The sequence below is a fragment of the Bacillus sp. FSL K6-2861 genome (genome assembly GCF_038630725.1).
GTDB lineage: Bacteria > Bacillota > Bacilli > Bacillales > Bacillaceae > Bacillus > Bacillus velezensis.
Window position 1 is genome coordinate 853,186 of record NZ_CP152037.1, and the last position, 922,746, is coordinate 1,775,931.

882 protein-coding genes, 18 tRNA genes, 3 rRNA genes, 19 pseudogenes, 13 riboswitches and 1 other annotated feature (2 of these 936 cut by a window edge) are annotated in these 922,746 nt (G+C 46.5%); of the genes and pseudogenes, 686 read left to right on the plus strand and 236 right to left on the minus strand.

Annotation, left to right across the window (positions count from 1 at the left end):
• From NYE62_RS04145 to cyoE (NYE62_RS04155), 3 genes are all read left to right on the plus strand, one after another.
• Nucleotides 1–231, plus strand: partial view of a DoxX family protein gene (locus NYE62_RS04145; RefSeq protein ID WP_032870707.1) — the 3' portion only. 174 nt of this gene lie to the left of the window's left edge; 231 of the gene's 405 nt are visible here — the last part of the coding sequence; its start codon lies off the left edge, out of view; its stop codon occupies nt 229–231.
• A 16-nt stretch (nt 232–247) separates the two neighbouring features.
• Complete coding sequence (locus tag NYE62_RS04150) at nt 248–1,105, plus strand: VOC family protein (RefSeq protein ID WP_032870709.1); 858 nt, start codon at nt 248–250, stop codon at nt 1,103–1,105.
• Between the two features lie 365 nt (nt 1,106–1,470).
• The gene (cyoE, locus tag NYE62_RS04155; RefSeq protein WP_342497260.1) at nt 1,471–2,418 is read left to right on the plus strand and encodes a heme o synthase; all 948 of its coding nucleotides are present in this window, start codon (nt 1,471–1,473) and stop codon (nt 2,416–2,418) included.
• 37 nt (nt 2,419–2,455) lie between these two features.
• On the opposite strand, the gene NYE62_RS04160 is transcribed toward cyoE (NYE62_RS04155), so the two are convergent.
• Nucleotides 2,456–3,007: a PadR family transcriptional regulator gene (locus NYE62_RS04160; protein ID WP_012117104.1), complete on the minus strand. Its 552-nt coding sequence runs from the start codon at nt 3,005–3,007 to the stop codon at nt 2,456–2,458.
• A gap of 231 nt (nt 3,008–3,238) precedes the next feature.
• Between NYE62_RS04160 and NYE62_RS04165 the strand changes: the two genes are divergently transcribed.
• The 5 genes from NYE62_RS04165 to bstA all read left to right on the plus strand — a co-directional run bounded on the left by NYE62_RS04165 (nt 3,239) and on the right by bstA (nt 8,515).
• Nucleotides 3,239–3,841 carry an NAD(P)H-dependent oxidoreductase gene (locus tag NYE62_RS04165; protein ID WP_144464547.1) on the plus strand — a complete coding sequence of 201 codons (603 nt, stop codon included), beginning with the start codon at nt 3,239–3,241 and terminating at the stop codon, nt 3,839–3,841.
• Nucleotides 3,832–4,920 carry an acyltransferase family protein gene (locus NYE62_RS04170; protein WP_144464545.1) on the plus strand — a complete coding sequence of 363 codons (1,089 nt, stop codon included), beginning with the start codon at nt 3,832–3,834 and terminating at the stop codon, nt 4,918–4,920. The genes NYE62_RS04165 and NYE62_RS04170 overlap by 10 nt, the downstream gene beginning before the upstream one ends.
• Nucleotides 4,921–5,240: 320 nt before the next feature.
• Complete coding sequence (locus tag NYE62_RS04175) at nt 5,241–7,652, plus strand: PEP/pyruvate-binding domain-containing protein (RefSeq protein WP_265451331.1); 2,412 nt, start codon at nt 5,241–5,243, stop codon at nt 7,650–7,652.
• Between the two features lie 22 nt (nt 7,653–7,674).
• The gene (locus NYE62_RS04180) at nt 7,675–7,947 is read left to right on the plus strand and encodes a ribonuclease inhibitor Barstar (protein ID WP_033575012.1); all 273 of its coding nucleotides are present in this window, start codon (nt 7,675–7,677) and stop codon (nt 7,945–7,947) included.
• A 25-nt stretch (nt 7,948–7,972) separates the two neighbouring features.
• Nucleotides 7,973–8,515, plus strand: coding sequence for a bacillithiol transferase BstA (gene bstA, locus NYE62_RS04185; protein ID WP_144664953.1), 543 nt, complete (start codon nt 7,973–7,975; stop codon nt 8,513–8,515).
• Here bstA and NYE62_RS04190 read toward each other — a convergent pair.
• Both NYE62_RS04190 and NYE62_RS04195 read right to left on the minus strand, forming a co-directional pair.
• A complete protein-coding gene (locus NYE62_RS04190) occupies nt 8,475–10,067 on the minus strand; it encodes an MFS transporter (protein WP_144464539.1) in 1,593 nt (530 codons plus the stop codon). The two genes, bstA and NYE62_RS04190, sit on opposite strands and share 41 nt — an antisense overlap.
• Before the next feature lie 108 nt (nt 10,068–10,175).
• Nucleotides 10,176–10,658: a MarR family transcriptional regulator gene (locus tag NYE62_RS04195; RefSeq protein WP_012117110.1), complete on the minus strand. Its 483-nt coding sequence runs from the start codon at nt 10,656–10,658 to the stop codon at nt 10,176–10,178.
• A 168-nt stretch (nt 10,659–10,826) separates the two neighbouring features.
• Between NYE62_RS04195 and mprF the strand changes: the two genes are divergently transcribed.
• From mprF to NYE62_RS04210, 3 genes are all read left to right on the plus strand, one after another.
• The gene (mprF, locus tag NYE62_RS04200; protein ID WP_144664954.1) at nt 10,827–13,397 is read left to right on the plus strand and encodes a bifunctional lysylphosphatidylglycerol flippase/synthetase MprF; all 2,571 of its coding nucleotides are present in this window, start codon (nt 10,827–10,829) and stop codon (nt 13,395–13,397) included.
• 98 nt (nt 13,398–13,495) lie between these two features.
• Entirely contained in the window at nt 13,496–14,380 is an 885-nt protein-coding gene (locus tag NYE62_RS04205) for a PhzF family phenazine biosynthesis isomerase (protein ID WP_094032653.1), read from the plus strand.
• Between the two features lie 76 nt (nt 14,381–14,456).
• Nucleotides 14,457–15,041, plus strand: coding sequence for a nitroreductase (locus NYE62_RS04210; protein WP_007408549.1), 585 nt, complete (start codon nt 14,457–14,459; stop codon nt 15,039–15,041).
• Nucleotides 15,042–15,079: 38 nt separating this feature from the next.
• On the opposite strand, the gene NYE62_RS04215 is transcribed toward NYE62_RS04210, so the two are convergent.
• The 3 genes from NYE62_RS04215 to NYE62_RS04225 form a co-directional block, all read right to left on the minus strand.
• Nucleotides 15,080–15,271 carry a YfhD family protein gene (locus NYE62_RS04215; protein WP_003155508.1) on the minus strand — a complete coding sequence of 64 codons (192 nt, stop codon included), beginning with the start codon at nt 15,269–15,271 and terminating at the stop codon, nt 15,080–15,082.
• A 70-nt stretch (nt 15,272–15,341) separates the two neighbouring features.
• Nucleotides 15,342–15,452, minus strand: a complete 111-nt coding sequence (locus NYE62_RS04220; protein ID WP_003155504.1) for a YfhE family protein — start codon at nt 15,450–15,452, stop codon at nt 15,342–15,344.
• A gap of 57 nt (nt 15,453–15,509) precedes the next feature.
• On the minus strand, nt 15,510–16,409 hold the full coding sequence (locus NYE62_RS04225; protein WP_144664955.1) for a TIGR01777 family oxidoreductase: 900 nt from the start codon (nt 16,407–16,409) through the stop codon (nt 15,510–15,512).
• 91 nt (nt 16,410–16,500) lie between these two features.
• On the opposite strand from NYE62_RS04225, the gene recX reads away from it, so the two are divergent.
• From recX to NYE62_RS04240, 3 genes are all read left to right on the plus strand, one after another.
• Nucleotides 16,501–17,292, plus strand: coding sequence for a recombination regulator RecX (recX, locus tag NYE62_RS04230; RefSeq protein WP_053573608.1), 792 nt, complete (start codon nt 16,501–16,503; stop codon nt 17,290–17,292).
• 6 nt (nt 17,293–17,298) lie between these two features.
• A complete protein-coding gene (locus tag NYE62_RS04235) occupies nt 17,299–17,613 on the plus strand; it encodes a YfhH family protein (protein ID WP_077391961.1) in 315 nt (104 codons plus the stop codon).
• Between the two features lie 144 nt (nt 17,614–17,757).
• Nucleotides 17,758–18,951 carry an MFS transporter gene (locus NYE62_RS04240; protein ID WP_144664963.1) on the plus strand — a complete coding sequence of 398 codons (1,194 nt, stop codon included), beginning with the start codon at nt 17,758–17,760 and terminating at the stop codon, nt 18,949–18,951.
• 39 nt (nt 18,952–18,990) lie between these two features.
• Here NYE62_RS04240 and NYE62_RS04245 read toward each other — a convergent pair whose 3' ends face one another.
• The 3 genes from NYE62_RS04245 to NYE62_RS04255 all read right to left on the minus strand — a co-directional run bounded on the left by NYE62_RS04245 (nt 18,991) and on the right by NYE62_RS04255 (nt 20,551).
• Nucleotides 18,991–19,380 carry a DUF2606 family protein gene (locus NYE62_RS04245; RefSeq protein WP_144664956.1) on the minus strand — a complete coding sequence of 130 codons (390 nt, stop codon included), beginning with the start codon at nt 19,378–19,380 and terminating at the stop codon, nt 18,991–18,993.
• A complete protein-coding gene (locus NYE62_RS04250) occupies nt 19,343–20,254 on the minus strand; it encodes a serine protease (RefSeq protein ID WP_014417237.1) in 912 nt (303 codons plus the stop codon). Before NYE62_RS04250 ends, NYE62_RS04245 begins: the two co-directional genes overlap by 38 nt.
• Nucleotides 20,255–20,398: 144 nt before the next feature.
• Entirely contained in the window at nt 20,399–20,551 is a 153-nt protein-coding gene (locus NYE62_RS04255) for a small, acid-soluble spore protein K (protein WP_003155495.1), read from the minus strand.
• Between the two features lie 123 nt (nt 20,552–20,674).
• Between NYE62_RS04255 and NYE62_RS04260 the strand changes: the two genes are divergently transcribed.
• The 6 genes from NYE62_RS04260 (at nt 20,675) to NYE62_RS04285 (ending at nt 26,686) form a co-directional block, all read left to right on the plus strand.
• Complete coding sequence (locus tag NYE62_RS04260) at nt 20,675–20,944, plus strand: YfhJ family protein (protein ID WP_003155492.1); 270 nt, start codon at nt 20,675–20,677, stop codon at nt 20,942–20,944.
• A 127-nt stretch (nt 20,945–21,071) separates the two neighbouring features.
• A complete protein-coding gene (locus NYE62_RS04265; RefSeq protein WP_062623300.1) occupies nt 21,072–21,599 on the plus strand; it encodes an SH3 domain-containing protein in 528 nt (175 codons plus the stop codon).
• A gap of 85 nt (nt 21,600–21,684) precedes the next feature.
• Nucleotides 21,685–22,020: an SdpI family protein gene (locus NYE62_RS04270; RefSeq protein WP_062623301.1), complete on the plus strand. Its 336-nt coding sequence runs from the start codon at nt 21,685–21,687 to the stop codon at nt 22,018–22,020.
• Nucleotides 22,013–22,873 carry an alpha/beta hydrolase gene (locus NYE62_RS04275; protein ID WP_015417065.1) on the plus strand — a complete coding sequence of 287 codons (861 nt, stop codon included), beginning with the start codon at nt 22,013–22,015 and terminating at the stop codon, nt 22,871–22,873. Before NYE62_RS04270 ends, NYE62_RS04275 begins: the two co-directional genes overlap by 8 nt.
• A 210-nt stretch (nt 22,874–23,083) precedes the next feature.
• Nucleotides 23,084–24,064 carry a glycosyltransferase family 2 protein gene (locus NYE62_RS04280; RefSeq protein WP_003155484.1) on the plus strand — a complete coding sequence of 327 codons (981 nt, stop codon included), beginning with the start codon at nt 23,084–23,086 and terminating at the stop codon, nt 24,062–24,064.
• A gap of 36 nt (nt 24,065–24,100) precedes the next feature.
• Nucleotides 24,101–26,686 (plus strand): YfhO family protein, encoded by a 2,586-nt coding sequence (locus tag NYE62_RS04285; protein ID WP_342497261.1) that lies wholly within the window; start codon nt 24,101–24,103, stop codon nt 26,684–26,686.
• Here the strand turns inward: NYE62_RS04285 and NYE62_RS04290 are convergent.
• Nucleotides 26,683–27,666: a metal-dependent hydrolase gene (locus NYE62_RS04290; protein WP_003155481.1), complete on the minus strand. Its 984-nt coding sequence runs from the start codon at nt 27,664–27,666 to the stop codon at nt 26,683–26,685. The genes NYE62_RS04285 and NYE62_RS04290 overlap by 4 nt on opposite strands.
• 225 nt (nt 27,667–27,891) lie before the next feature.
• On the opposite strand from NYE62_RS04290, the gene mutY reads away from it, so the two are divergent.
• Nucleotides 27,892–28,989, plus strand: a complete 1,098-nt coding sequence (mutY, locus tag NYE62_RS04295) for an A/G-specific adenine glycosylase (protein ID WP_144664958.1) — start codon at nt 27,892–27,894, stop codon at nt 28,987–28,989.
• A 6-nt stretch (nt 28,990–28,995) separates the two neighbouring features.
• Here the strand turns inward: mutY and NYE62_RS04300 are convergent, their stop codons facing one another.
• Nucleotides 28,996–29,220, minus strand: coding sequence for a hypothetical protein (locus NYE62_RS04300; protein WP_007408563.1), 225 nt, complete (start codon nt 29,218–29,220; stop codon nt 28,996–28,998).
• 81 nt (nt 29,221–29,301) lie between these two features.
• On the opposite strand from NYE62_RS04300, the gene fabL reads away from it, so the two are divergent.
• The 5 genes from fabL (at nt 29,302) to NYE62_RS04325 (ending at nt 33,209) form a co-directional block, all read left to right on the plus strand.
• Nucleotides 29,302–30,054 carry an enoyl-[acyl-carrier-protein] reductase FabL gene (gene fabL, locus NYE62_RS04305; protein WP_032870733.1) on the plus strand — a complete coding sequence of 251 codons (753 nt, stop codon included), beginning with the start codon at nt 29,302–29,304 and terminating at the stop codon, nt 30,052–30,054.
• Between the two features lie 66 nt (nt 30,055–30,120).
• Nucleotides 30,121–30,291, plus strand: coding sequence for a gamma-type small acid-soluble spore protein (locus NYE62_RS04310; RefSeq protein ID WP_032870737.1), 171 nt, complete (start codon nt 30,121–30,123; stop codon nt 30,289–30,291).
• Between the two features lie 160 nt (nt 30,292–30,451).
• On the plus strand, nt 30,452–30,718 hold the full coding sequence (locus NYE62_RS04315; RefSeq protein WP_003155476.1) for a YgaB family protein: 267 nt from the start codon (nt 30,452–30,454) through the stop codon (nt 30,716–30,718).
• A gap of 135 nt (nt 30,719–30,853) precedes the next feature.
• Nucleotides 30,854–31,384 (plus strand): DUF402 domain-containing protein, encoded by a 531-nt coding sequence (locus tag NYE62_RS04320; RefSeq protein WP_003155475.1) that lies wholly within the window; start codon nt 30,854–30,856, stop codon nt 31,382–31,384.
• A gap of 82 nt (nt 31,385–31,466) precedes the next feature.
• Nucleotides 31,467–33,209, plus strand: a complete 1,743-nt coding sequence (locus tag NYE62_RS04325) for an ABC transporter ATP-binding protein (RefSeq protein WP_014417243.1) — start codon at nt 31,467–31,469, stop codon at nt 33,207–33,209.
• A 79-nt stretch (nt 33,210–33,288) separates the two neighbouring features.
• Here NYE62_RS04325 and NYE62_RS04330 read toward each other — a convergent pair whose 3' ends face one another.
• Together NYE62_RS04330 and NYE62_RS04335 are read right to left on the minus strand one after the other, a co-directional pair.
• The gene (locus NYE62_RS04330; protein WP_039252280.1) at nt 33,289–34,356 is read right to left on the minus strand and encodes an aromatic acid exporter family protein; all 1,068 of its coding nucleotides are present in this window, start codon (nt 34,354–34,356) and stop codon (nt 33,289–33,291) included.
• A 209-nt stretch (nt 34,357–34,565) separates the two neighbouring features.
• Nucleotides 34,566–35,855, minus strand: coding sequence for a glutamate-1-semialdehyde 2,1-aminomutase (locus tag NYE62_RS04335; protein ID WP_061861288.1), 1,290 nt, complete (start codon nt 35,853–35,855; stop codon nt 34,566–34,568).
• A 157-nt stretch (nt 35,856–36,012) separates the two neighbouring features.
• Here NYE62_RS04335 and bcp point away from each other — a divergent pair, with 157 nt between their 5' ends.
• A complete protein-coding gene (bcp, locus tag NYE62_RS04340) occupies nt 36,013–36,486 on the plus strand; it encodes a thioredoxin-dependent thiol peroxidase (RefSeq protein ID WP_342497262.1) in 474 nt (157 codons plus the stop codon).
• Nucleotides 36,487–36,610: 124 nt separating this feature from the next.
• Nucleotides 36,611–37,048: a peroxide-responsive transcriptional repressor PerR gene (gene perR, locus NYE62_RS04345; RefSeq protein ID WP_003155465.1), complete on the plus strand. Its 438-nt coding sequence runs from the start codon at nt 36,611–36,613 to the stop codon at nt 37,046–37,048.
• A gap of 34 nt (nt 37,049–37,082) precedes the next feature.
• Here perR and NYE62_RS04350 read toward each other — a convergent pair whose 3' ends face one another.
• A complete protein-coding gene (locus NYE62_RS04350) occupies nt 37,083–37,436 on the minus strand; it encodes a YgzB family protein (protein WP_007408568.1) in 354 nt (117 codons plus the stop codon).
• Between the two features lie 202 nt (nt 37,437–37,638).
• Between NYE62_RS04350 and NYE62_RS04355 the strand changes: the two genes are divergently transcribed.
• The 23 genes and pseudogenes from NYE62_RS04355 to thiC all read left to right on the plus strand — a co-directional run bounded on the left by NYE62_RS04355 (nt 37,639) and on the right by thiC (nt 49,931).
• Nucleotides 37,639–38,523: a nucleotidyltransferase-like protein gene (locus NYE62_RS04355; RefSeq protein ID WP_007408569.1), complete on the plus strand. Its 885-nt coding sequence runs from the start codon at nt 37,639–37,641 to the stop codon at nt 38,521–38,523.
• A gap of 228 nt (nt 38,524–38,751) precedes the next feature.
• Nucleotides 38,752–40,301, plus strand: a 16S ribosomal RNA gene (locus NYE62_RS04360).
• A gap of 233 nt (nt 40,302–40,534) precedes the next feature.
• A 23S ribosomal RNA gene (locus NYE62_RS04365) occupies nt 40,535–43,464 on the plus strand.
• A gap of 102 nt (nt 43,465–43,566) precedes the next feature.
• Nucleotides 43,567–43,682 (plus strand): 5S ribosomal RNA (gene rrf / locus NYE62_RS04370).
• The 16S, 23S and 5S rRNA genes sit together here with 16 tRNA genes alongside, the layout of an rRNA operon.
• Before the next feature lie 9 nt (nt 43,683–43,691).
• Nucleotides 43,692–43,766, plus strand: a tRNA-Asn gene (locus NYE62_RS04375).
• A gap of 5 nt (nt 43,767–43,771) precedes the next feature.
• Nucleotides 43,772–43,862 (plus strand) — tRNA-Ser (locus NYE62_RS04380).
• A gap of 36 nt (nt 43,863–43,898) precedes the next feature.
• Nucleotides 43,899–43,970 (plus strand) — tRNA-Glu (locus tag NYE62_RS04385).
• A gap of 10 nt (nt 43,971–43,980) precedes the next feature.
• Nucleotides 43,981–44,056 (plus strand) — tRNA-Val (locus NYE62_RS04390).
• A 7-nt stretch (nt 44,057–44,063) separates the two neighbouring features.
• Nucleotides 44,064–44,140: transfer RNA gene (locus NYE62_RS04395), tRNA-Met, on the plus strand.
• 7 nt (nt 44,141–44,147) lie between these two features.
• Nucleotides 44,148–44,224: transfer RNA gene (locus NYE62_RS04400), tRNA-Asp, on the plus strand.
• Nucleotides 44,225–44,234: 10 nt separating this feature from the next.
• A tRNA-Phe gene (locus NYE62_RS04405) sits at nt 44,235–44,310 on the plus strand.
• A gap of 3 nt (nt 44,311–44,313) precedes the next feature.
• A tRNA-Thr gene (locus tag NYE62_RS04410) sits at nt 44,314–44,386 on the plus strand.
• Between the two features lie 11 nt (nt 44,387–44,397).
• Nucleotides 44,398–44,482: transfer RNA gene (locus NYE62_RS04415), tRNA-Tyr, on the plus strand.
• 8 nt (nt 44,483–44,490) lie between these two features.
• Nucleotides 44,491–44,564: transfer RNA gene (locus tag NYE62_RS04420), tRNA-Trp, on the plus strand.
• A gap of 29 nt (nt 44,565–44,593) precedes the next feature.
• Nucleotides 44,594–44,669, plus strand: a tRNA-His gene (locus NYE62_RS04425).
• A 9-nt stretch (nt 44,670–44,678) separates the two neighbouring features.
• Nucleotides 44,679–44,750: transfer RNA gene (locus tag NYE62_RS04430), tRNA-Gln, on the plus strand.
• Between the two features lie 53 nt (nt 44,751–44,803).
• Nucleotides 44,804–44,878: transfer RNA gene (locus tag NYE62_RS04435), tRNA-Gly, on the plus strand.
• Nucleotides 44,879–44,884: 6 nt separating this feature from the next.
• Nucleotides 44,885–44,955 (plus strand) — tRNA-Cys (locus NYE62_RS04440).
• Nucleotides 44,956–44,962: 7 nt separating this feature from the next.
• Nucleotides 44,963–45,051, plus strand: a tRNA-Leu gene (locus tag NYE62_RS04445).
• A gap of 245 nt (nt 45,052–45,296) precedes the next feature.
• A tRNA-Leu gene (locus NYE62_RS04450) sits at nt 45,297–45,378 on the plus strand.
• A 147-nt stretch (nt 45,379–45,525) separates the two neighbouring features.
• A pseudogene (locus tag NYE62_RS04455) lies at nt 45,526–47,093 on the plus strand (Na+/H+ antiporter NhaC family protein).
• A gap of 85 nt (nt 47,094–47,178) precedes the next feature.
• Nucleotides 47,179–47,877, plus strand: coding sequence for a peptidase E (locus NYE62_RS04460; protein WP_342497263.1), 699 nt, complete (start codon nt 47,179–47,181; stop codon nt 47,875–47,877).
• A gap of 49 nt (nt 47,878–47,926) precedes the next feature.
• A riboswitch (TPP riboswitch) is annotated at nt 47,927–48,037 on the plus strand.
• A 121-nt stretch (nt 48,038–48,158) separates the two neighbouring features.
• Nucleotides 48,159–49,931: a phosphomethylpyrimidine synthase ThiC gene (gene thiC, locus NYE62_RS04465; protein WP_020953945.1), complete on the plus strand. Its 1,773-nt coding sequence runs from the start codon at nt 48,159–48,161 to the stop codon at nt 49,929–49,931.
• Between the two features lie 40 nt (nt 49,932–49,971).
• Here the strand turns inward: thiC and NYE62_RS04470 are convergent, their stop codons facing one another.
• On the minus strand, nt 49,972–51,327 hold the full coding sequence (locus tag NYE62_RS04470; RefSeq protein WP_144664197.1) for an FAD-binding oxidoreductase: 1,356 nt from the start codon (nt 51,325–51,327) through the stop codon (nt 49,972–49,974).
• 258 nt (nt 51,328–51,585) lie between these two features.
• Here NYE62_RS04470 and NYE62_RS04475 point away from each other — a divergent pair, with 258 nt between their 5' ends.
• The 6 genes from NYE62_RS04475 to NYE62_RS04500 all read left to right on the plus strand — a co-directional run bounded on the left by NYE62_RS04475 (nt 51,586) and on the right by NYE62_RS04500 (nt 57,373).
• Nucleotides 51,586–51,765 (plus strand): FbpB family small basic protein, encoded by a 180-nt coding sequence (locus tag NYE62_RS04475; RefSeq protein WP_015417079.1) that lies wholly within the window; start codon nt 51,586–51,588, stop codon nt 51,763–51,765.
• A gap of 2 nt (nt 51,766–51,767) precedes the next feature.
• Nucleotides 51,768–53,489 carry an ABC transporter substrate-binding protein gene (locus NYE62_RS04480; RefSeq protein ID WP_326254337.1) on the plus strand — a complete coding sequence of 574 codons (1,722 nt, stop codon included), beginning with the start codon at nt 51,768–51,770 and terminating at the stop codon, nt 53,487–53,489.
• 68 nt (nt 53,490–53,557) lie between these two features.
• A complete protein-coding gene (locus NYE62_RS04485) occupies nt 53,558–54,514 on the plus strand; it encodes an ABC transporter permease (RefSeq protein ID WP_241458076.1) in 957 nt (318 codons plus the stop codon).
• A gap of 12 nt (nt 54,515–54,526) precedes the next feature.
• Entirely contained in the window at nt 54,527–55,432 is a 906-nt protein-coding gene (gene opp4C, locus NYE62_RS04490) for an oligopeptide ABC transporter permease (protein ID WP_144464976.1), read from the plus strand.
• A complete protein-coding gene (locus NYE62_RS04495) occupies nt 55,429–56,415 on the plus strand; it encodes an ABC transporter ATP-binding protein (protein ID WP_342497264.1) in 987 nt (328 codons plus the stop codon). Before opp4C (NYE62_RS04490) ends, NYE62_RS04495 begins: the two co-directional genes overlap by 4 nt.
• Nucleotides 56,416–56,467: 52 nt before the next feature.
• Nucleotides 56,468–57,373 (plus strand): ABC transporter ATP-binding protein, encoded by a 906-nt coding sequence (locus tag NYE62_RS04500; protein ID WP_306167745.1) that lies wholly within the window; start codon nt 56,468–56,470, stop codon nt 57,371–57,373.
• A 70-nt stretch (nt 57,374–57,443) separates the two neighbouring features.
• On the opposite strand, the gene katA is transcribed toward NYE62_RS04500, so the two are convergent.
• Complete coding sequence (katA, locus tag NYE62_RS04505; protein WP_003155420.1) at nt 57,444–58,889, minus strand: catalase KatA; 1,446 nt, start codon at nt 58,887–58,889, stop codon at nt 57,444–57,446.
• Between the two features lie 255 nt (nt 58,890–59,144).
• Between katA and NYE62_RS04510 the strand changes: the two genes are divergently transcribed.
• The 6 genes from NYE62_RS04510 to rpsN all read left to right on the plus strand — a co-directional run bounded on the left by NYE62_RS04510 (nt 59,145) and on the right by rpsN (nt 64,512).
• Nucleotides 59,145–60,080, plus strand: a complete 936-nt coding sequence (locus tag NYE62_RS04510) for an amidohydrolase family protein (RefSeq protein WP_039062853.1) — start codon at nt 59,145–59,147, stop codon at nt 60,078–60,080.
• A gap of 222 nt (nt 60,081–60,302) precedes the next feature.
• On the plus strand, nt 60,303–61,070 hold the full coding sequence (locus NYE62_RS04515; RefSeq protein ID WP_199022436.1) for an ABC transporter ATP-binding protein: 768 nt from the start codon (nt 60,303–60,305) through the stop codon (nt 61,068–61,070).
• A gap of 15 nt (nt 61,071–61,085) precedes the next feature.
• Entirely contained in the window at nt 61,086–62,075 is a 990-nt protein-coding gene (locus NYE62_RS04520) for an aliphatic sulfonate ABC transporter substrate-binding protein (protein ID WP_208480219.1), read from the plus strand.
• The gene (locus NYE62_RS04525) at nt 62,075–62,908 is read left to right on the plus strand and encodes an ABC transporter permease (RefSeq protein ID WP_342497265.1); all 834 of its coding nucleotides are present in this window, start codon (nt 62,075–62,077) and stop codon (nt 62,906–62,908) included. The genes NYE62_RS04520 and NYE62_RS04525 overlap by 1 nt, the downstream gene beginning before the upstream one ends.
• A gap of 24 nt (nt 62,909–62,932) precedes the next feature.
• A complete protein-coding gene (ssuD, locus tag NYE62_RS04530; RefSeq protein ID WP_342497266.1) occupies nt 62,933–64,069 on the plus strand; it encodes an FMNH2-dependent alkanesulfonate monooxygenase in 1,137 nt (378 codons plus the stop codon).
• A gap of 173 nt (nt 64,070–64,242) precedes the next feature.
• Nucleotides 64,243–64,512 carry a 30S ribosomal protein S14 gene (rpsN, locus tag NYE62_RS04535; RefSeq protein WP_039062849.1) on the plus strand — a complete coding sequence of 90 codons (270 nt, stop codon included), beginning with the start codon at nt 64,243–64,245 and terminating at the stop codon, nt 64,510–64,512.
• A gap of 20 nt (nt 64,513–64,532) precedes the next feature.
• On the opposite strand, the gene NYE62_RS04540 is transcribed toward rpsN, so the two are convergent.
• Nucleotides 64,533–65,000: a hypothetical protein gene (locus NYE62_RS04540; RefSeq protein WP_251257039.1), complete on the minus strand. Its 468-nt coding sequence runs from the start codon at nt 64,998–65,000 to the stop codon at nt 64,533–64,535.
• The gene (locus NYE62_RS04545; protein WP_003155407.1) at nt 64,997–65,200 is read right to left on the minus strand and encodes a helix-turn-helix transcriptional regulator; all 204 of its coding nucleotides are present in this window, start codon (nt 65,198–65,200) and stop codon (nt 64,997–64,999) included. The genes NYE62_RS04540 and NYE62_RS04545 overlap by 4 nt, the downstream gene beginning before the upstream one ends.
• A gap of 189 nt (nt 65,201–65,389) precedes the next feature.
• Here NYE62_RS04545 and NYE62_RS04550 point away from each other — a divergent pair.
• A tRNA-Gly gene (locus NYE62_RS04550) sits at nt 65,390–65,463 on the plus strand.
• Nucleotides 65,464–65,552: 89 nt separating this feature from the next.
• Here the strand turns inward: NYE62_RS04550 and NYE62_RS04555 are convergent.
• Nucleotides 65,553–66,176: a hypothetical protein gene (locus NYE62_RS04555; protein ID WP_025284465.1), complete on the minus strand. Its 624-nt coding sequence runs from the start codon at nt 66,174–66,176 to the stop codon at nt 65,553–65,555.
• An 84-nt stretch (nt 66,177–66,260) separates the two neighbouring features.
• Here NYE62_RS04555 and queG point away from each other — a divergent pair, with 84 nt between their 5' ends.
• The 18 genes from queG to NYE62_RS04645 all read left to right on the plus strand — a co-directional run bounded on the left by queG (nt 66,261) and on the right by NYE62_RS04645 (nt 82,508).
• Nucleotides 66,261–67,421, plus strand: a complete 1,161-nt coding sequence (gene queG, locus NYE62_RS04560) for a tRNA epoxyqueuosine(34) reductase QueG (protein WP_144664027.1) — start codon at nt 66,261–66,263, stop codon at nt 67,419–67,421.
• 75 nt (nt 67,422–67,496) lie between these two features.
• Entirely contained in the window at nt 67,497–68,408 is a 912-nt protein-coding gene (locus NYE62_RS04565; RefSeq protein WP_032868267.1) for an amidase domain-containing protein, read from the plus strand.
• 36 nt (nt 68,409–68,444) lie between these two features.
• Nucleotides 68,445–68,927: a tRNA (uridine(34)/cytosine(34)/5-carboxymethylaminomethyluridine(34)-2'-O)-methyltransferase TrmL gene (gene trmL, locus NYE62_RS04570; RefSeq protein ID WP_007610253.1), complete on the plus strand. Its 483-nt coding sequence runs from the start codon at nt 68,445–68,447 to the stop codon at nt 68,925–68,927.
• 136 nt (nt 68,928–69,063) lie between these two features.
• On the plus strand, nt 69,064–69,696 hold the full coding sequence (locus NYE62_RS04575) for a YhbD family protein (protein ID WP_015417094.1): 633 nt from the start codon (nt 69,064–69,066) through the stop codon (nt 69,694–69,696).
• The gene (locus tag NYE62_RS04580) at nt 69,687–70,400 is read left to right on the plus strand and encodes a polymer-forming cytoskeletal protein (RefSeq protein ID WP_260854722.1); all 714 of its coding nucleotides are present in this window, start codon (nt 69,687–69,689) and stop codon (nt 70,398–70,400) included. The genes NYE62_RS04575 and NYE62_RS04580 overlap by 10 nt, the downstream gene beginning before the upstream one ends.
• Nucleotides 70,401–70,411: 11 nt before the next feature.
• Complete coding sequence (locus NYE62_RS04585; RefSeq protein WP_144664030.1) at nt 70,412–71,122, plus strand: hypothetical protein; 711 nt, start codon at nt 70,412–70,414, stop codon at nt 71,120–71,122.
• 358 nt (nt 71,123–71,480) lie between these two features.
• Entirely contained in the window at nt 71,481–73,376 is a 1,896-nt protein-coding gene (gene prkA / locus NYE62_RS04590) for a serine/threonine protein kinase PrkA (protein ID WP_003155391.1), read from the plus strand.
• A gap of 190 nt (nt 73,377–73,566) precedes the next feature.
• Nucleotides 73,567–74,751 carry a sporulation protein YhbH gene (gene yhbH / locus NYE62_RS04595; protein ID WP_342497267.1) on the plus strand — a complete coding sequence of 395 codons (1,185 nt, stop codon included), beginning with the start codon at nt 73,567–73,569 and terminating at the stop codon, nt 74,749–74,751.
• A gap of 180 nt (nt 74,752–74,931) precedes the next feature.
• Complete coding sequence (locus NYE62_RS04600) at nt 74,932–75,396, plus strand: MarR family transcriptional regulator (RefSeq protein WP_003155389.1); 465 nt, start codon at nt 74,932–74,934, stop codon at nt 75,394–75,396.
• 36 nt (nt 75,397–75,432) lie between these two features.
• Nucleotides 75,433–76,098 carry an HlyD family secretion protein gene (locus tag NYE62_RS04605; RefSeq protein ID WP_007610259.1) on the plus strand — a complete coding sequence of 222 codons (666 nt, stop codon included), beginning with the start codon at nt 75,433–75,435 and terminating at the stop codon, nt 76,096–76,098.
• A gap of 40 nt (nt 76,099–76,138) precedes the next feature.
• Nucleotides 76,139–77,734, plus strand: a complete 1,596-nt coding sequence (locus NYE62_RS04610) for an MFS transporter (RefSeq protein WP_003155387.1) — start codon at nt 76,139–76,141, stop codon at nt 77,732–77,734.
• Nucleotides 77,735–77,758: 24 nt separating this feature from the next.
• Nucleotides 77,759–78,292, plus strand: coding sequence for an NAD(P)H-dependent oxidoreductase (locus NYE62_RS04615; protein WP_003155386.1), 534 nt, complete (start codon nt 77,759–77,761; stop codon nt 78,290–78,292).
• A gap of 12 nt (nt 78,293–78,304) precedes the next feature.
• Nucleotides 78,305–78,676, plus strand: a complete 372-nt coding sequence (locus tag NYE62_RS04620) for a hypothetical protein (protein WP_003155385.1) — start codon at nt 78,305–78,307, stop codon at nt 78,674–78,676.
• A gap of 120 nt (nt 78,677–78,796) precedes the next feature.
• Entirely contained in the window at nt 78,797–79,564 is a 768-nt protein-coding gene (locus tag NYE62_RS04625; RefSeq protein WP_144664031.1) for a hypothetical protein, read from the plus strand.
• 2 nt (nt 79,565–79,566) lie between these two features.
• Nucleotides 79,567–79,944 (plus strand): GntR family transcriptional regulator, encoded by a 378-nt coding sequence (locus NYE62_RS04630; protein WP_144664199.1) that lies wholly within the window; start codon nt 79,567–79,569, stop codon nt 79,942–79,944.
• Entirely contained in the window at nt 79,934–80,650 is a 717-nt protein-coding gene (locus tag NYE62_RS04635; RefSeq protein WP_025284469.1) for an ABC transporter ATP-binding protein, read from the plus strand. Before NYE62_RS04630 ends, NYE62_RS04635 begins: the two co-directional genes overlap by 11 nt.
• The gene (locus tag NYE62_RS04640) at nt 80,651–81,568 is read left to right on the plus strand and encodes an ABC transporter ATP-binding protein (RefSeq protein WP_015239457.1); all 918 of its coding nucleotides are present in this window, start codon (nt 80,651–80,653) and stop codon (nt 81,566–81,568) included. It begins immediately after the preceding gene.
• Nucleotides 81,561–82,508, plus strand: a complete 948-nt coding sequence (locus NYE62_RS04645; RefSeq protein WP_025284471.1) for an ABC transporter permease — start codon at nt 81,561–81,563, stop codon at nt 82,506–82,508. Before NYE62_RS04640 ends, NYE62_RS04645 begins: the two co-directional genes overlap by 8 nt.
• A gap of 91 nt (nt 82,509–82,599) precedes the next feature.
• Here the strand turns inward: NYE62_RS04645 and cspB are convergent, their stop codons facing one another.
• On the minus strand, nt 82,600–82,800 hold the full coding sequence (cspB, locus tag NYE62_RS04650) for a cold shock-like protein CspB (protein WP_003155376.1): 201 nt from the start codon (nt 82,798–82,800) through the stop codon (nt 82,600–82,602).
• A gap of 382 nt (nt 82,801–83,182) precedes the next feature.
• Between cspB and NYE62_RS04655 the strand changes: the two genes are divergently transcribed.
• Nucleotides 83,183–84,013, plus strand: coding sequence for a MetQ/NlpA family ABC transporter substrate-binding protein (locus NYE62_RS04655; RefSeq protein ID WP_144664032.1), 831 nt, complete (start codon nt 83,183–83,185; stop codon nt 84,011–84,013).
• A 16-nt stretch (nt 84,014–84,029) separates the two neighbouring features.
• On the opposite strand, the gene NYE62_RS04660 is transcribed toward NYE62_RS04655, so the two are convergent.
• Nucleotides 84,030–85,109, minus strand: a complete 1,080-nt coding sequence (locus NYE62_RS04660; RefSeq protein WP_015239460.1) for a diguanylate cyclase — start codon at nt 85,107–85,109, stop codon at nt 84,030–84,032.
• 151 nt (nt 85,110–85,260) lie between these two features.
• Here NYE62_RS04660 and NYE62_RS04665 point away from each other — a divergent pair, with 151 nt between their 5' ends.
• A complete protein-coding gene (locus NYE62_RS04665; protein WP_015239461.1) occupies nt 85,261–86,652 on the plus strand; it encodes an L-cystine transporter in 1,392 nt (463 codons plus the stop codon).
• A 67-nt stretch (nt 86,653–86,719) separates the two neighbouring features.
• Here NYE62_RS04665 and NYE62_RS04670 read toward each other — a convergent pair whose 3' ends face one another.
• The gene (locus tag NYE62_RS04670; protein ID WP_225045698.1) at nt 86,720–87,298 is read right to left on the minus strand and encodes a hypothetical protein; all 579 of its coding nucleotides are present in this window, start codon (nt 87,296–87,298) and stop codon (nt 86,720–86,722) included.
• Nucleotides 87,299–87,442: 144 nt separating this feature from the next.
• Between NYE62_RS04670 and NYE62_RS04675 the strand changes: the two genes are divergently transcribed.
• Together NYE62_RS04675 and NYE62_RS04680 are read left to right on the plus strand one after the other, a co-directional pair.
• Nucleotides 87,443–87,982 carry a YhcN/YlaJ family sporulation lipoprotein gene (locus NYE62_RS04675; RefSeq protein WP_003155362.1) on the plus strand — a complete coding sequence of 180 codons (540 nt, stop codon included), beginning with the start codon at nt 87,443–87,445 and terminating at the stop codon, nt 87,980–87,982.
• Nucleotides 87,983–88,102: 120 nt separating this feature from the next.
• Nucleotides 88,103–89,122 carry a hypothetical protein gene (locus tag NYE62_RS04680; protein ID WP_342497268.1) on the plus strand — a complete coding sequence of 340 codons (1,020 nt, stop codon included), beginning with the start codon at nt 88,103–88,105 and terminating at the stop codon, nt 89,120–89,122.
• Here the strand turns inward: NYE62_RS04680 and NYE62_RS04685 are convergent.
• Nucleotides 89,005–89,670, minus strand: a complete 666-nt coding sequence (locus NYE62_RS04685; RefSeq protein ID WP_007408445.1) for a spore coat protein — start codon at nt 89,668–89,670, stop codon at nt 89,005–89,007. The two genes, NYE62_RS04680 and NYE62_RS04685, sit on opposite strands and share 118 nt — an antisense overlap.
• A gap of 192 nt (nt 89,671–89,862) precedes the next feature.
• Between NYE62_RS04685 and NYE62_RS04690 the strand changes: the two genes are divergently transcribed.
• On the plus strand, nt 89,863–91,917 hold the full coding sequence (locus NYE62_RS04690; protein ID WP_144664036.1) for a 5'-nucleotidase C-terminal domain-containing protein: 2,055 nt from the start codon (nt 89,863–89,865) through the stop codon (nt 91,915–91,917).
• Nucleotides 91,914–92,510 (plus strand): class D sortase, encoded by a 597-nt coding sequence (locus tag NYE62_RS04695; protein ID WP_061581855.1) that lies wholly within the window; start codon nt 91,914–91,916, stop codon nt 92,508–92,510. Before NYE62_RS04690 ends, NYE62_RS04695 begins: the two co-directional genes overlap by 4 nt.
• Here NYE62_RS04695 and NYE62_RS04700 read toward each other — a convergent pair.
• Nucleotides 92,507–93,415, minus strand: a complete 909-nt coding sequence (locus NYE62_RS04700) for an RluA family pseudouridine synthase (RefSeq protein ID WP_042635004.1) — start codon at nt 93,413–93,415, stop codon at nt 92,507–92,509. The two genes, NYE62_RS04695 and NYE62_RS04700, sit on opposite strands and share 4 nt — an antisense overlap.
• 109 nt (nt 93,416–93,524) lie before the next feature.
• Here NYE62_RS04700 and NYE62_RS04705 point away from each other — a divergent pair, with 109 nt between their 5' ends.
• The 13 genes and pseudogenes from NYE62_RS04705 to NYE62_RS04765 all read left to right on the plus strand — a co-directional run bounded on the left by NYE62_RS04705 (nt 93,525) and on the right by NYE62_RS04765 (nt 107,652).
• A complete protein-coding gene (locus NYE62_RS04705) occupies nt 93,525–93,920 on the plus strand; it encodes a DUF5365 family protein (RefSeq protein ID WP_029325982.1) in 396 nt (131 codons plus the stop codon).
• A gap of 130 nt (nt 93,921–94,050) precedes the next feature.
• A complete protein-coding gene (locus NYE62_RS04710) occupies nt 94,051–94,473 on the plus strand; it encodes a CBS domain-containing protein (RefSeq protein WP_007408449.1) in 423 nt (140 codons plus the stop codon).
• A gap of 127 nt (nt 94,474–94,600) precedes the next feature.
• Complete coding sequence (locus NYE62_RS04715; RefSeq protein WP_003155347.1) at nt 94,601–95,290, plus strand: HAD family hydrolase; 690 nt, start codon at nt 94,601–94,603, stop codon at nt 95,288–95,290.
• Complete coding sequence (locus NYE62_RS04720; protein ID WP_003155346.1) at nt 95,283–96,821, plus strand: bifunctional GNAT family N-acetyltransferase/carbon-nitrogen hydrolase family protein; 1,539 nt, start codon at nt 95,283–95,285, stop codon at nt 96,819–96,821. The genes NYE62_RS04715 and NYE62_RS04720 overlap by 8 nt, the downstream gene beginning before the upstream one ends.
• Nucleotides 96,822–97,064: 243 nt before the next feature.
• A complete protein-coding gene (locus NYE62_RS04725; protein WP_099567264.1) occupies nt 97,065–98,417 on the plus strand; it encodes an aspartate aminotransferase family protein in 1,353 nt (450 codons plus the stop codon).
• Nucleotides 98,418–98,433: 16 nt separating this feature from the next.
• Nucleotides 98,434–99,009, plus strand: a complete 576-nt coding sequence (locus NYE62_RS04730) for a glycerol-3-phosphate responsive antiterminator (RefSeq protein WP_007409286.1) — start codon at nt 98,434–98,436, stop codon at nt 99,007–99,009.
• 172 nt (nt 99,010–99,181) lie between these two features.
• Nucleotides 99,182–100,009: an MIP/aquaporin family protein gene (locus NYE62_RS04735; protein WP_032874243.1), complete on the plus strand. Its 828-nt coding sequence runs from the start codon at nt 99,182–99,184 to the stop codon at nt 100,007–100,009.
• Nucleotides 100,010–100,025: 16 nt separating this feature from the next.
• Nucleotides 100,026–101,516, plus strand: a complete 1,491-nt coding sequence (glpK, locus tag NYE62_RS04740; RefSeq protein WP_144664039.1) for a glycerol kinase GlpK — start codon at nt 100,026–100,028, stop codon at nt 101,514–101,516.
• Between the two features lie 137 nt (nt 101,517–101,653).
• Nucleotides 101,654–103,321 (plus strand): glycerol-3-phosphate dehydrogenase, encoded by a 1,668-nt coding sequence (gene glpD, locus NYE62_RS04745; protein WP_003155341.1) that lies wholly within the window; start codon nt 101,654–101,656, stop codon nt 103,319–103,321.
• A 139-nt stretch (nt 103,322–103,460) separates the two neighbouring features.
• On the plus strand, nt 103,461–105,203 hold the full coding sequence (locus NYE62_RS04750) for a phospho-sugar mutase (RefSeq protein WP_007409283.1): 1,743 nt from the start codon (nt 103,461–103,463) through the stop codon (nt 105,201–105,203).
• 145 nt (nt 105,204–105,348) lie between these two features.
• A complete protein-coding gene (locus NYE62_RS04755) occupies nt 105,349–106,485 on the plus strand; it encodes a GAF domain-containing sensor histidine kinase (RefSeq protein ID WP_251257049.1) in 1,137 nt (378 codons plus the stop codon).
• A pseudogene (locus tag NYE62_RS04760) lies at nt 106,485–107,128 on the plus strand (response regulator transcription factor). Before NYE62_RS04755 ends, NYE62_RS04760 begins: the two are co-directional and overlap by 1 nt.
• Nucleotides 107,128–107,652, plus strand: coding sequence for an NADPH-dependent FMN reductase (locus tag NYE62_RS04765; protein WP_144664201.1), 525 nt, complete (start codon nt 107,128–107,130; stop codon nt 107,650–107,652). The pseudogene NYE62_RS04760 and the gene NYE62_RS04765 overlap by 1 nt, the downstream one beginning before the upstream one ends.
• Nucleotides 107,653–107,665: 13 nt before the next feature.
• On the opposite strand, the gene NYE62_RS04770 is transcribed toward NYE62_RS04765, so the two are convergent.
• A complete protein-coding gene (locus NYE62_RS04770; RefSeq protein ID WP_003155335.1) occupies nt 107,666–107,908 on the minus strand; it encodes a YhdB family protein in 243 nt (80 codons plus the stop codon).
• Between the two features lie 190 nt (nt 107,909–108,098).
• Here NYE62_RS04770 and NYE62_RS04775 point away from each other — a divergent pair, with 190 nt between their 5' ends.
• On the plus strand, nt 108,099–108,422 hold the full coding sequence (locus NYE62_RS04775) for a DUF3889 domain-containing protein (protein WP_342497269.1): 324 nt from the start codon (nt 108,099–108,101) through the stop codon (nt 108,420–108,422).
• A 44-nt stretch (nt 108,423–108,466) separates the two neighbouring features.
• Here the strand turns inward: NYE62_RS04775 and NYE62_RS04780 are convergent, their stop codons facing one another.
• The 3 genes and pseudogenes from NYE62_RS04780 to NYE62_RS04790 all read right to left on the minus strand — a co-directional run.
• Nucleotides 108,467–109,921 (minus strand): peptidoglycan endopeptidase, encoded by a 1,455-nt coding sequence (locus NYE62_RS04780; protein WP_256683748.1) that lies wholly within the window; start codon nt 109,919–109,921, stop codon nt 108,467–108,469.
• Between the two features lie 179 nt (nt 109,922–110,100).
• Entirely contained in the window at nt 110,101–110,535 is a 435-nt protein-coding gene (gene nsrR, locus NYE62_RS04785) for a nitric oxide-sensing transcriptional repressor NsrR (RefSeq protein ID WP_007610306.1), read from the minus strand.
• Nucleotides 110,536–110,666: 131 nt separating this feature from the next.
• Nucleotides 110,667–112,246: pseudogene (locus NYE62_RS04790) on the minus strand (mechanosensitive ion channel); the annotation flags it as partial.
• A gap of 104 nt (nt 112,247–112,350) precedes the next feature.
• Here NYE62_RS04790 and NYE62_RS04795 point away from each other — a divergent pair.
• Complete coding sequence (locus tag NYE62_RS04795; RefSeq protein ID WP_033574462.1) at nt 112,351–113,757, plus strand: SpoVR family protein; 1,407 nt, start codon at nt 112,351–112,353, stop codon at nt 113,755–113,757.
• A gap of 38 nt (nt 113,758–113,795) precedes the next feature.
• Here the strand turns inward: NYE62_RS04795 and NYE62_RS04800 are convergent, their stop codons facing one another.
• Complete coding sequence (locus NYE62_RS04800; RefSeq protein ID WP_144664043.1) at nt 113,796–115,175, minus strand: alkaline phosphatase; 1,380 nt, start codon at nt 115,173–115,175, stop codon at nt 113,796–113,798.
• 459 nt (nt 115,176–115,634) lie between these two features.
• Here NYE62_RS04800 and NYE62_RS04805 point away from each other — a divergent pair, with 459 nt between their 5' ends.
• Nucleotides 115,635–116,459 (plus strand): C40 family peptidase, encoded by an 825-nt coding sequence (locus NYE62_RS04805; protein WP_199022444.1) that lies wholly within the window; start codon nt 115,635–115,637, stop codon nt 116,457–116,459.
• A 64-nt stretch (nt 116,460–116,523) separates the two neighbouring features.
• Here the strand turns inward: NYE62_RS04805 and NYE62_RS04810 are convergent, their stop codons facing one another.
• Complete coding sequence (locus NYE62_RS04810) at nt 116,524–117,402, minus strand: LysR family transcriptional regulator (protein ID WP_025649531.1); 879 nt, start codon at nt 117,400–117,402, stop codon at nt 116,524–116,526.
• Between the two features lie 109 nt (nt 117,403–117,511).
• Between NYE62_RS04810 and NYE62_RS04815 the strand changes: the two genes are divergently transcribed.
• The 4 genes from NYE62_RS04815 to NYE62_RS04830 all read left to right on the plus strand — a co-directional run bounded on the left by NYE62_RS04815 (nt 117,512) and on the right by NYE62_RS04830 (nt 122,769).
• The gene (locus NYE62_RS04815) at nt 117,512–118,615 is read left to right on the plus strand and encodes a citrate synthase/methylcitrate synthase (protein WP_032866195.1); all 1,104 of its coding nucleotides are present in this window, start codon (nt 117,512–117,514) and stop codon (nt 118,613–118,615) included.
• A 79-nt stretch (nt 118,616–118,694) separates the two neighbouring features.
• Nucleotides 118,695–119,564, plus strand: a complete 870-nt coding sequence (locus NYE62_RS04820) for an SDR family oxidoreductase (RefSeq protein ID WP_199022445.1) — start codon at nt 118,695–118,697, stop codon at nt 119,562–119,564.
• 331 nt (nt 119,565–119,895) lie between these two features.
• Complete coding sequence (locus tag NYE62_RS04825) at nt 119,896–121,299, plus strand: amino acid permease (RefSeq protein ID WP_040238370.1); 1,404 nt, start codon at nt 119,896–119,898, stop codon at nt 121,297–121,299.
• Between the two features lie 114 nt (nt 121,300–121,413).
• Nucleotides 121,414–122,769 (plus strand): sodium-dependent transporter, encoded by a 1,356-nt coding sequence (locus tag NYE62_RS04830; protein ID WP_040238367.1) that lies wholly within the window; start codon nt 121,414–121,416, stop codon nt 122,767–122,769.
• Nucleotides 122,770–122,805: 36 nt separating this feature from the next.
• On the opposite strand, the gene NYE62_RS04835 is transcribed toward NYE62_RS04830, so the two are convergent.
• The 3 genes from NYE62_RS04835 to sigM are packed head-to-tail and all read right to left on the minus strand — an operon-like array spanning nt 122,806 to nt 124,641.
• Nucleotides 122,806–123,096, minus strand: coding sequence for an anti-sigma-M factor (locus NYE62_RS04835; RefSeq protein WP_003155315.1), 291 nt, complete (start codon nt 123,094–123,096; stop codon nt 122,806–122,808).
• Nucleotides 123,084–124,157, minus strand: a complete 1,074-nt coding sequence (locus NYE62_RS04840) for an anti-sigma factor (protein ID WP_040238365.1) — start codon at nt 124,155–124,157, stop codon at nt 123,084–123,086. The genes NYE62_RS04835 and NYE62_RS04840 overlap by 13 nt, the downstream gene beginning before the upstream one ends.
• Nucleotides 124,150–124,641, minus strand: coding sequence for an RNA polymerase sigma factor SigM (sigM, locus tag NYE62_RS04845; RefSeq protein ID WP_003155312.1), 492 nt, complete (start codon nt 124,639–124,641; stop codon nt 124,150–124,152). The genes NYE62_RS04840 and sigM overlap by 8 nt, the downstream gene beginning before the upstream one ends.
• A gap of 240 nt (nt 124,642–124,881) precedes the next feature.
• Between sigM and NYE62_RS04850 the strand changes: the two genes are divergently transcribed.
• Nucleotides 124,882–125,481 (plus strand): 1-acylglycerol-3-phosphate O-acyltransferase, encoded by a 600-nt coding sequence (locus NYE62_RS04850; protein ID WP_007409265.1) that lies wholly within the window; start codon nt 124,882–124,884, stop codon nt 125,479–125,481.
• 45 nt (nt 125,482–125,526) lie between these two features.
• Here the strand turns inward: NYE62_RS04850 and NYE62_RS04855 are convergent, their stop codons facing one another.
• Together NYE62_RS04855 and NYE62_RS04860 are read right to left on the minus strand one after the other, a co-directional pair.
• Nucleotides 125,527–126,861, minus strand: a complete 1,335-nt coding sequence (locus tag NYE62_RS04855; RefSeq protein ID WP_003155308.1) for a hemolysin family protein — start codon at nt 126,859–126,861, stop codon at nt 125,527–125,529.
• Nucleotides 126,862–126,922: 61 nt separating this feature from the next.
• Nucleotides 126,923–127,348 carry a MerR family transcriptional regulator gene (locus tag NYE62_RS04860; RefSeq protein ID WP_007409263.1) on the minus strand — a complete coding sequence of 142 codons (426 nt, stop codon included), beginning with the start codon at nt 127,346–127,348 and terminating at the stop codon, nt 126,923–126,925.
• A gap of 179 nt (nt 127,349–127,527) precedes the next feature.
• On the opposite strand from NYE62_RS04860, the gene NYE62_RS04865 reads away from it, so the two are divergent.
• From NYE62_RS04865 to NYE62_RS04875, 3 genes are all read left to right on the plus strand, one after another.
• Nucleotides 127,528–128,712, plus strand: coding sequence for a pyridoxal phosphate-dependent aminotransferase (locus NYE62_RS04865; RefSeq protein ID WP_015417125.1), 1,185 nt, complete (start codon nt 127,528–127,530; stop codon nt 128,710–128,712).
• Nucleotides 128,713–128,744: 32 nt separating this feature from the next.
• Nucleotides 128,745–129,989: a beta-ketoacyl synthase N-terminal-like domain-containing protein gene (locus NYE62_RS04870; protein WP_144464102.1), complete on the plus strand. Its 1,245-nt coding sequence runs from the start codon at nt 128,745–128,747 to the stop codon at nt 129,987–129,989.
• Between the two features lie 229 nt (nt 129,990–130,218).
• Complete coding sequence (locus NYE62_RS04875; protein WP_144464100.1) at nt 130,219–131,607, plus strand: hemolysin family protein; 1,389 nt, start codon at nt 130,219–130,221, stop codon at nt 131,605–131,607.
• A 13-nt stretch (nt 131,608–131,620) separates the two neighbouring features.
• On the opposite strand, the gene crcB is transcribed toward NYE62_RS04875, so the two are convergent.
• The 3 genes from crcB to NYE62_RS04890 are packed head-to-tail and all read right to left on the minus strand — an operon-like array spanning nt 131,621 to nt 133,090.
• Nucleotides 131,621–131,980 carry a fluoride efflux transporter CrcB gene (crcB, locus tag NYE62_RS04880; protein ID WP_144464098.1) on the minus strand — a complete coding sequence of 120 codons (360 nt, stop codon included), beginning with the start codon at nt 131,978–131,980 and terminating at the stop codon, nt 131,621–131,623.
• Nucleotides 131,977–132,372 (minus strand): CrcB family protein, encoded by a 396-nt coding sequence (locus NYE62_RS04885; protein WP_029325977.1) that lies wholly within the window; start codon nt 132,370–132,372, stop codon nt 131,977–131,979. The genes crcB and NYE62_RS04885 overlap by 4 nt, the downstream gene beginning before the upstream one ends.
• A gap of 1 nt (nt 132,373) precedes the next feature.
• Entirely contained in the window at nt 132,374–133,090 is a 717-nt protein-coding gene (locus NYE62_RS04890) for a glycerophosphodiester phosphodiesterase family protein (RefSeq protein ID WP_015417128.1), read from the minus strand.
• A 169-nt stretch (nt 133,091–133,259) separates the two neighbouring features.
• On the opposite strand from NYE62_RS04890, the gene NYE62_RS04895 reads away from it, so the two are divergent.
• From NYE62_RS04895 to NYE62_RS04905, 3 genes are all read left to right on the plus strand, one after another.
• Nucleotides 133,260–133,364 carry a YhdX family protein gene (locus NYE62_RS04895; RefSeq protein WP_003155299.1) on the plus strand — a complete coding sequence of 35 codons (105 nt, stop codon included), beginning with the start codon at nt 133,260–133,262 and terminating at the stop codon, nt 133,362–133,364.
• 162 nt (nt 133,365–133,526) lie between these two features.
• Nucleotides 133,527–134,642: a mechanosensitive ion channel family protein gene (locus NYE62_RS04900; protein ID WP_007409256.1), complete on the plus strand. Its 1,116-nt coding sequence runs from the start codon at nt 133,527–133,529 to the stop codon at nt 134,640–134,642.
• A gap of 51 nt (nt 134,643–134,693) precedes the next feature.
• Complete coding sequence (locus NYE62_RS04905) at nt 134,694–135,437, plus strand: NAD-dependent protein deacylase (protein WP_241458098.1); 744 nt, start codon at nt 134,694–134,696, stop codon at nt 135,435–135,437.
• Nucleotides 135,438–135,470: 33 nt separating this feature from the next.
• On the opposite strand, the gene NYE62_RS04910 is transcribed toward NYE62_RS04905, so the two are convergent.
• Complete coding sequence (locus tag NYE62_RS04910) at nt 135,471–136,319, minus strand: polysaccharide deacetylase family protein (protein ID WP_007409254.1); 849 nt, start codon at nt 136,317–136,319, stop codon at nt 135,471–135,473.
• A 256-nt stretch (nt 136,320–136,575) separates the two neighbouring features.
• Between NYE62_RS04910 and dat the strand changes: the two genes are divergently transcribed.
• Nucleotides 136,576–137,427, plus strand: a complete 852-nt coding sequence (gene dat, locus NYE62_RS04915) for a D-amino-acid transaminase (RefSeq protein WP_199022446.1) — start codon at nt 136,576–136,578, stop codon at nt 137,425–137,427.
• A 41-nt stretch (nt 137,428–137,468) separates the two neighbouring features.
• On the opposite strand, the gene NYE62_RS04920 is transcribed toward dat, so the two are convergent.
• Complete coding sequence (locus tag NYE62_RS04920; protein WP_012117186.1) at nt 137,469–138,053, minus strand: TetR/AcrR family transcriptional regulator; 585 nt, start codon at nt 138,051–138,053, stop codon at nt 137,469–137,471.
• A gap of 108 nt (nt 138,054–138,161) precedes the next feature.
• On the opposite strand from NYE62_RS04920, the gene NYE62_RS04925 reads away from it, so the two are divergent.
• Entirely contained in the window at nt 138,162–138,713 is a 552-nt protein-coding gene (locus tag NYE62_RS04925; protein ID WP_032871085.1) for a hypothetical protein, read from the plus strand.
• A 38-nt stretch (nt 138,714–138,751) separates the two neighbouring features.
• Here NYE62_RS04925 and NYE62_RS04930 read toward each other — a convergent pair whose 3' ends face one another.
• Entirely contained in the window at nt 138,752–139,252 is a 501-nt protein-coding gene (locus tag NYE62_RS04930) for a universal stress protein (RefSeq protein WP_003155289.1), read from the minus strand.
• A 421-nt stretch (nt 139,253–139,673) separates the two neighbouring features.
• On the opposite strand from NYE62_RS04930, the gene NYE62_RS04935 reads away from it, so the two are divergent.
• Both NYE62_RS04935 and NYE62_RS04940 read left to right on the plus strand, forming a co-directional pair.
• Complete coding sequence (locus tag NYE62_RS04935; protein ID WP_040238349.1) at nt 139,674–141,431, plus strand: ABC transporter transmembrane domain-containing protein; 1,758 nt, start codon at nt 139,674–139,676, stop codon at nt 141,429–141,431.
• Nucleotides 141,428–143,449 (plus strand): ABC transporter ATP-binding protein, encoded by a 2,022-nt coding sequence (locus NYE62_RS04940; RefSeq protein ID WP_039252158.1) that lies wholly within the window; start codon nt 141,428–141,430, stop codon nt 143,447–143,449. Before NYE62_RS04935 ends, NYE62_RS04940 begins: the two co-directional genes overlap by 4 nt.
• 39 nt (nt 143,450–143,488) lie before the next feature.
• On the opposite strand, the gene NYE62_RS04945 is transcribed toward NYE62_RS04940, so the two are convergent.
• The 6 genes from NYE62_RS04945 to NYE62_RS04970 all read right to left on the minus strand — a co-directional run bounded on the left by NYE62_RS04945 (nt 143,489) and on the right by NYE62_RS04970 (nt 147,533).
• Nucleotides 143,489–144,109 (minus strand): NAD(P)H-binding protein, encoded by a 621-nt coding sequence (locus tag NYE62_RS04945; protein ID WP_039252156.1) that lies wholly within the window; start codon nt 144,107–144,109, stop codon nt 143,489–143,491.
• Between the two features lie 28 nt (nt 144,110–144,137).
• On the minus strand, nt 144,138–144,263 hold the full coding sequence (locus NYE62_RS04950; protein WP_007610363.1) for a hypothetical protein: 126 nt from the start codon (nt 144,261–144,263) through the stop codon (nt 144,138–144,140).
• 101 nt (nt 144,264–144,364) lie between these two features.
• Entirely contained in the window at nt 144,365–144,571 is a 207-nt protein-coding gene (locus NYE62_RS04955) for an alpha/beta-type small acid-soluble spore protein (RefSeq protein ID WP_007409244.1), read from the minus strand.
• Nucleotides 144,572–144,795: 224 nt separating this feature from the next.
• Nucleotides 144,796–145,011, minus strand: coding sequence for a YheE family protein (locus NYE62_RS04960; RefSeq protein ID WP_012117190.1), 216 nt, complete (start codon nt 145,009–145,011; stop codon nt 144,796–144,798).
• 82 nt (nt 145,012–145,093) lie between these two features.
• Nucleotides 145,094–146,452, minus strand: a complete 1,359-nt coding sequence (locus NYE62_RS04965; RefSeq protein ID WP_007409242.1) for a YheC/YheD family protein — start codon at nt 146,450–146,452, stop codon at nt 145,094–145,096.
• On the minus strand, nt 146,442–147,533 hold the full coding sequence (locus tag NYE62_RS04970) for a YheC/YheD family protein (RefSeq protein WP_012117192.1): 1,092 nt from the start codon (nt 147,531–147,533) through the stop codon (nt 146,442–146,444). Before NYE62_RS04970 ends, NYE62_RS04965 begins: the two co-directional genes overlap by 11 nt.
• A gap of 237 nt (nt 147,534–147,770) precedes the next feature.
• Here NYE62_RS04970 and NYE62_RS04975 point away from each other — a divergent pair, with 237 nt between their 5' ends.
• Both NYE62_RS04975 and NYE62_RS04980 read left to right on the plus strand, forming a co-directional pair.
• Nucleotides 147,771–148,904 (plus strand): DUF445 family protein, encoded by a 1,134-nt coding sequence (locus tag NYE62_RS04975; protein ID WP_015417139.1) that lies wholly within the window; start codon nt 147,771–147,773, stop codon nt 148,902–148,904.
• Between the two features lie 85 nt (nt 148,905–148,989).
• A complete protein-coding gene (locus NYE62_RS04980) occupies nt 148,990–149,340 on the plus strand; it encodes a YlbF family regulator (protein ID WP_014720937.1) in 351 nt (116 codons plus the stop codon).
• 38 nt (nt 149,341–149,378) lie between these two features.
• On the opposite strand, the gene NYE62_RS04985 is transcribed toward NYE62_RS04980, so the two are convergent.
• Entirely contained in the window at nt 149,379–150,518 is a 1,140-nt protein-coding gene (locus NYE62_RS04985) for a DNA alkylation repair protein (protein ID WP_199022449.1), read from the minus strand.
• A 383-nt stretch (nt 150,519–150,901) separates the two neighbouring features.
• On the opposite strand from NYE62_RS04985, the gene NYE62_RS04990 reads away from it, so the two are divergent.
• From NYE62_RS04990 to NYE62_RS05000, 3 genes are all read left to right on the plus strand, one after another.
• Complete coding sequence (locus NYE62_RS04990; protein ID WP_012117197.1) at nt 150,902–151,768, plus strand: Cof-type HAD-IIB family hydrolase; 867 nt, start codon at nt 150,902–150,904, stop codon at nt 151,766–151,768.
• 112 nt (nt 151,769–151,880) lie between these two features.
• A complete protein-coding gene (locus NYE62_RS04995) occupies nt 151,881–153,383 on the plus strand; it encodes a coproporphyrinogen III oxidase (RefSeq protein WP_007409236.1) in 1,503 nt (500 codons plus the stop codon).
• A 102-nt stretch (nt 153,384–153,485) separates the two neighbouring features.
• Nucleotides 153,486–154,775, plus strand: coding sequence for a SidA/IucD/PvdA family monooxygenase (locus NYE62_RS05000; RefSeq protein ID WP_256683751.1), 1,290 nt, complete (start codon nt 153,486–153,488; stop codon nt 154,773–154,775).
• 25 nt (nt 154,776–154,800) lie between these two features.
• Here NYE62_RS05000 and NYE62_RS05005 read toward each other — a convergent pair whose 3' ends face one another.
• Genes NYE62_RS05005 through NYE62_RS05015 form a run of 3 tightly spaced genes read right to left on the minus strand, consistent with a single transcriptional unit; the run spans nt 154,801 to nt 156,903 of the window.
• A complete protein-coding gene (locus NYE62_RS05005; RefSeq protein ID WP_003155266.1) occupies nt 154,801–156,015 on the minus strand; it encodes a cation:proton antiporter in 1,215 nt (404 codons plus the stop codon).
• Between the two features lie 7 nt (nt 156,016–156,022).
• The gene (locus tag NYE62_RS05010; protein ID WP_144464090.1) at nt 156,023–156,520 is read right to left on the minus strand and encodes a cation:proton antiporter regulatory subunit; all 498 of its coding nucleotides are present in this window, start codon (nt 156,518–156,520) and stop codon (nt 156,023–156,025) included.
• 53 nt (nt 156,521–156,573) lie between these two features.
• Nucleotides 156,574–156,903 carry a hypothetical protein gene (locus tag NYE62_RS05015; RefSeq protein ID WP_144464088.1) on the minus strand — a complete coding sequence of 110 codons (330 nt, stop codon included), beginning with the start codon at nt 156,901–156,903 and terminating at the stop codon, nt 156,574–156,576.
• Nucleotides 156,904–157,085: 182 nt separating this feature from the next.
• Between NYE62_RS05015 and NYE62_RS05020 the strand changes: the two genes are divergently transcribed.
• A complete protein-coding gene (locus NYE62_RS05020) occupies nt 157,086–157,853 on the plus strand; it encodes an enoyl-CoA hydratase (protein ID WP_007409232.1) in 768 nt (255 codons plus the stop codon).
• Between the two features lie 24 nt (nt 157,854–157,877).
• On the opposite strand, the gene NYE62_RS05025 is transcribed toward NYE62_RS05020, so the two are convergent.
• Nucleotides 157,878–158,063 (minus strand): YhzD family protein, encoded by a 186-nt coding sequence (locus NYE62_RS05025; RefSeq protein ID WP_015239502.1) that lies wholly within the window; start codon nt 158,061–158,063, stop codon nt 157,878–157,880.
• 105 nt (nt 158,064–158,168) lie between these two features.
• On the opposite strand from NYE62_RS05025, the gene NYE62_RS05030 reads away from it, so the two are divergent.
• The 6 genes from NYE62_RS05030 (at nt 158,169) to NYE62_RS05055 (ending at nt 165,890) form a co-directional block, all read left to right on the plus strand.
• The gene (locus NYE62_RS05030; RefSeq protein ID WP_342497270.1) at nt 158,169–159,065 is read left to right on the plus strand and encodes an ABC transporter ATP-binding protein; all 897 of its coding nucleotides are present in this window, start codon (nt 158,169–158,171) and stop codon (nt 159,063–159,065) included.
• Entirely contained in the window at nt 159,058–160,317 is a 1,260-nt protein-coding gene (locus NYE62_RS05035; protein ID WP_042635023.1) for an ABC transporter permease, read from the plus strand. Before NYE62_RS05030 ends, NYE62_RS05035 begins: the two co-directional genes overlap by 8 nt.
• Before the next feature lie 110 nt (nt 160,318–160,427).
• Nucleotides 160,428–161,651 carry a DNA repair exonuclease gene (locus NYE62_RS05040; RefSeq protein WP_342497271.1) on the plus strand — a complete coding sequence of 408 codons (1,224 nt, stop codon included), beginning with the start codon at nt 160,428–160,430 and terminating at the stop codon, nt 161,649–161,651.
• A complete protein-coding gene (locus tag NYE62_RS05045) occupies nt 161,648–164,530 on the plus strand; it encodes an AAA family ATPase (protein ID WP_144664056.1) in 2,883 nt (960 codons plus the stop codon). The genes NYE62_RS05040 and NYE62_RS05045 overlap by 4 nt, the downstream gene beginning before the upstream one ends.
• Before the next feature lie 73 nt (nt 164,531–164,603).
• Nucleotides 164,604–165,548, plus strand: coding sequence for a 3'-5' exoribonuclease YhaM (yhaM, locus tag NYE62_RS05050; protein ID WP_094032915.1), 945 nt, complete (start codon nt 164,604–164,606; stop codon nt 165,546–165,548).
• A gap of 114 nt (nt 165,549–165,662) precedes the next feature.
• Nucleotides 165,663–165,890 carry a sporulation YhaL family protein gene (locus NYE62_RS05055; RefSeq protein WP_015417149.1) on the plus strand — a complete coding sequence of 76 codons (228 nt, stop codon included), beginning with the start codon at nt 165,663–165,665 and terminating at the stop codon, nt 165,888–165,890.
• 38 nt (nt 165,891–165,928) lie between these two features.
• On the opposite strand, the gene NYE62_RS05060 is transcribed toward NYE62_RS05055, so the two are convergent.
• Nucleotides 165,929–166,786, minus strand: a complete 858-nt coding sequence (locus NYE62_RS05060; protein WP_094032916.1) for a peptidylprolyl isomerase — start codon at nt 166,784–166,786, stop codon at nt 165,929–165,931.
• Nucleotides 166,787–166,944: 158 nt separating this feature from the next.
• Here NYE62_RS05060 and yhzE1 point away from each other — a divergent pair, with 158 nt between their 5' ends.
• Nucleotides 166,945–167,031 (plus strand): sporulation protein YhzE1, encoded by an 87-nt coding sequence (yhzE1, locus tag NYE62_RS05065; RefSeq protein WP_017417375.1) that lies wholly within the window; start codon nt 166,945–166,947, stop codon nt 167,029–167,031.
• Nucleotides 167,032–167,155: 124 nt separating this feature from the next.
• On the plus strand, nt 167,156–167,242 hold the full coding sequence (gene yhzE2 / locus NYE62_RS05070; protein WP_003155248.1) for a sporulation protein YhzE2: 87 nt from the start codon (nt 167,156–167,158) through the stop codon (nt 167,240–167,242).
• A 56-nt stretch (nt 167,243–167,298) separates the two neighbouring features.
• Here the strand turns inward: yhzE2 and NYE62_RS05075 are convergent, their stop codons facing one another.
• Together NYE62_RS05075 and NYE62_RS05080 are read right to left on the minus strand one after the other, a co-directional pair.
• Nucleotides 167,299–167,517: a hypothetical protein gene (locus NYE62_RS05075; RefSeq protein ID WP_003155245.1), complete on the minus strand. Its 219-nt coding sequence runs from the start codon at nt 167,515–167,517 to the stop codon at nt 167,299–167,301.
• A gap of 60 nt (nt 167,518–167,577) precedes the next feature.
• Entirely contained in the window at nt 167,578–168,108 is a 531-nt protein-coding gene (locus NYE62_RS05080) for a DUF3267 domain-containing protein (protein ID WP_007409225.1), read from the minus strand.
• A 210-nt stretch (nt 168,109–168,318) separates the two neighbouring features.
• On the opposite strand from NYE62_RS05080, the gene NYE62_RS05085 reads away from it, so the two are divergent.
• Nucleotides 168,319–168,660 (plus strand): YhaI family protein, encoded by a 342-nt coding sequence (locus tag NYE62_RS05085; RefSeq protein WP_003155243.1) that lies wholly within the window; start codon nt 168,319–168,321, stop codon nt 168,658–168,660.
• On the opposite strand, the gene NYE62_RS05090 is transcribed toward NYE62_RS05085, so the two are convergent.
• Together NYE62_RS05090 and NYE62_RS05095 are read right to left on the minus strand one after the other, a co-directional pair.
• Nucleotides 168,657–169,268, minus strand: coding sequence for an HTH-type transcriptional regulator Hpr (locus NYE62_RS05090; protein WP_003155240.1), 612 nt, complete (start codon nt 169,266–169,268; stop codon nt 168,657–168,659). The two genes, NYE62_RS05085 and NYE62_RS05090, sit on opposite strands and share 4 nt — an antisense overlap.
• A 179-nt stretch (nt 169,269–169,447) precedes the next feature.
• On the minus strand, nt 169,448–169,804 hold the full coding sequence (locus NYE62_RS05095; RefSeq protein ID WP_007409224.1) for a YtxH domain-containing protein: 357 nt from the start codon (nt 169,802–169,804) through the stop codon (nt 169,448–169,450).
• A gap of 117 nt (nt 169,805–169,921) precedes the next feature.
• Here NYE62_RS05095 and NYE62_RS05100 point away from each other — a divergent pair, with 117 nt between their 5' ends.
• Nucleotides 169,922–170,113 (plus strand): hypothetical protein, encoded by a 192-nt coding sequence (locus tag NYE62_RS05100; RefSeq protein WP_007409223.1) that lies wholly within the window; start codon nt 169,922–169,924, stop codon nt 170,111–170,113.
• 57 nt (nt 170,114–170,170) lie between these two features.
• Here NYE62_RS05100 and NYE62_RS05105 read toward each other — a convergent pair whose 3' ends face one another.
• The 3 genes from NYE62_RS05105 to NYE62_RS05115 all read right to left on the minus strand — a co-directional run bounded on the left by NYE62_RS05105 (nt 170,171) and on the right by NYE62_RS05115 (nt 172,462).
• The gene (locus NYE62_RS05105; RefSeq protein WP_342497272.1) at nt 170,171–170,689 is read right to left on the minus strand and encodes a tryptophan transporter; all 519 of its coding nucleotides are present in this window, start codon (nt 170,687–170,689) and stop codon (nt 170,171–170,173) included.
• Nucleotides 170,690–170,809: 120 nt separating this feature from the next.
• Nucleotides 170,810–171,889 carry a 3-phosphoserine/phosphohydroxythreonine transaminase gene (gene serC, locus NYE62_RS05110; RefSeq protein WP_342497273.1) on the minus strand — a complete coding sequence of 360 codons (1,080 nt, stop codon included), beginning with the start codon at nt 171,887–171,889 and terminating at the stop codon, nt 170,810–170,812.
• A 135-nt stretch (nt 171,890–172,024) separates the two neighbouring features.
• A complete protein-coding gene (locus NYE62_RS05115; protein ID WP_007409220.1) occupies nt 172,025–172,462 on the minus strand; it encodes an HIT family protein in 438 nt (145 codons plus the stop codon).
• A 490-nt stretch (nt 172,463–172,952) separates the two neighbouring features.
• On the opposite strand from NYE62_RS05115, the gene ecsA reads away from it, so the two are divergent.
• Genes ecsA through NYE62_RS05130 form a run of 3 tightly spaced genes read left to right on the plus strand, consistent with a single transcriptional unit; the run spans nt 172,953 to nt 175,662 of the window.
• Complete coding sequence (ecsA, locus tag NYE62_RS05120; RefSeq protein ID WP_003155231.1) at nt 172,953–173,696, plus strand: ABC transporter ATP-binding protein EcsA; 744 nt, start codon at nt 172,953–172,955, stop codon at nt 173,694–173,696.
• Complete coding sequence (locus NYE62_RS05125) at nt 173,689–174,915, plus strand: ABC transporter permease (protein WP_040238339.1); 1,227 nt, start codon at nt 173,689–173,691, stop codon at nt 174,913–174,915. Before ecsA ends, NYE62_RS05125 begins: the two co-directional genes overlap by 8 nt.
• Nucleotides 174,916–174,957: 42 nt before the next feature.
• Nucleotides 174,958–175,662: an EcsC family protein gene (locus NYE62_RS05130; RefSeq protein ID WP_032871112.1), complete on the plus strand. Its 705-nt coding sequence runs from the start codon at nt 174,958–174,960 to the stop codon at nt 175,660–175,662.
• A 22-nt stretch (nt 175,663–175,684) separates the two neighbouring features.
• Here the strand turns inward: NYE62_RS05130 and NYE62_RS05135 are convergent, their stop codons facing one another.
• From NYE62_RS05135 to hmoB, 3 genes are all read right to left on the minus strand, one after another.
• A complete protein-coding gene (locus NYE62_RS05135; RefSeq protein WP_144464082.1) occupies nt 175,685–176,872 on the minus strand; it encodes a M20 family metallopeptidase in 1,188 nt (395 codons plus the stop codon).
• Nucleotides 176,873–176,941: 69 nt separating this feature from the next.
• Nucleotides 176,942–178,327 (minus strand): hypothetical protein, encoded by a 1,386-nt coding sequence (locus NYE62_RS05140; protein WP_342497274.1) that lies wholly within the window; start codon nt 178,325–178,327, stop codon nt 176,942–176,944.
• A 117-nt stretch (nt 178,328–178,444) separates the two neighbouring features.
• The gene (hmoB, locus tag NYE62_RS05145) at nt 178,445–178,945 is read right to left on the minus strand and encodes a heme-degrading oxygenase HmoB (protein ID WP_032871115.1); all 501 of its coding nucleotides are present in this window, start codon (nt 178,943–178,945) and stop codon (nt 178,445–178,447) included.
• A 122-nt stretch (nt 178,946–179,067) separates the two neighbouring features.
• Here hmoB and NYE62_RS05150 point away from each other — a divergent pair, with 122 nt between their 5' ends.
• The 6 genes from NYE62_RS05150 (at nt 179,068) to NYE62_RS05175 (ending at nt 187,995) form a co-directional block, all read left to right on the plus strand.
• Entirely contained in the window at nt 179,068–181,209 is a 2,142-nt protein-coding gene (locus NYE62_RS05150; RefSeq protein ID WP_039062815.1) for a PBP1A family penicillin-binding protein, read from the plus strand.
• 123 nt (nt 181,210–181,332) lie between these two features.
• Nucleotides 181,333–182,394, plus strand: a complete 1,062-nt coding sequence (gene hemE, locus NYE62_RS05155) for a uroporphyrinogen decarboxylase (protein WP_042635706.1) — start codon at nt 181,333–181,335, stop codon at nt 182,392–182,394.
• Between the two features lie 75 nt (nt 182,395–182,469).
• Complete coding sequence (hemH, locus tag NYE62_RS05160) at nt 182,470–183,405, plus strand: ferrochelatase (RefSeq protein WP_007409212.1); 936 nt, start codon at nt 182,470–182,472, stop codon at nt 183,403–183,405.
• Nucleotides 183,406–183,432: 27 nt separating this feature from the next.
• Complete coding sequence (gene hemY, locus NYE62_RS05165; RefSeq protein ID WP_003155220.1) at nt 183,433–184,866, plus strand: protoporphyrinogen oxidase; 1,434 nt, start codon at nt 183,433–183,435, stop codon at nt 184,864–184,866.
• A gap of 148 nt (nt 184,867–185,014) precedes the next feature.
• Nucleotides 185,015–185,587, plus strand: a complete 573-nt coding sequence (locus tag NYE62_RS05170; RefSeq protein WP_003155219.1) for a TetR/AcrR family transcriptional regulator — start codon at nt 185,015–185,017, stop codon at nt 185,585–185,587.
• A gap of 74 nt (nt 185,588–185,661) precedes the next feature.
• Complete coding sequence (locus NYE62_RS05175; RefSeq protein WP_342497275.1) at nt 185,662–187,995, plus strand: YhgE/Pip domain-containing protein; 2,334 nt, start codon at nt 185,662–185,664, stop codon at nt 187,993–187,995.
• A 62-nt stretch (nt 187,996–188,057) separates the two neighbouring features.
• On the opposite strand, the gene fabHB is transcribed toward NYE62_RS05175, so the two are convergent.
• Together fabHB and NYE62_RS05185 are read right to left on the minus strand one after the other, a co-directional pair.
• On the minus strand, nt 188,058–189,035 hold the full coding sequence (gene fabHB / locus NYE62_RS05180) for a beta-ketoacyl-ACP synthase III FabHB (RefSeq protein WP_007409208.1): 978 nt from the start codon (nt 189,033–189,035) through the stop codon (nt 188,058–188,060).
• A gap of 136 nt (nt 189,036–189,171) precedes the next feature.
• Nucleotides 189,172–189,393 (minus strand): hypothetical protein, encoded by a 222-nt coding sequence (locus NYE62_RS05185; protein WP_007409207.1) that lies wholly within the window; start codon nt 189,391–189,393, stop codon nt 189,172–189,174.
• 122 nt (nt 189,394–189,515) lie between these two features.
• Here NYE62_RS05185 and NYE62_RS05190 point away from each other — a divergent pair, with 122 nt between their 5' ends.
• The gene (locus NYE62_RS05190) at nt 189,516–190,556 is read left to right on the plus strand and encodes a M42 family metallopeptidase (protein WP_342497276.1); all 1,041 of its coding nucleotides are present in this window, start codon (nt 189,516–189,518) and stop codon (nt 190,554–190,556) included.
• A 40-nt stretch (nt 190,557–190,596) separates the two neighbouring features.
• Here the strand turns inward: NYE62_RS05190 and NYE62_RS05195 are convergent, their stop codons facing one another.
• Together NYE62_RS05195 and yhfH are read right to left on the minus strand one after the other, a co-directional pair.
• Nucleotides 190,597–191,886 carry a cation:dicarboxylase symporter family transporter gene (locus NYE62_RS05195; RefSeq protein WP_003155211.1) on the minus strand — a complete coding sequence of 430 codons (1,290 nt, stop codon included), beginning with the start codon at nt 191,884–191,886 and terminating at the stop codon, nt 190,597–190,599.
• Nucleotides 191,887–192,119: 233 nt separating this feature from the next.
• Complete coding sequence (gene yhfH, locus NYE62_RS05200) at nt 192,120–192,254, minus strand: protein YhfH (RefSeq protein WP_003155209.1); 135 nt, start codon at nt 192,252–192,254, stop codon at nt 192,120–192,122.
• 156 nt (nt 192,255–192,410) lie between these two features.
• Here yhfH and NYE62_RS05205 point away from each other — a divergent pair, with 156 nt between their 5' ends.
• From NYE62_RS05205 to NYE62_RS05220, 4 genes are all read left to right on the plus strand, one after another.
• Complete coding sequence (locus NYE62_RS05205; RefSeq protein ID WP_144664061.1) at nt 192,411–193,145, plus strand: MBL fold metallo-hydrolase; 735 nt, start codon at nt 192,411–192,413, stop codon at nt 193,143–193,145.
• 12 nt (nt 193,146–193,157) lie between these two features.
• The gene (gene lplJ, locus NYE62_RS05210; RefSeq protein WP_342497277.1) at nt 193,158–194,153 is read left to right on the plus strand and encodes a lipoate--protein ligase LplJ; all 996 of its coding nucleotides are present in this window, start codon (nt 193,158–193,160) and stop codon (nt 194,151–194,153) included.
• Between the two features lie 80 nt (nt 194,154–194,233).
• The gene (locus tag NYE62_RS05215) at nt 194,234–194,878 is read left to right on the plus strand and encodes an SDR family oxidoreductase (protein ID WP_007409203.1); all 645 of its coding nucleotides are present in this window, start codon (nt 194,234–194,236) and stop codon (nt 194,876–194,878) included.
• Nucleotides 194,879–195,010: 132 nt separating this feature from the next.
• On the plus strand, nt 195,011–196,552 hold the full coding sequence (locus tag NYE62_RS05220; protein ID WP_007409202.1) for a fatty acid--CoA ligase family protein: 1,542 nt from the start codon (nt 195,011–195,013) through the stop codon (nt 196,550–196,552).
• A 47-nt stretch (nt 196,553–196,599) separates the two neighbouring features.
• On the opposite strand, the gene NYE62_RS05225 is transcribed toward NYE62_RS05220, so the two are convergent.
• Nucleotides 196,600–196,995 (minus strand): hypothetical protein, encoded by a 396-nt coding sequence (locus NYE62_RS05225; RefSeq protein ID WP_012117225.1) that lies wholly within the window; start codon nt 196,993–196,995, stop codon nt 196,600–196,602.
• 154 nt (nt 196,996–197,149) lie between these two features.
• Here NYE62_RS05225 and NYE62_RS05230 point away from each other — a divergent pair, with 154 nt between their 5' ends.
• Nucleotides 197,150–198,400: a M48 family metallopeptidase gene (locus tag NYE62_RS05230; protein WP_053104193.1), complete on the plus strand. Its 1,251-nt coding sequence runs from the start codon at nt 197,150–197,152 to the stop codon at nt 198,398–198,400.
• Between the two features lie 46 nt (nt 198,401–198,446).
• On the opposite strand, the gene NYE62_RS05235 is transcribed toward NYE62_RS05230, so the two are convergent.
• Nucleotides 198,447–199,595 (minus strand): S8 family peptidase, encoded by a 1,149-nt coding sequence (locus NYE62_RS05235; protein ID WP_007409199.1) that lies wholly within the window; start codon nt 199,593–199,595, stop codon nt 198,447–198,449.
• A gap of 489 nt (nt 199,596–200,084) precedes the next feature.
• Between NYE62_RS05235 and NYE62_RS05240 the strand changes: the two genes are divergently transcribed.
• On the plus strand, nt 200,085–200,963 hold the full coding sequence (locus tag NYE62_RS05240) for an ABC transporter substrate-binding protein (protein ID WP_039252099.1): 879 nt from the start codon (nt 200,085–200,087) through the stop codon (nt 200,961–200,963).
• 15 nt (nt 200,964–200,978) lie between these two features.
• Here NYE62_RS05240 and NYE62_RS05245 read toward each other — a convergent pair whose 3' ends face one another.
• From NYE62_RS05245 to NYE62_RS05270, 6 genes are all read right to left on the minus strand, one after another.
• Complete coding sequence (locus NYE62_RS05245; protein ID WP_039252097.1) at nt 200,979–201,554, minus strand: histidine phosphatase family protein; 576 nt, start codon at nt 201,552–201,554, stop codon at nt 200,979–200,981.
• Between the two features lie 50 nt (nt 201,555–201,604).
• Complete coding sequence (locus NYE62_RS05250; protein WP_032871120.1) at nt 201,605–202,696, minus strand: acetyl-CoA C-acyltransferase; 1,092 nt, start codon at nt 202,694–202,696, stop codon at nt 201,605–201,607.
• The gene (locus NYE62_RS05255) at nt 202,684–204,120 is read right to left on the minus strand and encodes an acyl-CoA synthetase (RefSeq protein WP_342497278.1); all 1,437 of its coding nucleotides are present in this window, start codon (nt 204,118–204,120) and stop codon (nt 202,684–202,686) included. The genes NYE62_RS05250 and NYE62_RS05255 overlap by 13 nt, the downstream gene beginning before the upstream one ends.
• Nucleotides 204,121–204,131: 11 nt before the next feature.
• Nucleotides 204,132–204,689 carry a biotin transporter BioY gene (locus NYE62_RS05260; protein WP_003155185.1) on the minus strand — a complete coding sequence of 186 codons (558 nt, stop codon included), beginning with the start codon at nt 204,687–204,689 and terminating at the stop codon, nt 204,132–204,134.
• 130 nt (nt 204,690–204,819) lie between these two features.
• Nucleotides 204,820–206,112, minus strand: a complete 1,293-nt coding sequence (locus tag NYE62_RS05265) for a globin-coupled sensor protein (protein WP_007409192.1) — start codon at nt 206,110–206,112, stop codon at nt 204,820–204,822.
• A gap of 120 nt (nt 206,113–206,232) precedes the next feature.
• Nucleotides 206,233–207,756 carry an FAD-dependent oxidoreductase gene (locus tag NYE62_RS05270; RefSeq protein WP_039252087.1) on the minus strand — a complete coding sequence of 508 codons (1,524 nt, stop codon included), beginning with the start codon at nt 207,754–207,756 and terminating at the stop codon, nt 206,233–206,235.
• Between the two features lie 124 nt (nt 207,757–207,880).
• Here NYE62_RS05270 and NYE62_RS05275 point away from each other — a divergent pair, with 124 nt between their 5' ends.
• On the plus strand, nt 207,881–208,738 hold the full coding sequence (locus NYE62_RS05275; RefSeq protein ID WP_007610477.1) for an SDR family oxidoreductase: 858 nt from the start codon (nt 207,881–207,883) through the stop codon (nt 208,736–208,738).
• A gap of 30 nt (nt 208,739–208,768) precedes the next feature.
• On the opposite strand, the gene NYE62_RS05280 is transcribed toward NYE62_RS05275, so the two are convergent.
• Complete coding sequence (locus NYE62_RS05280; RefSeq protein WP_007610478.1) at nt 208,769–209,002, minus strand: IDEAL domain-containing protein; 234 nt, start codon at nt 209,000–209,002, stop codon at nt 208,769–208,771.
• A 315-nt stretch (nt 209,003–209,317) separates the two neighbouring features.
• Here NYE62_RS05280 and NYE62_RS05285 point away from each other — a divergent pair, with 315 nt between their 5' ends.
• The 4 genes and pseudogenes from NYE62_RS05285 to NYE62_RS05300 all read left to right on the plus strand — a co-directional run bounded on the left by NYE62_RS05285 (nt 209,318) and on the right by NYE62_RS05300 (nt 211,440).
• The gene (locus tag NYE62_RS05285) at nt 209,318–209,896 is read left to right on the plus strand and encodes a competence protein ComK (protein ID WP_003155179.1); all 579 of its coding nucleotides are present in this window, start codon (nt 209,318–209,320) and stop codon (nt 209,894–209,896) included.
• Nucleotides 209,897–210,041: 145 nt separating this feature from the next.
• A complete protein-coding gene (locus tag NYE62_RS05290) occupies nt 210,042–210,410 on the plus strand; it encodes an iron chaperone (protein ID WP_012117235.1) in 369 nt (122 codons plus the stop codon).
• A gap of 26 nt (nt 210,411–210,436) precedes the next feature.
• The gene (locus tag NYE62_RS05295) at nt 210,437–210,808 is read left to right on the plus strand and encodes an iron chaperone (RefSeq protein ID WP_015239528.1); all 372 of its coding nucleotides are present in this window, start codon (nt 210,437–210,439) and stop codon (nt 210,806–210,808) included.
• A gap of 122 nt (nt 210,809–210,930) precedes the next feature.
• Nucleotides 210,931–211,440: pseudogene (locus tag NYE62_RS05300) on the plus strand (MepB family protein).
• 228 nt (nt 211,441–211,668) lie between these two features.
• Here NYE62_RS05300 and NYE62_RS05305 read toward each other — a convergent pair.
• A complete protein-coding gene (locus NYE62_RS05305) occupies nt 211,669–212,379 on the minus strand; it encodes a YrpD family protein (protein WP_342497279.1) in 711 nt (236 codons plus the stop codon).
• Between the two features lie 195 nt (nt 212,380–212,574).
• Between NYE62_RS05305 and NYE62_RS05310 the strand changes: the two genes are divergently transcribed.
• Nucleotides 212,575–212,844: an excalibur calcium-binding domain-containing protein gene (locus NYE62_RS05310; protein ID WP_003155168.1), complete on the plus strand. Its 270-nt coding sequence runs from the start codon at nt 212,575–212,577 to the stop codon at nt 212,842–212,844.
• A gap of 31 nt (nt 212,845–212,875) precedes the next feature.
• Here the strand turns inward: NYE62_RS05310 and NYE62_RS05315 are convergent, their stop codons facing one another.
• From NYE62_RS05315 to NYE62_RS05330, 4 genes are all read right to left on the minus strand, one after another.
• Nucleotides 212,876–213,193 (minus strand): YbjQ family protein, encoded by a 318-nt coding sequence (locus NYE62_RS05315; RefSeq protein ID WP_003155166.1) that lies wholly within the window; start codon nt 213,191–213,193, stop codon nt 212,876–212,878.
• Between the two features lie 41 nt (nt 213,194–213,234).
• Nucleotides 213,235–214,704 (minus strand): sodium:solute symporter, encoded by a 1,470-nt coding sequence (locus NYE62_RS05320; protein WP_039252077.1) that lies wholly within the window; start codon nt 214,702–214,704, stop codon nt 213,235–213,237.
• Nucleotides 214,701–214,901: a DUF3311 domain-containing protein gene (locus NYE62_RS05325; protein WP_007409181.1), complete on the minus strand. Its 201-nt coding sequence runs from the start codon at nt 214,899–214,901 to the stop codon at nt 214,701–214,703. Before NYE62_RS05325 ends, NYE62_RS05320 begins: the two co-directional genes overlap by 4 nt.
• Nucleotides 214,902–215,021: 120 nt before the next feature.
• Nucleotides 215,022–215,381, minus strand: coding sequence for a hypothetical protein (locus tag NYE62_RS05330; RefSeq protein WP_012117241.1), 360 nt, complete (start codon nt 215,379–215,381; stop codon nt 215,022–215,024).
• Between the two features lie 153 nt (nt 215,382–215,534).
• Here NYE62_RS05330 and NYE62_RS05335 point away from each other — a divergent pair, with 153 nt between their 5' ends.
• The 4 genes from NYE62_RS05335 to NYE62_RS05350 all read left to right on the plus strand — a co-directional run bounded on the left by NYE62_RS05335 (nt 215,535) and on the right by NYE62_RS05350 (nt 218,909).
• A complete protein-coding gene (locus tag NYE62_RS05335; RefSeq protein WP_031378467.1) occupies nt 215,535–216,161 on the plus strand; it encodes a TVP38/TMEM64 family protein in 627 nt (208 codons plus the stop codon).
• Nucleotides 216,158–216,673 (plus strand): signal peptidase I, encoded by a 516-nt coding sequence (gene lepB, locus NYE62_RS05340; protein ID WP_003155158.1) that lies wholly within the window; start codon nt 216,158–216,160, stop codon nt 216,671–216,673. The genes NYE62_RS05335 and lepB (NYE62_RS05340) overlap by 4 nt, the downstream gene beginning before the upstream one ends.
• Before the next feature lie 147 nt (nt 216,674–216,820).
• The gene (locus tag NYE62_RS05345) at nt 216,821–218,299 is read left to right on the plus strand and encodes a monooxygenase (RefSeq protein WP_039252071.1); all 1,479 of its coding nucleotides are present in this window, start codon (nt 216,821–216,823) and stop codon (nt 218,297–218,299) included.
• 88 nt (nt 218,300–218,387) lie between these two features.
• Complete coding sequence (locus tag NYE62_RS05350) at nt 218,388–218,909, plus strand: MarR family transcriptional regulator (RefSeq protein WP_012117244.1); 522 nt, start codon at nt 218,388–218,390, stop codon at nt 218,907–218,909.
• 36 nt (nt 218,910–218,945) lie between these two features.
• Here NYE62_RS05350 and NYE62_RS05355 read toward each other — a convergent pair whose 3' ends face one another.
• From NYE62_RS05355 to NYE62_RS05375, 5 genes are all read right to left on the minus strand, one after another.
• A complete protein-coding gene (locus NYE62_RS05355) occupies nt 218,946–220,103 on the minus strand; it encodes an AbrB family transcriptional regulator (RefSeq protein ID WP_033574498.1) in 1,158 nt (385 codons plus the stop codon).
• A 167-nt stretch (nt 220,104–220,270) separates the two neighbouring features.
• Nucleotides 220,271–221,467 carry an MFS transporter gene (locus tag NYE62_RS05360; protein ID WP_007409175.1) on the minus strand — a complete coding sequence of 399 codons (1,197 nt, stop codon included), beginning with the start codon at nt 221,465–221,467 and terminating at the stop codon, nt 220,271–220,273.
• 15 nt (nt 221,468–221,482) lie between these two features.
• Nucleotides 221,483–222,103, minus strand: coding sequence for a TetR family transcriptional regulator C-terminal domain-containing protein (locus NYE62_RS05365; RefSeq protein ID WP_342497280.1), 621 nt, complete (start codon nt 222,101–222,103; stop codon nt 221,483–221,485).
• A 249-nt stretch (nt 222,104–222,352) separates the two neighbouring features.
• Nucleotides 222,353–222,862: a ferritin-like domain-containing protein gene (locus NYE62_RS05370; protein ID WP_015417176.1), complete on the minus strand. Its 510-nt coding sequence runs from the start codon at nt 222,860–222,862 to the stop codon at nt 222,353–222,355.
• A gap of 68 nt (nt 222,863–222,930) precedes the next feature.
• Nucleotides 222,931–223,644 carry a DUF421 domain-containing protein gene (locus NYE62_RS05375; RefSeq protein WP_144664071.1) on the minus strand — a complete coding sequence of 238 codons (714 nt, stop codon included), beginning with the start codon at nt 223,642–223,644 and terminating at the stop codon, nt 222,931–222,933.
• Between the two features lie 141 nt (nt 223,645–223,785).
• Between NYE62_RS05375 and addB the strand changes: the two genes are divergently transcribed.
• From addB to NYE62_RS05400, 5 genes are all read left to right on the plus strand, one after another.
• Nucleotides 223,786–227,286, plus strand: a complete 3,501-nt coding sequence (addB, locus tag NYE62_RS05380; protein ID WP_342497281.1) for a helicase-exonuclease AddAB subunit AddB — start codon at nt 223,786–223,788, stop codon at nt 227,284–227,286.
• A complete protein-coding gene (gene addA, locus NYE62_RS05385) occupies nt 227,273–230,977 on the plus strand; it encodes a helicase-exonuclease AddAB subunit AddA (protein WP_251257174.1) in 3,705 nt (1,234 codons plus the stop codon). The genes addB and addA overlap by 14 nt, the downstream gene beginning before the upstream one ends.
• A 64-nt stretch (nt 230,978–231,041) precedes the next feature.
• On the plus strand, nt 231,042–232,214 hold the full coding sequence (sbcD, locus tag NYE62_RS05390) for an exonuclease subunit SbcD (RefSeq protein ID WP_007409169.1): 1,173 nt from the start codon (nt 231,042–231,044) through the stop codon (nt 232,212–232,214).
• A complete protein-coding gene (gene sbcC, locus NYE62_RS05395; protein ID WP_342497282.1) occupies nt 232,211–235,603 on the plus strand; it encodes an exonuclease subunit SbcC in 3,393 nt (1,130 codons plus the stop codon). The genes sbcD and sbcC overlap by 4 nt, the downstream gene beginning before the upstream one ends.
• A 15-nt stretch (nt 235,604–235,618) precedes the next feature.
• Nucleotides 235,619–235,912, plus strand: coding sequence for a hypothetical protein (locus NYE62_RS05400; RefSeq protein WP_003155144.1), 294 nt, complete (start codon nt 235,619–235,621; stop codon nt 235,910–235,912).
• A gap of 42 nt (nt 235,913–235,954) precedes the next feature.
• Here NYE62_RS05400 and NYE62_RS05405 read toward each other — a convergent pair whose 3' ends face one another.
• The 7 genes from NYE62_RS05405 to NYE62_RS05435 all read right to left on the minus strand — a co-directional run bounded on the left by NYE62_RS05405 (nt 235,955) and on the right by NYE62_RS05435 (nt 238,309).
• Complete coding sequence (locus tag NYE62_RS05405) at nt 235,955–236,173, minus strand: spore germination protein (RefSeq protein ID WP_003155143.1); 219 nt, start codon at nt 236,171–236,173, stop codon at nt 235,955–235,957.
• A 39-nt stretch (nt 236,174–236,212) separates the two neighbouring features.
• Nucleotides 236,213–236,608, minus strand: coding sequence for a spore germination protein GerPE (locus tag NYE62_RS05410; protein ID WP_144664074.1), 396 nt, complete (start codon nt 236,606–236,608; stop codon nt 236,213–236,215).
• Nucleotides 236,608–236,784 carry a hypothetical protein gene (locus NYE62_RS05415; protein WP_003155141.1) on the minus strand — a complete coding sequence of 59 codons (177 nt, stop codon included), beginning with the start codon at nt 236,782–236,784 and terminating at the stop codon, nt 236,608–236,610. Before NYE62_RS05415 ends, NYE62_RS05410 begins: the two co-directional genes overlap by 1 nt.
• Nucleotides 236,781–237,398: a spore germination protein GerPC gene (locus NYE62_RS05420; RefSeq protein WP_003155139.1), complete on the minus strand. Its 618-nt coding sequence runs from the start codon at nt 237,396–237,398 to the stop codon at nt 236,781–236,783. Before NYE62_RS05420 ends, NYE62_RS05415 begins: the two co-directional genes overlap by 4 nt.
• Nucleotides 237,399–237,433: 35 nt before the next feature.
• Nucleotides 237,434–237,670, minus strand: a complete 237-nt coding sequence (locus NYE62_RS05425) for a spore germination protein GerPB (RefSeq protein WP_007409164.1) — start codon at nt 237,668–237,670, stop codon at nt 237,434–237,436.
• A 12-nt stretch (nt 237,671–237,682) separates the two neighbouring features.
• Entirely contained in the window at nt 237,683–237,904 is a 222-nt protein-coding gene (locus NYE62_RS05430; protein WP_003155135.1) for a spore germination protein, read from the minus strand.
• A 189-nt stretch (nt 237,905–238,093) separates the two neighbouring features.
• On the minus strand, nt 238,094–238,309 hold the full coding sequence (locus NYE62_RS05435) for an aspartyl-phosphate phosphatase Spo0E family protein (RefSeq protein WP_033574502.1): 216 nt from the start codon (nt 238,307–238,309) through the stop codon (nt 238,094–238,096).
• Between the two features lie 217 nt (nt 238,310–238,526).
• On the opposite strand from NYE62_RS05435, the gene NYE62_RS05440 reads away from it, so the two are divergent.
• Nucleotides 238,527–239,432, plus strand: coding sequence for a fumarylacetoacetate hydrolase family protein (locus NYE62_RS05440; protein ID WP_031378473.1), 906 nt, complete (start codon nt 238,527–238,529; stop codon nt 239,430–239,432).
• A gap of 93 nt (nt 239,433–239,525) precedes the next feature.
• Nucleotides 239,526–239,882, plus strand: a complete 357-nt coding sequence (locus tag NYE62_RS05445; protein ID WP_199022462.1) for a YisL family protein — start codon at nt 239,526–239,528, stop codon at nt 239,880–239,882.
• Between the two features lie 37 nt (nt 239,883–239,919).
• Here NYE62_RS05445 and NYE62_RS05450 read toward each other — a convergent pair whose 3' ends face one another.
• Complete coding sequence (locus NYE62_RS05450; protein WP_233162021.1) at nt 239,920–240,099, minus strand: hypothetical protein; 180 nt, start codon at nt 240,097–240,099, stop codon at nt 239,920–239,922.
• 35 nt (nt 240,100–240,134) lie between these two features.
• Nucleotides 240,135–240,677, minus strand: coding sequence for a DUF2777 family protein (locus NYE62_RS05455; protein WP_038456447.1), 543 nt, complete (start codon nt 240,675–240,677; stop codon nt 240,135–240,137).
• 175 nt (nt 240,678–240,852) lie between these two features.
• Between NYE62_RS05455 and asnB the strand changes: the two genes are divergently transcribed.
• Complete coding sequence (asnB, locus tag NYE62_RS05460) at nt 240,853–242,694, plus strand: asparagine synthase (glutamine-hydrolyzing) (RefSeq protein ID WP_025284535.1); 1,842 nt, start codon at nt 240,853–240,855, stop codon at nt 242,692–242,694.
• Nucleotides 242,695–242,779: 85 nt separating this feature from the next.
• Nucleotides 242,780–243,520 carry a squalene/phytoene synthase family protein gene (locus NYE62_RS05465; protein ID WP_199022463.1) on the plus strand — a complete coding sequence of 247 codons (741 nt, stop codon included), beginning with the start codon at nt 242,780–242,782 and terminating at the stop codon, nt 243,518–243,520.
• 35 nt (nt 243,521–243,555) lie between these two features.
• Here the strand turns inward: NYE62_RS05465 and NYE62_RS05470 are convergent, their stop codons facing one another.
• Nucleotides 243,556–244,923, minus strand: a complete 1,368-nt coding sequence (locus NYE62_RS05470; RefSeq protein ID WP_003155121.1) for an MATE family efflux transporter — start codon at nt 244,921–244,923, stop codon at nt 243,556–243,558.
• Nucleotides 244,924–245,045: 122 nt separating this feature from the next.
• Here NYE62_RS05470 and NYE62_RS05475 point away from each other — a divergent pair, with 122 nt between their 5' ends.
• Nucleotides 245,046–245,909, plus strand: a complete 864-nt coding sequence (locus tag NYE62_RS05475) for an AraC family transcriptional regulator (protein ID WP_007409155.1) — start codon at nt 245,046–245,048, stop codon at nt 245,907–245,909.
• A gap of 143 nt (nt 245,910–246,052) precedes the next feature.
• Here NYE62_RS05475 and NYE62_RS05480 read toward each other — a convergent pair whose 3' ends face one another.
• Together NYE62_RS05480 and NYE62_RS05485 are read right to left on the minus strand one after the other, a co-directional pair.
• Nucleotides 246,053–246,547, minus strand: coding sequence for a DinB family protein (locus tag NYE62_RS05480; protein ID WP_015239546.1), 495 nt, complete (start codon nt 246,545–246,547; stop codon nt 246,053–246,055).
• A gap of 53 nt (nt 246,548–246,600) precedes the next feature.
• A complete protein-coding gene (locus NYE62_RS05485) occupies nt 246,601–247,209 on the minus strand; it encodes a LysE/ArgO family amino acid transporter (protein WP_040238301.1) in 609 nt (202 codons plus the stop codon).
• A gap of 125 nt (nt 247,210–247,334) precedes the next feature.
• Here NYE62_RS05485 and NYE62_RS05490 point away from each other — a divergent pair, with 125 nt between their 5' ends.
• Nucleotides 247,335–248,777, plus strand: a complete 1,443-nt coding sequence (locus tag NYE62_RS05490; protein WP_040238299.1) for a PLP-dependent aminotransferase family protein — start codon at nt 247,335–247,337, stop codon at nt 248,775–248,777.
• A 7-nt stretch (nt 248,778–248,784) separates the two neighbouring features.
• Here the strand turns inward: NYE62_RS05490 and NYE62_RS05495 are convergent, their stop codons facing one another.
• From NYE62_RS05495 to NYE62_RS05510, 4 genes are all read right to left on the minus strand, one after another.
• Nucleotides 248,785–249,411 (minus strand): pentapeptide repeat-containing protein, encoded by a 627-nt coding sequence (locus NYE62_RS05495; protein WP_040238296.1) that lies wholly within the window; start codon nt 249,409–249,411, stop codon nt 248,785–248,787.
• A 195-nt stretch (nt 249,412–249,606) separates the two neighbouring features.
• Nucleotides 249,607–250,047, minus strand: a complete 441-nt coding sequence (locus NYE62_RS05500) for a GNAT family N-acetyltransferase (protein WP_007409151.1) — start codon at nt 250,045–250,047, stop codon at nt 249,607–249,609.
• An 82-nt stretch (nt 250,048–250,129) separates the two neighbouring features.
• Nucleotides 250,130–251,971, minus strand: a complete 1,842-nt coding sequence (locus NYE62_RS05505; RefSeq protein ID WP_033574504.1) for a bifunctional homocysteine S-methyltransferase/methylenetetrahydrofolate reductase — start codon at nt 251,969–251,971, stop codon at nt 250,130–250,132.
• Nucleotides 251,972–252,060: 89 nt separating this feature from the next.
• Nucleotides 252,061–252,182, minus strand: a riboswitch (SAM riboswitch).
• Between the two features lie 100 nt (nt 252,183–252,282).
• Nucleotides 252,283–252,774 (minus strand): YajQ family cyclic di-GMP-binding protein, encoded by a 492-nt coding sequence (locus NYE62_RS05510; RefSeq protein WP_012117263.1) that lies wholly within the window; start codon nt 252,772–252,774, stop codon nt 252,283–252,285.
• A gap of 99 nt (nt 252,775–252,873) precedes the next feature.
• Between NYE62_RS05510 and NYE62_RS05515 the strand changes: the two genes are divergently transcribed.
• The 4 genes from NYE62_RS05515 to NYE62_RS05530 all read left to right on the plus strand — a co-directional run bounded on the left by NYE62_RS05515 (nt 252,874) and on the right by NYE62_RS05530 (nt 257,949).
• A complete protein-coding gene (locus tag NYE62_RS05515) occupies nt 252,874–253,770 on the plus strand; it encodes a S1 RNA-binding domain-containing protein (protein WP_172798710.1) in 897 nt (298 codons plus the stop codon).
• Nucleotides 253,771–253,941: 171 nt separating this feature from the next.
• Nucleotides 253,942–254,919 carry a BMP family ABC transporter substrate-binding protein gene (locus NYE62_RS05520; RefSeq protein ID WP_040238291.1) on the plus strand — a complete coding sequence of 326 codons (978 nt, stop codon included), beginning with the start codon at nt 253,942–253,944 and terminating at the stop codon, nt 254,917–254,919.
• Complete coding sequence (locus tag NYE62_RS05525) at nt 254,916–256,565, plus strand: methyl-accepting chemotaxis protein (protein ID WP_040238288.1); 1,650 nt, start codon at nt 254,916–254,918, stop codon at nt 256,563–256,565. The genes NYE62_RS05520 and NYE62_RS05525 overlap by 4 nt, the downstream gene beginning before the upstream one ends.
• Nucleotides 256,566–256,698: 133 nt before the next feature.
• Complete coding sequence (locus NYE62_RS05530) at nt 256,699–257,949, plus strand: cytochrome P450 (RefSeq protein WP_040238286.1); 1,251 nt, start codon at nt 256,699–256,701, stop codon at nt 257,947–257,949.
• Nucleotides 257,950–257,997: 48 nt separating this feature from the next.
• On the opposite strand, the gene NYE62_RS05535 is transcribed toward NYE62_RS05530, so the two are convergent.
• Nucleotides 257,998–258,120: a hypothetical protein gene (locus NYE62_RS05535; protein WP_003155105.1), complete on the minus strand. Its 123-nt coding sequence runs from the start codon at nt 258,118–258,120 to the stop codon at nt 257,998–258,000.
• A 48-nt stretch (nt 258,121–258,168) separates the two neighbouring features.
• Entirely contained in the window at nt 258,169–259,020 is an 852-nt protein-coding gene (locus NYE62_RS05540; RefSeq protein ID WP_015417195.1) for a DegV family protein, read from the minus strand.
• Between the two features lie 125 nt (nt 259,021–259,145).
• On the opposite strand from NYE62_RS05540, the gene NYE62_RS05545 reads away from it, so the two are divergent.
• The gene (locus NYE62_RS05545; protein WP_007610547.1) at nt 259,146–259,988 is read left to right on the plus strand and encodes a YitT family protein; all 843 of its coding nucleotides are present in this window, start codon (nt 259,146–259,148) and stop codon (nt 259,986–259,988) included.
• A 14-nt stretch (nt 259,989–260,002) separates the two neighbouring features.
• Nucleotides 260,003–260,464 (plus strand): BsuPI-related putative proteinase inhibitor, encoded by a 462-nt coding sequence (locus tag NYE62_RS05550; protein WP_007409142.1) that lies wholly within the window; start codon nt 260,003–260,005, stop codon nt 260,462–260,464.
• A gap of 36 nt (nt 260,465–260,500) precedes the next feature.
• Here NYE62_RS05550 and NYE62_RS05555 read toward each other — a convergent pair whose 3' ends face one another.
• The 3 genes from NYE62_RS05555 to NYE62_RS05565 all read right to left on the minus strand — a co-directional run bounded on the left by NYE62_RS05555 (nt 260,501) and on the right by NYE62_RS05565 (nt 261,745).
• Nucleotides 260,501–260,698 carry a DUF3813 domain-containing protein gene (locus NYE62_RS05555; protein ID WP_003155097.1) on the minus strand — a complete coding sequence of 66 codons (198 nt, stop codon included), beginning with the start codon at nt 260,696–260,698 and terminating at the stop codon, nt 260,501–260,503.
• A complete protein-coding gene (locus NYE62_RS05560) occupies nt 260,698–260,847 on the minus strand; it encodes a hypothetical protein (protein ID WP_003155094.1) in 150 nt (49 codons plus the stop codon). Before NYE62_RS05560 ends, NYE62_RS05555 begins: the two co-directional genes overlap by 1 nt.
• Nucleotides 260,848–260,932: 85 nt before the next feature.
• Entirely contained in the window at nt 260,933–261,745 is an 813-nt protein-coding gene (locus NYE62_RS05565) for a Cof-type HAD-IIB family hydrolase (protein WP_007409141.1), read from the minus strand.
• A gap of 120 nt (nt 261,746–261,865) precedes the next feature.
• On the opposite strand from NYE62_RS05565, the gene NYE62_RS05570 reads away from it, so the two are divergent.
• Nucleotides 261,866–262,633, plus strand: a complete 768-nt coding sequence (locus tag NYE62_RS05570; protein ID WP_007409140.1) for a prolyl oligopeptidase family serine peptidase — start codon at nt 261,866–261,868, stop codon at nt 262,631–262,633.
• A 62-nt stretch (nt 262,634–262,695) separates the two neighbouring features.
• Entirely contained in the window at nt 262,696–263,004 is a 309-nt protein-coding gene (locus NYE62_RS05575; protein WP_003155088.1) for a metal-sulfur cluster assembly factor, read from the plus strand.
• 131 nt (nt 263,005–263,135) lie between these two features.
• On the opposite strand, the gene fosB is transcribed toward NYE62_RS05575, so the two are convergent.
• On the minus strand, nt 263,136–263,579 hold the full coding sequence (gene fosB / locus NYE62_RS05580; protein ID WP_342497283.1) for a metallothiol transferase FosB: 444 nt from the start codon (nt 263,577–263,579) through the stop codon (nt 263,136–263,138).
• 320 nt (nt 263,580–263,899) lie between these two features.
• On the opposite strand from fosB, the gene NYE62_RS05585 reads away from it, so the two are divergent.
• The 10 genes and pseudogenes from NYE62_RS05585 to NYE62_RS05630 all read left to right on the plus strand — a co-directional run bounded on the left by NYE62_RS05585 (nt 263,900) and on the right by NYE62_RS05630 (nt 275,693).
• Nucleotides 263,900–265,336, plus strand: coding sequence for an FAD-binding oxidoreductase (locus NYE62_RS05585; RefSeq protein ID WP_342497284.1), 1,437 nt, complete (start codon nt 263,900–263,902; stop codon nt 265,334–265,336).
• Nucleotides 265,333–265,876: pseudogene (locus NYE62_RS05590) on the plus strand (MFS transporter). Before NYE62_RS05585 ends, NYE62_RS05590 begins: the two are co-directional and overlap by 4 nt.
• Before the next feature lie 164 nt (nt 265,877–266,040).
• Nucleotides 266,041–267,078, plus strand: coding sequence for an N-acetyl-gamma-glutamyl-phosphate reductase (gene argC / locus NYE62_RS05595; RefSeq protein ID WP_061861343.1), 1,038 nt, complete (start codon nt 266,041–266,043; stop codon nt 267,076–267,078).
• A 22-nt stretch (nt 267,079–267,100) separates the two neighbouring features.
• A complete protein-coding gene (argJ, locus tag NYE62_RS05600; protein ID WP_007409135.1) occupies nt 267,101–268,318 on the plus strand; it encodes a bifunctional ornithine acetyltransferase/N-acetylglutamate synthase in 1,218 nt (405 codons plus the stop codon).
• A 14-nt stretch (nt 268,319–268,332) separates the two neighbouring features.
• Nucleotides 268,333–269,109 (plus strand): acetylglutamate kinase, encoded by a 777-nt coding sequence (argB, locus tag NYE62_RS05605; RefSeq protein WP_251257077.1) that lies wholly within the window; start codon nt 268,333–268,335, stop codon nt 269,107–269,109.
• The gene (locus tag NYE62_RS05610; RefSeq protein ID WP_342497285.1) at nt 269,106–270,263 is read left to right on the plus strand and encodes an acetylornithine transaminase; all 1,158 of its coding nucleotides are present in this window, start codon (nt 269,106–269,108) and stop codon (nt 270,261–270,263) included. Before argB ends, NYE62_RS05610 begins: the two co-directional genes overlap by 4 nt.
• Before the next feature lie 69 nt (nt 270,264–270,332).
• Nucleotides 270,333–271,391, plus strand: a complete 1,059-nt coding sequence (locus tag NYE62_RS05615) for a carbamoyl phosphate synthase small subunit (protein WP_342497286.1) — start codon at nt 270,333–270,335, stop codon at nt 271,389–271,391.
• Nucleotides 271,384–274,479 (plus strand): carbamoyl phosphate synthase large subunit, encoded by a 3,096-nt coding sequence (locus NYE62_RS05620; protein WP_256683765.1) that lies wholly within the window; start codon nt 271,384–271,386, stop codon nt 274,477–274,479. Before NYE62_RS05615 ends, NYE62_RS05620 begins: the two co-directional genes overlap by 8 nt.
• Nucleotides 274,467–275,438 (plus strand): ornithine carbamoyltransferase, encoded by a 972-nt coding sequence (argF, locus tag NYE62_RS05625; RefSeq protein WP_342497287.1) that lies wholly within the window; start codon nt 274,467–274,469, stop codon nt 275,436–275,438. The genes NYE62_RS05620 and argF overlap by 13 nt, the downstream gene beginning before the upstream one ends.
• A gap of 75 nt (nt 275,439–275,513) precedes the next feature.
• Nucleotides 275,514–275,693, plus strand: coding sequence for a YjzC family protein (locus tag NYE62_RS05630; RefSeq protein WP_003155070.1), 180 nt, complete (start codon nt 275,514–275,516; stop codon nt 275,691–275,693).
• 36 nt (nt 275,694–275,729) lie between these two features.
• Here NYE62_RS05630 and NYE62_RS05635 read toward each other — a convergent pair whose 3' ends face one another.
• On the minus strand, nt 275,730–275,915 hold the full coding sequence (locus tag NYE62_RS05635; protein WP_003155069.1) for a YjzD family protein: 186 nt from the start codon (nt 275,913–275,915) through the stop codon (nt 275,730–275,732).
• A 260-nt stretch (nt 275,916–276,175) separates the two neighbouring features.
• Here NYE62_RS05635 and NYE62_RS05640 point away from each other — a divergent pair, with 260 nt between their 5' ends.
• The 4 genes from NYE62_RS05640 (at nt 276,176) to NYE62_RS05655 (ending at nt 278,806) form a co-directional block, all read left to right on the plus strand.
• Entirely contained in the window at nt 276,176–276,910 is a 735-nt protein-coding gene (locus tag NYE62_RS05640) for a hypothetical protein (protein ID WP_342497288.1), read from the plus strand.
• An 82-nt stretch (nt 276,911–276,992) separates the two neighbouring features.
• The gene (locus tag NYE62_RS05645; protein ID WP_342497289.1) at nt 276,993–277,559 is read left to right on the plus strand and encodes a hypothetical protein; all 567 of its coding nucleotides are present in this window, start codon (nt 276,993–276,995) and stop codon (nt 277,557–277,559) included.
• Nucleotides 277,560–277,648: 89 nt separating this feature from the next.
• On the plus strand, nt 277,649–278,602 hold the full coding sequence (locus NYE62_RS05650; protein WP_007409125.1) for a BMP family ABC transporter substrate-binding protein: 954 nt from the start codon (nt 277,649–277,651) through the stop codon (nt 278,600–278,602).
• Nucleotides 278,603–278,614: 12 nt separating this feature from the next.
• Nucleotides 278,615–278,806 (plus strand): ComZ family protein, encoded by a 192-nt coding sequence (locus NYE62_RS05655; protein ID WP_003155061.1) that lies wholly within the window; start codon nt 278,615–278,617, stop codon nt 278,804–278,806.
• A 28-nt stretch (nt 278,807–278,834) separates the two neighbouring features.
• Here the strand turns inward: NYE62_RS05655 and NYE62_RS05660 are convergent, their stop codons facing one another.
• Nucleotides 278,835–279,053, minus strand: coding sequence for a hypothetical protein (locus tag NYE62_RS05660; RefSeq protein ID WP_007409123.1), 219 nt, complete (start codon nt 279,051–279,053; stop codon nt 278,835–278,837).
• Between the two features lie 166 nt (nt 279,054–279,219).
• Here NYE62_RS05660 and NYE62_RS05665 point away from each other — a divergent pair, with 166 nt between their 5' ends.
• The 9 genes from NYE62_RS05665 to NYE62_RS05705 all read left to right on the plus strand — a co-directional run bounded on the left by NYE62_RS05665 (nt 279,220) and on the right by NYE62_RS05705 (nt 288,993).
• Entirely contained in the window at nt 279,220–280,158 is a 939-nt protein-coding gene (locus NYE62_RS05665; protein ID WP_007409122.1) for a beta-ketoacyl-ACP synthase III, read from the plus strand.
• A gap of 22 nt (nt 280,159–280,180) precedes the next feature.
• On the plus strand, nt 280,181–281,419 hold the full coding sequence (fabF, locus tag NYE62_RS05670; protein ID WP_015417206.1) for a beta-ketoacyl-ACP synthase II: 1,239 nt from the start codon (nt 280,181–280,183) through the stop codon (nt 281,417–281,419).
• Between the two features lie 83 nt (nt 281,420–281,502).
• Complete coding sequence (locus tag NYE62_RS05675) at nt 281,503–282,288, plus strand: DUF2268 domain-containing protein (RefSeq protein ID WP_042635051.1); 786 nt, start codon at nt 281,503–281,505, stop codon at nt 282,286–282,288.
• Between the two features lie 173 nt (nt 282,289–282,461).
• Nucleotides 282,462–283,448 carry an ABC transporter ATP-binding protein gene (locus NYE62_RS05680; protein ID WP_012117279.1) on the plus strand — a complete coding sequence of 329 codons (987 nt, stop codon included), beginning with the start codon at nt 282,462–282,464 and terminating at the stop codon, nt 283,446–283,448.
• Nucleotides 283,445–284,434, plus strand: a complete 990-nt coding sequence (locus NYE62_RS05685) for a dipeptide ABC transporter ATP-binding protein (RefSeq protein WP_003155053.1) — start codon at nt 283,445–283,447, stop codon at nt 284,432–284,434. Before NYE62_RS05680 ends, NYE62_RS05685 begins: the two co-directional genes overlap by 4 nt.
• A gap of 77 nt (nt 284,435–284,511) precedes the next feature.
• A complete protein-coding gene (locus NYE62_RS05690) occupies nt 284,512–286,140 on the plus strand; it encodes a peptide-binding protein (RefSeq protein WP_007409118.1) in 1,629 nt (542 codons plus the stop codon).
• A gap of 66 nt (nt 286,141–286,206) precedes the next feature.
• Nucleotides 286,207–287,157: an ABC transporter permease gene (locus NYE62_RS05695; protein WP_003155051.1), complete on the plus strand. Its 951-nt coding sequence runs from the start codon at nt 286,207–286,209 to the stop codon at nt 287,155–287,157.
• Between the two features lie 21 nt (nt 287,158–287,178).
• Nucleotides 287,179–288,093, plus strand: a complete 915-nt coding sequence (gene opp4C / locus NYE62_RS05700; RefSeq protein ID WP_007409117.1) for an oligopeptide ABC transporter permease — start codon at nt 287,179–287,181, stop codon at nt 288,091–288,093.
• A gap of 147 nt (nt 288,094–288,240) precedes the next feature.
• Complete coding sequence (locus tag NYE62_RS05705; RefSeq protein WP_007409116.1) at nt 288,241–288,993, plus strand: YjbA family protein; 753 nt, start codon at nt 288,241–288,243, stop codon at nt 288,991–288,993.
• A gap of 32 nt (nt 288,994–289,025) precedes the next feature.
• Here the strand turns inward: NYE62_RS05705 and trpS are convergent, their stop codons facing one another.
• A complete protein-coding gene (gene trpS, locus NYE62_RS05710; protein WP_014304785.1) occupies nt 289,026–290,018 on the minus strand; it encodes a tryptophan--tRNA ligase in 993 nt (330 codons plus the stop codon).
• Nucleotides 290,019–290,073: 55 nt separating this feature from the next.
• Nucleotides 290,074–290,285 (minus strand) — a binding site (T-box leader).
• A gap of 476 nt (nt 290,286–290,761) precedes the next feature.
• Between trpS and NYE62_RS05715 the strand changes: the two genes are divergently transcribed.
• From NYE62_RS05715 to spx, 8 genes are all read left to right on the plus strand, one after another.
• Nucleotides 290,762–292,396, plus strand: coding sequence for a peptide ABC transporter substrate-binding protein (locus NYE62_RS05715; RefSeq protein ID WP_012117282.1), 1,635 nt, complete (start codon nt 290,762–290,764; stop codon nt 292,394–292,396).
• A gap of 106 nt (nt 292,397–292,502) precedes the next feature.
• A complete protein-coding gene (locus NYE62_RS05720; RefSeq protein ID WP_003155043.1) occupies nt 292,503–293,438 on the plus strand; it encodes an ABC transporter permease in 936 nt (311 codons plus the stop codon).
• A 3-nt stretch (nt 293,439–293,441) separates the two neighbouring features.
• Complete coding sequence (gene oppC / locus NYE62_RS05725) at nt 293,442–294,359, plus strand: oligopeptide ABC transporter permease OppC (protein WP_007409113.1); 918 nt, start codon at nt 293,442–293,444, stop codon at nt 294,357–294,359.
• A 12-nt stretch (nt 294,360–294,371) separates the two neighbouring features.
• On the plus strand, nt 294,372–295,448 hold the full coding sequence (locus NYE62_RS05730; RefSeq protein WP_003155039.1) for an ABC transporter ATP-binding protein: 1,077 nt from the start codon (nt 294,372–294,374) through the stop codon (nt 295,446–295,448).
• Nucleotides 295,441–296,358, plus strand: coding sequence for an oligopeptide ABC transporter ATP-binding protein OppF (gene oppF / locus NYE62_RS05735; RefSeq protein WP_012117283.1), 918 nt, complete (start codon nt 295,441–295,443; stop codon nt 296,356–296,358). The genes NYE62_RS05730 and oppF overlap by 8 nt, the downstream gene beginning before the upstream one ends.
• A gap of 106 nt (nt 296,359–296,464) precedes the next feature.
• Complete coding sequence (locus NYE62_RS05740; RefSeq protein WP_015239569.1) at nt 296,465–297,652, plus strand: putative glycoside hydrolase; 1,188 nt, start codon at nt 296,465–296,467, stop codon at nt 297,650–297,652.
• A 117-nt stretch (nt 297,653–297,769) separates the two neighbouring features.
• A complete protein-coding gene (locus NYE62_RS05745) occupies nt 297,770–298,348 on the plus strand; it encodes a GNAT family N-acetyltransferase (protein WP_007409110.1) in 579 nt (192 codons plus the stop codon).
• 177 nt (nt 298,349–298,525) lie between these two features.
• Nucleotides 298,526–298,921, plus strand: coding sequence for a transcriptional regulator Spx (gene spx / locus NYE62_RS05750; RefSeq protein WP_003155034.1), 396 nt, complete (start codon nt 298,526–298,528; stop codon nt 298,919–298,921).
• 57 nt (nt 298,922–298,978) lie between these two features.
• Here spx and NYE62_RS05755 read toward each other — a convergent pair whose 3' ends face one another.
• Nucleotides 298,979–299,635 carry a TerC family protein gene (locus NYE62_RS05755; RefSeq protein WP_144664085.1) on the minus strand — a complete coding sequence of 219 codons (657 nt, stop codon included), beginning with the start codon at nt 299,633–299,635 and terminating at the stop codon, nt 298,979–298,981.
• Nucleotides 299,636–299,910: 275 nt separating this feature from the next.
• Here NYE62_RS05755 and mecA point away from each other — a divergent pair, with 275 nt between their 5' ends.
• The 3 genes from mecA (at nt 299,911) to pepF (ending at nt 303,935) form a co-directional block, all read left to right on the plus strand.
• Nucleotides 299,911–300,567 carry an adaptor protein MecA gene (gene mecA / locus NYE62_RS05760; protein WP_003155032.1) on the plus strand — a complete coding sequence of 219 codons (657 nt, stop codon included), beginning with the start codon at nt 299,911–299,913 and terminating at the stop codon, nt 300,565–300,567.
• A 150-nt stretch (nt 300,568–300,717) separates the two neighbouring features.
• Complete coding sequence (locus NYE62_RS05765; RefSeq protein ID WP_144464041.1) at nt 300,718–301,878, plus strand: competence protein CoiA family protein; 1,161 nt, start codon at nt 300,718–300,720, stop codon at nt 301,876–301,878.
• Between the two features lie 227 nt (nt 301,879–302,105).
• Nucleotides 302,106–303,935 carry an oligoendopeptidase F gene (gene pepF / locus NYE62_RS05770; RefSeq protein ID WP_099686889.1) on the plus strand — a complete coding sequence of 610 codons (1,830 nt, stop codon included), beginning with the start codon at nt 302,106–302,108 and terminating at the stop codon, nt 303,933–303,935.
• A gap of 36 nt (nt 303,936–303,971) precedes the next feature.
• On the opposite strand, the gene NYE62_RS05775 is transcribed toward pepF, so the two are convergent.
• The 5 genes from NYE62_RS05775 to NYE62_RS05795 form a co-directional block, all read right to left on the minus strand.
• Nucleotides 303,972–304,139: a hypothetical protein gene (locus tag NYE62_RS05775; protein WP_003155026.1), complete on the minus strand. Its 168-nt coding sequence runs from the start codon at nt 304,137–304,139 to the stop codon at nt 303,972–303,974.
• A gap of 286 nt (nt 304,140–304,425) precedes the next feature.
• The gene (spxH, locus tag NYE62_RS05780) at nt 304,426–305,328 is read right to left on the minus strand and encodes a protease adaptor protein SpxH (protein WP_251257084.1); all 903 of its coding nucleotides are present in this window, start codon (nt 305,326–305,328) and stop codon (nt 304,426–304,428) included.
• Nucleotides 305,325–305,723 carry a thiol management oxidoreductase gene (locus NYE62_RS05785; protein ID WP_003155023.1) on the minus strand — a complete coding sequence of 133 codons (399 nt, stop codon included), beginning with the start codon at nt 305,721–305,723 and terminating at the stop codon, nt 305,325–305,327. Before NYE62_RS05785 ends, spxH begins: the two co-directional genes overlap by 4 nt.
• A 228-nt stretch (nt 305,724–305,951) precedes the next feature.
• Nucleotides 305,952–306,644, minus strand: coding sequence for a lytic transglycosylase domain-containing protein (locus NYE62_RS05790; protein ID WP_039251987.1), 693 nt, complete (start codon nt 306,642–306,644; stop codon nt 305,952–305,954).
• Between the two features lie 4 nt (nt 306,645–306,648).
• Nucleotides 306,649–307,221, minus strand: coding sequence for a CYTH domain-containing protein (locus NYE62_RS05795; protein WP_014417426.1), 573 nt, complete (start codon nt 307,219–307,221; stop codon nt 306,649–306,651).
• A gap of 124 nt (nt 307,222–307,345) precedes the next feature.
• On the opposite strand from NYE62_RS05795, the gene NYE62_RS05800 reads away from it, so the two are divergent.
• From NYE62_RS05800 to NYE62_RS05815, 4 genes are read left to right on the plus strand one after another with little or no spacing between them, the layout of a single operon-like run.
• Nucleotides 307,346–307,711, plus strand: a complete 366-nt coding sequence (locus NYE62_RS05800; RefSeq protein ID WP_003155020.1) for a hypothetical protein — start codon at nt 307,346–307,348, stop codon at nt 307,709–307,711.
• A gap of 27 nt (nt 307,712–307,738) precedes the next feature.
• Complete coding sequence (locus tag NYE62_RS05805; RefSeq protein WP_326243963.1) at nt 307,739–308,374, plus strand: GTP pyrophosphokinase family protein; 636 nt, start codon at nt 307,739–307,741, stop codon at nt 308,372–308,374.
• A 17-nt stretch (nt 308,375–308,391) separates the two neighbouring features.
• Nucleotides 308,392–309,192 carry an NAD kinase gene (locus tag NYE62_RS05810; protein ID WP_003155018.1) on the plus strand — a complete coding sequence of 267 codons (801 nt, stop codon included), beginning with the start codon at nt 308,392–308,394 and terminating at the stop codon, nt 309,190–309,192.
• A gap of 14 nt (nt 309,193–309,206) precedes the next feature.
• A complete protein-coding gene (locus tag NYE62_RS05815; RefSeq protein ID WP_144664087.1) occupies nt 309,207–310,100 on the plus strand; it encodes an RluA family pseudouridine synthase in 894 nt (297 codons plus the stop codon).
• Between the two features lie 33 nt (nt 310,101–310,133).
• On the opposite strand, the gene prpE is transcribed toward NYE62_RS05815, so the two are convergent.
• Complete coding sequence (prpE, locus tag NYE62_RS05820; RefSeq protein WP_007409101.1) at nt 310,134–310,883, minus strand: bis(5'-nucleosyl)-tetraphosphatase PrpE; 750 nt, start codon at nt 310,881–310,883, stop codon at nt 310,134–310,136.
• Between the two features lie 228 nt (nt 310,884–311,111).
• Between prpE and NYE62_RS05825 the strand changes: the two genes are divergently transcribed.
• The 10 genes from NYE62_RS05825 to NYE62_RS05870 all read left to right on the plus strand — a co-directional run bounded on the left by NYE62_RS05825 (nt 311,112) and on the right by NYE62_RS05870 (nt 320,024).
• Entirely contained in the window at nt 311,112–312,956 is a 1,845-nt protein-coding gene (locus NYE62_RS05825) for a monovalent cation:proton antiporter family protein (RefSeq protein WP_025284561.1), read from the plus strand.
• A gap of 53 nt (nt 312,957–313,009) precedes the next feature.
• Nucleotides 313,010–313,118, plus strand: a riboswitch (TPP riboswitch).
• Nucleotides 313,119–313,206: 88 nt separating this feature from the next.
• Nucleotides 313,207–313,914: a thiaminase II gene (gene tenA, locus NYE62_RS05830; protein ID WP_015417218.1), complete on the plus strand. Its 708-nt coding sequence runs from the start codon at nt 313,207–313,209 to the stop codon at nt 313,912–313,914.
• Nucleotides 313,892–314,509: a thiazole tautomerase TenI gene (tenI, locus tag NYE62_RS05835; protein ID WP_122503865.1), complete on the plus strand. Its 618-nt coding sequence runs from the start codon at nt 313,892–313,894 to the stop codon at nt 314,507–314,509. Before tenA ends, tenI begins: the two co-directional genes overlap by 23 nt.
• The gene (gene thiO, locus NYE62_RS05840; protein ID WP_061862072.1) at nt 314,493–315,602 is read left to right on the plus strand and encodes a glycine oxidase ThiO; all 1,110 of its coding nucleotides are present in this window, start codon (nt 314,493–314,495) and stop codon (nt 315,600–315,602) included. The genes tenI and thiO overlap by 17 nt, the downstream gene beginning before the upstream one ends.
• Nucleotides 315,599–315,802, plus strand: a complete 204-nt coding sequence (thiS, locus tag NYE62_RS05845) for a sulfur carrier protein ThiS (RefSeq protein ID WP_039251972.1) — start codon at nt 315,599–315,601, stop codon at nt 315,800–315,802. Before thiO ends, thiS begins: the two co-directional genes overlap by 4 nt.
• Nucleotides 315,799–316,569 carry a thiazole synthase gene (gene thiG / locus NYE62_RS05850; protein WP_007610655.1) on the plus strand — a complete coding sequence of 257 codons (771 nt, stop codon included), beginning with the start codon at nt 315,799–315,801 and terminating at the stop codon, nt 316,567–316,569. The genes thiS and thiG overlap by 4 nt, the downstream gene beginning before the upstream one ends.
• Nucleotides 316,566–317,576, plus strand: coding sequence for a thiazole biosynthesis adenylyltransferase ThiF (gene thiF / locus NYE62_RS05855; RefSeq protein ID WP_039251967.1), 1,011 nt, complete (start codon nt 316,566–316,568; stop codon nt 317,574–317,576). The genes thiG and thiF overlap by 4 nt, the downstream gene beginning before the upstream one ends.
• 22 nt (nt 317,577–317,598) lie before the next feature.
• A complete protein-coding gene (gene thiD / locus NYE62_RS05860) occupies nt 317,599–318,411 on the plus strand; it encodes a bifunctional hydroxymethylpyrimidine kinase/phosphomethylpyrimidine kinase (protein WP_015417222.1) in 813 nt (270 codons plus the stop codon).
• A 130-nt stretch (nt 318,412–318,541) separates the two neighbouring features.
• Nucleotides 318,542–319,318, plus strand: coding sequence for an enoyl-ACP reductase FabI (gene fabI / locus NYE62_RS05865; RefSeq protein WP_003155001.1), 777 nt, complete (start codon nt 318,542–318,544; stop codon nt 319,316–319,318).
• Between the two features lie 97 nt (nt 319,319–319,415).
• Complete coding sequence (locus NYE62_RS05870; protein WP_061581913.1) at nt 319,416–320,024, plus strand: CotO family spore coat protein; 609 nt, start codon at nt 319,416–319,418, stop codon at nt 320,022–320,024.
• A 58-nt stretch (nt 320,025–320,082) separates the two neighbouring features.
• On the opposite strand, the gene cotZ is transcribed toward NYE62_RS05870, so the two are convergent.
• From cotZ to NYE62_RS05895, 5 genes are all read right to left on the minus strand, one after another.
• On the minus strand, nt 320,083–320,526 hold the full coding sequence (cotZ, locus tag NYE62_RS05875; RefSeq protein WP_015417224.1) for a spore coat protein CotZ: 444 nt from the start codon (nt 320,524–320,526) through the stop codon (nt 320,083–320,085).
• A 148-nt stretch (nt 320,527–320,674) separates the two neighbouring features.
• The gene (cotY, locus tag NYE62_RS05880; protein ID WP_007409090.1) at nt 320,675–321,157 is read right to left on the minus strand and encodes a spore coat protein CotY; all 483 of its coding nucleotides are present in this window, start codon (nt 321,155–321,157) and stop codon (nt 320,675–320,677) included.
• A gap of 150 nt (nt 321,158–321,307) precedes the next feature.
• On the minus strand, nt 321,308–321,808 hold the full coding sequence (locus NYE62_RS05885) for a spore coat protein (protein ID WP_017417463.1): 501 nt from the start codon (nt 321,806–321,808) through the stop codon (nt 321,308–321,310).
• A gap of 92 nt (nt 321,809–321,900) precedes the next feature.
• Nucleotides 321,901–322,215, minus strand: coding sequence for a hypothetical protein (locus NYE62_RS05890; protein WP_015239584.1), 315 nt, complete (start codon nt 322,213–322,215; stop codon nt 321,901–321,903).
• A 37-nt stretch (nt 322,216–322,252) separates the two neighbouring features.
• Nucleotides 322,253–322,639 (minus strand): spore coat protein, encoded by a 387-nt coding sequence (locus NYE62_RS05895; protein ID WP_003154992.1) that lies wholly within the window; start codon nt 322,637–322,639, stop codon nt 322,253–322,255.
• Nucleotides 322,640–322,809: 170 nt separating this feature from the next.
• Here NYE62_RS05895 and NYE62_RS05900 point away from each other — a divergent pair, with 170 nt between their 5' ends.
• The 4 genes from NYE62_RS05900 to NYE62_RS05915 all read left to right on the plus strand — a co-directional run bounded on the left by NYE62_RS05900 (nt 322,810) and on the right by NYE62_RS05915 (nt 324,324).
• Nucleotides 322,810–323,166 (plus strand): DUF1360 domain-containing protein, encoded by a 357-nt coding sequence (locus NYE62_RS05900; RefSeq protein ID WP_047936403.1) that lies wholly within the window; start codon nt 322,810–322,812, stop codon nt 323,164–323,166.
• Nucleotides 323,167–323,452: 286 nt separating this feature from the next.
• On the plus strand, nt 323,453–323,650 hold the full coding sequence (locus NYE62_RS05905) for a hypothetical protein (RefSeq protein ID WP_012117306.1): 198 nt from the start codon (nt 323,453–323,455) through the stop codon (nt 323,648–323,650).
• Nucleotides 323,651–323,741: 91 nt separating this feature from the next.
• A complete protein-coding gene (locus NYE62_RS05910) occupies nt 323,742–323,903 on the plus strand; it encodes a YjcZ family sporulation protein (RefSeq protein WP_007610678.1) in 162 nt (53 codons plus the stop codon).
• A gap of 166 nt (nt 323,904–324,069) precedes the next feature.
• Entirely contained in the window at nt 324,070–324,324 is a 255-nt protein-coding gene (locus NYE62_RS05915; protein ID WP_003154986.1) for a stage VI sporulation protein F, read from the plus strand.
• Nucleotides 324,325–324,392: 68 nt separating this feature from the next.
• Here the strand turns inward: NYE62_RS05915 and NYE62_RS05920 are convergent, their stop codons facing one another.
• The gene (locus tag NYE62_RS05920; RefSeq protein WP_095352241.1) at nt 324,393–326,678 is read right to left on the minus strand and encodes an ATP-dependent helicase; all 2,286 of its coding nucleotides are present in this window, start codon (nt 326,676–326,678) and stop codon (nt 324,393–324,395) included.
• Nucleotides 326,679–326,798: 120 nt separating this feature from the next.
• On the opposite strand from NYE62_RS05920, the gene NYE62_RS05925 reads away from it, so the two are divergent.
• Both NYE62_RS05925 and bla (NYE62_RS05930) read left to right on the plus strand, forming a co-directional pair.
• Nucleotides 326,799–327,053: a hypothetical protein gene (locus NYE62_RS05925; protein WP_020955647.1), complete on the plus strand. Its 255-nt coding sequence runs from the start codon at nt 326,799–326,801 to the stop codon at nt 327,051–327,053.
• A 68-nt stretch (nt 327,054–327,121) separates the two neighbouring features.
• On the plus strand, nt 327,122–327,871 hold the full coding sequence (gene bla, locus NYE62_RS05930; RefSeq protein WP_094032352.1) for a subclass B1 metallo-beta-lactamase: 750 nt from the start codon (nt 327,122–327,124) through the stop codon (nt 327,869–327,871).
• 41 nt (nt 327,872–327,912) lie between these two features.
• On the opposite strand, the gene NYE62_RS05935 is transcribed toward bla (NYE62_RS05930), so the two are convergent.
• The 6 genes from NYE62_RS05935 to NYE62_RS05960 all read right to left on the minus strand — a co-directional run bounded on the left by NYE62_RS05935 (nt 327,913) and on the right by NYE62_RS05960 (nt 331,458).
• On the minus strand, nt 327,913–328,635 hold the full coding sequence (locus NYE62_RS05935) for an ABC transporter permease (protein WP_007409080.1): 723 nt from the start codon (nt 328,633–328,635) through the stop codon (nt 327,913–327,915).
• Nucleotides 328,628–329,365: an ABC transporter ATP-binding protein gene (locus NYE62_RS05940; protein ID WP_007409079.1), complete on the minus strand. Its 738-nt coding sequence runs from the start codon at nt 329,363–329,365 to the stop codon at nt 328,628–328,630. The genes NYE62_RS05935 and NYE62_RS05940 overlap by 8 nt, the downstream gene beginning before the upstream one ends.
• The gene (locus NYE62_RS05945) at nt 329,366–329,599 is read right to left on the minus strand and encodes an AbrB/MazE/SpoVT family DNA-binding domain-containing protein (RefSeq protein WP_007409078.1); all 234 of its coding nucleotides are present in this window, start codon (nt 329,597–329,599) and stop codon (nt 329,366–329,368) included.
• 159 nt (nt 329,600–329,758) lie between these two features.
• A complete protein-coding gene (locus tag NYE62_RS05950) occupies nt 329,759–330,190 on the minus strand; it encodes a GNAT family N-acetyltransferase (RefSeq protein WP_039251936.1) in 432 nt (143 codons plus the stop codon).
• Nucleotides 330,191–330,194: 4 nt separating this feature from the next.
• Entirely contained in the window at nt 330,195–330,710 is a 516-nt protein-coding gene (locus NYE62_RS05955) for a YjcG family protein (RefSeq protein WP_007409076.1), read from the minus strand.
• A gap of 25 nt (nt 330,711–330,735) precedes the next feature.
• Nucleotides 330,736–331,458 carry an esterase family protein gene (locus NYE62_RS05960; RefSeq protein WP_007409075.1) on the minus strand — a complete coding sequence of 241 codons (723 nt, stop codon included), beginning with the start codon at nt 331,456–331,458 and terminating at the stop codon, nt 330,736–330,738.
• 174 nt (nt 331,459–331,632) lie between these two features.
• Nucleotides 331,633–331,758: riboswitch (SAM riboswitch) on the plus strand.
• A 69-nt stretch (nt 331,759–331,827) separates the two neighbouring features.
• Between NYE62_RS05960 and NYE62_RS05965 the strand changes: the two genes are divergently transcribed.
• From NYE62_RS05965 to NYE62_RS05975, 3 genes are all read left to right on the plus strand, one after another.
• Nucleotides 331,828–332,949: a methionine biosynthesis PLP-dependent protein gene (locus NYE62_RS05965; RefSeq protein ID WP_015417234.1), complete on the plus strand. Its 1,122-nt coding sequence runs from the start codon at nt 331,828–331,830 to the stop codon at nt 332,947–332,949.
• A complete protein-coding gene (gene metC, locus NYE62_RS05970; protein ID WP_007409073.1) occupies nt 332,942–334,117 on the plus strand; it encodes a cystathionine beta-lyase in 1,176 nt (391 codons plus the stop codon). Before NYE62_RS05965 ends, metC begins: the two co-directional genes overlap by 8 nt.
• 138 nt (nt 334,118–334,255) lie before the next feature.
• A tRNA-Val gene (locus NYE62_RS05975) sits at nt 334,256–334,328 on the plus strand.
• Nucleotides 334,329–334,396: 68 nt separating this feature from the next.
• Here NYE62_RS05975 and NYE62_RS05980 read toward each other — a convergent pair.
• A complete protein-coding gene (locus tag NYE62_RS05980; RefSeq protein ID WP_163113785.1) occupies nt 334,397–335,527 on the minus strand; it encodes a site-specific integrase in 1,131 nt (376 codons plus the stop codon).
• 166 nt (nt 335,528–335,693) lie between these two features.
• Here NYE62_RS05980 and NYE62_RS05985 point away from each other — a divergent pair, with 166 nt between their 5' ends.
• Nucleotides 335,694–337,397 carry a hypothetical protein gene (locus NYE62_RS05985; RefSeq protein WP_342497290.1) on the plus strand — a complete coding sequence of 568 codons (1,704 nt, stop codon included), beginning with the start codon at nt 335,694–335,696 and terminating at the stop codon, nt 337,395–337,397.
• A gap of 91 nt (nt 337,398–337,488) precedes the next feature.
• Nucleotides 337,489–338,220, plus strand: a complete 732-nt coding sequence (locus NYE62_RS05990; RefSeq protein WP_144464039.1) for a hypothetical protein — start codon at nt 337,489–337,491, stop codon at nt 338,218–338,220.
• Between the two features lie 419 nt (nt 338,221–338,639).
• On the opposite strand, the gene NYE62_RS05995 is transcribed toward NYE62_RS05990, so the two are convergent.
• From NYE62_RS05995 to NYE62_RS06005, 3 genes are all read right to left on the minus strand, one after another.
• Complete coding sequence (locus NYE62_RS05995) at nt 338,640–339,062, minus strand: hypothetical protein (RefSeq protein WP_033574533.1); 423 nt, start codon at nt 339,060–339,062, stop codon at nt 338,640–338,642.
• Nucleotides 339,063–339,268: 206 nt separating this feature from the next.
• Entirely contained in the window at nt 339,269–339,517 is a 249-nt protein-coding gene (locus tag NYE62_RS06000; RefSeq protein WP_015417238.1) for a hypothetical protein, read from the minus strand.
• A 126-nt stretch (nt 339,518–339,643) separates the two neighbouring features.
• Nucleotides 339,644–339,871 carry a helix-turn-helix domain-containing protein gene (locus tag NYE62_RS06005; protein ID WP_015417239.1) on the minus strand — a complete coding sequence of 76 codons (228 nt, stop codon included), beginning with the start codon at nt 339,869–339,871 and terminating at the stop codon, nt 339,644–339,646.
• A 181-nt stretch (nt 339,872–340,052) separates the two neighbouring features.
• Between NYE62_RS06005 and NYE62_RS06010 the strand changes: the two genes are divergently transcribed.
• From NYE62_RS06010 to NYE62_RS06020, 3 genes are read left to right on the plus strand one after another with little or no spacing between them, the layout of a single operon-like run.
• A complete protein-coding gene (locus tag NYE62_RS06010; RefSeq protein WP_256683769.1) occupies nt 340,053–340,181 on the plus strand; it encodes a hypothetical protein in 129 nt (42 codons plus the stop codon).
• A gap of 12 nt (nt 340,182–340,193) precedes the next feature.
• Nucleotides 340,194–340,505, plus strand: coding sequence for a hypothetical protein (locus tag NYE62_RS06015; RefSeq protein WP_031378851.1), 312 nt, complete (start codon nt 340,194–340,196; stop codon nt 340,503–340,505).
• A gap of 14 nt (nt 340,506–340,519) precedes the next feature.
• Nucleotides 340,520–340,834: a hypothetical protein gene (locus NYE62_RS06020; RefSeq protein WP_251257090.1), complete on the plus strand. Its 315-nt coding sequence runs from the start codon at nt 340,520–340,522 to the stop codon at nt 340,832–340,834.
• Nucleotides 340,835–342,591: 1,757 nt separating this feature from the next.
• Here NYE62_RS06020 and NYE62_RS06025 read toward each other — a convergent pair.
• Nucleotides 342,592–342,834 (minus strand): hypothetical protein, encoded by a 243-nt coding sequence (locus tag NYE62_RS06025; RefSeq protein WP_101293889.1) that lies wholly within the window; start codon nt 342,832–342,834, stop codon nt 342,592–342,594.
• A 109-nt stretch (nt 342,835–342,943) separates the two neighbouring features.
• Between NYE62_RS06025 and NYE62_RS06030 the strand changes: the two genes are divergently transcribed.
• A complete protein-coding gene (locus NYE62_RS06030; RefSeq protein WP_014417662.1) occupies nt 342,944–343,606 on the plus strand; it encodes a hypothetical protein in 663 nt (220 codons plus the stop codon).
• Nucleotides 343,607–344,183: 577 nt separating this feature from the next.
• Here NYE62_RS06030 and NYE62_RS06035 read toward each other — a convergent pair.
• Nucleotides 344,184–344,474 carry a contact-dependent growth inhibition system immunity protein gene (locus NYE62_RS06035; RefSeq protein WP_015417243.1) on the minus strand — a complete coding sequence of 97 codons (291 nt, stop codon included), beginning with the start codon at nt 344,472–344,474 and terminating at the stop codon, nt 344,184–344,186.
• Between the two features lie 16 nt (nt 344,475–344,490).
• A pseudogene (locus NYE62_RS06040) lies at nt 344,491–345,231 on the minus strand (RNase A-like domain-containing protein); the annotation flags it as partial.
• A 285-nt stretch (nt 345,232–345,516) separates the two neighbouring features.
• Between NYE62_RS06040 and NYE62_RS06045 the strand changes: the two are divergent.
• The 3 genes and pseudogenes from NYE62_RS06045 to NYE62_RS06055 form a co-directional block, all read left to right on the plus strand.
• Nucleotides 345,517–345,631, plus strand: a pseudogene (locus NYE62_RS06045) (N-acetylmuramoyl-L-alanine amidase); the annotation flags it as partial.
• 81 nt (nt 345,632–345,712) lie between these two features.
• A pseudogene (locus NYE62_RS06050) lies at nt 345,713–345,898 on the plus strand (peptidoglycan-binding domain-containing protein); the annotation flags it as partial.
• Between the two features lie 93 nt (nt 345,899–345,991).
• On the plus strand, nt 345,992–346,048 hold the full coding sequence (locus NYE62_RS06055; protein ID WP_230245843.1) for a YjdF family protein: 57 nt from the start codon (nt 345,992–345,994) through the stop codon (nt 346,046–346,048).
• A gap of 384 nt (nt 346,049–346,432) precedes the next feature.
• On the opposite strand, the gene NYE62_RS06060 is transcribed toward NYE62_RS06055, so the two are convergent.
• Together NYE62_RS06060 and NYE62_RS06065 are read right to left on the minus strand one after the other, a co-directional pair.
• A complete protein-coding gene (locus tag NYE62_RS06060; protein WP_144464036.1) occupies nt 346,433–346,732 on the minus strand; it encodes a contact-dependent growth inhibition system immunity protein in 300 nt (99 codons plus the stop codon).
• Between the two features lie 6 nt (nt 346,733–346,738).
• Nucleotides 346,739–348,607: a T7SS effector LXG polymorphic toxin gene (locus tag NYE62_RS06065; protein WP_342497291.1), complete on the minus strand. Its 1,869-nt coding sequence runs from the start codon at nt 348,605–348,607 to the stop codon at nt 346,739–346,741.
• Between the two features lie 242 nt (nt 348,608–348,849).
• Between NYE62_RS06065 and NYE62_RS06070 the strand changes: the two are divergent.
• The 7 genes and pseudogenes from NYE62_RS06070 to NYE62_RS06100 form a co-directional block, all read left to right on the plus strand.
• A pseudogene (locus NYE62_RS06070) lies at nt 348,850–348,969 on the plus strand (hypothetical protein); the annotation flags it as partial.
• A 159-nt stretch (nt 348,970–349,128) separates the two neighbouring features.
• A complete protein-coding gene (locus NYE62_RS06075; protein ID WP_144664096.1) occupies nt 349,129–349,491 on the plus strand; it encodes a hypothetical protein in 363 nt (120 codons plus the stop codon).
• 296 nt (nt 349,492–349,787) lie between these two features.
• Nucleotides 349,788–349,981: pseudogene (locus tag NYE62_RS06080) on the plus strand (DNA-binding protein).
• Between the two features lie 549 nt (nt 349,982–350,530).
• Nucleotides 350,531–351,199 carry a hypothetical protein gene (locus NYE62_RS06085; RefSeq protein ID WP_064107886.1) on the plus strand — a complete coding sequence of 223 codons (669 nt, stop codon included), beginning with the start codon at nt 350,531–350,533 and terminating at the stop codon, nt 351,197–351,199.
• 204 nt (nt 351,200–351,403) lie between these two features.
• Nucleotides 351,404–351,610 (plus strand): annotated as a pseudogene (locus tag NYE62_RS06090) (hypothetical protein); the annotation flags it as partial.
• 132 nt (nt 351,611–351,742) lie between these two features.
• Nucleotides 351,743–352,663: a class A beta-lactamase gene (gene bla, locus NYE62_RS06095; protein ID WP_251257179.1), complete on the plus strand. Its 921-nt coding sequence runs from the start codon at nt 351,743–351,745 to the stop codon at nt 352,661–352,663.
• Nucleotides 352,664–352,748: 85 nt separating this feature from the next.
• Nucleotides 352,749–353,054, plus strand: coding sequence for a putative quinol monooxygenase (locus NYE62_RS06100; RefSeq protein ID WP_251257093.1), 306 nt, complete (start codon nt 352,749–352,751; stop codon nt 353,052–353,054).
• Nucleotides 353,055–353,153: 99 nt separating this feature from the next.
• Here the strand turns inward: NYE62_RS06100 and NYE62_RS06105 are convergent, their stop codons facing one another.
• The 9 genes and pseudogenes from NYE62_RS06105 to lacG all read right to left on the minus strand — a co-directional run bounded on the left by NYE62_RS06105 (nt 353,154) and on the right by lacG (nt 363,799).
• Nucleotides 353,154–354,566 carry an MDR family MFS transporter gene (locus tag NYE62_RS06105; protein ID WP_256683771.1) on the minus strand — a complete coding sequence of 471 codons (1,413 nt, stop codon included), beginning with the start codon at nt 354,564–354,566 and terminating at the stop codon, nt 353,154–353,156.
• A gap of 142 nt (nt 354,567–354,708) precedes the next feature.
• Nucleotides 354,709–355,182, minus strand: a complete 474-nt coding sequence (locus tag NYE62_RS06110; protein WP_251257095.1) for a MarR family transcriptional regulator — start codon at nt 355,180–355,182, stop codon at nt 354,709–354,711.
• A 284-nt stretch (nt 355,183–355,466) separates the two neighbouring features.
• The gene (locus NYE62_RS06115; protein ID WP_342497292.1) at nt 355,467–356,579 is read right to left on the minus strand and encodes a glycosyl hydrolase 53 family protein; all 1,113 of its coding nucleotides are present in this window, start codon (nt 356,577–356,579) and stop codon (nt 355,467–355,469) included.
• A gap of 51 nt (nt 356,580–356,630) precedes the next feature.
• Nucleotides 356,631–358,130: a UDP-glucose--hexose-1-phosphate uridylyltransferase gene (gene galT / locus NYE62_RS06120; RefSeq protein WP_342497293.1), complete on the minus strand. Its 1,500-nt coding sequence runs from the start codon at nt 358,128–358,130 to the stop codon at nt 356,631–356,633.
• Nucleotide 358,131: 1 nt separating this feature from the next.
• Nucleotides 358,132–359,123 (minus strand): annotated as a pseudogene (galE, locus tag NYE62_RS06125) (UDP-glucose 4-epimerase GalE).
• A 3-nt stretch (nt 359,124–359,126) separates the two neighbouring features.
• Nucleotides 359,127–360,296 carry a galactokinase gene (locus tag NYE62_RS06130; protein ID WP_342497294.1) on the minus strand — a complete coding sequence of 390 codons (1,170 nt, stop codon included), beginning with the start codon at nt 360,294–360,296 and terminating at the stop codon, nt 359,127–359,129.
• A 15-nt stretch (nt 360,297–360,311) separates the two neighbouring features.
• Nucleotides 360,312–362,009, minus strand: coding sequence for a PTS lactose transporter subunit IIBC (locus tag NYE62_RS06135; RefSeq protein WP_015239654.1), 1,698 nt, complete (start codon nt 362,007–362,009; stop codon nt 360,312–360,314).
• Nucleotides 362,010–362,020: 11 nt separating this feature from the next.
• Entirely contained in the window at nt 362,021–362,335 is a 315-nt protein-coding gene (locus NYE62_RS06140) for a PTS lactose/cellobiose transporter subunit IIA (RefSeq protein WP_144464025.1), read from the minus strand.
• A gap of 63 nt (nt 362,336–362,398) precedes the next feature.
• Nucleotides 362,399–363,799, minus strand: a complete 1,401-nt coding sequence (gene lacG, locus NYE62_RS06145) for a 6-phospho-beta-galactosidase (RefSeq protein WP_144664105.1) — start codon at nt 363,797–363,799, stop codon at nt 362,399–362,401.
• A 252-nt stretch (nt 363,800–364,051) separates the two neighbouring features.
• On the opposite strand from lacG, the gene NYE62_RS06150 reads away from it, so the two are divergent.
• Both NYE62_RS06150 and NYE62_RS06155 read left to right on the plus strand, forming a co-directional pair.
• Nucleotides 364,052–364,813 carry a DeoR/GlpR family DNA-binding transcription regulator gene (locus tag NYE62_RS06150; protein WP_033574547.1) on the plus strand — a complete coding sequence of 254 codons (762 nt, stop codon included), beginning with the start codon at nt 364,052–364,054 and terminating at the stop codon, nt 364,811–364,813.
• 17 nt (nt 364,814–364,830) lie between these two features.
• Nucleotides 364,831–365,511 carry an HAD family phosphatase gene (locus NYE62_RS06155; RefSeq protein WP_144664106.1) on the plus strand — a complete coding sequence of 227 codons (681 nt, stop codon included), beginning with the start codon at nt 364,831–364,833 and terminating at the stop codon, nt 365,509–365,511.
• 526 nt (nt 365,512–366,037) lie between these two features.
• Here the strand turns inward: NYE62_RS06155 and NYE62_RS06160 are convergent.
• Nucleotides 366,038–366,370, minus strand: coding sequence for a hypothetical protein (locus tag NYE62_RS06160; protein ID WP_061581951.1), 333 nt, complete (start codon nt 366,368–366,370; stop codon nt 366,038–366,040).
• A 101-nt stretch (nt 366,371–366,471) separates the two neighbouring features.
• Between NYE62_RS06160 and NYE62_RS06165 the strand changes: the two genes are divergently transcribed.
• A complete protein-coding gene (locus NYE62_RS06165) occupies nt 366,472–367,107 on the plus strand; it encodes an MgtC/SapB family protein (protein WP_007407316.1) in 636 nt (211 codons plus the stop codon).
• 86 nt (nt 367,108–367,193) lie between these two features.
• Here the strand turns inward: NYE62_RS06165 and NYE62_RS06170 are convergent.
• The 4 genes and pseudogenes from NYE62_RS06170 to NYE62_RS06185 form a co-directional block, all read right to left on the minus strand.
• A pseudogene (locus tag NYE62_RS06170) lies at nt 367,194–367,334 on the minus strand (hypothetical protein); the annotation flags it as partial.
• Between the two features lie 114 nt (nt 367,335–367,448).
• The gene (locus tag NYE62_RS06175) at nt 367,449–367,622 is read right to left on the minus strand and encodes a YjfB family protein (RefSeq protein WP_007407314.1); all 174 of its coding nucleotides are present in this window, start codon (nt 367,620–367,622) and stop codon (nt 367,449–367,451) included.
• 43 nt (nt 367,623–367,665) lie between these two features.
• Nucleotides 367,666–368,067, minus strand: a complete 402-nt coding sequence (locus NYE62_RS06180; protein ID WP_007407313.1) for a DUF2809 domain-containing protein — start codon at nt 368,065–368,067, stop codon at nt 367,666–367,668.
• Nucleotides 368,068–368,165: 98 nt separating this feature from the next.
• Complete coding sequence (locus tag NYE62_RS06185) at nt 368,166–368,735, minus strand: YjgB family protein (protein ID WP_015417262.1); 570 nt, start codon at nt 368,733–368,735, stop codon at nt 368,166–368,168.
• A gap of 124 nt (nt 368,736–368,859) precedes the next feature.
• Between NYE62_RS06185 and fdhF the strand changes: the two genes are divergently transcribed.
• The 4 genes from fdhF (at nt 368,860) to NYE62_RS06205 (ending at nt 374,961) form a co-directional block, all read left to right on the plus strand.
• Complete coding sequence (gene fdhF, locus NYE62_RS06190) at nt 368,860–371,817, plus strand: formate dehydrogenase subunit alpha (protein ID WP_039251846.1); 2,958 nt, start codon at nt 368,860–368,862, stop codon at nt 371,815–371,817.
• The gene (locus NYE62_RS06195) at nt 371,810–372,352 is read left to right on the plus strand and encodes a DUF1641 domain-containing protein (RefSeq protein WP_251257096.1); all 543 of its coding nucleotides are present in this window, start codon (nt 371,810–371,812) and stop codon (nt 372,350–372,352) included. The genes fdhF and NYE62_RS06195 overlap by 8 nt, the downstream gene beginning before the upstream one ends.
• A 207-nt stretch (nt 372,353–372,559) precedes the next feature.
• On the plus strand, nt 372,560–373,777 hold the full coding sequence (locus tag NYE62_RS06200) for a cytochrome P450 (RefSeq protein ID WP_144464023.1): 1,218 nt from the start codon (nt 372,560–372,562) through the stop codon (nt 373,775–373,777).
• Nucleotides 373,777–374,961 carry a macrolide family glycosyltransferase gene (locus NYE62_RS06205; RefSeq protein WP_031378841.1) on the plus strand — a complete coding sequence of 395 codons (1,185 nt, stop codon included), beginning with the start codon at nt 373,777–373,779 and terminating at the stop codon, nt 374,959–374,961. The genes NYE62_RS06200 and NYE62_RS06205 overlap by 1 nt, the downstream gene beginning before the upstream one ends.
• Nucleotides 374,962–375,003: 42 nt before the next feature.
• Here NYE62_RS06205 and NYE62_RS06210 read toward each other — a convergent pair whose 3' ends face one another.
• The gene (locus NYE62_RS06210) at nt 375,004–375,189 is read right to left on the minus strand and encodes a hypothetical protein (protein ID WP_003154919.1); all 186 of its coding nucleotides are present in this window, start codon (nt 375,187–375,189) and stop codon (nt 375,004–375,006) included.
• 175 nt (nt 375,190–375,364) lie between these two features.
• Here NYE62_RS06210 and NYE62_RS06215 point away from each other — a divergent pair, with 175 nt between their 5' ends.
• On the plus strand, nt 375,365–376,183 hold the full coding sequence (locus tag NYE62_RS06215) for a uroporphyrinogen-III synthase (RefSeq protein WP_061862092.1): 819 nt from the start codon (nt 375,365–375,367) through the stop codon (nt 376,181–376,183).
• A 25-nt stretch (nt 376,184–376,208) separates the two neighbouring features.
• On the opposite strand, the gene fetB is transcribed toward NYE62_RS06215, so the two are convergent.
• From fetB to NYE62_RS06230, 3 genes are read right to left on the minus strand one after another with little or no spacing between them, the layout of a single operon-like run.
• The gene (gene fetB, locus NYE62_RS06220; protein WP_061862093.1) at nt 376,209–376,970 is read right to left on the minus strand and encodes an iron export ABC transporter permease subunit FetB; all 762 of its coding nucleotides are present in this window, start codon (nt 376,968–376,970) and stop codon (nt 376,209–376,211) included.
• Nucleotide 376,971: 1 nt separating this feature from the next.
• Complete coding sequence (locus NYE62_RS06225; RefSeq protein ID WP_061862094.1) at nt 376,972–377,709, minus strand: ATP-binding cassette domain-containing protein; 738 nt, start codon at nt 377,707–377,709, stop codon at nt 376,972–376,974.
• Between the two features lie 26 nt (nt 377,710–377,735).
• The gene (locus NYE62_RS06230) at nt 377,736–378,719 is read right to left on the minus strand and encodes a multidrug resistance efflux transporter family protein (RefSeq protein ID WP_015417269.1); all 984 of its coding nucleotides are present in this window, start codon (nt 378,717–378,719) and stop codon (nt 377,736–377,738) included.
• Nucleotides 378,720–378,848: 129 nt separating this feature from the next.
• Here NYE62_RS06230 and NYE62_RS06235 point away from each other — a divergent pair, with 129 nt between their 5' ends.
• From NYE62_RS06235 to NYE62_RS06270, 8 genes are all read left to right on the plus strand, one after another.
• Nucleotides 378,849–379,346 carry a cupin domain-containing protein gene (locus NYE62_RS06235; RefSeq protein WP_015388368.1) on the plus strand — a complete coding sequence of 166 codons (498 nt, stop codon included), beginning with the start codon at nt 378,849–378,851 and terminating at the stop codon, nt 379,344–379,346.
• A gap of 386 nt (nt 379,347–379,732) precedes the next feature.
• Nucleotides 379,733–380,149, plus strand: coding sequence for a DUF1641 domain-containing protein (locus NYE62_RS06240; RefSeq protein WP_003154908.1), 417 nt, complete (start codon nt 379,733–379,735; stop codon nt 380,147–380,149).
• A 39-nt stretch (nt 380,150–380,188) separates the two neighbouring features.
• Nucleotides 380,189–381,367 (plus strand): NAD(P)/FAD-dependent oxidoreductase, encoded by a 1,179-nt coding sequence (locus tag NYE62_RS06245; RefSeq protein WP_014417508.1) that lies wholly within the window; start codon nt 380,189–380,191, stop codon nt 381,365–381,367.
• A gap of 187 nt (nt 381,368–381,554) precedes the next feature.
• On the plus strand, nt 381,555–382,952 hold the full coding sequence (gene uxaC, locus NYE62_RS06250; protein WP_144664108.1) for a glucuronate isomerase: 1,398 nt from the start codon (nt 381,555–381,557) through the stop codon (nt 382,950–382,952).
• Nucleotides 382,953–382,976: 24 nt separating this feature from the next.
• Nucleotides 382,977–384,362 carry an MFS transporter gene (locus NYE62_RS06255; protein WP_342497295.1) on the plus strand — a complete coding sequence of 462 codons (1,386 nt, stop codon included), beginning with the start codon at nt 382,977–382,979 and terminating at the stop codon, nt 384,360–384,362.
• A 76-nt stretch (nt 384,363–384,438) separates the two neighbouring features.
• Nucleotides 384,439–385,437 (plus strand): LacI family DNA-binding transcriptional regulator, encoded by a 999-nt coding sequence (locus tag NYE62_RS06260; RefSeq protein WP_007407297.1) that lies wholly within the window; start codon nt 384,439–384,441, stop codon nt 385,435–385,437.
• A 75-nt stretch (nt 385,438–385,512) separates the two neighbouring features.
• Nucleotides 385,513–386,958 (plus strand): tagaturonate reductase, encoded by a 1,446-nt coding sequence (locus tag NYE62_RS06265; RefSeq protein ID WP_342497296.1) that lies wholly within the window; start codon nt 385,513–385,515, stop codon nt 386,956–386,958.
• Nucleotides 386,955–388,448: an altronate dehydratase family protein gene (locus tag NYE62_RS06270; protein ID WP_327954258.1), complete on the plus strand. Its 1,494-nt coding sequence runs from the start codon at nt 386,955–386,957 to the stop codon at nt 388,446–388,448. Before NYE62_RS06265 ends, NYE62_RS06270 begins: the two co-directional genes overlap by 4 nt.
• A gap of 31 nt (nt 388,449–388,479) precedes the next feature.
• Here NYE62_RS06270 and NYE62_RS06275 read toward each other — a convergent pair whose 3' ends face one another.
• Both NYE62_RS06275 and NYE62_RS06280 read right to left on the minus strand, forming a co-directional pair.
• Complete coding sequence (locus NYE62_RS06275; protein WP_007610763.1) at nt 388,480–389,244, minus strand: sulfite exporter TauE/SafE family protein; 765 nt, start codon at nt 389,242–389,244, stop codon at nt 388,480–388,482.
• Nucleotides 389,245–389,388: 144 nt separating this feature from the next.
• Nucleotides 389,389–389,856: a DinB family protein gene (locus NYE62_RS06280; protein ID WP_144464017.1), complete on the minus strand. Its 468-nt coding sequence runs from the start codon at nt 389,854–389,856 to the stop codon at nt 389,389–389,391.
• A 205-nt stretch (nt 389,857–390,061) separates the two neighbouring features.
• Between NYE62_RS06280 and NYE62_RS06285 the strand changes: the two genes are divergently transcribed.
• The 3 genes from NYE62_RS06285 (at nt 390,062) to NYE62_RS06295 (ending at nt 392,418) form a co-directional block, all read left to right on the plus strand.
• Nucleotides 390,062–391,198 carry a Rap family tetratricopeptide repeat protein gene (locus NYE62_RS06285; RefSeq protein ID WP_087920760.1) on the plus strand — a complete coding sequence of 379 codons (1,137 nt, stop codon included), beginning with the start codon at nt 390,062–390,064 and terminating at the stop codon, nt 391,196–391,198.
• A complete protein-coding gene (locus tag NYE62_RS06290) occupies nt 391,188–391,322 on the plus strand; it encodes a PhrA family phosphatase inhibitor (protein ID WP_003154881.1) in 135 nt (44 codons plus the stop codon). The genes NYE62_RS06285 and NYE62_RS06290 overlap by 11 nt, the downstream gene beginning before the upstream one ends.
• A 142-nt stretch (nt 391,323–391,464) precedes the next feature.
• Nucleotides 391,465–392,418: an N-acetylmuramoyl-L-alanine amidase gene (locus tag NYE62_RS06295; protein ID WP_015417280.1), complete on the plus strand. Its 954-nt coding sequence runs from the start codon at nt 391,465–391,467 to the stop codon at nt 392,416–392,418.
• Between the two features lie 37 nt (nt 392,419–392,455).
• On the opposite strand, the gene NYE62_RS06300 is transcribed toward NYE62_RS06295, so the two are convergent.
• A complete protein-coding gene (locus NYE62_RS06300) occupies nt 392,456–392,833 on the minus strand; it encodes a PH domain-containing protein (RefSeq protein ID WP_007610770.1) in 378 nt (125 codons plus the stop codon).
• 110 nt (nt 392,834–392,943) lie between these two features.
• On the opposite strand from NYE62_RS06300, the gene NYE62_RS06305 reads away from it, so the two are divergent.
• Both NYE62_RS06305 and NYE62_RS06310 read left to right on the plus strand, forming a co-directional pair.
• A complete protein-coding gene (locus NYE62_RS06305) occupies nt 392,944–393,549 on the plus strand; it encodes a poly-gamma-glutamate hydrolase family protein (protein ID WP_144464016.1) in 606 nt (201 codons plus the stop codon).
• The gene (locus tag NYE62_RS06310; RefSeq protein ID WP_186302951.1) at nt 393,539–393,694 is read left to right on the plus strand and encodes a hypothetical protein; all 156 of its coding nucleotides are present in this window, start codon (nt 393,539–393,541) and stop codon (nt 393,692–393,694) included. The genes NYE62_RS06305 and NYE62_RS06310 overlap by 11 nt, the downstream gene beginning before the upstream one ends.
• Here NYE62_RS06310 and NYE62_RS06315 read toward each other — a convergent pair.
• Together NYE62_RS06315 and xre are read right to left on the minus strand one after the other, a co-directional pair.
• Nucleotides 393,691–394,281, minus strand: a complete 591-nt coding sequence (locus NYE62_RS06315; protein WP_007407286.1) for an ImmA/IrrE family metallo-endopeptidase — start codon at nt 394,279–394,281, stop codon at nt 393,691–393,693. The two genes, NYE62_RS06310 and NYE62_RS06315, sit on opposite strands and share 4 nt — an antisense overlap.
• Nucleotides 394,282–394,429: 148 nt before the next feature.
• The gene (xre, locus tag NYE62_RS06320) at nt 394,430–394,768 is read right to left on the minus strand and encodes an HTH-type transcriptional regulator Xre (RefSeq protein WP_015239672.1); all 339 of its coding nucleotides are present in this window, start codon (nt 394,766–394,768) and stop codon (nt 394,430–394,432) included.
• 190 nt (nt 394,769–394,958) lie between these two features.
• Here xre and NYE62_RS06325 point away from each other — a divergent pair, with 190 nt between their 5' ends.
• From NYE62_RS06325 to NYE62_RS06500, 36 genes are all read left to right on the plus strand, one after another.
• Nucleotides 394,959–395,138 carry a hypothetical protein gene (locus NYE62_RS06325; RefSeq protein ID WP_032866121.1) on the plus strand — a complete coding sequence of 60 codons (180 nt, stop codon included), beginning with the start codon at nt 394,959–394,961 and terminating at the stop codon, nt 395,136–395,138.
• Nucleotides 395,128–395,955, plus strand: coding sequence for a phage portal protein (locus NYE62_RS06330; protein ID WP_144664112.1), 828 nt, complete (start codon nt 395,128–395,130; stop codon nt 395,953–395,955). The genes NYE62_RS06325 and NYE62_RS06330 overlap by 11 nt, the downstream gene beginning before the upstream one ends.
• Nucleotides 395,855–396,655, plus strand: coding sequence for an ATP-binding protein (locus NYE62_RS06335; protein ID WP_032866119.1), 801 nt, complete (start codon nt 395,855–395,857; stop codon nt 396,653–396,655). Before NYE62_RS06330 ends, NYE62_RS06335 begins: the two co-directional genes overlap by 101 nt.
• Nucleotides 396,655–396,822 (plus strand): hypothetical protein, encoded by a 168-nt coding sequence (locus NYE62_RS06340; RefSeq protein ID WP_015239675.1) that lies wholly within the window; start codon nt 396,655–396,657, stop codon nt 396,820–396,822. Before NYE62_RS06335 ends, NYE62_RS06340 begins: the two co-directional genes overlap by 1 nt.
• Nucleotides 396,823–396,919: 97 nt before the next feature.
• Entirely contained in the window at nt 396,920–397,261 is a 342-nt protein-coding gene (locus NYE62_RS06345; RefSeq protein WP_015239676.1) for a hypothetical protein, read from the plus strand.
• Nucleotides 397,251–397,454 (plus strand): XtrA/YqaO family protein, encoded by a 204-nt coding sequence (locus NYE62_RS06350; RefSeq protein ID WP_007407280.1) that lies wholly within the window; start codon nt 397,251–397,253, stop codon nt 397,452–397,454. The genes NYE62_RS06345 and NYE62_RS06350 overlap by 11 nt, the downstream gene beginning before the upstream one ends.
• A gap of 113 nt (nt 397,455–397,567) precedes the next feature.
• Nucleotides 397,568–398,080 carry a sigma-70 family RNA polymerase sigma factor gene (locus NYE62_RS06355; protein ID WP_012117362.1) on the plus strand — a complete coding sequence of 171 codons (513 nt, stop codon included), beginning with the start codon at nt 397,568–397,570 and terminating at the stop codon, nt 398,078–398,080.
• A 112-nt stretch (nt 398,081–398,192) separates the two neighbouring features.
• A complete protein-coding gene (locus tag NYE62_RS06360; protein ID WP_007407278.1) occupies nt 398,193–398,990 on the plus strand; it encodes a terminase small subunit in 798 nt (265 codons plus the stop codon).
• The gene (locus NYE62_RS06365) at nt 398,987–400,285 is read left to right on the plus strand and encodes a PBSX family phage terminase large subunit (RefSeq protein WP_199022481.1); all 1,299 of its coding nucleotides are present in this window, start codon (nt 398,987–398,989) and stop codon (nt 400,283–400,285) included. The genes NYE62_RS06360 and NYE62_RS06365 overlap by 4 nt, the downstream gene beginning before the upstream one ends.
• A 48-nt stretch (nt 400,286–400,333) precedes the next feature.
• A complete protein-coding gene (locus NYE62_RS06370) occupies nt 400,334–401,725 on the plus strand; it encodes a phage portal protein (protein ID WP_144664208.1) in 1,392 nt (463 codons plus the stop codon).
• A gap of 19 nt (nt 401,726–401,744) precedes the next feature.
• Complete coding sequence (locus NYE62_RS06375; protein ID WP_007407275.1) at nt 401,745–402,590, plus strand: XkdF-like putative serine protease domain-containing protein; 846 nt, start codon at nt 401,745–401,747, stop codon at nt 402,588–402,590.
• 26 nt (nt 402,591–402,616) lie between these two features.
• Nucleotides 402,617–403,552: a phage major capsid protein gene (locus NYE62_RS06380; protein WP_144664116.1), complete on the plus strand. Its 936-nt coding sequence runs from the start codon at nt 402,617–402,619 to the stop codon at nt 403,550–403,552.
• 16 nt (nt 403,553–403,568) lie between these two features.
• Nucleotides 403,569–403,952 carry a DUF3199 family protein gene (locus NYE62_RS06385; RefSeq protein ID WP_063095517.1) on the plus strand — a complete coding sequence of 128 codons (384 nt, stop codon included), beginning with the start codon at nt 403,569–403,571 and terminating at the stop codon, nt 403,950–403,952.
• A complete protein-coding gene (locus tag NYE62_RS06390) occupies nt 403,949–404,305 on the plus strand; it encodes a DUF3599 family protein (RefSeq protein WP_342497297.1) in 357 nt (118 codons plus the stop codon). Before NYE62_RS06385 ends, NYE62_RS06390 begins: the two co-directional genes overlap by 4 nt.
• On the plus strand, nt 404,302–404,805 hold the full coding sequence (locus NYE62_RS06395) for an HK97 gp10 family phage protein (protein WP_144664120.1): 504 nt from the start codon (nt 404,302–404,304) through the stop codon (nt 404,803–404,805). The genes NYE62_RS06390 and NYE62_RS06395 overlap by 4 nt, the downstream gene beginning before the upstream one ends.
• The gene (locus NYE62_RS06400; protein WP_199022482.1) at nt 404,802–405,248 is read left to right on the plus strand and encodes a phage portal protein; all 447 of its coding nucleotides are present in this window, start codon (nt 404,802–404,804) and stop codon (nt 405,246–405,248) included. The genes NYE62_RS06395 and NYE62_RS06400 overlap by 4 nt, the downstream gene beginning before the upstream one ends.
• The gene (locus NYE62_RS06405; RefSeq protein ID WP_007610809.1) at nt 405,245–405,454 is read left to right on the plus strand and encodes a hypothetical protein; all 210 of its coding nucleotides are present in this window, start codon (nt 405,245–405,247) and stop codon (nt 405,452–405,454) included. Before NYE62_RS06400 ends, NYE62_RS06405 begins: the two co-directional genes overlap by 4 nt.
• Nucleotides 405,454–406,851 (plus strand): phage tail sheath family protein, encoded by a 1,398-nt coding sequence (locus NYE62_RS06410; RefSeq protein WP_007610810.1) that lies wholly within the window; start codon nt 405,454–405,456, stop codon nt 406,849–406,851. Before NYE62_RS06405 ends, NYE62_RS06410 begins: the two co-directional genes overlap by 1 nt.
• A 1-nt stretch (nt 406,852) precedes the next feature.
• Nucleotides 406,853–407,296 carry a phage tail tube protein gene (locus NYE62_RS06415; protein WP_003154837.1) on the plus strand — a complete coding sequence of 148 codons (444 nt, stop codon included), beginning with the start codon at nt 406,853–406,855 and terminating at the stop codon, nt 407,294–407,296.
• 75 nt (nt 407,297–407,371) lie between these two features.
• On the plus strand, nt 407,372–407,818 hold the full coding sequence (locus tag NYE62_RS06420) for a phage portal protein (RefSeq protein WP_003154836.1): 447 nt from the start codon (nt 407,372–407,374) through the stop codon (nt 407,816–407,818).
• 41 nt (nt 407,819–407,859) lie between these two features.
• On the plus strand, nt 407,860–408,012 hold the full coding sequence (locus tag NYE62_RS06425) for a hypothetical protein (protein WP_015239684.1): 153 nt from the start codon (nt 407,860–407,862) through the stop codon (nt 408,010–408,012).
• Nucleotides 408,000–413,126: a transglycosylase SLT domain-containing protein gene (locus NYE62_RS06430; RefSeq protein ID WP_342497298.1), complete on the plus strand. Its 5,127-nt coding sequence runs from the start codon at nt 408,000–408,002 to the stop codon at nt 413,124–413,126. The genes NYE62_RS06425 and NYE62_RS06430 overlap by 13 nt, the downstream gene beginning before the upstream one ends.
• The gene (locus tag NYE62_RS06435; protein ID WP_342497299.1) at nt 413,119–413,778 is read left to right on the plus strand and encodes a LysM peptidoglycan-binding domain-containing protein; all 660 of its coding nucleotides are present in this window, start codon (nt 413,119–413,121) and stop codon (nt 413,776–413,778) included. Before NYE62_RS06430 ends, NYE62_RS06435 begins: the two co-directional genes overlap by 8 nt.
• Nucleotides 413,779–413,791: 13 nt before the next feature.
• Nucleotides 413,792–414,769, plus strand: a complete 978-nt coding sequence (locus NYE62_RS06440; RefSeq protein ID WP_342497300.1) for a phage portal protein — start codon at nt 413,792–413,794, stop codon at nt 414,767–414,769.
• On the plus strand, nt 414,769–415,035 hold the full coding sequence (locus NYE62_RS06445; protein WP_342497301.1) for a DUF2577 family protein: 267 nt from the start codon (nt 414,769–414,771) through the stop codon (nt 415,033–415,035). The genes NYE62_RS06440 and NYE62_RS06445 overlap by 1 nt, the downstream gene beginning before the upstream one ends.
• Nucleotides 415,036–415,138: 103 nt before the next feature.
• Entirely contained in the window at nt 415,139–415,564 is a 426-nt protein-coding gene (locus tag NYE62_RS06450) for a DUF2634 domain-containing protein (RefSeq protein WP_020955689.1), read from the plus strand.
• The gene (locus NYE62_RS06455) at nt 415,557–416,603 is read left to right on the plus strand and encodes a baseplate J/gp47 family protein (RefSeq protein ID WP_060561805.1); all 1,047 of its coding nucleotides are present in this window, start codon (nt 415,557–415,559) and stop codon (nt 416,601–416,603) included. The genes NYE62_RS06450 and NYE62_RS06455 overlap by 8 nt, the downstream gene beginning before the upstream one ends.
• On the plus strand, nt 416,587–417,165 hold the full coding sequence (locus NYE62_RS06460; RefSeq protein ID WP_015239689.1) for a YmfQ family protein: 579 nt from the start codon (nt 416,587–416,589) through the stop codon (nt 417,163–417,165). The genes NYE62_RS06455 and NYE62_RS06460 overlap by 17 nt, the downstream gene beginning before the upstream one ends.
• Nucleotides 417,162–417,434, plus strand: a complete 273-nt coding sequence (locus NYE62_RS06465) for a hypothetical protein (protein WP_342497302.1) — start codon at nt 417,162–417,164, stop codon at nt 417,432–417,434. The genes NYE62_RS06460 and NYE62_RS06465 overlap by 4 nt, the downstream gene beginning before the upstream one ends.
• A 2-nt stretch (nt 417,435–417,436) precedes the next feature.
• Nucleotides 417,437–419,059, plus strand: a complete 1,623-nt coding sequence (locus NYE62_RS06470) for a pyocin knob domain-containing protein (RefSeq protein ID WP_342497303.1) — start codon at nt 417,437–417,439, stop codon at nt 419,057–419,059.
• Between the two features lie 12 nt (nt 419,060–419,071).
• Nucleotides 419,072–419,443: an XkdW family protein gene (locus NYE62_RS06475; RefSeq protein WP_342497304.1), complete on the plus strand. Its 372-nt coding sequence runs from the start codon at nt 419,072–419,074 to the stop codon at nt 419,441–419,443.
• A 4-nt stretch (nt 419,444–419,447) separates the two neighbouring features.
• Nucleotides 419,448–419,645, plus strand: coding sequence for an XkdX family protein (locus NYE62_RS06480; RefSeq protein ID WP_095352204.1), 198 nt, complete (start codon nt 419,448–419,450; stop codon nt 419,643–419,645).
• A gap of 56 nt (nt 419,646–419,701) precedes the next feature.
• Nucleotides 419,702–420,463, plus strand: coding sequence for a phage portal protein (locus tag NYE62_RS06485; RefSeq protein ID WP_094032370.1), 762 nt, complete (start codon nt 419,702–419,704; stop codon nt 420,461–420,463).
• A 51-nt stretch (nt 420,464–420,514) separates the two neighbouring features.
• A complete protein-coding gene (locus tag NYE62_RS06490; protein ID WP_003154815.1) occupies nt 420,515–420,778 on the plus strand; it encodes a hemolysin XhlA family protein in 264 nt (87 codons plus the stop codon).
• Nucleotides 420,779–420,791: 13 nt separating this feature from the next.
• Nucleotides 420,792–421,055: a phage holin gene (locus NYE62_RS06495; RefSeq protein WP_094032371.1), complete on the plus strand. Its 264-nt coding sequence runs from the start codon at nt 420,792–420,794 to the stop codon at nt 421,053–421,055.
• A 13-nt stretch (nt 421,056–421,068) separates the two neighbouring features.
• Nucleotides 421,069–421,947 carry an N-acetylmuramoyl-L-alanine amidase gene (locus NYE62_RS06500; protein ID WP_095352203.1) on the plus strand — a complete coding sequence of 293 codons (879 nt, stop codon included), beginning with the start codon at nt 421,069–421,071 and terminating at the stop codon, nt 421,945–421,947.
• Between the two features lie 33 nt (nt 421,948–421,980).
• Here NYE62_RS06500 and NYE62_RS06505 read toward each other — a convergent pair whose 3' ends face one another.
• From NYE62_RS06505 to NYE62_RS06530, 6 genes are all read right to left on the minus strand, one after another.
• Nucleotides 421,981–422,106 carry a hypothetical protein gene (locus NYE62_RS06505; RefSeq protein WP_023356844.1) on the minus strand — a complete coding sequence of 42 codons (126 nt, stop codon included), beginning with the start codon at nt 422,104–422,106 and terminating at the stop codon, nt 421,981–421,983.
• Nucleotides 422,107–422,203: 97 nt separating this feature from the next.
• Entirely contained in the window at nt 422,204–422,374 is a 171-nt protein-coding gene (locus tag NYE62_RS06510) for a type II toxin-antitoxin system SpoIISB family antitoxin (protein ID WP_003154807.1), read from the minus strand.
• Nucleotides 422,375–423,121 carry a type II toxin-antitoxin system SpoIISA family toxin gene (locus NYE62_RS06515; protein WP_094032372.1) on the minus strand — a complete coding sequence of 249 codons (747 nt, stop codon included), beginning with the start codon at nt 423,119–423,121 and terminating at the stop codon, nt 422,375–422,377.
• Between the two features lie 104 nt (nt 423,122–423,225).
• Nucleotides 423,226–424,224 carry an inorganic phosphate transporter gene (locus NYE62_RS06520; RefSeq protein ID WP_020955696.1) on the minus strand — a complete coding sequence of 333 codons (999 nt, stop codon included), beginning with the start codon at nt 424,222–424,224 and terminating at the stop codon, nt 423,226–423,228.
• A gap of 12 nt (nt 424,225–424,236) precedes the next feature.
• A complete protein-coding gene (locus tag NYE62_RS06525; RefSeq protein ID WP_003154804.1) occupies nt 424,237–424,854 on the minus strand; it encodes a DUF47 domain-containing protein in 618 nt (205 codons plus the stop codon).
• A 285-nt stretch (nt 424,855–425,139) separates the two neighbouring features.
• Nucleotides 425,140–426,456: an amino acid permease gene (locus NYE62_RS06530; protein ID WP_038457739.1), complete on the minus strand. Its 1,317-nt coding sequence runs from the start codon at nt 426,454–426,456 to the stop codon at nt 425,140–425,142.
• Between the two features lie 322 nt (nt 426,457–426,778).
• On the opposite strand from NYE62_RS06530, the gene NYE62_RS06535 reads away from it, so the two are divergent.
• The 3 genes from NYE62_RS06535 (at nt 426,779) to NYE62_RS06545 (ending at nt 431,042) form a co-directional block, all read left to right on the plus strand.
• Nucleotides 426,779–427,729, plus strand: a complete 951-nt coding sequence (locus NYE62_RS06535) for a ring-cleaving dioxygenase (RefSeq protein WP_342497305.1) — start codon at nt 426,779–426,781, stop codon at nt 427,727–427,729.
• Between the two features lie 182 nt (nt 427,730–427,911).
• Nucleotides 427,912–430,059 carry a glycosyltransferase family 39 protein gene (locus NYE62_RS06540; RefSeq protein WP_342497306.1) on the plus strand — a complete coding sequence of 716 codons (2,148 nt, stop codon included), beginning with the start codon at nt 427,912–427,914 and terminating at the stop codon, nt 430,057–430,059.
• A gap of 11 nt (nt 430,060–430,070) precedes the next feature.
• The gene (locus NYE62_RS06545; protein ID WP_342497307.1) at nt 430,071–431,042 is read left to right on the plus strand and encodes a glycosyltransferase family 2 protein; all 972 of its coding nucleotides are present in this window, start codon (nt 430,071–430,073) and stop codon (nt 431,040–431,042) included.
• A gap of 88 nt (nt 431,043–431,130) precedes the next feature.
• Here NYE62_RS06545 and NYE62_RS06550 read toward each other — a convergent pair whose 3' ends face one another.
• Complete coding sequence (locus tag NYE62_RS06550) at nt 431,131–431,307, minus strand: hypothetical protein (RefSeq protein WP_014417532.1); 177 nt, start codon at nt 431,305–431,307, stop codon at nt 431,131–431,133.
• 99 nt (nt 431,308–431,406) lie between these two features.
• Entirely contained in the window at nt 431,407–432,762 is a 1,356-nt protein-coding gene (locus NYE62_RS06555) for a trypsin-like peptidase domain-containing protein (RefSeq protein WP_342497308.1), read from the minus strand.
• 286 nt (nt 432,763–433,048) lie between these two features.
• Between NYE62_RS06555 and NYE62_RS06560 the strand changes: the two genes are divergently transcribed.
• From NYE62_RS06560 to NYE62_RS06605, 10 genes are all read left to right on the plus strand, one after another.
• On the plus strand, nt 433,049–434,608 hold the full coding sequence (locus NYE62_RS06560) for an MFS transporter (RefSeq protein WP_342497309.1): 1,560 nt from the start codon (nt 433,049–433,051) through the stop codon (nt 434,606–434,608).
• Nucleotides 434,609–434,763: 155 nt separating this feature from the next.
• Complete coding sequence (locus tag NYE62_RS06565; protein WP_007407248.1) at nt 434,764–435,588, plus strand: M55 family metallopeptidase; 825 nt, start codon at nt 434,764–434,766, stop codon at nt 435,586–435,588.
• A 14-nt stretch (nt 435,589–435,602) separates the two neighbouring features.
• The gene (locus NYE62_RS06570) at nt 435,603–436,529 is read left to right on the plus strand and encodes an ABC transporter permease (RefSeq protein WP_007610853.1); all 927 of its coding nucleotides are present in this window, start codon (nt 435,603–435,605) and stop codon (nt 436,527–436,529) included.
• A 5-nt stretch (nt 436,530–436,534) separates the two neighbouring features.
• The gene (locus NYE62_RS06575; RefSeq protein ID WP_003154782.1) at nt 436,535–437,482 is read left to right on the plus strand and encodes an ABC transporter permease; all 948 of its coding nucleotides are present in this window, start codon (nt 436,535–436,537) and stop codon (nt 437,480–437,482) included.
• A 5-nt stretch (nt 437,483–437,487) separates the two neighbouring features.
• Nucleotides 437,488–438,516 (plus strand): ABC transporter ATP-binding protein, encoded by a 1,029-nt coding sequence (locus NYE62_RS06580; protein WP_237436652.1) that lies wholly within the window; start codon nt 437,488–437,490, stop codon nt 438,514–438,516.
• The gene (locus NYE62_RS06585) at nt 438,513–440,132 is read left to right on the plus strand and encodes a peptide ABC transporter substrate-binding protein (protein ID WP_031378803.1); all 1,620 of its coding nucleotides are present in this window, start codon (nt 438,513–438,515) and stop codon (nt 440,130–440,132) included. Before NYE62_RS06580 ends, NYE62_RS06585 begins: the two co-directional genes overlap by 4 nt.
• A 75-nt stretch (nt 440,133–440,207) precedes the next feature.
• Nucleotides 440,208–441,155 carry an LD-carboxypeptidase gene (locus tag NYE62_RS06590; protein ID WP_241458337.1) on the plus strand — a complete coding sequence of 316 codons (948 nt, stop codon included), beginning with the start codon at nt 440,208–440,210 and terminating at the stop codon, nt 441,153–441,155.
• A gap of 6 nt (nt 441,156–441,161) precedes the next feature.
• Nucleotides 441,162–442,259 carry a dipeptide epimerase gene (locus tag NYE62_RS06595; RefSeq protein WP_227578901.1) on the plus strand — a complete coding sequence of 366 codons (1,098 nt, stop codon included), beginning with the start codon at nt 441,162–441,164 and terminating at the stop codon, nt 442,257–442,259.
• A complete protein-coding gene (locus NYE62_RS06600) occupies nt 442,256–443,155 on the plus strand; it encodes a C40 family peptidase (RefSeq protein ID WP_064116102.1) in 900 nt (299 codons plus the stop codon). The genes NYE62_RS06595 and NYE62_RS06600 overlap by 4 nt, the downstream gene beginning before the upstream one ends.
• A gap of 3 nt (nt 443,156–443,158) precedes the next feature.
• Nucleotides 443,159–444,130, plus strand: a complete 972-nt coding sequence (locus NYE62_RS06605; protein ID WP_064116103.1) for an oligopeptide/dipeptide ABC transporter ATP-binding protein — start codon at nt 443,159–443,161, stop codon at nt 444,128–444,130.
• 27 nt (nt 444,131–444,157) lie between these two features.
• Here NYE62_RS06605 and NYE62_RS06610 read toward each other — a convergent pair whose 3' ends face one another.
• Nucleotides 444,158–445,207 carry a lactonase family protein gene (locus NYE62_RS06610; RefSeq protein ID WP_032866102.1) on the minus strand — a complete coding sequence of 350 codons (1,050 nt, stop codon included), beginning with the start codon at nt 445,205–445,207 and terminating at the stop codon, nt 444,158–444,160.
• 70 nt (nt 445,208–445,277) lie between these two features.
• On the minus strand, nt 445,278–446,138 hold the full coding sequence (locus tag NYE62_RS06615) for a dimethylarginine dimethylaminohydrolase family protein (protein ID WP_144664136.1): 861 nt from the start codon (nt 446,136–446,138) through the stop codon (nt 445,278–445,280).
• Nucleotides 446,139–446,327: 189 nt separating this feature from the next.
• Between NYE62_RS06615 and NYE62_RS06620 the strand changes: the two genes are divergently transcribed.
• The 8 genes from NYE62_RS06620 (at nt 446,328) to NYE62_RS06655 (ending at nt 452,573) form a co-directional block, all read left to right on the plus strand.
• On the plus strand, nt 446,328–446,846 hold the full coding sequence (locus tag NYE62_RS06620) for an acyl-CoA thioesterase (RefSeq protein ID WP_007407238.1): 519 nt from the start codon (nt 446,328–446,330) through the stop codon (nt 446,844–446,846).
• 99 nt (nt 446,847–446,945) lie between these two features.
• Nucleotides 446,946–447,491: a GNAT family N-acetyltransferase gene (locus NYE62_RS06625; RefSeq protein WP_144664138.1), complete on the plus strand. Its 546-nt coding sequence runs from the start codon at nt 446,946–446,948 to the stop codon at nt 447,489–447,491.
• A gap of 12 nt (nt 447,492–447,503) precedes the next feature.
• Nucleotides 447,504–447,612, plus strand: a riboswitch (guanidine-I (ykkC/yxkD leader).
• Nucleotides 447,613–447,678: 66 nt separating this feature from the next.
• Nucleotides 447,679–448,017, plus strand: coding sequence for a multidrug efflux SMR transporter (locus tag NYE62_RS06630; RefSeq protein ID WP_015239709.1), 339 nt, complete (start codon nt 447,679–447,681; stop codon nt 448,015–448,017).
• Nucleotides 448,017–448,331 (plus strand): multidrug efflux SMR transporter, encoded by a 315-nt coding sequence (locus NYE62_RS06635; protein WP_007407235.1) that lies wholly within the window; start codon nt 448,017–448,019, stop codon nt 448,329–448,331. The genes NYE62_RS06630 and NYE62_RS06635 overlap by 1 nt, the downstream gene beginning before the upstream one ends.
• A gap of 74 nt (nt 448,332–448,405) precedes the next feature.
• Nucleotides 448,406–449,308 (plus strand): formyltetrahydrofolate deformylase, encoded by a 903-nt coding sequence (purU, locus tag NYE62_RS06640; protein ID WP_007407234.1) that lies wholly within the window; start codon nt 448,406–448,408, stop codon nt 449,306–449,308.
• 369 nt (nt 449,309–449,677) lie between these two features.
• Complete coding sequence (gene proB / locus NYE62_RS06645; protein WP_060675386.1) at nt 449,678–450,790, plus strand: glutamate 5-kinase; 1,113 nt, start codon at nt 449,678–449,680, stop codon at nt 450,788–450,790.
• Entirely contained in the window at nt 450,787–452,034 is a 1,248-nt protein-coding gene (gene proA, locus NYE62_RS06650; protein WP_015417313.1) for a glutamate-5-semialdehyde dehydrogenase, read from the plus strand. The genes proB and proA overlap by 4 nt, the downstream gene beginning before the upstream one ends.
• Nucleotides 452,035–452,147: 113 nt before the next feature.
• Nucleotides 452,148–452,573 carry an organic hydroperoxide resistance protein gene (locus NYE62_RS06655; protein WP_007610880.1) on the plus strand — a complete coding sequence of 142 codons (426 nt, stop codon included), beginning with the start codon at nt 452,148–452,150 and terminating at the stop codon, nt 452,571–452,573.
• 27 nt (nt 452,574–452,600) lie between these two features.
• Here NYE62_RS06655 and NYE62_RS06660 read toward each other — a convergent pair whose 3' ends face one another.
• The gene (locus NYE62_RS06660) at nt 452,601–453,110 is read right to left on the minus strand and encodes a MarR family transcriptional regulator (RefSeq protein WP_020953982.1); all 510 of its coding nucleotides are present in this window, start codon (nt 453,108–453,110) and stop codon (nt 452,601–452,603) included.
• Nucleotides 453,111–453,185: 75 nt separating this feature from the next.
• On the opposite strand from NYE62_RS06660, the gene NYE62_RS06665 reads away from it, so the two are divergent.
• From NYE62_RS06665 to NYE62_RS06680, 4 genes are all read left to right on the plus strand, one after another.
• Nucleotides 453,186–453,596, plus strand: a complete 411-nt coding sequence (locus NYE62_RS06665) for an organic hydroperoxide resistance protein (RefSeq protein WP_003154758.1) — start codon at nt 453,186–453,188, stop codon at nt 453,594–453,596.
• A 140-nt stretch (nt 453,597–453,736) separates the two neighbouring features.
• Nucleotides 453,737–454,321, plus strand: a complete 585-nt coding sequence (locus NYE62_RS06670) for a hypothetical protein (protein ID WP_222122214.1) — start codon at nt 453,737–453,739, stop codon at nt 454,319–454,321.
• Nucleotides 454,322–454,342: 21 nt separating this feature from the next.
• On the plus strand, nt 454,343–454,804 hold the full coding sequence (locus NYE62_RS06675) for a hypothetical protein (protein ID WP_144664144.1): 462 nt from the start codon (nt 454,343–454,345) through the stop codon (nt 454,802–454,804).
• A 4-nt stretch (nt 454,805–454,808) separates the two neighbouring features.
• Nucleotides 454,809–455,936 carry a glycosyltransferase gene (locus NYE62_RS06680; RefSeq protein ID WP_144664145.1) on the plus strand — a complete coding sequence of 376 codons (1,128 nt, stop codon included), beginning with the start codon at nt 454,809–454,811 and terminating at the stop codon, nt 455,934–455,936.
• 20 nt (nt 455,937–455,956) lie between these two features.
• On the opposite strand, the gene NYE62_RS06685 is transcribed toward NYE62_RS06680, so the two are convergent.
• Nucleotides 455,957–456,982 carry a collagen-like protein gene (locus NYE62_RS06685; RefSeq protein ID WP_342497310.1) on the minus strand — a complete coding sequence of 342 codons (1,026 nt, stop codon included), beginning with the start codon at nt 456,980–456,982 and terminating at the stop codon, nt 455,957–455,959.
• Between the two features lie 271 nt (nt 456,983–457,253).
• A complete protein-coding gene (locus NYE62_RS06690) occupies nt 457,254–458,438 on the minus strand; it encodes an MFS transporter (protein ID WP_244805644.1) in 1,185 nt (394 codons plus the stop codon).
• 81 nt (nt 458,439–458,519) lie between these two features.
• Between NYE62_RS06690 and yeiL the strand changes: the two genes are divergently transcribed.
• Complete coding sequence (yeiL, locus tag NYE62_RS06695; RefSeq protein WP_244805645.1) at nt 458,520–459,191, plus strand: transcriptional regulator YeiL; 672 nt, start codon at nt 458,520–458,522, stop codon at nt 459,189–459,191.
• A 47-nt stretch (nt 459,192–459,238) separates the two neighbouring features.
• Here yeiL and metE read toward each other — a convergent pair whose 3' ends face one another.
• Both metE and NYE62_RS06705 read right to left on the minus strand, forming a co-directional pair.
• Nucleotides 459,239–461,527, minus strand: coding sequence for a 5-methyltetrahydropteroyltriglutamate--homocysteine S-methyltransferase (metE, locus tag NYE62_RS06700; RefSeq protein WP_099566682.1), 2,289 nt, complete (start codon nt 461,525–461,527; stop codon nt 459,239–459,241).
• Between the two features lie 83 nt (nt 461,528–461,610).
• A riboswitch (SAM riboswitch) is annotated at nt 461,611–461,765 on the minus strand.
• Between the two features lie 139 nt (nt 461,766–461,904).
• Nucleotides 461,905–462,864 (minus strand): S8 family peptidase, encoded by a 960-nt coding sequence (locus tag NYE62_RS06705; RefSeq protein WP_241458149.1) that lies wholly within the window; start codon nt 462,862–462,864, stop codon nt 461,905–461,907.
• A gap of 219 nt (nt 462,865–463,083) precedes the next feature.
• Here NYE62_RS06705 and NYE62_RS06710 point away from each other — a divergent pair, with 219 nt between their 5' ends.
• A complete protein-coding gene (locus NYE62_RS06710) occupies nt 463,084–463,917 on the plus strand; it encodes an STAS domain-containing protein (RefSeq protein ID WP_241458151.1) in 834 nt (277 codons plus the stop codon).
• 45 nt (nt 463,918–463,962) lie between these two features.
• Here NYE62_RS06710 and NYE62_RS06715 read toward each other — a convergent pair whose 3' ends face one another.
• The 3 genes from NYE62_RS06715 to NYE62_RS06725 are packed head-to-tail and all read right to left on the minus strand — an operon-like array spanning nt 463,963 to nt 466,922.
• Nucleotides 463,963–464,724, minus strand: a complete 762-nt coding sequence (locus tag NYE62_RS06715; protein ID WP_342497311.1) for an energy-coupling factor transporter transmembrane component T — start codon at nt 464,722–464,724, stop codon at nt 463,963–463,965.
• The gene (locus tag NYE62_RS06720) at nt 464,699–466,336 is read right to left on the minus strand and encodes an energy-coupling factor transporter ATPase (protein WP_342497312.1); all 1,638 of its coding nucleotides are present in this window, start codon (nt 466,334–466,336) and stop codon (nt 464,699–464,701) included. Before NYE62_RS06720 ends, NYE62_RS06715 begins: the two co-directional genes overlap by 26 nt.
• A complete protein-coding gene (locus tag NYE62_RS06725; protein ID WP_003154744.1) occupies nt 466,323–466,922 on the minus strand; it encodes an ECF transporter S component in 600 nt (199 codons plus the stop codon). Before NYE62_RS06725 ends, NYE62_RS06720 begins: the two co-directional genes overlap by 14 nt.
• A gap of 179 nt (nt 466,923–467,101) precedes the next feature.
• A riboswitch (TPP riboswitch) is annotated at nt 467,102–467,214 on the minus strand.
• Nucleotides 467,215–467,362: 148 nt separating this feature from the next.
• Between NYE62_RS06725 and NYE62_RS06730 the strand changes: the two genes are divergently transcribed.
• The 3 genes from NYE62_RS06730 to mgtE all read left to right on the plus strand — a co-directional run bounded on the left by NYE62_RS06730 (nt 467,363) and on the right by mgtE (nt 470,713).
• The gene (locus NYE62_RS06730; RefSeq protein ID WP_241458155.1) at nt 467,363–468,625 is read left to right on the plus strand and encodes a glycoside hydrolase family 18 protein; all 1,263 of its coding nucleotides are present in this window, start codon (nt 467,363–467,365) and stop codon (nt 468,623–468,625) included.
• Between the two features lie 88 nt (nt 468,626–468,713).
• The gene (locus NYE62_RS06735) at nt 468,714–468,851 is read left to right on the plus strand and encodes a transcriptional regulator SplA domain-containing protein (RefSeq protein WP_003154740.1); all 138 of its coding nucleotides are present in this window, start codon (nt 468,714–468,716) and stop codon (nt 468,849–468,851) included.
• Nucleotides 468,852–468,957: 106 nt separating this feature from the next.
• Nucleotides 468,958–469,123: riboswitch (M-box (ykoK) riboswitch) on the plus strand.
• Nucleotides 469,124–469,357: 234 nt separating this feature from the next.
• The gene (gene mgtE, locus NYE62_RS06740; RefSeq protein ID WP_012117400.1) at nt 469,358–470,713 is read left to right on the plus strand and encodes a magnesium transporter; all 1,356 of its coding nucleotides are present in this window, start codon (nt 469,358–469,360) and stop codon (nt 470,711–470,713) included.
• Nucleotides 470,714–470,778: 65 nt separating this feature from the next.
• Here mgtE and NYE62_RS06745 read toward each other — a convergent pair.
• Both NYE62_RS06745 and tnrA read right to left on the minus strand, forming a co-directional pair.
• Nucleotides 470,779–471,923: pseudogene (locus NYE62_RS06745) on the minus strand (IS3 family transposase); the annotation flags it as partial.
• 116 nt (nt 471,924–472,039) lie between these two features.
• Nucleotides 472,040–472,372, minus strand: coding sequence for a MerR family transcriptional regulator TnrA (gene tnrA, locus NYE62_RS06750; RefSeq protein WP_003154734.1), 333 nt, complete (start codon nt 472,370–472,372; stop codon nt 472,040–472,042).
• Between the two features lie 194 nt (nt 472,373–472,566).
• Between tnrA and NYE62_RS06755 the strand changes: the two genes are divergently transcribed.
• The 4 genes from NYE62_RS06755 (at nt 472,567) to NYE62_RS06770 (ending at nt 474,335) form a co-directional block, all read left to right on the plus strand.
• Nucleotides 472,567–472,722, plus strand: a complete 156-nt coding sequence (locus NYE62_RS06755) for a hypothetical protein (protein ID WP_003154733.1) — start codon at nt 472,567–472,569, stop codon at nt 472,720–472,722.
• A gap of 89 nt (nt 472,723–472,811) precedes the next feature.
• Complete coding sequence (locus NYE62_RS06760) at nt 472,812–472,994, plus strand: Fur-regulated basic protein FbpA (protein WP_003154731.1); 183 nt, start codon at nt 472,812–472,814, stop codon at nt 472,992–472,994.
• A gap of 142 nt (nt 472,995–473,136) precedes the next feature.
• Nucleotides 473,137–473,601, plus strand: coding sequence for a MarR family transcriptional regulator (locus NYE62_RS06765; protein ID WP_007610911.1), 465 nt, complete (start codon nt 473,137–473,139; stop codon nt 473,599–473,601).
• Nucleotides 473,602–473,780: 179 nt separating this feature from the next.
• Entirely contained in the window at nt 473,781–474,335 is a 555-nt protein-coding gene (locus NYE62_RS06770; RefSeq protein WP_015417328.1) for a hypothetical protein, read from the plus strand.
• Between the two features lie 9 nt (nt 474,336–474,344).
• Here NYE62_RS06770 and NYE62_RS06775 read toward each other — a convergent pair whose 3' ends face one another.
• Together NYE62_RS06775 and NYE62_RS06780 are read right to left on the minus strand one after the other, a co-directional pair.
• Complete coding sequence (locus NYE62_RS06775; protein WP_342497313.1) at nt 474,345–476,180, minus strand: DNA ligase D; 1,836 nt, start codon at nt 476,178–476,180, stop codon at nt 474,345–474,347.
• Between the two features lie 2 nt (nt 476,181–476,182).
• A complete protein-coding gene (locus NYE62_RS06780; protein WP_007610913.1) occupies nt 476,183–477,064 on the minus strand; it encodes a Ku protein in 882 nt (293 codons plus the stop codon).
• Nucleotides 477,065–477,663: 599 nt separating this feature from the next.
• Between NYE62_RS06780 and NYE62_RS06785 the strand changes: the two genes are divergently transcribed.
• The 4 genes and pseudogenes from NYE62_RS06785 (at nt 477,664) to NYE62_RS06800 (ending at nt 481,459) form a co-directional block, all read left to right on the plus strand.
• A complete protein-coding gene (locus NYE62_RS06785; protein WP_007407212.1) occupies nt 477,664–478,233 on the plus strand; it encodes a DedA family protein in 570 nt (189 codons plus the stop codon).
• 130 nt (nt 478,234–478,363) lie between these two features.
• Nucleotides 478,364–479,261 (plus strand): annotated as a pseudogene (locus NYE62_RS06790) (TerC family protein).
• Between the two features lie 276 nt (nt 479,262–479,537).
• Nucleotides 479,538–480,293: an RNA polymerase sigma factor SigI gene (gene sigI, locus NYE62_RS06795; RefSeq protein ID WP_003154719.1), complete on the plus strand. Its 756-nt coding sequence runs from the start codon at nt 479,538–479,540 to the stop codon at nt 480,291–480,293.
• Nucleotides 480,290–481,459, plus strand: coding sequence for an anti-sigma factor domain-containing protein (locus NYE62_RS06800; RefSeq protein WP_014417566.1), 1,170 nt, complete (start codon nt 480,290–480,292; stop codon nt 481,457–481,459). Before sigI ends, NYE62_RS06800 begins: the two co-directional genes overlap by 4 nt.
• 6 nt (nt 481,460–481,465) lie before the next feature.
• Here NYE62_RS06800 and NYE62_RS06805 read toward each other — a convergent pair whose 3' ends face one another.
• Nucleotides 481,466–481,660, minus strand: coding sequence for an alpha/beta-type small acid-soluble spore protein (locus tag NYE62_RS06805; RefSeq protein ID WP_003154717.1), 195 nt, complete (start codon nt 481,658–481,660; stop codon nt 481,466–481,468).
• Between the two features lie 135 nt (nt 481,661–481,795).
• A complete protein-coding gene (locus NYE62_RS06810; protein ID WP_080129853.1) occupies nt 481,796–482,497 on the minus strand; it encodes a DUF1836 domain-containing protein in 702 nt (233 codons plus the stop codon).
• A gap of 147 nt (nt 482,498–482,644) precedes the next feature.
• Between NYE62_RS06810 and htpX the strand changes: the two genes are divergently transcribed.
• The 4 genes from htpX to NYE62_RS06830 all read left to right on the plus strand — a co-directional run bounded on the left by htpX (nt 482,645) and on the right by NYE62_RS06830 (nt 485,990).
• On the plus strand, nt 482,645–483,538 hold the full coding sequence (htpX, locus tag NYE62_RS06815; protein WP_007407207.1) for a protease HtpX: 894 nt from the start codon (nt 482,645–482,647) through the stop codon (nt 483,536–483,538).
• Nucleotides 483,539–483,696: 158 nt separating this feature from the next.
• On the plus strand, nt 483,697–485,049 hold the full coding sequence (locus NYE62_RS06820; RefSeq protein ID WP_033574635.1) for a TrkH family potassium uptake protein: 1,353 nt from the start codon (nt 483,697–483,699) through the stop codon (nt 485,047–485,049).
• A gap of 94 nt (nt 485,050–485,143) precedes the next feature.
• Nucleotides 485,144–485,818: a YetF domain-containing protein gene (locus NYE62_RS06825; RefSeq protein WP_042635144.1), complete on the plus strand. Its 675-nt coding sequence runs from the start codon at nt 485,144–485,146 to the stop codon at nt 485,816–485,818.
• A gap of 1 nt (nt 485,819) precedes the next feature.
• Nucleotides 485,820–485,990, plus strand: a complete 171-nt coding sequence (locus NYE62_RS06830; protein WP_007610936.1) for a hypothetical protein — start codon at nt 485,820–485,822, stop codon at nt 485,988–485,990.
• 41 nt (nt 485,991–486,031) lie between these two features.
• Here NYE62_RS06830 and NYE62_RS06835 read toward each other — a convergent pair whose 3' ends face one another.
• Nucleotides 486,032–487,054, minus strand: a complete 1,023-nt coding sequence (locus NYE62_RS06835; protein ID WP_061861412.1) for an acyltransferase family protein — start codon at nt 487,052–487,054, stop codon at nt 486,032–486,034.
• A gap of 255 nt (nt 487,055–487,309) precedes the next feature.
• On the opposite strand from NYE62_RS06835, the gene NYE62_RS06840 reads away from it, so the two are divergent.
• The 3 genes from NYE62_RS06840 (at nt 487,310) to NYE62_RS06850 (ending at nt 490,233) form a co-directional block, all read left to right on the plus strand.
• Nucleotides 487,310–489,529: a PAS domain S-box protein gene (locus NYE62_RS06840; RefSeq protein WP_342497314.1), complete on the plus strand. Its 2,220-nt coding sequence runs from the start codon at nt 487,310–487,312 to the stop codon at nt 489,527–489,529.
• Nucleotides 489,526–490,023, plus strand: a complete 498-nt coding sequence (locus NYE62_RS06845; protein WP_031378785.1) for a methylated-DNA--[protein]-cysteine S-methyltransferase — start codon at nt 489,526–489,528, stop codon at nt 490,021–490,023. Before NYE62_RS06840 ends, NYE62_RS06845 begins: the two co-directional genes overlap by 4 nt.
• 90 nt (nt 490,024–490,113) lie before the next feature.
• Nucleotides 490,114–490,233 (plus strand): hypothetical protein, encoded by a 120-nt coding sequence (locus NYE62_RS06850; protein WP_223255230.1) that lies wholly within the window; start codon nt 490,114–490,116, stop codon nt 490,231–490,233.
• 31 nt (nt 490,234–490,264) lie between these two features.
• Here the strand turns inward: NYE62_RS06850 and mtnA are convergent, their stop codons facing one another.
• The 3 genes from mtnA to NYE62_RS06865 form a co-directional block, all read right to left on the minus strand.
• Nucleotides 490,265–491,326 (minus strand): S-methyl-5-thioribose-1-phosphate isomerase, encoded by a 1,062-nt coding sequence (mtnA, locus tag NYE62_RS06855; RefSeq protein ID WP_342497315.1) that lies wholly within the window; start codon nt 491,324–491,326, stop codon nt 490,265–490,267.
• Nucleotides 491,327–491,332: 6 nt separating this feature from the next.
• Nucleotides 491,333–492,517 carry an S-methyl-5-thioribose kinase gene (mtnK, locus tag NYE62_RS06860; protein WP_342497316.1) on the minus strand — a complete coding sequence of 395 codons (1,185 nt, stop codon included), beginning with the start codon at nt 492,515–492,517 and terminating at the stop codon, nt 491,333–491,335.
• 109 nt (nt 492,518–492,626) lie between these two features.
• Nucleotides 492,627–492,781, minus strand: a riboswitch (SAM riboswitch).
• A gap of 92 nt (nt 492,782–492,873) precedes the next feature.
• On the minus strand, nt 492,874–493,653 hold the full coding sequence (locus NYE62_RS06865; protein WP_003154702.1) for a carbon-nitrogen family hydrolase: 780 nt from the start codon (nt 493,651–493,653) through the stop codon (nt 492,874–492,876).
• A gap of 91 nt (nt 493,654–493,744) precedes the next feature.
• Between NYE62_RS06865 and NYE62_RS06870 the strand changes: the two genes are divergently transcribed.
• The 6 genes from NYE62_RS06870 to NYE62_RS06895 all read left to right on the plus strand — a co-directional run bounded on the left by NYE62_RS06870 (nt 493,745) and on the right by NYE62_RS06895 (nt 498,754).
• Nucleotides 493,745–494,941, plus strand: coding sequence for a pyridoxal phosphate-dependent aminotransferase (locus NYE62_RS06870; RefSeq protein ID WP_160241922.1), 1,197 nt, complete (start codon nt 493,745–493,747; stop codon nt 494,939–494,941).
• Nucleotides 494,942–494,977: 36 nt separating this feature from the next.
• A riboswitch (SAM riboswitch) is annotated at nt 494,978–495,077 on the plus strand.
• Nucleotides 495,078–495,158: 81 nt separating this feature from the next.
• Entirely contained in the window at nt 495,159–496,373 is a 1,215-nt protein-coding gene (gene mtnW, locus NYE62_RS06875) for a 2,3-diketo-5-methylthiopentyl-1-phosphate enolase (RefSeq protein ID WP_015239734.1), read from the plus strand.
• Nucleotides 496,370–497,074 (plus strand): 2-hydroxy-3-keto-5-methylthiopentenyl-1-phosphate phosphatase, encoded by a 705-nt coding sequence (mtnX, locus tag NYE62_RS06880; RefSeq protein WP_325084015.1) that lies wholly within the window; start codon nt 496,370–496,372, stop codon nt 497,072–497,074. Before mtnW ends, mtnX begins: the two co-directional genes overlap by 4 nt.
• On the plus strand, nt 497,032–497,661 hold the full coding sequence (locus NYE62_RS06885) for a methylthioribulose 1-phosphate dehydratase (protein WP_007408466.1): 630 nt from the start codon (nt 497,032–497,034) through the stop codon (nt 497,659–497,661). The genes mtnX and NYE62_RS06885 overlap by 43 nt, the downstream gene beginning before the upstream one ends.
• 15 nt (nt 497,662–497,676) lie before the next feature.
• Nucleotides 497,677–498,213 carry a cupin domain-containing protein gene (locus NYE62_RS06890; RefSeq protein ID WP_007408465.1) on the plus strand — a complete coding sequence of 179 codons (537 nt, stop codon included), beginning with the start codon at nt 497,677–497,679 and terminating at the stop codon, nt 498,211–498,213.
• A gap of 280 nt (nt 498,214–498,493) precedes the next feature.
• On the plus strand, nt 498,494–498,754 hold the full coding sequence (locus NYE62_RS06895; RefSeq protein ID WP_007408464.1) for an aspartyl-phosphate phosphatase Spo0E family protein: 261 nt from the start codon (nt 498,494–498,496) through the stop codon (nt 498,752–498,754).
• A gap of 209 nt (nt 498,755–498,963) precedes the next feature.
• Here the strand turns inward: NYE62_RS06895 and NYE62_RS06900 are convergent, their stop codons facing one another.
• Nucleotides 498,964–500,481, minus strand: a complete 1,518-nt coding sequence (locus tag NYE62_RS06900) for an ATP-binding protein (protein WP_061046826.1) — start codon at nt 500,479–500,481, stop codon at nt 498,964–498,966.
• Nucleotides 500,482–500,679: 198 nt separating this feature from the next.
• On the opposite strand from NYE62_RS06900, the gene NYE62_RS06905 reads away from it, so the two are divergent.
• Entirely contained in the window at nt 500,680–501,126 is a 447-nt protein-coding gene (locus NYE62_RS06905; RefSeq protein ID WP_007408463.1) for a MarR family transcriptional regulator, read from the plus strand.
• A 35-nt stretch (nt 501,127–501,161) separates the two neighbouring features.
• Here NYE62_RS06905 and motB read toward each other — a convergent pair whose 3' ends face one another.
• The 3 genes from motB to clpE form a co-directional block, all read right to left on the minus strand.
• Nucleotides 501,162–501,947 (minus strand): flagellar motor protein MotB, encoded by a 786-nt coding sequence (gene motB, locus NYE62_RS06910; protein WP_003154685.1) that lies wholly within the window; start codon nt 501,945–501,947, stop codon nt 501,162–501,164.
• Nucleotides 501,919–502,734, minus strand: coding sequence for a flagellar motor stator protein MotA (motA, locus tag NYE62_RS06915; RefSeq protein WP_007408461.1), 816 nt, complete (start codon nt 502,732–502,734; stop codon nt 501,919–501,921). Before motA ends, motB begins: the two co-directional genes overlap by 29 nt.
• 169 nt (nt 502,735–502,903) lie before the next feature.
• On the minus strand, nt 502,904–505,000 hold the full coding sequence (gene clpE, locus NYE62_RS06920) for an ATP-dependent protease ATP-binding subunit ClpE (RefSeq protein WP_007408460.1): 2,097 nt from the start codon (nt 504,998–505,000) through the stop codon (nt 502,904–502,906).
• 401 nt (nt 505,001–505,401) lie between these two features.
• Here clpE and NYE62_RS06925 point away from each other — a divergent pair, with 401 nt between their 5' ends.
• The 6 genes from NYE62_RS06925 (at nt 505,402) to queF (ending at nt 510,244) form a co-directional block, all read left to right on the plus strand.
• On the plus strand, nt 505,402–506,439 hold the full coding sequence (locus NYE62_RS06925; RefSeq protein ID WP_342497317.1) for a hypothetical protein: 1,038 nt from the start codon (nt 505,402–505,404) through the stop codon (nt 506,437–506,439).
• A gap of 97 nt (nt 506,440–506,536) precedes the next feature.
• The gene (locus tag NYE62_RS06930) at nt 506,537–507,658 is read left to right on the plus strand and encodes a hypothetical protein (RefSeq protein WP_342497318.1); all 1,122 of its coding nucleotides are present in this window, start codon (nt 506,537–506,539) and stop codon (nt 507,656–507,658) included.
• 108 nt (nt 507,659–507,766) lie between these two features.
• A riboswitch (PreQ1 riboswitch) is annotated at nt 507,767–507,811 on the plus strand.
• Between the two features lie 96 nt (nt 507,812–507,907).
• Nucleotides 507,908–508,567: a 7-cyano-7-deazaguanine synthase QueC gene (gene queC / locus NYE62_RS06935; protein WP_003154679.1), complete on the plus strand. Its 660-nt coding sequence runs from the start codon at nt 507,908–507,910 to the stop codon at nt 508,565–508,567.
• Entirely contained in the window at nt 508,568–509,008 is a 441-nt protein-coding gene (gene queD, locus NYE62_RS06940) for a 6-carboxytetrahydropterin synthase QueD (RefSeq protein ID WP_007611020.1), read from the plus strand.
• Nucleotides 509,001–509,732 (plus strand): 7-carboxy-7-deazaguanine synthase QueE, encoded by a 732-nt coding sequence (gene queE, locus NYE62_RS06945; RefSeq protein WP_015239741.1) that lies wholly within the window; start codon nt 509,001–509,003, stop codon nt 509,730–509,732. The genes queD and queE overlap by 8 nt, the downstream gene beginning before the upstream one ends.
• Nucleotides 509,733–509,749: 17 nt before the next feature.
• A complete protein-coding gene (gene queF / locus NYE62_RS06950) occupies nt 509,750–510,244 on the plus strand; it encodes a preQ(1) synthase (RefSeq protein WP_003154673.1) in 495 nt (164 codons plus the stop codon).
• Between the two features lie 188 nt (nt 510,245–510,432).
• Here the strand turns inward: queF and NYE62_RS06955 are convergent, their stop codons facing one another.
• Together NYE62_RS06955 and NYE62_RS06960 are read right to left on the minus strand one after the other, a co-directional pair.
• Nucleotides 510,433–510,675: a hypothetical protein gene (locus tag NYE62_RS06955; RefSeq protein WP_122503871.1), complete on the minus strand. Its 243-nt coding sequence runs from the start codon at nt 510,673–510,675 to the stop codon at nt 510,433–510,435.
• Complete coding sequence (locus NYE62_RS06960; protein WP_015417346.1) at nt 510,672–511,028, minus strand: winged helix-turn-helix transcriptional regulator; 357 nt, start codon at nt 511,026–511,028, stop codon at nt 510,672–510,674. Before NYE62_RS06960 ends, NYE62_RS06955 begins: the two co-directional genes overlap by 4 nt.
• 168 nt (nt 511,029–511,196) lie before the next feature.
• Here NYE62_RS06960 and NYE62_RS06965 point away from each other — a divergent pair, with 168 nt between their 5' ends.
• From NYE62_RS06965 to NYE62_RS06990, 6 genes and pseudogenes are all read left to right on the plus strand, one after another.
• The gene (locus tag NYE62_RS06965; RefSeq protein WP_122503872.1) at nt 511,197–511,943 is read left to right on the plus strand and encodes a glucose 1-dehydrogenase; all 747 of its coding nucleotides are present in this window, start codon (nt 511,197–511,199) and stop codon (nt 511,941–511,943) included.
• Nucleotides 511,944–512,056: 113 nt separating this feature from the next.
• Nucleotides 512,057–512,269, plus strand: a pseudogene (locus NYE62_RS06970) (NADPH-dependent 7-cyano-7-deazaguanine reductase QueF); the annotation flags it as partial.
• Between the two features lie 317 nt (nt 512,270–512,586).
• Nucleotides 512,587–513,786 (plus strand): spore protein YkvP, encoded by a 1,200-nt coding sequence (gene ykvP / locus NYE62_RS06975; RefSeq protein WP_199022497.1) that lies wholly within the window; start codon nt 512,587–512,589, stop codon nt 513,784–513,786.
• A gap of 15 nt (nt 513,787–513,801) precedes the next feature.
• A complete protein-coding gene (locus NYE62_RS06980) occupies nt 513,802–514,029 on the plus strand; it encodes a LysM peptidoglycan-binding domain-containing protein (RefSeq protein ID WP_122503874.1) in 228 nt (75 codons plus the stop codon).
• Between the two features lie 96 nt (nt 514,030–514,125).
• Entirely contained in the window at nt 514,126–515,061 is a 936-nt protein-coding gene (locus tag NYE62_RS06985) for a glycosyl hydrolase family 18 protein (protein WP_020955733.1), read from the plus strand.
• Nucleotides 515,062–515,476: 415 nt separating this feature from the next.
• Nucleotides 515,477–515,752: a DUF3219 family protein gene (locus tag NYE62_RS06990; RefSeq protein ID WP_007409590.1), complete on the plus strand. Its 276-nt coding sequence runs from the start codon at nt 515,477–515,479 to the stop codon at nt 515,750–515,752.
• A 72-nt stretch (nt 515,753–515,824) separates the two neighbouring features.
• Here NYE62_RS06990 and NYE62_RS06995 read toward each other — a convergent pair whose 3' ends face one another.
• Entirely contained in the window at nt 515,825–516,010 is a 186-nt protein-coding gene (locus tag NYE62_RS06995) for a YkvS family protein (protein ID WP_003154669.1), read from the minus strand.
• Nucleotides 516,011–516,173: 163 nt separating this feature from the next.
• On the opposite strand from NYE62_RS06995, the gene NYE62_RS07000 reads away from it, so the two are divergent.
• From NYE62_RS07000 to NYE62_RS07025, 6 genes are all read left to right on the plus strand, one after another.
• On the plus strand, nt 516,174–516,368 hold the full coding sequence (locus tag NYE62_RS07000; protein ID WP_007409591.1) for a hypothetical protein: 195 nt from the start codon (nt 516,174–516,176) through the stop codon (nt 516,366–516,368).
• 275 nt (nt 516,369–516,643) lie between these two features.
• On the plus strand, nt 516,644–517,267 hold the full coding sequence (locus tag NYE62_RS07005; protein ID WP_007409592.1) for a cell wall hydrolase: 624 nt from the start codon (nt 516,644–516,646) through the stop codon (nt 517,265–517,267).
• 115 nt (nt 517,268–517,382) lie between these two features.
• Nucleotides 517,383–518,723, plus strand: a complete 1,341-nt coding sequence (locus NYE62_RS07010) for a polysaccharide biosynthesis protein (RefSeq protein WP_342497319.1) — start codon at nt 517,383–517,385, stop codon at nt 518,721–518,723.
• Nucleotides 518,724–518,785: 62 nt separating this feature from the next.
• Entirely contained in the window at nt 518,786–519,280 is a 495-nt protein-coding gene (gene stoA / locus NYE62_RS07015; protein WP_007409594.1) for an endospore biogenesis thiol-disulfide oxidoreductase StoA, read from the plus strand.
• 242 nt (nt 519,281–519,522) lie between these two features.
• A complete protein-coding gene (locus NYE62_RS07020) occupies nt 519,523–521,436 on the plus strand; it encodes a heavy metal translocating P-type ATPase (RefSeq protein ID WP_007409595.1) in 1,914 nt (637 codons plus the stop codon).
• Nucleotides 521,437–521,549: 113 nt separating this feature from the next.
• Entirely contained in the window at nt 521,550–522,644 is a 1,095-nt protein-coding gene (locus tag NYE62_RS07025) for a Xaa-Pro peptidase family protein (protein WP_342497320.1), read from the plus strand.
• A 57-nt stretch (nt 522,645–522,701) separates the two neighbouring features.
• Here NYE62_RS07025 and NYE62_RS07030 read toward each other — a convergent pair whose 3' ends face one another.
• The gene (locus tag NYE62_RS07030) at nt 522,702–522,827 is read right to left on the minus strand and encodes a hypothetical protein (RefSeq protein WP_014721086.1); all 126 of its coding nucleotides are present in this window, start codon (nt 522,825–522,827) and stop codon (nt 522,702–522,704) included.
• A 99-nt stretch (nt 522,828–522,926) separates the two neighbouring features.
• Here NYE62_RS07030 and NYE62_RS07035 point away from each other — a divergent pair, with 99 nt between their 5' ends.
• The 9 genes from NYE62_RS07035 to NYE62_RS07075 all read left to right on the plus strand — a co-directional run bounded on the left by NYE62_RS07035 (nt 522,927) and on the right by NYE62_RS07075 (nt 533,695).
• Nucleotides 522,927–523,892 (plus strand): LacI family DNA-binding transcriptional regulator, encoded by a 966-nt coding sequence (locus NYE62_RS07035; protein ID WP_342497321.1) that lies wholly within the window; start codon nt 522,927–522,929, stop codon nt 523,890–523,892.
• A 50-nt stretch (nt 523,893–523,942) separates the two neighbouring features.
• Entirely contained in the window at nt 523,943–524,809 is an 867-nt protein-coding gene (gene glcT / locus NYE62_RS07040; RefSeq protein WP_012117426.1) for a ptsGHI operon transcription antiterminator GlcT, read from the plus strand.
• A gap of 230 nt (nt 524,810–525,039) precedes the next feature.
• Entirely contained in the window at nt 525,040–527,136 is a 2,097-nt protein-coding gene (ptsG, locus tag NYE62_RS07045; protein WP_007409599.1) for a glucose-specific PTS transporter subunit IIBC, read from the plus strand.
• A 96-nt stretch (nt 527,137–527,232) separates the two neighbouring features.
• Nucleotides 527,233–527,499, plus strand: a complete 267-nt coding sequence (locus NYE62_RS07050; RefSeq protein ID WP_003154654.1) for a phosphocarrier protein HPr — start codon at nt 527,233–527,235, stop codon at nt 527,497–527,499.
• Complete coding sequence (gene ptsP / locus NYE62_RS07055) at nt 527,499–529,214, plus strand: phosphoenolpyruvate--protein phosphotransferase (protein ID WP_342497322.1); 1,716 nt, start codon at nt 527,499–527,501, stop codon at nt 529,212–529,214. Before NYE62_RS07050 ends, ptsP begins: the two co-directional genes overlap by 1 nt.
• 87 nt (nt 529,215–529,301) lie before the next feature.
• The gene (locus NYE62_RS07060; protein WP_003154646.1) at nt 529,302–529,541 is read left to right on the plus strand and encodes a transcriptional regulator SplA domain-containing protein; all 240 of its coding nucleotides are present in this window, start codon (nt 529,302–529,304) and stop codon (nt 529,539–529,541) included.
• An 84-nt stretch (nt 529,542–529,625) separates the two neighbouring features.
• A complete protein-coding gene (splB, locus tag NYE62_RS07065; protein WP_003154644.1) occupies nt 529,626–530,654 on the plus strand; it encodes a spore photoproduct lyase in 1,029 nt (342 codons plus the stop codon).
• A gap of 126 nt (nt 530,655–530,780) precedes the next feature.
• On the plus strand, nt 530,781–532,748 hold the full coding sequence (locus NYE62_RS07070) for a methyl-accepting chemotaxis protein (RefSeq protein WP_144664183.1): 1,968 nt from the start codon (nt 530,781–530,783) through the stop codon (nt 532,746–532,748).
• Nucleotides 532,749–532,828: 80 nt separating this feature from the next.
• The gene (locus tag NYE62_RS07075; RefSeq protein ID WP_025284653.1) at nt 532,829–533,695 is read left to right on the plus strand and encodes an NAD(P)-dependent oxidoreductase; all 867 of its coding nucleotides are present in this window, start codon (nt 532,829–532,831) and stop codon (nt 533,693–533,695) included.
• Between the two features lie 544 nt (nt 533,696–534,239).
• Here NYE62_RS07075 and NYE62_RS07080 read toward each other — a convergent pair.
• The 3 genes and pseudogenes from NYE62_RS07080 to NYE62_RS07090 all read right to left on the minus strand — a co-directional run bounded on the left by NYE62_RS07080 (nt 534,240) and on the right by NYE62_RS07090 (nt 535,791).
• Nucleotides 534,240–534,629 carry a hypothetical protein gene (locus tag NYE62_RS07080; protein ID WP_085341946.1) on the minus strand — a complete coding sequence of 130 codons (390 nt, stop codon included), beginning with the start codon at nt 534,627–534,629 and terminating at the stop codon, nt 534,240–534,242.
• Between the two features lie 216 nt (nt 534,630–534,845).
• Nucleotides 534,846–534,989, minus strand: a pseudogene (locus NYE62_RS07085) (P-II family nitrogen regulator); the annotation flags it as partial.
• A gap of 25 nt (nt 534,990–535,014) precedes the next feature.
• Entirely contained in the window at nt 535,015–535,791 is a 777-nt protein-coding gene (locus NYE62_RS07090; RefSeq protein WP_342497323.1) for a CAP domain-containing protein, read from the minus strand.
• Between the two features lie 336 nt (nt 535,792–536,127).
• Between NYE62_RS07090 and NYE62_RS07095 the strand changes: the two genes are divergently transcribed.
• The gene (locus NYE62_RS07095) at nt 536,128–538,260 is read left to right on the plus strand and encodes a penicillin-binding protein 2 (RefSeq protein WP_342497324.1); all 2,133 of its coding nucleotides are present in this window, start codon (nt 536,128–536,130) and stop codon (nt 538,258–538,260) included.
• A gap of 177 nt (nt 538,261–538,437) precedes the next feature.
• The gene (locus NYE62_RS07100) at nt 538,438–540,258 is read left to right on the plus strand and encodes a PAS domain-containing protein (RefSeq protein WP_015417363.1); all 1,821 of its coding nucleotides are present in this window, start codon (nt 538,438–538,440) and stop codon (nt 540,256–540,258) included.
• A 24-nt stretch (nt 540,259–540,282) separates the two neighbouring features.
• Here the strand turns inward: NYE62_RS07100 and NYE62_RS07105 are convergent, their stop codons facing one another.
• Complete coding sequence (locus tag NYE62_RS07105) at nt 540,283–541,452, minus strand: aminotransferase A (RefSeq protein WP_015417364.1); 1,170 nt, start codon at nt 541,450–541,452, stop codon at nt 540,283–540,285.
• Between the two features lie 200 nt (nt 541,453–541,652).
• Nucleotides 541,653–541,814, minus strand: coding sequence for a hypothetical protein (locus NYE62_RS07110; protein ID WP_007409608.1), 162 nt, complete (start codon nt 541,812–541,814; stop codon nt 541,653–541,655).
• Nucleotides 541,815–542,002: 188 nt separating this feature from the next.
• Here NYE62_RS07110 and cheV point away from each other — a divergent pair, with 188 nt between their 5' ends.
• Entirely contained in the window at nt 542,003–542,914 is a 912-nt protein-coding gene (gene cheV / locus NYE62_RS07115) for a chemotaxis protein CheV (RefSeq protein WP_007409609.1), read from the plus strand.
• Nucleotides 542,915–542,957: 43 nt separating this feature from the next.
• Here the strand turns inward: cheV and NYE62_RS07120 are convergent, their stop codons facing one another.
• The 4 genes from NYE62_RS07120 to NYE62_RS07135 all read right to left on the minus strand — a co-directional run bounded on the left by NYE62_RS07120 (nt 542,958) and on the right by NYE62_RS07135 (nt 546,345).
• Nucleotides 542,958–543,422 carry a YkyB family protein gene (locus tag NYE62_RS07120; RefSeq protein ID WP_003154622.1) on the minus strand — a complete coding sequence of 155 codons (465 nt, stop codon included), beginning with the start codon at nt 543,420–543,422 and terminating at the stop codon, nt 542,958–542,960.
• A 122-nt stretch (nt 543,423–543,544) separates the two neighbouring features.
• A complete protein-coding gene (locus NYE62_RS07125) occupies nt 543,545–544,837 on the minus strand; it encodes an MFS transporter (RefSeq protein WP_032868138.1) in 1,293 nt (430 codons plus the stop codon).
• A 75-nt stretch (nt 544,838–544,912) separates the two neighbouring features.
• Entirely contained in the window at nt 544,913–545,407 is a 495-nt protein-coding gene (locus NYE62_RS07130) for a L,D-transpeptidase family protein (protein ID WP_095284082.1), read from the minus strand.
• Nucleotides 545,408–545,481: 74 nt separating this feature from the next.
• Nucleotides 545,482–546,345, minus strand: coding sequence for a metallophosphoesterase (locus NYE62_RS07135; RefSeq protein ID WP_256683780.1), 864 nt, complete (start codon nt 546,343–546,345; stop codon nt 545,482–545,484).
• Nucleotides 546,346–546,488: 143 nt separating this feature from the next.
• On the opposite strand from NYE62_RS07135, the gene fadH reads away from it, so the two are divergent.
• The 14 genes from fadH (at nt 546,489) to NYE62_RS07205 (ending at nt 556,785) form a co-directional block, all read left to right on the plus strand.
• Complete coding sequence (gene fadH / locus NYE62_RS07140) at nt 546,489–547,253, plus strand: 2,4-dienoyl-CoA reductase (RefSeq protein WP_003154618.1); 765 nt, start codon at nt 546,489–546,491, stop codon at nt 547,251–547,253.
• A 113-nt stretch (nt 547,254–547,366) separates the two neighbouring features.
• Complete coding sequence (locus tag NYE62_RS07145) at nt 547,367–547,915, plus strand: hypothetical protein (RefSeq protein ID WP_007409614.1); 549 nt, start codon at nt 547,367–547,369, stop codon at nt 547,913–547,915.
• Between the two features lie 141 nt (nt 547,916–548,056).
• Nucleotides 548,057–549,277 carry an EAL-associated domain-containing protein gene (locus NYE62_RS07150; protein ID WP_007409615.1) on the plus strand — a complete coding sequence of 407 codons (1,221 nt, stop codon included), beginning with the start codon at nt 548,057–548,059 and terminating at the stop codon, nt 549,275–549,277.
• A 443-nt stretch (nt 549,278–549,720) separates the two neighbouring features.
• The gene (locus NYE62_RS07155) at nt 549,721–549,960 is read left to right on the plus strand and encodes a DUF1797 family protein (RefSeq protein WP_003154613.1); all 240 of its coding nucleotides are present in this window, start codon (nt 549,721–549,723) and stop codon (nt 549,958–549,960) included.
• A 122-nt stretch (nt 549,961–550,082) separates the two neighbouring features.
• Nucleotides 550,083–550,601 carry a ribonuclease H-like YkuK family protein gene (locus NYE62_RS07160; protein ID WP_007409617.1) on the plus strand — a complete coding sequence of 173 codons (519 nt, stop codon included), beginning with the start codon at nt 550,083–550,085 and terminating at the stop codon, nt 550,599–550,601.
• 140 nt (nt 550,602–550,741) lie between these two features.
• Nucleotides 550,742–550,933, plus strand: a complete 192-nt coding sequence (abbA, locus tag NYE62_RS07165) for an antirepressor AbbA (RefSeq protein WP_003154609.1) — start codon at nt 550,742–550,744, stop codon at nt 550,931–550,933.
• A gap of 143 nt (nt 550,934–551,076) precedes the next feature.
• Nucleotides 551,077–551,520, plus strand: coding sequence for a cyclic-di-AMP-binding protein CbpB (cbpB, locus tag NYE62_RS07170; protein WP_003154608.1), 444 nt, complete (start codon nt 551,077–551,079; stop codon nt 551,518–551,520).
• Nucleotides 551,521–551,660: 140 nt separating this feature from the next.
• Nucleotides 551,661–552,542: a transcriptional regulator CcpC gene (gene ccpC / locus NYE62_RS07175; RefSeq protein WP_007611101.1), complete on the plus strand. Its 882-nt coding sequence runs from the start codon at nt 551,661–551,663 to the stop codon at nt 552,540–552,542.
• A 111-nt stretch (nt 552,543–552,653) separates the two neighbouring features.
• Entirely contained in the window at nt 552,654–553,127 is a 474-nt protein-coding gene (locus NYE62_RS07180) for a flavodoxin (RefSeq protein WP_012117440.1), read from the plus strand.
• The gene (locus NYE62_RS07185) at nt 553,117–554,010 is read left to right on the plus strand and encodes a sialidase family protein (protein WP_342497325.1); all 894 of its coding nucleotides are present in this window, start codon (nt 553,117–553,119) and stop codon (nt 554,008–554,010) included. The genes NYE62_RS07180 and NYE62_RS07185 overlap by 11 nt, the downstream gene beginning before the upstream one ends.
• A gap of 26 nt (nt 554,011–554,036) precedes the next feature.
• A complete protein-coding gene (locus tag NYE62_RS07190; RefSeq protein ID WP_251257131.1) occupies nt 554,037–554,492 on the plus strand; it encodes a flavodoxin in 456 nt (151 codons plus the stop codon).
• Between the two features lie 81 nt (nt 554,493–554,573).
• Nucleotides 554,574–555,284, plus strand: a complete 711-nt coding sequence (gene dapD, locus NYE62_RS07195) for a 2,3,4,5-tetrahydropyridine-2,6-dicarboxylate N-acetyltransferase (protein ID WP_007409623.1) — start codon at nt 554,574–554,576, stop codon at nt 555,282–555,284.
• A gap of 70 nt (nt 555,285–555,354) precedes the next feature.
• A complete protein-coding gene (locus NYE62_RS07200) occupies nt 555,355–556,479 on the plus strand; it encodes an N-acetyldiaminopimelate deacetylase (protein WP_012117444.1) in 1,125 nt (374 codons plus the stop codon).
• A 60-nt stretch (nt 556,480–556,539) separates the two neighbouring features.
• A complete protein-coding gene (locus NYE62_RS07205; protein ID WP_003154596.1) occupies nt 556,540–556,785 on the plus strand; it encodes a YkuS family protein in 246 nt (81 codons plus the stop codon).
• A 33-nt stretch (nt 556,786–556,818) separates the two neighbouring features.
• Here the strand turns inward: NYE62_RS07205 and NYE62_RS07210 are convergent, their stop codons facing one another.
• On the minus strand, nt 556,819–557,625 hold the full coding sequence (locus NYE62_RS07210) for a mechanosensitive ion channel family protein (protein WP_342497326.1): 807 nt from the start codon (nt 557,623–557,625) through the stop codon (nt 556,819–556,821).
• 288 nt (nt 557,626–557,913) lie between these two features.
• Here NYE62_RS07210 and NYE62_RS07215 point away from each other — a divergent pair, with 288 nt between their 5' ends.
• Entirely contained in the window at nt 557,914–558,372 is a 459-nt protein-coding gene (locus NYE62_RS07215; protein ID WP_144664192.1) for a TlpA disulfide reductase family protein, read from the plus strand.
• Nucleotides 558,373–558,823: 451 nt separating this feature from the next.
• Nucleotides 558,824–559,420: a transcriptional regulator Rok gene (gene rok / locus NYE62_RS07220; protein ID WP_012117447.1), complete on the plus strand. Its 597-nt coding sequence runs from the start codon at nt 558,824–558,826 to the stop codon at nt 559,418–559,420.
• 20 nt (nt 559,421–559,440) lie between these two features.
• Here the strand turns inward: rok and NYE62_RS07225 are convergent, their stop codons facing one another.
• Nucleotides 559,441–560,433: a hypothetical protein gene (locus NYE62_RS07225; protein ID WP_007409627.1), complete on the minus strand. Its 993-nt coding sequence runs from the start codon at nt 560,431–560,433 to the stop codon at nt 559,441–559,443.
• Between the two features lie 145 nt (nt 560,434–560,578).
• Here NYE62_RS07225 and NYE62_RS07230 point away from each other — a divergent pair, with 145 nt between their 5' ends.
• The 14 genes from NYE62_RS07230 (at nt 560,579) to lepB (NYE62_RS07295) (ending at nt 573,364) form a co-directional block, all read left to right on the plus strand.
• Nucleotides 560,579–561,181, plus strand: coding sequence for a molybdenum cofactor guanylyltransferase (locus NYE62_RS07230; protein ID WP_039251605.1), 603 nt, complete (start codon nt 560,579–560,581; stop codon nt 561,179–561,181).
• Nucleotides 561,182–561,232: 51 nt separating this feature from the next.
• Nucleotides 561,233–562,252 (plus strand): molybdopterin-synthase adenylyltransferase MoeB, encoded by a 1,020-nt coding sequence (locus tag NYE62_RS07235; protein ID WP_039062999.1) that lies wholly within the window; start codon nt 561,233–561,235, stop codon nt 562,250–562,252.
• A 17-nt stretch (nt 562,253–562,269) separates the two neighbouring features.
• On the plus strand, nt 562,270–563,562 hold the full coding sequence (glp, locus tag NYE62_RS07240) for a gephyrin-like molybdotransferase Glp (RefSeq protein ID WP_342497327.1): 1,293 nt from the start codon (nt 562,270–562,272) through the stop codon (nt 563,560–563,562).
• On the plus strand, nt 563,523–564,044 hold the full coding sequence (gene mobB / locus NYE62_RS07245; RefSeq protein ID WP_007409631.1) for a molybdopterin-guanine dinucleotide biosynthesis protein B: 522 nt from the start codon (nt 563,523–563,525) through the stop codon (nt 564,042–564,044). Before glp ends, mobB begins: the two co-directional genes overlap by 40 nt.
• Nucleotides 564,045–564,515: a molybdenum cofactor biosynthesis protein MoaE gene (locus tag NYE62_RS07250; protein WP_025284663.1), complete on the plus strand. Its 471-nt coding sequence runs from the start codon at nt 564,045–564,047 to the stop codon at nt 564,513–564,515. It abuts the gene before it with no gap.
• Entirely contained in the window at nt 564,512–564,745 is a 234-nt protein-coding gene (gene moaD / locus NYE62_RS07255; protein WP_007409633.1) for a molybdopterin converting factor subunit 1, read from the plus strand. The genes NYE62_RS07250 and moaD overlap by 4 nt, the downstream gene beginning before the upstream one ends.
• Before the next feature lie 323 nt (nt 564,746–565,068).
• A complete protein-coding gene (locus tag NYE62_RS07260) occupies nt 565,069–565,767 on the plus strand; it encodes a Yip1 family protein (protein WP_015417378.1) in 699 nt (232 codons plus the stop codon).
• 1 nt (nt 565,768) lies between these two features.
• Complete coding sequence (locus NYE62_RS07265; protein ID WP_012117453.1) at nt 565,769–566,905, plus strand: efflux RND transporter periplasmic adaptor subunit; 1,137 nt, start codon at nt 565,769–565,771, stop codon at nt 566,903–566,905.
• Nucleotides 566,906–567,598, plus strand: a complete 693-nt coding sequence (locus NYE62_RS07270; protein ID WP_007409637.1) for an ABC transporter ATP-binding protein — start codon at nt 566,906–566,908, stop codon at nt 567,596–567,598. It abuts the gene before it with no gap.
• On the plus strand, nt 567,595–568,788 hold the full coding sequence (locus NYE62_RS07275; RefSeq protein WP_106080305.1) for an ABC transporter permease: 1,194 nt from the start codon (nt 567,595–567,597) through the stop codon (nt 568,786–568,788). Before NYE62_RS07270 ends, NYE62_RS07275 begins: the two co-directional genes overlap by 4 nt.
• A 281-nt stretch (nt 568,789–569,069) precedes the next feature.
• Nucleotides 569,070–569,825 carry a DeoR/GlpR family DNA-binding transcription regulator gene (locus tag NYE62_RS07280; protein ID WP_094032404.1) on the plus strand — a complete coding sequence of 252 codons (756 nt, stop codon included), beginning with the start codon at nt 569,070–569,072 and terminating at the stop codon, nt 569,823–569,825.
• On the plus strand, nt 569,822–570,733 hold the full coding sequence (gene pfkB / locus NYE62_RS07285) for a 1-phosphofructokinase (RefSeq protein WP_003154572.1): 912 nt from the start codon (nt 569,822–569,824) through the stop codon (nt 570,731–570,733). Before NYE62_RS07280 ends, pfkB begins: the two co-directional genes overlap by 4 nt.
• A 14-nt stretch (nt 570,734–570,747) precedes the next feature.
• On the plus strand, nt 570,748–572,652 hold the full coding sequence (locus NYE62_RS07290) for a PTS fructose transporter subunit IIABC (protein WP_025284667.1): 1,905 nt from the start codon (nt 570,748–570,750) through the stop codon (nt 572,650–572,652).
• Between the two features lie 130 nt (nt 572,653–572,782).
• Nucleotides 572,783–573,364: a signal peptidase I gene (lepB, locus tag NYE62_RS07295; RefSeq protein ID WP_003154568.1), complete on the plus strand. Its 582-nt coding sequence runs from the start codon at nt 572,783–572,785 to the stop codon at nt 573,362–573,364.
• Between the two features lie 37 nt (nt 573,365–573,401).
• Here lepB (NYE62_RS07295) and NYE62_RS07300 read toward each other — a convergent pair whose 3' ends face one another.
• The gene (locus NYE62_RS07300; protein ID WP_015239771.1) at nt 573,402–573,671 is read right to left on the minus strand and encodes a hypothetical protein; all 270 of its coding nucleotides are present in this window, start codon (nt 573,669–573,671) and stop codon (nt 573,402–573,404) included.
• A 162-nt stretch (nt 573,672–573,833) separates the two neighbouring features.
• On the opposite strand from NYE62_RS07300, the gene NYE62_RS07305 reads away from it, so the two are divergent.
• Nucleotides 573,834–575,453 (plus strand): ATP-binding cassette domain-containing protein, encoded by a 1,620-nt coding sequence (locus NYE62_RS07305; protein ID WP_007409642.1) that lies wholly within the window; start codon nt 573,834–573,836, stop codon nt 575,451–575,453.
• A gap of 112 nt (nt 575,454–575,565) precedes the next feature.
• On the plus strand, nt 575,566–576,474 hold the full coding sequence (locus tag NYE62_RS07310; protein WP_342497328.1) for a ketopantoate reductase family protein: 909 nt from the start codon (nt 575,566–575,568) through the stop codon (nt 576,472–576,474).
• A 31-nt stretch (nt 576,475–576,505) separates the two neighbouring features.
• Here the strand turns inward: NYE62_RS07310 and NYE62_RS07315 are convergent, their stop codons facing one another.
• The 3 genes from NYE62_RS07315 to mreBH all read right to left on the minus strand — a co-directional run bounded on the left by NYE62_RS07315 (nt 576,506) and on the right by mreBH (nt 579,052).
• Nucleotides 576,506–577,738 carry an aminopeptidase gene (locus tag NYE62_RS07315; RefSeq protein ID WP_342497329.1) on the minus strand — a complete coding sequence of 411 codons (1,233 nt, stop codon included), beginning with the start codon at nt 577,736–577,738 and terminating at the stop codon, nt 576,506–576,508.
• 100 nt (nt 577,739–577,838) lie between these two features.
• Nucleotides 577,839–577,973 carry a protein YkpC gene (locus NYE62_RS07320; RefSeq protein WP_003154559.1) on the minus strand — a complete coding sequence of 45 codons (135 nt, stop codon included), beginning with the start codon at nt 577,971–577,973 and terminating at the stop codon, nt 577,839–577,841.
• Nucleotides 577,974–578,044: 71 nt separating this feature from the next.
• Nucleotides 578,045–579,052, minus strand: a complete 1,008-nt coding sequence (gene mreBH / locus NYE62_RS07325; protein ID WP_003154558.1) for a cell shape-determining protein MreBH — start codon at nt 579,050–579,052, stop codon at nt 578,045–578,047.
• Between the two features lie 270 nt (nt 579,053–579,322).
• Between mreBH and NYE62_RS07330 the strand changes: the two genes are divergently transcribed.
• The 5 genes from NYE62_RS07330 (at nt 579,323) to ade (ending at nt 584,501) form a co-directional block, all read left to right on the plus strand.
• On the plus strand, nt 579,323–579,607 hold the full coding sequence (locus NYE62_RS07330) for an AbrB/MazE/SpoVT family DNA-binding domain-containing protein (RefSeq protein ID WP_003154557.1): 285 nt from the start codon (nt 579,323–579,325) through the stop codon (nt 579,605–579,607).
• Between the two features lie 172 nt (nt 579,608–579,779).
• Nucleotides 579,780–581,084, plus strand: coding sequence for an ATP-binding protein (locus NYE62_RS07335; protein ID WP_007409646.1), 1,305 nt, complete (start codon nt 579,780–579,782; stop codon nt 581,082–581,084).
• 1 nt (nt 581,085) lies between these two features.
• Nucleotides 581,086–581,913, plus strand: coding sequence for a gamma-glutamylcyclotransferase family protein (locus NYE62_RS07340; RefSeq protein WP_064115430.1), 828 nt, complete (start codon nt 581,086–581,088; stop codon nt 581,911–581,913).
• 40 nt (nt 581,914–581,953) lie between these two features.
• The gene (gene ktrC, locus NYE62_RS07345) at nt 581,954–582,619 is read left to right on the plus strand and encodes a Ktr system potassium transporter KtrC (RefSeq protein WP_003154554.1); all 666 of its coding nucleotides are present in this window, start codon (nt 581,954–581,956) and stop codon (nt 582,617–582,619) included.
• A gap of 148 nt (nt 582,620–582,767) precedes the next feature.
• Complete coding sequence (gene ade / locus NYE62_RS07350) at nt 582,768–584,501, plus strand: adenine deaminase (protein ID WP_342497330.1); 1,734 nt, start codon at nt 582,768–582,770, stop codon at nt 584,499–584,501.
• A 32-nt stretch (nt 584,502–584,533) separates the two neighbouring features.
• Here the strand turns inward: ade and rnjA are convergent, their stop codons facing one another.
• On the minus strand, nt 584,534–586,201 hold the full coding sequence (gene rnjA, locus NYE62_RS07355) for a ribonuclease J1 (protein ID WP_003154550.1): 1,668 nt from the start codon (nt 586,199–586,201) through the stop codon (nt 584,534–584,536).
• Between the two features lie 5 nt (nt 586,202–586,206).
• Nucleotides 586,207–586,416 carry a DNA-dependent RNA polymerase subunit epsilon gene (locus NYE62_RS07360; protein WP_003154548.1) on the minus strand — a complete coding sequence of 70 codons (210 nt, stop codon included), beginning with the start codon at nt 586,414–586,416 and terminating at the stop codon, nt 586,207–586,209.
• A 354-nt stretch (nt 586,417–586,770) separates the two neighbouring features.
• Between NYE62_RS07360 and NYE62_RS07365 the strand changes: the two genes are divergently transcribed.
• On the plus strand, nt 586,771–587,544 hold the full coding sequence (locus NYE62_RS07365) for a Cof-type HAD-IIB family hydrolase (protein WP_342497331.1): 774 nt from the start codon (nt 586,771–586,773) through the stop codon (nt 587,542–587,544).
• A gap of 34 nt (nt 587,545–587,578) precedes the next feature.
• Here NYE62_RS07365 and def (NYE62_RS07370) read toward each other — a convergent pair whose 3' ends face one another.
• Together def (NYE62_RS07370) and NYE62_RS07375 are read right to left on the minus strand one after the other, a co-directional pair.
• Nucleotides 587,579–588,133 carry a peptide deformylase gene (def, locus tag NYE62_RS07370; protein WP_003154544.1) on the minus strand — a complete coding sequence of 185 codons (555 nt, stop codon included), beginning with the start codon at nt 588,131–588,133 and terminating at the stop codon, nt 587,579–587,581.
• A gap of 111 nt (nt 588,134–588,244) precedes the next feature.
• The gene (locus tag NYE62_RS07375; RefSeq protein ID WP_007409651.1) at nt 588,245–588,424 is read right to left on the minus strand and encodes a YjcZ family sporulation protein; all 180 of its coding nucleotides are present in this window, start codon (nt 588,422–588,424) and stop codon (nt 588,245–588,247) included.
• Between the two features lie 244 nt (nt 588,425–588,668).
• Here NYE62_RS07375 and NYE62_RS07380 point away from each other — a divergent pair, with 244 nt between their 5' ends.
• From NYE62_RS07380 to lpdA, 14 genes are all read left to right on the plus strand, one after another.
• The gene (locus NYE62_RS07380; protein ID WP_032865273.1) at nt 588,669–589,307 is read left to right on the plus strand and encodes a YkyA family protein; all 639 of its coding nucleotides are present in this window, start codon (nt 588,669–588,671) and stop codon (nt 589,305–589,307) included.
• A gap of 456 nt (nt 589,308–589,763) precedes the next feature.
• Entirely contained in the window at nt 589,764–592,070 is a 2,307-nt protein-coding gene (fabD, locus tag NYE62_RS07385) for an ACP S-malonyltransferase (protein ID WP_342497332.1), read from the plus strand.
• A 21-nt stretch (nt 592,071–592,091) separates the two neighbouring features.
• Nucleotides 592,092–604,346, plus strand: coding sequence for an SDR family NAD(P)-dependent oxidoreductase (locus NYE62_RS07390; protein ID WP_342497333.1), 12,255 nt, complete (start codon nt 592,092–592,094; stop codon nt 604,344–604,346).
• Nucleotides 604,346–609,118, plus strand: coding sequence for a type I polyketide synthase (locus tag NYE62_RS07395; protein ID WP_342497334.1), 4,773 nt, complete (start codon nt 604,346–604,348; stop codon nt 609,116–609,118). Before NYE62_RS07390 ends, NYE62_RS07395 begins: the two co-directional genes overlap by 1 nt.
• Before the next feature lie 47 nt (nt 609,119–609,165).
• Nucleotides 609,166–617,868, plus strand: coding sequence for a type I polyketide synthase (locus NYE62_RS07400; RefSeq protein ID WP_342497335.1), 8,703 nt, complete (start codon nt 609,166–609,168; stop codon nt 617,866–617,868).
• A complete protein-coding gene (locus tag NYE62_RS07405) occupies nt 617,861–624,865 on the plus strand; it encodes an SDR family NAD(P)-dependent oxidoreductase (RefSeq protein WP_342497336.1) in 7,005 nt (2,334 codons plus the stop codon). The genes NYE62_RS07400 and NYE62_RS07405 overlap by 8 nt, the downstream gene beginning before the upstream one ends.
• A gap of 23 nt (nt 624,866–624,888) precedes the next feature.
• Nucleotides 624,889–630,600 carry an SDR family NAD(P)-dependent oxidoreductase gene (locus NYE62_RS07410; protein ID WP_342497337.1) on the plus strand — a complete coding sequence of 1,904 codons (5,712 nt, stop codon included), beginning with the start codon at nt 624,889–624,891 and terminating at the stop codon, nt 630,598–630,600.
• Nucleotides 630,600–637,979 carry a type I polyketide synthase gene (locus NYE62_RS07415; RefSeq protein ID WP_342497338.1) on the plus strand — a complete coding sequence of 2,460 codons (7,380 nt, stop codon included), beginning with the start codon at nt 630,600–630,602 and terminating at the stop codon, nt 637,977–637,979. The genes NYE62_RS07410 and NYE62_RS07415 overlap by 1 nt, the downstream gene beginning before the upstream one ends.
• Nucleotides 637,980–638,029: 50 nt before the next feature.
• A complete protein-coding gene (locus NYE62_RS07420; protein ID WP_342497339.1) occupies nt 638,030–641,881 on the plus strand; it encodes an alpha/beta fold hydrolase in 3,852 nt (1,283 codons plus the stop codon).
• Between the two features lie 32 nt (nt 641,882–641,913).
• On the plus strand, nt 641,914–643,005 hold the full coding sequence (locus NYE62_RS07425; RefSeq protein WP_342497340.1) for a serine hydrolase domain-containing protein: 1,092 nt from the start codon (nt 641,914–641,916) through the stop codon (nt 643,003–643,005).
• A 470-nt stretch (nt 643,006–643,475) separates the two neighbouring features.
• On the plus strand, nt 643,476–644,591 hold the full coding sequence (pdhA, locus tag NYE62_RS07430) for a pyruvate dehydrogenase (acetyl-transferring) E1 component subunit alpha (RefSeq protein WP_003154530.1): 1,116 nt from the start codon (nt 643,476–643,478) through the stop codon (nt 644,589–644,591).
• A gap of 3 nt (nt 644,592–644,594) precedes the next feature.
• Nucleotides 644,595–645,572, plus strand: coding sequence for a pyruvate dehydrogenase complex E1 component subunit beta (pdhB, locus tag NYE62_RS07435; protein WP_003154528.1), 978 nt, complete (start codon nt 644,595–644,597; stop codon nt 645,570–645,572).
• Nucleotides 645,573–645,695: 123 nt separating this feature from the next.
• Entirely contained in the window at nt 645,696–647,024 is a 1,329-nt protein-coding gene (pdhC, locus tag NYE62_RS07440; RefSeq protein WP_012117474.1) for a pyruvate dehydrogenase complex dihydrolipoyllysine-residue acetyltransferase, read from the plus strand.
• A gap of 4 nt (nt 647,025–647,028) precedes the next feature.
• The gene (gene lpdA, locus NYE62_RS07445) at nt 647,029–648,441 is read left to right on the plus strand and encodes a dihydrolipoyl dehydrogenase (protein WP_007409663.1); all 1,413 of its coding nucleotides are present in this window, start codon (nt 647,029–647,031) and stop codon (nt 648,439–648,441) included.
• A gap of 47 nt (nt 648,442–648,488) precedes the next feature.
• Here the strand turns inward: lpdA and NYE62_RS07450 are convergent, their stop codons facing one another.
• Complete coding sequence (locus NYE62_RS07450) at nt 648,489–648,863, minus strand: hypothetical protein (RefSeq protein ID WP_007409664.1); 375 nt, start codon at nt 648,861–648,863, stop codon at nt 648,489–648,491.
• A gap of 248 nt (nt 648,864–649,111) precedes the next feature.
• Here NYE62_RS07450 and NYE62_RS07455 point away from each other — a divergent pair, with 248 nt between their 5' ends.
• Together NYE62_RS07455 and NYE62_RS07460 are read left to right on the plus strand one after the other, a co-directional pair.
• Nucleotides 649,112–649,912: a polysaccharide deacetylase family protein gene (locus tag NYE62_RS07455; protein ID WP_007409665.1), complete on the plus strand. Its 801-nt coding sequence runs from the start codon at nt 649,112–649,114 to the stop codon at nt 649,910–649,912.
• 113 nt (nt 649,913–650,025) lie between these two features.
• Nucleotides 650,026–650,145: a GapA-binding peptide SR1P gene (locus NYE62_RS07460; protein ID WP_003154518.1), complete on the plus strand. Its 120-nt coding sequence runs from the start codon at nt 650,026–650,028 to the stop codon at nt 650,143–650,145.
• 47 nt (nt 650,146–650,192) lie between these two features.
• On the opposite strand, the gene NYE62_RS07465 is transcribed toward NYE62_RS07460, so the two are convergent.
• Nucleotides 650,193–651,665: an aminotransferase class I/II-fold pyridoxal phosphate-dependent enzyme gene (locus NYE62_RS07465; RefSeq protein ID WP_076424075.1), complete on the minus strand. Its 1,473-nt coding sequence runs from the start codon at nt 651,663–651,665 to the stop codon at nt 650,193–650,195.
• A gap of 179 nt (nt 651,666–651,844) precedes the next feature.
• Between NYE62_RS07465 and NYE62_RS07470 the strand changes: the two genes are divergently transcribed.
• Nucleotides 651,845–652,111 carry a UPF0223 family protein gene (locus NYE62_RS07470; RefSeq protein WP_007409667.1) on the plus strand — a complete coding sequence of 89 codons (267 nt, stop codon included), beginning with the start codon at nt 651,845–651,847 and terminating at the stop codon, nt 652,109–652,111.
• A gap of 34 nt (nt 652,112–652,145) precedes the next feature.
• On the opposite strand, the gene NYE62_RS07475 is transcribed toward NYE62_RS07470, so the two are convergent.
• Complete coding sequence (locus NYE62_RS07475) at nt 652,146–652,778, minus strand: DUF1054 domain-containing protein (protein ID WP_007409668.1); 633 nt, start codon at nt 652,776–652,778, stop codon at nt 652,146–652,148.
• Between the two features lie 236 nt (nt 652,779–653,014).
• Between NYE62_RS07475 and NYE62_RS07480 the strand changes: the two genes are divergently transcribed.
• The 3 genes from NYE62_RS07480 to NYE62_RS07490 all read left to right on the plus strand — a co-directional run bounded on the left by NYE62_RS07480 (nt 653,015) and on the right by NYE62_RS07490 (nt 654,573).
• Nucleotides 653,015–653,203: a hypothetical protein gene (locus NYE62_RS07480; RefSeq protein ID WP_003154513.1), complete on the plus strand. Its 189-nt coding sequence runs from the start codon at nt 653,015–653,017 to the stop codon at nt 653,201–653,203.
• A gap of 133 nt (nt 653,204–653,336) precedes the next feature.
• A complete protein-coding gene (gene suhB / locus NYE62_RS07485) occupies nt 653,337–654,134 on the plus strand; it encodes an inositol-1-monophosphatase (RefSeq protein ID WP_007409670.1) in 798 nt (265 codons plus the stop codon).
• Entirely contained in the window at nt 654,121–654,573 is a 453-nt protein-coding gene (locus tag NYE62_RS07490; protein ID WP_342497341.1) for a GNAT family N-acetyltransferase, read from the plus strand. The genes suhB and NYE62_RS07490 overlap by 14 nt, the downstream gene beginning before the upstream one ends.
• Nucleotides 654,574–654,624: 51 nt before the next feature.
• Here the strand turns inward: NYE62_RS07490 and NYE62_RS07495 are convergent, their stop codons facing one another.
• Nucleotides 654,625–656,190, minus strand: coding sequence for a M4 family metallopeptidase (locus tag NYE62_RS07495; protein WP_007409672.1), 1,566 nt, complete (start codon nt 656,188–656,190; stop codon nt 654,625–654,627).
• A gap of 322 nt (nt 656,191–656,512) precedes the next feature.
• On the opposite strand from NYE62_RS07495, the gene NYE62_RS07500 reads away from it, so the two are divergent.
• From NYE62_RS07500 to NYE62_RS07515, 4 genes are read left to right on the plus strand one after another with little or no spacing between them, the layout of a single operon-like run.
• Complete coding sequence (locus NYE62_RS07500) at nt 656,513–658,450, plus strand: hypothetical protein (protein ID WP_265450915.1); 1,938 nt, start codon at nt 656,513–656,515, stop codon at nt 658,448–658,450.
• Complete coding sequence (locus tag NYE62_RS07505; RefSeq protein ID WP_062623334.1) at nt 658,440–658,709, plus strand: hypothetical protein; 270 nt, start codon at nt 658,440–658,442, stop codon at nt 658,707–658,709. The genes NYE62_RS07500 and NYE62_RS07505 overlap by 11 nt, the downstream gene beginning before the upstream one ends.
• Entirely contained in the window at nt 658,710–659,231 is a 522-nt protein-coding gene (locus tag NYE62_RS07510; protein WP_017417714.1) for a sigma-70 family RNA polymerase sigma factor, read from the plus strand.
• The gene (locus tag NYE62_RS07515; protein ID WP_063095327.1) at nt 659,228–659,521 is read left to right on the plus strand and encodes a zf-HC2 domain-containing protein; all 294 of its coding nucleotides are present in this window, start codon (nt 659,228–659,230) and stop codon (nt 659,519–659,521) included. The genes NYE62_RS07510 and NYE62_RS07515 overlap by 4 nt, the downstream gene beginning before the upstream one ends.
• A gap of 57 nt (nt 659,522–659,578) precedes the next feature.
• Here the strand turns inward: NYE62_RS07515 and NYE62_RS07520 are convergent.
• The 3 genes from NYE62_RS07520 to NYE62_RS07530 all read right to left on the minus strand — a co-directional run bounded on the left by NYE62_RS07520 (nt 659,579) and on the right by NYE62_RS07530 (nt 661,963).
• Nucleotides 659,579–660,729 (minus strand): IS3 family transposase gene (locus NYE62_RS07520; protein WP_222835235.1). Its coding sequence is split into 2 segments (ribosomal slippage): nt 659,579–660,456 and nt 660,456–660,729, totalling 1,152 coding nucleotides; the frame shifts between segments, so codons are not numbered across the junction.
• A 118-nt stretch (nt 660,730–660,847) separates the two neighbouring features.
• Nucleotides 660,848–661,465, minus strand: a complete 618-nt coding sequence (locus NYE62_RS07525) for a hypothetical protein (protein WP_144664974.1) — start codon at nt 661,463–661,465, stop codon at nt 660,848–660,850.
• 309 nt (nt 661,466–661,774) lie between these two features.
• A complete protein-coding gene (locus NYE62_RS07530) occupies nt 661,775–661,963 on the minus strand; it encodes a YlaF family protein (RefSeq protein WP_003154504.1) in 189 nt (62 codons plus the stop codon).
• Nucleotides 661,964–662,074: 111 nt separating this feature from the next.
• On the opposite strand from NYE62_RS07530, the gene typA reads away from it, so the two are divergent.
• Together typA and NYE62_RS07540 are read left to right on the plus strand one after the other, a co-directional pair.
• Nucleotides 662,075–663,913 (plus strand): translational GTPase TypA, encoded by a 1,839-nt coding sequence (gene typA, locus NYE62_RS07535; RefSeq protein ID WP_007409675.1) that lies wholly within the window; start codon nt 662,075–662,077, stop codon nt 663,911–663,913.
• Between the two features lie 56 nt (nt 663,914–663,969).
• Nucleotides 663,970–664,290, plus strand: a complete 321-nt coding sequence (locus tag NYE62_RS07540; RefSeq protein ID WP_265450917.1) for a YlaH-like family protein — start codon at nt 663,970–663,972, stop codon at nt 664,288–664,290.
• Nucleotides 664,291–664,331: 41 nt separating this feature from the next.
• Here NYE62_RS07540 and NYE62_RS07545 read toward each other — a convergent pair whose 3' ends face one another.
• Nucleotides 664,332–664,541, minus strand: coding sequence for a YlaI family protein (locus NYE62_RS07545; protein ID WP_007409677.1), 210 nt, complete (start codon nt 664,539–664,541; stop codon nt 664,332–664,334).
• 101 nt (nt 664,542–664,642) lie between these two features.
• Nucleotides 664,643–665,266 carry a YhcN/YlaJ family sporulation lipoprotein gene (locus NYE62_RS07550; protein WP_012117484.1) on the minus strand — a complete coding sequence of 208 codons (624 nt, stop codon included), beginning with the start codon at nt 665,264–665,266 and terminating at the stop codon, nt 664,643–664,645.
• Between the two features lie 154 nt (nt 665,267–665,420).
• Here NYE62_RS07550 and NYE62_RS07555 point away from each other — a divergent pair, with 154 nt between their 5' ends.
• Nucleotides 665,421–666,749: a PhoH family protein gene (locus NYE62_RS07555; protein WP_015417407.1), complete on the plus strand. Its 1,329-nt coding sequence runs from the start codon at nt 665,421–665,423 to the stop codon at nt 666,747–666,749.
• Here NYE62_RS07555 and NYE62_RS07560 read toward each other — a convergent pair.
• Nucleotides 666,744–667,220: a peptidyl-prolyl cis-trans isomerase gene (locus tag NYE62_RS07560; RefSeq protein ID WP_144664975.1), complete on the minus strand. Its 477-nt coding sequence runs from the start codon at nt 667,218–667,220 to the stop codon at nt 666,744–666,746. The genes NYE62_RS07555 and NYE62_RS07560 overlap by 6 nt on opposite strands.
• Before the next feature lie 103 nt (nt 667,221–667,323).
• Here NYE62_RS07560 and glsA point away from each other — a divergent pair, with 103 nt between their 5' ends.
• The 4 genes from glsA to pyc all read left to right on the plus strand — a co-directional run bounded on the left by glsA (nt 667,324) and on the right by pyc (nt 673,580).
• Nucleotides 667,324–668,253, plus strand: a complete 930-nt coding sequence (gene glsA, locus NYE62_RS07565) for a glutaminase A (protein ID WP_342497479.1) — start codon at nt 667,324–667,326, stop codon at nt 668,251–668,253.
• 107 nt (nt 668,254–668,360) lie between these two features.
• On the plus strand, nt 668,361–668,642 hold the full coding sequence (locus NYE62_RS07570) for a YlaN family protein (RefSeq protein WP_003154494.1): 282 nt from the start codon (nt 668,361–668,363) through the stop codon (nt 668,640–668,642).
• A gap of 204 nt (nt 668,643–668,846) precedes the next feature.
• Nucleotides 668,847–670,058 carry an FtsW/RodA/SpoVE family cell cycle protein gene (locus NYE62_RS07575; protein WP_031378763.1) on the plus strand — a complete coding sequence of 404 codons (1,212 nt, stop codon included), beginning with the start codon at nt 668,847–668,849 and terminating at the stop codon, nt 670,056–670,058.
• Nucleotides 670,059–670,133: 75 nt separating this feature from the next.
• Nucleotides 670,134–673,580 (plus strand): pyruvate carboxylase, encoded by a 3,447-nt coding sequence (pyc, locus tag NYE62_RS07580; RefSeq protein ID WP_342497342.1) that lies wholly within the window; start codon nt 670,134–670,136, stop codon nt 673,578–673,580.
• A gap of 95 nt (nt 673,581–673,675) precedes the next feature.
• Here the strand turns inward: pyc and ctaA are convergent, their stop codons facing one another.
• Nucleotides 673,676–674,602 carry a heme A synthase CtaA gene (gene ctaA / locus NYE62_RS07585; protein ID WP_007611205.1) on the minus strand — a complete coding sequence of 309 codons (927 nt, stop codon included), beginning with the start codon at nt 674,600–674,602 and terminating at the stop codon, nt 673,676–673,678.
• Nucleotides 674,603–674,946: 344 nt separating this feature from the next.
• On the opposite strand from ctaA, the gene cyoE (NYE62_RS07590) reads away from it, so the two are divergent.
• From cyoE (NYE62_RS07590) to NYE62_RS07620, 7 genes are all read left to right on the plus strand, one after another.
• Nucleotides 674,947–675,864: a heme o synthase gene (cyoE, locus tag NYE62_RS07590; protein ID WP_003154486.1), complete on the plus strand. Its 918-nt coding sequence runs from the start codon at nt 674,947–674,949 to the stop codon at nt 675,862–675,864.
• Nucleotides 675,865–676,081: 217 nt separating this feature from the next.
• Nucleotides 676,082–677,152 (plus strand): cytochrome c oxidase subunit II, encoded by a 1,071-nt coding sequence (gene coxB, locus NYE62_RS07595; RefSeq protein WP_014417699.1) that lies wholly within the window; start codon nt 676,082–676,084, stop codon nt 677,150–677,152.
• 31 nt (nt 677,153–677,183) lie between these two features.
• Complete coding sequence (gene ctaD / locus NYE62_RS07600; protein WP_144664978.1) at nt 677,184–679,052, plus strand: cytochrome c oxidase subunit I; 1,869 nt, start codon at nt 677,184–677,186, stop codon at nt 679,050–679,052.
• Nucleotides 679,052–679,675 carry a cytochrome c oxidase subunit III gene (gene ctaE, locus NYE62_RS07605; protein ID WP_003154482.1) on the plus strand — a complete coding sequence of 208 codons (624 nt, stop codon included), beginning with the start codon at nt 679,052–679,054 and terminating at the stop codon, nt 679,673–679,675. The genes ctaD and ctaE overlap by 1 nt, the downstream gene beginning before the upstream one ends.
• 2 nt (nt 679,676–679,677) lie before the next feature.
• Nucleotides 679,678–680,010, plus strand: a complete 333-nt coding sequence (gene ctaF / locus NYE62_RS07610; RefSeq protein ID WP_007409686.1) for a cytochrome c oxidase subunit IVB — start codon at nt 679,678–679,680, stop codon at nt 680,008–680,010.
• A gap of 24 nt (nt 680,011–680,034) precedes the next feature.
• Nucleotides 680,035–680,919, plus strand: a complete 885-nt coding sequence (gene ctaG, locus NYE62_RS07615; protein WP_251257167.1) for a cytochrome c oxidase assembly factor CtaG — start codon at nt 680,035–680,037, stop codon at nt 680,917–680,919.
• A 114-nt stretch (nt 680,920–681,033) separates the two neighbouring features.
• Nucleotides 681,034–682,184 (plus strand): IS3 family transposase gene (locus tag NYE62_RS07620; RefSeq protein ID WP_241457897.1). Its coding sequence is split into 2 segments (ribosomal slippage): nt 681,034–681,307 and nt 681,307–682,184, totalling 1,152 coding nucleotides; the frame shifts between segments, so codons are not numbered across the junction.
• Between the two features lie 59 nt (nt 682,185–682,243).
• Here the strand turns inward: NYE62_RS07620 and NYE62_RS07625 are convergent.
• Nucleotides 682,244–682,603: a YugN family protein gene (locus NYE62_RS07625; protein WP_007409688.1), complete on the minus strand. Its 360-nt coding sequence runs from the start codon at nt 682,601–682,603 to the stop codon at nt 682,244–682,246.
• Between the two features lie 140 nt (nt 682,604–682,743).
• Here NYE62_RS07625 and NYE62_RS07630 point away from each other — a divergent pair, with 140 nt between their 5' ends.
• The 9 genes from NYE62_RS07630 (at nt 682,744) to coaD (ending at nt 687,335) form a co-directional block, all read left to right on the plus strand.
• Nucleotides 682,744–683,187, plus strand: a complete 444-nt coding sequence (locus NYE62_RS07630; protein WP_017417724.1) for a CBS domain-containing protein — start codon at nt 682,744–682,746, stop codon at nt 683,185–683,187.
• Nucleotides 683,188–683,271: 84 nt separating this feature from the next.
• Nucleotides 683,272–684,312 (plus strand): CAP domain-containing protein, encoded by a 1,041-nt coding sequence (locus NYE62_RS07635; protein WP_007409690.1) that lies wholly within the window; start codon nt 683,272–683,274, stop codon nt 684,310–684,312.
• A 164-nt stretch (nt 684,313–684,476) separates the two neighbouring features.
• Nucleotides 684,477–684,887, plus strand: a complete 411-nt coding sequence (locus NYE62_RS07640) for a YlbD family protein (protein ID WP_007409691.1) — start codon at nt 684,477–684,479, stop codon at nt 684,885–684,887.
• Nucleotides 684,888–684,902: 15 nt separating this feature from the next.
• Nucleotides 684,903–685,142, plus strand: coding sequence for a YlbE-like family protein (locus NYE62_RS07645; protein WP_003154475.1), 240 nt, complete (start codon nt 684,903–684,905; stop codon nt 685,140–685,142).
• 70 nt (nt 685,143–685,212) lie between these two features.
• Nucleotides 685,213–685,662, plus strand: a complete 450-nt coding sequence (locus NYE62_RS07650; protein WP_003154472.1) for a YlbF family regulator — start codon at nt 685,213–685,215, stop codon at nt 685,660–685,662.
• A gap of 58 nt (nt 685,663–685,720) precedes the next feature.
• A complete protein-coding gene (locus tag NYE62_RS07655) occupies nt 685,721–685,993 on the plus strand; it encodes a YlbG family protein (RefSeq protein ID WP_003154470.1) in 273 nt (90 codons plus the stop codon).
• Nucleotides 685,994–686,084: 91 nt separating this feature from the next.
• Nucleotides 686,085–686,294, plus strand: a complete 210-nt coding sequence (locus NYE62_RS07660; RefSeq protein ID WP_007409692.1) for a hypothetical protein — start codon at nt 686,085–686,087, stop codon at nt 686,292–686,294.
• Complete coding sequence (gene rsmD, locus NYE62_RS07665; protein ID WP_144664728.1) at nt 686,294–686,848, plus strand: 16S rRNA (guanine(966)-N(2))-methyltransferase RsmD; 555 nt, start codon at nt 686,294–686,296, stop codon at nt 686,846–686,848. Before NYE62_RS07660 ends, rsmD begins: the two co-directional genes overlap by 1 nt.
• Before the next feature lie 4 nt (nt 686,849–686,852).
• On the plus strand, nt 686,853–687,335 hold the full coding sequence (coaD, locus tag NYE62_RS07670; protein WP_144664727.1) for a pantetheine-phosphate adenylyltransferase: 483 nt from the start codon (nt 686,853–686,855) through the stop codon (nt 687,333–687,335).
• Between the two features lie 17 nt (nt 687,336–687,352).
• Here coaD and ylbJ read toward each other — a convergent pair whose 3' ends face one another.
• On the minus strand, nt 687,353–688,579 hold the full coding sequence (gene ylbJ / locus NYE62_RS07675; protein WP_039063039.1) for a sporulation integral membrane protein YlbJ: 1,227 nt from the start codon (nt 688,577–688,579) through the stop codon (nt 687,353–687,355).
• Nucleotides 688,580–688,758: 179 nt separating this feature from the next.
• On the opposite strand from ylbJ, the gene NYE62_RS07680 reads away from it, so the two are divergent.
• On the plus strand, nt 688,759–689,538 hold the full coding sequence (locus tag NYE62_RS07680) for a patatin family protein (protein ID WP_014304961.1): 780 nt from the start codon (nt 688,759–688,761) through the stop codon (nt 689,536–689,538).
• 5 nt (nt 689,539–689,543) lie between these two features.
• Nucleotides 689,544–690,566 (plus strand): SepM family pheromone-processing serine protease, encoded by a 1,023-nt coding sequence (locus tag NYE62_RS07685; protein ID WP_007409697.1) that lies wholly within the window; start codon nt 689,544–689,546, stop codon nt 690,564–690,566.
• Nucleotides 690,567–690,584: 18 nt separating this feature from the next.
• Here NYE62_RS07685 and NYE62_RS07690 read toward each other — a convergent pair whose 3' ends face one another.
• Complete coding sequence (locus NYE62_RS07690; protein WP_251257606.1) at nt 690,585–691,832, minus strand: nucleotidyltransferase; 1,248 nt, start codon at nt 691,830–691,832, stop codon at nt 690,585–690,587.
• Between the two features lie 208 nt (nt 691,833–692,040).
• Here NYE62_RS07690 and NYE62_RS07695 point away from each other — a divergent pair, with 208 nt between their 5' ends.
• From NYE62_RS07695 to gerR, 3 genes are all read left to right on the plus strand, one after another.
• Complete coding sequence (locus tag NYE62_RS07695) at nt 692,041–692,559, plus strand: DUF177 domain-containing protein (RefSeq protein ID WP_251257605.1); 519 nt, start codon at nt 692,041–692,043, stop codon at nt 692,557–692,559.
• A gap of 21 nt (nt 692,560–692,580) precedes the next feature.
• The gene (rpmF, locus tag NYE62_RS07700; protein WP_003154457.1) at nt 692,581–692,760 is read left to right on the plus strand and encodes a 50S ribosomal protein L32; all 180 of its coding nucleotides are present in this window, start codon (nt 692,581–692,583) and stop codon (nt 692,758–692,760) included.
• A gap of 158 nt (nt 692,761–692,918) precedes the next feature.
• Nucleotides 692,919–693,494 (plus strand): sporulation-specific transcriptional regulator GerR, encoded by a 576-nt coding sequence (gerR, locus tag NYE62_RS07705; protein WP_003154450.1) that lies wholly within the window; start codon nt 692,919–692,921, stop codon nt 693,492–693,494.
• Nucleotides 693,495–693,534: 40 nt separating this feature from the next.
• Here the strand turns inward: gerR and NYE62_RS07710 are convergent, their stop codons facing one another.
• On the minus strand, nt 693,535–694,017 hold the full coding sequence (locus NYE62_RS07710; protein WP_012117497.1) for an N-acetyltransferase: 483 nt from the start codon (nt 694,015–694,017) through the stop codon (nt 693,535–693,537).
• Between the two features lie 162 nt (nt 694,018–694,179).
• Here NYE62_RS07710 and NYE62_RS07715 point away from each other — a divergent pair, with 162 nt between their 5' ends.
• The 51 genes from NYE62_RS07715 to NYE62_RS07965 all read left to right on the plus strand — a co-directional run bounded on the left by NYE62_RS07715 (nt 694,180) and on the right by NYE62_RS07965 (nt 751,586).
• Nucleotides 694,180–695,061, plus strand: a complete 882-nt coding sequence (locus NYE62_RS07715; protein WP_053104352.1) for a 2-dehydropantoate 2-reductase — start codon at nt 694,180–694,182, stop codon at nt 695,059–695,061.
• 86 nt (nt 695,062–695,147) lie between these two features.
• Nucleotides 695,148–696,767 (plus strand): bacillithiol biosynthesis cysteine-adding enzyme BshC, encoded by a 1,620-nt coding sequence (gene bshC / locus NYE62_RS07720; RefSeq protein WP_144664724.1) that lies wholly within the window; start codon nt 695,148–695,150, stop codon nt 696,765–696,767.
• Between the two features lie 125 nt (nt 696,768–696,892).
• A complete protein-coding gene (gene mraZ, locus NYE62_RS07725) occupies nt 696,893–697,324 on the plus strand; it encodes a division/cell wall cluster transcriptional repressor MraZ (protein WP_007409703.1) in 432 nt (143 codons plus the stop codon).
• A 69-nt stretch (nt 697,325–697,393) separates the two neighbouring features.
• Complete coding sequence (gene rsmH / locus NYE62_RS07730) at nt 697,394–698,329, plus strand: 16S rRNA (cytosine(1402)-N(4))-methyltransferase RsmH (RefSeq protein WP_007409704.1); 936 nt, start codon at nt 697,394–697,396, stop codon at nt 698,327–698,329.
• Between the two features lie 39 nt (nt 698,330–698,368).
• Complete coding sequence (gene ftsL / locus NYE62_RS07735; RefSeq protein ID WP_003154442.1) at nt 698,369–698,722, plus strand: cell division protein FtsL; 354 nt, start codon at nt 698,369–698,371, stop codon at nt 698,720–698,722.
• A gap of 6 nt (nt 698,723–698,728) precedes the next feature.
• A complete protein-coding gene (pbpB, locus tag NYE62_RS07740; protein WP_063095315.1) occupies nt 698,729–700,873 on the plus strand; it encodes a penicillin-binding protein 2B in 2,145 nt (714 codons plus the stop codon).
• Nucleotides 700,874–700,986: 113 nt separating this feature from the next.
• The gene (locus NYE62_RS07745; RefSeq protein ID WP_003154438.1) at nt 700,987–702,906 is read left to right on the plus strand and encodes a stage V sporulation protein D; all 1,920 of its coding nucleotides are present in this window, start codon (nt 700,987–700,989) and stop codon (nt 702,904–702,906) included.
• Nucleotides 702,907–703,101: 195 nt separating this feature from the next.
• Complete coding sequence (locus NYE62_RS07750) at nt 703,102–704,574, plus strand: UDP-N-acetylmuramoyl-L-alanyl-D-glutamate--2,6-diaminopimelate ligase (RefSeq protein WP_003154436.1); 1,473 nt, start codon at nt 703,102–703,104, stop codon at nt 704,572–704,574.
• A gap of 107 nt (nt 704,575–704,681) precedes the next feature.
• The gene (mraY, locus tag NYE62_RS07755; protein WP_007409707.1) at nt 704,682–705,656 is read left to right on the plus strand and encodes a phospho-N-acetylmuramoyl-pentapeptide-transferase; all 975 of its coding nucleotides are present in this window, start codon (nt 704,682–704,684) and stop codon (nt 705,654–705,656) included.
• The gene (murD, locus tag NYE62_RS07760) at nt 705,657–707,012 is read left to right on the plus strand and encodes a UDP-N-acetylmuramoyl-L-alanine--D-glutamate ligase (RefSeq protein ID WP_015417422.1); all 1,356 of its coding nucleotides are present in this window, start codon (nt 705,657–705,659) and stop codon (nt 707,010–707,012) included.
• A gap of 58 nt (nt 707,013–707,070) precedes the next feature.
• Complete coding sequence (gene spoVE, locus NYE62_RS07765; protein WP_003154430.1) at nt 707,071–708,171, plus strand: stage V sporulation protein E; 1,101 nt, start codon at nt 707,071–707,073, stop codon at nt 708,169–708,171.
• Between the two features lie 117 nt (nt 708,172–708,288).
• Complete coding sequence (gene murG, locus NYE62_RS07770; protein WP_015417423.1) at nt 708,289–709,380, plus strand: undecaprenyldiphospho-muramoylpentapeptide beta-N-acetylglucosaminyltransferase; 1,092 nt, start codon at nt 708,289–708,291, stop codon at nt 709,378–709,380.
• Nucleotides 709,381–709,405: 25 nt separating this feature from the next.
• Nucleotides 709,406–710,317: a UDP-N-acetylmuramate dehydrogenase gene (gene murB / locus NYE62_RS07775; protein ID WP_007409709.1), complete on the plus strand. Its 912-nt coding sequence runs from the start codon at nt 709,406–709,408 to the stop codon at nt 710,315–710,317.
• A gap of 128 nt (nt 710,318–710,445) precedes the next feature.
• On the plus strand, nt 710,446–711,234 hold the full coding sequence (locus tag NYE62_RS07780; protein WP_327942315.1) for a cell division protein FtsQ/DivIB: 789 nt from the start codon (nt 710,446–710,448) through the stop codon (nt 711,232–711,234).
• Between the two features lie 549 nt (nt 711,235–711,783).
• Nucleotides 711,784–713,097 (plus strand): cell division protein FtsA, encoded by a 1,314-nt coding sequence (ftsA, locus tag NYE62_RS07785; protein WP_003154425.1) that lies wholly within the window; start codon nt 711,784–711,786, stop codon nt 713,095–713,097.
• Between the two features lie 35 nt (nt 713,098–713,132).
• Complete coding sequence (ftsZ, locus tag NYE62_RS07790) at nt 713,133–714,281, plus strand: cell division protein FtsZ (protein WP_003154424.1); 1,149 nt, start codon at nt 713,133–713,135, stop codon at nt 714,279–714,281.
• A gap of 271 nt (nt 714,282–714,552) precedes the next feature.
• Nucleotides 714,553–718,851, plus strand: coding sequence for a S8 family serine peptidase (locus tag NYE62_RS07795; protein WP_342497343.1), 4,299 nt, complete (start codon nt 714,553–714,555; stop codon nt 718,849–718,851).
• Between the two features lie 216 nt (nt 718,852–719,067).
• Complete coding sequence (gene spoIIGA, locus NYE62_RS07800; protein ID WP_144664720.1) at nt 719,068–719,997, plus strand: sigma-E processing peptidase SpoIIGA; 930 nt, start codon at nt 719,068–719,070, stop codon at nt 719,995–719,997.
• A 57-nt stretch (nt 719,998–720,054) separates the two neighbouring features.
• Entirely contained in the window at nt 720,055–720,774 is a 720-nt protein-coding gene (sigE, locus tag NYE62_RS07805; protein ID WP_007409714.1) for an RNA polymerase sporulation sigma factor SigE, read from the plus strand.
• 140 nt (nt 720,775–720,914) lie between these two features.
• Nucleotides 720,915–721,697, plus strand: a complete 783-nt coding sequence (gene sigG / locus NYE62_RS07810; protein WP_003154420.1) for an RNA polymerase sporulation sigma factor SigG — start codon at nt 720,915–720,917, stop codon at nt 721,695–721,697.
• Nucleotides 721,698–721,825: 128 nt separating this feature from the next.
• Nucleotides 721,826–722,623, plus strand: a complete 798-nt coding sequence (locus NYE62_RS07815; RefSeq protein WP_342497344.1) for an ABC transporter ATP-binding protein — start codon at nt 721,826–721,828, stop codon at nt 722,621–722,623.
• A 4-nt stretch (nt 722,624–722,627) separates the two neighbouring features.
• Nucleotides 722,628–722,732: riboswitch (TPP riboswitch) on the plus strand.
• Nucleotides 722,733–722,808: 76 nt separating this feature from the next.
• Nucleotides 722,809–724,089 carry an acetylornithine deacetylase gene (locus NYE62_RS07820; protein ID WP_144463963.1) on the plus strand — a complete coding sequence of 427 codons (1,281 nt, stop codon included), beginning with the start codon at nt 722,809–722,811 and terminating at the stop codon, nt 724,087–724,089.
• A gap of 60 nt (nt 724,090–724,149) precedes the next feature.
• Nucleotides 724,150–724,401 carry a YlmC/YmxH family sporulation protein gene (locus NYE62_RS07825; protein WP_015417429.1) on the plus strand — a complete coding sequence of 84 codons (252 nt, stop codon included), beginning with the start codon at nt 724,150–724,152 and terminating at the stop codon, nt 724,399–724,401.
• A gap of 154 nt (nt 724,402–724,555) precedes the next feature.
• On the plus strand, nt 724,556–725,392 hold the full coding sequence (pgeF, locus tag NYE62_RS07830) for a peptidoglycan editing factor PgeF (protein ID WP_014304972.1): 837 nt from the start codon (nt 724,556–724,558) through the stop codon (nt 725,390–725,392).
• Between the two features lie 4 nt (nt 725,393–725,396).
• The gene (locus NYE62_RS07835) at nt 725,397–726,089 is read left to right on the plus strand and encodes a YggS family pyridoxal phosphate-dependent enzyme (protein WP_342497345.1); all 693 of its coding nucleotides are present in this window, start codon (nt 725,397–725,399) and stop codon (nt 726,087–726,089) included.
• Entirely contained in the window at nt 726,086–726,544 is a 459-nt protein-coding gene (gene sepF, locus NYE62_RS07840; protein ID WP_007409719.1) for a cell division protein SepF, read from the plus strand. Before NYE62_RS07835 ends, sepF begins: the two co-directional genes overlap by 4 nt.
• 6 nt (nt 726,545–726,550) lie before the next feature.
• Nucleotides 726,551–726,829: a YggT family protein gene (locus NYE62_RS07845; RefSeq protein ID WP_003154408.1), complete on the plus strand. Its 279-nt coding sequence runs from the start codon at nt 726,551–726,553 to the stop codon at nt 726,827–726,829.
• A gap of 61 nt (nt 726,830–726,890) precedes the next feature.
• Nucleotides 726,891–727,661: an RNA-binding protein gene (locus tag NYE62_RS07850; protein WP_007409722.1), complete on the plus strand. Its 771-nt coding sequence runs from the start codon at nt 726,891–726,893 to the stop codon at nt 727,659–727,661.
• A gap of 94 nt (nt 727,662–727,755) precedes the next feature.
• Nucleotides 727,756–728,250 carry a septum site-determining protein DivIVA gene (gene divIVA, locus NYE62_RS07855; protein ID WP_003154406.1) on the plus strand — a complete coding sequence of 165 codons (495 nt, stop codon included), beginning with the start codon at nt 727,756–727,758 and terminating at the stop codon, nt 728,248–728,250.
• Nucleotides 728,251–728,590: 340 nt separating this feature from the next.
• Nucleotides 728,591–731,356 (plus strand): isoleucine--tRNA ligase, encoded by a 2,766-nt coding sequence (gene ileS, locus NYE62_RS07860; RefSeq protein ID WP_108724982.1) that lies wholly within the window; start codon nt 728,591–728,593, stop codon nt 731,354–731,356.
• A 149-nt stretch (nt 731,357–731,505) separates the two neighbouring features.
• Nucleotides 731,506–731,877 (plus strand): TraR/DksA family transcriptional regulator, encoded by a 372-nt coding sequence (locus tag NYE62_RS07865; protein WP_342497346.1) that lies wholly within the window; start codon nt 731,506–731,508, stop codon nt 731,875–731,877.
• 101 nt (nt 731,878–731,978) lie between these two features.
• A complete protein-coding gene (gene lspA, locus NYE62_RS07870) occupies nt 731,979–732,440 on the plus strand; it encodes a signal peptidase II (protein WP_101562997.1) in 462 nt (153 codons plus the stop codon).
• Between the two features lies 1 nt (nt 732,441).
• Nucleotides 732,442–733,356, plus strand: coding sequence for an RluA family pseudouridine synthase (locus tag NYE62_RS07875; protein ID WP_020955794.1), 915 nt, complete (start codon nt 732,442–732,444; stop codon nt 733,354–733,356).
• 188 nt (nt 733,357–733,544) lie between these two features.
• Entirely contained in the window at nt 733,545–734,090 is a 546-nt protein-coding gene (gene pyrR / locus NYE62_RS07880) for a bifunctional pyrimidine operon transcriptional regulator/uracil phosphoribosyltransferase (protein WP_003154392.1), read from the plus strand.
• 154 nt (nt 734,091–734,244) lie between these two features.
• Nucleotides 734,245–735,555: a uracil permease PyrP gene (gene pyrP, locus NYE62_RS07885; RefSeq protein WP_007409727.1), complete on the plus strand. Its 1,311-nt coding sequence runs from the start codon at nt 734,245–734,247 to the stop codon at nt 735,553–735,555.
• Nucleotides 735,556–735,697: 142 nt separating this feature from the next.
• Entirely contained in the window at nt 735,698–736,612 is a 915-nt protein-coding gene (locus NYE62_RS07890) for an aspartate carbamoyltransferase catalytic subunit (RefSeq protein WP_144664717.1), read from the plus strand.
• On the plus strand, nt 736,596–737,882 hold the full coding sequence (locus NYE62_RS07895) for a dihydroorotase (RefSeq protein WP_342497347.1): 1,287 nt from the start codon (nt 736,596–736,598) through the stop codon (nt 737,880–737,882). The genes NYE62_RS07890 and NYE62_RS07895 overlap by 17 nt, the downstream gene beginning before the upstream one ends.
• Nucleotides 737,879–738,973: a carbamoyl phosphate synthase small subunit gene (locus NYE62_RS07900; protein ID WP_007409730.1), complete on the plus strand. Its 1,095-nt coding sequence runs from the start codon at nt 737,879–737,881 to the stop codon at nt 738,971–738,973. Before NYE62_RS07895 ends, NYE62_RS07900 begins: the two co-directional genes overlap by 4 nt.
• On the plus strand, nt 738,958–742,173 hold the full coding sequence (gene carB / locus NYE62_RS07905; RefSeq protein ID WP_342497348.1) for a carbamoyl-phosphate synthase (glutamine-hydrolyzing) large subunit: 3,216 nt from the start codon (nt 738,958–738,960) through the stop codon (nt 742,171–742,173). The genes NYE62_RS07900 and carB overlap by 16 nt, the downstream gene beginning before the upstream one ends.
• Nucleotides 742,170–742,940, plus strand: a complete 771-nt coding sequence (locus NYE62_RS07910; protein ID WP_144664715.1) for a dihydroorotate dehydrogenase electron transfer subunit — start codon at nt 742,170–742,172, stop codon at nt 742,938–742,940. The genes carB and NYE62_RS07910 overlap by 4 nt, the downstream gene beginning before the upstream one ends.
• Entirely contained in the window at nt 742,940–743,875 is a 936-nt protein-coding gene (locus tag NYE62_RS07915; RefSeq protein WP_003154377.1) for a dihydroorotate dehydrogenase, read from the plus strand. Before NYE62_RS07910 ends, NYE62_RS07915 begins: the two co-directional genes overlap by 1 nt.
• Nucleotides 743,844–744,563: an orotidine-5'-phosphate decarboxylase gene (pyrF, locus tag NYE62_RS07920; protein ID WP_342497349.1), complete on the plus strand. Its 720-nt coding sequence runs from the start codon at nt 743,844–743,846 to the stop codon at nt 744,561–744,563. The genes NYE62_RS07915 and pyrF overlap by 32 nt, the downstream gene beginning before the upstream one ends.
• On the plus strand, nt 744,560–745,192 hold the full coding sequence (gene pyrE / locus NYE62_RS07925) for an orotate phosphoribosyltransferase (RefSeq protein WP_015239831.1): 633 nt from the start codon (nt 744,560–744,562) through the stop codon (nt 745,190–745,192). Before pyrF ends, pyrE begins: the two co-directional genes overlap by 4 nt.
• A gap of 101 nt (nt 745,193–745,293) precedes the next feature.
• Nucleotides 745,294–745,398: riboswitch (SAM riboswitch) on the plus strand.
• Between the two features lie 127 nt (nt 745,399–745,525).
• Nucleotides 745,526–746,227, plus strand: a complete 702-nt coding sequence (locus tag NYE62_RS07930; RefSeq protein WP_003154369.1) for a phosphoadenylyl-sulfate reductase — start codon at nt 745,526–745,528, stop codon at nt 746,225–746,227.
• Nucleotides 746,228–746,239: 12 nt separating this feature from the next.
• Nucleotides 746,240–747,304, plus strand: a complete 1,065-nt coding sequence (locus NYE62_RS07935) for an inorganic phosphate transporter (RefSeq protein WP_144664713.1) — start codon at nt 746,240–746,242, stop codon at nt 747,302–747,304.
• Between the two features lie 48 nt (nt 747,305–747,352).
• Complete coding sequence (gene sat / locus NYE62_RS07940; protein WP_144664712.1) at nt 747,353–748,501, plus strand: sulfate adenylyltransferase; 1,149 nt, start codon at nt 747,353–747,355, stop codon at nt 748,499–748,501.
• Between the two features lie 13 nt (nt 748,502–748,514).
• Nucleotides 748,515–749,108: an adenylyl-sulfate kinase gene (gene cysC, locus NYE62_RS07945; protein WP_144664711.1), complete on the plus strand. Its 594-nt coding sequence runs from the start codon at nt 748,515–748,517 to the stop codon at nt 749,106–749,108.
• Between the two features lie 124 nt (nt 749,109–749,232).
• Complete coding sequence (cobA, locus tag NYE62_RS07950; RefSeq protein ID WP_144664710.1) at nt 749,233–750,006, plus strand: uroporphyrinogen-III C-methyltransferase; 774 nt, start codon at nt 749,233–749,235, stop codon at nt 750,004–750,006.
• Nucleotides 750,007–750,792, plus strand: a complete 786-nt coding sequence (locus NYE62_RS07955; RefSeq protein WP_144664709.1) for a sirohydrochlorin chelatase — start codon at nt 750,007–750,009, stop codon at nt 750,790–750,792.
• A complete protein-coding gene (locus NYE62_RS07960; protein WP_144664708.1) occupies nt 750,773–751,261 on the plus strand; it encodes a bifunctional precorrin-2 dehydrogenase/sirohydrochlorin ferrochelatase in 489 nt (162 codons plus the stop codon). Before NYE62_RS07955 ends, NYE62_RS07960 begins: the two co-directional genes overlap by 20 nt.
• A 130-nt stretch (nt 751,262–751,391) precedes the next feature.
• Nucleotides 751,392–751,586: a hypothetical protein gene (locus tag NYE62_RS07965; protein ID WP_251257591.1), complete on the plus strand. Its 195-nt coding sequence runs from the start codon at nt 751,392–751,394 to the stop codon at nt 751,584–751,586.
• Between the two features lie 119 nt (nt 751,587–751,705).
• Here the strand turns inward: NYE62_RS07965 and NYE62_RS07970 are convergent, their stop codons facing one another.
• Nucleotides 751,706–753,412, minus strand: a complete 1,707-nt coding sequence (locus NYE62_RS07970) for an NFACT RNA binding domain-containing protein (protein ID WP_342497350.1) — start codon at nt 753,410–753,412, stop codon at nt 751,706–751,708.
• 119 nt (nt 753,413–753,531) lie between these two features.
• On the opposite strand from NYE62_RS07970, the gene NYE62_RS07975 reads away from it, so the two are divergent.
• The 17 genes from NYE62_RS07975 (at nt 753,532) to spoVM (ending at nt 771,086) form a co-directional block, all read left to right on the plus strand.
• Complete coding sequence (locus tag NYE62_RS07975) at nt 753,532–756,204, plus strand: calcium-translocating P-type ATPase, SERCA-type (protein ID WP_342497351.1); 2,673 nt, start codon at nt 753,532–753,534, stop codon at nt 756,202–756,204.
• A gap of 81 nt (nt 756,205–756,285) precedes the next feature.
• Nucleotides 756,286–757,161, plus strand: a complete 876-nt coding sequence (locus NYE62_RS07980) for a YicC/YloC family endoribonuclease (protein ID WP_144664705.1) — start codon at nt 756,286–756,288, stop codon at nt 757,159–757,161.
• Between the two features lie 76 nt (nt 757,162–757,237).
• On the plus strand, nt 757,238–757,507 hold the full coding sequence (gene remA, locus NYE62_RS07985) for an extracellular matrix/biofilm regulator RemA (protein WP_003154355.1): 270 nt from the start codon (nt 757,238–757,240) through the stop codon (nt 757,505–757,507).
• 7 nt (nt 757,508–757,514) lie between these two features.
• A complete protein-coding gene (gene gmk, locus NYE62_RS07990; protein WP_003154347.1) occupies nt 757,515–758,129 on the plus strand; it encodes a guanylate kinase in 615 nt (204 codons plus the stop codon).
• Between the two features lie 3 nt (nt 758,130–758,132).
• Nucleotides 758,133–758,336, plus strand: coding sequence for a DNA-directed RNA polymerase subunit omega (rpoZ, locus tag NYE62_RS07995; RefSeq protein WP_003154346.1), 204 nt, complete (start codon nt 758,133–758,135; stop codon nt 758,334–758,336).
• A 90-nt stretch (nt 758,337–758,426) separates the two neighbouring features.
• The gene (gene coaBC, locus NYE62_RS08000; RefSeq protein WP_095352171.1) at nt 758,427–759,647 is read left to right on the plus strand and encodes a bifunctional phosphopantothenoylcysteine decarboxylase/phosphopantothenate--cysteine ligase CoaBC; all 1,221 of its coding nucleotides are present in this window, start codon (nt 758,427–758,429) and stop codon (nt 759,645–759,647) included.
• Nucleotides 759,644–762,055 (plus strand): primosomal protein N', encoded by a 2,412-nt coding sequence (priA, locus tag NYE62_RS08005; RefSeq protein ID WP_342497352.1) that lies wholly within the window; start codon nt 759,644–759,646, stop codon nt 762,053–762,055. Before coaBC ends, priA begins: the two co-directional genes overlap by 4 nt.
• Nucleotides 762,056–762,079: 24 nt before the next feature.
• Nucleotides 762,080–762,562, plus strand: a complete 483-nt coding sequence (gene def, locus NYE62_RS08010) for a peptide deformylase (protein WP_007409747.1) — start codon at nt 762,080–762,082, stop codon at nt 762,560–762,562.
• Nucleotides 762,563–762,566: 4 nt separating this feature from the next.
• Nucleotides 762,567–763,520, plus strand: coding sequence for a methionyl-tRNA formyltransferase (gene fmt, locus NYE62_RS08015; RefSeq protein ID WP_251257589.1), 954 nt, complete (start codon nt 762,567–762,569; stop codon nt 763,518–763,520).
• Entirely contained in the window at nt 763,507–764,850 is a 1,344-nt protein-coding gene (gene rsmB / locus NYE62_RS08020; RefSeq protein ID WP_095352168.1) for a 16S rRNA (cytosine(967)-C(5))-methyltransferase RsmB, read from the plus strand. The genes fmt and rsmB overlap by 14 nt, the downstream gene beginning before the upstream one ends.
• Nucleotides 764,851–764,853: 3 nt before the next feature.
• A complete protein-coding gene (gene rlmN / locus NYE62_RS08025) occupies nt 764,854–765,945 on the plus strand; it encodes a 23S rRNA (adenine(2503)-C(2))-methyltransferase RlmN (RefSeq protein ID WP_053573429.1) in 1,092 nt (363 codons plus the stop codon).
• 5 nt (nt 765,946–765,950) lie between these two features.
• Nucleotides 765,951–766,712, plus strand: a complete 762-nt coding sequence (locus tag NYE62_RS08030; RefSeq protein ID WP_041482434.1) for a Stp1/IreP family PP2C-type Ser/Thr phosphatase — start codon at nt 765,951–765,953, stop codon at nt 766,710–766,712.
• Complete coding sequence (gene pknB, locus NYE62_RS08035) at nt 766,706–768,649, plus strand: Stk1 family PASTA domain-containing Ser/Thr kinase (RefSeq protein WP_227578890.1); 1,944 nt, start codon at nt 766,706–766,708, stop codon at nt 768,647–768,649. Before NYE62_RS08030 ends, pknB begins: the two co-directional genes overlap by 7 nt.
• A gap of 14 nt (nt 768,650–768,663) precedes the next feature.
• The gene (gene rsgA / locus NYE62_RS08040) at nt 768,664–769,554 is read left to right on the plus strand and encodes a ribosome small subunit-dependent GTPase A (RefSeq protein ID WP_012117535.1); all 891 of its coding nucleotides are present in this window, start codon (nt 768,664–768,666) and stop codon (nt 769,552–769,554) included.
• 1 nt (nt 769,555) lies between these two features.
• On the plus strand, nt 769,556–770,209 hold the full coding sequence (gene rpe / locus NYE62_RS08045; RefSeq protein WP_251257588.1) for a ribulose-phosphate 3-epimerase: 654 nt from the start codon (nt 769,556–769,558) through the stop codon (nt 770,207–770,209).
• A 65-nt stretch (nt 770,210–770,274) separates the two neighbouring features.
• Nucleotides 770,275–770,919, plus strand: coding sequence for a thiamine diphosphokinase (locus NYE62_RS08050; protein ID WP_227578889.1), 645 nt, complete (start codon nt 770,275–770,277; stop codon nt 770,917–770,919).
• Between the two features lie 86 nt (nt 770,920–771,005).
• Nucleotides 771,006–771,086 carry a stage V sporulation protein SpoVM gene (gene spoVM / locus NYE62_RS08055; protein WP_003154329.1) on the plus strand — a complete coding sequence of 27 codons (81 nt, stop codon included), beginning with the start codon at nt 771,006–771,008 and terminating at the stop codon, nt 771,084–771,086.
• A gap of 77 nt (nt 771,087–771,163) precedes the next feature.
• Here the strand turns inward: spoVM and rpmB are convergent, their stop codons facing one another.
• A complete protein-coding gene (gene rpmB / locus NYE62_RS08060; RefSeq protein WP_003154328.1) occupies nt 771,164–771,352 on the minus strand; it encodes a 50S ribosomal protein L28 in 189 nt (62 codons plus the stop codon).
• Between the two features lie 258 nt (nt 771,353–771,610).
• Here rpmB and NYE62_RS08065 point away from each other — a divergent pair, with 258 nt between their 5' ends.
• The 127 genes and pseudogenes from NYE62_RS08065 to NYE62_RS08695 all read left to right on the plus strand — a co-directional run bounded on the left by NYE62_RS08065 (nt 771,611) and on the right by NYE62_RS08695 (nt 901,156).
• Entirely contained in the window at nt 771,611–771,973 is a 363-nt protein-coding gene (locus NYE62_RS08065; protein WP_003154327.1) for an Asp23/Gls24 family envelope stress response protein, read from the plus strand.
• A 15-nt stretch (nt 771,974–771,988) separates the two neighbouring features.
• On the plus strand, nt 771,989–773,656 hold the full coding sequence (locus tag NYE62_RS08070) for a DAK2 domain-containing protein (protein WP_095352164.1): 1,668 nt from the start codon (nt 771,989–771,991) through the stop codon (nt 773,654–773,656).
• A gap of 142 nt (nt 773,657–773,798) precedes the next feature.
• The gene (gene sdaAB / locus NYE62_RS08075; protein ID WP_003154325.1) at nt 773,799–774,461 is read left to right on the plus strand and encodes an L-serine ammonia-lyase, iron-sulfur-dependent subunit beta; all 663 of its coding nucleotides are present in this window, start codon (nt 773,799–773,801) and stop codon (nt 774,459–774,461) included.
• 20 nt (nt 774,462–774,481) lie between these two features.
• Entirely contained in the window at nt 774,482–775,384 is a 903-nt protein-coding gene (gene sdaAA, locus NYE62_RS08080) for an L-serine ammonia-lyase, iron-sulfur-dependent, subunit alpha (protein ID WP_012117539.1), read from the plus strand.
• A complete protein-coding gene (recG, locus tag NYE62_RS08085; RefSeq protein ID WP_040238168.1) occupies nt 775,362–777,410 on the plus strand; it encodes an ATP-dependent DNA helicase RecG in 2,049 nt (682 codons plus the stop codon). The genes sdaAA and recG overlap by 23 nt, the downstream gene beginning before the upstream one ends.
• Nucleotides 777,411–777,516: 106 nt before the next feature.
• A complete protein-coding gene (gene fapR, locus NYE62_RS08090) occupies nt 777,517–778,083 on the plus strand; it encodes a transcription factor FapR (protein ID WP_003154320.1) in 567 nt (188 codons plus the stop codon).
• Between the two features lie 13 nt (nt 778,084–778,096).
• On the plus strand, nt 778,097–779,095 hold the full coding sequence (gene plsX / locus NYE62_RS08095) for a phosphate acyltransferase PlsX (RefSeq protein ID WP_007409758.1): 999 nt from the start codon (nt 778,097–778,099) through the stop codon (nt 779,093–779,095).
• 18 nt (nt 779,096–779,113) lie between these two features.
• Complete coding sequence (fabD, locus tag NYE62_RS08100; RefSeq protein WP_144464373.1) at nt 779,114–780,067, plus strand: ACP S-malonyltransferase; 954 nt, start codon at nt 779,114–779,116, stop codon at nt 780,065–780,067.
• The gene (gene fabG, locus NYE62_RS08105) at nt 780,060–780,800 is read left to right on the plus strand and encodes a 3-oxoacyl-[acyl-carrier-protein] reductase (RefSeq protein ID WP_003154312.1); all 741 of its coding nucleotides are present in this window, start codon (nt 780,060–780,062) and stop codon (nt 780,798–780,800) included. Before fabD (NYE62_RS08100) ends, fabG begins: the two co-directional genes overlap by 8 nt.
• Nucleotides 780,801–780,884: 84 nt before the next feature.
• Nucleotides 780,885–781,118 (plus strand): acyl carrier protein, encoded by a 234-nt coding sequence (acpP, locus tag NYE62_RS08110; protein WP_003154310.1) that lies wholly within the window; start codon nt 780,885–780,887, stop codon nt 781,116–781,118.
• 139 nt (nt 781,119–781,257) lie between these two features.
• Nucleotides 781,258–782,007, plus strand: a complete 750-nt coding sequence (gene rncS, locus NYE62_RS08115) for a ribonuclease III (RefSeq protein WP_007409760.1) — start codon at nt 781,258–781,260, stop codon at nt 782,005–782,007.
• Nucleotides 782,008–782,108: 101 nt separating this feature from the next.
• Nucleotides 782,109–785,669 (plus strand): chromosome segregation protein SMC, encoded by a 3,561-nt coding sequence (gene smc / locus NYE62_RS08120; RefSeq protein ID WP_342497353.1) that lies wholly within the window; start codon nt 782,109–782,111, stop codon nt 785,667–785,669.
• 19 nt (nt 785,670–785,688) lie between these two features.
• Entirely contained in the window at nt 785,689–786,678 is a 990-nt protein-coding gene (gene ftsY, locus NYE62_RS08125; protein ID WP_003154301.1) for a signal recognition particle-docking protein FtsY, read from the plus strand.
• Nucleotides 786,679–786,761: 83 nt separating this feature from the next.
• Nucleotides 786,762–787,568 carry an aminoglycoside phosphotransferase family protein gene (locus tag NYE62_RS08130; protein ID WP_342497354.1) on the plus strand — a complete coding sequence of 269 codons (807 nt, stop codon included), beginning with the start codon at nt 786,762–786,764 and terminating at the stop codon, nt 787,566–787,568.
• 85 nt (nt 787,569–787,653) lie between these two features.
• Complete coding sequence (locus tag NYE62_RS08135) at nt 787,654–787,986, plus strand: putative DNA-binding protein (RefSeq protein ID WP_003154299.1); 333 nt, start codon at nt 787,654–787,656, stop codon at nt 787,984–787,986.
• Nucleotides 787,987–787,999: 13 nt separating this feature from the next.
• Nucleotides 788,000–789,340 carry a signal recognition particle protein gene (ffh, locus tag NYE62_RS08140; protein WP_007409763.1) on the plus strand — a complete coding sequence of 447 codons (1,341 nt, stop codon included), beginning with the start codon at nt 788,000–788,002 and terminating at the stop codon, nt 789,338–789,340.
• Nucleotides 789,341–789,445: 105 nt separating this feature from the next.
• On the plus strand, nt 789,446–789,718 hold the full coding sequence (rpsP, locus tag NYE62_RS08145) for a 30S ribosomal protein S16 (RefSeq protein WP_003154296.1): 273 nt from the start codon (nt 789,446–789,448) through the stop codon (nt 789,716–789,718).
• Entirely contained in the window at nt 789,718–789,963 is a 246-nt protein-coding gene (locus NYE62_RS08150; protein ID WP_007611392.1) for a KH domain-containing protein, read from the plus strand. Before rpsP ends, NYE62_RS08150 begins: the two co-directional genes overlap by 1 nt.
• Nucleotides 789,964–790,053: 90 nt before the next feature.
• Nucleotides 790,054–790,440, plus strand: coding sequence for a YlqD family protein (locus NYE62_RS08155; protein WP_003154291.1), 387 nt, complete (start codon nt 790,054–790,056; stop codon nt 790,438–790,440).
• A 4-nt stretch (nt 790,441–790,444) separates the two neighbouring features.
• Complete coding sequence (rimM, locus tag NYE62_RS08160) at nt 790,445–790,969, plus strand: ribosome maturation factor RimM (protein WP_003154290.1); 525 nt, start codon at nt 790,445–790,447, stop codon at nt 790,967–790,969.
• Nucleotides 790,966–791,697, plus strand: coding sequence for a tRNA (guanosine(37)-N1)-methyltransferase TrmD (gene trmD / locus NYE62_RS08165; RefSeq protein WP_095060046.1), 732 nt, complete (start codon nt 790,966–790,968; stop codon nt 791,695–791,697). Before rimM ends, trmD begins: the two co-directional genes overlap by 4 nt.
• Nucleotides 791,698–791,837: 140 nt before the next feature.
• Nucleotides 791,838–792,185: a 50S ribosomal protein L19 gene (gene rplS, locus NYE62_RS08170; RefSeq protein WP_003154288.1), complete on the plus strand. Its 348-nt coding sequence runs from the start codon at nt 791,838–791,840 to the stop codon at nt 792,183–792,185.
• 142 nt (nt 792,186–792,327) lie between these two features.
• Complete coding sequence (gene ylqF / locus NYE62_RS08175; RefSeq protein WP_007409766.1) at nt 792,328–793,176, plus strand: ribosome biogenesis GTPase YlqF; 849 nt, start codon at nt 792,328–792,330, stop codon at nt 793,174–793,176.
• Nucleotides 793,177–793,248: 72 nt separating this feature from the next.
• The gene (locus tag NYE62_RS08180; protein WP_144664701.1) at nt 793,249–794,016 is read left to right on the plus strand and encodes a ribonuclease HII; all 768 of its coding nucleotides are present in this window, start codon (nt 793,249–793,251) and stop codon (nt 794,014–794,016) included.
• A gap of 16 nt (nt 794,017–794,032) precedes the next feature.
• The gene (locus NYE62_RS08185; protein WP_342497355.1) at nt 794,033–795,739 is read left to right on the plus strand and encodes a glycosyl transferase; all 1,707 of its coding nucleotides are present in this window, start codon (nt 794,033–794,035) and stop codon (nt 795,737–795,739) included.
• Complete coding sequence (locus NYE62_RS08190) at nt 795,736–796,017, plus strand: FlhB-like flagellar biosynthesis protein (RefSeq protein ID WP_014417762.1); 282 nt, start codon at nt 795,736–795,738, stop codon at nt 796,015–796,017. The genes NYE62_RS08185 and NYE62_RS08190 overlap by 4 nt, the downstream gene beginning before the upstream one ends.
• Nucleotides 796,018–796,191: 174 nt before the next feature.
• Nucleotides 796,192–797,349 carry an ADP-forming succinate--CoA ligase subunit beta gene (sucC, locus tag NYE62_RS08195; RefSeq protein ID WP_003154283.1) on the plus strand — a complete coding sequence of 386 codons (1,158 nt, stop codon included), beginning with the start codon at nt 796,192–796,194 and terminating at the stop codon, nt 797,347–797,349.
• A gap of 28 nt (nt 797,350–797,377) precedes the next feature.
• Complete coding sequence (sucD, locus tag NYE62_RS08200) at nt 797,378–798,280, plus strand: succinate--CoA ligase subunit alpha (protein WP_003154281.1); 903 nt, start codon at nt 797,378–797,380, stop codon at nt 798,278–798,280.
• Nucleotides 798,281–798,345: 65 nt separating this feature from the next.
• Nucleotides 798,346–799,245: pseudogene (gene dprA, locus NYE62_RS08205) on the plus strand (DNA-processing protein DprA).
• A 181-nt stretch (nt 799,246–799,426) separates the two neighbouring features.
• The gene (gene topA / locus NYE62_RS08210; RefSeq protein ID WP_095352159.1) at nt 799,427–801,502 is read left to right on the plus strand and encodes a type I DNA topoisomerase; all 2,076 of its coding nucleotides are present in this window, start codon (nt 799,427–799,429) and stop codon (nt 801,500–801,502) included.
• Between the two features lie 64 nt (nt 801,503–801,566).
• Nucleotides 801,567–802,874 (plus strand): FADH(2)-oxidizing methylenetetrahydrofolate--tRNA-(uracil(54)-C(5))-methyltransferase TrmFO, encoded by a 1,308-nt coding sequence (gene trmFO / locus NYE62_RS08215; RefSeq protein ID WP_012117550.1) that lies wholly within the window; start codon nt 801,567–801,569, stop codon nt 802,872–802,874.
• A gap of 69 nt (nt 802,875–802,943) precedes the next feature.
• Complete coding sequence (xerC, locus tag NYE62_RS08220; protein WP_007409774.1) at nt 802,944–803,861, plus strand: tyrosine recombinase XerC; 918 nt, start codon at nt 802,944–802,946, stop codon at nt 803,859–803,861.
• A gap of 15 nt (nt 803,862–803,876) precedes the next feature.
• On the plus strand, nt 803,877–804,422 hold the full coding sequence (hslV, locus tag NYE62_RS08225; RefSeq protein ID WP_003154267.1) for an ATP-dependent protease subunit HslV: 546 nt from the start codon (nt 803,877–803,879) through the stop codon (nt 804,420–804,422).
• 7 nt (nt 804,423–804,429) lie between these two features.
• A complete protein-coding gene (gene hslU, locus NYE62_RS08230; RefSeq protein ID WP_257008574.1) occupies nt 804,430–805,842 on the plus strand; it encodes an HslU--HslV peptidase ATPase subunit in 1,413 nt (470 codons plus the stop codon).
• Between the two features lie 37 nt (nt 805,843–805,879).
• Nucleotides 805,880–806,659, plus strand: coding sequence for a GTP-sensing pleiotropic transcriptional regulator CodY (codY, locus tag NYE62_RS08235; RefSeq protein ID WP_003154263.1), 780 nt, complete (start codon nt 805,880–805,882; stop codon nt 806,657–806,659).
• A gap of 353 nt (nt 806,660–807,012) precedes the next feature.
• Entirely contained in the window at nt 807,013–807,402 is a 390-nt protein-coding gene (flgB, locus tag NYE62_RS08240) for a flagellar basal body rod protein FlgB (RefSeq protein ID WP_003154260.1), read from the plus strand.
• Nucleotides 807,402–807,854, plus strand: coding sequence for a flagellar basal body rod protein FlgC (flgC, locus tag NYE62_RS08245; RefSeq protein ID WP_007409776.1), 453 nt, complete (start codon nt 807,402–807,404; stop codon nt 807,852–807,854). Before flgB ends, flgC begins: the two co-directional genes overlap by 1 nt.
• A gap of 10 nt (nt 807,855–807,864) precedes the next feature.
• Nucleotides 807,865–808,185, plus strand: a complete 321-nt coding sequence (gene fliE / locus NYE62_RS08250) for a flagellar hook-basal body complex protein FliE (RefSeq protein ID WP_007409777.1) — start codon at nt 807,865–807,867, stop codon at nt 808,183–808,185.
• Between the two features lie 42 nt (nt 808,186–808,227).
• Nucleotides 808,228–809,838 carry a flagellar basal-body MS-ring/collar protein FliF gene (gene fliF, locus NYE62_RS08255; protein WP_012117551.1) on the plus strand — a complete coding sequence of 537 codons (1,611 nt, stop codon included), beginning with the start codon at nt 808,228–808,230 and terminating at the stop codon, nt 809,836–809,838.
• Between the two features lie 12 nt (nt 809,839–809,850).
• Complete coding sequence (gene fliG, locus NYE62_RS08260) at nt 809,851–810,867, plus strand: flagellar motor switch protein FliG (RefSeq protein ID WP_003154256.1); 1,017 nt, start codon at nt 809,851–809,853, stop codon at nt 810,865–810,867.
• Nucleotides 810,860–811,615 carry a flagellar assembly protein FliH gene (gene fliH / locus NYE62_RS08265; RefSeq protein WP_060675466.1) on the plus strand — a complete coding sequence of 252 codons (756 nt, stop codon included), beginning with the start codon at nt 810,860–810,862 and terminating at the stop codon, nt 811,613–811,615. Before fliG ends, fliH begins: the two co-directional genes overlap by 8 nt.
• On the plus strand, nt 811,612–812,928 hold the full coding sequence (fliI, locus tag NYE62_RS08270; RefSeq protein WP_015417467.1) for a flagellar protein export ATPase FliI: 1,317 nt from the start codon (nt 811,612–811,614) through the stop codon (nt 812,926–812,928). The genes fliH and fliI overlap by 4 nt, the downstream gene beginning before the upstream one ends.
• 5 nt (nt 812,929–812,933) lie before the next feature.
• A complete protein-coding gene (gene fliJ / locus NYE62_RS08275) occupies nt 812,934–813,377 on the plus strand; it encodes a flagellar export protein FliJ (RefSeq protein ID WP_003154253.1) in 444 nt (147 codons plus the stop codon).
• 11 nt (nt 813,378–813,388) lie between these two features.
• A complete protein-coding gene (locus tag NYE62_RS08280) occupies nt 813,389–814,003 on the plus strand; it encodes a MotE family protein (RefSeq protein ID WP_342497356.1) in 615 nt (204 codons plus the stop codon).
• Nucleotides 814,004–814,009: 6 nt separating this feature from the next.
• Nucleotides 814,010–815,353, plus strand: coding sequence for a flagellar hook-length control protein FliK (locus NYE62_RS08285; protein ID WP_144664697.1), 1,344 nt, complete (start codon nt 814,010–814,012; stop codon nt 815,351–815,353).
• Nucleotides 815,354–815,794 carry a flagellar hook assembly protein FlgD gene (gene flgD, locus NYE62_RS08290; RefSeq protein WP_007409782.1) on the plus strand — a complete coding sequence of 147 codons (441 nt, stop codon included), beginning with the start codon at nt 815,354–815,356 and terminating at the stop codon, nt 815,792–815,794. It begins immediately after the preceding gene.
• A gap of 24 nt (nt 815,795–815,818) precedes the next feature.
• Complete coding sequence (flgG, locus tag NYE62_RS08295) at nt 815,819–816,595, plus strand: flagellar basal body rod protein FlgG (RefSeq protein ID WP_007409783.1); 777 nt, start codon at nt 815,819–815,821, stop codon at nt 816,593–816,595.
• Between the two features lie 39 nt (nt 816,596–816,634).
• Nucleotides 816,635–816,850 carry a flagellar FlbD family protein gene (locus tag NYE62_RS08300; RefSeq protein ID WP_003154243.1) on the plus strand — a complete coding sequence of 72 codons (216 nt, stop codon included), beginning with the start codon at nt 816,635–816,637 and terminating at the stop codon, nt 816,848–816,850.
• Nucleotides 816,847–817,266, plus strand: coding sequence for a flagellar basal body-associated protein FliL (fliL, locus tag NYE62_RS08305; protein WP_014417773.1), 420 nt, complete (start codon nt 816,847–816,849; stop codon nt 817,264–817,266). Before NYE62_RS08300 ends, fliL begins: the two co-directional genes overlap by 4 nt.
• 33 nt (nt 817,267–817,299) lie before the next feature.
• Entirely contained in the window at nt 817,300–818,298 is a 999-nt protein-coding gene (gene fliM, locus NYE62_RS08310; protein WP_003154240.1) for a flagellar motor switch protein FliM, read from the plus strand.
• A complete protein-coding gene (gene fliY / locus NYE62_RS08315; RefSeq protein WP_015417472.1) occupies nt 818,288–819,424 on the plus strand; it encodes a flagellar motor switch phosphatase FliY in 1,137 nt (378 codons plus the stop codon). The genes fliM and fliY overlap by 11 nt, the downstream gene beginning before the upstream one ends.
• A 26-nt stretch (nt 819,425–819,450) precedes the next feature.
• Nucleotides 819,451–819,813 (plus strand): chemotaxis protein CheY, encoded by a 363-nt coding sequence (cheY, locus tag NYE62_RS08320; protein ID WP_003154238.1) that lies wholly within the window; start codon nt 819,451–819,453, stop codon nt 819,811–819,813.
• Between the two features lie 14 nt (nt 819,814–819,827).
• Entirely contained in the window at nt 819,828–820,481 is a 654-nt protein-coding gene (gene fliZ, locus NYE62_RS08325; RefSeq protein WP_020955822.1) for a flagella biosynthesis regulatory protein FliZ, read from the plus strand.
• Nucleotides 820,474–821,139 (plus strand): flagellar type III secretion system pore protein FliP, encoded by a 666-nt coding sequence (gene fliP / locus NYE62_RS08330; protein WP_007409786.1) that lies wholly within the window; start codon nt 820,474–820,476, stop codon nt 821,137–821,139. The genes fliZ and fliP overlap by 8 nt, the downstream gene beginning before the upstream one ends.
• A gap of 14 nt (nt 821,140–821,153) precedes the next feature.
• On the plus strand, nt 821,154–821,423 hold the full coding sequence (fliQ, locus tag NYE62_RS08335) for a flagellar biosynthesis protein FliQ (protein ID WP_003154234.1): 270 nt from the start codon (nt 821,154–821,156) through the stop codon (nt 821,421–821,423).
• 6 nt (nt 821,424–821,429) lie between these two features.
• Nucleotides 821,430–822,209, plus strand: coding sequence for a flagellar biosynthetic protein FliR (gene fliR / locus NYE62_RS08340; protein WP_003154233.1), 780 nt, complete (start codon nt 821,430–821,432; stop codon nt 822,207–822,209).
• Nucleotides 822,209–823,288 (plus strand): flagellar biosynthesis protein FlhB, encoded by a 1,080-nt coding sequence (flhB, locus tag NYE62_RS08345; protein WP_007409787.1) that lies wholly within the window; start codon nt 822,209–822,211, stop codon nt 823,286–823,288. Before fliR ends, flhB begins: the two co-directional genes overlap by 1 nt.
• A gap of 33 nt (nt 823,289–823,321) precedes the next feature.
• Nucleotides 823,322–825,355, plus strand: coding sequence for a flagellar biosynthesis protein FlhA (gene flhA, locus NYE62_RS08350; protein ID WP_007409788.1), 2,034 nt, complete (start codon nt 823,322–823,324; stop codon nt 825,353–825,355).
• Nucleotides 825,355–826,446, plus strand: coding sequence for a flagellar biosynthesis protein FlhF (flhF, locus tag NYE62_RS08355; protein WP_144664696.1), 1,092 nt, complete (start codon nt 825,355–825,357; stop codon nt 826,444–826,446). Before flhA ends, flhF begins: the two co-directional genes overlap by 1 nt.
• Complete coding sequence (locus NYE62_RS08360; protein ID WP_020955825.1) at nt 826,443–827,336, plus strand: MinD/ParA family protein; 894 nt, start codon at nt 826,443–826,445, stop codon at nt 827,334–827,336. The genes flhF and NYE62_RS08360 overlap by 4 nt, the downstream gene beginning before the upstream one ends.
• Nucleotides 827,333–828,400, plus strand: a complete 1,068-nt coding sequence (locus tag NYE62_RS08365) for a chemotaxis response regulator protein-glutamate methylesterase (RefSeq protein WP_047935716.1) — start codon at nt 827,333–827,335, stop codon at nt 828,398–828,400. Before NYE62_RS08360 ends, NYE62_RS08365 begins: the two co-directional genes overlap by 4 nt.
• 5 nt (nt 828,401–828,405) lie before the next feature.
• Complete coding sequence (cheA, locus tag NYE62_RS08370; RefSeq protein WP_144664695.1) at nt 828,406–830,424, plus strand: chemotaxis protein CheA; 2,019 nt, start codon at nt 828,406–828,408, stop codon at nt 830,422–830,424.
• Nucleotides 830,425–830,446: 22 nt separating this feature from the next.
• Complete coding sequence (gene cheW / locus NYE62_RS08375; protein ID WP_003154225.1) at nt 830,447–830,920, plus strand: chemotaxis protein CheW; 474 nt, start codon at nt 830,447–830,449, stop codon at nt 830,918–830,920.
• Between the two features lie 15 nt (nt 830,921–830,935).
• Complete coding sequence (gene cheC / locus NYE62_RS08380; protein ID WP_003154222.1) at nt 830,936–831,565, plus strand: CheY-P phosphatase CheC; 630 nt, start codon at nt 830,936–830,938, stop codon at nt 831,563–831,565.
• Nucleotides 831,562–832,062 carry a chemoreceptor glutamine deamidase CheD gene (gene cheD, locus NYE62_RS08385; RefSeq protein ID WP_003154219.1) on the plus strand — a complete coding sequence of 167 codons (501 nt, stop codon included), beginning with the start codon at nt 831,562–831,564 and terminating at the stop codon, nt 832,060–832,062. Before cheC ends, cheD begins: the two co-directional genes overlap by 4 nt.
• A gap of 26 nt (nt 832,063–832,088) precedes the next feature.
• Complete coding sequence (sigD, locus tag NYE62_RS08390) at nt 832,089–832,853, plus strand: RNA polymerase sigma-28 factor SigD (protein ID WP_003154217.1); 765 nt, start codon at nt 832,089–832,091, stop codon at nt 832,851–832,853.
• 27 nt (nt 832,854–832,880) lie between these two features.
• Nucleotides 832,881–833,348, plus strand: a complete 468-nt coding sequence (locus NYE62_RS08395) for a hypothetical protein (RefSeq protein WP_040238143.1) — start codon at nt 832,881–832,883, stop codon at nt 833,346–833,348.
• A 143-nt stretch (nt 833,349–833,491) separates the two neighbouring features.
• The gene (gene rpsB, locus NYE62_RS08400; RefSeq protein ID WP_003154215.1) at nt 833,492–834,232 is read left to right on the plus strand and encodes a 30S ribosomal protein S2; all 741 of its coding nucleotides are present in this window, start codon (nt 833,492–833,494) and stop codon (nt 834,230–834,232) included.
• A 99-nt stretch (nt 834,233–834,331) separates the two neighbouring features.
• Nucleotides 834,332–835,213: a translation elongation factor Ts gene (gene tsf / locus NYE62_RS08405; protein ID WP_007611455.1), complete on the plus strand. Its 882-nt coding sequence runs from the start codon at nt 834,332–834,334 to the stop codon at nt 835,211–835,213.
• Nucleotides 835,214–835,358: 145 nt separating this feature from the next.
• Nucleotides 835,359–836,081: a UMP kinase gene (pyrH, locus tag NYE62_RS08410; RefSeq protein ID WP_003154213.1), complete on the plus strand. Its 723-nt coding sequence runs from the start codon at nt 835,359–835,361 to the stop codon at nt 836,079–836,081.
• A 2-nt stretch (nt 836,082–836,083) separates the two neighbouring features.
• Complete coding sequence (gene frr, locus NYE62_RS08415; protein WP_003154212.1) at nt 836,084–836,641, plus strand: ribosome recycling factor; 558 nt, start codon at nt 836,084–836,086, stop codon at nt 836,639–836,641.
• A 125-nt stretch (nt 836,642–836,766) separates the two neighbouring features.
• Nucleotides 836,767–837,549, plus strand: coding sequence for an isoprenyl transferase (locus tag NYE62_RS08420; RefSeq protein ID WP_342497357.1), 783 nt, complete (start codon nt 836,767–836,769; stop codon nt 837,547–837,549).
• Between the two features lie 3 nt (nt 837,550–837,552).
• The gene (locus NYE62_RS08425; protein WP_007409796.1) at nt 837,553–838,350 is read left to right on the plus strand and encodes a phosphatidate cytidylyltransferase; all 798 of its coding nucleotides are present in this window, start codon (nt 837,553–837,555) and stop codon (nt 838,348–838,350) included.
• A 55-nt stretch (nt 838,351–838,405) separates the two neighbouring features.
• Nucleotides 838,406–839,557, plus strand: a complete 1,152-nt coding sequence (gene dxr / locus NYE62_RS08430) for a 1-deoxy-D-xylulose-5-phosphate reductoisomerase (protein ID WP_003154208.1) — start codon at nt 838,406–838,408, stop codon at nt 839,555–839,557.
• A 6-nt stretch (nt 839,558–839,563) separates the two neighbouring features.
• Nucleotides 839,564–840,832: an RIP metalloprotease RseP gene (gene rseP, locus NYE62_RS08435; RefSeq protein WP_007611459.1), complete on the plus strand. Its 1,269-nt coding sequence runs from the start codon at nt 839,564–839,566 to the stop codon at nt 840,830–840,832.
• A 31-nt stretch (nt 840,833–840,863) separates the two neighbouring features.
• On the plus strand, nt 840,864–842,558 hold the full coding sequence (gene proS, locus NYE62_RS08440) for a proline--tRNA ligase (RefSeq protein ID WP_342497358.1): 1,695 nt from the start codon (nt 840,864–840,866) through the stop codon (nt 842,556–842,558).
• 111 nt (nt 842,559–842,669) lie between these two features.
• Entirely contained in the window at nt 842,670–846,983 is a 4,314-nt protein-coding gene (locus NYE62_RS08445) for a PolC-type DNA polymerase III (protein ID WP_040238135.1), read from the plus strand.
• A gap of 239 nt (nt 846,984–847,222) precedes the next feature.
• Nucleotides 847,223–847,693 (plus strand): ribosome maturation factor RimP, encoded by a 471-nt coding sequence (gene rimP, locus NYE62_RS08450; protein ID WP_342497359.1) that lies wholly within the window; start codon nt 847,223–847,225, stop codon nt 847,691–847,693.
• Nucleotides 847,694–847,732: 39 nt separating this feature from the next.
• A complete protein-coding gene (gene nusA / locus NYE62_RS08455) occupies nt 847,733–848,854 on the plus strand; it encodes a transcription termination factor NusA (RefSeq protein ID WP_003154195.1) in 1,122 nt (373 codons plus the stop codon).
• Between the two features lie 13 nt (nt 848,855–848,867).
• The gene (gene rulR, locus NYE62_RS08460; protein WP_003154193.1) at nt 848,868–849,143 is read left to right on the plus strand and encodes a glucose-induced regulator RulR; all 276 of its coding nucleotides are present in this window, start codon (nt 848,868–848,870) and stop codon (nt 849,141–849,143) included.
• 1 nt (nt 849,144) lies between these two features.
• Complete coding sequence (locus NYE62_RS08465; RefSeq protein WP_003154192.1) at nt 849,145–849,447, plus strand: YlxQ family RNA-binding protein; 303 nt, start codon at nt 849,145–849,147, stop codon at nt 849,445–849,447.
• A 19-nt stretch (nt 849,448–849,466) separates the two neighbouring features.
• Nucleotides 849,467–851,617: a translation initiation factor IF-2 gene (gene infB / locus NYE62_RS08470; protein WP_015417484.1), complete on the plus strand. Its 2,151-nt coding sequence runs from the start codon at nt 849,467–849,469 to the stop codon at nt 851,615–851,617.
• Entirely contained in the window at nt 851,614–851,892 is a 279-nt protein-coding gene (locus tag NYE62_RS08475; RefSeq protein ID WP_003154188.1) for a DUF503 domain-containing protein, read from the plus strand. The genes infB and NYE62_RS08475 overlap by 4 nt, the downstream gene beginning before the upstream one ends.
• A gap of 16 nt (nt 851,893–851,908) precedes the next feature.
• The gene (gene rbfA / locus NYE62_RS08480) at nt 851,909–852,262 is read left to right on the plus strand and encodes a 30S ribosome-binding factor RbfA (RefSeq protein ID WP_003154185.1); all 354 of its coding nucleotides are present in this window, start codon (nt 851,909–851,911) and stop codon (nt 852,260–852,262) included.
• A gap of 84 nt (nt 852,263–852,346) precedes the next feature.
• On the plus strand, nt 852,347–853,276 hold the full coding sequence (truB, locus tag NYE62_RS08485) for a tRNA pseudouridine(55) synthase TruB (protein WP_095352146.1): 930 nt from the start codon (nt 852,347–852,349) through the stop codon (nt 853,274–853,276).
• Between the two features lie 19 nt (nt 853,277–853,295).
• Entirely contained in the window at nt 853,296–854,237 is a 942-nt protein-coding gene (gene ribF, locus NYE62_RS08490; protein ID WP_007611467.1) for a bifunctional riboflavin kinase/FAD synthetase, read from the plus strand.
• A 165-nt stretch (nt 854,238–854,402) separates the two neighbouring features.
• Nucleotides 854,403–854,672, plus strand: a complete 270-nt coding sequence (rpsO, locus tag NYE62_RS08495; protein ID WP_003154182.1) for a 30S ribosomal protein S15 — start codon at nt 854,403–854,405, stop codon at nt 854,670–854,672.
• A gap of 174 nt (nt 854,673–854,846) precedes the next feature.
• Nucleotides 854,847–856,970: a polyribonucleotide nucleotidyltransferase gene (gene pnp, locus NYE62_RS08500; protein ID WP_007611468.1), complete on the plus strand. Its 2,124-nt coding sequence runs from the start codon at nt 854,847–854,849 to the stop codon at nt 856,968–856,970.
• A gap of 112 nt (nt 856,971–857,082) precedes the next feature.
• Nucleotides 857,083–858,042: a polysaccharide deacetylase family protein gene (locus NYE62_RS08505; protein WP_015417486.1), complete on the plus strand. Its 960-nt coding sequence runs from the start codon at nt 857,083–857,085 to the stop codon at nt 858,040–858,042.
• Between the two features lie 39 nt (nt 858,043–858,081).
• Nucleotides 858,082–859,317: a pitrilysin family protein gene (locus NYE62_RS08510; RefSeq protein WP_095352144.1), complete on the plus strand. Its 1,236-nt coding sequence runs from the start codon at nt 858,082–858,084 to the stop codon at nt 859,315–859,317.
• A gap of 78 nt (nt 859,318–859,395) precedes the next feature.
• Nucleotides 859,396–859,653 carry a YlmC/YmxH family sporulation protein gene (locus tag NYE62_RS08515; protein WP_003154176.1) on the plus strand — a complete coding sequence of 86 codons (258 nt, stop codon included), beginning with the start codon at nt 859,396–859,398 and terminating at the stop codon, nt 859,651–859,653.
• Nucleotides 859,654–859,809: 156 nt separating this feature from the next.
• Complete coding sequence (gene dpaA, locus NYE62_RS08520; RefSeq protein WP_007409808.1) at nt 859,810–860,700, plus strand: dipicolinic acid synthetase subunit A; 891 nt, start codon at nt 859,810–859,812, stop codon at nt 860,698–860,700.
• Between the two features lie 2 nt (nt 860,701–860,702).
• Nucleotides 860,703–861,293, plus strand: a complete 591-nt coding sequence (gene dpaB / locus NYE62_RS08525) for a dipicolinate synthase subunit B (RefSeq protein WP_007409809.1) — start codon at nt 860,703–860,705, stop codon at nt 861,291–861,293.
• A gap of 134 nt (nt 861,294–861,427) precedes the next feature.
• The gene (asd, locus tag NYE62_RS08530) at nt 861,428–862,468 is read left to right on the plus strand and encodes an aspartate-semialdehyde dehydrogenase (protein WP_012117572.1); all 1,041 of its coding nucleotides are present in this window, start codon (nt 861,428–861,430) and stop codon (nt 862,466–862,468) included.
• Between the two features lie 88 nt (nt 862,469–862,556).
• Entirely contained in the window at nt 862,557–863,771 is a 1,215-nt protein-coding gene (gene dapG, locus NYE62_RS08535) for an aspartate kinase (RefSeq protein WP_342497360.1), read from the plus strand.
• Between the two features lie 30 nt (nt 863,772–863,801).
• On the plus strand, nt 863,802–864,671 hold the full coding sequence (gene dapA / locus NYE62_RS08540) for a 4-hydroxy-tetrahydrodipicolinate synthase (protein ID WP_003154166.1): 870 nt from the start codon (nt 863,802–863,804) through the stop codon (nt 864,669–864,671).
• Nucleotides 864,672–864,849: 178 nt separating this feature from the next.
• Nucleotides 864,850–866,517, plus strand: a complete 1,668-nt coding sequence (rnjB, locus tag NYE62_RS08545; protein ID WP_007409811.1) for a ribonuclease J2 — start codon at nt 864,850–864,852, stop codon at nt 866,515–866,517.
• A 115-nt stretch (nt 866,518–866,632) separates the two neighbouring features.
• Nucleotides 866,633–867,370: a ClpP family protease gene (locus NYE62_RS08550; protein ID WP_003154162.1), complete on the plus strand. Its 738-nt coding sequence runs from the start codon at nt 866,633–866,635 to the stop codon at nt 867,368–867,370.
• A complete protein-coding gene (locus tag NYE62_RS08555) occupies nt 867,367–867,576 on the plus strand; it encodes a YlzJ-like family protein (protein WP_003154161.1) in 210 nt (69 codons plus the stop codon). Before NYE62_RS08550 ends, NYE62_RS08555 begins: the two co-directional genes overlap by 4 nt.
• A 134-nt stretch (nt 867,577–867,710) precedes the next feature.
• Complete coding sequence (locus NYE62_RS08560; RefSeq protein ID WP_342497361.1) at nt 867,711–870,071, plus strand: DNA translocase FtsK; 2,361 nt, start codon at nt 867,711–867,713, stop codon at nt 870,069–870,071.
• A gap of 124 nt (nt 870,072–870,195) precedes the next feature.
• Nucleotides 870,196–870,921, plus strand: a complete 726-nt coding sequence (locus NYE62_RS08565; protein ID WP_007409813.1) for a GntR family transcriptional regulator — start codon at nt 870,196–870,198, stop codon at nt 870,919–870,921.
• Nucleotides 870,922–871,032: 111 nt separating this feature from the next.
• Nucleotides 871,033–872,262: an MFS transporter gene (locus NYE62_RS08570; RefSeq protein WP_007409814.1), complete on the plus strand. Its 1,230-nt coding sequence runs from the start codon at nt 871,033–871,035 to the stop codon at nt 872,260–872,262.
• Between the two features lie 105 nt (nt 872,263–872,367).
• Complete coding sequence (locus NYE62_RS08575; protein WP_003154157.1) at nt 872,368–872,823, plus strand: MarR family transcriptional regulator; 456 nt, start codon at nt 872,368–872,370, stop codon at nt 872,821–872,823.
• Nucleotides 872,823–875,942, plus strand: coding sequence for an MMPL family transporter (locus NYE62_RS08580; protein WP_342497362.1), 3,120 nt, complete (start codon nt 872,823–872,825; stop codon nt 875,940–875,942). The genes NYE62_RS08575 and NYE62_RS08580 overlap by 1 nt, the downstream gene beginning before the upstream one ends.
• 151 nt (nt 875,943–876,093) lie before the next feature.
• Complete coding sequence (locus tag NYE62_RS08585) at nt 876,094–877,374, plus strand: pitrilysin family protein (protein WP_342497363.1); 1,281 nt, start codon at nt 876,094–876,096, stop codon at nt 877,372–877,374.
• Nucleotides 877,371–878,657: a pitrilysin family protein gene (locus tag NYE62_RS08590; protein WP_144664691.1), complete on the plus strand. Its 1,287-nt coding sequence runs from the start codon at nt 877,371–877,373 to the stop codon at nt 878,655–878,657. Before NYE62_RS08585 ends, NYE62_RS08590 begins: the two co-directional genes overlap by 4 nt.
• 59 nt (nt 878,658–878,716) lie before the next feature.
• Nucleotides 878,717–879,445: an SDR family oxidoreductase gene (locus NYE62_RS08595; RefSeq protein WP_342497364.1), complete on the plus strand. Its 729-nt coding sequence runs from the start codon at nt 878,717–878,719 to the stop codon at nt 879,443–879,445.
• Between the two features lie 75 nt (nt 879,446–879,520).
• The gene (locus NYE62_RS08600) at nt 879,521–879,778 is read left to right on the plus strand and encodes a DUF3243 domain-containing protein (protein ID WP_144664689.1); all 258 of its coding nucleotides are present in this window, start codon (nt 879,521–879,523) and stop codon (nt 879,776–879,778) included.
• Nucleotides 879,779–879,905: 127 nt separating this feature from the next.
• A complete protein-coding gene (locus NYE62_RS08605) occupies nt 879,906–880,697 on the plus strand; it encodes a YmfK family protein (protein WP_003154149.1) in 792 nt (263 codons plus the stop codon).
• Between the two features lie 18 nt (nt 880,698–880,715).
• Entirely contained in the window at nt 880,716–881,615 is a 900-nt protein-coding gene (locus tag NYE62_RS08610) for a RodZ domain-containing protein (protein WP_144664688.1), read from the plus strand.
• Nucleotides 881,616–881,688: 73 nt separating this feature from the next.
• Entirely contained in the window at nt 881,689–882,270 is a 582-nt protein-coding gene (pgsA, locus tag NYE62_RS08615; RefSeq protein WP_007409821.1) for a CDP-diacylglycerol--glycerol-3-phosphate 3-phosphatidyltransferase, read from the plus strand.
• 17 nt (nt 882,271–882,287) lie between these two features.
• Nucleotides 882,288–883,538: a competence/damage-inducible protein A gene (locus NYE62_RS08620; protein WP_015417497.1), complete on the plus strand. Its 1,251-nt coding sequence runs from the start codon at nt 882,288–882,290 to the stop codon at nt 883,536–883,538.
• 170 nt (nt 883,539–883,708) lie between these two features.
• Nucleotides 883,709–884,752: a recombinase RecA gene (gene recA, locus NYE62_RS08625; RefSeq protein ID WP_060675476.1), complete on the plus strand. Its 1,044-nt coding sequence runs from the start codon at nt 883,709–883,711 to the stop codon at nt 884,750–884,752.
• A gap of 166 nt (nt 884,753–884,918) precedes the next feature.
• Nucleotides 884,919–886,100, plus strand: a complete 1,182-nt coding sequence (locus NYE62_RS08630) for a serine hydrolase domain-containing protein (protein ID WP_342497365.1) — start codon at nt 884,919–884,921, stop codon at nt 886,098–886,100.
• A 292-nt stretch (nt 886,101–886,392) separates the two neighbouring features.
• Nucleotides 886,393–887,952: a ribonuclease Y gene (gene rny, locus NYE62_RS08635; RefSeq protein WP_003154140.1), complete on the plus strand. Its 1,560-nt coding sequence runs from the start codon at nt 886,393–886,395 to the stop codon at nt 887,950–887,952.
• Between the two features lie 60 nt (nt 887,953–888,012).
• Nucleotides 888,013–888,807 (plus strand): TIGR00282 family metallophosphoesterase, encoded by a 795-nt coding sequence (locus tag NYE62_RS08640; RefSeq protein WP_003154137.1) that lies wholly within the window; start codon nt 888,013–888,015, stop codon nt 888,805–888,807.
• Between the two features lie 199 nt (nt 888,808–889,006).
• Nucleotides 889,007–889,267, plus strand: coding sequence for a stage V sporulation protein SpoVS (spoVS, locus tag NYE62_RS08645; RefSeq protein ID WP_003154135.1), 261 nt, complete (start codon nt 889,007–889,009; stop codon nt 889,265–889,267).
• Nucleotides 889,268–889,524: 257 nt separating this feature from the next.
• On the plus strand, nt 889,525–890,571 hold the full coding sequence (gene tdh / locus NYE62_RS08650) for an L-threonine 3-dehydrogenase (protein ID WP_342497366.1): 1,047 nt from the start codon (nt 889,525–889,527) through the stop codon (nt 890,569–890,571).
• Nucleotides 890,572–890,583: 12 nt separating this feature from the next.
• Nucleotides 890,584–891,762 (plus strand): glycine C-acetyltransferase, encoded by a 1,179-nt coding sequence (locus NYE62_RS08655; RefSeq protein ID WP_029325912.1) that lies wholly within the window; start codon nt 890,584–890,586, stop codon nt 891,760–891,762.
• Nucleotides 891,763–891,904: 142 nt separating this feature from the next.
• A complete protein-coding gene (miaB, locus tag NYE62_RS08660; protein WP_012117585.1) occupies nt 891,905–893,434 on the plus strand; it encodes a tRNA (N6-isopentenyl adenosine(37)-C2)-methylthiotransferase MiaB in 1,530 nt (509 codons plus the stop codon).
• Between the two features lie 2 nt (nt 893,435–893,436).
• Nucleotides 893,437–893,868: a RicAFT regulatory complex protein RicA family protein gene (locus NYE62_RS08665; protein WP_003154113.1), complete on the plus strand. Its 432-nt coding sequence runs from the start codon at nt 893,437–893,439 to the stop codon at nt 893,866–893,868.
• A 252-nt stretch (nt 893,869–894,120) separates the two neighbouring features.
• Nucleotides 894,121–894,666 (plus strand): outer spore coat protein CotE, encoded by a 546-nt coding sequence (gene cotE, locus NYE62_RS08670; RefSeq protein ID WP_003154111.1) that lies wholly within the window; start codon nt 894,121–894,123, stop codon nt 894,664–894,666.
• Nucleotides 894,667–894,784: 118 nt separating this feature from the next.
• The gene (gene mutS / locus NYE62_RS08675; RefSeq protein WP_342497480.1) at nt 894,785–897,370 is read left to right on the plus strand and encodes a DNA mismatch repair protein MutS; all 2,586 of its coding nucleotides are present in this window, start codon (nt 894,785–894,787) and stop codon (nt 897,368–897,370) included.
• A 15-nt stretch (nt 897,371–897,385) separates the two neighbouring features.
• The gene (mutL, locus tag NYE62_RS08680) at nt 897,386–899,260 is read left to right on the plus strand and encodes a DNA mismatch repair endonuclease MutL (protein ID WP_342497367.1); all 1,875 of its coding nucleotides are present in this window, start codon (nt 897,386–897,388) and stop codon (nt 899,258–899,260) included.
• 87 nt (nt 899,261–899,347) lie between these two features.
• Nucleotides 899,348–899,617: pseudogene (locus NYE62_RS08685) on the plus strand (tyrosine-type recombinase/integrase); the annotation flags it as partial.
• A gap of 459 nt (nt 899,618–900,076) precedes the next feature.
• Nucleotides 900,077–900,715, plus strand: a complete 639-nt coding sequence (locus NYE62_RS08690; protein WP_199022525.1) for a hypothetical protein — start codon at nt 900,077–900,079, stop codon at nt 900,713–900,715.
• Between the two features lie 75 nt (nt 900,716–900,790).
• Nucleotides 900,791–901,156: an HNH endonuclease gene (locus NYE62_RS08695; RefSeq protein WP_094032445.1), complete on the plus strand. Its 366-nt coding sequence runs from the start codon at nt 900,791–900,793 to the stop codon at nt 901,154–901,156.
• A gap of 217 nt (nt 901,157–901,373) precedes the next feature.
• On the opposite strand, the gene NYE62_RS08700 is transcribed toward NYE62_RS08695, so the two are convergent.
• Nucleotides 901,374–902,189: a hypothetical protein gene (locus NYE62_RS08700; protein WP_094032446.1), complete on the minus strand. Its 816-nt coding sequence runs from the start codon at nt 902,187–902,189 to the stop codon at nt 901,374–901,376.
• A 292-nt stretch (nt 902,190–902,481) separates the two neighbouring features.
• Nucleotides 902,482–902,691: a hypothetical protein gene (locus NYE62_RS08705; RefSeq protein ID WP_342497368.1), complete on the minus strand. Its 210-nt coding sequence runs from the start codon at nt 902,689–902,691 to the stop codon at nt 902,482–902,484.
• Between the two features lie 740 nt (nt 902,692–903,431).
• Here NYE62_RS08705 and NYE62_RS08710 point away from each other — a divergent pair.
• The 9 genes from NYE62_RS08710 to NYE62_RS08750 form a co-directional block, all read left to right on the plus strand.
• The gene (locus NYE62_RS08710) at nt 903,432–904,109 is read left to right on the plus strand and encodes an MBL fold metallo-hydrolase (RefSeq protein ID WP_003154103.1); all 678 of its coding nucleotides are present in this window, start codon (nt 903,432–903,434) and stop codon (nt 904,107–904,109) included.
• Between the two features lie 314 nt (nt 904,110–904,423).
• The gene (fabD, locus tag NYE62_RS08715) at nt 904,424–905,293 is read left to right on the plus strand and encodes an ACP S-malonyltransferase (protein ID WP_015417505.1); all 870 of its coding nucleotides are present in this window, start codon (nt 904,424–904,426) and stop codon (nt 905,291–905,293) included.
• A 136-nt stretch (nt 905,294–905,429) separates the two neighbouring features.
• Nucleotides 905,430–906,404, plus strand: coding sequence for an acyltransferase domain-containing protein (locus tag NYE62_RS08720; protein ID WP_012117590.1), 975 nt, complete (start codon nt 905,430–905,432; stop codon nt 906,402–906,404).
• 1 nt (nt 906,405) lies between these two features.
• Nucleotides 906,406–908,646 carry an ACP S-malonyltransferase gene (gene fabD, locus NYE62_RS08725; protein WP_342497369.1) on the plus strand — a complete coding sequence of 747 codons (2,241 nt, stop codon included), beginning with the start codon at nt 906,406–906,408 and terminating at the stop codon, nt 908,644–908,646.
• A gap of 65 nt (nt 908,647–908,711) precedes the next feature.
• Nucleotides 908,712–908,960 (plus strand): acyl carrier protein, encoded by a 249-nt coding sequence (locus tag NYE62_RS08730; protein WP_163113594.1) that lies wholly within the window; start codon nt 908,712–908,714, stop codon nt 908,958–908,960.
• Between the two features lie 51 nt (nt 908,961–909,011).
• Nucleotides 909,012–910,274: a hydroxymethylglutaryl-CoA synthase family protein gene (locus tag NYE62_RS08735; protein ID WP_342497370.1), complete on the plus strand. Its 1,263-nt coding sequence runs from the start codon at nt 909,012–909,014 to the stop codon at nt 910,272–910,274.
• The gene (locus NYE62_RS08740; RefSeq protein ID WP_095352137.1) at nt 910,271–911,044 is read left to right on the plus strand and encodes an enoyl-CoA hydratase/isomerase; all 774 of its coding nucleotides are present in this window, start codon (nt 910,271–910,273) and stop codon (nt 911,042–911,044) included. Before NYE62_RS08735 ends, NYE62_RS08740 begins: the two co-directional genes overlap by 4 nt.
• A 9-nt stretch (nt 911,045–911,053) precedes the next feature.
• Nucleotides 911,054–911,803 (plus strand): polyketide synthase, encoded by a 750-nt coding sequence (locus NYE62_RS08745; protein ID WP_003154094.1) that lies wholly within the window; start codon nt 911,054–911,056, stop codon nt 911,801–911,803.
• A gap of 39 nt (nt 911,804–911,842) precedes the next feature.
• Nucleotides 911,843–922,746 carry the 5' portion of an amino acid adenylation domain-containing protein gene (locus NYE62_RS08750; RefSeq protein ID WP_342497371.1) on the plus strand. It continues 4,048 nt past the right edge of the window, so only the first 10,904 of its 14,952 coding nucleotides appear in the window; its start codon is at nt 911,843–911,845; its stop codon lies beyond the right edge, outside the window.

Below are 922,746 nucleotides of genomic sequence, written 5' to 3' on the forward strand. Positions count from 1 at the left end.
GGGGTTCTGATCTTTTTCGGTTTGGCAACGCGCATTATCGGCGTTCTGTTTGCCGTCACATTAGTCGGCGCCATCTTCACGGCGAAGCTTTCCTCACCATTTATGGGCGGATCGGAATTTGATTTCATCTTACTGGTTGCGTCAATTCATTTAGCGCTTTCAGGAAGCCGTCTGCTTTCATTGGATCAGCTCCTTTTCAAATCAAAAAAGGGAGAAACTTTTTCAGCATAAGAAAGAAGGCGTTCAAATGACCGGCATTCATCAAGATACGGCAATCGGTTATGTCAAATTGACCATTAAAAATATGGAACGCTCGCTCGGCTTTTACCGGAATGTAATCGGCCTTCAAGTCATCTCGCAGACAGATCGTTCAGCAAGACTGTCAGCAGACGGAAAACGCGTCCTGCTGGTGCTTGAAGAAAATCCAAGCGCCGTCGTTCTGCCGGAGCGGTCTGTCACCGGCCTTTACCATTTCGCGATACTTCTGCCTGACCGGAAAGAACTCGGCATCGCATTGGCCAGGCTGATTGAAAACGGCATCGCGCTCGGTCAGGGGGATCACGCGGTCAGTGAGGCTCTTTACCTGTCTGATCCGGACGGCAACGGTATTGAAATATACGCCGATCGTCCCCGCAGCACGTGGCGCCGGGATGCAGAGGGCAATTATGTCATGCAAACGGCGCCCGTCGATGTGGACGGGCTTTTGGAAGAAGCCGGAGCTGAACGGAAAAGCCGTCTCCCAGAAGGAACTGTTATCGGCCACATCCATCTTCATGTGACGGACTTACAGGAAGCCAAAGCGTTTTACACCGATATTCTCGGTTTTGATATTGTCGGCAATTACGCGGGCATGTCCGCTCTGTTTGTTTCAGCGGGAGGGTATCACCATCACATCGGTCTGAATATATGGGCCGGAAAACATGCGCCGCCGAAACCGGGAAATGCAAGCGGGCTGGATTATTACACCATCGCGCTGCCGCATCAAAAAGAGCTGTCACGTGTGACAAAAGCGCTGACCGATGCCGGCTTTGAGATCGAAGAAAAAGAAGAGGGCGTATTCGTCAAAGACCCTGTATCAGGGGCGGATATCGCATTTACACTGTAAGAAACAAACCTTGCCGTCTAACCGGCAAGGTTTTTTATTTTTCTGAAGTTTTCTTGAAAAGGCTCGGGAAAGAAGAACGTCGATTTGCAATATACACACGGCTTTTGAGTGACTGAAGAGAGCGAACATCTCAGTGATGCGCAAAAATGACGCGTGGAGCCGCCATCGCCGGCCCGAGCTCAGGGCATCCGCCGGATTGAAAAAGCTGTATGGGCAGAATTTGAATAGAAAAAGGCAAAAGCCGCATCCGGTCACAAGATGCGGCTTTTCATATACAATTTACAATTGTGTGAAAAATGTCCAAAATAAATTGCGCTTCCTGATTCTTCCTGATATGATAAGCCGAAAAAGGAGAACCTGAACAAATGAACTCAAATGCAGCACAGACGGAACAGCCGATGAAGCATAACGGAAACCGGATGACGGTCAAGGACTTTATCATTCTTGCCAAACCGGGGATTATCATCTCAAATTCACTCGCCGCATTGGGCGGATTTTGGATCGCATGGATTCAGTCAGAAAGGACGGGCGGAGGGCCCGGTATATTTGCCGCCATGGCGGTTGCCATGATCGGAACGGCGTTGGTCATGGCATCAAGCACTGTTTTTAATAACTTCTTTGACCGCGGCATGGACGCAAAGATGGCACGAACCCGCACCCGCGCAAGCGTCACGGGAAAAATACCGCCGCCGGCCATGATCCTGTACGGCACATGTCTCGGCGCCTGCGGATTCATCATGCTTGCTTCACTTAATGTACTGACCGCCGTTCTTGGCCTGCTTGCCTTTTTGCTGTATGCCGTCGTTTATACGCTTTGGTTTAAAAGACAATCCGTCTGGAGCACATTTGTCGGCAGCTTTCCCGGGGCGGCTCCGCCTTTAATCGGTTATTGCGCGCTCACCGGGTACATTGATATGCCCGCGATTTTGTTATACGCGATTATGTTTTTGTGGCAGCCGCCGCATTTCTGGGCGATCGGAATCAGGCGAAAGGAAGAGTATCGTGCCGCCGGCATTCCGCTTTTGCCGATCATAAAAGGCAACCGCGCCACAAAAATAAAAATGCTGCGCTATATTGCCGTTCTGACTGCGGTTTCGCTGCTCGTTCCTCTTTATATAGACGTCAGCCCGTTTTATACCGCGTCCGCTCTCCTGCTCGGAGCCATCTGGCTGTACCGGAGCGTCAAAGGCTTTCGGGCGGCGGATGACACGCAATGGTCGAAGGGGATGTTTTTTTATTCGATTGTGTATTTCAGTCTGCTTTTTCTTATTTTAATGGCTGATTCATTTATCAATGCGGTTCTCAGAACGTAAACAGGCGGCTTGCAGATACAGAGCCGCCCCGTTTTGTTTATGCTTTTTTGATGAGAGCCAAAATATCTTCAAGCCAGGAAATATAATTCCGTTCCCGCTCAAGCGCTTTTGTCAGTACGAGATAATGGCCGAAATCAGGAGAAGAAAATGAATCCGCCTCCGCGGACGATGTCATCAGTTCTTGATAACTGTTTTCCAGATCGGACAATTTCTCCTTCCGCTTTACGAGCTGGTCGGTGAATAGCTCATCCGCTTCTTCCTGTGTCAACGCTGAGATGAAATAAGCCTTCAGCATAAATTCATCCTTCACCGTTTCCGGAATCGGGTCTTTTTTCGTCAGCCAGGCAGCAAGCTCCAGCTCTCCTTTGTCAGTCAGCGTGTACATTTTTTTCTCAAGCTTTGTTCCTTGAATCGCAGTGCGAAACGTAATAAATCCCTCAGCCGTCAGTTTTTTTAATTCCGGATAAATCTGGCTGTGCTTTGCGCTCCAAAACTGGCCGAGCTCTTCCTTAAAATAGCTCGATATATCATATCCGCTCAATTCGCCTTTTCGCAAAAGCCCTAAAATCGCGTACTTTAAAATTCTCATGTTGTCCTCCAAGCCATTCATTTGACAGCTAGTATACCATACGGCCGCTCAAAAACGCAGAAGTGCCGGATGCTTGTCATTGAATCCGCGGCGGCAAAATCAGCAAAAATATGCAGAAAGAGGTTATCGAAACGGCAGCAGAACGGAAAAAGCCTTTCTCGTGTCTTTGCCTCATTCATATGACATCATGATATAATCATTGTAAAAATTAAGAAATAATAGGAGGGACATATGAAGACGGTGATTGTGTATGCAAACCCGGATGAGAACAGTTTCAATGCGGCTCTCGTAAAATACGTCGTCATGGCTTTAAAGGACAGCGGCCAAAGCTATACGGTCATTGACTTATACGCCGACCAATTTGATCCCGTGCTGAAGTACGGCGGCGAAAAAAAGCGCTCTGACATGAACCGGGACGCTGAAACGAAGAAATACCGGAAACTGATGAGAGAAGCGGATCATCTCATTTTCATCTACCCGCTGTGGTGGGGAGGCGTTCCGGCGATTATGAAAGGCTTTTTTGACAGAGTGCTTGTCTCCGGAGAAGCCTACACATATGAAAACGGCCGCGTAAAAGGACTGCTCCGGGCAGAGACGGCACAGGTCTTTTATACGGCGGATTCCCCGGGCTGGTACTTAAAGTGGTTCCGGAAAAACTCGGACTGGATTACGCTGAAAAAAGGCATTCTGCAATTTTGCGGCATTCAAAAAGCCGAGCGGAACCTTTTTTCTGTCGTCAAAACGAGCACACCCAAGCTGCGGGAAAAATGGCTGCGCCAAGCATACGCTAAAGTCCGGCGCGCTTGTGAAAAAGGAGCGGCCGCATGCAGATAAAAGAAATTTTCGTAATTCGCTGCCTGTCCTGTTTAAGTGTCGTTCTGCTTCACGTTGTTTCAATGGTGCTGATGATTCAGGAAGAGTCCCTAGCAAGTGCCGCCCATACGGTTGATGCTTTTCGGACCCTGTTGATGTTCAGCACGCCGGCGTTTATCTTTATTTCGGAATTTCTGCTTGCCAGGTCATACCCGGGAGGCGTTCCCGCGGGTTTTTTAAAGAAAAGGGGCAAAGTCATTTTCGTGCCGTTTCTGTTTATTGCCGCGGTGGATGCCATTTTAATGAAAAGCGTGGCGGAAGAAGGAGCCGGATTCGTTTCAGTGATCGGTAAATTTTTAGAAAATGTGTTTTTAGGAAACTTCATCGGCTACTTCATTCTTGTGATCTTTCAATTTTACATTCTCCATATGCTGCTGCACCGCTGGCTGAACAACACATCTCCCGTGTGGGTGCTGTCTGTTTCGTTTATCATCAACGCCGTCTATCTGGCTTACTTTTCCATCTTTCATCCGCCGGCATCATCGGGGCTTGATTCTATTTTTCCGTTCTTTTGGGTTCCGTTTCCGGGCTGGGTGTTTTATTTCTGTCTGGCATTTTATTGCGGAAAGGAATATCCGCGTTTTTTATCGCTCATCAATCAGTACCGTTATGCGGTTTACTTCAGTGCGGCCGTATCGGCAATATTGATTGTGGCCGTTTCATATATCAGCGGCGGCTCCATTTCCTCTAAGCGTCCGGATATTATGATGTACGCGGTCAGTATGATCTTTCTGTGTTTTCATCTGTTTTCAAAGCTCAAAAAAGTGCCCGCGATTGTGATGATGATCAGCAACTATTCGTTTTCAATCTATCTGCTGCACTCCTACTTTTTAATCAGCGGATATCTTCTGGAAGGCTATTTGCGATCAATGCCTTTGCCGGCTGCCATCCTTCTTTTATTTTTGATCTGCACGCTCGGTCCCATTTTCTTATCTTGGGTGTGCAACCATTTCAGATACGGATACCTGTTTGTCGGGAAAGTGTATCAGCCGAAGCAGACCAAAAGAAATACGGCGGCGCATCAAGGCCGCACAGTCTGAAAAAAAGGCGGCGTTTCGGCCGCCTTTTTGATACGGAAGTTGACATAACCTGCAAACGAAACCCCCCGCGGCAAGCCGGAAGCGAATGCCAGGCAAGCAGTATCGGGCAGCCTATCTCTAATTTTAATAGCGCTTTCACTGTAAGGCTGAAGACCCCGCTGCGGCCGTTTTGACGGATGCATTTATGACAACATAACGCCATCGATTTTCTCCCTTGTGAAGACCGATATATTGTATACTTATAGGAAATACTTTCAAAAAAAGTGAAAAAGAGAAAAACTGTGAGCTTGGATGAACGACTAAAAAGGAGCGGGGACATTATGAATGACTGTGTCAAAACATTCGGAGAACTTCCGGCCGAACTTTATTCCTTTGCGGGAGGAAAAGGGAGCATTCTCTCTAAAATGTATCAAAGCGGGTATCCTGTGCCTGAAGGGTTTGTGATTTTGCCGCCTGCCTTTCAGGACGGACAGCTGCGCCATCAGGCGAGAGAGGCTATTGATCAATATGTGAATTCCATCCGCAGCCGCCATGCATCTGCGTTGTTTGCCGTACGCTCATCCGCGCTGAGCGAGGATTCAGCTCAGGCTTCCTTTGCCGGAGAATTCGATACGGTGTTGAATGTCAAAACAGATCAAGACATGTCCAGGGCGATTGATGAAGTCCGCCGATCGGCACAGTCAGAAAGGGTAAAAGCGTACAGCGCCGTTCAGGGAATGGAAGATGAGCATGAAATCGCAATCGTCATCCAGCTGATGATACCGTCTGAGATATCCGGAGTGCTGTTTACCGCAGATCCGATTACGGGGAGCAGGCGGGAGATGACAGGCAATTACGTCTACGGTCTCGGGGAGCAGCTCGTTTCCGGGGAAGCCGATGCCTATTCTTTTAAACTGGCACGGCCTAAGAAAAAATATGACGGCCCCGGGGAATTTCGCAAATATGCGTCAAAGCTCTATAAACTGGCGAAAAAGCTGGAAAAAGATCTTGGAGGGCCGCAGGATATTGAATGGGCCGCCGCGGGCGGGACATTGTATATTCTTCAATCCCGCCCGATTACGACCTTACAGGCCGGAAATCTGGAAACCTATGAATGGAATGATTCTTTCAGCGGTGATTTTTTATGGACAAACACAAATATAGGAGAAGCGATTCCCGATGTGATGACGCCGCTGACATGGTCGCTCCTCCGGAATCTGGATGAAGAGTCGGGCATCATTCCGGGTTATTATGTCTGGTCCGGCAATATTTGCGGAAGAGCCTATAACAATATGAGCCAGCCTCTTTCCGTGCTCGCCGCTTTCGGTCTGAATCCGAAAGGCGGAAAAATAGGAAAAATGATGAGCGATACATTGGGAGAAATCCCGGCGGAAATGAAGATACCTTTATATCCGTTCTCAAAGTATGAACTTTTGAAGATCATCCCGAAAAAACTGAAACCGTATCTGTCGAAAATGAAGCAAGCGAAAAAAAACATGGCCTCCTACTTGGACGAATCGCCCGACTGGTGCCGGAATATTGAGGAAAAGCTGAAACGTGCCGAAACGGAGCAGGCATTATTAGCGATATGGAATGATGAGGTCTATCCGTATTTATGCAACGCGTGGTTTGCGTTAATATCCGGCGGGCGTGATTCTGCGCAATCCTCTTCGTCGTTAACCTCTCAATTAACAAAACTCGCAGGGATAGAAGATGCGAATCTCCTGCTGTCCAATCTAAGGGGAAAAGGCGGACTGGCAAGCCTGGAGCCGATTATCGGCATTGATCAAGTCATGAAAGGCCGTATGAGCGAGGAAGAATATCTCAGGAACCAAGGCCACCGAGGCCCGCATGAATACGAACTTTCCATACCTCATCCGGGAGAAAACCGGGATTGGCTGACGAAGCAGATCAAAGAACACAAGGAGTCGGGTATTGATGCCGAACAACTGCTTTTGAAACAGCAGCGGGCGCATGAACAGGCCTTCCGAAGATTTGAAGAAAAGTTTCCTCATAAGGTCAAATGGCTCAAAGCCAAAATGGAAAAAGCGTCAGGATACGCGAATATGAGAGAAACAACCAGATCCGAATTTGTCAGGGTGTACCGGACAGCCAGAGCATTCGCGCTCAGAGCGGCGGAAATGACCGGCATGAAGGACGATATTTTCTTCTTGTATCTGCATGAAATAACCGATCTGCTCGCGGGGAAAGAGCCGGCGGTTGCGTCGATTCAAGCGAGAAAGCAAAACTATGAAACCTATAAAAAACTGCCGCCGTTCCCATCCGTTATTAACGGAAGATTCAATCCGTTTAAATGGGCTGAGGATCCTGACAGAAGAGCGGATTATTACGATGCTTTTATGCCTGCGGAAACTGATGATGCGCACACTTTAAAAGGTTTCGCGGGAGCGGCCGGGAGAGTGGAGGGCATTGTCCGTGTCCTTGATGTCCCGGAAGACGGGGATTCTTTTGCGGCGGGGGAAATTTTAGTGACGTCGACAACCAATGTAGGCTGGACCCCGCTTTTTCCAAGAGCGGCCGCTATCATAACGGACGTCGGCGCCCCTTTGTCCCACGCGGCGATCGTTGCCCGGGAACTGGGGATTCCTGCCGTTGTCGGGTGCGGAAATGCAACGTCAAAACTGAAAACGGGGGACAGGGTGGCCGTTGACGGCGGGCAAGGCATTGTCCAGCTGGAACCGCGGCAGACTCCGGTCACTTCTGAAGAGGAAAATGGTAAACTGATAGAATAAAAACATGGGAAAGGAGCCGCGTATGAATAAAGCAGTTATTAACGGGGAGCAAATCAGAAGTATGAGCGACCTGCACCAGACATTGAAAAAGGAACTTGCCCTTCCTGAATACTACGGTGAAAACCTTGACGCTTTATGGGATTGTCTGACCGGCTGGGTGGAATACCCCCTCGTTTTAGAATGGAGACAGTTTGAGCAAAGTAAGCAGCTTACAAAAAATGGAGCCGAGAGTGTGCTTCAGGTCTTTCGTGAAGCGAAAGCGGAAGGCTGTGACATCACCATTATACTTTCATAATACGAGCAACGGGAGAGAGACAAAAATGGAAAAACAAACTCTCAGCTATCCGATTGGAGAATATCAGCCGGCTGAATCGATTTCGGCCGGACAGAAACAAGAATGGATCAATACGCTGGAACACGCTCCGGCCAAACTGAAACAAGCTGTCAGAGCGATGTCGGACAGTCAGCTTGATACGCCGTACCGCGAAGGGGGATGGACTGTCCGCCAAGTGGTTCACCATCTGGCGGACAGCCACATGAACGGCTATACCCGGTTTAAATTGAGCTTAACGGAGAATGAACCGGAAATCCGTCCTTATGATGAAAAAGGCTGGGCCGATCTTCATGATTCCAAAACCGCCGCTTGCGGGGATGCGCTTGAGCTGTTAGCGATCCTGCACAGAAGATGGGCCGCTCTTTTGCGCTCCATGACGGAAGCCCAATTCAAACGGACATACTTCCATCCTGTATCTAAAGAGACGATTACGCTGGAACAAGCGCTAGGACTATATGTCTGGCACTCTGAACATCACATCGCCCATATTACTGAGCTTTCCCGGCGGATGGGCTGGCATCTGTCTTAGAGGATGCCGGCTTTCGGAAAAACGCCAAAACAGCCGCAGATACAATCGTGCATAATGAAATGACGGCGGCTGCCGTATAAAGATGGTGGTAGCCGCTGGCAATGCCCGCTTCAATCGCATCAGAAACCGCTTTTTTGACAGCGGGAACGGGGATTCGGCTTACCTGCTCCTGCAACGAAGAAAGTCCGCCGCCGATATCCGGCGTTTGCGCCTGACCAGCGGGAATGCCGCTTTTCGCTAAACGGTTTTTGATGTCATCTCCGATCCGGTCAAAGCCCGCTGTAATGAAGCCGGCATATAAAGCCGGAGCGAGGGTCAGCCCGACCTGCCTTACGAGTGACAGCGTGCCGAGCGCTGTTCCTTTGTTTTGGCCCGCCGTTTCTGATACAAGCACATTCAGCGGAGCCCCGAGCAGAAATCCGAAACCGATCCCCGCAATGACACTCGCTGTGACAAATTCCCATTTATCCGTCACCCATAACGGAAACAGGATGAAGCCTGCAAATGCGATGGCGCCTGATACAACCGCGGAAAAGACCGGACCTTTTTTATCCGTGATCGCCCCGCCGAGCCACGCTCCGATTCCTGACGCCAACGCGAGCGGCGTCATCCAATAACCCGCTTTCTCCGCCGATACGTGCAAATATTGCTCCGCATAAGAAGGAATAAAAATGACCGCAGCGAGCAGCCCTCCCGATAAAAATCCGATGACGAGCGTCCATTGAAACACTTTATTTTGCAGCAGCGAGTAGGCGAGAATCGGATCGCCCCCTCGGTTTTCAACCCGCTTTTCGACCTTAAGCAGCACCAGAAAGAGAAGTGCAGCTCCCAAAAGATAACCGTACACCTTTACGTTCATTATGCTTTCTGACAGCTTCGCCCCATCGAGATTCGTGATACCGATCATGCAAGATAAGATCGCAAGAGACAGCAGCATTGTGCCGGCGAGGTCAAGCCGTTTCGCCTCAGGCTCTTTCGTTTCAGCGATAAACAAACCGCCGCACACAACCAAAGCGGCGGCAATCGGCAGATTAATCAAGAACAGCCAATGCCACGATCCGGTTACATCAAGCAAAAAGCTCCCGATATTCGGTCCGAGGACGGCCGCCATACCGTTCATCGCCCCTAAAAGCCCGAGAGCTTTCCCCTGTTTCTCCTTCGGAAGCACGGCCAGCACATGCGAACTCCCGATAATAAAAATTCCGCCGCCGCCAAGCGCCTGAATGAGCCGTGCCGCCAAAAACATCGGGAAGCTCTGACTGAGTGCGACAAGCAAAGAGCCGAGTCCGAACAGCCCGACTTCCATCATAAACAGCTTTTTCCGCCCGTATCGGTCCGACAGCTTGCCGACAATCGGCACACTGACACTGAGTCCCAATGTGTAAAGGGTCACTCCCCACGATCCCCATGAAGGAGAAACATCAAAAGAGCTGTTCATCGTCGTCAGAGCAGCGGAAATAATTCCGTTGTCCAGCGCCGCCATGAACACACCGATCGTAAAGAGAGTGATGGCCCGGCTCTGGTTTTTTTCTGTTTGCAATGGCTCCGGCATACTGATCAATCCTCCTGTTTTTAATTCACTTCGAATATATTATTCACTTCAAGTGAATTAAATGTCAAACAAAAAAAGGCCGCCGATACCGGCAGGCCTTTTTCACCTCTATCCCTGTTTGGAAGAATCAAGCGCTCTTGCCAAAATGGCAAGCCCTTGATTGACCGTTTGTTTTTCTTCAGCGGTCAGCGTTTCCAATGAACGCTTCAATTTTACATGTCCTTTTTGATAAAGGCTGCGGAAAATATCTTTCGCGTTTTCCGTTAATTGAACGACGACTGAACGGCGGTCTTCTTCTGACGGAGCGCGTGTAATGAAACATGATTTTTCTAAACGGTCAAGCAGCCCCGTCGTATTTGAAAGGGAAGCGCCCATTTTCTCCGCTATGTCACTCACCTTAAGCGTCCCGTGGTTGTTCAGAAGCATCAGCACTTTCATTTGCGGCATGCTCATATCAAGCTTCATCCACTCCGATACATCGCCGAGCCCCGCCGATGTCATCACTTTCATGTACAGCACCCAAATATCCCGTTCCTCAGGAGAAAAAATATCGCCGCTTAATACTGTTGTATCATGCAGATTATAATCCATCGTCTCACTTCCTCATTTATACTCCTGCATATCATATTACTGATTTTAATCAGAGAAAGAAAGTTGCAGACGAGTTTTGTTTGAATGTGAGGTGGTAGTGTATAATATGTTGGAGATTATTGGGGGAATTAAAATAAATAAGCTATTTTATGATGATTGGAGAGAACATTGCTGACTAAAAAGAATGCCTTATCGATATTAAAAGTATTATTTCCTATTGCAGTTTTGCTTTTAGTCATTTATCAGTCCAAAAAGGAATTGACAGACCTTTCTTTTAAACGAACGCTGTACATTATTAACGGGATTGAGCGTTACGATTTATTTATTCTCGTTCTGCTCGGCCTTCTTGCCGTCAGCGCGATGTCCTTTTATGACTTTGTGCTGAAACGGACGCTTCGCCTCAACATTCCGAATTGGAAAGTATTCAGGGTCTCTTTTATCGCCAATTCCTTTAACAATGTCCTTGGATTCGGCGGTCTGGCGGGTGTCGGGCTGCGGACGATGCTATACAAAGAACATACGAATGACGTAAAACGCCTCGTCGCAGGCATCGCCTGGCTTACGTCCTCAGCGCTGCTCGGGCTGTCCGTCTTCAGTATCCTGACCATCGCCCGGGTTCTGCCGGTTGGAGAGATTACAGGTGAGAAACCGTGGCTGTGGGCTGTTATCGCCGGAGTGGCGCTTATTGTGCCGGCAGCCTTAATCGCCGCTGGGATCAACAATAAAAAAGCTGGCGCAGAAGACGGTGAAGCAAAACCGAGGCATCCGGTTTTTTCTTATATCGGGGCATCGTTTGCCGAATGGTTTGCGGCGGCTGTCGTCATGTATTATTCCCTGTATGTCATGGGAATTCACGCGGATGTCCGCCATGTATTCGGGGTATTTGCCATTGCCGCTATCGGGGGAATCATCAGTCTTGTGCCGGGAGGATTCGGTTCGTTTGACCTTCTGTTTCTGCTCGGCATGCAGAATATGGGCTTTCCGCAGGAGGCGGTTGTGACATCCATCGTCATCTACCGGATTGTGTATTCATTTATTCCGTTTGTGTTCGGGCTGTTCTTTGCGGCTGGCGATTTAACGGAAAATACGCTTAAACGGCTGGAATCAAATCCGAAGATGGCGCCTGCTGTGGAAACGACGAACGTGCTTCTCGTATTCCAGCGCGCTATCTTAATCAGGGTACTTTACGGTTCGCTGTCGCTTTTGGTTTTCATGGCGGGAGTCGTCGTGCTGGCGTCCGTCGCCCTGCCGATTGACAGGGAGACGGTCATCCCGCATATTCCGCGCCCGGCGCTCCTTGCGTTTAACGCGTTATCGTTAAGCGCGGCTTTGATTCTTTTAATCCTGCCGATTGAATTATACAAACGGACGAAACGTTCTTATTCAATGGCGGTTGCCGCGCTGGTCGGCGGTTTTGTGTTCAGTTTCTTAAAAGGATTGAACATCAGCGCGATCTTTATTCTGCCTGTCGTCATCGTATTGCTTGTGCTGTTAAAGCGGCAGTTTATCAGAGAGCAGGCTTCGTATACGCTCGGCCAGATGATTTTTGCGGCCGCTCTGTTTATTATCGCCTTGTTTAACTACAATCTCATTGCCGGCTTTATTTGGGATAAAATGAATCGGCTCTTGCGCCACGACTATTTCGTCCATAACAATTCGCACATTACATATGCCACGATGACGGCCATTATTGTTGTGCCGCTGTTTTTCCTTTTGTTTACGTTCTTTTATCATAAAAGATCGAAGCCGATCGGAGAAGAGGCCGATCCTGAACGGCTGAAGTCCTTTTTGGCGGAAGAAGGCGGAAATGCGCTCAGCCATCTCGGCTTTCTCGGGGATAAGCGGTTTTATTTCTCAAGCGACGGCAAAGCGCTTTTATTGTTCAGCCAGATTTCCAGAAGGCTTGTCGTGCTCGGGGATCCGTCAGGACAGAGAGACTCTTTTCCGCTTGTGATTGAGGAATTTCTGAATGAAGCGCATAAGCAGGGGCTGAGTGTCATGTTTTATCAGATCGAACGTGAAGATCTGGCGCTGTACCATGACTTCGGCTATAACTTCTTCAAGCTTGGAGAAGAAGCGTTCGTGGATATGGAGGCCTTTACGCTCTCAGGTAAGAAAAAAGCGGGGCTGCGGGCGATTAACAACAAATTTGACCGCGAAGGCTACACATTTCATGTCGGGGAACCGCCGTTTTCCTCCGAGTTTATCGCCAAACTGAAAGACATTTCGGACGAATGGCTCGGACCGAAAAAAGAGAAAGGTTTTTCTCTCGGTTTCTTCGACCGGGATTATTTGGAACAGGCGCCGATTGCTTACGTGAAAGACGAGGAAGGGGAGATCATCGCTTTTGCCAACCTGATGCCGATGTATCAGGAAGGCGAGATATCCGTCGACTTGATGCGTTATCGGAAAAGCGCGCCGAACGGTATTATGGACGCGCTTTTCATCCGTCTGTTTCTCTGGGCGCAGGAAAAAGGCTATACCACCTTCAATATGGGCATGGCGCCTTTGTCAAACGTAGGTACGGCTTTTACATCTTTCTGGTCGGAAAGAATCGCGGCCGTCATCTTCAACAACGTCCGGTATATGTACAGCTTCAGCGGGCTGCGGGCCTTTAAAGAAAAATACAAACCGGAGTGGCGCGGGAAATACTTGGCGTACCGCAAAAACAGATCGCTGTCCGTCACGATGATCCTCGTCACCCGCCTGATCGGAAAAACCAAAAAAAGACGCCGTTAAAAGGCGTCTTTTTTTGGTTTTGAATAATTAACTAAAAATTCTAATTTTACTCTGTTATACTGAATAACATGATCATAAGGTGAAAGGAAGGCTGATGAATGAAACAGGCAACCGTGTTTAAATATGAAGCGTTTTCCGATATTCCGGATTTGGGAAATCCCGCGGGAATCGTCTTTAACGGAGATGATTATTCAGATGAAGAGATGCAGATGATCGCCGAAATGGCAGGGTACAATGAAACCTCATTTCTCTGTAAAAGCGGGGAAGCCGATCTGCGCATCCGCTATTTTACACCCGGCCACGAAATGAATTTATGCGGACATGCTACCGTCGCCTCTCTTTACGCATTAATTGAAAAGGGAAGGCTTCAGGCTGATCAGACATATCAAATTGAAACAAAAGCCGGCATTCTTCCCGCAAAAGCCGCTGAACGAAACGGCCGGGTATACATCACACTCGATCAGGCTCCCCCGCAATTTCTGCCGTTTACGGGCGACAAAGAAAAGCTTGCGGCCTCGCTCGGGATTACGGCTGAGGATTTTCACAGCGGGCTGCCGATTGTCTACGGATCAACGGGGATCTGGACACTGATTGTTCCGCTGAGATCACTTAAAGCATCACGGAATATGGTGCCGGACAACGCACAATTCCCCGCTATTTTGCGCGATCTTCCGAAAGCGAGCGTTCATCCGTTTTCTCTGGAAACCGTTCATCCGGAAAGTGATCTGCACGGACGCCATTTTTCTTCCCCTTTCTCCGGAACGACCGAAGATCCCGTCACGGGAACCGCTTCAGGCGTCATGGCAGCCTATATGCGGCAATACGGAGGCTCCGAAGCCGAATGCCTCACGATTGAACAAGGCCAGGAAATCGGGAAAGACGGAAAAGTGGAAATCAGGATCACGGAGGAAAACGGAGAGATGAACATCAAGATGACGGGAACGGCCGTGTATGCCGAAACAATCAATTTTCAGCTTCCGTAACGGTTTACAAAAGCCGGTCGTATCCGTTATATTATAAATGATAATCATTTTCATTTGGATAGGAAGGTGAATCGGCATGCCGAAAACCGAACAATTACAGCAAAACGAAAGTCTTGCACATACAATCAGAAACAGAAGATCCATCCGGTCGTTTAAACCGGAAACCGTACCTTCTGAAGTCATATTAGATATGCTTGAAACGGCCGTTTACGCACCGAACCACAGACTGACGGAGCCATGGCGTTTTATCTACGCAGCAAGCGAAGCGGGAAAAGCAAAGCTTGCGGACAGCTACGTCTCATTTTTCAAAAAGATAAAAGATGATTTCAACGAGGAAAAAGAGCGGAACATGAGAAAAAACCTCAGCGCCGTTCCGGGATTTTTGCTGGTCGTCTTAAAAGAAGATGAAAATGAATTTACGAGAAACGATGATTTCGCGGCGCTGAGCGGCATGATTCAAAACCTTCAGCTTCTCGCACATGAAAACGGCATCGGCATGGTCTGGAAAAGCGGCCGCATTATGTATGACAAACAGGTGCACCAAGACTTCGGCCTTGCTGACAATGAGCGCTTTGCCGCCATCATTCAAACGGGCTATCCTGATGAACAGCCTAAGGCGAAAGAACGGACGCCGGCAAAAAGCCTGTTTACCGAGTTGTAAAAAAATCCCCGTCTCACTACAGAGGCGGGGATTTCGTATTAGCGGGTTTTGCTTTTAGCTCTGTTGTCAGCGGCTTTCATCCGCGCCTGCGCTTCACGGTCAGCGGAATCAGCAAGCTCGCTTGAATATTCCTCATATGTGCCGTCTGTTTCGCGTTTCAAAGCATCCGGAACTTGAGGAAGTTTTTGTTTGTTTTTATCACGGTTTTTGTGAGTATGATTTCTGCCCATATCAATCGCCCCCTGAAAAAAGTGATATCAAACAAACATAGTATCTGCCCAATCCCGATCTTTATTCAGTTTATTTCCGTTTGGCTGCTCTTTCCGCTTTTTTGAATTCACCGGAATAAAGGACTTCCTGCATTTTTTTCAGATTGGCTCCCTGCTGATGTTTTTCGCGCTTCTTTTCCATAAAAGAAGACCCTCCTTCAAAACAGAATACCAATAGGATTGGCTTTTATTTCCGTTTTTATGCAGATAAGAGATCCTTTAAAGCCAAATCAAGTTCTTCATACGTAAATTGAAAACCGGATGTCAGCGCCTGCTTAGGCAGGGCGCGCTGGCCTTTTACGATCAGCAGGCTCATTTCTCCCAAGGCCTTCTCCAGAAAAAGTTCCGGTACGGGAATCCAATGGGGGCGGTGCAGGACGCCTGCGATCGTTTTTCCGAATTGCTTCATTTCCACGGGGTTCGGCGATGTCACATTCATGGGACCGGACAAGTCATCATGCTCCGCCGCAAAAGCAATAAGTTCCGCGGCGTCATCGACATGAACCCATGACAGCCACTGCCGTCCAGAGCCGATGGTGCCGCCGGCTAACAGCTTATAAGGGAGAACCATGAGCGGCAGGGCGCCTTTTTCACCGAGCATCACCCCGAATCTGGCATATACCGTCCGGATGCCGAGCGTTTCAATTTTCTGGCCTTCACGTTCCCACATATGAGCCGTATGACTGAGAAAATCTTCATTTGACGTATCTGACTGTTCGGTGAACGTTTTTTCTGTGCTTGTGCCGTAAATGCCGACGGCGCTGGCCTGAATCAAAGCCCGGGGTTTTTTCGGCTGCTGCTTTATAATCCGTCTGACTTCTCTCGTCGCTTCTATTCTGCTTGAGATGATTTGTTCCTTCGTTGTGTCCGTCCAGCGGTCAAAGATGGATTTGCCGGCGAGGTTCACCCATACATCAATAGGGGGAAGCTCGCGCTCAGGCGCCGCGTTTTCGGCCAGCCATTGAACATATGTCACATTTTTTTGTTCGGTTTCTCTCTGTTTTCTTGATAAAATATAGACATGATGTCCCCGGCGGGTAAACACACCTGTCAGATGCCGGCCCAGAAAACCAGTGCCGCCTGTCATCGCGATATTCATATCCATCTCTCCTTACACGTTGATACATATACTGTACCTCATTTGCCAAAAAGAAAAACGCCTGAACATTGGGGCGGGAAAGGAGACCGGGATGCCGTTTATTACAAAAATATCGACCCAAAAGAAAAATACCGAGCGCTTCAACATCTTTCTTGATGAGAAATATGCATTCAGCGTCGACGCCGACGTGCTTGTGCGTTTTGACCTGAAAAAAGGGAAAGAACTGGACGAGCTTGACATTCTTGAAATCCAGTACGGCGATGACGTGAAAAAAGCCTTTAACCGCGCCGTAGAATTTTTATCATACCGGATGCGCTCTGAAAAAGAAGTCCGGGATCATCTGAAGAAAAAAGAAACGCCGGACATGGTCATTTCTGAAGTCATCCATAAACTGTACGATTACCGCTACTTAAATGACAAAGAATTTGCGGAAGCCTATGCGAGCACCCACAAAAAAACAAACGGCAAAGGCCCTGACGTCCTGTTCCGCGAGCTGAAAGCGAAAGGAATAGACGACGATACCATCAAGGAGACGCTCAGTGCGTTTACATTTGATGAGCAAATACAAGAAGCGCTGAAACATATCGGCAAAATCCTGAAAAAGGACAAAAAGCTGTCCACAAAAGAGATCAAACAGCGGGCGCAGATGCAGCTTCAGCGAAAAGGTTTCCCTTTCGACGTCATCAATGCCGCTCTGGAGCAGACGGAGTATGAAAATGATGATGAAGCCGAGATGGAGGCTCTGAAGGCTCATGCGGAAAAAGCGATCAGGAAATACCGCTATGACGGCAGTTATGAAAGCGGAATGAAGGTTAAACAGTACTTATTCAGAAAAGGATTCTCGATTGACGATATTGATCAATTCTTGCAGGAAGAGGAGTAAACTGAAATGGACAAACGATACAGTCAAATGACGCCTCATGAACTACAGACAGAAATTGCAGGACTGACGGAAAAAGCGCGAAAAGCGGAACAGATGGGCATTGTAAATGAACTGGCCGTGCTTGAACGGAAAATTACGATGGCCAAAGCTTACATGCTGAACCCGGAAGACTTTCGGCCCGGCGGGGTGTATCAGATAGAAGGTTCTAATGACACTTTCCGCATTGATTACATCAACGGCGTATTCGCCTGGGGACACAGATCTTCCCCGTCTGACGGGGAAGAAGCACTGCCGATTTCCGTTTTAAAAGAAAAAAAATAACAAAAGAGGCCGGTTACGGCCTCTTTTTCTTTTCGGGCACATTCGTTTCAACCTTTCAGTAAAAAATGATTGAATTCATTTTTGATATCTTTTAAGATGGAATTCGTTGTTTTTTTAATAAAAAGGAGGCGATTTGCGTTGAATATCAAAATGAAACAGCCATCAGTGAAATTAATGATTTTTGTTTTAATGATTTGCACATTTTCCATCGGGTATACGGAATATGCTGTCATGGGTATTCTGACGTCGATTGCCGATGACTTTCATATACATGTATCTTCAGCGGGCATGCTTGTTACGGCGTACGCAGCAAGCGTCTGCCTGACGGGCCCGATCGTAACCATTATCGCGGTTAAGCTGCCGAGAAAGCCGGTGCTGCTAGGGTTGATGGGCATCTTCGTCCTTGCCAACCTGATGAGCGTCTTTGCGCCAAACTTCGCCGTGCTGGCGATTTCCAGAATTTTATCCGCATCCATCCACGGAGCTTTTTTTGCGATCGCCATGGTGTTTGCGAGTGAAATGGTGCCGCCTGAAAAACGTTCCGCCGCCGCGGCTTCCATGAACGGCGGATTAACCGTGGCGCTGATGCTCGGTGTCCCGTTCGGCTCTTATTTAGGGGATGCCCTTAACTGGCGGGCCGTCTTTTTCATTATTTCCGTTTTAGGCATGATCGGGCTGATCGGACTGATGCTGGTCGTACCGAACCGGAAACCGAAAGTGATTCCGATGCTGATGAATGAATGGAGTGTCTTTAAGCATAAGCAAGTGATTTTTTCCTTTGCGATCACCATTCTCGGCTACTCAGGCGTATTTATCGCTTACACGTTTATTGAGCCGATTTTAAGAGATTCAGCGGGGTTCGGCACAGTCGGCATTACAGGCGCATTATTTGCCTACGGTCTCGGCGGAGTGGCGGGGAATTTCTTCGCGGGGAAAGTGCCGCTCAAACTGCTGACACGCACGATGATCGGTGTGATGATCGGCTTGATCGGCGTCTTGGCGATTTTCCCTTATATCGCTGTTTTTCCCGCCGCCGCCGTTTCAGCGACATTTTTGTTCGGCGCATGTGCGTTCGGCACGCCGCCGCTTTTGCAGACCAAGGTTATTTCTTCCTCTGAAAACGGCACGACAATCGCCGCTGCGGTGAGCGTTTCCGCCTTTAACCTGGCAAACGCGCTCGGCGCCTGGATCGGCGGATTGATTCTCGGGGGAACGGGATCTTACTCATGGCTGTTTGCCGGCGGTGCGCTGATGACGGCTCTCGGCCTTGTGCTTTCCACGTTCGCTCATCTGTCAGAGAAGAAAGATGTTTATGAATACCAAATGCATAAAGGATAACAAAAAGCTTGCAGGGGATATTCCGCCTGCAAGCTTTTTTCAGCGTTTCAATGTAATGCTGATCACCGTATGTTTATCACTCTCAGCTAAGGAAATATTCCGGGTTTCCGGTACTCCGTCTTTTTCAAAAACGACGGCATAGGTTCCTTTCGCGCCGCTTTTCCATGCAATCTCGCCGTGGTGATCAGTCTTGCCTATTATCTCCCCGCGGTCTATATTCGGCTGATGATCTGACTCCGCCGCTTTCATCACGGTGACCGTCACACCGGCCGCCGGTGAGCCGTCTGCATCCTCAACATGGAGCGTAACAGGCAGTGCTTTTTTGGCGGCGGAATCATCCGCTTTGCCGCATCCGCATAAAACGGCCGCCGCGAGAAAGAAAACAAAAGCTTTATTGATTTGACCAATATTGAATGTTGTCGAATACACTGTTTGTCACCCTTGTTCCCAAATTGTAAGACGACCCGCCGTTTGTATGAATGGCAATGGCGGTCTGGCCGGTGTCGCTGTAATTGCGGTAAACGGGCGATCCGCTCTGGCAGCCGAACGTATCTGTCGTGTAAGTAAGTTTATATGTCTCGGCAGAACGTATCGGCTTGCTGTCCGACCACATGGAACCGGACACTTTGTCGCACGGATATCCTGTCACGGTTGAGGAAAGCCCGGCCGGACTGGAACTGTTGGTCGTCCGGTAGCCGTACCAGCCGACAGTATTCCCGGGCGACCCGTTTACTTTGATTGCGCCGTAGTCATAGTTTGTGTCACCGTTTTCTGTCCACCCTTTGACACTGTAGAATGTCTTTCCTGAATAAGAGCCGTACGGGTACGATGACCCGTTGCGGCCGGGAGCTGCCGTAATTTTCGATGCCCAGCCGTTTTTCTGGTCATACACGCAATGTCCCGCCGTAACGATCGTGTCGGCATTGACAAAAAAACCGGTGCATCCGTAGGTGCTTGTGCTGCCGCTGTATGTGACGGTCAGCTGTGCTGTCGCGCGATATGGAAATGATGTTGTAGGAGAAATTCTGATTCGTTCGTCTGTCCCAATAATACTGGAAGGCTTTAATGACTTGATGTCAGCTTTGCTGTTTTGTGCAAGCTGTCTTTTGGTGAGACCCGTTCCTTCATAAGCGGGGGATGTCTGTGTTGTTTGTACAGGCTGATTCAGATGTGCGTCAAACTCCTCACCGCTGTTTGATACAGATGTCTGCGGGCTGCCCGCTGCTTCAGCTGAAACAGCAAATAATGAAACTGACAGTAAGAATGCGGTAAGGCTCAGCAATCGTTTTGAAACTGTCTTCATTTTATAAAACCCCTCCTTTTTTGTCTACCGGCTTTCGGTTGAACATTTAACATATTATGGAATTTATTTAGCGTTATGACCGCAAAAGAATGTTTTTCTCCGCAAAAAAAAGACCGGGTCATTCCCGGTCTCTTACGGTGTGTGTTATCGTCTGCCTGAAGCTCTCATGCGTTCTTGCGGGTGCGAATTAATTGAACCGTCCGCCCGTTTAGAAGCGTAGTCATCCTTTGCCCGCGGTTCGCCTTCAAACTTATTATTGTTCTGATTAGGAAATCCTTTTGCCTTGTTCCGGACCATTTGTTTTCCCCCTCGGCCAATATCAAAAGGTTGCGCCTTCTGGACTGAAGACGTAAAGTTAGTATATGCCTGTGACAAGCTGCGTAAAAGCAGCAGGTTTTCCCAAGGAAAGGAGACAGAGACATGAATACATATATCGACAAACTGACGAATTTGCTGCTTGAGAAAAATGACATGCTCAGCTATTTGCAAGCGCGAACTTGGGTTGAGCTTTTATGGGGAGATTTCGAAGCGACTTACGCAAAAGCCGGCCGCCCGTATCAAGGAGAGCAAATGACGGAACGCGTCGTCAAGGAATGGATCGAATCATACGGCAGCAAGCTCCATATGTTCCAGAGCGTTCGGGAAGACGTTTCTCATTATTTGGATCAAAGCAGGGGTCTCCTGCATTAACATAGCAGTGCGCCCGCCGGATATCGTCCGGCGGTTTTTTTTATAAAAGAAATAGGAAAATCATGTTTGGCGACCGGCGGAATGTGGAAATGTGTAATAACTTATAAAATAGCGGGGAGGAACCACAATGAACATGAAAAAGGGGTTAACCGCATTTATTCCGGCCGCAGGACTTTGCTTATTTTTAGCCGCAGGCACCGTTTTTTTCGATCCGGCAGCGAATGCCGCAGCAGTTCACCAGACAAAAATAGACACCGCAGCAGATACATATATCGTGAAAGCAGGAGAACTTAACGTCCGCAAAGAACCAAATAAACAGGGGGCGATTATCGGCACGCTTCGTTCAGAGGATTCCGTAAAGGTTAAACGGCTTCAAGGAACAGATTGGGCTGAGATTGACTACAAAGGGCACAAAGCCTATATTTCCACGCATTTTCTGATGAAGCAGCCGGTGAAGGCGGTGACCGCGAAACAAACCGCCTTTTATACGCCGACTTTGGAAACCGGCAAAAAAGGGTCCGTTAAAGCGGGTGAAACCGTCAATGTGCTCGGCTGGGGGTTCAGCCATGACGGAGGATTTGACCGTAAATGGGCGTACGTCACATACGGCGGGAAAGCAGGTTATGTGAAAACGGCCGACTTAACTCAAAAATAAAGATTCAGGCAGGCGAATGAGCCTGCTTTTTTTCTGAAACCTTCCGCCTTTCCTTTCGTAAAAGATGAAAAGGAGAGTGAGGGATATGATAATGGTAATCGGCGGCCTTCTGATGGCTGCGGCCGGCATTTTAGTCACATTTTTTCCGCCGAAGTCGATCAACAGCCTGTACGGATATCGGACGAAGCGCTCTATGGCGGATGAGTCGCAGTGGAAAGAAGGCAATCGATTCAGTGCGCTCCTCATGATTTTGTTCGGCCTTATTTCGGCGGCAGCTGGATTTGCGGGCAGCCTGCTTATCCGGCTGACTCAGCCGTTCGCCCTGATCGTTCAGGCCGTATTGTTGATTGTGATCAGCGTACTGATCATCGTCTTAACAGAAAGAAGATTGAATCAAACGGGGAGGAGAATCGATGAATGACATTACGTTTCACATGATCGAAACAAACGGAGTGACGCTGCACACGGCTTCAGCCGGTCCGAAAGACGGTCCTTTGGCGGTGCTGCTGCACGGGTTTCCGGAATTCTGGTACGGCTGGAAGAGTCAGATCAAACCGCTGGCGGATGCCGGATACCATGTTGTCGTGCCTGATCAGCGCGGCTATAATCTCAGTGACAAACCGGAGGGCATTGAAAACTATACCATTGATACGCTCAGAGACGACATTATCGGGCTGATCACGCATTTTACAGATGACAAAGCCGTCGTCATCGGCCACGATTGGGGAGGAGCCGTGGCCTGGCATTTAGCATCCACGCGGCCGCAATACGTTGAAAAATTGATCACGGTCAATATCCCGCACCCGGCGGTTATGCGGAAGGTCACACCGTTCTACCCGCCGCAGTGGAAGAAAAGCTCTTATATCGCTTTCTTTCAGCTGCCGGAAAAGCCGGAACGGAGATTGTCTGAAGACAATTACCGCGTATTGGATCACGCGATCGGCTTATCCGAACGACCGGCGCTTTTTTCACGGGAAGATGTCGACAGCTACAAAGAAGCTTGGGGCAGAAAAGGAGCGCTCACGGCGATGCTGAACTGGTACCGGGCGATCAGAGCCGGCGGTTTAGGCCCTGCCGTTCCGCTTAAAATGCCCGTTCCGTACCGATTAATATGGGGCGTCAATGACCAAGCGCTGAGCAAAAAGCTCGCCAAGGAAACAAAACGGATGATTCCAAACGGCGACTTAATCTTCATAGATGATGCCTCACATTGGGTCATTCACGAAAAACCGCGCATCGTCAGCCATTTGATTCATGAATACCTTCAGCAATAAAGTCTGTCCCGCGTACAGACTTTTTCTTTTTTTTCTCATATCTGCCGAAAAACATGACAAAATATAAACCATATGCAGAAAAAATTTTCTTTCCCTGTAACAAAAAAATGGTTTAAACGTCATTAAAAAAAGGAAAAGCCTTACTGAAGTTTTGCGGACAATTCCTTTAAGGCCGTCCTAAAAAAAGAATAATACAAAGAAGGTGCCTTCATGAAACAAAGGTTAATCTCAATTATTATTCCGTCTTACAATGAAGGGAACAACGTCAAGCTCATTCATGAATCTTTAAAAAAAGAGTTTCAGACGATTCATTATGACTATGAAATTTTCTACATCAATGACGGAAGCGCGGATGACACCCTTCAGCAGATTAAAGAACTGGCCGCCAGAAACCATCGCGTCAAATACATATCTTTTTCCCGCAACTTCGGGAAAGAAGCGGCCATTTTGGCAGGATTTGAACACGTGCAGGGCGAAGCGGTAATCGTGATGGACGCCGATCTGCAGCATCCGACCCATCTGCTGAAAGACTTCATTCAAGGCTATGAAGAAGGGTATGACCAAGTCATCGCGCAGCGCAACCGAAAAGGGGACAGCCCCGTGCGTTCCGTGCTTTCTTCCCTGTATTATAAATTTATCAACAAAGCCGTCGAAGTGGACCTGCGTGACGGGGTCGGAGATTTCCGCCTGCTGAGCCGGCAGGCCGTTGATGCCCTTTTGAAGCTGAGTGAAGGAAACCGTTTCTCGAAAGGGCTGTTCTGCTGGATCGGGTTTGACCAGAAAATCGTATTTTATGAAAATGTCGAAAGGAAGAACGGCACGTCCAAATGGTCATTCAGCAATCTGTTCAACTACGGAATGGACGGTGTCGTCTCCTTCAACAACAAGCCCCTTAGGGTATGCTTTTTCACCGGTATTCTGATATTGCTTTTGTCGATGGTTTATATTGTAACGACCTTTGTTCATATTCTGACACACGGCGTGTCCGTACCCGGATACTTCACCATTATTTCCGCCGTGCTGTTTTTAGGGGGCATCCAGCTTTTGAGTCTCGGCATCATCGGAGAATACATCGGCCGGATTTACTATGAAACAAAAAAACGCCCGCACTATTTAATTAAAGAAGCGAATATAACGTACGGAGAACAAAATGAAACGAATTATACAAAAAAGCGCAAGTGGAACCATTAAACAGCCGCCGCTGTGCGCAGGGTCTGGGGACGTTGTATGAAAAAAAATAAATGGATCTTGCCGGCAGCCTGTGTGCTGGCTGCGGCAGCCGCTCATATTTTTTTCTTAAAAGAGTGGTCGCAAGGCCGCTATATGACGGGGTCTGGAGACGGGATCGCCCAAATGGCGGTCTTCAAAAAGCTGCTGTTTGATCAATATATGAACGGCAGGCTGTTTTACAGCTATTCGTTCGGACTGGGCGGGGGCGTGTACAGTCAGCTCGGCTATTATTTCTCTACTTCTTTTCTATTCCTGTTTATCTCCGCCGCTGTCCGCTTTTTGCAGCTTATTCAGCTGACGGGTGAGGCTGATGCGCTGTTTTGGGCGCAGGCCTCCGTTTTTATCAGCATCGCCAAGCAGAGTTTGATCATATTCACGGCGGCGTGTGTGTTCCGTTATTTCGTCAAACGGCCGGTGCCCGCTTTTGCCGGCGCCGTGTTGTACGGGGTCTCGATTATCTACTTCCGGCATGAGGTGTATTGGGACTTTTTCACTGACAGTATGGTGTGGCTGCCGCTGCTCGTGCTCGGCGCGGAAAAAATCATCAGGGAAAAAAAGCCGGCGTGGTTTATCTTCGCCTGTGCGCTGACATTGATCAACAACTTTTATTTTGCGTATATTAATCTGATTTTCATCGGCGTTTATATCTTATTCAGGTGGATGATCCCCCTTGAAGGCAATGAGGCGAAAAGGCTCACTCAATGCAGGATATTTATTCTGTCGGGTCTTCTCGGGTTCGGCATAAGCGCAGTTTCCTTTATTCCTGTCGTATACGGGTACCTTCATAATCTGCGGCCGCCGTATTCAGAGCATATTGCATGGCTTGATTTTTCCGACAATATTTTATTTTCTAGCCGGATTATCATCCTGCCGGCGGCTTTTTTGCTTTTTCTATTTACATTTACTTTATACAAAAATCGCTTGTTCCGTCTGTTTGCGGGAATCAGTCTGCTGTATATTCTGTTTCACTTCAGTCCGTTCGCGGCAAGTGCCTTTAACGGTTTTTCAGCTCCGCAGAACAGGTTTGAATACGTCCTGTGCTTCACGATTGCCGGAACGGTTTCAGCCGGGCTTTCTAAGCTTTCAGACATCAGCATGAAGAGTATGCTGATGTCCGCCGTACTCGTCGTTCTGCTCTATTGGAGCCAGGTGAGGCGGTACAGTCTGGATATTTCTGATCACGCCAACCTGCCCGTCATCCTTCTTCTGGTGCTGAGCATAGCCGCTTTCTTTGCAGCAAAGACAAGACTGAAAGGCGCGGTGCCCGCCGTCTATGCCGTCATTTTGCTTACGGCTGTGCTTACGGCTAATACATATGAAAAATATGCTTTATCAGAAGGCGGGAAGATTTATACGGTATCGCATACCTTTATGACGGGTGCTGACTATAAAGGCAAAGAGCAATCAGAGCTCATTCAGCGTCTGAAAGAAAAAGACCCTGATCCGTTTGCCCGTTTAGATTGGATGAACGGTGTTTTCAATAACACCCCGATCATATACGGGTTCAACGGATTCAGCGTATACTCAAGCATACTGAACCGCAATCTGCTGTCCTTTTACTGGAACGACCTCCAGATTGACATGGGCAGAGAAAGCGTCAGCCGCTATGCGACATTAGGAAACAGGGCTAATTTATACAGCCTGCTTTACGGAAAATATTATATGACGGAAAAAACAAACGAGGCCGGCGTGCCGTACGGGTTCAAAAAAATCATGGAATCAACCCATTATGCGGTTTATCAAAATCAATATATGCTTCCGTTCGTACGGACAGCCGATCGCGTATATAACGAGGGCGGCCTGAAAAAAGCGCCCGCCCTTGCCAGGGAACGGGCAATGCTTGACGGGATCGTCATGGAATCAAGCACAACCAACACGAAAAAAGCGCCTGAGGCGAAAAATATGATCGGCCATGCAGAGGTAGCGGCCGAACATGGCGATTATCATAACGGCATCCTGACGGTAAACGAAGACGGCGGCGGCCTGATCATTACGCCGCAAGCCGCTAAGATGGACGGCGGCGATTATTACGTCAGCTTTTATTTGAAGAATAAAGCGAAGGACCAGGGCTTTACATTAAAAGTGAACGATTACACGACAACGAGAAAATCGAATCAATCCATTTACAAAACAGGTGTCAACGATCTTACTGTCAGAGTGCCGAAAACAAAAAACATCCAAATCCGTCTGCCGAAAGGATCGTATCAGCTTGACAGACTGGCGCTTTATGAAGAACGATACGATACGCTGAAAAGCGCATACCGAAAAGCGGAAAAAGAACCGCGGGTCGATCTAAGCTGGCGCGGAAATACGCTTCATATCTCGTATGATAACAAAACCCGCGCGCCGTATATCATGCTTCCGATTCCATATGAAAAAGGCTGGGAGCTGAAGATAAACGGCAGAAAAGAGCAGATTGAAAAAGCGGATTATTCCTTCATCGGATTTAAAGCGCAAAAAGGAAAAAACGATATTCAATTAACGTATTACCCGCCGTTTTTTAAACCCGCGGCCGCTCTATCGGTGATCAGCCTCGTGTTTGCCGCTATATATGTGAGAAGACAAAAAAAGCCCGGCTCTTAAACAGAGCCGAGCTTTAATTTTTTCTGCAATTTTTCCTCGCTGAAAATCCAGCCCGTGTAAGAAGAGAGAAGCTCTAAATCATGACTGAGATGGACGATGGCGACAAAAGGATAGTGGCCTTTGCTCCGGTAGCGCAAATCAATAAAGCGCACCTCATAATGATCTTTAAAGGTATCGACCTCCCACCTGTAAACGGGGGAAAATGAAAGAAAGGCTGCAATATTTTCGTCCTGTTTCGCGGCCTTCATCACATCGGTTTCCGGAACGGGCACGCGGTTGAATGTATCCAATATCACGACATGGCCGTCAAGGCTTCTGCCGACATAAAAGGCATGCGCCGTCGTCACGGCGATACGCCACTGCCTGAATTTCATCGTCGGCGAAATAATGATGGTTTCAATCTCCTCTTCAATCATTTCGCGCAGCCTTCGCTTTATCCGCAGCTGCATCAAAAACCGGACGGCGTAATATCCTGCGAGGATGATATAAAGCATCAGAAATGTCACGCCCGGATGACCTCCGATATACCACACGGCAATCGCGGCCAAATGGCTGACGAAAATAAACGGATCAAAGGTATTGATTAAACCGAGAGCGATCCATTTTCTCGAAAACGGGCGGATGGCCTGCGTGCCGTACGCGTTAAAAATGTCAACAAACACATGCAAAACGACAGCGAGAAGCGTCCACAGCCACAGGTGCAAAAAGTTCGCTTCCGGATAAAACATAAACAAAATACCCGGAATCAGAACGGACCAAAATAAAACGGCGGGAATGGAGTGCGTGAACCCTCTATGATTTCGAATATAAACGGCATTATTTTTCAGCTTTAATATGGTATCAATATCAGGTGCCTGAGAGCCGGCAAGAGCGGCGATCATAACTGCCTGAGACATGGGGGTGTGCATGCCGACGGCAGGATCAAGAGTTGCGATTCCGCCAAGCGCGATACCCATGACAACGTGAGTGCCAGTATCCATTGTTGACCTCCTAGCAGGCGTTAACAATCAGTCGCCCGCATATTTCGCATTATAAGATATTCCCCATTTTCTGTTTGCCCAATCATGGCGTTTATCCGCCGTTCTCATATGTTTCCGCTTTTTCTTTATCACTATTTAATGTAACATATTATCGTAACGTGCCCCAAGTTTACACCAAAATACGGTGTCAAGAAAAGCGGAACCCGAAACATCTGAGGAGAAGATATGAACGCACTTGAAGAAAAAATGAAACAAAAAGATATAGACAAATTTCGCGAGGACTTAATTACATGGTTCGAAAGAGAACAGAGAATTCTGCCGTGGAGAGAAAATCAGGACCCGTATCGGGTGTGGGTGTCAGAGGTGATGCTGCAGCAGACGCGCGTAGAAACCGTTATCCCTTATTTCCGGCGGTTTGTTGAGCAATTTCCGACCGTTTCGGCGCTCGCTGAAGCCGATGAGGAAAAAGTGCTCAAAGCCTGGGAAGGGCTAGGTTATTACTCCCGTGTAAGAAATCTGCAAAGTGCCGTAAAAGAAGTGCATGAGCGGTACGGGGGAGTCGTCCCTGCCGAGGAAAAGGAATTTGGCGGACTGAAAGGCGTCGGCCCTTATACAAAAGGCGCCGTGCTCAGCATCGCATACAACAAACCGATTCCCGCCGTAGACGGCAATGTGATGCGTGTCATGTCGAGAATTCTTTCCATATGGGACGATATCGCAAAACCTAAAACGAGAACCATTTTCGAACAGGCGGTATCCGCTTTCATTTCTCATGAAAAACCATCGGAATTCAATCAGGGTTTAATGGAGCTCGGCGCAATCATCTGCACCCCGAAATCGCCGTCCTGCCTGCTTTGCCCCGTACAAAAGCACTGCTCGGCATTTGCGGAAGGGACAGAGCGGGAGCTGCCCGTTAAAAGCAAAAAGAAAAAGCCCGGAATAAAAACAATGGCAGCCGTTGTGCTGACAGACGATCAAGGCGATGTCTATATTCATAAACGGCCGCCAAAAGGCTTGCTCGCCAACTTGTGGGAGTTTCCGAATACCGAAACCCAGAAAGGAATCAAAACCGAAAGAGAGCAGCTTGAAGCCTATTTAGAAAAAGAGATGGGAACAACCGCTGAAATCGGGGAGCTGGAAGGCATCGTAGAACATGTTTTCACCCATCTCGTCTGGAATATTTCGGTCTTTTTCGGTAAAGTAAAACAAGTGTCGGATACAACGGAATTCATACGGGTCACAAAAGAGGAGCTCAAGGAATACGCATTTCCCGTTTCCTATCAAAAGATATGGAAAATGGCGGAAGAAAGCGGCCGCCTGTAAAAAGCGTCAGTCATAGCTGACGCGAGTGCCGTGGCCGTAATCCGCTTCATTCCGTTTCAGTCCGCCGCGGGCTTCGATTTCCTGAATCAGTTCCCGGTATTTGGACTGGCCTTCTTCGTTTAAATACGGCATAATTTGCTGGAAGGCATGATGGAAATAGGCGAGCTCTGAATCTCTCCAATCTTTTTTGGGCATCATGGCCAATTCGCCCATATCACGTCCGACATACATATAAAAGACCCCTTTCAACACATATTGCTTTTATTGTTTGTTGAATGAAAAGAACTATACACAGCAAGGAGCTGAGGAAAAATGGAACAAAATAAATGCGCACTGATCACGGGAAGCAGCCGCGGCGTCGGGAAAGCAGCCGCCATCAGACTCGCGGAAAAAGGATACAACATCGTCATCAATTACGCCCGCAGTAAAAAAGCGGCATTAGAAACCGCCGAAGAAATTGAAAAACTCGGCGTTAAAACGCTCGTCATTAAAGCCAATGTCGGCCAGCCGGCAAAAATCAAAGACATGTTCCGCCAGATTGACGAAACATTCGGCAGACTGGACGTGTTCGTCAATAATGCGGCTTCAGGCGTGCTGAGACCGGTCATGGAACTCGAAGAAACACACTGGGACTGGACGATGAATATCAATGCGAAAGCATTGCTTTTCTGCGCCCAGGAAGCGGCAAAGATGATGGAGAAAAACGGAGGCGGCCACATCGTCAGCATCAGCTCGCTCGGCAGCATCCGCTATCTTGAAAACTATACGACGGTCGGAGTCTCAAAAGCCGCTTTAGAATCGTTAACCCGTTATCTGGCGGTTGAGCTGTCTTCGAAAAATATCATCGTAAACGCGGTGTCAGGCGGAGCGATTGATACGGACGCGCTGAAGCATTTCCCTAACAGAGATGAACTGCTGGAAGATGCCCGCCAAAATACGCCGGCCGGCAGAATGGTCGAAATTAAAGATATGATCGATACGGTGGAGTTTTTAGTTTCTTCAAAAGCGGACATGATCCGCGGCCAGACCATTATTATTGACGGCGGACGTTCTCTGCTCGTATAAGTTTTAAAAAAAGATGAATAGCCTTATCGTCTCCTGCGCATTCTAAAGTGCGTGGAGGTGATAACAATGGCAAACTCAAAATTCAGCAAAACAGACGTTCAGCAGGTGAAAAAACAAAACCAGCAATCAGCTTCCGGTCAGGGTCAATTCGGCACTGAATTCGGCAGTGAAACTGATGTGCAGCAGGTAAGAAAGCAAAACCAATCTGCTGAACAAAACAAACAACAAAACAGCTAATCACTGAAACGAAAAAGCACTTCATCTTCGGATGGAAGTGCTTTTTTTTGTTGCCAAAACGACAAAACTTGTGATTCCTCTACAGAATGAGTCAAAGGGTTTTCCGGCGGAAAATCGAAATGGTAAGGAGTATCAACCTAAAAGCCTAAGGAGGAACCCGATGTCAGAGTTTGAAAAGCTTGTAAGTGAACAGATGAAAATCATGGATCAGCTTCTCGAGCTGCAGTCAGAACTTGACCGCTGCCGCCAGGTGGAAGCGGAACTCATCAGTCTGGAAAGAGATGCAAAGCTGGACAATGTACAGGACGAAATTGCGACAAAGCGAAAAGATCTGGCCGGCATACAGGAGTTATTCCAAAGGCAGACAGAGCAAGTCATCCAGTCTTATCGCAGCACGGAAAAGCCGTCTTCCTATGTGCAGAAATGAATGTGCCATTCCGGAAGCGGAGTGGTTCTTTTATTTTCATTTTTTAATTCGTAACGTTATAATAGTGAAAAGACTTGTCGGAAAGCAATTGCGGCTGCATTGACTGCAGGGCTTTACAGAAAGTAGGGGAGAAATATGGGATATCCCAAGGAAGGAGAAACCATTCAAATTCACAGCTATAAGCATAACGGGCTGCTTCATCGAATTTGGAATGAAACGACGATTTTAAAAAGTACGGAATTGTGTATCATCGGAGCCAACGACCGGACAATGGTGACGGAATCCGACGGACGGACGTGGGTGACGAGAGAACCGGCGATCTGCTACTTTCATGCCCGTCAGTGGTTTAACGTCATCGGAATGCTGAGAGATGACGGGGTACACTATTATTGCAACATCAGCTCGCCGTTCGCTTATGACGGAGAGGCCATCAAATATATTGATTACGATTTGGATGTCAAGGTGTTTCCGGATATGACGTATAACATTCTTGACGAGGATGAATACGATGACCACCGCAAATCAATGAATTACCCTAAAGAGATCGACAGCATTCTGAAGGAGTATCTGAATACGCTGCTGCACTGGATTCATCAGCGGAAAGGACCGTTTGCTCCGGAATTTGTTGATATGTGGTATGAACGGTATCTGCGCTATACAAAATAAAGAATACAATAAAAAACCTGTTGGGGTGTCAACAGGTTTTTCACATGGGCTCACACGCCTTAAAGAGAGAGGGGGATAAAGTGTGGGCGTAATCAGACGCTATATGCAATTTGTAAAACCTTATAAAAAACAAATTTTTATCACAGTGTTAATCGGCATCATAAAATTCTCCATCCCGCTGGCTCTCCCGCTGCTGTTAAAATACGTGGTCGATGACATTATTCAAGGGAGCGGAACGGCAAGCGCTAAAACATCATCGCTATTCACGATAATGGGCATCATGTTCGTGCTGTTTTTAATTCTGCGTCCCCCGGTAGAGTACTATCGGCAATACTTCGCGCAATGGACGGGCAGCCGGGTGCTCTATGATATCAGGGGGGTATTGTTTGATCATATTCAAAAATTGAGCCTGAGGTTTTATGCCAACACGAGAACGGGCGAAGTCATTTCCCGGGTGATAAATGATGTCGAACAGACAAAAGACTTTGTCATAACGGGACTGATGAATATCTGGCTTGATATGATGACGGTGCTGATCGTCATCTGCATTATGTTTACACTCGATGTTAAGCTGACATTGATATCTGTCATTTTGTTTCCGTTATACGGAATTTCAGTGAAATACTTTTACGGCCGCCTCCGAAAACTGACACGTGAGCGTTCTCAGGCACTCGCCCAAGTTCAGGGACATTTGCACGAAAGAGTTCAGGGGATGCCCGTCATCAGAAGTTTTGCCATTGAAGATTATGAACAAGCCAATTTTGATGAAAAAAACGGACATTTTCTGGACAGAGCGATCCGTCATACGAATTGGAACGCAAAAACGTTTGCAGTCGTGAATACCATTACGGATTTGGCGCCGCTGCTCGTTATCGCGTTTGCGGGTTATTTTGTCATAAACGGTCCGCTGACGGTAGGGACGATGGTTGCGTTCGTCGGCTATATTGACAGAATGTACAATCCGGTCAGAAGATTGATCAACTCATCGACGACGCTGACCCAGTCGATCGCTTCAATGGACCGCATATTTGAATTTATCGACGAGCCGTATGAACTGACTGATAAACCGAATGCAGTAAAAGCTGACGGCATTAAGGGCGAAGTTGAATTCCGAAATGTCTCGTTCCGTTATGAGGAAGGAAAAGAAACGATTTTGCAGGACGTTTCCTTAAAGGTGACAAAAGGGGAAACCGTCGCGCTCGTCGGGATGAGCGGCGGCGGTAAATCGACGCTTGTCAGCCTCATACCGCGTTTTTATGATGTATCCGGCGGCAGCCTGCTGATTGACGGCACAGATATTCGCGATTATGAAGCGAGAAGCCTCCGCAATCAAGTCGGAATGGTGCTTCAGGATACGTTTCTGTTCAGTGAGACGATTCGTGAAAATATCGCCATCGGTAAACCGGGAGCGTCTCTGGATGAGGTGGTTGCGGCTGCGAAAGCGGCAAATGCCCATGAATTTATTATGAACTTCCCCGAAGGCTATGAAACCAAAGTCGGCGAACGGGGCGTCAAATTGTCAGGCGGGCAGAAACAGCGGATTTCCATCGCGCGTGTATTCTTAAAAAATCCGCCGCTGTTAATCTTGGATGAAGCGACATCGGCTCTTGATCTGGAAAGTGAACACTACATTCAGGAAGCGATGGAAAAGCTTGCCAAAAACCGGACGACATTTATCGTCGCCCACAGGCTGTCCACGATTACGCACGCGGATAAAATTGTCGTCATGGAAAACGGCGCCGTCGTCGAAACCGGCACGCACGAGGAATTAATGGCCCAAGGCGGCCAGTACAGACACTTATTTACGATTCAGAATTTGAACTGATACAAAAACGTATGCCGTCCGAATGGGCGGCATACGTTTTTTTGAATGCAAAAAAACCCGGTTTTACGGAAGCACCGGGTTACTCATCATCGTCTGTTTCTAGTTCGCTGTCTTTCGGGTGGTATGTCTGGAAACTCGTAATCAGTGTATCGAGATGTTCCAGCTGCTCACGGTATTCCGCAACCGCAGCCATAATGCTGAGCATATTGTAATCAAGCAGTTCATCCTCGCAGTTCTGCTGATTTTTCAAGAAAGACTTCGTCAAAAGCTGTTTATATCTTATGCTTTCTTCAGCATCGTCATCATGCGGTTTGATCTTGCCGACCGTCCGCATCAGAATCCTTTCGTGCCAATGAAGCAGATAATCAATTTCTTCTGTCAGCGTCTCCTGAAATTCCTCCGGCATATGATAAATCTCGTTTTCATAGCGGTGCAGCTTTTTCAGCGTATCAAGCGCCCGATTCGCCGTAATAATCGCCTGTCTGAACAATACAAGCTTGCGCGACTTTACATACGTCGTTTTCTTAAAGTAGCTTCTCTCCTCTTTATAAAGAAGGTACGTATGATCAAGCTTCATCATCTTTTCCTTCAGCTTCTCAATATCCTCTTTCAATATCGAGTGTTCCGTGGACTGACGCATCGTCAGCCTGATCCATTTCATGATCTCATCGGTATATTCAACCGTATGATGAGTCAGCTTCGTTTCGTATTTCGGCGGAAGAAACACAAGGTTCACAATAAAAGAAGACAGCACGCCTAAAATAACGGTGCTTGTTCGTATCAGAGCGAACGTCAGGAAGCTGTTTCCCGGTGTTTCTAAAATTGCGATAACCGTCACGAGCGCAATCGAAATGGTGTGTTCAATTTTCAGTTTTAACATGATCGTGATGACAATCACTGCGGTCAATCCGATCATAATCGGACTCGGTCCGAAAATCAGTCCGAATGCCGTAGCGATGACAGCGCCGATGATATTTGCCTGAACCTGATCAATAATGATAAGAAAAGACCTGTAAATAGAGGGCTGTATGGCAAATATAGCTGCAATCCCGGCAAAGATCGGCGACGGAAGTCCGATCCATGATGCTAAGTAGAGCGCGAGCGTAATCGCAATCCCTGTTTTTAAAATGCGGGCACCAAGTTTCATTGGTTTGTGCGTGCATTCCTTTCTCTAATAAATTATGTGCCGAACGAACGGCTGACACTTACATTTCCCTGTTGGCTGATTTGCTAAACAATAAAGTAATATACAGGGATCATACCAATTATTCAAGGTCTTTTTTTGAAAAAACCATTATCTCACAAATCGGACAAAAAGAAAAAGCGGAAGCCCTGGGCTCCCGCTTGTTTCAGCAGTTATTTTTTCATATGTCTGAACGCATCTTCAACGGCTTGTAAAGTGGCGTCGATATCCTCTTCAGTATGTGCGGTTGTGATAAACCAAGCTTCATACTTCGATGGAGCGAGATTGATGCCGCGCTCAAGCATCAGCTTGAAGAACTTGGCGAATGCTTCTCCGTCCGTATTTTCCGCCTGCTCGTAATTGACGATCTTTTCACCAGTGAAGTAAACCGTGAGCGCGCCTTTTAAACGGTTGACGGTGATGGTAATGCCATGTGTCTCCGCATGGGCGAGAATGCCTTGCTCAAGTCTGGCGCCGAGCTCATCAAGCCGTTCATAAACGCCTTCTTCCTTCAGCACTTCCAGGCAGGCGATGCCTGATAGGATAGATGCCGGGTTTCCAGCCATTGTGCCGGCTTGATATGCCGGGCCGAGCGGAGCAACCTGCTCCATGATCTCTTTTTTGCCTCCGTAAGCGCCGATCGGCAAGCCGCCCCCGATAATTTTACCGAGCGCCGTTAAATCAGGCTTCACTTGAAGAAGATCCTGCGCGCCTCCGTACATAAAACGGAACGCCGTGATCACTTCATCATAAATGACGAGCGCGCCCGCTTTATGGGTCAATTCATTTACCTGTTCTAAAAATCCTTCTTCAGGTTCAACGATGCCGAAGTTGCCGACGATCGGCTCGACGAGAACCGCTGCAATTTCCGAACCCCATTTATCCAGCGCGGCTTTGTAGCTTTCAATATCATTGAAAGGAACGGTAATCACCTCATTGGCGATGCTTTTCGGCACGCCGGCGGAATCAGGAGTGCCGAGCGTAGACGGACCGGAACCCGCAGCGACAAGTACGAGATCAGAATGGCCGTGATAGCAGCCGGCGAATTTAATGATTTTTGTCCGGCCTGTATAAGCGCGTGCAACCCGGATCGTTGTCATTACCGCTTCAGTGCCTGAGTTTACGAATCGTACTTTATCAAGTGAAGGAATGGCCTCCTTCAGCATTTTGGCGAAAGTGACCTCATGTTTGGTCGGCGTCCCGTACAGCACGCCGTTTTCAGCCGCTGTTTTAATCGCTTCAGTTATATGCGGATGGGCATGTCCGGTAATAATCGGGCCGTAAGCCGCTAAATAATCGATATACTGATTCCCGTCTACATCCCAGAAATAAGCGCCGTTCGCTTTTTCCATCGCAACGGGTGAACCGCCGCCTACCGCTTTATAGGATCTGGACGGGCTGTTCACGCCTCCGACGATATGCTCTAACGCTTCCTTATGAAGTTCAACTGATTTTGTATACAAAAAATGACCCTCCTAATATCTCCTTACATCATGTTCTATTGTAGCATGCTTCATTGCGAGCACAACGGTTCATGCTTCCAGAAAAGAGCGGGAGGATAACGGTTGTAATCTTAACGTGAATTGGATACGCTTAATAAAAAACCCGGAGGTATAAGAAATGACGATTGAAATCGGACAAACAGCACCGGATATGAAATTAGTGAATGACAGCGGGGAAGAAGTAGCATTGACGGATTTTAAAGGGAAGTACGTCGTTCTCTATTTTTATCCGAAAGACATGACACCCGGGTGCACGACGGAAGCATGTGATTTCCGTGATCAGCACGAAAGTTTCGCGGGACTTGATGCGGTTATTATCGGAGTAAGCCCTGACAGCCGTAATAAACACGAAAAATTTAAGCAAAAACACGATCTTCCTTTCCAGCTCCTCGTTGACGATGAACACAAACTGGCGGAAGCTTTTGATGTGTGGAAGCTGAAGAAGAATTTTGGGAAAGAATATATGGGTATCGAGCGATCCACTTTTTTGTTAGATAAAGAAGGCCGTCTTGTGAAGGAGTGGAGAAAGGTAAAAGTGAAAGATCACGTTGCCGAGGCGCTTCGCGAATTGGAACAAATTGCGTCTAATTAATGGACAAATGCTGAACTCACGGGGGTTTCTTCAGATTACATTTGACAGGAGACCGGAAAAAGATGTACACTAATTATAAACATTATAAAGTAAGAATCTTTTTTAGAAGAGAGGTGCATGACGGATGGCTGCACATGAATTAAAAGAAGCCTTAGACACGTTGAAGGATACGGGAGTCCGGATTACTCCTCAACGTCATGCCATTCTGGAATATCTCGTGGATTCTATGGCACATCCGACAGCGGACGATATATATAAAGCCTTGGAAGGGAAATTCCCTAATATGAGTGTTGCGACAGTGTATAACAATTTGCGTGTATTCCGGGAAGCGGGGCTTGTAAAGGAACTGACGTACGGAGATGCGTCCAGCAGATTTGACTTTGTCACCTCTGACCATTATCACGCCATTTGTGAAAGCTGCGGAAAAATCGTAGACTTCCACTATCCCGGGCTTGACGAAGTGGAACAGCTTGCGGCTCACGTCACGGGGTTTAAGGTAAGCCACCACCGTTTGGAGATTTACGGCGTCTGCCAAGAATGTTCCAAAAAAGAAAACCACTAAACGAAGCTGACCGCTTTGATACGGTCAGCTTCGTTTATTTTACACTGTTTTTTCTGTTATAAGACTCATCGAACGCTTTGCCTTCCAATCCTTTATCCAATGTAAGCGGCTCTCTGCAATGCATGCACATATCCACTCTGCCCAGAATCTTCGTTTCTTTCTCGCAAGCGGGGCACATCACCCGGACCGCTTTTGTGGACAGCATGCCGATCCAAAAATAAACGGCGGTGCTGAGCCCGATCGACAGCAGGCCGAGAATCATAAACAAGCTGGCAAGCAAAACAGACTGCTTAAAGAACAGCCCGATGTACATAATGATAAACCCAACGAAAACCAAACTTAACGCAAACGTTCTGATCTTATTAATTTTGCTTGAGTATTTCGCCATGTCCATCCCCCTCCCGTTTAACTATAGCACAAAACAGATGGCATATTCTTCATGTTTTCGTAAGAAAAGGGAAGAATAAATATGGCACCTGAAAGGAAATTTGTTATAATAGTGCAATGTGTTTAGAAAAAAGGACTTTCATGTTTTATCATAGAAATGTAGAAACAATAGCTAGTGAAACAATCGCATTGGAGGAATCGTAATGGACAATCTTCTCCGTCCAATTTACCAAGAAAGAGCAAGTCATCCCGATACGCTGGCCGTCCTTATGATTGAGAGAAGGAGTAAAGCATCATCCATCACGGATAACTTTGATGCGGTCATGCTTGTCATTGTCAAACAGGCTGATGAACCTCTTTTTATAAAGCATTATGAATTCGAACAAAAAACCGCTTCTTTACATATTGTAACGGATGCTCTGCTTCAGGAATGGATTCTGCTTGGGACCAATAGAAGAGTCATAGATTGGATCATCAACGGCAAAGTACTGTTTGACCGCAATGAATATATATCTGAACTCAATGACCGGCTCAGCACTTTTCCTTTCGCCGAGCGGAAATTAAAGATCGGAATGGAATACGGCAAGCTGATCAGAAGATTTGTAGAAGGAAAAGCGTTTTTTGAAGCTGATCATTTTCTGGATGCATATTATGCGGTAGTGCATGCTCTTCACCACTTGGCCCGCATAGAAGTGATTGACCGGGGATTTTATCCCGAAACGACAGTCTGGAACCAGGTCCGTCACATTGAGCCGCAGGTATATAAGCTATATTCCGAACTTGTCGAGAGTCACGAAAGTTTGGAGAAAAGGCTCGAATTATTATTCTTAGCAAATGATTTTCTCATCCATTCAAAAGCTGAAATCGGTTCTGCCCACCTTTTTCAAGTGATGAAAGAAAAAGAAATGTGGCAGTTTGGAGAATTGCTTCAGCACCCTGAACTGGTGCACTTCACCCAAGATCTTGGTGTTATGCTTGATTACCTGACGGAAAAAGGCTTTGTTGAAGTATCTCAAATAGAGACCAAAGGGCAGGAAGTATATCATCGAGGATATTCTTTCAAAAAAAGTGTTGACGCTGAATCATAGGCATGGTATATTATTAAACGTCGCTGATGCGCTTCAACAAAAAGCTCACAGCGGCGGAGAAATAAAAACAAAAAACATTTGACAGCAAATCGCTGAAATGTTATACTGAAAAAGTCGCCTCAAGATGAGGTTGAGATGATCTTTGAAAACTAAACAAGACAAAACGTACCTGTTAATTCAAAGTTTTAAATAAATCGCACAGTGATGTGCGTAGTCAGTCAAACTACTTTATCGGAGAGTTTGATCCTGGCTCAGGACGAACGCTGGCGGCGTGCCTAATACATGCAAGTCGAGCGGACAGATGGGAGCTTGCTCCCTGATGTTAGCGGCGGACGGGTGAGTAACACGTGGGTAACCTGCCTGTAAGACTGGGATAACTCCGGGAAACCGGGGCTAATACCGGATGGTTGTTTGAACCGCATGGTTCAGACATAAAAGGTGGCTTCGGCTACCACTTACAGATGGACCCGCGGCGCATTAGCTAGTTGGTGAGGTAACGGCTCACCAAGGCGACGATGCGTAGCCGACCTGAGAGGGTGATCGGCCACACTGGGACTGAGACACGGCCCAGACTCCTACGGGAGGCAGCAGTAGGGAATCTTCCGCAATGGACGAAAGTCTGACGGAGCAACGCCGCGTGAGTGATGAAGGTTTTCGGATCGTAAAGCTCTGTTGTTAGGGAAGAACAAGTGCCGTTCAAATAGGGCGGCACCTTGACGGTACCTAACCAGAAAGCCACGGCTAACTACGTGCCAGCAGCCGCGGTAATACGTAGGTGGCAAGCGTTGTCCGGAATTATTGGGCGTAAAGGGCTCGCAGGCGGTTTCTTAAGTCTGATGTGAAAGCCCCCGGCTCAACCGGGGAGGGTCATTGGAAACTGGGGAACTTGAGTGCAGAAGAGGAGAGTGGAATTCCACGTGTAGCGGTGAAATGCGTAGAGATGTGGAGGAACACCAGTGGCGAAGGCGACTCTCTGGTCTGTAACTGACGCTGAGGAGCGAAAGCGTGGGGAGCGAACAGGATTAGATACCCTGGTAGTCCACGCCGTAAACGATGAGTGCTAAGTGTTAGGGGGTTTCCGCCCCTTAGTGCTGCAGCTAACGCATTAAGCACTCCGCCTGGGGAGTACGGTCGCAAGACTGAAACTCAAAGGAATTGACGGGGGCCCGCACAAGCGGTGGAGCATGTGGTTTAATTCGAAGCAACGCGAAGAACCTTACCAGGTCTTGACATCCTCTGACAATCCTAGAGATAGGACGTCCCCTTCGGGGGCAGAGTGACAGGTGGTGCATGGTTGTCGTCAGCTCGTGTCGTGAGATGTTGGGTTAAGTCCCGCAACGAGCGCAACCCTTGATCTTAGTTGCCAGCATTCAGTTGGGCACTCTAAGGTGACTGCCGGTGACAAACCGGAGGAAGGTGGGGATGACGTCAAATCATCATGCCCCTTATGACCTGGGCTACACACGTGCTACAATGGACAGAACAAAGGGCAGCGAAACCGCGAGGTTAAGCCAATCCCACAAATCTGTTCTCAGTTCGGATCGCAGTCTGCAACTCGACTGCGTGAAGCTGGAATCGCTAGTAATCGCGGATCAGCATGCCGCGGTGAATACGTTCCCGGGCCTTGTACACACCGCCCGTCACACCACGAGAGTTTGTAACACCCGAAGTCGGTGAGGTAACCTTTATGGAGCCAGCCGCCGAAGGTGGGACAGATGATTGGGGTGAAGTCGTAACAAGGTAGCCGTATCGGAAGGTGCGGCTGGATCACCTCCTTTCTAAGGATTTTAACGGAATATAAGACCTTGGGTCTTATAAACAGAACGTTCCCTGTCTTGTTTAGTTTTGAAGGATCATTCCTTCAAAACATAGGAACACCTGCTAAATGCGCCACTTCCTGTGGCAACGCATGTGTTAGCATGTCCTATGCGTTGTTCTTTGAAAACTAGATAACAGAAGTAATTCACATTCAATTAGTAATGCAAGATATCACGTAGTGATTCTTTTTAACGGTTAAGTTAGAAAGGGCGCACGGTGGATGCCTTGGCACTAGGAGCCGATGAAGGACGGGACGAACACCGATATGCTTCGGGGAGCTGTAAGCAAGCTTTGATCCGGAGATTTCCGAATGGGGAAACCCACCACTCGTAATGGAGTGGTATCCATATCTGAATACATAGGATATGAGAAGGCAGACCCGGGGAACTGAAACATCTAAGTACCCGGAGGAAGAGAAAGCAAATGCGATTCCCTGAGTAGCGGCGAGCGAAACGGGACCAGCCCAAACCAAGAGGCTTGCCTCTTGGGGTTGTAGGACACTCTGTACGGAGTTACAAAGGAACGAGGTAGATGAAGAGGTCTGGAAAGGCCCGCCATAGGAGGTAACAGCCCTGTAGTCAAAACTTCGTTCTCTCCTGAGTGGATCCTGAGTACGGCGGAACACGTGAAATTCCGTCGGAATCCGGGAGGACCATCTCCCAAGGCTAAATACTCCCTAGTGACCGATAGTGAACCAGTACCGTGAGGGAAAGGTGAAAAGCACCCCGGAAGGGGAGTGAAAGAGATCCTGAAACCGTGTGCCTACAAGTAGTCAGAGCCCGTTAACGGGTGATGGCGTGCCTTTTGTAGAATGAACCGGCGAGTTACGATCCCGTGCAAGGTTAAGCAGAAGATGCGGAGCCGCAGCGAAAGCGAGTCTGAATAGGGCGAATTGAGTACGTGGTCGTAGACCCGAAACCAGGTGATCTACCCATGTCCAGGGTGAAGTTCAGGTAACACTGAATGGAGGCCCGAACCCACGCACGTTGAAAAGTGCGGGGATGAGGTGTGGGTAGGGGTGAAATGCCAATCGAACCTGGAGATAGCTGGTTCTCTCCGAAATAGCTTTAGGGCTAGCCTCAAGGTAAGAGTCTCGGAGGTAGAGCACTGATTGGACTAGGGGCCCCTACCGGGTTACCGAATTCAGTCAAACTCCGAATGCCGATGACTTATCCTTGGGAGTCAGACTGCGAGTGATAAGATCCGTAGTCGAAAGGGAAACAGCCCAGACCGCCAGCTAAGGTCCCAAAGTATACGTTAAGTGGAAAAGGATGTGGAGTTGCTTAGACAACCAGGATGTTGGCTTAGAAGCAGCCACCATTTAAAGAGTGCGTAATAGCTCACTGGTCGAGTGACTCTGCGCCGAAAATGTACCGGGGCTAAACGTATCACCGAAGCTGCGGACTGTTCTTCGAACAGTGGTAGGAGAGCGTTCTAAGGGCTGTGAAGCAAGACCGGAAGGACTTGTGGAGCGCTTAGAAGTGAGAATGCCGGTATGAGTAGCGAAAGAGGGGTGAGAATCCCCTCCACCGAATGCCTAAGGTTTCCTGAGGAAGGCTCGTCCGCTCAGGGTTAGTCGGGACCTAAGCCGAGGCCGAAAGGCGTAGGCGATGGATAACAGGTTGATATTCCTGTACCACCTCCTCACCATTTGAGCAATGGGGGGACGCAGGAGGATAGGGTAAGCGCGGTATTGGATATCCGCGTCCAAGCAGTTAGGCTGGGAAATAGGCAAATCCGTTTCCCGTGAAGGCTGAGCTGTGATGGCGAGCGAATTATAGTAGCGAAGTTCCTGATTCCACACTGCCAAGAAAAGCCTCTAGCGAGGTGAGAGGTGCCCGTACCGCAAACCGACACAGGTAGGCGAGGAGAGAATCCTAAGGTGATCGAGAGAACTCTCGTTAAGGAACTCGGCAAAATGACCCCGTAACTTCGGGAGAAGGGGTGCTCTGTTAGGGTGCAAGCCCGAGAGAGCCGCAGTGAATAGGCCCAGGCGACTGTTTAGCAAAAACACAGGTCTCTGCGAAGCCGTAAGGCGAAGTATAGGGGCTGACGCCTGCCCGGTGCTGGAAGGTTAAGAGGAGCGCTTAGCGTAAGCGAAGGTGCGAATTGAAGCCCCAGTAAACGGCGGCCGTAACTATAACGGTCCTAAGGTAGCGAAATTCCTTGTCGGGTAAGTTCCGACCCGCACGAAAGGCGCAACGATCTGGGCACTGTCTCAACGAGAGACTCGGTGAAATTATAGTACCTGTGAAGATGCAGGTTACCCGCGACAGGACGGAAAGACCCCGTGGAGCTTTACTGCAGCCTGATATTGAATGTTGGTACAGCTTGTACAGGATAGGTAGGAGCCTTGGAAACCGGAGCGCCAGCTTCGGTGGAGGCATCGGTGGGATACTACCCTGGCTGTATTGACCTTCTAACCCGCCGCCCTTATCGGGCGGGGAGACAGTGTCAGGTGGGCAGTTTGACTGGGGCGGTCGCCTCCTAAAAGGTAACGGAGGCGCCCAAAGGTTCCCTCAGAATGGTTGGAAATCATTCGCAGAGTGTAAAGGCACAAGGGAGCTTGACTGCGAGACCTACAAGTCGAGCAGGGACGAAAGTCGGGCTTAGTGATCCGGTGGTTCCGCATGGAAGGGCCATCGCTCAACGGATAAAAGCTACCCCGGGGATAACAGGCTTATCTCCCCCAAGAGTCCACATCGACGGGGAGGTTTGGCACCTCGATGTCGGCTCATCGCATCCTGGGGCTGTAGTCGGTCCCAAGGGTTGGGCTGTTCGCCCATTAAAGCGGTACGCGAGCTGGGTTCAGAACGTCGTGAGACAGTTCGGTCCCTATCCGTCGCGGGCGCAGGAAATTTGAGAGGAGCTGTCCTTAGTACGAGAGGACCGGGATGGACGCACCGCTGGTGTACCAGTTGTTCTGCCAAGGGCATCGCTGGGTAGCTATGTGCGGACGGGATAAGTGCTGAAAGCATCTAAGCATGAAGCCCCCCTCAAGATGAGATTTCCCATTCCGCAAGGAAGTAAGATCCCTGAAAGATGATCAGGTTGATAGGTCTGAGGTGGAAGTGTGGCGACACATGGAGCTGACAGATACTAATCGATCGAGGACTTAACCAATTTGAATGTATGCTTACTGTTATCTAGTTTTGAGAGAATTTTTTTAAAAAAACTCTTGCTTTTTCTGAAATACATAGTATAATAATACATGTCACTAAAATGTCTGGTGATGATGGCGAAGAGGTCACACCCGTTCCCATGCCGAACACGGAAGTTAAGCTCTTCAGCGCCGATGGTAGTCGGGGGTTTCCCCCTGTGAGAGTAGGACATCGCCAGGCAGACTTCATTCCGCAGTAGCTCAGTGGTAGAGCTATCGGCTGTTAACCGATCGGTCGTAGGTTCGAATCCTACCTGCGGAGCCATTTATGGAGAGCTGTCCGAGTGGCCGAAGGAGCACGATTGGAAATCGTGTAGGCGGTAACCCCGTCTCAAGGGTTCGAATCCCTTGCTCTCCGCCACTAATTATCAATACATAACAAACGAAAAAATACCAGGGCCCGTTGGTCAAGCGGTTAAGACACCGCCCTTTCACGGCGGTAACACGGGTTCGAATCCCGTACGGGTCACTTATATGATGGAGGATTAGCTCAGCTGGGAGAGCATCTGCCTTACAAGCAGAGGGTCGGCGGTTCGAGCCCGTCATCCTCCACCATTATCATCGCGGGGTGGAGCAGTTCGGTAGCTCGTCGGGCTCATAACCCGAAGGTCGCAGGTTCAAATCCTGCCCCCGCAACCAAAAAAATGGTCCGGTAGTTCAGTTGGTTAGAATGCCTGCCTGTCACGCAGGAGGTCGCGGGTTCGAGTCCCGTCCGGACCGCCATTTATAAAAAGGCTCGGTAGCTCAGTTGGTAGAGCAACGGACTGAAAATCCGTGTGTCGGCGGTTCGATTCCGTCCCGAGCCACCATTTGCCGGTCTAGCTCAATTGGTAGAGCAACTGACTTGTAATCAGTAGGTTGGGGGTTCAAGTCCTCTGGCCGGCACTCTAAATGATGGAGGGGTAGCGAAGTGGCTAAACGCGGCGGACTGTAAATCCGCTCCCTCAGGGTTCGGCAGTTCGAATCTGCCCCCCTCCACCATTTTAAATAGGGGCATAGTTTAACGGTAGAACAGAGGTCTCCAAAACCTCCGGTGTGGGTTCGATTCCTACTGCCCCTGCCACTATTTTATTTATTCATCTTCAGATTATGGCGGTTGTGGCGAAGTGGTTAACGCACCAGATTGTGGCTCTGGCACTCGTGGGTTCGATTCCCATCAATCGCCCCATTTTATCATTGGGCTATAGCCAAGCGGTAAGGCAACGGACTTTGACTCCGTCATGCGTTGGTTCGAATCCAGCTAGCCCAGTTGCATTTTTTAAAAAACAACAGCATAAGATGTATTAAGTTCTTTTACATGTTGCGGAAGTAGTTCAGTGGTAGAACATCACCTTGCCAAGGTGGGGGTCGCGGGTTCGAATCCCGTCTTCCGCTCCAAATTACGGCGGCATAGCCAAGTGGTAAGGCAGAGGTCTGCAAAACCTTTATCCCCGGTTCGAATCCGGGTGTCGCCTTTCTATTGCCGGGGTGGTGGAATTGGCAGACACACAGGACTTAAAATCCTGCGGTAGGTGACTACCGTGCCGGTTCAAGTCCGGCCCTCGGCACCAATTTAACTTTGAACGAACTATGTTAAATTGGTCATCAGTTTTCACATTATAAAACATATATGAGAGTGATTTGCATATTGCAGATCACTTTTTTTATATAATAAAAACGTAATGACCATCAATATAAGTTTCTTGCTTGTATCGTATATACTGCATTACCATTTAAAAAACTTTGCTAAAACCGTTGACGTTTTATGAAATACATGTTATATTTATATACGTCGGTTGAACACGACGCATTACATGCCGGTGTGGCGGAATTGGCAGACGCGCACGACTCAAAATCGTGTTCCTTCTGGAGTGCCGGTTCGACCCCGGCCACCGGTATACAAAGGCTTCTACATATTGTAGAAGCCTTTTTTGTTGTGTGAAAATATCCTCCAAGGCTTGTGAAAACATGATACGCGTGCAGATTGTATAAATACGCTTTTTTCAAAGATACTAACAAGAAGTTCTTTGAAAGAGGTGTTTTTTATGGAAGGGACTTGGGCTTGTCTTATCCCATTTATTCTGGTCATTCCCATTTCAATCATTACAAAGCAAGTGCAGTCCGGTCTGTTTGTCGGTTTGCTGGTCGGAAGCTATCTTTTGCATCCCAGCTTGCTTGGCGGGATTGAACATATGGTTCAATATGTAATCAGCAACATTGTCGTCACCAATAATATTAGAATCATTGTTTTTCTATATTCATTTGCCGGCCTTGTGGGGATTATAAAGCTGACCGGCGGGATAAAAGGATTCGTCCATTTGATCAGTAAAAAAGTTAAAACCAAAAAAGGTGCGATGCTGCTTGCATGGCTGTCGACATTTGGCACGTTCAGTGAACCGGACTTTCGCATCGTCACAATTGCACCGATCATGAAAGCTTTAAGCAAGCGTCTGGACCTGTCGAAACAGAAAATTGCGTATGCCATTGAGTTTACGGCAAACCCTGTCATTGCCTTGATTCCGATAGCAACGGCATTTGTCGGCTACATGGTTTCCATTATCGGACAGGCCCTCAAAACGTCAGGAATAGATCAGCCGGCTTACACGGTGTATGTGAAAAGTATTCCCTTCAATTTTTTCTCCATTGTGATTATAGTAGTCGGAATTTATTACTGCTTTTTTAAGAAACAAAAAGCGGACGAAAGCTTAGAAAAAACAGAAAAGGACAAACTTCTGCTCGCAAACATAACAAAAATACGGAACCGATTCCGCGGAACAGCGGTGTGTTGCTTTCAAAAGGCTCAGGTTCATTCAACATGGAAACAGGGACGATCTCAGATATTCACGGTGAACATACGGGAATGTTCGAAAGTGATGATCATGCTGACCAGCAGGAGGAGCTGGATTCGGCGCACCGTGCTTATATTAAGGAAACACCGATTCGGCCGTGGAATTTAATCATTCCGATCGGGCTGTTTTTGCTATTAACACTCTTTCTCAGTTGGTGGGACGGCCATTCAAAAGCACAAGGGTTTTTGAATGCTTTTATCAAAAGCGATATGCTTGGCGTCATGTTAACCGCATTATTGGCAGCGGTTATTGCAGCATTTGCTCTTTTTATGTTTCAGCGTTTTCATGCAGGCGAGCTTGTTACCCATTTTATTAAGGGCGGAAACGAATTGGTCAACGTTATTATTATGTTATCGCTGATTTGGGCCGTAACAGCAGTATCTGAAGATCTGGGATTCTCGAAATATGTTACTTCTCATTTAACGTCATGGATCCCTCATATGTTTATTGCGCCGTCTCTTTTTATACTGGGGGCTGTTATATCCTATTTTATCGGGTCATCCTGGGGGACTTGGGGGCTATTAATGCCGCTCGGCGTAACGCTGGCGGTTCAGTCACATACCAGCTTATTATTAGCGATCGGGGCCGTGTTTGCGAGCGGAACATTTGGAGCGTTTGCTTCTCCTCTCAGTGATAATACGGTGACAACCTGTACGGTGTTGGGAATCGATGTTGTGAAGTATGCCCGTTCGAAGATTGTTCCGGCGCTTATCGCCGCGGGGATCTCCGTTGTGTTATACGGTGCGTTTTCATTTTTTAGATAACAAATACTTTTTAAAGGCGGTATCCGAAATGGGGATAACGCCTTTTTATGAGCTGTTATACTAGAGGAAAAAAGAGGTGATGACATTGAAGAAGATTATTGCAATGGGCGGCGGGGGCTTTTCCGTGGAGCCGGATCATCTTGTGCTGGATCAGTATATTTTAGAGCATTCGGCGCGGGCAAAGCCGAAAATTTGTTTTTTGCCGACGGCAAGCGGAGATTCGGAGAATTATATCGGCAGGTTTTATCAGGCCTTTCAAAAGCTGCGGGGTGAGCCGGATCACTTGTCGCTGTTTAAACCGCCGGGTTCTGATCTCAGATCCTTTCTCATGAAGAAAGATATTATATATGTCGGCGGCGGAAATACGCGCAATATGCTTGTCTTATGGAAAGAGTGGGGGCTTGACCTTATTCTTCGTGAGGCTTGGGAAAACGGCATCATGTTGGCGGGTCTCAGCGCCGGGGCGATTTGCTGGTATGAAGAAGGATTGACGGATTCGGCTGGAGATTTGAGAGAGTTAAGAGCTTTAGGATTTTTGCCGGGAAGCTTTTGTCCGCACTATGACGGAGAAGCGGAGCGCCGGCCGGTGTATCACCGTCTGATTTCAGAAAAGAAACTCAGGGAGGGCTATGCCGCTGATGACGGCGCTGCGCTTCATTATAAAGACGGTCAGCTGTTCCGGGCTGTCTCTTCCAGGGAAACCGCAAAGGGTTATCGGGTTTTTAATACCGAAAAAGGCGTTCGGGAAACAGAGCTTATGACCGTACCGTTATCTGAATTTTGATAATATGCTTTTTTTTGTACACAACTTATGTTACGATGAGAGCGAAATCAATAGTTACTGGGGGTGCCCGTCTGAGCGGGCTGAGAGAGAAGCGGCGGCTTCTTAACCCTTTGGACCTGATCTGGTTCGTACCAGCGTGGGGAAGTAAAGGTTTTATTATTGTTGATGAAAACAATAATAGTTTCTTTCTGACTGCAAAACCGGGTTCTTCTTTGAACCCGGTTTTTTTGTGCTGGTGCTGAGCTTGGTTCTGTTATTCAAATGATAAAGGAGAGATTTGTATGCAAAATCAATCAGTACAGCAAGCGAACATTTCCATTATGTCGAGTTTTTCCGGCAGTAAAAAGGTTTATGCAGAAGGTTCTTCGCCCGATATACGAGTGCCGATGCGGGAAATCAGCCTGAGTGCGACTACGGGGGCATTCGGGGAAGAGGAGAATGCGCCGGTCCGTGTTTATGATACGAGCGGGCCGTATACAGACCCGGATGTACAGATTGATATTCATGAAGGGCTGGGGGCGCTCCGCACAAAGTGGATTACCGGGCGCGGAGATGTAGAAGAATATAATGGCCGGACCGTGAGACCTGAAGACAACGGTTATAAAAAAGAGGGCCGTGCCGCTGAATACCCCGGCCTACAGCGGAAACCGCTTCGGGCCAAGCCGGGGAAAAATGTAACACAATTGCATTATGCGAGAAAAGGCATAATTACGCCTGAAATGGAGTTTATCGCAATACGTGAGCATGTGTCTCCCGAATTTGTCAGGGAAGAGGTGGCGAGCGGACGGGCGATTATTCCTTCTAACGTCAACCACCCGGAAAGCGAGCCGATGATTATCGGCCGGAATTTTCATGTGAAAATCAATGCAAATATCGGCAACTCGGCTGTTACATCTTCTATCGAAGAAGAAGTCGAAAAAATGACGTGGGCGATTCGCTGGGGCGCCGATACGATGATGGACTTATCCACGGGAAAAGACATTCATACGACGCGTGAATGGATTATCCGCAACTGCCCCGTGCCTGTGGGGACGGTGCCGATTTATCAGGCGCTTGAAAAAGTAAATGGCATTGCCGAGGATTTAACGTGGGACATTTATCGTGACACATTGATTGAGCAGGCGGAGCAGGGCGTGGATTATTTCACCATCCATGCCGGCGTACTGCTTCGTTACGTCCCGTTAACGGCTAAACGCACGACGGGAATCGTATCCCGCGGCGGGGCGATTATGGCGCAATGGTGCCTGGCTCATCACCAGGAAAGCTTTCTGTACACGCATTTTGAAGAAATTTGTGAAATCATGAAGACCTATGATATCGCTTTTTCTCTTGGTGACGGGCTTCGCCCCGGTTCGATTGCGGATGCCAATGATGAAGCGCAGTTTGCGGAATTGGAGACTCTCGGAGAATTGACGGAGATTGCGTGGAAGCACGATGTGCAAGTGATGATCGAAGGACCGGGTCATGTGCCGATGCATAAAATTAAGGAAAACATGGACAAGCAGCTGGAAATTTGTAAAGAGGCGCCTTTTTACACGCTCGGGCCATTAACGACGGATATCGCTCCGGGTTATGACCACATTACTTCAGCAATCGGCGCGGCGATGATCGGCTGGTACGGGACGGCGATGCTTTGCTATGTCACGCCGAAGGAGCATTTGGGGCTGCCGAATCGTGATGATGTAAGAGAAGGCGTCATTACGTACAAAATCGCGGCACATGCCGCAGACCTTGCTAAAGGGCATCCGGGTGCACAGATCCGTGACGATGCTCTGTCTAAGGCGCGGTTTGAATTCCGGTGGCGTGATCAATTTCATTTGTCGCTTGATCCTGAAAGAGCAATGGAATATCATGATGAAACGCTGCCGGCTGAAGGCGCAAAAACGGCTCACTTCTGTTCGATGTGCGGTCCGAAGTTCTGCAGTATGAGAATTTCTCAGGATATTCGTGATTATGCGAAGGAAAACGGACTTACTGAAGACGAGGCCGTCAACGAAGGGCTGAAAGAAAAAGCAAAAGAGTTTGCAGAGAAGGGAAGCCGCTTATATCAATAAAAGAAAAGATGAAGATGGAGTTTGCCCATCTTCATCTTTTTTAGAAAAACGGTGAACGGCGAAGCGGCGGAATGCTCTGCTCGAAGCGGAATATATTTTCCGGATCATATTTCGTTTTGACTTGACGGAGGCGGTGAACATTTTCTCCGTAATACGTTTGCAGCCAGTTTCTGATTTCTCTATCAGGCCAATTCACGTAATCTCCCATCGTTTCTCTTGATAGGGACGTTCTCAGTCCTTCGATCCAGCGGACATTTTGTCTTTCTTCTTCAGCAGATGTCCAAGTTGTAATATATTCTTGGGCAATGATTGCGTTGCGATAGTAGAATGCCGTTTGGTCCGGAGCGATCCGTCCGGCCGCCCCGCCGAGAGATTGCTGCCACACACTGGCGTTTTCGTTCGGAGCGTGCTCTAAATAGCGCTTTAAAGTGGAAATCGCGCGTGTTGATAATGGTTTTTCAATAAAGGATCCTGACCGCTTCATCTTTTGCGGCTGATTGCCTCCCGGGCTGTTAAAAAAGGCTGCCGCTTTAATAAATGGCACTGTCTTGACCATGCCGCTTGCCGGTTTTCCCGCTTTCATTAACGGAGCCAGCAGTTCTTTCAGCTCATCCTTTGTCCCGGTAAATTGACCGAGCGCTTCTATGCGGTTGACTTCCTTAGGCCAAAACTGAATTGATGAGGTAAGCCGGTTGTCTGTAAATGGAGCCCAGCGCTGCCAAGTGTTAAATACTTCCTCAAAATCATCCCAGCCCCAAGTGACAGAAAAAACAGACACGCACGAGATCGGCACGGCTTTAAACATCATGGATGTGACAATGCCGAAGTTGCCTCCCCCTCCTCCCTGAGACGCCCAAAATAGATCAGAGTGCTTTGAACGGTTGACTGTGATCAAGTCAGCACCCGCTTTTTCGTCCGCTATGATCATTTCGAGCTGGAGGAGACGATCGCAAGTAAGTCCGGCTGTCCTTGTTAAATATCCGATTCCTCCCCCGAGCGTCAGCCCCGTGATTCCCACATTCGCAATGGTTCCCGCAGGAAGGGTCAAGCCGTACCGCCAGAGTGTGCGGTAGACTTCCCCCAATTCGGCTCCCGCTTCAATCGAGACCAGCCGCTTATCCTCATTTACTCTTATTTTCTTCATTTCACTGAGATCAATGACTAGTCCGTCATTTAACAGGGAAAAGTTTTCGTAGCTGTGTCTTCCGCCTCTGATACGGAAAGGCACATTGTTCTCACGCGCCCATCTCAGCGCATTGAGGGCGTCATGTTTGTTTTGACAAAACACAATGATGTCTGGATATCTTTGCAGGCTCAAATTGATATTGGTTCTTGCAGCATTATAGTCCGGGTCATCTTTTTTGACGATGCGACCGGTCAATGTTGTCTTTTCCACATTCTCACTCACTTTCACTTGTACTCTGCTATGTTTTCTAGCATATGCGGAAAAATGAGAGAGTGTATGAGGAAAACCCCCGGAAGGAAACGATATTTTAAATTATAGTTGACAGGTAGGGATTGTATGAATTAACATAATCATTACATATTTCCAAACGATGGCTGATCGGATCACCGAAGGCTCTTATCTTTTAAACAGATAAGGGCCTTTTTTGCGTGAAAGTCATGAATGAAATGAAAAGCGGAGGGATGAAAAGTGGCGTTAAAAAAGGTATCACATGTGCGCAAAAAGAGCAAAAAACGAAAAAAGTACAGAAAATACACATTGAATTTCGAACTGCTTGTAGAGAAAAACAAACGGGAGATTATGAGAAATGAGGAACAGATGGAGCAGATTTATATAAAGATAGATGAAAAGCATGCGGGGGTTCGATAAAGATGAAGGAGAGAAAATGGAGGATAAAAACAACGGTACTCGCGCTGTCGGTATCCATCATGTTATCAGGGTGCGCGTTAGGGAGCGCCGGGGAAGAACCGTCATCTGCGGCGGATAAAAAGGAAGAAACACGTATTGCCCATGTCAAGACAAAGGAATTTAAAGCTTCTCATCCGGCGGCCATTCCCGCTAAATCGAAAGCCAGAACTGACACTTTTGTTGCTGGGATTTCCGCGCCGGGCGGTGTGTTTCTGCCGTACTTCTACGAAAACGGCTGGGATGGAAATGCGACAGATCCTATTTTTGAACCGTTAGTCAAACTGGATAAAATGGGGAAGCCTGCCCCGGCTCTTGCGGAAAGCTGGAATATTTCCAAAGATCAGCTTACCTACACGTTCCGTTTAAGAAAAAATCTCGTTTTCAGCGACGGTTCACCGCTGACCGCAAAGGATGCCGCATTCACTCTAACACTGCTGCATGATCCTGCATACGCGGGCTATGAAGATATCACCACGGCCTATATTAAAGGCGGTAAGGCTTACAAAGAAGGAAAGGCAAAGACGATAGAGGGCATTCGCGTCCTTAATGACAGAACCATTCAAATCACGACTGAGAAAGTCAGTGCGAAGTCGCTGCTTCTTTTGGGAGGGCAGGTGCTGTCAGAAGCCTACTACGGGAAGAAATATCAATTCGGCAAACTGGACTATTTAAAAGAGCTTTATGCCAAACCGCTCGGAGCGGGACCTTATCAATTTACAGAATACCTTCCGGGACAGGAAATACGCTATCAGGCTAATGAACACTATTATGCCGGAAAACCGAAAACGGAAAAGCTGATTTATAAAATTATCGATCCGTCAACTTCCCTTCAGCTGTTTGAAACGGGTGACCTTGATTACGCTTCTTTCTCACCTGATGATGATACGGTTCAGCATTTAAAAAGTCTCGGTTTTGCCAATATAAGCATATCTGTCGTGAATGATTACGGGCTTGTGTACGTCAATCACAAGCGTCCGCCTTTTCAAGATAAGAAAGTGTCCCAGGCGCTTATTTACGGACTTGACCGTCAAAAAATCGTCGATGTCCGCTTTAAACGCTACGGAGAGGTCGCGAATGTTCCGGTGTCTCCGGTTTCGTGGGCTTATGATGACAAAGGTGTTAATCGGTATGAGTTTAACCCTGAAAAAGCCAAAAAGCTTCTCGATGAAGCGGGCTGGAAAACGGGCAAAGACGGTGTACGTGAAAAAAACGGCAAAAAGCTTGAAATCAGCTATTACACGTCTAAAGCGGATGATGATTTTATTCCGATCGCGAAAGAAAATTACGCGGACATCGGAATCGCATTAAAACCGGAAGTGATGGATTTTAATACAGAAGTAGCGAAAATAAATGACAAACAATATGACCTTGCCGCCGTTTCCACCTCGCAGATTCTTGATCCGAATGACACGGTGGAAAAGCTGGCTTCCGGCCATCCCAATAATGTAACGGGGTATTCCAATCCGAAAGCGGACCGGCTGATAGAGAAAGGAGCCGGCACGCTTGATATCAGCAAAAGAAAAGAGATTTATCACCAGCTGTACCGGGAGCTCGGGGAAAACCCGCCTTACATTCTGATTCATTACCGTCAGAGCGCAAGGGCGGTCAGCGGAAAAATAAAAGGGCTTGAGCCTGACAATTATTCTGGAATCAGTTCAAGTCTCTCAAATGTCTCAATTCAATAGAACGGTTGGGCAAAATACCCGGTGCATCCTGGGGATTTTGCCCTTTCAGCGGAAAGGAGGGGCTTTTTATGAAACGGTATGCCGCAGAACGATTCATTCAAATGCTTGTGATCTTATTCGGTACGTCCTTTATTATTTTTTTCTTATTCGCCATGCTGCCGGGCGACTATATTGATTCCAATGTAAACCTGACTCCTGAAAGAGCGAAGGAGTTAAAAGCGCTTTACGGGTTGGATCAGCCGATTTGGCAACGCTATGTGACGTGGCTCGGAAATGTGCTCAGCGGAGATTTTGGGTTTTCTTTGAAATATCAGGAGAACGTCCTGTCACTGCTTCGGAAATATGTCTGGAATTCGTTTTTTGTCGCGTTTTTGGCGTTGCTTGTCACATGGTCAGCCGCGATGATAACGGGTGTCATATCCGCTGTCAGGAAATACTCATGGTTTGACGGGATCGTGACGTTTCTTGTATTTGCTTCCATGGCGTTCCCGTCTTTTTTTATCAGCCTTCTGTTTATTAAGTGGTTGGGGGTGGATTTGAAAATATTGCCCGTCGGCGGGATGATTGATACCGGAAGCACGAGTACAGGTTTTTCGTACGTGCTTGAAGCCGTCAGACATATGATTCTTCCGACCGTGATTTTATCTATGCTCGGCATCGGCTCGCTGACAAGGTATTTCCGCTCCGGCATGCTGGACGTGATCAGACAGGATTATATCAGAACGGCGAGAGCGAAGGGATTGAAAGAGCGCACCGTCATCTGGAAACATGCGTTGAAAAACGCGCTCATTCCGGCCATCACCCTGCTTGCTTTTGAACTGCCGGGACTGTTTTCCGGAGCCATCATTATTGAACAGATTTTCGGGTGGCCGGGTGTCGGACGTATTCAGCTGGAATCTGTGCATTATCGTGATTATCCGGTTTTGATGGCGTTTACCTTGTTTTTGTCTTGTTTAACGATTGTGGGGAACTTCTTGGCGGATATCGCTTATGCCGCGGTTGATCCGCGGGTCAGGCTGAAATAGGGGGTGTTCGGAATGAAAAAACAAAAAGGGGTGCCGCCTTCTCTTTGGAAGCAGACGTACCGCCGCCTGCTGCAGCATAAGCTGACGGTCATCAGTCTTCTTTTCTTATGTTTTATGTTTTTATTGTGCTTTATCGGGCCGTCTTTTTCTCCGTACATAACAGATCGGACGGATATTTCAAATGCCAATCAGCAGCCGGGAATCCATCATTGGCTGGGAACTGACCAGTACGGGAGAGATGTGCTGATGAGGCTGATGCTGGCGGGGCAGATTTCTCTGACCGTGGGGCTTGCTTCAATGGTGCTGTCGCTTGTCATCGGTTCTTTACTCGGGGCTGCGGCCGGATTTTATCGGGGAGCCGCTGATATGATCATTATGCGCATCGCTGATATGCTCATGTCCATCCCGGGCCTGCCGCTGCTTTTGATTTTGGCTGCGGTGATGTCGGAGTGGAAAGTGCCTTCTGAATACAGGATGTACCTGATCATGATGATGTTAAGCTTGATTGGATGGCCCGGTCTGGCGCGGCTTGTACGCGGACAGATTTTGTCGCTGAAGGAGCAGCCGTTTATGATGGCCGCGGAAGTTTTGGGGCTTAGTGATAAACGGAAAATCCTCTATCATTTGCTTCCCAATACATTGCCGTTATTACTGGTAGCGGCGACTTTGCATGTGGCGGGAGCGATGCTGAGTGAATCGGCGCTGAGTTTTCTCGGGCTTGGCGTTGCTCCGCCCACACCTTCTTGGGGAAACATGATGGAAGCGGCGAATCATTTTATGGATTTTACACTCCGCCCGTGGCTGTGGATTCCGCCGGGAACGGCCATTTTTCTGACCGTTGTGGCGATTCATCTGCTTGGAGACGGTTTAAGAGACGCTTTTGATCCTAAGGTAAAACGGCAGGTGAAAATGAAATGAAAAAACCGCTTTTAGAAGTGAGGCATTTGGAAACGGCTTTTTATACAGAGGAGGGGGCGGTAAAGGCCGTGGACGATGTCAGCTTTACGATACATGAGGAGGAAACGGTTTGTATTGTAGGGGAGTCCGGCTGCGGGAAAAGCATGGCGTCATTGTCCATTATGCAGCTTATTCCCGAGACGGGGAGAATCGAACGGGGAGCGGTGCATTTTTCCGGACGGAACCTGTTGGAATTGAAACCAAAAGACATGCAGAAAATCCGCGGCAGCGAAATCGGGATGATATTTCAGGAACCGATGACATCTTTGAATCCGGTGTTTACAATCGGTGAGCAGCTGGCCGAACCGATTCGCGAACATTTATTGCTGAGTAAGAAAGAAGCATGGCGGAGGGCCGTTGAACTGATCACGTTAGTGGAGATCCCGCATGCCGAGCAGGTTATGCACCAATATCCTCATGAACTGAGCGGCGGCATGCTGCAGCGCATCATGACGGCTGTCGCGCTTAGCTGCGAACCGAAACTGATCATTGCCGACGAGCCGACGACAGCGCTTGACGTAACCATTCAGGCGCAGATATTGGATTTATTGCGGGATATGAAAAAGCAATTCCGCACGTCTATTTTATTCATTACTCATGACCTTGGCGTGGTTGCTGAAATGGCTGATTATGTGATTGTTATGTATGCGGGGAAAATTGTGGAGGAAGGACCGGTTGCAAAGCTTTTTTCTGATCCGAAGCATCCGTATACGAAAGGACTGCTCGCGGCCAAGCCGGTTATCGGTCAAAGAAGAGAGATGTTGTACACCATTCCGGGGCAGGTCCCCGAGCTTGCGGACCTGTCGGGATCGTCTTGTTATTTTGCGGAGCGATTTGAACACAGCATGGAAATATGCCGGAAATCGAGCCCGCATTTTACTGAATTCGGGAAGGGGCATCAGGCGGCGTGCTGGCTTTACAGAGAGGAGAAAGCAGATGGGTGATGTGTTGCTGGAGGTCAAGGGGCTGAAAAAATATTACGAGGAGCATGGGGGGATGAGAAAGACCCGCAAAAATCCCGTAAAAGCAGTTGACGGTGTCAGTTTTACGATAGAAAAGGGAGAAGTGTTCGGCTTAGCGGGAGAATCGGGCAGCGGAAAGTCATCAATCGGCAAGACCATTTTGAGGCTTCATGAAAAAACAGAGGGAGAGGTGTTTTTTCAGGGGCGTGATGTGTTTCGGATGAGTCGGCGCGAGCTCAAAACTTTCAGATCAGAAGCGCAGCTCATCTTTCAAGATCCGTTCAGTTCTTTAAATCCCCGGCGTCGGATCGGAGAAGCCATCGGTGAAGCGATGATCGAGCATCAATTGGCGGTGAAGCGGAACGCGCGTGATAAAGCGGCGGAAGTTCTTGAAGCCTGCGGACTTTCCGCAAACTTTATCGACCGTTATCCGCATGAATTTTCCGGAGGGCAGCGGCAGCGGATCGTGATTGCAAGAGCGATGGCGCTCAAGCCGCAATTTATCATTATGGATGAACCCGTGGCGGCGTTAGATGTCTCCATCCAGGCGCAGATGATGAATTTGTTCAGCAGCCTTCAAAAACAGCACGGGCTGTCATATTTGTTCATTTCTCATGATTTAAGCGTGGTGGAGCACTTATGTACGAAGGTCGCCATTATGTATTTAGGGACGATTGTGGAATACGCGTCAAAGGAGGAGCTCTTTTCACGGCCGCTTCATCCTTATACGAAAGCGCTGTTATCAGCCGTGCCTGTTCCTGATCCCGGAGCGAAAAGGGAGCGGATAATTTTAAAGGGTGATATACCGAGCCCCTCTGATCCGCCTTCAGGCTGTAAATTCCGAACGAGATGCCCGGCAGCCAAGAAGATATGTGCTGAGAAAAGTCCGGCGCTGTCAGAAAAAGGGCTTCATCATTTTGCGGCATGCCACTTCATATAATTGAGAAAAAACGGTTTTATTGATAATAAACAGGAAAAACCTACCGGGCAGACCGGCAGGTTTTTTGATGTTATTTTGGTGATGGCAGTCCGAGTCCTTCGGCAACGCGTCTGCCGTATTCAGGATCAGCTTTGTAGAAGTGGCCGATCTGGCGCAGCTTAATTTCTTCTTTTTCCACAGGTTTCATCGCACTGACGATATTGGCAACAAGGCGCGCGCGCTCTTCCTCACTCATCAGGCGGTACAGGTCGCCGGCTTGTGTGTAATGATCATGATGATTATAGCTTACACTGTCAGCGAAACCTGATACAGGATATGCCGCCTGTTTATCTTCAGGTGACTCTTTCGGGCCGCCGAAGCTGTTAGGCTCGTAATAGACGGAGCGGCCGCCGTTATCATCAAAACGCATTTGTCCGTCACGCTGATAGTTTTTCACTTCATTGCGGGAACGGTTGATCGGCAGCGCCTGATGGTTCGCGCCGACACGGTAGCGATGCGCGTCATGGTATGCGAACAACCGGCCTTGAAGCATTTTGTCAGGTGAGACGTCGACGCCGGGGACTAATGTGCCGGGAGAGAACGTCGCCTGTTCTACTTCCGCAAAGTAATTTTCCGGATTGCGGTTCAGAACCATGCGGCCGACTTCAATGAGCGGATAGTCTTTTTGAGACCATACTTTTGTGACGTCAAACGGATCAAAGCGATATGTGTTTGCGTCTTCTAACGGCATGATTTGAACATATAATTTCCATGCGGGGAAATCGCCGTTTTCAATCGCATTGAACAAATCTTCCGTATGGTAATCGGGATTTTCGCCCGCGATTTTTGCAGCTGTATTAACATCAAGGTTTTTCACGCCTTGCTCTGTTTTAAAGTGATATTTAATCCAGACGCCTTCGCCTTTATCATTTGTCCATTTAAATGTATGGCTTCCGAATCCGTGCATATGGCGAAGAGTCGCCGGAATGCCCCGGTCTGACATCAGAATGGTTACCTGGTGCAGGGATTCCGGCGACAGAGACCAGAAATCCCAAACGGCCGTTGGATTTTTCAGATGTGTTCTCGGATCTCTTTTTTGTGTATGGATAAAGTCAGGGAACTTGATGGCATCGCGGATGAAGAACACGGGTGTATTGTTTCCGACGATGTCGTAGTTTCCTTCTTCTGTATAAAACTTAACGGCAAATCCGCGCGGGTCGCGCACTGTGTCACTAGAGCCCAGTTCGCCCGCAACGGTTGAGAAACGGATGAAGAGCGGCGTGCGTTTACCGACTTCTGACAGAAATGCGGCTTTCGTATATTTTGTAACGTCATTTGTGACTTCAAAATAACCGTGTGCGCCCGCGCCTTTTGCGTGAACGACACGCTCGGGAACGCGTTCTCTGTTAAAGTGCGCCAATTTCTCAAGCAGATGGACGTCTTGTATTAAAGCAGGACCGCGATCGCCGGCCGTCATTGAGTTTTGGTTATCTCCGACAGGAGCGCCCCAGCTGGTTGTCAATTTATTTGAACTCATGTGATCACCTCTTTAGATTTATAAAAACATAATATCACCTATCATTAAAAAGTCAATATTATTTTATAATGATTATAAAATAATTATTTTTATTATCGAAAAAGGGTTTGGGTTTGAAAGACTACTTGACTGGCGGGAATAATGGGTTTAAGATGAGGAAAAATAGAAACCGCTGACTTGGACACAAGAGGCTCTTATTCTTCACTGGATAAGGGCCTTTTTTTATTGTCAGGCGGTAAGGGAGGCGGCGATTGTATGCTTTTCCGGCAGCATTTTAAACCTGTCGATATTCACGGTCATCTGCCGTACAGCCTTTATTTCGGCAAAAACGATAAGACATTTTCCGATTATAACCGGGAGCGGTCAGATAGAATGAATCTGACTTGGGATTTTCCTGATCCACATGATGTTGAGGGCGATGACGGCGAAATCGCTTTGATGACAAGATGGGAGAATGAATTAGATAAGTACGGCATTGACGTGCTGAATTTTTTAACAGCAGAGAGCAATGACCGGATGGCGGCGTTTATTCAAGCCAATCCTGCGAGATTTACCGGATTTGCATATCATCCTTTGGAGCGGGAGGATGCGTATGAAGAGCTGAAAAGAGCGGTAGAAGAGCTCGGTCTGAAAGGATATAAACTGTTCGGGCCGCTGACAGACATTGATTTTCATGATCCGTCGCTGAAAAAGCTGTGGACGTATCTGGCTGACAAAAGGCTGCCTGTATTAATTCACTTCGGGCTTTTAGGAAGAGCGGGGGGCATTGTCAGCCATCGCAACATCAACCCGCTCTCCATCTACCGCGTCGCGAGAGAGTATGCTGATATTCCGTTCATCATTCCGCATTTCGGCGCCGGATATTATCAGGAACTGCTGCAGCTGTGCTGGAGCTGCCCGAATGTGTATATTGACACGTCCGGCTCAAATCAGTGGATGAGGTGGATGCCGTACCCGCTTGATTTGGAAATTCTGTTTCGAAAGACATCTGAATTAATCGGTGCTGAACGGATCATCTTCGGGACGGATTCGAACGGATTTCCGAGAGGATATGTATACAGATATCTTCAGGAGCAGGTGAGGACCTGCCGGGAAATCAATATGCGGGAAGAAGATATAGAAAACATTTTCGGCAACAACGCGCGGACATTATTGAAAATCGCCCGTCAAGAAAAGGAAGTAAATACGTGATACAGCCGATGCGCTCTCTGGCAGGGTTATGCCGGAGGGCGTATTTTAATCCTTATAAAAAACAGTTGACAAGTCGGAATAATTTGAATTAACATGATATTCAAATTTAAAAACAAACGGGTTGCCGATCGGACCGCCGAAGGCTCCCATCTCTGCAAGCAATCGGAGATGGGGGCCTTTTTGTTTTTCGATCGCGCGCGGCAGGAGGAGAGGGGAAGACAGATGGCTGTAACCATCAGCATACAAGAAAAAGCTTTTGAGTATGAAGGCCGGAAAACGCCGGTGCTGAATGATATTGAGCTTTCAATTGCATCGGGAGAATTTTTGACTGTCATCGGTCCGAGCGGATGCGGCAAAAGCACGCTTTTAAAATTGATTGCCGGTCTTGATACCGATTATAAAGGCTCTGTCACAATAAACGGCCGCAATGTGTCGGGACCGGGCATCCGGCAGGGATTTATCTTTCAGGAGCACCGGCTGTTTCCCTGGCTGACGGTAAAACAAAACATCGCTGCCGATCTCAATATGAACGACCCGGCCGTTCGGAAAAAAGTGGATGATCTGATTGAGGTTGTCAGGCTGCAGGGAGCGGAGAACGCTTATCCGCGCGAATTATCCGGCGGCATGTCGCAGCGGGTCGCCATCGCCAGAGCCCTTTTGCGCGAGCCGGAGGTGCTGCTTTTAGATGAACCGTTCGGGGCGCTTGACGCTTTTACGAGAAAACATTTGCAGGATGTGCTGCTTGATATATGGCGCGAGAAAAAAACGACGATGATTCTGGTCACGCATGATATTGATGAATCCGTCTATTTAGGCGATAAGCTGGCGATCCTCAGGGCAAAGCCCGGCCGGCTGCACAGCCTGATGCCGATTCAGCTTCCGCATCCGCGCAATCGGATGTCAGCGGATTTTCAGGCCGTCCGGCAGAAGGTGCTTTCTGAATTTGAGAAAACGGAAGACCTCCGGTTTGCGGATGGGTCCGGAATATAGAAGGGACGAAGCGAAGTGAAAAAAATCATCATTCTTTTAGCCGCAGCAGTCATGATGTCAGCCGGATGCAGTGCAGACAGGACAGGAGGGAGCGGGAAAACGGTGAAAGAAATCCGGATCGGCATCCAGCAGAGTTTAAGCCCGCTTCTCATTGCCAAGGAAAAAGGCTGGTTTGAAGAGGCCTTCAAAAAAGACGGAATAAAAGTAAAATGGGTCGAATTCCAAAGCGGTCCTCCGCAGTTTGAAGGTCTTGCCGCCGATAAGCTTGATTTTTCCCAGGTCGGCAATTCACCGGTCATTTCCGGTCAGGCGGCAGGGATTGATTTTAAAGAGATCGGGCTGTCTCAGGACGGGTTAAAGGCAAACGGCATTCTCGTAAACAAGGGCAGCGGGATTCAGAGCCTGAAAGAATTGAAAGGTAAAAAAATCGCTGTAGCCAAAGGCAGCAGCGGCTTTGATTTTCTCTATAAAGCTTTAGATAAAGCCGGGCTTTCCGCCGATGACGTCACCATCATCCAGCTTCAGCCTGATGAGGCGGTTTCCGCTTTTGAAAACAAATCAGTTGACGCATGGTCCATTTGGGAGCCGTATTTGTCGATTGAAACGCTGCAGCACGGGGCGGAAATATTGGCGAACGGAGAAAGCACAGATTTATATTCTCCCGGTTTCACGTTAGTCAGAACGGGATTTTCCAAAGAACACCCGGATGAGGTGGTCCGTTTTCTGAAAGTGTTCAATAAGGCAGTTACATGGCAAAAGGAACACAAAGATGAAGCTGTCTCCTTATATGCGAAAATCAAACATCTTGATCCGAAAGTCGTCAGAAACGTGCTTAACAATACTGAGCCTCTCAATGAACCGATCAATGATGATATTGTCAAAGCCCAGCAGGAAACCGCTGATTTTCAATATCAAACAAAAGCGATTCATAAGAAAATTCATGTAAAAGACGTTGTCGACAATTCATTTATTAAAAAAGCGCTTGAAACGGGGGATGGCAAGTAATGAAAGCAGAAGCATCAACGGCTGCCAGCGCAATAAGCCAATCAGAAAAGAAAGCTCTGGCAAGATCCCGGAAGTATTCATACCAATGGATGAAAGGGATTGTACTCCCGGCTGCGGTCATCGCAGTATGGCAGTTTATCGCAAGTCTGGGCATCGTCTCGGCCACGGTGCTCCCCTCACCTATCGTCATCTTGCAGACGTTTCAGGAACTTCTTCTTTCAGGTGAACTTTGGGGTCATTTAGAGATCAGTTTATACAGGGCTGCTGCCGGATTTCTGCTTGGCGCGGGCCTCGGACTTGTTTTCGGGCTGCTGGTCGGTTTCTCAAAGCGGACGGAAGCATATCTAGATCCGTCTCTGCAAATGCTCAGAACGGTTCCGCACTTGGCCGTGACTCCTCTGTTTATTTTGTGGTTCGGGTTTGATGAGACATCAAAAATTCTGCTGATCGCATTAGGGGCATTTTTCCCCGTGTACATTAATACGTTTCTCGGAATCCGCAGTGTGGACGCGAAGCTGTTTGACGTCGCGCGGGTGCTGGAATTTAACTGGTATCAGCAGATGACGAAATTAATTCTTCCGGCATCTCTGCCGAATATCCTGCTCGGCATCAGGCTCTCTCTAGGCATTGCGTGGCTCGGTCTCGTGGTGGCGGAACTGATGGGATCGAGCGAGGGCGTCGGTTATATGATTATGGATGCCAGACAATTTTCACAGACAAATAAGGTGTTTGTCGGCATTATCATTTTTGCGGCTGTCGGCAAGCTGACAGATGCATTGGTCAGAATGCTCGAACGGAAACTATTAAAATGGCGGAACAGTTATGAAGGGTAACCTATTAAAAAAGGAGAGATTCATATGGAGATTCTTTGGTTTATTCCGACGCATGGTGACGGCCGGTATTTAGGGACGCAAACGGGAGGGAGAACGGCGGATCATCTTTATTTTAAGCAAGTGGCACAGGCGGCGGACAGACTCGGGTATACGGGGGTTCTGCTGCCGACGGGGAGATCATGTGAAGACCCGTGGCTGACGGCTGCCGCTTTAGCGGGGGAAACGAGTGACTTGAAATTTTTAGTGGCGGTCCGTCCGGGACTGATGCAGCCGTCTGTCGCTGCGAGAATGGCGTCGACAATGGATCGGCTGTCAGACGGCCGTTTGCTCGTAAATGTCGTAGCGGGCGGAGATCCTTATGAACTGGCGGGAGACGGCCTGTTTATCAGCCACGATGAACGTTATAAGGCGACTGAAGAATTTTTAACCGTCTGGCGCGGACTCATGCGGGGGGAAACGGTGACATATGAAGGGGACCATATCAAAGTGGAAAACAGCAATCTGCTGTTTCCGCCAAAGCAGTCTCCGCATCCGCCATTATATTTCGGCGGTTCATCACAGGCGGGAATTGAAGCTGCGGCGAAACATACAGATGTCTATTTAACATGGGGAGAGCCGCCGGAGCAGGTAAAAGAAAAGATTGAAACCGTTAAAAAACAGGCTGCCAAGGAAGGAAGGACGATGCGTTTTGGTATCAGACTTCACGTGATTGTCCGGGAGACTGAGGAAGAGGCATGGGAAGCGGCTGATCGATTAATCAGCCACTTAGACGAAGAGACGATTGCGAAAGCGCAGGCTGCGCTTCGGCGCGCTGATTCATCGGGACAAAAACGGATGGCCGATCTCCATAACGGTGACCGCTCGAAGCTTGAGATCAGCCCGAATCTCTGGGCCGGCATCGGACTGGTCAGAGGCGGAGCGGGCACGGCGCTTGTCGGTGATCCGCAGACTGTCGCTGCTCGAATTTTAGAGTATCAGGCACTCGGCATTGAGACGTTTATCTTTTCAGGCTACCCGCATCTGGAAGAAGCTTATTATCTGGCTGAACTCGTGTTTCCGCTTCTGCCGTTTCAGAATGAACGGACTAAAAAGCTTGAGCGCAGACTGGGTGAAGCAATGGGAAACGACCATTTTGCAAGAGGAAATAAAGCGACAGTCTGATGACGTCGCAAGGCGGATAATTGACGGCGGGCGCTTTCTGCGGATTCATTTCGGGGAAATGCCGGCAGTGAAGGCGGGTATTCACCCGCCTTTTTAATCGCTTAGCTTGCACGATACTCATATGGATGATATGATACAAAACGTAATTATTACGATTTGTTAGGGGTGCTGAAATGGCAAAAAAATCAAAAGTGATCAAAGAGCTCAAGCGGCAGAAGCTTGTTGAACAATATGCGGACATCCGAAGAGAATTAAAGGCAAAAGGAGACTGGGAAGCGCTGAGCAAACTGCCGCGTGATTCTGCTCCGGCCAGGCTTCATAACCGCTGTACGTTGACGGGGCGGCCCCGCGGATATATGAGAAAATTTAAACTGTCCAGAATCGCATTCAGGGAGCTGGCCCATAAAGGCCGGATTCCCGGGGTGAAAAAAGCGAGCTGGTAACGTAAAAAACTCCGGATCTGTCATGAACCGGAGTTTTTGCCGTGCTTATGAAAAGTGAAAACATAAGCCAAATGCTGAATCATCATCAGAATGAAAATCAAAAGAATCGGAAAAAAGGGAAGATGCGGCTGAATCAGCGGATAAAACAAAAGCAGAACGGCTGCGGCCGGCAATGAGAAGTAAACGGCGATATACGAGGAACGGCAAGCTTTAGCCGTCATCATCTGTTCTCTTTCATCCTGTTCCTCAAATTCATCGGGCACAAGCCTGTGCTTTTTGCCGTTCCGTTTTTTCTTTTCAGTATAGATATATAATGCAGTACAAACGGTAAACAGCAGAAACGGCGTGATATTCAGCTCAAATGAACCGCTCCCCTCCGTTTGGAAAAACTGAGCGATCCGCGGCGCCGCTTCCATAAAGGAAATAAGCGTCCAGCAGGCCAATCCGTAGAGTGCAAGGTGAAAACACGCTTTTCTTTTCAAACTCATTTTTTCTCCTCCTCCAGCCAGAAAACTTCCTCCATCGGCAGGGAGAAAGCCCGGCAGATGTTAAGCGCCAATAAAAGTGAAGGCACATAATCTCCTTTTTCAATCGCTGCAATCGTCTGTCTGGTGGCTCCGGCTTCTTTTCCGAGCGTTTCCTGAGAATAGCCGAATCTGGCTCTCAGCTCTTTTACTTTATTTTTCATCATCAGGCGTACCTCAAGTTTTTTCTTTTTTATATTGTATGAGACTCTTAACAAAATGTAAACCCAACTTAACATGTGGACAAAAAAAGAATTTTTTTCGACAAATTTTTTAACATTCCCTTGACGAAAAAAAAATAAACATGTAATATTAGAAACATCAAATCGGTACTGACAAAAAATAATTTTGATGCGGGTGTAGTTTAGTGGTAAAACCTCAGCCTTCCAAGCTGATGTCGTGAGTTCGATTCTCATCACCCGCTCCATACATACGTTATTAACGCAGTGTTTCGTTTCTCTGATAAACGAAGTATTGCGTTTTTTTATGTGAAAAAAGACACGAAGGCGTGTCTTTTTATGAAAGCCAAGAGACGGTATGCGTGCCTCCGTGAATTTGTTCAAACATTTTTGTTAAGGATGATAGCAGCTCATCCGCCGCGTCGGCATGAAATGAAGGCGGGAAAAAGATCAGCTGCAGCATTTTCTTTGTGCCGGGCGTGACCGGGCGGGTATTGATATGTCCGGTGAAGTCGCCGAAAACGCCGTCCGGGCCGGAGAAAGACAGTACGCTTTCTTTTTCTCCGATCGTAATCGAAATCGGTTCATCTATTTCTGCGGCGTCATACGCCATGATAGGCAATGAATATTTCAAGGAGAAAAAAAGTATGGTATCATGGGCTGAATTCACACTTTCAATGAATCGTTCCCGGGAAATATCGCCGAGCATAAGCTCCATCGGCGTTTTTTGTCCTGAAAAGGCGGGACTGAGCTGTTCCATTATACGCGCCCACTCTTTTACAAAAGGCTGCTCTTCTATACCGCCGTCAGCATAATCAAAGTAAAGAGATTCTTGAAATAAACGGAGGCGGCCTTTCAGCATTTGCGGAGCAGGCCCGACTTCGATCTGTTCATATAAGACGGCTGCCGCTTTGATCCCCGGCACCCGTTCAGCAATAAGTGGATCTAAACTGATGTTCAAGTGTGTTCACTCCATTTCGGGATGATAAAACTCTATTATACCTGTGCGGGAGCCTGATCACAAAGAAAGGAGGCTGTGCAAAAAATGAATATTCATAAACTGAAAGAGGAATTAATCGAATACGCCAAAAGCATCGGAGTCGACAAAATCGGGTTTACGACGGCTGATACGTTCGACAGTCTGCGGGACCGGCTGATTCTTCAGGAATCACTCGGCTATTTATCCGGTTTTGAAGAGCCGGATATTGAAAAACGGGTTACTCCGTCTTTGCTTCTCCCGAAAGCCAAATCAATCGTCGCCATCGCCCTTGCGTATCCTTCCAAAATGAAAGATGCGCCGAGGAGCACGAGGGACGGGCGGCGCGGCATTTTTTGCAGAGCTTCCTGGGGGAAGGATTATCATGACGTGCTGAGGGAAAAGCTTGATCTGCTGGAGAATTTTCTCCAAAGCAAACATGAGGATATCCGCACAAAGTCAATGGTGGATACAGGGGAATTGTCCGACAGGGCCGTGGCTGAACGGGCGGGAATCGGCTTCAGCGCCAAAAACTGCATGATCACCACGCCTGAATACGGCTCTTACGTCTATCTGGCTGAAATGATCACCAATCTGCCCTTTGAACCGGATGTGCCGATTGAAGATATGTGCGGTACGTGCACAAAATGTTTAGACGCGTGTCCGACCGGCGCGCTCGTCAATCCCGGACAGCTTAACGCCCAGCGCTGTATTTCGTTCCTGACCCAGACAAAGGGATTTTTGCCGGATGAGTTCCGCACGAAAATCGGAAACCGTCTGTATGGCTGTGACACGTGCCAGACGGTCTGTCCGATTAATAAGGGGAAAGATTTTCATCTTCATCCGCAGATGGAGCCTGATCCGGAAATCGCAAAGCCGCTGTTAAAGCCGCTTTTGACCATAAGCAACCGCGAATTCAAAGAAAAATTCGGACATGTATCGGGATCATGGCGCGGCAAGAAGCCGATACAGCGGAATGCGATTTTAGCTTTGGCTCATTTTAAAGATGCCTCGTCTCTTCCGGAATTAACGGCCTTGATGCACCAAGATCCACGCCCCGTTATCAGGGGGACGGCCGCCTGGGCCATCGGGAAAATCGGTGATCCTGATTATGCGGGGGAATTAGAAAAAGCGCTTCAAATGGAGCAGGATGAGGAAGCTATACGGGAAATTGAAAAGGGACTGGAGCTGTTATCGGTTTCTGATAAGACTAAAACCGGCCGGTCCTGACATATGTATAGAGAAAAAGCACTTGGCGTGAGTTCAAGTGTTTTTCTTTATAAAACAGTATGGTGGGTGGAGCGCTTGAAGCATATTATTGAAGATTTAGCGGAGGCCCGGCTTCATTATTTAATCAACGGAACCGAGATGAGGCACAATGGGCAGCCCGGCGATCTTGAGGTCCTGACGAGAAAAAAAGAGCTGTTTGAAAAGCGGAAAGTTGACATCGTGAAAGCGAAGGCAAAAGCCGTCATTGTCAAAAGCAGCCTTGAGGACGACGGCACGTTATGCGTCATGTACACGATTCATTTCGAATATTTGTGCAAGGAGCATGACGGACACCTTTACTTAGAAGAGCAGATTGAGGAACGGACTGCATTTCTCTATGATCGGCTTTTGATTAAAGACCGGGAAGTAAAGAAAAAACCGGCGGGATTTTCTGACGGAAACAGTGTAATTGAATATGAGCGGAGTGAACGGGAAGATTTCGGGCGGGCGTTTCAATATGACCGTCTGGCTGCCGTGCAGTATGCGGAGAAGTTTTGGAATAAACGAAATCCCGCTTATAAAAATTTCAGCGACAACTGCACCAATTTTATTTCCCAATGTTTACATGCCGGAAAAGCACCGATGCGGGGGCATCCGAACAGAGGCTCAGGCTGGTGGATGAAGGCAAGCTCGTGGAGCTACAGCTGGACGGTCGCGCATTCGATGAAGATGTATCTGGCCCAATCCAAGGCAGGGCTTCGCGCGGTGCAAGTATCAAGAGCTGAAGAACTGATGCCCGGAGATATTATTTGCTATGATTTTGAAGGGGACGGCCGTTTTAATCATACGGCGATCGTGGTCGCGAAAGATAAAAGCAATATGCCGCTTGTCAATGCCCAAACGTATGACAGCAGAATGAGATATTGGTCATATGAGGATTCAACGGCGTATACTCCTTCCATCAGATATGCGTTTTTTCATATTACGGATGATACGACAAAAGAGTAATTAATGATATAATGGTGGGCGGAATAAAAAACAGAGGTGAACATCGTGGCATTACATGTCGTTTTATATCAACCCGAAATCCCGGCCAATACGGGAAATATCGCACGTACTTGTGCGGCAACAGACACAACGCTTCATTTGATCCGCCCGCTCGGATTCTCGACCGATGATAAAATGCTGAAGCGCGCCGGACTCGATTATTGGGAGTTCGTCAACGTCGTATATCATGATTCATTGGAAGAGTTATTTGAGGCATATGAGAACGGAAAGTTTTTCTTCATTACAAAATTCGGCCAAAAGCCGCACACATCATTTGATTACTCAAATACGGAGGAAGACTTTTTCTTCGTATTCGGCAGAGAAACGAGCGGACTTCCGAAAGAATTGATCGAAAACAATATGGACCGCTGCCTGCGTCTGCCGATGACCGAGCATGTGAGATCATTAAACCTGTCCAACACGGCCGCGATTCTTGTATATGAAGCGCTGCGCCAGCAAAATTACAGAGATTTGACGTGAAAAAAACGCCCGCATCCGGGCGTTTTTTTATTGAATAAAAAAGACGGACAGCAGCGGTTCACGGCGTTTTTATATTTATGGGCTTAAAAACGTAACAGTGTTATGTTACAATACTTTCATCGAAGGAGCTGGATTCATGGAGGAACAACTGATTTCTAAAAAAGAATTGCTGGAAGAAACATCAATTTCATATGGGCAGCTGTACCGCTGGAAACGGAAAAATTTAATTCCTGAAGAATGGTTTATCCGAAAATCGACGTTTACAGGCCAGGAAACATTTTTTCCGAGAGCGGAAATATTAAAACGCATCTCAAAAATACAGAAAATGAAAGAAAATCTGTCTCTGGATGAAATGAGAGAAATGCTGTCTCCGCAAATGACTGATGTCAACATAACGTCTGCGGAACTGCTTCAAAAGGGACTGATTTCAAAAGCCGCGCTGCAAGTTTATGGCGAAGACGGCGTGACATTCACGTCCCGCGCGCTGCTGTCTTTATATGTGCTTGAAGGGCTTTTGCAATCGGGCAATATCAGCCTTGAGGAAGGAAAATTGGCGGCAGGGGTGCTGAAAACGTATGAGGCTTCCGAGCTGAAAGCGAATACGGAGCTTGTCATGCTCCGAAAGCTTGGCGTAACGACGTGCTTCATCGCAGACGCGGAACATATTTTATTTGAACCGACTGTCAAAGTGGTTGAACGGGTGGCGCTTGCTGCGGCATCGGAAGAATTAAAAACGAAATGGATGCAGGAGGACCATCAATGGAAGTAACAGATAAATTAATCATTAACGGTTCAGGAAGTTCAAAAGGAGGCCGTTTTCATACAGTGGAGATCAACGGGAGCGGCACGGTATCGGGTGATGTGGAGTGCACGAGCCTTTTGTTTAACGGCAGCGGAAAAACAGACGGACATGTCAAGACGCAAACGCTGACGATCAGCGGTTCGGGGAAAATTTCCGGCAGTGCCGAAGCTGAATCCATCCGTATCAACGGAACGGGTGTCATTAAAGGTGATGTCAAAACGGAGCGGCTGAACGTCGCGGGATTTTCATCTTTCGGCGGCGGTGTGAAAGCTGATGATATTTTCATATCCGGGAAAGCCGGGATTGAAGGCGATTGCGAGACAGAGACGTTCCGTTCGGAAGGCAAATGCAAGATTGGCGGCCTGCTGAATGCCGATGAAGTCAGTATTAAGCTGACGGCGGGAGAGAGCCATGTGAAAGAGATCGGCTGCCGCCATTTGAAAGTGATGAGCAGAAAGAGCGTGCTTACGCGTTTTAAGCTGATGCCGGCCCCGGTGCTGACAGCGGAGCTGATTGAAGGTGACATCATTGAATTGGCGGACACGAACGCGAAGACAGTCCGCGGAAATCATGTGCGGATCGGCGCAGGCTGCACCATTGGGACTGTGGAATACAGCGGCGATTTTACATGTGATCCTTCCGCTTTGGTTAACAAAGTCGTGAAACGATAGGAGGAACTGCGATGGAAACGACAAAAAAATTGAGTCATTTAAAAATGTACGGAGCCGGACACGCCTCCGGCGGCTCCTACCAAAATGTAAGCATTAAAGGGGAAGGAACTGTCGGCGAAGGACTTCAAAGCGAACGCTGCCGGGTATTCGGTACGGGACTTTTTCTCGGAGATGCCGAGATCAACAGGCTGAAAATTTTCGGAGAGCATGAAGTTGCAGGAGATTTATCAGTACGTTCAGCAAACGTGATGGGCACATTGAAAGTCGGCGGCTCCATGCGTTTCGCCACGATGAGGCTGAAAGGACTTGCTGAAATTGGCGGCGGGGCCGCGGGAGAGCAGTGTCATATAAAAGGCAGTCTCACCGTCGGCGGCGATTGCGAGACGGAGCTGCTTCATGTAACAGGATGTATCAATGTGGCGGGATTGTTAAACGCGGGGGACGTAAACATCCATTTGCGTTATGACCGAAGCCGCGTGAAAGAAATCGGCGGCACATCGATCACCGTCAGACGGAAACCCGGTTTTCTTAAACGGAAAGCCGGCACGCTTTCTGCTGAATTGATCGAAGGAGACGCAATTTACCTCGAATACACGGAAGCGGACATCGTCAGAGGAAAGCATGTGGAAATCGGCCCGGGCTGCAAAATCGGAAAAATCGAGTATCAAACAAGCTGCAAATCTCATGAAAAATCAACTGTCCAAGAACATATTCAAATATGAAACATTGTTATGTTGTACAGGAAAGGGTGCTCTTCATAAAGAGCACCCTTTTGCCGTTATTTGTTTTCAGGTTTGCTGTCGTAACCCGCCGTAAAAATGGATACTAAAAAAGTGAGAATGACCCCAAGTAAAATGATCGTTTTCATCATTTCTCCTCCTCTTTGCTTTTCCATTTGATGTCCGAGTCTGGATGAAACTGTATTTCTTTCATTATGAACGGTGCACCGGACCCTTGTCAATGACGGCCTTATAACGTCTTTATTTTTAAGAAACGAAAAGCATGTATTATCACGTCACCGCATAGATTGTAACAAAGTACCTTATTTCTAGTGCATTAACCATGATAGAGGAGGTTCTTATGGATATATTAAAGAAAATTGAAAAGTACAGAGAGGAAGAGCAGCGTCTCAAATGGGAAGGGACGTTCGCTGATTATTTGGAGATCATAAAAGAAAATCCATTGGTCGCGCAGTCTGCTCATTCTCGTGTTTTTAATATGATAAAAGACAGCGGAATCGAGGAGGATGACGGTAAAAAGACATACAGCTTTTTCTCGCGGGAGCTGTTCGGCCTTGAGGAATCTCTGGAACGGCTCGTGGAGGAATACTTTCACCCGGCTGCCAAGCGGCTCGATGTAAGAAAACGGATTTTACTATTGATGGGACCCGTCAGCGGCGGAAAGTCAACTCTTGTCACCATGCTGAAAAAAGGGCTTGAAGCCTACTCATTGACAGACAACGGAGCTGTTTACGCCATTAAAGGCTGCCCGATGCATGAAGATCCTCTCCATCTCATTCCCCATCATCTGCGCGACGATTTCTACAGAGAATACGGCATCAGAATTGAGGGCAGCCTTTCTCCGCTTAATGTCATGCGGCTTGAAGAAGAATACGGCGGCAGAATTGAGGATGTAAAGGTTGAACGTATATTCTTCTCGGAGGATAAACGTACCGGAATCGGAACCTTCAGCCCGTCTGACCCGAAATCACAGGATATCGCCGACTTGACGGGGAGTATTGATTTTTCAACGATTGCCGAATACGGCTCAGAATCAGATCCGCGCGCTTATCGGTTTGACGGTGAATTAAATAAAGCGAACCGCGGAATGATGGAGTTTCAGGAAATGCTGAAATGCGATGAAAAATTTCTGTGGCACCTTCTGTCACTCACGCAGGAAGGGAATTTCAAAGCCGGACGGTTTGCGCTCATCTCAGCCGACGAATTGGTTGTTGCGCATACGAACGAAACGGAGTACCGCTCGTTTATTGCCAATAAGAAAAATGAAGCCCTTCACTCCAGGATCATCGTGATGCCTGTTCCTTATAATTTAAAGGTGTCAGAGGAAGAACGGATTTATGAAAAAATGATTTCTGAAAGTGATGTTTCTGACGTACACATCGCCCCCCATACATTAAAAGTGGCCGCGATGTTTTCTATTTTGACCAGGCTGAAGGAACCGAACCGCTCTGATATTGATCTCGTCAAAAAAATGAGGCTCTATGACGGAGAAAGCGTTGAAGGTTACAATTCCGTTGATCTTGAGGATATGAAGAAGGAATTCCATGATGAAGGAATGAGCGGAATTGACCCGCGCTATGTCATCAACCGCATTTCCTCAACAATTATCAGAAAAAATATGGAATCGATCAATTCGCTTGACGTGCTGCGTTCCTTGAAAGAAGGACTCGACCAGCATCCGTCCATCTCCGCCGAGGACAAAGAGCGGTATATGAATTTTATTTCCGCCGCCAGGAAAGAGTACGATGACATCGCTAAAAAAGAAGTGCAGAAGGCGTTCGTCTATTCATATGAAGAATCCGCGAAAACTCTCATGGACAATTATTTAGATAATGTGGAAGCGTACTGCAATAAAAATAAGCTCCGCGATCCGCTGACGGGTGAAGAAATGAACCCTGACGAAAAACTGATGAGATCCATTGAAGAGCAGATCGGCATTTCAGAAAACGCGAAAAAAGCGTTCCGCGAAGAAATTTTAATCCGCATATCCGCCTATGCAAGAAAAGGAAAACGCTTTGACTATAATTCGCACGAAAGACTCCGCGAGGCGATTCAGAAAAAGCTGTTCGCAGACTTAAAAGATGTGGTGAAAATTACGACCTCCACCAAAACGCCGGATGAGCAGCAGCTTAAAAAGGTCAATGAGGTAGTGGCAAGGTTAATAGATGAACACGGCTATAATTCGACTAGCGCTAATGAACTGCTGAAGTATGTCGGAAGCTTGTTAAACCGCTGATGTTTGATTTCATTGAGAGGCCCGTCTGTAAAAGGACGGGTTCTTTTGTCTGTTTTTCACAATTGTTTGTCAATTGGAGAGTCCGGCCGGCATAAGATAAAAATAAATCTTTTCGCCGGACTTGTTTCATAAACAGGACCAAGCCGGAATACACATGTAAAACGACCATAACGGTTAAGGAGGGGAATTCATGTCCCGTAATGACAGCGGAAATTTTTTGATTTCAGAGGAAGACTGGTCCCTCCATCGCAAAGGCTTTGACGACCAGCAGCGCCACCAAAAGAAAGTACAGGAAGCGATAAAAAACAACCTTCCGGACCTTGTTACTGAGGAAAGCATTATTATGTCCAACGGAAAAGATGTCGTGAAAATCCCGATTCGTTCGCTTGATGAATATAAAATCCGTTATAACTATGATAAAAATAAACATGTCGGCCAAGGCGACGGCGACAGCGAAGTCGGCGATGTCGTCGCAAGAGACGGCGCAGATAAAAAGCAGGGGGCCGGAAAAGGCCAGGGAGCAGGCGATCAGGCAGGCGAGGATTATTATGAAGCGGAAGTTTCATTGATGGATCTGGAAGAAGCGCTGTTTCAGGAATTAGAACTGCCGAATCTGCAGCAAAAGGAAAGGGACAATATCGTCCATACCGATATCGAGTTCAATGATATCCGGAAAACCGGGCTGACAGGGAATATCGATAAGAAAAGGACGATGCTGTCGGCCTTTAAACGAAACGCCATGACAGGCAAGCCATCGTTTTACCCTATTTATCCGGAAGATCTGAAATACAAAACATGGAATGATGTGACGAAGCCGGAATCGAAAGCTGTCGTTTTAGCGATGATGGATACAAGCGGTTCGATGGGCGTATGGGAAAAGTATATGGCGAGGAGCTTCTTTTTTTGGATGACACGATTTTTACGGACAAAGTATGAAACGGTTGATATCGAATTTATCGCCCACCATACGGAAGCGAAGGTTGTGTCGGAAGAAGATTTTTTCTCGAAAGGCGAGAGCGGGGGCACCATCTGTTCCTCCGTTTACCGGAAGTCTCTTGAATTAATTGATGAAAAATATGACCCCGCCCGCTACAATATCTATCCCTTTCATTTTTCAGACGGAGATAACCTGACTTCGGATAACGCCCGGTGCGTAAAGCTCGTCAATGACATCATGAAAAAATCGAACCTGTTCTGTTACGGTGAGGTCAATCAATATAACAGGCATTCCACCCTCATGTCCGCCTATAAAAATGTCAAAGATGATAAATTTAAATACTACATCCTGAAACAGAAATCAGACGTATTTCAAGCGCTGAAAAGCTTTTTTAAAAATGAGGAATCCGGTGTAAGCAAAGCATCGTATGAAATATAAAGCCGAGTGAAGAATCGTGCGGCCGCGGTTCTTCACCCGGCTTTTTTAAATTAAAAATAAAGAGAAAAAACGGCATAAAAAAAATCCTTAAAAAATGAAACTTTTCTCTTTACAAACCTTCTTTCATTTATTAATATTTTATCTTGTGAACTATTATTAAGGGAATGAGGTGAAAATACGGTGATTGAATCAGAGCTCGCTTTGCTCAGTTTTGAACAACTGTTTGATACTTCCAGATCGATTTACAAAAAGCAGAAAATGATTCTGGAGACAGTTCTTGAACCTTTTGATATTACAGTGCTGCAGTATCTGCTGATGTTCAAAATACATAAGAGCAAAAGCACGCAGCTTTCAAGGCTGGCTTTGTCGCTTGATCTGAAACCGGCGTCTGTCACGAGAATGACCGATATTCTGTATAAGCGCCGCCTAATGGTTCGGAGCGACTATCACGACGACCGGCGTGTTGTTATGATTCAGTTAACCGAAGAGGGGGAAGAACTTCTAAAGAAAGCTGCTGTTCAATATGCCGAAAAAGCGGCGGTCTTATACCGGCAGCTCAATACCGCTGAACTGCAGTACCTGCGCAAGCTTGCGGAAAGTTTAACGAAGCTTGCAAACGGCTGTGCAGTGAAAAACGGAAAATAAAAAAATCCCCACATATTTTTATCATCATTCCACAAAATGATAGAGGAAGAAACGAAAGGAGAAAACAAAATGAACAGAGGACGTTTAATTCTGACCAACATTATCGGTTTGATTGTTGTTCTTGCAATTATAGGCGGAGGTGCTTACTACTATTATCAAAGCACACACTATGTAAAAACCGATGAAGCAAAAGTTGCCGGCGACATGGCTGCTATCACAGCTCCTGCTGCGGGTAAAGTAACTGACTGGAACCTTGATGAGGGGAAAGAAGTAAGCAAAAACGACGTTGTTGCAAAAATCAAAGGACAGCAAAATGCTGACGTAAAAGCCATCATGGATGGAACAATCGTGAAAAACGAAGTGAAAAACGGCCAAATGGTGCAAGCCGGTACGACAATTGCCCAGGAAATTGACATGAAACACCTTTACATCACTGCAAACATTAAAGAAACAGACATTAGAGACATTGAAGTAGGAAACAAAGTAGACGTAATTGTTGACGGCGACCCTAATACAACATTTGACGGAACAGTAGAAGAAATCGGTTATGCGACAAATTCAACATTTGATATGCTGCCTTCTTCAAACTCAAGCGGCAACTACACAAAAGTAACGCAAAAAGTTCCTGTTAAAATTTCACTCAGCAACCCATCTGACAAGGTGCTTCCTGGTATGAACGCATCTGTAAAAATCTCTGAATAATACAGATCAGTCATCAAACCATGAAGGGAGGTTGTCTTAGGTGGCTAAATCAGATAATCAAGTAAAAAGTCCTAAAACATTGCTTATTGTGCTTATGGCCGGGTTATTCCTGGCGATCTTGAACCAAACGCTTCTTAACGTGGCGATGCCGCACTTAATGACCGAGTTCGGTGTGAGTGCGACGACGATTCAGTGGCTTACGACCGGATACATGCTGGTCAACGGTGTTTTGATTCCGTTATCTGCGTTCTTAATTACCCGGTTCGGACAGAGAAGCCTCTTTCTCGTAGCCATGTTCTGTTTTACAGCGGGAACGTTAGTCTGCGGAATCGCGCCTAACTTCTCAACCATGCTGATCGGCCGGTTAATTCAGGCGGTCGGCGGCGGTATCCTGCAGCCGCTGGTCATGACAACCATTCTGCTTATCTTCCCGCCTGAAAGCAGGGGGAAAGGAATGGGGATTTTCGGTCTTGCGATGATGTTTGCTCCGGCGGTCGGACCGACTCTTTCCGGCTGGATCATCGAGCATTACACATGGCGCATTATGTTCTACGGCCTTGTTCCGATCGGGGCAATCGTTATTATCATAGCGTTCTTCCTCTTTAAGAACTTGGTGGAACCGCAAAAAATCAAACTCGACAGCTTGGGTGCGATTCTATCCATTGTCGGATTTGCCTCATTGCTTTACGGAGTCAGTGAAGCGGGCAGCGACGGCTGGGGAGATCCGATCGTGCTGTCTACCGTCATTGTCGGTGTCATCGCGATTGCCGCGTTTGTCATTCAGCAATTGCGCTCTGAAAAACCGATGCTCGACTTCCGGGTATTTAAATATGATATTTTCTCACTTTCCAGTGTGATTAACATCATTATTACCGTTGCGCTTTACACAGGAATGTTCCTGCTTCCGATTTACCTGCAGAACTTAGTCGGCTTTACGGCGCTGCAATCGGGCCTCTTGCTATTGCCGGGCGCGATTGTCATGCTGATCATGTCGCCGATTTCCGGTATTCTGTTTGACAAAATCGGTCCGAGACCGCTTGCGATTATCGGGCTGGTCATCACGGTCGCAACGACATTCCAGTACACAAAATTGACAATTGACACACCTTACACGCACATTATGCTTGTCTATGCCATCCGCGCATTCGGTATGTCACTGTTAATGATGCCTGTTATGACAGCCGGAATGAACCAGCTTCCGGCACGGTTGAACAGCCACGGCACGGCGATGAGCAACACGCTCCGCCAGATCAGCGGTTCAATCGGAACAAGTTTGATCACAACGATTTATACGAACCGTACGACAATGCACTATTCGCAGATTGCGGATAAAACGAGCACGGCTGATCCAAGCTTCATGCAGTCGTTCCAAAGCGCGGTTTCGAATTTAATGGTCAACATGAACATGTCGCTTGATGCGGCGAAACAAACCGTTTATTCTTATCTCTACAAAACAGCTTCACTTAATTCCAACGTTATGGGGATTAATGACGCGTTTATGTGGGCGACGATCTTTGCGGTTATCGGCGTAGTCCTGAGCCTGTTCTTGCGTGACGTACGGAAAGACAAACAGCGGGCGAAGAAAAAAGAGGAGCTGTCATTGCTTCCGGCCCCTAAAGAAGTGAAGGAATCTTAATCATCTGAATGGGAGGTTTCCTGAATGAAAATTTACGTAGTGTACGATAGTGAAGGCGAACATACAAAACACCTTGCTGAAGCCATTGCCGAAGGAGCGCGAGAAAACGCTGAGGCTGAAGTCCTGATCGATCATGTCGATCAAGCAGACATCCGCAAGCTGAAAGACATGGATGCCATTATCTGGGGATGTCCGGGTCACTTTGGCACCATCAGTTCAGGCTTAAAAGCGTGGATCGACAGACTCGGCTATCTGTGGGCTGAAGGCGAGCTGATTGATAAAGTCGGCGCCGTATTCTGTACGACGGCGACAACACATGGCGGATTAGAAATGACAATGCACAATCTGATCACTCCTATGTTTCACCAAGGCATGATTGTTGTCGGACTTCCCGGCAACGTTCCTGAAAACGCGCTGTACGGCTCTTACTACGGTGCGGGCGTCACATGCCCGGTTGACAGCGATGTGCTGATGACGGAAGAAGGCCTTCAATTAGGCCGTGCGCTTGGCAGACGTGTCAGCCAAGTCACAGGTAATCTAACTGCCGGACGACAGTAAGGAGAGGGTTATATGGCCATTATTATAGCGGTTATTGCTGCTGTCATTGTGATTGCACTTCTTATCACATTCAATGTCCGCAGCACTTCTGCAGGACAGGATGTCAAAGAAGAAAAGAGAGAAGCGATCGGCACTACAGCCGAACAGCCGGAAAAGCATGATCCGGCCGAGGAGCGCTCAGCCGAGCATGCTCCCGTCGTTGTAAAATCTGAATCTCCCCGTGAGAAAAAGAATACAATGGGCGATGATGTGTACCGTCAGGCGCTTCAGAAGTTTAAGACTTCTGAGACGGATCAGGAACCAAACGATCCTGATAGCGGCGGCAAAATGCAGGATAGCAGCTATCGTGATGCGCTGCTCTCCTTAAAAAACAAAAAGAAGTAATTGGAAAGGCAAATCTGCGTAAGAGCGGATTTGTCTTTTTTTTTATTGAAGATATTGTAATACGTGATGATCTAGTGTACTATGTTACTCATACACTTGATCCGAATGGAGAGAGAAAGAATGACATCGTTTTTAGGTTTGCTGAAAAAAGATGCGAAAGTTTCATGGATTTGGCTCGCGGTGTGGCTTTGCGGCATGATTTGCTGGGCGTTTGCAGCCCACGTCATCGCTGCCCGTCAGAAAGAACCGCTCGTCATTTTCGGCTTTTTTACGGCAATGGGGTTTTTTCAATTTCTTGTAGCGCCGCTTTTTATGTACTATCACCTTCATAAAGAAGGAAAAAATCAGCTGTGGCTTTACAATCCGAATGGAGGATTTTATCTGCTGGCTTCCAAGCTGACGGCCTCACTGCTGTATCAGTTGATCGGGCAGCTGGCGCTGACCGGTTACGGCATTTGGATGTACCGGATGCTTTCTGCAAAAGGAGCGCTGGAACACACCATTCCCCTGGCCGGCACATTAACCGGACTGAATGCTTACCTGCTGATCAGTTCAGCGTATTTATCTGTGATCGTGGCCGTATTTTGGACTGTTTTTCACTCATTAAAACATGTTCCCGTCCTCCGGTGGGTGATCTGCATCGTGCTTGCGTTTGTCTGGACCTATATTGACGATAAAATCATTACGCCATTCACTTCATCTCAACATGATTTATGGCCGGTAAAAGTGTATGCGGATTTTGATTTTCACTATACAAAATTGACCGGCTGGACGGTGGAGCTGATGGCCGTCCACATCTCGCTTTTCAGCTTCCTGGCAGTGATCGTGCTTGCGGCGCTCTGTCTCGCGCTGGCCTCTATGCTGCTGAATCGAAAGGTTGAGGTGTAATGATGGAGAATGAATTTCAGTCATCCAAGCCGATTTATCTGCAGATTGCCGATCGTGTATATTACCGGCTGATCCGAAGTGAGCTTTCACCGGGGAACAAACTGCCGTCCGTAAGGGAGATGGCTGTACAGATGAAAGTGAATCCGAATACGATACAAAGAACGTACAGTGAAATGGAAAGGCTGGGGATCGTGGAGACGAGAAGAGGACAGGGAACCTTTATAGCGGAAAGGTCCGATCTGAAAGCGGAGCTGAAAGACAGGCTGACTAAAGACGTTTTCAAACGCTTTATTCAGGAAATGGCGGAGCTGGGGTTATCTCCTGAGGAAATGATCGACGGGATCAAACAATATGCGGAGGAAGCAAACGATGAATCTTGATTTTGAACGCGTAACAAAAAAATACGGCCGCAGGCTCGCGGTCAGCGATGTATCATTTTCATTGTCTCCGGGTAAAATCTACGGAATTTTAGGGCCGAACGGAAGCGGTAAATCAACAACGCTTAAAATGCTTGCCGGGCTTGCGTTCCCGACCTCGGGCGCCGTCCGGATCGGAGACTGCGCAGTAAGCAGGAATATGCTGTTTCGTACGGCTTATTTAACCGAACATGATATGTTTTTCGCCCGGACGACCGTCGGTGATATGCTCACATTTTATCATTCGCAATTCCCGGATTTTCAGCTGGAAAAAGCACATAACCTATTAACGGAAATGAATCTTTCAGCGAAGCAGAAGATAAAAGAGCTGTCCAAAGGCAGCCGGGGCAGGCTGAAAATCGTTTTGGCCCTGTCGAGAAAAGCATCCGTCATTCTGCTGGATGAGCCGTTTTCAGGTCTTGATCCGGCTGTCAGAGAATCGATTGTCAACAGTCTCGTATCTTATATTGATTTTGACAGCCAGATCGTCGTCATCGCCACGCATGAGATCGGCGAGATTGAGACGCTGTTAGACGAAGTGATGGTTTTCATAAAAGGGAAAATCGCTGAACGGCGCGAGGTCGAAGAAATTCGGGAACAGGAAGGAATGTCCGTGCTGCAATGGTACAGAAGCGTCATGCAGGCGCACGAAATAGAAGGGGGATTCTAATTGGAAACGGTATTAGAACTGCAACAGGTAAAGAAAACGATAAAAGGACGAACGATTATTCATGATCTGAGCTTCTCCGTCCGGGCGGGCGAAGTGTTTGGGTTTCTAGGGCCGAACGGAGCGGGGAAAACCACTACGATCAGAATGATGGTCGGATTAATGAAACTGTCTCAGGGAGACATCGTAATCTGCGGGGAATCCATTACGAAAAACTATGCAAAAGCGGTCAGGCACGTCGGAGCCATCGTGGAAAACCCGGAGCTGTACAAATTCCTGAGCGGCTATAAAAATTTACAGCAGTACGCAAGGATGGTAAAAGGCGTTACGAAAGAAAAAATAGATGAGGTCATCGAGCTCGTCGGGTTGCAGGACAGAATACATGACAAAGTAAAAACCTACTCTCTCGGAATGAGACAGCGTCTCGGCCTCGCCCAAAGCCTGCTGCATAATCCTAAGGTGCTGATTCTGGATGAACCGACAAACGGCCTTGATCCCGCGGGCATCAGGGAAATCAGGGACCATCTGAAAAAGCTGACACGTGAAAAAGGAATGGCTGTCATCGTCTCAAGCCATCTGCTGTCAGAAATGGAGTTAATGTGCGACCGAATCGGCATTCTGCAAAAAGGGGAGCTTGTCGATATTCAAAAAGTAAGGGATGAAGGAAAAGAGGATAAAGATACATACTTCTTCCATATTGAACAAAGAGAAGAGGCTCTGGCCGTTCTGAGTCAGTTTGACTGTGCGAAGAAGACAAACGGCATTGAGATCAAGCTGTCAAAACAGGAAGTGCCTGATGTGATATCACTGCTCGTCCGTGAAAACATCCGCTTATATGAAGTGAAAATCATGACAAAATCTTTGGAAGACCGTTTCTTGGAGATTACCGGCGGGACGAAAGAGGAGGTTCAATATGTTTAAGCTGATCTATAATGAATGGATAAAAATTTTCAGCCGCGTCGGCACGTGGGCTATGATTGTAATTTTAGGCGTTTCGATGATCGGTTTTGCGCTTCTGTCAAACCATTTCACCTCGAGCGAAGCCAATCCGAATTGGAAACAGGAGCTCCAGGCCGAAAACAAAGAAATGAAACAGCAGATGAAGGAAACCGGAAACCAGACGCTCATTGATAACCTGAAACAGAATGTCGCGATCAATCAATACCGTATGGATCATAACATCCCTGAGGATACAGGGTACACAGTGTGGTCATACGTAGCTGATTCTTCGATGATGACGGTTTTGACCGGGCTGTTTACGATTATCATTGCCGCAGGCATCGTGGCGAATGAGTTCAACTGGGGCACGATCAAGCTGCTTGCCATCCGTCCGCTCAGCCGTTTTCAGATTTTGCTATCTAAATATATGACGGTGCTGCTGTTCGGACTGCTGATGCTTGTGATTTTATTTGCCGGCTCCGCTCTGCTGGGATTGGTCTTTTTCGGTACAGGGGGAGATACTGCGGCTGATGTTCATCTCGTATACAAAGACGGCCATGTTTTTGAGCAAAATATCATCGCTTTCCTCGCTAAAACATATGTCTATGAATCTGTCTCCGCTTTTATGCTTGCGACGATGGCGTTTATGCTGTCTGCGGTATTCCGGAACAGCTCATTAGCGGTCGGATTTTCTATTTTTCTATTGGTTATGGGGAACACGGCGACTGTATTTCTTGCCACGAAATTTGAATGGACCAAATATATTTTATTCGCCAATACGGATTTGTCGCAATATATGAACGGGACTCCTTTAGTAGAGGGGATGACGATGACATTTTCGGTTGTGATGCTTGTGATTTACTTCGTTATTTTTCTGGCGCTCGCATTCGGCGTCTTCTTAAAACGCGATATTGCCACCTGATATAAAAAAGCTGTTTTGCCTTTGCAAAACAGCTTTTCGTTTTAGATGAAAAAAACCCTGCCGGCGTACACCGGCAGGGTTTTTAAACAATTTATGCTTTTGTTACGTTAGCAGCTTGTGGTCCGCGGTTTCCTTCAACGATTTCGAAAGAAACAGATTGGCCTTCTTCTAAAGTTTTGAAGCCTTCGCCTTGAATAGCAGAGAAGTGAACGAATACATCGTCTTGACCTTCTACTTCGATGAATCCGAATCCTTTTTCAGAGTTGAACCATTTTACTTTACCTTCTAACATGAAATTTCCTCCTAAAGCGACATAACGCTTAAATTCACTATTCTTGCTCTAAAACAAACTTCCAAGACGAAAACTCTTACAAAACTTTCTTCTTAAAGATAGTTCGAACAAAAATAATTACCTTTACTCTACCAGTAATTCGAAGAAAAAACAACTGCTAAATGTAACTTTTTTCGAAATAACATGTTTTAAGAGGAGAACGCTCTGGTACGGAAATCTGATTTGAGACTAGAACAGCCCATTTTCAGCTGATAAAAACCGCTTTGCAGCCTCTTAAGGAAGCAATTGACAACCCTTTTTTAAATCGGTATTGTATGTAATCATGAGCCCGAATACCATGGTGCAGCCTCTGTACATAAAAATAGATAGGGAGTAGGTCAACTTGAACCTGCGGCTTATAAACAGTCTGTTTCTTATCATTTTGATCATATCACTTACTTCATGCCATTATCCTGACAGGAACCGGACAATTACTATCGGAATCAATGAATCTGATCAATCGATCTGGGAGTTTGTCGCGAAAAAAGCCGGTGAGAAAGGATTGCATCTTTCTTTGGTAACGTTTTCGGATTATGCCGAGGCCGTTTTGGCGCTTGCCGGCGGGGATCTCGACGCCAATGCGTTTCAATCCGTTTCTTATTTTGAATCTTTGCCGCCTCATGTGAAAAAGAAGCTGGCTCCTTTAGGAACGACATATGCGGCATCGCTGGGGGTGTATTCCAAGCAACATAAACGGCTGAAGGATATACCGGACGGAGCGGTCATTGCCGTGCCTGGTGAAGCGGCGGCCTTCGGCAGGGCGCTTTTTCTCATGCAGGAGGCCGGACTGATGACATTGAAAAAGGGATTCACCGGTACGGGTTCAACTGATATGATCAAGGACAACCCGAAGCATCTGACATTAAAAACGGAAACAAAAAAGAACGCATATCAGGCGGCGGAACATGCTGACGCAGCAGTTCTCAGTCAAAGCGAGGCGAAAAGAGCAGGATTTCATGCGGAGAAGGACGCGCTGATCCGATCGGCGCAAATGAAGGAAGCGTATATTCATCTGATCGCCGTCAGAGCTGAGGATAAAGATGATGAACGGATGCAAAAACTCCTGTCTTTGTATCAATCAGATGATACCGCGGCGTTTATTGAAAAAGAATATAAGGGCAGCCTGATTCCTGTTTTCCTGAGGGGCGGCTTTCTCACTGAAAAGAAAGAATGATTTCCTCTTCAGGCGATCATTCTTTTTTTTCAGTGCTGCACACTTGATTGCGCCCTGATGTTTTCGCTTTGTACAGCATCCGGTCCGCGATCAGGGGCAATGTCTGAGGGTCCGATGTATTTGTCGGATAATGCGCGATGCCGAGGGAAACGGTCACGGGAATTGTATCTCCGCTCGTCAGCAGAATCGGGTTCGCGTCAATCGTGTGCCTGATTTCTTCTGCGAGGTGAAGCCCTTTTGTATACGTGCAATTGGGCATAAGCACGGCAAATTCTTCCCCGCCGATGCGGGCTGACGGATCAGAACTGCTGAGTAAGAACCTCAGGCGCGCCCCCAGTTCCTTCAGCACTTGGTCCCCTTCATAATGGCCGTATTGGTCATTGATCTGCTTAAAGTGATCAATATCCAAATAAATAAGCGCGAGCTGAGACGAGGGGGATTGAGACGCCCGATCGTACAGAACGCGTGAGACTTCCTCGAATTTTCTCTTATTAAAAATCCCCGTCAGAAAATCATAATTCGCTTGAAACTTGTATTGCTTGAACAAAAGGCGGGCATCGGCTTCGTGTTTAATGATATACAGCGACAGCATTCCGCCCAAGGTAGAAATGAGCCAAAAATAAACGAGGGCCCCGGCAGGCTGTTCAGGCATAAGTAACAGCAGCGTCAGGGTGATAATAACATTTGAAAAGAGCAGCATAACGAACGCATTTTTGTGATTCGGCTTTTTTCCTCTGAATACGGCCACAGAAAGTATCGCAATCATGCCGACTGCGGCGATAGAATAAATGGCGCTGGCATTGAAATTGATCAGGATACGGCCTGCCACGATAATGATAAAGGCAGCTGCTGTAGACACCCAGCCTCCGTAAAGAGCGGCGATGATAATGGGGATATTTCTGAGATCAATGATGGAATCGGAGTAAGAAAAGCCGAAAGCAATCAGAAAAACCCCTAAAAGCCCGCAGACCGTCCCCTTCAGTAATTGAAACATCGGACGGTCTTCTTTATGTGAAAGCGACTCTTTAAAAAGAACGGTGAAGAGATAATTAAATGTGATTAAAATCGTCAAATTAAGAAACAGTTCCTTCAGCATAACAATCACCCTTATATAAGTTACTAAAGAAAGGATGGAAAGAAAAGAGAAAAATCAATAAAAATACATATATTGTCAATTCTTACTTGACCGATCGGAATTGATGTAATATAGTGTTTAAGGATAATGAGCAAGGGAGTGTTTACCTGTTTTGGAGAATTTATTTGTAATCTTACATGTTTTTATTTTGTTTTTGTTTATAGCAGGTCTGTTTGTGATGCAAAAAAAACACGTTTCCTTTTCTAAACGTGTCTTTACCGCACTCGGATTAGGCATTGTATTCGGTTTTGCGCTGCAATTGATTTACGGGCCGGCCTCACACGTCGTGACACAAACGGCCGATTGGTTTAATATCGCCGGCGGCGGTTATGTCAAATTGCTTCAGATGATCGTCATGCCGCTAGTCTTTATTTCTATTCTCGGCGCATTTACGAAGCTGAAACTGACCCATAACATCGGGAAAATCAGCGGACTGATCATCGGAATTTTGATTGCTACGACAGCAATTGCCGCGGCAGTCGGAATTGTTTCGGCGCTTTCCTTTGATCTGAAAGCCGTTCATATCGACCAGGGGAGCACTGAGTTATCAAGGGGTCAGGAGCTGCAGCAAAAATCTGAGGATATGACGGCCAAAACGCTGCCTCAGCAAATCGTTGAGCTTCTGCCGGGGAATCCGTTTCTTGATTTCACGGGAGCCAGACCGACTTCCACTATCGGAGTCGTTATTTTCGCCGCTTTCCTCGGCATCGCTTTTCTGGGCGTGAAACGGAAGCAGCCGGAGCACGCAGCGACATTCAGCGGAATTGTCGATGCGGTTTACGCGATTATTATGCGCGTCGTGACATTAATTTTAAGACTGACGCCTTACGGGGTATTGGCGATTATGACCAAAACGATCGCGACAAGCGACATCGACAGCATTGCGAAACTGGGGATGTTTGTGATCGCTTCATACGCCGCGCTTATCGCCATGTTTATCATTCACTTGCTGCTGATCACGTTCAGCGGTTTAAATCCGATCACATACGTGAAAAAAGCATTTCCGGTTATGGTGTTTGCGTTTACGTCCCGTTCAAGCGCAGGGGCTTTGCCGCTTAATATTAAAACACAAAAAAGCATGGGCGTCCCGGAAGGAATTGCGAACTTCGCCGGTTCATTCGGCTTATCGATCGGTCAAAACGGCTGTGCCGGCATTTACCCGGCGATGCTCGCGATGATGATTGCGCCGACAGTAGGACAAAACCCGTTTGAACCGGGATTTATCATCTCCGTCATCGCCATCGTGGCAATCAGTTCATTCGGTGTAGCAGGCGTGGGAGGCGGCGCGACATTTGCGGCTCTGCTCGTCCTATCCGCTTTGAACATGCCTGTCGCGCTTGCCGGGCTGCTCATTTCAATTGAGCCGTTAATTGACATGGGGCGCACCGCCTTAAATGTCAGCGGCAGTATGACCGCAGGGCTGTTAACAAGTAAAATGACGAAGGAAACCGATACCGCGGTGTACAATGATTCCACAATCGTCATTGAAACTGAAGAAGCTTAATAAAAAAGCAGATAGCACTAAAACGAAAAATCCTTCATCGTTGAACGAATGAAGGATTTTTTCGTTTCTAATGATTTCCGGGTTCAATTTCTTCCAGCATATTCATCACGGTGCTGTCATTTAAAACATTCACCGCGCTTTCTTCGAAGTGAATCGGCTCGGTATAGTGAGGCTTCGGCGAAGTTTCTTTACTGCGGCTGCGGTCTGCCTGTCCGTCCGTATGGGATGAGCCGGAGTGATTGCGGGAAGTCTGCTCATGCTGCTGTCCGCCGGATTCCCCGCCGAACGCCTGTTTGATCAGCTCGGCAGGCTGCAATGAGCCGGTTTGTGAATGCCGGGCTTTGTCCGTGTGCTGCTGTCCGCCGGATTCCCCGCCGAAAGCTTGTTTGATCAGCTCGGCAGGCTGCAATGAGCCGGTTTGTGAATGCCGGGCTTTGTCTGCGTGCTGCTGTCCGCCGGATTCCCCGCCGAACGCCTGTTGAATCAGGTCAGCAGGCTGCATGGAGTGTGTGCCATCTTTATGCTGCATTCTGCCTGAAACCATTCCGGAGATTTTCCGGCGGATTTCGGGTGATAAAGCTGCAATCAGAATCGATGATCCGATCAGCAGCGCTGTCGGGCTGATACCGCTTTTTTTTCTGAACAAGTTAAATCCCTCCTCATTCAATTGATTACGCTTACCTTTCCCTTTCCTTCTGATATTTATCCAAACCGCTCAGGATGCAAACGGCGTGCATAAATCCCGCCGAATAGAAAAACCTATACGTAAAGTGAGAAAGGAGGAATTCACATGATAAAAAAGCAAGCAGTTATCTCTGCCCTTCTTCTGCCGATGCTGATTACCGCAGGGTGCAGTATGGGGAACCAAGGAGAAGGAAAACGAAATGACAACCGCACCCAGAATGTAAATTACCGCAACACGCCTAACGACGGTGCGACAAATATGAATACAGTGAACCGTCATAACCAAAACACCGATCACAATGACAATCGTAACCTGAGAGTGGCTGATAAGGCCGCCGACAAGGTGACTGATTTAAAAGAGGTTAAAAATGCGACTGTGATCGTTGCCGGAAACAGCGCATATGTTGCCGTTGTTTTGACAAACGGGCAAAAAGGCGCCATCGCCAACCATTTGAAAAATAAGATTACCGATAAGGTAAAATCAGCCGATAAACATGTCCGGACTGTATATGTATCAGCGAACCCGGACTTCGTTGAACGCATGCAAGGCTACGGAAAACGAATCCAAAACGGACATCCTGTATCCGGTCTGTTTGATGAATTCGGTCAAATGGTGCAGCGTGTATTCCCAAACCCCAATAAATAAATGAATGGAAAAGCCGCATTTGCTGCGGCTTTTTTATTTTATCTGCCGTCACGACCCAGCGCTCCTGAGCATAAAGTAAAGAATGAGATGAAAATGAAAGGATCGGGGAGGGGAGCTTGTTTGCGTGACGGCATGGGGAAACGGGCGGCATTCACTCTGATCCTGTGCGGAGTCCTTGTCATATTGGCTGTCAGTTCAGCCGTTTCAGTAAGTATGATGTACGTCCTGTCAGGCCAAAACAGCCGCTCTGTTCCGACGAAGGAACAAGTGACTGAACACATGAATAAAGAAATTTACAAACATACAGCGATTTACTATACGGCGGATGAAAAGCCGCTCTTGGATCTGACCAAGCTTACGCTGGACCACGCAAAGCGTATCAATCAAATCATTGTCGGCTATAAAGGTGCAGCGCCGCTAGAACTCATTTTCTTTTCGGATGAAGCTGAAATGGAGCAATATTCAGGATTGAAAAATGTAGTCGGTTTTTATTCAGAACAGGAGCAGATGATGGGGCTTTTGCCTGAAGAGAAAAAACAGCTTTTGAAAAAAGATGAGCTGGCCGTTTTCATGTATAAGCAATTGATTATACATGAATATACACACTACGCGTTTCATCAAAAAACGCGGCAATTGGGGACGGATACGTCTGTATTTCCGCTTTGGTTTCATGAGGGGCTGAGCGAGTGGGTCGCGCATTATGATGTAGTCATTGATCCGATTGCATTTTCCGTCGTGCCGTTTGATCAATTAACGACCGACCGAAAATGGCAGAAATCGCGTATGGAATATGAAACGGATGTCTATTTGCAAAGCTTCTATATGATAAAGGACTTAACCGACACATTCGGAGAAGGCATTATCTTAACCATTATCAACAAAACCGCCGAAACACAGGATTTTGAAAAAGGCTTTGAAGCGGCTACGAAAGAAAGCCTGAAACGATTTGAACATGATTTCATAAAAGCATATGAAAAAAAGAAAACGGCGTTGGAGAGTCAGGTTTCCAACGCCGTTTTTATTCAATGGAGGTTTTGCTGCTGCTGTCCCATTTGTCCTTTAATCGGAGGCATTTGCGGCTGTCCCTGGGCCGGTGCAAATGAATTCAGCATGGTCTGCATATCTTGTGCATTGAGCTGAGGAACCTGATAATAACCGTGTTTGTTTTGGTATAAGAAGATTTCATACGCCATTTCGACATATTGCTGAATTTGGGCGGAGAGCACTCTTCTAGTGACGGGATTGGTCATTTCAAGCGAGCTCATCGTCAAGAGAGAAGCTTGAGCTTTAATCAGGCCGAGCATATGGCCGCTGATCCCGAGATCTTTGACATCATTTAATGATTGATTCGGTTTTTTCGGCTGAGTCGGTTTTATACCGTAGACGGCCTGGTTCTGTTCCTTCATCATATATGTCGACGTTTCCTGAGAAGGCTTTTGGCCGGTCTTAAAGCATTCTGCCGTCAGATTATAGAGTCCGAGAATGAATTGATACTGGCGGTCAAGGATGTCGGCCAGCTGCTGATCCTGTATAAACTGTCTGAGCATCATAAATTGATCCAAAACGCCGACTGTTCCGGCCAGCACTTCATGCATATCGAAAAGCTCATGTCCTCCGTGATTCACTTGCGGTGAACCCGGGATCCCTTGATTTACTGGCGGCTGCTGCTGATTCTGCTGCTGTTCCACTGGTTGTTTTCCTCCTTCATGTCAAATCATCATTAAGATGTGAAAAAAGCCGATCCGTTATACATCAAGTCCTGTTTCGTTACGTGGGGATTATTTACTATTTTGCGCCAGCGAAGACAATCTTTACAAAAAAGTGATGTGATTTTTAAGAAAATAAGCTAACGTATTTCTTAGAAGACAGGGGGGAAATGAATGAAGAAAAAAAGGGGTATGCGTCTTTCGTGCTGTTTGCTGACGGTTTGTTTTTTGATGTTCAGTGTGAAAGATGCGGAAGCAATCGGACAAGCCGGCTCACTGAATGAAGCTAAAACAGATAAGGCCTATAAAGAACAGCAGACTGAAGACTCCGGCCGTGTCCCGCTCAGAATCATCAGTATGAATGATCTGCACGGAAAAATTGATCAGCAATATGAGCTTGACCTTAACGGAGACGGTAAACCGGATGGCACGTTCGGGCGGATGGACTACGCCGCAGCGTACATTAAAAAGGCGAAAGCCGAGAAAGAACACGCCTTTGTCGTGCATGCGGGCGATATGATCGGGGGCAGCTCTCCCGTGTCAGCCCTTTTTCAGGATGAACCGACAGTAGAATTGATGGAAGACATCGGTTTTGATGTCGGAACTGTCGGCAATCACGAATTCGATGAAGGAACGAATGAGCTTAAACGGATCATCAATGGAGGAGATCATCCGGACGGTAAGGGGACAAGCGGTTATGACGGACAAAATTTCCCGCTCGTCTGCGCCAACTGTAAACTGAAGTCAGGGGAGTCCTTTCTGCCGCCGTATGAAATTAAATACGTTTCCGGAATTCCGGTCGCATTTATCGGGGTTGTAACCAGATCGGCGGCAGGCATGGTCATCCCGGACGGAATTAAAAATATTACGTTTACAGATGAGGTAAAGGCCGTCAATGACGCCGCCGCTGACCTGAAGAAAAAAGGAATTAAAGCAATAGCCGTGCTCGCCCATATGTCTGCTGAACAAAATGGCTCAGCTATCACGGGAGAATCCGCAAAGCTTGCAAGCGGAACAGACTCAGAGATTGATGTGATTTTCGCCGCGCACAATCATAAAGTCGTAAACGGAGAAATCAACGGCAAGCTGATCGTGCAGGCATTTGAATACGGAAAAGCAATCGGAATCGCCGATCTTGAACTTGATAAAGAGTCGAAGGATATCGTGAAAAAATCAGCGGAAATCCAATATATCGATCAAAGCAAAATCAAGCCTGACCCGGCTGCGGCAGGCATATTAAGCAAATATGAAGAGAAAGTGAAACCGATTATCAGCGAAGCAGTCGGGGAAGCGGCCCATGATATAACGGGCGGGTATTCAAATGACGGCGACACGGCGCTCGGAAATCTGATTGCCGACGGTATGAAAGCGAAGATGAAATCCGATTTTGCGCTTATGAATGGAGGAGGCATCCGGGACGGCATAAAAAAAGGGACGATTACATGGGGAGACCTTTATAATGTACAGCCGTTCGGCAATGTGCTGACGAAGCTTGAAATCAAAGGAAAAGATTTGCGGGAGATCATTAACGCGCAAATTTCTCCGGTGTACGGTCCGGATTACAGCATCAGCGGATTTTCCTATACATGGAACCCGGAAACCGGACAAGCGGTTGATATGAAGATGGCGGACGGGACAGACATACAGCCCGAAAAAGGATATACAGTAACAGTCAATCAATTTATGGCAACGGCAGCGGGGGCAAAATACGGTCCGATCGGGAAACTCGGCAAGAATCCGGTGACGGGGCCTGAGGATTTGGAAGCGACAGTAGACTATGTCAAAAGCTTTTCCGCGCCGATTTCTTATCAAACCGACGGCCGAATCCGCACGGCATCAGCCGCCGAAACACCTGATGACACTGGCAATCAGCCGGGAAGCGGGGAAACACCGGGCGGTACCAGGCCTGATAAAGGAGAAAAACCTCAAGCGGAAAAACCCGCTAAAAAACCGGATGCAGCAGAACAGCCTGATCAAACCAAAAAACCTGAACGTCCTGTCGTAGAAGAAACAGCATCTGATACAGTGCAGTCAATTCCCGAATCCCGTCCGGCGTCTGCCGCAAATTCGGAACAAAGCACAAAACAGACTGAAAGCGGCACACAAAAAGGCCGCCCATTGCCTGATACTTCAGCGGGCAGCCATCAGACGGCATTGGCCGGCCTGGTGATCACGGGTGCCGGCGTATATTGGCTTTTCAGAAAGAAAAGGGGAACCCGCACACGATGAACAAACTGAAACATATTCCGCTTCTCGTCATCATCGCCGGTATCATCATCACATGTTACGGAAGCTGGAAGATCATTGATTCACATATGAAAACGAACCAATCGCTTGAAGAAGCAAAAAAAGCAACAGAACCTGTATTGGAAAAGAACGAAACAAAAAGCGCTGTGCTGACACAGCGCAAAAAAGAATTTCACCCCGAAACGGGTGAGGCAAGCGGCATTTTAGAAATCCCTGAAATCGACGCTGAGCTCCCGATCGTCGAAGGGACTGACGCAGATGATTTAGCAAAAGGCGTCGGACATTATAAGGACAGCTATTATCCGGGCGATCACGGCCAAATTGTGTTATCCGGCCACAGGGACACGGTGTTCCGCCGGACCGGCGAACTGAAAAAAGGAGACAGACTGAACGTGATTTTGTCTTACGGCACGTTTTCTTATAAAATCAGCCGTACAAAAATCGTCAGCCGGGATGATACATCTGTCATCACCCTTCAGCACAAGCGGGAGGAACTGATCCTGACCACTTGCTATCCGTTTTCTTACATTGGAAATGCGCCGAAACGATATATTATATATGCCGACCCGGTTTAAGAAAAATACGTTTCGGTAAAATGAGCCAGATCAGCCGGCATCGGCGCCTCGGCAACGATTTCTTCTCCTGAGATCGGATGGACGACACTGACTTTTTTTGCGTGAAGCGCCTGCCTGTGAAACAGCGTCCTGCTTCCTCCGTACAGGTCATCGCCCGCCAACGGATGGCCGATGCTTGCCATATGAACCCTGATTTGATGTGTTCTCCCGGTTTCCAGTTCAAGCTCTGCCAATGTAAGCTGCGCACCGGGATGATAGCCTTTCACTTTGTAATGGGTGACGGCGGCTTGTCCGCCGGGTGAGACGCGCCGTCTGACGGAATGTGACCTGTCGCGTCCGATCGGCGAGTCAACCGTGCCTTTTTTCGGCGTGACTTTTCCTTCCGCCGCGGCGATATAGGTGCGTTTTAATGTTTTGGTTTCGAGCTGACGGTCAAGGATTGCATGGGCCAGGCGGTGTTTCGCGAAAACGACCGCGCCTGACGTGTCACGGTCAAGACGGTGAACGTGGCGCACTTTCGCCTGCTCGCCGTTGATTTGAAAATGGTAAGCGATCAGGTTGCTGAGGGTGCCGGTCTGACCCTCTTCATTTGGATGAGTCGGCATTCCCGCCGGCTTATTTGCAATCAGCATATGATTGTCCTCAAATAAAATGTCCGGCTCTCCGTATTCCGGAGTCACCGAAGAACCTGTTTTTTCCTGAAGATCAATGAATAAGCGATCTCCGGTTTTCAGTATGATGTTGTTTTTCGGGGATGTTCGATTCACCTGAATGCTTTCTTGGTTCATCCATTCCGTAATTACGGGTTTTGACGCCTGGAATTCAGATTTCAGGACTGAAAACAGCCATTGTCCGGCGTGCTTTTCCGTAATCAGGAATTCCAGACCGCGGTCATTTTGTTTCATATCATAAAGCTCCTTTTCAAGCGGAAAGCGGCTGTTTCAATAGGAAACACTTACCTTAGCTTTCGCGTTTTTTTCTATGCTATTCTTGATAAAGATTAAGGATATTCACATGGCAAGAAAGGTGATTGATGTGAGAATTGTGAACGCAGCGACTGACGGACAAGAAAGCGCGATACAAGAGCTTTCCTCTGAATTGTTTCAAAATGTCTTTCCTCTTTATTTCTCCGAACTGGAAATTCAGCGCTTTAAAAAAAGGGGCGTATTATCATTACAAAACCAACGTTACCAAGGAACTTTAAAAGAAGCGTTTCAAATTATGGCTTGTCTGCAAACGGTACATATCATGCTGTCAAAGCCGCACCCGGTATATGACGTCAAAGAGCGGGCGCTGTTTGATAAAAATTGCGCTTTGCTGAATGAATGCGGAATGAATTTTCCCTTTACCTATGATGATTTCGAGACAGGGGCCGGATCAGAAGCCTGCGGTCGCAGAAGGCTGATCTGACGGGTATAAAGAGCCTTTTGACAGGCTCTTTTTTGCTTCCTTGACATGATACCACAATTTCTTTCCTCTAACTCCCTTTATAATGAGACAAATCCCCGAGCATAATAAATGTCGAAAGGGGTGCTTTACAATGAGTTCAATCAAACAATCAATGACTACCCACGTGGCTACCGTTTCTCCCAATCAAACGATTCAGGAAGCGGCTGCGCTGATGCACCAGCATAATGTCGGAGCAATTCCCGTCGTTGACGGAGGGGAATTAAAAGGAATGCTGACAGACCGTGATATCGCATTGAGAACAACGGCTCAAGGCCGCGACGGCCAAACACCTGTTTCACACGTGATGTCTTCTGCAGTTGTATCCGGAAACCCGGAAATGAGTCTTGAAGAGGCGTCACATCTGATGGCCCAACACCAAATCCGCCGCCTTCCCATTGTCGATCAAAATCATCTGGTCGGGATCGTTGCGCTTGGAGACTTAGCGGTCGATCAGCGTTCAAATGAGTCTGCGGGAGCAGCTCTTTCCAATATTTCCAGTCAAAACACACAGTAACGGATGAAGAGAGCTTGCACTCATGCAGGCTCTTCTTTCCGTGAGAATGTTACATTTTGAACGCGAAAGAAATTCACGGTATAGTGTATACATAGGTCAGTACGTTTAGCTAAAGGAGCTGTAACCATTGATAAAAGCATTAATCTTTGATTTTGACGGGTTAATTTTAGATACAGAAACCCATGAATATGAAGTGCTGCAGGAAATGTTTGAGGAACACGGTTCAACATTGCCTTTATCCGTCTGGGGAAAGGTGATCGGAACGGCCGCGGGGTTTAAGCCGTTCGCATATTTAGAGGAGCAGCTGGGAAGAAAGCTCGATCATGATGAACTGACGGCGATCAGGCGCGGGCGCTTCGAACAGCGGATGAAGACGGAAACGGCGCGCCCCGGGGTGGAAGCTTATTTAGCCGCGGCAAAAGAATTAGGATTGAAGGTGGGGCTCGCGTCCAGCTCAGATTTCAAATGGGTATCGGGCCATCTGAAGGAATTAGGCCTGTTTGATGAATTTGAAGTGATTCAGACGGCTGACGACGTAGAAGAAGTGAAGCCGAATCCGGAGCTCTATCTGAAAGCTGCGGAACATTTAGGCGTTGAACCATCTGAATGTCTGGCCTTTGAGGATTCGGTCAACGGCTCTATCGCAGCCAAACGGGCCGGCATGAAATGTGTCATCGTGCCGAATAAGGTAACAAGCGCCCTGTTGTTTGAAGAATACGATCACAGACTGGAATCGATGGCGGAAATGGAACTTGAATTACTCTTACAGCGATTGAACGATCAAAACGAACCGGCAGGGGGAAGCAGCATTGTCTGAGAAACTTGATCTGACCCGTTTTGAAAAGAAAATGGTCATCCGAAATATGGAAGAGAAAGATATCAACAAAATTATTGAGCTGCAAAAGGATTGTTTTCCGGGGATGGAGCCGTGGGAGCCTGAGCATTTAATCAGCCATCTCGCGCACTTTCCGGAAGGTCAGTTTTGCGCCGAGTATGAAGGGGAAATTATCGGTTCATGCTCAAGCCTGATCATCAATTTCGATGAATATGATGACCGCCACACGTGGCAGGACATTACAGACGACGGTTATATCACGAACCACAACCCGGACGGATTGAATCTGTACGGGATTGAGGTAATGGTTCACCCGGAATACAGACGGATGAAAATCGGACACCGGCTGTATGAGGCGAGAAAAGACTTGGCGAGACGATTGAATCTGAAAAGCATCATTATCGGCGGGCGGATTCCGAATTATCATAAGTATGCGGAAGAAATGACGGCGAGAGCCTATGTCGAACAGGTGACGCGCCATCAGATTTATGATCCGGTGCTTTCTTTCCAGCTGATGAACGGATTTACGCTCATGCGGATCAATCCGAATTATCTCCCGGATGACACCGCGTCCATTAAATATGCGACATTAATGGAATGGAACAATGTCGATTACCTGCCGCAGTCGAAGCGCTATTACAAATCGGCATTTCCGGTGCGCATCTGCGTCATTCAATATGAAATGAAAAAGATTTACTCCTTCGAGGAATTTGCCAATCAGGTTGAATATTATGTCGATGTGGCTTCAGACGCGAGATCTGATTTCGCGGTGTTCCCGGAGATTTTCACGACGCAGCTGATGTCTTTCCTCGAGGAGCGTTCTCCGAGTCTGGCCATTCAGAGGATTACCGAATATACCGAGGACTATATCAGCCTCTTTACAGATCTCGCGGTGAAATATAACGTCAACATCATCGGCGGCTCCCACTTCGTTGAAGAAGAGGGGAAAATTTATAACATCGCCTACTTATTCAGACGTGACGGCACGATTGAAAAACAATATAAGCTTCACATTACGCCGAATGAGCGGAAATGGTGGGGCATCAGCGCCGGAGACAGGGTGCGCGTATTTGATACGGACTGCGGAAAGATCGCCATTCAGATCTGTTACGATATCGAATTTCCGGAGCTTGCGAGAATTGCAGCGGATCAAGGGGCGAAAATTATCTTTACGCCGTTCTGCACTGAAGACCGCCAAGGCTACTTGCGCGTAAGGTACTGCTCTCAGGCGAGAGCGGTTGAAAACCAAATTTACACCGTCATCTCAGGTACGGTCGGAAACCTGCCGCAAACAGAAAATATGGATATTCAATACGCGCAGTCAGCCATTTTTGCTCCGTCTGATTTTGAATTTGCCAGAGACGGAATCGTCGGTGAAACGAATCCGAATATCGAAATGGTCGTGATCGGGGACGTGGACCTTGAAATCTTAAGAAGGCAGCGTGAAAACGGAACCGTGCGCCAGCTGAAAGATCGGCGCAAAGATATTTACCGGATTACGCATCTGAAATAAAAAAACGCCCGCTCCGCTTAAGGGGCGGGTTTTTTTATAAAAACACTTGCACCGGCCCCGGTTTCGGGATATGCTCTTGTAGCCCTTTCGCTTTCTGGGAGAAAGCGTTTTTTTAATTGCCGCCGCTTTATTGACTCGCCCATGCCGCGCCTTTATATTCTTATTAAGAGGAATACTTCACCAAGAGAATCGGCGTCAGAAGCCGGGCAGCTTTCGATACAGTGCAATGATATTGAAAGGGAGATGAGCGGTGTGGAACATGTACAAAAAAATCAGTCACTCAAACAAAAGGATAAAGAGCTGATTTGGCACGCGATGAAAGGGGCGGAGCCGGATGACAGCATAATCGTCCAAAAAGGGGAAGGCGCCTGGGTTACGGATATTGACGGCAGACGGTATTTGGACGGCATGTCAGGCCTGTGGTGCGTCAATATCGGATACGGCAGAAAGGAACTTGCCGATGCGGCTTACAGCCAATTGAAGGAGCTTCCTTATTATCCGCTGACCCAAAGCCATCAACCCGCGATTGAGCTTGCGGAAAAATTGAATGAATGGCTCGGCGGCGATTATGTAATCTTCTTTTCCAACAGCGGATCGGAAGCAAATGAAACCGCGTTCAAAATTGCCCGCCAATACCACATTGAAAACGGCGATCACAGCCGCTTCAAATTCATCTCCCGGTACAGAGGCTATCACGGCAATACGATGGGGGCGCTCGCCGCTACCGGCCAGGCGCAGAGAAAGTATAAATATGAGCCGCTCTCACAAGGTTTTTTGCACGCGGCGCCGCCTGATCTTTATCGGAATCCCGGCGATGCCGTCACATTGGAAAGCGCGCATGACATCGACCGGATCATGACGTGGGAGTTAAGCGAAACGATTGCCGGCGTTATTATGGAACCGATTATTACAGGCGGAGGGATACTGATGCCCCCGGACGGGTATATGGCAAAGGTAGAGGACATTTGCCGCCGCCACGGCGCGCTTCTGATCAGTGATGAAGTTATTTGCGGTTTCGGCCGCACGGGAGAGCCGTTCGGATTTCAGCATTACGGCGTTTCACCGGACATCGTCACAATGGCAAAAGGCATTACGAGCGCTTATCTGCCGCTGTCGGCAACGGCAGTAAAACGGGAGATTTTTGAGGCGTATTCGGGCGGTGAGCCGTACGGCCGCTTCCGGCACGTGAATACATTCGGAGGCAATCCGGCAGCCTGCGCCCTGGCCTTGAAAAACCTGCAATTGATGGAGGACGAAAATCTGATCGCCCGCTCCCGGGAGCTTGGAGAAAGGCTGCTCCGTGAGCTTGAGCCGCTCAGAGAACATCCGGCGGTCGGAGATGTACGGGGCAAGGGCCTTCTTGCCGGCATTGAGCTCGTCAAGGACAAAATCACGAAGGAACCCGCTGATGCCGCCCTTGTGCAGCACGTCATCACCGCGTGCAGAGAAAAAGGCCTGCTTGTCGGGAAAAATGGGGATACTGTAGCGGGATATAATAATGTCATTCAGCTGTCTCCGCCTTTTTGCCTGTCGGACGAGGAGCTCTCTTTCATCATTTCGACCGTCAAGGAAAGCGTGCTGAGCATTGATTTTTAATGTAAAGGAGTAAAACATGAGTTTTCACAACCAGCAGATTCTACCGGCAATCCGGAACATGAAGCAATTCGATGCATTTTTAGAAAGTCCGTTCTTATACGGCGTCATTTTAGATATCCACCTCGGTCAATTAAAAGGTGTCGTGAATGAAGCGAAAAAACACGGTAAACTTCTGATGGTTCACGTCGATTTAATTCACGGCATTAAGCATGACGAATACGGTGCGGAGTTCATTTGTCAGGACATCAGGCCCGCCGGCATCATTTCGACGAGATCATCAGTCATCGTCAAAGCGAAACAAAAGAAAATATACGCGATCCAGCGTCTGTTTCTCTTGGATACGAGCGCCATGGAGAAAAGCATGGAATTCGTCGGAAAGCATAAGCCTGACTTTATCGAGGTTCTCCCGGGCATCGTTCCGACTTTAATCAGAGAAATTAAAGAAATGACAGGGATTCCGATTTTTGCCGGCGGCTTCATCCGCACGGAGCAGGACGTTGAAAACGCCTTGCAGGCAGGAGCCACGGCCGTGACGACTTCAGACACCGACCTATGGGCTAAATATGAACATTCTATGACAAAAAAAGATTGACACCGCTTACACCCATTGTTACAATAGACCTAGGTTAATACTATGTGATGGAGACCCGGAGACCCACAACAGCTCTTTACGGAAGCAATAAAGCGTAAAGCGGTTTGTTGTGGGTTTTTTATTCTCTATAACTCTGTCAAACCTGCTATTATGTCATTTAGGAGGAATGATGATGACAGCATTTTGGGGAGAAGTAATCGGTACAATGCTGCTTGTTATTTTCGGCGGCGGCGTTTGTGCGGGAGTCAATTTAAAGAAATCGCTTTCATACCAATCCGGATGGATTGTTATTGTATTCGGCTGGGGATTGGGAGTAGCCATGGCGGCATATGCCGTCGGCAGCATCAGCGGCGCCCACTTGAATCCGGCTTTAACGATAGGCCTTGCGCTTGAAGGCAGCTTTCCTTGGAAAGAGGTCCCTGTTTATATTGCAGGACAGATGATCGGAGCAATGATCGGTGCGGTTGTTGTGTTCCTTCATTATCTGCCGCATTGGAAGGCGACGGATGATCCGGCCGCTAAACTGGGCGTTTTCTCGACCGGCCCGAGTATTCCTCATACATTTGGGAATATGATAAGTGAAGTCATTGGTACGTTTGTGCTTGTGCTCGGCATTTTGGCAATCGGAGCGAATGAATTTACAAAAGGGCTGAACCCGCTGATTGTCGGATTCCTCATCGTTGCTATCGGGATTTCTCTTGGAGGGACGACCGGATATGCGATCAACCCTGCGCGGGATTTGGGGCCGAGAATCGCTCACGCCTTTCTGCCGATTCCGAAAAAAGGGCCGTCAAATTGGAAATATGCCTGGATTCCCGTAGTCGGTCCGATCATGGGCGGTGCGTTCGGCGGCGTATTTTACAATGCCGCGTTTAAAGGAAATGTGACACCTAGCTTTTGGTTTGTAAGCGTTATAATGGTTGTAGTGCTTTTCATACTCTATATTTATACCAAGAAATCTCAATCACAGAAAACATTATCAAATTCTGAATATATTTAAAAAGGAGAGCGGCATCATGGAGACCTATATTTTATCAATTGACCAAGGCACAACAAGTTCAAGAGCGATTCTTTTTAATAAAGAAGGAAAAATCGTGCATTCCGCTCAAAAGGAATTCACACAGCATTTCCCTCAGCCGGGCTGGGTGGAGCACAATGCGAACGAAATCTGGGGAACGGTGCTCGCCGTTATCGCGACTGTGATCTCCGAGTCCGGAATCAGCGCTGATCAAATTGCCGGCATCGGCATCACGAACCAAAGGGAAACGACGGTCGTATGGGATAAAGATACCGGAAAGCCGGTATACAATGCGATTGTGTGGCAATCGAGACAAACATCCGGCATTTGCGAAGAGCTTCGTGAAAAAGGATATAATGATACATTCAGAGAAAAAACGGGACTTTTGATCGACCCTTATTTCTCAGGAACGAAAGTCAAATGGATTCTTGACAATGTAGAAGGCGCGCGGGAAAAAGCGGAAAACGGAAATCTTCTGTTCGGAACGATTGATTCATGGCTCATCTGGAAAATGTCCGGAGGGGCGGCGCACGTAACGGATTATTCCAACGCTTCAAGAACGCTGATGTTTAATATACATGAATTAAAATGGGATGACGAGCTGCTTGATATTTTAGGCGTGCCGAAATCAATGCTGCCGGAAGTGAAACCGTCTTCTCATGTGTACGCGAAAACGGTTGATTATCATTTCTTCGGTAAAAACATTCCGATTGCGGGAGCGGCCGGAGACCAGCAGTCTGCGCTGTTCGGTCAGGCGTGCTTTGAAGAAGGCATGGGGAAAAACACATACGGCACAGGCTGCTTTATGCTGATGAATACCGGAGAAAAAGCCATCACTTCTGATCACGGCCTTCTGACGACAATCGCCTGGGGATTAGACGGAAAAGTCGAGTATGCACTGGAAGGAAGCATCTTTGTCGCAGGTTCTGCCATCCAATGGCTGAGAGACGGCATGCGGATGTTCCAAGATTCAAAAGAAAGCGAGACATACGCAGAGCGTGTGGATTCCGCTGACGGTGTTTATGTCGTGCCCGCTTTCGTCGGATTAGGCACACCGTACTGGGACAGTGACGTGCGCGGCTCAGTTTTCGGCCTGACACGCGGAACGACGAAGGAGCATTTTATCCGGGCTACGCTTGAATCTCTCGCTTATCAGGCGAAAGATGTGCTTGATGCCATGGAGGCTGATTCAGGCATCTCTTTAAAAACATTGCGTGTAGACGGCGGAGCGGTAAAAAATAACTTCCTCATGCAGTTCCAGAGCGACTTGCTTGATGTGCCGGTCGAACGTCCGGAAATTAATGAAACGACGGCGCTCGGTGCCGCGTATTTGGCCGGAATCGCTGTCGGCTACTGGAAGGACAGCACTGAAATCGCTGATCAATGGAACCTTGATAAGCAATTCAAACCGGAAATGGAAGATGAAAAACGCGATGAATTGTACGGCGGATGGAAAAAAGCAGTAAATGCAGCTATGGCTTTTAAATAAGATAAAAATGTGGTATACTGAAAACAAGTTAATAGGAACGGTCCTGAGATGAGGAGAGACCACAGCACCAAAGTGATAACTGCGCTTTGGCTGTTGTGGTCTCTTTTTCTATACCGTGACAACAAGGAGGAAACGTAATGATGAATCACCAATTTTCAAGTTTGGAACGGGATCATATGCTGGAAGACATGACTAAAAAAACATACGATCTGTTTATTATAGGGGGAGGTATTACGGGTGCCGGTACGGCGCTTGACGCTGCTTCAAGGGGAATGAAAGTCGCTTTGAGCGAAATGCAGGATTTCGCGGCCGGCACATCAAGCAGATCCACAAAGCTTGTCCACGGCGGTTTGCGTTATCTGAAGCAATTTGAAGTCAAAATGGTTGCAGAAGTCGGTAAGGAACGTGCAATCGTGTACGAAAACGGCCCGCACGTCACGACGCCGGAATGGATGCTGCTGCCGTTTCATAAAGGCGGCACGTTCGGTTCATTCTCTACTTCCATCGGCCTGCGTGTGTATGACTATTTAGCGGGAGTAAAAAAATCAGAGCGCAGAAGCATGCTGTCTGCTAAAGAAACGCTGCAAAAAGAGCCGCTCGTCAAAAAAGACGGCTTAAAAGGCGGAGGCTATTATGTAGAGTACCGGACGGACGATGCGAGACTGACGATTGAAGTCATGAAAGAAGCCGTTAAATTCGGTGCGGAGCCTGTCAACTATTCTAAAGTGAAAGAACTGCTTTATGAAAAAGGAAAAGTTGTCGGCGTTTTAATTGAAGATCTGCTGTCAGGCAAGGAATACAAAGTTTACGCCAAAAAAATCGTCAATGCGACAGGTCCGTGGGTCGACGAGCTGAGAGAAAAAGACCACAGCAAAAGCGGAAAACATCTTCAGCACACAAAAGGGGTCCATCTCGTATTCGACCAATCCGTATTCCCGCTTAAACAGGCGGTGTACTTTGATACGCCGGACGGCCGGATGGTGTTCGCCATTCCGCGTGAAGGAAAAACATACGTGGGTACGACCGATACGGTTTACAAACAAAAACTTGAGCACCCGCGCATGACGGTGCAGGACCGCGATTATGTCGTCAGCTCCATCAATTATATGTTCCCGGAACTGAACATTACGGCGGACGATATTGAATCAAGCTGGGCCGGCCTCAGACCGCTTATTCACGAAGAAGGGAAAGACCCGTCTGAGATCTCCCGTAAAGATGAAATCTGGACATCTCAATCAGGCCTGATTACGATCGCCGGAGGAAAACTGACGGGCTACCGTAAAATGGCTGAGCACATTGTCGACCTTGTCCGCGACCGCTTGAAAGAAGAGGGCGGCCAAGACTTCGGCGGCTGCAAGACGAAGACGATGCCGATTTCCGGCGGACATGTCGGCGGCTCTAAAAACTTCGAGTCATTTGTGGAAGCAAAGACAAAAGACGGCTTGAAAATCGGTTTATCACAGGAAACCGCTAAGCAGTTAGCCATCAGATACGGCTCTAACGTTGAAAATGTATTCAGCCGGATTGAAGGTCTGAAAGACGAAGCGGAAAAACGCCAGATTCCGGTTCACATTCTGGCGGAAGCGGCTTACAGCATCGAAGAAGAAATGGCTGCGACACCTGCCGATTTCTTCGTCCGCAGAACGGGAAGACTGTTCTTCGACATCAAATGGGTGCAAACGTATAAAACGGCCGTGATTGATTACATGAGCGACCGATTCCAATGGAATGACGAAACGAAAGAAAAACACACTGAGTGGTTAAATACGCTGCTGCACGACGCGGTTGTTCCGCTCGAACAATAATAACCGGAGGGCTGTGCCGAAAAGGCATGAGCCCTTCTTTTATCTTTTTACATAAAGCATTTGGTTAAGTTATCAAGTGACACGGGCAGCCGCTTCATATTAAAATATGGTCATAAGCTGAAATTATAGGAGGACGAACATGAGTTGGAGTAAGAGTTACGAACGCTGGAATCAGGCCGAACAATTAGATTCAGAATTGAAAAAATTATTGGCGGACGCAGAAGGAAACGAGCAGCTGCTGGAAGATTTTTTCTACAAAAATCTTGAGTTCGGAACAGGAGGCATGAGAGGAGAAATCGGGCCGGGTACGAACAGGATGAACATTTACACGGTCCGCAAAGCATCCGCCGGACTTGCGGCGTATATCGCGAAACAGGGGGAAGACGCGAAAAAAAGAGGGGTTGCGATCGCATACGACTCCCGTCATAAATCTCCTGAGTTTGCGATGGAAGCTGCAAAAACCCTTGCTTCCCAAGGCATTCAAACATACGTATTTGATGAGCTCCGCCCGACGCCTGAGCTGTCTTTTGCGGTGAGAAAGCTGAACGCTTATGCCGGTATCGTCGTGACGGCCAGCCATAACCCGCCTGAATATAACGGATATAAAGTGTATGGCGATGACGGCGCACAGCTGCCGCCGAAAGAAGCGGACATCGTCATTGCGGAAGTGAATGCCATAGAAAATGAACTAACGATTCAAGTTGAAGATGAACAGTCGCTGAAAGAAAAAGGTTTGATTAAAATAATCGGTGAAGAAATTGATAAACCATATACTGAAGAACTGACTTCCATCTCCGTACATCCCGAGCTTTCGGATGAAGTGGATGTCAGCGTCGTGTTCACTCCGCTGCACGGCACGGCAAATAAACCGGTGCGCCGCGGTCTTGAAGCACTCGGTTACAAAAACGTCACCGTCGTGAAGGAGCAAGAGCTGCCGGACCCGGATTTTTCAACCGTCAAATCGCCGAATCCGGAAGAGCACGCGGCATTCGAATATGCCATTAAACTCGGAGAAGAACAAAACGCTGATATTCTCGTCGCTACGGACCCGGATGCCGACCGTCTCGGCATTGCCGTAAAAAACAGCGAAGGCAAGTACACAGTGCTGACGGGAAACCAGACAGGCGCGCTTTTATTGCATTACCTGCTTTCCGAGAAGAAAAAACAGGGCGCCCTTCCTGAAAACGGTGTCGTCATGAAAACGATTGTCACGAGCGAATTGGGCCGCGCCGTCGCTTCATCGTTCGGATTAGATACGGTTGACACACTGACAGGCTTCAAATTTATCGGTGAAAAGATCAAAGAATATGAAAAATCAGGCCAATACACGTTCCAGTTCGGGTATGAAGAAAGCTACGGCTACTTAATCGGCGATTTCGCGCGTGACAAAGACGCGATCCAGGCTGCGCTGTTAGCCGTCGAGGTATGCGCCTTTTATAAAAAGCAGGGCATGTCGCTTTATGACGCGCTGCTGTCCATTTTTAAAGAATACGGTTATTACCGTGAAGGCTTGAAGTCATTGACGTTAAAAGGAAAACAGGGTGCAGAGCAGATTTCCGCTATCCTGACTTCCTTCCGAAACGATCCGCCGAAGCAGATGGCCGGAAAACAAATCACGCAGGCTGAAGACTATTCAACGGGAAAACGGACTGTATTTGCCGATCATCATGAAGAAGATATTGATCTGCCGAAGTCAAATGTCCTGAAATATTTCCTTGAAGACGGCTCTTGGTTCTGCCTTCGTCCATCGGGAACGGAGCCGAAAGTGAAGTTCTATTTCGCCGTGAAGGGAACTTCTTTACAAGACAGCGAACAGCGTCTTGCCGCATTATCTGAAGCCGTCATGAAAACAGTGGATGGCATAGTGGAAAAAACGAAATAAACAACAAACCGCCGGAAGCGACATCCGGCGGTTTTTTTATGCGTCTCATCCGAAAGTATGAGGAAAATTCATGCTGAAAACAAAGGAATATACAGAAAAGAATTGATATAATATGGATAATTCTGATTGGCCGGAGTGAGGGAAATTGACGAAAACGACGGTAGAAACGTTAAAAACGTTAAAAGCGATTGCGGAAACCTTAAACCAAAGCCACGATTTAAAGGAAGCGCTTGATAAAGTGCTCCGCGAACTGCTCAGCCTGACCGGGCTGCAGACAGGGTGGATTTTTCTGATTGAGCCGGACGGGTCTTATACGCTCGCCGCATCCGCTTATTTACCGCCGGCTCTCGGTCAGCGGGAAAATGCACTGATTTGCAGCGGGGAATGCTATTGTCTGACCAAATTCAGCAATGGCGGATTGACAAAGGCCGTAAACATAATGAATTGTAAACGGATTGAATTTGCGGAACAGACGACGAACTGCCGCGATACGGAGGGCATTACCCATCATGCGACCGTACCGCTTGAGGACGGCGGCCGGAAGTTCGGTTTATTAAACGTCGCCGCAAGCGAAAAGACATTTTTCAACGAAGAAGAACTGCATCTGCTTGAAGCGGTTGCATTTCAAATCGGAACGGCGATTCAGCGGATGAAATTGGCCGAATTTGAGCAGCAGAACGCCCTGTTGATGGAACGAAGCAGACTTGCGCAAGAGCTGCATGATTCCGTCAATCAGATGCTGTTTTCTGTCAGCTTAACGGCAAAAGCCGCAAAGAGCTTTACAGATGATGATCGGCTCCGGCAGATGATTACGTTTATTCAAGAGCTGTCTCAGGATGCGCTAACAGAAATGAGGGCGCTTATTTGGCAGCTGAAGCCGGAAAGTTTGACGAAAGGGCTGTATGCGTCGATCAAAAGCTATGCCGCTCTTATCGGCCTGGAAGCCGTTTGTGAAATGGAGGATGAGCTGGAGCTTACGGATGAACAGGAACACGCGCTTTGGCGGATCGCCCAGGAAGCCTTGAATAACTGTAAAAAGCATGCGGGAACGGACCGGGTTATCATTTCCGCCGTTAAAAAGCCGGATTGCGCGGAGCTTCATATTAGCGACCGTGGAGCGGGCTTCAGCGCTGATGCGCATGCTGTGCTGCCGTCGCTCGGCGTGACCGGCATGAAAGCGCGCGCCGAAGCAATCGGAGGCCGCTTTACATTGCAATCCGAGATTGGCGCCGGAACGATTGTCTCCGTTCGGCTTCCATTTCGGGACAGGAGGTCTGATTGATGAAAATTGTGATTGCTGATGATCATCACGTTGTCCGCAAAGGACTGCGCTATTTCTTCGCCACTCAGGAAGACATTGAAGTTGTCGGTGAGGCGTCCACCGGTGCTGAAGCGCTTCAGCAAGCTGAAAAGACGGAGCCGGACATCATTCTGATGGATTTATCAATGCCTGATATGGACGGCATAGAAGCGGCAAAAATTGCGGCTGAACGATTTCCGGACATCAGTATCGTCGTTTTGACGAGCTATTCTGATCAGGAGCATGTCATTCCCGCCCTTAAAGCCGGCGCAAAAGCGTATCAGCTGAAAGACGCCCAGCCCGATGATTTAGTGAAAACGCTCTGGGAAGTGTATTCCGGACGTTACCGGCTGTCGGCGGATATTGTGCCTCACGTGCTGACCCATATGGTTCAGGATGATCAGGATAAGGAAAAATATGATCAGCTGACCCCCCGTGAAAAAGATGTTCTTCAAGAAATAGCCAAAGGGAAAAGCAATAAGGAAATTACGGCGGCACTGTTTATTTCAGAAAAAACAGTGAAGACCCACGTATCCAACCTGCTGTCAAAGCTGAATCTTTCGATCGGACGCAGGCGGCATTGTATGCGGTAAAATATAATGTTTTTGGAAAGGCGGTAAAATGATGAGCATATTAGTGATCAGCGGAACACCGAGAAAAAACGGGCGGACTAGAATTGCCGCTTCTTATATAAGAGATCGGTTTCATACCGATTTTATTGATTTGAGCGAAAGTGATCTGCCGCTTTATAACGGTGAAGAAGAACAGAACGAGCTGCCTGCAGTGCAAGAGTTAAGGCGGCAGGTGAAAAAGTCGGCGGCCGTCGTCTTATTATCTCCCGAGTATCACAGCGGCATGAGCGGCGCTTTAAAAAACGCCATCGATTTTTTAAGCAGCGATCACTGGGCATACAAACCGGTGGCAATCATTGCCGCGGCGGGCGGAGGAAAAGGAGGCATGAACGCGCTGGCGAATATGCGGACGGTCATGCGGGGCGTTTATGCAAATGTCATCCCGAAACAGCTGGTCTTAGATCCGATTCACATTGACATGGAGCGCCGGACCGTATCTGAGGATATGGCGGTCAGCCTGAAAGAGATGATCGAAGAGCTGAATATGTTCACAAATACAAGAAATCCCGGCGTCTGACGCCGGGATTGTTTTATGTCAGCATGGCTAATTGATCTTCATAAGCGAGTTCTGTCGCATGATCAATATACCCGAGAAGGGAATACAGCTCTTTTTCAAGCACCGCATGATCATATTCGAAATGATACGCGTGCAGAAAGTGCTCAATACGCTTTGATAATAAATCATCTTTTGTACGAACCATCAAAATTAACAAATTGTCCCATTGAGACCGGTGTGTGTAATACAAGGCTTTATCATAATCCGCATGATCCATCTTACGCTTCTCCTTTCAATGAGAAGTTCTCCGTTAGTTTATGCCGTCGAAGACCGATGCAACAGGGGAAAAGTTGGTGGCCTTATCACAGCGGCATAGCAATATGAGGGAGACATAAAATAAAACCGCATATCCGTTTCTTCTTTGGACACGCTAAGATTGACAAAAAACGACTCAGGAGAACATAAAGATGAAATCCCTTCCATTTGTGCTTGCCCTCTTGTTTTGCGGCATTCTCATTGCCTCGATCGCTGAAAAAGGGCATACAAAACACCTTGATCCGTCAGTTGAAAAATGGGAACAGCTCGCATGGAACCAGCTTGAACGTGAATACAAGGGGGCCGAGCTTACCGATTATTCGTACATGGGCCGTACAAAAGTGAACCGGGAACAGACGAAAGATGTGTTTCGCGTAACGGTGCAAACAGCAAAAGAAACGTTTTCATCCCGTGCTGAAGTGTATTTCCATCCCGTGACAAAACACGTGATCAGCATTAATATTTTCAGACTGTAAAAAAAGCTGCACAGCCTTATTGAGGCCGTACAGCTTATCAGATATCAGAAGAAACGTTTTGCGCCGAGGTAGCGCTGTTTCCAATAGGAGTTGTTCATGCTGGAAATAACGACACCCGAATCGTTGGCATTAATAAACTGGCCGTTCCCGAGATAAATACCGACGTGGGAAGGTCCGGCTTTATAAGTTGAGAAAAAGACAAAGTCACCGACCGCCGGCTGGCTGACTGATGTCATCGTATTCCAGTAGCCTGCGGCTGAAAGTCTGGATACAGAAGTGACCTTATTGAGAACGTAATAAATGAAACCGCTGCAGTCAAAGCCTCTCGGCGTCGTCCCGCCCCATACATACGGTACGCCCAGCTGAGCTTTTGCGGCATCGATCATTACATTAATCTTCGCGCTTGTTGAACCTGTGCCGCCTGTGTTGCCGGACTGATTTGGTGTCGTGTTTGTCTGCTGCCCGGTAATCGTCAGCTTTTGTCCGATTTGAAGAACATCTGTTTTCAGATTGTTTTTCTCGCGGATCTGCTGGGCGGTCACATTGAACTTTTGGGCGATCACCCATAAAGAATCCCCGCTTTTCACGGTATATGTAGTGGTTTTCCCTGTATTTCCGGACTGGTTCGGAGTTGACGGTGAAGTCGAAGAGCCGGAAGATGACGTTTTGGTCAGCTTAAGCACTTGTCCGACCCGCAGCATGTCTGACGTCAGTTTGTTGATGCTTCTGATTTGCTGAACCGTCATATTGTATGCGTTTGCGATTTTCCAGAGTGAGTCTCCGCTTTTTACTGTATAGGAGGACGTTTGCGTCTGGTTTTTATTTTGGTCTGAATTGTCTTTTGACGGCGTGTTTCCCGAAGAAGACGTTCCTTTTGTTTTCAGGACTTGGTTTACGTAGATCGTATCCGTTTTTAAGTTGTTTAATACTTTGAGTTCCGCAATGGTCATATTGACGCTGTTTGCGATCTTCCATAGTGAATCGCCGAGTTTGACTTTATACGTCCCGGAAGATGATGACTGCTTTTTGCTGCTGTTTGAGCTGCTGCCCGGCGTGGTTTTTTTCTGATCGGTGCTTGAGGAAACTTTCCCCGTCACTTGCAGCTTCTGTCCCGCGCGGATTAAGTCGCTTGTCAGACCGTTCAATTTTTTCAGTTCCTGTACGGACATTTTAAAATCAGATGCGATCAGCCACAGCGAGTCGCCGCTTTTCACTGTATAAACGCTTTTAGTCGTGCCGCTGTTCTTTGAAGATGGATTTTTGCTGCCGGAATCTGATTTGCCGTTAGGAATGTTGAGCGTCTGCCCGATAGAAATAACGGTGGATTTTAGATGATTGGCTGATGTAATGGCATCCACGCTCGTATTGTAGTTTTGGGCAAGCTTCCATAATGAATCTCCGCTTTTAACCTTAATCGTTTGTGCTTCTGCCGGTGTTACAGCTAACGCAGACCCGACGATCGCAGATGCAGTCAAACCGACCGCTACCTTTTTTCTCATAATGAATCTCCCTTTTCCTGCGATGATTTTACTATCCCCATTCGTTGCAGCCGCAAGGTGAGGATATCAGTAATGATAATCTTTATATCGGCACTTGTCTGCAATCGTTTATCATATTAATAGAAATAGTCCTTTTTTCTTATGCCGGCATAAAAAAAAGAAGGAATGCGGACATTCCTTCAGCTTCTGAGCAGTCTCATAATCTCCTCTTTGTTTTTGACCAGATCCCTTAACGTATATTTGTCTAAAACGGCCAGGTAAGCTTGCAGGGCTTCATTCAGAAGGTTCTTTAAGTTGCAGGCGGGAGATATGATACAGAGATTTTTTTTGGAGTCAAAGCATTCTACGATGTTAAAGTCGTCTTCTGTATTTCGAACGACTTCTCCAATGTTTATGTCTTCCGGTGTCATTCCTAAACGGATTCCGCCTCCCCGGCCCCGGATCGTTTCGACATATCCGAGCTGGCCGAGGCGGTAAATGACTTTCATGAGGTGGTTTTTAGAGATGGAATAAGTATCTGCGATTTCTTTTATGTTGGAAAGTTCATCGGAATGTCTGGAAGCCAAAAAAATCAAAACGCGTAAAGAATAATCGGTATAGTTCGTTAATTTCATAGAATGACCTCGAAAAAAGAGATTTTGCTTCTGTTACAGTCTATCATATATGAATCTAAAATGAAAAAAAAGGAATTTGCCCCCTTAACTCAAAAAAAACGTGCGCTCCTTCTGAGCACACGTTTTTTTCGTTAAGACATCGGCGGCTTCCGATCGTCAGCCGATTGATGTTTTTCAATTTTGCGATCCAATTTTGCGAGATAACGGGAGGCGAAATCTTTTCCGCCAAGACCGAATGAAAGTCCGAAGGCAAGCACGAAACCGCCCAGAATCAGAATAAACGCGGCATTTACGATCGTGTCGGCGACACCGAGCTGATCCAGCGCCATAAAGATTGAAAGAGTGATAATGGTATATTTCGCAAGCGGCGCCAGGAATCTGAATTCCTTTCCGCTCAGCATGCCGGCAAGCAGTCTGCTGACGAGCTGTCCGGCCAAAAGTCCGATTCCGAGAATAAATACAGCGGCCAGAACATTAGGCAGGTAAGCGATAATACCTGTTGCGATAACGACGAGAAATTCGAGATGAACAAGCTGCAGCGCCTCTGCCGTAAACAGCAGGACGATGATAATCTGAACAATCATGCCGACCGTCTGAGAAAGCGTCAGCTTCGGGGTACCCGTCTGTTCAAAACCCATTTTACCGAGAAGAGAGTCGAAACCGGCCCGGTGCAAGAGCCCGGATACAATGCTGTTGACCCATTTTCCGATCCAGATGCCGGCGATGATCAGCACGATACCGATGATGATATTAGGGAGCATTGTGAAGACCGTGTGCAGCATGGCTGACGCCGGTTCAGAAATACCCGCCACATCAAGCCGGTCAAGCGCAGAAATGATCACCGGAATGAAAATCAGCACGTAGACAATCGTTCCGATGATTGCCGACAGGCTTGTATCCTTCAGGTATATAGAAAGCCCCATACGTGCGGCGAGCCTTTCCGTGCCGATACTCGCCAGAAAGTTTGTGACGATATCACGGACGAGACGGGCAACAAGCCAGCCGATTAAAACAATCAGCGCCGCGGCGAATAATTTCGGTATAAAGGACAAAACGCTTTGGATCATATTTGTAAACGGCCCTGATACTCCGCTGATTTGGAGAGCGGCCAAGACGCCGGGCAGGAACAAGAGCAAGACGAAGTAAAAAACGATTCGTGAAGCGGCCGTAACGGATCTGCTCATCTCCGCTTCTTCAGACACCATTGTCCATTTTCTGAGCCGGCCGTTTTCAGCGAGTTTCATGCCCGCTTTTTTGACGAGATAGCTGAAAAGCGAAGCGGCCGCCCAGCCCAACAGCAGAATCAGGCCGGCTTTTAAAATGCTCGGCACAGCCGCCGTTATCGCTGACAGCATGCTGACAAAAGGCGAAGCCACGGTTGTCAGATGCAGAATGTTAAAGAATAGAATAAAAACGATGATTAATGCGATAAAATAAATGACTTTACTGATGACTTTTTCTGAGGAATAGCGCGCCGGCTTTGTTTCGGCGAACAGTCTGTCGTCGATTTTTGTTTTTTGCAGGCCTTTGTATACAGCTTTTTCAATGATTTTGGCAATGCCCCAGCCGATAAGCAGGACGAGCAGTGCAATGACCAGATTCGGGAGTTTGCTGAGATACGTCGTAAGCATGTCTGCTGTATTCAAGTAGAATCGCTCCTTTTCTTTTTGGGGTATGGTGTGTGTTTTACCCACTTACATATAAAGCAAACGGGGCGGGTGTGCCGAAAGTTTTCAGACGGAAACCGGTCTGTTATTTCATCTTTTGAGAGGAGGGGTCATACATTATAAATAAGTCCAAGTAGGGGGGATTCGGTTGAACGCGGAGGAGACAAAAGGTTTACAGCGGGCAATTGAGGAAATAACCGACATTGCGAAGGGTTTCGGCCTTGATTTCTACCCGATGAGATATGAAATTTGTCCGGCTGAGATTATTTATACATTCGGCGCGTACGGCATGCCGACGAGATTCAGCCATTGGAGTTTCGGCAAACAATTTCACAAGATGAAACTCCATTATGATCTCGGTTTGAGCAAAATTTATGAACTTGTCATTAATTCCAACCCTTGCTACGCTTTTTTGCTGGACAGCAATTCGCTGATCCAAAATAAATTAATTGTAGCCCATGTTCTTGCCCATTGTGATTTTTTCAAACATAACTGCCGCTTTCAAAATACGAACCGGGACATGGTTGAGAGTATGGCGGCTGCGGCGGAGCGGATTAAGCATTATGAAAGAATTCACGGGATAAAAGAGGTGGAGTCCTTTTTAGATGCCATTCTGGCGGTTCAGGAGCATATCGATCCGTCGCTCGTCAGGCCGAAGCTGCTGTGGAGCGTCGATGACGAAGAGGAGGACGAAGAAGAAACCGCGCCATCGCCTTACGATGATTTATGGGGAATGGATAAGCCGAAGCAGCTGAAAAAGAAAAAAGGGAAAAAACCGTTTCCGCCCCGGCCGGAAAAAGATATTCTGCTGTTTATCGAGGAACATTCGCGGGAGCTTGAACCGTGGCAGCGTGACATTTTAACCATGATGAGAGAAGAAATGCTGTATTTCTGGCCTCAGCTGGAAACGAAAATCATGAACGAAGGCTGGGCATCCTATTGGCATCAGCGGATTATCCGCGAGCTTGACCTGACTTCAGATGAAGCTATCGAATTTGCGAAGCTGAACGCAGGCGTCGTTCAGCCGTCAAAAACGGGAATCAACCCGTATTATTTAGGGCTGAAAATTTTTGAAGACATCGAAGAGCGTTATGACAACCCGACAGATGAAATGAAAAAAACAGGGGTAAAGCCCGGTTCCGGACGCGAAAAAATGTTTGAGGTCAGGGAAATTGAATCGGATATATCATTTATCCGCAATTATTTGACGAAAGATCTCGTAATGCGTGAGGATTTGTATTTATTCCAAAAGCAGGGCAGGGACTATAAAGTGATCGACAAAGAATGGAAGGCCGTGCGCGACCAGCTCGTGAACATGCGGGTCAACGGGGGATTTCCTTATCTGACCGTCAATGACGGGGATTACCTGAAGAATAATGAGCTTTATATTAAACATTGGTATGAGGGAATTGAGCTTGATCTGAAATATTTGGAGAAAGTGCTGCCGTATCTGTACCAGCTGTGGGGCAGGAGCGTGCACATCGAATCTGTTCTTGAAGACAGAGAAGTGATGTTTTCGTATGACGGCAAAGGAGTGCACCGGAGATATCTGTAAAAGAAGAAAGGATGCGGGGAAACCCCCGCATCCTTTTTTTATTTTCCGTGTTTCAGGATGTGAAAGATCTTTTTGGCCTGGTCCGTGTTGTTTAAAAGCCCCGTAAATGACTCTCTTCCCGGACCGTATGCGTAAACGGGAACTTCTTCGCCCGTATGATCGCCGGTTGTCCAGCCGCTGTTGGTTTTCGCATTAAAGAGCTTAATGATCGCTTTGTAGACGCTCTTGTCAGCATCCTGTTTTGCGGCCGTTTCGATCTGTTTGATTTCAGCTTTTGACCATTTCAGGTCTGTATAACGCGCAAGCACGGAAGATACGGATTTGCCCGCTTTGATTTGGTCAGCCATAAATGCCGGGGTTTTTTTGGCGGCAAGAATCGGTTCAACATGCCAGTTTTTATCGTCATTCGCGCCGATCGTCAATCCGCCGGTGGTATGGTCAGCCGTGGCAACGACAAGCGTATGTTTGTCCTTTTTGGCAAATGCGATCGCTGCTTTATACGCTTTTTCAAAATCCTTCATTTCACTCATTGCACCGACTATATCATTGTCATGTCCCGCCCAGTCAATTTGGCTGCCTTCGACCATTAAGAAAAACCCTTTTTTATTCTTGTTCAGCCTGTCGATCGCCGCCGTTGTCATGTCTTCTAATGAAGGGACGGCGTTTGAGCGGTCGATTGCTTTGTCGAGTCCGCCATCGGCAAACAGGCCGAGAATCTTCTTGTTACGATCCTTTTTGAGCTCCTGTTTTGATGTCACGTAGCTGTATCCCGCTTTTTTGAAATCCTTTGTTACATTGCGGTCTTTACGGATAAAGTTTGACTTGCCGCCTCCAAGGAGCACATCGACTTTTTGTTTTCCGTTGATGCGGTCATCAAAGTAGCTGCTTGCGATATCATCCATGTTCTTTCGGGATTTGTTATGGGCTCCGAATGCCGCAGGGGTGGCGTGGGCAATCTCCGAAGTTGCGACAAGTCCGGTGGATTTCCCTCTTTGTTTCGCTTCTTCGAGGACGGATTTTACCCGCTTTCCTTTTTTATCGACTCCGATCGCCGCGTTATACGTTTTCACGCCCGTGGCCATTGCCGTGCCAGCCGCCGCGGAATCGGTAATATTGGAATCAGGATCGTCAGGATAAGTCATCATCATACCGGCGAGATTGGGGTCGAATGCCGTCAGTTTCATACCATCCGAAGGCTTTCCTTTGTTAATGACCGAACGATAGGCGTTTATATAGGGAGCGCCCATTCCGTCGCCGACCATGAAGATGACGTTTCTGATTTCGTTTTTGTCAGGCTGTTTTTTTGCCGCAGCCTGTTCGGAGTGCTGAAGCCCCGCGCCCGCAATCAGACCGGCTGTCAGCACGGATACGGCTGCCGCCGGCAGAAGTTTTGATCGAACCTGTTTAAATAGACTCATTCTCACTCGTCCTCCTTTAATCGTGTCTGCATGTCTAATGGTAGGGGATGTTTGTAAAGAGTGCCTGTTCCTCCTGTAAATTTCAGGTGAAACATTGTTAGAAATGTAAATTCCGGTGTGAAGTTATGTTTTCAAGAAAGAGTGAAAACCATTCACTTTTTTGAAAAAGCCGAGGATTTTTTTAACAAGGGGTTATTTGGAAAATAAACTGCTTTGTTTTTCCAAAATACGAGGATCACAGGAAAAAAACATGACAAATTGACTTGTTTTTCGTCACGTTTGAAATCAAATTGAAATATTTAATACCCTTAAAAACTTTTTTCTAAAACGAATTAGTAAGAAATTTGTCACGGGAAGTCAAGTCTATTTCTAGTGGAAATTGAACCTTATAATAGGAAACAGATAAAAACTTTAAAAAAGAGACACATAAAATAGATAGAATCAGTCAGGGAGGAAAATATGAAAAAGCAACTTGTTACAGCAACAACGGCAGTGGTTTTGGGGACGACTTTGTTTGCGGGCGCGGCATCTGCGCAAACGATTAAGGTAAAAAAAGGCGATACATTATGGGGACTTTCAAATCGGTACGGAACGTCAATTAATTCCATTAAATCTGAGAATAAATTAAAATCGGATATCATTTACATCGGCCAGACGCTTTCGATCAACGGTAAATCATCCTCAGGTTCAAATTCCGGCAGCAAGTCATCATCGTCTACATATAAAGTCGTAAAAGGCGACAGCCTTTGGAAAATTGCGAATAAATATAAAATGACGGTAAACCAATTAAAAAGTTTAAACGGTTTAAAAACGGACCTGATCCGCATCGGACAAGTTCTTAAAGTAAAGGGATCAACTTCCGGTTCAACGTCTTCAGGATCTTCGTCATCAAAGCAGCCTTCATCCAGCCATAATGCTGCACAGACGAGCCTGAATGTAAACAAGCTGATTTCTGATGCGCAATCTTTAATCGGCACGCCGTATGTATGGGGCGGAACAACGACTTCCGGCTTTGACTGCAGCGGATTTATCTGGTACCTATTAAACAAACAGACGAGTGTCGGCAGAACAAGCACTGCGGGATACTGGAGCTCAATGAAGAGCGTGTCCAGTCCGTCAAGAGGAGACTTCGTCTTCTTTACAACATATCAGGCCGGCCCTTCACACATGGGTGTGTACATCGGAAACAACAAGTTCATCCATGCCGGTTCTGACGGCGTCGCAACAAGTGATCTGAATAACAGCTACTGGAAACCTCGCTACCTTGGCGCGAAAAGATTCTAGCAGCGATAGAAACCCGTTCATCAGAACGGGTTTTTTATTTAGACGGGACAGAGCTCCATTTGTTTCACCTAAAATGAAAATGTGATAAAAAATCTAAAAAGGTTTTCTTTTTTTCATTTTCATAGAGGGCGATGGCGTACGCGCCCGCGCTCGGCATCTGGGCGAATTCGCACGGAATTTCAATCATGCTGCCTGCGGCGAGTTCGGCCCGTACCGCTGACAGCGGCAGAAATGAGACACCCAGCCCCTCTTTAATAAATCTTTTCGTAATATGCGTCTGTGTCACCTTCATCGTCCTGACGAAAGGAAACTGTATTCTGACCTGGCGGAGCAAATCATCCCAATAGTCAGGATGGTTATGGGTCAAAAGCAGATATTGTCCGAACAGGTCTTTTACTTCATCCGCCTTCCCTGTTCCGGGTTTTCGGCCGGGCGGCGCGACGAGGACAACGGGGTCATTGTACAGGGGGCGGCAAGTGAGGGAAGATGATTGCACCTTTAAGCAGCTCAGTCCGATATCGGCTGAGCCGTTTCTGATTTGAGAGGCGATTTCTTCCGATTCGAAAATGGTGACCGTCATTTCGGTTTCTTTATTGTCCTCTGTATAACGCTTCATGACAGACGGGAGAACGGTGTCGGCGATAAGCGGCGAAACAGCGAGTGTCAGCGTGTGCGAGTAGCCCTGGCGCACTCTGTGCAGCTCCGCCATGCTGTTTTCATAGTCTTCCAAAAGCCTCATGGCAAACGGCACGTATGCTTTTCCTTCTTCCGTCAATTGTATTTTCCGGCCGCTTCGCTGAAACAGCTTGCAGCTGATTTCTTTCTCTAATAATTTTATATGAACGGTGACGGTCGGCTGAGATAAAAAAAGCGTTTCCGCCGTTTTTCTGAAATTCTCATATTTTGCCGCGGTGACGAAGGTGTGAAGCCATTTAAAATCCATAGATGCACTCCTCTGATTAAAAGTTTTAATTAATTCCCTTAAAAATATTCATTATTTTTTAAATATTATATTTACTATAATAACAGAAAGAGGATAAGGGGGAATGAAATTGATTTATCGTGGATTGAAAGGGATTACTTGTGCAGAAACGGCGATCAGCCACATTGACGGAGAAAAGGGGCATTTAATATATCGCGGCTATGACGCGAAGGATATCGCGCTGCAATCCAGTTTTGAAGAAGCAGCGTATCTCATTTTGAACGGGGCGCTTCCTGATGAGCGGCAATTGCTTGCGTTTCAGGAAGAACTTGCAGCCGAGCGCGGGCTTCCGAAACATTTGATCGACTTACTGGAAACGCTTCCGGATGAAATGGACGACATGGCGGTGCTGAGAACGGCTGTTTCAGGTTTGGGCACAGATTCATTTACATATCCGCCCAAGCCGGAAGAAGCGATTAAACTGATTGCCGTCACACCGACGATTATTGCGTACAGATACCGCCGTAAACAAGGGCAGGAAGCGTTGTCACCTGAGGCGCGATACGGACACGTTGAAAACTATTTGTATATGCTGACAGGCAGGCAGCCGTCCGCAGCCCAAAAGAAAGCGCTTGAAACGTATATGATTCTGGCGATGGAGCACGGGATGAATGCATCGACTTTTTCAGCGAGAGTCACCGTTTCGACTGAATCGGACTTAGTGTCTGCCGTCACTGCCGCACTGGGTACGATGAAAGGGCCGCTGCACGGAGGCGCGCCTTCAGGCGTCACGAAAATGCTTGAAGACATCGGGACAAAAGAAAATGCAGAAGCGTATTTGGCAGCGAAGCTTATGAGGGGAGAACGCCTGATGGGCTTCGGGCACAGGGTGTACAAAACAAAAGACCCGCGGGCGGAAGCGCTGCGCATAAAAGCTGAAGAAGTGGCGGGAAATGATCCGTCGCTTGACTTGGCGCTTTATGTAGAGAAGGAAGCCATCCGCTTGTTAGAGCAATATAAGCCCGGACGGAAGCTGTATACGAATGTGGAGTTTTACGCAGCGGCTGTGATGCAGGCCATTGATGTCGACAATGATTTATTTACGCCGACCTTTTCAGCAAGCAGAATGGCAGGCTGGTGCGCACACGTGCTTGAACAGTCCGCTGACAACATGATTTACAGACCGTCTGCGAAATACACCGGCGCTTTTCCCGAAACGGCTCAGCAGCTTTAATTACCGGCATATTTGTCCGTTTAACTCCCCGCACTGCGTGGTATCGTCTCAGTAATACCAATTGCAGGAGTGTGAGAATATGAATCCGATGGACAGACAGACGGAAGGACAAAAGCCGCAGGTGCAAAACCGCCAGCCCGGCATTGAGTCAGACATGGAGCCGAAACCGCTCTTGGAGGACCCGGATGTAAAAGGGTCGGGCAGATTAAAAGGAAAAGTCGCCGTCATCACGGGCGGAGACAGCGGCATCGGCGCAGCGGCTGCGATCGCTTACGCGAAGGAAGGAGCGGATCTTGCCATCCTGTACCTAGACGAACATGCCGATGCTGAGAGAACGAAAAAGCGTGCGGAAGAATACCAGGCCGAATGCCTGTTAATCCCGGGCGACGTCGGTGATGAGGCGCATTGTCAGAAGGCGGTCCGGCAAGTCTTAGATCGCTACGGAAAAATAGATATTCTCGTTAATAATGCGGCTGAGCAGCATCCGCAAAACGGGATTCTTGATATTACATCTGAACAGCTGGAGAAGACATTCCGTACAAACATGTTTTCCATGTTTCATATGACAAAAGCCGTGCTGCCCCACCTGCAAAGAGGGAGCGCCATCATTAATACAACGTCTATTACCGCTTATCAGGGAGACACATCATTGATCGACTATTCGTGCACGAAAGGCGGCATCGTTTCCTTTACGCGTTCAATGGCGATGTCATTGGCCGATCAGGGGATCAGAGTAAATGCGGTGGCCCCTGGCCCGATCTGGACCGCCCTGATTCCGGCAACGTTTACTGAAGAAAAGGTGGAAAAGCATGGTCTGGACACTCCGATGGGAAGACCGGGACAGCCTGCGGAACACGCCGGAGCTTACGTGCTTCTGGCTTCAGATGAATCTTCCTATATGACGGGGCAAACCATTCACGTAAATGGCGGCAGATTTATTTCAACATAATACGCAAGTCTTATCCCGCGCTTTTAAAAAGGGCGGGATTTTTATTTGAACGTACATATGAATACGATTTTGAAAAATGGAAGTCGCCAGCTGAATCACTAATGTTAATATTTCACAGTGGAGAATCCGCTGAGTTCTGTTTTATGAAAACTAAAAATAATATATAGAATTTTCAAAAAGTTATTTTCATTTTTATATTTTTCGCTATAATATGATGTAGGAGAAAGGAATGATGTGCTGAAACATTTCATGCGAAAAATAAGAATTTAGTCATTATTGCTATTGTTATCTGAATATTCTAACATATATTGGTTTACAAGGAGTGAAGCAGATGAAGGGGAGCGTATTCAGAAAGAAAAGCATTCAGGACCTGCTTGCCGCAACGAGCGGGGAAAAGTCGCTGAAAAGAGAGTTAGGGGCCTTTGATTTGACCCTTCTGGGGATAGGGGCCATCATCGGAACGGGGATTTTTGTATTAACCGGAACAGGCGCTGTCACGGCGGGGCCGGGGCTGACCGTTTCATTTGTCATCGCCGCTCTTGCGTGTTTATTTGCGGCTCTGTCATATGCTGAATTTGCTTCAAGCGTCCCGGTTTCAGGTTCCGTCTACACGTTTACTTATGCGACACTGGGTGAACTTCTAGCGTTTATCATCGGTTGGGATTTAATCTTGGAATATATGCTCGCCGTCAGCGCGGTTTCGGTCGGCTGGTCCGGCTATTTTCAATCATTCTTGGCGGGCTTCGGCATTCATCTTCCGACCGCATTAACGGCCGCGCCAGGATCCATTAAAGGCACGGTCACATTCTTTAATCTCCCCGCATTTGTTATCGTGCTTGCGATTACATTCCTCCTCTACTTAGGCATTAGGGAATCGAAGCGGGTCAATAATATTATGGTCATTTTGAAGGTTCTGGTTGTTCTATTGTTTATCGCCGTTGCGGCCGTATATGTCAAACCTCACAACTGGCAGCCGTTTATACCGATGGGTTTCGGCGGTGTTTTCAGTGCCGCGGCGCTCGTTTTCTTCTCTTTTATCGGTTTTGACGCCGTCTCTTCCGCCGCTGAAGAAACGAAAAATCCGGCGAAGGATCTGCCGAAAGGAATTATCTTTTCATTAATCGTCTGCACCGTGCTGTATGTGACCGTATCGGCGATTATGACGGGCGTCGTTCCGTTTGCCCGCTTTGAAGGCGTTGACCATCCCGTGTCTCTCGTTCTGCAGATGGCCGGACAGAATTGGGTGGCCGGGATTATTGATATCGGCGCAGTGTTGGGGATGACAACGGTGATGCTCGTCATGCTGTACGGGCAGACGAGGGTGATGTTTGCCATGTCCCGTGACGGTTTGGTGCCGGGGGCGCTTTCAAAAGTTCATCCGAAGCATAAAACGCCGCACGTGGTGACATGGGTGTTCGGCATCCTGTCAGCATTACTCGGCTCGCTCGTCCCGCTTGATGAACTGGCGAAGCTGGTGAACATAGGCACGCTTGCCGCGTTTGTCCTGATTTCCGTGGCGGTTATCGTATTGAGAAAGAAACAGCCTGATCTGCCGAGGGCTTTTAAATGTCCGGGGGTTCCCTTTATTCCGATATTGTCCATTCTGTTCTGCGTGTTTTTGATTATTAACCTCGGCGCCACGACCATATTCCGTTTCTTTATCTGGCTGATCATCGGTCTGGTGATTTATTTCTTATATTCGAGAAAGCATTCGAAATTAAACGGGGATTTGTAAGGAGCGGCACCCGCCGCTCCCTTTTATTTTTCGGAATAATGAAACATATTGAAATGGGCTTAAGTTATCGCAGTGAATAAGGGATAATATAGGGCGGAAGGGAAGTGGAAAGTCGTGTCTGACCAAAAAAGGGTTCAATGGGCCTCAAAAATAGGATTTATTATGGCCGCTGCCGGTTCGGCGATCGGCCTGGGAGCCATTTGGAAGTTCCCTTACGTAGCGGGTACGAACGGAGGAGGCGCTTTTTTTCTTGTATTCGTCCTCTTTACCGTGCTTTTAGGCTATCCGCTTTTGCTCGGTGAATTTATTTTCGGAAGACGGAGCCAGACAAATGCGATTGATGCCTACAAACAAGCCGCGCCGAAGTCGGTATGGCACCTCACGGGTTATGTGGGTGTGGCGGCCTGTTTTTTAGTTTTGTCTTTTTACAGTGTTGTCGGCGGGTGGATTTTGCTTTATGTGTTAAAAGCCGTTACGGGTTCTTTATCCGGGCTCACTCAGGAGCAGTACGGAACGGTGTTCGGGACGGTCATTGAAAATCCGATCCAGACTCTCGTTGCGCAGCTTGTATTTATGATCATGACGGTGGCGGTCGTCGCAAAAGGCGTGCAGAAAGGGATTGAACGTGTCAGTGCAGTGCTGATGCCGATTTTATTCGTGCTGTTTCTATTGCTTGTGCTGCGATCAGTCACGCTCGATCATGCCGTTGAGGGGATTAGATTTTTATTGGTTCCGCACTTTGAAGATTTGACGCCGGAATCCATCCTATATGCTTTAGGACAGGCGTTTTTCACATTAACGCTCGGCGTTTCGGTCATGGTGACATACAGTTCGTATCTGCCGAAAACCCAAAACCTTCCGGGATCGGCGGGTTCCATTGTTATGATGAATGTGCTCGTCACGCTGTTTGCGGGACTGGCCATTTTTCCGGCGGTTTTTTCGTTCGGCTTTAAACCGGATGAAGGGCCTACACTGCTGTTTACCGTACTGCCGGCTGTGTTTGACCGGCTGCCGTTCGGCTCGCTGTTTTTTATCAGCTTTTTGGCGGTCTTTTTCTTCGCCGCGCTGACTTCGGCCTTTTCGATGGTGGAAATTATCGTGGCGACTGTCGGGAAAGGTGATGAAACGAAAAGAAAGAAGCTGTCGTGGACAAGCGGTCTGCTCATTTTCTTAGTCGGAATTCCGTCCTGTTTATCATACGGTGTTCTCGGTGATGTTCATTTGTTCGGAAAAACGTTTTTTGATCTTGCGGATTTCACCGTCAGCAATGTGCTGATTCCGCTCGGCGCTTTATTAATATCAATCTTCGTCCCGCTGAAAATACCGAAGCAGGAGCTGTTTGCCGAGATGAAAAGCGGTTCCGCCATCGGCTATCGTTTCTTTCAGGTGTGGTATTTCCTTCTGAAATATCTCGTGCCGCTGGCTATCATCGTCGTATTGCTGCATTTAATCGGCGTTCTTTCATTTTAAAAAAACAGGCCCCCGTAAAAGGGCCTGTTTTTATGTTTAAAAACCGAATTGCAGATTCGTATCAACCGCAACGATCGTATATACACAGACAATGACGAACAGATTGAGAATGACACCGAGCAGTCCCGGGCCCGTCCGTCCTTTTTTAATAAACAGCTCAATGATGCCGAACGGCACGGCGGCCATCGCAAACGGCAGCATCTGATAAGAATAGAAAGTCACATTGCTGATGATTGCCACGTTCAAAAGCAGCAGCGACAAAATCGCGGTACCGACTGATATCCAGCCGAAAACATTATGCTCTTTAAAAATTCTTACCAATTCCATAATTCCACCTCACCGATGTTTGCTGCTTTTACTGTTTTGTTTTTCAGCAGACGTTCGATTTCTTTTGTCGGCCCCGTCACGACAGAGCCGTATACGTTCATTCCGTGATGTTCAACATAGTCGATTCGGCTGCCAAGATTCATGTCTTTTCGTTTCGATATTGCATGCGCCCATTTTTTATGGCTGGACATAAATTCAAGGGCATTGATAAATTGTTCACGGTCTGTCTGTCCTTGCGTTTCGAAAGAGGACACCATCTTGGAATCTTTCCCGGGAAATCCTAACGGCTCGGCATAAGGACTGTCTTTCAGATTTTTCTCCGTTTCGACCGCGTTCCATAAAAACTTCACATCGTATTTTTTAAAAGTCGAATATACTTGAGAAGAAGGGTAGGCCCTGTCATAAGAAAGATAGACCTCCGCCACGCTTCCTTCAGGCAATTTTTTTAATGTCTGTCCGGCTTTTTCAATCGTGCGTCCCTTTAAGCCGGAAGGATGGGCGAAATAATGCTTTGCCTGTGCCGCGTCTAGATCATAGTAGTTAACGGCAGGCGATTTGACCGTATCTAAAAACATTTCAATCCGTTCTCCGCCGACGGATTTCGTTTTTGTGCCGATCTGCTTTTGCAGCGGAAATTCCGTATTCATTCCAAACAGCTTCACCTGGCTTTTCAGTCCGGAGGTATCGACGAGGACGTTCGGCATTGTGGTCGCCACCGTCACTGCCGCGGTCTCCATTAATTGATTGCCGGTGCTTTCTTTTCCTCCCAGACCGTAATAGAGGTAGCTTCCTAATGTGCAAAGCGGCAAAATCATCAAAGTGGAGATGACGGCGAGAACTGAAATCCGCAAATACGATTTGCGTTTTCCGTATGATAAAATGGCCTTCTGTTTTTCCGGGCTGATGCCGACGTCCCATTCCCGGTCGTCCTGCATTTCGCTTTCAATCAACTCCTGATAGACTTCCAGCTTTTCCAGCTCTTCTTCAAAGGCGGCCATTTCCCGGTCGCTCATTTCTCCATTTTTGTATTGGTAAAAACGCTTTTTAAATTCTTCATTCATCATTAACACCTCTATTATAAAGTGCTTTCAGCCGCTGTCTGGCACGAAATAAAACACTTTTAAAATTAGCCTCTGAAATATTCATAATATGGGATGCTTCTTTGTAATTCAGTTCTTTTAAATAATACAGTGTTAAGGCCTCCCGATAATTGTCGGGAAGTTCGGACATATACCCTGTCAGCACTTCCTTGATTTCAATCTGATGAGCCGGGCTTTGAACAGCCGTCTGAAAAAGGCTCCCAATTAAGTCATCGGAAATGGTCACTTCCTTTTTATGTTTTCTGACATAATCTATAAACGCATTTCTCGCCACTTGAAAAAGCCATGGCTTTACTTTGCTGTGGTCGTAGGAGTGAATGTGTATGTATGCCCTCATAAAGGTTTCCTGCAGCAAATCTTCAGCGAGATGCTTGTCTTTTGTCATGGAGAGCAGGAACCGGTAAACATCATTCATATACATTTGGTAAATTTCATCGATCGTCACTGCCTTTTCTCCCCTCTATGTTATACACGCATAAGAAAGGTTTAAAGTTGCACGTTCCATGCAAACGGCTTAAATTCATTTTCACCTCATCAAACACCATTTCTCTATAGTACCCAAAATCCGTCATAAAAGATAGAGATCGGCGGAGGAAAAATATAATTGTTAGTACCAGGTAATAAAAAATATTGTTATAATAGAGAGAGAGAACACTTTTGATCATTACAACAAAGGAAGTGCGTTATGTATAAGTTTTGTGCAAATGCCATCAAATGCATTCTATCCCTGCGCGGAGGAGTGAAAGTGTACAATAAAGAGAATCTTCCGTCTGATAAAGGATTCGTTATCGCGTGCACGCATGCGGGCTGGGTGGACGTCCTCACGCTCGGTGTCGGGATATTGCCACATCAGATTCATTATATGGCGAAAAAAGAGCTGTTTCAGAAAAAGTGGATCGGACGTTTTTTGAAGAAAATTCACGCGTTCCCGGTTGACCGTGAAAATCCGGGCCCGAGCAGCATTAAAACGCCGATTAAGCTTCTGAAGGAAGGAAAGATTGTCGGGATTTTTCCGAGCGGCACGAGAACATCTGAAGACGTCCCGCTGAAAAGAGGGGCCGTGACCATCGCCCAAATGGGAAAAGCGCCGCTCGTTCCGGCCGCATATAAAGGGCCGTCTACGGGAAAAGCGCTGTTTAAAAAGGGAAAAATGCGGCTTATCATCGGCGAGCCGATTTTTTTGGAGGACTTTTCCGATCTTGCGCCGAAGGAGAGGCTTGCGGCCATGACAGAAGAGCTGAATGCCAGAATTAAAGAGCTTGAGAAAAAACTTGAACAACTGTAAATGAAAAAAAGCTTGCCGTCTGTATCAGACGCGCAAGCTTTTTTGTTATGCTTCTTTTTGTTCGGCGGTTTCCAGCAGTTCATCAAACGCCAGTTTTTTCACTTCGATATATGCGACGTGGTGGCCGTCAATTTCATTAATGATAAATTCACAGCCTTCTTCGATAATCGAGTCGTATTGTTCGACGTCGTATTTCTGGGTAAGGAACCAGCCGCCGATAGTGTCGACCTCGTCATTTTCCAAATGGATGCCGAGGAGTTCGTTCACTTGATCAATCAGGACCTTGCCGTCAAGCATGTAATGGCCGTCGCCGAGTTTACGGATTTCGTTGATTTCATCGATATCAAATTCATCACGGATTTCCCCGACGATTTCTTCAATAATGTCTTCAACGGTGACAAGCCCCGCGGTTCCGCCGTATTCATCCGACAGAATCGCCATATGAACCCGTTCCTTCTGCATTTTTACAAGCAGATCGTGAATCGGTGCCGACTCAATCACATGGATGATCGGATTGACAAAATCGGTAATCGGCGAGTCGACTGATACTTCGCCGCTGATGCAGGCGGTCAGCACTTCTTTAATGTTAATAACGCCGATAATATTATCTTTGTCACCCTCTTCGACAGGGTACCGGGTATATTTTTCAATCTGAATGATGTCCATCATTTCAGAAATTTTGATATCATGCGGCAGACTGACGATTTCCGTACGCGGAATCATGATTTCTTTTGCAAGTCTGTCGTCAAATTCAAAGATTTTGTTCACGTATTTAAATTCAGACTGGTTGATTTCACCGCTTTTATAGCTTTCCGATAAAATGATGCGCAGCTCTTCTTCAGAGTGGGCAAGCTCATTTTCAGACACCGTCTCCAGACCGAACGTCTTCGTTAAAAGACGGGCGGAGTTGTTCAGAAGCCAGATAAACGGGAACATGATGCGGTAAAACCAAATGAGCGGTTTTGAAAACAGCATTGAAACGGCTTCCGCTTTCTGGATGGCGACTGTTTTCGGCGCCAACTCTCCCACGACCACGTGTAAGAATGTAATGATCGCATAGGCGAGAATAAATGAAATAATATGCGATAATGAGCTTGGTACGTTTATCTTTGTGAAAAGCGGATGAAGCAAGCGTTCAATCGTTGATTCGCCTAAGACACCAAGACCGATGGAAGTCAATGTTATGCCGAGCTGGCACGCCGATAAATACTCATCTAAATGCGTGGTCACTTTTTTGACACCGATTGCGGCTTTATTTCCTTCTGCTATAAGCTGGTCAACCCGTGAGCCTCTGATTCTGATTATCGCAAACTCAGATGCTACGAAAAATGCCGTCAGCGCGATTAAAACCGCGACTAAAATCAAATTCACAATGTCCAATTAGAACCTTCACTTCTTTTGGGAAGATGAAGGTAACACCTCCTGTTAGTAAGATAATGGTTTAACTTAACAGCAGCATAAATGATTGAAGCACTGCAAGCTTTTCAGGAGCCAGCCTTTTTTTCAGCTGGGCACGCTCCTCTGGTTCAAGCTTTTCAAACCGATTCAAGATCACGGAGATGTTTTGATTCATGTGATCAATTTCCGATGCCAGATTTCCAATATCGTCAGGCAGGGCTGAAGAGGGAAACTGGTTCTCCAGTCGATCTTTTATATCAGACAGGGCCAATCGCTGCTTTTTACAAGCGACTATAAACTTTAACCGATTAAGTGCAAGTGTATCGTAGTAACGATAGTTCGAACAAGACCTGTCAGGCTTTAAAAGCCCGAGGTTTGTGTAGTAATCCACCGTGCGTTTCGTTACACCGGCAAGCTCTGCTAATTCACTGATGCGATAAGTCTCAGCCCCATCTAAATCCCTCCCCAACCATCACGTTATAGTTATGAGAATAGTTTAATATATGAAGGGGAGTTTGCACAAGTTTATTGTTTTCCGTCTTTCTCCTGAAACGACGCGGCGGGCTGTCTGAAAAAGCGTTGACTGCGCCATGTAAATCTTTCATAATCATTGTAAATAGAAACGGAAGAAAAAGACAGAAGGGACAGATGACAGTGGCCGGTTTATCACGGGAAGTGACACAGAATCTGGAGAAAGGGTCATGGATACGCAAACTATTTGATGAAGGCGCTCGGCTGAAAAAAGAGTTCGGCGCCGATAAGGTGTTTGACTTTTCAATAGGAAATCCGGTTGCGGAGCCGCCTGAAACATTTAAAAAGGCGCTTTGCGAAGCAGCTGAAACAGGGCGGCACGGATACATACAAAACCAGGGGCTTCCGGAGGCGAGAGAAAAGGTTGCGCGCTTTTTGTCAGAGCGGTTTCAGACAGAAATTTCCGCCAGGCATACAGTCATGACGGTCGGAGCCGGCGGGGCGCTGAATGTCGCGCTGAAAAGCATTTTAAACCCCGAGGAAGAAGTCATCCTTCTTTCGCCTTATTTTGCGGAATATAAAGCGTATGTTGAAAATTACCGCGGCAGACCCGTCATCTGCCCGCTGACTGACTCATTTGAGATTGATATTGAAGCGGTTAAAGGTGCGATCACCCCCCGTACGAAAGGACTGATCGTTAATACGCCGCATAATCCGACGGGGACTGTGCTCAGCCAGAAAAACCTTAACGAATTGGGCGCCTTATTAAAAGAAGCCGAAGAGCGGAACGGCCAAAGCATATTTATTTTATTTGATGAACCGTACAGCCAGCTGATCTACGGAGAAGAGCAGGCGAATCCGTTTCAGGCGTATCACCGCGTGATTTTAGTCAGTTCGTTCAGTAAAGATCTCGGCATTGCGGGGGAAAGGCTCGGGTATATCGCGGCAGACGCCCAAATGCCTGAGGGCGATCTTCTGACGGATGCGTTCGTTTTCTGTAACCGGACGCTCGGCTTTGTGAACGCTCCGGTCATGATGCAGCGTGCCGTGGCGAAAATGGATGATCTTTCGATTGACGCTGAACCTTACAGAAAGCGGAGAGACCTTATGGTGGACATCCTCACAGAAGCCGGTTTCGAATTTGAAATGCCGAAAGGAGGCTTTTTCGTCTTTCCGAAATCACCGATTGAAGACGAGGTGGCATTCTGCATGCATGCCGCACAGAAATACAAACTATTGATCGTACCCGGCAGCGGATTTGGAAAAAGCGGCTATTTCCGATTATCTTTCAGCGTGCCTTCAGAACAGATCAGACAGTCACGCGATATTTTCAAAGCACTGTATCAAGATTTTTCTTCATAGCTTCCAATACATAAAGATGGGAGAACGGACAAATGTCGAGGACTAATAATGGCACGTCAGACATCAGCATTACAGGAATCGGAGTCTTAGCCGCGGTCGGACAAGGCAAGGAGGCGTTTCTCGATGCGCTTATGGAGGGGCGGCACGCCTTTGATGTGATGAAACGGCCCGGCCGGCAGAAAGGCAGTTCGTTTATCGGCGCGGAGCTTAGCGAATTAACGCCGCCGGACGCGCTGTCGAAGCGCTTGTACCGAAGGGCCGCATTATCGGGAAAGACGGCGCTTATCGCTTTATATGAAGCGTGGCATGACGCTCAATTAGACGGCGCTGACCACAGCCGCACCGGTCTGATTATCGGCGGCTCGAATATGACGCAGCGCGAATTGCTGCAGGCCTTTGAGAAAAACGGTGAAACGCCGCAATTTGTAAATCCGACATACGGGCTTTCTTTTATGGATAGTGATTTGTCGGGGCTTTGTACGGAGCAATTCGGGATAAAAGGGCCGGCCTTTACGGTCGGCGGCGCGTCGGCCAGCGGCCAGGCGGCGGTTATTCAGGCTGCTCAAGGAATCAAAGGCGGCCTGTTTGACCGGTGCATCGTGATCGGGGCGCTGGCCGATCTGTCGTACATGGAGTGTCATGCTCTCCGTTCTTTGGGAGCGATGGGCACTGATACATACGCTGAACGGCCTGAAGCCGCCTGCCGCCCGTTTGACCGGCATACGGACGGGTTTATATTCGGAGAGGCGTGCGGGGCGATTGTGCTGGAACGCGCTGAATCTGCCGAACAGAGGGGCGCACGATCGTGGGCCGGCTTAAAGGGCTGGGGGATGGCTTCTGATGCGAACCGCAACCCGAATCCTTCAGCAGAGGGCGAAATGACGGTGATCCGCCAGGCGCTGGAGCGGGCCGGTCTTTCAGCAAAAGAGATCGATTACATCAACCCGCACGGCACCGGTTCGCCGATCGGTGATAAGACTGAATGCCGGGCGCTTTCTGAAAGCGGCCTGTCGCACGCGCGGATTAATGCGACAAAATCGATTACCGGACACGGTCTGAGTGCGGCCGGAACGGTGGAAATCATTGCTGCTCTCTTGCAAATGCGGGAAAACAAGCTTCATCCGATCCGAAACTTAACGGAGCCGATTGACGATTCATTTCAGTGGGTGACCGACGGGCCGAGCGCCCATACCGTACACCATGCGTTAAGCTTAAGCATGGGATTCGGGGGGATTAATACGGCGCTTTGTTTAGAAAATCATTTCCGAAGCAGATAACGGCAGCCTTCTTTTTGAAGGCTGTTTTTTATATCATAAAAATCTGAAAATGATGAAAGAATGGAGTTGTGATACAATAAACTATACAAATGACAATCATGCTTTGACTTAGGAGGTGGCAGGATGGGGCCCTCTGTGTAGTCAATCAACCATTTCGTTCCTCTCGCTTAAGAAAAAACGATGAAATCAGGAGGTGACGTCCTTATCCTTCAATTCGGGATAAGGTGAAATGGACGATATTGACAGTTTGATTTTAATCGGTGTGCTCATTACGTTAACGGCATTTTTCGTGGCGAGTGAATTTGCGATCGTCAGAGTGAGAAGATCCAGAATCGATCAGCTCATTTCAGAAGGGAACAGACGGGCGGTGCTCGCAAAGCGTATCATTACGGATCTTGATGAGTATTTATCCGCCTCGCAGCTTGGCATTACACTCACATCCATCGGGCTCGGCGTACTGGGAGAGCCTGCATTTGAGCGGATGCTTCATCCTGTGTTTCAGGGCATGGGGCTGCCGGATTCTGCTGAGCATGTGATTGCTTTTGCTGCGGCGTACGGGCTGATTACGTTTCTACATGTCGTCGTCGGTGAGCTTGCGCCTAAAACGGTTGCGATTCAAAAAGCGGAAAAGCTGACGTTATGGATTGCCGGACCGCTTCGGTTATTTTACGTATTCATGTTCCCGTTTATTTGGGTGCTGAACGGCTCCGCGAGAATTCTGACCGGTTTGGCCGGATTAAAGCCGGCATCTGAGCATGAAGGCTCCCACTCTGAAGAAGAGCTGCGGATCCTGCTGTCAGAAAGTTTAAAAAACGGAGAAATCAATCCGTCTGAATATACATTTGTGAATAAAATTTTTGATTTTGATAATCGGATCGCCAAGGAAATCATGATCCCGCGAAAAGAAATTGCGGCTGTTTCCACTGATATGGACGTTCCGGAAATGCTTGATATGATGCTGAAAGACAAATATACGCGCTGGCCCGTAACGGACGGGGACAAAGACAGTGTCATCGGCATGATCAATACGAAGCATCTCTTTTCAGATCTGCTGTTTATGACAGAAGATGAAAAAGCGGAAGTATCCATCACGTCTTACATCCGCCCGGTGATTGAAGTCATCGAGACGATCCCGATACACGACCTGCTGATAAAAATGCAGAGAGAACGGATTCATTTGGCGATATTGTCTGATGAATACGGCGGAACGTCCGGTCTTGTGACGACCGAAGACATACTTGAAGAAATCGTCGGCGATATCAGAGACGAATTTGATGAGGACGAACAGCCGCAGATTCAAAAGCTGTCCGAACGCCATTATGTGCTGGACGGAAAGGTTCGGATCGATCAGGTGAATCATCTTCTCGGCGCAGGGATTGAAGAGGAAGTCGACACGATCGGCGGTCTTGTGCTGAAACGGAATATTGACATCTGTGCGGGTGAGTCGATACAAATCGGGGGATACACTGCCCTCATAGTAGAAATGGACGGCCGGTTTATTAAACAGCTTGAACTCAAAGAAGAACAGGGCCGCCCGGGCGGTCAGGGAACAATAAACCGCCAGCTGCCCGTGCCTGAAACGGTCATGCTTCATAACGCAACCTTGAGCGAAAAATAAGCTCAAGGTTTTTTTAAATGGATATCATAACAAAGCCGCACCAGAACGCCAAAAGGCTTCCGGCTGCTGAAACAGCGATGTAGAGCAGGCTTTCCTTTATGCGGTAGTTCATCATCAGCTGCACGGCTTCAATACTGAACGTGGAAAAGGTCGTAAACGCACCGAAAAAGCCGGTCGCGATGATGATGCCGGCAGAAGGATTATCCAGGCCCAGGCCGGTGAACATGCCGAGGCCGAAGGAGCCGAGCAGGTTGACCGCAGCCATTCCAAGCGGCATCGGAAAACCTTTTGTTCTTTCTGAAATTGTTTTACCCAAAAGAGAACGTAATACCGCTCCGATACCCGCTGCGATAAGCATCAGGACAATCGTCATGGTGTATCATGCCCCCTTCCCGCTGCGTGAAGGGCAATCCGCCGTCCCAAAAAAATGCCGGCGTATGCAAGGGCAAGACCAGCGAATAAAGTCGCGGCAGCATAACAAAAAGCCGCTGCGGGAGACGATTGCAGCAGAAAAATGGTTTCTTTTGCGAAGGTTGACATCGTCGTGAAACCTCCGCAAAAACCGGTTCCTAAAAAGGCGGTCAAAAGAGGGCGTTTAGCCCGAATGATGAAATAACCCGTAATAAGACCGAGTAAAAGGCTTCCCGCCGCGTTTTCGAGGAAAGTGGCCGCCGGGAAAGAACCGCTGTGAATGTGCGCGCTCATTTCAAAGCGGAGCAATGCGCCAAGCGCGCCTCCGATAAAAATTGCGATGTATTGTTTCATATCAGCCATCCTTAGAAATAAAATCCGGAAAATCAGTTACAATGCCGTCTACTGCCATCATTTGCAGTTTTTCGGCCGTCTTTTGATTTCTGACCGTCCAGGCAAATACTTTCAGGCCGTGTCTGTGAGCGGTGGAAATCAAGAACCGATTCAGACGGGTATATTTAATATTGACATAATTTACGGCTGATTTGTAGGCGGCCAGCTGGCTTTTGGAAAACATCCCGAAGCTGGGTCTTGCAATTATTGCAGTCGGAACGGACGGATACATGTCGTGAAAGGTCTGAATTGACTTGAGGCTGAATGATTGAACGATAGGGCGGATGGAAAAGGAAAACCTGCTTAACAGCTGGCCGACTGCTTTTTCAAGACCGACTTGAGAAACGTGCCCTTTCAGTTCAATTAAAAAACCGATTTCAGAATGATAACGCTTCAAGACCTCTTCGAGCAGGGGAATCCGCTCCCCTTTAAACTCAGCCCCATACCAGCTGCCGGCGTCCAGAGACTGCAGCTTCTTCAGCGTAAAATCTTTTACAAAACCGGAGCCGTCCGTCGTCCGGTCGACTTTGTCATCATGGATGACGACAATCTGGCCGTCTTTTGTGAGCTGGACGTCAAGCTCAATGAAATCAGCGTTCATTTCGGCAGCGATATCAAATGCCGCAAATGTATTTTCGGGCGCGTAACCGGATGCGCCGCGATGAGCGATGGTATACAAGCTTGTCAGCTCCCCTCATGGGCATTTCTGTTATTATATCAGATTCGTATATGCTCAGCGATTCAAACTGGTGAATGTGCGAAACAGTATTTTATTGGAATAAAGATAGTGCTTTTTTCGGTTTACAATCCGCAGTGATGATTTATAATGGCAAAAAGGAGGCGAGATCATGGGAAAAGGGAGATTGAAAGTGGAAGAAAGAATTAAGGCCGAAACCGATGCTGAAATCCAAAAAGCGACTCTCCTGAAACAGACACAATCAAAGAAGAAATAGTGCCTGACCCTGTTGTATCTGGCTGAAAGATGAACGAATGTGTGAAAACCCCGGCTGTACTCTGATGCCGGGGTTTTTTAGGCTGCCTAAAGACATTAAAAAAAGCTGATGTCCGAATGTTTTAGTATAATAGATTTTCGACAAAACAAAGGAGCATATGCCATGATGACACAATTTCAGAGCTTTTTTACGCTTGACCATATTTTGCAGATCAGTATCAGCATCGGAATTTTAGCGGCTTTTCTCGTTTTGAGAAAACTGTTTGTCAAATACTTTTTTCAGCTCATTTACAAATTGGCAAACAAGCCGAAAACCGACATATTCAAACAGATTGCCGTAGCGTTTGACAAGCCGGCCAGGTGGTTTTTCGTGGCGCTGGGTCTGTTTTTGGCGATTGAGTATTCGCCGTTTTTAGACGGGCAGATGGACATTGTCAAAAAATTGTACCGCTCTCTGATCGTTGCGCTGATCGCTTGGGGGCTTTGCAATCTGACATCGGCGTCTTCGTTTTTATTTCATAAAGTCAATCAGCGCTTTGAGCTTGATATGGATGACATTTTGGCGCCGTTTTTATCCAAGGTGCTGCGCTTTGTCATTCTCGCGCTCAGCGTCAGTGTGATCGCGCAGGAATTCAATTATGATGTAAACGGGTTCGTGGCCGGACTCGGACTTGGCGGATTGGCCTTCGCGCTCGCGGCTAAAGATACGATCAGCAATTTTTTCGGCGGCATTATCATCATTACGGAAAAGCCGTTTACGATCGGCGACTGGGTCGAGACGTCATCTGTGACGGGAGGCGTTGAAGATATCACTTTCCGAAGCACAAGGTTCCGCACGGCGCAGGGGGCGCTTGTTACTGTGCCCAATTCAACGCTGTCCATGGAAGCCATCACAAACTGGACGAGGATGACGAAGCGCCAGGTCACGTTTTCCGTTCGTGTTTCTTATGCGACGCCGATTGATCGTTTAGAGCGGTGCATCACAAGGCTCAGAGAAATGCTTCGTGAACATGAAGGCGTGCATGATGATACGATTATGGTTAACTTTGACGTGTTTGCGGACAGCTATTACAATCTGTTTTTCAACTTTTACACAAAGACCATCGTTTGGGCGGAAAGCCTGGACGTGCGGCAGGATATCAACCGCCGGATTATTGATATTTTTGCTGAGGAAGGCGTGGAGTTCGCCTATCCGGGCCAGAATGTATTCGTAAAACAGAAAAGCCACGATGATCCGGTTCATGTGAAGGATCATTCCGGAGAAAAAGAACGGGCATAGCAGGCGCCGTTCTTTTTTCATGATATGATAAAAAGAAAAGGCGGTGGAAGAGTGGAAGCGTTTATAACATTGATCAATCAGGCGGAACGTATCGTGGTGCTGACGGGAGCGGGAATGAGCACGGAATCCGGCATCCCTGATTTTCGTTCGGCGGGCGGTATATGGACCGAAGACACCTCCAGAATGGAAGCGATGAGCAGGGAATACTTTGAACGCCGTCCGCGTGACTTCTGGCCTAAATTCAAACAGCTCTTTCAGATGAAAATGAGCGGAAGCTATGAGCCGAATGCCGGCCATACGTATTTGGCGGATCTTGAAAAGCGGGGAAAGCAGGTAGACATTTTCACGCAGAATATTGACGGGCTGCATAAGAAAGCGGGAAGCAGCAGTGTCTATGAGCTTCACGGTTCAATTCAGACCGCCGCATGCCCCCGCTGCGGAGCGCGCTACGGGCTTTCTCATCTGCTGAAGGACGAAGTGCCGGAATGTACGGCGGAAATCGGTGATCATGCGGTATGCGGCACCGTATTAAAAACGGATGTCGTGCTGTTCGGCGATCTCGTTCAGCATTTTGAAACCCTTTATGAAAAGCTAGATAAAGCTGATCTTCTTCTTGTGATCGGCACTTCGCTTGAAGTGGCGCCGGCAAGGTTTGTCCCTGAGGATGCGGGACGGATTCCCGGTTTGAAGCAGGTGATCATTAACCTTGAGCCGACATATTGCGACCATTTATTTGATCTTGTCATCCATGAGAAGATCGGTGAATTTGCAAAACGGATCAGCGCCGCGACATAAAAAAAGCCGGATCATATACAGATCCGGCTTTTCTTATTCATGGACGGGAATCATTTGATCCGTCAGAACATCAAAGGAGTAGCCCTGGGCTTTCAGTTTTTGGATCAGGCTCGGCAAAGCGTGCACCGTCGCAGGCAGATCGTGCATTAAAATGACATGCGGCCTGCTCGTATGAACGCTTTCCAAATATGCGAGCTGATTCAATACTTCCGGCACGTACCGTGCGTTTTTGTACTTCCAGTCTTCACTGTCTATCGTCCAGTCCCAGTACACGAATCCGCCTTTTTCGAGATTCTTAATCTGGGCATCCGTCAATGACGGTTTACTGCCGTAAGGCGTGCGGACAAGATCCGTTTTTACTCCGGTGATTGCCTCGAGTGTATCGCGTCCCTGCTGCATTTCGTTCAGCGGTGATGTCGGTGTTTGATAAAACAGGTGATTATCGTGCGTCACGCCGTGCAGGCCGAGCGCGATTCCTTCCTGCTTCGCTCTTTGCACGGAATGCTTATAGGCTTTCATCCGCGGTTCAAGCATAAAAAAAGTGGCCTTTGCGCCATTTGCCTTCAATACATTCAACAGCTGTTCAGTATATGGAGACGGCCCGTCGTCGAAGGTTAAATATACCGTTTTTTTCCCTGGGTCACGCTCTCTCTGCAAATGTTTCATTAAGACGTCGGGAGAATCATTTTTCAGCCGCAGGCTTTCTGCTTCATCCCGAAGCTGCCCGTTTGCGGTCACGGTGACCTGTTTGTTTTTTGCGGCGGAAGCGGAATATCCCATTATGACGATTACCAGAAGCAGTCCGCACAAAACTGCTAAACTCGTAAGTTTAAAAGCCAATGAAAACAGAGAAGGGGAAGCACCTTCTTTTGTGTTGCGCATAACAATCTCTCCAGTAGCATAAGTTTCTGCATAATGCCGATAACAGCGGAGGCTTGCGAAGTGCCATAAGTTAACAGCATATGTATGTCGAATCAAGTATACAGGAACAAAACTGGAAAAGACATAGAAAAGATGTCGAATAATAAGATTTTAAGAAAAAAATAAACTCCGCAGCCGGCTCGTTCAGTATGATAGAATAGTTGACAATAACAGCTGAGAATGCACATCACGGCAGATAACGATGAGGAGGGTTTACATGAAGACATTAGTAAACGGCCAGTTGATTGATCGTGAAGAAGCGGCAGTTGATATTGAGGACCGCGGATATCAATTCGGTGACGGTGTGTATGAGGTCATCAGAGTGTATAACGGTGCCTTATTCGGTCTGCGTGAGCATATCGTCCGTCTTTTCAGAAGCGCCGCAGAAATCGGCATCACCCTGCCGTTCTCCGCAGAGGACATAGAATGGGATCTGCAAAAGCTCGTACAGGAAAACAAACTCATTGACGGCGGGGTCTATATACAGACGACGAGAGGGAAGGCGCCGCGGAAGCACCAGTATGACGAAGGATTGGAACCGCAGACGACGGCATACACCTTTTCAGTGAAAAAACCGGAAAATGAACAAAAAGCCGGAGCGCAGGCCATAACGGCGGAAGACAAACGCTGGCTGAGGTGTGACATTAAGAGTCTGAATTTACTGTATAATGTGATGATTAAACAAAAAGCCTATGAAGCAGGCGCTTATGAAGCGGTGCTGATAAGGGACGGAGCGGTCACGGAAGGAACCTCTTCCAATGTATACGCCGTCATAAACGGCACTGTCCGGACGCATCCTGCAAATGAGCTGATTTTAAACGGCATTACGCGGATGAAACTGTTAGAGCTGATGAAAGAAAACGGGATTGAGGTGCGGGAGAAGGCTCTTACCGAAGACGAACTCAGGGATGCGGATGAAATTTTCATCTCGTCAACGACGGCTGAATTAATCCCGATCGTAACCCTTGACGGAAAACCGGTCGGAAGCGGAACGCCGGGACCTGTAGCCAAAACGATTCAGGAGGCTTTTCAGTCGCACATTCAGCAGGAGCTCGGGGTTCAGTCATAAGCTGAAAAAAGGCCGGAACACATCCGGCCTTTTTACTTCAGTCAGATAAAAAGAGATTCGATATGCTGAACGAGCACACGGGAGATCTTCTCTTTTGAAAGACGCTCAGGTTCAAGCATGGCATGCAGCGCCAATCCGTCGGCGATGGCGTACATTTTCTCCGCTTCGATCTCTTTATCAAGATTCGGTTTCAGAAGCTTATTTTCATCCAGCCAGTCAATCAGACCGCGGATATATGCTAAGATCCCGTCCTGCTGGGGTTGAAACTCTTCTCCCTTATGTCTGGCATAAGCTGTGAAAGCGAACCATACCTCCATTTCAGCCATCGTTTCTTCATCTGTCGGGATGATTTCAAGCATCAGACGCACCGCTTTTTCTTTCGGCGGCAGATCTTTCATGGCAACTTCGTTAATTCTGGCGGCCGCTTTTTCTTTTACGAGTGTCATCGCATACCCTAAAAGCTCATCCTGGGTGGTGAAATAGTGCCTCAGCGCGCCTAAAGAAAGACCCGCTTCCTGGGCGATGTTTCTCACTGTCGCTCCTTCCATTCCCCGCTCCAAAATCGTCCGCCAAGTGGCTTCGGCTATTTGTTTTCTTCTTTTTTCATGATCGATTATTTTAGGCATGGTTCCAGTGTAACAGGAAATATTTTTTCTTGCAATTTTGTAATACAGTTGTATTAAATAAAAAGCAGTGATACAATGCATTTTAGAAAACGATAAGGGGGAACCGGATTGAACGCGATTGCTTGGTTGATTGTCATTTGTGAGGCTGCTTTTTGGGCGGCTGTCATCTTCGGATTGGCGGCGCGCTATATATTCAGGCGGCAAAAGCTCGGAATGTTTTTTTTCGCTCTCATTCCTTTATTGGATGCCGTACTGTTTCTGGCGGCCGCAGCTGATTTATACAGAGGGGCGGCGGCGACTATGGCGCATGCGGTGGCGGCCATTTATATCGGAGTGTCTGTCGCCTTCGGGAAAAGCATGATTCAATGGGCGGATGAGCGGTTCCGCTATTATGTGGTCAAGGAAGGGGCAAGACCGGTCAAGCGGTACGGGCTGGATTATGCCAAACATTATGCAAAAGGGTGGGGGAGACATGTATTAGCGTTTGCCATCGGCGGCGTTCTTTTAGCCGGAACGGTATTTCTCATTCAGGACGCTTCCCGCACCGAAGCGCTCAGCAAGCTGTTAAAGGGCTGGTCTGTCGTATTGTGCATCGATTTTTTGATCATGGCGAGTTTTTTTGTGATGCCGAAAAAAAGAAGAAACAGCCGGGAGCTGTAAAAAAAGCAGCTTTTGATTAAGCTGCTTTACAGAAAGAATTATTTTACGATCAGCACGGGAATATCGGATTTCGATGACAGTTTTTCACTGACGCTTCCGAATAAAAGTTTTTTCAGCCTGTTCTGGTCCCGGCTCCCCATGACGATCAAATCCGCCGATATACGGTCGGCATGCTCGATAATGGCATCAGCGGGATCACCTTCTAAAATGTCGATATCCCCGTCAATCTGGCTGTCGTTCATCAGCATTCTCGCTTCCGCAACGATTTCTTCCGTACGGTCTTCATAAATCATCGGATCAGGGGAGATTCTTTCCGCCTGGAGCGGATCAGGAACGCTTGCAATCCCGCCGCCGATATACGTTGCCCCGGCTCCCGGCCTCGGGGGATCAACAATCGTCTGGGTATCTTTTGCATTGTGGGAATGTACGACCGTTAAATCCGCGTGAAACGTTTTTGAAAGGTCTATGGCTTTTTGGAGCGCTTTTTTACTATCATCACTTCCGTCAAAAGCTGCTATCAACCGGTCCGCGTGAAACATCGGCCTCATCCTTTCAGTAAAAAAGGTTTGTTTTACAATACCCGAATGGCAGAAATGTAAAACCTGCATTGACAAAAAAAGGATTTGTTTATATGATGAAGGAACAATATAGGGAAAAAGGAGGTATGGATCATGTCAAAACTAAAGCTTGTCAACTCATGTTCAGCTGAATACCGGCGTGACTCCCATACAGCTTCCGTTTTCTGAACATTTGCTTAAAAACGAGGCAGTCGCGCATAAACGGCGGGTCTGTACCTTATTTATAATAATAAGAGGCATGGAGCTGAGGCTTCATGTCTTTTTTTATACAAAAAAATGAAAGAAAGACAGGTGTGATGCATGTGGCGGTATTAGCGAAAACAATGAAAAACAATCCGGAAAAGCTTGAGGGCGGCTGATTGATGAAAGGGGATGACGGTATTTGTTTACTGTATTAAAAAAGCTCGCGTGGTTTTTTAAAGCCTATTGGCTGCGCTATACGACAGCGATTGTTCTGTTATTGATTGTGAATGTCATTGAAATGTTTCCGCCTAAACTTCTCGGTAACGCGATAGACGATATGAAGGCGGGCGTGTTTACAAAAAGCGGGATGCTGTTTTACATATGTGTTTTTCTCGCATTAACGGCAGCCGTCTATTTACTGTCTTATTTTTGGATGTATCAGCTTTTCGGCGGGGCGAATGTCATGGAGAAGATTCTCCGTTCAAAGCTGATGGGAAGGCTTCTTCAAATGTCACCGCCGTTTTACGAGAAATACAGAACGGGCGATTTAATGGCGCGGGGGACAAATGACTTGCAGGCCGTCAGTATGACGACGGGCTTCGGGGTCTTAACGCTCGTTGATTCAACGATGTATATGCTGACGATATTTTTGACAATGGGGCTTCTCATCAGCTGGAAGCTGACATTTGCCGCGATTATTCCGCTGCCGATAATGGCGGCTGCGGTCAGCCTGTACGGAAAAAAGATCCATGAGCGGTTTACGGAAGCGCAGGATGCTTTCGGATCATTAAATGACAAGGTGCTGGAGTCGGTATCCGGCGTCCGGGTCATCCGGGCATTCGTGCAGGAAAAAAATGATGTCAGCCGGTTCGGTGATATGACGGCGGATGTATATGAGAAAAATATGAAAGTGGCGTTTATCGATTCACTTTTTGAACCGACTGTGAAACTTCTCGTCGGCCTCAGCTATCTTATCGGTCTCGGCTACGGCGCTTATCTCGTTTTTCAAAACCGGCTGACGCTGGGAGAGCTGGTATCGTTTAACGTGTACCTCGGAATGATGATCTGGCCGATGTTTGCGATCGGAGAATTAATCAATATCATGCAGCGCGGAAATGCCTCCTTGGATCGTGTCAATGAGACGCTTTCCTATGAGCCTGACGTGATAGGACCCAAGCACTCCGCCGGCATCAAGGAGCCCGGGCGTCTTGTTTTTGAACAAGTGACTTTCACGTATCCGAGCGGAGCGGGACCGGCGGTTTCTGATGTATCTTTTTCCGTAGAAAAAGGGCAGACACTCGGCATCGTCGGGAAGACGGGTAGCGGAAAGACGACGATCATTAAGCAGCTGTTGCGTGAATATCCGCCCGGTGCGGGAGCAATCACGTTTACAGGCGTTCCGATTCAGGAGATTCCGCTCGAGGAGCTCCGCGGGTGGATCGGCTATGTGCCGCAGGATCATATTTTATTTTCAAAGACTGTAAAAGAGAATCTGCTTTACGGCCGGCAGGATGCAAACGAAGAGGAAATCGGCAGTGCGCTGAAAGATGCGCATTTTGAAAACGATATCGGCATGCTTTCCGACGGACTGGAGACGCTTGTCGGCGAGAAGGGCGTAGCGCTCTCTGGCGGACAAAAGCAGCGCATCTCAATTGCGAGAGCGCTTTTGACCGATCCTGACATTCTCATATTAGATGATTCGCTTTCTGCCGTAGACGCGAAAACGGAAGCCGCCATCATTGACAGCATCCGTAAAAAACGGCGGCATAAAACAACGATTATCACCACCCACCGGCTCTCGGCAGTTGAACACGCAGATCTCATTCTCGTCATGGATGAAGGCCGGGTGTCTGAAAAAGGCACGCACCGGGAGCTATTGGCGCAGGACGGCTGGTATCGAAAACAATATGAGAGGCAGCAGCTGTCCTCTCTTGAAGAAGGGGGGACGGGCGCATGAAGACCGGGAGAAGATTATGGAATTACGCGCTTCAATATAAGAAGCTGCTGATATGGGCGGTCGTCCTGCTCATTATTGCGGTCGGCACTGAGCTGACCGGCCCGTTTATCGGAAAAAAAATGATTGACGACCACATTCTCGGCATTGAAAAAACATGGGTTAAAGCCTCTAGGGACGATCCGGGCGCCGTCAGGTTCCGGGGGCATGATTATGTCAGGGAGGACCGGCTCAAACCGGGGGCGGACAAAACCGGAGAGGCGCACATTTATCAAGTCGGTGCGGGCTACTATTTTGTTGACCGTCCCGTCAGTTTTGACGGAAACCGTTCGGTGTCTGACGGCCGGCTGACAATATCAAACGGTAAAGAAAGCAGGTCATATCCCGCCATTACGTTATCAAGACAGGAGATTTTTCAATTTTACCGTCCCGAAATAAAAGGATTGCTGACGCTGACCGCCATTTACGCGGGACTGCTCATGTTTTCCGTATGTTTTCATTACGGTCAGCATTATCTGCTGCAGATGGGAGCGAACCGGATCATACAGCGCATGAGGCAGGATGTATTTTCACACATTCAGAAAATGCCGATCCGCTACTTTGATAATCTGCCTGCCGGAAAAGTCGTGGCCCGCATTACGAATGACACAGAAGCGGTCAGGGATTTATATGTAACGGTGCTGTCGACATTTATCACAAGCGGCGTTTATATGCTCGGCATTTTTACGGCGCTGTTTATGCTTGACGTCAGGCTGGCCGCCGTTTGCCTGCTGATTATTCCGATTTTAATGATCTGGTCGGTTGTGTACCGCAAATACGCATCCGTCTTCAACCAAAAAATCCGTTCCATTAACAGTAACATCAATGCGAAAATGAACGAGTCCATTCAAGGAATGCCGATTATTCAGGCGTTCCGCCGCGAAAAGGAAACGATGAAGGAATTTGAAGAATTGAATGAAGCTCATTTTCGCTATAAGAACAAAATGCTGTCCTTAAATTCCCTCATGTCCCACAGTCTTGTCAATGTGTTGCGCAATCTGGCGTTTGTCGGGCTGATCTGGTATTTCGGAGGCGCGAGTCTGAGTGCGGCCGGAATTGTTTCGATCGGTGTTTTATATGCATTTGTTGATTATTTAAACCGTTTGTTCCAGCCGGTTACGGGGATTGTCAACCAATTTTCGAAGCTTGAATTGGCCCGTGTCTCTGCCGCCAGGGTATTCGAGCTTTTACAGGAGGAGGAAACGGAAGAAGAAGGCGCTCTCGCAGACAGAAAGGCGGAAGGGACAGTGGAATTCCGCGATGTTTCTTTTGGGTATCGAAAGGGAGAAGAGGTGCTGAAACAGATCAGCTTTACAGCTGAAAAAGGGGAGACGGTCGCCCTCGTCGGCCATACGGGGTCCGGCAAAAGCTCTATCCTGAATCTTCTGTTCCGTTTTTATGATGCCCAAAAAGGAGATATCCTGCTGGACGATAAAAGCATATACGGCATGTCGAGGCAGGAGCTGAGGTCGCATATGGGCATTGTGCTGCAAGACCCGTATCTTTTCTCGGGCACGATCGGCTCCAATGTGACACTCGATGATCAGCGTATTTCTTTGGAGCAGGCGGAAGAAGCGCTTCGCCAAGTCGGCGCCGCAAGTCTTCTGCAATCTTTGCCGAAGGGCATCAGAGAGCCCGTCACCGAAAAAGGCGGCACACTGTCCTCAGGCCAGCGTCAGCTGATTTCTTTTGCAAGAGCGCTTGTGTTCGATCCGGCCATTTTAATTTTGGATGAGGCGACGGCGCACATTGACACCGAAACAGAAGCAGTCATTCAAAAAGCGCTGCAAGTCGTTCAAGAAGGGCGCACGACATTTATTATCGCCCATCGGCTTTCCACGATCAGACACGCAGACCAGATTCTCGTGCTGGAAAAGGGCCGCATTATTGAAAAGGGAAGCCATGACGAATTAATGGCGCAAAAGGGGCAGTACCACCAAATGTATGAATTGCAGAAAGGAACGGCGAAGTCCGCGGTGTAATCGGAAAGGGTGAATCTAAAGATTCGCCCTTTTTTTCATTCAGTAAGCCAGTCCCACCCGTTTTCTGACAAACTGCGGGCTGATCAGCTCACGGTACAGAAAGTGCGCCGTGTCTCCAACGGTGATTTCAGCGCCGTCTTCAGGAAGGCGATCCTGTTCGAACCGGTAAACTCCGGCAGCGTCTCCGTCAGGAAGGTAGGTGGGACAGATGATCGTCCAGTCAAGATCCTCTGCCAGCAGCATTTCGTATACGCGGGCGTGTTCCTTTGCGGCTCTTGTTGATTTTCGTTTTGATTCTGCCGATTCAAAACGGTATTGATCAGGCATAAGCCGTGATTGAAGGATACCCGCGGTGCCGATCGTAATCAGACGATGAACATGATGCCGTTTCATGCTGTCTATTATATGGGTCATAGCGGCTGAAAGGGTATCGTCACCGTCCGTGCCGAGACAGCTCACGACTGTGTCCGCTGTGGAAATCAATCGGCTTACATCTTCCCGCCGCTTCGCATTCCCTGTTATGATTTGTTTTTCAGGAATGGGAAGGACTGTTCCGGCTGATCTGACAAGAGCGAATATCTCCATGTGTCCATGTTTCTGCGCTTCTTTTATAAAAGCCTGTCCGACTCTTCCCGTTGCTCCGAGTAAAGCGATGTTCATGTAAAAAACCTCCTCGCCGCTCATTATATCATTCAAAGCAGCGGGGAAAAGAATACCTGTGAATAAACGGGAAATGGTGGGCAACATATTCATTGACCAAAGAGACACTTACGAACTGAAACAGCTCCCAATTGACTGAGGCAATGAATGACATGTTTTCCCTCCTTTTTTCCTAGGGTATGTGGAATAGGAAAAAAGGGTGACGGCATAAAAGAAGACGCGGTATCCCGCGCCTTCTGTAAGCCATTTATTGAGTTATTGTACGCCTTGGCCGCCCATGTTCTGCTGTGCGAAAGATACTAAACGTTTCGTGATTTCTCCTCCGACAGAACCGTTTGCGCGAGAAGTTGTTTCTCCGCCAAGGTTTACGCCGAACTCAGAAGCAATTTCATATTTCATTTGGTCGATTGCTTGAGCAGCGCCGGGTACTACTAGGTTGTTTGAAGAGTTGTTGTTTGCCATTTGTATGATCTCCTTTATAAAGTAGTATGGTTGGGTTTGCTGGAATTGCACCAGCCGATGATTTTCGGAACGAAAACCATTGCCAGCTCGGCTTCACCCAATGCTGTTTGCCGCTTTGTACTACGTATTATGGTGAATCAAACGGCATCTCATTCGGAAAACGGTGTGGTAAATAGCGGAAGGAAAAAGAAAAGCCCAGCCTGGTGCGGCTGAGCTTTTAGCTTTCAGTCATATATGTGATAAAGCATTAATTCATGCAGCTCTTTTACGAGAGCCGGCTCTTCTTTTCCCGGATGTGTGTGTCCCCATTCAATGTCTCCGGACTTATGGTAAATCCCTTCGTAATGCGTACCCTGCCAGTAAAATGAAATCCGCCATCCGGGCAGTTTCTCTTTTTTGAATAACGGTTTCCAGCTGAAGTGCGAAATCATGACGTTCACGCTCCTTATGGGAAATGTTGATCTTGTTCATTGTAGCTCATCGTTCAATGCCTGTCCCGGGTAAACCTAAAAAAAGACAGCCTCACCGCCAAAGTTTTTCCGGGGCGGTGATGGACCGTTCTGATAAATACGACGCGTATTCAAAATTTCTCCGTTTTGTCAGGTAATCGACCGATCTCAGCTTCGGATGGGAAAAAATGCTGCGCCCGGGGCGGGAATTGGCTTCAAACATCCAAACTTTCCCTGAATGATCGACGCCGAGGTCAAAACCGATTTCGCCGATAAAACCTTCAATGTGCTCATTTAACACGCGGCTGACCGCCAAGGCGGCTTTTGAAAGTTTCCGCATCATGCCGACTCTCTCTCGCGGATCGCCGTATAATTCAGCTAACGTCCTGACTTCTCCGCCGGTTGCCAGATGCGTCGTGATGCTGTTTTCACCGGAAATTTTTGCCGCAATGGCCGTCACTGTCCATTTCCCCTCGGCGTTTTTATTCGTGTGCACCCTGAAATCGACGGGGCGCCCATCCAGCCGGATCAGATCAATGCCTTGCTGAATTAAAAATGCGGACGGGTCATTGTTTTCTTTAAATGATGTCATGAAGGATGCCGCATCTGAATACTCTGCCGTCACCACCGTTTTTTCCTCATTCGTGTGTTTGACAGATAAGCCGGCATCTGTTTTTTCCACCTTATAAATCCCCGTGCCGAGTGCGCCGTCTGCAGGTTTGATATAGACGGTGCCAAACGTGCTGCATAACGTTTCTAACGCTTCCGCATTCGGGTGCAGGACAGATTTTGGCAGAAGTGAAGCGGTGAGACTGTTTTTTTCCAGAAGCTTATGAATGTCCCATTTATTAAAGAATTGCGGATTAAACCACGGAATCTGATAGTCATTCATCAGCCTTTGTTTTGTCTGCTGTAAAAGCGGAACTTCTTCCGTTTTTCGGCTCGGGAGCCTGTCATATACGACATTCGGAAGCGGGACGGCCGTCCGTTTCCAGCTGTTTTCTTTATAAATCAGCGCTTGGACGGTGCCTTCTTCCCAGTTGATCTGATGAGCCCCGAAAACGAAACAATATCCGTTCGCCTGTTCATGAAGAGAGAGCATCTTGGAAAAGAAGGCTGTACGGTCTCTTAACGGGCGGGACGGCGATGATGTGAACCCGGCTGTGAAAACGCCGATCAGCGGTCCGATGTGCACCGTCTGGCCGTGTATGAGAAAGTCAGCCCGGCTTTTATGCGGTATCAACAGCTCCTCAAACAAATCTTCAGAAAGGAGCGCGCTTTTTTCAAGTGATTGAGAAAAGGCTACACGGCATTTGACAACCTTGGTCCCGAAGGCAGCGGATAAAAGCCCTTCCCGTTTCATGGAGGAGGGGAGAAACAGCGTATTTTTGCTTTTTTTATCGATGCCGACAATCATCCCTTTATGATTCACGCGGTAATACTCCTTTCCGGCTTTCCTGTGACTGAAGTTCGCGGAAGCGTCTCAGCGGACTCGTATACAAATCCTCTTTCGCCTCCGGAGCCACGCTTAAAATAGCTTTCCGTCCCGGCTTTGAGTTGACATCCAAAAGCCAGATGCGTCCGTCTTTGGCATAACAAATATCGAGCCCCAGCTCAAACAGCGGCCCGAACCGTTCATCAAGGAAATAAGGGACGGATTGGGTGATCGAAAAGACATCATCCAATAAAACGGCCTGCTGCTTTCTCGGAATTTCCTCAAACCATGTGTCAAACTTAATCGGTTCAGATCCTCCTGGCAAATGAGATAAAAGACCGTTCTGATAACCCCTTCTGACCGCTTTTCCGACCGTTTCCCAAACGCCTGACTCAGTTTTGCGCATGAAAATGCGGATGTCGCACGGGTGCCGCTCTTTATCCTGGATATTTAAGTAGGATTGAAGCAAATAGCGGTGCTGCAGCACTTTTTTGCACCAAGACTTAAAAGACACGTGATTGGAAAATGATTTTGTTTGTTTGTTTTTTCCGATATAGTAAGTGGCCGTAATTGATTTTTTGCCTGTTTCAAGCAGGATGATGCCTCTGCCTCCCGCGCCGAAAGCGGGCTTAAGTATACATGCTTTTTCCTTGGCTAAGTATGATTGCACCTGTTCATAGCGGCTGACTTCGGCCGTTTCAGGAATATAGGGACTGATCAGATGATGCTTTTGGAGCGCATCCGTGACCGTCCATTTATCAGGAAGCCCCCGGCCGATAAATTCCGTTTTCCGATATTTTTTCAGCCATTCGACGATCGGTTTGGCTTTTTGCGCTTCAGCGGATTTTCCGTAAAAACAGCGGTCGTAAATATATTCGGGAATATCGATTTCCGTTTCGTTCCACTTTCCGCTTTGCGGGTGATAGACGAGCGCTTTCACGCGCAAAGAATCCGGAAATATATCAAACGGTGTAAAGCGGGCTAAGCGCACATTATATTGAGGCGCTCTTTCAGCCAATTCCCCGGCGTAATCTTCTTCGTGCCGGCGGGATACAGACATAAAACCGAGTGTTGTCATATTATTACTCCCCCTTTATTCAAAAAGCCGCTGATGGAACGGCCCTTCCATCCAATAAATATGCTAAGCGCATCATAAAAGATGATCTACTGTAAAGAGTACGAAACAGCATCTTGCCTTATTCCTCACAAACAACAATTCAGGTTCTTCATTTGCCCGCATGCCCGCCAGCCTCTATAATACGAATAGATATATCATCAAGAAAATAGAACATAAGATGGAGGCAGAAGAAAAGGAATGGGCATAGCAGGAACGTTTCTATTTATGATTGTAATCGGAGCCGCGATCGGCGCGGTGACGAATCATCTTGCCATTCAGATGTTATTTCGTCCATACCGGCCGTATTACCTGTTCGGAAAACGGGTTCCGTTTACGCCGGGGCTGATCCCGAAAAGGCGGGATGAATTGGCAAAACAAATGGGGCTCATGGTGACGAACCACCTTTTAACCCCGGAAGGAATAAAAAAGCGGCTTTTATCAGATACCGTTAAAAACCAGGCGCTTCTTTTCGCCGAACAATTCACGCAAAAAATGGCCGCTTCCGAGATGACGGTGCACGAAGCTTTGGCCGCCGCGGGCATCCGGAATCCGCAGGAAAAGACGGATGCCTGGATTGACCGTTTTACCGATGAAAAGCTTTCGGACCTGTACCGGAAATATGAGCACCGCGCCATAAAAGACTGGCTTCCTGATGAGCTTCAGGAAAAGCTGGATGAAAAAGTCCCGATGGCCGCAGATTATATTCTAAAGCGGAGCATTGATTATTTTGAGAGCGAAGAAGGGAAAGACAGGCTCGGAAATATGATTGACGACTTTTTGAATTCCCGGGGGATGCTCGGCAGCATGGTGCAGATGTTCCTCGGCAATTCAAGCTTGGCAGACCGTGTGCTGCCTGAGCTGTTAAAGTTTTTGCGCAATGAGGAAACGAAAAAGCTTCTGGCTGATCTGCTTTCTCAAGAATGGGGCAAGCTCAAATCTTATACACTTTATGAGGCCGATGAAAAGTGGAATGCGAAAGATCTGCTGTTCAGCATGAAAAAGCGGGCTTTGGCCGCACTTCAAACCGCGCCCTTTTTCGAATGCCGGCTCGGTGACATCATCTCCCGTTATGAAGGGGAGATTACGGGAACGTACGCGCCGAAGCTGCTTGATGCGGCGCTCGGCAGTATTGCCGCTCATTTGGAGGATGTGCTGAAACGGCTGCGTCTTGAGGAAGTGGTCAAAGAGCAGGTTGATCAGTTTCCCGTTGAACGGCTGGAGGAAATGGTGCTGTCGATTTCCAAGAGAGAATTTAAGATGATAACGTATTTAGGCGGTCTGCTCGGCGGGATAATCGGAGCAATTCAGGCTTTGTTTGTCATTCTTTTCTAAGGAAAACATACGCCGATGATGAAAGTCGCTCCGCAGTCTGTTATAGTGGAGTGGTATGTCCGAAAGGAAGAAAGGAGCGGTTACTATGGCAGTTCATTTTTATGATGCAGCATATGATCTTGAAAAAGCTTTGCGAAACAGTGATGAATACAGCCGTCTGAGAGGGCTTTATGATCAAGTAAACGCAGATGAATCCGCAAAACGCATGTTTGATAACTTCCGCAATGTACAGCTGCAGCTGCAGCAGAAACAGATGTCAGGTGAAGAAATCACTCAGGAAGAGGTAGAGCAGGCACAAAAAACGGTTGCTCTCGTACAGCAGCATGAATTGATTTCTCAGCTGATGGAAGCGGAACAGCGCATGAGCATGCTGATCGGCGAGTTAAACAAAATCATTATGAAACCTCTTGAAGAGCTTTACGGCAGCCCGGAATAAGCTCCACACCCCTCCATCTATGAAATGGAGGGGTTTTTTTATTCAACAGAAAAATCAAGCGAACCTTTTACCGTTCCGTTAATGATGACAGACAGAGTGTGAATTCCCCGATAATGCTTGCGGGTGGTTAAATCTTTAAGGGAATGATGTTTGCTGAAGGTTTTTACGTCTCCGTTATCCATGGCGGACTCCGACATCTTAAACACCTTGCGGCTGCGGTGCCCCCTTTTCTTTACAAAATCAATCGCGTATTCAACCCTGACTTTTTGCCGGGCGGATGAGCGGATCTGAAAAGAAAAATGTATGCTTGTTCCGATGGCGGCCGTTTCCGAATTCAATGTAAAACGTTCCAATGAAATCCGGGAGGCGTCTTCAAACCCGAAAACCGCGAGCGCCTGTTTGTCTCCTCTTTTTAACAGTGTCCTGCAGGCGTGCTTCAAAATCCAGTCCGTGTGCGGACAGCTGCCGAACCGCTCGGCTGCGATCTGTGCCAGAAGATCCGGATGTGTTTTGGAGATGTCATTCAGGTTATTCGCCACGCTTTTTCTGACATATAACGAGTCATCCTGCATCAAGCGGTCCAGAACAGGGAGAATCGGAGAAGGATCTTCAAGAAGAGCCGGAATGGAGATTCCCCATGGCAGGCGCGGTCTTGAGCCTTCGCTGGCAAGCCTTCTGACATGTTCGTCCGGATGCTCCGTCCAGGAAAGGAACTCTTTGAACATCCGCTCCCGGTCAAGCCTGATATACGGGCGGACCGCAAATTCGGAAGTGGAAAAACGAGTGAAATACTGAAGCGCCTTCATTGATTCGTCCCAGTGATCCGTTCCGTACTGTTGGACATAATCGGGAAAAATAATCCCGGCGAGCCCTGAGAAGCGGGGAGCTGTCTCATATAAGACGTCAAGCGCCCGTATGTAATCCTTCGGCAGTGTTTCATATAAAGAGTCTGTGATCCGGCGCATCCGCTGTTTTAACGTCAGTCCGGGCCAATCTTCCTGAAACATCAGCGCCCGGCACTTGCCCCGCTCAAAAGCCGGATACGCCGATTTGATTCTGTTCAGAAGTGCTTCTGCAAATTCTTCGTTATAAATATCTTTTAATAGAGACATGACAGTCACCGCTTTTTTTCTTTTATTATATGAGAATGTATGTTCCCTTGCAACTTTATCATACATTCAGCATAGATATTTCCTCTGATTTTTTTAGTTAAAAAAACCCTTGTTTTTTAACAATATAATTGAGATAATAACTCTGAAAGCGCCTACACTTACAGATGATCTAAGGATACGGTCGCCTATACTGCCTGGTATGTTAAGGGGTAGCAACAGAGAGTAAGTGAAACGAGCGCATCAACGGTCAAATAAGGGGTTCCTGATATATTTCGTAAATAGAAATACACATTGGGGAGAAGGCAGCAAATCGATCGTATCCCAACAAAACGACAGTTCAAAGTCTGCTTGAGGCAGGCTTTTTTGCTGCGGAGAAAAGGTTGTTCTAAACAAAGAGACAGGGTCATATCCTAATGACAAGTACAGTCATCAAGGAGGGGGACTTCTCTGTGTCAAAACAAATGCTGGCGTTAAATATAGACGGAGCGCTTCTTCGCTCCAACGGCAAACTTCATCAGACGACAAAGGATGCCATCGAATACGTCAAGAAAAAAGGAATTTACGTCACACTGGTCACAAACCGCCATTTTCGCTCCGCTCAAAAAGTGGCGAAAATATTAAAGCTGAATGCAAAATTGATTACCCACAGCGGCGCATACATTTCTGAAAAAATAGATGAGCCGTTTTTTGAAAAGAAAATATCAGAAGATCACACGTTTAATATCGTTCAGGTGCTGGAAAGCTATCCATGTAATATCCGGCTTCTTCACGAAAAATATTCGATCGGAAACAAGAAGAAAGTGAACTCCAATCTGGTCGGGAAAACGATGATTCATCCGTCTGACCCGATTTTTTATCCGGTGCAGTTTGTCGAATCATTAAGTGACCTGCTCCTGGATGAGCCGGTTTCAGCGCCCGTCATTGAAGTGCATGCCGAAGATGGCCTGCAGGCTGATATAACGGATACGATAATGAAAGCATTCCCGGCCGTCGATGTGATCCGCGTCAACGGAGAAAAACTGAACATCGTGCCTAAAGGGGTTTCAAAAGAAAGCGGACTTTCGATGGTCGCCGCTGAACTCGGGCTTTCAATGGAAGAGGTTGTAGCTATCGGCCATCAGGAAGATGATCTGCCGATGATCGAGCTGGCCGGTCTCGGCGTCGCGATGGGAAATGCCTCAAATGAATTAAAAAGAAAAGCGGACTGGGTGACAAGGTCAAATGATGAACAGGGAGTCGCCTATATGATTAAGGAATATTTCCGCATGCAGCACCGCAAAGGCTTTCTCGATAAGTTCCATATGAAACGGCCGTAATCAAGAGCCGCAGACGCGAAACGCCGGTCTGCGGCTTTTTCGCGGATTGATTTTAGCCTGTTCTTTCTGTACACTAAAGAAAGTTTTGAATCTGAAAAATAAGGTGATCACATTGCAAATAAAAATAGACGGCATCACGGATGACAGGCTGCATCGTCCGCTGCAAAACATCGCGAATTTATTTTTTGAAGAGTGTGTTCTTGCATACGGCGAAACGGAGGAACCCTCTGATCTCGTCATCTCACTTGCCATTTCTCAAGATGCAGACAGCGTGTCGGTATCCGGAGAAATCAAAGGAACCGGCGAAAAGGAACATCATACGAAACCGCTTCTTGCCGGATGGAGCGAAAAAGAAGTATTTAAACAGGTGAAAAATACGCTGTCATATGTCTACTTAAATCTTCTTCAATCGCATACGGGCATGACACAAAAATGGGGAATCTTAACCGGCATCAGGCCTACTAAACTTCTTCATAAAAAGCTGCAAAGCGGCCTCACAAAAGAAGAGGCGCATGCCGATCTGAAAAAAGATTATCTGATCCATGATGAAAAAATCAATCTGATGCAGGAGATTGTCGACCGCCAGCTCGCTGCGGTTCCCGATCTGTACCGGGTCAAAGATGAAGTCAGCATTTATATCGGCATTCCGTTCTGCCCGACGAAGTGCGCCTACTGCACGTTTCCGGCTTATGCCATTCAAGGACAGGCGGGAAGAGTCGGCTCCTTTTTATGGGGGCTTCACTATGAAATGCAGAAAATCGGAGAATGGCTGAAGCGGCATGATATCAAAGTGACGACCATTTATTTCGGCGGCGGCACGCCGACAAGCATTACCGCTGAGGAAATGGATCTTTTATATGAAGAAATGGTCCGCTCTTTTCCGGATGTCGCGAATATCAGGGAGATTACCGTTGAAGCGGGCCGTCCCGACACGATTACGGAGGAGAAGCTTGCCGTTTTAAATAAGTATAAGATTGACAGAATCAGCATCAACCCGCAATCTTATGAAAACGAAACGCTTAAGGCCATCGGCAGACACCATACAGTTGAAGAAACCATCGAAAAATACCATCTTTCCCGCAAACACGGCATGAATAATATCAACATGGACCTGATCATCGGCCTGCCGGGAGAAGGGACGGCTGAGTTCAGGCACAGTCTTGAGGAAACGGAAAAGCTGATGCCTGAATCTTTGACCGTTCATACGCTTTCTTTTAAACGGGCGTCAGAAATGACGAGAAACAAGCATAAGTATAAAGTTGCCGACAGACAGGAAGTGTCCCGCATGATGGATGACGCCGTCCGCTGGACAAAAGAGCACGGCTATACGCCGTACTACTTGTACCGGCAGAAAAACATTCTCGGAAACCTTGAAAATGTCGGCTACTCCTTCCCTGGTCAGGAAAGCATCTACAACATTATGATTATGGAAGAAGTGCAGACGATTATCGGTATCGGCTGCGGCGCGGCAAGCAAATTCATTCATCCGGAAACCGGAAAAATCACGCACTTCGCCAATCCGAAAGATCCGAAATCATATAATGACCGATTCGAGCATTATACAGAAGAGAAAATCAAATACTTAGATGAGATGTTCGTCAAATCCGCATTATAATATCAAAAACGGCACGGAATCAGCGTGCCGTTTTTTTTATGTTTAACCGTCTGTAAAAACGGGAAAAGACCATCAGACTGTTATTCGTAAGAGGTGCATAATATGTATGATGTCATTGGAGCGGGAATCGGGCCGTTTAATTTAGGGCTTGCCGCATTGTTAGAGGATATACCCGGAACAGATGCTCTTTTTTTCGATAAAAAGAAAGAATTTGCGTGGCATCCCGGTCTATTAATTAAAGGGACGGATTTACAGGTGGCGTTTCTGGCGGACCTGGTCACGCTCGCCGATCCGAAAAGCCGCTACACGTTTTTAAACTTTCTCCATGAACATGACCGGCTGTACCGGTTTTATACGTTTAATGAATTTGATATTCCGAGACGGGAATTTAACGACTATTTGAGCTGGGCGGCTTCAGAAATCAAATCATGCCGTTTCGGCTCAGAGGTAATCGATGTGAAAAATGCCGGCGGACATTATGACGTCAGCGTCAAGAACATTGAGGACGGAAGCATCAGTGTCTATCAAACGAAGCATTTCGTCATGGGGACGGGGTCTGAACCGCTTATTCCCGCAGAGATTGCTGACGAAGCGCGTCAGGACACGATGGTCAGCACGGAATATTTGTTTCGGAAAGACGAGCTCGCCGGCGCCGAATCAATTACAGTGGTCGGCTCCGGACAGAGCGCCGCGGAGATCTTTTCTGACTTATTGCACGATGAACAATACCGCCGCAGCCGGCTGCAATGGGTGACACGCTCCGCCGGATTCCGAGAATTGGAAACCGCCAAGCTCGGGCAGGAAATGTTTACACCTGATTATGTGGAATATTTTAACCGCCTGCCTTTTAAAGAACGGCTGAGCACGCTCCCTGAGCTGGACGGACTGCGCCACGGCATTGATTCTGACACACTTGCCGCCATTTACGATGCCCTGTATCACAGATCGATCAGCGGAGGTTCGCCTGACGTGTATATTCAGCCGATGGCGGAGCTTGAAAAAATTGAAAAGCAAAACGGGCGCTGTGTACTGAGCTTTCATCAATGGCAGATGGATGAAACCTTTACGGCCGATTCAGAAAAAGTGATATTGGCGACCGGTTTTAAACCTCATATTCCGGAATGGTTTACGGCAATTGCCCCCGATATCGAATGGGAGGATGAGAAACGGTTTAAAGTGACGGCAGATTCCCGTCTTGTCTTTAAGGACGACAGGCGGCATCATTTTTTCACATTAACGAATCTTGATCATGCTCACGGAACGGGCGCTACGAATTTGAAGCTGTCTGTTTACAGAAACCAAAAAATCATCAATACCATTCTGGGAAAAGAGCATTTCTCCATTAATAAAAAAACGGCTTTTCAGCAATTTCTTCCCGCTCAAAAAAACTGACCCCTTATGAAGAGGTCAGTTTTTTTTATGATTTCTGCGGCTTCTTTTCAGGCGTCTTCCATTTGAACACGCTGTTCAACAGGAGATATATCCGCTTCGATTCTTTCGTGAGCAAAGGGCCGAAGATGGCCAGTATCAAAACATATAAGGCGGCGAAAGGTTTAAGTGAAGCGGACAGGCCGCCGGCGATGCCGAGATTTGCGACGATAATGGAGAATTCGCCGCGTGACACAATGGTCAGCCCGATATTAGACGATGCTTTATGAGAAAGCCCCGCCCGGCGCCCGGCGATCATGCCGGCGATAAAGTTTCCGGCAATCGTCAGCAGAACGGCGCCAAGGGCAAGCCATACCGCATCTCCGAGTGAAAACGGATCAATGCTGAGACCAAAGCTGAAGAAAAACATGGCCCCGAAAAAGTCACGGAACGGCACGACAAGATGCTCAATCCTGTCAGAATGGGCCGTCTCCGAAAATACGAGTCCGAGCAAGAGCGCGCCGATCGCTTCAGCGACATGAATCGTTTCGGAAAAGCCGGCAATGAAAAAGAGCGCGGCGAAAATGACGATGACAAATACCTCGTTTGAACGGATATCAAGCAGCTTGTTCAGCAGAGGCGGCAATTTCCGAGCGGCAATGAAAAACAGCAGCATATATCCGAAAGCGATCACGATTGACATCAGCGCGCCTCCGACAGACGTCGCGTCTCCCAGAACAAGCCCGGAAACGACGGATAAGTAAACCGCCAGAAAGATATCCTCAAACATAATGATGCCGAGAATCAGCTCCGTTTCCGGATTGGCCGTGCGCTTTAAGTCGACAAGCACCTTTGCGACAATGGCGCTTGATGATATCGTGATGACGCCCGCCAATACAAGCACTTCCAAAAAGGAAAAGCCCGTGATAAAGCCGTAGATCAGCCCTAAACTGAAATTAATCAGAATATAAATCGTTCCGCCGGCGGCGATTGAACGTCCGGATTTGACTAATTTTCCGACCGAGAATTCAAGCCCGAGGTAAAAGAGGAGGAACAGGACGCCCATCCGTCCGAAAAATTCAATCACTTCCCGGCTTTCGATAAACGTCAGGTCAATGATGCCCGCTTGGGGCGCGTGCGGCCCGACGAGCATTCCTAAAATGATCAGGAAGGGGATGATCGAGAATTTAATTTTATTGGCGATGACACTCGCAATGGCCACAAGAACTAACGCTGTACCGACTTCAAATACGAGATGGTCCATAAACAGATCACACTCCGTCTCTGGAGAGGAAGTCTTGGGTCAGTTTCTTCAGATGCTTTCTTTCACCTGAGAGGACGAGTGTATCGTTTGCTTCAAGGAGCGAATCAGCGCCCGGGTTTAAAAGCTTTTTCTGGTTATGCTTAATGATGGCGATGACCGTCACGTCATAGTTCTGACGCACATCCAGTTCGCCGAGCGTCCGCCCTGCCGCCTTTGCCCCTTTTTCAACTTTAAACCATTCGATAATCAGATCGTTGAACGCCATTTCAATCGATTCAAGCGCCTGCGGTTTGTACACCATCCCGCCGATAATCGCGGCAATCTGTCTTGCTTCCGCATCATCAAGTGAAATGCTTGCCAGAAGCTCATCAGGGTCGCGGTCATCAAATCTGTAAATTTCCCGCCTGCCGTCATCATGAATGATGATCGTCATTTTTTCATGATTTCTCGTTTCGATTTCGAATTTTTTCCCGATACCGGGCAGATCGTTTTCTTTAATATTCATAAAAAATCCCTCCGGAATATACTGTTTTTACACCGTAAATACAGACTTGGCTTTTAGAAATGATCTTGATGCCGGAGGTAATTTGACTGGTATTGTATCGGAATGGCGCATGTCCTTTCCATTGTGGAATCAATGAATTGATCAAGAGGTTTGACAGATAACAGGGAGATCATCCGGGATAACGCACCGTATCCTTTTGACAGGCCTTGCGGAGCGGTTTTGGTGTGAACCGGCGTCTTTGCCGAATCCGTTTCCTGCGGGTAAACCGAAATTTGTACATGGCTGTCTGTTTCTGTCACCAATTGGGAAGGAAGAGCGACATCCGAAGGGGGGAACAGCACCATAAAAAAGCTCAGTAACAAGCTGAGTATCACATATTTCATTATCGGCGTTTTCCCCCTTTTGTTTTGTATATCAATTTCACTATATAAAAATGTATGTTCAGTTTCAAATGATATGCATTTTTCGGTATCTGTTGACCTTGAAAAATAAAGGAATTTCGCTTCGGCGGAAGGAATATATCATTTGAACAAAATATGTAAGCGGATTCAAGGAGGATGTAAACATGCAGTATATTCGCTATGAAGAAAAGGGAAAGATTGCGGAGATTGTGCTGAACCGGCCTGACAGTTACAACGCGCTGAATGAACAAATGCTCCGGGAATTGGAAAACGCATGCGTGATGGCAGCCGACAGTGAGGCGCTTATCGTGCTTTTACGGGGGGAAGGCCGGGGATTTTCCGCGGGCGGTGATATTCAGATGATGACGTCGGATCATGATTCAGGAGAATATGAACGGCTCATGAAAATGATCGAATCCATTACACTGACGCTCTATGATATGAAAAAAATTGTGATAGCCGCCATCCACGGAGCTGCGGCGGGGCTCGGGCTGAGTTTCGCGCTGTGCGCCGATGTGGTGCTCGCTGAAGAAAACGCCCGCCTCGCGATGAATTTCATCGGCATCGGATTGGTTCCCGATGGAGGAGGCCATTATTTATTAATGAGACGCGTCGGTGAGATCGAAGCGAAAAAACTGATTTGGAGCGGTGAAAAATTGCCGGCTGAAAAAGCGGTGCGGCTCAAGCTTGCCGACGGGCTGTTCAGCGGCGGCCCTGCGGAGGGGGCACAACCGTATATCGACCGATTGCTGCATGCGCCGCTGTCAGCGATGATTGAAACGAAGGCTATTTATCAGAGCCTCCATATCAGCCGGTTAAAAGATGTTTTGTCTCTTGAACGAAAGGCCCAGGAAAATATGAGAAAAACGGATGATCATAAAGAGGGCATCCGCGCCTTTTTAGAAAAACGGACGCCGCAATTTAACCGGTAACATACAGAAGCCGGAAAGCTTCTGTTATCTGTGGAATAAAATCAGCTTTCCGGCTTCATTTACCAAGCGATGAGTACTGTTCTCAAGCTTTTTTTCCTTTAACAAAGCCTCTCCGGCGGCCTTCGCCTCCGCCTCATTATCCGCTTCGATCCGTTCATTCAGCAGCGTTTCTCCCGACGCATGGAATGCGGTCAATACATATTGTCCCATCATGTCACCCCCTTTATAGAATGATATTCTGATAAAGAATTTAAAATCCTCCATTAATTTTTACCCATTATTAGTATATAATGGGTCAAGGAAGGAGTTGGATTCGTGCTTACAATTGAAAACGTAACGAAAACATTCGGCAGCTTTACCGCTGTTGACAATTTGAACCTGCAAATACCTGAAAGGGAAATGTTCGGGCTGCTCGGCGCAAACGGCGCGGGAAAAACGACGACCTTTCGGATGATTTTAGGTCTTTTAAGCCTGACTGACGGGCATATCACCTGGAAAGGGCAGCCGGTCAATTATTCCATCAGTGAAAAAATCGGCTATCTCCCGGAAGAGCGGGGGCTGTATCCGAAAGTGAAGGTGAGTGACCAGCTTGTCTATTTGGCGAGATTAAAAGGAATGGGCAAAAAAGAGGCGGAAAAAGAGCTCATGACATGGCTCGAGCGGTTCGGCATTACAGATTACAAGAATAAGAAAGTCGAAGAGCTGTCGAAAGGAAACCAGCAGAAGATCCAGTTCATTTCGGCCGTCCTGCATAAGCCTGAACTGTTGATTCTCGATGAACCTTTCAGCGGTCTTGATCCGGTGAATGTCGAGCTGCTGAAAGAAGCGGTCATTTCTTTGAAAAACAGCGGCGTTTCCATCGTTTTTTCAAGCCACCGAATGGAGCATGTGGAAGAACTTTGCGAGAATTTGTGCATTCTCCAGAAGGGAAAACCCGTCGTTCAAGGCAATCTGAAAGACATTAAGCGGTCTTTCGGCAAAAAAAATGTCACCGTTCATTCAGATGATGACCTCAGCTTTTTAAAAACGCATGAAGGCGTCGTGAAATGGAAGGAAACAAATGACGGGATCAGACTGCAGGTCGCGAATGAACCGGTTTCTCAGGATATTTTCCGGGCGCTGCAAGGGAAAGGTTTTATACGGAAGTTCGAATTGGAAGAGCCGTCACTGCATGATATTTTTGTAGAAAAGGTGGGGGCCGTTTATGAATAAATTTTGGATTATGCTGTTCCATACATATAAAAACAAAATCACGACAAAGTCATTCATTATTTCGACCGCCATTACCGTTTTATTAGTATTAGCGGTGACCAACCTGCAATCGATTATATCCGTGTTTCAATCGGATGACGGCAAGCAGCAAATTGCGGTGATTGATGAAACGGGCGGGCTGTACCCGGCGTTTGCAAAACAGCTTAAAGCGGCGGATACAGACAATGATCTGCAGGCAATGGAGACGAAGGAGTCCGAAAAAGATGCCGTAAAGCGTGTCAAAGACGGTGAATGGGACGGACTGTTTATCATCAGACAAGATCAAAAAGGAACGATAACAGGAGCATACAAGGCGCTGACCATTTCCGATGAATCAGCATATAAACTGCTCAAGCAGGCTTTAACCCAGACAAAAACCGCTGTTGAAACCGCCAAGCTCGGCATTTCGGCAGAAAAAGTCAGCAGCCTCTACACTCCGCCGGAAGTCAGCAAAGACGCGCTGGAAAAAGGGGCGAAATCTGAGGAAGAGCTCGGTCAGGTAATGGGGCTTGTATACATCATGCTGTTTGTCATCTACTTCTCAGTTATCATGTACGCAAGCATGATTGCGATGGAAGTGGCGACGGAAAAATCGTCCCGCGTCATGGAAATTTTAATTTCAAGCATGCCGCCGATTCAGCAGATGTTTGCCAAACTGTTCGGTATCGCGCTCGTGGGGATCACACAGTTTGCGGTGCTGATTGCGGCTGGTTATCTCTCACTGAAGCTGAACCCTCAAAATGATGCGTCGTCGCCGATCAGTGCATTTCTCAATTTTACGGATGTTCCCGTCTCGACGATAGTCTATGCTGTCATTTTCTATTTGCTCGGCTATTTTCTTTACGCGACGCTTGCCGCGTTTCTCGGCAGTGTTGTCAGCCGGATAGAGGACGTACAGCAGACGATTCAGCCGATGGTTTTTTTAGTCGTGGCAGGTTTTATGATCGCCATGTTCGGCATCGGCAATCCTGACGCCGGTTTTATTACCGTTACATCTTACATTCCGTTTTTCACGCCGATGATTATGTTTTTACGCGTCGGGATGCTCGATATCCCGTTTTGGCAGGCTGCGGCCGGAATCGCCCTGACACTGGTCACTATCGTGATCTTTGCAGCGGTCGGCGCGAAAATTTACAAAGGCGGCGTTTTGATTTACGGAAACGCCAGCGGATTCAAAGCGATCAAACAAGCGCTGCGCATCTCCAAAAAATAAGTGAAACAGCCCGGAACAGCCGGGCTGTTTTTTTATTTTACAGAACGTGCATTCGTATAAAAACGGTGCTAAAATAAGGGTAATTCAATTTGCAGAAAGGGGAGGGCGAGATGGCTGATCTGACGTTTATTCATGCCGCTGACCTGCATCTGGACAGCCCGTTTTACGGCATTTCGAATCTGCCTGAACCGGTATATGCGCGTATTAAAGAAAGCACATTTCACAGCGTCCGCCGACTGACGGACGGGGCACTCCGGGAGCAGGCAGATTTCGTGCTGCTTTCGGGGGATCTGTTTGACGAAGCCAACAGAAGTTTAAAAGCCCAGCTGTTTTTGAGAAAACAGTTTACGAGATTACAGGAAGCGGATATCCAAGTGTTCGTCATATTCGGCAACCATGATCATTTGGGCGGTAAGTGGACGCCGATTGAATGGCCGGAAAATGTACATACATTCTCCTCAGATACACCGGAGGAAAAATCTTTCTTTAAAAACGGAGAGCTTGCGGCAAGCATATACGGATGCAGCTATCAGGAAAGAAGCGTAACGGTCAATCAGGCGGCCCGTTACCGGGAAATGACCGGCGCGCCTTATCATATCGGCATGCTCCACGGCATGTTATCAGGAGCGGAAGGGCATGACCCGTACAGCCCGTTTACGAAAGAAGACCTTGAAAAAAGCGGCATGGATTACTGGGCGCTCGGACACATTCATAAACGGCAGGTTCTGTCCGCCCAGCATCCCGCCGCCATTTACCCGGGGAATATTCAAGCCCGGCATTTAAAAGAAACCGGGCCTAAGGGATATTATCTCGTCCGGGCGGCAAACGGTGAGATGTCTTGGGAATTCAAAGAAGCGCATGATGTGTTATGGGAGGAAATTGATCTTGATATCTCCGGAGCTGAACATATGACTTCACTTCTGAAAGCCGCATCGGATACATTCTCCGGCTTGCGCGCGGCGGGCCGCCCGGCATGTGTCAGGCTGGTGCTTCGCGGCGCGGCGCCCCGCTTTTGGACGGAGGCGCCCGCAGGCATCGCGGAGGAGCTTCTTTCCGCTTTACAGGAGGAAGAGGCCGAAGAGGAATGTTTCGTCTGGCCGCTTGCGCTTGAGGATCGGACGGATGAAACAGACACCGTGCCGCCCGATCCGTTTTTTAAAGGGCTCCTTCAGGACATAGAACAATGCGCGGACATGAGCGGTGTGTTTGAAGCCCTTGAGCGTCATCCCGTATACCGGCGTCAGATGGCTTCATTTACAGATGAAGAGATACTGGATATTAAGCGGCAGGCTCAAGCCGTTTTAAGACGCCAGATGAAGGAGCTTCAGCGATGAAAATAACGGCGATGCATATTTACCAATACGGAAAATTTTCAGACCGAAGTTTTCAGCTGTCAGATTCTCCCGTGCAAGTGATCTACGGGTTAAATGAAGCGGGCAAAACGACATTGATGTCCTTTATCAAAAGCGTACTGTTCGGTTTTCCGAAATCAAAAAAATACGAACCGAAAAACGGCGGGGTTTACGGCGGCACTGTGGAATTGAAGCATGGCGATCACGGCGCTGTCAAAATCGAACGGACAAAAGGCGCTGCCGAAAAAGTCAGAGTGTATACGGCTTCAGGCGAAATCAAGGACGGAGAATGGCTCAAACAGCTTCTTTCCGATACAGATCGGGCGCTGTACGAAGCGATCTATTCGTTCGATGTATTCGGACTGCAGGAGATTCAAGCTTTTAACCGGGACAAAATCGGCGAGTTTCTCCTGTATTCGAGCTTATTCGGGTCGGAAGCGGCGGCAAAGCTTGACGGGCGGCTGGCAAAAGAACTTGACAGGATGTATAAGCCGAACGGGCGGAACCCCCGCTTAAATCAGGAGTTGGATACATTAAAGCGGCTCAGCGCCCAGCTGAAACAGGCGGAAGCTGCGGAAGCGGGCTATCACAGCCTTCTGGAAGAGAAAAAAAGCGCCGGCGGCCGTTTGCAGGATGCCGAAGCACGATTGAAAGACATAACTGAAGAAATCAAAACAGTAAAATCGGCGATAGAAGCAAAGCCGCTCGCAGACAAAAAAACAGCCTTGGAAAGCGAACTTTCTTCTTATCCGGAAGCATTGAAGCAATTCCCGAAGGATGGAATGCATCAGCTTGAAAAATACGAATCGCATCTCCATCCGAAAGCGGCCCGTCTTGAGGGGCTTCGGGCAAAAGCGGCTGAACTCAGGCGGCAGGCTGATCTGCTCGCTCCAAATGAGGACTTGCTGCAAAAAGAGCGGCAGCTGCAGGAGCTTTCCGGCGAGCAGCATATGTATGAATCGCGCGGCGAACAGCTTGCAGCCATCCAATCACAGATCCGGCAGACATCTGCCCGCGTTTTGTCAGGATTGCAGCAGCTCGGAAGACATGAGGAAGACGGCATTCTTTCACTGAACACCGATTATGAATATGAATGGCGGCTGCAGGAAGCCGTGCAGAGCGCCGGACAGGCAAGAGAAAGAAAGACACAGCTTGATGCGATTTTCGAACAAGCGCGGCTGGAGCTGGAAGAAGCCGAACGAAAACATGCCTTGACGGCGGAAAACATTTTGGACCCCGCTGTCAGGAAAGAAAAAGAAGCCGCTTTACAATCATATAAGCAAACGGCTGATACAGAAGGAAACGAATGGCAGGCACATGTTCAGCAGCTGGAAAAACAGCGCGCCAAACAAAAAAAGCTCTTTCTCGGTGCGGGCATTCTGTTCATTGCGATTTTCGCTATGTTAAAGGAATGGCTGCCCGCCGCCCTTTTTACCGGTGCTCTGCTGCTGTATATGCTGTCCGGCATGCAAAAACCGCTGCCGTCAGAAAGAGGAGGGCCCGGACACAAGAAAAAGAAGCCGGCGATCTCTAAAGAAGCGGCTGATCTTCTGCAGGAAGAGCTTTGGCGTGACGGCCGGCACCGGCAGCAGCTGATTGCGGATCAAGCCGTGCTTGAACAGAAAGAAGCGGCATATGAAAGAGTCATCCGCCAATATGAAGAATGGGAGGCGGAAATGGCGCCGTCTGAAAAACAGGCGGAACTTTTTATGAAGGAACTGGGGTTTTCAGGAAGTCCTTCCCATCTTCTTGACGCATATCATGTAATGAAAGATGTCAAAAAAGAAATCCTTAACAAGCATGAGCTGACCATTGAAGCGGGCCGGCTGCAAAAGCTGCAAAGAGCATTTGAGGACCGGGTCAAAAAGCTGAGTCCTTCAGACGGAAGGGAGCTGTCCGTAAGAGAAAGACTGCACGTTTTGCTGGCGCAGGCGGAACGGGCCCGTGAGGAAGCAAAACGAAAGCAGGCGCTCGAAACGGATCTGCTGCATGCACAAGAGCAAATGCGTGAATTAAACGAAGAAGTTCATTACTACGAACAGCAGGTCAAACAGCTTTTCATGGCGGCAGGCGCAAAAAACCGCGAACACTTTTGTGAACTCGCCAGGCTGAATGAAAGCCGCCGGGAAACAGAGCGGCAGCTGCGCGAAATCAAAACGCACTTGTCCGGCATAGGCGGAAAACAGCTGGAGCCGTACATGAGCCGCACAGTGTCCGAACTTGAACATACAGTCGTTCAGAAGGAAACAGAGAAAAAAACGCTTGAGGAAAAAAGCGCCCAGCTCCGTGAGCAAACCGCTTTATTAACGGTGAAGCAAGAGCAGCTGGAGTCCTCGGGGCTTGTATCCGATTTAAAACAGCAGACAGAAATGCAGAAGGAGCGCGTGAAAAAAACCGCTAAAGAGTGGGCCGCATTACAGACGGTCAGACACATTATCAGGGAAAAAATGGAGCGGCATAAAAAAGTGACGCTTCCCCGTCTGTTAGAAACCGCCGGTGCATTATACGGACCGCTTACGGACGGACGCTATCACAAATTGTATTTTTCCGAGGCTGATGATTCCATTATGGTCATGCGGAAAGACGGAACGGTGTTTTCTGCAGGCGAACTCTCACAGGCGGCATGCGAGCAGCTTTATGCGGCGATTCGTTTTGCCCTTGCGTCAGAGAGGGAATCTGCGGTATCACTGCCGTTTTTACTTGATGACAGTTTTGTCCATTTTGACAGGCAGCGGCTGCAGCGGCTGTTTGATGTGCTGAATCAGCTTTCAGAAGGCGGGCGGCAGATACTTTATTTTACCTGCCATGAGCATGTCAGCCGGTCTTTTCACAGCGGACAAGTCATGCGGCTCCTGTCATAAAAGAGTTTATTTTCAAAAAAGAGGTATGTGCTATACTGGTATTATGTAAGATATGGAGGGAGCTTTTAATAGAATGGCAAAAGGTATTATGCTGCACGAGGTCGGCGAGCAGGTCGATCAATACTTTCTGATTAAATCTTCGACTAAGGGAATCGCAAGCAACGGAAAACCATTCCTGACGTTAATGCTGCAGGACCAATCGGGAGATATCGAAGCGAAGCTGTGGGATGCCAAGCCGACTGATGAAGTAACGTACGCGGCGCAGACGATCGTGAAGGTGATTGGAGATGTCCATCACTATCGCGGACGAAACCAGCTTAAGCTGAGAAACATCCGGCCGGCCGCCGAGAACGAAAATGTCAGCATTGATGATTTTCTGGAAACGGCGCCGATTCCGAAAAACGAAATGATGGAAACCGTCACTCAATACATTTTTGAAATGAAAAATCCAAACATCCAGCGGATCACGAGACATCTGGTCAAAAAATATGCGGCTGAGTTTATGGATTATCCGGCGGCGGCTAAAAACCACCATGAGTTCGTTTCAGGGCTTGCGTATCATGTAGTGTCCATGCTGAACCTGGCAAAAGCGATAGCCGATCTGTATCCGTCTCTTGACCGGGATTTACTGTATGCCGGAGTCATTCTGCATGATCTCGGCAAAGTAAAAGAGCTTTCAGGCCCCGTCTCCACAACGTACACCGTGGAAGGGAATCTGCTCGGACACATTTCGATCATGGTGACAGAGCTTTCAAAAGCAGCCGAAGAGCTTCAGATTGACGCTGAAGAAGTGCTGATTCTGAAGCATTTGATTTTAAGCCATCACGGAAAAGCGGAATGGGGAAGCCCGAAACCGCCGATGGTGAAGGAAGCGGAAATTCTTCACTACATTGACAATCTGGATGCAAAAATGATCATGATGGACAGAGCGCTGGAACGGGTGAAGCCGGGCGAATACACAGAGCGTGTATTTGCGCTTGAAAACCGTTCTTTCTACAAACCGACTTTCCATCAATAAGATAAAAAGGCCGATTCTCTATGATCGGTCTTTTTTACGTTCAGCTCTCATAACTTGTCTTTATCAAGCATAGCTTAGAATAAAGACTCTGGGTGAAAAAGGGAGGAAACCGACGTGCTATTTTTTCCTTGGTGGGTATACCTTTGCATTATCGGAATTATTTTCAGCGCCTATAAGCTTTTCACAACAGCTAAAGAAGAGGAAAAGCTTGACCAGTCGTTTATTGAAAAAGAAGGAAGGGTGTATATTGAACGGATGGAACAGGAACGCGAGCGCCGTATGGCGGCGCCCCCAAGTGAAAACGCGGATGCGGAAGAAAACTCCAATCATTCCATCGCATAAAAAAACTGTGCGGCTCACCGAGAGCCCGCACAGTTTTTTTATTTAGATTGAGAAGATGATGATGTTGAAGTGTTAAACGTGTCTTTTAAGTCTTTGTCTTCCACTTTTACGTCAGCTTTTTTCATGACTTTTTGAATTGCCGCCTGTACAGCTGAGTTGTCGTTTAATTTCTGTTTAAGAACTTCTTCTTTCAGTTCTTTTTTCATGTCATCATATTTGCCGCGTTCTTCTGTCTTTTTGATGATATGATAACCGAATTTGGTTTTGACCGGATCGCTGACTTGTCCGACTTTCAGGCCAAATGCAGCTTTGCTGAATGTTTCATCCATTGACTTTTTATCGAACCAGCCAAGGTCGCCGCCGCTGTCTTTTGATGTGTCAGTTGAGTATTCTTTCGCAAGCGTTTCAAACTTCTCGCCTTTTTTCAGCTTTTTCTCCACTTCGTCAGCTGTCTTTTTGTCAGCGACAAGGATGTGGCTCGCGCGGATTTTACCTTTTAAGCCGTCGTAATATTCTTTCGTATCGGAGTCAGATACTTTAATGTTGTCTTTCGCCGCTTTTTGTGCAAGCAGTTCGTACTTTACCTGATCTTTCAGGTAATCTTCGCCGTACTGCTGTTTAAGGGCGCTGTACTGATCACCGAGCTGCGTTTTGTACTCTTTCAGCTTGGTATCGATTTCTTTATCCGATACTTTGTATTTTTTTGCTAATACTTTTTCTTGTACGAGCTGTGTCAGCACACTTGCGCCCGCGGTTTTTTTCATGTTCGTGTAGAGCTCGCCTTTTGTTACATTTCCGGCATCCGTCTTGGCAATCACGTCGTTGTCGCCGCTGCTGCAAGCGCTGAGAGCCAGGACGCTCGTTGCCGTAATAGCTGCTATCGCGATTTTCTTCATTCCATTAAACACTCCTAATCATCCAAATTAAATTGCATATGCGTATCATAACATATTGTGGCTTTCTGTAAAAAGATTTTAAATAAAGGGCATTCGTCTAGTCAAACTTTTTCCTGATACATACAAATATATTGATCATGAAAAGGAGGTAATGAACCATGGGCGGAGGATATTCAAACGGTTTCGCACTGCTCGTAGTACTGTTCATATTGCTTATCATCGTAGGTGCAGCTTACATTTGTTAAGCGAAACGGATCGCTTTTTCCAAAAGCGGTCCGTTTTCTTACCCGGGCGCCTAATCGTTTCAGAAGTAAATTGCATATGATGTAATTGGAAAAATAAAACGTTTTGTAGGAGGTGCTTTTGGAGATGGGTGAAGTATTTGCAGGCGGTTTTGCATTATTGGTTGTTCTGTTCATCTTATTGATCATCATCGGCGCTTCTTGGCTTTATTAAGAAAAAAATATGGCTGTCGGGGGTCAGACCTCCGTCAGCCATATTTTTTTGCCTGTTTACACAGTAAAGGAGATCTCGACGAATGAAGAGATCAGTAAAATTAAAATAGATACATTAATAAAACGGAATACCTTATCCTGCCGGTCTTCAGGAATCTCTCTGACAAGGCATAATGTATTTGTGAGCCTGTTTATGAAATAAAGAATAAACAGGGCAGCCACGATAAAATAGAATAAAATGATGGGAGATTCCCCCTCTCTCTGAACTGCTCCCATATTACATTACCAAATATTTATTAAAAAAGATAGAATGTAACCTGAAAAATCAGCGGGACATCAAGACTCCGGCACTTTTTTTACTAAAATATCAAAACCGTCGGATTCCTGGTCAATCAGACATGATTTGGGCGCTTTGACCAGATGGAGCGCAAACAGAAGATCAGGCAGGCAGTACCCCGCATGGATGCTCGAAATCATATAAAAGTAATGAGCGTGTCTCGGAAATGCCAGTCCGGCATAAAACAATAACGGCGTAATGAATAAAAACGGGCTGATCGTTGAAATCAGCATCGTCGTTTTCGGTATGCCTTTCCATGTCGGCATCCGCAAGAAGTACATTTTCATTTCCTTTTTTCTTTTTTTACAGATCATCGGCAGGACATGTATGACTTTATGTACAAATAAAGTAACAACGAGCAGCACACAAAAAGCAAACACGTGCCCGTCACTTAAACTGATATTCGGACGCAGCAGCCCGAATGCCAAGAAGTTGCATATAAAAAACAGGATCATAAAACCTACAGCAGTCAATAATAAACGAACCGCACCATAATCTTTGATCAGATTAATGGTTTTCCAGCAATTCATCAGAGTCATCCTTCCGTACAAAGATGGAATACAATCTCAAAATAATTTACTCTCTTCAGGAGAAAAAATCAATCCTTTTTTAAAGAAAAAAATAAACCTGGAAAGAGAAGAACAGAAGAGCTCGGTGAAACATGGAAATGTACGGTTTAACCTTTCTTCTCCATTCATTATCAGCTAAAATAAGATTAAAGATAGAAAGAAGTGAAACGGATGGATTCAATGGATCAGCGTATCGGGCGTTTAGAATATTACATACAATTGCTGGTGAAAACGGTGGATATGGATAAGTACCCTTTTTATGCGATGATGATTGAAAAAGGGCTGACCGAAGAAGAAGGAGAAGAGGTCGGGCGGATCTGCCGCGAATTGGAGGACGAGCTGGAGTCGCAAAAAGCGCAAGGCTTTGTGACGTTTGACAAGCTCCTTGCGCTTTTTGCGGGACAGCTGAACGAAAAATTAGATGTTCATGAAACGATTTTTGCTCTGTATGAGCAGGGGCTTTATACAGCGCTGATGGAAGAATTTATTGAGATTATGAAGCACTTTGATTAACTGTTGATCGGTTCCAGCTCTTCAGCCGTTTCATGGACAGCCGATTCGTCCGTTTTTTTCTTCAGCCTTCCGTCTTCACTATCAAAATCATTGTTTATGTTTGTCAATGATTTCTCGAATATCTCCATAAAATCTTCGCCGTAAATGTGGCGGATGACACAGGTTAATTCTTCAACCTCAGGAAACTTCCCGAATAAGTGGTAGATCGGCTGTGAGCCTTTAAACACAGCGTTTCTCGACGGATCAAACTCCTCAAGCAGGCTTTCGAATACATTTTCCCCTTCTTCTGTTAACTGAATGTACGTGTTCCGTTTATCATTCAGCCGCTTGGAAAATTTCAGATATCCCCGTTCTTCAAGCTTTTTTGAAAAGTTAAATGCAGTTGATACGTGCATAACGCCGAATTTGGCGATTTCTGAAATAGAAGCTCCTTTAAGCTGATAGGCAATCCATAATATATGATGCTCATTAATATTAAGGTCGTACGGCTTCAGCCAATTCTGCCAGTCTTTCTCGATAGATTTCCAGAGCGCTTTGGACAGCTGCGCCATTTTTTGGGTATAGATTAAAGCTTCTTTTAGATCGTAAGGCGGTTCAACACGATTCAATACAGATCACCTGCTTCACATTTTCTTTTCCTCTATTATGCCAATAAAATAAAGATTAATAAAGATGAAAATTTAAGAATTTTATAATAAATTCTTCATCCGTTGCTGGGAAAGGCTTTAAACCGCAAAAAAAAGTGCGGAACGCAATATGTCCGCACTTTTTTTGGTTGTATAGGATATTAGTTTTGTAAGGTTTTCTCCAGCTGTCTGATTTTCTCTTCGATATCAGCGATTTCCTTTTGGAGATCCTGCTGGTGCGGCTTGATTTCCTCCTGCCACCTTTTAATGCTGGTCTGAAGCTCTCCGCCTACGTCTTTAATGACTTCTGCGCTTTCTTTCGCCGTTTGGACAAGCTGGTCCTTAAGCGCCATTCCGTCTTTTTTTAACCGTTTGATTGTGTCCTCAATTGAATTGCAATTCGCTTTGATTTTGCCCCGCAGCTCTTTTCCGGATGAAGGAGCCGAGAGTAACACCGCTGCGCCTCCGATCAATCCGCCTACGAAAAGGCCTGTTAAAAGGGAACGTCCGTCAGCCATTTGAAATCACCCCGTTTTTTTTCTCATAACTTTTATCATTTTTGTTCAGAAGAATAAACTTCTATACATAGCTTGCTTTATTTTAGCATATTTTTTAAGGGAAAAGGAGGGAGAAGGTTGTCTGTCTTTATGATTGTTTTATCTTGTATGGCTCTTGTCTTTGCGGCGGGCGCCGTTTATTACCTGAAACTGCTCGGCCAGGCCGCTTCTTATCCGCCGAAGCGGGTCGTCCGCCAAAAGGCCATCGTCTGCTCAGCAGGAACCGCCCTCGCATTGTTCCTTATTTTTTTCACAAAACTTCTCGTATAAAACATGCTGAAACACATTAAAAAACCTCTTCCGGCCGGAAGAGGTTTCGGTATGCGGTTATTTCACCGTTTCAATCATATTGGACCGTTTTAAGATCGTCTGCACAATCGGATGCATAATGATAATGGCGATCGTATTCAGCGCAGCCGCCGGAAGGACGACCGCGAGCACCAATGCGGTGAATCCGCCCGGCAGGCCGACAATCAGAAGGGCCAGCGCCAAAAAGAGCAAACCGGAGATGAAGGTGCCGGCTATCGAAATGACGGCGGCGGGCGCTGTTTTCACGCTCTTTTTCACCAAAAGCGCCAGCGCGAGAAACAGAAACGCCGTTACCGGTTTTTCAATGATATTCGGAAGCTGTCCGCCCGGAAAAGATGTCGTAAGTGCGGAAATGATTCCTGTTACAATCCCGATCATCAGCACGTTCTGCACACGGGGGAATAACAGAATACCCATAAACATCATCACAAGCATCATATCGGGTTTCATTCCGAATAATACCGGCGGCATAATGGAATGAAGCACCGCTCCGATTGCCGCAAACAGGGCCATAATGACTAATTCTTTTGTTTTCATACTAAGCTCTCCTCTGCTAAGCTTTTTCGCCATCCAATAATATGCTCGTCATTTATTGCGATGGCCGGAAAAATTGATATGCAAACAGTATATCAAAGGAACCGTTATGTTAGAAGAAATTTATTCGTTTTCCTGCTGGAACTTTCTCATAAACTGAGCCAGTTTTTCACAATCAGCCAGGCTGACGGCGTTGTAGATAGACGCCCTGCAGCCTCCGACTGAGCGGTGGCCTCCGAGTCCGGTCATTTTAGCCGCTTTCGCTTCTTCAACGAATTTTTTCGTGAGACTGCTGTCGCGGAGGGTGAACGTGACGTTCATGTGAGAACGGCTGTCTTTTGCGGCATGCCCCGCGTAAAACCCGCCGCTTGTGTCGATTGTGCCGTACAGGACGTCGGCCTTTTCCTGATTGCGCCGTTCAGCCGCTTCGACACCGCCGTTTTCAGCCAGCCATTCAAGGACGAGGCTCAGCATATAAATCGCAAATGTAGGCGGCGTATTATACAGTGAATCGGCTTTTGTGTGAGTGGAGTATTTCAACATTTTAGGGACGTTGGCGTTTTCGTTTTCAAGCCATGATTTTTTCATGATGACGACCGTGACGCCGGACGGCCCGAGGTTTTTCTGGGCTCCGCCATAGATGACATCAAACGTTTTGACATCAATTTTTCTGCTCAGGATGTCGCTTGACATGTCGGCTACGAGCGGGATCGGTGAATTCGGGAACTCTTTCCACTGCGTTCCGAAAATCGTGTTGTTTGACGTAATATGCAGGTAGGCGCCGTCTTTGATTCCTGAGAGGTTAGCTTCCGGTATGTGGTTGTGGTTTGAATCTGCGCTTGTTGCCGTGACGGATGTGTTTCCGAACAGTTTCGCCTCGGCGAGTGCTTTTTCAGACCATGCGCCCGTTACGATGAAGTGCGCCGTTTTTTCCGGTGTTAAAAAGTTCATCGGCAGCATGGAGAATTGAAGGCTTGCGCCGCCTTGAAGAAATAAAATATCATAATCGTCGGGAATATCCATCAGTTCTTTCAGAAGGCTTTTTGCTTTTTGGTGCACCGCATCATATTCCGTGCTCCGGTGGGACAGCTCCATGACGGACATGCCGGTATCATTGAAGTTGACAAATTCTTTTTGTGCTTTTTGCAGCACATCCGGTGGAAGGGCTGCGGGTCCTGCATTGAAATTCGTTGTACGTTCCATGTTTACGATCTCTCCCTGTTTTCCGCTTTAGTGTAAGAAATAATACAATTATCCTATCACAATTTTTTGATTTTTTTGATATAAAAAAATATAATTTATGTTTTTTGTGTTTCCGGACGCAAAAAAACCTCATCTTTAAGATGAGGCAAGCCGTTTTCTGACGGTTGAAGCGATCTCCTGAAGATCGTCAGGCGTATAGTCTTCGGCGTGGGTCTTCCAGACAGCCCCGAAACCGTCGCCTTTTCCGTAACGCGGAATGATATGCATGTGAAAATGGAACACCGATTGGCCCGCTTTTTCACCGTTGTTATTGAGAATATTCAGCCCGATCGGCTCGAATTCATCGCGGATGGCGCGTGCGATTTTCGGCACCGCTTCAAAATATTCTTTAGAAAGCTCAGGCGTAAACTCGTACACGTTTTCGATATGTGTTTTCGGAATCACGAGCGTATGGCCTTTTGTGACCTGGCTGATATCAAGAAACGCCACGACGTGTTCATTTTCGTATACTTTTGAAGACGGAATGTCACCGGCAATGATTTTGCAGAAAATACAATCGTCCGCTTTGTGCATAGATGGGTTTCCTCCCTGAAAAGAAATATATGTATATTCTCATCGTACCACAAAAACGGCCAAAACAAAAAACAGGATGAACGGCTTCGCGTTCACCCTGATGCAGAAGTACGAGCTTTATCACAGAAAATTGAATATGCCTTTTGTAAGCACCTCATTTGTTTTTAAAATGAAGACTTATGGGTCTGCTTAATCATTCCTGGGACAAACACCTCATTTGATTATTTCATCATGAATGAAGAACATCATCAAAGCAGTGTGTGAAGAAATTGTAAGCACAGGACATGTTGATTTTCATCCAACTGTTCTAAGACGTCTTTTATAAACACCTCATTTTCAGTTGATTAAAGCTGTTTCCTTCTACATACATTATGATGTCCGCCAAAACGATAACTATGCACACTTTTCACGTGAGAAAAAAAGGGAATCGTTTCAAATCAGACTTTATTTTTGGTACTATGAAGAAAAACGAATCAGAAGGGGAGAAATTATGTCTCTGCTATCGGTAAAAGACTTAACCGGCGGTTATACGAGAAACCCGGTCTTAAAAAATGTTTCATTCACCCTTGAGCCGAACCAGATTGTCGGACTCATCGGATTAAACGGCGCGGGCAAAAGCACGACGATCCGGCATATTATCGGATTAATGGACCCGCATAAAGGCTCGATCGAGCTGAACGGCAAGACGTTTTCGGAGGATAAGGAAAGCTACCGCTCGCAATTTACGTACATCCCCGAAACGCCGGTGCTGTATGAAGAACTGACGCTCAAAGAGCATCTGGAGCTGACGGCCATGGCGTACGGCCTTTCCAAAGAAACGCTTGAAAAAAGGCTTCCTCCGCTTCTGAAAGAATTCAGAATGGAAAAAAGGCTGAAATGGTTTCCCGCTCACTTTTCCAAAGGGATGAAGCAGAAAGTCATGATCATGTGCGCGTTTCTCGCGGAGCCTTCGCTTTATATCATTGACGAGCCGTTTCTCGGCCTTGACCCGCTTGCGATCAATGCATTGCTGGAGCGGATGGACGCCGCGAAAAAAGCCGGATCAAGCGTGCTGATGTCAACGCATATCCTGGCTACGGCAGAGCGCTACTGTGACGCTTTCATTATTTTACATAACGGCGAAGTGCGGGCAAGCGGCACACTGGAAGAACTGAGAGAGCAGTTCGGCATGAAAGACGCAGCTCTTGATGACTTGTATATTGAACTGACGAAGGAAGACGCCGGCCATGAATAATATGTCTACGATTTGGCAGTCCCGGCTTGAAGAGCATATAAAGGAAACCAGAATGTATATGAAATATATGCTCAATGATCATCTCGTCATTGTGCTGATCTTTTTTATTGCCGGCGCGGCAAGCTGGTACAGCAAGTGGGTCAAAGACATTCCTGTTCATTTTCCGTCATTTTGGGTGATGGCGGTGCTCTTTTCATTTGTGCTGACCGGTTCATACGTCCGGACGCTGTTAAAGGAAGCGGACCTCGTGTTTCTGCTGCCGCTTGAACCGAAAATGGGGACATACTTTAAGCATGCATTTAAGTACAGCTATCTGTCACAGCTGTTTCCGCTTATTGCTCTGTCGCTTGTATGCATGCCTCTGTTTTTCGCTGTAAGTCCGGGGGCGTCGCTTGCGTCGTATGCCGCCGTATTTATTCAGATGCTGGCGGTAAAAGCGTGGAATCAGGCCATGGAGTGGCGGATGACGTTTATGAATGACAGAAGCATGAAAATGATGGATGCGGTCATACGCTTTATCTGCAATATGCTGCTTTTATACTTCGTCTTACAGTCGTTTTATGTGTACGCTGCCGCCGTCTACATTGTGATGGCCGGCCTTTATGTGTATTTCACATCGGCCGCAAAACATAAATCATTAAAATGGGAAGCCCATATTGAATATGAATTAAGAAGGAAGCAGCGGTTTTACAGAATCGCCAATCTGTTTACCGATGTGCCTCACCTGAAAAAACAGGCAAAACGGCGGGCGTATCTCGACTTTTTGCTCAGAATGATTCCGTTCGAACAGCGGAAAACGTTCTCCTATATGTATGCGCGGGCCTTTCTGCGTTCAAATGATTATCTCGGCATTCAGGTCAGGCTCACGATTATTTTTATCCTGATTATTATGCTCGTTTCCGCCAATCCGTGGATAACGGCGGCTTTAACCGTATTTACCGTCTTTATTACGGGAATACAGCTTCTCCCGCTGTTCGGGCATTTTCATCATCTTTCTCTGCAGGAGCTTTACCCGGTCAATCAGAAAGCGAAGCTGCAAAGTTTCTTTTCGCTGATGAAATCGGCATTAACCGTGCAGGCGCTGCTGTTCTGTGCAGCGTCAGCCTATGCCGCGGGAGTCAGCGGGGCGCTGTATGCGGCTGTTGCTTCAGCCGTTCTGATTTTTGTGATCATGCCTTCGTATATGGGCGGAAGATTGAAAAAGTACGGCAAGCTGTAATCAATCGGGTTTTTGAAACCTCAATGAAAGAAGGAGACACAGATGACCGACGATCAGCAGCTGATACAGGAAGCACTGCAATGGAAAGCGCGTTTTTTACGCAAAGATTCTATGCTTGAACGTTTTTCTAAAGGAATGCAGGCGAAAATAAATGAGCGGATTCCTGATAAAATTCATGCCGTCATCACAGAAAGCATTAAAAAAATGACCGAAGCAACAATGGCGGGTTCAAATCTGGTGAAAGGCAAGCGGGATACAAACGGTATGACGCTTGCTGAAAAAGATGCCCTCGCCAGACAAACCATCGCATCGTACCAAAAGGTCGCGGCAGCCGAAGGTATCGGTACGGGGGCCGGCGGAATTTTTTTAGGGATGGCTGATTTTCCTTTGCTGTTATCCATTAAAATGAAATGTCTGTTCGATCTTGCCTCTATTTACGGCTATGATGTGAAAGACAGGGATGAACGATTGTTTTTGCTGTTTATTTTTCAGCTGGCTTTCTCAAGCGGTGAACAGCGGAAACGCATATACTCAATGATTGAACAGTGGGATTCGAAAAAGCATGATGTCGATTGGAGAGTTTTTCAGCAGGAATACCGCGATTATCTGGACGTGGTGAAATTGTTTCAGCTTTTGCCGGTCGTCGGAGCCGCCGTGGGCGGAGCGGCCAATTATAAACTGCTGTCACAGCTCGGTGAGACGGCAAGGCACGTTTTTCATTTAAGAATCACAGCAGCCGGTACGTAATGTGCCGGCTGTTTTTTATGCCCTATCGGGGGTAGCTTACCGCGGCGCCGATAAGCACCTTGGCGGCCGTCAGCATCGCTTTCTCATTAAAATCAAATTTCGGGTGGTGATGAGGATAAATGGTTTCCGCATTTTCTAAAGCGGCCCCCGTAAAGAAAAAAGCGCCTTTTGTATGCTGCAAATAATAAGAAAAATCTTCTCCGGCCATCTGCGGCTCTCCTTCAACGACCTTCGTGACGCCCTCTGTTTCCGCTGCGGCTGCCGCCGCGTGCGCTGCTTCCTCGGGATGATTAACGACGGCGGGATAACCGCGCTTGAAACGATATTCATAGGAAGCGGAGTGCATGGAACAGATTCCTTTTACGACGGCTTCTATTTCTGCTTCGAGCAGGCTGCGCACACTTTCGTCAAACGAGCGGACGGTGCCTGATATGACTGCCTGATCGGCAATCGCATTAAACGGATTTTCAGCGGTGAACGAGCCGGCTGAGATGACGGCCGGCTGCACCGGATTTACCCGCCGGCTGACGATATGCTGAAGAGCCGTGACGATTTGTGAGCCGATTAAAACGGCGTCCTTCGTATCGTGAGGAATCGCGCCGTGGCCGCCTTTCCCGATGACTTTAATCGTAAAGCCGTCAGCGGCGGCCATCACTGCGCCCGGGCGGCATAAGACCGTCCCGACGGGTTCAGTCGCCCAAAGGTGAGTGCCGAAAATGGCATCGACATGCTCGAGGCAGCCATCCTCAATCATTGCTTTTGCTCCGCCGGGAGATAATTCCTCGGCGTGCTGGTGAATCATCACAAATGACCCTTTCAGTTTTTCTCGGTTGCGGTACAGCACTTTTCCGACCGCGAGCAGAGCCGCCGTATGGCCGTCATGCCCGCAGGCGTGCATGACGCCGGGAATTTGTGAAGCATAGGGCACATCTTTTTCATCCTGTATCGGCAAAGCGTCAAAATCAGCTCTGAGTGCCACGACCGGTCCCGGTTCACCGCCTTCAATATAGGCTGTGACACCGTTTCCCCCGACATTCGTCCGGATGGGAACGCCGAGCTTTTCATAAAATGAGGCGATGAACGCCGGTGTTTTTTTCTCCTTAAAGGATGGCTCGGGATTCATGTGAAGGTGACGCCTGATTTCAACCATTTCCTCATACAGCCCGTCAAGCTGAGCGTTTAAGCTTTTTTGAAGTGTCGTTAACGTCAAAAGCGATGCCCCCCTCGTCTGCTTTTCCCATGATTGTATAGAAAATGTCAGAAGATTTCAATCCTTTTGCTACGGGAGAATGATGATGGCGGCGATCGTTGTGACGACTAGCCCGGCCGCAACCGGGATAAAGTTTTTCCTGGCAAGCTCAAACGGATCAACTTTACAAATAGCCGCAGCGGGGATCAGTGCCCAAGGGACCAATGTTCCGCCCCCGACCCAGATCGCTGAAATCTGGCCCAGCGCCGTTAAAACGGCCGGGTCCGTATGAAGCGCGGCGGAAAACAGCTTTGCCATCGAGCCTGCAAGAGATATACCGGAAAACCCTGACCCGTCGAGCCCGGTAATCGCACCGACTGCGGCCAGGGCGATGCCGGCGAATTCTCCGGACATCGGAAAAGAATGGGACAGGGCCAATCCGAGGTCATTGACGATCCCCGCAGATCCTTTCGGAAGCGGGGTGTTCAAAATACTTTTAAACCCCGCGTCACCGAGATAAAAGAAGGCCGCGATCGGAATGACGGGGCCGAATACTTTAAAGCCGAATTGAAAACCGCCGATAAAATACTCGGTGATCTTTTCTAAATGCCGCTCTTTATATACAATGAAATGAATGATCAGGAGAATGCCGATCGCGGTTCCTCCGACGAGTGCCGTCGCATCGTTTCCTTGCAGGCGGTATACGATCATGCAGATAATATCGGCGAGAAAAACAAGCGGAATGAAAACCGCCAGGATCACCCTGAGGTTTTTCGGCAGATACATACTTGTGTCCAAAGAACCGGAGCTGTCCAAGGAGAGGGGGGCCTTCGTTTTTTTTCGATCCCGCATGATGAGGAAGAAAGCGGTGATTGTCGTCGTAAACCCCATAATCAAAACGAGCGGAATACTTGCCTGCATGACATCGCTCACGGGAATGCCCGCGGCATCGGCCGTTAATTTCGGGGCCGCCTGAATGACATAATCCCCCGATAAAGCGAATCCGTGGCCGAACAGGTTCATCGCCATAGCCGCGGCGATCGGAGAAAGGCCCGCTCGGATCGCTGCGGGAAGCAGCACAGCGCCGATCAGCGCCACCCCTGGTGACGGCCAGAAAAAAAGAGAGATGGCAAACATCAGGCAGCCGATAACCCAATACGCGACAGCCGGCCCTTTCATCACCTTTGCAAACGGAGAAATCATCGCTTCATTAATACCGGTTTCGGTCAAGAGGCCGCTCATCGCCACGATAAAACAAATGATAAAAATCGTCGGCAGCAATTCTCCGGCTGCATACGTGAAGCTGTGAAACAGACTGCTGACCGAAGCGGAGAATGAATGCGTCGTCCATAGCGCAATCACAAAAATGCCGGCGAGTGAAATAAAGGTTGTATCTTTCCTGAGGAGCATAAAAACGATAATGGCAGCGATAAAAGCAACATAAAGCAGATGTACCGAGTAGACGCCGATCCCCAATTGAACCACTCCGTTTATAAATAGGATTGCTACAGATTATTCATAGGCGGGCGGAAGGTGCAAAGAAGGATGCGTAAAATCGGGACATCAAAAAAGCCGGAGAATCTCCGGCGGTTTTCAGTCTATTGCGTAATAAGCGGTTACATAAGACGGGCGGGAGAAAATAGACGTTGTGTCGATGCCGGCAGATGTTCCGCGTTTTTTATGAGCTTCCTGATAAGAGTTTGACTGCTGCCAGCCCTGAAAGGCTTTTTCCTCTTCCCACAGGGTCAAAATGACATACGTATCGCCTTCAAGCGGTCTTAATACGCGGATGGCTTCAAAACCGGGTTCATTTTCCACTTTGCCGGCGCGGTTTTTAAACCGGTTTTCAAACAGCGGACGGCCTTCCTGGGTAACGGCGATGTTGTTGAGGACGGCGTAGCCCGGATTTTTGATTTCCCCGACGCTGTCGATGCTTTCATAGGAATGGGGCGCCTGAAAAACGGTTTCTCCATTTGTTTCATGAATTAAAACCGCATTATCCTCCCCTTGCATCAGCACCATATTCTCACTCGGGTGTTTCTTTGCAATCGTCTTTAAAAAATCGGCTGTCCCGTATGTAATATAAACCTTCATATCAGCCACCTCCTGCTTGCTAGTATATCAAAAGAGTGGTATAAGTTTCTATTGGCGACTCATTCTGACATAATTCGAAACAATATTTCCCATACTACAAGTTAAGAAAGGCGAGGTGACTTATGCTGAAAAAGAAAAAAAGATTCTTTATTCCGGCTGTAATTGCGGCGGCAACCGCTTTTCTCGCGTTAATCGGATACATTATCATTATATTTCTCGGCCATTATGTCATCGATGAAAAGAAATTAATACTGCACGCATCTTCAAAAATCGTCGATCAAAACGGTGATGAAATCGCGAGCCTCTATACGGAAAATCGCGAGCCGGTATCCATTCAGCAGGTTCCGGAAGATGTGAGAGATGCCTTTATCGCCGTTGAAGATAAACGGTTTTACGAACATCACGGCATTGATGTGAAGTCTGTCGGCCGGGCGGTGTTCCGGGATGTTTTAGCAGGCGGCAAGGTGGAGGGCGGAAGCACGATCACCCAGCAGCTGGCGAAAAACATTTTTCTGACTCATGATAAAACATTTTTGCGCAAGACGAAGGAAGTCATTATCGCCATCAATCTTGAGCGTGATTACAGCAAGGACAAGCTGCTTGAAATGTACCTGAACCAGCTTTATTTCGGCCATGGCGTTTACGGCATTCAAGCCGCGTCCCACTACTACTTTAATAAAGAAGTAAAAGATTTAACCGTTGCGGAAGGAGCCGTTCTGGCAGCGATTCCGAAGGCGCCATCTCTTTATTCGCCGATTCAGCATCCGGATAAAAATAAAGAACGCCGCGATACGATTCTTGCAATGATGAACGACCAAGGCTATATCAGCGCCAAGGAAGCCGTCAGAGCCCAGGGCCGGACATTGGGGCTTAATGTCAAGAAAACATCAGAAACGCCTTGGTTTGACAGTTATATTGATCTTGTCATCAAGGAGGCGGAAGACCGTTATTCGATGTCAGGTGAACAGCTGCTTCAAGGCGGTTATACGATCCGGACGTCACTTGATTCCAAGCTGCAGAAAACGGCATACACCCTCATGAAGGAAAGCGGCTATTTTCCGGGGACGGATCAGGCGGCAGAGGGAAGCGCCGTCTTTATTGATAATAAAACCGGAGGCGTGCGCGCGGCAGTCGGCGGACGCGACTACGTGACAAAAGGATACAACAGGGTTACGGCGAAGCGGCAGCCGGGCTCAACGTTTAAGCCGATTGCCGTATACGGGCCCGCCATGCAGGAAGACAAGTTCAAACCGTATTCGCTTCTCCAAGACAAACTGACGTCCTACGACGGGTATGAACCGAAAAATTATGACGGACAGTACAAGGGGGAAGTGACGATGCAGGATGCGATCACTTACAGCATAAATGCGCCCGCTGTCTGGACATTGAAGCAGATCGGCGTAGATACGGGAAAATCGTATCTTGAGAAAAACGGCATGAACATTTCTGACAACGGACTCGCGATTGCGCTTGGCGGTCTGTCAGAAGGCGTCACCCCGCTTCAGCTTGCCGGAGCTTATCATACCTTTGCGGCAAACGGAATGTATACGAAGCCATTTTTTATAGAGAACATCACGGACGAAGACGGAGAAACGTTATCCGGGCCTAAAAACGGCAAAACGCGCGTCTTCAGCGGACAGACGGCATGGAATATGACGAGAATGCTTCAGCAGGTCGTGAAAGAAGGAACCGCTTCACAAGGCAGCTATCAAGGTGACCTGGCGGGGAAAACCGGCACGACCACATTTCCCGGCGTCCCCGGCGCGACAAAGGACGCCTGGTTTGCGGGATACACTCCCGGACTGACGGGAGCCGTCTGGATGGGCTATGACAAAACGGATAAAACCCATTACCTGAAAGGCGGAAGCCAATACCCGGTCAGACTCTTTAAAGATATCGTCACAAAAGCGGGGGAAAACGGCCGGACATTCAAAAAGCCTGAAAATGTGAAGGAACTGGGCAGCCCGATTGAGCTGGAGGCGGTAAAGTCCCTGTCGGCCCGTTATACATTTAAGGCGATGGGACTGATTACGGTTCAATTAAAATGGGATATTCAAAAGGATGATCGGGTTGTTTACCGAATATATGAGAAGAAAGACGGAAAAGACAAACTTCTGGATTCGGTGAAAGGAAAAGGCAGCTTTGACATACCGTACGCCAATCTGTTTTCAGGGGCTTCATACAAAGTCGTTCCATATAATTCACAGACGGATCAAGAAGGAGAGGGAACGGAATACGTTCAGCCGAAGCTTTTTTCTTCTTAATCATGAATTCGGCGATTTTTTGAACATTGAGCCTCAATTCTATACGCTTTTGAAAAAACAAGGTATAGTGTAATGGGCGAAGAACACGAACGTATGGTTGCAGGAGGAAAGGTGGAAATTCAGATGAGTAAACGAGAAGCGTTTAATGATACGTTTTTAAAAGCGGCACGGGGAGAAAAAACAAATCACGTCCCTGTCTGGTACATGAGACAGGCGGGGAGGTCTCAGCCGGAATACCGCAAGCTGAAGGAAAAGTACGGCTTAGTCGAAATTACGCATCAGCCCGAGCTGTGCGCGTATGTGACGAGGCTTCCGGTCGAGCAGTACGGAGTGGACGCTGCCATTTTATATAAAGACATTATGACGCCGCTTCCTTATATCGGAGTGGATGTTGAAATAAAAAACGGAATCGGCCCGGTGATCGATCAGCCGGTGCGCTCTGCTGCGGATATTGAAAAGCTCGGCGAACTGAATCCCGAACAGGATGTTCCTTACGTGCTGGAAACGATCCGATTACTCGTAAACGAACAGCTGAATGTTCCGCTCATCGGTTTTTCGGGAGCGCCTTTTACGCTGGCCAGTTATATGATTGAAGGCGGGCCTTCTAAAAATTACAACAAAACAAAAGCGTTTATGCACAGTATGCCGCAAGCGTGGCAAATGCTGATGGACAAGCTCGCGGACATGATTATCGTTTATGCGAAAGCGCAGATTAACGCCGGCGCAAAAGCCATTCAGATTTTTGATTCATGGGTCGGCGCGCTGAACCGCGAAGATTACCGGCAGTTTATAAAACCGGTGATGGACAGAATATTCCGGGAGCTTTCAGCAGAACAAGTTCCGCTGATCATGTTCGGCGTAGGCGCAAGCCATCTGGCCGGGGATTGGCATGACCTTCCTCTTGATGTCGTCGGTCTTGATTGGAGACTCGGCATAGATGACGCCAGAAAACAAGGCATTACAAAAACGGTTCAGGGCAATCTTGATCCGTCGCTTCTTCTTGCGCCTTGGGAAGTCATCGAGAAAAAAGCGAAAGCGATACTTGATCAAGGCATGAAAACGGACGGGTTTATTTTCAATTTAGGGCACGGTGTATTCCCTGATGTCAATCCGGCAACGCTGAAAAAGCTGACGGCGTTTGTACATGAATACTCCGCGGCCAAAAAAACGGAACGATCTTCCTGAGCAGATCGTTGGTTATAAGAAGATTTTCCTGTCAAAATCAAGGTGGACAGACCATCAAAAGAGGTGTTTAACAAAATGAGCAGCAAAAAGAAAATGGGACTTCTTGTCATGGCTTACGGAACGCCTTACAAAGAAGAGGACATAGAACGTTATTATACGCATATCAGACGCGGAAGAAAGCCGGAGCCTCATATGCTTCAAGATTTAAAAGACAGATATGAAGCGATCGGAGGCATTTCGCCGCTTGCAAAAATTACGCAGGAGCAGGCGGAGAAGCTCGCACAGCGTTTAAATGAAATCCAGGATGACGTAACATTCAAAGTGTACATCGGATTAAAACATATTGAACCGTTTATTGAAGACGCGGTGGCGGACATGCATAAAGACGGCATTACAGAAGCTGTCAGCCTTGTGCTCGCCCCTCATTTTTCAACATTCAGCGTCCAGTCATACAACAAACGCGCGAAAGAAGAAGCGGAGAAGCTCGGCGGCTTGACCATCAAGTCTGTTGAAAGCTGGTATGATGAACCGAAATTCGTTGATTATTGGGTCAGCCAGGTGAAGAAAACGTATGAATCAATGCCGAAAGAAGAACGGGATGACGCGATGCTGATCGTCTCAGCGCACAGCCTTCCTGAAAAAATAAAAGAATACGGCGATCCGTATCCTGACCAGCTGGAGGAATCCGCAAAACTGATTGCCGAAGGCGCCGGAATTACCGATTACGCAGTCGGCTGGCAAAGCGAAGGGAATACCCCTGATCCGTGGCTCGGGCCGGATGTGCAGGATCTCACGCGCGATCTGTACCAAAAGCATCCTTATAAAGCATTTGTATACGTGCCCGCAGGCTTCGTTGCCGATCATTTAGAGGTGCTTTACGATAATGATTATGAATGCAAAGCTGTGACCGAAGAAGTCGGCGCAAGCTACTATCGTCCGGCCATGCCGAACGCACAGCCTGAATTTATCGACGCGCTTGCAGCGGTCGTGCTGAAAGAGCTGGACAAGTAGAATTAAACGGTAAAGAAGGCGATAAAAATGAGTGGCGATAAAAAACATCTGGTCATCATCGGCGGCGGCATAACGGGATTAGCCGCCGCCTTCTACATGGAAAAAGAAATCAAAGAAAAACAGCTGCCGCTTGAGGTCACTCTGATTGAAGCGGGCCCGAGAGCGGGCGGCAAAATTCAGACGGCGCATAAAGACGGCTACATCATTGAGCGGGGGCCGGATTCTTTTTTGGAAAGGAAAAAAAGCGCGCCGCAGCTCGTCAAAGATTTGGGGCTTGAGCATCTGCTCGTAAACAATGCGACCGGCCAGTCTTACGTGCTCGTCAACGAGACGCTCCATCCGATGCCGAAGGGCGCGGTGATGGGCATTCCGACCAAAATCGCTCCGTTCATCTCCACCGGTTTATTTTCTGTTCCCGGAAAGGCGCGGGCGGCGCTTGACTTTGTCCTGCCTGCGAGCAAACCGAAGGAAGATCAGTCTCTGGGTGAATTTTTCCGCAGACGCGTCGGTGACGAAGTCGTTGAGAATTTAATAGAACCGCTATTATCAGGGATTTATGCCGGAGATATTGATAAGCTGAGCCTCATGTCCACGTTTCCGCAATTCTATCAGACTGAGCAGAAGCACAGAAGCCTGATTCTCGGTATGAAAAAATCACGTCCGCAGCCTTCGGGACAGCAGCTGACGGCCAAAAAGCAGGGCCAGTTTTTAACGCTGACGACAGGGCTTCAAACGTTGGTGGAGGAGCTGGAAAAGCAGCTTACGCTGACAAAGGTGATGAAAGGAACGAAAGTCACCCATATCGGCCGCGAGGAGAAAGGATATTCCGTGACGCTTGATAACGGCAAAGTGCTCTATGCGGAAGGATGCATAGTAACAGCCCCGCATAAAGCCGCGGCGAAAATGCTTTCTGATCTGCCGGCGGTTTCATGTCTTAAAGACATGCATTCTACGTCCGTTGCCAACGTCGCCTTAGGTTTTCCTGAGGGAGCCGTCAAGATGGAGCATGAAGGTACGGGATTCGTTATCTCAAGAAACAGCGACTTCTCCATCACGGCCTGCACATGGACGAATAAAAAATGGCCGCACGCGGCGCCGGAGGGCAAAACGCTTCTCAGGGCGTACGTCGGAAAGGCCGGAGATGAATCCATCGTAGATCTTTCAGATAACGAGATCATTAAAATCGTAATGGAAGATTTGAAAAAAGTAATGAAAATAAATGGCGAACCGGAAATGACCTGTGTGACCCGCTGGAACGAAAGCATGCCGCAATACCATGTCGGCCATAAGGAGCGCATCAAAGAGTTCAGAGATGCGCTGAAAGCTTCCTATCCGGGCGTATACGCGACGGGCGCGTCTTTCGAAGGGGTGGGCATCCCCGACTGTATCGACCAGGGAAAAGCCGCCGTATACGATTCACTGGCTTATTTATTTGAAACGTACCAGCCTCCGTTATCGTAAAACGGAGGTTTTTTTGCATGTTCCCGTTCTGTAAAGGGAACACCAATAAAGAGAGAAAACATTTGAATCTTCTTTGTGACTGTGATAAGTTATCTTATGTACAAAATGACTAAAACGTTCAAACGGTCAATTTAACGAGGTGGGAAACATGTCCGTCGATCGGAAAAAGCTCATTCTGGAAGCGGCAACGAAGTCTTTTACACAATTCGGCTACAAAGCAACGACAATGGATCTGGTGGCAAAGCTTGCAAATGTGGGGAAGGGAACCATCTACACGTTTTTCAAAAACAAAGAAGAACTGTTTGATGATATTTTCACCACTATTTTAAGAGAAATGAAGGAACACGCAGACGAAGCGATGAAACCGGAGCTTTCATTTCACGAAAATGTCCACCGGGCGCTTGTCGCGATTTTGGAATTCAGAAAAACACACCAGCTGACTATTAAAATTTTTCAGGAGAACGCCGAGATTGGTACAATAGCCGTTCAGGATGTCATTGCGAAAATGGAGCGGGCCATTCTGTCATACATTAAAGAAAAGATAGAAACAGCCATTGAAAACGGAAGCATTAAACCGTGTGATCCGGAACTGACCGCTTTTGTGATGCTCAAGCTCTACATCGCGCTGATATTTGACTGGGAAAAAAACCATCCGCCTCTTGAAAAAGAGACGATCGCCGAATTGCTGGAAATGTATGTTGGTCAAGGATTATCTAAATAATAGATGATCCTTCACTTTTTAGGTGCCGTGACCGTTTTGTCAAATGAGTCAGTTTGCGGAAGGAGGCAACAGGGTTGAATACAATAAAAAGCCAGTGGAAAGACATTGTAACGAACAAGAAACTGTTAATCCCCATCATTGCCATATTATTCGTTCCGCTGATTTACAGCGGAGTGTTTTTGAAGGCGTACTGGGACCCGTACGGCACGGTGGATCAGCTGCCGGTTGTCGTTGTCAACCAGGATAAAGGGGCGGACTACGAAGGGAAACATCTTCAGATCGGTGACGACCTTGTGAAAGAGTTAAAGAAAAATGATAATTTTGATTGGCATTTTTCAAGCGATCTTGATCAATCGTTAAAGGACTTATTAAATGCTAAATATTATTTATTGGTCGAGATTCCTGAAGATTTTTCTAAAAACGCCAGCACGGTAATGGATAAAAATCCGAAGAAGCTGGATCTGAAATATCATACGAATGCCGGATCAAACTATGTCGGCGCGACAATCGGGGAAAAGGCGATCGACAAACTGAAAGCCTCCGTGTCGAAAGAAGTGACAGAGCAATACGCAAAAGTCATTTTTGATAACTTTAAAGATATTGCCAAAGGGCTCGGCAAAGCCAGCAGCGGAGCCAAGAAAATAGACGACGGCACGAAAAACGCGAAAGACGGCAGCGCCAAGCTGAAGGAAAATTTAGCGAAGCTTACTGAAAGCACCGCCACCATCGGCGATAAAACACAGCAGCTTGCAGACGGCGCGGCGAAAGTGACAAGCGGAATTCAAACGCTTGACAGCTCTATCGCAAAACTTCAAAGCGCAAGCGCCGAAATTCAAGATAAATCAGGACAGATTGCTTCAGGAGGAGACCAAGTGGCCAGCGGGCTGAAAACAAGCCTTGACGCACAAAAGCAGCTCCAGCAAAAGCTTCCGGATTTAACGAATGGATTAAGCGCGTTAAACAGCAAGGCGCAGGAAGTGTCGCAAAAAGCGGCGGCATTTGAAGATGCGATCAATTCAGTCAACCTGTCAGACATTGAAAACGCGGTTGGGCAGCTCGAACAGACTGAAAAGGACCTGCAGCAGTTTAAGAAGAAGCTTTCTGATCTGAAAAACAGCCTGGATGCCCGGGATGATGCGGTCAAAAAGGTGATTAAGGACAGTGATTTCTTAACGGATGAGCAAAAAGCGAAACTTGTTCAGCTTCTGAATGAGAAGCTTCCGAAGGCTGACCTTCCGAATTTAGACAATATCGTCAGCCAGCTTCCGTCCGGCGGAGATATTCAGCTTCCGGATATGTCAGTCATAAAAAGCGCGCTCAAAGATGTAAAAGCGAAGGCTGATCAGCTGAAAGCACTGCCTCAGTCCACATCGAAACTGTATAACGGCGCAGCGGCGGTACAAGACGCGATTAACCAGCTGACAGCGGGAACTGATAAATTATACAGCGGAGCGCAGACTGTTTTTGAAAGCCAAAACAAACTGACGGCCGGCATCGGCGAATACAACAGCAAGTTCGGACAGCTCAAATCAGGATCAGAAGCGTTAGTGTCAGGGAGCGGCCAAGTGTCAGGCGGCTTAACGAAACTGCTGGACGCGCAAAACAAAATCCATGACGGCTCGTCCAAAATTGAGCAGGGTCAAGCGTCTCTCGGCACCGGTTTAAGCAAGCTTTTAGACGGCACCGGACAATTGTCCAGCCAGCTGAAAGATGCGGCTGATCAAACCGGGGACATTAAGACAGATGACAAAACGTACAGCATGTTTGCCGATCCGGTAAAAACGGACGATAACGCGATTCATTCCGTGCCTAACTACGGTACCGGACTGACGCCTTATATTCTCTCTATGGGCTTGTATGTCGGCGGATTGATGCTGACGGTCGTATTCCCTCTGAGTGAAGCTTCAGGGCGTCCGAGAAACGGTTTTGAATGGTTCCTCAGCAAATTCAGTGTTATTCTTCTTGTCGGACTGATTCAATCCGTTATTGTTGCCACGGTTCTGTTAAAAGGAATCGGGCTTGATGTGGAAAGCACGTGGAGATTCTATCTCTTTACGATGATTACCAGCATCGCGTTCCTGTCCATGATTCAATTATTGGCGACAACGATGGGGAATCCGGGACGCTTTATCGCTGTCATCATTCTGGTGCTCCAGCTCGGGGCAAGCGGAGGAACCTTCCCGCTTGAACTCCTGCCGGGATTCTATCAAGTGATTCACGGGGCACTGCCGATGACTTACAGCATCAACGGGTTCCGCGCCGTCATTTCAAATGGCGATTACGGCTATATGTGGCAGCAGGCATCCATTCTGTTGGGCATCGCCGTTGTCATGATCGCGCTGACCATCGTGTATTTTACGGTGCAAAGCAAAAAAGAACACAAAACGGAAGAAGAAATAACAGCATAAGAAAAAGAGGCTCTGAGCAGATGCTCAGGGCCTCTTTTTTTTAGATTTCGATCGTCGTACTATTAAAATCCCCATCTCACCAACAGTCCGGTATACGTCAATCCGCCGCCGAACCCGAATAATACCAGCGTCTGGCCTTCCGACAGTTTTTTTGCTTTCACAGCTTCATCCAATGCGAGAATAATAGAAACCGATGAAGTGTTGCCGTAATATTCAACGCTTGTCAACGTCCGTTCAAGCGGGAAGGGCAGTTTTTCGCAGATGGATTCGATCATCCGCATGTTGGCGCTGTGAGGAACGAACCAATCCAGATCGTCTTTTGAAAAGCCGGCTTTTTCTAAAAGGGCATTGCATTCCTCAGGCACGGTTCTGGCCGCCCATTTATATACTTCGCGCCCGTTTTGCACCATGTTTCCTCCGCCTTTAAGCGGCTCGCCGTTTAATTCTGTGCTCAGTCCCGTGCGATACAGCACGTCCGCGCTTCCTCCCGCTGTTCCTTGCACGGCTGCCAAAAAGCCCGGCGCTGATTCATCGCGTTCCACCAATAGGGCGCCAGCAGCGTCTCCGAAAAGAACGCAGGTCGTCCGGTCAGTATAATCCGTTACCTTTGATAATGTTTCACCGGCAATGACAATCACTTTTTGATGGGAACCGGCGGTAATTAATGCGTCTGCGAGCTGAAGGCCGTAAGTGAGTCCGGCGCATGTGGCGTTAATATCAAGCGCCCCCGTGTGCGGCCAGCCGAAGTAAGCCTGCACGCGTGCCGCGGTGCTTGGAAACGCATAGTCCGCCGTCGTTGTGGCGACAAGGATCATATCGACATCATCAAGAGTTCCGCTGTATCGTTCTGCAAGGTTTTTCACCGCTTCCACACACAAATCCGATGTGAATTCATGTTCGCCGGCAATGCGTCTTTCCTTCATACCGGTGCGCTGGACGATCCATTCATCAGATGTATCGACGATGCGCTCCAAATCCGCGTTTGTTAATCGGCGTGCCGGAGCATATGTACCGATTGCTGTAATTTTAGATTTTGACATGAAAAATCACTCCTTTATATCAGATTATAACACCTGATATTATTACTTGGTACTAATTTTAATAAAAAAACCCAAGCAGCATCCGCTGTTTGGGGAGCATGAGATATCTATTTGTAAAACGGGCTTGTGTGAACGATTACCAATGACGGCAGCAGCGGCGGCATGAATGATGATGCTTCTTTTTATCTTTCTTCTTTTTTTCTTTCTTCTTTTTACAAGGGTCTTCTTTTTTCTTTTTACAGTGATCTTTTTCTTTTTTACAGCCCCAGAAGGCTGCACCAGACCAATCATCCTCAAACCAATCCTCAAACCAATCATTATGAAACCTTTTCCGCTTGTGCGGTTTACGGCTGATCATACATTTCCCTCCTATGCTCATGCTCCCTTCATTCTATGAAAAAAGAGAAGGAAAAGATTGGACGGGTTATGGATCAAAAGAGTATATTTTAAGAAGAATAAAATGGATAGGAGGAATGACCTGTGGCAAATATGAAACATACGATGGAACTGATTAAAGAATTGGTGTCGATTCCGAGTCCGACGGGCAATACATACGAGGTTATCGCCTATACAGAAAGTCTTTTAAAAGAATGGGGCGTCTCCTCTTACAGAAACCGCAAAGGCGGTCTTTTTGTCACAATTCCCGGCCGTGATGACAAGAAACACAGATTGCTGACGGCGCATGTCGATACGCTCGGCGCGATGGTAAAGGAGATAAAGGCGGACGGCCGGCTGAAGATTGACTTGATCGGCGGCTTCCGATATCACTCGATTGAAGGGGAATATTGCGAGATCCAAACTTCTTCCGGCAAAACCTATACAGGCACCATCTTAATGCATCAGACTTCAGTGCACGTCTACAAGGACGCCGGCAAGGCAGAGCGGAATCAGGAGAATATGGAAGTCCGCCTTGATGAGCCTGTCCGGACGAAGGAAGAGACGTCCGATCTCGGCATCAGGGTCGGCGATTTCATCTCATTTGACCCGCGCGTGCAGATTACGCCGAGCGGCTTTATTAAGTCCCGGCATCTTGATGACAAAGCGAGCGTGGCTCTGCTCTTGGATTTAATCCGCCGCATCACGGAAGAGAAAATCGAACTTCCGTATACGACGCATTTTCTGATTTCTAATAATGAAGAAATCGGCTACGGAGGCAATTCCAACATTCCTCCTGAGACCGTCGAATACTTGGCTGTTGATATGGGAGCGATCGGCGACGGCCAGTCTACGGATGAATATACCGTCTCCATTTGCGTGAAGGATGCGAGCGGCCCGTACCATTATCAGCTCAGAAAACATCTGGCCGGGCTTGCGGAGCGCTATGGCATTGATTATCAGCTTGATATTTATCCGTATTACGGTTCTGATGCCTCAGCAGCCATCCGTTCGGGCCATGACATCGTCCATGGGCTGATCGGCCCGGGAATTGACGCTTCACACGCTTTTGAACGCACGCATGAATTATCGCTTCTTAATACGGCGAAGCTTTTGCACCGGTACGTTTTATCGCCGATGGCATAAAAAACCCTGCGCGGAAATCATTCCGTGCAGGGTTTTCATTTTAACCTGAGATGGTTGTGTTTTGTTCTGTTTTGGCGAGGCTCATGACCTTCGCGCCTTTAACGGGATCATACTGGCCTTCCCATTTTGACATCACAACGGATGCCAGCGCGTTTCCGGTCAGATTGACGACCGTACGGGCCATGTCCATAATCCGGTCAACACCGGCGATGAATGCAAGGCCTTCTGCAGGAATGTTGAATGCGCCTAATGTCGCAAGCAGGACGACGAAAGAAGTCCCGGGCACGGCAGCCATTCCTTTGGAAGTGACCATCAAGACAAGCACAAGGGTAATCTGCTGCCAAATGGACAAGTCAATGTGGTATACCTGAGCGAGGAATAAAGCGGCGATAGATTGGTACAGCACAGATCCGTCTAAGTTAAAGGTATATCCGATCGGCACAACAAAGGAAACAATACCTTTCGGACAGCCGATTTTCTCCATTTTTTCCATAACGCGGGGGAGTACGGTTTCGGAGCTTGACGTACTGAACGCTAATAAAATTTCATCCTTCATATAGGCGAGGAATTTGAAAATGTTTACTCCGGCAAGCTTTCCGACGATTCCGAATACAACAATGAGAAAGAAAGCCAAAGCTACATATACTAAACCGACCAGTTTACCGAGTGAAAGCAGGGAACTGAGCCCAAATTTGGAAACGGTAACACCAATCAACGCAAAAACACCAAACGGCGCAACTTTCATGACGAGGTTCACAACATGGAACATCGCATGAGAAACACCTTCAAAGAAGGCCAAGACAGGCTTTCCTTTTTCACCGATTGCCGAGATGCCGAGTGCAAACAGCACGGTAAAGCAGATGATGGCAAGCAGATCTCCTTCGGCTAATGATTGGAAGAAGTTTGTCGGTACGATATGCAGGAATGTGTCTGCGATAGATTTGTTATTTTGTTCTTTTTCTGTTTCAACATATTGACTGATATCTGTTTTTTGAGCTTCATGTATATTAACGCCTGTTCCCGGATGAAACAGATTCGCCAAAGCCAGCCCGAGAATAATGGCAAAAGTGGTAATGATCTCAAAATACAAAATCGTTTTGAAGCCTAATTTTCCGACTTGTTTTCCGCTTCCCGCGCCGGCAACGCCGATGATTAAGCTGGAGACGACAATTGGAATCACTATCATTTTGATTAAGCGTAAAAACAAATCGCCGATAGGCTGTAAATATGTTGGAATGGCGGGATTGCCGTACCAGATGACACCGACTACAACCCCTAGTATGAGTCCGACGAAAATTTGCGTCGCTAGTCCAAAGCGTAATTTTTTCATAGATTACCTCCCGAAGAAAAAAGTGCAATAAGTATCTAAAAAGATAGCTATTAGAACAAATTATAATAGAAAAGAAAACAATCCGTCTATAGAAAAATATAGATTGAATATACTGAATCTTTTAAAACGTACAGATAATTGCTAATAATGGTGAATAACGCCCTATTCAGAAAGTATGATGACGGCCGAAAAAACGGGCGCCGCACAACTTAGAATTGTGCGGCGCCCTATTGTCACATATCCTTAATTTTCAAGCAGTCATTGCACAGATTAATGTGACACTCATACTGCTCAACAATCTCATTTCCGCATTCTTCGCATTTCTTACCGGGTAAATTTCTGAAAAAATCCGACATCTTTTCCAACATACCCATCCCTCTTTCATTGTTTTGTCTCTACATTGTATTATAACAGTTTGAGAAAATCAACGGCTGTTTTGACACAATGTTTAAAACATGCAATTTGTACGAAAAATAGGTATATTGGAGGAAAGGATCTTTTTATCATAAACATTGGAGGATCATATGAAAGTTACAGTTATTGGGTGCTGCGGCGGGTTTCCGGCCGCAAACGAAGCAACTTCAGGCTATCTGTTTCAGTCCGGCGGCTATTCTCTGCTCGTCGATTGCGGAAGCGCCGTATTATCAAAGCTGTTTGCCTATGTTCCGGCAGAAGAGCTTGATGCCGTCATTTTGTCCCATTATCACCATGATCATATCGCTGATATCGGGCCGCTTCAATTTGCCAAACAGGTCGGCTCCTTTCTCGGAAAAGGGACGCATGCACTGCCAATTTACGGGCATGATGCTGATATAGAACAGTTTGAGCGTCTTACATATAAAACGCATACAAAAGGAGTGGCCTATCAGCCGGACCGCCCGCTTTCTCTAGGTCCGTTCACCATTACCTTCCTGAAAACGGTGCATCCGGTCACTTGTTATGCGATGCGGATTACTGACGGTTTCGCTTCTGTTGTGTATACGGCTGATTCAAGCTACCAGGACGCGTTTATCCCTTTTGCGGAAAATGCCGATCTGCTGATCTGCGAGTGCAATTTTTACGCGGACCAGGACGGCACGTCAGCCGGCCATATGAACAGTTTGGAAGCCGGACGTATCGCGGAGGAGGCCGGAGCGGGGGAGCTGATTCTCACGCATCTGCCTCATTTCGGCGAGCACCGGAAGCTGAAAGAAGAAGCGGAATCCGTGTTCGGGGGCGAAGTGACAATCGCCGCTTCCGGATTGAAGTGGGAGAAATAAAGGAGGAGCACCATGTTATTTATCGACAACCAAAACATAACCGACCCGAGGATCAACCTCGCGATCGAGGAATATTGCGTGAAGCATCTCGACCCTGAACAGACATACCTGCTGTTTTATGTCAATCAGCCGTCGATTATCATTGGTAAGAACCAAAACACAATAGAAGAAATCAATACGAAATACGTAGAACATAACGGAATCATCGTCGTCCGCAGGCTGTCAGGAGGCGGTGCGGTTTACCATGACCTCGGGAATCTGAATTTCAGTTTTATCACTAAGGATGACGGCGACAGCTTTCACAATTTTAAAAAATTCACCGAACCCGTTATTCAGGCGCTGCGCCAGCTCGGTGTGGAAGCTGAATTAAGCGGCCGAAACGACATCGTCGCGGACGGCAGAAAAATTTCCGGCAACGCTCAATTTTCGACGAAAGGGCGTATTTTCAGCCACGGAACATTAATGCTGGATTCCGCCATTGATCATGTTGTGTCAGCCTTGAAAGTGAAAAAAGACAAAATCGAATCAAAAGGCATTAAGTCGATCAGAAGCCGTGTCGCCAACATCAGCGAGTTTCTTGATGACAAAATGACGGCGGATGAATTCAAAAAGCACCTGCTTCACCATATTTTTAATACAAATGATCTTTCCGAAGTGCCGGAATATAAACTGACCGATGAAGACTGGAAAGCGATCCGGAAGATTTCCGAAGAGCGCTATCAAAACTGGGACTGGAATTTCGGAAGGTCGCCCGCATTTAATCTTCAGCATTCGAAACGTTATCCGGTCGGATCGATTGATCTGCGTCTTGAAGTGAAAAAAGGAATCATTCAGGACTGCACAATTTTCGGTGATTTCTTCGGTGCGAAAGATGTGAGTGAAGTCGAACAGGCGCTGACCGGAAAACAGTATGACCGAACCGCTATCAAGGAGGCGCTGGCCGGAATCGATCTGAAACAGTATTTCGGCAAAATAGAGCTGGAAGATTTCCTCGAGCTGATTTATTAGAACATTTGCCGAACGCATGATTTGAATCAGCGCCCGTTTTTGTGAAATGATAGAACCATAATGAATGGGGAGGGATCATGATGAAAGTATTTCTCATCGGAGCAAACGGACAGATCGGACAGCGGCTGACCGGGCTGTTTCAAAAAGACGGCACGCATACGCTGCGGGCGATGGTCCGGAAACAAGAGCAGAAAGAAGCGCTTCAAGCCGCGGGAACAGAAGCCGTTCTTGCAGATTTGGAAGGAAGCCCGGAAGACATCGCGAAAGCCGCCGAAGGCTGTGACGCGATTGTGTTTACCGCCGGATCAGGAGGAAGCACCGGATACGATAAGACGCTTTTGATTGATCTTGACGGAGCCGCGAAAGCGATAGAAGCGGCAAAGATAGCAGGCATCAAGCGGTTCATTATGGTAAGCGCCCTTCAGGCTCATAACCGCGGCAATTGGAATGAAGCGCTGAAGCCGTATTACGCCGCAAAGCATTATGCGGATAAAATTCTTGAAGCGAGCGGTCTGACGTATACGATTATCCGGCCGGGCGGGTTATTAAATGATCCCGGCACAGGAAATATCAAAGCCGCGGCCGATTTGGAAAGAGGTTCCATTTCAAGAGACGATGTCGCCAAGACCGTTATCGCATCCCTTGATGAACCGAATACGTATGAAAAAGCATTCGATCTGACGGCGGGCGGCACGCCGGTCAGTGAAGCGCTGAAACAATTATAGTTTCCGGTTTTACGGCACTCGGGGCTTTTTGCCCTTGAGTGTTTTTCTATATTTTTCTATAATAAAAGTGAACGTTTATTCCGGATAAATGAATGACTATTCATTCATTACAATTTTTAAAGGGGTGGGAAAATGAATCTGGTTTCCAAATTGGAAGAAACGGCATCGCAGAAACCGGAAAAACCAGCTTGTCTGTTTCAAGATCAGTACATGACGTATGAGGAGCTGGCAGGTAAAATCAAAGCATTTGCAAACGGCTTGGAGGACAGGGGACTGAAAAAAGGGGATCATCTCGCGCTGCTGCTCGGAAATACGCCTGATTTTGTTATTGCGTTTTTCGGCGCGTTAAAAGCGGGAATTGTCGTCATACCTGTTAATCCGGCATATACACCTTCAGAAATCGCATACATGCTGAAAAACGGCGATGTCAAAGCGATCGCCGGCATCGACCTTTTAATTCCCGTATTTGAAAGCCTGCACGGCTCGCTGCCGCTGCTGGAGCATATCATTATCAGCCAGACAGCAGAGAACGCTCCATCGACAGAAGACCCTCAATTGCGCTTAAAAATGACAACGTTTACAAAAATGCTTCGCCCGGCGGAGCGCAGCAGAACTTATCCGACATTGTCCAAAGATGATACTGCCGTCATTTTATACACCTCAGGGACGACCGGAAAACCGAAAGGCGCCATGCTCACCCATCAGAATCTTTTCTCCAATGCAAATGATGTCGCCGGATACTTAGGAATGAATGAGAAAGACAAAATTGTGGCGGCATTGCCGATGTTTCACGTTTTTTGTTTAACCGTTTGTATGAATGCGCCTCTGATGAGCGGAGCGTGTGTCTTAATCGAGCCGCAATTCAGCCCGGCTTCTGTGTTTAAACTGATTAAAAGCCGTCAGGCAACCATTTTTGCCGGCGTTCCGACGATGTATAACTATCTGTATCAATACGAGCACGGCAAGGCGGAGGATTTTGCGTCCGTCAGACTGTGCATTTCAGGCGGGGCCTCCATGCCGGTCGCTCTGTTGCAGACGTTTGAACAAACCTTTGACGTCACCATTCTGGAGGGGTACGGACTTTCTGAAGCGTCTCCGGTTACTTGTTTTAATCCGTTTGACCGGGGGAGAAAGCCCGGCTCGATCGGGACGAATATTTTACATGTCGAAAATAAAGTCGTCGATACGCTCGGACGCGAATTGCCCGACCATCAAGTGGGAGAATTGATCGTGAAAGGGCCGAATGTGATGAAAGGCTATTACAAGATGCCCGAGGAGACGGAGCACGCGCTGAAAGACGGCTGGCTGTACACGGGTGATTTGGCGAAGCGCGATGAAGACGGTTATTTTTATATCGTCGACAGAAAAAAAGATATGATTCTCGTCGGCGGATACAACGTCTATCCGCGCGAAGTAGAAGAAGTGCTCTACAGCCATGAGGGCATTAAAGAAGCCGTGGTCATCGGCGTTCCTGACGCCAAAACGGGGGAAGCGGTGCATGCTTATATAGTGCCGGGGGACGGTGAGCTGACAGAGCAGGCGGTTTTTGATTACTGTGAAACACATTTGGCAAAATATAAACGGCCGGCGGAAGTGGTTTTTCTTGATGAGATTCCGAAGAACGCGACCGGGAAGCTGCTGAGGCGGGCGGTCCGGGACATGCTTCCGAAATGACGGACGAAAAGCGAAGCCGGGGGCTTCGCTTTTACATGCTGATCCGGTCAGCTCTGCGATTCTTCCTTAATGATGCTTTGCACAAGCTTCGTATCATGCCGGGTCAGTTTGTAATACGTGTTTTTATACTTGTACAGCATATAATTGCCGCCTTCGAGCCACATGCTGAATGAATCAAAACGGTCTTCATGGTATTTGACCGTTCCGTCGTAATCGGGAGATACGCTTTTGGTCAGTTTGACTTGTTTTCCTTGGTTCAAGATATCGAGCATATCTTTTACATTCTGCCTGTCTTTAATTTTGATTTCTTTTTTTCCGTGCTCAGACAGAATAATCAGATCTGCGTTGCTTGATGGAAACACATCGCCGGTCCGGCTGTATACATAGAAGAAAGCAATAACCAAAAGGGCGATTACTACAATAAACGCGATTATTTTTTTCATATTCATCACTCCGTTTTTTAGTCTTTCCCGCTTCCTGTTGTTCCATTCTTTTCTGTTGTGAAAAGATTAACATCCGTTTCGGAGGCTTGGTTCTATTTATTTGCATTTATGCTTACAATAGGAGTAAGTCATAAGGCTAAGGAGGGAGACTTCCATGCGCAAATGGATAGCGGCAGCGGGACTTGCCTATGTGCTGTACGGCCTTTTTTTCTATTGGTATTTCTTTATGACAGGCGACTCCGCCGTCCCGGAGGCCGTAAAGGGAACGAAAGCCGATCCGTCCTCGTTTATGGACCCGGGCCGCCTGGAAGCCGCTGAAAACTTTTCAAATGTAAAGGATTTTTTATTTTTCATCGGTGCGCCGTTAGATTGGTTTTTATTTTTTCTGCTGCTCATTACGGGGCTTGCCAAGAAAATAAAGCATTGGCTGGAAGCAGCGGTGCGCTTTCGGGTGCTGCAAATCGTAAGCTTCGTATTTGTGATTTCACTCATCGTTACGGCGGCTTCGCTTCCGCTTGAATGGATCGGATATCGGGTTTCGCTTGCGTATCATATTTCGACGCAGACAGCAGCAAGCTGGATAAGAGACCATGTCATTGATTTCTGGATCAGTTTTCCGCTGTTTGCCGTGTGTGTTCTTGTGTTTTACTGGCTGATCACAAAGCATACAAAAAAATGGTGGTTTTACGCTTGGTGTCTTACTGTGCCGTTTACCCTGTTTTTGTTTTTCCTGCAGCCGGTCGTGATTGATCCTTTATACAATGATTTCTATCCGCTGAAAGACAAGGAGCTGGAAAGCAAAATCTTGTCGCTTGCCGACAAGGCCGATATTCCGGCCAGCCATGTTTATGAAGTAAATATGTCGGAGAAAACGAATGCGCTGAATGCGTATGTGACGGGAATCGGTTCGAATAAGCGAATCGTTTTGTGGGATACGACGCTTAACAAACTGAAGGATCGGGAAATTTTGTTCATTATGGGGCATGAGATGGGGCACTATGTGATGAAGCACGTGTACATCGGACTGGCCGGGTATCTCCTGCTGTCATTAGCCGGGTTCTATATCATTGACAAGCTTTATAAGCGGCTGTCCAAATTCTTCGGCCGAATGCTTCATATAAAGGGGCCTGAAGATCTGGCCGCCCTCCCGCTGTTATTGCTGCTCATATCCGTTCTCAGTTTTGCTTCTGATCCGATTACGAATGCCGTCTCCCGGTATCAGGAAAACGCCGCCGACCGCTACGGCATTGAGCTGACCGGAAACCGGGAAGCGGCGATTGAGACGTTTCAGGACTTGGCCGATACGGGACTGAGCCGGGTCAACCCGCCGTTTCTCGTCAAAATTTTCAGAGGGAGCCACCCGTCGATCATGGAGCGGATTGAACATGCGGAGGAAGAAAAATAATAAAAAAAACCGGCGGGGCCATGGCCGACGCCGGTTTTTTTATGTTTTACTGAGCTGCCGCCTGTACGTTGATCAGCCCTTTTCCGTAGTAGAAAGCATCACCAAGTTTTGTAGTGGTGTTTTCTAAACTGCTGCGGACTTGAGTGTTTGTCCAGTTCGGGTGCTTAGAAAGAATCAAAGCAGCCGCTCCGGCAACGTGCGGAGATGCCATTGACGTACCATTGTACGCGCCGTATTTGTTTCCAGGAAGCGTGCTTTGGATAGAGACGCCTGGTGCCATGACATCAAGCTCAGAACCTACGCTTGAGAAAGATGCTCTTTGGTTGCTGCTGTTAACAGCGCCTACCGCAATGACAGAAGGGTATTTACCAGGGTAGCCCACTGTGCTTGAGCCGCCGGAAGTGCCTTCGTTACCGGCTGCCGCTACGACTACGACGCCGGAAGCAACGGCTTTGTCAACTGCCGCTTTTAACGCTGCAGAACCAGAAGGTCCGCCGAGGCTCATGTTAATAACGTCCATATTGTTTGCGATCGCCCACTCAATTCCGTTAATGATCCAGCTGTACTGGCCGGAACCGTCAGCGCCGAGAACTTTTACAGCGTAAAGAGATGCGCTTGGCGCAACGCCTAATACACCGACTGAGTTATTAAGAGCCGCAACTGTACCGGCAACGTGAGTTCCGTGAGAGTTGTAGTCTTGGAAAGGATTTGTTTCAGAAGGAACCATGCTGGCTCCGCCTGCTACTTTTAAATCAGGATGAGAAGAATCGATACCGCTGTCGATAACCGCTACTTTCACATTTGATCCGGTGAAGCCTTGAGAGTGCAGAGCAGGGGCTTTAATTTGTGATACGCCGTAAGGCACGGACTGCGCGTACGCTTTTGCAACGTGATCTTCTTCAACGTAAGCAACGCTTGGGTCTTTTTTCAGCTCTTTTACAGCTTTTTCATTTAATGTAGCTGAAGCTGCGTCTACATATTTGAATTGCTTTTGCACTTTCCCGCCTTTTTCAGAAATGACATCTTTTTTCTTAGCGGCGCTCATCGTGCTCATTGTCTGTTTAAATCCGACAATGTATTTCTTTTCCCCGTTTGATTTCCCTGCCGCCTGGGCAGGAGACGTGCTGCCGAACGCCATCGTAAAGATTAACGCTAAAGCAAACAGCAAACTGATCCATACCTTTTTGCCTCTCACTCTTTATCCTCTCCTTTTTTTCATTTGCAGAACAACCAATAGACAGATTATTCTGTGGATTAATTGTATAGCATGGAATAATATTTTAGTAGACCCAATTTTTTTCAATTTGTTTTATTTCTATTTAGGTATATCATCTCTCTTTCGTTTAATAGGAACCCGAAATATTTAAATTTTAATGGAAAAAACCGATGGAAGGACATGAGTATTTGTACACAGCCGCAATCGCTCTCTTGTTTGCTGGGTCGAACGGTTTGATTCCATTTTTGGAAGCTGCGGCAAAAACAGGATAAATGTCACCTTTTGTTGAATGCAGAAGTCTGATGGAAACGAAAGAGGAATGAAATAAAGCGGGCGGCATGAATCAGTCTTCGGCTTTCTTGACGGAGAAAAGCTGTGAAACCATTTTATAAAAATAATGATAATGAATATCATTGATACTTATATTGTCAATGATATAATTGCGGAAAAACGAAAGAGGGGGAACAGATGAAACCAATTTTCAGTATGCTGATGATCTTATCCGTTCTCTTCATAACGGCATGCTCAGAACAGGAACATGAAACCGCCGTCAGGCACGATCTGGGGACGGCGCATGTGGCTGCGCACCCGCAGCGCGTTGCCGTGTTGAATCCGGGCTTTAATGATATTCTCCATGATCTCGGCATAAAGCCTGTGGCTGCGGCGGATAATCGGACAGAGCGAAACGACGGCAGTCCGTCCGTCGGGCCCCCGTCACATCCCGATTTGAAAAAGATCACTTCGTTAAAGCCCGATCTCATCATTGCAGACTCAAGCCTTCACAGGGGGATATACCGAAAACTGACAAAGATCGCTCCGACAATCGCTTTAAAAAATGAAGCTGCGGATTATCAGGATGCGGTTGACGCTGCCCTTACTATTGAAAAGGCGGTCGGTAAAGATGGCATCATAGAGAAACAATTGTCGGCTCAGGAAGAAAAGCTGAATGACATCAAAAGAAAGCTGGATGCAGAAGGCGGCACGATTTTATTAATTGACGCTGCAAATGACAGCATTTCCGTAAAGGATGATCAGTTTTTTACGTCCCGGCTTTTGACGCTCGCAGGGTTTACCTATGCGGTCCAGACGGATTCCGGCGGGAAATCAGACTCTATCAAGATGACGCCCGGGCAGCTTTTGCATATCGATCCTGATTACATCGTACTGTTGGACGGTGAGAAAGAACTCGAAAAAAATCACCTCTGGAAACAGCTGACAGCCGTAAAAAACGGACACGTTTACCGCGCGGACAGGGCGGTATGGACGGAGCGCCGGAGCATTGACGGGGCGGACGCCATATTACATGATCTTCAGAAAAAAATGCTCGCCAAAAAGGCCCAAAACTGAATTCGGGCCTTTTTGTTATGATTCTGATAGGTGGCTGCTTACATTGTAATCTTTGACGCGCCATTTATTTTCAATTCGTTCGATATTGCTTAGGCACGCATTGACAAGCTTTGCGTTTTGGATGTCGGTATCACCGTCAGAAATGGCCGACAAGAGGGCGTGAATGGCTGCGCCGTGAGCGACGATCAGTACTTTTTGATCAGGAAACCGCTCCTGAACTTTCACTAAACCGGCAAGCATTCTGTCTGTCAGCTCTTCTGCTGTCTCCATGTTCGGGTAGTTTTTATCCGGGTAGCGCTTCGACCGTTCCGGTAAAGACATTCCTTCCGCATCACCGTAGCTCCGTTCTCTGAAATCTTCCATGACCACAATGGGAAGATTCAAAAACCCGTTAATAATGTCAGCTGTTTTTCTGGCCCGTTTCATCGGGCTTGAGACGATGACATCCCATTCGGACCCCTTTAAGTACTCTCCTGTTTCTTTCGCCTGACGCTCTCCCGTCGCATTTAACGGAATATCCGATTTGCCTTGAAGCTTCTTTTGGGCATTCCAATCAGTCTCTCCATGTCTTACTAAACAAACGGCAGTCATAAAGTCTCCACTCCGATCATTTTTTATCGATATCATCTATTATACTGCCGTTACGTTAACACTTCAAAGAGAAGCGCCAGTCCGACTCCGCCTCCGCTGCCGATCGCTGCTGCTGCGTAGCGGGCATCCGGGCGTCTTTTTGCTTCATAAAAAAGCCGGGTGACAAGCGCCGCTCCGGAAGCCCCGTACGGATGCCCGACGGCCAGAGCGCCGCCCCTGACATTTATTTTAGAATACGGCACTCGAAGCTGCTGTGAAAAAACGCATATTTTGACGGCAAACGCCTCGTTGATTTCGTATATATCAATATCATCCGGTGACAGGTCCCGTTCCTTCAAAAGTTTTTTGACGGCATAAACCGGAGCTGCTGACGGATAATGCGGATGGACGCCGCTTACCGCGCTTCCGATAAAACGCAATCCCGGCTTTAAACCGAGAGACCGCGCTTTTTGTTCTTCCATCACACAAACTGCCGCCGCCCCGTCAGAAATTCCGCAGCTGTTGGCGGCGGTGACAGAGCCTCCGGACTGAAAGACGGGCTTGGCACGGGAGATGAGAGGCTCCATGTTCCGCTTTTTCAGCATGTTTTCGTCAGCGGCGAATCCGTGACAGGGAAGAATTTCCGGGCGGTACAAGCCGTCTTCGTGCGCTTTGACGCTCCGTTCATAGCTGAGAAGGGCATATTCGTCCTGCATCTTTCTCGTTACGCCGTAAGCCTGTGCCGTATACTCTGCTGCTATGCCCATATCAGGATCGCCGATGTGTTCAGGAGAAAAGCGCGCCCGGGATGAGAAAGGGGAACGGCTGCTGCTCTCCGCTCCTCCCGCGATGTATGTGCTCCCCGCACCGGCTTTAACAAAGTGGCACGCGACCCTCACGGCGTCCAGTCCGGAGCCGCACTGCCTGTCGATGGTCGTACCGGACACGCTCAAAGGAAGTCCGGCGGCCAAGGCTGACAGCCGGGCGAGATTCCCGCCGCGGCCCGTCGCGTTTCCGATCAGGACTTCATCAATGTCTTCGGGCATGTTCCGGCTCAAATGGCGGATCAGCGGAGCTGCCAAATCTTCTGGGAGACAGTCTTTTAACAGGCCGTTTTCCCGGGCGAAAATTGTCCGTTTCGCATCCGTAATTACAGCTTCCATTCCATCATGTCCTTTGCCTGCTTTTGTACGGCGGCACGGGCGATCTTTCCGCCGGCTGTTTCCGGTATTTCTGAAAACAGCCATTTCTTCGGGATTTTATATGCCGCCAGCTGCTCGCGGCACTGTTTCTTCAGTTCCTTTACATTTGCATCTCCGTCGATCACCGCAACGGCGATGCTGCCCCAATAATCATCAGGAATGCCGATGACGGCCGCTTTTCTGACGCCCGGACAGCGGTTGAGCACACGTTCTATCTCTTCAGGGAATACATTCAGGCCGCCTGATACGATCATCCCGTTTTCACGTCCTTTGATATAAAGATAGCCTTCACGATCAATATATCCCATGTCATCAACCGTCATCCAGCCGGAATCATCAGGTTTTGCGCCGTTGATGTATCCGGAAAATTTCATCGGGCTGTTCACAAAAATCTTCCCCGTTTCGCCCGGCATGCAGCGTTCTCCGCCGGGCCGGCGGATTTCGATTGTAACATTTTCAAACGGGCGGCCCGCCGCGTCAGGCTTTCGGGCGCTGTCTTCAGGCGATAAGAACGCCACGAAACTCAGCTCGGACGTTCCGTAAAAATCGTACAACCGCAAATGGGGATAGCGCTCTGACAGCGCTTGTTTTGACGAAGCGGGCCAGTCTGCACCGGAAGAAATCACCTTGAGCGGTGTATCCGGAAACGCCTCTAGTGAGAGCAGGGCGTCCGTCATTGTCGGAACGGTATATAGAACGTCAGCTTGTCTGAGCCGGTCTTTCATTCCGGCCGGGTTGAATTTTCTTTGAAGGATGACGGTTCCGCCGATAAACAAAGTGCTGACGGCGCCGTATAAAAAGTGTGACGAGCGAAGCGTGCCCGGTACCAGCACTTTGTCATCAGGGGAAATGCCGAATTCACGTTTCGTACAAGAAAAGCTCTCCAGCCACGAACGGTGAGAGCGGGTGAAGGCTTTCGGCTTACCGGTCGATCCCGAGGTGAATCCGGTATAAAAGGGCAGGCCGGCGTTTTTGATCAAAGCGCCTTCCGTTTTTTCCGCCTCGATCAAAGGCCTGCATTCATCCCACAGGATGACAGGCGTTTTGACGCCGTCCAGTCTGCCGCTCAGCCGGCGGTCACAGATGACGAGGCCGGCTTTGCTGATGTTCAGCTGGTCCGCGAGTTCCGCCGCTGCCGAGCGGGGATCTAACGGAACCGCCGTGCAGCCGGCATGCGCCGCCCCTGCGAAAAGTTGTAAAAAAGGGATGCCGTTCGGCAGTAATATTGCAATGTTTTCCGGCTTACCTAAAAGGCTGCCAAGCCAGTTTGCGGTTTGGTTAACCAGCCTGTTCCAAGTTTGATAGGTGATCTGTTCTGTTTCTGTCTGAATTGCGATCTGTTCCGGCGCTTGTCCGGCTGTATCTGAATATGATGATGTAATCATGATGACTAAAATCAGCTTCCTTTCGTCGGCAAAAGTCGGCTTGCTTGAAGAGTTTTTCTGATTCTTACGGCTGCGAATGAGGCTGCGGCCGCTTTAAGCAGATCTCCGGGCACATAGATGAGGCTGAGCTTTACGGCAGTTAAGATATCAATGTGCATCATAAAAGCCTGAACGGGAATGCCGATGACATACAAAAACAGCACGCCGAACAAGAACTGTCTGATAAACAAATGGGGGACAGCAGCTGAGCGAAGGCCTTGGATGCTGAGGCTCAGCAGTAATGCCGCCAGCGGATATGCGATGAGATATCCGGCGCTCGGCCCGAAAAAAACCCCGAACCCGCCTCTGCCGCCTGAAAGGAGAGGCGCTCCGCATGCCACAATCAGCAAAAAAAGCAATTGGCTTAAAAACGCCGCTTTCGGTTTTAGGATGCTTCCCGATAAGAGCACTCCGATCGTCTGGAGCGTAATCGGAACCGGCGTAAAGGATAAGAAAAGCGGCGGGAGCAGCCCCAAAAGTCCCATAATGGCGGTAAACACGGCAATATGCATCATTTCTGTCAATTTCATTATGTATTCCTCCAGCTTATCAAAATATGTTTATACAATAAAGCGAGTCTTTATATATGTCAACTCTATTATATTTTAAGTTAACATTAAAAAGACCGGCCCTTTATGAAAAAGGCCGATCGGTTTGTCTTTATTCTTCTGTAAGGATAACAAGTGAATCAACGGATGATGCAACGTGGGAAACGGCGCGGCTGACTTCTTGAAGGCCGCCGAGAAAGGCCTGCAAATCAACGTCGATTTTGCCTGTCTGGTCTTTGCTCGTTTTCATGCTTTGGACGATGTCATCAAACAGACGGTTGATCTGCGCCATTTTTTCTTTCGTTTCACTTACAAGTCCGTTTACATCTTTAATATGTTTGGACACGATGTTGATTTGTGTATTAGTATTGTTCACAAGCTCTGATACGGTAGAAACGGTTTTTTTCGTATCCTCTGAAAGCTTTCTTACCTCCGTCGCGACAACGGCGAACCCTTTGCCGTGCTCCCCGGCTCTCGCGGATTCTATTGAAGCGTTGAGTGACAGGAGATTCGTTTGCTCGGCGATCCCCGTCACGATGCCGAAGATTTTTTCGATCTGCTGGGCGATGTCATTCAGCTTGTCCATTTCTTCTTCAATCTGCAGAAGGCTGGCGTCGATTTTATTCATCTGCTGCTGCTGGCTTTCAAGCTCTTTTTTCCCGCCGATTGATTTTTCTTCGACATGTACGGAAGTGACGGTGCCGGCTTTTGACGCCTCGGAAATGCCCTCGGATTTATCGACCAGCTCCTGCACGGCTCTGCTCGTTTCTGAAAACAAATCAGCGAGTGATCCGGATGTTTCCTGGATTTTTTGATGAAGACGGGCTTTCTTTTCCTCTTGTTCGTCACGCTGGCAGTTATATTCGCTCTGGAATGCTTCAAGGACGAGCTGCTGTTCAAGATTCAATATTTTCGTCGTCGCTTTGATCGCTTTTAAAAGCTCATGCAAATCCGGAATGGTTGCTTCATATATGTTCATCATCGACAGAAGCAGATCCTGAAACGCTCCCATATACCATTTCGGTTCAAGGCCGATCCGCAAATGGATGGAAGCGATGCGCTGTCTTTTTTCAATGAATTCATCATCAATCGTGCCGGCAAACATCTCATGGATATGACGCCGTAATGTTTTTTTCAGGCGCTCGACCGTGCTGTGGTCGTTAATGATCGTCATTAATGATTTTTCGTGATCCAGGTTTCGGTAAAAGGAATCGACGATTGTTGAGATATGTTCTTTAATTAACGGCTGCAGCTCTTCAAGCACATGAAGTTCTTCGTTTCCCAGCCTGACCATTTTCAGCTGTTTTTGGACATCTGCATATTGATTTGAAAGCGCGATGCGTTTTTTTCCATCGGCTTCCGAAAAATAAGCTGTTTCTTTTTTGCGGTCTTTTTTAAATAACAATATAAGTTCCCCCAGATATTCTCTTTTTCTTTTTATCGGTATGGAAGGAACTTGAATGAAGGAATCTGATAAAAATATTTTAATGCAAAAAAATAAAACCATTCGTACAGAATGGTTTAGTTAATCTTGGCTGAGGCGCTTCAGCGGCTTGATGGCGGGACCTTCGACAACCCCGCCGTCGGGTGTGAACCGGGACCCGTGACAAGGACAGTCCCACGTCCGTTCGCCGTCATTCCATTCGACCTCACAGCCCAAATGGGTGCATGTCGTATCGACAAGGTGCAGACAGCCTTTTTCATCTTTATAGGCGCCGGCCCGTTTGCCGTTTACCGTTACGATTTTTCCCTCCCCGGGCCGAAGAGTCTCAGGTGAAGCGTCCGGCCTCTCAAGTTTGCCCGAGATAAGGTGTTTGGCCACGTCGGCATTATAGGAAATCAGTTTTTTCAGTCCCGGATCTGCGTGGAAGCGTGACGGAATAAACAGGCCGGAAAACGGGTTCTTTTTGTTTTGAATATGATCAGCCAAAAGCTTCGCCGCGAGCGCTGAGCTTGTCATGCCCCATTTTTTAAAGCCTGTCGCCGCCAAAATATGTTCTTCATCGCCCGAGATGGGACCGATGAACGGAATTTTGTCAATGGTGACAAGGTCTTGTGCAGACCAATGATATGGGATGCTTTCAACTCCGATTGTGTCTTCCGCAAATTGTTTCAGCGCTTCGTAATGCTCGGACATTTCTTTTCCCTGGCCTGTTTTGTGGCTTTCGCCGCCGACAAGAACCAGTTTTTCACCGTTCAAATCGGTGTATCGCAGTGATCTGGACGGCTTGTCTATGCTGAGATACATCCCGTCCGGATACGCTTGTTTCGGTTTTACCGCCAGTACGTAGGATCTGCTGGCATACATTCTGGCGGCGTAAAGCCCGCCTCCGTCATAAAAAGGAAAGTGGGAAGAGCAGACAATATAGCTGCACTTGATGCCGTGTCTGTTTTTCGTGACCACTTCCGGCTGCGGTTCTTTTTTTATGTCGATCGCAGCCGTCTGTTCAAAAATCCGCGCCCCGTTTTTAACGATCTCTTTAACGAGCGCCGCACCATATAAAAGCGGATGGAATTGCGCCTGATTCTTCATGGCGAGACCGAGCCTGCAATCAACGGGGACGGGAAGTTCTTTCACAAGCTCGTGTTCAATACCGAGCTTGGTATAAGCTTCCTGCTCACTGCGGATTTTTTTGACGCCTGATTCTGTATTGGTGTAAAGATATGCGTCTTGTTCAATCAGTCTGCAGTCAATCGAAAGGTCCTTGATGATCTGCTTCATGTCTTCCATGGCGCGGAGATGGGCTTCGAAATACAGCCTTGCGCTGGTCAGGCCGATCTGCTGAATAAGATCGGCATAGATGAAATCATGCTGGGCGGTGATTTTTGCGGTCGTGCCCGCGGTCGTCCCGTTTAAAATCCGGTCTGCTTCAATGACAGCGACACGGAAACCTCTTTTCGTCAGTTCGTATGCCGTTGTCAGGCCCGTAATTCCTCCGCCGATAACCGCAACGTCACATTCCGTATCTTCAGTGAGGGCGGGAAAGGAAGGAATGTCAGCTGTTGCTTTCCAATAGGAAGCCGGTTCCTCGTTTGAAAAAGTAGTCAATTCAGATTTACCTCCTCTGTTGTATATTCTTAATTTTTCCAATAAGACTCTGTTCATACATGAAATTCGTATAAGATGCTCAAATTACTCATAATATAGTAATTAATGTAAAGGAGTGATCAAAATGGCTAACCAGAAGAAGAAAACCTTGCCGCCGCAGCATCAAAATCGGCAGCCGGGCTTTGAATATGTAATGGACCCGCGCCCCGTTTTTGACAAACCGAAAGCGGCGAAAAAACTTGAAGGGAAAACGGCGATCATCACGGGCGGAGACAGCGGAATCGGCCGCGCCGTATCCGTTTTATTCGCGAAGGAAGGCGCTAATGTGGTCATCGTTTACTTTGATGAGCATCAGGATGCCGAAGAGACGAAGCAATATGTAGAAAAAGAGGGGGCGAAGTGTCTGCTGATCGCAGGGGATGTCGGCGACGAAGCCTTTTGCAACGATGTCATCCGCCAGGCGGGCCAAGCCTTTCCTTCCATTGACATCCTGGTCAACAACGCAGGTGAGCAGCACGTGCAGCCGGGGATTGAGAAAATCACGAGCCACCAGCTCATCAGAACGTTTCAGACGAATATTTTTTCAATGTTTTACTTAACGAAAGCCGCGCTCCCTCACCTGAAAAAAGGAAGTTCAATCATTAATACGGCCTCCATTACCGCCTATAAAGGCCACAAAACATTGATTGACTATTCAGCGACAAAAGGGGCGATCGTCACGTTTACAAGATCTCTTTCCCAATCTCTTGTCACTCAGGGCATCAGGGTAAACGCAGTGGCTCCGGGGCCGATCTGGACGCCGCTGATCCCGGCGAGCTTCTCGGCGAAGGAAGTGGAAGTCTTCGGCTCAGACGTGCCGATGCAGCGCCCGGGAGAGCCTGTTGAAGTGGCGCCGAGCTATTTGTACTTAGCAAGCGATGATTCTTCCTATGTCACGGGACAGACGATTCATGTGAACGGCGGCACCATCGTAAACGGATAATGTAAAAAAAGCCAATCCATATGGATTGGCTTATTCACTCTGTTTGAGTGCGGCATATTCTTTTGAAAGCGTGAGGAACGCTTCTTTATTTTTATCATCAAGCGCCTTATTAATCTGCATGGTCAGCATGGCGATCCGGCGTTTATACAAGGATTCATCAAGCACCATTTGAATGTAAATATCGGCCATTGTCACATCGAATTCGTTTGCTTTTTGCGTGTTGCGGGACTTCATGAGCTCAGTGTACGACTTTTTCTCTTTCATAAAGAATCCCCCCAATGCCTTTTTTATAGTATATGGATAACGGCCGGAAAAATCAATTAATTTTTATAATCTTTAGACAACTAATACTTGGAATTATATCGACATATCCTGCAAATTGACGAAAAAACGAAAATTAGCATCGTATAAATGAGGTGAAATGAAAAAGAAAAATAATATTTAAATAGTAATTTAAGACTAAATTACATCTTTAAAAGGTGATTTTTAGCTATATTCAAAAAAAACCTGTCGTTTTCCAATGACAGATGATAGATTATTAGTATAAATTTTCAAGAAAAGGATTGGAGGCTGCACATTATGTGCCAGAAAACACACGCACCCTTAGAAAGCTATGAAGTAAATCGTTCAACCATCGCTGTTTTGCCTGAGGAAATAGACGGTAAAATGGGGTCTAAGGTCATTGAAAAAGACTGCATTCTGTATGTCAGTATGAAGCCGATTCACATCATCGACAGAAGCTGCCGCTACTTTGGCTCCAGCTATGCCGGGAGAAAAGCGGGAACATATGAAGCGATTAAAATTTCTCACAAGCCGCCGATTATGGTGGACCCTTCAAATCACATCTTTTTATTCCCTACACTTTCTTCTGCAAGGCCTCAATGCGGCTGGATATCTCATGTGCATGTTAAAGATTTTCAACCGACGGCATTTGATGACACAGCGGTCACGTTCTCAAACGGCAAAACGATGGAGCTGGAAGTATCCTATCATTCTTTTGAAAATCAGGTTTACAGAACCGCCTATCTCAGAACCACTTTTCAGGACAGGATGGGCAGTCATATCCCGAAGCGGCAGGAATTCATGCTGTATCCAAAAGAAGAGCGGACAAGAATGATCTACGACTTTATTTTGCGGGAGCTGGGGGAGAGATATTAGAGAAAGCTGTGATGTGAAGGGACGGGTCCTCTCCTTTTGGGGAGGGCTTTTTTCGATTTACATGCCCGGGCAGAGTTGTATCGTGTCCGTCTGTTGGCTATGATGATGTAAAGAGTAATGATATTTCATTTTAGGAGAGATGGGCATGGATGTGTTTGCAAAATATGTATCAGGAATCGATAACCCGGATCACCGTCTCAAAGCAGAGGAAATTTTGTCGTGGACGGCTGGCCAATTTCCGAATTTAGAAGCGCAGATCAAGTGGAACAAACCGACATTTACCGATCACGGTACCTATATCATTATGTTTGCCGCGGCAAAAAATCATTTGAGCATTTTACCTGAAAAAGAGACGATGGAGCATTTTGCCGATGACATCGCTCAAGCCGGGTACAGCGCTTCTTCGCGCCTGTTCAGAATTCGATGGACTGATCCGGTGCACTATGATCTGCTTAAGAAGATCATCGAATTTAACATCAAGGAAAAAGCTGAAAATCCGGGGTTTTGGCGCTAGCGGACGTGATGTTGAAGGAGGAAGACATGGACGTTTTCAAAGACTATTTATCAAGTATCGACAGCCCTGATCATCGTCTGCGAATGGAGGAAATCCTGTCGTGGACGGCTGACCAATTTCCGAACTTAGAAGCGCAGATCAAGTGGAACACGCCGATGTTTACCGATCACGGCACCTTTATTATCGGCTTTGCGGCAGCGAAGCATCATGTAAGTGTTTCCCCCGAAGAAGCTGGAATTGCGCATTTTGCCGAGGACATTGCCTGTGCCGGCTACAGCGCTACTTCCCGTTTGTTCAGAATTCAATGGACTGAACCGGTGCATTATGAGCTGCTTGAACGCATGATTCAATTCAATATTCAGGATAAGGCGGACTGCTCAGCATTTTGGCGGAAATAATGAAAGGAATGTTAAAAAAACAACCCTGAGGAGGGCTGTTTTTTTATTGGAAACACATGATCAGCCCATTTTAATCAAGAAGCAATGGATGACGTACTATAAAAAATAAGGAGTACGAAGCAGTGAATGAATTTTATAAGGCGTTAACACATGTAAATAAAATTTTTTATGAACCAAATCACTTAACGATACATGATATTCAAGAAGAAGCTCAAAACTCAGAGTATGGGGCCGGTATGTTTCAGCTGCATTCAAAATCAGTTCGATTCAGAGTCGCAAAAATAACGCCTGACAAGATAGGACAGTTTGTTGCTTTTTGGGAAAAAGATGGAGATGGTAAAAATCAAGCCTTTTCATATAAAAAAGCTGCTGATTTATTGGTTATCAATACTTTTGCCAGTAATAATCATTTTGGATAATTCATTTTTCCAAAAGAAGTTCTTGTAAAGCAAAATATCCTTAAAACAGCCGCTACAAAAGGAAAAATGGCAATTAGAGTTTACCCTAAATGGGAAAATCCCACTAGCAAACAAGCTATTGAAACACAAAAATGGCAGTTGGCATATTTTGTTGAGGCGAACGATGCAGATCGTTTTCCAGCACAAGACCTGTTAAAGCTATATTCTAACTAAAATTGGACAGCCCTGAGCCGGCTGACAGTATGTGAAGTTAACCGGTGCGTGAGTTGGAGAATAACGGGGAACCTCAACAAATGAGGTTCCTCTAATTGTTATATAGAAATCGACATTTTGAATGTAACAGAGTTTGTTTATTAAACGTCATCCGAAAAATAAGGGATTTGGGTATCCGGCAGACCCTCACGAAACGCACGATGTCAGAAATCTTGCGTTCAAAATTCTTTATTTGACCACAGACATGCTGACGCTGCTGCCTGACACTGTCAATTTGGCAAAATCCTGTGTATCAATCACAGGTGTGACTGCTTTATTGTCAATCGTGATGTTCGTAAAGGCTGTTGAGAAGTTTGATTTGATGTAAGGGCGCTGATCCTCTGATGTGACCGCGACGGTGGCGAGCGCTTTCCATTTTGAGACAGAGCCTACATTTGTTTGGGAGAGTTCTGAGATGATGCGGCCGGTGTATCCGTCATTATTTGTGCCCCAATATGTGGCGCGGGTATTGCCGTTCAGATTTTTGTAAATGGTCAGCTGTACGGTGCTGCCGGGCCGGAAGCCTTTCGTATAGGTGAATTGGCTTTCTCCTTCCAGATACCGGACCTGGCCTTGTCCCTTTGAACCGACTTTCATGATCGGTTTCCATACATGATAGGTGTCACTGTACTGAAGTCCGATATCAGCCTCTGTGCCTCCGGTAAACCCTGAGTAAATATAGGCTGTCCCATTTGACACCTGAATCGAGCTTGGAAGCTGAATTTTCGTGACGAGAACTGAGCCCGTGCTGTGCAGGTAGGCCCTTCCGCCGATTCCTTTGCTGAGCTGGGACGCCGCTTCCGCCGTATTGGGGCTGATCACCCCCGGAATTTCCGCCGTACATGTGCCGAATAGAACGGCTGTAGTGAGCACACCCGCAAAAAGCCCTTTTTTCATCATCATTTCTCCTCCTATCATCATAGTCAGATAGAGCTATCAATTCATATTATAAAAGGTTTTGGGAAAAATTCCATAAAAGATATACGGGCGGACGTAAATTAAAACTATTTTCCTATTTATCTTGTAAATGGATATTATTTGAACTATGATATGTTCAGCAATACCGCATAACTTAGGAGAGGGGATAGGATAGAAATGAAAAAGACGGCAGCTGTGCTTTTGTCTTTCGGTCTTGTGTTCGGATGTTCATACGGAGCGGGGCAGACGGCAGAAGCGAAAACAAAGGTAAAAACGTATCAAAACTGCAAGGCGCTGAACAAGGTGTATAAGGGCGGCGTGGCCAAATCGTCGAAAGTGAAAAACAAGGGCGGCAGAACAAAGTACAAGCCGTATGTATCAAAAGCGCTTTACAATGCAAATAAAAGACTTGACCGAGATAAAGACTATATCGCATGTGAGAAATAAAAAAACAAGCCTCTTTAAAGAGGCTTGTTTTTTAAATGGATTCGGCGGTGACGGCGGTTCCGTATCCGATTAATTCGGATGTGTTCTGTCCTGCGGTCAGTTCGAACCGCAGGCCGACGATGGCGTTCGCTCCGAGCTGCTCCGCCTCTCTGATCAGCCGCTCTTTCACCGCTTTTTTGGAGTCTTCCAGCATTTCGGTATAGCTTTTTAATTCGCCGCCGACGACAGATTTTAAGCCTGCAAGCAAGTCTTTTCCGATGTGACGGGACTGGACGATACTGCTTGTCACCAAGCCTTTCACTTCTGTAATCTGTTTTCCGGCGACGGTTTCGGTCGTTGTCATGATCATGCGTTTTTCCCCTTTCGTGTATCTTACCGCTATCTTACCATTTAAGCCGCCTTTTCGGCTGCGCTGATTTGTTTTTTTCTGACTGCGGCGCTGACTGCAAACATGACGACAATGTTCAGAACCAGTGCGATGATGCCTGTATTCATATCTTTAACGATCTGCGGAAGAAACGGAAAGAGGGTTCCGATGGTTGATTCGGTCAGCGTAATGAAGGCCACCGTTCCGACCCCGGCCGTTATGCCGGCAAAAGCGCCGTGGCTTGTGATGAAACGCCGCTTCGGCAGGCTGAATAAGAGGGCGGGGAAAAGCTGGGTGACAAGGCTGTAGCCCATTAAAAGCAAGGTGACGATGGTATTTCCGCCTTTCAGCGTAAAATATACGGATATCAGCGCGATGACGGGTACGGCGTATTTTGCGAGCCGTGAGACTTTGTCGTCAGTCGTGCCGGGCAGAATGGCTTTGTACACATTTTTGGCGAACAGCGTGCTTGAGGCCATTAATATCATTGAACCGGGTACAAGCGCCGTCAGAATGCCCGCCGATCCGATCAGTCCGACAAACCAGGGATCAAAGGTTTTCACAGACAGCTTTAATAAGGCGAGATCCGTGTCCGCCCCTTTTAAACCGGGCACCTGCAGAATCGCCGCAAATCCGGTAAAGATGACAAACAGCAGGACGAGCTGATAAAGAGGCATGATGATCGCGTTTTTCCGAAACACCCGCGGATGCTCCGCCGAATAGGAAGCGGCAAAAGTATGGGGCCACATATAAAAGCCGAGGGCGGTCAGCAAAACCGTTGAGCTGAACCAGGAAACGCTCTGTCCGGTTTCCGGCAGCGTGAGAAAACCGGGTTTTGCGGCGTCAATTTGTTTGAACATCTCCGTAAACCCGCCATAGTAATGAATGGGCAGATAAATGCCTAAATACAGGACGATGCCTAAAATCATGATATCTTTAACGACTGATATCCACGCTGAACCGTGGATTCCTGATATCATCACATAAATCGTGATGGAGACAGCGCCGATCCAGACAGCGGCGGAGGGCGGAATCTGTCCGTATGACGTTGCTGAAACAATTAATCCGAGCCCTTTCAGCTGCAGGACGAGATAGGGGATGAGGGATGCGATGCCGACGAGCGATACGAGAATGCCGAGGAGCGGGCTGTTGTATTTTGAAATAAAAAAATCTGATTGCGACATCAGTTTGTGTTGTTTGGCGTAAGTCCACACGGCTGGCAGAAGCCAATATGACAAAATGTAGGCAAGGCAGCCGTACGCGATAATATAAAAGGCGGGGCCTCCTTTTCCGTAAGCCCATCCGCTTCCGCCGAGGAATGTAAAGGTCGTGTATATTTCTCCCGCCATTAATAAAAAGACAAACATCGTGCCGAAGCCGCGTCCGCCCACTGTCCATTGTTCAAGGTCCATATGTTTTCCTTTTCGGGCCCGGATTCCGAGATACACACAAAACAGGAGCACGGCGGCCATTACGGGAAATGCTGCGTTCATTCCGCCTCACCCGCCTTGTTTTCTTTGTCCAATTTGTAAACGGCGGCCATCAGAACGGAAGTCAGCACCGCCCAGATGACGACATACGCGAGAATGAAAGGCATTCCGAAAACATAAGGCGTCACCCGGTTGGCAAATGGAATGCCGGCGAGAATTCCGAAAAAGGGCAGGGCGGCGAGAACATGAATCAGTTTCATAACATTCCTCCTTTTCATTGAAAACAGCGTGTCCCGATTATAAAGAAAATCATGTCGAATGTATAGTGTGAATAGTCTGAAATTTATCAACTGAAAAGGAAAAGCAGTCCCGGCTGCTTTTTAAATGGTCGCAAGAGACAGGTAATATTCTAATAAGGCGGTTACCTGTTCCCGTATTCTCGGGTTGAAATAACGGTGTTTTTCTTCATAGCCGTTAATGGTGCATATATAAAGCGTAAATGCTTCGTCTCTTTCCGCTTCGTATATTTTAATTTTACGCTTTCTTAACTCTTTTCGAACATCACTCAAATCCTTTTGTGCTAATTTTAAAGAGCAGCTGATAAGCTGTTTATAGGGTTGTTTTAATTTGAACGGGCACGAATCAAGCGCTTCGAGGTCCCGGTTCAGGATGGCAGCCGCCATGGGCAGAAACAGCCCTTTTTCGATGAGATCGCGGGTGCCGCTCCGGATGTCAGGCATAAATACTCCTTCTTTCTTAAAAAAAGAGAACGTTTGTTCTTATTTTATACTCGCTTACACGATATTTCAAGTCGGAAAATCTCGTAAACATTTTCGTTTTTTGGAGATAATGTGTAGAATAAGGATAGACAAACTCGTTAAGGAGTATAAACGTTGGAGCAATTTTTATCATATTTGACTGAGGAACAGCTGACGGAATGGTTCCAAAGCTATAGAGCTTTCGGCCCGGCGGCTGCGGTTGCACTGCCTTTTATTGAAGCGTTTCTTCCGTTTTTGCCGCTTGTTGTATTTGTGGTGGCGAATACGAATGCATTTGGGTTATGGGAAGGTTTTTTTCTGTCGTGGCTCGGATCTGCGGCAGGATCGATGCTGATGTTTTATGCCGTCCGCCGTTTCGGACAGAAAAGAGCTTTCGGTTTCATCCGCAGGCATCAGACCATAAGGCGGATGATGCTCTGGGTTGAGCGGCACGGTTTCGGTCCGCTGTTTATTTTACTTTGCTTCCCCTTTACGCCGTCCGCTGCGGTTCATATCGTTGCCGGCCTGTCACGGGTCGGGGCGCTGCAGTTTATATCAGCAGCCGCTATGGGGAAAATGGTCATGATTTTTATGATCAGCTTTATCGGATATGATCTTCACGCACTCATGACACAGCCTTTCAGGATGGCGGGCGCCATAATGGTGATCGCGGTGCTGTGGTATGCCGGGAAGCATATCGAACGGCGTTTACAGATGAGAATCAGTCAGCATGAGAAAGACGGAGGGAGACAGGAATCTTGAAAAAACGATTTTGGTTTATAGCCGGCGTGCTTATCGTTGTTTTGGCCATACAATTAAAGAATGCCATTTTTATTGATTATAAAGTCGAAGGAATCAGCATGAATCCGACCTTTAAACAAGGAAATGAGCTGATGGTCAACAAGTTTTCCCATCGTTACAAAACGATCCGCCGTTTCGATATTGTCCTCTTCAAAGGCCCGCACCGCAAAGTGCTGATCAAACGTGTCATCGGGCTCCCCGGCGAGTCAATCGCATACAGGGAGGATCAGCTGTATGTGAATGGAAAACGGGTGGCGGAACCGTTTTTAAAACCGTTAAAGTCATCATTGTCCGCCGGGAGCCATGTGACCGGTGATTATACGCTGAAGGAAACGACCGGGCGCAAAAGCATACCGAAGGGACAATACTTTGTTATTGGCGACAACCGCATATACAGCCTCGACAGCCGTCATTTCGGTCCGATTAAGGATAAAGACATTGTCGGAGTCATCAGTGAATCAGACGCCAAGTAAACGGCGTCTTTTTTTCGGAAATGATTGTAAAAAAAGCAGAGGGAAGACTATAATGAAAATTGTTACGCGAGAAACAAAAAGGAGGCGTTTTATTTTTTGGTGATTTTGTTACCCGTGTAACAAAAAATATGAAAGAGGGCTGATGAGATGAAAACACAGGCTGCCATTATCGGGGGAGGTCCGGTCGGACTTATGCTTGCATCAGAACTGGCGCTGGCCGGAGTGAAAACGACTGTTATTGAACGATTGAAGAAGACGGTGCCATATTCCAAAGCGCTTATCATGCATCCGCGCACACTTGAGCTTTTTGCCATGAGAGGCATATTGGAACGCTTTTTGGAAAAAGGGACGAAGGTGTCTTCCGGCCATTTTTCCATGCTGGATACACGGCTGGATTTTTCTCGGCTGGATACGAAGCAGAATTATTCGTTAATGCTGCCTCAGGCAGAAACGGAGCGGATTTTGGAGGAGTATGCATCAAGTCTCGGCGCAGACATCATCCGCGGGGCGGAAGCGGTGGCTGTCACCCAGACGGATGACGGAGTGGAGACGGTGTTCCGGGACGAAAGCGGGATCCGCACTCTTCACAGCTTATATGCCGCGGGTACAGACGGAGCGGGGAGCATTGTCAGGAAACAGGCGGGCATCGCTTTTTCGGGCACTGATGCCGACTTAACAGGAACCCTCTGTGATGCCGCTTTGAAACATCCGCCCGAATCTTCCTTTTTGTCAACGTGCCGCCTGGAGGGATCGGTTGTGATTGTCCCTCTTACGGACGGACTTTTCCGCGTCCTCATCGTTTCTCCGCACGCTCCGCAAAAGCGGAAGGAAGAGCCGGTCACCGAAAATGAGCTGAAAGAAGACCTGCGGCGGATATGCGGCACTGATTTCGGATTGGGTGATCCGGTATGGACGTCGCGGTTCGGCAATGCCGAGCGTCAGGCTGAGCAGTACCGATCAGGCCGGGTTTTTGTGGCCGGTGATGCGGCGCACATTCATTTTCCCGCAGGCGGCCAAGGGCTGAACACGGGGCTTCAGGATGCCTTCAACCTCGGCTGGAAGCTGGCGGCGCAAATGAAGGGGAAAGCGGCGCCTTATCTTCTGGACAGCTATCATCAGGAAAGGCACAGCACAGGAAAAGAAGTATTGCACAATATAAAAACCCAGATAAAGCTCATGGATTTTACCGAGTCGGGGATGGCATTAAGAGAAACGATGGCCGCTTTGCTGGATTTTCAGGAGTCCAACCGTTTATTGGCGGGAAAAGTATCCGCGCTTGATCTGCATTATGAACCGGATGCGGAGCTGCCGCCGCATATCCTGAACGGAAAACGCCTGCCGGATATCGAATTGACCCTTCATGACGGGCGGCCGGCCCGGCTGTATGATTTTCTTCATAAGGGCGCCTTTGTGCTTTTGTCATTAAGAGGGAGCATTCCCGCCGGTATTGATACGGACAGCGTGGCAGCTGTCAGGGCGGAGCTTGCTGAAACACGTGCCGATTGGGATGACGTCCACGCCGTTTTCATCCGGCCGGACGGCCACGCGGCATGGGCAGCCGGCGGCTCGGGACGTGAAGCGGAAGAAGCTGTTCTGGCCGGTTTGGAGAGATGGGGATTCATCTGATACCCTTTTATGCGCCTGTGTGATTGTTTCTTGTGTAACAAAACGTTATAGTAAAAGAAACAATCAATACGGAAGGGTGATTCAGCAGTTGGACAGAAGACAGCCAGACCATGCAAAACACATGATTCTTGAAGGGCTGACAGATATTTTTCACGAGCAGGAGAGGTGTCAGGAGGACATCAGGGCGTCGTTGGCCGGACGGATGGACGAACTCCGTGAAGAAAATGGAAAAAAATTACAGTTGACTTTGACGGAAATTCACATTTTGTCGTGTATCGGAGATCATGAACCGATCAATGTCACGTCAATAGCGGAAAAAATGAAGACGACAAAGCCGACCGTGTCGAGAAGCTGCGCGAAGTTTTTGGAAGCCGGCTTTCTGCGCAGGACCCGGCTGAGCGACAATAAAAAAGAAGTCTATTTCCGGCTGACTCCTGCCGGGAAAGAGCTGCATTCTCTTCATCATGAATATCATGAATTGATAAAAAAGCGGCTCTTGGCGTTTTTAGACCGCTATACAGATGAAGAACTGTTATTTGCTGAACGGCTGTTCCGTGATCTTTCAGCAAACTGGCGGTCTGTAAATGGCGGCGGAGAGCTGTTCAAATAAAAAACACGCATATGGATGCGTGTTTTTTTATTCGGATCATGTTCCTCTTTCTGCCCGGCCTCTTTCACCGTGTGCCCGTTTCAGCTGAGAAAGGTGGTGCAGCAGCCGATAGAAGGGCGGAAGCATGGCGATGACGAGAACGATCCGGATGACCTGAACCGCGACGACGAAAGTCGAGTCTTCGTGCAGGGTGATCGAAGTCGCCGCCATCTCGGCGATCCCGCCGGGAGAAAAGGCGAGAACAGATGTAATCATGGAGATGCCCGTTAATTTAGAAACCGCAATCGCGCTCAGAATCATGGCGGCGATTAATCCGACGGAAGAAATAAATCCGACGGTCAGCACTCTCGTCACACCGGTGAACATACTTTTGTACATTTTTGATCCGATTGTGGCGCCGAGAAAAATTTGTGACAGCTGGTTCGCTTCCGGCGGCCACCAGGCCAGCATGTCTTTGCCCGCCAAGGCGGACACGCCGATTTCCGCAGCAGCAACGCCAATCATGCTGCCGAGCAGCCAAGGGGCGGGAAATTTCAGCCGTTTTGCGCCTTTGCTTGCAAGCCAGGCAGCCAAAATAAATCCGGCCGTTAACAAGACGGGAGTAAGGCCCGGATGTGAAGCTCCTGCCGAAACGGCTCCGGCTGATGTCTGAGCTGCACCGTTTTGTTTGGTAAATAAGAAAATGACAAGAAACGGTATTGTCATGACGACCAAAAGGACGCGCGTCAGCTGAATAAGGCTTACAATCGCGGTGTTTGCGCCGACTTCCTGGGCGATACCCGGCATGGCGGATAAACCGCCCGGCGCCGTGCCTACAAAGCTTGTCATCATGTCTGTCCGGCTGAACCGAAAGAGCACATATCCGGAAACAAGCGCCATCACGATAGAAAAAATCAGCATGAAGCCTACCGGAAGCCAATGCTCCCGTAAAACCGACAGAACGGACAGGTTCAGTTTCTGGCCGAGTTCGATGCCGAGGATCATTTGTCCCGCGGCAAGCCATCTGCGGTGAATCCCTCTTCTGTCAGGCGCCATGAACAGCCAGCGGGGCCTCGTCATGGAGAGGATGCAGCCGGCGGCCAGCGTTCCGAGCATCCAGGCGATCGACATCCCTGTAAGCGAAAGAAGAAACCCCCCTGCCGCACTGATGAGAATAAACCAGATATCCGTAAGGAGATGTTTGTCTTTCTTCAATGAAAACCCTTCTTCCTGAAACATTCATATTAAATTGTTAAGCTCGTTAACCTTACTATTACTATAGTATAGATTTTGAGATAAATAAATAATGAATTATTTCTCATAATCCATTCATTTTTCTTATCGCAAACGCAAAAAAAGCTCCGGAGATGGGTGAGTGCACCCTACTCCGAAACCTCGCCCGCTTTTCCTTTCCACACAAAGGTCAATCCCAGACCGAGAAATAAAACCACACCTGCGAACAGAAACGGGAAGTGAATATTCATATCAAATAAAATACCGCCCAGAGCCGGGCCGAAAATGGTGCCCAAACTCGTGTATGTTGAGTTCATACCGGCAACAAACCCCTGCTGATTTCCTGCGATTTTCGATAAATAAGTAGTCAGTGCCGGGCGCAGTAAATCAAACGCAAGGAAAATGATGCAGGTGACAGCGAGCACGGGCAAAAATCCTGACATCACCGTAGAAACGAAAGCCAGCACAGCGCCGATGATCAGACAAAGCTGAATGACTTTTTTCTCCCCGAGGAAGTTGACAAGTCTTCCGAACGCGAGTACTTGAATGAGGACCGCCACAATGGAGCTGAACGTAATAATAATGGCGATATCCTTTGGCGTGAAGCCGAATTTATGGTTTGTAAATAAGCTGAATACCGTTTCGTAAGCCGACAGTCCGAATGCCAAAACAAAAACGATGATAAAGGCGATCAAGTAGTTTGGATGAATCGACTTTTTCAAATCTTTTAAGAAAGTTGATTCTTTGACGCTTTCCAGCTGCTTTGCGCGTTCTTCTTTAGTTAACGGCTCTTTCAGCATAAAGACAGAGGAAATCACTGCGATAAATGCAATTCCCGCCGCAAAGAAAAACGGCATTCGAACGCCGTGATCGGCAATAAATCCTCCTATGCCGGGCCCGATGATAAACCCTGTGCTGATGGCGGCAGATACATAGCCCATCGCCTTCGATCTTTCCTGCACCGTCGTAATATCTGCGACATACGCTGTAACAGCGGGCATGATAAAAGCGGCACTGATGCCCCCCAGCACCCTTGCGAAATATAAAATGGAGACATGTGTGCCCAATCCGAAGGTCAGTTCGGATAATGCGAACAAAAACAGTCCGGCGAGAATCATGATTTTTCTGCCGAAGCGGTCAACCCATCTCCCCGCAATGGGGGATGCAATTAATTGCGCAACGGCGAAGGCAGCGACAAGGTATCCCATTGTGCTGCCCGTCAAGTGCATCACATTCATAAACAGCGGCATAACGGGAATGATCAATCCGATGCCTAAAAACGCAATAAATATATTGCTTAATAAGATGATGAGTACAGCCTTTTGTTCTCTGATCGGTTTTTGCATGTTGTTTCTCCTTTGTCAGCTGTCATTCTGTTTATCAGCGCTGATCGACCCGTGAATAAACACGGAGATGGCTTCTTTTTGCAATTCGATTCTTTGCTGAATGGTATCGTTTTTATATAACACATCTAAACCGTAGAAGACGGATAGCAGGATTTTTACTTTTGATTCGACATGATGAATGGACCAGCTGCCGTCTTGATTCCCCTCTTCTAAGATCTCTCTCATCACATCGTCATATTCAATATCAATTTTGTTGAGCCGCTTTACGACCTCCTCTGACGTAAACGCACTCGCATAAAACTCTTCACTTGCTCTCATAAGCGGGTAATTGATGCTCATCCGGCTGAGCAGCTCCGCAAAGCCCGCCAGCTTTTGGGCAGCATCTTTCAGATCAGCTTCCATTTCCCTCCACGTCTCGATCATCACGCGGTGATCCTCTTCCATGATATGAAGAAACAGAAACTCTTTTCCTTTAAAATGGTGATATAGATTGCCTTTACTGATTTCGGCAGCCTCTAAAATATCCCGAATCGATGTTTCTGAATATCCTTTTTTTGCAAATAAGTCACGCGAAGCGGATACGAGCCTGTTCTTCGTCTTTTGGCTCTTTCCGGCACCGCCTTTTGTATTTGTCACTTCACACAGATCCTTTCCGCCTCATTCATATCGTTGTCCCGCAAAGCGGGGCTCGGTTCGTTTGAAACCGACCAGTTGGTTTATTTTATTATAAAGGGTTTTTGCTGATTATACAATGAAGAAGGTATCCATTGTTTAGAGGGAGTATAAAACGGCTCGAAAAGTAAACCCCATTCTCTCATGTTGAAAGAACGGGGTTTGTCAGCGGTCTGAAGACTCCCGGCGGGGGAGCGTGATCTGCCTGAACCGTTATTTGCCGTTATTTACCTCGGTGTAGCTTGTGTTCGGCGCGTTTGATACCGTTCCCCCTGTATGGTGGAAAGGAGAGTGGGCCATATCGTATAAAAACCAGACGGCATGACGCTGCTCGTCAAATGCCGTGCGGGCAAATAACCGCTTCGCTTCCGGATGCACCGCTCTATCGGATGCCTGCAAATAAAAATCATTCGTTTTCTGCTCATCATAAAACGCCGCCCTCAGTCCTTCTCTGTATGTGTGCGGACAATGCTCCGTCTGTTTCGGCGTCAACTGTTTTCCGGTAATTGACGTATACAGTGAAGAGAAAGCGTGCAGGTGGCGCACTTCTTCCTCTCTGATATGTTCGATTCGTCTTCTGATTTCTGCGGTCGGCGCTTTTTCGGCTAATATTGAGTAGCAAATCACAGCGCTGTATTCACCGTTTATGGATTTTACCAGATCCTTTATAAGCACAGAATCGTCGCTGCAGATGGCTGTATAATGAAAAAAATTCTCGTGCATTGGACTCACCCCCGAATGTTTATAGGGTATTATACGGCGGCAGCCCGTGACATGTGCGGATGTCATTTTTATTCTTGATCTAGCGGCGATGTAATATGGTCGTCGTATGTGTCGACAAAAAGCCGGCCGTTGCTTCCGCGCACAGCGTATACGACGTCTTCCGGTTTGAGGTTTCTCTTGTCCAATTCTTCTCTCAGCCATTTTTCCGATACGTGGTTTTCTTCCAGATTATTCATCACCAGCCGGCCGTCCATAATCAGCTCAACGGCAAAGTTCTTTTCATGTCCGGCAAAGATGCCGAGATCCTTTCTTATAACGGGCGCAAATTCCGGTTTGACCTCCACTGACATGCTGCCGTTTGTTTCAATGATGGCAGTCTGAACCTGAGAAATGTCAAATACGTCATTTACACGCAGCTGCTGGTTCAAGTAGTCGATGGTATAGCGCATCGTTTTCATATTATGCTCAAGTATTTTTCCGTTTTGAATGATAATGGTCGGTTTGCCCGCAAAGAAACCCCTGGCGGTTCTGTTTTTCATAGAAAGATATGCGACAAGATAAATGATGACCACGAAAATCGTGTAAGCACTGACAGTAAAATGAATCGGCAGTTTTGTATTAAACGACAGATTTGCCGTGATGGCGCCGAGCGAGATGGCCGCAATGAAATCAAAAAGCGTCATCTGTGAAATGGTTTGTTTTCCGAGTATCCGGGCGCCGATAAACAGAATGCTGAACGACAGAATCGTTCGCACAATCACTTCGGGATATTCTGACATCATATTTAATCCTTTTTTTCTTTAATTTGGTCAAAAACGATATGTTTTAAAACAGTCATCCCGTTTTTACCAGCAGATGAGATTGGTCATTTTCGTCAACTTTCGATAAAATGTAGAAAGATAAAAAGAGAGGGGTCTTCTAATTTGGGTGTTGAGTTTTTAGTAGGCAGATCGGGGAGTGGGAAAACGAGGCTGATTATCGACAGCATTCAAGATGAACTGCGCCGGGAGCCGTTCGGGAAACCGATCATTTTTCTAGTCCCGGATCAAATGACGTTTTTAATGGAATATGAGCTTGCTAAAACGCCGGATATCGGCGGCATGATACGCGCTCAAGTGTTCAGTTTTTCGCGTTTGGCGTGGCGCGTGCTTCAGCATACCGGGGGCATGAACCGCCCGTTTGTGACGACGACGGGTGTGCAGATGCTTTTAAGGAAACTGATTGAAGAACATAAGCACGAGTTTAAAGTGTATCAAAAAGCGAGTGACAAAACCGGGTTCACTGAGCAGGTGGAACGGATGCTGACAGAGTTTAAGCGGTACTGTATTGAGCCTGAAGACGTCCGCCGCATGGCGGAAAGCGGAACGGCGTCAGAATATCGCGGAGAGCGGATGCTGTCTGAAAAACTTCATGATTTAGGCATTTTATATCAGCAGATGGAAAGAAGCCTCGCCGGACACTATTTGCATTCAGAGGACTATTTGACGCTGCTCGCTCAGCAGATTCCTTTGGCGGACGTTGTAAAAGGCGCCCGTGTTTACGTCGACGGATTCTATCAATTTACGCCGCAGGAATTAAGGGTGCTGGAGCAGCTGATCATGCATGCTGAACATGTCACATTCTCGCTGACGGCGGACAGCCCTTCGGCGGAACAGGCACCGGATGAGCTCGATCTGTTCAGAATGACGGGAAGCACATACTATAAGCTTTATCAGACGGCAAAGGAATTGAATGCCGATATTTCCTGCAAGGAACTGCATGGCACGAAGCGGCATCAGCATGCTCCGGAGCTTGCCTGTATAGAGTCGCAGTACGATGTGCGTCCCGCCGCGGCGTATACCGGCGGACAGGAAGCTTTTGCCGTCATGCAGGCGCAAAACAGAAGAGCTGAGCTTGAAGGTATTGCCCGGGAAATTCAATCACTTGTCCGGGACGGAGGATACCGGTACAAAGATATGGCGATTCTCGTCCGTCAGCCGGAAGATTATAAAGATTTGCTGAAGGAAGTGTTTGCCGATTACGGGCTTCCTTATTTTATTGACGGAAAAGCTTCTATGCAGCATCACCCGCTTATTGAATTCATCCGTTCAAGCCTGGATGTCGTGAAGGGGAACTGGAGATATGAAGCGGTGTTCCGCTGTGCGAAAACCGAACTGTTATTCCCGCTTGATCAGCCGGAGCAGAAAATAAGAGAGCAGGTCGATCAGCTTGAAAATTACTGTATCGCCTACGGCATTAAAGGGGAGCGCTGGACGAGCGGCGAGCGGTTTGTATACAGGCGCTTCGTATCGCTCGATGAGGATTTCGCGCAGACGGATCAGGAAATAGAGATGGAACACATGCTGAATGAGACGAAAGAGTGGATGGCCGCGCCCCTTGTCCGGCTTCAAAACCGGATGAAAAAGGCGAAAACGGTTCAAAGCATGGCGGAGGCTCTTTATCTCTTTTTGGAAGATACCGATGTTCCCCTGAAGCTGGACCGGAAAAGGCAGCAGGCCGAAGAGGCCGGAAACATGATCGAAGCGCAGCAGCACGGCCAGGCGTGGGACGCCGTTATCCAGCTTCTTGAGGAGTTTGCCGGCATGATGGGTGAAGATGAAATATCTTTGGCACTGTTCCAGCAAATGCTTGAAACGGGAACGGAATCGCTTCATTTTTCTTTAATTCCTCCTGCGCTTGACCAAGTATTTGTAGGGAATATGGATCTCTCAAGAATGTACGGCACGTCCTGCACATTCGTCATCGGGGCCAATGACGGCGTTCTTCCGGCGCGCCCGGATGAAAACGGCGTGCTGTCTGATGATGACCGGGAGTGGCTGAAAGCAGTCGGAGTGGAGCTGTCTTCCGCGGGGCGTGAGCGGCTGCTTGATGAGCATTTTCTCATCTATATGGCGCTGTCGAGTCCGTCTGACCGTCTTTATGTGTCATACCCGATTGCCGATGCGGAAGGAAAAACGCTCCTGCCGTCAATCGTTGTAAACAGGCTTGGCGAGCTGTTTACCGATCATCAGGAAAAGCTGTCAGCGGCTGATCCCGAGCAGGTAAGCGAAGAAGAGCAGCTTCAGTATCTCGTCAATAAACAGGTGGCTCAGACATATACGGCAAGTCAGCTCAGGCTGTGGACAAGAGAGTACGAGATCAGTGACGTATGGTGGAGCGCATACAATGTGCTGATGAAAGAGCCTGATCACCGGCGTGCGAAAAAGCTGTTTTCAAGCTTGTTTTTCCGCAATGAGGCGAAGCGTCTTGAACGCCCTGTTTCGCGCCGGCTTTACGGCGAGCATATTAAAGGAAGCGTCTCCCGGATGGAGGCGTTTAATGCCTGCCAGTTCTCTCATTTTGCATCTCACGGGCTTCAATTAAAAGAGCGGCAGTTTTTCAAGCTGGACGCGCCAGATATCGGCCAGCTGTTTCACTCCAGCCTGAAGCTGATTTCAGACCGGCTTCGTGAGCAGAAGCTGGAATGGCGCGATCTGACGAAAGATCAGTGCCGGAATTTCTCCTATGAAGCGGTGGAACGGCTTGCGCCAAAGCTGCAAAAAGAGATTCTGCTCAGCTCAAACAGACACTTTTATGTGAAGGAAAAACTGCAGAAGATCGTCACGCGTGTTTCTGGCATATTAAGCGAGCATGCGAAGGCGAGCGGTTTCGTCCCGGTCGGTCTTGAACTCGGTTTCGGCGGAAGCGGGCCGCTGCCTCCGCTCACTTTCACGCTGAAAAACGGCTGTACGATGGAACTCGTCGGACGGATCGACCGCGTGGATAAAGCGGAAAGTTCAAAAGGCCTGCTGCTGAGAATCGTTGATTATAAATCAAGCGACAGGGGGCTTGATCTGGCTGAGGTGTATTACGGGCTCGCTCTGCAAATGCTCACATATCTTGACTTATCGATTACACATTCCGCGGATTGGCTCGGCATGAAAGCGACCCCGGCAGGCGTTTTGTATTTCCATATTCATGATCCGATGATTCAGGCCAGTCTGCCGATGGGGCTTGATGAAATCGAGCAGGAAATTTTTAAGAAATTTAAAATGAAAGGCCTTCTCCTCGGTGACCGGGAGGCGATCAGCCTGATGGACACGACTTTGGAGGAAGGGCGTTCAAATATCGTCAATGCCGGTTTGAAAAAGGACGGTTCTTTAAGATCCGACTCAGCCGCGGTCAGCGAACAGGACTTTCATCTGCTGACAGACCATGTGCGGCGGACATTTGAACAGGCGGGCGAAGCGATAACGGACGGACTTGTGTCCATTACCCCGTATAAGCTGAAAGATAAGACGCCTTGTACGTACTGTGCGTTTCAATCGGTGTGCCAGTTTGATGAGTCGCTTAAGGAAAATGAATACCGCAGCCTGAAAGCGGAAAAAGACGGCACCATACTGGATTGGCTGAAGAAGGAGGCGGATGATGATGCAAATTCCTAAACCGAAAGACAGCATATGGACGGATGACCAATGGAGCGCCATCGTTTCTTCCGGCCGCGATATTTTGGTCGCTGCCGCAGCCGGATCAGGTAAAACGGCCGTGCTCGTGGAACGGATGATCAGAAAGATAACCGCGGAGGAAGATCCGGTTGATGTTGACCGGCTCCTTGTGGTGACCTTTACAAACGCCTCAGCAGCGGAGATGAAGCATCGGATCGCGGAAGCATTAGAAAAAGAGCTCGCCAAAAATCCGGGATCTCTGCATATCAGACGGCAGCTCTCTCTATTAAATCGGGCGAGCATTTCGACGCTTCACTCTTTCTGTCTGCAAGTGCTTAAAAAATATTATTATATGATTGATCTTGACCCCGGTTTTCGGATGGCTGACCAGACGGAAGGCGAATTGCTCGGAGACGAAGTGCTTGATGAGCTGTTTGAAGATGAATACGCAAAAGGGAATCAGGCGTTTTTTGAGCTTGCAGACAGATACACGACAGACAGGCATGATCTGGATCTTCAAGACCTTGTCAAACGGGTGTACGAGTATTCCCGGTCGCATCCTGACCCGGAAGCGTGGCTGCAAAGCTTTGTCCGCCTGTATGACGTGACGGAAGAAAGCAAAATGGAAGAGCTTCCGTTTTACCAATATGTGAGAGAAGATGCTGAAATGGCGCTCTACGGGGCAAAACAAAAGCTTGAGAAGGCGCTTGAACTGACAAAAGCGCCCGGCGGGCCGGCCCCGCGCGCTGATAATTTTCTGGATGACCTTCAGCAGATAGAAGAGCTGATCAGCTGCCGGCATGACTTCGATGCGCTGTATGAACGGGTTCCCGCAGTCTCCTTTAAGCGGGCGAAGGCGGTAAAGGGCGATGAATTTGACAAAGCGCTTTTGAACGAAGCGACCGATTTGCGAAACGGCGCGAAGAAACTGATCGAAAAGGTAAAGACCGATTACTTTACAAGAAGTCCGCAAGATCACTTAAAGAGTTTAACAGATATGAAGCCTGTCATCGAAACGCTCGTTCAGCTCGTGATATCGTACGGAAAACGATTTGAAGCGGCGAAACAAGAAAAATCAATTATTGATTTCTCAGATTTGGAACATTACTGCCTGGCGATTTTAACTGCGGTTGATGAAGAAGGCCGGCGAGTGCCGAGCGAAGCGGCCGTTTATTATCAAGACCAGTTCCATGAAGTTCTGGTTGATGAATATCAAGATACGAATCTTGTGCAAGAGTCTATCCTGCAGCTTGTTAAAAGCGGGAATGAAGAGGCGGGAAATCTGTTTATGGTAGGCGACGTTAAACAATCGATCTACCGTTTCAGACTTGCTGAGCCGCTGCTGTTTCTCGGGAAATATAAAAGGTTTACAGAAAGCGGGGAAGGCGCGGGGCAGAAAATTGACCTGAACCAAAATTTCCGCAGCCGCTCCGATATTTTGGACAGTACGAATTTCTTGTTTAAGCAGCTGATGGGCGGAAAAATCGGCGAAGTGGATTACGATGAACAGGCGGCATTGAAGCTCGGCGCATCGTATCCGCCGAATGACGCGGCAAAAACGGAACTGCTGCTCATTGACAGCGCTGATGGCGCAGACAGCTCCGAGGATGCCGAAGACTTTGAAACTGTGCATTGGGAAGCGAAAGCGATAGCCGGGGAGATCCGAAAGCTTGTCTCATCTCCGTTTAAGGTATATGACGGCAAAACAAAAACACACCGGAATATCCAGTACCGGGATATCGTAATTTTGCTGCGCTCCATGCCGTGGGCGCCGCAATTAATGGAAGAGCTGAAAAACCAGGGCATTCCGGTGTACGCCAATTTGACGTCGGGTTACTTTGAAGCCGTGGAGGTAGCTGCGGCGCTTTCAGTCTTGAAGGTGATTGATAATCCGTATCAGGATATTCCGCTTGCTTCCGTGCTGCGATCGCCCATCGTCGGCTGTGACGAAAATGAACTTGCGCTGATACGCCTTGAAAAGAAAAAAGCGCCGTTTTATGAAGCGCTGAAAGCATATATAGCGAACGCTGACAGGCATGATGACCTGTATCAAAAACTGAGAACCTTTTATGACAGTCTGCAAAAGTGGCGGTCATTTTCGACGAATCATTCGGTGTCTGAGCTGATTTGGGAAGTATACCGCGATACCGGATATTTTGACTATGCAGGCGGCATGCCAGGCGGAAAGCAGCGCCAGGCCAATCTGCGCGTCTTGTATGACCGGGCGCGCTCGTACGAAGCGACGGCGTTCCGCGGGTTATTCCGCTTTTTGCGGTTCATTGAACGGATGCAGGAGCGCGGCGATGATCTGGGGACGGCCCGGGCGCTCAGCGAGCAGGAGGATGTCGTTCGGCTGATGACGATCCACAGCAGCAAAGGACTTGAATTCCCCGTCGTTTTCACCGCCGGACTCGGCAGAAGTTTTAATATGATGGATCTCAACAAATCATACCTGCTTGATAAAGAGCTCGGTTTCGGCACGAAGTATATTCATCCGGAACTCAGAATCAGCTATCCGACTCTTCCGCTTGTGGCGATGAAGAAAAAGATGCGCAGAGAGCTCTTATCCGAAGAATTGCGCGTATTGTATGTGGCGCTGACCAGAGCGAAGGAAAAGCTGTTTCTCGTCGGTTCCTGCAAAAACCGGGAAAAACAGCTGGCCAAATGGCAGGCGCAAGCAGACCGGGCCGATTGGCTTCTTTCTGAATTCGACCGCTATCAGGCGTCATCTTATTTGGACTTTATCGGGCCGGCGCTCATCCGCCACCGTGACATGGAGGCGCACAGGACGCCGGGACTTTCCTCATCTGAGGATATCGCGCGCGACCCGTCGCGTTTTCATATCCGGATGCTGCAGCAAAGTGAATTGCTGGAAGAGAATCCGAAAGAACGTGCTGAAGAAAAGAGCAAACGTCTCAAAGCGATTCAGCAGGGCGAGCCGATTCCTGATTCGTTTTCATTTGATGATCAGGCGCGCCGTCTGCTTGAATGGGAATATCCGTACCGAGAGCTGACGGCTATCAGAACGAAGCAGTCAGTTTCTGAGCTGAAGAGAAAGCAAGAATACGAGGATGAATACAGCGGCCGCTCTCTCATCAAACCGTCAGGAGACACGCTTTTATACAGGCGTCCCGGTTTTATGATGAAAAAAGGGCTGACAGCCGCCGAAAAAGGGACGGCGATGCATACGGTGATGCAGCACATACCGCTGACGCACGTTCCGACTGCCGAAGAAGCGGAGCGGACGGTCCGGATGCTTTACGAAAAAGAGCTGCTGACAGAAGAACAGCAGGAAGCTATTGATATAGAAGAAATTGTCCAGTTTTTCGGAACTGAAATCGGGAAAGACCTTCTCGGGGCGCTGCGGATTGACCGGGAAGTGCCGTTCAGTATGGCGCTTCCGGCCGGCGAGGTGTACAAGGATGCCGAAACGGCCGGTGAACCGCTGCTCGTGCAGGGGATTATTGACTGCCTCTACGAAACTGCGGACGGTCTCTATTTGCTGGACTATAAAACAGATCGGATAGAGGGGAAATTCCGGAACGGATTTGAAGGCGCGGCTCCGATTCTGCAAAAAAGGTATGAAACACAAATCGAATTGTATACAAAAGCGGTTGAACAAATTACAAAAACGAAAGTGAAAGGGCGTGCGCTCTATTTCTTCGATGGAGGTCACGTTCTTACACTGTAACAAGATCCGAAGCTCCTTTTTGGAGCGGATCTTTTTTTCTATCAAAAAGTGAGGTGAATGCGGTATGCGCATTTTACATACAGCTGACTGGCACCTCGGCAAAACGCTGGAAGGCAGAAGCAGGCTGAGCGAGCAGGCCGAGGTATTGGAAGAGCTGAATACCATTGTCAAGGAAGAAAATATTGATGCGGTCATTATGGCGGGGGATGTATTTGATACGGTCAACCCGCCTGCGCTCGCTGAACAATTGTATTACGAAAGTCTTTCCGCGCTTTCTGACGGCGGAAAGCGCCCGGTTGTCGTCATTGCCGGAAACCATGACAATCCCGACAGGCTGGCGGCGGCTTCTCCGTTAACAAATGAGCGCGGCATTCATTTAATCGGCTATCCGCGGACAGAACCTGTGCATATTGAAGTGCCGTCGGCGGACGAGCTGTTAGCCGTAGCTGCGCTGGCATATCCGTCAGAGGCGAGATTAAACGAAGTGCTTTCTGATACGTTTGAGGAAAAGCTTCTTCGCGATCATTACGATGTCAAAATCAGAGAGGCGTTTGCTCACATGTGCGGACTGTGCCGGGACGATGCCGTGAAAATCGCGGCGAGCCACATTTATGTCGCGGGGGGAAATCAGACCGATTCAGAGCGTCCGATTGAAGTCGGGGGCGCTTACACAGTTGCCGCTGACAGCCTGCCGGCTGATGCGGCTTACGTGGCTCTCGGCCATCTCCACCGTCCGCAAACGATCAAGCGCGCCAAGACGGCTGCCCGTTATTCAGGCTCTCCGCTCGCATACAGCTTTTCGGAAGCCGGTTATGCCAAATCGGTGACGGTGGTAGAAGCGAAGCCCGGCGGAGAAGCGAAGTGGGAAGAGATTTTCCTGTCTTCCGGTAAACCGCTCGTCAAATGGAAAGCGCAGGGGCTGAGCGAGGTTCACGGCTGGCTTGATGAAGGGCGTGACCGGAATGCCTGGATCGATCTTGATATCCATTTGACGGATCAGCTTTCTCTCGAGGAAATTCATCGGCTGAGAAAGGCGCATCCCGGCTTTATCCATATCAGGCCGGTTTTTGAAGAAAAAGAGACCGAAAATGACCGGATTGAAGTGAAACACACATCAATTGAGGATCGATTTAAGAAGTTTTATGAAAAACAAACGGGCGGCGGCGTGCCGGATGAGGAGATGGTCAAGCTGTTTTTAGAGCTTGCGTCAGCAGATGATGAGGAGGATGCGACATGAAGCCGATTCTGTTAACGATAAAAGGGCTCCACAGCTTCAGGGAGGAACAGACCATTGATTTTGCCGGACTGTCCGGAGCCGGGGTGTTCGGGATTTTCGGGCCGACCGGAAGCGGAAAATCATCAATCCTTGATGCCATGACACTCGCTTTATACGGAAAAGTGGAGCGCGCCGCAAATAATACGCACGGCATCCTGAATCATGCCGAAGATCAGCTCGCCGTCTCATTTACATTCGCGCTTCAATCCGGCCACCGGGTTTCCTACAAGGTCGAGCGCGTTTTTAAGAGAACGGATGAAACGAAAGTAAAAACCGCCCTCTGCCGCTTGATTGAAATCAAAGACGAACAAACGGTGCTGGCCGATAAAGCGAATGAAGTGAACAAAAAGGTGGAAGAGCTTCTTGGCCTGACCATTGACGACTTTACAAGAGCCGTCGTGCTGCCGCAAGGAAAGTTTGCCGAGTTTCTGTCACTTAAAGGCGCGGAAAGAAGACATATGCTCCAGCGCCTGTTTAATCTGGAACAGTACGGGGACAGGCTTGTCAAAAAATTGCGGCGGCGGGCGCAGGAAGCGGCAGCGAAAAAAAATGAAATGCTGGCCGAACAATCCGGCCTCGGAGACGCAGGAGAAGATGCGCTGAAGCAGGCTGAACAGCAGTTTCACGAAGCGAACGAACGGCTTGAAGAAGCTGAGAAGAAACGGGTCCGGGCAAAAGAGCGCTTTGAGAATCACCAGGAAATTTGGAACCTGCAGACAGAAAGAGATGAATATGAGCGCCGGGAGAAAAAGCTTGAGGAAAGACGCCCGTACATCACGGATTTGACTGAGCGTCTTAAAGAGGCGGAAACAGCTCTCGCCCTTGAGCCGTACGCAGACCGTTACACAGAAGCCGTCCGCCGGAAGCAGCGCGCCGAACAGGAACACGAACTGGCCAAACGGAAATCAGAGGCGGAAACCGTTTCATTTACCCGGCAAAATGAAGCCTATGAAGCATGGCGGGCCCATAAGGCCGAACAGGAGCCGAAGCTTGTCAAGGAAGAAGAGCTGTATCAAAGACTTTCAGCCATTGAACAAAAACTGTTTGAAGCGAAAAAAGAAGCGGAAAAAACAAATGCGGAACACAGCAAAAAAGAGGAAGAATACGAAGCCGCCTCGAAACAGCTGGCCGGAGTGAAAGACCGCCTGACCCGCGGCCAAAACAGGCAGAATGAGCTGAAAGAAGAGCTGAAAGCAGTTCAAGTGACCGCCGATGAACGGAAAAAATGCCAGACCGCCGCACAGCTGGCGGCAGGCTTTCAGCAGATACAGGAACAAATCACGAAAGAACGGGCCAATCTGACAACGCAGCTGAAAAACGTGGAGAAGCTGAACGGAGAAAGCGAGTCGCTCACAGCGAAAGCGAAAACGGAAGAGGAAGATATTACGCACGCTTATCAAACGCTTCAAACCGTTTACCATATGGTCTGTGAAACGGAACGTTCACTGAAAGCCGCAGCCGAACGGGCTGACAAAACGCAAGCCGATCTCCGCAGGCGCTCAGAGGAAGCGAGAACGGCTGCATTAACAAAAGAATTATCGGAAAAACTAATCGAAGGAAAGCCTTGTCCTGTATGCGGCTCGACGCAGCATGACCGCCCGCGTTCCGCTCATGAAACATTCTCGCCTGATACGGCTGTACAGGAACAGCTGCAGCAGGTTGAAGCGCTGCTTTCTGAGGCGGCGGCTCTTTCTCAGGAAGTGCTGACAGCCAAGGTTGCATTAGAAGAACAGTCGGGGCGTTTTACCGAAGAATGTCCGTTTCTGCAAAGCGCCCGGGTTCCGGAGCTGGAAGCCGCTTCTTCCAGCAGCGGACGCCCGCTTGATGAAGCGTTCAGCGCCGTCCGCTTGGAATGGAAACAAATGAAACAGGATATGCTGTCGGTAAAAGAGAAGGTCACAAGACTGATCAGCGCGCATCAGCAGACGGTGAAACAAGCTGAGCAGCTTGCCGAACGAATCCGCTACGAGGAAAAAGAAGCCGGCCGTCTCAGACATTCATTAGAAGAGCTTGAATCGCTGTCAGAAAGCCGATTGAATCAGTACAACGAAGTCTGCGGTGATATTCCGCCAAACCGGATTGACGCCTGGCAGGCTTCGGTAGATGAGAAGGACAGGCAGGCAGAAGAATGTGAGAAGCGCATTGAAACAAGCATCGCATTCCTCAAGGAACATGAAGAGGAGAAAGAACGCCTGCAGGAGATGAAGCATCGGCTTGAACGGGAACGGCTCGAGCTTCACTATGCGTCTGAGCGCCTGCAGCAGGTGATTGACGGGTATGAACAAGAGCTCGGAACAGCAGCTGAAGAAACATCAATTTCCGCAAAGCTTGAAGCGGTGCGGCAGGAATTACAGCTGTTAAAATCGAAAGAACAGTCCCTATTCGACGCGCTGAAGCAGGCGCAGCAATCACTGAATGACGCAAAAGGCCGGGAATCCGGGAGTCTCATGTCACTCAGGGATGCTGAGACCTCCCTTGAGAAAGCGCAAAACGACTGGCGCGTGAGGTCAAAAGACACCGGGTTTGCCGACCCGGACCAAGTCAAAAAAAGTCTGCTTCCGCAAGGGCGTGCAGAGGAAATGAAAAAAGAAATAGATGAGTTCTTGGACACCTCAAAACAGCTATCGGCAAATATCAGCCGTGTTACTGATAAATTAGCCGAGCGCCGGATATCGGAGGAAGAATGGACAGCATCCGTTTCTCTGCTGAAGCAGGCAGAGGCTGAGTCAGGCGCCGCCATGGAGGAAAAAGGAGCGCAGGCAAAAGCCTTCGCGGTTATGCAAAAACAGCATAAGCGCTTTAAAGAGATTGAAGCCGAACTGAAAAGCTGGCAGACACAGATTGACAGGCTTGATAAGCTCCAGTCTGTATGTAAAGGCAATACATTCGTCGAATTTTTAGCGGAAGAACAGCTGGAAAGCGTGGCTCGAGACGCCTCTGCCCGTCTCGGAGCTTTGACAAGGCAGCGGTATGCCATATTAGTCGATTCAGAAGGCGGTTTCGTCATGCGTGATGACGCGAACGGAGGCGTCAAACGGCCCGTATCAAGCCTTTCCGGCGGAGAGACGTTTCTGACATCGCTGTCGCTTGCGCTTGCCTTGTCCGCCCAGATTCAGCTGCGGGGGCAATACCCGCTGCAATTCTTTTTCTTAGATGAAGGATTTGGAACTCTTGACCAAGGGCTCTTAGACACCGTTGTCACAGCGCTCGAAAAGCTGCAATCGGACAACTTATCCGTCGGAGTGATCAGCCATGTGCAGGAGCTGAGAGCGCGTCTGCCGAAAAAATTAATCGTTCATCCGTCCGAACCGGGCGGGAAAGGCACCCGGGTCACATTGGAGATCATGTAGAAAGGAGAAGGAATCATGGCCGATTCTGCCGAGGGCACATGTGAATTATGCGGCCGCCATCATGTGCGGCTGACGGAGCACCACTTAACGCCTAAGGAAGAAGGCGGGACATTCCTTCCGACCGCAATGCTCTGCATCCCTTGTCATAAACAGGTTCACGCGCTCTATACGAATCAGGAGCTTGCGGCAAGGCTCGCGGGAATAGAAGAGCTGCGGCGTGACCCGAAACTCGCGCGGTTTGTGAAATGGATCAGAAAACAGCCGCCGGAAAAGCTTGTAAAAACAAAAAAAGCAAATGAACGAAAATAACGCTGAACCAAAAGCAGCCCTCTTCTGAAAGAGCGCTGCTTTTTAGGCGTTTCCGACCACATTTTGATCGCTGACATCGGGGTCTATATAGTTTGTCGCATTGACAACGTTGTTTAATAACAGGAAATCTCCGGTATTGCCTGCTCCCGAACCGAGCGCAGATTTAGAAGAGCTTTTTGGAGAAAGGTAAAAGGAATCACCAAAGTTTACGACTCCGCCCGATATGGAATTGATAGCTATAGGTCCGGTAATTGCTGGCATAAACGACACCCTTTATAGAAGTCTCACCGTCATTATATGTCAGGGCTGCTGTGATTGTGAGCTTGACGTGAAGATCTGCCTAATATGTTTCAGCCGCGAATCTCCCAGAACGATCGACGTCGATCCGATTTGAACCACGGACGCTGACGATACCCCTTGAACTTTCACATTCCTTACCCGAATTGAAGGGTTTTCATGGCAGAATGCGCTTTGGACTCCCGTTTCCGGTAACGGCATGACGGCCGGCTGCCGAAAAATCTGGTATTCTTTTTTGTTAAATGAGCCTTCATCATCTCTGTATACAGCAAGACTACGCTGATCGGCCAATACTTTGATCCGCATATTGATTTCATTCGTATCGCCTGCTTGAAAAACACTCGCAATCCCGACTGAATTGATTTTGGCGTTCCGGAGGCGTGAAATGCGCTTTAACATTATTCCGGCGCCAGCGGCACATAAGGCCCGATAATAAGAGATTCCGGAGGCGTGTCAAAGATGGAAGACAGATAGACGGAATCGGTGTCGCCGATTAATAATAAGGAAGAACTGGATACACCGGTAGACCGGATGTCGCCGACTTCAATATTCCGGTTAATCACTGTAAAAATCATGACGGATCATCACCTTTCATTTCACCAGGTATGTGCTTAATAAAGTGCTCGACGGCCCTGACAATATCACGCTTCACATGTTCGGCAATCTGTTCGGCATATTGCGCGGGCGCCGTATTTTCTTCTTTCGGGACATGGGACAGATAATACTGAATCCGGCTGTCCATCTGCTTTCTGATATCTTCAATAATATGATATTTGTTCGTTTCGTCCAGCCTGCTCTCATACTGAGTTTCGAGCTGTTCTAAAAGCGCGGGGATTTCTTCATTCAGGTACATATCGACGTTTTGGCGGATTTGCTGCATTTGCTGGCCCGCCTGTTCCTGCTGCATCATTCCGACCTGCGGAGATGTCTGGCCGACTTCGAAGTTTTGCACGGCATTCGGATCAGTCGGATTCAATCCGATATTCAGCGTTCCTTCCAGCCGTTCAATTTTCAGCTGATCAAATTTATACTCGAGCCGATCGATTCTTGTAGAAGGCTGCTGCTTCAGCGTTGAAATTTCATTTTGGAATTCTTTCAGCTGCCGTTCGAGCTCCTGAATCTGCTGCGCCTGCTGCTGGACGAAAGAATTTAAATTCTGCAGGTAGGATGAAACGGATTGATCATACATGACATTCACCTCGCGTCTCGTTTCCTTCATTAAAACTACCGGCTTGGCGGCTGGAGCGGTACAAATGATGAGGTGCCGGGACCTCCCCCTGTTGTTACAGTCTGCTGCCCCGCGGTGACAGGCGGCGCCGGCTCAACATAACTCCCTGTGTTGTACAGATTGGAAAGAGATTTAATTGAACCGGCGCTTCCGATTTGCAGTATGGAGGAATTGCTGACAGATTCTACACGCATGTAATTGATATGGATCGACTGATTGACGTAAAAATTCATACGGCGCCTCCTTTATGCGTTTCCTGCCATCGGCTGATCGATTACATCATTATCGTACACATTCGTTGAATTCCTGTAATTCGTCAGTGTGAGATTGTCTCCGGTATTGAAGCTGCCCGCTCCGGCAAATGTCTTAACCTCTGCTTTTGGAGAAATGGTGATGCAGTCGCCTATATGAACGACTCCGCTCGTACCGACGGCATTAATTTTAAACGCTCCGACAATTGCGGGCATACGAGCACATCCTTTTTCTGAAGATTTTCATGACTGCACTCCAGGAGCTTATCTGGGCTGCCTGCCTAAAATAGCTTATGACAAATGCACATTTTTGTGAGCGGAAAAAACTTTAGACGTAAAAACACCGGCGCTTTACGCATGCCGGGTCTTATACATAAATGATACAGATTTATATACATATCACGTTTATGAGAAAGCCTCTTTTTTTCCTGCGGTGCGGCTGTGCTCAATCTGTGCGGCCGGGTTCAGCCCGCTGTCTTTCGTTTGTTGGATGAGCCCGCCCCGGCACCCGTTTAAAAGGCTGTCCAGCTCCTGGCTGCACCTGATGGTCTCCGTTGCATTGATTCCGAATTTTTGCGCTGTCTCGAATAAAGTTAATCTTTTTTCTTCAATTTTGTTCATCGTGTGATCTCCAATTCTCGATTATTTTGGAAAACATAGGATGATAATAGTATAACCCATTTTGGCCAAGAAGGTTTTATTTCGTCAATATGACTAAAAAAGTGACAATTTTTGATACTCTTTTACACTTATTTTCAGCCTGTTTAAAAGAGGAATTTCCCGCCCGGAGGAAGAATACATAAAGGAATGCCAGATTTAAAAATGATGGGGGATTAACATGAAATTTGCGACAGGGGAACTGAACAGCCGAACATTTGTCGGTCTGATCATTGATGATGACAAAATCTTAGATCTGCAAAAGGCTGAAAAAAAATTGTTTGAACTTGAGACGATTCCGGGTTCGCTGATCGAGTGCATTCAAAAAGGAGATAAGTTTGTCGCGCATGCCGGACAGCTTGCGGAATGGGCGAAAAAACCGAATGATGAGTCGGGTTCATTTATGTATGCGCTGTCTGACGTAAAGCTTTGCGCGCCTATTCCGAGACCTTCAAAGAACGTGATCTGCATCGGGAAAAATTATCGTGATCATGCTGTTGAAATGGGGAGTGAGGCTGATATACCGGAGCATCCCATGGTTTTTACGAAAGCCCCCGCTGCCGTTACAGGACACGGAGAAACAGTGGACAGCCACTTGGACGTAACGGAGCAGCTTGATTATGAAGGGGAGCTTGCGGTCATCATATCAAAAAGCGGATCGCACATCTCCAAAGAACATGCGCTTGATCATATATTCGGCTATACAATTGTAAATGATATAACAGCGCGCGATCTGCAGAAGAAACATAAACAGTTTTTTATCGGCAAAAGCCTCGATACGACATGCCCGATGGGCCCGGTCATTGTACATAAGTCGGCCGTCAGTGATCCGCAAAGCCTGAAAGTTGAAACGCGGGTGAACGGAGAACTGCGCCAATCAGGATCAACGGGTGACATGATTTTTCCGATAGCTGAATTAATCGAAACGCTGTCAAAAGGAATGACGCTTGAAGCCGGTGACATTATAGCGACGGGGACGCCATCCGGTGTCGGAAAAGGGTTTAAGCCGCCGAAATTTTTAAAGCCGGGGGACCGCATTGACATTACAATTGAACCGATCGGCACGCTGTCGAACCAAATCGGATAATTGTGTGTCTTTCGCACGATTGATAATGCTCCGATCGGCTTGTTGTGGTACCATAAGTGAGGCAGATTGATCTGATAGGGGGAATTGAACATAATGACACATTGGCATATTACTTCATGGGTCGTTGCGCTTATCCTGGTATTTGTCAGCTACGGGCTGTACGGTTCCGGAAAAGCGAAGGGCGCAAAAATTACGCATATGATTCTGCGCTTATTCTACATTATTATTATTCTGACCGGAGCTGAGCTTTTTGTCCGTTTTGCGAATTGGAACGGAGAGTACGCCGGAAAAATGCTGCTCGGCATCATTACCATCGGACTGATGGAAATGCTCGTCATCCGCAAGAAAAAAGGCAGATCAACCGGCGGACTGTGGATCGGTTTTATTATCGTGCTCGTCCTGACGGTGCTGCTCGGCCTACACTTGCCGATCGGCTTTCACGTATTTTAATCAATCGCTTGAAAAACCCGGATGCATCCGGGTTTTTTTAGTCGCGCAACTGTGCCGCTGAATGAGAAATGCCGTGGCAGGGGGATGTTGATGAGGCGAAGAAGATGTGCAGGATGCCAAAAGCGTCAATCACTCTCGTTACCGCAAAAGCTGCGGCTGTGAAGGGTAATAGCAAACGCCGGGCGTCAATCAGCGTGAAAAACAAAGCTGAATACATCAGGCGGCACCTATTTAAAAGGTGCCGCCTGTTTGTTACGCGGTGCCGTCTTGTCTTGCCGCTGAATACATAATGGAGCGCCGCCCGTCAGATGCCGTCCATTCAAATCTGTCGTGTTTACCCGAGCTGCCGCGGTGATGCTGCAGGGCGCATTGTGCGTCATCCGCCGAGAAGTGATAAAACGAAACGCCTTCACCGGAAAACAGCGCCTGATTGTAGGAAAATACGCAATCATATACAGACAGGCCGAACCCGTGAAGATGGCTGAGAAACAGCAGAAACGTTTCATCGTCCAGCGAATCGAGCAAGGTTAACAGCGGCCGTTTGACCGCCTTTTCATAACGGATTTCTTCCCCGCCGAGCAGGGGGATGGTGTCTGCGCCGATTTCGGCCGCACCGCCGCAAATCCGTGCCGGCTGCCATCTGCCGCCGCGTTTCATCAATACGTCTGCGTTACCTAGACTGTCTGCCAGCAGGATATCGCCTTCATCGTTTTCGACGAGGCAGATGCCGTCCTCTATCATCAGGGTGCCGCGCCCCCATTTGTTTTTTTCTGAGAAAAGCTGTTTTCGTTTCATAACCGTGCCGGTCTCCTTTGTTTGTTTCTTCTCTTCCGTTCTTTCCAAATCGGGCTTGTCTCATACAACTCTTAGTGGGACAAATCAACTATCTGCGTTTCTTTGCATAAACTGGGTAAAGTGCTGATAGAAACGAATTTGATACCGACAGAAACGGGATTGGAGCTGATATCACATGTGTGGAATTGCGGGTTGGGTCGATTTTCAAAAGCAGCTCGTCCAAGAGAAACATATTATGAACAATATGATAGACACTCTTTCAAAACGAGGGCCTGATGATTCAAACGTCTGGGGAGAGCCCCATGTTTTATTCGGACATAAAAGACTTTCGGTCGTTGACATTGAAGGCGGCCGCCAGCCGATGGCCTGCACGCATCAAGAGGAAACGTACACCATCATTTATAATGGAGAGCTGTATAACACGGAGGAATTGCGGAAGGAGCTTCAGGCGAGGGGCCACCGTTTTGAGAGGACCTCTGATACAGAAGTGCTGCTGCACAGCTATATTGAGTGGCGGGAGGAGTGCGTGGACCGCTTGAACGGTATTTTCGCTTTTGCCATCTGGGATGAGAAGCGCAAGCGGCTGTTCGGGGCAAGAGACCGGCTCGGCGTCAAACCGTTTTTTTATAAAGAACACGGCTCTTCCTTTCTGTTTGGGTCGGAATTGAAAGCCATTCTTGCTCATCCTGATGTGAAAGCCCGCACAGACAGCGGCGGACTTGCGGAAGTATTCGGACTCGGACCATCCAGAACTCCGGGCTGCGGGGTGTTTAAAGGAATTCACGAGGTGCGTCCCGCCCATGCGTTCACTTTCTCAAAGGACGGTTTGTCCATATGGCGTTATTGGAATGTAAAGAGCGAAAAGCATACAGACAGCTTCGATGAAACCGCGGCTCACATTCGGTACTTATTTCAGGATGCAGTGACACGCCAGCTCGTATCTGACGTGCCGGTTTGCACGTTTTTATCAGGGGGGCTTGATTCGAGCGCGATAACCGCGATAGCCGCCGCTCATTTTGAGAAACAAGGCAGAGATCCCCTTCATACTTATTCCATTGATTATGAGGAGAACAGCAAATTTTTTAAAGCGAGCGCCTTTCAGCCGAATGATGACGGCCCGTGGATCGATAAAATGACAAATGCATTCGGCACACAGCATCATAAGTGCGTGATTACGCAGGATCAGCTGGTTGAACATCTGGAGGAATCCGTTCTCGTCAGAGATCTGCCGGGCATGGCTGATGTTGATTCCTCGCTATTATGGTTCTGCCGGGAAATTAAAAAAGATTTTGTCGTGAGCCTTTCCGGAGAATGCGCGGACGAAATTTTCGGCGGATATCCGTGGTTTCACACCGCGGCAGAAGAAGACGGATTTCCTTGGATGAGGTCGACTGAGGAGAGGATCACGCTCTTGGATGAAAAGTGGCAAAAACGGCTGAATCTTAGAGAATACGTGAATGCGAGATATGAAGAAACCATTGCGGAAACGCCGCTGTTGGACGGTGAGACGGGAACAGATAAAGCGAGACGGCAGCTGTTCTACTTAAATATGCTTTGGTTTATGACAAATCTGCTCGACCGCAAAGACCGCATGAGCATGGGCGCAAGTCTTGAAGTACGGGTGCCGTTCGCCGACCACAGACTTGTGGAATACGTTTGGAATATTCCTTGGGAAATGAAAATGCATGGCAGCCGGGAAAAAGGCATCTTGCGGAAAGCGCTTGAAGGACTGCTTCCTGAAGATATTTTGTACCGCAAAAAAAGCCCTTATCCGAAAACACATCACCCGAAATACACGCAGGGGGTCACGGAATGGCTGAAAACGATTTTACAACAGAAAGATTCCGTGCTCCACACCCTGCTTGACAGAAAGAAGCTGGAAATGCTGCTGGAGACAGAAGGTTCATCTTTTCAGGTTCCGTGGTTCGGCCAGCTGATGAAAGGCCCGCAGCTGATCGCCCATCTTGCCCAGATCCATACATGGTTTGAGGCGTACCGTATCGATATAGAAGAATAACAGTGCCGCGACCGGTTTCCGCTGAAGGATATCGGTCTTTTTATTGTGAAACATATGGTACACTAAAAAACAGAGGAGTGATACCATGACCGAATACGAAACATGCGCCCAGCTTGCCGAGGCGCACTTTCCTTTATATAAACGGACTTTCTCATCCCTGCCGCCAAAAAACAGGCGGGCCGCATGGGCGGTGCTTGCTTTGTTTCACGAAGCTGACCGGCTTGATGTGCAGGAACTTGGAGGATTTGAACAGGCGGCACAAGACTTTCTGAACGGGGCACGCGCCGACGGCTTTTTGTGGGAGGCGCTCACCGATGTGCGGCAGCAATTTGCGCTTGAAGAAGAGCCGTTACGTGAGTTTATCGCCGGCCAAATCTCTGACAGAGAAAAAGTAGCGTATCAAGAGTTTGATGACCTGCTGATGTATGCGGGCCAAACAGGCGGAGCCCTCGGCCTGCTGCTGCTGCCGGTTTGTGCGCGCCGGAACCAAGAGAAACTCCGCCATGCAGCCGTTTCATTAGGAGCAGCCATTCAGCTGACCCGGGTGCTTCTGGAGGTCCATACGGACGAGCGGGCGAAAAAGCGTCTCCCGCGCCAGGTGATGAAGCAATTCGGCTATACGGAAGAAGAGCTGGAGAGCCATACCGTCAACAAAGCTTTTATGAATGTATGGGAGTACATCGCATTCGAGGCTGAGGCGTATTTCGAGGAGGCGTCTGAAGAGCTGGAGCTGTTTCCGTTATACTCAAGGCCCGCCGTTACCGGTTTAGCGGCACATTATCGGTCAGAGCTCGGTGACATGAGACAACGGCTTTCGCAAGCATAAAAAAACGCCCGGCTTCATAACGAAGCTTCGGGCGTTTATGCAATCCCTTTTTGAATCCAAATCCGCGACCGCCATCTTCTGTACATAAGAATGCCTCTGACCCATTCATCCGCGATAAATGAAATCCAGATGCCCATAAGCCCTAATCCGAAATGGATGCCGAACAGATAAGCGAGAGGCAGTCCGATACCCCACATGGAAATCATTGCCATGTAGACGGGGAATTTTGCATCTCCGGCAGCCCGCAGCGAGTTGATGATAATGACATTAAATGAACGGCCGGGCTCAAGAATGATCGTCATGGCGATCAGCATGCTCGCCGTCGCAATAATGTCAGGGCTGCTTGTGAAAATTCCGATCAGCTGCTTTGAAAACAAGGTCATGATCACGGATGTCAAAGCGGCAATGCCAAGCGCCCAGTACAGACTTTTCATGCAGCGGTCATAAGCGTCGTCAAACCGTTTGGCGCCGATATATCTGCCGATCAAAATCTGTGTGCCCTGGCTGATCGCCGTTCCGAACAGCAGGATAAACATGGTGATGTTTTGTGTATAAACCTTTGTTGTAAGTGCCTGAGCGCCCATAATGGCGATAAAATAAGTGACAACCATTTGCGAAATGTTGTAAGACAGCTGTTCGCCGGCAGACGGAATCCCGATTTTCAGGAGTTTCCGCAAGTGCTCTTTATGGACGTGAAAAATCTTTTGCCATGTCAGACCGAGTCCGATGCGTTTTTTGACGATCACAATCATCGCGATCAGCCCGATGATCCGCGCAAAGGATGTTGACATCGCAACACCGGCGACGCCTAACACCGGAAGGCCGAGCGGCCCGAAAATGACAAGAAAGTTTCCGGCAATATTTAAAATATTCATCCCGATCGTAACGAACATCGTATCCTTCGTATGACCGTAGCTTTTTAAAATGGCGCTGAACGTCATAATCAAAGCCTGAATGAAGGACAGCCCGCCGACCACCTGCAAAAAGACTTTGGCATCCGGCATCAATTCATTGGAAAGACCCATCACATGAAGCAGCGGAACGGCCGCAAAAAATATGGCGGCGCTGATGGCGAGACTGATGACAAAGTTCGCTCCTATTGATACATAAGCCACTTCCTGCGCCTCTTTTTTCTGTTTAGATCCTAAAAACTGTGAAATCACAATTGTCGTACCCGTTGCGATAAAGCTGAACATCACGATAATTAAATTTAAAATCTGATTGCTGACACCCACGGCCGCCACACTGTTGTCGGAGTATTGGCTAAGCATAAGAGTGTCGGCGTTTCCCATAAACATATATAATGAAACCTCAATAAATATCGGCCAAGTCAGCGCGTATAATGAGAGTTTGTGATCAGAGGATTGTTTGAATGCAGCCCGTTTTAAAATCGCTTGTTTCATTTCTTTTAACCCCTTTCCTGAAAAAATCAACGTTTAAAAGTGTACCTCCATTTTCTTATAATAAAAAGGGAGAGAAACGAAACTTCTTGCAAAAATCCGACTTAAAAAGGAGGGCCGAAAATATGTCCTTTCTCGAGTTCACAGTTCCTCCGTTCCCGGTCTTTATCGCTGCGGGAGAAGGAGTGTTCAAAAAAGGCGAAACCCATGTGAGACGGGTCTTTCCGGTGTTTGATCTGCTGTATGTGAAAGAAGGCGTCCTCTACATTACAGAAGACGAAAACGCCTTTTCCGTTGAAGCGGGAGAATATATTCTGCTTTCTCCCGGCCTTGAACATTACGGAACAAAAGGCAGTGAAGAAACGACATCCTATTCGTGGCTTCATTTTGAAGGAGCGGCTTATGAGGTGACGGAAACAACCGGGAACAACTGGTCGGAGCTGAGGCGAAAAAAAGGGAGCTTTGAAGAGCCGTCCCGCTACCGCCTGTCCCTGCCGCAAAAAGGGAAGGTGAGACGCCCGCAGTTTATGGCCGGGCAATTCAGTGTCCTGACAGATGACAGCGCCGAGAACTCCGATCTGCCGCTCAGAAAGCAGATTCTGTTTGAAGAGCTGCTGCTCCATCTTCAGAAAGAAGCGTTCCAAATCCCGTCCGCAAAGGAAAGAGTCGCATGGGAGGCCGCCCGGTACCTGCAGGAGCACTATCAGGAGAAAACAACCATTAAAGCGCTCTCTTCGGCTCTTCATTACAACCAAGACTACGTGACCCGCTGCATGCAGCAGGTGCTCGGCGTCACGCCCGGCCAGTATACGAACAAAGTCAGAATGACGGAGGCGAAACGTCTTTTGTCTGCAACCAATGACAAAATGGGGGCGATCGCGGACGCCATCGGTATGGAGGACCCAACCTATTTTTCCAAACTGTTTAAACAGATTGAAGGCATTTCGCCGCTTGAATACCGCAAATTCGTAAGCCGGAAAACGGACTGACCCAAAACCAGAGAACAAAAGAGGGATCAGTAAGCATGAAAATGACAATTTACGATGTGGCCGAAAAAGCGGGCGTCTCCAGCTATATCGGATTATGATAGATTCGAAGTAAAAAAGCAAAGGCCCGGGAGGCCTTTGCTTTTTTATGATTCGTATGAGAAAAAAATGTAGTCAGTCGGCACGCCTTTATAGCCCATTTGGTGAAGCATCGCGGTGATATTGCCGCGATGGTATGTGCCGTGATTCACAACATGCCGGATCACATCGGCATATGTCGTCTGAAGCGTCCCCAGGCGCGGATGAGAAATAGAGATCGGACCTTCCGGGTTCTCCATTTCTTTTAAAAATTCGCTGAATTCTTTGTCCAGTTCAGTCATTCTATGTTCAATCGCCTCAAAATCTCCGTCAAGCTTTTCAAATTGATCAAACTGCGAGACGATTTGTTCGAAAGTTTCTCCGTAAAGCACGTGAAGCCAAATGTAATCAGCCCGGTATATATGCACAAGCACGGCGTTCACAGTCGGAAAAACACTTTTCAGTTTCTGCTGTAAGCTGACCGCGGGCAGCGTCTTCAGATGCTGAATAACTTGCTCATTTGCCCATCTGTGGTAGTGATACAGCTTTAAAATGTCTGACATTCCAATTCCCCCTCTTCTTCCGGTACATTCAACATGGCCTGGCCGAATTCCTTTTATCGAAACAAAAGCGCAGCAAAATAAAAAGCAGCACCCCACATCACCAATGCCGAGCATTTATTCAGGATGCCGAGGAGCCGGCCTCCTGTATCCGCCGTTTGGACGAGCCGTCCCGCGAATGCCAGTCCGGCGAACCATACCCAGGAAACCGCGATACAAGCACCGGCAAACAGCCATTTATCAATTCCCGGATAGGCGGCGGAGCTTGTGCCGATGACACTGACGGTATCCAAAATCGCATGCGGGTTCAAAAGGGATACCATGACGGCCGTGACCGCCTGTTTTTTTGCCGTGAAAATCGTTTTTCTCGCCTGTTCGGCCTGCGGTTTGCTTCTCCAAGTCTGCCAGCCTAAAAAACTGAGAAACAAAAAGCCGCCTATAAGCATGACGGTCTGAAAAACGGGAATCTCTGCAATAATCATTGACACGCCTGCGACGGCCGCGCTGATGAGAATCGTATCGCATACCGCGGCGGCAATCACTGCGGGAAACGCCTGCCACACATGTTTTTGCCAGGCTCCCTGCTGAAAAATAAACACGTTTTGCGCGCCCAATGGCAAAATAAGGCCGAAAGCGAGCATCACTCCGTGAAGAATGGCATTCATATCGTAAAACCCTCCAATCGTCAACTAAATCTCATTGTAGCCGCACTGTGTGCTGATGTCTCCGGCCATTTGGCTGGTACTTAAACCAGCCAAATGTATAATAAATAAAGAAGGAGGGATGACGTATGAACAGCTGGCGTCCGGATCGGGAGTCGCACATACCGCTTTATCTCCAGATCGAACAGCATATAAAAGAAAAAATACTTCATGGCGAATGGACCATTGGCACGAAAATTCCCTCACAAAGAAAGCTCGCCGAGGAGCTTCAGGTCAACCGAAGCACAGTGACGGCAGCAGTTGATGAGTTAATCGCCCAAGGTCTTCTGGAAGGAAAAAGAGGGGGAGGCACTAAGGTCGTCAACAATACGTGGAGCATCATGGCAGCGGCTAAGCCCCTTGATTGGAGCACATACGTTACATCGGGGAGTCATCAGCCGAATTCATCCTTGATTCAGGCCATTAATCAAAACGAGCCGCGTCCGGATCTGATCAGGCTGGGGACGGGTGAACTGAGTCAAGAGCTGCTGCCTGAGCAGGAGATGGCCGAACTGTTCCGTGAAGCGGGAACTAACATTTTTGCGCTCGGCTATGAAGAACCGAAGGGCAGCCTGCAGCTTCGGCAAAGCGTCGCGGAACATTTGAAAACAAAGGGGATTCACGCGTCCCCGGCATCCATCGTAATCGTCTCAGGCGCGCTGCAGGCGCTTCAGCTCATTTCAATCGGGCTGCTAAAACCAAACTCCGTCATGCTGACTGAAAACCCGTCGTATCTCCATTCCCTGCGTGTGTTTCAATCAGCGGGCGTCAGGCTTAAGGGAGTGCCGATGGATGGGAGCGGAATCAAAACGGATCATCTTCCCGCTTACCGGCGGCAATACGAAGCAGGGCTGCTGTACACCATTCCGTCATTCCATAATCCGACGGGAACGGTGATGTCACTCAAGCGGAGGAAGGAACTCATCGTCCTCGCAAGAAATCACCGCCTGCCTGTCATTGAAGATGACGCATACGGTGATCTATGGATCGATAAAGAACCGCCGCTTCCGTTAAAATCGATGGACGGTGAGGGGAATGTGCTGTATATCGGCACGCTGTCAAAAACCGTAAGCCCGGGTCTGCGCATCGGATGGGTCGTCGCCCCTGAGCCGGTTGCAGACAGGCTCGCCGATATTAAAATGCAGACGGATTACGGCTCCAGTGCTTTATCTCAATGGGCGGCATGTCAATGGCTGTCAAGCGGCCGCTATGAAGCGCGCCTTTTGCGTCTCAGAAAGGAACTCAAAATCAGAAGAGATGCGGCATTGCGTTCTCTTGAAAGATACGCGGGAGATATTGCGGAGTGGCGTGTGCCGGAGGGGGGCTTTTATATTTGGGTCACTTTTCATCAAGCAATCGCCGTTCAGACGCTTTTCACCCGTGCCTTGGAGGCCGGCGTGCTGATCAATCCGGGAGCTCTCTATCTTCCCGAAGACCGGCAAAGCCTGCGTCTTTCCTATTCGTACGCATCCTTACCGGACTTGGAAAAAGGCATTCAAACGATAGCGGACATCGCCCGCCGTTTCGTCTAATAAAAGATCACGTCACAATGGCTCCGAGCGCTTCTGCGAATGTAACGGCATGCGCCGGAGAGATGCGGCATCCTTTCAGCTTCTCAAGTGAGACGTGCAGATGATCAAATGTGCACGTGCTGATATCCATATTAAAAAGAGACGTGCCGATAAAATTTGAGCCGTTCAAATCACAGGCGTCAAGATCAGTGTATTCAAGAACGGCATCATTCCACTCGCTTTCTGTAAGAGCGCACGTGTCAAACCGGACATGCTTCATATTGGAATAGCTGAAGGAGCTGTAATTTGCGAGGCAGTCTTCAAACCGTACATGACGCATGGCGGAATCCGCCAGATTCAAGCCGAGAAGTTTTGAATGCTGAAACGCCGTTCTATGGATGATGCTTCCGCTGAAATCAGCGTTTGAGACATCACATTTGTCAAACAGGACATCCGTACATTCCATATGTCTGAAAGAGACATCCGTAAAAACGGTGTTTCTGAAAATGACTTTTTCGGCGCGCAGGCCGTCCAGTTTGCTGTTTACGACGGCGTTTTCTATGGCGACTTCTTTTATGAGGTCGTCCTGAAGCGCTTCTGTGAAAGAAAGCACCGGCAATTCTTTCGGGATTTTCGGTTTTTGGATCGTATTCATCTCATACTTCCTTTTCTGAATTAATAGCTGAAAACGGCAATTGACAGATATCGTTCTGCCTGCCATCCTTGCTGTTGTGTAATGTACAAAGGGTATTAAAAAAGCGGGAGGGCGTCAATAGTACCGCATATAAAAGCAGGCGTGACATTCAAGGTAATGCCCTTAGAGACATGTCCCCAAGGGCATTTGTCTGTTTCAGGCGAGTTCTTTATACATGATCACATGCGGGCCGATGCCGGGTATGTCAAAGGGGCTGCCCGTGCTTTTCCAGCCGAGCTTTTCGTAATATCCCTTTACGTGACATCTGGCGTTGCACCAGACAAGCGCCGCCCCCATATCTGCCAGTTTTCGTTCTGCATAGGCGATTAACGTGCTTCCCGCTTTTTGCGTCCGGTATTCCTCAAGCGTCGCCATGCCGCGCAGCTGATAGGCGGGCGCTGCCTGTAAAGCCTGCTGGTTCTGCGGGTAGAAAGAAGCGATGCTGATCAATGTCCCGTCGTAAAAACCTCCGAGATGAAAGGCTCCTTTGACGCTGTCCTGATCATATTTACAATCCTCAATCGTCTGATGGGGGCGCAGCACGCTGTGTCTGATCGCGTATGTGTCTTCTGCGGTGATGGGTTTTACTTCAACCATGAAAAAATCCTCCTTTGCTTGATTCTTTTTCTGTATCGTACCATGAAAAAGCCGCCTGTCATATCAGGCGGCCTCTTCCGCGTTAATGCAAATATACATCAGCCCGCTTTTCATCCTTTTGCTTAATATAAGCTGCAAGCTCTGACGTCAAATCAGAACGGAGAAACGGGGTGATTAAATAAATTCCGTTAAACAGTTCGCACGCCGTGTCGAGAAGCGACTTGGCGATGGCGAGGCCTTCGGCTTTCTGCTTCCGCTTGTCTTCGCCGGCGAGCGCCATTTTTTCGCGGATGCTGTCTGACAGCTTAATGCCCGGGATTTCATGATGGATGAACTCTGCGTTGCGGCTGCTCGTTAACGGCATGATTCCGATATACACCGGTGTTTTGAGATGCTTCGTTTCATGATGAATGTCAATGAGCTGCTGCTCCGAGTAGACAGGCTGGGACACGAAGTAGTCAGCTCCGCACTCTATTTTTTTCTCCAGCCGTTTTACTGCCTTATCAAGATGGCGGACATTCGGATTAAATGCTCCGGCTACGGAAAAGTTCGTTTTCTTGCCGAGCGGTTTCCCTGATAAAGAAATGCCCTCGTTGAATTGTTTAATCAGCCTGATCAAGTCAAAGGACGTTAAATCATAGACGGAGGTAGCCCCCGGAAAGTCGCCGATTTTTGAAGGATCACCCGTGATGGCTAAAATGTCGGTGAGCCCGAGCGTATCCAGCCCCATTAAATGTGACTGAAGGCCGATGATGTTGCGGTCTCTGCATGTAATGTGAACGAGAGAACGGATATCAAGGCGCTCTTTCAGCAATGAACCGCAGGCTGCATTGCTGATCCGCGGTGTCGCCAATGAATTGTCGGCGAGCGTCAGCGCTTCTATGCCGGTTTCTTTTAATTCAGCCGCCGCTTGCAGAAATTTGTCAAAATTCAATTTTTTCGGCGGATCAAGCTCTACGATAATTGACCGTTTTTGAGCGGCGATTTCGTTTAAACCCGGCTCGGTCCGTTCGTTGCGGACTGAGATGACTTCTTCTTCCCGTCTGATTTTCACTTCTTTCTCAGTGACAGGAGAAAGTCCTTGGACCGCTTCGGCCATGGCTCTGATATGGTTGGGCGTCGTGCCGCAGCAGCCGCCGATAATGCGCGCGCCCTGAGTGCGGAACTGTACGGCGCTCTCCCGGAAATAGGCATCGTCCGTATCATAAACAAGCCGGCCTTCTTCTAAAGACGGAAGGCTGCTGTTCGGATAGACCGATAAATAAGCGTCACTGAAAATCGGCACTTCGGTGAGCGCTTCAATCATGTGGTACGGGCCGAGCCGGCAATTGATTCCCGTTATGTCAGCGCCGAGATCGGCAATTGACCTGAGGGCTTCCCGAAGCGGCGTTCCGTCCTGCAGCACGCCCTGTTCGTGCATGGATACGTTCAGCATAATCGGAAGTTCCGTTTCTTTTCTCGCGATCTTCAGCACTTCGCGCGCCTCTTCTAAATCATAGTATGTTTCCAGAAGCAGACCGTCCGGCTCTTCGTGCAGCAATAAATAAAGCTGCTCCCGAAAGCTGCGTTTAATCTCCTCCAGGCTGTAGGCGTTTTTGTTAAAGGTGCGGATGCCGCCCATCGTTCCCAATACATAAGCGCCGTCTGAGGAAGCGCGCGCGATTCTGACCGCCTCCTGATTGATTTTTTTCGTTTCATCCTCAAGTCCGTATCTTGAGAGCTTAATAAAATTCGCGCCGTACGTATTTGTCTGGATGATATCTGCCCCGGCTTCCACGTAAGCCTTATGTATCCGCTTGATTTCTTCGGGCTTTGATACGTTCAGTTCTTCAAAACATCTGTCAATGCCGTAGGAATAGAGGAGAGTGCCCATCGCGCCGTCTCCGATTAAAACCCGTTCTTTTAAGTCTTGTAATAGTCCCATTGTTTGCCTCCTTCGTCACATTCAGCAAGGAAAAAAGAGAAATAAAAAAAGTCTTCTTAAGAAGAAGACTTTGTAATCATTTGTCTCTCTTCTTATCTTCCAAGCTGTTTTTAGCTTGCTGGATTTAGCACCTTGGTCATGGTTTGGGTAAACCACTACACCGGTTGCTGAAGCGTCGTCGGGCCAGTCCCTCGGCTTCTCTTGATAAGAACGTTCATGTAATTGTCATGGGTTTCCAAAACTTAACTGTGAAAATCCCTTTCTCCAAATTTACCGAAAATAGAGACAATAATCAATAGGAATCACATAATTTATCTAAAATTAATAAATTGAACGTCAATCGGCAGGTCTGCTCCGCGGACGGCTGCAATAATCTGCTGCAGATCATCTTTATTTTTTCCGGTGACGCGCACTTGGTCGTCCTGAATCTGCGACTTGACCTTCAAGCCGGAGTTTTTAATCACCGCGTTGATTTTTTTGGCGTTGTCTTTATCAATGCCCTGTACAAGCTTCGCGCGCTGGCGCACCGTGCCTCCCGATGCATTTTCGATTTTGCCGTATTCAATGTTTTTCGTCGGCACGTCTCGTTTGATCAGCTTGCCGCTCAGCACATCTTTGAGCTGATTCAGTTTAAACTCGTCATCAGAAATCAGGACAAGTTCTTCCTTTTCTAAAGTTACATCGCTTTTCGATCCTTTAAAGTCATAGCGCGTGCCGATTTCTTTCAGCGTCATCTGAATCGCATTCTGCACTTCGGGAAATTCAACTTTGGATACAATATCAAAAGAACTTTCTTTTGCCATGAGAAAACCTCCTATAACATTTCACTTATGAGTTGATTATAGTAGAATAAAGAGAAATGTCCAACAGCATAAAGCATGAATTTATGCATATTGGAAAAAATGAGAAAAACATCAGCCTCATACGGGCGAATCAGGAAGGACGATAACATGAGACCAGGGCAGCAGCTCACGCTTAGTATAGATCACCAAACCGATTTCGGTTATTTTTTAACCGACGGCGAGGATACGGTTCTTTTACATAACAGTGAAATCACAGAGGATATCGAAGACAGAGATGAAGTGGACGTATTTATTTACGTCGATCATCAGGAAAGACTCGCGGCGACGATGAAAAAGCCGCTCATCAGCTTTTATGACTACGGATGGGTGGAAGTGACGGACGCTGTGGAAGATATGGGCGTATTCGTCGACGTCGGTCTGTCAAAAGACGCGCTCGTCGCAACGGAGCACCTGCCTCCGTACAAATCCGTCTGGCCGCAAAAAGGAGACAGACTGTATTGCATGCTGAAGGTGACAAGCCGCGGGCGCATGTTTGCCAAGCCGGCGCCCGAGGATATCATCAGTGAATTATTTACGGATGCAGAGGAAGACATCATGAATAAAGACCTGACGGGTACGGTGTACAGACTGATTGCATCAGGCTCTTTTCTGATTACCGATGAAGGCATCCGCGCGTTTATTCACCCTTCAGAAAGAAAAGAAGAGCCGAGACTCGGCAGCCGCGTGACAGGGCGTGTCATCGAGGTGAAGGAAGACGGCTCCGTCAACATGTCCCTGCTGCCGAGAAAGCAGGATGCGCTTTCGGTTGACGCGGAAGAAATTCTGACCTATCTGAGATCAAGAAACGGCGCGATGCCTTACGGAGACAAAAGCCATCCTGACGATATCCGCGAACGGTTTCATTTAAGCAAAGCCGCCTTTAAGCGGGCGCTCGGGCATCTGATGAAAAACGGCAAGGTCTATCAGGAAGACGGCTGGACATACGAAAAACAATAAATTTTCTGCAAAAACATCGGTGAACCAAAACCGATGTTTTTTATTTTCTCAAAAGCTCCTATGACCCTCATTTGTTTAACACCATGCCGAACATACATATTTTATTGAAATAAAATATTCTGACATCCGAACCGATATATAACTATAGAAAAAAATAAAAGGAGAGTTTCAATGAGAAAAATGGCGATATTTGCGGCTGTACTGCTGATTGCGCTCAGCACGGCGGGATGTGCCGGCAAATCTGAGGAAACAGCGGCCGAAAAAACGAAAACAATCGGTATCATGCTGACAGACAACGGCCTCGGCGACCAATCATTTAATGATTCAGGCTTTCAAGGTTTGATGAAAGCAAGAGACGAGCTCGGCATCACATTTGATTATCGGGAAATAAAAGACACCGGTACATACGAAAAAGGACTGACCCAGCTTGTCCGGGAAGGCAATGATCTTGTGGTGGGGCTCGGTTACAGCATGCAGGCGGATTTAGAAAAGGTCGCCAAAAAATATCCGAAGCAGCGGTTTGTGCTGATTGATTCCGTATCAGACCTGGATAATGTCACCTCCGTCACGTTTAAAGAAGATGAAGGAAGCTGCTTAGCCGGAGCGCTGGCGGCTATGACGAGCAAAACCGGCACGATCGGATTTATCGGCGGTTCAGATGCCGACGTCATTAAACGGTTTAAGAAAGGCTATCTGAAAGGCGCGGAATCAGTCAAACCGAAAATCCGCGTGCTGTCGGACATCAGCGGTACGTTTGACGATGATAAGCTCGGGAAGCGCATCGCCCAAAACATGATCCGAAAAAAAGCCGATGTCCTGTTTACGGCGGCCGGCTTCACGGGTGTCGGCGCACTGAAAGAAGCGGAGGCGCAAAAAGTATACGCCATCGGTGTTGACAGCGATCAATATTACACCGCCGAGCACGCCGTTATCTCTTCTTTAGTGAAAAACGTCGACCATGTCATCTATGAATTGGCGAAAGATTTAAAAGACAACAAGGAGATCAAAAGCGGTGAGATCGTTTACGGACTGAAGGAAAACGGCATGGACTTAGCCAAGATCAGAGTTGTCAAAAACGCGGGCGGGCTGACGAAAAAGATCACGGATATGAAAAACAGTCTGATTGAAAAAGGAGGCGATCTGAAGTGACATTACGGACAAGGCTGCTCGTTAACGCAGCCGTTACGATGATTTGCTTCGCCGCCGTCATCGGCTTTACCATCGTAAACATGATGAAGATTCAGGCTTCAAATGAAGATGAAGTGGACGCGCTGTTAAACGTCCAGGAAGCAAAAGCTGACCTTAATACGTTAAAAGAAAGCATCACCGGCTATTCCAATACGCTCGCAGACGCCCAGAAAGAAGATGTGCGAAGCTATATGAAAAGCAGCTCGGACAAACTGGCGGCGCTCAAAAAAACGATGACGGACGGTGCAGACAAAGCCGCTTATGACAAACTCGCCAAAAAATACAAATCATGGCAGGCGGAGGCGGACGCTGCTCTTGATTCGAAAAGCCCGGCTGAAGCGACAAGGACGGCGGCCCGCATCAACGGTCTTCTGAATGATATTTATATGCTGAATCTGAAAAGCCGGGATCACTATGAAGACATGCAGAAGCAGACGGCTGACCAGATTCAGTTTATCGTTTACAGCGCAGCCGTGCTGACCATCGTGATACTTGCCGTCACCGTCATATCTTCCATCAGGCTGACGAAGAGAATTGCAGGGCCGATCCGCCGCATGGCTGAAAATGCCCGTCGTATTGCAGGAGGAAACCTTGCTGTTGAAATGCTTGATTATAAAGGGAAGGACGAACTGAAAGAGCTGAATGACTCATTCGGAATGATGGCTGAACAGCTCCGCACCTTAATTCAGGCGATCGGAGAGGTCGGCCGTGAAGTCGAGACTTTCGCGGAAGGTTTGACGAAGGAAAACCAGACGCTGAAGGACATGACCGAGCAGGTGTCCGTGTCGACGGAAGAAATGGCGCAAGGCTCCCAAACCATTTCAGAAGATCTGCAGCATGCGGTGCAATTCATTGAACAAATGGATGAACATTCAAAGGCGAACGCCGAACGTTCAAAACAAACGACGAGAAGCAGCGAAGAGACGATTGCGGCGGTGGCTGCGGGGCGCGGTGCTTTAGCCGAGACCAAGCAAGCCATTGATAAAAGCAATGAGACATCAAAAGAGATTTCCGAAGCCGCCGATCTCTTCATAGAGCATGCGGCAGGCATCAGTATGATGGCGCAGACCGTTTCTGACATTGCGGGCCAGACCAATCTGCTGTCATTAAACGCCGCAATCGAGGCGGCCAGAGCAGGCGAGGCCGGAAAAGGATTTGCCGTCGTTGCCGAGGAGATACGGAAGCTCGCAGACGGATCAGCCAAAGCGACCGCGCAGATTTTCGATATGGTAAAGCAAATTGAAGACGGCATCACATCTATTACCGGAGCTGTCACGACCGGCGTCGCTTTAGCGGACAGACAGCAGGAGCTGATGGAGAAAACGTCAGAATCATTCGTCCATATTGAACAAAAAGCCGCCCATATTAAAGCGGAGCTTACTCAATTGGACGGACGGATCATCGAATCGAAACAGCTTGGTGAGCAAGTGCTGCATCATGCCGAAAGCATCAGCGCCGTCGTTCAGGAAACGGCTGCGGGAAGCGAAGAGATTTCTGCCTCCGCGCTTGAGCAGCTGTCTTCTTTTCATAAAATGGCGGAAAGCGTCAATAATCTGGTGAGCCTGACAGAGCGGTTAAACGATCAGGTCCGCCGGTTTACTTTGTAACGGGCTTATGCCCCGCCCCCTGATTTTTGCAGCCTGACATGAGTAACTTCTGAATGAAACACAAATACTGAATATACTTGTGTTTATATTTATTTTTTTTCGTGAAAGGTGAAAAAAGAAGGGAGGAATCGGGATGAATGAACAAATTCCGCATGATAAGGGTCTTGATAATAGTCTGGCTTTATTACGCGATGGATATGTATTTGTGAAAAACAGAGCGGAGAATTATCGCTCGGATGTGTTTCGCGCCCGTTTATTAGGAAAGACATTCATTTGTATGAGCGGAGCGGAAGCCGCAAAGCTTTTTTATGACACAGAACGATTTCAGCGGGAGCATGCCCTCCCCAAACGGGTGCAGAAAACGTTATTCGGAACAGGTGCAATCCAGTCAATGGACGGTGAACGGCATAAGCACAGGAAGCTTCTATTTATGTCGCTGTTGACGCCGCCCCGGCAAAAACGGCTTGCGGAAGCGGTGGCAAAACAGTGGAAAGCATCTGCGGAAAAGTGGGAGGGTTCAAACCGAATTGTCCTTTTTGATGAAGCGAAGAAAGTGCTGTGCCGGGCTGCCTGTGAGTGGGCCGGCGTCCCGCTGAAAGACTCAGAAGTGAAAGAGCGGGCGGAGGATTTCACCGATATGGTAGACGCATTCGGCGCTGTCGGACCGCGTCATTGGAAAGGCAGAAGGGCGAGGCTGAAAACGGAGAAATGGATAGAGGAGGTCATTGAGGATGTGCGGTCCGGCAAGCTGCAAACACCGGAGGGCTCAGCCTTGTATGAAATGGCTTTTCATACAGAACTTGACGGGAACAGACTTGATTCTCACATGGCTGCTGTTGAGCTTATTAATGTTCTGCGCCCGATTGCCGCCATTTCTTACTTCATTACGTTTTCAGCTCTTGCATTGCATGATTACCCTGAATATCGGGGCAAACTGAGATCGAGAGATGATCAGGAGGCTGAAAGATTTGCACATGAAGTTCGGCGGTATTACCCGTTTGCCCCGTTTTTAGGAGCCGTTGTGAAAAAAGATTTCGTATGGAAGAACTGTGAATTTAAAAAGGGTGCATCCGTCATGCTTGACCTATATGGGACAAACCATGATTCCCGGCTTTGGGAGAATCCCAATGAATTTCGCCCGGAACGTTTTCAGGGGCGGGAGGAAAATAAATTTGATTTCATTCCCCAGGGCGGAGGTGATCCGGCTAACGGCCACCGCTGTCCGGGTGAGGGAATGACCGTGGAAGTCATGAAAACTTCACTTGCGTTTCTTGCCAATGAAATAGAGTACGATGTTCCGTCCCAAGATTTGAGCTTCAGCCTGTCCAGAATGCCGGCATTGCCTGAAAGCGGATTCGTGATAAGTGATGTTAGACGCATATAGAACAAAAAACAGCCCTCTATCTTCATACACAAGAGGGCTGTTTTGCTTTTACAGATGGTCCGGTTTTTTGGAATTCTGGTTTTTTCCCGCCTGCCGGTTTTTTTCGGCAAGCCGGTTCTTTTTCTGATTTACGGCGTTATTGTCCAACGGTTTTTTGTCATCATCTTTCATGCGGCAAAGCCTCCCTTCTGTCCGTTAGGATGCCCGCCCGCATTGAAATTATGGCTTCAGGAAAAAAATCGCGAGCGTGCCCGGCCCGGAGTGCGCGCCGATCGCAGAGCCGATTGAATGAAGAATGATCTCTTTCGGATGGAACGCTTCTTCAATCATTTCCTTCATCCGAAGCGCCGTCTCCTCGTTATCTGCATAGCTGATCCCCACGGTTTGATCCGCCCAATCGCCGCCTTCTTCCTTCATCATGTCTATAATCCGTTTAAACAGTTTCTTTTGTCCGCGTAATTTTTCGAGCGGCACGAGCCTGCCGTCATCCACATGCAGAATCGGTTTAATGTTCAAAAGCCCCCCGACAAAAGCGGACGTTTTTGAAATTCTGCCGCCCCGCGCGAGATAAGCGACATCATCGACCGTAAATATATGTTTCATCCGTGCGCAAAAGCTCTTTACAGACGTTTCGATTTCTTGTATTGTATTCCCGTTAACACAGAGTGTTTGCGCGTGCATCACTGCGAGTCCGCAGCCCAATGAAGCGCATTTGGAATCTACAATCCGTAAATCAAAATCGGGAAATTCCTCTTTTACTTCATTGGCGATCATTACGGCCGTCTGATAGGTGCCGGAAAGACCTGAGGAAAAGGCGATGTATATCGCCGGTTCTCCCAGTTCCGCGTATTGTAAAAATACTTTTTTTATCGTATCCGGTGATGCCTGTGATGTTTTCGGAACTTTCCCGTCCCGCATCGCTTGAAATATATGATCCGCCTGAATGGTGACCGCGTCCTCATATTCGTTTCCGTCAAGTGTTACGTGCAGCGGAATGAACCCGATCCGATTTTCTTCAATATAAGATTTCGGCAGATCAGAGGCGCTGTCAGCAATAAGGTGAACTGTCATCATACTTCCCTTCTTTCCGAATGGTGAGAGTGATGCCAACTATATCATATAAATGTGGCAAAATAGTGTTCAAAACTTTATTTTAAGGGAAAAGCTAATAATGAAAATGAGCGGAGGAGCAAGCCATGGTACTAGAACAAGCAAAAAAATTAGCAATCGTCGTCATCGGCGCGTTTCTGTATGCGGCGGGACTGAATTTATTCCTGATACCGGCGAATGTATATGCCAGCGGTTTTACCGGTGTCGCCCAGCTGCTGTCAAGCGTCGTTGATCAATACGCCCCCTTTTATATTTCGACAGGAGTTCTCATGTTCCTCTTAAATATTCCCATCGGTGTGTTAGGGTGGCTGAAAGTCGGCAGATCATTCACCGTATACAGCATATTAAGCGTAGCGATGACGTCCGTCTTTATGGGAATTCTCCCTGAAATGAGACTGTCACACGATATTCTTCTGAATACCGTATTCGGAGGAGTCATCTCAGCTATCGGCATCGGTTTAACGCTGAAATTCGGCGCTTCGACAGGCGGCCTTGATATCGTGTCGATGGTGCTGGCCAAATGGAAGGATAAGCCGGTCGGCACATATTTCTTCATTTTGAACGGGATTATCATTTTGACGGCAGGATTATTGCAAGGATGGGAGAAAGCATTATATACCCTTGTCGCTCTGTATGTCACAACAAGGGTGATTGACGCCATTCACACCCGCCACATGAAACTGACCGCCATGATCGTTACAAAAAAAGCCGATGAAATCAAAGAAGCGATTTACGGGAAAATGGTCCGCGGCATTACGACGGTGCCGGCAAAAGGCGCTTACACAAACGAACAGAAAGAAATGATGATCATCGTCATCACGCGGTACGAATTGTATGACCTTGAGAAAATCGTGAAAGAAGTCGACCCGAAAGCCTTCACAAACATCGTGCAAACGACGGGGATCTTTGGTTTCTTCAGAAAAGACTGATAGGAGCGGATAGAATGAAGTGGCTGTTTGGCCTGTTATTACCGGTCATTTTACTGATCGGATGCAGCAGTCAATCCGGGCAGAAGGAGCCCGCTGAGGAGGTATCCGGAGAGATGAATGAACAGCAAGCGGAATTAGCCGTAAACCCTGTGCAGACGGATCAGCAGATCGAATTTCAAATGTCTTTAAAAAATAAGAGCGGCAGCCCGATCGATTTCACATTCAGCTCAGGGCAGAAATTCGAATTGACCGTACATGACCAACATCACAAAGAACTGTACCGCTATTCAAAAGACAAAATGTTTACTCAGGCGTTTCAGACTGTGACCTTAATGCCGAATGAAACGTATGACTTTTCAGATGTGTGGAAGAACGTGCCCGGTCCGGGAACATACACGGTGACGGTGACGTTTTTAGGGAAGTCCGATCAGATCGGAAAAAGACTGAAAACGGTAAAAACATTTGAAGTGAAATAAAAAAGCGGCGCCCTCGTCTAAACGGGGCGCCTTTTTTTATTGCAATTTCTCCAGCTGATCCTGAAATTGGTGCAGCTGCTGACGTTCTGCATCCGTCGAATTGGCGTACGCGGAAGACACGGCGTTTTTGGCGCGTGAGACAGCTTTTTCCTGATCGCCGTCCTCGAAACCGTTAGCAATCATGACGGCCTGCTGGACAAATGACTTGGCTTGAGAAAACAGTTCGTTTCTCATTAAAAGTCAACCTGCCTTTCAGCCGAATCTTTTGCTGCATCATGCTGTGCTTCCTCTAATGTAGACCGATATGGAAATCTTGCGTCATGAAGACTGACAGAGTCCTTGCCTTGCTGAATAAACCGTTTTGATTTGTTTCGTTTACCCATTGCAATGTCCCCCTTCCATATTTAGACGAGATGAGTCGTCTGTTTTAGTATGGGCGGAAGGCTTTGTGTTATGAGCGGCAAAACCTCACAGGGAGAAATAGGATTTTAAAAATTCGGCGATTCCGTCCGCTTCATTTGATCCCGTGACGCGGTCGGCGGCCTGTTTGACTTCATCCGTGCCGTTTCCCATCGCTACGCCGCACCCGGCAAACCGGAGCATTTCAAGATCGTTGTCTTCGTCGCCGAACGCGATGATCCGTTCTCTCGGCACTTGGTAATAGTCGCTGATTTTCTTCAGGCCGACCGCTTTATTCATCCCGTGTTTAATGATTTCAATCACATGCCACGGAGCCGCCCATCTTCTGTGGTCAATGACCTCGGCGTGCACATCGGATAAATGCGCGCGTATATCCGCGACGTCCTCTTCCTTTGCATGAATCAATACGGACGTTACATCCTCCTTGACCGTTTCACGCAGATCGCCGAATGTGACATTCGCCGTATTCATATGAAACGCCTCAATTAAATGCTCATCATGATAATGGAAGTACACATCATCAATGACCTCAGCGAGCACATTATGTATTTGATAGGTCTCTGTAAGTTCGGCAAGCTGTCTGACCACATCGACCGATAAAGACGTGTGGTAGCGTCCCCATGATTCGTCTTTCGGGTGGTGGACAAATGCCCCGTTAAAATTGACAATCGGCGTTGTCAGCCCAAGCTCGTCATAATACATCGAACTGGAACGGAACGGGCGCCCGGTTGAGATGCAGACATGATGGCCCGCTTCTTTCAGCTTCTGAATCGTCCGTGCCGTTTCAGGGGAAATGGTTTTATCGTCTTTTAATAAAGTTCCATCCAGATCTAAGGCGATGAGATAAGGTTTTGTCTCCATAAATAACTCCTTTTGTCATATAATTTGCTGTTTTTCACTTATGTACAGTGTAGCTTTTTACCATCTTTATTGTCTACATGTTACACTTATGATTATGGTTATCCTAAGGAGGGAGTCAACGTGATTCTTATTGATCATCAAACCGTATCAGGCATTCCGTTTTTACATATTGTAAAAGAAGAAAATCGGGACCGTCCCGCTCCCCTTGTTTTCTTTATTCACGGTTTTACAAGCGCGAAGGAGCATAATCTTCATTTCGCTTACCTGCTTGCTGAAAAGGGCTTCAGGGCGGTGCTGCCGGAAGCTCTTTACCACGGTGAACGCGCTGAACAGCTGTCAGCAGAAGAGCTCGCCGTCCATTTTTGGGACATTGTATTAAATGAAATCGAGGAGCTTGACGTGCTGAAAAAGGATTTTGAAGCGCGCGGTCTGATTGAAGACGGGCGGATCGGTCTTGCGGGCACGTCAATGGGCGGAATTACGACATTCGGCGCGATGGCCGCGTATGATTGGGTCAAAGCCGGCGTCAGTCTGATGGGAAGCCCGAACTATACGGCATTTTTTCAGCAGCAGATTGACCACATTCAAAAGCAGGACATCGACATTGACGTCACAAAAGAACAGGTCGATGAACTGTTTGCACGGCTCAAACCGTTCGATCTCAGTCTGGAACCGGAAAAACTCCGCAGCCGCCCGCTGCTGTTCTGGCACGGCGTTCAAGACAAAGTCGTTCCGTATGCACCGACCCGCGGTTTTTATGAAACGATTAAACCTCATTACAGCAGCCGGCCTGACCATCTTCAGTTTCTGAAAGACGAACGGGCTGACCATAAAGTCCCGAGATACGCCGTTTTAGAAACCGTCGCCTGGTTCGATAAGCATTTATAAAGCACAAAGGTGTTAACAAAACCCGCTTTTACGTTATACTGAGGAAAAAGGAGTGATGGAACGTGGAAGAAGCATTAAAAGAAAACATCATGGGCGCCTTGGAGCAGGTTGTTGACCCTGAGCTCGGCGTCGATATCGTCAATCTCGGCCTTGTATACGACGTTGATATGGATGACGACGGCCTGACGCATGTTACGATGACACTGACATCAATGGGGTGCCCGCTCGCTCCGATCATCGTCGACGAGGTGAAAAAAGCGCTCGCCGACATTCCGGATGTAAAAGAGACGGAGGTCCACATCGTCTGGAATCCGCCTTGGACAAGAGACAAAATGTCACGCTACGCAAAAATCGCATTAGGGATTCAGTAATAAGAAAATGCACCTCGGATTTTAGGTACATCCTAAAGTTTGGAGGTGCTTTTCTTTTGTCTGCATTTACAAGGAAAAAATCAACGCGAATAAGCGACAGTGAGGGTTTGTTTTGGATCGCAAACAAACCTTTAAATATAAAATTTCATATGAGGTTTATCTTTTTTGTAATAGGACAGTCTGTCTTGGAGTGTACCTGTGTGGAATTCAAATTTATGTCCATCGGGATCAGTAAAATAAATTGACTTTTGATCTTGCTTATCCCTAGGACGCCCATTTAATATACTTACATTTAGATTTTTTAGCCTTTGATGTATTGCATCAAAATCTTTTGGGTCAATTGTAAAGGCCATATGCGTATAAGATTTATGTATTTCATTTCTTGGTATATCCGCCTCTAAGTTAAGCGCAAGCCAAAGCCCGTTCAGATCAAAATATGCTGTCTTTTGTCCTTTAACCAGGAGCTGTGCATGAAATACTTTTTCATAAAATTCTTTAGATTTTTCCAAATTTGAAACAGAAAAAAGAAGATGATTGATTCCTTTTATGTTTATTTTCCCCACCTCGTTTAACATGTTTGTTTTAAACAATCCCTTTGGTAATACATCTGCATATATATCGATTATATACTGACTAAAAAATCATTTTAAGGATTTCTGTGGATTTTTATGCCCGGTGTTTTCCGGCTCACCGTTTCGAGCTGTACTAAACATGATTCTGTCGGGCGCCGTTCTGTCTGCTTTGTCGCTGCAGACCGGCGTGCGGAAAGAAGGGCAAGTCACTAAAAAACCCGAGTTTCCCACCATTCGGGGTTTTTTGCAGTATCGGGTTAAAAAGGAAAAAAACGGACGTGAGGCATGATATAATAGACCGGCTGCATGCGAGGGAGGAATCCATGAAGAAAAAATTACTTCTCATTATCCTTAGCATTCTTGTTTATACGGCGCTGTTCGCTGTTTCCGCTTTTCACAAAGAGCCGGTGCAGCAGGCAGGGACAATGACGGATGTCAGCCGCCTCATGCCCGTGAAAATTAAGCAGACGGTCAAAGGAAAAGAGAAAGAAACATTGGTCGAAACCATTAAGGAAGCAAAGAGAAAGCATCTTAAGATCTCAATCGCAGGCGCCCAGCACTCAATGGGCGGCCAGACGTATTATGAAGACGGTATCGTTCTCGACATGACGGGCTACAACAAAATACTCGGTCTCGACCGAAAGAAAAAAATCATCAGAGTGCAGGCGGGAGCGACGTGGAATGATATTCAGCGCTATGTCAATCCGTACGGGCTCGCGGTAAAAGTCATGCAATCGCAAAACATTTTTACGATCGGCGGCTCACTGAGCGCCAACGCCCACGGCCGGGATATCCGGTACGGTTCGCTGATTGATACGGTCAAATCGTTTCATCTTTTAAAGGCGGACGGCAAAGTCATCACCGTTACTCCGAAAGATGACCTGTTTTCAGCCGTCATCGGCGGCTACGGCCTGTTCGGCGTCATCCTGGACGCGGATATTGAGCTGACGGATGATGAGCTTTATGAAATGAAAACGAAACGCATGAACGCTGATACATACAGTCAATATTTTACGCAGCATGTTCAGCGTAACCCCGCCGTGCGCATGCATCTCGCGCGGATCGCAACAGGGGATAAAGGCTTTTTGCACGATATGTATGTGACTGATTACACACTCTCAGACAACCAGAAAGAATTAAAGCGGCACAATGAACTGAAAGAAGATGAGCATCCGGCGCTGACGAAATTCGCGCTCGGCCTCTCCCGCCGGTATGACTGGGGAAGAAATTGGTTCTGGTCAACCCAGCAGTCTTATTTTCTCAGCCAAAACGGCGTGAAAGTCTCCAGGAACAATGTCATGCGGTCAGAATCGAAATTTTTGGAATATGAAAACACGGACAACACCGACGTGCTACAAGAATACTTCGTGCCCGTCGGCGAATTTGCGCCGTACATTCATGATTTACGCAAGACGCTGTCACATGAAGATCTCAATCTCGTAAATATTACGATCCGCTACGTGCAAAAAAATGAAAAAGCCGATCTGTCATACGCAAAGGAAGACATGTTTTCACTCGTTCTTTTAATCAATGAAGGGTTTTCAACAGACAGCCAGGCGAGTGCTGCGCGGATTGTCAGAAAAATGACGGATACGGCATTGCGCCACCGCGGCAGTTATTATCTCCCGTTTATGCTGTATCAAACGAAAGAGCAGATGCGCGAGGCATATCCGAAAAGCGATATGTTCTTTCAGAAAAAACACAAATATGATCCGGATGACTTGTTTATGAATTATTTTTATCAGAGGTACAAATCATGAAACACAACCATTTAAAATGGCTGATCCTGTCTCAGAGCAGTGTCTTTTTTGCCGGCAGCCTGATCTTTCCGTTTTATATTTTATTTATTAAAAACATCGGTTCCAGCTACACGCAATTCGGTCTCTCATACGGCTTGTTCGGCCTGAGCGGCGCATTGATTCATCCGCTGCTCGGCCGGCTGTCGGCAAGACTGGATTCCCCGCTGGTTCCTTATGGCAAATTCGTGGGGGATGGCGGTGCTTCTTCTGACGCTCCCGCACATTACCAGCGTGCACCAGGTTTATGTTGTGCAGGTGCTTCTGGGCCTGTTCGGCGCGATGCAAAAACACGGCGAGAAAATCATGATCGCCGATTACACCGACGGCGGGGAGCGGGGGAAAAAAGTCGGCAGCTATCATTTCTGGACGGCTGTATTTTCAGCTGCCGCCATTATTCTCGGCGGGTTTCTCGCTGATTTCTTTACGGTTTATATTATTTTTTACGCCAGCTCCGTGCTGTTTTTTATAAGCGGGCTGATGATGCTGAAAAAAACAGGCTGATCCGATCAGCCTGTTTTTCTTATGCCCCCCTCGATCGAGAGGGGGTTTTTTGTCAGCGAAAACAGATGGAAAATGAATGAAAAAATATTAAATATACAATTGAATTAATTTTTATTCATGTTATAATGTTAAATAATTTCACAAAAACCAAGAAGGTGAACCCGTTGAAAATAGGTATTATAGGCGCGACTGGTTATGGAGGCGCCGAACTTGTCAGGATTCTTAACCATCACCCTTATGCAGAAGATTGTATATTATATTCATCGAGCGACGAAGGGAAAGAATATGCCGCTTCATATCCGCATTTGAGGAATATAGCGTCACAATCACTTCAGCCGCTTCATATAGAAACGATCCGAAACGAAATTGATGTCATGTTCATAGCCGCGCCGCCCGGCGTTTCCGGAGAGTGGTCGCCCAAGCTGGCGGAGGCGGGCATTCCGGTCATTGATCTATCCGGCGATCTGCGGATTCAAAACCCGGCCGTGTATGAAAAGTGGTATAAGCGGAAGGCCGCTCCGAAAGGAACGATTCAAAGCGCGGTTTACGGTTTAGCTGAACTGCAAAAAGAAGAGATTCAGACTGCAAAGCTGATTGCCAATCCGGGATGTTTTCCGACGGCTGTGCTGCTCGGGCTCGCCCCGCTGGCGAAGAATAAGCTTTTACAAGATTCATTTCTGATTGTTGATGCGAAAACGGGCATATCCGGCGCCGGCCGAAAAGCATCCATGGGCACTCATTATTCTGAGCTGAATGATAATTTCAAAATTTATAAGGTTAATGAGCATCAGCATACTCCAGAAATTGAACAGCAATTAGCGGCTTGGCAGCCCGGCACAGGCCCGATCACGTTTTCCGCTCATTTGGCGCCGATGACAAGGGGCATTATGGCGACGATGTATACCGACGCCCCTCCGGGAATGTCTGCTGCACAGGTAAGAGAATTGTATTCCGAATTCTACAAAGATTCATATTTTGTCAGAATCAGGCCGGAAGGTGAATTTCCGGCGACGAAAGAGGTATACGGCAGCAATTTTTGTGATATCAGTGTCACCGTGGATGAAAGAACAAACCGTGCCACCATCGTTTCTGTCATAGATAATCTGATGAAAGGCGCCGCAGGGCAGGCGGTTCAAAATTTAAATATCATGAATGGCTGGCAGGAAGAAACGGGACTTACGATGACGCCAGTCTATCCATAGAACGAAAGAGGGATTCAAAAATATGATTCAGCTGAGTGAGGAAATCACGAAAATAAAAGGCGGCGTATCCTCGCCGAAAGGGTTTGAGGCAAAGGGCGTGCATTGCGGTCTGCGCTATTCAAAAAAAGATCTCGGAGCGATTATCAGCGAAGCGCCTGCAGTCAGTGCAGCGGTATATACGCAGAGCCATTTTCAGGCAGCGCCGCTGAAAGTGACGCAAGCCAGCCTGAAAAAAGAGGGTGTGCTTCAGGCGGTTATCGTCAACAGCGCGATTGCCAACGCCTGTACGGGAGACCAAGGATTAAAGGACGCCTATGAAATGCGGGACGGCTTCGCGAGCCAGCTCGGCATTGAGCCGGAGCTTGTTGCGGTTTCGTCAACCGGGGTGATCGGCGAGCTTTTAGACATGAAAAAAATTCAAGCGGGCATTGAACAGCTCGGTCAAGCGCCGTCCGTATCCGGAGCATTTGAAGAAGCCATTTTGACGACGGATACAGTGACGAAACAGACGTGTTATGAACTGGTGATCGGCGGAGACATCATCACGATCGGCGGAGCGGCGAAAGGCTCCGGCATGATCCACCCCAACATGGCGACAATGCTCGGCTTTGTCACAACGGACGCGGCCGTGGAAGAACAGGCGCTCAAAAACGCGCTCAGAGAGATTACGGATGTTTCATTTAACCAAATCACCGTTGACGGAGAAACATCGACGAATGACATGGTGCTTGTGATGGCAAACGGCTGCGCGGGGAATGATTGCCTGACGGAGCAGCACCCTGACTGGCCGGCTTTTAAAAAGGGATTAAAGCTTGTATGCGAAGACCTTGCCAAAGATATAGCCAGAGACGGTGAAGGAGCGACGAAATTAATTGAAGCCAGAGTCGAAGGCGCGAAAAACAACCTTGAGGCGAATATTATTGCTAAAAAAATCGTCGGTTCAAGCCTTGTGAAGACCGCCGTTTACGGCACAGACGCCAACTGGGGGCGCATCATCGGCGCAATCGGGCACAGTGCGGCAAGCGTAACAGCCGAACAAGTGGAAGTTTTCCTCGGCGGCCAGTGTCTGTTTAAACACAACGAACCTCAGCCGTTTTCGGAAACTGATGCCAAGGAGTACTTATCAGGTGATGAAATTACGATTGCAGTCCGCCTGCAGGAAGGCTCCGGCAGCGGCCGGGCATGGGGCTGTGACTTAACCTATGATTATATTAAAATCAATGCGAGCTATCGCACATAACAAAGGGGAGCGGCATGAAGAAAACGATCGTTTTTAAGTGCGGCGGAAGCGTAATCCGCGAGTTATCCGCCGATTTTTTTCAAAATGTAAAAGAGCTTATGCAATCCGGCTGGAACATTGCCGTCGTCCATGGAGGCGGGCCGGACATTTCAAGAATGCTGAAAACATTGCAGATTGAAACGGAATTTGTCGATGGACAGCGGAAAACGACCAAACCGGTGCTGGAAACAGCGGAAATGGTCTTGTCAGGGACGATCAATAAATTTTTCGTAACCGAACTCGCGAAAAACGGGCTGAAAGCCGCGGGAATATCAGGAAAGGACGGCGGTCTCCTTCAAGCATCCTATCTTAATCAAGACAAATACGGAGAAGTCGGCGAAATACAAAAAACCGATCCGTCAATCATTCACGCATTAATGAAAGAAGGCATCATTCCCGTTATCGCTCCGCTTTCCATGACAAGTGATTTCGAAACGCTGAACGTCAACGCAGACGCCGCGGCATCGGCCGTCGCTTCAGCCTTACACGCCGACAAACTTTTATTTGTCACGGATGTCGAAGGAATTATGGACGGAGAGAGCAGGCTGGATACTTTGACGCCGCAAGAGACTCACGCCCTCATAGATGAAGGCGTGATTTCAGGAGGGATGATTCCGAAGGTAAACTCGGCATTATCGGCACTGAGTGAAGATGTCGAGGAAGTGATGATCGTAAACGGAAAAGGAGCGTTTTTTACCGATCAAGCCTTCCAAGGAACAAAAATTGTCAAAGAAAAGGAGAGCGTGTCATGAGCAGTCTATTTCAAACCTACAGCCGCTGGCCCATCGATATCAAAAAAGCGAAAGGGACAATTGCAGAGGATGAAAACGGAAAAACGTATCTCGATTTTATTCAGGGCATCGCCGTTTCCAATCTCGGCCATTGTCATGATGAGGTCACAGAAGCGGTGAAAGAACAGCTTGACAGCGTATGGCACGTTTCCAATCTGTTTGAAAATGATCTTCAGGAAAAAGCCGCGGCAAAGCTTGCCGAACATAGCGCGGGGGATCTCGTTTTCTTCTGCAACAGCGGGGCCGAAGCGAATGAAGGCGCCATTAAGCTTGCCCGTAAAGCAACGGGAAAGACAAAAATCGTAACGTTCCATCAATCCTTTCACGGACGGACCTATGCGGGGATGGCCGCCACCGGACAAGACAAAATCAAGACCGGTTTCGGACCGATGCTTCAAGGCTTTCACTATCTTCCGTTCAATGATCCGTCGGCATTCAGCACGCTTTCAAAAGAGGATGATATCGCCGCCGTCATGCTTGAGACGGTGCAGGGAGAAGGGGGAGTCAATCCCGCCGATCCGGAATTCATCGAAGCCTTACAGACATTTTGCAAAGACAAACAGGCGCTGCTTATCGCAGACGAGATTCAAACCGGAATCGGCCGGACGGGCAAGGCATTCGGCTATGAGCATTTCGGCATCTCTCCGGACATCATCACTGTTGCGAAAGGGCTTGGAAACGGTTTTCCCGTCGGAGCCGTGATCGGCAAACAGAAGCTTGGAGACGCCTTTACGCCGGGTACGCATGGTACGACTTTCGGCGGCAATAAGCTTGCCATGGCAGCTGTGAAAGCAACCTTGGATATTGTGTTTCAGCCTGACTTTCTCCAGGCGGCGGCAGACAAAGGATCATTTTTAAAAGCGCAGCTGAACCGTGAACTGACAGGGCCTTTTGTAAAAGAAATCCGCGGAAAAGGGTTATTAATCGGCATTGAATGCGCAGGTCCAGTGTCCGGCATCATCGGAGATCTGCAAGAACGCGGGCTTCTCGTGCTTCCGGCCGGACCGAATGTCATCAGGCTGCTCCCGCCGCTTACGGTTTCTGAAGAAGAAATGCTGTCGGCCGTCAGTATGCTTAAGGCAGCGATCGAAGCGCATTCGGCAGTGAAACGGTAATTTTTTTTCGATATAAAAGTATAAAAATTCATATTTTTAATTAATTATTCATCAAGAGGTGGGCTTTAGATGAAAGGCTATTTAGTATTGGAAGACGGAACATCATTTGGCGGTGAACTTGAAAAAGAGGCATGCTGCATTGGCGAAGCTGTTTTTTTCACCGGAATGACGGGCTATCAGGAAGTGCTTACAGACCCGTCATATAAGGGTCAGATCATCGTCTTTACGTATCCGCTGATCGGAAACTACGGAATTAATGAAAAAGACCTTGAAAGTAAGATTCCTCAAGTCAAGGCTGTTGCCGTCTATGAAGCGTGTGAACATTTTTCTCACCATGAAGCAGTCTCAAGCTTGAGAGAGTATTTAAATAAATGGAACATCCCGCTCTTAACCGAAGTGGACACACGGGCCGTCGTCAAAACCATCCGCTCCGGCGGCACGATGAACGCTGCCGTGTCAACAACAGGAGAAATTCCCACAGCATCCGGAACAGAAAACCCGGCGGAGCTGGCGCAGTCTGAAGACATCACGTCAATGGGGAACGGAGACCGGCATATTGCGCTCATTGATTTCGGTTATAAAAAATCAATCGCCTCGTCACTGGTAAAGCGCGGCTGTAAAGTAACGGTCATTCCGTATCAGCAGATGAACGCTGTTTATGACATTCAGCCTGACGGAATCGTGCTCTCAAACGGCCCGGGCGACCCGAAAGCGATTGCGCCGTACATGAACCGGATTACATCTTTACTCAGTGATTTCCCCGCACTCGGCATTTGCCTCGGGCATCAGCTGATTGCCTTGGCTTTCGGAGGAAATACGTATAAGCTGCCGTTCGGCCACAGGGGTGCCAACCATCCCGTCATTGACCGGAAAACGAAACGGGTGTTTATGACAAGCCAGAACCACAGCTATGTCGTCGATGAAGCATCAATTGACGAAAACGAGCTGTCCATCAGATTTCATCATGTCAATGATACATCAGTGGAAGGGCTCATTCATAAGCGCCTTCCCGTATTAAGCGTCCAGTTCCACCCTGAAGCTCATCCCGGACCGGCTGAGAGCGAGTGGATATTTGATGAATTTCTAGAGAAAGTGATACCAGCAAGGAGAGAAATCGCTCATGCCTAAAGATACAACCATTTCCAGCATATTAGTCATCGGCTCCGGCCCGATCATCATCGGCCAGGCGGCAGAATTTGATTATTCAGGAACGCAGGGCTGCATGGCTCTGAAAGAAGAAGGATACCGCGTTATTCTAGTCAATAACAACCCGGCAACGATTATGACGGATGAGGCGTTTGCCGATGAAATATATTTTGAACCGCTCACAACCGACAGCATCGAGGCCATTATTGAAAAAGAGAAACCGGACGGTCTGCTTGCCAATTTGGGCGGTCAGACGGCATTGAATTTAGCCGTTAAGCTTGAAGAAGCAGGCGTGCTGAAGAAGCATCACGTCAAGCTCTTAGGAACATCGGTGGAAACCATTCAAAAAGGCGAAGACCGGGAGCAGTTCCGCGCCCTGATGAAAGAGCTCGACCAGCCCGTTCCGGAAAGCGAAATCGTCGACAACGAAGAAGACGCCCTCCGCTTCGCTGAGTCTATCGGATTTCCGGTTATTCTGAGACCGGCGTACACGTTAGGCGGAAAGGGAGGCGGAATCGCGAAAACGAAAGAAGCGTTTCAGACGCTTATTAAACAGGCGCTGTTAGCAAGCCCGATCAGCCAATGCCTCGTCGAAAAAAGCATCGCCGGATTTAAAGAAATCGAATATGAGGTCATGCGTGACAGCAATCATACATGCATCACCGTCTGCAATATGGAAAACATCGATCCCGTCGGCGTGCATACAGGGGACTCCATTGTCGTCGCACCGTCCCAGACGTTAACGGATGAAGAATATCAGATGCTGCGTTCAGCAAGCCTGGCGATTATTTCGGCGCTGGATGTGGTCGGCGGCTGCAACATTCAATTTGCGCTGGATCCGTTCAGCAAACAGTACTATGTCATTGAAGTGAACCCGCGTGTCAGCCGCTCTTCAGCTCTCGCGTCAAAAGCGACCGGCTATCCGATTGCCAAAATGGCGGCGAAACTTGCCGTCGGCTATACGCTTGATGAACTGAAAAATCCGCTGACGGGCTCTACTTATGCAAGCTTTGAACCGGCGCTTGATTATGTCATCGTCAAATTCCCGCGCTGGCCGTTTGATAAATTTAAACATGCCGACCGCACGCTCGGAACGAAGATGAAAGCGACGGGAGAGGTCATGGCGATCGAAAGAAATATGGAAGCGGCCATTCAAAAAGCGGCGGCCTCCCTTGAGCTGAAAACGATCGGCACCCGCCTGCCTGAACTCGGCGGCTGTACGATCAATCAGCTGTGGGAATTAGCGGTAACGCCGGATGACCGGAGATTTTTCGTCGTCATGGAGCTGTTAAGCCGCGGTGAAACGATAGAAGACATCCATGCCAAAACGAAAATTGACCCGTTTTTTCTCCATGTATTCCGAAATATCATCACATTGGAAAACAAGCTGATGGAAGAAGGGGATCATCTGTCACTGCCGCTTTTAAAGCAGGCGAAGGTAAAAGGCTTCACGGATGTCATGATCGCATCTCTCACGGGAAAAACGGAAGAAGACATCCGTGCTCTCAGAAAGAAATCAGGCATCGTCCCGTCGTTTAAAATCGTAGATACATGCGCCGCTGAATTTGATGCCAAGACGAATTATTTCTACTCCACCTACCTCGGGGAAAGCGACGGAGATATCAGCCGAAAAGAGAAAAAACGCGCCCTCATCATCGGCTCAGGCCCGATCCGCATCGGTCAGGGAGTGGAATTTGATTACAGTGCCGTCCACGGCGTTCTGACCCTGCAAAAGCTGGGGTATGAAACGATTATGATCAATAACAATCCGGAAACAGTAAGCACGGATTATGAAATCGCTGACCGGCTTTATTTTGAACCGCTGACGACAGAACATATTTTGAATGTGGCGGAACATGAAAACATTGATTTTGCCATCGTCCAGTTTGGGGGGCAGACCGCGATCAATGCCGCTGAACCGCTGGAAAAAGCGGGCATTCCGCTGCTCGGAACATCCTTTGAAACCCTTGATGCGCTGGAGGATCGGGATCTGTTTTATCAGCTGCTTGATGACCTTGACCTGAAACATGCCAAAGGCGAAACCGCTTATTCAAAAGAAGAAGCAACGGAAAAAGCAAGCCGAATCGGCTACCCCGTGCTGATCCGTCCGTCTTATGTCATCGGTGGGATGGGCATGATCATCGTTGATTCAGAAGCGCAAATGTCAGAACTGCTGGAAAATGAAGCGGGCATGCCGTATCCGATTTTGATCGATCAGTACATTACAGGAAAAGAATTGGAGATCGATCTGATTTCCGACGGACATGAAGTATTTGTGCCGACTTACACAGAGCACATTGAACGCGCCGGCGTCCATTCGGGCGACAGTTTTGCGATTCTTCCGGGTCCGTCTGTCACACCTGATATGCAGCGGAATATAAGAGAGGCCGCCGAAAAAATCGCGGTAAAACTGGCTTTTAAAGGCATCATGAACATTCAGTTTGTCATTGATGACAAAGGGGATATTCTCGTTCTTGAAGTGAATCCGCGGGCAAGCCGCACGGTTCCTGTCGTGTCTAAGGTGATGGGGGTGCCGATGATCCCGCTTGCCGCCAGATTGCTGGCCGGCGCTTCCCTTAAAGACATCAAGCCCGAGGTTCAAAATCAGCACGGAACGGCAGTGAAATTCCCGGTTTTTTCTTCGCACGCCATTCAGGATGTGGACGTAAAGCCCGGGCCGGAAATGAAGTCGACCGGAGAAGGCATGTGTGTCGCGTTTGACGCAGAAAGCGCCCTGAAAAAAATCTACGCGCACGTCTGGGAGAAAAAAGGCAGCATCTATCTGGAAGGCTGTGATGCGGAATTGGAACGTCAGGCTCAAGAGGCGGGATTTACCGTATGCAAAGATGCGTTCCCGGCATGGGCAGAGCGAAAGGATAAAGCGGTCCATATCAATTTCAATCACTCTGAAGAAGCGCGTAAACAACGGATTGAAGCCATGACGCACGGTGTGACGGTCTTTACTGAACCGGAAACCGTAAAGGCATTTTTAGCAAGCGGCTCCGGCAAACCTCAGCCTGTATCGCTCAAAGATCTTTATCAAAAGGAAGTGGCATCATGCACACAATAAAAGCGGAACACACATTAACCCATTTGTACGGCAAAGATTTTCTTTCCTTAAAAGATGTCAGCCCGTCAGACATCAAAGCGCTTCTGACAGAAGCTTCATTATTAAAACAACATCCGATACAGCCGATTTTCCAAAGGAAAACATTGGCGATGATTTTTGAAAAATCTTCAACCCGCACACGTGTGTCTTTTGAAGCGGGAATGGCCCAGCTCGGGGGAACGGGACTATTTCTTTCAAGCAGCGACCTGCAGCTTGGGCGGGGGGAGACGGTCGCGGATACGGCGAAGGTGCTGTCCGGCTTCGTTGATGCCATTATGATCCGCACCTTTGAGCATGAAAAAGTCGAAGAGCTTGCCGAGCATGCAGACATTCCCGTCATAAACGGGCTGACCGACCGGTATCACCCGTGTCAGGCACTCGCGGATCTGTTAACGATACAAGAAATAAAAGGAAAATTAAAAGGAGTAAAAGCCGCCTATATCGGTGACGGAAATAATGTAGCGCATTCACTTATGATCGGCTGCGCAAAAATGGGCTGTGACATTGCGATTGCTTCGCCGAAAGGCTATGAAGTAGAGGAAGAGGCGGTGAATGCCGCGAAAGAAGCGGCGGCTGTTTCCGGAGCGAAAATCACCCTTACCGAAAATCCGCAGGAAGCGGTGCGGGATGCAGATGTGATTTACTCCGACGTCTTCACGAGCATGGGGCAGGAGGAAGAGACGCAGCAGCGGCTGAATGTGTTTGCCTCGTATCAAGTCAACGCCTCACTCGTCAGTCTCGCAAAACCCGACTATACATTTTTGCATTGCCTGCCCGCGCATCGGGAAGAAGAGGTCACGTCCGAGATTATCGACGGTCCGAACTCTGCGGTATTTCAGCAGGCGGAAAACCGGCTTCACGCGCAAAAAGCGCTCCTGAAAGCTCTTCTTTACAAACAGGATGAACAAAAAAACCGCTGAATCTCATTCAGCGGTTTTTGATATTTCTCCGCATACAAGCGCATACTACATAAAAAAGAAAAAGGAGGAAATGACGTGGGACAGCAGCATCAATTCCGCCCGGGACAAAAAGCGCCGAATAACGGTGTGTACGTTGAAATCGGCGAAACGGGAAGCATGGTCAAAAATCCGCAAAAAATCAAGCTTACGGTGGGGGAAATGTTCCCTGAAACTTCAAACCACAACAGATTGTGGACGTATCAACGAAAACCGTGAACACAAAAAAACCTGCTGAATAGCAGGTTTTTTTATTTAATGCTGGTTTGCATCCTGTTTGACAGGCATGATCTCCGCAAGAACAAAGACTAGCACCGCAATAACCACGGCAATAACGGATGATTGCTTGAAATTGTACGCCGCGCTGTTCATGGAGGCGACCAAATAACAGGCCATATGTGTTAAAAGGAACGTCCAAATAAAACCGATAATAAACCGCACGTTTCCACCTCGTCCTTCATTTTATTCTACGTTGTATCATACCATACATAAAGCGCGGGCGGAAGGTCATTTTCTCATCAAAAAGCGCGCCTGAAACTGACATTTGCCCGCCTGTCCGGCCGTCTGACGGAAAATTCGGTTCCTGTGCTCGGGATAATAGCCAAAACATAGCAGCAAATAGGAGTTTATCCGATCCGTTTTCATTCTTCTTACATATGATAGCCAATAGAGAGATTAGGAGTAAAAGGAGGCGGGCAGGCATGGGGATTACGGAAAGATTTTTCCAATTCGGATCTGAGCTGAACGTCATCCATCTGCCGTATCGGCCGAATGGCTTCTGTATCTTTATTCTGGGGGACAGAACCCACTTTGTCAGCCGGGACTCAAGCTTTTGGCTCGAACATGAAGGGAGAAACCAGCTGTTACATGTGCTGCTTGACAGAGGGTACACCATTTTTAACAGCAATTTATACGGGCGGCATTGGGGTTCGGAAAAAGCCGTCCTTTACGCCAGACAGCTGATGCATTATGTGCTGAAACAAGAAACCCTCAATCCGAAAATACACTTGCTCGCAGAAGGCATGGGCGCCCTTATCACCGATCAATTGCTGCAGTCTTCAGCGGAGCATATCCGTTCAGCCGCAATGTTAGATCCTTGTCTTGACCTTCAAGCCCATTTTGAATCAGAGAAAGAAAATAAGTTCTTTTATAAGCAGTTTCTGAGGGAAACGGCACAGAGCTTCGGTGTTTCTGAAAAAGAGGCAAGCTCACTGAGCTATCAGACCATTACCGGCTGCCGCACCCGGGCGCCGGTACATATATGGCAAAGAACGACCGGAGCGCCGTACCCGTACACCCTGCATGCGAACGCGTATAAAGAAGCCCGGGAAAAGACCGGAAGCAAGACTGATATCACGTATCACCTGCTTGAGAACCCTGCGCGTATTTACAGAGCCATCTGCCGGTTTTTCCGCAGTCATGAAAAAGACCTGTAATGAATAGAATACAACAGCCATCTCTTTTCAGAGGGCTGTTTGGCTTGTGTGTGAATGAAAAACCGGAAAGGCGGCAGATGTGATGAAAACAGCGCTGATCATTGGAGCAGATGAATTTCTCGGCCTTTCATTGTGCGAACGGTTGATGGATGAGGGTGTGCACGTTGAGGTCATTTTGGCAGAACCGGAGGACAAAACGAGGCAGCTGTATTTAGAAGAACGTTTAATGTGGCTCGCGAGAAACGGGCTTTTTCAAATAATAGATGAAATCGGTGAAAAGGAATACGATCGTATCTGCGTTCAATACGGGAGCGGGTGTCTGCCTGAAGAAAGGGCTGAGCCCTTATATTGGATTGTTTACAGTGAGGATCACGGAGACTGGGAGAAAAACGCTCAGCGGGATACAGCCAAAGCGATTATCCTTCCTCCCCTTTACGGTCCGTGGACGGAAGAAAAAGAAGATGGCGAAAGCAGGATCTTTTTAGAAGACGCGGTCTGCGGGCTGATGAATCAGCTTGAGGCTGACGGCACAGAAGACGAAAATCAGATTATTACCCTGGAAATAAAAGAAAAAACGCAAAAAACGGAAGCGGAAGAAAAAATTCAAGAGTGGAAAAGACAATTTTCATCAATATTCGACATTTTTTAAGAAATACCTTCCATGTTATGTGCATTACCGCTACAATAAACGTATATCAATTATACATGTTATGAGTTTGAAAAGGGGTTGAACATGGCTTGATCACCAGGCTTGTCATGATCTTTTCTGTCCTCCTTTTATTGAGCGGATGCGCACAAACTCCGTTTAAAGGAAAAATTGAGAAGGTCGGAATGCTTTTTCCCGATACCATCAGTGACTTGGTATGGGGCACAAAAGGTTACAAAGGTTTATTAGCGATACAATCTGAATTTAACGTTGACGTTTATTATAAAGAAAATATCAGATCCGATGAAGATATTTTAAAAGCGATAGATGATTTTCATAAAAAAGGAGTCAATCTTTTATACGGGCACGGAAATGAATACGAGGAAATCTTCAATATGATCAGCAAGGATTATCCCGACATGGAATTCGTCGTCGCAAACGGAACGGCGAAAAGCGATAATGTCACAAGCGTTCATCTTATGGGAGAAGCAATGGGTTTTTTCGGGGGAATGACAGCCGCCCATATGTCAAAAACCAATGAGGTCGGCGTCATCGCCTCCTTTTTGTGGCAGCCTGAAGTAGACGGCTTTATCAAAGGGGCGAAATATGAAAAACCCGATATCACCGTCAATACTGAATTTACGGACCACTGGGATAACGGCAATGAAGCGCTGCATCTTTACGAGAAGTTAAAAGCGGAAGGCACGGATGTTGTATATCCGGCCGGAGACGGGTATAATGTTCCTGTCATTCAGCAAATCAAAAAAGACGGGCTTTACGCCATCGGCTATGTCGCCGAACAATCGAATCTCGGCAAAAACACGGTGCTGACAAGCACGGTGCAAAACGTAGATAAAGCCTATACATTAATTGCCGAGCAATATAATAAAGGTACGCTCAAGAGCGGAGATCACAACTTTGATTTCAGGGAAGGAGTCGTTGAAATGGGGACGTTCAGCCCTCTGGTGGACAAAGCATTTCAAGACAAAATCTCAGACCTTGTAAAAACGTATAACCGAACAAATGAACTGCCGTCAAATGAATAGAGGTGGATACACATGCAGCATGAAAAGTCTCTTGAATTTATGCAGATCGCGATGAAATACCTGCCGGAAGCAAAGGCGGAGCTTGAGAAATCCGGCATAGATCTGTCTATGGAAATGATTCAGCCGTTTATGGACCTGTTTACATCGGTCATGGCGGAAGCGTATGAGCTTGGCAGATCTGATGCCGGGGAGCTGAATAAATAAAGAGAGCCACTTTTCATGAAGTGGCTTTTCACATGATTTTTTTCTTTATAGCGGACACCATCGGCGCGAAGTCTTTAAATACGGGCTTTAATTGATCCAGAGAGTTCATGATGGACCCCAGCTGATTCATCACGTGGTTGTAATCGATCTCTTCTTCGTTTTCAGCCTGAGGCTGCTCCGGGTTTTCTTCCGGTTCTTTATCCCGGTCTCTGGAATCGCCGAACATCATTTTGGAGAAAATATCCATAGTGAAGCCTCCTTTCGTCTTCCTTTTATTCTATGAGGAGCAGCGTCCGATAGTTTAGACGAATATATTGCCAACAGAAAAAAAATAGGGTAGAATTAGTACCTGATACTAATAATTGATCATAACTAATTAGTTTTAAATTCATTATAAAAAAGGAGTCTTTCCAATGAAAGCTGGAATTCTTGGCGTCGGCCGTTACATCCCGGAAAAAGTGCTGACAAATCATGATCTTGAACAAATGGTAGATACATCGGACGAGTGGATTCGTACGAGAACAGGTATAGAAGAAAGAAGAATCGCCGCGGAAGATATGTATTCATCCGGCATGGCCGCTGAGGCTGCGCAAAAAGCGCTTGATCAGGCCGGCATTTCCGCTGAGGAGCTTGATATGATCCTCGTGGCGACGGTTACTCCTGACCAGTCCTTCCCTACCGTTTCCTGTATGATACAAGAGAAGCTCGGGGCCAAAAAAGCGTGCGCGATGGATATCAGCGCCGCATGTGCGGGTTTTATGTACGGTATCGTAACCGCCAAACAATTCATTGAATCGCAAACATACAAACATGTCCTCGTGGTCGGCGTGGAAAAGCTCTCAAGCATTACCGACTGGGACGACCGCAATACTGCTGTGCTGTTCGGAGACGGAGCCGGAGCGGCGGTCATCGGACCGGTCAGCGACGACAGAGGCATACTGTCATTTGAGCTCGGAGCAGACGGTACAGGCGGTCAGCACTTGTACTTAGATGAAAAAGGGCATACAATCATGCATGGAAGAGAAGTATTCAAATTCGCCGTCCGGCAAATGGGTGAATCGAGTGTAAATGTCATTGAAAAAGCCGGCCTCTCCAAAGAGGACGTAGACTTTTTGATTCCGCATCAGGCAAACATCCGCATCATGGAAGCGGCACGGGAACGTTTGGAGCTTCCGGTTGAAAAGATGTCTAAAACAGTCCATAAATATGGAAACACATCCGCAGCATCCATTCCGATTTCATTAGTAGAGGAACTGGAAGCAGGCAAAATTAAAGACGGCGACGTCATCGTCATGGTCGGTTTCGGCGGAGGATTGACATGGGGCGCCATAGCAATACGCTGGGGACGATAAAAAAAGGTGAGGTGCACACAAGATGAGTAAAAAAAGAGTAGTCGTTACAGGGCTTGGAGCCCTGTCTCCGCTTGGAAACGACGCCGAAACAAGCTGGAAAAATGCAATCGGCGGCGTATCCGGAATCGGACCGATCACACGTGTGGAATCGGACGAGTATCCGGCGAAAGTAGCTGCTGAACTGAAAGATTTCAATATTGAAAATCACATGGATAAAAAAGAAGCGCGAAAAATGGACCGCTTCACGCAATATGCTGTCGTAGCAGCGAAAATGGCCGTTCAAGATGCCGGTCTGAATATCACAGACGAGATCGCGCCGAGAGTCGGCGTTTGGGTCGGGTCCGGAATCGGCGGTCTTGAAACGCTTGAATCCCAATTCGAAATCTTCCTGACTAAAGGGCCGAGAAGGGTCAGCCCTTTCTTTGTTCCGATGATGATTCCGGATATGGCGACAGGCCAAATCTCAATCGCTCTCGGAGCAAAAGGAGTCAACTCCTGTACGGTGACGGCATGTGCGACGGGAACGAACTCTATCGGTGACGCGTTTAAAGTCATTCAGCGCGGCGATGCCGATGCGATGATTACGGGCGGAACGGAAGCGCCGCTGACAAGAATGTCATTTGCGGGCTTCAGCGCAAACAAAGCCCTTTCTACAAATCCTGATCCGAAAACGGCAAGCCGCCCGTTTGATAAAAACCGTGACGGCTTTGTCATGGGAGAAGGCGCGGGGATCATCGTGCTTGAAGAGCTTGAGCATGCCCTTGCCCGCGGTGCGAAAATCTACGGGGAAATTGTCGGCTACGGCTCAACGGGTGACGCCTACCACATTACCGCGCCTGCCCAAGACGGGGAAGGCGGTGCAAGAGCGATGCAGGAAGCAATCAAAGATGCGGGCATCAAGCCTGAAGAAATTGATTACATCAACGCTCACGGCACAAGCACGTACTACAATGATAAATACGAGACAAAAGCCATTAAGACCGTTTTCGGTGATCATGCGTACAAGCTTGCCGTCAGTTCGACAAAATCAATGACGGGTCATTTGTTAGGCGCTGCCGGAGGAATTGAAGCAATCTTCTCCGTCATGGCCATTAAAGACGGCATTATCCCGCCGACGATTAACATCGAAACACCTGATGAAGAGTGTGATTTAGATTATGTACCGGACAAAGCGCGCGAGCAGGATGTCAACATCGTTCTCAGCAACTCGCTCGGCTTCGGCGGACATAATGCCACTTTGATCTTTAAAAAATATCAATAATACAGTTTTTGACCGGCTGCCTGAAAAAGGTGGCCGGTTTTTTTGTGTGTGCATATGATAACAACAAGAGGAGGCGAACCGGTATGAGCGTCAAGCAGACATATCAATGGATGGAAAAGGCGGCATCCGTAAATGATCTGGCCCCGCATCTTTTGCCGCTTTTTGCAGGGGCCGATAAGAAAGAGTGGAAGCCGATACTCGGGATGCTGCAAAACCACGGCATGTTCCGCCATTTGAAGGACGGCGTTAGGACCAGTAAACGGCTGAAAGAAAAAGGATGCTACAGCCATATTCAAAAGGAGGAAGCTTATTTAAAGGAGAAGTGGAACGGGCCGGACGTGCCGATCGTAGTTTTGCCCGTCGACGAACGAAACCGGAAAATCCGTCAGGAATTCGGATCAAAATCCGGTCTGGCCTTTCGGGACAAAATGTTCCTCTTTCTATCGTCGGATAGTTCCAATTCAGCTGTATCCGCCCTTATGACACATGAATATAATCACGTCTGCCGGTTAGAACATGTGACAAAGGACGAAAAAGACGAGACATTTCTTGATACAATCATGATGGAGGGGCTGGCAGAATATGCTGTATATGAGCGGTTCGGCTCAAGTCTTACGGCGGAATGGACGTCCTACTATACGCCTGAGCAGCTTGATTTTCTGTTTGAAAAAAGAATCAAGCCGAACCTCCGCTTAACGAGAGACAGCAGAATGTTTTCCCAGCTGTTATACGGAAAAGGATACTTCCCCTCAATGCTCGGCTATGCCGTCGGATTCAATATAGTAAAAAAATATTTAACCGGTCATCAAAAAACAGTAAAAGAAGCATTGGCCATCCCTTCAAAAACCTTTCTGGAGGCAACGCTTTAATAGATTAAAAGAATGGAAGTTATTTAAGGATATTACATTTATCCTAAAAAATTCTTGCTTTTGTAATAATGATGTAATAATATACAACTATAAAATTTTTCGACTATTCTATATTTTGTGATAGCGAAACGTATGTTTCCCTCTGCTTCAGCGGAATGAGAAAGGGGCGTATCATGAGCACACTATTAGAAGTGAATAATTTAAAGACCTATTTTTTCAGAAAGAAACAGCCGATCCCCGCAGTCGACGGGGTTGATTTTCACATTAACAAAGGCGAAACCGTCGCTCTTGTAGGAGAATCCGGCTCGGGCAAAAGCATCACCTCGCTTTCTATTATGGGACTTGTCCAAAGCTCGGGCGGAAAAATTATGGACGGCTCGATTAAGCTTGAAGGCAGGGACCTGGCCTCCTTCACCGAAAACGAATATTGCAAAATCCGCGGAAATGACGTCTCTATGATCTTTCAGGAGCCCATGACTTCCCTGAATCCGGTGCTGACCATCGGCGAACAAATTACCGAAGTGCTTGAATACCATAAAAAAATGAATAAAAGAGAAGCGTCCAAAAAAGCCGTTGAGCTTCTGGAACTCGTCGGATTCTCCAGAGCGGAACAAGTAATGAAAGAATATCCGCACCGTCTTTCCGGAGGGATGAGACAGAGGGTGATGATCGCCATTGCGCTCAGCTGCAATCCGAAGCTTCTGATCGCTGATGAGCCGACGACGGCGCTTGATGTGACGATACAAGCCCAAGTATTGGAGCTGATGAAAGACCTCTGCAAAAAATTTGATACTTCCATTCTGCTGATCACTCACGATTTAGGTGTGGTTTCCGAAGCCGCCGACAGGGTGATCGTGATGTACTGCGGACAAGTCGTAGAGAGCGCGAGTGTGGAGGACTTATTTTTAAACCCTCTTCATCCGTATACCGAAGGGCTGTTAAACTCCATACCGGTGATAGATGGAGAGATTGATACATTAAAAGCGATCAAAGGCAGTGTCCCGACACCGGATAATCTTCCGGAAGGCTGCCGATTTGCCCCGAGGTGTTCAAAAGCGATGGACAAATGCAAAACAGGGCAGCCGGAGCTGATAACGCATGAAAGCGGCCGTTCTGTAAGATGTTTTTTATATGAGGAAGAGGGTGCCCAATCAAAATGACAGCTGCAGGCCAAGAAACGATTTTAGAGCTGAAAGACGTAAAAAAATATTTCCCGATCCGCTCCGGTTTTTTTCAAAGGAAAGTCGGTGATATAAAGGCTGTTGACGGTGTTTCTTTTTCACTGAAGCGCGGGGAGACGCTCGGCATCGTCGGTGAATCAGGATGCGGCAAATCAACGGCGGGAAGGACGATGATCCGTTTATACAAGCCGACAGACGGCCGGATTCTTTTTAAGGGTCAGGATATCTCCGGCTTATCTGAAGAAAAGCTGAGAAAAAGCGTCCGCAAAAACATCCAGATGGTCTTCCAAGATCCCTTCGCATCCCTTAACCCGAGGAAAACGCTGCGTTCCATTATTAAAGAACCGTTCCAGACTCACCATATGTACAGCATGAGCGAGCGGAACGAGCGAGTGGAGGAGCTGCTGGCGAAAGTCGGCCTTCATCCGAGCTTTGCAAACCGCTATCCGCACGAATTTTCCGGGGGGCAGCGCCAGCGGATCGGGATTGCGCGGGCTCTGACGTTGAATCCCGAGCTGATTATTGCGGATGAACCCGTTTCCGCACTCGATGTCTCCATTCAGGCCCAGGTCATCAATCTGATGGAAGAACTGCAGGATGAATTCAACCTGACCTATTTGTTTATTTCTCATGATTTGAGTGTTGTCCGCCATATCAGCGACAGAGTCGGCGTCATGTATCTGGGAAAAATGATGGAGCTGACCGATAAACACGAGCTGTACGGCAATCCGCTTCACCCTTATACGCAAGCGCTTTTGTCTTCAGTGCCCGTCACGAGAAAAAAAGACGCCGTCAAGCGGGAACGAATCATCCTGAAAGGAGAACTGCCAAGCCCGGCAAACCCGCCGAAAGGCTGCGTGTTCCACACGCGGTGCCCGATGGCCAAACCGATCTGCAAGGAACAAATCCCGGCATTTGAAGAAGCCGCTCCCGGCCATTACGTTGCCTGCCATTTATATGCCTGAAATGACAAGCATCGAGAGGGGGTATGCCGGATTACATAACCAGTTTGCTGCATATATATCACAAAGGGGGAATTGATATGAAATTACGTAAAAGCGCACTGATGATGCTAAGTGTTTTTATGGCGTTTGCCATCTTCCTGTCAGCCTGCTCCGGCTCAAAATCCACAAGCACCGAATCCAAACCGGCAGGAAAACCGCAAAAAGGCGGAGATTTGGTTGTCGGGTCAACCGGGGAACCCACACTTTTTAATCCACTTTATTCTACCGATGTTGCAAGTTCTGATATTGAAGGAATGCTTTACAGCACATTATTGGAAACTGATGAGAAATTAAACGTCAAGCCGTCGCTGGCTGAAAAAGTAACAGAAGCTGACGGGGGATTAACGTATGATGTAAAACTGAAAAAAGGCGTAAAATTCCATGATGGAAAAGAGCTGACGGCCGATGATGTTGTTTTCACCTACAGCATCCCTCTTAACAAAGATTACAACGGTGAGCGTGGCTCGGGTTTTGAGTCCCTTAAATCCGTAACGAAAAAAGGAAAATATGAAATTCAGTTTAAAATGAAGAAAAAAGATGCCTATTTCTATAATGTCGTTCTCGACAGTTACGGCATTTTGCCTAAACATATATTGGGTAAGGTCCCGGTTGCTGATCTGGGAGAGAATGAATTTAACCGTAAAAATCCAATCGGCTCCGGTCCGTTTAAGTTTGTTGAGTGGAAAAAGGGCGAGTATGTCAAACTGGAAGCAAATGATGATTACTTTGGCGGCAGACCTTACCTTGATACAGTGACAGTAAAAACAATACCTGATTCTAACGCTGCCGTGGCTCAGTTAAAAGCGGGAGATATTGATTTCTTCGTTGTGCCGGGCACAGATTTTGATACGGTTAAAACGTTTGGAAATGTGAAGGTCAAATCTGACCTTGGCTTAAACTACAGCTATATCGGCTGGAATGAGAAAAAAGAGATCTTTAAGGACAAAAAAGTGCGTCAGGCATTGACTTACGCTCTTGACAGGCAGGCAATGGTGGATCAAGTGCTGAACGGAGACGGTAAGGTAGCGGATGTTCCTGAGAGTCCGCTGTCATGGAATTATCCGAAGTCTAAAGTGCCGACATTTGATTATAATCCGAAAAAAGCAAAGCAGCTGCTAAAAGAAGCCGGATGGGAAGACCATGACGGTGACGGCTACCTTGATAAAGACGGAAAAAAATTCTCATTTGAAATTAAAACGAATCAAGGCAATAAAATTCGTGAAGATTTAGCTGTTGTCGTTCAGCAGCAATTAAAAGAAGTGGGAATCGAGGCTAAACCGCGAATTGTTGAATTCAGTGCGTTAATTGAACAGACAAGTGCCCCTAATTGGGATTATGACGCTCTTCTTCTCGGATGGAGTCTTGCAACGTTCCCGGATCAATTCTCTATCTTCCATTCAAGCCAATCGAAAAACGGGCTGAATAATATCTGGTATAAAAACCCGAAAGTCGATAAGCTGCTTGAAGAAGCGAAGACAATTACAGACAGAAAAGAATACCAAAAGAAATATGAAGAGATATACAAATTGATTGCTGAAGATCAGCCGTACAGCTTCTTATTCTATTACAATTACCACAGAGCGATGCCGAATAATTTACAAGGTTATGTATTCCACCCTAAAAATGACTTGTACAATATTGAAAAATGGTGGCTGGATCAAAAATAGCAAAAGCCCTGGAGAGGGAAGGAGGTTCCTTTCCTCTCTTATCCTATTTAAAAAGGGGACAAGAACATGGTTACATATATTTTACGGCGAACATTAATGTCCTTGCCGATTCTCTTAGGCATTACAATTTTGTCGTTTGCCATCATGAAAGCAGCGCCGGGAGACCCGATGTCACTTATGATGGACCCTACAATCAGTCAAGCGGACAGGGCGAAATTCATTGAAAAATACGGGTTGAATGATCCGGAACCTGTTCAATATGTGAAATGGCTGGGTAATATGCTGCAAGGGGATTTCGGGACTTCTATCGTCAAGAAAGGCACTCCAGTTTCTGAACTTATCTTATCCCGCTTACCGAATACGATTGTGCTTATGCTTTTCTCAACCCTTGTCGCTCTTCTTATTTCTATTCCATTTGGTGTTCTGTCAGCGAAACGTCCTTATTCAAAATTGGATTACGGGATAACTGTTACTTCATTTTTAGGGCTTGCCATTCCGAATTTTTGGTTCGGTTTGATTTTAATCATGGTTTTATCTGTAAATCTGGGGTGGTTTCCCACTGGCGGAGTAAGCACTTTGAATGCTGACTTTAACATATTTGACCGATTGCATCACTTGATTCTGCCTGCTTTTGTGCTCGCCACGGCAGACATGGCAGGGATAACGAGATACACAAGATCCAGTATGCTTGATGTGTTAAAACAGGATTATATACGAACGGCGCGTGCGAAAGGATTCCGAGATAATAAAGTGATTTTTAAACACGGTTTGAGAAACGGACTTCTTCCTGTCATCACTATTTTTGGTCTGATGATACCGTCATTTATCGGGGGAGCGGTAGTGGTAGAACAGATTTTTACTTGGCCGGGTCTCGGCAAATTGTTTATTGATTCAGCCTTTTCGCGGGATTATCCGGTTATCATGGCCATGACGGTCATTTCAGCTGTTTTGGTTGTGGTGGGGAATTTAATTGCGGACATCTTATATGCGCTGGTTGATCCCCGCATTGAATATTAACAAAGAGAGGTGAGAGGTCAAATGTTACAGCCAAATACCGGCACACCCCCCAGCGAAGTAAAATTAAAGGAAAATATTCAATCCAAACCGGAAACAATGACGAAGATTTTTTTCGAAAAGTTCTTTCAAAATAAACTAGCTGTAATCGGAGCCGTTATATTAACCATCATCATCTTGTCAGCCTTATTCGCTTCGGTAATCGCTCCTTACTCTCCGGAGAGTCAATCTCTTATCAATCGTTTGAAGCCGCCGAGCTTAAAACATCTAATGGGAACTGATAAATTCGGAAGAGACATCTTTACGAGGGTTCTGTACGGGGCGCGCGTCTCCTTGCTTGTCGGATTCGCTTCTGTGATCGGCGCGATTACAATCGGGACAGTTGTCGGAGCCGTTGCCGGATATTTTAAAGGGATTGTCGATGCCGTTCTCATGAGAACCGTTGATATCGTATTATCCATACCTGATATATTTTTGCTTATTACACTTGTTACGATTTTCCAGCCCGGAATGGATAAATTAATTTTAATTTTCTCCCTTACAGGCTGGACAACAACGGCACGCCTTGTCCGAGGGGAGTTTTTATCGCTTCGTTCCAGAGAGTTTGTATTAGCTGCAAAGACGATCGGTACAAAAAATCATCACATCATCTTTTCTCATATATTGCCGAATGCGCTCGGACCGATTATTGTTTCAGCCACATTAAAGGTGGGAACGGTTATTTTGGCGGAATCTACATTAAGTTATCTCGGTTTCGGGATTCAGCCGCCGATCGCAAGCTGGGGCAATATGCTTCAGGATGCACAGAACTTTACGCTTATGATTCAGGCTTGGTGGTACCCGTTATTCCCGGGGTTGTTGATTCTTCTTACCGTATTGTGCTTTAACTTTGTCGGAGACGGGCTGCGTGATGCGCTTGATCCGAAAAATGTGAAATGATCTCCCGGACGGAACGGGAGATTTTTTTGTTGCGATGCAGTCGGAAATCCAGCTCCGTAATGCGGAAATCTCATATTGAAATGGAATAATTTATCTATCCCTTGCCTATACTGTGGACAACAGTTTTTATAAAGTGAGGGGTCGAATATGTTATTTCTTCATGATGTATGGGTCAATTGGTTTGAAGGGGAAGAAAACGGCTACAATGTATGCCATTTTCACGAATGGCGGAAGGAAGACACGGTTGAGCTTTTGGATCAGACGCCGCTGCTCAGAGTGCCGTCGGTATTATTTCATTACATAGAAAACGACTTATCAGAGCTTCCGAAAGAGCTGCTTGACCAAGTCCACCAAAAGTCATACGTGCGAAAAAATCATGAGCGGACAAAGCTGGAGTACTGTTTTGTCGTGACAGACGGGATCGGCATCATTGCCGTGGATACGATTGGATATACCATTCCGGTCAGAAAGAGCCGCCTGATTCCGAGACAGGAGCAGCTTGTTTATGAAATGGTAAAGGATGTAGAACCGGAATCGTTTCAATTTGAGCCGGCGCAATTGGAGTCTTCAAAGGAATATCACATTTTGTCATTGGCGCCGGAGCATGTCAGAGGGCTGACGAGAAAAGAGCGGCAGATCAAGCAGCTGATGTTTATGGCGCTCGACCAGCTGAAAGGGTTGAAAAACCGTGCGGAAATTGTGTATTGGTACACGGAATGGAATCCGCATATGTACGAGCAGATCAAACGGATGAGCTTTGAAGAGATTTGGGACATGCTTTACAATGAAACAATTGAAGGCTGGTCAGATAAACATCTTGCGTTCTGTGAAAATTTGATTAAAGGGCAGCCGTTTTTCGAAAAGCTTTGGGAAATGGAGCAGGAATCAAAAGTGAACTAAAAAAGAGGCGGGGATTCTCCCGCCTCTTTTCTTTATCTTCTTTTTCGTCCGAGACCCATGGCGTTTTCCATTTTCTTCACCATTTTGCCGGCCGTTTTGTTTGCGCGCGCCGCTCCTTCGTCGAGAATGCGGTCAAGTTCGTCGCTCTCAATTAATTCACGGTAGCGCTCTTGGATCGGTGTCAATGCGCCGATAACGACTTCGGCTAAATCGCTTTTGAATTCACCGTACCCTTTGCCTTCATATTTAGCTTCTAATTCTTCAATTGATGTGTTTCCTAAAATAGAATAGATCGTCAAAAGATTAGAAACGCCCGGTTTGTTTTCTTTATCATACTTTACAATGCCTTCAGAATCAGTCACGGCGCTCTTGATTTTCTTCTCGAGCTGCTTCGGTTCATCAAGCAGCGTGATGAATGCCTTTTGGTTCGGATCTGATTTGCTCATTTTTTTGAGCGGATCAGCCAGTGACATGATGCGCGCGCCTGATTCAGGAATTTTCACCTCAGGAATCGTGAAGATGTCATTGTATTTTTTATTAAAGCGTTCCGCCAGGTTGCGGGTCAGTTCAAGATGCTGTTTTTGGTCTTCCCCGACCGGAACAAGGTCCGTTCCGTACAGTAAAATATCGCCGGCCATCAGCGGCGGATAGGTTAACAGTCCGGACACGACGGCTTCTTTGCCCTTTGACTTATCCTTAAATTGCGTCATCCGCTCAAGCTCGCCGATATATGCGACGCATTGGAGCATCCACCCCGCCTGGGCATGAGCGGGAACCTCCGACTGGATAAAGAGGGTCGCTTTCTCGGGATCAAGTCCGACGGCCAGGTAAAGAGCCGCGAGATTGCGGATGTTCTTCCGCAGCTCAAGCCGATCCTGCGGAACCGTAATCGCATGCTGATCGACAATACAGAAGTAGCCGTTGTAGTCATGCTGCAAATCAACAAATTGCTTCATTGCGCCGATGTAGTTGCCGAGGGTAACGGAACCGCTCGGCTGAATGCCAGAAAAAATCGTTTTCTTCATAGTTCTTACCTCATTTCTTAAAACATAATAAAAAAAGCCCATTCTTCCCGTAGAAAAAAGGGACGAATGAACCGTGGTGCCACCCTGATTATTCCATTACAATGGAATCGCTCGAGACGTTGGTAACGGAGGCTGCTCCGGCTGGGCCTACTAACGTTCGGTCAGCTGCTCAGAAGTCCATTCCACATCGCCCGTTACCTGCTCCCAGCACCGCAGACTCTCTTCAAACGGATGAAAATGTGTACTACTCTTCATCATCGCAATCACAACAAATGTATTTGATTGATCTATTATAAATCAATTATAGCCAAATGTCATCAGAGGAATACAAGCTTATTTCCAGTTTGCTTAAGGGCTGGAAATCCTCAAAAAGAACTGAAAATGCTTAAATGATAACGTATATCAACATTTCGTATAACGAATATTATATGTAAAAAGCAATATGAACTGGAAATTGCAATAAAAAAATTTAGTTAGGTCATGCTTTAAACTATAGAAGTGTATCACCTTTTTGACAGAAAAACTGACCAAATTTAAATATTTTAAATTGAGAAAATAGTATTGCAATAAATTATTCATTTCATTATAATGAACTTGTTCACTCTATTGTTACAGCTTCTTTACATAAAATAATCAGAAAAGACGGAACACAATTAAAGTTTAGAAAAATATTAAGTTATTTTGTCTGATATTTCTGAGTATTTAGTAGTAAAGGCTGAAAAATTTGATTAGGGGGTTAGTGCATGAAAAAGCGTTGGTCTATTGTAGGTTTGATGCTTATCTTCTCGCTTGTATTAAGTGCGTGCGGCGGATTCAGCGGCGGATCAGGCGGCGGTAAAAAAGACACCAAAGGACAGACTTCACTTAATATCAATATTAAAACCGAGCCGTTCTCACTGCATCCGGGTTTAGCGAATGATTCCGTTTCAGGAGGCGTAATCCGCCAGACTTTTGAAGGATTGACACGCGTAAACTCCAAAGGTGAGCCTGAAGAAGGAATGGCATCTAAAATTGAAACAAGCAAAGACGGAAAGACCTATACATTTACGATTCGTGACGGTGCGAAATGGTCTAACGGCGACCCTGTGACGGCGCAGGATTTTGAATATGCGTGGAAATGGGCGCTTGACCCGAACAACGAATCACAATATGCTTATCAGCTCTACTACATTAAAGGCGCTGAAGCTGCCAATACAGGAAAAGGCAAGATTGATGATGTAGGCGTAAAAGCCGTAAATGACAAAACATTAAAGGTTGAACTGAATAACCCGACACCTTATTTCACGCAATTAACTTCATTCTATACGTATATGCCGATCAACAAGAAAATCGCGGAAAAACATAAAAACTGGAACACAAACGCGGGCGAAAATTATGTGTCAAACGGCCCGTTCAAAATGACGGCCTGGAAACACAGCGGTTCCATCACGCTCGAAAAGAACGATCAATATTGGGATAAAGACGCTGTGAAATTGAAGAAAATCAACATGGTGATGATTAACAATAACAACACCGAACTGAAAAAATTCCAGGCCGGTGAGCTTGACTGGGCAGGAATGCCGCTCGGCCAGCTTCCGACTGAATCTCTGCCGACATTGAAAAAAGACGGATCTCTTCACGTTGAACCGATCGCAGGCGTGTATTGGTACAAATTCAACACAGAAGCGAAACCGCTGAACAATGTCAACATCCGTAAAGCCCTTGCTTATGCGATCGACCGCTCGTCCATCGTAAAAAATGTAACGCAGGGCGAACAGATCCCGGCCATGGCTGCGGTGCCGCCGTCAATGAAGGGATTCAAGGATAACACAAAAGGTTATTTCAAAGACAATGACGTCAAATCAGCTAAAGAATTCTTAAATAAAGGACTGAAGGAATTAGGCGTCAAGAATGCCTCTGACCTTCCGGCGATCAAACTGTCCTACAATACGGATGATGCGCATGCGAAAATTGCGCAGGCCGTACAGGAAATGTGGAAAAAGAACTTGGGCGTCAAAGTTGAGCTTGATAACTCCGAATGGAATGTTTACATCGACAAGCTGCACAGCCAGAACTACCAAATCGGGCGTATGGGCTGGCTCGGCGATTTCAACGATCCGATCAACTTCCTAGAATTGTTCCGTGATAAAGAAGGCGGAAACAATGATACCGGATGGGAAGATCCTGAGTTTAAAAAGCTGCTGAACCAATCTCAGCTTGAAACGGATCCGGATAAACGTATCGAAGAGCTGAAAAAAGCAGAAAAGATCTTTATTGACGCAATGCCGGTCGCGCCAGTTTATTTCTATACGGATCCTTGGGTGCAGGATAAAAACCTCAAAAATGTGATCTTGACAGGAACAGGCGAAGTTTACTTCAGAAATGCTTCTTTTGAATAAAAGACGGTTCTGAAAACAAAAGACCCAAGGTATATGGGGAGGATGTCCCCATATACCTTTCTTACTGATTAAGTATAAAATTGTAAAAAACATGGAGGTGTTCACCTTGCTGAAATATATCGGTAAACGATTCATTTACATGATCATCACGCTGTTTGTGATTGTGACCGCCACATTCTTCTTAATGCAGGCAGCGCCGGGCGGACCATTTTCCGGCGAAAGAAAGCTGCCGCCTGAAATTGAGGCAAACTTAAACGAACACTATGGCTTGGACAAGCCTCTTTTCGTTCAATATGTCAGCTACTTAAAATCTGTGGCGATGTGGGACTTCGGACCTTCTTTTAAATATAAAGGCCAAAGTGTTAATGATTTAATCAATTCAGGCTTCCCCGTCTCATTCACTCTCGGTGCAGAAGCTATTCTCCTCGCTTTAGCGTTCGGTGTGCTTTTCGGGGTGCTTGCTGCCCTGTACCATAATAAATGGCAGGATTATACCATTGCGATTTTAACGATCTTTGGGATCTCAGTTCCGAGCTTTATATTGGCGACGATTTTGCAATATATTTTCTCAATTAAATTAGAACTGTTCCCGGTCGCAGGGTGGGAATCCTGGGCATACACCTTTCTGCCCTCTATTGCGCTCGCTTCCATGCCGATGGCGTTCATTGCCAGACTCTCCCGTTCAAGCATGATTGAAGTGTTAAACAGCGATTACATACGGACTGCAAAAGCTAAAGGACTTTCCCGTCCGTCAGTCACCGTGCGCCATGCGCTGCGAAACGCGCTTTTGCCGGTCGTGACATATATGGGGCCGATGGCGGCATCCATTTTAACGGGGAGTTTCATCATTGAATCCATTTTCGGAATTCCCGGTTTAGGCGCGCATTTTGTAAACAGCATTACAAACCGTGATTATACGGTCATTATGGGAGTTACCGTGTTCTTCAGCGTGCTCCTGCTTTTATGCGTATTAATTGTAGACGTGCTGTACGGATTAATCGATCCGAGAATCAAGCTTTCCAAAGCAAAGAAAGGAGCCTAGACCATGCAGAACATTCCTAAAAATATGTTTGAACCAGCTTCAGCTAATGCCGGCGATGCCGAAAAAATAAATAAAAAAAGCCTTTCCCTCTGGAAAGACGCCATGCTCCGCTTCCGCAGCAATAAGCTTGCGATGGTCGGGTTCGTACTGATCGTTCTTATTATTCTGATGGCGATTTTTGCGCCTGTCTTTTCAAGGTATGATTATGCCACTACCAATCTATTAAATGCGGATAAAGCGCCGTCGAAAGATCATTGGTTCGGCACGGATGACCTTGGAAGGGATATATTCGTCCGGACATGGGTGGGCGCGCGGATTTCCATCTTTATCGGTGTCGCAGCTGCCGTGCTTGATTTATTAATCGGCGTAATCTGGGGCAGCATTTCCGGATTCCGCGGCGGACGCACAGATGAAGTGATGATGCGCATCGCCGACATTCTGTGGGCTGTTCCTTCATTATTAATGGTTATTTTGCTGATGGTTGTCCTGCCGAAAGGATTGCTGACCATTATCGTCGCCATGACGATCACGGGCTGGATCAATATGGCGAGGATCGTCCGCGGACAGGTGCTGCAATTAAAGAATCAGGAGTATGTGCTTGCTTCACAGACACTCGGCGCCAAAACCGGCCGGCTATTGTTTAAGCATATCGTCCCGAACGCGATGGGCTCTATCCTCGTAACAATGACACTGACGGTTCCGACGGCGATTTTTACAGAAGCGTTTTTAAGTTATTTGGGCCTCGGCGTACCTGCGCCGCTTGCGAGCTGGGGAACGATGGCCTCAGACGGATTGCCTGCATTAACCTATTACCCTTGGCGTCTGTTCTTCCCTGCCGGCTTTATCTGCCTGGCGATGTTCGGCTTTAACGTTGTCGGCGACGGGTTAAGAGACGCGCTGGATCCTAAGTTACGCAAATAAGGAGTGATATGAGTGACACGTTTGCTAGAAGTAAAAGACTTAGCCATTTCATTTAAAACATACGGCGGAGAGGTACAGGCAATCCGCGGCGTGAATTTCCATTTGAATAAAGGAGAGACGCTGGCGATCGTGGGGGAGTCAGGTTCCGGAAAAAGTGTGACCTCCCAAGCGATTATGAAGCTGATCCCGATGCCGCCGGGCTACTTTAAAAGAGGACAGATTCTTTTTGACGGACGCGATATCGTGCCGATGTCCGAAAAAGAAATGCAGGCCATCAGAGGAAAGGACATCGGAATGATTTTCCAAGATCCGATGACCTCTCTGAACCCGACGATGAGAGTCGGCAAACAAATTACGGAAGTGCTTTTCAAACATGAAAAAATCTCAAGTGAAGCCGCGAAAAAGCGCGCCATAGAGCTGCTTGATCTCGTCGGGATTCCGATGCCCGAAAAACGGATCGGCCAATTCCCCCATGAATTTTCAGGCGGGATGAGACAGCGTGTCGTCATCGCGATGGCGCTTGCGGCAAATCCGAAACTGTTAATTGCCGATGAACCGACAACAGCGCTTGATGTGACGATTCAGGCACAGATCCTTGAGCTGATGAAAGATCTGCAAAAGAAAATTGATACATCTATCATTTTTATCACGCATGATCTCGGCGTTGTCGCCAATGTCGCCGACCGGGTCGCTGTCATGTACGCGGGTCAGGTCGTCGAATCGGGCACGGTGGATGAAATCTTTTATGATCCGCGCCATCCGTATACGTGGGGACTGCTTGCCTCAATGCCTAGCCTGGACAGCACCGATCAGGAAAAACTGACGGCCATCCCGGGCACGCCGCCTGATCTGACGAATCCTCCGAAAGGGGATGCATTTGCGCTCCGCAGCTCATATGCGATGAAAATTGACTTTGAACAGGAACCGCCGATGTATAAAGTGTCTGACACGCATTTTGTGAAATCGTGGCTTCTGCATCCTGATGCGCCTAAGGTCGAGCCGCCTGAAGCGGTGAAGGCTAAAATCCGTCAGCTTCCGAATACGTATCAGCATCCTGTTTTAATGAAGGAAGGTGAAAAAAATGACTGAGAAACTTCTCGAAATTAAACACTTAAAACAGCATTTTTTCACGCAGAAAGGAACGGTAAAAGCCGTAGATGATTTGTCATTTGATATTTATAAAGGTGAAACGCTCGGCCTTGTCGGAGAATCGGGCTGCGGTAAATCAACGACGGGCCGCAGCATTATCCGGCTGTATGAGGCAACCGGCGGGGAAGTTCTCTTTAACGGGGAAAATGTGCACGGGAAAAAATCCCGCAAGAAGCTGCTGGAGTTTAACCGGAAAATGCAGATGATTTTCCAGGATCCGTACGCATCTTTAAATCCGAGAATGACAGTCGCCGACATTATTGCCGAGGGAATAGATATTCACCGCCTGGCAAAAACGAAAAAAGAGCGGATGCAGCGGGTTCACGAACTGCTGGAAACGGTCGGTTTAAATAAAGAGCACGCCAACCGCTACCCGCATGAATTTTCGGGCGGACAGCGCCAGCGTATCGGAATCGCCAGAGCGCTGGCGGTTGATCCGGAGTTTATCATCGCGGACGAACCGATTTCGGCGCTTGATGTCTCCATTCAGGCGCAAGTCGTCAATTTAATGAAAGAATTGCAGAAAGAAAAAGGGCTCACTTACCTGTTTATCGCCCATGATTTATCAATGGTCAAATACATCAGTGACCGCATCGGCGTCATGTATTTTGGAAAATTGGTGGAGCTTGCGCCGGCGGATGAGCTTTACGAAAACCCGCTTCACCCATACACGAAATCATTGCTGTCCGCTATCCCGCTCCCTGATCCGGACTATGAAAGAAATCGTACGCGAAAGAAATACGATCCGTCCATTCATCAGCTGCAAGACGGAGAAAAGATGGAATTCAGAGAAGTGAAACCGGGACACTTTGTTATGTGCACTGAAGATGAATTTAAAACCTACCTATAAACGTATCATCCTCCAAGACTCAGTCTTGGAGGATTTTTTTGCGCACATTCAAGTTTATTAAGCTTGCTCCCGTTTTTCTATAATGGAAAAAAAGGGGGAGATCAGTATGAAAACCATTTTGTGCGCCATTTGTGCGGGACTGTTTATCAGTGCAGCCGCTTATCCGGCTCACGCCGCTGCGAAAGAGGAGCAGCCGCTTGTAAAAATAGCGCTGGCCGAAAAAGAACTGCCGAAATCAAATGCACGGTTCGCTTATCCGTCAGGGCTGCATTTTTCACATCCTGATAAGGTGCGGGGCATTTACGTCACAGGGCATTCAGCGGGAGGAAGCAAATTCGGGGAGCTGACAGACTTTGTGGACAAAACGGAGCTCAATACAATGGTGATTGATGTCAAGGATGACAACGGAAACCTCACCTTTAAGCCGGACGGCCATTCTGAGTATGCCAAAATCGCCAAGCCGTACATCAAAGACCCAAAAAAGATGATGAAAAAGCTGGAGGAAAAAAAGATCTATCCGATCGCGCGTATTGTCGTATTTAAAGACAGCGAACTCGCGAACAAAAAGCCGGAGTGGTCCTTTAAAGAAAAAAACGGAAGTGTCTGGAAAAACGGCCGCGGCGAGTCGTTCGTCAATCCGTTTATGAAAGAAGTATGGGATTACAATGTAAAGATTGCAAAACAAGCCGTAAAGATGGGTTTTCAAGAAATTCAATTTGATTATGTCCGTTTTCCTGAAGGATTTGAAAAACGTGATGACGAACTGACATACGGACACGGCGATTACGGAAAAACAGCAGACAGCAATGTGCAAAAACGCGTTCACGCCGTCACCGATTTTGTCGGTTATGCGAAGAAAAAACTCAAGCCGTACGGCGCGGATGTGTCGGTTGATATTTTCGGCTATTCAGCCACGCTGCCGGAAGCGCCTGGGATCGGCCAGAATTTCAGCAAAATTTCAGAACAGGTCGATGTCATTTCATCCATGATTTATCCGAGCCATTGGACAAGCTATTTCGGCATTGATAAACCGGATCTTGAGCCTTACAAAGTCGTCAAAGAATACGCGAAGGTGGAACATAAAAAACTGTCTAAGCTGAAACACCCGCCTGTATCGCGTCCGTGGCTTCAGGACTTCACGGCATCATATCTCGGCAGTGGAAATTATCAAAAGTACGGAAAACGCCAGGTGGAAGACCAGGTTAAAGCGCTGCATGATGAAGGAATTGACGAATTTTTATTGTGGGACGCGGCAAACCGCTATACCAAAAACGTCGATTACACACCATTTTAAAAAAATTGAAACCATGTTAAAGGATCACACGTCTTAATAGATGTAAGATTGTTTAAACAATCGGAAATGGGGTATATCTAAAAGTGTGAAGTCAACGAACCCATAAGGAGCAAATGAATGAACTGGTACGAAAAGCTGAGTGAATATTTTCCGATTGAAGAAATGAAATCAAAAGCGCATATGGAAGCTCTGTTAAAGGAGCAAAGCGATGTTTATCATAAAGAAGAGGGGCAGTACCACGTGCTGATGTATGCGGAATTTGACTCTTTCATCTTTATTGATTACCTGTTTGTGTCAAAGAAATCCAGAGGACAAGGCCTCGGAAGCAAGCTGATCGGCAGGCTGAAAAAGAAAAACAAGCCGATTCTGCTTGAGGTGGAGCCTGTTGACGAGGATGACACGGATACACAGAAACGCTTGCGTTTTTATCAAAGAGAGCATTTCAAGCACGCGCAGTCAATCGGGTATCGGCGCCGGTCATTGGCTACGAATGAAGTGAACAAAATGGAGATTCTGTACTGGTCACCTAAGACGGAATCAGAAGAAGAAATGTTTGAAGCGATGAAACAGACATATGAAAACATTCACACTTATAAAGATGAAAAATGGTACGGAGAATCATACGAAAAAACGGATGAAGTTCTCAAAGTCATTGATGAGAAAAAACGAAAAAACATTTTCGATCAGCTGAGCTAATTGAGAATGGGGAAACATCCGCCAGCCGTAAATTTGCCGGATTGACACATTTTTTTCTCAGGAGACTGTTCACACTTACTTTTTTATAGTATAATACCTATAAAGATTCCTTTTTTAAAGTTATTTCAATTTGAGAATACAACATGTTCATCCTACTAATTAGAGGAGTGAAGATTAATGGTTACATTATACACATCACCTAGCTGTACGTCATGCAGAAAAGCAAGAGCTTGGCTTGAAGAGCACGAGATTCCGTTTGTAGAGAGAAACATTTTCTCCGAGCCGTTATCAATTGATGAGATCAAGCAGATTCTGCGTATGACTGAAGACGGTACGGATGAAATTATCTCTACCCGTTCTAAAGTATTCCAGAAACTGAACGTAAATGTTGAATCTATGCCGCTTCAAGACTTATATACTTTGATCAATGAGCATCCGGGACTGCTCCGCCGTCCGATTATCATTGATGAAAAACGTCTGCAAGTCGGCTATAACGAAGATGAAATCAGACGATTCCTGCCAAGAAAAGTGCGTTCTTTCCAATTAAGAGAAGCACAGCGTCTTGCCAACTGATATAAGCTTACGATAAGCATGGAAAAAGCCCAAAACCATCGCGGTTTGGGCTTTTTGTTATTTTTCAGTCTGCTGGTAAATCATACTGGCGAGGATAACAAATACGACGGTCAAAATCGGCAGCGTCATTTGTATAATGCCGTGTTCTGCCATGAAAAATGACAGCTTGCTGTCTCCGGCAATCATTTCACCGCCGGTAAATGCGAGAAGACCGCTCCCGGCGTACATCAATAAAGGCATTTTGTCCATGGCGGCATGAACGAGCTTGCTGCCCCAAATGATAATCGGCACCGAGATGAAGAGACCGATGATTACAAGTGTCAGCTCACCGTGAGAAGCGCCGGCTACTGCGATGACATTGTCAAGCGACATAAAGATATCAGCCAGAACGATTGTGCGGATGGCTTTCCAAAGAGAAGAACTGCTTTTCACATGCTGCGCATCTTTCTTCTCAATCAGGAGCTGATAGCCGAGATACAATAAAAATACCCCGCCTGCGCATTGCAAAAAAGGAACATTCAATAAATAGACCGCAGCGCTCGTCAGAACGATTCTCAAGACGACTGCGATAAACGTTCCGAAGATGATCGCTTGCTGTCTTTGTTTATGAGCCAGATTCCGGCTGGCCATCGCGATGACGACGGCATTGTCACCGCCGAGAATAAGGTCAATCCCGATAATAAGCAGAAGGGACAGCAGGTAATCGTGCGGCATGGTAACACCTCGCTTATAGATCGATTGCTTGTACAGCTAATATATGAAGCAGTGCGCTATTTATGATGGGAACCGGGAGAAAGCCTGTTTTTCGGTGTGAAAATGCTTTTTTATTTCTTTTATAACTGTTTTATCATAAAATAGAAATATAAAGAATTTGCGCTGTCTTCTATAAGGTTAAGATGTGGACGGAATGGGTAAAGTGTAGTAAAGTACTATTCATCGGGAGCTTAGATGTCCCTTCAACATCTTATAAAGAAGGGAAGGTTGGCAAAATGGAAATAGAAAGAATTAATGAGCATACTGTAAAATTTTATATGTCTTATGGTGATATTGAAGATCGCGGTTTTGACAGAGAAGAAATCTGGTACAATCGCGAGCGCAGTGAAGAACTGTTCTGGGAAGTCATGGATGAAGTGCATGATGAAGAGGAATTCGCTGTCGAGGGTCCTCTTTGGATTCAGGTTCAGGCATTGGACAAAGGACTGGAAATAATCGTAACAAAAGCCCAGCTTTCCAAGGACGGACAAAAACTCGAACTGCCGATCCCGGAAGATAAAAAACAAGAGCCGGCAGATGAAAATCTCGATGCTTTACTTGATGATTTCCAGAAAGAAGAGCAGGCCGAGAGCCGGGAAGATAAGGAGCAAAAGCTTCAGTTCACTTTGCGGTTCGATGATTTTGAGGATCTCATCTCGCTATCAAAATTGAATCTTAACGGAATCAAAACGACCCTGTATTCGTTTGAAGACCGATATTATTTATATGCAGATTTTTATGAGCAAACTGATGAAGAGGTTGAAAATCAGCTAAGCATCCTGTTGGAGTACGCGCACGAATCATCAGTCAGCATTCACCGTCTTGAAGAATACGGCAAATTGGTGATCGCTGATCATGCGTTATATACAATAAAAAAACACTTTGCATCATAACAAACCGATTTCTCTCAGCAGAAATCGGTTTTTTTTATTCTGAATGACATGATGAACGGATGAAAACCGTATAACGGCTCTCATCCGTAAACAGGAGTATGCCTTCTTCCTGCTGAATACAACAAGATTCAGGAAAGGAGAAGATGCAACATGTTCAGTGCTGTGAATGCCGACGGACGGCTCATTCAGCTGGCCGGAAGCTATTCAAAGGAAAAAGCGGCGGAGCTGAGAAAGAAACGCTGGTTCTGCCCCGTTTGCAAAAGTGAGCTTGATATCAAACTGGGGCGGGAGAAACTGCCGCACTTCGCTCATAAAAAAAGCAGGCTGTGTCCCGGGGAATCCGAACCTGAAAGCGAATACCATCTGGAGGGAAAAAGACAGCTTTTTCTCTGGCTGAAGACACAAGGGTGCAGCGTCAGCCTGGAACCGTATCTGACTTCCGCTGGACAGCGGCCTGACTTGACGGCAGAAAGCGGAGAAGAGAGGCTGGCTTTTGAATTTCAATGTGCGAATCTTTCGGCGGACTCTTTAAAGAGCCGGACGGCAGGCCTGAAAAACGCCGGGTACCGGCCGATCTGGATCATCGGGGCAAAACGGTTAAAACGGATGGCCGCGCAATTTTTCCGGCTTTCTGCTTTTCACTGGCAGTTCTTTGAAGTCCATTCATTTTCCTCCTTACTGTTTTACTGCCCCGACGCCCGCTCCTTTTACAGGCTGCATTCCATCACTCCGTTTTACACCGGCTATTCTTATGCCGGCTTAACCACAATCCCTCTTCACAAAGCAAACCTGAAAGACATTTGTCATCCGGAAGGGCGGCACAGCGTCAGACTTCCCTCGTGGGGACGTGCCGTAGCCGGCTTCCGCAGCAAAAGCGGGCGGTTTTTATCTGAAGATGCCGGTCTTATCCGGCGTCTTTTTTACGAAAGACATCAGGTTGCATTTCCATTTCTCCCATCTGAAGTGTTTATTCCCGTTTCAGCGGGCTTTGTGTTTGCCAGTCCCGTTTTTGTGTGGCAGAGCCATTTATACTTGCGGCTTGCGGAACTTTCTAAAAAAGGCGCGCCGATCCGATTATCCGGCATGGTTCATGATTTGCGGCAAAAAATCAGGCGTAAGGAGATTCGGATGCGGTATGGTTCACAAGATAGCCTTATCAGAATGGCGGTAAAACAATATGCTGATTTCTTATGCTTGCAGGATTTTTTAAGGGAAATTGAGAATGAAGTATATATGCCCTCATCTCAACGGAAGCTCCCTCAAACGGCAGAAGAGCTGCGCCGGAGGGATCTCCTCTTTTTTGGGGAATGAGAATGCTTCATTTCGTTCACCCTAACGTCAAGGTGGTGGCGAATGTGAGGGGCATACAAGCATTTTGTTTTCGTTTTTTCACTGTATTATTGGTATGCTCGGTCTTATATGCCGCATATAATTTGACAAAAGGCAGTGAAAAGCCGGAAGATAATCACAACACAAGTTTTTGGAGAAACAATCGTTTTTTCAATTGGCTTGAAGTAAAGAAAACGAGGGGGATCACCATGACTGAGGAAAATAAAGCAGCACAGCTGCCTGACAGAAGTGAAGTAAAGGCAGAGCATACATGGAGACTAGAGGATATTTTTCCTAGTGATGAGGCCTGGAATAAAGAATTTCAAGCAGTTAAAGAATTAATCCCGAATTTATCTTCTTTTAAAGGCACGCTTGCTCATTCGGCTGATAATTTATACGCGGCGCTTACGGCACAGGATGAAGTGACGAACCGCCTTGGGAAACTTTATGCATACGCGCATATGCGCTCAGACCAGGATACGGGAAATTCTTTCTACCAAGGGCTGAACGACAAAGCCGCAAGCCTGTATTCCCAGGCTGCCAGCGCGACTGCTTACATTGAACCGGAAATTCTGGCGATTCAGGAGGACAAGCTGCACCAGTTTATTCTGGAAAAAGAGGAGCTTAAACTTTACTCCCATGCAATTGAAGAAATTACAAAACAGCGTCCGCACGTGCTGAGCGAACAAGAAGAGGCCCTGCTTGCGGAAGCCTCAGAAGCGCTGTCCTCGCCTTCCAATACATTCAGTGTTTTAAATAACGCCGATATTACATTTCCGTCGATTAAAGATGAAAACGGCAAGGAAACTCAAATCACACACGGCAACTTTATTAATTTCCTGGAAAACAGCAATCGTGAAGTCCGCAAAAACGCATTTGAAGCCGTATATAAAACATACGGACAGTATAAAAACACGATGGCGACTACACTCAGCGGCACTGTGAAAAAAGATAATTTTTACGCCCGTGTGAAAAAATATAAATCAGCACGGGAAGCGGCTTTATCCAATAACAGCATCCCTGAAGAAGTTTACGATAACCTTATTAAAACGATCAATAAACATCTTCCGTTATTACACCGTTACATTGACCTGCGGAAAAAGGTTCTCGGCCTTGATGAAGTCCATATTTATGACCTTTACACACCGCTCGTAAAAGATTCGGGAATGAAGGTCACATATGAGGAAGCGAAAGATTATATGCTCAAAGGACTTGCTCCGCTGGGCGAGGAATACGCGTCTATTTTAAAAGAAGGACTTGAAAACCGCTGGGTCGATATATACGAAAATAAAGGAAAACGCAGCGGTGCTTATTCGTCCGGTACATACGGCACGAATCCGTACATCTTGATGAACTGGCATGACAATGTCAATAATCTGTTTACGCTCGTTCACGAGTTCGGCCATTCCGTGCACAGCTACTATACGAGAAAATATCAGCCGTATCCGTACGGTAACTACAGCATTTTTGTCGCTGAAGTTGCTTCAACGACTAATGAAGCGCTGCTCGGTGAATATATGCTGAACAGCTTAAAGGATGAAAAACAGCGTCTGTACCTGCTCAACCACATGCTTGAAGGATTCAGAGGCACAGTGTTCAGACAGACGATGTTCGCTGAATTTGAGCATCTGATTCATACGAAAGCGCAGGAAGGCGAGCCGCTAACGCCTGAACTGCTGAACGAACTTTATTATGATCTGAATAAAAAGTATTTCGGTGACAACATGGTGATTGATAAAGAAATCAGTCTGGAATGGTCAAGAATTCCGCATTTCTATTACAATTATTATGTGTATCAATATGCGACAGGCTACAGTGCGGCCCAAGCGCTGAGCAGCCAGATCTTAAAAGAAGGCAAGCCTGCGGTGGAGCGCTATACCGAATTCTTAAAAGCGGGAAGCTCGGAATATCCGATCGACATACTGAAAAAAGCGGGAGTTGATATGACATCGCCTGAACCGATCGAGGCGGCCTGCAAAATGTTTGAAGAGAAACTGAACGAAATGGAAGAGCTTCTTTCGAAAGTGAACCCTTCGTAACCAAAAAAGCCTGTGCATTAGATGCGCAGGCTTTTTCTAAAATCCCTTAAACGTTTTTCGGTGATTCAGCCGGTACAAGGCAAACAATATGGAAAGAAACAGCAGGGGAGATGTAATGTAAATCGGCAGCATGTGCATCATGGCCAGCAGGTTTAAAAAGAAGAAAAACACAATCATTCCGATGATCAATACGGTGCGGAGCATTGATTTCCCTCCTTGTTTTTCATTGATATATTCTATGAAAACAAGCAGTCAGTTATGTTTTGTGACAAAAATATGAACATTAATCTTATGGCTTGTCAAAACTCGACAAGATTTGATATGATAAGGATGTGAAATTGATCACAAACAAACATTACCCCTTTGTTTGACCGTGAAAAATTTCTCCCATCCCCTTTGTTGTCGTTAAGACATATGAAACCGCGCTTATCCCGGCGCGGTTTCTTTATTTGCACAAAAAAAAGCCGGCTCCGTAAGGAATCAGCTTTTTTTAATGATCACAACAGGTGACATCCTCCTGGTTGCCGGTCAGAGACTTCCAAAACAGACCGTGCTTTGCTTCCACTCTGGCGACCTTTTTGGCGAATGCCAGTTTTTTCATTTCTTTTTCAACTTCTTCTAGACTCAAATCATAAACGAGTGCGATTTCTTTCGATGCGACAAACCGGAAATATTCAATGAAACATTCCAAAGGCGGCGTTTCAGAAGGCTTCGGTTCATCCCCGAGCATTTCGAATAAGATCTCTTCGTATACGTCATAAGAATAGTTGCCGGGAACCTTCAGCCCTTCATCATCATGCAGGCTGTTAAAGAACGTCAATGTCGGGTTGACGGTGACGTCCATTTCCGCCGCGATTTTCATATCGCACTGAAGCGCTTTTACCGCGCTTTGCGAATGGAGGTCGCGCTTGAATTCTTCAACATCCAATTTCGTCTTTTCGGCAATTTCTAAAAGAACGTCTTCATCCGTAATATTCTGCTTGGAAACAAACAGGCTTTCCTGCATGCTGCGGAGAAACAGAATGCCCGCTTTTCTTCCCTGCAGTTCGGCCGCTTTTAAAGCGAGTGCGGCAAGGTAGGGCGATGAAAGAGGCTGATCCTGCTCAAGCCAAAGGCTTCCGTCACAGGGCATCCCGGAACGGTTCGCAATTTTTTCCCAAGCTTCGGCAAGAAGGTGTTTTTTCCGCTTTTGCTTATTCAGCGATGTAATGCTCGCGGAAACAATGATCCGCAGCGTAAAAAAACGACCGTATTTGATTTTTAATTTTTTTATGGCGGGCTCCAGCGACCAGCATTCAGGACATAAAGGGTCGACAAACATGTAAATTTCGAGCGGTTTTTTTGGATGTCCGTGGCAATGGGCGAAGTATTGCTCATGCTGATAATTCGTCAATATGATCGATCCTCCGCTTCTGACTGGTTTACCATATGCCTGGCCGTCAGTTCCAGACGCCCGTACAGAAATTCACGAATATCGCCCTCCAGCCCGACCTGATCCATCGCTTTGCTCATACAGCTTAGCCACGCATCAGCCCTCTCGTCCGTAATCGGAAAGGGGAGATGCCTTGCCCTGAGCATGGGGTGTCCGTGCTCTTCAGTATAAAGAGGAGGTCCGCCCAAATACTGGGTTAAAAATTGCTTTTGTTTTCTGGCCGTTTCAGTCAAATCACTTGGAAATATCGGCTTCAGCAAGGGATGAGACGAGACACGCTCATAAAAAGTATCAACAAGTTGCGATAGAAGTTCCTCTCCAATCGCTTCATATGGTGCGTTAAACGATTGTCCCATGTTGACTACTCCTTTATATGGCTAATAGGAATCATAATTCCCATTGCGAATTTATCTTTCAGTTTTACTATCTTCAGTTACTGTATATTTTAGCAATAACATTTTATTTCTACAAACAAAGTGCCTTTCTGTCAGGCGCTTGTATTTCATATCATATCACATCGCCTTCATTCATGTGTAAGATTTCACTCCGCAAAAAAACCAGAGGGCGAAGGAAGCCTCTCTGGTTTACGCGTAATACTGTTTGGTTATGTTTTTGACATATTGCTGTGTTTCCTTAAACGGCGGAATGCCTCCGTACCGATCTACGTTGCCGGGGCCTGCGTTGTAGGCGGCTAACGCCAGAGATACATTTCCGTCGTATTTCGTGAGCATCTGCTTTAAGTACTTTGTGCCGCCCTCAGCGTTCTGGACGGGATCAAGCGGGTTTGACACCCCGAGTGATTCTGCCGTGGAAGGCATGAGCTGCATCAGTCCCATTGCCCCCGCACCGCTGACCGCTTTCGGATTAAAGCCTGATTCCTGTTTAATAACCGCGCGGATCAGCTTTTCGTCCACTCCGTATTTTTCAGCTGCTTTCTGAATGGCGCTGTCTATTGAAAAGTTTCCGGTGCTGATATCAGAAGCCGCATCCGGAGACTTGATGCCCGGGGAAGCGGAAGCGGTCTGTGAAGCAGCCGCGGAGCCGGATGAAACGGGAATTCTCGGTGAATATGAAGCGTGAGCGGTCCGCACACCGTTTAAAATTCCCGATTCCGGCTGCTGCCGGACGGCTGTGTCCGTATACTGGCTGAGCAGCGCGCTGAAATTTGCAAGCGGGCTTTCTGAAGATTGTCCGCCTGAAGCCGTGCTTGTATGAGAGATTGATTGCAGCGCCATTGATTGCAGCTGGAGAAGGGCCGCCCAATTCGTTATATTCACTGTGTCATTCCACCTTTTTTTGTTTCTGTTCATAAAAACGCTGGATTTTATTTTTCGTGATTCGCTCTGGGATGCCGAATTGCTTGAGCAATTGTTCAAACGCCCGTTTTCCTTCATCCCAGTCAGCAGCCTCGAATTCCAATTCAAAGTCTTCTTTCTCTAAATATCGGCTGTGATCTAAAATGATTAAGCCTTTTTCTGATTCTTTTTCCGCGCGTGCGGTCGACAGCGTCCCGAAATAGCAAATGTGTTCTGAGTTGATTCCGAGACCTTCCAGCTGACGTTTGACGGGGCCATCCGGAATCTTGAAGACGTCAAGATCAGGTGCCGCAAGCTCTTGGTGGGTTTCCAGCAGACCGACCGCGGCAGGCTCTTTTAACGTCAGAACGAACGCGCCGTCTTTTTCTCGGATGCGGAGTGCTGATTTTTTTTGTTTCAGGGAAAAATCTTTCGTGTCGAAATAATGATTGACCTGCTGTTTAAAATCATGTTCTTTCATGCAGAGTGCTTCACTCAGCTTCAGAAATTCTGATTTTGTCAGCAGGTTTTTGAATTCAATTTCTATTTCTTGGGTCATGACAGTCTTCCTTTCAGGACGAAAAATTGTATAATTCCCATTATCTCTTTAGAGGTTACGTTTATCAATATCGACCTTGATATGATAAAATAAATGCTGTACTTTGTTAAAAAAGGAGAACATTATGCAAAAGAGAATTGAAATCCAAAATGCATCATTAACAGAAGACGCGCTCCGCTTGAAGTGCGGAGAGGACTTAAGCGGAGCGGAACGCAAAGCCTCAGGTCAAATGCTTGTTGATTCCGATCACTTTGCTTTTGTATACATACTTGAATCAGCTGACTCTTTTGAATATGTCATTATAAAAGAACATATCTGGCCGGATCTGAAAGAAGCCTTAGACCAAAGAAAACCGGCGGTCCTTGAGGCCGGCGGAAAAACGGTTGAACTTTCAGGGCTGCATGAAGAACTCGATTATCTTCTTGAAAATATTAAAGATAATGCAAACTACGGAGATATGGAAGAAAAAGTGAAAAGCGTATTTCTTTAGAACAGGTTCGGAATTGGGGGATGTACGATGGATGACAAACAATGGGAGCAATTTCTAGCGCCATACCGCCAGGCTGTTGAAGAATTAAAGGTGAAGCTGAAAGGCGTCAGAACCCTTTATGAGTATGAAGATGACCACTCACCGATTGAGTTTGTGACAGGCCGCGTGAAGCCGGTGGCGAGCATACTTGAAAAAGCGAGACGAAAAAGCATACCGCTTCATCAGATTGAAACGATGCAGGATATCGCGGGGCTGCGTATTATGTGCCAATTTGTCGATGATATCCAGATCGTCAAAAATATGCTGTTTGCCAGAAAAGATTTTACCGTTGTCGATAAGCGGGATTACATAGCAGAGCATAAGGAAAGCGGATATCGGTCTTACCACCTTGTCATTTTATATCCTTTACAAACAACGTCCGGAGAAAAGCACGTTCTTGTGGAAATACAGATTCGGACGCTTGCCATGAACTTTTGGGCAACCATTGAGCATTCACTGAATTACAAATACAGCGGGAACATTCCCGAAAAAGTAAAGCTGAGGCTGCAGCGGGCCTCAGAAGCCGCATCCCGGCTCGATGAAGAAATGTCAGAAATCCGCGGAGAAATCCAGGAAGCCCAAGCCGCGTTCTCGCGAAAGAAAAAAGCGGGAGACCGCCAGTAGGAAAGGAGGGGAATGGCATGAAATTTGCCGTTTCTTCAAAAGGAGACGAGGTTTCAGATACACTGAAAAGCAAAATACAGGCGTATTTACTCGATTTTGATATGACCTTGGATGAAAAAGAGCCGGAAATCGTGATTTCCGTCGGCGGTGACGGAACGCTTCTTTACGCATTTCACAGGTACAGCGACCGTCTTGATAAAACGGCTTTTGTCGGAGTTCACACGGGGCATTTGGGTTTTTATGCCGATTGGGTTCCGCAGGAGATAGAAAAGCTCGTTCTGGCCATTGCCAAAACGCCGTATCATACCGTGGAGTATCCCCTTCTTGAGGTGATTGTCACTTATCATGATGAAGAGCGTGAGGAGCGGTATCTGGCTTTGAACGAATGTACGATCAAAAGCATAGAAGGCAGCCTCGTCGCTGACGTGGAAATTAAAGGCCAGCTGTTTGAAACGTTCAGGGGAGACGGTTTATGTCTGTCCACGCCTTCCGGAAGCACGGCTTATAATAAGGCGTTAGGCGGCGCAATCATCCACCCTTCCATCAGGGCGATTCAGCTTGCTGAAATGGCATCCATCAACAACAGAGTGTTCAGGACTGTCGGCTCGCCGCTTTTGCTTCCCGATCATCATAACTGTGTCATCAAACCGAGAAACGACGTCGACTTTCAAGTCACAATTGATCATTTAACCTTGCTGCATAAGGATGTCAAGTCCATTCTATGCCGTGTGGCAAATGAAAAAGTCAGATTTGCAAGATTCCGTCCTTTTCCGTTTTGGAAAAGGGTGCAGGACTCCTTTATCGGAAAAGGCGAATAGAAAGAGGAAACGGATTGGACAACTTTTTTATCCAAAAGAACATGACTGCCCGGGAAGCCGGCATGACGGTAAAAGAATATACGGCGCAGCTCGGCATTTCAAAGCGGCTTCTCGCTGACATTAAATTCGGCGGGGGAGACCTGCTTGTGAATGGAGAGCATGTAACCGTCCGCGCCGTGTTAGCGGAAGGAGACGTGCTTAAGATTGAATTTCCGAAGGAGCATGTGAGTGAAACGCTTTTGCCTGAGCCGGTTCCTCTTGATATTCTTTATGAAGATGACCATGTGCTTGTGATCAATAAACAGCCGTATGTCTCCTCAATTCCATCAAGAGAACACCCGTCGGAGAGCATCGCTAACGGAGTGATCAGCCACTACCGAAAAAGCGGCATACAATCAACGGTTCATCTTGTCACCCGCCTTGACAGGGATACATCGGGGGCGATGCTGATCGCCAAACATCGGCTTTCCCATTCTCTTTTGTCGGCAGCGCAGAAGAAGGGGCTTGTCAGCAGGCGGTATCTCGCTGTCGTACATGGGGTCATGCTGCAGAAGGAAGGAACGGTGGACGCGCCCATCGGAAGAAAACACGACAGTATTATTGAGCGGATGGTAACGCCGGAGGGACAACGAGCGGTGACGCATTTTCAAACGGAAAAAGCGGGACATGCGTTTACGCTTGCAGCCCTGCGGCTGGAAACGGGGCGGACGCATCAAATCCGGGTGCACATGAGCTACCTCGGCCATCCGTTAGTCGGTGATACACTGTACGGCGGAAAAAATGAGGGAATTGCCCGGCAGGCTCTTCACAGTGAGCGGCTTTCATTCGTACACCCCATGACCGGAGAAACGCTCGTTTTTCAGGCCCCGGTGCCTGACGATATGAAAACATTAATTGAACACGTGTAAAGCCCGAACCGTTTACCGGTTTCGGGCTTTTTTTTATGCCTGCCTTCCGTGATCCTCGCGAAATCGTGAGGCATCATAGGGCATTGAGCTTTCCACAGAGACGGTTTCATGCTCTGGAAAGCGAAAGCCTGTCAGTTGATTGCCGAAGACGCATCCTGTATCAATGTTGATTGTACGGTTGACGATCCGGGGGCGTTTTACCGGGGTATGGCCGTAAACAATCCATGCCTTGCCTTCATAAGCGGCGGCCCAGTCTCTTCTGACGGGTCTGCCGTCGGGATACGTTTCACCCGTGATATCGCCGTACAGAACAAATTCTTTTACCTTACGCGAGTATTTACCGATATCGTCAGCTTTTATGCCGGCGTGAGCGACGACGAGATCGCCATTATGTAAAATGTCATAAAGCGGCGCTGACTCATATAAGCGGATGAATTGTCTGGAGACTTCCGTTCTGTCGGCGGGAGACAGCTCTTTCAGTTCGGCTGCCGTCGTTTCCAGTCCGTGCATCACTTTTACGGGGTTTCCTTTTAAGTAACGATACAGTTTGTTGCAATGATTTCCCGGGACATAACGGACGGCTCCTTTTTCATATGCTTTTGCCACAAAACGCATCACTTCTACGGATTTTGGGCCTCTGTCCGTTAAATCCCCCGCAAAGACAAGCGTCCTGCCTTCAGAGTGAACGGGCGTTCCGTCTTTCACTTCATATCCGAGCTTTTGCATTAACGCGATCATTTCGTCATAACATCCGTGTATATCGCTGATGATGTCGTAAGCCATTCGTGTCAGCCTCCTTATTAACGGTTTTTTATTTATTATGGGGCTAATTCCTATACCTAATTACGCTGTTTTTGCACAAATTAAAAAAAGAATTGAAGAAATAAAGCCTTATCACTTTTTTTTCGCGTTCAGCCTTGTTAGAATATGCGTTATGTTTTTAAAAAAAAGTAAGGTTTCGCCCGCTTAAAGCGGGCTTTTATAACCCTTGTTTTAAGGAGGTATTTACGAATGGAACACACATCAGTCGCATCTTTAGTCGTCGTTCTGATCGTCGCTTTTTTGACGCCGCTCCTTTTACATCGGTTTAAGCTCAGCATCCCCGTCGTCGTCGCGGAGATCATCATGGGGCTTATTATCGGAAAAAGCGGCCTGAATCTTGTCGTTCAGGGAGACACGTGGCTGGAGACGCTGTCTGTTCTCGGCTTTATCTTTTTAATGTTTTTAAGCGGCTTGGAAATTGATTTTTCTTCATTTGAGAAAGGGAAGAAAAAACAATTCCTTCCGAACGGCAAGGAAGCGCCCAACACGTTTTCTGCCGCACTGATTATCTTTTTCGGCATCTTTATTTTATCATTGCTGCTGTCCTATGCCTTTGTATTAGCCGGTTTTATTCAAAACGCATTTTTAATGACGCTTATTATTTCGACGATATCACTCGGTGTGGTGGTCCCGACTTTAAAGGAAGAACGGATTATGAACTCCAATATCGGCCAGATCATCCTGCTTGTCGCCGTTATCGCGGACTTGGCTACGATGATTCTGCTCGCTTTCTTCTCTTCTCTTTACGGAGAAGACAGCGGAAATATGTGGCTTCTGTTGATTCTCTTTGCCGCGGGGGTCGTGCTGTATTTCTTCGGCAGGATCTTTAAACACCGTTCATTTGTGCAGTCGATGTCTAAAGGCACCGTGCAGATCGGCACGAGAGCCATTTTCACACTGATTATCGTGCTTGTCGCTTTATCGGAATCTCTCGGGGCGGAAAATATTCTCGGCGCGTTTTTGGCAGGCGTTCTGGTATCGCTTCTGTCTCCGAATAAAGAAATGGTGGAACAGCTTGATTCCTTCGGCTACGGGTTTTTAATTCCGATCTTTTTCGTCATGGTCGGGGTGAAATTGGACATTTGGACGCTTTTCCAAGATCCGAAAACGTTAACGATGATTCCGCTGCTTCTGCTTGCGCTGTTTATCAGCAAAATGTTCCCGGTGTTTTATTTAAAGAAATGGTATGACAAAAGAACCGTGTTTGCTTCGGGCTTTTTGCTGACGTCCACGCTGTCGCTTGTTATCGCGGCGGCTACGATCGGAGAAAGGCTCCACATTATCAGCGCCAATATGTCCGGCGCGCTGACTTTAGTTGCGGTTATTGCCAGCATCATCACGCCGATCGGCTTTAAGAAATTATACAAACGGCAAAGTGCGCCGCAGGAAAAAAAGCGCATTACATTTATCGGCGCCAACCAGATGACGCTTCCGGTTACGCTGGAATTGCCCGATGAGGAATATGAAGTACGGGTCGTCCATGTGTATCAGGAAAATGCCGGGGAAACGCTTGCGGAATCCGTTTTTTCGGTTGACACGATTTCTGATTACGAGCCCGGAACGCTTGAGTCGCACGGTATTTTCAAAACGGATATTCTTGTCGTGGCGACGGGAAATGAAGATGTGAACGCTGAAATCGCCTTAATAGCGAAAGAGAAAGGGACTGAGCGTATCATCGCAAGCGTCGGCTCGGTTGAGCATGAAACAAAACTGAAAGAAGAGGGCATCAGTATTTTTTCTATCCTTCTGTCTACAAAGACGCTCTTGCGCGCATTAATTGAGGCGCCGGGCGTGATGAGCCTCCTGACGAATGAGGAGTCTTCGTTATATCAGATCAATCTGGAAAACCCGGCGTATAACGGCATCATTCTGCGAGAATTTCCGCTGATGGGCGATGTGATTTTCGTCCGGATTTTCAGAGGTGTGGACAGCATCGTTCCGCACGGAGACACGCGGCTGAAAACAGGAGACCGTCTCATCGTCACGGGCTCGCGCAACTACGTGTCGGAACTGAGAAAAATCCTTGAAGCTTGACCAAATTGCAATTCGTGATAATATAGAAGGCATAACAAATAAATCAATAATCGTATGACCACTAGGGGTGTCCTTCATAAGGGCTGAGATAAAAGTGAGACTTTTAGACCCTCATAACTTGAACAGGTTCAGACCTGCGTAGGGAAGTGGAGCGGTATTTTTTGGGGGTTCCTTTTATCCATTTAAATTCCAAACCACTTTTCCGATGCGGGAAGGTGGTTTTTTTTATTTTATCAGGGGGGAAGACATAATGACATTTTCTGAAGAATGCAGACAGGCGGCTGCCGAATGGTGGGACGGAAGTTTTGTTCATCCGTTTGTAACGGGAATCGGTGACGGAAGCCTGCCGATAGACCGTTTCAGCTATTACGTGCTGCAAGATTCCTACTATTTGACGCATTTTGCAAAAGTTCAGGCGTTCGGCGCCGCATATGCCGAAGACTTGTTTACGACGGGCAGGATGGCGGGCCACGCTCAAGGGACATATGAAGCGGAAATGGCGCTGCACCGCGAGTTTACGGAGCTTTTAGGGATTACGGAAGAAGAGCGTGCGGCATTTAAACCGGCACCGACCGCCTATTCTTATACGTCTCATATGTACAGATCGGTGATGAGCGGCAATTTTGGAGAAATATTAGCTGCGCTTCTGCCCTGTTATTGGCTATATTATGAAGTCGGCGAACACTTAAAGGAGTGCAAACCGGAGCATCCGATTTATGAAAAATGGATCGGTACATACGGCGGAGACTGGTTCAGACAGCAAGTCGAAGAACAGATCAGCCGTTTTGACGAGATTGCTGAAAACAGCACAGAGGACATCCGCGCGAAAATGAAAGAGAATTTTGTGATTTCAAGCTATTATGAATATCAATTTTGGGGAATGGCCTATCAAAAAGAAGGCTGGTCCGAGAAGGGCGGAAAAGAGGTGGAATCTTTTGGAGCTGCACGCGGTAACTGATAATCGCAAATCCGTTGCCGAGCTGGCCGAGGATATTCTTTCGATTCAGCGCGAAGTAAGCTTTATCCATATCCGTGAGCGGGATAAAACAGCGGGAGAAATCATGCAGCTTTTGTCCCTTTTGAAAAAGGGCGGTGCGGATAAGGACAAATTGATCATCAATGACAGGGCGGATATCGCGCTATTTGCCAATATACACCGTGTTCAGCTTCCGTCCCGCAGCTTTTCCGTAAAGCAGGTGCGAAGCAGATTTCCCCATCTTCATATCGGACGTTCGGTTCATTCGCTGAAAGAAGCCATCCAAGCTGAAAAGGAAGATGCGGATTATGTGGTGTTCGGCCATGTATTTGAAACCGAATGTAAACAAGGACTTGAAGCAAGAGGCATCAGCCTGCTTTCAGAGATCAAACGCACGCTTTCCATCCCCGTTATCGCAATCGGCGGAATGACACTGCAGACGATCGGACACACAAAGCAGGCGAAGCCGGACGGAATTGCCGTCATGTCAGGCATTTTCTCAGCTGAAAATCCTGAGGAGGCGGCAAAACGGTATGCACGCGCGGTAAGGGAGGCCGATTATGAAGAAGCACTATGATACGGCGGTGATCGGCGGCGGAATTATCGGGTGCGCCATTTCTTATGAGCTGGCGAAGACGCAGCAAAACGTTGTCTTGTTTGAAGCCGGAGAAGTCGGCCGAAAAACGACAAGCGCTGCCGCGGGAATGCTGGGCGCTCATGCGGAATGTGAAAACCGGGATGCGTTTTTTGATTTTGCCATGCACAGTCAAAGGCTGTATGAAGCGGCGGGGCAAGAGCTTGAGGAAGCTTGCGGCATTGACATCAGGCGCCATAACGGCGGAATGCTTAAACTGGCGTATACCGAAGAAGATATCGCCCGTCTGCGGAAGATGGATGATCTACCTTCCGTCACCTGGCTTTCAGCGGAAGATGCCCTTGAAAAAGAGCCTTACGCTTCAAAAGACATTCTAGGCGCAAGTTTTATAAAAGACGATGTCCATGTCGAACCGTACTATGTTTGCAAAGCGTATGCAAAAGGGGCGCGGCGCTATGGCGCTGACATATATGAGCATACACAAGTCACCTCCGTAAAACGAGTGAACGGAGAATATTGCATCACAACGTCCGGCGGGGATGTCTATGCTGACAAAGTCGCAGTTGCAAGCGGTGTATGGAGCGGCCGGTTTTTCAGCCAGCTCGGCTTGGGACAGCCTTTTTTTCCTGTAAAAGGAGAATGCCTTTCCGTGTGGAATGACGATACCCCGCTGACCAAAACCCTTTACCATGATCATTGTTATGTCGTCCCGAGAAAAAGCGGCCGGCTTGTCATCGGCGCCACGATGAAACAGGGCGACTGGAGCGATACGCCTGACATCGGAGGAATTGAGGCCGTCATTGCAAAAGCGAAAACCATGCTTCCCGCCATCGAACATATGAAAATAGACCGGTTTTGGGCGGGACTCAGGCCGGGAACAAGAGATGGAAAGCCGTTTATCGGGCGGCATCCTGAAGACAGCGGGATCATATTCGCCGCCGGCCATTTTCGGAACGGCATCCTGTTGGCGCCGGCAACTGCTGAAATGGTGCGGGATATGATCCTGGAAAGACAGATTAAACAGGAATGGGAAGAAGCGTTTCGAATTGATCGCAAGGAGGCTGTTCATATATGATCCTTCAGCTGAACGGAAAACAAATTGATTGGAATCAAAATGAGGGGACGGTTCAGGATTTGCTTGAATCGTACCAGCTTGATCAAAGAATCGTAGTTGTGGAGAGAAATAAAGAAATCATTGAAAAAAAGAATTATGAAAAGACGAGTTTGTGTGACCGCGATGTCATAGAAATTGTCCATTTTGTAGGAGGCGGATGAGGATGTTAACAATAGGCGGAAAACAGTTTCAGTCAAGATTGCTGTTAGGAACGGGAAAATATCCGAGTTTTGAGATTCAGAAAGAGGCGGTGGCCGTCTCGGAATCAGATATTTTAACCTTTGCGGTGCGGAGGATGAACATCTTTGAAGAGTCTCAGCCTAACTTTCTCGAACAGCTTGATTTGTCTAAATACACGCTTCTGCCGAATACGGCCGGCGCCGCAACGGCTGAAGAGGCGGTCCGAATCGCAAGGCTTGCCAAAGCTTCAGGGCTTTGTGACATGATAAAAGTAGAAGTCATCGGATGCAGCCGGTCACTTTTGCCTGATCCGGTTGAAACGCTGAAAGCATCAGAACAGCTGCTCGAAGAGGGATTTATCGTGCTTCCGTATACGTCAGATGATGTCGTGCTCGCAAGACGTCTTGAGGAGCTCGGAGTGCATGCCATTATGCCGGGCGCTTCCCCGATCGGTTCCGGTCAGGGAATTTTAAATCCGCTGAATCTTTCCTTTATCATTGAACAGGCGAAGGTGCCGGTCATTGTCGATGCCGGCGTCGGATCTTCAAAAGACGCCGCCTACGCGATGGAGCTCGGGGCAGACGGCGTGCTGTTAAATACCGCTGTGTCAGGCGCTGATGATCCGGTCAAGATGGCCCGGGCGATGAAGCTTGCCGTAGAAGCGGGCCGCCTTTCTTATGAAGCCGGGAGAATTCCGGTGAAAGATTACGGAACTGCAAGCAGTCCGCGAGACGGTCTTCCGGTATGACGGAGAGATATTCCAGACAGGAGCTGTTTCAGCCGATCGGTCCCTCCGGCCAAGAGAAGCTCCGGTCGTCTCATGCCGTGATTATCGGCGCGGGTGCGCTTGGGACGGCAAGTGCGGAGATGCTTGTCAGAGCAGGGGTCGGGAAGATAACGATCGCTGACAGAGATTATGTGGAGTGGAGTAATCTCCAGCGCCAGCAGCTTTATACCGAAGACGATGTCAGACAGGAAATGCCGAAAGCCGCGGCGGCTGAAAAACGGCTTCGATCTATAAATAGTGATGTAGAGGTCGAGGGATTTGTCATGGATGTCACTGCGGAAAACGCACCCGGATTGATTCGTGATGCCTCCCTCATCGTGGATGCCGCCGACAACTTTGAAACGAGGCTGATTGTGAATGATGCGGCTGTACAGAAAGGGATTCCCTTTCTGTACGGCGCCTGTGTCGGCAGCTACGGGCTCTCTTTTACCGTCATTCCCGGTGTCACGCCGTGCCTTCACTGTCTGCTTGAAACATTGCCTTTAGGCGGTATGACATGCGATACGGCGGGAATCATCAGCCCGGCTGTATTGCAGACGGCCGTTTTTCAGGCAGCAGATGCGCTGAAGCTGTTAACGGGCGGATCTATCGAGCATGTTCTCCGTTCCTTTGATTTATGGAAAAATGAACGGTCAGAAATAAACGTCGCCCGTCTTAAGTCGGCTGATTGCCCAAGCTGCGGCACAAACGATTTTCCGTTTTTATCCTATGAAAATCAGACAAAAGCGGCGGTTCTGTGCGGGCGGAACACGGTGCAGATCAGAACGGGGATCTCCGAGCAGGTTGATCTGCAAAAACTTGCGGGACAGCTCAGACGGACAGGGCTTGATGTTTCAGCCAACCCGTATTTAATTTCGTTTTGCACAGACAATTTCAAGATGGTACTGTTTCGTGACGGCAGAGCATTAATACACGGCACAAGTGATATCAGCAGAGCGAAATCCTTTTATCATAAATGGATCGGATAATGCGAAAGGAGAGAAAAACATCATGAGCATATGCAAAGCATTGACGATTGCCGGATCAGATTCAGGAGGCGGCGCCGGTATACAGGCGGATCTCAAAACCTTTCAGGAGCTCGGCGTTTTCGGGATGTCAGCCATTACAGCGGTAACCGCCCAGAACACTTTGGGTGTTCACGGCATTTATCCGCTCACCCGGGAAGCGCTGGGCAGCCAGATTGACGCGGTGGCGGAAGATTTGCGGCCTGACGCTGTAAAAACGGGAATGCTGTGGAGCGCGGAAATGATTGCGGAAATTGCGGAAAAAACGGATCAGTACGGGCTTGATCATGTCATCACCGACCCCGTCATGATTGCCAAAGGAGGTGCTTCCCTGCTGCGTGAGGAATCTCAGGCCGCGTTAAAAGAGCTGTTAATTCCGCGCAGCTATGCGGTGACGCCGAATGTTCCGGAAGCTGAGGTATTGACGGGAATGGAAATCCGCACGTTTGAGGACCGGAAAAAAGCGGCCGAACGCCTTTGCAAGCTTGGTGCAAAGCATGTCATCATAAAAGGCGGACACCAGCCTGAACAGGGGAGGATCGTTGATTTATTATTTGACGGTTCGTCTTTTACACAAATCAGTCACGCTTATATTGACACCAAACACACCCACGGAACAGGCTGCACGTTCGCAGCCGCGCTGACGGCGGAAACGGCAAAGGGGAAAAACATTCAGACCGCGTTTGAGACAGCCGTCAATTTTGTGCGGGAAGCCGTGGAACATACGCTTGGCATTGGAGAGGGACACGGCCCGACCAATCATTTTGCCTTTAAAAGGAACAGTCTGCAGACGAGATAAAAAAGAGACCGCTTCAACATCCGCGGTCTTTTTCCCATGCTTTCAATCTGGACAAGGTTATGATATGATAAAAATTAAGATCAGGTACTAAAACTATGTCTTTAAGACGATTACAGGAGGCTTTATACATATGAATTTCTCACTTGAAGGCCGCAACATCGTTGTGATGGGCGTTGCCAATAAACGCAGTATCGCATGGGGAATCGCCCGTTCGCTGCATGAAGCCGGAGCGCGCCTCATTTTCACTTACGCGGGAGAGCGCTTGGAAAAATCAGTTCATGACCTTGCGGCTACATTAGAAAGAAATGATTCCATCATCCTTCCGTGTGATGTGACAAATGACGCTGAGATCGAAACTTGCTTTGCGAGCATTAAAGAGCAGGTCGGCGTGATTCACGGCATCGCGCACTGCATCGCGTTCGCAAACAAAGAAGAGCTTGTCGGCGAATATTTAAATACGAACCGCGAAGGATTCCTGCTTGCGCATAACATCAGTTCTTACTCTCTGACAGCGGTCGCAAAAGCGGCGCGTCCGATTATGACTGAAGGCGGAAGCATCGTTACACTCACTTACCTCGGCGGAGAGCGCGTCGTTTCAAACTATAACGTAATGGGTGTGGCAAAAGCGTCTCTTGATGCGAGCGTCAGATATTTAGCCGCTGACTTAGGAAAAGAAAACATCCGCGTCAACAGCATTTCAGCAGGACCGATCCGTACGCTGTCTGCAAAAGGAATCAGTGATTTCAACTCCATCCTGAAAGAAATTGAAGAGCGCGCGCCTCTGCGCCGCACGACAACACCTGAAGAAGTGGGCGACACGGCTGCATTCTTGTTCAGTGACCTGTCAAGAGGCATCACGGGCGAAAATCTTCACGTTGATTCAGGATTCCATATTACCGCACGTTAAATAACAAGCAGTCCCTTTCAGGGATTGCTTTTTTCTTTCTTCTGATTTTAATCATTCCGTCATATAAATAAAACATGACAGAATCGGAGGGATGAAGATGTCAAAACAAAACAGAAACGCGGAAAAAAAACCGCTCATGTATATTGTTCAGGCGGATTATTCAGACACGCAATCATCAATGCAGGACATATTAATCAAAAAAAGGAAAGCGCCTCAGCTGCCGGAAGAAGAGCCGATGCATGGAAAGCGGGAGGAAGAATGTCAAACTCAGCCTGAAGGAGCAGTGGCTGTCGAACCAGAAAAGCAAGTACCTGAACAGCACAGCCGCGCAGAAGAAGCCGTTCAAGAAGTTCCGGCGCAAGCGGAGCAGGACACTGCCAAGCCCGACGCCGCTAAAAAAGAGCCTGATGCCGCTAAAAAAGAGCCTGAAGCGGTTCACAATGCCGCCCCAGAGGAAAAGGTTCCGCCAAAGCGCGTGAAAAAGCCGATGAGCAGAATGTCCATTCTTGAAAAAATTGATTTCTTAACGAAGCTGCCGCATAATATGCCGCGGACCCTTTGTCTGATAGAAGCCAACGGGAAAACCTACAGAGGCGTAATCGTCGGCAGAAAAAATAATGCGATCTTCCTGCGGACGACAAGCAACGGAGCGCCGGCAGAACTCGCAATAGACGATATTACCTCGCTGCATCCGCTTGGATTTTAACCATACAAAAAGCTGCCTGAATTCTTTCATCCGGCAGCTTATTTTTATGCTTTTTGATTTAAGAATGTGTGCGGTTGATCAGTCTCGGGTTCAGGCAATTGATGGCGCAGAAGCTATGGAGATCGACTTCAACGCAATAGTTCGTTTTTTCTAAACGGAATACATCGCAGAGAGAGTCTTTATCTGTAAAATCAAGAATGTGCTTATGCTCGTCAAAAGCAATAAGCAGGCTTAATGTGGCACAGCCGTCACAGACCCTTTCAACTCTGAAAAAAACGGTATTAAAGCACGGACCGTTATCCAGCTCGCCGACGTTTCCGAATGCGGTGAACGGTTTCGATTTTGAGGTGAAGATGGCGAACGGCACTGTATCGCCTAATGTATAAGCCGGAGATAAAAGTTTAGAATAACAGCCTGTCGGGCAATCTTCTTCAACCGCATTTTGCAGGTCTTCAATATTTTCTACCGCTTCACGCACACAGTATGTTGTATGCTTGCTCATAATATCCCTCCTGACTTCACGTTTTAAATGGTACCGGTTTAAACGATATCGGAGAGTCAGCCGCCCGGAAGTCCGGGCGGGCTGATGATTGCATCTGTAATAGAAGGTTGGAAGGGGATTCTTCTTTAGGAAAGATGCGAATCAATGACTATCCGTGATGCTTTTTCTCTTTGTGCGGCGCAGGCCGGTTAACAAGCTCGGGTGAAAGGCACTGAATGGCGCTGAAGCAGCTCAGATCAACTTCAATGCAAAATTCTGTTTTTTCTAAACCGAAGAAATCAGGATCACAAGGATGGCAGACGCTGAGGGTGTCGCCGTGCACATCTACGGGGCGCAATACTGAAAGCGTCGCGCAGCAATCGCATAGTCTTTCTACACGAAAGAAAATGGACTCAAAGCACTGGCTGTCATCCGCAAATCCTCCGACGTTCCCGAATGTGGAGAACAATCCGCCTTTTTTATCAAATACGAGAAACGGAATGGTGTCTTTACCTGCAATCGTCGGGCTCAAAAGATTCGTATAGCATCCAGTCGGGCATTGTTCTTCAACAGCCTCTTGTTCTGCTAAAATCTTCTCGACTGCATCGCATACACAACTTTCATCTCGGCCATGGTGTTTTCCGCAGCTCATGGATTTCAGCTCCTTCTTTTAGGGTATTTGACTTTTGTCTTTAACAACATATGTACGCGAGCCTCACTTGGTGTGGGTGAACGTCTATATATTCATCATATGCGGAGAAAATAAGAAAAAGCAGAGCATTTTTAGCTCTGCTTTTTCTTTTTAGAGGACAAGGGTGATGACTAAGACAGCAATCAGTAAATTTGTCGCTGTTGAGATCAATACTGCGATATCGGCATCTACTGTTGTCACGTTTACGCCGCGGGAGTTTTCGATGAGCAGTTTTTGACGGTTGATTTGTTTGTTAGCTGTTAGCTGCAATAAGTCTTGTGCGACCAATTCAGCGATGACTCCGTCAGCGATTGAAGTGAGAGTGGCCGTTACGACTGCTGCATTAATCGCTGTCATGACTGAAGCGACTGCTTGAACGTCTGTTGACGTTACGTTGATATCACAAGAGTCTCTGATAATAATCGCTTCTTCAGAAACTTGTTTGTTGATATTCGCTTGAGCAAGGTCTTGGTCAAGGAAGGCATTATCTTCGCCGAATCCGTTTCCGTTACAGCAAACACTGCATCTTCTGCCTTCTTTTTCTTCTTTTTCTTCTCGCGGATGTTCGCATTCAGGATCAAGTGCAACCCAAGAGTATGGTCTGCTTTCCATATCTATTCCTCCTTTTCTTTTACTAATATTAAATGAGCCGGCCCCTTACTTTGACTCAGGCATCTATCCTGATAAAAATCACTATTTTTTAGTTATTGACCGGGATTTTGGCGTCTTTGCCGGAGCTGTTCGATTAATTGTTCTCTGCGGGTTTGCGGATTGGTCTGCTGATCTTGCGCTTTTTCCTGCTCTTTTTTCTGTTTCTGGCTTTCAAGAAAAGCTTCTGTTTTTGCCTGCATGTCTTTGACTAATGCGATCAGCATTTCTTTTTCTTCATCAGGTATTTCCCGCATTTTATCTTTTGTCACGCCGTGTTTTTTGAAGACATTGCTGACAAGCACCTTTAAAAGCGGATCCACTTCAGGTAGATTTTCGAGTTCTTTTTTTAATTTTTCGTTATCTGCCATTTGTTCTCACCTCTATTTAAATATTTGAAAAGAAAGGTTAAAGGATGTCTAGTTCAGCAAAAAGTATATTTAATAATTGAAACAAAATTTGTACAAAGGCCATAATATCGTCTGCAGTCAGTGTGATTTTAATATTGCGGCTGTTCAGGACTTGAATGACGGTCCTCTTTTTTATTTGGCAATCATCCAGGATCAGCAGTTCGGTTGCTATTTGGTCGGCTGTGTCTTCATCTGCGATCGCGAGCTGTGTCGCGAGGATAATCGCCGTAGTAACTGAGGCTTGTATAGAAAGAGCGGCCGTTATATGTGTTGTATCTATTGTGACATTTTCGCAATCAATCACTTCGATCGTCTGCTCGAATTCGTTGGATAATTGTTCGTATATTTGCGGTTGCAGTGTTTCGACTTTTTCTTCAAACGACATAACCTTCACTCCTTTCTCATTCATACTTTATATAATGCAAATGAAACGCCGAGCGGAATAAGAAAAACAACTAAACCGCACCTATTTTTTTACCGGACAAGGTGCGATTCATGAAGATCAGGGTTTTCGCATATGTATAAAGAGGTCAAGTTTTGAAAAGGAGTGAACAGGTGGTTATCAATTGGCTTTCATTTATTCTGTTATCGTTTGCCGTTTTCCGGCTGGCCAGGCTTTTCGTATTTGACACCATTATGGCGCCGCTTCGGAGCCTTTTTCACGAGGAAAAAACAGAAACCGCACCCGACGGCACGACAGAAACCTACATTGTCATAAAAGGGAAAGGCATCAGGGCATTTATCGGTGAACTTCTCAGCTGCTACTGGTGTACGGGCGTGTGGTGTGCCGCCTTTTTAATTGCGGCGCAGATTGTGATACCCGGGGCCGCGCAATGGCTGATTTTGCTGTTAGCCATAGCCGGCGCGGCCGGAATCATTGAAGCTGCGGTTTCTCGTCTTCTGCAGGAATAAGGCGGTTCCACCAGCAACTTACCGTCACTTTCGGCATAAACTGGCATATATGACATAAGGAAAGGAAGGATCACCATGAGTCAATCAAGCAAACCTTCCCAACATTCTCCATACAAATCAACTGTGCATCAGCCTTACGAAAAAAAAATTAAGAAAAAAGGCTGCGGCTGCGGCCAAAAGAAAAAACCGAAATAGCCGTTTTCTAAAAAACCGGAGCTTCCGGTTTTTTTGTTTTTTGCCGAACGCCGGCCTCTGTTCGGCATAGATCATAGGAGGAGGGGATGTTATGAATATATTTGAATCATTCATAAACGGTAAATACCGCCGGCACAATCAAAACCAGCGGGAGCATGACAAATATATCTTATCTATTGAAAAACAGCTGTCTGAGTTTGATGAAGCGGGATCGCGCTTTGAGGAATGGATAGATGTGTTTGCCGCCGAAACAGAAGCAAAACTGAAGAAAAATGAGCATTCTCACTAAAATGAACGAAATCCGCACCGGCCCTATGCATTTATCCAAGCCAAACAAGTCGGCTCACATAGAGTATAGAGAGTAAAGGAGGTGCTTAGATATGGGATTCGGATATGGCGGATTCGGCGGCGGCTACGGCGGTTATGGCGGCTGCGGCGGATACGGAGGCGGCTATGTCGGAGGCGGATACGGCTCAACATTTGTTCTTGTTGTCGTATTGTTCATCCTTCTGATCATTGTCGGTGCATCCTTTTTTGGCTAAACCTTAGCAAGACCTTGGATAAGCGCGGGACCGTTCAGTCCCGTGCTTCCCTGATGTATGAAGGAGTATAGAGACGGGGCACTCGGAATTTTTTCCTTGTCTTACGGGCACATGTTCCGCTCTTTATTCATACAATATCGTATTACTCCACAAAAGGAGGCACACCATGGATAATCAATTTTTCAAAAATATTGAGAAGAAAACAGGCGTCAGCATGAAGGATGTCATGAACCTTGCAGGATCATTGCAAAATGCCAATTTCAAAGATGAAAACACGGTGAGAGGCGTCATTCAGAAGGTGTCCCAGCTGGCTAACAAGCGTGTTCCGAAAGAATTGGAAGACAAAATCGTTCAATCTATTACAAGCGGTAAAGAGAAACTTGATTTTGGCACCATTTCTAAAATGCTGAACAATAAATAGGCGTCAGCCGGCCTTGCTAAAAAGGCCTTTTTATGTGAGAAGAACCCGGCAGTGATCTGCCGGGTTCTTTATATCCTGAGTGCGCTCCGTCTGTCCGTCCGAAGAAGGGGCTCGAGAAATCTTGAGCTGCGCGCTGTTTTTCCCCGCCTGTACGCGGGACAAGATACATATAAATGCTGCATGGCCCTTGTCATTGCGACATACAGAAGCCGTCTTTCTTCTTCGAGCGGAGCGGGATCGCCCTGTCTCGCCGTCTCAAGCGCGAAGTCATGGGGGATCGAGCCGTCAGCCGCGCCTAAAATATAGACCGTATTGAATTCAAGACCTTTAGAGCGGTGAATGGTCAGCAGTTCGACGCCGTTTTCATCGGTTTTCAGATTCTCAGCGGCGCGCATATGATCGACATGCGCAAGAAAATCGGGAATGGTTTTGAATTTTTTGGCGGCCACTTTGACATCCCTGAGATCATCAGAGCCTTTTTCCAGTTTGTTTCCCTCATTGCCCCGTTTTTTTAAATACTCGGAAAAACCCATTTTGCTTTCTGCAAAGGTGATGGCTTCAACCGGCTTCATTGTCCGGATGCTTGCGAAAAACGGAACGATCTGCTTGATCTTCCCTATTTGAAAAGGCTTCAGGTCAGGCAGTTTCGTCAGTGCCTTAATCATCGTGCAATCTTCCGTAATTGACAGCGCCTTTAACGTTTGCAGGGCGGATTGCTTTAAAAATAAGGCGGGCAGCAGGTCTTTCACCGCATCCGGATCATCTTCATTCTGACTCGCATATAAGTAGGCGAGGATCTGGCGTACGATTCTGCGGCTGTAGAACGTCTGCACGCCCCGGTCGGCATGATAAGGAATCGATGATTGGTGCAGTCTTTCATAAATGGCCCGTCCGGCGCTGTTTGTCCGGTAAAGCACGGCAAAATCGTCAGGACTCGCCCCGTTTTGAATCTTCTCTTTCATATCCGAAACGATCATGGTCGCTTCTTCTTCTTCATCGTAAGGATAAAACATCACGGGATTGTGAACGCCGTCTTTGACGGCAGAAAGTGTTTTTTCATACCGTTTTTTATTTTTCTTTACGACGGCATGAGCGCTTGAGACGATCGGATGCGGCGAGCGGTAATTTGCCGTTAAGTAAATGGTCTTTGCTGCCGGATAATCCTTTTGAAAGTCAAGAATGAAAGACGGGCTGCTGCCGCGGAACGCATAAATGGATTGGTCGTCATCACCCACGCAGCACAGGTTATTCTCTGGGCTTGCGATCATTTGCATAATGTTGTACTGGACAGGATTGATATCTTGAAATTCATCAATCAAAATATGAGAAAATCTGTTTTGGTACTGCGCGAGAATATCAGGCCGGCTTTGAAACAGTTCATAACAGCCTTGGGCCATGTCATCAAAATCAAATTGCCGTTTTTCCCGCTTCTGCCGTTCGTAATGTTCGTAGAGCCTGTACACTTTTTTCTCCCAGTCGTCCGCAAGCGGAATGGTCTCATGGGGGAGATACGTGTTTTTCCAGCAGCCGATAAGCTGAAGCGCCTGGTCGATGGGAAACTCTTTTTCATCCAAATTTTCTTCATAGAGCGCCTTTTTCACATATTGCTCTTTTTGCCACTCCATTTTTAAAAGCTGGCTGCCGTTCCATTTTGAAGAATCATAATGATAGAGTATTTTATAGAAAAAGCTGTGGAATGTTCCTGTCACGAGACGGGAGACTTTTCCGGCTGCCAGACCGTACTCATTTGCCATCCGCTCTTTCATTTCGGCGACGGCTTTTGTCGTAAAGGTCACAAGCAGCATATTCTCAGGTGAAATGCCGAGGTGTTCAATCATATGGGCGGCGCGTGCTGTCAGCACCCTTGTTTTTCCGCTTCCCGCTCCGGCAAGCACTAATAAAGGCCCGTCCGTTTCAGTAACTGCCTTCATCTGTTCACGGTTCAGGCCGATGCCGGGGAACAAAGATGTATCAGCCGCCTCGGATGTTGGTGAAAACGGTTCGGCCGCAGGCACTTTTTTCGGGCTTTTCCATTCTGAGACGATCGGTTTCGGATTCTCTGAAATCGCTTTTCCTTTCGGCAGGCGGAACATGCCGGCTTCCTTATACTCTTCTGTTTCTTTCTCCGCTAGTGGTTCCTTGGCCGCGCATGCTTTTTCACAGGCGGTGAAGTCTCCCTTTTGCCGGTGATAAAATGCCGGCTGCTCTAAAATCGAAAGCCGCATCAAGACGGGCTGCTCACAATGTGCGCAAAAAATATTTCCTTTCTGAGCTTCTTCAAAAAGGAATTGGTAATGTTCTCTAGAATATGTATGTAAATGTATCGTTCGGTTATTCAGTCGGGCGCATTTCAAAAAGGGGTCCTCCCATTAAAAGGTGTTCATCCATTTGATAGACAAAGAATATCATAACAAAAGAACAGCGTTTCAAAAAGTAAGATTAAGGGAAATGAAAAGCGAAGGGGAGGGGTACATATGATTTATGCAGGACGGATTCAAAACCAGCAGTATTCTCAATACGCAAACCGGGCAGCGGGTTATAAGCCTGATTACGCCGGCATTACGAAAGCGGCCGCCCTCGCCAATGACAGGGTGTACAGAGAGGTGGAGCGCCGCCAGGAAAACACCGCAGCCGCAGAAAAGAAAGTACATGAGGAAAAACGTAAGCGCTCTCTTTCCCGTCTGCCGCAAATCATGGGAAAAGGCCGGTTAATAAATCAATACGTGTGAAAAAGCCCGGATATATCCGGGTTTTTTTGAGTCGTATATATGAAAGATGCGGAAAGGAATGATTCAATTTGAGAAAGCTTTCATTATTAATTGCGGGGTTATTTCTTTTCGGCCTCTTTACTCCCGGAATGAAACCGGCAGACGCGGCGGAGGGCTCCGCAGCAAAAGGTGTCACTCTCACACAGCTGGCGCCGCATGTCTGGATGCATACAAGCATCGGTACGGCAGACGGAAGTCCCGTCCCTGCGAACGGATTGCTTCTTGAGACTTCCAAAGGAATCGTACTGATTGATACTCCGTGGAATGACAGTCTCACAGAGCAATTAATGACACAAATAAAAAAGCGGTTTCCCGGCAAAAGGATGACCGATGCCATTGTGACACACGCCCATGATGATCGTATCGGCGGTCTGAACACCCTGTACAAATACGGTGTAAAGGTGCACAGCACGAAGCTGACCGCCGACTTCGCCCGACAGCAGGGATATGACCGGCCGCTCGGAGATCTGAAAAACGTGACAAAGCTGCAGTTTGGCGATATGAAAATTGAAACGTTTTATCCGGGAAAAGGGCATACGGAAGACAATATGACCGTCTGGCTGCCTGAGGATAAGCTCTTATTCGGCGGTTGCTTAATCAAGGCTTTAGAAACAAAGGAAATCGTGCCTACTCCGGGCTTTTATCCGGATCAGTGGCCGCGCGCCGTCCGCAAAGTCATGAAAAGATATCAGGACATCAGCATTGTCGTTCCGGGGCATGGCAGTCCGGGGGATGACCGTCTGCTGCCGCATACGATAAGCCTTCTGAAAGAAACGTAATAAAGAAGACCGGCGCTCCCATTACGGAGTGCCGGCTTTTTTTATCTCTTCCTGATTTTCATAAAACTGAGGAAAGCAAGTGCAAGCGCCAAAACGGTATATCCCGCTATCGGCCAAATATGCTGATGAAAGGAAGAATAATCTCCGGATATGACTTCCTGGGCCAGCTCGATCGAGTGAACAAACGGTAAGGCATAAGCGATATGTTTGAATGTGTCACCGAGCAGGCTCACCTCCATCCAAGCCCCGCCCAGAAATTGCACGAGTGTAATATAAATCGTTCCGATACCTGAAATTTGTTTGTCCGTAAACACAGCCCCTAAACATAAACCGAAGAAAACGGACATCATCGCAATCGGCAGCAAGACAGCGATACCTGCGAGAAGATTCATCCACTCGGCGGATAAACCGGCAGCCGCTGCTGCGATAAAACAAATGACGATCTGTAAAATGGCTAACGGCAGCATCGGCATTGCATAACCGATGACATAATCGGCTGTTTTTAAAGGAGAAGCAAACAAACGGGTCAAAAGGGCGGTCTGTTTGTCTTTTGCGATCAGCAATGCAGAGAACATTGTAAGGAAAGCAAAACCGAAAACAATGAGTCCGGGTGCTAAGTGCTGAATTTTAAAGGTATCAAGCGGCGCATTTTTTTCAATCGCCGTAAACAGAAACAATAGAATAACAGGCAGTGCGATTCCAAGAATAATAGATAGGGGGTCACGAAAAATTTCTTTGCGGTTGCGAATGGCGAAATCAAGCATAAAGACCCGCCTCCCCGTCACAAATCGCTAAAAAGGCATCTTCAAATGTGGCTGAATGAGTTTGCTTTTTCAGAGCCTCCGCCGTACCCAGTGCTTTTAAAGTCCCATTTTCTAAAATGCAAATACGATCTGCCAGGGCTTCAGCCTCTTCTAAATAGTGTGTGGTTAAAATAATCGTCATGTCACCCTTTAATGCCTCAAGATTTTTCCACAACTCGCGGCGTGAACGGACGTCAAGCCCTAATGTCGGCTCATCTAAGAAATAAATATCCGGCTTGGTGATCATTCCCATTGCGATGCTGAGGCGGCGCTGCATTCCTCCTGATAATGTTTTGGTTTTTGCTCTTTCTTTCTCTTTTAATTGAAACAATTCGAGCATCTCATCTGTTCTTTTTTTTGCTTCTTTTTTCGGAATTCCGTAGACTCCGGCTATAAACTCTAAGTTTTCCCGTACGGTTAGATGAGGAGCGATGGCTGTTTCCTGCGGGGACATATTCAATTTCGGTTTTATTTTATCCAAATCAGTCAAAATACTGTGTCCAAGCACTGATGCATCACCGTCATCCGGAGAAAGGAGTCCGCAAAGCATACTGATTAATGTCGTTTTTCCGGCTCCGTTCTCACCGAGTAAAGCGAAAAATTCCCCTTTCTCAACTGAGAACTCAAGACGGTCAACGGCGGCGGTTTCTTTATAATGTTTCGTTAATTGCTTCAGCTCAATCGCGTGCATTTACTCATCCTCGCTATCTTCATCGATTTGCTTAGCGTTTAAAATATCTTTTGCAAACTCGAAAAAGAGTTCTTGTTTAACAAGTGCGATACCTTGCTGGTCATCCCCGAGCATAAGCAGTGAATCCCCCGGATTTATATCGAAAACATCTCTTGCTTCTTTAGGAATGACAATCTGTCCTTTTGTGCCCACTTTAACAGTCCCGAATATGTGTTTTCCTTTTGGTGCCGTCATGTTTATCCCTCCGAAATATGAATTGTATTTTTTGTATGAATTGTAATACTTCGTACACTAAACATACATTAACTTTCCATAAAATGCAATAAAATTCATGTAATAGTATTATTTTCATAAAAAAAGCACTCCTGCCATATAACAGGAGTGCTTTTGATTTTATCGTTTGTGTTCCTTTATCATTTCCAGATGGGGGATGCCCGCATCGAGAAATTCTTCGCCGGATGTGACGCGGTATCCTTGTTTTTCGTAAAACGGAACGGCCTGCGTCTGCGCATGTAAGATAAAGCTGTCGGCGCCCTTGGCTGCCGCCGCTTTTTCAAGCGCCTGCATAATGATGGCTCCGACGCCTAAAGAACGATGGCTTTTCATCACGCAGATGCGCTCTAATTTTCCATGCCCGTTTTTCAAGCGCCATCTGCCGGCTCCGACCGGCTGGCCGCCGTCATATATGACTATATGCTCTGACGTGTCTTCGAATTGATCAATCTCTTCTTCTTCCGGAACGTGCTGTTCTTTAACAAAGACCTCTTTTCTGACGAAAAAAGCGTCGTTTAGCTGTTTTTCAGTTTTTGCGATGATGGATTCCAAGCAGTTATTCTCCTCCGCCTAATAAAAATGTTTCGTACACAGTCCATGAGCCGTTATCCAGCTGATAGAGCAAGTGAAAACGGTCGATGACTTCTTCGTGGGAAATGTCCAGCATTTTCAGCTGTCCGAGTACGTCGGAATGTTCATCTGACGACAGCTTCTGGCCGACCGTGACATGCGGAACGAAGCTGTATTCCGGCTCGCCGGATAATGCTCCTGAGTAGCATTTCTCACTCAGAGATTTTAATTCCTCCGTCGGCTCTGCTTTCATATATATCACATTATTCACAGGAGAAAACGAGCTGTATTTTGTGATTTTCAGAACGAGCGGATGCGACTCTTTCGCCGTCTGTCTCAGCTGTGATACGACCTGCTCGATTTCCTGTTCTGTCGCTTCAAACGGATCTCTTAGCGTCAGGTGCGGAGGAATGAGCGCGTAGCTCGGGTCGTAGCGTTTCCGGTACGAATTTGCGAGATCCTGTAATTTTTTTGATGGAAATAAAACAATACCGTATTTCATGAAAGTTCCCTCCTTAAATGAATGGTTACAGCATTTTTTTCAGCGCCGGCGTGATGAGCGGCTGCCAGTAGGTCCATTTATGATCCCCGTCGAAGGTTTCATACGTGTATTCAGACTGTTTGCTTTCCAGCAGCTGTTTGAGCTCTTCGTTCGGCGCGGTGAAATCAAGAACCTGGCCGTCTGTCGTGTGAACGCCGGTTTCTTTTTCTCCGATTTGATGATAAACGGAAATCTGTTTGAGATCCTCCGACTGCCGGACGGCATCCAGCACGTGCCCGTCAACATACGGAGACTGCATGATGACGTTTCCAAACATGTTCGGATAGTCAATCGCCGTCATAAGCGAAACGGTTCCGCCGAGGGAATCCCCGATCATGGTGCGGCCGTATCCGACTTGATAAGTCGGGTATTCTTTGTCGATAAAAGGAACGAGCTCATTTGCGATGAACCGCTTATATGAGGCGAATTTAGAGCCTTCTGGATGGTATGTGTTTCTTCGCTCCCGCACATTTTTATAAGGGACACCGATAATGATGCAGCGGTCAATTTCCCCTTTTGACATAAGCTCTTCCGCCTGCCGCCCGATTCTCCCTAATCTGAAATAATCATGGCCGTCCTGAGCGATGACCGTATGATATTTATACAGAGGGGAGAAGGTGGCGGGCAGGTAGACCAAAACGGTCATTTCCTCTTCAAGCTCATGGGAGAAAAGTTTTTTCTCATGAATGATTCCGTTTTTTGATGCCACTTCGCATTCCTCCAGGCCGCTTCTTGTCTTGATGGTTTTTTCCTATTGTACCATGAATTATTAGAAATTTCTTTCTTCAGATGCACTTCTTGCGAGAGTTCAGATAAATAAAAAGTTATTGAAATTCATTTTATAGTGCGTTAATATAGAACAATCAGAAAATACAAAACAATATTCTTATCACGAGAGGTGGAGGGACTGGCCCTTTGAAACCTCAGCAACCGGTTTGCTTTGCCGCGGGAAGGCAAAGTGCCAAGGTGCTAAATCCAGCAAGCGATTCACATGCTTGGAAGATAAGAGGAAGAGAAAAGCTCCTTCTTCTTATGAAGAGGGGGCTTTTTTATTTTTGAAAAAGGATGGTGCTTACTGATGACGCAGCATGTTGATACAAAATTAGCCCAAATCGGAAATAGAAGCGAAGAAGCAACGGGAACGGTCAGTCCGCCGATTTATCTGTCCACCGCTTACCGACATAGAGGAATTGGAGAATCTACAGGCTTTGATTATGTGCGTACGAAAAACCCGACACGCCAGCTCGTTGAAGACGCTATCGCCGTGTTGGAAAACGGTGCGAGAGGCTTTGCTTTCAGCTCGGGAATGGCAGCCATTCAAACGATTATGGCTTTATTTAAAAGCGGAGATGAATTGATTGTATCCTCCGATTTATACGGAGGCACGTACCGTTTGTTTGAAAACGAATGGAGAAAATACGGCTTAAGCTTTATTTACGATGATTTCAGCGATGAAGACTGTTTACGCTCCAAAATAACGGAAAACACGAAAGCGGTATTTGTTGAAACACCGACAAACCCGTTAATGCAGGAGGCGGACATTGAAAAAATCGCCCGGATTACGAAAGAAGCCGGCCTGCTTTTGATTGTGGATAATACGTTTTATACCCCGGTGCTCCAGCGTCCGCTTGAACTGGGAGCGGACATCGTCATTCACAGCGCCACAAAATATTTAGGCGGGCACAATGATCTCCTTGCCGGTCTTGCTGTCGTAAAGGATGAAGAGCTCGGCGAGATCATGTTTAATCACCAAAATGCGATCGGCGCGGTTCTTTCGCCGTTTGATTCGTGGCTTTTAATGAGAGGGATGAAAACACTCGGACTCAGAATGCGCCGTCATGAAGAAAACGCCCGTGAACTTGCAGAATTTTTAGAACAGGAAGAAGAAATCGCCGACGTGTTATATCCCGGAAAAGGCGGGATGCTGTCTTTCCGGCTGCAAAAAGAGGAATGGGTCAATCCGTTTTTAAAGGCGCTGAAAACGATCTGTTTCGCAGAAAGTCTCGGCGGGGTGGAAAGCTTTATTACGTACCCCGCGACACAGACGCACATGGATATTCCAGAAGACATCCGTATCGCAAACGGTGTCTGCAACCGTCTGCTGAGATTTTCAGTGGGCATTGAACATGCAGAAGATTTGAAGCGGGATGTAAAGCAGGCATTACAGCAAGTAAAAGAGGGGGCCGTGTCATATGAGTAATCACAATTGGACGCTGGAAACCCAGCTCGTGCACAATCCATTTAAAACAGACGGAGCCACCGGAGCCGTCAGCGTCCCGATTCAGCATGCTTCCACATTCCATCAGTCTTCATTTGAAGAATTCGGGACATATGACTACAGCCGCTCAGGCACACCGACAAGAACAGCGCTTGAAGAAACGATCGCAGGTCTTGAAGGCGGAACGAGAGGCTTTGCTTTCAGCTCAGGAATGGCGGCGATTTCGACGGCATTTCTGCTCTTATCCCAAGGCGACCATGTTCTCGTCACGGAGGACGTGTACGGCGGAACATTCCGCATGGTGACTGAGGTTCTGTCCCGTTTCGGGATCGAACATACCTTTGTCGATATGACGGACACAGAAGCGGTCGCCCGCGCCATCCGGCCGAACACGAAAGCCATTTATATGGAAACACCGTCAAACCCGACGCTCGGCATCACGGATATTAAGGGCGTCGTCAAACTGGCAAAGGATCACGGCTGTCTGACATACCTTGACAATACTTTCATGACGCCTGCTCTGCAGCGTCCGCTTGATCTCGGTGTAGATATCGTGCTCCACAGTGCGACGAAATTTTTAAGCGGACACAGTGACGTGCTGTCAGGCCTTGCCGCCGTAAAAGATGAAGAGCTCGGCAATCAGCTGTATAAGCTGCAAAATTCATTTGGAGCGGTGCTCGGCGTTCAGGACTGCTGGCTCGTATTGAGAGGCTTAAAAACATTGCAGGTCAGACTGGAAAAAGCGAGCCGGACAGCTGAGCGGCTGGCTGCCTATTTTGACGGACATCCCGCCATCAAAAACGTTTACTATCCCGGCCTTGCCGGACATCCGGGAGCCGATACCCATAAACGGCAAGCGAGCGGAGCGGGCGCCGTCCTGTCCTTTGAATTGGAAAGCAAAGAAGCCGTCAAAAAGCTGGTCGAAAACGTATCGCTTCCGGTATTTGCCGTCAGCCTCGGCGCCGTCGAATCCATTCTCTCATACCCTGCAGCCATGTCGCATGCCGCCATGCCGAAAGCAGAGAGGGAGAAACGCGGCATCACAGACGGCCTTCTGCGCCTGAGCGTCGGAGTCGAAAACGCCGAAGATTTAGAGCGGGACTTCGAACAGGCATTAAAAAAAATAACCCCTGCCCAAGTGAGATCATAAACGAAAAGGGCGCCGTCAATTTTGCAACGCGCCCTTTTTTTATTTTAGATAAAAAAAGTGTTGACGAATGAGAAATCAGGATATATAATTATAAATGTCAGAGAGACAACAACATACCCAGCAACATATACATATCATGATTCCGTAGCTCAGCTGGGAGAGCGCTACCTTGACAGGGTAGAGGTCGCTGGTTCGAGCCCAGTCGGAATCATCAAGGGTTTCAGCGTGTTGGACACTTACTCGTGTCACACTGGAGTCAAAAAAAAGAGGAGTCACAATTTAATGTGATTCCTCTTTTTGTTTGCCTTGTAAGATACCACTGATAAATGTGGAAGCATCCTTTTGCATGTTTGGCATTAAATGCGAATAGGTGTTAAGCGTAACCTGGATGTCCTTATGCCCTAACCTTTCTTGGACGACTTTAGGATGAAACTTTGTTAACAGTAAGGATGCATGAGAGTGTCTAAGGTTATGGAATGGGATATCAGGTAAATCAAGCTGCTTTAAATAAGCTTTGAACTGTCTTAAAAGGTTTCTTGGATTGATTGCATTCCCTGTATCTGTACATACAACTAAATCTCGGTCTGTATAGAGTCCTCCGCATAAACTCTTCTCTTTCAGTACACGACTTCTTTGTTTCTTCAGTATATGGATATCATGTTCTGATAAGTCGATGGTGCGTGTGCTTGTCGATGATTTTCCACCGTATTTTGTTTGGCCACCAGAGTGTTCTAGTGTTTGAACAATTCTCAAAACGCCATTATTGAAGTCTATATCCTTGAAACGCAAGCCTAAAATTTCACCTTGTCTAAGCCCGAAAGAAATCGCTAACCAAAATGCGATATAGTAACGACTGTTTTTAGTGTGATCCAGGAATAAAGACATCTGTTCCGCTGACCAAACTTCAACTTCTTTACGCTTAACTGATGGCTTCCTAACTTTTTCAACTGGGTTCTTTTTAATAAACTCATCTTGGACAGCTGTTTTCATTACATTGTTGAGTACGTGATATATCTTCTTTATTGTGGCAGCCGATAAGCCAGCATTAACTAACCTTGTTATAAATGCTTGTACCTTTTGAGTTGTTATATCGCTTAGTTTCATGCTTCCAAAGGCGGGGAGTATATGATTTTTCAAATTATAATGATAAACCTTTAGAGTTTGGTTGCTTACATCTGGAGTTTTGATGTTAAGCCAATACTCAACCAATTCCTTGAAGGTTGAATCATTATCTTTAAGAAGATCCCCAGAGTGATATAACTGGAGATCTTCTCTTAATGCTTCTTCTGCATCTTTCTTTAACTTGAACCCACTTCGTTTACGCTGCTTCCGTCTGCCGTTCTCATCTTTCCCTATATCAAACACATAGTACCAATTGCCGTTTCTCTTATCTTTTTTTACTGATGCCATTAATCGTTCTCCTTTTTATTTTTACCAGCTAGGGCGCTCTCCCCATCCGGTATTGCTTTTTTCGTAACCTTCTTTTAATGCACTGATAACATGTTCCTTAGCATCTTTATTGAACTAATTTCACCTGTTACTTGAACAGCAAAAACAAGTCGAAGAAAAGAAAACAATGCTTAAAAATGAACAGTACACACTGGAACTAGAAAAACAAAAGATATTAGACCATATTGAAGTAGCTAAAAAAGCAGGGGATGACACTAAAGAATTAAAAGCCCAATTACAAATGAAAATTCAGGAACTTGATGCCAAGATTAATCAGATCGCTATCTTAGATAAAGATAAGGAAACAATCCAAAATTCCATTTCTGAGCTTAAAGAAACGCTTAAATTTGAAAAATATATTACAGACGATCTTAAAGAAGAACTTTCAGTTTTTATTCTGGAAGGAGAATGGTCGAATGATAGCCTATTTGATGAAACTGAACTTTATGAAAAGAGCATAGAGGAGATGGAAAAGAGAAATGCGCCACCAATTAACATTACCTTAGATGTAGTTAACTTTTTCAATTGTCTTTCTGAATCTCATAACTGGGATAGGTGTTCACTTGGCGATACTGTTAGAATCAGATCAGAAGAACTGAAGACTGATGTGAAAGCTCGACTTGTTACATTTAATTTTGATTTTGCTCAAAAGACAATGGATGTAACAATATCAAATGGAAAGAAGATTAAAAGCGATTTTGAAACCATCAGTAATATGATGTATACATCTATAAAAACAAACACGGATTATAACAAAAGAAAAATTGACTGGGAGAATGCAACTGAAAATTTCAATATTAGGAATGACAGAATAGCTGTAAAACCTAACCCTCCAATTATTAAAAGAGACGGCACAGCTATATCTCATACAAACAATGATGATGGATCAGTAGATATCACAATAGAATGGGATTATCCAACTTCTAATGAAGACAAGTATAATATTGATGGATTTGAATTGTATCTATATTCTAGCAACGATAAGGATGAATATGTTTTCGGTTCAAAGATGGCCAGTGAAGACCTGAAGAATGTAAAGTATGACAAACGAGCTGCAGCGTTCACAGGGTTGCCCTCTAATAAATACTACACCATTGGTATTCAAGCCTATCGAAGAGTTGATGCAGATATAGAGATAACTCAATTCATTGGATCTGACATCGTAAAATCCCTTCACCCAAACGAAAACCCCTACCTCCCTTCTTCTACTGTAGAGGTGAGTGGAAACCTTAATGGAAAAGTAAACAATTTGTATACTATATCATCAGTAGCGAAGCCTGAAACTCCAGAAGCGGCAACGATTTGGATCGATCCAAAGACTAATAAACAAGAGCTTTTCAATGGTGAAGAGTGGATTGTGTCTTCTGCGGGCTCGGCTGATTCATTAAATGGTTACACGGCTTCAACACTGTCCACGCCTAATTCAATACCTGTACGTAATGACCAAGGAATCATTACAGGTTCTATAGATGGGAACGCTGAGTTTCTTGGTGGTAAACCACACTCAGAATACGCGCTATCCTCGGATGTTCCTCAGTTGGCTAGAGGGACATATGTTGGTGATGGAACAATTAGTAAGCAAATATCACTGCCTTTTACTCCAACACATGTGAAAGTGTGGCCAGTGTCTTCTAATGATTCCATGTTATTAATTGATGAGACAGGAGGTTATACGTATCAGGTAAATGAAATGGGAATATACCTGGTTGGAGGAAACTCTACATATGGAATTATAAACGAACTTGGGTTTATAACAGGCTCAGACGGCAATCAAAGAGGGAATAAATTAAATACAAAGTACATCTGGGAAGCATATAGGCATGTACATTAAACAGGCGTATCCTTATTGGATACGTCTGTTTTTTGTTGGAATAGTGAGTGAAATAACCGATAATAAGTAAAGATGGGAAGGGGAGGTTAATTTGTCAAAAAAGAAAATCATACTTCTAATATCAACACTTAGTGTTGTGGCAGTTGGTATTATTCTAGCTATAACAATTCCGATGTACATAAACAGATTAGACACCAGTAATTTAGACTCAATTGCCGAGAAAGTGGGAAATGATAAGGGAGTCAAGAAAAACTTTAATCAAGTGTGGATGTCTAAAACCGATAAATCCAATGATAAAGTATACGACTTATCTTTAGCAGCTAAACCATCTTTTACATCGCTATCAGATAAAGAAAAGTTGCTTACAGTGGGTGAAGCAATGGAAGTAGCTCAAAAAAACTCTAATTTTAATAAAATAAACTGTGGAAAAGATAAGGTTTGCTCAATCAGTCGTATCTATATTTTGCCGGATAAAAATGATAAAGCAGTCAGTTATGAAGTTGCTTATGATCCATTAAATACCCCTGAAGAAAACACTTTACTAATAAAAGATCGTGTAGATGATAATCCTGAATCAACTGGTTTCCAAAGAAGAGAAGTTACATACAGCGAAAATGATGAACAACAGTCTGAAGATGAAGAATATCAAGAAAAGAAAATTGCTATTGGCATGACCAAGCAGGAAGTTATCCAACTTAAAGATTGGGGCAGACCTATGTCTATTAATAAGACAACGACAGCATCAGGAATAAACGAACAATGGGTTTACGGCAGCAGATACCTATATTTCGATAATGGAGTATTAACAACAATACAAGAATAAAACAGCTCTATCCTTAACCGGATAGGGCTTTTTCTTTCGGACATTTGAGTCTAATCTGAAAATAGACCACACAATAAATAGACCCCTCACAAATAACTGTGAGGGGGTCTTTTTTGATTTACAAACTATTTTAAAGGAAGTATATATTAGTGTAATAATTTAAAGGTTAATAAAAAAGAGCAGGATTAATTAATCTGCTCTTTTTGTGTGATTAAATTATTTTTTATAGGGACGTCGATTTAAAATAAAATTCAAAACTGATGCTATAATAAGTACAATTGCACTGACAAAGATCAACATTATCCCCTTATCTTTATCAAGTGCTATTCTCCCTACTAGAATAGCAACTATAAATATCAGAACGAAAAATATATTTAAACCCTTATACAGATTCATACGAATCGCCCCTTTAAAGTTAATTAATTTTCATCTCTAACTCTGACAGTTTGCTTCCCTTTATAGTTCGTTCGTTCATAATAAACTGTTTTAATTCTGAATTTCTTGTTGGATTTCGGGCTTCTTTTGATGTATGTTTTGAACGACAGATTTCCATGATACATCTCCCTATAACTATATGCAGCTCCACCTAAAAAAGATGCTACAGCTCCTGGTGTCCCACCAAAGAAACCTACCCCAGCAATTACAATACCTCCTGCATAAGAACCAGCTCGTCTGTCCGGATTTTTATAATACAGTTTGTAGTTTTTGGGAAGAGTAGATTTCGACATACATTTATAAGCTGGATAACAAGCTTCAGCCTTTTTTGTTTCGGTAAATGTCCCAGAAACCAATAGAGTTAGCACAAAACCTAAAGCAATGATTATCTTGACAACTTTTTTCATTTTTACCATTCCCCCTTTATTTTTACAATTGAATACTAACATTAAAAAAGAGGGGATTAAAGTCCTACAACCTTAAAATAACATTAAATTAAGCACATAATAAATAGGAATATATATTATCAGATGAGAATTATTAACTGTTCCTCTCTTCTTATTCTCATCCATTACAATTTCGATGACTAATCTAAAGTGTGACCTATTTTAAATCAGTTTTTTAATCGACTTTCAACATCAAATAATCGCTTATTCAATAGCTCTGTCTTATTATCTACGTTCTGTATATGTTTAAGGTGAGCCGCAATATCTTTTGGCTGATTCTCTTCCAGGCGGTCTAACTTAACGTTAATCTGATTAAATTCCTTCTTTGTTTCTTCTCTAAAATCATTTAGCTCAGACTTAATGCTTTTCACTTCTCTTGAAAGTTCGTATATTGCTTGTAAAATTTTATCTTCCATCCCGTTCACCTCTCCGTACAGTATAACAGCAATTGCAATACTTTTGATTGTCCGAAATTTGTTACCAACGAATATTTCAATGGTTTTGTTTAACGAATTTTAAAAAAATAAAAGCAATACTTTTGCTTAAGACTCTTTAGGGTCATCCTCTACAAACTCTACAACTTCCTGAATTGGACAATCAAGGTACTCGCAGATCTTGTGAATTACAGAAAGCGCTACATACTCATCTTTGTTTAATTTGGCCATTGTTCCAGGAGCTAGACTCAAGTCCTGTTTTAAATCCAAATTCGTTTTGTCCTTCAATATCAATGTCACCTTTAATGGTTTATAACTTAATTTTAATGGTTTCATATTTCAAGATCACCTGTTTATAATTCAATTTCTTGAAGTAATTATAACACATATTGAACGTGAAGAATAAAAAGTCTTAATAAAATTGCAAGAAAGTGTTGACTTAAAATCGCATAAGTTGTAATCTTAATTCAAGAAGTTGAAGTGATGATAAAACAAATTGGACGTAAGGAGCAACAATTTGAAATCAACAGCTGAAAAAGAAACTAAGCCCTCAGGGCAAGTTGTAATCAAAAAGAGAACCTTTTTAGGTGAATTCAAGCTTGAAGATTACATTGACCAACAATTCAAAATTGCACTGAGACAATGAGGAGGCCTTGAATTGAAGCGAATAACCATTCGTAGAAGTGATTTGGGTGACTTACCAGCAATGTTGTTTTACAAGCAATTCGCCATTTCTGGCGAAGATGGTCAAGTACATCTGTATCAAGTCCTTAAAAGGAAGGATGGAAAATACGACAGTATCCATTCAGTATTCTTGGCGGAAGACATCAAATACAAAAACCTCAGAAGCTTAACCAATGCAGTAATTGATAAGTTGCTCAGTACACGATTATGGGATGCTCTCATTGACAATAGGGAGCTTGTTACACTGGAAGGCTATCAGATTCTTGATAAAAACAAAACTTACTAAAGGGGATAACGACAATGCAAATTAACCGTCACACTGTAGGAACTAACGTAGCAAGCTTAGGGGCAATCACAAACGAACAGCGTATCGAGGAAATGACGAATCATTTCAACTATTTTAGAGGGAAAATGTTCGAAGAGGAAAACAACTTCATTGAAACATACGACGATGGGAAACCTAAAAAGCGTCTCAGAATCTTCACAGATATGACAATACCGGTTTGTGTTGAACTTGATGCGAATGATCGGAAAGACGGAATAGCAGCGTTAGTAGAAGCAGGAGAGATGGGTGTTAATTTCCCTCATATCATGTTGGATATGGGGGGGAGGTAAAACAGTTATTCCAACTGTCACTGACAATGTGTTTTGCATAGATGAAAAAGCAACTGTAGTAGAAGTGGAAGACGATGAATAAGACGGATTTACATAATGAACGGTTCTGTCAGGTTGTATTTGGGGGATTGATCGTAGTTATACCAGCTTTAAGCATACTGTGCATAGCGTGGTTTGGGTGATTAGGAAGAGTGTCACCAGCACTCTCCTAATCTGATGGGTTAGTACACTCCCATTGTATTTAAACATAACAATTTAATCAAGGGGATAACTGAAATGAAAAACACATACACCACTTATGAATTTAAAGCATATGATAGTTGAAATAATTTGTTGAAAGAAAGGTTTACATGCAATTACAATGATCGCCTTTATTCAATCATAAAGTGGATTATCAAGAAATGTCCTACCGTTGATGTGATTGAATGCATGGTATCTGAAGTCAGTGACCTTGCTTTCTTAAAGAGTGAGTATGTCGATATCTTCACGGTGTGGAAAGCAGACGATTAAATAGACAGAGAGGACGGGAGTTAAAGTCCCTGTCCCCTATAATCTCAATTTAACTGAATACAGTCAGTCTATACTCCTGAATTAAGGTGTTGTCTTTAGTGATGCCTTTTTTCGAAGGCTCCAATATGGCGCCATCGCCACTTGTGGCAACGAAAGAGACTGCCGTGGAATGCGCTAACACACGTAAAACTTGACAGGGTAGTGACTCAGCCGACGCAAAAAATGAGGATAGGATGCCTTCTGTGTTTCCCTATTTACACATGCATCTGAAAGGCGAAAGCTGCCATTAAGTGCTGACGAAGGAAGGGTGTATCGTTTCTGACGATGCAGGACAAGCCATAAGTATCAGGGCTCAGATTTGAGCTTTGAGAACCTGTTAGGGACACTTGACACAGTAGGCTTGTTTGGGGAATAACCAACGGCAAATAGGGTGAACACACGGATACCACAAGTTGATATACAATCAAGTTTCAGTCGCCTGCCTGAGTTTGTTTATTTTTTTACAAGCAAATTCAGGCAGACAACTCGTACAGCCGTTGTCCACAGTCTCAACCAATCAAGCAAAAAATCAAAAGAAAAGTCAAGACAAATAACAAAAGTTTTGATGATGAATGGAGGTTAAAGTGATTGAAAGTGACTGTAACCAAGAAGGAGCACGAGGACTTAGAAATGTTTCACAAGATGATGGGAGATAAGAGGTTAACAATATCACAACGAAGACAGGCGAGAATACGGTACGATATGATCTATAACCAAGCGAAAAGAAGAACGCTACTGAATGAGTACAAGGGGCGTTTGTGAGGTTCATAGTGAACCTGGCAAGGTGTAGTTCATGATGAAGCTCTGTCACTCCTCAATTTTGAGGAGTCCCCAACTTTGGGGGCTGAGACTATTACCAATTGTAATAGTTGGGAGGTCGTACCCAAAACGTATACGACCTTATATCACTCATTGACAAATTAGCAACGACTCAATCCACGACCACAATAAGGTCGTAGACAAAATAACCACGACCACAATAAGGTCGTAGACAAAATAACCACGACCACAATAAGGTCGTAGACAAAATAACCACGACCTCGGTAAGCTCGTTGGTAAAATAACAACGACCTGATGGAAACTATCTTGCCATCAGCTGTGACGAACAATATTCAGTGCAGGTCAAAGTGAAAACCGGTTTTAACAATTGAAATACAAAAAAGCCGGATGTTTATAACCCGACTTTTTGAGAAGAATCAAACACTTTTCTAACGTACAATCAATGTAAATAAACCGGCAAGTATTATAATTGCTCCACAAACTGTAATAAATGTTCCATTTTTTCGTTGTTCTGATTTAGCTGTTATTATCCCTCTGATTAGATAATAAAGGCCGACTAATATTAGAGTCCAATAAAAGAAAGCGCCATTTAAGGTAAACCCTAATATGAGAAATAAAAGAACCAATGCTAGCGATGTGTAATGGAAAAGTCTGAATGTAAGATTAGTCATTATAAACCTCCTAGTTTAAATTATCATTAAAATACAAATAATGGGTTGAATTGAGCTGAATAAACCTCCAGAACTGTTAATGAATAACAAAAGGAGGTATTAATTTACCATGAAAAAGATTGTCCTTTCAAGTGTTGCTGTTTTGACTGCTGTTACAATTTTTAGTCCTGTTTCAGATGCAAAAGAACGTCAAGCCCCAAGCGCAGTTGTCCAGAATGTTGAACCGACTTATGAAACTGAATCTGTAGATTACAACGGAACTACGTACACTTTTTCTGAAAGAACTGTTAATGATGTAGTTGAGATTATTGTAAATGATGGGGAAAAAACAGACAAGATTCAATATGACCAGAATATTGGAAAACTTGAAGTTAATGGCGAAGTGGTGAATTATGAAGAGGCTTCATCACCTATTGAACAATTGGCAAATAAAAACGATACATCGGCTGGGATCTTGAGAGATCAATGGTCAGGCTATAATAATAGTAAAGGTACTTATAGTACGATTAGTGCCAGTGTTGCAGTTCTTGCCGCAGTCTTTATGGCTACTAGTATGAAAACAGCTAAAAAGGCGGCGGCCGTTACAGCAGCAGCTGGTGTCATTGCTGCTGTAAGTAGTGTAAAGACTACAGTTCATTGGAGTAGATTAGATTATAAGTTGATGAATGCCAAGAAGGGGCAATATGAGCGTAGATCAGATACATTTTTTACAAACTATAAACATAATCATCTTTTCAAGACTTCTTGGCTCTGGAAAAGAAAATTAAAATAATCCTTTTTTGCTCATGAATTAGTGAAATCAATTTAAGCTATCGAAAGTTCACTTTCAGGAAACTTGGAGAGTGGACTTTTTGTGAACGAATCGTTCAGTTGGTGTTTTCGTGTCACCACGGAGTCACACAAACATTTTAAACTACTTAGAAACAACAAATATCAATCAGGAAACTAAATCCCGTGAAGCTTGATATGGCAAGAGTTTAGGCAACTATTTAGGATTGTTAAAGATTAATCAGAATACGTGTCTCGTCCTTGACAGGGTAGAGGTCGCTGGTTCGAGCCCAGTCGGAATCATACCCAAAACCCTTGCATAGCAAGGGTTTTTTAATTTCCCTTAATAAAACCGGTTTATCAAATTCGCAAGTTGTTGGCGAACTTGATTTTTCGGCTCGGAATTTATGGTCCGTATCTCTTTTTAGGGTCAAAATTGTAGAAAAGTTCAGCTAGTGATGCCGTCAAGTAGATTCAAACCGCACTGTCGGTATTGCATTTCTATCCGGATAAGAAAGCCGAAAAATTCGGTATCAATATAAAAAGGCCCTCCATAAAATGGGGACCTTTCAGTGTTTCTTTTAAATAGCCTCTTTTAGTTGTTCTATTACACTTTTTAACCATTCTATAGGCGGTAAGCCAATTGTCGGGAAATATATTTCTGCATTACACTTTATAATGTCTTCCTTTTCTTCTTTAGTTAGATCGCTATTTAGAAACTCTTCGCAATACTTTACTGTAAATAGCAAACCTTCTTTACTAATTTCCTCAATAAATTCGTCTAAGGCGTGTTCAGGGGATTGGATATCTTGATGAAATGTTGCACCTAAAAAATTTTCTAATTCATCTAAGAAATCATACCTTTCATCCATGATACTTCCTCTCTTTCTATTTGGTTGGATATCCTGTAAGGATAAATTTACCGTTATTATCTTTTTTGAGTATAATTTTTGCGTTTGTAACGTTTTCTACTAGATCTGAATTTCTTGATACACTTCTGCCGATTATTTCTCCATCGCCCTTGTATCTTAACATTAATTTAGGTTTTTTAGGATCATCAATCCAATTTTCGATTTTCTTTATATTTTTTGAATCGTTTAAAACTGAATTAGCAATTCTTTCAGCGGTAGCCCTATCTTTAAAAGTAGATGAAGCTGTAATATGTGGGTTAGGATCAGTTTTCAGTCTTTCTATTAATTCTTTATCTGTTTTCCCAACATGTCTTTCTATAAGATGCCCGCCTTTTGCTTCATGAGCAGCTAAACCTCCGCCAGGTGCGAGAGGGGTACTATCACCTTGTTTGACATTACCTATGGCTTTGTTGTTAGAATTTTCAGATTTCATGAGCGCATTTTCTTTCTGATCTTCAATAATACTTTTCAACAAAGGCGTATTCTTCACATTGTGAGTATTTTCAATATCCTTTGCTATTCCGGCAAGCGCGGGTTGGTACTTATTTTTCGAAACGGAATTGATATAGTCTTTTCCTTTTTCAATCCCTGTTTTTACATGTTTTGCAGCCGCTTTTTCACCGGCTTCCAAGACGTTATCCACTTTGGCGGCACCTGTTTTGGCGAGCTTGCTTGATACTTTTACAGCTGAGCCGGAACCTTTTAGTACGACGATGCTTATTTATTGATTTTGTCATCATTCATCGAGGGGCGAATTGGGGACGGAACTGCTTTTTGGGCTAATTTTGAAGTACATTCGCTGTATACTGCAAGGGAGATAAACATCGCCTTTAAGGCGGCGGTCTTTGCCGAAACCTGTTCATTTCAGAGAAATACAGAAATTTCGTATCACTGAACGGCTAAAGTGATAACGATCAGCAGCTGGTTAATCCAGCTGTTTTTTTGTATTTGAAAAACGGAATATTTAGTTTTTTATGGCAAATACAGCGGCACTCCGAAAATCATTCACAATACAGGAAATGACGCATGCGGCCGCCAATGAAATCAGTTATATGTCGGGTAACAGCGAATCGACAAGCTATCATTTTGCCGTCGATGATAAAGAAGTGATTCAGGGGGCTCTTCATCTGAAGGCAAGAAAGCATCCTTCCTCTTGTCTTCCGGTTTTTTAAAGTTGAAAACCCATTAAAATCCGAGGGGAGAGCATAAAACAGATTCGAACGGCGCTGTCGCCCTTCATTATAGCGAAAGAACTTCGGGATTGATGATGCATATGGAGCGAAGACAGCGAATGCAGTAATTCGATTTCAATTGATGAATGGATTAAAAGCTGATGGAATTTATGCGCTTGAACCAAAGTAAAACTTGAAGTGTTGTTAAAATAAGCGGAGACCCTTTCCTTTTTTACAGACTCTCTCCCACACTGACAAGAAGAGGTTTGTGTTAAAGCAAAATCTAAGAAATTAAACCCAAAAAGATTGCAACGACAAGCTTCTAAAGAGATGAAAAATATCGGGATATCAACTAAGGCATAAAAAGCGATAAAACAGGAGCTTGAAACAAGAAAAAAAAACAACTGAATAGAAAATAAAGAGAAAAAATAAAGGAACAAAAATATTTAATCAGAAAACAAAAAGCAAAAGAAAAGCATAGGGGCAGATTGAAAAGTTGAGCGGCATCAGTTTTTTGCTTCGGACTGATTTAGAGAAAAAGAAGTATAAGTCAGAGCCCTTCTCAAGACGAGGAGGGTTTTTCTGCAATTTATTCAAATACACTTACATCAGTAAATGCGGCTGAACGTTTCAGTACGATTCAGCTCATGTATGGTTTGAAGCCAGACGGCATTTACGGACCAAAAACGAAAGCGAAATTGAATTAATAAAAGAAGCCCTTCTTATAAGAGGGCTCTTTTTCTCTAACTATGTTGTTTTAAGATGTTTTTTAATTTGTTCAGTGACTTGCTTAAGCCATTCTAATGGAGTTAAATCATCTTCAGGAAAGTATATACCATCCGCTGCTTCCTCTATAAATTCATTCTTGTCTTCTTCTGAATGATCACTATTTACAAACTCAGTTAGTGCTATTAAATCTCTTTCTTTTAGTTTTTGAGATGCTTCATTTAAATATTCATCAAGTGCATCTTCCGGAGACTCTATATCTTGGTGGAAATGTCCACCGAGAAATCTAAATACAGGATCAGAAACTTTAATTTCAATCATTATATATCACCTCGTTGGGTAGCCTGTTAGTATAAAGCTACCATCTTCATTTTTCTTTAATACTATTCTAGCATTAGTCATATCTTTAACTTCATTTGAACCTTTACGAACTCCTCTACCTATAACTTCGGTTCCTCTATAAGGTAACGGTAATGGATCATTAACATCACTTTTTAACCACTCTTCAATTTCCTTTTTATGTTTAGTTAATGTTTCATTAGCGACTCTTTCTGCAGTTGGCCTATCAGTGAAACTAGAAGAGGCCCGTATCTTCTTGTTTATCTGTAGCCTCTGTAATAACTCTTCATCAGTCTTACCAACATGTCTTTCTATAAGGTGTCCGCCTTTTGCTTCGTGAGCAGCTAAACCCCCGCCGGGTGCGAGAGGACTGCTGTCTCCTTGTTTAACACTATGTATGCCGCTATTGTCAGAAGACACAGATTTACTGAGAACACTCTCTTTCTGATCTTCAATAATACTTTTCAACAAAGGCGTATTCTTCACATTGTGAGTATTTTCAATATCCTGTGCTATTCCGGCAAGTGCGGGTTCGTACTTATTTTTCGAAATGGAATTGATATAATCTTTTCCTTTTTCAATCCCGGTTTTTACATGTTTTGCAGCCGCTTTTTCACCGGCTTCCAAGACGTTATCCACTTTGGCGGCACCTGTTTTGGCGAGCTTGCTTGATACTTTTACAGCTGAGCCGGAACCTTTGAGCCCGACGATGCTCCCGATGGCGTAAGTGATGTAATGTGATCTTGAATACGCATCCCCGTTAACCATTTTATCATTCCATGAATCCGCCAGGTTTGTCCATATGATTTTTGCGTAGGAGGGTGTGTTCAATACAGCCGATATGGTTTTAGCGACTTTTTGTTCATCAGAGAGATGGTAAAAATCCCATGCACCGACAGCCAGATCTTTGACGCCGGTTATGGTGTCTTTCCCGACATCATAAAGGCCGACGCCTATTCCTTTAACGATATCCCAAGCCGTTTCTCCGACTTCTTCGAGCTGTTTTGCTTGTTCAAGCTGCATCACATATTCCACCTGAGCAGGTTCAAGGTTTTCATAGCCGATCTTCTTCGCTATTTCCAAATACTCATCCGGATCGGTCACACCATCGGCCAGCTTTTTCTTTAGGGCCTTAACTTCCCGCTCTTTCGCCTCTTCCTTTTTAATCGTCAAATAAGCATCCGAATGTCTTGCAATCTCGCCTTTTTTCTTATGGATGTCGCTTTCACGGTACGCCTTGGCGTTGTAGTGAAGCGGCGTGGCGCTTTTTCCTTTGCCTGTGGCGTTTTGGAGCTGCTGAAAGTCGGCTTGGATGAACTGTTCGTTCGCTTCGGTTTCTGCGTATTCTTTCGTTAGATCGTGATCAAGCTTGCCGAGTTTATGTATCGTGTCGCTTCTTTTTTTGTCAGCTGAAGAAAGCTTTTGTTCTGTGCTTTCGGTTGAAAACAATTCGAGCGAGATGATGTCATCGATCTTTCCGAGGATGGAGCACATGTCTTTTTTCTGCTCTTCCATAATCGCCTTTGATTTACTGAGGGCGTGGGTGAGCTCATGCTCCAGAAATGATTCTTCCACATGCGAATTGGAAAGTCCGGAGTCTTCGACCTTGCCGGGAAGGCTTGTGAGAAATGCGATTTTCATATCGATCAGATCAAGCCAGCTGTCTGTGACGCCGGCGTGGTCCTTAAAAAAAGCTTTGATGTTATTTGCGCCCCGGCCTGAGAAATCATTGTCACCAAGATCAGCCATGCCTAGAAACGCTTTTTTTAGGTTGACCATCTGGCCGCGCAGTTTTTTGTATTCACTCGCGCGCTGTTTGGCAGCGGCCAGCAGGGTGGTTGCTTCGAAAACTTTCATGACCATAATCCTTTCATTCGAAATACTTCAACAAGATATTACCATGGAAGAATGAAGAAAAAGACAAATAAGTATTTTGAAAGTGCAAAATGATTAATTTGTTCTGGGTAAATTTACTTATTTTATGATCGGGAATTGGGGAAGAGTTAGCTTTAGGTTGAATCGGTTGTTAGAACATCATGTGACGCACCTCCTTTACAAAGCATACACACATATTAGAGGGCTGAAATTCACCCGTATGAATTGGATACGGCGGCCCAAACGGCTTTTCGCATGGAACCAACATGCGGCAACTGGTCAACAGCTTTAGAAACTTCATCCTAACAGGGAAATGCGGCGAGCATTGGGAATATAAAGAAATATAGGCTTTACAGCTATGCAGGATGTATGAATATCCGTCAGCCGGCGAAGGAAAGACAATCTCCATGTGTCGTGACAGTTCGGATGCGGGTGAATGGAACTTCCCATTCATCCGCTGTTATGTCAGGGGACGAAAAGACTTTTTTTGAGGAGGAAGCGGAATGATTAAATTTACACGGCCATCGCCTATGAAGAAAACATGCACGATGCACCCGGAAAAGGAATCTGTCAGATCGGTTTCGTTTACTGATTTTAACGGCAATTCTGTAACAGTAACCCTTTGTCAAATGTGTCTGGCTGAATTAAAAATGAAAGCCGCGACTGAATACAGGAGCATGACCGAGGAGCGGGCCAAACTGAATCGTTTCAAGATTGGTGATCATGTGTATTTAGAGCATTTGGGAGTCGTCAGCGAGATAAAAAACATGGAAGGCGTTCAAGTGGCAAACAGGACAGACGCAGACGGAGTGCGAAAGGCTACCCCTAAGGAAATCGCAGAATACAAAAAGCAGGAGAAGCAATAACAAGGAAATTCTATCAGCGGTATTACTTACGGGAGCGGCGGCCGTTGCGCTGTCTGCCGAAGAGATAGCGCAGTTATTAGGGGTTAAAAAAGGAATTATGTAGAAGAATATTGAGCGTTCCCGCATGAAAATGAAAATAGAGCAGATCACAGCCTATTCTGTTTAGCGTGAATAGGTTGTTTATTTATTGAAACATAAGAAAGGTTTTCAAAAAAATCTTTAAAGAATACTATTGTTATAGGTATAATGGTGTTGTTTATTGTAACAATTTAGGGGATTTAAAGAGGGTGATGTTAATGTACAATCTTAAAGAACGTGATGCAATTAAACGGTTCTTAAATGAGGAAACCGTTAATACAAGCGAAGCAATTAAAATATTGGGCTTCACTCGTCAATACCTAAACCAGTTAGTTAAAGTGGGGAATTAGAGCCGATGAAAGAAATGCCTCGGGACAGGCTTTTTCTGAAAGAGGATATTTTGGATTTTTAAAAATATAGAAGGAAATGAGCAAATATGAAAAAATTAATCGATGGTTCAACGATCTTATTCTTTATTCTGTTTGTGATATTGTTCACTAATTTTAATTATGGTTTTCTTAGCGCTATCGACATCATTACTATGATTTTGGCTTTGATCTGGTTGATATTGACGATAATTAATATAACCCTAAAATGGAGAAACCTTCGAAAAGGCTAAGTTTATTTTTGAGAGTATAGACGAGCTGAGAGATTTTATGGATAAAGAATCATAACGACATCTGAAGCCATTGAAATAATCGGATGCAGCCGGCAGAACCTCAAGCAGCTGGTGGATTATAAAACATTGGTTCCGATTAAAACTACGAACAGAGATCGCCTATTCTTGAGAAAAGATATTGAAGGCTATAAAAAGAAACGTTGATTGCACCCTGTCAAAAGGGTGTTTTTTCGTCTTATGGTTGCTACTTATTTATGAAGGGTGCTTTCGTTCGACAAATTTTGCGAATGGTTCCTTTCTCCTACTCCTTAACCGATAATAAGATGAGAGGGGGCAGAAGAGTTGAAAAAAATATTTATAATCATTCCTATACTGATTTTTGTTCTATCAGGTTGTGGCGTGGATACAAAAGAGGCTGAAAAGTTTTTAAAAGAGCTGTCTAAAAATAAAACGGTATCACAATATCTTAGTGAAGCGCCAACTTTAGATTACACTAATCCTATAAAGAAGTATTATGATTTTAAAATCAACCTGTCCATGAATAAGAAATTCACGCAACTTTCTAACAAGGAAAAATATAAAATTCTTTACAAAGTTTATGAGTTAATTGAGGATAAAGGTTTTTCTAAGGTAATCAGCTGTGGAGATAAGTATACTTGTTCAGTAGATGAAGTACATGCAAAGTATAAAAACGATGATTATACAATCGATTTTAAACACGGGGATTCTTTGTACCAGTTAGAAAAAAATGATGAAGTAATTTTTGATTTAGAGGATGAAAAAGAGAAAAGAAATGAAAATTCATCAGAAGAAGAGGCACAATCAGCTGATGACCAAACCATATATAATTACATGGAAAACGAATTTAATAGAATTACAAATTACGGGGAAAATTACACCCCAGAGATCCATGATTCAATGGTTACTGAGCTAGCAAGCGAAAAGTTTGGTATAACTGTTGATGAAGCAAATGAAATATACGTGAGCATGTCTATGAATAAATATAAATAAATATAACAGGCGTAAATCCTAGAATAAGATTCATAATTCTAAAGCACCTCATTCCGAAAGGTGCTTTTTTATATTCTCTGTAAACTGATTCTGGTAAATCTCAGGAAAACTATTGGTGGTTAACGGTCTGAGTGCGGCGTCGGTTTAGAGGGAATATCTTTTCAAAAATAAACACGAATCAGAAGGGGGCGGGGGTGAATGAAGATGGCCGAAAAGCATATTCAGGCGTATAAGGATTACGTCAAAGGCATGAAATACAAAGGCCTTGCCGAGAAATACGGGGTGACAGTGAACACCATTAAATCGTAAAAACAGCGGCGGGGCGGCTCCGGCAAGAAATCAAACGCTGTATCACACGGGTTCTTCTCGAAATATCTGCCGGAAGAAACACTATCCATTGAAGAGATTCAGGGGTGTTTTCAATTAAATTTTCAGCTGATTTCCTAACTGTCACGGAAAACATCACACAGGAATTATATTGACTTTCATCCTGTTTGTAATGTTAATTAGAAGATGTATACAAAATCATTATAATGAGGAGGTCTGGATGTGAAAAATAAAGCGAGAATACAATTTGGAATATGCATTGGACTTTTATGTTTAAGCTTTACCGGTTTCAACCCTTTATTCGGCTCAGCGCATGCTGAAGCGAAATCTATAGAGGACGCAAAAATGACAAGCTGTATAACGAATCAGAAATTTGTTCAGCTTGAGAAAAAATTTGATGCCAGGCTTGGGGTTTATGCGATTGATACAGGTTCAAACAAGACAATCGCCTATCGGCCGAATGAACGGTTTGCTTACGCATCAACCTATAAAGTTCTGGCTGCCGCTGCTGTTCTGAAGAAAAGCTCAAATGAAAAACTTAATGCCATCATCCGCTACAGCAAAGACGATTTGGTTACATATTCCCCAATCACAGAAAAACACCTGGATACAGGCATGAGCCTGAAAGAAATCTCAGAAGCCGCTGTCCGTTACAGCGATAATACCGCCGGGAACCTATTGCTGCAGCAGCTTGGCGGTCCCAAAGGTTTTGAAATGTCATTGAAACAGATCGGGGATCATGTAACGAAAGCTGATCGATTCGAGACGGATCTAAACTCTGCGATTCCCGGGGATCGTCGTGACACAAGCACCGCAAAAGCACTGGCAACTGACCTTAAGACTTTCGCTTTGGGTAACACTCTCACGGCTGACAAGCGCACGATTTTAACAGATTGGATGCGGGGCAACGCTACCGGCGACGAACTGATTCGGGCAGGCGCTCCTGCAGGATGGGAAGTCGGCGATAAATCCGGAGCCGGAAGCTACGGCACACGAAACGACATTGCGATCGTTTGGCCGCCTGACAGAGCCCCAATTGTTTTGGCAATCCTGTCAAACCGGTTTACGGAAGATGCCAATTATAATAATGCTCTTATCGCTGAGGCTGCAAAAGTCGCTCTAAATGCTCTTAAATAAACATTGCCGTTCATTTTTATGGACGGTTTTTTATATGTTGAGAATGCGGTATGCCGGTTTCGATGTTATAATGTAAAGCCATAAAATGATGGGAAGAGGGGGAGTTTCGATGCATTACATAACGGCATGCTTAAAAATCATCAGTGATAAAGACCTTGATGAAATAATGAAGGAATTCAAAAAACTTGAGGAAGAAACGAACAAAGAAGAAGGCTGTATTCAGTTCCATGCTCATCCGCTTGAACCATCAGAACGCAAAATCATGCTTTGGGAGATTTGGGAAAACGAAGAAGCTGTTAAAGTCCATTTTACGAAAAAACATACAAAAGACGTTCAAAAACAAGAATTAACGGAAGTAGAATGGTTAATGAAAAGCAATGTGAATGAGTAAAAGGCTTTGTCTGTTGTTGGCTGACTTTGCCGGCAACCATCAACAGTTTTATTCACTAAAACCCTTGCTGTGCAAGGGTTTTTTACTTTAAAAAGTTCTTTATATGGCAGTCTTTTTATGGGTAAGGAACAGACTTGGAATGAAGATGGCCGCAAGGATGATGACGGATACTAAGAATCCGGCATGGTAGCCTTTTAAACTGTTCGAAATCGTCGGCTGCAATCCTTGTATGACAGTTGCGGTAACGGTTGCGATCACAGCTGACCCAAAGCTGGAACCGAGGTTTTCAATCATATGAATACCGACACCTGCTTCCGGAAGCTGTTTGCTGTCAAGACCTGTATAAGCGTCACTCATCAATGGGAGCATAATTCCTCCAAAACTGGTGCCGCGGATAAATAATACGACGGAAATCCAAATCATACTTGGGTTATCGGTGATAAAAATAAGCGGGATAGATCCGATCAGCGAAAGAACAAGACTGACCGTAACCACGTATTTCGCACCGATCTTATCAATCATTTTTCCGATCAGCGGACGAGTCACGAGCATTCCGACTCCTTGAGGGATTAAAGCGAGTGCTGCTCCGGCTGCCGTGAACTGACGAATGTTTTGAAAAAACAGCGGAAGTATTAACATCGGCCCCATGATGGCAACATTCGCTAAGAACAACCCGATCGAAGATGCCAAGAAGCTTTTGTTTGCAAACAAATTCATAGGCAGCACGGTTTGGTTTTTCTTGATCTGATTATATACAAGATAAATAGCTGCTGAAACAAGACCGATGCCCGTCCATAAAATGGTGTCGCTATTGTTAAATGATGCATGATCCGCCGCTTTTGTAATACCGTACATCAATGCCGCGCTCATTAATGACAAATTGATAATCCCGAAAATATCGAGTTTACGATCTTTGTTGAATGGTTCAAAGTCTGGAATGGTTTTCATCATAAGCGGTGCAGCAATCAAAACGATGAACACGTTGATGTAAAAAATCCAATGCCATGAAGCGCCTTGGACGATGAAACCCCCAATGACAGGTCCTAAGATCGGGCCGAAGATCATAGGGGTGCTGACGATTGCCATCACTTTTCCCAGGTTTTCCGGACCTGCCGTTTTAACCAAGAGTGTTGACATAAGCGGAGTGATAATGCCGGCGCTGAATCCTTGAAGCAAACGGAAGAAGATGAAGCTGGAAACGTCACGGCTCATTCCCGCAAAAACAGAAATGACACCAAAGGCGATGACTGAGCCGATGAAGATTTTCTTACCGTTATATTTATTCATAAGCCAGCCGGATACGGGTACTGCAATCGCAAGTGCTAACATATAGCCTGTAACGGACCACTGAATGATATCCAATGTCGTGTTGAAGTCTTTGGTCAGTTTGCCGATGGCGATGTTTACCATCGTAGAGTCAAGCATTGGAGCGATTGCTCCCAGTGCAATAGCCCAGGCGGCTGTGAGAACTTCTTTTGGCACCCGAAGTTCCTTTCTTTTATGTGTTGACATAGTATTCTCCTCTCAAAATTGCTGTCTTTGTTTCCTTGTCAACAAAATAATAGAGTGGTTTTGTTTCTTTGTCAACAATAAGAGGGATATAAAAAGGCAGCCCGTTTTCATGGAGCAGGGCTGCCTATGGTTTTATTCATATTTATTCCGATTTCATGTCTGCACCAAGTTTCTTTATTTCTGAATCTAAATGCCTGCTGTATGTTTCCACGAAGTTCAGCATCGTGTCAAATTGTTCATCAGTTACTTGTTCAAATACGATTTTGTCCCGTTCTTGAAACTCTTTGTGCAATTCCTCGTGAATTTTATAAATGACTTTTCCTTGCTCAGTAAGCCTGAAATAGATTTCTTTCTTGTTAAGCGGCTTCTGATAGCTTTCGATAAGGCCTTTATTAATAAGCTTCTTCGTTAATTTACTTATGGCGCCTTTTGTCATATAAAGGGACTCCGCAAGTTTTGTCACATTGGCGTCTTCAATTTTTTCGATGAATTCGATGCAATGCACTTCAGAAGGTTTATGCCCCTTAAGGCTTTCTTCCATCTTCAGCCTATTCAGCCACACCATCTTGTTAAAAAAGTCCCTGAAATCCGTGAGGAGCTGTTCTTTTTTGTCCATGTCCCGTCCTCCTGCTCGGTGGTGCTTACACAATATTATAAAATGTTTGTTTCTTTTTCAACAATCGTAAAGTTATGATTTAGGAACTGAGAGATAGTGCGCAGAAATAAGAAGGAGGGGGAAGAGAAGAAGTATTCTATTTAAAAAGCGGTTTTTAACCGAAACGTGGGTTTTTGAGTATTTTTCTTTCCGTATTCGTTACTTGCTCTGTTTCATAACAGGCTAACACTAGAGCCTTATAAAAAAGCAGGCTGCACAATGAGCCTGCTTGAGAATCGCATCAATCATTTTCCTGTTGCGGCATCATAAAAAGCGTCGATTGCGGTTGTGTATTTCAAGACGTTTTTAGACACTTTGGCGGTTGCGCCTAATGGGTACGCGTCTGACAGAACGCTGGAGTGAGCTTCGGGTTCCCAGTAAAATACGCCGGTTCCTTTGCCGTTCGGAACGGCTTTCACCAGTTTTATGGTGTCTTTTATGGTCCAGTAGGAATCTTTCGGATTATTTTCATCTCCGCCCAGTTCAACCACCATGACTTCCTTGTTGTAGCGTGAGGCGATGTCATTCAAATTAGTTGATAAATGGCTGGTGAGCTCCCAGTACGGCTTGCCTTCCCAATAGGGATAGAATGAAACACCGATGATGTCGGTTTTTCCTCCGTTTTTAAAGAATTGATCAAACCACCATCTGAATAGGCTGTTGTCCGTGCCGTGTGCCAAATGGCTGATGACCTTGGTGGCCGGGCTGACGGATTTCACGGCGTCATAGCCTTTGTTCAGTAAGCCGGTCAATTTGCTGAAATCGTTCGTGCTGCCGTCGGGCAGTAAAATTCCTGAATTCATTTCATTTCCTACTTGCACCCAATCAGGGGAGATGCCGTGATTTTTAAGTTCTTTCATGACATCGTACGTATGGTTATACACGGCTGCCTGCAGCTGGCTGTTTGAATAGCCGTTCCATTGGTTCGGCTTGATCTGGTGTCCTGGATCAGCGAACACATCACTGTAATGGAAGTCAACCATTACCTTCATTCCTAACGCTTTTGCCCTTTTTGCCGCCGCAAGTACGCCCGCTTTGTCACTATAGCCGAGCATGGTCCATGTTGTGCCGTCTTTCAGCCAATAATAGCTGCTTGGCGGATTCACAAACACTCTCAGTCTCACGGCATTTATTCCGTGATCTTTAAGAATCTGCAAGGCATCTTTCTGTTTTCCGCCGTCATCCAGCCAGCGCACACCTTCGTCCTCCATTTGTTTCAGCCATCCTATATCAGCGCCATAGGCAAACGGGGCATCCGCTTTTGCTTTAGGAGACTTCTCAAAGAATGTAAAAGCAGTGAACATGAGAGAAAGACAGATTGCGTTTACAAATACACGTTTCAATCGGTTTTTGAACATCACAATACCTCCTGATAAAAAAGATTGTTGATTGATTTCACTCTGAATGTTTCAGCTGCCATTCTCCAATAACGTCGTGAAACGCTGAAATGCCTGAATTCCTTCGGGTGTCATTTTAAAAACGCCTGCATCGGTCAGCGCGCGTAAAAATACATTCGCGGTTTCTTTTTGTAAAACAGCGGCTGCATTTTCCGGTGTCACGTCTTTATCCGTTTTGATGTTTTCAGCCCACGGAAGATGAATATCTTTGATGTCATGAGGTTCATTCAGTAAATACTTTTTCACTTCTGCCAGCTCATCTTTCAGGCGGGGAGGTAAAACGGCGAGTCCCATCACTTCAATCAGACCGATATTTTCTTTTTTGATGTGATGAACGTCTTGATGCGGGTGAAAAATGCCATCCGGATAATCTTCGGAGGTGCGGTTGTTTCTGAGAGCGAGATCGATTTCAAAATCCGTTCCCCTGCGTCTGGCAATTGGAGTGACGGTATTATGGGGTTCATTTGTCTTTGCGATGATGCTGACGGTTTCGTCTGAATATTCCCGCCACTTTTCAAAAACATACGCAGCGGCATCGGTCAGCAAATCCGGATCTTTTGCGCGAAGGCGGATCACTGATACCGGCCACTTCACGGCTTCGGCCTGAACGTCTGGAAAATGACGCATATGAAAAGGATAGAGGGAACCCGCTTTTGCCATGGGAAACTCATGGGCGCCGCCTTGATAATGATCGTGTGAAAGAATGGAACCTCCTACGATCGGCAAGTCTGCGTTTGATCCGGCGAAATAATGCGGGAAAATTTCCGTAATGGCCAGAAGCCTTCTGAAGCTGTCACGGCTGATGTTCATCGGCTTGTGCACGCTTGATAGAAAGATGGCATGCTCGCTGTAATACGCATAAGGAGAGTATTGAAAACCCCATTGTTCTCCCGCTAAGTCAAGCCTGATGATGCGGTGGTTTGAACGGGCGGGGTGGTGCGGTGTACCGGCATACCCCTCGTTTTCCATACAGAGCAGACATGTCGGATACCGGTTTTCCGGACTGTTTTTTACCGCGGCGATGTCTTTAGGGTCTTTTTCCGGTTTTGATAAATTAATGGTGATGTCCAATTCTCCAAAAGGTGTTGATGAGCGGTACACGATATTTTTTCGAATGGCCCGCGTCTTAATATAGTCGTTGTTTTGGCTCAGTCGGTAAAAGTAATCTGTTGCTTTTCTCGGGCAATCTGATAACAATTCGCTGAACGCGGCATTGATGAGAGAAGGGGCCGGTGTGATCACGTCCATGATTCTGCTTCCCAGCATGTCTCTTTCAGCCGGTGTATCGTTTATGATTGACCGTTTTACCGCGTCTTTCACCATTTCGTCCAAATAGTGGAGCCTGTTTTGTTTCTTGATATGTTTCGGTTCTGCATAATCCGTCAGTCCGAGCAGATCGAGAAGTCTGTTTCTTGTATAAATCACATCTGTTTCATTTATGTCGCCTAAGACAGTGCTTTCTTTCAGAAACCCTGTCACTGATTCAAAAACTTCAATGACCGCCGCCTCCATTTCATTTGTCCTTGTATCCGTTTGGATGTTGCCGATGCCAATTCCATGCTGACGCAATGATTTCCGATATGTCCGTTTGTTTCGGATTCCAGCCCAGAATGTTCCGCGCTTTATCGCTGGAAGCGATGAGGGTGCTTGGATCACCGGGTCTTCTTGCGGCCGCTCTTACTTTTATGTCTCTTTCGGTCACTTGCCGGGCCGCTTCCGTCATTTCTGATACGGAAAACCCGCTGCTTGATCCTAAATTGAAAATGCCGCTGTCTCCGCCGTTTTGCAAATATTCCAGAGCGAGAATATGGGCATCGATTAAATCGGAAACATGGACATAATCGCGGATGCACGTGCCGTCTTTTGTATCATAGTCAGTGCCGAATATCAAAACCTCCTCGCGCTGACCGAGCGCGGTTTGTAAAAGGATAGGGATTAGGTGGGTTTCCGGATGATGATCTTCTCCGATGGAACCGTCCGTTTTCGCGCCGGCAACGTTAAAATACCGAAGCGAGACATATTTTATGCCGCAGGCGGTTTCACACCACTTCAGCAATTTTTCTGCCATGAGTTTTGATTCGCCATATGCGCTTTCCGGCTTTTCCGGCATGTCTTCCGTGATGGGCACTTTTTCAGGTTCGCCGTATACAGCGGCGGATGAAGAAAACACAATGTGTTTCACCCGAATTCCTGCATGACCTCCAGTGTAATTTGCGTACCGTACACATTATTATTGAAATATGAAAGAGGGTCTTTCATTGATTCGCCGACAAGGGATTGAGCGGCAAAATGGAGAACGCCTGTTACGTTCTCCTTCGCAAACACAGAGTGAAGAAACGGTTTGTCACGGATATCTCCATGGTAAAAAACTGCTTTTTCATGAACAGCTTTCCGGTGGCCTGTCTGCAGATGATCCACAGCTATCGTTTTAAATCCTTTGTTTAATAATTGATCAACCGCATGAGAACCGATATAGCCGGCTCCGCCGAGAACGAGAATCGCCATGATTTATTTTTCCCTCCATTCAGCCGCGCCATCGCTTATATCCGCGATGTAGAAAGAAGCTTCAAGACCTGTCCTGCTGCGGTAGTGAGATGAAACGGCTCGGATAAAGCCGGTGGTTTCTTCATTTTCCACAATGGCTATGGCGCAGCCGCCGAACCCCGCGCCCGTCATCCGCGCTCCGAGTGCTCCTTCTTTCCAGGCTGCTTCAGCGAGCGCGTCTAATTCGTCACCGGTCACTTCATAATCATCGCGTAACGAACGGTGGGACGCATTCATCAGCTCGCCGAACGTTTTCAAATCATTTGATTTGAGAGCTTCCGCGGCTGAGAGGGTCCGCTCGTTTTCGTTGACCGCGTGCCGGGCTCTTTTACGCAAAGTTTCACAGGAGAGAAGGGATTCGAGTTCGTTGAATTCTTCTGCCGTCAATTCCGCAAGTGATGCGATATTCCGATATTGCCGCAGTTCTGAAAGAGCCTCGTCACATTCGCTGCGGCGTTCATTATATTTTGAAGCCGCCAGCTCCCGGCGCTTGTTCGTATTCATAATGACGATTTTATATCCGTTAAAAGCAGCCGGAATCATTTCGTGCTCAAGCTTATCGCAGTTTAACAGAATGGCCATGTTCTTTTTGCCTTTTTGCACTGCGAATTGATCCATAATGCCTGAATTCACGCCGATAAATTCATTTTCGACTCTTTTTCCGATAAGCGCCAGTTCAGTATCGGAAACATCCAGGCTGAATAACTTTCTAAAAATGGAACCGGTTAACATTTCAATGGAAGCGGAGGAGCTTAAACCGGCTCCGTTTGGAATCGTACCGTGAAAAAGAATATCCATTCCGCTGTCTATTTGGCCGCCGGCTTTAAGAAGGTAATGGATCATCCCCTTCGGATAATTGGCCCAGCCGTCTTCTTTTTTGTATGCTGTGGCGGAAAGATCAAGGCAGACAATGCCGCTGTCAGGAAAGTTTTCTGAGTATAACCGGATCTGGTGATCTCCGCGTTTTGCGCATACGGCATAAGTTCCGATCGTGATCGCGCATGGAAGAACGTGGCCGCCTATATAATCCGTATGTTCCCCGATCAGGTTGATCCGGCCGGGTGCGAAAAACAGTTCTCCGTTACTTCTCTTGAAAACGTCTTCGAATCTTGATTTTAAAAGTTTGGCATCCATGATAAACCTCCGATTCTATTTTGAGGTATGCTCCAGTATGAACTGAATGGCTTTTTGTGAATTTCTGGTGAGGCTGATATATTCCGCTCCTTTCGTTGCGATGAGTTTCACTTGCAGGCGGTCCGCATCTTCTTTAATGTCATCATAATAAGAGCCGACTTGCGGAGCTAAAATGATCATATCGAAGTCTTTCATGATGTCGTAATGGGAACCGTAGGCGCCTGCTGAGGCGGTAATCGGCACGTTATATTCTTCGGCACCTTCTGTCAGTGCGTTCGCAAGCATGGCGCTCGTTCCCGCTCCGGCGCACAGCACTAACACATTGGTGCTGTGTTCCAAGGCGGATGAGGATTCCTGAAGATTTGTGCTGATGACGGAGGACGCGTCTTCGGAGGCGCCGGCCATGGCGGGCTGTAATGTTTGCGGCGCGGTTTCAGGCTCGGTGTGTTGGGCTTCTTTCGCCGCTAATACTTTGTCATAAGCTTTGCAGAATGGCAGGTATATCAGGAAATCGACAATGATTAATACAGCCGTCAGCACAAAAGCCGAGAGCCCCATGCCGGTTCCGAGAATCAAGCCGGCGGGCGCCGGGGTGGCCCACGGAAGAACATACATAAAACTGTTCATTCCGATGACATCCACGAAAAATTTAAACAAACAGACATTCACCATCGGCGTTACAACAAACGGAATGAAAAAATAAGGATTTAAAATGATCGGCGCAGCAAAGAGCAGAGGTTCGTTTACTGCGAAAGACACCGGAACCGCGGATGCTTTTCCGACTGCTTTCAATTGCTTGGATTTCGCGAAAAGAAGAAAGATAAACGGAACCACAAGGGTTGCGCCGGTTCCTCCCATTGTGCCGACAAAGTTCCCGAGTCCGACGGTCAGCACGTTGGACGCCTGCTCACCGGCATTATGAAGCTGCAGGTTCGCCTCCACATTTGCGTAAATAATAGCTGCGATGGCCGGTTCCACAATAGAAGGCCCGTGAACGCCGACAAACCAGAACAGCGCCATCATTCCCCAAATGACACAAATCCCCAGATAACCGTCTGCGGCGGTAAAAAACGGCGATAAGAGAGAGGAGAGAGCCTCTGCAAACGATACGTTCAGCGTGTTCCTGATCAATAAATCAACGATCACCATGGCCAAAACGGAAAAAGCGAACGGAAAAACATCTTTAAATGTTTGTGAAATGGTACCCGGTACTTCTTTAGGCATTTTAATCGTAATATTTTTCAGCACGCAGAATCTGTAAACGTTCACTGTTATGAAAGCGGATACAAAAGCAGCTAAAAGACCTTTTGTGCCGAGGTATTCCGTGGAGAATCCGCCATCAATTTGAGTGACGCTTAAAATGAGAAACCCGACGACTGAAGCAAGCATCGCTGAAACGGGGTTGATCCCTTTGTTTTTCGGCATTTTTCGGTTCATTGATTCACTCAGGCATTTCGCACTTGTTGCCGCAACGATCAGACCGAGGGCGCCCATTGAATAGTTATAAACTTTCCAAAGCCATTCAGAAACACTTTTAGGCCAAGTGAAACCCAACACTTCCGGCACAGCGGCGGTGAGGATGAAAATGCTGGCGAATAAAATAACAGGCATGGCCGTTAAGAAGCCGTCGCGGATCGCGCCTAAATAAATGTTTCTTGAGATTTTTTCGAAAAACGGTTTTCCCTTTTCGATTTGCTTGATGATACCATTCATTTTTCCACTCCTTATCGGCGGCTTCGGTAGAGTTCTATAAAATCCTGAATAAGATCACGGAGCAAAAGGGTTGTCATCAAGTGGTCCTGACCGTGAACGAAAATAAATCCTAATTCCATGTCCTTGCCTTCAGCTTCTTCAGCTAACATTTTCGTTTGCGCATTGTGGGCGAGGGTTAAATTTTCATCGGCGCTTTTCAATGCTGCTTCCGTGTTTTCGAAGTTTCCGGCACGGACTTCTTTCAGGACTTTCAATAAAGTGCTTCTGGCGTCGCCGGCATAGGCGACGATTTCAAAACCGAGCATCTGCAATTCTTCCTTTGTCATGAAAAAAACCTCCTAAAGACGGCACACATGATGAAAAGAGACTCTTTTCACCATGTATGATCGTTAAATGATTGTTTTTGTTTCACTTACAAGTTTGTACCAGTAGGCCGATTCTTTCGGATACCGTTTTTGGGTGTCAAAGTCGACGTAAAAAAGACCGTAACGTTTGTTGTAGCCGTTGGTCCATGAAAATAAATCCATTAAGGACCATAAGAAGTACCCCTTTACATTGACTCCGTCGGTAATCGCTTTACTGACGGCTTCTAAATAGACTTTTAAATAGTCGATTCTTGCCTTATCCATAATGATGCCGTCTTCAAACTCATCTTTATAGCCCATGCCGTTTTCGGTAATGTACATTTTGTTATATTGCGGATAGTCCCGTTTGATGCGCATCAGCATGTCATACATGCCTTCAGGATAAATGAGCCAGTCCCAATCAGTCCGCTTCAGGCCTTCTTTGTAAATTCTTTCGCCGATTCCTTTTACTTTATAGACCGAAGTGCCCTTATCGCCCGTTCCGTTATGATGAATAACGGTTTCTCCGTCGTACGCTTTGACGAAATGGCATTGATAATGATTGATGCCGAGATAATCATTGCGCGTTGAAGCTTTTTTCATCACGTCAAAGTCACTGTCTGAAAACTCGTATGAAGCGCCGTTTGCCTCACAGATTTCATCCAGAGCCCGCATGGTTTCCTCAGAATAATAGCCGAGGTAGGTGGCGTCGAGGAGGAGTCTCACTGATAACGCGTCATCCAGAAAACAGGCGTGACGGTCTTCTTCTGAGTCGCTGGCGGGATATTTTGTTTCCAATGAGTGGACGACACCGATTTCTCCCGGATAGCCGCCGTCTTTAAAAAGATTGACGGTCATCGCATGCGCTACCATCATGTGATGGAGGCATTGAATGACTTTTGTGATATCACTTTTAACAGATGGCGGGAAAACCCCGAGTAAATACTGGTTGGTGGCTGTGGGATAAATTTCGTTAAACGTGCTCCAATATCTGATTTCGCTGAATTCTTTAAAGCAAAACTCCGCATAGCTGACGAACGCTTCTATTGCAGCGCGGTTGAGGAAATCTCCCTGATCAAATAATCTTTTCGGTGTATCGAAATGATGCAGCGTGACAAAAGGGGTGACGTTGCGTTTATGGCATTCTGAGAAAATACGATGATAGTAATCAACACCTTCCTGATTGATTTTGCCCGTGCCGTCAGGGAAAATTCTCGTCCAGGCTATAGAAAGGCGGATGCCGTTTATTCCGAATTTTTCACATAGTTTAATATCTTCCGGAAACTGGCGGTAAAAATCACTTGCCGGATCAGGGCTGAATCTTCCCTGTTTTTCAAGAAATTCATCCCAGGCCACAGGCCCTTTGCCGCCTTCTTTTGTGGCGCCTTCCGCTTGATATGCCGCAGTCGCCCCGCCGAAAATAAAGTCATAAGGTAATTTGAGCATTACTGAATCCTCCTTCGCCAATGTGTGAATTGAAGTTTGTTAATGTTTGTAATTGTTATCTTTTGTTTAATAGTAAACGCATACATTTTTGTTGTCAATAGCTTCATAAAGAAATAACATCTGTGTTCATAGGGATTATATAAGTTTTTCGTTGTTTTATATGTTGATTATGTTGTTTGTTAGTGTTTGTTTTTGTTGACCGGAGTGCCGCGGTGTGTTAGATTGTGTGTAAAGTTGAGGGGATGATTGAACATGTTAAAAAAAGAGCGTCTTTTAAAAATCATCGATATCGTAAACTCGCGGGGATTTATTACGGTGAGTGATATTATCGATGAACTGGATGTTTCTGATATGACAGTGAGAAGAGATCTGGACGAGCTGGATAAGGCCGGAAAAATCGTACGTATTCACGGAGGCGCACAGAGCATATCTTATTCCATTGATCACGAATTATCGCATAATGAAAAACTGGGTGTTCAAATGGAGGAGAAGGGGAAGATCGCGGAACTCGCAGCTTCATATGTAAATGACGGCGATACCGTTTTTTTAGGGCCCGGCACGACGATTGAACTTTTAGCCAAACACCTGCTGCATAAGCGAATCAGGATTATCACAAACAACTATCCCGTATTTGATATTTTAAAGCATGGTGACACTGCCGATACCATCCTGATTGGCGGCGATTTCCGAAAAAATACCGGTGCCTTCGTCGGGCCCATCGTGAACGGCAATCTGCAGAAATTCAATTTTACGAAAGCCTTCATCAGCGCCAACGGCATACATAATGATGAGATTTCTTCTTACAGCATTGAAGAAGGGGAAGCTCATCAAATCGCGCTGAATAATTCGCGGACGAAATTTTTGCTGGCGGATAATAAAAAATTCAACCGGGAAGATTTTTACGTATTCTATAACTTGCACGATATGGACTATCTGATTACGGATGATAAAGTGATGAAAGATGTTCAAATTCATTACGAGCAATATGTAGATGTCAAAATCGCAAAAAAATAAAAAAGGCGGGCGGTTCGATGAAAGGGGTTATTTTTGATTTCAACGGCACGATGTTTCAAGATTCGCATCTGCACGAAAAAGCATGGTTTTTCATGGTGAAAAAATACGCGCCGAAAACCATTTCTGATGAAGACATTTTCGTTAACATTCACGGGAGAACAAACAGTGAAATCCTGACGTATTTTATTTCCGGCGATTTAACAAATGAAGAAATCAAGAAGCTGTCTTTTGAAAAAGAAGCCTACTACAGAGAATTATGCCTTGAAAACAAAGATGAGTTAAAGCTGACGAAGGGACTGACCGGCGTATTGAACCATCTGAAAAAATCAGAAACGCCGATGACCATTGCCACGGCTACGGTAAAGGAAAATGTCGAGTTTTACTTTGACGTCTTTCAGTTGGATCGGTGGTTTAATTTTGACAAAGTCACGTTTGATGACGGGAGCTTCCCCGGAAAACCGGCGCCGGATATTTTTCTCATCGCATCGGAAAAGTTAGGCCTCAGACCTGAAGATTGCTTAGTCATTGAAGATGCCTTTTCGGGGCTCACAGCGGCGAAAAAAGCAGGTGCAGGCAAGATTATGGCCATTGATCCGCTCGGAAAAAACCGCGCGTTATTTGAAGAAAAACAGCTGGCGGGTGACGGGATACTGACAGACTTCACCTCGTTTTTTGAGGTTGCCGGACATTCTGTTTGAGAGATGCAGTTGGGAGGAACCACCAAATAAACAGCCCGCCAGTAATCGGGCAATTCTTCTTGTTACAATGACCACAGGTCTTGAGAAAGAATTTGATCTTTCAATGGAAGAGATTAAAGATTTTATCAGATGGTATGATCAAAAAAGTTCTGGAATAGGCTTATCTAGATATGTTATCGAGAAGCACTATAATAATATAGGGCCTTTTCAAAATAGAAGGGACCATATTGTTTTTGGGAACATTCTTACTTTTAATGTGAATGAATACACTTTAGATAAATAAATAATTACCTGTTTCCTTCTGCAGCCCTCTTTTTAAAAAGAGGGCTTTTTTTATGAGGTGCTTATTCTTTTTCAGTTGCGCTTTTGTTTTTGTATAATGATTTTCTCATTGAAGGCGGCATTTTTTGGATCAGAAAGGTGTTCGCCTTAATTGAGATATTGGCTGAATTTATAGATTCGCAGAGATAAAGGAAGTCGTAAAAGATATGCCGTTTGCGGATTTCAGCCTGTCTTTTGAGAAGGATCATTCTTCAATGACGCTTATTTCCCCCGTACCGAAAAAAAGTGAAACACGTTCTCCTCGCTTTTCATAGGTTTTGATAAGTCCTTCCTGCCCTATAAGTTTCCAGCCTTTTTCGGCTATTTCCAATTGGTATAAACCGCTCGGACCTTCTTCTTCTTTTGCGAAACGGTATGTATAGTTTGAAACGTATTTTCCTTTTTCATATTCCTTTGTTTTGCTGTGCACAGCAAATAATGGAACCGGGAAATCCGGGTGAGAAACAGATGCTTTATATCCTCCCAAAATAAATAAGCTAAATAACAATAATATAAAAAACCACAGAATATATTTCATAAAACCTCCTTATGTCAATTAGTCGGTGCATTTTAAAAAAAGATACACCGCATGATTGGGGTGTAAAAGCGGGTAAGAAGATAAGGAAAGGAGAGAGACGGATGGAACTTGATTTTGTGATTCGTCTGGCAGTTGCGGGTCTGCTCGGGGCTCTTATTGGATTGGAGAGAGAATTCAGGGCGAAGGAAGCCGGTTTGAGGACGCATTTTTTAGTGGCCGTCGGCAGCGCCTTGATGATGATCGTTTCCAAATACGGCTTTTTTGATTTGTTATCCAACAGCCATACGTCCTTTGATCCGAGCCGGGTGGCGGCGCAGGTCGTCAGCGGCGTCGGGTTTTTAGGAGCCGGCACGATTATTTTGCAGCGGCATGTCGTGCGGGGGCTTACGACGGCCGCGGGGATTTGGGCTACGTCAGGGATCGGGCTGACAATCGGGGCAGGTATGTATGTCATCGGCATCAGCGGCACGATTTTGGCGTTAATCGGGCTTGAACTGTTAAATTTTCTGTTTAAACCGGCGGCGCATTCTTTGTCTGTCAGTTTCAGGATTGAGGAGAAAGCCGTCATGCATGATATTTTAACTTCTCTTGAGGAAAAAGGAATTCTTATTACGTCCTATGAATTGAATAAGGCGGTGCTTGAAGTGAAGGGAAGGGTGAAAAGCAAAAGCGGGAAAGCGGCGGTAATGGAAAAAGTTCAAGCCCTCCCGTATATCCTGTCGGTCAAAGTTGAATAGCAGACAGGGGAAGCCTCCTGTCTGCAGTCATTTCTTTTCAAACATTAATACCAAGGATAGAACGGGATATACGGCCGCGGATAGTATGGATATGGTCTAGGATAATAATAAGGCGGCCGCGGATAGTAGGGATATGGTCTGGGGAAATAATAAGGCGGCCGCGGATAATGATATGGCACCCGTTCGTGGCTCTCGGCTGTGTATTCATGATAGAAAGGATCGTACAAGAGGAAAACCTCCTTTTCAAATGTTTGGTTCCGTTTACCTTATTCCTGTATGCCCGGTATGGTGTACGTACAACGGGCAAAAAAAAGACGCCGGTTATCATCCGGCATCTTTTTTTACACTTTCACATCAATTGAATGTCCGGCAGTCGGGTGCTGGGACGGCAGCATTTTCACTGTTTCTTCCGCCGCAGCCTGTGCTTGCTGCATGACCGTTTTTGTTAAAGCGATATTTACATTCTGCGCCAGAGATGCCTGATGCATTGCGATTGATAACGCAGGGATATCCATAGCTTCCACCTCCTTATCCCTTCATATCGGCGGCATGCTCTGATTATGAAGGAGACTGGCGGTTTCTTTTTACGGCCCATTCTAAAAATGCGGCAGCGCATACCCCGAGGGTATAGGCGAAAATGTCACTCCAGACAAATTGCCAGCCGAGGATCAGCCCGCCGAGCGTGCTGCTTCTGATTGCGTCAATCCAAGGCGCGTGATACAGCTGGCTGCATTCAATCAGACAGCAAAACGAGAGGCTCAAAAATGCGGCTGTTTCCGTCCGTATGTGCCGAAACAAAAGCCCGAATCCTGTAAAAATCATTGCCGCCCACAAGGCATCTCCTAAATAAGCGTTTATGATGCCGGGCAATAGGGCGGTGATGTATGCGGTTCTGGACAGCAAACCGAGGGCGATGATAAAAACGGTACATATTCCGTATGTCAATGGATGTCTATTCACTTCACACTGTTCCCCTTTTTTTGTACTCCCATGTATTGTAAGGAACGACGGAGAAGCTGTCTATGAAAAAAACGGCCCGGGAGGCCGCTTTTTTTGCGTTATCTGGCTTTTAGGTTGACATGGTCTGCTTTTTGGTCACTGCCGATGACGAAGCGGAGCTCATACTGCCCCGTATGGTAGACGTAATCTGTTTCGCCCGTTTTTGGCACTGTCAGGATTTTGTCAGCGCTGCCGATTTGTTTGCTTAAGACGTCAGGTGTGACGCTCCCGAGGTTTAAGCGCCGCTCGACCCCTGTTCCGAAATAGCGTATTTCCGAGATTTTTCCGTTTTTATGATAGGAAAATCCATAACCGGGGTTTCCCATGTTCCAGCTGTATAAATCAAATGGATTGCGGCTGTCTGCTTTTTGTTCCGGCTCGCCGATTTTATCGTAAACGTCCTGTCTTGTGCTTTGGTTGATTTTCAGGCCTTTCACATTTTGCGGCATTTCCCCTTTAAACGCCGATTGGTAAAGGCTGTTCACCAGTTCTTGTGCACGTTGGTTTTCCGTTTTTGAAGCGGCTGCAGCGTGGACGGGCTGTGTAACCGAAAATGCTTCTGCGCCGAATGCGCATCCCGTGAGCATCACTGCCGATAATCCCGTGGCGAGTGTTTTTTTCTTCAACATATGTGAACGCCTCCTTTTTACCGCTCATACCCGTATGTTTCCTGAGATAAACGAGATGTTTTAGTGAAAGGCCGGCTGGGAATCATAGAGGATGTATAGAGGGGTACAGAAAGGGGAAAAGAAAATGGCTGGGACAAAGAAAGTTACAATCAATGGGGTTGAAATGGAAGCGCCGGACGGCCAAACCGTTTTGCAGCTTTTGAACAATAGTTCAATTGACGTGCCGCACGTGTGTTATCACCCGAGTCTCGGGCCGATTGAAACGTGCGATACCTGTATCGTCAATGTTAACGGGGAACTGGTGCGTTCGTGTTCCGCGCAAATAAAGGACGGAGATGTCATCGATACGCTTTCGTCCGATGTAAAAAAAGCGCAGATTATCGGCATGGACAACATTTTGCACAACCATGAATTGTACTGCACGGTCTGTGATTACAACAATGGGAGCTGCGAAGTACATAATACCGTAAAGGAAATGAAAATCAATCATCAAAGCATTCCGTTCGATCAAAAACCGTATCCTAAAGATGAATCAAATCCGTTTTACCGATATGATCCCGACCAGTGCATTTTGTGCGGACGCTGCGTCGAAGCCTGTCAGGACGTACAGGTAACCGAAACCTTAAGCATTGATTGGGAGCGGAAACGCCCGCGGGTCATTTGGGATCAGGATGTGCCGATCAATGAATCATCATGTGTTTCCTGCGGACATTGTTCGACGGTATGTCCGTGTAATGCCATGATGGAAAAAGGCATGGAAGGCGAAGCGGGGTATTTAACAGGCATTAACCAAGAGACGCTTCGTCCGATGATTGACATCACAAAAGGCGTCGAAACCGGATACGGATCGATTTTGGCCATATCGGACATGGAATCGGCCATGCGGGATGAAAGAATCAAAAAAACGAAAACCGTATGCACATACTGCGGTGTCGGCTGCAGTTTTGATATATGGACGAAAGGAAGAGACATTTTAAAGGTCGAGCCTCAGGCCGAGGCCCCAGCAAATGGCATTTCGACGTGTGTGAAAGGGAAATTCGGCTGGGATTTCGTCAATAGTGAAAAGCGCCTTACCAAACCGCTTATCCGGGAAGGAGACTCGTTTCGGGAGGCGGAATGGGATGAAGCGCTGCAGCTGATCGCTGATAAATTTACCGATATAAAAGAACATTTCGGCCCTGACGCACTTGCCTTTATCACATCTTCCAAATGCACGAATGAAGAATCATACGTGATGCAGAAGCTTGCAAGAGCCGTCATCGGCACAAATAATGTCGACAACTGCTCACGCTACTGCCAGTCTCCCGCCACGGCCGGATTGTTCAGAACGGTCGGATACGGCGGTGATTCAGGGTCGATTACAGATATAGAAAAAGCTGAGCTCGTGCTGATAATCGGTTCAAATACGTCTGAGTCTCACCCCGTTCTGTCCACACGCATTAAACGTTCTCATAAACTGCACGGACAGAAGCTCGTCGTCGCTGACTTGCGAAAACATGAAATGGCCGAGCGCTCCGATGTGTTTTTCCAGCCGCGTGCCGGATCAGATATTGTCTGGCTGAATGCCGTATCGAAATATCTGCTTGATCACGATTTGGCGGATACTGCATTTCTGAAGGAGAGAGTGAACGGATTAGATGAATTCGTGAAAAGCCTTGAACCTTATACAATGGAATATGCGGAAAAACATACCGGTGTGGACAAGGATACCTTAATCAAAGTGGCCCGGATGATTCATGAAGCCGGCAGCGTGTGCGCACTGTGGGCGATGGGTGTCACCCAGCATATCGGAGGAAGTGATACGAGCACGGCCATTTCCAATATGCTTCTTGTGACCGGAAATTACGGAAAGCCCGGCGCAGGCTCATATCCGCTTCGGGGCCATAATAACGTGCAGGGAGCCAGTGATTTCGGCAGTATGCCTGACAGCTTCCCCGGCTATGAAAAAGTAACGGATGAAAAAGCCCGTAAAAAGTATGAACAGGGCTGGGGAACAGACCTGCCGAAAGAAATCGGAATGACAAATCATGAAATGATCGAAGGCATCCACTCAGGAAAACTGAAGTCCATGTACTTAAAAGGAGAAGAAATGGGGCTTGTCGACTCCAATATTAACCATGTTCATGCCGCATTCGAAAAACTTGATTTCTTCGTTGTGCAGGATATCTTTCTTTCGCGTACGGCCGAGTTCGCCGATGTCGTGCTTCCGGCAAGCCCGAGCCTTGAAAAAGAAGGGACGTTTACAAATACGGAACGGAGGGTGCAGCGCCTTTACGAAGTGTTTGAACCGCTGGGCGATTCAAAGCCTGATTGGCAGATCATTACGGACATCGCCAACCGTCTGGGCGCTGATTGGCACTATGAACATCCGGCAGACATTATGGAAGAAGCGACGATGCTTTCGCCGCTCTACGCAGGCGTCACTTACGAACGTCTCGAAGGCTACAATTCACTGCAATGGCCGGTTGCAGCGGACGGAACCGATTCACCGCTTTTATTTACGGACAAGTTCCCGTTTTCAGACGGCAAAGCGATTCTATATCCCGTTCAGTGGACCGAGCCGAAAGAATTTGATGAAGAATATGATATCCATGTGAATAACGGGCGGCTGCTCGAGCATTTTCACGAAGGGAATCTGACTTACCGATCAAAAGGAATATCCGAAAAAACACCGAGTGTGTTCCTTGAGGTCTCGCCCGAACTCGCCGAAGAAAGAGGGCTGGAAGACGGAACGCTTGTCCGTCTGACATCACCGTACGGAAATGTGAAAGTCAAATGCGTCATCACAGACAGGGTAAAAGGCAAACAAGTCTATCTCCCGATGAACGATTCAAAAGACGCTGCCATTAACCTTTTGACAAGCAGCTATGCCGATAAGGATACCGATACACCGGCTTATAAAGAAACATCAGCGAAGATGGAGATTTTGAAAAAAGAAGGCGTTAATCCGCTTCCGAAAATCAATTTCCGTTACGGAAACCCGCAGCCGCAGATCGGTGTCCGGGTTGATCGGAAATGGGCGCGTAAAGATTATGTATTTCCGGGAGACGCCGTAAAAAGGGGGAAACAGCAAAATGGCTAAAGCAATCAGCGGCATCCGAAAACAGACCGTCACAGAAGACGACAAACGAAAAAAGGACTTAGAAGAGATCGAGACGGCTCTTTTACGAAATAAAGACGCGATTTTGGAATCTCTGCACATTCTTCAGCACATGAACGAGCGCGGCGTTTTGGCGCTTCTGCGCGGGCTCTTCGGCCAGGGAGACAAAGTGATGGATATCCTCGTGAAGAAGGCGAATACTCCGGAAACGGCCAATATGCTGAAAAATCTCCTGCTGTTAAGCGGCGTTCTCGGCATGCTCGATGTAAAACAGCTTGAGCCATTTATCGTTAAAATCAATGCGGGGGTCACAAAGGCCGTCGAGGAAAAAGACAGCGGCAGGAAGACCGGGTATTTTGATATCGTCCGCGCTTTAAAAGACCCGGAAATCAACAAGGCCGTCACTCTGCTGTTTTCTTTCCTGAAAGGCATGGGCGCTGATACGGACGATATGGAAAGAAATACGCAGCCTCCTGAAAACCAAAAGCAGCACCAGAAACCGCAGCCGAATGAGTGAACATATCTCCCGAGCCTGGCCGAAGGCTCGGGTTTTTTGTGCGCTTCTCCTGTTTTCTTGGGAGAAATTTCACCTCCGGATTCATGACTTTTGTTGTGTTATGTTAATAGTTAAGGTTATGAATAGAAAAAAATTGAAAATATGTGCTAGGATAAAATTCAAGGTACGTCAACTATTCAAATATGAAACAATCAGGAGTGATGAAACATGAGTAAGCTGAGGAGCACGAGACAAGCCATCCAAAGAACCCTGATGAAAGGAAAAAACGGCCTGGACGTATACAACCCTTTTCCTTGGTACGAAAAAATGAGACGGGAAAGCCCTATACACTTTGATGAAGAAACGAAGGTTTGGAGTGTGTTTTTATACGATGATGTCAAAAAAGTCATCAGTGATAAAGAGACGTTCTCAAGCCTCATGACTGATGTGAAAAGCTCGATTGCAAAGTCCATGCTGAATATGGACCCGCCGAAGCATACCCAAATCAGATCCGCCGTCAATCGCGCTTTCACTCCCCGCGTCTTGAAGGAATGGGAGCCGAGAATTAAAGACATTACCGATCATCTCCTAAAACAGGCAAAGAACAAAGGGCGGATTGATATCGTTAAAGATCTCTCTTACCCTTTGCCGGTCATGGTGATTTCAGAATTATTAGGCGTTCCGTCCGAACGTATGGATCAGTTTAAAAAATGGTCGGACATTCTCGTCAGCATGCCGAAAGATGCGAGTCCTGAAGCGGCGGAGAAAAATCAGCAGGAACGTGACCAATGTGAGGCGGAGCTGGCGGCGTTTTTTGCGGAAATAATAGAAAGCAAACGAAAACAGCCCGGCCAAGACATTATTTCTATTTTGATAAAAGAGGAAGAAGAGGGAGAGAAGCTCACGGCAGAAGATCTGATTCCGTTTTGCAACCTGCTTTTAGTGGCGGGAAATGAAACAACGACTAATCTCATTTCAAATGCGGTTTACAGCATATTAGAGACGCCCGGCCTTTATGACGAACTGAGACAGGACCCTTCTCTCATCGCGCAAACGGTGGAAGAAACGCTGCGTTTTCGCGCTCCCGCTCCGTTTGTCAGAAGGACGGTCCGGCACGACATTGAACTGCGCGGACGCCGCTTGAAAAGCGGGGAGATCGTTCTCTGCTACGTTGCATCTGCCAACCGTGATGAAAACAAATTTGAGAAGGCGGGCGTATTTGATATTCATCGCCAATCGAATCCGCACCTTTCCTTCGGATTCGGCGTACACTTCTGCTTAGGCGCTCCGCTTGCCAGACTTGAAGCGGAAGTCGCGCTGAAAGGAATTGTAAAAGCCTTTTCACACCTTGAGCCCGTTCGGATTGAGCCGATCCGAAACAGTGTCATGTACGGGCTGGAGTCTTTAGAAGCGGAGATAAACGAAAATGAGGGAGAAGAAAAATGATGAGAAAAACACACATCGCCATTATTAATGTGGCCGCTCACGGTCATGTCAATCCCACGCTGCCCGTAGCCGAGGAACTTGTCAATCGCGGGTATAAAGTGACATTCGCTACGACTGAGGAATTCGAAGCTTCCGTTGCCAAAACGGGCGCCATTCCCGTTTTATACCGCACAAGCATAAAGGCGGACCCGGAGACGATAAAAGAACGGGTAAATAAAAATGATGCGTTTGTGATGTTTCTGGAAGAAGCGGTTGAAGTGCTTCCGCAGCTGGAAGAGCTGTACAAAGACGACCTTCCTGACATCGTCCTGTTTGATTTTTTAGCTCTTGCCGGAAAATTGTTTGCGGATAATGGCGGCATCCCGGCCGTAAAGTTCTGCCCGAGCTATGCAATGAATGAGTATTTTCAATTAGGAAGAGACGAAGAAACACTGGAAGCGGCCAAACAGGCGATAGAAGAATACCAGGAGCAGATTGAAAATGAACAATTGAAACGGATGACAATGGAAGAATTTTTTATGCCTGAAAAACTGAATATTGTCTTTATGCCAAGGGCCTTTCAGCCGAAACAGGAAACCTTTGATGAACGTTTCTGTTTTGTGGGTCCGTCTCTTGGAGAACGCACAAATACGGGAAGTCTGGAAATTGATGCAGCCGATGACCGTCCGCTTATGCTCATCTCACTGGGAACGGCGTTTAACGCCTGGCCTGAATTTTACCAGATGTGTATTGACGCGTTTCGGGACTCGGACTGGCGGGTTATTATGTCAGTCGGCACAACAATTGATCCGGAAAGTTTTTCGGATGTCCCCGATCACTTTATCATCCGCCAGCACGTTCCTCAGCTTGATGTGCTGGAGAAAGCAAAGCTGTTCGTATCTCACGGCGGGATGAACAGTACAATGGAAGCGATGAATGCGGGTGTCCCGCTCGTTGTCGTTCCGCAAATGCACGAACAAGAGGTTACCGCAAAGCGTGTGGATGAATTGGGGCTTGGCGTGCATCTGCCGCCGAAAGAAGTCACTGTGGCCCGTTTGCAAAAAGACGTTCAGAACGTATACGGCGATAAAAACATCCTCAGCCGCGTGAAAAGCATGCAGCAGAAAATAGAAGAAACCGGCGGTCCAAAACAGGCTGTTTGCGCCATTGAAGAATTTTTGAAAACGGCGGCCGTCGAAAATTGATTGAGAAACAGGCAGCGCACCGGAAGACGGCTGCCTGTTTTGTTATATGTTTTTCTTCATGCCGCATCTCCGGCATTCCCTCAAAAATTTTCCGCCCTTCACTGAGCTTTTAAACAGCGTGTAGTCGCAATTGTCACATCGACCGCTGTGAACATCAGGATATTCATTGAACTCATAAATGACCGAAGTATCGTATCCTTTTGTCTCGAACTCTTTTTTTGTTTCCATAATTGAAAGTCCCTCCGCGAATCAAATCATTCTGCCCGGTTAATGATACAGCAACTGCACGGGGGATTCAACGGGAGCATAGCTTGATTTTCCCGGCTGATTGCGTAACAATAATAGAAATAAATGACGGCCTGCCATAGGGCGCCCGGCATCTGAAGGGAAGAAGAAAACAGCGATGGGAAAAGGATTGAACGGGAAACGGATTGCCATCGGCGGTTCGCGGAAAACAGAAGAGATCACAAGATTAATAGAAAAGCAGGGCGGAACGGCGGTCGTCCGTTCCCTCCAAGGAACCGTATACCTGGCGGAGGATCAAATTGAACCCGACGTAAGAACATTTGCCGGGCAAAAAGCCGACTGGGTGATATTCACCACAGGCATCGGTACGGAAACGTTATTGTCGGTATCGGAAAAAATCGGTCTGAAAGAAGAATTTTTAGCGGCCGTTCATGAAGCGAAAATCGGCTGCAGAGGCTATAAAACATATGCGGCCTTAAAAAAGCTCGGCATCACGCCGCATGCCTCAGATGAAGACGGTACAACAAGAGGGCTGATCCGCTCCTTGGAACGATTTGACTTTAAAGATAAAAAAGTCATGATACAGCTTCATGGCGAAAAAGCGCCGGTCTTAACGGAGTTCCTTGAGAAAAACGGAGCGGAGGTATTCCCTGTTCTGCCGTATCAGCATATTCCGCCTGAAAGAAAGACGGTCGATAAACTGCTGGGAGAGCTGTTAAACGGAGAGGTCGATGCCGTATGTTTTACGACAGCCATTCAAGTGCGTTCTCTCTTTGATTATGCAAAAGAAAAAGGGTTCACAAAAGAATTGCAGCAGGCATTCGAAAAACAAGTGCTTGCCGCCGCAGTCGGCAAAGTGACGGCTGAAGCGATCCGGGATGAAGGGGTAAAGAGGGTCCTTGCTCCGGACATTGAGCGGATGGGAGCGATGATTATTGAATTATCCCGTTACTATGAATCTCTGACCTTGTCATAAACCATCATTCAGCAGGGAAAAAAGCCTACGCTTCCCTGCTGAATTTTTTTAATTGCCAATGTTCCGTGAAAAGGGAAGGATATGTCAAGGCGCTGAGTATGATACATGTAAGAAGAGCGGAGGCCATCGTTGTAAAAACGATCAGCAGCTGAAAGCGCACCGCCTGTATCGGATCAGCCCCCGCTAAAATCTGCCCCGTCATCATGCCGGGAAGCTGAACGAGACCCAATGTTTTCTGGCTTTCAAGCGTCGGGATCATACTGAGCTTCATGCTGGACGTCAATATCTGCCGGACGGCCTGCTTAGGCGTTCCTCCGAGAGAGAGAATCAGTTGGATCTCTTCTTTCCGCAGATCCGCTTCCGAACTGAGCTTGTTTAAAAACAGGCTTGAGAGCACCATGGAGTTTCCGATGACCATGCCGCTTATCGGAATGACATATCTTGAAGTGAACGGAATGATGTGAAGGGTCAGTAAAAGTCCCTGCGTCACAACTTCCACGATCGCCAGTGTCAGAAAAACGCGCCAAAATGAGCCGATCCGCATTTTTTTCCGTTTGGCGACATTGTGCGAAGCGGCCGTGAGCATGAGAAGCACCATTAATATGATAAATATCGGGTGATCACCGCGAAAAATCAGCGACAGCACATAGCCGATGATGAGAAGCTGAATGACGGCCCTGACGGTTGCGACGATCATATCCTTTTCGACGCCGGCTTTAAAAGATTTAGACAGGAATAAAGCAATAATGACAAATATACTTGTCAATAATAGAGAAAGATCATTCATATCAGCACCCGCTCCCTTGTAAAAGCGCCCGGGCCTTTTCGTGTTTCGGTTCCTTAAAGAACGTTTTCGTTTCCGCGGTCTCTAAAAGCCGACCCTCAGCCATAAACCATACCGTATCGGATAATCGTTCCGCTTGTTCAAGGTTATGGGTGATCCACAGGACCGTCAGCTGTTTTTGCCGATGGAGTTTCGTAATCAGTTTCTCAATGATGAGAACAGATGACGGGTCCAGCGCCGAGGTGATTTCATCCAGCAGCAGGATGGACGGCAGTCCGGCGAGAGTTCGCGCTAATGAGAGCTTCTGCCGCTGCCCTCCGGATAATTCTTTTGCATTTCGATCCAGAAGCCCGCGCGGAAGGTCTGTAAAATCTGCGAGCTCTTCAGGCGTATAGTGCTGTGCTCCGTGGAGTTTTTCTGCGAGCAGAAGGTTGTCCCGCACCGTTCCCTCGAGGGCGGGAGCTGATTGAAATGCAAGGCCCGCGGTTTTTCTGAGCTCCCTGATATCCCAGCGCCTTATTTCTTTTCCGAATACAAGCACTTCCCCTTCATCAGGTGTATTCATCAGATTGCACAGTGACAGCAATGTGCTTTTTCCCGCGCCGGAAGGGCCTATCAACGCCGTGATAGAACCTTTTTGAATATGTCCGGTTACACGGCTTAGGACATCAAAGGACGTATTGTTTTGTTCAAAGCGTTTGCCGGCTGACAGAAAAGATATTGCCGGAATTTCTTCTTTCATACAGGAGGACACCTTTCGTAAAAAAATCAGGAACCGGTGAGATTGGCTGACGTTTGCTCAGCCGTTTTCTGGTCTGTCTGCCGGGAAGCGAATGTATGCATGACCATTCCCGCAATAATAATGAACAGTCCGGCAAATGAAAGAAGTGACGGAAACGCCGCGGATAAAAAGACGATTTCGCCGATCAGTGCAAAAAGAACCTCTCCGGACTGCGTCGCTTCAACAGCAGCGAGCTTCTGCGGCTCATTCCTCACCATATCGGTGGCGCGGAAAAATAATACTGTTGCGATAACGCCAGAGCTGAGTGCGACGATAAAGGATTGGAATGTCTGTCCCATTGACGGAAGCCCGTCTCTATGCCAGCCGAAAGCGGCGATCAAAAGCCAAAACGGAAGGCTTGCGAGAGTCATGCCGAGCACCCGCTGAAACGTATCGAGTTTTCCGCCGTATTGTTCCAGCATTTTGCGGTTGCCTAGCGGATAGGCAAATGCGGCGATGACGACCGGCACCACGCTGAATAGTATCGTGCGGCCGGACAGAGAACCCGCATGCTGAAGCTGAATCAGACCGGCTCCGATCAGGATGATGACGGAAGTAACCAGCGAAATGAGCGGGATCTTTTGTCTGGCGGAAACCGGGCCCGCCGGTGAATTTTTTGTTTCGTAAAAAAACGGCGACAGAAGCACACCCGCGACAATTGTAATCTGCCACGTGCCGGCGATCAGCCAGCCCGGCCCATATGCCGCCGCAAACGTAATCGGGGCATAAAAAAGCACGAACCCGGTAAAACTCCACTTCAGCCAAAAAAACGGTTTTTTTCGGATTTCATGCCAGAGCGGCGCCCATTTTCCTTTCACATAAACGATCAAAAATAAAAACGGAACCATAAAAAGAAAACGCAGGGAAGAGCTCCACATCCAGCTTCCGCCGGAAAGCTCCATCGCCCTGTTTAAAATAAATGTGACTGCAAAAAACAGAGATGCCAATATTCCGATCACGATGGCTTTCATTAAATCCCTCATTTTGACACATATTTTTTTATACTATACTATTCACCGGCAGGCTTCGCAATGGAATATGAGAAAATAGCGTTTTAACAAATGATGAATGGGAAACAGACATATACGGAGGTGAAAACAATGCAGAAAGAGGATATTCAAGTGCTTTATTTTGAAGATGACGGCCGCATTCCGAATAACCCGAATCTTCCGCTTGTTATTTATAAAGCGGTATTTAATGAAGAAACGGTGCAGAAAGCAGAGTCCGTCCTCCGCCGGCACGATTGGTCGAACAGCTGGACGGGCGGAGTATTTCCGTATCACCATTTTCACAGCACCACGCACGAAGTTCTTGTCGCGGTAAAAGGAACTGCGGTTTTGAGGTTCGGCGGGGAACAAGGAGCGGACGCCGTTCTTCAAACGGGAGACGCAGCGGTCATTCCGGCCGGCACCGGACATAAAAAACTGTCGGGCAGTTCTGATTTTACCGTGATCGGGGCTTATCCGGGCGGCCGGCAGTACGATACAAAAACGGAGAAAAATGATAGAACTTCAGAAGAAATCAGCCGTGTCCCGCTCCCGGAATGCGACCCCTTTACGGGAAAAACGGGCCCGCTATTAAAATTGTGGGAAAAATGACAGGGGAAAAGCGGATGGTCTGTAAAAAAATAGCCTAAAAGAAACGTTATTACACCCCCGCCATATAAATAATTTCATAAACGAAACAATTCACGTTCAAATTTTGTTCAAAAAGTGTTATTATATAAGAGTAAATCAAATTGGGGTTTTTTATGTTTGCTATTTTCAGAGAGGAAAAAGAAATTTTGACTTATTCAATTGTTTTTGTTGATATAAAAATAATACTGGATATGGCAAAGTGAAAAACTGGGTAGTAAACATTTATTTTTGTAAATGATTGTGCATGAATTCACAATCTTGCTTTTTCATGCTTTTCTGCATGAAGGGGGAAAGGCTACCCTTTCCAAAAAAATCAGCATACTGCTTATAGTAAAGGAGAATCGGATATGCCAGAAACAATCGATCAAACAAATGCATCTGTCAGCCAAGGCCAACGCGATCTTATTGATCAGCTGCTAAAACCTGAAGTTCAAGAATCACTGACTGTTTTAGTGGATCAGCTTCCAAAACTGACTGAGTTAGTAAATATTTTAACGAAGTCTTATGATTTTGCACAGTCTGTAGCGACAGACGAAGTATTGAAGAGCGATACAGTGGGTGCGCTTACAGAAATTCTTGAGCCGGTGAAAGAAACAGCGAAAGAAGTTGCGGCTACTGCGATCGAAGCAAAAGACCGCGCGGATGCAAGCAATGAAACGATCGGACTTTTCGGCCTGCTGCGCATGCTGAAAGATCCTCAAGCTCAAAAGCTGTTCCGTTTTGCTAACAGCTATCTTGAAATCATGAACGAAAAACAAAAATAATCTCAGATTCAAATTGATATAAAGGACGGAGGATATACGATGTCAAAACATATTGTCATTTTAGGCGCTGGTTACGGCGGAGTTCTTTCTGCTTTAACCGTTCGCAAACATTACAGTAAAGATGAAGCACGCGTAACCGTTGTGAACAAATACCCGACTCACCAAATCATTACGGAACTGCACCGCCTTGCAGCCGGCAACGTGTCTGAACAGGCTGTTGCTATGCCGCTTGAAAAACTTCTGAAAGGAAAAGACGTCGACATTAAAATCGCAGAAGTCAATTCTTTCTCAGTTGATAAGAAAGAAGTTGCCCTTTCTGACGGTTCTAAGCTGACTTATGACGCGCTTGTTGTCGGACTTGGTTCTGTTACGGCTTATTTCGGCATTCCTGGACTCGAAGAAAACAGCATGGTGCTGAAATCTGCGGCTGATGCCAACAAAGTATACAAACACGTGGAAGACCGTGTGCGTGAATACGCTAAAACGAAAAACGAAGCTGATGCAACGATCCTTATCGGCGGCGGCGGCTTAACAGGCGTTGAGCTTGTCGGTGAGCTTGCTGACATCATGCCGAACCTTACGAAAAAATACGGCGTAGATCCGAAAGAAATCAAACTGAAATTAGTAGAAGCAGGTCCGAAAATTCTTCCTGTTCTTCCTGATGACCTTATCGAACGCGCGACAAAAAGTCTTGAAAAACGCGGCGTTGAGTTCTTAACAGGTCTTCCTGTTACAAATGTTGAAGGAAACGTTATTGATCTGAAAGACGGTTCAAAAGTCGTTGCCAACACATTTGTATGGACAGGCGGCGTACAAGGCAACCCGTTAGTCGGCGAATCCGGCCTTGAAGTGAACCGCGGCCGTGCGACGGTTAACGATTTCTTACAATCTACTTCTCATGAAGATGTATTCGTTGTCGGAGACAGCGCAGTATACTTTGCGCCGGACGGCCGTCCGTACCCGCCGACAGCGCAAATCGCTTGGCAGATGGGTGAACTTGTCGGTTACAACCTGTTCGCTTACTTAGAAGGAAAAACGCTTGAAACATTCAAGCCTGTAAACTCTGGTACGCTTGCAAGCCTCGGACGTAAAGACGCGGTTGCCATCATCGGAGCGAACTCTACTCCGCTGAAAGGTCTTCCGGCATCTTTAATGAAAGAAGCAAGTAACGTACGTTATTTAACACATATCAAAGGATTATTCAGCCTCGCTTACTAATCCTTAAGATCACACAGAAGACATTGCCGGACTTTCTCGGCAGTGTCTTTTTTTTTGTATGAAAATGTTAACGGATACAATTTTCTGAAAAATAAAATAAAAATGATTGATATGTGAGAAAGAGGAAGCTAAAATAAAAAAGAATCATTTTGTTAACGTTAACATTTTTAAGAGGGAGGATGAAAATGTGAAAGCTTTTATGGGTGATGATTTTTTACTGGATAGTAAAACGGCCGTAAAGCTGTACAGGGAATACGCCGAAAACATGCCGATCATTGATTATCACTGTCACTTAAGCCCAAAGGAAATCTATGAAAATAAAACCTTCGCAACGATTACGGAGGCATGGCTTTACGGTGACCACTACAAGTGGCGGATCATGAGGGCCAACGGCATTGAAGAGCGCTGCATTACCGGAAACGCTTCAGATGAAGAGAAGTTTTTCGCCTGGGCAAAAACGGTGCCGATGGCGATAGGCAATCCGCTGTACAGCTGGACGCATTTAGAGCTGCAGCGCTGGTTCGGCATTTATGACGTATTGAATGAAAAAACGGCCGCGGCAATTTGGAAAAAAACGAATGAGCTCCTGCAGGGAGACGGGTTTGGCGCAAGGGATCTCATTCTGAAATCAAAAGTCAAAGTCATTTGCACAACCGACGATCCTGCCGATGCGCTGACATACCACGAACTGTTGAAAGAAAGTGATTTTCCGGTTCAAGTGCTGCCCGGATTTCGGCCTGACAAAGGACTGGACATCAGCAGCCCGGGTTTTGCCGATTGGGTCCGTTCGCTGGAGAGCGCTTCCGGAATGGCTGTCACCACCTACCAATCGTATTTAGATGCGTTAGAATCCCGCGTCCGCTTTTTTCACAATGCCGGAGGAAGAGTGTCGGATCATGCGTTAGATCAAATGGTTTATGCCGAGACGACCGAAGAGGAAGCGGCCCGGATTTTTGCAGCCGGATTAAGCGGAGAGCATGTATCTTTTGAAGATGAAAAGAAATTCAAAACACGGACGCTGCAACATCTTTGCGGTCTTTACGCCGAACTGGACTGGGCGATGCAGTTCCATATTAACGCGTTAAGAAATACCAATACAAATAAGTTCAGCAGCCTTGGTCCTGATACGGGATATGACTCAATTAATGATGAACGTATCGCAAAACCGCTTGCCCGGCTGTTAGATTCCGCCGAAAAAAAGCGGCAATTGCCTAAAACGATTTTGTATTCTTTGAATCCGAATGACAACTATATTATCGCCAGCATGATCAACAGCTTTCAGGATGGGAAAACACCGGGGAAAATTCAATTCGGCACAGCCTGGTGGTTCAATGACACGAAAGATGGAATGCTTCAGCAAATGAAAGCGTTATCAAACATGGGCCTGTTCAGCCGTTTTATCGGGATGCTGACGGATTCAAGAAGTTTCCTGTCCTATCCCCGCCATGAATACTTCAGGCGGCTTGTCTGCACGCTGATCGGCGGCTGGGCGGAACAAGGCGAAGCGCCTTACGATATGGAGCTTTTAGGAAAGATTGTCGAGGGGATTTGTTACCGGAATGCTGAGGAATATTTCCGCTTTTAAAAAATGGAATGAAAGAGGTGGCCTATGAGTAATGTGCCTGTCGTGACAGCACCTGCCGCAAAAGTGAAGGAGCATAAGCTGAGTCTGAAAGAAAAAGTATCCTATGGTTTTGGAGATTTTGGGAACGGATTTATGTTTGATCTCGGGCAGATCTATTTGCTGAAGTTTTTCACAGATGTCGCAGGCATTCCGGCAGCGTTCGCCGGCAGTATTTTTTTGGTCAGCAAGCTGTTTGCGGCTTTGACTGATCCGATTGTCGGCTCGGCCATTGACTACAGAAAAAAGATCGGACCCCGGGGGAAATTCAGGCCGTACTTATTATTCGGAAGTATTATTCTTGCGGTCATGACCGTATTGATTTTTGTGTCACCGGACGTGAGCGTCACCTGGAAGCTTGTGTACGCCTATGCTTCTTACATGCTGTGGGGGATCGCTTATTCTTTCGTCAATATTCCGTACGGCTCCCTCGGCGCGGCCATTACACAGGATGCGGAGGACAGAACGGCGCTTTCCGCATTCCGCCAGATAGGCTCCCTCGGCGCGCTGCTCATTACAAGTGTCATCGTCATCCCGATTCTTGTTCATTTTGATAACGTTCACATCGGCTACCCGGCAGTCATGGGAATGATGGCCGTAATCGGAATCGCGGGATTTATGATCTGCTACCGAAACTGCAAAGAAAGAATTATCGTCCGTGAAGCGCCGAAAGAAAAGCTGTCCGTCATGTCGGTTTTCAAATGCTTTATCGGCAACAAACCGCTTCTGACCGTCGTTTTCATGACGATTTTCTCAATATCGGCATATAACATTAAATCCGCTATGCTTGTTTACTTCGCCCAGTACAATCTCAACAATGCGGAGCTGATGTCCTACATGAGTTTTATCATCATCGGTTCTTCATTTTTAGGTGTTTTGTTTATGCCGAAACTCGTCAAACGTTTCGGAAAAAAGCAAACGGTGATGATCGGTTTTGCCGTCAGCGCCGCGGCTGATGCGCTGAATTTCTGTCTGCCGTCAAATGTATATATCTTTACGGCGTTAGCGAGCATTGCTTTTATCGGGATCAGCATACCAAACGGCATTACGTGGGCGCTTGTGTCGGACATTATTGATTACGGGGAATGGAAGACGGGTGAACGGAAGGAGGCGACGACATATTCGCTTTTCAACTTCTCCAGAAAACTCGCCCAATCTTTATCAGGTTTTCTTTCAGGCATCGGGCTGAGCGTTATCGGCTATATCCCGAATGCATCTCAGACAAAAGGCACGTTAATCGGGATTAAAGGGCTTCTGCTGCTGTACCCGGCTTTCGCTTTAGCGTGCGCCATGCTGATTATCGGTTTAATGTATAAACTGACGGACCGGCAGCATGCCGAGCTCGTTCAGGACTTACATCATGCAAAACCTTAACTTTAGTGATTTTATGGACTGTCCGTTAATGGTACAATAGAAATAAATGACAGCATACAGAAAGAAAGGAAAAACGATGGTAACCATAAAAGATATCGCAAAACTCGCCAACGTATCCCACACAACCGTATCCCGGGCACTTAACGGCAGCCCCTACATTAAAGAGCATACAAAACAGAAAATATTAGAGCTCGCTTCACAGCTGAATTACACACCGAATGTAAATGCAAAAAGCCTTGCCATGCAAAAGTCCCATACGATCGGGCTGTTTTTTACAAGCATCACAAACGGAACCTCACACAGCTTTTTTTCCGATACCATCAAAGGTGTAAACCGCACAATCAGTGAGGAATACAATTTGTTCGTCCGCGCGATTGACGACCTGAAAAGCTTTGAAACCATTACGCCCATGAGATATGACGGAATCATTTTAATGAGCCAAAGCGACAGTGATAATTCATTTATTTATCATATCCGCGAGAAAAACATCCCGCTTGTCGTGCTGAACCGGGACATTGATGACCGGAGCATCACGAATATCCTGTCAAACGATAAAGAAGGCTCCAGACAGGCGGTCGACTGCCTGATCGCAAACGGACACAGAGATATCGCGATCATTGAGGGAAAGGAAGGATTCAGGTCAACTTCTCAGCGGAAAGAAGGCTATTTGACATCTTTAATTGATCATTCTATCCCGATTAAGCATGAATACAGTGTAAAAGGCCGCTATGATATGGAAAGCGGCAGTCAGGCGATGGAAAAACTCTTGGCGCTTCAATCACCGCCTACGGCTGTTTTTTGTTCAAACGATGATATGGCGATCGGGGCGATGAATGCCATTTTCGCCAAAGGCCTGAACGTTCCGGAAGATATATCTGTTATCGGGTTTGATGACATCGGCATTTCTCAATACATGACGCCGAGGCTTTCGACAGTAAAACGCCCGGTTGAAAACATCAGCATACTCGGCGCAGAGAAGATTTTGGCGCTAATCGCCGACCCGGATACGGCGGCGGAAAAAATATATGAAAACACCGAGGTGATGATAAGAGATTCCATTAAAAAACTCACATAACGGCCCGTCTGAATATCCGGGTTTTCACACGGAGAAATGTTAACGTGTGCATAAATACAGAAGGAGGCGGACAGCTTGCAGCAGCTGAATAAAAAGATGTGCGGCGAATACATTCAATATCCTGAAAAAGTCCTTCAGTTCGGTGAAGGCAACTTTTTGCGGGCTTTCGCTGACTGGCAGATCGATCAATTGAATCAATTGACGGATTTTAACGGAAGCGTTGTCGCCGTACAGCCGAGAGGCTCTGAGAAAATAAAACGTTTAAACGAGCAGGACGGTTTATTTACGCTTTTTTTGCAGGGGATAAAGGACGGAAAACCGGCTGAAGAACACATGATCGTCAAATCCATCAGCCGCGGCATTGATCTTTTTTCTGACTATGATTCCTTTAAACGGCTGGCAGCACAAGAGGAGCTTCGTTTTATCATTTCCAATACGACAGAAGCGGGAATTACGTTTGAGAAAGGCGACCGGCTTGAGGATAGACCTCAAAAAACATTCCCCGGGAAATTAGCGGCGTTCCTTTATTTCCGCTATAAGGCATTTGCGGGTGACGCCGAGAAAGGGTGTATTGTGCTTCCATGTGAACTGGTCGAAGAAAACGGACGGAAACTGAAGGCGGCCGTGCTTCAATATGCCGGGCTGTGGGAGCTGGAACCTGGTTTTACTCAATGGATTCATGACGCGAACATCTTCTGCAATACCCTCGTGGATCGGATTGTTCCCGGATTTCCTGTTGATACCGCGGAAGAACTTACCGATTTTCTCGGATACGAAGACCGTCTGCTTGTGGTTGGTGAGCATTATTATTTGTGGGTGATAGAAGGGCCGGAACAGCTTCAGAATGAGCTTCCTTTTGCTGAGGCCGGGCTGAACGCACTGATCACGTCTGACCTTACGTCTTACAGGACAAAAAAGGTGAGAATCTTAAACGGCGCTCACACGGCATTGGCGCCAGTGGCTTTACTATACGGACTGCAAACCGTCCGGGAAGCGGCTGAGCACGAGGTGACGGGCAGATTCATTGAAGAGCTGATCAATGAAGAAATCCTCCCTGTGCTGCAAATAGAGGGTGTCACCCAATACGCGGCAGATGTGTTACAGCGGTTTAAAAACCCTTATATCCACCATTATCTGCAAAGCATTACCCTTAACGCCGCCGCGAAATTCAAAACAAGAAACCTGCCGACGCTGAAGGCTTATATCGAACAGGAGGGCCGGCTACCTGAGAAGCTGGTATTTTCGTTCAGCGCCATGATCTATTTATACTGGAACGGACCGAACAAACCGGCTGACTGCGAGGAGGTTCTTAACCGTTTTCAAATGGCGCGGTCCCGTTGCAAAGATGATATGTTTCAAGCGGCATCTGCCATATTAGGAGAAGAGCGATTGTGGGGGAAGAATCTGAATCATCTTCCGGGGCTGACTGAACGAACGGCTTTTTTTCTGTCTGTCATTCATGAGCTGGGTATGAAGCAGGCGATACATGAATGCTGCGGCAAAAAGGGGGAAGTGAAATGAAAGAGGTCATAAAAATCCATAAAAACGATAACGTGCTTCTCGCCATGCGCCATTTTAACAAAGGGGAGCGGCTGCATACAGACGGACTGACGATTGAAGTGAAGGACCCTGTAAAGCGGGGGCATAAAATCGCGCTGCAAACCATTGAAGAAAACGGCAGCATCATTAAATACGGTTTTTCAATCGGGCGTGCGACAAGGCGGATTTCGGCCGGCGAGCATATTCATACCCATAATCTGCAAACGAATTTATCCGATGTGCAAGAATACACGTATTCACCGCGCTTCGAGGACAATCCTTTTACAAATGAGAACCGGACATTTAAAGGCTACAGAAGAGAAAACGGTACATCCGGCGTCCGGAATGAACTGTGGATCGTGCCTACAGTCGGCTGCGTTAACGGCGTCGCTGAGAAAATCCTGCAGCGCTTCGTAAAAGAGGCGAAAGACATTGCGCCCTTTGACAATGTGCTGGTTTTAAAGCACCAATACGGCTGCTCCCAGCTTGGCGATGATCATGAGAATACGAAACAAATGCTGATGAACGCCATCCGTCATCCAAATGCGGGCGGTGTGCTGGTTTTAGGGCTCGGCTGTGAAAATAATGAGCTGGCGGCGATTAGGGAAACGCTTTCTGAAGTGAATGGAGATCGGGTGAAATTTCTCGAATCACAAGCTGTCACAGATGAAATTGAAGCGGGTACTGCGCTTCTTAAAGAGATACACCTTGCGGCAAAGGGAGATAAACGTGAGGAGATTCCGCTGTCAGAATTGAGCATCGGATTGAAATGCGGCGGGTCGGACGGTTTTTCCGGCATCACCGCAAACCCTTTATTAGGGAGATTTTCAGATTACTTGATTGCACAGGGAGGGAGCACGGTCTTAACGGAGGTGCCTGAGATGTTCGGCGCTGAGACGATTCTCATGCAGCGTGCGGCGAGTGAAGAAGTGTTTCATAAAACAGTCCGATTGATCAATGATTTCAAGCAATATTTTATGAAGCACGAGCAGCCGATTTATGAAAACCCGTCACCAGGGAATAAGGAAGGCGGCATTTCAACGCTCGAAGACAAGTCGCTCGGCTGCACCCAAAAAGCCGGTCTTGCACCGGTTTCTGATGTGCTGACATACGGTGAAACACTGAAAACAAAGGGATTGACACTGCTCAGTGCGCCCGGCAATGATTTAATCGCTTCTTCAGCGCTCGCCGCGGCGGGCTGTCACATCGTTTTGTTTACAACCGGAAGAGGCACGCCGTTCGGCACATTTGTCCCGACTGTGAAAGTATCAACAAATACCGATTTATTTCAATCAAAGCCTCATTGGATTGATTACGACGCGGGCAGATTGGCGGAAGAACAAACAACAGAAGATCACATTGTAAGAGATTTTATACAATACATTATTAAAGTTGCAAGCGGAGAATTTGTCAATAACGAAAAAAACGATTTTCGGGAGCTTGCAATCTTTAAGTCCGGTGTGACATTATAAGGGAAAAGGCGATCTGACAACAGCGCCTTTTTTATATTAATTTTATTCCGCTGATTAAAATAATCGCCGCCATCACAAACTGCAGGGGGCGCGGTGAGAATTTCGGCGAAAAGAAGCTGCCGAGAAGCACACCCGGCACAGAGCCGATCAACAGATTCAATACAAGCAGGTAATCGACGCTTCCGAAGCTTGCGTTTAACAGACCGGCAGCCGTTACGAGCAGAAAGGCATGTGCGATATCCGTTCCCACCACTTCTGCCGTTTTCATTCTGAACAGGTATAACATGGCGATCGCAAATAATGAGCCGGATCCAATAGATGTCAGGCCGACGATGAAGCCGAAAATGACGCCGATCAGTATCATGAGTGTCCGCTTTTCTTCAAGCGTTTTTTGCTGCCAGCGGTTCGGCCGCAGTTTTTTATCGAAAAAAAGGCGGGCGATAATGGAAATGGCTACAAGGGTCAGCACGTAGCCGAGCGCCTGTTTGATAATCTGCTCCTGATGCTGGTGAAAAGCGGGAAACAAGTGAAGAACACCGATGGCGGCTGTTGCGCTGGGAATGCTTCCGAGCGCCAAGTAGCCGACAAGTTTAAATTGAACGGTGCGCTGCTTCCAATGAGAAACGACACCGAACAGTTTGGTGATGGAGTTATATAAAAGGTCAGTGCCGACGGCGATTGAGGGGTTGATCCCCAAAACGATCAGTAAAGGAGTCAAAAGCGCTGCTCCTCCCACACCCGTCAATCCGACAAGCGTTCCGACAAAGAAACCCATAAACACAATGCTTACAGTCATCTGTGTGCCTCCTGAATAATCCTACTATTTTTATCAGATTATATATGATTAAGAGGCGGTAATCAATTAAATTTTCGGAAAATTTTATACAGAACAAAAAATCCGCCAGCCTGCTGTTATGTCGCAGACCGGCGGATGGCCGGATTATGATTTTTGCTGATAAAACGGAAGTTCCGTGTGGCCCATTTCTCTGACATACACGAAAAGATTGCCTTTATGATGAATTTCATGCTCCATGGCAAGCTGAAGGAGAGCCGCGCCGGTCACTTTTCTGCCGAAAGAGGCGGTCAGGTCAATTTCGCGGTTCAGCTGATCTTCTGTCAGCTGTGACAGGATGTTTGTCGTTTTTTCAGTACACGTTTCAGCCAGTTTGACGAGGTCTGTTTCTGCTTCTTCTTTCGGTTTGTTCTGGATGGCTGATCCGTTTCCGTCGTTAATGACGTTTGCAAACATAAGAAAAGAATAAACCATGTGTTTTACAAGTTCCTGAGCGGACATTGATGTCTCTGCCGGCTTGTAATCGTAATGTTCGCGGCTGATTTTTTCCGCCAGCTCAATCGTCACGTTTCGATGTGACAGAAAGTGGCTGACCAATTGATTTTGTGCTGTCATGTGAAAACCCCCATTTAATACAGAATAAAAAGCTGCAAGGATATGCTATATCAACGGCACGGAAGAAACAAGCAATAAGCTTGTGACGGAGATAAATCGTTGCGGATATCCGAAATTCGACAATTGCGGTCTTTTTGCGTTCTTCTTTTTCTAGCAAATATGATAAAATATGACATATCTCGGTCATTCCAAAAGGGGGGATTTATTGAGGATGAAGCAGACTATTCCGTCCTCTTTTGTCGGGCTCAAAATTAATGAATGGTATACCCATATCCGGCAGTTTCACGTTCTTGAGGCGGAGCGCGTCAAACGTGAAGTAGAGAGAGAGATCGAGGATATGGAAGAAGATCAGGATCTGCTGCTGTATTATTCATTAATGGAATTCAGACACCGTGTCATGCTGGATTACATCAAGCCCTTAAAAGAGGACCCTTCTCAGCCTGAGTTTTCAGAATTATTGGAAGACATTGAAGGCAACCAGTATAAACTGACAGGACTGCTTGATTACTACTTTAATTTTTTTCGAGGAATGTACGAATTTAAACAGAAAATGTTCCTAAACGCCATGATGTATTACAAACGGGCTGAAAAAAACCTTGCACTCGTTTCTGATGACATCGAGAAAGCTGAGTTTGCTTTTAAAATGGCCGAGATATTTTACAACCTGAAACAAACCTACGTCTCCATGAGTTATGCCGTTCAAGCCCTTGAAACGTACCAATCGTATGAGACGTACAACGTCCGCAGAATCCAATGTGAATTCGTTATTGCAGGGAATTATGATGACATGCAGTATCCAGAAAGAGCATTGCCCCACTTAGAACTTGCTTTAGATCTTGCAAAACAAGAAGGCAATCCCCGTCTTATCAGTTCAGCCTTATATAATCTCGGAAACTGTTACGAAAAAATGGGAGACCTCTCTAAAGCAGCCGAATATTTTGAGACATCCGTTTCCATTTGCAGGTCAGAAAAGTTCGATAATCTTCCGCATTCTATTTACTCATTAACACAGGTTCTTTATAAACAGAACACTACAGCCGAAGCAGAGAAGCAATACCGTCTCGGGCTCAGTATCGCCCGCGAATACAATGATGAATTGTTTGTGAATCTGTTCCAATTTTTACATGCGTTATACGGCAAGGAAATGGATAACGCATCCGTCAGGCACACGTTTGATTTTCTGGAAGAACACATGCTGTATCCGTATGTGGAAGAATTGGCGCATGACGCTGCCAAATTTTACATGAAACACGGACAGCCTGAAAAAGCGCTCACGTTTTATGAAAAAATGGTGCACGCCCAAAAACAAATCCAGAGAGGAGATTGTCTATATGAAATCTAAACTGTTGTCAGGATTGCTGCTTGTTGCTGTCGGGTTCAGCTTTACACAGGTAATCGGCCATGAAAGCCATTTGGAAAACCAAGCGGACGGCACATTCCATATTGCCGCGCGCAACCAAACATAACATAAAGACCCTTCTGTGGAAGGGTCTTATTTTTTGCATGCGTATCCATTCCATTTTTATCCGAATGCAGGGTCTATATGCTCAAGTTATCTGTCCTACGAATGCCACCTATTGATGAAAAAGGCATAAGGAGAGATGAAGAGTGGGGATTGAAGTGAAAAAACGGCTCGTATCGGCTGATAAATATGCGTTAAAATGTCCGAATCCGATGACGCCGGAGTATATTACCATTCATAACACGGCAAACGACGCATCCGCCGCTAATGAAATCAGCTATATGACGGGAAACAGCGAATCAACGAGCTATCATTTTGCGGTTGATGACAAAGAAGTGATCCAGGGAATTCCGTTGGACCGGAATGCCTGGCATTCGGGAGACGGCACGAATGGTACCGGAAACCGAAAGTCGATTGCTATAGAAATCTGTTACAGCAAGTCAGGCGGCGAACGGTACAGAGCCGCAGAAGAACTGGCGATTGCGTTCGCGGCGCAGCTTTTGAAAGAACGGGGCTGGGGGATTGACAGAATCAGAAAGCATCAGGACTGGAACGGAAAGTACTGCCCGCACCGCATTTTGTCTGAAGGCCGCTGGGATGAAGTGAAGGCGAAGATTGAAAAGAAATTAAGCGGGAGTATGCCGGCGAAAAAAGCCTCTATTGCTTCTTCCGCGTCTGAATACCATGTGAAAAAAGGCGACACCTTATCGGAAATCGCAGCATCGCACGGTGTCAGCGTAAAATCGCTGCAAAGCATCAACCATATCACAGATCCGAATCACATTACAGTCGGACAAGTGATCAAGCTCGCTCAGACGGGTTCTTCTTCAAAAAGTCAGGCTGTGTCTTCCTATCCGCTTCCATCAGGTGTGATCAAAGTGACGAAACCGCTGACGAAAGGGACAAACGTAAAACAAGTGCAAAACGCTTTATCCGCTCTTTATTTTTATCCTGATAAAGGAGCAAAAAATCATGGGGCGGACGGCGTTTACGGTCCGAAAACGGCAAATGCCGTAAAACGTTTTCAATCCGTCAGCGGGTTAACGGCAGACGGAATTTACGGCCCGAAAACGAAGGCGAAAATTGAAGAAAAACTGTAATCAATAAAACGGAAGCTCTCCGGGCTTCCGTTTCTTCTTACATACAAACTGCGGCAAGGGCCTTTTGAATATCATAAATGCTTTCATCTTTTTTAAACTGCTTTGAGACAGCGGGAAGTTCCGCGCCTGAAATCCAAATTTTCAGCTCTGAATCAAGGTCAAAGCGGCCGGCGGTTTCTACGCTGAATCTGGAAATGCTCTTGTACGGAATGGATTGAATCTCCGTTTTCTTCCCTGTGAGTCCCTGTTTATCAACAAGAATAAGACGCTTATCCGTAAAGACAATGATATCTCGGACAAGCTTAAATGCGGCGTTGACATTCTCACCTTCCAGCAGAATACGAGCCAGTTCTGCTTTTGCTTCAGCCGTCGATATTGTCGACGCATTGCCCAGCAATCCATTGATGAACCCCATGATATATCCCCCCTGATACGTATTCTATCAAATCATACTATAAAAAGGTTTCCAATTCCCAGATGAGTAGAGTAAACTGGTGCTGACTGGAAAAGGAGAGCATGTTACACATGAAAGATAGATATGATAATTTCGCAGCCCTTTCTGCTGCTGAATCGGAATACAGAATTATTTATGAAGAAAAAGAGGGAAGTAAATGTATCGTCCTCGCTCCCCACGGCGGCAGGATTGAGCCGGGTGTCAGTGAGCTGGTGCGGGCATTTTCTGACCAAAGCTCAATTTATTTATTTGAAGGAACGAAGCGGTGCGATAACCGTTCTCTCCATTTGACAAGCACACGCTTTGACGAACCCCTGGCTTTAGAAAAAGTGACCGCCCATCATTACGGATTGGCTTTTCATGGGTATCATGATCTGAAAAAGGCAAATACACTCGTCGGGGGCGCGGATCTGGAAAAAGCAAGACTGATTTGTGATCTGCTGTGTGAAGCGGGATTTGATGCCGAGCTGACAGAGAAGAATGATCGGCTGGCAGGTGTAAATCCCGGCAACATTGTCAATCGGACAAAAAGGAAAATGGGGCTGCAATTGGAAGTGAGCACGGCGCAGAGACACGCGCTGTTCAGCAATTTTGGCTGCCGGGGAGAAAAATATACGCCAACCGATCTGTTTTTTCGGTATGTAGAAGCCGTGAAGGCCGGTTTTTATGATAAATGAACAGGGGGCCCGTTCTTACATTTACTGGAGCTGCTATGCGGCGCAAGAAGTGCTTGGCGGGCAGCACGGTGAGAACAGCGTCATGATGCAAAAACCTTTCCTCCGATGTGAAAATGATGACATTCTGCCAGCGGAGTATCGCTAATTTTCAATAAAATACGGCGTTTTTTCTTCAGCGGCATGTAAGTGTGTCTGTCCGCTTTCATAATACACATTCGGCCGCTTGTCGGATAACAGACAAGCGAGCCGCTTCTGAAATTGAATACCTGCTTTACGCCGTTCAAACAGCTCCAGCCTTTTTTCCGCAAATGATGCCGTCACCCGGAAAGCGGCTGCGATTAAAATAACGGCGTGGCTCCTTCGCTGGGGAAGCTCCATGTTTAACAGCATAAAGGTCGGCACACAGAAGTGGTACATAAAATGGTTGGCCTGAAATTCCTGCAGTTCTCTGAACAGCTTGTTCATATGAAAATGGTTGCCGGTATGCTTCAGCACATGGCACAGTTCGTGCGCAAAATCCTGCCATTGCTCTTCGGGTGACTTTCTTTGATTCAGGACGATGCTGTACATGCCGTCCCGCTTCAGCATCATACTGTGCGTATCTTCAAAATGAATCCAAATGTCAAGCTCCTTGGCAATCATCTGCATATCAATATGGAGAGGGGCGGTCATTCCCATGCGGCAATATAAGTTTTTGACGTATTCCTCAAGATGTGTTAAAAAATCGCCCAATTGAATACACCCTTTCGAACATATGTTCTTTTTTAAGCGAGAAAGAAAAGCCCTGATCGGACTTTGAATCAATTCCCTTTTCTTTTAAAAATAAACATTCAGCTTTTATATCGGCTGAACGTTAAGCAGTTTAAAGGAAAAGAGCGGATTATTTATGTTTCGGCCTGCGGTTTTTCTCTTTTTCTTTTAAATAATTAATGAATTCAATGGCCTGCTGCTTGCTTTCCGGAGAAAAGTCCTGCATGTCCCGATATGCGATCTGCAGGTCGGGATCGGCAAACATGTCTTCATCTGAAGGTTCTTTTCCGGTTAACAAATAATCAGTCGACACTTTGAAATAATCCGCAAGCTTTTGCAGCGTGTCGTAATCGGGTTCAGATCGGCCGTTTTCATAATGAGAATATCTGGCGCGCGAGACACCGATATGATTTGCGACTTCTTCCTGTGTTTTCTTTCCTCTGAGATTCTTTAATCTTCCGCCTATCATCCGAATGACCTCTCTTTTTTCAACACCCTAAGTTACTTATGATTATAGATACAAAATGTATCAAAATAAAGAGATGATAAAAAAAGTATCAAAAAGGTCTTGATGATACGAAAGGTATCGTATATAATCAACATCATAGGGATACGAAATGTATCAAAATACGATAAGAAATTGATCAGGAGGGTGAGAGATGAAGCCGATAATCATCCGTTTCAGCAGCAATCCGGCTGACCAGAGATGTTTAGGAAAAGCAGGCGGTTCGATATCTTTTACCGCTTGCGGACTACCGGTATTCCGATTTGATAACCGATTGCAGTATGAACGCTATATAGGTCTGAAGACAAACGGAGACGTCCCTTATGAGTCGTAAAAGCTACCCGTTTTTCATCTATTCCGGATTATTGAATTCAGAACATTACGACAAAATAGGGTCTGCTATTTGGCTGTTTTTATGGTTCATCAGCTCAACGACAAAGGAACACGTAAAAGACGGCGTAAAGTGGGGGATCGTCCTCGGTCATAAGCCCTTAAAAGCAAAAGAAATGGCCGACGTATTTGCCGTCAGCGAAAAAACCGTCAGACGGTGGCTTGAGGTTTTGGAACAGCATGAATATATCAAAACCGTCCGCGCCCCTTACGGACTCATCGTCTCCGTAAAGCACTCGAAAAGATTCACGCCGAAAAAGACATTGACCCGCCCGGAAGCAACTGACCGGACAATATCGGCGGATCACCGGGACAAAAATGTCCGGAGAGAAATAGATATAACAAAAAATCATACTGCTGAAGAAACGATTAACGACATTGCCGCCCATTTTATCAGATTAAGGTCTGCACAGGAGGGGCGGAGCGTATACCCGTCGCCCCGGGATTATCAGGCCATCGCCCGTATTGTTTCCCTCGGTGCGTCAGCACAAGAAGCAATCAAATGGCTCGGCGAATGCTTTACCGCTTTTGAACAGCGGCGCACCTCTTCAGCTGAAACGATCAAGGCTTTCAGCTATTGCGCCAAGTATATGGAAGACCGCTTGAATGCACGAATTGCGGGAAGGACAATCACAACAAAAAAAGAGAGGAATACGATACATGACAAAACGAACGATCGAGCAGATACTGGCCGACCTGAAAAACGGAAAACGTCCATTACTGGCGGACAGACCGGAAGAATCAGACGAAAGCCGCTTTGACTGTCCGCTCTGTAAAGATCAGGGCGGTTATCTCAAAAACCAGCTGGGAATGGATGTGTGGGTTAAGTGCCGCTGCGCCGCCGAACGAAAAGCAGAGCGCATCCTCAGCGCAAGTGAGATTACAGGCGCCTTTCGGAAGCTGGATTTCAAAGGATTTATCACGCGGGGCAAGCCTCAGGCAGTCGTCGACGCATATGAGTGCGCCCTTGAATATGTTGAAAACTTCGACAAGATTAAAAACTGCCGGAAAAACAGCATTGCCCTTTTAGGGCGTCCGGGGTCGGGAAAAACCCATCTTTTGACCGCTCTCAGCAATTATGTCATGAGACAGAAGCAGACACCCGTGCTGTATTTTCCTTTTGTGGAGGGATTTACGGATTTAAAAAATGATTTTGATCTGCTTGATGCAAAGCTTGGCCGTATGAAACAGGCGGATGTGCTTTTTATTGACGATCTGTTCAAACCGCTGAACGGAAAACCCCGGGCGACCGATTGGCAGATTGAACAAATGTACGCCGTCGTGAATTACCGCTATTTAAATCATAAGCCGGTTCTTATCTCGAGCGAGCTGGCCTGTGACGGACTGGTGCAGGTTGATGAAGCCTTGGGCACAAGAATTTATGAGATGTGCAGCGATTATTTAGTCATCATTAATGGCAATTCATTTGAAGTAAACCACAGATTAGAGGGGGCGAGATAATGTGTAAGCTGTGCGGGCCGAAGAAGGTCATTGTGACGGAAACGGGTTTCGGCGCTGTCTTTCACCCTTGCCCGAACTGCAAAACAGGCACTGATTTAACGCCGGTCATTAAACGTCTCGAGCGAATGGTTCAAGACGCAAAAGTGAGGCTTGATGCACGTGTATAAATATATTAAATGGCTTTTTTGCCTGCTGTTCAGGGCGAAACGGATAGAAAAGCAAATTGAAGCATGGCATGAGGCTGATGGAAAGTGAGGATAACCATTGCAAGAAAAACACAGCCCCGCTCCATGGCGGGCCGTACACAGCGGAGAAGAAAAACCCATTTACATTTATTCCGCTTACAGCGAAGCGGATAAAGAGAAGTTCCCTTATTCAAACGGAAGGCTCATCGCGGCCGTTTTCAACTTAAGTTCATACTCTCAGCAGATCAACGCGGCATTGATGGCAAAAGCCCCGGAACTTTTTGAGGCGGCCGAAACGGCTCTCCGCCTGCTCCGGGGAGAAAGTTCTGAAGAAAAAGAAGCGTTCATAAATGAGCTCGGAAGCCTCATACATGAAGTAAACATCCTGAAAAAGACGGAGGACGTAAAACATGAATCCTAAAAAACTGACCGACATTGAACATACAACATTACAAAGCCAGCTGGAAGAAGGCAAGGTGCGGGTCATCATTGTAGACGGACTGAAGAAGGAAGCATGGCTCGCCGAAGCGCCGGAGCACGGCAAAACGCTTGTCGAAACGCGAAAAGGGGATCTGGCCCGGGTCGAATATGAAATCGGCTTTAAATTGAATTAATCGAAAAAAACAGAATACGTCCAAGACGGAAAGCCTGCGGACACTGATCAATCGCGTATATGCTGCGCATTGGTTGGTGTCCTTTTTTTGTTCCGAAAAAGAGGAGGATCTGCATGGAAGACTTACTATTTGAATATAAACGCACGCTGAAAGAGACGAAAAAGTGGTACAAGCAGCTGGAGGAAGCCGATGAAACGGTGCTTACTTCAGAAGAACTGAAAGATAAAAAAATCATCAGAACGATCATTACAGATGTGGAATATGTCATCGAATGGCTTGAAAAAGGCCGGCAGCCCGGCATAAGAAGAGCGATAGACCGAAGAGACGCTTATCAGAGAATGCTGATTAAAGATCCGAGAATCATAGAAACCTATTCGCAGGCGCTGATGTTTGAACCGTCCGCAAATGTGACTGAAGAAGACAGAATCAGACTGCGGGACGCATTAGCCGTTTTAACGGATAGAGAAAAAGAAATGCTGCTGCTCCACAAAGCGGAATGCTTTTCATATGAACGGATCGCCGCCTTGCTGAACGTAAAGAAATCAACCGTACAGACGACGGTCAAACGGGCGCTTCTGAAAATTCAAAAACAGCAGGAACAAAGAAATCAATCGCCTGCTTCATAAGTTGTCATACGTTTGCCACCTAGAAGTGAACAGACGATCACAAAAAGCGGCCCGATTAGAAGCCGCTTTTTATTATAGACAATCATGTCGGAGGTGGCGGTGATGCCGTAGCATGAAAAACGCAAAAAGAAAACAGGCATTTACAATCTATCAGTCTCATAAAGGCCGCATCACAAATCGCGCCCTTGCCGGCAAATCAGGCGTATCCGCAAGAACGATCGGCAGATGGAAAAAAGAAGGGCGCTGGGACGAGGCGCTTCATAAGAATGCGGAAAGCGGCGGAAAAAACAACCCGGGCGAAGGTGATGAGTTAAACGAACGCCAGCGGCTGTTTTGTCTTTATTATGTGAAAAGCTTTAACGCCACCCAATCTGCGATAAAAGCCGGGTATTCACCGGAAAGCGCGCATGTGACGGGAAGCAGGCTGTTAAAAAACGAAAAAGTCGCCAAAGAAATCAGCCGCATGAAAAAGGAAATGGTCAATAAAGTGTTTGTCGAAGCGATGGACGTTCTTCAAGTCTATGTGAAAATCGCTTTCGCCGACATTACCGATTATGTAACCTTCGGAAAAAAAGAGGTTCAGGCCTTCGGAAAATCAGGGCCGCTCTTTGACGAAAATGATAAGCCGATTATGCAGGAAATCAGCTACGTTGACGTTAAAGATTCGCACCTTCTGGACGGAACCATCGTCACAGAAGCAAAACTCGGAAAAGAGGGCATTGCAATCAAGCTTGCCGACAAGATGAAAGCTCTTGAAAAGCTGTCCTTGTACTTTGACCTTTTCCCCGATCAATTTAAACAAAAAATCGAAAATGAAAAATTAAAGCTGGCACAGCAGAAGATGGAAAAAACAGAAGACAGCCAAAAGCCGATTGACATTGTCATTACGCGGAAAGAGGAACGGTCATGATTGAAAAAGCGGTCAACCCGCGCTTTGAAGATTATTTGTTCAATTGGAATGAAACGTACCAATTTCTCGTCGGAGGCTACGGCTCGTCAAAAAGCTATCATACCGCGCTGAAAATCATCCTCAAGCTGCTTCGTGAAAAGCGGACGGCACTTGTCGTGCGGGAGGTTTTCGATACGCACAGAGATTCTACTTTCGCCTTGTTTGAAGACATTATCGGGGAGCTTGAGCTGGGACATGCCGTAAAGGCCGTATCTTCGCCGATGCAGCTGAGATTTTCAAACGGAAGCCGGATTATGTTTAAAGGGATGGACAACCCGGCCAAATTGAAATCCATTCATCATATTTCACTGATATGGATTGAAGAATGCTCTGAAGTGAAGTATGAAGGCTTTAAGGAGCTGATCGGGCGTCTGCGCCATCCTGAGCTTTCGCTTCATATGATATGCACCACAAATCCAGTGGGCACCTCCAATTGGACGTATCGGCATTTTTTTCGTGATGACCAAAAAAAACGGCTTGTATTGGATGATCAGACGCTGTATGAAAAAGGCACCGTCGTTAAGGGAGATACGTATTACCACCATTCCACAGCGTGCGATAATCTGTTTTTGCCGAAAAGCTATATTAAGCAGCTGGACAGCTTACGGCATTACGATCCTGATTTGTACCGGATCGCCCGCAAAGGACAGTTCGGCGTCAATGGCATCCGCGTGTTTCCGCAGTTTCAGGTCATGGAGCACAACGAAGTAACGGAGCGGATTGCTTCCATCAGGCGCCCCCTGTTTCGGACCGGCATGGATTTCGGTTTTGAAGAGTCATACAATGCGGTCATCCGGCTTGCCGTCGATCCGGATCAAAAAGAGCTTTATATTTTCTGGGAGTATTACAAAAACAAAATGACCGATGATCAGACAGCTGAGGAGCTTCAGGAATTGGCGGATCAAAAAGAGCTGATCAAAGCGGATTCGGCTGAGCCGAAAAGCATCCAATATTTTCGCAGGCAGGGCTTTTGCATGGTTGCGGCCAAAAAGTTTCCGGGCTCAAGACTTCAGTATACAAAAAAACTGAAACGGTTCAAACACATCTATTGCTCAGACAGCTGTCAACATACGATCCGCGAATTGCAGAACTTAACGTACGCAAAAAACAAAAACGGCGTTCTGTCGGAAGATGAGTTTTCAATTGATCCCCACACACTTTCAGCCATTTGGTATGCGCTGGATGACTATGACGCGGCGGATCTGAAAGATGCATCACAAAAACGGAGACGTCCGAATCGGGAAAGGAGGAGGTAGGTGTTGCCGAACTATCAAAACGTTAGAGCCACCGTCTTTAAATCAAAAATGGCCGCGCCGCAGGCAAGGCAGATGAACGAAGATCAATTTGCCGATCTGTACGGCGAAGACATCATTTCACCGCCCTATAATCTCATTGAACTGAAAACAATCGCCGAATACTCGACGATTCTTCAGCAGTGCATTGACGCGTATCGGGTCAATATTACGGGTTTTGGGTTTGATGTGGAATATACCTTTGATGTAAATAGCCCAGATTGCTCCCCGTCAAAAAAGGCCCGGGCCGAAAAAAACTGGATGAAGCTGGAGAGCTTTTACAAATGTCTTCACTTTGATGAATCGGCCGAGACGATCCTCGGATATGCGATAGAAGACCGTGAAAAAACGGGCAACGGTTTTCTCGAAGTGCTTCGGGACGGGGCGGGAAAACCGGCGGGGATTGAATATCTGGATGTGAAACATATGCGCGTGTGCGGTGTGACTGATCCTGTTGAAGTCACATTTTCATATGAAGAAAACGGCGCATCCAAAACGATTAAAAGGCAAAAACGGTTCCGTAAATATGTTCAGATGCTGAACGGTCGGAAAGTGTTTTTTAAGGAATACGGCGACCCCCGCATGATGGACATGAGAACCGGCGAATACGTAAAGACCCTGTCTGAAGAATACCGGGCAAATGAAGCCATTCACTTAAAAATCGGCAGCGGCACTTACGGAATTCCGCGCTGGGTCGGCAATATCGTCAATCTGTACGGCGCCCGGAAAGCGGAAGAACTGAATTTTATGTATTTCAAGCAGGGCCGTCATGTGCCGGCCGCCATTACGGTTGAAAACGGCATGCTGTCAGAAGCATCGTACAAAGAGCTTCAGGATTATATGAATGACCTGGAAGGGGTGGAAAACGCCCACAAATTTCTGCTGATTGAGGCGGAAGGCATTGCGAGGGAAAAAGACCTTCACGGAGGCGAAGACATTACGCCCGTGTCTGTGGAAATTAAATCACTTGCCGAAATTCTGCAGGATGATGCGCTGTTTCTTGAATATGACGACAAAAGCAGAAATAAACTCCGTTCCGCTTTCCGTCTCCCGCCGCTTTATACGGGCGAGGCGCAGGAATACAACAAAGCCACCGCCGATACGGCACGGAAAATAACGGAGGAGCAGGTGTTTCAGCCGGAGCGGAAAACGCTGATTAATAAGCTCAACACGTTATTTTTGCCTGAACTGGGTCTCCACGATGTACAGCTCACATTAAAAGGGCCTGATTTTCGCGATCCGCTTGAAATTGCGAAGGTGCTTACGCCATTTATTTCCGCTGGTGCGGTCTCTCCTAATGACCTCCGTGATCTGGCCGGAAGAGTGCTCGGCAAGACGCTTGAGGAATGGCCTGAAGAGTACTACAGCCGGCCGGTGCTGAAAGGGAAAAAGGAGCAATCCTGAAAGGGGGTGAAAACATCTCGTGCCGAGAGAATTGAGAAATGCCGTCATCAGTTTTGTGAGCTATGTCGATAAGGCGGCGAACCAAACGGAATTCTTTTTTACAAAATCAGCCGGAGGCCTTCCGTCATTTGAAAAAAAGGTGCAGGTGTTTACAAAAAGCGAATCGGATGAGCAGAAGCTTGTTTACGGCATCGTTTACGAGCCGGATGTCCCGGATGCCCATGGCGATTATATGACGGCTGAAGAGATTGAAAAGGCCGCTCACGGTTTTTTGGCGGACGCCCGCAACATCGATACAAATCATAATTTTGAAGGCGGGACCGGCGAGGTGGTGGAGTCGTACGTCGCCCCGGATGACTTTGAAATCGGGAATGCTGTGATCCGGAAAGGATCTTGGGTGCTTGTCACCAAAGCTTCCGATGAAGTATGGGATCAGATTAAAGCCGGTATCATTACGGGCTACAGCATGGCGGGAACCGCTGACGTTTACGAAGAGCCGGCAGAAAAGCAAGCCGGCTTATTCGGCGCGGTCAAGCAATTTCTCGACCGTGACCGCAAATCAAGAAACCGCAAGGGAGAGGACTTGAACAAGATGAGAAAAGAAGACGTTAGAGAATCGATTGAGCACGCGCTGCACCCGCTTTTAAAGCGGCTTGACAGCTTGGACCAAAACACGGAAGACAAAGACGGGGCGGCTGCGCCGTCTGATGAAGAAAAGCTGAAAACGCTTGTTGAGGACATGCTCGCGCCGATTATTAAACGCATTGAAGCGCTTGAAAAAGTAAGAGGCGCATCAAAGCAGCCGGAAGAAGAGACGGGCGGCCAAGAGCCTGTTAAAAAATCCATTTGGAGCGGACTGCTTTAAGCCCAGTCAGAAGGAGGAACTGTAGAGTGAGAAATCAAGATATCATCAGAAAGGCGGAAATGTCACTTTCCGCTTTAAAAAGCGGCGGTTTAATGAACCCCGCACAAGCTTCAGCATTTATCCGCATGGTGCAGAACACGCCGACCATTTTCAGCGAATCGCGTGTGATTCAAATGGAAAATGACTCGCAGAAATTTGAAAAAATCGGTTTCGGCCAGCGTATTCTGCGTGCCGCTGAGGAAGGAAAAGCCTTAACTGACGATCAGCTGACCGTCCCGGCAACAAGTACGGTGCAGCTGAATACGAAAGAAGTCATTGCGGAAATTAATATCACCTATGACACGCTTGAAAATAATATTGAAAAAGACGGCCTGCAGCAGACGATCATGCAGGTTTTGGCGGAGCGGGCGGCAGTCGATATTGAGGAGCTTGTCGTAAACGGCGATACATCTTCTTCTGATCCGTACTTGGCACAGCTTGACGGAATCCGTAAGCAGACTGTATCTCACGTCATTGACGGAAACGGGGAAGAGCTGTCCAGAGCCACATTTAAAAAAGGCTTAAAAGCCATTCCGGCAAAATATTTGCGCCTGCCTCAGGAATTCAGATTTTACACATCTCAAGGCATGGAGATTGAATGGAAAGACCGTGTGGCTGACCGTCAGACCAATCTGGGGGATCTTGCGGTGCAGGGCGGTTTGTCTTCAGCATTCGGCGTTCCGGTCAAAGGAGTGTCCAATCTGCAGCCGTACTCGGTCGGAGAAGGTGACTCCCAGTACGATGCGTCTGACATCATTTTGACTCACCCGAAAAATATCATTCTCGGTTTTTCACGGAATATCCGAATCGAAGTAGATAAAGATATTCGCAGCCGCAAATTTATTATCGTACTGACGGCTAAACTTGACAGCAAATTTGAAGAAGAAGATGCAAGCGCCAAAATCGTAAACGTTAAAGAATAAGACGGGGGTGGCAGTTATGTTAATTCAGCCGTCTGACGTTGTTTCATATTCAGTTTATGATCAAGTCAAAAACAGGCCGGAGCCGCTTCTTATACAGGACATTCTGGAGGCGGAGGCGGAAGCGGCCAGAATGGCGGGGCATTCGTTCACTGACCCTATTTACTCACCGCTTCCCGAAAAGATTAAGCTTGCGTTATTAAAGCTTTCTCAATATTTTGCGCTGATCAACCAGAATGAAGCAGCCGCTTCCGCCTATCAATCTGAAAAGATAGGTGACTATTCCTATACGGTGGCAGATGAAGGCGGAATCAGAAAACCGGCGGTGCACCATCTGCTCTGTGAATATATCGCGCCGGGTTATTCCCCGGTTTCTGCAAACGCAAAGGTGAGACCTTTATGAGCTACGAACGGCTGCTCACTGACAGATGCGATATTTATCATGAGACGGTGTCAGTTCCGAAGGCCGGACGCTTCGGGATTCCCGCCGAAAAGCTCCAGCCTGCCTTTTCTTATCCGGAAGTGCCCGATGCTGAAGACGTGCCGTGTCTGTTTGTTGAAAAACAGCAGCAGCTTATTCAGCTTGCGCCTGATCATAAGGTATATCAGCGGTTTCTCGTTCATTTTCCGAAAGAGGCCGTTGTGCGTGTCAATGACAAAATCATTTGGGAAGGACAGGCGTATATTCTGGAAATGCCGAAGAAAGCAAGACAGCACCATTGGGAGGTTATCGCTGTGAGAGATGACAGACTATGAACATAAAAAACCTTGAACAATGGAATCGGTCGCTGCAAAAGGCATCATCCGGAGAATTTGCCCGTCAGGCAGGCGAATGGCTGGAACAGTCAGGAGAGGATTTTCTCGACATGGTACGGGAGGAGCTTATTCATTCGGGAGGAATTGATACAGAAAACCTGCTGTCTTCTTTCCGAAAAGGAGCGCAGGATCATGTATGGATCATTGAAAACGGGGGACTGACCCTTGAAATCGGCACCAATATAGAGTATGCCTCATTCATAAATGACGGACATTGGACCGTCTCAGATGAAAATGTCAGATGGGTGCCCGGGTATTTTCAAGGCTCCCGGTTCATCTATGATCCGTCAGCTTCAACGGGAATGGCGCTCAAAAAACAGTGGATCAGCGGGAATGGGTTTTGGGACAAAGCCCTTCTTTTGTATGAAACACTCTTCGCCGAATCGCTGGACAAGCGTTTCAATCAGTGGCTTAACACGTTGGGGGGAGATATCGGATGAATCGCGAAACCGGTTCAATCGCCGCTTTTTTTTATCAGCAGTGCGGCGTGCCCGTATATGAAAATGAACTGCCTGAACAATTTCAGGTGCCGTCACTATACATTCCGCCCCCATTTGTTTTTGACGAAAATGATACAGTCTCCACTTATAAGAAAACGTACAGTCTGAATGTGAAGCTGTTCCATGCCGACTCGGTGCAGGCGCTCTATACAGCCGACCGGATCGCCGATGCGGTGAGAGAATCAAGACAGCTGATTTCGCTGCTTACGGAATCAGGGGAGGATACCGGTGATTTCGTCCGCATCAGCCGTATCGAAACAAGAGTCGGAGACAAAGGCGAGGCAGTGATCACAATCCGCTGGACGAGCCGCTACTACTATCAGAAACAAACATCTCCCGCACTGCGGGATGTGGACATTAACAGCGGGGTGAAAGAAAAGTGAAACAACATAAAAAGAAAAACGCCGCAGCGGCGGAACGAGCGGTTCTTTATGACACGGCGGATTTAACAAAGCACGCGAAGGAGCTTTTCGGCGTAAAACCTGAGATTCTCCAGGGGGCTTTATTCGGCGTGAAGCAAAAACAAATGACAAAAGCGCAAGCCAAGTCTTACATTGAAGCATTTTTAACCAAGGAGGTCATGCAATAATGAACGGCGGAACATTTACGCAAGGAAAAGAAAAAGAACGTGCCGGAATCTATTTTAACTTTAAAACAACCGCCCAGGAGCGGGTATCGATCGGTGAACGCGGGATTGTCGCCCTTCCCGTCGCATCCGGCTGGGGGGAAGCGAAAACATTCGTTTCCATTTCAAGCATTGAAGATTTGAATAAAAAAGTGGGGCTCAGTATTGAAGATCCGTCACTGATTCTGCTTCGTGAGGCGAAAAAGAAAGCAAAAACCGTTTTGATGTACCGTCTGACAGAGGGAATCAGAGCGAGTGCCGATCTTTCGCAAGGTGTTAAAGCAACCGCTTTGTACGGCGGTTCAAAAGGAAATGACATCATCATCCGCATCAGTGAAAACGTCCTTGATCAGACCGCTTTCGATGTGACCACTTACATGGATGAAGCGGAAGTTGACAAACAAACGGTGAAAAAAGCCGAAGAATTAAAAGCAAACGGCTATGTCACATTTACGGGAACGGGCGAACTGTCGGCTTCCATCCCGCTGACAGGCACTGAGGAAGAGTCCGGGGAAACGTTAAACCCGCAGGCAGGCATCCGTCTCGCGGGCGGAACTGATAAAGCACCGGTCAACTCAGACTACACGGATTTTTTAGCTGCTGCTGAAACGGAGAATTTCGATGTCATCGCTCTTCCTGTCGCGGAAAACGATCAGCTGAAAGCGACATTTGCCGCATTCATTAAACGCCTTCGCGATGCGCAGGGACAGAAAGTGCAAGGGGTGACCGCCCATTACAGCGGCGATTATGAAGGCATTATCAATGTTACTGAAGGTGTGCTGCTGGAAGACGGAACCGAGATTAAAGCTGAAGATGCGACCGCCTGGGTGGCAGGCGCAAGTGCCAGCGCCGCATTTAATCAATCCTTAACATTCGTTGAATACGAAGGCGCCGTCGATGTGCTGCACCGCCTGACTCATGATGAAGTGATCGAACGTCTTTCCAAAGGTGAATTCCTTTTCTCTTATGATGCCCGTGATAAGTCAGTCAGCGTTGAAAAAGATATCAACTCATTGGTGACATTTACGGCAGAGAAAAACAAAAAGTTCGCGAAAAACAAAATCGTCCGTGTGCTTGATGCGGTGAATAACGATTTGACACGTGAACTGAAAGCCTTAATTAAATCGAAAAAAGGCACGGGCAGCGATCTTCCTGCGACAAATGACGGCCTTCAATTCGTCAAAACGATGATCATTCAATATTTGACTACGCTTCAGGATGCGGGCGGCATCGCCAACTTTGATTCAGACAAAGACATTACAATCGGGCTGAATGAAGACCGCGACGGCTTTTTAATCGATCTCGCCGTACAGCCTGTGGATGCGGCAGAAAAATTCTACTTTAACGTGGAGGTAAACTAAGATGGCATTAAAAGCGCAAAACACGATTTCAGGAAAAGAAGGCCGTTTATTTCTCGACGGAGAAGAGATGGCGCATATTAAAACGTTTGAAGCAAACGTGGAAAAAAACAAATCAGAAGTAAACATCATGGGCCGCCGCATGACGGGACATAAAACAACAGGCGCCAACGGAACGGGCACGGCAACATTCTATAAGGTCACATCCAAATTCGCCGTTCTTATGATGGATTACGTCAAAAAAGGAAGCGACCCGTATTTTACACTGCAAGCCGTTCTTGATGACAAATCATCGGGCCGCGGAACAGAACGCGTCACTCTGTATGACGTCAACTTTGATTCTGCAAAAATCGCCGGACTGGACGTAGACTCAGAAGCACTCGAAGAAGAAGTGCCGTTTACTTTTGAAGATTTCGATGTGCCGGAAAAGCTTTCTGAAACGTTTTAATTAAGATCGGTATGAGTGAAACAGGCCTTTTACAGGCCTGTTTTTTATAAAAAAAAGAGTAAGGGAGTTTTCATCATGAGCGAAAAAAACGAACAAGTATATGATCTGTCATTCTTTATGCCGGGTAAAACAGTCGAGGCTGAGGAGATTCGGGTTCCGCTTTCAAAGCGTTTTGTCGATAAAAAAGGAAACATCGTGCCTTTTATTTTTAAAGCCATTACGACTGAGCGCATTGATGAACTGGAGAAGGAAAGCACGACATATAAAAATGTGAAGGGCAGAGGCCGAGTAAAAGACTTAGACAGCCAGCGCTTCTATGCGCGGATCGCGGTTGAATCTACGATTTACCCTGATTTCCGGTCTAAGGAGCTCCGCGACGCTTACAAAACGGCAGATCCGGTCGAGGTGGCAAAACGCGTGCTTTCAGTCGGCGGTGAGTATGCAAATTGGCTGAATAAAGCGATTGAGATCAACGGTTTTGAAGATGAATTAGAAGATCTGGAGCAAGAAGCAAAAAACTGATAAAAGATGGGAATAAGGAAGCCGTGTATCTCTATTACGCGATGCATGAGCTTCATTATTCTCCATCAGAACTGAAAGAGTTATATGAAGCACCGAGACATTTTAAGGCGCTGTTGTACGGTTTAATCGGTTACAAGCTGGACATTCTTGAAAAACAAGCGAAGAAAGGGGGAGCGACATCATGGCAAAGCTGACCGCCCGTTTTGAATTGGAAGATCGGGTTTCAAAGAAAATAAGGAAAATCCAAAATGGCTTCAGAGCGCTTGAGAAATACAGGAAAATGACAAAACGCCAAAGTGAAATTGATATACGCAAAGAGAGTAAATCTGTTTTAAGAACAATTGACCGCATCCAGCGCTCTATGAAAAGAAAGCTGGGCGCACAAATGATCTCTATTTCAGCTGAAGACGGAGCCAGTGCCGTCATTCAAAAGGTGCAAGCCCAATTAGCGGGTCTGCCTGCGTCTTTAACCATTAAAATAGGAGCAAAAGACAGCGCGACAGCGGCATTTGAGAGATTGCGGGATCTGGCTGCCGGTTTTAAAGGATTTACCGTTTCACTGTATGCGTCAGACGAAGTGACCCCTGCCATGGAACGTATCAAACGCTATATGCAATCTGCGTTAAAGAACGGGTACTCTGTCACTATACGCGTCATAGATCACGTCATGAAAACAGTCGGCCGAATTTCAGCGGGCATTGATTCGCTGACGGGAAAAAACAATGTTATTCAATTATCGTTAAACGAAAAGGTGACAGCACAGCTGGCTGCAATGCAAAAGAATATGCCGGACGTCGGAAAAGCTTCTGCATCTGCTGCTCCTGCTTCGCCGAAATACGATTTTTCAATGCTTGACTCCATTGCAGACACCTTCATGAAAAAAGTCAATGACATCGCATCCAAATTTTATCCGGAAACAATCATAGCGGAACTGGATAAATTCGCTGCAAGCTTTATGAAGAAAGCGGACGAAATCGCAAGCAAATTCAGCCCGGCAACGATTTTAGCAGAGCTGGACAAGTTCACAACGTCATTCATGGGAAAAGTGGACGAAATCGCGAGCAAATTCAGCCCGGAGACGATTTTAGCCGAACTGGACAAGTTCACAACATCATTCATGGGAAAAGTGGACGAAATCGCGAGCAAATTCAGCCCGGCAACGATATTAGCCGAACTGGACAAGTTCACGACCTCATTCATGGGAAAAGTAGACGAAATCGCGAGCAAATTCAGCCCGGCAACGATTTTGGCAGAACTGGACAAGTTCACGACCTCATTCATGGGAAAAGTAGACGAAATCGCGAGCAAATTCAGCCCGGCAACGATTTTAACCGAACTGGATAAGTTCACAACGTCATTCATGGGAAAAGTGGACGAGATCGCAAGCAAATTCAGCCCGGAGACGATATTAGCCGAACTGGACAAGTTCACGACCTCATTCATGGGAAAAGTAGACGAAATCGCGAGCAAATTCAGTCCGGCAACGATTTTAACCGAACTGGATAAGTTCACAACGTCATTCATGGGAAAAGTGGACGAGATCGCAAGCAAATTCAGCCCGGAGACGATTTTAGCAGAATTGGACAAGTTCACGAGCTCATTCATGGGAAAAGTAGACGAAATCGCGAGCAAATTCAGCCCGGCAACGATTTTGGCAGAACTGGATAAATTCACGACCTCATTCATGGGGAAAGTGAACGAAATCGCAAGCAAATTCAGCCCGGAGACGATTTTAGCAGAGCTGGATAGATTCGCTGATTCATTTATGAAAAAGGTAGACGGGGTTGTGAGTAAATTCAGTCCGGAGACCATATTGAAAGAACTGGATAAATTCACTGATTCATTTATGAAAAAGATAGATGACGTTGTCAGCAAATTCAGTCCGGAGACCATATTGAAAGAGCTGGATCATTTTACTGATTCGTTTATGAAGAAAGTCGACGACGTTGTCGGTAAATTCAGTCCTGATAAGCTAATCGACCGCGCCGAACAATTTGTAAATGACACGATTGACCGAATTTCTGAGAAATTCGATTTTCTCAATCCGGATAAGATTTTGGAAAAAGTGGAGCAGTTTACATCCTCACTGTTCGGAGGCATTGATAAAAAGTTCGGCAAATTCAGTCCTGATGCGATCATCGAAAAAGCTGAGGCATTTGTTGATAAAATTGTCAGCAAGATTGCCAAGAAATTTGAGAAATTCAGCCCGGACAAAATCATCGAAAAAGCCGGGGAATTAATAGAAAAAATATTTTCAGGAATCGCTGAAAAATTAGGCAAACTCAATATCGGCGGATTATTAGGAGGCGGCACGAAAAAAGAAAAGAGTAAGGGCGGCCTTACTGCCGGCGGCTCCAACGGCCCGAAGCGTCCTGATCTGGCAAAGGGTTCACAGCGCACGGTAACAGCGCCAAAATCTTCAGGAAAGTCAGCCAAAAAAACCGGCGGGGCTTTGGGGGGCTGCTGCTGCTGTATCGGAGTGACGAGGGGCAAAAGCAGTAAAGTCGAAGGGCGGAATAAATCTTCAAAACGAGGTTCATCCGCAAAGGGAAGCAAACAGGCATCCGTAAACACGCCGAAAACAAAAGGGGCAGGTAAAGGCATCGGCGCGCTTTTGAAAGGCTTGGGAGATTCAAAGGCGCTAAAAGGCGGTATGAAAGGGTTAAAAGGTGCCGCTAAAGGAATTCCCGGCATAGGTGAATTGTTATCACTTACTGATTTAGCCGGCATCAATAAAGATAATGCAGGAGAGAAGGTCGGCTCAGCAGGCGGCGGTCTTGCCGGAGCCGCGGCCGGAGCGGCAATCGGCAGCGTTGTTCCCGGAGTGGGCACATTAATCGGCGGCGCGGTAGGCGGCATCGCCGGCAGTTTAGGCGGTTCCAGCTTGGGAGAGGCCTTTGATTCAGGAGCTTTGAAAGACACGTGGAATGATATTTCCAAAGCGGCGCAAAGTGCTTGGACAACAATACAAGATACTTGGGGAAGCGTTTCATCCTGGTTCATGGAAAATGTATGGACGCCGGTTTCATCGGCTGTCGTCGGAGTGGCGACAAGCATCTGGTCAAATATCGTGAATGCGTGGACGACGATTCAAGGGATTTTCAGCACGGTGTCATCCTGGTTCATGGAAAATGTATGGACGCCGGTTTCATCGGCTGTCGTCGGAGTGGCAACCAGCATCTGGTCAAATATCGTGAATGCGTGGACGACGATTCAAGGTGTCTTCAGCACAGTATCCGGCTGGTTTATGAGCACGGTGTGGGGGCCCGTAAAATCGGCTGTCGTCGGAGTGGCGACGTCCATTTGGAGTAAAATCACAGGAGCTTGGGATAAAATTAAATCCGTTTTCAGTACGGTTTCCGGCTGGTTCATGGATACTGTCTGGAATCCGGTGAAAGACATGGTGAAAAATGTCGGTAAAGGAATATCAGATGCTTTCCAGACTGCTTTAGATACGGTAAAGAATATATGGAAAGGGTTAAGCGGCTGGTTTGAGAAACATATAAAAGAACCTCTTGTAAAAGTGGGAACGGCCATATCAGATGCTTTTTCTGCAGCATTCGACTGGGTGAAAAAGATTTGGGATAAAACCGGCGGCAAAATGATTTCAGGCATAATGAACTTTGTCACAGGAGGCGGCGGAGATAAAAAGAAAAAAACGGACAAAAACGCCACGGGCGGCTACATTACAAAGCCGACCATTTCCTGGATCGGTGAAGCCGGTAAAGAATTTGTCATTCCCGTTGACAACAATCGCGGACGCGGAAAGATGCTGCTTTCACAAGCTGCGTCTAAGCTCGGCATGCGTGTTGTCGATGATATGGGCGCGGCTTCGGCTCAGTCTTCTGCTGTTCCGGCGGGAGCGGGCGGTGTTTCTTCTTCTGCATCTGTGTCGGCCGCAGCGTCTGTAGAGGCATCCGGACTTGGCGGAACGGCTTCATCACTCGGCAAACAGTTTACTGAAGGCTTTGACAGCGGAATCAGCAAAAAAGCGGTGGATATGGACGGCTGGAAGGAAAAAAACATCGGAACGCCGTTCAATGCCCTCATTTCGTCTTCAACCGGTTACGGAAAGCAAGTCGTTGCGGGCTATGCCAAAGGTCAGAATACGTCACAGACGGGCACCGATTCATTTTTAAAAACAAAGGTGAAAACACCTTATCAATCGGCGGTTAATCAATCGTCATCATGGGGCGCCTCAACGGTGAAAGGATATTCGGCCGGACAGAATGCAAAAGATACGGGAACGTCGCAATACGTAAGCACACATATCAATAAACCGTTTGTGCAATCAAGAGATTCCGCGAACGGCTGGGGGTCAGGCCTGATCGGACACTTCGTATCAGGGATGACTGCAAAAGGAAGCGAAGTCAAACAGGCGGCCAAAGATATGGCCAAAAAAGTCGAGGACGCATTCAGGGAAGAGCTTGATATTCACTCGCCTTCCCGTGTCATGATGAGTCTCGGGCGCTTTGCTTCAGTCGGCGTCGTCAAAGGGCTCGGCTCAGTTGACGTAAAAAAATACGCCGAAAAACAGGCAGGCTCGCTTGCAGCAGCCTTTTCCGGCATGGGTGCAGCGGGAGGAAGCGTCAAAGAGTGGCTTTTGGCCGCAATGAAAGCAACCAATACGCCGATCAGCTGGCTTCCGGGATTAATGACGATCGCACAGCATGAGTCAGGCGGCAACCCTAATTCCATTAATCTATGGGACAGCAACGCCAAAGCCGGACACCCGTCACAGGGGCTTATGCAGACGATTCCGAGCACCTTTGAAGATCACAAAGCGCCGGGCATGAATGATATCAGAAATCCAATTCACAACGCCGCTGCTGCTATCGGCTATATTAAAAGCCGATACGGCTCGATCAGCAATGTCCCCGGGATTAAAAGTATGGCTCATGGAGGCCCTTACGTCGGTTATGCCAATGGGGGTCTGATTACCAAGGAGCAGATCGCCCGTGTCGGCGAAGGGAACAAACGGGAGTGGATCATCCCTGAAGAGCGGGGCATCCGCGGCCGTTATCTGCTGCAAAAAGCGGCTCAAGCGCTCGGCATGGAAGTGTCCGATCCGTCACAGACGGAACCGGCGGCGCTTTCAGCCGGCACGGTTTCCGCAGCCGTTAAAGGCGGCGGACAAACCGTTCAAAAAACGGGAACAAAAGAAATTAAAATCGAATTCAGCGGCGATCAGCATTTCCATAACGGACAGGACGCCGACAGCCTCGCCGCCAAAATCAAACAGGCGCTGATTGATGAACTGCAAAAAGACATTTATACCGGAGCAAAGGGGGCCGTTGCTTTTGACTAAATCTGTTTACGAATTTTGGCTGTCTCAGGGGAAGGACAAGCTCCGGCTTCCCGTTCTTCCTGAAGCGATTGATATCGCAAACAGCGTGCAGAATGATTCCGTGAAAGTCACCGGACTTGGAGAGGTGACGTTTATCGAAGAACCGGGAGCGAAAGAAATTTCGTTCTCTTCTTTTTTTCCGAAACGGTACAGCCCGATTGCCGAATATCAAAGCATCCCTTCGCCGGAAAAAGCCATTTCAGCCATTGAAGCATGGATGAAAGCGAAAAAACCCGTTCAGTTTTTGATTACAGGGACAAAAATCAATGTCACATGCAGCATTGAAAGCTTTAATTACAGCGAAGGTGACAATGAAATCGGCGACCGGAATTTTGATATCGTACTGAAAGAATATAAAACCGCTTCGCCAAGAAAAATCAAACAAAAGAAAAAAACGAAAGCGAAGCGCTCGTCCAAAGCTTCACCCAAAACATATACCGTCAAAAAAGGGGATACGCTTTGGGACATCGCCGGCAAGTTTTACGGAAAACACACGGAGTGGCGGAAAATCTGGAACGCTAATAAAACCGCCATGATTAAGCGCAGCAAACGGAATATCCGGCAGCCGGGGCATTGGATCTTCCCGGGGCAGAAGCTGAAGGTACCGCAATGAAACGGGTGAAAAGATGATTGAACTATTTGTCATAAAAGAAACGGAGTGGCTCGAGCTTGTCACAGAAAGCGTAACGCTGGAAGGACACAGATATCAGGCGCCCCGCTCCATCGAAGCGACGATTGTCGTAAAGCAGGGCAGCCAAATGTATTACGGCGTATCAGAAGGGGATACGGTTTTGTTCAAATGGAACGGAAAAGAACTGTTCCGCGGTATTGTTTTTGCAAGAACGCCCGATGAGCATACCGTCGCCTTCACCGCATACGATATGCTCCAATACCTTGTGAAAAACCAGGACGTTTACGTGTTTTCCAACAAGCGCGCCGATCAAATATTAAAAAGGATCGCCAGCGATTTTCAAATTCCCGTCACATCCATTGCCAACACAGGCCATACCATTAAATCACTCGTTTTTAAAAATGATACAAGCCTTTACGATATGATGCTAAAAGCGTTAAAGCAGACAAAAAGCCAGACGGGGCGCAATTATCAGCTCTATTCAGAAAAAGGCAGGCTCGGCTTGCGTGAATGGCCGGAGCCGTCTGACATATGGGTGCTGGAAACAGGAGTTAATATCACAGGGTATCAATACAGCACCTCAATTGATGACACCGCAACCCGTGTCGTCATGCGGCTGCAAAAAGACAAGAAAACCGTGAAAGCTTCCGCCTCAGACAGCGCGGGCATGAAAACATTCGGCGTTTTGCAGTATACCGAAACGGTTTCTGACGACATTAACGAAGCCCAGCTGAAACAGCGCGCAAAAGTGAAGCAGGCTGAGAAAAAAGGCGTTAAGAAAGAGCTGAAAAATATACAGGCGATCGGTATTCCTGGGTTGGAAAGCGGATTGCCTGTCTATATCTCAATTCCGGAAATCGGGCTGAAGAAAACCTATTATGTAGATACGGACCGCCATGAATTCCAAGGAACAAAACATACCATGACGATTGACGTCACGGAGAAAAATTCACTGCCGGAGGGGACATCCTGATGAGATTAAGTGATGCCATTAAACATTTAGCCGTCGGAGCGGTTGACGCCGAAGCGCCGGTGGAGCTGATGCCGGCCGAAGTGACCTCCGTTTCGCCGCTCGAGCTGAAATTGAAAGATCACGACAAACTTTTGATTCCGTCTGATGCACTCATTGTGCCGAAGCGGCTGAGATCCGGAGAAGATGATCACCTCCAGGCGGGAGATCGGGTGATGACCGCCGCCTTAACAGGAGGACAGTCTTTCTTTGTACTGGACAAAATTTAACCGGCATCCGGACGGAAATGTAAGAGAATATCAGCCTATTAAAGCCGCTTCATCATCCGAAGAGGGCTTTTTTACATGATCAAATCTAAAAGGAGCGGGTGCAATGGCCCTGACACCGGAAATCGAATTTGAAGATTTGGAGGATGCGAGTGAGGCCGTTGAAACTTCACAAACCTACCGAATTGATTTTGAAAACAACCGGATTACCAATGAACTGATAAACGGACTGGACGCAATCAGACAATTCGTCTATATCGCTCTTCACACAGAACGGTATTCATATTCGGTTTTCAGCCATGATATCGGAAACGAACTTCAGGAAGTGCTTTCAGATCAGAACACGACGGATGCTTATAAAAAAATGGAGATTCCAAGACTGATAGAAGAAGCCTTGCTGTATGATGACCGTATTTTGGCCGTTACCAATTTTGAGATTGAGAAAAAAGATGATGCCTTCACCGTCTCTTTTACCGTTGAAACTGATGAGGGCATGCTTGAGATAGAGGAGGTGCTGGGTGAGGATGTTTGAAGCTCAGACGTTTGACGACATTATGGACAGAATGCTGGCGCGCATTACGGCAGATATTGATACGAGAGAAGGCAGCGTCATTTACAATGCGCTCGCGCCTGCGGCCGCTGAGCTCGCAAAGTCTTATATTTGGCTTGATACCGTGCTGGAGCTCGTGTTTTCCGATACGGCTCAGGGAGAATTTCTGGACAGGCGGGCTGCTGAAGCGGGAATTGAACGAACACCTGCCACAAAAGCGGTCAGAGCCGGAGAATTCACAGCGGGCATCACCATTCCGCCAGGCTCTCGTTTCTTCGTTGATAACCTGTATTTTCAATATACGGGGGATGGAACGCTTGAATGTGAAACAGCCGGTGAAGCGGGCAATGCCGGCATTTCAGGGCAGAACCTGCTGCCGCTTGATACGATACCCGGGCTTGAGAAAGCAGTCGTGCGCGATATATTAATTCCCGGCCGTGAGGAAGAAGATGACAACAGCTTAAGGGCGCGCTATTTTACCCGTGTCCGCCGGGAAGCAGTCAGCGCAAATAAACAGCACTATAAACAATGGGCCGAAGAGGTTGACGGCGTCGGCAGGGCGAAAATCTTCCCGCTTTGGAACGGAGCCGGAACGGTGAAGGTTGTCATCACAAATGCGAATTTGGAACCGGCATCAGATATTCTGATCAAGAAAGTAAAGGATTATATTGATCCGGACGAAGGGCAGGGAGAAGGACAGGCGCCGATCGGAGCGGCAGTAACGGTGGAAAGCGCCGTATGGAAGGAAATCGAAATCTCCGCTTCCGTGCTGCCTGAGCTGAACAGCTCGATCGATGACGTGAAAGCGGAGATTGAAAAAGGCGTCCTGAATTTATTTAAGAAAATGGCCTTCGAAGAAAACACCGTCCGTTTATCACAAATTAACAACATCGTTTATAACTCGGCATCCGTCAGTGACTATGCCGATATCAAAATGAACGGTGCGGCGGAAAACCTCGTGCTCAGTGACGTGGAAATTCCTAAACTCAAAGAGGTGACAATCCTTGAGCAGACTCGATGAGATGACGGCGTACCTCCCGCCGTTTTTAACCCGATTAAAGGAGATGGCACAACTGCTTGAGGCGGAAGCTCCCGAATTTGAGCGGCAGAATAACGATATTTTCGATTTGACAGATCAGCTCTTTATCACGACGGCGACGTGGGGGCTTGAACGCTGGGAAAAAATATTAAAAATACCGCGGGAATCAGGTGACACGGAGGATATGAGACGGCTCAGGCTGATTTCAAAGATGTCGAATATTCCGCCCATCACACATCAAGCGATCGAGCAGGCGCTAAACCGTTTTTTAAAACATCCGTCAGCTTACGTTCGGATGTTTCCGGGGCAGTATCGTTTTTATGCCGATATCGGGCTTGATGACCTGCAGCACATGAACGAGCTGATTGAAACGCTTGAAAAAATCAAACCTGCTCATTTGGCGTATACACTGAGAGCCGCATTAAACGAAACACTGGAAATCAAAGACCGGGTCATTCTCAACAATCGGAGATACCGAAAAGTCAGTGAACTGAAGGTCGGTTATTCCGTCACACTCAACAATAACGAGGTGGTCTTACCATGATATCAGCCGCTTACAGACAGCGTGCCGCAGCCGATCTGAAAAACAGGATCACAAAAGTGCTGTTAAACGGAAAAGAAACTCCGATTGCGGACATTTCCGTAAAAGAAGCCGCAGTCACCGTTCTCACACGCAGGGAAGAAGACGTCAAACACATTGAAACCGTGCAGATGCTTGACGAAACAGGAAACGTCATCACAGAACGAAAAACAAATTTAGATCTCAGCAATAACAGAACGCTTGATTTAAGATTTACCTTTGAGGTGGTGTAACGATGGCTTACGAAGAAAAAACAGACTGGCTTCCGGACGATCCGATTAACGAAGATGACGTCAACCGCTGGGAAAAAGGCATAAATGACGCACACACGGATCTGGCGGCCCATAAAAACGACATGAACAACCCGCACAAAACGACAAAGGCGCAAATCGGCCTCGGAAACGTAGACAATGTCCAGCAGGCAGCAAAGAAAGATTTTGATCAGCACCATCAAGATCTGGACCGGCATGTGACGAAGGAAGAGCGCCAGAAGTGGAATAACGGGCAATTGTCTAAAATGACAAAAGATAATGGATCCGCTTTTCTTGATATCTCTGACGGACAGGATTTTCATCAGACCGCTGCCAGCCAGAATAAGACCTTTACTTTCTCAGCGGCTGCAACTGGAGTAAATACCCCGCCTAAACCGTCAGAGGGTATATACCTTTATTCTTCAAAGAATAACGGAGAGGCGGCCGCTTTCTCAGATGACGGGGGATTTTGGAGAAAAACGCTGAAAAACGGCATCTGGACGGAATGGATGCCATTTGAAACCGCTGCCGGAGCACAAGCAAAAGTAAATGAGCATGCCGACAAAACAGATCTTCATGTAACCAAGTCTGACAAAGACAAATGGAATGCAGGGCAGTTATTCAATCTGACTGACAATGACGGGAATGCTAAAACGGTAACGGAAACAAACTTAGACAATATAAAAACGTCCGGTATCTACTATATATCAGTTCAGCATACGGAAAATAAGCCTGCGGAATACGGACAATTAATTGTAATGCAAAGAACCCGCGGAGCATCACCGACTTTTGTCCAAATGTTTATAGACACAGTGACCGCCGGAAATCCCATATACGTCCGAAGTTTCAGCACTAAAGGCGTATGGTCGGAATGGAGCCAAAGAGAAACAGATGCAGGCTCTCAAGCAAAAGTAGACGCTCACGCTAATAAAAAAGACATCCATGTCACACAGGCGGATAAAAATATGTGGAACGGCGCACAGCTTTCGAAAATAACAAACGATAACGGCGGCTATCTTCTTACAATTGGTGATGATGATAACTTTCTTGAAAAAATCGTTAAAAACGGCAGGGCGTTCGGCACCTTTTATTCAACCGGCAAAGCGGCAAACAGTCCGAGCAACGCTTCGACCCGCGGCATGTTTCATTTTACCTCTCTTGACAGTGAGGGAAAGGGAACGTTTGGGTATGTCATTGCCGTCGATTATAAAAATAATATGTTCACGAACTATTTGGATTTGAACTTGGGCTGGCAGGGCTGGCGTCGCCTCATTACTGAACTTGATACTGAGAATGTACCTTGGATAAATGTTCCTTATAAAAATGGCGCTAAATCAGGAGACAGGCCGCTTCAATACCGCAAAGTGGGAAACACCCTTCACCTGAACGGACACGTTCTTACGGACAGAGAAGTGGTATTCGGGAGTGTGCCATCCTCTTGTGCGCCGGCCAAAGGCGTTGTGACGATGGTTGCAGCCAGCGGCACCACCGGTTACAGCAAATTTATTATTTATTCTAATGGAGATATGAAGCTGACGGGAATTATGGCCAATATAGAAAATAACGTGAACGGCTATTATATTGACCTAGTTTTGGCACTCACATAAAGGAGCGAGAATATGAAATTAATATTTCCGTATGACAATGACAACATTTATACAGGCTCTCCGGTTGAGCTTTATCCGGATTCTGAGACAGGAGATTATATGATGCCGCCTAACGCTGCGGACTTTCCGCCGGAAATAAACGGCGAAGGCATGTGGCGCCCATTTTTTGATGCAGAGAAACAAGAATGGGTGGAAACGGCTGACGAAGCATATAAAGACAGCTTAAAAAAAGATACGGCTCCCGATTCAAACCAGCTTGCAGGCCTCGGCGGACAGCTGGCGAATGAGAAATTGGCCAGAAAAGCAGCCGAACAAGCGCAGCAGTCACTCGGCAGGCAATTAGCGTCTTTAAAATTAGAATTATTAAACGTAAAAGGAGAATGAAAAAATGAAGAGACTTAACTTTTGGGTTTACGCTTTGTTTTATAAGTGGGCCACAATAGAAATGGTAAAACAAGCTATGGGCTATGATGACTGCTCTGCCGAAGATCTGGCTGAAGGTGTGGCCGCGAAGTATATCACGCCTGAGGACTTTCAAGAAATAACGGGTGAAACATACGAAAATTATAAAAATGCTGTGTCATAAGCCAAACGGCTTTTTTTATTTGTCATTTTTAATAAATGAGAAAAGGAGGACGGCCGATGAAAAAGCATTCATTTGAATTTCCCGCCGATCAACTTGGCAGACCCGGCGCCGTAAAAGCTTATCGCGGTAACAAAAACGATTATGTCACACCTGTTGCTGATTTGTCCGGAATGGCAGAGCTTCTTACCAATACGCCGCTAGAAGCGATAGAAGTATACAGCCAATTCGGACAAGACCGTTTAGGAGCCGTCTTAATAGACAGAGCACAGGGGTGGGCTTATTCGGACCGCAGCGGAACTCTTTTTATCGAAGAGAGCGAGGATAACAATTCGTGGACGGCTTCACATTCTGTCGCAGTCAAAGGCGGAGTGCTGACCGCTTCGGGGTGGGTCTTCCTGACAAAACGATATTACCGGTTCCGTTTTGAAAACGGAAATCAAAAGCAGTCCGAATTTGTTTTATACCAATCTGTCGGTACGGGCGGTGATATGGCGTTTTCATATACAGACGTGATTTTTCATGAAAATGCAGCAGAGGCGGGCGAGGGAAGCATCTTCTCGGCGGGCGCTTGGAAAAAACTTCTCGTCGAAATCACCGGCACGGCTGAGTCGGGCCATGTCGCGTTTTGGGGGAGATCCATCTCGGGAAAAAATGTGCCGATCAGAGGAATCAGGTCTGATGACGGGACATCAGCCGCCGGTACGTCAGGCACAGAAGAAGTGTGGTCATTTGATATTGCCGGCTTTAAGGAAATCGTCATGGAAATCGAGAGCATTTCCGGCGGGAGCCTTTCTGTCAAAGGCACGGCATTTTCTTAAGAATGAAGCTTCCGAAGGGAGGTGAGAACAATGTAAGAGGGGGGAGCGGAAGTGCTTCTGGATGAACAAGCGGTGCAAAAAGAATTCGCAGGCATCAAAGGTGAACAAAAGGTGCTTGAACAGCGGGTAGCCGCATTAGAGCGGGTATCAGACCGGCAGGATCAGCAAATCATGACGCTGAATGAAAAACTGAACAAAATTGACGAAAACACAACATGGATTAAGCGGACCATTACAGGAGCGATCGTGACAGCAATCTGCACGGGCGTCATTGGCGGAGCCATCGCCATCATGTACAATCTGCTGCAAAAGTAAGGGGGAAACCAATATGAAATTCGCGGACAAAGGCACGGTCGTCAGGACGGTGTTTCTTTTGCTTGCTTTATTGAATCAAACTTTGCTGATGTTCGGCAAATCGCCGCTGAATATTCAGGAGGACCAGGTCAGCCAGCTTGCAGATACGCTGTATGCCGCCGGGTCGGCCGTTTTTACAATCATAACGACTGCCGCCGCCTGGTTTAAAAACAATTACGTTACAGCAAAAGGGAAAAAACAGCAGGCTTTATTAAAAATAAACAATTTATCGAAATAGGAGAGATGAGAATATGGTAAAAATCACACAGGATTTTATCCCGGCAGGAAACAATAACCGCCCAGGCTATGCAATGACACCGATTTACATTACGGTGCACAATACAGCCAATACCGCAGTCGGAGCTAATGCCAAAAGTCACGCAAGCTATGTGAAAAATCCTGATACACCGACAAGCTGGCATTTCACAGTCGATGATACGGAAATTTATCAGCATCTTCCGCTGAACGAAAACGGCTGGCATGCCGGTGACGGAAACGGGGACGGCAACCGTAAATCCATCGGTATTGAAATTTGTGAAAACGCAGACGGCAACTTTTCACAGGCCGTGGCAAACGCCCAATGGCTCATCCGCACATTAATGACCTCGCACGGCATTCCGCTTGCAAACGTCGTTGCGCACAAGCATTGGTCAGGAAAGCTTTGTCCGAGAAGACTGTTGGATACATGGGATGAGTTTAAAGCGGGAATCGGTTCTGGGGAAAGACAGACGTATTCCGTCCAAAAAGGAGATACGCTGTCAGCGATCGCGCGGAAATTCGGCGTCAGCGTGGCCGATCTGCAGAAATGGAATAACATCGCTGACCCGAACCTGATTAAAGTCGGACAAGTACTGATCGTCAGCCCGCCGGTTGAAGCACTGTATTCTCTTCCGGACGAGGTGATTCAGCTGACAGAGCCGTACACGTCCGGCGAAAAGGTATACCAGGTGCAAAACGCGCTCGCCGCGCTTTATTTCTATCCTGAAAAAGGAGCTGTCAATAACGGAATTGACGGTATCTACGGTCCGAAAACCGCAGATGCCGTGGCCCGCTTCCAATCTGTAAACGGACTGACGTCTGACGGCGTCTACGGTCCCGCTGTAAAAGCGAAAATTCTGATGCAGCTTTAACAAAAAAGCTGAGTCCCGTTCACATTGCGGGATTCAGCCTTTTTTCTTTTTTAACCGGTTCAATAGCCTGAGATTCCTCGCCCGCATCCTCAGCGAATAAGCGGAAAGCCCGAAGCGTCCGTAATCCACAAACTTTACGCGCCTGACAATTTTCTTCACATCATCACCTGTCGCATCTCTTTGTTGGTTTTATTATATGAAAGATAAGGAAAAAAAGGAATAAGGACAAGAGCCGTGTCTCCTGTCCTTAGTGTAATCAAGCTTTTTTTTGTTTATACTTGTCAATCAGCCGCTCGTTTTCTTTGAAAATTCTGGCGGTATGAGGGCTGACCTGGTAACTTGCGATACTTGTCATTGAACGTTTTTTAAACATTTTGAACGGTTTCGCTCTTTGTTCCGGCTGCCCGTTTTGAAATGCCTGCTCCATTTAACCGTCACCTTCCTCTTCTATTGGCAGCATTAAATCATAAATGCTCGTTAGCGATGTGAAAAGCAAATAATCGAATTCCGTCAACAGGTTTTCCGACGTGAGTTTGATCACGTAATGGCGGTTCTGGACTGTAAACGGAATAAGCACAAGTCTGCCTTTTTGATCATAGTAGACGTCTTTACGGTTAAGACGGGACTGAACGTCCGCCGCATCAGGCATATGCTCCGTCAAGCGGTCCTTATCCGCTTGTGCGGAATAGTCGCACAAGGAAGCTGTGACATTCATTTTTTCGGCATAAGCGGCCAGCAGTCTGCTGATGCCTTCCGCATAAGCTTCTGTACTTCCATAATATACATGGATCGGTTCATTTTTCAACAGATATTGATAGGTTTTCAGTTTTTCAAGATAGGAGTGAAGCATTTCGTTATTTTCTTCTAAAATTTCCCGCGTATCCGTCTCTAATTCATTGCCGGCGAGCTTTTTGATATACGCGCTCAAAAAGATAAAAGCATCAATAAGGGCGAAGCAGACGGCAACAATCAAATATTGTCTCCATGCGGCAAAGAGCGATTCGGGATCATATGTCCAATAGACCATGGAGCCCAGTACAAATAGTAAATACCACGTTTTACGGATGGCAAACATTTTTTCTTTTACCTTTGCCTCATACCGCCAGGATGCGTACACATATAAAATGAGTGCGGCCGCCATCGTCCACACCATGATCTGAAAAAACAAAAGCATGAGCATCCCTCACAATTTGAAAAATGGTCTGCTATGTTCATTCTATGTCATGACATCATTTTCCTGTCACAAAAAAAACCGCTTCTGTAAAGAAGCGGATGTCATCAGAAAAACAGATCTAAGATGAAAAAGGCGATGGCGCCGAGTGTACCTGCAATCGGCAGGGTGATGACCCATGTAATGAGCATCCGTTTAGCCGTTCCCCAGTTTACGCCTTTTACGCGGTGGGAAGCGCCCACACCGAGAATGGAAGACGAAATGACGTGCGTCGTGCTGACAGGGAGATGAATAAACGTGGCCCCGAAAATAATGGCTGCGCCGGTTAAGTCGGCAGATACGCCGTTTACCGGACGGATTTTCATAATTTTTCCGCCGACGGTTTTAATGATTTTCCAGCCGCCGATGGATGTGCCGAGACCCATTGCCAGGGCACAAGAGAGCTGCACCCAAAAAGGAATGGCATCACTTTTATGTAAATTGGCCGTCATAAGCGCCATCGTAATGATACCCATCGCTTTTTGCGCGTCGTTCGTTCCGTGTGTATAGGACTGAATGGCAGCCGTCAAAATCTGCACTCTGCGGAAACGTTTATTTGTTTTCGCCAAATTGCTGTCTTTAAAAATCAGCTTCACGATCGAATATACGATAAAGCCGAGAACAAAGGCGATGATCGGTGATAAAATAAGTGCTTCGAGAATCTTAATGAACCCTTTATAATTAAGCGTTGCAAAACCTGACGCTGCAATGGCCGCTCCGGCGATCGCTCCGATAATCGCATGTGAAGAGCTGCTCGGAATGCCGAAATACCATGTGATCAAGTTCCAGGCGATTGCGGCGAGTAGAGCCGCCAGAATGACAACTGACCCGTTGTCTAATGTATAAGGATTCACAATGTCCTTTGTAATGGTTTTCGCCACACCGGTAAATGTCATCGCTCCGAGAAAGTTCATGATGGCGGCCATGACGATTGCGTGCCGCGGCTTCAGCGCTTTTGTCGAAACTGAGGTGGCGATTGCGTTTGCGGTATCGTGAAATCCGTTAATGAAGTCAAATACCAAAGCGCATATGACAATTAATATCGTTAAAAGTAATAGAGTATCCATTATAACCCCTCGTTACGCGTTTTTCATAATAATGGTTTCAAGGTTATTGGCAACGCTTTGGCAAGAGTCGGCAATTTCCTCAAGCGTTTCGTAAATTTCGCGGTACTGAATCACTTTAATCGGATCGGTTTCTGTGCCGAACAGATTTTTTAATGATTTACGGTGCAGGTTATCACAGCTGTGCTCGTATTCCTTAATTTTAATGGCGTGAGGGTGAATGTCCTTCAATCGGTTTTCTGCAAGCAGTTCAATCGTGATTAAAATTTCCTTCGCGCACTCTCTGATGTATCCGCTGAACTTATCGATATGCTCATCGGAAGAAGTGATCGAGAAAATCTCCATCATTGCTGAAAAATGTTCGATTCCGTCAAGCACGTCATCGAGGCTGTTTGTCAGCTCAAGGATGTCTTCACGTTCAATGGGAGTGATAAAAGCTTTGTTCAGCTCTTTAATCATGACATGAACATGATTATCTCCTTTTGTTTCAAACTCTTTTAACGTATCGGCAAATTCCTTTAAAGTCGTCTGGTTCGTCACTTTAAAGTTGACAAAATATTCTGCGGTTTCGTCTATGTTTTTTGCGATTTCTGTTAAAAGGAGTGAGAACTTATCTTTTTTTCTTTTTATCATTAAAAACCCTCCATTGTTTGAATGAGACAATGCACACATCAAATTATTATATAGCCTTTTGTCGAAAAAAAACAGATAAAGTCGAAAAAAACGCCTCTTGATTTTTTCGTAAAAACGTGTCTCATCCTGTTTTTCTTATGTTACCCACTTCGCCAAAAAAACGTAACATACTTCGAATTCAGACATCTTGCTTAAAAAGTATAACAAAAGATGTGAATTTGCTGTCAACTTTTGCACGTGATTTTGCCAGAAAAAAAACGGCTCCCGTAAAAGGAACCGTTTTTGTCAGTTTTTTCTGCTGTTTTTCAGCCAAAAATAAAGCGGCAGCCCGGCGAGGCCGATCAAGAGGGACAGCGCGCAGCTCAGTGTATCTGTAATGATCGTGCTGATCAGCACAAACAGTGAACCCGCGATGGCCAAAACAGGAATGATCGGATACAAAGGCACGCTGTAGGCGCGCGGTTTTCCGCCGCTTTTTTTTCTGAGGATAAACACGGCGAAAAAGGCCATGACGTAAAAAATATAAATCATGAAAATAGAGATTTCAGACAGCTTATCGGGATTGCTGGCGATCATAAAAATAATGGCCAGCGCGATCTGAAATGACACGGCAATCCACGGGGTGCGGAACGTCGGATGCACCCGCGAAATCTGCCCGGCAAACGGCAGCTGTTTCCGTTCCGCCATCGCAAACGAGACACGCGGAAAAGCGAGAATCTTTCCGTTTAAACAGCCGAAGATGCTGACGATGATTCCGACGCTGATCAATTTTCCTCCGATGTCGCCAAACAGCATTCCGGCAGCGGTGCCGGTCGCATTTTCACCGAGTTTGACGATGTCGGTCGCAGGAAGAATGTGCAGCAGCGCAAAGTTAATGAAAAGATAAATGGCGGTGACGACCAGCAGTCCGCCCGTCATCGCTCTCGGGAGCAGCTTTTCCGGATTTTTCATTTCGCCGCCGAGTGCCGCAAGCAGAATCCAGCCGTCATAAGCAAACAAGGTGGCCAGTATGGCAGCGCCGAAATTCATGTCCGACATGCTGCTTGTGACGGCTGTGAAAATATGCTGATCGCCTTTCCAAAGGCCGAACACGATCATGCAGATAATCGGAATCAATTTGCCGACCGTCGTAATTCCCTGGACGATGCCGCCATATTTCGTTCCGATAATGTTAATGATGCTTAAAAACAAAACGGCTGAAATCCCGATCAATTTAGACCAGCCGGAATCCCAATTGAACAAGTGCGCCATCAAAGAGCCGAAATACAAGCCGATTGCTCCGATAATGGCGGGGCCGTAAATGATAATTTGAACCCATCCGCACAAAAAGCCCCAAAATTCGCCGTACACTTCTTCGAGATATGTATAAAGTCCGCCCGTTTTCGGAATCTGAGTGCCGATTTCCGCAACGGTCAAGCCGCCGGCAAGCGTCAAAATGCCTCCTAACAGCCATGCGATAAGCGCGGTTTTCGCATCACCGGAGTAGGCAAGCACGGCGCCTGGTTTCATAAATACGCCGGAACCGATGATGGTGCCGATAACAAGTGAGAGGGCGATGGTAAGGCCGATCTCTTTTTTAAGTCCGTTCTCTTCAATCTGCATATCCTATCCCTCCAGATGTAAAATCGTCATGCTGAAAAAACTATTTTCCATATTGTAAACCCTAATTGCTGAAACACGAATAAAATAAATTTTCTGATTTTGTTGTTTTCCCTAAAAGATAAAGGTTTCTGCTTTTGAGAAGGAAAAAATACCGTTTTAAAAGCGAACATTAATGGTTTTTTAATATTGAAGGTTCGTTATTTGGGGAGCGGCAGTCTGCAGACCGTCTGTGAAGCAGATGGGTTGACTTTGCGATCCGGATAACATAAATTGTATATATAAAATATCTCGAAATCGAGATAATTGACTGGAGGATAACATAATGAAAGTTAATGGAATACACCATGTATCAGCATTGACGGCTGATGCGCAGAAAAATTTAGATTTTTATCGGAACATCCTGGGACTGAAGCTTGTGAAAAAGTCCGTAAACCAGGATGAACCGACGATGTATCACTTATTTTACGGTGATGAAGCAGCCAATCCGGGATCGGAATTGACGTTTTTCGAAATTCCGCGGATTGCGCCGTTCCATGCGGGAACAAACAGTATTTCTTCAATCGGCCTGCGTGTCCCGGATGCACAAGCGCTGCAATATTGGAAAAAACGATTCGAAGAGCATCAGGTCGCTCATGGCGACATCATGACAATAGCGGGCAGAGAGACACTCGCTTTTTGGGATCATGAAGGACAGCGGCTTGTGCTGACAGCTGACGAAAAAGGAAAAGACATCGGTGAAGCGGTGAAGCAAAGCGGCATACCGGAAGAATATTCTTTCCGCGGTCTTGGTCCCGTTGAATTGACCGTCCCGTATGCAGAACCGACGCTGCGTGTGTTAACCGATGTGCTGGGCTTCACTGAAATCGGGAAAGAAACGCATGAAGACCGGGGCACGGTTACGGTGCTCGAATCCGGAAACGGAGGCGCGCGTACAGAAGTCCATCTCATTGAAAGAAACGATCTTCCGCGCGAGCGTCCGGGGAAAGGCAGCGCCCACCATGTGGCCTTCCGCGTTCAGAATGAAGAGGAGCTTGCTTTATGGCACCGCATTATTACGAAAGAAGGTTTCAGCAACTCAGGCATTGTAGAGCGTTATTATTTCAAAGCGCTGTACTTCCGGGAGCCGAACGGAATTCTGTTTGAATTGTCAACGGACGGTCCGGGATTTATGGTTGATGAAAAACCTGAAGAGCTAGGCAAAACGGTGGCGCTCCCGCCTTATCTCGAACACCGTCGTTCTGAAATAGAAGCACGGCTGAAACCGATACAGTAAATCAGAAATCATGACAGATGCCTCCCGGCTTGACGGAGGCATCTTTTTTTGCTTTTTTACCCGTTTTGTCATTCTTTTTACCTATTTGTAAACGGCAAAATAATTGTCTTTGTTTATTAATAAATTTTTCACATTTGGTTGTTACACTTGTTCAAAGTTAAACAAAAGGAGTGAAAACACAGGTGAAAATGAAAAAACGCGAGATAGACGCAGTCTTCATTCTCATTTTACTCGCTTCCGCATTCTTGAATATGTACAACATCTGGAATGATGATACGGTGAATCCTTATTACACTGCAGCGGTAACGAGTATGCTTCAAAGCTTTCATAATTTCTTTTACGCTTCATTTGACGCAGCCGGGTTTATCACGGTAGATAAACCGCCTGTTACATACCAGATTCAAACGATCAGCGCGCTGATATTCGGTATGCACGGGTGGAGCGTTATCCTGCCTCAGGCATTGGCGGGTGTAGGTTCAGTTCTATTCATGTACTTATTAATAAAGCCGACGTTCGGAAAAACGGCGGCGCGCATCGCCTCATTTGTCATGGCGTGTACACCGATCGCAGTAGCGGTCGCGCGGACGAACAATGTCGATGCTTTACTGGTCTTTTTCCTCTTGTTCGCCACATGGCTTCTCTTTAAAGCGATCAGAAAAGGCAGACTGATCTGGCTTTTGGCGGCATTTTTTGTCGTCGGAGCAGGCTTTAACACAAAAATGCTTCAGGCTTATATGATTTTGCCGGCCTTCTTGCTGTTCTATATGATTGCGGCAAACACCACGATTAAGAAAAAAATCATTTCATTGGTAAGCGCGTTAGCCGTTTTAGCAGCCGTTTCATTGTCATGGCCGCTCATTGTTGATAATATTCCTGCCGGCAAAAGGCCATATGTCGGAAGCAGCCAGACAAACTCCGTATTGGAATTGGCTTTCGGATATAACGGGATTCAGCGGCTGACAGGGCAAAGTTCCGGCGGCGGCCAGGGCGGACCGGACGGAAACGCATCGAAAGAGATGTCTTCTTCCGGCGGTTCTTCACAAATGCAAAAACCGCCTGGCCAGTCTTCAAGCAGCAGTTCAGCAAGCGGAGACAAATCACAAACCGGCAGTATGACGGCACCTCCATCTAACGGGAAAATGCCAAGCGGCGGTCAAGGAGGCCCTCCAAGCGGCGGAGATGGCGGCGGAGGCGGAGGAAAAAGCGGTACAGGCACCGGCTCGAAAATGCAATCAGGTTCAGGAAGGTTCGGAACGGGGACCCCTGGTCCGCTGCGCCTTTTCCAAACGGAATTATCTGATCAGATCAGCTGGCTCCTGCCGTTTGCGATTTTTGGAATGGCCGGTTTATTGATCGCCGGGGCGAGAGAAAGAAGACGATTATCAGCAGAACAGAAGGAAACGATCTTTTGGACAGCGTGGCTTGTGCCGATTGCCGGATTCTTCAGTGTGGCGGAATTTTTCCACCATTATTATCTCATTATGCTGGCGCCTCCGATCGCGGCACTTGTCGGTGCGGGATGGGTCGCCCTCGTTCATCTGTACCGCAAGCAGGCGGGATGGAAAACTTGGCTATTGCCGGCCGCTATTCTTGTGACAACCGGATTTGAGCTGTTTATCCTCAGAAACTACAATGATCAAATCGGCGCAGGCTGGAGCATCGGAGCAGGCGTTCTCGGCGCAGTGGCAGCAATCGCCCTGTTCGTATTCAAACAGCGCCAAAAACCGCTAAGTTATTATGTTTCACTTGCAGCCCTTCTCGTCTTGATGGTCATGCCGATTTATTGGGCGAGCACACCGCTTCTGTACGGAGGCAACAGCTCATTGCCTGAAACAGGCCCTCAGCTCGCTTCAACAAGCGGAAAAGGCATGGGAATGGATAACGCATCTGTCAATACAAAACTGATCAACTATTTAGAGAAACATAACGCCGGAGCGGACTATCTATTTGCTGCAACCGATTCCAACACGGCGGCGCCTTACATTATTAAAACGAAAAAAGCGGTCATGGCGATCGGCGGATTCAGCGGGTCTGACCCGGCCATTACGCTGACTCAATTTAAAAAGCTCGTAAAAGAAGGGAAAGTAAAATACTTCTTAACATCCGGAATGGGCAAAGGCGGAAATAACGATATTGTGCAGTGGGTTGAGAAAAACGGAAAGAAAGTATCTTCAGATAAATGGCAATCAAGCACAGATCAGAAAACGAAAAATAGTGATCCGGCTGATACAAAAAGCAGCAAGGCCGCGGGTAAAAACAGCCGAATGAGCGGCGGGCCGGGCGGAATGAATCAGTCAGCTTCACTATACGAACTTCAATCTGATGAATAGGAGGAAAAAACATGAGCAGACATATTCAATATTCAATAGTCGTCCCGGTTTATAACGAGGAACTCGTCATTCAGACAACCTATCAGCGCCTGAAAGAAGTCATGGATCAAACAAAAGAGCATTATGAATTGATCTTTGTCAATGATGGAAGCAAAGACCACAGCATTGAGATTTTAAGAGAGCAAAGTCTGATTGATCCGAGAGTGAAAATTATTGACTTTTCCAGAAACTTCGGACATCAGATCGCGATCACAGCGGGTATGGATTATGCAGAGGGGAATGCAATCGCCGTCATTGACGCCGATTTGCAGGACCCTCCTGAATTAATCCTTGATATGATTGAGCAGTGGAAAGAAGGCTACGATGTGGTGTACGCCGTCAGAACGAAACGAAAGGGAGAAACCTTTTTCAAGAAACAGACGGCCTCTATGTTTTACCGGCTGCTGCGGAGCGTGACTGATATTGATATTCCGCTCGACACCGGAGATTTCCGCCTGCTGGACAGAAAAGTCTGTGATGAGATGAAAAGATTAAAAGAAAAAAATCCTTTTGTCAGAGGACTCGTCAGCTGGGTCGGCTTTAAGCAGACTGCTGTAGAATATGAACGTGATGAGCGGCTTGCGGGGGAAACGAAATACCCGCTTAAAAAAATGCTGAAGCTTTCCATGGACGGGATCACAACGTTCTCTCATAAACCGCTCAAGGCGGCAAGCTACGCGGGAATGATCATGTCCGGAGCGGGTTTTCTCTATATGTTTATCGTTTTATACATGAAGCTGTTTACGAACAGCACCATTACGGGCTGGTCCTCTCTGATTGTGATACAGCTGTTATTCAGCGGCATCGTTCTATTAATGCTCGGAATGATCGGCGAATATATCGGAAGGATTTATGACGAAGCAAAAGACCGTCCGCTCTATATCGTGCAAAAAGCGTACGGCATGAAAAACGAAAAGATTTATCGGGACCAGCATATGTCTTAACCGAAACACCCTGTCCGGCCAGCAGACAGGGTGCTTTTATGTGAAATAAAAGCCGCGGGATGACAGAATGTCCCGCGGCTTTTTTTATTCATCTGCGGCCGGTCTGCGTGTGCAGAGAGCGCATGATCAGTCCGGTTCCCGAAAGGTTCAGTAAAATGCTTGCGCCAAGCGTCATTCCCCAAGCAGCGTTTTGCTGAGGAAGCTGAATGCTCAGCTGCAGCAAGATCAGGCCGGTAACGACCAGCAAAAGTCCGGTTTGTTTCATGTGTATGTATCCTCCTTTGTACACTAAGTCATACGGCTGATCCAGGCCTGAAGTTTCATCTGTATATAAAAAATCCAAGGCGGCTGCCTTGGATTTTTGTTAAGAAGATGTTTCTTCTTTTTGAGTCAGTTTCATTTTTTTCGTCATTTCCTTGCCGTTTCTGATAATCTTCACGTCAACGGTGCTGCCGACTTTCGTATTCTTGTAGAGAATATTGCGAAGTTCGCTGCCCGTGCCGGTTTCTTTCCCTTTTAAGCTGATAATGATGTCTTCTGCTTTTAATCCGGCTTTGGCTGCAGGTGAGCCCTGCGCCACTTCGCGAATATAAACGCCTTTATTCAGCTGTTTGCCGAAAAGCCCGAGTGTGCCTTCCTGATAGTTTTGCGGCACTTGTTCCAAGTCGATCATGCTCACGCCGATATAAGGGCGCTCCACCTGTCCTTTCGTGAGAAGCTCTTCGGCGATCGGTTTTACATCGTTGCTCGGGATGGCAAAGCCGATGCCTTCTACATCACTTTCGCTGATTTTCATGCTGTTGATGCCGATGATTTTGCCGTCTGTATTCAAGAGCGGTCCGCCGCTGTTTCCGGGATTGATGGCGGCATCGGTTTGGATGACGTTGATGCTTGACTCACCGGCTGACGTAGAGATCGAGACGGTTCTGTTTAAGCCGCTCACGATGCCCTGTGTGACGGTGCGGGAAAGGTCTTTTCCGAGCGGATCACCGATGGCGATGACGGATTCACCCGTTCTGAGAGCGGATGAGCTGCCGAAGCTTGCCGTTTTTGTCACGTGTTTATCACTGATTTCTAAAACGGCCAAGTCTGTCAGAGAGTCGCTGCCGACGAGTTTAGCTGTTACATCGGTGCCGTCATATAATGACACTTTAAGGGAAGAGGCGCCTTCGACCACGTGGTTATTCGTAATGATATACGCTTTGCCGTTTGCTTTCTTAAAAATAACGCCTGAACCCGATCCCGTTTCCGCATCATCACCCGACGAATTAGAGTTTGAATCTGAGCTTGATCCGAATCCGAATCCGAATAAATCGGAACTGCTTTGCTGCTTTTGCAGATTGGTGATCCCGACGATCGCCGGTGAAATGTCTTCCACCATATTCGAAATGCTGCTTGAATTTGCCGATGAGCTGTTTGCCGATTTGCCGCTGTCTGATTCAGAAGATGTCTGCTTGGCGGTTACCGATGACGTTTCCTGAGCGGGAGCCGGATTGGAAGTATCTTGAGTCTGATGGTCTCCAAGCGGCGTAAATGTATAGATGCCGAGGGCGAGCCCTCCGCCGATCACTCCGCCGAGAAGCGGTCTGAACCAGCCGAAGCTTCGTTTTTTCTTGTCCTCGTCCGGCGCGGAATATCCGGCCGGCTGCGGGTTTTCTTTTACTAAAAGGACTTCCTGTTCTTTTTGGTCTGTCCGATTTTCATCACGATAGTTATCCATCATGTTCACTCCGTTTCTCTATTTCATCATAGCATGATTTGCCTATTATTACTGACTCCATCTTAAACAAAAAGTGTGGGATAATAATGAAAAGATTGTGGGAAATTGTGAAAAAGACGAAATCGGACGGCGGCGCTTTATATTGACAATTTCCATCGGATTTGAAATAATAATGAGATATTATGTTCAATCCTTCACATGAAAAGATATGAAAAATTCTGTCAAGCTAATGGGGGAAATCTGTTAGCTTTTTCACTTTGTCAAATAGTAAGAAAGGAGCTGTCAAATGAAAGAAAAACATCACTGGATTATTTCTCTGCTCGCTGTATTGGCGGTCGGGCCGGGGCTGATGTCGAATACCGCTCTTTCGGCTGTCCAAAGCCTTGTCCGGCAGACGGTCGGCGGAGAAAACTTTGACTCTTTTCATCCGATTATTATCGGTAATATGGCTTTTGCCTTATTCGTGCCGGCGGGGCCGTATTTAAGAAAAAGATTCGGCTCCCGGCCTGTCTATATGATTTCGATGGCCGCGGGTGTCATCGGAGCGCTCCTTGCTGCTGTGACAAATGATATTTATCCGCTCGCCGCGGGCCGTTTTTTACAGGGAGCTGCGGCGGGCACTATGCTGATGATTATGATCCCGATGCTGGTGCTTTCGTTTCCGATTGAGCGCCGGAATTACGCATTATTTGTGTTAATCGGCGGATTTTATGGTTCCGTCATTATGGGAACCGTTTTAGGCACGGCGGCGGCAAGCGCCGGCCATTGGCATTGGCTGTTCGGCATTTTTGGCCTGCTGTCTTTTTTCGGCCTCATTTTCAGTTATATGTGGCTGCGGGATGACGCTCATAAAAATGCTGAAAAATCTCCATTTGACGGCATCGGTTTTCTGTTAGCGGGTGTATCAGCCGTGCTGACCGCCTATACATTTATTCATCTGCCGAAATGGGGCTTTTCATCATGGCAGACATTGGCGGGATTTGGAGGAAGCATCGTCATTCTTCTGATCTTGCTGATCATGCAGTACAGAAACGAACATGCGCTGATTTCGATTAAACTTATGCTCATTCCAAAGCCGATTCTGGGTGTTTTCATGATCGCTGCGGGCAGTATTTCCATAGCGGTCAGTCTTTCTGCATTTCACGGGGAGCTTCAGACCGCATATCATATGTCACAAACTCAACTGATATTCCTTTATGCGAGCCTTTTGGGAGGCGTGGCCATCGCCGCTGTCATCAGTGCATTAGCATATGATAAAGTCGGTCCGGGCATGCTCGGCATAACAGGCTCTGTTATACTGGTGTTCGTGAATTTCCAATGGATGACGGCGGATCATCATATACCGCTTATTCTATTTGCGGGGCTTTTCGTGATGCTGGCGGCCGGGACAGGGCTTATTGTGGCAGCCGGACTGATGGGAGCCGCGTTGGGCGGACCGCTTCCGGAACTGGTGAAACGCATGACGGCAGTTCAGTTTTTGAGGCTTTTCATTTATATGGGCGCACCTGTTTTAATAGGGTATTTTACGAAAAGAGATGCTTCCGGCACGCTTCGGGGCGCGCGCGGCACACAATCACCGCATGAGCTGCTGATGGGGACATACAGCGATTTGTTTCTTATTGCTTTCATCTTAAGCTTGCTTTTAGTGTGTTTATCATTTGTCATGAATGCGACCGGCATGGGACATAAGCTGGCGCATAAACCGCATGCCGTCCGTAAGCAGGCTGCTGAACAGCCTTCGCCGCAGGCTCCTGAACCGATCAGGCATCAGGTCATTCCCGATCATGAATACAGAAGTGCGGTCAGACAGTTTCAGCGTCATCATATAAGCAAAAACAGTATGTAACTATTTCTATCAGCAAACCCTTTTCCCGGTGAAAAGGGTTTGTTTTTTCCCATAATGGCAGAATGGTATATTGCATGTTTCATCCTTTTTTAATATAATTTGTTAGAATATTCATAATTTAATATCGAAATTTTAAGTAAAAAAGGAGGCATTACATGAAACTGTATCTATCTGTGGATATGGAAGGGATTTCCGGACTGCCTGATGAAACATTTGTCAATTCCCGCATGCACAATTATGAGCGCGGCAGGGTTCTGATGACCGAAGAAGCAAACTGGTGCATCGCAGAAGCGTTTAATAACGGATGCACGGAAGTGACCGTGAATGACAGCCACTCAAAGATGAATAATCTGCTCGCTGAAAAACTTCACCCTGAGGCAGAGCTGATTACGGGGGATGTCAAGCCGTTTTCCATGATGCAGGGGCTTGATGAATCGTATTCGGGCGTAATGTTTATCGGCTATCATGCGAGAGCGTCGATGCCGGGCGTTATGTCGCACAGCATGATATTCGGCGTCCGCCACTTTTACATAAATGATAAGCCGGTCGGTGAACTGGGGTTAAATGCCTATCTCGCCGGATTTTACGATGTCCCGGTCATCATGGCTGCCGGAGATGATTGCGCCGCAAAAGAAGCGGAGGAGCTGATCCCGAATGTGACGACTGCCGCCGTCAAACAAACCATTTCAAGAACCGCGGTCAAATGCCTGTCCCCTCAAAAAGCCGGACGGCTCCTGACGGAAAAAACAGCCTATGCGCTCAAAAATAAAGATAAGGTCAAACCGCTGACTCCGCCTGAAAGACCTGTATTAGGCATTGAATTTGCCAACTACGGACAGGCTGAATGGGCCCATTTAATGCCGGGCACAGAAATCATCCCGGGAACGACAATCGTTCAATTTCAGGCAAAAGACATGCCGGAAGCCTATCAGGCCATGCTCGTCATGACAGAACTCGCCATGAGAACAACATTCTGTTAAAGGGGTGAACGGCATTGCTGCGGTATTTTATCAAACGTTTTATCGCCATGATTATGACCGTCCTCGTCATCACCACTCTGACATTTGTCATGATGAAAGTGATACCCGGCTCGCCTTTTAACGAAGAGCGGGGCACAAACGAAGCGGTCCAGCGAAATCTCGAATCCTACTACCATCTGAACGAACCTCTTATCACTCAATACGCCATCTATCTAAAATCCATTCTTACCTTTGATTTCGGTCCTTCAATTAAAAAACCGTCAGACAGTGTAAACGCTATGCTTGAACGCGGGTTTCCGGTCTCATTTGAGCTTGGGATAACGGCGATCATCATCGCTGTTATTTCCGGACTCGCGCTCGGCATAATGGCCGCTCTCAGGCGCGGCGGCTTTCTCGACTATGCGGCCATGAGCCTTGCGGTGCTCGGGATTTCCATTCCGAATTTTATTATGGCTACGCTGCTGATTCAGCAATTTGCGGTTCATCTGAAATGGTTTCCGGCAGCTACCTGGACGAGTCCCGTCCACATGGTCCTGCCGACTGTTGCGCTTGCCGTTGGTCCCATGGCCATTATCGCGAGGCTGACAAGATCAAGCATGGCCGAAGTGCTGACTCAGGATTACATCCGCACGGCAAAAGCAAAGGGGCTTTCTCCCGTCAAAATTGTGATCAAACACGCATTGAAAAATGCTCTTATGCCTGTTGTGACAGTACTCGGGACGCTTGCCGCAAGTATTTTAACGGGCAGTTTCGTCATCGAGAAAATTTTTGCCATACCGGGAATGGGCAAATATTTCGTAGAAAGCATCAATCAGCGAGATTACCCGGTCATCATGGGAACGACCGTATTTTACAGTGTGATTCTGATCGTCCTGCTGTTTCTGGTTGATTTGGCATACGGCCTGTTAGACCCGCGCATAAAACTTCATAAGAAAGGATGATCCTGATGAATCTCCCGCAAGAAACGGTAAAACACACAGAAGTGCCTGATGACTGGTTTCAGCCGGGCGCGGAAAGAAAGGGTGAAACCGAGTCGGTCAAGCGTCCGAGCCTGTCTTACAGTCAGGATGCGTGGCGGCGGCTTAAAAAGAACAAATTGGCGATGGCCGGCCTTGTGATATTATGCTGCCTGTTTCTATCGGCTGTGTTCGGTCCGCTGATATCACCGCACAGCGTGACAAGGCAGACGCTCGCCGAGCAGAATCTTCCGCCGTCTTTTTCACACTGGTTCGGAACCGATGAACTTGGCCGGGACGTGTTTACAAGAACGTGGTACGGAGCGAGGATCTCTTTATTTGTCGGTGTGATGGCGGCGCTGATCGACTTTTTGATCGGCGTCATCTACGGAGGCGTCGCCGGATACAAAGGGGGCCGGACAGACAGCGCCATGATGAGAATCATCGAGGTTCTCTACGGGTTGCCGTATCTGCTCGTTGTCATTTTGTTAATGGTGCTGATGGGGCCGGGGCTCAGTTCCATTATCGTCGCTCTGACCGTGACGGGATGGGTCGGCATGGCGCGGATTGTCAGAGGGCAGGTGCTGAGGATGAAGCATGATGAACACGTATTGGCTTCGAAAACGTTTGGAGCGAAAACATTTCGGATCATTAAGAAAAATCTGCTGCCGAATACGATGGGAGCCATTATTGTCCAAATGACGCTTACGGTGCCGGCGGCGATTTTTGCGGAATCATTTTTAAGTTTTCTCGGACTCGGCATTCAGGCGCCGTTTGCAAGCTGGGGAGTCATGGCAAACGACGGGCTGCCGGCGATTTTATCAGGCCATTGGTGGCGGCTGTTTTTCCCCGCTTTTTTCATTTCCTTGACGATGTACGCGTTTAACGTACTTGGAGACGGCTTGCAGGACGCGTTAGACCCGAAACTGAGGAGGTAGGAAAAATGGCGCAGCAAGTTCTTTCTGTTCAAAATCTGCATGTTACTTTTTCAACATACGGAGGCACTGTAAAAGCCGTCAGAGGCGTCAGCTTCGATTTATATAAAGGTGAAACGTTTGCGATCGTCGGTGAATCGGGCTGCGGAAAAAGCGTGACGTCACAAGCCGTGATGGGTCTTCTTCCGAAACATTCGGCAAAGATTGAATCCGGAAGCATACAATTTAAACAGAAAGACCTTTGCCAAATGTCGGATCGGGAAATGCGGGCAATCCGGGGGCGCGATATTTCTATGATCTTTCAGGACCCGATGACGGCGCTCAATCCGACTTTGACCATAGGGAATCAGCTCTCAGAAGCGCTGTTGGAACACCGCGCCATGACAAGAAAACAAGCTGATTCCGAAGTTCTCGCCATGCTGGATCTGGTCGGTATCCCGGACTCGAAATCCCGCCTGAAGCAGTACCCCCACCAATTAAGCGGGGGCATGCGGCAGCGGATCGTGATTGCGATGGCTCTGATCTGCGAGCCGGAAATTATGATCGCCGATGAACCGACAACGGCTCTTGATGTGACGATTCAAGCACAAATCCTTGAATTATTTAAGAAGATTCAAAGAAAAACAGGCGTGTCTATTATTCTGATCACACACGATCTCGGCGTCGTCGCTCAGACCGCCGACAGAGTCGCCGTCATGTATGCGGGGAAAATCGCCGAAATCGGCACGAGGCATGATCTTTTTTACCGTCCGGCTCATCCATACACAAAGGGGCTGCTTCGTTCAGTGCCGCGGCTGGATATGGAGGATAGTGAGCTGTCGCCGATTGACGGGACGCCGCCTGATTTATTCGATCCGCCGCCGGGCTGCCCGTTTGCCGCCCGCTGCCCGGACAGGATGATCGTCTGTGAAAAGGTATACCCGGCAACAACCGTGAAATCCAAAAGCCATATCGTCAACTGCTGGCTTCAGGATCACCGTGCAGAGCGGCTGAAGCAGCAGCTGACGGCAGCAGAGGAAAAAGGGGGATTGAAATGAAAAAGAGATGGGCGATCGGTGTGATTGCTGTTGTTTCGTTTGCTCTGATGGGCTGTACAGCCAATGAACAGGCGGGGACAGAACCCGGCAAAGCAAAAGAACAGGGGGGTGAAACGGTGCTGCGGCTCAATAACGAAAATGAGCCGACCTCACTTGATCCGCCGATCGGATTTAATAATGTTTCCTGGCAGCCGCTGAATAACATCATGGAAGGATTGACGAGGCTCGGAAAAGATAATAAGCCCGAACCGGCCATGGCGGAAAGCTGGAAGGTGTCCGCTGATAAGCTGACATATACCTTCAATATCCGGGATAACGCCGAGTGGACAAATGGCGATCCCGTTACGGCGGAAGACTTCGTGTACGCCTGGAAACGGATGCTCGATCCGAAAACGGGCGCATCTTCCGCTTTTCTCGGCTACATGATCAAAGGCGGGGAAGAATTTAACAGCGGAAAAGGCAAACAAGAAGACGTGAAAGTCACGGCAAAAGATAAAAAAACGCTTGTCGTCACATTGGCGGCACCGCAGGATTATTTTCTGAGCGTCGTGTCCAATCCGGCGTATTTCCCGATTAATGAGAAGGTCGCCAAGGCTGATCCGAAATGGTTCACTGAAGCAAAAACTTTTGTCGGCAACGGGCCGTTCAAACTGACGGAATGGAAGCATGACGACAGCATGACGATGGTCAAAAACGAGACGTATTGGGATAAAAAGACAGTGAAACTGGATAAAGTCACATGGGCTATGGTCAGTGACCGGAATACCGACTATCAGATGTTCCAGTCGGGGGATTTGGATACCGCCTTTGTGCCGGCAGAGCTGAGCGAGCAGCTGATGGGAGGAAAAAATGTCCGCACGTGGGATCAGGCCGGACTCTATTTCTATCGTTTTAACGTAAAAATGGAGCCGTTTCAAAATGAAAAGATCAGAAAAGCGTTCGCGGCAGCGATTGATCAGAAAGAAATCACGGATTATGTGACCAAAAACAGTGAAAAGCCGGCACATGCCTTTGTATCCCCAGGATTTACTCAGCCTGACGGGAAAGATTTCCGCGAAGCGGGCGGCAGTTTATTAAATCCGGATGATTCAGAAGCCAAAAAACTGCTGGAAAAAGGCATGGCAGAAGAGCATTATGACAAGCTGCCCGCCGTTACATTGACATACAGCACAAAACCGGAGCATAAGAAAATAGCGGAAGCGATTCAGCAGAAGCTCAAAAGTGTGCTCGGTATAGACGTTAAGCTCGCCAATATGGAATGGAACGTCTTTTTAGAAGAGCAGAAAGGACTGAAGTTCCAGTTCTCTCAAAGCTCATTTTTACCGGATTACGCAGATCCGATCAGTTTTCTAGAGGCTTTCCAGACGGATAATTCCATGAACCGCACTGGCTGGGGCAGCGCGGCATACGACGGCTACATCAAGCAGGCAAAACAGGAAGCCGATGCCAAAAAACGTTTTGCGCTCATGCATAAAGCGGAAAAACTGCTCATGAACGAGGCTCCGATCATTCCGATTTACTTTTACAATCAGGTGCATCTGCAGAACAGCGGCGTGAAGGGCATTGTCCGGCACCCCGTCGGTTACATTGATCTGAAGTGGGCGGAAAAGTCCTGATCTTACAGCGGAAACATACGCCGTTCTTTTGCCGTTAAAGGAGCGGCGTGTTTCACTTTTCAATCCGGAAAGGAGATTGAAAAAGTCATGAACCATAAACCGAAAGCACTGCAAAAAGGCGACACGGTCGGTGTGATTGCGCCCGCAAGCCCGCCTGAGAGCGGGACGCTGCAAACCGCGCTGCTATTTTTAGTGAATGAGCTTGGCCTTCAAGTGAAACTCGGCCGGGCGCTGAAGACCCGTCACGGCTATTTGGCGGGAGAGGACCGGGCGCGCCTCGATGATCTCCATGACATGTTTAGTGATCAGAATGTCAAAGCGGTGATATGCGCGTGCGGAGGATTCGGCACGGGCCGCATTGCCTCCGACATCGATTTCGGCTTAATCCGCCGCAATCCGAAAATTTTCTGGGGATACAGTGATATCACGTTTTTACATACCGCCATTCATCAAAATACGGGGCTCGTCACATTTCACGGTCCGATGCTGAGCACAGATGTCGGGCTTGAAAATGCTGATCCCCTGACAAAAGCGTCGTATCATCAGCTTTTTACAGAAACGGAATTTACCTATACGGAGGACATTTCTCCCTTAGAGGTGCTGACAGGCGGAAGGGCCGAGGGAGAGCTTGCGGGCGGCAACTTGTCGCTCATTACGTCCACACTCGGCACGCCGTTTGAAATTGATACAAAAGACAAATTGCTATTTATCGAGGATATTGATGAGGAGCCGTATCAAATCGACAGAATGCTGAATCAATTAAAGATGGCCGGAAAACTGTCAGACGCAGCCGGAATCCTGGTCTGTGATTTTCACCAATGCGAACCGAAGCATAAAGAAAAGTCGCTTACTTTAGAGCAAGTGCTGAACGATTACATTGTCAAATCAGGGAAGCCCGCGCTCAAAGGCTTTAAAATCGGCCATTGTTCACCGAGCTTCGCCGTTCCGATCGGAGCCCGCGCGGTTATGGATACGGCGGCCAAAGCGGTAACGATTGAATCGGGGGTTTCCGGAAGGGAGTGATCAGGCGTGAGGATTACAGATATTCAAACGGGACGGATGTCCGTGCCGCTGAAAAAGCCGTTTAAGACCGCTTTGCGCACGGTTTACAATGCTGAATCGGTCATTGTGAAGCTTACTTTTGACAACGGTCTGACCGGCTGGGGCGAGGCGCCGCCGACGGTTGTCATTACAGGCGACAGCGCGGCCGGTATTGAAAGCGCCGTCCACGATGTGCTGAAGCCGGCTCTCTTGGGACGGAGCCTTTCCGGCACGGAAGCTGTTTTGTATGATACCAGCCGGCTGTTGGAAAGAAATCAAAGCGCAAAAGCCGCGGTGGATATGGCTGTATATGACGGATGGGCGCAAATGCACGGACAGCCGCTTTACCGGCTTCTCGGCGGCTATCGGAATACACTGGAAACAGATTTTACCGTCAGCGTCAATTCTCCTGAGGAGATGGCGGGGGATGCAGACCGTTATGTGAACAAAGGATTTCATATTTTAAAGGTAAAAGTCGGCATAGGTGACATATCGGACGATGTTGCGCGGATTCAGGCGATCAGATCACGTGTCGGCGGAAACGTCAAACTGAGATTGGACGCGAATCAAGGCTGGACGCCGAAAGAAGCCGTGACTGCGATCCGAAAGATGGAAGACGCAGGCCTCGGCATTGAGCTGGTCGAGCAGCCTGTTCACAAAGACGATATCGCCGGGCTGAAGCAGGTCACAGATGCCGTAGACACGCCGATTATGGCGGATGAGAGCGTCTTTACCCCCCGTCAGGCATTTCACGTGCTGCAGACGAGAAGCGCCGATTTAATTAATATTAAGCTGATGAAAGCGGGCGGCATAAAGCAGGCGGAAACAATCAATGCGATGGCGGAAACGTGCGGCGTGGAATGCATGGTCGGCAGCATGATTGAGACCAAGCTCGGCATCACCGCCGCGGCCCATTTTGCCGCGGGCAAACGGAATGTGACGAGGTTTGATTTTGATGCGCCGCTTATGCTGAAAGATGATTTGATTCAAGGCGGCATCACATACAGCGGCAGTCAGATTACGATTCCCGACGAACCGGGTCTCGGCATTACCGGTGTGTCGATACAAGAGGGGGCGAAAAGATGAGAGCAGCCGTTACAGCGGCGGCAGCCAACGTATGGACGCTGCCGTCATCTCCCCGTTCGTATGATGCGCCGATGCTTGAAAACCCGCCGCAGATCAGAAAATGGTTAGCGTCTATGGGATATGAAGAGCGGCTGCAATTATGCACAGACAATCTTGTCCAAACGCAAGCGCTTTTCGGGGAAGAGGTGATCATTCTCAAAGAGGAAGGGGAATGGGCTTTTGTCGCCGTTCCCGGCCAGCCTTCAAACAAGGATGTGCGCGGATATCCGGGGTGGATGAAAAAAAGCCAGCTTTCAAAAGACGGCTTTCATACATCTTCCCCTGCCGTATGGATTACCAAACCGACAGCTATTTTATATCACACAAACGGCGAACCGGACTTGGAAGTAAGTTTCTTAACGCGTCTTCCGGCATCAGGACGTGAGAAAGGCTTTTTCCGGGTGGTGACGCCGCTCGGAGAACGGTTCGTAAATGAAGCTGACGCAGACGAGTGCCGGCATACGGAAGGACGGGCGGCCGATGTCATCGAAACGGGCATGATGTTTCTCGGGCTTCCGTATTTATGGGGAGGACTGAGCGGTTTCGGGTTTGATTGTTCCGGGTTTATGTATTCGATATTTAAAGCAAACGGCTATACCCTTCCCCGTGATGCAAAGGACCAAGCAAAAGCCGGATGCGGCGCGGCGGTAAACGATATCCGGCCGGCTGACCTTTTGTTTTTCGCCTATGAAGAAGGAAAAGGCGCGATCCACCATGTCGGTTTGGCGCTGGGAGACGGCCGGATGCTGCACTCCCCGAAAACGGGAAAAACAATCGAAGTGCTGTCTTTTGAAGGAACCGTCTATGAAAAAGAATTATGCACCGTACGCCGCTGTATAAGCGAAAAGGGGGAATAGAAAATGACGGCATCTCCGCTCCTTGAAGTCAGCGGGCTGAAAATGCATTTTGACGCAGGAAGAAAGAAAGCCGTAAAAGCAGTCGACGGTGTCAGCTTTCACATTAAAAGAGGGGAAACATTCGGACTTGTCGGAGAATCGGGATGCGGTAAATCGACGCTCGGAAGGGTTATTCTCCGTCTGTATGACCCGACGGCCGGTTCGGTATCATATGAAGGGACGGATATACACCGTGCCGCGGCAGAACAGCGGTCGGTCTTCTTCCGCAAGCTGCAGATGATTTTCCAAGACCCTTACGCCTCGTTAAATCCGCGCCTGACCGTAAGTGAAATTATTATGGAGCCGATGGAAATCCACAATCTTTACAATACAAGAAAAGCCCGTCTGATGATGGCGGATGAACTGCTTGAAGCTGTCGGGCTCCATCCGGATTTCGGCAGCCGGTATCCCCACGAATTCAGCGGCGGACAGAGGCAGAGAATCGGGATTGCCAGAGCGCTCTCTCTGCATCCCGAATTTATCGTGGCGGATGAGCCGATTTCCGCGCTGGATGTGTCGGTACAGGCTCAGGTCGTCAACCTTTTAAAAAGGCTTCAGAAAGAGAAAGGGCTGACATTTTTATTTATCGCTCACGATTTATCAATGGTCAAGCATATCAGCGACCGGATCGGCGTGATGTATTTGGGCCGCATGATGGAAATTACAGAAAGCGCTGCGCTTTACCGGGAACCGCTTCACCCTTATACGAAGGCGCTTTTATCCTCAATCCCGATTCCTGATCCGCTTCTTGAGGACAAGCGTGAACGGATTATTCTGAAAGGGGAGCTGCCGAGCCCCCTTAACCCGCCGAGCGGCTGTGTATTCAGGACGCGGTGTCCTGAAGCGATGGAGCTCTGCGGTAAGATAACGCCTGAGCTTGAAGAAGTGAAGGCGGGGCGTTTTGTCGCCTGCCATTTATACAAAAAAGAAAGCTGACAATATAAAGTCAGCTTTCTTTTTTAATTAAACCTGATGCAGAAATGACACGCAGACCGGATACGGAACCGGAATGTCAGATTGAAGCAGAGTCAATTTGCCTGTTTCCGGGTCGCGTTCAAACAAAACCAGATTTCCCGTTTCTTCGTTTGACGCGACAAGGAATGTCTCGGAAGGGTCAAACGCGAAATCACGCGGCCAGTTTCCTTCTGTCGGCACCCATTCAAGAAGAGACAATTCGCCGGAATATTGGTTGATCTTATAGATGGCGATGCTGTCATGTCCGCGGTTGGCGGCATAAAGAAATCTGCCGTCTTTAGATATGCGGATCGCGCTGCCTTGCGATTTGTCCGTAAAGCCTTCAGGCAAAGCGGAAATGACCTGCAGCTCTCTGAATTCACCTAAGGTCGGGTTGTATTCAAGCGCGATGACTTCATTACTGATTTCCGTCATGACATAGGCGTATTTTTCCGCCGGATGGAAAACGATGTGGCGCGGCCCTGAACCCGGTGCGAAAGAGTGAGTTTTCACCTCTGTGAGCGAACCGTTTTTCATTTGGTAAGTATAAAGCGTATCCGTCCCTAAATCGACGGCTGCAATGTAGTTATGCTCAGGTGTATAGCCTGCGAAATGGGTATGCGGTTTCTCTTGTCTTTCATGAGGACCTGTTCCCGTATGAGCGGCTTCGGCAGCCGGCTCCCGCAGACTTCCGTCTTCATTGACGGGAAAGGCGTGCACTTTTCCGCTGTGGTAATTAGCGGTTAACACATATTCATGTTTATCATCAATGCTGACGTGGCATGGAGACGGGCCTTCAATCAGCTGGTGGTTCACAAAAGTTAATTCCCCGCTGTTCTGATGAATCTGATAGGCTGCGACGCCGCCTTTTCCGTCTGCCTTTTCAATGGAATACAGCATGCTGTTATCAGAATTCGGAGTGACGTATGTCGGGTTGCCGAGCTTTGCTGCCAGCTTCGGACGGCTGAGCCGTTTCGCTTCTGTATCAAGTTCAAAACAATAAATGCCTTCGCTTCCGCCTTTTGTATATGTTCCCGCGTATCCTATGTACTTAGCCATTCGGTTTCCCCCTTTAGAGTCTTGTCTTCTCTATATTAACGTATCTTGAAGGAAACTGCCTTGTAAATGTTTAAGATGTTCTGACAAGCGGCAAGGTGCAGCAGCGGAAGGAACCGCCTGATTTAATAATTTCGGAAAACTCGGTTTCAATGACCGTATAACCTCTTTTTCTGAGCTCGCGGTTCGTATGACGGTGCTGCGGCAGGCTGATAATTGTCTGATTGCCGATTGACAGGATATTCGGGCCGAGCGTGAATTGCTCTTCTTCAGGCACTTCTATCATCTCAAAACGTTCGGCGAGAAGATCAATTTCTTTCTGCCGCAAGCCATTTTTGCAGTATAGCGCTTCCGTTTCCGAGATCATATTAAATACACAGTCTAAATGTAAGAAATCCTCCTTGAGAGGGATCGGCACAACTGTCATCTCCGGCAGCGCCTCCTGCAGCTCCCGGACAGCCGCTTTATCCGTGCGCTTGCTCAGCCCGGCGTAAACGGTGCCGTCTGCGATCAAGATGTCGCCGCCTTCAATATTCGCTTTTTTCAGTCGCGTATAAGGGATTTTCTTATTGTCAAGCAGGTTTTGAAACACTTTTTCTTCTCCCTGCCGGACTGAAGCCGCCATGTTTGAAACAAACGCCGTCTCGCCTAAAACAAATCCGATATCCCGGGTGAATACCTGTTCAGGCAATGCGGGATCGGCAGGCAGCAGGACGACTTCAATCTGATGAGATCTTAAAATGTCAATAAACTCACTATGCTGTTTGAGGGCAACGGGTATGTTAACATTTTCTTGTTTGAAATGTTTCTGCGTTCCGTTAATAATATCCTTGATGGCCATGTGTTCCGGCCGGCATAAGATGACTGTCTGCAAAGCATCAAACTCATTGCGGCAAGCCGGTTTCCGCGTGGATTTGGGAATAGATATGTCCATGTGATATCCTCCTATCGGTATTCAATGTGCGTTTATTATTCCCGGATGTGATGAATAATAAAACATTTATGAGAGAATATCTAACCAACTTAATATTTAAAATTTTAGACAAAACGATCAAAGTATTGTTTAATAGGGTACAGATGAATGAGTCAAAACGACCAGACACCAAAGGGGAGTTTAAATAATATGAAGTTGCCAGAATCAAGATTTTGCAAAGAAACAAGGGTTGTTAAAACAAGCAGGGTTTTTCCGCTTGATACGAATAATCACAATACGCTGTTTGGCGGAAAGCTGATGAGCTACATTGATGATATCGCTTCAATTTCCGCGGCACGCCACTGCCGGTGTGAAACAGTCACGGCCTCAATGGATTCTGTAGATTTTTTGCGCCCCATCGGCCAACAGGATTCCGTATGCCTTGAATCTTACGTCACATGGGTCGGTACATCGTCTATGGAGGTGTTTGTCAAAGTCATTAAAGAACATCTGATGACGGGCGAACGCGAGCTTGCGGCAACGTCGTTTCTGACCTTTGTCGCGCTTGATTCAAACGGGAAATCGGTACCCGTTCCGCGGATCGTGCCGGAAACCGAGGAAGAAATCATGCTTCACAATACGGCCGTTCAGCGCGCCGGAGAACGAAAAAACCGCTTAAAACACAGCAAGGCCCTGGCCGAGGCGCTCGGAACAAATAAACCTTGGTAATCGTCAAACCGCTTTTTTAAAAAGCGGTTTTTTTATGCTGAGAAAGGACTTTTCCTGCCGGATCCATAATCTATTACAGGGAAAGGAGACGTGGCGTGCATGATGAAACATAAGTCTTCCGGCACCATCCTGACAACCGGGCGTATCCGTCTGCGGACTATGCGGGATGACGATGAAGAAAATTTGTACGGGCTGTTTACCGACAGAGAGGTCATGAAATATTATCCTTCTCTTAAAAGCAGACGGGAAACGAAGGAATGGATTGCCTGGAACAAACGATTGGCCGCAGGATACGGCGTCAGTCTTTGGATCGCAGAGGATAAAGAGACGGGCGCATTTCTCGGTCAATGCGGAATCGTTCCGCAGACGGTAAACGGAAACACTTTGATGGAAATCGGCTATATGTTTGCCCGCCGCCGCTGGGGCTGCGGCTATGCGACAGAGGCGGCGAACGCCTGTCTGGACTACGGTTTTCATACGCAGCAATACGGACGCATAGCGGCGCTGATTGATCCGGAAAACGCTGCCTCCGTCCGTGTCGCGGAAAAAATCGGTATGGTGCCCGGTGAGACCGTTACCAAATGGGAGAGGCAGCTGACGGTTTTTGACATCAAATCTGACGTTGAACGTTTCGGCGAAATGTAGTATGATACGAACAGACATGTTTTCTAGGGTTCCGCATGTTCATACATGGCCTGGTCCGAGAGAAAACACATATGCGGACATATCCCGCATATGCACACGGAGGGAAAAAAGCCCGGGAGAGTCAATCTCATGTGAGACGACTATCCGGGCTTTTTTGTATTGTCCGGATACAGAAAGGGTGAAGAACATGAAATGGGGTTTAGTGGTCATAGCGGCCGTATTTGAAGTGGTATGGGTCACCGGCCTGAAACATGCTGATTCGGCACTGGCGTGGAGCGGCACGATTGTGGGAATCATCATCAGTTTTTATCTATTAATCAAGGCGACAGACAGCCTGCCCGTAGGAACGGTATATGCGGTCTTTACCGGACTCGGGACAGCGGGCACCGTGCTCAGTGAAATCCTGCTTTTCAAAGAGCAGGCCGATCCGGTGAAAATCGTGCTGATCGGCGTTTTGCTGATCGGTGTCATCGGATTAAAGCTGGTCACACAGGATAAGCCTGAGACGAAGGAGGAGAAGGCGTAATGCATTGGATCAGCCTGATAGCCGCGGGTCTTTGTGAAATGCTTGGGGTCATTTTAATGAATCAATTTCAAAAAGAAAAGAAAGTCAAATGGATTCTTTTCATTATCGCCGGATTTGCGGCTTCTTTTTCCCTGCTTTCTTATGCGATGGAGACGATCGCGATGGGCACGGCCTATGCGATCTGGACCGGTATCGGCACGGCGGGCGGCGCATTAGCCGGCATTCTTTTCTACGGCGAGCAGAAGGATGCGAAGCGCATCTTTTTCATTGCGCTTATTTTATGCGCTGCCGTAGGGCTGAAAATTCTTTCGTAAATTGATTTTTATCAAATCTTCAGTATAATCTATTAGTAAGTTACGAATTATGAAGATACGAGGGATTAAAACAGATGAATTCATATATGACACAGCGGCTGAAAGAATACCGCCGCGGGAATGAGGAAAAAGGGCGCCTGCTTGTCAGCTGCCCCGACCAGCCGGGAATTGTATCGGCCGTGTCGGCGTTTTTGTTTGAACATGGCGCAAACATTATTGAATCAAATCAATACACGACTGACCCTGAAGGCGGACGGTTTTTTCTTAGGATCGAATTCGACTGCAAGGGCATTCGTGAGAAAAAAGAGGACTTACAGCAGGCGTTCGCCTCAATCGCCCAGACATTCGGCATGACATGGAGCCTGTCTCTGGCAAGTGAGCTGAAGCGGGTGGCGATCTTTGTATCGAAGGAGCTGCACTGCCTTCATGAACTGATTTGGGAATGGCAAAGCGGCAATATGATGGCCGAAATTGCGGTCGTTATCAGCAACCACGAAGAGGCCAAAGAAGTGGTCGAACCGCTGAATATTCCGTTCCATTACATGAAAGCTAACAAAGACATCCGCGCCGAAGTGGAGCGGCGCCAGCTTGAGCTGCTGGAGCGGTATAAGATTGATGTGATCGTTCTTGCCCGCTACATGCAGATTTTGACGTCAGATTTTGTATCTGCCCATCCGAATCGGATTATTAACATCCACCATTCATTTCTGCCGGCCTTTATCGGCGCTAATCCGTATAAACGGGCTTATGAGCGCGGAGTGAAATTAATCGGCGCGACCTCTCACTATGTGACGGACGATCTTGACGAAGGGCCTATTATTGAACAGGATATTGAACGCGTCGATCACAGAGATCACGCAGAGGATCTGAAGAATATCGGCAGAACGATTGAGCGGAGCGTGTTGGCAAGAGCCGTTAAATGGCATTTGGAAGACCGCGTCATCGTTCACGGAAACAAAACGATCGTATTTAATTAATGACGGTCCGCCGGGGAGGCGGACTGTTTTTTATGCATGAAAATGTCTTGACAAGAACCTGTTTTCTTTGCATAATATAAAAAAATCATTGAGCGTTGAAGAGGATCAGTACGCAGAACTTTCTGTGACAGAGAGCAAAATGGCCCGCTGAAACATTTTGCCGCATGAAACCTGCCGAACCTGCCTTGGAGTCCTGAGGGGAAAACTCAGGCGCGATAACCTGGCGTTACAGGAAAGCGGGACGCGTGAAAAACGCGTTCAAACAAGGTGGTACCACGGAAAGCCCATTTCGTCCTTATTTTTCAGGACGGAATGGGCTTTTTTTATTGACGAGAGCCGGTTTGGATTGATTGCCACGGAGGAGAAACGATGAAAAAACAAAGAATTGTTGTGAAAATCGGGAGCAGCTCGCTCACCAACAGTAACGGAAGTATTGATGAAGCAAAAATCAAGGAACATACGGAAGCCATTTCTTTATTAAAAGAAAACGGGCATGAAGTGATCCTCATTACCTCAGGCGCGGTGGCAGCGGGTTTTTCCGCTCTCGGCTATCCGTCGCGACCCGTTACGATAAAAGGAAAGCAGGCAGCTGCCGCAGTCGGCCAGACGCTTTTAATGCAGCAATATATGGACCATTTAAAAAGATACGGTCTGACGCCGGCACAAATTTTATTAACAAGAAATGATTTCTCAAAAAGAGAGCGGTACAGAAATGCCTATGCCACTGTAATGGAACTGTTGGAGCGGGGCGTCGTGCCGATTATTAATGAAAATGATTCCACATCAGTCGAAGAGCTGACGTTCGGTGATAATGACATGCTGTCGGCGCTTGTAAGCGGTTTGATTCATGCAGACCAATTAATGATTCTCACAGACATTAACGGGCTGTACGATGCCAATCCGAATGAAAACCCGGACGCAAAGCGGTTCGACTATCTGAATGACATCACACCAGAATTGCTCGGATATGCCGGATCAGCAGGCTCAAAGGTCGGCACTGGAGGTATGAAGTCAAAACTTCTCGCCGCCCAGACCGCATTGTCGCTCGGGGTGAAGGTATTTATCGGAACCGGCTCCGGACGGGAAAAACTGATGGTGATTTTAGACGGAAAAGGCGACGGCACTTATATCGGCGATAAAGACCTGTCCTCAGTGAATAATACACGGCAATGGATCATGTTTCATTCTCCGATATCAGGGGAAATCATCATTGATGGGGGAGCGGAGCAGGCGATGATCCATAACGGGTCAAGTCTCCTCCCGGCCGGCGTCGCCGATGTCTGCGGCAGTTTTCCGAAAGGGGCCGTAGTGGAAGTCAAAGGGCCCGGCGGCATGATCGGCAAAGGGCAGACGCAGTACTCATCCGATGAAATTTTAGAAGTCAAAGGGAAGCGGAGCGACCAGCTTTCAGGAACGAAGCAGGTGGAAGTGATTCACAGAGATGATTGGGTGAATTTATTTGACGAGGGGGAACACAAATGAGTGAAGTATTGCAAAAAGCAGCCTTGGCAAAAGAAGCGGCTGCCGAAATGGTCATGAAAACGACGGCTGAAAAAAACGAAGCGCTCCAATGTATTGCAGACGGACTCAGAAATGAACGCCGGCTGATTTTAACAGAGAATCAGAAAGATATTGAAGCGGGACGGAACAGAGGACTGACACCTGACATTATTGACAGGCTGACTCTTGATGAAAAACGCCTGCTCGATATCGCGGACGCCGTGGAACTGCTGATCGGTCTTGAAGATCCCGTCGGTGAATCGCTGGAGACCATTCAAAAAGAGAATGGATTATCCATTGAAAAAATCCGCGTGCCCCTTGGAGTAGTGGGCATGATCTATGAGGCCAGACCGAACGTTACCGTAGACGCGGCCACACTCTGCCTGAAAACCGGAAACGCGGTTGTGCTCAGAGGAAGTTCTTCCGCCATCCACAGCAACATAGCGCTTGTCAGTGTGATGAAACGCGCTCTGGGGCTGTCAAAGCTTCCGATTGATGCCGTTCAGCTCATAGAAGATACAAGCAAAGAAACCGCCAAACAGCTATTTACATTAAATGACGGGCTGGATGTATTGATCCCGCGCGGCGGTAAAAATTTAATTGATCTTGTGGTCAGGGAATCAACCGTACCCGTTTTAGAAACCGGAGCGGGCAATTGCCACGTGTACATAGATGAGTCAGCAGATCCTCAAATGGCAAGCGAGGTCGTCATCAATGCCAAAACACAGCGTCCTTCGGTCTGCAACGCGATTGAATCTCTTTTGATTCATGAAAAATGGGCCGAAGAACACGGGCGAAAGCTGCTGAATCAGCTGACAGAAAAAGGGGTGGAGCTCCGAGGAGACCAGGTGATTTGCGGACTGGAGCCTCAAGCGAAACAAGCAGAAGAAGCCGATTGGGGAGCGGAGTACCTGGCGCCGATTCTCAGTGTGAAAACGGTGCAGGACGTACAGGAGGCGGTCCGCCACATTCAGCAGTACGGCACAAACCATTCAGAAGCCATTCTGACGGAGAACGCCGAGCATGCGGCTTACTTCCAGACCGCCGTTGACGCCGCCGCCGTGTATCATAATGCTTCAACCCGGTTTACGGACGGTTTTGAATTCGGATACGGAGCCGAAATCGGCATCAGCACGCAAAAGCTTCACGCGAGAGGGCCGATGGGGCTTCCGGCGTTAACATCTACAAAAATCATCATCAAAGGAAACGGGCAAATCCGCGTATAATCTTTTAAGCTTATCCTTCAAAAAGGGTAGGCTTTTTTTATGCGGAAAGATTGACGGTCTCTTTTATATTGTGTAAAATTAAATTGTACACAATATAAAAGAGGTGAATTCACATGACAAAACCATTATTTACTGCAACCGTATCAGCCGCCGGCGGACGTGAAGGGAAAGTCACGTCTTCTGACGGAGTGCTGAATCTTGATGTTGCCATGCCGGGAACGCCAAGAGCAAAAAAGCTCGAACATGCTACAAACCCTGAACAGCTGTTTGCCGCAGGATATTCAGCCTGCTTTGACAGCGCTCTTCAGCTCGTAGCGAGAAAAGAGCGTCTGAGTATTGAAACAGAGGTCACTGCGCATGTCAGTCTGCTGAAAGATGAAGCAGACCAAGGATATAAACTAGGCGTTACGCTTGAGGTCAAAGCATCCGGCATTGATAAACAGGAGCTTGAAGCCCTTATCCAAAAAGCGCACGGTGTCTGTCCGTATTCAAAAGCGACAGCGGGAAATATTGAAGTGAAGCTTCTGGCAGCAGAATAAAAATAAGGATGCCCATTCGGGGCATCCTTATTTTTTGCCGTGCAGCGTATTCAAAACCTCATAAAGCGACTGCTTTAACTGCTTTAATTCCTCTTTTGACCGTCCCGTCTGTTCCAGCATGGCAATGGGAATATCCGCCGCTGTTTTCTGCAAGGCCCGTCCTTCATCTGTGAGTCTGATCGTCACGGATCGCTCGTCTTCAGCCGACCGCTTTCTCATGATAATTCCGTGCTGCTCCATCCGTTTCAGCATCGGTGTCAGCGTTCCGGAATCCAGGTACAAAAGCTCACCCATCCGTTTCACATTCAGTTCTTCGTGCTCCCATAATAAAAGCAGCGCCAAATATTGGGGATAAGTTACGTTGAGCTTATCAAGCAGCGGTTTGTACCGTTTCGTCATTTCCCTTGAGCTTGCGTACAGCAAAAAACAAAGCTGATTCTCCAGTTTCATATGTTCAAAATCTTTTTCTGCCATTACTTCTTTCACCAACTCTTTGTTTGTTAACGTTACCCCTATTGTAGCCGAAAAACGAACCATTTCCTATTCCAATCATGTTTAAAAATATGAGCAGGGGCAATATATACAGTAAGTACAATGAGGAGGCTGATAATAATGGCATTATTTACTTCAAAAGCGACCGCAGTCGGCGGACGAGCAGGACATATTAAATCCGAAGACGGGGTGCTGGATTTTGACATCATCATGCCGAATGCAAAAAAAGACGGAGAAACCGGCACAAACCCTGAACAGCTCTTTGCGGCAGGGTATGCTGCCTGCTTCGGGGGAGCGCTTGAGCTCGCCGCCCAAAAACAAAAAATCGACATGACCTCTGAAATTGAAGGACAGGTCAGCCTTTTAAAAGATGAGAGTGACGGAGGTTACAAAATCGGCGTAACGCTCGTCATTGATACAAAAGATCTTGACAAAGAAACGGCGGAGAAGCTAGTGCACGCCGCTCACGAGTTCTGTCCGTATTCAAAAGCAACAAGAGGAAATGTAGACGTCAAACTTGAATTAAAATAAATAACCGAACGAATATCCCGGATTTTATATCCGGGATATTTTATTAACGAAAACATCAGTAATGATCTCTTCTCTCCCGGAATAAGAATACGATATAGCACTTTTGCATAATGACACCAAGAGAAAAGAGGGAGAAATCGATGTCTCTTCCAAACATACCGAACATCACCCCCGACATTACACTCTCCAGATGTGAGACCCTGAACCTCCTTCTTTCATCCGTGGCTATGGAAGAAATCGGACTATCCCATATTCTGCAGGCGGAAGCGGAAAGGATTCAAATGTTTCTCGGCGCTTCCGGTGATCCCTCCTTGGAGGAATTGTCATCAATCAATAGAAGCACTGAACGGCTCCTGCGCACCGTCATGAAATCACAACTCCTTTTGCAGACGAAGCTTGAGGACATTATCTTCTTACAGGATTCTGAAGTCTGTATGGACCCGGACGACCCAAGCAATCCGAGTAATCCGAGCGATCCTGATGACCCGTGGAATCCGGACGACCCGAGCAATCCGAGTGATCCGGGCGATCCTGATGACCCGTGGAATCCGGACGACCCGAGCAATCCGAGTGATCCGGGCGATCCTGATGACCCGTGGAATCCAGACGATCCCAGTGATCCGGAAGATCCGTGTGACGGCCTGTTTTACGGCCGCATTGGCTGCTGTGAGTGCGGGGATTGTGAGGACTGCGGTTGGAAGAAAAAAGGCGGGGAGCGTTCATAAAAAAAGAGACGGGTGAAGCATATGCCGTATCCAACCATCTCAAAAGCGAAACAGGCATCTTTTGAAGCCATGCATTGTCTCACGATTGCGCTGTTACATATATTATCTGTGACCGTGGATAAAAGAAGGGATTCAGATTACAAAGAAGAAATCAGGCTGTTCTCCGCATTGTGCCGCTGGCAGATGGAAACGGGCGGCCGTCTGTTTTTAATGATCAGCCTGGAAGAAGAGCAGAAGCAGATGTATGAGCGGCACTTTCATGAAATGAAGACAGTTACGGAACGAACGAAAAAATTCATTTTTGAAAGCCCGCGCGAATTCCGGGCGCATCCCATTACGAAGCGGGCTGTCAGGCAGCTTCAGGAATGGGATACGGAAACTGCCGAACCTGCCGTCAGATGGGTGCGGCCTGTCATCATAACGATGAACGGCACTCCTGAACGGCCTTGGTTCAATCAACAACTCCAAAATCGGGAAAGGTGAGAAAATGAGCGGAAATGCTGAGTGTAAACTGACTCTTTGCATGATTGTGAAAAACGAGGAGAGATACATCTCCCGTTGTTTATCAAGTGTACAAGATATCGCTGATGAGATCGTCATCGCAGACACCGGATCACAAGATAATACAAAAGATATATGCAAAAGCTTTCAGGCAAGAGTGTTTGATTTCGAATGGGAGAATGATTTCGCAAAGGCCAGAAATTACGCCCTGCAGCATGCCGAAGGGGATTGGATTTTAGTGCTTGACGCGGATGAAGAGCTCGATCAGGAGACGGGCCGCTTTTTAACTTCGCTGCTTCATGACGGATTACCGAGCCGGGGTCTTTTGAAAATCATCAATTATACAGGGAAGCAGCTCGATGAAAACGAAGCGTTTGAAAGCATGCAGCCGAGACTGTTCCGCAATCATAAAGGCCTTCTGTATCAAGGCAGAATTCACGAGAATATCTCGGCTCCCAATGAGGAAGAAAACAATGCTTTTTTCACGCTTCCATGTGTGATTCATCACTACGGCTACTTGGAGCAGGAAGAAAAGATCAAGCAAAAACATAAACGGAATATCAGCATTTTAAATGAAGAGCTTTCAGAGGAAAATCCTGATCCGTGGCTTGTCTATCATTTGGCAAGTGAATGCTACAGAATCAAAGACTATGAAAAAGCATTACATCTTGTTAACGGCTCAATTTTTCAATTTTTAAGCGAAAAACGAATGCCTCCGTCTCTCCTGTATTATTTGAAATATACAATATTGCTTGAGCTCAAACGGTATGAAGAAGCCGAACAAGGGATTGAAAAAGTGCTCAAGCTATATCCTGATTACAGCAATCTTCATTATTATAAAGGCCTTGTATTATATCATTTGAAAAAGTACAGAGCGGCAATCAAAGCATTTGAAAACGGAACGCAGGTTGAAGGAGAAAACGCTGATCACTTCATTTTAAAAGGTGCCGCCAATTTCAGAGCCTTTTATTATATGGCGAAATGCCATGCTGCATTAAACCATGATATGACGGCCATCGCTTACGCCAAAAAATCGGTGAAGTTCAATCCTCAATTTAAACCCGCGAAAGAACTTCTGTCTCAATTAAAAAAGGATCAGCGGACAAACGCCTGATCCTTTTTTTGCATGTTCCACTAAGATAATCGAATAATGTTTAAAGCTGCACCGACGCTTCCTCCAAGCAATGTGGCCGCACCCAATAATCCGAACAGCTGAAGCTGGATTGTGCTGCCTGCTGGCAAAGTCACAATAAAGGAGTTATTAAAGTTTGCCAAAGACGCGACCGGGGCGATAATCGAACTTGCAGGAGGAGTGCCGTTGATTAAAATACGCGAACTTACAAGCAAGCCGGCCGTTAAATTAATATGGTAGGAAATATAGTACCGTCCCGCCGGAGCAACGGTAAATATGGTATTTGCGGCATTAGCCGTAATATCTGCCGAAAGGTTTTGTTCATTCGGTAAGGAAATGGTCGTGCCGCCGACAATAACTGCGACAACACCGCCGCCCGTATTGCTCGCATAGCCGGAAGTTGCTGTCAGACTTGTTCCGGTGCTTCCGGTTGGTCCCGTGCCGCCAGTAGCGCCGGTGATTCCCGCCGCAGCTAAAAGTGTATAGTCAGCTGAGGCTCCAGGGGTTCCCGCCGGGCTGTTTACGTTTGCGACGTAAGAGCTTCCGTTATACAAGACAACCTGTCCGGTTGTGTAAGTGGGGGCAATCAGCGGATTAAAAGCAACAATCCCTTGAAGGCCCGCACCGGTGACCCCCGTAGGTCCGATCGATCCGGTTGGCCCCGTCGCTCCGGCCGGTCCGATTGCTCCCGTAGATCCCGTCGGCCCCGTAGCACCAGTCGGTCCCGCCAGTGTAGGGATATTTGAGATACTGTCCAATTTTGAACCGAGAAGAAGCTCCTGTTTCATTAAGCTGTCAAGCGTATCCCGGACGCTCTCATTCAGGTTAAGAATATCCGCAAGACTTGACGGGGGCCCTGTTAATCCGGGAATCGCTCCGAGCGCGTATTGGATTTTTTCACCTTCCGCATTCAGAATATGTGCCATTCCCAGCTCTTCCATAGCAATTGACGAAAGAAGAAGGTTAATGGTATCGTCTCTGGAAAGTGTAACGACAGGGGTGATATTGGGCAAATTAGGCTGTGACACAATGTCCCTCCTTATGAGTTGGCTGAAAATCATTTTATTACGAACAAAGTTCCCCGAAATGAGCGTAAGCAGTACTGTATCAGTATATTCACGGATTCTGTCCAAGTTTCTGAATGGATTCCCTTTATAAACCAATTGAGCGGGTTATACCGCTGTTTTTGATTTCATCATATATGAAGGAAATACTTTAAATATAGAGAAAATACATCGCACAGCATTCGCAAATCGGTCAAAATGACAGCGGGACATGTGATCGTCTATAAAGCGATGGCTATATATCTTGTGCGTTTCCTGCAAAAACTCTCTTTTTCATTTCAAGTTTTCTGTATAAAAGGGCGAGAAGCATGGATGGGATCGTACAAACAATCATTCCGATAAAGGCATACCGGGGTTCAATTTCATATAAAAAACCTCCGAAAATAGTAAATACCGCAGTGCTCCAGCTGAGAGCAAGCGCTGAATATATGCCTTGGGCTTTCGGGATTTGCGCGGGTGAAATATTTTTAATTAAGTATTTCATAAATGCATAGTGTCCCATCGCGAATGAACAGGCATGCAGCGTCTGCGCAATACAGAAAATGATGACATGCGGAAATGCAAATACGAGTATCCAGCGTACGGTAGCACCAAGCGCCGCCAAGGCGAGCAAAGAGCCTGCCGTAAATTGATGAAAGTATCGGTCAGCGATTGCAAAGAAGATAATCTCCGCGATAACGGCGATGTTGATAATGATTCCGATGGCATAAGCGGGGGCATCGATTTCCTGCAAAAAGAGATAACCGTAATTGTAATAAGACGCGTGTGCCGCCTGCAGTAAGATAACGATTGCGAGCACCAGACCGAAATATTTGATGCGGAATAAAGCAAACATGCCCTCTTTTCTTGCGCGGTCTGTTTCCGGCCGTTTTGAAAGAACAGCTGGCGCATGCATAAAGCTGAGGCATGCGAATATCAGGGTGCCCAAAAGCAGTGCCCATAAAATCGCTTGATCTCCGAATATACTTGTAAAGACGGACAGGATGACGCCGGCTGAAACAAAACCCGCGGACCCCCACTGCCGGCTTGTCCCATAGGCCTTTAATTCGTTATGCTGTACAAGGACGCCGCAAGCGCTGTCTAAAGCAGGCATTAAAGCAGGATAAAACACATGCAGCACTAATGTGACAAGAAGCAGGCTTTGAAAAGAATCAGCGGGAATATAACATAAAAGTGCGAGAAACGTCCCGATTCTGGCGCCGTTTAATAAGGCTTTGCTGCTGAATTTTCCTGATAAATAAGGGAAGAAAAATAATGTGGAAATCCCTCTTGCCGCCAAGCCCAAGCTCATAATGAAACTGGCTTCGGGTACGGAAACCCCTTTTATATGCACCATCCATCCCGTCCAATAGGGCAGAAAAACACCCCATGTCATAAAAAAACTAAAAAAATGCAGACTCATCCAGCGATATGCTTTCATTCCCGTTCCTCCTTTAATTGGCATGTTATCATGTAAAGACATAAAGACAATATGAGATATCTCATATTTTTGGGGTGGACGATGGAAATTTATAAAGGCGAGAAAAAGCGGCATCAGTTAAAAAAACACTCAATCGCGCATTTATTCTCTTTCCCCGCTGAAGAGTTTATGGAAGTGCGCGAATATGAGCGGGACGAATGGATTATTCAAGAGGGCAGGAGGCCTGACTTCCTGTTTTACGTGATTGAAGGAAAAGCGAAAATATATGTAACCCACCAAAACGGGAAAGTTTCTTTAATTAATTTTATCAACAAAAATGATTACATCGGAGAGATGGAACTATTACATGAAGTGTATTACACAAAAGGAATTCAAGCCTCAGCGAAGACTGTTTGTTTTGCTCTGCCTATTAACCGCTGCCGCGCGCAATTGCTGCAGGATGCGAAATTCCTGCGTGAGTTGGCTAAGTTTTTAAGTGCTAAGGCGACGCTTATGGCTTCGAAATATTCACAAAGTCTGGCGTTCCCGCTTGAAAACCGGCTGGCCGATTTTATTTTGCAGACGGCTTATGAAGGGGTTTATAAAGAGAAGCACGTAACGGTCTGTGATTATTTGGGTGTATCTTACCGTCATCTCTTGCATGTGCTGACGCAATTCTGCCAAAAAGGGTATTTACAAAAAGAAGGGCGGTGCTATCAAATTAAGCAGCATGATTCACTAAGTGAACTTGCGAAGGCGCTGAAGAATAAATAGCACGCCCAGAAAAAACAGCCACCCGCGATTTGCGGATGGCTGTTTTTTTATACAAGCTGAGCTTGTTTTTTTCGTGCCTGTTTCGCGGCGTCGACCATATTTTTTAATGCCGCAACGGTTTCTTCCTGCTGTCTTGTTTTCAGTCCGCAGTCCGGGTTTACCCAGAAGCGGTCAGTCGGACACACTTCAAGCGCGTCATCAATAATTTGATAGATTTCTTCAGTTGCCGGCACACGCGGGCTGTGAATGTCGTATACACCGAGTCCGAGGCCTTTCACGTAAGGATGTTCTTTCAAGTATTCTAAAAATCCTCCGTGGCTTCTGCTGTGTTCGATTGTAATGACATCCGCGTCAAGATCATTGATCGTATCTACGATATCTTCAAAGTTGCTGTAACACATATGCGTATGAATCTGCGTCTCATTTTGCACAGAAGACGTCGTTAACCGGAATGCTTCTGCGGCCCAAGTTAAATATTCATCCCAATCCTGCGTTTTTAACGGCAGTCCTTCGCGGAGCGCGGGTTCATCTACCTGGATAATCTGAATACCGGCATCTTCAAGCGCTTTTACTTCTTTTCTGAGGGCAAGCCCGATCTGGAAGGCGATTTCTTTTCTTGAAATATCCACACGCGGGAATGACCAGTTTAAGATGGTGACAGGTCCCGTCAGCATGCCTTTCATGTGTTTTTCCGTCAGCGATTGGGCGTAGACCGTATCTTTTACCGTCATCGGTTCGATAAATTCGACATCTCCGAAAATGACAGGCGGACGTACGCAGCGTGAACCGTAAGACTGCACCCATGCATATTTCGTAAAGGCGAATCCGGCCAGTTTTTCACCGAAGTATTCTACCATGTCCGTCCGCTCGAATTCTCCGTGAACGAGCACGTCTAAGCCGATTTCTTCCTGAATGTCAACCCAGCGCTTCGTTTCCGCATTAATAAAGGCTTGGTACTGTTCATCCGTCCAATCTTTTTTCCGCCATTTTTGCCGTGCGCTCCGCACCTCGGCAGATTGAGGGAAGCTTCCGATTGTCGTCGTCGGCAGAAGGGGAAGACCGAGTGATTCATTCTGCAGCGCCAATCGTTCTTCAAAGCTGGCCGGACGGGAGAAATCTTTTTCCGTCAGCTGATTCAGCTCTTCTTTTTGAGCTGAGTTCGCTCCTGTTGCGAATGCTTTTAAAGCCTTAAGTGCCGCTTTTGATTCTTCGATCTGCTCACTGACGGCCGCTTTGCCGGACAGAAGCCCTTCTTTTAAGACGCCGAGTTCCGCCAGTTTTTCTTTAGCGTATGACAGGCCGTTCAGCAAATCCTTTTCAAGATGCTCGTCAGGGTGTTTCGCCACCGGCACGTGCAGAAGGCTGCTTGAAGGCTGAATCCATAACTCCTCAACATCAGCGTGGCTGAGGATATCCAGAGCTGCATCAAGGCGTTCTTCAACATCGATTTTCCAAATGTTGCGGCCGTCGACCACACCGGCTGCCAGCACTTTATCTTTCGGGAAGCCGTGCTTTTTCAGCTGATCAAGGTTTCTGCCTTTATCATGCACGAAGTCAAGCCCGATTCCCTGTACGGGATAAGAAACGAGTTCTTCATATGCATCAACCGAATCAAAGTATGTCTGCAGGAGGACATTCAGCCCTGAAAGCTCTTTTGTAATAGATTCATAGAGTTCTTTTGCGGCACGGACGTCTTCAGAAGAAGCTGTCACAAGGGCCGGCTCATCGATCTGAACCCATTTTACGCCTTCAGCTTCAAGTTCTTTCAGCAGCTGAACATAAAGAGGAACAAGGCGTTTTTGAATCGCTTTCGCTTCTGATTCTTCGTATCCTTTCGCAAGCGTGACAAATGTATACGGACCGACGATGACAGGTTTCGTTTCCGCTCCGAATTCTTCTTTGATCCGGCGGTAGTCGTCAAGCTGTTTGTTTCTCGTCAGACGGAATTCAATGCTTTCGTCATATTCAGGAACGATGTAATGGTAGTTGGTATTAAACCATTTCGTCATTTCACTGGAAACGGCGTCTTTTACACCGCGGGCAATCGCAAAGTATGTATCAACGGGATCCGTGATGCTGCGGAATCTTTCCGGAATCCAGTTAAAGCTGACGGCTGTATCAAGCACATGGTCATAATGGGTGAAATCAGAGACCGGCACGATATCGATATGTTGGTCAAGCTGTGTTTTGACAGCTGATAAGAATAAACCGTCAAGTTCTTTAAGAAACGTTTCTTTGTCAGTGTTACCTTTCCAATAAGCCTCAAGCGTTTTTTTCCATTCTCTGTTCAAGCCGATTCTCGGAAAACCGAGGTTCGAAGTTTTGATTGTTGTCATTAAGTTTCCTCCTTTAAGTGAGATGTAACAAAAAAGCCTCTTTCTCATGAGAGAAAGAGGCTTTAACTTCAAAATGCAAGCCTCTCTTATCTCTCAGATCACGTCTGATGGAATTAGCACCGTGCCTTATGAGACAGTCGTCTCGGCGCAAAAATCACGCGCCCCATTTCACAATGGAATTACGGTCGGTTGCTGTTGGGGTCAAAAGGCCAATCCCTCGCCCAACTCTCGATAAGAGAAAATATTTAAATTTTTTTGAAAAGTTACATCATTTGTTGGTTATCTTATCAGCTTATTCAGACCACTGTCAATAGAAAATCTCACATTTTAAAAATTGGTGATATGACAAGCTGATCAATCATTATATGAGAAAAATATCAGAAAGACAGCAGCTGTGCCTGTTCGGCTCTTTCCATCAGTACTTCAGGCGCGTCTAAATACAGAAATCCGTTCCCGGCCAATGTTTTGGCGATGTCCAAAGGAAGGGTCCGCCGCACGAGCTGGGCGTAGACTTCAGCCTCAGAAAGCGTCCGCTGAAACGCGTCCTGTTCAAGCCCTTTTATTAAGGCAAGCGCTCCGCTCACATGCGGGGCGGCCATTGAAGTGCCCGTCAGCTTCCCGTATTTATGGTTGGGAAGGGTGGAGAGAATATTTTCTCCCGGAGCCACCAGGTCAATCTCTTTATTTGCGTTTGAAAATTCAGACGATTTACGGGCGATTGAGACTGATCCGACTGCGATCACTTCGTTGTAAGCGGCCGGATACGACAGTTCCTCTGTACGCTCGTCTCCGTCACCTTCGTTTCCTGCCGCGCAAACGACCAGAACACCGCTTTTTACCGCATTTTCGACGGCTTCTTTCAATTCAGGCACATCGCTTGGCCCGCCGAGTGACATGGAAATGATATCGGCCTTTTGTTCAACGGCGTAGTTGATGCCGTTAATGATCCATTCGTATTTGCCGCTGCCGTTTTGACCGCCGAGAACTTTAACGATTAAAAGGCTTGCTTCCGGCGCGACACCCGAAATTCCGCCGTTTGAATCATTGGCGGCAATCGTTCCGGAAACGTGTGTCCCGTGTCCGTTATAATCGGAAATCGCGTCTTCTTTGCCTCCGTCATCATCGGTGAAGTTTTTCCCGCCGACAATTCGGTCTTTCAAATCAGGATGATTGATGTCGCAGCCTGTGTCAAGCACCGCGATTTTAATATCCTTGCCTTTAAACCCTTTTGCCCACAACTCTGGCGCCTTAATCACTTTAATCCCCTCTGGAAGCTCGTTCACCTCCATGATCTGTTCATCCGTGACATAAGGAATCAAATGCATTTCACCATTCATAAAAAAGCCCTCCTTTTTTATGCTTGCGAGTGGATACAAGGGTGTTGCTACTATTTTATGGCAGAGCATGCCGGCCGGAAAGAGTCATTTGAAGCATTTTCATAAAAAAGGCGTAATCTATCGCACTAAAAAATTTCAAATAAATGGATAGTTTAACAGCTTTTATTTTCATTCATGATCCGCTGACGGTATAATTGGAAATGGGAAAGGAGAAGAGATATGAAGATAAGTGAAGCATTATACAGCTATTTTTCAGAACAAGTGGATCAAATTGCGAAAGAGTGGATCGAAACGATGGAAGATTCGGATCCGAATTCGATTTATTCTTTGACAAATCCCGTCATCACAGAAGAACTGACGGAGCAGGATAAAGAATTTTACCGGCATATTAATAAAATGTATATCATGCCGAAAAAAGAATTTTTAGAAGAGTTCGAGCAGTGGGTGATTGAGCTTGCGAAAGACCAGAAGCATCTGGATACTCCCGTACAGTATGTGGTCCGTGAATTCATGAGAAACCGGAGACTATACATCAGTTATTATGATGCGTTTGCCGATAAACATGAATCTTCGTTTGCACAGGGAGAAAGGAAGAAATGGGAGAATTTAATTGTACAAGTATTTGATTTTACGATTTACACGTTTGTCGATCATGCCGAGCATAACTCAAAAATGCAGCTGAATGCGCAAAGAGAAATGATTTTGGAGTTAAGCTCGCCGGTTATCACGCTGAGCAAACGGACGGCGCTGCTGCCGCTTGTCGGCGATATTGACACGGAGCGCGCCAAATTCATTCTTGAAAATACGCTGAGCACATGTGCAAAACGGCTGATTGAACATCTGTTAATTGACCTGTCGGGTGTAGTGGTTGTCGATACGATGGTGGCGCATCAGATTTTTAAATTAGTTGAGGCGCTGAAATTGATCGGCGTCACGTCCACTTTATCCGGAATCAGGCCGGAAATCGCTCAAACCGCCGTACAGCTCGGCATTAATTTCTCAGATATTACGATCAAGTCCAATCTCGCTCAGGCTCTCAATTATCATCAATAACATACATAACAAAACAGGCTGCCGAATCACTCCGGCGGCCTGTTTTTATACAAACATCAATGAAATGAGCCAGCTTGCGCCGAATAACAGAAGCACGAGCAGGAAAAAGCACCAGTCGGCGCGGCGCACGGTAACAGTTCTGTAAAACGTGCGGTTTCGGCTCCCCGTAAAGCCTTTAGATTCCATCGCGATCGCCGTGCGTTCCGCCTTTCTGATTGCGCCTGCCAATAGCGGAATGGTGAAGCGCCTGAAGGCGGAGAGCTTTCCTTTCAGCCCGGAATCAGACCCCGCGCCCCTGATTCTGTGCGCCTGCCGGATGATCAGGATTTCATCTTTCAGAAGAGGGAGAAACCGGAACCCCGCGATAACGCCGTATGCAAGCTTGGGCGGCAGCTTACACTGCTGAATCAGACTGAGCATGAACAGAATCGGATCGGTTGTGAAAAGAAACATCATCGACAAAGCGGAAAAACATAAAATACGAAACGCGATAGAAATCCCGAGCGCCGCGTTATCACTGTTGACGGCAATCGGCCCGAGCTTAAACAGCAGGTTGCTTCCGGTTGTCGGGACGTTTCCGAATACGGCGGCTGTCCATAAAGAACCGAAGGCCAGAATGACAAACGGAATCGTGAACAGCAGCCATTTTTTCAGCGGCACACGCCCCGCCGAGAGGACGCCTCCCGCAATGATGATATAAAACAAAGCAGGGGTGTACGGATTATAAATAAACGACAGCATAATGACGCATAACAATACAGCCGCCGCCTTTATTGACGGGTTAACAGCCTCCAGCCGCAAGTTCATTTCTCCGCCTCCTGTCGTGTTTCATCCATTCATACCGCAGGGGCAAAGCCAAATGCGCCCGCTCCGCGATTCCGATATGATCAGAAAACAATGAGTCGGGCGTTCCGCGGTATACCAGCTTCGTGCCGCAGAGCACAAGGATCGTGTCGGCATAATCTGAGACGAGTTCCATATCGTGTGTCACCATCAAAACAGCCGTTCCTTCCTTTTGAATCTCACGGAGCATTTGCATACACTCCCGCGCCGTTTTGGCATCCTGTCCGAAAGTCGGTTCATCAAGCATCAAAACGTTCACATTGTGCATAAGCATCGTTGCGACGCTGAGCCGGCGTTTTTGTCCTTGGCTTAAAGAAAACGGATGCTGTGAGGCATGGCGTCTCAGGCCGAATCGGGTTAACAGCTGAAGAGCTTTCTCCTTTGCGGCTCTGCTGCTTTCAAAACCGAACATCAGCTCTTGAATGACGGAATCTGTGACAAACTGGTGTTCAGGATTTTGGAAAACATATCCTATCAGCCGCCGCAGCTCTTTTTCAGAATAGGAATCAATCGGTCTGCCGTCTATTTTGATGTCTCCGCCCAGCGGACGGATGAGCTTGGCCGCGGCAGACAGGAGCGTTGTTTTTCCTGTTCCGTTAGGGCCGGCAATCGCGGTGATTGAACCTTTTTTTACGGAAAAGCTCACATCTTGAAAAATGACGTCTGCCCCTCTTGAGAATGACAGCTCGTGAACGCTCAGCGCGTCTTCTGCCGAAAGCGCGGCGGGCCGGGGTTCGGGCAGAGATGGTACAGGTTCGTGAAACAGCTTTTCTTTACACAATGTAAAAGGAATGCTGACGTGCTCCTGCAATGAGATCACACGCGGAATCGGAATGCCGAGCTGCATCAGCTCTTCAATCTTTGTTTCAAAGATAACGTCCGTCTCTCCGTCCATCACCTTCTGACCCGTTTCGTCAAGGACAATCGTCCTGTCCATCCACGGCGCCCAATGATCAAGCTGATGTTCGATAACGAGAAGGCCGAAGCCTTTTTTTGCTTGAAGATCTTTGATCAGCCGCACTAATTCACGTGCGGAATATGGATCAAGCTGTGCCGTCGGTTCGTCCAAAATAATGAGTTCCGGTTCCATCGCAATGATACAGGCAAGCGCCACTTTTTGTTTTGAACCGCCTGACAGCGAAGCGATCGTTCGCGTTTTCAGATGAGTGATCTCTAATTTTGCCAAAACGTCATCGATGATTGCATCCATATCTTCTTTTGTATATTGCAAATTTTCCAGGCCGAAGGCGATTTCATCTTCAACCGACAGCATGCAAAACTGCTGGTCCGGATCTTGAAACACGACGCCGATGGATCTGGCGGCGGGCTCTGTCAGATGTGAAAGAGGTGTTCCGTATAAAGAAACGGTTCCCGATTGAACCCCATCGCATGCTTCCGGGTACAGACCGTTTAAACAGAGAGCGAGCGAGCTTTTGCCGCATCCGCTCGGCCCGAGCAATAAAGCCCGCTCTCCTTTCCGGAGCTGAAAGGACACGTTTTGAAGAATCGGCTTTTCATCCTGATCATAAGAAAAGGTAAGACGGCCGGCCGATAGAAGGGGATCAGATGCCTGCATCTTGGTTCACCTGTTTCTTTTTCTTCTTGAATTGTTTTCCGAGCGCCATGCCGTTCAGCACTCCTGTGTAAGCCAGCGCATCACTGATTGCTTTGCCGAGAAGGCCGGCAAGAAGCGCACCTGAGACCAGACGGATGAGAAGCATGACGGCTAATAAACCCGGATTCAATACAGAGTATCCGGAAACGAACAAGTCATAAATGAAGCTTGTCACAGAAGACCCCATACCGGATAAAAGAAGCACGGGCAGGGTATACACCCGCCAGCGTGTCGCTAAAAAGACCGCTTCCGCACCGATTCCCTGTGCGATCCCGATCAGAATCACCATCGGTCCTGACGGATTTCCGAGTAAGCACTCCACAAACGCGGCGATGATTTCAGAAACGAGAGCCGCTCCCGGTTTTTGAATAATGTACGCGGCAATCACCGAGACGATAAACCAGATACCGTAAATCGGTTCATAGCTCATCCGGCCAAAAAATCCTGCCGCTATATTGCTTGCATGAGTTGATACTAAATAAATGACAGCAAATACAACACTGATGACGGACATGACGACAATTTCTCTCATTTTCCAATTTTTCATTGTGATCTCCTGCTTTCTTATCGGATAGTCGTATGTATGAAAGAAATGATTTTACAGGCGGTTCATATTCAGTTTCATATTGCGGTGTCCTCCCCCGTTTTTTAATGAAAAATAAAAAACTGCATATCCGAGGGAATATGCAGCAGCAGAACGAAAACGCATGGGGAAAAACCCTGCGCTCCGGTCAATCTGCACTTCCCCACGCTGGTATTATCCAGATCGGGTTATAAGGGATCAAACACGCCTGCCGCATGTTTTATCTCAGCCGATAACAGCACCCCTAGTGCGTTTCCTATACAGTTTTTTATGATGACATCATCATAGTTGATCATGTCTGATTTGTAAACAGCCTTTCTCCGAACAGAGTTTGGAATCGGACCGGATGATCATTCATAAAGATAAGAAGAGCCCTTTTGATCAAAAGGAAACGGAGGACATCTATGTTTGTTCATACAGTGCAGTCTGGCGACTCGTTATTTTCCATCAGCAGAAAGTACGGATACCCTGTTGACAGCATCAGAGGCGTCAACGGGCTTGAGGAAACGAATATCGTTCCGGGGCAGGCGCTTTTAATCCCTCTTAATGAATATACGGTTCAGCCGAATGATACGTATGCCGTTATCGCAGGTAAGGCTTATGTGCCGCAGATGCAGCTGATGCAGGCAAACCCGGATATTCCGCCGAACCGGCTGCGGGCGGGTATGAAAGTGAAGATCCCTGATATCTCTAACTATCTTGCGGGAACCCTGCAATTTTATGTCATTCGGACGCCTGAAGCGGATAGAGAGCTAATTAATGATTTTGCGCCGTATTCTTCGGCGATTTCTTTGTTTGAATATCATTTTGGCCCGAACGGAGACATCATTAACGATTTAAACGACAGAACCGCAATAGAAACCACATGGCAGAACAGAGTGCGCCCGCTTGCCGTCATTACGAATCTGACAGAAGGGGGATTCAGTCCGGAATTAGCCCATCAAGTGCTGCAAAATCCGACGGCAAGAACGAATCTCGTCAACAATATCGTCTCCTTAACCGTAAGAAAGGGATACGGCGGTGTAAATATCGATTTTGAACGGATCAGAGAAGCTGACAGGGACCTCTTCACAGGATTTCTCCGGCAGTTAAAAACCCGGCTTTCAGAGCATCAGCTCGCGTTAACGATATCGGTTCCGGCAAAAACAAGTGATGCAGTGCCGTGGCTGAGGGGATATGATTACGGCGGAATCGGAGCCGTCGTCGATTATATGTTCATTATGGCGTACGACTGGCACCACGCCGGCAGTGAGCCGGGACCCGTGGCGCCTTTGACAGAGGTCAGGCAAACGATCAATTTTGCCATCAGCAGGGTGCCGAGAAGAAAAGTGATTCTCGGTGTTCCGCTGTATGGGTATGATTGGGTGATTCCGTACCGTCCGGGAACGATAGGATCCGCCATCTCCAATCAGCGCGCCATGGAAACGGCCATGAAGCATCAATCAGTGATCCGTTATTCCCAGCAGGAGCGTTCCCCTTACTTCCGGTATACTGATGAAAATGGAAGAACGCATGAAGTGTGGTTTGAGGATGTGCGGAGCATGAGTGAAAAAATGGTTCTCGTTCGGGAGTTCGGACTGCAGGCGATCGGCGCGTGGCAATTAACGCTCGGTTTCAAACCGGGCCCGTGGCTGCTTAGGAACTTTTTCACGATCCGAAAAATATAGCTGCATGTCCCGCTCCGTAAGTAATTTTTTTTCCTATGATAACGGATCTTCTTTTGGACAATCTAAAATTGAACAGGAGGTCTGTCATATGAAGAAAAGGGAAGAGCAGTATATCAACGAGGCTGAGTATGTACCGCATCCGACAAAAGAAGGGGAGTACGCGCTCATGCTGCATGAATCCTATCATTTCCTTTCAGAAGAGGATGAAAGCGATTTGCCGGAATAAGGGCTTTATGCCTTTATTCCGTTTATTTTATAGGCATGTGCTGAAATCACAAATTTAAGGTTGACACATTCCTTTTTTTTCTGTAATCTCAGTGTGTCAATTCAAATAAGAACTTCGTTAGGTGAGGCTCCTGTATGGAGATACGCTGCTGCCCAAAAATGTCCAAAGACGCCAATGGGTCAACAGGAATCATCGACATAAGGTGATTCTTAACGCAGCTGGATGGCTGTCCTATGCCATACAGTGCTAAAGCTCTACGATTGGAGGCCCCGCACGTTTATTTGCCGTGCTTGTTTTCGCCTTCATATCAGAAGGTTTTTTTTATGCCTCAAAACGTACACGACTGAGCATGATAAGGAGGTGCGGAGTATGGATTCTCCCCATTCGAGTATGTCAGAAGAAGTACCCATATACAGCCAGATAACCAGTGACGACATGATGAGGAGACAAACCGCCGCACTTCCCTTGACGGACGGCGCGTCTCCGTAAAGGAGGTACGAGTCCCGATGGTCCAAAACATGACCTATGACGAACTCATATTACGCATTATCATTTTATTGCGGGACGGAAAAATAAAAGAATTCCGAAACATGATAGATGAGCTTCAGCCCTATGACATGGCATTTTTGTTTAAAGAAATGCCGGAAAAGCACCGGGCCCGCTATCTGTCATATATGACGGTTGATGACATCACCGACATGATCGGAGAGCTGGAGCGGGAATTTCAGCTTGCCGTTTTGCATAAAGTCGGTAAAACGAAAGCCACTCTCGCAATGAATAAAATGGATAACGACGATCTCGCCGCATTGCTGGAAGAGATGGATGAAGAACTGAAAGAACAGCTTTTATCCAGCATGGAGGCTGAGGAATCAAAGGCCGTGCAGCTTTTGATGAACTATCCGCAAGAATCGGCGGGCCGGATGATGACGAACCGCTTCGTCTGGATTCCGCAGCATTATACAGTAAAAGATGCGGTTGTGAAGCTGAAAAGCTTTGCAGAAATCGCAGAATCAATAAATTATTTGTACGTGATTAATGACAGCAAGCAGCTTGTCGGAGTGCTCTCTTACAGAGATTTAATTCTCGGCGAGCCTGAGGATAAAGTGCAGGATCTCATGTTTACACGTGTCATCTCGGCCGGGGTGCTCCAAGACCAGGAAGAAGTCGCCCGGCTGATCCAGCGGTATGACTTTTTAGCCATTCCGATCGTGGAAGAAAATCATGTGCTTGTGGGTATTGTCACTGTCGATGATATTATTGACGTCGTGATTAAAGAAGCCGATGAAGATTACGAAAAATTCGCAGCCTCCGGTAAGGCGATTACATTTGATACGAAAGCGTACGTTGCGGCGTACCGCCGTTTGCCGTGGCTCATTCTGCTTTTGTTTATCGGATTGATTTCCGGAAGCATTCTGAATTATTTTGAAGATACATTACAAAAAGTAGTCGCCCTCGCGTTTTTCATGCCGATGATCGCGGGAACGACGGGTAATACAGGCACACAGTCACTCGCCGTCGTCATCAGAGGACTGGCTAAAGAAGAAATGAATAAAAAAACCATCTTTAAACTGATTTTCCGTGAATTAAGAACCGGTATCTACATCGGCATCGTCTGTGCGATCGCGATTACGATTGTCGCAACCGTCTGGCAGAAAGACTTAACGCTCGGTTTTGTCGTCGGTTCATCGCTGCTTGCAACGTTGATTATCGGTACGATGGCCGGAACGATCGTCCCTATTATTCTTCATAAACTGAACATTGACCCGGCGATTGCATCAGGACCGCTGATTACGACGCTGAACGATATTTTGTCCTTATTAATTTATTTCGGCATTGCAACTGCATTTCTTCATGCTTTATAAAAAAAGTCCGTCTCACAGGGGGACTGACCCCCGTTTTTGAGACAGGGATCAAAACACCTGTAAGCAGCCAGCTGTCGGTATGTGACCGGCGGCTGGTTGTTTAGTTTCGTTTGAATACGAATGTTGTTATAATAGTATATATAGGTTTCGACAGTTTGCTCTACGATGGTCGTCGTAGTGCTTTCCAACCTGTCGAGGTAGAACGTTTCAGACTTTAGTGAGGAATGAAACGATTCGATGGAGGCATTATCAGCGGGTGTCCCTTTGCGGGACATGCTCATGGTAATGCCTTTTGTTTTAACAGCTTTCTGATACTCATAAGATGTATAAACAGAACCTTGGTCACTATGTAACACGCAGTTCTCTGGCAGTACGGGCAGCTGATCAAGTGTGTGTAAGACAAAATCTGTGTCCTGTCTATCGCCAATCGTAAAAGCAATCACTTCTCCATTGTATAAATCCAATATACTGGAAAGATACAATTGTTTCTGCCCATAAGGCAAATATGTGATATCCGTTACTAGCTTTTCCAGAGGGCGATCAGACTGAAAGTTCCGATCTAATATATTCTCGGCCACGGCATATGGCTGCCCATTCTTCTTGCGCTTTTTCACCTTAACCCGGCATTGCCACTGATTTTTCTTCATAATGCGCTGAACCGTTTTATGATTAATACGCATTCCCTTTTTTAATATGGCTGTGATTTTCCGATAGCCATATCGATACTTGTGTTCTCGGCACAACGTGCCGATTTGTTTTTCTAAATGGTATTTAGGGTTATCTTTCATCAGATTCTTCTTCCAACGATAATAAGATGCTCGTGAGATACCTAAATGAATACAGATATCCTGTATGGTCATTGTGCCGCGCAATGCTTCTACAAGCTCGACTGGCGTTTCGCTATCAGCTTCCTTTCCAATTCGTTGTACTTTTTTAACACTTCATTCTGTTGTCTCAGATAACGATTTTCTGCCTGCAGTTTCTCTAATTCGGAAGAATACTCTGGACCTTTTCCATAAGAATATTGCTTTCCGACAGGTTGTTCGAATCGATGTGTGTCCCCAGCTTTATACCACCTGACCCATGTCTGCACCTGCGTCTTATTCTTTATATTCAATTCCTGCATGATCTCCTTCACAGGCACGCCCGCCAATCTCATTTCTACAGCCTTCTGTTTGACTTCAACCGGATAACTCACTCTTGCCCTCATAGAAAAACACCTCCAAGTCTAATTTCGGATAACAACGATCCGTTTTCAAACTTGAAGGTGTTTTTTGTTTGTCTCATATTATGGGGTCAGTCCCCACAGGAGGCGGACTTTTTTTATCAGCGGTTTTTATACTTAAAATGAGCATTAAGCTGGCCTTCCAGCATTTTTTTGCGGAGCTGCGGGTCGTTTTTGAGAGCCTGTTCTTTTTTTCGCATGTCTTTTAAAATCTCAGCCGTCTGCACGCCGTCTTCCCGCTTGTTGGCAATATCCATCAGCCGCTCAACGTCCGCGAAGGAATACTTTCTCGTTCCCCGTGATGAACGCTGCGGGTAGATTAATTTCCGTTCTTCATAGTATCTGATCTGTCTGACTGACAATCCGGTTAATTCGCTTACAATGCCGATCGAGATTACTTTTTTATCTTTGTAAGATTGTTCGTCTGTCGTCATTTTTCCACCCCTGGATGTCTTTTACTCATATTATATAAGAAAAAAAGAGAAAAAACCTGACGCTTGTCAGGTTTTCTGACGCGGAATAGAAAATTTTAGAAAAAAAGCGGCAGAAAAATTGACAAGGTTAATGCATGGTCCTGTGCCCCCGTTTTATGCTTACTATACAGACACAATGAGGAGGAAGGATAGGAATGGAGAAAGAAAAAGCGGTTTCGCTGGCAAAAGAAATCATTGAATTAGATATGAAACGCGATGAAATGCTGGAGGCGTTCATGCAGCTTGCCGGGGAACACGCTTTTCCGCTGCTCAGAGCCGTCCAGAACGGACTTTACCGAAAAACATCATAATCTACAGAAGTTTTACAATGGCTTTATACGTCTTTGATATAAAAGCGTTATTCTGATCATAGAATAACGGAAAAACAAAGGAGGCCGCCATGAGTCGTTTGCTTCAAAATGCATTGGACAAAGAGAGAAACCATTATTCCAAAAAGCTTCTGCAGATCGGAGTCTATACGAAAGAAATACTCAATTCCATGACAATTACGGAGCTGAGAAAGGAATACGCGTATTTTTTTCGGAACATTCCCTATAAAGAACGGAACCCTTATACAAATTAAATGATGTATAAGGGTATTTTTTTATATAAAAAAGAAGGAATTCTGAAAAACGGCACGAATAGAATATAAAACAAAGATCGACTCTTATGAATTGTAAGGGTTTACATTATTTTTTTATAAAAATCTTAAATACGGGGTAGATATGATGAGATTATCATTTAACGAAGAAGAAGTGATGCGTTCGATGAATTTGTACAAAGTTTTTGCAAGGGCTTTCAAGAGTGTGTCTGAACACAGCATCCGCGACAGTAAAGAACACGGTTTTAATCCGACTGAATTTGCCGTTTTGGAGCTGCTCTATACGAGAGGACCGCAAAAGCTTCAGCAAATCGGGTCGCGTCTTTTGCTTGTCAGCGGGAATGTCACCTATGTCATCGACAAGCTTGAAAGAAACGGGTTTTTGGTCAGAGAACAAGACCCGAAGGACAAACGGTCTGTTTACGCCCATTTAACTGATAAAGGAAACGAGTATTTGGATAAAATTTATCCGATTCATTCATTGAGAATTGCGAGAGCGTTTTCAGGACTTATGCCTGAGGAACAGGAACAGCTGATAGCCTTACTGAAAAAAGCGGGAATTCACAGCCAGCATTTGCTTTTCCGTTAAAAGAAAGCGGATACAGACACTCTTCTTCACGAAGAGTGTTTTTTTTCTGTTCCGGACAGTAGAGCCTGAAGCGGTTTTTGCATAAGCTGATACAGGTCGGCATCATTATTTACCAATCATAATGTGACACGCCCCATGCCAAAATATGAGGGTGCTTTGATTATAAAGAAGGTGAACATGTGAGAAGCTGTCTGCTGTCTATATGGTACTTACTTGATCCGCTTTATTTCTTCTTTACCCGGCTGACGCTGATTGATAAACGGCAATCGAATGTATTCCGCGTCCGTTTGACTAGATATAAAGGAAAAGATGTCATCCTGAGCGACGGAACCAGAATTAAAAAAAACGACGTGTTAGTTAAGATTCATCTTCATAATGTCAAACTCCTGAAAGAGCTGCAGCCTATTGAAAGCGCGGTCAGAAGGGGGATTATGCTATATCAGAAGGTATATCAATCCATGCCTCATTTAGCGGATTATATTAACCAGCATAAACGGAAAGACGAGATTAAGGGAGTCGTCGGCATTACAATGCTTCATAAAGGAGCTGCGAGACTCGGTTTTGATGTGATAAAACCGTCCAGCGGCTGCTACAGGCTGTTTAAGAAAGCGGCCCATATTCCGATTTTATACTTTACTGCAAAACAGCTCACCCTCAAAAACATTCCTTACTCCTGCTATTTATTTATTTCCAAAGAAAAATTGATGTGCACGTATCAGACTGAAAAGAGCTGACAAAAAGCGTCAGCTCTTTCTCTTGATTTGCTCAAGCACGATTGAAAGCGGGCCGTCCTGCGGGTTCCGGTAAAAATCATAAAACGGATCTCCCTCTGTCCTGACGCGGTTCACTACTGTATCGATCGTATAATCATCAGGTGTTAAAGAGGAGTTGACTTCGCTCCAATAAAGGGGAGCCGCAACCGTTCCCAATTCGTTGCCCCGGGTCGAATAGGGGGCGATAATGGTTTTCCCTTCGGCATGCTGCAAATAATCTAGGTAGAGTCTGCCGTTTCGGTTTTTGATAAACCGCTCTGTCGTAAAAAGATCCGGCCGCGTCCTGACGCAATAATCGGCGATGAGCATTGTGAACGCACGGGTTTCTTCATAGGTGAATGCTTCCGGTGAAAGCGGGATGTAGAGCTGAATGCCTTTATTTCCGGAGAGCTTCGGGAATGACGTAATGCTGAATGAGTCAAACAGCTGTTTCAGCACATGCGCAGCCTCCACTGCCATAGGAAAATCATTCCTTGACGGAGGATCAAGATCAATGACAATCTCTGCGGGCCTTTCAGAATGCACTGTCTGAAACGGAACGTGAAATTCAAGCGCCAGCTGATTAGCCAGCCATAAAAGTGACGGTATGCTGCTGCATACGATGTGCTCGTGGCTCCCGTCAAACACGCTTGAGACAAAGTCCGGCGTGTAGTCCGGTTTGTTTTTTTGAAAAAAAGATTCGCCAAACGCGCCGTGCGGATAACGGATCACCGTGACGGCCCGATCTTTAAGAAAGGGCATAAGAAAATCGCTCATTTTCACCATATAACTAAGGAAATCTGCTTTCGTTTTTTCACGTTTTTTAAAAACAATCTTATCCAGGCTTGTGAACTGCAGCTTCGGCGGCAGCGTTTTAGAGTGAAGGATAAGCTGCTGATACGTGCATTCCGTCCAATCCATTTCAAACTGAAAAGACACAAAAGATACTTCACGCAGCGTGTCCTGCAATATGGTTAAATACTGAACGGTCATGCAGATAGAAGGCTCAAGTGTATACTCGCCGCTGTTTTGTTTTTTTCCGTGGGTCTCCATAATGGTTCTGACGGCGTTTTTTTCTTCCGCCTGCATGCCGTGGGAAACGGAAGCGATCGGGACGGCGGTGCCGTCTTTTAAAACAGAGGCCGTTACATACCCGTTCTTCGGATTAAACCCGGTTAATAGCACATGTGCCGTTTTCATATGTTTATACTTTTGCCAGTCGGGAGAGCGTTTATTTTCCGCCCAGCCGCTGGAAGCCCTTTTTGCTACGATACCTTCTCCGTCATGGCGGACGACCTTGTCCCAAAGCGCATCAAAGTCAGTGTGTTCCGGAATGTATTGAATCGCTTCTTCCGCTAAGTGATGAGGGCAGGCGGGAAGATTTGCTTCTTTAAGCAGTTTGGAAAGGGCGCGTTTCCGTTTCACATACGGTAATGAGACGGTGCCGGCGCCTTCCAGAACGAGGAGATCAAATGCCAGAAAGCGGCACGGCCGTCTATCAGCGGTGCTTTCAATTGCTTCCGTCCGTTTTAAACGTCCGCGGATTTGAAGATGCTCAAAGTCCGCTCTGTACGGATTGATTAAATAGACAAGCTCTCCGTCAAGCGTAATGGGGAACCTGTCTTTCATGTGCTGAAAACACCGGGCCGCAAAAGCCGTGATTTCCGGAAATTGATTCGTCAGCGTCTGTCCGTTTCTGCTGGTTAATGTAACGCCGCTTTCGTCTATGCGGAGAAGACAGCGGAATCCGTCATACTTTACCTCATAGCGCCACTCACTGCCTTCAGGCGGTACAGAGGTCAAAATCGGCTGCATCGTCAGCACCATGATTAAGACGTTCCGGCTTTTTGTCTGGTCGTTTTCTGCTTTTTGCCTCCGCCGCCTGCTGACGCGGCGTCTTTTGTCCGCGCCGGTGCAGCCTGTTCGCGATCCGGCCGCTTCGTCCGGTCAATGCTTGCCTGAAGCGCGCTGACAAGATCAATGACATCTTCGCGCGGGCCGGCAGCAGCCGGTGTCACGCCGGCTTCTTCATGTTCGAGCTTATCGTTAATTTTAGCGAGAAGGGCTTTCCGGTATGTGTCTTCGTATTGTTCCGGGTCAAACTCGGTTGTCAGCTCATTAATTAACGTAATCGCCGTCTGCAGCTCTTTTTCATTAACGGCTGTCTGCTCGGGAACGCCCGGCACATGTCCGGCATTTCTGACTTCATCCGGATAATGAATGGATTCCATCACGATGCAGTTGTCATACACGCGAAGAATCGCAAGCTGCTGTTTAGAGCGGATCGTAATGGAGGCAATCCCGATTTTACCCGTCGTCCTCAGCGCTTCCCGCAGAAGTGTATAGGCTTTTGTGCCGTTATCTCCCGGCCCAACATAATATGACCGGTTAAAATAAATCGGATCAATTTCCTGCAGCTGGACAAAGTCAACAATCTCAACCGCTTTTTCTTCATGTTCCTGTTTTACGTCTTTCAAGTCTTCGTCTGTCATAATGACGTATTTCCCTTTTACATACTCATAGCCTTTCACGATTTCATCAGGTTCCAGACTTTTTTCACATCCGGTGCAGATTTTTTCGTATTTAATCGGCGCATGGTCTTCTTTATGAAGACTGCGGAATTTTATATCTTTATCTTCAGTGGCCGCAAAGAGCTTGACCGGGATATTGACGAGGCCGAAACTGATCGAACCCTTCCACATCGTGTGCATGAATAAAAACTCCTTTTTGTCTTTATTGTGGATAAACGGGTCCGTTCCATGTGTAGCAACTTATGGGTGTTGCGGCGCTTCATTGAGCGGCTGTTCCATTTCCTCAGGCGGAAATGGTCGGCTGAAAAGGAAATGAATTCTTTATTTACAATCAGTGAATCGATAAGTTCTTTAAAGCGCTGAAGTCCCTGAAAATCATCAGTGGTAATTAAAAAGATTATACAAAATCATTCCCCGGGAAATGCCTACGCATTCCCATGAAGTGACTGAGAAAATTTCCCGCTCCCATATGAACTGAATTCGCGGTCAGCCGCCGCTTCCTTTTCCGGAGATCTTAAGTGATGTAAACGCCGCCAGACAAGCAATCAGGAGACAGGCGGGACGGTGTATTGCGCATGTCATTCCCTCCCGCTATACTGATCTGAAACGACTCACATTTATAAAGGGCATGTCTAAAAGATATTTCAGCCTCAAGGTTTCGTGTTAAAATCATTCTTAAGTTTTGGAATATAGACGTAAGCCGGGAGTGATAGATCATCGAAGATTTCATCATATCAATAATAGAGGCGTTTAAAAGCTTATCTTACGCCGGGATTTTTTTGGCGCTCAGTATAGAATTCATCCCGGCGGAAATTGTTCTTCCGCTTGCGGGCTATTGGGTCTCAAAAGGGGATATGACGCTTGCCGGGACCGTGTTTGCCGGTTCGCTCGGCGGTGTTTCAGGTCCGCTTGTCTTATATGGAATCGGCAGGCTGGGCGGTCGGCCGTTTTTGCTGAAATATGGAAAGTATATATGGATAAAACCCGAATCCCTGCAGAAATCAGATGATTTCTTTCAGAAGCACGGAGGTTTGGTCGCGTTCAGCGGCCGTTTTATACCGGGGGTCAGGACGCTGATTTCTTTGCCGTGCGGCATTGCGAAGATGAATGTCTGGGTCTTCTCTCTATATACATATGCAGCGATGCTGCCGATTACATTTGCTTACGTATACCTCGGAATGAAACTCGGGGAAAATTGGAAAAGCGTCGGTTCCATTCTCGATCAATATATGCTGCCGCTCGGTATATTCATTGTGTTGCTTCTCATTCTTTGGATGTTTTTAAAGAGAAGAAAACAGCGGGCTAAAACAGAAAAAATTTCTCAATTTGTTAAAAAAGTTAAGCGTTGACAAATGATGAAACAGGCTTTATCATGAGCGTATAAACAAATATTTCTTGAAATCCCAAAGGGGAGTAGCGTCCGGATATTCCGGAAACAAAGTCGTCAATTCATGGATCATATCCATCGGCTTTGTTGGCATGCCAATCATTCATGTCTAGCAAGACCTTTGCCTTATATCGGCAAAGGTCTTTTTTGCGTAAAAAACCGCCGGTATAAGCTCGGATGATAGAAAAAAGAAACGGAGGGAATGGATTGGACTTTGCATTATTATTGGAGTATGGATGGGTTCTTCTCGTTTTAATCGGGCTGGAAGGGATTTTAGCGGCGGATAACGCGCTGGTGATGGCTGTGATGGTGAAGCATCTTCCTGAAAAACAAAGGAAGAAGGCTTTATTTTACGGATTGGCGGGCGCATTTATTTTGCGTTTCGGGTCGCTGTTCGCCATTTCTTTTCTGGTGAATGTTTGGCAGGTCCAGGCCGTCGGCGCTTTATATCTGTTTTACATTGCGGTCAGCCATTTGCTGAAGCGGTATGTATTTAAAGATAACGCCGGTCAGAAAATGCAGAAAGAAAGCGGGTTTTGGCAGACTGTCTTGAAAGTGGAGCTCGCGGACATCGCTTTTGCCGTTGATTCCATTTTAGCGGCGGTCGCGCTTGCCGTAACGCTCCCGGGAACTCAGCTTCCTGCCATCGGCGGCTTGGACGGCGGTCAGTTTCTCGTTATTTTAGCCGGCGGCGTAATCGGTTTAATCATTATGCGTTTTGCGGCATCAATGTTCGTATCCTTACTGAAAACCAGGCCGGGCCTTGAAACGGCGGCATTTGTGATTGTCGGATGGGTAGGCGTGAAGCTCGCTCTTTATACATTGGCCCATGAGGAACTCGGTATAATTCCGGCAGATATCATCCATTCGGCGGCCTGGAAAATCATTTTCTGGGCGGTTCTGGCTGCCATTGCGGTTTGCGGATGGTTTATGTCAGGAGCAAAACAAATAGAGTCTGGCGCGGAATCGGAAAAAAGAGAACACGCGTAAAATGATCAAAAAGGGAGTCTGGCTTTTTAAAAAGCAGGTTCCCTTTTTTGTTTGAAACGCTTACATTTAAGACATATGATAACAATTTTATAACAGCATTGTTACAAAAAACACAGAGAAAACCCCCTTAATTCTGCATGGGGGCACGAAATCATGTATAGTACGTCTTATTGGCTTGTCATAATTGAGACAAATGAAATCGATTTCTCTTTTTCTTCCTTTGCGAATCCCTACTAAATTAGCTATGATTATGAGTAGTTATAGGGAGGAACTGAGGTGAAACCAGTGCTTAGCCTTTTGTTTAAATTGGGAAAAAAGAAGCAAACGCTTGAAACATCTGTTGAAAAAATACAAAAAGGCGACAAAGATCTGCAGAACGATTTAATACAGCAATATAAGCCTTTTATCGCGAAGACGGTTTCATCCGTTTGTAAACGATATATAGATGAAAAAGACGACGAATTCAGCATCGGGCTGATCGCGTTTAACGAAGCCATTGAAAAATATTCGGCTGAAAAAGGTAATTCGCTGCTTGCATTTGCAGAGCTGATTATAAAAAGAAAAGTGATAGACTATATCAGAAAAGAAGCAAGAACCGCTCAGCATATCAATATGGATGTGCAGGAAGGCGACGACCAGGAATCTTCGCAGAGCCTTATCGAAGCGGAGCTTTCCATTGATGAATACCGCAAACAGATAGAACAGGAACAGCGCCGGGAAGAAATTCTTTTTTTTCAGAAGCAGCTGAAAGAATACGGCCTGTCTTTTAAAGAGCTGCTGGAACAATCGCCGAAGCATACAGATGCGAGGCAGAATGCGATTAAGGTAGCCTACACGCTTGTTGAAAATGAAGAGCTGGCGTCCATTTTGCACCAGAAAAAACAGCTTCCTGTCAAGCAGCTGGAGCAGCTCGTGTCGGTCAGCAGAAAAACGATCGAACGGAACCGAAAATATATCATCGCCATGAGTATTATTATTACCGGTGATTATATTTATTTAAAAGATTATCTTAAAGGGGTGTTGCACTCATGAGAAGAGGGATCATAGTAGAGAAAAATAAAAAATTCGTCACGTTGCTAACCCCTGACGGACAATTTTTAAAAACAAAAAATGATCACCGCACTTGTGAAATCGGAGAGGAAATTACGTTCGAAGGCGAAACGCGTATGGGAAGAAGGGCCAGCTTTTTTGATTTTCTGAAACTGCGCCCTTTTAAATTGGGAGTGTTTACGATGACTGCTATTATTTTGTTTATTTTAATTTTGCTCCCGGTTTTTTCTGATAACAAAGCTTACGCGTATATGACGCTTGACATTAATCCCAGCATTGAAATGGCTTTAAACAGCAAATATGAAGTCATTGAACTGACACCGCTGAACCATGACGCCAAACAGGTCATCAGTGACATCGGAGATTGGAAAAGCAGCGATTTTAAGGAAGTCATCAGTAATATTATTACCGATTGCAGCAAGCATGGATATGTAAAGGAATCAAAAGAGATTTTAATTTCCACGGTTTATGAAAATACAGATGACAATACATATAAAAAAGGCGTTAAAAAACAGCTGGCCGACATGACTGAAAAATATAAGGGCACCTACCAGGTCCAATCGCTTGAATCTGATATGGAAACAAGAGAAAAAGCAAAACAGGAAGGGATGTCAACAGGCAGCTACATAAGAAGAAACGAAAAGAAAACAGAAGAAAAACAGCCTGAAAAGCAAACCGACGGCAATGAAACAGATCAAAAAGATACCGAAACAGACGCTGATCAAAGCGAGCAGCCGGACACAGACAAGCCGGCGGCTGATGAAAAGACAGCTCCTGATGAAGAAAAGGCAGCAGAGAAGCCGGGAAACAATGAAACAACGCCCGGTACGGAAGAAGCGAAGCCGGACAGTCAGGACGGCAATCAGCAAACCGAAAAAAATGCAGCTTCCGGATCAGAGGAAAACACACAGAAGGAACAAGATGGGGAAACAGAGCAGCCCCCAACACAAAATCCTCAGGAAAACGGAAATGACAAAGAGCCTAAGCAAAAGTATTACAATCATTACTGGAATCATGATCGCAATGAACATTGGGAATCCTATCGGCATCATGAAGATTCATCAGACCGAAGGAATCCGAACGGCTACCGGCACGGAAAGGAGAATGCCGATAAATATCAAAATTCGCCGAGAAGTCCCGGCGAATAAGCTGCACTATTGATTTTTCCCGTTTAATTGTGATTGAGCCTGCTGTACAAGACGTTTTGTCATTTCCCCGCCTACAGAGCCGTTTGCGCGTGCTGCTGTATCAGAGCTAAGGTTCACGCCGAATTCTTGAGCCACTTCGTATTTAAATTGGTCAAGTGCCTGCTCAGCCCCTGGAACTAAGAGTTTATTTCTGCTCGCCATCTTTTTCATCTCCTTTTCTCTGGCAAGATGTGTTTTCGCGTTTTAGTTTCAAACGGAACGGTATTGATTATGCTGGCAATTGTTGTACAGCAAAAAAACCCCGGCGCAGACACCGGGGCGAAGAAGCGTTATGAATTATAATAAATGGCTGGTCATTTTATAGGCTGAAGCTTGAATATGGAAAGTCAAAACGGAGAGCACCGTGACGGCGATTATGGATCTGATATTGTTCCATTGTCCGCTTCCGAGTTCTTTAAAGCAGCTTTTGAGCTTGTCCGTCTGCTCTTCGACGAGCTCCTGCAGGCTCGTTTCCTTCATCGGCGGGTTTGCCTTATGATGAAGATAATCAATCACTTGGGCGCAGCTTTCATAGTAGCTGATCGGGCTGATGACGTCGTCTGATCTGTCTGTGATCGTGTTAAAAGCGATTTTTAATATGCCGCGTATATGTTCGAAGTCATAAATTGATTTTAAATCACGTACAATGAGAAGGATGACAGCTTGTTCAATTGTATATTTTTTGCCGAGTAAGGGGTGGCCGATTAAATCTTTAATATCGCGCTTCACCCAGTTTTGGACGGCGGTTGATTTTAAAGACGTCAGCTCGCACAGATTTCCCAGCTCGACAATCTCGTTAGTTGAAAGCCCGTATTCCTTTTTCTCTTTTTTTCGTTCGAATCTCGTCAGAAATTCAGGGATATGCAGACGGCTTTCCGCTTCATCCAAGGTCATATCCGCTGATTGCAATAAGATTTGGAGAGGGGTTGCGTCTCCTTGGCCTTTTAGCGCGTAAAGAAGCCGGACCATATCAGTTCGGGTCAGTTTAAACGTGTTCATGGTTCACCTCTGATTGATTACGTGTTACTTTCTAATATCAATGGGAATTACATTAACATCATACGTCGAAATTGTTGCATTTTCAAACAGATCATTTATAATTTAAGTAAATAAGTTCTTTTGATCTTAAAAAAGACGGAGGTAATTATGGCGAAAAGAATATTTCTGTTTATTTTAACGAACCTTTTGGTCATTACGACAATCGGAATTGTGCTTACGATTATTACAAGCGTTACCGGTGTCGGCTCGTATATACAAAATGGCCGCATTGATCTGATGGCATTGCTCGTGTTCAGTCTTGTCGTCGGTTTTGTCGGTTCTTTTATTTCTCTCGGAATGTCCAGATGGATGGCCAAAACGATGATGGGCGTCCGGGTGTTAAATCCGAAGAAACAGTCGCTCAGCTATGAAGAACAGCAATTGGTTGACCGTGTGCACAGATTGTCCCGTGCCGCAGGGATGACGAAAATGCCTGAAGTCGGCATTTATCATTCCCCGGAGGTCAATGCTTTTGCGACCGGACCTTCTAAGCGCCGTTCGCTTGTCGCGGTTTCTTCAGGTTTATTGCAGCAGATGGATGATGCTGCGGTGGAAGGGGTCCTTGCCCATGAAGTCGCACACATCACAAACGGTGATATGGTCACGATGACGCTGCTGCAGGGAATCGTCAATACGTTCGTCGTATTCCTTTCCCGAATCGCGGCATGGGTTGCAAGCCGCTTTGTCAAAGAAGACCTCGCGCCGGTCGTTCATTTTATCGCGATGATCGTGTTTCAGATTATCTTTTCCATTCTCGGCAGTCTTGTCGTCTTCGCCTACTCGCGTCACAGAGAGTTTCACGCTGACCGCGGCGGTGCAGACCTTGCCGGCAAGGATAAAATGATTCACGCCCTGCGTACGCTGAAGTCTTATACAGGACATGTGAATGAAGAGGACCAGACGGCGGTGCAGACGTTAAAAATTAACGGTAAAAAGCATTCGTCACTGTTCTCCACACACCCTGATCTCGATGAGCGCATCCGCAGGCTGGAAGCAAAATAATCAACAAAACCTCTGACAATCGTTTCAGAGGTTTTTTGTTTAAAGATCGGCAAATTACATAAGGTAATGAAAAATCTTTCTAAAAAGCCCTTTAAAAATACTCCCAATATCATTAGAATAATTACGTACTACATTTGAGAGGCAGAAGGAACTATCTTATGAAATTAACACTGAAGAAATTCATACAGATCTTGTCGCCTGCACAGCTGATTGCATTATATTATTTTCTTGCTGTGACGGTGGCATTTATTTTGCTAAGTCTGCCGGCCGCCCACAAACAAGGGGCCAGCTGGTCGTTTATAGACGCGCTGTTTACGGCTGTCAGCTCAGTCAGTGTCACCGGTTTAACGGTCGTCAACACGGCTGATACATTCAGCACGGCCGGGATTGTCATTTTGGCTTTCGTGCTTCAATTCGGCGGAATCGGCATCATGACGCTCGGAACATTCGTCTGGCTCATTATGGGCAAACGGATCGGTCTGCGGGAACGGAAGCTCATCATGGTGGATCAGAATCAATCGCAGTTTTCCGGTATCGTCAACCTGATGAAGCAAGTGCTGTTTTTGATTTTATTAATCGAGTTTTTAGGCGGCATCATCTTAGGAACATATTTTTTAACGTATTATGATTCGTTTGAACAGGCGTACTTGCACGGATTCTTTGCGAGCGTCAGCGCCACGACAAACGGCGGTTTTGATATTACGGGAAATTCACTCGTCCCGTTCAGACATGACTATTTCGTGCAGTTTATTACGATGCTCCTGATTATTTTCGGTGCGATCGGTTTTCCGGTGCTCGTAGAAGTAAAGGACTTTTTGTTTTCAAAACAGCGCAGATACTCATTCACGCTGTTTACGAAAATTACGACCGTTACGTTCGGAATGCTCGTTTTGTTCGGAGCCGTGGGCATTTACGCGCTTGAAGCAAGCCATGTCATGAAGGGGAAAAGCTGGCATGATGTTTTATTTTTATGTCTCTTTCAATCAACCGCTACGCGAAGCGGCGGGCTTGCGACAATTGATATCAGCCAGCTGTCGGCGCCGACATTATTTTTCATCTGCGCCCTCATGTTCATCGGCGCATCACCGAGCTCGGTCGGCGGCGGAATCCGTACGACGACGTTTGCGCTTAACCTTCTTGCACTGTTTCATTTTGCCCGGGGAAATAAAGCGGTCAAGGTCTTTAAACGCGAGCTTCACCAGGCTGATGTCATGAAGTCGCTGGTCGTTACGATGATGGCGATTCTGCTCGTGTTCGGATCGACGCTGATTCTGGCCGTGACCGAGAAAAATCAGACGCTCCTCGGACTGCTTTTTGAAGTGTGTTCCGCATTCGGAACGACCGGCCTGTCGCTTGGGATTACTCCGCATTTAAGCGACATCGGAAAATGCGTCATCATGATTGTCATGTTTATCGGCCGGATCGGCATTTTGACCTTCCTTTATCTGATCGGCCGAAAAGAAATCGAAGCAAATTATCACTATCCGAAGGAAAGAATGATTATCGGCTGACACCGCTTTTCAGAAAGCGGTGTTTTTTATTGCCGTAAAATGGATGAGTGGAAACAGTTTCTTTGGAGAATCTACTTGTAAAGAGGTGACGTCATTGTTTACCGTATTTTGGAAGTCGGTAGTTATGATAGCGGTCGGTACCTTTTTATTGCGGATTGCCGGACGGAAATCAATCAGCCAGCTGTCGGTGACCCAGACAGTCATCATGATTTCGATCGGCTCGATTATTATTCAGCCGTTTATTGAACATAATTTATGGGAAACTATTTTCGCGGCGGCGATTTTTATTGCGGTATTAATCCTGATGGAATATTTAGAAATCAAATCAAGCTTTTTTGAGTTTTTATTTTCAGGAAAAACCGTCGCCGTTGTCAGAAACGGAAAAATCATCCCGGAAAACTTAAAAAAAATGCGTTTTACCGAAGCTCAGCTGTCAATGAGGATCAGGCAGGAAGGCCTCGGAGACATTCAAGATTTTAAATATGTGCTGCTTGAGCCGAACGGACAGATCGGCTATGAACTCATTGATGAGGCCAAAAACGTGACAGTGCGCGACTTGAAAAAAATGCTTGATGAATTCAAAACAGATTTGCTGACAGAAGGAGGAAATCAAATGAAACGCAAAGCAGCAAAGAATGAAGCTTTGACCAACAACAACACACCGACTGAGAGCATGGACAAAGATGCATACAAAACACAATATGACGGTGATCCCGGACTGAGAGGCGCAAACCGCAAATCAAAACACGGCAAACAAGGAGGCGAGTAACATGACGAAAAAAAACCGCCACAGCAAAGACATGCAAAACCATAAAAAGCCGATGGACCCTAAATTGCTTGAAGAAGAGTTTGCAAGCGAGCTCGGTGATTATAACGCCGGAAAATGGATTGAAACGCTTGAACAGACGAAGCCAAAGAAAAAAGAAGACGGCAAACAATAAAAAATACCTCTTAGGCGATAACGCTTAAGAGGTATTTTGCATTATTTCGAATAAGCACCGTTTCTTGTTCCTTTCACCGCTTCAAGCCAGCCGGTGATCCGCAGCTCAATAAACGGCTGTGCGGCCGTTTTCACCGCATTGCTGGAGAGAATGGACGTAAGAGCGGCCGTTAACATTAAGAGCATGACTAAATTCTGATAATCAGACAAGTGATCTTCAAGCCCGATCTGCCGCAGCGTTTTTATAATGAATCCATGCAGCAGATACACGTAAAATGTTCTCGTACCCCATTTCGTAAAGAAATAACGCTTTTGCGGAACGAGCGCCAAAAAGCTGAAAGTGGCGGCAAAGGCCAAAACATACCAGCCGATGCGCGACAGACCGCTCAACAGCGACACTGTGCCGAATGTAGAATAAGGCTCCGATCCGAACAGCCACGAGTAATCAAAATCAATACACCAGCATAAGAGGAAAACAATCCCCAGTACGCCCGCGGCAATCTGCCTGCCTCTTTTAGCCCGAAGCAAATCAAAGTGCCGTTTCTTTAAATAAAACCCGACGAGAAACATCGGAAGAAAAACAAACGTCCGTGAAAGACTCAGCGTGCTGCTGATAAAATCAAGATACCCGATCATGACGGCAAGCCCGCAGCTCGCCCCAAGCGCCCACATTTTCGGCAGCTTCGTAAAGGGGTAAAGCAGCAGATTCCAAAAGAATAAGCTGACTAAAAACCAGAGAGACCACTGCGGATCAATCGGATTGACGCTTGCCATGCTTTCATCCTGAATCAAATAGTAAAAAACTGAGTAAATGCCCTGAAAAATCAAGTACGGAATAATCAGCTTCACAGCCAGCTTCTTCACATAACCTTTCCGCTTAAAGTTTTTTGCGAAATAGCCGGAAACCAGGATAAAGGCCGGCATATGAAAAGTATAAATGAATTTGTAGAGATGGAGCATAAACTCATTTCCGTTAATAAATGACCGGAGGATATGGCCGAACACCACCAGAAAAATCAAGATAAACTTGGCGTTGTCAAAGTAACTGTCTCGCGATTTTGTCATAGCATCACCTTCTCTTCAAAAATCATCCACTGCATGATTATTTCCTGTTGGTGTTCATTTTAAAATAAAAAACAAAAAATTGAAGGAGGACAAAAGGGATTGTTAGGATGATGTAATGGGGAGGTAAGGATCGTAGAAAAAGACTTTAACTTGTCATATCATTGAAATTTTCTGAAATGTATAGGGCGAATGAAGGAAGATGAGGTATTTTGTAGAAATATTGAAGGATAGGTTTTTGAAGAAGGAGTGTACTGAATGGCTGAAACTCTGGATTTGCAAACAAAAGAGTCGCTGAAAGAGCAGCTGAAGCGGATGAAAGAGGAAAATGACCGCCTGAAGAGTGATTTGAACCGGTATCACGTGATTATGAATAACACGCTTGATGCCATTTTTATATGCCGTAAGGAAATGAAAATCGTCCAGGCGAACGAGGCGGCGGCCCGGATGATGCAGATTGAGGCAGAGAGCCTCATTAACCGCTCCGTCCTGGATTTTTTATATTCCGTGCCTCAGGAAGAACTGAATAAGGCCGTGAAAAAGTTTTTAAAAAAAGGCCATCTGTGGAAAGAGGTGCCGATTAAGCTTGACAGCGGCGCGACGAAATACATTGAATTCCTCGCCAGAGACGGAATTGGGGAGGATTATTTTTTTGTGGTGATGAGGGACATCTCCTCTAAAAAAATATTAGAGCGCGAATTCTCCATGAACGAGCAGCTGTTTAAAGATTTGTTTGACAGGGCTGTCGACGGCATCGTGCTGTTTGATAAGGACGGCGGGTTTATTGATGCGAACCTCTCTTTTTGCAAAAGCTTTGAGATCGGCCAGAATGAATTGTCCCATCTGTCGCTCCGCCATTTTACCGACGGAGAAAACAAAAAGCATCTGAAAGAAATCTGGGAAACCCTCCGCAGAAAAGGAAACGCCAAAGGAGAACTGCCCGTCAAGCTTCGGTCGGGCGAAGAGAAGCTGTTTGAATTTACGATTACGTCCAACTTAATCAGCGGGTTCTACATGTCCATTATGAGGGACATAACAGAGAAACGGTTGATGGAATTGAAACTTTTTAAAAGCGAAGAGCGATTCCGCGAAATTTTTGAAAACGCCATGGACGCGATTGTCATTTGGTCTGATGACGGAAAGATTGCCAAAGCAAACGAATCGGCGTGCCGCATTTTCGAACTGCCGATGGATAAGCTGGTGGAGACGAATTTATGTACGTTTATCGTTGATCCGCAGAAAAAATATAAGCAGATTAAGAAAAAATATGAAAAATACGGGGAAATCCGTGAAGAAATGCTGTTTCAGATGGCAAACGGCCAATTTAAAGAGCTGGAATTCACATCAAAACGAACCATACTTGAAGGTCAGCATTTAACCATTTTAAGAAATGTCAGCGATCGTAAGCGGATGGAAAAGGAATTGCGGGAAAGCGAGCTGAAGTTCAGAAAGGTATTCAACGGCTCAATGGACGGCAAGGTCTTATTTGACAACCAATTCCGCATTATTGACGCGAATCCTCTCGCAAGCCGTATACTCGGTATGCCGGATGAGGAGCTGAGAGCGTACACCGTTCCGGATATTCTTTCTTTATTTGATATTGAAAACGCGGGTGTTCCCGCCAGAAAGATTGATTTAGAAGGAATGGATAATGAAATCCCCTTCCTGTTAAGCAGCAGCGACAGCCGCAAACTGGAATTCTCCTTCAAAAGAAATATCATTCAAAATATGAATCTGGCCATCTTTAAAGATGTCACAGAGGCCAAAGAGCTTGAAGAGAGGCTGCGGAAATCCGATACTCTTCATGTTGTAGGGGAGCTGGCGGCGGGCATCGCCCACGAAATCAGAAACCCGATGACGGCGCTGAAAGGGTTCATTCAGCTTCTTCAAGGAAGCATTGAAGGCGAATATTCTCTGTACTTTAACGTCATTACCTCAGAATTAAAACGCATCGAGTCTATCATCACTGAATTTTTAATTTTAGCGAAACCCCAGGCGATATTATATGAAGAAAAAGACGTGACGCAGATTATGAAAGACACGGCTGATCTTCTGAATGCCCAGGCCAATCTTGTCAATGTGCAGATCCATCTGAACCTGACCGGAAACATCCCGCCGATTTACTGTGAACCGAATCAATTAAAACAGGTGTTTATCAATATTTTAAAAAACGCCATTGAAGTCATGCCGGGCGGCGGCAATATCTACGTGACCATTCAGTCTTCTGATCAAGACCACATTTTGATTTCTATTCAAGATGAAGGAACAGGCATTTCCGAAGACAAATTAAAACGTCTGGGTGAACCATTTTACACGACAAAAGACAGGGGAACGGGTCTCGGTCTCATGGTCAGCTATAAAATCATCGAAGAGCATCAGGGACGCATTCATGTGGAAAGTGAAGAAGGGAAGGGCACCGTTTTTCATTTGACGCTTCCGATCCGGCAGAATACCGAAGAAAGAAGGAGCGGGGAATGATCTGTTTTACAAGTGTGAGAGCGCCGTTTGGAACCGTCATCATAACAGAGGAAGAGAGCTTTATTACCGGCCTGTTTCTCACCGGGGAAGATTTTGAGGAATGGCGGAAAGACGCGCCCGGCGTAAAGCCGTGCGAAACCGCTTTGCTGTCGGAGGCGAAACAGCAGCTGGCATCATATTTTTCAGGAGAAAGAAAGCAATTCTCTCTGCCTCTGAGACAAAAAGGCACACCCTTTCAGGAAAGGGTATGGAACGCGCTGACGATGATTCCTTACGGGGAATCCCGAAGCTACGGCGATATAGCTGAAGCGATCGGGAAACCGAAAGCGGTGCGCGCCATCGGACAAGCCAATAAACGAAACCGGCTGCCGATTTTGATCCCGTGCCATCGGGTAATCGGCAAAAACAGCGCCTTAACGGGATACGCGGGCACGAAGACGGATGTAAAAGCGGTGCTGCTGAACATCGAACAAATATCCTATAATGAAAAATAAAGCGTATGGCACGTTCCGTTTTTTCACGTCCGACATATCATTTTATTAAGTGAAAAAAGTTGGTCTGATGAAAAAGGAGGACGAAGCCTGATGAAAATGAGCCGTCCGCAAAAGATAGCCGGTTATGCAGAGCTGTTTTTTAAAATGCATCTTATTACAGCCGTCCAAAAAGATAAAGTGATTACATTGTGCAGACAAAAAAACCGCTGACATTGCCTGAGGCAATATCATCAGCGGTTTTTCAGCTCAGCTGGCAGTCAGCGAATAATTGTTCAATTTCTTCCGTGTAAGAGTCGGTCACAATTCCTTTCTCGGTTATAATGCCGGAAATCAGGCTGCCCGGTGTGATGTCAAAGGCCGGATTGAAGACCGGCACATCCTCGGGAGCGGTGCGTATGCCGGAGATCTGTCTGACTTCATCCGGATCTCTTTCTTCAATCGGAATCTGATCGCCGTTTTCAATCTGCAAGTCAAATGTCGAAAGCGGTGCGGCAACAAAAAACGGAATTTGAAAGGCGTTTGCCAAAATAGCGAGGCCGTACGTTCCGATTTTGTTGGCCGTATCACCGTTTTTTGCAATTCTGTCAGCGCCGACAATGACTGCAGAAATATGTTTTTCCTTCATTGTATGGGCGGCCATGCTGTCCGTAATGAGCGTGACATCAATTCCGCCCTGCATCAGCTCCCACGCCGTCAGCCGTGATCCTTGGAGAACGGGTCTTGTTTCACATGCGTAGATATGAAGGCCGAGGTCTTTTTGTTTCGCTAAGTAAAAGGGAGCAAGCGCCGTACCGTATCGGCTTGTGGCAATCGAGCCCGCATTGCAGATGGTCATGATCTGGTCGCCTTTTTTAAAAAGGTGCAGCGCATTTTGGCCGATCATTCGGCATGTTTCTTCATCCTCAATCTGAATTTGAATGGCTTCATGAACGAGCGTTGTCTTCGCTTCATTGATTGAGATCGCATCCCTGATGGAATCCGTCAGTCTGTCAAGCGCCCACGCGAGGTTGACGGCAGTGGGCCTCGAACTGTTTAAATACGCTTTGACATCCGCGAACTGACGTCGGAAATCTGAAAGGTCGCGGGCTTCAAACGACTTGGCGGAGAGCGCGAGTCCGAACGCCGCGGTTATACCGATGGCCGGGGCGCCCCTTACTTTCAGCGTGACAATCGCGTCGAATACATCTTCCTTTGTTTCAAGTTCCGCATATTCAGTGACGTCGGGAAGCTTTTGCTGATTTAAAATGCGGATGTAGGTTTCTTTCCATTCTACAGAACGGGGGATGGCAAATTCATTGGTCATGCTGCATCATTCCTTTACACGGAGCTTAAATTGGTCCAGAACCTCGGTGATATGCTTCAGTTCTTTTCTGTTTTCGATATAATAGGCGCCGATGTCAAGCGCCAGCTTCTTCCGTTCGATTCGTTTGTCAAACGGAGTGATTTCATCTAAGTCAGCCACATGGGCGAGTCCGATCGTGCGCCGGATCAGTTCGCATCCCGCAAAACCGACCGCTTCCTCAAACGCGTTTTTCAGTGTGTCTTCCAGCAGGTGTCTGCGGGAAGGCAAGCAGTCTTTCTCCCATGCTTCACTGAATGTTTTCACAAATGTATCCCATACGGCGGCAGTATGATCATATAACGGCTGTCTGTCGTCACCGTCGCGGCTGAGGGCGTTTAACAGCAGATTGGCGATAAATTGGCCGATGTCAAACCCGATCGGTCCGAAAAAAGCAAACTCGGGGTCAATCACCTTTGTTTCATGTTCATCTGCGAAGATGCTTCCCGTGTGCAGATCGCCGTGAACCAATGTTTCCGCGGAATTCAGAAAGATGGCTTTCAATTCGTCAGCGCCTTCTTTCAGCCGGGAATTGTTCCAAACTTTTTCTGCGTATGGGCGCAGCTCCTCTTCAAAATCGTTTGTCTCATGGTCGAGAAACGGTTCTGTAAACACAAGCCTTTCCGTAATATTGCAAAGCTCAGGATTTGTAAACTGCTTTGCGAGCTGCTGCTTTACTTTCGCATCAATCGCATAATCGGATGAGTAAAAAAGCGTTTTCCCTAAAAATTCACCGATATGAACCGATAAGTTCGGATAATGCTGCCCTTCCAGCAGCCCTTTTCTTGAAATCCGCAAATGCGAGAGGTCTTCCATTACCGTGACGGCCATTTCAGTATCGGAATAGTAAACGGCCGGAACGAGGTGCGGCACGTGTTCGCCCTGGCGGATGAGAGCGCTGCTTTCGATTCTCGCCCGATCAATGGTAAGCGGCCAGCTTTCACCGACGACTTTCGCGTAAGGGATTGCCTGTTTAATAATCAGTCCTTTTTTGTTTTCTTTATCGTAAACATGAAAGACATAATTTAAATTGCCGTCGCCGATTTCACGGCATGTCAGAGTGCTTTTGTTTTGGAATAAGCCGAGCTTGACGGCTAACGCGGCGGCGGAGCTTTCTGTTAATTGTTCATAAAGACTTGTTTTAGTTGCTGACATGGATTTACCCTCCAATTATGTAGTGGCAGTAAGAGATCGTGACGGAGAATACGCCCGAAAAAAAGCCTCCTTCTCTGAAAGAGAAGGAGGCTGAAACAGTGCAGTCCGCCTCTTATCTCTCAGATAACATCTGATGGAATTAGCACCGTGCCTTATGAGACAATCGTCTCGGCGCAAAATGTACGCGCCCCATTTCACAATGGAATTACGGTCGGTTGCTGTTGGGGTCAAAAGGCCAATCCCTCGCCCAACTCTCGATAAGAGAAAAATATATTGATTTGTATCACAATTCGGATTAATCAGTTGATGAAAATATTAGCAGGTACCGGATATTCTTGTCAACATTTTTTTGAAAATTAATATAAATCACGCCGCAAGTCTTGGAAAACCGGAATGGTTCCCCGCACGGCCGCGCTTTCTGACACATCGATTTCCGCCCGGACTGCGCCTTCCGTCCGGTCTCCTTCGGCTAAAATCCGGCCCCACGGGTCAATAATCAGGCTGTGGCCGGCAAATTCATTATCGGGATTGGACCCCGTGCAGTTAGAGGCTGCGACAAAACATTGGTTTTCAATTGCTCTGGCGATAAGCAGGCTTCGCCAATGATCAAGGCGGGGCAGAGGCCATTCCGCAGAGATAAACAGGACATTCGCGCCCTGGGACGTATGCTTTCTGATCCATTCGGGGAAACGGATATCATAGCAGATCAGCCCGGCGCACTTGACACCGTCAAGCTCAAAGGAACCGTCGCTGTTTCCTGCTGACAAGTAAAGGTGTTCATCCATCAGCTGAAACAGATGGGCTTTCTGATACCGCTTCACGATCTGTCCGCTGTTATCGGCGATGTACATAGTGTTATAGACATTTTCGCCTTCTTTGACCGCAAAAGATCCGGCAACGAGGTGTACGTTGTATGTTTTTGCCGTTTCTTTAAGCCATTGTTCCGAAACTTTGCCGTTTTCATCCGCCAGCTGGTCTAGCCGTGTGAGATCATAGCCGGTCGTCCACAACTCAGGAAGCACGATTACATCAGCATGGCGGCTTTCTTGCTCAATCAAAGATTCTGCTTTTTTAAAGTTTTCTGAAGGATTTCCGTATGAAATATCAAATTGCAAACAGGAAACGGTCCATTTCATTTTTTAACACCTCAAGTTTCTCTTTACTTTTTTTATTTAACCATATATGATGATGGACTATCATTTCAAGACATTTTTAGAAGGTGAAAATATGAACTTTGAAATCTCAGATGTACTCAAACAGCTGCCGGAACAATTTTTCGCATCATTGGTGCAAAAAGTGAATCAAAAGCTGAAAGAAGGCAGAGACGTCATCAACTTAGGGCAGGGAAACCCTGATCAGCCGACGCCTCAGCATATCGTTGAAGAAATGAAGCGCGCCGTCGAAAGGCCGGAAAATCATAAATACTCATCATTCCGGGGCGCTTACAGCTTCAAAAAAGCAGCCGCTGCATTTTATGAAAGGGAGTACGGGGTCACGCTTGATCCGGAAACGGAAGTCGCCGTGCTGTTCGGAGGCAAGGCGGGACTTGTTGAGCTTCCGCAATGTCTTTTAAACCCGGGAGATACCATTCTGGTGCCTGATCCCGGATATCCTGATTACTGGTCAGGCGTCGCCCTTGCAAAAGCGAGAATGGAAATGATGCCGCTGACGGAAGAAAGAGGGTTTCTCCCTGATTACAGCGTAATTCCTGAAAAGGTGCGGAGCGAGGCGAAGCTGCTGTATCTCAATTATCCGAATAATCCGACCGGCGCTGTGGCGACAGAGGCGTTTTTCGAGGAGACGGTCGGTTTTGCGGAGCAAAACGGCATTTGTGTCGTTCATGATTTCGCGTACGGAGCCGTCGGCTTTGACGGGCATAAACCGCTGAGCTTTTTGCAGACCGAAGGCGCAAAAGAGACGGGAATCGAAATCTATACCTTGTCCAAAACGTATAATATGGCGGGCTGGCGGGTCGGATTTGCCGTCGGAAACGCTTCTGTCATCGAAGCGATCAACCTTTATCAGGATCATATGTTTGTCAGCCTGTTTCCCGCGGCGCAGCAGGCGGCGGCAGCCGCACTTTTAGCGGATCAGGCATGCGTCGCGGCGCAAAATGACAGATATGAATCGAGACGCAATGCATGGATTAAAGCCTGCCGCGATATCGGCTGGGATGTGACGGCTCCGGCGGGCTCCTTTTTTGCATGGCTCCCTGTGCCTGACGGTTATACGTCACAGTCGTTTTCAGACCTGCTGCTCGAGAAAGCGGATGTCGCGGTCGCTGCCGGAAACGGGTTCGGAAAATGGGGGGAAGGCTATATAAGAGTCGGTCTTCTGACAAGTGAAGAAAGACTTAAAGAAGCTGCGGAACGGATCGGGAAACTGAATCTTTTCACCCGAAAAAGCATTGACATATCAGAATAACAATGCGATAATTCAAAATACTTTATAAAATCATTATTCTTATCAAGAGCAGGCAGAGGGACGAGCCCGATGAAGCCCGGCAACCGACTGATAAAGCACGGTGCTAATTCTTGCAGCAGGAGCTGAGAGATAAGATTCGGACATAACACGAAGCCTCTTTCTGCTCATACGGAAGAGGTTTTTTTATGTTTTGCGAAAGAAAGAGAGGCGTTCACGCATGAGTGAAGTATTGGCAACATATCTTCTGACAGACACAACGGACAGTGAAAAGCGGGCGGAACAGATTGCGGCGGGGCTGACGGTAGGCTCCTGGACTGACCTGCCCCTGGTGAAGCAGGAACAGCTCAGAAAACATAAAGGGCGGGTCGTAAAAGTTGAGGAGAAAGAAGGAACCTCAGAAAACGAAACACAATCCGTCATCACCATCGCCTATCCCGAGGCGAACTTTTCAAGAGATATTCCGGCCGTCCTGACGACGGTATTCGGAAAGCTGTCACTGGACGGAAAAATAAAATTGACTGATCTTGAATTTTCCGAAGGGTTTAAACGCTCCCTTCCCGGGCCGAAATTCGGTATATACGGCATCCGCAAACTGCTGGGCGAATTTGAAAGACCGCTTCTGATGAGCATATTTAAAGGCGTGATCGGACGGGATCTCGCCGACATTAAAGAACAGCTCAGACAGCAGGCGCTCGGCGGCGTGGATCTTATTAAAGATGACGAAATTTTCTTTGAAAATGAACTGGCTCCGTTTGAAACCCGCATTATCGAAGGAAAACAAGTCCTGAAGGAAACCCGGGAGGAAACGGGGCATAAAACGCTGTATGCCGTAAACCTTACGGGAAGGACCGCTGAATTGCGGGATAAAGCGAGGCGCGCGGCAGAACTCGGGGCGGACGCGCTTTTATTGAATGTGTTTGCTTACGGTTTAGATGTGATGCAGAGCCTTGCTGAGGACAGGGAAATCCCGCTTCCGATCATGGCGCATCCGGCAGTCAGCGGCGCGTTCACATCATCTCCCGTTTACGGCTTGTCGCATGCGCTTTTGCTCGGCAAGCTGAACCGCTATTGCGGCGCTGATTTCAGTTTATTTCCGTCACCTTACGGATCCGTTGCTCTTCCGAAGGAGTCCGCGCTTGCAATCCATGATGAATGTGTAAAAGACGATGTCTTTCATCCGTCGTTTGCCGTCCCGTCAGCAGGCATTCACCCCGGTATGGTGCCATTGTTGATGCGCGATTTCGGCATCGATCACATCATCAATGCCGGTGGAGGCATTCACGGCCATCCGAAAGGAGCCGAGGGCGGGGGAAAAGCGTTCCGCGCCATCATTGATGCGGTGCTTGAAGCGCAGCCGATTGAAGAAAAAGCCGCGTCGTGCAAAGATCTTCAGCTCGCATTAGACAAATGGGGAAGGGTGGAAGCCGTATGACCCGCACACCGCTGATTATTTGTGATTTCGACGGAACGGTCACCATGAACGACAACATTGTCAGCATGATGAAAGAATTCGCGCCTCCTGAGTGGCTTGAATTAAAAGACGGTGTTCTGTCTAAAAGCATATCAATCCAAGAAGGAGTCGGCCGGATGTTCGGACTGCTGCCGAGCAGCTTAAAAGAAGAACTGACCGGCTTTATCCTGAAGGATGCGAAAATACGGGACGGCTTTTTGGATTTTGTCTCGTTTGTCCGGTCAAACGGCCTCCCGTTTTATATCGTAAGCGGGGGAATGGACTTTTTTGTGCATCCGCTTTTGGAAGGGATCGTAGAAAAGGAGCGGATTTTCTGCAATCATGCATCCTTTGACAATGAATATATTCATATAGACTGGCCGCATGCCTGTGACGGAGATTGCACCAATCAATGCGGCTGCTGCAAACCGTCAGTCATCCGAAAGCTATCCGATCAGCAGAAATTTCTCATTATGATCGGTGATTCGGTCACGGATGTTGAGGCTGCAAAGTTATCCGATATGTGCTTTGCGAGAGATTATCTAATGACTGAATGCAAAGAACTCGGCCTCCGGCATCTGCCTTTTCAAGATTTTCATGAGGTGAAAACAGGCATTGAAAACATCGGGGAGGTGCAGGCATGGCTGCAAAAGAAGAACGCTGGCGCGAACTTGCCGAGGTAAAGCGCGAGCTGGCTGAAAGAGACTGGTTCCCGGCAACGAGCGGGAATCTTTCCATCAAAGTATCCGACGCGCCGCTGACTTTCCTCGTTACGGCGAGCGGAAAAGACAAACGAAAAGAAACAGATGAAGATTTTCTCTTAATCGATGAGAACGGGAAGCCCGCTGAGACCGGCCATTCTTTAAAACCCTCAGCAGAAACGCTTCTCCATACTTACTTATACCAAAAGACAGACGCCGGCTGCTGTCTGCATGTCCATACCGTCAATAATAATGTCATCTCAGAGCTTTACGGGGATGAAAAACAAATCACTTTTCAGGGGCAGGAGATGATTAAGGCGCTCGGATTATGGGAGGAAAACGCGTCCGTGACCGTTCCGATCATTGACAATCCGGCGCACATCCCGGCATTGGCCGAAAACTTCGCGCACCATGCGGCCGCCGGCTCAGGCGCGGTGTTAATCCGCAATCACGGCATTACGGCATGGGGGCGGACCGCATTTGAAGCGAAAAGGGTGCTGGAAGCCTATGAATTTTTATTCAGCTGTCACCTCAAGCTTCTGTCACTTCGGCCGCAGCTGGTAAAATAAAAGGAGGAATAGAAAATGGCGACCATCAGAATTCATGACGAAAAAAATACGCTCATTGAACATCAGGAAGAAGTAGCGCGCTTCTTAGACGAACAAGAGGTGATCTATGAGCAGTGGAACATTGAAAAACTTCCGTCTGAGCTTTCGGAAAAATACGATCTAACCGAAGATGAAAAAGAACGGATTCTCGCGGCGTTTGACACGGAGATTCAGGACATTTCAGCCCGGCGCGGATATCAGTCTCAGGATGTCATTTCTTTATCAGACACCACGCCGAATCTTGATGAATTATTAAAAAATTTCCAAAGAGAACATCACCACACGGATGATGAAGTCCGCTTTATCGTCAGCGGACACGGCATCTTCGTCATTCAAGGCAAAGACGGCACATTTTTCGACGTCCGTTTAAATCCGGGAGATTTGATTTCAGTTCCGGAGAACATCCGCCACTACTTTACGCTTCAGGAAGACCGCCGGGTCGTCGCAATCCGAATCTTCGTGACGACTGAGGGCTGGGTGCCGATTTACGAAAATGAAAGTGTGCAAAACTGATAGACGCCCGAACCTCTCATGCACCCACCGGCATGAGAGGTTTTTTATTGTAATATAAAGTCAGCTTTGGCTGTTTTTTAATTCTTGAATATGCCGCATTCTGTTTATATCATTACCCGAATGGGTATTATTCTCTTATTCATGCTAAAGATTCCAATATGAAATGAAAAAATAAGTTATTTAGTAAAAAAATGTTTACAAATAAAGTATAATCTGTAATAATGCTCAATAACCCAATCAAACTTGTTTCCTATTCTTTTAGCGGTGAGGGGTGAAGTGAATGGGCAGTTATTCTGAACAAGAAAAATTGCTTCTATCTATTGATAAAAAAAGAAAAATGATGATAGATGCGGCTAACAGGCAAGGGTTTACAGGATATGACACGATCAGGCACAGCCAGGAACTGGACTGTCTGATGAACGCGTATCAGCAGCTGGTAAACCGTGATCGTACACATCACCAAGGAATACAGGGCCTTGTGAAGAAAATAGGCTTGTTCTCCCGCGGTGACGTCATGCCTGCATATGAAGCAAACAAATGATGGATGATAAAACAGATAACGAAGACTGAATGCGCTTCCTGATCAAGCGCCGCATCCGAAAGATGACCGCGTACAGTCAGCACATTTTTCCGCTGGCACGGCTCACGAAGCGCCTCGTACTATCTGCCGGCTATGATGCCGTTCCTCTGGTATATCCTCTTACACATACTCTTCTTTAAATAAAAAACACCCCGATCAGGGTGTTTTTTTCATCGAGAAGCGGCAGGGAGGGTAATGGTGACCTCTGTGCCCTTATCGACTTCGCTTTGAATGTCAATCGAACCGCCGTACATCAGCATGATTCGTTTACATACGACAAGGCCGAGGCCGGTGCCTTTTTCCTTTGACGTTACAAACGGAAGAAAAATGTGCTCAAGCATATCTTCAGAAATGCCCATTCCGTTGTCAGCCACCTTAATGACTGCTTTATGATCGCGGGCTTCTAAATAGATGGACAGCCGGCCGCCTTCCTGCATGGATTCCAGCGCGTTTTTCGCGACATTTAAAATCACCTGTTTAATATGGTCTTTCGTGCAGTTGACCTTGAGCGGCCGATTGACGAGAATCTCCACATTCACTTCCACATTGTATAGATTCCCTTCAGAATAAATAATCGGCATAATCTCATCAAGAATATCCTGCAGCGAGTTCACTTCCAACCGTTCAGCAGTGGGTTTTCCAAGCACTAAAAACTCACTGACAATCTGATTGATCCGTTTAATCTCCTGCTCAATAATTGAGAAATACAGCTGATCTTCCTCCGATTTGTATTTTTTCTGCAAAAGCTGAATGAAGCCGCTGATCCCTGTAAGCGGGTTGCGGATTTCATGGGCGGTGCTGGCGGCAAGCGTTCCGATCAGCTCCAATTTCTGCGCTTCATTTTGAGCGCGCTCCAGCTGGGTCTTGCGCTTAAGCAAATAATATTGAACGAGGATGAACAGAATATTCAGCAGCACGGCAATACTGGACATCGGCAGCAGCACGCTTTTGGTCAGCTCATTCAGCTCAACCGGTTTCGGATAAACATTGATATTCCAATTAATATCATCCAGATAGCCGCTGACCGGTTTCACACCTTCTGATTGATCAGCCCGTCCGCTGGCAAATATCACTTTATTCTGATTGGTTGCCTTGACATAAACGTCAGGGCTCAGCATATTGATCATATTTCTCAAATAATCGACTTGTATGGCGGCTACTAAATAATCCGTGACTTCCCGTTCTGCGTCTAACACCGGCACGCAGATCGTGAAGATGCGCTGGCCTGTAATTCTGCTGGAGTAGTCATTTGTGATGACCGTTTTTTTCGTCTTTTTCGCCTTCGTAAAATACGGTCTGTCGGCCAAATTCACCTTTGATTTCAGATCAGTCGTGCTTGCGATGACATCACCTTTGGAATTCAGCATATACAGTCCGCTGAATCTGGGTTCATCCTCAAAAGCCTGATCGAGAATGTCAATGATCTTTTCTTCATTGACAGGCTTATCGACAGCGATCGCAAGTGTTGTCATCCGGGCTTTTGTTTCACCGATTAAATAATTGAGCTTATTGCGGTGAAGGTTGAGCATCATACTGGCTTCCTGTATGTGTTTATCGGCTATTTTCTGCTTTTCTTTTTCATAAATGAAAAAGCTGATAATAAGTGCCGGGATGATCACCAATATGAGATAAAGCTTGATCTTTCCCCGGGCACCTTTAAATGTATTCACTCTGCATCGCTCCAACATTACACTTGAATAGAGGTATTATATCATTTTTATACTTCTTTAATAAGAAAAAATAACCAAAATGATAGAAAAACAAATTATTTTATTAAGGTCTGACAAAAAGAAGAGAAATTTTGGAAACATTTTTGTTGACATTTTTCATTTTGTTTATTAATGTTTCTCTGTAACGGTTTCTTTTGTAAAAGGATGATTGAATGTATGACGGATAAAACAGAAAACTCATTGAAATTATTTATTGTACTGTCACGTGCGTACCGATCTATTAACGACCATATGAATAAACATATTCATAAGCACGGCCTGAACCCGACGGAATTTGCGGTGCTTGAGCTGCTGTACCACAAAGGCAACCAGCCGCTTCAGCAGATCGGCGACAAAATTTTATTAGCGAGCGGAAGTATTACATACGTTGTTGACAAATTAGAGAAAAAAGAACTTCTCATCAGAAAAGCCTCGCCGACTGACAGAAGAGTGACTTTCGCACAGATTTCCGAAAAGGGAATCCGTCTTTTGGACGATATTTTCCCTGATCATGCTGACGAAATTAAAGAAATGATCAGTGTGTTGAGTGATGAAGAGATAGAAATGTGTACGGAAATGCTGAAGAGAGTGGGGTTAAACGCTAAACATTTTCATCAGAAATAAAAAAGGAAGCCATTTGAAAGGCTTCCTTTTTTATATTACTGATTTTGGTCAGTCGCGGCGTTTCTAGGCTGTATCAATACCTCGACGCGCCTGTTTTTGCTGCGCCCTTCGGCGGTTTTGTTCGACACGGCCGGTTTATACTCTCCGAAACCTTTGGCGCTGAATACTTTTGCGTCAAGTTTCGGGTTTTCCGTGAGAATAGCCATGAAGTTGACGGCCCGCATGACGCTTAAATGCCAGTTAGATTGATATTGTGAGTTTTTAATCGGTACATTGTCCGTATGTCCGCTGATAATAATGTTCCTTGGCGGATTCAGCACAAGGAGATTCGAGATTTCCTTGGCAAGCGGAATATCTTCCTGACGGATATCCGCCCGTCCGGAATCAAAAAAGATACTGTCTTTAATGGTAATTAAGAGTCCTTCTTTAGTCAGCTTTGTTTCCAGCTGAGTTTCAAGCTTTTTATTTTTTATAAATTGATTGACTTGCTTTTGCACGCCTTCAAGTTCTTCGCGGTCGGCTGCTTCTCTTTCTTTCTTTTTCTGTTCTTTATCTTTTTCCTTGTCTTTTTTTAACTGATCAACGCCGTCTTTTTCGTTTTCAGGAGGGGTGACGCTTGAATATTCAAGAACACCCGTGCCTCCGGTAAACACGGCGTTAAATGATTTAGACAGCATTTGGAATTTCGCCGCATCGACCGAGCTCATGGCGAACAATACAATGAACAGAGCCAAAAGAAGGGTGAGCAAATCCGCGTACGGGATCAGCCAAGACTCATCCACATGCTCGTCATCATGCTTCTTCTTCTTTTTTCTCGCCATTGTTTGCCTCTCCTTCTTGTTCAGCGACTTTTGCGCGTTCATTCGCAGGAAGATACATGAGAAGTTTTTGTTCGATCACTTTCGGGGCCTGTCCTTCAAGCACTGACAGAACGCCTTCGATCATGATTTCACGCAGTTTGACTTCCTGCTTTGATTTGCGTTTCAGTTTGTTGGCGAAGGGATGCCATAGTACATATCCTGTGAAAATCCCGAGAAGGGTGGCGACAAAAGCCGCACTGATGGCATGTCCGAGCGCCTCGGTATTGTTCATGTTGGAAAGAGCCGCGATAAGGCCGATGACCGCACCCAAAACGCCGAGTGTCGGCGCATATGTGCCGGCTTGTGTAAAGATGGCTGCGCCGGCCTGGTGTCTGTCTTCCATCGCTTCAACTTCCTCAGTCATAATATCTCTGATAAATTCTGCGCTTTGTCCGTCAACCGCCATACTCAGGCCGTTTTTCAAAAATGCGTCATCCACGTCTTCAATGCTTGCTTCCAATGCGAGCAGACCTTCACGTCTGGCGATTTGCGCCCATTGAGAGAACATAGGAATTAATTGCGCAATTGTCAGCTGTTTGTTTTCTTTAAACAGCACTTTAAAAAGGGCAGGCACTTTTTTGATTTCTTTTCCGGGGAATGCGATGATCACCGCAGAAATCGTACCGAACAAAATAATCAGAATAGCTGCCGGGTTAGCGAGTGCGCTTAAGCTGACCCCTTTCAGCACCATGCCCACGCTTAAAGCAATCAAGGCGAGGATGATACCGATAATCGATGTTTTATCCATAGTTTTCACCAAATCCTTTATACTAGCTTTCTATGGTTAATATCGGTGGCAGTGCATGGAACTTTAGGGTGATTGAGAAATTGTTCCCGAATTCTTCACAGTTTCTCCCTTTCGGCATGGAGAAAGAAACAAAAAAGCGGCTCCCCGCGAGGAGGGAACCGCTTTTTTCTTATTGTGCCCGGACTTTGATGCCGTCCTCTTCCATTACGACATGGAAGGCTTTTATTTCGTTGTCATCCAATAAGAGATCTGTCATTTCGTCCTCGATCAATTCTTGGATGGTTCTTCTGAGCGGGCGTGCTCCGAAAGCTGGGTGGTAGCCGATTTCAGCGATTTTTTCTTTCGCTTCGTCCGTTACGCTCAGGCTGATGCCGCGCTCTTTTAATGTGTCTTCAAGCTCTGTGAGAAGCAGGCTGACGATTTTCACGAGATGTTCTTTTTTCAGGGATTGGAATTCAATGATGCTGTCAAACCGGTTTAAAAACTCCGGTTTGAAGAACGCGCTCAGTGAATCAATCAGCGTTTGTTCCTCCAGGACGCTCTCTTCAGATTGGAATCCGACTTTCACCTGTTTTTCGCCGGTTCCAGCGTTGCTTGTCATAATCAAAACGGTATCTTTGAAGCTGACCGTTCTGCCCTGGCTGTCTGTCAGACGGCCGTCCTCCATAATCTGCAGAAACATATGCTGGACATCAGGGTGGGCTTTTTCAATCTCATCGAGCAGCACGATGCTGTACGGATTGCGGCGCACTTTTTCCGTTAATTGACCGGCTTCATCGTGTCCGACATATCCCGGCGGTGAACCGATGATTTTTGATACGGCGTGTTTTTCCATGTATTCACTCATATCGAGACGGATAATGGAATCTTTTGTACCGAACAGTTCATCTGCGAGTGTCTTTGATAACTCGGTTTTTCCGACTCCGGTCGGTCCGACAAAGAGGAAGGAGCCGACAGGTCTGTTTTTGGATTTTAAGCCGGCGCGGCTTCGTCTGACCGCTTTCGCCACTTTTTTCACGGCTTTTTCCTGACCGATGACGCGCTGATGAAGATGCTCTTCAAGTTCCTTCATTTTGACTTGTTCATCAGCCTGGAGTTTTCCGACCGGAATGCCTGTTTTCTGTTCAATGATGGCTTGAATATGCTCCGCCCCGATTTCAGGTGAAGAGGCCGGTGTTTCATGCGCCAGCTGCTTTTCCAACGCCGCTTCTTCATCACGCAGTTTCGCGGCAAGCTCATAATTTTCTTCATGAAGCGCTTTTGTTTTCTCCGCGTCAATTGCTTTGAGTCTCTCAGCCGCATCTTCTTCATTTACGGTATCAAGCTCCAGGTTCGCCTTAGAGCCGGCTTCATCTAATAAGTCGATCGCTTTATCCGGCAGGTGGCGGTCCTGAATGTAACGGGATGAAAGCGTAACACAGGCGTTTATCGCTTCATTGCTGAATGTGACGCCGTGGTATTTCTCGTATTTATCTTTAATGCCTTCCAGAATGCTGATGGCTTGTTCTATTGTAGGCTCGTGAACCATGACAGGCTGGAAGCGTCTTTCAAGCGCCGCATCTTTTTCAATCTGGCGGTACTCTTTCAGCGTTGTCGCCCCGATGACCTGCAGCTCGCCTCTGGCAAGCGCCGGTTTCAGGATGTTCCCGGCATCCATTGATCCCTCGGCAGAGCCGGCGCCTACAAGAAGGTGAATCTCGTCAATGAACAAGATGACGTTTTTCCGTTCTTTTAATTCGTTCATTAATTGTTTCATTCTTTCTTCAAACTGGCCTCTGATCCCTGTATTGGCGACGAGAGAAGCGACGTCAAGCAGGTAAAGCTCTTTGTTTTTCAATTTGTTCGGCACATCGCCTTCAGCGATTTTAAGCGCGAGGCCTTCTGCAATAGCCGTTTTACCGACGCCCGGCTCACCGATCAGCACCGGATTGTTTTTATTCCGGCGGTTCAAAATTTCAATTACGCGCGCCACTTCATGATCGCGGCCGATCACAGGGTCAATCAGACCTGCTTTTGCGCCGTTTGTGACGTTTTGAGCGAGCTCGTCGAGCAGGCCTTTTTCAGAGCCGGCCTGCTGTTTATTTTGATTGGGAGCGAAACCTTGCTCAAACGGGAATCCGAATGATTGTGGCCCCATGCTCATAGACGGTTTTCGGGTTAATTCTGTATAACATGTTTCACATAAAACGAATTGTTTTTGAATGGAATTGACTTGCATGTTCAGGCGAATCGTCGCCTCGTTTTTCTGACAATGTTGACAACGCATTTGCCAAAACCTCCTCGAAAAATGTTTGATCATCTTTGACCAAATGGATTAGAAAATAAGGTCTTAACTTTGACCTTCTTTGATTAATAGTATACTCTGACCTTCTTTGACTTTCAAGTGTTTTGTTTCAAACCCTGAAAAATAAATGTTTACAGCATGATAAGTGATATTTGTGAGGTTTGATTATTTTTGACCAATATAGTCAGAAAGGAAATGAAATGTTTTGACCTTTCTTGATGAAGAGTATACGCCGGCCCTTTTTTTCTTTCAATATTTTTGCTTAGAGGAGAGAGGTGAATCTGTTTTCTCCGGGGAAGGACGATTTGTTCGTCTTTTCGGGCGACTTGTCTCATAAGCATATATAAAGGCCTGGACAAATCTGCGCTTAGCCGGAGGGTGAAATGGGACAAACAAAAGGTTCTGCAAGTCAGCTTGCATTTGTATACGTAGGCACGGTTGTAGGAGCCGGTTTTGCCACGGGACGGGAAATCGTTGAGTTTTTTCTGAAGTTTGGCTGGATCGGTCTGTTCGGTATCGTGGTAAGCGGTCTGATGTTTACATATTTAGGCGCCAAAATCATGATCATTTCCAAACGGATTCATGCAGCATCTTATCAGGAATTGAACACATATTTATTCGGCCAGTCCATCGGCCGCGCCGTGAACGTGTTTATGATGTTTATATTGCTGGGAGTGACCTCTGTCATGCTGTCCGGAGCGGGAGCGCTGTTTCATGAACAGCTTGGCTGGTCCGCACAAGCGGGGATCCTTCTGACGATCGTACTGAGCTTTGCCGTCATGACAAGCGGCGTTAAAGGTGTGTTCGGCGTCAATATATTGGTTGTGCCGCTTTTAATTTCCTTCTCTTTTATCGTGACAGCAGATTCATTTGTATTTACAAGCACGAGAAACGCGGACGAATGGGTATGGCCTGACAAGTGGAATTGGCTTTTGTCCGCCGTCTCTTACGGCGCGTTAAATTTATCGCTCGCCCAAGCCGTGCTTGTGCCGCTTGCGAATGAAATGTCTTCAGAGAAGGTGATCAGAAGGGGGGCTTATTTTGGCGGCGTTCTGTTGACACTGGTGCTTGCCGCGAGCTTTTTATCATTATCGGTGCTGCCGGATGTGCTGGAGTTTGACATTCCGATGGCTCAAGTCGTCTATTCGTATTCGCGTTCGCTTCATATCATTTATTTGTTTATTATTTTCGGAGAAGTGTTTACGTCGGTCATCGGTAATTTATACGGATTGGAAAAACAATTAAACAGTTTTCTTCATATAAAAAGTACATATATTTACGGCGGCATTTTGGCGTTTGCTTTCATTATCAGCCAAATCGGCTACGGACAGCTGATTTCCACCGTTTATCCGGTGTTTGGGTATGTGAGCCTCGCTTTCATCGGCGCATTGATTTGCAAAAAAATCCCGAAAGAAAAATAAGGATATAAGGAAAATGTCTGTATTTTTTGGGAATTCCCCTTCTTTTTTCCTGACATTTCTGTATAATGAATTGGGAAATGATGGGGAGGAGTAAGAGATGAAAGCTCGACGTGTATTATTGGGATTTATTTTTATTTGTATCGGCATTGCGTTTTTTTTACAGAGGGCGGGAGTTATTCATATATCCGCAGGTTCGGCGTGGCCGTTTCTTTTCATTATAATGTCCGCAGGGTTTCACGCCGGATTTATTTTTGCGAAAAAAACGCCTGACCAGGCGGGACTGCTCGTTCCGGGCGGTATGTTTTTTGTGCTGGGCTGCCTGTTTTGTTTTGAAACGGCAACGGGATGGACGTATTCAGGCGTGACGTGGCCTGTTTATATATGGGCGCCTGCTCTCGGTCTGTTTGAGCTGTGGTATTTCGGCGGGAGGAAGTTAGGTGTATTGATTCCTGCTTTCATCCTGACAGCCGTGGGAGCACTATGCTTTGCCGGTATGCTGATGACGGGGCTGTGGCCGTTTTTGATCATCGCAGCCGCGCTTTTGTTTCACGCCGCTGCCTTTATGCAGCCGAAAAAAATATCGGGCCTTCTTATTCCGGGCGGCATTTTGCTTGTGACGGGTTGCTTGTTATGGTTTGAAACGCTGACGGATTGGACTTACGCAAATGTGACATCGCCTGTCTACCTCTTTGCCGTTGCGTTCGGTCTGTTTGAAGCCTGGCTGTTCGGCAGAAAGCAGAGAGGGCTTTTGACTGCTGCGGCGGTTCTGTGCGCCGCGGGCATTTTCGGCATATTCACCAATGCAAATGAAGTCATCAGCGAACGCGGCTGGCCCGCTCTCATTCTTTTGCTGGGCGCCGCTTTTCACATTCCGATTTTCGGCCCGAAACCTGTCAAAAACGCGGGACTTCTCGTACCGGGCGGCATCTTATTGATTACGGGGATCTTGTTTGTCTTTGAAACGGCAACCAATTGGTCCTACTCCGGTGTGACATGGCCTGTTTACCTGCTTGCAACGGCATTCGGTTTATTTGAGCTGTGGCTGTTCGGCGGGAAACAGAAGGCGCTGCTCATCCCGGTTGCGGTGCTGACCTTGACAGCACTTTGCTTTATGATGACGAATCAGCCGATCATTCCGGTTTCTGTTTTCTGGCCTGCTTTATTTGTTCTGATCGGGATTGCGCTGATGGTATTTCCGGGGAAAAAACGCGGGGCTTAAACCCGATTTTGCAGCCTGACACAGGGTTCAGGCTGTTTTTTTATTGTCACGGGAAACAACATTATGGTATGATAGCAAAAGTGAAAAAAGAAGAAAATCCGTATTGATGCGGGAGAGGTTCTAGCTACACCCTCTATAAAAAACTAAGGACGAGCTGTATCCTTGGATACGGTTTTTTTATGTTTTTTAGGGCGCCTTCTCCGAAAAAGGCGCTTTTTTTATGGAATGATAGATAAGGGAGAGAAAGACATGAAAAAAGAAAAAGCAGTTGTGGTGTTCAGCGGAGGCCAAGACAGCACGACTTGTTTATTATGGGCTTTGCAAAACTTTGAAGAAGTGGAAACCGTTACATTCCATTATAATCAGCGTCACCAAGAAGAAATCGATGTGGCAAAATCGATTGCCGAAAAGCTCGGTGTCAAAAATCACTTGCTTGATATGTCTCTTTTAAATCAGCTTGCGCCGAATGCGCTGACAAGAGATGATATCGAAATTGAAGCGAAGGACGGGGAACTGCCGACAACCTTCGTGCCGGGACGCAACCTTGTATTTTTATCCTTTGCATCGATTCTTGCATATCAAATCGGCGCGCGCCACATTATCACCGGTGTTTGCGAGACTGATTTCAGCGGCTACCCGGACTGCCGTGACGAGTTTGTCAAATCCTGCAATGTCACCGTCAACTTGGCGATGGAAAAGCCGTTCGTCATTCATACGCCGCTTATGTGGCTGAACAAAGCGGAAACGTGGAAACTTGCGGATGAGCTCGGCGCGCTTGATTTTGTAAAGAATAACACACTGACTTGCTATAACGGCATCATTGCGGACGGATGCGGCGAATGCCCGGCATGCCTGCTCCGCAATAAAGGATATGATGAATATATGAAAATGAAAGGAGAGCGGAACTAATTGCTTTCTCAAATATACCCGCAGGTTCAGCATCCTTATTCGTTTGAGTTGAATAAGGACATGCACATCTCAGCCGCGCACTTTATTCCCCGCGAAAGCGCCGGAGCGTGCAGCAGAGTCCACGGGCACACGTATACAGTAAATATTACAGTTGCGGGGGATGAACTGGACGATTCAGGCTTTCTCGTGAATTTCAGCGTGCTGAAGAAATTGGTGCACGGCGCTTATGACCATACATTGCTGAATGACCATGACGAATTTTCTGAAGATGACAGATATTCACTGCCGACGACCGAGGTCGTGGCCAAAACGATTTACGATAAGGTGCAGTCCTACCTCGAAACACTGGAGAATCAGCCGGTCTGCGTGCAGATTTTTGTCAGGGAAACCCCGACAAGCTATTGCGTATACCGCCCGAAAAAAGGTGATAGGAATGGCTAAAGGAATTCCGGTATTAGAAATTTTCGGACCGACGATACAAGGGGAGGGCATGGTTATCGGCCAGAAAACCATGTTCGTCCGCACGGCGGGCTGCGACTACTCCTGCAGCTGGTGCGACTCCGCTTTTACATGGGACGGCTCTGCCAAAAAAGATATCCGCTGGATGACGGCGGAAGACATTTACCGCGAGCTGAGAGAAATCGGCGGAGACGCCTTTTCCCATGTCACCATCTCAGGAGGAAACCCGGCGCTGTTAAAGCAGCTTGACGCGCTGATTCTGCTGCTGAAAGAGAACGGGGTGCGCGCCGCTTTAGAAACGCAGGGAACGGTCTATCAGGATTGGTTCACAATGATTAACGACCTGACGATTTCACCGAAGCCGCCAAGTTCGGGGATGACAACCGATTTTGCAAAGCTCGATCACATTGTGTCTTCGCTTGATGCGGCAGAAAGGCTTAACGCGGTCAGCTTAAAGGTCGTCATTTTTAATGATGAAGATCTGCAATTCGCGAAAACCGTGCACAAGCGGTATCCGAATATCCCGTTTTATCTTCAGGTCGGAAACGATAACGTCCATACGACGGACGACCGGGCATTGATCGCACATCTGCTCGGAAAATACGAAACACTCGTTGATAAGGTTTCAGCCGATTCGGATCTGAATCTCGTCAGAGTCCTGCCTCAGCTGCATACATTGCTTTGGGGCAATAAACGGGGAGTTTAATAGAAAGGGAGATTTATATGACAAGAAAAGAATCAGAATTAGAAGGAGTTACGCTCCTGGGGAATCAAGGGACAAACTATTTATTTGAATATGCGCCGGAGGTTTTGGAATCATTTCCGAATAAACACGTGAACCGTGATTATTTCGTTAAATTCAACTGCCCGGAATTTACGTCGCTTTGCCCCAAAACGGGACAGCCGGATTTTGCAACCATCTACATCAGCTATATTCCGGACGAAAAAATGGTGGAAAGCAAATCGCTGAAGCTGTATCTTTTCAGCTTCCGTAACCACGGAGATTTCCACGAGGATTGCATGAACATCATCATGAATGATTTGATCGAATTAATGGACCCCCGCTACATCGAAGTATGGGGCAAATTCACGCCTAGAGGCGGAATCTCGATTGACCCGTATACAAACTACGGCAGACCGGGAACAAAATATGAAAAAATGGCCGAACATCGGATGATGAATCATGATATGTACCCGGAGACGATTGATAATCGGTAATTATTCCGTTGTGTGATACGGAGTGTGACCCGCACTAAGCTCAATAAAAGTGTGACCTGAGGTGCAACCTGAACTGTGACTTTTATGCAGTGGAAAATTGATAGTACAGAAGCAGATTAAGGCGTACAATTTGTACGTCTTTTCTTTTTTATCCGAAAGAAAAAATGCCTATCTAGAGATCATAGGCATTAAATATTATTATCAATATCTTCATTTATTTTTTGGCTAAGTTTCTGAACCTTCTCTTTAACATTTGAAACAGCTCTTTTTTGAATTTCATCAAAGTTTTCCTGAATATAGTCCGTGACACTTCTTATTAGAACTTCACTTTCAAAATTGAATATCTCATTTATTTCTGACTGTTCTTCATCTGTTAGGTGAGGGTATTGAAGTTGTTTAGCATTTACTTCAGCAGCTACATCAATCCTCACTTTAGTTGTTCTGGTTGTACAATTTCATATTCACCTTCTGCATACTCTTGCTCCGCATAATGGCTTCCCCATTGACAGAGCTCCTGCAAGATAGGTTTAAGAGATTCTCCAAGTTCAGTGGATGAATATTCAACCTTCGGCGGTACTTGATTATACATCTTTCTGCTCACAAGTCCACTGGCTTCAAGCTCTCTAAGTGTTTGAATCAGCATTTTCTGAGTTATATTTGGGATCATGCGCTTTAATTCACTCGTTCTCTTTGGTCCATTCATTAAAAAGTATAATACAAGGCCTTTCCATTTTCCGCCAATCACTTCCTTTGTCACTTCAAACCCACAGCTAAATTTTTTCATGTCTAAAGCTCTCCATTCCGCATTTATTACTTTTTAGTTACTATATCACAAAAAAGTGGGTACTTCCGATAATGTGCTTACTGAAGGATACTATATCTTGTAAGTTGTTCTTCAAGTACTTAAAGGTACTAGACATAAAATAAAATCAATTCTAAAGGAGTGTTAAGTATGGGTAAATTTGAAGGTAAAATAGCGCTTGTAACGGGTGGAACAAGTGGGATTGGTCTTGCTGCAGCACAAAAATTTGTAAACGAAGGTGCATATGTTTATATCACGGGACGCAGACAAAACGAACTTGATAAAGCTGTTAACCAAATTGGCAAGAACGTAACCGGTGTTCAAGGTGATATTTCTAAGCTAGAAGACTTAGACAAACTATATGACATGATAAAGCAGGAAAAAGGTAAGTTGGACATTCTTTTTGCTAATGCAGGCACCGGCAACTTCCTTCCATTAGGTGAAATTACTGAAGAGCAGGTTGATAGAACGTTCGACATTAACGTTAAAGGAACCATCTTTACTGTTCAAAAAGCGTTATCACTATTCCCGGACAAAGTAGGTTCTATTATTGTAACGGGCTCTACTGCTGGATCAATTGGCAACCCAGCGTTTAGTGTATATGGAGCATCTAAAGCAGCGTTAAGAGCACTGGTTCGCAACTGGATTCTTGACCTAAAAGGTACTGAAATCCGTGTAAATGTGGTGAGTCCAGGAGCTATTCTTACACCTGCATACGATGAGCTTTTTGGTGATGCACTTGAAGGAGCAATGGAAAATGCCAGAAATACTGTTCCAGCTGGAAAAGTTGGGACACCTGAAGAGGTAGCAAACGCTGTATCTTTCCTTGCTTCAGACGAAAGCAGTTACTTGACGGGTGTTGAATTGTTCGTAGATGGCGGGCTAGCACAGGTATAATTTCACTGCGCAGAGATTACAAATAGTCCCCTTGGTAAGGTGTGAAATTGGTGTGACTTCATGATTAATGCTAGAGCAAGTACTTATGGGACAAGACTTTGACCTGCCTTTTCTTCCACGAGGACTGCATGAACATCATCATGAATGATTTGATCGAATTAATGGACCCCCGCTACATTGAAGTATGGGGCAAATTCACGCCTAGAGGCGGAATCTCCATTGACCCGTATACAAACTACGGCAAACCGGGAACAAAATATGAAAAAATGGCCGAGTACCGCATGATGAATCATGATTTGTATCCGGAGACGATTGATAATCGTTAATCACTATAAAAGCGTGCCTATTATGACTTTTTATGCAAATAAATTGCTATTGCAGAGGTAATGTAAGACGTACAAATGTGTACGTCTTTTTCTTTTAAGCACAAAAACAATTTATTAACGAAAGTATTTTGGCAGAAAGGCTAACAAAATCAAAGGAAAATATGTTGTAGATTGCTTTCTTTTTTTGTGGGGCATCCATATCCAATCACGTTATCTTGCACTTGAACATTTTTTATAGACTGGTACCGCGACAAATTATTTCTCTTCTACATACCAATAAAGTAGACATTAAAAAGTGAAAGAGAGGGCGAAAATGTGTGAAAATTCTTTTCCTCGAGAGTCATCCCATGTGGCTCTATGGTTTACCAAATGGGTTTAGGGAAGCAGGACATACCGTAATGATTTCCGGTCCTGTAAGTCGGGAAAATATCACTGAAATGATAGACGAATTTAAACCAGATCTAATAGTATCTATGGGATGGACACCAGAGCATTCAAGGGAAAAGCAGGCCTGGATTCGCAACGCTACTAAAAAGGTGAATATCCCTCTCGTTTATTGGGCAACTGAAGACCCGCTGCACACTCAAAACTTTACTATCCCGTTAATTAAAAAGGTGAAACCAGATTTTGTTTTCACGGTTACGCCTTCTCTGTGTAAAACTTATGAAAGCATGGGGATTAAAGCAGCTCACTTAGACTTTGCATTTCACGAAAGTATACATCACCAGATTAAACCATTAGCAAAATACAGTTGTGATATAGCAGTGGTGGCTAATGCTTACCCTAATTTTCTTGAAGAACATCCGGAAGTGTTCCGTTCGTCCTCTTTAAAAACGCTTATTCGTCCTCTTATACGGAAGGGTATTCGCATTGATTTTTGGGGGAGAAACTGGGAAAAAATGAGTAAATATATAGGAAGAGAAATTCCCCGCAATTGGATCCATGGATACCTTGATTATACTGAAGCATATAAAGTCTACAGTTCAGCAAAAGTCGTTATCGGTTTGCAAAACTGTGAAAGCCAACTTACGCAACGCACCTATGAGATTCTTGGTTCCGGGGGGGTTTTATTGACATCGGATACACCAGCAGTTCGAGGTAAATTCAAACCTGGCCGCGATCTCATCGTTTCTTCCTCCCCAAAAGAAACATTGGAAAAGGTTAAATACTATTTGAATCATGATAGCGAGAGAAAAAAGATTCAGATAAACGGTAAAAAGGCTGTAAAGAATGATTCCTATCTGCATAGAGCCGAGAGAATGCTTGAGGTGCTAAAAAGCAGAGGAATTATAAGAAACTTAGGGGAAACCATTCATTATGTAGATGTTCTCAAAGAAAAATACGTGATCCATCATGTTACTCCCGGTGAAACATTATCAATAATTGCCAGGAAGTATAATATTTCCCTGCAGCAACTCATGGAGCTTAATCATTTCAAATCAGATCAAATATATGCTGGACAAATCATTAAGATTAGAGAGAAACTGTTTAGAAATATTGATAACAAATTTTTCTAAAGGAGAGTAATATGAATGAAGGGGAAAATACCTAAAATAAGAAATCAAGCGAATAAAGTAAAAAGAACGCCTCGTTATATGGAATTTCCCGTGACATACGAAGTATATCATGTGGAATCCGGCGATACATTATGGACGCTTTCTAAATCCTTCAATATCCCGGTACAACAACTTATGAATCTTAATAAGCTTTCTTCAGATAGAATTTATCCTGGACAAATTATAAAGATAAGAGAAAGATAATCTTTGAGGTTTCGGAAACGAATCAAATTGAAATGACAATCCTCATTTTTTTATTTGTGGGGAACTTGATATTTTGGGGGATGAAGGGGTTATGAGATGTTTCAAATGAGCTATTTCTATTCTGGATTAGGATGGGATTTTATTCAACACGTTGATCAAACGAACGGAGTATTAAATGTTGTGTCTCCTGATTTTTTCTATATCAGAAAAGATGGATCATTACTTCTCCGTTCAGCTAATCCCGATGTGATTAAAGCTCTTCATAGAAGAAAATTAAAAGTAGTTCCTTTTCTAAGCAATCATTGGGATCAGGATTTGGGACGATTTTCATTAATGAACCGAGTTCTTTTAGCTAAACAAATTTCTCATGCAATAGAAGAACTGGATTTGGACGGAGTTAATATCGATATAGAAAACCTTACAGAAAAAGATCGGAATTTATTTACAGATTTTGTTAGATTGGTAAGAGAAAGTATTCCTAGACATAAAGAAGTATCAGTTGCAGTGGCGGCAAATCCTTTTGGCTGGACGAAGGGCTGGCACGGATCATATGATTACGAGTATTTAGCTAAATATGCAGATTACCTTATGATTATGGCCTACGATGAAAGCCACCTTGCTGGACCTACTGCAAGTGTAGGATGGGTGGAAAAGTCCATTCAATATGCTCTGACCCAAAAAATCTCTCCTAAAAAACTAGTTTTAGGATTGCCATTCTATGGCCGCTGTTGGATGAAAGGCCAATCTGCCTCTCAAGCCATTCCCCTTTACCTTGTTGACTCATTAGTAAAAAGGCATAACGGGACAATTATTTTTGACACAAAGAGTCAATCTCCAAAAGCTATTTTTACTGTCAATCACGATAACAAGGGGCTGTTGCCTTCGGGAACATATACATTATGGTTTGAAAATGAACAGTCACTCAGAGCAAAAATAAAACTCGCTCAAAAATATAATCTGAAAGGTCTTGGCAGCTGGAGTCTTGGACAAGAGGATGCGTCAGTCTGGAATACAGTGTTTAAAAATATATAATGATTTATAGTTCAAAGCAAAATTCGAAGATAATTGCAATGAATCTCTATCCTGAATGGATGCTGGTTTATCTAAAAAACATGATGAGAATTGATTGACCACTCTCATTAAAGGATGGGGAAATTCAAGGCGCCAAGGTACGTGGAGAACCATGACTTGTTGATAATCGACCATATAGTTTCTCCTCAGAAATGAGGGGGTTTTACATAAAAAAGACGAGCGAATCCGGGGGGAATTCCACTCGCCGCTTTCTAATGAAAAGACGGGATGCTGGATGGCAGCTCGTCTGTTTCATTATAAAATAGGGAACGTATGTTTGTAAAGGCCTGCGCTGTTTTTTCTCATTCGGAGCGGATCAATTGTAAAGGAATGGTCAGCATGATAGCATGTCCTGTAAAAAGAAGGAGTGTTCGTTATGGAGCCGTTAGAGTTAAACGGTGTAAGACTGAAAATGTATGATTGTAAAGAAAGTGCGGGTGAAAACGGCCGCATGATTTCATTTATATTGAAGGTGACCTCTGAAACGTATCATGATATTGCCGTCCTTTTGTATGAAAAAACATTTGACATCAAGGCGCCCGAGCGCGGGCTTGAATTCCGCGGTAAAATAACCAACTACTATACATCCGTCACTAATCTTTACAATAAAGATGAGACAGGTGATTTTTTTGTAGAAATGACCGAGATCTGAATTCATTTGAAAAAGCTGCCGGGCGGCAGCTTTTGTGCGGGATATGTAAATGGTTCGGATTGTTCGGGGGGTTTAATAGGAGTCTCTGATGATTTTATAATTCTTATGGTTGACGACAGTGAGGGAATCTAATTCAAGGTCACGATAATTATCCATGATGGTTACATCAACGATGACGGAGTTTTCATTTACTTTTTCAACAATACCGGTTAATCCGTTTTTAAATTCAATGACGTTTCCAACCTTAGCAATTTTCACGAGCTTCCTCTCCTTTATCATAAATCCTGTTTGAAAATATTTTGCAGTATTTTCTTTAAGAAGTAAAGCGATATGGGTATCAGCCCGCTCAATCATTGTCCCGGCGGGGGAAAGATGGTATATTGTTTTTCGGGAAAAAGCCGAGAAAAGGAGGCTGTGTTCGTTGCTGCCTGAGGAAATTTCAGAATGTATCAACCAAATGCGCACCGGGGAAATCAAAGAATTCAGGGTGCAGAAAGAACATTTTCTTGCATTTCGAGCAGTTTTATCGAAGCAGGAAGATTTTAAGCATTTCCGCGGTATTGCACAGCAGGGCGGAGATGTTGTATTTCAGTATTTAGAACAGCCAAGAAGCTGACGGCTCCTCGCACTTGAGGAGTCTTTTTTTTGTTTTTTGGTTTCTCATTTCATCTTGCTGTAACAGATGTAAACAAAATGTAAAATCCCTCCGATGGATACTTTTACTGCTATTTGGTTAATGTTGTGAAAATGACGGCTGTTTTCCTGCCAATAACAAGGCTGTTAACGAACTTCTTCCATCATAAAAGCTGATTGGGAGCACTGGAAAATCTTTAACCGTGAATTTGCGCACAGCTCTTGTTAAGGTAGTGAAGTATTTAAGGAGGAAATCGTATGACGACAAAATTTGCTGCCTTGGCTGTCTTTTTTCTATGTTTTATGCCTGCATCAAAAATTGAACATACAGAAGCTCTGTTTACTTTTGCGAAGAAGCCAAAGCAAGAACCCAGCACACTGGTTGCTGATTTAAATAAAAAAAGCTCGGTTCCGAAGCTTTCAAAAACGGATCATAAGCATTCTATCCAACCGATAAAGCTGTCATCTCACCAAGAGAAGAAGGCAAAACCGGAAGAGACGGCTTATCAGCCGCCGAAAAAAACGTATTCCCGCGCTGACAGACAACTTCTGTCACGTCTCGTTCACGCAGAAGCGAAAGGTGAATCTTATAAAGGGAAGGTTGCGGTAGCCAGCGTAGTGCTGAACCGTACTGAAAAAAACGGCTTCCCGGATACCATTCGGGGTGTGATCTATCAAAGGAATGCATTTGAACCGGTAGCAAACGGAAGCATTAATCAAAAGCCGGATAAGGATTCCATCGCCGCCGCAAATGAGGCGCTTGACCATCCGGGCAGAGAAACGAACGCGTTGTTTTTCTACAATCCGAAAACGGCATCTGACCACTGGATCCGTTCCCGAAAAATTATCGAACGGATCGGCAGACACGTATTTGCGATGTAAGCATAGCGGGATCAAAAATATCCCGGCTATGCTTTTTTCAATTTTGAGAAATCGAAAATATTTTCAGAACTTGTCTCATATGATGATGGAAGAACGAGAGACAAGGAGAGACACCATGAATCGATTTGTGAAAGGGATCATTCTTTTATCCATCGCCGCCTTTTTCGCGGAATGTCTGGAATTTGTCGTGAATATGATACTGGCGCGGGAGCTTGGCGAGCATGGGATGGGACTTTACATGAGCATTCTGCCCACCATTTTTTTAATTATCGTCATCGCCAGTCTGGAGCTTCCGATCTCCATTTCAAAATTCATCGCGGAATCCAATCAGAAGCTGCATGAAAGCATGCTCTGGCATGCCTTCAGAATGACCGCCGTTTTTACCGCGTTTTCAACCGCGGCCGCAAGCATCGCGCTGCCGTTCATTCCTGTATTCGATACGTATCACCCGTTTATTAAAGGGATTGTCATCGGGCTGATTCCAGTCGTCGCTTTTACATCCATCGCCAGAGGTTATTTTATGGGTGTGCAGCAAATGGGAAAAATCGCGGTTGCGAATGTCATGAAAAAAATCATTCAAGTGCTTTGTCTGTTTATCTTTTTTCAATGGTACTCTTTTGAAATTGATATGGCCGTGCTCATTTCATTATTTGTGTTGGTCGCAAGCGATGTCGTGGTGTTCGTTTACTTGTATACGCAGTTTATTTTGGCGCGGAGGGCGCTTTCCGGCCATCAGCACATTCATCTTCGCGGCAAGGACGTGCGGAAACGCCTCCTGGCCGTATCCATCCCGACAACGGGACTTCGTATATTTCATGCGGTGACGAACGCCATTGAACCCTTTTTAGTGAAAGGAGCGCTGCTGGCGTCCGGGGCAGCCGGGACAGCCGCGATTGATCAATACGGCATGCTTGCCGGTGTTGCGATGACAATCGGTTCGTTTCCCGCATTTATCGCCCATTCGCTGATGGTCGTCATGATTCCCAGCATTTCAGAAGCGTATGCGCTGTCCCAATATGATATTGTGCTGAAACGGCTGAGACAAGCGATTTTTATTACATTCTGCTACGGCATTCCGGCAGTCTGGGTCATGTTTCAGTTCGCGGGCCCGCTGACCCATTTGTTTTTTCAGTCTCCGGAAGCGCAGTATTATTTGCAGCTTTTGTGGCCGTTTTTTCTTTTTCATCTGTTTGTGATGCCGCTTCAGGCCTGTCTGATCGGTATCGGCCACGTGAAAACGGCGTTTTATCATAACGTATGGAGCAGCATTGTAGGGCTTTCGATGATGTATGTGCTCGGTTCTATGCCGGAATTGCAAATGCTCGGCATTATACTCGGCATGAATACCGGCATGATTCTTCTGACAAGTTTACATTACGCGACGATCTGCAAAGACCTCGGTGTCTCCGTGTTTTTAACGGGCGGCGGAAGAACAGCGCCCCGGATCGAAAGCTGAAAAGGCTGATACATTTCAATAAGGAAGGGCAAGCTATCCGAAACGCGTGAAAGGAAGATCATATGCATAAAAACCGCCTAATTGTATGTGCAGTCCTTTTGATAGCTGCCGCCGTCTGGATGCCTGAAGCAAAAGCCTCATCAGAAAAACAGGCAGTTCCCGCCGTGTTTCTGATGAAGACGATTGAAGGAGACGAGATATCGATTCCGAATAAAGGGCAGAAAACGATTTTGCATTTTTGGACATCGTGGTGTCCGCCGTGCAAAAAAGAACTGCCTCAGTTCCAAACGTATTATGAACAGCATCAGTCCGATGATGTAAGCCTTGTAACGGTAAATTTGATGAATGCCGAGCGAAACAAAAATACCGTTCAAAACTTTGTCAGTCAGCACCATCTCACTTTCCCGATTGTTCTTGACACGAAAGGCGAGCTTATGAAGGAATACGATGTCATGACGATTCCCACGTCATTTCTGCTGAATGAAAAAGGAGAAATCGAAAAAAAGATCGTCGGTCCGATGACCGCCTCACAATTAAAAGAATGGTCAGAGAAATAAAAAGGTGCGGGAGGAATTCCTCCCGCACCTTTTTTGCATATAATGAACAGCTGAAGAAACACTAATGATAATTATTATCAAAAAGAAATTAAAACAATTATAATTGAAATCTTCCGCCGGCATGCTATAATAAAGGAAACACTGCGATAACACTGTGAAAATGCTGCCTGTCAGGCGGCTGTTTTGCTTTTATCGGGGAATTGAAGATGATTTGCGTTCTCAATTAGAGAGGAGAATTCATAATGAATGAACAAGTGATGACACAAACCCATTCACAACAGCACATACAAGAAGAGCGGGCGGGAAAAAAGTGGCTCCAGCATGCAGAACTCATTGCGGCGCTCGTATCCGGCGTCCTTATTCTTGCGGCCTGGTTTTTTACCGAAACAAAAGGCCTGTCCGTCACTTTGTATATCCTTGCCTTCCTGATCGGGGGATTTGCAAAAGCGAAAGAGGGAATTGAGGATACCATTGAGACGAAGGCGTTAAATGTGGAACTGCTGATGATTTTTGCGGCTGTCGGCTCCGCCCTGATCGGTTATTGGGCTGAAGGCGCTGTTCTTATCTTTATTTTTTCGTTAAGCGGCGCGCTCGAAACATATACGATGAATAAAAGCAGCCGTGATTTAACATCTTTAATGAAACTGGAACCGGAGGAAGCGACACTGCTTGCGGACGGACGGGAAAAGCGGGTGCCGGCTGCTGAACTTAAGATCGGTGACATGATCGTCATTAAGCCGGGCGAACGCGTAGCAGCAGACGGGATCATTGAGTCTGGCGTGACGAGCCTCGATGAATCGGCGCTTACGGGTGAAGCGATGCCGGCGGAAAAAACAGCCGGAGATTCTGTGTTTACAGGAACGGTAAACGGAAACGGCTCCTTAACGGTCCGTGTGACGAAAACAAATGAACAGTCTTTATTCAGAAAAATCATCCGGCTGGTGGAATCAGCCCAAAACAGCGTGTCACCGGCTCAGGCATTTATTGAGCGGTTCGAAAGTGTCTATGTCAAAGGCGTGCTGTTAGCCGTGGCTTTGCTTTTATTCATTCCTCATTTCGCTTTAGGCTGGAGCTGGAGTGAAACCTTTTACAGGGCGATGGTGTTTATGGTGGTCGCCTCCCCGTGCGCACTTGTCGCTTCTATTATGCCCGCTGCGCTTTCCCTTATCTCAAATGGGGCCCGCAACGGATTATTGGTTAAAGGAAGTGTGTTTTTAGAGCAGCTGGGAAGCGTACGGATGATCGCATTTGACAAAACCGGCACGGTCACAAAGGGACAGCCGGCAGTCGCGGCATTTCAAGCTGCGGAACATGTGAGTGAAGATGAGATCATGCAGGCGGTGTATGCGATGGAAAAGCAATCAAGCCACCCGCTTGCAAAAGCGATAGCTGAATTTGCCGAAAGCCGGGGCGCCGCGCCCGCAGGACATCTATCGATTGACGAGACGTCCGGATTCGGTGTTCAGGCTGAAATAGAAGGCGTCAAATGGATGGTCGGAAAAGCGGGGTTTGCAGGTGAAGATGCGGCAGATGCTTTTTTGCAAACATCGGGAAAAGAATTAAAGGATAAAGGTTTTACACTGGTCTTTGTTAAAAAAGATGACCGGATTGCGGGCTGCTTTGCCTTAAAGGATCAAATCCGACCTGAAGCCAAAGCCGTGATGGCTGAGCTTGAATCACTGGGTATTAAAACAGCCATGCTCACCGGCGATCAGTCTGAAACTGCGGCTGCCATTGCAAAAGAGGCGGGCATGACGACGGTTGTTGCCGATTGTCTGCCGGACCAAAAGGCAAAAGAAGTGAAGAAGCTGAAAGAAACGTACGGCACAATCGCCATGGTGGGGGACGGCATTAATGACGCGCCCGCTCTGAAAACCGCTGACGTCGGTATTGCGATGGGCGGGGGGACGGACGTGGCCCTTGAAACGGCTGACTTAGTCCTTATGAAAAATGATCTTCACAAGCTTGTGAAAATGTGCAGACTCTCAAGGAAAATGAACCGGATTATTAAGCAGAATATTGTTTTCTCGCTCTCGGTCATCTGCCTTTTGATCTGCGCTAACTTTCTGCAGGTGATGGAACTGCCGTTTGGCGTGATCGGGCATGAGGGGAGCACGATTCTGGTCATTCTGAACGGACTGAGATTATTAAAATAAACATGACAGCCGCACATCGGGCGGCTGTTTTTTAAATGTTCGTTCACAGCATAAACGCCAGAAAACTGATAGAATGAATAAAGAGTCACTTTGGTAAGGAGGAAAAGCAAAAAATGAACAGATTAGAACGTGTTTCATCTTGGCTGAAAAAAGAAGGACATGATGCGGCGTTTATACATACAAAGGAAAACGTATTTTATTTAACTGATTTTTACACGGATCCGCATGAGCGGTTAATGGGATTGTTCCTGTTTCAGGAACAGGAGCCGTTTTTCGTTTGTCCGGGAATGGAAGCCGGACAAGCCCGCAACGCCGGGTGGGAGCATGATATTATCGGCTACGGCGATCACGAAGATCCGTGGGAGCTGATCAAAGCCGAGCTCAAAAAACGAAATGTGCGGCTTGATTCCATCGCGGTTGAAAAGGATTCGATCTCTCTTTCCCGCTCAGAACAGCTCAAACAAGCTTCAGGGGGCGCGGCATTTGTTTCGGCAGAAGAAACGCTCAACCAATTTCGTCTCGTGAAAGATGAGAAGGAAATCAGCATTCTCAGGGAAGCGGCAAAGCTCGCGGATTACGGAGTTGAAGTCGGTGTTGCGGCGCTCAAAGAGGGTGTGAGTGAAACCGAAGTACTCGCGCAGATTGAGTTTGAGCTGAAGAAAAAAGGCGTGCAGGGCATGTCATTTTCAACGATGGTGCTGTTCGGGGAAAAATCAGGCCAGCCCCATGGGAATCCGGGTGCAGACCGGTTGAAAAAAGGCGATTTTGTTCTGTTTGATCTGGGCGTTATTCTTGACGGCTACTGTTCAGACATTACGAGAACATTCGCATACCAATCAATCAGCCCGAAACAGGAAGAGATTTACGAAACGGTGCTTAAAGCTGAACAGGCGGCGCTTCAATTAAGCAAACCAGGCGTCAGAATCGGCGATCTCGATTTAAAAGCCCGCGGCATTATTGAAAAAGCCGGATACGGAGACTATTTCCCGCACCGCCTCGGCCACGGACTCGGGATTTCGGTTCACGAATATCCATCAATGAGCAGCTCGAACGACACACTCCTCAAAGAAGGCATGGTGTACACGATAGAACCGGGGATTTACGTGCCGGATGTCGGCGGCGTGCGCATTGAAGACGATGTGTTCGTCACAAAAGACGGCGCCGAAGCATTAACGCAGTATCCGAAAGAATTAACGATTCTGAAATAAAAAGCTTTGTGATAAAAAAGGACGGTTCTGGAACGCAGCGTCCTTTTTTATCACCTTTTAAATGAAAAAATCATCAAAATGCTGAAATGGTTTGATGTCATGCTTTTCATTCAGGGGCCGCATGGCAAGATAACTGCCGCCGACTATGGCGAGACACAAACCGATTAAGCAAAGAATCCCCATCGCTGTTCTTCTCCTTTCAAACGAATAGGATGTATCTGTTTCTAGCTTACTGTATGAAACGCATTCCAGATCAAGGGAAAAAAAGAAAGGGGGGACGCCATGGCTACGATCAGAGACATTGCCGGCGCTGCTGGGGTTTCCGTTACAACGGTATCAAGAGTATTAAATGATCATCCTTATGTAAGTAAGGACAAAAGAGAAAGAGTGAAAAAAGCGATGCAATCGCTCGGATATACGCGCAACATTCATGCTGTGCATTTATCCAAAGGTTTTTCCGATATGATCGGCGTTGTGCTTCCGTCGGTGAATCTTCCGTATTTTGCGGACCTTGTTGCAGGTATTGCCGAGGCTGCCGAAGCGTCAGGCGTGCATCTTTCTTTATACCAGACAGATTATCAGCAGCAAAAAGAACGTTTTGCCTTATCACAGTTACAGGAGCGCCAAGTGGACGGCCTGATTATCTGCTCCAAAGCAATTCCTGATGAACATCTGCTTACCGTGAAAGAACCGCTCATCCTCTGCCAGTACACTGATGCGGCAGGGCTTTCCTCCATCAGTAATCCGCATCGGGAAGCATTTCGGCACGGTCTGGATTATCTGATAGAAAAGGGACACCGGAAAATAGCGATAAGCCTGGCCAGAAAAAAGGGAAAAAACAGTCAAGTACGCATTGCCGCATACAAAGAGGCGCTCAAGAAGATCGGGCAGCCTTACAGGGAAGAGCTGGTTGTGGAAAAGGCGCTGACGCTGCTTGACGGGAAAGCCCTTTTTCATAGATGGAAGAGCTGGGATGACAAACCGACTGCGCTGTTTGCGGCGAATGATCAAGTATCCGCAGGTCTTTACCTTGAAGCCAAGACAAACGGGACGCGCATCCCGGAAGAGCTTGCGATTTTGAGCATCGACAATCATGATATCAGCAAGATGTTAGGTATTTCCACAATAGATATACAAACAAAAGAAATGGGAAAGCAGGCTTTTCACATGCTTGAGAACCGGATCAGCGGCGGGCCTCCGGCAAGGAAAGTTCTTGATTACCGCCTTATTGAACGATCAACCGTCTAAAAAAAGAATTGACGCGCTTTCCGTTCGTTTTGTACGATATGAGGTATTGAATGACAAAGGAGCTGAGGATCATGAAGGGGTCCTTTACAGTTGAAAAGGTATTAAATAACAATGTGCTCATCGCAACACATGATAGATACAGTGAGGTCGTCTTAATCGGAAAAGGGATCGGCTTTGGAAAAAAACAAGCGGATGTCATTGAAGATAAAGGGTATGACAAGATGTTCATCTTAAAGGATGAAAAAGAACAAAAACAATTTAAAAAGCTCCTCGGTTATGTGGACGAGACACTTGTCGACATCTCCAATGACGTCATTTATCATATCAAGAAGCGGACAAGCCAACCGTTAAATGAGCATATCCATATTGCGCTGACTGACCATATCGCCTTTGCGGTAAAGCGGCTGCAGCAGGGTTTTGACATTAAAAACCCGTTTCTCATGGAAACCGAAACGCTTTATCCGGAAGAATTCCAAATTGCCCGTGAAGTCGTCGGCATGATTAATGAAAAGACGGGAATCTGCCTTCCGGAAGGGGAGATCGGCTTTATCGCTCTGCATATCCACTCCGCCCTGACGAATCGGCCCCTTTCAGAGGTCAATCAGCATTCACAGCTGATGTCCCGGCTCGTTCAGGTGATTGAGGAATCTTTCCAGATGAAAGTGAATAAAGAAAGCGTCCACTATTTGCGGCTGATCCGGCATATCAGATTTACCATAGACAGGATTAATCGGGAAGAGCAGACAAAAGAACCAGAAAAGTTAATGTTATTATTGAAAAATGAATACCCGCTATGCTACAATACTGCTTGGAAACTGATAAAAATCTTGCAGCAAATACTGAAAAAACCAGTTCATGAGGCGGAAGCGGTTTATCTCACGCTTCATTTGTACCGATTAACCAATAAAATTTCATAATTTCAGTTGAAACCTTAAAAACGTGTCACTGATTCGATCAGGCATGAGTGATTGAGGGTAAAAAACGGGAAGAACGGTCCCGTTATTTTGCACACCCTTTTTACTCATGCCTTTTTTGTTGTGTAAAAGGGCAAATGTAAACGGTTAAACTGAAGACTTGCGCCAGTGAATTCGTTGTCATGAATTTTCGCTGTAAGGTCACACTAGCTAACAGAGGAGGTACATCTTTTATGTTTAAAGCATTATTCGGCGTTCTCCAGAAAATCGGCCGTGCTCTTATGCTTCCGGTTGCGATTTTACCGGCTGCAGGGATCTTGCTTGCGTTAGGGAATGCCATGCAGAACAAAGATATGATTCAAGTCATGCACTTCTTAAGCAATGATAACGTTCAGCTTGTGGCGAATGTCATGGAAAGCGCCGGCCAAATCGTATTTGACAACCTGCCGCTTCTTTTTGCAGTAGGGGTTGCGATCGGTCTTGCCAACGGAGACGGTGTTGCCGGAATCGCGGCTATTATCGGATACTTGGTCATGAACGTATCCATGAGCGCCGTGCTTATGGCAAACGGCAGTATTCCGTCTGACAAAATTGAACGGGCAAAGTTTTTTGCGGAAAACCATCCGGCCTATATTAACATGCTGGGGATACCCACTTTGGCGACGGGCGTGTTCGGCGGTATTATCGTCGGGGTTCTGGCCGCGTTATTGTTTAACAAGTTTTATAAAATTGAACTTCCGCAGTACCTCGGATTCTTTGCGGGTAAGCGGTTCGTCCCGATTATCACATCAATTTCCGCATTAATTCTCGGTCTTATTATGTTAGTGATCTGGCCTCCGATCCAGCACGGTCTGAATTCCTTCTCCACGGGTCTTGTGGAAGCGAATCCAACCTTGGCGGCCTTTATTTTCGGGATGATTGAGCGGTCATTGATTCCGTTCGGTCTTCATCACATTTTCTACTCGCCGTTCTGGTATGAATTTTTCAGCTATAAAGATGCGGCTGGAGACATCATCCGCGGAGATCAGCGGATTTTCATGGCTCAGATCAAAGACGGCGTACAGCTGACGGCGGGAACATTTATGACGGGGAAATATCCGTTTATGATGTTCGGTCTTCCGGCGGCAGCGCTTGCAATCTATCATGAAGCGAAGCCTGAAAAGAAAAAACTTGTAGCCGGAATCATGGGTTCTGCCGCTCTGACAAGTTTCTTAACGGGAATTACCGAGCCGCTTGAATTCTCATTCTTGTTTGTGGCTCCAATCCTGTTTGCGATTCACTGCGTATTCGCGGGGCTTTCCTTTATGGTTATGCAGCTGCTGCATGTAAAAATCGGTATGACCTTCTCAGGCGGTCTGATTGACTACTTCCTGTTCGGAATTCTGCCTAACCGGACGGCTTGGTGGCTTGTCATTCCGGTCGGCTTAGGATTAGCCGTCATTTACTACTTCGGTTTCCGGTTTGCGATCAGAAAGTTCAATCTGAAAACGCCGGGCCGTGAAGAAGAGGCTGCGGATGAAGGTGCGGGCGCCTCAGGCGAAGCCGGCGACCTTCCTTATGAAATCCTGCAGGCAATGGGTGATCAGGAAAACATTAAGCACCTTGACGCTTGTATCACGAGACTTCGCGTTACGGTCAACGACCAGAAGAAAGTGGATAAGGCCCGTCTGAAACAGCTTGGCGCCTCAGGCGTTCTTGAAGTCGGAAACAACATTCAGGCCATTTTCGGCCCGCGTTCTGACGGTTTAAAAACACAGATGCAGGATATTATCGCCGGACGCACGCCGCGCCCTGAACCGAAAGTATCCGCGCAAGAAGAAGTCAGCCAGCAGGTTGAAGAGGTTATCGCAGATCCGCTCCGAAACGAGCAGGGTGAAGAAGTGTTCGCTTCTCCGATCACCGGCGAAATCCATCCGATTACCGATGTGCCTGACCAGGTGTTCTCAGGAAAAATGATGGGTGACGGTTTTGCGATTCTTCCTGAAGAAGGAATCGTCGTATCGCCTGTCCGCGGAAAAGTGCTGAATGTTTTCCCGACAAAACATGCGATCGGCCTTCAGTCTGACGGCGGAAGAGAGATCCTGATTCATTTCGGAATCGACACAGTCAGTCTGAAAGGCGAAGGATTCACTTCTTTTGTTTCTGAGGGTGACCGGGTTGAACCGGGGCAAAAGCTGCTTGAAGTTGATCTTGAAGCGGTTAAACCTCATGTTCCTTCATTAATGACACCGATTGTCTTTACAAATCTTGCCGAGGGTGAAGCGATTTCCCTTTCGGCCGAAGGTACCGTAAAACGGGAACAAAAAGATATTGTGAAAATCGGAAAATAAGCATATAAATACGCCGTGCTTGTCAGATGACAAGTACGGCTGTATGATATAATATTGTGTAGTAAAATAGCTTTAATTTAAAGGAGAATGATAATCATGGCACAAAAAACATTTAAAGTAACAGCAGATTCCGGAATCCACGCTCGTCCTGCGACAGTTCTTGTACAGACTGCAAGCAAATACGATGCTGACGTAAACTTAGAATATAACGGCAAAACAGTAAACCTTAAGTCAATCATGGGCGTTATGTCTCTAGGTATCGCTAAAGGCGCTGAAATCACAATTTCCGCTTCAGGCGCTGACGAAAACGATGCTCTTAACGCTTTAGAAGAAACAATGAAAAGCGAAGGACTCGGCGAGTAATGCAAGAATTAAAAGGAATAGGCGCTTCAGCCGGAATTGCGATTGCGAAAGCATACCGGCTTGAAGAGCCGGACTTAACGGTTGAAAAGAAAAACATTGCTGATGCTGCGGCTGAAGTAAGCCGTTTTGATGAAGCGATTGTACGTTCTAAAGAAGAGCTTGAAAAAATTAAAGAGCATGCTTTAAAAGAACTGGGACAAGACAAAGCTGACATTTTCTCCGCGCACCTTTTAGTTCTGAGTGATCCTGAGCTGTTGAACCCGGTAAAGGAGAAAATCAGCATAGATTCAGTCAATGCTGAATTCGCTTTGAAAGAAACAGCTTCCATGTTCGTTACTATGTTTGAATCAATGGATAACGAATACATGAAAGAGCGTGCGGCGGATATCCGTGACGTAACAAAACGTGTGACGGGGCACCTGCTGGGCGTGGAAATTCCGAACCCGAGCATGATCTCAGAAGAGGTTGTTATCGTGGCTGAAGATTTGACACCGTCTGATACGGCGCAATTAAACCGCCAGTTTGTAAAAGGTTTTACAACTGATATCGGCGGACGCACTTCACACTCCGCGATCATGGCCCGTTCGCTTGAAATTCCGGCTGTTGTCGGCACAAAAGCGGCTACAGGGACAATTGAAAACGGTGTTACGGTAATCGTAGACGGCATCGATGGTGATGTGATCATCGATCCTTCCAGTGAAACGTTAAAGAAATATGAAGAAAAGCACAGTGCTTACCTGGCGCAAAAAGCTGAGTGGGCGAAGCTCGTCAATGAACCGACTGTTTCTAAAGACGGCCATCATGTAGAGCTTGCCGCAAATATCGGCACACCTGACGATGTAAAAGGCGTTCTTGAAAACGGAGGAGAAGCTGTAGGGCTTTACCGTACGGAATTCCTTTACATGGGACGCGACCAGCTTCCGACGGAAGACGAGCAGTTTGACGCTTATAAAACGGTTCTTGAGCGTATGGAAGGAAAATCAGTTGTCGTGCGGACATTGGATATCGGCGGCGACAAAGAGCTTCCTTACCTGCAGCTACCTAAAGAAATGAACCCGTTCTTAGGCTACAGAGCCATCCGCCTTTGCCTTGAAGAGCAAGAAATCTTCAGAACTCAGCTTCGTGCGCTGCTTCGTGCAAGTACATACGGAAACTTAAAAATCATGTTCCCGATGATTGCGACAGTAAACGAGTTTAAACAGGCGAAAGCGATTCTTCTCGAAGAAAAAGAAAAACTCGTCGAAGCCGGCGTAGCGGTTTCTGACGATATTGAAGTCGGTATGATGGTAGAGATTCCGTCTACAGCCGTGATCGCAGATCAGTTTGCCGCAGAAGTTGACTTCTTCAGTATCGGAACAAATGACTTGATCCAATACACGATGGCTGCTGACCGCATGAACGAGCGCGTAGCTTATCTGTATCAGCCATACAATCCGGCGATTCTCCGTCTGATCACCCTTGTTATTGAAGCCGCTCACAAAGAGGGCAAATGGGTCGGCATGTGCGGAGAAATGGCGGGAGACGAAATTGCGATTCCGATTCTTCTCGGCTTAGGCTTAGATGAGTTCTCGATGAGCGCTACATCCATCCTTCCGGCAAGAACGCAGATCAGCAAGCTTTCTAAAAAAGAAGCTGAATCATTCAAAGAAACAATCTTGTCTATGAGCACGACAGAAGAGGTTGTCGCATTCGTTAAAGAAACATTCAATAAGTAATACAAAAGCCAGACGGTGTAAGCCGTCTGGTTTTTTTCATATTCGGAAAAAAGGGGGGAACAATAACTTTCAACAGGAGGGATTATTATGACAAAATCATTTGCAGCGGGGGATACGGTCTATGTGATTTACCGCAATCCGCATGCGGCCAATGTTGCCCATATTAAAGAGGCGGAGATCGTCCATCATCCGTATCATGAGGGAGAACTGTCTCTGTTTTTATACGAAACCTATCATCCGCTGGCCGAAGATGACGCGGTCTTTTCGACATATGAGGAAGCGGAAGCGCTTTACAGCGAGCTTTTTGAAGAAGACCGGTATCATTGATCAAAGGAAATGTTTACAACGCATATTCACTCTCTTTTAAACGGAAAGTAACAACATGAGGATATGTAAAGGGAGTGTCTGTCTATGTTGAAGCCGTTTGTGCCCCAGCTTGTTTATATTGAACCGAGAGCGCTCGAATACCCGTTAGGACAAGAGCTGAAGAATAAGTTTGAAAACATGGGGCTTGAGATCAGAGAAACGACATCGCATAATCAAGTCCGGAATATTCCGGGAAAAAATCACTTGCAGCAATACCGGAACGCGAAATCAACATTGGTAATCGGCGTCCGGAAAACACTGAAATTCGATTCTTCAAAGCCGTCCGCCGAATATGCCATTCCATTTGCGACGGGCTGTATGGGGCATTGCCACTATTGCTACCTGCAGACGACGATGGGGTCAAAGCCCTACATTCGGACATATGTCAATGTGGAAGAGATTCTGGATCAGGCTGATGAGTATATGAAAGAACGGGCGCCGGAATTTACAAGATTTGAAGCCTCTTGTACGTCTGATATCGTAGGAATCGATCATCTGACACATACATTAAAAAGAGCCATTGAACATTTCGGACAAAGCGAATTGGGACAGCTCAGATTCGTGACTAAATTTCACCACGTCGATCATTTGCTTGATGCAAAACATAACGGAAAGACTAGGTTCAGATTCAGCATCAATGCGGATTATGTCATTAAAAACTTTGAACCGGGAACTTCTCCGCTCGACAAACGGATAGAAGCCGCCGTCAAAGTCGCTAAAGCGGGCTATCCGCTCGGTTTCATCGTGGCGCCGATTTATATTCACGATGGCTGGGAGGAAGGCTATAAGGAACTGTTTGAGAAACTTGATGCGGCGCTTGATGAAGACGTTCGGCATGACATCACATTTGAACTGATCCAGCACCGTTTTACAAAACCGGCCAAACGGGTGATTGAGAAGAACTATCCGAAAACAAAGCTTGAGCTTGATGAAGAAAAGCGCAGATACAAATGGGGACGCTACGGAATCGGCAAGTATATATACCAAAAAGACGAAGAGCATGCTTTAAGGGAAACACTGGAATCTTATATCGAAACCTATTTCCCGAAAGCGAAAATCGAATATTTTACGTAAGGCGGAGCTGTCGGTACGACAGCTCTTTTTTTGCAGCGCCAAATGGCGGAAATTTTTGATATTTATTTCAAGGTTTATTCATTTTCTTGGCCGAAAGACCGATATAACTCTCAGGAGGGGATGGTTATGTTTAAAAAAATGCACATCAAAATTGCTGTGTTTGTATCGGCAATGCTTATCGTAACGGTTGTTTTTTTAACGGTTTCTTCATATTTGACATTAAAGCCGATGATGACGGAGGAAGCAAAACGTACGACAGAGAATGTCACCAATTCACTCGGTCAGAACATTGAGCTTCAGCTGAAAAATGATGAGACCGTATTATTGAGATTGGCAGGCGGTGAATTGTCCCGGTCTTTTCTATCAGATGGGAAGAAAGAAACCGCGCGGCTTTTTAATGATGAGTTAAAACAGATCGGACAGAATGACAAATATGTCGCGCTTGCGTATGTCGGAACCGCAAACAAACAAATGTTTACATATCCAAAGGCCGACTTTGCCAAAGACTATGATCCGACAAATCGAACGTGGTATAAGATGGCGGCCGAAAAACCCGATAAGGTTGTCTGGACTGACCCTTACAAAGATGCAGTGACGGGAGACATGATCGTGACGGCGTCAAAAGCCATTCAAAACAGCGGAACCGTCGTCGGAGTGGCGAGCTTAGATCTGAAGCTGTCCTCCATTCAGAGCATGGTCAACGAGCAAAAGGTACCGTATAAAGGATTTGCGTTTTTGGCGGATGAAAACGGCTCTCTTCTGGCGCATCCGGAAAAACAGGGAAAAAATATTTCGGAAGATCAGACGTTAAAAGACCTCACTGCGGATAAAGAAGGCATCAAAGAGCTGCAGGGGAACATGGTCGTCTACCAAACGGTAAAAGAAACAGGGTGGAAAGTCGGAACGCAGTTTGAAAAAGATCAGCTGATGGGAGTAGCCGATAAAATGAACACGGTGAGCATTTTTATGTCACTGATTGCTCTTGTGATTACGATCGGCCTCAGTTATTTCCTCGCAAAAACGATAACCGGGCCGATTCAGCAGCTGATTGCCAAAACAAATTCAGTCTCAGCGGGAGATTTAACCGTCCGCGCTCAGACGAAATCAAAAGATGAAGTAGGCGAGTTAACAAAAGACTTTAACCAAATGGTTGAAAATATGAAAGAGATGGTCGAACAGGTCAAGGCCTCCTCAGAAAATGTGTCTGATACATCTGAGCAGCTAACCGTCATTTCACAAGAAACAAATGAAACGAGCGGACAAATCGCAAAAGCGATAGAGGAAGTCGCCGCCGGAGCGACAGAGCAAGCGTCAGAGGTTGAGACGATCAATGAAAAATCAGAAAATCTCTCGGTCAAAATAAAAGGAATCGCAGATCGCGCAGGCAGCATAAAACAACTCTCAAAATCTTCAGAGGATGCCAGCTACAAAGGATTGGACGCGCTCGGGCAGCTGCTGATGAAGTCAAACGAAGCCAATTCAGAAACGAAAAAAGTAGAGGCAATGCTGACTGACCTGGAAGAACAAACGAAAAACATAGAAGAAGTCGTGACGGCAATATCCGCTATTTCAGACCAGACGAATCTCTTGGCGCTGAATGCGAGCATAGAAGCCGCAAGAGCGGGAGAAAGCGGACGGGGCTTTGCCGTCGTCGCGGAAGAAGTCCGCAAGCTTGCTGAACAATCAGCTCTTTCTTCCGGCCATATCAGTGAGACGGTCCGTCTGATTCAATCAGAGACAAAAGAAGCGTCACACGCGATGATTGAGGCAAGCAGAATGAATGATGAACAAAACAGCGCCATTCATGAAACGGGTGAGGTCCTCAATCTGATTACGACGGAAATGCAGTCTCTCGTTCAAGGTATAGATCATATTTACAATGACATTCAAAAAATGAGTGAAGAACAAGCCGCGATTCAAGAAGCGATTCAAAGCATCTCTGCCATTTCTCAGGAATCTGCGGCAGCGGCGGAAGAAGTGAATGCTTCTACTGATGAACAGCTCGTTACGCTTGAAAAAGTAAAGCAATCGACTGATATGTTAAAGAGCGCGAGCGAAGATCTGATCAGCGCCATTTCTAAATTCACCTTGTAACGCGGACTCTATCAGCCTATTATATGGTAATATAGACATGAAAGAGTGATATATGAATCGCATCAGGGGAGGAAAGCGCAGTGAACAAAACGGTCGGATTTATCGGTTTGGGCGTCATGGGAAACAGTATGGCATCGCACATTTTAGAAGCGGGCTATCCTGTTTTAGTCTACACGCGTACGAAACAAAAAGCTGAAGAAATTCTGAATAAGGGAGCGGTCTGGCAGGAGACGGTCAAAGACCTTTCAGAGAAAGCTGACATTATTATTACTATGGTCGGCTATCCGAGTGATGTCGAGGACATCTATCTCGGCGAAAACGGCATTCTCCGGCACGCAAAAGAAGGGGCGTTTGTCATTGATATGACGACATCAAAACCGTCTCTGGCGAAAAAGATTGCGGAGCAGGCCAAAGAAAAATCCATTCACGCTCTGGATGCACCCGTTTCCGGCGGAGACATCGGCGCGCGGAACGGAACGCTTGCCATTATGGCCGGAGGAGAAAAAGAAGCGTTTGAAGCATGCCTGCCGCTTTTCTCCGTTATGGGGGAAAACATTCAGTATCAAGGTCCGGCCGGCAGCGGCCAGCATACGAAAATGTGCAATCAGATCGCGATTGCAGCGGGAATGGTCGGAGTGGCTGAAGCGATGGCTTACGCTGAAAAATCCGGTCTGAACCCGGAACAAGTGCTGAAAAGCATTACAACCGGAGCGGCTGGCAGCTGGTCATTGTCAAATCTTGCTCCCCGTATGCTGAAAGGCGATTTTGCGCCCGGATTCTACGTGAAACACTTTATTAAAGACATGGGAATCGCCCTTGAAGAAGCGGAGCTGATGGGAGAAGAGATGCCCGGATTGGCGCTCGCCAAATCATTATACGACAAGCTTTCCGCGCAAGGTGAAGAAAACAGCGGAACTCAAAGCATTTATAAGCTTTGGGTGAAATAAAAAAGATTGCCCGAACGCGACTATTTTATGGATGCTGAGGATGATGGTGTTTTGTAAACAATGATCTGCAAACCTTGTATTCTTAGAGCCTTTAATGAAGACAGGAACTTGGCAGGATAATGTATTAACGTGCATCCATTTATAATGCTCTACTGTGAATAATTTGGAAAATCCCCCTCGTTTGTTTGATGCAGACTGTCTATTATAAATCTAAAGGGGGATTTCCGAATAATGATTAGGATTAATACAACTTTCCAAAAGTAGGATGTATCATGACTGATTCAACTATGAATTCGAGTAACCCAAATGTACATAGCAATAAATCGAGTTGATTCCCGCAATTAAAACCTAATAATTGGGCATCCGAAATTGAAATTCTATAGATTAGACTTCTAGCAAAACTGAAAAATAAAAGAGGATGTATCGTAAAAAATCCAAGAGATTTACGAAAACATCCTCGATTCAGAGATTTCATCATTACATGTTGTTTTTTGAGAATTCCAGATGAAATCAACGTTAAACCCATTTGTTAATAATATGAATTTTAATGTTGTACAGTAATATAGTGTTTCAGTACTCCTCTATGGGTTTGGTTTCCCCAAGTCGTTGCTACCATTACATCATACTTGCCTGCTGGAATATTTTTTGTTGAAAAGCTTACTCTAAAACTGCGAATATTACGGCCATTAACAATTGTATATTTGACTGAATCTCCTTTTTTATTTAAAAGATCAACTACAACACCCTCGTTTAGTTCATGATTAGACATAGTACCTGTTACGACAATAGAAGTAGCGTGTTTTGAGTAAGTATTAGCATCTGTTTGGAATTTAATTGCTCCTTTTGAAGTCATGGCTAACGCTTCTGAACTGTTTGAGAAAATCCCGAATGTCAATAGAGCAACTGTGAATAGAGTCATTACAATTTTTTTCAATTTAAACTTCCTCTCTCCATTTATTTAGAAACCCATTCAATATATTACTAAATTTTGAAAAAATATTCAACAGAAAATAGGTAAATTCTACTTTTTATTAAATAAAGTATTACTAAAGAAGCAAAGGCTAACAAAACCAATTTAATCATCACGTTTTAAGATTTTACAAAAAAGCTCCCAGCACTTATGTGCCGGGAGCTTCAAAAATTTGTAAATTTATAAAGTGTCAGGCCCTTCTTCGCCCGTACGGATGTTGATTGTGTTGTGAATTTCAAAAATAAAGATTTTGCCGTCTCCGAGATTACGGGGTTTGAGCACTTTTTGCACCGTCTCAGCCACTTTTTCGACAGGCAAAAGATTGCCCCGCCGGGCAATCTTTTTTTATTTATTTTCCGATAAATTGCTGTGTCCAGATGTTTCCTGATTCTACGTAACCGACACCGATTTGAGTGAACTCAGGATTCATGATGTTCTTTCTGTGGCCTTCACTGTTCATCCAAGCTTTGACAACGGCTTCAGGAGTCGGCTGGCCTTTGGCGATATTTTCACCGGCGGTTTTATAAGTGATTCCGAAAGATTTCATCATATCGAAAGGGGAGCCGTAAGTAGGGCTTTGGTGATCGAAATAGTTTTTGTCTTTCATATCTTGTGATTTTGCGTGAGCTGATTTGCTTAGTTTATCATCAATCTGCAGAGGTTTTAAGCCTTGCTTTTGTCTCTCTGCATTTGTCAATTCAACGACTTTCTTTTCGTACGCACTGACAGAAGAAGGAGTTTTCTCGCTGCTGTTGTTTGTGTTATCTGTCTGCTTTGTATTGTCAGCAGCCTGGTTTTGATCGGCTTTCGGTTTTTCAGCAGCTGCCGGAGCCGTTTTTGCCGGTGTTTCTTTTTGTACATCCTTAACTGTCATGTCAGAATGCTTGGCGTGTTTTTGCAGCAGCTGAGTCAGTTCTTTCTCATTTTTAACGTTTAGCTTTTTCACGCTCGTTTTCATATGTAGTTTTTCAACAGCCTCTTGAAGAGTCAGATGCTGTACGGTGTTTCCTTTTTTCACGGTAACGACGTGCTGGCATGACAGCTCTTTGGCAGATGCCTGCTGAATGCCTCCGAATGTAATCAAACTGACTGCCGCGGCGGCAGATAAGAGAAATGCTTTTTTCATAGTTAATAGCCTCCCAGAGAAGTTTTTTTCTACATGAAAAATCTTATCACAGCTTTTTTGTCATAATGCAGGCAGCCATTTCCTTTGACAACAAACGTTTGTCATAATTGTAATTGAGCACAGAAAAATGGCTTTATATCAGGAAAAACGATCTGTATTTATTTTTTAAAATCCGTTACATCTCTTCAAATTATTTGAAGTGTTAGATATATTTTAAGATAATTTGATCTTGACAGTTTTTTTTACCCGTTTTCGCTGTAACAACTTTTACAAAAATGTTACAATTAAAATCTGTTTATGTAAATATATTCAATGATTTGAGAGGTGTAACAGAAAGTGGCTGAAGTCGCGCGCGAACCAAAGAAAAAAACGAAACGTTACAGAGCGCTGAGAATGAATCTCTATTTTTTGATTGTTTTTCTTCTCTTTACGGCACTGATTTTTAAACTCGGCATCGTCCAGATTGTCGAAGGGGATAAACACCGCCAGGATGCGGAGAAGGCAAATGCTAAAACCGCCTATTATCCGACACCGCGGGGAAAGATGTATGACAAGCGGAACAGAGTGGCGGTTGATAACCAGGCTGTGCCTGAAATTGTATATGTTTCTACCTCAAAAACCTCGGCTAAGGACAAATTGAAAACGGCAAAAAATCTCGCCGCACTGATTCATATTGATACTGAATTTATGAAGGATCGAAATATCATTGATTACTGGCTTGCGGCACATCCGAAGAAGGCGGAAAAGCTTATGAAGGATTCAGAAAACAGCCTGAAATCCCAAGAAGTGTACAAACGCCAGATTGAACGCGTCCCGAAGCAGGAGATTGATGCGATCAAACAAAATAAAAAAGAGCTGCAAATCGCGGCGATTTATACGCGTTTTTCAAGCGGCAATGCCTATCAGCCGCAAGTCGTCAAATCAATGGACCCGAATAAGCTGAACGGAAACGGAAACAGCGGTTCACTGCTTGACGAGCATGAAAACAACAAGCAAAAACCAAAAAGCGACCTGACATATGAAGAAGTTTCCGTCGTATCCGAGCACCTGAAAGAGCTCCCCGGCATTGACGTAATCAATGACTGGACGCGGAAATATCCGTACGACAAAACACTGTACTCTCTGTTCGGCGGTGTGACGACACCGGAACAGGGATTGTTGGGCGAACGGAAAGATTACTATGTCACAAGAGGCTATTCACTGAATGACCGAGTGGGAAAAAGCTACATTGAATATCAGTATGAAGACTATTTAAACGCACATAAAGAAAAAGTTGAGTATGTGGAAAACAGCAAAGGTGAAGTCGTCAGCCAAAAGCCCGTCGATGAAGGCAGCAGAGGCTACGATCTGCAGCTCTCGCTCGATATGGAATTACAGTCGAAAGTCGAAAAAGTCATTGAAAAAGAGCTGAGAAGAAGCCGCGCCGCAGGCAACTTTATGGTTGACAGAGGATTTGCCGTCATGATGGATCCGAACAACGGGGATATTCTCTCAATGGCGGGGAAACGCATCGATCTCGAAACAAATAAAACACAGGATTTTGCGATCGGAGCATTTACGACCCAATATGAGATGGGCTCTTCTGTTAAAGGAGCGACTGTTCTCGCGGGTTACCAAAGCGGCCTCCCGCATTATAAAACGTTTGTCGATGCACCGCTTGTATTTAAAGGCAAAACGAGAAAACAATCGTGGACACAAATGGGAGCCATTACTGAGCTGACCGCGCTGCAAAGAAGTTCAAACGTATATATGTTTCATGTGGCCATGCATATCGCCGGCATTACTTACGTCCCGCACGGTACGCTGCCTGCCGGATTAGACGATATTAAGAAAATGCGCAACTACTACGCCCAATTCGGTTTGGGTGTGAAGACAGGGATTGATCTTCCGCAGGAATCAGCGGGCATGCAGTCAAATCCGCAAATGGTCGGGGGATTGCTGCTTGACTTTGCGATCGGACAGTTTGATACGTATACGCCGCTTCAAATGGCTCAATATATTTCAGCCATCGCAAACGGCGGGTATCGCGTCCAGCCGCGGATCGTCACAAGCATTCATGAACCGGACAGCAAAAACAAGATTGGAAAAGCGATTGAACAGCGAGATATTAAAATTTTGAACAAAGTAAATAACAGTCCGAGCGATTTTGATCAGGTTCATAAAGGAATGAAATTGGTCACAAGCTCACCTCAAGGAACGGCTTATTCAACATTCCAAGGTTCCGGCGCTGATGTTTCCGGAAAAACGGGAACCGCGGAGACGCACTATTACGGCACGAACAAAAACTGGTGGGGGAAGTACACGTATAACCTGACCTTTGTCGGCTATTATCCGTCAGAACATCCAAGAGTGGCATTCAGCGTCGTCGTTCCCTCTGTTCGAAATGATAAAGATCATGTAAGCAAAAACATTGCCAAGGGAGCAGTTGACGCTTACAAAGAGCTTGAAAAGAAATACAATAAAAAATAACAAATGAAAGGGCGGCCGAACATCTCGTGCGCCCTTTCTTTCATTCAGGAAAATTGACGTTCACAATAAGAATAGAAGGAGAATGCTCATTTTTTAGCGAATCAATCTAGTGGAATTTCTTTTTATATCAGTCCGTGTCCAGCCTGCAGTGCGAGTATAATGCAAAGGAGGGATTCTGTGGAACAGGATACTCAGCATGTCAAACAGTTTCAATCGAAAACCGATCTTCATGCCGTTTTGACGTCTAACGGGCGTATTATGTATATTTCTGCAAACTGCAAATCGTACTTCAGTTATTCTCAGGAAGAGATGATCGGGTCATTTCTCAAAACGTTCCTGCATGAAGAAGATCAATTTTTGGTTGAAAGTTACTTCTATAATGAGCATCATTTGATGCCTTGCACCTTTCGTCTTATTAAAAAAGATCATACCATCGTATGGCTTGAAGCGGGTGTGGAAATTGTCACACCGCAAATGGAGGGGACGGATCGGGAAATCATCCTCAAAATCAAGGTGCTTGAGGAGAAGACGCCCCGCCGGCCTTATATGTATGAACAAAAGAAGCAAAAGGCAGAACAACAGTCGGAAGATGCGGCTGGAAACGGCGAATTCGAGCGTCTTGTCGAAATGCTGCCGAATCCTTTATATGTCAGCATCAACGGCACAATCGCCTACGCCAACAACGCGATGCTTGCCATGCTGGGAGCCGAAAGCAAAGACGAGGTAATCGGCAGGCGCTCTTATGAGTTTATTGAAGAAGAGTATCACGACATTGTGAAAAACCGAATTGTGCGGATGCAAAAAGGAATGGAAGTCGGAATGATCGAACAGACGTGGAGAAGGCTCGACGGCACGCCCGTTCATTTAGAAGTAAAGGCGGCACCGACGACATATAAAAATCAGCGGGCGGAATTGCTGCTTCTGATTGATATTTCTTCACGGAAAAAATTCCAAACGATTCTGCAAAAAAGCAGAGAGCGTTATCAGCTCCTCATTCAGAATTCAATTGATACGATCGCCGTGATTCACAATGATAAATGGGTATTCATGAATGAGTCGGGCATTTCGCTGTTTGAGGCTGAAACATATGAAGATTTAATTGGGAAAAACGTCTATGATCAGCTTCATCCCTGCGATCATGACGGCGTGAAACAGCGGATCCAAAATATTATCGACCGAAAGACCGAGTCAGAAATCATTAAGCAGTCGTGGTTTACCTTTAAAAACCGGCTGATCTACACGGAAATGGTCTGCATTCCGACGACGTTTTTCGGAGAAACGGCCGTGCAGGTCATTCTGCGTGACATTTCTGAGCGGAAGCAGACGGAGGAATTAATGCTGAAGTCGGAGAAGCTGTCTATCGCAGGACAGCTGGCGGCGGGAATCGCTCACGAAATCCGCAATCCGCTGACGGCGATCAAAGGATTTTTACAGCTCATGAAGCCGACGATGGAGGAAAACGAACATTACTTTGAAATTGTGTTTTCTGAACTGAGCAGAATCGAATTGATTTTAAGTGAGCTTTTAATGCTTGCCAAACCTCAGCAAAACGCCGTGAAAGAGCGTGTAAACTTAAAGAAAATTATAAGTGAAGTGACCGCTCTTTTAGAGACGCAGGCAAATCTTAAAGGGATTTTTATCAAAACGGATTACGAACATGACAGCATGTATATTAACGGTGATCAAAATCAGCTGAAACAGGTGTTTATCAATCTGATTAAAAATGCCGTTGAGTCGATGCCGGATGGGGGAACGGTTCACATCATCATGACAGAAGATGAGTATTCCGTTAATGTGACGGTGAAAGACGAGGGTGACGGGATACCGGAAAACGTGCTGAAACGAATAGGCGAACCGTTTTTGACAACGAAAGAAAAAGGAACCGGCCTGGGGCTGATGGTCACATTCAACCTTATTAAAAACCACCAGGGAGCCATCCAAGTAGACAGCAAACCGGATAGAGGCACGGCCTTTCATATTACATTCCCGAAACAATAAAAAACAACGGCGTTATGCCGTTGTTTAAATAGTCTGCATGGATTCTCTCGTTTTTAAAATAAATGCTTCCAGCCGGTCCAAGCCTTCTCTCAATGTATCCAGTGAATATGCGAATGACAGCCTCACATACCCTTCACCCAACTTTGAAAACGAGCTGCCAGGCACAAGAGCCACACCTGCATCCTCTAAAAGAGCCATACTAAAATCAAACGATGACATTCCGAATGACTTAATGGAAGGGAAGATATAAAATGCGCCTGACGGCTTTACGACGTCAAGCCCCATTGAAACAAGACGGTCATATACATAGTCAAGCCGCTTTTTATACTGTTCTCTCATAATAAGCGCATCATCAACACCGTTTGTTACCGCTTCAAGAGCCGCTTTCTGAGAGATTGAAGACGCGCATGTCACACTGTATTGGTGAACTTTTAAGATGTGCTTGGCAATTTCTTTCGGTGCGAAAATGAAACCGATTCTCCAGCCCGTCATGCTGTGTGATTTTGACAGGCCGTTGATGACGATCGTCTGGTCTCTCAAATAAGACGCGATCGAATAATGCGGTCTGTCATAGGTTAATTCGCTGTAAATCTCATCAGACAGGACAAAAACATTTCTGCCCTTCAGGACGGCTGCGATGTTTTGCAGCTCTTCCTCAGACAATGTCACTCCGGTCGGATTTGACGGATAAGGAAGAATGACGCATTTTGTTTTTGGTGTCAGCGATTCTTCAATGAGCCGCGCCGTCAGCTTAAATCCGTGTGTCGTCGTATCCACATGGACCGGAACGGCGCCCGACATGCGGATGATCGGTTCGTAGCCCGGATATATCGGTCCGGGGAGAATAACTTCATCGCCCGGAGATAAAATCGTCCGCAAAGACGCGTCAATCGCTTGGCTTGCCCCGGTTGTGACGATGATTTCAGTTTCAGCTTCATAATTCAAATCAGCTTTTTTCTTCATATAAAGCTGTACGGCCTGTCTCAGCTCAAGGCCGCCCGCATTCGGAGTATATGCCGTTGCGTTATCGTCGATTGCCTTTTTGGCAGCCGCTTTGACATGGTGCGGCGTGAAGAAATCCGGCTGACCGATCGTAAGCGAAATGACATTGTCGTGCTGAGCTACAAGATTTGAGAATTTGCGAATTCCTGAAATTTCAATTTCTTTTACATTCGGATTAAGCAAATGTTCCATAATTCATCACCTTATACTATATATTGAGTTTCTCCTATTTTACCACTAGCTGAGCATTTGTCATCTTTTTATTGAACTATCCCGAGTATATGTCCGATATGTGAAAACATACCTTCTTTCAGAAAAAAATAAGACAACCAGCTGAAATGATTGTCTTCATTGTATCATGATCTATCTATTGTGATATGTGGCGAATGTCATTAATACCCGTATTCAAAGCTGACGTCTTCCCGCCATAAGATGTATGGAGCGGGCTTGTCGGGACGCTCTTTCGCCTCTTTTTTCATTTGCAGGTAAGCCGTTTTGCTGATATCTTCTAACACCGTCATTTGATCTTGGTCGAATATGACTACTGTACCCATTTATTACACCCTTCTTCCTGAAAAATCCTTGACTATTTTACCACTCGATGTCAAAAAGTCAATGGGATATCAGAAAAAAGCATTTTTTTATAAAGAGTTCATGGCCAGTTGGACCGAATACATTCACTTTTTCCGTTTCCAGCCGATATATACAGTACAATACTGAATGCGGATAGCGAGGGATTGAATTGTCTTTACAACAATACGATATTTTATTGGATTCAGGCACAAACGAATTAGAAATCGTCAAATTTGAAGTAGGCGTCAATACATTTGGCATAAATGTGATGAAAGTCCGGGAAATCATTCAGCCGGTAGATGTCACATCTGTGCCTCAGTCTCATAAAGACGTAGAAGGGATGATTAAGCTGAGAGGCGAAATTCTTCCCGTCATCAGTCTGTATACCTTTTTCGGCGTTGATGCCGAAGGAGCAAAAGACGATAAATATATCGTAACGGAATTCAACAAGCGGAAAATCGTCTTTCACGTCGGTTCCGTTTCACAAATCCACAGGGTGTCCTGGGAGGCGATTGAAAAGCCGACTTCCTTGAACCAGGGGATGGAGCGGCATTTAACGGGAATCATCAAACTGGAAGACACGATGATCTTTCTGCCTGATTATGAAAAGATCATTTACGATATTGAATCGGCATCCGGAGTTGAGACTTATCATGTCCATCAGGAAGGATTTGATGAAAGACGGGCGGGTAAAAAACTGATCATCGTTGAAGATTCGCCGCTTCTGATGCGTCTTTTGACGGATGAGCTGACTGAGGCGGGGTATAGTGAAATCGTTACGTTTGAAAACGGAAAAGAAGCGTATGATTACGTCGTGGAACTGACGGATAACGGAGCAAACCTGTCAGACCATATTGACATGATTATCAGTGACATTGAAATGCCGAAAATGGACGGGCATCGTTTGACGAAGCTCCTTAAGGATAACCCGCAAAGCTCTGATGTGCCGATTATGATTTTCTCGTCCCTGATTACGGACGACCTGCGCCACCGGGGCGAAGTAGTCGGAGCGGATGAACAGATCAGCAAGCCTGAAATCAGCGAGCTCATTAAAAAAGTGGATACGTACGTGATTGAATAGAAAAAAGCCGATGCATGACGCATCGGCTTTTTTTGCGGCGGAATTAAAAATAACTCTCACCAAGTTTTTTAAATACGGGTTTATGATAAGCGGGCTGCTGCCTGTTGGCGGCAAGCGGTTTTTCCTTTAAGCCCACATATTTTTGCAATACGTTTTTCGCTTTTGTCAAAGACATTTGTGCTTTAGGATTGCGGTACGATTGATTTAACGTACCTAAATGCGGAAGATGCTGGAAGTCTTCTTTTGTTGGAGGCATGTGAAAATAGTAGTCTCCGATAGAGATAAGTACGTCTGACTGCTGTTGGCTAAACCTGGGATTATTTGAAAAGTGAAGCCCTATTTTTTTCCCTTTGCCTTCTTTCACAAGCTTTTGTAATGCCCGTTTTTTCAGCAGATAAAGGTATTTAGGGTTGGGGGCGGTTTTTGCATGGCGGTTCACAGTATAAACAGCTTTTGAAAGATTCTCGATGGTTGGCTGCAGCTCTTTCGAATAAGCGTGGTCGTCCATTATTTCTCTCCTTTGCATTGATCAAGTTCATATATAGATTATACTTTTTTAGCGTTGAAATGCAAATATTGATTATAAAAATACGCCTTTTTCTGATGAAAAGGGCGCATCTTTTTCCTTTATTAGACAGGTTTTGCATGTTTTTCAGAATCAGCCTTTAATGATTGTTGCACATCGATCTCTGCTGCCTCGGCGCTGTATTTCGGAAGAGCGATAAAATAGAACACAAATACCGCTAAAATCACGATTCCCATGCCGTAATAAAGGTAATCAATATTGGTAACGAATTTCGGAAATAACAGGGCGACCAGTCCGAGTGTAATCGATTGGGCAAACATCATAAAAGGGTCCTGCCAGCCGCTGACCCGGCCCATTATTTTCGGATGAACGATTTTCGGCATCCAGCCGCCGATGGCGATATTGACAGGGCCGATGCACATGCCGAGGACGAAAGCCGCCATATAATAAATCCACAGCTTATCCGTATAGCCGAGGACAAAAATGAGCAGTCCGGCTGCCAAAATAGGAATCGACATCAAATGATGCGGTTTGACTTTTTTTGCGATCATCGTTCCGATCACACTTCCTGCAAGCAGGCCGAAGCCGAGTGCGACGGTGAAGATGGAAGTATGTGATTCGTAATGATCAGGCGCAAGTCCGTATTTCATCGTAAACATCGGCAGTACGGCAAAGCCGCCGTTGACAAAACCAAAGATAAAAAAGCCGAAAATAAGGGAAGCAAGCAATTTGTTTTTAACAATATATACGATCCCTTCCTTAAAATCAGCGACCGAGTCTTTCAGAAACGAATCTCCCCATTTAAAAGGGCCGTTCGGCTGACGGGCTTCTTTCGGAATGCGGCACGCGCGGATCAGAAAGCCTGATACAATAAAGCTGACAAAATCAAGGATAATGGCTCCGTGAATACCGATCGTTTTATACATAAACGCGCCTATACCGACGCCGAAAACCATGAAGATGCTGAACAGGATCTGGTTAAGTCCCGCCGCTTTCGCGTAATGCTCCTTAGGCAGAATAGCTTGTACAAGGCTGGCTTCCGCCGGGAAAAAGAACTTGGTCACGGCGCTTCTGATGAACAAAATACAGAACACGAGAGGGATGCTCCCGGTGTATAATGCGGCAAACAATACGATCGTCAGTCCGGCTCTGATCCAGTCACAATTCTCTGCGACCTTTTTCCTGTCAAGCCGGTCAGCTGCGACACCGACAATCAGAAATACGAAAACTGTCGGCAGTGAATACATCAGCTCAGCCAAAGTCGTGTATGCCGGCTGGTTTGAAAAATGGTCCAGCAAGTAAAAAGCGAAAGCCATATTACCTACAGTCGTTCCCATTTGAGAAGCGAGTGCTGCGAAAAAGAGACGGACAAAATTGCGATTTTTAAATATATCCATAAACATGCTCCTTACCCTAGAGGTCCCACTGTAATATATTATCATCAGCTCGTTCCATTAACAAATAAGATCTTTCTATCTTATAATAGTCACCCTTGTTCCATTAGGAACGGCAGCGGCAAGTTCAGTGACGTCCTGATTATACATCCGGATGCATCCTTTTGATACCGCTTTGCCGATGGAGGAAGGATTATTTGTTCCGTGAATGCCGTAATGAATTTTAGAGAGGCTGAGCCAATAAGCGCCGAACGGGCCGCCGGGCTTAGGCTGGCGGTTCACGATGTAAAATTCTCCGGTCGGCGTGGTCGTCAATATTTTTCCGACTGCGATGGGGTACGTACGGATGAGCCTGCCAAGGCGGTATAACTCCAGTTTCTTCGCTCCGATATACACGATGATGGAGTAGGGAATGGTGGATGGGTCGGGAAGATTCGGTATGATAATATGCTGTCCCGCGTATATGACCGATTGGATTGAGGGATTTGCCTGAAGGAGAGCAGCAGTGCTTATTCTGAAGTCTTGCGCAATGCTTGAGATGGTTTCTCCTTGTTTCACTTGATATGTCAGCAGTTTCATCACCCTCCTTTTTGCTCTTTTCCATATACATATTACGGAGGGGGTGTCTGTGCATCAGGATAAAAGTCTTATTTTTGCTCGGTTTTCAATGTGAACAGCGTGATTTCCGGTCTGGCTAAAAATCGATACGGCAGTCTTGTCGTACCGAGCCCGCGATTGACGTAAACGGCTGTGTCATGCAGCGTATACATGCCGTCGGTATACGTTTTTCCGTAAGGAGGCGTAATGAGAGGGCCGAAAAACGGGAGCTGGACCTGGCCGCCGTGAGTGTGTCCCGACAGCTGGAGGTTTACGGGATATCCGCCTATCTTGAGAGCGGCATCAGGCTCGTGGACGATTAAAATGGAAAACGCATCTTCGGAAAGGCGTGACAGGGTGCCTTCATAATCGGGTTTTCCGAGCATTACATCATCCAAAAACGCGAATTCAATCCGGCTTCCATCTGTCAGCTGCACCTGACGGTAGCCGTTTCGAAGCACTTGAAAATCAGCCGCTTCCATCAGAGCCTTGTACGTGTTCGTACCGTAGCCTCCGTGGTCATGGTTTCCGTAAACACAAAGTTTGCCGAAGGGAGCTTCAAGATTTTGCAGCACGGCGAGTGCATGCTGGTGATCATTAAATAAATGCGGCTTATCAATTAAATCTCCCGTAAAGATGAGCAGATCGGGTTTCAGCTGATTGATCTTTTCCGCTGCTTTATTCAAGTCACCGGATGTAAACACATCACTGAGATGCGTATCGCTGAATTGAACGATTTTAAAATTGTCAAAGCCGCGGGGGATCAGGCGGTTGGTGATTGTATGCCGGGTGATTTCAATCATGCGCGGTTCGATATACCGGGCATAGCCATAACCTCCGCAAGCTGTTGCAAGAGCCGCACCCAAAATGCCGAATCCTCTTTTTAAAAATGTTCTTCTCGTCATTTTCTCCATATGTAAAACCAACCTTTGTCAGAGTTGTTCTATTATATCATCAGCCTGGCTGAAAAATCCCTTCTCAGTATGTAATGACGCGGAAAGACATCTATGATAAAATTATGAATGATTATTCATTCAATAAAAGGGGTGGGTTTGTTATGGATAAGAAAGCGGTAATCATTACAGGCGGTTCAAGCGGCATGGGAAAAGCAATGGCGAAAAAACAGGCTGAATTAGGATGGCACGTCATGGTGACAGGGAGGAACCATGAAGCACTTGAGGAAACAAAAAAAGAAATTGAGACCTTTGAGGGGCAGGTCGCCTGTTTTCAAATGGATGTCCGTTCTGATTCCGCCGCTTCAGACATGATTACAGAAGCGAAAAAAGTCTTTGGCCGGCTCGATGCGCTGATTAACAATGCGGCCGGCAACTTTATTTGCCCGGCAGAGAAGCTGACGCCCAATGGATGGAAAGCTGTTATTGAGATTGTTTTAAACGGCACATTTTTCTGCAGCCAAGCAGCGGCAAGGCATTGGATCGAGCAGGAGCAGAAGGGCGTCATCTTAAATATGGCCGCTACATACGCATGGGGAGCGGGAGCGGGTGTCGTTCATTCCGCTGCAGCCAAAGCGGGGGTATTGTCACTGACAAGAACGCTGGCCGTTGAATGGGGGAGCAAATACGGCATCCGCACAAACGCGATAGCCCCCGGCCCGATTGAACGGACAGGCGGTGCGGAGAAGCTGTTTGAATCGGAAAAAGCGGTGTCCCGCACTATGAACAGTGTGCCGCTCGGCCGGCTGGGCACACCGGAAGAAATCGCCGCGTTGGCAGCGTTTTTGCTATCTGATGAAGCGTCCTATATAAACGGGGACTGTATCACAATGGACGGGGGGCAATGGCTGAATCCTTATCCGTTTTAATTTTTCATATATTGATTATTTTGCAAAACAAGCGAACGTTAAAGCCGCCGTTCGCTTGTTTTATTTTCTATTCAAAATTATGATATAATTTTGAAAGATTAAGGGGCGATTAATTGAAGAAATTATTAAAATGGTTCGTTGTACTATTTGTAAGCAGTTTCGTTATCATCTTTAATATTTGGTACTTTATTATTTGTGCTTTTACTCCGGAGTATTATCAAAATACCAATCTTACATCTGATGAAATAATCAGATTTGAAAAGCTATATCACATCGATTTTCCTGATGAAACGAAATTTATTAAAGCCAGGGAGTATTTGAGTGGGCTCGGAGGCGATACATCGGCTGTATTATATGTGTCTCTGCCAGCCAAGCTGGCGGAAACAATTTTATCTGATTACACGTATATGCCAATAAATCATACTGATACTGCCGGTTCAATGTATGGAGTTGACGTTTCCGAGAGTGTTGGCGGGTTAACAACTCTTACATTTGGCACTTTAGATAAAAAAGGAACTTTCTTTCAGTTGAAACATGATGATGATTGGATATTTAACAGCACTGATTGGAGCCATTATTTTTGGACAGCTGCCGGTTATAATGCTCTTATATTTATCCTTTTATTTGTGATTGTGAAACAAATGAATAACGTCCTTAATTAACCGGTCTGAAGAGTGATCTTAAAAATGTCCCCCTTTTATTTTAAGCTGCGGCCATACTGCCTCCTTTTCCCCTAATCTAAACATTTGTGGTGCTGATATAATTGTGTATAATCAGACAAAGATAGAGAAGCAGGTGATAACATGTTGGACCCACTTGATATACTGACGAATATTGATGATGTCATTCCGTATTACCAAGCGATTTTTAACGCTGAGGAACAAAGAGTCGTAGGCTACGAAGTGCTTGGGCGGATTTTGGCAGATGCGGAGATTGAGAGCCTCGGGCCGTTTTTCTTAGATTCCGGCATTCCGGAAGAATATAAGCTTGAGGTCGATGACAGAGTCATCAGGCAGGCGCTGGAGCGGTTTAAAGAAGCTGACCGTGATCTGTTGATTTTTATCAATCAGGATGCGAATGTATTGATGCTTGACCACGGCGAAAGCTTTCTTGAGCTTTTGAAAGAATACGAAGAGCAGGGCATTGAATTGAACCGTATTGTGCTTGAGATCACCGAGCACAATTTCGAAGGCGACATTGAACAGCTGTACCATATGCTTGCCTACTATCGTACATACGGCATTAAAATAGCGGTGGACAATATAGGTAAGGAGAGCAGCAACCTGGACAGAATCGCGCTCCTTTCACCGGACCTTCTGAAAATAGATTTGCAGGCGCTGAAGGTATCTCAGCCGTCACCATCATATGAGCATGTGCTGTACAGCATTTCATTGCTGGCGAGAAAAATCGGCGCCGCGCTGCTGTATGAAGATATAGAAGCTGATTTCCAGCTCCAGTACGCATGGAGAAACGGAGGCCGATTTTTTCAAGGCTATTATCTGCAGGCGCCGAGCGGGGATTTTATAGACCGGAGCCTGTTAAAAGCACGTTTGAAAACGGAGTTTCAGCAATTTATTACGAGAGAAAAAAAGAAGCTGGAAACGGTATATGAACACTCTGAGAATTTTTATAAGCGGGTCAATCAGGCAGTTTCCGAGCTGAAGAAAACCCATCAGGCGGACGATGAGTTTATTAAAAAACTGGCGGAAAACCTGACGGACTGCTGCTTCAGAATTTATATGTGTGATGAAGAAGGCTATCAGCTGACGGGAAATGTGTTCAAGCAGTCCGGCGAATGGCTTTATCAGCCTGAATACATGGAGAAAAACTGGAGTTGGCGTCCGTACTTTTTAGAAAACATCATGAAGATGCGGAATTCAAGAAAAGGCTTTTTCAGTGACCTGTACAGTGATATTGAGACGGGTGAGATGATCAGAACCTTTTCATACCCGATGGATGACAATATGTATTTATTTATCGATCTGCCTTACTCTTATTTATATGAACAGGATGGGTTACTTTAAAGCGGCTGCTGTATGCCGCTTTTTTTTGTTCATTTGAAAAAAGTTTTAAAAAACGATTGACAATGATACTGATAATCATTATCATTTAGTTATAGAGAGAAGTTACTCTCTGTTCCCCAACCCCTCTATCAGATCAAGATCCGAAAAAACTTGGCGCTACCCCCGCCAAGTTTTTTTATGCCGTCTCGCATAAAAAGGCTTCTCCTTACATACATCTGATAATGGCGGCTCAAAAAGCGAAAAATTATTTTTGAAAGGTGTATGACATTCCGAAAAAAGCTTCAAACTATTCGAAAACACGGTTTTCCCGTTTATTTCTTTTTGAAAATCCAGCGGGAAAATGCCATCCCGGTCTACTTTATGGTATGATGCTCTGTAGAACTTGTATTATAATAAATACTTGTTGATTTGAAGTTGTTTTTTGAAAGGAGTCTTTTTTTAGAATGTCACAATTAATGGGTATCATCACGCGGCTGCAAAGTCTGCAAGAAACAGCGGAAGCGGCTAACGAGCCGATGCAGCGTTATTTTGAAGTTAACGGCGAAAAAATTTGCAGTGTTAAATATTTCGAAAAAAATCAAACGTTTGAACTGACGGTTTTCCAAAAAGGTGAAAAACCTAACACATATCCGTTTGATAACATTGACATGATTTCTATTGAAATTTTTGAGCTCCTTCAGTAATTTGATTTGATTTTTCAGGCTGACCAAGCTTCCGGTCTTACGCAAGCGGAGCTTTATTAAATTATGCAAAGGAACGTGCTTGTTCGTTTGGTTGTAGACTCTGGAAAGAGGAGTGTCCGTACATGGCTGATTCTTTTCTGTTTTATAATCTTTCTGAGGCACAGATGACCTTTCAAGACGTGACGGAGCGGCTGAAACGCTTTGTCAATAAAGACCCCCGTTCAGCATATGTGCTGTCTGTAGGGACTGATTCACAAGTTTACCGCGACTTCACAAAGTTTATTACGGCTATACACTTGCACCGTACAGGCAAGGGAGCTTGGGGCTGTTTGAAAAATCATGATCTTGCAAGACCGATACATAGCCTTCGCGAAAAAATTTCGCTGGAAACCGCGTTCAGCCAGGAGATGGCTGCGCATATCCTCGACGGCCGTCTTATGGAACTGACAGATTTGCTCTTGCCTTTTACGGATGAAGGGGCGGATCTTTCATTTGAAGTGCATCTGGATATCGGTCAAAAAGGACTGACAAAAGAATTGATACAAGAAATGACCGGCCGCATTACCTCGATGGGCATTGAAGCGAAAATCAAGCCCGATTCCTGCACAGCATTCAGTTATGCCAATCGTTACACAAAATAATATTTCATACAGAATCCGCAAAATGTCGAATTATGCGGTTGACGATTTTTTTCTGTTTACTTATTCTAGCGGTAGAGCTGAAAGCAAATTTCACATTGCTTTCAGAGGTATTCAGTTAAAAATAGGGGGCCTGATTACGTATGAGTCTTATCAGTGAACGATTTACGGAAGAAGAACAGAAACTTCTGCTGAATATCCTGATCAATCAAGAATATGCCATTGAGCTTTTGACCAGCGAAATCAATGATATAGAAGCAGGGTCAAAAAGCGTTGATGGAACCACTTATAAAAAACTCGTAACGCTCTATGACCGTTTTCGGAACGAAAATTAATCAGCGGCCTATAAATTGATACTCGATTGCAAAGAGTATCTTTTTTATTGACGGAAACTTTTCGACAAAAAATGATAATGTTTATATTATTGCAATATAGGGAATACATGCTTTGATGAAAAATGTAAAGGGGTCGAAGTGACATGATTAGCTTACAATCAGATCAGCTTCTTGATGCAACAGTCGGACAATTTATGATCGAGGCGGATAAAGTGGCGCACGTTCAAGTCGGAAATAACCTTGAGCATGCTCTATTAGTGCTGACGAAAACCGGCTATACCGCCATTCCCGTCCTTGACGCTTCGTACCGTCTGCACGGTTTGATCGGGACAAATATGATTATGAACAGCATTTTCGGACTTGAACGGATCGAGTTTGAGAAGCTGGATCAAATTACGGTTGAGGAAGTCATGCTGAAAGACATTCCCCGTCTCCACATCAATGATCCGATTATCAAAGGGTTCAGCATGGTCATTAACAACGGCTTTGTCTGCGTTGAAAATGATGAAGGCGTCTTTGAAGGCATTTTCACGAGAAGAGTCGTATTAAAGCAGTTGAGCAGCCATATCAGATCATTGAATAAGTAGGCTCGCACGATCAGCCTATTTGTTCTTTTGCATGCCAGAAAAAGAAAACGCATACATATGAGTGGCGCTTGCCTCGGCAGCCTTTATTTTATTAGAATGGTAGATAAGAAATACGAAAAGGCATTGAAAAGGAGGACGACATGCAGCTTCAAGAGCTTCATATGCTCGTAGTTTTAGCTGAGGAATTAAACATGAGGAAGGCTGCCGAACGGTTATTCGTGTCACAGCCGGCTCTGTCCCAGCGATTGCAGACCATTGAAAAAGCCTGGGGAACAAAGATCTTTCTTAGGTCTCAAAAAGGACTTACGGTAACGCCGGCAGGAGAAAAAATCATACAATTTGCAAATGACGTCACGGATCGGCAAGAAAGAATCAGAGAAAACATTGATGAACTTGAGGGTGAGATTCACGGCACATTAAAGCTTGCCGTCGCCTCCATTATCGGGCAGCACTGGCTTCCGAAAGTGTTAAAAACATATGTGGAACGATATCCGAATGCAAAGGTCTCTCTCATTACAGGGTGGAGCAGCGAAATGCTGAAAAGTCTGTATGAAGATCAGGTACATATCGGCATTATCCGGGGAAATCCGGAATGGAAAGGCCGGAAAGATTATTTAATGACCGATCATTTATATTTGGTTGATACGGAAATTTCCTGTATTGATGATATTGCCCATACCGATCGGCCGTTCATCCAATTCAAAAGTGACAGTACATATTTTCAGGAAATTCAGCATTGGTGGCATCAAAAATTCAAAACCTCGCCGAAACAGACCATCCTCGTCGATCAGATTGAAACGTGCAAGCAGATGGCGCTGCACGGGATCGGATATGCTATTCTGCCGTCAGTCACCTTAGAAGAGGAAGACAAAGTAAATAAAATGCCCCTGCTTGATACAAAAGATCATCCGATCGGCCGTGACACATGGCTGCTCGGATATGAGCCGGCATTTGAATTAAAACAGGTGCAGGCTTTTGTTTCTGTCATTAAAGATATGCTGAAGCAGGAACGCCCATTTTAGAAAGACAGCAATCATGCTGTCTTTTTTTATTTTTTATTGACAATGAAAATCATTATCATTTAAAGTGTTATATATGTTAATGAAAATCATTATCAATTACGAGGTGATCATATGCAGAAAGCATTAATGATATACGCAAGCATGTCGGGGAATACAGAGGATATTGCCGGCATTATAAAAGAAACACTGAGCGGGCATCAGATAGCAGTTGACTGTCTCGACATGGACGAAGCAGATGCGGATTCTCTCGAAGCATATGATTATGTTTTTGTCGGCACGTACACATGGGGGGACGGTGATCTTCCTTACGAAGCGGAAGATTTTTACGAAGATATTCTGCATAGCCAGCTCAACGGACTGAAAACGGCCTGTTTCGGTTCAGGCGATCACGCCTACCCGAAGTTTTGCGAAGCGGTCACGCTGTTTTGCGATGCGTTTGAACAGGCCGGAGCCAATTTATATCCGGAAACGCTGAAAATTGAGCTGGCGCCCGAGACGGCTGAAGATCAAGAATGCTGCAAAGAATTTGTCCGCGGTTTTCTTGCATGGGCCGCTCACCACGGAGACCGGTGCCATGTTTCATAAAGGCGCGACGGCTGTCATGGCATCAGTGACTTCAGGATATTTTGTCGCAGTGAAAGACGAAGGTATTTTTCATTTTTCCGCGGAAGAAGGCTGGAAAAGACTATTCCGAGTGAAAAGCAGAATTCATGTGCTGACTTACATAGGGCCTTACATATTCGCGGCTGGAGAAAAAGGCGCCGTCCTCAGATCAGCCGATCAGGGAAAGGCTTGGACGGCCTCCCGGTTTCCGACCAGCGCCTCCGTATGGGCCGTTGCCGGGCGGAATGACGGGTTTGTCTGTGCGCACGGCACATACTGCCTCTACTTATCTGATGATTTCGGCGTCACTTGGCATGTGGCTAAGCCCTTTTCACAATTAAAGGAGCCGCCTGTCATCCGTTCGCTTTGTTTACACGGTCAGACGATTTATATCGGCACCCGGATTCATATGAATCATGGCGGCATTTGGGCGTATGATCTGACGGAAGACCGCATCCGGCCTATAAGCTGCGAAAGGCAGCGCATGACGGCTTCAATGATGATGTATCAGAATGACTGGCTCATTGCAGCAAAGGGCGCGGCAAAGGGAGAACGGGGCGAGGTTGCCGTCCGAAACGTGCGGACGCAAGAGGAGTTTGCCATTACAGCCGGACCCGCCGTACGGGAAAAATCATTTCTCGACGTTTCTGAGGATAACGGGATTATTTATGTCACATCGACACAGGACGAAAACGGATTTTCGCGTATTTATCAAGCTGATCTCGCCGCCGGTGAATTAAAGTGGTTTGATACGATCCGCGGTCACGGATGGCGGGTGGCCAACCGGGAAGAAAACTTTTTTTGCGCGGGCCTTTACGAAAGTAAGTTTGTCAGACCGTATGAGGCGGTTCGGCTCGCACATTAGTTTTTATGCATAAAGGAGAGACGAAGATGGGGAATGTATTGCTTGTTTACGCCACAATGTCAGGAAACACCGAGGCGATGGCGGATTTAATTGAAAAAGGGCTGATCGAAGCACAAGCATCCGTAGACAGATATGAAGCGATGGATATTCATGCCGAACTTTTTAATGATTACAAGTATATTTTATTAGGCACATATACGTGGGGAGACGGGGATCTTCCTGATGAAATGCTCGATATTGCTGAAGATATGGAAAACCTGGAGTTTACGGGAAAAACATTTGCTTTGTTCGGTTCCGGAGATACGTCCTATGAGTTTTTTTGCGGGGCGGTTGACGAATTGGAAAAAGTAATCACAGCCCGCGGCGGACGGGTGGTGCTGCCGTCGGTCAAAATTGAAAACAACCCTGAGGGCAGTGAGGAAGAAGAGCTCCGGGAATTCGGAAGACAGTTTGCCGCGCTGTGCAGCCAGCCGGCAGAATAAAGGCTTGTTCCTTTTTTTCTTGTCTTTGTATCCTTCCTTTGTTACAGTAATGAGGTAGAAAATCAGAGGAGGACAATACATATGAAAATGATGGATGCAAATGAAATTATTTCATTTATTCAAAATAGTACAAAATCAACGCCTGTAAAAGTGTATGTAAAAGGCGATCTTGAAGGAATCAGCTTTGGAGATTCCGCTAAAACATTCCTGAACGGCCAATCCGGCGTCGTTTTTGGCGAGTGGGCTGAAATTAAAAGCGCAATCGAAGAAAACAAAGACAAAATTGAGGATTACGTCATTGAAAATGACCGCCGCAACTCTGCGATCCCGATGCTTGATTTAAAAGATGTTAAAGCGAGAATCGAGCCCGGCGCTATTATCCGCGACCAAGTCGAAATCGGCGACAATGCCGTTATCATGATGGGTGCGTCTATTAATATCGGTTCAGTCATCGGCGAAGGTACGATGATTGATATGAACGTTGTTCTCGGTGGACGCGCGACTGTCGGCAAAAACTGCCACATCGGAGCGGGTTCTGTATTAGCGGGCGTTATTGAGCCGCCTAGCGCTAAGCCTGTTGTCGTGGAAGACGACGTTGTGATCGGCGCAAATGCGGTTGTGCTTGAAGGCGTAACAATCGGTAAAGGCGCGGTTGTCGCTGCCGGAGCCATCGTTGTAAATGACGTCGAGCCATATACCGTTGTAGCGGGAACACCTGCGAAAAAAATCAAAGATATCGATGAAAAAACAAAAGGCAAAACAGAAATCAAACAGGAATTACGCCAGCTGTAAGGAATGGTTTGATAGAATGGGCGTGGATGATAAAATCCACGCCTTATTCTTATCTCAAGGAGGAATACATATGGAAAAAGAGCGGCTCATTGCCATCCGAAGAGATCTGCACCGCATTCCGGAGATCGGCTTTCAGGAATATAAAACCCAACAGTACCTGCTGAATCTATTGAACCAATATCCGGAGGAAAGAATTGAAATCGAAACTTGGAGAACCGGCATCTTTGTCAAAGTCAACGGCACGGCTCCGGAAAAAATGCTCGCCTACAGAGCGGATATAGACGCTCTGTCGATTGAAGAGCAGACGGGGCTTCCGTTTGCATCTGAACACCCCGGTTTTATGCACGCATGCGGCCACGATATGCACATGACCATCGCGCTCGGCATTATTGATCATTTTGTCCATCATCCCGTCAAACATGATCTGCTCTTTTTATTCCAGCCGGCTGAAGAAGGACCGGGCGGAGCGGAACCGATGCTTGAAAGCGATGTGCTGAAAAAATGGACGCCGGATTTGATTACCGCTCTCCATATAGCACCTGAGCTTCCTGTAGGCACAATTTCCACCAAAAGCGGATTGCTGTTTGCCAATACGAGCGAACTCGTCATCGATCTTGAGGGGAAAGGCGGGCATGCGGCATATCCGCATACAGCAGACGACATGGTCGTCGCCGCGAGCACGCTTGTCACGCAGCTGCAAACGGTCATATCCAGAAATACGGATCCGCTTGACAGCGCTGTGATAACTGTCGGAACGATTACCGGGGGCACGGCGCAAAATATCATCGCAGAGCATGCTCATCTGGAGGGAACTATCCGGACGCTTTCCGAGGAATCAATGCGTATGGTGAAAAAGCGGATTGAAGAGCTTGTCAAAGGAATTGAAATCGGCTTCCGATGCAAAGGAAAAGTCACGTATCCGTCCGTTTATCATCAAGTTTATAATACAAGCGGCCTGACCGAAGAATTTATGCAATTTGTCAGCGATCATCAGCTTGCTGACGTGAGAACGGCAAAAGAAGCGATGACCGGAGAAGATTTCGGATATATGCTGAAAAAATATCCCGGCTTTATGTTCTGGCTGGGGGCCGATTCATCCCACGGGCTTCATCACGCCAAGCTGAACCCGGATGAAGATGCGATGGAAACCGCGGTAAATGTCATGGTCGGATATTTTTCGAAGTATGCCAATTAAATCCGAAAAGAAGAATAATCTAACAAAAATTGAGCATTCTACATAACGGAGGTGTTCAATATGACGAAAAAAATTGGAATTGAACAATCTTTATCGGATGTAGAACAGGCGTTAAAACAAAAGGGATATGACGTAGTGATGATGAAGACTCCTGAGGATGCGAAGAATTGTGACTGCTGTGTCGTAACCGGACTTGACAGCAATGTCCAAGGAATTGCCGATACGTCAACTCAGGCTCCCGTCATTACGGCTTCCGGAATGACCGCCGACGAAATCTGCAGCGAAGTGGAAAAAAAATTTCATTAAAAAGAAAAAACCGAAGCTTACGCTTCGGTTTTTCTATTCGGCGGAAGCGGCGTTTTTAAAACGGTCGAGCGCGATTTTCATTTCTCTCCGCAGTACGCGTTCAACCCGCCATTGCTCCATATTTTCTGTTTTGGCAATGATTCTGATCACCATTTCTGACGAGCTTAAATCCTGAACCCCGATGACGTCCGGCCCTTCCTTAATCTGCGGGAGCTCAGCGGCTGCTTTGTCACACGCGGTTTGCAGGATTTGAATGGTTTCATCAAGATTTTTTTCAAGCGGCACTTTAATATCGACAAGCGCCTGCATCGTTCCGCGGGAATGGTTGCTCACATTCGTAATGCCCCGGTTGGGAAGATAGTGAAGCGTGCCGTCAAAGCTCCGGATTTGCGTCGTACGGAGACCGACCTGCTCGACAATGCCGCTGTAGCCGGCAACCGTAATATAATCGCCGACGTCGATCTGTTTTTCCAAAAGGATAAAAAATCCGGTGACGATGTCACTGACAAGCCCCTGAGCCCCAAAGCCGACTGCGAGACCGACCACACCGGCGCCGGCAATGAGAGCGCTCGGATTGTAGTGAAATAAATCCAAAATCATCACGATAAAAACGAAAATCAAGATGTATCCATATACATTAAGCGCGAGGCTTCGCAAAGTATAAGCGCGGCCTGTGGAGAGGTTGTTTTGTTGCTCGAATTTCTGAAACAGATGCTTGATCAGCTTTTTTCCTGCCGCCCGGAAAATAAAGTACGCTAAAATAATGAGAGCCAGCTTTATGATGAAAATCCCGGCAGATGTGAGAAGCCCGGCCCAGTCAAAGTGTTTTAAATCAAACATAGTGATGTCTTCCTTTCAAGTCTATTGCGGAAAAAGCTAAAAGTCATATACCCGTTTTTAAAATAAGATAAACCTTTTAATAGAAACCAGTTATTTCATTTATGATTTGTTCATATTGCCCGGTTTCAATATCATCATTTTTGTGAAGATATGAACTAAGGAATCGCCACACTCATTTTAACATGGTGATTCAGCCAAATCATATCCTTTGGAGGGAAACCAGGAGAACGTTGCCCGGCGAAACTGAAAGCCCCGGCAAAAAACCTTTTTCATAAGGAGGGAAATAAGATGAAATTACGTCAGCAAATGCCTGAATTGACAGGCGCTAAAGCATGGATTAACAGAGAAGTCACGAAGGAACAGCTGGTCGGCGGAAAGCCGGCACTGATTCACTTCTGGTCCGCCAGCTGCCGCATGTGTAAAGAAGCGATGCCTGAGATGAACGAATTTCGTGATAAATATAAAGATCAGCTGAATGTGGTGGCCGTTCACATGCCCCGTTCCGAAGACGATCTTGACCTTGAGAAAATCAAGGAAACAGCGGCTGAACACGATATCTCTCAGCCGATTTACGTCGACAGCGGTCTTACGCTGACTGAAGCATTTGAAAATGAATATGTGCCGGCTTATTACCTTTTCGATAAAACCGGACAGCTCCGCCATTTTCAAGCGGGAGGAAGCGGGATGAAAATGCTTGAAAAACGCGTCAGCCGAGTACTTTCAGAAACGGAGCAGGCTTCTGAGTAATCGGGACAATCTCCGTCGGACTATTGTCTCGGTTCTGCAAACCCTTTGCCGTTTAGGTAACAGGGTTTTTTTGTGCCTATTGGATAAAAAATTCCAATATGGCATGTGCGGCTTTAAAATAAGAGAAACAGCCGTAAACACGCTGTACCGCTTGTTTTATCGATATCATTATCTTTTACATATTATAGTCGAAAATTGTAGATATCACGCTAATTTTCATTAAACAAGTAATTTCAAGTTATATTTTGAAATGGTTGAATAAATTGGAACTTTGTCCAGAATCCCCTATATGATAAGGGATTTTTGTATATAAAGTACCATTTTCAGAAAATAAGCAATTTTTCATAGAGTAAATAAAATAGTAAAATGATAAAATAATAGTTGATAAAATTACTTTTGTAATCTAATATCTTAATAAAAGCGTTTAAATTTTTGACAGGGGGTTTTACACATGTTTAATGAAAGAGAAGCGCTGCGCTTACGTTTAGAACAATTGAACGAAGCAGAGGTAAAAGTCATTCGTGAATATCAAATAGAACGTGATAAAATATATGCAAAACTGAGAGAATTAGACAATACAGGCAGCCTGTCCGATACAAAAAAAGAGTTTCGTCCGGAGAAAAAAAGTGACTCTCTCCCGGTGCTTGCAGAGCTTGCAGCACAGGAAATGAGAAGCTATCAAAAGCCGCAGGCACAGCCTCAATCCTCCCAGCCGCAGATGCAGTCTATTACGTCTCTTCCTGCCGGCATTCCAGACGGTTCTACAAGAAGAAGAAGAGGAACGGCGAGACCGGGATCAAAAGCGGCAAAACTGCGCGAAGCAGCGATTAAAACATTGAAACGCCACAATGCAGCGATCAAAAGTTCCGAACTGCAAAAGGAAATTGAAAAGGAAAGCGGCCTTGAAATTCCTAATATGACAACATTTATGCAAAGCTTAATTAAAATGTATCCGGAAGTGAAAAAACCATACCGCGGCCAATATATTCTTGAGGGAGAAATTTCTCAGGAAACAGCAGAAACGGCAAATGATACGGCTGCTGAATAAAACAGTAAAAACTGCTTGCGTTACTCAAGCAGTTTTTTTGCGCTTTCCCGCTTATTCTGCGGAAGTGACGCATCTTTTCCAGGCTTTTTTTCAAGCTTGACGACATATTTTTGGAAAGGCTTTTCGCCGTCAGCACGTTCTTTCAACGCATCCAGTTTTTCATCAAACGACTGATCGCGGGACTCTGATTGTACAAATTGTTTTTGCAGGGAGATGACTTGTTCGGTAACGGCTTTAAGCAAGTCTTCTGCCTGAACAGTCTCTTTGGAAACAGAAGGGATTTCCAGAGCTTGTTCCGCCGGTTCCGCCGTGCGGCTGTCAATATCAGCAAAATGGCCGGCAATCCAAGCATCACTTTCGTCCAGCTGCCGTTTATACGAAAGAATGGTTTCTTGAAATAACTTTTCTTTCGTTTTTTCTATTTCTACAAGCCGTTCTTTTGTTTCTAGTATTCGATCTCTCATATGATTAATTTCTATTTTAATATGTTTAAGCTGGTATTCTTTTTCTATCATTTGTGTTTGGAGCCGGGTATTTTCGTCTGCAGCGGCATGATAACGCTGTTTCATATCTTCGTGAGATGTCCGTTCAGTTTGAATGGCGGTCTCAAGTGAGCGGATGCGGGTATGTAAGTTTTTATTTTCTTCTTCAAATTTTACATTTGTAAGATGCAGACGGTGCTTTTCTTCCATCTCATTTTTCCGCCGAAACGTTTCCTGCTGAAGCAGTTCTTGCAGAATGACGATTTTATCGAGCAGCCCGGCTCTGATTTCATGCAAAGAACGTTCCGTGTCACTTGTCTGTTTGTGTTTTTGAGCCATGGCTTCCAATTCGTCAGAAAGCTTGTGAAGCCGCTCTTTAATATTGGCGTTTTCCTCCTGAAGCTTATTATTTTTCTGATGGAAGTAGCTTGCTTCAAATTCTGAAATTAATTTTCTGCATCTGGAAAGTTCGGATTTCAAGTAAAGGTTCTCTTGAGAAGTGTCGTGGAAAAACGGACCGGATATTTTCATAAGAACCATCTCCCTCATGATGTTAACACTACAATATGGGAAAGGATCAACGGCTATTCCTCTTAATTAAACAGACAAGCACCGTAATATTGTATTACGGCTAAGGCGTTTGCTATGCTTTTATATAGAATGGGAGAGAGATGACATGAAACGGGTGAATGTAATATTAGCAGGGGGAGCTTCCCGAAGATTCGGAGAACCGAAAGCTTTTGCAAAGTGGAAGGGCGGCATGTTTTATGAACAGGCGAAAAAAGCCTTCGGCGGCGGAGAAACGGTAATTATCAGCCGCCCTGAGCATATAAAAAAGTTCTTATCAAACAGAGAGCGGCATGTTTTGGCCGATGAGCCGCGGTTTCGGGGAATGGGCCCGCTTGCCGGCATATATACGGCAATGAAACAAACGGAAGGCGAAACATATACGGTCATATCCTGTGACACGCCGCTCGTGACAAGAAAAACGATGGCTGCGCTTGAAATGAAGCTGACGGGAAATCTGGACGCTGTCATACCGGTTTGTAAAAACAGAGAGCAGCCCCTCTTGGCGGTTTACCATAAACGGGTGCAGGATGTGCTTTTTGATCAGCTGACACAAAACAAACTGAAAATGACAGACACGCTGAAACGGCTGTCTGTCTGTTATGTGCAGGCTGAAGACATCGGCGCCGGGCCGGAGGAGTTCGCTAATATCAACACACAGGACGATTACACCAGACTTTTGGCGCATGTCGAGTCTTCAAATCAAGACTGATCGGGAAGAAACATGGTATGATGGAAATAAAAATGCAAGGGGACAACACAGATGGAAGAGCGCTATTCGCGGCAGACAAGATTTAAGCCGATAGGGGAAAAAGGGCAGCAGGCGCTGGCTGACAGCAGTGTCCTGATTGTCGGAGCCGGAGCCCTCGGAACAGCAGCGGCAGAGGGTTTGGCAAGAGCCGGAGCGGGCCGTATGGCGATTATTGACCGGGATTATGTGGAATGGAGCAATTTACAAAGACAGCAGCTGTATACAGAAGAAGACGCGAGACAGCGCCTGCCGAAAGCAATGGCGGCCAAGGCGCGTCTTTTGGCGGTAAACAGTGATATACATATCGATGCTTACGCGGCGGAAGGTACGGCGGAAACGCTCGAACCGCTGATCGAACAAGCGGATTGCATCGTGGATGCGACAGATAATTTTGAAACGAGAATGGTCATCAATGATCTGGCGCTGAAAACGAAAACACCTTGGATTTACGGGGCCTGTGTCAGCAGTCAGGGAATGTGCCTGACGATTATTCCGGGGGTCACGCCGTGTTTATCCTGCCTGTTTGAGCAAATGCCCGTGGGCGGAGCGACATGTGATACAGCAGGTATCATACCTCCGGCGGTTCATATCGTCTCCGCTTATCAGCAGGCTGAGGCGCTGAAATTGCTGACAGGAAATCATGCGGCGGTAAATCGGCGCTTTTTCACGTTTGACGTGTGGAATAACACCAATATGAGCATAAATGTGGATCAGATCAAACGGGATCATTGCCCTTCCTGCGGCGCGGAGCCCGTATATCCGTATCTGCAGCCTGAAAACAGGCCGAAAGCAAGCGTGCTGTGCGGAAGAGACACCGTTCAAATCAGATCGGAAGCCTTAAAGAGGCTGGATAAAGAAGAGCTTGTCAAACGTCTGAAGCAGATCGGTAAAGTGGAAGCAAATGAATTTCTGCTGCACATGGCGTATGAGCGCTTCAGAATCGTTATTTTTCAGGACGGACGGGCTTTGATTCACGGTACAAACGATATAAAAGAAGCAAATTCAGTTCTGGCCAGGGTGATCGGACTGTAGGAAGGGGAGATATTGCTATGCTTGAAAAAAGAACGCCGATTCAGGTGGACGAAGCAGTCCGCCGGGTGAGCCGGTATAAAAAACAGGGGGATACCGAATGGGTGGCGCTTGAGGACAGTCTCCACCGCTATTTGGCGGAGGATGTTAAGGCGGATCATGATGTGCCGGCCTTTAACCGTTCCCCGTATGACGGGTTTGCCATCAGGGCGAGCGATTCAAAAACGGCTTCCCGTGACAATGCCGTCACCTTTGAAGTCATTGACCATATCGGAGCCGGCGCCGTATCGGAAAAAAAACTCGGCCCTTATGAAGCGGTCCGCATTATGACGGGGGCGCAGATTCCAAAAGGCGCGGATGCCGTAGTGATGCTTGAGCTGACAAAAACGTTTTCTGAAAACGGGACGAATTACATGTCAGTGAAACGCCCTTTCCATGCGGGCGATAATATTTCATATCAAGGAGAAGATGCGAAAAAGGGCAGCTCGCTATTAAAAAAAGGGACGAAAATCACGCCGGGCGTAACCGCTCTTTTAGCAACCTTCGGCTATGCTTCCGTTCCCGTGGTCAGAAAGCCGGTTGTCGGCATTATCGCAACGGGGACCGAGCTTCTTCATGTCAGCGATCTGCTTGAGCCGGGGAAAATCCGCAACAGCAACGCTGCGATGGTGTATGCCCAGGTCATTGAAGCGGGCGCGGTGCCGCTGAACTTAGGGAAAATCTCCGATGATTTTGATGACAGCTATGATGCGGTGAAGGAAGCTATGAAAAAAGTTGATTTTCTGATCACGACCGGCGGCGTGTCAGTCGGCGATTTTGATTTTCTTCCAGACATTTATAATAAGCTCGGAGCGGAAGTTCTTTTTAACAAAGTGGCAATGCGCCCGGGAAGCGTGACAACTGTCGCCCGGGCCGATGACATGCTGCTGTTCGGCCTTTCAGGCAATCCGTCCGCATGTTATGTCGGATTCACCCTGTTTGTCAAACCGATGATTCAGACGTGGCTTCTGAATGAAAAACCTCATTCCGGATGGGCGGAAGCCGTGTTAACAAACGACTTTCCGAAACCGAATCCGTTTATGAGATTTGTGAGGGCATTTGTTTATCATAAGGACGGAAAGATGATGGCGTCACCGGTCGGTCTCGACAAATCAAGCTCAGTCACATCTCTGGCCGAAGCAAACGCGTTTATCCTTCTGCCGGGAGGAACGAGGGGGTATGAAGCGGGCCGGACGGTTCACGCGCTCCTCATCCGTGATGAGAATGGAAGTGAATGGCCGTGGTCAATTCTTTCCCGATCGTCCAGATCGTAGGTTTTCAAAACAGCGGTAAAACAACGTTTATTGAACGTGTGCTGAAAGCGGCGCCGAAAGAGTGCGATATTGGATGTTTAAAACATCACGGACATGGCGGAGAACCGGAACCTTTTTCTGACGGAAAAGACTCGGAGCGTTTTTCAAAAGCCGGAGCCGCGGTTACGGCAGTAGAAGGGGACGGCGTCCTGCAGCTTACGGCGCGAAAAAAATGGGATCTGGCGGGTTTGATCAGTCTGTATGAATGTCTGGGAATTGACGGTCTTCTCATAGAGGGATTTAAACATGCGCCGCATCCGAAAATCATTATGATCAAAGACAGCGAAGATTGGCAAAAGCTGAAGCATTTGGAGCGCGTGATCGCGGTTGTCAGCAGAAATACGGAGCATATGCCGGCAGATGCAGGCATGCCCGTATTCCATGCGGACGATCCGGCTGCCATGATGTTTGTGCTTTCGCAGCTGAAAGGGGAATCTGCATAAATGGAACGTTTTCAAATTACAAGGGAACCTATCATTGCGGAAAATATCGTAAAAAAAGTTGAAAAGCGTGAAGCCGGCGCCATCACAACGTTTATCGGCACGGTCAGAGAGTGGACTGCCGGACGGCGGACGGTGCGTCTCGAATATGAAGCGTATGAACCGATGGCGGTTCAAATGCTTTCTCAAATCGGCAGTGAAATCAGCGCGAAATGGGAAGGAGCCGAAGCTGCAATCACTCACCGTGTCGGCGTCCTTGATATCGGAGAAGCCGCGGTCGTAATCGCCGTGTCTTCTCCGCACAGAAAGGCGGCATATGAGGCGAATGAATATGCAATTGAACGGATAAAACAGATTGTGCCGATATGGAAAAAAGAAATCTGGGAAGACGGAGAAGAATGGATAGGCGATCAGCTGGAAACAACGCCCTATCCGAACGGAAAACCGGATTTGCATAAAGGGGAATCGCGATGATTAAAGTATTATTGTTTGCCGGGCTTGCGGAGCAGGCGGGAACACCGGTCATTGAACTTGACGAAAAAGAGACGGCGGCGTCTGCTGTAAAAACGCTGCTAAAGGAACGGTACGGCCTTCAGACGATTGACAATGCCATGATCGCAATCAATGAAACATATGTAAAAGACAACAGCATCGTAACAGAAGGCGATACCATTGCCTTTATCCCTCCTGTAAGCGGAGGGTGAAAAAAGAGCCGGATGTGCATCATTGCCATCCGGCTTTTTTGTATATAGGCGCTGAATTCCAGAGAATATCTAAATGGGATTTAAAGGGATTTGCGATTGAGCTGGTTTTGACTGCATGAATAGGCTGAAGACAGTGCCTTCACAAGGCATTGAACCTCCCGTCATACCGGTCTGACAATGCTTTTTTTTACATAATTATGGAACGTAAAGCTGAGAATTTGTGTTACAATTTAGCATAAATACGCAAACGGCAAAAAAATTGAAACTTCTCTCAGCCTAAAGCGTACGAATAAACAGAATAATACATAGGAGGCATCAGCAATATGGAACCAAACCTGGAAAAAAGCAATACGGCAGTAACGGAAAAGCCGTCAATTTTCGGCGTCATTACAAGTCCTGTTGTGCAGTTTAAAAGATTAAAAGAAAAGCCGGTCATCGGCATTCCTCTCCTGATTGTCATCATTCTTATCGCGGCCGGCAGTATTTTGCGCGGGCTTGGGATGAATTATGAAGAAGTGCTGAACAGCTCATCTCTTGACGGTTTGACGGATGATCAGATTGAAATGACCAAAACCTTCGCTAAATTCGGCTCGATGTTCGGAGGAATCTTCGGGGGCATTATCGCTCTGTTTATCGTTCCGCTCATTTACTGGCTGTGCGTCAAAATTTCAGGCGGCGTGACAACTTACAAAAAAATGCTCTCACTCAGCCTGTTTACGGCATTTATTACCAATATCGGCTTAGTTATTAACGGTCTTGTCACTTATTTTACCGGTGCGGGCTCATTGTATGCCGTTACATCTTTGGCGAGTGTCATACCGGCCGGAGACGGCGTCGCGGTCTTTTTAAGCGCGTTCGACATTTTCAGCATCTGGAGCTATATTCTGCTCGCTTTGGGACTTCGCTATACAGGCGGCATTTCGAAAAAAGCGGCCTGGACTTCCGCGATTGTCCTGTTTGTTATTATGCTTTTAGTTTCGGCAGTCGGAGGACTGTTAAGTTCAGTGACAGCAGGTGTATAACATGAAAAAAATTTGGATCGGAATCGGCATCGCCGTAATTGTTGCAGTATTCATCGGTATCAATATTTATAAGTCTGCCGCTCCCGCGGGCGGCAGCGCCGGGAAAAAAATCGAAACCGGAACCATGGAAAACAGAGAAATCTCCTCTACGGTTATGGTTCCGGGAACACTTAAATTCTCTAAAGAACAGTATGTTTTTTATGAAGCGGATAAAGGAACTCTTGATAAAGTGAAAGTAAAAGAAGGCGACAAAGTAAAAAAAGGGTCGTCGTTAGTCACATATACAAATGAGCAGCTCAATCTTGATAAAGAACAAAATGAGTTGACAGAACAATCAAAACGGATGCAAATCGAACAAGTTGAAGAAAAACTCAGAGCATTAAACAGCAAGGAACAAGATCTGGCAAAACAAGTGGGAGAAGCGGAAGCCAAAAAACAAATTGAATCCGAACGGACTGATCTGCAGCTTCAGCAAAAAACGGCGGAAATCGAATTAAAGCAATCTGATTTGCAAAAGCAGTCTCTTGAAAATCAGGTGGCGAATCTCAATGTTAAGAGTGAGATGGACGGGACGGTAATCTCGGTAAATCAAGAAGCGGCTTCTAAAAAATCGGATATTCAAGAACCGGTTATACATATAGGAGACCCGGAACACCTGATCGTTGCCGGCAATTTGTCCGAATACGACACGCTGAAAGTGAAAAAGGGCCAAAGCGTTACAATTACCTCAGACGCCATTCCAGGTAAAACGTGGAAAGGGAGAGTGGCGGCTGTCGGCCTCGTTCCTGATCAAAAGTCAAGCGCTGCTTCGGGGGAAAGCACGGAACAAGCCGTCCAGTATCCGTTTCAGGTTAAGCTGATCGGAAACCTTCCGGAAGGCAAACCGGGATTTAAATTAATTATGAACATTGAAACCGACAAACGGAAAGCCGATACGCTGCCGTCCTCCGCAGTCAAAAAAGACGGAGATGAGCACTGGGTCTTTACGGTAAAAGACGGGAAGGCCAAACGCGTGAAAGTTAAAGTCGGCGATACCGCAAATCAGCTTACGGAGATAAAAGAGGGGCTTTCAAAGGATGATAAAGTCATTCTGAATCCGGCTGACGGTTTGACTGACGGAACGGATGTGAAAGCATAGATGATTCAGCTTTCAAAGGTGAAAAAAAGCTATCAGATCGGCAAGGAGACGTTTGATGTTCTCCGTTCAATCGACTTGACGATTGAAGAAGGAGAATATGTGTCAATTATGGGACCGTCGGGATCGGGAAAATCTACGATCATGAATATCATCGGCTGTCTGGACAGACCGACGTCCGGCAGTTACAGGCTTGCGGGCGAAGATGTTTCTTCATGCACCGAAAAAGAGCTTGCGGCGGTCCGGAACAAATCAATCGGATTTGTCTTTCAGCAGTTTCAGCTGCTGCCGCGATTGAATGCAAGAAAAAATGTCGAACTCCCCATGATCTACGCCGGTATCGGCAAAAAAGAGCGTGAGGAACGGGCTGAGCACGCGCTGGAAAAAGTCGGTTTGGCGGATCGGATGCGTCACATGCCGAATGAGCTGTCAGGCGGCCAGAAGCAGCGTGTCGCGATTGCAAGAGCCATCGTGAACGAACCGAAGCTCATTTTAGCTGATGAACCGACCGGCGCACTGGATACGAAAACAAGCATTTCCATTATGGAGCAGTTCACAGAGCTTAATGCAGAGGGCGTGACCGTGGTGCTCGTCACTCATGAGCCTGAAGTGGCGGACTGTACAAACAGAGTGATTTTCGTCCGTGACGGCATGATCGTTTCCCGCGATGCTGAGCAGAGGAGAGTGGGGGAATGAGCCTGTTAGAAAATCTCCGGATGGCCCTCAGTTCCGTAAGAGCTCACAAGCTGAGATCGATTCTGACAATGCTCGGAATCATTATCGGCGTCGGTTCAGTAATTGTTGTTGTGGCTGTCGGCCAGGGCGGAGAGCAAATGCTGAAGCAATCCATCAGCGGGCCGGGCAATACGATTGAATTGTTTTACATGCCCAGTGATGAAGAATTAACAGCCAATCCGAACGCCTTACAGGAAGCGAGTTTTACAGAAGAAGATATTAATGGATTAAAAGGAGTGGACGGCGTAAAGCAGGTTGTCGCTTCCGCGGTAAAATCCATGACGGCGCGTTACCATGAAGAAGACACGGATATTACGCTGAACGGCATTAACAGCGGCTACATGGACGTGAAAAAGCTGGACGTTCAAGATGGACGGACATTTACGGATCATGATTTTCTTTCAGGGAAAAGAGCGGGAATCATCTCGAAAAAAATGGCTGAAAAGCTGTTCGGGAAAACGTCTCCGCTCGGAAAAATCGTCTGGGCCGGCGGACAGCCCGTTGAAGTAATCGGCGTACTGAAAGAAGAGAGCGGCTTTTTATCGTTAGGACTCAGTGAAATGTATGTGCCGTTCAACATGCTGAAAACGTCTTTCGGTACTAACGACTACAGCAACGTTTCCGTTCAGACGGAGTCAGCTGATCAAATCAAATCAACAGGAAAAGAAGCGGCCCGTCTCTTAAATGACAATCACGGTACAAAAGAGGCCTATCAAGTCATGAATATGGAAGAAATAGCGGCGGGAATCGGCCAGGTCACGACCGTTATGACGACGATCATCGGTTCGATCGCCGGTATTTCTCTCGTTGTCGGCGGGATCGGGGTCATGAATATTATGCTCGTATCAGTGACGGAACGGACAAGAGAAATCGGCATCCGCAAATCGCTCGGTGCCACGAGAGGACAGATTCTGACACAATTCTTAATTGAATCTGTTGTGCTTACATTAATCGGCGGCTTAATCGGAATCTGTCTCGGCTACGGGGGAGCATCACTCGTTTCCCTTATCGCAGGCTGGCCGTCGCTCGTTTCCTGGCAGGTGGTTTGTATCGGTGTGCTGTTCAGTATGCTGATCGGTGTCATTTTCGGCATGCTGCCCGCCAACAAAGCATCTCGCTTAGATCCGATTGAAGCGTTACGGTATGAATAATCGGCGCCCCATGCAGTCTGCATGGGGTTTTTTGTGTTTTAATGATTGAATGAATATAATAGACTTTTTTCATTTATGATAAAAAGAAAATGTCATACAATTGTCCCCCTTTTTGTCGAATTTACCGTTTACAAACCCTATGTACATACGTTAATATGAACAAATGTGAAAGATTTTGATAGTTATTGAATGAATTTGAGTGATTTTAGTTGCTAGAAGTAAAAAAAGCGTTTACAATTATCTTGCAGCCGAAATGAATACGTTTCCAAAGGAGGCGGAATATGCTCACTCCTGAAAGGTATCAGCTGATTATTGATCAGATTGAAAAGCGTGATGTGGTGAAGATTCAAGAGCTGATAAGCATGACAAATGCTTCTGAATCAACGATCAGAAGAGATTTATCAACACTCGAAGAGCGCGGATTTTTAAAGCGCGTTCACGGCGGGGCGTCTAAACTTTCCAACAGCAGGCAAGAACCCGATATGCTTGAAAAATCCTCCAAAAACCTTCAGGATAAACTGAAGATCGCAGAAGAAGCGGCATCTTTATTAGAAGAAGGTGACTGTATTTATCTTGATGCGGGAACAACTACATTGCACATGATTGATTTTATAGATCCATCTAAGGACATTGTGGTTGTCACAAACGGAGTTATGCATATCGACGCTTTAATAAGGAAAGGGATTCCCTTTTATCTTCTCGGAGGATATGTGAAGCATAGAACAGGTGCGATGATCGGCGGCGCCTCATTAACGGCGGTCAGCCAGTACCGTTTTGACAAAAGCTTCCTCGGGGTGAACGGCGTGCACATTGAAGCCGGCTTTACAACACCCGATCCGGATGAGGCTCTTCTGAAGACAAAGGCTGTGAGCCAGGCGAAAAATGCGTATGTTTTAGCCGATCCTTCTAAATTCGGAGAGATTTCTTTCGCAGCGTTCGCCGCCTTGGGCGATGCCGCTATCATTACCACTGAAGCTGAAGAACTTGCATTCGATAATTACCAAGAAAAAACTGTCGTAAAGGTAGTGAAACCATGATTTACACTGTAACCCTCAATCCGTCTGTTGACTATATCGTTCACGTTGAAGATTTTGCCGTAGGCGGTTTAAACCGTTCCAGCTATGACACGAAGTATCCCGGCGGAAAAGGCATCAACGTTTCGAGATTACTGAAAAGACACCATGTGCCGTCAAAAGCATTGGGGTTTGTCGGCGGATTTACCGGAAATTATATCACGTCATTTTTGCAGCAGGAAGGTCTGGAAACGGCTTTTTCTGAGGTAGATGAAGACACGCGTATAAATGTAAAACTGAAAACGGGCGATGAAACGGAAATTAACGGACAGGGCCCGACGATTTCAGACGAAGTGTTCAATGCCTTTTTAGAACAGTTCTCCGCTCTGGAAGAGGGAGACATCGTCGTTTTAGCGGGAAGCATTCCTTCTTCCCTGCCGCATAACACGTATGAAAAAATTGCTGAGGCATGCAGAAAGCAGAATGCCCGGGTAGTGGTAGACATCTCCGGTGAAGCGCTGATGAAAGCGACAGAAATGAAACCGTTTTTGATGAAGCCGAATCATCATGAGCTTGGGGAAATGTTCAATACGGTCATTGATTCAGCCGAAGCTGCCGTTCCTTACGGTAAAAAATTGATTGAACAAGGCGCTGAACATGCGATTGTTTCGATGGCTGGCGACGGTGCGCTTTTATTTACGAAAGAGGCGGTTTTCCTCGCCAATGTTCCTAAAGGAAAGCTTGTCAATTCGGTAGGCGCGGGTGATTCCGTCGTCGCGGGATTCCTTGCGGGAATTTCAAAACAGCTGCCTTTGGAAGATGCGTTCCGTTTAGGAGTTGCTTCCGGAAGCGCGACGGCATTTTCTGAAGAACTCGGAACTGAAGAGTTTGTACAGCAGCTTCTTCCTGAAGTTAAAGTCACACGTCTATAGAGGAGGAAAGAAAAGTGAAGATAACTGAGCTGTTAACAAGAGATACAATTCATCTCAATATAGAAAGCAAAGAGAAAGAAAACGTTATCGATGAAATGGTGACAGTGCTTGACAAAGCCGGCAGATTAAATGACAGAGAGGCTTACAAAGCAGCCATTTTAAATCGTGAAAGCCAAAGCTCGACGGGAATCGGCGAAGGCATTGCCATTCCTCATGCGAAGACGGCGAGCGTCATTAACCCGGCCATCGCATTCGGCCGTTCAAAAGATGGTGTGGATTATGAATCATTAGACGGTCAGCCGGCACACCTGGTCTTTATGATTGCGGCAACCGAAGGAGCGAATAATACGCACCTTGAGGCATTATCAAGACTTTCAACGCTTCTCATGCGTGAGGAAATCCGCAAACAGCTTCTTGAAGCTGAATCAGAAGATGCGATCATTGACATCATCAATCAGCATGACAAAGATGACGATGAGGAAGAAGAAGAGCAGGAAGAACAGGCAGCGCCGTCAGGAAAAGGCAAAATCCTTGCCGTTACGGCATGTCCGACAGGTATCGCCCATACGTTCATGGCAGCTGACGCACTGAAGGAAAAAGCGAAAGAGCTCGGCGTTGACATTAAAGTCGAGACAAACGGTTCAAGCGGTATCAAACATAAGCTGACGGCTCAAGAAATTGAAGATGCGCCTGCGATCATCGTGGCGGCTGATAAACAGGTTGAAATGGAACGCTTTAAAGGCAAACATGTTCTTCAAGTGCCTGTAACGGCCGGTATCAGACGTCCTCAGGAACTGATTGAAAAAGCCGTTAACCAAGATGCGCCGATTTACGAGGGCAGCGGCGGAGGATCTTCCGCTTCAAATGAAGACGGCCCGAAACAGAAATCAGGCACAAGTATCGGAAGTACTTTCTATAAACACTTAATGAGCGGTGTCAGCAACATGCTGCCATTTGTCGTCGGCGGCGGAATTCTCGTTGCGATTTCATTCTTCTGGGGAATTCATTCAGCTGATCCGAAAGACCCGACATACAACACGTTTGCCGCAGCGCTGAACTTTATCGGCGGCGATAATGCGTTAAAGCTGATTGTTGCAGTTCTTGCCGGATTCATCGCAATGAGTATTGCGGACCGTCCGGGATTTGCGCCGGGTATGGTCGGCGGATTTATGGCTACGCAGGCGAATGCCGGATTCTTGGGCGGACTGATTGCCGGATTCTTAGCCGGTTATGTCGTAGTCCTTTTGAAAAAGCTGTTTGTCTTTATTCCTCAGACTCTTGACGGATTAAAACCTGTATTGATTTATCCGCTGCTCGGTATTTTTATCACAGGAGTTCTGATGCAATTTGTCATAAACACACCTGTCGCAGCGTTCATGAATTTCTTAACAAATTGGCTTGAAAGCCTTGGAACTGGAAACCTTGTTTTAATGGGTATTATTTTAGGCGGTATGATGGCTATCGACATGGGCGGCCCGCTTAATAAAGCGGCGTTCACTTTCGGAATTGCGATGATCGATGCCGGAAACTATGCACCGCATGCGGCCATCATGGCGGGCGGAATGGCTCCGCCGCTTGGAATCGCACTGGCGACTACATTCTTTAAACACAAATTCTCTAAACGTGACCGTGAAGCCGGTATTACGTGCTACTTCATGGGAGCAGCTTTCGTTACAGAAGGCGCCATCCCGTTTGCAGCGGCTGATCCGCTTCGCGTCATCCCTGCAGCCGTTGTCGGTTCTGCGGTAGCGGGCGGGTTGACAGAGTTTTTCCGGGTAACGCTTCCTGCACCGCACGGAGGAATATTCGTTGCATTCATTACGAACCATCCGCTGCTTTACTTAATGAGCATCGTGATCGGAGCGATTGTAACGGCGGTTATCTTGGGAATCGTCAAAAAACCGGTTGCAGAGAAATAAACAAAAAGCGTCCTTTACGGGCGCTTTTTTCAATCATGTACGCATAGAAGCGTTATGTATTTTATGATGAGTTATGATAAAGTAAAGATGGTACATGAACTGAAACAGTGATCGTCTAGGAGGAACCACGTTGACTGAAGAACAAAAACCTACTTCTGAAAAATCGGTAAAAAGAAAATCCAACACATATTGGGAATGGGGAAAGGCCATCATTATAGCGGTTGCACTTGCGCTGTTAATCCGCCATTTCCTGTTTGAACCGTACTTAGTGGAAGGATCATCAATGTACCCGACATTACATGACGGTGAAAGGCTGTTTGTCAACAAAAGCGTCAATTATATCGGAGAAATCGAGCGGGGAGACATCGTCATTATTAACGGCGACACATCGAAAGTCCATTATGTAAAGCGGCTCATCGGAAAACCTGGAGAAACGGTGGAAATGAAAAATGACACGCTTTATATAAACGGCAAAAAAATCGCAGAACCGTACCTCGCGAGCAATAAAAAAGAAGCGAAAAAACTGGGAGTCAACCTGACGGGAGATTTCGGCCCCGTAAAGGTTCCGAAAGGCAAATACTTCGTCATGGGCGACAATCGGCTGAACTCAATGGACAGCCGGAACGGACTCGGTTTAATTGCCGAAAACCGGATCGTCGGCACCTCGAAGTTTGTGTTCTTCCCGTTTCATGATATGCGTCAGACAAAATAAAAACGCCGCGCTGCCCGATTTGGACAGCAGGCGTTTTTTATTTGGCAAACGAGGCGGCGATGGCGATGAACATTACCGTGGCCAGCACTGATCCGACAATGGCCAGAACGCTGAAAAAAAGATTCACCTGCTGCTTCTCTTTGCCGCGTTTTTCAAGCATCCGTTTTGAAAAGAGATGCGAAAACGTATAAATGAGGGCGATTCCGACGTACAAGCCGATGTCACGTGCGGTAAAGCCTGTGACGGCCAGAAAAACCCCGGTAAAGAAAATCATAAGACAATATTCTGTGAGTGTTAAAAGCTTCAACTTGTTCCTCCGTGATGAATATGTATATATATCTATTGTATCACAGGGCTCCGGGTTTGACGCCTGCATCTTTTCAAACCCGTATATTCGCAGGGAAACATTTCTCTTCCCCTTTATTCATGGTATACTTTTAATGATGATAGACACGATGGAGGATTCTAAATGATTGCTGTAAATAATGTGAGCTTGCGTTTTGCGGATCGCAAGTTATTTGAAGATGTCAATATTAAATTTACGCCGGGCAACTGCTACGGATTAATAGGCGCAAACGGTGCCGGAAAATCAACATTTTTGAAAATTTTATCCGGTGAGCTGGAGCCGCAGACCGGCGATGTCCATATGAGCCCGGGCGAACGTCTTGCCATTCTGAAGCAGAACCACTTTGAATATGAAGACTTCGAAGTGCTGAAAGTCGTCATTATGGGACATAAACGTTTATACGAAGTCATGCAGGAAAAAGACGCGATTTATATGAAGCCTGATTTTTCAGATGAAGACGGCATCCGCGCCGCTGAGCTTGAAGGAGAGTTTGCGGAATTAAACGGATGGGAAGCTGAAAGTGAAGCCGCTATTTTGTTAAAGGGCCTGGGCATCTCTGAAGACCTGCATACGAAGAAAATGGCGGACTTAGGCGGTTCAGAAAAGGTGAAAGTGCTTTTGGCACAGGCGCTGTTCGGCAAGCCGGACGTTCTGCTGCTTGATGAACCGACCAACCACTTGGATCTGAAAGCGATTCAGTGGCTGGAAGAGTTTTTAATCAACTTTGAGAACACAGTCATCGTCGTATCCCATGACCGTCACTTTTTAAATAAAGTGTGCACGCACATCGCCGATCTTGATTTTAATAAAATTCAAGTGTACGTCGGCAACTATGATTTCTGGTATGAATCCAGCCAGCTTGCTTTAAAGCTTTCTCAGGAAGCCAACAAGAAAAAAGAAGAGCAGATTAAACAGCTTCAGGAGTTCGTGGCCAGATTCAGCGCCAACGCCTCTAAATCAAAGCAGGCGACATCAAGAAAGAAACTCCTTGATAAAATCACGCTTGATGATATCAAACCGTCATCACGCCGTTATCCTTATGTCAATTTCACGCCGGAACGTGAGATCGGAAATGACGTGCTGCGGGTTGAAGGCTTAACAAAAACGATTGACGGGGTTAAGGTGCTTGATAACGTCAGCTTTATTATGAACAGAGAAGATAAAATCGCTTTTACGGGCCGCAACGAACTTGCCGTTACGACATTGTTTAAAATCATTTCCGGGGAAATGGAAGCAGACAGCGGCACATTTAAATGGGGCGTGACCACTTCTCAGGCGTACTTCCCTAAAGACAACAGCGAATATTTTGACGGCAGCGACGCGAACCTTGTTGACTGGCTCCGCCAGTACTCGCCGCATGACCAAAGCGAAAGCTTTCTGCGCGGTTTCTTAGGACGCATGCTGTTCTCAGGAGAAGAAGTCAACAAAAAATCAAACGTTCTTTCCGGAGGAGAAAAAGTGCGCTGCATGCTTTCAAAAGCGATGCTTTCCGGCGCGAATATTTTAATTCTGGATGAACCGACAAACCACTTAGATTTGGAATCCATTACGGCGCTTAACAACGGCTTAATCAGCTTTAAAGGCGCTATGCTGTTTTCATCTCATGACCATCAGTTTGTACAGACAATTGCCAACCGCATCATTGAATTAACGCCTAAAGGCATTGTTGACAAACAAATGTCTTATGACGAATTTCTTGAAAACGCAGATGTGCAGAAAAAGCTTGAAGAGCTATACGCGTAATAAAGAAGCAGAGGAGACTCTGCTTTTTTATTTATGAAAAAAGTTTTCAATCTTCTGACTTCCCGTTACAATAAATGAATACATAACTTGAAAAGAGACGGAGGAATGCATCATGAAGTTTTTAGTTGTCGGAGCTGGGGGAGTGGGCGGATATATCGGCGCGCGTCTTGCAGAAAAGGGAAATGACGTGACGTTTCTCGTCCGCAAGAAACGGGCGGAACAATTACAAGAGACGGGATTGACCGTCAAAAGTGAAAAAGGTGATGTTTCAATCAAGCCGAAATTAATCATGGCGGGCGAAGAAGGAGCATTTGACGCGGTTATCATCGCTTCAAAAGCGTATTCTTTGCAGGACGTCATTCGGGATGTCAAACCGTTTGTCAAACCTTCGTCGGTCATTATTCCTTTTTTAAACGGATACAGGCACTATCACCAGCTGTTTGAAGCTTTTTCAAAACGGCAGGTGCTGGGCGGCCTCTGCTTTATTGAGAGCGCCCTTAACGACAAAGGGGAAATTCTTCATACGAGCGCTGCCCACCGCTTTGTTTTCGGTGAATGGAACGGGGAACGCACAGAACGTATGAACGAGCTGGAAAACGCATTTTCAGGTGTGAAAGCGGATGTCATCATCAGCCGGGATATTGAAAAGGACATTTGGAAAAAATATATGTTTATTGCCGCGCAGGCAGGAGTGACCACTCTGTTTCAACAGCCGGTCGGACCGATTTTAGAAACAGAAGGCGGCCGCAACACCGCAAAGCGCCTCTTTGCTGAAATCGGTGCCATTTTCAAGGCTGCCGGCATCCCGAAAGATCCTGGTCTGGAAGAGGAGAGTTATCGCACATTGACAAGCATGTCTTACCATATGAAATCGTCGATGCTGAGAGATATGGAAAAGGGCAGGGTGACGGAAGGTGATCATTTACACGGATTTTTGCTTGAGAAAGCGAAAGGCTTGTCAGTTGATACACCTGTTTTGGAAACCGTCTGCGCCAACTTGCAAATGTATGAAGCGAAATAAAAAAAGGAGGCCTGATCGCCTCCTTTTTTTATTAAAATGCCCAGTTTCCGTTTCTGAAGATCGGTTCTCTTTTGCCGTCCGCAGTAATGCCGTCGATATTCATATCTTTGGAACCGACCATAAAATCTACGTGTGTAATGCTTTCATTTAAGCCCTCTTTGACAAGCTCTTCCCGTGTCATTTGTTTACCGCCCTCAATATTAAAGGCATACGCACTGCCGATCGCCAAGTGGTTAGAGGCGTTTTCATCGTACAGTGTGTTGTAAAATAAAATATTTGATTGTGAAATCGGTGAATCGTACGGCACTAAGGCCACTTCACCGAGATAGTGTGAGCCTTCATCGGTTTCGACGATGCCTTTTAAAATCTCCTCGCCTTTTTCAGCTTTCACATCGACAATGCGGCCGTTTTCAAAGGTAAGAGTGAAGTTATCAATAATGTTGCCGCCGTAGCTCAGCGGTTTCGTGCTGGAAACCGTGCCGTTCACCCCGTCACGCTGCGGGAGGGTGAAAACCTCTTCTGTCGGCATGTTGGCCATGAATTCGTGCCCGCTTTCATTCACGCTTCCCGCGCCTGCCCATACATGTTTTTTCGGCAGTTCAATGGTTAAGTCTGTTCCTTCAGCCTGATAATGCAGGGCGCTGTAATGTTTTTGGTTTAAGTGTTCCACTTTTTCATGAAGATTTTGATCATGTTTTTTCCATGCTTCCACAGGGTTTTCTTCATTTACGCGGGTCGTTTTGAAAATTTCTTCCCATAAAAGCTGAACGGCTGTTTCTTCCGGCTGATCCGGGAACACTTTTTTCGCCCAGCCTGTTGAAGCGGCTCCGATCACCGTCCAGCTGACCTTATCTGATTGAATATATTGTCTGTATGTATGCAATGCTTTTCCGGCGGCTTTTTGGAACGCTGCAATCCGTTTGCCGTCAGTGCCTTTTAACAGGTCGGGGTCGGATGAGACGACAGAAATAAACGCAGCCCCTTTTTTCGCGAGCTCTTCTTTTCCTTTTGCTTCCCATTCAGGATACTCTTCAAACGCTTCAAAAGGTGCCATCTCGTATTTTAATCTGGACAGTTCATCGTCCTGCCAATTTACGGTGACGTTTTTAGCGCCTTTTTCATAAGAATGTTTGGCAAGCAGTCTGACAAGTTCCCGGACATCAGTTGAGGCATTGATTACGACATGCTGTCCTTTTTGGACATTGACGCCGACTTCTACCGCCAGCTGAGCATATGTATGTAACTTTTCAGTAAACGAACTCATCGTTCATTCCTCCTCATCGGTTTTTCTCATCATATCAAATATCGCCTCATAAAGGAAAGAAAGGAGCACAAACGAAAAAGACACAGCTTTTGCTGCGTCTTTACGGGTGATTCAGTTTTACGGCGCCGCCGGCCGGAGAATGGGGCATATTGGCCAGTGATATGCTCATACCCCCCAAAATAATTCCGCTTAAAATGACGGCTACTGCTACGCGTCTTCCCACATCTCTAAGCATATGCTTCCTCCTTAATGTTTCTCCAGTTCTCACAATATGAGCCGGCCGGAGAAAAAAGAAGCACAATCTTATTATTTAATCGCTTTTTGCAGTTTGTCGATGACGTCTAATGAACGCCCCGTGCCGATAGCCACTGATTCAAGCGGATTCGCCGCCAAATGAACGGGAACGACGATTTCATCTGTCAGCCATTCTTTCATTCCGTTTAAAAGGGAGCCTCCGCCGGTTAACACGACGCCGCGGTCAACGATATCACCGCTGAGCTCCGGCGGACAATCTTCAAGTGTCGCTCTGATCGCTTCAAGAATATGCAGGAGCGACTCACGCATCGCGTGCTGAATTTCATTAGACTGCAGTCTGATTGTCTTCGGCAGACCGGTTACAAGGTCACGCCCGCGGATTTCCATCGTTTCCGGCACATGTTCGATCAATGCAAATCCGATTTCCATTTTCACTTGTTCTGCCGTACGTTCCCCGATCAGCAGGTTGTATTTTTTTCTGACGAACGAGGCGATATCTTCATCAAGCTGGTCGCCGCCGATTCTGATCGAATGGCAGGATACGACGCCCCCGAATGAGATGATGGCGACTTCAGTCGTACCGCCGCCGATATCTACGACGACGTTTGCGACCGGCTCGTCAACAGGGAGGTCGGCCCCGATTGCAGCGGCTACGGGTTCTTCAATCAAGTGAACGTTTTTCGCTCCGCAGTTTTTGACAGCGTCACTGATGGCGCGTCGTTCAACGGCTGTTGAGCCTGAAGGCGTGCAGACGACGACATTCGGTTTGCGGAAAGTCATGCCGATTTTTTTTCCGGCTTTTTTCATAATGTGTTTTAATAAGTCAGTTGTCATATCATAATCAGCAATGACACCGTCTTTCATCGGCCGAACGGCGACGATTTTCCCCGGCGTCTTTCCGATCATGCTTTTGGCATCCGTTCCGATGGCAAGCACCGCTTTCGTTGTTGTATCTACAGCGACAACGGAAGGCTCGTTTAAAATAATTCCTTTATTTTTACTGTAAACAAGTATATTAGCGGTTCCTAAGTCGATTCCGATCTCAGTTGATTGAAACATGTTTTCACCCAATCCCTATCCTGATTTAATTGATTCTACATTTAAAGTTTCTGAGAAAAACCACGATTTTTGGGGGTTTCCGCCGGGAATGAAATGTTTTTGTAAAAAAGGAGGGAAAGTCTGTATCCCATATTTCAAAAGGATTTTCTTTTGTAAAAAAACATTCAGTTCCGGATGCTGAGAAACTTTTGCTCCGTTCCTTTCGTCTACGTTTATGAAGGATTTTCCTTGGACATAAAGAAGAGACATTAAAGGAAGTAGGGGATTTCTATGAAATCAATTGGTGTAGTAAGAAAAGTAGACGAACTCGGGCGTATTGTCATGCCGATTGAATTGAGAAGAGCATTGGATATCGCTATTAAAGATAGTATTGAATTTTTCGTTGACGGAGACAAAATTGTCTTGAAAAAATACAAGCCGCACGGCATTTGCTTAATGACGGGAGAAATTACTCCCGAAAATCAGGAGTACGGCAACGGCAAAATTATTTTAAGTCCTGAAGGAGCGAAAATGCTGCTTGAGGAAATCGAGGAAGCGTTAAAAGATAGATCATAATCAGCAAAAAGGGCGGAGCATCATTCCGTCCTTTTATTATGAACTTGTGCAAAAACTCACGGGAAAAGTAAGCGAACCTGCTCAATTAATTGGGAATAGTTATCATTTTTTAGTCAATAATGCAGTCAACAATGTTACAATATATGTAGAAATGCTAGCGGCAGGTGGGACTATGGGAAAATATCAAGCGCGTATCATTTCCTTAATCTTGGCAATGATTTTTATTATGTTTTGGGATTATTTATTTTATATGATTGAACGGAATCCGATTAACTGGCCCGTTGACATCACCTTTACCGCCGTCACATTAATCAGCGTCTGGCTGCTGGCTTATTATGTGGATAATAAAAAGCAGCTGCTGGCGGAGCTGAAGGACAGCGAGCAGAAAGCAAAGGCGCTTTCAGATGAGAAAAACCGGATCATGGACAATCTGCAGGAAATCGTTTTTCAGACGGATGCACAAGGGAATATTACATATTTGAATCAGGCCTGGACGGCGATTACGGGCCACTCCATCAGCGAATGTATGGGCACGATGTATAATGATTATTTTATAAAAGAAAAACATATCATTGATTATATTATCTCCCAAATTAAGCAGCAGTCCCCGTCAGGAATGTTTACGGCCAAATATATTAAAAGAGACGGCTCGATCTTTTGGGGAGAAGTCCATTATAAGCTGTATTATGACCGCAGACAGAAATTTGTCGGAAGCCTGGGGACGATGTCTGATATCAGTGAACGGAAAAAAGCTGTCGATGAGCTTCTGGAAACGAACGAACGCCTCGCCATGCAATCTCAAAAGCTGGCCATTGCCGGGGAGCTTGCGGCAGGAATCGCCCATGAAGTAAGAAATCCTTTAACGTCAGTCAGCGGCTTTCTCCAGCTGATGAAAGCCCAGTACCCGGAAAGAACGGATTATTTTGATATTATTTTTTCGGAGATTAAAAGGATTGATCTCGTGCTGGGGGAGCTGCTTCTGCTCGCCAAGCCGCAGACCGTGACGTTTACCGCTCATCATCTCAACCATATTTTACGGCAGGTGGCGACGCTTCTTGACACGAACGCGGTGCTGTCGAACACTGTGATTGAGAAGGATTTCAGGCAGACTGAGTCCTGTATGGTCAACGGTGACGAAAACCAGCTGAAACAGGTATTTATCAATATTATTAAAAATGCGATTGAAGCGATGCCTGACGGCGGGAATATTCATATTTATACAAAACGGGATGAAGAATACGCGGTGATCAGCATACAGGATGAAGGAAACGGCATGTCGAAAGAAAAGCTTGAAAACATCGGGAAACCGTTTTTCTCAACAAAAGATCAGGGAACGGGTCTCGGGCTTCCGATTTGTTTACGAATTCTGAAGGAGCATAATGGTAAACTTAACATTAAGAGCAAAAATGGAGAAGGCAGTACGTTTCAGGTGATTCTGCCGTTAGAAGCGGCTGCTGTCCAAAAGGAGGAAAAATAACTTGCTTCTTTTTGTATACGGTTTGTTACGGAAGCGTGAAGAAAACCATGAACTGCTGAAAGGCGCTCCGTGTGTGTGCGAGCAGGCTGCGATAAACGGCGTGCTGTACGAAACGGATAAAGGTCAGCCTGCGGCGTCTTTAGCAGAAACAGCTTTTGTGTACGGGGAATTGTATGAAACAGATCATCAGATGATCCGTAAGCTGGATGCGTATTATGCTGATTTTGATCGAAAAGAGGTTGCCGTGACGACGGATGCCGGGAATAAAACCGCCTTCGCATATGTCGTAAAGCCCGACCAGTGTGCCTCATTCAGCCGTATCAAAAGCGGAGACTGGAAAGAATACCGTTTTATGAAACGGGAGGATGACAGTCCGGTTTATTATTTCGCATACGGCTCCTGTATGGACAATGCCCGGTTTAAACAGGCGGGGGTCGACCACTTTTTTGCCGAGCCGGTCGGAGGGGCGGTTGTTGAAGGGTATTCGACGAGATTCACGTTAAGGCGTCCTGACGGTTCCAGAGCCGATCTTGTTGAAGACGGGGGACGAACTGAAGGCGTGCTGTACAAGCTCCCGTTTGAAGCGGCAACCTATCTGTACAAAAGAGAAGGTGTTGATAACCACACATACCGTCCCGCGTTCATAGAAGTGTGTGCCGGCGGCCGTGTATACAGAGGCGTCCTGACGTTTCTCGTTCTTGATAAAGCTGAGGAAATTGCGCCTCCGGGTCACTATCAGGAAGAAATCGAACGCGGATTGGATCTGTATTTATCGCCCGCCTTTTCAGAAAAGCTTAAACGCTATATGAACTCATTGCCGAAAATGTGATACTATTCCTATTAGAGATATTGTTTAAAGGAGTACTGTTATGAGAAAAGAGTTTGCCGTTATCGGTCTCGGACGCTTCGGCGGAAGTATTTGCAAAGCATTAAGTGAAGAAGGCCTTGAGGTCATGGCGATGGATATTGATGAAGATAAAGTAAATGAATACGCCAAAATCGCATCACACGCGGTCATTGGCGATTCAACCGATGAATCGGTGCTGAAAAACTTAGGGCTGCGCAACTTTGACCACGTCATTGTGGCAATCGGCGAAAATATACAGGCGAGCATTTTAACGACGCTGATCTTAAAGGAACTCGGCGTGAACACGATCACGGTTAAAGCGCAGAACGATTATCATGAGAAAGTGCTTGCGAAAATCGGGGCCGATCACATCGTCCACCCTGAACGTGACATGGCAAAACGCATCGCCCACAACATCGTATCAAATAATGTGCTTGATTATTTGGAGCTGTCCGACGAACACAGCATTGTGGAGATCGTGGCCAACAGCAGGCTTGCGGGCAACACACTGCTTGATCTGGACATCCGGGCGAAGTACGGCATTAATATCGTGGCCATCAAGAGAGAAAAAGAAGTGATCGTATCTCCGCTGGCGACTGAAATGATCCAAAAAGAAGATATTCTCATCGTTATCGGCTCTCTTACGGACATTTCCCGATTTGAAAAAAGAGTGCTTCATACAAAGTGAAAAGCCGTCCGTAAAAGGACGGTCTTTTATTATGTCAGAATAGAAAGACATTTATCATGTTAGCGGTATATTCTGCAATTTTTATTGACTATGATCAGGCGATCCGATAGCATATTGTACCATATAAAGAAAAAGAGGAGGCCTCATTTTGAACAAAGAAACACTGGCTGAACGGCTGAACGCATCAGCCGGCAGACAAAAAGCCGATACCGTCATTAAAAACGGAAACATCATGGATGTATTTAACCAGGAATGGATTTCTGCAGATATCGCCATTACGGGCGGAGTGATCGTCGGGCTGGGCGAATATGAAGGGGAAGAAGTCATTGATGCAGAAGGTCAAATGATCGTTCCGGGGTTTATTGACGGACATGTTCATATCGAGTCCTCTATGGTTACTCCGATTGAATTTGCTAAAACCGTCCTCCCACACGGAGTGACTACTGTCATTACTGATCCTCACGAAATTGCGAACGTTTCCGGAGCAAAAGGCATTTCTTTTATGATAGAGCAGGCGAAAAAGGCGCCGCTGAACATCCGTTTCATGCTTCCTTCCTGTGTTCCCGCCGCTAGCTTTGAACGCTCAGGAGCCGTATTAAAAGCCGAGGATTTAAAGCCTTTTTATCAGGAGAAAGAGGTGCTCGGGCTTGCGGAAGTAATGGATTATGTATCTGTTGCGGAAGGTGAAGAGGATATGCTTCAGAAACTGCTTGATGCCAAGCGTCACGGAAAACGGATCGACGGGCATTTAGCCGGACTGTCTTCAGATATCATCAATATATACAGAACCGCAATGGTGTCAAATGATCATGAAGTGACGACAAAAGAAGAAGCGCTGGACAGAATCAGACGGGGAATGTACGTCATGCTGCGCGAAGGATCGGTGGCAAAAAATACGCTCAATGTGCTGCCGGCGGTGAATGAAAAAAACGCGCGGCGCTTTTTCTTTTGTACGGATGATAAGCATGTAGATGATCTGCTTTCAGAAGGAAGTGTGAACCACCAAGTCAAAATGGCGATAAAGGCGGGACTTGATCCATTCCTTGCGTATCAGCTCGCCAGCTTAAATGCGGCTGAGTGCTACGGCCTTGAAACAAAAGGGGCGGTAGCGCCGGGTTTTGACGCAGATCTGCTGTTCATTTCAGATGTACGGGAGGCTGCCGTCACGAAGACCATGGTCGCCGGCCGGACCGTTGCCGAGAACGGACGCACGGTTTATGAACAGTCTGCCGGTTCCTATTCGCCGGACCAGGCGTTGTTGGATACAGTGCGGCTGAGATCGCCGCTGACTGAATCTGATTTTTATATGCCGATTCATGAGGGCAGGAAAATGAAAGTAATCGAAATGATACCGAATCATTTGGAGACGAGAAAAAAAGAAGTGCCTGCACCGTCTGCTGACGCGTTTTGTCCTGATACAGAAAATGATTTATTAAAAATCGCCGTCACAGAGCGGCACAGCGGCGAAAAAATGATAGGACTCGGGATTGTACAAGGGTTCGGGTTAAAAGAAGGCGCCATCGCCACAACCATTTCTCACGATTCCCATAATATCATCGCCGTCGGTACAAACGATGCCGATTTGGCAAAAGCAATCAACAGGCTCCGTGACACCGGAGGAGGATTAACAGCCGTGAAAAACGGAGAATTGCTTCACTCCGTTCCGCTTCCGATCGCCGGGCTTTTGTCTGATAAGTCGGCGGAATGGGTCAATGACAGCTTGGGCGTGCTTCATGAAAAGCTTCCTCTGCTCGGATTCACCGGTGATTTCAATCCGTTTCTCACATTATCGTTTTTAGCGCTTCCGGTGATTCCGGATATTAAAATGACAGCAGCCGGTCTGTTTGATGTCAAAGCCTTTCAGCATATTCCGCTGCAATAAAAAAACTGCACTCATTACGAGTGCAGTTTTTTTTAGACCTCCATAATGATCGGAAGGATCATCGGGCGGCGTTTTGTTTTTTCGTATAGGAACGGAGCAAGTGTATCGGTAATTTCGTTTTTAATTTCGGACCACTGCGTTGTTTTCCGATCCATTACTTTCTCCAGATGGTTCGAAATCAGCTGCTGCGCGTCATTGATCAAATCACCGGATTCTCTCATGTATACAAAACCTCTTGAGATTAAATCAGGCCCCGCCGAAACCTTAAAGTCGTCCATATTGATGCTGACAACAACGATAACAAGGCCTTCTTCTGAAAGAATGCGGCGGTCGCGGAGCACGATATTGCCGATATCACCGATTCCGCTTCCGTCAATGTAAACGGAGCCGGACGGAATTTTGCCTGCCACAGCGGCTTCTTCGCCTTTGAGGGCCAGCACTTCGCCATTATCCATGATAAAGCAGTTTTCTTCGGGTATGCCGCAATCAGTCGCGAGTTTGACGTGCATTTTCTGCATTCTGTACTCACCGTGAATCGGCATAAAGAACTTCGGTTTGATCAGGCGGAGCATTAATTTCTGCTCTTCCTGTCCGCCGTGTCCGGATGTATGAATGTCATTCAATGAACCGTGAATGACTTCTGCGCCCGCACGGTACAGCTGGTTGATGGTGCGGCTTACGCTGATTGTGTTTCCGGGAATCGGAGAGGAAGAAAAGACGACCGTATCTCCGGGATTAATGGAAATCTGCCGGTGCGTCCCGTTAGCGATACGTGATAACGCCGCCATCGGTTCACCTTGGCTTCCCGTACATAAAATCGTTACCTTATTGGCAGGCATACGATTGATTTCGTTATGCTCAATAAACGTATTTTTAGGACAGGTAATGTAACCGAGATTTTGTCCGATTTCAATAGCCGATTCCATACTGCGTCCGAATACGGCAACTTTTCTGCCGTTTAAAACGGCTGCTTCAATCACCTGCTGAAGACGGTGTATATTCGAAGCGAATGTCGCAAATATAATTCTGCCGTCCACTTTTCGGAAAATATCGTGAATGCTTTCGCCTACGCGGCGTTCTGACATGGTGAAATCAGGAACCTCACTGTTTGTACTGTCAGAAAGCAGGCACAAAACGCCTTCTTTCCCGATTTCAGCCATCTTTGTCAAGTTTGCCGGTTCGCCTACCGGTGTGAAATCGAACTTAAAGTCCCCGGTATGTACGATATTGCCCGGCGGTGTTTTGACGACGATTCCGTATGAATCCGGAATGCTGTGTGTCGTTCTGAAGAAGGATACAGACGTCTTGCGGAACTTCACGATGTCGTCTTCACCGATGATGTTTAATTTGGTCTGTCTTAACAGCCCGTGCTCTTCAAGTTTATTCCGAAGTAAGCCGATCGCGAGTTTACCGCCGTAAACGGGAATATTTACTTGTCTGAGCAGGTACGGAATACCGCCGATATGGTCTTCGTGACCGTGGGTGATAAACAGACCTTTAATTTTATCTTCATTTTTTACTAAATACGTGTAATCGGGGATTACGTAATCAATGCCGAGAAGTTCATCTTCCGGGAACTTGATTCCCGCATCAATCAGTACAATTTCATCCTGAAACTGCACCCCGTACGTATTTTTCCCGATCTCGCCCAATCCGCCGAGGGCGAAAACGGCAGTCTGGTCATTTTTTACAAATTTCATTCCGCTCATAACTCCAATACTTTAAAATTTTCGCTCTGCTTCTCATATTCTAAAAAAGCACCGTCCACAGGCTGAACAAATTCAATGTTGTATTTCTGATCTTTCAGTTTCGTTCTGACGTCCCGTTCTGAAACGCCCTCAATGTAAAGTGAATCTGTTTTTTCCCGAACAGGTACTTCGTCAGCCTTCTCTTGATAAAATACCTTATAAATCATCCAAATCTCTCCTTAAATGCCGTATGTTAGACTCGCTTATTCTATTATATTCGAAAACGGATTATAAGGAAAGTCTCGAGCAAAAAAGGGACTTTCAAAAACCGAAAGATCCCTTCTACGCGATGACTTTTTTCCGGAGCATTCCGCCCCACTGTCTTCTGAGTTTCTTCCGTAATCGGCGCAGCATCGTATACCTCCTTTAAAGCCCTTTATAGCAGTAGTATGCGGAAAAAATGAATTTGTTTTCGTGGGTAAAACTGGAATTTCATCAAGGCGGTTTTCCGGAAGAAAAACTTTCTGTATGATGATATTGAAAAAGACACGACTGATAAACGGGAAAAAGGAGAAATTGACATGAAACCAAAATTGATCTTTTTTGATATTGACGGCACGATCTATGACCATGATAAACATATTCCCGATAGCGCAAGAAACGCCGTGACGGCGCTTAAAGAGGCTGGCCATCACGTTTTTATCGCCAGCGGAAGGTCCCCGTTTATGGTAAAACCGATTCTGGAAGAGCTTGAGATTGAATCATTTATTTCATACAACGGCCAGTATGTCGTATTTGAAGGTGAGGTCATTTATAAAAATCCGCTTCCTGAAGATGCGGTTGTGCGTTTATTAAAGCAGGCGGCAGAAGGGGAGCACCCCGTCGTATTTATGGCGGAAGACACGATGAAAACGACCGTCCCCGGACATCCGCACGTCTCGGAAGGAATCGGCAGTCTGAAAGCGCCTTATCCCGAAGTTGATGAAACTATTTATAAAGGAAAAGAAATTTATCAGCTGCTTTTATTCTGCCGCGGACATGAAGAAAAAGCATATGCCGCTTTTCCGGAGTTTGATTATGTCCGCTGGCATGAATTGTCAACGGATGTGCTTCCGAAAGGCGGTTCAAAAGCGGAAGGCATTAAAAGAGTGCTTGAGCGGCTTCCGTACGGCGTAAGTGACACTTATGCATTCGGCGACGGACTAAATGATCTTGAGATGATCCGTTTTGTCGGCACCGGGGTGGCGATGGGAAATGCGGTTCCGGAATTAAAAGCTGCCGCTGATTTCGTCACAAAGCCGGTGGATGAGGAAGGAATCAGCTGGGCCGTCAAAGAACTGGGCCTTTTGAAATAAAGAAAACCGGCACTTTGGGAAGTGCCGGTTATTTTTAACGGTCAATGGCAATGGCGTTTTCAGGTTCTTTGAACGGATTTTCTTTATCAATATGGTCGTAAAACATCACGCCGTTCAGATGATCGATTTCGTGCTGAAACACGATGGCCGGAAAACCTTTGAGGCGGATGTCAATCTGTTCTCCTTCAAGCGTCACCGCCTTTACGCGGATGCGGGCGTAGCGCGGCACATAGCCGGGAATGGGTTCGTCTACCGACAGGCAGCCTTCTCCGCTCGTCAAGTAGCTTTTTTCCACTGAGTGGCTGACGATCTTAGGGTTAAAAAGAGCATAGCTGTATAAAGTGCCTTTCGCATCTTCTGCATGGACGGCGATCATCCGTTTTTTTACGTCTGTTTGGGGAGCGGCAAGACCGACGCCCGGACGAAGCTTGTATTTCTCGGCTAATTCAGGATTTTGGCTGTTTTTCACAAACTCAATCATATCAGCAAGATGCTGTTTTTCTTCGTCAGAAGCGGGAAGCTGAACCTCTTCAGCGATCTCTCTGAGCGCGGGATGTCCGTCTCGTACAATATTTTCCATAGTAATCAAGAAACTTCACTCCTAAAGCTTAATATGTAAATTATAGCGAATTTCTTTATCGCGGCGCAATGAAACAATTGGCCGGCCATAGCAGGCCGGCCGATGTCATGGTGTATAATGTCAGCAGCCGCAGCCTAAATAAGCGGCACCGACGATGATTAATAAGATAAACAATACGACGATTAATGCGAATGTGCGGCCGTATCCGCCGCCGCAGCCGTAACCGTAACCGCCGCCATAACCATATCCGCCGCCGCAACAACCGCCGCCAAATCCGCCGCCAAATCCATATCCGTACATAAAAAAACCTCCTCTTTTAATTACGCTGACCCTCTGTCAGCAGGGCCGGCGTCTACTATAAACTATGTAAAAGCCAAAAAGATGTATGGTCATCCGCCCTGTTTTCTCAATTTTTTACGCAAGTATTCTTTGAAAGCACCGTAAGCGTCTTTACACGGTCATGCCAATTACAGCTCAGCTATTGTCAAAAAGCGTTCGGGCTTCTATAGTGGAAATTGTCAAGATTGGGGGATTTTAAGTGAATATGATTCAAAAAAAGGTATTAGCAGGAATCGGAGCGCTCGGCGCCGCAAGTATGCTTCTTGCCGGCTGCGGGGGAAAAGATCCAGTTGAATCGCTTCATGACTCGATGGAAAAAGCCGTTCAAGCGGAAAAACCGTTTCAAAAAGAGCAGAAAACATTAGAAAAATTGGAGAAAAAAGAGCATAAGCTATACGACAGCGCGGTTAAACTGAATATGGATGATTACCAGAAAATTGTCACACTGTCTGATCAGGCTCTGAGCAATGCAAATCAGCGAAAAAAACATCTGAAAGCAGAAAAAGACAGTATTGATGATTCAAAAAAAGCGTTTGAATCCGCAAAAAAAACTTCTCAAGAAATAAAGGATAAGAAAGTAAAAGAAAAAGCCGGGCATGCTGTCGCTTTAATGGAGAAAAGGTATGCATCTTATGATCTTTTGTACAAAAAGTACGAAAAAGCCATTTCACTTGATAAGGACCTTTATAAACTGATTAAAGATAAAAAGCTCACATTAGCGCAGCTGGAAGAGCAAATCAGCAAAGTAAACTCAGTTTACGAAAAGGTGCATAAACAAGCAGATGAGTTCAATCAATTTACTAAAGACTACAACAAAGAGAAAGAACTATTATTCCGCAAATAGTATAGTGAAGGCATATCGGCATGGGCTGATGAACTGATAACAACCGAGTTCAGCCGCCTGTAAAAAGGCGGCTGAAGAATTGGTATATACTTGTGTTTCCCATTGACAACAAGTAAATCATGGTATAGTATTTATTTAGGGAAATATTCACATAAAACCAATCGTTGTTTCGGCACGTTGGAATGTTTTTATTATATTGATATATATAAAACAGAATGAAAATGCGGTTTTAATTATCAGAAAATTAAATCTATTTATATTTACGGCGATATGATATTTGTACATGCTTTTTGCTTTTAAACCTTTATCCGGCATAAAGGTTTTTTTATTTTGCTTCGTAATGCTTATTAAGTAAGGGTGCTGAGAGTAAACGACAATTTTAAAATTGAAGTGAAAAACGTTAATCAAAATCGGAACGAAAAGAAACGGCAGAAATACGGAACAGGAGGAAAACAAATGCTTGCTTATGTCTTTCCCGGACAGGGAGCGCAGTTTAAAGGAATGGGCAGAGACTTATTCGATGAATTCAGTGAGCTCATTAAAAAGGCAGATCATATTTTAGGATACTCCATAAAGGATTTATGCCTTTCAGATGAAAAAGAAAGGCTGACTGATACGAAGTATACACAGCCTGCAATTTATACAGTGAGCGCACTGCAATATTTAAAGGGTTTAAAAGAAGGTCATACACGCCCTGATGCTGTTGCAGGACATAGTCTGGGTGAATATACTGCGCTTTTTGCGGCCGGCGTTTTTAATTTTGAAACAGGTCTCCGGCTGGTTGCTAAAAGAGGCGAGTTAATGAGTGAGGCTTCCGAGGGCGGAATGGCTGCCGTGATCGGACTGGATGAGCATCACATAAAAAAAATACTTCAAAAGTATGAACTCGGCCAAATAGATATCGCCAATTACAATACATCTTCACAAATTGTGATAGCAGGGGCTGCAGAAGAGATAAAGCGGGCAGCCTCTTTTTTTGAAAAAGAAGGGGCGAAAGCTTATATCGTATTGCAAGTCGGCGGAGCTTTTCATTCTCGTTTCATGGAAAGTGCACAGCGTGAATTTGCGGAATTTATCGAGGAGTTTCATTTTTCTGAATTGAATTTCCCGGTCATTTCCAACTATACGGCAAGACCTTATAAACAAGAAGATATCAAACGGAATTTAATTGAACAAATAACAAACTCGGTAAAATGGACTGAAAGCATCAGGTATCTAATGGGACAAGGCGTCACTCTGTTTGAAGAGATCGGTCCCGGAAACATTTTGACTAAATTAATTCAAACCATACAAAGAGATGAAGAACCGCTTACTATCAGTGCGCCGGAAGACAGTCTCTTTTTTTCTGAAGGGAACACGGACAATTCGGAAAGCGGGAAAGAGCATAGCCTCTTGGCCGAAAATATAGAGAGCGGTGCAGCTTCACCGGTGTCCCGATTGGGTGATCAATCTTTCAAAGAAGATTACGGTTTGACATACGCGTATTTGGCAGGTGCGATGCATAGAGGGATCTCTTCCGCTGAAATGCTGATCCGCCTCGGGAAGAAAGGAATGCTGGGGTTCTTTGGGACAGCGGGTTTACCTATAAGGGAAATTGAACAGGCCCTTATTTCTATTAAGAAGACACTCAAAAATGGCCAGCCCTACGGAATGAATCTGCGATTTGAGCCGGATCATCAAGATAGAGAAAAGGAATTGATAGATTTATATATCAAGCATGACGTACGAGTAATAGAAGCGTCTTCGTATTTTTCCGTCAGCGCACCATTAATTTATTACAAAGCGCATCAGTTGAAGATAGACAAAAGCGGCAGGGTCATACCTCATAATCGGATCATTGCCAAAGTTTCACGGCCGGAAGTTGCGGCCGCATTTCTGAGTCCGCCTCCTCCAAGTATCGTAAAGAGAATGTGTCAGCACGGTATGCTGACGGAAGAGCAGGCGGAGTGGCTCAGCCGTATTCCGGCAGCAGACGATATCATTATTGAAGCAGATTGCGGAAGTAATACTGAACAGGGCTCATTGACAGCGATGCTGCCGTTTTTTGTTAACCTGCGGGATGAAATGATGGAAACACACAAATACGCAAGGAAGATAAGGATCGGGGCTGCGGGAGGAATCGGGACTCCCGAGTCTGCCGCGTCTGCTTTTTTAATGGGCGCTGATTTTATTATGACGGGATCCATTAATCAATGTACAGTTGAAGCCGAAACAAGCGGTTTTGTTAAAGAAATGCTGAGTGAGACAGGAATATGCGATACTGCTTATGCGCCTTCGGAGACTCTGTTTGAGTTCGGAACAAAGGTGCAGGTGCTGAAAAAGGGCACGCTGTTTCCGGTCAGGGCAAATAAATTATTTCAAATCTACCTACAATATGAGTCTTTGAGTGAGATAGATGAAAAGACAAAGATTCAGCTCGAAAACGATTATTTTAACAAGACTGTTGATGAAATCTACGAAAGCTTAATAGAAAAACAGCCGAACCTGGCCCAAAAAGCTGAGCGCAATCAAAAATATAAGATGCTGTTACTATTTAAGTGGTATTTGCAGAGAGGATGTCTGCTTGCTTTGGAAGGGCAGGAAGAACAAAAGGTGAATTTCCAAGTTCATTGCGGCCCGTCTTTAGGCGCTTTTAATCATTGGGTAAAGGGCACGGATTTGGAATCATGGAGAAACAGACATGTCGATGACATTGGTGAAAAATTGATGAATGAGACCGAAAGTCTGCTAAGGCGCAGATTGAATACGTTATTTCTACACTAAAGAAGGAGCGGGTGGAGGCCAATGGTTCATTTGAATAAACAGAGTGCGGATATCGCGATAATCGGGGTTGCTTGCAGATTCCCCGATGCAGATCATTATCATGAATTCTGGGAAAACATAAATAGCGGCAAAGATTCCATCCGGGAAGTGCCGATTGAACGGTGGGATCCCGAACTTTATTATTCAGCTGATATCAGTATACCGAACAAAACAATCAGCAAGTGGGGAGGTTTTATTCATAAAGCTGACCATTTCGACCATAAGTTTTTTAATATCTCTCCCCGGGAAGCGAAAAACATGGATCCTGAGCAAAGAATCCTTTTAGAAGAAACTTGGCGGTGCATCGAAGATTCCGGGGTTTCTTTGCAGGATCTCCAGCGTAAAACCACTTCTGTTTTTGCGGGTATTATGAATTCTGACTACCGGCAGACAGGTCATGCTGAATCGGAAATCGACAGTTATGCCTGTTTAGGAAGTTTCGAAGCTATGCTTTCCAACCGGCTTTCATACACATTCGGTTTGACCGGAAAAAGCATGTCTGTAAATGCCGCTTGTGCATCATCGCTTGTTGCTTTACATGAAGCGGTTAAGTCATTGCGGACAAAAGAAAGCGATTATGCAATCGCATCGGGAGTAAACTTGAATTTCCAACCCGGAAAATATATTTCTTTTTCCAAAGCCAGAATGCTGAGTCCTGACGGCAAATGTAAAACCTTTGACGCAGCAGCGAACGGGTACGTTCCCGGAGAAGGGGCAGGCGTTGTATTGCTGCAGCGCCTTGGTGATGCAGTAAAAGCCGGTCACCATATATACGGGATCATAAAAGGGACAGCTGTTAATCATGGCGGTAAAACCCGTTCCATAACCGCTCCCAGAGCAGAAGCGCAGTGCCGGGTCATCTCAGAAGCTTTACACAACGCTGCTGTCGATGCTGCGACGGTTTCTTACGTAGAAGCACATGGCACAGGAACATCTCTGGGCGATCCGATAGAAATAGAAGCATTGACAAAAGCGTATCGGCAATATACTGAGGATACTCAATATTGCAGGATCGGAAGTGTGAAAACAAATATCGGTCATACAGAAGCAGCAGCGGGAATGGCCGGATTGATAAAAGTTCTAATGATGATGAAACACCGGAGGGTGCCGAAAAGCCTGAATGTACATACGGTAAACCCAATTATACAGTTTGAAAAAACACCGTTTAGGCCGGCGCTTGATTCAAGTGATTGGAAGGCGGCAGACGGGGCTCCGCTCAGGGCGGGAATCAGCTCCTTCGGTTTTGGGGGTGTCAACTCTCACGTCATCATCGAAGAATTTATACATACAAAAGACGAATCTGACAGAAAAGGAAGGATACCCTTCCTTTTTTCCGCTAAAAGTGAAGAAAGCATGAAACAAATGATACATCATTGGAGAACCTTTGCTGACGATTCAGAGGAATTTTGCAAAATATCAAATGAAGTGATCAGCAGCACCCTTTTAACAAGGACATCGTTTGATTACAGGGCTGGTTTATTGGCAGGCAGCAAGGAGGAATTTAAAAATCAGCTTAAAGAGGGATTAAGTTTTCGGAGGAAACAAGGTTCTGAATGGGCGCTTGCCATCGGTGACTTCAAATGGGAAAGTTATAAACAATTTGCCGTTTTGAAACGGGTGTTCCCTGATTTAGAAAAGAAAGTAAGGCCGGTGCTGAAGGGTATACCAACATTGCACAGTTCATTTAAAAGAAAATGGACGCCTGAGAAAATCCGCTTGTATTCTTTAGTTATCAATACGGAAATCATAAAAAGTATCCTGGCATCCGGTTTTAAGCCAAGCCTCATTACAGGCGCCGGAGACGGATATTACGTCGCTCTTGCAGCAGCGGATATCATCAAAATTGAAAAGGCCATTTCTGTCATCACAGGCGCTGAAAAACTTTCGCACATATCCTGTGAGCCGCCGTCCATTCCATTTGTCAATCCGTACACTTCAAAAACGTACCCGCCGGTTCGATTAAATGAAGAATATGTAAGGGTGCTGCTGAACGGTCTGAGCTTCCCGGCTGATTTTGCAGACCGCCTGTACGGGAAAACACGGCTGCTTCTTGAGCACCAATATACGTTTAAAGGGTTTTTAGAAGAGTGGGATAAAGCGGGGAAGACTCAGGAAATCGAGATTTTATCTTATATTGTGAAGCGCACGGCGGATAAAAGAAACGCATTGCCGGCTGATGAGGAAGCGGCGATCATGGCTATCCTTGCCTCTATGAGAAGACTGTATAAGAGATGGGATTTAACAGATTATGATGGATTCTTTAATAATGATTATGTTCTGGAAATATTAAATTTACTGGATGAAGGAATCTTGTCTAAAGAACTTTTTCTGAGCATGTTATTGAAAAAGCAAGACGGAATTAAACAGGCTGTTGCTTGTATTAATGAGCAGCCGGCAGGTTTTTATGATAAAACTCGTTTTCCGTTGATGACAGAATACAATCAAATGGATGCCGTGTCTCAGGAGATAGCTGACCATATGCCGCTTCACACGGAAGAAAAGGGAACGGAGCCGGATGTGAATATTTCTGATTTTTCAGTTTTTCAATTCGGATCGCTCCCTCCATCAGCAAAACTAAACAAAGCGGCTGCTTTTGAAGCGGACAAACCAGCCGATGAGGCTCTATATCATTCATTTATGCAAATGTGGCTTTCAGGAGAAGAGATTGAATGGGCGAAACTAGGTGATGATCATAAAAGAAAAGCCCCGCTTCCGCCTTATCCGTTTGAGCGCTCTCAATTTTCTTTAAACCCTCAGCCGGTAAAATCAGACGCGGCTTTTTCAGAAAAGAAGAATCAGGCACTTTATACGCCGGTATGGAAAGAAACCGCAATTGAGAATGAAGCGGGCAGCCGACAAGCTTGTACTATTTTGTTGTTCTCCGGGAATAAAGACTATTTTGAAGAGCTGAAAAAAAGAGAGAATACGTCCGCATATCTTATTATGCCCGGTGAGCGTTTAGAGCAGATAAGCGACAGTGTTTTCACGATCAACAGGCAGCGTCCCGAAGATTATCAAGGTGTCATTCGTCTGTTAAAGGAAAAAGGCGCAGCGCCTGATGCAATTTTGCATACGTGGTCTGAAAAACAGCCTGAACTGGAAGAAACACTCGAATCAGGAATTTATTCCGTGTTTTATCTGACTAAGGCTTTAATCAGCGAGAACCTTATAAACAAAGTAACGTTCATTTATACATTCAGCGCAGATCAAAAAGAAAAATTGCCGTATTTTGAAGGTGTGAACGGTTTTTTAAAATCGGTAAAACAAGAATACCCGCAGCTTCATTGTAAGACGGTTTGCTTTGAACATGATTCTGCATCCGTTTCATTTTCAGAAAGGGCTGACATTCTTTATAAAGAAATAAACACAGCGCCTGATCGGCATATTCATATCACTTACAGAGGCTGCGTAAGATATGCACGGATGTTAGTGAAGCAGAGAGAAACAAACAGAAAGACCGTTCAATACCCTGAAAAAGATAAAGTGTATTTAATTACAGGGGGATTTGGGGGGATTGGCAGTAAAGTCGCTGAATATTGCGCGAAAACTGAAAGATCCACCATTATCCTATCGGGGCGATCTGTTTTAAACGGAGATATGCAGAAACATTTAGAATACCTGAACAGCTTTAAAGCAAAGGTTTATTATATACAGGCGAATATATCCGATAAAGAAGCGGTAAAAAAAATGATTGACGGTATTACCGATCAGCATGCAGGTCTTCATGGCGTCATTCATTGTGCAGGAGTTATCAGAGACTCGCTGCTTTTTCGAAAAACAAAGCATGAACTTTCAGAGGTGATTGCTCCGAAAGTTCATGGTGCATTGAATCTTGATCATGCAACGAAGTCGCTGGAATTGGATTTTTTCGCCGTTTTTTCTTCAGTCGTCTCTATTGCAGGGAACGAAGGCCAATGTGATTATGCATATGCAAACGGCTTTTTAGATCATTTTGCCGAATATCGGGAACAGAAACGGCAAAATTCTCTGCGCAGCGGCCGCACGCTGACAATCAATTGGCCTTTATGGCAAGACATCGGAATGGGGGCGAACCTGTCAGGTCAAGGGCGGACGTCTCTTTTTCATGGTTCCGGGCTCGAAGAACTTCCTGCTGAAGACGGAACGCAATGGTTTTCGCGGATTGTAACTTCGGGTCAGCTGCATAATATTGCAGTCTGCGGTGATCATGAGCGCTTTGAACAATTTATGCGGCAGAGATTTTTGACGGATGAAACAGAGACAGGCAGTGCCATTCCTTTGGCTCAAGGCGATATTTTGGATCAGACAGTTTTGTTTTTAACCAATATCATCTCCTCTGAGATCGGTGCAGAACGGGAAGAGATCGATCAAGATGTGCATCTGGCTGAATATGGAATGGATTCGGTTATGATTCATCAATGCAACACAAAGCTGGAGCAGTCACTGGGAGCAATTTCGAAAACGCTTTTATTTGAATTTCATACAATCAGAGATTTAGCAGATCATCTTGTAAAGGAATATCCGGATCGGCTGGGGCGTTTATTTTCACGGGAGGAAAAAGGAAAACAGATTCAGAGCATTACCCCCGCCAGGCCGGAACAAAACATCACTGCACCTGCGGCGGAGGAAAAAGAACATCTTGACGGGATAGCGGTAATCGGTATCAGCGGCCGTTATCCCGGGGCTGAAAATATCGAAGAATTGTGGGAGCTTCTATCAAAAGAGAGAACCGCAATCACAGAAATTCCGAAAGAACGATGGAATTATGAGACCTACTATGATCCAGACCCCGCTAAAGCGCATGAGGGGAAAATTTATTGCAAATGGGGCGGATTTTTAAAGAATGCTGAATCATTTGATTCTTTGTTTTTCCAAATATCGCCGAGAGAAGCAGAAGCGATGGATCCTCAGGAACGAATATTTCTCGAAACCGTATGGAAAGCATTTGAAGATTCGGGATATACCATTGAAGGGTTGAGAAAGCAGACCGAAAAACATGTCGGTGTATTTGCGGGAGTGACGACCAATTCTTACAAGCTGCTCGGCGAAAGAATACCGACGGACAAAAACGATGTACTTCCAAATTCGTTCCCATGGTCTCTCGCGAACAGAGTGTCTTACACATTTGACTTTACAGGTCCCAGTGTCCCTGTAGATACGGCTTGTTCTTCATCCTTAACGGCAATTCACATGGCTTGCCAAAGTTTAACAAAGGGTGAGTGCTCGGTTGCGGTTGCGGGAGGAGTAAATTTGTATCTTCATCCTTCTGACTATTTATACCGATGTCAGATGGGGATGCTTTCAAAATCGGGAAAATGCAGAAGTTTTGGAGAAGGCGGCGACGGTTTCGTGCCCGGGGAAGGTGTCGGGGCCGTTATTCTTAAACCGCTTAAAGATGCCATACGTGATAATGATACTGTGTACGCCGTCATTAAAGGAACGGCAATTAATCATGGCGGAAAGACAAATGGCTATACGGTGCCTAATCCTGCCGCACAGGCGGATTTAATTCAAGGAGCTCTTAAAGCGGCCGGTTGGAGCGCCAGAAGTGTCAGCTTTATTGAAGCCCACGGCACGGGAACGCCGCTGGGTGACCCGATTGAAGTCCGAGGCCTGACCAAGGCGTTTAGAGCTTATACCGAAGATGTTTCATATTGCTCTCTCGGATCGATTAAATCTAACATCGGCCACCTGGAAGCGGCCGCGGGTATCGCCGGCCTGACAAAGATTATCTTACAAATGAAGTATAAAAAAATAGCCGCAACACTGCATGCTGAACGGGTGCATCCGGATCTTTATCTGGAAGAGACACCTTTTTGTCTTCAACAGGAAACCGCCGACTGGATAAAACCCGCGAATGAAAAACATTCTGACAGCAAATATCCGCGGCGTGCGGGATTAAGTTCTTTCGGAGCGGGCGGGGCAAATGCTCATATCCTTGTGGAAGAGTATGAGTCTGCTGCTGACTGTCATACGAGGCGTGAGGAAAGTGAGGAACTTATCGTACTCTCAGCCAAGCATTCACTGAGTTTACGGGAATCAGCAAAACAGCTGGAGGAATATCTTCAAAAGGCCCGTCATAAGCAGGGCGAGTTTTTACAGCCGCCGGGAACAAACAAGCCGCTTCACCTTTCTGATATTGCGTATACCCTTCTTGAAGGGCGTGAAGCCATGCCGGAAAGGCTTGCTGTCATTTCAAATAATATCGATGATCTGATGTTGAAATTAAATCACTTTTATAATGGAATTGACGATCACGAAATATTTAGAGGGAAAAAACCGAATCATAAACGCGGACAGCGACAATCGGATCTTCCGCTCAAATCCGGCAGCACCACATTAACCGAAATGGCTGAATTTTGGGTATCAGGAGGCAATTTAAGCTGGGAAGATTTCCGCACCGGCAGAAAACCGAGAAAAATTGCCCTGCCGACTTACCCTTTCTTAAAAAACAGACTGTGGGTGTCAAATAAGGCGCAAACAACAACAGCAGCCGGTACAGCTCCTTTATTTGATTTTTCAGCAGGTGAGTGCCGATTTTATAAAACGCTTTCAGATTCTGAATATTATGTAAAAGACCATGTTGTGCATGGGAATATGGTTCTGCCCGGAGCGGCAATCATCGAAGCGGCCAGAGAAGCGGGAGAGAGGATGTACGGAAAATCAGTCATAAAACTGAGTCAGGTTGTATGGGCGGTTCCGATAACCGTTGAAAAAGAAAAGACGATAATGATAGATCTGCTGCCGAATCAAAAAGACGGAAGATTTGTGGTGAAAACCGATATGCAACCTGAAGCGGCAGTTCACTGCCAAGGAAACATTATCACATGCGGAGATCAAGATGCCTCTCATACAGAGCATTTTCAATTGGACAGCTGGTTAACCGGACAGAAAAGATTAATCAGCGGCGCTGAGTGTTATAGGACCTTCCGGCAGAGCGGTTTGGACTATGGAACCAGTTTTCAGGTAATAAAACAGCTGTTTATTCATGAAAATGCTGTTCTTGCACGAATATCACTTCCTGAGAGCATTCATAAAAAATCCGGCACGCTGCTGGAACCGTGTTTATTGGATGGCATTTTTCAATCCACAACAGGGTTTACGTCCGGTCAGGAAGACGATCACACCGCATATTTGCCTTTTGAATTAGGTGAGCTGGAGATTCTTCACGCACCTTCGGCAAACGGCTATGCTTACATTACAGCTGCCGATGAAAGACAACATGATGATGTCAAAAGGTTTCATATACTATTTATGGATGAAAACGGATCTGTAAGTCTTAAAATAAAAAACTTAGCGTTGAAGGCATTAAGGGTTGCACCGCAGACTCAGGATGAGCGGCATTCAGTTAAGTATTACACAGATATGTGGAAGCGGGCCCCTCTGCTTCATCAGCCTGAAGCCAGCGGTTTAAACAGCTGCCTTGTGATTTCACTCCGTCGGGATATATCAGAACCGCTGATCCGCCAGGCATATAAAGATATCGGCCTGAACATGATCTTTGTCCGCCATGGCGGCAGTTTTCAAGAAAAACAAGCTGATTCCTTTGAATTGAACAGCGTCAAACTTGACGGCTATAAGAAATTGCTGGCGATTCTTAAAGAAAGACAAGTGACAATTGACCGCGTCATTTTAATCGGGATGAGCCCTGAAACGGGAATTGAGCATAACATTGATGAAAAGCTGGAAGAGGCTGTTTTGCCGGTTTTCAATGTAACGAAAGCTCTGTTAGCAACAATCCCAAGACATAAAATTCTGATATCACATGTATTTTTCACAAGGAACAATCAAATCTTACCTTATCAAATGGCAATCAGCGGCTTTTTTAGGTCGCTTCATTTGGAACATCCAATGTTGTCCGGTAAAAATATTGAAATACACAGCGACGATATTCAGTTACAGCTGAACACCGGTCTGCCTGAATTAAAAAACCTTGTGAAAGAAACAGTCATCAGCGATGATACTTCAGAGATCAGATACAGAGATGGAATCAGGCAGGTAAAACACTCTGCAGAAATTGAAAGTGCAGAGCCCCCCAAAAAGATGGAAGTAAAAGAAGGGGGAGTTTACCTCATTACAGGAGGAACAGGCGGTCTGGGACTGATTTTTGCCAGACACCTTGTGCGAAAAGGGAGAATAAAGCTTGTCCTTATCGGCAGATCAGAGCTTTCTGTGGAAGCCGTAAGCAATGTAAAAGAGCTCGAAAAAAACGGATCAGAGGTTTTTTATGTAAGAACCGATATTTCTGATAAGGAAAATGTCAACAACCTGATAAAACTCGTCAAAAACAAATTAGGTCCTGTTAAAGGAATTATTCACAGTGCCGGTGTGATAAAAGATTCATTACTCATCAATAAGCGTGAAGAGGATCTCGATTCAGTCTTGGCGAGCAAGGTTTACGGAACGATATGGCTTGACCGGTATACAGACAGAGAACCTCTGGACTTTTTTGTTATGTTTTCATCTATCAGCGCAATAATCGGGAATGCCGGACAAACTGATTATGCTTATGCAAACCGGTTTATGGATTATTTTGCGGAAATGAGAGCGGCGGAAAATAAACCTGGAAAAACAGTCTCGATTAATTGGCCTTTATGGAAAGAAGGCGGTATGCAAATTGATATTCATTCAGAGAAGTTCCTTTATGACCGTTTCGGAATGCTGCCTCTGGGAAAACGGGAAGGCCTTGCAGCATTTGATCAAGCAATGACAGGGTGTGAACATCAAATAATGGTATTTAGCGGTAATGAATTAAAGCTGGAACGAATGATAACGATTGACAGCGGAAAAAGTGATCCGGCAATCGCCGACGAAAATCACGAACCGAAAGAGCTGTCAATAACTGAATCTTTAAAAAGCACTTTGACGCGCATCATCACCGGCGTATTAAAAATTGAAGAACGGGAATTTGATTTTGAACTGCCGATAAGTGAATACGGATTTGATTCAATTATGTTTACAATGCTGGGCAACGAATTAAACGAAACATTAGGAATATCAATGATGCCGTCAGATTTTTTCGGTCTTACTGATTTTAATGAACTTCTTGAGTTTTTAAAGAGTGAGTATTCCGAGGAGCTTCATCTCTGCGGTTCTTTTTCTTCAGATGAATCTGCGGCGAAAGACCGGAGAGAAAATCTGATTGAGGGCATCGCAAAGATGATGTCAAGTATTTTGAAGATTGACAGAAAGGAAATAGAAGAAGAGACTTCATTCGGCGAGTACGGATTTGATTCTATTACGTTTACCAGACTCGGAAATGAAATCAATCAACAATATGGTACGGAATTATTGCCGTCCATTTTCTTTGAATGCAATTCACTGGCTGAAATGACTGATTATGTAATCGAGCAATACGGAGAAATCCTTTTTGCTGAGACAGAATCTTTTTCTGCAGCTGACGAAAAAACATTGTACAGCACGCCTCCGCCGGAATCTTATGAACATTCCCCTGAGCCTGAAAACAAAGCCAGGCAAGAGGAAAGACATATGAATGAGCCGGTTGCAATAGTGGGAATAAGCGGCCGTTTCCCCCAAACAGATACGCTGGAAGACTTTTGGGAAGGAATTGAAAAAGGGCGGGATATGATTACAGACATTCCTGAAGACCGTTGGAACTGGAAAGAGTTTGACGGCGATCCGATCAGGGACGTCAATAGAACAAAAATAAAAAAAGGCGGATTTATCAAAGGCGCGGACAGTTTTGATCCGTTGTTTTTCGGGATTTCTCCCGCCGAAGCAGAATTAATGGATCCCCAGCAAAGAATTTTTATGGAGACTGTATGGAAAACAATAGAAGATGCGGGCTATAAGCCGTCTGATTTGGCAGGGACGAAAACCGCGGTGTTTGCAGGGGTCGCCACAACGGATTATGCTGAACGTCTGAATGAAAATGGTGTCTCTGTTCAGGCGCAGACCGCAACCGGTTTAAATCATTGTATATTGGCAAATCGTATTTCTTACCAGCTGAACCTGACGGGTCCGAGCGAACCGATTGACACTGCCTGTTCAAGTTCGTTAGTTGCACTCCATCGTGCGGCTGAGGGGATTCAAAGAGGCGATTTTGAAATGGCGATTGCAGGCGGAGTGCATATTATGACAAGCCCTACTCTGTTTATAGCTTTTGATAAAGCAGGTATGCTTTCCAAAGACGGAAAGTGCAAAACGTTCGATAAAAGCGCTGACGGCTATGTAAGGAGTGAAGGGGCGGCTGCAGTATTGCTTAAGCCGCTCAGCAAAGCACAGGCAGACGGTGATCATATATATGGTTTGATTAAAGGGTCAGCTGTAAATCACGGCGGCCGCGCCAATTCTTTGACAGCTCCGAATCCGAACGCACAGGCGGACTTATTAACCGAAGCCTGGCGGAAGGCGGGGGTCAGCCCTGCCACTGCGGGATATATAGAAGCGCATGGCACAGGGACAAGTCTTGGCGATCCGATTGAAGTAAACAGCATCATAAAGGCATTTAAAACGTTATATCAAGAATGGGACATTCCTTTTGCGAAACAGAAATGCTGCGGAATCGGGTCTGTGAAAACAAACATCGGCCATCTCGAAACCGCTGCCGGAATAGCCGGAGTGATGAAAGTGTTACTGGCTTTTAAATATCGCAAACTTCCGGGACTCGCCCATTTTTCAGAACTCAATCCATACATCAAACTGGAAAATACGCCATTTTATATCACAGAAACCGCTCAAAAGTGGAATCCGATAAAAGATAAAGAGAACAACGATCTGCCGAGGAGAGCGGGTGTCAGCTCATTCGGATTCGGCGGTGTGAACGCGCATATTGTTTTAGAGGAATATAGGGAACCTCAAAAAGAAATGCCGGAAAACAACGGTAACACACATATTTTTGTTTTATCTGCGAAAACCAAAGATCAATTACTTGAGTATATCCGGCTTATGCTTCAGTACTTGGATCGCGTGATTGCCGGTGACATGACCGTTAATGCCAGTGACATGGAATTTACATTGCAAAACGGCCGGGAAGCAATGAACGAAAGAATTGCCGTATGTGCAGCGAGTCTGACTGAGCTGAGAGATAAATACGTCAGCTTTCTTGATGACAGTAAGGTGCAAAAAGGCGTATTTATAAGCGAAAACACTGAAGAGCCCACAGCTGTTTCTGAATATATGATTGAGGAGGCTCTTCAAAGCGGAAAAGAGGAGCTGCTCGCACAATGGTGGGCCAATGGAGCCGAGTTTGAATGGAAGACAATCGGCAATAAGAAATTGAATAGAGTGCCGCTGCCAACTTATCCGTTTGCAAAAGAGAGTTATTGGTTCACCCCGAAAAAGAACAAAAGCGAGGTTAATAGTAAAAGTCTTCACCCATTAATCAGCGAGAATGTCTCAACATTAAAGAAACAAGCATTTAAAACTGTTATTTCCGGAACTGAATTTTTCGTCACTGATCATCTTGTTTCAGGAGACTATGTGCTGCCAGGAGCCGCTTCGCTTGAAATGGCTCTTGTTTGTGCGGAAATAAGCGGAGAAAGTAAAGTATATAAAATAAAAGACGTGATGTGGAACAGACCTATATTATATAAAGGAAAAACGCTGCACATTTATACCGACTTGGAAATGAAACAAGATAAGTTGAACGTAACGATATGTAAAGAGGGTCCGGATGGCGTGCAGCAAATCTGCACACAAAGTGAAACAGTATTCGGGGACATAAACAGCAATGCTGAGTATGTCGATATTGATAAGTTCAAACGCAGCAGTAAGGCTGTCATAAGCCGGGAAGAGTGTTATCACCGCTTCAGTCGTATGGGCCTGACATATCATAGCAGTTTTCAAACGTTGAAAGCCGTATACCGCGGTGATATGGAGTTAATGGCAGAATTGGAGCTTCCGGCTCATTTAGCGAACGGGTTTTCACATTTTACACTTCATCCTTCATTAATTGACGGCGGTTTTCAAGCGGCGGCATTTTTGTTAAGAGATAATGAGAAAGACGGCTTATTTGTTCCATATTCACTTAGAGATCTTCACATTAAGAGGGCGCTTACTGCCCGATGCCATGTCTCGGTGAGAGAAACCGGTTTTTATACGTATAACATTGATTTTATTAACGAGAGCGGCGAAATAGCCGTGAGCATGAAAGACTTTTCTGTCAGAAAAGTGACCGGGGGAGAATTAACCGCAGGACGTAAAAATGAAGATCAGGAAATTCTCTTCTTATTAGAACAATTGAAAAACGGTGAACTTTCTGCTGATCAAGTTTATCAGCTGCTGGAGGGAAAATAGTGCAGATCAAACAAATACTTTCCTTAATTGAAGAACAGCAAATGTCTCCTGATGCAGGACTGGAGCTAATTCGCACTTACAGAAAAGAACAAATGGAAAAAAAGGCGGAGCCGGAATCACAAGCTCCGTCCCCAACCATTTTTTTTAAGAACGATTGGGTAAGAACAAATAACATTGATATGCCGAATCAGCAGGCACCGGGGAATATGCTGATTTTTGATCAGGATAACCGTCTTTTTCAGCATGCCGAGATGATGAATGGAGATCATAACCGTGTCATTCTCGTTACGCCAGATTCTGATTATAGAATTGAACGGAATAGATGCACAATCAATCCTTCTGATGAAAATCATGTCGAAATGCTGCTGTCTGATTTGGCTGAAAACGGATTTACACCTGATGTCGTGCTTTATTTATGGAACGGAGAAATCAGAGAATTCACTGAAAAATCCGTTAATGAAACTCTTCGCAGAGGGATCAACTCGCTCTTTTTATTATCAAAAGCTTTAATGCGGAGAAACGAACCTGTTACGTTATTGCATATTTATTGGACAAGCGGTCTGAATCAGCCGTTTCATGAAGCTGTCGGAGGGTTCATGAAAACGGTAAACATGGAAAGCTCTAAGCTTAAAGCGAAAACCATACAGATACGCCATGAGGATTCTGACAAAAATCCTCCGGTTTCCGAGATGTGGGATGCTGCAATCAGTGAAATACAGCGCTTTCAAACGGATGAATGTGAGATTTTAATAGACTCATATACCCGTTATGTGAAAGGGCTGCAGCATATTGATATTCCTGAACACGATAACGGATCTGTAACGTATCAAAAAGGCGGCATATATATCATTACCGGAGGAGCGGGAAAACTCGGGCTGCTGTTTGCGGAACACATCGCTAAAGAAAACCAAGCCGTGATTATACTTACAGGCCGTTCTTTTTTAACCGTTGATCAAAAAGAACGGATCAGTAAGCTTAATGAGAGCGGCTCTATTGTTGAATATCAGCGGACGGACATCACAGATCGAACAGAGGCAGAGCGATTCATTTTCGGCGTTAAACAGCGGTACGGCAGCATAAACGGGATCATTCATGCTGCCGGCATCCTTCGTGACTCATTTCTTGTAAACAAAAGTCTCAGTGATTTTACGGACGTACTGAAACCGAAAGTTTACGGGACAATCTGGCTGGATGAGCTGACAAAAGACGAAGATCTTGATTTTTTTGTTCTCTTTTCTTCTTTTTCCGCTTACGGAAATGCCGGCCAAAGTGACTATGCGTACGCAAATCATTTTATGGACAGTTTTGCAGTGCTTCGATCTCAGCTCTCCCGAAACGGAAAAACCCTTTCAATCAATTGGCCGTTATTGAAAGATGGCGGGATGAGTCTCGACAGCAATGGAATCAACCAAATAAAAGAAAAATACGGAATGACTCCGATGCGAACTTCCTCTGTTTTGGAAGCGTTTCTGAAAATGCTGCGGTCTTCATTTACCAGCTTAATGCCTGCAGAAGGAAAGCGGCATAAAATGATAAAAGCGCTTTCGATTCAAAGAAATACAGCTGCAGCAGATCAAGATACACTCACGGCGGAACACGATGAAGAAGAGGAATATGCTGCGAAAGAAAAAGTCAATGACTATTTAATCAAGATCATCAGCGGTGTCTTGAAAATCCAAGCTCATAAAATAAATGCGAAGGACTCTTTTGAGAAATTCGGAATCAACTCACTTATGATCATGTCACTTATTTCAAAGCTTGAAGATACTTTCGGGGATCTTCCAAAAACAATCTTTTTTGAATATCAGAACATTGAAGAGCTTTCAAACTTCTTCCTAACATCTTTTAAAGAAAAAGTGCTTAAGGCCGCAGGGGCAGCTCCGGTAAAAAGAGTGCCGAAGAAAAGAGAAAATCTGAGTAAAAAACAGCACCGGCAGCAGAGGGTTGCATCTGCACCGAGCATGGTTCAGCCGGGTGAGGATATTGCCATTATCGGTGTGAGCGGAAGATATCCGAATTCCGATACTCTTGAGGAGTTCTGGGAAAACATTGCCGGAGGGAAAAACTGTATTATTGAAATCCCCGAGGAACGTTGGGATTTCAGATCGAATTACAGTCCTGACATAATGGAGAAGGGAAAAATCAACAGTAAGTGGGGCGGTTTTATCAGCGGTGTTGATCAATTCGATCCGCTGTTTTTCCACATTTCTCATAAAGAAGCTGAGCTGATGGACCCTCAGGAGCGAATTTTTCTCGAAACCTCCTGGCATACGTTTGAAGATTCTGGATATACAAAAGAGAAGCTTGACGGTATGAAAGCCGGTGTGTTTGTCGGAGCCATGTACGGACAATATCAATTATTCGGCGCAGAAGAAACTGCGCGGGGCAATCCGATTGCGCTCAGTTCCTTCTTTTCATCTATTGCGAACAGGGTTTCATACTTTTTTAATCTCTCCGGTCCGAGCATTGCACTGGATACGATGTGTTCATCATCGCTGACGGCCATTCACTTGGCATGTGAGAGCATTAAAAGAGGGGAAAGTGAAATTGCGCTTGCGGGCGGCGTTAATGTGTCCATACATCCCAGCAAATACCTTTGGCTGAGTCAAGGTAATTTTGTTTCCACCGAAGGATTGTGCAGAAGTTTCGGAGAGGGCGGAGACGGCTATGTCCCGGGAGAAGGTTCGGGCGCCGTTCTTTTGAAACCTTTGGAAAAAGCAATTGCTGATCAGGACCATATATACGGAGTGATTAAAGGAACATCTGTAAATCATGGCGGAAAAACCAATGGATTTACGGTTCCGAATCCGAATGCACAAGCTGAGCTGATTGCTGAAAATTTCAAGAAATCGGGCATCAGTCCGCGTTCCGTCAGCTACTTGGAAGCACACGGAACGGGTACCTCGCTCGGAGATCCGATTGAGATTGCAGGATTGACAAAAGCGTTTGAGAAATTTACGGACGATAAACAATTTTGTGCCATAGGCTCAGTGAAATCTAACATCGGACATTTGGAGTCTGCCGCAGGTATAGCAGCCCTTACAAAAGTTCTTTTACAATTTAAGCATCAGAAATTGGCGCCATCCATTCACTCGGAACAGCTGAACCAAAATATCCGATTTGAAAAGACGCCTTTTTACGTTCAGCAGAAAGAAGAAGAGTGGCGGAAAGAATCAGGCGCCTCCAACAGGAGAGCAGCAATCAGTTCGTTCGGAGCGGGCGGAGCAAATGCCCATGTCATTGTGGAAGAATATCAAAACCATGCGGACACACAAACAATAAGCGGTCCGTTTGCCGCAGTTCTCTCTGCCAAAAATGAAGACAGACTGAAAGAATACGCCCGGCGCCTTCTGCAATTCACAGAGCGGGAGACAAAGGTCTCGGCAGCTGATATCGCTTTTACATTGCAGACATGCAGGGAACCGATGGAAGACAGACTTGCTGTTGTAGCTTCCGATTTGCCGGAACTTAAGGAGAAGCTGAGAACTTTCTGTACTGAAGGAACAATTGGAGAGGGCGTATACAAAGGGAATGTTACGAAAGATTTTGATAAAGTCTTTATCTTTCATGATCAAAAGAGGAAAGATAAATTCCTCGAGGTGATGATGGAGACAAAGGACTTGAATCTTCTTGCAAAATTATGGTCTTTCGGGGCTGATATTCATTGGAGAGAGTTATATGAAGAATATACCCCGCAAAAGGTCAAGCTTCCTTTATATCCATTTGCTGAGGAGTCTTACTGGGTGCCTCGAAACCAAAGTGCAACATTTCCGGAAATATTGCCGCGGCAGTCTTCACTGCACCCGCTTCTGGATTCGAATGAATCTACTCTGGAACAGCAGTTTTTTAAAACGACATTAAGAGAAAAAGAGATTTGGTTAAAAGACCACATCGTAAAAAACAAGAGCATTCTCCCGGCAGCTGCTTTTCTTGAAATGGCATGCGCAGCGGGAACGCGGTCATATCGAAAGAAAAAGGTCACTCGTTTAAAAAACGTGATATTTGCCAGACCGGCCATGCTTTTGCAAGAGAGCCTGACCATTTACACTCACATTTCCGTAAAAGACGGCAGCATATTATTTAACATGTCACCTGACGAGGATGCTGCTGTAAGGACTGGATTTGTGACGGGGGAATTAGATTATGATCATCATTACAGTGATGATGATATAGAGAACATTGACAGACAAGAGATTATAAACAGAAGTGCTTTTGTCCGTGAACAAGATGAATGTTACGAGTATTTTCGGGAGAACGGGTTCCTGTATGGGCGCGCTTTTCAGCCGATTCAACGTTTATGGGGCGGGAAAACAGAAGCGGTTGCACACTTATTGCTGCCAAAAGAAGCCGCATATGCTCTTGAAAATTATACATTGCATCCGTCTTTAATTGATGGGGCTCTGCAATCTTTGTTCGGAATTACGGACGGAAGAGAAGAGGCATCTGTTTATGTTCCTTTTTCAATAGGAGAGATTACGGTTCGGAAAAAGGTTTCAGCAGAATGCTGGGCTTATGCGCGTAAAACAGGCCAAAAAGGTCAATCCGAGCTTATTTACGATATTCAGCTGCTTAATGAACAAGGAGAAAGACTTGCAGGTTTGAAGGATGTAACCATTCGTAAAAAAGAAACGTTTTCCGCGAAGGCACAGACTCGTGCAACAGCGGATTCCAATGGAAAGAACGAGAGAGTAAAAGAGCTCCTCAGACAATTAAAAGCGGGCGAACTGACTGCGGAGGAAGCAGATTATGCGCTGGAGCGTATGCAGGATTAGTTTATCATTTTGCGGCAGTGCCATTTGTAAAGGGGATGAAGATTTTTATGAAAGAAGCCCGTCATATTAGAAAAAAAGTACTTTCTGACATAGAAAGCGGCATCATTTCTTTGGAAGAAGGAGTAAAGCGGATACAGCAGCTTGGTTCTCATTCCGCAGGGGGTAACGGACAGGCGATATATTATCAGACGGTCTGGCAGCGGACAGATCTCAGCATTCATGTAAAAGGCGGCCGGCGTGAGGGCAGCCTTTTATTATTTGATAAAAATGAAGATGTGAGTAAAGAACTTGCTGCATTGCATGATACAAGGGTTATTTTGGTTAAGCCGGGGAAAGAGTTTCGAAAAACCGGGGACGGTGTATTTGAAATCGACCCCCGCTCTGAAAGAGATTACATAAACCTGTTAGGATGGCTTATAGAAGAAGAGAAGTCAGATATACGGGAAGCGGTGCATTTATGGTCAGACATGCCGTTTGAAAAAACAGAGAGAGCGATTCGTGAACAATGCGACAGCGGAGTCTATTCTTTGTTTTTATTACAACAGGCGCTCTTCAAAAATAACTGCCGCAAACCGATCAAGCTGTTATATGGATATTTTTCGCATCTTTCTGGAGAACAGCCTCTTTACGCGGCGGCAAGCGGATTTTTGCGGACATTGCAGCTGGAAAATCCGTTAATCTCAGCAAAAAGCATTGAAATGGAGCAGTCAATAGCAGCTGTTCACGCAGCTGATATCATACGCAATGAGCTGAGTGATTTCCAGCCTTCAGATGTAGAGATTCGTTATAAAGACATGCAGCGTTATGTCAAACAGCTCAAAACGTATGAACCCGAAAAAAATTCCCGAAGCGGAGATGTGCCGCTGAGAGAAAATGGAGTATATATTATCGCAGGAGGCGCGGGCGGATTAGGATTTACCTTTGCAGAATATTTGGCTTTTCAAACAAAATGCTGCCTTGTTTTAACAGGTAGATCTCCGCTTTCAGATCATATAAGAAAACAGCTGAGACGATTAGAGGATGCCGGTTCGTCAGCTGTTTATGTTCAGGCTGATATTACCAATAAGGAAGAAGCCGAATATGTAGTCAAAACAGCCAAAACTTCTTATGGAAAAGTAAACGGGGTCATTCAGGGCGCGGGAATCATCCGTGACTCTTTCCTTCTTAACAAGTCACGAGAGGAATTCGATCAGGTAATCAGACCGAAAGTATTGGGTACGATGTGGCTGAATGATGCTGTTGAGAAAGAAAATCCTGACTTTTTCATTTGCTTCTCCTCTACTTCCGCAGTGTTGGGAAATGTCGGGCAATCTGATTACGCGTTCGGAAACAGTTATATGGATCATTTCATGAATATGCGTTCTGCCCGGAATTCTGATACGATTTCTCTCTCTCTGAACTGGCCGCTGTGGAAAGAAGTCGGCATGCAAGTGGATGAGCGCACGGTAGAGACAATGAAAAAGGCGGGTTTTTATCCTTTAGAAAAAGAGGAAGGTAAAGAAGCGTTTGCAGTCGCATTGTCCTCCGGTTTTTCGCAATTTACTGTATTTTACGGAGATGAGCAAATTGACAATCATGTTCAGCAATTATATGAACGAAAAGACAATATTCAGGCAGATGAAGGAACAGGGAGAAATATCGAATCATTTGATTCAGAGAAACTGAAAGCTGAAACATCTGATTTCATCATCAAAGTGATTGCTGCAGAATTCAGGATGCCTGCGGACAAAATAGATGCAGAAGAGGCATTGGAAAAATACGGACTTGATTCCGTTATGATTATCAATATGACGAATGAGCTTGAAAAACATTTCGGCGCGCTCTCAAAAACGCTGTTATTCGAATATCAGACTGCAGAAGAATTGTCACAGTATTTCGTTGAGGAGCACAGGGATACTCTTCTTCATAAACTCCGGTTAGGAGAAAACGGGAGCAGCACCCCATCTCAGAAGAAAAAAGATCATGAACAGACAGCCGAAGTTAACGGGAAACAGAAAATCCAGATGGAAAATCAGGTGCAGCAGGAGAAGTATCATGACAATGATATCGCGATTATCGGTATCAGCGGACGTTACCCGATGGCAAATGATCTTGATACTCTGTGGGAAAACTTATTGAACGGTAAAGACTGTATAACTGAGATACCTGAGGATCGGTGGGATTCGGGGCTGCACTATCAGCCCGCAGCGGGCGATGAAGTAAAAAACCAAAGCAAATGGGGGGGATTTATTGACGATGTGTATCATTTTGATCCGTTGTTCTTTAATATTTCTCCTGCCGAAGCTGAATTAATTGATCCGCAGGAGAGACTGTTTTTAGAGACGGTTTGGCACACCATAGAAGATGCGGGGTACGCAAAGAAAACGCTTGAACGAAAAAACGTCGGTGTTTTTGCAGGGGTTATGTACGGCCACTATCAGCTGTACAGCGTTGGTCACGAAGCGGCCGTTTCTTCCTCATATGCATCAATCGCCAACCGGGTATCGTACTTCTTTAATTTCAGCGGACCAAGTATTGCTTTGGACACGATGTGTTCCTCATCATTAACGGCTGTTCATTTTGCCTGTGAAAGTTTAATCAGGAATGAATGTGAAATTGCAATTGCAGGAGGCGTCAATTTATCCATTCATCCTCATAAATATGAACTCCTGACTCAAGGCGGATTTTTATCCAGTGATGGCCGGTGCAGAAGCTTCGGTTCCGGAGGAGACGGCTATGTGCCGGGAGAAGGGACAGGTGCCGTGCTGCTGAAACCTGTAAAAAAGGCTATTGCGGACGGTGATCAGATTTATTCAGTTATTAAGGCAACAGCCATCAACCACGGTGCTAAGACGAATGGATATACCGTGCCGAATCCCAAAGCTCAAAGTGAGGTCATTACGAGAGCCTTAAAAAAAGGATTTATTGATCCAAAAAGCATCAGCTATATAGAAGCTCACGGAACAGGCACCGCCTTAGGAGATCCGATTGAAATCACCGGTCTGACCAGAGCATTTTCAGATGCCGAACGCGATAAGAAAACATGCGCGATCGGGTCGATTAAATCAAATATTGGACATCTTGAGGCTGCTGCAGGCATAGCGGGCATTACGAAAGTTATTCTTCAAATGAAACATAAAACGATTGTTCCGTCACTGACTCATTCTGCTGAATTGAATGAAAATATACCGTTTCAAAAAACACCTTTTTATGTACCGGACAGTGCCGAAAAATGGGAGTCATCCGTTCCCAGGCGTGCCGGAATCAGTTCTTTCGGGGCAGGAGGAGCTAATGCCCATGTTATTTTAGAAGAATTTGCGGATGAAGCTATCTCTCCTCTCGCGGCTGAAGAACCTGAACAGCTTTTATTTGTTTTTTCTGCAAAAAATGCCGACAGGCTGGCAGAATATGCAAAACGCGCAAAAGAACATATAGCAGCCAGAGATTATCCATTAGAAACACTTAGAAATACAGCATTTACTTTACAAACCGGCAGAGAAGAAATGCCGCACAGATTGGCTGTTATCGCCTCCACAAGAGATGAATTGCTTAAAGGACTGACAGACTATACTCTCGGAAACGCGACGGATCATATTTTTACAAGCGGCAAAGACACAACAGAAGCTCAAAGGATGAATAAAGTTGAAATTGAAGAAGCAGCCGCAAACAGAGATCTTTTGAAGATTGCTGAATACTGGGTTGGCGGTAACGGGGTAGATTGGCCGTCACTTTATAAAGATGCCACTCTGAGACGGGTATCAGCACCCGGATATCCATTTGCCAAAGAGCTGTGCAGAATAGATGCGCAAAATATGGGAAGCCGCCGGATGAACGTTAATAACGATCTGCATCCTTACATTTCATGCAATATATCTGATTTTAAAGCACAGAAGTTTCTTATCAATGTAAGCGATACCGGTTTGTATATAAAAACAAAGTATCAAGACAAGGAAATGTTTCCGTTTCTCAGCCAGATTGAAATGGCGAGAGCTGCCGGAGCGATGGCTTCAGGGAATCCGATTATTAAATTAACAGAGCTCTCCTTTAGAGAACCGATGTTACAAAGCGGAAGCAATGAGCAGATCCGGATTGTATTAACCCCGGATAATCAGGGTGCATCGTATTCTATAGAAAAACAGAGCGACTCATCCATTTATTCCTCAGGGCGGCTCGAATTAGAAGGCGGGGCGTACGAGAACAGAAATATTCATCTTGAGCCGTTTCTGTCTCAGCGCGCAGACCGCATACCATACGAAGCGTTTTATCAGCGGCTTGCCGAATTCGGATACAGCTGCAGTGACAGTCTGAAAGCGGCAGAGTACTGCGTCAGCAGGAACGGACAGGTGCTTTTAAAGATAAAAGCAAAGGCCGGGCCGAAAGGGTGCATAATCAAACCGGAAGTTATTGAGAGCGTATATCAAGCCGTCATATACCTTGCGGGGGAAAATGCCGGAGAGCTCCCGGAAAACATTAAAGAATGTACGATTTTTGATCATGAGACTGAACCCGTTTATGTATATGCAGAACAAACTGGAGAAAGCGATTCGGCTTATGATGTGTATGTATTAGACAATGCCGGCGGGATTTTGATGGAACTGAGCGGGCTGGTTTTTGGCGAAAAGCCTAATAAAAATGTGCGTTTTTATGAGCATAAGTGGGATCAAAAAAAACCTCTGATTGAAATCAAAGATAGGGAGCCAAAAACAATTCTGGTCTTTGCAAAAGATGAAGCATTGGCTGGAGCTCTGAAAAATCAATCAGACAGCCGTGTCATTCTCGTCACGCCGGATCAGCGGCAGACCGATCAAAATCTGCTGACATTCTGTGTAAACCCGGAAGTGACATCAGATTACATTCGTTTATTCGAAGAATTGGATAAAAAAGGGTTTTCTCCTGATGTCATCTTGCACACGGGAGAAACATTTTACGCGGGTGACCACCTTCTCAGCGGCCTGGAATCAATTTTTTATTTATTAAAAGCCCTGAGCGCCCGCAGTGACGCCTCTCTTTATCTTCATTCTCTGCTTCTTGTTCACTCTTTTAAAGAAGGCGTGAATGATCCGTATACGGGCGCTCTTGCAGGCTGTTTAAAAACGGCGAATATGTTGGTGCCATCCGCAGAGAATGTGAAGTCAATCGGTTTTTCAGAACGTATATCAATTGAAAAAATGGCTGAATTTTGTCTTAACGAAATGGTTTCAGGCATGGAACGGCAGGCGGAAGAAGTTAAATATATAAATGACAAGAGGTTTGTTAAGACATTAAAGGAGTATGTATTCAATCATACAGAGCACTCTCATCAGCTGAAACAGGAAGGGATTTACCTCATAACGGGCGGTTTGGGCGGTCTGGGCCTGATTTTCGCAAAATATTTGGCCTCTCAATATCAAGCAAAATTAGTATTGACGGGAAGGTCACCGTTAACTGCTGATAAACGCCATAACATTGACCGGCTGCAGGCGCTTGGAGGAGATGCGGTATATTATCAAGCTGATGCCGCAGATCAAAAGACGATGGGACGGGTCATAGAAGAAACGAAACGGACTTGGGGCTCCATTCAAGGCGTTATTCATTCAGCTGGTCATGCCGATGATCGGTTATTTACAGAGATGAATCTGGATGATTTTTCAGATGGCATGACTGCTAAAATTGAAGGCACGGTATGTTTAGATGAATTAACGAAAGATGAGCCGCTTGATTTCTTTATCGTATTTTCTTCTATTTCTTCGGTCTTCGGAGATTTTGGACAGGTTAACTATGCGTTGGGCAATTATTTTCAAGATCAATATATAAATTGGAGATCCGAACAGAGCCGCCGGCAAGAGAGACAAGGCAAGAGCATTTCGATTAACTGGCCGTTGTGGCGTAAAGGCGGAATGCATTTAAACAAAGAAGCTGAAGAAGCATATCTTTCCGCATCCGGGTTTGATTATTTGGAAACGGAAGAAGGGATAGCGGCTTTTGAGACGATTTTGGCAAGTGACTGCACGCAAATTTCGGTTGTTACCGGGGATGCCGAAACGACACCAGCAAGAAAAGATCTGCCGCATCAAAAAGTAAATACGCTTCCGGTTCGTCAAGAGGAAATTTCTTATACAGCACCGGCTTATACAGACAATGTCCTGGAAGAACTGAAGCAAATGGTGTCGGAATTATTGAAAATTAACATTGAACAGCTGGATACGGCAGAGAATTTCGGCAATCTCGGCTTTGATTCTATCAGTTTGAAAACATTAGCTGTCCGACTGAATAAAAAATACAAGCTTAAGCTGACACCTGCCGTTTTCTTTACTTACAGCCATATTAAGTCTCTTTCAGAATTTCTAAACAGTGAACTGCGTACTGTTGCAAAAGGGAATACAGATGCAGAAAAAAACATTTCTGAAAAAAGGAAAGTAGTGCACGCTGGGAAAACCACCGGGAAAACCGTGAAGCCGCCGCGAAGTTTTCCGTTAAAGACAACAAGACAGGCTGACCATCATCCAGAGAAGCAGCCAGTTGCCATTATCGGGATGAGTTGTGTTTTTCCGGGATCAAAAAATGCAGATGAGTTTTGGATCAATTTAATCAATGAAAAAGATTTGATTCAGGAAATTCCCCCGGATCGCTGGGATTGGAAAAAATACGCCGAAGGCAAAGGAAGCAGCGAAGTACATTCAAAATGGGGCGGCTTTATCACAGATGCCGATAAATTCGATGAGGCGTTTTTCAATATTAATCCGCGGGAAGCAGAACTCATGGATCCTCAGCACAGAATTTATTTGCAGGAAACCTGGAAAGCGATAGAAGATGCGGGTTACAAAGCTTCAAAGCTGTCTGGCAAAAATATCGGGGTGTTTACGGGCATTCAATTTAATGATTACCGCCAGCTGCTGATGAGGCATTCGGACGGGGCGCATGCGTTTGCGGGAACCGGAAACAGCCAGGCGCTCATCAGCAATCGTGTATCCCACTATTTTAATTTCAGAGGTCCGAGTGAGTCCATTGATACAGCCTGCTCAAGCAGTCTTGTAGCAATCCACAGAGCTGTGCGCTCGATTCAAAATGGTGAAAGTGAGCTGGCGGTAGCAGGCGGGGTTTCGCTGCTTTTAGATCCAGTCACGCATATGTATACTGATAAACTCGGTATTTTGTCTAGAGGCGGCCGGTGTAAGACATTTGATAAACTTGCCGACGGTTATGTCCGCGGTGAAGGTGCAGCTGTTCTGTTATTGAAACCATTGCAAGCGGCAATGAATGACAGAGACAATATTTACGGAGTTCTGAGAGGAACCGGAGAAAATCACGGAGGAAGATCTGCTTCATTGACCGCTCCGAACCCGGAAGCTCAGGCAGAACTGTTAACGTCTGTTTACAAAAATGCCGATATTCCTGTTGAAACGATATCTTACATTGAAGCACACGGAACCGGGACAGAACTGGGAGATCCGATTGAGATTGAAGGCTTGAAAAAAGCGTTTGGATCTTTTGAGCCGCATTCAGGAAAGAATCATGATCAATATTGCGGCATCGGTTCAGTAAAAACGAATATCGGTCATTTAGAGCCCGCCTCTGGAATGCCGGGGCTGATTAAAGTATTACTATCCATGAAGTATAAAACACTGCCTGCCACACTTCATGTCAAGGAACTGAACCCTTACATTCAATTAAGCGGAACACCGTTTCATATTGTCAATAAAACTATGAAGTGGGCCAGATTAATAGATCGAAAAGGAAATGAAATTCCGCGCCGTGCCGGAGTCAGTTCCTTTGGATTCGGCGGGGCAAATGCTCATGTCATCGTGGAAGAATTTGAATACGGCCAAGATAAAGCAGTAACTGGCGAGCGGGAACAAATCATTGTTCTATCGGCCAAAACAAAGGAAAGACTGATGGTTAAAGCCAAAGAGTTAACAACGTTTTTACATGAAGAACTATCAGTTCAATTCAGTCAGCAAGAGGTGCAGGAACGTGATTTGCAAGAGGCGGTTCGGGAAGCGGCAGCGGGTATCCTGCGTTTAGATACCGCAGATATAGATGCAAAGACACCTCTTTCGGAATTCGGATTTGATCCGTTGGCTTATTCCGAATTAATCTCTTTTATAAACCAAATGTACGGGACAGAAATATCACTTGACATATTTCAGGAATTAGAGACACTGAGCGAGCTGTGCCGCTATATCAGCAGCATCCGGAATCGATCAGCTGATAAACCGCATAACGGCAATTTTAGAGAAAAGTCCGGAATCGGTCTTGAAGAAATAGCATATACGCTGCAAACCGGAAGGGAACCATTTGAATGCCGCCTTGCGATCACTTGCTCGAATACCGGAGATCTTCTTGAAAAATTAAACGGTTACATCCAGGGGAGCAGGCTGCAAGGTGTTTATGAAGGAAATGTAACGGATTTTGATAGTCTGTACGCTCCTTTATTCGGCGGCCCCGAAGGTCATGCATATGTTCAATCACTGATTCAGCAAAACAAGCCGGCCAAACTGGCTCAGTTGTGGACGATCGGTTGTGAAATCAGCTGGGAAGACTTGTATGAGGAGGAACTCAAACCGGTTAAACTGTCTCTTCCTCTTTATCCTTTCAGCAAGAACAGACATTGGATTCATTTAAATAAAGATGAAGCGCAGAAGGCTGAGGCTTTATCGAACACTGAGCTTCACAACTCAAATAAAGATACAGCAGATGGAGAAATCATGTCGCTTCTTGAAAAAGCACAAACAGGTGAGATGAATACGAAAGAGACGTCAGAGCTGATAGAGGAGTTGCTTTTCCATGAATGAAAAAACGATGCAAATTGAGCAAATCGTGAAAAAGGTGAAAGAATGCAGCCTGACGCCTGAAGAAGGGCTGGAATTAATTAAGAGCTTGGGGAAAACCCATCTATATGAAATGGTATGGGATAGATATGAATTTAAAGGCAGTAAAAAATTCCCGCATACGAAAGAGCCAATTTTATTTTTTTGCGAAGACGACAGCATGTATACCGTAATGAAGAGACAGCTTGAAGGTTATGAGGCGCCTTTCATTTACGTGACTTCCGGCGAGCGTTTCGAAGATTGCCGGAACGGTCGTTTTACAATGAACTTTGCAAAAGATGAGGATTATGATGCGTTATGCGGGGTTCTGCGTTCTCAAAATATAAGACCCCGCCATATTATTCATTTTTTAGCTGCCGGGCTCTTCAAAAATACGGAAGATGCAATGAGAAAGCAGCTCAATAAAAGTCTGTATTCCTTGTTTCAAATGTTTCAGGCCTTCATGGCGAACAAACTTTGTCCGAAAGCAGAAATTTTGTATCTGTATGAAAATGCCGAGGGTGAGGTTCAGCCGATTTATAACGCGGTTGAAAGTTTTCTTAAGACCGTACAGGCCGAAAATCCGAATTTCACATGTAAGGCTGCAGAGCTGAAATCAATGTTTGACGAGCCGTTTACAAAGCAGCATATTGCAGATGTCATCTCTTTTGAATGGAACAATCAATGTAAGACGGACCACTTTACCTGCTATGAGCCGAGGCATTATTATAAAAGGCAGCTTCAAAAAGTAAAAAAAGAAGATGGGGAGAAACATAGTTTCAGTGTAAAAAAGAACGGTGTGTATTTAATTACGGGAGGAGCCGGCGGTCTCGGGTATCTGTTTGCTGAATATCTGGCGAAACAGGCAGAAGTCAAGCTGATATTAACCGGGCGTTCCCCGGCCTCCCGTGAAACGGCGCAAAAATTAAGCGCTCTTGAAAATCTCGGCGCTGAAGCCTTATATGTCCCGGCAGATATTTCAAAGGAAAAAGAGACGGACGCTTTGATTAAGCACATTAAGCAGACATTCGGAGAATTAAACGGAATTTTGCACAGTGCCGGACTTGTTAAGGATGCATTTATCATAAAAAAAACGAAAGAAAGCATAGAAGAAGTTATAGCGCCTAAAGTATTCGGAACCGTTTGGCTGGATAAAGCAGCTGAAGAAGAGCCTCTAGATTTCTTCGTTATGTTTTCATCCCTTTCGGCCGTTCTGCCTAATGCGGGTCAAAGCGACTACGCCTTCGCTAACGGATGTATGGACGGATTCACCCAGTATCGAAGCATTAAGGGACGTCCCGGGAAAACACTTTCTATTAATTGGCCGTTATGGGATGCGGGCAATATGACAGTCGGGCCGGGAGAGCTGCAGGCTTTAAGACATGCAGGGCTGGAACTTTTATCCGCCCAAGCAGGGCTTGCCGCTTTTCAGGACAGTATGAGCCGCTCTGCTTCTCAGCTGGCTGTTATCAGCGGAGACAAAGATAGAATAAGTGAATTACTCTCAACTGACCATAAAAAGATAGAGACTGTGCCTGAAAACAACAGTAATCTGCCGCAATTACATGAAAAAGATCTGAAAAAGCAAACGGTCCGTCTTTTGACAGAGATCGTCGGAGCGGAAACGGGAAGACCGGCGGACAGTATTTTACCCGAGGATACGTTTGACCGTTACGGAATTGATTCTCTAACGATTTTAGGTCTTAACTCCCGTCTGGAAAAATATTTTGGAAGAGTGTCTAAGACTCTTTTCTTTGAATACAGCAGTGTTGAAGAGCTGTCAGAGTATTTTCTTGAACACTATCAGCATGAGTTGCAGAAGGCATTTTTACCGGCAGCCGAACAGCGAATTGATCATTCGGCGCCGGCGAAACGGGAGAAGCTTTCCGTTTCCCGCACACCATCCGCACCTTCCGAGGAAGATATTGCGATTATCGGTATAGCCGGCCGCTACCCGATGGCGAAGGATGTGGAAGAGTTTTGGGAAAATATTTCTTCCGGAAAAGATTGTATAACGGAAATACCGAAAGAGCGCTGGGATTTTCGGAAATATTATCACACAGGTGACAATGCCCGTCATGACAGCAAATGGGGAGGTTTTATAAAAGACGCTGATAAATTCGATCCGCTGTTCTTCTCAATTTCGCCCCGTGATGCCGAGTTAATTGATCCTCAGGAACGGTTATTTTTAGAGACAGCATGGCACACGTTTGAAGATGCGGGTTACACAAAGAAAAAGTTGAAACGGCATAAGACAGGTGTATTTGTCGGTGTCACCTACAGCCACTATCAGTTATTTGCAGCCGGTGCTTCAGATGATGAGGAACGTCAGGCGCTCCTGTCTTCTTATTCGTCTATCGCAAACCGGGTATCATATTTCTTTGACCTGCACGGGCCCAGCCTTGCAATTGATACAATGTGTTCTTCTTCACTTTCTGCTGTTCATTTTGCATGTGAAAGTATAAAAAGGGGAGAATCCACCCTCGCCATAGCCGGAGGCGTGAATTTATCTTTACACCCGGATAAATATACTTTACTTTCCCAAAATCATTTTGTTTCAAGCGATGGGCGCTGCAGAAGCTTTGGAGCGGGAGGAGACGGATATGTGCCGGGAGAAGGAGTCGGGGCCGTTCTTTTGAAATCGCTTTCTGCCGCGAAGGCTGACGGGGACAGGATTTACGGTGTGATTAAGGGAACATCTGTAAATCACGGAGGAAAAACAAACGGATACACTGTGCCAAATCCGGGCGAGCAGGCAAACGTCATCAGTGAAACTCTTGATAAGGCGGGGATTGATGCAGACAGCATAAGTTATATTGAAGCGCATGGCACCGGGACATCTTTGGGAGACCCGATTGAAATTTCAGGTTTAACCAAAGCTTTGCACAGCTCGAAAAGCGATTATCGTTGTGCAATTGGTTCGGTTAAGTCAAATATCGGACACCTAGAAGCTGCGGCGGGAATTGCTTCTATTACAAAAGTGCTGATGCAAATGAAGTATAAACAGCTTGCTCCTTCCCTTCATTCCGATAACTTAAATCCTAATATTGATTTTGAGGAAACACCGTTTTACGTGCAGTCTGAATTGACCGATTGGGAGACGCCGCAAAATCAAGCCAGAACGTCAGGCATCAGTTCGTTCGGCGCTGGAGGATCTAATGCCCACATTATCATCGAAGAGTATAAGAATGAAGAAAAGATGGAAACGGTACAGAGCAACAAGACGCAAATTATTCTGCTTTCTGCCAAAAATGAAGAACGGCTCAGACTCTTGATTGATGCATATATAAAAGGACTGGAGCCAAAAACGTCACTAGCCGATGCCGCGTACACCTCGCAGACCGGGAGAAACGCTATGGAAGAGCGGCTCGCTGTTGAGGCTAGCAGCATTGACGACCTTCGCAATAAGCTGACGATGTATTTGCGGTCAGATCATAAGTTAAACGGTTTATATAGGGGAAAGGCCCGCCGAGACGCTGGTCAAAAGGATGCCCTGTCAGCCGCCCGCTTTAAAAGTGCAAGAGAAATGGCCATTCACTGGGTGAACGGAGGAGACGTTCAATGGGAAGAGATGTACACTGCGGAATTACCGAAGCTTATCTCTCTTCCCGCATATCCTTTTGAACGGAACAGATATTGGGTGCCTGCCGCAAAAGCAGCACAGAAACAGAAAAAAACAGGTGTACCGCAAAGTCTGCCACACGCACCGACTGACTTATCATTTGATGTATTAAAAAAAGCGTGGAAAAAACAAAAGGCTGCGCCTTCCGCTTTTACGAAAGGACAGGTGATGATCCTGGCTAATAGTGAAAGTGAGCGGCTTGCATTCGAATTGTTTGATTCAGATCCTCTGATTGAATCCGCTGTCATTTGCGCAGATAACTGGGATCATTCGGATGGAGAAGCCAAAAAAACGGCCCTAGCAGTCATAGAAGAAAATCCGGAAATCATCGGCATGATTGACCTGTCAGATTTGCGGAGTGATCAAAACGGGGCACGCACCGGCACAATCGGGAAGCTGACACTGCTGCAGGAAATCATAAAGACACGTAAACAGCTTTTCGTTTTACATGTGACCAGAGGGCTGCAGACATTTCTGAATGACAAGCCGTCGTTAGCCGGAGCCGAAACAGCCGGACTATATAAAATGCTGAGTGCGGAGTATCAAAAGATAAAATCAAAAACAATAGATGTAGACGGTCATGTCGGGACTGCGGCGGAATTGAGACAGGTAATCACAGATGAAGCTTGCGCTGACGGGCTGTATAGTGAAATCTGCTACCGGAACGGTGAACGTTATATTCCATACGTCGAGAAATTACATGCAGCGGAAATAAACCGGAAACTATCCGGTCTGCCAGTATGCCGTACGGATCAAACCCTGGTTATTACAGGGGGAACAAGAGGGATCGGAGCAGAACTTGCCAGACATTATGCCGGCAAGGGAGTCAAAAAACTTGTGTTGATGGGAGTTACCGACCTTCCGGAATCTGATAAAATAGCCGGCATGTTAAAAGACACCGATGAAAAGTCACCTCTTTATTCGAAATTACAACTGCTGCATGAGTTGGATCAAAAGGGAGTTCAAGTGGAAGTGTATTCCGGACCGCTCACGGAAAAAGAAAAATTACAACGCTTCTTTTCAGAGGTGAGACTGAAGTTCGGCAAAATCGGCGGGGTGATTCATTGCGCTGGTGCAGCCAATCATTCGAATCCGGCTTTTATTCATAAATCTGATAAAGAAATAAGAGAAGTATTTGAGCCAAAGGTGCAGGGGATGCGGGTACTCCATGACATTTTTATTGATGACAAACTTGATTTCTTCATTTTGTTTTCATCTGTTGCGAGCGCCTTTCCTTTATTAGGCGCCGGAACAAGTGACTATGCCGCAGCGAACGCTTTTATGGATTACTTTGCGGCGTATCAGCATGCAGCCGGCAGAACGTATTATCAATCAATTAACTGGCCGAGCTGGAAGGACATTGGGATGGGCGAGGTGACAAGTCCATCATATCAGGCACTTGGTTTACTTTCACATTCAACAGAAACAGGTATTGCCATGCTGGATGAAATGATGACGATAAACGGATACCCATGCCTTATACCGGCAAAGACACATCCGGAGAAATTCATGCTGCAGCAGCTGCTTCAGACAAGAATTCAAGCTGTTATAAATAACCCGGATGCTGAAGAAAAAGAGATCTCTGGTCAGGGAGACAATGAAGCTATGATCAGGAAGTTAATGGAGATTTTTTCCGCGGAGCTGAAAATACCTTATGAGAATTTAGATCAGGATACGTCTTTTGCGGATTACGGAGTTGATTCAATCTTACTGGTTCAGCTTGTCAAAAAAGCGGAAGATGCATTTCAAATAAAAATTGAACCATCAGCTTTTCTGGAGTATCCGAGTTTTTCACAACTGGGCGTCTATTTAAACGAATTATTTGCAAGTGAGGGGATCAGTCCTCAAATTGATTCAGAAAACATTGAGGTTCGGAAAAAAGAGCAACATATAAATCAAAATGCTTCCGAAGTACGGGACAGCGGATCTCAAATACAACAAACCAGTCTGAACCAAATCGCTATTATCGGAATGGGCTGTGAGTTTCCGGATGCTCCGGACACAGAAACGTTCTGGAGAAATTTGAAGAAAGGACAAAATAGTGTCCGCGAAGTCCCGGCGTCGCGATGGGATATTTCTTCATACTACTCTGACACCTATGAAAAGGGAAAAAGTATCAGTAAGTGGGGCGGATTTCTTCAAGATATTGAGTCTTTCGATCCCGCGTTTTTTAATATGAACAAAAGTGAGGCATCAGAGCTTGATCCGTTAATCAAAAAATGCCTTGAGGTCAGCGTCCAGACATTGAGAGACGGCGGCTATACAAAAGAAGAAGTATCAAACAAAGAAGTCGGCGTCTTCATCGGTTCGCGGACCGGGACGTTTATGTCCAAAATAGGTTCCCCTTCAAAAAATACGATCGTGGGTATAGGACAAAATTTCATAGGCGCGCATATCTCACACTTTTTTAATCTGAAAGGACCGAATCTGGTTGTAGACACGGCTTGTTCTTCTTCATTGGTCAGCGTCCATCTCGCTTGTCAAAGCCTGATGTCAAAAGAGTCAGATATGGCGATTGCGGGCGGAGTTGACATTTTGCTGGATCAAAAGCCTTACGTCATGCTGAGTGAGGCTCGGGCGCTTTCACCTGAAGGAAAATGTCATACATTTGATGAGAAGGCAGATGGATTTGTACCGGGAGAGGGATGCGGCGCAGTCCTTTTGAAAAGACTTGATGACGCCCTTGCCGAAGGTGACAGAATTTACGCGGTAATTGACTCATCCGCGGTTAATAATGACGGACAGACAATGGGAATGACAACACCTAATCCGAAAGCGCAAAGCGCAGTGATAAAAAAAGCCCTGAAAAAAGGCGGAATTGATGCAGATACTCTCAGTTATGTCGAGACGCATGGCACCGGCACGATGATAGGAGATCCGATTGAATTAAAAGCGCTGACTGAAGTGTTCCGGGAGGTTACGGAAGAAACGCAATTTTGCGGAGTAGGCAGCGTAAAAACGAATTTCGGACATTTAATGAGCGCAGCGGGGATAGCGAGTATTATAAAGGTTGCCTTATCCATAAAAAATCAGATGCTCCCGCCGACATTACATTGTAAAACGCCAAATCCGCGTTTTAAATTTGATCAATCGCCATTCTTTCCGAACACGTCTTTAAAAGAATGGCGTCCCAGAAAAGGGGTTTTGAGAGCCGGAATCAGTTCTTTTGGATTCGGGGGCACGAACGCACATATGATATTGAGCGACAGCCATCTCACATTAGGATATGGAGAGACAAAAAGACACCCGCTTTCTCCGGTTATATTCAATAAGGAGCAATGCTGGATTGACAATGGAGAAACTCCAGAAAAGGAAGAGTCAGAATTGCTGATTCCTTTACTTGATTTCAAAGAATTATAAAGAAAAGAAAAGGAATGAGACAGGTGGCCAGTAATCAAAACTATCAGTTCACATTAACAATTAAACATACGGACTATATTGTCAGGGATCACCGGGTGCATGGCACCCGGATTATACCCGGTGTCACATTTTTAGATATGATATACCGTATGGCGCTGAGCAAAGGTTTGCCTATTGAAGAACTCGAATGTCAGAATATTTTGTATTTGGAACCTGTAGCAACATCGGATACCTTTGACAGAGAAATCCGCATCCGTTTTCAGGGATTGGAACAGGGATGGGAAATTCAGGCGAAGAGCAGAAAGGTAAAAGATGACCGCATCCTGGATGAAAGCTGGGATGAGAATATGACCTGCAGGCTCATGCAGAAATTCCCGGAAAGCATGAGTTCAATTCATATCGATGAAATCAAACATGCCTCCGTCCGTGAAGCCGATATGGAGATATGTTATGACTATTTAAAAAAGGTTGATATAGAGCATTTTGAATTTATGAAGAGTCTGGGGAAGGTTTATGCGTCTGATCATTCTGTACTTGCAGAGTTGTCGCTCAGCCAAATTGCCAATCAATATACCGGCTATTTTCAATTGCATCCCACTTTTCTTGATGCGTCTACCATCATATCGATCCTTTATCAGGCATGTCCCGAATATTTTACACAAGGATCTCCGGCAAGCCGGATGAAAACGTATATTCCCATTCATATTGAATCTTTCCGTATGACGAAGCGCCTGGAAGACAGGTGTTATGTGTACATAGAGAAGCAAGACCAAAATCATGATTCAGGGGATGTCATCCAAGTAAGCTACGGTTTGTACGATGCATACGGGGAGATGATCGCTTATTTTACGCGGCTGTCTGTGAAACATATTCGCTCAAAAGATTTAATTGAAAACCTGAAGCAGACTCGTTTGGAAACTGAAGCGGCTTCTCAGCCAAAAGACAGCCTGATCAGAAAAGATTCAATCATAAATCAAAGCGAAAGCATCGAGACACACCTTAAAGAATTAATATCCGGGGTTTCAAATATAGATCTGCGTGACATAAGGACAGACATTGGTTTTTATGAACAGGGCCTGGATTCAGCTTCTTTGCTTGCCATTGTCAAAGAACTTGAAAACAAAACAGGGGAACAGCTGTATCCTACACTCCTGTTTGAGCAGAAAACGATCCGGGAACTCGCCGCGTATATTAAAGAAAATCAAAGAATGTCCAGTTATTTCTTAACGCGAAATCAACCGGCTGAAAAGCCTGACATGAAAGAAAGTATGAACGAAAATCTTTCCGCTCTTATAACAGAAGGAGACATTCAGCAGCTGATCGCAGATATCAAAGGGACTGCCCCTGAAACACTCTCTGTTGTAAAAGGTTTTTATGAACAAGGCCTCGATTCCGTAACACTTATGCAAGCCGTAAAGGCATTGGAAGAGAAAACAGGCAGGGAACTGTACCCTACTTTATTGTTTGAGTATCCGACGATTCAAAAACTTGCAAACTATTTTGCAGAGAGCGGCGAAAAAACTTCCGTTGAAAAAGACCTCCCTCTTCATCATGGAGAGAATCATACGGCTCTGACCTATTTAACGCCGCATTGGAGACAAAAGGCTGCCGCTTGGGACCCGAATTGCGGAAATAAAAAGAAAAGAACATGCCTGCTGTTTCAATATGACAGAGAGCTTTTTCATTTTATGCGGGAAAATGCTGAAAATGGATTCGAAAATACACAGATCATTCTCGTTTTATCAGGGAATCGTTTCTCCTATCACGGAGACGGTGTTTATGAGATAGATCACAGGGAGGAAGCTCACTTTGACAGGCTTGCAGCTGATCTGAAAAAAAGGGGGCAAATGCCCGACACCGTGGTTTACGGGTGGCCGGAAGGGTCATTTGCCGGCCCGGAAAAAATAAGTGAACAGCTTTCTAAAGGGGCTTACCCGCTATTCTTTTTCAGCCGGGCATTGATGCGCAGCAAGGCGGAAAAAAAGATTGTATCGCTTTTCCTTTATCCGGCGGACCATAAAAATGATCAGCCGCTTTACGCTTCAGTCCATGGCGCAGGGCAGTCTATTTTGCTTGAGAACCCGAAACTGGCCCTTAAGACAATCGGGATATCAGTTTCAGACAAGTCATCGTTGCCGGATCTCACAGCTGAAATCATCAGATGCGAATCAACTGAAGCGCATCCGGGAGAAACCGATCTTTATTATGAAGGAAATGTGCGCTGGGTCCGTGCCTTACGGGAAGCAGAACCGGCTCAAAACTCAGGTTTCTCCTTTAAAGAAAACGGAGTATACCTGATTACAGGAGGGGCCGGCGGCTTAGGCCTTATATTTGCAGAACATATCGCAGCCCAAACGAAAGCCAATATTATTTTAGCGGGCCGTTCTGAACTTACGGAAGACAAAAAGAACAAAATCAGCCGAATGAAAGCAGGCGGTTCTTCGGTTCAATATATAAGAGGTGATTTTTCAGATAGCCGCGATGCAGAGCGAATCATAAAAACCATTAAAAGGCAATTCGGAGAAATCAACGGTGTGATACACAGTGCCGGTGTGACGCACGACACTTTATTGATTCAAAAATCAAAAGATGAAATTCAGGAAGTGATCGCTCCGAAAATAAATGGGACGGTCTTATTGGACAGCTTGCTGCAAACCGAACCTTTGGACTTCTTTGTGATGTTTTCATCAAGCAGCTCGATGTACGGGAATATCGGACAGACGGATTACGCATTGGCCAACCGGTTCATCGATCTTTTCGCTGAGTGGCGTGAAGGAATGAGGCGGAAAAAAGAACGCTCCGGCGTCTCAGTAGCCATCGGCTGGCCGCTATGGGAAGACGGCGGCATGAAAGTGGATAAACAAACTGAAAAATGGATGAAACAAAAAATCGGTATGGTTCCTCTTAGTAAAACCAATGGGATCAAAGCTTTTCAAGATTCACTCTCTCTGAACGCATCACAGCTGATCGTGTTTGAAGGTGACAAAGAAAAATTGGAATCTGCACTTCAAGATACCTTCATAGAGGATGAAAGCCGTGAGATCCAAATAAATGAAACAGCTGATACAAGGCATGAGGACATTGCCATTATCGGATTAAGCGGAAAGTATCCGATGGCTGAAAACCTACCTGAATTTTGGGAAAATTTAAAGAGCGGAAAAGATTGTATTACAGAAATCCCGCCTGACCGCTGGAATATGGATGATTTCTTCAGCGAAGACAGAGATATGAAAGGGAAGTCTTACAGCAAGTGGGGAGGTTTTATCAGCGGAGCCGATCAATTTGATCCGCTTTTCTTTCATATTTCCCCAAGGGAAGCAGAACTTATGGATCCCCAGGAAAGGCTCTTTTTAGAAACGGCCAAAAATTGTTTTGAAGACTCAGGGTACCCGAGAAACATGCTGGAAAAGATGAAAGTCGGTGTATTTGTCGGTGCAATGTGGGGCCAATATCAACTATTTGAAGGAGAAGAAAATGGAGTGGCTTTCTCGCCGGCATCCGTCTATTCTTCAATTGCCAATCGGGTGTCTTATTATTTTCATTTAAAAGGTCCGAGTTTGGCTCTGGATACAATGTGCTCTTCATCACTGACCTCTATTCATTACGCATGCCAAAGCATACATTGCGGAGAGAGCGATATGGCATTAGCCGGCGGAGTGAATTTGTCAATACATCCGAATAAATATAAGTTCCTCAGCATGGGACAGTTTCTATCAAGTGACGGCAGATGCCGGAGTTTTGGAAAAGACGGAAGCGGTTATGTTCCCGGTGAGGGAGTCGGAGCCGTATTGTTAAAACCATTGAAAAAAGCAATAGAAGATCAAGATCAAATATATGGTGTGATTAAGGGAAGCGCCGTTAATCACGGAGGAAAGACGAGCGGGTATTCCATACCGAATCCGGATGCGCAGGCGGAGGTCATTTCAGAAGCGCTTCGTAAAGCTGACATTGATCCGAATACCGTCAATTATATTGAAGCGCATGGAACGGGTACGTCATTAGGCGATCCGATTGAAATTCAAGGACTGAAAGATTCCTATCAATTGAACCATCCTTGCGCCATCGGTTCGGTGAAATCAAATATCGGACATTTAGAATCTGCGGCAGGAATCGCTGCGGTAACGAAAGTGCTTCTCCAAATGAAGAATAAGCAGCTTGTTCCTTCTCTGCATTCCGATATTGTTAATCCGTTTATAGATTTTGATCAGGTTCCTTTTCAAGTGCAGCGGAAAGCGGCTGAATGGAATATTCCGCAAAACAGCAATGCTGTTCATCCTTTGAGAGCCGGGGTAAGCGCTTTTGGGGCAGGAGGGACAAACGCGCATCTTATATTGGAAGCGTATGAGCCGCCAAAAGCTTTTGATCATCAAAGCGGCCGAGTGATCTTTGTTTTATCGGCTCAAGACAAGCAACGGCTGATAAAATATGCGAAGGTTATGGCTGATTTTCTATCAGAAAATGAATCGAAGGATAACAATCATAAACTGCGTCTTCAGGATATTGCCTATACACTTCAGACGGGACGCGATCATATGGAAGAACGGCTGGCGATAGTGGCAGATTCCGGGCGGGTCATTGCTGAAGAGCTTTCAGCTTATACCAGGGGTGAAAAAAGCAGCTTAAGCTATACCGGTAATACATTCGAATCAGAAGTTCACAATGAAATGTCTCACGTTTGTTCAGATTACGCCGAAGCAGCATCCAAATGGGTAAATGGAAGAAAGATAGATTGGGAGACTTTTGAGGTGAATCGGAATGCTCGCAGGATTTCTATTCCGGGACAACCGCTGATCAAACAGCGGTATTGGATAGCGGAAAAAGGGGAAGCACTTGTTTCAGCGGATATGAGTAAGCCGGGTCACCCTTTCTTGGGGAGTAACACGTCCGATTTTAATCAGTTTAGTTTCACGAAAAAAATCACCCGTAATCATCCGTTCGCACTAAGTCTGTCTGAAGGAAACGTGTCCTTTTTCCCTTATGCATCTTTGGCTGAAATGGCTATCGTCAATGCAGCGGCGGCATTTGGACAACCAGTTCAAACATTGACTGATTTATTGTGGACCGAAAGCATGAACGGAATAACTGATATACGGGAACTGATGATTACGCTGACGCCTGAGCGCGACTTTGCGCGGTTTGACATATATGCAAACACAAAAAATGAGAATAAAGTACGTCTTGCCAGGGGAAATGCGCATATTGTTAAGCCTGAAAGCGGTATGCTTCCTGAAGCGCTTGATATTGCTGAAGTCAAATCAGAAATGACTGAACATCCTGCTGAATCGCCTTTTGTCATTGAATCAGCGAAAAACAGTGACGGAATGCTGTCGTTTCATTCATTGCCGGATGAGCTTTATGCAAAAAGAGAGAATTTTACGATCTCTCCTGAAGCGCTTGAGTCCGCAATTCAAGCCAGTGCGTTTTTTGTCAGCGGAGAAACCTTCCCGGAATTGATCGGAATGGGAGCGGCGGATGTCTATCAGCCTCTCGCTCAAAGTTTTTATGTCTATACTCAAAAAGAGAACCGGCAGAACAGCCGTGATGTAACGTGTCATATGACATTTACAGATGGAAACGGAAGCATTCTGGCGGAGTGCAGAGATGTGAGATTCAGATATGGTCATGAAAAAGACACTGTTCAGACGGACGATGAACTCATTCGTCTCCTGCGTAAATTGGAAACCAATGATATTGATCAGAAGGCTGTATTGAAACAATTAATGGGGGAAGAATGATGAACGGAAAACGTGAACAAATCAGCGATATTCTTGATCTGATTCAAACAGGACAAATGTCGGCTGACGAAGGTTATGCCCGTGTGACATCCATTCAGAATCAAAAATCACGGGCATCGAACCATCCGCTTTTTTATTACAAGCCGGAATGGACAGAATCGTTCATTCCGAATAAGAAGAGCGTACCCTTGACGGGATTGCTCCTGATTTTTGCAGAAAATGAACGGCAAATACAAGAATTGAGCGGTTTGTTTAAGGGCTGTACTCTCTTGTTTGTCATCCGCGGAAAAGAATTTGCTGTTTTACATGATGATACGATTTGTATGAACCACGTGAAAAAACACGATTATCTAAAGCTGTTCCGATACATTCATGATCATTATCAGCTGCCCGAAAAGATTCTTCACTTGTGGTCTGATTCTCAGGCTGACATGAGTAAGGGAGGTATACAGAAACAATTGGAAAACGGATTGTTTTCTCTTCTGTATATTACACAGGCGCTGATTGAACTAAAATGGAAAAAGATAATAAAGCTGACGCATATTTTTCAAACAGAGAATAAAGAACAACTGCCGCTGCATCATGCTCTCGGCGGATTGGTAAAAACCGTTCACCAGGAACACCCCAATTTTCACTATCAGATTATCAATATCACGCAATCAGAGGGTGCGGGAGCCGCTCTTCCAGCAATAGCGGATATATATCAGAGAGAGTGTGACGAAAAACGGGATATCCATTTTGAAGTGCGCTATGAAAACGGCAGACGTTTTACGAAAAGCTATAATAAAGCCGGCTCATTCGATTTAACCCAGCCGCTGAAACATCATGGGAATTATCTGATTACAGGAGGCCTGGGCGGTCTCGGTTATATTCTGGCAAAACATCTGTCGGAAAAATGGAAAGCGAATCTCATATTGACGGGGCGCTCTGATTTAACTGAAGAGCAGGAGAAAAAGATCGAATATTTAAGAAGTTCAGGTTCAACAGTTGAATATATCCGATCTGATGTTTCAAAACAAAGTGATGCTGAACGGATGTTTGCTTTTGCAAAAGAGCAGTTCGGCACCTTACATGGAGTATTTCACAGTGCCGGCGTACTCCGTGACTCTTTTATCTTAAGAAAGACAAAAGAAGAAATTGATCAAGTCACAGGTTCGAAAGTTTATGGTACGCTGTGGCTGGCGGAAGAAATCAAAAAAATGAAAGTTGAATTACTTGTCTTGTTTTCATCCACATCCGCAGTCTTTGGCTCAGCCGGCCAATGTGACTATGCTTTCGCCAATGCCTGTTTGGATCAGTATGCAGCAGTTATGACCGCAAAAGAGTCTGCCGAAAGGATAGTGTCAGTCAATTGGCCGCTATGGACTTCCGGCGGGATGAATATTGACGATGAAGGAATATCCTACATGAAACAGGAACTCGGTCTTGACCCGTTAGATGACGGTGACGGAATACAGGCTCTGGAGAACAGCTTGTGTCAATCATCTGAACAGCTGATTGCCCTGAAAGGCCGTAAAGAAAAGATTGAGGATGTGCTGAAGCGTGCCGGCACAATCAGCTTACATTCAGACCAGCAGGAAGATGCCGATTTGCAAAACGATAAATTAAGGCAAAATATCATCAGTTATCTGAAAAATATAATGTCAGAGGAATTGAAATTACCGGTCTCACTCATAGATGAAAAACAATACCTGGAGAAATACGGCATTGATTCAGTGATGATCATGCGTCTGACCAAAAAGCTGGAGCAAAGTATTGGCAGATTGTCGAAAACATTATTTTTTGAATATCATTCAATATCGCAGTTAGCCGAATATTTCCTGAGTCATCACAGCGAACGAATGATGAAACTGCTGAAACCGGCCGGCACATCTGAACTTGTCTCATATCAAAAAAAGCAAAAAAGAAAACCAGTGGAAACAAAAGCGCCGGTACGCTCTGAAGGAGAAGGTTCAAAAGAGCACATGGCGGCCGATCCCCTTTCTGCTGATATAGCCATTATCGGTGTCAGCGGCAGGTATCCGGGCGCGGAAAACATCAGGGAGTTCCAGAATGTGCTGATGAATGGACGGGATTGCGTAAGCGAAATTCCTGATGACCGGAAGGAAATGCTGGAGGGAAGCTGCTATAAGTGGGGAGGTTTTCTGAAAAATCCAGACCGGTTTGATCCTTTATTTTTCCGGATATCACCGAAAGAAGCGGCTTTTCTTGATCCTCAGGAACGTCTCTTTTTAGAGACAGTGTACAATACCATTGAGGATGCGGGTTATAAACCTTCAGATCTGACCCGCAAAAAGGTCGGAGTATTTGCAGGCGTCACATATGGAAGCTATCAATTTTTCGGCGTTGAAGAATCACTTAAAGGAAATGAACTGGCCGTCGGGTCTCCATTTTCTGCAATAGCAAACAGAATATCATATTTCTTTAACTTTAAGGGGCCGAGTATGGCGGTTGATACAATGTGTTCATCCTCTCTTAACGCCATTCACTTAGCCTGTGAAAGTATACGAAGAGGAGAAAGCACACTTGCTGTTGCCGGCGGGGTCAATCTTACGCTTCATCCGAATAAATATACATTATTAAATCAAAGCCGCTTCTTTGCAAGTGATGGCCGATGCCGTACATTCGGCGAGGGCGGTGACGGTTATGTACCGGGAGAAGGAGTGGGATCCGTACTTTTAAAGCCGGCGGCGGAAGCGGTAAGGGATGGAGATCATATTTATGCGCTGATTAAAGCGACAGCGGTCAATCACGGAGGAAGAACAAACGGTTTTACGGTTCCTAATCCAAATGGTCAGTCTGAACTGATACAGGAAGCGCTTCAGAAAGCTTGTATTGACCCTCGTACAATTAGTTATATTGAAGCTCACGGAACGGGAACTTCTCTTGGAGACCCGATTGAGATCACCGGGTTAACAAAAGCGTTTCGGGAATTTACGGAGCACACTCAATATTGTTCCATCGGTTCTGTCAAATCAAATATCGGCCACCTTGAGGCCGCAGCGGGAATTGCCGGTTTGACAAAGGTTCTTTTGCAAATGAAACTGAAAAAACTGTTTCCTTCCATCCATGCGGAGACGTTGAATCCAAATATCGATTTTAAAGCATCTCCCTTTTATGTACAGCGGTCATTGCAAGATTGGAAGAAACCAAAACTGCAGGAAAACGGAAAAACAGTAACTGTTCCGAGAAGAGCGGGGATCAGCTCTTTCGGAGCGGGAGGAACGAACGTTCATATCATTATAGAAGAATATGAAGAAACAAACGTCTTAACAGAACATGTTGAGAACGAACCGCATATTGTCCTATTATCTGCCAAAGACAATGAACGTCTTCTTGAGTATGCCGAAAACATGAGAGATTTTATCCAACGTTCACTAAGTCCTGAAGTAAAGGATAAGCAGCCTGATACGAGAGAAAAGGTGTATGAAGTACTCAAACCGTTTGTTTCGGAATTGCTTCATATCCATCCGGAAGAAATTAATATTGCTGATCACCTGAGTGAATTTGGCGTAGGGCCTTTGGAATTAAGCCGGATGGCGGATTTTATTAACGAAATGTTTCATATTGAACTCACGATGTATGAATTAACTGATTGCCCTTCCATTCAAGCGGTTACTGAATACTTATTGAAGGAATATACCGGAGCGATAAGAAACCTGTTCCCGAATGAAGTGATGGAAGGCAGCCAATCGGAAAGCGTCGTTTTACGGGATCTGGCATACACTACACAATCGGGCAGAGAAGCGATGGAGGCCAGAGCGGCGATTACCGGTACCTCTCTTAAAGAAATGAAAGATAAATTATTTGAGTTTTGCCGCGGTGACAAGCAAGTTCCAGGCGTATATGTTCATCAGCAATCAGCAGATGCATTTGCTGAAAAAATGAAGGCGTTAACGGAAGGCACAGCAGGTGAATTGTTTGTAAAGACCATTATTGAGAACGGTGAAGCGGAAAAGCTGGCTCAATTATGGGTTTGGGGGGCGGATATCGACTGGAAATCCGTTCATCAACATTTACAGCAGCCGGGTAAACGGATCTCAATTCCGACTTATCCGTTTGCAAAAGAACGTTATTGGGTTCCGTCCAGGACTGAGAAGACAGAGATCCCTCAGCATTCTTTTCAACATCATTTGCAAAAAAAATGGAGGGAGAATCCGTTTGTAAATCCATCCGAAACAAAAGAGTACGGACTGACAGTAGCATTTGTAAATCAAGACACAGAATCAATTGCCCGCACCATTTGTTCGGATATAGATCAGGAGAATCTGATTGTCATCAAACATCACTCTTCATTTATAAAACACTCTGATCAAATGTTTGAGTGTTCTTTATTAGATGAAAACCACGCATACGCCGTTATCCGTGAGATCTTCTCGGGCGGTGAGCGGCAGGTCGAAAATATATTTGATTTCTCAGATATCGGAAACCAGAGTGAAAATCAGAACGGCATCCCATATGGTAAATTCTTATTTATACAAGAAATAATTAAGCGGAGTAAAAAGGAAACACCATTATCCATTTTACAAATCACCAATGGCTTGCAGGTATTTAAAGCGGAAAAACCAAAGCTGACGGGGGCAGAATCAGCGGCTTTTCTGAAAGCCCTTTCTGCGGAATACGGCTTTGTTCATGTGAAAACAATAGATATAGACAGCATGAAAGAAACGCATGAGCTGAAACAAATCTTTAAGAATGAAAGGCAATGTACCGGAGAGAATGAAGTATGCTACCGCAGCGGCGTCAGATATGTTCCGTATTTTGAAGAAGAAAGAATCCATACCGGCGGGCCTGTTTCATTTCCTGCGGATAAAGCCATCGTGATTACCGGCGGGACAGGGGGCATTGGCAGAGCAATAGCTGAAGATTTGGTGAAACGGGGAGTGAAAAAACTCGTGCTGACGGGTACGCGTCCATTACCTTTGCGAAGTGAATGGGATCATTTGCTGAAAGAGGGCAGACAGGACGAAAAGACAGTCAGCAATATAAAACTGTTTCAAAGTTTTGAAGAGAAAGGTGTCAACTATATGTATTACAGCGGTTCTCTCACAAATGAAGAGAAGCTGCGTTCATTCTTTCACCAAGTAAGCCTTGAATTTAAAGATATAAGCGGTGTCATACACTGTGCCGGACTGCACAGCGGCGGAAATCCGGCCTTTATTCATAAAAGAATGAGTGAATTTAAGACGGTGTACGGGCCGAAAGTCACTGGACTTCAGAATTTGGAGCGGATTTTTAATAATAGGCCGCTGGATTTCTTTATTCTATTTTCATCAATTGCAGCACAGTCACCCAAACTGTCGAAAGGAATGACTGATTACGCGTCTGCAAACGCATATATGGACTATTTCGCGGCTTATCATTTTCAAAAGGGGAGAACGTATTTCACGTCCATCAATTGGCCGAGCTGGAAAGAAGTCGGAATGGGTACTGTGACGAGTCCTTTATATGATGAATTGGGACTGGACTCTCTATCCACACGGGAAGGACTGGCGATTTTGTATCATGCACTGGAGAGAAAATCGGCCAATATCATTCCTATCGTGAAAAAAGGAACAGTGTTTCATGCAGACAGTCTCCTGAACATCAATAAAACCGGCGGAGCTTCGGTTCCAGTCCGAAGACAGGAGACTCCCGACACTTTTGATCATTCAGAAGGGCTTGTCAGTGAACTTTCTGCCGTATTTGCCGAGGAATTGAGCATTCCCCTTGAAAAGCTTAACCCAAATACGGATTTTCAGGAATACGGTGTGGATTCTATACTACTTGTCAGCATTATACATCGAATAGAAGCAATGATTCAGAAAAAAATTGACCCTACTGTGCTTCTTGAACACAACACGATTCATGGTCTTGCGGAATATATCGGTAAGACGGCGCCGCCGTTGAAAAAACAAGTCGAACAGACTGATTCTCAAAGCAGCAATCAGCAAGATATGCAGTCTGTGACGAGCCGAAATACAGAACCGCAGACGGCTTCCTCTGCAAAGATAGCTGTTATCGGAATCGGATGTAAGTTCCCTGGAGCGGCTGATAAAGAGGAATTTTGGGACAATCTGAGAAAAGGGAAGAATCATATTAAAGAAGTACCTGATTCCCGGTGGAATATAGAAGAAAATTACTCTCCGGTGCAGCAAAAGGGAAAAAGCATCAGCAAATGGGGAGGATTTATCAATGGAATCGGCAGCTTCGATCCGGAGTATTTCCGCATGGAAGAGGAGAAAGCCATCCAAACGGACCCGCTGATAAGACATTTCTTAGAAACGAGTGTACAGACTGTACGGGATGCCGGTTATGAAGAAACGGAATTATCGGGAAAAAAAGTCGGCGTATTTGTCGGTTCCAGAATGGGCGGTTACGGTCACAAACTGCCGAAAGAAAGCAGCAGCCACATCGTCGGGCTTAGTCAAAACTTTATTGCTTCACATGTGTCGCATTTCTTTAATTTTCACGGTCCAAGCATGGTTTCTGATACCGCTTGTTCTTCTTCATTAGTCAGCATTCATTTAGCCTGCCAAAGCTTAAAAAACGGTGATTCAGAGATGGCGCTGGCAGGAGGGGCGGATCTGCTTTTGGATGAAATTCCTTACCTGATGTTAACAGAAGGAGGAGCTCTTTCGCCGGACGGTCAGTGTTTTACTTTTGATGAAAGGGCAAACGGTTTTGTACCCGGAGAGGGTTTTGGCGCTGTTCTGTTAAAACCGCTGGAGAAAGCGAAAGCTGACGGAGATCGGATATACGGTATCATTGAAGCATCAGCTATTAATAACGACGGTGCGACAATGGGAATTACGACTCCGAATCCTAAGCTTCAAGAGCAGGTTATTCAAGATGCATTTGAAAAAGCTGATATCACTCCCGGATCAGTCAGCTACATCGAAACTCACGGCACAGGCACGATGATTGGAGATCCGATTGAGCTTCAGGCTCTGACAAAAGTATTCCGAAGAGACACAAACAAAACGCAATTTTGCGGAGTAGGAAGTGTAAAAACCAATATCGGACACTTATTAAGCGCTGCCGGAGCGGCAAGTTTCATTAAAGTGATTTTATCAATATGGCATAAGGAAATTCCGCCTACATTGAATTGTGAAACGCCAAATCCCCGCTTTGAATTTGAAAAGTCGCCTTTTTATCCGAATACAGAGCTGAGAAGCTGGAAGGATGGAAAACGGAGGGCGGGCATCAGCGCTTTCGGTTTTGGCGGAACAAACGCCCACCTTTTGGTAAGCGGCCTGGATGATTCATATCATTCCGTCAGAACTCCGCTGCCGCCTGCTGAGTTTGTCAGAAAAGAGTACTGGCCGGATTCAATTCGGAAAAAACAAATCAAACAGAATAAAAAACGGCTTCTTGAAATTATTGATGAAACAGAGTAGCACCTGCTCTGTTTCTTTACTTTGTAAAAGAAGAAAGGTTGTCGAGTTGCATGAGGTTCAGCGTATTAGTCAAACATGACGATTATATTGTTTCAGACCATGTCCTTCATCAAGTGCGTACGATACCCGGCGTAACGTATCTGGATTTAATAACACGATTTTTAGCTGAGAAAGGGATATCCCCCCGAAGTTTTGAAATCAAACATGTTTTATTCCGTGAACCTGTTGCGACGTCAGTCCATTTTGATAAAAAAGTCACCTTCCAGTTTACGGAACAAGAAAACGGCTGGCTTGTTGAAACAACAAGCAGGAAATGGGTCGCTGAAAAGGCGGAAGGTGAAGCGTCAGTCAACTTGCAGGCGGAAATCATAAGAAAAAATGCGATAAACGAAAAGACAATTTCAATCGAAGAATTAAAGAAAGGGGCCGTCCGGATTTCGGATGCTGAAGCCGCCTATCGTAATTTGCGCAGGGGCGGCCTGATTCATAAAGATTTTATGAAATTGGAAGGTACGGTATATGAAGGTGAAAATTATATTCTGGGAGAGGTTAGTTTAAGCGTACTTTCAAAAGAATATACAGATGACTTTTACATGCATCCCGCATTTTTGGATGGGTCTCTCAGCTTGTTGGGAATCCTTACATCAGACTTGCCGGATGAAGGAACAAATGCGTTTATCCCTATATATATTGAGACATTCCGGGCACTGCATAAAACAACTGGGTCTTGTTTTGTGTATATTAATAAAACCAGTATAACGCAGCCGCCTTCTAAAGACATTTTATATGCGGACATAGAAGTATACAGGCCTGATGGGGTGCTTGCTTTTTATTATGAGCGATTCGGTGTGAAAAGAGTCAGAAATGAGAAATCAATACAAAGGCTGGAGCATTCCCAAAAAGCTAAAGAGGTCGGCAGCGCAACGAACAATAAAGAAATGATCAGAAATAATTTGATCCAAGAGATAGCCGGCATGATTGAAAAACCTGCTGAAACAGTGAAGAATGATAGTTCCTTTTACGAGATGGGCTTGGATTCTAAACAATTATTAGACTTATCCAAAAAATTAGAACTGATGTTAGGTTCAAAGCTGTACCCGACTTTATTATTTGATTACTCCACAATCGGTGAATTGACGGAATATCTGCAGGAGAAATACGGAGCCGACATGACAGACTCTATCTCTGATACAGTTCAGCACCAAGACAGTCATAAAACATTAACAGATGAGCTGTCATCCATTATTGGAGAGGTTACAAACACACCGCCAAATAAAGCGGACAAACACCAATCTTTTTACGAACTGGGTCTTGACTCAAAACAGCTGCTGCATATATCGAAAATTCTCGAGGAAAGATTGGATACACAATTGTATCCGACATTGCTTTTTGATTATAACAATATTCATGATTTAGCGGCTTATTTAGAAGAAAAATATGAGGTGCGTAATACGCCGGCCGCAGTTTTTAAAGAAAAAACGCAAACGAAAGAGCCGTCTGAAAAGCCGATGCTTGAATCTTTGTATTTACAAAAAGAATGGATAGAATCGCCATTAAAGTCCGGAGAAGTACCTAAGGAAAATACACTGATTTTCGATTTCGACAGTTCATTGAGTGATGAAATCCGAAAGTACATCGGCAGTGAAAATGTTATTTATGCGGAAGCCGCCGCTGAATATGAAATGGTAAATGAAAAGCATTATAAATTTAATCCGGAGCAGTCTGCTCATTACACCAGACTGTTAGAAGATATGAAAAAGTCCGGAGCGTTTCCGGCGTCAATCATTCATTACCTGTCAAAAAAAGCTTATACTGAGGCAGCGTTAGATCTGACTCACAGCTTTTATTCAATTCTTTATTTGAGTAAAGCTTTGATCCATCAAAAAGTAAAAGAAAACATCAACATTCTGTACGTACATGACAAGGGTCAATATACAAATCCGGTTTACGCCGCGATTGGAGGCTTTTTTAAAACGCTGAATGCGGAGCAGCCGAATATAAAGTGTAAAACGGTTGAGATTTCTTCAAGACAAACCATTGAAAAAGCACCTTTGCTTCTCAATGAATTAAGTGCCGGACATCATCAGGCTGTGAAATATGACGGCGATCAAAAAAGGTGGGTGACAGCATACAAAGACGCTTCGCTGCAAACAGGACAAAAGGCCGCAAAGTTTGCAAAAAACGGGGTGTATCTCATCATCGGAGGATTAAGCGGCATCGGCTGGATTATTTCAGCGTTTCTTTATGCAAATCACGGAGCCAGCGTTATCATTGCCGGGCGATCGAAAATGACAGCAGACATGGAAGAAAAATTAGACAGCATCCGATATGACGGGGCAAGCATTTCTTATATCCAGGCTGACATGTCAGATAAGCAGCAGGTCATCAAGTTAGCGGAAAAAATTCATGCTGATTATTCCGAAATCAACGGGGTCATTTACAGTGCAGGCGTGTTAAAAGACTCTCTCATTATGAATAAAACAGACGCGGAAGCTCAAGCGGTGCTGCAATCAAAGGTCAATGGTGTGATTCATTTGGATGAAGCGCTCAGAGATATGCCTTTAGACTTTTTTGTTTTGTTTTCTTCCATCTCCTCAGAAATCGGAAGTCTGGGTCAAGCCGATTACGCCTACGCCAATCGTTTTCTGGAGCATTTTGCCGAGTGGAGGGAATGTATGAGAAAGGCGGGGGGAAGATCAGGAAAAACCATCGCTGTAAATTGGCCTTTCTGGAAAGACGGAGGCATGTCAGTTGATCCCGGCATTCAAGATATTATGAAAATGGAGTACGGACTTCACCCATTAGAAAATACTGCCGGAATCAAAGCTTTTGAACACTCGCTTCTCGGCCGAGGCCACCAGCTGATCGTGTTATACGGAGAAAAAGAAAAAATACAAAACGCTTTCAAGCCGTTATCCGCCCGTTCAGCATCGCCTCTGGTAAGAGATTCAGCGATTGCAGCCGATTTTGATGCTTCGCCAGTCGTTACGGAAGAAGCTGAGAGTCCTTTCCGAATACTCGGCACGGCTTCCAATCGTCATCTCGACGATTATTTGCATTATTGGAGCAGACTGAAGAAAGGAGCCCTTCAGCACAATCAAAGCGATGCCGCAAAAAAACTCATCGCTTTTTACCAGACAGAAGAAACGGAAACCGTTCATTTTCTGGCAAACACAGAAAATGCCCGGCATATGGAAATATTGATGAGCGGTAAGGGTGAAACAATTTTACTGATTTGCGGTTTTGCTACCACTGCTTACATGTGGAAAGAACAAATGAAGGAGTGGGCAGATCAATTTAATGTAATTGTCATACACACACCGGGTTACGGGCTGAGTGAGGGGAGTGCCGATTTTACACTGAGCGGGCTGGCTCAGACTTTTATCGAAGTGCTGAACGAGATAGGGGTTGCTTGGCCGATCCACATTGCGGCAGCTTCTTGGGGAGGCATGATAGGGCAGAGGATAGCCTATGAATACCCTGAAAAAGTAAAAACACTCATTCTTTCCGGAAGTTACACCGCATACGAAGAAGACCCTGAAAGCAGTGTCGAGGAAAAACTGAAAAATGATTTTATAGCTATAGGAAAGTCGCATGAATATGAAAGTTTATACAGTAATCAATTCTTAAATGCTTCTATTGAACGTTTTATGAAGATACATCAACAAGAAGGCTATTCTACGATCGGCTTTTTAAAAGACATTCATACAAGAACGCTTATCCTTACGGGTGAGAAGGAAAGCGTAGTTGATCAGAAAGAAACAAAAAGGCTGCAGAAACTGCTGAGCAATGCAGAATTAAAGAAAATTAAGGGAGCGGGGCATCTTCCGAACATTACACATCCTGAAGAATTCAATAAAACGGTGTCAGAATTCATCAAGAAATCAGTAAGTAAGGGATGAAAACGATACACACAGTACAGGGGGAGAAAACAATGAAACAAACAATAAGCAATCCGGCATTTGATATGAAACAAATTAACGCTCTTAACGGCCATTATCAGACGATGATAGACAATGGAGATCTGCAATGTGCGAGTTATATGATGTCAAGAGGAGGTGAGGTTTTTGCAGCTGAGTCGTTAGGGGAATTTACCGGCGGACAAAAAGAAAAGCAAACATTTCAGCTTGATACAATCAGAGAAATCGGTTCTTTGACAAAAGTGTTTACCGCTGTAGCCGTCATGCAGCTCGTCGAAAAAGGTTTGCTCGATCTGAAAATGCCGGTCAAGCTCATTTTGCCAGCGTTTGATAAACCGGGTTTCGGAGAAATTAAAATTTTGCACCTTTTGACTCATACGGCGGGATTAAGTTTTGAGCTGGATATTCAAAAGGCTGAAGGCATTGACTTAACGAATGAGGAAGAATGGATAAACTATCTGGTCAGTACGCCTTTGGAGTACGGAGTGGATGAAGCATGGAACTATTCCAGAACCGGCTTTGTTATACTTGGCATCATTATTTCAAAAGTAACAGGCGTATCCTACGAACAGTATGTAACAAAGCATATTATTGAAGCGCTCGGATTAGAAAGAACGTATTTTTATGTGCCTGATACTTTAAAAGAAGAAGTTTGTGTGATCAATGAGCATGAGTGCGTACAGCTGGAAAAAAGTCATCACCCGTATTTTCCGAATAAAGCGACAAGCGGTCTGTACTCTTCGTTGCGAGATATTTGGAAGTTAGCTGAAATGTTTAGAAATAAAGGCAGATTGAAAGATAAGAAGCTGCTTGGAAGAAAAACAGTCGAAGCGATGCTGAGAAATCAAATAAAGCCCGGTTTTCCTTTTTACTTCTTCGGAGCGCCCAGAGAGGAAGGCGGCTTTGGTTTAGGCATTAATTTGTGGCCGGCCGGTGACCATTATTTCATGACAGAAGGCACCTTCTCACATCTTGGAATGGGTTGGTGCGGCATGTTTTCTGATCCAGCCGAAGATTTTACGTATGTATTTTTCACTCCGATTTCCGAGTTTCATCCTCATGCCGTGCTGACGCCGCTGAATATCGTGTGGGCGGGTATTGAATAATTAGACAAAGGCATCGTCCCGTCTGTCCGGCAGGCGGGACGATTGCTAACTGCCCGTTTTTATCCCGCGGCATCTTTTCAAAGCCTGCCCCGAAGTTAAATAACTTAATTTACTCTTTGTAATTTTTTTTAATTATAGTACAGTAGAGCATTTTTATAATACAGTTTAAAGTCTTTTATAGTACAGTTTGGCGCAATATGATCTTATGTTTTATAAGCGGTTTCAAAATGAGGTTATAAATAATTGACGGCTTTGTTTAATTACTGTAAACTATGGTTGTTGATCATATTGTACTAATAAAAAATCTTTTTTTATTAGTACAGTTTAAACGTCATTATCTTTGCTTAAGCGCTATGTGAATTTCTGAATGATTAATTTTAGAATTGCAGAGCATGATAAGACTGTTTTTAATACGGATGGCTAAACGGTATCCTAACCCTGTTAAATCAAAAGAAGAGGTGGTTTAAAAAATGGCTGCAAAGACAAAAACTTCAATTGTTGATAGCAAAAAACAATTTGATGCTATTAATAAGCAGTTTGAAACGTTCCAAATTTTAAATGCTGAAGGAGAAGTCGTAAATAAAGACGCAATGCCTGATCTTTCAGATGATCAGTTAAAGGAATTAATGAGAAGAATGGTGTATATCCGCATTTTAGACCAGCGTTCAATTTCTCTTTCCCGTCAAGGACGTTTAGGTTTCTATGCACCGACAGCGGGCCAGGAAGCTTCTCAAATTGCATCACACTTCGCGCTTGAACAGGACGACTTTATCCTTCCGGGTTATCGTGACGTTCCTCAGCTGATTTGGCACGGTCTACCTTTACACCAGGCATTCCTGTTCTCAAGAGGCCATTTTAAAGGTAATCAGATGCCTGAGGGAGTAAATGCTTTATCACCTCAAATTATTATTGGTGCTCAAATTATCCAAACCGCAGGTGTAGCTTTAGGTCTTAAAAAGCGCGGTAAAAAAGCGGTAGCTATTACTTACACTGGTGACGGCGGAGCTTCTCAAGGTGACTTCTATGAAGGAATGAACTTTGCCGGAGCATTTAAAGCGCCAGCGATCTTCGTTGTTCAGAATAACCGCTATGCGATTTCAACTCCTGTAGAAAAGCAATCATCCGCACAGACAATTGCCCAAAAAGCAGTTGCCGTCGGTATTACAGGTGTTCAAGTAGACGGAATGGATGCACTTGCCGTTTACGCTGCAACCGCAGAAGCACGCCAGCGCGCAATTAACGGTGAAGGTCCGACTCTGATTGAAACTCTTACATTCCGTTACGGACCTCATACAATGTCCGGTGACGATCCGACTAAATATCGTACGAAAGAAATAGAAAATGAATGGGAGCAAAAAGACCCGCTCGTACGTTTCCGCAAGTTCTTGGAAAACAAAGGACTATGGTCTGAAGAAGAAGAGAACAAAGTGATTGAACAGGCCAAAGAAGAAATCAAACAAGCTATCAAAAAGGCTGACGGCGAATCAAAACCGAAAGTAACAGAGCTGATTGAGAATATGTTTGAAGAGCCGACGTTCAACTTGAAAGAACAACTTGAAATTTACAAAGCGAAGGAGTCGAAGTAAGCCATGGCGCAAATGACAATGATTCAAGCGATCACTGATGCGTTACGCACAGAACTGAAAAACAATGAAAACGTTCTGCTTTTCGGGGAAGATGTAGGCGTTGCCGGAGGCGTATTCCGTGCAACTGAAGGCCTTCAAAAAGAATTCGGTGAGGACCGCGTATTTGACACGCCGCTTGCTGAATCCGGTATCGGCGGTCTCGCTCTCGGTTTAGGCCTGCAAGATTACCGTCCTGTTATGGAAATCCAATTCTTCGGATTCGTATATGAAGTAATGGATTCAATCTCAGGACAAATGGCTCGTCTCCGCTACCGTTCCGGCGGACGCTGGACTTCTCCGGTGACAATCCGCTCTCCATTCGGCGGAGGGGTTCATACACCTGAACTTCACGCTGACAGTTTGGAAGGCCTTATCGCTCAGCAGCCGGGTATTAAAGTTGTTATCCCATCCACTCCTTACGATGCAAAAGGACTGTTGATTGCCTCTATCAGAGACAATGATCCGGTTGTTTTCTTAGAGCATATGAAACTTTACCGTTCTTTCCGTCAGGAAGTTCCTGAGGAGGAATACACAATTGAGCTTGGCAAAGCTGATGTGAAACGCGAAGGTACTGACCTTTCTATCATCACATACGGCGCGATGGTTCATGAGTCGCTTAAGGCTGCTGAAGAGCTTGAAAAAGAAGGCGTTTCTGCTGAAGTTATCGACCTTCGCACTGTAAGTCCGCTTGATATTGATACGATTATTGCTTCTGTTGAAAAAACAGGCCGCGCAATTGTCGTGCAAGAAGCTCAAAAACAAGCCGGCATCGCTGCCAACGTTGTAGCTGAAATCAATGACCGCGCGATTCTGAGCCTGGAAGCTCCGGTTCTGCGTGTTGCGGCGCCTGATACAGTATTTCCTTTCTCGCTTGCTGAGAGCGTATGGCTTCCAAACCATAAAGACGTTCTTGAAACTGCGAAAAAAGTTCTTGAATTTTAATCAGGCATCATAAAAGACGGTAAAGAGAGTCCTTTTCTCTTATATGAAGGAGTCTGTTTACTAGGTTCAATGCTTGCGAATGCATAACTAAAATTTGCTTAATCAACTAGGAGGTCGAAAACTGTGGCATTTGAATTTAAACTTCCGGATATCGGGGAAGGTATCCACGAAGGCGAAATCGTAAAATGGTTTGTTAAGCCGAACGACGAGGTAGAAGAAGACGATGTTCTGGCTGAAGTGCAAAATGATAAAGCAGTGGTAGAAATTCCTTCACCTGTTAAAGGAAAAGTATTAGAATTAAAAGTTGAAGAGGGAACAGTTGCAACTGTTGGACAAACGATTATTACGTTTGACGCACCTGGTTACGAAGATCTTCAATTTAAAGGAAGCCATGATTCAGGAGATGCGAAAACTGAAGCTCAAGTTCAGTCGTCTGCTGAAGCAGGGCAGGATATCTCTAAAGAAGAGACTCCTAAAGAGCCTGCAAAAGAAACCGGCGCAGGACAGCAGGACCAAGTGGAAGCTGATCCGAACAAACGCGTGATCGCGATGCCTTCCGTACGCAAATATGCCCGTGAAAAAGGCGTGGATATCCGTAAAGTAACAGGTTCAGGCAATAACGGACGTGTTGTAAAAGAAGATATCGACAGCTTTGCAAATGGAGGAGCGGCTCAAGAAGCGGCACCGCAAGAAACAGCTGCACCTCAGGAAACAGCTAAACCTGCAGCGGCTCAGGCTCCTGAAGGCGAATTCCCTGAAACACGCGAAAAAATGAGCGGTATCCGTAAAGCGATCGCGAAAGCAATGGTGAACTCTAAGCATACTGCACCGCACGTAACTCTTATGGATGAAGTTGACGTAACAAATCTTGTTGCTCACCGCAAACAGTTCAAACAAGTTGCTGCTGATCAAGGCATCAAGCTGACTTATCTGCCTTACGTCGTCAAAGCATTAACATCCGCTTTGAAAAAATTCCCTGTTTTAAACACATCTATTGATGATAAAACAGATGAAGTGATCCAAAAACATTACTTCAACATCGGAATTGCAGCGGATACCGAAAAAGGCCTGCTTGTGCCGGTAGTGAAAAATGCCGACCGTAAAGCCGTTTTCGAAATCTCTGATGAAATCAACAGCCTTGCTACAAAAGCGCGTGAAGGCAAGCTTGCACCTGCGGAAATGAAAGGCGCTTCTTGCACGATCACAAATATCGGTTCTGCCGGAGGCCAATGGTTCACACCGGTTATCAACCATCCAGAGGTTGCGATTCTCGGTATCGGCCGTATTGCTGAAAAAGCAATCGTCCGTGACGGTGAAATTGTAGCTGCTCCTGTCTTAGCTCTTTCTCTCAGCTTTGACCACCGTATGATTGACGGAGCAACTGCACAAAATGCGTTAAACCACATCAAGCGTTTACTGAACGATCCACAACTTATTTTAATGGAGGCGTAATGTTATGGTAGTAGGAGATTTCCCTATTGAAACAGATACTCTTGTGATTGGTGCGGGACCCGGCGGCTATGTAGCTGCCATCCGCGCTGCTCAGCTTGGACAAAAAGTAACAGTCGTTGAAAAAGCAACTCTTGGAGGCGTTTGTCTGAACGTCGGCTGTATTCCTTCAAAAGCGCTCATCAATGCAGGCCATCGTTACGAGAATGCAAAACATTCAGATGACATGGGGATCACTGCTGAGAACGTAACGGTTGACTTTACAAAAGTCCAAGAATGGAAAGCTTCTGTTGTAAATAAGCTTACCGGCGGTGTTGCAGGTCTTTTAAAAGGAAATAAAGTGGATGTTATAAAAGGGGAAGCTTATTTCGTAGACAGCAACTCTGTCCGTGTAATGGATGAGAACTCTGCGCAAACATACACATTTAAAAACGCAATCATTGCTACCGGTTCTCGCCCTATCGAATTGCCAAACTTCAAATATAGCGAACGCGTTCTGAACTCTACAGGCGCACTTGCGCTTAAAGAAATTCCGAAAAAGCTCGTTGTTATCGGCGGCGGATATATCGGTACTGAGCTTGGAACAGCGTATGCGAACTTCGGAACTGAATTGGTTATTTTAGAAGGCGGAGATGAAATTCTTCCTGGCTTCGAAAAACAAATGAGTTCTCTCGTTACCCGCAGACTGAAGAAAAAAGGCAACGTTGAAATCCATACAAGCGCCATGGCTAAAGGCGTTGAGGAAAGACCTGACGGCGTAACAGTTACATTCGAAGTAAAAGGCGAAGAAAAAACGGTTGATGCTGATTACGTATTAATCACTGTCGGACGCCGTCCGAACACTGATGAGCTCGGCCTTGAGCAAGTCGGTATCGAAATGACTGACCGCGGTGTCATTAAAACAGACAAGCAGTGCCGCACAAACGTACCGAACATTTACGCAATCGGTGACATCATTGACGGACCTCCGTTGGCTCACAAAGCGTCTTACGAAGGTAAAATCGCTGCGGAAGCTATTTCAGGAGAGCCGGCTGAAATCGATTACCTCGGTATTCCGGCGGTTGTATTCTCTGAGCCTGAACTGGCTTCTGTCGGTTACACTGAAGCACAGGCGAAAGAAGAAGGCATTGAAGTCGTTGCAGCTAAGTTCCCGTTTGCAGCAAACGGACGTGCGCTGTCTCTTAACGAAACTGACGGCTTCATGAAGCTGATCACTCGTAAAGAAGACGGTCTTGTAATCGGTGCGCAAATTGCCGGCGCAAGCGCTTCTGACATGATTTCTGAATTGAGCCTGGCGATCGAAGGCGGAATGACTGCTGAAGATATCGCAATGACAATTCACGCTCACCCGACATTGGGCGAAATCACTATGGAAGCTGCCGAAGTAGCAATCGGAAGCCCGATCCATATCGTGAAATAATAATGTAACAAAGAAACAGCCCCCGTTTGTAAAAGCGGGGGCTGTTTTTATTGTGCAAGCACATGCTGCATAGGTTTGATGATATCCTCTTTTTTCTTTACGGATCCCTCAATCTTCATGACCACATGCCGATGATTGATCACCATCAGCGCAGGGAACGTGTTGATTTCCTCTTCCCATCCCTTTCTGTTGTCATAAACCTTCATTTGATCGACATGATGGGGATATTTCTTTTCTAAATCAAGAATCGCATCGTAATAAGGCACTTCTTTATCTATATGATTTTCATCGGAAAAAAACAAGATTTGAGTGTGATGAATGCTGTCGATCCGGTTTTTTGTGAATGGACTGACAGTAGAAACCGAACAGCTTGACAGAACGAACAGCATCAAAAAAAAGGGAATCACCGTACGGTAGCGCATCTATCTTACTCCTCTGTTTTATATAATATATTGGTTCATCCATTTATAAGGACTATATCAAGTGTATCACGAGAGGTGAAAAACCTAAGGCTTGTTACTGAATTGTTATATAATTGAAACCGTTTTTAATGAAGAAATAATACGTGTGACAACTTGCGCAGCCGATGTGTAAAAAAGGCACATTGTTTTTCGTGAGAGCGCTGTTTTTTCGTTATACTGGGAGCAAAACCATATCAGGAGGGATTGTCATGTATAAAGCCGCTGCAGCCGTCATATGTATGTGCTTACTCGCCGGCTGCCAATCAAATGAAAAGATGCAAACAAACAAACCCCATTCTCAAGCCGCGGCCAATCATGCCAAACGGGAAAACCACCATACAAAAGAGGAAAAACAGAAAAAACAGAAGGCGGAGCCCCGTTACTATATCAATCCGAAAAGCTTTTCTGTGGAAAAAATGGATGAACAGAAAGAGAAAAAACCGATCGCATTGGTAACGATCGATGACGCGCCTGATCAGCATGCCGCTGAGATTGCGGACAAACTGCACGATCTCAATGCGTCAGCGATCTTTTTTGTAAACGGACATTTTTTGAAAAAAGATGAAAATAAGAAAGCGCTTAAGCATATTCATGAGTTAGGTTTTATGATCGGAAATCATACAATGACTCATCAAAACTTAAAAGATCTTTCCGAACAAAAACAACGGGAAGAAATCATTGGCGTCAATAAAGCGGTTGAAAAGGTAATAGGAGAGAAACCCGCATTTTTCAGGGCGCCTTTCGGAAGCAATACGGACTACAGTGACAGACTTATAAAAAAAGAAGGTATGGTGAAAATGAACTGGACCTTCGGGTATGATTGGGATCAGAAATATCAATCCAAAAAAGCGCTTACCGATATCACACTGAACAGTCCTTATCTGCGGGACGGGGCCAACATATTGATGCATGACCGGAAATGGACGGCGGAAGCCATGCCGGACATTGTAAAAGGATTGCGTCATAAAGGATATACTGTGATTGACCCTCGAGCTATAAAAAGACCGTAAAAAATAAATGTGTTATACAATTTATCAGTTGACATATTAAATGTGACATAATAATATAATAACAACAAGTGAAAATTAAGCGTTTTCAAATTCTGAGAAATGGGGAATGACAGATGGGTACAATTGTTTGCCAAGACTGTAACGAAGCGATTCATTACTTTGAGGATGAGAAGGTCACGACGTTATACGGAACATGCTGCGGACAATGCCAGTGTCATCTTGAAGAAGAGTAAAAAGCGTAAAAAGGCCCGAAACGATTTCGTTTCGGGCTTCTTTATGTTTATTGGATGGCTTTTTGCTCTTTGATGACTCTGATCATTTCAAGCGTTGCATCTTCGGGACCCTGCACAGGAAGGCCGGCGTCCAAGTTTTTAAAAATGTAGCTGATATTTTCTTCAGTAATGATCTCACCCGGAATAAAGATCGGAATTCCCGGCGGGTACACCATGACAAACTCTGCGATGATCCGTCCTGCGGATTCTTTTAACGGAATGACTTCCGTATTTGCGTAAAACGCGTCTCTTGGCGTCATCGCTAGCAGAGGAATTTCAGGAAGCAGAACTTCGGTTTGCTGATGAGCATAGTCATTGTCGGAAGCCTGCTTTGAAATGTCTGTAAGCGCGCTTACAAGACGGTCGGCATCTCCCGCTCTGTCGCCGGGGGTGAAAATACATAAAATATTATACAAATCGGACAGCTCGACTTCGATATTATATGATTCGCGGAGCCATTTTTCAACGTCATGACCCGTCAGTCCGAGGTTTTTGACCGAAATGATTAATTTAGTCGGATCATAACTGAATGCAGCTTTAGACCCTGTGATTTCTTCGCCGACACAGCGGATGCCTTCAATTTGATTGAGGCGTTTCCGTGTCTGATCCGCCAGCAGAATCGTATCTTCAAGAAGGTCGCGGCCTTCTGTAGCGAGGCGTTTTCTTGCGACATCCAGTGAAGCCAGAAGCAGATAGGATGTTGACGTTGTCGTCAGCATGCTTAAAATCGACTGTACTCTTTCTTTGGAAACAAGACCTTCTCTCACATTTAAAATGGAGCTCTGCGTCAGGGAGCCTCCCAATTTGTGCACGCTTGTGGCTGCCATATCAGCGCCCGCCTGCATGGCGGACAGAGGAAGCTTATCATGAAAATGAATATGCACGCCGTGCGCTTCATCGACAAGCACAGGCACATCGAAAGAATGCGCGAGCTTTACAATGCTGCTCAAGTCAGCTGCCACACCGAAGTACGTCGGATTTATGACAAGCAGGCCTTTTGCGTCAGGGTGCTCCGTCAAAGCCCGCTCGGCGGACTCAAGCGTAATGCCGTGAGAAATTCCGAGCTCATCGTCAATTTCCGGGTGAATAAAAATCGGTACCGCTCCGGAAAATACAATGGCCGACATAATGGATTTATGAACGTTTCTAGGGATGATGATTTTATCTCCGGGTCCGCATACGGCCATGACCATCGTCATAATGGCGCCGCTCGTCCCTTGTACGGAAAAGAAGGTATGGTCTGCGCCGAATGCTTCCGCGGCCAGATCCTGGGCTTCTTTAATGATGCCCTTTGGCGCATGTAAATCATCCAGGGGTTCGATATTAATTAAATCTATGCTTAACGCGTTTTCTCCGATAAATTGTCTGAATTCCGGATCCATTCCCGCGCCTTTTTTATGGCCCGGAATGTGGAATTGGACAGGCTGTCTGTCCGCGTGCTTTTTCAGTCCGCTGTACAGGGGTGTTTCATGTTGCGGCAATTGTTTTCCCACCTTTATCATAATACCTACGGATTAGTTTGTATTACATTCAGTTTTATTACCCGTTTTTTAAACGTAAAACAAATGAATTATATTATGAACTTGAAAGAAAGTAAAGAACAATTTATGATCTATGGAAGATGCTTATTTTGAGCATGATTATAAAGGAGTGAAGACATTTGGAATATCAATATCCGATGAATGAGGACTGGACGACAGAGGAGGCCGTGGATGTCATTGCTTTTTTTCAGCAGGTGGAAAACGCCTATGAAAAAGGAGCTGACCGAGACAGACTTCTGAATGCGTACCGCCGCTTTAAAGAAATCGTTCCCGGGAAAGCGGAGGAAAAGAAAATCTGCAGCCAATTTGAAGCTGACAGCACCTATTCCCCGTATCGGACTGTGAAACAGGCGAAACAATCAGATCAAGCGATTATCAAAATGTAGACAAAGCGAGCCGGCAATCGGCCCGCTTTTTATGTTATGAGACTTTCTGAGTCAGTGTGTATAAAAAGGAAAGCTTCCTAAAAGCATCTTCAATGGTTTGCAGGAATTCATTGTTGTTCATGTTGATCACGTCTTCTTTTTGCAGCTGAATGCCGCACAAAAGCTCTGCTTTTTTCACTGTCTGCAGGCGTTCAAATAATGTTTTCAGCTGCTCCTGATCCATGTCGGACTGCTTGTACGCCCCTGGCTTCGTATGATCCGGCGACCATACAAAATGACCGGGAATCTGTTTTGTGATGTCCTCCTGCTTCGCTTCCAGCAATCTGCCGTATTCCTCTTTTATCGGAGATTCATAAATGATGGCAAACCATACAAACATATGAGTGTCCCATAAACCGATCTGAAAGTGAGGGAGTTTCTTATACCCGCGTTTGCTGTTGGCAAAGGCAACCCAGCTGTCAGCCGGCGGGTTGACAGATCTTCTCGCGTGCTTGGCGACATGCGGGAACATTTCATCGCCTGTCAATGCTGACAATGTCGGTGCGAAATGCTCTCCTAACAAGGTCAGCTTCGGACGGACTTGTTCTTTTAACACCTCCATGCGCGGATCTAAACCTTCTATTGTAAATGTATCGAAGTCTTCTTTTGTAAAACGCATCTGAGTCATCTTTTTCCTCCTTATCGTAAGTATTCATATTTTACCACAGCCGCCGCCGGCCGCAAAAACATTGAGAACGTTTGAACCGAGAGGATTGGTGGTAAAAAACGAATAGGTAAACACACAATTTTAAGAATGTTGTTACAGCCGAATATAAGTTTCCATACGATATAAGAAGTATCATTAATAAATTGGAAAAATGGGATGCTTTTTTAACAAATGATCTCTGGAAGGGGCGAAAGACAATGAGGCAAGTGGTGAAGGAAGGATTCAGGGAGGAAAAAAATAACCGTGTAGCTGTCTGGAGACTAGAGGTTGATTATGAATTGGCAACCCTGTATGAGGCCATGCAAAAAGAGAATGAAGATCAAATCGATCTCAGCAAAAGAAAACTGGAACGTCTCAGAAAAGAATGGATTCGGCTTAACGGATAAAGAATAGTAAAAACGAACCGCAGGAAATGGTTCGTTTTTACGTGAGAAGGCATTTTTTTCATTTTCCTTGCTTTTTCATCGCCTTTATCAGTATGCTATAGAATAAGCTATACATAGAAAAGAGGTACACGGTATGACAAATTGGACGGAAATTGATGATATCGCAAAACAATGGGTAAAAGAAGCCGGAACGAGAATCAGACAATCCATGCAGGAAAGCTTGACGATTGAAACAAAATCAAATCCGAATGATTTAGTCACAAATATTGATAAAGAGACGGAGCGCTTTTTCATTGACCGTATACAGGGAACTTTTCCCGGACACCGGATTCTCGGAGAAGAAGGGCAGGGGGATAAACTCCGCTCCCTTGACGGAATCGTCTGGATCATTGATCCGATTGACGGAACGATGAATTTTGTCCATCAAAAGCGGCATTTCGCGATCTCCATCGGCATCTTTGAAGACGGAAAAGGCAAAATCGGCTTAATTTATGATGTGATGCAGGACGAACTGTATCACGCATTCAGCGGAAAAGGGGCTTATCTGAACGACACGCCGCTTGCTCCTTTAAAAGAAGCTTCCATTGAAGAAGCCATTATTGCAATCAATGCCACATGGGTGACGGAAAACAGAAGGATTGACCCGAGTATTTTGGCGCCGCTCGTAAAACGGGTCAGAGGAACGCGTTCCTACGGTTCGGCGGCACTTGAGCTGGCCAGTGTTGCAGCCGGCCGCATTGACGCATACATTACGATGAGGCTCGCGCCGTGGGATTACGCTGCCGGCTGCGTGCTGCTGAACGAAGTCGGGGGCATTTACACGACCACAGACGGCGAACCGTTTACGTTTTTAGACAACCACAGCGTGCTTGCGGGCAATCCGGCAATACATAAAATTATCTTTGACGACTATTTACATGCTGACAGGTAGAGATTTTGAAGAAGAAGATCTCGGGTTTCTGGAGCAGCTGGCGGCTGCACACCCGGTGTGGAAAAACGAAGAGTTCGGAACAAAAAATGCGGCGGAGTTTATGTTTGCATACTCCATGTACAATGGAACGTGGCTCGTATGGGAGATTGACGGCGCTCCTGCCGCCGTCAGTTTTCATTTGGAATGGGCGCCTTCAAACGGAAAACCGTGGCTCGGAACCGTGGCCGTCGCTCCGGAGGCAAAAGAGAAAGGAATCGGACGCGCGGTCATTGAAGAGATTGCGGGCCGGCTGAGAGGGGAGCATAAAGCGATGTTTTCAGCCGTTCCCCTGGACAGGCATGAATGGGTTTTGTTTTTAAGCCAATGCGGCTTTGAACAGCTTAAGCTTGAAAAAGACGATCGGGAAAAGACATATATGATCATGGTGAAGCCATTGTGAAATGTTTCGGATATAAAAAAGAGACCGGATTTCTCCGGTCTCTTTTCTTGTTTACAAGCCTACCGCATTCCAGGCCGCTTCTACGCTTGCAGCGTCTTGAGAGCCGTAAAGGTCCCGCGCTGATTGAATCAAAGCTGCTTTTGCATCTTTAAAGTTTGATGACGGAGTGAGATATACGGTTAGTGCGCGATAGTAAATCTGCTCCGCTTTTTTCACGCCGATTTTTGTAATCGTGTTGTAAGCGGCTTTGTTCGGAATTCCGCTGTTTGTATGCACGCCGCCGTAGTCGCCGGCATCAGTGTTCGGAAGGTTTTGGTAATTTTTGTAATGGTCGGGCTGTCCGTATTTTGTCGGAGTGGATAAACTGCGGAGAGCCGGCTGGCTGACCGTAATATCTTCACCGATATCCCAGTCCTCAGTATCATTGAAGTATCCGAATACATCAGAGAAGGATTCGTTTAAAGCACCCGGCTGATTTTCATAGTTCAGGTTGGCTGTTTCCTGTGTAACACCGTGTGTCATTTCATGGGCCGTTACGTCCATTGAACCGGAAAGAGGCGAGAAGAATGAGCCGTCACCGTCACCGTAAATCATTTGGTCGCCGATCCAGGCCGCGTTATTGTATTTGCTGCCGTAATGAACGGAAGATACGATTTTGCCGCCTTTATTGTCGTAACTGTTGCGTTTAAACGTCTGATAGAAATAATCGTACACTTTGCCGAGATTGTAATGCGCATCAACGGCAGCGCGCTGAGAAGAAGTTGTGAACTGGTTGGTAGTGCTTGATACGAGCGTGCCCGGCAGGTTATACTGTCGGTTTTGCAGATCGTACGTAATAATTTGCGTTCCGGTAGGTTTAGAAAGATCGCGCATTACATATTTGCCGCTTTCAGAAGAAATATTTAATGAGACCGTTTTTCCTTTAAGAGTCGTACCTGTTCCGGTTGCAGCGGCATGCTCCACTTTGTTTTGCTTTTTCAGGACTTTCCCTGTCTCCGCATCAACGGTTACTTCCCAGTTAGCTGGTTCCGGTTCGATGTAGCGGATGGTTACATCATAGGCGAGGCGGTATTTACCGTCTTTTGTGGCCGCTGCTTTCAGCTCGGCTTTGTTTTTGTTTGCAACGTTGCCGTTAGAGACGGCTTCAGGTGATTTGCCGATTGCTTTAAAAGCATGATCCAGCGCCTGATTTGCAGATAATTTTTTGCTGTTTGCCGTTTTGGCAGAAGCATCGTTGTTTAATTCACCGTTAATCGCATAGACATTGTTGGATTTATCGACGTGAATAATGACTTGCGAGTCTTTCACAGGCACACCGTTAACGACAGGCACATAACGGAAGTGCTTGTAGCCGAGATCATCGGTCGTGTGGTCAATCAGCTTCAGTCTCTCAGAAGGGTTGCCTTTGAAGACTTTGCCGTTTTGTTTCAAGTATTGCTTGATTGCTTTGTCACTGACTGAAGGCAACTCAGACTGCACCAAAGAATGCTTCGGCACAAAGTTCGTCAGGTTTTCTTTAAGCTGAGGATTCTCAGCGGCCTGAACACCCGGAAGACTGATAGTTAAACTCATAAAGGAAGCGGCGACAGCAACAGACAATTTCTTACCTAAACCCACAATAAATCCCCCTTTTTGAAAATAATGAAAACTTATATTGTTATAATAAACCAGCATTCTCTCATTCTGCAATATAAAACTAGACTCCGCTGATGAATTGATAGAATCGTCCCGGAAAGGCTTCCGGCGGCCAGCATCGGGGGATAAGCCGAGAGGCACGTGTTGAATCAGACATGAGTCGAATGATGCGATTTATTCTAAAAAAAATGACAAATGAAGTCGGGAAAAATGATAGGGGAAAAATGTTCCAATCTGTAAAACTTTTTTTATAGCCGTTTGTCTAAACAGGTGAGGCCTTAATAAACGAAAAGGATTGTTTCAGATGTCAGAGATTTTCAGTCATTTTATTCAGCATTTCGACAGGTATTTCATTTTAAGCAGACAGAGCGTGTTGATCATTCAGTGGTCAGCCGTCTGCCTTGCTGTTTTATATGCGCTGACTTTTCATCCGAAAATCAGCCGTGAGAGAGTTTGGTTTTATTCAGGAATTCTGCTCAGGGCCGTATTATTAGCGGGCATAACAGTTGAATTGGTTCATCAGGTGCAGAGTACTTACTTTAGCGCGCACTATTTGATATCGGAAGAAAGAGAGCTTCTTCCGATCGTTCATCTCTTAATGTATGGGTATGTGCTGCTCACCGCGTTTCACTATATGCTCATGCCGCGGGAGCAGAGGGGAAAGGGCATGTTTTATACGTTTGATCTCACTGTGGTGGCACTGCCTGTCATTCAGCTGATCTTCAGCTTTTTCACTTTCTGGAATATCAGTCCCGATGCGATGGCGGGGGAGGATATAGTTTCGATGCTATGTTTTATTACGGTTGTTTTACTTCTGCTGATTTCTATGAATGTTTTATTCTTTAAAATGTATTGGAAACCGAGACCTGTTTTTATCGGAGTGTTTTATGTTGGAGTCATCGGGCTGTTGGTGTGGGTGCTCGCTGCGCCCTCGGCAGGTGTAACAAAAGATTACGGCAGACTTCTCCCATTTACGGTGTATTTAACGATGGCCGGTTTTCTGATGACCCATCATTTATTTGATCGGTCAGACAGGATCAGACAGCGGACGAAAAGCTTTCTTGCGGCGGCAACGGCCGCTGGTTTTATTGTCTTTTTGAATCCGGTATACAATGCGGGCGATGCAGCTTTTGCGGTTTCAAAGCCGATAGCTGAAGATTCTGTTGATAATGTGGGTGAACATATCACTTCAGACCAAGCGGAACGGATCCTTACATCATTTTTTCCGGCTGAGAATCCGATTTATTTAACAGAAACCAATCAGGACCTCCATTACTTTTACCGTTTTAAAACGGAAGATTACGAAGCGGAAGTGGACGAGGTTTCCCAATTGATTACAAATTATCAATATTTCAAAAAACCGAAAGGCCGCACTTTTACAGAAGAGGAATACCGGAAAAAGTCGCTGGATTTCTTGTCGGCACACGGCCGGAAAATAAAAACACAAGGCATTCAGACAACAGTGAGAAAAGAAAACGGACAGTTTGTCGTGGAGATTGCGCCGAAAACACAAGGGACGAAACACGAAGATTCGGGCACAGTATTTTACTGGGAAAAAGACACCATTATGGGTTTTTCAGAAGACCCGTCTATTTATCAGCTTGAGTCACTGCCGCAGGTGCATATGACGGAAAAAGACATAGTGAAAGCATCAAAAGCCGCCTTTCGTACGCTTCAAATGCCTGATCAGACATTTGAAATCACAAATACGGATATAAACAGCCTGATCGGCAGCAGTTTGACCGTAACTGCGAATAACGGAACGGAGCTGATATTTGATGCAGTATCCGGACGTCTTATGAAAATCAGAGTCTCACCTGACAGCACCGTTTTAACAAAAACAGAACTTCAGAAGAAGCTTTTTTCATTGCTGGACGCGGATACTTCAAAGCTTAGACAAATTGATAAATCGGAAGGCAATCTCGTTTTTGAAAACTCTGAAGGCACATTCGTTTATATGCTCCGAAATGAAGAAGGCATGAAAGAGGCCTCATTCTACGGACAGGTAAGTGCCAAAACATTCCCGCATACATACAGAGACGGACAAACAGCATTCAAAAAAGTGGCGGCAGCTTATAACGGCATCATTTACAAAAAGCGGGTGAAGCCTGTCATAGCGGTGAAAGACGGCGTAACATATAACGCATGGCTCGTCATTATTCAGCCGTTCGGTTCAAATCGTCATGACGCATATGTAGTGAACGCGGATACTTACGAGGCGGTGAACCTTTATGAACAATAAAGAAAAAAAGGCTGTCTTCTTCGATTTATACGACCTATATAAGGAGGGGGAACTCGAAGGCGGCACGCTCCAGTGGATGAAAGAACATGAGCTTTTATTCGGAGCTGAGGCGGAAAACAGAGAAGGGCAGTATGAACATGGTTTGAATGCGCCGTCCGGCGATATCCGCCAGATTAAATACATGAAATGCCTGACGTATGGATTGTACGGATTCTTCATTGTGCTCTCAATCTGGATGACAGTGTGGTTTTACTTTTAAATGAAAAACAAGATGTCAATTGAACAGCTGTACCGTGAACATTATCAAGATATTATGTATTACCTTTACAGACGCACACAACATGCTGAGACCGCTAAAGACCTCGCTCAGGATACATTTATGAAAGCATTTAACGGGCTTGAGTCGTTTAAGGGCCATTCGTCTATCAGAACGTGGCTCTATGCAATTGCCCATCATACCTTCATCAATTGGTACAGACGTGATAGAAAATATCAATTTTCAGATATCACCCTGAATGAAGGGCTTCAGCAAACAACATATGAACTGCCGGAGCATTACGTCGCCCGGACAGACACTCAGAATGCGCTGACCGGGCAGATTCAGCGTCTGAAAAGCGATCAGCAGACTGTTTTAATTTTAAGGGAATTTCAAGAGCTGTCTTACGAAGAGATTGCTGATGTTTTGGACTGGAGTCTTTCGAAGGTGAAGAGCACCCTGTACAGGGCGAGAATGCAGCTGAAACAGCACTTGGCGGAAAAAAGGAAGGACGGACAGATATGACTTGCTGTTTAGTGAGAGATTTACTCCCTTTATATATTGAAGGCGATTGTGAAACAGAAACGGAGCGGTTTATTTCCCGCCATCTTGAATCATGCGGTAAGTGCGGGAGTTTATATCATATGATGAAGGAGCCGTTTGACCTCGGCAGCCCTGAGATGAAGGCGCCAGCCTGTTATGCAGAAGAAGAAAGGCGGTTTAAGGAACGGTATTACGGAAAGCTGCTGATAAAAGCAGCCTGTTTGTTCGGCGCTGTATTTCTTATCATGCTGGTCCTTAAACTGCTTATTTAAAAAAACGCCCGGCTGAAGGGACTGACCCCCGTTTTTGAGACAGGGATCAAAACACCTTCATACAGCCAATTGCCGATATTGTATCGGCGATTGGCTGTTTAGTTTCGTTTGAATACGAATATTGTTATAATAATGAATGTATTCTATGGCAGTGCGTTCTACGATGGCGGTCGTAGTTCGATCAATGCTGTTAAGATAGAACGTTTCAGACTTTAGTGAGGAATGAAACGATTCGATGGAGGCATTATCAGCGGGCGTCCCTTTGCGGGACATGCTCATGGTAATGCCTTTTGTTTTAACAGCTTTCTGATACTCATAAGATGTATAAACAGAACCTTGGTCACTATGTAACACGCAGTTTTCAGGAAGTGTTGGCAGCTGATCAAGTGTGTCTAAGACAAAGTCTGTGTCCTGCTTATCTCCAATCGTAAAAGCAATCACTTCTCCATTGTATAAATCCAATATACTGGAAAGGTACAATTGTTTCTGTCCATAAGGCAAATATGTGATGTCCGTTACCAGTTTTTCAAGAGGGCGATCAGACTGAAAGTTCCGATCCAATATATTATCGACCACAGAATATGGCTGCCCACTTTTTTTACGCTTTTTCATCTTAACCCGACACTGCCATTGATTTTTCTGCATAATACGTTGAACAGATTTATGATTAATACTTATTCTCTTTTTTAGTATGGCTGTGATTTTTCGATATCCATATCGATACTTGTGTTCTCGGCACAACGTGCCGATTTGTTTCTCCAGTCGTATCTTAGGATTACTCTTAGTCAGATTCTTTCTCCATCTATAATATGAAGTGCGTGAAATATCTAAATGGACACAGATGTCCTGTACCGTCATCGTCTTGCGCAATTCTTCTACCAGTTTGATTGTCGTTTCCCTATCAGCTTCCTTTCCAATTCGTTGTACTTTTTTAACACTTCATTCTGTTGTCTCAGATAACGATTCTCTGCCTGGAGTTTCTCTAATTCAGAAGAATACTCCGGACCCTTTCCATAAGTATATTGCTTTCCAACAGGCTGTTCGAATCGGTGGGTATCCCCAGCCTTATGCCATCTAACCCATGTCTGAACCTGAGTCTTATTTTTGATATTCAATTCCTGCATGATCTCTTTCATAGGCACGCCCGCCAATCTCATTCCTACAGCCTTCTGTTTGACTTCAACCGGATAACTCACTCTTGTCCCCATAGAAAAACACCTCCAAGTTTTATTTCGGATAACAACGGTCCGTTTTCAAACTTGAAGGTGTTTTTTGTTTGTCTCATATTATGGGGTCAGTTCCGAATGACCGGGCGTTTTAATCCGTTTACTCAGCCGGATGAAAGGCTGTATAAATGCCTTCAAGCAATTCCTGGGGCAGTGAATTAAAGAATCCCGCACACAGCTTTGCTTCTTTTTTTCCTGCTCCTGCTTTTTCAGCAAGTTCCTGATCAAATGTATACACACCGTCTTCTTCAATCAGCGCAGATTGAAGGATATGAAGACTTTGGGAAAAAGCGGTGAACAGCTGATCAACGATAAGGGCCTCTTTTTCCGTAAAGCCGAGCTCCACCGCTTTTTCTTTATTAAATGTATATTCGCCGTCCGTTTTCTCAATACATTGGGAAAGTACGGTTAAAAATTCGGTTGAACTGTCCCACAGCTTTTGAATGATCTGGGCTTGTTCTTGATCTAATCCCAATTCAACCGCTTTTTCACCGTCAAAATAATAGACACCGTCTTTTTTGTAAATCGATTGGCTGATGATGTCAATGAGTTTTGCCGCGTCTTCCGGTGTTTTCTCTGCGGAAGCCTGCAGGACATGCGGTTCATTTGCCTGAATCGTTTTTGCGCCGGCAGAATCAAGCGGACTGAATGCAAGCAAGGCGGCTGAGGCGGTTGCGGCGGCAGTTACAGCGGTTTTCTTCAAAAAAGATGTTTTCATTTCGTTCTCTCCTTGTCATGTGTATTTGCTTACAGCCACAAGTATAAAAAGACAATGATGGAATTGAAATAGGAGGTATGGTATTTTCTGCATAACGATGCCGGACTATTTCAGACTGCATATTCTGAGGGAATCTGCTGATGTAACTAGAATGGGAGCTGTCATTTCCGGCTTCCTGACTAGGCGGCGGGGGAGATAAGCCTTACATCTCAGCCTGTTTTGAGGATGTAAAAAAGCCTGAATCTTTGATTCAGGCTTCATTAGATATTTTCTTTCCATGTTTACGGAATTTTGCAAAGGGTCATGCTTTTAATCAAGCAGTCCCTGTTCGCGCATTTTTTTCTTTACGGTGAAACCGCTTCCCATCATGGCGATAACGAGAACAATGCTTCCGATGATGCCCCATGCGCTTTTCTCAGCGATTGATACGCCGATCAGCATCATGCTGAAGACTGCTGCGAATGCAAATAATAATAAGAGCCAATTCAATTTTTTCATATTTCCATCCCCTTTAACGTCATACTTTCAGTTTACAGAAAAACGTAACGCTTTTAAAGAGGATGTGTGGTATAATATGAAAGTTATCTAATTTTTTTAGGAGATGAAAATGTGAAACTTCGAAACGATCTTCGCAACATCGCGATTATTGCCCACGTTGACCATGGGAAAACGACTTTGGTAGACCAATTGCTTCACCAAGCCGGAACATTCCGTGCCAACGAAAATATTGCCGAACGCGCAATGGATTCAAACGATCTTGAACGTGAACGCGGTATTACAATTCTTGCGAAAAATACTGCGATTAACTATAAAGATACACGCATTAATATTTTGGACACTCCGGGACACGCCGACTTCGGCGGAGAGGTAGAACGGATTATGAAAATGGTTGACGGCGTTCTGTTAGTCGTTGACGCATATGAAGGCTGCATGCCGCAAACCCGTTTCGTACTGAAAAAAGCCCTTGAGCAGAACTTAAATCCGGTTGTCGTCGTAAACAAAATCGACCGTGATTTCGCCCGCCCGGAAGAAGTCATTGATGAAGTGCTTGATTTGTTCATCGAGCTTGACGCAAACGAACAACAGCTTGAGTTCCCTGTCGTCTACGCTTCTGCGATTAACGGAACGGCAAGTCTGGATCCGAAAAAGCAGGACGAAAATATGGAATCACTGTATGAAACGATTCTTGAACATGTCCCTGCCCCGGTAGATAACGCCGAAGAGCCTCTTCAATTCCAAGTGGCGCTGCTTGATTACAATGATTATGTCGGCCGTATCGGTATCGGACGCGTTTTCCGCGGCACGATGAAAGTGGGTCAGCAGGTTTCATTGATGAAACTTGACGGAACGGTAAAATCATTCCGCGTAACGAAAATCTTCGGTTTCCAAGGATTGAAACGCGTGGAAATTGAAGAAGCGAGAGCGGGAGACCTCGTTGCCGTTTCGGGCATGGAAGACATCAACGTCGGTGAAACGGTTTGTCCGGCTGACCACCATGAGCCGCTGCCGGTTCTGCGCATTGATGAGCCTACGCTTCAAATGACATTTGTCGTAAACAACAGCCCGTTTGCAGGCCGTGAAGGCAAATATGTCACAGCCCGCAAAATTGAAGAGCGTCTGAACGCGCAGCTTCAAACAGACGTCAGTCTTCGTGTCGAACCGACTGCATCACCTGACGCATGGGTTGTTTCAGGACGCGGTGAGCTTCACCTGTCCATTTTAATTGAAAACATGCGCCGTGAAGGCTATGAGCTTCAAGTGTCTAAACCTGAAGTTATCATTAAGGAAATCGACGGCGTAAGCTGCGAGCCTGTTGAGCGCGTGCAGATTGACGTGCCTGAAGAGCATACCGGTTCTGTTATGGAATCAATGGGTGCGAGAAAAGGCGAAATGCTTGATATGATTAATAACGGAAACGGCCAGGTCCGCCTGATCTTTACCGTACCTTCACGCGGACTTATCGGCTATTCTACTGAGTTTCTGTCACTGACACGCGGTTTCGGTATCCTGAACCACACGTTTGACAGCTATCAGCCGATGCAAAAAGGCCAAGTCGGAGGCCGACGTCAGGGTGTGCTCGTTTCCATGGAAAACGGAAAAGCGACATCTTACGGAATTCAAGGTATTGAAGACCGCGGCGTCATCTTCGTTGAGCCCGGAACAGAAGTATATGAAGGCATGATTGTCGGCGAACATAACCGTGACAATGACCTTGTCGTCAATGTCAGCAAAATGAAACAGCAGACAAACGTCCGTTCCGCTACGAAGGATCAAACGACTACGATTAAGAAAGCGCGCATTATGTCGCTTGAAGAATCACTCGAGTACTTAAACGAAGATGAATACTGTGAAGTAACGCCGGAATCCATCCGTTTAAGAAAGAAAATCCTGAATAAAAACGAACGTGAAAAAGCGGCGAAAAAGAAAAAAACAGCAGGAATGTCTTAATCACTTGCAGAATTTGAAAAGGTAGAACCCGAACGGAAAAGGGGAGGGGGATCTTTTTGAATGAAGTAAGTGAACGGCTGTCGTTCTTTGCGGCCCTTTACCAAGTGGATGAGCATCCGCTGACGGGAATGTGGCTGTTATACGGAACGATCGTCGTGCTTTCGGTAATTGTATTTAAACTCGGCTTTGCCAAACGGCTGCCGGTGTTGAAGGCTGCGGCAGTTTATCTCTTTCTCGCGCTCGGCTGCACCGTGCTGACTTTTTTCGGTGTGTTTCTGCCGGTCGGAGAAGGGCTTGTTGTCGCCGCCTTGATTTTGATCGTTTACAAAATCCGTCTGCACCAGTCCAAAAAAAGCCAGTCAGCTAAACCGCAATAAAAAAATGACCTTGCCTTCCGGCGGGTCATTTTTTATTCGGTTTATTTTTTCAGTTTATCTTTTTTCGCTTTTTGTCCGGGATGAAAGGAAAAGTGTCCGGTATTCAGCCGCGCCTCCGTTTTGACTTTGATTCGGTCATGGCATTCCCGGCACATATATGTATGAATCGGACGATTGCGGAGGCGTTTGGCTGTCAGTGTTTCATCATCAATTTGTTCGATTTTGTCGCAAATGGAACATTTTACTCTCATTGATTTTCACCTCTTTCACTATGACAAGCATTATATCATGGATGCCCCTCCTGCCAAAGGGAAAGAAAGCAGCGCCCTTCCTATGGAGCGGGCGCTGCTTTTTACCGGCGGTTTTTCATATGATGATCCGATTGATCGTTCTGTTCGTTCTGCAGCTTGTTCTGGTCTCTTTGGTTCAGCTGATCATCATTCGATTGAGTCGGTGATTCTTTTTCATTGTCGGTCACATCATTCGGGACTTCCGGCATGACACGGCCGACGATGGCGGCAAGTTCGTCCAAAATGCCTGAAACGGGGCGGCCGGCCTTAATGTCGCTGCCCATGCCTCTCAGGCGGGAAACCGTATCAGGATCAGCCACGACAACGGCATTGGCGCCGTAAGGATCGTTTTTTAACGCCTGGGCAACCGTGTATTTAATGCTCTCCACTTTGCTTCTTTCTAAATTGTCATCCACATCGATTCCGACAACGGAGTATCTTCCGAGTACAACCGCGGTTGCATCTGAAATGCCGGGGATTTTTTCGGTTACCTCGACAAGATGCTTAGCGATGTCTGTCCGGCCGGGATTTTCAGCTGTCTCAGGAGCCGTATTTTTCACATGGATCGGTTTTGCATCGCGCTGATCGGCTGATTCGTTCTGAATATTGCGGCCGCGGCCGTCCTGTACAGCAGTGCAGCCGGTAAGGATAAACAAGGCTTGTATGATAATGAAAAGAATTCGCACGTCAGATTTCCTCCTTGAATGCTTTCATTTATTTTATTGTTGAATTAACCTTCTATCTTTATTCACCAAATCATATATTTTAGCAGGCATCCCCGTTTTTCGCGGAAAGAGAAGCACACGATGGGCTTTGATCCTTATTTCAGGAGGCTGAGACTTGAGTAAAATTTATGTGTTAGATACGAATGTACTTTTGCAGGATCCTAACGCCATTTTTTCCTTTGAAGAAAACGAAGTTGTCATCCCCGCCGTCGTGCTGGAAGAGGTCGATTCAAAAAAGCGGTATATGGACGAGGTCGGGAGAAATGCAAGGCACGTATCTAAGCTGATAGACGGGCTCAGGGAGAAAGGAAGGCTGCACGAGAAAGTTCCGCTTGAAAGCGGAGGAACGCTCAGAATTGAACTGAACCACCGGTCATTTCACCAGCTCCAAGAAATTTTTATCGAAAAAACGAATGATAACCGCATTTTGGCGGTGGCAAAAAATTTAAGCCTTGAGGAGGAAACGAAAGAAAACGGCCGCCTCGTCATCCTGGTCAGCAAAGATGTGCTTGTCAGGGTAAAGGCGGATGCCATCGGGCTTTTGGCGGAGGACTTTTTAAACGACAGAGTCGTTGACCATGATGAAATATATAGCGGGTACAAAGATATATTTATGAATAAAGAGCGGTTTGCCTCGTTTTATAAAGACAAACAAATTTCAGTCAAGGAGCTTCAGCAGCATCAGGTTTATCCGAATCAATTTGTGCTGATGAAAGATGAATTAGGAGGATCTTCGTCTGCGGTCGGCATGACAGATAAGAAAGGCGAGACCGTAAAAAGACTCGTTTTCGATGATGAGCACGTATGGGGTATCAGGCCGAAGAACGTCCAGCAGACAATGGCGCTTGAACTCCTGCTGAGGGAAGATATCCCGCTCGTCACCCTGATCGGAAAAGCGGGAACGGGAAAAACCTTGCTTGCTCTCGCGGCAGGGCTTCTGCAGACGGAGGATCTCGGTATTTATAAAAAACTGATCGTCGCGCGTCCCATCGTCCCGGTGGGAAAGGATATCGGATATTTGCCGGGCGAAAAAGAGGAAAAGCTCAAGCCGTGGATGCAGCCGATCTTTGATAATCTTGAATTTTTATTCAATGCGAAAAAGCCGGGTGAACTTGAAGCGATTTTGGCAGGAATCGGATCGATTCAGGTGGAGGCGCTGACATACATTCGGGGAAGAAGCATTCCGGATCAGTTTATTATTATTGATGAGGCTCAGAATCTGACGAGGCACGAGGTCAAAACGCTTTTGACTCGGGTGGGAGAGGGCAGCAAAATTGTCCTGATGGGCGATCCGGAGCAAATAGATCACCCATACTTAGACAGTTTAAACAACGGACTTGCTTATGTTGTAGAACGGTTTAAAGAACAAACCGTCTCCGGCAGCGTGAAGCTTGTGAAAGGTGAGAGATCCGGCCTTGCACAGCTTGCCGCCGATTTGTTATAAAACTTCGATTTCTGTGACGCCCGTTATCGGTTTTTCAAAGTCGCCGTCCACGTAAAAATGGACCGGGCCGCCGTCTTGAAGGGGTTTCCCCGCATCGCTGAAATGCGCGATTGCGTCCATCGCCTTTTCTAGCGGCACTTCGGTTCTTTCTGATTTTGAAATAAATGCGCACAGGACAGCGCTTTCTTTCGGCTCGGCATTTGCTAAAACAGCGCCGAGCTTCATGGCGAAGCTGCCGTTCATCAGTCTTTCTTTTTCATAACGTTTTTCGCTTTTTAAAGTCGGCGGCGAAATGCGCCCTTCTCTGATCACCCGTTCCGGATCAAGCGTATGCTCCTGGGTTTCTGCAGAGCCGTCCGGATGAACGGGCTGATTTTTTTCAAACGGAAACTTGCGGTCATCGAAAATCCAGACACTCGGATCAATTGTAATCGGATATATAACATTGCCTTTTACCTGAATAACGCTCATGGTGAAGCCCCCCTTTACTTAAAGTATAAAAGTTTTCGCATGAATTGTCACTTTGCGTCGCAAATTAGATGTATACAACGGCAGCGAAGTGAGGATGATCGACATGGTATGCCGGCATTACCAAGAGCTGGACGCATTAGTTCAGGAAGCGAAAAAAAGGACCGAAGAAGGCAAAGTGGCAGACTATATTCCGGCTCTGGCTGAATCTGAACAAGACAGCCTTTCGGTCACGATTTATCATGCGGAAAATACATGTCTGACGGCAGGAGACGCCGATCGGACATTTACGCTGCAGAGCATTTCGAAAGTGCTTTCTCTGGCGCTCGTACTGATGGATTACGGAAAGGAAAAGGTGTTCAGCTGCGTGGGTCAGGAGCCGACCGGCGACCCATTTAATTCCATGATTAAGCTTGAAACAGTAAATCCGGGCAAGCCTTTAAATCCGATGATTAATGCGGGAGCTCTCGTCGTTACGGGTTTCATTAAAGGGCATTCGCCGAAAGACCGCCTGGATTACCTGCTCGGATTCATCAGAAGACTTGCGAATAATCAGGACATTACATATTGCAGACATGTCGCGGAATCGGAATTCAGTTCATCCATGATTAATCGGGCCATGTGTTATTACATGAAGCAGTATGACATTTTTGAAGGCGATGTAGAAGAGGTCATGGATCTGTATACAAAACAGTGCGCGATTAAGATGTGCAGTCTGGACTTAGCCAAAATCGGCTGCGTATTCGCCCTTGACGGCAAGCATCCGGAAACCGGGGAGCAGGTCATTAAAAAAGATGTGGCGAGAATCTGCAAGACGTTTATGGTGACATGCGGCATGTACAATGCGAGCGGGGAATTCGCGATTAAGGTCGGCATTCCCGCTAAAAGCGGCGTTTCGGGAGGGATCATGGGCATTTCGCCGTACAACTTCGGAATCGGTATATTCGGCCCGGCGCTTGATGAAAAAGGCAACAGCATCGCGGGTGTGAAGCTTTTGGAAATCATGTCTGAGAAATACAGGCTGAGTATTTTTTGAAACATTTTTTATCATAACATCTGCTTAAATCCTCTTGCAATTTCATCTGATACCCTTTATGATAAATAGAAGAATTAGGTACTCGCCTGGGGAACGGAGGGATACTTTTGGCTTCAGAGATTATAGTTGACCATCAGCAGAAAGCATTCGAGCTGTTGAAGTTAGATGCTGAGAAGATTTTGAAGCTGATCCGAGTACAAATGGATAACTTAACGATGCCTCAATGTCCTCTTTATGAAGAGGTCTTGGATACTCAGATGTTCGGACTGTCGAGGGAAATCGATTTTGCTGTCCGCCTGGGATTAGTTGACGAAAACGACGGCAAAGAGCTGCTGGACAGACTTGAAAGAGAACTGTCTGCTTTGCATGACGCGTTTACAGGAAAATAAATGATCAAACTCAAACTATTCAACGGTTTGGGTTTTTTTATAACCGTAAACCGTTTTTTTGCATCTTCTTTTCGTAAGACGGTCTCTTAATCTGCATTTCATCCGAAAAACTATAAAGAAACTGCGTAAAATGTTTATGAATTATAGTAAAATATAATACGCAATAGGTATTAAACGTAAGCTTTAAGCAGGAAAGAGGATGTTATGTTTAAAAGAATGTTAAAATCTTACGATTATTCATTGATATGCGCTATCATTCTGCTGTGCAGTTTCGGATTGGTAATGGTATACAGCTCAAGCATGATTACCGCCGTTATGCGTTACGGCGTGAGCAGCGACTATTTCTTTAAACGGCAGCTGTTCGCCGTCATCGCGGGGTTTGTGCTGTTTATCATCGCGGCCGTTTTTCCGTACAAAGTGTTCGCCCATCAAAAGATTCAGAAATTCATACTGCTTGCGTCAGTGGCTGCGCTTTGCGCGCTGTTTGTTTTCGGACATGTTGCCGGAAACGCGCAAAGCTGGTTTAAAATCGGCGGAATGGCCATTCAGCCGGGGGAATTTGTCAAGCTGACCCTGATACTGTACCTTGCCGCGGTATACGCAAAGAAACAAAGCTATATCGATCAGCTTTTGACGGGGGTTGCGCCGCCGGTGATCGTCACCGTAGTCATTTGTGCGCTTATCGCCATTCAGCCTGACTTCGGAACGGCGATGATTATCGGCCTGATCGCGTTTTGCGTCATTATGTGTTCGGGATTCAGCGGAAGGACCCTGCTCAGGCTGGTTCTCATGGCGGGAATCGTATTGCTCCTTGTCAGCCCGATCATCTACCTGAAATGGGACGATATTTTGACACCCGGGCGTATGAGCCGGTTTGAAAGCCTTGAAAATCCATTTAAATACGCCAGCACATCAGGCCTGCAGATTATAAATTCGTATTATGCGATCGGCTCAGGCGGTTTTTTCGGTCTCGGTCTTGGAGAAAGCATTCAAAAATACGGTTATCTGCCTGAATCGCATACAGACTTTATTATGGCGGTTATTTCAGAGGAGCTCGGCATTTTCGGCGTCCTGTTTGTCATTGTGCTGCTGGCTTTTGTCGTGTTAAAAGGTTTTTATATTGCGAGAAAATGTGAAGATCCGTTCGGAAGCCTTTTGGCAATCGGGATATCCAGCATGATTGCGATTCAGACCTTTATCAATCTCGGCGGCGTCAGCGGTTTAATTCCGATCACAGGTGTTCCGCTGCCGTTTATCAGCTACGGGGGATCATCAATGTTTTTGTTATTAACGAGCGCCGGTATATTGGTGAATGTCAGCATGCATGTCAAGTACTCAGAAAAGAAGAAAAAGAGGGAGCCCGTTCCGTCTAAGGGGGTAAAAAGACGGCAGACGGAAAAATCTGTGTATCTCTAAAAAACAAGTGTATACACAGGACGGATATTCCTTTATTATAAACTACATATTTATTAGGCCAAGGGGGAGAAAAGTTTGTCACAACAATCCATCCAAAAAGTGTTAGTAGCAAACAGGGGAGAAATTGCGATCCGGATTTTCCGGGCGTGCACAGAATTGAACATCAGAACGGTAGCCGTTTATTCAAAAGAAGATTCGGGCTCCTATCATCGCTATAAAGCGGATGAAGCTTATCTTGTGGGAGAAGGCAAAAAACCGATTGACGCGTATCTTGATATTGAAGGGATTATTGAGATCGCAAAAAGAAACGGCGTAGATGCCATTCATCCGGGCTACGGATTTCTCTCTGAAAATATCCAATTTGCGAGACGCTGTGAAGAAGAGGGCATCGTATTTATCGGACCGACGTCAGCGCATTTGGATATGTTCGGAGATAAGGTAAAGGCGAGGGAGCAGGCAGAAAAAGCCGGCATCCCCGTTATTCCGGGGAGTGACGGACCGGCTGAAACATTAAAAGATGTCGAACAATTCGCAAAAGTCCACGGATTTCCGTTTATTATTAAAGCATCGCTCGGAGGCGGAGGCCGCGGAATGAGAATCGTCCGAAGCGAAAGCGAATTGAAAGAATCGTTTGAGCGGGCCAAATCAGAAGCGAAAGCCGCATTCGGAAACGATGAAGTGTATGTTGAAAAACTGATCGAAAATCCTAAGCATATTGAAGTTCAGGTGATCGGAGATAAAGAAGGCAATGTCGTCCATCTGTATGAGCGGGACTGTTCCGTTCAGAGACGCCATCAAAAGGTCATTGAGGTGGCGCCGAGTGTATCTTTGCAGCCTGAATTAAGGGACGAAATCTGTGAAGCGGCTGTGGCGCTTGCGAAAAATGTCGGCTATATCAACGCGGGGACCGTGGAGTTTCTCGTAGCGGGCGGTGAATTTTACTTTATTGAAGTGAACCCGCGCGTGCAAGTGGAGCATACGATTACGGAAATGATAACAGGGGTTGATATCGTTCAGACGCAAATCCTCGTCGCGCAGGGCCACGGACTGCACAGCCGTGCCGTCAATATCCCTGAGCAGAAAGACATTTTTACAAACGGGTATGCGATACAATCACGTGTGACCACTGAAGATCCGCTGAATGACTTTATGCCTGACACGGGTAAAATTATGGCTTACCGCTCAGGCGGCGGCTTCGGCGTCCGCCTTGATACGGGAAACAGCTTCCAGGGCGCCGTCATCACGCCTTATTATGATTCACTGCTCGTCAAGCTGTCGACATGGGCGCTGACGTTTGAACAGGCATCAGCGAAAATGGTCCGCAACCTGCAGGAATTCAGGATCAGGGGCATTAAGACCAATATTCCGTTTCTTGAAAACGTGGCAAAGCATGAAAAATTCCTGACGGGCCAATATGACACATCGTTTATCGACACAACGCCTGAGCTGTTTGTTTTCCCAAAACAGAAGGACCGCGGAACAAAAATGCTTTCCTATATCGGCAATGTCACGGTGAACGGTTTTCCGGGAATCGGGAAAAAAGAAAAACCTGCATTTGATAAGCCTCAGACCGTTACGTTAGGTATCGGGGAAAAGCCGGCAAGCGGTACGAAACAGATCCTTGATGAAAGAGGCGCTGAGGGGCTTGCAGACTGGGTGAAAGAGCAAAAATCCGTGCTCCTGACCGATACAACGTTCAGGGATGCCCATCAGTCCCTGCTTGCAACCCGGATCAGATCCAATGATTTGAAAAAAATCGCGAATCCGACGGCTGCCCTGTGGCCTGAACTGTTCAGCCTTGAAATGTGGGGAGGCGCGACATTTGATGTAGCGTACCGTTTCTTAAAAGAAGACCCTTGGAAACGCCTTGAAGATCTCCGTAAGGAAGTGCCGAACACATTGTTCCAGATGCTGCTTCGTTCATCAAATGCCGTCGGTTATACAAACTATCCGGACAATGTCATCCAAAAATTTGTCCGGCAGTCAGCGGAGTCAGGTATTGACGTATTCCGGATCTTTGACAGCCTGAACTGGGTAAAAGGGATGACGCTGGCCATCGATGCCGTCCGTGAAACCGGAAAAGTGGCGGAGGCTGCGATTTGTTACACGGGAGATATTCTTGATAAGACCCGGACGAAATATGATTTGCAATATTATCTTTCTATGGCGAAAGAGCTTGAGGCGTCTGGTGCGCACATTCTCGGCATTAAAGACATGGCCGGTCTTTTGAAACCTCAAGCCGCATACGAACTTGTCTCAGCGCTGAAGGAAACGATTGATATTCCCGTTCATCTTCACACGCATGATACGAGCGGCAATGGCGTCTTTCTCTATGCTAAAGCTGTTGAAGCGGGTGTGGACATCGTGGATGTCGCCGTCAGCTCAATGGCGGGTCTGACTTCACAGCCGAGTGCAAGCGGATTTTATCATGCGCTTGAAGGAAATAGCCGCCGTCCTGAAATGGATGTCCGGCAGGTGGAAAGACTGTCGCAATACTGGGAATCCGTCCGTCAATATTACAGTGAATTTGAAAGCGGGATGAAGTCTCCGCATACTGAGATTTATAATCATGAAATGCCGGGCGGCCAGTACAGCAATCTGCAGCAGCAGGCAAAAGGAGTCGGCCTCGGTGATCGCTGGAATGAGGTGAAAGACATGTACAGCGTCGTCAACCGCATGTTCGGCGACGTCGTGAAAGTAACACCTTCTTCCAAAGTCGTCGGAGATATGGCGCTTTACATGGTGCAAAACAATTTAACAGAACAAGATGTTTATGATAAAGGCGAAACGCTTGATTTTCCGGATTCAGTCGTTGAGCTCTTTAAAGGGCAGATCGGCCAGCCGCACGGCGGATTTCCGGAAAAACTGCAAAAGCTTGTTCTGAAAGGACAGACGCCGATCACGGTAAGACCGGGTGAGCTGCTTGAACCGGTGTCTTTTGAAGGCATTAAAGAAGAATGGAAAGAAACACATCAGATGGAATTGAGTGATCAGGACGCAATCGCGTATGCTCTTTATCCGAAGGTGTTTACTGAATATGTTAAAACGGCTGAACGCTTCGGTGATATTTCCGTATTAGACACACCGACTTTCTTCTATGGCATGACACTCGGTGAAGAAATCGAAGTGGAAATCGAGCGCGGAAAAACGCTGATCGTGAAGCTTGTATCTATCGGTGAACCGCAGCCAGATGCGACACGTGTCGTTTATTTCGAATTGAACGGCCAGCCGCGCGAGGTGGTCATTAAAGATGAAAGCATTAAATCGTCCGTACAGGAAAAATTAAAAGCAGATCGGACAAACCCAAGCCATATTGCGGCATCCATGCCGGGAACCGTCATTAAATTGTTAACGGAAACCGGGGCAAAGGTGAATAAAGGCGATCATCTGATGATTAATGAAGCGATGAAAATGGAGACGACGGTACAGGCGCCGTTCTCCGGGACGATACAGCAGATTCATGTGAAAAACGGTGAACCGATTCAGACAGGTGATTTACTGATCGAAATTGAAAAAGCGTAAAATGAACATAAAAAACCTGATCCGCCCCCGTGTGCGATCAGGTTTTTTATATGTAAAAAGGCCGAAGCTCTAATGCTTCGGCCTTTTCATGTGCCTCAGATGTTCCGCTGTTTTGATTCGTAGCGGAAGCGGGCGATTAATAATAAGAAATAGCATAAGACGCCGAACAGGCCGGCAATAAAGAGCGAATGGGCAAGTGCAAAGCCGGTGGCCATTTCTGAATAAACAACCATGATTCCGGAGAGCGCCTGTAATACAACAAAGGCAAGAGCCGCTATCCAGCCCCCAAGAATCTGTTTTTGATCTTTGTAGGAGCGCACCGCATGCGCAAAAGCGACAAGAATCCATACGAACAGAAGCAGCGCTGCCGTTCTGTGGCCCATCTGCACCCATTCCTGAAAATGGGACGGAAGCCCGTGATTCAGCCTGCTGCAAAGCGGAACGTCAGGGCAGGCAAGGCTTGATTTCGTATGGCGCACATAAGCCCCCGTATAAACGACGATATACGTGTAAATCGAAAGGCCGATCATATGAAACTGCATTTTTCTGCCGATTCTGAGCGGCTTGACGAGCTTTTTGTCTGATTTATCAGCTTCAAATATGAGCAGCGTCAAAATCAGAACAGAAGCGAAAGAAATCAGCGATATGCCGAAATGAAGCGCCATAACGAGCGCATTTGATCCGAAAACAACCGCTAATGCGCCGAGAAGCGCCTGTAAAAATAAAAAGATAATGGACATAATGGCGAGAAAGGTTGTTTCACGGAAAACAGGCGTGACTTTTCTCCATGCCCAAAAAGCGAGACTCAGCACGAGAACGATTGAGACACCGCTTGCGAGTCTGTGGCTCCATTCAATGATAGAAGCGGCGTTAAGCTCCGGGAAAAACCGGCCGTGGCAAAGCGGCCACTGCCTTCCGCATCCGAGACCCGATCCTGTTTTTGTGACAAGAGCGCCGCCGATCAGCACGACGAGCATAACGAATGTCGTCAGCACGCCGAGCGCTTTCAAAGCTTTATTCATTTTACATTCACCTTCTTAACAAACTGGACAAAATGATATACGTACCAAGTGTAAGCGAATATGTGTTTTGTGGCAATTCTCAATTCTGTTTGTTCACAAAAATATAATAGAATCAGGACTTCTTAGATAATGGGGTTGATTATTCCAGATGGGTCTGATAGAAATAAAGTAACCGCTTTATTAAGAAACCGGCGGATTTGGTAAAATTCATAAAAAGTTCACAAATAAATTCCTGTTTCTCGTTTAATATTTAAGAGGATGTTTTTTTACAGGTCATTATCTTGTATGATAGAGTTGCAGGTCTTAAAAAAACCTGCTTTAGGTTTGTAAGGGAGGTTTACGTTATGGCTAATTCCAGAATTTTAAACGATACAGCTATAGACGGACAGATTGAAGAGACGACGGCATGGAAGGATTTCCTTTCGCTTATCAAAATAGGAATCGTCAATTCGAATTTAATTACGACTTTTACCGGCATGTGGCTTGCGTTACATATATCCGGTCTGAGTTTTTTAGGCAATTTAAACACCGTGCTTCTTACATTAATAGGATCTTCTTTGATCATCGCCGGTTCTTGTGCGGTTAACAACTATTACGACCGTGATATTGATCATTTAATGGAACGCACGAAAGTAAGACCGACGGTAACCGGAAAGATTCAGCCGAATCAAGCGCTGTGGTCAGGAATTTTACTCATTGCTTTAGGACTTATCATGCTTTTGATGACCACCGTGATGGCAGCAGTCATCGGTTTTATCGGCGTGTTTACGTACGTTGTTCTTTATACAATGTGGACGAAACGCCGTTATACGATTAATACGGTTGTCGGAAGTGTATCAGGCGCCGTGCCGCCGTTAATCGGCTGGACAGCGGTTGAAGGGCACATCGGTGTTGTCGCGTGGGTTTTATTCATGATTTTATTCATCTGGCAGATTCCGCATTTTTTAGCGCTTGCGATTAAAAAGACGGAAGATTACAGAGCAGCGAATATTCCGATGCTTCCGGTAGTGCACGGCTTTGAAGTGACGAAAAGACAGATTATCGTCTGGGTCGCATGCCTGCTGCCGCTTCCGTTTTTCCTCGGCAGTCTCGGTCTTCCGATCGTCATTCTCGGCACTTTGCTGAATGTCGGATGGCTTGTTCTCGGACTGATGGGATTCCGCATGAAAAACATCATGAAGTGGGCAACTCTTATGTTTGTCTATTCGCTTAATTACATGACCATTTATTTTGTAGCGATGGTGGTCTTCACGCTGTTTTAATTAAATAATGAGCTTGTTTGATCGCCAAAACAAACAATGACAACTAGTAAACGCCGCCTTGACCTTTTGTTTAATCAGGCGGCTTTGCTTTTATACATAGATGGAATTTTAAGTAAAAAATCTCATATTTTAAGAAATGAGGAAATGAAGTATTTCGGCTGGAAGCAGATTTACTGCTTGTGCATCTCGTACTGATTCAAAAAAGGGGTTGGGTGAAATGTTAAAGCGTTGGCGTCTTTTATCATTATTAGCCTTAGTGCCGCTTTTATTGAGCGGCTGTGGAAAACCGTTTCTGTCCACACTCAAGCCTGCCGGCGAAGTGGCTGATAAACAATATGATCTGACGGTGCTCAGCACACTTATCATGGTTGTCGTCGTTGCGGTCGTAGCAGTTATTTTCTTTTACGTCATTGTGAGATTCAGACGGTCGCGTGTAGGGGAAGACACGATACCGAAACAGGTGGAGGGGAACCGTTTTTTAGAAATCACCTGGACCGTTATTCCGATCCTGCTTCTGATTATTCTTGTCATTCCGGTTGTCATCGACACATTGGCACTGGCGGATACGTCGCCGATGGATAAGAAAAACCGTAAAGCAGAGGATGCGCTCGTGATTAATGTAAGGGCGAATTTATACTGGTGGGAATTCGAGTATCCTGATTACGGGTTTGTGACAAGTCAGGAGCTGATCGTTCCCACAGATGAACGCGTCTATTTCAAGCTGAAGTCCTCAGATGTGAAACACTCTTTCTGGATTCCGTCAGCCGGGGGGAAAATCGATACGAATACGGATAATGACAATACTTTCTTTCTGACCTTCGATTCTAAACGCAGCAAAGAAGCGGGAGAATATTTCTTCGGGAAATGCGCAGAGCTGTGCGGACCTTCACATGCGCTGATGGATTTCAAAGTGAAACCGCTGCCGTCAAAAGAATTTAAACAATGGACGAAAGCGATGAAAAATTATAAGCATACAACAGATTCCGGTTTAGCCGCGCAAGGAGAAGAGCTGTTTAAGGAAAAAAACTGCCTGAGCTGTCATGCGGTTGAGCCCAATGATAAACGGGCTGAAGCGGCAAGAACGGCTCCGAACCTCGCTACCTTCGGTGAACGGGTCAAAGTGGCCGGCATTAAGGATGCGAATAAAGAGAATATAAAAGCCTGGCTGAAAAATCCGGACAGCATTAAACCGGGCAATAAAATGACAGGCACTTATCCGAAGCTCTCGGACGCTGAAACGGATGCGCTGTATGAATATTTAAAAGGGCTGAAAGCGGAGAACAAGTGAGGACAGGGAGATATCAGGGGGGAGGTCGCAAATGATGAATACGCTTACAGGGCAGCAAAGAAAAAGCTCTTTGCTTTGGGATTATTTGACGACGGTTGACCATAAGAAAATCGCGATTTTATATATGATCGCCGGGGGATTTTTCTTCGTCGTCGGCGGACTTGAGGCCATGCTTATCAGGATTCAGCTCTTGAGGCCGGGGAACGATTTTGTGGGTGCGCAGCAGTTTAATGAAATTATGACGATGCACGGCACGACAATGATCTTCCTGGCGGCGATGCCGCTGTTATTCGGGCTGATGAACGCGGTTGTGCCGCTTCAGATCGGGGCGCGTGACGTATCGTTCCCATTTTTGAATGCGCTCGGATTTTGGCTGTTTTTCTTCGGAGGCATCTTTTTGAATCTGAGCTGGTTTTTAGGAGGCGCTCCTGATGCAGGCTGGACGTCGTACGCGTCGCTTGCGCTGAATTCGAAAGGGCACGGCATAGACTTTTTCGTGCTCGGCCTGCAAATATCAGGCTTAGGTACGCTGATTGCGGGGATCAATTTTCTCGCCACGATTATTAATATGAGGGCGCCGGGTTTGACGTATATGAGACTGCCGCTGTTTACGTGGACGACATTTGTGGCGTCGGCACTCATTTTATTCGCATTTCCTCCGCTCACCGTCGGTTTGGCGCTGATGATGCTGGATCGTTTGTTCGGAACGAATTTCTTTAATCCTGAATTGGGCGGCAATACGATAATCTGGGAGCATCTGTTTTGGATTTTCGGGCATCCGGAAGTATACATTTTAATTCTTCCCGCCTTTGGGATTTTTTCAGAAATTATTCCCGTATTTGCGAGGAAACGTCTGTTTGGTTATTCGTCTATGGTCTTTGCGATCGTGCTGATCGGCTTTCTCGGGTTCATGGTTTGGGTTCACCACATGTTTACGACGGGACTCGGACCGATCGCTAATGCGATATTTGCGGTTGCGACGATGGCGATCGCGGTGCCTACGGGCATTAAAATTTTCAACTGGCTTTTGACCATCTGGGGAGGGAATGTCAAATTCACGACGCCTATGCTGTATGCCGTCGCCTTTATTCCTTCTTTCGTACTCGGAGGAGTCACGGGTGTCATGCTGGCGGCCGCAGCAGCAGATTATCAGTTCCATGATACGTATTTTGTCGTAGCGCATTTCCACTATGTCATTATCGGCGGTGTCGTGTTCGGCATCCTGGCGGGCGTGCATTTCTGGTGGCCGAAAATGTTCGGGAAGGTGCTTCATGAAACGATGGGGAAAATTTCGTTCGTCTTATTTTTTATCGGGTTTCATCTTACCTTCTTCATTCAGCATTTCCTCGGCTTGATGGGAATGCCGCGGCGCGTTTACACATATCTGCCCGGCCAGGGGCTTGATACCGGCAACCTGATCAGTTCAATCGGCGCGTTTTTTATGGCGGGCGCGGCTGTTTTACTCGTCGTCAATATTATTTATACCTCAATAAAAGGGAAATACGTCGGGAACGACCCGTGGCTGGACGGTCGTACGCTTGAATGGGCGGTCTCTTCGCCGCCGCCGGAATATAATTTTAAACAGCTTCCGTTTGTCCGGGGACTTGACCCGCTGTGGATTGAAAAGCAGGCCGGAAATGAAGGTATGGCGCCTGCAGAGCCTGTAGAGGACATTCATATGCCGAACGGCTCCATCATGCCGTTTATCATATCTTTCGGGCTGTTTGTCGCAGCATTTGGGTTTTTATACCACTCCGATTATTCATGGGGGCTTCCGGTTATCTTCATAGGGCTCGGCATCACATTCTTTACCATGCTGCTTCGCTCTGTGGTCGATGATTACGGCTATCATATTCACAAAGAAGATCTGCCGAATGATGATAAAGGGGTGAAGGCGTAATGCAGCTGCAGGAAAAAATGACGGCTGAAACCTTTCCGGCTTCTCCTGAAAAAGCAACGCTGGAGGGGAAAAATAAGTTTTTGGGATTTTGGCTGTTTCTCGGCGGGGAAACGGTTCTGTTCGCCTCGCTATTTGCAACATTCCTTGCTTTACGGGAATCTAAAGCCGGAGGGCCGTCAACGGCTGAGATGTTTGAGCTGCCGATCGTATTTATCGCGACGATGCTTCTTTTAACGAGCAGCTTAACGAGTGTGTATGCGATGTATCATATGAAAAATTTCTCCTTTAAAAAAATGCAGGTGTGGCTTTTGGTTACCGTTTTATTGGGAGCAGGATTTTTAGGGGTAGAAATCTATGAATTTATGCATTACACTCACGAATTCGGCTTTACCATTACAAGCTCTGCGCTCGGCTCAGCGTTTTACACGCTCGTCGGCACACACGGAGCACATGTGGCGTTTGGGCTGTTGTGGATCAGCGCGCTTATGATCCGGAATGCAAAAAGAGGGCTCAGCCTTTATAATGCGCCGAAATATTATGTGGCCAGCTTATATTGGCATTTTATCGATGTCGTGTGGGTCTTTATCTTTACCGTTGTATATTTGATGGGGATGGTGGGATAACGATGGACGATAACAAAAACAGAGGGACTGTCAGTACGGATCTCGAATATCGGAAAAAGAAAAATGCCGAGGAGATGAAATATCAGGTCATATCCTTCGGTTTAATGATCGGCCTTACGCTTGTCGCGTTTTTGACGGTGGCTGCAGACGGCATTGCCGGATGGTTTACGATGCCGTTTCTGATCCTGCTTGCGGTCATCCAGGTCATCTTTCAGCTGTTTTACTTTATGCATATGAGCCAGAAGGGGCATGAAGCGCCGTCATTATTTCTGTATTCGGGAATATTTGTCGCGTTTATCACCGTGCTTGCATTTGTCACGATTATTTGGTGGTAATCGGGGCGGCGGGGAGTGAGAGATTTGATTAATTTGGAAATGTTCGGGTTTCGCGCAATGTGGAGCCCGTATCTGTTTTGCATAACTGCCGTGATAACAGGAGTTTACTTTTACTGGTGCAGCCGGCATAAAGGACGTGTGGCCGCTAAGGAGAAGGTGCTGTTTGTGCTTTCCGCGCTATTTTTTTACGCGGCTGCGGGAAGTCCGATTGATTTATTGGGCCATGTGATGTTCAGCGCCCATATGGCGCAGATGGCGGTTCTGTTTTTAGTCGTACCGCCGCTGTTGATTTCCGGAATTCCCGGCTGGGCATGGAAGAAACTGATCTTCCGTCCTGTCGTAAAGCCGCTGTTTTTGTTCTTTTCAATGCCGCTTATCGCATTAGTGCTGTTTAACGGTATTTTTTCACTGTATCACATCCCGTTTATATTTGATTTCGTCAAAACGGATTCGCTGTATCACACGCTGATGAACGGACTCATCTTTGTAACGGCGTTTTTTATGTGGTGGCCGCTTGTGCATAAGGTGGACGGTCTGCCCCGTCTCAGCGGTTTAATGAAGCTGGGGTATATTATGGCAGACGGGATTCTGTTAACGCCGGCCTGCGCGCTCATTATGTTCAGCGGGGCGCCCATGTATGCCACGTATACAGATCCGGCGGCTTGGGCCGAAGCAATGAAGCTTTGCGTTCCTTTAGATTTGCTGGAGGAGATCCCTTTATCCGGGCCGGAGATGTTTAACACGCTACCTCCTCTGGAAGATCAGCAGCTTGGGGCAGTACTGATGAAAATCATTCAAGAGGCGGTCTACGGAACATATTTGGCTGTCATCTTTTTTCAGTGGGTCAGAACGGAACGGGAAAAAGATACGCTGTCAGAGCCGCCGTATATCGAGCATACCGTCTCATAAAAAAAAGTACAGCAGAAATAGGAACTGACCCCATAATATGAGACAAACAAAAAACACCTTCAAGTTTGAAAACGGACCGTTGTTATCCGAAATAAAACTTGGAGGTGTTTTTCTATGGGGACAAGAGTGAGTTATCCGGTTGAAGTCAAACAGAAGGCTGTAGGAATGAGATTGGCGGGCGTGCCTATGAAAGAGATCATGCAGGAATTGAATATCAAAAATAAGACTCAGGTTCAGACATGGGTTAGATGGCATAAGGCTGGGGATACCCACCGATTCGAACAGCCTGTTGGAAAGCAATATACTTATGGAAAGGGTCCGGAGTATTCTTCTGAATTAGAGAAACTCCAGGCAGAGAATCGTTATCTGAGACAACAGAATGAAGTGTTAAAAAAGTACAACGAATTGGAAAGGAAGCTGATAGGGAAACGACAATCAAACTGGTAGAAGAATTGCGCAAGACGATGACGGTACAGGACATCTGTGTCCATTTAGATATTTCACGCACTTCATATTATAGATGGAGAAAGAATCTGACTAAGAGTAATCCTAAGATGCGACTGGAGAAACAAATCGGCACGTTGTGCCGAGAACACAAGTATCGATATGGATATCGAAAAATCACAGCCATACTAAAAAAGAGAATAAGTATTAATCATAAATCTGTTCAACGTATTATGCAGAAAAATCAATGGCAGTGTCGGGTTAAGATGAAAAAGCGTAAAAAAAGTGGGCAGCCATATTCTGTGGTCGATAATATATTGGATCGGAACTTTCAGTCTGATCGCCCTCTTGAAAAACTGGTAACGGACATCACATATTTGCCTTATGGACAGAAACAATTGTACCTTTCCAGTATATTGGATTTATACAATGGAGAAGTGATTGCTTTTACGATTGGAGATAAGCAGGACACAGACTTTGTCTTAGACACACTTGATCAGCTGCCAACACTTCCTGAAAACTGCGTGTTACATAGTGACCAAGGTTCTGTTTATACATCTTATGAGTATCAGAAAGCTGTTAAAACAAAAGGCATTACCATGAGCATGTCCCGCAAAGGGACACCCGCTGATAATGCCTCCATCGAATCGTTTCATTCCTCACTAAAGTCTGAAACGTTCTATCTTAACAGCATTGATCGAACTACGACCGCCATCGTAGAACGCACTGCCATAGAATACATTCATTATTATAACAATATTCGTATTCAAACGAAACTAAACAGCCAATCGCCGATACAATATCGGCAATTGGCTGTATGAAGGTGTTTTGATCCCTGTCTCAAAAACGGGGGTCAGTCCCAATATGCTGTACTTTTTTATTACATTTGCACTGTTTTTAATGATTCTTCTAATTCAAGCAGTAAAGCTTTGCTTTCAGCGACGACATGTTCCGGAAATTCTTCAGCGCTGCCGTATTCTACGCCGTGCGGATAATAATGCTTTCCTAAAAGAGGGGCCTTCAGCTGAATCACGGCCCGGCTGCCGCCGACATCGCCCTCTTTTGCCGTTCCTTGAATCCGCAGATAAAATGTCCCCTCAGGTACTGAAAACTTTTTGTCGTAAGTCACTCTTTCATAATCCCATTGTCCAGCCAGAATGAGCCCTTTACCTTCCATCAGATCATTCAAGCGGCTGAGCTCCGCTGTTACCCCTTCAAGACCGCTGTTTTCAAACTTCAAACCTTCCCCCTCCTTTTAAAAATGCCCTTTCCTGACAATCATAGTATGAAAGCGTTACACTTTCAATGATTCATACGGTGAAAGTATGCAAAAAGAAAAATTTGACGACAATAGTAGCAGAAAAAAGGAGGAATTCCGCAATGACAAAGATCAATAAGCTCATGACGTCAGACTTGCAATATTGTACAGTATTAGATAATGTATATGAAGCTGCGGTGAAGATGAAAGACGCGGATGTCGGCGCCATTCCGATAGTGGATGAAGACGGAGCGACCCTTGTCGGGATCGTGACAGACAGAGATCTCGTATTACGGGGAATTGCTTCCAAAAAGCCGAACTCTCAAAAAATAACCGACGCAATGACAGAGCGGGTTATCAGTGCAGAAGAAGACGCCTCTGTGGAGGAGGTGCTCCATTTGATGGCTGAACATCAGCTCAGAAGAATCCCCGTCACAAAGGATAAAAAACTGGTCGGCATTGTTACGCTCGGCGATCTTTCGTTGGCCGAGCAATCAAATGAGCAAGCAGGCCGGGTGCTGTCTGACATTTCTGAAGACGGCGGTCCGGAGGGGTTTATCCATTAAACATAAATCACGGACGATGCAAATAGGCTGTACTGTATAAGAGTAAACAAAAACAGAACGGTTTGAACATATGGGGGTGAGAGGTTGAAAAATATCGCAAGGGCTCTCGTTATCCTTTTGCTTATTTACGGAGCGTATGTTCTGTTTATACAATATGGATCGGCTCCTCAGAAAAAGACGGATCAGGAGGAGCCTCAGGTCTCCAATGAAGAAGAGAGCGGAAAACGGCTGAAAATGCCGTCATCCGGACTGCTTTCTCTCATGGGGAAATCTGCCGCCGATGTGAAAAAGAAACTTGGGGAACCGTCCCGGAAAGATCCTTCTGCCTACGATTACGAGTGGTGGGTGTACAACCAGGGGAAAGACCAATACGTACAAGTCGGTATTTTGAATGATAAAGCCGTGACTTTATACGCTTCGGGAAGCGGCATCAACGCAAAACCGTTTAAGATCGGCGAATCGACGGGCGAAGTTTTTAAAACGACGCAGGTTTCTCCTTTTGTCAATGTGACTGACAAGGGAAACACGTATCGGTTCGAGTTTTCTGAAGAAGATATCAATACCCGTCCCACCGTCAAGATAGGCGGAATGTATGTTCAGCTGTACATGGACAAATTTGACGGGAATCTGTCAAGCATCAGGGCATTTGATGCGGAAACACTTGTGAAACAAAGGCCGTATGAAGTCATGTACAGAGGAAAGCTGACAGAACCCGAGCCTGTTTCTGATAAAAAATGGAACGACATTGAACGAGCGAGTGAGCAGCAGATTCTCGATATTACAAATGTCATCCGCGTGAAACACGGACTTGCAAGGCTGAAATGGGACGAAGGCGCCGCAAAAGTGGCATTCGGTCACAGCAAGGACATGAAGGATAACAAGTATTTCTCTCACGTCTCAAAGAAATACGGGACTCTGAAGGACCGCTTGGAAAAAGGCGATGTGAAATACCGGGAGGCCGGTGAAAATATTGCCTACAACTATGTGGACGGTCCTGCAGCCGTGGAGGGCTGGCTGAACAGCGAAGGCCACAGAAAGGCGCTGTTAAGCCCGGATTATACGCACCTCGGTGTCGGCGTGGACCAGAAGTATTATACGCAAAACTTCATTAAGCCTTGGCAGTAAAAAACCGCAGAGGGGCGCGTCCCCCGCGGTTTTTTTATGTTTTTTCGCGAGTGGCGCTCCTGCTGAAAAAAATATATCTGCTTTTTTTCGCAATTTAGGCGAACATTAAGGCGCATGAACCGATACATTATAGCAGGCAAAACTTTTCGGAGGGGGTGAGAATTGTGGCGAATCAGCAATCACGGCAATCAATCGATGATTTTAAACAATTCGTAAAAAAGCATCCCAAACTGATCCAAAATGTTCGCAAGGAACAAAGAAGCTGGCAGGAAGTCTATGAAAATTGGGTTCTTCTGGGCGAGGATGATCCGATATGGGACCCTTTTAAAGACGAGGCTGTTCAGCCTTCTTCCGACGCGGAAACCAAACAGGAACCAGCTGAAAAAAACGATTTCGTTTCAAAAATGGTCACTGCCGTCAAAAAGATGGATATCAACCAAATGAATGAGCAGATCAATAAAATGAGCCAATCCATTTCATCATTGCAAAGCCTTTTAAGCCAATTTTCGGGGAGCAGCACGAAGCAGCCCCGGCAAGGCTCCGGACAACATCCTTTTTCGTTCAGGAAGGATTAAAGAAGGGGATCGTGTATGCGAAAAGAGGTTCAGGAATTCATATCCGCAGATGAGGAACGGAAACGGTTTATACGGCAGCGTCCCGTCTGGTACCGCAGACTTGCGAGAAAACCGGACGATCTCAATTCCTTTCAGCTTGACATGATGAATTTTTATGAAAAGACGATACCGCATCGGGTAAGCCAATTCTCAAACGGGATTCAAATGGCGCAGATGATGATGCAGATGGTTCACGCCATGCGTTCACAGGATTAAAAAGCGTTTAAACGCCGCATTTTCCAATTGGGTGGTTTCATGGTAAACTAGCAACTGGAGGTGCGTATTTATGTATGCAACAATTGAGTCCGTCAAGCTTCAAAGTGAAGCGGAGCAGCTTGCCGGCATGATTCTGCAGTCTGAGACGGCTGAAAATTACCGCGATTGTTACAAGCGTCTCCGTGAAGATGAAGAGGCAGGGCGGATCATTCGTTCTTTTATGAGCGTTAAAGAGCAGTATGAGGATGTGCAGCGCTTTGGCAAATACCATCCTGATTATAGAGAGATTTCCCGCAAAATGAGAGAAATGAAGCGGGAACTGGATTTAAACGATAAGGTGGCCGAATTTAAAAAAGCGGAGACGGAGCTTCAGTCGCTGCTTGACGAGATCAGCATTGAACTCGGAACGGCCGTCTCGGAGCATGTAAAAGTTCCGACGGGGAATCCTTATTTTGACGGCCTGTCATCCTGCGGCGGCGGGTGCGGTTCCGGCGGCGGCTGCGGATGCAAAGTTTCCTGACGAGACGGCCGTCTCGTCTTTTACATAAAATGAACAGAAAGTCAGGCGGGTGATCATGATGGAAAATAAGCGCCAAGGCATAATCGTATATCTGCATTCCTTAAAACACAGCAAAATGCTGAGAAAATTCGGCAACGTTCATTATGTTTCAAAGCGGCTGAAATACGTTGTGCTGTATTGCGATATGGATCTAATCGAAAAAACAATGGAAAAGATTTCTTCTTATTCTTATGTGAAGAAGGTAGAGCCTTCTTATAAACCTTTTTTAAAGCTGGAATTTGAATCAAAGCTTGATAAAGCGAAAGAGTACGATTATAAAGTCGGTATATAAAAAAAATCCCCGCAGATACCTGCGGGGTCCTTCTATTCCTTAACAAGTTAAGGAGAAGGAAAAGGGAGAGGAGAAACCGGAGGAAGAACTTATGGGGAAACGTAAGTCTTCTCCGCGGTTGGCAACAACATCATTCATTGATGCTGTTACACGTAGTCTTGACAGGAATGTGAATATGTATACACGTTTTTCACGTTCATTGTTTGAAAGAATGCTTTATGATAAGATAGGGATTGTTTTGATACATAACGGCTCAGCCGATGAGAAACATCAAAGTTTTCAGAAAAAGTGGTGTGAATAATGAGAGTAATTTCCGGTTCAAGAAAAGGACGAGCCTTAAAGGCTGTGCCGGGCACATCAACAAGGCCGACGACGGATAAAGTAAAAGAGTCTATTTTTAATATGATCGGCCCGTATTTTGACGGAGGAACGGGGCTGGATTTATTTGCGGGGAGCGGCGGTCTCGGGATTGAAGCGCTGTCGCGCGGATTTGACCGCTGTATCTTTGTGGATCGTGATTTCAAAGCCATCCAAACGGTAAAAGCGAATATCAAAGCGCTTGATCTGCTGTCTTCAGCGGAAGTATACCGCAATGATGCAGAGCGGGCCTTCTATGCCGCGGCGAAACGGGAAAAAGGTTTTGACGGAATTTTCTTAGATCCTCCGTATAAGGAACAAAAGCTGAAAGCGCTTATCGAAATGATTGATGAGCAGAACATGCTGAATGAAGACGGTTTTGTCGTAGCCGAGCATGATAAAGCCGTTGCGCTTCCTGAAGCCGTCGGCGCGCTTTCTGTAACAAGAAGGGAAATTTACGGGCTTACAGGAGTGACGATATACCGAAATAGGGGGTAATGATGTGGCAAGTATAGCTGTATGTCCCGGAAGTTTTGATCCCGTTACCTACGGACATCTGGACATTATCAGACGGGGGGCAAACGTGTTTGAGCAGGTGTGCGTATGCGTGCTCAATAATTCTTCTAAGCAGCCGCTGTTTACAGTTGAGGAACGATGTGAGCTGTTAAGAGAAGTGACAAAAGACATACCGAATGTTACGGTCGAGACGTCACAGGGACTGTTAATCGACTATGCGAAAAAAAAGCGGGCGAAGGCGATTATCAGGGGGCTCAGAGCCGTTTCTGACTTCGAATATGAGATGCAGGGGACTTCCGTCAACCGCGTGCTCGACGAATCAATAGAAACTTTTTTTATGATGACGAACAATCAGTACTCTTTTTTAAGTTCAAGCATCGTAAAAGAAGTAGCAAAATATAACGGGCCTGTTTCAGAGTTTGTTCCTCCGGAAGTTGAACAGGCGCTGAAGCAGAAATATAAAGGATGAGAGCGCTGACTGGCGTCTCATCCTTTTTTTGTCCGTGCTGACAGCCTGTAACAATAAATCAATGCGTATACGGCGAGAGCTGTCAGCGTGATGGCGGGACCGGTTTCAACAAGTGTATTCCATCCGCTGACGGCAGCAGATACCGCGTCCTGATCGCGGAAAGGGAGGAATACAGACTGGTAAGGTTCGTCCAATGCAAGGTAAAGCGGCTTCCACAGTAAGAGAATAAAGAGTGCGGCATAAATGCCCTGAAGGATACGCGCCGCGAAAAACGGTTTAAAGCGGATATCTGTTTCCGATAAAATGCCGGCTACCTGGGCCTGTACGGAAAGGCCGCTGAACCCGAGAATAAAACTCACAATCATGGCTTTCGGCAGCAAGGCGGCATCAGCTTCACTGACCAGCTTGCTCCCAAGTGTAATTTCAAACATTCCGCTGATAAGAGGGATGTCCAGATTTGCCGGAAGATGAAAAAGCGAAAGCAGCGCGTTTGTAAATACAGAAAGCACATCCATGACTTGTACGATTGATAATAACCGGCTGAAAACCGAAAACAATATAATAAAACCGCCCACCATCAGCAAGGTTTGTACAGAAGAGGTGACGGCGTCGCCCAAAATTTTTCCGAGCGGCCGCTTTTCCGAAAGCCGCGCCTTGTGGAGGGCCAGAAATGCTTCCTTCAGAGAAGGGAGAGCGATCGTCTTTTTACCGGTATACGCCGCTTCTTCTTTCCGTCCGTATGAACGCATCGTCAGGCCGACGGCGATGTTTCCGAGATAGTGAGCCGATGCCAGCAGAATGCCGAGAGACGCGTTATGAAAAAAGCCGACTGCCACAGCAGCGAATATAAATAACGGATTGGATGAATTGGTAAAAGAGACGAGGCGTTCAGCCTCTACTCTGGAGATTTGTTTATCCTGGCGCAGCCGTGCAGTCAGCTTCGCGCCGGCCGGATTGCCTGAAGCCATGCCCATAGCCAGTACAAATCCGCCGACCCCCGGCACTCTGAAAATGGGACGCATAAAGGGTTCGAGTAAAAGGCCGACAAACTTGACAATGCCGAATCCGATTAAAAGCTCAGATAGAATAAAAAACGGAAGCAATGAAGGAAAAACTACCTCCCACCACATGGAAAGACCGGTTTTGGAGGCTTCGAATGAGGCCTGAGGGTGTGAAATAACCGTCGCCGTCAAAAAAATGAAAAACAATGAAATCAAAAATGTATGAAACTTAGACAAATTCATTCTTACCTCCCCGATGCTAAAATTGCACACTGACATTTATATCATGATAAAATATAGAACAGACCTTAAAGGCGGCCGGGCAAGTACCTATTTGTCATCCTGTACTAATATACGAGCATAGGGGTTCAATTTAGACCATAGAATTCATGTATAGGATGTCTATTAGGGGGTTCGTCGCGTTGGCCAAACCTACAATCGGGTTAGCGTTAGGTTCGGGAGGGGCAAGAGGCATCGCTCATCTCGGAGTGTTATCCAGTTTACATAAGCATCAGATTCCAATTGATATGATTGCCGGCAGCAGCATGGGAGCATTAGTCGGAAGCTTTTATGCGGCCGGGCATGACGTGGCCACGATGAAAAAAGTCGCTAAAGCATTTAAGCGGCGGCTGTACGCGGATTATACGATGCCGAGGCTCGGATTTTTAAAAGGAGACCGCATCAGGCAGCTCGTTCATGCCTATACGTACGGCAAGCCGATAGAAGAACTGCGGATCCCGCTCGGCATCGTGGCCTGCGATCTTCAGACCGGCGAAAAGCTTGTTTTTACGAAAGGTTCAGTATCCGAAGCCGTCCGCGCGAGCATCAGCATACCGGGCGTTTTCGTCCCGCAAAAAATGAACGGACGTATGTTAGTCGACGGCGCGGTGGTCGACAGAATACCGGTTTCCGCCGTAAAAGATATGGGTGCTGATATCGTCATCGCCTCTGACGTATCCCGGGTGAAAAAAACGGAAAAGGCGGCACATATTTTTGATGTAATCATGCAAAGTATGGATATACTGCAAAATGAATTGGTCCGTCACCAGACCATTGCCGCAGACGTCATGATCCGCCCTTCTCTTGAATCATTCAGCTCAAGTTCTTTTGCCAACATTGATCATATGATCACAGCGGGCGAAGAAGCCGCAGACCGGATGATCGGCCGGATTAAACAAGAAATAGAGAACTGGGAGGGCTAACTCATATGAAAGCAAAACATTTTCGCTGGGTGTTTATCATCCTGATCTTATTAATCGCTGTTACATTTATTAAGCTTCCGTATTACATCACACAGCCGGGAGAAGCATCAGAGCTGAGACCGCTGATTAAGGTGGACGGAGGCTATCCTGAAAAAGGAAGCCTTTCCTTGATGACTGTCAAAGTAGGCCCCGCCAATCCGTATACATATCTTTGGGCGAAAGTGCATCCTTACGAAGAAATCGTCCCTGATGAAAGCATAAAAGAAGAGGGCGAATCGGACTCGGATTATATGAAGCGCCAGCTGCAAATGATGAAAAGCTCCCAAGAAAACGCGGTCATTGCCGCTTATCAAAAAGCCGGGAAACAGGTGAAATACTCATTTAACGGCATTTATGCCAGCTCAGTCGTCTCTGACATGCCGGCAAAAGGAAAAATAGAGGTCGGTGATAAAATTATCAGCGCGGACGGGAAAACATACGAATCCGCTGAAAAGCTGATTGATTATATCAGCAGCAAAAAAGCGGGGGAAAAAGTAACGTTTCACATTGAACGGGACACGAAAGAAAAGACCGTTGACATTGTGCTGAAATCATTCCCGGACGACCCGAAAAGAGCGGGAATCGGTGTCGCATTATATACGGACCGGAACGTGAAAGTGAAGCCGGATCTTCATTTCAGCATTGAAAACATCGGCGGGCCTTCTGCGGGTCTCATGATGTCTTTAGAAATTTACAACCAGCTGACAAAACCTGACGAAACAAAAGGCTATAATATAGCCGGGACGGGGACAATCGACGTGGACGGCAAAGTCGGACCGATCGGCGGAATCGATCAGAAAGTCGTCGCCGCAGACAAAGCGGGAAAAGATATTTTCTTTGCGCCGAATCAAAACGGAGCTGAAAATTCTGATTACAAAAATGCGGTAAAAACGGCGAAAGCAATCAAGTCCGATATGAAGATCGTCCCTGTCGACACCATGCAGGACGCACTTGACTATTTGGATCAGCTGAAAGTAAAAAGCACCTGATACAGACAGGTGCTTTTTTTACGCATTCAAAAAACGCTTTTCGTCTTCATCATAGCGGATCGGCGCTTGTGAAAATTCCTGTTTCTCAAACAATGTGCGTTCAGGTTCGTTTATCGGCAGGCTGTAAACCCGTCCCGCCAGTATGTCCAGATCCAGAGCGGGATGAGAGAAAGAAGAGAGCTTGCTGACGAGAGGTGCGGTAAGCTCTTTTTTCTTTGCCGACAGGTACGCCTGTCCTTTTTTCGTCATTCCGAGAAGACGGATATAAGGAGCGCTTGAAGGCTTTAAGAGCCGATGCATGTCTTCTTTTTTCGTCCGTGTCAGAATGTGCGTGTTCATCCGCTGCAGCCTCGTCCACGTGTATCGTTTTGTTTTCAATCGTTCCATCATTTCGCGATAGGATCGGGCTTGTCTGATGGTGCGAAGAATTCTGTGCTCAAGGCCTTCTTCCACTTCATAGATTCGGCTCAATTCTTCAGCGGAAAGAGTGCTGAGGCTGTATTTCACATATGAAAAATAGTCTTCCGTGCTGTGCCATATGCCGTATGAATTTCTGTATGCCTCCAGCTCACGCGCAGACGCTTCCGGGAGAAAGCTCCTTGCGGCCGCCGTTCCTTTTTCTATCAGCGCTTTCCGGATGCTTGTTGCGCTGGCTATCCGGCTGTTATCTCCGGGAAGCTCGGCGTCATGATACTGGGAAGCGATTCTGGCTGTCGTATAAGGCTTCATGGCGGAACCGGAAGCGTGTATCGCTCTAACGTAGTGAAAACCGAGAATATTGTTCGGCTTGGACAAATCGAGCATGTCCCGTCCTTTGAATATGTGTGAAAAAGCTTTTGAAGCGGCGGCCGGATAGCTGAGACCCTTTTTCAGCTCCTCTTTCAGAATCAGGCTGCAGTCATCTTCCTTTCGGGTGAACGCTTCAGACGCTTCAATAAAGGGTTCGATCCGCCCGTTTTCGCTGCCGAAAAACAAGCTGCTGCATCCTAAATGATGAAGAAGCGAAACGCTGCCGCGCGCGAATAATTCCGCTTTTTGTACGGCATATATATAAGGGAGCTCAATGACGATATCCACGCCGTTTTCCAGCGCCATTTTTGTCCGGGCCCACTTTGAGACGGCGGCCGGTTCCCCGCGCTGCAAAAAAGGGCCGCTCATCACCGCCGCCGCGACGCTGCTGTCCGTTTTGATTTTTGCTTGTTCCGCATGATAGCGGTGTCCGTTATGAAAGGGATTATATTCAACAACCAGGCCGACTGCTTTCATATTTGTCCCGCCTTTCTTGCTATGTTTTGCTTCGTGTGGTACATTTGCAAATGAAGTGCATATTTTAGTCCGTTTCGTTTAGTGTATGCATAGCCTATCCGGCTGTCAACGATTGCATGACGGCGGCATTATGCTGTAAAGAAAAAATATTGACAAAAACATTCTGAAAAGCTATAATCATGTTTGTTGCTTTCCTGAGGTGATACAAATGAAATGGACGATTTATCAGCTTCATCAAATGGCGAAAAAGAGCTTTGAATTTGATGAAACAGTTGAGTTAAATGAGCTGACAAAATTGAATTCTGACATCCGCCGCATTTCTCCCGTCCGGGTGAAGGGCCGCGCGGAGATTGAATCCAAGCAGGTTTCGTTTGACTTTACGATTTCAGGCGAAATGGTTTTGCCGTGCTCAAGAACTTTAGTTGATGTGCCGTATCCATTTACAATCGCGACAAAAGAACTGTTTAGATTTCATAATTCGGATGATATAGAAGATGAGGACGTTCATATTGCTGAAGACGATATCGTCGACTTAACTCCGATCGTAAAAGAAGAGATTCTTTTAGAAATTCCTATGCAAGTCTTTTGTGAAACTGAACAAAAAGAAGGAGCCGCTCCCCAAGTGGGGAAGGATTGGCAAGTGATTTCTGAGGAAGACAAGAAAAATCAAATCGACCCCAGACTTGCGGATCTGAAAAAGCTCTTAACACAAGATGATGAATCTTAACTCTTTAAGGAGGTGGGAATAATGGCTGTACCTTTTAGAAGAACTTCTAAAATGAAAAAAAGATTGCGCCGTACACATTTCAAACTAAATGTACCTGGTATGACAGAATGCCCGTCATGCGGAGAGATGAAATTGTCTCACCGTGTATGTAAAGCATGCGGATCATACAACGGCAAAGACATAAATGTTAAAAGCAATTAATGTATGAAGAAAAGCGCGGGAATCTCGGTTCCTGCGCTTTTCTTTTTTTTTGCCCCTCCGGCCAACTTCCGCCGAAAAAATTGTGAGCCCCAGTAGTCTATCTAATCTATCAGCGGCATATGTATGAGGTAAATGAGCAAATATGGAGGGAGATACGATTGACGATAACGAGACAAGACGCGTGGACGCAAGATGAAGATTTGCTGCTGGCCGAAGTGGTGCTCAGGCATATTCGGGAAGGCGGGACCCAGCTTTCCGCTTTTGAAGAAGTCGGCAGAGCGCTGACGAGAACGGCTGCCGCCTGCGGGTTCAGATGGAATTCTTATGTCAGAAAACAATATCAGTCAGGGATAGAACTGGCGAAAAAACAGCGGAAGGAATTAAGAAAGCAGATCGGGGTGCATTCCGCCAATCTGCCGGGAACCGTCAAACAGCCTCCGATCCGCAGGGCGGAAGGAGAAAAAGAGCTGTCTATTGATGATGTCATTTTGTTTCTGCAGCAATTTAAAGAGTCGCCAGCCGCAGCGGATGTGCGTCATGAAAAAGAAAAACTCACAGAACAGCTGACCGCGCTGCAAAAAGAAGTCGAGGATCTGCGTGAGGAAAATGAAAGCTTGAGAAACAAGCTGGAGATGACGGAAGAAGATTATAAAGCGTTAATTGACATTATGGACAGAGCGAGAAGGATGGTCAATTCAAAAGAAGACGACAGAAAATCGGCGCAGAGCCTGTAAAATGAACCGGCCTGGGGGCGGCGGCCCGGCCGGTTTTTTATTATGCCGTTTCTCCGGATGTCATTTCACCGTCCATATCGGGATGCCAGATATAAGGATTTTCTCCTTTATCACGCGCCATATCATATTTAACGGGCTCAAAATTCATCTTATCCCAGAAATCTGCTGATTTCATGCGTGAATTTGTCCTGATCGGCATTCTGAAGGATTTTGCAAAATCAACAAGCGCTTTTCCGTATCCGTTGTTTTGATAGCCCGGAAGAACCTCAAGCTTCCAAAGTTCCAAAAAGTCCTGACGCTGATCAAAATACGGATTCGTGCCTCCGTTGACCTGATATAAACTCATTCTCGCCACTAGTTTATCCCCGAAGTAAATCCCGTAAAAAGGCGAGGTGCTGTCATTTTCAATGATATTATCCTGAAGATCTTCAAGCATCGACAGCTCCTGCATCCCGTATTCCTTAAACCTTTTAAATTCTTCGAGTGTCTTAAAGTTGATGAGCAGTCGCTCTATTTTCAACACAAACTCCCCCTTTGTTGTGTTCTACCATTATTGTAAACGCTTTAATTGAAAATTCCAACTATAATATGCTTACCCGTCTTTTTGCTCAAAACGAAATTGAAGTAATTTGCGGCGGCTTCTGCTATGATAATATGGAAAAATGCAGATATAGGGTGTGACAGTGTGAAAATCGGAATTATCGGCGGCGGAGCGGTAGGCCTTTTATGTGCTTACTACTTATCGTCCCGCCATCAGGTAACGGTCATTACGCGGCGGACGGAGCAGGCTGATGCGATTAACTCAGGCGGTATACGGCTTTTGAAAGACGGAATAGAATGTACGGCGGCATGCAGAGCGCAAACAGGCCTCACTTCCGGATTCGACCTCTTAATCGCAGCCGTTAAACAGCACCAGCTAAGTGCTGTGTTGCGGGATCTTGAGACGATAAAAGGGACGAATGTGCTGTTTTTGCAAAACGGCATGGGACACATACACGACATTAAAGATTGGCATACGGATCATTCGCTTTATGTCGGCACTGTTGAGCACGGAGCAAAAAAGATATCAGATCATGCCGTTGAACATACGGGAGCGGGAGCCGTAAGATGGAGTGTATTCAGCGCATCCCGGCCGGAAACGCTCAAAAGCATCTTTTCCGGCATGCACCGGGATTTTCCCGTATATGATGAAAACGACTGGTATCGGCTGTTAACGGGAAAACTGATCATAAATGTATGCATCAACCCGTTAACTGCATTGCTGCGCGTGAAAAACGGAGAGCTGTTAAGAAATGACGCTTACAAAAAATATATGAGAAACGTGTTTGAAGAAGCGGAGACAATACTTGGCCTCGCCGATAGAGAAAAAGCGTGGAACAAAGTTTGCGAAGTTTGCAGACTGACGGAAAAAAATCATTCTTCCATGCTCGTCGATATCATGGCAGGCAGGCGGACAGAGGCCGATGCGATTATCGGCTACCTTGTAAAAGAAGCGGAAAGCCGCGGATTGCCGGCCGTTCATCTCCCGTTTTTACACCGCAGCATAAAAGCGTTAGAAAGAAACTGAAACAAAGTCTTTTGAGGTTTTCCGGTAACATGCTATACTCATTTCGGAAACCTAACTATTTATTGGAGAAAGGAAGTTCCAGACAGATGCAGCTAACTGAACTTTCCATCAAAAGTCAAAATAAGTTTGTTCAGCACTATATAGATGGAGAAAACATGTCTTCATTTTTTGATTATGATATTCATTCAGAGGACGTATGGCAAAAGCGGCTTCATGACCTGTCTTCGCGGCCGTTTGCCAGAGAAGAATTAGCGGACTATTTATCCTCCTATCACGAAAAATTTCACTCCGCCGCCATGCAGGCCTCCATCGAAAAACTGAGAGATCCAAAAAGCGCAGCGGTAGTAGGCGGCCAGCAGGCCGGTCTTTTAACGGGGCCTCTTTACACCATACATAAAATTATCTCCATTATCGTACTTGCCAGACAGCAGGAAGAGGCGTTGCAGATTCCTGTCGTTCCGATTTTCTGGGTGGCGGGTGAAGATCACGATCTGGAAGAAATCAATTTTGTGCACACGTCAACAGAGAATAAAGGTCCGGTGAAACAGAAACTGCCGCAGTCGTACTGGAAAAAAACATCGGCGGCTAAAACCGAGCTTGATCAGGAAAAATGCGCGGCTTGGATTGATGAAGTGTTCGCTGCTTTTGAGGAGACGGATCACACAAACGCACTCCTTCAAAACGTGAAGCGATGTTTACGCTCATCAGAGACATTCACGGACTTTTTTGAACTGTTGATCGCCGACTTGTTTCAAGAAGAAGGCCTTATTCTGATGAATTCGGGAGATCCGGGGATTAAAAAGCTGGAAACGGGTATGTTTCAGCAGATTTTAAAACACAATCATGAGCTTGCCAAAGCCGTGTCAGACCAGCAGCGTTTTATGCGGGAAGCCGGTTATCACCCGATTATTGAATCGGACAAAGATCAGGCCAATCTGTTTTACGAACATGAGGGAGAGCGTTTCTTAATTGAAAAAGAAAACGGCGTTTTTGTCATTAAGGAGCTTGACCTGAAGTGGACGAACGACGAGCTTCATACCCATATGGAAGAAAAACCGGAATGTTTCAGCAATAACGTTGTGACAAGGCCGCTTATGCAGGAGTTTCTCATCCCGACTCTGGCGTTTATCGCGGGACCGGGGGAGATCAATTATTGGGGTGAGCTGAAGCGGGCTTTCTCATTAATGGGCTTTCGCATGACGCCGGTAGTGCCGAGACTGAACATTACGCTTCTTGAGCGCCATATTGAAAAGAAGCTTTCAGAACGGAATATCCCGCTTCAGGAAGCGATCGAACACGGCACCGGACACCTGAAAGACACTTATTTTGAAGAGCAGATTCCGGAAGAGTTTTCTTCTGTAATGGAACAGGCGAAGTCGCAGATTGAAGCCGTCCATAAACACGCAAGGGACGAAGCGCTGAAGGTCGATTCAAGCCTTGAGCCGCTCTTACAGAAGAATGCCGCCTTCATTCAAGATCAGCTCTTGTTTTTAGAACGGACGGTAACGAAAAGAATTGAAGAAAAAGAAGGTTTTGTGCTGCGTGACTATGAAAGAATCCAAAACAGCATCAGACCGCTCGGCGCTCCGCAGGAACGGATTTGGAATGTGATGTATTATCTGAACCGCTACGGTCCAAAATTCTTCACAACCTTCAAACATCTGCCATTTTCTTTTCAAAACCAACATCAGATTGTCAAACTTTGAAATAAAGTTTTAAAGAACCCTGAATAGTTCAGGGTTTTTTTTTATGTGTAAACAGTGTAAAATGAGGTTGTGGAGAGAAGTGGCGGATAGTGGTGAGTTTAGGGGAGAAAGTGGGGGTCCTTATCATGTTTATGGGTGAATACCGGCATACTGTTGATGCAAAGGGCCGCATGATCGTACCCGCAAAATTCAGAGAAGGCCTCGGTGAGCAGTTTGTGCTGACCAGAGGACTGGACCAATGCCTTTTCGGCTATCCGATGAATGAATGGAAGCTGATTGAAGAAAAGCTGAAGGCTCTGCCGCTCACCAAAAAAGACGCCCGCGCATTTACCCGATTCTTTTTTTCCGGTGCGACCGAATGCGAACTGGACAAGCAGGGAAGGGTTAATATTGCGTCATCTCTTCTGAATTACGCAAAACTGGAAAAAGAATGTGTTGTCATCGGGGTTTCCAATCGAATTGAATTGTGGAGTAAGGTAATATGGGAACAATACACAGAAGAGCAAGAAGATTCATTCGCTGAAATTGCTGAAAACATGATTGGATTTGATATATAATGGATCTTCGTGCATCACAACAACAACTGACAATTCAATTCATTCCTGATAAAGGTGGGACCGACACAAATGTTTCAGCATAAGACAGTACTTCTTCGTGAAACCGTCGACGGTTTAAATATCAAACCTGACGGAACCTATGTGGACTGCACCCTTGGCGGCGCCGGGCACAGTACATATTTATTGCAGCAATTATCGGAAAAAGGACGCTTGATCGCCTTTGATCAAGATGACACGGCACTTGAAAACGCAAAGAAAACATTGTCCGAATACAAAGGACAGCTCATTCTGGTGAAAAGCAACTTTCGTTATTTAAAAGAGTGTTTACATGAACACGGCATTACGAGTGTCGACGGAATTTTATTTGATTTAGGAGTATCCTCTCCGCAGCTTGATACACCGGAACGGGGATTCAGCTATCATCATGACGCACCGCTGGACATGAGGATGGACCAGTCGGCCGCCCTTACGGCGAAAGAAGTCGTAAATGAATGGCGGTATGAGGACCTTGTGAGGATTTTCTTTAAATACGGAGAAGAAAAATTCAGCAAGCAGATCGCCCGAAAAATTGAAGAGGCAAGAGAAAAATCGCCTATTCAAACAACCGGCCAACTGGTCGATCTAATAAAGGACGCGATACCGGCTCCGGCAAGAAGAAGCGGAGGTCATCCGGCCAAACGTGTATTCCAAGCCATACGAATCGCCGTAAACGACGAGCTTCAAGTATTTGAAGAGGCCCTCTTGCAAGCGATAGAGGTGCTGAAGCCGGGCGGAAGGGTGTCTGTGATCACTTTTCACTCGCTGGAAGACAGAATGTGCAAGACGACATTCAAGGAAAAATCATCACTTCCCGAACTGCCTCCGGGTCTTCCTGTGATACCGGAAGAATTTGAACCGGAATTAAAGCTGATTACAAGAAAGCCCATTACGGCATCAAAAGAGGAGCTTGAAGAAAATAACCGCGCCCGGTCAGCGAAGCTCCGCATTGCGGAGAAACGAAAATAACGGGCAGCAAATGACAACATTAAAGGAGGTCATCAGCCTATGAGCAACTTAGCTTACCAGCAGGAAAAACAACAACGGCCAGTGATAAGTCCCGAAAAAAAGGTGATTGTCAAAAAGAGGGCTTCCATTACACTCGGGGAAAAGGTGCTGCTCGTCCTGTTTGCCATTGCCGTTCTCTCCACATCAATGTTTATCGTATCAAAGGCATACGCGGCGTACCAATCCAATATTGAGGTGCAAAAACTGGAGGAGAAAGTATCTGAGAAGAATAAGCAGATCGGTGATCTCGAAAAGACGGCTGCTGACTTAAGCCAGCCGCAGCGCCTGATGGATATCGCCAAAAAGCACGGTTTGAATCTGAAAGATAAAAAAGTGAAAAACATACAGGAATGATAACCCATGCCGAAAAAAAATAAGTTTATGAACAGAGGAGCAGCGATACTCAGTATTTGTTTCGCTCTCTTTTTCTTTGTCATTCTCGGGAGAATGGCGTACATTCAATTAACCGGTAAAGCAAACGGTGTAGAACTTGCAACAAAAGCGACCGAGCAGCACGAAAAAAAGCGGACGATAGAAGCGAGCCGCGGCTCTATTCTTGACCGGAACGGTAAAGTGCTTGCAGAGGACACGGCGACATATAAGCTCATTGCCGTGCTTGATAAAAAGATGACGACCGACAAGAAGCATCCTCAGCATGTCAAAGACAAAGAGAAAACGGCGGAAAAACTGGCGACCGTTATCAATCTTGATAAAAGCGAGATTCTGGACATCTTAAACAGGGATGGCGCGAAGCAGGTGGAATTCGGTTCAGCCGGCCGCGATATCTCTTATGCGAAAAAACAAAAGATCGAAAAAATGAATCTTCCGGGTATTTCTTTCTTAAGAGATACGAAGCGTTACTATCCGAACGGTGTATTTTTGTCAAATGTTCTCGGCTATGCCGATGTGAATGAAAAAACAAACGAGATACAAGGCTCTTTAGGGCTTGAAAAAATACTGAACAACTATCTGACGGAACGCGACGGATCCGTCACTTACGAAAGTGATAAATCCGGCTGGAAACTTCCGAACAGCAAAGAAAAAATCACCGCACCTAAAAACGGTGACAATGTATATTTAACCATTGATCAGAAAATTCAAACCTTTTTAGAAGACAGCATGACGAAAGTAGCGGAAAAATATAAACCGAAAAAAATTATGGCGGCTGTCGTAGAACCGAAAACAGGCAAAGTGCTTGCGATGGGGCAGCGTCCGAGTTTTGACCCGAATATCAGAAACGTCACCAATTATTACAACGACTTAGTGTCGTACGCGTATGAACCGGGTTCAACGATGAAGATCTTTACGCTTGCCGCGGCGATTCAGGAAAATGTGTTTTCTGCAAACGAGAAATATAAATCAGGAACATATAAAGTGGGAGGCAAACCTGTTAAAGATTGGAACGATGGCGCCGGTTGGGGTATGACAAGCTTCCATGACGGCCTCATGAGGTCATCGAATGTTGCTTTCGCCAAACTGGCCAACGAAAAACTGGGGTTTGACCGGTTTAATGAGTACCTGCACAAATTCGGGCTCTATCAAAAAACAGGGATTGATCTGCCCGGTGAAGTATCAAGTAAAATTAACTACAAATATGATTTTGACAAAGCGTCTACGGCTTACGGCCAAGCATCGGCGATAACGCCGATCCAGCAGCTTCAGGCCGTCACGGCGATTGCCAATAACGGCAAAATGATGAAACCTTACGTCATTGATCATATTGTCGACCCCGATACGAAAAAAGTCGTCAAGCAGACAAAACCAGAGCAAGCAGGCACGCCGATTTCAGCCGATACGGCGAAAAAAGTCCGGAATCTGCTCGGAGAAGTCGTGACGTCAGACATCGGAACGGGAAAACCTTATAAAATTGAAGGATTTGACGTCGCGGGTAAAACGGGAACCGCACAAATTGCCGGGACGGGCGGATATTTAAGAGGAACGAGCAACTATGTGTTTTCATTCATGGGCATGGCGCCGAAAAATGATCCTAAGCTCGTCATCTATGTAGCCGTGCAGCAGCCGCAATTAAAAGCGGGGCAAAGCAGCTCTGATCCTGTCGCGGAAATCTTTAACCCGACGATGAAAAACAGCCTTCACTACATGAATATCGAACCGACGGAAAAAACAGATTCCGGTCAGGAAGAAACGAAAAGCCAAAAGATGCCTGACCTGACAGATAAGACGGTCAAGAGCGCTGAGAAGGAAGCGAAAAATGAACATCTCACACCGATTGTCATCGGCAGCGATGTTGCCGTAAAAGAGCAGTATCCGACAGCCGGAGAAGATCTGATCACCAATCAGAAAATCTTCTTAAAAACAGACGGAAAGATGACGATGCCGGATATGTCCGGATGGTCGAGACGGGAAGTGCTTCAATTCAGCAAAGTATCAGGCATTCACATCGATGTGAGCGGTGAAGGTTACGCTTCAAGCCAAAGTGTGAAAAAAGGCAAAGAACTGAAAGAAAATACCGTAATCAAGGTGAAATTTAAAAATCCTGATTAACGGGACAGAGAAGTCCGCGGATGCCCGCGGGCTTCTTTTTTATGCGCCGCCGTTCTATGTGTCCAAGCTGAGGCATAAATTGAAACAAGCCTAAATAAGGAGTGGACGGTCCCTTGCGCGTTTCAAATGTAACGGTTCGAAAACGTTTATTACTGGTTTTGCTTTTTGGCGTAATCATTTTTTTGATCATTGACAGCAGATTAGGCTATGTCCAATTCGTGATGGGAGAAAAGCTGACTTCACTGGCTAAGGATTCCTGGAGCCGAAATTTGCCGTTTGAGCCTGAGCGGGGAGAGATTCTTGACCGAAACGGCGTGAAGCTGGCTACTAATAAAAGCGCGCCGACCGTCTTTGTCGTACCGCGCCAGATCCAAAATCCCATCAAAACGGGCAAGCTTCTCGCGTCAGTTTTAAATATGTCGGAAGAGAAGGTCTACAAACACATTACTAAGAAAACCTCCATAGAAAAAATCTCACCCGAGGGGCGGAAAATTTCCAATAAAAAAGCGAAAGAAATCAAAGCGCTCGACTTAAAAGGGGTTTATGTGGCTGAAGACAGCATCCGCCATTATCCGTACGGAAGCTTTTTGTCCCATGTTCTCGGTTTTGCCGGTATTGATAACCAGGGCCTTCTCGGATTGGAGGCTTATTATGATGATGACTTAAAAGGTGTAAAGGGATCCGTGAAATTTTATACGGATGCCAAGGGGAAGAAAATGCCTGATGAAGCGGATGATTACACCCCTCCGAAAGACGGACTTGATATGAAACTGACGATTGACGCCAAGGTTCAGACGATTATAGAAAGAGAGCTCGACAATGCAGCGGCGAAATATAACCCGGACGGAATGATTGCGGTCGCAATGAATCCGAAAAACGGGGAAGTGCTCGGCATGTCAAGCCGTCCTGATTTTGATCCGGCTGACTATCAATCGGTGGATCCGTCTGTTTACAACCGGAACCTGCCGGTATGGAGCACATATGAACCGGGTTCGACCTTTAAGATTATTACGCTTGCGGCGGCTCTTCAAGAGCAAAAAGTAAACTTGCAAAGAGACCACTTTTATGACAAAGGATTTGCCGAGGTCGACGGCGCCCGCCTCCGATGCTGGAAAAAGGGCGGCCACGGTTCGCAATCTTATCTTGAAGTCGTTCAAAATTCCTGCAACCCCGGGTTTGTACAGCTGGGGGAACGGCTCGGAAAACAAAAGCTGTTTCAATATATTAAGGACTTCGGCTTTGGAAAGAAAACAGGCATTGATCTGCAAGGGGAAGGAACGGGGATCTTATTCCCGCTTGACAGAGTCGGCCCGGTCGAACAGGCGACAACCGCTTTCGGACAAGGGGTTTCCGTCACGCCGATTCAGCAGGTGGCAGCCGTTTCCGCAGCAATAAACGGCGGAACGCTTTATACTCCATTTATCGCCAAAGAGTGGGTTGATCCCGTTACGAAAAAAACCGTTAAGAAACAATCGCCGATTGCGAAAAGGCAAGTTATTTCCCAGGAAACGTCAAAGCAGATCAGATATGCTTTAGAAAGCGTCGTCGCTCAGGGAACGGGGCGGAATGCCTTTGTGGAAGGATATCGCGTCGGCGGAAAAACAGGTACCGCACAAAAGGTCAAAGACGGCAAATATCTCGAAAACAACCATATCGTCTCCTTTATCGGTTTTGCGCCGGCTGATGACCCGAGCCTTGTCGTGTATGTCGCGGTTGATAATCCGAAAGGCACGATTCAATTCGGGGGAACCGTCGCCGCGCCGATTGTCGGAAATATGATGAGAGACAGTCTGCCTGAGCTCGGCGTGAAACCGCGAAAAAATCAAATCGAGAAAAAATATCAATGGAACGACACAAAAACAATAGAGGTTCCGAATGTTGTAGGGATGTCTGTCTCTGATCTTGAGTCGCTGCTTGTCAATTTGAATATTGACTCCTCAGGAAAAGGAAGCAAAATTGTGAAACAATCACCTGCAGCCGGAACGAAAGTAAAAGAAGGCTCAAAGATCCGTGTTTACTTGAGTGAAGAATGAGTCTTTTTGAGGCAGCCGATTGTTTTCGGCTGCCTCTTATCATAAAGAGAAAAAAAGAAGATAACTTTTAAGATTAACTGGATGTATCCTTTTATTTACGCTAAAATATGAACTGTATGTTTAAAAGCCATTCTGACTTTTATAAACGGTTATCATGATAAAAGAATGAATAGAATTTCTGAGAGGTTTGATACAATGAAACTTACAAAGCTGCTTACATATTTAATGGCCGAACCTGTTCAAAATGACTTTCATGACCCTGACATAACTTCAATTGAGATGGACTCCAGGGAAGTGAGAAAAGGGAGTCTTTTTGTGTGTATAAAAGGGTATACGGTAGACGGACATGATTTTGCCCAAAAAGCCGCAGAAAACGGCGCAGCGGCCATCGTTGCCGAGAAAGAGCTTGACGTCGATGTTCCTGTCATTATTGTCCGCCGATCACAGCGGGCGCTCAGCGTTCTTTCTGACGCGTTTTACGGGCAGCCGACAAAGCAGCTTCAGCTTATCGGCATCACCGGCACAAACGGCAAAACATCAACGACGCACATGGTTGATGAGATTTTCAAAAAAGCGGGAAGACAGACCGGTTTAATCGGAACGATGTACATTAAAATCGGGGATGAGACATTCCCGGTCAAAAATACAACGCCCGAAAGCGTCACACTGCAAAAAACGTTCAAGAAAATGAATGATGAGCATGTTGACACAGCTATTATGGAAGTGTCTTCTCACGCTCTGTCACTCGGCAGGGTTCACGGCTGCGATTATGATATCGCCGTATTCACGAACCTGACGCAGGACCATTTAGATTATCACAAGACGATGGAAGACTACAGACAGGCTAAAAGCCTCCTGTTTTCCCAGCTGGGCGGCTCCTTTAACCACGAAAAGCCGAAGCGGGCCGTTTTAAACGCAGATGACAAAGCCAGTGCTTATTTTGAAAAAGTGACGGCGGCGCACATCCTTACATACGGAATCGAGAATGATGCCGATGTCATGGCGAAACAAATCGAGATCTCTGCGCAAGGCACAAGCTTTGAGCTCGTTACGCCAAAAGGAACAAAGCAGATCACAGTTTCACTCGTCGGCCGCTTCAACGTGTATAACGTACTGGCTGCAGCGGCGACAGCGATCGCAGCGGGACTGCCGTTTGATACGATCACAAGCGCTCTTGAAGAGCTGCAAGGTGTCAGAGGCCGGTTTGAACTGGTGAATCACAATCAGCCGTTTCCTGTGGTCGTCGATTACGCGCACACGCCTGACAGTCTGGAAAACGTTCTGAATACATGTAAAGACATGACAGAGGGAAAGCTTTTCGTCGTCGTCGGCTGCGGCGGAGACCGGGACAAAACGAAACGCCCGAAAATGGCGGAAATTGCGGTGCGGATTGCCGACGAACCGATTTTCACTTCAGATAACCCGAGAAGCGAGGACCCGCTGGCCATATTAAGAGATATGGAAAGAGGGGTAGAAGGCACCTACTATCACAGTATCGCAAACCGCGAGCAGGCTATCTTTTTTGCCATTGCCAACGCGAAAAAGGGAGATGTGGTTCTGATTGCCGGGAAAGGGCATGAAACCTATCAGCAGATCGGCAATGAAACATTCGACTTTGATGACGCCGAAGTAGCGGGAAGAGCTATTGTTGAGCTGAATAAAAAGTAAAACAGGAAAGAGTGTTAGAATGAGGGAAATGAAAAGAATTACGGGGACACAATGTGAATATGATAAATACGTATGTCGTTTGAACGAAACGGGAGGAGAAAAGAGCAATGCTTGAGCAAGTGATTTTATTTACAATAATAATGGGATTTTTAATCAGTGTTCTGATATCTCCGATTCTTATCCCGTTTTTAAGACGTTTAAAATTCGGCCAAAGTATCAGGGAAGAGGGGCCGAAATCACATATGAAAAAATCAGGGACGCCGACGATGGGCGGGGTCATGATTATTGTATCCATCGCCATTACGGCGATTGTCATGACGCAGAAATTTTCGCATCTGAGCGCGGAAATGTTTCTTCTGCTGTTTGTCACCATCGGATACGGCCTGCTCGGCTTTCTGGATGACTATATTAAAGTAGTAATGAAACGGAATCTCGGATTGACGTCGAAGCAGAAATTGATCGGCCAGATCATTATTGCCATTGTATTTTACGGAGTATATCATTATTGCCATTTTTCAACCGGCATCAGGGTGCCGGGCACACATCTGTCAATCGATCTCGGCTGGGGATACTTTATCCTCGTTCTCTTTATGCTTGTCGGAGGTTCAAATGCCGTCAACCTGACAGACGGTCTGGACGGTCTCTTGTCCGGTACCGCGGCTATCGCATTCGGCGCTTTCGCCATCCTTGCGTGGAACCAGTCACAATATGATGTTGCGATTTTCTCGGTTGCCGTTGTCGGCGCCGTTCTCGGTTTTCTTGTATTCAACGCCCATCCCGCCAAGGTATTTATGGGGGATACCGGTTCGCTTGCGCTCGGAGGAGCGATCGTGACCGTTGCCATTCTGACGAAGCTTGAAATTCTGCTCGTCATTATCGGCGGAGTATTTGTTATTGAGACCTTATCTGTTATCTTACAAGTCATCAGCTTTAAAACGACAGGAAAACGAATCTTTAAGATGAGTCCGCTTCACCACCATTACGAATTGGTCGGATGGTCTGAATGGAGAGTTGTCGTCACATTCTGGACTGCGGGACTGCTGCTTGCCGTTTTAGGAATTTACATCGAGGTGTGGTTATAAGTGGAAAACGAACTTTTTTTGCAAAAACAAAACTTTCTAGTCCTCGGACTGGCGAAAAGCGGATATGCGGCTGCGTCGATTCTTCATGAAAAAGGCATTAACGTCGTCGTGAATGATCAAAAAGCCTTTGAAGAGAACGAACCTGCCCAAAGGCTTGCAGAAAGAGGAATTGAAGTCATCTGCGGTGAGCATCCGACGTCACTTTTTGATCAGCATCACATTACCATTCTGATCAAAAATCCCGGAATCCCGTATGAAAATATCATGGTGGAGGAAGCGCAAAGAAGAGGCATCCCGGTCTGGACGGAAATCGAGCTTGCGTATTATATCACCAATGCAAAATTCATCGGCATTACAGGTTCAAACGGGAAAACAACAACGACGACCCTGATTTATGAAATGCTGAAAGCTGACTCGATAAAGGCGCTGATCGCAGGGAATATCGGCACTGTCGCCAGTGAAGTGGCTTATCATGCTGACGGTGATGAATGGATCGTCACAGAGCTTTCTTCGTTCCAGCTTATGGGGACTCATGCGTTCAGACCTGAAATCGGCCTGATTTTAAATGTGTTCGACGCTCATTTGGATTACCATCACAGCCGTGAAAACTATGAAAAAGCCAAGCAGAACGTGTATCTTCATCAGCTTGAGAGTGATACGGCCATCGTCAATCAAAGCGATGAAACAGTCGTGCGGCTTGCCGAAAGCGGAAAAGCCGGCACCGTTCCGTTTTCAGTTCACCAGGAACTGTCAAGCGGCGCATTCATTAAAGACGGAATGCTGATGTTCGGCGATGAAGCGATTCTGCCTGTTGATGACATCGTACTGCCGGGCGCGCACAATTTAGAAAATATATTGGCCGCTGTAGCCGCGGCAAAAACGGCGGGCGCGTCTAATAAAGCGATTCAGAAGGTGCTGACAAGCTTTACCGGTGTCAAACACCGTCTGCAGTATGTAACTGCGATCCAGAATCGTAGATTTTATAATGACAGCAAAGCGACGAATATTTTGGCCACAAGCAAAGCGCTCTCCGCGTTCAAAGCACCGGTTATTCTGCTTGCAGGCGGACTGGACCGCGGCAACGGTTTTGACGACCTGAAACCGTATATGGACAATGTCAAAGCGGTCCTGACGTTCGGACAGACAGCGCCGAAGATAGAAAAACTGGGCAATGAGCTGGGAATACAACATGTCAAACGTGTCGATAATGTTGAACAAGCAGTATCTGCGGCGTTTGCGCTCTCAAATGAAGGAGACGTCATCCTCTTGTCACCCGCGTGTGCAAGCTGGGATCAGTTCAAAACATTTGAAGAACGCGGTGACATGTTTATAGATGCCGTGCATATGCTTAAGTAAGGGCTTGTCTCTGTTCATCGGCAGCCCTAAATGACTTATGCTTGGGGTGTCGATTGCTTTGACTACTAAAAAAACAGCGCCTGATTTGTTATTAGTTATCATTACGTTATTGCTTTTAACAATAGGATTAATTATGGTCTACAGTGCAAGTGCGGTATGGGCGGATTATAAATTTGACGACTCGTTTTTCTTCGCGAAACGGCAGCTGCTGTTTGCGGGGATCGGCGTCATTGCCATGTTTTTCATTATGAATGTGGATTATTGGACATGGCGCACATGGTCGAAGCTGCTTCTGATCATTTGTTTTTTTCTGCTTGTGCTTGTGCTGATTCCGGGAGTCGGAATGGTGCGGAACGGTTCAAGAAGCTGGATCGGAGTGGGAGCGTTCAGCATTCAGCCTTCGGAGTTTATGAAACTCGCGATGATTGCGTTTCTGGCTAAATTTCTTTCTGAAAAACAGAAGAATATTACGTCATTCAGACGCGGATTCGTTCCCGCGCTCGGAATCGTGTTTTCTGCATTTATTATTATTATGTGCCAGCCAGACCTGGGAACGGGGACGGTAATGGTGGGCACGTGCATCGTGATGATTTTTGTTTCCGGTGCGCGAATCGCTCATTTTGCGTTCCTCGGACTCATCGGTTTAAGCGGATTTGCGGCACTTGTTCTGTCCGCTCCTTATCGGATTAAACGGATTACCTCTTACTTAAACCCGTGGGAGGATCCGCTTGGAAGCGGATTTCAGATCATTCAGTCGCTCTATGCCGTAGGTCCGGGCGGACTGTTCGGAATGGGGCTGGGTCAAAGCCGGCAAAAGTTTTTTTACCTGCCGGAGCCGCAAACCGATTTCATTTTTGCTATTTTATCTGAGGAACTCGGCTTTATCGGCGGTTCGCTCATATTGCTGCTGTTCAGTATTTTATTATGGCGGGGCGTCAGGATTGCCCTCGGCGCGCCGGATTTATACGGAAGCTTTGTCGCCATCGGTATTATTTCTATGATAGCTATTCAAGTCATGATTAATATCGGCGTTGTGACGGGGCTGATCCCGGTAACAGGAATTACGCTGCCGTTTTTAAGCTACGGAGGCTCATCACTGACGCTGATGCTCGCAGCGGTCGGCGTGCTTTTAAATGTCAGCCGATACTCGAGGTATTGATCTGTATCTTGCCTCATCACTCATGATTTATTCGTTATCTATAAAAAAACAGACAACATCAATAACCCTGTCCTAAAAAAACAGGGTTATCGCTATGTGATTAAGGGGGACATACGAATGCGTATTGCAGTAAGCGGAGGCGGAACCGGAGGACATATTTATCCGGCCCTGGCCTTTATTAAAGAAGTTCAGCGCCGGCATCCGGATGTGGAATTTTTGTATATCGGAACAGAGAACGGTCTTGAGAAAAAAATTGTTGAACGGGAAAACATCCCGTTCCGCGCCATTGAAATTACAGGTTTCAAACGAAAACTTTCTTTTGAAAATGTAAAAACCGTCATGCGTTTCTTAAAAGGCGTGAAGAAAAGCAAATCATATTTAAAAGAGTTTAAACCGGATGCCGTTATCGGTACAGGCGGCTATGTATGCGGTCCGGTCGTATACGCGGCGGCAAAAATGGGAATTCCGACGATCATTCATGAGCAAAACAGCCTGCCCGGCATCACAAATAAGTTTCTCTCGAAATATGTTAATAAGGTGGCAATTTGCTTTGAAGAGGCAAAATCGCATTTTCCTGCTGAAAAAGTTGTGTTTACGGGAAACCCGAGAGCCTCTGAAGTCGTCTCAATTAAGACAGGCCGCTCATTAACTGAGTTCGGGCTGAAAGACAATCAAAAAACGGTGCTCATTTTCGGCGGAAGCAGAGGCGCGGCTCCCATTAACCGTGCCGTTATAGATATGCAGGAAGAATTGAAAACGAGACCTTACCAAGTGCTTTATATTACCGGGGAAGTGCATTACGAGAAGGTAACGGCTGAGCTGAAAGGCGGAAAAGCCGCTGATAATATGGTGACAAAACCGTTTTTGCACCAAATGCCGGAGTACTTACAATCAATTGATGTCATTGTGGCCAGAGCCGGAGCGACGACGATTGCGGAAATCACCGCTCTCGGCATTCCGAGCGTGCTTATTCCGAGCCCGTATGTGACAGCCAATCACCAGGAAGTCAATGCGAAGGCGCTCAGCCAGCATGACGCTGCAATCGTACTGAAGGAAACCGAGCTCACCGGAGAAAAACTGATCGCTGCGCTGGACAAAATCGTCATGAATGAAGAAACCTTAAAAGACATGAGTGAGCGGACAAAATCACTCGGTGTTCCGGATGCGGCAGCCAGACTGTACAGTATCATGGAAGACATAAAAAAATAGAGCAAATGGAATGCGGAGGTTTATGATGGAGAACGTAATTCAGGAATTAAGAGACCGCGAAGTCGGCAAAGTGCTGGAACAAGAACCGCTCGCGAACCATACAACGATGAAAATCGGCGGTCCGGCGGACATTTTGATCATCCCCAACCGTGTGGAAGCGGTCAAAGATATTATGGATATTGTGAAGAAACATGATCTGCCATGGACGGTTATCGGACGGGGTTCAAATCTGCTCGTGCTTGATGAAGGCATAAGAGGAGTTGTCATCAAGCTGGGAGCGGGTCTGGATCATTTGGAGATTGACGGTGATCAGGTGACAGTCGGAGGCGGCTATTCGGTCGTCCGGCTTGCGACTTCCATGAGTAAAAAAGGAATGTCCGGTCTCGAATTTGCAGCGGGCATTCCCGGATCAATCGGCGGAGCCGTCTATATGAATGCCGGGGCGCACGGATCTGATATGAGTGAGATTCTTGTGAAAGCCCGTATCTTATTTGAAGACGGCACAATCGAATGGCTGACGAACGAAGAGATGGATTTCAGCTACAGAACGTCTGTTTTGCAGAAAAAACGCCCCGGCGTCTGTCTCGAGGCAGTTCTTCAGCTTGAGCAAAAGGAACGGGAAGCCATTACGGCGCAAATGCAGCAGAACAAAGATTACAGAAAAAATACGCAGCCGTATTCGAGCCCATGCGCCGGAAGCATATTCAGAAATCCGCTGCCGGATCATGCCGGAAACCTCGTTGAAAAAGCGGGATTAAAAGGACATCAGATCGGCGGAGCGAAAGTGTCCGAAATGCACGGGAATTTTATCGTCAATGCCGGCGGAGCGACTGCCAAGGACGTTCTTGATCTGATTGAATATGTGAAAAAGACAATCCGTGAGCAGTATGATGTTGACATGCATACAGAAGTTGAAATCATCGGAGGGAATCGTTAAAAGGTTCTCTGATTACATGAGCTCATGTGATATACTTTTAACAAATGTCAAACGGCATCACAGCATGCCGTTTGTTTTTCAATCAGACGAATGTCAAGCTGTTTCATTCTTAGTGAGGTGGACAGGCAGTGAACCCAAATCATGAAAGAGAAAAAATCGTAAATATTGAAGAGCGGATTCCGAAAATCAAAGAGCAGCGGAAGCAAAAAGCAAACCGCCGGCTGATTTCATTCATTGTGCTCTTTTTTATGATGGTGCTGATCATCGTGTACTTGCAGATGCCGATCAGCAAAGTGTCTTCTGTCACCGTTTCCGGAAACGAAAACGTGTCTGTAAAAGAGATCAACGCGCTTTCTGATATACATAACGGACAAACCGAGTTCTGGAGTCTGAACAAGAAAAAAACAGAAGAAAAGATTGAGCAGAATAAGCTGGTGAAAAAGGCGGAACTTTCAAAAGTATTTCCTAACAAAGTCAGCATTCACATTGAAGAATACAAGACGATCGCGTATCTGCAGCGACATGATGTATATTATGAAGTGCTCGAAAACGGCACTGTGCTGCCGAACGAAGTCACGCCGGATGACGCGGGCCCGATTTTGGTTGACTGGACAAACGCGAAAAAGCGGGTCAAAATGGCGGAGCAGCTTGATAAGCTTTCCGGTTCGCTAAAGCAGTCGATTTCTGAAATCTATTATACACCGGTAAAAATGGATCAGGACCGGATCAGGCTGTATATGAACGACGGGTATGTAGTTACCGCTTCTATTAAAACGTTTGCCGGCCGGATGAAGACCTATCCTTCTATCGTTTCCCAGCTGGACGGCGGGAAAAAGGGGATTATCCACTTAGAAGTCGCTACGTATTTTGAAGAATTTAACAAAGGTAAATCCGGCAAGAAAAAAGAAAATGATTAATAGTTCTAAAGAACTAATTTCAAGGTGATTCAAAAGAATCTATTACAATCAGCGGGGCAGCCGATATAACCGATAGCGGAATCATTATGACTATGTTTGTTTTTGCCCGGGATATGGCTGCCGGACAAGCGGAAAATTCTCAATGCAATGGGCGTGTCTTCTGCAATGAGCATTGCATTTGGAATTTTCCTCCTGTTTCTTCTTTTTTCGGATGTTTCTGGCAATATCTATAGCTTTTCTGGAGGTTCATCTTAGTGTAGACTAATGGAAAGCGGGTATATTTGCATCTGGTTTGCACAGTATGGCACCGTGAAAGGAAATCTTACGGTAAGGTGGGCCGTCTCTAAAAAAAATAAAAAAAATACGATATAAAAGAGGATATACATAGAATATAACGAATAGTTTCATTAAACATAAATTGTGAGAAATCAGATAAGAATTTGTTGATGCTGTTGTTTTTGTTACACACTTGTAAAGCCACATTCATTGTATTGTTGTTCCGCAAATAATAGAATAGAATTTGATCGAAATGTGAGGAGGTGCCATAGAATGAACAACAATGAACTTTACGTCAGTCTTGACATCGGTACGTCCAATACAAAAGTGATCGTCGGAGAAATGACAGATGATTCCCTTAACATTATCGGAGTGGGAAATGTACCGTCTGAAGGGTTGAAAAAAGGCTCAATCGTTGATATAGATGAAACCGTTCATTCTATAAGAAAAGCGTTTGACCAAGCTGAAAGAATGGTAGGTTTTCCGCTGAAAAAAGCCATTGTCGGCGTTAATGGAAATTATATTCATATTCAAGATACGAACGGCGTTGTCGCTGTTTCCAGTGAAAACAAAGAAATTCACGTTGAAGACGTCCGCAGGGTAATGGAAGCGGCACAGGTCGTGTCAGTTCCGCATGAGCAGCTGATCGTAGACGTCGTTCCGAAACAGTTTATCGTTGACGGAAGAGACGAAATTACCGATCCGAAAAAAATGCTCGGCGTGCGCCTGGAAGTAGAAGGCACGCTGATTACCGGCTCCAAAACGATCTTACATAATTTACTTCGCTGTGTGGAGAGAGCGGGCGTTGAAATTACTGATATTTGCCTGCAGCCGCTTGCGGCCGGTTCGGCGGCTTTGTCAAAAGACGAAAAAAACCTCGGAGTCGCCATGATTGATATCGGCGGCGGCTCGACGACGGTGGCGGTATTTGAACAGGGGCACCTGAAGGAGACAGCCGTCATTCCGCTCGGAGGCGAAAACATCACGAAAGATGTATCGATCGGATTGCGCACTTCCACCGAAGAGGCTGAAAGAGTAAAAAAACAATTCGGACATGCATTCTACGATGAGGCTTCAGAAGATGAAGTATTTGAAGTCACCGTCATAGGAACGAATCAAAAGCAATCTTTTACACAGCAGGAAATTGCTAATATTATTGAAGCAAGAGTGGAAGAGATTCTTGAGATTGCCGCAGCCGAAATTGAGCATATGGGAATTACAGATCTGCCCGGCGGCTTTGTGCTGACCGGCGGACAGGCCGCAATGCCCGGAGTGCTTTCATTGGCACAGGAAGTGCTGAGGCACAATGTAAGGGTCGCAAGCCCGAATTATATCGGTGTAAGAGACCCTCAGTATATGACGGGTGTCGGCTTGATACAATTTGCCTGCCGAAATGCCAGAATTCAGGGAAGAAAAATAGGCTTTCATATGCCGGAAGAAGCCGTGCAGGAAATCGCGGTCTCTCACGAAGAAGAACATCATCAGCGGCCAGAGGCGCAGCAGCGTCCAAAAGCAAAACAAAAAACACAAGCCGAACACAACAAACCGAGCAAAATGAAAAAACTATTAAGCATGTTTTGGGAATAGATTGATAGTCATTCGGCAGATTAGGAGGATTTAGCATGTTGGATTTCGAAACAAACATAGACGGCTTAGCATCAATTAAAGTAATCGGAGTAGGAGGCGGCGGTAATAACGCGGTCAACCGAATGATTGAAAATGAAGTGCAGGGTGTAGAGTACATTGCGGTAAACACGGACGCGCAAGCTCTTAACCTGTCAAAAGCGGAAGTGAAAATGCAGATCGGGGAAAAGCTGACCCGCGGTCTCGGAGCGGGAGCGAATCCGGAAGTCGGCAAAAAAGCCGCTGAAGAAAGTAAGGAACAAATCGAAGAAGCGCTAAAAGGCGCTGACATGGTGTTCGTTACAGCCGGAATGGGAGGCGGTACCGGAACGGGAGCCGCACCGGTTATCGCGCAAATCGCAAAGGACTTAGGCGCTTTGACTGTCGGTGTCGTAACAAGACCGTTTACATTTGAAGGAAGAAAACGTCAGCTGCAGGCTGCAGGCGGTATCACGGCAATGAAAGAAGCCGTTGACACACTGATCGTTATTCCGAATGACCGCATTCTTGAAATTGTCGATAAAAACACACCGATGCTTGAAGCATTCCGTGAAGCTGATAACGTGCTTCGCCAAGGGGTGCAAGGTATCTCTGACCTCATCGCGACGCCTGGTTTAATCAACTTGGACTTTGCCGATGTCAAAACCATCATGTCCAACAAAGGTTCAGCATTGATGGGGATCGGGATCGCTACGGGCGAAAGCCGTGCTGCTGAAGCCGCCAAAAAGGCGATCTCCAGTCCGTTACTGGAAGCGGCAATCGACGGAGCGCAAGGTGTTTTGATGAACATTACGGGAGGTACAAACCTGAGCCTCTACGAAGTGCAGGAAGCAGCCGACATCGTCGCTTCTGCATCTGACCCTGATGTCAACATGATTTTCGGTTCAGTTATCAATGAAAATCTGAAAGATGAAATCGTCGTCACCGTTATTGCGACCGGTTTTATCGAACAGGAAAAAGATGACTCAAAACCGCAGCGTCCGACTTTAAACCAAGGATTGAAGTCTCAAAGCCAAAACGCTGCGAAACGTGAGCCGAAACGAGAAGAAACACAGCATCAAAACACGGTGAACCGCCATACATCACAGCCGGCGGATGATGCCCTCGACATTCCTACATTTTTAAGAAACCGCAACAAACGCGGCTGATGTAAAAAAGGACAAGACCACATGGTTTTGTCCTTTTTCTTTTGTGCACAGTCTTCCTTCCTATCCCCATGATCTATACAGTGAAAAAAGAAACTTTATACCTATGACGAATTGATTGTTTTTTAATTTCATACGGCTTTCTACAGAATGTGACAATATCTGGATGGGAGATTGTCTACATTTAACGTACAGCATCGAAATAACAAACGATTCCAATTATGAAGGAGGGATACACATTTTATAGGGCGTTACCAAATAAGGGGGGATACGATTGAAGAAAAAAACAAGAAACAGATGGACAGGCTCCGTTTTAAGCGCGATTGTCGTCAGTTCCCTGTTGTTTCCGGGTGCAGCCGGAGCGAACAGCACACCGGGGGCAGTTTCTTTCACCAAAGATCTTTCTTCCTCTAAGAGCATTCAGCATAAGATTTCCGATTCAGTCAAGAAGCGTTTTGAAAAAAATGATAAAGTCACGTTTCTTATCAAATTTAAAGAGAAAGCCAATACGAAAAAAGCGGTCAAAGAAGCAGAAAAAAACGCCAAGTCTCAATCGCTTTCCGCAGCAAAAACCGAATATCAAAAGCGGTCAGCCGTCGTTTCTTCTTTAAAACTGGCGGCTCATGATGCGCAGCAGAATCTGAAAACATATTTGGAAAAACAAAAAAAGAAAGGCAAGGCTGATCACATCCATTCCTATTATATTGTTAACGGAATGGCAGTCACTGCTTCGAAAGAGGTCATGGAAAAAGCCGCCTCATTTCCTGAAGTAGAAAAAGTTCTTCCGAATGAAAAACGTCAGCTTACTCAACGACAATCAAAAGCTCCTTTTCAAATGAAGAAAAAACAAAAAGAGATCAAAGCAAAGGAAGGCATCGAATGGAATATCAGCCAAATTGATGCGCCGCAGGCCTGGGCTTCAGGATACGACGGAACCGGCACGGTTGTCGCCTCCATTGATACGGGAGTTCAGTGGGATCATCCGGCGCTTAAAGAAAAATACCGGGGTTACGATCCTGAAAATCCCGCAGCGCCGAATCATGAAATGAACTGGTATGATGCCGTGTCCCATAAAGACGCTCCCTACGATGATCTTGAACACGGCACTCATGTAACAGGGACCATGACGGGTTCAGAACCTGACGGCTCAAATCAAATCGGTGTGGCTCCGGGGGCGAAATGGATCGCAGTAAAAGCATTTTCAGATGACGGAGGAACCGATGCCGATATTTTGGATGCCGGTGAATGGGTGCTCGCGCCTAAAGATAAAAACGGCACGCCCCATCCCGAGATGGCGCCGGATGTTGTTAATAATTCCTGGGCAGGCGGTTCGGGAATGGACGAGTGGTACCGCGATATGGTGAATGCGTGGAGAGCGGCAGGGATTTTTCCGGAATTCTCTGCGGGAAATGAAGACTTATTTACACCGGGAGGACCGGGGTCAATCGCAAATCCGGCCAATTATCCTGAAGCATTTGCGACAGGTGCGACTGACATCGACAAGAAACTCGCTGATTTCTCACTTCAAGGCCCCTCACCGTATCATGAAACAAAACCGGACATTTCGGCTCCGGGAGTGAATATCCGTTCTTCGATTCCTGGAGGAACATACGAAGGCGGCTGGGACGGAACTTCAATGGCCGGGCCGCATGTGGCGGCGACGGCGGCTTTGTTAAGGCAGGCGAACGCCTCTATTACGGTCGATGAAATGGAAGACGTTTTGACGCGCACCGCGGAAAAGCTGACAGATTCCGTTTTTCCGGAATCACCGAATAACGGTTACGGCCACGGTCTCGTTAACGCTTTTGATGCCGTTTCTGCCGTAACGGACGGAATCGGAAGCGTAGAAGGCAAGGTCTCTTCTGCGGGCGAAGATCACAATCCGCCGAGCTTTCACCATGAACCGGTCTCAGCGGCTTACAAAGGGGCAAACCTTCCGTTAACGGTTACAGCAGAAGACGATGTAAGCGTAACTGAAGTCATCCTTTCCTATCAGTTTGATGAAGGAAAGTGGAAAACGACAGCTGCCGTTCAAAAAAGCGGTGATGAAAAAAAGGGAACATACCAGGCGGAGATTCCGGATGTAACGGGAAGCAAGGTAAGTTATAAATGGACCATAAAAGATTTCGGAGGTCATTCTGTAGAATCTGATACGTACCGGGCTGACGTGAAACCGAGCATTACGGCGGGATACAAAGAGGATTTTGAATCACAGCCGGCTGGCTGGTCCAGTTACGGGACACATGACCAATGGGAATGGGGTATCCCGGGTTCAGGGCCCGGCACCGCATTTTCCGGAGATAAAGTGTATGCGACGAATCTGTCCGGCCCTTATGCCGATTCAGCTAATATGAATTTGGTGATGCCTCCGATTCAAGTTCCGGAAACAGGACGGCTGTTTTTGCAATTTAAAAGCTGGCACAAGCTCGAAGAATTTTTTGATTACGGGTATGTGTTCGTTCTTCCGGAAGGAAAATCAAATTGGGAGCAGGCGGCCGTTTACAATGGTGACTCCGCAGGATGGAATGATGAAGAGGCAGATTTATCTGCGTATAAAGGCCAAAACATAAAGCTCATGTTTAATATGCAGTCTGACGAAGTACTCAATGAAGACGGATGGTATATCGATGATGTCCGGCTTTCAAGCAGCCCTCTCGGCAAGGCGGCTAAAAAAAGTAAACACAATAGACAAACACCTCCCGGCCACCTGAAGAAAAAAGCCGTCAGTCCGAAACAGGCCAAACCGGCAGTGAAATCACCCGGAAAAAGAGTGAAACGTGAAACAAACCTCCTGCTGCCGCTCAGAGCGCAAATCAGTGTCGCCGAGACGGGGAAATCCGTATATTCCGACCCTGCAAGCGGAAGCTACAGCCTGTCACATAAGGCGGGAAGCTATACGCTGAAAGCCGAGGCTTACGGATTTAAGTCCGCTTCGAAACAAGTTTCTATTCAATCAGATAAAACCGCACAGGCAGACTTTACACTGGAGCAAATGCCGTCCGGCACGCTAAAAGGAACCATCACCAATCAGTCAACAGGCGAACCGGTAAAAGGGGCTGCGCTTTATGTGGCTGAGGATGCCGCAATTGAACCGGCGGTGACAAACGATAAAGGGGAATATTCGCTTAAGGCGTACGAAGGCTCCTACACAATCAAAGTAGCGGCAAAAGGCTTTTACAATAGCGAATTTTCCGTTGACATCAAAGGAGATGCTGAAAAAAACGTCAAGCTTAAGCCGTATATCGGTTATGAAGGGGAAATTGCCTATGATAACGGAACGGAAGAAGCCGCGCTGTCATATTTTAAAGCCGGCAGCAAATCTGCCGTTAAGATGACGCTCAAAGACGGAAAAGAACACGGTATGCTGACGGGAGGCCTTTTTAAATTTTGGGGCGCCGACTGGCCTGATCCGGGCGGTACCGAATTTCAAGCAGAAGTATATGATGTATCCGGCCCTGATGGAGCTCCGGGCAGCAAAATTGCCGGCCCGTTCCAAGCTGAAGCGCTTCGAAACGGCGAATGGACCAAAGTGGATCTCAGCTCAAAAGGAATCGCGGTCGGAAAGGATTTTTATCTTGTGTTCCGCCAGACGAAACCCGATCCTTATACACCTGCCCTGTCATCTGATGACGGCAGTCCGTACTCGAACAGAAACTGGCAATACCTCGACGGCCGCTGGTCTAAAACCGATAAATCAGACGGAAACTTTATGATCAGGGCTTTGGTCGACTACGAAGCTTCTGTGCCTGACATAACGTCGCCTGAAGATCGGTCATTTACAAACAAGAAGTCAATCACGGTGAAAGGAACGGCTTCACCAAAAACCGCTGTCCGTCTTAGCAATAACGGTAAAACCGCCGCAGAAACGAAAGCAGATGCAGACGGCAATTTCCAGGCCGGTGTCACACTCACTGAAGATGCCAATCGGCTGACGGTGGCATCTGTGACAGACAGCGGGTCAACCGATGAGTCACGCCCTGTCACGGTCATACTGGATGAGGATAAGCCGGATGTGACGATTGACAGTCCGGCAAACGGTGATAAAACAAATAAAGAAGCAGTGACCGTAAAAGGAAAAGTGCACGACGCCCATTTAAAATGGGTAAAGGTGAACGGAAAAAAAGCTGAAGTAAATAACGGTTCTTATCAAGCGAGAACCCTTCTGGAAAACGGCAGCAATGAGATCAAGGTCACGGCCTCAGATGAAGCGGGTAACAAAACAACGAAAAAGACGGTGATCGATGTCAATTACAATGCTCCCGTCATTTCCGGATTGGTTCCCGGAGCGGATAAGGAATTAAAAGCCGGAGAATCAGTGAAAATCGCTTTTTCAAGCGGAAAGAAATTAGACGCTTCCTTCGTTATCCGTCTGCCTCTGACAAACGCCCGGGCAGGGAGCCAAAACGCAACAGAGCTTCCGCTGAGAGAAATTTCTCCGGGACGATATGAGGGTTACTGGACGGCGACTTCTTCCATCAAAGCAAGCGGAGCAAAAATTGACGTTATCGCTAGAGATGACTACGGAAATGAAACGAGACAGACGGCTAAAGGAAAACTTTATATCAATGAGTAAGACAGAGCGCTGCCAGATCACGGGCAGCGCTTTTTTAGTTGAAGCGGACAATAGGAAAGCAACCCTTTCGGCCCTCGACAAATAAAACGGTTATCCCTTAAAAATTGTACTTTACCCTCAACATTAATTGACAGACTTTCCCACAGAGCTTGCTTTATACTTATGAAACAAGAGAGAGAAACAGATAAGTAAGATAAAAGAGGAAAGGGGTCAGATGTGAAAATCTATCTGGATGTCATTTGGCTGTTGAACTTTTGTTTTGATTCTCTTTTGCTTTTATTGACCGCCTTTATTTTAAAACGCCAGGTGAAAAAAAGAAGAGTGGCCGCCGGCGGTTTCATCGGGTCAGCCATTGTGCTTCTGATGTTTACGCCTGTTTCTCCCTTTGTGGAGCATCCGGCGGGAAAAATGGCGTTTTCAGTAGTCATCGTGCTTACGGCTTTTGGCTTTAAACGGTTCCGATACTTTTTTCAAAATTTGTTCGCCTTTTATTTCGCGACTTTTCTCGTCGGCGGGGGAATGATCGGCGTACATTCCCTGCTGCAGACAGAATCAATTGTGCAGCAAGGTGTAATGGTCACAAGCCAGACCGGATTCGGCGACCCGATCAGCTGGATGTTTGTAGTTATCGGATTTCCGGCCATATGGTTTTTTTCGAAAAAGAGAATTGAAGACATCGAGACGAAGTCAATCCAGTACGATGAACTTGTCATGGTTCAGGCGGAATTCAGCGGACAGACAATCCGCGCGAAAGGATTGGTGGATTCCGGGAATCAGCTGTATGATCCGCTGACGAAAACGCCGGTCATGATCCTTTGCATTGACAGATTCGCTCCGATTCTCAGCGAAAAGGAAACGGACCTCATCAAATCCGCCAGTCCGCTTGAAGTGATAGAGCAGCTTGATGATTCGTTCCGCCATGCGGATAAGCTGAGGCTGATTCCATACAGGGGCGTCGGCCAGGACAATCAATTTTTACTCTGTTTAAAGCCGGATTACGTCACGATTTTAACAAAAGACGAAATGATCGCATGTGAAAAATGCCTGATCGGCATCAGCACGAAACCATTATCCGCGGACGGTGAATTTGACGGAATCGTTCATCCGAAGATGCTGACAGGGAAGGCTGTAAAACATGTTTCCTGACGAAAAGTCTGTTATTCATCATACTCAAAACGCGTTGTATTTAGAAGGGGGAGGAAGATGAAAAAACTTAAGCTGCGTCTGACATATTTGTGGTATAAATGGCTGATGAAACTCGGACTGAAAAGCGATGAAGTATATTACATAGGAGGAAGCGAGGCGCTTCCGCCGCCTTTGTCTAAAGAAGAGGAGCAGGTGCTCTTATTAAAGCTGCCGAGCGGGGATCAGGCGGCGCGGGCCATTCTGATTGAGAGAAACTTACGTCTTGTCGTTTACATTGCCCGCAAATTCGAAAATACCGGCATCAATATCGAGGACTTAATCAGCATCGGCACCATCGGTTTGATCAAAGCGGTAAACACTTTTAATCCGGAAAAGAAAATCAAACTCGCCACCTACGCGTCGCGATGTATCGAAAACGAAATTTTAATGTACTTGCGCCGAAACAATAAAATCCGTTCAGAGGTGTCCTTTGATGAACCGCTGAATATTGATTGGGACGGAAACGAGCTGCTGCTTTCGGATGTGCTCGGCACAGATGATGATATTATTACAAAAGACATTGAAGCCAATGTGGATAAAAAACTTTTGAAAAAAGCGCTTGAGCAATTAAACGAAAGAGAAAAGCAGATTATGGAACTGCGTTTCGGGCTTGTCGGAGAAGAAGAAAAAACACAAAAAGATGTAGCCGACATGATGGGGATTTCACAATCTTATATCTCCCGGCTCGAAAAGCGGATTATCAAAAGACTGAGAAAAGAGTTTAACAAAATGGTGTAAAATTTTTTCCATCTGACAGCCCTTACTGCTGCAAGGATTGCCGCAGCCGGATGTTTATTTCTGTAAAATGGCGGTGCATATTTTTCCCACCCGAGGAGATACTTAACGTTGTACAGCAGCTCCTAGTGGGAGGGAAAAACGTGTCAAGAAATAAAGTCGAAATTTGCGGGGTGGATACCTCCAAATTACCGGTGCTCAAGAATGAAGAGATGAGAAAGCTGTTTAGGCAATTACAGGATGAGGGCGATGATTCAGCGAGGGAAAAGCTTGTAAACGGCAATCTGCGCCTTGTCTTAAGCGTCATTCAGAGGTTTAACAACAGAGGAGAGTATGTTGATGACTTATTTCAGGTCGGCTGCATCGGACTAATGAAATCCATTGATAATTTTGACCTAAGCCATAATGTTAAGTTTTCAACATACGCTGTACCGATGATCATCGGAGAAATCCGCAGATATTTGCGGGATAACAATCCGATCCGCGTCTCGAGGTCGCTTCGCGATATCGCATATAAAGCGCTTCAAGTAAGAGAGCGGTTAATCAGTGAGACAAGCAGGGAGCCGACAGCAGAGGAAATCGCCAAAGTTCTTGAAGTGCCCCATGAAGAAATTGTGTTTGCCCTTGACGCCATCCAGGATCCGGTTTCACTGTTTGAGCCGATTTATAATGACGGCGGCGATCCGATTTACGTGATGGACCAGATCAGCGATGAGCGCAATAAGGATACACAATGGATTGAGGAGCTGGCTCTGAAAGAAGGCATGAGAAGACTGAACGAACGGGAAAAAATGATTTTGCGAAAGCGCTTTTTCCAAGGGAAAACCCAAATGGAAGTCGCTGAAGAAATCGGCATATCCCAAGCTCAGGTCTCAAGGCTTGAAAAGGCAGCCATTAAACAAATGAATAAGAATATCCATCAATAACGGAAAAAGCCTTTAAACCTTGTTTAAAGGCTTTTTTCATGCGATGGTTTACGTTTGCAAAAAAGTGATGTATTCTAATGTGTAAAAGTTTTTAGAAAATTTAAATAAAGTAAACGGGGGAAACTGCAATGATTTTACAGCTGGACAGTGTGTCATTAAAAAGAAACGGGAAATGGATTTTGAAAGATATTAACTGGCGCGTCGAGAAAAACGAAAATTGGGTGCTGTACGGATTAAACGGAGCCGGAAAAACGGCTTTGCTGAATATGTTATGCTCTTATTACTTCCCCACTTCAGGAGAGATGCAGGTGCTCGGCCATCAATTCGGCAAAACTGAGCTCGGTGACAGGCTCAGAAGGAAAATCGGCCTTGTTTCGGCAGGTCTTCAACACAAATTATATGCCGCGGACTCCGCTTTTGAAATCGCCCTCAGCGGCGCGTACGCCTCAATCGGGCTGTACGAAACTCCAAGTGAGCAGGTAAGGGAAAAAGCGATCGGTCTTCTGAAGGATTTGGGCGCCATCAGTTACGCCGACAGACGCTATGAAACATTATCACAAGGGGAAAGACAAAGAGCGCTGATTGCGCGGGCGCTTATGGCTGATCCGGAACTGCTGATTTTGGACGAACCCGTGACGGGTCTTGATTTTATGGCAAGGGAGCAGCTGCTGGACACGATTACGTCGATCGCCGAAAAAGAAAATGCGCCGTCCATCCTTTATGTCACCCATCACGCTGAAGAAATTCTGCCGGTATTTGATCAGGCGCTGCTTTTAAAACAGGGCGAGGTGTTCGCCTCCGGGAAAATCAGGGACATGCTTTCTGACGAGCGGCTTACAGCGTTTTTCGATATGCCTGTCAATGTCTTATGGAACAATGGCCGCCCGTTTTTAATACGTGCAAAAGAGGCATCATCCGTAAAATAACATAAATTCACCCTGGGGGTGCTGCCATGCGGCTGAGAGAGACGTTGTCTCAACCCTTAAAGGACCTGATCCGGATCATGCCGGCGGAGGGAAGCGGTGAAAAAAGCGGAGGAAGATCCGTTTTTCACCCGTTTCATTTCATGAATGAAACGGTTTTTTTGATACAGCCAAAGGGGAGATTTCCAATGCATCAGATTGATATGCTGTTACACCAGGCGGAAAAACGGCGGAATGACTTCATACATATTGCTGAAAGGTTGATAGCCTTTCCGACTCCGGCCCCGCCAGCAAGAAATACGGCAGAAGCCCAAAAGTGGGTGGCCGGCTTTTTAAAAGAAACGGGCTGCTCGGTCGATATGTGGGATGTGTATCCGGAAGATCCGAATGTAGTCGGTGTTTTAAAAGGGACAGATTCAAGCAGGCATCAAAGCCTGATTTTAAACGGACACATTGATGTGGCAGAAGCCGGGGGCGAAGACTGGCACTCTGACCCGTTTCAGCCGATCGTAAAAGACGGCATGCTGATCGGAAGGGGCGCCGCTGATATGAAAGGGGGGTTGGCGTGTGTTCTTTTCTCTCTGAAGCTGATCCATGATGCCGGCATTGAGCTTCCGGGCGACCTCATTGTACAGTCTGTAATCGGAGAAGAAGTCGGTGAGGCGGGGACGCTGGAATGCTGCAAACGCGGCTATCACGCGGATTTTGCCGTTGTCGCGGATACGAGCAGCCTGCATATTCAAGGGCAGGGCGGAGTCATCACCGGCTGGATAGAATTGAAAAGCAAACAAACATTTCATGACGGCATGAGGCGCAATATGATTCATGCGGGCGGAGGCACATTCGGAGCGAGCGCCATCGAAAAAATGGCGAAAATCATCACTGCCTTGGGAGAGCTGGAGCGCCACTGGGCGGTAACGAAAAGCTACCCCGGCTTTGCGCCCGGCACCAATACGATCAACCCTGCCGTCATTGAAGGCGGAAGACACGCAGCGTTTGTCGCCGATGAATGCCGGTTATGGATCACCGTCCACTTTTATCCGAACGAAACGCACGAACAAGCAGCCGCAGAAATCGAAGACTATATTAATCGTGTCGCTGACAGTGATCTGTGGCTCAAAGAAAACAGGCCGGTGTTCAAATGGGGCGGATCTTCGATGATTGAAGACAGAGGAGAGGTGTTCCCGGCGCTGGAAATCGACCCGGATCATCCGGCAGTTTCTGTCTTAGCTGCATCACACTCAGCCGTCAGAAAACAGGAGCCCGTCATTGATGTTTCCCAAACCGTAACTGACGGAGGGTGGCTTTATCATGCCGGGATTCCGAGCGTCATATACGGTCCCGGCGATTTAAAAAACGCCCACTCCGTAAACGAGGAAGTGTCCGTTGATGAGCTTATGGACTATACGAAAATTATGCTGAGATTTATCCTCGGCTGGTGCAGCCGCAAAAAAGATTGCCCGATGTGACAAGGTTCAGCCCGGCCGTTCATATAATAGAAAAAAGAACGGGCAAAGGGCGTGATACGGATGATCAGCATATCTGAATTTCAAATAAAAGATGTGGTAAACGTGTCGAACGGAAAAAAACTCGGAAGCATCGGTGATATTGATATTAACGTGACAACGGGAAAAATTCAGGCGATTATTTTAGGCGGCAGCGGAAAAGTTCTCGGTTTTTTCGGAAAAGAAGAGGAAATGATCATTCCTTGGCGAAATATAGTTAAAATTGGGGAAGATGTCATCTTAGTGCGTGTAAATGAACCAAAGGGGGGAGAGTAATCCTCCCTTTACTTGTAAAAAGCCGGAAATCTCAATGTTTCCGGCACATTTATTTATCTCATTTTTCAATCAGCCGCTAAACGTATGCTTAAAATTGTGTTAAAATGAGTGGGAAATTACGCTTTTTTAATGTTTGTCGAAAGGTTGGATCTTCATGAATACATATCACCCGTTTAGTCTTACCACCCCCTCGGCACTCATGATAGAAGACTGGAACTGTGTGAATCAGCTTAACACAAAGGTCATCGCCGGATTCACAACGAAAAACGGCGGGGTCAGCAATCCTCCGTATGAGTCATTAAATACCGGATTGCACGTCCGGGACGAAGCTCATGATGTTGTGACAAACCGTGAAGTCATAGCGTCCTTATGCGGTACTGATCTGGATTCCTGGGTGTTCGCCGACCAGACACATGAAAACCGCGTCCGGCGCGTGACAGCCGGTGATAAAGGAAAAGGGGCGAGAGACTATTCTTCCGCATTCCGCGGGACGGACGGGCTCTACACGAAAGATGCGAATCTTTTTTTGGCCCTTTGTTTTGCGGACTGTGTGCCCTTGTATTTTTATGACCCGGTGAAATCCATTATCGGCGCTGCCCATGCCGGATGGAAGGGGACGGTCAAACAAATCGGACGCATCATGACGGAACGCTGGGTAAACGAAGAAGGCTCCCGTTTAACAGATATTCAGGCTGTCATCGGTCCGTCCATCAGCGCGGGAAGCTATACAGTCGACGACCGCGTCATCAATGAAGTGCGGGCGCTGCCTTTTACGGCTGAATCCGCCATATGCGAAACGGAAAAAGGCCAGTATCAGCTTGATTTAAAAGAGGTCAACCGTCTTCTTCTGATACATTGCGGCATTCCGGAAGAAAACATTTCAGTCAGCGGTTTATGCACCGAACGAGAGCGTGAACTATTCTTTTCACACCGCCGCGACAAAGGGAAAACGGGACGCATGATGTCCTTTATCGGAATGAAGGAGGCATAAGATCTTGCGTGTTGCTGATCAATTACGACATATAAACGAAAGAATAAACGAAGCATGTAACAGATCGGGCCGAAGCTCCGAAGATGTTACCGTCATCGCGGTTACAAAATACGTATCAGCCGAAAGGGCTCAAGAGGCCGTTGATGCCGGTATTACAAGTCTGGGAGAAAACCGGGATGCCGAGCTTATCCATAAGCAGGAAGTCATCAAAGGCAGCCCGGAGTGGCACTTTATCGGCAGTCTTCAGTCCAGAAAGGTGAAGGCCGTCGTTGACCGTGTATCTTATATACATTCCTTAGACAGACTGTCATTGGCAAAAGAGATTGAAAAACGGGCGCAGCATGCGGTTCGCTGTTTTGTGCAGGTGAATACTTCGCTTGAGCCGTCTAAGCACGGTTTGAAAACAGAGGAGGTCATCCCCTTTATCAGAGAGCTTTCTGAGTTTAGAAACATTTCTGTAGAGGGCCTGATGACGATGGCTCCCCTGACAGACGATACAGAAACGATCAGAGCCTGCTTCCGGCAATTGCGTGATCTGAGGGATCAGGTGCAAAAACTGCATCAGACAAACGCACCGTGCCGGGAACTGTCAATGGGCATGTCAAATGATTATGAAATCGCTGTTGAAGAGGGCGCAACTTTTATCAGAATCGGCTCTTCATTAGTCGGAAATGAACCGGGGGGTGTAAACAAATGAGCATGAAAAATAAACTGAAAAACTTTTTCTCAATGGATGAGGAGGAGTACGAGTACGAATACATTGAAACGGAGCAGGATCATCCGGAAGAGCATGAACAGCAGAAAGATAAACAGCCTGCTTACGCTCAGAAGCCGCAGGGCAAGCAGAACGTAGTAAGCTTGCAAAGTGTTCAGAAATCCTCTAAAGTGGTGTTGAGTGAACCGCGTGTATATGCGGAAGCGCAGGAAATCGCCGATCATTTAAAGAACAGGCGGGCGGTTGTCGTCAATCTGCAGCGCATCCAGCATGATCAGGCGAAAAGAATCGTCGACTTTTTAAGCGGTACCGTCTACGCCATCGGCGGCGACATTCAGAGAATCGGTTCAGATATTTTTCTGTGCACGCCTGATAATGTCGACGTTTCCGGCACGATTTCGGAGCTTATAAATGAAGACGAACATCAGAGGTGGTAAAGCAGGATGATTCTTTATCAAATTTTTTCCGTTCTGAGTTATTTAATTTACATCTACTCGTTTGCCCTGATCATCTATATCTTTATGTCATGGGTGCCGAGTACGAGAGAAACGGCGGTCGGACGGTTTCTCGCAGCGATTTGCGAACCGTATTTAGAGCCGTTCAGAAGGATCATTCCGCCCATTGCCATGCTGGATATATCCCCGATTGTAGCGATTATCGTGCTTCGGTTTGCCACGACGGGACTTTGGGGCCTATACCGCATGATCGCAATGTATACTTGAATGCGACAGTTTGATACGGGCTTGGCACCAGCCAAGCCTCTTTACATAGAAAGGAAAGAACATGAGCGATATTTACCAGCACTTCAGACAAGACGAGCGGCCTTTTATTGATCAGGCGCTTGAATGGAAACAGATTGTCCTGGACCAGTATCGGATGAAGCTGACTGATTTCTTAGATCCCAGAGAACAGGTCATTGTAAAAGCCGTTATCGGCGACGCCTGCGGTCTTGCGTTTTTCGGAGGATATGACAGAGCTGAGCGCAAACGCGCGATTTTATACCCTGAATATATGGAACCTGAACAGGATGATTTTGAGCTTCGGGCTTTTGACGTTCAATACGCTGAAAAATTCGTCAGCATTGACCACCGCTCTCTTCTCGGATCATTAATGGGGATCGGCTTAAAGCGGCAGAAATACGGCGATCTGATTTTCTCAGAGGAAGCCGTGCAGCTGATCGTCTCCGGTGAAATCGCCGATTTTGTCAGCACTCAGCTGACCAAGGCGGGCAAAGCGCCGGTAAAGCTTGAGAAAATCGAGCTTTCCGCTCTTCACATTCCCGCTTCAGATGTCGAAATAAGGGATGACACGGTTTCTTCATTGCGTCTCGACGCCGTCTGCGCTTCAATGAGCAGGCAATCCCGGCAGAAAGCGCAGGCGCTTGTGAAAAACGGGCTCGTTAAGGTGAATTGGAAAGCCATTGAAGATCCGTCTTATCAGGTTGCTGAAGGGGACATGCTCTCGATTCGCGGCTTCGGACGATGCAGTTTGGCAAAAGTTGACGGAAAAACGAAAAAAGACAAATGGAAAGTTACATTTGAACGGCAAAAATGAGTCGTTTTTTCAGTTTTTTTCTCCATCTGTGCCGTATTTGTTTTATAATGTGAACTAGATAACCGTACTGAAATGTAAAAATGGAGGTGGCAATATGCCATTAACGCCGAATGATATCCATAACAAAACGTTTACAAAAGGTTTTCGCGGATATGATGAAGATGAAGTAAATGAATTTTTAATGCAGGTCAGAAAAGATTACGAAATCGCACTCCGTAAAAAAACGGAGCTTGAGGCGAAAGTGAACGAGCTGGACGAAAAAATCGGCCACTTTGCCAATATCGAAGAAACGCTGAATAAATCAATTCTCGTAGCCCAGGAAGCCGCAGAAGACGTAAAGCGCAACTCGCAGAAAGAAGCGAAGCTGATCGTCCGTGAAGCAGAAAAAAATGCTGATCGCATCATCAATGAGTCGCTTTCCAAATCAAGAAAAATCGCAATGGAAATCGAAGAGCTGAAAAAACAGTCTAAAGTCTTCAGAACACGTTTCCAAATGCTGATTGAAGCGCAGCTCGACCTGCTGAAGAACGATGATTGGGATCATCTGCTGGAATACGAAGTCGACGCGGTATTTGAGGAAAAAGAATAATTTTCTGATTTTCTTGACATTCTCCGGCCCGTTCGAATATAATACGTTCATAAATTCAGATGAAAAGACGATTGAAAGGGACCGGCATGACTCAAAACAGGCTATAAAGCGAACCGGGGAAGGTGAAAGCCCGGGATGGCCGGAATCATGCAGATCAGCCCTTTAGTTTCCTTTCTGAACCGAGAGTAGGAAAGGACGTTCCATCACGTTACGATGTTCGAGAGGAAAAGACGGATGATCCGTTTTTTCTAAAAGGGTGGTACCGCGAGATAGCTTTCTCGTCCCTTATGGGATGAGAGGGCTTTTTTTATTTTCTGAAAAATGTTGTGGAGGAATGAAAATGGATTACAAAGATACGCTGTTAATGCCGAAAACAGATTTTCCGATGCGCGGAAATCTGCCGAATCGTGAGCCGGACATGCAAAAAGACTGGGAGGAGCAGGACATTTACCGTCTTGTTCAAGAACGGACGAAAGACCGCCCGAAATTCGTATTGCATGACGGACCTCCTTATGCAAACGGAGACATCCACATGGGCCATGCCCTGAACAAAATCCTGAAAGACTTCATCGTCCGCTATAAGTCAATGAGCGGCTACAACGCGCCTTACGTGCCGGGCTGGGATACGCACGGACTGCCGATTGAAACGGCGCTGACGAAAAACAAAAAAGTAAACCGGAAAGAAATGTCCGTCGCTGATTTCCGCAAGCTTTGCGAAGATTATGCATGGCAGCAGATCGAAAGACAGCGCGAACAATTTAAGCGTCTCGGCGTCAGAGGCGATTGGGAAAACCCGTATGTTACGCTTCAGCCTGAATTTGAAGCGCAGCAGATCCGCGTTTTCGGCGAGATGGCGAAAAGAGGCTATATTTATAAAGGTCTGAAGCCGGTCAACTGGTCGCCTTCAAGTGAATCTGCCTTAGCAGAAGCGGAAATTGAATATCAGGACAAACGTTCCGCGTCTATTTATGTTGCGTTTAAGGTGAAAGATGGTAAAGGCGTTCTGGAAAACGGAGAAAGCTTCATCATCTGGACGACGACGCCGTGGACGATGCCTGCCAACCTCGGAATTTCCGTTCATCCTGATCTTGAGTACAATGTCATCAAGGTTGGAGACAAGCGTTATGTAGTGGCTGCTGAACTGATCGAAAACGTAGCGGAGGCATGCGGCTTTGAAAATCCTGAAGTTGTCGCATCATATAAAGGCAGAGAATTAGAATACATCACTGCAGAACATCCGCTGTACGGCAGAGATTCACTCGTCATGCTCGGTGACCACGTCACAACCGATGCCGGAACAGGCTGTGTTCATACTGCTCCGGGCCACGGGGAAGATGACTTTATCGTCGGCCAAAAGTACGGCTTAGAAGTACTGTGCCCTGTTGATGAAAAAGGAAACATGACCGACGAAGCGCCGGGCTTTGAAGGAATGTTTTACGATAAAGCCAATAAACCGATCACGGAGAAGCTTGAAGAAAACGGCGCGCTCTTGAAACTCGAGTTTATTACACACTCCTATCCGCATGACTGGAGAACGAAAAAACCGACCATCTTCAGAGCGACGGCGCAATGGTTTGCGTCAATTAAAGATTTCAGATCCGATCTGCTTGATGCCATCAAACAAACGAAGTGGGTGCCGGAGTGGGGCGAACAGCGCCTTTACAACATGGTGCGCGACCGCGGTGACTGGTGTATCTCAAGGCAGCGCGTCTGGGGCGTTCCGATCCCGGTATTCTATGCAGAAAACGGTGAGCCGATCATCACTGACGAAACGATTGAACACGTGTCTGAGCTGTTCAAACAGCACGGCTCAAACGTTTGGTTTGAAAGAGAGGCAAAAGACCTTCTGCCGGAAGGATTTACACATCCGGGAAGCCCGAACGGAATCTTCACGAAAGAGCAAGACATTATGGATGTGTGGTTTGATTCAGGTTCTTCCCATCAGGCTGTTCTTGAAGAACGTGATGATCTTGTCCGTCCGGCTGATTTATACCTTGAAGGCTCTGACCAATACCGCGGCTGGTTTAACTCATCTCTTTCCACCGCTGTTGCAGTCACCGGCAAAGCGCCGTATAAAGGCGTATTAAGCCACGGATTTACACTTGATGCAAACGGCCGTAAAATGAGTAAATCACTCGGCAATACGATTGACCCGACAAAAATCGCAAAACAGCTTGGAGCTGAAATTCTGCGTTTATGGGTATCTTCCGTAAACTATCAGGCCGATCACCCGGTTTCTGAAGATATTCTGAAGCAGGTCGCGGAAGTATACCGGAAAGTCCGCAACACGTTCCGCTTCCTTCACGGCAACCTGTTCGATTTCAATCCAAGTGTCAATGCCGTTGATGTAAAAGATCTCCGCGAAGTGGATCAATATATGCTGATCAAGCTGAATAAGCTGATCGATAAGGTGAAAAAAGCGTACGATGAATATGAATTTGCGGTTGTTTATCACAGCATTCACAATTTCTGTACGATCGAGCTCAGCTCTTTCTATCTTGATTTTGCAAAAGATGTTGTGTACATCGAGCATGCGGATCATCCGGACCGCCGCAGCATGCAGACCGTCTTCTATGAAACGCTGCTGGCGTTAGTGAAGCTGACGGCGCCGATTCTCCCGCATACGGCGGATGAAATGTGGTCTCACTTATCATTTGTTGAAGAAGCGAGCGTGCAGCTGACAGATATGCCGGAAACCATTGCTGTTCCGGACAGTCAAGCGACAGAAGAAAAGTTCGACCGCTTCATGGAGCTTCGAAACGACGTGCTGAAAGCTTTGGAAACAGCCCGTAACGAAAAAATTATCGGAAGATCATTGGAAGCGAGCCTGACTTTGTATCCGAACAAAGAAAACCGCGACCTCTTGTCATCCATTAAAGAAAATATCGCGCAGCTGTTTATCGTCTCAGAACTGACAGTAAAAGACGAAAGTGAAGCACCGGAAAACGCGCAAAGCTTCACAACAGGAAAAATGACCGTAGAAAAAGCGGAAGGCCAGATGTGTGAACGTTCCCGCGTAATTTCTAAAGATGTCGGAGCCAATCCGAAATATCCGACATTATCACTGCGCAATGCGGAAATCGTTGAAAAATATTATCAAAAATAATGAATGAGAAAGCGCCCGGTGACAGCCGGGCGCTTTTTTACATGCCACTAATGTCATCGATTAGAACGACAGGAAAAATCTTATGGGCTTCAAATGGCGCTCTGGGGGCAACAATAAAGCCATAACATCAAGAGCAGGAGTTGTGATGAATGAATGATCAACTGACCGCAATCCACACGGAGCTTTTCATGATGAAAGAAGAACTTCAATCAAGATTATTCGAATATTCTTGCTTTCAAATGTCAGCATCTGTTGAACCTTCAATGAACGACCAAGAAGCAACTCTGATCTATCATATAAAAGAAGAACTTCAGGACGTTCTTCTTGCCCTGTCTAAGTTTGAAAACAATACGTACGGTTATTGTGAAAAAACAGGCGCCCCCATTCCGATTGAAAAACTTGCGGTGCTGCCGACGGCCAGAACCGCTGATGATTTTTATTACCCCGCTCAATTTGAAAAGAAAACCCTTCCATATTGGGAACTTGGAGATTATGCATATGATCAGGCGCTGTATGAGTGACAGCGTCTGTTTGCATACGCTTATGATCTGCCTTTACTCTGGCATCTTTTACTGATAAAATTCATAAAGGATAAAAGTAACTGTATACTGGAGGAACGTGTGTGCTTTATTATCTAATCGCTCTTTTTATTATTATTGCCGACCAATTGACCAAATGGCTTGTCGTCAGCCATATGGAATTGGGACAAAGCATACCTGTCATCGATCAGGTGCTTTATATCACATCTCATCGCAACACGGGAGCGGCGTGGGGTATTTTAGCCGGCCAAATGTGGTTTTTCTACGTCATTACCATCGCCGTGATTATCGGAATCGTTTATTACATACAGCGTTATGCAAAAGGGCAGATGTTACTCGGAATTTCTCTCGGCTTAATGCTGGGCGGTGCGGCCGGAAACTTTATTGACCGGGCGGCGCGCCGGGAAGTGGTGGATTTTATTCATGTCATCATCGTGGATTATCACTATCCGATTTTTAATATCGCGGATTCCTCACTGTGCGTCGGTGTAATACTTTTATTTATTCATATGCTGTTTGACAGCGGGAAAAAGAAGGAGCAATAACATGAATCAATTTGAGATAACCGTTCAGCCTGAACAAAAGAGCGAACGGATTGATAAATTTTTGGCTTCAACGGGAGAAAACTGGTCACGCACTCAAGTGCAGCAATGGGTAAAAGAGGGATTGGTATCCGTTAACGGCAAATCCGTAAAAGCGAACTACAAAATGCAGCCTGGCGATCAGGTAAACGTCACCATTCCTGAACCGGAAGAATTGGACGTGCTTGCAGAGCCGATGGATTTGGACATTTACTATGAGGATCAGGACGTCTTGGTTGTGAACAAACCGCGGGGCATGGTTGTACACCCGGCGCCCGGCCATGTGACAGGGACGCTTGTAAACGGACTGATGGCTCACTGCAACGACCTTTCCGGCATTAACGGCGTCATGCGCCCGGGAATCGTCCACCGTATTGATAAAGATACTTCCGGTCTGTTAATGGTCGCTAAAAACGATATGGCGCATGAATCACTCGTTAATCAGCTCGTCAATAAAACCGTGACCAGAAAGTACAAAGCGGTTGTCCACGGGGTGATTTCACATGATGACGGAACAATTGACGCTCCGATCGGTAGAGATAAAAAAGACCGTCAAAGCATGACCGTAACAAGAGAAAGCAGCAAAAACGCCGTCACGCACTTCCACGTGCTTGAGCGTTTTCAAGATTTCACGCTCGTAGAGTGCCGTCTTGAGACCGGAAGAACGCATCAGATCCGTGTTCATATGAAATATATCGGGTTTCCTTTGGCAGGCGACCCGAAGTACGGACCGAGAAAAACCATTGATTTCAATGGTCAGGCGCTTCATGCCGGAATATTAGGTTTTGATCATCCGCGGACGGGCGAATACATGGAGTTTGAAGCGCCCCTTCCTGAAGATATGAAAAAACTCATTGAAGATTTAAGAAATAGCCATTGACAGCGACTTTCTTTTCTGAAATAATAAAAACAAGCTGAATAGATTCTTTAACACAGTCCAGAGAGGCTGAGAAGGATAACGGATAGGACAGAAGAGATACGCATGTGTCTTCGTCCTGGAAAGGAACCCCTCTATGCTCTGGCAGGAGGGGTTTTTTCTTCTTATATACGAATGGAGAGGTGTCACGAGTGAATCAAAAAGCTGTTATTCTCGACGAACAGGCGATCAGGCGGGCGCTGACAAGGATAGCCCATGAAATGATCGAACGGAATAAAGGAATGAATGACTGCATTCTTGTAGGGATTAAAACAAGAGGCATTTATTTAGCAAAGCGGCTGGCCGAGCGGATCGAACAGATTGAAGGAAATCCGGTCACCGTGGGGGAAATCGATATCACCCTTTACCGTGACGATCTGACGAAAAAAACGAGCAATGAAGAGCCGCTTGTAAAAGGCGCGGACATTCCGGCTGATATTACAGACCAAAAGGTCATTGTGGTTGATGATGTGCTTTATACCGGCCGGACGGTGAGAGCTGCGATGGATGCCCTCGTTGATGTCGGGCGGCCGTCATCGATACAGCTTGCCGTGCTTGTCGACAGAGGGCACCGGGAGCTGCCGATCAGAGCGGACTATATCGGGAAAAACATTCCGACCTCAAAAGCTGAAAAAGTGATGGTTCAGCTGAGCGAAGTTGATCAGACTGATATGGTCGCCATTTACGAAAATGAATAATCACCCTTTTTAAATGCATTCCAGAGAGTCTGCAAAGAGGATTTTAAAACACAAAGCCGGGCGGATCGACGCGGCCGGGTTTTGTATGCCTCTTTGCGCAAAAAGCAAAGAGGTTTTTTTATACCATTTGAAAGTCAACCGGGAGGAAAACGCCATGAGTAAGAAAAAAGTAAACTTGGGAGTCAGGGACGTCCCCAATCCATTGTCCTGGCTGTCATTCAGCCTGCAGCATTTATTCGCCATGTTCGGTTCAACCATACTCGTGCCGAAACTGGTCGGAATGAGCCCGGCAGTGGCGCTTGTCACGAGCGGAATCGGGACACTCGCCTATCTCTTGGTGACAAAAGGCCAGATCCCCGCTTATCTCGGCTCATCATTCGCCTTTATATCACCGATTATCTTGGTGAAGGCGACGGGAGGGCCGGGGGCTGCCATGGTCGGCGCTTTCCTGGCGGGAATTGTGTACGGCCTGATCGCACTGCTCATCAGGCAGCTTGGAACGGGGTGGCTGATGAAGCTGCTGCCCCCGGTGGTCGTCGGGCCGGTCATCATTGTCATCGGCCTCGGACTGGCAAGCACAGCCGTCAATATGGCAATGTATGCCGATCCGAATGCAAAGGAACTCGTCTACAGCTTGAAACATTTCAGTGTAGCCGGCGTCACTTTGGCCATCACCATTATCTGCGCCATCTTTTTACGGGGATTTTTAAGCCTGATTCCGGTATTGATCGGCATTATAGGCGGCTATCTGTTTGCGCTGACACAGGGCATCGTCAATTTCCAGCCGGTCATTGATGCAAAATGGTTCGCCGTTCCTGAATTTATCATCCCTTTTAAAGACTATACGCCGTCAGTGACATTGGGCATTGCGGCTGCGATGGTGCCAGTCGCTTTCGTGACGATGTCAGAACATATCGGCCATCAAATGGTGCTGAGTAAAGTTGTCGGACAGGATTTCATTAAAAAGCCGGGACTGCACCGCTCCATAATGGGGGACAGTGTTGCGACGATCATTGCTTCGTTAATCGGAGGCCCGCCGACGACGACATACGGCGAGAACATCGGTGTCCTGGCAATTACGAGAGTTTTCAGCGTCTTTGTCATCGGCGGCGCGGGTGTGATTGCGCTGTGCTTCGGATTTATCGGAAAAGTATCAGCGCTGATCAGCTCTGTTCCGTCCGCGGTTATGGGAGGCGTTTCCTTCCTGCTCTTCGGAATTATCGCCTCCAGCGGCTTAAGAATGCTGATTGACAACAACATTGATTATGAAAACAAGAGAAATTTGATTATCACATCCGTCATCCTCGTGATCGGCGTCGGAGGGGCTTTTATTCAAGTATCAAAAGGCGGGTTCCAAATATCCGGCATGGCGCTTGCGGCAATCGTCGGAGTCATCCTGAACCTTATCCTGCCGCATGCAAATGAAGAAGACGCGATTGCATCAGAAAAACAAAATCATATGTAAAACCTTTTAAAGAAAGTCCAGAGAGGCTTGGAAGGGTTATAACGGGAAGAAGCTGTACGCTGCTTCTCTCTTTAACCGCACCCCGAGTCTATAGACCGGGGTGTTTTTTTACGGCCTTCAAGCGGAAACGGAGGAGAAAAACATGAATCATTTAACGGCGATGTCTGAACTGAGCGCGGCTGAAATTACAGAACTGCTGCGTGAGGCAAAAGCGATAAAAGAGGGAACAGTCCGCCCCGATCTCGCGGGAAAATTTGTTGCGAATCTGTTTTTTGAACCGAGCACGAGAACGCGGTTCAGCTTTGAAGTGGCGGAAAAGAAACTCGGGATGAACGTGCTCAGCTTAGACGGCACGAGCACAAGCGTTCAAAAAGGCGAGTCCTTATATGACACGGTCAAAACCCTGGAATCAATCGGAGCGGACGCCTGCGTCATCAGGCACAGCACGGATGAATATTACAAAGATCTGACCGGCAGAGTCAATATTCCGATCTTAAACGCCGGCGACGGCTGCGGCCAGCATCCGACCCAGTCGTTGCTCGATTTAATGACGATTCAAGAGGAATTTGAGACCTTTCAGGGCCTGACGGTTTCCATTCATGGCGATATCAAACACAGCAGGGTGGCAAGGTCGAATGCCGAGGTGCTGACAAGGCTCGGCGCACGCGTGCTGTTTTCAGGGCCGCCGCAATGGCAGGATGAGAAAAACGCCTTCGGCACCTGTGTACAGACGGATGAAGCCATACAAGCTTCAGATGTCGTCATGCTGCTCCGCATTCAAAATGAAAGGCATCAGACAGAAGCCGACCAAAAAGGCTACCTGGAAGCATACGGGCTGACCGCAAAGCGGGCGGAGAGCATGAAGCGGCATGCCATCATCATGCATCCCGCACCGGTGAACAGAGGAGTCGAAATTGACACAACATTAGTGGAATACGGAAAATCAAGAATCTTTAAACAAATGGAAAATGGCGTGTATATCAGAATGGCAGTCTTAAAAAGAGCACTGCAAACCAATGTGAAAAGGGGAGAAGCGGCTTATGTCTTATCTCATTAAAAACGGCTGGATGTTAAATGAACAGGGAGAAAAAGTGGCACAGGATATCCGGGTAACGGGTGAATTCATTTCGGAAACCGGGCTTCTGACAGCGAAAGACGGAGAAACGGTGATCGACGCTGAGGGACTGTTCGTTTCACCGGGGCTCGTAGACCTTCATGTCCACTTCAGAGAACCGGGCGGCGAGAAAAAAGAAACCATTGAGACGGGCTCTAAAGCCGCGGCGCGAGGCGGCTTTACCACAGTCGCAGCCATGCCGAATACAAGACCGGTGCCGGATACGAAAGAGCAGATGGAATGGCTGCAAAACCGGATCAAAGAAACCTCATCTGTCAGGGTTCTTCCTTACGCGTCCATTACGATCAGGCAAACCGGCGAAGAAATGACAGATTTTAAGGCGCTTCATGAAGCCGGAGCATTCGCCTTCACCGATGACGGCGTCGGCGTTCAGACGGCCGGAATGATGTATGAAGCCATGAAACGGGCGGCTTCAATGAATAAAGCGATTGTCGCTCATTGTGAGGATAACTCACTTATTTACGGAGGGAGCGTGCATGAAGGTTCTTTTTCAAAAGCGAACGGCCTGAACGGCATACCTTCCATTTGTGAAGCGGTACATATCGCCCGTGACGTCCTGCTGGCGGAAGCGGCGGGCTGCCATTACCACGTGTGTCATATCAGCACGAAAGAATCGGTCAGAGCCGTAAGAGACGCAAAAAAAGCGGGAATCCGCGTGACGGCGGAAGTGTCGCCGCACCACCTGCTGCTTTGTGACGAAGATATCCCGGGACTTGATACCAATTTTAAAATGAATCCGCCGCTTCGCAGCAAAGAGGACAGAGAGGCGCTGATTGAAGGGCTTTTAGACGGTACGATTGATTTCATCGCCACTGACCATGCGCCGCATACAGAAGAAGAGAAAAACACGGATATGAAGCTTGCGCCTTTCGGGATCGTCGGTTTAGAAACAGCCTTTCCGCTTCTGTACACACATTTTGTGAAAAACGGGGCGTGGACGCTGAAGCAGCTGGTTGATTTCATGACGGTAAAACCTTGCGAGGCATTTGATCTTCCGTACGGAACGCTTGCACCGGGGGCGCCGGCTGACATCACCCTGATTGATCTGGAAAAAGAAGCAGCCATTGACAAAGATACATTTTTATCTAAAGGAAAAAATACGCCATTCAACAAGATGAAGTGCTTCGGCTGGCCTGTTGCAACGATGGCTGCCGGTAAGCTTGCATACGAAGAAGGGAGACTCGTCAAATGAAAAGAAGACTAGTGCTGGAAAATGGAGCGGTATTTGAGGGTGAAGCATTCGGGAGCCTGGAGCATACCGCGGGTGAAGTCGTATTCAACACGGGAATGACCGGTTATCAGGAAATTTTATCAGACCCTTCTTACTGCGGGCAGATCGTGACGCTGACGTATCCTCTGATCGGCAACTACGGAATTAACAGAGATGACTTTGAATCCATCACTCCTTTTGTAAAAGGGCTGATCGTAAAAGAACTGTGCGAGCTGCCTTCCAACTGGCGTTCGGCTTACACGCTTGACGAGTATTTGAAAATGAAAAATATCCCCGGCTTACAAGGGATTGACACGAGAAAGCTCACAAGAATGATCCGCACGGCCGGCGCATTAAAAGGAACGTTTGCTTCAAGTGAGGAGAATGTCGGAGAGGTTCTTGCAAGGCTGAAAGAAACGGAACTGCCGAGAAATCAAGTCGCTCAAGTATCTGCGAAAACGGCATATCCGAGTCCGGGCCGCGGCAAACGCATCGTACTCGTCGATTTCGGTATGAAGCACGGCATTTTAAGAGAGTTAAACAAAAGAAAATGCGATGTCATCGTTGTGCCGTACAATGTAACGGCGGAAGAAGTGCTTCAGCTCAAGCCGGACGGCATCATGCTTTCTAACGGACCCGGAGATCCGAAAGATGTGCCGGAAGCCATTGAAATGATAAAAGGCATACTCGGGAAGGTGCCGTTATTCGGAATCTGCCTCGGCCACCAATTATTTGCGCTGGCATCCGGAGCGGAAACGGAAAAAATGAAATTCGGACACAGGGGTTCCAATCATCCGGTTAAAGAGCTTGCGACAGGGAAAGTCGCTTTAACCGCCCAAAACCACGGATATACAGTTTCTTCAATAGATGAGACAGAGCTTGAAGTGACGCACATTGCGATCAATGATCAAACGATCGAAGGACTCAAGCATAAAACATTGCCGGCATTTACGGTTCAGTACCACCCTGAAGCTTCACCGGGGCCGGAAGACGCCAATCATTTATTTGACAGATTCATTGACTTGATCGAAACAACTGAGAAAGAAGGGGAAGCGGTATGCCAAAACGCGTAGATATTAAAAAGATTTTAGTGATCGGATCAGGCCCGATTATTATCGGACAGGCGGCGGAATTTGATTATGCGGGCACACAGGCGTGTCTCGCTTTGAAGGAAGAAGGCTATGAAGTCATTCTCGTCAACTCGAATCCGGCAACGATTATGACGGATACGGAAATGGCTGATCGGGTATACATAGAACCGCTGACGCCGGAGTTTCTCACTCGTATTATCAGAAAAGAACGGCCGGACGCCATCCTGCCGACTCTGGGAGGCCAGACCGGACTGAATCTTGCCGTTGAGCTGTCTGAACTCGGGGTTCTTGAGGAATGCGGGGTGGAAGTGCTCGGCACAAAGCTGTCCGCCATCCAGCAGGCGGAAGACCGCGACTTATTCCGTACGCTGATGAATGAGCTGAATGAACCGGTGCCGGAAAGTGAGATCATCCGCACTTTACAGGAAGCCGAGGAATTTGTCGGCCGGATCGGGTTTCCGGTTATTGTGCGCCCCGCTTACACATTAGGCGGAACGGGCGGCGGCATCTGCTCGAATGAAGCAGAACTGAAAGAGATCGTCGAAAACGGATTAAAACTCAGCCCCGTCCATCAGTGCCTTCTGGAAAAAAGCATTGCCGGTTACAAAGAGATCGAATATGAAGTCATGAGAGACAGCAGAGATCACGCGATCGTCGTCTGCAACATGGAAAATATCGATCCGGTCGGCATCCATACGGGCGACAGCATCGTCGTTGCCCCGAGCCAGACTTTGAGCGACCGGGAATACCAGCTTTTGCGCAATGTTTCATTAAAGCTGATCCGTGCGCTCGGCATTGAAGGCGGCTGTAATGTTCAGCTCGCGCTCGATCCCGACAGCTTCCAATATTACATTATCGAAGTGAATCCGCGGGTGAGCCGCTCATCTGCCCTCGCCTCAAAAGCGACGGGTTACCCGATCGCAAAGCTTGCGGCGAAAATCGCAGTCGGGCTTTCTCTTGATGAAATGATGAATCCCGTAACGGGAAAAACATATGCGGCTTTTGAGCCCGCGCTTGACTATGTCGTTTCTAAAATCCCGCGCTGGCCGTTCGACAAATTTGAGTCGGCAAACCGCAGGCTCGGGACGCAAATGAAAGCCACCGGAGAGGTCATGGCCATCGGGCGCACCCTTGAAGAATCGCTGTTAAAGGCGGTCCGCTCACTTGAAGCCGATGTCTATCACCTGGAACTGAAGGATGCGGAAGAGATTTCTGACGGACTTTTGGAAAAACGGATCAGAAAAGCCGGAGATGAACGGCTGTTTTATCTCGCAGAAGCGTTCAGAAGAGGCTACACAGTGGAGCAGCTTCATGAGTTTTCCGCAATTGACGTATTCTTTTTGCACAAGCTCTGTAAGCTGGTCGCTTTTGAAACAGAGCTGAAAGCGGAAAAAGGCAGCCTCGCCGTCCTTCAGAGAGCGAAGGAACTCGGTTTCTCCGACAAATATATCAGCCGGGAATGGAATATGCCGGAACAAGAGCTGTATCAAATGCGAAAAGAAGCAGACATCAAGCCTGTATATAAAATGGTGGATACATGCGCGGCGGAATTCGAATCAGAAACCCCGTACTTCTACAGCACATATGAGGAAGAGAACGAGTCTGAGGTTACTTCAAGAAAAAGCGTCGTCGTCCTCGGTTCTGGGCCGATCCGTATCGGACAGGGCGTCGAATTTGACTATGCGACCGTTCATTCTGTCTGGGCGATCAAGCAGGCAGGCTATGAAGCGATTATTATCAACAACAATCCTGAGACGGTGTCCACTGATTTCAGCATATCAGACAAACTGTATTTTGAACCGCTGACGGTTGAAGATGTCATGCACATCATCGATTTGGAACAGCCGGAAGGCGTTGTCGTCCAATTCGGCGGCCAGACGGCGATCAACCTTGCGGAAGAATTGAGCGCCCACGGCGTCAAAATTCTCGGCACATCACTTGAAGATTTAGACCGTGCGGAAGACCGGGATAAGTTCGAGCAGGCGCTTGAGGCGCTGAATGTGCCGCAGCCGCTCGGGAAAACCGCCGTGTCGGTGAACGAAGCGGTCAAAATCGCTGCATCCATCGGCTATCCGGTACTTGTCCGCCCTTCGTATGTGCTCGGCGGCCGGGCGATGGAAATCGTCTATCACGAAGAAGAGCTGCTTCACTATATGAAAAATGCGGTCAAAATCAACCCGCAGCATCCGGTGTTAATCGACCGTTATCTGACGGGGAAAGAAATCGAAGTCGATGCCGTATCTGACGGTGAAACAGTCGTTATTCCGGGAATTATGGAGCATATCGAGCGGGCCGGCGTCCATTCAGGGGATTCAATCGCCGTCTATCCGCCTCAGTCTTTAAGCGAAGACATTAAGAAAAAAATCGAACAATACACTGTAGCCTTGGCAAAAGGCCTTAACATCATCGGGTTGCTGAACATCCAGTTCGTACTGTCGCAAGGTGAAGTGTATGTGCTTGAGGTAAATCCGCGGTCAAGCAGAACCGTGCCGTTCTTAAGCAAAATCACAAAAATCCCAATGGCGAATCTGGCGACAAAGGTCATTCTCGGTCAAAAGCTTGCTGATTTCGGCTATCAAGAGGGGCTGCAGCCTGAACAGCAGGGGGTATTCGTGAAAGCGCCCGTCTTCTCATTCGCGAAGCTGAGAAGAGTGGATATTACGTTAGGCCCTGAAATGAAGTCGACGGGAGAGGTCATGGGCAAAGATTCAACCCTGGAAAAAGCGCTCTATAAAGCGCTGATTGCTTCTGGCATTCAAATCCCGAACTACGGCTCAGTGCTGTTGACCGTTGCCGATAAAGATAAAGAAGAAGGACTGCTGATCGCCAAGCGGTTCCACGCCATCGGCTATAAAATTTTGGCGACAGAAGGAACGGCGGCTTATTTGAAAGACGCTCAGATTCCGGCTCAGGTCGTCGGAAAAATCGGCGAAGAAGGGAAAAATCTGCTCGATGTCATCAGAAACGGCGAAGCGCAATTTGTCATCAATACGCTGACAAAGGGCAAACAGCCGGCCAGAGACGGCTTCAGAATCCGCCGCGAATCCGTTGAGAACGGAGTCGCCTGCCTGACATCTTTAGATACGGCCGAAGCCATTTTGCGGGTATTGGAAAGCATGACATTCCGGGCGGATCATATGCCTGCATCCGAAACCAATCAAAAGGCGGCAGTCACGATATGAAAAAAGCGCATTTGACTGTTCAATCCAACTTAGAGATTGCCGACCGGGTTTATAAGATGGTGCTGAAAGGAGAGCTTGTCCGGCACCTTACCGAGCCGGGCCAATTTCTTCATCTGAAGGTGAGTGACGCGGTCACGCCGCTATTAAGAAGACCGCTCAGCATTGCGGACGTCAATTTCGCCGCGAATGAAGTATCCGTTATCTACAGAGCTGACGGTGAAGGAACGCGTCTTTTGTCCGGGAAAAAAGAGGGCGGCAGGATAGACGTTCTCGGCCCTCTCGGCAACGGGTTCCCCGTCCGGCGGATTGAACCCGGCAAAACCGCGCTGTTAGTCGGAGGCGGAGTCGGGGTTCCGCCTTTGCAGGAACTGTCAAAGCGCCTGACGGAAAAAGGCGTAAACGTCATTCATGTGCTTGGATTTCAATCAGCAAAGGATGTTTTTTACGAACAGGAATGTCGTGCGTACGGAGACACCTATGTGGCGACGGCTGACGGAACATATGGAGAGAAAGGATTTGTCACCGATGTCATCCGTGAAAAGCAGCTCGAATTCGATGTCCTGCTAAGCTGCGGACCGACACCGATGCTGAAAGCTCTGAAGCAGCAGTACGGCCATAAAGAGGTTTATCTTTCGATGGAAGAGCGGATGGGCTGCGGCATCGGGGCCTGCTTCGCCTGTGTGTGCCGCACGGGTGAAAGCGATACATCCTATGTAAAGGTCTGCCTTGACGGGCCGGTATTTAAAGCTGAGGAGGTGGCGCTGTAATGTTAGAAGTGAATCTGCCGGGTCTCCAATTGAAAAATCCGATCATCCCCGCTTCCGGATGTTTCGGTTTCGGGAAAGAATATGCCGGATTTTACGATTTATCATGCCTCGGAGGCATTATGATTAAAGCCACGACGAACGAAGCCCGCTTCGGAAATCCGACACCGAGAGTGGCGGAGACAAGCGCGGGAATGCTGAATGCCATCGGACTGCAAAATCCCGGCCTTGAGCATGTGCTCAATCATGAGCTGCCTTGGCTCGAACAATTTGACACGCCGATTATCGCAAATGTCGCCGGTTCTCAGGTGGACGACTATAAAGAAGTAGCCGAGCACATCAGCCAAGCGCCGAATGTGCATGCGCTTGAGCTTAACATTTCATGTCCGAATGTCAAAACGGGGGGGATTGCTTTTGGTACTGATCCCGTCATGGCGGCCGAACTGACAAAAGCGGTGAAAGAAGTTTCCGCAGTGCCTGTGTATGTGAAGCTTTCGCCTAATGTCGCAAACATAACCGAAATTGCTAAAGCGATTGAAGCGGCCGGTGCTGACGGTCTGACGATGATTAATACACTCATCGGGATGAGGCTTGATCTAAAGACGGGACGGCCGATCTTAGCAAATAAAACGGGCGGACTGTCAGGCCCGGCGATCAAACCGGTCGCCATCCGGATGGTATACGAAGTCAGCCAGGCCGTTCAAATCCCGATTATCGGGATGGGCGGCGTTCAGACCGCAGAGGATGCATTAGAATTTCTTCTTGCGGGAGCGAGTGCGGTTGCCGTCGGCACGGCAAACTTCGTCAATCCGTTCGTCTGCCCGGAAATCATAGAACAGCTCCCCCGTGTACTGCGCCAGCACGGCTTTCAATCTGTAAGTGAATGCATCGGAAGGAGCTGGAAACATGAAAAACAACCTGCCCATCATCGCGCTTGATTTTGCATCAGGGGAAGAGACTTTAACGTTTTTAGACTTGTTTGAAAAGGAAAGGCTTTTTGTCAAAACGGGGATGGAACTTTTTTATCAGGAAGGCCCCGCCATCATTCACCAATTAAAAGAACGAAATTGTGATATATTTTTAGATTTAAAGCTTCATGATATCCCGACTACGGTCAATAAAGCGATGAAGCGGCTGGCCGGCCTCGGCGTTGATCTTGTCAATGTGCATGCAGCAGGGGGCGCACGCATGATGCGCGCGGCCCTTGAGGGGCTTGAAGAAGGCACGCCGGCAGGCAGAAAACGCCCGTCTTTAATCGCGGTGACTCAGCTGACCAGCACTTCAGAGCAGGTGGCGAAGGAAGAGCTTCTGTTGCAAAAGCCGCTGTTAGAAACGGTCGTGCATTACGGCAAAATGGCGGAAGAGTGCGGGCTGGACGGAGTGGTATGTTCGGTACATGAAACAAAAGCCATTTATGAAGCGGTCCGGCCTTCATTTCTGACAGTCACACCGGGCATCCGCACGGCCAGTGACACAGCTGACGATCAAGTCCGGACGGCGACTCCGTCATTTGCGAAAGAAAACGGTTCGTCAGCCATCGTCGTGGGCCGCTCAATTACAAAAGCGGAAAACCCCGTTGAAGCATATGAAGCAATTAAACTGGAATGGGAGGGCGTTCGCCGATGAAACAGGCTATCGCAAAACATCTATTACACATTGAAGCTGTCTTTTTACGCCCGAATGAGCCGTTTACGTGGGCGAGCGGCATTTTATCACCGATCTATTGTGACAACCGTCTGACATTGTCGTATCCAAAAGTGAGAAATGATGTGGCGGACGGGCTCGGCAAACTGCTGAAAGAACATTTTCCCGAGGCAGAGATGATCGCGGGCACTGCAACGGCGGGCATTCCGCATGCTGCGCTTCTCGCAGACCGTGCAGGCGCACCGATGTGCTACGTCAGAAGCAAACCGAAAGCGCACGGCAAAGGAAATCAAATAGAAGGCGCCATTAAGAAAGGACAAAAAACAGTCGTGATTGAAGACTTGATTTCTACCGGGGGCAGCGTGCTTGAAGCTGCAGCGGCCCTTCAAAGAGAGGGCGCGGAAGTCCTCGGCGTCATTTCCATTTTTACATACGGACTGCCGAAAGCAAAAGAAGCCTTTAAAAAAGCGGGTCTTCCTTATTACTCGTTAACGGATTATGACACGCTGATTGAAGTCGCGCTTGAAAACGGAACGATTCATTCAGATGACATTGAGAAACTGAAATCATGGAAACAGAATCCCGAGTCAGAAGATTGGTTTAAAAAATAATGACAATAAAAACAGGCCTCAGGGCCTGTTTTATTATTCCTATCAAAAAACTCGGGTTGACTTCTGTTAGAATTGTGCTAAAATTTAGTACAAATCTAAAAAGCTTATCAAGAGCGGCTGAGGGACTGGACCGATGACGCCCGGCAACCTGCGTGTCATGCAAGGTGCCGCATCCAGAAAAATGCACAGCATTTTGAAGATAAGGGCTATACCGGGTCACTGTCTTTCATTCCGCTGGATTGAAAGTTTTTTATATGAAAAAAAGATTGAGGGATAAGACAACCGGCAGAAAACAACAGCTGTTTGATTGTCTCCGGGAGGAGGAAAGGAAAAATGCTAACGTATGACACATGGGAAGAGCCGGCGATTACATTTCCGGAAGACGATTCCTATAAAGGCGCGCTGTCTGTTTTAAAATGGGCATACGGCCACTACGGAGACCAGCTTGTTTACGCGTGCAGCTTCGGGATTGAGGGCATCGTCCTGATCGATTTAATTTCTAAAGTAAAGAAAGACGCGGAAATCGTGTTTCTTGATACGGGTCTTCACTTTAAAGAAACATATGAAACGATCGAAAAAGTGAAAGAGCGTTACCCGGGACTGAACATTATCCTGAAAAAGCCCAGCCTTACTCTTGAAGAACAGGCCGAGGCTCACGGAGATAAACTGTGGGAAAGAGAACCGAACCAGTGCTGCTACATCAGAAAAATTCTGCCGTTAAGAGAAGCGCTCGCAGGGCATCCGGCATGGCTGTCCGGCCTTCGCCGGGATCAAGGACCGAGCCGGGCGAATACGAATTTCCTGAATAAAGACGACAAGTTTCAATCGATTAAAGTATGCCCGCTGATCCATTGGACATGGAAAGACATCTGGAGATATACTTCCAAGCATGAGCTGGATTACAATATCCTCCATGATCAAGGGTATCCGAGCATCGGCTGTGAACCGTGCACTTCACCTGCGTTTACCGCGGAAGATTTGCGGAGCGGCAGATGGAACGGCATGGCGAAAACAGAATGCGGACTGCATGAATAAAGGAGCTGCCCGATGGAATTAGCCGCTATTTTATTCTGCCTGTTTTTTGCCATGAATATCGGAGCCAGCGGGGCCGCGGCTTCAATGGGAGTCGCTTACGGGTCCGGCGCCGTTAAAAAGAAAACGTATGCGCTGATCATCTGCGCGGCCGGAGTTCTGTCAGGGGCGGTTATCGGCGGCGGTGAAGTCGTTAAGACGATCAGCGGCGGAATCATTCCCGAACAAACCATTACGCTCACCATTGTCTGCATTATTATCGGATCGGCGGCGCTATCGTTATTCACGGCGAATGTGCTCGGCATTCCGCTGTCGACGAGTGAGGTCACTGTCGGGGCGATTGTCGGTGTCGGCGTCGCGTACAAAGTATTGTTTTTACAGCATCTTTTGGTCATCGTGATTTTTTGGGTGCTCGTACCGTTTGTCGCGTTCTGTTTCACGTTTCTCGTCTCGAAGGTATTCAGTTCTCTGAATATTCGAGTCATTTCGAATCGGAAACAGAAGATTTTGGGGATTGTGCTGCTGATTGCGGGGTTTTGGGAAGCTTTTTCAGCCGGAATGAACAATGTCGCAAATGCGGTGGGCCCTTTGGTTGCTGCGGGCGTGCTCAGCGTGTCCAAAGGAACGCTGTACGGAGGCATCTTTGTCGCTCTCGGCGCTCTGCTTTTAGGACGTAAAGTGCTTGAAACCAACGGGAAAAAGATTACGAGATTTTCAGCCGGAGAAGGCATACTGCTTTCCGGAACCGGCGCGGGGCTTGTCATTATCAGTTCCGTCTTCGGTCTGCCGGTCCCATTGGCGCAAGTCACATCATCATCAATTATCGGCATCGGAATGGCCAAAAACGGGCCGAACGTTTTTCATAAAGAAGTCGTGAAAACGATGCTCAAAGTATGGGTCGTTTCTCCGTTTTTGTCACTGTCGATTTCGTATTTGCTTGTCTCCCTGCTGTTAAAAGGAGATTACTATTCCATCTTTATGATGGCCAGCGTGCTTTTGGCAGCTGGCGGAGCCGCCAGTCTGATGAAAGCCATCCGAAAAGAGAAACGCTCTGTCCATGAACAAGGCGGAGGCATTTAACTATTAATCTGAGTTTATTTATCTGTTAACTGGGAGGAATCATGTATTATGAGTTTAGCACCGCACGGAGGAACATTAATTAATCGGGTGAATGAGCAGTATGATCTTACATCCGTCCAAAAAGAAATTGAGCTTGATTTGATTTCGTTCGCTGATTTAGAGCTGATCGGGATCGGGGGGTACAGCCCGATTGAAGGATTTTTCACAGAAAAAGATTACGTGTCAGTCGTTGAGAATATGCGTCTGGCATCCGGGGTTGTCTGGTCCCTGCCGATCACGCTTCCGGTCGATTCAGAAAAAGCGGCTGAGCTTGCCGTCGGCGACACGGTGAAACTGACTTACGGCGGAGACACATACGGCGTAGTCGACATCGAAGATATTTATACGCCGGATAAACAAAAAGAAGCCGTTCACGTATATAAAACCGATGATGCCGCGCATCCGGGCGTGAAAAAATTATTTTCACGCGGCGATACGTATGTCGGCGGGCCGATCACATTAGTTAAAAAAGCGTCAAAGCAGTTTCCCGAGTTTACATTTGAACCTGCCGATACAAGACGAAGCTTCGAAGAAAAGGGCTGGAAAACCATTGTCGGTTTCCAAACGAGAAATCCGGTCCACCGCGCCCACGAATATATCCAAAAAACCGCGCTTGAGACGGTTGACGGCCTGTTTTTGAACCCGCTCGTCGGTGAAACAAAATCAGATGATATTCCGGCGGATGTCAGAATGGAAAGCTACCAGGTGCTGCTCGATCATTATTATCCGAAAGACCGCGTTTTCCTCGGCGTATTTTTGGCGGCTATGCGGTATGCGGGGCCGAGAGAAGCCATTTTCCACGCGCTTGTCCGCAAAAACTACGGCTGCACGCATTTTATCGTCGGCCGCGATCATGCCGGCGTCGGTGATTACTACGGCACATATGAAGCGCAAGAGCTGTTTGATCAATTTACAGCGGATGAACTCGGGATTACACCGATGAAATTCGAGCACAGCTTCTTCTGCCGGAAATGCGGCAACATGGGAACGGCCAAAACATGCCCGCATGACAGAGAAGACCACGTCATTCTGTCAGGAACAAAGGTCAGAGAAATGCTGCGAAGCGGTGTCATGCCGCCGGCGGAATTCAGCCGTCCTGAAGTTGTCGAGGTGTTGATTAAAGGGCTGAAAACGAAAGAAGAAGCAGGCGTTTCTTAAGGAGGAAAATAGAGTGACAAATCGTGATATCGTGTGGCATGAAGCCTCAATAACGAAAGAAGAATACCAGCAGAAAAACAAGCATAAAAGCTCTATCCTCTGGCTGACGGGCTTAAGCGGTTCAGGGAAATCCACGATTGCAAACGCCGCAGCGCGCGAGCTGTTTGAACAGGGCTATCAAGTCATCGTGCTTGATGGTGATAACATCCGCCACGGCTTAAACAATGACTTAGGTTTTTCCGATGATGACCGCACGGAAAATATACGCCGCATCGGGGAAGTGGCGAAGCTTTTCGTTCAGCAGGGAACCATCGTCATCACGGCTTTTATTTCTCCGTTCCGTGAGGACAGAGATCAGGTGAGAGAGCTTGTGGCAGAGGGCGAATTTAATGAAATCTACGTGAAATGCGACCTCGATATATGTGAAAAGCGCGATCCGAAAGGTTTATATAAAAAAGCAAGAAATGGTGAAATTCCGTTCTTTACGGGGATCGACTCACCGTATGAAGAGCCGAAAGCGCCTGAGCTCGTACTTGATTCAGGCAAATGTGAACGCGAAGAATGCACCGGAAGACTGGTTGACTTTGTGAAAAACAGCTTAGCATAATAGGTCCAAAAAGGCCGCGCAATCAGCCGGATATCCCCCGCAATGGCGGGATATGGTAAAATAGCTGAAGTGCGGCCTCGCGGCTGTTCTGGGAAGATTTCAAAACGGATCGGGGAGACATGCTATGGGGAAAGTATTTATCGTTGGAGCCGGTCCGGGAGATCCGGACTTATTAACGGTGAAGGCAATGAAAGCCATACAGAAAGCGGACGTTATATTATATGACAGATTGGTAAGCAAAGAGATTTTACAGTATGCCGGAGAAGAAGCGGATCTGATTTACTGCGGCAAGCTCCCGGATTTTCACATTATGAAACAGGATACGATCAACCGTTTCCTTGTGAAGTATGCGAAAAAGGGGAAAACCGTTGTAAGGCTCAAGGGAGGCGACCCGTTTGTTTTCGGCCGCGGAGGCGAAGAAGCGGAGGCTCTCGCGCAAAACGCCATTCCGTTTGAGATCGTTCCCGGCATTACATCAGGAATCGCGGCTGCTACTTATGCCGGCATTCCCGTGACACACAGAGAGGCGAGCTCCAATGTCGCATTCGTTACGGGGCATTATAAACAAGAAGACGACTTTGAAGAAAAATGGAAAGCGCTGGCGACGGGCATTGATACGCTGGTGATTTATATGGGAATTAAAAATATCCGGCAGATTGAAAGAATGCTGCTGGAAAACGGCAGAGACGCCGGCACCCCGGCAGCCTTTATTCATTGGGGAACGACGGACAGGCAAAAAACAGTCGTCTGCACCGTCGGCACGCTTTCAGACACAGTGATAAAAGAAGAAATCAAAAACCCGAGCTTAATTGTTATCGGTGATGTCGTCAATTATCACTGCAAACTGGACTGGTATGCATCTGAACAGAAAAATCTGGATTTGAGCGAGGCGTTGTAAATGAAGCAGGCGATTTTATACATCGGGCACGGAAGCAGGCTGAAAAAAGCGCAGACAGAGTCGGCGGCGTTTTTAAAAGGGTGCATGCCGCACGCTGACGCTCCCATTCAGGAAATCTGTTTTTTAGAACTGCAGGAACCGTCTATTGAAGCGGGATTTGAAGCATGTGTCAGACAAGGCGCCACTCATATTGCGGCCGTGCCTTTACTGCTGTTGACCGCTGCCCACGCAAAACATGACATTCCGGCTGAAATCGCTCGTGCGGCGGCCCTGCATCCCGATATAAAAGTGACATATGGTGTTCCGATCGGAGTGGACGATGAAGTCGTAAAAGCGGTGCATCATCGCATTGAAGATACCGGAGTGCCCATTGAGCAGGCGAAAGTGGTGCTGATCGGAAGAGGAAGCACAGATCCGGCAGTTAAAAACGCAGTCAGTGAGATTGCCGGAAAACTTGAGGCGATTACACCTGTTAAAGAAGTCATCCCTTGTTTTTTAACAGCATGTAACCCGCACTATAAAGAAGTGTTTGCCGGTCTTGAAGAGGATGACGGAGCACCCGTTTTTATCGTTCCATATCTTCTGTTTACCGGGCTTTTAATGACTGAGATTGAACGGGAAGTTCAAAAGCTTCAAACGATCAATCAAAATGTTCATATCGCTTCATACTTAGGTTTTCACCCGCATATTAAGCAGGCGTTCTTGAACCGTGTGTCAGAAGCTGTTCGAAACCCCGGCGGTCAGTTTGATTTTAAGGGGAGACAGTATGCTGCCTCTGCACATTAATTTAAGCGGAAAAAGAATTATCATCGCGGGCGGAGGCAATGTTGCCTTAAGAAGGCTCAAAACGGTGCTTCCGGAAGGCGCGGATATTACTGTAATCAGTCCCGATGCCCTGCCTGAAATTAAACAGCTTGCGGATGAAAGACGTATCCGCTGGGTTTCCCGTAAAATTAAAATGAAGGATCTTGCGCCCGCTTTTTTCATCATTGCCGCGACAAATGACCGGAGCGTGAATCAGGAGATAGCCGCGAGCGCTTCTGAAACGCAGCTGGTCAATTGTGCAAGCGATGCTGAACAGGGCAGCGTGTATATGCCGAAGATCATCCGCAAAGGGCGCATTCAAGTATCCGTATCAACAAGCGGCGCAAGCCCGGCACATACGAAAAGACTGGCTGAGGACATAGAGCCTCTCATTACTGTTGATTTGGCTGAAGAAGTGGATCGATTATTTGAGAAAAGAAGAAGACCATAAAAAACACCTTGTCTGTCACCAGGCAAGGTATTTTTTATACTGTCCTGACAGTCCCCGAATGTGAACAATTCAAAACGAAAGCGGGCAGTTTGAATGGTATATGCCAGCAAGCAGTCAGGATTGCGAAGTGATGCGGAATATCTATCTGATCCCAATGCCGCCTGGATTCCGCCCGCATACAAAGGAACGGTCAGAGACCCGGCATGATTATATTGACTGCCCGGATGTGTTCAGGTTTGGCGAGGGGAAGGTGACAGTATCCGCCGCCAAATCAGGTGTGACCGCTTTAATCAGAGACGGCCCCCGGCGGATCAGGCAGACATGACGGGAAACCGACCAGATACTGTAAAGATCGGTTCTGACGGCTGGGGAGAGTTTCGTCTCCGTTTATAAGTAATAAAAAACATCTCCAAGCTGAGTGCGGGTTTCAGCTTGGAGGTGCGTTTATTTTTTCAGCCGTATGACAAGGTCGGCATCAGGTGTGACAAATACGGTATGCTGGCTGTCATAGGTGACAAATCCGGGCTTTGCGCCGTTTGGCTTTTTCACGTGTCTGATTTTTGTATAATCAACCGGAACGGAGCCGGAATCTTTCGCTTTGGAAAAATAAGCGGCGATCGCAGCCGCCTCCAGTATGGATTGTTCATCCGGATCGCTGCTTTTAATCACAACGTGGGAACCCGGAATGTCTTTCGTGTGGAACCATAAATCATCCCTTGCGGCAGCTTTTGTCGTTAAGTACTCATTTTGTTTATTGTTTTTGCCGACAAGAATCGTCAATCCCCGTGAAGATTCATATTGCTCCAAAACAGGAACGTGCTGCTTCTGTTTTTTCTGTCCTCGCTGCTGTTTCGGTCGCAGATATTTGCCTTCCACAAGCTCCTCCCTTATTTCGTGAATATCCTTTGTGGAGGCGGAGGAGAGCTGCTGGATCAGCTGATCGAAATAAGTGATTTCCTCCTCGGCCAGACGGATCTGTTCTTTTACCACCTCGACGGAATTCTTCGCCTTTTGATACTTTGTAAAATACATCTGCGCGTTTTCTGACGGTGTTTTGTTCGGATTTAAAGGGATGGTCACCGTCTTACTTTCTTCATCATAATAATTGATGACTTCCGCTTCTTTGTCACCTTTTTTCAGCATATACAAATTTGCCGTCAGCAGTTCGCCGTATAGCTGGAATTCCTTCGCATTTTCTGAGTAGTCGAGCGTCTTTTCCAGCTTTTTTATCTTATTGGCGTTCTTTTTTCGTTCATTTGCGACAAACCGCTCGAGATCCTGAGCCTGCTGTTTGACGCGGTCGCGTTCCGCCTTGCCGAAATAAAACCGGTCCAACAGCTCACTCAGAGAGTGAAAGGTGCGCTCCTCTCCGTTTACATGTGTGAGAGACAGGAGATAAAAGTATTCCTTTCCGCCGGCTGTCGTAATGTTTGGTGTAAACCTGCAATCTTTCACGGCATGGAACATTTCAATCAGCGTCTTCGGCAGCGTTATTTTGTTAGCGAGACCCGCTCTGTGCACGGCTTCTTTTGCAAACAGCGGAGAAACACCTGAGAAGTGTCTGACGATCTGCTGGGCAAGCCGTCCTTCCTGAAAACTGAGATAACGCAAAACGTCCTCTTCATCCGCGGCAAGCGGCGAAATTTTTTCCTGAGCGGGAGGAAGCTTGTAATCATATCCCGGCAGAACGGTCCGGTAGCTGTTCATCGACGGAGATAAATGCTTCAGTCCGTCGATGATGGCTCCTTCTCCGTCAGTCAGGATAATATTGCTGTGCCGCCCCATAATTTCAACATACAGCGTTCTGACGGTTTCGTCGCCGATTTCATTTCTGCTTTTTATGCGGAATATCATAATCCGGTCTAATCCGGCCTGTTCTATTTTCTCAATAAATCCGCCTTCTATATGCTTTCTGAGCAGCATACAAAACATCGGCGGCTCGCTCGGATTTTCATAGGCCTGGTTTGTCATGTGCACCCGTGAATAGCTCGGATGCGCCGATAATAATAATTTATGGTTTTTTCCGTTAGCGCGGATATGAAATATCACATCGTGTTTAAAAGGCTGATGGACTCTCGTGATCCGGCCTCCGGCGATCCGGCTGTTTAATTCATGTGTCATTCCGTATGTAAACATGCCATCAAAAGACATATAAAACACCCTTTCCTTCTTCCTGCATTCGATAATTATAGCATGAAAAGGGACGAGTCAGAATAAGCTTGTTTACAGAGTGACATCTCTAAAGCGAGGCAGGGGAGTGGACGAGAAGAATGAAGTTTCATGAAATGGGACAAACCGATTTGCTGAAAGCAACAAATACGTCCATTAAACAGGGGTTGACCGAAAAAGAGGTGAAAAAACGCCTTGAAAAGCACGGACCGAACGAGCTTCAGGAGGGCAAGAGGACACCGGCGATCGCCGTGTTTTTCGCCCAATTTAAAGATTTTATGGTGCTCGTGCTGCTGGCGGCAACCTTAATATCCGGGTTTTTAGGCGAATATGTAGATGCCGTAGCGATTATGGCGATTGTATTTGTCAATGGGGTTCTCGGTTTTTTTCAAGAGCGGCGTGCGGAAAAGTCTTTACATGCATTAAAAGAGCTGTCAACGCCGTATGTGTCAGCGTTGCGGGACGGGAGCTGGAAGAAGATTCAGTCCAAGGAGCTCGTTCCCGGCGATATTATGAAATTTTCAAGCGGAGACCGGATTGGCGCGGATGTGCGGATCGTTGAAGCAAAAAGCCTTGAAATTGAGGAATCGGCGCTGACCGGGGAATCAATTCCGGTGGTTAAACAAGCTGATAAACTGAGAAAGCCGGATGTTTCGTTAGGCGACATCAGCAATATGGCGTTTATGGGTACGATTGTAACGCGCGGCAGCGGTGTCGGCGTCGTCGTCGGTACAGGAATGAATACGGCAATGGGGAAAATCGCCGATATGCTGGAATCCGCCGGCAGCCTTTCAACACCGCTGCAGCGAAGACTTGAAGAGCTCGGCAAAATTTTAATTATCGTCGCGCTCCTTTTAACGGTATTGGTCGTTGCAGTCGGCGTCTTACAGGGACATGATCTTTACAGCATGTTTTTGGCCGGGGTGTCATTGGCCGTCGCCGCGATTCCGGAAGGGCTTCCCGCCATTGTTACGGTGGCATTATCAATCGGCGTCCAGCGCATGATCAAACAAAAATCAATTGTCAGAAAGCTCCCGGCGGTTGAAACATTGGGCTGCGCCTCTGTCATTTGTTCTGATAAAACCGGCACGCTGACACAAAACAAAATGACCGTCACCCATATGTGGTCAGGCGGCAAAATTTATAAAGTGTCAGGCATCGGCTATGAGCCGGAGGGCGTTTTCACCCGAGATGAGCGGGAAATCAAGCCGAAAGATGAGAAGATTCTTGAACAGATGCTGGTTTTCGGCGCGTTGTGCAACACATCCGAAATCGCACTGAAAGACGGCCGTTATGTACTCGACGGCGATCCGACAGAAGGAGCGCTGCTGACGGCTGCAAGAAAGGGCGGTTATTCAAACGATTGGCTCAACGGGCACTACCGCGTGGTTGCCGAGTTTCCGTTTGACTCCGTCCGCAAAATGATGACCGTCATTGTAGAGGATCAGGAAAAAAAGCAGTTCGTCATCACTAAAGGAGCGCCCGATGTGCTGATTGACCGCTCGTCACATCTGATGCACGGCGCAAGAAGTACGCCTTTTTCAGAAGAAAAGAAAGCAGAAACGGAAGCGGTTCTGAAAGAGCTGGCGTCGCAAGCTTTGCGTACGATCGCGATTGCTTATAAACCGCTTAAGCCCGGAGAAAAGCCGACAATGGAGCAGGCGGAAAAAAATCTGACGATGCTCGGCTTGTCAGGCATAATTGATCCGCCCCGTCCGGAGGTCAGACAGGCGATTAAAGAATGCCGTGAAGCCGGCATTAAAACGGTTATGATCACAGGGGATCACGTCGAAACGGCAAAGGCCATTGCAAAAGATTTGCGTCTTCTTCCGAAAAAGGGGCATGTGATGGACGGGAAGGCGCTGAATGAGCTTACGGAGAAAGAACTTATCGAAACGGTCGATGATGTCTACGTCTTCGCACGCGTGTCGCCTGAACATAAATTGAAAATCGTCAAAGCGTTCCAGGAAAACGGACACGTCGTCGCCATGACGGGAGACGGGGTTAATGACGCGCCGGCCATAAAGCAGGCAGATATCGGTGTTGCCATGGGCGTGACGGGAACGGATGTGGCAAAGGAAGCCTCTTCTCTCATTCTGGTAGATGATAACTTTGCTACGATTAAATCAGCCATAAAAGAGGGACGGAATATCTATGAAAATATAAGAAAATTCGTCCGGTATTTGCTCGCCTCCAACGTAGGTGAAATTTTAGTGATGCTGTTTGCGATGCTTCTCGCTCTGCCGCTGCCGCTCGTTCCGATTCAGATATTGTGGGTGAACTTAGTCACTGACGGGCTGCCGGCGATGGCCCTCGGTATGGATCAGCCGGAAGGAGACCTGATGAGGCGGAAGCCGCGGCATCCGAAAGAAGGAGTGTTTGCGAGAAAACTGGGCTGGAAAGTCGTATCAAGAGGGTTTTTAATCGGAGCTGCAACCATTTTAGCGTTTATCATCGTCTATCACCGCAATCCTGAAAATCTGCCCTACGCACAGACCGTTGCATTCGCGACTCTTGTCCTGGCTCAGCTTATACACGTGTTTGACTGCCGGAGCGAAACGTCTGTTTTCTCCCGGAATCCGTTTGAAAATATCTATCTGCTCGGGGCCATCATTTCTTCTATCTTCCTGATGGTCATCGTCATCTATTATCCGCCGCTGCAGCCGATTTTCAAAACAGTGCCGATTACGCCGGGCGATTGGATGCTGATTATCGGTATGTCGGGCATACCTACTTTTTTGCTGGCGGGTTCACTTTTGACAAGAAAAAAATAATTCCATATGATATAATCTTAGGGGTAATAGCATGTCTATTGCCCTTTTATTTTGATAACGGGAAAGAATTGGGTGTTTCATATGATACGGAGTATGACAGGCTTCGGCAGCGCAAGCAGCACAAAAGGCGATCTCTCGGCAACCGTTGAATTGAAATCCGTCAATTACCGGTTCAAAGAAGTGAACGCCCGCCTGCCACGGCCTTTGCTATATGTAGAGGATAAGCTGAAACAAACGATATTGCAGCATATACAGCGCGGAAGAGTAGAGCTGTTTCTCACTGTAAACAGTGACGCGCTCATAAAAAGAAGCCTGAACATCGATTGGGAGCTCCTTGATGAATATGTGAGCGCCGCACGCGTCATGAAAGAGCGCTACAGCCTGGCCGCAGAACCCGATGCAATGGAGTTCTTTAAAGTTGAACATATTGCGCAGATACACGAAGAACAGATGCGTGATGACAAGCTTGAAGAAGTCATCAGGGAAGCCGCTGAGCTGGCTGTAAAGGAACTTTGTGACATGAGAGAAAAAGAAGGACGGCTTTTGGCGGAAGACTGCTTTCTGCACATTGAGCGGCTTGAGACGCTGTCCGAACAGGTGAAAGAGCGCGCTTCGGCCGTTGTTATTCAATACCGCGAGCGTCTTTACGCCCGAATGAAGGAATGGACGGAGGATGCGCTCGACGAAAGCAGGCTGATCACGGAATGCGCCATTTTCGCCGATCGTTCTGATATAACGGAAGAAATTACCAGGTTGAAGAGCCATTTTGTTCAATTCCGTGATATATTAAAAGAAGGCGGGGCAGTCGGCCGCAAACTTGATTTCCTTGTTCAGGAGCTTAACCGAGAAGCGAATACGATCGGCTCAAAAGCCAATGATCATCAAATCACAAAGCTTGTCGTTGAAATGAAAAGTTCTATTGAAAAATTGAAGGAACAAGTGCAAAATATAGAATAGCGACTGTGCGTATTGTTTACAGACGGCCTCTTCAGGTTACACTAGAGACGTCTATTTTACAGGGGGAACGTAGAAGATGACGATTAAACTGATTAATATCGGATTTGGCAATATCATCTCCGCCAATCGGATGATTTCGATTGTCAGCCCGGAGTCTGCGCCAATAAAGCGAATGATCCAGGATGCAAGAGACCGCGGAATGCTAATAGACGCTACATACGGACGAAGAACCCGTGCAGTTGTCGTCATGGATAGTGATCACATTATCTTATCTGCCGTCCAGCCTGAGACAGTTGCACACAGACTTTCTGTGAAAGAAGAAATTATGGATGAAGGGCAGGGGTAATTGCCGCATGAAAGAAAGAGGGTTATTAATCGTTCTCTCAGGTCCCTCCGGAGTTGGAAAAGGAACGGTTCGGCAAGCAATATTTTCACAACAGGACACGAAATTTGAATACTCAATTTCAGTCACGACGAGAAACCCGAGAGAGGGCGAAGTCGATGGCGTCGATTATTTCTTTAAATCCAGAGATGAATTCGAACGCATGATTGAAAACAACAAACTGCTTGAGTGGGCGGAATATGTCGGCAACTATTACGGAACGCCCGTTGATTATGTCGAACAGACGCTTCAAGAAGGAAAAGACGTCTTCTTAGAGATTGAAGTGCAGGGCGCGCTCCAAGTGCGGAATGCATTTCCGGAAGGCCTGTTTATCTTCTTAGCGCCGCCGAGTCTTTCTGAGCTGAAAAACAGAATCGTGACAAGAGGGACTGAAACCGACGATTTAATCGAAAACAGAATGAATGCCGCAAAAGCTGAAATCGAAATGATGGACGCGTATGATTATGTCGTTGAAAACGACGATATCCAAACGGCTTGTGATAAGATTAACGCAATCGTTCTCGCCGAGCACTTAAAACGTGAACGCGTCGCTCCGAGATATAAGAAAATGCTGGAGGTAGAATAACTTATGTTAGATCCGTCAATTGACTCTTTAATGAATAAATTAGATTCTAAATATACGCTGGTGACCGTGTCTGCAAGACGCGCGCGTGAAATGCAGATCAAAAAGGACCAGCAGATTGAACATACCATTTCTCACAAATATGTAGGCAAAGCTTTAGAAGAAATAGACGCGGGCCTGCTTTCGTTTGAAAGAGAAGACAGCGAATAACAAGCACACGTAGCAACCTATCTCTACATAGGTTGTTATTTTTTTCCGTTTGGGATTTGTCCAATGCTTTCATAAAGGGGAGAAGACTTCATGAAAAACCGAAACATTTTGCTATGCGTAAGCGGAGGAATTGCCGTTTATAAAGCTTCCGCACTCACGAGCAAGCTGGTTCAGGCCGGCGCAAACGTCAAAGTGATTATGACTGAGTCCGCGCGTGAGTTTGTTTCTCCGCTGACATTTCAGGCGCTGAGCCGGAATGAAGTATATACAGATACATTTAATGAACAAAATCCGAAGGTGATATCTCATATTGATGCCGCTGACTGGGCGGATTTAATTATTGTCGCGCCCGCTACGGCAAATATCATCGGCAAGCTTGCCAACGGAATTGCTGACGATATGCTCACAACGACGGTGCTGGCGGCTGAGGCCCCGGTTTGGGTGGCGCCTGCGATGAATGTCCATATGTATGATCATCCGGCGGTGAAACGGAACATCTCTGTGCTTTATCAGGACGGGGTCCGCTTTATCGAGCCGAGTGAAGGCTATTTGGCATGCGGATATGTCGGCAAAGGAAGGCTGGAGGAGCCGGAGCTTATTGTTGAGCGTGTCAGAGAGCATTTTAAGGAGCCTGAAGACGATGCGCCGCTGAAAGGAAAACATATTGTCATTACGGCCGGTCCGACGCGCGAAGCCGTGGACCCTGTCCGCTTCTTCACAAATAAATCCACCGGCAAAATGGGCTACGCCGCTGCTGAAGCCGCCGTCCGTCTCGGGGCGCGGGTGACGCTGATTTCAGGCCCGGTGTCAATAGAGCCGCCAGTCGGGATGTATCAGTTTCTTCCTGTGCAATCGGCAGCCGATATGAGAGAAGCCGTGCTTTCTGTGTTTGATTCATGCGACATGGTGATTAAGACGGCGGCCGTGGCCGATTTTACGCCGGCGGCTGTTTCTGATCACAAAATGAAGAAGAAAGACGGTTCGCTCGTGATCGAATTCAACCGTACGGCAGACATACTGAAAGAACTCGGCGAACGGAAAACACACCAGCTGCTGGTCGGATTTGCGGCTGAAACGCAAGACGTCGAACGCTATGCGCGCAGAAAACTCGAACAGAAAAACCTTGATATGATCGTTGCGAATGATGTGAAAGCAGAAGGGGCCGGATTTGGCACGGATACGAATGTCGTCACCTTCTATTTCCGGGACGGAAGAAAACGGGAGCTTGCGCTTATGTCTAAACTTGACGTTTCCTTTGAAATGCTGAAGGAAATGACCGCTTTGAAAGCCGAGGACCGAAAACCCGTATGAATGTAGCAGAAGTCATTGTCGATGTCAGCTCCAAAAACATTGACAGACCCTTTGATTACAAAATTCCCGATCATTTAAAAGGGATGATCGAAGTCGGCATGCGGGTGATTGTCCCGTTTGGCCCGCGCAAGCTTCAAGGATTTGTGACCGGTTTGAAAGATTCGTCTGAATTAAACGGCGGCTCAATGAAGGAAGTCGAGAAGCTTCTTGATTTGACGCCCGTTCTGACTGAGGAACTGATGCAGCTGTCTTCATGGCTTTCTGACAAAACGCTGTCGTTTAAAATCACGGCGCTTCAGGCAATGCTGCCCGCCGCACTGAAGGCGAAGTACGAGAAAGAGCTGAAAGTCGTTGACGAAGAAGCGCTGACACCGGACATCAAACAGCTTTTCAGGAATCAAAAAAGTCTTCTGTACTCGGATATTACCGATGAAAGCATTCTTTCGTCACTTCAAAAATTCGTGCGCAAAGGAAGCATTGATGTCACATATAAAGTCGCCCAAAAAACGAATAAAAAAATGATCCGCATGATCGAAGCGGGGGCAGACAAAGAAGAACTCGCCCGGCACGCAGATTCATTGACAAAGCAGGCTTCTAAACAGCTCGCCGTGCTTACTTATTTTATCGGCGGGGGAGCAAAGATTTCCGCGGCTGAGCTTTGCAAAAAGACCGATTCCAGTTCCGCGACGCTGAAAACGCTTCTTAAAAAGGGGCTTCTTACGGAAAGCTTTGAGGAGGTTTACCGCGATCCTTATCAGGACAGAATGTTCAAAAAAACAGAGCCGCTCTCTCTTACAGAAGAGCAGCAGGCCGCTTTTGAGCCGATTAAACAAGCCGTAGCCGATCATGTCCACCACGTCTTTCTGCTTCACGGCGTCACGGGAAGCGGCAAAACGGAAATTTACCTGCAATCCATTGAGAAAGTGCTGGCAAAAGGACAAGAAGCCATCGTGCTCGTTCCGGAAATCTCGTTGACACCGCAAATGGTCAACCGTTTTAAAGGCCGCTTCGGCTCAAAGGTTGCGGTCATGCACAGCGGATTATCCACAGGTGAAAAATACGATGAATGGCGGAAGATTCAGCGCAAGGAAGTCCGGCTTGTCGTCGGAGCCAGATCGGCCATCTTTGCCCCGTTTGAAAATCTCGGCATGATCATTATTGATGAAGAGCACGAATCTTCCTATAAGCAGGAGGAAATGCCGCGGTATCATGCAAAGGACGTAGCCATCCGCCGGGCCGAGCATCACAGCTGTCCGGTCGTCCTCGGGAGCGCCACGCCGACATTAGAGTCATTTGCGCGGGCGAAAAAAGGCATTTATGAGCTGCTTCCGTTAAAACATCGCGTAAATCGCCAGCTCATGCCTGACGTTTCTCTCGTTGATATGAGAGAAGAACTGAGAAACGGCAACAGATCAATGTTTTCAAGAGAACTGATGGAACAGCTGGAAGAGAAGCTTGCAAAAAAAGAGCAGGCCGTCCTTTTTCTGAATAAACGGGGGTATTCCTCGTTTGTGATGTGCCGGGACTGCGGTTATGTGCCGCAATGTCCGCATTGCGACATTTCGATGACTTATCACCGCTACGGACAAAGGCTGAAATGCCATTACTGCGGCCATGAGGAACCTGTCCCGGGAACATGCCCGGAATGCGGCAGCGAACATATCCGCTTTTTCGGCACGGGAACGCAGCGTGTGGAGGAGGAGCTTACGAAAGTGCTGCCTCAGGCGCGCGTGATCAGGATGGATGTGGACACCACTTCAAGAAAAGGCGCCCATGAAAAACTGTTGTCAGCGTTCGGTGAAGGGAAGGCGGATATCCTGCTCGGTACGCAAATGATCGCAAAAGGGCTTGATTTTCCGAACGTGACGCTCGTCGGAGTATTAAGCGCAGATACGACGCTTCACATCCCTGATTTCAGGGCCGCGGAGAAGACATTCCAGCTGCTGACGCAGGTAAGCGGACGGGCCGGGCGGCATGAAAAGCCGGGAACGGTGGTCATTCAAACGTATACACCGTCTCATTACAGCATTCAGCTGACGAAAACGCACGACTATGAAACTTTTTTTCAGCAGGAAATGGCGCACAGAAGGGCCCAGTCATACCCGCCTTATTATTACGTGGCGCTGGTGACCGTTTCTCATGAAGAAGCGGCAAAAGCCGCGGTCACCGCAGAAAAGATTACAAACTATTTAAGAGCGGGATGCGGGCCTGATACGAAAATTCTCGGGCCGGCGGCTTCCCCGATCGCCAGGATCAAAGATAGATATCGCTATCAATGCGTGATAAAATACAGACAGGAAAACGAGTTGCAGATTCAGTTGAAAAAGATACTGGAGCACTATAAACGCGACATTGCGCAAAAGCATGTCATGATTTCAATCGATATGAATCCGTACATGCTGATGTAACATTAGTTTTTGGAGGGCAAAATTTTGGCTGTAAAAAAAATCGTCACACACCCGGCGGAGGTTCTGGAAACACCTGCCGATGAAGTGACAGTGTTTGATAAAAAATTAAAAAAACTGCTTGACGATATGTACGATACGATGCTCGAAATGGATGGCGTCGGTCTCGCCGCGCCGCAAATCGGCATTTTAAAAAGAGCGGCCGTCGTGGACATCGGTGAAGAAAGCGGCCGGATCGACCTTGTAAATCCGGTTATTCTTGAAAAGAGCGGTGAACAGACCGGAGTCGAGGGCTGCTTAAGCTTTCCCGGGGTTTACGGCGATGTCACCCGCCCGGATTACGTAAAGGTAAAAGCCTATAACCGTAAAGGAAAACCGTTTATTTTAGAAGCGGAGGGTTTTTTGGCCAGAGCCGTTCAGCATGAAATGGATCATTTAGACGGCATTTTATTCACATCAAAAATTACGGCTTACTACACTGAAGAAGAACTGGCAGAAATGGAAGGATGATTGGATGACAAGGATCGTTTTTATGGGAACGCCCGATTTTTCAGTTCCCGTCCTGCGCACGCTTATTGAAGACGGGTATGAAGTGGTTGGTGTCGTTACGCAGCCTGACCGCCCGAAAGGCAGAAAAAAAATCATGACGCCCCCTCCTGTAAAGGCTGAAGCTGAACGTCACGGAATTCCCGTGCTTCAGCCCGAAAAAGTAAGGCTCGAAGAAGAAATAGAAAAAGTGCTCAGCCTGAAGCCGGACCTGATTGTTACGGCGGCATTCGGACAGATCCTGCCCAAGCTGCTGCTGGGCGGCCCGAAATACGGCTGTATCAACGTACACGCGTCACTATTGCCTGAATTAAGAGGCGGAGCGCCGATACATTATTCGATTCTCCAAGGCAAGAAGAAAACGGGCGTGACAATCATGTATATGGTTGAAAAGCTTGATGCGGGCGATATGATTTCGAAAATCGAAGTGGAAATTGATGAAACGGATAACGTCGGCACGCTTCACGACAAATTAAGCATAGCGGGGGCAAAGCTTTTGTCAGAGACCGTCCCGAACGTCATTTCCGGAAATATTAAACCGATCAGACAGGACGATTCAAAAGCGACTTACGCGCCTAACATTAAGCGTGAGCAGGAGCGGATTGATTGGGCAAAGCCCGGAGAAGAGATCTACAACCAGATCAGAGGTTTAAACCCTTGGCCTGTCGCCTATACAACTTTGAACGGTCAAAATATGAAAGTATGGGCTTCTGAAAAAGTTGCGGCAAAAACTGAAGCTGCGCCCGGAACAGTCATCCGCACGGAGCAAAACGGCATTGTCGTCGCATCAGGAAACAGCACCGCCCTTTTAATCACTGAACTGCAGCCGGCGGGAAAAAAACGGATGAAGGGCGAAGATTTTGTAAGAGGCAAAAATGTGCAGCCCGGTGACGTGTTAGGAGAAGCAAATGAAGAAAATTAATGTCCGGGAGCTCGCCCTTGAAGCGCTTGAGAAGCTTGAGCAAAATCAGGCATACAGCAACCTGCTTCTTACCTCGGTTATCAAAACGAACACGCTCAGCGATCAGGACAGAGGACTGCTGACAGAGCTTGTCTACGGAACGCTGCAAAATAAAATCGCCTTAGACTACATGCTGAAGCCTTTTATCCGCAAGCCGAATAAAGTGAAGCCATGGGTGATTCAGCTGCTTCGTCTGTCCGCGTATCAAATGGAGTATTTAGAAAAAATACCGGATCGCGCCGCCATTCATGAAGCGGTTGAGATCGCCAAAAAACGCGGGCATAAGGGCATTGCGTCCTTTGTCAACGGCATCCTCCGCTCCCTGCAGCGTGAAGGGGCGCCGTCATTCGCTGAAATTGAAGACCCGGTTCTCCGTCTTTCTACAGAGACAAGCCATCCCGAATGGCTCGTAAAAGAGTGGGTCGTGGCGTACGGCTTTGAGGCAGCTGAAAAGATCTGCCGGATTCATCTCATTCCGCCGAAGCAGACGCTCCGTGTCAATCACATAAAGAGCGACAGGGAAACGGTGCTGAATGAGATGGAGAATGCCGGTCTGGAAGCGGAAGCCGGAGACCTTTCTCCTGATGCGATTAAGCTTTTGAAAGGAAGCATCGCGAACACGGCATTTTTCCAAAACGGCCGGGTATCCATACAGGATGAAAGCTCAATGCTTGTCGCGCGGGCGCTGGACCCGAAGCCGGGCGAAACCGTTTTAGATGCATGCGCCGCACCGGGCGGAAAGTCGGCTCACATTGCGGAACTGATGGAGAACGAGGGGAGCCTCACATCACTTGATCTTCACCGCCATAAAGTAAAGCTGATTAAAGAGGGCGCAGAACGGCTCGGACTTACGATCATCGACGCGCAAACGATGGATGCGCGAAAAGCGGGAGAGGCCTTTGGCGCAGAACGGTTTGACCGTATTCTCGTTGATGCCCCTTGCTCAGGTTTCGGCGTCATCAGAAGAAAACCCGATATGAAATATACGAAGACGCCGGAGGACAGCAGACGGCTGTCAGAAATCCAGCTCGGCATTTTAAGGGAAATCGCCCCATTAGTAAAAAAAGGTGGCACACTCGTATACAGTACGTGTACAATGGACCGGACAGAAAATGAAGAAGTTATGCATGCGTTTATACAAGAACACCCTGAGTTTGAACCCGATTTGTCTCTTGAAAAGCGGCTGCCTGAAAAGGCGAGACCCTTTGTTCAGGATGGAAGCCTTCAAATTCTTCCGCATTATTTCGGAACAGACGGTTTCTTTATTAGCAGCATGAGAAAGAAGGGATAAAAAATGACACAATTAAAAAAGACAAGCGTACGGAAAGAGCTGCGGACTGAGCAGCCGTCCATTTACTCTTTTGAATTAGATGAAATCAAACAATGGCTGACCGACAATGGCGAAAAGCCGTTCCGCGCAGCACAGATTTTTGAATGGCTTTATGAGAAGCGGGTTTCTTCATTTGATGAAATGACAAACCTCTCAAAAAGCCTGCGTGAAAAACTCGAGAGCCATTTTGTGCTGACAACGCTGAAAACGGCTGTAAAACAGACATCTCAAGACGGCACGATGAAATTTTTATTTGAGCTTCATGACGGTTATACGATCGAAACGGTTTTAATGAGACACGAGTATGGTAATTCTGTATGTGTAACGACACAGGTCGGCTGCCGGATCGGCTGCACATTTTGCGCGTCAACGCTCGGCGGACTGAAACGGAATCTTGAAGCGGGAGAAATCGTCGCTCAAGTCGTGAAAGTGCAAAAGGCGCTTGATGAAACGGATGAACGCGTCAGCTCAGTCGTCATCATGGGAATCGGAGAGCCGTTTGATAATTTCAATGAAATGCTCGCTTTCTTAAAAATCATTAACCACGATAAAGGGCTGAACATCGGAGCGCGTCATATCACAGTTTCCACCAGCGGAATCATTCCGAAGATTTACGATTTCGCCGATCAAAAAATGCAGATCAATTTCGCGATTTCTCTGCATGCTCCGAATACGGAAATCAGAAGCCGTCTGATGCCGATTAACAAAGCCTATAAGCTTCCTGACCTTATGGAGGCCGTCAAATATTACATCGAGAAAACAGGCAGACGGATCAGCTTTGAATACGGGCTGTTCGGCGGCGTAAATGATCAGGTCGAACATGCAGAAGAGCTTGCAGAACTGTTAAAAGACGTGAAATGCCATGTCAATTTAATTCCGGTAAACTATGTGCCTGAACGGGATTACGTCCGCACACCGAGAGATCAGATTTTCGCATTCGAAAAAACGTTAAAATCCCGCGGTGTAAATGTCACGATCAGAAGAGAGCAAGGCCATGACATTGACGCGGCCTGCGGTCAGCTTCGCGCGAAGGAGCGTCAAGACGAGACGAGGTGAAGAGGTTGATTACAGCCTTGAAAACAGATACAGGTAAAGTCCGCCGGCATAATGAAGATGCGGCGGGCATTTTCACAAAAGAAGACGCGGTGCTTGCGGTTGTCGCCGACGGCATGGGCGGTCATCTTGCCGGAGATGTAGCGAGCAGGATGGCGGTTGCGGCGATGGAAGAGCAGTGGAACCGGACCGAAACGGTTCCATCTCTGCCGTCTGCTTGCGAGAATTGGCTGAAAGACCGGATTCATGAGGCGAATGTCAAAGTACATGACCACGCTAAAGCGAATGAAGAATGCCGGGGAATGGGCACCACTGTTGTTTGCGCCTTATTCACCGGGAAGTTTGTCACTGTGGCTCATATCGGTGACAGCCGGTGCTACCTGCTTCAAGAGGGGGAATTCACTCAGCTGACTGAAGACCATTCGCTTGTGAATGAGCTGGTCAAGACGGGGGAAATTTCGAAAGAGGACGCCGAGCACCATCCGCGGAAAAATGTATTGACGAGAGCGCTGGGGACAGATGAAACCATCAGTCCCGACGCCCGTTCTTTTGAACTGTCTGACGGCGATCAGCTGCTTTTATGCTCTGACGGACTGTCAAATAAAATAGAAGATCACGAGATCAAACAAATGCTTCAAGCCGAATCTGATCCTCAGGAAAAAGTAGACCTTCTCATCAGCAAAGCGAATCAAAACGGCGGCGAAGATAACATCACGGCTGTGTTGATTGAGTTTTCCGCAGATGCAAAAGAGGGTGAAGACAAGTGCTAACCGGCAAGCGGATCAGCGGGCGTTATCATATCCTCCGGCCTATTGGCGGCGGCGGAATGGCAAACGTTTTTTTAGCTGAGGACATCATTCTCGAACGTGAAGTCGCAATTAAAATTCTGCGGTTTGACTTTGTGAATGACATTGATTTTATCAGGCGTTTCAGAAGAGAAGCACAGTCGGCATCAAGCCTCGATCATCCGAATATCGTCAGTATTTACGATATCGGGGAGGAAGGCGATATTTATTACATTGTCATGGAATATGTGGAAGGCATGACATTAAAGGAATACATAAACGCACACGGACCGCTTCATCCGAAAGAAGCGCTGTCCGTTATGGAGCAGATCGTCTCGGCCATCGCCCATGCCCATCAAAACCATATCGTGCACCGGGATATTAAACCGCACAATATATTGATAGATCATTTAGGGCATATCAAGGTGACGGATTTCGGCATCGCCACAGCGCTTACGTCTACGACAATCACACATACGAATTCTGTGCTGGGCTCGGTTCATTATTTGTCTCCGGAGCAGGCGAGAGGCGGTCTGGCAACGAAAAAATCAGATATTTACGCGCTCGGCATCGTGCTGTTTGAGCTTTTAACAGGTAAAATTCCTTTTGACGGAGAATCAGCCGTCAGCATAGCGCTAAAGCATCTGCAAACAGAAACGCCTTCCGCCAGAAAGTGGAACCCTTCCATTCCGCAGAGCGTCGAAAACATTATTTTAAAGGCAACCGCTAAAGACCCGTTTCACCGCTATGAAAGCGCCGAGGACATGGAAGCGGACATCAGAACGGCTTTTGACGCCGGCAGGCTGAATGAACAAAAATTTTCCGTTCAGGATGATGAGGAAATGACAAAAGCCATTCCCGTTATTACTGACGGCGCAAAAGCCGCGCCTCAGGCGGAAACGCCGGGGGAGACGGATGATAAGGAACAGCAGCCCGCCAAAAAGAAAAAACGGAAATGGCCGTGGGTTTTGCTGGCCGTCTGTTTCATTTTCATTATGGCAGCTGTTCTTGCGGTCACCGTGTTTCCGTCTTTATTTATGCCTAAAGATGTAAGCGTCCCCGATGTACGGGGCATGAAGTACGAAAAAGCGGAAGCCCTGCTTGAAAAGAACGGGCTCCGGGCGGATCCTGATATAACGGATATTGAAGATGAAAAAATAGAAGAGGAATTAATGGTCAAAACGGACCCAAAAGCGGGGTCTACCGTTAAAGAAGGCTCTTCTGTAAAACTGTACAAAAGCATCGGAAAACCGAAAACCCAGCTGATCGACGTGAAAGGAAGGCAGATCGGCGACGCAAAAAAATCGCTGAAGGAAAAAGGCTTCAAACATGTCAATGTCAAAGAAGAGAACGATGACAGCGAGGCCGGCACCGTAATTGATCAGAACCCGTCAGCCGGCACCGACATGGTCGCAAGCGACGATGAAGTCAATCTAACGGTCAGCCTCGGCCCGGCGGACGTTACGCTGAGGGACTTAAAGACTTACAGCAAAGAAGCGGCTTCAGGGTATCTTGAAGATAACGGCCTGCAGCTTGTTGAAAAACAAGCCCATTCAGATGACGTGCCGGAAGGACAAGTCATGAAGCAAGAGCCGGCAGCCGGCACTGCGGTTAAGCCGGGAAGTAATGTTGAAGTGACGTTCTCGCTCGGACCTGAAGAAAAACCGGCGAAAACGGTAAAAGAAAAAATCAGCATTCCTTACGAACCCGAACATGAAGGGGACGAGCTTGAAGTGCAAATCGCCATCGATGATAAGGACCACAGCATCTCTGATACGTATGACTCATTTAAAATAAAAGAGCCGACTGAAAAAACAATTGAACTGAAGATTGATCAGGGACAGAAGGGGTATTATCAAGTGATGGTCGATCATAAAGTCGTCAGCTACAAAACGATTGAATACCCGAAAGATAATGACTGACAAGGAGGGACCCTATGCCTGAGGGCAAAATTATAAAAGCGTTAAGCGGATTCTATTATGTCTTGGATGAATCACAGGACAAGATCATTCAATGCAGGGGCCGGGGCATTTTCAGAAAAAATAAAATAACGCCCCTGGTCGGCGATTATGCCGTTTATCAGGCTGAAAATGATAAAGAAGGCTACCTGCTGGAAATCAAAGAACGAACAAACGAGCTGATCAGGCCGCCGATTTCAAATGTCGATCAGGCTGTTCTCGTCTTTTCTGCCGTTCAGCCGGCGTTCAGCACGTCTTTATTGGACCGTTTTCTCGTCCTTGTGGAAGCCAACGGCATTCACCCGATCATCTGCATAACCAAAATGGACTTAGCTGCAGACGGGGAATCGAAAGAGGCGATACTTTCTTACGTGAAAGACTATCAGGCGATCGGTTATGACGTATATGTGACGTCATCAAAAGAAAACAGCGGCTTAACAGGCATTGTGAAACACTTCGAGAACAAAACAACGGTGTTTGCCGGTCAGTCCGGAGTCGGAAAATCTTCGCTTTTAAATGCGATCAGCCCGGAGCTTGAGCTGAAAACAAACGAGATTTCCACGCATTTGGGACGCGGAAAACATACGACGCGCCATGTGGAGCTCATTCATACATCAGGCGGTCTGGTTGCGGATACTCCGGGGTTCAGTTCGCTTGAATTTACCGGCATTGAGGAAGAAGAGCTGGGCAGCACGTTCCCTGAGATCAGAGAAATAAGCGCCTCTTGCAAATTCAGAGGCTGTCTGCATCTTAAAGAGCCGAAATGCGCGGTAAAGCAAGCGGTGGAAGAAGGAGAGATTCAGCCGTACCGCTATGAGCATTACAAAGAATTTATGCAGGAAATAAAAGAGAGAAAGCCGAGGTATTAATATGATTAAGGTTGCGCCATCAATTCTTTCCGCCGATTTTGCTTCACTGGGCGAGGAAATTAAAGACGTGGAAAAAGGAGGGGCGGACTATATCCATATTGATGTCATGGATGGCCATTTCGTCCCTAACATTACAATCGGGCCGCTTATCGTTGAAGCCGTCCGTCCGGTGACTGATCTGCCGCTGGATGTCCATCTTATGATTGAAAACCCGGACCGCTACATCCCGGCATTCGCAAAAGCCGGCGCGGACATCCTTTCCGTTCATGCTGAAGCGTGTCCGCATCTTCACCGGACCATTCAATTGATAAAAGAGCAAGGGGTAAAAGCGGGAGTTGTGCTCAATCCGCATACGCCCGTCCAAATGATTGAACATGTGATCGGGGAGCTTGACCTTGTGCTGTTAATGACGGTTAACCCCGGTTTTGGCGGACAGCGCTTCATTCATTCGGTTCTGCCGAAAATCCGTCAGGTCAAACAGCTGGCTGAGGAGAAAGGCCTGTCTGAGCTTTTAATCGAGGTGGACGGAGGCGTTAATAAAGAAACAGCCCCTTTATGCGCTGAAGCGGGCGCCAATCTGCTTGTTGCCGGGTCTGCCGTATATAATCAGCCGGATCGGAAAAAAGCCATCGCTGACATCCGAAACGCATCATAAACATGCTGAAAAAGAGCCCGGTGAAAGCCGCCGGCTCTTTTCGCGTCTAAGAGAGAGGATAACATATGAATACAATCAATATCGTTGCGGGAGGCCCGCGGGAGCTTATTCCCGATCTATCCGAATACACAGCCGGAGATACGACGTGGGTCGGAGTCGATAAAGGGACGGTTGCTCTTTTGGAGGCCGGAATCATTCCGCAGGAAGCTTTCGGTGATTTTGACAGCACTACGGAAGAGGAGCTCATGCAGATTCAAAAAGCAGCGCCGGCCCTCCATGTGTATCAGGCGGAAAAAGATTATACCGATCTTGAACTCGCCCTTGACTGGGCTTTACAAAAAGAACCGGAAACCATTCGGATATTCGGTGTGACGGGCGGAAGAGCCGATCACTTTTTAGGGAACATCCAGCTGCTGTATAAAGCCTTACATAAGAATACCGATGTCGTGCTGATCGACCGGCAGAATGACATTCAGATGTTCGGGCCCGGCCGTTATACAATTGAAGAAAAAGCGCGCAGACGCTATATTTCTTTCATTCCGTTTACGGAAGCGGCAGACGGCCTGACACTCGACGGTTTTAAATATCCCCTTGATAATTGTCATATTCCTGTGGGTTCCACACTATGTATTAGTAACGAACTCATTCATTCACGAGGTACTTTTTCGTTTGCAAAAGGCATATTAATAATGGTAAGGAGCGCGGATTAGAAAAGCGGCTTCTGCCATATGCGGAAAAAACCATGAATCCTAAAGTGATGAACGCAGCGGATACGGGACTTATAGGAGGGGACAAAATGAAATTTTATACCATTAAATTGCCGAAGTTTTTAGGAGGAATTGTCCGGGCGATGCTGGGCTCATTTAGAAAAGAGTAAGCCCAAGAAGCTGAAATTGCCCTCTTTGAACGCATAAAAAACGCCTGCCGCATAAAAGGGCAGGCGTTCATTTTTGCTTATACACGCTCAACTTTACCGGATTTTAAAGCCCGGGCAGATACATATACTTTTTTAGGTTTGCCGTCAACGAGGATGCGGACCTTTTGAAGGTTGGCGCCCCAAGTACGCTTAGAAGCGTTCATTGCGTGAGAACGGTTGTTTCCGGCTTTTGTTTTTTTACCTGTAATAAAACATTTACGTGCCATTTGTTTCCCTCCTAACTGCGCGAAACATCTTTTCAAACATAGTGTCTCAGATGCTTTCGTTATACAATACTTTAAATAATTTACCACAGCTAAAAACCGTTTGCAACTATTGTTTCCCTTACTTTCAAGAAAAATCACTTGACATGTAAAACCAATCACATTTCCGCGCTGAAGGCCGCTGTCTGTATCTTTTCTTTTCATAATGGGATACATATAGTAGAATAATGATAACTCTATGCATCTGAAGGAGGAACCTGTGTGTCCATTGAAATGAAGACAAAATACGGACAGATTGATATATCCAACGAAGTCATCGCAATGGTTGCCGGAGGCGCTGCCATTGACTGTTACGGAATAGTGGGGATGGCCTCAAAAAACCAGATTAAAGACGGTTTGTCTGAAATCCTCCGGAGAGAGAACTTCGCAAAAGGCGTACATGTCCGTCAGGAAGCCGAACAAATACATATCGACATGTACATTATTGTCAGCTACGGCACTAAAATATCCGAAGTAGCCCACAATGTTCAGACGAAGGTAAAATACACAGTAAATCAAACAATCGGACTTGCAGTTGATTCTGTAAATATTTATGTCCAAGGCGTACGAGTAACGAACCCGTAGTGAGGAGGATGAGTATTGTCTAGACGAAACTTAGATGGGAGAGCTTTTGCGGCAATGATTCTGGCGGGGGCTGAGACATTGTCTCAAAACGCATCCGCGGTGGATGCGCTGAACGTGTTTCCCGTGCCTGACGGCGACACCGGAACAAATATGAATTTATCGATGTCATCCGGTGCAAGAGAGGTAGAGCACATTGACTCACCCGACATCGGCAAAGTCGGCATCGCCTTGTCAAAAGGCCTGCTTATGGGAGCGAGAGGAAACTCAGGGGTGATCTTGTCCCAATTGTTCAGAGGTTTCACAAAGAGCATTGAAAACAAAAACCAAATAGACGCCCAAGAATTTGCCGCAGCACTCCAAGCGGGAGTGGATATGGCATATAAGGCGGTCATGAAACCGGTTGAAGGAACGATTTTAACCGTGGCCAAGGATGCGGCTAAAAAAGCGGTCGCCTCGGCCAAAGAAGAAACCGATATCATTGCTCTCATGGAGGCCGTTATTGAAGAAGCGGAAGCGTCGCTGAACCGCACGCCGGATCTGCTTCCTGTTTTAAAGGACGTCGGTGTCGTTGACAGCGGCGGAAAAGGTCTGCTTTGTGTATATGAAGGCTTTTTGGCTGCTTTAAAAGGAGAGGCCGTACCGAAAAAAGCGGTTCTTCCGGCACTCGATGATATGGTGAATGCCGAGCATCATAAAAGCGCGCAGAGCATGCTGAGTACAGAAGACATTGAATTCGGATTTTGTACGGAAGTGATGGTGAGGCTGGATCAAGATAAACGGACGTTCAAGGAAGAGACGTTCAGAAACGAACTGAGCCGTTTCGGCGATTCATTGCTGGTCGTGGCTGATGATACGCTGGCGAAAGTTCATATTCATGCCGAAGAACCAGGGAACGTACTCAATCTCGCACAGCGTTACGGCGATTTGATTAAAATTAAAATTGAAAACATGAGGGAACAGCATACTTCAATCATCAGCCAAGAACATGATGAAAAAAAGCCGGCCGGCGTTATGAAAGAAGCCCGCAAGCCTTTTGGCATCGTGACTGTGGCAATGGGAGAGGGCATTTCTGAATTGTTTACGAGCATCGGCGCTTCACACGTAATCGAAGGCGGCCAGACAATGAATCCGAGCACGGAAGATATTGTTGAAGCCGTTCAGTCTGTCAATGCGGAGACGGTTTTCATTCTTCCGAACAATTCCAATATTGTGATGGCTGCCAATCAGGCGGCGAGCGTGGCTGAAGAAAATGTCATTGTCATTCCGGCAAAAACGGTCCCTCAAGGCATGACCGCCCTGCTTGCGTTTAACCCTGACCAGCCGGCTGACGTAAATGAAGCCAATATGCTTGAGGCCATCCGGAATGTGAAAAGCGGACAGGTGACATATTCAGTCAGAGACACCCATATCGACGGCAAGGATATTAAAAAAGGTGATTTTATCGGCATTTTAAACAGTTCAATTATCGGCAGCGCCGAAGATCGGATAAGCGCGGCGAAATTGCTGCTGGATGAAATGATCGGGAAAGAAGATGAAATCGTCACCATCTTGTACGGAGAGGACGCGCCGGAAGAAGAAGCTGAGAAACTCGCTGAGTATATTGCTAGCGTCTGTGAAGATATCGAGGTTGAAATCCATAACGGCAGACAGCCTCTGTATCCATATATATTTGCGGCAGAATAGAAGGGCTTATCAGGCCCTTCTATTCTTATGCCTTTATTTACCTGCGGCAGTGCGGCAGTGTGCCTGCTTGCCAATTGAGAAATGTTCAATTAGTCTAAAGAAAAGCGCTGAATGAAGTGATGTTAAGGAGGAACAAACCAGCATGAAGTATAGAAGCGTTTTTGATATTATCGGCCCGGTAATGATCGGTCCGTCCAGTTCACATACCGCAGGAGCCGCCCGGATCGGCAGAGTGGCCAGAAGCTTATTCAGGCGGGAGCCCCGCCGGATCGTTGTGTCTTTTTACGGATCATTTGCGGAGACGTATAAGGGTCACGGCACTGATGTCGCGATTATCGGCGGCCTGCTTGATTTTGATACATTTGATGAACGGATTAAAACAGCGATTCAAATTGCGGAAGAGAAGGGCATATATGTAGAGTTCCGTACAGAGGATGCCGTGCCCGTTCATCCGAATACAGCGCGCATCGTCATTTCTGATGATGAGGGAGAGCTTGCCCTTACCGGTATTTCCATCGGCGGCGGAAAAATAGAAATCACGGAGCTCAACGGCTTTGAGCTGCGTCTTTCCGGAAACCATCCGGCTATTTTAGTCGTTCACAATGATAAATTCGGCACGATTGCAGGCGTTGCCAATGTGCTTGCGAAATTCTCCATCAACGTCGGACATATGGAAGTGGCGCGTAAGGACGTCGGCCAGCTTGCGCTGATGACGATTGAGGTCGATCAGAATATTGAAGAAGAAGTGCTTGACGAGCTTTCAACACTTCCTAATATTATACAGGTTACTAAGATAGCTGACTAAAAAGTCAGGAGGAAAATGACATGTTTCGTAATGTAAAAGAATTAATAGAAATCACTCAAGAAAAACAAATTCCGATTTCGGAAGTGATGATCACCCAAGAGATGGAAGTGACGCAAAAAACGCGGGAAGAAATCTTTCAAGGAATGGAGCGCAATCTCTCCGTCATGGAAGCAGCTGTTGAAAAAGGGCTGAAGGGCGTCACGAGTCAGACCGGTTTAACAGGCGGAGATGCCGTGAAACTTCAGGCATATATCCAATCGGGAAGAAGCCTGTCGGGCAATCTGATTTTAGACGCCGTTTCTAAAGCTGTGGCGACAAATGAAGTCAATGCGGCGATGGGAACGATCTGCGCTACACCGACCGCCGGCTCTGCCGGGGTCGTGCCGGGAACGTTATTCGCCGTAAAGCATAAGCTGCACCCTACGACAGAACAAATGATCCGTTTTCTGTTTACAGCCGGCGCGTTCGGTTTTGTCGTAGCAAATAATGCGAGTATTTCAGGAGCGGCAGGAGGCTGTCAGGCGGAAGTCGGGTCAGCATCAGGCATGGCAGCGGCTGCGATTGTGGAAATGGCGGGCGGAACGCCTCAGCAATCAGCGGAAGCAATGGCGATTACACTGAAAAATATGCTCGGTCTCGTATGTGACCCGGTCGCCGGATTGGTAGAAGTGCCGTGTGTCAAACGAAACGCAATGGGAGCATCCAACGCAATGATCGCGGCGGATATGGCGCTGGCCGGGATTACAAGCCGCATTCCTTGCGATGAGGTGATTGACGCGATGTACAAAATCGGCCAGACAATGCCGACAGCACTGCGAGAAACGGGACAAGGCGGTTTAGCCGCGACACCGACGGGAAGAGAATTAGAGAAAAAAATTTTCGGAGGAGCGCTGAAATCAAGTGACACACCATCAGCAAACTAGTATAGCGGAAATTAAGGGCATTGGGCCGGAAACAGAAAAAACATTGCACGAACTTGGTATCTATGACATTTCTGATCTTCTGAATTATTTCCCTTACCGTTATGACGACTATGAGCTGAGGGATTTAGAGGAAGTAAAACATGAAGAAAGAGTGACGGTAGAAGGGAAGGTTCATTCAGAACCTTCTCTTACCTATTACGGCAAAAAACGAAACAGGCTGACATTCAGGGTGCTTGTCGGCAATTATTTAATTACCGCGGTCTGCTTTAACCGTCCCTATTTAAAAAAGAAACTGACGTTAGGTTCTGTCGTCACGATATCCGGGAAATGGGATAAACACAGACAGACCGTTTCCGTGCAGGAATTAAAAAACGGTCCTCATCAAGAAGATAAAAGCATTGAGCCTGTTTATTCCGTTAAAGAAAACGTCACCGTAAAAATGATGAGACGGTTTATTAAGGAAGCGCTGCAGCATCATTTGGACAGTGCGGCTGATCCGCTTCCTGAAAAATTGAGAATCCGCTACAAGCTGCCTGATTACAAACATGCCCTGCAGACGATGCATCAGCCTGAAACGAGGGAATCGTTACAGCAGGCAAGACGCCGGTTTGTTTACGAAGAATTCTTATTATTTCAGCTGAAAATGCAGGCGTTCCGTAAAGCGGAAAGGGAACAGTCAAAAGGCATCAGCCATGTGTTTCCTGCTGAAAAGCTCGCCGCTTTCACAGACAGCCTGCCGTTTTCGCTCACGACCGCACAGACGCGTGTGCTTCGGGAAATTACCGCTGATATGACATCCCCTTACCGAATGAACCGTCTGCTGCAAGGTGATGTCGGATCAGGGAAAACGGCCGTCGCCGCCATCGCTTTGTACGCTGCGATTCTGTCGGGGTATCAGGGGGCATTAATGGTGCCGACTGAAATTTTGGCCGAACAGCATGCAGATTCTCTCGTATCGTTGTTTGCAAATGAAGATGTAAATATCGCGCTTTTGACAAGTTCTGTCAAAGGAAAGCGGCGCAGGGAGCTTTTGGAGCGGCTTGCTCTCGGAGAGATTGATATTTTAGTAGGGACCCATGCTTTAATCCAGGATGAAGTGGAATTTAAAGCGCTGAGCTTTGTTATTACGGACGAGCAGCACCGGTTCGGGGTCGAACAGCGCAAAAAACTCAAGAATAAAGGTCAGGATCCGGATGTGCTGTTTATGACAGCCACCCCGATTCCGAGAACGCTGGCCATTACCGTCTTCGGAGAAATGGATGTTTCCGTAATAGATGAAATGCCCGCGGGGCGAAAACAAATCGAAACGTATTGGGTGAAACACGACATGCTGGAGCGGATTTTGGCTTTTATAGAAAAAGAGCTGAAGCAGGGAAGGCAAGCCTATATTATCTGCCCGCTCATTGAAGAGTCGGATAAACTGGATGTACAGAATGCGATTGACGTATATAACATGCTGTCTGACGTTTACCGCGGTAAATGGAATGTCGGCCTGATGCACGGGAAGCTCCATTCTGATGAAAAAGATCAGGTGATGAGAGAATTCAGCGCCAATCAATGTCAGGTACTTGTGTCAACAACTGTCGTAGAAGTCGGGGTGAACGTGCCGAATGCGACGATTATGGTCATCTATGACGCCGACCGTTTCGGGTTATCTCAGCTCCATCAGCTCCGCGGCCGGGTCGGGCGGGGAGACCACCAATCTTTCTGCATCTTGATGGCAGATCCGAAATCCGAAACCGGGAAGGAACGGATGAGAATCATGTCGGAGACAAACGACGGCTTCGAGCTGTCTGAAAAGGACCTTGAACTGCGCGGCCCCGGTGATTTCTTCGGAAAAAAACAGAGCGGTATGCCCGAGTTCAAGGTGGCGGATATGGTTCATGACTACAGAGCTTTGGAGACGGCCCGCCAGGATGCGGCCAATCTGGTGTCTTCAGAGGCTTTTTGGAAAGATGACGAATACCGCATGCTGCGCGGTCAATTACTTTCAAGCGGCGTCCTGGAAGGGGAGAAATTAAGCTGATTCTGCAAATTTCGGCGGCTTTCAAAAAACAATCATTGCATTCCAATCTATGAGATTATATACTACTATTAGTACCTAGTCTTAATTGTCCGGATGGTGTTTACAGATGAGAAGAAGCAAGAAAGAACGCCAAAAATTATTGCAGCAGACGATCAAATCGACACCCTTCATCACAGATGAAGAATTAGCGGGGAAATTCGGCGTCAGCATTCAGACGATCCGTTTAGACCGCTTAGAGCTCTCAATACCGGAGCTGAGGGAAAGAATTAAAAACGTGGCAGAACAAACGCTTGATGATGAAGTGAAATCACTGTCTTTAGACGAAGTGATCGGTGAAATTATTGATCTGGAGCTTGACGGCCAGGCCATTTCCATATTAGAAGTAAGACGCGAGCATGTCTTCAGCCGCAATCAAATTGCGCGGGGGCATCATTTGTTTGCGCAGGCGAACTCACTCGCCGTAGCCGTCATTGATGATGAGCTGGCGCTGACCGCAAGCGCAAATATCCGCTTTACAAGACAGGTGAAAGAAGGCGAGCGCGTCGTTGCGAAAGCCAAAGTGACGGCAGTCGAAAAAGAAAAAGGCAGAACGGTAGTTGAAGTCAACAGCTATGTGGGAGAAGAAGTCGTGTTCTCCGGCAGCTTTGACATGTACCGTTCAAAACAATCATAAAGGTGGAGCATGCATGAGAATAGCTGTAGATGCAATGGGGGGCGACAACGCACCCAAAGCTGTTATTGACGGAGTAATGAAGAGTATTGAGGCATTTGACGATCTTCATATTACGCTGGTCGGTGACAAGACAACGATAGAATCACACTTGCCAACAACATCAGACCGCATCACTGTGTTGCACGCCGATGAAGTGATTGAACCGACGGATGAACCGGTCCGCGCCGTACGCAGAAAGAAAAACTCTTCTATGGTGCTGATGGCGCAGGAAGTGGCTGAAAACAGAGCGGACGCCTGCATCTCAGCGGGGAATACGGGCGCACTCATGACAGCGGGACTGTTTATCGTCGGCAGAATTAAAGGAATCGACCGGCCTGCGCTTGCGCCGACGCTTCCGACCGTTTCAGGCGACGGTTTCCTTCTTTTGGACGTGGGAGCCAATGTCGATGCCAAACCGGAGCATCTCGTCCAGTACGGAATTATGGGATCTGTATATGCCCGGCAGGTTCTCGGAATCAGCTCGCCCCGCGTCGGATTGTTAAATGTCGGCACGGAAGAAAAGAAAGGAAACGACCTGACAAAAAAGACGTTTGAACTATTAAAAGAAACAAACGTGAATTTTGTCGGAAACGTTGAGGCGAGAGACTTGCTCGAAGGCGCTGCTGATGTCATCGTCACAGACGGCTTTACGGGCAACGTCACGTTGAAAACATTGGAAGGTTCAGCGTTATCGATTTTCAAAATGCTGAAAGATACACTGACTTCAAGTTTTGTTTCTAAGCTCGCAGCGGGAGTGCTGAAGCCGAAGCTGATGGAAATGAAACTGAAAATGGACTATTCTGAGTACGGCGGAGCGAGTCTTTTCGGTTTGAAAGCGCCCGTCGTTAAAGCGCACGGCTCTTCTGACGCACGCGCTGTTTACCATGCGCTGCGCCAGGCGAGAGAAATGGTCAGCCAAAACGTGGCCGCATTTATAGAAGAAGAAGTAAAAGAAGAAAAAACAGATGAGTAGTCTGGAGGTTACCGCATCATGAGTAAGATTGCATTTTTATTTCCCGGACAGGGATCACAATATATCGGTATGGGAAAAGACCTGTACGAACGCGAAGAAGCGTCAAAACGTATTTTTGATGAAGCGGATGAAACGCTTGAAACAAAGCTGAGCTCGCTCATTTTTGAAGGCGACGCCGAAGAATTAACCCTTACATACAATGCGCAGCCCGCGCTGTTGACAACAAGCATCGCCGTATTGGAAAAGTTTAAAGAATCCGGCATTACGCCTGATTTCACCGTCGGCCACAGCCTCGGAGAATATTCGGCGCTTGTTGCGGCGGGAGCGATGACATTTAAAGATGCCGTTTACACGGTAAGAAAACGGGGAGAATTCATGAATGAAGCCGTGCCGGCCGGAGAAGGCGCCATGGCCGCTATTCTCGGAATGGATGCGGAGTCCTTGAAAAAGGTAACGGATCAAGTGACGGAAAACGGACATCTCGTACAGCTTGCAAACCTGAACTGCCCCGGCCAGATCGTCATTTCCGGAACGGCAAAAGGCGTGGAGCTGGCTTCAGAAGAAGCGAAAAACAACGGAGCAAAACGGGCAATCCCATTAGAAGTAAGCGGACCGTTCCATTCTGAATTAATGAAGCCGGCAGCGCAAAAACTCGAGGAGGTGCTCAGCGCCTGTGAGTTAAAAAATGCGGCTGTTCCCGTGATTTCAAACGTTTCGGCTGACGTTATGACAGAAAAAGACGATATCAAGAAAAAACTGATCGAACAGCTGTATTCACCTGTTCGCTTTGAAGAAACCATTAACAAACTGATTGACGAAGGCGTCACGACGTTTGTTGAAATCGGGCCCGGAAAAGTGCTTTCAGGCCTTGTGAAAAAAGTGAACCGCCGCCTTAAAACAATCGCGGTTTCTGACCATGAAACCATCGAACTGGCGATTCAAGCGCTGAAGGAGGAGAATCAGGATGCTTAATGAAAAAACAGCAGTAGTAACGGGAGCGTCCCGCGGAATCGGGCGGGCGATCGCGCTTGATCTTGCGAAAAACGGCTGTAACGTAGTAGTCAACTACTCCGGGAATGAAGCGAAAGCGAACGAAGTCGTAGATGAAATCAAATCTTTGGGCCGAAACGCGATCGCGGTAAAAGCCGATGTATCAAATTCCGAAGAAGTACAAAACATGATGAAAGAGGCTGTCGCTGCATTTTCTTCAATCGACATTCTCGTGAACAATGCGGGGATCACAAAAGACAATCTTCTGATGAGAATGAAAGAAAATGAATGGGATGACGTCATTAACATTAACTTAAAAGGTGTATTCAACTGCACGAAAGCCGTGACAAGACAGATGATGAAACAGCGCTCCGGCCGGATTATCAACGTATCATCAATCGTCGGCGTCAGCGGAAACCCCGGCCAGGCGAACTATGTGGCGGCAAAAGCCGGTGTAATCGGCTTAACGAAGTCATCAGCCAAAGAGCTTGCGAGCCGAAATATTACGGTCAATGCCATTGCTCCGGGCTTTATTTCCACAGATATGACGGACAAGCTTTCTAAAGAAGTCCAAGATGAAATGCTGAAGCAGATTCCGCTCGCGCGTTTCGGTGATCCTTCCGATATCAGCAGCGTTGTTACGTTCCTTGCTTCTGAAGGATCGCGTTATATGACGGGCCAAACCCTTCATATTGACGGCGGAATGGTGATGTGAAGATTTGTTTTTAAAATTTCATCCTAGTTTCTCTAGTTTTTTAAAAACGAATCCTCTATAATACTTGAGGGGAGGTGAATTGCTATGGCAGATACATTAGAGCGTGTAACGAAAATCATCGTAGACCGCCTTGGCGTTGATGAAGCTGACGTCAAACTTGAAGCTTCTTTCAAGGAAGACTTAGGTGCTGATTCCCTAGATGTAGTTGAGCTTGTTATGGAACTTGAAGACGAGTTTGATATGGAGATTTCTGACGAAGATGCTGAAAAGATTGCAACAGTCGGCGACGCTGTGAACTACATACAAAACCAGCAATAAGCTGATGCTAAAAGTCCCGCCTGACAGCGGGGCTTTAGCCCTTTAATCGTTCGGTTACCGGCGTCTGACGCTGTACGCGCTGCCGATTCCGTTTACGGGCGGGGAGCGCGGTGAACCTGATGTGCCTATGGAGGTTACTATGTCAAAACACTCACATTTTAAAGATAAAAAAAAGTTCTATAAAAAAATAGAGCAATTTAAAGAGTTCCAAGAACGGATTTCGGTTCATTTTCAAAACGAGAAACTTTTGTATCAAGCATTTACACATTCATCTTATGTGAATGAGCATCGGAAAAAGCCGTATGAAGACAATGAAAGGCTTGAATTTTTAGGTGACGCTGTTTTGGAACTGACGATCTCCCAATTCTTATTTGCCAAATACCCGGCCATGAGTGAAGGAGATTTGACGAAGCTGAGAGCCGCTATCGTATGCGAGCCGTCACTCGTCTCACTTGCCCATGAATTGTCATTCGGCGATCTTGTTCTCTTGGGAAAAGGAGAAGAAATGACGGGCGGCAGAAAGCGTCCTGCGCTTTTAGCGGATGTGTTTGAAGCGTTTATCGGCGCACTGTATCTGGATCAGGGCCTTGACCCGGTTCAGCAATTCCTGAAAGTGTACGTGTTCCCTAAAATAAACGATGGTGCTTTTTCTCATGTGATGGATTTCAAAAGCCAGCTTCAAGAATTTGTACAGCGGGACGGAAAAGGATCGCTTGAGTACAAAATTCTCAATGAAAAAGGGCCTGCCCACAACCGGGAATTCGAGGCGCTAGTCTCTCTTAAAGGTGAGGCGCTCGGTATCGGGAACGGACGTTCTAAAAAAGAAGCCGAGCAGCATGCGGCACAGGAAGCTCTTGCAAAATTGCAAAAACATCATACGAAACAATAAAATCCCCCTGTATCCCTAGGGGGATTTCAGTATGTCTGCGCCTGATATAAGCGGGTGATTATGATAATATTGAGATACTTATACGATAAGGAGGATCTGGGATGTTCCTCAAACGTTTAGACGTTATAGGATTTAAATCATTTGCAGAACGGATATCCGTTGACTTTGTAAAAGGCGTCACGGCCGTTGTCGGTCCGAACGGCAGCGGAAAGAGCAACATTACCGAAGCCATCCGCTGGGTGCTCGGCGAACAATCAGCCCGCTCGCTTCGGGGCGGAAAAATGGAAGATATCATTTTTGCGGGAAGTGATTCGCGCAAGCGGCTGAACCTTGCCGAAGTCACGTTAACGCTTGATAATGAAGATCATTTTCTCCCGATCGATTACCACGAAGTCAGCGTGACGAGACGGGTGTACCGTTCCGGAGAAAGTGAATTTCTCATCAACAATCAGCAGTGCCGCCTGAAAGACATCATTGACTTATTTATGGACTCCGGGCTCGGAAAAGAAGCATTCTCTATTATCAGCCAGGGGAAAGTCGAAGAGATTCTCAGCAGCAAAGCGGAAGACCGCCGCAGTATTTTTGAAGAAGCGGCCGGTGTGCTGAAATATAAAACACGAAAGAAAAAAGCGGAAAACAAACTGTTTGAGACGCAGGATAACTTAAACAGGGTGGAAGATATTCTCCACGAGCTTGAAGATCAGGTCGAACCGCTGAAAATCCAGGCATCAATCGCCAAAGACTACTTAGAAAAAAAGAAAGAGCTTGAGCATGTCGAAATCGCCCTTACCGCCTTTGACATCGAAGAACTGCATGGCAGATGGTCGGGTTTAAAAGACAAGGTGCAGGCTGCTAAAGAAGAAGAATTGGCGGAATCATCGGCTCTGTCCGCAAAAGAAGCGATGATAGAAGAGACGAGAGATAAAATCCATGCGCTTGATGAATCCGTCAACGAACTGCAGCAGGTTCTGCTCGTGACAAGTGAAGAGCTGGAAAAGCTGGAAGGCCGGAAAGAAGTGCTGAAAGAGCGCAAAAAAAACGCCGCGCAAAACCGGGAACAGCTTGAGGAATCCGTTACACATTACACGAACAAAGAAGCCGAACTGAAAGCGGACATTGAAAAACAGTCTGCCGTCTATGATAAACTTCGTGCGGAAGTGAAGCGGTTAAACGCCCAGGTGAAAGAAAAGCAGCAGGCTCTCAGTCTGCATAATGAAAATGTAGAAGACAAAATCGAACAATTAAAAAGCGATTACTTTGAATTGTTAAACAGCCAGGCGTCGATTCGCAACGAGCTGCAGCTTTTAGATGACCAGATGTCCCAATCTGCGGTCCAGCAGGCGAGACTGACAGCAAACAATGAAAAATATCTTGAAGAACGTAACGATATTGCAGTCCGCAAAGCGGCGTGCGAAGAAGAATTGGCCGCCGTTGAAGAGGATATTCACAATCAGGTCGTCCGCTTTCGCGAAGTCCAGACAGCATATGAACAGAAAAAACGCCAATATGAAAAGAAAGAATCTGCGCTGTATCAGGCATATCAATTCGTCCAGCAGGCCAGATCCAAAAAAGATATGCTTGAAACGATGCAAGGCGATTTTTCAGGATTTTACCAAGGCGTAAAAGAAGTGCTGAAGCAGAAAGAGCAGCTCGGCGGCATCCGCGGCGCCGTTCTCGAACTGATTGCCACCGAACAAAAATATGAAACGGCGATCGAGATTGCACTCGGCGCAGCGGCGCAGCACGTTGTCACAGACGATGAGCAGGCGGCGCGGAAAGCGATTCAATATTTAAAACAGAATTCCTTCGGCCGCGCGACGTTCCTGCCGCTTACGGTTATGAAACCGCGCCAGCTTCAAACCCGTGATGAACAGACGGCTCAGAAGCATCCGTCTTTCCTTGGCACAGCAAGCGGGCTTGTCACATATGATGCGGCGTATCGGAATGTCATTCAAAACCTTCTCGGCACCGTGCTGATCACTGAAGATTTAAAAGGCGCGAATGAACTGGCCAAGCTTCTCGGGCACCGCTACCGCATCGTGACGCTTGAGGGCGATGTCGTCAATCCAGGCGGATCAATGACAGGCGGCGCGGTCAAAAAGAAAAACAATTCTCTGCTCGGCAGAAGCCGTGAGCTTGAGACGGTGACTGCGCGGCTTGCCGAAATGGAAGAAAAAACAGCACTGCTCGAAAAAGAGGTCAAAACGCTGAAGCAGGCCATTCAAGAGCTTGAACATACGCTGAGCGGTCTCCGTGAAGACGGTGAAACTTTCAGAACAAAGCAGCAGGATGTAAAAGGCAGGCTGTATGAACTCGAAGTCGCTGAAAAGAACATCAATACCCATCTGGAGCTTTACGATCAGGAGAAAGCATCACTGACGGAAAGCAGCCGGGAAAAAGAGACGCGCAAATCAGCTCTGGAAGAACAGCTGAGTGAGGCATCCGGCCAGCTGAAAGAGCTTGAGGAAGAGATGGAAATGCTGACAAAACAAAAGCAGACCCTATCCTCAACAAAAGAAACGCTCTCTCATGAACTGACGGAATGTAAAGTGGCCGCTGCGAAAAAAGAACAGGCGTGCTCGAGTGAAGAAGACAATCTCAAAAGGCTGAAAAAAGAGCTTGAGGAAACGCAGCTCGCTCTGAAAGAAACACGGGAAGATTTAAGCCTCCTGACCTCAGAGATGACGTCCAGCACAAGTGGTGAGGAGCAGCTTGAAGAAGCAGCCCATCACAAGCTTCACGATAAAACGAGAACGATCGAATTGATCGCCAGCCGGCGCGACCAGCGTGTGAAGCTCCAGCGGGCTCTTGATACGAACGAGCTTGAGCTGAAAGAGATGAAGCGTCTGTACAAGCAAAAAACGGAAATTCTGAAAGATGAAGAGGTAAAACTCGGCCGGATGGAAGTCGAGCTTGATAATCTCTTGCAGTATTTACGCGAGGAATACAGCTTATCCTTTGAAGGGGCAAAAGAACAATATCAGCTTGAACTCGAGCCTGAAGAGGCGAGAAAACGGGTCAAACTGATCAAGCTTTCAATTGAAGAGCTCGGAACGGTCAATCTCGGCAGCATCGATGAATTTGAAAGAGTAAACGAACGGTATCAGTTTTTAACAGAGCAGAAAAATGACCTGACGGAAGCGAAAAACACACTGTTTCAAGTCATTGAAGAAATGGATTCTGAAATGACGAAGCGATTCCATGAAACGTTTATCCAGATCCGTTCTCAATTCAACGACGTGTTCCGTTCTTTATTCGGAGGAGGGCGGGCTGAACTGAAGCTGACTGATCCGAATGATCTTCTTAACTCCGGGGTGGACATTATCGCGCAGCCTCCGGGCAAAAAACTGCAAAACTTAAATCTTTTGTCAGGGGGAGAACGGGCGCTGACTGCCATTGCCCTTTTATTCTCCATTCTGAAAGTAAGGCCCGTGCCGTTCTGCGTCCTTGATGAAGTGGAAGCTGCGCTTGATGAAGCCAATGTATTCAGGTTTGCGCAATATTTAAAAAAATACAGCAGCGACAGCCAGTTTATCGTCATCACCCACAGAAAAGGCACCATGGAAGAAGCGGATGTCCTCTACGGTGTTACGATGCAGGAATCCGGCGTTTCCCGAATGGTTTCGGTCAAACTGGAAGAAACAAAAGAATTCGTTCAGTAACGAGGAAAGAGGTTGAAAGATGAGCTTTTTTAAAAAATTAAAAGAGAAAATCACGAAACAGACAGACTCCGTCTCTGAAAAATTTAAAGATGGTCTTGAAAAAACAAGAAATTCCTTCTCGAATAAAGTGAACGAACTCGTCTCCCGCTACCGGAAAGTCGACGAGGATTTCTTCGAGGAGCTTGAGGAAGTGCTGATTGGCGCTGACGTAGGTTTTACAACCGTTATGGAGCTGATTGATGAACTCAAAAAAGAAGTGAAGCTGAAAAACATCCAGGATCCTCAGGAAGTGCAGTCCGTCATTTCTGAAAAGCTTGTCGACATTTATAACAGCGGCGACGAACAGATTTCTGAATTAAATATTCAGGACGGGCGCCTGAACGTTATTCTGCTTGTCGGGGTAAACGGCGTCGGAAAAACGACAACAATCGGAAAACTTGCCCATAAGCTGAAGAATGAAGGCAAATCCGTTGTGCTCGCTGCCGGAGACACCTTCAGAGCCGGGGCGATTGAACAGCTTGAAGTGTGGGGGGAGCGTACAGGCGTGCCTGTCATTAAACAGGCTGCCGGAAGCGACCCTGCTGCGGTTATTTATGATGCCGTACACGCGGCTAAAGCAAGAGGAGCGGATGTGCTGATTTGTGATACGGCCGGCCGCCTTCAGAATAAAGTAAACTTAATGAAAGAGCTTGAAAAAGTCAAACGCGTCATCGAACGCGAAGTGCCTGAGGCTCCGCATGAGGTTCTCCTTGCGCTTGATGCGACGACAGGCCAGAATGCGATGGCGCAGGCGAAAGAATTCTCCAAAGCGACGAATGTGACGGGTATCGCGTTAACGAAGCTTGACGGCACCGCAAAAGGCGGTATCGTCTTGGCGATCCGCAACGAGCTTCACATCCCCGTGAAACTGGTCGGCCTCGGAGAAAAGGTTGACGATCTCCAGCGGTTTGATGCAGAATCTTACGTATACGGTCTCTTTTCTGATTTAGTTGAAAAAGCCGAGGATTAATGAATAAAAAACGAGTATAAAATGGACGGTTTTATACTCGTTTTTTTATACGCATTGATAGATCGGAATGGAGGGGGCAATTGTTGGACAAATGGCTGCAAGCTGAATTGGAAAGTAAGATCGGCGCGATAAACCATATGTCGCTGTTGGATGAACAGGGAGGCACTTCAACCGTTCGAAAAATAGTGACCGGCCAAGACGCATTTCTGCTGAAAAGTTCTTTTCAACAGAAGTATCGGGAATGGTTAATGAGAGAAGCCTTCGTTTTACAAAAACTGACGGAAACTCGTCGTCTGCCTGTTCCTATTTATTATGGGATGATACAGGAACAGCATGCCAGCCATATCATCATGTCATTTGAGGATGGAATCACCCTGACTTCGGCTTTAAGAAAAGCAAAAGGGGATACCGAAGAGAAAAAGCTGATCAAAAGTTTCGGCCGGTTTCTGCAACGGCTGCATGAAACCGAAATGGTCCCTGGTTTACAGCCGGAATCAGACTGGCTCGATCTGCAAATCAAACGAGCCGGGGAATATGTCAAAAAAGGACAGGCTGAAGGAAGTGCAGAGCTTTTGAAGGAATTGGACAGGGACAGGCCTGTGCCTGTTCAGCAGACAATGATACACGGTGACTGCACGACTGATAATGTGCTGGTGAAAGACGGAGAGGTCTATCTGTTTATCGATGCTGCGGGAATATCGGCGGGAGATCCGCGATATGATGAATCATTAGCGATCAGTCATTTTGTCACAAATGAAGCATGCCTCAATGCTTTTTACGAAGGCTATTGCCGCTATCGTGTATCAAAACAAGAATTCGAGTATTTTAACGACGGTCTATATGAATTTTTTTTAAAAAACTTATTATGTAAAAAGAGCATCCTGCTTTGACAAGATAAAAACTTGACACACGCTCTGAAACCATGTAAACTAAGTTTTTGTAAAGGGATTTGACTTAACAAAGGGGAGAGCTCAAATGTCGCTCGAAAAAACGACGAGAATGAACTATTTATTTGACTTCTATCAGTCGTTGCTGACGTCAAAACAAAAGAGCTATATGTCGCTTTATTATCTGGACGATTTCTCCCTTGGTGAAATAGCCGAAGAATATGACGTTTCAAGGCAAGCCGTTTACGATAACATCAAACGGACTGAAGCGATGCTTGAACAATATGAAGAAAAACTGCTCCTTTTTAAAAAGTTTCAGGAGCGTAAAGAAATGTTTACAAAGCTGAAAGAGCTTGCTTCCGGGTTGCAGGAAGAGGAAAAAATGACGGCTCTGATTGAAGCGCTTGAGAAATTAGATTAGGAGGCGGCAAACAATGGCATTTGAAGGATTAGCCGACCGACTGCAAAAGACGATTTCAAAAATCCGCGGAAAAGGAAAAGTCAGCGAACAAGACGTAAAAGAGATGATGCGTGAAGTTCGTCTTGCGCTTCTTGAGGCTGACGTTAACTTTAAAGTCGTAAAGGATTTTGTGAAAAAAGTAAGTGAACGGGCTGTCGGACAGGACGTTATGCAGAGTCTGACACCCGGTCAGCAGGTTATTAAAGTCGTAAAAGAAGAGCTTACCGAGCTGATGGGCGGCGAAGAAAGCAAAATTGCCGTCGCCAAACGCCCCCCGACCGTTATTATGATGGTCGGGCTCCAAGGTGCCGGTAAAACGACAACCACGGGGAAGCTTGCCAACCTGCTGCGCAAAAAACATAACCGCAAACCGCTGCTCGTGGCTGCGGATATTTACCGCCCCGCCGCGATTAAACAGCTGGAAACCCTGGGGAAACAGCTTGATATGCCGGTCTTTTCGCTTGGCGATCAGGTCAGCCCGGTGGAAATTGCCAGACAGGCGATTGAAAAAGCGAAGGAAGAGCATCATGATTATGTGATTTTAGATACCGCCGGACGGCTGCACATCGATCATGAACTGATGGATGAGCTCTCCGGCGTAAAGGAAGTCGCAAATCCTGAGGAAATTTTCCTTGTCGTCGACTCAATGACCGGTCAGGATGCGGTAAACGTCGCCAAAAGCTTTAATGACCAGCTCGGTTTAACGGGTGTCATTTTAACAAAGCTTGACGGGGATACCCGCGGAGGTGCGGCGCTTTCTATCCGCGCGGTCACCGAAACGCCGATTAAATTCGCCGGAATGGGAGAAAAGCTCGATGCTCTTGAAGCGTTCCATCCTGAACGGATGGCATCCCGGATTCTCGGAATGGGTGACGTGCTGACGCTGATTGAAAAAGCTCAGGCGACCGTTGATGAAGACAAAGCCAAAGAGCTTGAGCAGAAAATGAGAACGATGAGCTTCACATTGGATGATTTTCTGGAGCAGCTCGGCCAGGTCCGAAACATGGGGCCTCTTGACGAACTGCTGCAAATGATGCCCGGCGCAGGCAAAATGAAAGGCTTAAAAAACATCCAAGTCGATGAAAAACAGCTGAATCATGTGGAAGCGATCATTAAATCAATGACTGTTCTTGAAAAAGAACAGCCGGATATCATTAACGCCAGCCGGCGGAAGCGGATTGCCAAAGGAAGCGGAACATCCGTTCAGGAAGTCAACCGTCTTTTAAAGCAGTTTGAGGAAATGAAAAAAATGATGAAGCAGATGACCAACATGACAAAAGGGAAGAAAAAAGGCTTTAAATTACCTTTTATGTAATCGGTTATACATGATAAAATCGTTGTTAAGAAAAAACACTTTACAAACACTTTTATCATTGTTAATATACTATCTTGTTGAAATATTTTCGGAGGTGCTAGTAAAATGGCAGTAAAAATTCGTTTAAAACGTATGGGAGCAAAAAAATCTCCTTTCTATCGTATTGTTGTAGCAGATTCTCGTTCACCGCGTGACGGCCGTTTCATCGAAACAGTCGGCACATACAATCCGGTTGCAAAGCCGGCTGAAGTGAAAATCAACGAAGAGCTTGCTCTTAAATGGCTTCAAACAGGAGCTAAACCTTCTGATACAGTCCGCAACTTGTTCTCAAGCCAAGGAATTATGGAAAAATTCCACAACGCTAAACAAGGCAAGTAATGACTGATCAGAACTTGGAAGATTTGATTGTCAGCATTGTGGCTCCGCTTGTCGACCATCCGGAAGACATAACGGTCACAAAGGAAGAGACTGATCAAAAGATTGCGCTGCGCTTATCTGTCAATAAGTCAGATACCGGTAAGATTATCGGAAAGCAAGGCCGGACTGCAAGAGCGATTCGAACCGTCGTTTTTGCAGCTGGCGCACAGTCTTCTAAGAAAGTTCAATTTGAAATATTTGACTGAAAAAGGGAGAGGGCCGGCACCTCCCCTTTTTTTACACGTAAAAAAGGCAAATGAACAGAAATATGTTGGAAGAGTGGGGAGTCTGGTCCTATGCAGATTATTCACAGGGTAACCGTTATGCAGGTTCTGACCGAGCAAAGCAAGGAAAAGCTTTTGGCCTCTTTTGCAGAAAAAAAGCAAACGCTTGAACGAGAATGCAGCCAGCTCTATTTTCAGCTTAGAAAACATGAAAAAGATCAGCAGAATCCCGATGTAGCGGAATCTTTTAAAAAAGCCATTGAGAAAAGACAAGACAAAATCAAAATGATCGATTTCCAAATAAGCCAGACAGAGTCGCTCCCGCTTGGAAGCGAAGTGAAGGAAAAGGAGATCGATGCGCTGCTTTCAATCAACGTCGGTGATAACTGGCATGAAAAAACAGCGGCAAATACCATCGTCATAAAAGACGGGGTAGTAATTGAAATCCGCCCGAGGTGATAATATGACAAACAGATGGTTTAATGTAGGCAAAATTGTAAATACCCACGGCATTAAAGGCGAAGTGCGGGTCATTTCTAAAACGGACTTTGCCGAAGAACGGTACAAGCCCGGCAATACGCTCTATTTGTTTGCGGAAGGGGCTGCGGAGCCAATCAAAGTAACGGTCAGCGCCCACAGGCTTCACAAGCAGTTTCACCTGCTGCAATTCAAAGAAATGCCGAGTCTCAATGAAGTCGAGCACCTGAGAAACATGGTGATCAAAGTCCCTGAAGAAGACTTGGGAGAGCTTGAAGAAGATGAATTTTATTTTCATGAAATCATCGGCTGCGAGGTTGTGTCAGAAGACGGGGAACTGATCGGCACAGTGAAGGAAATCTTGACGCCCGGGGCTAATGACGTATGGGTGGTTGCAAGAAAAGGCAAAAAAGATGCGCTCATTCCGTATATTGCTTCTGTGGTAAAGGATATTAATATAAATGAGAAGAAAATTAAGATTCATGTAATGGAAGGGTTAATAGACGAATGAAAATCGACTTTTTAACACTGTTTCCCGAAATGTTTCAAGGGGTGCTCGGCTCATCCATTCTGCAAAAAGCACAGGAAAAAGAGGCTGTCCGTTTTGACGTTATCAATTTCCGGGCTTTTTCGGATAATAAACACCAAACGGTTGATGATTACCCGTACGGCGGGGGAGCCGGGATGGTGTTAAAGCCGCAGCCCGTATTTGATGCGGTTGAAAAGCTGACAGCCGGTACGGACGCCAAGCCGCGCATTATTCTCGTCTGCCCGCAAGGTGAGCGTTATACGCAGAAGAAAGCCGAAGAGCTGGCGGAAGAGGAACATCTCATGTTTATTTGCGGACATTATGAAGGGTATGATGAACGGATCCGGGAACATCTTGTCACTGATGAAATCTCCATCGGGGACTTTGTGCTGACCGGGGGAGAGCTCCCTGCCATGATGATCGCCGACAGCATTGTCAGGCTTTTGCCGGGCGTCCTCGGAAAAGAAGCATCCCACGTGGAGGATTCCTTCAGCACGGGGCTTTTAGAGCATCCGCACTATACGAGGCCTGCAGATTATAGAGGCTTAAAAGTGCCTGAGACCCTTTTGTCGGGCAACCATGCCAAAATACAAGAATGGCGCAATAAAGAATCAATCAGAAGAACCTTTTTAAGACGTCCGGATCTTCTTGAAAACTATCCTCTCACTGATGAACAAAGAAAATGGATTTCCGAGTGGGAAAACGAATAGATTCTATTGCGCAGGCGATGAAGATATGATAAGATACTACTTGTGGCTTAAGGAGGCTTATCCTTCAGAAGCTTGAAAACGATGTTCCGCTGTGCCTTGCAGTTGTGGCCAAGAGCATCTGTTGGAAGGAGTTGAAAACGATGCAAAAACTAATTCAAGATATCACAAAAGAACAGCTTCGCACTGATCTTCCTGCGTTCCGTCCTGGTGACACTTTACGTGTACACGTAAAAGTTGTTGAGGGTAACCGTGAGCGTATCCAGATCTTCGAAGGTGTTGTGATCAAGCGTCGTGGTGGTGGAATCAGCGAAACGTTCACAGTTCGTAAGATTTCTTACGGTGTTGGCGTTGAACGTACATTCCCTGTACACACACCAAAAATCGCGAAAATCGAAGTTGTACGTTACGGTAAAGTACGTCGCGCTAAGCTTTACTACCTGCGTGAACTTCGCGGAAAAGCGGCTCGTATTAAAGAAATCAGACGATAATGATAACGAACGAAAAGAGCTTGTTACCCGTAACAGGCTCTTTTTTTATATGAAATTTGTAAAAGCAGAACAAGCAACGTAAAATACATAAGAGATCATCGGAACATCCGGTTCCGGTAAATAAGGCAGGTGTCGAAGTCACATGACCATTCAATGGTTCCCGGGCCATATGGCTAAAGCGAGACGGGAAGTAACAGAAAAACTGAAATTAATTGATATCGTATACGAATTGGTGGATGCGAGAATCCCGATGTCATCGAGAAATCCGATGATTGAGGAGATTTTAAAAAATAAGCCGCGCATTATGCTTTTAAATAAAGCCGATAAGGCGGATGCGGCTGTGACTGCCCAGTGGAAGGACCACTTTCAGGAACAGGGCATTCCCTCTCTTTCAATAAACTCCGTTAACGGGCAGGGACTGCATCAAATCGTGCCGTCCTCAAAAGAGCTGCTGAAAGATAAGTTCGATAAAATGAAAGCAAAAGGCGTTAGGCCAAGAGCAATCCGCGCATTAATCATCGGCATTCCGAATGTCGGCAAATCTACGCTCATTAACCGGCTGGCCAAGAAAAACATTGCCAAGACGGGAGACAGGCCCGGCATTACCACTTCACAACAGTGGGTAAAGGTAGGCAAGGAATTAGAGCTGCTCGATACACCGGGAATTTTATGGCCTAAATTTGAAGATGAGCTTGTCGGCTTGCGCCTGGCGATCACCGGGGCGATTAAAGATACGATTATCAACCTGCAGGATGTGGCCGTCTTCGGGCTGCGCTTTCTGGAAGAGCATTATCCCGACCGTTTGAAGGAGCGCTACGGACTTCAGGAAATCCCTGAGGATATCGCCGCTCTTTTCGACGCGATCGGTGAAAAACGCGGCTGTTTGATGGGCGGCGGAATGGTTGACTATGATAAAACAACGGAAGTCATCATTCGGGACATCCGGACGGAAAAATTCGGCAGGCTTTCATTTGAAACACCATCAGAATAAAGACGCGCAGCGATGCGGGTCTTTATTTTTTCCGCAGAATACCGATATACATAATGTAAGGGAGAAGAGAACGTGAATACATTAACCGTAAAAAGCGTAAAAGAACGCCTGCAAGAGGTCAGGGACGAAAGCGACCCCTTCCTTGCCCAATGTGAGAAAGACCCGAGAAAAAGCGTACAGACGCTTTTAGAGCAATGGCTGAAAAAGCACGCGAAGGAAAAAGCTCTTAAAGAGCAATGGCTGAACATGACGGCATACGAAAGACTGTCATCCAAAAAGGGCTTCCGCTTGATTGCGGGTGTTGACGAAGCCGGAAGAGGGCCGCTTGCCGGACCGGTTGTCGCCGGCGCCGTCATTTTGCCGGCAGAATGCGAGATTCTCGGTCTCACGGACTCGAAGAAATTGTCGGAAAAGAAGCTCGAGGAGTATTACAGCCGGATCACGGAAGAAGCGGCGGCTGTAGGAGTCGGCATTGTCCATGCGGACGTCATTGACCGGATCAACATTTATGAGGCCGCGAGACTGGCGATGGTAAAAGCCGTCAATGCTTTAACGGAAACACCTGATTATCTGCTTGTTGATGCCATGACCCTTCCGCTTGACATTCCGCAGTCATCAGTTATAAAAGGGGATGCCAAAAGCGTGTCAATTGCCGCCGGAGCCTGCATAGCAAAAGTAACGCGGGACCGTCTCATGGCTGAGTACGCCAAAGCCTACCCCATGTACGGCTTTGAAAAAAATAAAGGCTACGGAACGAAAGAACATCTTGAAGCTCTTCAGGCATACGGACCGACAACTATTCACCGAAAAACGTTCGCTCCCGTTCAATCTTATTGTTAGAAAAGAGGCTTAAGACATGAACATAAGCGGCGAAATCCAAGCGGCTTTCAGACAGCTGACGGCGGAAATCCCTCCGGACCGGCAAGACGGCGGTAAAGACAGCGGCGCTCAAAGGCTGCTGTTAGGGAAGGTTCTCCGTTTGCTGGACGATCAAAGCGCTCTTATCCAAATCGGCGGCCGGACGATGCAGGGAAAACTTGAAACCGCCCTTCGTCCGCAGGCGTATTACTGGTTTTCTTATGACAAACAGCCGGCGGAAAAAACGGGCCGGCTTCATGTCATTGACCAATTCGAAGGAAGCCCGAAAACTGTTCAGGAAGCGGCGGGAAGACTGTTAAACGCTCTTTCCGTCAAACCAGGCCCTGTGTCTCTGCAGATTGCCGAAACGTTTATGCAGCAGAAGCTGCCGATGACGGAAAACAGCCTCAAAGCCTGCATCCGCTGGGCTGAATCGCTTCCGGCCGCCGAATTGAAAAAAGCGGCGGAAACAATCGTATTTGCGCTGAAACGGGAAATGCCCGCACATCCGGAAGTCTTGTCAGCCATTCATGCCGTTAAATATCCGGTTCCGACCCGGCGCCTCCTCTCAGGACTGCTTCAGGCAATCAATCAGGATCCGCAATCGGCAAAAGAGCTGTCTGTGCTCAAAGAAGCGGTTTCTGACGTGTTAAACGCGGAAACGGATCTTCATGCAGAACGTCTCTTGAAGAAGCTTGCCGAGGCTGCACGCATGCCGCTCTCAGAAACCGGGCTGATGCATGAAGGAGAACGGACGGAATTAAAACAATCACCATTTGTCCGAGAGACTCGTGAAAACGGAAAGGCAGTCTCAAGCCAATCTTCTCCTCCGAGTGCACGGACAGATACGGAACTGCCTGAAAAAACAGCAAAACAGATTATAGAGAAATTAATGACATCGGCAGAAAAAACTGAAAACCGTCCCGTAAAAGTAACGGCGGAGATCATTAAGGCTTTCATTTCTCAAGAAGAAAAAACATTTAAAGCAGCACCTGTTCTTCAAAACGTACATCTGACAGAACAGGAGACGGCTGTTTTCGAAAAAGCCGCTCAGCTCACCGAATTGAAATATGCGGAAAAACATGATGTATTAAGCCTTTTGCAGAAAATCAAAAAAGGACTGGGCACGCGTGATGAATTATCATTCATTACAGCGCTTGAAAAAGGCGTGTCTCCGCAGCCGGAGAAACAAGCGCTGAAAACGGCCCTCCAAGCCGTCCGGACGCTTCAAGAAGCGCCCCAATCCGTTAAACAAGAGGCGGAACCGCTTATTCATAAATTAAACGGCCAGCTGTTTATTGAGCAGCATAACCCTTCTTTTACGCAGATGGTGCTGTCATTTCCGCTGGGAGCGTCCGCGTATGAGAATGACATCACAGTTCTCTTTAAAGGACGGAAGAAGCCGGACGGAAAACTCGATCCGTCACATTGCAGGCTCCTGTTTTTGCTGCATCTTGAAACACTGCAAGAAACCGTTGTGGACTGCATGATTCAGCAAAATGTAATGACCATTACGGTTGAGACTGATTTTGAGCTTCAGGCGGCCATCGACCCTCTCGTACCGGCTTTAAAAGAAGCCATAAAAGAAACGGGCTTCAGCCTGTCAGGCGTCACGGCTAAAAAACGGCGCCCGAAAGACCAGAGCGCTCTTGTGGAAGAGTTTATAGAAAAAGACGGCGGAAGAAAAGTGGATGTGAAAATATGAAAGAGCAAACGCCGTTAAGAAGAGCTGTCGCCCTGCATTACGACCGGCAGAAAGACCAAGTCCCGAAGGTTGTCGCAACAGGCAGGGGGCACGTGGCGGAAAATATTATAAAAGAAGCTGAGAAGGCTGGGGTCCCCATTCAGGAAGACAGAACCCTTGTCGAATTAATGCGCCATTTGACGGTTGATGATCAGATACCGGAGGCGCTCTATGAAACCGTTGCCGAAATTTTTTCATTTGTTTACAGACTGGACGAAACCCTGAAAAACGAAAAATAAGGGCCATTCATTTCCCGGACTCCGTTTAAATTTATATTTTCAATAAAATAAAAGTTAGAATGTTTGGAAGGATATAAAGATTTTGTTTTGAACCCTAGACAATTCTTCCAGTATTATATAGAATGAAAGCGCAGTCTATTTTTAGTTTTGCTACATAAGTTAGGAGGATGGGAAATGAATATCCATGAGTACCAGGGAAAAGAAGTCCTCAGAAAATACGGGGTGTCTGTTCCTGAAGGTAAAGTGGCTTTTACAGCAGAGGAAGCAGTTGAAAAAGCAGAGAGCCTGTCAAGCTCGGTTTATGTCGTAAAGGCGCAAATCCATGCTGGCGGCCGCGGCAAAGCTGGTGGGGTAAAGATTGCAAAAACAAAAGATGAAGTGAAAGAGTATGCCGAAGAACTGTTAGGCAAGACGCTCGTCACACATCAAACGGGTCCGGACGGACAAGTAATAAAACGCTTACTTATTGAAGAAGGCTGCGATATTAAAAAGGAATACTATGTCGGGCTTGTACTTGACCGTGCTACTTCAAGAATCGTTTTAATGGCGTCTGAAGAAGGCGGAACGGAGATTGAAGAAGTAGCGGAAAAAACACCTGAAAAAATTAAAAAAGCGGTAATTGATCCGGCTGTCGGCCTTCAGGGCTATCAGGCAAGGGAAATTGCATTCGCAATTAACATCCCGAAAGAGCTTGTCGGCAAAGCCGCTAAATTTATGCTCGGTTTATATAAAGCATTTGTTGAGAAGGACTGCTCCATCGCCGAGATCAACCCTCTCGTCGTTACGGGGGACGGAAACGTCATGGCGCTGGATGCTAAGCTGAACTTCGACAGCAATGCGTTATACAGACAAAAAGACATTATGGAATACAGAGATTTAGATGAAGAAGATCCGAAAGAAATCGAAGCGTCAAAATACGATTTAAGCTACATTTCCCTTGATGGAAATATCGGCTGTATGGTAAACGGCGCGGGTCTTGCAATGTCTACTATGGATATCATTAAACACTACGGCGGAGAACCTGCAAACTTCCTTGATGTCGGGGGCGGCGCAACCGCAGAAAAAGTGACGGAAGCTTTTAAAATCATTCTTTCCGATCAAAACGTAAAAGGAATTTTCGTCAATATTTTCGGAGGCATCATGAAGTGTGATGTCATCGCCGAGGGCGTTGTTGAAGCGACGAGACAAGTCGGATTGACATTGCCGCTGGTCGTGCGCCTTGAAGGGACAAACGTAGATTTAGGAAAGAAAATCCTGAATGAATCAGGCTTAAACATCACATCTGCGGAATCAATGGCAGACGGCGCACAGAAAATCGTATCCTTAGTTTAGGAAAGAATGAAAGGCAGGGGACCAGATAATGAGTGTTTTTATTAATAAAGATACAAGAGTTATTGTACAGGGGATTACAGGTTCTACCGCTTTATTTCATACAAAGCAGATGCTGGAATACGGCACGAATATCGTTGGCGGTGTAACACCTGGAAAAGGCGGAACGGAAGCGGAAGGCGTACCGGTATTCAATACGGTCGCAGAAGCGGTTCATACAACGGGCGCAGATGCGTCAGTTATTTACGTGCCGGCTCCGTTTGCGGCGGACGCAATTATGGAAGCGGTTGACGCGGAAATTGATCTTGTCATTTGTATCACTGAGCACATTCCGGTTTTGGACATGGTGAAAGTGAAGCGTTTTATGGAAGGCAAGAAAACGAGATTAATAGGGCCGAACTGCCCTGGTGTTATTACACCTGAAGAATGCAAGATCGGCATTATGCCGGGATACATTCATAAAAAGGGTCATGTAGGCGTTGTGTCCCGTTCAGGAACATTGACATACGAGGCCGTCCATCAGCTTTCAGAAGCCGGCGTAGGCCAATCTACCGCTGTAGGGATCGGCGGCGATCCGGTCAACGGCACGAACTTTATTGACGTGTTAAAAGCGTTCAATGAAGATCCTGAAACACATGCTGTCATCATGATCGGAGAAATCGGCGGCACAGCTGAAGAAGAAGCGGCTGAGTGGGTGAAAGCGAACATGACGAAGCCTGTTGTCGGCTTTATCGGCGGTAAAACCGCGCCTCCGGGAAAACGCATGGGCCATGCGGGCGCCATCATCTCCGGAGGAAAAGGCACGGCAGAAGAAAAAGTCAAGACGATGAACGCCTGCGGAATTGAAGTCGCGGAAACCCCTTCTGTAATGGGTGAAACGCTGATTAAGGTGTTAAAAGAAAAAGGCTTATTTGAAACGTGCAAAACTCACTGATCGAAGCAGGGGCAGCCGTAACGGCTGTTCCTGTTTTTGCTGAAAAAAAGAGGAGGTTTCCAGATTTGGATCAAGCATCGCGCTGTTTAATGGTCTGCAGTATTAATCAAATCATTTCCCCGTCTCTTCTATTAAAATGGTGGAAAGCTGATCATTCTCTGTCTTTTTTACCGGATCCGCATCCATTAACTGTTTTATCAGAAGGGAAAACAGCCCCGGAAGCAATTTTTCGGGAAATAGAGCGCAAGGATCCGGAACTTGATGAAGTTCTGTCCGATTACCGCCGAGAAGGCATTACTGTCATTCCGATTTCATCAAGCCGCTATCCAACATGGCTTAAAGCGATTTATGATCCGCCGGCTGTCTTGTATGCAAAAGGGAACACGCTGCTTCTTGAAAAAGGCAGAAAAATCGGGATTGTAGGAACGCGGAAACCGACGGAAGACGGAATAAAAGCGGTTGGGCATCTTTCCGCCGAACTCTCAAAAAAAGGCTGGGTCATTGTAAGCGGGCTTGCATCCGGTATAGACGGATTGTCTCATAAGGCGAGCATCAGGGCAAAAGGGCTTACGATCGGCGTGATAGCCGGCGGATTCCATCACATCTATCCCCGGGAAAATCTCCTGTTAGCAGAATACATGGCTGAACACCATCTCCTACTCTCAGAACATCCTCCTGAAACATAGCCGAAAAAATGGCACTTTCCGATGAGAAACCGCATAATCAGCGGACTAAGTGAAGGAATTGTGGTCGTGCAGGGAAAAGAAAAAAGCGGTTCATTAATCACAGCTTACCAGGCTCTCGACCAAGGCAGAGAGGTATTTGCCGTTCCGGGTTCCATATTTAATCCATATTCCGGAGGACCTATAAAACTCATTCAAGAAGGGGCGAAAGCTGTATTATGCGCAGAGGATATTGACGGAGAGCTGACCGCCCGATGCGTTCAGTATACGGAACCCTTTTGAAATATCGTTTGACAAACGGTATTGTAATATTTAATAATAGTGAGGATTTAAAGTTGCACATTATTTTCATGTATAAAATGACGTTCATCATAAAGAATGAAATGTTGAAAGCCATAAAAAGGCAGCTCTAAAATGAATTGATACTTGAAAAGAGAGAGAACACCTCTTGAGGGGGATGAAAATGTCTGATTATCTAGTCATCGTGGAATCGCCGGCCAAGGCGAAAACGATTGAACGTTATTTAGGGAAGAAATATAAAGTCAAAGCTTCAATGGGACATGTCCGGGATCTTCCGAAAAGTCAAATGGGAGTTGACATCGAACAGAACTTTGAACCGAAATATATTACGATCCGCGGAAAAGGACCTGTTTTAAAAGAATTAAAAACAGCGGCAAAGAAAGCAAAAAAAGTCTATCTCGCGGCCGACCCCGACAGAGAAGGGGAAGCGATTGCATGGCATCTCGCACACAGTCTTGATCTGGATCTCACCTCGGACTGCCGGGTCGTCTTTAATGAAATAACGAAAGACGCCATTAAAGAATCATTTAAACATCCGCGCATGATTAATATGGATCTTGTCGATGCGCAGCAGGCGCGCCGCATACTAGACAGACTCGTCGGATACAAAATCAGCCCGATTCTTTGGAAAAAAGTAAAAAAAGGTCTCAGTGCGGGCCGTGTGCAATCCGTTGCGCTCCGGCTGATCATCGACCGGGAAAAGGAAATCAATGACTTTAAACCTGAAGAGTACTGGACGATTACCGGCTCATTTTTAAAGGGAAAAGAGACATTTGAAGCCGGATTTTTCGGAAAAAACGGCAAAAAGCTTCCTTTAAAAAGCGAAGAAGACGTAAAAGCCATCCTTGCTCAGCTGAAAGGCAATAAGTATACAGTTGACAAGGTTACGAAAAAAGAGCGCAAACGAAATCCCGCTCTGCCGTTTACAACGTCCACTCTGCAGCAGGAGGCTGCAAGAAAGCTGAATTTCAGAGCGAAGAAAACGATGATGATCGCGCAGCAATTATATGAAGGAATTGATCTCGGCAAAGAAGGGACAGTCGGGCTCATCACGTATATGAGAACGGACTCAACGCGGATTTCCAATACAGCCGTTGAAGAAGCGTCAGCTTTTATTGATCAGGCGTACGGCAAAGAGTACTTAGCGGGAAAACGGAAACCGGCAAAGAAAAATGAAAACGCACAAGATGCTCACGAAGCGATCCGCCCGACTTCGGTGCTCAGAAAACCTGCCGACTTAAAAGCGGTGCTTGGAAGAGACCAGCTCAGATTATACAAGCTGATTTGGGAGCGCTTTGTTGCAAGCCAGATGGCCCCTGCCGTCCTTGATACGATGAGCGTCGATCTCAGCAATAACGGATTGACATTCCGGGCAAACGGAAGTAAAGTCAAATTCGCCGGCTTCATGAAAGTCTATGTAGAGGGTAAAGACGATCAGCTGGAAGAAAAAGACCGCATGCTTCCGGACCTTAAAGAGGGAGACACGGTTTTATCGAAAGATATTGAGCCTGAGCAGCACTTTACTCAGCCGCCTCCGCGTTATACAGAGGCGCGCCTGGTTAAAACGCTTGAAGAACTGGGGATCGGCCGTCCTTCGACATATGCGCCGACTCTTGACACCATCCAGCGCCGCGGTTACGTGGGATTAGACAATAAACGGTTTGTGCCGACTGAGCTTGGGCAGATCGTGCTGGATCTTATCATGGAGTTTTTCCCGGAAATCATTAACGTTGAATTCACGGCTAAAATGGAAAGAGACCTTGATCATGTTGAAGATGGCCAGACAGAATGGGTTCAAATCATTGACAGCTTCTATACTGATTTCGAAAAACGCGTGAAAAAAGCGGAAGCCGAAATGAAAGAAGTGGAAATTGAACCTGAATACGCCGATGAAGATTGTGAGTTATGCGGCTCCCGGATGGTTTATAAAATGGGCCGATACGGCAAATTTATGGCGTGCTCCAATTTCCCTGACTGCCGGAATACAAAACCGATTGTCAAACAAATCGGCGTAAAATGCCCTAAGTGCCATGAAGGAAACATTGTCGAACGAAAATCAAAAAAGAAACGCATCTTTTACGGCTGTGACCGTTATCCTGAATGCGACTTCGTATCTTGGGACAAACCGATTGAACGAAAATGCCCGAAATGTGAAAATATGCTCGTAGAGAAAAAGCTTAAAAAAGGCATACAAGTCCAATGCGTCGAATGCGATTATAAGGAAGAACCACAGAAGTAGCGGTGAGCAGAGCCTTGCTCACCTTCTTTGTGTGGAAGGGACAAACAACAGGAGATGAAAAGAAATGAACCAGCAAACAGTTAATGTAATCGGAGCAGGCCTTGCCGGAAGTGAAGCGGCATGGCAGCTTGCAAAACGAGGAATTCAAGTGAAACTATATGAAATGCGGCCCGTCAGGCAGACGGCAGCCCATCATACTGATAAATTCGCCGAACTGGTATGCAGCAACTCCCTCCGTTCAAATACACTCGCCAATGCGGTAGGCGTATTAAAAGAAGAAATGCGGGCCCTTGACTCGGCAATCATTCAATCTGCTGATAAATGCTCGGTTCCGGCCGGGGGAGCGCTTGCCGTTGACCGTCATGAATTTGCGCAAAGCGTGACGGATCTCGTGAAAAACCATCCGAACGTAACGGTTCTTACTGAGGAAGTAACAGAGATTCCGGAAGGCCCGACTGTTATCGCCACCGGACCGCTTACGTCAGAATCGCTTTCACAGCAGCTGAAAGAGCTCACGGGAGAAGAGTATCTGTATTTTTATGACGCGGCGGCGCCGATTGTCGAAAAAGACAGCCTCGATATGGAGAAAGTGTACTTAAAATCCCGTTATGACAAGGGAGAAGCGGCGTACTTAAACTGCCCGATGACAGAGGAAGAGTTCGACCGTTTCTATGAAGCATTGACGACGGCTGAGACGGTACCTTTAAAAGAATTCGAGAAAGAAATCTTCTTTGAAGGCTGCATGCCGATTGAAGTCATGGCGAAAAGAGGCAAGAAAACAATGCTGTTCGGACCGATGAAACCGGTCGGACTGGAAGATCCGAAAACAGGCAAGCGCCCTTATGCAGTCGTTCAGCTCAGACAGGATGATGCGGCGGGAACGCTTTATAATATTGTAGGTTTTCAGACACATTTAAAATGGGGAGACCAAAAAGAAGTGCTTAAACTGATCCCCGGTCTTGAAAATGTTGATATCGTCAGATACGGCGTCATGCACAGAAACACATTTATCAACTCGCCGAGCCTTTTGAATCCGACATATCAATTTAAACAGCGGAATGATCTGTTTTTCGCGGGCCAAATGACCGGCGTAGAGGGTTATGTTGAATCTGCCGCTTCAGGTCTTGTAGCGGGAATCAATGCCGCCAAACTTGTGCTCGGTCAGGATCTTGTGACATTCCCGCAGGAGACGGCGATCGGAAGCATGGCTCACTACATTACGACGACAAATCAGAAGAACTTCCAGCCGATGAATGCAAACTTCGGCCTCTTAAAAGAATTGCCTGTAAAAATTAAAAACAAAAAAGAACGAAATGAAGAATACGCTAAACGCGCAATTGAGACTATTCAAACTATTTCGAAAACGATATAGCTTTTCATTGCAACTTCGATGCATTATATGATACCATTTAAAAGCCCTTCGGAGAGGGAGGTCTTCATAATGACTGAGAATGTTAACTTTTTTTTAAAGTTATTCGTTGAATATTTACAAATTGAAAAAAATTATTCACAATATACTATTGTGAATTATGTTAATTCGATTGAAGAATTTGGGATGTTTCTGCATGCTCAAAATATAAATGGAATGAAAGAAGCTGCATATCATGATGTGAGAATATTTTTGACGGAGGCTTATGAAAAAGGCCTGTCAAGAAAAACAATCAGCAAGAAAATTTCAGCTTTGAGAAGCTTCTATAAATTTTTAATGAGGGAAAAGCTTGTTGAAGAGAATCCGTTTCAGCTTGTTCATCTGCCGAAACAAGAGAAACGGATTCCGAAGTTTCTTTATGAAAAAGAACTTGAGGAACTATTCGCTGTTTCAGACAGAAGTCAGCCGTCAGGGATGCGCGATCAGGCCCTGCTTGAGCTTCTTTATGCGACCGGAATGAGGGTCAGTGAGTGCTGTACGCTCACTGTCGGAGATCTTGACCTGTTCATGGATACGGTGCTCGTTCACGGGAAAGGCAAGAAGCAGCGCTATATCCCGTTCGGCTCATATGCCCGTGATGCGCTGGAGCTGTATATCAACAGCGGAAGGCAGTGCCTGCTTGAAAAAGCAAAAGAGCCTCATGATGTGCTGTTTGTCAATCAAAGAGGCGGCCCGCTGACCGCCAGAGGAATCCGGTATATTTTAAGCGGGCTTGTAAAAAAAGCATCCGGCACTTTACATATACACCCGCATATGCTTCGGCACACGTTTGCGACTCATCTGCTGAATGAAGGGGCTGATTTAAGAAGCGTCCAGGAGCTTTTGGGCCATTCCAATCTGTCTTCTACGCAGATATACACACATGTATCGAAGGAAATGCTGAGAAACACATATATGTCCCACCACCCGAGAGCTTTTAAAGAAAATTAAAAGGAGGCCCTTCTCATGTCATCTTTTCATGCGACAACGATTTTTGCCGTCCAGCATAACGGGAAAAGCGCTATGTCAGGAGACGGCCAGGTCACATTCGGTCAGGCTGTAGTCATGAAACATACCGCGAGAAAAGTGAGAAAGCTGTTTAACGGAAAGGTTCTGGCCGGATTTGCGGGATCTGTTGCAGACGCTTTCACACTTTTTGAAATGTTTGAGGCGAAGCTTGAAGAATACAACGGCAATTTAAAACGTGCGTCGGTTGAGCTTGCGAAAGAATGGCGCAGCGATAAAGTGCTGCGCAAGCTGGAAGCCATGCTGATTGTCATGAACCAGGATACCTTGCTTCTCGTATCGGGAACAGGTGAAGTGATTGAGCCGGATGACGGCATTTTGGCAATCGGCTCCGGCGGAAACTACGCCCTGTCAGCAGGAAGAGCGCTGAAAACCTATGCCGGAGAGAATCTGTCCGCCAAAGATATTGCAAAAGCCGCTTTGAAAATCGCGGGCGAGATTTGTGTGTACACAAACGATCAGATCATTTTGGAAGAACTTGAATAGAAAGGACTTGAGGCGCATGGAAAACAAACCGTTAACACCGAGACAAATCGTAGATCGGTTGGATCAATACATTGTAGGACAGCAGGATGCGAAAAAAGCTGTCGCCGTGGCATTAAGAAACCGCTATCGCAGAAGTCTTCTTGATGAAAAACTGAGAGACGAGATCGTTCCCAAAAACATCCTGATGATGGGCCCGACCGGGGTGGGGAAAACAGAGATCGCCAGACGGATCGCCAAGCTTACCGGTGCGCCATTTATAAAAATTGAAGCGACAAAATTTACAGAAGTCGGCTATGTAGGCAGAGATGTCGAATCAATGGTCAGAGACCTCGTTGAGACATCCGTGCGGCTCATTAAAGAAGAAAAAATCAGCGAAGTGAAAGAACAGGCTGAAGAAAATGCAAACAAACGTATAGTGCGGCTTCTCGTTCCGGGAAAGAAAAAACAAGCAGGTGTGAAAAATCCGTTTGAAATGCTTTTCGGAGGAAGCCAGCCGGCAAATGATGATGAAGCCGACCAGCAGGAAGAAGCAAGCCTTGAAGAAAAAAGAAAACGCATGGCGCATCAGCTCGCATTGGGAGAGCTCGAAGACCATTACGTCTCCGTAGAGGTGGAAGAGCAGCAGCCGTCGATGTTTGACATGCTGCAAGGCTCCGGGATGGAGCAAATGGGCATGAATATGCAGGATGCGCTGAGCAATCTGGTGCCAAAAAAGAAAAAACGCCGCAAAATGACGGTCAGAGAAGCAAGGAAGGTTCTGACCAATGAAGAGGCAGGCAAATTAATCGATATGGATGAAGTCGGCCAGGAGGCCGTGTTAAGAGCTGAAGAGGGCGGCATTATCTTTATTGACGAAATAGATAAAATCGCAAAAAACGGAGGGGCTTCTTCCTCAGCAGATGTATCGAGAGAAGGCGTTCAAAGAGATATCCTTCCGATTGTCGAAGGATCTACCGTCGTCACGAAATACGGCTCCGTCAAAACAGATCACGTGCTGTTTATCGCAGCCGGGGCATTCCATATGGCCAAACCGTCTGATTTGATTCCGGAGCTGCAGGGCCGCTTTCCGATTCGTGTAGAATTGAGCAAGCTGACGGTAGATGATTTTGTGAAGATTCTCGTCGAACCCGATAACGCGCTGTTAAAACAATATCAGGCTTTATTGCAGACAGAAGGTATATCTCTTGAATTTTCTGACGAAGCTATTCGTAAGATCGCCGAAGTAGCTTATCATGTGAATCAGGATACGGACAACATCGGAGCGAGAAGGCTTCACACGATATTGGAACGTCTCTTGGAAGACCTGTCGTTTGAAGCGCCGGACGTGACGATGGAAAAAGTCGCTATCACGCCGCAATACGTTGAAGAAAAGCTCGGAACGATTGCAAACAACAAAGATCTAAGTCAATTTATATTGTGAAAATTTAATAAGAGGAATTCTAGGAGGATTATTTATCATGGCTTTACTACAAAAAACACGAATTATTAACAGCATGCTGCAGGCTGCGGCAGGCAAACCCGTAAACTTTAAAGAAATGGCTGAAACGCTTCGTGACGTCATTGATTCTAATATTTTCGTCGTCAGCCGCAGAGGAAAGCTTTTGGGCTACTCTATTAATCAGCAGATTGAAAATGACCGAATGAAAAAAATGCTTGAAGACCGCCAGTTCCCGGAAGAGTACACGAGAAATCTGTTCAATGTTCCGGAGACGTCTTCAAACCTTGATATCAACAGCGAATACACGGCGTTTCCTGTGGAAAACAGAGACCTGTTCCAAGCGGGCTTAACAACGATCGTGCCGATCATCGGCGGAGGAGAGAGACTGGGCACGCTGATTCTGTCCCGTCTGCAGGATCAATTTGAAGATGATGATCTCATTCTTGCTGAATACGGAGCAACCGTTGTAGGAATGGAGATTTTAAGAGAAAAAGCGGAAGAAATCGAAGAAGAGGCGCGAAGCAAAGCAGTTGTTCAAATGGCGATCAGTTCTCTGTCTTACAGTGAACTTGAAGCGATTGAGCATATCTTTGAAGAGCTTGACGGAAACGAAGGCTTGCTTGTGGCAAGTAAGATTGCGGACCGTGTCGGCATTACGCGTTCAGTAATCGTTAACGCGCTGAGAAAGCTGGAAAGCGCAGGCGTCATTGAATCCAGATCACTGGGAATGAAGGGGACGTACATTAAAGTTCTGAACAACAAATTCCTTATTGAATTGGAAAACCTTAAATCTCATTAAGACAAAAGCAGGATCCCTGAAAATGGGAGTCCTGCTTTTTTTATGGACAATAGGTGAAAAGTTGCAGTTTAAAGTTGCTTATTGGAATCTGATCTGAGATAATCCATCTTGCTGTGTGAAAAAAGGAGGAAGAAACAGAAATTCTGCTATTTTCAGTCTTATATTAAACAAATCCTTGTAGTACAAATATTCTAGGACTTAATACCTACATGCAAAATAGATATAATTGAGCACTTTTTTTTAGTCTAACTTCATAGACTTTAAGCCTGTTATTTCTTACAATAAGCATATGGTTTTACAATTCTCGACAAGGATTTTTAGGAGAAAAATATCTGAAATGGAGGTAAGTGGATTTGGACTTATTTTCTGGAACTATACAAAATCTTGAGAATGCCTTGGGGAGAGCGGACATTAAGCAAAAAGTCTTAACTAATAATATCGCCAATATAGATACACCGAACTATAAGGCAAAAAAAGTCTCTTTCCGAAATTTGTTAGATCAGGAAACATCCAATCTTGAGGCTGTAAAAACCGACTATCGGCACGTTGACTTTACGGGTTCGGGGGACGATTATTCTATCGTGTCCAGCAGTGATACATCGTACCAGCAAAACGGAAACAATGTCGATATCGACAAAGAAATGACAGATTTAGCCGAAAACCAAATTAATTATCAGGCTTTGGTTGAAAGAATGAGCGGCAAATTCAATTCTCTGAAAACCGTCTTGACAGGAGGAAAATAATGAGTGGCTTTCAAAGCTTAAATATTTCGGGTTCCGCTTTAACTGCACAGCGTGTCCGGATGGACGTCGTATCGTCCAACCTGGCCAATATGGATACAACGAGAGCGAAGCAGGTAAATGGCGAATGGGTGCCTTACAGAAGAAAGCTGGTATCTCTCCAATCCGGAGGCGAATCATTTTCGTCCCTTTTACATTCCAAGATGAACGGAACAGGAAGCGCGGGAAGTGGCGTAAAGGTATCTGGTGTTACGGAAGACCCGTCCGCTTTTAATCTCGTTTATGATCCGGAGAATCCTGATGCGAATAAAGACGGATATGTACAAAAACCAAATGTAGATCCATTAAAGGAAATGGTGGATCTTGTCAGCAGCTCGAGATCATATGAAGCAAACGTAACTGCATTAAACGCCTCCAAAGGCATGCTTTTGAAGGCGTTAGAAATCGGAAAGTAAGGTGATGTAAGTGGTTAACGCTATTACTCCTTTTCAGCTTCAACAAACCCAAAATACTCAAAACGTAACGAATCAATTAAACCAAACTCAAAAAACTGATTCTTCAAACCAAACAAGCTTTTCGGAGCTTTTAAAAAACTCTATTGATTCGTTAAATGAGTCACAAGTGAAATCTGACCAAATAACGAACGAACTGGCTGCAGGAAAGGATGTAAACCTTGACGAGGTCATGATCGCTGCCCAAAAAGCAAATATTTCTCTGACGGCCGCTACCGAATTCCGCAATAAAGCCGTGGAAGCCTATCAGGAAATCATGAGAATGCAGATGTAGTGGTCAGATTGAAGAGAATGACTGGAATGACCGGGGGTTAACATGAATCGTACTCTAATGCAAATGAAAACCAAAACGGCAGCGTTTTGGAACAACAGATCAAAAACACAGAAGATACTCATGGTAAGCGGCTTGGCCGCATTCATTATTTTACTCATCGTCGTTATTATTTTTACTTCGTCTGAAAAGATGGTGCCTCTTTATAAAGATTTGTCCGCGGAAGAAGCGGGGAAGATTAAAGAAGAGCTCGATACGAAAAAGGTGTCTTCTGAACTTGCTGACGGCGGCACGGTCATTAAGGTTCCTGAGAGCCAAGTGGATTCGCTTAAAGTCCAGCTTGCCGCGGAAGGCCTGCCGAAAACGGGATCAATTGATTATTCGTTTTTCGGACAAAATGCGGGCTTCGGCCTGACGGATAATGAGTTTGACGTTTTAAAGGTTGAGGCGACTCAGACGGAATTGTCAAACCTGATAAATGAAATGGACGGTATTAAAAGCTCGAAGGTCATGATCAACATGCCGAAAGAAGCCGTGTTCGTCGGTGAAGATCAGCCGGCAGCGTCCGCTTCAATCGTTTTGCAGATGAAACCGGGCTACTCGCTTGATCAAAACCAGATCAACGGGCTGTACCACCTCGTTTCTAAAAGTGTTCCGAACTTAAAAGAAGATAATATCGTCATAATGGATCAAAATTCTACATATTATGACAAAAGTGACAGCGGTGCAGGGTCCGTTTCTGACAGTTATGCTTCTCAGCAAGGTATTAAGTCGCAGGTCGAAAAGGACATTCAAAAACATGTTCAGTCACTGCTCGGCACAATGATGGGGCAGGATAAGGTCGTTGTTTCCGTGACGGCGGATGTTGACTTCACGAAGGAAAAACGCACTGAAGACACTGTCGAACCTGTCGATAAAGATAACATGGAAGGCATAGCGGTAAGCGCCGAAAAAGTTGCGGAAACGTATAAAGGCGACGGCGCGGCCAACGGCGGCACGGCCGGAACGGGAAGCAATGACACCGCGAACTATGCCGAGACAAACGGCGGTTCCAACAGCGGGGACTACGAAAAAAGCAGCAATAAAATCAACTATGAAGTCAACCGCATTCATAAAGAAATCGCTGAAAGCCCGTATAAAGTGCGTGATTTAGGCATTCAGGTCATGGTGGAGCCGCCTAATCCGAAAAATGCCGCTTCCTTATCAGCACAGAGACAGGCTGATATACAGAAGATTTTAGGAACGGTCGTCAGAACGTCTCTTGATAAAAACGAAACGCAAAATCAAAACCTGACAGACAATGATATCAACAATAAAATCGTTGTATCCGTTCAGCCGTTTGACGGAAAAACAAGCCTGAACACAGATTCGGCACAATCTTCAGGTCTTCCGATCTGGGTATACATTACAGGCGGCGTACTGCTTGCGGCCATTATTCTGCTTATTATTCTCCTCATCAGAAAGAAACGCTCACAAGAGGATGAATACGAAGAATATGAATATGAAACACCGCCCGAGCCGGTTCGATTGCCTGATATCAACGAAGAGAAAATTGAAACGGAAGAAACAGTCAGACGAAAACAGCTTGAAAAAATGGCTAAAGAAAAACCGGAAGACTTTGCTAAATTGCTTCGAAGCTGGCTGGACGAGGATTAGGGGGAATGGAAAATGGCGAAACGTGATCAGAACAAGCTTACAGGAAAACAAAAAGCAGCCATCCTCATGATTTCCTTAGGCCTTGATGTATCAGCTTCTGTGTACAAGCATTTGTCTGAAGAAGAAATTGAAAGATTGACACTCGAGATTTCGGGAGTCAGAAGCGTCGATCATCAAAGAAAAGATGAAATCATTGAAGAATTTCATAATATCGCAATCGCTCAGGACTATATTTCACAAGGCGGTTTAAATTACGCCCGCCAAGTGCTTGAAAAAGCGCTCGGAGAAGACAAAGCGGTAAGCATTTTAAACAGGCTCACCTCTTCTTTGCAGGTAAAGCCGTTTGATTTCGCGAGAAAAGCGGAGCCCGAACAGATTTTAAATTTCATTCAGCAGGAACATCCGCAAACGATGGCGCTGATTTTATCCTACCTTGACCCGGTGCAGGCCGGACAGATTTTGTCTGAGCTGAACCCGGACGTTCAGGCTGAGGTGGCAAGAAGGATTGCGGTTATGGACAGAACGTCTCCTGAAATCATAAATGAAGTGGAGCGGGTCCTTGAACAAAAGCTGTCCTCCTCCTTTACGCAGGATTATACGCAGACCGGCGGCATAGAAGCCGTTGTTGAAGTGTTAAACGGCGTAGACAGAGGAACGGAAAAAACGATCCTTGATTCATTAGAAATCCAAGATCCTGAGTTGGCGGATGAAATCAAAAAACGGATGTTTGTCTTTGAAGATATTGTCACCCTTGATAACCGTGCGATTCAGCGCGTGATCAGAGACGTTGAAAACGACGACCTCCTGCTTTCATTGAAGGTTGCGAGCGAGGAAGTCAAAGAAATCGTCTTCAGCAATATGTCACAGCGTATGGTTGAAACGTTTAAAGAGGAAATGGAAATTATGGGGCCTGTGCGTTTGCGTGATGTGGAAGAGGCGCAATCAAGAATCGTGGGCGTCGTCCGCAAGCTGGAAGAAGCCGGAGAAATTGTAATCGCGCGAGGCGGAGGAGACGATATTATTGTCTAATATCATTAAACAGCAATCATCATTTTCTCCTGAACAAAAACGGCGCAAGCTTTCCTTGCAGGAAGTCAGGAAAACACATTCCCATCCAGACCGGGAGGAACCCGAAAATCCGGAGGCTCTCATGGCTTTTGCCAAAGCAGAAGCCGACAGGGTGTCTGAAGAAGCGAAAAATCAATTAGAGCACACTCTTCTGCAGATTGAAGAAGCGAAAAACCGCTGGGCGGAAGAAAAACAAAGATTGATAGAAGAAGCAAAGGCAGAAGGATATGAAGAAGGCATGGCATTGGGAAAAGCCGAGGCTCAAGCTGAATACGCCAATCTCATCAGCCGGGCCAATGCCGTTATGGAAATGGCGAGACAGTCAGTCGAGGAAAAACTGGAAAGCGCTGAGGAAGAAATCATTGAGCTTTCCGTTGCGCTCGCTAAAAAAGTATGGCGGCAAAAAAGTGATGATAAAGAGGCTTTCCTTCTGCTGGTCAAACAGGTAGTAGCCGAAGTGAAAGATTATGATGACATCTCCATCTATGTGGACCCTGAATATTATGAGACGGTTCATCAGCATATGGACGAAATTCAGCAGCTGTTATACAAAGAATGCAGATTAAGCTTATATGCCGATGAAAAAGCCGCGAAGGGAACGTGCTCGATAGAAACTCCGTTCGGACGTGTTGATGCAGGCATAGACACCCAGCTGATGCAATTAAAGCAAAAGCTTTTAACGGCGCTTGAGGCGGGAGCGGAGCAATGAAGACACAGTATTTAATAGACTCAATTGAAACAGCGGATCCGTACAAGCGCTACGGCAAGGTTAAACGGGTCATCGGGCTGATGATTGAATCAAAAGGGCCCGAAAGCTCAATCGGAGATGTTTGTCTCATTTATCCGAAAGGCCATGCGAAAAAAGCGATTAAAGCTGAGGTTGTAGGCTTCCAAGATGAAAACATTCTGTTAATGCCTTATCTGGAAGCGGCCAGCATCGCGCCGGGCAGCATTGTGGAGGCCACTGGGGAGTCGCTCCGCATCAAAGTAGGCGCGGGTTTAATCGGACAAGTTGTCGACGCGTTCGGCGAACCTCTTGACGGCCGGGCGCTCCCGAAAGGTTTGTCCCCCGTTTCGACGGAACAGCCGCCGCCAAACCCGATGAAACGCCCGCCGATACGGGAAAAGATGGGTGTCGGCGTAAGATCGATTGACAGTCTGCTGACGGTAGGAAAAGGGCAGAGAATCGGGATTTTTGCCGGAAGCGGAGTCGGAAAAAGCACCCTGATGGGAATGATCGCGAAGCAGACTGAAGCTGATTTAAACATTATCGCACTCGTCGGGGAACGGGGGCGCGAGGTGCGTGAATTCATCGAGAAGGATTTAGGCGAAGAAGGCCTGAAACGCTCGATAGTCGTAGTCGCGACCTCTGATCAGCCTGCCTTAATGCGTTTGAAAGCGGCGTATACGGCCACCGCCATTGCAGAGTACTTCCGCGATAAAGGCCGGAATGTGATGTTCATGATGGACTCCGTCACGAGGGTCGCGATGGCTCAGCGGGAAATCGGCCTGGCAGCGGGAGAACCGCCGACAACAAAAGGATATACACCTTCTGTGTTCGCTATTTTGCCCCGTTTGCTGGAAAGAACGGGCGCGAATGAACAAGGAACGATAACCGCTTTTTATACGGTTCTCGTAGACGGAGATGACATGAACGAACCGATTGCCGATACGGTGCGCGGAATATTAGACGGGCATATCGTTCTCGATCGGGCGCTTGCCAACAAAGGGCAGTTCCCGGCCGTGAACATCCTGAAAAGCATCAGCAGGGTCATGTCTAATATTTCAGACACAGCGCACAAAGAGGCGGCCAACAAATTCCGCGATCTTCTGTCAACTTATCAAAACTCTGAAGATCTCATTAATATCGGAGCTTACAAAAGAGGATCATCAAGAGAAATTGATGAAGCGATTCAGTTTTATCCGCAGCTTATTCAATTTTTAAAACAAGGAACGGAAGAACCTGCTCAATTGGAAGACAGCATTGCGGCATTGACGAGTCTGACTGGAAAAGAGGAATAAACATCGTGGCATACCAATTCAGATTTCAAAAGCTGCTGGAATTAAAAGAAAATGAAAAAGACCAAACATTGACTGAATACAGACAATCGGTTTCTGAATTTGAGACAGTGGCTGAAAAACTATATGAAAATATGAGCAAAAAAGAATTGCTCGAAAAAGACAAAGAATCAAAGCTGAAATGCGGAATGAGCGTTCAGGAAATGAGACATTATCAGCAATTCGTTTCCAATCTTGAGAACACCATCTATCATTATCAAAAGCTTGTCATCATGAAACGAAATGAAATGAATGAGAAGCAGGAACAGCTCACCGAAAAAAACATTGAAGTAAAGAAATTTGAAAAAATGCGGGAAAAACAATTTAATATGTTCGCACTTGAAGACAAAGCTGCAGAGATGAGGGAAATGGACGACATTTCAATCAAGCAGTTTATGATTCAGGGGCATTAGGAGCGAATGAAATGGCCGATAAAGAAAAGAGATCTGGAAAGTTCGGTTCAATCCTGCTTTTTATCATGATCCCGCTGATTTTTCTGATCATCGTCGCAAGCATCATCCTTTGGGCTGCCGGCGTTGATGTGATGAAGCCGATTCAGGAAACAGCCGCTAAAACGCCTGTTTTAAATGAATTGGTTCCCGAAACGAAAGAAATGAAAAGCGCGGCGGAAAAGCAGAAGGTAGACAGAACGGCTTCTCTTGAAAAGACCATAAAGGAACAAAAAAGTGAAATTAACATTTTGAATAAAGATTTAGACACAAGCAAGTCCGAAATCGATAATCTGAATCAGAAAATCCGTTCACTGAAACAGGAAGCTGAACAGCAGCAGAAAACGAAGACGGATGAAACGAAAAAAGACGCTGCGGATTCAGCCGGAAAAGATAAAATGATCAACATCTATAAAAGTATGGACAGCGGTAAAGCGGCAAGCATTATCGTAAAGCTGAAAGAAAAAGAAGCCCTCGATATTTTAAACGGATTAAGTAAAAAGCAGCTTGCTGAAATCTTGACGAAAATGACTCCTGAACAAGCGGCTAAATATACAGAAAAACTATCCGCTGACGGAAATAAGGAGTGATGTAAGTTGAAGCTGCCTGAATTAACGGGTAATCGTACGCAGACTGTGCAAAACAGCAATGCGAAGATGAATGTAAACAGCTTAGGTCTATTTCAGAACTGGCTCCTGTCGGAAATCACTTCTCCCCGGCAGCCCGGAGATGAAACCAAAACAAGTGACGCAGAGCTGAATGATGCCCTATCGAAAATCGGTGATTGGCTGAAAGCCGGCCCGGAAGATAAAGAATTGCAGCTAAAAAAGCTGCTTGAGGCGGTAAAAGCTCTTGAAGGAAAGCAGACGGCTGAAACAGCTCTTCCTTTATTGAAACAGCTTGCCGAATCTGTAGAAGACATGTTAGCGGGCAAACAGCATGGGGCGAAGCCTGAAACGGATGAGCCGGATTCTTCCGCAAAAGACGGGGATTCCGTCAAGGATGCGCTTGAGAAGGGTCTGCTTTTCATTCAAGAAGCCGTATCCCAGCTCTTCACATCTCAGCAGGAACTGCCGGACAGCGCGCAGGCAAAGGCGGTTTACCAGGAAGGCGCCCGTTTATTAGAGGCATTGAAAAAACAAGGTGTCCCAGACCGCGTGATTCAAGACCTGCGGCAGACATTTTTTCCGAAAAACGAATCTGCATCTAAACTTTACTCCATGACAGCCGCTGAGCTGAAGAGCTTTCAAAGCGTCGCGGAGCAGCTTGCGGGCCTTTCTCAAAAGGGAACAAAGGAATGGGATATGGCTGAAACTGAGCTGAAAGCTTTTGTGTTATCTCAATCATCTGAATCATCCCAAGAGTCAGCCGGGAAAACAGAACAGCAAAACGGCGGCACGGTTACTCACGCAAAGGCGCCTGACAGCAAATTGTCTGCACATATACTGTTTTCGGGAACGAGAAGCCTTGCCGGCATTCAGCAAACGTCCGCAGGAGCTGAACAGCAGCCGGCAGAAAATAAACCGTTAACGGATCAGGTCATCAGCGGCTGGAAACAGATGAAATACACGCCTTTCGGGAAAACAACCGGAAGCTTTACGATTCGTCTTAATCCCGAGAACCTCGGATTTGTCACAATTAAGGTGACAAACGAAAACGGGATGTTTCAAAGCAAAATAATCGCATCCAGCCAGTCCGCGAAAGAGCTGCTGGAACAGCATCTTCCTCAGCTGAAACAGTCGCTTCCGAATATGGCGGTCCAGGTCGACCGTTTTACAGTCCCGCTTCAAAGCGGGGATCAGCAGCCTGTTTACGGGCAGACGGCCGATCACAATAAACAGCAGCATCAGGGACAGAGAGAGCAGAAGAACCAGCAGCAGTCAGGCGATTTCGGAGATATGCTGGAGGAGCTTTCTATCAATGAAATGGAGGAAGAATAGTTGACATCAGTAAACTCGGATTATGCCGCGGCGGGCGCTTCAACCACTTCAAGCGCGAAGAGCACCTCCGCAGTAAACAGCAGCACGAATTTAGGGAAAGACGAATTTCTGAAGATCTTAATGACACAGGTTCAAAACCAGGACCCGCTCAATCCGGTTGATGACAAAGAATTCATCAGCCAGATGGCGACATTTTCTTCATTGGAGCAAATGATGAATATGAATACGACGATGACTAAATTTGTAGAAAATCAAGATCCGTTTACGATGTATGTGAACTGGATCGGCAAAAATGTCACATTCAGCGACAGCGACGGGAAGGATCAGACAAGCCCGGTCAATTCAGTCAAGCATTCAAACGGCAATTACGTGCTCGTGCTTGAAAACGGCAAAGAGGTCAGTCCGTGGAATGTCACGGCCGTCAGCGAAACATCTAAATAATAAGAAACTCAGGGGGAATTTAACATGTTACGTTCATTATATTCCGGTATCAGCGGCATGAAAAACTTTCAGACAAAACTAGATGTAATCGGCAATAACATCGCCAACGTCAACACAGTGGGATTTAAGAAAAGCCGCGTTACATTTAAAGATATGATCAGCCAGACAGTCGCCGGCGGTTCAAACGTGACCAATTCAAAACAAATCGGCTTGGGTGCCGCGACTTCTTCCATTGATGTTGTTCATTCAACCGGCGCCCCGCAGGCTACACAGAATAAAACCGACCTAGCCATTGACGGAGACGGCTACTTTCAGATTAATACAGGTGCGGGAATTGTTTACACACGTGCGGGGAATTTCGGAAAGGACAATCAAGGAAACCTTGTTACGACTGACGGGTACTATCTTGAAAAAATCGGCGGCGGCAAAATCAATATTCCGACTGATGCGAAAGATTACAGCATCGGTGCAGACGGAACCGTTACATACACTGATGCAGGGGATGAGGTTCATGATGCCGGACAAATCGGTCTGGTCACGTTCCCTAACAGCGCCGGTCTGGAAAAAATCGGAGGAAACCTTTACAGAGAATCATTAAGTTCAGGAGCTGCAAGCGCAGTCACCACTCCGGGCGAAAACGGAACGGGTAAGCTTTTGGCAGGCTATCTTGAAATGTCAAACGTAGATCTGACAGATGAATTTACCGAAATGATCGTTGCTCAGCGCGGTTTCCAATCAAACTCAAAAATCATTACGACTTCAGATGAAATCCTTCAGGAGCTGGTTAATCTGAAACGGTAAGGAGGGAGGAGAGGCGGTTAGGCCGCTTCTCCGGATTGCATGATTCAAGTCACCCGTTTAAACGGCCAGCCTTTTACGCTGAACGCGCTGTTTATCGAACAGATTGAGTGCTTCCCCGACACGACGATTACACTGTCCAACGGCAAAAAGTTCGTAGTGAAAGAACCGGAAGAAGCAGTTCTCAAAAAAGTCATATCGTTTTACCATAGCATACAAATATTTTCACTGGATCAGGGAATAGAGGAAGAAGAATGAAGAAAAAATTAGTCATCATTTTGCTGATTATTTTAATTGTCATCGCCGGCCTCGGAACGGCAGCATATTTTGTCGTCAGCGGAAATTCCGGCAAAGATAAAAAGCCGACAATTGACGAAGTCGTTGCAGCCACTGTGTCTGTCGACGATATCACGACAAACTTAAAGTCTGACAGCATCATCCGTATCGGCATCAAGCTTGAAACCGACTCGGCTAAAGCGAAGGAAGAACTTGAAAAACGCGATTTTCAGGTGAAAGACAATATCATTTCCATTTTAGCTGACACAAGCGCCGGAGAGATTGAGGGAGATAAAGGAAGAGAAGCGTTTAAACAATCATTAAAAGAGAAAGTAAACAGCTATCTCCAAGAAGGAAAAGTTCAGAAAGTGTACATTACCTCCTTTAATCTGCAATAAAAACAAATTTGACAGAATACGGAGGTGAAGAAAATGTCAGGAGAAGTTCTCTCCCAAAATGAAATAGACGCACTGCTTTCCGCCATTTCCACGGGTGAGGCGGATGCGGAAGAGCTGAAAAAGGAAGTTAAAGAGAAAAAAGTAAAGGTATATGATTTTAAACGGGCTCTCAGATTCTCGAAAGATCAGATACGCAGTTTAACCCGGATACATGATAACTTTGCGAGGCTTCTCACAACACACTTTTCCGCCAAGCTCAGAACGTATATTCATATATCCGTCAGCTCAGTTGACCAGGTGCCGTATGAAGAATTTATCCGTTCCATACCGAACATGACGATTTTAAATTTATTCGATGTTCATCCGATGGAAGGCAGAATTATGATGGAGGTTAATCCCACCATCGCATACGCAATGCTTGACCGCGTCATGGGAGGCATCGGCATCACTCATAACAAAGCTGACAGCCTTACGGAAATTGAAACGAATATTATTTCTAACTTATTTGAAAATGCACTGGGCAACTACAAAGAAGCGTGGCAATCGATTGCTGATATTGACCCTGAAATGACTGAATTTGAAGTGAATCCTCAGTTTGTACAGATGGTTTCCCCAAATGAAACAGTCGTTGTCATTTCTCTCAATACGCAGATAGGTGAAATCAGCGGTGTCATTAATCTTTGTATTCCCCATGTCGTACTTGAGCCGATTATCCCTAAGCTTTCCGTACATTATTGGATGCAATCAGACCGGAATGAAGCGAAGCCCGAAGAAACGAAGTTGCTTGAAAAGCGCATCATGACGGCTCAAATTCCCGTTGTGGCTCTCTTGGGCGCTTCTGAACTGACAATAGAAGAATTTTTAAGTTTGGAAGTCGGGGACTGTATAACTCTGGACAAATCAGTGACTGATCCTCTTACTGTATTGGTCGGAAACAAACCGAAGTTTTTAGGGCAGGCCGGCCGGGTGAATCGAAGACAGGCAGTGCAAATTTTAGATCACGACATAAGAGGTGAACAAGATGAACAATAGATTATCTCAAGATGAAATCGATGCTCTTCTTAACGGCACAAGCAGTCAGTCAGAGGATACAGAACAGCCTCAAGGGGCGAACTTGTCTGAACTTGAGCGCGATGCGATCGGAGAAATCGGGAATATTTCGTTCGGCAGCTCGGCTACGGCGCTGTCCACTCTTTTAAATCAAAAAGTGGACATTACGACCCCGAGTGTGACCGTCATTTCAAAAAGCAAAATCAGTGATGAATTTCCTCATCCGTATGTTGCCATTGAAGTGAACTACACAGAAGGCTTTGACGGCAGCAATTTGCTCGTCGTCGAACAAAGCGACGCGGCCATCATCGCGGATTTGATGATCGGCGGGGACGGCCGGGGCGCCGATCCGTCACTCGGTGAAATCCACCTGAGCGCCGTGCAGGAAGCAATGAATCAAATGATGGGCTCGGCTGCTACGTCAATGTCGACCGTGTTCAGTAAAAAGATTGACATTTCTCCGCCAAGGGTTGAACTTCTGGATGTGACGGAAGAAAAAGGGACCGACAGAATACCTGAGGATGACCTGCTCGTAAAAGTGTCATTCCGTCTGAAAGTCGGCGAATTAATCGATTCGAGCATCATGCAGCTTTATCCGATTACGTTTGCGAAAGATCTGATCGCAGACCTGATGACTGCAGACCAGCATGAGTCAGAGGCCGCAGAAACTGTATCAGAACCTCAGCAAACATACGAAACGCCGCAGCCGGAACCTGCCATGCAGCCGGAGCCGCAGGCAAAACCCGAGCTTCCGAAGAGACAGGGAACCGCAAAAAAAGCTGCTCCTGTTCAAGTCGCTCCGGTAGAATTCCAGGCGTTTGATCATAACGAAGCGGCGCAAGGATCAAGGAATAACCTTGATATGCTGATGGATATTCCGCTTTCCGTTACGGTTGAGCTCGGCAGAACGAAGAGAAGCGTCAAAGAAATCCTTGAACTTTCTGCGGGAAGCATTATTGAGCTTGACAAGCTGGCTGGTGAACCTGTTGACATTCTGGTCAACCAGCGGATCGTGGCAAAGGGCGAGGTCGTTGTCATAGAAGAAAACTTCGGCGTGAGAGTCACTGATATTTTAAGTCAGGCAGACCGCCTTAACAATTTAAAATAAGCGAACATAGAGGAGAGAAACAGATTATGGCACACAGAATTTTAATTGTAGACGATGCAGCATTTATGAGAATGATGATCAAAGATATTTTAGTGAAGAACGGTTTTGACGTTGTAGCTGAAGCTTCAGACGGAGCGCAGGCAGTCGAAAAATTCAAAGAGCATTCCCCCGACCTTGTGACAATGGATATTACAATGCCTGAAATGGACGGGATTACAGCTTTAAAGGAAATTAAACAAATCGATCCGCAGGCGAAAATCATCATGTGTTCGGCTATGGGCCAGCAGTCAATGGTTATTGACGCGATTCAAGCCGGCGCAAAAGACTTTATCGTGAAACCGTTCCAAGCGGACCGCGTGCTTGAAGCTATTAATAAAACATTAAGCTAAAGGGTGTACGACTGTTGAAAAAGAGTCATGGTTTACTAGCTTTGATTTGTTGTTTCGTTTTACTCAATGTACATCCGTTCCCTGCTTTTGCGGCGGAGTCTGACAATTCCACCGTCAACGAATGGTTTGACAAACAATCAACAAACAAAACAGAGAAAAAAAGCGATACATCGAAACAAACGGCTGATCAAGAGATAGGGGATGCTTCTGCATCTTCTGTCTCCGCTTTTGATTTTGTAAAGATGATTGGGGCGTTATTATTCGTCATTCTGCTGATCTATGGATTTGTCAAACTGATGAATAGAAGAAACCGTCTGCTGAAGCCGTTTCAATATGTGGAAAATATCGGCGGAACGTCAGTCGGCCAAAACCGTTCCGTGCAGCTGATTAAAGTGGGAAACAGTGTTCTCGTAGTCGGTGTGGGCGAAACGATACAGCTTTTAAAAGAAATTGAAGATGAAAAAGAGCGCGAGGCGATTCTGAGCCAATACGAAGAGTCGATGTCTTCAAAAGTGGAATGGACCAAGCTCGTAAATCGGCGTAAGGATGGAGAAAAAAAGCCGCAAACGATGCTTCCGTCGTTTTCAAAAGCGCTGAAAGAACAGCTGAACGAGCTGAAACAAAGCCGTTCTGAAGGAAAGAAGAAAGGCCCTTATCATCATGAATGAATTTATTAATCTTTTTAATTCAAGCAGTCCGACCGAAGTCAGCTCCACTGTTAAATTACTGTTGCTTTTGACTGTCTTTTCAGTGGCGCCGGGGATTCTGATTTTGATGACCTGCTTTACGAGAATCGTCATCGTCCTGTCTTTTGTAAGAACCTCACTGGCGACGCAAAACATGCCTCCCAACCAGGTTTTAATCGGCCTTGCGCTGTTTTTGACGTTTTTTATTATGGCGCCGACTTTTTCAGAGATTAATAAGGAAGCCTTAACGCCGCTGATGGACAATAAAATCAGTCTCGATGAAGCATATACAAAAGCCGAGAAGCCGATTAAAGAGTATATGAGCAAGCATACAAGGCAGAAGGATCTGGCGCTGTTTATGAACTATGCCAAAATGAAAAAACCTGAATCGATTCAGGATATTCCTTTGACGACGATGGTGCCCGCTTATGCGATATCAGAACTCAAAACCGCTTTTCAAATGGGCTTTATGATTTTTATTCCGTTTTTAATTATCGATATGGTCGTGGCGAGCGTCTTAATGTCAATGGGAATGATGATGCTACCGCCGGTTATGATCTCTCTGCCCTTTAAAATATTGCTTTTCGTTTTGGTCGATGGATGGTATTTAATCGTGAAATCTTTGCTTGACAGCTTTTAGGGTAGGTGCTAATTGTGAGTTCAGAATTTGTAATTTCCATGGCGGAAAAAGCCGTATATGTAACACTAATGATCAGCGGGCCGCTGCTTGCGATCGCGCTGATCGTCGGTTTGCTCGTCAGTATCTTTCAAGCGACAACTCAAATCCAGGAACAGACGCTTGCGTTCATTCCGAAAATCGTGGCGGTGATGCTTGGACTGATCTTTTTCGGTCCTTGGATGCTGTCGACGATTCTTTCGTTCACAACTGATCTGTTTTCTCATCTGAACCGATTTGCAGGGTAGAATCAAATGAATTCCATCATTGATTTATTTCCCGCTTTTTTATTGGTCTTTATCAGAATCTCTGCTTTTTTTGTAACGGTGCCGGTGTTCGGACATCGGAATCTGCCGGCGGTTCACCGAATCGGCTTTGCTTTTTTTCTTTCGGTGATCTGCTTCAGCACGCTGAAACATGCGCCGGAAATAGAAATAGGGGAACAGTATATGCTGCTTGTCATAAAAGAGGCCGTTGTGGGCTTGAGCCTCGGGCTGATCGCTTTCATGATGATGACAGCCATTCAGATAGCAGGTTCCTTTATTGATTTTCAGATGGGCTTTTCCATCGCCAATGTCATTGATCCGCAATCAGGAACGCAAAGCCCGCTGATCGGACAATTCGTTTATACGCTGGCGCTGTTATTTATGCTCAGCGTAAACGCCCATTATCTTTTATTGGACGGGATTTATTACAGCTTTCAGTATATCCCGCTTGATCAGGCATTTCCGTCGTTTGGAAATGATCACTTTGGACTTTTTATCGCAAAAAGCTTCAATGCCATGTTTATTATCGCTTTTCAAATGTCTGCGCCGGTTGTGGCCAGTCTGTTTTTAGTTGATTTGGCGCTCGGTATCGTGGCGAGAACGGTGCCGCAGCTGAATGTTTTCGTTGTCGGGCTTCCTCTGAAAATAGCCGTGAGCTTTATTATGCTGATCGTTTGTATGGCGGTGATGTTTGTCGTTGTCCGCAACATCTTCAGCCTTACCGTTGAAACCATGCGGAATCTATTGGCATTGGTCGGTGTGACATGATGAGGCTCAGACTGAATCTGCAATTCTTTGCCGGTGAAAAAACGGAGAAAGCCACGCCGAAAAAACGGAAGGATACAAGAAAGAAAGGACAGGTCGCGAAAAGTACGGATGTGAATACAGCCGTTTCTTTACTGATTATCTTTCTTTCGCTGATCGCGCTCGGTCCTTATATGCGGGACAGGCTGCTGTCCTTTATTAAAACGTTTTATACGAAATCGATATCATTACATCTGTCTGCATCTGCCGTGCATGAACTGTTCGTGGATACGGTGAAAGATATCAGCCTCATCCTCGCGCCAATTATGCTGGTCGCGCTTGTGGCAGGTGTCGTGAGCAATTACATGCAGGTGGGTTTTCTGTTTTCTGCGGAAGTCCTCAAGCCTGACTTGAATAAGCTCAGCCCGCTGAAAGGATTTAAGCGGATTTACAGTATGAGGGCGATTGTTGAACTGGTCAAATCCATTTTGAAGATTACTGTGGTCGGTTTTGCCGCCTTTATGGTGCTCTGGCTGCATTATGGCGATATTCTCCGCCTTCCGCTTTTGACTCCTGCGGAAGTGCTCACTTTCGTTTCCAAGCTCACTCTTTGGATGGGGCTTGCGGGATCAGGGGCTTTAATGCTGCTGGCCGGGCTTGATTACTTATATCAGCGTTTTGATTATGAGAAAAATATCAGAATGTCAAAGCAGGATATAAAAGATGAATACAAAAAATCGGAGGGTGATCCGATAATCAAGTCCAAAATTAAGCAGAAGCAGCGGGAAATGGCGATGAGGCGGATGATGCAGGAAGTGCCGAAAGCGGATGTCATCATTACCAACCCGACCCATTATGCGATAGCTTTAAAATATGATGAAAAGAAAATGGACGCCCCTTACATTGTTGCCAAAGGGGTGGACCATCTCGCATTAAAAATCAGGCAGATCGCCAAAGAACACGATGTCATGACGATTGAAAACAGGCCGCTCGCGCGTGCGTTATATGATCAGGTTGACATTGACCAGGCCGTGCCGGAAGAGTTTTTCAAAGTCATTGCGGAAATTTTGGCTTATGTATATAAAACGAAACAAAAAGTATAGTGAATTTCAGATTCAAAAGGAGAGAAAAACAGCATGTCAACAAGAGATTTATCGGTTTTAATAAGTGTTGTCCTCATTGTGGCAATGCTGGTGATTCCATTCCCTCCATGGTTGTTAAGTATTTTGATCATCATTAATATCTCTCTTGCGTTGATCGTGCTTCTCACCACAATGAATATGCAAGAACCGCTGCAATTCTCGATATTCCCGTCATTGCTGCTGTTATTGACGCTGTTTCGGCTTTCGCTCAATGTGTCGACGACACGTTCGATTCTTTCTCACGGAGAAGGGGGAAAGGTTGTTGAGACATTCGGGAATTTCGTTGTCGGCGGAAATGTGCTGGTAGGGCTTGTTGTCTTCATTATCTTGATTATTATTCAGTTTATCGTCATTACAAAAGGCGCCGAGCGGGTATCGGAAGTGGCGGCGAGATTTACGCTCGATGCGATGCCCGGAAAGCAAATGAGTATTGACGCGGATTTAAATGCCGGCATGATTACGGAGCAGGATGCAAAGCACAGACGTGAAAAAGTCGCCCGGGAAGCGGATTTTTACGGCGCCATGGACGGTGCGAGCAAATTCGTCAAAGGGGATGCCATCGCGGGTATCATCATCGTGATGATCAATATTATTTTCGGAATCGTAATCGGCATGCTGCAGCAGGGGATGAGCATACAAGAAGCTGCGTCTCACTTTACAATGCTGACGGTCGGTGACGGTATCGTTTCTCAAATGCCGGCCTTGCTCATTTCAACGGCTACGGGGATCGTCGTGACGAGAGCGGCATCTGAAGGAAACCTCGGTCATGATATTACAGGCCAGCTGTTTGCTTATCCGAAGCTCTTGTATGTAGCTGCGGGAACTGTACTTTTGCTCGGTCTTCTTACACCGATCGGCATTCTGCTGACGGGGCCGATCGCCGGTCTGCTTGCATTCGGCGCTTACATGCTGTCCAAAGCGGATAAGCCGAGCGAAGAAGAGGAAGAAATTCTTGAAGAAGAGGCTCAGGCGGATGAACTGAAAAGCCCGGAAAGCGTTGTGCAGCTTTTACATATTGATCCGATTGAATTTGAGTTCGGATACGGACTCGTGCCGCTTGCAGACGCGGGGCAGGGCGGTGATCTTCTTGACCGCATCGTCATGATCAGACGTCAGCTTGCGCTTGAATTGGGACTTGTCATTCCGGTTGTGCGCATCAGAGATAACATCGCGCTCCAGCCGAATGAATACAGATTGAAAATTAAAGGCAATGAAGTCGCTAAAGGAGAGCTCCTGCTGGATCATTACTTAGCGATGTCACCGACGCCTGAAGATGACGTCATTGAAGGAATTGAAACGATAGAGCCGTCGTTCGGACTTCCCGCAAAATGGATCAGCGAAGCTGCAAAAGATGAAGCGGACATGCTGGGATATACAGTTGTTGATCCGGCATCAGTCGTATCTACGCATATTACAGAAAAAATTAAGCAGCATGCCCATGAACTGGTCGGCAGACAGGAAACCAAGCAGCTGATCGATCATCTGAAGGAAAATTATCCTGTGCTTGTTGAGGAAGTCACGCCAAACCCTCTTTCTGTCGGCGATATTCAAAAGGTGCTTGCCAAATTGCTGAGAGAAAAAGTTTCAATCAGAAACTTGGTGACCATTTTTGAAACTCTTGCCGATTACGGAAGATTAACGACAGATTCAGATCTTTTGACAGAATACGCGAGACAGTCGCTTGCCAAACAAATCACGGCGCAATATGCGAGAGAGCATGAAACGCTGAAGGTCATCACATGCTCAGGCCGGGTGGAAAAAGCGATTGCAGACGGGGTACAGCAGACTGAACAGGGCAATTACCTGTCACTCGACCCTGAGGTTTCAGACAGCATCATCCGTTCTGTCGCTAAAGAGGCCGAGCAGCTTTCCATCCGCCAGGAGTCGGCGATTCTGCTTTGCTCGCCTGCTGTCAGAATGTATGTAAAACAGCTGTTAGAACGGTATTTCCCTGATCTTCCGGTTCTTTCTTATAATGAGCTGGAAGCAAATGTTGAAGTACAGAGCATTGGAGTGGTGGATATTTAATGAAAATAAAAAAATTTACAGCCGCTTCAATGCAGGATGCCGCGAAGCAAATCAAAAAGGAACTTGGCAATGATGCCGTTATTTTACATTCCAAACAAGTAAAGAAACGAAAATGGCTGGGGCTGCGGTCGCAGCAGGCCGTCGAAGTGATAGCGGTTTTAGATCGTGACGTCAGGGAAGCGAGAAAAACGCCGCCGGCTGCCGCTGAAGAAATGAAAAAGACGAAAACGGCGGAGAAAGCTGAGCCTGTTCAGCCGCCGCGCCTTCCGGATCAAAGTATTTCCGGCGAACTGGCGCATTTTAAAGAAGTGTTCCCTGAACCATTAAAAAAAGCCGAGAGACTATTGAAGCAAGCCGGGCTTCCTGATCATACGCAAAACGCCGTACTCAGTGAATTGCTCCGTTCTTCAATTGTTTCCGGAGATTTAACTGAAGATAATGTCAGCTCCAAACTGCAGGATTTGTTAGTGAAAAAACTCCCTTCGGCAGACAGGTGGCAGGAAGGGATTCAATCAAAATACGTCGTGCTTTTCGGTTCAACCGGGGCCGGCAAAACGACTACACTTGCGAAACTCGCGGCCTCATCAATGCTGACAGAGCATAAAAAAATTGCCTTTATGACGACGGATACTTACCGGATTGCCGCAGTCGAGCAGCTGAAGACATATGCGGAGCTGCTTCAGGCTCCTCTTGAAGTATGCTATTCAAAGGAAGAATGTCTGAAGGCACTGGAAAAATTCGCTGAATATGACCATGTTTTCATTGATACAGCCGGTAGAAACTTTAAAGAAGAGCAGTATATTACGGAATTACAAGAGATGATTCCGTTTGAATCAGGCTTACAATCCTTTCTCGTATTATCCGCATCTGCAAAATATGAAGATATGAAACAGGTGCTGAAACAGTTTTCAGGTGTGCCGGTCAATCAATTCATTTTCACGAAAGCGGATGAAACCGCCTCACTCGGCTCCGTGTTTCAAGTGCTGTCGGAATCAAGAATCGGCGCCGCCTATTTGACAAATGGACAGGATGTGCCTGAAGACATCCTATCGGCTTCACCAAAAGAGTTTGTAAGGATGCTTTTGACATGAAACCCGATCAGGCAGAGTCATTAAGAAGGAAAATGAGAGAGCGGCAAATGATCAAGCCGGAGCTTTATGAGAAAAAAGCGAAGACATTAGCCGTCATCAGCGGTAAAGGCGGCGTCGGAAAATCTAATTTAACATTAAACATGGCAGTTGCCCTGCAGGAAAAAGGAAAAAAAGCACTCATCATTGATCTTGACATCGGAATGGGCAACATTGATGTGCTGATCGGCGCTGCTTCTTCCCGCACCATTATTGATGTGATGGAGAATCGGCACGCGTTGGCGCAATCACTGTCCTCCGGTCCGAAAGGCCTTCGCTACATATCCGGAGGAACGGGGCTTGAGGCGATCTATCAAGCAGACAGAGAGAAGTGGTCGGCTTTTATGAATGGTCTTTCCGCTGTATTAAGCGATTTTGATTACGTTCTGTTTGATATGGGAGCGGGACTTTCAAAAGAACAGCTGCCGTTTATTTTATCGGCGGAAGACATTCTCGCCGTGACAACGCCTGAGCCGACGGCCATTATGGATGCTTACAGCGCGATCAAACATCTTTTGCTCGCGGATGAACGGCTGACTGTAAACATTGCCGTCAATCGCGCCCGCGCCCAAAAACAGGCGCTGGACACGTACAACCGCCTTTCTCATGCGATTCACACGTTTTTAGGCGCGGAGGTGCGTTTCGCCGGCTCCATACCCGATGACCCGTTAGTAAGTCAAGCCGTCATTGACCAGGTGCCTTTTTTAATAAAAAGTCCTCAAGCAAAAGCCAGCAGGTCCGTCCGTCTTCTGACGGATGTCTTGTTTCAAACGGAAGAAAACAAACCAAGAGAAGAGAAACCGGCATTTATTGAGAGATTATCTTCTTTTTTATTGAGGAGGACTTTACAGTGATTCGTGTGCTTGTCGTTGATGACTCAGCTTTTATGAGAAAGATGATTACCGATTTTCTGGCTGCGGAAGTGCAGATAGAAGTCATCGGGACAGCCAGAAACGGGGAAGAGGCGCTGAAGAAAATAGAGCTTCTCAAACCGGATGTTGTCACGCTTGATATTGAAATGCCGGTCATGAACGGAACGGATACATTGCGGAAGATCATCAGCATATATAAACTTCCCGTCATCATGGTATCGAGCCAGACACAGCAAGGGAAGGACCGAACGATCAACTGCCTGGAAATGGGCGCTTTTGATTTTATCACCAAGCCTTCCGGAGCAATTTCACTTGATCTTTATAAAATTAAAGAGCAGCTGATTGAGAGGGTGATTGCAGCCGGGCTGTCCCGCGCACAAAAACCTGAGGCGGCAGTGAAAGAGTCTTCTATCCCGGAACGTCCGGCTTTGGCGGGATTTGAAAGACCGAAAGTAAGATCCGCCAAGCAGGCCGTATTCATCGCGACCTCTACAGGCGGACCGCGGGCTCTGCAAAAGGTGATTCCGAAACTGCCGAAGGATTTAAAGGCGCCTGTATTTGTCGTTCAGCACATGCCTGAAGGCTTCACCGCTTCACTTGCAGACAGACTCAACCATTTGTCAGATATTCAGGTCAAAGAAGCGGAAAACGGTGAAGAAGCGAAAGACGGATGGGTGTACATCGCGCCCGGCGGAAAAAATATGACGGTTGCAGAGGAAGGCGGAAGGCTCCGCATCATTCTTGACGTTCATGATACGGAAAGCCGGCATAAACCGTCAGCCGATTATTTGTTTCGTTCGGCAAGCCGCTTATCCGATTACGAAAAGGTAGCCGTCATTATGACAGGCATGGGCAGCGACGGAACCGAGGGCGTAAAAGAAATGCTCAGAACAGGCAGCGTTAAAACGATTGCGGAATCGGACGAATCCTGTGTTGTGTTCGGAATGCCGAAGTCAGCGATAAAGGCGGGCCTCATTCATGAGATTAAACATGTGGAAGATATCGCGGCATCCATCACCGGATGTGTGAAAAAAGAGAGGGTGTGAATCAATTGGATATGAATCAATATTTAGATGTCTTTATTGATGAAAGTAAAGAGCACTTACAGACATGTAACGAAAAGCTGCTGCTGTTGGAAAAAGATCCGGCAGACCTTCAGCTTGTGCATGACATCTTCAGAGCTGCCCATACGCTGAAAGGCATGAGCGCAACGATGGGATATACAGATCTGGCGCATTTAACCCACCTGATGGAAAATGTGCTGGACGCCATCCGCAACGGAGAAATGCCCGTTACATCAGATTGGCTGGATGTGCTGTTTGAAGCGCTTGATCATCTTGAAGAGATGGTGCAGTCCATTATTGACGGAGGAGACGGCAAACGTGATATTTCTGAAGTGAGTGCGAAGCTCGACGTAAATGCGGTGCATGAGACTGCGGCTTCAGCCGAAACAGCAGAACCGCCGGCTTCAAAACAACAGGCTTCAACTGAATGGGATTATGACGAGTTCGAACGGACTGTTATTGAAGAGGCGGAAGAGCAAGGATTCAGCCGCTATGAAATAACGATTTCCCTGAATGAAAGCTGCATGCTCAAAGCCGTGCGCGTGTACATGATATTTGAGAAGCTGAATGAAGCCGGGGAAGTCGCAAAAACGATACCCGCCGCGGAAGTGCTTGAGACGGAAGATTTCGGAACGGATTTTCAGGTGTGTTTCTTAACAAAGCAGCCTGCTGAAGAAATTAAAGAACTCATCAGCGGCATTTCAGAAGTGGAGAATGTCGAAATTTCTGCCGGTGCGCCGTTAAAAACGGCCGAAAAACCGCAAGCGGCTGAACCGGTGAAGGAAGCTCCGGTTAAAAAGGCTGAGAAACAGCCTAAGCCGCAAGCGAAAACGGAAGAACAGCCGAAGCATCACAGCGGCTCGAAAACGATTCGCGTCAACATTGAAAGACTGGATTCTTCAATGAACCTTTTTGAAGAACTTGTCATTGACCGCGGACGTCTTGAGCAGATCGCCAAAGAGCTTGACCACAATGAGCTGACTGAAACCGTTGAACGCCTGACCAGAATCTCGGGCGACCTTCAGTCTATTATTCTTAATATGCGGATGGTGCCGGTAGAAACCGTCTTTAACCGTTTCCCGAGAATGATCCGCCAGCTTCAAAAGGAATTAAACAAGAAAATCGAATTGTCCATCATCGGAGCTGAAACGGAGCTGGACCGCACGGTGATTGATGAAATCGGCGATCCGCTTGTTCATTTAATCAGAAACAGCATCGATCACGGCATTGAATCGCCTGAAGTGCGGGTGAATAAAGGAAAACCGGAATCAGGTCATGTCGTGCTTAAGGCATATCACAGCGGCAACCACGTCTTTATTGAGGTTGAAGATGACGGGGCCGGCCTGAACAGAAAGAAAATTCTTGAAAAAGCGCTCGAGCGGAGTGTAATCACCGAACGTGATGCTGAAACGCTTGAAGATAATGAGATTTACGAGCTTATTTTTGCTCCGGGCTTCTCGACTGCCGATCAAATTTCTGACATTTCAGGGCGGGGCGTCGGCCTGGATGTCGTAAAAAATAAACTCGAATCACTCGGCGGCTCTGTCAGTGTCAAATCCGCGGAAGGTCAAGGTTCTCTTTTCAGTATCCAGCTTCCGCTGACACTTTCAATTATATCCGTTCTTCTCATTAAACTGGAAGAAGAGACGTTTGCGATACCGATTTCTTCTATTATAGAGACGGCTGTTATTGATAAGAAAGATATCCTGCAGACGCATGACAGAGAAGTGATTGATTTCAGAGGCCAAATCGTTCCGATCGTCTATCTGAAAAAAGAATTCGGCATTACGGATTCAAAACAGGATGCCGATCAGTTCCATGTAATCGTCGTGAAAAAGGGCGATAAATCCACTGCTTTTGTCGTGGATTCTTTTATCGGACAGCAGGAAGTCGTACTGAAATCACTCGGCGACTATTTGACGAACGTCTTTGCGATTTCCGGCGCTACGATTCTCGGAAACGGAGAAGTGGCGCTGATTATTGATTGCAATGCGCTGATCTACTAAAACGACACGAGGAGGTGCCCGAATGACTGCTGAAATCAAAACAGGTGAAAAAATGATTGTGTTTATGATAAACGGGAAAGAATACGCTATCTCAGTTTCCCAGGTGAAATCAATTGAAAAGTGGCAAAAACCGACGAGGGTCCCGGGTGTGGAATCTTATATCCGCGGCGTTATCAATCTGCGCGGAGTGATTACCCCGGTTCTTGATTTAAGAAAACGTCTGAATCAGCCTGAACAGGACATCACAGAAGAGACTCGGATTATCATCATTTCTTATCGTGACGCCGATGTCGGATGGGTCGTGGATGAGGCCAATGACGTCATCACCGTGCATGAAAATGAAATCGAATCCGCGCCTGAAAGCCAGACAAAGGAAACGGATGTGTGGATTAAACAGATCGTCAAGCAAGATAACAGGCTCCTCAATATTATCGATGCGCATGCGGTACTGGATAAAGGTGCTTCGGCATCTGCGTCCGGAGAGCCTAATGCTTAAAGGGGAAAAGACAACATGAGTAAGTTTGAAGCGATCAAAGAAGAGCAGATGGATATTTTGCGGGAAGTCGGAAATATCGGGGCGGGTCACTCGGCTTCTGCAATGGCTCAGCTGCTGAACAGAAAGATAGACATGGAAGTGCCGTTTGCGACTTTATTGACATTTGATGAGCTCGCTGATTTTTTCGGCGGGGCTGAAACGCCGGTCGCCAGTATCTTTTTAAGAATGGAAGGCGACATGACCGGCTCTATCTTTCTCATCATGCCTTTCCATCAGGCGGAACAGTTTATCAGAGAGCTGATCGGAAATCCGGATTTTGATATTGACCAGTTGGGTGAAGATCATTTGAGTTCTTCTGCTTTACATGAGTTCGGCAATATTTTAGCAGGTTCCTATTTAACGGCATTGGCTGATTTGACAAAGCTTGAGATTTACCCGAGCGTGCCGGAAATCTCACTTGATATGTTCGGCGCGGTTATCAGTGAAGGGCTGATGGAGCTCAGCCAAGTCGGAGAGCATGCCATTGTCGTGGATACTTCTATTTTTGACCAGGGCAGCCGGCAGGAGCTCAAAGCCCACATGTTTATGCTCCCGGACTATGATTCTTTTGAAAAGCTCTTCGTCTCATTGGGTGCGGCTTTATGAGCCGTGCGGAAGCCGCAGTCGTTAAAGTGGGGATTGCGGATGTTCAAGTCGCGCGTTACCCGGATAAAATCCGGACCTCGGGACTCGGTTCATGCGTAGGGCTGGTTTTATACGATAAAGACAAACAAACGGCAGGACTCGTTCACGTCATGCTGCCGGACTCCGGTTTATCAAAAACGGCGGAGCTCAACCGTGCAAAATACGCGGACACCGCCGTTAAGATGACGATTGATATGCTTTTGAAAGCCGGCTGCCGCAAGTTTGCCCTGAAGGCAAAACTCGCCGGGGGAGCGGAGATGTTTAAGTTTAAAATGACAAACGACCTGATGAAAATCGGTCCGAGGAATGTAGCGGCCATCAAAGAGCAGCTTTCATTGTATAACATTCCGGTCATCAGTGAAGATACGGGCGGCTCAAGCGGCCGGACGATTGAATTTGAGCCAAAGTCCTGCATGCTGCACATTCGAACTGTTAAACAAGGTGAAACAACGATTTAATAAAGGTATGAGGTAGGGGGATAACAATGCAATCCTTGAATTATGAAGATCAGGTGCTTTGGTCGCGCTGGAAAGAGTGGAAAGATCCTAAAGCCGGTGATGATTTAATGCGCCGTTACATGCCGCTGGTCACATATCATGTCGGCAGAATTTCCGTCGGACTGCCGAAATCGGTGCATAAAGACGATCTAATGAGCCTTGGTATGCTTGGTTTATATGATGCCCTGGAAAAATTTGACCCCGGCCGGGATTTAAAATTTGATACCTATGCCTCGTTTAGAATTCGCGGTGCAATCATCGACGGGCTGCGTAAAGAAGATTGGCTGCCCAGAACTTCACGGGAGAAGACAAAAAAAGTCGAAGCGGCGATCGAAAAACTTGAACAGCGCTACCTTCGGAATGTGACTCCTTCAGAGATCGCAGAAGAGCTGGGGATGACGGAGCAGGACGTAGTATCAACGATGAATGAAGGGTTTTTTGCCAATCTCTTATCAATTGATGAAAAGCTTCACGACCAGGATGACGGTGAGAATATTCAAGTGATGATCAGAGATGACAAAAATGTGCCGCCGGAAGAAAAAATCATGAAGGACGAGCTGATCGCTCAGCTTGCGGGCAAAATTCACGAGCTCTCTGAAAAAGAGCAGCTTGTCGTCAGTTTATTCTATAAAGAAGAACTGACTTTGACCGAGATCGGACAAGTCCTGAACCTTTCGACGTCGCGGATTTCACAGATTCATTCAAAGGCGCTGTTTAAATTAAAGCATCTGCTTGAAAAAGTAATTCAATAATGAACTCATGGTTAGCGAGTGAAAAACATGTCAACACTATTATGGCTTTTAAGCTTTGTGCTTCACGGCGTACTGCTTTATGCCGTCATTATTCTGTACACGAGGTTTTCAGCCCTCAAGGAGACGGAGCGCCAGCAGAAGAAGATTCTTGAAGAGACGGAAAACACCCTTGCAGCGTTTCTGCTTGAGCTGAAAGAAGAAAATGAAAGACTCGAAGACGCAAAAAGCCGTCAAGCGCCGGACGCAGAAGATGCCGAACCCCGGCCGGAACCGAAAGAAGAGCCTGATATTCCGGACCACATGGAAAAGCTCATCAGTGCAACGGAACGGGCTGAAAGTGATGAAAACAACGGTGCGCATTCGTTTGAAAAACGTGTTTCAGAATTATATGAACAAGGGCTCACCCCCGCGGAAATCGCCAAACGGATGCAGAGCGGAAAGACAGAAATCGAGCTGTTTTTAAAATTTCGCGGCAAAGCTGTAAAGGATTCTTGATTGTCGCATAAAGCTGTGTTATATTATGTCTTGGTGTTAAATACACACGCTTAACGATTTATGCAGAGGGTGCTGCAAACGGCAGTTCTGCACAAAAATGACCTAAGCGGAGGAAAAAAACCATTTTATTAGGAGGAAATCACATGTCAGTTATTTCTATGAAACAATTGCTTGAAGCTGGTGTTCACTTCGGCCACCAAACACGCCGCTGGAACCCAAAAATGAAGCGTTACATTTTCACGGAGCGTAACGGAATCTACATCATTGACCTTCAAAAAACAGTGAAAAAAGTAGAGGAAGCTTACAACTTCACGAAAAACCTTGCTGCTGAAGGCGGAAAAATCCTTTTCGTCGGCACAAAAAAACAAGCTCAGGATTCTGTTAAAGAAGAAGCTGTACGCTCTGGCATGTACTATGTCAACCAACGCTGGTTGGGCGGTACACTGACAAACTTCGAAACAATCCAAAAACGCATTAAGCGTCTGAAAGACATCGAGAAAATGCAAGAAAACGGTACATTTGAAGTACTTCCGAAAAAAGAAGTTGTTCAATTGAAAAAAGAATTAGAGCGTCTTGAAAAATTCCTCGGCGGAATTAAAGACATGAAGGATCTTCCTGATGCATTATTCATCATCGATCCTCGCAAAGAGCGCATCGCTGTTGCGGAAGCTCGCAAATTGAACATTCCTATCATCGGAATCGTAGATACAAACTGTGATCCTGATGAAATTGATGTCGTAATCCCTGCAAACGATGACGCAATCCGCGCTGTCAAACTTCTTACTTCTAAAATGGCAGATGCTATTCTTGAAGCGAAGCAAGGCGAAGAAGAAGCGGAAGCTGCTGAAGAGACTGCACCTGAAACAGAAACGACAACTGCGTAACCTAATCAAAAGGTGATAAGAGGGACTGCCTTTTATCACCTTTTTTCAAGAAAAATGTATCTATACATATCTTGTTTACACATATAAGGAGGAATTCAAATGGCTATTACTGCACAGCAGGTAAAAGAACTGCGTCAAAAAACAGGCGCTGGTATGATGGACTGTAAAAAAGCATTGACTGAAACTGACGGAGATATGGACAAAGCAATCGACCTTCTGAGAGAAAAAGGAATTGCGAAAGCGGCTAAAAAAGCTGACCGTATCGCTGCTGAAGGTTCTACTCTTATTAAAACTGACGGCAACAAAGGCGTTATCTTAGAAGTAAACTCTGAAACTGATTTCGTTGCGAAAAACGAAGGCTTCAAAGAGCTTCTGAACACGCTTGCTGACCACCTTCTTGCAAACGCTCCTGCTGATCTTGAAGAAGCAATGGGTCAAAAGATGGAAAACGGTTCTACTGTTGAAGAATACATCACAAGCAACGTTGCTAAAATCGGAGAGAAAATCACTCTTCGCCGTTTTGCTGTTATTTCAAAAGAAGACAGCGAAGCGTTCGGTGCTTACCTTCACATGGGAGGCCGCATCGGCGTATTATCCGTTCTTAGCGGAACAACTGACGAAGATCTTGCAAAAGACATTGCGATGCATGTTGCAGCGGTAAATCCTCGTTACATTTCCCGCGACCAAGTGTCTGAAGAAGAAGCAAACCATGAGCGTCAGATTCTGACTCAGCAAGCTCTTCAAGAAGGCAAACCGGAAAACATCGTAGCTAAAATGGTTGAAGGCCGTCTGAACAAATTCTTCGAAGAAATTTGCTTATTAGACCAAGCTTTCGTTAAAAACCCAGACGAAAAAGTGAAACAAGTTGTGGCTGCGAAAAACGCATCTGTTAAAACTTACGTCCGCTACGAAGTTGGAGAAGGTATTGAAAAACGCCAAGAAAACTTTGCTGAAGAAGTTATGAACCAAGTGAAAAAATAATGGCGGAAAGCCTTGGCGAATCTTTCGCGGCTTTTCAGGCAGTATAGGGGACACTACTTGTGTTCCCTATTTTTAAAACTATATTTACAAACCTTTTTTTCTCTTGCATAATAGGAAACGGCAATGTTTACACTTGGAGGTTATTATGGAAAAACCAAAATACAATCGTATCGTTTTAAAGCTTAGCGGAGAAGCATTGGCAGGAGAGCAGGGAAACGGCATTAATCCGACTGTCATCCAATCCATCGCTAAACAGGTAAAAGAAATCGCTGAGCTTGACGTCGAAGTGGCCGTAGTCGTAGGCGGCGGCAACTTATGGCGCGGAAAAACGGGCAGTGACTTAGGAATGGACCGTGCGACGGCCGATTATATGGGCATGCTTGCTACTGTCATGAACTCACTTGCCCTGCAGGACAGCCTGGAAACGCTCGGAATTCAGTCCAGAGTGCAGACATCAATTGAAATGCGTCAGGTCGCTGAGCCTTACATCAGAAGAAAAGCCATCCGCCACCTGGAGAAAAAACGCGTTGTTATTTTTGCCGCGGGAACAGGAAACCCTTATTTCTCTACGGACACAACCGCAGCGCTGCGTGCCGCTGAAATTGAAGCGGACGTGATCTTAATGGCGAAAAATAATGTCGACGGTGTGTATAATGCTGATCCGAGAAAAGATGAGTCAGCCGTTAAATACGAAAAATTATCTTATCTCGATGTGTTAAAAGACGGGCTGGAAGTCATGGATTCTACGGCTTCTTCACTATGTATGGATAATGATATTCCGCTGATCGTCTTTTCTATTATGGAAGAAGGAAATATTAAGCGTGCCGTAATCGGCGAATCAATCGGAACGATCGTAAGGGGGAAATAACGTTGTCAAACGAAGTATTAACACAAACAAAAGAACGCATGGAAAAAGCGGTTGCCGCTTATTCACGCGAATTGGCGTCAGTCCGCGCAGGACGTGCCAACCCATCTCTATTGGATAAAGTGACAGTAGAATACTACGGTGCCCAAACACCTTTAAACCAGCTGTCTTCCATCAATGTGCCTGAAGCGCGTATGCTTGTTGTCACACCGTATGACAAAACGGCAATCGGCGATATTGAAAAAGCGATTCTGAAAGCTGATCTTGGCGTAACGCCGACAAGTGACGGCACAATTATCCGCATCGCGATCCCGGCTCTGACGGAAGAAAGACGTAAAGAACTTGTCAAAGTCGTGAAAAAATACGCGGAAGAAGCGAAAGTAGCAGTCCGTAATGTCCGCCGTGACAGCAACGATGACCTCAAAAAACTTGAGAAAAACGGAGACATTACAGAAGACGAGCTTCGTGCTTCCAGTGAAGACGTTCAAAAGCTGACAGATGAATATGTGTCAAAAATTGACAGCGTCACAAAGGACAAAGAAAAAGAAATCATGGAAGTTTAATGAAAAACTATGTACAATAGATAATGTGAAAAGACCCTCTCATGTTTACAGGGGGTTTTTTTGTTAATACTGTTGATTACATTGATCATCAGCAACGCAACCTTTTTGGGTGACGGAGGAATCTCATGCTCAACATACTCAAAAATTGGAAGAATCAGCAGAATGCGGCTTCCAACTTAGAACGGTATACAAAAGAAGACATACTGAAGGGTGAAATTCCCGCACACATTGCCATTATTATGGACGGAAACGGACGCTGGGCGAAGAAGCGTTCACTCCCTCGGATTGCAGGACATCATGAAGGAATGAAAGTGGTAAAAAGGGTGACAAAGCTCGCAAGTCAGCTCGGCGTTAAATTTCTGACTCTTTATGCGTTTTCAACGGAGAACTGGAAGCGCCCGAAGATGGAAGTCGACTTTTTGATGAAGCTTCCGGAAGAGTTCCTGAATACGTATCTTCCTGAATTAATAGAGGAAAATGTACAGGTGAAAATTATCGGAGATGAATCCGCGCTCCCTTCTCATACGTACAGGGCGATTGAGAAGGCCGTAAAAGATACAGAACAAAATGACGGGCTGATTCTCAATTTCGCTTTGAACTACGGCGGACGCACGGAAATCGTCAATGCGGCAAAAGCACTGGCTGAACAGGTGAAAAGCGGCACGCTGAATATCGAAGACATTGATGAAGCGCTCTTTTCCGGGCATTTAATGACAGAATCAATCCAGGACCCGGAGCTGCTCATCAGAACGAGCGGAGAAATCAGATTGAGCAACTTTATGCTTTGGCAGGTGGCTTACAGTGAATTTGTTTTTACAGATGTCCTGTGGCCCGATTTTAAAGAAGATCACTTTCTGCAGGCAGTGGGAGAATTTCAGCAGCGGGGCCGGAGGTTTGGCGGAATTTAGAGGATGGTGGAAATGAAACAAAGATTGTTAACAGGTGTTCTGGCAGCGGCATTATTTTTATTTTTGGTTATTTTCGGAGGATTGCCGTTCACCGTATTTGTTTACGTGATGGGAAGTATAGCGCTTTTTGAGCTTTTGCGGATGAAAAAGCTCAGATTTTTTTCTTTTCCGGGTCTGATCAGCCTCTTGTTGTTATGGCTGTATATGATGCCGGACAAATATCATTTTTTCGATGCGAAAATGGAAGTAACGATTTTCGCTGTATTGATTCTGCTCAGCTATACGGTGCTCGTGAAAAACACCTTTACGTTTGACGAAGTCGGGTTTATCGTTCTCGCGACGGTATATATCGGACTGTGTTTTCATTATTTTATTGAAATCAGAAACATTGAAACAAACGGGCTTTTGTATATCTTTTATGCCTGCGTTGTCATATGGTCAACGGACTCAGGCGCATATTTCGTCGGAAAGTCGCTCGGGAAGCGGAAGCTGTGGCCCGAAATCAGTCCCAACAAAACGGTGGAAGGGTTTCTCGGCGGTATTGTCATCGCCCTTATTTTTACGGCTGTTTTTCAGCTGTTTGCGCACCTTCCGATTTCATACCCGGTTCTATTGGTCATCACGCTTGTTCTGTCTGTATTCGGACAGATCGGGGATTTGGTTGAATCAGCGCTTAAGCGGCACTATGATGTGAAGGATTCGGGAAAAATCCTTCCCGGGCACGGCGGCATTTTAGATCGATTTGACAGCTTTTTGTTTGTCATGCCGTTCTTATACTTTCTGCTTGCGCTTTTTTCATGAGAAAGGCTAATATGAAAATAAGACCGATCTGGACGCATAGAATGGGAGTGGCATTTTGAAGAATATTTGTCTTTTAGGAGCAACAGGATCAATAGGGGAGCAGACGTTAGACGTATTGCGCATGCATCAAGATCAGTTCCGTCTCGTCTCGATGACTTTCGGTAAAAACGCCGAGAAAGCGATCCCGTTGATCAGAACGTTTCAGCCGAAATATGTAGCAGTCGGCGACATGGATACATACCAAAAAGTGAAAGAAGCGTCTTTTTCTCATGAATGTCAAATCGGCATCGGAGAAGAAGGCCTGATTGAAGCGGCAGTCATGGACGAAGTGGATATCGTGGTCAATGCGCTGCTTGGAAGCGTCGGTTTAATCCCGACTTTGAAAGCGATTGAACAGAAAAAAACAATTGCGCTTGCAAATAAGGAAACTCTCGTCACTGCCGGGCATATAGTGAAAGGACACGCAAAACGATACGGTGTTCCTCTTCTTCCGGTTGACAGCGAACATTCCGCTATTTTTCAGGCGCTGCAAGGCGAACAGAGCAAAAATATCGAGCGCCTGATCATTACGGCATCCGGCGGCAGTTTCAGAGATAAAACGCGGCAGGAGCTTGAGTCTGTAACGATTGCCGACGCCCTTAACCACCCGAACTGGTCGATGGGTGCAAAAATTACGATTGACTCGGCTACAATGATGAATAAAGGACTTGAAGTCATTGAGGCGCATTGGCTGTTTGACATTCCGTATGAACAGATTGACGTTGTATTACATAAGGAGAGCATCATTCATTCGATGGTTGAATTTCACGACAGAAGCGTCATCGCCCAGCTCGGAAATCCGGACATGAGGGTGCCGATTCAATATGCGCTGACATATCCGGACCGGCTGCCTCTGCCTGAAACAAAAAGGCTTGAATTATGGGAGATCGGAAGCCTCCATTTTGCGAAAGCTGACTTTGAAAGGTTCCGCTGCTTACAATTTGCCTTTGAATCAGGTAAAATAGGGGGAACGATGCCGACGGTTTTAAATGCGGCCAACGAAGAAGCCGTTGCCGCTTTTCTTGCCGGACGGATTTCATTCTTATCGATTGAGGACCTGATTGAAAAAGCATTGGACCGCCACAGCGTAATTCAGGATCCGAGTCTTGCGGATATCCAAGAAGTGGACAAAGACACCCGGGGATACGTTAATTCAATACTCACATAAGGTGGTATGTTCGTGAATACAGTTATCGCGTTTATTATTATTTTCGGAACGCTCGTTTTTTTCCATGAGCTGGGGCATTTATTGCTCGCCCAAAGAGCGGGAATCCTTTGCCGTGAATTTGCGATCGGCTTCGGCCCTAAAATCTTTTCATTTAAAAAGAATGAAACCGTGTATACGATCAGACTCCTTCCGGTCGGCGGGTTCGTCCGCATGGCCGGTGAAGACCCGGAGATGATTGAAGTCAAACCCGGTTATACCGTCGGGCTTCTTTTTAATAAAGATGACGAAGTGGAAAAAGTCATCATTAATCAAAAGGAAAAATATCCCGACGCTTTAATTATCGAGGTGGAGACGGCTGATCTTGAGCACGAAATGAAGATTACCGGGTACGAGCAGGGGAAAGAAGATGAACTGGCGGGCTTTACTGTCAGTCAGACCTCTTTTTTTATCGTAGACGGAGAAGAAGTGCAGATTGCGCCTTACAATCGACAATTCGGGTCTAAACCCGTATGGAAGCGGATTAAGGCGATTGCTGCCGGTCCGATAATGAACTTCATCTTAGCGTATGTCATTCTCGTCATGCTTGGATTCATTCAAGGCGTGCCTTCGAATCAGCCTGAGCTCGGGAAGCTGACAGACAATGGACGCGCAGCGGCTGCCGGTTTAAAAGAAGGCGACTATATCCAGAGCATTAACGGTGAAAAAATGAGGTCATGGACAGACATCGTGACAGCGGTAAAAGAAAATCCCGGAAAAAAAATCGATGTCGCCGTCAAACGGGACGGCAAATCGTTTCATATCTCGGTTACACCTGAAGCTGTAAAAGATGAAAATAAAAAAACAATCGGCCGCTTCGGCTCTTATGCGCCGACTGAAAAAGGCGCGCTTGCAGCGATTGCCTATGGCGCGACATCTACCGTTGATGTCACAAAAGCGATTCTGACCAATCTGAGCAAACTTGTGACAGGCCAGTTTAAGCTTGATATGCTTTCGGGTCCTGTCGGCATTTATGATATGACGGATCAAGTTGCAAAAACCGGTATTATCAACCTATTCCAGTTTGCGGCGTTTTTAAGCATCAACCTGGGAATTGTCAACCTGCTGCCGATACCGGCGCTTGACGGCGGGCGGCTGCTGTTTTTATTCATTGAAGCAATCCGCGGCAAGCCGATAAACCGTGACAAGGAAGCATTTGTCGTATTTATCGGCGTAGCTTTCTTAATGCTTCTTATGCTGGTTGTCACATGGAACGATATCCAGCGTTTATTCTTATAATTGACTAGTAAAAAATCAGAGGTGCGAAGACATGAGACAAAGTTTGACGCTTATTCCGACCCTGAGAGAAGTGCCGGCTGATGCTGAAGCAAAAAGCCATAAGCTTCTGCTGAGAGCGGGATTTATCAGACAAAATACGAGCGGGGTTTACAGCTATATGCCCCTGGCTTACAGGGTCATTCAAAACATTCAGAAGATCGTGCGTGAAGAAATGGAAAAAATCAACGCGGTGGAAATGCTGATGCCGGCCCTTCAACAGGCTGAAACATGGCAGGAATCGGGCAGGTGGTATACGTACGGGCCTGAATTAATGCGTCTGAAAGACCGCCACGGCCGTGAATTTGCTTTAGGCGCGACACATGAAGAAGTCATTACTTCTCTCGTGCGCGATGAGGTGAAATCTTATAAGCGTCTGCCGCTCACTCTTTACCAGATCCAGTCTAAATTCAGAGATGAAAAACGCCCGCGTTTCGGGTTATTGCGCGGACGCGAATTCATCATGAAAGATGCGTATTCTTTCCATGCTTCTGAAGAAAGTCTGGAGGAAACATACCAAAACATGTACGGCGCATACAGCAGCATATTCGCACGCTGTGAATTAAACGTCCGTCCCGTTATTGCCGACTCGGGCGCGATGGGCGGAAAAGACACGCATGAATTTATGGCTCTTTCTGAAATAGGGGAAGATACCATCGCTTATTCCGATGGATCCTCTTACGCAGCCAATACGGAAATGGCGGAAGTTGTCATGAACAGCGAGCCGTCAGATGAAACCCCCGAGGCATTGGAGAAAATTGATACGCCTAATGTCAAAAGCATTGAAGAGCTCGCTTCGTTCTTGCAGATCGAGCCGAGCGCCTGCATCAAATCAATGCTGTTTAAAGCTGATGACCGATTTGTTCTCGTGTTAGTAAGAGGCGATCATGAGGTCAATGACGTGAAAGTGAAAAACCTTCTGAACGCGGAAGTGGTTGAGCTTGCGTCTCATGAAGAAGTAGCGGAGAAACTTGGCGCGGAGCCGGGATTTGCGGGGCCGATCGGCGCTGCCGGCGACATTGAGATTTATGCCGACCAAGCCGTGAAAGTAATGGTAAACGCCGTTAGCGGCGCGAATGAAAAAGACCGTCATTACCGAAACGTAAACATCGAACGTGACGCGTCAGTAAAAGCATATGCCGATCTTCGAATCATTCAGGAAGGCGATCCGTCACCTGACGGAAAAGGCACGATCCGTTTCGCTGAAGGGATTGAGGTCGGACAAGTCTTTAAACTCGGCACGCGTTACTCTGAAGCGATGAATGCGACATACCTTGATGAAAACGGGCGTGCGCAGCCGATGCTGATGGGATGTTACGGAATCGGCGTGTCCAGAACGCTTTCAGCCATCGCTGAACAGCATCACGACGAAAAAGGCTTGATCTGGCCGAAAAGCGTTGCTCCGTATGATCTTCATATTTTGGCGCTGAATATGAAAAACGAAGCCCAAAAAGAGCTTGCTGAACAGCTTTACGGCAAATTCCAGGCGGAAGGTTATGAGGTATTATACGATGACCGCGCTGAACGCGCAGGCGTGAAGTTTGCTGATTCTGATCTGATCGGCCTTCCGATCCGCATCACTGTCGGAAAACGTGCCGACGAAGGCATCGTAGAAGTGAAAATCCGCAAAACCGGTGAATCTGCCGAAGTTTCAGTGGATGAGCTTTCTGAATTTATTAAGACGAAGTAATCACCATAACGAATCATACAAAATCATGTTAAAATAGAGAAAAAAGAAGGTACCTCATCACCTGCGGAGGTACCTTCACTTATGATGTTTTAAGGGAGGGATACTGTCTGAATGGAACAGTTATCAGTAAACAGAAGACAGTTTCAGATTCTTCTGCAGCAGCTTAATATGACAGATGATACCTTCATGACATACTTTGAAGACGGAGAGATTGATAAACTGACAATCCATAAAGCAGAAAAGGCCTGGCATTTCCAATTTCGCTTTAAGGCTCTTTTGCCGTATCAAATATATGATTCATTCATGATGAGGTTAACACAATCGTTTGCTCACATCGCCCGTGTCACATCGTCTGTTCAGGTCATCGACCCTACAGTGACAGAGGAGCTTGTACAGGATTATTGGACACGCTGTATTGAAGAGCTTGAAGGAACCTCGCCGCCGATGGTGGCTCTTTTGAATCAGCAGAAGCCGAAGCTCAAGGGAAACAAACTGATCGTGAAAACAAAAACAGATACAGAAGCATCTGCGCTCAAAAATAAATACTTCGCGCTGATTCAGCACAGCTACCGCCAATTCGGCTTTCCGGAACTGCAGCTGGATACCGAAATTTTCGTATCTGACCAAGAAGTCCAGAAATTCCGCGAGCAAAAGCTTGCTGAAGATCAGGAGCGGGCGATGCAGGCGCTTATCGAGATGGAGAAGAAGGAAAAAGAGGGCGATGAGGATCAGGCACCGTCCGGACCGCTTGTCATCGGCTATCAAATTAAAGAGAACGAAGAAATCCGGACGCTTGACAGCATCATGGATGAAGAAAGAAGAATTACGGTGCAGGGGTTTGTGTTTGATGCTGAAACACGCGAGCTGAAAAGCGGACGCACGCTCTGCATTTTCAAAATCACGGACTATACAAACAGCATTTTAGTAAAAATGTTCGCCAGAGAAAAAGAAGACGCCGCTTTGATGAAAACGCTGAAAAAAGGCATGTGGGTGAAGGCGCGGGGAAGCATTCAAAACGATACATTCGTCAGAGACCTCGTCATGATTGCAAATGACGTGAATGAAATAAAAGCCAAAACCCGTGAAGACACCGCTCCTGAAGGCGAAAAACGGGTTGAGCTTCATCTGCATTCTCCGATGAGCCAAATGGATGCTGTAACGGGCGTCGGAAAACTTGTCGAACAGGCGAAAAAATGGGGACATGAAGCGATTGCGTTAACTGATCATGCCGTTGTGCAGTCTTTCCCGGATGCCTATTCCGCCGCGAAAAAACACGGCATTAAAATGATTTACGGATTGGAAGCCAATATCGTAGATGACGGCGTTCCGATCGCATACAATCCAGCTCACCGTCTCCTGGAAGAAGACACATACGTCGTCTTTGACGTTGAAACGACAGGTCTGTCCGCAGTGTATGACACCATCATTGAGCTTGCCGCAGTCAAAATAAGAGGCGGAGAAATTATCGATAAATTCGAAGCGTTCGCCAATCCGCACCATCCGCTGTCAGCAACGACGATAGAGCTTACCGGGATTACGGACGACATGGTCCGCGACGCTCCCGATGTCGTTGACGTCGTCCGGGATTTTAAAGAATGGATCGGCGATGACGTGCTTGTGGCTCATAACGCCAGCTTTGATATGGGATTTTTAAATGTGGCGTACAAGCGACTTTTGAAAACGGAAAAAGCGAAAAATCCGGTCATTGATACGCTGGAACTCGCGCGTTTCCTGTATCCTGAGTTTAAAAATCACCGCTTAAATACGTTATGTAAGAAGTTTGATATCGAATTAACCCAGCATCACCGAGCGGTCTTTGACGCTGAAGCAACGGGCTACCTGCTGTTGAAAATGCTCAAAGATGCCGCTGAAAAAGACATTTTTTATCATGATCAGCTGAATGAGAATATGGGACAATCCAATGCTTATCAGAGATCAAGACCTTATCACGCTACATTGCTTGCCGTAAATGAGACCGGCCTTAAAAATCTGTTTAAGCTCGTGTCCATTTCTCATATTCAATATTTCTACAGAGTGCCGCGCATTCCGAGGTCGCAGCTTAATAAATACAGAGAAGGTCTGTTAATCGGCTCTGCCTGTGACAGGGGTGAGGTCTTTGAAGGCATGATGCAAAAATCTCCCGAAGAGGTTGAAGATATCGCATCCTTCTATGATTATCTTGAAGTGCAGCCGCCGGAAGTATACAGACACCTTCTGCAGCTTGAGCTCGTCCGGGATGAAAAAGCGCTGAAAGAAATCATCGCCAACATCACGAAGCTCGGAGAAAAATTGAATAAGCCGGTCGTGGCTACGGGAAATGTCCACTATTTAAACGATGAGGATAAAATTTACCGGAAGATCTTAATATCTTCCCAAGGCGGCGCCAACCCGTTAAACAGACACGAACTGCCTAAAGTGCACTTCAGAACGACAGATGAAATGCTGGAGGCTTTCTCCTTCCTCGGTGCGGAAAAAGCGAAAGAAATCGTGGTTGACAATACGCAGAAAGTCGCTTCGATGATCGATGAGATCAAACCGATCAAAGACGATCTGTACACGCCGAAAATTGACGGGGCTGATGAAGAAATCCGTGAAATGAGCTATCAGCGCGCCAGAAGCATTTACGGTGAAGAGCTTCCCGAAATTGTGGAAGCGAGAATAGAAAAAGAATTAAAAAGTATCATCGGTCATGGGTTCGCCGTTATTTATCTCATCTCTCATAAGCTTGTAAAACGGTCTCTGGATGACGGTTATCTCGTCGGCTCCCGGGGGTCCGTCGGTTCATCGCTTGTGGCGACCTTAACGGAAATCACTGAAGTGAACCCGCTCGCTCCGCACTACGTGTGCCCGAGCTGCCGATATTCCGAATTCTTTAATGACGGATCAGTCGGTTCCGGTTTTGACCTGCCGGATAAAAGCTGCCCGTCTTGCGGCACACCTTTGAAAAAGGACGGGCATGATATCCCGTTTGAAACGTTCTTAGGCTTTAAAGGTGACAAAGTACCCGATATCGACTTGAACTTCTCAGGTGAGTACCAGCCGCATGCCCATAACTACACGAAAGTATTGTTCGGTGAAGATAACGTGTATCGCGCGGGAACGATCGGCACCGTCGCGGAAAAGACGGCTTACGGATATGTGAAAGGCTATGCGGGCGATCACAACCTGCACATGCGCGGCGCGGAGATCGACCGTCTGGTGCAAGGCTGCACCGGCGTTAAGAGAACGACCGGCCAGCACCCGGGGGGGATTATCGTTGTCCCGGATTACATGGATATTTACGATTTTTCACCGATACAATTCCCGGCAGATGCGACGGGGTCTGAATGGAAAACGACTCATTTTGACTTCCACTCCATTCATGACAACCTGCTGAAGCTTGATATATTAGGGCACGATGATCCGACCGTCATCCGGATGCTTCAGGATTTAAGCGGAATTGATCCGAAGACGATTCCGACAGATGATCCGGAAGTTATGAAGATTTTCCAAGGCACAGAATCGCTAGGCGTCACTGAAGAGCAGATCGGCTGTAAAACGGGGACGCTCGGCATTCCTGAATTCGGGACGCGATTTGTGCGGCAGATGCTTGAGGATACGAAGCCGACTACGTTCTCCGAGCTTGTCCAGATTTCCGGGCTTTCTCACGGAACGGACGTATGGCTCGGCAATGCGCAGGAACTGATACACAACAATACGTGTGAACTGAGCGAAGTGATCGGCTGCCGTGATGACATTATGGTTTACTTGATCTATCAGGGCCTTGAGCCTTCACTGGCCTTTAAAATCATGGAATTCGTCCGTAAAGGCAAAGGCCTGACGCCGGAATGGGAAGAAGAAATGAAAAAGAACAATGTGCCGAACTGGTATATTGATTCATGTAAAAAAATCAAATACATGTTCCCGAAAGCTCACGCCGCCGCATACGTGCTGATGGCGGTGCGGATTGCCTATTTTAAAGTACATCACGCGCTTTTATATTATGCTGCGTATTTTACCGTCCGCGCAGATGACTTTGACATTGATACAATGATTAAAGGCTCGACCGCCATCAGAGCGGTGATGGATGATATCAGCTCTAAAGGGCTTGATGCTTCGCCGAAGGAGAAAAACCTCCTTACCGTGTTAGAGCTTGCGCTTGAAATGTGTGAGCGCGGCTATTCCTTCCAGAAGGTCGATCTATACCGTTCGAGCGCTTCGGAATTTATCATTGACGGCAACAGTCTCATCCCGCCGTTCAACTCAATTCCGGGACTCGGAACCAACGCCGCTCTCAATATTGTGAAAGCGCGGAAAGAAGGGGAGTTCCTTTCAAAAGAGGATCTTCAAAAACGCGGAAAAGTGTCAAAAACCATTTTAGAGTATTTAGACCGTCACGGCTGTCTTGAGTCGCTTCCGGACCAAAATCAGCTGTCTCTGTTTTAAGCTTTGTGCACAGCCTCCGAGCGGAGTTTGATTTGCATTAAATATATGGTTATGGTATAGTTTTATTGGAAATGCTAACGATTACCGAGGCAAAGAGTGGGGAAACCCGCTCTTTTGTATTGAACAGGCAATTTTGCCTCGACATGTCCATCGTTTTCTCAATGCCCCTGCTCTTTTGAAGCAGGGTTTTTATGCAGAGGAACGGCTGATATGATATCGACAGCACAAGGAGGAAAAACATGAGCAAAAAAGTGACTGATACCGTTCAAGAAATGGCTCAGCCCATACTGGATGACCTTCAGCTTGAACTCGTAGACATTGAATTTGTCAAAGAGGGTCAAAACTGGTTCCTTCGCGTGTTTATTGATTCCGAGAACGGTGTTGATATTGAGGAGTGCGCCAAAGTCAGCGAAGCGTTAAGCGAAAAGCTGGATGAGGCCGATCCGATCACCCAGAACTACTTTCTTGAAGTATCTTCTCCTGGAGCCGAGCGTCCATTAAAGAAAAAAACCGACTTCGAAAAATCACTGGGCAAAAATGTGTACATGAAAACGTACGAACCGATTGACGGTTTAAAAGTGTTTGAAGGCAAATTGGCTGAATTCGATGGACAAACTGTTACAATAGAGATGACGGTCAAAACAAGAAAGAAACGGGTCAATATTCCGTATGAAAAAATAGCTAACGCAAGATTAGCTGTAACATTTTAATGAATGAAGTATTAGTGTTTAAGGGGGGAGACCGCTAACATGAGCAGTGAACTATTAGATGCTCTCACTATTCTTGAAAAAGAAAAAGGCATCAGTAAAGACATTATCATCGAAGCAATTGAAGCTGCCTTAATTTCCGCGTATAAGCGAAATTTTAACCAGGCGCAAAACGTACGGGTCGATCTGAACCGTGAGACGGGCACGATCCGCGTGTTCGCAAGAAAGGATGTCGTAGACGAGGTATACGATTCAAGACTTGAAATCTCGCTTGACGACGCCCAGCACATCCATCCGAACTACCTTGTCGGAGATGTCGTTGAAATAGAAGTAACGCCGAAAGACTTCGGCCGCATTGCTGCGCAGACGGCGAAACAAGTGGTGACGCAGCGTGTCCGTGAAGCTGAGCGCGGCGTGATTTACTCAGAATTTATCGATCGTGAAGAAGACATCATGACGGGAATTGTACAGCGCTTAGACAGCAAGTTTATTTACGTGTCTCTCGGCAAGATTGAAGCGCTGCTGCCCGTCAATGAACAAATGCCGAATGAGAGCTATAAACCGCACGATCGGATTAAAGTATTTATTACAAAAGTCGAAAAAACGACAAAAGGGCCTCAGATCTATGTATCAAGAACGCATCCTGGTCTGTTGAAGCGTCTTTTTGAAATCGAAGTGCCGGAAATTTATGACGGAACGGTCGAACTGAAATCCGTTGCCAGAGAAGCGGGCGACCGCTCTAAAATCTCCGTCCGCACTGATGATCCTGACGTTGATCCGGTCGGTTCATGCGTCGGTCCTAAAGGCCAGCGCGTGCAGGCGATCGTCAATGAACTGAAAGGCGAAAAAATTGATATCGTCAACTGGTCTGATGATCCGGTTGAATTTGTTGCCAATGCGCTCAGCCCGTCTAAAGTGCTGGATGTCATCGTCAGCGAAGAAGAAAAAGCCACGACTGTCATCGTTCCTGATTACCAGCTTTCTCTGGCAATCGGAAAAAGAGGGCAAAACGCCCGCTTAGCTGCGAAACTGACAGGCTGGAAAATCGATATCAAAAGTGAAACGGATGCAAGAGACCTTGGCATCTATCCGAGAGAGCATGAAGAAGATGACGATTTAGAGCCGCTCTTTATGGAGCCTGAAACAGCCGAATCGGATGAATAAGAGGTGACTTTAGGTGAATAAGCGAAAAAAAATTCCTCTGCGCAAATGCGTGGTAACGGGGGAAATGAAGCCTAAAAAGGAACTGATCCGAATTGTCCGTTCTAAAGAAGGAGAGATTTCAGTCGATCCGACCGGAAAGAAGAACGGGCGGGGTGCCTATATCACCCTTGAGAAAGAATGCATCTTAGCTGCGAAAAAGAAAAACACATTGCAAAATCAATTTCAATCACAAATCGATGACCAGATTTTCGAAGAATTGCTGGAACTGGCGGAAAAGGTGAAAAAATAACATGTCTGGAATGGAATGGTTTCCCTTGCTGGGTCTGGCCAATCGAGCTCGTAAGGTCGTGTCGGGCGAGGACTTGGTTATAAAAGAAATTAGAAATGCGCGTGCAAAACTTGTTCTGCTGACAGAAGATGCATCTGCGAATACTGCAAAAAAAGTATCCGATAAATGCAATTATTATAAAGTGCCTTATAAAAAAGTCGAAAGCCGCGCTGATCTCGGCCGCTCTATCGGCAAGGAATCACGTGTCGTTGTCGCCGTCACTGACCAAGGTTTTGCGAATAAGCTGATCAGCTTGCTCGATTAATATTTTTGGGGGTGAACGAATGGCTAAAATGAGAGTTTACGAATATGCAAAAGCCATCAATGTTTCAAGCAAGGAAATTTTGACTGCGCTGAAAAACATGGATATAGTAGTAAATAACCATATGGCAATGCTTGAAGAAAAGACCATTAAGCAGCTTGATGCGAAATTTAAAAAAGGCGGCGCCGGCGTTACATCTCAGAAGCCTGCGGAAACGAACAAAAACAAGCCGCAAGGGATTAATCAGCAGCCTGCTGGGAATCAACCAAACAAAATTCGAGACGGAAAGAAGAATGACGTGCAGAATAATCAATTTAACAAAAACAAGAAGAATAACAACAACAACAAAAACAAAAACAAACGCAATCATAACAACAAAAATCAGTATCAGCAAAAACCGCTGAAGCCGAAAAAAGAGCTTCCTGAGAAAATTACGTTTTCCGGCTCTTTAACAGTCGGAGCTTTAGCCGAGGAACTGGGCAAAGAGCCGTCTGAACTCATTAAAAAACTGATGCTTCTGGGCGTAATGGCTACCATTAATCAGGAGCTTGACAAAGACACAATCGAACTGATCGCATCTGAATACGGTGTAGAAACAGAAGAAGTGATTGTGCTTGAAGAAACTGAGCTTGAAAAATATGAAGAGGCTGACAAAGAAGAAGATCTTCAAATCCGTCCGCCTGTCGTGACGATCATGGGCCACGTTGACCACGGGAAAACGACCCTCCTTGACAGCATCAGAAAAACAAAAGTTGTTGAAGGTGAAGCCGGCGGAATCACCCAGCATATCGGGGCTTACCAGATCGAAGAAAACGGCAAAAAAATCACGTTCTTAGATACTCCGGGACACGCGGCGTTCACAACAATGCGTGCGCGCGGTGCGGAAGTAACTGATATTACCATTTTAGTCGTAGCGGCTGATGACGGCGTTATGCCGCAGACAGTCGAAGCCATCAACCATGCGAAAGCGGCTGAGGTTCCGATTATCGTTGCCGTGAATAAAGTGGATAAAGAAAGCGCGAACCCTGACCGTGTCATGCAGGAGCTGACTGAATACGGACTCGTTCCTGAAGCATGGGGAGGAGAAACAATTTTCGTTCCTCTGTCCGCTCTTACAGGCAAGGGAATTGACGAGCTTGTCGAAATGATTCTGCTTGTCAGTGAAGTGGAAGAGCTGAAAGCCAATCCGAACCGTCAGGCAAAAGGAACGGTTATTGAAGCTGAGCTCGATAAAGGAAGAGGATCTGTCGCGACACTTCTCGTTCAAACGGGAACATTGAATGTCGGAGATCCGATCGTTGTCGGAAATACATTCGGCCGCGTGCGGGCCATGGTCAATGATCTCGGCCGCCGCGTGAAAACAGCCGGACCGTCCACACCTGTAGAAATCACGGGCTTAAACGACGTACCGCAGGCTGGCGATCAATTCCTCGTCTTTAAAGACGAAAAAACAGCCCGTTCTGTCGGTGAAGCACGCGCTTCCAAGCAACTGGAAGAACAGCGCAGCGACAAAGCGAAGCTGAGCCTCGATGATCTGTTTGAACAAATTAAACAAGGCGATGTCAAAGACATCAATTTAATCGTAAAAGCTGACGTTCAAGGTTCAGCCGAAGCGTTAACAGCCGCTCTTCAAAAAATTGAAGTAGAAGGCGTAAAAGTGAAAATCATTCACACAGGCGTCGGTGCGATTACGGAATCAGACATCATTCTCGCATCTGCTTCAAATGCAATCGTTATCGGGTTTAATGTGCGCCCAGACGGAAATGCTAAGAGCACGGCTGAAGCTGAAAATGTAGATATCCGTCTTCACCGTATCATTTACAAAGTCATCGAAGAAATTGAAGCGGCGATGAAAGGAATGCTTGATCCTGAATACGAAGAAAAAGTCATCGGCCAGGTTGAAGTGCGCCAAACATTCAAAGTGTCGAAAATCGGTACGATTGCCGGCGGATATGTAACAGACGGCCATATTACACGTGACAGCGGACTCCGCCTGATCCGTGACGGCGTGGTCATCTTCGAAGGGGAAGTAGACGTTCTGAAACGCTTCAAAGATGATGTGAAAGAAGTTTCACAAGGATATGAATGTGGTATTACAATTAAGAAATACAATGACATTCGCGAAGGCGACATCCTTGAAGCGTATGTCATGCAGGAAATCGAAAGAAAGTGATCGGATTTGCGGAATGTGAATGCATCATTTATGATGCGGGATCATTAAAGGAGAAACGAGCCGTTCTGAAGCGGATTATAACGAGGGTTCAGAATAAGTTCAACGTGTCGGCCGCAGAAATCGGCTATCAGGACACTTGGCAGCGGACCAGCTTCGGAATCGCCGTCGTCTCCTCCTCTCACGTTCAGGCGGAAAAGGAGATCCAGCGCGTACTCGCGTTTATTGACTCCTTTCCCGAAATAGAACGGACGATCACTAGAACAGAGTGGTTTTAACTTAGAGGTGATTGAATTGAGTATGAGAGCAAACCGTGTCGGCGAGCAGATGAAAAAAGAGCTCGGGGATATTATCAGCCGAAAGCTGAAAGACCCGAGAATCGGATTTCTCACTGTAACAGACGTACGTGTTTCAGGTGATTTACAAATAGCGAAGGTGTATATCTCCGTTCTCGGCGGAGAGAAAAAGAAAGAGGAGGCGCTGAAAGGGCTTGAGAAAGCGAAAGGATTTATCCGTTCCGAAATCGGCAGCCGAATCAGACTCCGCAAAACGCCTGAGCTTGAATTTGAATTTGATGAATCAATTGAGTACGGCAACCGTATTGAAACATTGATTCACGAACTGCATTCAGATAAACCGTCTGAATAACAAGGAAAGAGGATGGGCGAGTGTCGTCTGTCCTCTTTTCTGCGTTTTACGGGATACAATTGATAACAAAGGAGCGAAAGACATATGGTTAACGGAGTTCTCCTTTTACATAAACCGGTCGGCATGACTTCTCACGACTGTGTAATGAAAATAAGAAAACTGTTAAAAACAAAGAAAGTCGGACATACGGGAACGCTTGATCCGGAAGTGTCAGGCGTACTGCCGATCTGTGTCGGACGGGCCACAAAGATTGTTGAGTACGTCACCGACAAGTCAAAAACGTACGATGCTGAGATCACTCTCGGCTTCTCCACATCGACCGAAGACCAGACTGGAGAAACGGTCAGCGTAAAATCTGTCAAGGAGCCGCTGAAAGAAGCGGATATCAAAGCCGTTTTAGACGAACTGAAGGGACCGCAGGAGCAAGTGCCGCCGATGTATTCCGCTGTAAAGGTCAACGGGAAAAAGCTCTATGAATACGCCAGAGCCGGTATTGAAGTGGAGCGGCCGAAGCGGAATATCACGATTGAAGATATCGCGCTCACTTCCCCTGTCACTTATAAAGAAGACACAGCATCATTCCGCTTTACAGTCACGTGCTCAAAGGGCACTTACGTGAGAACATTGGCGGTGACAATCGGTGAAAAACTCGGCTATCCCGCGCATATGTCGCATCTCATCCGCACCGCTTCCGGCGATTTCAGCCTTGATGAGTGTTTCACGTTTGAGGAACTTGAACAGCAGGTTTCAGACGGAACGGTTGCAGAGCATGCCGTGCCGATTGAAAGAGCGCTCAATCATTTGCCGAAATGGGTCATAAGTGATACATTAGCTAAGAAAGCTGAAAACGGGTCAGTGTTTGACATCCCGGCGGAATTTTCTGCAATGACAGCTGACGCCCGTATAGCGGTCTGTACTGAAGACGGAGAATGTGTGGCCATTTATATGCCGCATCCTTCAAAAAAAGGACTGCTGAAACCGGCTAAAGTGCTCATGCAAAAAAGCGAACAATAAGAAAAAAGGTGACCGTTCTGTGAAGACGATACATATTTCTCATCCGCATCATTTACAAAAAGAAGAGCAGCCGGCGTCTGTCATGGCGCTCGGCTACTTTGACGGCGTTCATTTGGGACACCGGAAAGTAATCGGAACAGCCAGACAAATAGCCGAAGAAAAAGGCCTGTCGCTGGCCGTTATGACGTTTCATCCCCACCCTTCCCATGTGTTGGGCAGGGACAAAGAGCCAAAGGATCTGATTACGCCGCTTGAAGATAAAATCAGCCAGATCGGGCGTTTAGGCGCTGATGTGCTGTATGTCGTAAAGTTTGATGAAGCGTTTGCGTCTCTTTCTCCAAAACAGTTTGCCGAGGAGTATATTTTAGGGTTAAACGCGCGTCACGCTGTGGGAGGCTTCGATTTTACGTACGGAAAATACGGAAAAGGCACGATGGAGACGCTGCCGGACGATTTAAACGGCAAGGCCGGATGCACGACTGTCGAGAAACAGACCGAGCAGGACAGAAAGATCAGCTCCACTTATATCCGGTCAGCGCTGCAGGATGGTGACGTTGAACTTGCGCACACTCTTCTCGGCCAGCCGTATTTTATCCGGGGCACTGTGATTCACGGAGACAAAAGAGGCCGCACCATCGGTTTTCCGACCGCGAATGTCGGCCTGCACAACAGTTATATCGTGCCGCCGACAGGCGTGTATGCAGTGAAAGCCGAAATAAAAGGCGAGGTGTATGAAGGCGTCTGCAACATCGGCTACAAACCGACCTTTTATGAAAAGCGTCCCGATCAGCCGTCAATTGAAGTACATTTGTTTAATTTTCAGCAGGATGTATACGGAGAAGACGTTAAAATCGAGTGGTACAAACGAATCCGAAGCGAACGGAAGTTTAACGGCATCGATGAACTGACGGCTCAGATCGGGAAAGACAAACAAGAAGCGATCCGTTTTTTCAGCAAATAACGGAAAAAACATCAAAAGTACACAAATTTTCTTCTAAAAGATTTGCATATGGGCGCGATTTTTAGTATCATATGTTTCGTAGTCTTAAAACCATTGCTTGGCAATCCGAAGTCACCGACGGTTGCTAGGTAACTGGGGCTAATTATGATATGGAGGTGAAACAGGATGGCAATTACTCAAGAGCGTAAAAATCAACTCATCAGTGAGTTCAAAACACACGAATCTGATACTGGATCTCCAGAAGTTCAGATCGCTATCCTAACAGACTCAATTAACAACTTGAACGAGCATTTGCGTACTCACAAGAAAGATCACCACTCACGTCGCGGTCTTCTTAAAATGGTAGGTAAACGTCGTAATCTTCTTACGTATCTGCGTAATAAAGACGTAACTCGTTACCGTGAGTTAATTAACAAACTAGGCTTACGTCGATAATCGTAAAAAGCGGGAGGATTCCCGCTTTTTTATCGTATTAAAGCGAAAAAAATAATAATAAAAAAACAATGAAATCCTTTTACATACTACTTTGACATTGATATGTTCAATTCATTTCGTTCATAATAGGAGTAATTGATTATTTCACACATTAAGAGAGGAGCTCGTAATCGAATGGGACAAGAGAAACATGTCTTTACCATAGATTGGGCCGGCAGACAGCTTACAGTAGAAGCCGGCCAGCTTGCCAAACAGGCAAACGGCGCTGTCATGGTCCGCTACGGCGATACTGCAGTGCTCAGCACAGCAACCGCATCAAAAGAACCGAAACCGCTAGATTTTTTCCCGCTTACCGTTAACTATGAAGAAAGATTATATGCAGTAGGTAAAATTCCGGGCGGTTTTATTAAAAGAGAAGGCCGTCCAAGTGAAAAGGCCGTTTTAGCCAGCCGTCTGATTGACCGTCCGATCCGCCCGCTTTTCGCAGACGGATTCCGCAACGAAGTACAGGTCATCAGCATTGTCATGAGTGTTGATCAGGACTGCTCATCTGAAATGGCTGCAATGTTCGGTTCATCACTCGCTCTTTGCGTTTCCGATATCCCGTTTGAAGGCCCGATCGCGGGTGTGACGGTAGGCCGCATTGACGGGAAATTCGTCATCAATCCGACGGTTGACCAGCTTGAAAAAAGTGATATCAACCTCATCGTTGCAGGCACAAAAGACGCCATCAACATGGTGGAAGCCGGAGCGGATGAAGTTCCTGAAGAAATCATGCTTGAGGCGATTATGTTCGGTCACGAAGAAATTAAGCGCCTGATCGCATTCCAAGAAGAAATCGTCGCGGCAGTCGGCAAAGAGAAAACGGAAATCGAACTGTATGAAATTGACGAAGAGCTCAGCGAAAAAGTAAAAAGCCTTGCGGAGCCGGATCTTCTCAGCGCCATTCAGGTTCACGAAAAACATGCTCGCGAAGACGCGATCAATGAAGTGAAAAATGCAGTTGTCGCGAAATTCGAAGAAGAAGAGCATGATGAAGATACGATTAAAAAAGTGAAACAGACACTGTCTAAACTCGTGAAAAACGAAGTGCGCCGTTTGATCACAGAAGAAAAAGTCCGTCCGGACGGACGCGGCGTTGATCAAATCCGCCCGCTTTCTTCAGAAGTCGGCCTTCTGCCGAGAACGCACGGCTCCGGGCTGTTTACGCGAGGACAGACGCAGGCGCTCAGCGTTTGTACATTAGGCGCCCTTGGGGACGTTCAGATTCTTGACGGTTTAGGCGTGGAAGAATCAAAACGCTTTATGCATCATTATAACTTCCCGCAGTTCAGCGTAGGGGAGACAGGCCCGATGCGCGGACCGGGACGCCGTGAGATCGGTCACGGTGCTCTTGGAGAGCGTGCGCTTGAGCCGGTCATTCCGAATGAAAAAGACTTCCCGTATACGGTCCGTCTCGTATCCGAAGTGCTTGAATCAAACGGTTCCACTTCACAGGCCAGCATTTGCGCGAGCACGCTTGCCATGATGGACGCAGGTGTTCCGATTAAAGCCCCTGTTGCGGGTATCGCGATGGGACTTGTGAAATCAGGCGAGTACTATACGGTATTAACGGATATTCAAGGGATGGAAGACGCCCTCGGTGACATGGACTTTAAAGTAGCCGGCACGGAAAAAGGCGTGACAGCGCTGCAAATGGACATTAAAATTGAAGGCCTTTCAAGAGAAATTCTTGAAGAAGCGCTTCAGCAGGCGAAAAAAGGAAGAATGGAAATCTTGAACAGCATGCTCAGCACGCTTGGTGAATCAAGAAAAGAACTTTCTCAATATGCGCCGAAAATTTTAACGATGAACATTAATCCGGATAAAATCCGTGACGTTATCGGACCGAGCGGTAAACAAATCAACAAAATCATTGAAGATACCGGTGTTAAAATTGACATTGAACAAGACGGCACCATCTTTATTTCTTCTACTGATGAAAGCAGCAACCAAAAAGCGAAAAAAATCATCGAAGATCTTGTCAGAGAAGTCGAAGTCGGCCAGCTTTACCTCGGTAAAGTCAAACGGATTGAGAAATTCGGCGCTTTCGTTGAAATCTTCAGCGGAAAAGACGGTCTCGTTCACATCTCTGAACTAGCGCTCGAACGGGTCGGCAAGGTTGAGGATGTTGTGAAAATCGGTGACGAAATCCTTGTGAAGGTAACTGAAATTGACAAACAGGGACGAGTGAATCTGTCGCGTAAAGCAGTGCTGCGCGAAGAGAAAGAAAAAGAACAGGAACAACAACAATCTTAAATGAAAACCTAACAAGGAGCCTGGGAGACCCGGCTTCTTTATTTTGAGAAAGACAACAGACGGGTTCTACCTTGTCCTCCTCATACATAATGTGTGGTGAGGGGGGAAGGACATGTTGAAAAAATTCGTGCCGTTTGCCGTTTTTTTATTTCTTTTTTTTGTTTCGTTTGAAATGTTAAAAAATCCGTATACAGTTGATTACATAGACGCAATGAAAAAAGACGCTGTAACTGTGTCAGCATCAAAAGATCCGCTCTATGAAGAATTACTGCAAAAAGCGTCAGAGTATGAAGTGAAGCCGCAAGACGCGCGGATTGATAAAATATGGAAGAGTATACCGGGATATAACGGTTTAAAAGTCAATGTGGAAAAATCCTATAAACAAATGAAAAAGGACGGAGAATTTCACGAAGACGGCCTTGTCTATGAGCAGGTAAAACCGAAAGTCCATCTTGATTCTCTCGCGCCCGAACCCATTTATAAAGGAAATCCCGACAAACCGATGGTCGCTTTCCTGATAAATGTCGCCTGGGGAAATGAATACGTGGAGCAAATGCTGCCTATTCTGAAGCAGCACCAGGTCAAAGCAACTTTCTTTCTTGAAGGGAAATGGCTGAAAAACAATCAGGAACTGGGGAAAAAAATAGCGGCAGACGGACATGAAATCGGAAATCATTCATACAATCACCCTGATATGAGCAAACTGACTTCAGGAAGCATTTCCGAACAGCTTGACAAAACCAATGCACAAATCAGCGAGACGCTCGGCATGAAGCCGAAATGGTTTGCGCCGCCAAGCGGCAGCTTCAGAAAAGCCGTGGTCGACCTTGCGGCGGAAAAAGGAATGGGCACCATCATGTGGACCGTTGACACCATTGACTGGCAAAAACCGTCTCCCGCTGTTTTACAAACAAGGGTGTTGAGCAAAATACATAACGGAGCCATGATTTTAATGCATCCGACTGATCCGACTGCGAAAAGCCTGGATACACTGATTGCAAAAATCAAAGAAAAAGGCTACGCGCTCGGCTCAGTGTCTGACTTAATGGATGAAAACAGGCTGATGAAGTAGCAGGCGGCAGTTGCCTGTCTTTGAATAGGAGGAACAGACTTGATAAAACGCTATACATGCCAAAACGGTGTAAGAGTTGTGCTTGAAAATAATCCAACGGTGCGGTCTGTGGCAATCGGCGTCTGGATCGGGACGGGGTCACGTCATGAAACGCCGGATACAAACGGTATTTCGCACTTTCTTGAGCATATGTTTTTTAAAGGAACAAATACCAGGTCCGCACGTGAAATCGCAGAATCCTTCGATCGGATAGGCGGCCAAGTGAATGCCTTCACTTCAAAAGAATATACGTGCTATTACGCCAAAGTGCTGGATGAGCATGCAAACTACGCACTTGATGTGCTGGCTGATATGTTCTTTCATTCTGCTTTTGACGAAGGTGAGCTCAAAAAAGAAAAGAACGTCGTATATGAAGAAATTAAAATGTATGAAGACGCGCCGGATGACATTGTCCACGATCTGCTGAGCAAAGCGACATACGGCAATCATTCGCTCGGCTACCCGATTCTCGGGACGGAGGAAACGCTTTCGTCATTTAACGGTGATTCTCTCAGACAGCATATGGATGACTTTTACACGCCGGACCGCGTCGTCATTTCTGTCGCCGGAAATGTAACGGAACAATTCATTAAAGACGTGGAGAAATGGTTCGGTACATACGAAGCGAAGGGCAAAGCAAGCGGCATCAGCGAGCCTGAGTTTCATTATGAAAAGCTGACCAGAAAAAAAGACACCGAACAGGCGCATCTCTGTCTCGGTTTCAAAGGCCTGAAAGTCGGAGACCCGGACATTTACGATTTGATCGTCTTAAACAACGTGCTGGGCGGAAGCATGAGCAGCCGTCTTTTCCAGGATGTGCGCGAAGATAAAGGACTGGCCTATTCTGTATACAGCTATCACAGTTCCTATGAAGACAGCGGTATGCTGACGATTTACGGAGGCACCGGCGCGAATCAGCTCGGCCTTCTGTCTGAAACCATTCAGGAAACGTTATCGGTTCTAAAACGTGACGGTATCACCCCGAAAGAGCTGGAAAACAGCAAAGAGCAAATGAAGGGGAGCTTAATGCTCAGCTTAGAGAGCACAAACAGCAAAATGAGCCGGAACGGGAAAAACGAACTCCTGCTCGGAAAGCATAAGACCATGGATGAAATTATCACTGAATTAAATGCGGTCAGCCTGGAAAGCGTCAACGGCCTCAGCCGCCGCTTATTTACGGATGATTACGCACTATCGCTCATCAGCCCGACCGGCAATATGCCGGCCTCGTCTTAATCGGAAAAGCAGTCTGCCTCTATACGGGGCAGGCATTTTTTTTTGCTCCGGGTCATATAGTACAAGGGGGTGGCTATCATGAGGCTCAGTGAACTGTCAGGTAAAGAAATTGTGGACATTAAACGGGCAGAGCGGCTCGGCGTGCTCGGCCAGACCGATTTGGAAATTAATGAACAGGACGGACAAATTACCGCGCTGTTGATACCGACGGTAAAATGGTTCGGATTGCGAAAACAAGGCCACGACATCCGCGTCCCCTGGAACCATATCCAAAAAATCGGGTCAGACATGATCATTTTAGACGTTCCGGGGGAGATCACGCCTCCCGAAGAGTAGATCTTATTCATTTTTTGCAAGCACCGGCTCATACAGCCGGTGCTTTTTTCATGAAAAAGACGCTGTACATTCACCGCCCTTTCTCTTTGCACATACGATGAAGAGGAGGATGACACTTAAAAGATCCAGTAACTGTAAAGAAGGTGAACGTTTCAGATGTTAACCGGATTGACAATTGCGATCATTGGCGGTGACGCAAGACAGCTTGAGATTATAAGAAAGCTGACAGAACAGCATGCCGATATTTATCTTGCAGGGTTTGACCAATTGGATGACGGTTTTACAGGAACCGTCAAATGCAAAATTGATGAGATTCCCTTTCAAAAAATAGACAGTATCATCCTGCCCGTATCGGCAACGACCGGAGAAGGCGTTGTTTCCACGGTTTTTTCAAATGAAGAAGTGGTATTAAAGCAGAGCTATCTTGAGCGGACACCGGAGCATTGCGTCATTTATTCAGGCATCTCCAACGCGTATCTTGAGGGGATCGCCAGCGAAGCCGGCCGCAAACTTGTGAAATTATTTGAACGGGACGATATCGCGATATTCAACTCGATTCCCACTGTTGAAGGAACAATCATGATGGCGATTCAGCATACGGATTATACCATTCACGGATCAAATGTCGCCGTTCTCGGCATGGGGCGCACCGGTATGACGATCGCCCGGACGTTTGCGGCGTTAGGGGCGAAGGTAAAAGTGGGCGCGCGGAGTTCGGCTCATTTGGCCCGTATAACGGAAATGGGGCTTTCTCCTTTTCAACTTGAAGAGCTTACTGAACATGTAAATGATATTGATATCTGCATTAACACCGTACCGAGCTTGATTCTGAATCAAAGCGTTTTATCGCGCATGACGCCGAAGACCTTGATTTTGGATTTAGCATCCCGTCCGGGCGGAACGGATTTCAAATATGCTGAAAAACAAGGCATTAAAGCGCTGCTTGCTCCGGGTCTTCCGGGAATTGTGGCCCCGAAAACAGCCGGACAGATTATTGCGAACGTATTGAGCAAGCTTTTGGCAGACTTAAAGAAAGAGGGGAAATAACCATGTCTCTGAAAGGGAAAAGAATCGGATTCGGATTAACCGGCTCGCATTGCACATATGAAGAAGTTTTTCCGCAAATAGAGGCGCTTATCAGTCAAGGAGCTGAAGTCCGGCCGGTCGTGACATCAACCGTTCAATCGACCGATACCCGCTTTGGGGAGGGGGGAGATTGGGTCAGAAAAATTGAAGAAGCAACAGGCTTTGAGGCGATTGATTCCATCGTAAAAGCGGAGCCTCTCGGGCCGAAACTTCCGCTCGACTGCATGGTCATCGCCCCTTTAACCGGAAATTCAATGAGCAAACTCGCAAATGCGATGACTGACAGCCCCGTCCTTATGGCTGCGAAAGCCACGATCCGCAACGGCCGCCCGGTCGTGCTCGGAATTTCGACAAACGACGGACTCGGTTTAAACGGAACGAATTTAATGAGGCTGATGTCCGCAAAAAACATATATTTCATCCCGTTCGGCCAGGACGACCACGTGAAAAAACCGACATCGCTCGTCGCCAGAATGGATCTCCTTCCGATTACGGTAGAAAAAGCTCTTTTGCACCAGCAGGTTCAGCCGGTGCTCGTACACCATCATGAATAAAAAATCATGATGACAGAAAATCATTCCGGAATAAAAAAATTCGATCAATCCGTGACTATTCTATGGTAAAATAAAACGTAAAATGCAAAGTCAATTCAACAAATGATGCTTAATTGGCGGAAGGAGTTTTACAGATGGGAAGAGGATTACACGTAGCAGTTGTCGGAGCGACGGGAGCCGTAGGACAGCAAATGCTGAAAACATTGGAAGACAGAAACTTTGAAATCGAAACACTCACACTACTATCCTCAAAGCGTTCTGCTGGTACGAAAGTAACGTTTAAAGGCGAAGAATATACAGTGCAGGAAGCTGTTCCTGAAAGCTTCGAAGGCGTTCATATCGCGTTATTCAGCGCCGGCGGAAGCGTATCACAAAGCTTGGCGCCTGAGGCTGTAAAACGGGGAGCCATCGTGATTGACAATACCAGCGCATTCCGTATGGACGAAAATACACCGCTCGTGGTGCCTGAGGTGAACGAAGGTGATCTGCACAAACATAACGGCATTATCGCCAACCCTAACTGTTCAACGATTCAGATGGTGGCTGCGCTTGAACCGATCCGTAAAGCGTACGGTTTGAAAAAAGTCATTGTATCTACTTACCAAGCTGTGTCCGGGGCCGGCAATGAAGCGGCGAAGGAATTGTACAGCCAGACAAAGGCGATTTTAAACAATGAACCCGCAGAACCGTCCATTATGCCGGTTAAAGGCGACAAAAAGCATTATCAAATCGCATTTAACGCCATTCCGCAAATTGATAAATTCCAAGATAACGGCTATACGTTTGAGGAAATGAAAATGATTAATGAAACGAAAAAAATCATGCATATGCCGAATCTGGAAGTGGCTGCGACATGTGTCAGACTGCCGATTGAAACAGGGCACTCAGAATCTGTTTACATTGAGCTTGACCGTGATGACGCAACCGTTGAAGATATGAAACAGCTTTTAAAAGAAGCTCCGGGTGTTACGCTTCAGGATGATCCGGCGGAGCAGCTTTACCCGATGCCTGCTGATTGCGTCGGCAAACGCGATGTATTTGTAGGAAGAATCCGTAAAGATTTGGACAGAGCAAACGGTTTTCATTTGTGGGTTGTTTCTGATAACCTGTTAAAAGGCGCTGCTTGGAACTCAGTCCAAATCGCGGAAAGCCTGCAAAAACTGAACCTCGTATAAAACAAACGTATTTTCTATAGGCGAACAGAAGAGAGTAAGGCTCTGCCTGCTCTCTTCTGTTACGTCAGACTAATTTGGAGTGAAAATAGTGAAGATCATTGTTCAAAAATTCGGCGGAACATCCGTAAAAGATGACAAAGGCCGCAAGCTTGCGCTAGCACACATTAAAGATGCCATCAGTGAAGGTTATAAAGTTGTCGTTGTCGTATCGGCGATGGGAAGAAAAGGAGACCCGTACGCGACAGATTCTTTAATCGGGCTCCTTTACGGCAGCCAGTCCGACATTTCTCCGAGAGAGCAGGATATGCTTCTGTCTTGCGGAGAAACGATTTCGTCCGTTGTTTTTTCCAGCATGCTGAAGGAAAACGGCATAAAAGCCGCAGCTTTAACAGGAGCCCAGGCCGGCTTTTTAACCAATGCCCAGCATACTGACGCCAAAATTATAGAAATGAAAACAGAGCGGCTTTTCGCTGCACTTGCCAGCCATGACGCTGTCGTTGTCGCGGGATTTCAGGGAGCGACTGAAAAAGGCGACACGACGACGATCGGCAGAGGAGGAAGCGATACTTCAGCAGCGGCGCTCGGCGCGGCGGTAGATGCTGAGTTTATCGACATTTTTACGGACGTGGAAGGCGTTATGACAGCCGATCCGAGAATCGTGGGAAATGCTAAGCCGCTTCCGAACGTCACATATACGGAAATCTGCAACCTTGCCTATCAAGGCGCGAAAGTCATTCATCCGCGCGCGGTGGAAATCGCCATGCAGGCAAAGGTGCCGATCCGCGTGCGCTCCACTTATTCAAAAGACAAAGGCACTTTGGTGACGTCCCATCATTCGTCTAACATCGGCAGCGATGTATTCGAACGGCTGATCACGGGGATCGCCCATGTGAAAGATGTGACGCAATTTAAGGTTCCCGCCAAAATGGGGCAATACAACGTTCAGACTGAAGTCTTTAAAGCAATGGCAAATGCCGGAATCAGCGTAGATTTCTTTAACATTACGCCGAGTGAAATCGTATATACCGTAGCCGGCAGTAAAACGGAAGCCGCGCGCAGCATTTTGGCTGAATTAGGATATGAGCCGACAGTGACGGAGAGCTGTGCGAAAGTGTCAGCGGTCGGCGCCGGGATAATGGGTGTTCCGGGTGTCACGTCAAAAATCGTCTCCGCACTTTCTGATAAAGGCATTCCGATTCTGCAATCTGCCGACAGCCATACGACGATCTGGGTGCTCGTTCATGAAAAAGATATGGTAACGGCCGTAAATGCGCTGCATGAAGTGTTTGAACTTTCAAAGTAAATGTGATTGAATCATGATGAGGTGAAAAAAATGAATGTCGGAAATATATCTACAGCGATGATTACCCCCTTTGACAGTAAAGGGAATGTAGACTTTCAAAAACTGTCTACATTAATCGACTATTTGTTGAAAAACGGCACGGATTCTTTAGTCGTCGCAGGCACGACCGGCGAATCTCCGACACTTTCAACGGAAGAAAAAATTGCACTCTTTGAATTTACAGTCAAAGAAGTGAACGGACGCGTGCCTGTTATTGCGGGTACGGGAAGCAACAATACGAAAGACTCCATTAAACTGACAAAAAAAGCTGAAGAAGCCGGCGTCGATTGCGTTATGCTTGTCACGCCGTATTATAATAAGCCTTCCCAAGAGGGGATGTACCGTCATTTTAAAGCCATAGCTGAAGAAACGTCTCTTCCTGTGATGCTTTACAACGTGCCGGGCAGAACGGTCGCTTCGCTTGCGCCGGAAACGGCCATCAGACTTGCGGAGATACCGAATATCTCTGCGATTAAAGAAGCGAGCGGCGATCTTGATGCCATTACGAAAATCATTGCCGAAACACCGGAAGATTTTTACGTCTATTCAGGTGATGACGGGTTAACGCTTCCTATTCTCGCAGTCGGCGGAAGAGGAGTCGTGTCAGTGGCCAGCCATATCGTAGGTTCTGACATGCAGCAGATGATTAAAAACTATACGAACGGGCAGACGGCAACCGCGGCACTGATTCATCAGAAGCTTCTGCCGATCATGAAGGAGCTCTTTAAAGCGCCTAATCCGGCTCCGGTCAAAACGGCGCTACAGCTGAAAGGCCTTGATGTCGGATCTGTGCGTCTTCCTCTTATCCCGCTGAATGAAGATGAACGTCTGAGCCTGAGCAGCGTCATCAGCGAACTGTAAGAAAAAATTTATACAGTTAAAATGCGCGGTCATTCTCATTTTTATCGTGAGTTTGACCGTTTTGTATACATATTGGTTTTCCCTAAACCTTCCGCTTCTTCTTGTTTTCTAAAATTGATATCAGTTATAATAGGAACAAGTGATGATGGACGGGTATGAGACTAGGAGGATACAGATTTTGAAAAAGAAAAATACAGAAAACGTCAGAATTATCGCCCTTGGCGGCGTCGGAGAAATTGGGAAGAACCTATATGTCATTGAAATTGACTCAGACATATTTGTAGTGGATGCAGGGCTGATGCACCCTGAAAATGAAATGCTCGGTATTGATGTCGTCATTCCGGATATTTCCTACTTAGTAGAACGGGCTGACCGCGTGAAGGCCATCTTTCTGACACACGGGCACGATGAAAACATCGGAGGCGTCTTTTATTTATTGAACAAGCTGTCGGTGCCGGTATACGGAACGAAGCTTACGCTTGCATTACTGAGAGAAAAACTCAAGCAGTACGGGCATAATCGAAAAGCTGATTTGCGTGAAGTTCACTCTAAATCAGTCATTACATTTGAATCAACGAAAGTATCGTTCTTTAAAACGATTCACAGTATTCCGGATTCAGTGGGAGTCAGCTTCAAAACATCACTTGGCTCTATTGTATGCACGGGAGACTTTAAATTTGACCAGACGCCTGCTTATCACCAATCATGTGATATTGGCGAAATTGCCAAAATCGGAAACAGCGGCGTGCTCGCCCTGCTTTCTGACAGCGCCAATGCGGAGCGCCCGGGGTATACTCCGTCAGAAGCATATGTAAGCGGTGAAATTTCCGATGCGATGAACAATTCAGAAAACCGTGTCATCATTGCTGTATTCGCGTCTAATATCAACCGGATCCAGCAAGTGATACAGGCTGCCGTCCAGAACGGCCGTAAACTTGCAATCGCCGGAAAAAATCTGCAAAACGTGCTTCAGCTTGGGCGCAAGCTCGGCTATATTGAAGCCGAAGATGAGATGTTTATTCCTGTGCAGGATGTGAAAAAATATCCGAAGCGGGAAGTGGCAATTGTTACAGCCGGAAGCCATGGTGAGCCGCTGGCCGCTCTTACGCGGATGGCCAAGCAGGCGCACAAGCAGCTTAACATTGAAGAAGGAGACACCGTTGTCATTGCATCAACACCGATTCCGGGGCATGAATTGATATATTCCAAAACCGTCAACCTGCTTGCCCGAGCCGGCGCTCAAGTCATTTTCGCCCAAAAACGCGTACATGTGTCCGGGCACGGTTCGCAGGAAGAATTGAAACTCATGCTTAATTTGCTGAAACCGAAATATTTAATTCCGGTTAACGGTGAATTCAGAATGCAAAAAGCGCATTCCAAAATCGCAGAAGAGATCGGCATGAAACGCAGCGACATTTTCTTGATTGAAAAAGGTGACGTCGTTGAATTCCGCGGCCAGAATGTGAAAATCGGGGATAAAGTCACGTACGGAAACGTTCTGATTGACGGCCTCGGAGTCGGCGACATCGGCAACATCGTGCTGAGAGACCGCCGCTTATTGTCACAAGACGGCATTCTCATCGTCGTGATTTCACTCGATAAGCAGAAAAAGAACCTCGTATCAGGTCCTGAGATCATTACGCGCGGTTTCGTGTATGTCAGAGAATCAGAGGGTCTAATTGTACAAGCTACTGAGCTCGTCCGCTCTATCGTGACTGAAGCGACGGAAACATCTGCCGTAGAATGGTCCACGCTGAAACAAGCCATGCGTGATGCGCTGAATCAATTCCTTTATGAAAAAACAAAACGCAAGCCGATGATCATTCCGATCATTATGGAAGTATAATGTATACACAGCCGGAGCGCATGATGCTCCGGCTGTGTTTTTGTTCATGTCCCGGATGGAAATCATCATCTTTGTTCATAATACAAAGAGACATTCGGAAAGGGTGAAAGATAAAATGGATCATCGTATGGAAAACACCGAAGAACAGCAGCCCGAAAAATCAGATGCGAAAGACAGCATTATGAGCAAAATTCAGCAGCTGGGAGAGACATCTCTGCCGCAAATGTCCCAAGATACCAATATTCACTGCCTGACGATCATCGGCCAAATTGAGGGGCACGTCCAGCTCCCGCCGCAAAATAAAACAACCAAATATGAACACGTCATTCCGCAAATCGTCGCGATTGAGCAAAATCCGAAAATCGAAGGACTTCTGATCATCTTAAACACCGTCGGAGGCGATGTGGAAGCGGGGCTTGCGATTGCGGAAATGCTCGCATCCTTATCAAAACCGACCGTCTCAATCGTACTCGGCGGGGGACACTCGATAGGTGTGCCGATCGCCGTGTCATGTGATCATAGTTTTATCGCGGAAACAGCGACTATGACCATTCACCCCGTTCGGCTTACAGGTCTGGTTATCGGCGTTCCGCAAACATTTGAATACTTGGACAAAATGCAGGAGCGGGTCGTCAACTTTGTGACCCATCATTCAAATATTTCCGAAGAAAAATTCAAAGAGCTGATGTTTTCAAAAGGAAACTTAACCAGGGACATCGGGACGAACGTAGTCGGGAAAGATGCGGCTGATTACGGATTAATTGATGCCGTGGGCGGCGTCGGACAGGCGATAAAAAAGCTGAATCAGCTGATTGAGGAACGAAAGGGTGAGGAAGGAAGGATGATTCAATGATTCTTTATACCGTCATGCCCCAAGAAGTCGTTTACGGTCAGGATATAGAGCAAAGCGTGCATGAACAGGTAGATTACGCCGGCGTGCCGCTGCTAGTTGAGATGAAGGGAAATGAAGCTGAAGTCGTACAGATTTTAAGTACGAACCCGATGGATTTCTTGAATCCGGACATCGCTCCTGGACAAAAAATCAAGCTGAAAATCTAACCGGCATTCAGTCCGTTTCTCGGGGGCAAAATATGCTATAATAGGGGAATCCTACAGAAAAATGCAGCCGGCAAAAGGCTGCTTTTCTTCATGATGTATGATTTTACATTTTTTAACGCAGTAAGGTGATGAGTGTGGCAAAGAAAAAACGGAAATCTAAAAAGAAACAAGAGAGTAAGCTCAATCTAAAATACGAACTAAGCGGACTGCTCTGTGTTGCAATCTCAATTATTGCTGTTTTGCAGCTCGGCGTTGTGGGACAGACATTTGTGTACTTGTTCCGTTTTTTTGCCGGAGAGTGGTTTATTTTATGCTTAATTGCGCTCTTCCTTCTCGGAATTTCGCTGTTTTGGAAAAAGAAGAGTCCAAGCCTCTTAACGAGAAGAAAGGCAGGGCTGTACTGTATTATCGCCAGTATATTGCTGCTGTCTCACGTGCAGCTCTTTAAAAATCTGTCTCATCACGGGTCGATTCGGTCGGCAAGTGTCATCGGCAACACGTGGGAGCTGTTTATGATTGACATGAAACAGCAGGCTGCTTCCCCTGATTTGGGCGGCGGCATGATCGGCGCGGTACTGTTTGCAGCTTCCCACTTTTTATTTGCATCAACGGGTTCACAGATCATGGCGATCGTGCTGATCTTAATGGGGCTGATTCTTGTAACGGGCCGTTCACTGCAGGAAACGCTCAAAAAGTGGACGAGCCCCGTCGGCCGGTTTATCCGCGGTCAATGGCAGGCATTTCTTGAGGATATGAAGACGGTCAGAACGAATATGTCTTCGCCGAAAACAAAAACAAAATCGGGCAAAAAACAAAAACGGGTTCAAAAGAAAAAAGAAGAGCCTGAACCGGAGGAAGAGGATGAGGAAATCATTTCGCCGATCATCCATTCAGAGCCGATTATTTCAAGCTTTTCAGACTGTCAGGAAGAGCCCGCCGAACCGCTGATTCCGGAAAAAACGCAGGAGGCTGCACAAGCGGCAAAAGATGAGCCTTCCGGCGGCGCTCAAGACAGTGGCGAAACGGCTGCGGCTCCGCCGATGACGTTTACAGAGCTTGAAAATAAAGATTATCAAATGCCTTCATTGGACATACTGGCTGACCCGAAACATACCGGCCAGCAGACCGATAAGAAAAACATTTACGAGAATGCAAGAAAACTCGAACGGACTTTTCAAAGCTTTGGCGTAAAGGCGAAAGTGACGCAGGTTCATCTCGGTCCGGCGGTCACAAAATATGAGGTGTATCCGGACGTCGGGGTCAAAGTCAGTAAAATCGTGAATCTGAGCGATGACCTCGCGCTCGCGCTTGCCGCGAAGGATATCCGGATCGAAGCGCCGATTCCGGGTAAATCGGCAATCGGCATCGAGGTGCCCAATGCTGAAGTTGCGATGGTTTCGTTAAAAGAAGTGCTTGAATCCAAGCTCAATGACAAGCCGGACGCGAAGCTTCTGATCGGCTTGGGACGAAATATTTCCGGGGAAGCCGTGCTTGCCGAACTGAACAAAATGCCCCACCTGCTCGTAGCGGGGGCAACGGGAAGCGGAAAAAGCGTCTGTGTCAACGGTATTATTACGAGCATTCTGATGAGGGCCAAACCGCATGAAGTGAAGATGATGATGATTGACCCGAAAATGGTTGAGCTGAATGTGTATAACGGCATTCCTCATCTGCTTGCGCCGGTCGTGACAGATCCGAAAAAGGCCTCACAGGCTTTGAAAAAGGTCGTCAATGAGATGGAGCGCCGCTATGAGCTGTTCTCCCATACGGGTACGAGAAATATAGAAGGCTATAACGATCATATTAAGCGGTCAAATGCCGAAGAAGAAGTCAAGCAGCCTGAGCTGCCGTACATCGTCGTCATCGTTGACGAGCTTGCCGATCTGATGATGGTCGCTTCTTCCGACGTGGAAGATTCAATTACGAGACTTTCACAGATGGCGCGGGCGGCGGGAATTCATTTGATTATCGCGACACAGCGGCCTTCAGTCGACGTTATTACCGGTGTTATTAAAGCCAACATCCCGTCAAGAATCGCCTTCAGTGTCTCATCTCAGACCGATTCACGGACAATTTTAGACATGGGCGGCGCTGAAAAGCTTCTGGGGCGCGGAGACATGCTGTTTCTGCCTGTAGGCGCAAATAAGCCGGTGCGTGTGCAAGGGGCATTCTTATCCGATGAAGAGGTTGAGCATGTCGTTGATCATGTCATTACGCAGCAAAAAGCGCAGTACCAAGAAGAGATGATTCCGGAAGAAGTTTCGGAAACACACAGTGAAGTAACGGATGATCTCTATGACGAAGCGGTCGATTTGATTATCGGCATGCAGACGGCATCAGTCTCCATGCTTCAAAGGCGGTTCAGAATCGGATATACGAGAGCTGCCCGTCTGATTGACGCAATGGAGGAACGGGGCGTCGTCGGGCCGTATGAAGGAAGCAAACCGAGGGAAGTACTATTATCTAAGGAACAATATGATGAGCTCTCTTCTTAAAAAGGAGAGAGTTTTCACTGAAAATGATATCACCAAAATCATTCCTATTTATTTTTTTATCAAAACATGATATAGTTGTCCCAATTGTTCAATAATTTATGAAAGTGGTTTACGGAGGGGAAACATGTCTACAAAAGCTGACAATCGTCACTTGTATCTAAAAGTGATTGAGCGAATCAAAGAGGATATACAAAACGGAATTTACACCGAAAAGGAAAAGCTTCCTTCTGAATTTGAGCTTTCAAAATCAATGGGTGTCAGCCGGGCAACTCTGCGTGAAGCTTTGCGTATCCTTGAAGAGGAGCATGTGATTATCAGAAGGCACGGTGTGGGCACTTTCGTCCATACAAAACCGCTGTTTCTTTCAGGTATTGAACAGCTCAACAGCGTGACGAAAACGATTCAGCAGGCGAACATGGTGCCGGGTACGATTTTTTTGTCGTCTCAGGTCATCACGCCGTCTGATGAAGATATCGCTAGATTCCGGCTTGAGCCTGAGCAGGAGCTTTTTTATTTGGAACGCGTGAGAACGGCAAGCGGCACTCCGGTCGTTTACTGTTTAGATACGATTCCGATGCACATTCTGCCGAATTCTTTCTGTCATGAACAGGAATCTATTTTTGATCTTTTGGAAAAAAACTCCGGATCTGTGATCAGCTATGCCGTTGCTGATATCGAACCGATCGGATATCACGATACGATTTCACCGGTTTTGGAATGCGAGCCGGAGACGGCGCTTTTATTGCTGAAGCAAACCCACTATAATCAGAATGATGAACCTGTGCTGTATTCATTAAATTATTTCCGGGCTGATAAGTTCAGTTTTCATGTTGTAAGAAAACGTTTTTAAGACAGACGCGTCATGTGTCTGTTTTTTTATTTGCCGTTTCAGTACATACTTTGTTTTCTGCAAGGCACAATAAAACAGGAAACAACCAAGTATAGTGAATGGGTGAATAAGTTGAGTAAGAAGAAAAATGGAACGAAAAATATCATTGCTCTGGCTTCTGTACCGCTCGTGATGACACTCGGGAATTCCATGCTGATTCCTGTGCTTCCGATGATTGAAAAGAAGCTGTCCATATCGTCTTTTCAAGTATCGTTAATTATAACGGTCTATTCGATTGTGGCGATTATTTGTATTCCGATTGCCGGATATCTGTCCGATAAATTCGGAAGAAAAAAGGTTCTTCTGCCTTGTCTTCTCATAGCCGGTGCGGGCGGAGCGCTTGCCGCGATAGCTTCCACCGCGTTCAAGCATCCTTATCCCATTATCTTGGCGGGGCGGGTGCTGCAGGGAATCGGTTCGGCAGGGGCGGCTCCTGTAGTGATGCCGTTTATCGGTGATTTATTCAAAGGGGATGATGAGCGGATTACCGCGGGGCTCGGCGATATTGAGACGTCTAACACTGCCGGGAAAGTAATAAGCCCGATTCTCGGTTCGCTCTTGGCTGCATGGTTTTGGTTTATGCCATTTTGGTTCATTCCGTTTTTTTCGCTCATCAGTTTTTTTCTCGTATTGTTTTTGGTGGCAAAGCCGGAGGAACAAAAAGAAGCGCCTTCTATTTCCGAATTTGTGAAAAATGTCGGCCGCATATTTAAGCGTGACGGACGCTGGCTCTTTACGGTTTTTATCATCGGCTGCGTGATTATGTTTTTGCTGTTCGGGGTTCTTTTTTATTTATCAGACTCACTGGAGAAGAAATACGGCATTGACGGTGTGGCTAAAGGAGCGCTTTTGGCAATCCCGCTTTTATTTCTATCCGTCAGTTCATATATAGCAGGCAGGAAAATCGGAAAAGACCAAGGCAAAATGAAGTTTTGCATCGTTTTCGGAATGAGTGCCGTGACACTGTCGTTTATCGGCCTATGGTGGAATCACAGTTTTTATTTATTATTTATCTTTTTGTGTGTCAGCGGTATCGGTATCGGAATGGCATTGCCGGCTTTAGACGCTGTCATCACAGAAGGCGTAGACAACGAGGAATCAGGAACCATCACCTCATTTTATAACAGCATGCGGTTTATCGGAGTAGCGGCGGGACCGCCGATCTTTGCTGCCCTGATGTCAAATGCAGGCTGGCTGATTTTTATTTTATCCGCTTTTTGCGGCATTGTGTCTGTATTTTTAGCGCTGTTAAATATCTCATCACAAGCAAAAGAAAAAAAGGAATCATTAAAGACGGTGTAATCTGCACTGTCTTTTTTATTTTATTTTGAAGATTGACATGATACCGTCAAGTCGTTATTCTTTTTAATAGTTAAACATATTAACTATTGGAAGGAGGGGGAAAAGGTGCATGAAGAAAAAGTAAAGCAGCTGATTCAGCGTTATTCCGATGTATACCTGCACGTCTTAAAAAAAATTGACAGCATTATCGCTGAAAAAGTGAACAAAGAACTGACATTGGATCAATATTACATCCTCCGCTATATTATGCTCAATCCCGATTGCAAATCAATTGAACTGGCCGCGGTGTGCCACGTCAATAAAAGCGCCATTACATCTATGACGAACCGCCTGTATGAAAAAGGCTACATCAATAGAGAACGCAGCCAAAGCGACCGCCGGAGCATACTTTTAAATGTCACGGAAAAGGGGACGGAAGTATTTCATCGTGTTGAGCGGCGGATTGAGGAACTCGTCCGTTCATATATTATGTATTTTGATGAAGACGAGGCGGAGATGTTCGTGAATACATATGAAAAATTATATCGATTGATGATGACTGAGGAGGATCAGCAGACATAATGAAAAACATTATCCGAGCCCGCTGGATCATCGCCGCGGTGTGGGTCGCCGCAACGGTGATATTTATGCTTACAGCGCCTGATATGGCTGAATTGACACGGGAGAAAGGGCAGATTTCCGTACCGGACGGATATTCCTCTTCTTACGCCCATGAATTGCTTGATGAAATGTCTGATTCAGATGCACCGTCTTCTTCTTCCGTCATCGTATTTCACGAAAAAGGCTTAATGACAGACAAAAAAGATCGTCTGGAAGAAGCCGTCAGCACTTTGTCTGAACATAAAAAAGCGCTTCAGATAAAAACGGTGACTTCATACTTCGGGGAGAAAAATGACGACATTAAAAAACAGCTGCTGTCAAAAGACAGACAAACGATGCTCGTTCAGCTGCAGCTTGATACATCCAAAAACGATATCATCGAAATAAAAAATAAAATTGATAAAGAGCTGAAACCGTACGGCGTATCATACGGCATTACAGGCCAATCGCTGATCGACGAAGATGTGTTAAAAAGCTCACAGGACGGCTTGAAAAAGACTGAATATATAACGGTCGCTTTTATCCTGATCGTGCTGATCCTTGTATTTCGGTCAGTGGTCGCTCCGTTCGTGCCGCTTTTATCAGTATTGATATCTTATTTAGTCAGCCAGTCGATTGTCGCATTTTTAGTCGATCAGCTGAATTTTCCGCTCTCAACTTTTACTCAGATTTTTATGGTTGCGATTATGTTCGGGATCGGCACAGACTACTGCATTCTGCTTCTCAGCAGATTTAAAGAAGAACTGTCGCATGGCGCTGATATAAGAGAAGCGATCGTCGTGACTTACAAAACGGCCGGAAAGACGGTTTTGTACAGCGGCGGTGCGGTGCTGATCGGATTTGCCTGCATCGGATTTGCGACATTTAAGCTGTATCAGTCGGCAGCGGCCGTTGCGGTCGGTGTCGCGGTGCTGCTGCTTGCGCTCATGACGATCGTGCCGTTTTTTATGGCTGTTTTAGGAAAAAGCCTGTTTTGGCCTGTTAAGGGCGATATTTCCCATCCTCAAAGCAAAGCATGGGAAACGTCAGGGCGGTTTTCATTTAAAAGGCCGCTCATCAGTCTTGCAATCGTTGCGGTATTCACCGTCCCGCCTATCCTTCTTTACAAAGGGTCGCTGTCTTACAACAGTCTTGACGAAATCGGGGATAAATATGAATCCGTCCGCGCGTTTCATACGATTTCAGACGCATTCGGCCCGGGAGAACTTCTTCCGGCCACAGTCGTCATCAAAAATGATGAGACATTAAATACCGAAAAACACCTGATTGATATCGAAAAAATCAGCAGAGAACTTGAAAAAACAGAGGGTGTAAAAACGGTCAGAAGCGCCACGCGCCCCGCTGGAAACGGATTGAATCAATTATTTGTCACAAATCAGGCAAAGCAGCTTCAAGAAGGGCTTGATAAAGGCAATACAGGACTTGAAAAAATCACGGGCGGATTAGGGCATGCCGCAAAGTCGTTAGCTGATTCACAGCCGCAGATCGAAGAGTCGGGCAAAAGCGTCAATCAGCTTATTGACGGAACATTGTCTCTGAAATCCGGGCTTTCTGATATAGGAGAAAACCTGAATAAACTGCAGGCTGGCGTGAACGAGAATAAAGCCGGCGTCGCCCAGATGAGAAAGCGGATTGAAGAGCAAAAACAAATGCTGACTTCACAGCTCAAACAAAACAGCGGTCTCGCTTCAGAAACGCAAAACGCTTTAAAATTGGTAAAAACCGTCCTGCCGATGAAAGATGAAGCCAGCAGACAGCTTGCCGATTTGAACAAGCAGCTTGCCCGGCTGCCGTTTGCAAAATTGGAAGCGTCAATACCGTCAGTCAAAACCGATCCCTCTTACCAAGAAATCAAATCGGCCTTTACGGGTGTACAGTCAGCCGTTTCCGAGGCAAACGCGGATGCAGAAGCTTTTTCTAAACAGGTCGACAGTCAAAAGGCTCATCTGCAGCAAGCGGAAAAACAATTTGCCCGACTGGCAGCCGCTCAGAAGAAGATTGACACTCAAATTAACGCAATGATCAACGGTCTGACCAGTATTGAAAACGGTCTGCAGCAAGTGTCAGACGGACAGGGAGCTCTCGCAGGACAAATGCCGCGCCTTGAATCGGCGGCAGGACAGCTCGCGGAGGGCCAGAAAAAAATGAAGAGCGGTCTCGGTGATTTTTCTTCCCGGCTCAGCGAACTTTCTTCCGGCCTTAACGACAGTGTAAAAGGGCTTAAGAAAGTATCAAGCGGCATGATGGGGGCGAATGATTACCTGGGTGAGCTTCACAAGGCGTCAGACAAAGAAATGACAGGCTGGTTTGTGCCGAAAGACGCGTTGACAAACAGTGATTTCACAAGCGTGTTTAATACGTACATGTCAGATGACAGAAAAACGACAGAATTGACCGTCGTTCTTGATAACAATCCTTACTCAAATACGGCCATTCAAGATATTCAAGCGATCAAAGCGAGCGTAAAAAGGGCCATTCCGAACACGGATCTGAAGAATGCTTCCTTCGGCGTTTCGGGAGTCTCCAGCATGAATGCCGATCTGAAGGAAGTATCGGATTCAGACTTCAAACGGACGGCCATGTTTATGCTGGCGGGAATTTTTCTGATTCTCATCGTGATGCTGCGCTCCCTCATTATGCCTGTTTATTTAGTGGCGTCGCTCGTACTGACGTATTTCGCATCCATCGGCGTGACGGAATACATCTTTACACACTTCTTCGGGTATCCGGGCGTAAACTGGGCCGTGCCGTTCTTCGGCTTTGTCATTTTGATGGCTCTAGGCGTGGATTATTCCATCTTTTTAATGGACCGCTTTAATGAGCTTAAAAAAGAAGGAACGGAACCCGCAATGATCAGCAGTATGAAAAATATGGGTTCCGTCATCATTTCTGCAGCCATTATTTTAGCGGGAACCTTTGCGGCCATGCTGCCGTCAGGCGTTCTTTCCTTATTACAGATTGCAACCGTGGTATTAACAGGCCTTCTCATGTACGCAATTGTCGTCCTTCCGTTTTTTGTACCGGTCATGGTGAAAATATTCGGAAGAGCCAACTGGTGGCCTTTCAATTTGAAAAAATAACGCTCAATGCCTCTGCCTGTTTTCGGGCAGAGGTTTTTTGTTTCCTTATAAATCCTCCAGTTGATATAATTACATCTGCGCACTCTTTTTTGCGAATGCTGAAATTTGGTCATAATACATACTATGAAAGAATGAACGAAGGAGGTTTCACATGACTTACGTAAATGAAATGAAGTCAAAGCACGGCGGGATCACCGCCCACATCGTAAAGACCGAGAAATTTAAAACCGTTTCGCTGACGTTTAAAATGCTGGCTCCTTTAACGAAAGAGCTCGTAACAAAAAGGGCGCTGTTTCCGCATGTGCTTCTGCGCGGAACAGAAAGCCGCCCGAAAACCGCTGATCTGCGGTCTTATTTTGATGAACTGTACGGCACATCCGTTTCAGCTGATCTGACAAAAAAGGGAGAACGTCATGTCATTACGTTCAGACTTGAGATTCCTAATGAAAAGTATCTGAAGGACCGCACACCGTTATTGGAAAAAGGCCTTCAGCTTTTATCAGAGCTTGTCTTTTCGCCCGCTTTGGAAAACGGCGCCTTCCTGCCCCTTTATGTCACGCAGGAAAAACGGACGCTGAAACAGCGGATTCAAGCCGTATATGATGATAAGATGAGATATTCTAATCTGCGTCTCGTTCAGGAAATGTGCAAAAGCGAACCGTATGCCCTTCACGTCAACGGCGAGTTCGATGATGTTGAACACATTACACCGCAAGATTTGTATGAAGCCTATCAAAAAGCCATACGCGAAGATCAGCTGGACCTGTACGTCATCGGCGATGTTGATACTGATCAGGTGAAAACGGCCGTTGATACGTATTTTAAAACGGAAGAACGGGAGCTGCAGCCTTTTGAAAGAAGCGCGGCGAATGAACAGCCCGATCCGAAGGAAGTCATTGATGAAGAGGACGTCAAGCAGGGCAAGCTGAATATCGGATTCCGGACCAATACGACATATACAGCTCCGGATTATCCGGCATTGCAGGTGTTTAACGGGCTGTTCGGAGGTTTCTCTCATTCAAAGCTGTTTATAAATGTCCGTGAAAAAGCGAGCCTCGCCTATTATGCAGCCTCAAGGGTGGAAAGCTTCAAAGGGCTTTTGATGGTCATGTCGGGCATTGAGGTGAAAAATTACAAGCAGGCCGTCACCATCATTGAAGAACAGTTTCAGGCTATGCAAAACGGTGACTTTTCAGAAGATGATATCGCCCAAACGAAAGCCGTTATTAAAAATCAAGTATTAGAAACCATTGATACGGCATACGGCTTAGCGGAATTTCTGTATCAGCAGGCCTCAGCCCAAGTAGAGATACCGATCGAAAAATTCCTTGACAATATCGAGAAAGTGACAAAAGAGGACATTATCAATGTCGGAAAGAACATTAAGCTGGATACGACTTATTTCTTAAAAGGGACGGGGGGAGCATCTTGACTAAACCGATAAACTTCGAACAGCTTCAGGAAACGCTGTATCATGAAAAAATGGCAAACGGCCTTGATGTCTATGTGCTGCCGAAACAGGGCTTTAATAAAACATACGCTGTGTTTACGACAAAGTACGGTTCCATTGACAATCAATTCGTTCCTTTAAATAAGGAAGAAATGGTACACGTTCCTGACGGAATCGCGCATTTTCTGGAGCATAAACTGTTTGAAAAGGCGGACGGCGACGTGTTTCAGGACTTCAGTAAGCAGGGGGCGTCGGCAAATGCCTTTACATCATTTACACGAACCGCTTATCTGTTCTCCAGCACTTCTAATGTGGAGAAAAACCTGGAAACACTCGTGGATTTTGTTCAGGACCCGTATTTCACGGAAAAATCAGTTGAGAAAGAAAAAGGCATCATCGGCCAGGAAATCAATATGTATGATGATAATCCGGATTGGCGGCTGTTTTTCGGCCTTATCGAAAATATGTATAAAGACCACCCCGTGAAAATTGACATTGCCGGAACGGTGGAGAGCATCTCACATATTACGAAAGATCTGCTGTATGAGTGCTACGAAACGTTTTATCACCCGAGCAATATGCTGCTCTTTATCGTCGGTCCCGCAGATCCTGAAGCGGTCATCAGCCAGGTGCGGGAAAACCAGGAGAAAAAGCCGTTTACAGACCAGCCTGAAATCAAACGTGAAGAAGTTCAGGAGCAGGAAGCGGTTTTCCGCCGGGAGCAGGAATTAAAAATGAACGTGCAAGGCTCAAAATGTCTTGTCGGTTTAAAGGCGAAAGACCCTTATAAAACGGGGCAGGAGCTGTTGAAGCATGAGCTCAGCATGAACCTCATGCTTGAATGTCTCTTCGGAAAAAGCTCACCGCATTACGGTGACTTGTACGACAAAGGCTACATTGATGAAACTTTCAGCTTTGATTACACGGCTGAATACGGATTCGGTTTTGCCTCTGTCGGAGGAGATACACCGGAGCCGGATAAGCTCGCTGACGAATTAAAACACATGCTGCTTGATGCAGAATCAGCCGTGACTGCGGAAAAACTTGATCTTGCGAGAAAAAAGAAGATCGGGTCATTCTTAAAAGCGCTCAATTCGCCTGAATATATCGCCAACCAATTCACACGCTACGCCTTTTTAGATATGAGTCTGTTTGATGTCGTAACCGTACTGGAGCAGATTACGCTGGAAGACGTAAAGCGGGTCATTAAAGAAGAAATATCAGAAGACAGGCTGACAGTCTGCAAAGTCGTGCCAAAATCATAACAAAAACATCCCTCACGCCCTGAGGGATGTTTTTCTGGGGAAAGAAGGAGTATTGATTGATGAAACAGACAGCGCTCGTAACCGGAGCAAGCGGCGGAATCGGACAAAGTATAAGTGAAGTCCTCGCAAAAAACGGATATGACGTCCTTTTGCATTATCATTCTAATAAGGAAGCCGCACACAAGCTTGCGGAAAGGCTGAGCGCATCATTCGGCGTAAAAACCTCCGTTATTCAGGCGGATCTGTCCTCGCCGGATGGCGCGGAGACACTCAGCCGTTCCGTTAAGCAGCCTGTGGACGCTCTGATATTAAACAGCGGCAAAAGTCATTTCGGCCTGATTACGGACGTTATGGATGACACGGCGCGGGAGATGGTGCAGCTGCATGTGACGAGTCCGTTTCTTTTGGCGCGTAATCTGGTGCCCGGCATGATCCGGAAAAAAAGCGGGGGCATCGTCGCGATCGGTTCCGTCTGGGGAGAAACAGGCGCATCGTGCGAGGTATTATACAGCATGGTCAAAGGAGCGCAGCATTCGTTCGTCAAAGCGCTTGCCAAAGAGCTCGCTCCGAGCGGCGTCCGCGTGAATGCAGTCTCGCCGGGTGCCGTTGATACAAATATGCTTGATCAGTTCACGTCTGATGAAAAAGAAGCGTTGACAGAGGAAATTCCCGCGGGCCGGCTGGCAAAGCCGGAGGAAATCGCCGAAGCGGCGGCCTTTTTATTATCGGACAAGGCTTCCTATATTACGGGGCATATATTATCCGTAAACGGCGGCTGGCACTGCTGAAAAAAATGTGTGTATAGTTTGCATCTGTACGGACAAAATAATTTTGTAACAACAGATGAAATGGAGGAACCCAACATGTCAGTATTAGAAAACTGGGATAATTGGAAGAATTTCCTTGGCGACAGATTGAACTATGCGCAGGAAAAAGGGATGAGTGATGATACGATCACTGACCTCGCTACAGAAATCGGCGGCTACCTTGCGAACGAAGTCGACTCGAAAAACCATCAGGAAAAAGTGCTTGCTGATCTTTGGAGTGTTGCTTCTGAAGATGAACAGCGCGCCATCGCAAATATGATGGTGAAGCTTGTTGAAAATAACAGCACTCATTAAGAGGGGGGATTTCTCCTCTCTTTTTTTATGTTTTCCTCTATAGAGCAACATTCTTCTTTCTAATTAGAGAAAAATGTTTTATGATAAAGGAAGGTAAAAATTTGCCACAATGGAGGGGGTATATCATTTGGCAAAGCTCGAATGGTATTTTGAATATGAAATTCAAGTGAACCGCCCCGGCCTGCTCGGGGATATTTCATCTCTTCTCGGGATGCTGTCAATTAATATTGTCACAATTAACGGTGTCGACCTTTCCAGAAGGGGAATGCTGCTCAGATGCCGGCATATAGATCAAATTAAACGATTGGAATCAATTTTAAAAACAATGGAGACCATTAAAGTAACGAAGCTGAGAGAACCGAGGCTTCGCGACCGTCTCGCAGTCCGCCACGGAAGATACATTCAGCGTGATGCCGATGACAAAAAAACCTTCCGTTTTGAAAGGGACGAGCTCGGTCTTCTGGTTGACTTTATGGCCGAGCTGTTTAAAAAAGAAGGGCACAAACTGATCGGAATCCGGGGAATGCCGAGGGTCGGGAAAACGGAGTCCATCGTTGCGTCAAGCGTTTGTGCCAGCAAAAGATGGCTTTTCGTATCATCAACGCTGCTAAAACAAACGATCCGGAGCCAACTGGTTGCCGATGAATACAGCACGGAAAACGTGTTTATCCTCGACGGCATCGTTTCGACAAGACGGGGATCTGAGCGCCATCTTCAGCTCGTCAGTGAAATTATGCGGCTTCCGGCGACAAAGGTCGTGGAGCACCCTGATATTTTTGTTCAAAATTCGGAGTATACGCTCGATGATTTCGATTATATTATCGAACTCAGAAATGATCCTGACGAAGTCATTACATATGAACATGCAGAAGAACCGCAAATGTTTGATCAGACCGGTTTTTCAAGCTTTGATTTTTAATATTGGAAGGTGTTTGTTGTGACAGAATTAGCAATCCGGCTTAAAGAAGCCAGAGAGGAAAAAGGGATGTCGTTGGATGAACTCCAGGCGGCGACGAAAATTCAGAAAAGATACTTAACCGCTCTGGAAGAAGGCAATTATGACGTCATTCCCGGCAATTTTTATGTGCGGGCGTTTATCAAGCAATACGCTGAAGCTGTCGGGCTTGATTCAGATCAGTTATTTGAAGAATATAAAAAAGACATCCCTAACACGTACCATGACGATGTGTCGGAAAAAATCTCCGGTCTCGCCATGCAAAGGGAGCTTCCTAAGTCCGCTTCAAAGGCGGCGGAATGGCTTCCGACCGTCCTTGTCGTCATCGGTGTCATTATCGTCATCGCGATCATTTATGCGATTATTCAGCTCGGAATGAGCAAATCCGGGCAGACAGACGGAGATAAAGCCGTCACCCAAAGTGAGAGCAAGTATGAGATTCCTAAGGATTCTGCGCTGAAAAACGACGGCAATACAAATGACGAAGCGCAATCTGACAGCAAGAAAGACAAAAAGGACACAAAAGCGTCAGAGCAGAAAAAGAAAGAAAAAAGCAGTGAAAAGACAGAGATCAAAGCGGCCGGAACGGAAGGCTCGGCTTCTTCATACAACGTCTCCGGGACAGATAAGTATAAGCTTGAACTGATTGCTTCTGACAGCGCATGGATCCGCGTCCGTGATGACAGCGGCGGTTCTTTAAAAGAAGGAACGCTGCAAAAAGGCGAAACCTTTAAAAAAGACGTCACGGATCAAAAGCAGATTGAAATCCGCACGGGCTATGCCCCTAACCTGAAAATTAAAATCAACGGAGAGGTTCTGTCCTATGAACTCAATCCGCATGATGTGATGGCGCAGACCATCACAATCAAGATGAAAAAATAAAAGGGGAAAAAGTCATCTGAACGATTAAGATGACTTTTTCTTCACGTCCGAGTACATATATTGGAGGGGCTTTATGTTTAACTTACCGAATAAAATCACACTGGCAAGAATCGCTTTAATTCCTGTATTTATGATTATCATGCTTGTTCCTTTTCAGTGGGGCAGTGTTCATATAGGGGATGAATCGATTCCGGTCGCGCATCTTACGGGAGCTGTTTTGTTCATTATCGCATCAACGACTGACTGGGTGGATGGCTACTACGCCAGAAAACTGAACCTCGTGACAAACTTCGGGAAATTTTTAGATCCGCTGGCTGACAAACTGCTGGTGTCCGCGGCATTAATTACGCTTGTGCAGTTTGATCTTGCGCCGGCGTGGATGGTCATCATCATCATCAGCCGCGAATTTGCCGTAACGGGATTAAGACTTGTGCTGGCGGGAACGGGGGAAGTTGTAGCCGCCAATATGCTGGGGAAAATTAAAACATGGGCTCAGATCATCGCTGTTGCCGCGCTTTTGCTGCATAATCTTCCGTTTGAGCTCGTTTCTTTCCCGTTCGGCGATATCGCTTTATGGGTGGCCGTGCTCTTCACAGTCATTTCCGGCTGGGATTATTTTGCGAAGAACTGGGATGCGTTAAAAACATCTAACTAAGAAAGAAGGACTTAAAGATGGAAATAGCAAAAAAAGCAGAAATCATTGCAGTCGGCTCGGAGCTTCTGCTCGGCCAGATCGCCAATACGAACGCGCAGTTTATCAGTAAAGAGCTGGCGGAAATCGGTGTAAACGTGTTTTATCATACCGCTGTCGGTGACAATCCGGAGCGGCTTAAGCAAGTCATCCGCATTGCCGAAGAGCGCTCAGACCTGATTATTTTTTCAGGCGGCCTCGGACCGACCAAGGACGATTTGACGAAAGAAACCATTGCAAACACACTGGGGCGTCCGCTCGTTCTGAATGACGAAGCATTCCGGTCGATCGAAGAATATTTCGCGAAAACAAAACGGACCATGTCGCCGAATAACCGCAAACAGGCGCTCGTCATTGAGGGCTCAGACGTTTTGGCGAATCATTTCGGCATGGCGCCTGGAATGCTTGCAGAGCACGGCTCAAGGCTTTATATGCTGCTTCCCGGGCCGCCGAGCGAGCTGCGTCCGATGTTTGAAAATGAAGCGAAGCCGCTGCTTCTTAAAAGGCTCGGTTCTAATGAGAAAATCGTTTCAACCGTGCTGCGGTTTTTCGGAATCGGTGAATCCCAGCTTGAAGCTGATTTAGAAGATATTATTGATGCGCAGACGAACCCGACGATTGCGCCGCTCGCTGCTGACGGAGAGGTCACGCTGCGTTTAACGGCGAAACATGCGGACGAAAAAGAAACAGAACGGCTTTTAAAAGAAACGGAAGCCGCCATTTTAGAACGTGTCGGTGAATTTTTCTACGGATATGATGATACGTCTCTGGTGAAGGAGCTTTCAAAAGCATGCAGACAAAACGGAATTACGATTTCTTCTGCCGAAAGCTTTACAGGCGGCCTGTTTTCAGAGTGGGTGACTGATTTAAGCGGTGCGTCTCAACTATTTGCAGGGGGCGTTGTCTGTTATTCCGACAGCGTGAAACAGCATGTGCTCGGCGTGAAAGCTGAGACGCTCGCAGAAAGCGGAGCGGTCAGCAAAGAGTGTGCGAAAGAGCTTGCAGCCGGTGTGAGAAAGCTGACCGGAAGCGATATCGGCATCAGCTTTACCGGGGTGGCGGGTCCCGACCCGCAGGAAGGGCATGCGCCGGGCCGCGTCTTCATCGGCATTGCGGCGGAAGGAAAAGAAGAGGTGCACGAATTTAACTTTGCCGGCTCAAGAACCGGAATCAGAAAGCGCGCCGCTAAATACGGCTGCCATCTCATTTTGAAAATGCTGGATCAAAAATAAAGTTTTAAAGAGGCGTTTTCTCTGATTTTTAAGTTTTACAAGGGAAATTATGCTCTTTTGCAGAAAAGCGAACGCGGAAAAAATCCGAATATGCGTTCGCTTTTTTCTTGGCAAATGCCAGTAAACAAGGTATAGTATATGTAGTGGCAAGATAAAGGAGGAAAAAATAAATGAGTGATCGTCAGGCAGCCTTAGATATGGCTCTTAAGCAAATAGAAAAACAATTCGGCAAAGGTTCCATCATGAAGCTCGGAGAAAAAACGGATACAAGAATTTCAACGGTGCCAAGCGGTTCCCTTGCACTTGATACCGCTCTCGGAATAGGCGGATACCCGCGCGGACGGATTATTGAAGTATACGGACCTGAAAGCTCAGGTAAAACGACTGTAGCGCTTCACGCAATCGCTGAGGTTCAGGAAAAAGGCGGACAGGCAGCATTTATTGATGCTGAGCATGCTCTTGATCCTGTTTACGCGCAAAAGCTCGGTGTCAATATCGAAGAGCTTCTGCTTTCTCAGCCGGATACGGGAGAGCAGGCGCTAGAGATTGCTGAAGCGCTGGTGCGAAGCGGAGCTGTTGATATCGTAGTCGTTGACTCTGTTGCGGCGCTTGTTCCAAAAGCTGAAATTGAAGGTGACATGGGTGATTCACACGTCGGTTTACAGGCGCGTCTCATGTCTCAGGCGCTCCGTAAGCTTTCCGGCGCCATCAATAAATCTAAAACAATCGCAATCTTTATTAACCAGATTCGTGAAAAAGTCGGCGTTATGTTCGGAAATCCGGAGACGACACCGGGCGGCCGCGCGCTGAAATTCTATTCTTCCGTGCGCCTTGAAGTGCGCCGTGCCGAGCAATTAAAGCAGGGCAACGACGTGATGGGGAATAAAACGAGAATTAAAGTCGTAAAAAACAAAGTCGCTCCTCCGTTCCGTACGGCTGAAGTGGACATTATGTACGGTGAAGGAATCTCCAAAGAAGGGGAAATCATCGACCTTGGAACTGAACTGGATATCGTGCAAAAAAGCGGTTCGTGGTATTCTTATGAAGAAGAACGCCTCGGTCAGGGCCGTGAAAACGCCAAGCAGTTCTTAAAAGAAAATAAAGACATCATGCTGATGATTCAGGAACAAATCCGTGAACATTACGGTTTAGACAATAACGGTGTAACGGACAAAGCGGAAGAAGTTCAGGAAGAGATGGAATTAGAAGAATAAAAGCACGATCAAAAGGGCGGAATAAGCAATTTCCGCTCTTTTTTTGTGTGTTTAAAAAAACACTGGCTGTTTCGGAAAATTTTATCTGAAATGTTACAACTTTTTTCACCCTTCACTCGTCTAACATCATGGCGAAAGTTGAAATTATATCTGAGGAGGAAAAAAGATGACGAGCCCCCGCCGCACAAGAATTAACAAAAAAAGAAAGAAGAAGCTGATGAAAACGGGAGGGCTGTTTCTTTTTCTGCTGCTTGTCACTGTTTTTATTATGATCTGGACCGTCACGGCGCATCACCGGGAGAAGGAATCCGTTAAAAACGCTCCCGCCGCTCAATCTGATACTTCAAAAGACCAGACTCAACAGAAAAAAGAAAAGACGCAAAAAGAGAAAACACCTAAATCAATCGATCACAATAAACAGATCAGCAATTACTTGCAACAGATCGGGTTCAGCGGCACGGCAATGATCGTAAAAGATGGAAAAGTTGTGCTGAAAAAAGGCTTTGGCTATGCGGACCGAAAACAAAAAATTAAAAACAATCCGGAGACATCATATTATATCGGTTCTTCACAAAAAGCGTTAATCGCGACGGCTGTCCTGCAGCTTGAAGAAAAAGGGCTGCTGCAGACGAGTGACCCCGTCAGTACATACTTGCCGAATTTTCCTAACGGCACGCGCATTACATTGAAAAACCTGCTCAATCATACGTCCGGCATAAACGGGCATATTGAGGGACAGGGACCGATTTCTCCAATTGATTTAATCAAGGATATAGAATACCGCGGAATTAAACGGCAGCCCGGGGTTTGGGATTACAGGGATTCCAACTATTCAGTGCTTGCTTATATCGTATCTCAAGTCAGCGGGGAGTCTTATGATCAATATATAAAAGAACACGTGTTCAAACCGGCCGGAATGAAGCATGCCGGATTTTACAAAACATTTGCCAAAGCCAAATATCCTGCCGTCGGCTACAAAGTCGATGAGAGCGGCAGTCTTGTAACGCCGCACCTTTTGGACTTATCGCAGCTGTACGGGGCGGGCGACATGTATATGAGTGCTGAAGATCTCTATAAATTTGATAAAGCGATCGTAAACGGCACGCTCCTTTCAAAAGAAAGTTTCACAAAAATGTTTACAGCAGGAAGCAGTGCCGCTTACGGCATGGGGTTTTACATTGATCCGGGAAGCTATTCCAATCACGGTGTTATGCCCGGTTACAACATTTTGAACAGCTTCAGCCATTCGGCAAGCAAATATGTCATATTACTGTCAAACATTCAGAATAACGCCAAATTAGGACAGGTAAACAATAGAATTTACCAATTGCTTAACCAGCCGGACTAACAGAGCCGTCATTCACGAAAAGCGGATGAAGGTATGGTATGATATATACATGGGCGAAGATCCGAGCTGAAGGCGAATCGTTAAGCTGGCAAGCTTGACAAGTATTTCCGACACAATTACAATGAAGTTGTAACATTTGTTTTTTTAACATGATTGTTAAACCATTTAAACTTGACAAGGGCATGAGAGACTCATTCCCTGTGAAGGTTCTGTATGTTGAGAAAATCAGACAATGTACATGCCGGCACTTATTTAAGCAAAAACCAAGTTCATAGCAAGAGGAGGTGAAAGTATGACCCCAATGACGGTTCTCATCTCCATTTTGCTGACTCTGCTCGGTTTAGTTGTTGGCTACTATGTTCGTAAAACCATTGCCGAAGCAAAGATTGCGGGCGCACGCGGTGCTGCCGAGCAAATCCTTGAAGATGCAAAGCGTGATGCTGAAGCACTGAAAAAAGAAGCTCTGCTTGAAGCAAAGGACGAAATCCATACACTTCGAATAGATGCTGAACAGGAAGTTCGTGAAAGACGAAATGAGCTTCAAAAACAAGAAAACCGTTTACTTCAAAAAGAAGAAAATCTTGACCGTAAACATGAAGGAATTGATAAACGGGAAGCGATGTTGGAGAAGAAAGATCATTCTCTGAATGAACGACAACAACATATTGAAGAGATGGAAAGCAAAGTGGATGAGATGATTCGTATGCAGCAGTCAGAACTCGAACGCATTTCGAGCCTGACACGGGATGAAGCGAAACAAATCATTCTTGACCGGGTTGAAAATGAGCTTTCACATGACATCGCCATCATGACAAAAGAAACCGAAAACCGTGCGAAAGAAGAGGCAGATAAAAAGGCGAAAAACATTCTGTCGCTTGCTTTGCAGCGCTGTGCAGCAGATCATGTTGCCGAAACGACGGTATCGGTCGTCAATCTTCCGAATGATGAGATGAAAGGACGTATCATCGGCCGTGAAGGGCGTAACATTCGTACGCTTGAAACGCTTACAGGTATTGACCTGATTATTGATGACACACCTGAAGCAGTCATTCTTTCCGGATTTGATCCGATCAGACGGGAGACGGCAAGAATCGCTCTTGATAAACTCGTTCAGGATGGCCGTATTCACCCGGCGCGCATTGAAGAAATGGTTGAAAAATCCCGCCGTGAGGTAGATGACTATATCCGGGAAATGGGTGAGCAGACGACGTTTGAAGTCGGCGTTCACGGACTCCACCCGGATCTGATCAAGATCCTCGGCCGGTTGAAATTCCGTACAAGCTACGGGCAGAACGTACTGAAACATTCAATGGAAGTTGCGTTTTTAGCAGGTTTAATGGCTTCCGAGCTTGGAGAAGATGCAAAGCTTGCCAAGCGGGCCGGTCTTCTGCATGACATCGGAAAAGCAATTGACCATGAAGTGGAAGGAAGCCACGTGGAAATCGGAGTGGAGCTTGCGACCAAATATAAAGAGCATCCAGTCGTCATTAACAGTATTGCGTCACACCACGGAGACGAAGAGCCGACTTCCATTATCGCCGTTCTGGTCGCTGCCGCTGATGCACTGTCAGCCGCAAGACCGGGCGCGAGAAGTGAAACGCTCGAAAACTATATCCGCAGACTTGAAAAGCTTGAAGAAATCTCCGAGTCTTACGAAGGTGTTGAAAAATCATTTGCGATTCAGGCCGGCCGTGAAGTTCGCATCATGGTGAAGCCGGACTCCATTAATGATTTAGAAGCCCATCGTTTGGCACGTGATATCCGTAAACGAATTGAGGACGAGCTTGATTATCCGGGCCACATTAAAGTGACCGTAATCAGAGAAACTCGAGCCGTAGAGTATGCAAAATAAAGTGATGCTTAGCGCATCACTTTATTTTTTTGAGTCCCTGAAAAGGAAGGAATGGAATGTATGAGAATTTTATTTATCGGAGATGTTGTCGGTTCCCCTGGCCGCGACATGGTAAAAGAATATGTCCCGAAACTGAAAGCAAAACATAAACCGCATTTTACAATTATTAACGGAGAAAATGCAGCACATGGAAAAGGACTGACAGAAAAGATCTACCACAGCCTGATGGAAGCGGGAGCAGATGCCATTACAATGGGAAACCATACGTGGGATAAAAGAGAGATCTTCGACTTTATTGATGATGTGCCGCATCTTGTCCGGCCGGCGAATTTCCCGGAAGGTACGCCGGGCAAAGGCATTACTTATATTAAATCGAACGGAAAAGAGCTTGCCGTCATTAATTTACAGGGGCGGACGTTTCTTCCGCCGCTTGATGATCCGTTTGCTAAAGCGGATGAATTAATAGAAGAAGCGAAAAAGCGCACGCCGTACATTTTTATTGATTTTCACGCCGAAGCGACAAGCGAAAAAATTGCAATCGGCTGGTACACAGACGGAAGAGCCTCTGCCGTGGTAGGCACCCATACACACGTGCAAACGGCAGATAACCGCATTTTGCCGAAAGGAACAGCATATATTACTGATGTAGGCATGACGGGTCCGTACGACGGAATTCTTGGTATGGACAGAGAAACGGTCATCAAGCGGTTTAAAACCAATCTTCCTGTCCGGTTTACGGTGGCGGAAGGTAAAACTACGCTGAGCGGAGTGCTCATTGACATCGACGATCAAACGAAAAAGGCCGTAAATATCGAACGGATATTAATCAATGATGACCATATGTTCTTTGAATAGGTGATCATGTGTTTATTTTATAAAAATATTAAAAGGAAAAGCAGGAATATAGCAACTTCTTAGTGAATATAGTAGAAATGGAAGGTAGCCCGCTATTTTTGAAAAGCATTGTGGGGATGGCTTTTTGGATAGCAACATCTAATAATGATTGTTCTAATGAACACTCACTTATCCATTGTAAAACTAAGGGGGAGCAGAAATGGAAATCTTAAAAGTTTCAGCAAAATCAAGTCCAAATTCAGTAGCAGGCGCGCTTGCCGGTGTATTGAGGGAACGCGGAGCCGCCGAAATTCAAGCAATTGGGGCGGGTGCCTTAAATCAGGCTGTTAAAGCGGTTGCGATTGCCAGAGGCTTTGTCGCGCCAAGCGGCGTAGATTTGATTTGTATTCCGGCTTTTACAGATATACAGATTGACGGAGAAGAAAGAACGGCGATTAAGTTAATCGTTGAACCCCGTTAAAAACAAAAACATGACATTCTCAACCTGCTTGCGTAAGGCGAGCGGGTTGTTTTTATTGTTGTCATATTTTCTCACAATATTATATTGATAGTACGAAGAGATGATAAATGGCTTTATTCATATAATATTCAAAAAAAATCCCGCCCATTTTTTCGGACGGAAGCAGTTGTTTTCTCGGAGTGGACACTGGTGTTTACCTCCTTTTTATCTCATGTTACAATCCAGTTATTACAGTGTTTTTTCGAGGAGGAGTGTACATGTTGGGAGGAAAGATGAAAGCTATCGTCAAAAATGAAAACGCTTTCGGAGCAACTCTGAAAGAAATTCCCATACCTTCCATTAATGAGAATGAAGTTCTCATTAAAGTACAGGCCGCATCTATATGCGGTACAGATGTGCATATTTATAATTGGGATCAATGGGCGCAGAAACGAATCAAAACACCTCAAGTATTCGGACATGAATTCAGCGGTATCATAGCGGAAACGGGCAAGCACGTCACAAATGTCAAAATAGGTGACTACGTTTCGGCTGAAACCCACTTCGTCTGCGGTACTTGTGTCCCTTGTTTAACAGGAAAACATCATGTGTGCACCCATACAAAGATCCTCGGCGTAGATACAGCCGGTTCCTTCGCTGAATATGTCAAAGTGCCGGCTCGAAATGTTTGGAAAAATCCCGCTGATATGGACCCCGCCGTCGCTTCTGTTCAAGAGCCGCTTGGCAACGCGGTGCATACGGTGCTGGAAAGCAGCCAGCTTGCGGGCGGTTCCGCTGCAATTATCGGCTGCGGACCGATCGGGCTGATGGCGGTGGCGGTGGCTAAAGCGGCCGGTGCATCCCGTATTGCGGCGATTGATAAAAATGATTACAGGCTGGCTCTTGCGAAGAAATTGGGAGCTGCGATCACCATTTCAGCTGATAAGGAAGATCCGCTTGAGGTGATCGACACCTTAACAGGCGGAGAAGGAATCGACCTTGTCTGCGAAATGTCAGGCCACCCGGCAGCTATCGCACAAGGATTAAAGATGGCGGCCAACGGGGGAAGGTTCCATATGCTGAGTCTGCCAGAACGTCCGGTGACGGTTGACCTGACAAATGACGTGGTGTTTAAAGGACTTACCGTCCAAGGCATCACAGGCAGAAAAATGTTTGAAACATGGCGGCAGGTATCGCACCTGCTTGAATCCGGCCTTGTTGATCTGACGCCGGTGATCACGCATCAGTTTCCGCTTGAAGACTTTGAAAAAGGGTTTGACCTGATGAGAAAGGGCCAGTGCGGCAAAGTCATTTTGATTCCATAAGGGGAGGGTTCTATAATGAAAGAATTTGAATTTCTAAAAGCCGAGCTTGATAAAATGAAAGAAAATAAAACGTGGCAGCAAATGAAACAAATTGAAACGAAGCAGGGTCCGTCGGTGGAAGTCAAAGGGGAAAACGTGATACAGCTTTCATCGAACAATTATCTCGGTTTGACGTCGCATCCAAGGCTTGTCGAAGCGGCCAAACGCGCCGCGGAAGAATTCGGAGCGGGTACGGGGTCCGTCCGGACAATCGCCGGAACATTCACAATGCACAATGAGCTGGAGAAAAAATTGGCAAACTTTAAAAAAACAGAAGCGGCACTTGTTTTTCAATCGGGGTTCACAACGAATCAGGGCGTTTTATCAAGCATTCTTACAAAAGAAGATATCGTGATCTCTGACGAACTGAACCATGCTTCCATTATTGACGGGATCAGGCTGACGAAAGCAGATAAAAAGGTGTACCGCCATGTTGATATGGACGATTTGGAAAGGGTGCTGAAAAAATCAATGAATTACCGCATGCGCCTGATCGTCACCGACGGCGTATTCTCAATGGACGGCAACATCGCTCCTTTGCCTGACATCGTCAAACTTGCAGAGGCGTACGATGCCTTTGTGATGGTCGACGACGCGCATGCTTCCGGCGTACTCGGAAAAAACGGAAGGGGAACGGTTAATCACTTCGGGCTTGACGGAAGAGTCCACATACAGGTGGGCACATTAAGCAAAGCCATCGGAGTGCTTGGCGGTTATGCCGCAGGGTCGCAGGTTCTGATCGATTACCTGCGCCATAAAGGGCGTCCTTTCTTATTCAGCACTTCTCATCCGCCTGCGGTAACGGCCGCATGTATAGAAGCCATTGACGTCCTGCTGGAAGAGCCGGAGCATATGGAAAAGCTATGGGAGAACACGGCGTATTTCAAAGACAAACTGGTTCAAATGGGGCTGACCCTCACAAAAAGCGAAACACCGATCGTGCCGATATTAATAGGGGAGGAAGAAAAAGCCCAGGCATTATCAGACCTTTTATTGACCCGCGGCGTCTTTGCACAAAGCATCGTGTATCCGACGGTCGCCCAAGGAAAAGCGAGAATCCGCACCATTATTACGGCGGAGCATACAAAAGAGGAGCTTGACCGGGCCCTGGAAGTAATCCGTTCAGCCGCAAAAGAGCTGCAGCTTGTGTAAGGGGGAAATGATTCCCTCTTTTTTATTTCTTATTGATTCTTATTCTCAATAAGGTGTACAATAATAGGCTGGCGGTTGTGTCATACGCTTTTAACCAGTATACTTGAGGGTGGAAGTTTCGGTTGAAAGGAGACATTCGAACATGAATGAAAAGCAAAAGCAGGAAAGCGGACAAGTGAATCCGGCGGACAAAACATCCGAAAAGGATTACAGCAAGTATTTTGAAGCCGTATATATTCCGCCTTCTTTAAAAGATGCGAAAAAACGGGGCAAAGAATCCGTTCAATATCATAACGATTTTAAAATCTCAGAAGAATTTAAAGGCCTCGGTGAAGGCAGGAAATTTTATATCCGCACGTACGGATGCCAAATGAACGAGCATGATACGGAAGTCATGGCGGGTATTTTTATGGCGCTCGGTTATGAAGCGACAAATTCGGTTGATGACGCGAACGTTATTTTATTAAACACTTGCGCTATCCGGGAAAATGCTGAAAACAAAGTGTTCGGCGAGCTCGGCCATTTAAAGGCGCTCAAAAAAAATAACCCGGACTTGATTCTCGGCGTCTGCGGCTGCATGTCACAGGAAGAATCAGTCGTAAACCGCATCCTTAAGAAGCACCCGTTTGTCGATATGATTTTCGGCACGCACAACATTCACCGTCTGCCGGAACTGTTATCAGAGGCATATTTATCAAAAGAGATGGTCATTGAAGTGTGGTCGAAGGAAGGGGATGTCATTGAAAACCTTCCGAAAGTCCGCAACGGAAAAATTAAAGGCTGGGTCAACATTATGTACGGCTGTGACAAGTTCTGCACATACTGCATCGTACCGTATACCCGCGGAAAAGAACGAAGCCGCCGTCCTGAGGAAATTATCCAGGAAGTCAGAAGACTTGCAAGCGAAGGCTATAAAGAAATCACGCTGCTCGGTCAAAACGTGAATGCGTACGGAAAAGATTTTGAGGATATGACGTACGGTCTCGGTGATTTAATGGACGAACTGCGTAAAATTGATATTCCGAGAATCCGATTCACGACGAGTCATCCGCGTGACTTTGATGATCATCTGATCGAAGTGCTCGCCAAAGGCGGCAACCTTCTTGACCATATCCATCTTCCGGTTCAATCAGGAAGCTCAGCGATGTTAAAAATGATGGCGCGCAAATATGACAGAGAACGCTATCTGGAGCTTGTCGGAAAAATTAAAGCGGCGATGCCGAACGCTTCACTGACGACCGATATTATTGTCGGTTTTCCGAATGAAACCGATGAACAATTTGAAGAAACGCTTTCGTTATATCGCGAAGTGGAATTTGACAGCGCATATACGTTTATTTACTCTCCTCGTGAAGGCACGCCGGCAGCGAAGATGAAAGACAATGTTCCGATGAGGGTCAAGAAAGAACGTCTTCAGCGCCTCAATGATTTGGTGAAAGAAATTTCAGCCAAAAAAATGAAGGAATATGAAGGCAGGACTGTCGAAGTATTAGTTGAGGGAGAAAGCAAAAATAACCCTGACATTCTTGCCGGCTATACGGAAAAAAGCAAGCTCGTCAACTTCAAAGGGCCGAAAGACGCCATCGGCAAGATTGTACGCGTCAAAATCGAACAGGCGAAAACATGGTCGCTTGACGGTGTGATGGCAGGAGAAGCAATCGAGGTGAAATAATAATGACGCTTTACTCAAAGAAAGACATTGTACAGCAGGCTAGGAACCTTGCGAAAATGATTTCTGAAACAGAAGAAGTTGATTTTTTCAAACGCGCCGAGGCGCAGATTAACGAAAATGAAAAAGTCTCTGCGATTATTAATCAGATTAAAACCCTGCAAAAGCAAGCCGTTAACCTGAAGCACTACGAAAAGCTTGAAGCGCTGAAACAAGTGGAAAGTAAAATTGACGCCCTGCAGGAAGAACTTGAAGGGATTCCGATCATTCAGGAATTCAGAGATTCCCAGATTGAGGTCAATGACCTTCTTCAGCTTGTCGCACATACGATCTCAAATCAGGTGACAAACGAAATCATTACATCTACCGGAGGCAACCTGCTGACGGGAGAAACCGGTTCAAAAGTAAAACATTCGAATAACAGCTGTTCTATTTAAACACGGGGCCTTCATCGGCCCGTGTTTTTTTGCTGGTTGAGAACTAATTGTAATATGTACTAAAGTTTCATTGACTCACCGTTTTGTCCCATTTTACTGGAAAGTTTTATCATACTTAAAGGTAAAGTTTCTGGGCAGGGCTGCATACAATGAAACAGAAACTTTGTATTTTTATATTTTTATTATAAAAATGCACATGAGACAAATGCCCAGCATAAGATAACACGAAGAAGAACAAGGAGGCCTGCCGGAATGTCTGAATACAGGGAAATTATTACGAAAGCGGTAGTTGCGAAAGGAAGAAAATTCACCCAATGCACCAACACGATCTCACCTGGAGAAAAACCGTCAAGTATATTGGGCGGCTGGATTATCAACCACAAGTACGATGCCGAAAAGATCGGGAAGACTGTAGAAATTGAAGGGTATTATGATATAAACGTCTGGTACTCTTACGCCGATAATACAAAAACGGAAGTTGTAACCGAGAGAGTAAAGTATGTCGATGTGATTAAACTCAGATACAGAGACACAAATTACTTAGATGACGAACACGAAGTCATTGCCAAAGTGCTGCAGCAGCCGAATTGTCTTGAAGTCACCATTTCTCCTAACGGAAATAAAATCGTGGTTCAGGCAGAGAGAGAATTTTTAGCAGAAGTGGTCGGTGAAACGAAAGTCGTCGTCGAAGTCAATCCTGACTGGGAAGAAGACGATGATGATGATTGGGAAGACGATCTTGATGAAGAATTAGAGGACATTAACCCTGAATTTTTAGTCGGAGATCCTGAAGAATAAGTTGAGGCTAGGGGAGTTTAACACCCCAAGTCTCTTTTTTATATATAAAGATATCACTCTTTTGTTTATGTTATAATGGGATTCGGATAAGAGAAGATACATAGTGAGGGATTAAATGATGGCTAGTTACACGCCTATGATACAGCAATACTTGAAGATAAAGGCAGAGCACCAAGATGCCTTTTTATTTTTTCGGCTTGGTGACTTTTATGAAATGTTTTTTGAAGATGCAAAAAAAGCGTCACAAGAGCTTGAAATTACACTGACAAGCAGAGACGGAGGTTCGGCTGATAAAATTCCGATGTGCGGCGTGCCGTATCATTCCGCGGCGGCTTATATTGAACAGCTGATTAAAAAGGGTTATAAAGTGGCGATCTGTGAGCAGACGGAAGATCCGAAGGCGGCTAAAGGCGTTGTGAAAAGAGAAGTCGTCCAGCTGATCACACCGGGAACCGTGATGGATGGAAAAGGCATTCATGAATCGGAAAACAACTTTATCGCTTCCGTTTCCGAATTCCGTGACGGATACGGTCTCGCTTTATCGGACTTAACGACCGGAGAAAACCTGGCCGTATTTATTGAGCGGATTGAAGATGTCATGTCAGAAATTTACTCAGTCGGCGCAAAGGAAATTGTCGTATCGAGCAAGTTTAACGAACATACAGCTGCTCAGCTGAAAGAACGGTGCGGCGCCACGATTTCCATCGAAGACGGGGAAATAACAGAACGCATTGAAATCGCAAAGCACTTGCCGGGCGAAGAGCTGACAGAGACGTTTATGCGTTTATATACGTATTTGCAGAAAACGCAAAAACGGAGCCTGGATCATCTGCAGCCGGTTCATGTATATGAATTGGAAGAAGCGATGAAAATTGACCTGTATTCAAAACGGAATCTTGAGCTGACGGAAACGATCCGTTCGAAAAGCAAAAAAGGGTCATTGCTTTGGCTTTTAGACGAGACGAAAACAGCGATGGGCGGCCGGCTTCTCAAACAATGGATTGACCGCCCGCTGATCAGGGCATCCCAAATCGAAGAACGCCAGGAAATGGTCGAGACGCTGATCAATCATCTGTTTGAGCGTGAAGATCTGCGAGAGCGCCTGAAAGAAGTATACGATTTAGAACGTCTGGCGGGCCGGGTCGCATTCGGAAACGTCAACGCAAGGGATTTAATCCAGCTGAAAGAATCTTTAAAACAAGTGCCGAGCATCAAAGAGCTTGTAGGGTCTCTTAACCATAAAAAAGCAAAAGAACGCGCCGGCTTGATTGATCCGTGCGGAGATTTGCTTGACCTGTTAGAAGAAGCCCTTCATGAAAACCCGCCGTTATCGTTAAAAGAAGGCAATTTAATTAAAGACGGCTATCATCAGAAGCTCGATGAGTACCGTGACGCCAGCAAAAACGGTAAAGACTGGATTGCCAGACTGGAGCAGCAGGAACGCGCTTATACGGGCATCCGTTCATTAAAGGTCGGTTTCAATAAAGTGTTCGGCTATTATATTGAAGTCACAAAAGCAAACCTTCATCTGCTTGAAGACGGACGGTATGAGCGGAAGCAGACCCTCACAAACGCCGAACGGTACATTACGCCGGAATTGAAGGAAAAAGAAGCGCTTATTTTAGAAGCGGAAAACAACATCTGCGAGCTGGAATATGAGCTTTTTGCCGGACTGCGTGAAAAGGTGAAACAATTTATTCCGCGCTTGCAGCGTCTTGCCAAACAAATGAGTGAGCTTGACGCACTGCAATGCTTTGCTACGATCAGTGAAAACAGGCATTACACAAAGCCCGTCTTTTCTGATAATGAAGTAAAAGTCATTGAAGGGAGACACCCCGTCGTTGAAAAGGTGATGGACAGTCAAGAATACGTGCCGAACAACTGCCTGATGGGCGATTCGCGGGAAATGCTCCTGATTACGGGTCCGAATATGTCAGGTAAAAGCACGTACATGAGACAGATCGCACTTTTATCGATCATGGCCCAGATCGGCTGTTTTGTGCCTGCAAAAGAAGCGGTTCTGCCGATTTTTGATCAAATCTTCACGAGAATCGGGGCAGCGGATGATTTGATTTCCGGACAAAGCACCTTTATGGTGGAAATGCTGGAAGCGAAAAACGCGATTGTGAACGCCACAAAAGACAGCCTGATCCTGTTTGATGAAATCGGCCGCGGGACATCAACGTACGACGGAATGGCGCTGGCACAGGCGATTATTGAGTATGTCCATGATCATATCGGCGCTAAAACACTGTTCAGCACGCATTATCATGAGCTGACGGTGCTTGAAGATAAGCTTCCTCAGCTGAAAAACGTTCATGTGCGCGCAGAGGAATATAACGGAACGGTCGTGTTTCTCCATCAAATCAAAGAAGGAGCCGCAGATAAAAGTTACGGCATTCATGTCGCCCAGCTTGCCGAGCTCCCGGACGATCTGATCAGCCGCGCGCAGGAGATTTTGAAACAGCTTGAGCAGACGGGAGATAAACCGGAGCTTCCGGCGGTATCTGAGAAAAAGTCCGCCGTCAGAGAAGAACCGGCACAGCTGTCCTTTTTTGCTGACGGTGAAAAAGAACAGAAGGCACCGGCTGTTTCTAATAAAGAAAAACAAGTGCTTGAAGCTTTTAAGTCAATCAATATTCTCGATATGACGCCGCTTGAGGCGATGAATGAAATGTACAAGCTGCAAAAAAAATTAAAATAGAAAGAGGTGACGGACTTGGCAAAAGTCATCCAGCTCTCAGATGAACTCTCAAATAAAATAGCGGCCGGCGAGGTGGTCGAACGGCCTGCCTCAGTCGTTAAAGAATTGGTGGAAAACGCCATCGACGCAAACAGCACAGTCATTGAAATCGACATAGAGGAAGCGGGGCTTTCGTCGATTCGGGTGCTCGATAACGGCGAAGGGATGGAAACCGATGATTGCAAGCGGGCTTTCCGCCGCCACGCGACCAGTAAAATCAAAGATGAAAACGACCTGTTCCGGGTGAGAACACTCGGTTTCCGCGGAGAAGCTTTGCCAAGTATCGCGTCTGTTTCTCATCTGGAAATCAAAACGAGTATCGGCGAGGGAGCGGGAGCCCATCTCATTCTTCAGGGCGGGAATATCATTTCTGAGCAGAAATCCTCCAGCAGAAAAGGAACGGAAATTATCGTTACCAACCTGTTTTTCAATACACCCGCCAGATTGAAATATATGAAAACCGTGCATACGGAGCTCGGCAATATTACGGATGTTGTCAACCGGATCGCTCTTGCGCATCCGGAAGTATCGATCCGTCTCCGCCATCAGGGGAAAAATCTGCTGCAGACAAACGGTAACGGGGATGTGCGCCATGTGCTGGCCGCAATTTACGGGACGGCGGTTGCGAAAAAAATGATACCGCTCCATGTCAGCTCGCTTGATTTTGAAGTCAAGGGCTACATTGCGCTTCCGGAAATCACGCGTGCATCCAGAAACTACATGTCATCTGTCATTAACGGAAGATACATTAAGAATTTCCCGCTTGTAAAAGCGGTGCATGAGGGCTATCACACACTACTGCCGATCGGCCGCCATCCGATTACGTTTATCGAAATTACGATGGACCCGATTTTGGTCGATGTCAATGTCCATCCCTCGAAGCTTGAAGTCCGCCTCAGCAAAGAGACGGAGCTGCATGAGCTGATCCGTGACGGGATAAAGGAAGTGTTTCAAAAGCAGCGGCTTATTCCGAGCGCCCAGCTCCCGAAAAAATCCGCGCCGGCACCGGCCAAAAACGAACAGCAATTTATGACATTCGAGGAAAGCGCGCCTGAGCGGAAACTTCCTGAAAAAACGCCGGAGCCGTCTTACTCACCAATGAAGCTGAGTTCGGTCGTAAAAGAGCCTGAGCCGGTAATAATAGAAGAAGAGATCCTCCCGAATGAAGCGGATCACGATGTGCCGCCGGAGATCGGCATGCCCGAAACGGAAGCGCCTGTTTCCGATACTCCGGAACCGGAAGCTGTCTCTGAAGAAATACGTGAAGAAAGAGTTCCGGTGATGTATCCGATCGGCCAAATGCACGGGACATATATTTTAGCCCAAAACGAAAACGGCTTGTATATCATTGACCAGCATGCGGCCCAAGAACGGATTAAATACGAATATTTCCGGGAGAAAGTCGGGCAGGTCGAGCCTGAAGTGCAGGATATGATCGTGCCGCTCACCTTTCATTATGCGGCAAATGAAGCGCTGATCATTGACCAGCATCAGCATGAGCTTGAAAGCGTCGGAGTATTTTTAGAAGCATTCGGCACGAACAGCTACATCGTTCGCTGCCATCCGGCCTGGTTTCCAAAAGGGGAAGAAGCTGAACTGATTGAAGAAATCATTCAGCAGGTGCTTGACGCCAAACAGATCGATATTAAAAAACTGCGGGAGGAAGCGGCCATTATGATGAGCTGCAAAGGCTCAATCAAAGCGAACCGCCATTTGCGAAACGATGAAATCAAAGCGCTCTTGGACGACCTGCGCCGAACGACAGACCCGTTCACATGCCCGCACGGCAGGCCGATTATAATTCACCACAGTACGTATGAGATGGAGAAGATGTTTAAGCGTGTGATGTAGCAGGGTTCTGTGTGGGTTGTACCCTTCGTGCCCACATTTTGCCCACGGATTTTAGCTGTTTAGGTATTCATCAAACCGGTTAATGCTGAATATCTTTTCGGCCGCAAAAGGATCAACAAGCCTATTTCCCGGTCGATGGCCTTTAAAATTTTAAGGGTTGCCGCTGAGCATGTCGGTTTGGATGATATAGGCACGCACATGCTGAGGAAAACATTCGGGTACCATTTTTACAAGCAAACAAAAGATGTTGCCATGCTGCAGGAGATTTTTAATCACTCGGACCAGCGGACAACCCTTCGATACATTGGAATCAATCAGGATGCCATGAACAACGCCATGAAGAAATTCAAGATATAAACAGGCTCATCTCATAACAAGATGAGTCTTTTTTCTGCATATTTTTATTGATTCCCTTCAAAAAGCAAACGTGGAATTCATTTTAGGGATATCGCTTGAAAACAAGGGTGGAAAGGGCTGACGGTACTTCGGGCAGTTGCACAGTATATAACATATGGGTAATTCGTGGATTTTGTGGATAAATGGAAAATTTGGGTGTTTTTTGTGGTATCATCGTGTTACAGGAGGTGAGCGGCATGACTGTGGCAGAGCAAAAAGGAATGTACTAAAAAGATTTTGGCAGAAAGATGGCACGATAACTGCACACCATTTTGTTTTAGATAAGGTATTATGGTAATAGGTAATAAACAGATAGGGCCATTCCTACAATTCCAAACAAGAATGTCTGTGAAGTAAGAGCTATTGAAATGAATAAGAATAAAAAATACTCTGCGTGGTATAGAGGTGGATACATAATTTATGGATTCAAAAGAAAAACAATTATTTTATTACTATTACGAAAAGTTTAGGAATTCCACATTTGAAGAATATGATGTTTATGCTTTTTTAATTTTAATAAGGCGACATTGCCCTGATAATAGAAGTATAAACGAACTTGCAGATTTTATAGCTCATAGAGATAAAAGTAGAGGATATATAAAAGAGTATTTGGAAGAATTAAAAGATAAATTTAATAAAATATATAATAATTCCGTTGAAAAACAGATGAAAATTAAAGTTGAAGAAGTGTTTACTTTCAAAGAAATAAAAAATGGTTTGAATTCTGTTTTTAAAAAATTCAATTTAGAGGAATTAAACATAGATATTATTAATGACTTTTTGCTATGCCTTCTTTCCATTCTGCAAGACATTAAAATTTATCACAAGAAAAAAGAAATAGGTAAGTTGAGTTTAGGTATTACTAGTAAGAAAATAGTATTAGTAGGTTCGGTTAAAGTTTCGAAAGAACAAAAAGAAATTATTGATGTGGTATTCCCTGTCCTTAGCTGTAAAAATAATTATAAAAGAATAAAAAAGTTGGATAAATTTGATAGTCCTTATACATTTCCAAAAATAATATGTGTTAAAAGAATAAATGGAAAGCTTGAAATTGAGTAACTATAGGATATATTGTTATGCGCCTTTTTAAAAGGGCGTTTTTATTTTGTGAATTATGAACGGAGGTGAAATAGCTTGACGCCAAAGCCACTAAAGGAATGCGCTTCCGTGGTTGCCGTGCTCTTTAACCGGGATAGGTACTGTGAAGCACACAAGACACAACAACAAGAAGAAACAAAACATTACAACAAAAATTCAAGAAACAAAACAACAACAAGTTTTTACAAATCAACTGCATGGAAAAGAACAAGACAACTTGCTTTGATAAGAGGCAATTATCTCTGTCAGCATTGTTTGAAAGATCACTGCTTCACTCCGGCTGATATGGTGCATCATATTGTGGAAGTAAAGCAAGATTGGTCAAAACGATTAGACATAAAGAACCTTGAAAGCTTGTGTAACGCCTGTCACAACAAGGCTCACGGCAGCAAGGGCAAGTGACCCTCCCGCTAACAAATCTTTGAAAGGGAAACGAACGGAGAACGGCGATCCCCCTTCTGCAAACAAACACCGCTTTTCAAAGTTCCGGAAACAGCAGAAAGCCCCCTCAGCAAATTTGCCGAGAGGGCTTGGTACGACTGGTTTTGTTGTTGATTTCATCGTAACACGAAGGAATGAAATCCTCCCTTAATGAGAGGGCTTTTTTCATTTAAATTGATTAATAACTTAAAGGTTGAGAATAGTTTCTCGCACTGACCTTCATCTTTTCACCGGATCTTTTGTAAGAGACTTTTGCTAGGGTTTCGTTTTCGTCTATGTATGGAGCTTTCCAAAATACAGAGATTTCACTAACGCTTTTGTCTTCTATTGCTGTGCGAGCAGCTAAATCATCACTATATAATTCAATCATTTTCTTAGTTCTTGCTAATGAATTTTTTAAATCAAAGGACAAGTGAACCAGTGCAATGTTTTGACCGTTTTCTTTAGTTCCAAGATCCTGATTGACTTCAATATCTTCGACAGAAACGTTATGTAGGTGTTCATTTACTAATTCTTTAATTTTATTTTCGGGGTTTTCCGTTACATCCACATACGGTGAGTCATCTAATTCTGATTGATCACTTTTAGTAATTAACCCATATTCACTTTTAACACTTAACTTATCATCAACAAAATGAAGAGATACCGTTGCATCATTTTCCAAGCCGTCCTCTCCATCAAAATCATAATCTGGTGATGAATATTTATTAATTTTATATTCAGATTTCGCTTTCCCGCCAACAATTTTTTTGACTTCATCATAAGTCATATCTTCTCTTATTTTTTTATATTCGCCTGGCGTAATGGTCGCAATAGGTTCATCTTCATATTTAAGAAAATGCTTATTAATGAACCCTATTGAAAGTAATATAACGATACATGTAAGAGACAGCCGAAGTCCAGTTCTTCTTGTTTTTCCCGGAACCAGCAATATTACCCCAATAAATGCCCCTATAACCATGAAACCACCAAACAATGCAATAAATAAAGCCATAATGATCTCCTCTCCTATCTGCGAACATAAACATTTTAAAACAAAAGAGGAAGGATTTCCATACTTGCAAGAGTTTGCTGTCACTGAAGATGAACCTGGAAGCACAATAAAAAAAGCAAGGGGTCTTTTTGTATGGTCCCGAATTTTTCATTGAATATTACTTGTGAAAAATCTCTTAAAGAGCAAGATGATTCTCATGGGAAGAGATGGGGGAAGAATTTGAATAAAATTGGAATTTGGAGAGTTGACAATGTGCAAGTCAAAGGGGACTAGTAATTAGCCCCCCTTACATTTAGTTCTTCCTGCGTTTTTTTCTGTTTTTGATTAAACTGAAAACCACTAAGAGAACCACACCGACAGCAACAATATAAAATGAAATTTCTGCTGCTGCGGTATTAATATTCTTAAGAACAAGGATAAGCCCTATTAAAACTATAGGAATGATGCAAGTTAGAATTCTTATAGCTTTTGGGCTCGGTTCAGCGTTTCTTTTATTTTCCATAATTACCTCCCGTCTAAGCTTAACACAGGTTAAATTTGATAATCACCAACAATAGTCCCGTTTAAAGGGAAAACATAAGGGGTTAAGTAATCCGCCAAGCGGCGTACGTGCCGTTTGGTCCAGAAGATGCTTTATCTCTAGCATAAAAGAATACTCAGGAGAGAATGCTCCGGCTGTTCCAAGTTTTGGACTGTATTCTGGCAAAAGAAAGTGAAGAAACAACATCTTTTGTGTGAATTACGTCGTATTTTTTCTAATTCGAATTGTGTGTTAGTGCCAACTCATAAGCATAACATTGTTATTCGGTGTAAGGAGCTAAGGTATTCTGATATATTTTGGGGAAGCCGCCGTATGGTTTTAGTTTAGCTTGAAGAAAAGAATTGAAATAAGAATCAAGATTGAGAGTCATTTAAAGACTGAGTATCCTCTCAGGCTACTTCGACAATTCTTTTCAAAATAAAAACTCGATTTGTTTTTCTTTCTTTTTATTCGAAAATTATACCTTCTTCATTTTCTGAATAAAATCTCCTAAAGTATTCATGTAAATGAATATTCTTATTTCCTTATATATTACGATAACAAATTTTAAAAACTTCGGCTGGTTCTTTTGGTTGATTTGAACAGTTTTTTATCTTTACCGGAAAATCCATGGAAAAACGTGGTGTCATCTGGTAAAGTGGTTACAGTCGGCTGGGCGGCGGCAGCAGTCTGCCCGGATCTTTTAAATGGGAATGGTGACAATGGATCATACATATGAAGTGCATCAAATCAAAACTTATCACCAGATGTGGTCCAACTATTGCTATATTATCGCAGACCGCTCAAAAAAATCTGCGATAGCGGTGGACCCGTCCTGGGAAATCGATAAAATAACCGATAAACTGCATGAATTGGATGTTGATTTATCAGCTATTTTATTAACACATTCGCATTATGACCATGTAAACTTGGCGGAGCCGCTTCAGCAAATCTATCATTCTGATATATACATGTCGTCGGCGGAAATCGATTTCTATCAATTCCGGTGCAGAAACTTAATAGCGCTTGAAGACGGCCAAACCTTTGCGGCCGGAGGGTTTATCATCAGAAGTATACTGACCCCGGGACATACGGCCGGGGGAATGTGCTATTTGCTATCTGATCATCTTTTTACCGGTGACACCGTGTTTACAGAAGGGTGTGGTATATGTGAGGACAGGGGCAGCTCAGCTGAAGATATGTTTCACAGTATACAGAGGATCAAAGCCTCCATTCCGCCGCATGTGCGTGTGTATCCGGGGCACTCCTTCGGGGAGAAGCCGGGTCAAAAAATGGAGAGTCTTTTGAAAAACAATATTTACTTTCAGATTGAAAAAAAAGAACATTTTGTGAATTTCCGCAACAGAAAAAATCAAAAAGGGCTGTTTCATTTTAAGTAATGTGTGATTTAGTTCTTTGTAACTAGCTTTTCTTTTGAGGCAAAGAAGTTTTGAAATGGAATGGTAGTTATTACTAGATTTCTGGTGATGAATGGCTGAGTAACGGGAGTTTGCGGAAGAGAACGCCGGGCAGGCCGGATGGGACATTCTGCTTACGCCTGTTCCGAAAGCCCTGAGCCCGCCTTTCGACAGGGAAAAATAGGCATTATTCAGGAGTTCGCATAGGATAAATTAACTTGACATGGTATTTTTGTGAAGTTACTATCAACTTGAACATGCTTCTTATCTGAATCCGAGAAAGGATGGCTGAGAAAATGATCACATACTTATTCCCCGGACAAGGTTCTCAAAAGCAGGGAATGGGGAGCTCATTGTTTGATGAATTTAAAGACTTAACGGAGCAGGCTGATGAAACACTCGGATATTCCATGAAACGGCTTTGTCTTGAGAATCCGTATTCCAACCTTCACAAGACGCAGTTCACCCAGCCTGCTTTATATGTTGTAAACGCGTTAAGCTATTTGAAAAAAATCCAAGACAATGACATAAAGCCGGATTATGTGGCCGGCCACAGTTTGGGAGAATATAATGCGCTGTTTGCAGCAGGTGCGTTTGATTTTATTACCGGCCTGCAGCTTGTCCGTAAAAGAGGCGAATTAATGAGTATGGCCACTGACGGAAAAATGGCCGCTGTTATGGGGTTAACTGCAGCTCAAGTGTCAGACGCCCTTCAAACGCACGGATTACATACGATTGATATTGCCAATATGAATTCTCCTCACCAAGTTGTCATATCCGGACGCAAAGAAGACATTGAAAGAGCCAAAAGCGTATTCGAAGGATTAAAAGACGTTACGATGTTTCATCCGTTAAACGTAAGCGGCGCTTTTCACTCGAGGTATATGAGTGAAGCAAAACAAGAGTTCGAAAAATTTTTACAGTCATTTCATTTTTCTGCTATATCAATTCCTGTCATTTCTAATGTGCATGCCAGACCTTATGAGCAAGACGGAATCCACTCCGTTCTGGCCGATCAGATCGACCATTCAGTGCGATGGAACGACAGCATCCGCTATCTGCTGGACAAAGGGCGGATGGAATTTGAAGAAGTCGGCCCGGGCCATGTGCTGACAGGACTTATTCACCGCATCAAAAAAGAAACTGAAGCTTCACCCGCCATGTAGCGGAACGCAAGTCAAAATTCTTATCTCACACAATAGTGCCAGCCATACAGCATCACGACCACTTCACCTGCACACGACATCACGAAAAACTCACAAATCAATATTTTGAAAAAATAAAGAGCAAAAAGGAGAACAAATGAACCAGCCAATTGTTTTCATGTTTTCTGGACAGGGTTCCCAATACTATCAAATGGGGAAAGAGCTGTTTGCACATAACGCCGCTTTTCGGCAGAAAATGCTTGACTTGGACGATTTTGCAGTCAGCCGTTTCGGTTACTCTGTCCTTAAAGAGATGTATCATACAGGCAATCGTCTGTCTGATCCATTTGACCGCCTTCTTTTCAGCCATCCTGCCATTTTTATGGCTGAGTACGCACTTGCATATGCTTTGGAGCAAAGAGGCATACGTCCCGATTATGTGATCGGAGCAAGCCTCGGAGAGTATGCAGCGGCCGCTGTGTCGGGCGTGCTGAGCGCCGAGGATGCTTTAGATTGCGTGCTGGAACAGGCCCGAATCGTTACGGAAACTTGCCGTAACGGCAGCATGCTTGCGATACTGGGTGATCCGGCTTTATATCAAGATGATCCGCTGCTCGGCGAACATAGTGAATTGGCATCTGTAAACTATCATTCTCACTTTGTCATCTCGGGAGAGCGGGAACATATCAAAAAGATCATGGACGATCTGAGAGAAAAGCAGATTCCTCATCAGCTATTGCCGGTATCTTACGGGTTTCACTCAGCGCTGGTTGATCAGGCGGAACAGCCGTACAAGCGCTTTTTAGCTCAGAAATCAATCCGGACTCCGTTTATACCGTACATCTCCAGTGCGACCGGAGAGGCTGAGACCGATATACAAGCGGACTTTTTCTGGGATATCGTAAGAAAGCCGATTCGATTCCGCGAAGCGCTTCAATTCGCAGACAGCCGCCAAAAAGGATTGTATATCGATGCCGGGCCTTCCGGAACATTGGCCGCATTTGCCAAACAGATTCTTCCCGCAGGATCGGCTGAACGCATCCGTGCCATTATGACGCCGTTTCATAAAGAACAAACACATTTGCAGCAAATAGAAGACAGCATTTTATCACCGCCCGGAAGGAGACTGTAAGATGATCAGCTTTGTTTTTCCAGGCCAAGGCTCGCAAAGAATAGGGATGGGGGAGGACCTGTTCGGCCGCTATCCTGAATTAACCGCAAAGGCCGATCACATTCTCGGATATTCCATTCAGGAGCTGTGCCGGGACGGAGAACGTCTCAATCAGACTCAATTCACTCAGCCGGCGCTCTATGTCGTCAATGCCCTCAGTTATTTGAAAAAAACAGAAGAAACCGGCTTGAAACCGGATTTTACCGCCGGACACAGTTTGGGCGAATATAACGCGTTATACGCTTCGGGCGCCTTTGATTTTGAAGAAGGCTTACAGCTGGTCAAAAAAAGGGGCGAACTGATGAGCCGCGCAAAAGGAGGCGGCATGGCAGCGGTGATCGGCCTGACTCATGAGCAGGTGACGGATGTTTTAAGAGAAAATCACTTGGATATGATTGATATCGCCAACATGAACACACCGCAGCAAATTGTCATTTCCGGATATAAAGAAGATATTGAAAAAGCAGCATCCGTTTTTGAAGCCGTAAACGGCGTAAAAATGGTTCACCGCTTAAATGTCAGCGGCGCCTTTCATTCCAGATACATGCTGGAAGCGAAGGAAGAGTTTTCACGGTTAATTAAATCTTTCCATTTTAAGCCGCTGTCCATCCCGGTCATTTCAAATGTGACGGCAAGACCCTATGAGCAGAGAGAGCTGAAAGAGACACTCACCGGACAAATAACGGGATCGGTGAACTGGACAGACAGCATCCGTTTCTTAATGGGAAGAAAGAACATGAGCTTTGAGGAAATCGGTCCCGGAAAAGTGCTGACGGGGCTGATACAAAGAATTACGGCTGAAGCGGAGCCGATAACAGATGAAATTAAAGTCCCGGCTGAGGCTGGAAAAAGCTCAATTACGGCGGCGTCTTTAGGAAATGAAGAGTTTAAGCGCGATTATCAATTGAAATACGCCTACTTGGCCGGCGGCATGTACCGCGGAATTTCTTCGAAGGAAATGGTTGTCAAACTGGCTGAAAAAGGAATGATGGGCTTTTTCGGAACGGGCGGTTTGAACATCGCGCACGTTGAGGACGCCATTTTGTCAATTCAGCATGAGCTTCGTGACGGCGGTTCCTTCGGCATAAATGTTGTACATAACATGAAGCATACAGATTCAGAAGAAAAAATGATTGATCTTTTACTGAAGCATGGGATTCAGAACTTGGAAGCATCAGCGTTTTTAACGGTTACTCCCGCTTTAGTAAGGTTTCGCGCTAAAGGGTTAAAACGCGGTGCCGGCGGACAAATAATAGCGCGTCAGCGGATTATCGCCAAGCTGTCCCGTCCGGAAGTAGCGGAAGCGTTTCTCAGCCCGGCGCCTGATCACATTCTGCAGAAACTTGCAGCCGAAAACAAAATTACCGCTGAAGAAGCAAGTCTGATGAGAGAAATACCCGTTGCGCATGACATCTGCGTAGAGGCTGATTCAGGCGGCCACACTGACGGCGGAGTTGCTTACAGTCTCATGCCGGCGATCATCCGTTTACGAGATGACATGATGAAAAAATACCGATACGGCAAAACCGTCCGCATCGGAGCCGCAGGGGGAATCGGAACGCCCGAGGCTGCCATGGCCGCATTTATGCTCGGCGCTGATTTTATTGTGACCGGATCTATTAACCAATGCACCGTTGAGGCAGCGACGAGCAGCCTCGTAAAGGACCTCCTGCAGCAGATGAATGTACAGGACACGGCCTACGCGCCGGCCGGCGATATGTTTGAATCAGGCAGCAAGGTGCAGGTATTAAAGAAAGGGCTGTTCTTTCCGACCCGCGCATCTAAGCTGCATGAACTGTATCAGCGTCACCGCTCAATTGAAGAAATTGATGAAAAGACACTCAGACAAATAGAAGAGAAGTATTTTAAGGCAAGTGTAAGCAGTATTTATGACAAAGTGAAGGTTCATTATTCGAATGAAGACATTTCAAAAGCCGAACGGAATCCGAAACAGAAAATGGCGCTCATATTCAAATGGTATTTCAGGCAAAGTTCTGCTTCGGCGATTAAAGGTGACCCGGATGCCAAGGTAGACTTCCAGATTCATTGCGGCCCGGCATTAGGCGCCTTTAATCAATGGGTGAAAGGTACGGAGCTGGAGTCCTGGAAAAACCGCCATGCCGATGGTATCGGCATGCGGCTTATGGAAGAGACGGCCTCGCTTTTGAATCAGAAGTTAGGTTCATTTTTGCAAACGTGTTGACAAGACGAAATGATAGATTGAAAACATGGAATATTCATAAAAGATGAAACAGGGAGGAACTGACAATGAGTAAAGAAAGAATCTTTGAATTGCTGCAGAACACAATCTACGAGGTTTTGCCTGATTTAGAAGGCGAACAGCTTTCACCGGAAGACCGTTTAGTTGATCTGGGGGCGGATTCAGTGGACCGCGCCGAAATTATCACGATGATGCTTGAAGAATTATCACTGCAGATCCCGCGTGTTGAGCTGACGGGAGTATCAAACATCGGCGAATTGGCAGCAAAGCTTTATGAAAAGGTACAGGCTGTCTGATAAAACGGTGGAAAAATCGGAAACTCAAAATTCATATTGGAGGCGAAGTTCATGGCGGCTGCCGGAATAGAAGCGATAAATGTGTTTGGCGGGACAGCATACCTTGATGTCATGCAACTGGCGGAGTACAGAAACTTAGACCCTGCCAGATTTGAGAATTTACTGATGAAAGAAAAAGCGGTGGCGCTTCCGTACGAAGACCCCGTTACATTCGGCGTTAACGCGGCAAAGCCGATTATCGACCGATTAACAGAGACTGAAAAAGACAGAATCGAGCTGCTGATTACCTGCTCGGAGTCCGGCATCGACTTCGGAAAATCACTCAGTACATATATTCATGATTACTTAGGCCTCAACCGGAACTGCCGTTTATTTGAACTGAAGCAAGCCTGTTATTCAGGAACGGCGGGCTTGCAGATGGCGCTTAACTTTATTTTGTCGCAGACATCCCCCGGAGCGAAGGCGCTTGTCGTCGCGACGGATATTTCCCGGTTTTTAATTGCCGAAGGCGGTGATGCGTTAAGTGAGGATTGGTCTTACGCCGAACCCAGCGCCGGAGCGGGTGCCGTCGCCTTATTGATCGGTGAAAATCCAATTGTATTTCAGGCGGATGCGGGCGCTAACGGCTACTACGGCTATGAGGTGATGGATACATGCCGTCCGATCCCGGACAGTGAAGCCGGTGACGCCGATTTGTCATTGATGTCTTACCTCGATTGCTGTGAACAGACATTTCGCGAGTACAAAAACCGTGTGCCGGGCGTTGACTACAAAGAGACGTTTCACTATCTAGCCTTCCATACACCGTTTGGCGGCATGGTCAAAGGGGCCCACCGGACGATGATGCGCAAGCTTGCAAAAGCGAAAAACGCTGAAATCGAACAGGATTTTCAAACCAGAGTAGAGCCGGGGCTCCGCTACTGCCAAAGAGTCGGAAACATTATGGGAGCAGCCTCTTTACTGGCTCTTGCAAGCACGATTGACCAAGGGGCATTTGACACTTCTAAGCGGATCGGCTGTTTCTCCTACGGCTCCGGATGCTGTTCAGAATTTTACAGCGGCGTTGTGACGCCTGAAGGGCAAGCGCGGCAGCATTCTTTCAAAATAGAAGAGCATCTGAACAACAGATACAGGCTGTCCATGGAAGAGTATGAAGAACTGTTTAAAGGCAGCGGTCTGGTGAAGTTCGGAACCCGGAATGTCAAATTGGATATGAATATGATTCCGAACATTTTAGACCATCATGCCGGGAGCCCTCGTTTATATTTGGAAGAAATCTCGGAATTTCATCGGAAATACAGGTGGATATCGTGACCTATGAAACGATAAACGTCCGTTTCCAGCAAAATGTCTGCTTCATCACCTTTGATCGGCCTGAAGCCAACAATACGATTAATGAGCGTTTAGTGGAGGAATGCCTGCATGTTCTTTCTGAATGTGAAGACTCCGTGACCTCCGTAGTGCTTGAAGGGCAGCCGGAGGTATTTTGTTTCGGGGCGGATTTTGATGAGATGTACCGGAAAATGAGGCAGGGAATGCAGCATGCGGAATCGCAGGAGCCGCTTTACCGTTTGTGGCTGGCATTAAAATCCGGGCCGTACATCACAATCGCCCGCGTCCGCGGAAAAGTAAATGCGGGAGGTGTCGGTTTTGCCGCCGCGTGCGATATCGTCATAGCAGAGGAGAATGCTTCGTTCAGTTTATCTGAACTGTTATTCGGACTTTATCCGGCCTGCGTTCTGCCGTTTTTAATTCAAAGAATCGGATTTCAAAAGGCGCATTATATGACGATCATGACAAAGCCCGTGCCGGCACGCCAGGCGCTTGAATGGGGACTTTGTGACGTATGCGTCCCGGACTCAGCAACAGAGCTGAGAAAGCATTTGCTGCGCCTCCGCCCGCTGTCGAAAAAAGCAGTCATCCGCTATAAAAAATACATGGATTCCTTAAACGACCTTGTTCATCGTTCGAAATCCATTGCTCTAGCCGAAAATCAAGCGATGTTTTCAGATCCGGATAACCAATCAGCCATCACCCGTTATGCAGAAACGGGGCGGCTTCCTTGGGAAACGGAGAACAGTTAGGAGGATATCATGCCGAACGCCGCAGTTGAACTGCTCGAAATTGAACCGGATATTATCCAAGTGACAATGCAGGATAAAGCCCATAAAAACGCCTTCTCCAAAGAACTGACGGATGGATTGATGGAAGCATTCACCCGTATAAAAAAATCGTCAGTCTATAAAGCTGTGATTTTAACAGGATACGGCCATTACTTTGCTTCCGGAGGCACACAGGAAGGCCTGCTCAGGATTCAGCAGGGCATCACGAAGTTTACGGAAGACCGCATGTACTCTTTGGCGCTGGAATGTGATATCCCCGTCATTTCCGCCATGCAGGGACACGGAATCGGAGGCGGGTTTGTCATGGGGCTTTTCAGTGATTTTGTCATTTTAAGCAAAGAAAGCGTGTATACCGCAAACTTTATGAAATACGGTTTCACCCCCGGAATGGGCGCTACCTTTATCGTTCCGGAGAAGCTTGGGGCAAGCCTCGGCCATGAAATGCTGTTAAACGGCGGCCACTACCGCGGCGGTGACCTGGAGAAAAGAGGGGTGCCTTTTCCGGTGCTTCCTCGGCAGGAAGTACTAGACTATGCGCAGGAATTGGCCCGTGAGCTAGCAGAAAAACCGAGAAACTCTTTAATTACATTGAAAAGGCACTTGGTGACGCCGTTTCGCGAGCAGCTTCCGGCCGTCATTGAGAAGGAGTTAATCATGCACGATGAGACGTTTCATGATGATGAAGTGAAAAAACGAATCACGACGATGTACGGAGTATAAGACATACATCTTACATACAGATGAAATGGAGGCAGCTCTATGAAAAGTGATATGAAGGCAAGCGGGTTACTCAAGCCATCTGTCAGCTATGGAAAATCATTGCGGCTTTCAGCGGATCAGCCGATGACGATTCCTGAAGTCCTGCACAAAACCGCCGCGGCAGCGGGAGATCAAAAGGGCATCACATATATACAGCCTGACGGCACCAAAGTGTACCAGACTTACAGCGGCCTGAAAAAGATCGCTCTTTCGATTGTGAAAGGGCTCCGCCAATCAGGAGTGAAGGCTCAGGATGAAGTCATATTACAGCTCAGTGACAATTCCCAGCTGATTCCTGCTTTTTGGGGCTGTGTTTTTTTAGGAGCGATCCCGGTTCCGCTTGCGGCCGCTCCGGCTTATACAGAAATGAACAGCGGGACGCAAAAACTGAAAGACGCCTGGACGCTTTTGAATCAGCCGTATGTCATCACAAGCCGTGACGTGCTGCCGGAGATGACTGAATGGGCGGAGGAGCAGGAGCTTTCCGGGTTTTGCGCTTTGGCGGCAGAAGATCTCAGTGCGCATGAAATGGATACGGACTGTCATCATCCCCGTCCGGAAGATTTGGCGATGCTGCTTTTGACCTCGGGAAGCACAGGCACGCCGAAAGCCGTGATGCTCAGCCATGAAAACATCGTCTGCATGGTCAAAGGAAATATTCAGATGCAGGGCTATACAAGTGAGGATGTCACGTTTAACTGGATGCCTTTTGACCATGTCGGCGGCATCGGAATGCTTCATCTGCGTGATGTTTATCTCGGATGTGAGGAAATCAACATACCGAGCGAATCCATTTTGATGGACCCTTTAAAATGGCTCGACCTGATTGATCATTACCGCGCTTCGGTCACGTGGGCCCCAAATTTTGCCTTTGGGCTGCTTGCTGATTTTGCAGAAGAGATTCAAACGCGGAAATGGGACTTATCTTCCATGCGTTACATGCTGAACGGCGGGGAGGCCGCGGTTGCGAAAGTCGGACGCAGAATTATGGAGCTTTTAGAGCCGCACGGTCTGCCGGCTAATGCCATCCGTCCCGCATGGGGAATGTCCGAAACGTCTTCGGGCGTTATTTTCTCAGATGAGTTTACACTGGAAAACACGAGTGACGACGATCGTTTCGTCGAGATCGGTCTGCCGATCCCGGGATTTAATATGAGAATTACGGATGACCGCAATCAAGTGGTGGAAGAAGGAGAAATCGGCCGCTTCCAAGTGTCGGGTCTGACTGTAACGAGCGGATATTATGAGCGTCCGGACTTAAACGAGGGTGTCTTTACAGAAGACGGCTGGTTTGAAACGGGAGATCTCGGATTTCTGCGTGAAGGCCGCCTGACGATAACGGGGCGCACGAAAGATGCCATCATTATCAACGGTGTGAATTATTACAGCCATGCCATTGAATCAGCCGTTGAGGAATTGCCGGAAATTGAAACGTCATATACAGCGGCATGCGCCGTCCGGCCGAATCAAAGCACGACAGATGAGCTGGCGATTTTCTTTGTGACATCTGTTCCGTTGGATGAGAACCGCATGACGAAGCTTCTTCATCACATTCACCAGCACGTGACACAGAGAATCGGCGTTACCCCTGATTATCTGCTTCCGGTCGCAAAAGAAGACATTCCTAAGACGGCGATCGGGAAAATCCAGCGCACTCAGCTGAAACATTCATTTGAACAAGGGCAATTTGATTCATTACATAATAACAGACAAGAAGGCGGCAATTCAGACACGGCTTCTGCAGAGAAAGAAATTGAACGGGATTTTATCCGTTTTCTGAAAGAGGAACTTTCCATCGCGGATGAGCTCGTTGATCCAAATACACCGTTTCAAAGTCTTGGCGTCAATTCCATCAAGATGATGAAACTCGCCAGATCAATTGAAAAAACGTATCACATCCGGCTGACGGCAAGAGAGCTGCACAAAAACCCGACGATTGGCGCTTTAGCGGCTTATACTGCTGAAAAAGCGGCAAACATGTCAGCGGACCATCATCCCCAAAAAGCCGAACCGCCGGCAGAACGGGAGAGACGGCAAACGGCGCCAGCGCTTTCAGAAGTCCAAAAAGGGCTGTGGACATTGCAGAAAATGTCGCCTGAAACGACTGCATACCATGTCCCGCTCTGTTTCCGATTCACATCCGGAATCGACAAAGAGAAACTGAAACAGGCGTTTCAGCTCGTATTAAAGCAGCATCCGATGCTCAAAAGCGCCGTGAATGAAACAGACGGCGGGTTTTATTTCATAGAAGCGGCAGATCCTTTTGTATTCTCGGAAGAAGATATTTCTGACGTCAATGAATCACAAATATCCGCTCTGATACGGAAAAAAGTGAAAGAGCCGTTTGTCAAAGAAAGCGGACCTTTACTGCGCGTGCAGCTGCTTTCAAAATCCGCCGAGGAACATTATCTTTTGACGGTCATTCACCACATCGTGTTTGACGGCATTTCATCCATTACATTTATTCACAGTCTGCTGGATCATTATCAGGCGCTGCTGGAGGGAAAAGAAGAGTTTACGGCTGCTGCTCCCGGTATTCATCCCGATTTCGCGGCTTGGGAAAAGGGGTATTTAGCGGGTGAAGAAAGCAAAGCTGCCCGCGCTTACTGGATGAAACAGCTCGAGGGCGATCTGCCTGACCTTCAACTTCCGCCGATGCGCACGGAAAGCAGTGTTCCGGAGTTTACAGAAGATACGCTGACACGCCGTCTTCCCGAACGGCTGCTGAATAATATAACGGCGTTTGCCGCATCCCGTTCGATTCATTTGTCTACCGTCATGCTGAGCTGCTATATGGTGCTTTTAAGCAAATATACGGATAAGGAAGATATTGTGACAGGTATGCCTGCAATGGTCAGACCCGAAGAACGCTTTGACGGAGTGGTCGGCCATTTCCTTAACATGCTTCCCATACGGAGCAGAGCCGGACGAAAAGAAACATTTGCTGACTTTGTTCAAAAGGTGCAGGATGCCGTTCTGGACGGGCTGGATCACTCCTTTTATCCGTTTCCGAAAATGGTGCGTGATGTGCATGCGAAACCCCGGCAGAACGGTTCGCCTGTTTTCAGCAATGCCTTTTTCTATCAGAACTTTCTGCAGCATTCGAGCTATCAATCGATGCTTGATGAATACAAGGAATTCTCCTGTGAGTTTGTAAAAGACATTCATCAGGAGGGGGAATATGATCTTGTATTTGAAATGTGGGAAGAAGCATCAGGCATGGATCTTACGATTAAATACAGCACCGAACTATTCGACGAAGCAGGGGCGGCCAGGCTTTTCAGCCAATTTGTACAGGCTGCTGAAGCTTTGACGGCGAATCCGGATATGCCGCTTGAGAACGTTTCTCTCATGACAAAAAGAGAGGAGCACATGATTCTTAAGACTTGGAATGAAACAAGCCGTGAATATCCGGATGCCTGCTTCCATGAATTGTTCGAACGTCAGGCGGCAGAAACGCCGGACGCTTGTGCGGTCGTGTATGAAGAGCAAAAGCTGACGTACCGTGAGCTTGATGAAAAAAGCACGAAGCTGGCGCTCTATTTGCAGGCGCACGGTGCAGGCCCTGATGACCTCATCGGCATTTATACAGACCGTTCATTGCATATGGCTGTCGGCCTTCTCGGCATTTTAAAAGCAGGGGGAGCGTATGTGCCGCTTGATCCTTCTTATCCCGCTGACAGATTGGAATATATGATCGCCGACAGCAGGATTTCAATGTGCCTGACGACAGCTGATTTAGAGCACTCTTTGAACTGGGGAGGCGTGCAGACAACTGCCATTGACCGCGATTGGTCTCATATTGAAAGTACAGCCGCGGAAAGACCGTCGCTGAAGCGGTTAGTGACACCTGACGATCTGGCGTACGTCATTTACACGTCGGGCAGCACGGGCAAACCGAAAGGCGTGATGATTCCGCACCGGGCGCTGACCAATTTCTTACTCTCGATGGCGAATGAACCGGGGCTTTCGTCTAAAGACAAACTGCTTGCCGTCACGACATATTGCTTTGACATCGCGGCACTGGAGCTTTACCTTCCTTTAATCAAAGGAGCGGAGTGCAACATCTGTAAGACAGAAGTCACAAAAGACGCACGGAAGCTGAAAGAGCTGATTCAAGAGTACAAACCGACGATCATGCAGGCGACCCCGTTTACGTGGAAAATGCTCTTTCATTCCGGATGGTCAAATGAAGAAAATGTGAAAATCCTTTGCGGCGGAGAGGCGCTTAGCGAACAATTGAAGCAGCAGTTTCTCGATACGAAAAGTGAGGCTTGGAATATGTTCGGGCCGACAGAGACGACAATCTGGTCCGCGGTGCAGCGGATAACGGAGAATGAGAGCGCGCTTACGATCGGACGCCCGATCGCCAATACCCGCGTGTATATTATGGATTCCGGTCTCAACCCTGTTTTAGAAGGGGTGCCGGGAGAACTTTGTATTGCGGGAGACGGATTGGCAAGAGGGTATTTCAACAAGCCTGAGCTGACAGATAAAGCTTTCGTCAGCCACCGGCTCGAACTGGGATCAAAGCTTTATAAAACAGGCGATATGGCGCGTTTTCTTCCCGGCGGCCGCATTGAATACATGGGACGGATGGACACCCAAGTCAAAATCCGCGGCTACCGCATTGAACCCGGAGATATTGAGAGCAGGCTGAATGCCCATCCGGCCGTACAGGAAAGTGTAGTGGTTGTGAACAATCACTCCGGAAATGAGAAGCTTTGCGCGTTTTATATCCGGAAAAACGGAGAGCCGCTTCCGTCTGCAAAGGAATTGCGCAATCATTTGAAACAAGCGCTGCCGGCCTATATGACGCCAGCTTCGTTTATCCGTCTTGAAGAGCTGCCGCTCACACCGAACGGAAAAGTGGACCGCAAGCTTCTTGCTGCCCGCGATCTGACGGAAAAGCAGCCGGACACAAAAACATTTTCATCATCTCATATCCAGCAGGCGGTGCTGGCGATTTGGCAGGATGTATTGAAAAGCAAAGATATAGAGCTTGATGACCGCTTTTTTGATGCGGGGGGAGATTCGCTTCTTGCCGTGACTGTCACTGACCGGATGACGCAGGAATTGGATTGTGAATTCAGTGTAACGGAGCTGTTTGAATACGCGACGGTAAAAGACATCAGCCGGTATATCGCTGAACAAAAACCGAAAGAAGCCGTTTTGGCTCCTGTACCGCAAAAGAAAGTGAATGCAGAAGACCGGGAACACCCGGCGGGAGAATTTCCCGATTATTACGAGGACAGTCTTGCGGTTATCGGTATATCCTGTGAGTTTCCGGGAGCGAAAGATCATTATGAATTTTGGAATAACATCAAAGAAGGCAAAGAAAGCATCACCTTCTTTTCAAAAGAAGAGCTCCGCCGATTCGGTATTTCTGAAGAACTGGCTGATCATCCCGGCTTCGTTCCGGCTAAATCAGTTTTAGAGGGGAAAGAAATGTTTGATCCCGGTTTCTTCGGCTTTTCACCGAAAGATGCGGAATATATGGACCCTCAGCTGAGAATGCTTTTGCTCCATTCATGGAAGGCAATCGAGGATGCGGGGTATATCTCCAAAGAAATTCCGGAAACAAGCGTGTATATGTCTGCCAGCACGAACTCTTACCGCAGCCTGCTGCCGGAGGAGACGACAGCACAGCTGGAAACGCCGGATGGCTACGTGTCATGGGTGCTTGCCCAAAGTGGTACGATTCCGACGATGATTTCTCATAAACTCGGGTTGAAAGGGCCGAGCTATTTTGTCCATGCCAACTGTTCATCTTCGTTAATCGGCCTGCATTCGGCTTTTCAAAGCCTGCAGTCCGGCGAAGCCAAGTACGCCCTTGTCGGCGGTGCGACCCTTCATACGGAATCAAGCGCCGGATATGTTCATCAGCCGGGGCTGAATTTTTCAAGCGACGGGCATATTAAAGCGTTTGACGCGAATGCTGACGGAATGATCGGCGGTGAAGGGGCCGGCGCCGTGCTCTTGAAAAAAGCGTCTGATGCGGTTAAGGACGGCGACCATATTTATGCGCTGCTGCGCGGAATCGGCGTCAATAACGACGGAGCGGATAAGGTCGGATTTTATGCGCCGAGCGTCAAAGGACAAGCTGAGGTCATTCAGAAGGTCATTGATCAGACGGGCATCCATCCCGAAACGATCGCGTACGTCGAAGCTCACGGCACAGGAACAAAACTCGGCGATCCGATCGAACTGTCCGCACTTCAATCGGTGTACGGCCGATATACAGATAAAAAACAATACTGCGGCATCGGTTCAGTCAAAACAAATCTCGGGCATTTGGATACAGCGGCCGGAATGGCGGGCTGCATCAAGGTTGTCATGAGCTTATATCATCAGGAAATCGCGCCGAGCATCAATTACAAAGAGCCGAACCCGAATCTTCATTTAGAAGACTCTCCGTTTTACGTAGCGGAAGAAAAGAAAGAGTTAACCCGTGAGAACACAGCGCACCGCATGGCTTTAAGCTCTTTCGGTCTTGGCGGAACAAACACACACGCGATTTTTGAACAATATCCGGATGCATCCGAAGCAGCAGACGCTGCCGGTCCGTTCATCATTCCGTTGTCTGCCAGAAAAAAAGATCGTCTGAAGGAGTACGCAAAACAGCTGCTGGCTTTTCTGGAAAGAAAAACGGACGCCGACCTCGCTGATCTTGCCTACACGTTCCAAGTCGGAAGGGAAGCGATGGAAGAGCGCGCGGCCTTTATCACAAGCGGCATTGCGGAGCTCAAGCGGCAGCTTGCCGATTTTATCAATGATAAGCCGGCAGTAACAGGCTGCTTCAGAGGAGAAAAACAGCAGGCGAAAGATATTGCCTGGCTTTCTGATGATGATGACAGCGCTGAACTCATTGAGAAATGGCTTGCGAAAGGAAAAGGACCGAAGCTCTGTGAAATGTGGAGTAAAGGTGTCGCCATCAATTGGCGCAAGCTTTACAAAGACAAGCATCCGAAACGAATCAGCGTGCCGGTCTACCCGTTTGCAAAGGAGCCGTACTGGCCGAAAAAAGCAGAAAAGAACACATCTGCCGCACACACCGGAGTCTCAGTTTTACACCCGCTCGTGCAGCAAAATACGTCAGATTTGGCCGTTCAGCGGTTCAGCTCACGGTTTACAGGCTCAGAATTTTTCCTGAAGGATCATGTGGTCAGGGAAAAAGCGGTGCTGCCGGGAGCGGCATATTTGGAAATGTCTTATGAAGCGGTAAAACGGGCGCTTGGCGGCTTATTAAAAGACCAAGACAGAATAACGCTCCATCATACCGTCTGGATGAAGCCGATCGTCGTTCACGAACAAGAGCGCCAGGTCCATATTGCGCTGTTCCCTGAAGAGGACGGCATCATCTCATATGACATTTACAGCGTAAACGCTGACGGCGAAGAAGTGCTGCACAGCCAAGGACGGGCCGAAATCATTAAGGCTGAACAAGAGCCTGAGAGAGACCTTTCTGCCATACAAAACAGATGCACAGCGGACATTCTTGATCCGGCGGCCTTTTATCGGGAAGGCCGGAGCAGGGGGATGTTCCACGGAAAAGCCTTCCAAGGCATTAAGTCCGCCTTTATCGGCGAGAAAGAAGTGCTTTCGGACATACAGCTTCCGGATTCTGTTTCTCACACGAACGGAAAATTTACGCTTCATCCGAGCATCATTGATTCAGCTATTCAGACGGCGACGATCTGCATTATGCAGGAGTTTTCCGGACAAAAGCTGATTCTGCCGTTTGCGCTGGAATATCTTGAAGTCATCAAAGCATGCACACCGGCTATGCGGGCGCATGCACGCTTCAGTGAAGGATATCAAACCGGTGATTCCGTGCAGAAAGCCGACATTGACCTGTTCGACGAAACAGGAGCGCTTTGCGTGAAGGTGAGAGGATTCTCTACGAGAGTGCTTGAAGGCGATGCAGAATCGGCTCAGCCGCCATCAGGATCGGAAAAGGTCTTGTTTGCACCGGTCTGGAAAGAAGCCGCCGCATCCGAGAAAGCTGCTGTCCGTGCTGATGAGCATTTGATCATACTTTGCGAAGATGCCTGCCGTATAAAAGATGAAGCGGCATCCGGCCTGAAAGACGCCGAACTGCTGATTGCAGAAGGTGAGGGTGAAACAGCCGCTGAACGCTTCCAAAGCTACGCGCAGACAATCGCCGAACACATCCGGCTGATCATCAGCGAAAAAAGGCAGGGCCGCATTCTGATTCAGACCGTTATCTCAGCAGACGGCAGCCAGCAATTGTTTGCGGGGTTAACAGGTTTGTTAAAAACAGCCGAGCTGGAATACGGAAAACTTGACTGTCAGCTCATCGAAATGGAATCAATCGGCGAAATGCCGGCTGTCGCTCAAAAACTGAAAAACGACAGTCATCGGCCGCATGATAAACATATCCGTTATAAAGGAGAAAAACGGTATGTGAAGGCTTGGGAAGAAATGCATCCCGCAGGGGGCGGCATCGTCTGGAAGGACGAAGGTGTATATCTGATTACCGGAGGCGCAGGAAGCCTGGGCTTGATGTTCGCAAAAGAAATCGCAGGTCGCGTAAAACACCCGAAAATCATTCTGACGGGCCGCTCAAATCTGGCAGAAGCCAAACAGCGTGAGCTTGCTATGCTTCAGCACTCAGGCGCAAATGTCGTCTACAAAAAGCTGAATGCGGCGGACCGGCGGGAAAACGAAGCGCTGATCAAAGAGATTACGGCGGAATTCGGAAAGCTTAACGGAATTATTCACGCTGCGGGAGTGATACAAGACCGCTTCCTGCTGCAAAAAACGAAGGAAGAGTTCAGGAAAGTGCTTGATCCGAAAGTCAACGGAACCGCTTATTTAGATGAAGCCAGCAAAGACTGCAATCTTGACTTTTTCGTATTGTTCTCCAGTGTTTCCGGCGTTCTCGGCAACGTCGGGCAGGCTGATTATGCCGCCGGCAACGCGTTTATGGATGCATACGCCGCTTACAGGCAATCCCTTACGGAGAATGGCCTTCGGCACGGAAAAACGGTCGCCTTTAACTGGACGCTGTGGAAAGATGGCGGTATGCAGGCGGGAGACGAGACGGAGAGAATGATGAAAAAAGCTTTCGGCATGGTTCCGCTTCAAAAGGCGTCAGGCCTGGCTGCATTTTATGAAGGAATGGCTCAGGAAAAGCCGCAGCTTGTAGCAGCTGAAGGACAAGCTGCAAAATTAAAACAGTCGTTCCTATCCGTTTCTGAAACTGAAAAGCCGCAGGTGGAGAAAATAGAGCCTGTATCCGCCGTTTCGGGAGACAAATGGCACGGTGCGCTTATCCGAATGGTCAGTTCAATTTTAAAAGTCGGCCAAGACGAGATTGATATTGATACGGAACTGAGTGAATACGGTTTTGATTCCGTATCGTTTACCGTCTTTACGAATCAATTAAATGAAGCGTATCAGCTGGAGCTGGCGCCGACGATCTTCTTCGAACACGGGACGATCCGCAGTTTAGCAGAGTATTTGACGGATGAGGCAGAAGCCGGCCTTCCTTCTCAGCCGGAAGAAAAACACGATGCAGAAGAATCTCTTCAAACGCTTCACACCGAGTTGACAGCCATGGTAAGCGGCATTTTAAAAGTTGACCGTGAAGACATAGATACAGATACGGAATTGAGTGAATACGGTTTTGATTCCGTATCCTTTACCGTCTTTACGAATCAATTAAATGAAGCGTATCAGCTGGAGCTGGCGCCGACGATTTTCTTTGAGTACGGAACGATCAGCGGTCTCGCCGGATATTTGGCAAAAGAGCATCCGGGCCGTTTCGGCGAAAAGAAGAAAGAGTCTCCGAAAAAAGAGCAGCCAAAAGCCCAAAAACCGAAAATGCAGCGGAAAAAGCGCTTCGCAACGGTAATGAACGCTGCGGCAGCGACACAAGAGCCGCGCCGCTTTGACCCGGTTGCCATTGTCGGAATCAGCGGCCGATTCCCGGGCGCGAAGGATATAGAGGAATTTTGGCGCAATTTGAAAGAAGGAAAGGATTCGATCACAACCATTCCGAAAGAACGCTGGGATTGGCAAGCGTTTGATGGCGACCCGAATCTTGAAGGGAACAAAACGAATATCAAGTGGGGCGGCTTTATCGACGGAATAGCTGAATTTGATCCGCTGTTCTTTGGGATTTCACCGCGGGAAGCCCAATATTTAGATCCGCAGCAGCGGCTGTTATTGACTTATGCATGGCGGGCGATAGAAGATGCGGGCTGTAAGCCGGAAAGCCTTTCCGGCACAAATACGGGCGTCTTTATCGGCACCGGAAATACCGGTTATAAAGATTTGTTCACAAGGGCAGGTCTTGCGCCGGAAGGACATGCGGCGACAGGCAGCATGATTCCTTCCATTGGTCCGAACCGTTTGAGCTATTTGTTAAATCTTCACGGGCCGAGCGAGCCGATTGAAACGGCATGCTCAAGCTCGCTTGTGGCGATTCACCGGGCGGTATCCGCTATAGAAAACGGAGAATGCGACATGGCGATTGCCGGGGGAATCAATACGATTCTGACGGAAGAAGCGCATATCAGCTACAGCAAAGCAGGCATGCTCAGCAAAGACGGAAAATGCAAAACCTTCTCCAAAGATGCCAACGGGTATGTCAGAGGAGAAGGCGCGGGAATTCTGATGCTGAAGAAACTGACAGATGCAGAACGTGACGGCAATCCGATTTACGGCGTGATCCGCGGTACGGCTGAAAACCACGGCGGCCGGGCGAATACGCTAACCTCGCCGAATCCGAACCTGCAGGCTGATTTATTAGTGAAAGCATACCGGAAAGCGGGAGTGGACCCGAGCACCGTTACGTATATTGAAGCGCACGGTACAGGAACGGAATTGGGCGACCCGATTGAAATAAACGGTCTGAAAGCGGCGTTTCACGAGCT

Excerpts from the sequence above, each read along its gene's own strand:
- katA (WP_003155420.1), bottom strand. The coding sequence starts at position 58,889 with ATGAGTTCAAATAAATTGACAACCAGCTGGGGCGCTCCTGTCGGAGAT.
- NYE62_RS06515 (WP_094032372.1), bottom strand. The coding sequence starts at position 423,121 with ATGCTTTTGTTTTTTCAGATCATGGTGTGGACGATGGCGGCCGCACTC.
- ptsG (WP_007409599.1), top strand. The coding sequence starts at position 525,040 with ATGTTTAAAGCATTATTCGGCGTTCTCCAGAAAATCGGCCGTGCTCTT.
- fadH (WP_003154618.1), top strand. The coding sequence starts at position 546,489 with ATGGATAAGAAAGCGGTAATCATTACAGGCGGTTCAAGCGGCATGGGA.
- NYE62_RS04800 (WP_144664043.1), bottom strand. The coding sequence starts at position 115,175 with ATGAGTCTATTTAAACAGGTTCGATCAAAACTTCTGCCGGCGGCAGCC.
- NYE62_RS05610 (WP_342497285.1), top strand. The coding sequence starts at position 269,106 with ATGAGCAGTCTATTTCAAACCTACAGCCGCTGGCCCATCGATATCAAA.
- rimP (WP_342497359.1), top strand. The coding sequence starts at position 847,223 with ATGAGCAAAAAAGTGACTGATACCGTTCAAGAAATGGCTCAGCCCATA.
- fliG (WP_003154256.1), top strand. The coding sequence starts at position 809,851 with ATGGCGAAACGTGATCAGAACAAGCTTACAGGAAAACAAAAAGCAGCC.
- NYE62_RS05980 (WP_163113785.1), bottom strand. The coding sequence starts at position 335,527 with ATGGCATCAGTAAAAAAAGATAAGAGAAACGGCAATTGGTACTATGTG.
- NYE62_RS04850 (WP_007409265.1), top strand. The coding sequence starts at position 124,882 with ATGTATAAGTTTTGTGCAAATGCCATCAAATGCATTCTATCCCTGCGC.
- thiO (WP_061862072.1), top strand. The coding sequence starts at position 314,493 with ATGAAGAAGCACTATGATACGGCGGTGATCGGCGGCGGAATTATCGGG.
- NYE62_RS05965 (WP_015417234.1), top strand. The coding sequence starts at position 331,828 with ATGACGCAGCATGTTGATACAAAATTAGCCCAAATCGGAAATAGAAGC.
- yhfH (WP_003155209.1), bottom strand. The coding sequence starts at position 192,254 with ATGTTGGAAAAGATGTCGGATTTTTTCAGAAATTTACCCGGTAAGAAA.
- NYE62_RS07655 (WP_003154470.1), top strand. The coding sequence starts at position 685,721 with ATGGAAAATAAGCGCCAAGGCATAATCGTATATCTGCATTCCTTAAAA.
- NYE62_RS04205 (WP_094032653.1), top strand. The coding sequence starts at position 13,496 with ATGAAACAGGCAACCGTGTTTAAATATGAAGCGTTTTCCGATATTCCG.
- sigD (WP_003154217.1), top strand. The coding sequence starts at position 832,089 with ATGCAATCCTTGAATTATGAAGATCAGGTGCTTTGGTCGCGCTGGAAA.
- NYE62_RS05655 (WP_003155061.1), top strand. The coding sequence starts at position 278,615 with ATGCAGCATGAAAAGTCTCTTGAATTTATGCAGATCGCGATGAAATAC.
- NYE62_RS06545 (WP_342497307.1), top strand. The coding sequence starts at position 430,071 with ATGAGCAGACATATTCAATATTCAATAGTCGTCCCGGTTTATAACGAG.
- NYE62_RS05185 (WP_007409207.1), bottom strand. The coding sequence starts at position 189,393 with ATGATCAGCCGTAAACCGCACAAGCGGAAAAGGTTTCATAATGATTGG.
- NYE62_RS06780 (WP_007610913.1), bottom strand. The coding sequence starts at position 477,064 with ATGCACACGATGTGGAAGGGTTCGATCAGTTTCGGCCTCGTCAATATC.
- rpsP (WP_003154296.1), top strand. The coding sequence starts at position 789,446 with ATGGCAGTAAAAATTCGTTTAAAACGTATGGGAGCAAAAAAATCTCCT.
- NYE62_RS06270 (WP_327954258.1), top strand. The coding sequence starts at position 386,955 with ATGAAAGAGGTCATAAAAATCCATAAAAACGATAACGTGCTTCTCGCC.
- NYE62_RS05810 (WP_003155018.1), top strand. The coding sequence starts at position 308,392 with ATGAAATTTGCCGTTTCTTCAAAAGGAGACGAGGTTTCAGATACACTG.
- queG (WP_144664027.1), top strand. The coding sequence starts at position 66,261 with ATGAATATTCATAAACTGAAAGAGGAATTAATCGAATACGCCAAAAGC.
- NYE62_RS04515 (WP_199022436.1), top strand. The coding sequence starts at position 60,303 with ATGGCTGTAACCATCAGCATACAAGAAAAAGCTTTTGAGTATGAAGGC.
- infB (WP_015417484.1), top strand. The coding sequence starts at position 849,467 with ATGGCTAAAATGAGAGTTTACGAATATGCAAAAGCCATCAATGTTTCA.
- NYE62_RS05150 (WP_039062815.1), top strand. The coding sequence starts at position 179,068 with ATGCTGAAAAAGAAAAAAAGATTCTTTATTCCGGCTGTAATTGCGGCG.
- NYE62_RS07660 (WP_007409692.1), top strand. The coding sequence starts at position 686,085 with ATGGGGAAACGTAAGTCTTCTCCGCGGTTGGCAACAACATCATTCATT.
- NYE62_RS05995 (WP_033574533.1), bottom strand. The coding sequence starts at position 339,062 with ATGAAAAAAGTTGTCAAGATAATCATTGCTTTAGGTTTTGTGCTAACT.
- cyoE (WP_342497260.1), top strand. The coding sequence starts at position 1,471 with ATGAACTCAAATGCAGCACAGACGGAACAGCCGATGAAGCATAACGGA.
- flgG (WP_007409783.1), top strand. The coding sequence starts at position 815,819 with ATGTTACGTTCATTATATTCCGGTATCAGCGGCATGAAAAACTTTCAG.
- NYE62_RS05800 (WP_003155020.1), top strand. The coding sequence starts at position 307,346 with ATGCAAAAGAGAATTGAAATCCAAAATGCATCATTAACAGAAGACGCG.
- NYE62_RS06835 (WP_061861412.1), bottom strand. The coding sequence starts at position 487,054 with ATGACAAAATCGCGAGACAGTTACTTTGACAACGCCAAGTTTATCTTG.
- cspB (WP_003155376.1), bottom strand. The coding sequence starts at position 82,800 with ATGTTAGAAGGTAAAGTAAAATGGTTCAACTCTGAAAAAGGATTCGGA.
- perR (WP_003155465.1), top strand. The coding sequence starts at position 36,611 with ATGGCTGCACATGAATTAAAAGAAGCCTTAGACACGTTGAAGGATACG.
- NYE62_RS05240 (WP_039252099.1), top strand. The coding sequence starts at position 200,085 with ATGAAACCAATTTTCAGTATGCTGATGATCTTATCCGTTCTCTTCATA.
- NYE62_RS04900 (WP_007409256.1), top strand. The coding sequence starts at position 133,527 with ATGATGACACAATTTCAGAGCTTTTTTACGCTTGACCATATTTTGCAG.
- NYE62_RS06475 (WP_342497304.1), top strand. The coding sequence starts at position 419,072 with ATGAAATTAATATTTCCGTATGACAATGACAACATTTATACAGGCTCT.
- NYE62_RS07750 (WP_003154436.1), top strand. The coding sequence starts at position 703,102 with ATGAAACTTACAAAGCTGCTTACATATTTAATGGCCGAACCTGTTCAA.
- NYE62_RS04220 (WP_003155504.1), bottom strand. The coding sequence starts at position 15,452 with ATGGAAAAGAAGCGCGAAAAACATCAGCAGGGAGCCAATCTGAAAAAA.
- NYE62_RS05260 (WP_003155185.1), bottom strand. The coding sequence starts at position 204,689 with ATGAAATTGACAGAAATGATGCATATTGCCGTGTTTACCGCCATTATG.
- NYE62_RS06665 (WP_003154758.1), top strand. The coding sequence starts at position 453,186 with ATGGCATTATTTACTTCAAAAGCGACCGCAGTCGGCGGACGAGCAGGA.
- NYE62_RS05490 (WP_040238299.1), top strand. The coding sequence starts at position 247,335 with ATGAACAGCTGGCGTCCGGATCGGGAGTCGCACATACCGCTTTATCTC.
- NYE62_RS06020 (WP_251257090.1), top strand. The coding sequence starts at position 340,520 with ATGCAAATTAACCGTCACACTGTAGGAACTAACGTAGCAAGCTTAGGG.
- NYE62_RS05675 (WP_042635051.1), top strand. The coding sequence starts at position 281,503 with ATGAGCGTCAAGCAGACATATCAATGGATGGAAAAGGCGGCATCCGTA.
- NYE62_RS04210 (WP_007408549.1), top strand. The coding sequence starts at position 14,457 with ATGCCGAAAACCGAACAATTACAGCAAAACGAAAGTCTTGCACATACA.
- NYE62_RS04945 (WP_039252156.1), bottom strand. The coding sequence starts at position 144,109 with ATGAACATCGCTTTACTCGGAGCAACGGGAAGAGTCGGACAGGCTTTT.
- NYE62_RS08190 (WP_014417762.1), top strand. The coding sequence starts at position 795,736 with ATGAAAGAGCAAACGCCGTTAAGAAGAGCTGTCGCCCTGCATTACGAC.
- fetB (WP_061862093.1), bottom strand. The coding sequence starts at position 376,970 with ATGAATGATCTTTCTCTATTATTGACAAGTATATTTGTCATTATTGCT.
- NYE62_RS08555 (WP_003154161.1), top strand. The coding sequence starts at position 867,367 with ATGATTCTTTATACCGTCATGCCCCAAGAAGTCGTTTACGGTCAGGAT.
- NYE62_RS07125 (WP_032868138.1), bottom strand. The coding sequence starts at position 544,837 with ATGGATATATTTAAAAATCGCAATTTTGTCCGTCTCTTTTTCGCAGCA.
- NYE62_RS08445 (WP_040238135.1), top strand. The coding sequence starts at position 842,670 with ATGGAACAGTTATCAGTAAACAGAAGACAGTTTCAGATTCTTCTGCAG.
- pgeF (WP_014304972.1), top strand. The coding sequence starts at position 724,556 with ATGAATACATATCACCCGTTTAGTCTTACCACCCCCTCGGCACTCATG.
- galT (WP_342497293.1), bottom strand. The coding sequence starts at position 358,130 with ATGGAGGCGGCGGTCATTGAAGTTTTTGAATCAGTGACAGGGTTTCTG.
- glpK (WP_144664039.1), top strand. The coding sequence starts at position 100,026 with ATGGAGACCTATATTTTATCAATTGACCAAGGCACAACAAGTTCAAGA.
- NYE62_RS06520 (WP_020955696.1), bottom strand. The coding sequence starts at position 424,224 with ATGGATACTCTATTACTTTTAACGATATTAATTGTCATATGCGCTTTG.
- NYE62_RS04940 (WP_039252158.1), top strand. The coding sequence starts at position 141,428 with ATGAAGACCGGGAGAAGATTATGGAATTACGCGCTTCAATATAAGAAG.
- NYE62_RS05885 (WP_017417463.1), bottom strand. The coding sequence starts at position 321,808 with ATGGAAAGCAGACCATACTCTTGGGTTGCACTTGATCCTGAATGCGAA.
- NYE62_RS05285 (WP_003155179.1), top strand. The coding sequence starts at position 209,318 with ATGTGCCAGAAAACACACGCACCCTTAGAAAGCTATGAAGTAAATCGT.
- NYE62_RS06135 (WP_015239654.1), bottom strand. The coding sequence starts at position 362,009 with ATGAATGGTATCATCAAGCAAATCGAAAAGGGAAAACCGTTTTTCGAA.
- NYE62_RS05765 (WP_144464041.1), top strand. The coding sequence starts at position 300,718 with ATGTTCAGTGCTGTGAATGCCGACGGACGGCTCATTCAGCTGGCCGGA.
- NYE62_RS06605 (WP_064116103.1), top strand. The coding sequence starts at position 443,159 with ATGACGGCATCTCCGCTCCTTGAAGTCAGCGGGCTGAAAATGCATTTT.
- metE (WP_099566682.1), bottom strand. The coding sequence starts at position 461,527 with ATGACAACAATCAAAACTTCGAACCTCGGTTTTCCGAGAATCGGCTTG.
- rpoZ (WP_003154346.1), top strand. The coding sequence starts at position 758,133 with ATGTTAGATCCGTCAATTGACTCTTTAATGAATAAATTAGATTCTAAA.
- NYE62_RS08720 (WP_012117590.1), top strand. The coding sequence starts at position 905,430 with ATGAACCAGCCAATTGTTTTCATGTTTTCTGGACAGGGTTCCCAATAC.
- NYE62_RS07690 (WP_251257606.1), bottom strand. The coding sequence starts at position 691,832 with ATGAAAGCAGTCGGCCTGGTTGTTGAATATAATCCCTTTCATAACGGA.
- NYE62_RS05660 (WP_007409123.1), bottom strand. The coding sequence starts at position 279,053 with ATGGATATTTTCTCCAAAATGATGTTCGGCGATTCCAGAGACCGGGAT.
- trpS (WP_014304785.1), bottom strand. The coding sequence starts at position 290,018 with ATGAAGAAAACGATTTTTTCTGGCATTCAGCCGAGCGGTTCCGTTACC.
- NYE62_RS05325 (WP_007409181.1), bottom strand. The coding sequence starts at position 214,901 with ATGAAACTGATTCATGTTCTCGCCGCCCTGCCCTTTTTCGGAATTCTC.
- htpX (WP_007407207.1), top strand. The coding sequence starts at position 482,645 with ATGGCGAAAAGAATATTTCTGTTTATTTTAACGAACCTTTTGGTCATT.
- NYE62_RS06550 (WP_014417532.1), bottom strand. The coding sequence starts at position 431,307 with ATGAAACAAACCGGACTTTTGCTGGTCGTTACCGGCCTGATCTTGCTG.
- argB (WP_251257077.1), top strand. The coding sequence starts at position 268,333 with ATGAAGAAAACGATCGTTTTTAAGTGCGGCGGAAGCGTAATCCGCGAG.
- NYE62_RS07110 (WP_007409608.1), bottom strand. The coding sequence starts at position 541,814 with ATGGGTACAGTAGTCATATTCGACCAAGATCAAATGACGGTGTTAGAA.
- rlmN (WP_053573429.1), top strand. The coding sequence starts at position 764,854 with ATGACACAATTAAAAAAGACAAGCGTACGGAAAGAGCTGCGGACTGAG.
- tenA (WP_015417218.1), top strand. The coding sequence starts at position 313,207 with ATGACATTTTCTGAAGAATGCAGACAGGCGGCTGCCGAATGGTGGGAC.
- NYE62_RS08515 (WP_003154176.1), top strand. The coding sequence starts at position 859,396 with ATGAGGCTCAGTGAACTGTCAGGTAAAGAAATTGTGGACATTAAACGG.
- NYE62_RS06005 (WP_015417239.1), bottom strand. The coding sequence starts at position 339,871 with ATGAAACCATTAAAATTAAGTTATAAACCATTAAAGGTGACATTGATA.
- NYE62_RS04875 (WP_144464100.1), top strand. The coding sequence starts at position 130,219 with ATGGACGATATTGACAGTTTGATTTTAATCGGTGTGCTCATTACGTTA.
- NYE62_RS04355 (WP_007408569.1), top strand. The coding sequence starts at position 37,639 with ATGGACAATCTTCTCCGTCCAATTTACCAAGAAAGAGCAAGTCATCCC.
- NYE62_RS06385 (WP_063095517.1), top strand. The coding sequence starts at position 403,569 with ATGTTAATTCAGCCGTCTGACGTTGTTTCATATTCAGTTTATGATCAA.
- NYE62_RS07135 (WP_256683780.1), bottom strand. The coding sequence starts at position 546,345 with ATGGAGAAAATGACGAGAAGAACATTTTTAAAAAGAGGATTCGGCATT.
- NYE62_RS04805 (WP_199022444.1), top strand. The coding sequence starts at position 115,635 with ATGAAAAAGCAACTTGTTACAGCAACAACGGCAGTGGTTTTGGGGACG.
- coxB (WP_014417699.1), top strand. The coding sequence starts at position 676,082 with ATGTTAAAGCGTTGGCGTCTTTTATCATTATTAGCCTTAGTGCCGCTT.
- abbA (WP_003154609.1), top strand. The coding sequence starts at position 550,742 with ATGAGTCTTATCAGTGAACGATTTACGGAAGAAGAACAGAAACTTCTG.
- NYE62_RS05890 (WP_015239584.1), bottom strand. The coding sequence starts at position 322,215 with ATGGCAGATAACGAAAAATTAAAAAAAGAACTCGAAAATCTACCTGAA.
- topA (WP_095352159.1), top strand. The coding sequence starts at position 799,427 with ATGTCTGATTATCTAGTCATCGTGGAATCGCCGGCCAAGGCGAAAACG.
- NYE62_RS05530 (WP_040238286.1), top strand. The coding sequence starts at position 256,699 with ATGAATGAACAAATTCCGCATGATAAGGGTCTTGATAATAGTCTGGCT.
- NYE62_RS06735 (WP_003154740.1), top strand. The coding sequence starts at position 468,714 with ATGAAGAAAAGGGAAGAGCAGTATATCAACGAGGCTGAGTATGTACCG.
- bstA (WP_144664953.1), top strand. The coding sequence starts at position 7,973 with ATGGAAAAACAAACTCTCAGCTATCCGATTGGAGAATATCAGCCGGCT.
- fliR (WP_003154233.1), top strand. The coding sequence starts at position 821,430 with ATGAATTCCATCATTGATTTATTTCCCGCTTTTTTATTGGTCTTTATC.
- tnrA (WP_003154734.1), bottom strand. The coding sequence starts at position 472,372 with ATGACGACAGACGAACAATCTTACAAAGATAAAAAAGTAATCTCGATC.
- NYE62_RS07260 (WP_015417378.1), top strand. The coding sequence starts at position 565,069 with ATGGAACCAAACCTGGAAAAAAGCAATACGGCAGTAACGGAAAAGCCG.
- NYE62_RS05275 (WP_007610477.1), top strand. The coding sequence starts at position 207,881 with ATGGCTAACCAGAAGAAGAAAACCTTGCCGCCGCAGCATCAAAATCGG.
- NYE62_RS04495 (WP_342497264.1), top strand. The coding sequence starts at position 55,429 with ATGAAAAAACCGCTTTTAGAAGTGAGGCATTTGGAAACGGCTTTTTAT.
- xerC (WP_007409774.1), top strand. The coding sequence starts at position 802,944 with ATGACTGAGAATGTTAACTTTTTTTTAAAGTTATTCGTTGAATATTTA.
- ftsZ (WP_003154424.1), top strand. The coding sequence starts at position 713,133 with ATGTTGGATTTCGAAACAAACATAGACGGCTTAGCATCAATTAAAGTA.
- lpdA (WP_007409663.1), top strand. The coding sequence starts at position 647,029 with ATGGTAGTAGGAGATTTCCCTATTGAAACAGATACTCTTGTGATTGGT.
- NYE62_RS06900 (WP_061046826.1), bottom strand. The coding sequence starts at position 500,481 with ATGTTGGAGCGATGCAGAGTGAATACATTTAAAGGTGCCCGGGGAAAG.
- NYE62_RS06670 (WP_222122214.1), top strand. The coding sequence starts at position 453,737 with ATGTCTCTTCCAAACATACCGAACATCACCCCCGACATTACACTCTCC.
- NYE62_RS05425 (WP_007409164.1), bottom strand. The coding sequence starts at position 237,670 with ATGAATTTTTACGTCAATCAGTCGATCCATATCAATTACATGCGTGTA.
- NYE62_RS06365 (WP_199022481.1), top strand. The coding sequence starts at position 398,987 with ATGATTGAAAAAGCGGTCAACCCGCGCTTTGAAGATTATTTGTTCAAT.
- NYE62_RS07030 (WP_014721086.1), bottom strand. The coding sequence starts at position 522,827 with ATGGGGATTCTTTGCTTAATCGGTTTGTGTCTCGCCATAGTCGGCGGC.
- NYE62_RS07475 (WP_007409668.1), bottom strand. The coding sequence starts at position 652,778 with ATGACTCAGATGCGTTTTACAAAAGAAGACTTCGATACATTTACAATA.
- fabI (WP_003155001.1), top strand. The coding sequence starts at position 318,542 with ATGAATTTCTCACTTGAAGGCCGCAACATCGTTGTGATGGGCGTTGCC.
- NYE62_RS06260 (WP_007407297.1), top strand. The coding sequence starts at position 384,439 with ATGGTAACCATAAAAGATATCGCAAAACTCGCCAACGTATCCCACACA.
- fabG (WP_003154312.1), top strand. The coding sequence starts at position 780,060 with ATGCTTAATGAAAAAACAGCAGTAGTAACGGGAGCGTCCCGCGGAATC.
- NYE62_RS05775 (WP_003155026.1), bottom strand. The coding sequence starts at position 304,139 with ATGCTCCGCACCGTATTGATCATCGGAATGATTGTGTTTTTCTTCTTT.
- opp4C (WP_007409117.1), top strand. The coding sequence starts at position 287,179 with ATGTTACAGCCAAATACCGGCACACCCCCCAGCGAAGTAAAATTAAAG.
- NYE62_RS08705 (WP_342497368.1), bottom strand. The coding sequence starts at position 902,691 with ATGGAAAATAAAAGAAACGCTGAACCGAGCCCAAAAGCTATAAGAATT.
- NYE62_RS06210 (WP_003154919.1), bottom strand. The coding sequence starts at position 375,189 with ATGGAAACAAAAAAAGAGTTCGAGACAAAAGGATACGATACTTCGGTC.
- NYE62_RS08150 (WP_007611392.1), top strand. The coding sequence starts at position 789,718 with ATGACTGATCAGAACTTGGAAGATTTGATTGTCAGCATTGTGGCTCCG.
- NYE62_RS06425 (WP_015239684.1), top strand. The coding sequence starts at position 407,860 with ATGCATGAGCTTCATTATTCTCCATCAGAACTGAAAGAGTTATATGAA.
- NYE62_RS06195 (WP_251257096.1), top strand. The coding sequence starts at position 371,810 with ATGGCTAAAGCAATCAGCGGCATCCGAAAACAGACCGTCACAGAAGAC.
- NYE62_RS04250 (WP_014417237.1), bottom strand. The coding sequence starts at position 20,254 with ATGAAGACAGTTTCAAAACGATTGCTGAGCCTTACCGCATTCTTACTG.
- NYE62_RS06245 (WP_014417508.1), top strand. The coding sequence starts at position 380,189 with ATGTCAAAACATATTGTCATTTTAGGCGCTGGTTACGGCGGAGTTCTT.
- dpaB (WP_007409809.1), top strand. The coding sequence starts at position 860,703 with ATGTCTCTGAAAGGGAAAAGAATCGGATTCGGATTAACCGGCTCGCAT.
- NYE62_RS04970 (WP_012117192.1), bottom strand. The coding sequence starts at position 147,533 with ATGACAACACTCGGTTTTATGTCTGTATCCCGCCGGCACGAAGAAGAT.
- NYE62_RS08565 (WP_007409813.1), top strand. The coding sequence starts at position 870,196 with ATGTCTACAAAAGCTGACAATCGTCACTTGTATCTAAAAGTGATTGAG.
- NYE62_RS04160 (WP_012117104.1), bottom strand. The coding sequence starts at position 3,007 with ATGAGAATTTTAAAGTACGCGATTTTAGGGCTTTTGCGAAAAGGCGAA.
- NYE62_RS07515 (WP_063095327.1), top strand. The coding sequence starts at position 659,228 with ATGACTTGCTGTTTAGTGAGAGATTTACTCCCTTTATATATTGAAGGC.
- NYE62_RS05615 (WP_342497286.1), top strand. The coding sequence starts at position 270,333 with ATGAAAGGCTATTTAGTATTGGAAGACGGAACATCATTTGGCGGTGAA.
- NYE62_RS08690 (WP_199022525.1), top strand. The coding sequence starts at position 900,077 with ATGGATTCAAAAGAAAAACAATTATTTTATTACTATTACGAAAAGTTT.
- cotY (WP_007409090.1), bottom strand. The coding sequence starts at position 321,157 with ATGAGCTGCGGAAAACACCATGGCCGAGATGAAAGTTGTGTATGCGAT.
- NYE62_RS04170 (WP_144464545.1), top strand. The coding sequence starts at position 3,832 with ATGCAGATAAAAGAAATTTTCGTAATTCGCTGCCTGTCCTGTTTAAGT.
- NYE62_RS05925 (WP_020955647.1), top strand. The coding sequence starts at position 326,799 with ATGATTTATGCAGGACGGATTCAAAACCAGCAGTATTCTCAATACGCA.
- NYE62_RS06360 (WP_007407278.1), top strand. The coding sequence starts at position 398,193 with ATGAAAAACGCAAAAAGAAAACAGGCATTTACAATCTATCAGTCTCAT.
- NYE62_RS06470 (WP_342497303.1), top strand. The coding sequence starts at position 417,437 with ATGGCTTACGAAGAAAAAACAGACTGGCTTCCGGACGATCCGATTAAC.
- thiS (WP_039251972.1), top strand. The coding sequence starts at position 315,599 with ATGATCCTTCAGCTGAACGGAAAACAAATTGATTGGAATCAAAATGAG.
- addA (WP_251257174.1), top strand. The coding sequence starts at position 227,273 with ATGCAAATTCCTAAACCGAAAGACAGCATATGGACGGATGACCAATGG.
- NYE62_RS05755 (WP_144664085.1), bottom strand. The coding sequence starts at position 299,635 with ATGCCGCACGATTACCTGCTGTCCCTTCTGCTTATTATCGGGATTGAC.
- NYE62_RS05330 (WP_012117241.1), bottom strand. The coding sequence starts at position 215,381 with ATGCCTGACATCCGGAGCGGCACCCGCGATCTCATCGAAAAAGGGCTG.
- NYE62_RS05255 (WP_342497278.1), bottom strand. The coding sequence starts at position 204,120 with ATGATTACATCATCATATTCAGATACAGCCGGACAAGCGCCGGAACAG.
- NYE62_RS07915 (WP_003154377.1), top strand. The coding sequence starts at position 742,940 with ATGTTAGAAGTGAATCTGCCGGGTCTCCAATTGAAAAATCCGATCATC.
- hemH (WP_007409212.1), top strand. The coding sequence starts at position 182,470 with ATGAGCAGCAAAAAGAAAATGGGACTTCTTGTCATGGCTTACGGAACG.
- NYE62_RS04265 (WP_062623300.1), top strand. The coding sequence starts at position 21,072 with ATGAACATGAAAAAGGGGTTAACCGCATTTATTCCGGCCGCAGGACTT.
- flhF (WP_144664696.1), top strand. The coding sequence starts at position 825,355 with ATGAAAATAAAAAAATTTACAGCCGCTTCAATGCAGGATGCCGCGAAG.
- NYE62_RS07210 (WP_342497326.1), bottom strand. The coding sequence starts at position 557,625 with ATGTTTGATTTAAAACACTTTGACTGGGCCGGGCTTCTCACATCTGCC.
- NYE62_RS07265 (WP_012117453.1), top strand. The coding sequence starts at position 565,769 with ATGAAAAAAATTTGGATCGGAATCGGCATCGCCGTAATTGTTGCAGTA.
- ffh (WP_007409763.1), top strand. The coding sequence starts at position 788,000 with ATGGCATTTGAAGGATTAGCCGACCGACTGCAAAAGACGATTTCAAAA.
- NYE62_RS06485 (WP_094032370.1), top strand. The coding sequence starts at position 419,702 with ATGAAAAAGCATTCATTTGAATTTCCCGCCGATCAACTTGGCAGACCC.
- NYE62_RS05640 (WP_342497288.1), top strand. The coding sequence starts at position 276,176 with ATGGGGATTACGGAAAGATTTTTCCAATTCGGATCTGAGCTGAACGTC.
- NYE62_RS04865 (WP_015417125.1), top strand. The coding sequence starts at position 127,528 with ATGACAGTGGCCGGTTTATCACGGGAAGTGACACAGAATCTGGAGAAA.
- NYE62_RS05470 (WP_003155121.1), bottom strand. The coding sequence starts at position 244,923 with ATGAAACAAGCGATTTTAAAACGGGCTGCATTCAAACAATCCTCTGAT.
- NYE62_RS04770 (WP_003155335.1), bottom strand. The coding sequence starts at position 107,908 with ATGGATCATGCGGATTATGATAAAGCCTTGTATTACACACACCGGTCT.
- NYE62_RS07875 (WP_020955794.1), top strand. The coding sequence starts at position 732,442 with ATGAATCAATTTGAGATAACCGTTCAGCCTGAACAAAAGAGCGAACGG.
- NYE62_RS06200 (WP_144464023.1), top strand. The coding sequence starts at position 372,560 with ATGAGTAAGCTGAGGAGCACGAGACAAGCCATCCAAAGAACCCTGATG.
- NYE62_RS07850 (WP_007409722.1), top strand. The coding sequence starts at position 726,891 with ATGAGCGATATTTACCAGCACTTCAGACAAGACGAGCGGCCTTTTATT.
- NYE62_RS04615 (WP_003155386.1), top strand. The coding sequence starts at position 77,759 with ATGAAAATTTACGTAGTGTACGATAGTGAAGGCGAACATACAAAACAC.
- ylbJ (WP_039063039.1), bottom strand. The coding sequence starts at position 688,579 with ATGAATTTGTCTAAGTTTCATACATTTTTGATTTCATTGTTTTTCATT.
- NYE62_RS07415 (WP_342497338.1), top strand. The coding sequence starts at position 630,600 with ATGAACGGAAAACGTGAACAAATCAGCGATATTCTTGATCTGATTCAA.
- NYE62_RS05000 (WP_256683751.1), top strand. The coding sequence starts at position 153,486 with ATGTATGATGTCATTGGAGCGGGAATCGGGCCGTTTAATTTAGGGCTT.
- mecA (WP_003155032.1), top strand. The coding sequence starts at position 299,911 with ATGGAAATAGAAAGAATTAATGAGCATACTGTAAAATTTTATATGTCT.
- cheY (WP_003154238.1), top strand. The coding sequence starts at position 819,451 with ATGGCACACAGAATTTTAATTGTAGACGATGCAGCATTTATGAGAATG.
- NYE62_RS06530 (WP_038457739.1), bottom strand. The coding sequence starts at position 426,456 with ATGCAGATTGAAGAGAACGGACTTAAAAAAGAGATCGGCCTTACCATC.
- NYE62_RS07460 (WP_003154518.1), top strand. The coding sequence starts at position 650,026 with ATGGGTACAATTGTTTGCCAAGACTGTAACGAAGCGATTCATTACTTT.
- splB (WP_003154644.1), top strand. The coding sequence starts at position 529,626 with ATGTTGAAGCCGTTTGTGCCCCAGCTTGTTTATATTGAACCGAGAGCG.
- cotE (WP_003154111.1), top strand. The coding sequence starts at position 894,121 with ATGTCTGAATACAGGGAAATTATTACGAAAGCGGTAGTTGCGAAAGGA.
- NYE62_RS04645 (WP_025284471.1), top strand. The coding sequence starts at position 81,561 with ATGTTTAAGCTGATCTATAATGAATGGATAAAAATTTTCAGCCGCGTC.
- NYE62_RS04730 (WP_007409286.1), top strand. The coding sequence starts at position 98,434 with ATGAGTTTTCACAACCAGCAGATTCTACCGGCAATCCGGAACATGAAG.
- NYE62_RS07685 (WP_007409697.1), top strand. The coding sequence starts at position 689,544 with ATGAAAGCAAAACATTTTCGCTGGGTGTTTATCATCCTGATCTTATTA.
- NYE62_RS04825 (WP_040238370.1), top strand. The coding sequence starts at position 119,896 with ATGAAGGGGAGCGTATTCAGAAAGAAAAGCATTCAGGACCTGCTTGCC.
- NYE62_RS04500 (WP_306167745.1), top strand. The coding sequence starts at position 56,468 with ATGAGAAAGACCCGCAAAAATCCCGTAAAAGCAGTTGACGGTGTCAGT.
- NYE62_RS06390 (WP_342497297.1), top strand. The coding sequence starts at position 403,949 with ATGAGCTACGAACGGCTGCTCACTGACAGATGCGATATTTATCATGAG.
- NYE62_RS05080 (WP_007409225.1), bottom strand. The coding sequence starts at position 168,108 with ATGAATTGCTGGAAAACCATTAATCTGATCAAAGATTATGGTGCGGTT.
- pepF (WP_099686889.1), top strand. The coding sequence starts at position 302,106 with ATGACTGAGGAAAATAAAGCAGCACAGCTGCCTGACAGAAGTGAAGTA.
- NYE62_RS07975 (WP_342497351.1), top strand. The coding sequence starts at position 753,532 with ATGAAGTTTCATGAAATGGGACAAACCGATTTGCTGAAAGCAACAAAT.
- fabL (WP_032870733.1), top strand. The coding sequence starts at position 29,302 with ATGGAACAAAATAAATGCGCACTGATCACGGGAAGCAGCCGCGGCGTC.
- NYE62_RS05405 (WP_003155143.1), bottom strand. The coding sequence starts at position 236,173 with ATGCCAGCAATTACCGGACCTATAGCTATCAATTCCATATCGGGCGGA.
- tdh (WP_342497366.1), top strand. The coding sequence starts at position 889,525 with ATGTTGGGAGGAAAGATGAAAGCTATCGTCAAAAATGAAAACGCTTTC.
- NYE62_RS07935 (WP_144664713.1), top strand. The coding sequence starts at position 746,240 with ATGGAATTAGCCGCTATTTTATTCTGCCTGTTTTTTGCCATGAATATC.
- pfkB (WP_003154572.1), top strand. The coding sequence starts at position 569,822 with ATGATTTACACTGTAACCCTCAATCCGTCTGTTGACTATATCGTTCAC.
- NYE62_RS06025 (WP_101293889.1), bottom strand. The coding sequence starts at position 342,834 with ATGACTAATCTTACATTCAGACTTTTCCATTACACATCGCTAGCATTG.
- NYE62_RS05695 (WP_003155051.1), top strand. The coding sequence starts at position 286,207 with ATGGTTACATATATTTTACGGCGAACATTAATGTCCTTGCCGATTCTC.
- NYE62_RS05130 (WP_032871112.1), top strand. The coding sequence starts at position 174,958 with ATGACCGACGATCAGCAGCTGATACAGGAAGCACTGCAATGGAAAGCG.
- sucC (WP_003154283.1), top strand. The coding sequence starts at position 796,192 with ATGAATATCCATGAGTACCAGGGAAAAGAAGTCCTCAGAAAATACGGG.
- NYE62_RS07380 (WP_032865273.1), top strand. The coding sequence starts at position 588,669 with ATGATTCAAAAAAAGGTATTAGCAGGAATCGGAGCGCTCGGCGCCGCA.
- clpE (WP_007408460.1), bottom strand. The coding sequence starts at position 505,000 with ATGCGTTGTCAACATTGTCAGAAAAACGAGGCGACGATTCGCCTGAAC.
- NYE62_RS07235 (WP_039062999.1), top strand. The coding sequence starts at position 561,233 with ATGGAAGAGCGCTATTCGCGGCAGACAAGATTTAAGCCGATAGGGGAA.
- argF (WP_342497287.1), top strand. The coding sequence starts at position 274,467 with ATGCACACAATAAAAGCGGAACACACATTAACCCATTTGTACGGCAAA.
- NYE62_RS05020 (WP_007409232.1), top strand. The coding sequence starts at position 157,086 with ATGCAGTATATTCGCTATGAAGAAAAGGGAAAGATTGCGGAGATTGTG.
- NYE62_RS08505 (WP_015417486.1), top strand. The coding sequence starts at position 857,083 with ATGTTGAAAAAATTCGTGCCGTTTGCCGTTTTTTTATTTCTTTTTTTT.
- NYE62_RS06800 (WP_014417566.1), top strand. The coding sequence starts at position 480,290 with ATGAGAAGAGGGATCATAGTAGAGAAAAATAAAAAATTCGTCACGTTG.
- NYE62_RS05280 (WP_007610478.1), bottom strand. The coding sequence starts at position 209,002 with ATGAAAGAGAAAAAGTCGTACACTGAGCTCATGAAGTCCCGCAACACG.
- NYE62_RS07820 (WP_144463963.1), top strand. The coding sequence starts at position 722,809 with ATGCATCAGATTGATATGCTGTTACACCAGGCGGAAAAACGGCGGAAT.
- NYE62_RS04150 (WP_032870709.1), top strand. The coding sequence starts at position 248 with ATGACCGGCATTCATCAAGATACGGCAATCGGTTATGTCAAATTGACC.
- NYE62_RS05555 (WP_003155097.1), bottom strand. The coding sequence starts at position 260,698 with ATGAGAAACGAACTGTTTTCTCAAGCCAAGTCATTTGTCCAGCAGGCC.
- acpP (WP_003154310.1), top strand. The coding sequence starts at position 780,885 with ATGGCAGATACATTAGAGCGTGTAACGAAAATCATCGTAGACCGCCTT.
- fosB (WP_342497283.1), bottom strand. The coding sequence starts at position 263,579 with ATGTTAAACGAGGTGGGGAAAATAAACATAAAAGGAATCAATCATCTT.
- NYE62_RS05040 (WP_342497271.1), top strand. The coding sequence starts at position 160,428 with ATGGCTGATCTGACGTTTATTCATGCCGCTGACCTGCATCTGGACAGC.
- hemE (WP_042635706.1), top strand. The coding sequence starts at position 181,333 with ATGAGTAAACGAGAAGCGTTTAATGATACGTTTTTAAAAGCGGCACGG.
- NYE62_RS04285 (WP_342497261.1), top strand. The coding sequence starts at position 24,101 with ATGAAAAAAAATAAATGGATCTTGCCGGCAGCCTGTGTGCTGGCTGCG.
- NYE62_RS06105 (WP_256683771.1), bottom strand. The coding sequence starts at position 354,566 with ATGTCAACACATAAAAGAAAGGAACTTCGGGTGCCAAAAGAAGTTCTC.
- NYE62_RS05245 (WP_039252097.1), bottom strand. The coding sequence starts at position 201,554 with ATGACTGCCGTTTGTTTAGTAAGACATGGAGAGACTGATTGGAATGCC.
- fliY (WP_015417472.1), top strand. The coding sequence starts at position 818,288 with ATGAACAATAGATTATCTCAAGATGAAATCGATGCTCTTCTTAACGGC.
- NYE62_RS07035 (WP_342497321.1), top strand. The coding sequence starts at position 522,927 with ATGGCTACGATCAGAGACATTGCCGGCGCTGCTGGGGTTTCCGTTACA.
- proB (WP_060675386.1), top strand. The coding sequence starts at position 449,678 with ATGAAAAAACAAAGAATTGTTGTGAAAATCGGGAGCAGCTCGCTCACC.
- fliM (WP_003154240.1), top strand. The coding sequence starts at position 817,300 with ATGTCAGGAGAAGTTCTCTCCCAAAATGAAATAGACGCACTGCTTTCC.
- NYE62_RS08425 (WP_007409796.1), top strand. The coding sequence starts at position 837,553 with ATGGTGGAAATGAAACAAAGATTGTTAACAGGTGTTCTGGCAGCGGCA.
- NYE62_RS04735 (WP_032874243.1), top strand. The coding sequence starts at position 99,182 with ATGACAGCATTTTGGGGAGAAGTAATCGGTACAATGCTGCTTGTTATT.
- NYE62_RS06660 (WP_020953982.1), bottom strand. The coding sequence starts at position 453,110 with ATGGTTCGTTTTTCGGCTACAATAGGGGTAACGTTAACAAACAAAGAG.
- NYE62_RS06690 (WP_244805644.1), bottom strand. The coding sequence starts at position 458,438 with ATGAAAGCATATCGCTGGATGAGTCTGCATTTTTTTAGTTTTTTTATG.
- proA (WP_015417313.1), top strand. The coding sequence starts at position 450,787 with ATGAGTGAAGTATTGCAAAAAGCAGCCTTGGCAAAAGAAGCGGCTGCC.
- NYE62_RS08300 (WP_003154243.1), top strand. The coding sequence starts at position 816,635 with ATGATTCAAGTCACCCGTTTAAACGGCCAGCCTTTTACGCTGAACGCG.
- trmFO (WP_012117550.1), top strand. The coding sequence starts at position 801,567 with ATGAACCAGCAAACAGTTAATGTAATCGGAGCAGGCCTTGCCGGAAGT.
- NYE62_RS04310 (WP_032870737.1), top strand. The coding sequence starts at position 30,121 with ATGGCAAACTCAAAATTCAGCAAAACAGACGTTCAGCAGGTGAAAAAA.
- NYE62_RS05645 (WP_342497289.1), top strand. The coding sequence starts at position 276,993 with ATGAAAACAGCGCTGATCATTGGAGCAGATGAATTTCTCGGCCTTTCA.
- NYE62_RS05620 (WP_256683765.1), top strand. The coding sequence starts at position 271,384 with ATGCCTAAAGATACAACCATTTCCAGCATATTAGTCATCGGCTCCGGC.
- NYE62_RS06990 (WP_007409590.1), top strand. The coding sequence starts at position 515,477 with ATGGAGCCGTTAGAGTTAAACGGTGTAAGACTGAAAATGTATGATTGT.
- NYE62_RS07060 (WP_003154646.1), top strand. The coding sequence starts at position 529,302 with ATGACAAAATCATTTGCAGCGGGGGATACGGTCTATGTGATTTACCGC.
- NYE62_RS08185 (WP_342497355.1), top strand. The coding sequence starts at position 794,033 with ATGAACATAAGCGGCGAAATCCAAGCGGCTTTCAGACAGCTGACGGCG.
- NYE62_RS05465 (WP_199022463.1), top strand. The coding sequence starts at position 242,780 with ATGACCGAATACGAAACATGCGCCCAGCTTGCCGAGGCGCACTTTCCT.
- NYE62_RS04315 (WP_003155476.1), top strand. The coding sequence starts at position 30,452 with ATGTCAGAGTTTGAAAAGCTTGTAAGTGAACAGATGAAAATCATGGAT.
- NYE62_RS07695 (WP_251257605.1), top strand. The coding sequence starts at position 692,041 with ATGAAATGGACGATTTATCAGCTTCATCAAATGGCGAAAAAGAGCTTT.
- NYE62_RS06615 (WP_144664136.1), bottom strand. The coding sequence starts at position 446,138 with ATGGACATATCTATTCCCAAATCCACGCGGAAACCGGCTTGCCGCAAT.
- NYE62_RS06655 (WP_007610880.1), top strand. The coding sequence starts at position 452,148 with ATGACAAAACCATTATTTACTGCAACCGTATCAGCCGCCGGCGGACGT.
- NYE62_RS05740 (WP_015239569.1), top strand. The coding sequence starts at position 296,465 with ATGAAAACCATTTTGTGCGCCATTTGTGCGGGACTGTTTATCAGTGCA.
- NYE62_RS05560 (WP_003155094.1), bottom strand. The coding sequence starts at position 260,847 with ATGGGTAAACGAAACAAATCAAAACGGTTTATTCAGCAAGGCAAGGAC.
- recX (WP_053573608.1), top strand. The coding sequence starts at position 16,501 with ATGCCGTTTATTACAAAAATATCGACCCAAAAGAAAAATACCGAGCGC.
- NYE62_RS05705 (WP_007409116.1), top strand. The coding sequence starts at position 288,241 with ATGTTATTTCTTCATGATGTATGGGTCAATTGGTTTGAAGGGGAAGAA.
- NYE62_RS04690 (WP_144664036.1), top strand. The coding sequence starts at position 89,863 with ATGAAGAAAAAAAGGGGTATGCGTCTTTCGTGCTGTTTGCTGACGGTT.
- NYE62_RS05585 (WP_342497284.1), top strand. The coding sequence starts at position 263,900 with ATGAAGAAAAAATTACTTCTCATTATCCTTAGCATTCTTGTTTATACG.
- NYE62_RS06420 (WP_003154836.1), top strand. The coding sequence starts at position 407,372 with ATGAGCGAAAAAAACGAACAAGTATATGATCTGTCATTCTTTATGCCG.
- asnB (WP_025284535.1), top strand. The coding sequence starts at position 240,853 with ATGTGTGGAATTGCGGGTTGGGTCGATTTTCAAAAGCAGCTCGTCCAA.
- NYE62_RS06675 (WP_144664144.1), top strand. The coding sequence starts at position 454,343 with ATGCCGTATCCAACCATCTCAAAAGCGAAACAGGCATCTTTTGAAGCC.
- flgC (WP_007409776.1), top strand. The coding sequence starts at position 807,402 with ATGAGTGGCTTTCAAAGCTTAAATATTTCGGGTTCCGCTTTAACTGCA.
- NYE62_RS08585 (WP_342497363.1), top strand. The coding sequence starts at position 876,094 with ATGACTTACGTAAATGAAATGAAGTCAAAGCACGGCGGGATCACCGCC.
- NYE62_RS07865 (WP_342497346.1), top strand. The coding sequence starts at position 731,506 with ATGAATGATCAACTGACCGCAATCCACACGGAGCTTTTCATGATGAAA.
- NYE62_RS07955 (WP_144664709.1), top strand. The coding sequence starts at position 750,007 with ATGAAGCAGGCGATTTTATACATCGGGCACGGAAGCAGGCTGAAAAAA.
- NYE62_RS04620 (WP_003155385.1), top strand. The coding sequence starts at position 78,305 with ATGGCCATTATTATAGCGGTTATTGCTGCTGTCATTGTGATTGCACTT.
- NYE62_RS06565 (WP_007407248.1), top strand. The coding sequence starts at position 434,764 with ATGAAACTGTATCTATCTGTGGATATGGAAGGGATTTCCGGACTGCCT.
- sigE (WP_007409714.1), top strand. The coding sequence starts at position 720,055 with ATGAAAAAACTTAAGCTGCGTCTGACATATTTGTGGTATAAATGGCTG.
- NYE62_RS04260 (WP_003155492.1), top strand. The coding sequence starts at position 20,675 with ATGAATACATATATCGACAAACTGACGAATTTGCTGCTTGAGAAAAAT.
- NYE62_RS07650 (WP_003154472.1), top strand. The coding sequence starts at position 685,213 with ATGTATGCAACAATTGAGTCCGTCAAGCTTCAAAGTGAAGCGGAGCAG.
- truB (WP_095352146.1), top strand. The coding sequence starts at position 852,347 with ATGGTTAACGGAGTTCTCCTTTTACATAAACCGGTCGGCATGACTTCT.
- oppF (WP_012117283.1), top strand. The coding sequence starts at position 295,441 with ATGACTGAGAAACTTCTCGAAATTAAACACTTAAAACAGCATTTTTTC.
- NYE62_RS04810 (WP_025649531.1), bottom strand. The coding sequence starts at position 117,402 with ATGGATTTTAAATGGCTTCACACCTTCGTCACCGCGGCAAAATATGAG.
- NYE62_RS06960 (WP_015417346.1), bottom strand. The coding sequence starts at position 511,028 with ATGAAAAAATTTAGCTGTGGGTTTGAAGTGACAAAGGAAGTGATTGGC.
- NYE62_RS05550 (WP_007409142.1), top strand. The coding sequence starts at position 260,003 with ATGAAGTGGCTGTTTGGCCTGTTATTACCGGTCATTTTACTGATCGGA.
- NYE62_RS04350 (WP_007408568.1), bottom strand. The coding sequence starts at position 37,436 with ATGGCGAAATACTCAAGCAAAATTAATAAGATCAGAACGTTTGCGTTA.
- NYE62_RS06060 (WP_144464036.1), bottom strand. The coding sequence starts at position 346,732 with ATGATTGAAATTAAAGTTTCTGATCCTGTATTTAGATTTCTCGGTGGA.
- pyrE (WP_015239831.1), top strand. The coding sequence starts at position 744,560 with ATGAAACAGGCTATCGCAAAACATCTATTACACATTGAAGCTGTCTTT.
- dapA (WP_003154166.1), top strand. The coding sequence starts at position 863,802 with ATGAATGTCGGAAATATATCTACAGCGATGATTACCCCCTTTGACAGT.
- NYE62_RS05540 (WP_015417195.1), bottom strand. The coding sequence starts at position 259,020 with ATGACAGTTCACCTTATTGCTGACAGCGCCTCTGATCTGCCGAAATCT.
- hmoB (WP_032871115.1), bottom strand. The coding sequence starts at position 178,945 with ATGAAGGTTTATATTACATACGGGACAGCCGATTTTTTAAAGACGATT.
- NYE62_RS06625 (WP_144664138.1), top strand. The coding sequence starts at position 446,946 with ATGATGAAACATAAGTCTTCCGGCACCATCCTGACAACCGGGCGTATC.
- NYE62_RS07160 (WP_007409617.1), top strand. The coding sequence starts at position 550,083 with ATGGCTGATTCTTTTCTGTTTTATAATCTTTCTGAGGCACAGATGACC.
- NYE62_RS08280 (WP_342497356.1), top strand. The coding sequence starts at position 813,389 with ATGGCCGATAAAGAAAAGAGATCTGGAAAGTTCGGTTCAATCCTGCTT.
- NYE62_RS07390 (WP_342497333.1), top strand. The coding sequence starts at position 592,092 with ATGGTTCATTTGAATAAACAGAGTGCGGATATCGCGATAATCGGGGTT.
- NYE62_RS07005 (WP_007409592.1), top strand. The coding sequence starts at position 516,644 with ATGACGACAAAATTTGCTGCCTTGGCTGTCTTTTTTCTATGTTTTATG.
- yhzE2 (WP_003155248.1), top strand. The coding sequence starts at position 167,156 with ATGGGTGAAGTATTTGCAGGCGGTTTTGCATTATTGGTTGTTCTGTTC.
- NYE62_RS06350 (WP_007407280.1), top strand. The coding sequence starts at position 397,251 with ATGAATCCTAAAAAACTGACCGACATTGAACATACAACATTACAAAGC.
- miaB (WP_012117585.1), top strand. The coding sequence starts at position 891,905 with ATGAATGAAAAGCAAAAGCAGGAAAGCGGACAAGTGAATCCGGCGGAC.
- NYE62_RS04235 (WP_077391961.1), top strand. The coding sequence starts at position 17,299 with ATGGACAAACGATACAGTCAAATGACGCCTCATGAACTACAGACAGAA.
- NYE62_RS05690 (WP_007409118.1), top strand. The coding sequence starts at position 284,512 with ATGAAATTACGTAAAAGCGCACTGATGATGCTAAGTGTTTTTATGGCG.
- flhB (WP_007409787.1), top strand. The coding sequence starts at position 822,209 with ATGAGGCTCAGACTGAATCTGCAATTCTTTGCCGGTGAAAAAACGGAG.
- glpD (WP_003155341.1), top strand. The coding sequence starts at position 101,654 with ATGATGAATCACCAATTTTCAAGTTTGGAACGGGATCATATGCTGGAA.
- NYE62_RS06280 (WP_144464017.1), bottom strand. The coding sequence starts at position 389,856 with ATGACAGCACAAAATCAATTGGTCAGCCACTTTCTGTCACATCGAAAC.
- NYE62_RS07365 (WP_342497331.1), top strand. The coding sequence starts at position 586,771 with ATGAAACCAAAATTGATCTTTTTTGATATTGACGGCACGATCTATGAC.
- mgtE (WP_012117400.1), top strand. The coding sequence starts at position 469,358 with ATGGTCCAAAACATGACCTATGACGAACTCATATTACGCATTATCATT.
- NYE62_RS08700 (WP_094032446.1), bottom strand. The coding sequence starts at position 902,189 with ATGGCTTTATTTATTGCATTGTTTGGTGGTTTCATGGTTATAGGGGCA.
- NYE62_RS05450 (WP_233162021.1), bottom strand. The coding sequence starts at position 240,099 with ATGTATTCAGCTTTGTTTTTCACGCTGATTGACGCCCGGCGTTTGCTA.
- NYE62_RS06340 (WP_015239675.1), top strand. The coding sequence starts at position 396,655 with ATGTGTAAGCTGTGCGGGCCGAAGAAGGTCATTGTGACGGAAACGGGT.
- NYE62_RS07320 (WP_003154559.1), bottom strand. The coding sequence starts at position 577,973 with ATGCTTAGAGATGTGGGAAGACGCGTAGCAGTAGCCGTCATTTTAAGC.
- NYE62_RS06705 (WP_241458149.1), bottom strand. The coding sequence starts at position 462,864 with ATGAATGGTGAAATGCATTTGATTCCTTATGTCACGGATGAACAGATC.
- NYE62_RS04780 (WP_256683748.1), bottom strand. The coding sequence starts at position 109,921 with ATGAGAAAAAAGGTAGCGGTCGGTTTGACTGCATCTGCGATCGTCGGG.
- NYE62_RS04480 (WP_326254337.1), top strand. The coding sequence starts at position 51,768 with ATGAAGGAGAGAAAATGGAGGATAAAAACAACGGTACTCGCGCTGTCG.
- fabHB (WP_007409208.1), bottom strand. The coding sequence starts at position 189,035 with ATGTCAAAATCTAAAATTACAGCAATCGGTACATATGCTCCGGCACGC.
- NYE62_RS07530 (WP_003154504.1), bottom strand. The coding sequence starts at position 661,963 with ATGAAAAAATTGAATTGGCTCTTATTATTATTTGCATTCGCAGCAGTC.
- NYE62_RS06495 (WP_094032371.1), top strand. The coding sequence starts at position 420,792 with ATGAAATTCGCGGACAAAGGCACGGTCGTCAGGACGGTGTTTCTTTTG.
- fliL (WP_014417773.1), top strand. The coding sequence starts at position 816,847 with ATGAAGAAAAAATTAGTCATCATTTTGCTGATTATTTTAATTGTCATC.
- NYE62_RS04955 (WP_007409244.1), bottom strand. The coding sequence starts at position 144,571 with ATGGCAAACAACAACTCTTCAAACAACCTAGTAGTACCCGGCGCTGCT.
- NYE62_RS08580 (WP_342497362.1), top strand. The coding sequence starts at position 872,823 with ATGAAAAACATTATCCGAGCCCGCTGGATCATCGCCGCGGTGTGGGTC.
- NYE62_RS05005 (WP_003155266.1), bottom strand. The coding sequence starts at position 156,015 with ATGGACCATCTCGTATTTGAAGTCGGTACAGCGTTAGTTCTTGTGGCC.
- NYE62_RS04660 (WP_015239460.1), bottom strand. The coding sequence starts at position 85,109 with ATGCTGAAGGAACTGTTTCTTAATTTGACGATTTTAATCACATTTAAT.
- rsmH (WP_007409704.1), top strand. The coding sequence starts at position 697,394 with ATGTTTCAGCATAAGACAGTACTTCTTCGTGAAACCGTCGACGGTTTA.
- motA (WP_007408461.1), bottom strand. The coding sequence starts at position 502,734 with ATGGATAAAACATCGATTATCGGTATCATCCTCGCCTTGATTGCTTTA.
- NYE62_RS08395 (WP_040238143.1), top strand. The coding sequence starts at position 832,881 with ATGTCAACACTATTATGGCTTTTAAGCTTTGTGCTTCACGGCGTACTG.
- NYE62_RS05985 (WP_342497290.1), top strand. The coding sequence starts at position 335,694 with ATGCTTAAAAATGAACAGTACACACTGGAACTAGAAAAACAAAAGATA.
- NYE62_RS06525 (WP_003154804.1), bottom strand. The coding sequence starts at position 424,854 with ATGATAAAAAGAAAAAAAGATAAGTTCTCACTCCTTTTAACAGAAATC.
- mtnX (WP_325084015.1), top strand. The coding sequence starts at position 496,370 with ATGACCCGCACACCGCTGATTATTTGTGATTTCGACGGAACGGTCACC.
- gmk (WP_003154347.1), top strand. The coding sequence starts at position 757,515 with ATGAAAGAAAGAGGGTTATTAATCGTTCTCTCAGGTCCCTCCGGAGTT.
- pdhB (WP_003154528.1), top strand. The coding sequence starts at position 644,595 with ATGGCGCAAATGACAATGATTCAAGCGATCACTGATGCGTTACGCACA.
- NYE62_RS04725 (WP_099567264.1), top strand. The coding sequence starts at position 97,065 with ATGAGCGGTGTGGAACATGTACAAAAAAATCAGTCACTCAAACAAAAG.
- NYE62_RS06165 (WP_007407316.1), top strand. The coding sequence starts at position 366,472 with ATGGAACTTGATTTTGTGATTCGTCTGGCAGTTGCGGGTCTGCTCGGG.
- tsf (WP_007611455.1), top strand. The coding sequence starts at position 834,332 with ATGGCTATTACTGCACAGCAGGTAAAAGAACTGCGTCAAAAAACAGGC.
- rpsO (WP_003154182.1), top strand. The coding sequence starts at position 854,403 with ATGGCAATTACTCAAGAGCGTAAAAATCAACTCATCAGTGAGTTCAAA.
- metC (WP_007409073.1), top strand. The coding sequence starts at position 332,942 with ATGAGTAATCACAATTGGACGCTGGAAACCCAGCTCGTGCACAATCCA.
- NYE62_RS07825 (WP_015417429.1), top strand. The coding sequence starts at position 724,150 with ATGATCAGCATATCTGAATTTCAAATAAAAGATGTGGTAAACGTGTCG.
- NYE62_RS04300 (WP_007408563.1), bottom strand. The coding sequence starts at position 29,220 with ATGTATGTCGGACGTGATATGGGCGAATTGGCCATGATGCCCAAAAAA.
- NYE62_RS06205 (WP_031378841.1), top strand. The coding sequence starts at position 373,777 with ATGAGAAAAACACACATCGCCATTATTAATGTGGCCGCTCACGGTCAT.
- NYE62_RS06175 (WP_007407314.1), bottom strand. The coding sequence starts at position 367,622 with ATGGATATCCCTGCGTTATCAATCGCAATGCATCAGGCATCTCTGGCG.
- NYE62_RS06870 (WP_160241922.1), top strand. The coding sequence starts at position 493,745 with ATGAACTTTGAAATCTCAGATGTACTCAAACAGCTGCCGGAACAATTT.
- NYE62_RS04840 (WP_040238365.1), bottom strand. The coding sequence starts at position 124,157 with ATGAATGAAGAATTTAAAAAGCGTTTTTACCAATACAAAAATGGAGAA.
- mreBH (WP_003154558.1), bottom strand. The coding sequence starts at position 579,052 with ATGTTTCAATCAACTGAGATCGGAATCGACTTAGGAACCGCTAATATA.
- glcT (WP_012117426.1), top strand. The coding sequence starts at position 523,943 with ATGACAAAGGAGCTGAGGATCATGAAGGGGTCCTTTACAGTTGAAAAG.
- spx (WP_003155034.1), top strand. The coding sequence starts at position 298,526 with ATGGTTACATTATACACATCACCTAGCTGTACGTCATGCAGAAAAGCA.
- NYE62_RS07510 (WP_017417714.1), top strand. The coding sequence starts at position 658,710 with ATGAAAAACAAGATGTCAATTGAACAGCTGTACCGTGAACATTATCAA.
- NYE62_RS06715 (WP_342497311.1), bottom strand. The coding sequence starts at position 464,724 with ATGAACTTGCGGCTGGAGGCTGTTAACCCGTCAATAAAGGCGGCGGCT.
- NYE62_RS04510 (WP_039062853.1), top strand. The coding sequence starts at position 59,145 with ATGCTTTTCCGGCAGCATTTTAAACCTGTCGATATTCACGGTCATCTG.
- NYE62_RS07360 (WP_003154548.1), bottom strand. The coding sequence starts at position 586,416 with ATGATTTATAAGGTATTTTATCAAGAGAAGGCTGACGAAGTACCTGTT.
- NYE62_RS07480 (WP_003154513.1), top strand. The coding sequence starts at position 653,015 with ATGAGGCAAGTGGTGAAGGAAGGATTCAGGGAGGAAAAAAATAACCGT.
- NYE62_RS06130 (WP_342497294.1), bottom strand. The coding sequence starts at position 360,296 with ATGGATGCCAAACTTTTAAAATCAAGATTCGAAGACGTTTTCAAGAGA.
- NYE62_RS07575 (WP_031378763.1), top strand. The coding sequence starts at position 668,847 with ATGTTTAAAAGAATGTTAAAATCTTACGATTATTCATTGATATGCGCT.
- NYE62_RS07270 (WP_007409637.1), top strand. The coding sequence starts at position 566,906 with ATGATTCAGCTTTCAAAGGTGAAAAAAAGCTATCAGATCGGCAAGGAG.
- NYE62_RS06865 (WP_003154702.1), bottom strand. The coding sequence starts at position 493,653 with ATGAAATGGACCGTTTCCTGTTTGCAATTTGATATTTCATACGGAAAT.
- NYE62_RS05445 (WP_199022462.1), top strand. The coding sequence starts at position 239,526 with ATGACACATTGGCATATTACTTCATGGGTCGTTGCGCTTATCCTGGTA.
- NYE62_RS06240 (WP_003154908.1), top strand. The coding sequence starts at position 379,733 with ATGCCAGAAACAATCGATCAAACAAATGCATCTGTCAGCCAAGGCCAA.
- rsmD (WP_144664728.1), top strand. The coding sequence starts at position 686,294 with ATGAGAGTAATTTCCGGTTCAAGAAAAGGACGAGCCTTAAAGGCTGTG.
- NYE62_RS07150 (WP_007409615.1), top strand. The coding sequence starts at position 548,057 with ATGTTGGACCCACTTGATATACTGACGAATATTGATGATGTCATTCCG.
- NYE62_RS06100 (WP_251257093.1), top strand. The coding sequence starts at position 352,749 with ATGATGGGAAGAGGGGGAGTTTCGATGCATTACATAACGGCATGCTTA.
- NYE62_RS07185 (WP_342497325.1), top strand. The coding sequence starts at position 553,117 with ATGTTTCATAAAGGCGCGACGGCTGTCATGGCATCAGTGACTTCAGGA.
- NYE62_RS05315 (WP_003155166.1), bottom strand. The coding sequence starts at position 213,193 with ATGATCATGACAACGACCGAAACCGTCGCCGGAAAACAGATTACAGAA.
- NYE62_RS08745 (WP_003154094.1), top strand. The coding sequence starts at position 911,054 with ATGCCGAACGCCGCAGTTGAACTGCTCGAAATTGAACCGGATATTATC.
- NYE62_RS04175 (WP_265451331.1), top strand. The coding sequence starts at position 5,241 with ATGAATGACTGTGTCAAAACATTCGGAGAACTTCCGGCCGAACTTTAT.
- NYE62_RS06535 (WP_342497305.1), top strand. The coding sequence starts at position 426,779 with ATGAAAGTTAATGGAATACACCATGTATCAGCATTGACGGCTGATGCG.
- queC (WP_003154679.1), top strand. The coding sequence starts at position 507,908 with ATGAAAAAAGAAAAAGCAGTTGTGGTGTTCAGCGGAGGCCAAGACAGC.
- queE (WP_015239741.1), top strand. The coding sequence starts at position 509,001 with ATGGCTAAAGGAATTCCGGTATTAGAAATTTTCGGACCGACGATACAA.
- fabD (WP_342497332.1), top strand. The coding sequence starts at position 589,764 with ATGCTTGCTTATGTCTTTCCCGGACAGGGAGCGCAGTTTAAAGGAATG.
- NYE62_RS06410 (WP_007610810.1), top strand. The coding sequence starts at position 405,454 with ATGAACGGCGGAACATTTACGCAAGGAAAAGAAAAAGAACGTGCCGGA.
- NYE62_RS05205 (WP_144664061.1), top strand. The coding sequence starts at position 192,411 with ATGAAAGTTACAGTTATTGGGTGCTGCGGCGGGTTTCCGGCCGCAAAC.
- NYE62_RS06065 (WP_342497291.1), bottom strand. The coding sequence starts at position 348,607 with ATGAAAGTTTTCGAAGCAACCACCCTGCTGGCCGCTGCCAAACAGCGC.
- lacG (WP_144664105.1), bottom strand. The coding sequence starts at position 363,799 with ATGCTCAAATTACCTTATGACTTTATTTTCGGCGGGGCGACTGCGGCA.
- rny (WP_003154140.1), top strand. The coding sequence starts at position 886,393 with ATGACCCCAATGACGGTTCTCATCTCCATTTTGCTGACTCTGCTCGGT.
- NYE62_RS06400 (WP_199022482.1), top strand. The coding sequence starts at position 404,802 with ATGAATCGCGAAACCGGTTCAATCGCCGCTTTTTTTTATCAGCAGTGC.
- NYE62_RS04835 (WP_003155315.1), bottom strand. The coding sequence starts at position 123,096 with ATGGAATTGGTAAGAATTTTTAAAGAGCATAATGTTTTCGGCTGGATA.
- NYE62_RS06330 (WP_144664112.1), top strand. The coding sequence starts at position 395,128 with ATGAGTCGTAAAAGCTACCCGTTTTTCATCTATTCCGGATTATTGAAT.
- NYE62_RS07275 (WP_106080305.1), top strand. The coding sequence starts at position 567,595 with ATGAGCCTGTTAGAAAATCTCCGGATGGCCCTCAGTTCCGTAAGAGCT.
- cotZ (WP_015417224.1), bottom strand. The coding sequence starts at position 320,526 with ATGAGCAAGCATACAACATACTGTGTGCGTGAAGCGGTAGAAAATATT.
- mraY (WP_007409707.1), top strand. The coding sequence starts at position 704,682 with ATGCTTGAGCAAGTGATTTTATTTACAATAATAATGGGATTTTTAATC.
- NYE62_RS05195 (WP_003155211.1), bottom strand. The coding sequence starts at position 191,886 with ATGAAAAAATTACGCTTTGGACTAGCGACGCAAATTTTCGTCGGACTC.
- NYE62_RS05915 (WP_003154986.1), top strand. The coding sequence starts at position 324,070 with ATGGATAATCAATTTTTCAAAAATATTGAGAAGAAAACAGGCGTCAGC.
- NYE62_RS04525 (WP_342497265.1), top strand. The coding sequence starts at position 62,075 with ATGAAAGCAGAAGCATCAACGGCTGCCAGCGCAATAAGCCAATCAGAA.
- NYE62_RS06430 (WP_342497298.1), top strand. The coding sequence starts at position 408,000 with ATGGCAAAGCTGACCGCCCGTTTTGAATTGGAAGATCGGGTTTCAAAG.
- NYE62_RS07960 (WP_144664708.1), top strand. The coding sequence starts at position 750,773 with ATGCTGCCTCTGCACATTAATTTAAGCGGAAAAAGAATTATCATCGCG.
- pgsA (WP_007409821.1), top strand. The coding sequence starts at position 881,689 with ATGTTTAACTTACCGAATAAAATCACACTGGCAAGAATCGCTTTAATT.
- NYE62_RS06185 (WP_015417262.1), bottom strand. The coding sequence starts at position 368,735 with ATGTTGAAGAAAAAAACACTCGCCACGGGATTATCGGCAGTGATGCTC.
- NYE62_RS05075 (WP_003155245.1), bottom strand. The coding sequence starts at position 167,517 with ATGGGAGCAGTTCAGAGAGAGGGGGAATCTCCCATCATTTTATTCTAT.
- fabD (WP_342497369.1), top strand. The coding sequence starts at position 906,406 with ATGATCAGCTTTGTTTTTCCAGGCCAAGGCTCGCAAAGAATAGGGATG.
- remA (WP_003154355.1), top strand. The coding sequence starts at position 757,238 with ATGACGATTAAACTGATTAATATCGGATTTGGCAATATCATCTCCGCC.
- NYE62_RS07845 (WP_003154408.1), top strand. The coding sequence starts at position 726,551 with ATGATTCTTTATCAAATTTTTTCCGTTCTGAGTTATTTAATTTACATC.
- sbcD (WP_007409169.1), top strand. The coding sequence starts at position 231,042 with ATGCGCATTTTACATACAGCTGACTGGCACCTCGGCAAAACGCTGGAA.
- fliI (WP_015417467.1), top strand. The coding sequence starts at position 811,612 with ATGAAGACACAGTATTTAATAGACTCAATTGAAACAGCGGATCCGTAC.
- NYE62_RS06255 (WP_342497295.1), top strand. The coding sequence starts at position 382,977 with ATGAGTAATGTGCCTGTCGTGACAGCACCTGCCGCAAAAGTGAAGGAG.
- NYE62_RS05935 (WP_007409080.1), bottom strand. The coding sequence starts at position 328,635 with ATGCTTGATTTCGCCATTCGCAACCGCAAAGAAATTTTTCGTGACCCC.
- NYE62_RS06575 (WP_003154782.1), top strand. The coding sequence starts at position 436,535 with ATGAATCTCCCGCAAGAAACGGTAAAACACACAGAAGTGCCTGATGAC.
- NYE62_RS06730 (WP_241458155.1), top strand. The coding sequence starts at position 467,363 with ATGTTTGTTCATACAGTGCAGTCTGGCGACTCGTTATTTTCCATCAGC.
- flhA (WP_007409788.1), top strand. The coding sequence starts at position 823,322 with ATGTCAACAAGAGATTTATCGGTTTTAATAAGTGTTGTCCTCATTGTG.
- divIVA (WP_003154406.1), top strand. The coding sequence starts at position 727,756 with ATGCCATTAACGCCGAATGATATCCATAACAAAACGTTTACAAAAGGT.
- NYE62_RS08710 (WP_003154103.1), top strand. The coding sequence starts at position 903,432 with ATGGATCATACATATGAAGTGCATCAAATCAAAACTTATCACCAGATG.
- fabF (WP_015417206.1), top strand. The coding sequence starts at position 280,181 with ATGAGTAAAAAAAGAGTAGTCGTTACAGGGCTTGGAGCCCTGTCTCCG.
- NYE62_RS05565 (WP_007409141.1), bottom strand. The coding sequence starts at position 261,745 with ATGGAGACAAAACCTTATCTCATCGCCTTAGATCTGGATGGAACTTTA.
- NYE62_RS06820 (WP_033574635.1), top strand. The coding sequence starts at position 483,697 with ATGAAATTAACACTGAAGAAATTCATACAGATCTTGTCGCCTGCACAG.
- mtnW (WP_015239734.1), top strand. The coding sequence starts at position 495,159 with ATGAGTGAAGTATTGGCAACATATCTTCTGACAGACACAACGGACAGT.
- NYE62_RS04255 (WP_003155495.1), bottom strand. The coding sequence starts at position 20,551 with ATGGTCCGGAACAAGGCAAAAGGATTTCCTAATCAGAACAATAATAAG.
- NYE62_RS06395 (WP_144664120.1), top strand. The coding sequence starts at position 404,302 with ATGAACATAAAAAACCTTGAACAATGGAATCGGTCGCTGCAAAAGGCA.
- proS (WP_342497358.1), top strand. The coding sequence starts at position 840,864 with ATGAGACAAAGTTTGACGCTTATTCCGACCCTGAGAGAAGTGCCGGCT.
- NYE62_RS07020 (WP_007409595.1), top strand. The coding sequence starts at position 519,523 with ATGAATGAACAAGTGATGACACAAACCCATTCACAACAGCACATACAA.
- NYE62_RS07505 (WP_062623334.1), top strand. The coding sequence starts at position 658,440 with ATGAACAATAAAGAAAAAAAGGCTGTCTTCTTCGATTTATACGACCTA.
- NYE62_RS06110 (WP_251257095.1), bottom strand. The coding sequence starts at position 355,182 with ATGGACAAAAAAGAACAGCTCCTCACGGATTTCAGGGACTTTTTTAAC.
- NYE62_RS06560 (WP_342497309.1), top strand. The coding sequence starts at position 433,049 with ATGAAAGAAAAACATCACTGGATTATTTCTCTGCTCGCTGTATTGGCG.
- rnjA (WP_003154550.1), bottom strand. The coding sequence starts at position 586,201 with ATGAAATTTGTAAAAAATGACCAGACTGCCGTTTTCGCCCTCGGCGGA.
- NYE62_RS06725 (WP_003154744.1), bottom strand. The coding sequence starts at position 466,922 with ATGAAAAATTGGAAAATGAGAGAAATTGTCGTCATGTCCGTCATCAGT.
- NYE62_RS06635 (WP_007407235.1), top strand. The coding sequence starts at position 448,017 with ATGCATTGGATCAGCCTGATAGCCGCGGGTCTTTGTGAAATGCTTGGG.
- NYE62_RS06845 (WP_031378785.1), top strand. The coding sequence starts at position 489,526 with ATGATCTGTTTTACAAGTGTGAGAGCGCCGTTTGGAACCGTCATCATA.
- NYE62_RS07010 (WP_342497319.1), top strand. The coding sequence starts at position 517,383 with ATGAATCGATTTGTGAAAGGGATCATTCTTTTATCCATCGCCGCCTTT.
- sat (WP_144664712.1), top strand. The coding sequence starts at position 747,353 with ATGAGTTTAGCACCGCACGGAGGAACATTAATTAATCGGGTGAATGAG.
- NYE62_RS06355 (WP_012117362.1), top strand. The coding sequence starts at position 397,568 with ATGGAAGACTTACTATTTGAATATAAACGCACGCTGAAAGAGACGAAA.
- NYE62_RS06275 (WP_007610763.1), bottom strand. The coding sequence starts at position 389,244 with ATGACTGTAAGCATTGTGTTTATGGGTTTCTTTGTCGGAACGCTTGTC.
- crcB (WP_144464098.1), bottom strand. The coding sequence starts at position 131,980 with ATGACGATTGTCCTGATGCTTATCGCAGCGGGTATCGGAGCGGTATTA.
- NYE62_RS06160 (WP_061581951.1), bottom strand. The coding sequence starts at position 366,370 with ATGAAATATATTCTGTGGTTTTTTATATTATTGTTATTTAGCTTATTT.
- NYE62_RS05095 (WP_007409224.1), bottom strand. The coding sequence starts at position 169,804 with ATGGCTGACGGACGTTCCCTTTTAACAGGCCTTTTCGTAGGCGGATTG.
- fmt (WP_251257589.1), top strand. The coding sequence starts at position 762,567 with ATGACAAGGATCGTTTTTATGGGAACGCCCGATTTTTCAGTTCCCGTC.
- NYE62_RS05415 (WP_003155141.1), bottom strand. The coding sequence starts at position 236,784 with ATGATTTTTACAGTGATTAACCGGAATATTGAAGTCGGCGACATCCGG.
- NYE62_RS05310 (WP_003155168.1), top strand. The coding sequence starts at position 212,575 with ATGAAAAAGACGGCAGCTGTGCTTTTGTCTTTCGGTCTTGTGTTCGGA.
- NYE62_RS05545 (WP_007610547.1), top strand. The coding sequence starts at position 259,146 with ATGGTACTAGAACAAGCAAAAAAATTAGCAATCGTCGTCATCGGCGCG.
- NYE62_RS05375 (WP_144664071.1), bottom strand. The coding sequence starts at position 223,644 with ATGATGTCAGAATATCCCGAAGTGATTGTGCGAACGATTCTGTCGTTC.
- NYE62_RS07230 (WP_039251605.1), top strand. The coding sequence starts at position 560,579 with ATGAAACGGGTGAATGTAATATTAGCAGGGGGAGCTTCCCGAAGATTC.
- NYE62_RS05305 (WP_342497279.1), bottom strand. The coding sequence starts at position 212,379 with ATGATGAAAAAAGGGCTTTTTGCGGGTGTGCTCACTACAGCCGTTCTA.
- NYE62_RS05715 (WP_012117282.1), top strand. The coding sequence starts at position 290,762 with ATGAAAAAGCGTTGGTCTATTGTAGGTTTGATGCTTATCTTCTCGCTT.
- carB (WP_342497348.1), top strand. The coding sequence starts at position 738,958 with ATGCCAAAACGCGTAGATATTAAAAAGATTTTAGTGATCGGATCAGGC.
- NYE62_RS04765 (WP_144664201.1), top strand. The coding sequence starts at position 107,128 with ATGAGCATATTAGTGATCAGCGGAACACCGAGAAAAAACGGGCGGACT.
- NYE62_RS05945 (WP_007409078.1), bottom strand. The coding sequence starts at position 329,599 with ATGACGGCACCAAAAGGAAAACACATATTCGGGACTGTTAAAGTGGGC.
- NYE62_RS07305 (WP_007409642.1), top strand. The coding sequence starts at position 573,834 with ATGATTGCTGTAAATAATGTGAGCTTGCGTTTTGCGGATCGCAAGTTA.
- NYE62_RS05485 (WP_040238301.1), bottom strand. The coding sequence starts at position 247,209 with ATGAATGCCATTCTTCACGGAGTGATGCTCGCTTTCGGCCTTATTTTG.
- NYE62_RS06290 (WP_003154881.1), top strand. The coding sequence starts at position 391,188 with ATGAAATCTAAACTGTTGTCAGGATTGCTGCTTGTTGCTGTCGGGTTC.
- NYE62_RS07980 (WP_144664705.1), top strand. The coding sequence starts at position 756,286 with ATGATACGGAGTATGACAGGCTTCGGCAGCGCAAGCAGCACAAAAGGC.
- dpaA (WP_007409808.1), top strand. The coding sequence starts at position 859,810 with ATGTTAACCGGATTGACAATTGCGATCATTGGCGGTGACGCAAGACAG.
- NYE62_RS04895 (WP_003155299.1), top strand. The coding sequence starts at position 133,260 with ATGGGAAAAGGGAGATTGAAAGTGGAAGAAAGAATTAAGGCCGAAACC.
- NYE62_RS08620 (WP_015417497.1), top strand. The coding sequence starts at position 882,288 with ATGGAAATAGCAAAAAAAGCAGAAATCATTGCAGTCGGCTCGGAGCTT.
- NYE62_RS06630 (WP_015239709.1), top strand. The coding sequence starts at position 447,679 with ATGAAATGGGGTTTAGTGGTCATAGCGGCCGTATTTGAAGTGGTATGG.
- rpmF (WP_003154457.1), top strand. The coding sequence starts at position 692,581 with ATGGCTGTACCTTTTAGAAGAACTTCTAAAATGAAAAAAAGATTGCGC.
- NYE62_RS05010 (WP_144464090.1), bottom strand. The coding sequence starts at position 156,520 with ATGAATATTAAAGAAAACGATCTGCCCGGTATCGGGAAAAAATTCGAA.
- NYE62_RS05500 (WP_007409151.1), bottom strand. The coding sequence starts at position 250,047 with ATGGTTGAAGTAAAACCCATCACCGCAGAAGACACATACGCGATCAGA.
- NYE62_RS06805 (WP_003154717.1), bottom strand. The coding sequence starts at position 481,660 with ATGGCGAGCAGAAATAAACTCTTAGTTCCAGGGGCTGAGCAGGCACTT.
- NYE62_RS05475 (WP_007409155.1), top strand. The coding sequence starts at position 245,046 with ATGTCCTTTCTCGAGTTCACAGTTCCTCCGTTCCCGGTCTTTATCGCT.
- NYE62_RS04630 (WP_144664199.1), top strand. The coding sequence starts at position 79,567 with ATGGAGAATGAATTTCAGTCATCCAAGCCGATTTATCTGCAGATTGCC.
- NYE62_RS07315 (WP_342497329.1), bottom strand. The coding sequence starts at position 577,738 with ATGAGTTCGTTTACTGAAAAGTTACATACATATGCTCAGCTGGCGGTA.
- fdhF (WP_039251846.1), top strand. The coding sequence starts at position 368,860 with ATGGCTGGGACAAAGAAAGTTACAATCAATGGGGTTGAAATGGAAGCG.
- NYE62_RS04910 (WP_007409254.1), bottom strand. The coding sequence starts at position 136,319 with ATGCGCAACACAAAAGAAGGTGCTTCCCCTTCTCTGTTTTCATTGGCT.
- NYE62_RS07190 (WP_251257131.1), top strand. The coding sequence starts at position 554,037 with ATGGGGAATGTATTGCTTGTTTACGCCACAATGTCAGGAAACACCGAG.
- NYE62_RS08360 (WP_020955825.1), top strand. The coding sequence starts at position 826,443 with ATGAAACCCGATCAGGCAGAGTCATTAAGAAGGAAAATGAGAGAGCGG.
- NYE62_RS08135 (WP_003154299.1), top strand. The coding sequence starts at position 787,654 with ATGTCGCTCGAAAAAACGACGAGAATGAACTATTTATTTGACTTCTAT.
- cheW (WP_003154225.1), top strand. The coding sequence starts at position 830,447 with ATGACTGCTGAAATCAAAACAGGTGAAAAAATGATTGTGTTTATGATA.
- cheD (WP_003154219.1), top strand. The coding sequence starts at position 831,562 with ATGAGCCGTGCGGAAGCCGCAGTCGTTAAAGTGGGGATTGCGGATGTT.
- NYE62_RS07120 (WP_003154622.1), bottom strand. The coding sequence starts at position 543,422 with ATGGACGACCACGCTTATTCGAAAGAGCTGCAGCCAACCATCGAGAAT.
- NYE62_RS05320 (WP_039252077.1), bottom strand. The coding sequence starts at position 214,704 with ATGAACGCAGCATTTCCCGTAATGGCCGCCGTGCTCCTGTTTTGTGTG.
- yhbH (WP_342497267.1), top strand. The coding sequence starts at position 73,567 with ATGTCCCGTAATGACAGCGGAAATTTTTTGATTTCAGAGGAAGACTGG.
- NYE62_RS06140 (WP_144464025.1), bottom strand. The coding sequence starts at position 362,335 with ATGACAAAGGAAGAATTGCAGATGCTCGGTTTTGAAATCGTCGCCTAT.
- NYE62_RS04870 (WP_144464102.1), top strand. The coding sequence starts at position 128,745 with ATGTCGAGGACTAATAATGGCACGTCAGACATCAGCATTACAGGAATC.
- mtnA (WP_342497315.1), bottom strand. The coding sequence starts at position 491,326 with ATGACCAATGAATTTGCCATCCCCCGTTCTGTAGAATGGAAAGAAACC.
- NYE62_RS06830 (WP_007610936.1), top strand. The coding sequence starts at position 485,820 with ATGACGAAAAAAAACCGCCACAGCAAAGACATGCAAAACCATAAAAAG.
- NYE62_RS06215 (WP_061862092.1), top strand. The coding sequence starts at position 375,365 with ATGGGAAAAGGATTGAACGGGAAACGGATTGCCATCGGCGGTTCGCGG.
- fabD (WP_144464373.1), top strand. The coding sequence starts at position 779,114 with ATGAGTAAGATTGCATTTTTATTTCCCGGACAGGGATCACAATATATC.
- NYE62_RS06930 (WP_342497318.1), top strand. The coding sequence starts at position 506,537 with ATGAAAGCTCGACGTGTATTATTGGGATTTATTTTTATTTGTATCGGC.
- oppC (WP_007409113.1), top strand. The coding sequence starts at position 293,442 with ATGCAGAACATTCCTAAAAATATGTTTGAACCAGCTTCAGCTAATGCC.
- ktrC (WP_003154554.1), top strand. The coding sequence starts at position 581,954 with ATGAGAAAAGAGTTTGCCGTTATCGGTCTCGGACGCTTCGGCGGAAGT.
- rimM (WP_003154290.1), top strand. The coding sequence starts at position 790,445 with ATGACAAACAGATGGTTTAATGTAGGCAAAATTGTAAATACCCACGGC.
- NYE62_RS04270 (WP_062623301.1), top strand. The coding sequence starts at position 21,685 with ATGATAATGGTAATCGGCGGCCTTCTGATGGCTGCGGCCGGCATTTTA.
- NYE62_RS06710 (WP_241458151.1), top strand. The coding sequence starts at position 463,084 with ATGAAGATAAGTGAAGCATTATACAGCTATTTTTCAGAACAAGTGGAT.
- NYE62_RS04975 (WP_015417139.1), top strand. The coding sequence starts at position 147,771 with ATGGGCATAGCAGGAACGTTTCTATTTATGATTGTAATCGGAGCCGCG.
- spoVS (WP_003154135.1), top strand. The coding sequence starts at position 889,007 with ATGGAAATCTTAAAAGTTTCAGCAAAATCAAGTCCAAATTCAGTAGCA.
- bshC (WP_144664724.1), top strand. The coding sequence starts at position 695,148 with ATGCAGCTAACTGAACTTTCCATCAAAAGTCAAAATAAGTTTGTTCAG.
- NYE62_RS07400 (WP_342497335.1), top strand. The coding sequence starts at position 609,166 with ATGAAAGAAGCCCGTCATATTAGAAAAAAAGTACTTTCTGACATAGAA.
- mutY (WP_144664958.1), top strand. The coding sequence starts at position 27,892 with ATGAACGCACTTGAAGAAAAAATGAAACAAAAAGATATAGACAAATTT.
- NYE62_RS06765 (WP_007610911.1), top strand. The coding sequence starts at position 473,137 with ATGATGAGATTATCATTTAACGAAGAAGAAGTGATGCGTTCGATGAAT.
- NYE62_RS05215 (WP_007409203.1), top strand. The coding sequence starts at position 194,234 with ATGAAAGTATTTCTCATCGGAGCAAACGGACAGATCGGACAGCGGCTG.
- NYE62_RS05505 (WP_033574504.1), bottom strand. The coding sequence starts at position 251,971 with ATGGGACTATTACAAGACTTAAAAGAACGGGTTTTAATCGGAGACGGC.
- NYE62_RS04290 (WP_003155481.1), bottom strand. The coding sequence starts at position 27,666 with ATGGATACTGGCACTCACGTTGTCATGGGTATCGCGCTTGGCGGAATC.
- nsrR (WP_007610306.1), bottom strand. The coding sequence starts at position 110,535 with ATGAAATTAACGAACTATACCGATTATTCTTTACGCGTTTTGATTTTT.
- NYE62_RS04635 (WP_025284469.1), top strand. The coding sequence starts at position 79,934 with ATGAATCTTGATTTTGAACGCGTAACAAAAAAATACGGCCGCAGGCTC.
- ftsL (WP_003154442.1), top strand. The coding sequence starts at position 698,369 with ATGAGCAACTTAGCTTACCAGCAGGAAAAACAACAACGGCCAGTGATA.
- NYE62_RS05745 (WP_007409110.1), top strand. The coding sequence starts at position 297,770 with ATGAACTGGTACGAAAAGCTGAGTGAATATTTTCCGATTGAAGAAATG.
- NYE62_RS08630 (WP_342497365.1), top strand. The coding sequence starts at position 884,919 with ATGACGAGCCCCCGCCGCACAAGAATTAACAAAAAAAGAAAGAAGAAG.
- NYE62_RS07890 (WP_144664717.1), top strand. The coding sequence starts at position 735,698 with ATGAATCATTTAACGGCGATGTCTGAACTGAGCGCGGCTGAAATTACA.
- NYE62_RS05230 (WP_053104193.1), top strand. The coding sequence starts at position 197,150 with ATGCGCAAATGGATAGCGGCAGCGGGACTTGCCTATGTGCTGTACGGC.
- NYE62_RS05870 (WP_061581913.1), top strand. The coding sequence starts at position 319,416 with ATGTCAAAACAAAACAGAAACGCGGAAAAAAAACCGCTCATGTATATT.
- NYE62_RS05290 (WP_012117235.1), top strand. The coding sequence starts at position 210,042 with ATGGATGTGTTTGCAAAATATGTATCAGGAATCGATAACCCGGATCAC.
- NYE62_RS08640 (WP_003154137.1), top strand. The coding sequence starts at position 888,013 with ATGAGAATTTTATTTATCGGAGATGTTGTCGGTTCCCCTGGCCGCGAC.
- rsmB (WP_095352168.1), top strand. The coding sequence starts at position 763,507 with ATGAAGAAAATTAATGTCCGGGAGCTCGCCCTTGAAGCGCTTGAGAAG.
- NYE62_RS04820 (WP_199022445.1), top strand. The coding sequence starts at position 118,695 with ATGAATCCGATGGACAGACAGACGGAAGGACAAAAGCCGCAGGTGCAA.
- fabD (WP_015417505.1), top strand. The coding sequence starts at position 904,424 with ATGATCACATACTTATTCCCCGGACAAGGTTCTCAAAAGCAGGGAATG.
- dat (WP_199022446.1), top strand. The coding sequence starts at position 136,576 with ATGAAGACATTAGTAAACGGCCAGTTGATTGATCGTGAAGAAGCGGCA.
- pyrH (WP_003154213.1), top strand. The coding sequence starts at position 835,359 with ATGGAAAAACCAAAATACAATCGTATCGTTTTAAAGCTTAGCGGAGAA.
- NYE62_RS05905 (WP_012117306.1), top strand. The coding sequence starts at position 323,453 with ATGAATATATTTGAATCATTCATAAACGGTAAATACCGCCGGCACAAT.
- NYE62_RS07545 (WP_007409677.1), bottom strand. The coding sequence starts at position 664,541 with ATGAGAGTAAAATGTTCCATTTGCGACAAAATCGAACAAATTGATGAT.
- NYE62_RS04165 (WP_144464547.1), top strand. The coding sequence starts at position 3,239 with ATGAAGACGGTGATTGTGTATGCAAACCCGGATGAGAACAGTTTCAAT.
- NYE62_RS07450 (WP_007409664.1), bottom strand. The coding sequence starts at position 648,863 with ATGCGCTACCGTACGGTGATTCCCTTTTTTTTGATGCTGTTCGTTCTG.
- rsgA (WP_012117535.1), top strand. The coding sequence starts at position 768,664 with ATGCCTGAGGGCAAAATTATAAAAGCGTTAAGCGGATTCTATTATGTC.
- hslV (WP_003154267.1), top strand. The coding sequence starts at position 803,877 with ATGTCATCTTTTCATGCGACAACGATTTTTGCCGTCCAGCATAACGGG.
- NYE62_RS05410 (WP_144664074.1), bottom strand. The coding sequence starts at position 236,608 with ATGTTAAAGCGCATTTCACGCCTCCGGAACGCCAAAATCAATTCAGTC.
- lplJ (WP_342497277.1), top strand. The coding sequence starts at position 193,158 with ATGTTATTTATCGACAACCAAAACATAACCGACCCGAGGATCAACCTC.
- ftsY (WP_003154301.1), top strand. The coding sequence starts at position 785,689 with ATGAGCTTTTTTAAAAAATTAAAAGAGAAAATCACGAAACAGACAGAC.
- ctaD (WP_144664978.1), top strand. The coding sequence starts at position 677,184 with ATGATGAATACGCTTACAGGGCAGCAAAGAAAAAGCTCTTTGCTTTGG.
- NYE62_RS06335 (WP_032866119.1), top strand. The coding sequence starts at position 395,855 with ATGACAAAACGAACGATCGAGCAGATACTGGCCGACCTGAAAAACGGA.
- nusA (WP_003154195.1), top strand. The coding sequence starts at position 847,733 with ATGAGCAGTGAACTATTAGATGCTCTCACTATTCTTGAAAAAGAAAAA.
- NYE62_RS08550 (WP_003154162.1), top strand. The coding sequence starts at position 866,633 with ATGGATCATCGTATGGAAAACACCGAAGAACAGCAGCCCGAAAAATCA.
- ecsA (WP_003155231.1), top strand. The coding sequence starts at position 172,953 with ATGTCTCTGCTATCGGTAAAAGACTTAACCGGCGGTTATACGAGAAAC.
- NYE62_RS04985 (WP_199022449.1), bottom strand. The coding sequence starts at position 150,518 with ATGTATGATAAAGTTGCAAGGGAACATACATTCTCATATAATAAAAGA.
- NYE62_RS06585 (WP_031378803.1), top strand. The coding sequence starts at position 438,513 with ATGAAAAAGAGATGGGCGATCGGTGTGATTGCTGTTGTTTCGTTTGCT.
- glsA (WP_342497479.1), top strand. The coding sequence starts at position 667,324 with ATGGTATGCCGGCATTACCAAGAGCTGGACGCATTAGTTCAGGAAGCG.
- NYE62_RS07910 (WP_144664715.1), top strand. The coding sequence starts at position 742,170 with ATGAAAAAAGCGCATTTGACTGTTCAATCCAACTTAGAGATTGCCGAC.
- NYE62_RS05295 (WP_015239528.1), top strand. The coding sequence starts at position 210,437 with ATGGACGTTTTCAAAGACTATTTATCAAGTATCGACAGCCCTGATCAT.
- NYE62_RS07250 (WP_025284663.1), top strand. The coding sequence starts at position 564,045 with ATGGAACGTTTTCAAATTACAAGGGAACCTATCATTGCGGAAAATATC.
- NYE62_RS06300 (WP_007610770.1), bottom strand. The coding sequence starts at position 392,833 with ATGGGGTTCATCAATGGATTGCTGGGCAATGCGTCGACAATATCGACG.
- mobB (WP_007409631.1), top strand. The coding sequence starts at position 563,523 with ATGGCCGTGGTCAATTCTTTCCCGATCGTCCAGATCGTAGGTTTTCAA.
- NYE62_RS07645 (WP_003154475.1), top strand. The coding sequence starts at position 684,903 with ATGCGAAAAGAGGTTCAGGAATTCATATCCGCAGATGAGGAACGGAAA.
- NYE62_RS04190 (WP_144464539.1), bottom strand. The coding sequence starts at position 10,067 with ATGCCGGAGCCATTGCAAACAGAAAAAAACCAGAGCCGGGCCATCACT.
- NYE62_RS04575 (WP_015417094.1), top strand. The coding sequence starts at position 69,064 with ATGGAGGAACAACTGATTTCTAAAAAAGAATTGCTGGAAGAAACATCA.
- NYE62_RS05510 (WP_012117263.1), bottom strand. The coding sequence starts at position 252,774 with ATGGCAAAAGAAAGTTCTTTTGATATTGTATCCAAAGTTGAATTTCCC.
- NYE62_RS05495 (WP_040238296.1), bottom strand. The coding sequence starts at position 249,411 with ATGAATACGATCCAAAAACCGAAAATCCCGAAAGAATTGCCGGTGCTT.
- NYE62_RS05665 (WP_007409122.1), top strand. The coding sequence starts at position 279,220 with ATGAAAGCTGGAATTCTTGGCGTCGGCCGTTACATCCCGGAAAAAGTG.
- NYE62_RS04625 (WP_144664031.1), top strand. The coding sequence starts at position 78,797 with ATGACATCGTTTTTAGGTTTGCTGAAAAAAGATGCGAAAGTTTCATGG.
- NYE62_RS06500 (WP_095352203.1), top strand. The coding sequence starts at position 421,069 with ATGGTAAAAATCACACAGGATTTTATCCCGGCAGGAAACAATAACCGC.
- NYE62_RS07965 (WP_251257591.1), top strand. The coding sequence starts at position 751,392 with ATGCGGAATATCTATCTGATCCCAATGCCGCCTGGATTCCGCCCGCAT.
- NYE62_RS04195 (WP_012117110.1), bottom strand. The coding sequence starts at position 10,658 with ATGGATTATAATCTGCATGATACAACAGTATTAAGCGGCGATATTTTT.
- NYE62_RS04585 (WP_144664030.1), top strand. The coding sequence starts at position 70,412 with ATGGAAACGACAAAAAAATTGAGTCATTTAAAAATGTACGGAGCCGGA.
- NYE62_RS08595 (WP_342497364.1), top strand. The coding sequence starts at position 878,717 with ATGAAACAGACAGCGCTCGTAACCGGAGCAAGCGGCGGAATCGGACAA.
- NYE62_RS07105 (WP_015417364.1), bottom strand. The coding sequence starts at position 541,452 with ATGGAACATTTGCTTAATCCGAATGTAAAAGAAATTGAAATTTCAGGA.
- NYE62_RS06150 (WP_033574547.1), top strand. The coding sequence starts at position 364,052 with ATGTTAAAAAAAGAGCGTCTTTTAAAAATCATCGATATCGTAAACTCG.
- NYE62_RS06980 (WP_122503874.1), top strand. The coding sequence starts at position 513,802 with ATGAAGGGGAAAATACCTAAAATAAGAAATCAAGCGAATAAAGTAAAA.
- NYE62_RS04705 (WP_029325982.1), top strand. The coding sequence starts at position 93,525 with ATGGCAAGAAAGGTGATTGATGTGAGAATTGTGAACGCAGCGACTGAC.
- NYE62_RS06755 (WP_003154733.1), top strand. The coding sequence starts at position 472,567 with ATGGAGAAAGAAAAAGCGGTTTCGCTGGCAAAAGAAATCATTGAATTA.
- NYE62_RS06850 (WP_223255230.1), top strand. The coding sequence starts at position 490,114 with ATGAAAATGAGCCGTCCGCAAAAGATAGCCGGTTATGCAGAGCTGTTT.
- NYE62_RS05085 (WP_003155243.1), top strand. The coding sequence starts at position 168,319 with ATGGATTCAATGGATCAGCGTATCGGGCGTTTAGAATATTACATACAA.
- cbpB (WP_003154608.1), top strand. The coding sequence starts at position 551,077 with ATGATTAGCTTACAATCAGATCAGCTTCTTGATGCAACAGTCGGACAA.
- NYE62_RS05360 (WP_007409175.1), bottom strand. The coding sequence starts at position 221,467 with ATGCAAAAACCGATCAGAGAACAAAAGGCTGTACTCATCATCTTATTA.
- NYE62_RS07025 (WP_342497320.1), top strand. The coding sequence starts at position 521,550 with ATGAACAGATTAGAACGTGTTTCATCTTGGCTGAAAAAAGAAGGACAT.
- opp4C (WP_144464976.1), top strand. The coding sequence starts at position 54,527 with ATGAAAAAACAAAAAGGGGTGCCGCCTTCTCTTTGGAAGCAGACGTAC.
- NYE62_RS07335 (WP_007409646.1), top strand. The coding sequence starts at position 579,780 with ATGGGAAAATATCAAGCGCGTATCATTTCCTTAATCTTGGCAATGATT.
- NYE62_RS06480 (WP_095352204.1), top strand. The coding sequence starts at position 419,448 with ATGAAGAGACTTAACTTTTGGGTTTACGCTTTGTTTTATAAGTGGGCC.
- NYE62_RS06680 (WP_144664145.1), top strand. The coding sequence starts at position 454,809 with ATGAGCGGAAATGCTGAGTGTAAACTGACTCTTTGCATGATTGTGAAA.
- NYE62_RS05400 (WP_003155144.1), top strand. The coding sequence starts at position 235,619 with ATGGCCGATTCTGCCGAGGGCACATGTGAATTATGCGGCCGCCATCAT.
- rpsN (WP_039062849.1), top strand. The coding sequence starts at position 64,243 with ATGGCAAAAAAATCAAAAGTGATCAAAGAGCTCAAGCGGCAGAAGCTT.
- NYE62_RS06450 (WP_020955689.1), top strand. The coding sequence starts at position 415,139 with ATGGCCCTGACACCGGAAATCGAATTTGAAGATTTGGAGGATGCGAGT.
- NYE62_RS07280 (WP_094032404.1), top strand. The coding sequence starts at position 569,070 with ATGCTCACTCCTGAAAGGTATCAGCTGATTATTGATCAGATTGAAAAG.
- NYE62_RS06555 (WP_342497308.1), bottom strand. The coding sequence starts at position 432,762 with ATGGATAACTATCGTGATGAAAATCGGACAGACCAAAAAGAACAGGAA.
- ileS (WP_108724982.1), top strand. The coding sequence starts at position 728,591 with ATGGATTACAAAGATACGCTGTTAATGCCGAAAACAGATTTTCCGATG.
- yeiL (WP_244805645.1), top strand. The coding sequence starts at position 458,520 with ATGGAAATTTATAAAGGCGAGAAAAAGCGGCATCAGTTAAAAAAACAC.
- NYE62_RS05035 (WP_042635023.1), top strand. The coding sequence starts at position 159,058 with ATGAATAAATTTTGGATTATGCTGTTCCATACATATAAAAACAAAATC.
- NYE62_RS05045 (WP_144664056.1), top strand. The coding sequence starts at position 161,648 with ATGAAAATAACGGCGATGCATATTTACCAATACGGAAAATTTTCAGAC.
- NYE62_RS07970 (WP_342497350.1), bottom strand. The coding sequence starts at position 753,412 with ATGTCTTTTGATGGCATGTTTACATACGGAATGACACATGAATTAAAC.
- rpsB (WP_003154215.1), top strand. The coding sequence starts at position 833,492 with ATGTCAGTTATTTCTATGAAACAATTGCTTGAAGCTGGTGTTCACTTC.
- NYE62_RS05420 (WP_003155139.1), bottom strand. The coding sequence starts at position 237,398 with ATGTATGATCAATCCGTTTCATCCTACCTGCAGAATTTAAATTCTTTC.
- NYE62_RS05015 (WP_144464088.1), bottom strand. The coding sequence starts at position 156,903 with ATGAAATATGTGATACTCAGCTTGTTACTGAGCTTTTTTATGGTGCTG.
- NYE62_RS05955 (WP_007409076.1), bottom strand. The coding sequence starts at position 330,710 with ATGAAATACGGTATTGTTTTATTTCCATCAAAAAAATTACAGGATCTC.
- NYE62_RS06905 (WP_007408463.1), top strand. The coding sequence starts at position 500,680 with ATGACGGATAAAACAGAAAACTCATTGAAATTATTTATTGTACTGTCA.
- NYE62_RS04180 (WP_033575012.1), top strand. The coding sequence starts at position 7,675 with ATGAATAAAGCAGTTATTAACGGGGAGCAAATCAGAAGTATGAGCGAC.
- NYE62_RS07490 (WP_342497341.1), top strand. The coding sequence starts at position 654,121 with ATGCTGACAGGTAGAGATTTTGAAGAAGAAGATCTCGGGTTTCTGGAG.
- NYE62_RS07225 (WP_007409627.1), bottom strand. The coding sequence starts at position 560,433 with ATGAAAATATCCGGTCCGTTTTTCCACGACACTTCTCAAGAGAACCTT.
- NYE62_RS04675 (WP_003155362.1), top strand. The coding sequence starts at position 87,443 with ATGATAAAAAAGCAAGCAGTTATCTCTGCCCTTCTTCTGCCGATGCTG.
- spoVM (WP_003154329.1), top strand. The coding sequence starts at position 771,006 with ATGAAATTTTATACCATTAAATTGCCGAAGTTTTTAGGAGGAATTGTC.
- NYE62_RS05435 (WP_033574502.1), bottom strand. The coding sequence starts at position 238,309 with ATGAACAAAATTGAAGAAAAAAGATTAACTTTATTCGAGACAGCGCAA.
- NYE62_RS06370 (WP_144664208.1), top strand. The coding sequence starts at position 400,334 with ATGGCCGCGCCGCAGGCAAGGCAGATGAACGAAGATCAATTTGCCGAT.
- yhaM (WP_094032915.1), top strand. The coding sequence starts at position 164,604 with ATGGCAAAAGGTATTATGCTGCACGAGGTCGGCGAGCAGGTCGATCAA.
- NYE62_RS05685 (WP_003155053.1), top strand. The coding sequence starts at position 283,445 with ATGACAGCTGCAGGCCAAGAAACGATTTTAGAGCTGAAAGACGTAAAA.
- NYE62_RS05895 (WP_003154992.1), bottom strand. The coding sequence starts at position 322,639 with ATGTCGTTTGAAGAAAAAGTCGAAACACTGCAACCGCAAATATACGAA.
- fliF (WP_012117551.1), top strand. The coding sequence starts at position 808,228 with ATGAATCGTACTCTAATGCAAATGAAAACCAAAACGGCAGCGTTTTGG.
- NYE62_RS04605 (WP_007610259.1), top strand. The coding sequence starts at position 75,433 with ATGATAGAGGAAGAAACGAAAGGAGAAAACAAAATGAACAGAGGACGT.
- NYE62_RS08600 (WP_144664689.1), top strand. The coding sequence starts at position 879,521 with ATGTCAGTATTAGAAAACTGGGATAATTGGAAGAATTTCCTTGGCGAC.
- NYE62_RS06985 (WP_020955733.1), top strand. The coding sequence starts at position 514,126 with ATGTTTCAAATGAGCTATTTCTATTCTGGATTAGGATGGGATTTTATT.
- NYE62_RS08155 (WP_003154291.1), top strand. The coding sequence starts at position 790,054 with ATGCAGATTATTCACAGGGTAACCGTTATGCAGGTTCTGACCGAGCAA.
- NYE62_RS07205 (WP_003154596.1), top strand. The coding sequence starts at position 556,540 with ATGACGAAAAAAATTGGAATTGAACAATCTTTATCGGATGTAGAACAG.
- NYE62_RS07405 (WP_342497336.1), top strand. The coding sequence starts at position 617,861 with ATGAATGAAAAAACGATGCAAATTGAGCAAATCGTGAAAAAGGTGAAA.
- glp (WP_342497327.1), top strand. The coding sequence starts at position 562,270 with ATGCTTGAAAAAAGAACGCCGATTCAGGTGGACGAAGCAGTCCGCCGG.
- NYE62_RS04930 (WP_003155289.1), bottom strand. The coding sequence starts at position 139,252 with ATGTTTCACGCGGACCGGTTGATAGCAGCTTTTGACGGAAGTGATGAT.
- NYE62_RS05680 (WP_012117279.1), top strand. The coding sequence starts at position 282,462 with ATGAGCACACTATTAGAAGTGAATAATTTAAAGACCTATTTTTTCAGA.
- coaBC (WP_095352171.1), top strand. The coding sequence starts at position 758,427 with ATGAAAAACCGAAACATTTTGCTATGCGTAAGCGGAGGAATTGCCGTT.
- NYE62_RS04950 (WP_007610363.1), bottom strand. The coding sequence starts at position 144,263 with ATGTCATTCATTGCCTCAGTCAATTGGGAGCTGTTTCAGTTCGTAAGT.
- rseP (WP_007611459.1), top strand. The coding sequence starts at position 839,564 with ATGTTCGTGAATACAGTTATCGCGTTTATTATTATTTTCGGAACGCTC.
- NYE62_RS05170 (WP_003155219.1), top strand. The coding sequence starts at position 185,015 with ATGTCCGTCGATCGGAAAAAGCTCATTCTGGAAGCGGCAACGAAGTCT.
- prkA (WP_003155391.1), top strand. The coding sequence starts at position 71,481 with ATGGATATATTAAAGAAAATTGAAAAGTACAGAGAGGAAGAGCAGCGT.
- yhzE1 (WP_017417375.1), top strand. The coding sequence starts at position 166,945 with ATGGGCGGAGGATATTCAAACGGTTTCGCACTGCTCGTAGTACTGTTC.
- bcp (WP_342497262.1), top strand. The coding sequence starts at position 36,013 with ATGACGATTGAAATCGGACAAACAGCACCGGATATGAAATTAGTGAAT.
- NYE62_RS05115 (WP_007409220.1), bottom strand. The coding sequence starts at position 172,462 with ATGCACAAAGCGGACGATTGTATTTTCTGCAAAATCATTGCCGGTGAC.
- NYE62_RS05520 (WP_040238291.1), top strand. The coding sequence starts at position 253,942 with ATGAGAAAAATGGCGATATTTGCGGCTGTACTGCTGATTGCGCTCAGC.
- NYE62_RS07630 (WP_017417724.1), top strand. The coding sequence starts at position 682,744 with ATGACAAAGATCAATAAGCTCATGACGTCAGACTTGCAATATTGTACA.
- NYE62_RS06455 (WP_060561805.1), top strand. The coding sequence starts at position 415,557 with ATGTTTGAAGCTCAGACGTTTGACGACATTATGGACAGAATGCTGGCG.
- pnp (WP_007611468.1), top strand. The coding sequence starts at position 854,847 with ATGGGACAAGAGAAACATGTCTTTACCATAGATTGGGCCGGCAGACAG.
- mutS (WP_342497480.1), top strand. The coding sequence starts at position 894,785 with ATGGCTAGTTACACGCCTATGATACAGCAATACTTGAAGATAAAGGCA.
- NYE62_RS06510 (WP_003154807.1), bottom strand. The coding sequence starts at position 422,374 with ATGGAGCAGGCATTTCAAAACGGGCAGCCGGAACAAAGAGCGAAACCG.
- NYE62_RS05105 (WP_342497272.1), bottom strand. The coding sequence starts at position 170,689 with ATGAAAACAAAAGAATTAGTCATTATGGCCCTGTTTGCGGCAATCGGA.
- moaD (WP_007409633.1), top strand. The coding sequence starts at position 564,512 with ATGATTAAAGTATTATTGTTTGCCGGGCTTGCGGAGCAGGCGGGAACA.
- pdhA (WP_003154530.1), top strand. The coding sequence starts at position 643,476 with ATGGCTGCAAAGACAAAAACTTCAATTGTTGATAGCAAAAAACAATTT.
- thiC (WP_020953945.1), top strand. The coding sequence starts at position 48,159 with ATGCAAAATCAATCAGTACAGCAAGCGAACATTTCCATTATGTCGAGT.
- NYE62_RS06895 (WP_007408464.1), top strand. The coding sequence starts at position 498,494 with ATGGGCAGTTATTCTGAACAAGAAAAATTGCTTCTATCTATTGATAAA.
- trmD (WP_095060046.1), top strand. The coding sequence starts at position 790,966 with ATGAAAATCGACTTTTTAACACTGTTTCCCGAAATGTTTCAAGGGGTG.
- fliP (WP_007409786.1), top strand. The coding sequence starts at position 820,474 with ATGAATGAATTTATTAATCTTTTTAATTCAAGCAGTCCGACCGAAGTC.
- sdaAB (WP_003154325.1), top strand. The coding sequence starts at position 773,799 with ATGAAGTATAGAAGCGTTTTTGATATTATCGGCCCGGTAATGATCGGT.
- ftsA (WP_003154425.1), top strand. The coding sequence starts at position 711,784 with ATGAACAACAATGAACTTTACGTCAGTCTTGACATCGGTACGTCCAAT.
- fapR (WP_003154320.1), top strand. The coding sequence starts at position 777,517 with ATGAGAAGAAGCAAGAAAGAACGCCAAAAATTATTGCAGCAGACGATC.
- NYE62_RS05125 (WP_040238339.1), top strand. The coding sequence starts at position 173,689 with ATGAATAATATGTCTACGATTTGGCAGTCCCGGCTTGAAGAGCATATA.
- NYE62_RS07310 (WP_342497328.1), top strand. The coding sequence starts at position 575,566 with ATGAAGTTTTTAGTTGTCGGAGCTGGGGGAGTGGGCGGATATATCGGC.
- cheC (WP_003154222.1), top strand. The coding sequence starts at position 830,936 with ATGAGTAAGTTTGAAGCGATCAAAGAAGAGCAGATGGATATTTTGCGG.
- NYE62_RS06600 (WP_064116102.1), top strand. The coding sequence starts at position 442,256 with ATGAGAGCAGCCGTTACAGCGGCGGCAGCCAACGTATGGACGCTGCCG.
- mraZ (WP_007409703.1), top strand. The coding sequence starts at position 696,893 with ATGTTTATGGGTGAATACCGGCATACTGTTGATGCAAAGGGCCGCATG.
- NYE62_RS07420 (WP_342497339.1), top strand. The coding sequence starts at position 638,030 with ATGAGGTTCAGCGTATTAGTCAAACATGACGATTATATTGTTTCAGAC.
- NYE62_RS07155 (WP_003154613.1), top strand. The coding sequence starts at position 549,721 with ATGTCACAATTAATGGGTATCATCACGCGGCTGCAAAGTCTGCAAGAA.
- NYE62_RS06230 (WP_015417269.1), bottom strand. The coding sequence starts at position 378,719 with ATGAAAGCCATCGTGATCGGAATATTGGCATCTCTGTTTTTTGCAGTC.
- rpe (WP_251257588.1), top strand. The coding sequence starts at position 769,556 with ATGATTAAGGTTGCGCCATCAATTCTTTCCGCCGATTTTGCTTCACTG.
- stoA (WP_007409594.1), top strand. The coding sequence starts at position 518,786 with ATGCATAAAAACCGCCTAATTGTATGTGCAGTCCTTTTGATAGCTGCC.
- ylqF (WP_007409766.1), top strand. The coding sequence starts at position 792,328 with ATGACCATTCAATGGTTCCCGGGCCATATGGCTAAAGCGAGACGGGAA.
- NYE62_RS07215 (WP_144664192.1), top strand. The coding sequence starts at position 557,914 with ATGAAATTACGTCAGCAAATGCCTGAATTGACAGGCGCTAAAGCATGG.
- NYE62_RS04885 (WP_029325977.1), bottom strand. The coding sequence starts at position 132,372 with ATGAAACAATACATCGCAATTTTTATCGGAGGCGCGCTTGGCGCATTG.
- NYE62_RS06610 (WP_032866102.1), bottom strand. The coding sequence starts at position 445,207 with ATGGCTAAGTACATAGGATACGCGGGAACATATACAAAAGGCGGAAGC.
- NYE62_RS07330 (WP_003154557.1), top strand. The coding sequence starts at position 579,323 with ATGAAATCAATTGGTGTAGTAAGAAAAGTAGACGAACTCGGGCGTATT.
- NYE62_RS04920 (WP_012117186.1), bottom strand. The coding sequence starts at position 138,053 with ATGCCTAAAATAATCGATCATGAAAAAAGAAGAAAACAAATAGCCGAA.
- NYE62_RS05480 (WP_015239546.1), bottom strand. The coding sequence starts at position 246,547 with ATGTCAGACATTTTAAAGCTGTATCACTACCACAGATGGGCAAATGAG.
- NYE62_RS07560 (WP_144664975.1), bottom strand. The coding sequence starts at position 667,220 with ATGAGCGTTATTCAGGTAAAAGGCAATGTTATATATCCGATTACAATT.
- NYE62_RS08665 (WP_003154113.1), top strand. The coding sequence starts at position 893,437 with ATGACGCTTTACTCAAAGAAAGACATTGTACAGCAGGCTAGGAACCTT.
- NYE62_RS05515 (WP_172798710.1), top strand. The coding sequence starts at position 252,874 with ATGAGAAAAACATCAGCCTCATACGGGCGAATCAGGAAGGACGATAAC.
- ctaA (WP_007611205.1), bottom strand. The coding sequence starts at position 674,602 with ATGAATAAAGCTTTGAAAGCGCTCGGCGTGCTGACGACATTCGTTATG.
- prpE (WP_007409101.1), bottom strand. The coding sequence starts at position 310,883 with ATGGCTTACGACATCATCAGCGATATACACGGATGTTATGACGAAATG.
- NYE62_RS06035 (WP_015417243.1), bottom strand. The coding sequence starts at position 344,474 with ATGGATGAAAGGTATGATTTCTTAGATGAATTAGAAAATTTTTTAGGT.
- priA (WP_342497352.1), top strand. The coding sequence starts at position 759,644 with ATGAATGTAGCAGAAGTCATTGTCGATGTCAGCTCCAAAAACATTGAC.
- NYE62_RS07900 (WP_007409730.1), top strand. The coding sequence starts at position 737,879 with ATGAAAAGAAGACTAGTGCTGGAAAATGGAGCGGTATTTGAGGGTGAA.
- NYE62_RS04320 (WP_003155475.1), top strand. The coding sequence starts at position 30,854 with ATGGGATATCCCAAGGAAGGAGAAACCATTCAAATTCACAGCTATAAG.
- NYE62_RS07050 (WP_003154654.1), top strand. The coding sequence starts at position 527,233 with ATGGCACAAAAAACATTTAAAGTAACAGCAGATTCCGGAATCCACGCT.
- NYE62_RS07815 (WP_342497344.1), top strand. The coding sequence starts at position 721,826 with ATGATTTTACAGCTGGACAGTGTGTCATTAAAAAGAAACGGGAAATGG.
- argJ (WP_007409135.1), top strand. The coding sequence starts at position 267,101 with ATGATTCAGCTGAGTGAGGAAATCACGAAAATAAAAGGCGGCGTATCC.
- NYE62_RS05535 (WP_003155105.1), bottom strand. The coding sequence starts at position 258,120 with ATGAAAGATGATGACAAAAAACCGTTGGACAATAACGCCGTAAATCAG.
- NYE62_RS07070 (WP_144664183.1), top strand. The coding sequence starts at position 530,781 with ATGTTTAAAAAAATGCACATCAAAATTGCTGTGTTTGTATCGGCAATG.
- NYE62_RS04545 (WP_003155407.1), bottom strand. The coding sequence starts at position 65,200 with ATGAAAAATAAAGTAAAAGAGCTGAGAGCCAGATTCGGCTATTCTCAG.
- NYE62_RS06885 (WP_007408466.1), top strand. The coding sequence starts at position 497,032 with ATGGCTGCAAAAGAAGAACGCTGGCGCGAACTTGCCGAGGTAAAGCGC.
- NYE62_RS04750 (WP_007409283.1), top strand. The coding sequence starts at position 103,461 with ATGAGTTGGAGTAAGAGTTACGAACGCTGGAATCAGGCCGAACAATTA.
- NYE62_RS06075 (WP_144664096.1), top strand. The coding sequence starts at position 349,129 with ATGATTAAATTTACACGGCCATCGCCTATGAAGAAAACATGCACGATG.
- NYE62_RS07375 (WP_007409651.1), bottom strand. The coding sequence starts at position 588,424 with ATGTACGGATATGGATTTGGCGGCGGATTTGGCGGCGGTTGTTGCGGC.
- pyrF (WP_342497349.1), top strand. The coding sequence starts at position 743,844 with ATGAAAAACAACCTGCCCATCATCGCGCTTGATTTTGCATCAGGGGAA.
- NYE62_RS06310 (WP_186302951.1), top strand. The coding sequence starts at position 393,539 with ATGATAAATGAACAGGGGGCCCGTTCTTACATTTACTGGAGCTGCTAT.
- NYE62_RS06115 (WP_342497292.1), bottom strand. The coding sequence starts at position 356,579 with ATGTTCAAAAACCGATTGAAACGTGTATTTGTAAACGCAATCTGTCTT.
- NYE62_RS06465 (WP_342497302.1), top strand. The coding sequence starts at position 417,162 with ATGATATCAGCCGCTTACAGACAGCGTGCCGCAGCCGATCTGAAAAAC.
- murB (WP_007409709.1), top strand. The coding sequence starts at position 709,406 with ATGGAGAACGTAATTCAGGAATTAAGAGACCGCGAAGTCGGCAAAGTG.
- thiG (WP_007610655.1), top strand. The coding sequence starts at position 315,799 with ATGAGGATGTTAACAATAGGCGGAAAACAGTTTCAGTCAAGATTGCTG.
- NYE62_RS06965 (WP_122503872.1), top strand. The coding sequence starts at position 511,197 with ATGGGTAAATTTGAAGGTAAAATAGCGCTTGTAACGGGTGGAACAAGT.
- rncS (WP_007409760.1), top strand. The coding sequence starts at position 781,258 with ATGTCAAAACACTCACATTTTAAAGATAAAAAAAAGTTCTATAAAAAA.
- thiD (WP_015417222.1), top strand. The coding sequence starts at position 317,599 with ATGAGCATATGCAAAGCATTGACGATTGCCGGATCAGATTCAGGAGGC.
- NYE62_RS04225 (WP_144664955.1), bottom strand. The coding sequence starts at position 16,409 with ATGAATATCGCGATGACAGGCGGCACTGGTTTTCTGGGCCGGCATCTG.
- NYE62_RS04330 (WP_039252280.1), bottom strand. The coding sequence starts at position 34,356 with ATGAAACTTGGTGCCCGCATTTTAAAAACAGGGATTGCGATTACGCTC.
- motB (WP_003154685.1), bottom strand. The coding sequence starts at position 501,947 with ATGGCGAGAAAAAAGAAGAAGAAGCATGATGACGAGCATGTGGATGAG.
- queF (WP_003154673.1), top strand. The coding sequence starts at position 509,750 with ATGACAAGAAAAGAATCAGAATTAGAAGGAGTTACGCTCCTGGGGAAT.
- NYE62_RS06720 (WP_342497312.1), bottom strand. The coding sequence starts at position 466,336 with ATGCAGGCATCTGATCCCCTTCTATCGGCCGGCCGTCTTACCTTTTCT.
- NYE62_RS06235 (WP_015388368.1), top strand. The coding sequence starts at position 378,849 with ATGCAGAAAGAGGATATTCAAGTGCTTTATTTTGAAGATGACGGCCGC.
- NYE62_RS05805 (WP_326243963.1), top strand. The coding sequence starts at position 307,739 with ATGGATGACAAACAATGGGAGCAATTTCTAGCGCCATACCGCCAGGCT.
- NYE62_RS05060 (WP_094032916.1), bottom strand. The coding sequence starts at position 166,786 with ATGAAGAAAATCGCGATAGCAGCTATTACGGCAACGAGCGTCCTGGCT.
- NYE62_RS05025 (WP_015239502.1), bottom strand. The coding sequence starts at position 158,063 with ATGGGACAATATGTATTGACCGCATTCCATGCGTCGGGAGAAACGCTG.
- purU (WP_007407234.1), top strand. The coding sequence starts at position 448,406 with ATGAATTCATATATGACACAGCGGCTGAAAGAATACCGCCGCGGGAAT.
- NYE62_RS06925 (WP_342497317.1), top strand. The coding sequence starts at position 505,402 with ATGGGACAAACAAAAGGTTCTGCAAGTCAGCTTGCATTTGTATACGTA.
- cyoE (WP_003154486.1), top strand. The coding sequence starts at position 674,947 with ATGGCTAATTCCAGAATTTTAAACGATACAGCTATAGACGGACAGATT.
- NYE62_RS07525 (WP_144664974.1), bottom strand. The coding sequence starts at position 661,465 with ATGAAAACATCTTTTTTGAAGAAAACCGCTGTAACTGCCGCCGCAACC.
- NYE62_RS06890 (WP_007408465.1), top strand. The coding sequence starts at position 497,677 with ATGGCGACCATCAGAATTCATGACGAAAAAAATACGCTCATTGAACAT.
- NYE62_RS08465 (WP_003154192.1), top strand. The coding sequence starts at position 849,145 with ATGTCTGGAATGGAATGGTTTCCCTTGCTGGGTCTGGCCAATCGAGCT.
- NYE62_RS08420 (WP_342497357.1), top strand. The coding sequence starts at position 836,767 with ATGCTCAACATACTCAAAAATTGGAAGAATCAGCAGAATGCGGCTTCC.
- NYE62_RS05940 (WP_007409079.1), bottom strand. The coding sequence starts at position 329,365 with ATGCACGCGATTGAGCTGAAGCAATTAACGAAACATTATAAAGAAACC.
- ccpC (WP_007611101.1), top strand. The coding sequence starts at position 551,661 with ATGCAGCTTCAAGAGCTTCATATGCTCGTAGTTTTAGCTGAGGAATTA.
- NYE62_RS04980 (WP_014720937.1), top strand. The coding sequence starts at position 148,990 with ATGGCAGTTCATTTTTATGATGCAGCATATGATCTTGAAAAAGCTTTG.
- NYE62_RS05440 (WP_031378473.1), top strand. The coding sequence starts at position 238,527 with ATGAAATTTGCGACAGGGGAACTGAACAGCCGAACATTTGTCGGTCTG.
- NYE62_RS05785 (WP_003155023.1), bottom strand. The coding sequence starts at position 305,723 with ATGGGACAATCGTTTAACGCACCATATGAAGCGATTGGAGAGGAACTT.
- murG (WP_015417423.1), top strand. The coding sequence starts at position 708,289 with ATGCGTATTGCAGTAAGCGGAGGCGGAACCGGAGGACATATTTATCCG.
- NYE62_RS07930 (WP_003154369.1), top strand. The coding sequence starts at position 745,526 with ATGCTAACGTATGACACATGGGAAGAGCCGGCGATTACATTTCCGGAA.
- NYE62_RS05250 (WP_032871120.1), bottom strand. The coding sequence starts at position 202,696 with ATGGAAGCTGTAATTACGGATGCGAAACGGACAATTTTCGCCCGGGAA.
- cobA (WP_144664710.1), top strand. The coding sequence starts at position 749,233 with ATGGGGAAAGTATTTATCGTTGGAGCCGGTCCGGGAGATCCGGACTTA.
- NYE62_RS05825 (WP_025284561.1), top strand. The coding sequence starts at position 311,112 with ATGGAACACACATCAGTCGCATCTTTAGTCGTCGTTCTGATCGTCGCT.
- NYE62_RS06305 (WP_144464016.1), top strand. The coding sequence starts at position 392,944 with ATGAAAGATAGATATGATAATTTCGCAGCCCTTTCTGCTGCTGAATCG.
- NYE62_RS06225 (WP_061862094.1), bottom strand. The coding sequence starts at position 377,709 with ATGAAAGAAGAAATTCCGGCAATATCTTTTCTGTCAGCCGGCAAACGC.
- NYE62_RS07895 (WP_342497347.1), top strand. The coding sequence starts at position 736,596 with ATGTCTTATCTCATTAAAAACGGCTGGATGTTAAATGAACAGGGAGAA.
- NYE62_RS06840 (WP_342497314.1), top strand. The coding sequence starts at position 487,310 with ATGGCTGAAACTCTGGATTTGCAAACAAAAGAGTCGCTGAAAGAGCAG.
- sdaAA (WP_012117539.1), top strand. The coding sequence starts at position 774,482 with ATGTTTCGTAATGTAAAAGAATTAATAGAAATCACTCAAGAAAAACAA.
- NYE62_RS07200 (WP_012117444.1), top strand. The coding sequence starts at position 555,355 with ATGGAAAAAGAGCGGCTCATTGCCATCCGAAGAGATCTGCACCGCATT.
- NYE62_RS07180 (WP_012117440.1), top strand. The coding sequence starts at position 552,654 with ATGCAGAAAGCATTAATGATATACGCAAGCATGTCGGGGAATACAGAG.
- sepF (WP_007409719.1), top strand. The coding sequence starts at position 726,086 with ATGAGCATGAAAAATAAACTGAAAAACTTTTTCTCAATGGATGAGGAG.
- NYE62_RS05795 (WP_014417426.1), bottom strand. The coding sequence starts at position 307,221 with ATGACCCAAGAAATAGAAATTGAATTCAAAAACCTGCTGACAAAATCA.
- ptsP (WP_342497322.1), top strand. The coding sequence starts at position 527,499 with ATGCAAGAATTAAAAGGAATAGGCGCTTCAGCCGGAATTGCGATTGCG.
- plsX (WP_007409758.1), top strand. The coding sequence starts at position 778,097 with ATGAGAATAGCTGTAGATGCAATGGGGGGCGACAACGCACCCAAAGCT.
- NYE62_RS06760 (WP_003154731.1), top strand. The coding sequence starts at position 472,812 with ATGAGTCGTTTGCTTCAAAATGCATTGGACAAAGAGAGAAACCATTAT.
- NYE62_RS04775 (WP_342497269.1), top strand. The coding sequence starts at position 108,099 with ATGAAATCCCTTCCATTTGTGCTTGCCCTCTTGTTTTGCGGCATTCTC.
- asd (WP_012117572.1), top strand. The coding sequence starts at position 861,428 with ATGGGAAGAGGATTACACGTAGCAGTTGTCGGAGCGACGGGAGCCGTA.
- NYE62_RS06440 (WP_342497300.1), top strand. The coding sequence starts at position 413,792 with ATGATTGAACTATTTGTCATAAAAGAAACGGAGTGGCTCGAGCTTGTC.
- dapD (WP_007409623.1), top strand. The coding sequence starts at position 554,574 with ATGAAAATGATGGATGCAAATGAAATTATTTCATTTATTCAAAATAGT.
- pyrP (WP_007409727.1), top strand. The coding sequence starts at position 734,245 with ATGAGTAAGAAAAAAGTAAACTTGGGAGTCAGGGACGTCCCCAATCCA.
- NYE62_RS05910 (WP_007610678.1), top strand. The coding sequence starts at position 323,742 with ATGGGATTCGGATATGGCGGATTCGGCGGCGGCTACGGCGGTTATGGC.
- sbcC (WP_342497282.1), top strand. The coding sequence starts at position 232,211 with ATGAAGCCGATTCTGTTAACGATAAAAGGGCTCCACAGCTTCAGGGAG.
- serC (WP_342497273.1), bottom strand. The coding sequence starts at position 171,889 with ATGGAACGTACAACGAATTTCAATGCAGGACCCGCAGCCCTTCCACCG.
- NYE62_RS07425 (WP_342497340.1), top strand. The coding sequence starts at position 641,914 with ATGAAACAAACAATAAGCAATCCGGCATTTGATATGAAACAAATTAAC.
- NYE62_RS06620 (WP_007407238.1), top strand. The coding sequence starts at position 446,328 with ATGAAGTTGCCAGAATCAAGATTTTGCAAAGAAACAAGGGTTGTTAAA.
- NYE62_RS06155 (WP_144664106.1), top strand. The coding sequence starts at position 364,831 with ATGAAAGGGGTTATTTTTGATTTCAACGGCACGATGTTTCAAGATTCG.
- NYE62_RS06445 (WP_342497301.1), top strand. The coding sequence starts at position 414,769 with ATGAGATTAAGTGATGCCATTAAACATTTAGCCGTCGGAGCGGTTGAC.
- pbpB (WP_063095315.1), top strand. The coding sequence starts at position 698,729 with ATGCCGAAAAAAAATAAGTTTATGAACAGAGGAGCAGCGATACTCAGT.
- rplS (WP_003154288.1), top strand. The coding sequence starts at position 791,838 with ATGCAAAAACTAATTCAAGATATCACAAAAGAACAGCTTCGCACTGAT.
- NYE62_RS06030 (WP_014417662.1), top strand. The coding sequence starts at position 342,944 with ATGAAAAAGATTGTCCTTTCAAGTGTTGCTGTTTTGACTGCTGTTACA.
- NYE62_RS04540 (WP_251257039.1), bottom strand. The coding sequence starts at position 65,000 with ATGAGTTTGAAAAGAAAAGCGTGTTTTCACCTTGCACTCTACGGATTG.
- NYE62_RS07500 (WP_265450915.1), top strand. The coding sequence starts at position 656,513 with ATGTCAGAGATTTTCAGTCATTTTATTCAGCATTTCGACAGGTATTTC.
- NYE62_RS07090 (WP_342497323.1), bottom strand. The coding sequence starts at position 535,791 with ATGAAAAAAGCATTTCTCTTATCTGCCGCCGCGGCAGTCAGTTTGATT.
- mtnK (WP_342497316.1), bottom strand. The coding sequence starts at position 492,517 with ATGTCAGCAACTAAAACAAGTCTTTATGAACAATTAACAGAAAGCTCC.
- smc (WP_342497353.1), top strand. The coding sequence starts at position 782,109 with ATGTTCCTCAAACGTTTAGACGTTATAGGATTTAAATCATTTGCAGAA.
- ctaF (WP_007409686.1), top strand. The coding sequence starts at position 679,678 with ATGGACGATAACAAAAACAGAGGGACTGTCAGTACGGATCTCGAATAT.
- NYE62_RS04710 (WP_007408449.1), top strand. The coding sequence starts at position 94,051 with ATGAGTTCAATCAAACAATCAATGACTACCCACGTGGCTACCGTTTCT.
- NYE62_RS05370 (WP_015417176.1), bottom strand. The coding sequence starts at position 222,862 with ATGCACGAGAATTTTTTTCATTATACAGCCATCTGCAGCGACGATTCT.
- NYE62_RS06415 (WP_003154837.1), top strand. The coding sequence starts at position 406,853 with ATGGCATTAAAAGCGCAAAACACGATTTCAGGAAAAGAAGGCCGTTTA.
- NYE62_RS04275 (WP_015417065.1), top strand. The coding sequence starts at position 22,013 with ATGAATGACATTACGTTTCACATGATCGAAACAAACGGAGTGACGCTG.
- NYE62_RS05345 (WP_039252071.1), top strand. The coding sequence starts at position 216,821 with ATGAAAACACAGGCTGCCATTATCGGGGGAGGTCCGGTCGGACTTATG.
- NYE62_RS06325 (WP_032866121.1), top strand. The coding sequence starts at position 394,959 with ATGAAGCCGATAATCATCCGTTTCAGCAGCAATCCGGCTGACCAGAGA.
- NYE62_RS04700 (WP_042635004.1), bottom strand. The coding sequence starts at position 93,415 with ATGAAACAAAATGACCGCGGTCTGGAATTCCTGATTACGGAAAAGCAC.
- NYE62_RS08050 (WP_227578889.1), top strand. The coding sequence starts at position 770,275 with ATGAATACAATCAATATCGTTGCGGGAGGCCCGCGGGAGCTTATTCCC.
- NYE62_RS08730 (WP_163113594.1), top strand. The coding sequence starts at position 908,712 with ATGAGTAAAGAAAGAATCTTTGAATTGCTGCAGAACACAATCTACGAG.
- NYE62_RS04580 (WP_260854722.1), top strand. The coding sequence starts at position 69,687 with ATGGAAGTAACAGATAAATTAATCATTAACGGTTCAGGAAGTTCAAAA.
- hemY (WP_003155220.1), top strand. The coding sequence starts at position 183,433 with ATGAGTGGCGATAAAAAACATCTGGTCATCATCGGCGGCGGCATAACG.
- NYE62_RS06810 (WP_080129853.1), bottom strand. The coding sequence starts at position 482,497 with ATGAACACGTTTAAACTGACCCGAACTGATATGGTCCGGCTTCTTTAC.
- xre (WP_015239672.1), bottom strand. The coding sequence starts at position 394,768 with ATGATAGGCGGAAGATTAAAGAATCTCAGAGGAAAGAAAACACAGGAA.
- codY (WP_003154263.1), top strand. The coding sequence starts at position 805,880 with ATGGCTTTACTACAAAAAACACGAATTATTAACAGCATGCTGCAGGCT.
- NYE62_RS04280 (WP_003155484.1), top strand. The coding sequence starts at position 23,084 with ATGAAACAAAGGTTAATCTCAATTATTATTCCGTCTTACAATGAAGGG.
- NYE62_RS04215 (WP_003155508.1), bottom strand. The coding sequence starts at position 15,271 with ATGGGCAGAAATCATACTCACAAAAACCGTGATAAAAACAAACAAAAA.
- rok (WP_012117447.1), top strand. The coding sequence starts at position 558,824 with ATGTTTAATGAAAGAGAAGCGCTGCGCTTACGTTTAGAACAATTGAAC.
- suhB (WP_007409670.1), top strand. The coding sequence starts at position 653,337 with ATGACAAATTGGACGGAAATTGATGATATCGCAAAACAATGGGTAAAA.
- NYE62_RS05455 (WP_038456447.1), bottom strand. The coding sequence starts at position 240,677 with ATGAAACGAAAACAGCTTTTCTCAGAAAAAAACAAATGGGGGCGCGGC.
- NYE62_RS05220 (WP_007409202.1), top strand. The coding sequence starts at position 195,011 with ATGAATCTGGTTTCCAAATTGGAAGAAACGGCATCGCAGAAACCGGAA.
- NYE62_RS04695 (WP_061581855.1), top strand. The coding sequence starts at position 91,914 with ATGAACAAACTGAAACATATTCCGCTTCTCGTCATCATCGCCGGTATC.
- thiF (WP_039251967.1), top strand. The coding sequence starts at position 316,566 with ATGACGGAGAGATATTCCAGACAGGAGCTGTTTCAGCCGATCGGTCCC.
- ssuD (WP_342497266.1), top strand. The coding sequence starts at position 62,933 with ATGGAGATTCTTTGGTTTATTCCGACGCATGGTGACGGCCGGTATTTA.
- NYE62_RS04485 (WP_241458076.1), top strand. The coding sequence starts at position 53,558 with ATGAAACGGTATGCCGCAGAACGATTCATTCAAATGCTTGTGATCTTA.
- NYE62_RS06000 (WP_015417238.1), bottom strand. The coding sequence starts at position 339,517 with ATGGAAGATAAAATTTTACAAGCAATATACGAACTTTCAAGAGAAGTG.
- rpmB (WP_003154328.1), bottom strand. The coding sequence starts at position 771,352 with ATGGCACGTAAATGTTTTATTACAGGTAAAAAAACAAAAGCCGGAAAC.
- NYE62_RS05430 (WP_003155135.1), bottom strand. The coding sequence starts at position 237,904 with ATGCCCGCAATTGTCGGAGCGTTTAAAATTAATGCCGTCGGTACGAGC.
- NYE62_RS06580 (WP_237436652.1), top strand. The coding sequence starts at position 437,488 with ATGGCGCAGCAAGTTCTTTCTGTTCAAAATCTGCATGTTACTTTTTCA.
- recA (WP_060675476.1), top strand. The coding sequence starts at position 883,709 with ATGAGTGATCGTCAGGCAGCCTTAGATATGGCTCTTAAGCAAATAGAA.
- sucD (WP_003154281.1), top strand. The coding sequence starts at position 797,378 with ATGAGTGTTTTTATTAATAAAGATACAAGAGTTATTGTACAGGGGATT.
- NYE62_RS06775 (WP_342497313.1), bottom strand. The coding sequence starts at position 476,180 with ATGGTGCTGACGATGCAGCCGATTTTGACCTCTGTACCGCCTGAAGGC.
- NYE62_RS07455 (WP_007409665.1), top strand. The coding sequence starts at position 649,112 with ATGTATAAAGCCGCTGCAGCCGTCATATGTATGTGCTTACTCGCCGGC.
- NYE62_RS05225 (WP_012117225.1), bottom strand. The coding sequence starts at position 196,995 with ATGAAAAAAATAATCGCGTTTATTGTAGTAATCGCCCTTTTGGTTATT.
- ctaE (WP_003154482.1), top strand. The coding sequence starts at position 679,052 with ATGCAGCTGCAGGAAAAAATGACGGCTGAAACCTTTCCGGCTTCTCCT.
- NYE62_RS08735 (WP_342497370.1), top strand. The coding sequence starts at position 909,012 with ATGGCGGCTGCCGGAATAGAAGCGATAAATGTGTTTGGCGGGACAGCA.